Annotated in this window: 857 protein-coding genes, 19 tRNA genes, 3 rRNA genes, 3 other RNA genes, 12 pseudogenes and 1 riboswitch (2 of these 895 cut by a window edge); of the genes and pseudogenes, 506 read left to right on the top strand and 388 right to left on the bottom strand. The window is 54.4% G+C overall.

Translation table 11 applies throughout. The features are described from left to right. The 6 genes from proS to metN form a co-directional block, all read right to left on the bottom strand. Positions 1-227 carry the 5' portion of a proline--tRNA ligase gene (proS, locus tag FOC35_RS04775; protein WP_172568307.1) on the bottom strand. It extends 1,492 nt beyond the left edge of the window, so 227 of the gene's 1,719 nt are visible here — the first part of the coding sequence; it begins with the start codon at positions 225-227; its stop codon lies beyond the left edge, outside the window. Positions 228-338: 111 nt separating this feature from the next. Continuing rightward, on the bottom strand, positions 339-1,046 hold the full coding sequence (gene tsaA / locus FOC35_RS04770; RefSeq protein ID WP_172568306.1) for a tRNA (N6-threonylcarbamoyladenosine(37)-N6)-methyltransferase TrmO: 708 nt from the start codon (positions 1,044-1,046) through the stop codon (positions 339-341). Continuing rightward, positions 1,043-1,447, bottom strand: a complete 405-nt coding sequence (rcsF, locus tag FOC35_RS04765; RefSeq protein WP_039897936.1) for an Rcs stress response system protein RcsF — start codon at positions 1,445-1,447, stop codon at positions 1,043-1,045. Before rcsF ends, tsaA begins: the two co-directional genes overlap by 4 nt. A 113-nt stretch (positions 1,448-1,560) precedes the next feature. Continuing rightward, positions 1,561-2,376 (bottom strand): MetQ/NlpA family lipoprotein, encoded by an 816-nt coding sequence (locus tag FOC35_RS04760; protein WP_016534993.1) that lies wholly within the window; start codon positions 2,374-2,376, stop codon positions 1,561-1,563. A 30-nt stretch (positions 2,377-2,406) separates the two neighbouring features. Continuing rightward, positions 2,407-3,060, bottom strand: coding sequence for a methionine ABC transporter permease MetI (locus tag FOC35_RS04755; protein ID WP_016534994.1), 654 nt, complete (start codon positions 3,058-3,060; stop codon positions 2,407-2,409). Next, entirely contained in the window at positions 3,053-4,084 is a 1,032-nt protein-coding gene (gene metN / locus FOC35_RS04750) for a methionine ABC transporter ATP-binding protein MetN (RefSeq protein WP_016534995.1), read from the bottom strand. The genes FOC35_RS04755 and metN overlap by 8 nt, the downstream gene beginning before the upstream one ends. Positions 4,085-4,272: 188 nt before the next feature. Between metN and gmhB the strand changes: the two genes are divergently transcribed. The 8 genes from gmhB (at position 4,273) to dkgB (ending at position 11,689) form a co-directional block, all read left to right on the top strand. Continuing rightward, on the top strand, positions 4,273-4,839 hold the full coding sequence (gene gmhB / locus FOC35_RS04745; RefSeq protein WP_016534997.1) for a D-glycero-beta-D-manno-heptose 1,7-bisphosphate 7-phosphatase: 567 nt from the start codon (positions 4,273-4,275) through the stop codon (positions 4,837-4,839). A gap of 373 nt (positions 4,840-5,212) precedes the next feature. Then, positions 5,213-6,754 (top strand): 16S ribosomal RNA (locus FOC35_RS04740). Positions 6,755-6,822: 68 nt separating this feature from the next. Then, positions 6,823-6,899, top strand: a tRNA-Ile gene (locus tag FOC35_RS04735). A gap of 153 nt (positions 6,900-7,052) precedes the next feature. Then, positions 7,053-7,128 (top strand) — tRNA-Ala (locus FOC35_RS04730). Positions 7,129-7,323: 195 nt separating this feature from the next. Next, positions 7,324-10,230, top strand: a 23S ribosomal RNA gene (locus tag FOC35_RS04725). A gap of 94 nt (positions 10,231-10,324) precedes the next feature. Next, positions 10,325-10,440 (top strand): 5S ribosomal RNA (gene rrf, locus FOC35_RS04720). Together the 16S, 23S and 5S rRNA genes with 3 tRNA genes alongside form the textbook arrangement of a ribosomal RNA operon. A gap of 190 nt (positions 10,441-10,630) precedes the next feature. After that, positions 10,631-10,707 (top strand) — tRNA-Asp (locus FOC35_RS04715). A 175-nt stretch (positions 10,708-10,882) separates the two neighbouring features. Then, positions 10,883-11,689 carry a 2,5-didehydrogluconate reductase DkgB gene (dkgB, locus tag FOC35_RS04710; RefSeq protein ID WP_172568305.1) on the top strand — a complete coding sequence of 269 codons (807 nt, stop codon included), beginning with the start codon at positions 10,883-10,885 and terminating at the stop codon, positions 11,687-11,689. 6 nt (positions 11,690-11,695) lie between these two features. Here dkgB and yafC read toward each other — a convergent pair whose 3' ends face one another. Continuing rightward, positions 11,696-12,598, bottom strand: a complete 903-nt coding sequence (yafC, locus tag FOC35_RS04705) for a DNA-binding transcriptional regulator YafC (RefSeq protein ID WP_016534999.1) — start codon at positions 12,596-12,598, stop codon at positions 11,696-11,698. Positions 12,599-12,702: 104 nt separating this feature from the next. Here yafC and FOC35_RS04700 point away from each other — a divergent pair, with 104 nt between their 5' ends. The 3 genes from FOC35_RS04700 (at position 12,703) to FOC35_RS04690 (ending at position 15,665) form a co-directional block, all read left to right on the top strand. Then, a complete protein-coding gene (locus FOC35_RS04700; protein WP_172568304.1) occupies positions 12,703-13,878 on the top strand; it encodes an MFS transporter in 1,176 nt (391 codons plus the stop codon). Positions 13,879-14,022: 144 nt separating this feature from the next. Beyond that, positions 14,023-14,826, top strand: a complete 804-nt coding sequence (locus FOC35_RS04695) for an endonuclease/exonuclease/phosphatase family protein (protein ID WP_039897937.1) — start codon at positions 14,023-14,025, stop codon at positions 14,824-14,826. Positions 14,827-14,897: 71 nt separating this feature from the next. Then, positions 14,898-15,665, top strand: coding sequence for a class I SAM-dependent methyltransferase (locus FOC35_RS04690; protein WP_172568303.1), 768 nt, complete (start codon positions 14,898-14,900; stop codon positions 15,663-15,665). Between the two features lie 45 nt (positions 15,666-15,710). Here FOC35_RS04690 and mltD read toward each other — a convergent pair whose 3' ends face one another. Further along, positions 15,711-17,084, bottom strand: a complete 1,374-nt coding sequence (mltD, locus tag FOC35_RS04685) for a murein transglycosylase D (protein WP_172568302.1) — start codon at positions 17,082-17,084, stop codon at positions 15,711-15,713. Positions 17,085-17,154: 70 nt separating this feature from the next. Continuing rightward, complete coding sequence (gloB, locus tag FOC35_RS04680; protein WP_172568301.1) at positions 17,155-17,910, bottom strand: hydroxyacylglutathione hydrolase; 756 nt, start codon at positions 17,908-17,910, stop codon at positions 17,155-17,157. A 36-nt stretch (positions 17,911-17,946) separates the two neighbouring features. Between gloB and FOC35_RS04675 the strand changes: the two genes are divergently transcribed. Next, positions 17,947-18,714 (top strand): class I SAM-dependent methyltransferase, encoded by a 768-nt coding sequence (locus FOC35_RS04675; protein WP_172568300.1) that lies wholly within the window; start codon positions 17,947-17,949, stop codon positions 18,712-18,714. On the opposite strand, the gene rnhA is transcribed toward FOC35_RS04675, so the two are convergent. Then, positions 18,662-19,138: a ribonuclease HI gene (gene rnhA, locus FOC35_RS04670; RefSeq protein WP_039897938.1), complete on the bottom strand. Its 477-nt coding sequence runs from the start codon at positions 19,136-19,138 to the stop codon at positions 18,662-18,664. The genes FOC35_RS04675 and rnhA overlap by 53 nt on opposite strands. A 66-nt stretch (positions 19,139-19,204) precedes the next feature. On the opposite strand from rnhA, the gene dnaQ reads away from it, so the two are divergent. Together dnaQ and FOC35_RS04660 are read left to right on the top strand one after the other, a co-directional pair. Beyond that, on the top strand, positions 19,205-19,936 hold the full coding sequence (gene dnaQ / locus FOC35_RS04665) for a DNA polymerase III subunit epsilon (protein ID WP_016535007.1): 732 nt from the start codon (positions 19,205-19,207) through the stop codon (positions 19,934-19,936). Between the two features lie 134 nt (positions 19,937-20,070). Next, a tRNA-Asp gene (locus tag FOC35_RS04660) sits at positions 20,071-20,147 on the top strand. A 118-nt stretch (positions 20,148-20,265) separates the two neighbouring features. Here the strand turns inward: FOC35_RS04660 and FOC35_RS04655 are convergent. Both FOC35_RS04655 and FOC35_RS04650 read right to left on the bottom strand, forming a co-directional pair. After that, on the bottom strand, positions 20,266-21,189 hold the full coding sequence (locus FOC35_RS04655) for a DMT family transporter (RefSeq protein ID WP_172568299.1): 924 nt from the start codon (positions 21,187-21,189) through the stop codon (positions 20,266-20,268). 166 nt (positions 21,190-21,355) lie between these two features. After that, a complete protein-coding gene (locus tag FOC35_RS04650; RefSeq protein WP_016535010.1) occupies positions 21,356-22,849 on the bottom strand; it encodes an NCS1 family nucleobase:cation symporter-1 in 1,494 nt (497 codons plus the stop codon). A gap of 142 nt (positions 22,850-22,991) precedes the next feature. Here FOC35_RS04650 and FOC35_RS04645 point away from each other — a divergent pair, with 142 nt between their 5' ends. Genes FOC35_RS04645 through puuE form a run of 3 tightly spaced genes read left to right on the top strand, consistent with a single transcriptional unit; the run spans position 22,992 to position 25,418 of the window. Then, a complete protein-coding gene (locus FOC35_RS04645) occupies positions 22,992-23,705 on the top strand; it encodes a GntR family transcriptional regulator (RefSeq protein WP_172568298.1) in 714 nt (237 codons plus the stop codon). A gap of 2 nt (positions 23,706-23,707) precedes the next feature. Beyond that, positions 23,708-24,445, top strand: a complete 738-nt coding sequence (gene hpxA / locus FOC35_RS04640) for an allantoin racemase (protein ID WP_172568297.1) — start codon at positions 23,708-23,710, stop codon at positions 24,443-24,445. Positions 24,446-24,461: 16 nt separating this feature from the next. Further along, positions 24,462-25,418, top strand: a complete 957-nt coding sequence (puuE, locus tag FOC35_RS04635) for an allantoinase PuuE (RefSeq protein WP_254065372.1) — start codon at positions 24,462-24,464, stop codon at positions 25,416-25,418. A gap of 39 nt (positions 25,419-25,457) precedes the next feature. Here puuE and hpxZ read toward each other — a convergent pair whose 3' ends face one another. The 4 genes from hpxZ to FOC35_RS04615 are packed head-to-tail and all read right to left on the bottom strand — an operon-like array spanning position 25,458 to position 28,996. Further along, positions 25,458-25,841 (bottom strand): oxalurate catabolism protein HpxZ, encoded by a 384-nt coding sequence (gene hpxZ, locus FOC35_RS04630; protein WP_172568296.1) that lies wholly within the window; start codon positions 25,839-25,841, stop codon positions 25,458-25,460. Beyond that, complete coding sequence (locus tag FOC35_RS04625) at positions 25,842-27,218, bottom strand: AtzE family amidohydrolase (RefSeq protein WP_172568295.1); 1,377 nt, start codon at positions 27,216-27,218, stop codon at positions 25,842-25,844. It abuts the gene before it with no gap. Further along, complete coding sequence (gene hpxX / locus FOC35_RS04620) at positions 27,215-27,403, bottom strand: oxalurate catabolism protein HpxX (protein WP_172568294.1); 189 nt, start codon at positions 27,401-27,403, stop codon at positions 27,215-27,217. The genes FOC35_RS04625 and hpxX overlap by 4 nt, the downstream gene beginning before the upstream one ends. Before the next feature lie 9 nt (positions 27,404-27,412). Continuing rightward, the gene (locus FOC35_RS04615; protein WP_172568293.1) at positions 27,413-28,996 is read right to left on the bottom strand and encodes a gamma-glutamyltransferase family protein; all 1,584 of its coding nucleotides are present in this window, start codon (positions 28,994-28,996) and stop codon (positions 27,413-27,415) included. A 122-nt stretch (positions 28,997-29,118) separates the two neighbouring features. Here FOC35_RS04615 and FOC35_RS04610 point away from each other — a divergent pair, with 122 nt between their 5' ends. The 3 genes from FOC35_RS04610 (at position 29,119) to hpxK (ending at position 32,638) form a co-directional block, all read left to right on the top strand. Further along, the gene (locus FOC35_RS04610) at positions 29,119-29,955 is read left to right on the top strand and encodes a MurR/RpiR family transcriptional regulator (RefSeq protein ID WP_039897940.1); all 837 of its coding nucleotides are present in this window, start codon (positions 29,119-29,121) and stop codon (positions 29,953-29,955) included. A 185-nt stretch (positions 29,956-30,140) separates the two neighbouring features. Further along, a complete protein-coding gene (locus tag FOC35_RS04605; RefSeq protein ID WP_172568292.1) occupies positions 30,141-31,382 on the top strand; it encodes an alanine--glyoxylate aminotransferase family protein in 1,242 nt (413 codons plus the stop codon). Further along, entirely contained in the window at positions 31,382-32,638 is a 1,257-nt protein-coding gene (gene hpxK / locus FOC35_RS04600) for an allantoate amidohydrolase (RefSeq protein ID WP_172568291.1), read from the top strand. Before FOC35_RS04605 ends, hpxK begins: the two co-directional genes overlap by 1 nt. Before the next feature lie 58 nt (positions 32,639-32,696). On the opposite strand, the gene FOC35_RS04595 is transcribed toward hpxK, so the two are convergent. Together FOC35_RS04595 and fadE are read right to left on the bottom strand one after the other, a co-directional pair. Beyond that, on the bottom strand, positions 32,697-33,464 hold the full coding sequence (locus FOC35_RS04595; protein WP_039897943.1) for an amidohydrolase: 768 nt from the start codon (positions 33,462-33,464) through the stop codon (positions 32,697-32,699). Between the two features lie 96 nt (positions 33,465-33,560). Further along, positions 33,561-36,005, bottom strand: a complete 2,445-nt coding sequence (fadE, locus tag FOC35_RS04590) for an acyl-CoA dehydrogenase FadE (protein ID WP_016535022.1) — start codon at positions 36,003-36,005, stop codon at positions 33,561-33,563. Between the two features lie 229 nt (positions 36,006-36,234). Between fadE and lpcA the strand changes: the two genes are divergently transcribed. Further along, on the top strand, positions 36,235-36,816 hold the full coding sequence (gene lpcA / locus FOC35_RS04585) for a D-sedoheptulose 7-phosphate isomerase (protein WP_172568290.1): 582 nt from the start codon (positions 36,235-36,237) through the stop codon (positions 36,814-36,816). Positions 36,817-36,868: 52 nt separating this feature from the next. Further along, positions 36,869-37,636: a class II glutamine amidotransferase gene (locus FOC35_RS04580; RefSeq protein ID WP_016535024.1), complete on the top strand. Its 768-nt coding sequence runs from the start codon at positions 36,869-36,871 to the stop codon at positions 37,634-37,636. Here the strand turns inward: FOC35_RS04580 and dpaA are convergent. Then, entirely contained in the window at positions 37,607-38,347 is a 741-nt protein-coding gene (gene dpaA, locus FOC35_RS04575; RefSeq protein WP_016535025.1) for a peptidoglycan meso-diaminopimelic acid protein amidase, read from the bottom strand. The two genes, FOC35_RS04580 and dpaA, sit on opposite strands and share 30 nt — an antisense overlap. Before the next feature lie 231 nt (positions 38,348-38,578). On the opposite strand from dpaA, the gene dinB reads away from it, so the two are divergent. Continuing rightward, complete coding sequence (gene dinB / locus FOC35_RS04570; protein ID WP_172568289.1) at positions 38,579-39,634, top strand: DNA polymerase IV; 1,056 nt, start codon at positions 38,579-38,581, stop codon at positions 39,632-39,634. 116 nt (positions 39,635-39,750) lie between these two features. Here dinB and pepD read toward each other — a convergent pair whose 3' ends face one another. Beyond that, positions 39,751-41,208, bottom strand: a complete 1,458-nt coding sequence (gene pepD, locus FOC35_RS04565) for a cytosol nonspecific dipeptidase (RefSeq protein ID WP_039897945.1) — start codon at positions 41,206-41,208, stop codon at positions 39,751-39,753. Positions 41,209-41,463: 255 nt separating this feature from the next. On the opposite strand from pepD, the gene gpt reads away from it, so the two are divergent. The 3 genes from gpt to crl all read left to right on the top strand — a co-directional run bounded on the left by gpt (position 41,464) and on the right by crl (position 43,744). Beyond that, positions 41,464-41,922: a xanthine phosphoribosyltransferase gene (gene gpt / locus FOC35_RS04560; protein ID WP_172568288.1), complete on the top strand. Its 459-nt coding sequence runs from the start codon at positions 41,464-41,466 to the stop codon at positions 41,920-41,922. Positions 41,923-42,037: 115 nt separating this feature from the next. Continuing rightward, positions 42,038-43,285, top strand: a complete 1,248-nt coding sequence (gene frsA, locus FOC35_RS04555) for an esterase FrsA (protein ID WP_172568287.1) — start codon at positions 42,038-42,040, stop codon at positions 43,283-43,285. A 57-nt stretch (positions 43,286-43,342) separates the two neighbouring features. Next, positions 43,343-43,744 carry a sigma factor-binding protein Crl gene (gene crl, locus FOC35_RS04550; protein WP_172568286.1) on the top strand — a complete coding sequence of 134 codons (402 nt, stop codon included), beginning with the start codon at positions 43,343-43,345 and terminating at the stop codon, positions 43,742-43,744. 47 nt (positions 43,745-43,791) lie between these two features. Here crl and FOC35_RS04545 read toward each other — a convergent pair whose 3' ends face one another. Continuing rightward, positions 43,792-44,889 (bottom strand): porin, encoded by a 1,098-nt coding sequence (locus FOC35_RS04545; RefSeq protein ID WP_016535030.1) that lies wholly within the window; start codon positions 44,887-44,889, stop codon positions 43,792-43,794. A gap of 298 nt (positions 44,890-45,187) precedes the next feature. On the opposite strand from FOC35_RS04545, the gene proB reads away from it, so the two are divergent. From proB to FOC35_RS04480, 14 genes and pseudogenes are all read left to right on the top strand, one after another. Next, entirely contained in the window at positions 45,188-46,291 is a 1,104-nt protein-coding gene (gene proB, locus FOC35_RS04540; RefSeq protein WP_016535032.1) for a glutamate 5-kinase, read from the top strand. A gap of 10 nt (positions 46,292-46,301) precedes the next feature. Continuing rightward, positions 46,302-47,555, top strand: coding sequence for a glutamate-5-semialdehyde dehydrogenase (proA, locus tag FOC35_RS04535; protein ID WP_172568285.1), 1,254 nt, complete (start codon positions 46,302-46,304; stop codon positions 47,553-47,555). Positions 47,556-47,664: 109 nt separating this feature from the next. Next, positions 47,665-47,740 (top strand) — tRNA-Thr (locus FOC35_RS04530). Between the two features lie 164 nt (positions 47,741-47,904). Beyond that, a complete protein-coding gene (locus tag FOC35_RS04525; protein ID WP_172568284.1) occupies positions 47,905-49,086 on the top strand; it encodes an integrase arm-type DNA-binding domain-containing protein in 1,182 nt (393 codons plus the stop codon). Beyond that, positions 49,086-49,883 carry a hypothetical protein gene (locus tag FOC35_RS04520; protein WP_172568283.1) on the top strand — a complete coding sequence of 266 codons (798 nt, stop codon included), beginning with the start codon at positions 49,086-49,088 and terminating at the stop codon, positions 49,881-49,883. Before FOC35_RS04525 ends, FOC35_RS04520 begins: the two co-directional genes overlap by 1 nt. A gap of 107 nt (positions 49,884-49,990) precedes the next feature. Further along, complete coding sequence (locus FOC35_RS22740) at positions 49,991-50,191, top strand: AlpA family transcriptional regulator (protein ID WP_254065370.1); 201 nt, start codon at positions 49,991-49,993, stop codon at positions 50,189-50,191. A 34-nt stretch (positions 50,192-50,225) separates the two neighbouring features. Then, complete coding sequence (locus tag FOC35_RS04515) at positions 50,226-51,089, top strand: hypothetical protein (RefSeq protein ID WP_172568282.1); 864 nt, start codon at positions 50,226-50,228, stop codon at positions 51,087-51,089. Positions 51,090-51,112: 23 nt separating this feature from the next. Continuing rightward, a pseudogene (locus FOC35_RS04510) lies at positions 51,113-52,114 on the top strand (P2 family phage major capsid protein). 103 nt (positions 52,115-52,217) lie between these two features. Continuing rightward, positions 52,218-52,790: a host cell division inhibitor Icd-like protein gene (locus tag FOC35_RS04505; RefSeq protein ID WP_172568281.1), complete on the top strand. Its 573-nt coding sequence runs from the start codon at positions 52,218-52,220 to the stop codon at positions 52,788-52,790. Beyond that, positions 52,787-53,029: a hypothetical protein gene (locus FOC35_RS04500; protein ID WP_172568280.1), complete on the top strand. Its 243-nt coding sequence runs from the start codon at positions 52,787-52,789 to the stop codon at positions 53,027-53,029. The genes FOC35_RS04505 and FOC35_RS04500 overlap by 4 nt, the downstream gene beginning before the upstream one ends. Next, a complete protein-coding gene (locus FOC35_RS04495; protein WP_172568279.1) occupies positions 53,016-53,426 on the top strand; it encodes a DUF5375 family protein in 411 nt (136 codons plus the stop codon). The genes FOC35_RS04500 and FOC35_RS04495 overlap by 14 nt, the downstream gene beginning before the upstream one ends. Further along, positions 53,423-56,110 carry a DUF927 domain-containing protein gene (locus FOC35_RS04490; protein ID WP_172568278.1) on the top strand — a complete coding sequence of 896 codons (2,688 nt, stop codon included), beginning with the start codon at positions 53,423-53,425 and terminating at the stop codon, positions 56,108-56,110. The genes FOC35_RS04495 and FOC35_RS04490 overlap by 4 nt, the downstream gene beginning before the upstream one ends. A gap of 276 nt (positions 56,111-56,386) precedes the next feature. After that, complete coding sequence (locus FOC35_RS04485) at positions 56,387-56,659, top strand: ogr/Delta-like zinc finger family protein (protein WP_172570325.1); 273 nt, start codon at positions 56,387-56,389, stop codon at positions 56,657-56,659. A gap of 459 nt (positions 56,660-57,118) precedes the next feature. After that, a complete protein-coding gene (locus FOC35_RS04480; protein ID WP_172568277.1) occupies positions 57,119-58,915 on the top strand; it encodes a DUF262 domain-containing protein in 1,797 nt (598 codons plus the stop codon). Positions 58,916-59,095: 180 nt separating this feature from the next. Here the strand turns inward: FOC35_RS04480 and FOC35_RS22735 are convergent. Both FOC35_RS22735 and FOC35_RS04475 read right to left on the bottom strand, forming a co-directional pair. Continuing rightward, a pseudogene (locus FOC35_RS22735) lies at positions 59,096-59,224 on the bottom strand (hypothetical protein); the annotation flags it as partial. A 182-nt stretch (positions 59,225-59,406) separates the two neighbouring features. Continuing rightward, positions 59,407-60,000, bottom strand: a complete 594-nt coding sequence (locus FOC35_RS04475; RefSeq protein WP_172568276.1) for a LuxR C-terminal-related transcriptional regulator — start codon at positions 59,998-60,000, stop codon at positions 59,407-59,409. A 704-nt stretch (positions 60,001-60,704) separates the two neighbouring features. Between FOC35_RS04475 and FOC35_RS04470 the strand changes: the two genes are divergently transcribed. The 11 genes from FOC35_RS04470 to FOC35_RS04420 all read left to right on the top strand — a co-directional run bounded on the left by FOC35_RS04470 (position 60,705) and on the right by FOC35_RS04420 (position 70,895). Next, positions 60,705-61,268 (top strand): fimbrial protein, encoded by a 564-nt coding sequence (locus tag FOC35_RS04470; RefSeq protein WP_172568275.1) that lies wholly within the window; start codon positions 60,705-60,707, stop codon positions 61,266-61,268. Between the two features lie 60 nt (positions 61,269-61,328). Further along, complete coding sequence (locus FOC35_RS04465; protein ID WP_254065367.1) at positions 61,329-62,033, top strand: fimbria/pilus periplasmic chaperone; 705 nt, start codon at positions 61,329-61,331, stop codon at positions 62,031-62,033. Positions 62,034-62,070: 37 nt separating this feature from the next. Then, positions 62,071-64,794, top strand: a complete 2,724-nt coding sequence (locus FOC35_RS04460) for a fimbrial biogenesis usher protein (RefSeq protein WP_172568273.1) — start codon at positions 62,071-62,073, stop codon at positions 64,792-64,794. A 24-nt stretch (positions 64,795-64,818) separates the two neighbouring features. Further along, positions 64,819-65,343: a hypothetical protein gene (locus FOC35_RS04455; RefSeq protein WP_172568272.1), complete on the top strand. Its 525-nt coding sequence runs from the start codon at positions 64,819-64,821 to the stop codon at positions 65,341-65,343. Positions 65,344-65,458: 115 nt separating this feature from the next. Then, entirely contained in the window at positions 65,459-65,932 is a 474-nt protein-coding gene (locus FOC35_RS04450) for a hypothetical protein (RefSeq protein WP_172568271.1), read from the top strand. Between the two features lie 1,357 nt (positions 65,933-67,289). Then, positions 67,290-67,535, top strand: a complete 246-nt coding sequence (locus FOC35_RS04445; RefSeq protein WP_172568270.1) for a hypothetical protein — start codon at positions 67,290-67,292, stop codon at positions 67,533-67,535. Further along, the gene (locus tag FOC35_RS04440; RefSeq protein WP_172568269.1) at positions 67,510-67,848 is read left to right on the top strand and encodes a hypothetical protein; all 339 of its coding nucleotides are present in this window, start codon (positions 67,510-67,512) and stop codon (positions 67,846-67,848) included. Before FOC35_RS04445 ends, FOC35_RS04440 begins: the two co-directional genes overlap by 26 nt. Before the next feature lie 203 nt (positions 67,849-68,051). Beyond that, a complete protein-coding gene (locus FOC35_RS04435) occupies positions 68,052-68,360 on the top strand; it encodes a hypothetical protein (RefSeq protein WP_172568268.1) in 309 nt (102 codons plus the stop codon). A gap of 561 nt (positions 68,361-68,921) precedes the next feature. Continuing rightward, on the top strand, positions 68,922-69,398 hold the full coding sequence (locus FOC35_RS04430; RefSeq protein ID WP_172568267.1) for a WbuC family cupin fold metalloprotein: 477 nt from the start codon (positions 68,922-68,924) through the stop codon (positions 69,396-69,398). A gap of 515 nt (positions 69,399-69,913) precedes the next feature. After that, positions 69,914-70,339 (top strand): phosphate-starvation-inducible protein PsiE, encoded by a 426-nt coding sequence (locus FOC35_RS04425; RefSeq protein ID WP_016535070.1) that lies wholly within the window; start codon positions 69,914-69,916, stop codon positions 70,337-70,339. 64 nt (positions 70,340-70,403) lie between these two features. Then, complete coding sequence (locus FOC35_RS04420; RefSeq protein ID WP_038475281.1) at positions 70,404-70,895, top strand: TIGR00645 family protein; 492 nt, start codon at positions 70,404-70,406, stop codon at positions 70,893-70,895. Positions 70,896-71,040: 145 nt separating this feature from the next. On the opposite strand, the gene FOC35_RS04415 is transcribed toward FOC35_RS04420, so the two are convergent. From FOC35_RS04415 to FOC35_RS04395, 5 genes are all read right to left on the bottom strand, one after another. Next, a complete protein-coding gene (locus FOC35_RS04415) occupies positions 71,041-72,459 on the bottom strand; it encodes an FAD-binding oxidoreductase (protein ID WP_172568266.1) in 1,419 nt (472 codons plus the stop codon). A gap of 106 nt (positions 72,460-72,565) precedes the next feature. After that, entirely contained in the window at positions 72,566-73,831 is a 1,266-nt protein-coding gene (locus tag FOC35_RS04410) for a CfaE/CblD family pilus tip adhesin (protein ID WP_172568265.1), read from the bottom strand. 6 nt (positions 73,832-73,837) lie between these two features. Further along, a complete protein-coding gene (locus tag FOC35_RS04405) occupies positions 73,838-76,543 on the bottom strand; it encodes a TcfC E-set like domain-containing protein (protein ID WP_216845779.1) in 2,706 nt (901 codons plus the stop codon). A gap of 56 nt (positions 76,544-76,599) precedes the next feature. Continuing rightward, positions 76,600-77,121: a CS1 type fimbrial major subunit gene (locus FOC35_RS04400; RefSeq protein ID WP_016535075.1), complete on the bottom strand. Its 522-nt coding sequence runs from the start codon at positions 77,119-77,121 to the stop codon at positions 76,600-76,602. Positions 77,122-77,160: 39 nt separating this feature from the next. After that, a complete protein-coding gene (locus tag FOC35_RS04395; RefSeq protein ID WP_172568264.1) occupies positions 77,161-77,901 on the bottom strand; it encodes a fimbrial protein in 741 nt (246 codons plus the stop codon). 247 nt (positions 77,902-78,148) lie between these two features. Between FOC35_RS04395 and FOC35_RS04390 the strand changes: the two genes are divergently transcribed. Further along, a complete protein-coding gene (locus tag FOC35_RS04390; protein WP_172568263.1) occupies positions 78,149-78,661 on the top strand; it encodes a hypothetical protein in 513 nt (170 codons plus the stop codon). Between the two features lie 1,277 nt (positions 78,662-79,938). Here the strand turns inward: FOC35_RS04390 and FOC35_RS04385 are convergent. Then, the gene (locus FOC35_RS04385) at positions 79,939-80,253 is read right to left on the bottom strand and encodes a PTS sugar transporter subunit IIB (RefSeq protein WP_039897957.1); all 315 of its coding nucleotides are present in this window, start codon (positions 80,251-80,253) and stop codon (positions 79,939-79,941) included. Positions 80,254-80,738: 485 nt separating this feature from the next. On the opposite strand from FOC35_RS04385, the gene FOC35_RS04380 reads away from it, so the two are divergent. From FOC35_RS04380 to FOC35_RS04370, 3 genes are all read left to right on the top strand, one after another. Further along, complete coding sequence (locus FOC35_RS04380) at positions 80,739-81,260, top strand: hypothetical protein (protein WP_172568262.1); 522 nt, start codon at positions 80,739-80,741, stop codon at positions 81,258-81,260. A gap of 178 nt (positions 81,261-81,438) precedes the next feature. Further along, positions 81,439-82,131: a fimbria/pilus periplasmic chaperone gene (locus FOC35_RS04375; protein ID WP_254065365.1), complete on the top strand. Its 693-nt coding sequence runs from the start codon at positions 81,439-81,441 to the stop codon at positions 82,129-82,131. A 13-nt stretch (positions 82,132-82,144) separates the two neighbouring features. Next, entirely contained in the window at positions 82,145-84,619 is a 2,475-nt protein-coding gene (locus FOC35_RS04370; protein ID WP_172568261.1) for a fimbria/pilus outer membrane usher protein, read from the top strand. Between the two features lie 94 nt (positions 84,620-84,713). Here FOC35_RS04370 and FOC35_RS04365 read toward each other — a convergent pair whose 3' ends face one another. From FOC35_RS04365 to FOC35_RS04350, 4 genes are all read right to left on the bottom strand, one after another. Beyond that, positions 84,714-84,935 carry an acyl carrier protein gene (locus FOC35_RS04365; protein WP_039899116.1) on the bottom strand — a complete coding sequence of 74 codons (222 nt, stop codon included), beginning with the start codon at positions 84,933-84,935 and terminating at the stop codon, positions 84,714-84,716. A gap of 17 nt (positions 84,936-84,952) precedes the next feature. Beyond that, positions 84,953-86,386 carry an AMP-binding protein gene (locus tag FOC35_RS04360; RefSeq protein WP_172568260.1) on the bottom strand — a complete coding sequence of 478 codons (1,434 nt, stop codon included), beginning with the start codon at positions 86,384-86,386 and terminating at the stop codon, positions 84,953-84,955. Beyond that, positions 86,383-87,501, bottom strand: coding sequence for an MBOAT family O-acyltransferase (locus FOC35_RS04355; RefSeq protein ID WP_172570322.1), 1,119 nt, complete (start codon positions 87,499-87,501; stop codon positions 86,383-86,385). The genes FOC35_RS04360 and FOC35_RS04355 overlap by 4 nt, the downstream gene beginning before the upstream one ends. 129 nt (positions 87,502-87,630) lie before the next feature. Continuing rightward, complete coding sequence (locus FOC35_RS04350; protein ID WP_172568259.1) at positions 87,631-88,773, bottom strand: SGNH/GDSL hydrolase family protein; 1,143 nt, start codon at positions 88,771-88,773, stop codon at positions 87,631-87,633. 649 nt (positions 88,774-89,422) lie between these two features. Between FOC35_RS04350 and ompC the strand changes: the two genes are divergently transcribed. The 4 genes from ompC to zinT all read left to right on the top strand — a co-directional run bounded on the left by ompC (position 89,423) and on the right by zinT (position 92,648). Beyond that, on the top strand, positions 89,423-90,517 hold the full coding sequence (gene ompC / locus FOC35_RS04345; protein WP_172568258.1) for a porin OmpC: 1,095 nt from the start codon (positions 89,423-89,425) through the stop codon (positions 90,515-90,517). Between the two features lie 134 nt (positions 90,518-90,651). After that, positions 90,652-91,164 carry a GNAT family N-acetyltransferase gene (locus FOC35_RS04340; protein ID WP_172568257.1) on the top strand — a complete coding sequence of 171 codons (513 nt, stop codon included), beginning with the start codon at positions 90,652-90,654 and terminating at the stop codon, positions 91,162-91,164. A gap of 238 nt (positions 91,165-91,402) precedes the next feature. After that, on the top strand, positions 91,403-91,927 hold the full coding sequence (locus FOC35_RS04335; protein WP_172568256.1) for a phospholipase D family protein: 525 nt from the start codon (positions 91,403-91,405) through the stop codon (positions 91,925-91,927). Between the two features lie 76 nt (positions 91,928-92,003). Further along, positions 92,004-92,648, top strand: coding sequence for a metal-binding protein ZinT (zinT, locus tag FOC35_RS04330; RefSeq protein WP_172568255.1), 645 nt, complete (start codon positions 92,004-92,006; stop codon positions 92,646-92,648). A gap of 43 nt (positions 92,649-92,691) precedes the next feature. Here the strand turns inward: zinT and FOC35_RS04325 are convergent, their stop codons facing one another. The 6 genes from FOC35_RS04325 to FOC35_RS04300 form a co-directional block, all read right to left on the bottom strand. Further along, positions 92,692-93,375 carry an outer membrane protein gene (locus FOC35_RS04325; RefSeq protein ID WP_172568254.1) on the bottom strand — a complete coding sequence of 228 codons (684 nt, stop codon included), beginning with the start codon at positions 93,373-93,375 and terminating at the stop codon, positions 92,692-92,694. 20 nt (positions 93,376-93,395) lie between these two features. Further along, positions 93,396-93,887: a heme-binding protein gene (locus FOC35_RS04320; RefSeq protein ID WP_172568253.1), complete on the bottom strand. Its 492-nt coding sequence runs from the start codon at positions 93,885-93,887 to the stop codon at positions 93,396-93,398. A 92-nt stretch (positions 93,888-93,979) separates the two neighbouring features. Further along, positions 93,980-94,597 carry a response regulator transcription factor gene (locus FOC35_RS04315; RefSeq protein WP_172568252.1) on the bottom strand — a complete coding sequence of 206 codons (618 nt, stop codon included), beginning with the start codon at positions 94,595-94,597 and terminating at the stop codon, positions 93,980-93,982. Further along, positions 94,597-95,907, bottom strand: a complete 1,311-nt coding sequence (locus tag FOC35_RS04310) for a sensor histidine kinase (protein ID WP_172568251.1) — start codon at positions 95,905-95,907, stop codon at positions 94,597-94,599. Before FOC35_RS04310 ends, FOC35_RS04315 begins: the two co-directional genes overlap by 1 nt. 110 nt (positions 95,908-96,017) lie before the next feature. Beyond that, positions 96,018-97,667, bottom strand: a complete 1,650-nt coding sequence (gene fumA / locus FOC35_RS04305) for a class I fumarate hydratase FumA (protein WP_172568250.1) — start codon at positions 97,665-97,667, stop codon at positions 96,018-96,020. Positions 97,668-97,722: 55 nt separating this feature from the next. Then, a complete protein-coding gene (locus tag FOC35_RS04300) occupies positions 97,723-99,234 on the bottom strand; it encodes a DASS family sodium-coupled anion symporter (protein ID WP_305792506.1) in 1,512 nt (503 codons plus the stop codon). Positions 99,235-99,862: 628 nt separating this feature from the next. Here FOC35_RS04300 and FOC35_RS04295 point away from each other — a divergent pair. Together FOC35_RS04295 and FOC35_RS04290 are read left to right on the top strand one after the other, a co-directional pair. Next, positions 99,863-102,643 carry a flavocytochrome c gene (locus FOC35_RS04295; RefSeq protein ID WP_016535100.1) on the top strand — a complete coding sequence of 927 codons (2,781 nt, stop codon included), beginning with the start codon at positions 99,863-99,865 and terminating at the stop codon, positions 102,641-102,643. Positions 102,644-102,701: 58 nt separating this feature from the next. Beyond that, positions 102,702-103,670 carry an FAD:protein FMN transferase gene (locus tag FOC35_RS04290; protein WP_172568249.1) on the top strand — a complete coding sequence of 323 codons (969 nt, stop codon included), beginning with the start codon at positions 102,702-102,704 and terminating at the stop codon, positions 103,668-103,670. Here FOC35_RS04290 and dcuR read toward each other — a convergent pair. The 3 genes from dcuR to FOC35_RS04275 all read right to left on the bottom strand — a co-directional run bounded on the left by dcuR (position 103,651) and on the right by FOC35_RS04275 (position 106,818). Next, positions 103,651-104,370, bottom strand: coding sequence for a two-component system response regulator DcuR (gene dcuR, locus FOC35_RS04285; protein ID WP_016535102.1), 720 nt, complete (start codon positions 104,368-104,370; stop codon positions 103,651-103,653). The genes FOC35_RS04290 and dcuR overlap by 20 nt on opposite strands. Further along, complete coding sequence (locus FOC35_RS04280) at positions 104,367-105,989, bottom strand: sensor histidine kinase (protein ID WP_172568248.1); 1,623 nt, start codon at positions 105,987-105,989, stop codon at positions 104,367-104,369. Before FOC35_RS04280 ends, dcuR begins: the two co-directional genes overlap by 4 nt. A gap of 64 nt (positions 105,990-106,053) precedes the next feature. Beyond that, a complete protein-coding gene (locus FOC35_RS04275) occupies positions 106,054-106,818 on the bottom strand; it encodes a helix-turn-helix domain-containing protein (RefSeq protein ID WP_172568247.1) in 765 nt (254 codons plus the stop codon). 210 nt (positions 106,819-107,028) lie between these two features. Here FOC35_RS04275 and FOC35_RS04270 point away from each other — a divergent pair, with 210 nt between their 5' ends. From FOC35_RS04270 to FOC35_RS04240, 7 genes are all read left to right on the top strand, one after another. Further along, complete coding sequence (locus FOC35_RS04270; RefSeq protein WP_254065388.1) at positions 107,029-109,131, top strand: TonB-dependent siderophore receptor; 2,103 nt, start codon at positions 107,029-107,031, stop codon at positions 109,129-109,131. Positions 109,132-109,135: 4 nt separating this feature from the next. Beyond that, positions 109,136-109,996, top strand: coding sequence for an iron-siderophore ABC transporter substrate-binding protein (locus FOC35_RS04265; RefSeq protein WP_172568245.1), 861 nt, complete (start codon positions 109,136-109,138; stop codon positions 109,994-109,996). After that, positions 109,989-111,980: a Fe(3+)-hydroxamate ABC transporter permease FhuB gene (gene fhuB, locus FOC35_RS04260; protein WP_172568244.1), complete on the top strand. Its 1,992-nt coding sequence runs from the start codon at positions 109,989-109,991 to the stop codon at positions 111,978-111,980. Before FOC35_RS04265 ends, fhuB (FOC35_RS04260) begins: the two co-directional genes overlap by 8 nt. Positions 111,981-112,019: 39 nt before the next feature. Then, positions 112,020-113,639, top strand: coding sequence for a cyclic peptide export ABC transporter (locus tag FOC35_RS04255; RefSeq protein ID WP_172568243.1), 1,620 nt, complete (start codon positions 112,020-112,022; stop codon positions 113,637-113,639). A gap of 146 nt (positions 113,640-113,785) precedes the next feature. Beyond that, positions 113,786-114,265: an Hcp family type VI secretion system effector gene (locus FOC35_RS04250; protein WP_172568242.1), complete on the top strand. Its 480-nt coding sequence runs from the start codon at positions 113,786-113,788 to the stop codon at positions 114,263-114,265. A 50-nt stretch (positions 114,266-114,315) separates the two neighbouring features. Next, positions 114,316-114,684 (top strand): tlde1 domain-containing protein, encoded by a 369-nt coding sequence (locus FOC35_RS04245; protein WP_172568241.1) that lies wholly within the window; start codon positions 114,316-114,318, stop codon positions 114,682-114,684. Further along, positions 114,681-115,124, top strand: coding sequence for a Shiga toxin A subunit (locus FOC35_RS04240; RefSeq protein WP_172568240.1), 444 nt, complete (start codon positions 114,681-114,683; stop codon positions 115,122-115,124). Before FOC35_RS04245 ends, FOC35_RS04240 begins: the two co-directional genes overlap by 4 nt. Before the next feature lie 42 nt (positions 115,125-115,166). Here FOC35_RS04240 and FOC35_RS04235 read toward each other — a convergent pair whose 3' ends face one another. The 5 genes from FOC35_RS04235 to FOC35_RS04215 are packed head-to-tail and all read right to left on the bottom strand — an operon-like array spanning position 115,167 to position 120,774. After that, positions 115,167-116,132: an ABC transporter ATP-binding protein gene (locus FOC35_RS04235; protein ID WP_172568239.1), complete on the bottom strand. Its 966-nt coding sequence runs from the start codon at positions 116,130-116,132 to the stop codon at positions 115,167-115,169. Next, the gene (locus tag FOC35_RS04230) at positions 116,129-117,109 is read right to left on the bottom strand and encodes an ABC transporter ATP-binding protein (protein ID WP_172568238.1); all 981 of its coding nucleotides are present in this window, start codon (positions 117,107-117,109) and stop codon (positions 116,129-116,131) included. Before FOC35_RS04230 ends, FOC35_RS04235 begins: the two co-directional genes overlap by 4 nt. Continuing rightward, positions 117,106-118,053, bottom strand: a complete 948-nt coding sequence (opp4C, locus tag FOC35_RS04225; protein ID WP_172568237.1) for an oligopeptide ABC transporter permease — start codon at positions 118,051-118,053, stop codon at positions 117,106-117,108. Before opp4C ends, FOC35_RS04230 begins: the two co-directional genes overlap by 4 nt. After that, entirely contained in the window at positions 118,053-119,012 is a 960-nt protein-coding gene (locus FOC35_RS04220; RefSeq protein ID WP_172568236.1) for an ABC transporter permease, read from the bottom strand. Before FOC35_RS04220 ends, opp4C begins: the two co-directional genes overlap by 1 nt. Positions 119,013-119,064: 52 nt before the next feature. Continuing rightward, positions 119,065-120,774, bottom strand: coding sequence for an ABC transporter substrate-binding protein (locus FOC35_RS04215; RefSeq protein WP_371810751.1), 1,710 nt, complete (start codon positions 120,772-120,774; stop codon positions 119,065-119,067). Positions 120,775-120,986: 212 nt separating this feature from the next. Here FOC35_RS04215 and pheP point away from each other — a divergent pair, with 212 nt between their 5' ends. The 4 genes from pheP to FOC35_RS04195 all read left to right on the top strand — a co-directional run bounded on the left by pheP (position 120,987) and on the right by FOC35_RS04195 (position 126,400). After that, positions 120,987-122,381, top strand: a complete 1,395-nt coding sequence (pheP, locus tag FOC35_RS04210; protein WP_371810750.1) for a phenylalanine transporter — start codon at positions 120,987-120,989, stop codon at positions 122,379-122,381. A 322-nt stretch (positions 122,382-122,703) separates the two neighbouring features. Then, entirely contained in the window at positions 122,704-124,239 is a 1,536-nt protein-coding gene (locus tag FOC35_RS04205; protein WP_172568234.1) for a PAS domain-containing methyl-accepting chemotaxis protein, read from the top strand. 103 nt (positions 124,240-124,342) lie between these two features. Then, complete coding sequence (locus FOC35_RS04200; RefSeq protein WP_172568233.1) at positions 124,343-125,245, top strand: EamA family transporter; 903 nt, start codon at positions 124,343-124,345, stop codon at positions 125,243-125,245. A 132-nt stretch (positions 125,246-125,377) separates the two neighbouring features. Then, positions 125,378-126,400: a sensor domain-containing diguanylate cyclase gene (locus FOC35_RS04195; protein WP_016535117.1), complete on the top strand. Its 1,023-nt coding sequence runs from the start codon at positions 125,378-125,380 to the stop codon at positions 126,398-126,400. Positions 126,401-126,423: 23 nt separating this feature from the next. On the opposite strand, the gene ampH is transcribed toward FOC35_RS04195, so the two are convergent. Further along, positions 126,424-127,554: a D-alanyl-D-alanine-carboxypeptidase/endopeptidase AmpH gene (gene ampH / locus FOC35_RS04190; RefSeq protein WP_172570320.1), complete on the bottom strand. Its 1,131-nt coding sequence runs from the start codon at positions 127,552-127,554 to the stop codon at positions 126,424-126,426. A 427-nt stretch (positions 127,555-127,981) separates the two neighbouring features. On the opposite strand from ampH, the gene lpxP reads away from it, so the two are divergent. The 3 genes from lpxP to sbmA all read left to right on the top strand — a co-directional run bounded on the left by lpxP (position 127,982) and on the right by sbmA (position 130,813). After that, a complete protein-coding gene (gene lpxP, locus FOC35_RS04185) occupies positions 127,982-128,908 on the top strand; it encodes a kdo(2)-lipid IV(A) palmitoleoyltransferase (RefSeq protein WP_172568232.1) in 927 nt (308 codons plus the stop codon). A gap of 52 nt (positions 128,909-128,960) precedes the next feature. Continuing rightward, complete coding sequence (locus tag FOC35_RS04180; protein WP_039897962.1) at positions 128,961-129,485, top strand: isochorismatase family protein; 525 nt, start codon at positions 128,961-128,963, stop codon at positions 129,483-129,485. Between the two features lie 110 nt (positions 129,486-129,595). After that, positions 129,596-130,813 carry a peptide antibiotic transporter SbmA gene (sbmA, locus tag FOC35_RS04175; RefSeq protein ID WP_172568231.1) on the top strand — a complete coding sequence of 406 codons (1,218 nt, stop codon included), beginning with the start codon at positions 129,596-129,598 and terminating at the stop codon, positions 130,811-130,813. Between the two features lie 203 nt (positions 130,814-131,016). On the opposite strand, the gene FOC35_RS04170 is transcribed toward sbmA, so the two are convergent. The 4 genes from FOC35_RS04170 to FOC35_RS04155 form a co-directional block, all read right to left on the bottom strand. Further along, positions 131,017-132,555 (bottom strand): DHA2 family efflux MFS transporter permease subunit, encoded by a 1,539-nt coding sequence (locus FOC35_RS04170; protein WP_172568230.1) that lies wholly within the window; start codon positions 132,553-132,555, stop codon positions 131,017-131,019. 10 nt (positions 132,556-132,565) lie between these two features. After that, positions 132,566-133,744, bottom strand: coding sequence for an efflux RND transporter periplasmic adaptor subunit (locus tag FOC35_RS04165; protein WP_016535123.1), 1,179 nt, complete (start codon positions 133,742-133,744; stop codon positions 132,566-132,568). A gap of 27 nt (positions 133,745-133,771) precedes the next feature. Continuing rightward, a complete protein-coding gene (locus tag FOC35_RS04160; protein ID WP_016535124.1) occupies positions 133,772-134,227 on the bottom strand; it encodes a MarR family transcriptional regulator in 456 nt (151 codons plus the stop codon). A gap of 86 nt (positions 134,228-134,313) precedes the next feature. Then, a complete protein-coding gene (locus FOC35_RS04155) occupies positions 134,314-134,898 on the bottom strand; it encodes a nuclear transport factor 2 family protein (protein ID WP_016535125.1) in 585 nt (194 codons plus the stop codon). 103 nt (positions 134,899-135,001) lie between these two features. Between FOC35_RS04155 and FOC35_RS04150 the strand changes: the two genes are divergently transcribed. Beyond that, complete coding sequence (locus FOC35_RS04150; protein ID WP_172568229.1) at positions 135,002-135,886, top strand: LysR family transcriptional regulator; 885 nt, start codon at positions 135,002-135,004, stop codon at positions 135,884-135,886. Positions 135,887-135,926: 40 nt separating this feature from the next. Continuing rightward, positions 135,927-137,009, top strand: a complete 1,083-nt coding sequence (locus FOC35_RS04145) for a DUF1615 domain-containing protein (RefSeq protein WP_172570319.1) — start codon at positions 135,927-135,929, stop codon at positions 137,007-137,009. 40 nt (positions 137,010-137,049) lie between these two features. On the opposite strand, the gene FOC35_RS04140 is transcribed toward FOC35_RS04145, so the two are convergent. Then, the gene (locus FOC35_RS04140) at positions 137,050-137,388 is read right to left on the bottom strand and encodes a DUF2755 family protein (RefSeq protein WP_172568228.1); all 339 of its coding nucleotides are present in this window, start codon (positions 137,386-137,388) and stop codon (positions 137,050-137,052) included. Positions 137,389-137,660: 272 nt separating this feature from the next. Here FOC35_RS04140 and FOC35_RS04135 point away from each other — a divergent pair, with 272 nt between their 5' ends. Then, positions 137,661-137,873 (top strand): DUF2754 family protein, encoded by a 213-nt coding sequence (locus FOC35_RS04135; RefSeq protein ID WP_016535129.1) that lies wholly within the window; start codon positions 137,661-137,663, stop codon positions 137,871-137,873. A gap of 3 nt (positions 137,874-137,876) precedes the next feature. Here the strand turns inward: FOC35_RS04135 and ddlA are convergent, their stop codons facing one another. Further along, a complete protein-coding gene (gene ddlA / locus FOC35_RS04130) occupies positions 137,877-138,977 on the bottom strand; it encodes a D-alanine--D-alanine ligase (RefSeq protein ID WP_172568227.1) in 1,101 nt (366 codons plus the stop codon). Positions 138,978-139,197: 220 nt separating this feature from the next. Between ddlA and FOC35_RS04125 the strand changes: the two genes are divergently transcribed. From FOC35_RS04125 to FOC35_RS04110, 4 genes are all read left to right on the top strand, one after another. Beyond that, positions 139,198-140,415 (top strand): multidrug efflux MFS transporter, encoded by a 1,218-nt coding sequence (locus FOC35_RS04125; protein ID WP_172568226.1) that lies wholly within the window; start codon positions 139,198-139,200, stop codon positions 140,413-140,415. A gap of 273 nt (positions 140,416-140,688) precedes the next feature. After that, the gene (gene iraP, locus FOC35_RS04120) at positions 140,689-140,949 is read left to right on the top strand and encodes an anti-adapter protein IraP (protein ID WP_016535133.1); all 261 of its coding nucleotides are present in this window, start codon (positions 140,689-140,691) and stop codon (positions 140,947-140,949) included. Between the two features lie 94 nt (positions 140,950-141,043). Further along, positions 141,044-142,459: an alkaline phosphatase gene (gene phoA / locus FOC35_RS04115; protein WP_172568225.1), complete on the top strand. Its 1,416-nt coding sequence runs from the start codon at positions 141,044-141,046 to the stop codon at positions 142,457-142,459. 103 nt (positions 142,460-142,562) lie between these two features. Then, positions 142,563-142,874: a PsiF family protein gene (locus tag FOC35_RS04110; protein ID WP_172568224.1), complete on the top strand. Its 312-nt coding sequence runs from the start codon at positions 142,563-142,565 to the stop codon at positions 142,872-142,874. A gap of 138 nt (positions 142,875-143,012) precedes the next feature. Here the strand turns inward: FOC35_RS04110 and proC are convergent, their stop codons facing one another. Next, complete coding sequence (gene proC / locus FOC35_RS04105) at positions 143,013-143,822, bottom strand: pyrroline-5-carboxylate reductase (protein ID WP_016535136.1); 810 nt, start codon at positions 143,820-143,822, stop codon at positions 143,013-143,015. Positions 143,823-143,992: 170 nt separating this feature from the next. Here proC and FOC35_RS04100 point away from each other — a divergent pair, with 170 nt between their 5' ends. Continuing rightward, entirely contained in the window at positions 143,993-144,454 is a 462-nt protein-coding gene (locus tag FOC35_RS04100) for a YaiI/YqxD family protein (protein ID WP_016535137.1), read from the top strand. Here FOC35_RS04100 and FOC35_RS04095 read toward each other — a convergent pair. Beyond that, positions 144,451-145,191: a DUF2076 domain-containing protein gene (locus tag FOC35_RS04095; RefSeq protein WP_016535138.1), complete on the bottom strand. Its 741-nt coding sequence runs from the start codon at positions 145,189-145,191 to the stop codon at positions 144,451-144,453. The two genes, FOC35_RS04100 and FOC35_RS04095, sit on opposite strands and share 4 nt — an antisense overlap. Positions 145,192-145,545: 354 nt before the next feature. Between FOC35_RS04095 and aroL the strand changes: the two genes are divergently transcribed. The 3 genes from aroL to ppnP all read left to right on the top strand — a co-directional run bounded on the left by aroL (position 145,546) and on the right by ppnP (position 147,414). Next, entirely contained in the window at positions 145,546-146,070 is a 525-nt protein-coding gene (gene aroL, locus FOC35_RS04090) for a shikimate kinase AroL (protein WP_172568223.1), read from the top strand. A gap of 291 nt (positions 146,071-146,361) precedes the next feature. Further along, positions 146,362-147,039, top strand: a complete 678-nt coding sequence (locus FOC35_RS04085) for an AroM family protein (protein ID WP_172568222.1) — start codon at positions 146,362-146,364, stop codon at positions 147,037-147,039. Between the two features lie 81 nt (positions 147,040-147,120). Then, entirely contained in the window at positions 147,121-147,414 is a 294-nt protein-coding gene (gene ppnP / locus FOC35_RS04080) for a pyrimidine/purine nucleoside phosphorylase (RefSeq protein ID WP_008454495.1), read from the top strand. A 46-nt stretch (positions 147,415-147,460) separates the two neighbouring features. On the opposite strand, the gene rdgC is transcribed toward ppnP, so the two are convergent. Then, positions 147,461-148,372, bottom strand: coding sequence for a recombination-associated protein RdgC (rdgC, locus tag FOC35_RS04075; protein WP_016535141.1), 912 nt, complete (start codon positions 148,370-148,372; stop codon positions 147,461-147,463). 125 nt (positions 148,373-148,497) lie between these two features. Here rdgC and mak point away from each other — a divergent pair, with 125 nt between their 5' ends. Further along, complete coding sequence (gene mak, locus FOC35_RS04070; protein WP_172568221.1) at positions 148,498-149,409, top strand: fructokinase; 912 nt, start codon at positions 148,498-148,500, stop codon at positions 149,407-149,409. 62 nt (positions 149,410-149,471) lie between these two features. Here mak and sbcC read toward each other — a convergent pair whose 3' ends face one another. Both sbcC and sbcD read right to left on the bottom strand, forming a co-directional pair. After that, on the bottom strand, positions 149,472-152,627 hold the full coding sequence (sbcC, locus tag FOC35_RS04065; protein WP_172568220.1) for an exonuclease subunit SbcC: 3,156 nt from the start codon (positions 152,625-152,627) through the stop codon (positions 149,472-149,474). Then, positions 152,624-153,841: an exonuclease subunit SbcD gene (sbcD, locus tag FOC35_RS04060; protein ID WP_172568219.1), complete on the bottom strand. Its 1,218-nt coding sequence runs from the start codon at positions 153,839-153,841 to the stop codon at positions 152,624-152,626. Before sbcD ends, sbcC begins: the two co-directional genes overlap by 4 nt. A 199-nt stretch (positions 153,842-154,040) precedes the next feature. Here sbcD and phoB point away from each other — a divergent pair, with 199 nt between their 5' ends. From phoB to malZ, 5 genes are all read left to right on the top strand, one after another. After that, positions 154,041-154,730, top strand: coding sequence for a phosphate response regulator transcription factor PhoB (gene phoB, locus FOC35_RS04055; RefSeq protein WP_008454506.1), 690 nt, complete (start codon positions 154,041-154,043; stop codon positions 154,728-154,730). Between the two features lie 22 nt (positions 154,731-154,752). Then, positions 154,753-156,060, top strand: a complete 1,308-nt coding sequence (phoR, locus tag FOC35_RS04050; protein WP_172568218.1) for a phosphate regulon sensor histidine kinase PhoR — start codon at positions 154,753-154,755, stop codon at positions 156,058-156,060. 425 nt (positions 156,061-156,485) lie between these two features. After that, positions 156,486-157,805, top strand: a complete 1,320-nt coding sequence (brnQ, locus tag FOC35_RS04045; protein WP_172568217.1) for a branched-chain amino acid transporter carrier protein BrnQ — start codon at positions 156,486-156,488, stop codon at positions 157,803-157,805. 71 nt (positions 157,806-157,876) lie between these two features. Next, positions 157,877-159,250 carry a proline-specific permease ProY gene (gene proY, locus FOC35_RS04040; RefSeq protein WP_016535148.1) on the top strand — a complete coding sequence of 458 codons (1,374 nt, stop codon included), beginning with the start codon at positions 157,877-157,879 and terminating at the stop codon, positions 159,248-159,250. 140 nt (positions 159,251-159,390) lie between these two features. Then, positions 159,391-161,208: a maltodextrin glucosidase gene (gene malZ / locus FOC35_RS04035; protein ID WP_172568216.1), complete on the top strand. Its 1,818-nt coding sequence runs from the start codon at positions 159,391-159,393 to the stop codon at positions 161,206-161,208. Between the two features lie 57 nt (positions 161,209-161,265). Here malZ and FOC35_RS04030 read toward each other — a convergent pair whose 3' ends face one another. After that, positions 161,266-161,868, bottom strand: a complete 603-nt coding sequence (locus tag FOC35_RS04030; RefSeq protein ID WP_016535150.1) for a peroxiredoxin C — start codon at positions 161,866-161,868, stop codon at positions 161,266-161,268. Between the two features lie 200 nt (positions 161,869-162,068). Continuing rightward, positions 162,069-162,650: an ACP phosphodiesterase gene (gene acpH, locus FOC35_RS04025; RefSeq protein WP_016535151.1), complete on the bottom strand. Its 582-nt coding sequence runs from the start codon at positions 162,648-162,650 to the stop codon at positions 162,069-162,071. A gap of 115 nt (positions 162,651-162,765) precedes the next feature. Between acpH and queA the strand changes: the two genes are divergently transcribed. The 7 genes from queA (at position 162,766) to FOC35_RS03990 (ending at position 169,635) form a co-directional block, all read left to right on the top strand. After that, on the top strand, positions 162,766-163,836 hold the full coding sequence (queA, locus tag FOC35_RS04020) for a tRNA preQ1(34) S-adenosylmethionine ribosyltransferase-isomerase QueA (RefSeq protein ID WP_039897966.1): 1,071 nt from the start codon (positions 162,766-162,768) through the stop codon (positions 163,834-163,836). Positions 163,837-164,019: 183 nt separating this feature from the next. Next, on the top strand, positions 164,020-165,147 hold the full coding sequence (gene tgt / locus FOC35_RS04015; RefSeq protein WP_016535154.1) for a tRNA guanosine(34) transglycosylase Tgt: 1,128 nt from the start codon (positions 164,020-164,022) through the stop codon (positions 165,145-165,147). Between the two features lie 21 nt (positions 165,148-165,168). Then, positions 165,169-165,501, top strand: coding sequence for a preprotein translocase subunit YajC (yajC, locus tag FOC35_RS04010; protein WP_008454538.1), 333 nt, complete (start codon positions 165,169-165,171; stop codon positions 165,499-165,501). A 27-nt stretch (positions 165,502-165,528) separates the two neighbouring features. Beyond that, positions 165,529-167,376, top strand: coding sequence for a protein translocase subunit SecD (gene secD / locus FOC35_RS04005; protein WP_071704073.1), 1,848 nt, complete (start codon positions 165,529-165,531; stop codon positions 167,374-167,376). A gap of 10 nt (positions 167,377-167,386) precedes the next feature. After that, entirely contained in the window at positions 167,387-168,358 is a 972-nt protein-coding gene (gene secF / locus FOC35_RS04000; protein ID WP_016535156.1) for a protein translocase subunit SecF, read from the top strand. 131 nt (positions 168,359-168,489) lie between these two features. Beyond that, on the top strand, positions 168,490-168,855 hold the full coding sequence (locus FOC35_RS03995) for a VOC family protein (RefSeq protein ID WP_172568215.1): 366 nt from the start codon (positions 168,490-168,492) through the stop codon (positions 168,853-168,855). Between the two features lie 60 nt (positions 168,856-168,915). Further along, positions 168,916-169,635 (top strand): YafY family protein, encoded by a 720-nt coding sequence (locus tag FOC35_RS03990; RefSeq protein ID WP_172568214.1) that lies wholly within the window; start codon positions 168,916-168,918, stop codon positions 169,633-169,635. Positions 169,636-169,661: 26 nt separating this feature from the next. On the opposite strand, the gene FOC35_RS03985 is transcribed toward FOC35_RS03990, so the two are convergent. Then, complete coding sequence (locus FOC35_RS03985; RefSeq protein WP_016535159.1) at positions 169,662-170,540, bottom strand: nucleoside-specific channel-forming protein Tsx; 879 nt, start codon at positions 170,538-170,540, stop codon at positions 169,662-169,664. 362 nt (positions 170,541-170,902) lie between these two features. Beyond that, positions 170,903-171,463, bottom strand: a complete 561-nt coding sequence (locus FOC35_RS03980) for a DUF3251 domain-containing protein (protein ID WP_172568213.1) — start codon at positions 171,461-171,463, stop codon at positions 170,903-170,905. A 153-nt stretch (positions 171,464-171,616) separates the two neighbouring features. Between FOC35_RS03980 and nrdR the strand changes: the two genes are divergently transcribed. From nrdR to thiL, 5 genes are all read left to right on the top strand, one after another. After that, positions 171,617-172,066, top strand: coding sequence for a transcriptional regulator NrdR (gene nrdR / locus FOC35_RS03975; RefSeq protein WP_016535162.1), 450 nt, complete (start codon positions 171,617-171,619; stop codon positions 172,064-172,066). A gap of 5 nt (positions 172,067-172,071) precedes the next feature. Next, positions 172,072-173,190, top strand: coding sequence for a bifunctional diaminohydroxyphosphoribosylaminopyrimidine deaminase/5-amino-6-(5-phosphoribosylamino)uracil reductase RibD (gene ribD, locus FOC35_RS03970; RefSeq protein WP_172568212.1), 1,119 nt, complete (start codon positions 172,072-172,074; stop codon positions 173,188-173,190). Between the two features lie 76 nt (positions 173,191-173,266). After that, a complete protein-coding gene (gene ribE / locus FOC35_RS03965) occupies positions 173,267-173,737 on the top strand; it encodes a 6,7-dimethyl-8-ribityllumazine synthase (RefSeq protein WP_016535164.1) in 471 nt (156 codons plus the stop codon). A gap of 20 nt (positions 173,738-173,757) precedes the next feature. Continuing rightward, positions 173,758-174,177 (top strand): transcription antitermination factor NusB, encoded by a 420-nt coding sequence (gene nusB, locus FOC35_RS03960; RefSeq protein ID WP_016535165.1) that lies wholly within the window; start codon positions 173,758-173,760, stop codon positions 174,175-174,177. Between the two features lie 63 nt (positions 174,178-174,240). Further along, complete coding sequence (gene thiL / locus FOC35_RS03955; protein ID WP_172568211.1) at positions 174,241-175,215, top strand: thiamine-phosphate kinase; 975 nt, start codon at positions 174,241-174,243, stop codon at positions 175,213-175,215. A 32-nt stretch (positions 175,216-175,247) separates the two neighbouring features. Here thiL and FOC35_RS03950 read toward each other — a convergent pair whose 3' ends face one another. The 4 genes from FOC35_RS03950 to xseB are packed head-to-tail and all read right to left on the bottom strand — an operon-like array spanning position 175,248 to position 179,312. Beyond that, the gene (locus FOC35_RS03950) at positions 175,248-176,222 is read right to left on the bottom strand and encodes an aldo/keto reductase (RefSeq protein ID WP_172568210.1); all 975 of its coding nucleotides are present in this window, start codon (positions 176,220-176,222) and stop codon (positions 175,248-175,250) included. A gap of 54 nt (positions 176,223-176,276) precedes the next feature. Further along, on the bottom strand, positions 176,277-178,139 hold the full coding sequence (gene dxs / locus FOC35_RS03945) for a 1-deoxy-D-xylulose-5-phosphate synthase (protein ID WP_172568209.1): 1,863 nt from the start codon (positions 178,137-178,139) through the stop codon (positions 176,277-176,279). 29 nt (positions 178,140-178,168) lie between these two features. Next, complete coding sequence (ispA, locus tag FOC35_RS03940) at positions 178,169-179,068, bottom strand: (2E,6E)-farnesyl diphosphate synthase (protein WP_172568208.1); 900 nt, start codon at positions 179,066-179,068, stop codon at positions 178,169-178,171. A 1-nt stretch (position 179,069) separates the two neighbouring features. Continuing rightward, on the bottom strand, positions 179,070-179,312 hold the full coding sequence (xseB, locus tag FOC35_RS03935) for an exodeoxyribonuclease VII small subunit (RefSeq protein ID WP_172568207.1): 243 nt from the start codon (positions 179,310-179,312) through the stop codon (positions 179,070-179,072). Between the two features lie 220 nt (positions 179,313-179,532). Between xseB and thiI the strand changes: the two genes are divergently transcribed. Beyond that, on the top strand, positions 179,533-180,981 hold the full coding sequence (gene thiI / locus FOC35_RS03930) for a tRNA uracil 4-sulfurtransferase ThiI (RefSeq protein ID WP_172568206.1): 1,449 nt from the start codon (positions 179,533-179,535) through the stop codon (positions 180,979-180,981). A gap of 90 nt (positions 180,982-181,071) precedes the next feature. Here the strand turns inward: thiI and yajL are convergent, their stop codons facing one another. Together yajL and panE are read right to left on the bottom strand one after the other, a co-directional pair. Continuing rightward, positions 181,072-181,668, bottom strand: a complete 597-nt coding sequence (gene yajL, locus FOC35_RS03925; protein ID WP_172568205.1) for a protein deglycase YajL — start codon at positions 181,666-181,668, stop codon at positions 181,072-181,074. Beyond that, positions 181,628-182,545 (bottom strand): 2-dehydropantoate 2-reductase, encoded by a 918-nt coding sequence (panE, locus tag FOC35_RS03920; protein ID WP_172568204.1) that lies wholly within the window; start codon positions 182,543-182,545, stop codon positions 181,628-181,630. Before panE ends, yajL begins: the two co-directional genes overlap by 41 nt. A 140-nt stretch (positions 182,546-182,685) precedes the next feature. On the opposite strand from panE, the gene FOC35_RS03915 reads away from it, so the two are divergent. Further along, positions 182,686-183,177: a YajQ family cyclic di-GMP-binding protein gene (locus tag FOC35_RS03915; RefSeq protein ID WP_016535174.1), complete on the top strand. Its 492-nt coding sequence runs from the start codon at positions 182,686-182,688 to the stop codon at positions 183,175-183,177. A gap of 16 nt (positions 183,178-183,193) precedes the next feature. On the opposite strand, the gene FOC35_RS03910 is transcribed toward FOC35_RS03915, so the two are convergent. The 6 genes from FOC35_RS03910 to cyoA all read right to left on the bottom strand — a co-directional run bounded on the left by FOC35_RS03910 (position 183,194) and on the right by cyoA (position 189,505). Next, positions 183,194-184,558 carry an MFS transporter gene (locus FOC35_RS03910; RefSeq protein ID WP_172568203.1) on the bottom strand — a complete coding sequence of 455 codons (1,365 nt, stop codon included), beginning with the start codon at positions 184,556-184,558 and terminating at the stop codon, positions 183,194-183,196. Positions 184,559-184,705: 147 nt separating this feature from the next. After that, positions 184,706-185,593 (bottom strand): heme o synthase, encoded by an 888-nt coding sequence (gene cyoE / locus FOC35_RS03905; RefSeq protein WP_016535176.1) that lies wholly within the window; start codon positions 185,591-185,593, stop codon positions 184,706-184,708. Between the two features lie 11 nt (positions 185,594-185,604). Further along, the gene (locus FOC35_RS03900; RefSeq protein ID WP_016535177.1) at positions 185,605-185,934 is read right to left on the bottom strand and encodes a cytochrome o ubiquinol oxidase subunit IV; all 330 of its coding nucleotides are present in this window, start codon (positions 185,932-185,934) and stop codon (positions 185,605-185,607) included. Then, positions 185,934-186,542, bottom strand: coding sequence for a cytochrome o ubiquinol oxidase subunit III (locus FOC35_RS03895; protein WP_016535178.1), 609 nt, complete (start codon positions 186,540-186,542; stop codon positions 185,934-185,936). Before FOC35_RS03895 ends, FOC35_RS03900 begins: the two co-directional genes overlap by 1 nt. Then, positions 186,532-188,523 carry a cytochrome o ubiquinol oxidase subunit I gene (gene cyoB / locus FOC35_RS03890; RefSeq protein WP_016535179.1) on the bottom strand — a complete coding sequence of 664 codons (1,992 nt, stop codon included), beginning with the start codon at positions 188,521-188,523 and terminating at the stop codon, positions 186,532-186,534. The genes FOC35_RS03895 and cyoB overlap by 11 nt, the downstream gene beginning before the upstream one ends. Positions 188,524-188,542: 19 nt before the next feature. Beyond that, positions 188,543-189,505, bottom strand: coding sequence for a cytochrome o ubiquinol oxidase subunit II (gene cyoA, locus FOC35_RS03885; RefSeq protein ID WP_016535180.1), 963 nt, complete (start codon positions 189,503-189,505; stop codon positions 188,543-188,545). A 540-nt stretch (positions 189,506-190,045) separates the two neighbouring features. Here cyoA and FOC35_RS03880 point away from each other — a divergent pair. Both FOC35_RS03880 and FOC35_RS03875 read left to right on the top strand, forming a co-directional pair. Next, positions 190,046-191,746: a molecular chaperone HscC gene (locus FOC35_RS03880; protein ID WP_172568202.1), complete on the top strand. Its 1,701-nt coding sequence runs from the start codon at positions 190,046-190,048 to the stop codon at positions 191,744-191,746. A gap of 2 nt (positions 191,747-191,748) precedes the next feature. Then, the gene (locus FOC35_RS03875) at positions 191,749-193,074 is read left to right on the top strand and encodes a molecular chaperone DnaJ (RefSeq protein WP_172568201.1); all 1,326 of its coding nucleotides are present in this window, start codon (positions 191,749-191,751) and stop codon (positions 193,072-193,074) included. 47 nt (positions 193,075-193,121) lie between these two features. Here FOC35_RS03875 and FOC35_RS03870 read toward each other — a convergent pair whose 3' ends face one another. Further along, positions 193,122-194,633, bottom strand: a complete 1,512-nt coding sequence (locus tag FOC35_RS03870; protein WP_039897968.1) for an anion permease — start codon at positions 194,631-194,633, stop codon at positions 193,122-193,124. Between the two features lie 649 nt (positions 194,634-195,282). Here FOC35_RS03870 and FOC35_RS03865 point away from each other — a divergent pair. Further along, positions 195,283-198,060 carry a flavocytochrome c gene (locus FOC35_RS03865; protein WP_172568200.1) on the top strand — a complete coding sequence of 926 codons (2,778 nt, stop codon included), beginning with the start codon at positions 195,283-195,285 and terminating at the stop codon, positions 198,058-198,060. 66 nt (positions 198,061-198,126) lie between these two features. Here FOC35_RS03865 and ampG read toward each other — a convergent pair whose 3' ends face one another. Both ampG and FOC35_RS03855 read right to left on the bottom strand, forming a co-directional pair. Next, positions 198,127-199,605, bottom strand: a complete 1,479-nt coding sequence (ampG, locus tag FOC35_RS03860) for a muropeptide MFS transporter AmpG (RefSeq protein WP_172568199.1) — start codon at positions 199,603-199,605, stop codon at positions 198,127-198,129. 56 nt (positions 199,606-199,661) lie between these two features. Continuing rightward, on the bottom strand, positions 199,662-200,240 hold the full coding sequence (locus FOC35_RS03855; protein ID WP_016535187.1) for a lipoprotein: 579 nt from the start codon (positions 200,238-200,240) through the stop codon (positions 199,662-199,664). Between the two features lie 304 nt (positions 200,241-200,544). Here FOC35_RS03855 and bolA point away from each other — a divergent pair, with 304 nt between their 5' ends. The 9 genes from bolA to FOC35_RS03810 all read left to right on the top strand — a co-directional run bounded on the left by bolA (position 200,545) and on the right by FOC35_RS03810 (position 210,999). Next, the gene (bolA, locus tag FOC35_RS03850) at positions 200,545-200,862 is read left to right on the top strand and encodes a transcriptional regulator BolA (RefSeq protein WP_039897969.1); all 318 of its coding nucleotides are present in this window, start codon (positions 200,545-200,547) and stop codon (positions 200,860-200,862) included. A 351-nt stretch (positions 200,863-201,213) separates the two neighbouring features. After that, entirely contained in the window at positions 201,214-202,512 is a 1,299-nt protein-coding gene (tig, locus tag FOC35_RS03845) for a trigger factor (protein ID WP_016535190.1), read from the top strand. 296 nt (positions 202,513-202,808) lie between these two features. Beyond that, on the top strand, positions 202,809-203,432 hold the full coding sequence (gene clpP, locus FOC35_RS03840; protein ID WP_039897970.1) for an ATP-dependent Clp endopeptidase proteolytic subunit ClpP: 624 nt from the start codon (positions 202,809-202,811) through the stop codon (positions 203,430-203,432). Positions 203,433-203,570: 138 nt separating this feature from the next. After that, complete coding sequence (gene clpX, locus FOC35_RS03835; RefSeq protein WP_016535192.1) at positions 203,571-204,845, top strand: ATP-dependent protease ATP-binding subunit ClpX; 1,275 nt, start codon at positions 203,571-203,573, stop codon at positions 204,843-204,845. A 176-nt stretch (positions 204,846-205,021) separates the two neighbouring features. Then, on the top strand, positions 205,022-207,376 hold the full coding sequence (lon, locus tag FOC35_RS03830) for an endopeptidase La (RefSeq protein ID WP_039897971.1): 2,355 nt from the start codon (positions 205,022-205,024) through the stop codon (positions 207,374-207,376). Positions 207,377-207,587: 211 nt separating this feature from the next. After that, the gene (hupB, locus tag FOC35_RS03825) at positions 207,588-207,860 is read left to right on the top strand and encodes a nucleoid-associated protein HU-beta (protein ID WP_016535194.1); all 273 of its coding nucleotides are present in this window, start codon (positions 207,588-207,590) and stop codon (positions 207,858-207,860) included. A 235-nt stretch (positions 207,861-208,095) separates the two neighbouring features. Continuing rightward, positions 208,096-209,970 carry a peptidylprolyl isomerase gene (gene ppiD / locus FOC35_RS03820; RefSeq protein ID WP_016535195.1) on the top strand — a complete coding sequence of 625 codons (1,875 nt, stop codon included), beginning with the start codon at positions 208,096-208,098 and terminating at the stop codon, positions 209,968-209,970. Between the two features lie 139 nt (positions 209,971-210,109). Continuing rightward, positions 210,110-210,469 (top strand): helix-hairpin-helix domain-containing protein, encoded by a 360-nt coding sequence (locus FOC35_RS03815; RefSeq protein WP_172568198.1) that lies wholly within the window; start codon positions 210,110-210,112, stop codon positions 210,467-210,469. A gap of 131 nt (positions 210,470-210,600) precedes the next feature. Then, positions 210,601-210,999 carry a YbgC/FadM family acyl-CoA thioesterase gene (locus FOC35_RS03810; RefSeq protein ID WP_172568197.1) on the top strand — a complete coding sequence of 133 codons (399 nt, stop codon included), beginning with the start codon at positions 210,601-210,603 and terminating at the stop codon, positions 210,997-210,999. 36 nt (positions 211,000-211,035) lie between these two features. On the opposite strand, the gene queC is transcribed toward FOC35_RS03810, so the two are convergent. Both queC and FOC35_RS03800 read right to left on the bottom strand, forming a co-directional pair. After that, the gene (gene queC, locus FOC35_RS03805) at positions 211,036-211,731 is read right to left on the bottom strand and encodes a 7-cyano-7-deazaguanine synthase QueC (protein ID WP_016535199.1); all 696 of its coding nucleotides are present in this window, start codon (positions 211,729-211,731) and stop codon (positions 211,036-211,038) included. 76 nt (positions 211,732-211,807) lie between these two features. Next, positions 211,808-213,511, bottom strand: coding sequence for an SgrR family transcriptional regulator (locus tag FOC35_RS03800; RefSeq protein WP_172568196.1), 1,704 nt, complete (start codon positions 213,509-213,511; stop codon positions 211,808-211,810). 94 nt (positions 213,512-213,605) lie between these two features. Between FOC35_RS03800 and cof the strand changes: the two genes are divergently transcribed. Then, entirely contained in the window at positions 213,606-214,430 is an 825-nt protein-coding gene (gene cof, locus FOC35_RS03795) for an HMP-PP phosphatase (protein WP_172568195.1), read from the top strand. Positions 214,431-214,593: 163 nt separating this feature from the next. On the opposite strand, the gene FOC35_RS03790 is transcribed toward cof, so the two are convergent. Beyond that, a complete protein-coding gene (locus FOC35_RS03790) occupies positions 214,594-215,640 on the bottom strand; it encodes a PLP-dependent cysteine synthase family protein (protein ID WP_172568194.1) in 1,047 nt (348 codons plus the stop codon). 115 nt (positions 215,641-215,755) lie between these two features. Between FOC35_RS03790 and FOC35_RS03785 the strand changes: the two genes are divergently transcribed. The 5 genes from FOC35_RS03785 (at position 215,756) to amtB (ending at position 221,779) form a co-directional block, all read left to right on the top strand. Beyond that, a complete protein-coding gene (locus FOC35_RS03785; protein ID WP_016535203.1) occupies positions 215,756-216,217 on the top strand; it encodes an Lrp/AsnC family transcriptional regulator in 462 nt (153 codons plus the stop codon). 78 nt (positions 216,218-216,295) lie between these two features. Further along, the gene (locus FOC35_RS03780; protein ID WP_172568193.1) at positions 216,296-218,089 is read left to right on the top strand and encodes a SmdA family multidrug ABC transporter permease/ATP-binding protein; all 1,794 of its coding nucleotides are present in this window, start codon (positions 216,296-216,298) and stop codon (positions 218,087-218,089) included. Then, positions 218,079-219,854, top strand: coding sequence for a SmdB family multidrug efflux ABC transporter permease/ATP-binding protein (locus FOC35_RS03775; protein ID WP_172568192.1), 1,776 nt, complete (start codon positions 218,079-218,081; stop codon positions 219,852-219,854). The genes FOC35_RS03780 and FOC35_RS03775 overlap by 11 nt, the downstream gene beginning before the upstream one ends. Positions 219,855-220,113: 259 nt before the next feature. Then, positions 220,114-220,452, top strand: coding sequence for a P-II family nitrogen regulator (gene glnK / locus FOC35_RS03770; protein ID WP_002891893.1), 339 nt, complete (start codon positions 220,114-220,116; stop codon positions 220,450-220,452). Positions 220,453-220,483: 31 nt separating this feature from the next. Further along, positions 220,484-221,779, top strand: a complete 1,296-nt coding sequence (gene amtB, locus FOC35_RS03765; protein WP_172568191.1) for an ammonium transporter AmtB — start codon at positions 220,484-220,486, stop codon at positions 221,777-221,779. 56 nt (positions 221,780-221,835) lie between these two features. On the opposite strand, the gene tesB is transcribed toward amtB, so the two are convergent. Continuing rightward, positions 221,836-222,696, bottom strand: coding sequence for an acyl-CoA thioesterase II (gene tesB, locus FOC35_RS03760; protein ID WP_016535208.1), 861 nt, complete (start codon positions 222,694-222,696; stop codon positions 221,836-221,838). Positions 222,697-222,897: 201 nt separating this feature from the next. On the opposite strand from tesB, the gene FOC35_RS03755 reads away from it, so the two are divergent. After that, the gene (locus tag FOC35_RS03755; protein WP_172568190.1) at positions 222,898-223,464 is read left to right on the top strand and encodes a YbaY family lipoprotein; all 567 of its coding nucleotides are present in this window, start codon (positions 222,898-222,900) and stop codon (positions 223,462-223,464) included. A 39-nt stretch (positions 223,465-223,503) separates the two neighbouring features. Here FOC35_RS03755 and FOC35_RS03750 read toward each other — a convergent pair whose 3' ends face one another. Beyond that, on the bottom strand, positions 223,504-223,818 hold the full coding sequence (locus FOC35_RS03750; RefSeq protein ID WP_016535210.1) for an MGMT family protein: 315 nt from the start codon (positions 223,816-223,818) through the stop codon (positions 223,504-223,506). Between the two features lie 170 nt (positions 223,819-223,988). Between FOC35_RS03750 and ffs the strand changes: the two genes are divergently transcribed. Beyond that, an RNA gene (gene ffs / locus FOC35_RS03745) (signal recognition particle sRNA small type) lies at positions 223,989-224,085 on the top strand. A gap of 17 nt (positions 224,086-224,102) precedes the next feature. On the opposite strand, the gene FOC35_RS03740 is transcribed toward ffs, so the two are convergent. Continuing rightward, entirely contained in the window at positions 224,103-224,996 is an 894-nt protein-coding gene (locus FOC35_RS03740; RefSeq protein WP_172568189.1) for a DMT family transporter, read from the bottom strand. A gap of 105 nt (positions 224,997-225,101) precedes the next feature. Here FOC35_RS03740 and FOC35_RS03735 point away from each other — a divergent pair, with 105 nt between their 5' ends. From FOC35_RS03735 to FOC35_RS03725, 3 genes are all read left to right on the top strand, one after another. Beyond that, entirely contained in the window at positions 225,102-225,548 is a 447-nt protein-coding gene (locus tag FOC35_RS03735) for an Lrp/AsnC family transcriptional regulator (RefSeq protein ID WP_172568188.1), read from the top strand. Positions 225,549-225,678: 130 nt separating this feature from the next. Then, positions 225,679-225,933 (top strand): hypothetical protein, encoded by a 255-nt coding sequence (locus FOC35_RS03730; RefSeq protein WP_172568187.1) that lies wholly within the window; start codon positions 225,679-225,681, stop codon positions 225,931-225,933. Continuing rightward, complete coding sequence (locus FOC35_RS03725) at positions 225,930-226,154, top strand: hypothetical protein (RefSeq protein WP_016535217.1); 225 nt, start codon at positions 225,930-225,932, stop codon at positions 226,152-226,154. Before FOC35_RS03730 ends, FOC35_RS03725 begins: the two co-directional genes overlap by 4 nt. 64 nt (positions 226,155-226,218) lie before the next feature. On the opposite strand, the gene FOC35_RS03720 is transcribed toward FOC35_RS03725, so the two are convergent. Then, positions 226,219-227,646, bottom strand: a complete 1,428-nt coding sequence (locus FOC35_RS03720) for a PLP-dependent aminotransferase family protein (protein WP_172568186.1) — start codon at positions 227,644-227,646, stop codon at positions 226,219-226,221. 91 nt (positions 227,647-227,737) lie between these two features. Here FOC35_RS03720 and FOC35_RS03715 point away from each other — a divergent pair, with 91 nt between their 5' ends. Both FOC35_RS03715 and FOC35_RS03710 read left to right on the top strand, forming a co-directional pair. Continuing rightward, positions 227,738-228,352 (top strand): YitT family protein, encoded by a 615-nt coding sequence (locus tag FOC35_RS03715; protein WP_172570318.1) that lies wholly within the window; start codon positions 227,738-227,740, stop codon positions 228,350-228,352. Positions 228,353-228,405: 53 nt separating this feature from the next. After that, positions 228,406-229,224: an N-acetyltransferase gene (locus tag FOC35_RS03710; RefSeq protein WP_172568185.1), complete on the top strand. Its 819-nt coding sequence runs from the start codon at positions 228,406-228,408 to the stop codon at positions 229,222-229,224. 36 nt (positions 229,225-229,260) lie between these two features. Here the strand turns inward: FOC35_RS03710 and gdhA are convergent, their stop codons facing one another. Then, entirely contained in the window at positions 229,261-230,604 is a 1,344-nt protein-coding gene (gene gdhA / locus FOC35_RS03705) for an NADP-specific glutamate dehydrogenase (protein WP_016535221.1), read from the bottom strand. 158 nt (positions 230,605-230,762) lie between these two features. Then, positions 230,763-232,988, bottom strand: coding sequence for a TonB-dependent siderophore receptor (locus FOC35_RS03700; RefSeq protein ID WP_016535222.1), 2,226 nt, complete (start codon positions 232,986-232,988; stop codon positions 230,763-230,765). 390 nt (positions 232,989-233,378) lie between these two features. Between FOC35_RS03700 and cstA the strand changes: the two genes are divergently transcribed. From cstA to ilvN, 5 genes are all read left to right on the top strand, one after another. Beyond that, positions 233,379-235,484 carry a pyruvate/proton symporter CstA gene (cstA, locus tag FOC35_RS03695; RefSeq protein ID WP_172568184.1) on the top strand — a complete coding sequence of 702 codons (2,106 nt, stop codon included), beginning with the start codon at positions 233,379-233,381 and terminating at the stop codon, positions 235,482-235,484. A 93-nt stretch (positions 235,485-235,577) separates the two neighbouring features. Further along, positions 235,578-235,775 carry a YbdD/YjiX family protein gene (locus FOC35_RS03690; RefSeq protein WP_172568183.1) on the top strand — a complete coding sequence of 66 codons (198 nt, stop codon included), beginning with the start codon at positions 235,578-235,580 and terminating at the stop codon, positions 235,773-235,775. Positions 235,776-235,938: 163 nt separating this feature from the next. Beyond that, positions 235,939-236,037: an ilvB operon leader peptide IvbL gene (gene ivbL / locus FOC35_RS03685; protein WP_071704074.1), complete on the top strand. Its 99-nt coding sequence runs from the start codon at positions 235,939-235,941 to the stop codon at positions 236,035-236,037. Between the two features lie 108 nt (positions 236,038-236,145). Beyond that, positions 236,146-237,834, top strand: coding sequence for an acetolactate synthase large subunit (gene ilvB, locus FOC35_RS03680; protein WP_172568182.1), 1,689 nt, complete (start codon positions 236,146-236,148; stop codon positions 237,832-237,834). Between the two features lie 3 nt (positions 237,835-237,837). Then, complete coding sequence (ilvN, locus tag FOC35_RS03675) at positions 237,838-238,119, top strand: acetolactate synthase small subunit (protein WP_016535226.1); 282 nt, start codon at positions 237,838-237,840, stop codon at positions 238,117-238,119. 88 nt (positions 238,120-238,207) lie between these two features. On the opposite strand, the gene lldD is transcribed toward ilvN, so the two are convergent. The 16 genes from lldD to FOC35_RS03595 form a co-directional block, all read right to left on the bottom strand. Continuing rightward, positions 238,208-239,350: an FMN-dependent L-lactate dehydrogenase LldD gene (lldD, locus tag FOC35_RS03670; RefSeq protein ID WP_172568181.1), complete on the bottom strand. Its 1,143-nt coding sequence runs from the start codon at positions 239,348-239,350 to the stop codon at positions 238,208-238,210. Then, complete coding sequence (lldR, locus tag FOC35_RS03665) at positions 239,347-240,135, bottom strand: transcriptional regulator LldR (protein WP_016535228.1); 789 nt, start codon at positions 240,133-240,135, stop codon at positions 239,347-239,349. Before lldR ends, lldD begins: the two co-directional genes overlap by 4 nt. Further along, positions 240,132-241,787 (bottom strand): L-lactate permease, encoded by a 1,656-nt coding sequence (lldP, locus tag FOC35_RS03660; RefSeq protein ID WP_172568180.1) that lies wholly within the window; start codon positions 241,785-241,787, stop codon positions 240,132-240,134. The genes lldR and lldP overlap by 4 nt, the downstream gene beginning before the upstream one ends. Positions 241,788-242,037: 250 nt before the next feature. Further along, positions 242,038-242,433 (bottom strand): cupin domain-containing protein, encoded by a 396-nt coding sequence (locus FOC35_RS03655; protein WP_172568179.1) that lies wholly within the window; start codon positions 242,431-242,433, stop codon positions 242,038-242,040. A gap of 138 nt (positions 242,434-242,571) precedes the next feature. Continuing rightward, on the bottom strand, positions 242,572-243,039 hold the full coding sequence (locus FOC35_RS03650; protein WP_172568178.1) for a DoxX family protein: 468 nt from the start codon (positions 243,037-243,039) through the stop codon (positions 242,572-242,574). 14 nt (positions 243,040-243,053) lie between these two features. Continuing rightward, positions 243,054-243,806, bottom strand: a complete 753-nt coding sequence (locus FOC35_RS03645) for a DNA-binding domain-containing protein (RefSeq protein WP_172568177.1) — start codon at positions 243,804-243,806, stop codon at positions 243,054-243,056. Further along, the gene (locus tag FOC35_RS03640; RefSeq protein WP_172568176.1) at positions 243,803-244,639 is read right to left on the bottom strand and encodes a DUF692 domain-containing protein; all 837 of its coding nucleotides are present in this window, start codon (positions 244,637-244,639) and stop codon (positions 243,803-243,805) included. Before FOC35_RS03640 ends, FOC35_RS03645 begins: the two co-directional genes overlap by 4 nt. A gap of 18 nt (positions 244,640-244,657) precedes the next feature. Then, positions 244,658-244,924, bottom strand: coding sequence for a DUF2282 domain-containing protein (locus FOC35_RS03635; protein ID WP_172568175.1), 267 nt, complete (start codon positions 244,922-244,924; stop codon positions 244,658-244,660). A 97-nt stretch (positions 244,925-245,021) separates the two neighbouring features. Next, positions 245,022-245,789 carry an alpha/beta fold hydrolase gene (locus FOC35_RS03630; RefSeq protein WP_172568174.1) on the bottom strand — a complete coding sequence of 256 codons (768 nt, stop codon included), beginning with the start codon at positions 245,787-245,789 and terminating at the stop codon, positions 245,022-245,024. A gap of 26 nt (positions 245,790-245,815) precedes the next feature. After that, a complete protein-coding gene (locus FOC35_RS03625; protein WP_371810744.1) occupies positions 245,816-246,079 on the bottom strand; it encodes a DUF1471 domain-containing protein in 264 nt (87 codons plus the stop codon). A 208-nt stretch (positions 246,080-246,287) separates the two neighbouring features. Continuing rightward, complete coding sequence (gene fdnI / locus FOC35_RS03620; RefSeq protein ID WP_039899124.1) at positions 246,288-246,941, bottom strand: formate dehydrogenase-N subunit gamma; 654 nt, start codon at positions 246,939-246,941, stop codon at positions 246,288-246,290. Beyond that, the gene (gene fdxH / locus FOC35_RS03615; RefSeq protein WP_172568173.1) at positions 246,928-247,812 is read right to left on the bottom strand and encodes a formate dehydrogenase subunit beta; all 885 of its coding nucleotides are present in this window, start codon (positions 247,810-247,812) and stop codon (positions 246,928-246,930) included. The genes fdnI and fdxH overlap by 14 nt, the downstream gene beginning before the upstream one ends. Positions 247,813-247,823: 11 nt before the next feature. After that, the gene (gene fdnG / locus FOC35_RS03610; protein WP_172568172.1) at positions 247,824-250,871 is read right to left on the bottom strand and encodes a formate dehydrogenase-N subunit alpha; all 3,048 of its coding nucleotides are present in this window, start codon (positions 250,869-250,871) and stop codon (positions 247,824-247,826) included. Positions 250,872-251,098: 227 nt separating this feature from the next. Next, on the bottom strand, positions 251,099-251,350 hold the full coding sequence (locus tag FOC35_RS03605) for a DUF1158 family protein (RefSeq protein WP_172568171.1): 252 nt from the start codon (positions 251,348-251,350) through the stop codon (positions 251,099-251,101). 121 nt (positions 251,351-251,471) lie between these two features. Then, positions 251,472-252,191, bottom strand: a complete 720-nt coding sequence (locus tag FOC35_RS03600) for a dienelactone hydrolase family protein (protein ID WP_172568170.1) — start codon at positions 252,189-252,191, stop codon at positions 251,472-251,474. A gap of 259 nt (positions 252,192-252,450) precedes the next feature. Next, entirely contained in the window at positions 252,451-253,380 is a 930-nt protein-coding gene (locus FOC35_RS03595; RefSeq protein WP_172568169.1) for a LysR substrate-binding domain-containing protein, read from the bottom strand. Positions 253,381-253,558: 178 nt separating this feature from the next. Here FOC35_RS03595 and FOC35_RS03590 point away from each other — a divergent pair, with 178 nt between their 5' ends. Continuing rightward, on the top strand, positions 253,559-254,164 hold the full coding sequence (locus FOC35_RS03590; protein ID WP_172568168.1) for an ankyrin repeat domain-containing protein: 606 nt from the start codon (positions 253,559-253,561) through the stop codon (positions 254,162-254,164). A 50-nt stretch (positions 254,165-254,214) separates the two neighbouring features. Beyond that, positions 254,215-255,600, top strand: a complete 1,386-nt coding sequence (locus FOC35_RS03585) for an amidohydrolase family protein (RefSeq protein ID WP_172568167.1) — start codon at positions 254,215-254,217, stop codon at positions 255,598-255,600. A gap of 38 nt (positions 255,601-255,638) precedes the next feature. On the opposite strand, the gene uspG is transcribed toward FOC35_RS03585, so the two are convergent. Next, complete coding sequence (uspG, locus tag FOC35_RS03580) at positions 255,639-256,070, bottom strand: universal stress protein UspG (protein ID WP_016535247.1); 432 nt, start codon at positions 256,068-256,070, stop codon at positions 255,639-255,641. A 212-nt stretch (positions 256,071-256,282) separates the two neighbouring features. On the opposite strand from uspG, the gene FOC35_RS03575 reads away from it, so the two are divergent. After that, positions 256,283-256,633 carry a hypothetical protein gene (locus FOC35_RS03575; protein ID WP_016535249.1) on the top strand — a complete coding sequence of 117 codons (351 nt, stop codon included), beginning with the start codon at positions 256,283-256,285 and terminating at the stop codon, positions 256,631-256,633. Positions 256,634-256,696: 63 nt separating this feature from the next. Here FOC35_RS03575 and FOC35_RS03570 read toward each other — a convergent pair whose 3' ends face one another. Then, positions 256,697-257,470, bottom strand: coding sequence for an SDR family NAD(P)-dependent oxidoreductase (locus FOC35_RS03570; RefSeq protein WP_016535250.1), 774 nt, complete (start codon positions 257,468-257,470; stop codon positions 256,697-256,699). Between the two features lie 164 nt (positions 257,471-257,634). On the opposite strand from FOC35_RS03570, the gene FOC35_RS03565 reads away from it, so the two are divergent. Together FOC35_RS03565 and FOC35_RS03560 are read left to right on the top strand one after the other, a co-directional pair. Beyond that, complete coding sequence (locus FOC35_RS03565; protein WP_172568166.1) at positions 257,635-258,543, top strand: LysR substrate-binding domain-containing protein; 909 nt, start codon at positions 257,635-257,637, stop codon at positions 258,541-258,543. Beyond that, the gene (locus FOC35_RS03560; protein WP_172570316.1) at positions 258,543-259,829 is read left to right on the top strand and encodes a DUF445 domain-containing protein; all 1,287 of its coding nucleotides are present in this window, start codon (positions 258,543-258,545) and stop codon (positions 259,827-259,829) included. The genes FOC35_RS03565 and FOC35_RS03560 overlap by 1 nt, the downstream gene beginning before the upstream one ends. A 49-nt stretch (positions 259,830-259,878) precedes the next feature. On the opposite strand, the gene FOC35_RS03555 is transcribed toward FOC35_RS03560, so the two are convergent. Further along, complete coding sequence (locus tag FOC35_RS03555) at positions 259,879-261,057, bottom strand: MFS transporter (protein WP_172568165.1); 1,179 nt, start codon at positions 261,055-261,057, stop codon at positions 259,879-259,881. A 103-nt stretch (positions 261,058-261,160) separates the two neighbouring features. On the opposite strand from FOC35_RS03555, the gene FOC35_RS03550 reads away from it, so the two are divergent. The 25 genes from FOC35_RS03550 (at position 261,161) to FOC35_RS03430 (ending at position 286,603) form a co-directional block, all read left to right on the top strand. Continuing rightward, complete coding sequence (locus FOC35_RS03550; protein ID WP_172568164.1) at positions 261,161-262,093, top strand: LysR family transcriptional regulator; 933 nt, start codon at positions 261,161-261,163, stop codon at positions 262,091-262,093. Positions 262,094-262,364: 271 nt separating this feature from the next. Continuing rightward, a complete protein-coding gene (locus tag FOC35_RS03545; RefSeq protein WP_172568163.1) occupies positions 262,365-263,018 on the top strand; it encodes a cysteine hydrolase family protein in 654 nt (217 codons plus the stop codon). Positions 263,019-263,027: 9 nt separating this feature from the next. Further along, the gene (pnuC, locus tag FOC35_RS03540) at positions 263,028-263,777 is read left to right on the top strand and encodes a nicotinamide riboside transporter PnuC (protein WP_172568162.1); all 750 of its coding nucleotides are present in this window, start codon (positions 263,028-263,030) and stop codon (positions 263,775-263,777) included. Positions 263,778-263,950: 173 nt separating this feature from the next. Continuing rightward, the gene (locus tag FOC35_RS03535; protein ID WP_172568161.1) at positions 263,951-264,331 is read left to right on the top strand and encodes a DUF4354 family protein; all 381 of its coding nucleotides are present in this window, start codon (positions 263,951-263,953) and stop codon (positions 264,329-264,331) included. A gap of 267 nt (positions 264,332-264,598) precedes the next feature. Beyond that, positions 264,599-265,498: a cation diffusion facilitator family transporter gene (locus FOC35_RS03530; RefSeq protein ID WP_172568160.1), complete on the top strand. Its 900-nt coding sequence runs from the start codon at positions 264,599-264,601 to the stop codon at positions 265,496-265,498. A gap of 462 nt (positions 265,499-265,960) precedes the next feature. After that, entirely contained in the window at positions 265,961-266,182 is a 222-nt protein-coding gene (locus FOC35_RS03525; protein WP_148374893.1) for a hypothetical protein, read from the top strand. 193 nt (positions 266,183-266,375) lie between these two features. Continuing rightward, positions 266,376-268,052 carry an ABC transporter permease subunit gene (locus FOC35_RS03520; protein WP_254065362.1) on the top strand — a complete coding sequence of 559 codons (1,677 nt, stop codon included), beginning with the start codon at positions 266,376-266,378 and terminating at the stop codon, positions 268,050-268,052. A 32-nt stretch (positions 268,053-268,084) separates the two neighbouring features. After that, on the top strand, positions 268,085-268,867 hold the full coding sequence (locus tag FOC35_RS03515; RefSeq protein WP_254065361.1) for an ABC transporter ATP-binding protein: 783 nt from the start codon (positions 268,085-268,087) through the stop codon (positions 268,865-268,867). Between the two features lie 759 nt (positions 268,868-269,626). Further along, positions 269,627-270,070, top strand: coding sequence for a transcription termination/antitermination NusG family protein (locus tag FOC35_RS03510; protein WP_172568157.1), 444 nt, complete (start codon positions 269,627-269,629; stop codon positions 270,068-270,070). A 54-nt stretch (positions 270,071-270,124) separates the two neighbouring features. After that, on the top strand, positions 270,125-270,628 hold the full coding sequence (locus FOC35_RS03505; RefSeq protein WP_172568156.1) for a hypothetical protein: 504 nt from the start codon (positions 270,125-270,127) through the stop codon (positions 270,626-270,628). Between the two features lie 133 nt (positions 270,629-270,761). After that, the gene (locus FOC35_RS03500) at positions 270,762-271,592 is read left to right on the top strand and encodes a hypothetical protein (RefSeq protein ID WP_172568155.1); all 831 of its coding nucleotides are present in this window, start codon (positions 270,762-270,764) and stop codon (positions 271,590-271,592) included. Positions 271,593-271,614: 22 nt separating this feature from the next. Then, on the top strand, positions 271,615-273,213 hold the full coding sequence (locus FOC35_RS03495; protein ID WP_172568154.1) for a GspE/PulE family protein: 1,599 nt from the start codon (positions 271,615-271,617) through the stop codon (positions 273,211-273,213). Positions 273,214-273,260: 47 nt separating this feature from the next. After that, complete coding sequence (locus FOC35_RS03490; protein ID WP_172568153.1) at positions 273,261-274,325, top strand: type II secretion system F family protein; 1,065 nt, start codon at positions 273,261-273,263, stop codon at positions 274,323-274,325. A gap of 27 nt (positions 274,326-274,352) precedes the next feature. After that, entirely contained in the window at positions 274,353-275,315 is a 963-nt protein-coding gene (locus FOC35_RS03485; RefSeq protein WP_172568152.1) for an ATPase, T2SS/T4P/T4SS family, read from the top strand. 21 nt (positions 275,316-275,336) lie between these two features. Then, positions 275,337-275,771 carry a toxin co-regulated pilus biosynthesis Q family protein gene (locus tag FOC35_RS03480; protein WP_172568151.1) on the top strand — a complete coding sequence of 145 codons (435 nt, stop codon included), beginning with the start codon at positions 275,337-275,339 and terminating at the stop codon, positions 275,769-275,771. A gap of 10 nt (positions 275,772-275,781) precedes the next feature. Continuing rightward, positions 275,782-276,513 (top strand): A24 family peptidase, encoded by a 732-nt coding sequence (locus FOC35_RS22925; protein ID WP_172568150.1) that lies wholly within the window; start codon positions 275,782-275,784, stop codon positions 276,511-276,513. Next, on the top strand, positions 276,486-276,902 hold the full coding sequence (locus FOC35_RS03470; RefSeq protein ID WP_172568149.1) for a lytic transglycosylase domain-containing protein: 417 nt from the start codon (positions 276,486-276,488) through the stop codon (positions 276,900-276,902). The genes FOC35_RS22925 and FOC35_RS03470 overlap by 28 nt, the downstream gene beginning before the upstream one ends. Before the next feature lie 48 nt (positions 276,903-276,950). Continuing rightward, positions 276,951-277,934 (top strand): hypothetical protein, encoded by a 984-nt coding sequence (locus FOC35_RS03465; protein WP_172568148.1) that lies wholly within the window; start codon positions 276,951-276,953, stop codon positions 277,932-277,934. A 110-nt stretch (positions 277,935-278,044) separates the two neighbouring features. Further along, a complete protein-coding gene (locus tag FOC35_RS03460; RefSeq protein ID WP_172568147.1) occupies positions 278,045-279,733 on the top strand; it encodes a secretin N-terminal domain-containing protein in 1,689 nt (562 codons plus the stop codon). Between the two features lie 83 nt (positions 279,734-279,816). Further along, a complete protein-coding gene (locus tag FOC35_RS03455) occupies positions 279,817-280,419 on the top strand; it encodes a type 4 pilus major pilin (RefSeq protein ID WP_172568146.1) in 603 nt (200 codons plus the stop codon). Between the two features lie 89 nt (positions 280,420-280,508). Beyond that, entirely contained in the window at positions 280,509-281,768 is a 1,260-nt protein-coding gene (locus FOC35_RS03450) for a type 4b pilus protein PilO2 (RefSeq protein WP_172568145.1), read from the top strand. Positions 281,769-281,776: 8 nt separating this feature from the next. Further along, the gene (locus FOC35_RS03445) at positions 281,777-282,286 is read left to right on the top strand and encodes a hypothetical protein (RefSeq protein WP_172568144.1); all 510 of its coding nucleotides are present in this window, start codon (positions 281,777-281,779) and stop codon (positions 282,284-282,286) included. Between the two features lie 60 nt (positions 282,287-282,346). Continuing rightward, positions 282,347-283,855: a hypothetical protein gene (locus FOC35_RS03440; protein WP_172568143.1), complete on the top strand. Its 1,509-nt coding sequence runs from the start codon at positions 282,347-282,349 to the stop codon at positions 283,853-283,855. Further along, positions 283,836-285,245 (top strand): hypothetical protein, encoded by a 1,410-nt coding sequence (locus tag FOC35_RS03435; protein ID WP_172568142.1) that lies wholly within the window; start codon positions 283,836-283,838, stop codon positions 285,243-285,245. Before FOC35_RS03440 ends, FOC35_RS03435 begins: the two co-directional genes overlap by 20 nt. Before the next feature lie 434 nt (positions 285,246-285,679). After that, complete coding sequence (locus FOC35_RS03430; RefSeq protein ID WP_172568141.1) at positions 285,680-286,603, top strand: LysR family transcriptional regulator; 924 nt, start codon at positions 285,680-285,682, stop codon at positions 286,601-286,603. Between the two features lie 506 nt (positions 286,604-287,109). Here the strand turns inward: FOC35_RS03430 and FOC35_RS03425 are convergent. The 9 genes and pseudogenes from FOC35_RS03425 to FOC35_RS03385 form a co-directional block, all read right to left on the bottom strand. Then, positions 287,110-287,943: a DUF4942 domain-containing protein gene (locus FOC35_RS03425; protein ID WP_172568140.1), complete on the bottom strand. Its 834-nt coding sequence runs from the start codon at positions 287,941-287,943 to the stop codon at positions 287,110-287,112. A 113-nt stretch (positions 287,944-288,056) separates the two neighbouring features. Next, complete coding sequence (locus FOC35_RS03420) at positions 288,057-288,377, bottom strand: TA system toxin CbtA family protein (protein ID WP_172568139.1); 321 nt, start codon at positions 288,375-288,377, stop codon at positions 288,057-288,059. A gap of 36 nt (positions 288,378-288,413) precedes the next feature. Next, complete coding sequence (locus FOC35_RS03415; protein WP_172568138.1) at positions 288,414-288,737, bottom strand: type IV toxin-antitoxin system YeeU family antitoxin; 324 nt, start codon at positions 288,735-288,737, stop codon at positions 288,414-288,416. 12 nt (positions 288,738-288,749) lie between these two features. Then, positions 288,750-289,220, bottom strand: coding sequence for a DNA repair protein RadC (gene radC, locus FOC35_RS03410; protein ID WP_172568137.1), 471 nt, complete (start codon positions 289,218-289,220; stop codon positions 288,750-288,752). Between the two features lie 111 nt (positions 289,221-289,331). Continuing rightward, positions 289,332-289,460, bottom strand: a pseudogene (locus FOC35_RS03405) (DUF945 domain-containing protein); the annotation flags it as partial. Positions 289,461-289,557: 97 nt separating this feature from the next. After that, positions 289,558-290,025, bottom strand: a complete 468-nt coding sequence (locus FOC35_RS03400) for a hypothetical protein (RefSeq protein WP_172568136.1) — start codon at positions 290,023-290,025, stop codon at positions 289,558-289,560. Between the two features lie 96 nt (positions 290,026-290,121). Then, on the bottom strand, positions 290,122-290,523 hold the full coding sequence (locus tag FOC35_RS03395) for a hypothetical protein (protein WP_172568135.1): 402 nt from the start codon (positions 290,521-290,523) through the stop codon (positions 290,122-290,124). 205 nt (positions 290,524-290,728) lie between these two features. After that, positions 290,729-291,616, bottom strand: a complete 888-nt coding sequence (locus FOC35_RS03390) for a GTPase family protein (protein ID WP_172568134.1) — start codon at positions 291,614-291,616, stop codon at positions 290,729-290,731. Between the two features lie 173 nt (positions 291,617-291,789). Continuing rightward, positions 291,790-292,788, bottom strand: coding sequence for a hypothetical protein (locus FOC35_RS03385; RefSeq protein WP_172568133.1), 999 nt, complete (start codon positions 292,786-292,788; stop codon positions 291,790-291,792). A gap of 1,098 nt (positions 292,789-293,886) precedes the next feature. On the opposite strand from FOC35_RS03385, the gene FOC35_RS03380 reads away from it, so the two are divergent. Both FOC35_RS03380 and FOC35_RS03375 read left to right on the top strand, forming a co-directional pair. After that, positions 293,887-294,489, top strand: coding sequence for an inovirus-type Gp2 protein (locus tag FOC35_RS03380; RefSeq protein WP_172568132.1), 603 nt, complete (start codon positions 293,887-293,889; stop codon positions 294,487-294,489). A gap of 73 nt (positions 294,490-294,562) precedes the next feature. Next, positions 294,563-294,769, top strand: coding sequence for an AlpA family transcriptional regulator (locus tag FOC35_RS03375; protein WP_172568131.1), 207 nt, complete (start codon positions 294,563-294,565; stop codon positions 294,767-294,769). 199 nt (positions 294,770-294,968) lie between these two features. On the opposite strand, the pseudogene FOC35_RS03370 reads toward FOC35_RS03375, so the two are convergent. Next, positions 294,969-295,249: pseudogene (locus FOC35_RS03370) on the bottom strand (IS3 family transposase); the annotation flags it as partial. A gap of 231 nt (positions 295,250-295,480) precedes the next feature. Here FOC35_RS03370 and FOC35_RS03365 point away from each other — a divergent pair. Continuing rightward, positions 295,481-296,521: a CAP-Gly protein gene (locus FOC35_RS03365; protein WP_172570315.1), complete on the top strand. Its 1,041-nt coding sequence runs from the start codon at positions 295,481-295,483 to the stop codon at positions 296,519-296,521. 594 nt (positions 296,522-297,115) lie between these two features. Next, positions 297,116-297,230 (top strand): annotated as a pseudogene (locus tag FOC35_RS22730) (transposase); the annotation flags it as partial. Between the two features lie 271 nt (positions 297,231-297,501). On the opposite strand, the gene FOC35_RS03360 reads toward FOC35_RS22730, so the two are convergent. Further along, positions 297,502-298,284: a GNAT family N-acetyltransferase gene (locus FOC35_RS03360; RefSeq protein ID WP_256380171.1), complete on the bottom strand. Its 783-nt coding sequence runs from the start codon at positions 298,282-298,284 to the stop codon at positions 297,502-297,504. A gap of 779 nt (positions 298,285-299,063) precedes the next feature. Between FOC35_RS03360 and FOC35_RS03355 the strand changes: the two genes are divergently transcribed. The 5 genes from FOC35_RS03355 (at position 299,064) to FOC35_RS03335 (ending at position 301,655) form a co-directional block, all read left to right on the top strand. Then, positions 299,064-299,471, top strand: a complete 408-nt coding sequence (locus FOC35_RS03355; RefSeq protein WP_172568130.1) for a hypothetical protein — start codon at positions 299,064-299,066, stop codon at positions 299,469-299,471. 740 nt (positions 299,472-300,211) lie between these two features. Continuing rightward, positions 300,212-300,445: a hypothetical protein gene (locus FOC35_RS03350; protein ID WP_172568129.1), complete on the top strand. Its 234-nt coding sequence runs from the start codon at positions 300,212-300,214 to the stop codon at positions 300,443-300,445. A gap of 94 nt (positions 300,446-300,539) precedes the next feature. After that, on the top strand, positions 300,540-300,803 hold the full coding sequence (locus FOC35_RS03345) for a hypothetical protein (RefSeq protein ID WP_172568128.1): 264 nt from the start codon (positions 300,540-300,542) through the stop codon (positions 300,801-300,803). Next, positions 300,793-301,458, top strand: coding sequence for a transcriptional regulator (locus FOC35_RS03340; protein WP_216845778.1), 666 nt, complete (start codon positions 300,793-300,795; stop codon positions 301,456-301,458). Before FOC35_RS03345 ends, FOC35_RS03340 begins: the two co-directional genes overlap by 11 nt. Then, positions 301,446-301,655: a DUF1187 family protein gene (locus FOC35_RS03335; protein ID WP_172568127.1), complete on the top strand. Its 210-nt coding sequence runs from the start codon at positions 301,446-301,448 to the stop codon at positions 301,653-301,655. Before FOC35_RS03340 ends, FOC35_RS03335 begins: the two co-directional genes overlap by 13 nt. On the opposite strand, the gene FOC35_RS03330 is transcribed toward FOC35_RS03335, so the two are convergent. Then, positions 301,640-302,080, bottom strand: a complete 441-nt coding sequence (locus tag FOC35_RS03330; protein ID WP_254065358.1) for a hypothetical protein — start codon at positions 302,078-302,080, stop codon at positions 301,640-301,642. The genes FOC35_RS03335 and FOC35_RS03330 overlap by 16 nt on opposite strands. A gap of 217 nt (positions 302,081-302,297) precedes the next feature. Further along, a complete protein-coding gene (locus FOC35_RS03325; protein ID WP_172568126.1) occupies positions 302,298-305,042 on the bottom strand; it encodes an autotransporter outer membrane beta-barrel domain-containing protein in 2,745 nt (914 codons plus the stop codon). Positions 305,043-305,985: 943 nt separating this feature from the next. On the opposite strand from FOC35_RS03325, the gene FOC35_RS03320 reads away from it, so the two are divergent. Beyond that, on the top strand, positions 305,986-309,804 hold the full coding sequence (locus FOC35_RS03320) for an inverse autotransporter beta domain-containing protein (RefSeq protein ID WP_172568125.1): 3,819 nt from the start codon (positions 305,986-305,988) through the stop codon (positions 309,802-309,804). Between the two features lie 52 nt (positions 309,805-309,856). On the opposite strand, the pseudogene FOC35_RS03315 reads toward FOC35_RS03320, so the two are convergent. Next, positions 309,857-310,015: pseudogene (locus FOC35_RS03315) on the bottom strand (hypothetical protein); the annotation flags it as partial. Positions 310,016-310,193: 178 nt separating this feature from the next. After that, positions 310,194-311,328: pseudogene (locus tag FOC35_RS03310) on the bottom strand (IS3 family transposase). Between the two features lie 617 nt (positions 311,329-311,945). Between FOC35_RS03310 and nikA the strand changes: the two are divergent. Genes nikA through nikR form a run of 6 tightly spaced genes read left to right on the top strand, consistent with a single transcriptional unit; the run spans position 311,946 to position 317,238 of the window. Next, a complete protein-coding gene (nikA, locus tag FOC35_RS03300) occupies positions 311,946-313,517 on the top strand; it encodes a nickel ABC transporter substrate-binding protein (protein WP_172568123.1) in 1,572 nt (523 codons plus the stop codon). Next, positions 313,517-314,461 carry a nickel ABC transporter permease subunit NikB gene (gene nikB / locus FOC35_RS03295; RefSeq protein ID WP_172568122.1) on the top strand — a complete coding sequence of 315 codons (945 nt, stop codon included), beginning with the start codon at positions 313,517-313,519 and terminating at the stop codon, positions 314,459-314,461. The genes nikA and nikB overlap by 1 nt, the downstream gene beginning before the upstream one ends. After that, positions 314,458-315,291 carry a nickel ABC transporter permease subunit NikC gene (gene nikC / locus FOC35_RS03290; RefSeq protein ID WP_172568121.1) on the top strand — a complete coding sequence of 278 codons (834 nt, stop codon included), beginning with the start codon at positions 314,458-314,460 and terminating at the stop codon, positions 315,289-315,291. Before nikB ends, nikC begins: the two co-directional genes overlap by 4 nt. Beyond that, on the top strand, positions 315,291-316,055 hold the full coding sequence (gene nikD, locus FOC35_RS03285) for a nickel import ATP-binding protein NikD (RefSeq protein WP_172568120.1): 765 nt from the start codon (positions 315,291-315,293) through the stop codon (positions 316,053-316,055). Before nikC ends, nikD begins: the two co-directional genes overlap by 1 nt. After that, positions 316,052-316,831 (top strand): nickel import ATP-binding protein NikE, encoded by a 780-nt coding sequence (gene nikE, locus FOC35_RS03280; RefSeq protein WP_172568119.1) that lies wholly within the window; start codon positions 316,052-316,054, stop codon positions 316,829-316,831. The genes nikD and nikE overlap by 4 nt, the downstream gene beginning before the upstream one ends. A gap of 5 nt (positions 316,832-316,836) precedes the next feature. Then, entirely contained in the window at positions 316,837-317,238 is a 402-nt protein-coding gene (gene nikR / locus FOC35_RS03275) for a nickel-responsive transcriptional regulator NikR (protein WP_172568118.1), read from the top strand. A 292-nt stretch (positions 317,239-317,530) separates the two neighbouring features. On the opposite strand, the gene FOC35_RS03270 is transcribed toward nikR, so the two are convergent. Beyond that, positions 317,531-318,697, bottom strand: a complete 1,167-nt coding sequence (locus tag FOC35_RS03270) for an integrase arm-type DNA-binding domain-containing protein (RefSeq protein WP_172568117.1) — start codon at positions 318,695-318,697, stop codon at positions 317,531-317,533. A 174-nt stretch (positions 318,698-318,871) separates the two neighbouring features. Beyond that, positions 318,872-318,948 (bottom strand) — tRNA-Arg (locus FOC35_RS03265). 206 nt (positions 318,949-319,154) lie between these two features. Here FOC35_RS03265 and folD point away from each other — a divergent pair. From folD to FOC35_RS03240, 5 genes are all read left to right on the top strand, one after another. Then, positions 319,155-320,021: a bifunctional methylenetetrahydrofolate dehydrogenase/methenyltetrahydrofolate cyclohydrolase FolD gene (gene folD, locus FOC35_RS03260; RefSeq protein ID WP_172568116.1), complete on the top strand. Its 867-nt coding sequence runs from the start codon at positions 319,155-319,157 to the stop codon at positions 320,019-320,021. 2 nt (positions 320,022-320,023) lie between these two features. Beyond that, a complete protein-coding gene (gene ybcJ, locus FOC35_RS03255; protein ID WP_016535264.1) occupies positions 320,024-320,236 on the top strand; it encodes a ribosome-associated protein YbcJ in 213 nt (70 codons plus the stop codon). 319 nt (positions 320,237-320,555) lie between these two features. Then, on the top strand, positions 320,556-322,055 hold the full coding sequence (locus FOC35_RS03250; RefSeq protein ID WP_172568115.1) for a PTS transporter subunit EIIC: 1,500 nt from the start codon (positions 320,556-320,558) through the stop codon (positions 322,053-322,055). A 70-nt stretch (positions 322,056-322,125) separates the two neighbouring features. Next, positions 322,126-323,142 (top strand): Mal regulon transcriptional regulator MalI, encoded by a 1,017-nt coding sequence (gene malI / locus FOC35_RS03245; protein ID WP_016535266.1) that lies wholly within the window; start codon positions 322,126-322,128, stop codon positions 323,140-323,142. Positions 323,143-323,307: 165 nt separating this feature from the next. Further along, positions 323,308-324,300: a lysozyme inhibitor LprI family protein gene (locus FOC35_RS03240; RefSeq protein WP_172568114.1), complete on the top strand. Its 993-nt coding sequence runs from the start codon at positions 323,308-323,310 to the stop codon at positions 324,298-324,300. 96 nt (positions 324,301-324,396) lie between these two features. Here FOC35_RS03240 and FOC35_RS03235 read toward each other — a convergent pair whose 3' ends face one another. The 8 genes from FOC35_RS03235 to FOC35_RS03200 all read right to left on the bottom strand — a co-directional run bounded on the left by FOC35_RS03235 (position 324,397) and on the right by FOC35_RS03200 (position 332,068). After that, positions 324,397-324,687: a helix-turn-helix transcriptional regulator gene (locus FOC35_RS03235; protein WP_172568113.1), complete on the bottom strand. Its 291-nt coding sequence runs from the start codon at positions 324,685-324,687 to the stop codon at positions 324,397-324,399. Between the two features lie 1,065 nt (positions 324,688-325,752). After that, a complete protein-coding gene (locus FOC35_RS03230; RefSeq protein ID WP_172568112.1) occupies positions 325,753-327,852 on the bottom strand; it encodes a flagellar biosynthesis protein FlhA in 2,100 nt (699 codons plus the stop codon). Next, the gene (gene flhB, locus FOC35_RS03225) at positions 327,839-328,975 is read right to left on the bottom strand and encodes a flagellar biosynthesis protein FlhB (protein WP_016535269.1); all 1,137 of its coding nucleotides are present in this window, start codon (positions 328,973-328,975) and stop codon (positions 327,839-327,841) included. Before flhB ends, FOC35_RS03230 begins: the two co-directional genes overlap by 14 nt. Beyond that, on the bottom strand, positions 328,975-329,748 hold the full coding sequence (fliR, locus tag FOC35_RS03220; protein WP_172568111.1) for a flagellar biosynthetic protein FliR: 774 nt from the start codon (positions 329,746-329,748) through the stop codon (positions 328,975-328,977). The genes flhB and fliR overlap by 1 nt, the downstream gene beginning before the upstream one ends. 5 nt (positions 329,749-329,753) lie before the next feature. Then, positions 329,754-330,026: a flagellar biosynthesis protein FliQ gene (fliQ, locus tag FOC35_RS03215; RefSeq protein ID WP_016535271.1), complete on the bottom strand. Its 273-nt coding sequence runs from the start codon at positions 330,024-330,026 to the stop codon at positions 329,754-329,756. A gap of 2 nt (positions 330,027-330,028) precedes the next feature. Continuing rightward, a complete protein-coding gene (fliP, locus tag FOC35_RS03210; protein WP_172568110.1) occupies positions 330,029-330,799 on the bottom strand; it encodes a flagellar type III secretion system pore protein FliP in 771 nt (256 codons plus the stop codon). Beyond that, positions 330,796-331,197 carry a flagellar motor switch protein FliN gene (fliN, locus tag FOC35_RS03205; protein WP_016535273.1) on the bottom strand — a complete coding sequence of 134 codons (402 nt, stop codon included), beginning with the start codon at positions 331,195-331,197 and terminating at the stop codon, positions 330,796-330,798. The genes fliP and fliN overlap by 4 nt, the downstream gene beginning before the upstream one ends. After that, entirely contained in the window at positions 331,184-332,068 is an 885-nt protein-coding gene (locus tag FOC35_RS03200; RefSeq protein WP_172568109.1) for a FliM/FliN family flagellar motor switch protein, read from the bottom strand. The genes fliN and FOC35_RS03200 overlap by 14 nt, the downstream gene beginning before the upstream one ends. A gap of 506 nt (positions 332,069-332,574) precedes the next feature. Here FOC35_RS03200 and FOC35_RS03195 point away from each other — a divergent pair. Genes FOC35_RS03195 through FOC35_RS03145 form a run of 11 tightly spaced genes read left to right on the top strand, consistent with a single transcriptional unit; the run spans position 332,575 to position 344,141 of the window. Continuing rightward, on the top strand, positions 332,575-333,615 hold the full coding sequence (locus FOC35_RS03195; RefSeq protein ID WP_371810740.1) for a sigma-54 interaction domain-containing protein: 1,041 nt from the start codon (positions 332,575-332,577) through the stop codon (positions 333,613-333,615). A gap of 19 nt (positions 333,616-333,634) precedes the next feature. After that, positions 333,635-333,997: a flagellar hook-basal body complex protein FliE gene (fliE, locus tag FOC35_RS22875; protein WP_016535277.1), complete on the top strand. Its 363-nt coding sequence runs from the start codon at positions 333,635-333,637 to the stop codon at positions 333,995-333,997. Between the two features lie 10 nt (positions 333,998-334,007). Then, the gene (gene fliF, locus FOC35_RS03185) at positions 334,008-335,696 is read left to right on the top strand and encodes a flagellar basal-body MS-ring/collar protein FliF (RefSeq protein ID WP_172568108.1); all 1,689 of its coding nucleotides are present in this window, start codon (positions 334,008-334,010) and stop codon (positions 335,694-335,696) included. Further along, positions 335,668-336,705 carry a flagellar motor switch protein FliG gene (locus tag FOC35_RS03180; RefSeq protein ID WP_016535279.1) on the top strand — a complete coding sequence of 346 codons (1,038 nt, stop codon included), beginning with the start codon at positions 335,668-335,670 and terminating at the stop codon, positions 336,703-336,705. Before fliF ends, FOC35_RS03180 begins: the two co-directional genes overlap by 29 nt. A 2-nt stretch (positions 336,706-336,707) precedes the next feature. After that, positions 336,708-337,454, top strand: a complete 747-nt coding sequence (fliH, locus tag FOC35_RS03175; RefSeq protein WP_172568107.1) for a flagellar assembly protein FliH — start codon at positions 336,708-336,710, stop codon at positions 337,452-337,454. Continuing rightward, positions 337,447-338,766: a flagellar protein export ATPase FliI gene (gene fliI, locus FOC35_RS03170; RefSeq protein ID WP_016535281.1), complete on the top strand. Its 1,320-nt coding sequence runs from the start codon at positions 337,447-337,449 to the stop codon at positions 338,764-338,766. Before fliH ends, fliI begins: the two co-directional genes overlap by 8 nt. Before the next feature lie 6 nt (positions 338,767-338,772). Next, complete coding sequence (gene fliJ / locus FOC35_RS03165; RefSeq protein WP_172568106.1) at positions 338,773-339,210, top strand: flagellar export protein FliJ; 438 nt, start codon at positions 338,773-338,775, stop codon at positions 339,208-339,210. A gap of 10 nt (positions 339,211-339,220) precedes the next feature. After that, the gene (locus tag FOC35_RS03160; protein WP_172568105.1) at positions 339,221-340,633 is read left to right on the top strand and encodes a glycosyltransferase family 2 protein; all 1,413 of its coding nucleotides are present in this window, start codon (positions 339,221-339,223) and stop codon (positions 340,631-340,633) included. A 34-nt stretch (positions 340,634-340,667) separates the two neighbouring features. Further along, positions 340,668-341,612, top strand: coding sequence for a hypothetical protein (locus FOC35_RS03155; protein WP_055696346.1), 945 nt, complete (start codon positions 340,668-340,670; stop codon positions 341,610-341,612). Then, positions 341,609-342,001: an adenylyltransferase/cytidyltransferase family protein gene (locus FOC35_RS03150; RefSeq protein ID WP_172568103.1), complete on the top strand. Its 393-nt coding sequence runs from the start codon at positions 341,609-341,611 to the stop codon at positions 341,999-342,001. The genes FOC35_RS03155 and FOC35_RS03150 overlap by 4 nt, the downstream gene beginning before the upstream one ends. Positions 342,002-342,029: 28 nt before the next feature. After that, positions 342,030-344,141 carry a glycosyltransferase family 9 protein gene (locus FOC35_RS03145; protein WP_172568102.1) on the top strand — a complete coding sequence of 704 codons (2,112 nt, stop codon included), beginning with the start codon at positions 342,030-342,032 and terminating at the stop codon, positions 344,139-344,141. 43 nt (positions 344,142-344,184) lie between these two features. Here FOC35_RS03145 and FOC35_RS03140 read toward each other — a convergent pair whose 3' ends face one another. The 6 genes from FOC35_RS03140 to flgA (FOC35_RS03115) all read right to left on the bottom strand — a co-directional run bounded on the left by FOC35_RS03140 (position 344,185) and on the right by flgA (FOC35_RS03115) (position 348,661). Then, on the bottom strand, positions 344,185-345,396 hold the full coding sequence (locus FOC35_RS03140) for a CDP-glycerol glycerophosphotransferase family protein (protein ID WP_172568101.1): 1,212 nt from the start codon (positions 345,394-345,396) through the stop codon (positions 344,185-344,187). A 4-nt stretch (positions 345,397-345,400) separates the two neighbouring features. After that, positions 345,401-346,540 carry a CDP-glycerol glycerophosphotransferase family protein gene (locus FOC35_RS03135; protein ID WP_172568100.1) on the bottom strand — a complete coding sequence of 380 codons (1,140 nt, stop codon included), beginning with the start codon at positions 346,538-346,540 and terminating at the stop codon, positions 345,401-345,403. After that, positions 346,533-347,153 (bottom strand): class I SAM-dependent methyltransferase, encoded by a 621-nt coding sequence (locus tag FOC35_RS03130; protein ID WP_172568099.1) that lies wholly within the window; start codon positions 347,151-347,153, stop codon positions 346,533-346,535. Before FOC35_RS03130 ends, FOC35_RS03135 begins: the two co-directional genes overlap by 8 nt. A gap of 140 nt (positions 347,154-347,293) precedes the next feature. Beyond that, entirely contained in the window at positions 347,294-347,731 is a 438-nt protein-coding gene (gene flgN, locus FOC35_RS03125) for a flagellar protein FlgN (protein ID WP_016535290.1), read from the bottom strand. 3 nt (positions 347,732-347,734) lie between these two features. Beyond that, the gene (flgM, locus tag FOC35_RS03120; protein ID WP_016535291.1) at positions 347,735-348,007 is read right to left on the bottom strand and encodes a flagellar biosynthesis anti-sigma factor FlgM; all 273 of its coding nucleotides are present in this window, start codon (positions 348,005-348,007) and stop codon (positions 347,735-347,737) included. A gap of 138 nt (positions 348,008-348,145) precedes the next feature. Beyond that, positions 348,146-348,661 (bottom strand): flagellar basal body P-ring formation chaperone FlgA, encoded by a 516-nt coding sequence (flgA, locus tag FOC35_RS03115; RefSeq protein WP_172568098.1) that lies wholly within the window; start codon positions 348,659-348,661, stop codon positions 348,146-348,148. Positions 348,662-348,749: 88 nt separating this feature from the next. Here flgA (FOC35_RS03115) and flgB (FOC35_RS03110) point away from each other — a divergent pair, with 88 nt between their 5' ends. From flgB (FOC35_RS03110) to FOC35_RS03055, 12 genes and pseudogenes are all read left to right on the top strand, one after another. Further along, on the top strand, positions 348,750-349,100 hold the full coding sequence (gene flgB, locus FOC35_RS03110; RefSeq protein WP_039897984.1) for a flagellar basal body rod protein FlgB: 351 nt from the start codon (positions 348,750-348,752) through the stop codon (positions 349,098-349,100). Positions 349,101-349,122: 22 nt separating this feature from the next. Then, on the top strand, positions 349,123-349,548 hold the full coding sequence (gene flgC, locus FOC35_RS03105) for a flagellar basal body rod protein FlgC (RefSeq protein WP_016535294.1): 426 nt from the start codon (positions 349,123-349,125) through the stop codon (positions 349,546-349,548). 2 nt (positions 349,549-349,550) lie between these two features. Beyond that, complete coding sequence (flgD, locus tag FOC35_RS03100; protein ID WP_172568097.1) at positions 349,551-350,225, top strand: flagellar hook assembly protein FlgD; 675 nt, start codon at positions 349,551-349,553, stop codon at positions 350,223-350,225. 36 nt (positions 350,226-350,261) lie between these two features. Further along, positions 350,262-351,455, top strand: a complete 1,194-nt coding sequence (gene flgE, locus FOC35_RS03095) for a flagellar hook protein FlgE (protein WP_016535296.1) — start codon at positions 350,262-350,264, stop codon at positions 351,453-351,455. Beyond that, complete coding sequence (locus FOC35_RS03090) at positions 351,455-352,186, top strand: flagellar basal body rod protein FlgF (RefSeq protein WP_016535297.1); 732 nt, start codon at positions 351,455-351,457, stop codon at positions 352,184-352,186. Before flgE (FOC35_RS03095) ends, FOC35_RS03090 begins: the two co-directional genes overlap by 1 nt. Positions 352,187-352,204: 18 nt before the next feature. Next, positions 352,205-352,990 (top strand): flagellar basal-body rod protein FlgG, encoded by a 786-nt coding sequence (gene flgG / locus FOC35_RS03085; protein WP_016535298.1) that lies wholly within the window; start codon positions 352,205-352,207, stop codon positions 352,988-352,990. 27 nt (positions 352,991-353,017) lie between these two features. Continuing rightward, positions 353,018-353,683 (top strand): flagellar basal body L-ring protein FlgH, encoded by a 666-nt coding sequence (flgH, locus tag FOC35_RS03080; RefSeq protein ID WP_016535299.1) that lies wholly within the window; start codon positions 353,018-353,020, stop codon positions 353,681-353,683. A gap of 12 nt (positions 353,684-353,695) precedes the next feature. Further along, complete coding sequence (locus FOC35_RS03075) at positions 353,696-354,787, top strand: flagellar basal body P-ring protein FlgI (RefSeq protein ID WP_172568096.1); 1,092 nt, start codon at positions 353,696-353,698, stop codon at positions 354,785-354,787. Positions 354,788-354,798: 11 nt separating this feature from the next. Beyond that, positions 354,799-355,080, top strand: a pseudogene (locus FOC35_RS03070) (rod-binding protein); the annotation flags it as partial. Positions 355,081-355,191: 111 nt separating this feature from the next. Beyond that, positions 355,192-356,562 carry a flagellar hook-associated protein FlgK gene (gene flgK, locus FOC35_RS03065; protein WP_172568094.1) on the top strand — a complete coding sequence of 457 codons (1,371 nt, stop codon included), beginning with the start codon at positions 355,192-355,194 and terminating at the stop codon, positions 356,560-356,562. Between the two features lie 21 nt (positions 356,563-356,583). Further along, the gene (gene flgL / locus FOC35_RS03060) at positions 356,584-357,501 is read left to right on the top strand and encodes a flagellar hook-associated protein FlgL (protein WP_071704075.1); all 918 of its coding nucleotides are present in this window, start codon (positions 356,584-356,586) and stop codon (positions 357,499-357,501) included. A gap of 2 nt (positions 357,502-357,503) precedes the next feature. Further along, positions 357,504-358,511 carry a hypothetical protein gene (locus tag FOC35_RS03055; protein ID WP_172568093.1) on the top strand — a complete coding sequence of 336 codons (1,008 nt, stop codon included), beginning with the start codon at positions 357,504-357,506 and terminating at the stop codon, positions 358,509-358,511. A gap of 222 nt (positions 358,512-358,733) precedes the next feature. Here the strand turns inward: FOC35_RS03055 and FOC35_RS03050 are convergent, their stop codons facing one another. Both FOC35_RS03050 and FOC35_RS03045 read right to left on the bottom strand, forming a co-directional pair. Continuing rightward, on the bottom strand, positions 358,734-359,180 hold the full coding sequence (locus tag FOC35_RS03050) for a hypothetical protein (protein WP_172568092.1): 447 nt from the start codon (positions 359,178-359,180) through the stop codon (positions 358,734-358,736). Further along, positions 359,173-360,126: a transcriptional regulator gene (locus FOC35_RS03045; RefSeq protein WP_172568091.1), complete on the bottom strand. Its 954-nt coding sequence runs from the start codon at positions 360,124-360,126 to the stop codon at positions 359,173-359,175. Before FOC35_RS03045 ends, FOC35_RS03050 begins: the two co-directional genes overlap by 8 nt. Before the next feature lie 705 nt (positions 360,127-360,831). On the opposite strand from FOC35_RS03045, the gene FOC35_RS03040 reads away from it, so the two are divergent. The 11 genes from FOC35_RS03040 to FOC35_RS02990 all read left to right on the top strand — a co-directional run bounded on the left by FOC35_RS03040 (position 360,832) and on the right by FOC35_RS02990 (position 369,836). After that, positions 360,832-361,674 carry a flagellin gene (locus tag FOC35_RS03040; RefSeq protein WP_039897985.1) on the top strand — a complete coding sequence of 281 codons (843 nt, stop codon included), beginning with the start codon at positions 360,832-360,834 and terminating at the stop codon, positions 361,672-361,674. A gap of 168 nt (positions 361,675-361,842) precedes the next feature. Next, positions 361,843-362,685, top strand: coding sequence for a flagellin (locus FOC35_RS03035; RefSeq protein WP_039897986.1), 843 nt, complete (start codon positions 361,843-361,845; stop codon positions 362,683-362,685). A gap of 214 nt (positions 362,686-362,899) precedes the next feature. Further along, positions 362,900-364,219 carry a flagellar filament capping protein FliD gene (gene fliD / locus FOC35_RS03030; RefSeq protein WP_016535314.1) on the top strand — a complete coding sequence of 440 codons (1,320 nt, stop codon included), beginning with the start codon at positions 362,900-362,902 and terminating at the stop codon, positions 364,217-364,219. A 14-nt stretch (positions 364,220-364,233) separates the two neighbouring features. Beyond that, entirely contained in the window at positions 364,234-364,629 is a 396-nt protein-coding gene (fliS, locus tag FOC35_RS03025) for a flagellar export chaperone FliS (RefSeq protein WP_016535315.1), read from the top strand. Continuing rightward, positions 364,622-364,927 (top strand): hypothetical protein, encoded by a 306-nt coding sequence (locus FOC35_RS03020; protein ID WP_016535316.1) that lies wholly within the window; start codon positions 364,622-364,624, stop codon positions 364,925-364,927. Before fliS ends, FOC35_RS03020 begins: the two co-directional genes overlap by 8 nt. Next, positions 364,927-365,967, top strand: coding sequence for a flagellar hook-length control protein FliK (locus FOC35_RS03015; protein ID WP_254065357.1), 1,041 nt, complete (start codon positions 364,927-364,929; stop codon positions 365,965-365,967). Before FOC35_RS03020 ends, FOC35_RS03015 begins: the two co-directional genes overlap by 1 nt. Positions 365,968-365,979: 12 nt before the next feature. Beyond that, a complete protein-coding gene (fliL, locus tag FOC35_RS03010) occupies positions 365,980-366,447 on the top strand; it encodes a flagellar basal body-associated protein FliL (RefSeq protein WP_016535318.1) in 468 nt (155 codons plus the stop codon). Positions 366,448-366,470: 23 nt separating this feature from the next. Beyond that, the gene (locus tag FOC35_RS03005; protein WP_172570310.1) at positions 366,471-367,157 is read left to right on the top strand and encodes a FliA/WhiG family RNA polymerase sigma factor; all 687 of its coding nucleotides are present in this window, start codon (positions 366,471-366,473) and stop codon (positions 367,155-367,157) included. Positions 367,158-367,181: 24 nt separating this feature from the next. Further along, positions 367,182-368,045, top strand: coding sequence for a flagellar motor stator protein MotA (gene motA, locus FOC35_RS03000; protein ID WP_172568090.1), 864 nt, complete (start codon positions 367,182-367,184; stop codon positions 368,043-368,045). Continuing rightward, positions 368,045-368,992, top strand: a complete 948-nt coding sequence (gene lafU / locus FOC35_RS02995; protein ID WP_016535321.1) for a putative lateral flagellar export/assembly protein LafU — start codon at positions 368,045-368,047, stop codon at positions 368,990-368,992. Before motA ends, lafU begins: the two co-directional genes overlap by 1 nt. 19 nt (positions 368,993-369,011) lie before the next feature. Then, a complete protein-coding gene (locus FOC35_RS02990; RefSeq protein ID WP_254065356.1) occupies positions 369,012-369,836 on the top strand; it encodes a C40 family peptidase in 825 nt (274 codons plus the stop codon). A 48-nt stretch (positions 369,837-369,884) separates the two neighbouring features. On the opposite strand, the gene rnk is transcribed toward FOC35_RS02990, so the two are convergent. Next, positions 369,885-370,295 (bottom strand): nucleoside diphosphate kinase regulator, encoded by a 411-nt coding sequence (gene rnk, locus FOC35_RS02985; RefSeq protein WP_039897988.1) that lies wholly within the window; start codon positions 370,293-370,295, stop codon positions 369,885-369,887. Between the two features lie 158 nt (positions 370,296-370,453). Continuing rightward, positions 370,454-371,830, bottom strand: coding sequence for a GntP family permease (locus FOC35_RS02980; RefSeq protein ID WP_172568089.1), 1,377 nt, complete (start codon positions 371,828-371,830; stop codon positions 370,454-370,456). A 285-nt stretch (positions 371,831-372,115) separates the two neighbouring features. On the opposite strand from FOC35_RS02980, the gene FOC35_RS02975 reads away from it, so the two are divergent. Next, positions 372,116-372,946 (top strand): alpha/beta fold hydrolase, encoded by an 831-nt coding sequence (locus FOC35_RS02975; protein ID WP_172568088.1) that lies wholly within the window; start codon positions 372,116-372,118, stop codon positions 372,944-372,946. A 240-nt stretch (positions 372,947-373,186) separates the two neighbouring features. Next, positions 373,187-373,348, top strand: a complete 162-nt coding sequence (locus FOC35_RS02970) for a hypothetical protein (protein WP_172568087.1) — start codon at positions 373,187-373,189, stop codon at positions 373,346-373,348. Positions 373,349-373,444: 96 nt separating this feature from the next. Here FOC35_RS02970 and FOC35_RS02965 read toward each other — a convergent pair whose 3' ends face one another. From FOC35_RS02965 to dcuC, 3 genes are all read right to left on the bottom strand, one after another. Beyond that, positions 373,445-373,603: a hypothetical protein gene (locus tag FOC35_RS02965; protein WP_016535329.1), complete on the bottom strand. Its 159-nt coding sequence runs from the start codon at positions 373,601-373,603 to the stop codon at positions 373,445-373,447. A 92-nt stretch (positions 373,604-373,695) separates the two neighbouring features. Then, the gene (gene rna, locus FOC35_RS02960) at positions 373,696-374,502 is read right to left on the bottom strand and encodes a ribonuclease I (protein ID WP_172568086.1); all 807 of its coding nucleotides are present in this window, start codon (positions 374,500-374,502) and stop codon (positions 373,696-373,698) included. Between the two features lie 91 nt (positions 374,503-374,593). Beyond that, the gene (gene dcuC, locus FOC35_RS02955) at positions 374,594-375,970 is read right to left on the bottom strand and encodes an anaerobic C4-dicarboxylate transporter DcuC (RefSeq protein ID WP_016535331.1); all 1,377 of its coding nucleotides are present in this window, start codon (positions 375,968-375,970) and stop codon (positions 374,594-374,596) included. A gap of 401 nt (positions 375,971-376,371) precedes the next feature. Between dcuC and FOC35_RS02950 the strand changes: the two genes are divergently transcribed. From FOC35_RS02950 to cspE, 7 genes are all read left to right on the top strand, one after another. Beyond that, on the top strand, positions 376,372-376,785 hold the full coding sequence (locus FOC35_RS02950; protein ID WP_316245178.1) for a DUF2946 domain-containing protein: 414 nt from the start codon (positions 376,372-376,374) through the stop codon (positions 376,783-376,785). A 67-nt stretch (positions 376,786-376,852) separates the two neighbouring features. Further along, entirely contained in the window at positions 376,853-377,221 is a 369-nt protein-coding gene (locus tag FOC35_RS02945) for a copper-binding protein (RefSeq protein ID WP_172568084.1), read from the top strand. A gap of 11 nt (positions 377,222-377,232) precedes the next feature. Beyond that, a complete protein-coding gene (locus FOC35_RS02940; protein ID WP_172568083.1) occupies positions 377,233-378,486 on the top strand; it encodes a TolC family protein in 1,254 nt (417 codons plus the stop codon). Further along, positions 378,486-379,952, top strand: a complete 1,467-nt coding sequence (locus FOC35_RS02935; protein WP_172568082.1) for an efflux RND transporter periplasmic adaptor subunit — start codon at positions 378,486-378,488, stop codon at positions 379,950-379,952. The genes FOC35_RS02940 and FOC35_RS02935 overlap by 1 nt, the downstream gene beginning before the upstream one ends. Continuing rightward, positions 379,949-383,068: an efflux RND transporter permease subunit gene (locus FOC35_RS02930; RefSeq protein ID WP_172568081.1), complete on the top strand. Its 3,120-nt coding sequence runs from the start codon at positions 379,949-379,951 to the stop codon at positions 383,066-383,068. Before FOC35_RS02935 ends, FOC35_RS02930 begins: the two co-directional genes overlap by 4 nt. A gap of 197 nt (positions 383,069-383,265) precedes the next feature. Continuing rightward, a complete protein-coding gene (gene pagP / locus FOC35_RS02925; RefSeq protein WP_016535337.1) occupies positions 383,266-383,841 on the top strand; it encodes a lipid IV(A) palmitoyltransferase PagP in 576 nt (191 codons plus the stop codon). A 195-nt stretch (positions 383,842-384,036) separates the two neighbouring features. After that, the gene (gene cspE / locus FOC35_RS02920; RefSeq protein WP_004100146.1) at positions 384,037-384,246 is read left to right on the top strand and encodes a transcription antiterminator/RNA stability regulator CspE; all 210 of its coding nucleotides are present in this window, start codon (positions 384,037-384,039) and stop codon (positions 384,244-384,246) included. Positions 384,247-384,531: 285 nt separating this feature from the next. Here the strand turns inward: cspE and crcB are convergent, their stop codons facing one another. Beyond that, entirely contained in the window at positions 384,532-384,915 is a 384-nt protein-coding gene (crcB, locus tag FOC35_RS02915) for a fluoride efflux transporter CrcB (protein WP_039897991.1), read from the bottom strand. 101 nt (positions 384,916-385,016) lie between these two features. On the opposite strand from crcB, the gene FOC35_RS02910 reads away from it, so the two are divergent. Together FOC35_RS02910 and tatE are read left to right on the top strand one after the other, a co-directional pair. Continuing rightward, positions 385,017-385,805, top strand: a complete 789-nt coding sequence (locus tag FOC35_RS02910; protein WP_172568080.1) for a deaminated glutathione amidase — start codon at positions 385,017-385,019, stop codon at positions 385,803-385,805. A gap of 131 nt (positions 385,806-385,936) precedes the next feature. Next, positions 385,937-386,140 carry a twin-arginine translocase subunit TatE gene (gene tatE / locus FOC35_RS02905; RefSeq protein WP_039897992.1) on the top strand — a complete coding sequence of 68 codons (204 nt, stop codon included), beginning with the start codon at positions 385,937-385,939 and terminating at the stop codon, positions 386,138-386,140. 86 nt (positions 386,141-386,226) lie between these two features. On the opposite strand, the gene lipA is transcribed toward tatE, so the two are convergent. The 10 genes from lipA to rsfS form a co-directional block, all read right to left on the bottom strand. Continuing rightward, positions 386,227-387,192: a lipoyl synthase gene (gene lipA / locus FOC35_RS02900; RefSeq protein WP_016535343.1), complete on the bottom strand. Its 966-nt coding sequence runs from the start codon at positions 387,190-387,192 to the stop codon at positions 386,227-386,229. 242 nt (positions 387,193-387,434) lie between these two features. Further along, complete coding sequence (locus FOC35_RS02895; protein WP_172568079.1) at positions 387,435-388,394, bottom strand: YbeF family transcriptional regulator; 960 nt, start codon at positions 388,392-388,394, stop codon at positions 387,435-387,437. A gap of 225 nt (positions 388,395-388,619) precedes the next feature. Continuing rightward, entirely contained in the window at positions 388,620-389,264 is a 645-nt protein-coding gene (gene lipB / locus FOC35_RS02890) for a lipoyl(octanoyl) transferase LipB (RefSeq protein WP_039897993.1), read from the bottom strand. A gap of 75 nt (positions 389,265-389,339) precedes the next feature. Next, positions 389,340-389,603: a DUF493 family protein YbeD gene (gene ybeD / locus FOC35_RS02885; protein WP_008456041.1), complete on the bottom strand. Its 264-nt coding sequence runs from the start codon at positions 389,601-389,603 to the stop codon at positions 389,340-389,342. Positions 389,604-389,712: 109 nt separating this feature from the next. Then, on the bottom strand, positions 389,713-390,924 hold the full coding sequence (gene dacA, locus FOC35_RS02880; protein ID WP_172568078.1) for a D-alanyl-D-alanine carboxypeptidase DacA: 1,212 nt from the start codon (positions 390,922-390,924) through the stop codon (positions 389,713-389,715). Between the two features lie 143 nt (positions 390,925-391,067). Continuing rightward, a complete protein-coding gene (rlpA, locus tag FOC35_RS02875) occupies positions 391,068-392,291 on the bottom strand; it encodes an endolytic peptidoglycan transglycosylase RlpA (RefSeq protein WP_172568077.1) in 1,224 nt (407 codons plus the stop codon). A gap of 16 nt (positions 392,292-392,307) precedes the next feature. Further along, a complete protein-coding gene (gene mrdB / locus FOC35_RS02870) occupies positions 392,308-393,420 on the bottom strand; it encodes a peptidoglycan glycosyltransferase MrdB (RefSeq protein ID WP_016535349.1) in 1,113 nt (370 codons plus the stop codon). Between the two features lies 1 nt (position 393,421). Beyond that, positions 393,422-395,323: a peptidoglycan DD-transpeptidase MrdA gene (gene mrdA / locus FOC35_RS02865; RefSeq protein ID WP_016535350.1), complete on the bottom strand. Its 1,902-nt coding sequence runs from the start codon at positions 395,321-395,323 to the stop codon at positions 393,422-393,424. 27 nt (positions 395,324-395,350) lie between these two features. After that, positions 395,351-395,821: a 23S rRNA (pseudouridine(1915)-N(3))-methyltransferase RlmH gene (rlmH, locus tag FOC35_RS02860; RefSeq protein WP_008456055.1), complete on the bottom strand. Its 471-nt coding sequence runs from the start codon at positions 395,819-395,821 to the stop codon at positions 395,351-395,353. A gap of 3 nt (positions 395,822-395,824) precedes the next feature. Beyond that, positions 395,825-396,142 carry a ribosome silencing factor gene (rsfS, locus tag FOC35_RS02855; RefSeq protein WP_038474720.1) on the bottom strand — a complete coding sequence of 106 codons (318 nt, stop codon included), beginning with the start codon at positions 396,140-396,142 and terminating at the stop codon, positions 395,825-395,827. 74 nt (positions 396,143-396,216) lie between these two features. On the opposite strand from rsfS, the gene FOC35_RS02850 reads away from it, so the two are divergent. Continuing rightward, positions 396,217-396,411, top strand: a complete 195-nt coding sequence (locus FOC35_RS02850) for a hypothetical protein (protein ID WP_016535353.1) — start codon at positions 396,217-396,219, stop codon at positions 396,409-396,411. Between the two features lie 49 nt (positions 396,412-396,460). On the opposite strand, the gene nadD is transcribed toward FOC35_RS02850, so the two are convergent. The 4 genes from nadD to leuS are packed head-to-tail and all read right to left on the bottom strand — an operon-like array spanning position 396,461 to position 401,337. Continuing rightward, the gene (nadD, locus tag FOC35_RS02845) at positions 396,461-397,108 is read right to left on the bottom strand and encodes a nicotinate-nucleotide adenylyltransferase (RefSeq protein ID WP_172568076.1); all 648 of its coding nucleotides are present in this window, start codon (positions 397,106-397,108) and stop codon (positions 396,461-396,463) included. Continuing rightward, positions 397,101-398,132 (bottom strand): DNA polymerase III subunit delta, encoded by a 1,032-nt coding sequence (gene holA, locus FOC35_RS02840; protein ID WP_172568075.1) that lies wholly within the window; start codon positions 398,130-398,132, stop codon positions 397,101-397,103. The genes nadD and holA overlap by 8 nt, the downstream gene beginning before the upstream one ends. After that, positions 398,129-398,740, bottom strand: coding sequence for an LPS assembly lipoprotein LptE (lptE, locus tag FOC35_RS02835; protein WP_172568074.1), 612 nt, complete (start codon positions 398,738-398,740; stop codon positions 398,129-398,131). The genes holA and lptE overlap by 4 nt, the downstream gene beginning before the upstream one ends. Before the next feature lie 14 nt (positions 398,741-398,754). Beyond that, positions 398,755-401,337: a leucine--tRNA ligase gene (gene leuS, locus FOC35_RS02830; RefSeq protein WP_016535357.1), complete on the bottom strand. Its 2,583-nt coding sequence runs from the start codon at positions 401,335-401,337 to the stop codon at positions 398,755-398,757. A 261-nt stretch (positions 401,338-401,598) separates the two neighbouring features. On the opposite strand from leuS, the gene FOC35_RS02825 reads away from it, so the two are divergent. After that, positions 401,599-402,081, top strand: coding sequence for a zinc ribbon-containing protein (locus tag FOC35_RS02825; RefSeq protein ID WP_172568073.1), 483 nt, complete (start codon positions 401,599-401,601; stop codon positions 402,079-402,081). 51 nt (positions 402,082-402,132) lie between these two features. On the opposite strand, the gene FOC35_RS02820 is transcribed toward FOC35_RS02825, so the two are convergent. The 4 genes from FOC35_RS02820 to FOC35_RS02805 form a co-directional block, all read right to left on the bottom strand. Next, complete coding sequence (locus FOC35_RS02820) at positions 402,133-402,858, bottom strand: amino acid ABC transporter ATP-binding protein (RefSeq protein WP_016535359.1); 726 nt, start codon at positions 402,856-402,858, stop codon at positions 402,133-402,135. Then, entirely contained in the window at positions 402,858-403,532 is a 675-nt protein-coding gene (gene gltK / locus FOC35_RS02815; protein ID WP_016535360.1) for a glutamate/aspartate ABC transporter permease GltK, read from the bottom strand. Before gltK ends, FOC35_RS02820 begins: the two co-directional genes overlap by 1 nt. Then, positions 403,532-404,272: an amino acid ABC transporter permease gene (locus tag FOC35_RS02810; protein WP_016535361.1), complete on the bottom strand. Its 741-nt coding sequence runs from the start codon at positions 404,270-404,272 to the stop codon at positions 403,532-403,534. The genes gltK and FOC35_RS02810 overlap by 1 nt, the downstream gene beginning before the upstream one ends. A 199-nt stretch (positions 404,273-404,471) precedes the next feature. Further along, on the bottom strand, positions 404,472-405,383 hold the full coding sequence (locus FOC35_RS02805; RefSeq protein ID WP_039897996.1) for an amino acid ABC transporter substrate-binding protein: 912 nt from the start codon (positions 405,381-405,383) through the stop codon (positions 404,472-404,474). Between the two features lie 46 nt (positions 405,384-405,429). Here FOC35_RS02805 and FOC35_RS02800 point away from each other — a divergent pair, with 46 nt between their 5' ends. Continuing rightward, entirely contained in the window at positions 405,430-405,657 is a 228-nt protein-coding gene (locus FOC35_RS02800; RefSeq protein WP_172568072.1) for a hypothetical protein, read from the top strand. Positions 405,658-405,764: 107 nt separating this feature from the next. Here the strand turns inward: FOC35_RS02800 and lnt are convergent, their stop codons facing one another. From lnt to miaB, 5 genes are all read right to left on the bottom strand, one after another. Further along, positions 405,765-407,306: an apolipoprotein N-acyltransferase gene (gene lnt, locus FOC35_RS02795; protein WP_016535364.1), complete on the bottom strand. Its 1,542-nt coding sequence runs from the start codon at positions 407,304-407,306 to the stop codon at positions 405,765-405,767. A gap of 7 nt (positions 407,307-407,313) precedes the next feature. Then, positions 407,314-408,192 carry a CNNM family magnesium/cobalt transport protein CorC gene (corC, locus tag FOC35_RS02790; RefSeq protein ID WP_016535365.1) on the bottom strand — a complete coding sequence of 293 codons (879 nt, stop codon included), beginning with the start codon at positions 408,190-408,192 and terminating at the stop codon, positions 407,314-407,316. A 99-nt stretch (positions 408,193-408,291) separates the two neighbouring features. Next, entirely contained in the window at positions 408,292-408,759 is a 468-nt protein-coding gene (gene ybeY / locus FOC35_RS02785; RefSeq protein WP_016535366.1) for an rRNA maturation RNase YbeY, read from the bottom strand. Next, complete coding sequence (locus tag FOC35_RS02780) at positions 408,756-409,817, bottom strand: PhoH family protein (protein WP_039897997.1); 1,062 nt, start codon at positions 409,815-409,817, stop codon at positions 408,756-408,758. The genes ybeY and FOC35_RS02780 overlap by 4 nt, the downstream gene beginning before the upstream one ends. 211 nt (positions 409,818-410,028) lie before the next feature. Continuing rightward, positions 410,029-411,453 carry a tRNA (N6-isopentenyl adenosine(37)-C2)-methylthiotransferase MiaB gene (miaB, locus tag FOC35_RS02775; protein ID WP_039899143.1) on the bottom strand — a complete coding sequence of 475 codons (1,425 nt, stop codon included), beginning with the start codon at positions 411,451-411,453 and terminating at the stop codon, positions 410,029-410,031. A 122-nt stretch (positions 411,454-411,575) separates the two neighbouring features. On the opposite strand from miaB, the gene ubiF reads away from it, so the two are divergent. After that, positions 411,576-412,751: a 3-demethoxyubiquinol 3-hydroxylase gene (ubiF, locus tag FOC35_RS02770; protein ID WP_172568071.1), complete on the top strand. Its 1,176-nt coding sequence runs from the start codon at positions 411,576-411,578 to the stop codon at positions 412,749-412,751. A 92-nt stretch (positions 412,752-412,843) separates the two neighbouring features. Here the strand turns inward: ubiF and FOC35_RS02765 are convergent. From FOC35_RS02765 to nagB, 12 genes are all read right to left on the bottom strand, one after another. Beyond that, positions 412,844-412,918, bottom strand: a tRNA-Gln gene (locus tag FOC35_RS02765). 35 nt (positions 412,919-412,953) lie between these two features. After that, positions 412,954-413,028 (bottom strand) — tRNA-Gln (locus FOC35_RS02760). A 45-nt stretch (positions 413,029-413,073) separates the two neighbouring features. After that, positions 413,074-413,150 (bottom strand) — tRNA-Met (locus tag FOC35_RS02755). 21 nt (positions 413,151-413,171) lie between these two features. Then, a tRNA-Gln gene (locus FOC35_RS02750) sits at positions 413,172-413,246 on the bottom strand. A gap of 37 nt (positions 413,247-413,283) precedes the next feature. Beyond that, positions 413,284-413,358, bottom strand: a tRNA-Gln gene (locus FOC35_RS02745). Between the two features lie 24 nt (positions 413,359-413,382). After that, a tRNA-Leu gene (locus FOC35_RS02740) sits at positions 413,383-413,467 on the bottom strand. A 7-nt stretch (positions 413,468-413,474) separates the two neighbouring features. After that, positions 413,475-413,551: transfer RNA gene (locus FOC35_RS02735), tRNA-Met, on the bottom strand. A 251-nt stretch (positions 413,552-413,802) separates the two neighbouring features. Beyond that, a complete protein-coding gene (gene asnB, locus FOC35_RS02730; protein WP_016535371.1) occupies positions 413,803-415,464 on the bottom strand; it encodes an asparagine synthase B in 1,662 nt (553 codons plus the stop codon). Between the two features lie 309 nt (positions 415,465-415,773). Next, entirely contained in the window at positions 415,774-416,529 is a 756-nt protein-coding gene (locus tag FOC35_RS02725; RefSeq protein ID WP_016535373.1) for an HAD-IIA family hydrolase, read from the bottom strand. 63 nt (positions 416,530-416,592) lie between these two features. Then, entirely contained in the window at positions 416,593-417,813 is a 1,221-nt protein-coding gene (locus FOC35_RS02720) for an N-acetylglucosamine repressor (protein WP_172568070.1), read from the bottom strand. A gap of 5 nt (positions 417,814-417,818) precedes the next feature. Further along, positions 417,819-418,967: an N-acetylglucosamine-6-phosphate deacetylase gene (gene nagA, locus FOC35_RS02715; RefSeq protein ID WP_172568069.1), complete on the bottom strand. Its 1,149-nt coding sequence runs from the start codon at positions 418,965-418,967 to the stop codon at positions 417,819-417,821. A 26-nt stretch (positions 418,968-418,993) separates the two neighbouring features. Then, positions 418,994-419,794 carry a glucosamine-6-phosphate deaminase gene (nagB, locus tag FOC35_RS02710; protein WP_039897998.1) on the bottom strand — a complete coding sequence of 267 codons (801 nt, stop codon included), beginning with the start codon at positions 419,792-419,794 and terminating at the stop codon, positions 418,994-418,996. A gap of 335 nt (positions 419,795-420,129) precedes the next feature. On the opposite strand from nagB, the gene nagE reads away from it, so the two are divergent. The 4 genes from nagE (at position 420,130) to chiQ (ending at position 426,241) form a co-directional block, all read left to right on the top strand. Beyond that, on the top strand, positions 420,130-422,154 hold the full coding sequence (nagE, locus tag FOC35_RS02705; protein WP_039897999.1) for an N-acetylglucosamine-specific PTS transporter subunit IIBC: 2,025 nt from the start codon (positions 420,130-420,132) through the stop codon (positions 422,152-422,154). Positions 422,155-422,331: 177 nt separating this feature from the next. Then, positions 422,332-423,999, top strand: coding sequence for a glutamine--tRNA ligase (gene glnS, locus FOC35_RS02700; protein ID WP_172568068.1), 1,668 nt, complete (start codon positions 422,332-422,334; stop codon positions 423,997-423,999). 463 nt (positions 424,000-424,462) lie between these two features. Further along, on the top strand, positions 424,463-425,869 hold the full coding sequence (gene chiP, locus FOC35_RS02695) for a chitoporin (protein ID WP_172568067.1): 1,407 nt from the start codon (positions 424,463-424,465) through the stop codon (positions 425,867-425,869). Between the two features lie 45 nt (positions 425,870-425,914). Next, complete coding sequence (gene chiQ / locus FOC35_RS02690) at positions 425,915-426,241, top strand: ChiQ/YbfN family lipoprotein (protein ID WP_172568066.1); 327 nt, start codon at positions 425,915-425,917, stop codon at positions 426,239-426,241. Positions 426,242-426,339: 98 nt separating this feature from the next. Here the strand turns inward: chiQ and fur are convergent, their stop codons facing one another. The 4 genes from fur to ybfF all read right to left on the bottom strand — a co-directional run bounded on the left by fur (position 426,340) and on the right by ybfF (position 428,969). After that, positions 426,340-426,792: a ferric iron uptake transcriptional regulator gene (fur, locus tag FOC35_RS02685; protein WP_172568065.1), complete on the bottom strand. Its 453-nt coding sequence runs from the start codon at positions 426,790-426,792 to the stop codon at positions 426,340-426,342. A gap of 279 nt (positions 426,793-427,071) precedes the next feature. Continuing rightward, positions 427,072-427,602 (bottom strand): flavodoxin FldA, encoded by a 531-nt coding sequence (gene fldA / locus FOC35_RS02680; RefSeq protein ID WP_016535382.1) that lies wholly within the window; start codon positions 427,600-427,602, stop codon positions 427,072-427,074. A 179-nt stretch (positions 427,603-427,781) separates the two neighbouring features. Then, positions 427,782-428,060 (bottom strand): LexA regulated protein, encoded by a 279-nt coding sequence (gene ybfE, locus FOC35_RS02675; RefSeq protein ID WP_039899144.1) that lies wholly within the window; start codon positions 428,058-428,060, stop codon positions 427,782-427,784. A 132-nt stretch (positions 428,061-428,192) separates the two neighbouring features. Continuing rightward, a complete protein-coding gene (ybfF, locus tag FOC35_RS02670; RefSeq protein WP_172568064.1) occupies positions 428,193-428,969 on the bottom strand; it encodes an esterase in 777 nt (258 codons plus the stop codon). Positions 428,970-429,143: 174 nt separating this feature from the next. Here ybfF and seqA point away from each other — a divergent pair, with 174 nt between their 5' ends. Next, positions 429,144-429,689, top strand: coding sequence for a replication initiation negative regulator SeqA (seqA, locus tag FOC35_RS02665; protein ID WP_172568063.1), 546 nt, complete (start codon positions 429,144-429,146; stop codon positions 429,687-429,689). A gap of 27 nt (positions 429,690-429,716) precedes the next feature. Beyond that, positions 429,717-431,360 (top strand): phosphoglucomutase (alpha-D-glucose-1,6-bisphosphate-dependent), encoded by a 1,644-nt coding sequence (gene pgm, locus FOC35_RS02660; RefSeq protein WP_172568062.1) that lies wholly within the window; start codon positions 429,717-429,719, stop codon positions 431,358-431,360. Between the two features lie 43 nt (positions 431,361-431,403). Here the strand turns inward: pgm and potE are convergent, their stop codons facing one another. From potE to kdpF, 10 genes are all read right to left on the bottom strand, one after another. After that, positions 431,404-432,723 carry a putrescine-ornithine antiporter gene (gene potE, locus FOC35_RS02655; protein ID WP_016535387.1) on the bottom strand — a complete coding sequence of 440 codons (1,320 nt, stop codon included), beginning with the start codon at positions 432,721-432,723 and terminating at the stop codon, positions 431,404-431,406. Between the two features lie 32 nt (positions 432,724-432,755). After that, entirely contained in the window at positions 432,756-434,915 is a 2,160-nt protein-coding gene (gene speF, locus FOC35_RS02650; RefSeq protein ID WP_016535388.1) for an ornithine decarboxylase SpeF, read from the bottom strand. Positions 434,916-435,191: 276 nt separating this feature from the next. Then, positions 435,192-435,296 carry a leader peptide SpeFL gene (speFL, locus tag FOC35_RS02645; RefSeq protein ID WP_115586272.1) on the bottom strand — a complete coding sequence of 35 codons (105 nt, stop codon included), beginning with the start codon at positions 435,294-435,296 and terminating at the stop codon, positions 435,192-435,194. 247 nt (positions 435,297-435,543) lie between these two features. Continuing rightward, complete coding sequence (locus FOC35_RS02640) at positions 435,544-435,972, bottom strand: EamA family transporter (RefSeq protein WP_038474634.1); 429 nt, start codon at positions 435,970-435,972, stop codon at positions 435,544-435,546. A gap of 36 nt (positions 435,973-436,008) precedes the next feature. Beyond that, the gene (gene kdpE, locus FOC35_RS02635; protein ID WP_016535391.1) at positions 436,009-436,686 is read right to left on the bottom strand and encodes a two-component system response regulator KdpE; all 678 of its coding nucleotides are present in this window, start codon (positions 436,684-436,686) and stop codon (positions 436,009-436,011) included. Then, entirely contained in the window at positions 436,683-439,370 is a 2,688-nt protein-coding gene (gene kdpD, locus FOC35_RS02630) for a two-component system sensor histidine kinase KdpD (RefSeq protein WP_172568061.1), read from the bottom strand. The genes kdpE and kdpD overlap by 4 nt, the downstream gene beginning before the upstream one ends. Before the next feature lie 12 nt (positions 439,371-439,382). Beyond that, positions 439,383-439,958, bottom strand: a complete 576-nt coding sequence (gene kdpC / locus FOC35_RS02625) for a potassium-transporting ATPase subunit KdpC (protein WP_172568060.1) — start codon at positions 439,956-439,958, stop codon at positions 439,383-439,385. A gap of 12 nt (positions 439,959-439,970) precedes the next feature. Further along, positions 439,971-442,019 carry a potassium-transporting ATPase subunit KdpB gene (kdpB, locus tag FOC35_RS02620; protein ID WP_016535394.1) on the bottom strand — a complete coding sequence of 683 codons (2,049 nt, stop codon included), beginning with the start codon at positions 442,017-442,019 and terminating at the stop codon, positions 439,971-439,973. 13 nt (positions 442,020-442,032) lie between these two features. Beyond that, positions 442,033-443,718: a potassium-transporting ATPase subunit KdpA gene (kdpA, locus tag FOC35_RS02615; protein ID WP_172568059.1), complete on the bottom strand. Its 1,686-nt coding sequence runs from the start codon at positions 443,716-443,718 to the stop codon at positions 442,033-442,035. Continuing rightward, positions 443,718-443,807: a K(+)-transporting ATPase subunit F gene (gene kdpF / locus FOC35_RS02610; RefSeq protein ID WP_083478380.1), complete on the bottom strand. Its 90-nt coding sequence runs from the start codon at positions 443,805-443,807 to the stop codon at positions 443,718-443,720. Before kdpF ends, kdpA begins: the two co-directional genes overlap by 1 nt. Before the next feature lie 313 nt (positions 443,808-444,120). Here kdpF and FOC35_RS02605 point away from each other — a divergent pair, with 313 nt between their 5' ends. From FOC35_RS02605 to nei, 7 genes are all read left to right on the top strand, one after another. Beyond that, positions 444,121-444,327 (top strand): YbfA family protein, encoded by a 207-nt coding sequence (locus FOC35_RS02605; RefSeq protein ID WP_016535397.1) that lies wholly within the window; start codon positions 444,121-444,123, stop codon positions 444,325-444,327. Positions 444,328-444,417: 90 nt separating this feature from the next. Continuing rightward, positions 444,418-445,374, top strand: a complete 957-nt coding sequence (locus FOC35_RS02600; RefSeq protein ID WP_172568058.1) for a 2-thiouracil desulfurase family protein — start codon at positions 444,418-444,420, stop codon at positions 445,372-445,374. A 13-nt stretch (positions 445,375-445,387) separates the two neighbouring features. Continuing rightward, entirely contained in the window at positions 445,388-446,797 is a 1,410-nt protein-coding gene (phrB, locus tag FOC35_RS02595; protein ID WP_172568057.1) for a deoxyribodipyrimidine photo-lyase, read from the top strand. A gap of 15 nt (positions 446,798-446,812) precedes the next feature. Further along, on the top strand, positions 446,813-447,556 hold the full coding sequence (locus tag FOC35_RS02590) for a type 2 GTP cyclohydrolase I (protein WP_039899149.1): 744 nt from the start codon (positions 446,813-446,815) through the stop codon (positions 447,554-447,556). A gap of 13 nt (positions 447,557-447,569) precedes the next feature. Further along, complete coding sequence (gene pxpB / locus FOC35_RS02585) at positions 447,570-448,226, top strand: 5-oxoprolinase subunit PxpB (protein ID WP_172568056.1); 657 nt, start codon at positions 447,570-447,572, stop codon at positions 448,224-448,226. Then, entirely contained in the window at positions 448,220-449,152 is a 933-nt protein-coding gene (gene pxpC, locus FOC35_RS02580) for a 5-oxoprolinase subunit PxpC (RefSeq protein WP_172568055.1), read from the top strand. Before pxpB ends, pxpC begins: the two co-directional genes overlap by 7 nt. Before the next feature lie 18 nt (positions 449,153-449,170). After that, positions 449,171-449,962, top strand: coding sequence for an endonuclease VIII (gene nei / locus FOC35_RS02575; RefSeq protein ID WP_172568054.1), 792 nt, complete (start codon positions 449,171-449,173; stop codon positions 449,960-449,962). A gap of 46 nt (positions 449,963-450,008) precedes the next feature. Here nei and FOC35_RS02570 read toward each other — a convergent pair whose 3' ends face one another. Further along, positions 450,009-451,295 (bottom strand): citrate synthase, encoded by a 1,287-nt coding sequence (locus tag FOC35_RS02570; protein WP_016535404.1) that lies wholly within the window; start codon positions 451,293-451,295, stop codon positions 450,009-450,011. 645 nt (positions 451,296-451,940) lie between these two features. Here FOC35_RS02570 and sdhC point away from each other — a divergent pair. The 26 genes from sdhC (at position 451,941) to pnuC (FOC35_RS02440) (ending at position 474,344) form a co-directional block, all read left to right on the top strand. Further along, positions 451,941-452,345, top strand: a complete 405-nt coding sequence (gene sdhC, locus FOC35_RS02565) for a succinate dehydrogenase cytochrome b556 subunit (RefSeq protein ID WP_016535405.1) — start codon at positions 451,941-451,943, stop codon at positions 452,343-452,345. Continuing rightward, positions 452,339-452,686: a succinate dehydrogenase membrane anchor subunit gene (sdhD, locus tag FOC35_RS02560; RefSeq protein WP_172568053.1), complete on the top strand. Its 348-nt coding sequence runs from the start codon at positions 452,339-452,341 to the stop codon at positions 452,684-452,686. The genes sdhC and sdhD overlap by 7 nt, the downstream gene beginning before the upstream one ends. After that, complete coding sequence (sdhA, locus tag FOC35_RS02555; protein ID WP_016535407.1) at positions 452,686-454,452, top strand: succinate dehydrogenase flavoprotein subunit; 1,767 nt, start codon at positions 452,686-452,688, stop codon at positions 454,450-454,452. The genes sdhD and sdhA overlap by 1 nt, the downstream gene beginning before the upstream one ends. A 15-nt stretch (positions 454,453-454,467) precedes the next feature. After that, the gene (locus FOC35_RS02550) at positions 454,468-455,184 is read left to right on the top strand and encodes a succinate dehydrogenase iron-sulfur subunit (protein ID WP_016535408.1); all 717 of its coding nucleotides are present in this window, start codon (positions 454,468-454,470) and stop codon (positions 455,182-455,184) included. Positions 455,185-455,471: 287 nt separating this feature from the next. After that, on the top strand, positions 455,472-458,279 hold the full coding sequence (gene sucA, locus FOC35_RS02545) for a 2-oxoglutarate dehydrogenase E1 component (protein ID WP_016535409.1): 2,808 nt from the start codon (positions 455,472-455,474) through the stop codon (positions 458,277-458,279). A gap of 15 nt (positions 458,280-458,294) precedes the next feature. Next, positions 458,295-459,515, top strand: a complete 1,221-nt coding sequence (odhB, locus tag FOC35_RS02540) for a 2-oxoglutarate dehydrogenase complex dihydrolipoyllysine-residue succinyltransferase (protein ID WP_172568052.1) — start codon at positions 458,295-458,297, stop codon at positions 459,513-459,515. Positions 459,516-459,614: 99 nt separating this feature from the next. Next, positions 459,615-460,781: an ADP-forming succinate--CoA ligase subunit beta gene (sucC, locus tag FOC35_RS02535; protein ID WP_172568051.1), complete on the top strand. Its 1,167-nt coding sequence runs from the start codon at positions 459,615-459,617 to the stop codon at positions 460,779-460,781. Further along, positions 460,781-461,653 carry a succinate--CoA ligase subunit alpha gene (gene sucD / locus FOC35_RS02530; RefSeq protein WP_016535412.1) on the top strand — a complete coding sequence of 291 codons (873 nt, stop codon included), beginning with the start codon at positions 460,781-460,783 and terminating at the stop codon, positions 461,651-461,653. The genes sucC and sucD overlap by 1 nt, the downstream gene beginning before the upstream one ends. An 823-nt stretch (positions 461,654-462,476) precedes the next feature. Further along, entirely contained in the window at positions 462,477-464,045 is a 1,569-nt protein-coding gene (cydA, locus tag FOC35_RS02525; protein WP_039898004.1) for a cytochrome ubiquinol oxidase subunit I, read from the top strand. A 15-nt stretch (positions 464,046-464,060) separates the two neighbouring features. Continuing rightward, positions 464,061-465,200 (top strand): cytochrome d ubiquinol oxidase subunit II, encoded by a 1,140-nt coding sequence (gene cydB / locus FOC35_RS02520; RefSeq protein WP_172568050.1) that lies wholly within the window; start codon positions 464,061-464,063, stop codon positions 465,198-465,200. 14 nt (positions 465,201-465,214) lie between these two features. Then, on the top strand, positions 465,215-465,328 hold the full coding sequence (cydX, locus tag FOC35_RS02515) for a cytochrome bd-I oxidase subunit CydX (protein ID WP_008456153.1): 114 nt from the start codon (positions 465,215-465,217) through the stop codon (positions 465,326-465,328). Continuing rightward, entirely contained in the window at positions 465,328-465,621 is a 294-nt protein-coding gene (ybgE, locus tag FOC35_RS02510) for a cyd operon protein YbgE (RefSeq protein WP_172568049.1), read from the top strand. The genes cydX and ybgE overlap by 1 nt, the downstream gene beginning before the upstream one ends. A 146-nt stretch (positions 465,622-465,767) precedes the next feature. After that, a complete protein-coding gene (gene ybgC, locus FOC35_RS02505; RefSeq protein WP_039898005.1) occupies positions 465,768-466,172 on the top strand; it encodes a tol-pal system-associated acyl-CoA thioesterase in 405 nt (134 codons plus the stop codon). After that, positions 466,169-466,855, top strand: coding sequence for a Tol-Pal system protein TolQ (tolQ, locus tag FOC35_RS02500; RefSeq protein ID WP_071704076.1), 687 nt, complete (start codon positions 466,169-466,171; stop codon positions 466,853-466,855). Before ybgC ends, tolQ begins: the two co-directional genes overlap by 4 nt. Positions 466,856-466,865: 10 nt before the next feature. Next, entirely contained in the window at positions 466,866-467,291 is a 426-nt protein-coding gene (gene tolR, locus FOC35_RS02495; RefSeq protein WP_008456166.1) for a colicin uptake protein TolR, read from the top strand. A gap of 32 nt (positions 467,292-467,323) precedes the next feature. Then, positions 467,324-468,631, top strand: a complete 1,308-nt coding sequence (tolA, locus tag FOC35_RS02490; protein ID WP_172568048.1) for a cell envelope integrity protein TolA — start codon at positions 467,324-467,326, stop codon at positions 468,629-468,631. Positions 468,632-468,762: 131 nt separating this feature from the next. Then, positions 468,763-470,055 (top strand): Tol-Pal system beta propeller repeat protein TolB, encoded by a 1,293-nt coding sequence (gene tolB, locus FOC35_RS02485; RefSeq protein ID WP_039898006.1) that lies wholly within the window; start codon positions 468,763-468,765, stop codon positions 470,053-470,055. Between the two features lie 31 nt (positions 470,056-470,086). Then, positions 470,087-470,608 (top strand): peptidoglycan-associated lipoprotein Pal, encoded by a 522-nt coding sequence (gene pal / locus FOC35_RS02480; RefSeq protein ID WP_172568047.1) that lies wholly within the window; start codon positions 470,087-470,089, stop codon positions 470,606-470,608. 9 nt (positions 470,609-470,617) lie between these two features. After that, positions 470,618-471,412 carry a cell division protein CpoB gene (cpoB, locus tag FOC35_RS02475; RefSeq protein WP_016535421.1) on the top strand — a complete coding sequence of 265 codons (795 nt, stop codon included), beginning with the start codon at positions 470,618-470,620 and terminating at the stop codon, positions 471,410-471,412. Positions 471,413-471,576: 164 nt separating this feature from the next. Then, positions 471,577-471,652: transfer RNA gene (locus FOC35_RS02470), tRNA-Lys, on the top strand. 13 nt (positions 471,653-471,665) lie between these two features. Next, positions 471,666-471,779, top strand: a non-coding RNA gene (locus tag FOC35_RS02465) — RtT sRNA. Positions 471,780-471,823: 44 nt separating this feature from the next. After that, positions 471,824-471,899 (top strand) — tRNA-Lys (locus FOC35_RS02460). A gap of 15 nt (positions 471,900-471,914) precedes the next feature. Further along, positions 471,915-472,029, top strand: a non-coding RNA gene (locus FOC35_RS02455) — RtT sRNA. 49 nt (positions 472,030-472,078) lie between these two features. Then, positions 472,079-472,154 (top strand) — tRNA-Lys (locus FOC35_RS02450). Positions 472,155-472,542: 388 nt separating this feature from the next. Then, entirely contained in the window at positions 472,543-473,604 is a 1,062-nt protein-coding gene (nadA, locus tag FOC35_RS02445) for a quinolinate synthase NadA (RefSeq protein WP_172570308.1), read from the top strand. A 23-nt stretch (positions 473,605-473,627) separates the two neighbouring features. Beyond that, entirely contained in the window at positions 473,628-474,344 is a 717-nt protein-coding gene (gene pnuC, locus FOC35_RS02440; RefSeq protein WP_172568046.1) for a nicotinamide riboside transporter PnuC, read from the top strand. On the opposite strand, the gene zitB is transcribed toward pnuC (FOC35_RS02440), so the two are convergent. Together zitB and FOC35_RS02430 are read right to left on the bottom strand one after the other, a co-directional pair. Beyond that, a complete protein-coding gene (gene zitB, locus FOC35_RS02435; protein WP_172568045.1) occupies positions 474,345-475,280 on the bottom strand; it encodes a CDF family zinc transporter ZitB in 936 nt (311 codons plus the stop codon). A 107-nt stretch (positions 475,281-475,387) separates the two neighbouring features. Then, positions 475,388-475,720, bottom strand: coding sequence for a YbgS-like family protein (locus FOC35_RS02430; protein ID WP_172570307.1), 333 nt, complete (start codon positions 475,718-475,720; stop codon positions 475,388-475,390). 318 nt (positions 475,721-476,038) lie between these two features. On the opposite strand from FOC35_RS02430, the gene aroG reads away from it, so the two are divergent. Beyond that, positions 476,039-477,091: a 3-deoxy-7-phosphoheptulonate synthase AroG gene (gene aroG / locus FOC35_RS02425; protein WP_172568044.1), complete on the top strand. Its 1,053-nt coding sequence runs from the start codon at positions 476,039-476,041 to the stop codon at positions 477,089-477,091. A gap of 64 nt (positions 477,092-477,155) precedes the next feature. Here aroG and gpmA read toward each other — a convergent pair whose 3' ends face one another. The 7 genes from gpmA to modE all read right to left on the bottom strand — a co-directional run bounded on the left by gpmA (position 477,156) and on the right by modE (position 484,949). Then, entirely contained in the window at positions 477,156-477,908 is a 753-nt protein-coding gene (gene gpmA / locus FOC35_RS02420) for a 2,3-diphosphoglycerate-dependent phosphoglycerate mutase (RefSeq protein ID WP_172568043.1), read from the bottom strand. Positions 477,909-478,117: 209 nt separating this feature from the next. Then, entirely contained in the window at positions 478,118-479,158 is a 1,041-nt protein-coding gene (galM, locus tag FOC35_RS02415) for a galactose-1-epimerase (protein ID WP_172568042.1), read from the bottom strand. Beyond that, complete coding sequence (galK, locus tag FOC35_RS02410) at positions 479,152-480,300, bottom strand: galactokinase (RefSeq protein ID WP_172568041.1); 1,149 nt, start codon at positions 480,298-480,300, stop codon at positions 479,152-479,154. The genes galM and galK overlap by 7 nt, the downstream gene beginning before the upstream one ends. Positions 480,301-480,302: 2 nt before the next feature. Beyond that, positions 480,303-481,349: a galactose-1-phosphate uridylyltransferase gene (galT, locus tag FOC35_RS02405; RefSeq protein ID WP_172568040.1), complete on the bottom strand. Its 1,047-nt coding sequence runs from the start codon at positions 481,347-481,349 to the stop codon at positions 480,303-480,305. Between the two features lie 9 nt (positions 481,350-481,358). Then, on the bottom strand, positions 481,359-482,375 hold the full coding sequence (gene galE, locus FOC35_RS02400; RefSeq protein WP_039898008.1) for a UDP-glucose 4-epimerase GalE: 1,017 nt from the start codon (positions 482,373-482,375) through the stop codon (positions 481,359-481,361). Positions 482,376-482,601: 226 nt separating this feature from the next. Beyond that, a complete protein-coding gene (gene modF, locus FOC35_RS02395; protein WP_172568039.1) occupies positions 482,602-484,080 on the bottom strand; it encodes a molybdate ABC transporter ATP-binding protein ModF in 1,479 nt (492 codons plus the stop codon). 77 nt (positions 484,081-484,157) lie between these two features. Beyond that, entirely contained in the window at positions 484,158-484,949 is a 792-nt protein-coding gene (gene modE / locus FOC35_RS02390; protein WP_172568038.1) for a molybdenum-dependent transcriptional regulator, read from the bottom strand. A 128-nt stretch (positions 484,950-485,077) separates the two neighbouring features. Here modE and FOC35_RS02385 point away from each other — a divergent pair, with 128 nt between their 5' ends. From FOC35_RS02385 to modC, 4 genes are all read left to right on the top strand, one after another. After that, positions 485,078-485,230 carry an AcrZ family multidrug efflux pump-associated protein gene (locus tag FOC35_RS02385; protein ID WP_016535435.1) on the top strand — a complete coding sequence of 51 codons (153 nt, stop codon included), beginning with the start codon at positions 485,078-485,080 and terminating at the stop codon, positions 485,228-485,230. 148 nt (positions 485,231-485,378) lie between these two features. Continuing rightward, positions 485,379-486,155: a molybdate ABC transporter substrate-binding protein gene (gene modA, locus FOC35_RS02380; protein WP_172568037.1), complete on the top strand. Its 777-nt coding sequence runs from the start codon at positions 485,379-485,381 to the stop codon at positions 486,153-486,155. Beyond that, complete coding sequence (gene modB, locus FOC35_RS02375; RefSeq protein WP_172568036.1) at positions 486,152-486,844, top strand: molybdate ABC transporter permease subunit; 693 nt, start codon at positions 486,152-486,154, stop codon at positions 486,842-486,844. Before modA ends, modB begins: the two co-directional genes overlap by 4 nt. After that, complete coding sequence (gene modC, locus FOC35_RS02370) at positions 486,844-487,902, top strand: molybdenum ABC transporter ATP-binding protein ModC (protein WP_172570306.1); 1,059 nt, start codon at positions 486,844-486,846, stop codon at positions 487,900-487,902. Before modB ends, modC begins: the two co-directional genes overlap by 1 nt. On the opposite strand, the gene FOC35_RS02365 is transcribed toward modC, so the two are convergent. Further along, positions 487,903-488,733: a pyridoxal phosphatase gene (locus tag FOC35_RS02365; protein WP_016535439.1), complete on the bottom strand. Its 831-nt coding sequence runs from the start codon at positions 488,731-488,733 to the stop codon at positions 487,903-487,905. It lies immediately after the preceding gene. A gap of 132 nt (positions 488,734-488,865) precedes the next feature. Here FOC35_RS02365 and pgl point away from each other — a divergent pair, with 132 nt between their 5' ends. Then, complete coding sequence (gene pgl / locus FOC35_RS02360) at positions 488,866-489,864, top strand: 6-phosphogluconolactonase (RefSeq protein WP_016535440.1); 999 nt, start codon at positions 488,866-488,868, stop codon at positions 489,862-489,864. 56 nt (positions 489,865-489,920) lie between these two features. Here the strand turns inward: pgl and FOC35_RS02355 are convergent, their stop codons facing one another. From FOC35_RS02355 to bioA, 3 genes are all read right to left on the bottom strand, one after another. Beyond that, complete coding sequence (locus tag FOC35_RS02355; protein ID WP_039898009.1) at positions 489,921-491,216, bottom strand: putative acyl-CoA thioester hydrolase; 1,296 nt, start codon at positions 491,214-491,216, stop codon at positions 489,921-489,923. A 145-nt stretch (positions 491,217-491,361) separates the two neighbouring features. Beyond that, positions 491,362-491,601, bottom strand: a complete 240-nt coding sequence (locus FOC35_RS02350; RefSeq protein ID WP_016535442.1) for a hypothetical protein — start codon at positions 491,599-491,601, stop codon at positions 491,362-491,364. 163 nt (positions 491,602-491,764) lie between these two features. Next, positions 491,765-493,051 (bottom strand): adenosylmethionine--8-amino-7-oxononanoate transaminase, encoded by a 1,287-nt coding sequence (gene bioA, locus FOC35_RS02345; RefSeq protein ID WP_172568035.1) that lies wholly within the window; start codon positions 493,049-493,051, stop codon positions 491,765-491,767. Positions 493,052-493,140: 89 nt separating this feature from the next. Here bioA and bioB point away from each other — a divergent pair, with 89 nt between their 5' ends. From bioB to FOC35_RS02320, 6 genes are all read left to right on the top strand, one after another. Continuing rightward, a complete protein-coding gene (gene bioB, locus FOC35_RS02340; RefSeq protein WP_039898011.1) occupies positions 493,141-494,181 on the top strand; it encodes a biotin synthase BioB in 1,041 nt (346 codons plus the stop codon). Then, on the top strand, positions 494,178-495,332 hold the full coding sequence (gene bioF, locus FOC35_RS02335) for an 8-amino-7-oxononanoate synthase (RefSeq protein WP_172568034.1): 1,155 nt from the start codon (positions 494,178-494,180) through the stop codon (positions 495,330-495,332). The genes bioB and bioF overlap by 4 nt, the downstream gene beginning before the upstream one ends. Next, entirely contained in the window at positions 495,313-496,071 is a 759-nt protein-coding gene (bioC, locus tag FOC35_RS02330) for a malonyl-ACP O-methyltransferase BioC (protein ID WP_172568033.1), read from the top strand. The genes bioF and bioC overlap by 20 nt, the downstream gene beginning before the upstream one ends. Then, positions 496,064-496,747, top strand: a complete 684-nt coding sequence (gene bioD / locus FOC35_RS02325) for a dethiobiotin synthase (protein WP_172568032.1) — start codon at positions 496,064-496,066, stop codon at positions 496,745-496,747. The genes bioC and bioD overlap by 8 nt, the downstream gene beginning before the upstream one ends. Positions 496,748-496,923: 176 nt before the next feature. Further along, on the top strand, positions 496,924-497,184 hold the full coding sequence (locus FOC35_RS22720; RefSeq protein WP_254065354.1) for a hypothetical protein: 261 nt from the start codon (positions 496,924-496,926) through the stop codon (positions 497,182-497,184). A gap of 14 nt (positions 497,185-497,198) precedes the next feature. Then, positions 497,199-497,717 carry an AlpA family transcriptional regulator gene (locus tag FOC35_RS02320; RefSeq protein ID WP_016535448.1) on the top strand — a complete coding sequence of 173 codons (519 nt, stop codon included), beginning with the start codon at positions 497,199-497,201 and terminating at the stop codon, positions 497,715-497,717. A gap of 4 nt (positions 497,718-497,721) precedes the next feature. Here the strand turns inward: FOC35_RS02320 and FOC35_RS02315 are convergent, their stop codons facing one another. Next, the gene (locus tag FOC35_RS02315) at positions 497,722-498,432 is read right to left on the bottom strand and encodes an ABC transporter ATP-binding protein (RefSeq protein WP_016535449.1); all 711 of its coding nucleotides are present in this window, start codon (positions 498,430-498,432) and stop codon (positions 497,722-497,724) included. Positions 498,433-499,223: 791 nt separating this feature from the next. Between FOC35_RS02315 and uvrB the strand changes: the two genes are divergently transcribed. Beyond that, positions 499,224-501,239 carry an excinuclease ABC subunit UvrB gene (gene uvrB, locus FOC35_RS02310; protein ID WP_016535451.1) on the top strand — a complete coding sequence of 672 codons (2,016 nt, stop codon included), beginning with the start codon at positions 499,224-499,226 and terminating at the stop codon, positions 501,237-501,239. An 8-nt stretch (positions 501,240-501,247) separates the two neighbouring features. Here the strand turns inward: uvrB and yvcK are convergent, their stop codons facing one another. Next, a complete protein-coding gene (gene yvcK, locus FOC35_RS02305; RefSeq protein WP_016535452.1) occupies positions 501,248-502,156 on the bottom strand; it encodes a uridine diphosphate-N-acetylglucosamine-binding protein YvcK in 909 nt (302 codons plus the stop codon). Between the two features lie 208 nt (positions 502,157-502,364). Further along, a riboswitch (molybdenum cofactor riboswitch) is annotated at positions 502,365-502,500 on the top strand. Here yvcK and moaA point away from each other — a divergent pair. From moaA to FOC35_RS02270, 7 genes are all read left to right on the top strand, one after another. Continuing rightward, positions 502,491-503,477, top strand: a complete 987-nt coding sequence (gene moaA / locus FOC35_RS02300; RefSeq protein ID WP_172568031.1) for a GTP 3',8-cyclase MoaA — start codon at positions 502,491-502,493, stop codon at positions 503,475-503,477. It overlaps the preceding riboswitch by 10 nt. A 26-nt stretch (positions 503,478-503,503) precedes the next feature. Beyond that, on the top strand, positions 503,504-504,016 hold the full coding sequence (gene moaB / locus FOC35_RS02295; protein WP_172568030.1) for a molybdenum cofactor biosynthesis protein B: 513 nt from the start codon (positions 503,504-503,506) through the stop codon (positions 504,014-504,016). Between the two features lie 3 nt (positions 504,017-504,019). Then, entirely contained in the window at positions 504,020-504,505 is a 486-nt protein-coding gene (gene moaC, locus FOC35_RS02290; RefSeq protein WP_172568029.1) for a cyclic pyranopterin monophosphate synthase MoaC, read from the top strand. Next, complete coding sequence (gene moaD / locus FOC35_RS02285; RefSeq protein WP_172568028.1) at positions 504,498-504,743, top strand: molybdopterin synthase sulfur carrier subunit; 246 nt, start codon at positions 504,498-504,500, stop codon at positions 504,741-504,743. Before moaC ends, moaD begins: the two co-directional genes overlap by 8 nt. Before the next feature lies 1 nt (position 504,744). Next, positions 504,745-505,197 (top strand): molybdopterin synthase catalytic subunit MoaE, encoded by a 453-nt coding sequence (gene moaE, locus FOC35_RS02280; protein WP_172568027.1) that lies wholly within the window; start codon positions 504,745-504,747, stop codon positions 505,195-505,197. Positions 505,198-505,287: 90 nt separating this feature from the next. Next, entirely contained in the window at positions 505,288-505,998 is a 711-nt protein-coding gene (locus tag FOC35_RS02275) for a Bax inhibitor-1/YccA family protein (protein WP_016535458.1), read from the top strand. 208 nt (positions 505,999-506,206) lie between these two features. Next, positions 506,207-506,614, top strand: a complete 408-nt coding sequence (locus tag FOC35_RS02270; protein WP_172568026.1) for a YbhQ family protein — start codon at positions 506,207-506,209, stop codon at positions 506,612-506,614. Here FOC35_RS02270 and FOC35_RS02265 read toward each other — a convergent pair. From FOC35_RS02265 to cecR, 5 genes are read right to left on the bottom strand one after another with little or no spacing between them, the layout of a single operon-like run. Next, positions 506,576-507,682 (bottom strand): ABC transporter permease, encoded by a 1,107-nt coding sequence (locus FOC35_RS02265; RefSeq protein ID WP_172568025.1) that lies wholly within the window; start codon positions 507,680-507,682, stop codon positions 506,576-506,578. The genes FOC35_RS02270 and FOC35_RS02265 overlap by 39 nt on opposite strands. A gap of 10 nt (positions 507,683-507,692) precedes the next feature. Next, on the bottom strand, positions 507,693-508,832 hold the full coding sequence (locus tag FOC35_RS02260; protein WP_172568024.1) for an ABC transporter permease: 1,140 nt from the start codon (positions 508,830-508,832) through the stop codon (positions 507,693-507,695). Beyond that, a complete protein-coding gene (locus tag FOC35_RS02255) occupies positions 508,819-510,567 on the bottom strand; it encodes an ATP-binding cassette domain-containing protein (RefSeq protein ID WP_172568023.1) in 1,749 nt (582 codons plus the stop codon). Before FOC35_RS02255 ends, FOC35_RS02260 begins: the two co-directional genes overlap by 14 nt. Continuing rightward, positions 510,554-511,561: a secretion protein HlyD gene (gene hlyD / locus FOC35_RS02250; protein ID WP_016535463.1), complete on the bottom strand. Its 1,008-nt coding sequence runs from the start codon at positions 511,559-511,561 to the stop codon at positions 510,554-510,556. Before hlyD ends, FOC35_RS02255 begins: the two co-directional genes overlap by 14 nt. Beyond that, a complete protein-coding gene (gene cecR / locus FOC35_RS02245) occupies positions 511,551-512,246 on the bottom strand; it encodes a transcriptional regulator CecR (RefSeq protein WP_016535464.1) in 696 nt (231 codons plus the stop codon). Before cecR ends, hlyD begins: the two co-directional genes overlap by 11 nt. 254 nt (positions 512,247-512,500) lie before the next feature. Between cecR and rhlE the strand changes: the two genes are divergently transcribed. The 3 genes and pseudogenes from rhlE to FOC35_RS02230 all read left to right on the top strand — a co-directional run. Then, entirely contained in the window at positions 512,501-513,904 is a 1,404-nt protein-coding gene (gene rhlE, locus FOC35_RS02240; RefSeq protein ID WP_172568022.1) for an ATP-dependent RNA helicase RhlE, read from the top strand. 63 nt (positions 513,905-513,967) lie between these two features. Further along, positions 513,968-514,903: a tRNA dihydrouridine(16) synthase DusC gene (gene dusC / locus FOC35_RS02235; RefSeq protein WP_172568021.1), complete on the top strand. Its 936-nt coding sequence runs from the start codon at positions 513,968-513,970 to the stop codon at positions 514,901-514,903. Between the two features lie 28 nt (positions 514,904-514,931). Continuing rightward, positions 514,932-515,447, top strand: a pseudogene (locus FOC35_RS02230) (family 1 glycosylhydrolase); the annotation flags it as partial. Positions 515,448-515,480: 33 nt separating this feature from the next. Here FOC35_RS02230 and FOC35_RS02225 read toward each other — a convergent pair. Continuing rightward, positions 515,481-516,395 (bottom strand): LysR family transcriptional regulator, encoded by a 915-nt coding sequence (locus FOC35_RS02225; RefSeq protein ID WP_016535473.1) that lies wholly within the window; start codon positions 516,393-516,395, stop codon positions 515,481-515,483. A gap of 79 nt (positions 516,396-516,474) precedes the next feature. Between FOC35_RS02225 and FOC35_RS02220 the strand changes: the two genes are divergently transcribed. After that, positions 516,475-517,434, top strand: coding sequence for an MBL fold metallo-hydrolase (locus FOC35_RS02220; protein ID WP_172568020.1), 960 nt, complete (start codon positions 516,475-516,477; stop codon positions 517,432-517,434). A 39-nt stretch (positions 517,435-517,473) separates the two neighbouring features. On the opposite strand, the gene yohP is transcribed toward FOC35_RS02220, so the two are convergent. From yohP to FOC35_RS02205, 3 genes are all read right to left on the bottom strand, one after another. Beyond that, a complete protein-coding gene (yohP, locus tag FOC35_RS02215) occupies positions 517,474-517,557 on the bottom strand; it encodes a small membrane protein YohP (protein WP_008456306.1) in 84 nt (27 codons plus the stop codon). A gap of 115 nt (positions 517,558-517,672) precedes the next feature. After that, complete coding sequence (locus tag FOC35_RS02210; RefSeq protein ID WP_172568019.1) at positions 517,673-518,410, bottom strand: bifunctional 2-polyprenyl-6-hydroxyphenol methylase/3-demethylubiquinol 3-O-methyltransferase UbiG; 738 nt, start codon at positions 518,408-518,410, stop codon at positions 517,673-517,675. 83 nt (positions 518,411-518,493) lie between these two features. Continuing rightward, positions 518,494-518,961: a nuclear transport factor 2 family protein gene (locus FOC35_RS02205; RefSeq protein WP_016535476.1), complete on the bottom strand. Its 468-nt coding sequence runs from the start codon at positions 518,959-518,961 to the stop codon at positions 518,494-518,496. Between the two features lie 109 nt (positions 518,962-519,070). Between FOC35_RS02205 and FOC35_RS02200 the strand changes: the two genes are divergently transcribed. Continuing rightward, on the top strand, positions 519,071-519,637 hold the full coding sequence (locus FOC35_RS02200; protein ID WP_172568018.1) for a TetR/AcrR family transcriptional regulator: 567 nt from the start codon (positions 519,071-519,073) through the stop codon (positions 519,635-519,637). Here FOC35_RS02200 and FOC35_RS02195 read toward each other — a convergent pair. Beyond that, positions 519,634-520,197 carry a DedA family protein gene (locus tag FOC35_RS02195; protein ID WP_016535478.1) on the bottom strand — a complete coding sequence of 188 codons (564 nt, stop codon included), beginning with the start codon at positions 520,195-520,197 and terminating at the stop codon, positions 519,634-519,636. The two genes, FOC35_RS02200 and FOC35_RS02195, sit on opposite strands and share 4 nt — an antisense overlap. A gap of 164 nt (positions 520,198-520,361) precedes the next feature. On the opposite strand from FOC35_RS02195, the gene FOC35_RS02190 reads away from it, so the two are divergent. Both FOC35_RS02190 and pbpG read left to right on the top strand, forming a co-directional pair. Next, a complete protein-coding gene (locus tag FOC35_RS02190) occupies positions 520,362-520,949 on the top strand; it encodes a Yip1 family protein (RefSeq protein ID WP_172568017.1) in 588 nt (195 codons plus the stop codon). A gap of 161 nt (positions 520,950-521,110) precedes the next feature. Then, entirely contained in the window at positions 521,111-522,052 is a 942-nt protein-coding gene (gene pbpG / locus FOC35_RS02185; RefSeq protein WP_172568016.1) for a D-alanyl-D-alanine endopeptidase, read from the top strand. Here pbpG and FOC35_RS02180 read toward each other — a convergent pair whose 3' ends face one another. Both FOC35_RS02180 and dld read right to left on the bottom strand, forming a co-directional pair. Beyond that, the gene (locus FOC35_RS02180) at positions 522,053-522,607 is read right to left on the bottom strand and encodes a GNAT family N-acetyltransferase (protein ID WP_172568015.1); all 555 of its coding nucleotides are present in this window, start codon (positions 522,605-522,607) and stop codon (positions 522,053-522,055) included. It abuts the gene before it with no gap. A 125-nt stretch (positions 522,608-522,732) separates the two neighbouring features. After that, positions 522,733-524,472, bottom strand: coding sequence for a D-lactate dehydrogenase (gene dld, locus FOC35_RS02175; protein ID WP_172568014.1), 1,740 nt, complete (start codon positions 524,470-524,472; stop codon positions 522,733-522,735). 178 nt (positions 524,473-524,650) lie between these two features. Here dld and bglX point away from each other — a divergent pair, with 178 nt between their 5' ends. Then, positions 524,651-526,948: a beta-glucosidase BglX gene (bglX, locus tag FOC35_RS02170; RefSeq protein WP_172568013.1), complete on the top strand. Its 2,298-nt coding sequence runs from the start codon at positions 524,651-524,653 to the stop codon at positions 526,946-526,948. Between the two features lie 55 nt (positions 526,949-527,003). Here bglX and FOC35_RS02165 read toward each other — a convergent pair whose 3' ends face one another. Together FOC35_RS02165 and FOC35_RS02160 are read right to left on the bottom strand one after the other, a co-directional pair. Beyond that, positions 527,004-528,416 carry a trehalose-6-phosphate synthase gene (locus FOC35_RS02165; protein WP_254065353.1) on the bottom strand — a complete coding sequence of 471 codons (1,413 nt, stop codon included), beginning with the start codon at positions 528,414-528,416 and terminating at the stop codon, positions 527,004-527,006. A 29-nt stretch (positions 528,417-528,445) separates the two neighbouring features. Beyond that, on the bottom strand, positions 528,446-529,864 hold the full coding sequence (locus tag FOC35_RS02160; protein WP_172568012.1) for a glutamine synthetase family protein: 1,419 nt from the start codon (positions 529,862-529,864) through the stop codon (positions 528,446-528,448). A 280-nt stretch (positions 529,865-530,144) separates the two neighbouring features. Between FOC35_RS02160 and FOC35_RS02155 the strand changes: the two genes are divergently transcribed. Genes FOC35_RS02155 through FOC35_RS02140 form a run of 4 tightly spaced genes read left to right on the top strand, consistent with a single transcriptional unit; the run spans position 530,145 to position 533,883 of the window. After that, positions 530,145-531,056 (top strand): ABC transporter substrate-binding protein, encoded by a 912-nt coding sequence (locus FOC35_RS02155; RefSeq protein ID WP_254065352.1) that lies wholly within the window; start codon positions 530,145-530,147, stop codon positions 531,054-531,056. A gap of 16 nt (positions 531,057-531,072) precedes the next feature. After that, entirely contained in the window at positions 531,073-532,227 is a 1,155-nt protein-coding gene (locus FOC35_RS02150; protein WP_305792505.1) for an ABC transporter permease, read from the top strand. Further along, positions 532,224-533,168, top strand: a complete 945-nt coding sequence (locus FOC35_RS02145; RefSeq protein ID WP_172568011.1) for an ABC transporter ATP-binding protein — start codon at positions 532,224-532,226, stop codon at positions 533,166-533,168. Before FOC35_RS02150 ends, FOC35_RS02145 begins: the two co-directional genes overlap by 4 nt. Next, the gene (locus FOC35_RS02140) at positions 533,152-533,883 is read left to right on the top strand and encodes an ABC transporter permease (protein WP_016535490.1); all 732 of its coding nucleotides are present in this window, start codon (positions 533,152-533,154) and stop codon (positions 533,881-533,883) included. Before FOC35_RS02145 ends, FOC35_RS02140 begins: the two co-directional genes overlap by 17 nt. Here FOC35_RS02140 and FOC35_RS22715 read toward each other — a convergent pair. From FOC35_RS22715 to FOC35_RS02130, 3 genes are all read right to left on the bottom strand, one after another. Continuing rightward, positions 533,864-533,971, bottom strand: a complete 108-nt coding sequence (locus FOC35_RS22715) for a membrane protein (protein ID WP_039898019.1) — start codon at positions 533,969-533,971, stop codon at positions 533,864-533,866. The two genes, FOC35_RS02140 and FOC35_RS22715, sit on opposite strands and share 20 nt — an antisense overlap. 70 nt (positions 533,972-534,041) lie before the next feature. Then, positions 534,042-534,797: a MerR family transcriptional regulator gene (locus FOC35_RS02135; protein WP_172568010.1), complete on the bottom strand. Its 756-nt coding sequence runs from the start codon at positions 534,795-534,797 to the stop codon at positions 534,042-534,044. A 146-nt stretch (positions 534,798-534,943) separates the two neighbouring features. Further along, positions 534,944-536,065: a cupin domain-containing protein gene (locus FOC35_RS02130; RefSeq protein ID WP_172568009.1), complete on the bottom strand. Its 1,122-nt coding sequence runs from the start codon at positions 536,063-536,065 to the stop codon at positions 534,944-534,946. Positions 536,066-536,352: 287 nt separating this feature from the next. On the opposite strand from FOC35_RS02130, the gene FOC35_RS02125 reads away from it, so the two are divergent. Both FOC35_RS02125 and FOC35_RS02120 read left to right on the top strand, forming a co-directional pair. Further along, positions 536,353-541,260 carry an AvrE-family type 3 secretion system effector gene (locus tag FOC35_RS02125; RefSeq protein WP_172568008.1) on the top strand — a complete coding sequence of 1,636 codons (4,908 nt, stop codon included), beginning with the start codon at positions 536,353-536,355 and terminating at the stop codon, positions 541,258-541,260. A gap of 10 nt (positions 541,261-541,270) precedes the next feature. Further along, a complete protein-coding gene (locus FOC35_RS02120; RefSeq protein ID WP_254065351.1) occupies positions 541,271-541,690 on the top strand; it encodes a type III secretion system chaperone in 420 nt (139 codons plus the stop codon). 41 nt (positions 541,691-541,731) lie between these two features. Here FOC35_RS02120 and FOC35_RS02115 read toward each other — a convergent pair whose 3' ends face one another. After that, positions 541,732-542,229 carry a lytic transglycosylase domain-containing protein gene (locus FOC35_RS02115; protein ID WP_254065350.1) on the bottom strand — a complete coding sequence of 166 codons (498 nt, stop codon included), beginning with the start codon at positions 542,227-542,229 and terminating at the stop codon, positions 541,732-541,734. A gap of 235 nt (positions 542,230-542,464) precedes the next feature. Between FOC35_RS02115 and FOC35_RS02110 the strand changes: the two genes are divergently transcribed. From FOC35_RS02110 to FOC35_RS02060, 11 genes are all read left to right on the top strand, one after another. Further along, positions 542,465-543,463 (top strand): lytic transglycosylase domain-containing protein, encoded by a 999-nt coding sequence (locus FOC35_RS02110; protein ID WP_172568005.1) that lies wholly within the window; start codon positions 542,465-542,467, stop codon positions 543,461-543,463. An 807-nt stretch (positions 543,464-544,270) separates the two neighbouring features. Next, a complete protein-coding gene (locus FOC35_RS02105) occupies positions 544,271-545,245 on the top strand; it encodes a sigma 54-interacting transcriptional regulator (RefSeq protein WP_172568004.1) in 975 nt (324 codons plus the stop codon). A gap of 93 nt (positions 545,246-545,338) precedes the next feature. Next, on the top strand, positions 545,339-545,548 hold the full coding sequence (locus tag FOC35_RS02100) for a hypothetical protein (RefSeq protein ID WP_016535500.1): 210 nt from the start codon (positions 545,339-545,341) through the stop codon (positions 545,546-545,548). 65 nt (positions 545,549-545,613) lie between these two features. Continuing rightward, entirely contained in the window at positions 545,614-546,030 is a 417-nt protein-coding gene (locus tag FOC35_RS02095) for an EscI/YscI/HrpB family type III secretion system inner rod protein (protein WP_254065349.1), read from the top strand. Positions 546,031-546,036: 6 nt separating this feature from the next. Beyond that, on the top strand, positions 546,037-546,837 hold the full coding sequence (sctJ, locus tag FOC35_RS02090; RefSeq protein WP_172568002.1) for a type III secretion system inner membrane ring lipoprotein SctJ: 801 nt from the start codon (positions 546,037-546,039) through the stop codon (positions 546,835-546,837). Between the two features lie 24 nt (positions 546,838-546,861). Then, positions 546,862-547,443: a type III secretion protein HrpD gene (locus FOC35_RS02085; RefSeq protein ID WP_254065348.1), complete on the top strand. Its 582-nt coding sequence runs from the start codon at positions 546,862-546,864 to the stop codon at positions 547,441-547,443. 18 nt (positions 547,444-547,461) lie between these two features. Continuing rightward, positions 547,462-548,082, top strand: coding sequence for an HrpE/YscL family type III secretion apparatus protein (locus FOC35_RS02080; RefSeq protein WP_172568001.1), 621 nt, complete (start codon positions 547,462-547,464; stop codon positions 548,080-548,082). Positions 548,083-548,167: 85 nt separating this feature from the next. Continuing rightward, positions 548,168-548,398 carry an HrpF protein gene (locus tag FOC35_RS02075; protein WP_016535505.1) on the top strand — a complete coding sequence of 77 codons (231 nt, stop codon included), beginning with the start codon at positions 548,168-548,170 and terminating at the stop codon, positions 548,396-548,398. 129 nt (positions 548,399-548,527) lie between these two features. Beyond that, positions 548,528-550,603 (top strand): type III secretion system outer membrane ring subunit SctC, encoded by a 2,076-nt coding sequence (sctC, locus tag FOC35_RS02070; protein ID WP_172570301.1) that lies wholly within the window; start codon positions 548,528-548,530, stop codon positions 550,601-550,603. A 9-nt stretch (positions 550,604-550,612) separates the two neighbouring features. Next, positions 550,613-550,798 (top strand): HrpT family type III secretion system protein, encoded by a 186-nt coding sequence (gene hrpT / locus FOC35_RS02065; RefSeq protein ID WP_016535507.1) that lies wholly within the window; start codon positions 550,613-550,615, stop codon positions 550,796-550,798. Positions 550,799-550,976: 178 nt separating this feature from the next. After that, positions 550,977-551,912, top strand: a complete 936-nt coding sequence (locus FOC35_RS02060; protein WP_172568000.1) for a type III secretion protein — start codon at positions 550,977-550,979, stop codon at positions 551,910-551,912. A 168-nt stretch (positions 551,913-552,080) separates the two neighbouring features. Here the strand turns inward: FOC35_RS02060 and FOC35_RS02055 are convergent, their stop codons facing one another. The 13 genes from FOC35_RS02055 to sctW form a co-directional block, all read right to left on the bottom strand. Further along, positions 552,081-552,551, bottom strand: coding sequence for a type II toxin-antitoxin system YhaV family toxin (locus FOC35_RS02055; RefSeq protein ID WP_172567999.1), 471 nt, complete (start codon positions 552,549-552,551; stop codon positions 552,081-552,083). Further along, the gene (locus tag FOC35_RS02050) at positions 552,551-552,889 is read right to left on the bottom strand and encodes a type II toxin-antitoxin system PrlF family antitoxin (RefSeq protein WP_172567998.1); all 339 of its coding nucleotides are present in this window, start codon (positions 552,887-552,889) and stop codon (positions 552,551-552,553) included. The genes FOC35_RS02055 and FOC35_RS02050 overlap by 1 nt, the downstream gene beginning before the upstream one ends. A gap of 105 nt (positions 552,890-552,994) precedes the next feature. Next, entirely contained in the window at positions 552,995-554,077 is a 1,083-nt protein-coding gene (sctU, locus tag FOC35_RS02045) for a type III secretion system export apparatus subunit SctU (protein WP_172567997.1), read from the bottom strand. Between the two features lie 23 nt (positions 554,078-554,100). After that, positions 554,101-554,910 (bottom strand): type III secretion system export apparatus subunit SctT, encoded by an 810-nt coding sequence (gene sctT, locus FOC35_RS02040; protein WP_172567996.1) that lies wholly within the window; start codon positions 554,908-554,910, stop codon positions 554,101-554,103. Beyond that, complete coding sequence (gene sctS / locus FOC35_RS02035; RefSeq protein WP_016535513.1) at positions 554,907-555,173, bottom strand: type III secretion system export apparatus subunit SctS; 267 nt, start codon at positions 555,171-555,173, stop codon at positions 554,907-554,909. The genes sctT and sctS overlap by 4 nt, the downstream gene beginning before the upstream one ends. Positions 555,174-555,179: 6 nt before the next feature. Further along, a complete protein-coding gene (gene sctR / locus FOC35_RS02030) occupies positions 555,180-555,845 on the bottom strand; it encodes a type III secretion system export apparatus subunit SctR (protein WP_016535514.1) in 666 nt (221 codons plus the stop codon). After that, positions 555,845-556,900 carry a FliM/FliN family flagellar motor switch protein gene (locus tag FOC35_RS02025; protein ID WP_172567995.1) on the bottom strand — a complete coding sequence of 352 codons (1,056 nt, stop codon included), beginning with the start codon at positions 556,898-556,900 and terminating at the stop codon, positions 555,845-555,847. Before FOC35_RS02025 ends, sctR begins: the two co-directional genes overlap by 1 nt. Continuing rightward, a complete protein-coding gene (locus FOC35_RS02020; RefSeq protein WP_172567994.1) occupies positions 556,897-557,514 on the bottom strand; it encodes a type III secretion system HrpP C-terminal domain-containing protein in 618 nt (205 codons plus the stop codon). The genes FOC35_RS02025 and FOC35_RS02020 overlap by 4 nt, the downstream gene beginning before the upstream one ends. Continuing rightward, complete coding sequence (locus FOC35_RS02015) at positions 557,511-557,978, bottom strand: type III secretion protein (protein WP_172567993.1); 468 nt, start codon at positions 557,976-557,978, stop codon at positions 557,511-557,513. The genes FOC35_RS02020 and FOC35_RS02015 overlap by 4 nt, the downstream gene beginning before the upstream one ends. After that, positions 557,962-559,329: a FliI/YscN family ATPase gene (locus tag FOC35_RS02010; protein ID WP_371810731.1), complete on the bottom strand. Its 1,368-nt coding sequence runs from the start codon at positions 559,327-559,329 to the stop codon at positions 557,962-557,964. Before FOC35_RS02010 ends, FOC35_RS02015 begins: the two co-directional genes overlap by 17 nt. Then, positions 559,323-560,270 (bottom strand): FHA domain-containing protein, encoded by a 948-nt coding sequence (locus tag FOC35_RS02005; protein WP_172567991.1) that lies wholly within the window; start codon positions 560,268-560,270, stop codon positions 559,323-559,325. Before FOC35_RS02005 ends, FOC35_RS02010 begins: the two co-directional genes overlap by 7 nt. An 11-nt stretch (positions 560,271-560,281) precedes the next feature. Further along, positions 560,282-562,378 carry a type III secretion system export apparatus subunit SctV gene (gene sctV / locus FOC35_RS02000; protein ID WP_172567990.1) on the bottom strand — a complete coding sequence of 699 codons (2,097 nt, stop codon included), beginning with the start codon at positions 562,376-562,378 and terminating at the stop codon, positions 560,282-560,284. A 26-nt stretch (positions 562,379-562,404) separates the two neighbouring features. Beyond that, entirely contained in the window at positions 562,405-563,580 is a 1,176-nt protein-coding gene (gene sctW / locus FOC35_RS01995; protein ID WP_172567989.1) for a type III secretion system gatekeeper subunit SctW, read from the bottom strand. A 261-nt stretch (positions 563,581-563,841) separates the two neighbouring features. On the opposite strand from sctW, the gene FOC35_RS01990 reads away from it, so the two are divergent. Both FOC35_RS01990 and FOC35_RS01985 read left to right on the top strand, forming a co-directional pair. Next, positions 563,842-564,435: an RNA polymerase sigma factor gene (locus tag FOC35_RS01990; RefSeq protein ID WP_172567988.1), complete on the top strand. Its 594-nt coding sequence runs from the start codon at positions 563,842-563,844 to the stop codon at positions 564,433-564,435. A 45-nt stretch (positions 564,436-564,480) separates the two neighbouring features. After that, on the top strand, positions 564,481-565,956 hold the full coding sequence (locus FOC35_RS01985) for a histidine kinase (protein ID WP_172567987.1): 1,476 nt from the start codon (positions 564,481-564,483) through the stop codon (positions 565,954-565,956). On the opposite strand, the gene FOC35_RS01980 is transcribed toward FOC35_RS01985, so the two are convergent. Then, positions 565,934-566,566 carry a response regulator transcription factor gene (locus FOC35_RS01980; RefSeq protein ID WP_039899157.1) on the bottom strand — a complete coding sequence of 211 codons (633 nt, stop codon included), beginning with the start codon at positions 566,564-566,566 and terminating at the stop codon, positions 565,934-565,936. The genes FOC35_RS01985 and FOC35_RS01980 overlap by 23 nt on opposite strands. A 259-nt stretch (positions 566,567-566,825) precedes the next feature. Here FOC35_RS01980 and FOC35_RS01975 point away from each other — a divergent pair, with 259 nt between their 5' ends. From FOC35_RS01975 to ybiB, 4 genes are all read left to right on the top strand, one after another. Continuing rightward, positions 566,826-568,157, top strand: a complete 1,332-nt coding sequence (locus tag FOC35_RS01975) for a hypothetical protein (protein WP_254065346.1) — start codon at positions 566,826-566,828, stop codon at positions 568,155-568,157. Positions 568,158-568,159: 2 nt separating this feature from the next. Continuing rightward, complete coding sequence (locus FOC35_RS01970; protein ID WP_172567986.1) at positions 568,160-568,558, top strand: CesT family type III secretion system chaperone; 399 nt, start codon at positions 568,160-568,162, stop codon at positions 568,556-568,558. Between the two features lie 260 nt (positions 568,559-568,818). After that, on the top strand, positions 568,819-570,978 hold the full coding sequence (dinG, locus tag FOC35_RS01965; RefSeq protein ID WP_172567985.1) for an ATP-dependent DNA helicase DinG: 2,160 nt from the start codon (positions 568,819-568,821) through the stop codon (positions 570,976-570,978). Positions 570,979-570,992: 14 nt separating this feature from the next. Further along, a complete protein-coding gene (gene ybiB / locus FOC35_RS01960) occupies positions 570,993-571,961 on the top strand; it encodes a DNA-binding protein YbiB (RefSeq protein WP_172567984.1) in 969 nt (322 codons plus the stop codon). Positions 571,962-572,091: 130 nt separating this feature from the next. Here the strand turns inward: ybiB and ybiJ are convergent, their stop codons facing one another. Then, complete coding sequence (gene ybiJ / locus FOC35_RS01955) at positions 572,092-572,352, bottom strand: DUF1471 family protein YbiJ (protein WP_016535530.1); 261 nt, start codon at positions 572,350-572,352, stop codon at positions 572,092-572,094. Between the two features lie 362 nt (positions 572,353-572,714). Here ybiJ and FOC35_RS01950 point away from each other — a divergent pair, with 362 nt between their 5' ends. Next, positions 572,715-573,554 carry a helix-turn-helix domain-containing protein gene (locus FOC35_RS01950; protein ID WP_172567983.1) on the top strand — a complete coding sequence of 280 codons (840 nt, stop codon included), beginning with the start codon at positions 572,715-572,717 and terminating at the stop codon, positions 573,552-573,554. A 30-nt stretch (positions 573,555-573,584) separates the two neighbouring features. On the opposite strand, the gene FOC35_RS01945 is transcribed toward FOC35_RS01950, so the two are convergent. The 5 genes from FOC35_RS01945 to FOC35_RS01925 all read right to left on the bottom strand — a co-directional run bounded on the left by FOC35_RS01945 (position 573,585) and on the right by FOC35_RS01925 (position 578,571). Then, positions 573,585-575,027, bottom strand: a complete 1,443-nt coding sequence (locus FOC35_RS01945; RefSeq protein WP_172567982.1) for a M17 family metallopeptidase — start codon at positions 575,025-575,027, stop codon at positions 573,585-573,587. Next, positions 575,024-575,992 carry a N(4)-(beta-N-acetylglucosaminyl)-L-asparaginase gene (locus tag FOC35_RS01940; RefSeq protein WP_172567981.1) on the bottom strand — a complete coding sequence of 323 codons (969 nt, stop codon included), beginning with the start codon at positions 575,990-575,992 and terminating at the stop codon, positions 575,024-575,026. Before FOC35_RS01940 ends, FOC35_RS01945 begins: the two co-directional genes overlap by 4 nt. 6 nt (positions 575,993-575,998) lie before the next feature. Then, on the bottom strand, positions 575,999-577,306 hold the full coding sequence (gene celB, locus FOC35_RS01935) for a PTS cellobiose transporter subunit IIC (protein WP_172567980.1): 1,308 nt from the start codon (positions 577,304-577,306) through the stop codon (positions 575,999-576,001). Positions 577,307-577,503: 197 nt separating this feature from the next. Further along, positions 577,504-577,761, bottom strand: coding sequence for a YdgH/BhsA/McbA-like domain containing protein (locus tag FOC35_RS01930; RefSeq protein ID WP_016535535.1), 258 nt, complete (start codon positions 577,759-577,761; stop codon positions 577,504-577,506). Between the two features lie 183 nt (positions 577,762-577,944). Further along, positions 577,945-578,571, bottom strand: a complete 627-nt coding sequence (locus FOC35_RS01925; protein ID WP_172567979.1) for a flavin reductase family protein — start codon at positions 578,569-578,571, stop codon at positions 577,945-577,947. 101 nt (positions 578,572-578,672) lie between these two features. On the opposite strand from FOC35_RS01925, the gene rlmF reads away from it, so the two are divergent. After that, on the top strand, positions 578,673-579,614 hold the full coding sequence (gene rlmF / locus FOC35_RS01920) for a 23S rRNA (adenine(1618)-N(6))-methyltransferase RlmF (protein ID WP_172567978.1): 942 nt from the start codon (positions 578,673-578,675) through the stop codon (positions 579,612-579,614). Here rlmF and ybiO read toward each other — a convergent pair whose 3' ends face one another. The 6 genes from ybiO to rhtA all read right to left on the bottom strand — a co-directional run bounded on the left by ybiO (position 579,615) and on the right by rhtA (position 586,290). After that, entirely contained in the window at positions 579,615-581,858 is a 2,244-nt protein-coding gene (gene ybiO, locus FOC35_RS01915; RefSeq protein WP_172567977.1) for a mechanosensitive channel protein, read from the bottom strand. Between the two features lie 129 nt (positions 581,859-581,987). Beyond that, positions 581,988-582,710 carry a glutamine ABC transporter ATP-binding protein GlnQ gene (gene glnQ / locus FOC35_RS01910; protein ID WP_008461025.1) on the bottom strand — a complete coding sequence of 241 codons (723 nt, stop codon included), beginning with the start codon at positions 582,708-582,710 and terminating at the stop codon, positions 581,988-581,990. Then, positions 582,707-583,366: a glutamine ABC transporter permease GlnP gene (gene glnP / locus FOC35_RS01905; protein ID WP_016535539.1), complete on the bottom strand. Its 660-nt coding sequence runs from the start codon at positions 583,364-583,366 to the stop codon at positions 582,707-582,709. Before glnP ends, glnQ begins: the two co-directional genes overlap by 4 nt. Before the next feature lie 114 nt (positions 583,367-583,480). After that, positions 583,481-584,227, bottom strand: coding sequence for a glutamine ABC transporter substrate-binding protein GlnH (gene glnH, locus FOC35_RS01900; protein WP_016535540.1), 747 nt, complete (start codon positions 584,225-584,227; stop codon positions 583,481-583,483). A 362-nt stretch (positions 584,228-584,589) separates the two neighbouring features. After that, positions 584,590-585,093, bottom strand: a complete 504-nt coding sequence (gene dps, locus FOC35_RS01895; protein ID WP_016535541.1) for a DNA starvation/stationary phase protection protein Dps — start codon at positions 585,091-585,093, stop codon at positions 584,590-584,592. A gap of 309 nt (positions 585,094-585,402) precedes the next feature. Beyond that, positions 585,403-586,290 (bottom strand): threonine/homoserine exporter RhtA, encoded by an 888-nt coding sequence (gene rhtA, locus FOC35_RS01890; RefSeq protein ID WP_172567976.1) that lies wholly within the window; start codon positions 586,288-586,290, stop codon positions 585,403-585,405. Positions 586,291-586,662: 372 nt separating this feature from the next. On the opposite strand from rhtA, the gene ompX reads away from it, so the two are divergent. Continuing rightward, on the top strand, positions 586,663-587,172 hold the full coding sequence (gene ompX / locus FOC35_RS01885) for an outer membrane protein OmpX (protein ID WP_016535544.1): 510 nt from the start codon (positions 586,663-586,665) through the stop codon (positions 587,170-587,172). A 74-nt stretch (positions 587,173-587,246) separates the two neighbouring features. Here ompX and FOC35_RS01880 read toward each other — a convergent pair whose 3' ends face one another. Beyond that, positions 587,247-588,830 carry a phosphoethanolamine transferase gene (locus tag FOC35_RS01880; protein ID WP_172567975.1) on the bottom strand — a complete coding sequence of 528 codons (1,584 nt, stop codon included), beginning with the start codon at positions 588,828-588,830 and terminating at the stop codon, positions 587,247-587,249. A gap of 323 nt (positions 588,831-589,153) precedes the next feature. Continuing rightward, complete coding sequence (gene mntS, locus FOC35_RS01875; protein ID WP_016535546.1) at positions 589,154-589,279, bottom strand: manganase accumulation protein MntS; 126 nt, start codon at positions 589,277-589,279, stop codon at positions 589,154-589,156. 190 nt (positions 589,280-589,469) lie between these two features. Here mntS and mntR point away from each other — a divergent pair, with 190 nt between their 5' ends. From mntR to FOC35_RS01860, 3 genes are all read left to right on the top strand, one after another. Continuing rightward, a complete protein-coding gene (gene mntR, locus FOC35_RS01870) occupies positions 589,470-589,937 on the top strand; it encodes a manganese-binding transcriptional regulator MntR (protein ID WP_016535547.1) in 468 nt (155 codons plus the stop codon). 2 nt (positions 589,938-589,939) lie between these two features. Then, the gene (locus FOC35_RS01865; protein ID WP_172567974.1) at positions 589,940-591,052 is read left to right on the top strand and encodes an anion transporter; all 1,113 of its coding nucleotides are present in this window, start codon (positions 589,940-589,942) and stop codon (positions 591,050-591,052) included. 122 nt (positions 591,053-591,174) lie between these two features. Beyond that, positions 591,175-592,215 (top strand): aldo/keto reductase, encoded by a 1,041-nt coding sequence (locus tag FOC35_RS01860; protein ID WP_172567973.1) that lies wholly within the window; start codon positions 591,175-591,177, stop codon positions 592,213-592,215. A gap of 37 nt (positions 592,216-592,252) precedes the next feature. Here the strand turns inward: FOC35_RS01860 and FOC35_RS01855 are convergent, their stop codons facing one another. The 3 genes from FOC35_RS01855 to FOC35_RS01845 are packed head-to-tail and all read right to left on the bottom strand — an operon-like array spanning position 592,253 to position 594,755. Beyond that, complete coding sequence (locus FOC35_RS01855; protein WP_016535550.1) at positions 592,253-592,693, bottom strand: acetyltransferase; 441 nt, start codon at positions 592,691-592,693, stop codon at positions 592,253-592,255. 32 nt (positions 592,694-592,725) lie between these two features. Then, positions 592,726-593,538, bottom strand: a complete 813-nt coding sequence (locus FOC35_RS01850) for a Cof-type HAD-IIB family hydrolase (protein WP_172567972.1) — start codon at positions 593,536-593,538, stop codon at positions 592,726-592,728. 11 nt (positions 593,539-593,549) lie between these two features. Beyond that, the gene (locus FOC35_RS01845; RefSeq protein ID WP_172567971.1) at positions 593,550-594,755 is read right to left on the bottom strand and encodes an MFS transporter; all 1,206 of its coding nucleotides are present in this window, start codon (positions 594,753-594,755) and stop codon (positions 593,550-593,552) included. A gap of 111 nt (positions 594,756-594,866) precedes the next feature. Here FOC35_RS01845 and FOC35_RS01840 point away from each other — a divergent pair, with 111 nt between their 5' ends. Together FOC35_RS01840 and dinQ are read left to right on the top strand one after the other, a co-directional pair. Further along, on the top strand, positions 594,867-595,421 hold the full coding sequence (locus FOC35_RS01840) for a TetR/AcrR family transcriptional regulator (protein ID WP_016535553.1): 555 nt from the start codon (positions 594,867-594,869) through the stop codon (positions 595,419-595,421). 475 nt (positions 595,422-595,896) lie between these two features. Continuing rightward, positions 595,897-595,986, top strand: coding sequence for a damage-inducible type I toxin DinQ (gene dinQ / locus FOC35_RS22920; RefSeq protein WP_371810729.1), 90 nt, complete (start codon positions 595,897-595,899; stop codon positions 595,984-595,986). A gap of 298 nt (positions 595,987-596,284) precedes the next feature. Here the strand turns inward: dinQ and FOC35_RS01835 are convergent, their stop codons facing one another. Then, positions 596,285-597,967, bottom strand: coding sequence for an aspartate:alanine antiporter (locus tag FOC35_RS01835; protein WP_016535554.1), 1,683 nt, complete (start codon positions 597,965-597,967; stop codon positions 596,285-596,287). Positions 597,968-598,263: 296 nt separating this feature from the next. Between FOC35_RS01835 and FOC35_RS01830 the strand changes: the two genes are divergently transcribed. Further along, positions 598,264-598,653: an inner membrane protein YbjM gene (locus tag FOC35_RS01830; RefSeq protein WP_039898028.1), complete on the top strand. Its 390-nt coding sequence runs from the start codon at positions 598,264-598,266 to the stop codon at positions 598,651-598,653. Positions 598,654-598,680: 27 nt separating this feature from the next. Here FOC35_RS01830 and FOC35_RS01825 read toward each other — a convergent pair whose 3' ends face one another. Beyond that, on the bottom strand, positions 598,681-598,953 hold the full coding sequence (locus FOC35_RS01825; protein WP_008461049.1) for a GrxA family glutaredoxin: 273 nt from the start codon (positions 598,951-598,953) through the stop codon (positions 598,681-598,683). 175 nt (positions 598,954-599,128) lie between these two features. Between FOC35_RS01825 and nfsA the strand changes: the two genes are divergently transcribed. From nfsA to rlmC, 12 genes are all read left to right on the top strand, one after another. Further along, entirely contained in the window at positions 599,129-599,851 is a 723-nt protein-coding gene (gene nfsA, locus FOC35_RS01820) for an oxygen-insensitive NADPH nitroreductase (protein WP_016535556.1), read from the top strand. Between the two features lie 140 nt (positions 599,852-599,991). Next, the gene (xapA, locus tag FOC35_RS01815) at positions 599,992-600,825 is read left to right on the top strand and encodes a xanthosine phosphorylase (protein WP_172567970.1); all 834 of its coding nucleotides are present in this window, start codon (positions 599,992-599,994) and stop codon (positions 600,823-600,825) included. Between the two features lie 28 nt (positions 600,826-600,853). After that, the gene (locus tag FOC35_RS01810) at positions 600,854-602,110 is read left to right on the top strand and encodes a nucleoside permease (protein ID WP_172567969.1); all 1,257 of its coding nucleotides are present in this window, start codon (positions 600,854-600,856) and stop codon (positions 602,108-602,110) included. A 65-nt stretch (positions 602,111-602,175) separates the two neighbouring features. Then, the gene (locus FOC35_RS01805) at positions 602,176-603,093 is read left to right on the top strand and encodes a LysR family transcriptional regulator (RefSeq protein ID WP_039898029.1); all 918 of its coding nucleotides are present in this window, start codon (positions 602,176-602,178) and stop codon (positions 603,091-603,093) included. A 64-nt stretch (positions 603,094-603,157) separates the two neighbouring features. Beyond that, on the top strand, positions 603,158-604,060 hold the full coding sequence (rimK, locus tag FOC35_RS01800; RefSeq protein WP_039898030.1) for a 30S ribosomal protein S6--L-glutamate ligase: 903 nt from the start codon (positions 603,158-603,160) through the stop codon (positions 604,058-604,060). A gap of 92 nt (positions 604,061-604,152) precedes the next feature. Continuing rightward, positions 604,153-604,632 (top strand): YbjN domain-containing protein, encoded by a 480-nt coding sequence (locus FOC35_RS01795; protein ID WP_016535561.1) that lies wholly within the window; start codon positions 604,153-604,155, stop codon positions 604,630-604,632. Between the two features lie 384 nt (positions 604,633-605,016). Further along, complete coding sequence (gene potF, locus FOC35_RS01790; protein WP_016535562.1) at positions 605,017-606,129, top strand: spermidine/putrescine ABC transporter substrate-binding protein PotF; 1,113 nt, start codon at positions 605,017-605,019, stop codon at positions 606,127-606,129. Positions 606,130-606,271: 142 nt separating this feature from the next. Next, positions 606,272-607,405 carry a putrescine ABC transporter ATP-binding subunit PotG gene (gene potG / locus FOC35_RS01785; protein WP_172567968.1) on the top strand — a complete coding sequence of 378 codons (1,134 nt, stop codon included), beginning with the start codon at positions 606,272-606,274 and terminating at the stop codon, positions 607,403-607,405. Positions 607,406-607,414: 9 nt separating this feature from the next. Continuing rightward, a complete protein-coding gene (gene potH, locus FOC35_RS01780) occupies positions 607,415-608,377 on the top strand; it encodes a putrescine ABC transporter permease PotH (protein ID WP_172567967.1) in 963 nt (320 codons plus the stop codon). Then, entirely contained in the window at positions 608,374-609,219 is an 846-nt protein-coding gene (potI, locus tag FOC35_RS01775; RefSeq protein WP_016535565.1) for a putrescine ABC transporter permease PotI, read from the top strand. Before potH ends, potI begins: the two co-directional genes overlap by 4 nt. 75 nt (positions 609,220-609,294) lie before the next feature. Beyond that, positions 609,295-609,768 (top strand): YbjO family protein, encoded by a 474-nt coding sequence (locus tag FOC35_RS01770; protein WP_172567966.1) that lies wholly within the window; start codon positions 609,295-609,297, stop codon positions 609,766-609,768. A 51-nt stretch (positions 609,769-609,819) separates the two neighbouring features. Continuing rightward, entirely contained in the window at positions 609,820-610,956 is a 1,137-nt protein-coding gene (gene rlmC / locus FOC35_RS01765; protein ID WP_172567965.1) for a 23S rRNA (uracil(747)-C(5))-methyltransferase RlmC, read from the top strand. A 58-nt stretch (positions 610,957-611,014) separates the two neighbouring features. On the opposite strand, the gene artJ (FOC35_RS01760) is transcribed toward rlmC, so the two are convergent. Together artJ (FOC35_RS01760) and FOC35_RS01755 are read right to left on the bottom strand one after the other, a co-directional pair. Next, the gene (gene artJ / locus FOC35_RS01760; protein ID WP_172567964.1) at positions 611,015-611,746 is read right to left on the bottom strand and encodes an arginine ABC transporter substrate-binding protein ArtJ; all 732 of its coding nucleotides are present in this window, start codon (positions 611,744-611,746) and stop codon (positions 611,015-611,017) included. Positions 611,747-611,874: 128 nt separating this feature from the next. Further along, a complete protein-coding gene (locus tag FOC35_RS01755) occupies positions 611,875-612,489 on the bottom strand; it encodes an SIS domain-containing protein (protein WP_254065345.1) in 615 nt (204 codons plus the stop codon). Between the two features lie 170 nt (positions 612,490-612,659). Here FOC35_RS01755 and FOC35_RS01750 point away from each other — a divergent pair, with 170 nt between their 5' ends. From FOC35_RS01750 to FOC35_RS01735, 4 genes are read left to right on the top strand one after another with little or no spacing between them, the layout of a single operon-like run. Next, the gene (locus FOC35_RS01750) at positions 612,660-613,379 is read left to right on the top strand and encodes a DeoR/GlpR family DNA-binding transcription regulator (protein WP_016535570.1); all 720 of its coding nucleotides are present in this window, start codon (positions 612,660-612,662) and stop codon (positions 613,377-613,379) included. A gap of 29 nt (positions 613,380-613,408) precedes the next feature. Then, on the top strand, positions 613,409-614,713 hold the full coding sequence (locus tag FOC35_RS01745; RefSeq protein WP_254065344.1) for a four-carbon acid sugar kinase family protein: 1,305 nt from the start codon (positions 613,409-613,411) through the stop codon (positions 614,711-614,713). Positions 614,714-614,731: 18 nt separating this feature from the next. Next, positions 614,732-615,727, top strand: a complete 996-nt coding sequence (gene pdxA, locus FOC35_RS01740) for a 4-hydroxythreonine-4-phosphate dehydrogenase PdxA (RefSeq protein ID WP_172567961.1) — start codon at positions 614,732-614,734, stop codon at positions 615,725-615,727. A 46-nt stretch (positions 615,728-615,773) separates the two neighbouring features. Further along, positions 615,774-617,270: a GntP family permease gene (locus FOC35_RS01735; protein ID WP_016535573.1), complete on the top strand. Its 1,497-nt coding sequence runs from the start codon at positions 615,774-615,776 to the stop codon at positions 617,268-617,270. Between the two features lie 45 nt (positions 617,271-617,315). Here FOC35_RS01735 and artM read toward each other — a convergent pair whose 3' ends face one another. The 5 genes from artM to FOC35_RS01710 all read right to left on the bottom strand — a co-directional run bounded on the left by artM (position 617,316) and on the right by FOC35_RS01710 (position 620,941). Further along, entirely contained in the window at positions 617,316-617,984 is a 669-nt protein-coding gene (artM, locus tag FOC35_RS01730; protein WP_016535574.1) for an arginine ABC transporter permease ArtM, read from the bottom strand. Next, entirely contained in the window at positions 617,984-618,700 is a 717-nt protein-coding gene (gene artQ, locus FOC35_RS01725; RefSeq protein WP_039898033.1) for an arginine ABC transporter permease ArtQ, read from the bottom strand. The genes artM and artQ overlap by 1 nt, the downstream gene beginning before the upstream one ends. Positions 618,701-618,708: 8 nt before the next feature. Next, a complete protein-coding gene (artJ, locus tag FOC35_RS01720; RefSeq protein ID WP_172567960.1) occupies positions 618,709-619,440 on the bottom strand; it encodes an arginine ABC transporter substrate-binding protein in 732 nt (243 codons plus the stop codon). Between the two features lie 20 nt (positions 619,441-619,460). Then, on the bottom strand, positions 619,461-620,189 hold the full coding sequence (gene artP, locus FOC35_RS01715) for an arginine ABC transporter ATP-binding protein ArtP (protein WP_016535577.1): 729 nt from the start codon (positions 620,187-620,189) through the stop codon (positions 619,461-619,463). A gap of 227 nt (positions 620,190-620,416) precedes the next feature. Then, positions 620,417-620,941: a lipoprotein gene (locus tag FOC35_RS01710; protein ID WP_016535578.1), complete on the bottom strand. Its 525-nt coding sequence runs from the start codon at positions 620,939-620,941 to the stop codon at positions 620,417-620,419. 109 nt (positions 620,942-621,050) lie between these two features. On the opposite strand from FOC35_RS01710, the gene FOC35_RS01705 reads away from it, so the two are divergent. Together FOC35_RS01705 and FOC35_RS01700 are read left to right on the top strand one after the other, a co-directional pair. After that, positions 621,051-621,374, top strand: coding sequence for a heavy metal-binding domain-containing protein (locus FOC35_RS01705; protein ID WP_016535579.1), 324 nt, complete (start codon positions 621,051-621,053; stop codon positions 621,372-621,374). Beyond that, a complete protein-coding gene (locus tag FOC35_RS01700; RefSeq protein WP_172567959.1) occupies positions 621,371-622,201 on the top strand; it encodes an N-acetylmuramoyl-L-alanine amidase in 831 nt (276 codons plus the stop codon). Before FOC35_RS01705 ends, FOC35_RS01700 begins: the two co-directional genes overlap by 4 nt. Here FOC35_RS01700 and FOC35_RS01695 read toward each other — a convergent pair. From FOC35_RS01695 to poxB, 4 genes are all read right to left on the bottom strand, one after another. Next, positions 622,198-623,208 (bottom strand): NAD(P)-dependent oxidoreductase, encoded by a 1,011-nt coding sequence (locus FOC35_RS01695; protein ID WP_039899162.1) that lies wholly within the window; start codon positions 623,206-623,208, stop codon positions 622,198-622,200. The two genes, FOC35_RS01700 and FOC35_RS01695, sit on opposite strands and share 4 nt — an antisense overlap. Before the next feature lie 95 nt (positions 623,209-623,303). After that, positions 623,304-624,749, bottom strand: coding sequence for an SDR family oxidoreductase (locus FOC35_RS01690; protein ID WP_172567958.1), 1,446 nt, complete (start codon positions 624,747-624,749; stop codon positions 623,304-623,306). Positions 624,750-624,765: 16 nt separating this feature from the next. After that, positions 624,766-625,767 carry a low-specificity L-threonine aldolase gene (gene ltaE / locus FOC35_RS01685; RefSeq protein ID WP_172567957.1) on the bottom strand — a complete coding sequence of 334 codons (1,002 nt, stop codon included), beginning with the start codon at positions 625,765-625,767 and terminating at the stop codon, positions 624,766-624,768. A gap of 67 nt (positions 625,768-625,834) precedes the next feature. Continuing rightward, positions 625,835-627,556 (bottom strand): ubiquinone-dependent pyruvate dehydrogenase, encoded by a 1,722-nt coding sequence (gene poxB, locus FOC35_RS01680; RefSeq protein WP_172567956.1) that lies wholly within the window; start codon positions 627,554-627,556, stop codon positions 625,835-625,837. 150 nt (positions 627,557-627,706) lie between these two features. Here poxB and FOC35_RS01675 point away from each other — a divergent pair, with 150 nt between their 5' ends. Further along, a complete protein-coding gene (locus FOC35_RS01675; RefSeq protein WP_016535585.1) occupies positions 627,707-628,141 on the top strand; it encodes a DoxX family protein in 435 nt (144 codons plus the stop codon). Between the two features lie 37 nt (positions 628,142-628,178). Here the strand turns inward: FOC35_RS01675 and hcr are convergent, their stop codons facing one another. The 4 genes from hcr to aqpZ form a co-directional block, all read right to left on the bottom strand. Beyond that, entirely contained in the window at positions 628,179-629,147 is a 969-nt protein-coding gene (hcr, locus tag FOC35_RS01670; RefSeq protein WP_172567955.1) for an NADH oxidoreductase, read from the bottom strand. 9 nt (positions 629,148-629,156) lie between these two features. After that, the gene (gene hcp / locus FOC35_RS01665) at positions 629,157-630,809 is read right to left on the bottom strand and encodes a hydroxylamine reductase (RefSeq protein ID WP_172567954.1); all 1,653 of its coding nucleotides are present in this window, start codon (positions 630,807-630,809) and stop codon (positions 629,157-629,159) included. A 141-nt stretch (positions 630,810-630,950) separates the two neighbouring features. After that, a complete protein-coding gene (locus tag FOC35_RS01660) occupies positions 630,951-631,850 on the bottom strand; it encodes a lysine exporter LysO family protein (RefSeq protein ID WP_172567953.1) in 900 nt (299 codons plus the stop codon). A gap of 145 nt (positions 631,851-631,995) precedes the next feature. After that, the gene (gene aqpZ / locus FOC35_RS01655) at positions 631,996-632,691 is read right to left on the bottom strand and encodes an aquaporin Z (RefSeq protein WP_172567952.1); all 696 of its coding nucleotides are present in this window, start codon (positions 632,689-632,691) and stop codon (positions 631,996-631,998) included. 397 nt (positions 632,692-633,088) lie between these two features. Here aqpZ and FOC35_RS01650 point away from each other — a divergent pair, with 397 nt between their 5' ends. Then, positions 633,089-634,744, top strand: a complete 1,656-nt coding sequence (locus FOC35_RS01650) for an ATP-dependent endonuclease (RefSeq protein WP_172567951.1) — start codon at positions 633,089-633,091, stop codon at positions 634,742-634,744. Positions 634,745-634,766: 22 nt separating this feature from the next. On the opposite strand, the gene FOC35_RS01645 is transcribed toward FOC35_RS01650, so the two are convergent. Further along, positions 634,767-635,714, bottom strand: coding sequence for a VirK/YbjX family protein (locus tag FOC35_RS01645; RefSeq protein WP_016535595.1), 948 nt, complete (start codon positions 635,712-635,714; stop codon positions 634,767-634,769). 141 nt (positions 635,715-635,855) lie between these two features. On the opposite strand from FOC35_RS01645, the gene macA reads away from it, so the two are divergent. Both macA and macB read left to right on the top strand, forming a co-directional pair. After that, positions 635,856-636,971, top strand: a complete 1,116-nt coding sequence (gene macA / locus FOC35_RS01640; RefSeq protein ID WP_016535596.1) for a macrolide transporter subunit MacA — start codon at positions 635,856-635,858, stop codon at positions 636,969-636,971. After that, positions 636,968-638,914 carry a macrolide ABC transporter ATP-binding protein/permease MacB gene (gene macB / locus FOC35_RS01635; protein WP_172567950.1) on the top strand — a complete coding sequence of 649 codons (1,947 nt, stop codon included), beginning with the start codon at positions 636,968-636,970 and terminating at the stop codon, positions 638,912-638,914. The genes macA and macB overlap by 4 nt, the downstream gene beginning before the upstream one ends. 77 nt (positions 638,915-638,991) lie before the next feature. On the opposite strand, the gene cspD is transcribed toward macB, so the two are convergent. Next, positions 638,992-639,219 carry a cold shock-like protein CspD gene (gene cspD / locus FOC35_RS01630; protein WP_016535598.1) on the bottom strand — a complete coding sequence of 76 codons (228 nt, stop codon included), beginning with the start codon at positions 639,217-639,219 and terminating at the stop codon, positions 638,992-638,994. A 322-nt stretch (positions 639,220-639,541) separates the two neighbouring features. On the opposite strand from cspD, the gene clpS reads away from it, so the two are divergent. Together clpS and clpA are read left to right on the top strand one after the other, a co-directional pair. Further along, positions 639,542-639,862 (top strand): ATP-dependent Clp protease adapter ClpS, encoded by a 321-nt coding sequence (clpS, locus tag FOC35_RS01625; RefSeq protein WP_008461103.1) that lies wholly within the window; start codon positions 639,542-639,544, stop codon positions 639,860-639,862. 28 nt (positions 639,863-639,890) lie between these two features. Then, entirely contained in the window at positions 639,891-642,164 is a 2,274-nt protein-coding gene (gene clpA / locus FOC35_RS01620) for an ATP-dependent Clp protease ATP-binding subunit ClpA (RefSeq protein ID WP_172567949.1), read from the top strand. A 105-nt stretch (positions 642,165-642,269) separates the two neighbouring features. Here clpA and infA read toward each other — a convergent pair whose 3' ends face one another. The 5 genes from infA to trxB all read right to left on the bottom strand — a co-directional run bounded on the left by infA (position 642,270) and on the right by trxB (position 648,088). Continuing rightward, entirely contained in the window at positions 642,270-642,488 is a 219-nt protein-coding gene (gene infA / locus FOC35_RS01615; RefSeq protein WP_002211347.1) for a translation initiation factor IF-1, read from the bottom strand. Positions 642,489-642,771: 283 nt separating this feature from the next. Then, the gene (gene aat, locus FOC35_RS01610) at positions 642,772-643,467 is read right to left on the bottom strand and encodes a leucyl/phenylalanyl-tRNA--protein transferase (RefSeq protein WP_172567948.1); all 696 of its coding nucleotides are present in this window, start codon (positions 643,465-643,467) and stop codon (positions 642,772-642,774) included. 51 nt (positions 643,468-643,518) lie between these two features. Further along, positions 643,519-645,240, bottom strand: a complete 1,722-nt coding sequence (cydC, locus tag FOC35_RS01605; protein ID WP_172567947.1) for a cysteine/glutathione ABC transporter ATP-binding protein/permease CydC — start codon at positions 645,238-645,240, stop codon at positions 643,519-643,521. After that, on the bottom strand, positions 645,240-647,006 hold the full coding sequence (gene cydD, locus FOC35_RS01600; RefSeq protein WP_172567946.1) for a cysteine/glutathione ABC transporter permease/ATP-binding protein CydD: 1,767 nt from the start codon (positions 647,004-647,006) through the stop codon (positions 645,240-645,242). Before cydD ends, cydC begins: the two co-directional genes overlap by 1 nt. A gap of 113 nt (positions 647,007-647,119) precedes the next feature. Continuing rightward, a complete protein-coding gene (gene trxB / locus FOC35_RS01595) occupies positions 647,120-648,088 on the bottom strand; it encodes a thioredoxin-disulfide reductase (protein WP_016535603.1) in 969 nt (322 codons plus the stop codon). Between the two features lie 492 nt (positions 648,089-648,580). Between trxB and lrp the strand changes: the two genes are divergently transcribed. From lrp to FOC35_RS01545, 10 genes and pseudogenes are all read left to right on the top strand, one after another. Further along, positions 648,581-649,075, top strand: coding sequence for a leucine-responsive transcriptional regulator Lrp (lrp, locus tag FOC35_RS01590; RefSeq protein WP_000228469.1), 495 nt, complete (start codon positions 648,581-648,583; stop codon positions 649,073-649,075). 122 nt (positions 649,076-649,197) lie between these two features. Then, positions 649,198-652,932, top strand: a complete 3,735-nt coding sequence (locus FOC35_RS01585) for a DNA translocase FtsK 4TM domain-containing protein (protein WP_172567945.1) — start codon at positions 649,198-649,200, stop codon at positions 652,930-652,932. A gap of 176 nt (positions 652,933-653,108) precedes the next feature. Beyond that, positions 653,109-653,720 (top strand): outer membrane lipoprotein chaperone LolA, encoded by a 612-nt coding sequence (gene lolA / locus FOC35_RS01580; protein ID WP_016535605.1) that lies wholly within the window; start codon positions 653,109-653,111, stop codon positions 653,718-653,720. Positions 653,721-653,728: 8 nt separating this feature from the next. Then, the gene (locus FOC35_RS01575; protein WP_039898039.1) at positions 653,729-655,072 is read left to right on the top strand and encodes a replication-associated recombination protein A; all 1,344 of its coding nucleotides are present in this window, start codon (positions 653,729-653,731) and stop codon (positions 655,070-655,072) included. A gap of 94 nt (positions 655,073-655,166) precedes the next feature. Then, positions 655,167-656,459 carry a serine--tRNA ligase gene (gene serS / locus FOC35_RS01570; RefSeq protein ID WP_016535607.1) on the top strand — a complete coding sequence of 431 codons (1,293 nt, stop codon included), beginning with the start codon at positions 655,167-655,169 and terminating at the stop codon, positions 656,457-656,459. A gap of 347 nt (positions 656,460-656,806) precedes the next feature. After that, positions 656,807-659,246: pseudogene (gene dmsA / locus FOC35_RS01565) on the top strand (dimethylsulfoxide reductase subunit A). Positions 659,247-659,256: 10 nt separating this feature from the next. Then, the gene (locus tag FOC35_RS01560) at positions 659,257-659,874 is read left to right on the top strand and encodes a DMSO/selenate family reductase complex B subunit (RefSeq protein WP_016535609.1); all 618 of its coding nucleotides are present in this window, start codon (positions 659,257-659,259) and stop codon (positions 659,872-659,874) included. 1 nt (position 659,875) lies between these two features. Further along, positions 659,876-660,736 (top strand): dimethyl sulfoxide reductase anchor subunit family protein, encoded by an 861-nt coding sequence (locus FOC35_RS01555; protein WP_172567944.1) that lies wholly within the window; start codon positions 659,876-659,878, stop codon positions 660,734-660,736. A 296-nt stretch (positions 660,737-661,032) separates the two neighbouring features. Beyond that, complete coding sequence (locus FOC35_RS01550; RefSeq protein ID WP_172567943.1) at positions 661,033-662,181, top strand: MFS transporter; 1,149 nt, start codon at positions 661,033-661,035, stop codon at positions 662,179-662,181. A 95-nt stretch (positions 662,182-662,276) separates the two neighbouring features. Continuing rightward, positions 662,277-663,158 carry a LysR family transcriptional regulator gene (locus tag FOC35_RS01545; protein ID WP_172567942.1) on the top strand — a complete coding sequence of 294 codons (882 nt, stop codon included), beginning with the start codon at positions 662,277-662,279 and terminating at the stop codon, positions 663,156-663,158. A gap of 31 nt (positions 663,159-663,189) precedes the next feature. Here FOC35_RS01545 and pflA read toward each other — a convergent pair whose 3' ends face one another. The 4 genes from pflA to ycaO all read right to left on the bottom strand — a co-directional run bounded on the left by pflA (position 663,190) and on the right by ycaO (position 669,480). Further along, positions 663,190-663,930, bottom strand: a complete 741-nt coding sequence (gene pflA / locus FOC35_RS01540; RefSeq protein ID WP_016535613.1) for a pyruvate formate lyase 1-activating protein — start codon at positions 663,928-663,930, stop codon at positions 663,190-663,192. 193 nt (positions 663,931-664,123) lie between these two features. Then, positions 664,124-666,406, bottom strand: coding sequence for a formate C-acetyltransferase (gene pflB / locus FOC35_RS01535; RefSeq protein ID WP_172567941.1), 2,283 nt, complete (start codon positions 666,404-666,406; stop codon positions 664,124-664,126). Positions 666,407-666,457: 51 nt separating this feature from the next. Beyond that, positions 666,458-667,315, bottom strand: coding sequence for a formate transporter FocA (gene focA / locus FOC35_RS01530; RefSeq protein WP_039898041.1), 858 nt, complete (start codon positions 667,313-667,315; stop codon positions 666,458-666,460). 401 nt (positions 667,316-667,716) lie between these two features. Beyond that, positions 667,717-669,480, bottom strand: coding sequence for a 30S ribosomal protein S12 methylthiotransferase accessory factor YcaO (gene ycaO, locus FOC35_RS01525; RefSeq protein WP_172567940.1), 1,764 nt, complete (start codon positions 669,478-669,480; stop codon positions 667,717-667,719). Between the two features lie 307 nt (positions 669,481-669,787). Between ycaO and serC the strand changes: the two genes are divergently transcribed. The 12 genes from serC (at position 669,788) to FOC35_RS01465 (ending at position 683,823) form a co-directional block, all read left to right on the top strand. Next, positions 669,788-670,873 carry a 3-phosphoserine/phosphohydroxythreonine transaminase gene (gene serC / locus FOC35_RS01520; RefSeq protein ID WP_172567939.1) on the top strand — a complete coding sequence of 362 codons (1,086 nt, stop codon included), beginning with the start codon at positions 669,788-669,790 and terminating at the stop codon, positions 670,871-670,873. A gap of 77 nt (positions 670,874-670,950) precedes the next feature. Further along, complete coding sequence (aroA, locus tag FOC35_RS01515) at positions 670,951-672,234, top strand: 3-phosphoshikimate 1-carboxyvinyltransferase (RefSeq protein ID WP_172570299.1); 1,284 nt, start codon at positions 670,951-670,953, stop codon at positions 672,232-672,234. Positions 672,235-672,426: 192 nt separating this feature from the next. After that, a complete protein-coding gene (gene cmk, locus FOC35_RS01510) occupies positions 672,427-673,110 on the top strand; it encodes a (d)CMP kinase (RefSeq protein ID WP_016535620.1) in 684 nt (227 codons plus the stop codon). A 118-nt stretch (positions 673,111-673,228) separates the two neighbouring features. Continuing rightward, complete coding sequence (gene rpsA / locus FOC35_RS01505) at positions 673,229-674,902, top strand: 30S ribosomal protein S1 (RefSeq protein ID WP_016535621.1); 1,674 nt, start codon at positions 673,229-673,231, stop codon at positions 674,900-674,902. 117 nt (positions 674,903-675,019) lie between these two features. After that, positions 675,020-675,304, top strand: coding sequence for an integration host factor subunit beta (ihfB, locus tag FOC35_RS01500; RefSeq protein ID WP_172567938.1), 285 nt, complete (start codon positions 675,020-675,022; stop codon positions 675,302-675,304). Between the two features lie 201 nt (positions 675,305-675,505). Continuing rightward, positions 675,506-677,773 (top strand): ComEC family protein, encoded by a 2,268-nt coding sequence (locus FOC35_RS01495; protein WP_172567937.1) that lies wholly within the window; start codon positions 675,506-675,508, stop codon positions 677,771-677,773. Between the two features lie 37 nt (positions 677,774-677,810). Then, positions 677,811-679,559: a lipid A ABC transporter ATP-binding protein/permease MsbA gene (gene msbA / locus FOC35_RS01490; protein WP_039898042.1), complete on the top strand. Its 1,749-nt coding sequence runs from the start codon at positions 677,811-677,813 to the stop codon at positions 679,557-679,559. Beyond that, positions 679,556-680,539 (top strand): tetraacyldisaccharide 4'-kinase, encoded by a 984-nt coding sequence (gene lpxK / locus FOC35_RS01485; RefSeq protein WP_172567936.1) that lies wholly within the window; start codon positions 679,556-679,558, stop codon positions 680,537-680,539. Before msbA ends, lpxK begins: the two co-directional genes overlap by 4 nt. A 49-nt stretch (positions 680,540-680,588) precedes the next feature. Beyond that, positions 680,589-681,821, top strand: a complete 1,233-nt coding sequence (locus FOC35_RS01480; protein WP_172567935.1) for a winged helix-turn-helix domain-containing protein — start codon at positions 680,589-680,591, stop codon at positions 681,819-681,821. 48 nt (positions 681,822-681,869) lie between these two features. Then, on the top strand, positions 681,870-682,052 hold the full coding sequence (gene ycaR / locus FOC35_RS01475; RefSeq protein ID WP_016535628.1) for a protein YcaR: 183 nt from the start codon (positions 681,870-681,872) through the stop codon (positions 682,050-682,052). Beyond that, on the top strand, positions 682,049-682,795 hold the full coding sequence (kdsB, locus tag FOC35_RS01470) for a 3-deoxy-manno-octulosonate cytidylyltransferase (protein WP_016535629.1): 747 nt from the start codon (positions 682,049-682,051) through the stop codon (positions 682,793-682,795). The genes ycaR and kdsB overlap by 4 nt, the downstream gene beginning before the upstream one ends. Positions 682,796-682,929: 134 nt before the next feature. After that, entirely contained in the window at positions 682,930-683,823 is an 894-nt protein-coding gene (locus FOC35_RS01465; protein ID WP_016535630.1) for a YcbJ family phosphotransferase, read from the top strand. Here the strand turns inward: FOC35_RS01465 and elyC are convergent. Beyond that, the gene (gene elyC, locus FOC35_RS01460) at positions 683,803-684,579 is read right to left on the bottom strand and encodes an envelope biogenesis factor ElyC (RefSeq protein ID WP_172567934.1); all 777 of its coding nucleotides are present in this window, start codon (positions 684,577-684,579) and stop codon (positions 683,803-683,805) included. The genes FOC35_RS01465 and elyC overlap by 21 nt on opposite strands. A 132-nt stretch (positions 684,580-684,711) precedes the next feature. Between elyC and cmoM the strand changes: the two genes are divergently transcribed. The 7 genes from cmoM to FOC35_RS01425 all read left to right on the top strand — a co-directional run bounded on the left by cmoM (position 684,712) and on the right by FOC35_RS01425 (position 695,391). Further along, on the top strand, positions 684,712-685,488 hold the full coding sequence (gene cmoM / locus FOC35_RS01455) for a tRNA uridine 5-oxyacetic acid(34) methyltransferase CmoM (RefSeq protein ID WP_016535632.1): 777 nt from the start codon (positions 684,712-684,714) through the stop codon (positions 685,486-685,488). Positions 685,489-685,491: 3 nt separating this feature from the next. After that, the gene (gene mukF / locus FOC35_RS01450) at positions 685,492-686,814 is read left to right on the top strand and encodes a chromosome partition protein MukF (protein WP_016535633.1); all 1,323 of its coding nucleotides are present in this window, start codon (positions 685,492-685,494) and stop codon (positions 686,812-686,814) included. After that, positions 686,795-687,511 (top strand): chromosome partition protein MukE, encoded by a 717-nt coding sequence (mukE, locus tag FOC35_RS01445; RefSeq protein ID WP_039898045.1) that lies wholly within the window; start codon positions 686,795-686,797, stop codon positions 687,509-687,511. Before mukF ends, mukE begins: the two co-directional genes overlap by 20 nt. Further along, a complete protein-coding gene (gene mukB, locus FOC35_RS01440; protein ID WP_172567933.1) occupies positions 687,508-691,971 on the top strand; it encodes a chromosome partition protein MukB in 4,464 nt (1,487 codons plus the stop codon). Before mukE ends, mukB begins: the two co-directional genes overlap by 4 nt. A gap of 160 nt (positions 691,972-692,131) precedes the next feature. After that, complete coding sequence (ldtD, locus tag FOC35_RS01435) at positions 692,132-693,970, top strand: L,D-transpeptidase (protein WP_172567932.1); 1,839 nt, start codon at positions 692,132-692,134, stop codon at positions 693,968-693,970. A gap of 184 nt (positions 693,971-694,154) precedes the next feature. Next, positions 694,155-694,703 (top strand): YcbK family protein, encoded by a 549-nt coding sequence (locus FOC35_RS01430; RefSeq protein ID WP_016535637.1) that lies wholly within the window; start codon positions 694,155-694,157, stop codon positions 694,701-694,703. A gap of 40 nt (positions 694,704-694,743) precedes the next feature. Continuing rightward, positions 694,744-695,391, top strand: a complete 648-nt coding sequence (locus tag FOC35_RS01425; protein ID WP_016535638.1) for an MBL fold metallo-hydrolase — start codon at positions 694,744-694,746, stop codon at positions 695,389-695,391. Between the two features lie 59 nt (positions 695,392-695,450). Here FOC35_RS01425 and FOC35_RS01420 read toward each other — a convergent pair whose 3' ends face one another. The 4 genes from FOC35_RS01420 to pncB form a co-directional block, all read right to left on the bottom strand. Continuing rightward, complete coding sequence (locus FOC35_RS01420) at positions 695,451-696,641, bottom strand: amino acid aminotransferase (protein ID WP_039898046.1); 1,191 nt, start codon at positions 696,639-696,641, stop codon at positions 695,451-695,453. Positions 696,642-696,826: 185 nt separating this feature from the next. Further along, entirely contained in the window at positions 696,827-697,927 is a 1,101-nt protein-coding gene (locus FOC35_RS01415) for a porin (RefSeq protein WP_016535641.1), read from the bottom strand. 598 nt (positions 697,928-698,525) lie between these two features. Continuing rightward, positions 698,526-699,926: an asparagine--tRNA ligase gene (gene asnS / locus FOC35_RS01410; protein WP_016535642.1), complete on the bottom strand. Its 1,401-nt coding sequence runs from the start codon at positions 699,924-699,926 to the stop codon at positions 698,526-698,528. Positions 699,927-700,103: 177 nt separating this feature from the next. Beyond that, entirely contained in the window at positions 700,104-701,306 is a 1,203-nt protein-coding gene (pncB, locus tag FOC35_RS01405) for a nicotinate phosphoribosyltransferase (RefSeq protein WP_172567931.1), read from the bottom strand. 380 nt (positions 701,307-701,686) lie between these two features. Here pncB and pepN point away from each other — a divergent pair, with 380 nt between their 5' ends. Then, positions 701,687-704,299 carry an aminopeptidase N gene (pepN, locus tag FOC35_RS01400; protein ID WP_016535645.1) on the top strand — a complete coding sequence of 871 codons (2,613 nt, stop codon included), beginning with the start codon at positions 701,687-701,689 and terminating at the stop codon, positions 704,297-704,299. Positions 704,300-704,364: 65 nt separating this feature from the next. Here pepN and ssuB read toward each other — a convergent pair whose 3' ends face one another. Genes ssuB through ssuE form a run of 5 tightly spaced genes read right to left on the bottom strand, consistent with a single transcriptional unit; the run spans position 704,365 to position 708,619 of the window. Beyond that, on the bottom strand, positions 704,365-705,135 hold the full coding sequence (gene ssuB / locus FOC35_RS01395) for an aliphatic sulfonates ABC transporter ATP-binding protein (protein WP_172567930.1): 771 nt from the start codon (positions 705,133-705,135) through the stop codon (positions 704,365-704,367). Then, the gene (gene ssuC / locus FOC35_RS01390; RefSeq protein WP_016535647.1) at positions 705,132-705,923 is read right to left on the bottom strand and encodes an aliphatic sulfonate ABC transporter permease SsuC; all 792 of its coding nucleotides are present in this window, start codon (positions 705,921-705,923) and stop codon (positions 705,132-705,134) included. Before ssuC ends, ssuB begins: the two co-directional genes overlap by 4 nt. 8 nt (positions 705,924-705,931) lie before the next feature. Next, complete coding sequence (gene ssuD / locus FOC35_RS01385) at positions 705,932-707,077, bottom strand: FMNH2-dependent alkanesulfonate monooxygenase (protein WP_172567929.1); 1,146 nt, start codon at positions 707,075-707,077, stop codon at positions 705,932-705,934. Then, on the bottom strand, positions 707,074-708,051 hold the full coding sequence (locus FOC35_RS01380; RefSeq protein WP_172567928.1) for a sulfonate ABC transporter substrate-binding protein: 978 nt from the start codon (positions 708,049-708,051) through the stop codon (positions 707,074-707,076). The genes ssuD and FOC35_RS01380 overlap by 4 nt, the downstream gene beginning before the upstream one ends. After that, positions 708,044-708,619, bottom strand: a complete 576-nt coding sequence (gene ssuE / locus FOC35_RS01375; protein WP_172567927.1) for an NADPH-dependent FMN reductase — start codon at positions 708,617-708,619, stop codon at positions 708,044-708,046. The genes FOC35_RS01380 and ssuE overlap by 8 nt, the downstream gene beginning before the upstream one ends. Before the next feature lie 247 nt (positions 708,620-708,866). On the opposite strand from ssuE, the gene pyrD reads away from it, so the two are divergent. Both pyrD and zapC read left to right on the top strand, forming a co-directional pair. Beyond that, positions 708,867-709,877 carry a quinone-dependent dihydroorotate dehydrogenase gene (gene pyrD, locus FOC35_RS01370; protein ID WP_039898047.1) on the top strand — a complete coding sequence of 337 codons (1,011 nt, stop codon included), beginning with the start codon at positions 708,867-708,869 and terminating at the stop codon, positions 709,875-709,877. Between the two features lie 153 nt (positions 709,878-710,030). Further along, on the top strand, positions 710,031-710,573 hold the full coding sequence (gene zapC, locus FOC35_RS01365) for a cell division protein ZapC (RefSeq protein WP_016535653.1): 543 nt from the start codon (positions 710,031-710,033) through the stop codon (positions 710,571-710,573). Here zapC and FOC35_RS01360 read toward each other — a convergent pair. Beyond that, positions 710,570-711,685 (bottom strand): YcbX family protein, encoded by a 1,116-nt coding sequence (locus FOC35_RS01360; protein WP_172567926.1) that lies wholly within the window; start codon positions 711,683-711,685, stop codon positions 710,570-710,572. The two genes, zapC and FOC35_RS01360, sit on opposite strands and share 4 nt — an antisense overlap. A 103-nt stretch (positions 711,686-711,788) precedes the next feature. On the opposite strand from FOC35_RS01360, the gene rlmKL reads away from it, so the two are divergent. The 6 genes from rlmKL to rmf all read left to right on the top strand — a co-directional run bounded on the left by rlmKL (position 711,789) and on the right by rmf (position 719,731). Next, the gene (gene rlmKL / locus FOC35_RS01355; protein ID WP_016535655.1) at positions 711,789-713,912 is read left to right on the top strand and encodes a bifunctional 23S rRNA (guanine(2069)-N(7))-methyltransferase RlmK/23S rRNA (guanine(2445)-N(2))-methyltransferase RlmL; all 2,124 of its coding nucleotides are present in this window, start codon (positions 711,789-711,791) and stop codon (positions 713,910-713,912) included. A gap of 5 nt (positions 713,913-713,917) precedes the next feature. Further along, the gene (locus FOC35_RS01350; protein WP_172567925.1) at positions 713,918-715,825 is read left to right on the top strand and encodes an ABC transporter ATP-binding protein; all 1,908 of its coding nucleotides are present in this window, start codon (positions 713,918-713,920) and stop codon (positions 715,823-715,825) included. A gap of 16 nt (positions 715,826-715,841) precedes the next feature. After that, on the top strand, positions 715,842-717,110 hold the full coding sequence (gene pqiA / locus FOC35_RS01345) for a membrane integrity-associated transporter subunit PqiA (RefSeq protein WP_172567924.1): 1,269 nt from the start codon (positions 715,842-715,844) through the stop codon (positions 717,108-717,110). After that, complete coding sequence (gene pqiB, locus FOC35_RS01340; protein WP_172567923.1) at positions 717,100-718,740, top strand: intermembrane transport protein PqiB; 1,641 nt, start codon at positions 717,100-717,102, stop codon at positions 718,738-718,740. Before pqiA ends, pqiB begins: the two co-directional genes overlap by 11 nt. Further along, positions 718,737-719,303, top strand: coding sequence for a membrane integrity-associated transporter subunit PqiC (gene pqiC, locus FOC35_RS01335; protein ID WP_016535659.1), 567 nt, complete (start codon positions 718,737-718,739; stop codon positions 719,301-719,303). The genes pqiB and pqiC overlap by 4 nt, the downstream gene beginning before the upstream one ends. A gap of 260 nt (positions 719,304-719,563) precedes the next feature. Further along, entirely contained in the window at positions 719,564-719,731 is a 168-nt protein-coding gene (gene rmf / locus FOC35_RS01330) for a ribosome modulation factor (RefSeq protein WP_008461244.1), read from the top strand. Between the two features lie 69 nt (positions 719,732-719,800). Here the strand turns inward: rmf and FOC35_RS01325 are convergent, their stop codons facing one another. The 5 genes from FOC35_RS01325 to FOC35_RS01305 form a co-directional block, all read right to left on the bottom strand. Further along, positions 719,801-720,871 carry an ABC transporter ATP-binding protein gene (locus tag FOC35_RS01325; RefSeq protein ID WP_016535661.1) on the bottom strand — a complete coding sequence of 357 codons (1,071 nt, stop codon included), beginning with the start codon at positions 720,869-720,871 and terminating at the stop codon, positions 719,801-719,803. Then, positions 720,864-722,633, bottom strand: coding sequence for an iron ABC transporter permease (locus FOC35_RS01320; RefSeq protein WP_172567922.1), 1,770 nt, complete (start codon positions 722,631-722,633; stop codon positions 720,864-720,866). The genes FOC35_RS01325 and FOC35_RS01320 overlap by 8 nt, the downstream gene beginning before the upstream one ends. An 87-nt stretch (positions 722,634-722,720) precedes the next feature. Beyond that, positions 722,721-723,809 carry an ABC transporter substrate-binding protein gene (locus FOC35_RS01315; protein ID WP_172567921.1) on the bottom strand — a complete coding sequence of 363 codons (1,089 nt, stop codon included), beginning with the start codon at positions 723,807-723,809 and terminating at the stop codon, positions 722,721-722,723. A 232-nt stretch (positions 723,810-724,041) separates the two neighbouring features. After that, positions 724,042-724,560, bottom strand: coding sequence for a bifunctional 3-hydroxydecanoyl-ACP dehydratase/trans-2-decenoyl-ACP isomerase (gene fabA, locus FOC35_RS01310; protein WP_016535664.1), 519 nt, complete (start codon positions 724,558-724,560; stop codon positions 724,042-724,044). Positions 724,561-724,628: 68 nt separating this feature from the next. Further along, entirely contained in the window at positions 724,629-726,383 is a 1,755-nt protein-coding gene (locus FOC35_RS01305; RefSeq protein WP_172567920.1) for a Lon protease family protein, read from the bottom strand. A gap of 176 nt (positions 726,384-726,559) precedes the next feature. Between FOC35_RS01305 and matP the strand changes: the two genes are divergently transcribed. Further along, a complete protein-coding gene (matP, locus tag FOC35_RS01300) occupies positions 726,560-727,012 on the top strand; it encodes a macrodomain Ter protein MatP (RefSeq protein ID WP_016535666.1) in 453 nt (150 codons plus the stop codon). 90 nt (positions 727,013-727,102) lie between these two features. On the opposite strand, the gene ompA is transcribed toward matP, so the two are convergent. Together ompA and sulA are read right to left on the bottom strand one after the other, a co-directional pair. Then, complete coding sequence (ompA, locus tag FOC35_RS01295; RefSeq protein WP_039898052.1) at positions 727,103-728,158, bottom strand: porin OmpA; 1,056 nt, start codon at positions 728,156-728,158, stop codon at positions 727,103-727,105. Between the two features lie 357 nt (positions 728,159-728,515). After that, a complete protein-coding gene (sulA, locus tag FOC35_RS01290) occupies positions 728,516-729,025 on the bottom strand; it encodes an SOS-induced cell division inhibitor SulA (protein ID WP_039898053.1) in 510 nt (169 codons plus the stop codon). Positions 729,026-729,242: 217 nt separating this feature from the next. On the opposite strand from sulA, the gene FOC35_RS01285 reads away from it, so the two are divergent. After that, the gene (locus FOC35_RS01285) at positions 729,243-729,872 is read left to right on the top strand and encodes a TfoX/Sxy family DNA transformation protein (protein ID WP_172567919.1); all 630 of its coding nucleotides are present in this window, start codon (positions 729,243-729,245) and stop codon (positions 729,870-729,872) included. Here FOC35_RS01285 and yccS read toward each other — a convergent pair. After that, the gene (yccS, locus tag FOC35_RS01280; protein WP_172567918.1) at positions 729,857-731,998 is read right to left on the bottom strand and encodes a YccS family putative transporter; all 2,142 of its coding nucleotides are present in this window, start codon (positions 731,996-731,998) and stop codon (positions 729,857-729,859) included. The genes FOC35_RS01285 and yccS overlap by 16 nt on opposite strands. 9 nt (positions 731,999-732,007) lie before the next feature. Continuing rightward, positions 732,008-732,454, bottom strand: a complete 447-nt coding sequence (locus FOC35_RS01275; protein WP_016535671.1) for a YccF domain-containing protein — start codon at positions 732,452-732,454, stop codon at positions 732,008-732,010. Positions 732,455-732,583: 129 nt separating this feature from the next. Between FOC35_RS01275 and helD the strand changes: the two genes are divergently transcribed. Then, positions 732,584-734,638 (top strand): DNA helicase IV, encoded by a 2,055-nt coding sequence (gene helD, locus FOC35_RS01270; RefSeq protein ID WP_172567917.1) that lies wholly within the window; start codon positions 732,584-732,586, stop codon positions 734,636-734,638. On the opposite strand, the gene mgsA is transcribed toward helD, so the two are convergent. Both mgsA and FOC35_RS01260 read right to left on the bottom strand, forming a co-directional pair. Beyond that, positions 734,639-735,097, bottom strand: coding sequence for a methylglyoxal synthase (gene mgsA, locus FOC35_RS01265; protein ID WP_016535673.1), 459 nt, complete (start codon positions 735,095-735,097; stop codon positions 734,639-734,641). Between the two features lie 102 nt (positions 735,098-735,199). Beyond that, positions 735,200-735,856, bottom strand: coding sequence for a DUF2057 family protein (locus tag FOC35_RS01260; protein ID WP_172567916.1), 657 nt, complete (start codon positions 735,854-735,856; stop codon positions 735,200-735,202). A 169-nt stretch (positions 735,857-736,025) separates the two neighbouring features. Here FOC35_RS01260 and FOC35_RS01255 point away from each other — a divergent pair, with 169 nt between their 5' ends. Further along, entirely contained in the window at positions 736,026-736,439 is a 414-nt protein-coding gene (locus FOC35_RS01255; RefSeq protein WP_016535676.1) for a CoA-binding protein, read from the top strand. A 29-nt stretch (positions 736,440-736,468) separates the two neighbouring features. Here the strand turns inward: FOC35_RS01255 and hspQ are convergent, their stop codons facing one another. Beyond that, positions 736,469-736,786 carry a heat shock protein HspQ gene (gene hspQ / locus FOC35_RS01250; protein ID WP_016535677.1) on the bottom strand — a complete coding sequence of 106 codons (318 nt, stop codon included), beginning with the start codon at positions 736,784-736,786 and terminating at the stop codon, positions 736,469-736,471. 61 nt (positions 736,787-736,847) lie between these two features. Then, the gene (rlmI, locus tag FOC35_RS01245; protein WP_016535678.1) at positions 736,848-738,038 is read right to left on the bottom strand and encodes a 23S rRNA (cytosine(1962)-C(5))-methyltransferase RlmI; all 1,191 of its coding nucleotides are present in this window, start codon (positions 738,036-738,038) and stop codon (positions 736,848-736,850) included. A 260-nt stretch (positions 738,039-738,298) separates the two neighbouring features. Here rlmI and FOC35_RS01240 point away from each other — a divergent pair, with 260 nt between their 5' ends. Together FOC35_RS01240 and yccX are read left to right on the top strand one after the other, a co-directional pair. Beyond that, a complete protein-coding gene (locus tag FOC35_RS01240) occupies positions 738,299-740,215 on the top strand; it encodes a M14 family metallopeptidase (protein WP_172567915.1) in 1,917 nt (638 codons plus the stop codon). A gap of 106 nt (positions 740,216-740,321) precedes the next feature. Further along, positions 740,322-740,618, top strand: a complete 297-nt coding sequence (gene yccX / locus FOC35_RS01235; RefSeq protein ID WP_172567914.1) for an acylphosphatase — start codon at positions 740,322-740,324, stop codon at positions 740,616-740,618. Here the strand turns inward: yccX and tusE are convergent. Together tusE and yccA are read right to left on the bottom strand one after the other, a co-directional pair. Then, the gene (gene tusE / locus FOC35_RS01230; protein WP_172570298.1) at positions 740,615-740,944 is read right to left on the bottom strand and encodes a sulfurtransferase TusE; all 330 of its coding nucleotides are present in this window, start codon (positions 740,942-740,944) and stop codon (positions 740,615-740,617) included. The genes yccX and tusE overlap by 4 nt on opposite strands. A gap of 128 nt (positions 740,945-741,072) precedes the next feature. After that, positions 741,073-741,732: an FtsH protease modulator YccA gene (gene yccA, locus FOC35_RS01225; RefSeq protein WP_016535682.1), complete on the bottom strand. Its 660-nt coding sequence runs from the start codon at positions 741,730-741,732 to the stop codon at positions 741,073-741,075. A 227-nt stretch (positions 741,733-741,959) separates the two neighbouring features. Here yccA and FOC35_RS01220 point away from each other — a divergent pair, with 227 nt between their 5' ends. Further along, on the top strand, positions 741,960-743,585 hold the full coding sequence (locus tag FOC35_RS01220) for an ABC transporter substrate-binding protein (protein WP_172567913.1): 1,626 nt from the start codon (positions 741,960-741,962) through the stop codon (positions 743,583-743,585). Between the two features lie 158 nt (positions 743,586-743,743). Beyond that, positions 743,744-743,831, top strand: a tRNA-Ser gene (locus FOC35_RS01215). A gap of 104 nt (positions 743,832-743,935) precedes the next feature. Here FOC35_RS01215 and FOC35_RS01210 read toward each other — a convergent pair. The 7 genes and pseudogenes from FOC35_RS01210 to FOC35_RS01180 form a co-directional block, all read right to left on the bottom strand. Next, on the bottom strand, positions 743,936-744,946 hold the full coding sequence (locus FOC35_RS01210; protein ID WP_172567912.1) for a glycosyl hydrolase family 8: 1,011 nt from the start codon (positions 744,944-744,946) through the stop codon (positions 743,936-743,938). Between the two features lie 34 nt (positions 744,947-744,980). Further along, entirely contained in the window at positions 744,981-745,451 is a 471-nt protein-coding gene (gene bcsD / locus FOC35_RS01205) for a cellulose biosynthesis protein BcsD (RefSeq protein WP_016535716.1), read from the bottom strand. An 8-nt stretch (positions 745,452-745,459) separates the two neighbouring features. Beyond that, on the bottom strand, positions 745,460-749,287 hold the full coding sequence (locus tag FOC35_RS01200) for a cellulose biosynthesis protein BcsC (RefSeq protein WP_172567911.1): 3,828 nt from the start codon (positions 749,285-749,287) through the stop codon (positions 745,460-745,462). Positions 749,288-749,291: 4 nt separating this feature from the next. Further along, positions 749,292-751,682, bottom strand: a complete 2,391-nt coding sequence (gene bcsB, locus FOC35_RS01195; protein WP_172567910.1) for a cellulose biosynthesis cyclic di-GMP-binding regulatory protein BcsB — start codon at positions 751,680-751,682, stop codon at positions 749,292-749,294. After that, positions 751,679-753,793, bottom strand: a pseudogene (gene bcsA / locus FOC35_RS01190) (UDP-forming cellulose synthase catalytic subunit). Before bcsA ends, bcsB begins: the two are co-directional and overlap by 4 nt. Positions 753,794-753,803: 10 nt before the next feature. Beyond that, entirely contained in the window at positions 753,804-754,592 is a 789-nt protein-coding gene (bcsQ, locus tag FOC35_RS01185; RefSeq protein ID WP_016535720.1) for a cellulose biosynthesis protein BcsQ, read from the bottom strand. Further along, a complete protein-coding gene (locus FOC35_RS01180) occupies positions 754,583-755,059 on the bottom strand; it encodes a hypothetical protein (RefSeq protein WP_172567909.1) in 477 nt (158 codons plus the stop codon). The genes bcsQ and FOC35_RS01180 overlap by 10 nt, the downstream gene beginning before the upstream one ends. Before the next feature lie 628 nt (positions 755,060-755,687). On the opposite strand from FOC35_RS01180, the gene FOC35_RS01175 reads away from it, so the two are divergent. Together FOC35_RS01175 and FOC35_RS01170 are read left to right on the top strand one after the other, a co-directional pair. Further along, a complete protein-coding gene (locus FOC35_RS01175; RefSeq protein WP_172567908.1) occupies positions 755,688-756,497 on the top strand; it encodes a helix-turn-helix domain-containing protein in 810 nt (269 codons plus the stop codon). Positions 756,498-756,509: 12 nt separating this feature from the next. Beyond that, positions 756,510-756,995: a hypothetical protein gene (locus FOC35_RS01170; RefSeq protein ID WP_016535723.1), complete on the top strand. Its 486-nt coding sequence runs from the start codon at positions 756,510-756,512 to the stop codon at positions 756,993-756,995. 33 nt (positions 756,996-757,028) lie between these two features. Here FOC35_RS01170 and galU read toward each other — a convergent pair whose 3' ends face one another. The 5 genes from galU to FOC35_RS01145 form a co-directional block, all read right to left on the bottom strand. Beyond that, a complete protein-coding gene (gene galU, locus FOC35_RS01165) occupies positions 757,029-757,910 on the bottom strand; it encodes a UTP--glucose-1-phosphate uridylyltransferase GalU (protein ID WP_172567907.1) in 882 nt (293 codons plus the stop codon). A gap of 149 nt (positions 757,911-758,059) precedes the next feature. Further along, complete coding sequence (locus tag FOC35_RS01160) at positions 758,060-760,642, bottom strand: EAL domain-containing protein (protein WP_016535725.1); 2,583 nt, start codon at positions 760,640-760,642, stop codon at positions 758,060-758,062. Continuing rightward, positions 760,639-761,655, bottom strand: a complete 1,017-nt coding sequence (locus tag FOC35_RS01155; protein WP_016535726.1) for a GGDEF domain-containing protein — start codon at positions 761,653-761,655, stop codon at positions 760,639-760,641. The genes FOC35_RS01160 and FOC35_RS01155 overlap by 4 nt, the downstream gene beginning before the upstream one ends. A 149-nt stretch (positions 761,656-761,804) precedes the next feature. Continuing rightward, complete coding sequence (locus tag FOC35_RS01150; protein WP_172567906.1) at positions 761,805-762,146, bottom strand: RamA family antibiotic efflux transcriptional regulator; 342 nt, start codon at positions 762,144-762,146, stop codon at positions 761,805-761,807. A 252-nt stretch (positions 762,147-762,398) separates the two neighbouring features. Then, on the bottom strand, positions 762,399-763,187 hold the full coding sequence (locus FOC35_RS01145; RefSeq protein WP_172567905.1) for a MipA/OmpV family protein: 789 nt from the start codon (positions 763,185-763,187) through the stop codon (positions 762,399-762,401). A 125-nt stretch (positions 763,188-763,312) separates the two neighbouring features. Between FOC35_RS01145 and FOC35_RS01140 the strand changes: the two genes are divergently transcribed. From FOC35_RS01140 to FOC35_RS01130, 3 genes are all read left to right on the top strand, one after another. Next, a complete protein-coding gene (locus tag FOC35_RS01140; RefSeq protein WP_172567904.1) occupies positions 763,313-764,011 on the top strand; it encodes a response regulator in 699 nt (232 codons plus the stop codon). After that, a complete protein-coding gene (locus tag FOC35_RS01135) occupies positions 764,008-765,189 on the top strand; it encodes a cell wall metabolism sensor histidine kinase WalK (protein ID WP_172567903.1) in 1,182 nt (393 codons plus the stop codon). The genes FOC35_RS01140 and FOC35_RS01135 overlap by 4 nt, the downstream gene beginning before the upstream one ends. Before the next feature lie 248 nt (positions 765,190-765,437). Continuing rightward, positions 765,438-767,093 (top strand): SgrR family transcriptional regulator, encoded by a 1,656-nt coding sequence (locus FOC35_RS01130; protein WP_172567902.1) that lies wholly within the window; start codon positions 765,438-765,440, stop codon positions 767,091-767,093. Positions 767,094-767,550: 457 nt separating this feature from the next. On the opposite strand, the gene FOC35_RS01125 is transcribed toward FOC35_RS01130, so the two are convergent. The 12 genes and pseudogenes from FOC35_RS01125 to FOC35_RS01070 all read right to left on the bottom strand — a co-directional run bounded on the left by FOC35_RS01125 (position 767,551) and on the right by FOC35_RS01070 (position 780,312). Beyond that, entirely contained in the window at positions 767,551-767,949 is a 399-nt protein-coding gene (locus FOC35_RS01125) for a hypothetical protein (protein ID WP_172567901.1), read from the bottom strand. 32 nt (positions 767,950-767,981) lie between these two features. Next, positions 767,982-768,611, bottom strand: a complete 630-nt coding sequence (locus tag FOC35_RS01120) for a ParB/RepB/Spo0J family partition protein (RefSeq protein ID WP_172567900.1) — start codon at positions 768,609-768,611, stop codon at positions 767,982-767,984. Next, complete coding sequence (locus tag FOC35_RS01115; protein ID WP_371810776.1) at positions 768,608-769,825, bottom strand: phosphoadenosine phosphosulfate reductase; 1,218 nt, start codon at positions 769,823-769,825, stop codon at positions 768,608-768,610. Before FOC35_RS01115 ends, FOC35_RS01120 begins: the two co-directional genes overlap by 4 nt. Beyond that, positions 769,818-770,429 carry a hypothetical protein gene (locus FOC35_RS01110; RefSeq protein ID WP_172567898.1) on the bottom strand — a complete coding sequence of 204 codons (612 nt, stop codon included), beginning with the start codon at positions 770,427-770,429 and terminating at the stop codon, positions 769,818-769,820. Before FOC35_RS01110 ends, FOC35_RS01115 begins: the two co-directional genes overlap by 8 nt. Positions 770,430-770,449: 20 nt before the next feature. Then, positions 770,450-770,980, bottom strand: a complete 531-nt coding sequence (locus FOC35_RS01105) for a fimbrial protein (RefSeq protein WP_172567897.1) — start codon at positions 770,978-770,980, stop codon at positions 770,450-770,452. Between the two features lie 116 nt (positions 770,981-771,096). Next, the gene (locus tag FOC35_RS01100; RefSeq protein ID WP_172567896.1) at positions 771,097-771,489 is read right to left on the bottom strand and encodes a fimbrial protein; all 393 of its coding nucleotides are present in this window, start codon (positions 771,487-771,489) and stop codon (positions 771,097-771,099) included. Between the two features lie 11 nt (positions 771,490-771,500). Beyond that, a complete protein-coding gene (locus FOC35_RS01095) occupies positions 771,501-771,902 on the bottom strand; it encodes a fimbrial protein (protein WP_172567895.1) in 402 nt (133 codons plus the stop codon). 121 nt (positions 771,903-772,023) lie between these two features. Next, positions 772,024-772,545, bottom strand: a pseudogene (locus FOC35_RS01090) (fimbria/pilus periplasmic chaperone); the annotation flags it as partial. Beyond that, entirely contained in the window at positions 772,539-774,815 is a 2,277-nt protein-coding gene (locus FOC35_RS01085) for a fimbria/pilus outer membrane usher protein (protein ID WP_254065342.1), read from the bottom strand. The pseudogene FOC35_RS01090 and the gene FOC35_RS01085, both read right to left, overlap by 7 nt. A 200-nt stretch (positions 774,816-775,015) precedes the next feature. Then, positions 775,016-775,615, bottom strand: coding sequence for a fimbrial protein (locus FOC35_RS01080; RefSeq protein WP_172567894.1), 600 nt, complete (start codon positions 775,613-775,615; stop codon positions 775,016-775,018). Positions 775,616-776,140: 525 nt separating this feature from the next. Further along, the gene (locus FOC35_RS01075; RefSeq protein WP_172567893.1) at positions 776,141-777,598 is read right to left on the bottom strand and encodes a PLP-dependent aminotransferase family protein; all 1,458 of its coding nucleotides are present in this window, start codon (positions 777,596-777,598) and stop codon (positions 776,141-776,143) included. A 407-nt stretch (positions 777,599-778,005) separates the two neighbouring features. Continuing rightward, entirely contained in the window at positions 778,006-780,312 is a 2,307-nt protein-coding gene (locus FOC35_RS01070; RefSeq protein WP_172567892.1) for a molybdopterin-dependent oxidoreductase, read from the bottom strand. A 421-nt stretch (positions 780,313-780,733) separates the two neighbouring features. Between FOC35_RS01070 and FOC35_RS01065 the strand changes: the two genes are divergently transcribed. The 5 genes from FOC35_RS01065 to FOC35_RS01045 are packed head-to-tail and all read left to right on the top strand — an operon-like array spanning position 780,734 to position 786,191. After that, the gene (locus tag FOC35_RS01065) at positions 780,734-781,714 is read left to right on the top strand and encodes a sugar ABC transporter substrate-binding protein (RefSeq protein WP_172567891.1); all 981 of its coding nucleotides are present in this window, start codon (positions 780,734-780,736) and stop codon (positions 781,712-781,714) included. A 32-nt stretch (positions 781,715-781,746) separates the two neighbouring features. Further along, positions 781,747-783,252, top strand: coding sequence for a sugar ABC transporter ATP-binding protein (locus tag FOC35_RS01060; protein ID WP_172570297.1), 1,506 nt, complete (start codon positions 781,747-781,749; stop codon positions 783,250-783,252). Further along, positions 783,249-784,235 (top strand): ABC transporter permease, encoded by a 987-nt coding sequence (locus FOC35_RS01055; protein ID WP_016535748.1) that lies wholly within the window; start codon positions 783,249-783,251, stop codon positions 784,233-784,235. The genes FOC35_RS01060 and FOC35_RS01055 overlap by 4 nt, the downstream gene beginning before the upstream one ends. After that, a complete protein-coding gene (locus tag FOC35_RS01050; RefSeq protein ID WP_172567890.1) occupies positions 784,235-785,239 on the top strand; it encodes an ABC transporter permease in 1,005 nt (334 codons plus the stop codon). The genes FOC35_RS01055 and FOC35_RS01050 overlap by 1 nt, the downstream gene beginning before the upstream one ends. A 7-nt stretch (positions 785,240-785,246) precedes the next feature. After that, positions 785,247-786,191, top strand: coding sequence for a carbohydrate kinase family protein (locus FOC35_RS01045; RefSeq protein WP_172567889.1), 945 nt, complete (start codon positions 785,247-785,249; stop codon positions 786,189-786,191). A 35-nt stretch (positions 786,192-786,226) separates the two neighbouring features. Here the strand turns inward: FOC35_RS01045 and FOC35_RS01040 are convergent, their stop codons facing one another. From FOC35_RS01040 to FOC35_RS01030, 3 genes are read right to left on the bottom strand one after another with little or no spacing between them, the layout of a single operon-like run. Further along, positions 786,227-787,255, bottom strand: coding sequence for an NAD(P)-dependent oxidoreductase (locus tag FOC35_RS01040; RefSeq protein ID WP_172567888.1), 1,029 nt, complete (start codon positions 787,253-787,255; stop codon positions 786,227-786,229). After that, a complete protein-coding gene (locus tag FOC35_RS01035) occupies positions 787,252-788,748 on the bottom strand; it encodes an FGGY-family carbohydrate kinase (RefSeq protein WP_172567887.1) in 1,497 nt (498 codons plus the stop codon). The genes FOC35_RS01040 and FOC35_RS01035 overlap by 4 nt, the downstream gene beginning before the upstream one ends. 46 nt (positions 788,749-788,794) lie before the next feature. After that, positions 788,795-789,406 (bottom strand): methylthioribulose 1-phosphate dehydratase, encoded by a 612-nt coding sequence (locus FOC35_RS01030; protein WP_172567886.1) that lies wholly within the window; start codon positions 789,404-789,406, stop codon positions 788,795-788,797. Positions 789,407-789,596: 190 nt separating this feature from the next. On the opposite strand from FOC35_RS01030, the gene folE2 reads away from it, so the two are divergent. The 5 genes from folE2 to FOC35_RS01005 are packed head-to-tail and all read left to right on the top strand — an operon-like array spanning position 789,597 to position 793,848. Continuing rightward, on the top strand, positions 789,597-790,526 hold the full coding sequence (folE2, locus tag FOC35_RS01025; RefSeq protein WP_172567885.1) for a GTP cyclohydrolase FolE2: 930 nt from the start codon (positions 789,597-789,599) through the stop codon (positions 790,524-790,526). Beyond that, positions 790,516-791,076 (top strand): transferase, encoded by a 561-nt coding sequence (locus FOC35_RS01020; protein WP_016535755.1) that lies wholly within the window; start codon positions 790,516-790,518, stop codon positions 791,074-791,076. The genes folE2 and FOC35_RS01020 overlap by 11 nt, the downstream gene beginning before the upstream one ends. Before the next feature lie 3 nt (positions 791,077-791,079). Further along, the gene (locus FOC35_RS01015) at positions 791,080-791,877 is read left to right on the top strand and encodes an ABC transporter ATP-binding protein (RefSeq protein ID WP_172567884.1); all 798 of its coding nucleotides are present in this window, start codon (positions 791,080-791,082) and stop codon (positions 791,875-791,877) included. Positions 791,878-791,896: 19 nt separating this feature from the next. Then, positions 791,897-792,850: an ABC transporter substrate-binding protein gene (locus FOC35_RS01010; protein WP_172567883.1), complete on the top strand. Its 954-nt coding sequence runs from the start codon at positions 791,897-791,899 to the stop codon at positions 792,848-792,850. Then, positions 792,850-793,848: an iron ABC transporter permease gene (locus FOC35_RS01005; RefSeq protein WP_172567882.1), complete on the top strand. Its 999-nt coding sequence runs from the start codon at positions 792,850-792,852 to the stop codon at positions 793,846-793,848. Before FOC35_RS01010 ends, FOC35_RS01005 begins: the two co-directional genes overlap by 1 nt. A 32-nt stretch (positions 793,849-793,880) precedes the next feature. Here FOC35_RS01005 and FOC35_RS01000 read toward each other — a convergent pair whose 3' ends face one another. From FOC35_RS01000 to FOC35_RS00990, 3 genes are all read right to left on the bottom strand, one after another. Then, positions 793,881-794,672, bottom strand: coding sequence for an SDR family oxidoreductase (locus tag FOC35_RS01000; protein ID WP_172567881.1), 792 nt, complete (start codon positions 794,670-794,672; stop codon positions 793,881-793,883). 175 nt (positions 794,673-794,847) lie between these two features. After that, positions 794,848-795,288 carry a helix-turn-helix domain-containing protein gene (locus FOC35_RS00995; protein WP_172567880.1) on the bottom strand — a complete coding sequence of 147 codons (441 nt, stop codon included), beginning with the start codon at positions 795,286-795,288 and terminating at the stop codon, positions 794,848-794,850. Between the two features lie 69 nt (positions 795,289-795,357). Beyond that, a complete protein-coding gene (locus FOC35_RS00990) occupies positions 795,358-796,260 on the bottom strand; it encodes a LysR family transcriptional regulator (protein WP_172567879.1) in 903 nt (300 codons plus the stop codon). Positions 796,261-796,333: 73 nt separating this feature from the next. On the opposite strand from FOC35_RS00990, the gene FOC35_RS00985 reads away from it, so the two are divergent. Then, the gene (locus tag FOC35_RS00985) at positions 796,334-797,218 is read left to right on the top strand and encodes an HARLDQ motif MBL-fold protein (RefSeq protein ID WP_172567878.1); all 885 of its coding nucleotides are present in this window, start codon (positions 796,334-796,336) and stop codon (positions 797,216-797,218) included. A gap of 92 nt (positions 797,219-797,310) precedes the next feature. Beyond that, the gene (gene agp, locus FOC35_RS00980; RefSeq protein ID WP_172567877.1) at positions 797,311-798,555 is read left to right on the top strand and encodes a bifunctional glucose-1-phosphatase/inositol phosphatase; all 1,245 of its coding nucleotides are present in this window, start codon (positions 797,311-797,313) and stop codon (positions 798,553-798,555) included. 40 nt (positions 798,556-798,595) lie between these two features. Here the strand turns inward: agp and FOC35_RS00975 are convergent, their stop codons facing one another. Both FOC35_RS00975 and wrbA read right to left on the bottom strand, forming a co-directional pair. Further along, a complete protein-coding gene (locus FOC35_RS00975) occupies positions 798,596-798,823 on the bottom strand; it encodes a YccJ family protein (protein ID WP_016535764.1) in 228 nt (75 codons plus the stop codon). Positions 798,824-798,838: 15 nt separating this feature from the next. Next, positions 798,839-799,435, bottom strand: coding sequence for an NAD(P)H:quinone oxidoreductase (wrbA, locus tag FOC35_RS00970; protein WP_016535765.1), 597 nt, complete (start codon positions 799,433-799,435; stop codon positions 798,839-798,841). Between the two features lie 248 nt (positions 799,436-799,683). On the opposite strand from wrbA, the gene FOC35_RS00965 reads away from it, so the two are divergent. The 5 genes from FOC35_RS00965 (at position 799,684) to rutR (ending at position 802,734) form a co-directional block, all read left to right on the top strand. Beyond that, entirely contained in the window at positions 799,684-799,842 is a 159-nt protein-coding gene (locus FOC35_RS00965) for a hypothetical protein (protein WP_172567876.1), read from the top strand. 26 nt (positions 799,843-799,868) lie between these two features. Then, positions 799,869-800,441, top strand: a complete 573-nt coding sequence (locus FOC35_RS00960) for a GNAT family N-acetyltransferase (protein WP_172567875.1) — start codon at positions 799,869-799,871, stop codon at positions 800,439-800,441. A gap of 341 nt (positions 800,442-800,782) precedes the next feature. After that, complete coding sequence (locus FOC35_RS00955) at positions 800,783-800,959, top strand: general stress protein (RefSeq protein ID WP_016535769.1); 177 nt, start codon at positions 800,783-800,785, stop codon at positions 800,957-800,959. Positions 800,960-801,115: 156 nt separating this feature from the next. After that, positions 801,116-802,051, top strand: coding sequence for a DMT family transporter (locus tag FOC35_RS00950; RefSeq protein WP_172567874.1), 936 nt, complete (start codon positions 801,116-801,118; stop codon positions 802,049-802,051). Between the two features lie 38 nt (positions 802,052-802,089). Continuing rightward, positions 802,090-802,734: an HTH-type transcriptional regulator RutR gene (gene rutR / locus FOC35_RS00945; RefSeq protein WP_016535771.1), complete on the top strand. Its 645-nt coding sequence runs from the start codon at positions 802,090-802,092 to the stop codon at positions 802,732-802,734. A 6-nt stretch (positions 802,735-802,740) separates the two neighbouring features. Here the strand turns inward: rutR and FOC35_RS00940 are convergent, their stop codons facing one another. Beyond that, positions 802,741-803,133: a lysozyme inhibitor LprI family protein gene (locus FOC35_RS00940; protein WP_016535772.1), complete on the bottom strand. Its 393-nt coding sequence runs from the start codon at positions 803,131-803,133 to the stop codon at positions 802,741-802,743. A gap of 61 nt (positions 803,134-803,194) precedes the next feature. Continuing rightward, positions 803,195-807,157, bottom strand: a complete 3,963-nt coding sequence (putA, locus tag FOC35_RS00935) for a trifunctional transcriptional regulator/proline dehydrogenase/L-glutamate gamma-semialdehyde dehydrogenase (protein WP_172567873.1) — start codon at positions 807,155-807,157, stop codon at positions 803,195-803,197. Between the two features lie 430 nt (positions 807,158-807,587). Here putA and putP point away from each other — a divergent pair, with 430 nt between their 5' ends. The 12 genes from putP to FOC35_RS00875 all read left to right on the top strand — a co-directional run bounded on the left by putP (position 807,588) and on the right by FOC35_RS00875 (position 820,067). Beyond that, positions 807,588-809,096: a sodium/proline symporter PutP gene (gene putP, locus FOC35_RS00930; protein WP_172567872.1), complete on the top strand. Its 1,509-nt coding sequence runs from the start codon at positions 807,588-807,590 to the stop codon at positions 809,094-809,096. Between the two features lie 332 nt (positions 809,097-809,428). Beyond that, positions 809,429-810,262 carry an iron uptake transporter permease EfeU gene (gene efeU, locus FOC35_RS00925; protein WP_016535776.1) on the top strand — a complete coding sequence of 278 codons (834 nt, stop codon included), beginning with the start codon at positions 809,429-809,431 and terminating at the stop codon, positions 810,260-810,262. Positions 810,263-810,322: 60 nt separating this feature from the next. Further along, entirely contained in the window at positions 810,323-811,447 is a 1,125-nt protein-coding gene (gene efeO / locus FOC35_RS00920; RefSeq protein WP_172567871.1) for an iron uptake system protein EfeO, read from the top strand. Positions 811,448-811,452: 5 nt separating this feature from the next. Continuing rightward, the gene (gene efeB / locus FOC35_RS00915) at positions 811,453-812,736 is read left to right on the top strand and encodes an iron uptake transporter deferrochelatase/peroxidase subunit (protein ID WP_172567870.1); all 1,284 of its coding nucleotides are present in this window, start codon (positions 811,453-811,455) and stop codon (positions 812,734-812,736) included. 565 nt (positions 812,737-813,301) lie between these two features. After that, positions 813,302-814,090 carry a phosphate starvation-inducible protein PhoH gene (gene phoH / locus FOC35_RS00910; RefSeq protein ID WP_016535779.1) on the top strand — a complete coding sequence of 263 codons (789 nt, stop codon included), beginning with the start codon at positions 813,302-813,304 and terminating at the stop codon, positions 814,088-814,090. 265 nt (positions 814,091-814,355) lie between these two features. Further along, positions 814,356-814,679 (top strand): PTS sugar transporter subunit IIB, encoded by a 324-nt coding sequence (locus tag FOC35_RS00905; RefSeq protein WP_172567869.1) that lies wholly within the window; start codon positions 814,356-814,358, stop codon positions 814,677-814,679. 92 nt (positions 814,680-814,771) lie between these two features. Further along, positions 814,772-816,130 carry a PTS N,N'-diacetylchitobiose transporter subunit IIC gene (gene chbC, locus FOC35_RS00900; RefSeq protein ID WP_016535781.1) on the top strand — a complete coding sequence of 453 codons (1,359 nt, stop codon included), beginning with the start codon at positions 814,772-814,774 and terminating at the stop codon, positions 816,128-816,130. A 59-nt stretch (positions 816,131-816,189) separates the two neighbouring features. Then, the gene (gene chbA, locus FOC35_RS00895) at positions 816,190-816,540 is read left to right on the top strand and encodes a PTS N,N'-diacetylchitobiose transporter subunit IIA (protein WP_016535782.1); all 351 of its coding nucleotides are present in this window, start codon (positions 816,190-816,192) and stop codon (positions 816,538-816,540) included. A gap of 11 nt (positions 816,541-816,551) precedes the next feature. Continuing rightward, positions 816,552-817,388: a transcriptional regulator ChbR gene (chbR, locus tag FOC35_RS00890; protein WP_016535783.1), complete on the top strand. Its 837-nt coding sequence runs from the start codon at positions 816,552-816,554 to the stop codon at positions 817,386-817,388. 89 nt (positions 817,389-817,477) lie between these two features. Beyond that, entirely contained in the window at positions 817,478-818,821 is a 1,344-nt protein-coding gene (locus FOC35_RS00885) for a 6-phospho-beta-glucosidase (protein ID WP_016535784.1), read from the top strand. Between the two features lie 45 nt (positions 818,822-818,866). Beyond that, positions 818,867-819,628 carry a chitin disaccharide deacetylase gene (gene chbG, locus FOC35_RS00880; protein WP_172567868.1) on the top strand — a complete coding sequence of 254 codons (762 nt, stop codon included), beginning with the start codon at positions 818,867-818,869 and terminating at the stop codon, positions 819,626-819,628. A gap of 94 nt (positions 819,629-819,722) precedes the next feature. Further along, positions 819,723-820,067 (top strand): nitrous oxide-stimulated promoter family protein, encoded by a 345-nt coding sequence (locus tag FOC35_RS00875; RefSeq protein ID WP_172567867.1) that lies wholly within the window; start codon positions 819,723-819,725, stop codon positions 820,065-820,067. A 70-nt stretch (positions 820,068-820,137) separates the two neighbouring features. On the opposite strand, the gene FOC35_RS00870 is transcribed toward FOC35_RS00875, so the two are convergent. Together FOC35_RS00870 and FOC35_RS00865 are read right to left on the bottom strand one after the other, a co-directional pair. Continuing rightward, a tRNA-Ser gene (locus FOC35_RS00870) sits at positions 820,138-820,225 on the bottom strand. Positions 820,226-820,666: 441 nt separating this feature from the next. Continuing rightward, positions 820,667-820,754: transfer RNA gene (locus FOC35_RS00865), tRNA-Ser, on the bottom strand. 203 nt (positions 820,755-820,957) lie between these two features. On the opposite strand from FOC35_RS00865, the gene ghrA reads away from it, so the two are divergent. The 4 genes from ghrA to FOC35_RS00845 all read left to right on the top strand — a co-directional run bounded on the left by ghrA (position 820,958) and on the right by FOC35_RS00845 (position 823,907). Beyond that, positions 820,958-821,899: a glyoxylate/hydroxypyruvate reductase GhrA gene (gene ghrA, locus FOC35_RS00860; protein ID WP_016535788.1), complete on the top strand. Its 942-nt coding sequence runs from the start codon at positions 820,958-820,960 to the stop codon at positions 821,897-821,899. Positions 821,900-822,000: 101 nt separating this feature from the next. Next, complete coding sequence (locus tag FOC35_RS00855) at positions 822,001-822,738, top strand: phosphatase (RefSeq protein ID WP_039898071.1); 738 nt, start codon at positions 822,001-822,003, stop codon at positions 822,736-822,738. 28 nt (positions 822,739-822,766) lie between these two features. Further along, positions 822,767-823,321, top strand: a complete 555-nt coding sequence (locus FOC35_RS00850) for a molecular chaperone (protein WP_172567866.1) — start codon at positions 822,767-822,769, stop codon at positions 823,319-823,321. A 103-nt stretch (positions 823,322-823,424) separates the two neighbouring features. After that, positions 823,425-823,907, top strand: coding sequence for a DUF1097 domain-containing protein (locus FOC35_RS00845; protein ID WP_039899218.1), 483 nt, complete (start codon positions 823,425-823,427; stop codon positions 823,905-823,907). A gap of 51 nt (positions 823,908-823,958) precedes the next feature. Here FOC35_RS00845 and csgG read toward each other — a convergent pair whose 3' ends face one another. From csgG to csgD, 4 genes are read right to left on the bottom strand one after another with little or no spacing between them, the layout of a single operon-like run. After that, positions 823,959-824,792 (bottom strand): curli production assembly/transport protein CsgG, encoded by an 834-nt coding sequence (csgG, locus tag FOC35_RS00840; RefSeq protein WP_016535792.1) that lies wholly within the window; start codon positions 824,790-824,792, stop codon positions 823,959-823,961. Positions 824,793-824,829: 37 nt separating this feature from the next. Beyond that, entirely contained in the window at positions 824,830-825,246 is a 417-nt protein-coding gene (csgF, locus tag FOC35_RS00835) for a curli production assembly/transport protein CsgF (RefSeq protein WP_039898072.1), read from the bottom strand. 9 nt (positions 825,247-825,255) lie between these two features. Further along, entirely contained in the window at positions 825,256-825,639 is a 384-nt protein-coding gene (gene csgE, locus FOC35_RS00830) for a curli production assembly/transport protein CsgE (protein ID WP_016535794.1), read from the bottom strand. 4 nt (positions 825,640-825,643) lie between these two features. Then, entirely contained in the window at positions 825,644-826,294 is a 651-nt protein-coding gene (gene csgD, locus FOC35_RS00825) for a biofilm master transcriptional regulator CsgD (RefSeq protein ID WP_172567865.1), read from the bottom strand. A 775-nt stretch (positions 826,295-827,069) separates the two neighbouring features. On the opposite strand from csgD, the gene csgB reads away from it, so the two are divergent. The 10 genes from csgB to ymdB all read left to right on the top strand — a co-directional run bounded on the left by csgB (position 827,070) and on the right by ymdB (position 836,025). Continuing rightward, positions 827,070-827,525: a curli minor subunit CsgB gene (csgB, locus tag FOC35_RS00820; protein ID WP_172567864.1), complete on the top strand. Its 456-nt coding sequence runs from the start codon at positions 827,070-827,072 to the stop codon at positions 827,523-827,525. 45 nt (positions 827,526-827,570) lie between these two features. Beyond that, entirely contained in the window at positions 827,571-827,984 is a 414-nt protein-coding gene (gene csgA, locus FOC35_RS00815; protein WP_172567863.1) for a curli major subunit CsgA, read from the top strand. Positions 827,985-828,049: 65 nt separating this feature from the next. Then, a complete protein-coding gene (gene csgC, locus FOC35_RS00810) occupies positions 828,050-828,379 on the top strand; it encodes a curli assembly chaperone CsgC (protein WP_172567862.1) in 330 nt (109 codons plus the stop codon). Positions 828,380-828,498: 119 nt separating this feature from the next. Further along, complete coding sequence (locus tag FOC35_RS00805) at positions 828,499-828,807, top strand: hypothetical protein (protein ID WP_254065341.1); 309 nt, start codon at positions 828,499-828,501, stop codon at positions 828,805-828,807. Positions 828,808-828,892: 85 nt separating this feature from the next. Beyond that, on the top strand, positions 828,893-829,516 hold the full coding sequence (locus FOC35_RS00800; protein WP_016535801.1) for an outer membrane lipoprotein carrier protein LolA: 624 nt from the start codon (positions 828,893-828,895) through the stop codon (positions 829,514-829,516). Next, the gene (locus FOC35_RS00795; RefSeq protein ID WP_216845777.1) at positions 829,506-830,129 is read left to right on the top strand and encodes a 4'-phosphopantetheinyl transferase superfamily protein; all 624 of its coding nucleotides are present in this window, start codon (positions 829,506-829,508) and stop codon (positions 830,127-830,129) included. Before FOC35_RS00800 ends, FOC35_RS00795 begins: the two co-directional genes overlap by 11 nt. 75 nt (positions 830,130-830,204) lie before the next feature. Further along, the gene (gene fhuD / locus FOC35_RS00790) at positions 830,205-831,086 is read left to right on the top strand and encodes a Fe(3+)-hydroxamate ABC transporter substrate-binding protein FhuD (protein ID WP_172567860.1); all 882 of its coding nucleotides are present in this window, start codon (positions 830,205-830,207) and stop codon (positions 831,084-831,086) included. Beyond that, on the top strand, positions 831,077-833,014 hold the full coding sequence (fhuB, locus tag FOC35_RS00785; RefSeq protein WP_172567859.1) for a Fe(3+)-hydroxamate ABC transporter permease FhuB: 1,938 nt from the start codon (positions 831,077-831,079) through the stop codon (positions 833,012-833,014). The genes fhuD and fhuB (FOC35_RS00785) overlap by 10 nt, the downstream gene beginning before the upstream one ends. Before the next feature lie 111 nt (positions 833,015-833,125). Beyond that, positions 833,126-835,342 carry a TonB-dependent siderophore receptor gene (locus tag FOC35_RS00780; RefSeq protein ID WP_172567858.1) on the top strand — a complete coding sequence of 739 codons (2,217 nt, stop codon included), beginning with the start codon at positions 833,126-833,128 and terminating at the stop codon, positions 835,340-835,342. A gap of 152 nt (positions 835,343-835,494) precedes the next feature. Continuing rightward, on the top strand, positions 835,495-836,025 hold the full coding sequence (gene ymdB / locus FOC35_RS00775) for an O-acetyl-ADP-ribose deacetylase (RefSeq protein WP_172567857.1): 531 nt from the start codon (positions 835,495-835,497) through the stop codon (positions 836,023-836,025). Between the two features lie 93 nt (positions 836,026-836,118). On the opposite strand, the gene mdoC is transcribed toward ymdB, so the two are convergent. Further along, positions 836,119-837,279: a glucans biosynthesis protein MdoC gene (mdoC, locus tag FOC35_RS00770; RefSeq protein WP_172567856.1), complete on the bottom strand. Its 1,161-nt coding sequence runs from the start codon at positions 837,277-837,279 to the stop codon at positions 836,119-836,121. Between the two features lie 295 nt (positions 837,280-837,574). Here mdoC and mdoG point away from each other — a divergent pair, with 295 nt between their 5' ends. From mdoG to FOC35_RS00755, 3 genes are all read left to right on the top strand, one after another. After that, on the top strand, positions 837,575-839,110 hold the full coding sequence (gene mdoG, locus FOC35_RS00765; protein WP_115586291.1) for a glucans biosynthesis protein MdoG: 1,536 nt from the start codon (positions 837,575-837,577) through the stop codon (positions 839,108-839,110). Beyond that, positions 839,103-841,634: a glucans biosynthesis glucosyltransferase MdoH gene (gene mdoH / locus FOC35_RS00760; RefSeq protein ID WP_016535810.1), complete on the top strand. Its 2,532-nt coding sequence runs from the start codon at positions 839,103-839,105 to the stop codon at positions 841,632-841,634. The genes mdoG and mdoH overlap by 8 nt, the downstream gene beginning before the upstream one ends. Before the next feature lie 109 nt (positions 841,635-841,743). After that, complete coding sequence (locus tag FOC35_RS00755; RefSeq protein ID WP_371810775.1) at positions 841,744-841,965, top strand: YceK/YidQ family lipoprotein; 222 nt, start codon at positions 841,744-841,746, stop codon at positions 841,963-841,965. A gap of 3 nt (positions 841,966-841,968) precedes the next feature. Here FOC35_RS00755 and FOC35_RS00750 read toward each other — a convergent pair whose 3' ends face one another. Then, the gene (locus FOC35_RS00750) at positions 841,969-842,343 is read right to left on the bottom strand and encodes a MysB family protein (protein ID WP_039898076.1); all 375 of its coding nucleotides are present in this window, start codon (positions 842,341-842,343) and stop codon (positions 841,969-841,971) included. A gap of 281 nt (positions 842,344-842,624) precedes the next feature. Here FOC35_RS00750 and FOC35_RS00745 point away from each other — a divergent pair, with 281 nt between their 5' ends. Together FOC35_RS00745 and FOC35_RS00740 are read left to right on the top strand one after the other, a co-directional pair. Then, on the top strand, positions 842,625-843,107 hold the full coding sequence (locus FOC35_RS00745; protein WP_039898077.1) for an Hcp family type VI secretion system effector: 483 nt from the start codon (positions 842,625-842,627) through the stop codon (positions 843,105-843,107). After that, the gene (locus FOC35_RS00740) at positions 843,104-843,580 is read left to right on the top strand and encodes a DUF2778 domain-containing protein (protein WP_172567854.1); all 477 of its coding nucleotides are present in this window, start codon (positions 843,104-843,106) and stop codon (positions 843,578-843,580) included. Before FOC35_RS00745 ends, FOC35_RS00740 begins: the two co-directional genes overlap by 4 nt. 394 nt (positions 843,581-843,974) lie before the next feature. On the opposite strand, the gene mdtG is transcribed toward FOC35_RS00740, so the two are convergent. Next, entirely contained in the window at positions 843,975-845,201 is a 1,227-nt protein-coding gene (gene mdtG / locus FOC35_RS00735) for a multidrug efflux MFS transporter MdtG (RefSeq protein WP_172567853.1), read from the bottom strand. Positions 845,202-845,359: 158 nt separating this feature from the next. After that, positions 845,360-846,283: a Kdo(2)-lipid IV(A) acyltransferase gene (locus tag FOC35_RS00730; RefSeq protein WP_016535817.1), complete on the bottom strand. Its 924-nt coding sequence runs from the start codon at positions 846,281-846,283 to the stop codon at positions 845,360-845,362. 225 nt (positions 846,284-846,508) lie between these two features. Here FOC35_RS00730 and FOC35_RS00725 point away from each other — a divergent pair, with 225 nt between their 5' ends. Next, on the top strand, positions 846,509-847,558 hold the full coding sequence (locus FOC35_RS00725) for a rhodanese-related sulfurtransferase (protein ID WP_016535819.1): 1,050 nt from the start codon (positions 846,509-846,511) through the stop codon (positions 847,556-847,558). 35 nt (positions 847,559-847,593) lie between these two features. Here the strand turns inward: FOC35_RS00725 and FOC35_RS00720 are convergent, their stop codons facing one another. The 9 genes from FOC35_RS00720 to mdtH form a co-directional block, all read right to left on the bottom strand. Continuing rightward, positions 847,594-848,166: a YceI family protein gene (locus tag FOC35_RS00720; protein ID WP_172567852.1), complete on the bottom strand. Its 573-nt coding sequence runs from the start codon at positions 848,164-848,166 to the stop codon at positions 847,594-847,596. Between the two features lie 17 nt (positions 848,167-848,183). Then, positions 848,184-848,738: a cytochrome b gene (locus FOC35_RS00715; protein ID WP_172567851.1), complete on the bottom strand. Its 555-nt coding sequence runs from the start codon at positions 848,736-848,738 to the stop codon at positions 848,184-848,186. Between the two features lie 275 nt (positions 848,739-849,013). Next, the gene (locus FOC35_RS00710; RefSeq protein WP_172567850.1) at positions 849,014-849,127 is read right to left on the bottom strand and encodes a DUF2770 family protein; all 114 of its coding nucleotides are present in this window, start codon (positions 849,125-849,127) and stop codon (positions 849,014-849,016) included. A 47-nt stretch (positions 849,128-849,174) separates the two neighbouring features. Next, positions 849,175-850,296, bottom strand: a complete 1,122-nt coding sequence (gene solA, locus FOC35_RS00705) for an N-methyl-L-tryptophan oxidase (RefSeq protein ID WP_172567849.1) — start codon at positions 850,294-850,296, stop codon at positions 849,175-849,177. A 126-nt stretch (positions 850,297-850,422) separates the two neighbouring features. Further along, complete coding sequence (gene bssS, locus FOC35_RS00700; RefSeq protein ID WP_039898081.1) at positions 850,423-850,677, bottom strand: biofilm formation regulator BssS; 255 nt, start codon at positions 850,675-850,677, stop codon at positions 850,423-850,425. Between the two features lie 299 nt (positions 850,678-850,976). Further along, positions 850,977-851,222 (bottom strand): DNA damage-inducible protein I, encoded by a 246-nt coding sequence (dinI, locus tag FOC35_RS00695; RefSeq protein ID WP_016535825.1) that lies wholly within the window; start codon positions 851,220-851,222, stop codon positions 850,977-850,979. A 75-nt stretch (positions 851,223-851,297) separates the two neighbouring features. After that, positions 851,298-852,344 (bottom strand): dihydroorotase, encoded by a 1,047-nt coding sequence (pyrC, locus tag FOC35_RS00690; protein WP_172567848.1) that lies wholly within the window; start codon positions 852,342-852,344, stop codon positions 851,298-851,300. Positions 852,345-852,489: 145 nt separating this feature from the next. Next, the gene (locus FOC35_RS00685; protein ID WP_172567847.1) at positions 852,490-853,050 is read right to left on the bottom strand and encodes a lipoprotein; all 561 of its coding nucleotides are present in this window, start codon (positions 853,048-853,050) and stop codon (positions 852,490-852,492) included. A 99-nt stretch (positions 853,051-853,149) separates the two neighbouring features. Further along, positions 853,150-854,364, bottom strand: a complete 1,215-nt coding sequence (gene mdtH / locus FOC35_RS00680; protein WP_172567846.1) for a multidrug efflux MFS transporter MdtH — start codon at positions 854,362-854,364, stop codon at positions 853,150-853,152. A 229-nt stretch (positions 854,365-854,593) separates the two neighbouring features. Here mdtH and rimJ point away from each other — a divergent pair, with 229 nt between their 5' ends. From rimJ to FOC35_RS00655, 5 genes are all read left to right on the top strand, one after another. Further along, positions 854,594-855,184, top strand: a complete 591-nt coding sequence (rimJ, locus tag FOC35_RS00675) for a ribosomal protein S5-alanine N-acetyltransferase (RefSeq protein ID WP_039899225.1) — start codon at positions 854,594-854,596, stop codon at positions 855,182-855,184. Between the two features lie 2 nt (positions 855,185-855,186). After that, positions 855,187-855,834 (top strand): YceH family protein, encoded by a 648-nt coding sequence (locus tag FOC35_RS00670; protein WP_016535830.1) that lies wholly within the window; start codon positions 855,187-855,189, stop codon positions 855,832-855,834. A 2-nt stretch (positions 855,835-855,836) separates the two neighbouring features. Further along, positions 855,837-856,760 (top strand): Gfo/Idh/MocA family protein, encoded by a 924-nt coding sequence (locus FOC35_RS00665; protein WP_172567845.1) that lies wholly within the window; start codon positions 855,837-855,839, stop codon positions 856,758-856,760. A 275-nt stretch (positions 856,761-857,035) separates the two neighbouring features. Beyond that, entirely contained in the window at positions 857,036-858,571 is a 1,536-nt protein-coding gene (murJ, locus tag FOC35_RS00660) for a murein biosynthesis integral membrane protein MurJ (protein ID WP_172567844.1), read from the top strand. A gap of 78 nt (positions 858,572-858,649) precedes the next feature. Continuing rightward, positions 858,650-859,129, top strand: coding sequence for a cold-shock protein (locus tag FOC35_RS00655; protein WP_016535833.1), 480 nt, complete (start codon positions 858,650-858,652; stop codon positions 859,127-859,129). Between the two features lie 58 nt (positions 859,130-859,187). On the opposite strand, the gene flgN (FOC35_RS00650) is transcribed toward FOC35_RS00655, so the two are convergent. The 3 genes from flgN (FOC35_RS00650) to flgA (FOC35_RS00640) form a co-directional block, all read right to left on the bottom strand. Beyond that, the gene (gene flgN, locus FOC35_RS00650) at positions 859,188-859,613 is read right to left on the bottom strand and encodes a flagella biosynthesis chaperone FlgN (RefSeq protein ID WP_039898083.1); all 426 of its coding nucleotides are present in this window, start codon (positions 859,611-859,613) and stop codon (positions 859,188-859,190) included. A gap of 2 nt (positions 859,614-859,615) precedes the next feature. Further along, on the bottom strand, positions 859,616-859,909 hold the full coding sequence (gene flgM, locus FOC35_RS00645) for a flagellar biosynthesis anti-sigma factor FlgM (protein WP_172567843.1): 294 nt from the start codon (positions 859,907-859,909) through the stop codon (positions 859,616-859,618). A gap of 95 nt (positions 859,910-860,004) precedes the next feature. Beyond that, positions 860,005-860,664 carry a flagellar basal body P-ring formation chaperone FlgA gene (flgA, locus tag FOC35_RS00640; protein WP_172567842.1) on the bottom strand — a complete coding sequence of 220 codons (660 nt, stop codon included), beginning with the start codon at positions 860,662-860,664 and terminating at the stop codon, positions 860,005-860,007. 159 nt (positions 860,665-860,823) lie between these two features. On the opposite strand from flgA (FOC35_RS00640), the gene flgB (FOC35_RS00635) reads away from it, so the two are divergent. The 11 genes from flgB (FOC35_RS00635) (at position 860,824) to flgL (FOC35_RS00585) (ending at position 870,700) form a co-directional block, all read left to right on the top strand. Then, positions 860,824-861,234, top strand: coding sequence for a flagellar basal body rod protein FlgB (gene flgB / locus FOC35_RS00635; RefSeq protein ID WP_039898084.1), 411 nt, complete (start codon positions 860,824-860,826; stop codon positions 861,232-861,234). 3 nt (positions 861,235-861,237) lie between these two features. Continuing rightward, complete coding sequence (flgC, locus tag FOC35_RS00630; RefSeq protein WP_016535838.1) at positions 861,238-861,642, top strand: flagellar basal body rod protein FlgC; 405 nt, start codon at positions 861,238-861,240, stop codon at positions 861,640-861,642. An 11-nt stretch (positions 861,643-861,653) separates the two neighbouring features. After that, positions 861,654-862,352 carry a flagellar hook assembly protein FlgD gene (gene flgD, locus FOC35_RS00625; protein ID WP_016535839.1) on the top strand — a complete coding sequence of 233 codons (699 nt, stop codon included), beginning with the start codon at positions 861,654-861,656 and terminating at the stop codon, positions 862,350-862,352. A 26-nt stretch (positions 862,353-862,378) separates the two neighbouring features. Continuing rightward, on the top strand, positions 862,379-863,590 hold the full coding sequence (gene flgE / locus FOC35_RS00620; protein ID WP_172567841.1) for a flagellar hook protein FlgE: 1,212 nt from the start codon (positions 862,379-862,381) through the stop codon (positions 863,588-863,590). 20 nt (positions 863,591-863,610) lie between these two features. Beyond that, positions 863,611-864,366, top strand: coding sequence for a flagellar basal body rod protein FlgF (locus tag FOC35_RS00615; protein WP_016535841.1), 756 nt, complete (start codon positions 863,611-863,613; stop codon positions 864,364-864,366). Between the two features lie 29 nt (positions 864,367-864,395). Next, on the top strand, positions 864,396-865,178 hold the full coding sequence (gene flgG, locus FOC35_RS00610; protein WP_016535842.1) for a flagellar basal-body rod protein FlgG: 783 nt from the start codon (positions 864,396-864,398) through the stop codon (positions 865,176-865,178). Positions 865,179-865,233: 55 nt separating this feature from the next. Then, entirely contained in the window at positions 865,234-865,929 is a 696-nt protein-coding gene (locus FOC35_RS00605; protein WP_115586290.1) for a flagellar basal body L-ring protein FlgH, read from the top strand. A 12-nt stretch (positions 865,930-865,941) separates the two neighbouring features. Further along, on the top strand, positions 865,942-867,039 hold the full coding sequence (locus FOC35_RS00600; RefSeq protein WP_016535844.1) for a flagellar basal body P-ring protein FlgI: 1,098 nt from the start codon (positions 865,942-865,944) through the stop codon (positions 867,037-867,039). Beyond that, the gene (flgJ, locus tag FOC35_RS00595) at positions 867,039-867,983 is read left to right on the top strand and encodes a flagellar assembly peptidoglycan hydrolase FlgJ (RefSeq protein ID WP_016535845.1); all 945 of its coding nucleotides are present in this window, start codon (positions 867,039-867,041) and stop codon (positions 867,981-867,983) included. The genes FOC35_RS00600 and flgJ overlap by 1 nt, the downstream gene beginning before the upstream one ends. 75 nt (positions 867,984-868,058) lie before the next feature. Continuing rightward, positions 868,059-869,717, top strand: a complete 1,659-nt coding sequence (gene flgK, locus FOC35_RS00590) for a flagellar hook-associated protein FlgK (RefSeq protein ID WP_172567840.1) — start codon at positions 868,059-868,061, stop codon at positions 869,715-869,717. Between the two features lie 14 nt (positions 869,718-869,731). Then, positions 869,732-870,700, top strand: a complete 969-nt coding sequence (flgL, locus tag FOC35_RS00585; RefSeq protein ID WP_172567839.1) for a flagellar hook-associated protein FlgL — start codon at positions 869,732-869,734, stop codon at positions 870,698-870,700. A gap of 93 nt (positions 870,701-870,793) precedes the next feature. On the opposite strand, the gene FOC35_RS00580 is transcribed toward flgL (FOC35_RS00585), so the two are convergent. From FOC35_RS00580 to rne, 4 genes are all read right to left on the bottom strand, one after another. Then, positions 870,794-870,976: a DUF1869 domain-containing protein gene (locus FOC35_RS00580; protein WP_016535848.1), complete on the bottom strand. Its 183-nt coding sequence runs from the start codon at positions 870,974-870,976 to the stop codon at positions 870,794-870,796. A 2-nt stretch (positions 870,977-870,978) separates the two neighbouring features. Continuing rightward, the gene (locus FOC35_RS00575; protein ID WP_172567838.1) at positions 870,979-871,332 is read right to left on the bottom strand and encodes a DUF1971 domain-containing protein; all 354 of its coding nucleotides are present in this window, start codon (positions 871,330-871,332) and stop codon (positions 870,979-870,981) included. A 14-nt stretch (positions 871,333-871,346) separates the two neighbouring features. Then, complete coding sequence (locus tag FOC35_RS00570; RefSeq protein WP_016535850.1) at positions 871,347-871,673, bottom strand: DUF1971 domain-containing protein; 327 nt, start codon at positions 871,671-871,673, stop codon at positions 871,347-871,349. A gap of 179 nt (positions 871,674-871,852) precedes the next feature. Then, positions 871,853-875,077: a ribonuclease E gene (gene rne / locus FOC35_RS00565; RefSeq protein WP_172567837.1), complete on the bottom strand. Its 3,225-nt coding sequence runs from the start codon at positions 875,075-875,077 to the stop codon at positions 871,853-871,855. A 571-nt stretch (positions 875,078-875,648) separates the two neighbouring features. Here rne and rluC point away from each other — a divergent pair. Next, a complete protein-coding gene (gene rluC / locus FOC35_RS00560) occupies positions 875,649-876,602 on the top strand; it encodes a 23S rRNA pseudouridine(955/2504/2580) synthase RluC (RefSeq protein ID WP_172567836.1) in 954 nt (317 codons plus the stop codon). Positions 876,603-876,636: 34 nt separating this feature from the next. Here rluC and FOC35_RS00555 read toward each other — a convergent pair whose 3' ends face one another. Beyond that, entirely contained in the window at positions 876,637-877,221 is a 585-nt protein-coding gene (locus tag FOC35_RS00555) for a nucleoside triphosphate pyrophosphatase (protein ID WP_172567835.1), read from the bottom strand. A gap of 142 nt (positions 877,222-877,363) precedes the next feature. Here FOC35_RS00555 and yceD point away from each other — a divergent pair, with 142 nt between their 5' ends. The 22 genes from yceD (at position 877,364) to FOC35_RS00445 (ending at position 896,023) form a co-directional block, all read left to right on the top strand. Then, positions 877,364-877,885, top strand: coding sequence for a 23S rRNA accumulation protein YceD (gene yceD / locus FOC35_RS00550; protein WP_016535855.1), 522 nt, complete (start codon positions 877,364-877,366; stop codon positions 877,883-877,885). Between the two features lie 16 nt (positions 877,886-877,901). Next, positions 877,902-878,072 (top strand): 50S ribosomal protein L32, encoded by a 171-nt coding sequence (gene rpmF / locus FOC35_RS00545; RefSeq protein ID WP_016535856.1) that lies wholly within the window; start codon positions 877,902-877,904, stop codon positions 878,070-878,072. Between the two features lie 12 nt (positions 878,073-878,084). Beyond that, positions 878,085-879,125, top strand: coding sequence for a phosphate acyltransferase PlsX (plsX, locus tag FOC35_RS00540; protein WP_172567834.1), 1,041 nt, complete (start codon positions 878,085-878,087; stop codon positions 879,123-879,125). Next, on the top strand, positions 879,126-880,079 hold the full coding sequence (locus FOC35_RS00535) for a beta-ketoacyl-ACP synthase III (protein ID WP_016535858.1): 954 nt from the start codon (positions 879,126-879,128) through the stop codon (positions 880,077-880,079). A 17-nt stretch (positions 880,080-880,096) separates the two neighbouring features. Continuing rightward, positions 880,097-881,026 carry an ACP S-malonyltransferase gene (gene fabD / locus FOC35_RS00530; protein WP_172567833.1) on the top strand — a complete coding sequence of 310 codons (930 nt, stop codon included), beginning with the start codon at positions 880,097-880,099 and terminating at the stop codon, positions 881,024-881,026. A 13-nt stretch (positions 881,027-881,039) separates the two neighbouring features. Next, positions 881,040-881,774, top strand: coding sequence for a 3-oxoacyl-ACP reductase FabG (fabG, locus tag FOC35_RS00525; protein ID WP_016535860.1), 735 nt, complete (start codon positions 881,040-881,042; stop codon positions 881,772-881,774). A 154-nt stretch (positions 881,775-881,928) separates the two neighbouring features. Next, entirely contained in the window at positions 881,929-882,165 is a 237-nt protein-coding gene (gene acpP, locus FOC35_RS00520) for an acyl carrier protein (protein WP_016535861.1), read from the top strand. An 85-nt stretch (positions 882,166-882,250) separates the two neighbouring features. Then, positions 882,251-883,492, top strand: a complete 1,242-nt coding sequence (gene fabF / locus FOC35_RS00515; protein WP_039898088.1) for a beta-ketoacyl-ACP synthase II — start codon at positions 882,251-882,253, stop codon at positions 883,490-883,492. A 111-nt stretch (positions 883,493-883,603) separates the two neighbouring features. After that, complete coding sequence (gene pabC / locus FOC35_RS00510; RefSeq protein WP_172567832.1) at positions 883,604-884,404, top strand: aminodeoxychorismate lyase; 801 nt, start codon at positions 883,604-883,606, stop codon at positions 884,402-884,404. 10 nt (positions 884,405-884,414) lie between these two features. Then, complete coding sequence (gene yceG / locus FOC35_RS00505; protein WP_172567831.1) at positions 884,415-885,437, top strand: cell division protein YceG; 1,023 nt, start codon at positions 884,415-884,417, stop codon at positions 885,435-885,437. Then, a complete protein-coding gene (gene tmk, locus FOC35_RS00500; protein ID WP_172567830.1) occupies positions 885,427-886,068 on the top strand; it encodes a dTMP kinase in 642 nt (213 codons plus the stop codon). Before yceG ends, tmk begins: the two co-directional genes overlap by 11 nt. Next, positions 886,065-887,072, top strand: a complete 1,008-nt coding sequence (holB, locus tag FOC35_RS00495; protein ID WP_172567829.1) for a DNA polymerase III subunit delta' — start codon at positions 886,065-886,067, stop codon at positions 887,070-887,072. Before tmk ends, holB begins: the two co-directional genes overlap by 4 nt. Before the next feature lie 10 nt (positions 887,073-887,082). Further along, positions 887,083-887,877 (top strand): metal-dependent hydrolase, encoded by a 795-nt coding sequence (locus FOC35_RS00490; protein ID WP_172567828.1) that lies wholly within the window; start codon positions 887,083-887,085, stop codon positions 887,875-887,877. A 301-nt stretch (positions 887,878-888,178) separates the two neighbouring features. Then, positions 888,179-889,612 carry a PTS glucose transporter subunit IIBC gene (ptsG, locus tag FOC35_RS00485; RefSeq protein ID WP_016535868.1) on the top strand — a complete coding sequence of 478 codons (1,434 nt, stop codon included), beginning with the start codon at positions 888,179-888,181 and terminating at the stop codon, positions 889,610-889,612. 312 nt (positions 889,613-889,924) lie between these two features. Next, the gene (gene hinT, locus FOC35_RS00480) at positions 889,925-890,281 is read left to right on the top strand and encodes a purine nucleoside phosphoramidase (protein ID WP_172567827.1); all 357 of its coding nucleotides are present in this window, start codon (positions 889,925-889,927) and stop codon (positions 890,279-890,281) included. A gap of 4 nt (positions 890,282-890,285) precedes the next feature. Continuing rightward, the gene (locus FOC35_RS00475; protein WP_016535871.1) at positions 890,286-890,657 is read left to right on the top strand and encodes a YcfL family protein; all 372 of its coding nucleotides are present in this window, start codon (positions 890,286-890,288) and stop codon (positions 890,655-890,657) included. A 10-nt stretch (positions 890,658-890,667) separates the two neighbouring features. Beyond that, a complete protein-coding gene (lpoB, locus tag FOC35_RS00470; protein ID WP_172567826.1) occupies positions 890,668-891,309 on the top strand; it encodes a penicillin-binding protein activator LpoB in 642 nt (213 codons plus the stop codon). Next, a complete protein-coding gene (thiK, locus tag FOC35_RS00465; protein WP_172567825.1) occupies positions 891,287-892,147 on the top strand; it encodes a thiamine kinase in 861 nt (286 codons plus the stop codon). Before lpoB ends, thiK begins: the two co-directional genes overlap by 23 nt. Beyond that, positions 892,135-893,160: a beta-N-acetylhexosaminidase gene (gene nagZ / locus FOC35_RS00460; RefSeq protein ID WP_172567824.1), complete on the top strand. Its 1,026-nt coding sequence runs from the start codon at positions 892,135-892,137 to the stop codon at positions 893,158-893,160. Before thiK ends, nagZ begins: the two co-directional genes overlap by 13 nt. Positions 893,161-893,201: 41 nt before the next feature. Beyond that, positions 893,202-893,744 (top strand): alpha/beta hydrolase YcfP, encoded by a 543-nt coding sequence (gene ycfP, locus FOC35_RS00455; RefSeq protein ID WP_172567823.1) that lies wholly within the window; start codon positions 893,202-893,204, stop codon positions 893,742-893,744. Positions 893,745-893,970: 226 nt separating this feature from the next. After that, on the top strand, positions 893,971-895,275 hold the full coding sequence (locus FOC35_RS00450; RefSeq protein ID WP_172567822.1) for an NAD(P)/FAD-dependent oxidoreductase: 1,305 nt from the start codon (positions 893,971-893,973) through the stop codon (positions 895,273-895,275). A 211-nt stretch (positions 895,276-895,486) separates the two neighbouring features. After that, the gene (locus tag FOC35_RS00445; protein WP_071704087.1) at positions 895,487-896,023 is read left to right on the top strand and encodes a glycine zipper 2TM domain-containing protein; all 537 of its coding nucleotides are present in this window, start codon (positions 895,487-895,489) and stop codon (positions 896,021-896,023) included. Positions 896,024-896,071: 48 nt separating this feature from the next. Here the strand turns inward: FOC35_RS00445 and FOC35_RS00440 are convergent, their stop codons facing one another. The 6 genes from FOC35_RS00440 to iucA all read right to left on the bottom strand — a co-directional run bounded on the left by FOC35_RS00440 (position 896,072) and on the right by iucA (position 905,322). Continuing rightward, a complete protein-coding gene (locus tag FOC35_RS00440; protein ID WP_172567821.1) occupies positions 896,072-897,091 on the bottom strand; it encodes a Gfo/Idh/MocA family oxidoreductase in 1,020 nt (339 codons plus the stop codon). A 136-nt stretch (positions 897,092-897,227) separates the two neighbouring features. After that, a complete protein-coding gene (gene iutA, locus FOC35_RS00435) occupies positions 897,228-899,429 on the bottom strand; it encodes a ferric aerobactin receptor IutA (protein WP_264479237.1) in 2,202 nt (733 codons plus the stop codon). Between the two features lie 128 nt (positions 899,430-899,557). After that, entirely contained in the window at positions 899,558-900,913 is a 1,356-nt protein-coding gene (gene iucD / locus FOC35_RS00430) for an NADPH-dependent L-lysine N(6)-monooxygenase (RefSeq protein ID WP_016535880.1), read from the bottom strand. 3 nt (positions 900,914-900,916) lie between these two features. Then, a complete protein-coding gene (gene iucC / locus FOC35_RS00425; protein ID WP_172567820.1) occupies positions 900,917-902,650 on the bottom strand; it encodes an aerobactin synthase IucC in 1,734 nt (577 codons plus the stop codon). Next, positions 902,650-903,597 (bottom strand): N(6)-hydroxylysine O-acetyltransferase, encoded by a 948-nt coding sequence (gene iucB, locus FOC35_RS00420; protein WP_172567819.1) that lies wholly within the window; start codon positions 903,595-903,597, stop codon positions 902,650-902,652. Before iucB ends, iucC begins: the two co-directional genes overlap by 1 nt. Further along, complete coding sequence (gene iucA / locus FOC35_RS00415; RefSeq protein ID WP_172570294.1) at positions 903,598-905,322, bottom strand: aerobactin synthase IucA; 1,725 nt, start codon at positions 905,320-905,322, stop codon at positions 903,598-903,600. A gap of 132 nt (positions 905,323-905,454) precedes the next feature. Between iucA and FOC35_RS00410 the strand changes: the two genes are divergently transcribed. Then, a complete protein-coding gene (locus FOC35_RS00410; RefSeq protein WP_172567818.1) occupies positions 905,455-906,666 on the top strand; it encodes an MFS transporter in 1,212 nt (403 codons plus the stop codon). 15 nt (positions 906,667-906,681) lie between these two features. Next, a complete protein-coding gene (locus tag FOC35_RS00405; RefSeq protein WP_172567817.1) occupies positions 906,682-907,572 on the top strand; it encodes a siderophore-interacting protein in 891 nt (296 codons plus the stop codon). A gap of 33 nt (positions 907,573-907,605) precedes the next feature. Here FOC35_RS00405 and FOC35_RS00400 read toward each other — a convergent pair whose 3' ends face one another. After that, positions 907,606-908,241: a TetR/AcrR family transcriptional regulator gene (locus FOC35_RS00400; protein WP_016535886.1), complete on the bottom strand. Its 636-nt coding sequence runs from the start codon at positions 908,239-908,241 to the stop codon at positions 907,606-907,608. Between the two features lie 248 nt (positions 908,242-908,489). Between FOC35_RS00400 and bhsA the strand changes: the two genes are divergently transcribed. Beyond that, complete coding sequence (gene bhsA, locus FOC35_RS00395; protein WP_016535887.1) at positions 908,490-908,747, top strand: multiple stress resistance protein BhsA; 258 nt, start codon at positions 908,490-908,492, stop codon at positions 908,745-908,747. A 103-nt stretch (positions 908,748-908,850) separates the two neighbouring features. Here the strand turns inward: bhsA and FOC35_RS00390 are convergent, their stop codons facing one another. The 3 genes from FOC35_RS00390 to FOC35_RS00380 form a co-directional block, all read right to left on the bottom strand. Continuing rightward, on the bottom strand, positions 908,851-909,813 hold the full coding sequence (locus FOC35_RS00390; RefSeq protein ID WP_172567816.1) for a L,D-transpeptidase family protein: 963 nt from the start codon (positions 909,811-909,813) through the stop codon (positions 908,851-908,853). A gap of 151 nt (positions 909,814-909,964) precedes the next feature. Then, on the bottom strand, positions 909,965-913,411 hold the full coding sequence (gene mfd / locus FOC35_RS00385) for a transcription-repair coupling factor (RefSeq protein WP_172567815.1): 3,447 nt from the start codon (positions 913,409-913,411) through the stop codon (positions 909,965-909,967). Between the two features lie 185 nt (positions 913,412-913,596). Continuing rightward, entirely contained in the window at positions 913,597-914,661 is a 1,065-nt protein-coding gene (locus FOC35_RS00380; RefSeq protein WP_172567814.1) for an acyltransferase family protein, read from the bottom strand. Between the two features lie 354 nt (positions 914,662-915,015). Between FOC35_RS00380 and lolC the strand changes: the two genes are divergently transcribed. From lolC to cobB, 5 genes are read left to right on the top strand one after another with little or no spacing between them, the layout of a single operon-like run. Next, the gene (gene lolC / locus FOC35_RS00375) at positions 915,016-916,215 is read left to right on the top strand and encodes a lipoprotein-releasing ABC transporter permease subunit LolC (protein WP_016535896.1); all 1,200 of its coding nucleotides are present in this window, start codon (positions 915,016-915,018) and stop codon (positions 916,213-916,215) included. Next, a complete protein-coding gene (lolD, locus tag FOC35_RS00370) occupies positions 916,208-916,912 on the top strand; it encodes a lipoprotein-releasing ABC transporter ATP-binding protein LolD (protein WP_016535897.1) in 705 nt (234 codons plus the stop codon). Before lolC ends, lolD begins: the two co-directional genes overlap by 8 nt. Continuing rightward, positions 916,912-918,156 (top strand): lipoprotein-releasing ABC transporter permease subunit LolE, encoded by a 1,245-nt coding sequence (lolE, locus tag FOC35_RS00365; RefSeq protein WP_172567813.1) that lies wholly within the window; start codon positions 916,912-916,914, stop codon positions 918,154-918,156. The genes lolD and lolE overlap by 1 nt, the downstream gene beginning before the upstream one ends. Before the next feature lie 27 nt (positions 918,157-918,183). Further along, a complete protein-coding gene (gene nagK / locus FOC35_RS00360; protein WP_172567812.1) occupies positions 918,184-919,095 on the top strand; it encodes an N-acetylglucosamine kinase in 912 nt (303 codons plus the stop codon). A 2-nt stretch (positions 919,096-919,097) separates the two neighbouring features. Further along, the gene (cobB, locus tag FOC35_RS00355; protein WP_172567811.1) at positions 919,098-919,919 is read left to right on the top strand and encodes a Sir2 family NAD+-dependent deacetylase; all 822 of its coding nucleotides are present in this window, start codon (positions 919,098-919,100) and stop codon (positions 919,917-919,919) included. A gap of 105 nt (positions 919,920-920,024) precedes the next feature. Here the strand turns inward: cobB and potD are convergent, their stop codons facing one another. The 4 genes in view from potD to potA are tightly spaced (each overlapping or abutting the next) and all read right to left on the bottom strand, a layout consistent with a single transcriptional unit that may run on beyond the window. Continuing rightward, on the bottom strand, positions 920,025-921,086 hold the full coding sequence (gene potD, locus FOC35_RS00350) for a spermidine/putrescine ABC transporter substrate-binding protein PotD (protein ID WP_172567810.1): 1,062 nt from the start codon (positions 921,084-921,086) through the stop codon (positions 920,025-920,027). Then, positions 921,083-921,874, bottom strand: a complete 792-nt coding sequence (gene potC, locus FOC35_RS00345; protein ID WP_016535902.1) for a spermidine/putrescine ABC transporter permease PotC — start codon at positions 921,872-921,874, stop codon at positions 921,083-921,085. The genes potD and potC overlap by 4 nt, the downstream gene beginning before the upstream one ends. After that, on the bottom strand, positions 921,871-922,728 hold the full coding sequence (gene potB, locus FOC35_RS00340; protein ID WP_172567809.1) for a spermidine/putrescine ABC transporter permease PotB: 858 nt from the start codon (positions 922,726-922,728) through the stop codon (positions 921,871-921,873). The genes potC and potB overlap by 4 nt, the downstream gene beginning before the upstream one ends. Continuing rightward, positions 922,712-922,746, bottom strand: partial view of a spermidine/putrescine ABC transporter ATP-binding protein PotA gene (gene potA / locus FOC35_RS00335; RefSeq protein WP_172567808.1) — the end only. Its footprint extends 1,102 nt past the window's final position; only the last 35 of its 1,137 coding nucleotides appear in the window; its start codon lies beyond the right edge, outside the window; it ends in the stop codon at positions 922,712-922,714. The genes potB and potA overlap by 17 nt, the downstream gene beginning before the upstream one ends.

Raw genomic sequence — 922,746 nt, 5'->3', positions numbered from 1 at the left:
GGCTGAACAACCGGCATGCACATTTCGATAGCACCGGCGTTGTTCATCTCTTCACGCACAATGTTTTCGACTTTCTTCAGGACGCGCAAACCGGTCGGCAACCAGGTGTATAAACCCGAGGCCAGCTTGCGGATCATCCCGGCGCGCAGCATCAGCTGGTGGCTGACCACTTCGGCGTCGGCAGGTGTCTCCTTCAGAGTGGAGAGCAGGTATTGGCTAGTACGCATGTTGTTACGGTTCCATTTGAACGGCGGATAACAGGCCTTAAGCGACCTGCTTCAAAAAAAGTGGTTTAGTTTACCAGTGTGGCAGAGATGTCAAAAGAGAGGGGCGCTAAATTAACGTGCTTCGACGGCAAACACCTCAAACCCTTGCCCGGTAACGCGCCAGCGAACGTTAAAGTCCAGCAGCAGCACCGCGTAAGTTTTCCCCTCATCCTTGCCTTTACGGTAAGCGGGGCGGGGATCCTGAGCAAGAACCTGGCAAATGAAACGCGCAATATGCGGGTAGCGCGATTCAAGCTTTACCAGTTGCTGCTGTACTTCTGGCGTGAAGCTAATCTGCGTATCGGCCTCTGGCGCAAGCTGTGCATAGCCCGCACGAGCGTCAGGCAGGGCTTCAGCAAACGGCAGGTAGGGTTTGATATCCACGATGGGCGTGCCATCGACCAAATCAAGACTGCCCAGCTCCAGAATAACGTCATCTTTCTGGCAGCGAATCCCTTTTAACTCAACCAGAGACATGCCGATGGGGTTTGGGCGGAAGGTTGAGCGCGTAGCAAATACGCCCATTCGCGCATTGCCGCCAAGACGAGGAGGGCGAACCGTTGGCCGCCAGCCGCCTTCCATCGTCTGATGGAAAACGAACAGCAGCCACAGGTGGCTGAAAGCCTCAAGCCCACGGACGGCATCGGCCTGGTTGTAGGGCGACAGCAGGTGTAGTTCACCGCCGCCGTCTTTCACCAAACCCGGCTGGCGCGGTACGGCAAACTTTTCTTTATATGGAGAGCGAATTACACCAATTTGCGCAAACTGAAAAGGGGTCATTGCGCCGAAACTTGCAGCGCTGAGCCTACGCAAACCGCCTGGCGGTAGCATCCTGGAGCGCCGCTGGTAATATCGCAGCTGTGTAGCAGAACGGCATTGGCTTTCATTTTCGAGGCGTTAATCTGCATGCGTTTACGCGCTGTCGGGATATTTGCAGGGGAGTCCTGATTACTTGCCTGGCAGGAATCGCCGCTGACTTCACCTAAGTCGCGGAAAGGCTTACCGACTAAATCTTCTGCGTTGGTGTAGATCCTGACCGGAGCGGGGCGGGGCGCTTTAGGTTTTTCGGTTTCGGTCTTCGGCGTTGCAGCCGTGCTTTGGACGGGTTCTACAGGGGATCTGCTTAGCATGGAACAGCCGCTCAGCATGAATGCCAATAAACAGATCGGTAAAGCACGCATAATATTTCCTCAATGAATGTAAAACGGAAGACATTGAAGCAAGCTCGCAACAAAATAACAAGGCGGGCTTGCGCCCGCCTGTAATTATTTACGCAAAACTGAATAATGAAAGCTTACCAGCCTTTCACCGCGCCGCCGTTGAAGACCTTATTAGCCGCTTCGTTAACTTCGTCAGACTGGTAGGCCTGAACGAATTTTTTCACGTTTTCGGCGTCTTTATTGTCTTCGCGGGAAACTATCAGGTTAACGTATGGGGAGTTTTTATCTTCAACGAAGATGCCGTCTTTAGCAGGCGTCAGGCCAATCTGGCTGGCGTAGGTGGTGTTGATAACCGCCAGGGCAATCTGAGCGTCGTCCAGAGAACGCGGCAACTGAGGCGCTTCCAGCTCAACCAGCTTGAGGTTTTTCGGGTTCTCGGTCACGTCCAGAACGGTTGGCAGCAGGCCAACGCCGTCTTTCAGTTTGATCAGACCTTCTTTCTGCAGCAGCAGCAGGGAACGGCCGAGGTTAGTCGGGTCGTTCGGCAGCGCTACCTGAGCGCCCGGCTGTAACTCTTCCAGTGATTTAATTTTCTTGGAGTAGCCGGCGATTGGGTAAACAAAGGTGTTGCCCACGGAAACCAGCTTGTAGCCGCGATCTTTGATCTGCTGGTCGAGGTAAGGTTTGTGCTGGAAGGCGTTAACGTCGATATCGCCTTTGCTCAGCGCTTCGTTCGGCAGCACATAATCGGTAAAGGTCACCAGCTCAACGTCCAGCCCGTATTTCTCTTTTGCAACTTTCTGCGCAACTTCTGCAACTTGCTGCTCGGCACCGGCGATAACGCCAACTTTAATATGGTTAGGATCTTTTTCTTCCTGACCGCAACCCACCAGAGCAAGAGAACCAATCAGAGCGCCGACCGCGGCGAGCGTTTTAAATTTAAAAGCCATGTCCTTTTCCTTATATGAATGCAGTTGTGTTTATTTGTGAGTGACAGCCCGGACGATGCGATCGCCAGAGAATTGAATTAAATACACCAGAACGACCAGCAACACTAACACGGTATTCATCACGGTAGCGTTGTAGCCGATATAACCGTACTGATAACCAATCTGACCCAGACCGCCGGCGCCCACGGCACCGCCCATAGCAGAATAGCCAACCAGCGTAATCAAGGTAATGGTAGCCGCATTCACTAGGCCCGGCAGGGCTTCAGGCAGCAGAACCTTACGAATGATTTGCATCGGCGTTGCGCCCATCGCGCGGGAGGCTTCAATTAACCCGGTTGGGATTTCCAGCAGGGCGTTTTCAACCATACGGGCAATAAACGGCGCGGCGCCAACGGTTAATGGAACAATCGCCGCCTGCAGGCCGATTGATGTCCCGACGATGACGCGAGTAAATGGAATCATCCAGACCAGTAAGATAATGAAAGGAATGGAACGGAAAATATTAACCAGCGCGGAGAGGCTGCGGTAAAGCTTCGCGTTGGCACTGATTTGCCCCGGGCGAGTGATATAAAGCAGTACGCCCACCGGCAGGCCGAGCACAAATCCAAAGAGGCCTGAAACAAAAGTCATCGCCAGCGTTTCATAAACGCCGCGCACCAGTAACCAAATCATCGGCTCAGACATAGCCCAGTACCTCTACTTTAACGTGTTGCTCCTGCAACCAGGCAATAGCCGCTTGCGTATCCTTTGGCTCACCGTGCATTTCGCAGAGCATAATGCCGAACTTCACGCCGCCAGCGTAATCCATCTGCGCGCTAATAATGTTGCTGTTCACGTTGAAGGTGCGCGCCGTTTCAGAAAGCAGCGGGGCATCAACCGACTGGCCGGTGAACTCGAGGCGTAATAAAGGTACGGCCTTGTCTTTATTCTCCGCGCTAAGGCGCTGAGCATAATCTTCCGGGATGTCGAGATGCAGAGTGGACTGAATAAACTGCTGCGCCAGCGGCGTTTTCGGATGGGAAAACACTTCGCTTACCGTGTCCTGTTCAATCAGTTCGCCGTCGCTGATAACTGCCACGCAGTCGCAAATACGCTTAACAACGTCCATCTCATGAGTAATAAGAAGGATAGTCAGCCCAAGGCGGCGGTTAATATCTTTCAGTAATTCAAGAATGGAGCGGGTGGTTGCCGGGTCGAGTGCGCTGGTGGCCTCATCGCACAGCAGAACTTTCGGGTTGCTAGCCAGAGCGCGGGCAATGGCCACACGCTGTTTCTGACCGCCGGAAAGGTTTGCCGGCCACACGTCATGTTTCTCGCTCAGCCCCACTAAATCCAGGAGCTCGGTCACGCGACGCTGGATCTCTTCCTTCGGTTGGTTGTCCAGCTCCAGCGGCAAAGCCACGTTGCCAAATACGGTGCGCGAAGAGAGCAGGTTAAAGTGCTGGAAGATCATGCCAATCTGGCGACGAGCTTTGGTTAACTGGCTTTCAGAAAGCGTGGTCAGGTCCTGGCCATCAACCAGCACCGAGCCTTCAGTTGGGCGCTCGAGCAGGTTTACGCAGCGGATCAGAGTGCTTTTACCGGCACCGGATGCGCCAATCACGCCATAAATTTGTCCGGCAGGCACGTGCAGACTGACATTGTTCAATGCCTGTATGCTGCGGTTGCCCTGCTGGAACACCTTGGTGATATTTGAAAGTTTAATCATTGAGTTATTTATTATCGTTTATGTATGAGCCGTGGAATTATCTGCTACCGGTGACCGAAGTTACCTTAATCGATCTGGATGTTAAGGCATCCAGACGTCTAAATCAATCGGCGCGTGAAGGACTGTTCTCTCCTTATTACTAAATCATGCGATACTAGACACAATTAACCCGTTTCAGGAGTTCTCAAGTGGCACAGTCCGTACCCGCTATTTTTCTCGACCGCGATGGCACTATTAATGTCGATCATGGCTATGTATATGAAGTGGACCGATTCGAGTTCATTGATGGCGTAATAGAAGCAATGCGTGAGTTAAAAGAGATGGGCTTCGCTCTGGTGCTGGTAACAAACCAGTCCGGCATCGCCCGCGGGATGTTCACCGAGGCTGATTTCGAAAATCTCACCGAGTGGATGGACTGGTCGCTGGCCGACCGCGGCGTTGACCTGGACGGTATCTATTATTGTCCGCATCACCCTGAAGGCGAGGTCGAAGAGTTCCGCCAGGTGTGCGACTGCCGTAAACCGCAGCCGGGCATGCTTATCTCCGCGCGTGACTTCCTGAATATCGATATGGCCGCTTCTTATATGGTAGGCGACAAAATTGAAGATATGCAGGCAGCTAATGCGGCGCTGGTTGGCACCAAAGTGCTGGTTCGCAGCGGTAAACCTGTAACGGAAGCAGGTGAAGCGGCCGCTGATTTAGTGATTAATAGCCTCGCAGACCTGCCAAAAGCCATCAAACAGCGCCAAAAATAGGCGTTTAGATTAAAAAACACCCGGTCAGAAAGTTTTTTCAAATTAGGGGTTGTCAGGCTCTGAGAACTCCCTATAATGCGCCTCCACTGACACGGCAAAGCGGCTTCGAAAGCGGCTTAACAACCCGGTAGTCAGTCAGACGAAAGCGAAAATAAACGCTTGACTCTGAAAGAGGAAAGCGTAATATACGCCACCTCGAGTTAGCAAGCGAAAGCGCGTAACTCACTGCTCTTTAACAATTTATCAGACAATCTGTGTGGGCACTCGCAGGATTGATATCTCAAGCATCTTCGGATGCAAAAAAATATCAAGTCTTGAAGAGTGACTACTGATTTTATAAACAGTTTTAATTCTTTGAGCATCAAACACTTTTAAATTGAAGAGTTTGATCATGGCTCAGATTGAACGCTGGCGGCAGGCCTAACACATGCAAGTCGAGCGGTAACAGGGAGTAGCTTGCTACTTTGCTGACGAGCGGCGGACGGGTGAGTAATGTCTGGGGATCTGCCTGATGGAGGGGGATAACTACTGGAAACGGTAGCTAATACCGCATAACGTCGCAAGACCAAAGAGGGGGACCTTCGGGCCTCTTGCCATCGGATGAACCCAGATGGGATTAGCTAGTAGGTGGGGTAATGGCTCACCTAGGCGACGATCCCTAGCTGGTCTGAGAGGATGACCAGCCACACTGGAACTGAGACACGGTCCAGACTCCTACGGGAGGCAGCAGTGGGGAATATTGCACAATGGGCGCAAGCCTGATGCAGCCATGCCGCGTGTGTGAAGAAGGCCTTCGGGTTGTAAAGCACTTTCAGCGAGGAGGAAGGCATTGAGATTAATAACCTCAGTGATTGACGTTACTCGCAGAAGAAGCACCGGCTAACTCCGTGCCAGCAGCCGCGGTAATACGGAGGGTGCAAGCGTTAATCGGAATTACTGGGCGTAAAGCGCACGCAGGCGGTTTGTTAAGTCGGATGTGAAATCCCCGGGCTCAACCTGGGAACTGCATTCGAAACTGGCAAGCTTGAGTCTTGTAGAGGGGGGTAGAATTCCAGGTGTAGCGGTGAAATGCGTAGAGATCTGGAGGAATACCGGTGGCGAAGGCGGCCCCCTGGACAAAGACTGACGCTCAGGTGCGAAAGCGTGGGGAGCAAACAGGATTAGATACCCTGGTAGTCCACGCCGTAAACGATGTCGACTTGGAGGTTGTGCCCTTGAGGCGTGGCTTCCGGAGCTAACGCGTTAAGTCGACCGCCTGGGGAGTACGGCCGCAAGGTTAAAACTCAAATGAATTGACGGGGGCCCGCACAAGCGGTGGAGCATGTGGTTTAATTCGATGCAACGCGAAGAACCTTACCTACTCTTGACATCCAGAGAACTTTCCAGAGATGGATTGGTGCCTTCGGGAACTCTGAGACAGGTGCTGCATGGCTGTCGTCAGCTCGTGTTGTGAAATGTTGGGTTAAGTCCCGCAACGAGCGCAACCCTTATCCTTTGTTGCCAGCGGTTCGGCCGGGAACTCAAAGGAGACTGCCAGTGATAAACTGGAGGAAGGTGGGGATGACGTCAAGTCATCATGGCCCTTACGAGTAGGGCTACACACGTGCTACAATGGCGCATACAAAGAGAAGCGACCTCGCGAGAGCAAGCGGACCTCATAAAGTGCGTCGTAGTCCGGATTGGAGTCTGCAACTCGACTCCATGAAGTCGGAATCGCTAGTAATCGTAGATCAGAATGCTACGGTGAATACGTTCCCGGGCCTTGTACACACCGCCCGTCACACCATGGGAGTGGGTTGCAAAAGAAGTAGGTAGCTTAACCTTCGGGAGGGCGCTTACCACTTTGTGATTCATGACTGGGGTGAAGTCGTAACAAGGTAACCGTAGGGGAACCTGCGGTTGGATCACCTCCTTACCTAAAAGATACAACCCGCGTAGTGCTCACACAGATTGTCTGATAGAAAACAAGCAGTAAAACCTTATAGGCTTGTAGCTCAGGTGGTTAGAGCGCACCCCTGATAAGGGTGAGGTCGGTGGTTCAAGTCCACTCAGGCCTACCAAATTCTCCCTGATACTGCGTTATGAAATAACTCACATACTTTATTATGCTTCGTTATTCCATGCCTTGTCTCAGAACGAATTGCATTTTCTTTTTCGGAAGAAAAAGGAAAGGCCTCAGTGTGAGTGGTAATCAAAGGTTTTACGAAATCGATGGGGCTATAGCTCAGCTGGGAGAGCGCCTGCCTTGCACGCAGGAGGTCAGCGGTTCGATCCCGCTTAGCTCCACCATCATTTCATGCACCAAACCTACTTCAGAGTGTACCGGCAACGGTGTACTGCGAAGTATTTGCTCTTTAACAATCCGGAACAAGCTGAAAATTGAAACGACACACTGTTTCTGTTCTCCGTAATAAGAACAGAATAGAAGTGTGTTCGAGTCTCTCAAATTTTCATAATTCGAAGCGAAACATCTTCGGGTTGTGAGGTTAAGCGACTAAGCGTACACGGTGGATGCCCTGGCAGTCAGAGGCGATGAAGGACGTGCTAATCTGCGATAAGCGTCGGTAAGGTGATATGAACCGTTATAGCCGGCGATTTCCGAATGGGGAAACCCAGTGTGTTTCGACACACTATCGTTAAGTGAATACATAGCTTAACGAAGCGAACCGGGGGAACTGAAACATCTAAGTACCCCGAGGAAAAGAAATCAACCGAGATTCCCCCAGTAGCGGCGAGCGAACGGGGAGCAGCCCAGAACCTGAATCAGTTTGTGTGTTAGTGGAAGCGTCTGGAAAGTCGCAGGGTACAGGGTGATACTCCCGTACACTAAAATGCACATACTGTGAGTTCGAAGAGTAGGGCGGGACACGTGGTATCCTGTCTGAATATGGGGGGACCATCCTCCAAGGCTAAATACTCCTGACTGACCGATAGTGAACCAGTACCGTGAGGGAAAGGCGAAAAGAACCCCGGCGAGGGGAGTGAAACAGAACCTGAAACCGTGTACGTACAAGCAGTGGGAGCCTCATTTATGGGGTGACTGCGTACCTTTTGTATAATGGGTCAGCGACTTATATTCTGTAGCAAGGTTAACCGTATAGGGGAGCCGCAGGGAAACCGAGTCTTAACTGGGCGTTAAGTTGCAGGGTATAGACCCGAAACCCGGTGATCTAGCCATGGGCAGGTTGAAGGTTGGGTAACACTAACTGGAGGACCGAACCGACTAATGTTGAAAAATTAGCGGATGACTTGTGGCTGGGGGTGAAAGGCCAATCAAACCGGGAGATAGCTGGTTCTCCCCGAAAGCTATTTAGGTAGCGCCTCGTGAACTCATCTTCGGGGTAGAGCACTGTTTCGGCTAGGGGGCCATCCCGGCTTACCAACCCGATGCAAACTACGAATACCGAAGAATGTTATCACGGGAGACACACGGCGGGTGCTAACGTCCGTCGTGAAGAGGGAAACAACCCAGACCGCCAGCTAAGGTCCCAAAGTCATGGTTAAGTGGGAAACGATGTGGGAAGGCACAGACAGCCAGGATGTTGGCTTAGAAGCAGCCATCATTTAAAGAAAGCGTAATAGCTCACTGGTCGAGTCGGCCTGCGCGGAAGATGTAACGGGGCTAAACCATGCACCGAAGCTGCGGCAGCGACGCTTATGCGTTGTTGGGTAGGGGAGCGTTCTGTAAGCCGTCGAAGGTGGACTGTGAGGTCTGCTGGAGGTATCAGAAGTGCGAATGCTGACATAAGTAACGATAAAGCGGGTGAAAAGCCCGCTCGCCGGAAGACCAAGGGTTCCTGTCCAACGTTAATCGGGGCAGGGTGAGTCGACCCCTAAGGCGAGGCCGAAAGGCGTAGTCGATGGGAAACAGGTTAATATTCCTGTACTTGGTGTTACTGCGAAGGGGGGACGGAGAAGGCTATGTTAGCCGGGCGACGGTTGTCCCGGTTTAAGCATGTAGGCGGGAAGTTTAGGTAAATCCGGACTTCTGTTAACGCTGAGGTGTGATGACGAGGCACTACGGTGCTGAAGTAACAAATGCCCTGCTTCCAGGAAAAGCCTCTAAGCATCAGGTAACATTAAATCGTACCCCAAACCGACACAGGTGGTCAGGTAGAGAATACCAAGGCGCTTGAGAGAACTCGGGTGAAGGAACTAGGCAAAATGGTGCCGTAACTTCGGGAGAAGGCACGCTGTCGGTAGGTGAAACCCCTCGCGGGTGGAGCTGAAGGCAGTCGAAGATACCAGCTGGCTGCAACTGTTTATTAAAAACACAGCACTGTGCAAACACGAAAGTGGACGTATACGGTGTGACGCCTGCCCGGTGCCGGAAGGTTAATTGATGGGGTTATCCGCAAGGAGAAGCTCTTGATCGAAGCCCCGGTAAACGGCGGCCGTAACTATAACGGTCCTAAGGTAGCGAAATTCCTTGTCGGGTAAGTTCCGACCTGCACGAATGGCGTAATGATGGCCAGGCTGTCTCCACCCGAGACTCAGTGAAATTGAAATCGCTGTGAAGATGCAGTGTACCCGCGGCAAGACGGAAAGACCCCGTGAACCTTTACTATAGCTTGACACTGAACATTGAGCCTTGATGTGTAGGATAGGTGGGAGGCTTTGAAGCGTGGACGCCAGTCTGCGTGGAGCCAACCTTGAAATACCACCCTTTAATGTTTGATGTTCTAACGTAGACCCGTGATCCGGGTTGCGGACAGTGTCTGGTGGGTAGTTTGACTGGGGCGGTCTCCTCCTAAAGCGTAACGGAGGAGCACGAAGGTTAGCTAATCACGGTCGGACATCGTGAGGTTAGTGCAAAGGCATAAGCTAGCTTGACTGCGAGAGTGACGGCTCGAGCAGGTGCGAAAGCAGGTCTTAGTGATCCGGTGGTTCTGAATGGAAGGGCCATCGCTCAACGGATAAAAGGTACTCCGGGGATAACAGGCTGATACCGCCCAAGAGTTCATATCGACGGCGGTGTTTGGCACCTCGATGTCGGCTCATCACATCCTGGGGCTGAAGTAGGTCCCAAGGGTATGGCTGTTCGCCATTTAAAGTGGTACGCGAGCTGGGTTTAGAACGTCGTGAGACAGTTCGGTCCCTATCTGCCGTGGGCGCTGGAGAATTGAGGGGGGCTGCTCCTAGTACGAGAGGACCGGAGTGGACGCATCACTGGTGTTCGGGTTGTCATGCCAATGGCATTGCCCGGTAGCTAAATGCGGAAGAGATAAGCGCTGAAAGCATCTAAGCGCGAAACTTGCCCCGAGATGAATTCTCCCTGGGTCCTTGAGACCCCTGAAGGGACGTTGAAGACTACGACGTTGATAGGCTGGGTGTGTAAGCGTAGCGATACGTTGAGCTAACCAGTACTAATGACCCGTGAGGCTTAACCTTACAACACCAAAGGTGTTTTGCGAGACAAATCGATTTTCAGCGAAGTTCAGGATTGAACTGATGGTCACGAAGTGACGGTCAGTAACAGAATTTGCCTGGCGGCCGTAGCGCGGTGGTCCCACCTGACCCCATGCCGAACTCAGAAGTGAAACGCCGTAGCGCCGATGGTAGTGTGGGGTCTCCCCATGCGAGAGTAGGGAACTGCCAGGCATCAAATTAGCAGTAATGGTAGTAATACGAGGCAGTTCGCTACTCTCAGAGAGTAGGACTGACGAACCGAAAGGTGAGTCTGAACGCTGCGAAGCAGCGGCTCGTAGGGTGAACGCAAGTTCATCAACTGCCAGGCATCAAATTAAGCAGTAAACTGATGTAAAAATCAGTGGTTGTAAAGAAATTCGGTGGAGCGGTAGTTCAGTCGGTTAGAATACCTGCCTGTCACGCAGGGGGTCGCGGGTTCGAGTCCCGTCCGTTCCGCCACTTATTTAAGCCCTGAGTCTTAGACTCAGGGCTTTTTTGTATCAGAAATTCCTCAAAATAGCCATATTGTTGCTTTCTGAGCAAAAATCTTCTGCATTTATTCGTCTTTTTCGCCAAAGTTATCCTGGCCATAATCTTCCTCATACAAACGCACACCCTTTAATGAGGTATAAAAATGGCAATCCCTGCATTCGGTCTTGGTACTTTCCGCCTGAAAGACGACGTCGTCATCGCATCTGTTAAAACCGCTCTGGAACTCGGCTACCGTGCCGTAGACACCGCGCAAATCTATGATAATGAAGCGGCCGTTGGTCAGGCTCTGGAAGAGAGTGGAATTCCACGCGAAGAGCTCTTCATTACCACAAAAATTTGGACTGAGAACCTCAGCAAAGACAAGCTGATCCCAAGCCTGAAAGAGAGCCTGGCAAAGCTGCGTACTGACTACGTTGACTTGACTCTGATCCACTGGCCGTCACCGAATGATGCCGTACCGGTAGCAGAATTTATGCAGGCGCTGTTGGCCGCTAAAGAAGCCGGTTTGACCCGCCAGATTGGGATCTCTAACTTCACCGTCGAACTGATGCAGCAGGCAATTGATGCCGTTGGCGCAGAGAATATCGCGACCAACCAGATTGAGCTCTCTCCGTACCTACAAAACCGCACGGTCGTTGAGTGGGCGAAGCAGCATAACATCCACATCACTTCCTACATGACGCTTGCTTACGGCAAAGCGCTGGGTGATGAAACCATCGCTCGTATTGCGCAAAAACATCAGGCGACTCCGGCTCAGGTTATTCTGGCGTGGGCGATGGCTTTAGGCTATGCAGTCATCCCTTCTTCTACCAAACGCGCCAACCTGGAAAGTAACCTTCAGGCGCTGACTCTGAAGCTGGATGCAGAAGATATGGCAGCCATTGCGACTCTCGAATGCAATGACCGCCTTGTCAGCCCGGAAGGCCTTGCTCCGAAGTGGGATAATTAATCCTGACTACGGCCCCTTCGGGGGCTGTTTAACCGCATCACTGAGAAAATCAATAAACGCCCGGATGCGGGTACTTACCGCACGATCGCTGTAATATACCGCACTAAACGGCATTTCTACCGGCAAACGCTTGTCTGCTAGCAGCTCGACAAATTCCCCGCTTTCAATCTCCCTATCGATCATAAAGTCCGACAGACACGCGATGCCATTACCCGTCAGGCATAGCTGCTTGAGCGTTTCTCCGCTGTTTGATGACAGCCCCGGCGTTATCTCTAATAGCTGACCGTCGGCCTGGGCAACTGGCCAGCGGTTAAGTGAAGAAGGCTCTGTAAAACCCAGGCAAACGTGGCTGATGAGATCTTCGGCGCTTTGCGGTGTACCGCGCGCTGCCAGATAATCAGGCGAAGCGATAATCTTCCGATAGCTATTAAATAGTGGGCGTGCACGCAGGCTTGAGTCCGTGAGAGTGCCCACCCGAATAGCCACATCCACCTTGCGCTCAATCAGATTGATAAACGTCTCAGACGATACCAGTGAAAGCGTCATTTCCGGGTAGCGTTCGCGGAAAGGTTTGATGAGAGGCATCAGCAAATGCAGCATCACCGGCGTAGCGGCATCAATGCGTAATAGTCCGCGTGGCGTTTGCTTACTCTCCATCACTTCATTTTCTGCCGCTGCCATCGCCTGCAAAATTTGCTGCACGTTGCGAAAATAGCGCTCGCCTTCTTCCGTCAGGCTCAGCTGGCGTGTGGTTCGATTAAGCAGGCTAACGCCCAGCTTCATTTCCAGCTTCTTAACGGCTCTGCTTACCGCAGAGTTTGCCTGGCCTAGCTGCTCCGCTGCGCGGCTAAAACTGCCGCTTTCCACTACCGCAACGAATATCGCGAGTTCTTCAGAAGTAGCCTTCATTGTTGCTCCACAAGCAAAATTCTATTGAGATTTTACATATTTTTGTTATTTAAACATCCGGCCATACTACGTGTCATCAAAAGACACCTGTTATGGAGTAAATTATGCCTCTGGCGCTTCTCGCACTGACTATCAGTGCCTTCGCAATCGGGACTACCGAATTTGTTCTTGTCGGGCTGGTGCCCACCATCGCCGATCAGCTGGCTATTTCTGTGCCTTCCGCAGGGCTGCTGGTCTCTATATATGCTCTGGGCGTTGCTATCGGTGCGCCGGTACTGACGGCCCTGACCGGTAAACTGCCTCGTAAGCAGCTGCTTATTGGCCTGATGGCGCTGTTTACCGCCGGTAACGTGCTGGCCTGGCTGTCGCCTAATTATGAGACTCTCGTGGTTGCGCGTCTGCTCACTGGCCTTGCCCACGGCGTGTTCTTCTCTATTGGCTCTACCATCGCTACCAGCCTGGTACCAAAAGAGAAAGCCGCATCCGCCATCGCAATTATGTTCGGCGGCCTGACCGTCGCGCTAGTGACCGGTGTGCCGCTGGGAACCTTCATCGGGCAGCACTTTGGCTGGCGTGAGACTTTCCTTGCGGTATCGCTAATTGGCCTGATTGCGCTGGTGAGCAGCATGATCCTTATCCCGAAAGATATTCCAAACCGTGCGCTGGCGAGTATTAAGGAGCAATTGCAGGTATTAACCCACCCGCGCCTGGTTCTGATCTATCTGGTTACTGCTCTGGGCTACGGCGGCGTGTTTACCGCCTTCACCTTCCTTGCTCCGATGATGCAGGATCTTGCAGGCTTTTCACCTTCGGCAGTTAGCTGGATCTTGCTTGGTTATGGCGTATCCGTCGCTATCGGTAATATCTGGGGAGGCAAACTGGCGGACCGCCACGGCGCTGTTCCGGCATTAAAGTTCATCTTTGCTGCTCTGGCCGTGCTGCTGCTGGTATTCCAGTTCACCGCCCACTCACATATTGGCGCGCTGATTACGATTCTGATTATGGGGATCTTTGCTTTCGGTAACGTGCCAGGATTGCAGGTCTACGTGGTACAGAAAGCGGAACAGTTCACGCCTAACGCCGTCGATGTCGCCTCTGGACTGAACATCGCCGCATTTAACGTGGGTATCGCTATCGGCTCTGTTATTGGCGGCCAGACGGTACAAAACTATGGCCTGGCGCAGACTCCGTGGATCGGTGCCGTAATTGTTGTCTTTGCCCTGCTGTTGATTGGCGTGAGCGGTAAACTGGATAAGCGCTCTCGTGTAGCAATGGGTTGAATCTCCCGACAGGAGCGTAGCGTTTTACGCTCCTGAATTGCATTGGTTTGTAATGGTCGTTGAAAGTCTGCTCTAAAATCCCTATAACTGAAAGATAGCCCACGCCCTGTGGGCATTTTGAGTTACAGAGGTCGTCAGTCAAACGTGCACAAGAATACCTATGCCATGCGATATGTAGCCGGACAGCCAGCGGAGCGAATTTTGCCTCCCGGCTCGTTTGCTAACATTGGTCAGGCATTACCACCCGGTGAACCGTTGCCCGGTCAGGGCAATTTGCGGGTACTGGTGTGGAACATCTTTAAGCAGCAGCGGGCCGACTGGCTTTCGGTGCTGCAAACTTTCGGTAAAGATGCGCAACTGGTGTTATTGCAGGAAGCGCAAACCACCCCTGAATTAGTCAGGTTTGCCACCAGCAACTATCTGGCGGCCGACCAGGTTCCCGCTTTTGTGTTACCGCAGCACCCGTCTGGTGTCATGACGCTTTCTGCTGCTCATCCCGTTTATTGCTGCCCGCTTCGCGAACGCGAGCCTATCCTGCGCTTATCTAAATCTGCTCTGGTGACGGTTTACCCGCTTCCCGATGGCCGCATGCTGATGGTTATTAATATCCACGCGGTCAATTTTAGCCTTGGCGTAGATGTCTACAGCAAGCAACTGGGGCCGATTGGCGATCAAATCGGGCATCACAATGGGCCGGTTATTATGGCCGGTGATTTTAATGCCTGGAGCCGCCCGCGTATGAATGCCTTGTTCCGCTTTGCGCGTGAGATGACGCTGCGTGAAGTTCGCTTTACCGACGATCACCGCCGCCGGGCGTTTGGTCGTCCGCTCGATTTCGTCTTCTACCGTGGCCTGAATGTTACCGAAGCCTCCGTGCTGGTAACCCGCGCTTCCGATCACAACCCGCTACTAGTTGAATTCCGTCCCGGCAAGCCTGAGCTGAAATAAGGTTCGTCAGGTCTGCCGTTGGGCAGACCTGTGCGCTGCCCTTTTTCTTACTTAACCGCAAGGACATAACGATGACAACACAATCCCATCACGACAAAGTCGGTCAGCAGTTTGGTTCCCAGGCCAGCGCTTATTTAACCAGCACGGTTCATGCCTCCGGGCGGGATCTGGAGCGCCTTAGCGCTCGCCTGAACGATTTTCCTAATGCCGTTCTGCTGGACATGGGATGCGGGGCAGGGCATGCCAGTTTTATTGCTGCCGCAAAAGTTAAATCAGTCGTCGCTTACGATTTATCAGAGCAAATGCTGGCCGTAGTCGCGGATGCCGCAACCACGCGCGGCATTACCAATATCGCAACCCGTCAGGGCTACGCGGAAGAGCTGCCTTTCGATGATGGCACTTTTGATGTGGTGATTAGCCGCTATTCGGCGCACCACTGGCACGACGTCGGCCAGGCCCTGCGTGAGGTTAAGCGCGTCCTTAAGCCGGGTGGGGTGGCTATCTTTATGGACGTCACCTCTCCGGGGCATCCGGTGAAGGATATCTGGCTGCAAACGGTGGAAGCGCTGCGAGATACTTCCCACGTGCGCAACTATTCCAGCGGCGAGTGGCTGAGCCTGTTTAACGATGCAGGCCTGATGACCCGCAGCGTATTGTGCGACCGTCTGAACCTCGAGTTTTCCAGTTGGATAGCCAGAATGAGAACGCCGATAGTGCTGTCGGACGCTATCCGCGCCTATCAGAAAAGCGCCTCGGATGAGGTCAAACACTACTTTGAATTACAGCGGGACGGCTCGTTTACCAGCGATATCATTATGCTGGAGGCCTGGAAGGCGTAACGCAGAAAAGAAAAAGGCACCGGTAAGGTGCCTTTTTAGTGCTTATCAGGTCTCTGGTGAAGAATTACCGCTGACAAACAGCGTCAGCCGATCTCCAGGCTTCAGGTCATCTGTACTGCTGTTCCAGCGCATCACATCTTTGATGTTCACGCCATGACGTTTAGCAATACTCGACAAGGAATCACCCTTGCGCACCTGATAGGTGATGCTGCTATTGTCGGCTAACTGCGCGCCAGCATTATTCACGCTGAGCGTTTGCCCGACTTTCAGGTGCGTGCCGCGCAGTTTGTTCCACCTTTGCAAATCTTTGCTATTCACGCCGAGGCGGGAAGCGATGCTGGACAGGGTATCCCCGGAACGCACCTTATAAGATTTGTTGCCGCCCGCGCTGCTGCGGTTATCCGCAACTAACGTTGGCTGAACATCTGCAATCTCGCCGGAGGCGAGGGAGCTACGCAACTGTGCCGCGTGCTTTTTAGGCACCATCACATATTGCGGGCCGCTTTTCCCAACGGTTGAACTCTTCACGCCAGCGTTGAAGGTCTTCAGGTTGGTTAGCGACATGCCTGCCATGTCGGCAACCTGCGTTAACTCAACCGGATTGTTGACTTCAACACGCGCCAGCGCGCGGCTTTCATCCGTCGTCGGCAAACGTACACCGTACCTCTGGCTATTTTTGAGAATATCGCTCAAAGCCAGCATCTTCGGTACGTATACTTTTGTTTCTCGTGGCAGAGCAAGCGACCAGAAATCGGTAGGTTTACCCCGCGATTTATTCGCTTTAATGGCGTTCAACACCCGGCCTTCGCCGCTGTTATACGCCGCCACGGTCAACAACCAGTCGCCGTCAAACATCTTATTTAAACGCTGCATCATATCCAGCGCTGCGGTGGTTGAAGCCACTACATCGCGGCGTGCATCGTACGCTTTGGTCTGCTTAAGACCGTAATTGCGCCCCGTACTTGGAATAATCTGCCAAATGCCTGCGGCATTCGCGCTAGACGTCGCGTGGGGGTCAAAAGCGCTCTCCACTATGGGTAGTAGTACTAGTTCCATCGGCATGTTGCGTTTCTTAACCTGCCCGGCAATCCAGTACATATACGGCTCTGCCCGTAATGTTACATCGTGGAGATAGCTCTTATTACTCAGGTACTTCTGTTTCTGTTCGCGGATCCGGACGTTTTCCGGTATCCCCATCTTTAGCTCGTTGCCGATGAAGTTCCACAGGTTTTGATCTTGCGCGAGGAAGGTTCCATCATCCATCCATCGCGCAGAGGTCGCTCGACCCGTGTACTTTCCTGCTTCACCTTGACCAGCTGCAGACAGACTCTGTGCGTGCTGTTGAATGTTAGCGTCATGCTTTGACGCCTGGCACCCGACAAGCAAGACAGAGGCGAGTAGTATCGCTTTTGCCTTCATGTGTGTGTCAATGGTTGCTTAAAAGACGAGCGATAATACCGTCGCCTTTTCGACAACACAACCAGAAAATTCAGAAGCTGTCCTTCTTTGCCCTTAACCAGGCGAATATTTCCTGGGGTTGTTGCAAGTTTGTTTCTTTTTGGATTTTACTTTTTAAAACAGGCTCTTCCGTGCGTAAAAAAACATTTATCTGGCGTTCTGTTTGCAGCGAGGACGGCAAGGTTGAGTGGTTTTTTGCGCGTAACTCCTTCACTTTTCGGTAATATCCGACTATTTGCTCATCCTCGGGTAAAATACTTAAGGCAAACTTGATGTTGGATTCCGTATACTCATGTGCGCAACAAATTAATGTTTCCGCAGGGAGCTTGTTAAGCTTTTGAAATGAATTGAACATCTGCTCTGGAGTGCCTTCAAATAGCCTCCCGCAGCCGCCGGAAAACATTGTGTCACCGCAGAATAGATAAGGAAAATTAAAAAAGCAGATATGGCCTAAAGTGTGACCAGGTGTTGCTATAACGCTATATTCCTCGCCAAACAGACTAAACTTGTCGCCTTCGCCTACTATCCGGGTCGCGCCTTTCAGGCGGGTTTCTTCCGGGCCGTACACTTCAATCGCCGGGTATTTCTCTTTAAGCTGCACGACGCCGCCAACGTGGTCGGCATGATGATGCGTCAGCAAAATCGCCTCGGGCTGCCACTCGTTTTCCTCTATAGCTTTCAGTACCGGAGCGGCCTCGCCCGGGTCGACAATCACGCATTTTCCCGACTCGTTATTAAGCACCCAGATGTAGTTGTCCTGGAAGGCGCGAATACTGTTAAGATTCATAATTCAACCTCTCGTTAGGCTATTAGGAAAGTAGTGATGAAACCGGCAAGGATACCTGACATTCTCACTTCCCCCCATCACTGGGAGCAACTGCCCTGGGGAGAATACTACCGGGAAGCGCTCAACCAGCAGTTGCGCCCGTGGCTTGGCAAAATGTTCGGTTTTCACCTGCTGAAAATCGGTAATCTGAGTGCGGAGATAGACACCGAAGCCTGTGCTATTTCGCATCAGGTCAATGTGGCACTTCAGGGAGATAGTCTACAGGTGAATGCCGATCCGTTGCATTTGCCTTTCGCGGCAAAATCGGTTGATGCCTGCCTGCTGGCCCACACGTTGCCCTGGTGCCCGGACCCTCATCGCCTGCTGCGTGAAGTAGACAGAGTGCTGATTGACGACGGCTGGATTGTGCTCAGCAGCTTTAACCCCATCAGTTTACTGGGGCTGGGCAAGACAATCCCGTTCCTGCGCAAACGCGTGCCGTATAATAGCCGCATGTTTACCCCTATGCGTCAGTTTGACTGGCTTGCACTGCTTAACTTTGAAGTGATGTACCGGCGGAGTTTTCAGGTGCTGCCCTGGCACCGGCAGGGGGGAAAGATGTTGAGCACCCATTTACCGGCGCTCGGCTGTATGCACGTTATCGTGGCGCGTAAGCGCACGCTGCCGCTGACCCTGAACCCGATGAAGAGCCGCAAAGCGAAAAATCAGATTCGCTCCGCGGTAGGGGCGACGCGGCAGTATAGTGAAACCGTTAAGGCGCAGCCGCATCCGGCTGATAACCCACATCCTCACGAACAGGATTAGACGCAGCGTTGCGGGCCAGTTCGTCGCAGCGTTCGTTTTCAGGGTGGCCCGCGTGGCCTTTAACCCATTCCCACTTGATTTCGTGCTGGTTCAGCGCGGCATCCAGGCGCTTCCACAGATCGACATTCTTTACCGGTTTTTTGTCGGCCGTTTTCCAGCCGCGTTTCTTCCAGTTATGGATCCACTGGGTGATTCCCTGGCGCACATACTGACTGTCGGTGCTCAGCACGATATCGCACGGCTCGATAAGGGCTTCAAGCGCAACAATCGCGGCCATCATCTCCATGCGGTTATTGGTCGTAAGACGAAACCCTTCGCTAAAAATTTTTTCGTGTTGCTTGTACCGTAAAATTGCACCGTAGCCGCCCGGGCCTGGGTTACCCAGGCAGGAGCCGTCGGTGAAAACTTCTACCTGTTTACGCATCTCTGGTAGACTTCCTTTGATGAAAAAGCCAAGTCTGACATAAACGAGCGCGATGAGCACAGCTATATGATTTCTACAGCCACCAGACAGATAGTCCTCGATACCGAAACCACCGGTATGAACCAAATCGGTGCTCACTACGAGGGGCATCGCATTATCGAGATTGGTGCGGTTGAAGTTATCAACCGCCGCCTGACGGGCAATAACTTCCACGTCTACCTGAAGCCGGACCGGCTGGTGGACCCGGAAGCCTTTGGCGTTCACGGTATCGCCGACGAGTTCCTGGCAGATAAACCGACGTTTGACCAGGTGGCCGACTCGTTCCTCGACTACATTCGCGGTGCCGAACTGGTTATTCACAACGCATCGTTTGATATCGGCTTTATGGACTACGAGTTCAGCAAGCTGCGGCGCGATATCCCAAAAACAGAAACCTTCTGTAAGATTACCGACAGCCTGGCGATGGCCCGTAAGATGTTCCCGGGCAAGCGAAACAGCCTCGATGCACTCTGCTCGCGCTACGAAATAGACAATAGCAAACGTACGCTGCACGGCGCATTACTCGATGCCCAGATCCTCTCCGACGTCTATCTGATGATGACCGGCGGGCAGACATCGCTGAAGTTTTCTATGGAAGGGGATGTTCAGCAGCAGCAGGGCAATGATGGAATACAGCGCGTTGTGCGCCGGGCGTCGGGCATGCGGGTTATTCACGCCAGCGATGAAGAGCTAATTGCCCATGAATCACGCCTCGATTTGGTGCAAAAGAAGGGCGGAAGCTGCCTGTGGCGCAGCTAAAAATAGCTAAAATGAGTTAAAAATCATCACTCAGGTGGTTTTTAAAGCAAACGGTTAATTTTGTGATAAAAAGCATTGACGGTTTCCGGGGCAAACCGTAATATTCGCCTCGTTCCCGACGGGGAACAAAACGCGGAGCGGTAGTTCAGTCGGTTAGAATACCTGCCTGTCACGCAGGGGGTCGCGGGTTCGAGTCCCGTCCGTTCCGCCACAATTCAGAAGGCCTGAGTCAGCAATGATTCAGGCCTTCGTCGTTTCTGCCGTCCAGGTGGATACGTCTTGCGATATTCGCCCCGCACCTTTTGGCGCGGGGCCCGCCTGAATAAACGCTAGCGTCTGCTGGCCAGCGCCACTCCAACCAAAATAGTCGCAATGCCGATGATATGGAAAAGATGCAGCGTCTCGCCGAGGAAAATCAGCGACAGCACTACGCCAAACACCGGGATCAGGTGAATACTCAGCCCGGCACGGGCGGCGCCCACCGTCTCAACACAGCGGCCATAAAGCAGATAAGAAACAAACGACGGGAAGACGCCGAGAAACACCACCGCTGAAACGGTCATCGTGTTCCAGTCCGGCACGGCCCCGGTGCTTATTTCATGCAGCCACAGCGGCAACGTTACCACCAGGGCAATAGCAACCTGAACGCCCAATAGCCCCATTCTGCTAATGTCTGAAGGGATCTTGCGTATCCACAGCGTATAAAGCGCAAAGCAAGCCATCGCCGCCAGCAACATCAGGTCGCCCGACGAAAACGCCATTTGCATCAGGCCGTGAATATCGCCTTTAAAGATAATAAACAGCACGCCGCAGCAGGAAATTGCCAGGCCCACAACCTGCTTGATGCTGAGCTTGTGGCCAAAAAACAGCGCGCCAAACAGCATAATCAGCACCGGAATGCAGGAGTTGAGCAGCAGGGCGTTGGTGCTGGAAGTATGGTGCAGCCCAATATAAACCAGCAGGCTAAAGCAAACGATGCCGGTAACCGACACGGCAATAATCCACCCGGCGTACTCCCGATAACGGCGAAAGTCTCTTTTTATATACGGGAAGGCAAAAGGCAGGATCACGACCAGCGCCACCAGCCACCTCATAAAGGTCAGCCCGACCGGGGGAATATCGTTACGAACGGCTTTACCCACAATGTAATTGCACGCCCAAAGCAGGGGCGGAAGAGTGAAAAGAAATAAAACATACCAGGCCGGTGGCGAATGGGGCGTAGCCCCGGTGGCCGACTTCTTACTGCTGAGCAATGGGAGCTCCTTAGACACAGGATTTGGCTCGAAAGAATGGAGGAGGGATATATTACCCCGTGTCGGGCCCCGCTATTCAAGAAAGTCTTCGGAGAGAGGAAAAAGAGTATGTCGAGAATTAACAAGCCAGCCAAAAGCCCGGATCTCGATGACCCGGGCTTTATTTTTACTCTTTAGAAGTCGCGACGCGGCCAGAGAAGCCAACCGCAACTGCGCCTTTTTCACTGCGCGCCAGCCAGCGGTAGCAGCTCAGTCCCAGGAACACGCCGATAAACCAGCTGAAGTTTGCCACTTCATGCAGCGAAGGAATAAAGCTGATGGTCAGGCAAACGGCAACGGAAGGCACCAGGGCAATAATCGCTTTTGGGTTAAAGCCTTTGCTGTACCAGTAGCGGCCTTTCGGCGTGTCGTTAAACAGATCGTCGACGTGGATCGTGCCGCCCTTAACCAGGTAGAAGTCGGCCAGCAGGATGCCGAACAGCGGCCCGATAAACGATCCCAGAACGTCCAGCGTGTAGTGGATAAGTTCCGGCGACTGGAACAGGTTCCACGGCGTCAGCAGCACCGAACCTACGGCAGCAATCATCCCGCCCGCACGGAAGCTAATTTTCTGCGGTGAACAGTTAGAGAAGTCGAATGCCGGAGAAACAAAGTTCGCGACAATATTGATCCCGATAGTGGCTGTTATCATGGTCAGCAGGCCAATCGCCATTGCCAGGCTGTTACCAATATGGCTGACGGTTTCAATCGGGTCGGTGATCATTTTGCCGAACAGCGACTGGGTACCGGAAACAATGACAACCGTCACGATGGAGAACAGCAGGAAGTTAAACGGCAGACCCCAGCGGTTACCGCGACGGATCTCCTGCATGCTTTTCCCGTAGCGGGAGAAATCGCCAAAGTTAAGCAGCGGGCCGGAGAAGTAGGACACCACCAGTGCGGTTGCGGTGATCATCTGCCATACCTGCTCGCCGGAGCTAAGATGTTTGCTGGCTAAGGTGAAGGAAATACCGTCGAATCCGGTCTGGTAAAGGATCCACCCGGCCAGCGCCATCATCACGATGTACACCGCAGGCCCGGCAATATCGATAAAACGTTTGATAGCGTTCATGCCGTGCCAGAACACCAGCGCCTGGAGCACCCACATAATACCAAAGCAAATCCAGCCAAGCTGGGACAGGCCGAGGAAGCTAACGCCGGTCATCGGGGCAAGTGTCGGCCAGAACTTCAGCAGCACCAGCATTAATGCGTTGGCCGCCAGATAAGTTTGTATACCGTACCAGGCGAAGGCGATAAGCCCGCGGATCACCGCCGGAATATTCGCGCCAAACACGCCAAACGCCTGACGGCAAATGACCGCATACGGCACGCCCGCCATCTGGCTTGGTTTAGCTACCAGGTTAGCGCACACCTGCACAATACAGATCCCGGCCAGCAGGCAAATCAGCACCTGCCAGCTGGCAAGCCCGAGAGTAAAGAAGCTGGCGGCGACCACATAGCCGCCCATGCTGTGTACATCGGACATCCAAAACGAAAAGATGTTGTACCACGACCAAGTCTGGTTGCGGGTTGGGGCCAGGTCATCGTTGCACAGGCGCGGGCTGTAGCCTGCGTTGGCACTCTCTTTCGTGGCTGTTGCGTTGTTCTTTATACCTGGCATGGGATCTGCTCCTATAAAACAGAAGGTGGATTATGTCTGCCAAAAGTATTGCAGGAACCAGGCCAGGTTTGCGTTTCTTGTATTCAATTATAAATGATATTGTATACAAAATGTCGTGGCAGGGTGCTAACAGGAGTCGTGAATGAAACGTGATTTTGGGGTCACAGCCCCGGTGGAATTACAGGAAAAAGAAGCATTTATCTGGCAATCGTTAATGACGGCGATGGTTGAACATCAGCTTCCACCCGGCAGTAAGCTGCCGGAAGAAGCGCTGGCAGAAGTTTTTGGCATCAGCCGCACCGGGATCCGCAAAGTGCTCACGCGCCTCGCAACGGTGCAAATGATCACCATGCTGCCCGGGCGTGGTGCATTTGTTGCCATGCCGGACGTCGAAGAGTCGAAAGCTATCTTCCAGACCCGGGCGGTCATTGAATGCGCCAACCTGTCTCATGTCCTGGAACACATTCAGGCGCCTCACCTCGCCGCGCTGCGCAAAATAACGCAACAAGAAGAGAAAGCGCACCGCGAAGGCGACGGTCCGGCGGCTATCCGCCTCTCGGCCGCATTCCATATTCAGCTCCAGGCTATTTCGGGTAACGCGGTTTTGACGGAGATGGTCACCGGGTTAACGCACCGTTCATCATTGGTGATCGCCGCGTGGGGCGCTCCGTGGCAGCGTGGCTGCCGCTGCGACGATCATGAAAACCTTATCGATCTGCTGCGCAATAAAGCGCTTGAGCCGCTAACGCTTGCGATGCAGCACCACTTTGAACATATCGTTTCCAGCCTGCATTTTGAGCGCGGCGGTGAAACAACTCCGGACTTCGCACGCCTCTTTGGCACCAGACAGGACTAATCATGCAGCAGCCCATCATTCAAGTGATCAACCCGAATACCAGCGTGGCGATGACCCACACAATTGGCGAGGCGGCCCGCAGCGTGGCCGCGGCGGGCACGAAAATTCTCGCCGTTTGCCCGGAGCAGGGCGTGGAGTCCATTGAAGGGCATTTTGATGAAGCCATCGCGGCTATCGGCGTGCTTGAGCAAATCAAACGGGGTAAAGAGCAGGGCGCAAACGGCCATGTTATTGCCTGCTTTGGCGATCCGGGGCTGCTGGCGGCGCGTGAGCTGGCAAGCGGTCCGGTCATCGGGATTGCCGAGGCGGCCATGCACATGGCAACGCTGGTGGCTACGCGCTTTTCTATCGTGACCACGCTGCCGCGCACCGTAATCATCGCTCGTCATTTATTGCGCCAGTATGGTTTTGAGCACCATTGTGCGGCGCTGCACGCCATTGATTTGCCGGTGTTGGCGCTGGAAGACGGCACCGGTCTTGCCCAACGCCTGGTACGCGAGCGCTGCATTCAGGCTAAAAAAGAAGATAACAGCGGAGCCATTGTGCTGGGCTGCGGCGGCATGGCTAACCTGGCGAAAGAGCTGACCGAAGAAATCGGCATCCCGGTTATCGACGGCGTGACGGCTGCGGTCAAAATGGTGGAGTCTCTTATCGCACTCGGCATCGGTACCAGCAAATTCGGCGACCTTGCATACCCTAACCCAAAGCCGCTTTCCGGCTCTTTTGCCCGCCTGAGCTAAGGTTAAAGGAGTAAATATGCAGCACGAAGCTAAACCTATGCGTTACCCCTTTACCGAAAACTACCCGCGCGATCTTGCGGGTTATGCGGGTAATCCGCCTCATGCGCAGTGGCCCAACGGCGCACGTATTGCGCTTCAGTTTGTGCTCAACTTTGAGGAAGGGGCGGAAAACAACGTCCTGCACGGCGACCCCGGTTCCGAACAATTTCTTTCCGATATCGTCGGGGCGGCCAGCTATCCCGACCGCCATATGTCGATGGACTCGCTCTACGAATACGGCTCCCGCGCCGGGTTCTGGCGTATTCATAATGAGTTTCAGAAACGTGGTCTGAGCCTGACGGTATTTGGCGTGGCAATGGCGCTGGCCCGTAACCCGGAAATCGTCGCCGCCATTAAAGCGGCAGATTACGACGTGGTCAGCCACGGCTGGCGCTGGATCCACTATCAAAATATGGATCCGGCGGCCGAGCGGCAGCACCTGCACCAGGCGATGGAAATCCTTGAAGACTTATTCGGTTCGCGCCCGCTGGGCTGGTACACCGGCCGCGACAGCCCGAACACTCGCAGGCTGGTGGTGGAGCACGGCGGCATTCTCTACGACAGCGACTACTACGGTGATGACCTGCCTTTCTGGAGCAAAGTTACCTGCGAAGACGGCAGCGTAAAACCGCATCTCATCGTGCCCTACACTCTGGACGCCAACGACATGCGTTTCGCCACCGCACAGGGTTTTAACACCGCCGAGCAGTTCTACACCTACCTGAAAGACAGCTTTGACGTGCTGTACGAAGAGGGGGAAACCTCGCCGAAGATGATGTCGATTGGCATGCACTGCCGTCTGCTGGGGCGGCCCGGCCGCTTCCGGGCGCTACAGCGTTTTCTGGACTACGTGCAGCAGCACGAGTGCGTGTGGATTTGCAGAAGGCAGGAAATCGCCGAGCATTGGGTGAAGATGCATCCTTTTGCTGGCTAGTGATTTAATTCCCCTCCCGACGTGACGGGAGGAGAAAAACTACCCCATCAAACTTACATGCGCGGCCACAATCTTCCAGCCTGAGGGAAAGCGTACCCAGGTCTGCATCTGGCGGCCGATTTTATCGCTGCCTTCGCGCGTGAACTCGGTGCTTGCCACCGCAAGTTCGTCGCTGAAGGTGGTTATCACGGTGTTTCTCAGCTGGCGATCCAGCCCCTTTGGCGAGCGGCCGCTGCGGAAGGCGCGGATCTGGTCGATGCCGTAAAGATTCTCCGTCGCGCCAAAGCGCACGGTGCTGGCATCTTCCCAAAATAACTCGTCCAGCACCGCCACATCGTTGCTTATCAGCGCCTGCTCATAGCGGTAAAAGGCCGCGGTGACTTCATTCAGAATCGCCGGGCGGTCAATATTTTCTCGCATCATTTAATCTACCTTCATCTGTAATACACCCTGGCGCTCCAGGTGACGTGCGGCTTGCAGGCAAATATCTTCCCGCCACGGAGCGGCAATCAGCTGCACGCCAATCGGCAAACCGCCTGCTGTGGCTAGCGGCACGCTGGCCACCGGGAAACCGAGAAATGAAATCGGCTGAGTTAAGAGTCCCATACTGGCTTTCACCGGCAGCTCCACGCCGTTGATGTTCATGGTCTGCTGGCCGATAAGCGTGGCGCTGCAAGGCGTGGCCGGGGCGATAAGCAGATCAAATCTCTCGAACAGCGGCAGCGTGCGCTCGAGGAACCAGGCGCGGAAGCGCTGGGCCTGGGTGTACCAGGCGGAAGGCGTCATGGCTCCGGCCAGCAGGCGTTCACGAGAGTTAGGCTCAAAGCGCTCGGGGCTTACGCGCAGGGCTGGAAGATATTGGTTTCCTGCTTCCGCCGCCGTCAGCAGGAAGGCCGAGGAGCGGGCAAGTTCGGCCTCTGGCATAGAGGCCTGCTCCGTAGCCTGAAGCGCTTTGGCTACGCGCAGTACCGCCTCTTTTGCATCGTCATTGCACCAGCGCTCAAAAAAGCCGTCTAGTACCGCACAGCGAAGCGCTGGACGGCTTTCCAGCGTGTCGAAAACGGGCTCAATGTCTCGCCGCGCCTGGAACGGGTCTTTGCCGTCATATCCCTGAAGCACATCGTAAACCGTCGCCACATCTTCCACGCTGCGGGCCATCGGCCCAATATGGTCGAGACTGGCGACAAACGGATGGCTGCCGCCGCGCGACAGGCGGCCAAACGTCGGCTTCAGGCCCACAATTCCGCTAAGCGATGAAGGCACCCGAATGGAGCCGTTAGTGTCGGTGCCGAGAGTGAAATTCACCATTCCTGCCGCGACGGCTGCCGCCGAGCCGCCCGAAGATCCCCCCGCAATACGCGTCAGGTCGAGCGGATTTTTGGTTGCGCCGTAATGGCTATTTTCGGTGGTAAAACCGTAGGCGTAAGCGTCCATATTCAGCGCACCGCCGAGCATGCCGCCCGCCTTTTGCAACCGGGTGATGGCAAATGCATCTTCCTGCGCTGGTGCCTGTTCAGCAAACAGACTCGCGCCGGAAAGTGTCGTCAGGCCTTTAATATCAAAAATGTTTTTAACCGCGTAGGGCACCCCGGCAAGGGCGGGTAGTGTCTCTCCCCGGGCAATAGAGAGGTCCACCGCTGCGGCCTCTTCAAGCAGGCGTGGCTGGGTAACCCCGGTAAAAGCATTAACCTGCGGATTAAGCTCTTCAACCTTCGCCAGCGTCTGCTGAGCAAGCTCGGTGGCCGAGAACGTTTTGTCTTCTAGCCCCCGGCGAATCTGGCGGATGGAAAGTGTGGTCATAATTTATAGACTCCGGCGGCTTCCTGACGGTCGGGCAGAGGGAACACCATCAGCGGCTCTGCCATCGCGGCAATACGTGCCAGCTGGACCTCCAGCTCCCTGCGGCGCTCGTCGTCCAGCGGAATGGCAAGCAACTGCTCCATCAGCCCGATATAATCCGGCCAGTTAAACGGTTGGTGCTTCATAACGTCTCCTCAAAAGCCTGCGGCGCTGCCGTTGCTACGTGGATCCCACGCACCTTCAAGCATGCCGTTGGTATGGCGAACAATAGCCCCGGCGTGGCCGACGGCCTCACTGAAAGCGGGTAGGGTTTCCACTTCATGGCCGAGGGCGCGAAGTGCGGCGAAGGTTTCTTCACTAAAGCGGTTTTCCAGCTTCAGGCTATCGGATGCCTGGCCCCAGGTTCGGCCCAGCAGCCAGCGCGGGGCGCTTACCGCTTCCTGTAAACCGACACCCTGAATCACGTGGCGGGTAAAGATGGCGGCCTGGGTTTGCGGCTGGCCGTCGCCGCCCATCGAGCCGTAAACCAGCGTTCTGCCATCGGCAAGCCGCGCCGCCGCCGGGTTGAGGGTATGGAAAGGTTGTTTGCCGGGTGCCAGCGCCAGCAAATGGGCCGGATCGAGGCTGAAAGAGGCACCGCGGTTTTGCCACAGCACGCCGCTTTTCGGCAGCACCACGCCGCTACCGAACTCGTGATAAATGCTTTGAATAAACGACACTGCCAGCCCGTTCCCGTCGATAACGCCCATCCAGACCGTATCTCCCGGCCCTTTGCCTTTACCCCAGGATGCAGCGCTCTGGTCGCTGACCTGCTCTGCCAGCAAATCAAGCGCTTCTGGATCCAGCAGGTTTTGAACCGGGTCTGGTATATGGCGCGGATCGGTAATATGGCGGTCACGCAGGGCAAAGGCTTTTTTGGTCGCTTCCACGATGCGGTGTACGGTTTGCGCCTCACTGGCTTCGGCCATGTGCAGACGATCGGTAATGCCGAGGATAGCCAGCGAGACCAGCCCCTGCGTGGGTGGCGCGAGGTTGAAAATCTCTCCGGCCTGGTGTTCAAGGCGCAGCGGCTTGCCGCGTTTTGCCCGGTGGTTTGCCAAATCTTCCTCGGTTACCGGGATACCCAAAGCCGCCAGCTCCTCCGCTATCAGGGTCGCCAGCGGGCCGCGATAAAAACTATCCAGGCCTTCTACGGTCAGTCGCGAGAGCGTTTCAGCCAGCCTTGGCTGCGTAAAACGGCTGCCGGTGGCGGGAACCTCCCCGCGCTCAAGGAAGGTTTGCGCGAAGCCGGGAACATCAACCAGCTCGGCGTATTTGCTTTGGGTCGCGTTTGCCTGTGAGGCGGTAACCGGAATGCCGTCTGCCGCATAGCGAATAGCATCCGCCAGCAGGCGTGAAAGGGGTATCTGGCCGCCGCCAAGCTCCGCTGAAACTTTTAATGCTTCCGCCCAGCCGCTGAGCGTGCCGGGAACAGTTAATGCAGATTTGCTTCCACGATGAGGAATTGCCGTGACTCCGGCATAAAAGTCCAGGGTCGCCAGCGAGCCGGCCGCCCCGCTTGCGTCGAGGGTTATGGGATCCCCTTCCGGCGGGACAATCAGCCAGAAGCCGTCGCCGCCGATGCCGTTCATGTGGGGGTAAACCACCGTGATAGTTGCGGCTGCGGCGACCATCGCTTCTATGGCATCGCCGCCCTGGCGCAGAACGGCCAGCGCGCTTTCGCTGGCCAGGTGGTGGGGCGCTACCGCCATGCCGCTGGGGGCCATATTGCTTTGCATGTTGTTATTCTCTTGCAGATGTTGCGCTCGGATAGGCAAAGCAGAAGCAAGAGATGTTCCAGGTTGACGAAGATCGTTTCACTGTGTCAGGCTGCGCTGAAACGAAAGTTACAGGAGTCAGAATGAAACAGTTAGATGAGCGTTTGCGGGCCTCATGGGCGCTATTTTCCCCGCAGGAGCAGCGCGTAGCTTCGTTCATTGTCGATCATTTTGACGACCTGATTAGCTATAACAGCGCCGAGTTGGCGCGGCTTTCCGGGGTATCAAAGGCTACCGTAAGCCGCTTGTTTAAACGCCTGGGCTACGAGCGTTATAAAGATATGCGCGACGAGCTACGAACCCTGCGCCAGAGCGGCATGCCGCTGACGGAAAATCGTGATGCGGTGCAGGGCAACACGCTGCTGGCGAGGCACTACAAGCAGGAAATGGCCAATCTGACCAATCTGGTGAATCAGCTGGATTCGGGTCAGTTTGCCGAGGTAGTTAATGCCCTGGTCAGCGGAAAGCGTTTGTTTATCATCGGGATGCGCAATTCATGGCCGGTGGCGATGCACCTCCGCCAGCAGCTGCTGCAAATTCGCAGCGGGGTGTTGCTCCTGCCGCAGCCGGGGCAGACGCTGGCGGAAGAGCTGGTGGATATCGGCCCGGACGATTGCGTGGTTGCCGTGGCATTTCGCCGCAGGCCGCGCATCATCAAGCCTCTGCTCGCCAGTTTGCAGCAGCGCGGTATACCGCTGGTGGTGCTGAGCGAGTCCTCCTCCGGCCTCGCGGCGGATTCCCGCTGGCACCTGAGCGCGCCGCTCGACAGCGTCTCCGCTTTCGACAGCTATAGCAGCGCCATGAGCCTGGTGAATTTACTCGCGAACGCGGTGCTGCATGAGTCATTGACCAGCGGGCGTCAGCGTATCCATAATATCGCAGAATTGTATACAGAGCTGGACGAGCTGGAACAGCGTTAATGCTCCGCCCTGGTGCAGTTGCACGGTCGGGGTGAGCCAGAATGGTTCATCATCCTTACTTCACTCTTTTTTTCCGAGCTGGCCCGTCGCATCAGCCGGAAAAAAATTTACCTGCGGCTGGCACATTAGTTGCAAAAGAAACGAATAAGAATCTTTTGTTTCAATCTCAGACTCAAGGAACCGCCATGTTTGATATTCAGCACTTCCCTCAGATCAATCCGCCGCACCGTTTGCTGATGGGCCCGGGCCCGATCAACGCCGATCCGCGAGTATTACGCGCCATGGCGAGCCAGCTTATCGGGCAGTATGACCCGGTGATGACGGGCTATATGAATGAAGTGATGGTGCTGTACCGTGAGCTTTTCCGTACCGAAAACAAATGGACCATGCTGGTAGATGGCACCTCACGCGCCGGTATCGAGGCTATTTTGCTGTCGGCTATTCGCCCCGGAGACAAAGTGCTGGTGCCGGTTTTTGGTCGCTTCGGCCATCTGCTGTGTGAGATTGCCCGCCGCTGCCGCGCCGAAGTACACACTATTGAAGTGCCGTGGGGAGAAGTTTTCAGCCCGCAGCAAATTGAAGATGCCATCAAAAAGGTGAAGCCTCGCCTGCTGCTGACGGTTCAGGGCGATACTTCCACCACCATGCTGCAACCTCTGGCGGAGCTGGGGGAAATTTGCCGTCGCCACGGCGTGCTGTTTTATACCGATGCTACCGCTTCGTTCGGCGGCAACGAGCTGCTAACGGATGCATGGGGGCTGGATGCGGTTTCCGCGGGGCTGCAAAAATGCCTCGGCGGCCCGTCCGGCAGCTCGCCGATAACCCTTAGCCCGCAGATGGAAGAAGTTATCCGCCGTCGTAAATGCGTAGAGGAAGGGATCCGTACCGCCGCGCACCAGGACGGCGACGATGAGATGATCTACTCCAACTATTTCGATCTCGGCATGGTGATGGACTACTGGGGGCCGGAGCGGCTTAACCACCACACCGAAGCCACCAGCATGCTGTTTGCCGCCCGGGAATGCGCTCGCATTATTCTGGAAGAAGGACTCGAAACCGGGATCGCCCGCCACGAACTGCACGGCAGGGCGATGGTCGCGGGTATTAAGGGCATGGGGCTGGAAACCTTCGGCGACTTAAAACACAAAATGAATAACGTGCTGGGCGTGGCTATTCCTTCTCAGGTTCATGGGGAAGAAGTTCGCAAGCTGCTGCTGGAAGACTTCCACATCGAAATCGGCACTTCTTTCGGCCCGCTTCAGGGCAAAATCTGGCGTATCGGCACTATGGGCTATAACGCCCGTAAAGACTGCGTGCTGCAAACGCTTACCGCCCTGGAAGCGGTGCTCAACCGGCTTGGGTTTAAAACCGTGCAGGGCGAAGCGATGCAGGCGGCATGGAACGTTTACGCTCAGGGAGCCAGCTAATGGCCGCCCCTCTGATGGACGCTGAATATGCTTGGGTCGCCGCTCAGCGCGTAATGGACAGGGCAGACAGGCTGGCGGCAATTAGCGAAAGCGCCGGGCAACTGACCCGCGTCTATCTCTCCGTTCAGCACCTACAGGCAAATCAACTGGTAGCCAGCTGGATGGAACAGCTCGGCATGACGACCTGGCAGGATGCGGTGGGCAATATTTGCGGGCGCTACGAGGGAAAACGCGAAGGGGCGCAGGCGATTCTGCTGGGTTCCCATCTCGATACGGTTCGCAACGCAGGGCGCTACGACGGTATGCTCGGCGTGCTCTGCGCCCTCGAAGTGGTGGCGTTCCTGCACCAGCACGACATTCAGCTCGAGCAGGCGATAGAAATTGTTGGCTTTGGCGATGAAGAAGGTACTCGGTTTGGCGTGACGCTGCTGGGCAGCCGGGGCGTAACCGGCAGCTGGCCTGAACACTGGCTCCGCTGCGAAGATGCCAACGGCGTGAGCATGGCGCAGGCGATGACGCTTGCGGGTCTTGACCCGTCACGCATTGCCGACGCGGCGCGCCCGGTGGAGGACTTTAGCGCCTATCTGGAGCTGCACATCGAGCAGGGACCGGTGCTGGAACAGGAAAACCTGGCCCTGGGCGTGGTGACGGCCATTAACGGCGCTCGCCGCCTCAACTGCCGCTTTACCGGGCATGCAGGGCACGCGGGGACGGTGCCAATGGCCCTGCGTAAAGATGCGCTGGCCGCCGCCGCCGAGTGGATGCATTACATCGAGTCGGCAACCCGCCAGCATGGCCCGGATTTAGTTGCGACTGTAGGCACGCTGAACTGTGAACCTGGCGCGGTTAACGTTATCCCCGGCGAAGTCCACCTGACGCTGGATATTCGCAGCCCGCAGGATGGTTCTCTGGAAAGTTTGCTTAATCAATTGCTGGCCGAAGGGCAGGCTATTGCCGCCAGGCGCGACATGCAGTTTGCGGCACAAACCTATTACGCCATCCCGGCCACGCCCTGCGACAGCCAGCTCCAGAGCAAACTGAGCCAGGCGGTGAGCGAAGTTCAGGGGCGGAGCCTTTTGCTGCCAAGCGGCGCGGGGCATGACGCTATCGCCATTGCCGAACGCTGGCCGAGCGCCATGCTGTTTGTGCGCTGTGAGAAGGGGATTAGCCACCACCCGGCGGAATCTGTCATCTGGCAGGACGTTGCCCTGGCGGTGCAGGCCTTTACCCGCGCGGTTGCCCTGCTTGCTGAATAGCAGATAAAGAAAACCCGGCGATAAAAGCCGGGTCTTATCTCTGTCACGATCCTGGCCGTTAAAGGCTAAACGGATCGGCGTCCTGCCACGCCGGGAATTTCTCCCGATACTCCTGCAACGCCACCAGCGATAAATCTGCATCCAGCCTTGCCGCCTGGTGCGGTTCGCAGCTCGCCATAATTTCGCCCTGAGGGCTGATGATCCGGCTGTCTCCGCGATAATGATGGCCGTTGCCGTCGGTGCCGACGCGGTTACAGCCCGCGACGTAAGCCTGGTTTTCAATCGCACGCGCCTGCAACAGGCTTTGCCAGTGAAGCGAGCGCGGGGCCGGCCAGTTGGCGACATACAGCGCAAGATCGTAATCGTTGCGGTTGCGTGACCAGACCGGGAAACGCAGGTCATAGCAAACCAGCGGCAGGATCCTCCAGCCGCGCCATTCGATAATCACACGCTCTTCGCCAGCCTGGTAATGATGATGTTCGTCGGCCATGCGGAACAGATGGCGCTTATCGTAGAAATGTACTTTGCCGTCCGGCTGCACCAGCAGGAAGCGGTTAACCGGCCCGCGCTCGGTTTGCAGCGCGGCGCTCCCGGCTATCATCGCCTGAGTTTGCTGCGCCTTGAATTGCATCCAGTCAATCACCTCTTGCTCTGGCATCGACTGCACGGCGGCTTCCATGGCAAAGCCGGTGGTGAACATCTCCGGCAGAATAATTAAATTACGCCCGTGCACGCCCTCCAGCAGCACATCGAAGTGACGCAGGTTTGCGGCACCGTCCATCCATACCAGCGGTTGTTGCAGAAGGGAAACTTTCAAACCAGACACAAGCGGCAGCCTCTTAGGGGAAGTATTCTTTCACTGTAGCACGACAAATCGCTCTTTTGTTGGCAATAAAAAACCCCGCTTGCGCGGGGTTGATGATTAAGCGGCTTCAACCTTTCTGTGCTTTTCCGGCACCTTCACCGGCTGGGTCGCCAATGCCTCCGGGTCAAACTCATCAACGTTGATGCTGCGCAGGCGGCTGACTTCGGCTTTGGTCAGGATAGCCGCTTCATCGGCGGTTATCTTCCCTTCGCTCAGCAGCTGCTTCGCCAGCTCATCCAGGCGGGTGAATGGCAAGTTACGCCCCAGCTCTTTGCAGATACGAGCGTGAATCGGCTCGGCTGCCATCACATCCAGCAGAGCCGCTTCCAGCAGGCCCGCCGGGTTATGCTCGCTCGGGGTCAGGTATTGACCACGGCCAATGCGGGAGCGGGTTGCAGACGGCACCTGCATAATCTTCGCCAGCTTGTGGTCCAGGGCGTCAGACGGCGCGCTATAACGGCGGCCCAGCGGGAAGATAACCAGACCCATCACCCCGGCAACAAAGCGGTTCGGGAAGTTGCGCAGCAGGTCGTCAATTGCCTGCTCGGCCTGATGCAGCGCATCCTGCACGCCCCAGTGCACCAGCGGCAGATCCGCCTCATTACGGCCTTCATCTTCATAGCGCTTCAGCACCGCAGAGGCAAGATACAGCTGGCTCAGCACATCACCCAGGCGAGCGGAGATGCGTTCGCGGCGTTTCAGGCTGCCGCCCAGCACTGCCATGGAGACGTCCGACAGCAGCGCGAGGTTGGCGCTCAGGCGGTTCAGGTACTGGTAATAGCGTTTGGTCGCGTCTTTAGCCGGAGTGCTGCTTCCCAGGCCGTTGGTCAGACCCAGCCACAGGCTACGCATCTTGTTGCTGCCGACGTGGCCGATGTGTTTAAACAGCAGTTTGTCGAAGGCGTTAACGTCGTTATTCTGCGCGGCGGCCATCTCTTCCAGCACATAAGGATGGCAGCGAATCGCGCCCTGGCCGAAGATAATCATGCTGCGGGTAAGAATGTTTGCGCCTTCAACGGTGATAGCGATCGGTGCGCCCTGGTAAGCACGGGCCACGAAGTTACCGTCTCCCAGCATGATGCCTTTCCCGCCGACAATATCCATCGCATCGAGAATGGCGCGCTGGCCGCGGTGGGTACAGTGATATTTAACAATCGCCGACAGCACCGCCGGTTTTTCACCGAGCACAATCCCGTAGGTAATTAATGACGCGGCGGCATCCATCACGTAGGCGTTACCGGCGATGCGTGCCAGCGGCTCTTCAATCCCTTCCATTTTACCGATAGAGATTTTGAACTGGCGGCGAATATGCGCATAAGCGCCGGTTGCCATTGCAACGGACTTCAGGCCGCCGGTGGCGTTGGACGGCAGGGTAATGCCGCGGCCAACCGACAGGCACTCAACCAGCATACGCCAGCCCTGTCCGGCCATTTTCGGGCCGCCGATAATAAAGTCGATTGGCACGAAGATATCTTTCCCACGGGTTGGGCCGTTCTGGAACGGCACGTTCAGCGGGAAGTGACGTTTGCCGATTTCCACGCCCGGAGTATGGGTTGGAATAAGGGCGCAGGTAATGCCGAGATCTTCCTCGCCGCCCAGCAGACGATCCGGGTCGGAAAGTTTAAACGCCAGGCCAAGCACGGTGGCGATAGGCGCCAGCGTAATGTAGCGCTTGTTCCAGGTGAGGCGCATGCCCAGCACCTGTTCGCCCTGCCATTCGCCCATGCAGACTACGCCGCTGTCCGGGATTGCGCCCGCATCGGAACCCGCTTCCGGGCTGGTCAACGCGAAGCAAGGGATCTCAAGGCCGCGCGCCAGGCGTGGCAGGTAATGATCTTTTTGCTCTTCGGTACCGTAATGTTGCAGCAGTTCGCCCGGCCCTAAGGAGTTTGGCACGCCGACGGTGATCGCCAGGATACCGGAAACGCCGGACAGTTTTTGCAGCACGCGAGCCTGAGCATAGGCGGAGAACTCAAGACCGCCGTACTCTTTCTTAATGATCATCGCAAAGAAGCGATGCTCTTTCAGGTAGGCCCACAGTTCAGGAGGCAGGTCGGCCAGTTCATGGGTTATCTGGAAGTCATTTGCCATGCGGCAGGCTTCTTCAACCGGGCCATCGATAAAGGCCTGCTCTTCCTCGGTCAGCTTAGGCTGCGGGTAGTTGTGCAGCTTTTCCCAGTCTGGTTTGCCGCGGAACAGATCGCCTTCCCACCAGGTTGTCCCGGCGTCGATAGCTTCTTTTTCGGTGCGCGACATCGGCGGCATCACTTTACGGAAGCCGCGGAACACCGGCGCGGAAATCAGTGATTTACGCAGCGGAGTAAAGACCAGCGGCACCAGGATAACGGCCAGCGGCACCAGCACCCAGTAAGACCAGATATTGGCGGCACCGAGGGCGGCGGTCCAGGCCAGTAAAATCACGCTGGCGAGCAGCAGGTTTGCCTGGTGATAGAACAGCACACCCAGCAGGACGAGAGTAAGAACAATACTTAAAATTAACATAAAGAAAGCTCCCTGGCTTGTAGGAGGTCTGACCACTTGTGATGTATTGGTTGTAGTGGATGTTGCATTTTTTAGCAATGCATTCACAAAATAATTACAACCTCGCTCACATTGTTGCGGCACATAATCGTAAAAGCCCGGCTAAACTCGCGGGGTTGCGCTTCTCGCGCCTGGCGCTATCCGGTACACTGCCGGAGGTGAAATTCAATCAAACCTCAAGGACTTCCTCATGTACCAGGATCTTATTCGTAATGAGTTAAATGAAGCGGCGGAAACGCTGGCTAACTTCCTGAAGGATGAAGCAAATATTCATTCCATCCAGCGCGCAGCCGTGCTGCTGGCGGACAGTTTTAAAGCGGGCGGCAAAGTGCTGTCCTGCGGTAACGGCGGCTCGCACTGCGACGCCATGCACTTCGCTGAAGAGCTGACAGGCCGCTACCGTGAGAACCGCCCTGGCTACCCGGCGATTGCGATTTCCGACGTGAGCCACATCTCCTGCGTCAGCAACGACTTTGGTTATGACTACGTGTTCTCCCGCTACGTTGAAGCGGTTGGCCGCGAAGGCGACGTGCTGCTGGGTATCTCTACTTCCGGCAACTCCGGCAACGTCATCAAGGCGATTGAGGCCGCGCGTGCTAAAGGCATGAAGGTCATCACGCTGACCGGTAAAGACGGCGGCAAAATGGCGGGAACGGCGGATATCGAAATTCGCGTGCCGCATTTTGGCTATGCGGACCGCATTCAGGAGATCCACATTAAAGTGATCCACATCCTGATTCAGTTAATCGAAAAAGAAATGGTCAAGGCTTAGCCCGAAATCCTCCTGTCCGGCGGGCAGGAGGGTTCGTTGTGGGAGAGATGAGATGTGTGAACTGCTCGGGATGAGTGCCAACGTACCGACGGATATCTGCTTTAGTTTTACCGGTCTGGTGCAGCGCGGCGGCGGAACTGGCCCCCATAAAGACGGCTGGGGCATTACCTTCTATGAAGGCAAAGGCTGCCGCACGTTTAAAGATCCTCAGCCGAGCTTCAACTCGCCCATTGCCCGCCTGGTGCAGGAATACCCGATTAAATCCTGCTCGGTGGTGGCGCACATTCGCCAGGCTAACCGTGGCCAGGTGGCGCTGGAAAACACGCATCCGTTTACCCGCGAACTGTGGGGCCGCAACTGGACTTACGCCCATAACGGGCAGTTGAAAGGCTACCGTTCGCTTGAGACCGGCAGCTTCCGCCCGATAGGCGAAACGGACAGCGAGCAGGCGTTTTGCTGGCTGCTGCACAAGCTGACCCAGCGCTACCCGCGCACGCCCGGCAATATGGAAGCGGTATTCCGCTACATTACCGAGCTGGCAGGGCAGATGAGAGAGAAGGGCGTGTTTAACATGCTGCTGTCGGACGGGCGCTACGTGATGGCGTTTTGCTCGACTAACCTGTTCTGGATAACGCGCAGGGCACCGTTTGGCGTGGCGAAGCTGTTAGACAGGGATGTGGAAATCGACTTTCAGGAAGAGACCACACCGAACGATGTGGTCACTGTTATTGCTACTCAACCGCTGACGGCGAACGAAACCTGGCACAAGATTGAGCCAGGCAAGTCGGCGTTATTTTGCCTCGGTGAGCTTATAGTTTGAGACCAGCTGTGGCTGCACCGGCGTGGCCACCGCAGGTTTGCTTATCACATAGTTGCCGCTCACTACCGCGACGTTTGGCGGCTGGTGGTTGGCAGCAAAGTAGTCATAGCCCGGTTTCAGGCCTTTCCAGAAGTTGATATAAGTCGAGTATTTGTGGCGTTCCATGTTGGCGTCCGTCATGCGGAACGGGAAAATACTGACCTGCACGCGCGGCTGACCGAAGATCAGAGCGCCGGTCACAAACTGGAAAATCTCATCAATGCCGGAGTCGGTCATGGCGTAGCAGCCAATGGACACGCAGGCACCGTGGATCATCAAGTATTTCCCTTCATAGCCGTGCGAGCGGTCAAATTCGTTCGGGAAGCCGATATTAATCGCTTTATAGAAGCGGCTGTCCGGCTTTAGCTGACTGCGATCAACGCTATAAAAACCTTCGGGACTTTTAAAATCGCCCTGGCGCTGTTTTGGCCCCAGACCGCCTGAATAATTGCAGATGCGGTAGCTGTTGAGCATCTGATATTGCTCGCCCATTTTCACCCACAGTTCAAGGGTGCGCTCTTCTTTAAAGATTTGAATATAAACCGGGGAGCCCATGAGCTGCTGTCTGGTTTCTTTGCCGATGGGGGCGGCGACGCCGCTGCTATTCAGCAGGCTGGCGAAAGAGAAAAACGGCATAGAGAGCATCGCAATCATTAGTGCGATCTTACGCATACTGCTTGATTCCTTGATAAACCTGCAACTAACAGCCAGGACGGCTAAAGGGACCCTAAATCAGAATAATCTGGACAGGATTGCGCTCACATTAGCATCGTGGTTTTTTTTCGCAAGCGGCAGTCTGATGCGTTTACAAATTTTATTGGAATGAACAGGAAAGAGGGGATATTTCCTCATTGCCAAATAAGCTGTATACTTATCCAGTATTGTTTTCCGGGGCGGGTTATTATGCGCAAAATCATTCATGTCGATATGGACTGCTTTTTTGCCGCCGTTGAGATGCGTGATAATCCAGCCCTGCGCGACGTTCCGCTGGCTATCGGCGGCAGCGCCCAGCGGCGAGGCGTGATAAGCACCGCAAACTACCCCGCGCGCAAGTTTGGCGTGCACAGCGCCATGTCCACGGCGATGGCGCTGAAGCTTTGCCCTCATCTCACCCTGCTGCCGGGCAGATTCGACGCTTATAAAGAAGCCTCAAACCATATTCGCGAAATCTTCTCCCGCTACACCTCGCTGATTGAGCCGTTGTCTCTCGATGAAGCCTATCTGGACGTGACCAACAGCGAGCATTGCCAGGGCTCGGCAACCCTCATCGCCCGTGAAATTCGCCAGGCCATTTCCGACGAGCTGAACCTCACGGCTTCCGCCGGCATCTCGCCGGTCAAGTTTCTGGCCAAAATAGCCTCCGACCTTAATAAGCCGAACGGGCAGTACGTGATTACCCCGGAGCAAGTTCCCGCTTTCCTGCAAACGCTGCCGCTGGGGAAAATTCCCGGCGTCGGCAAGGTAACGGTAGCAAGGCTGGAAGAGATAGGCCTGCGAACCTGTGCGGACGTGCAAAAAGCCGACCTGGCGCTGTTGCTAAAGCGCTTTGGCAAGTTTGGCCGCGTGCTTTGGGAGCGCAGCCAGGGCATCGACGAGCGGGAAATCAGCAACGAGCGCCAGAGAAAGTCGGTTGGCGTGGAGCGCACGCTGGCGGAAGACATTCATGAATGGCAGGCGTGCGAGGACATTATCGAGCGGCTCTACCCGGAGCTGGAGCGAAGGCTGGCTAAGGAGCGTGCCGACCTGCGCATTGCCCGCCAGGGGGTAAAGCTCAAGTTTAATGACTTCCAGCTCACCACGCAGGAACACGTCTGGCCGGAGCTGAATAAAGAAGACCTGATTGCTACCGCGCGTAAAGCCTGGGAAGAGCGAAGGGGAGGGCGGGGCGTCCGGCTGGTGGGGCTACATGTGACTTTGCTGGACCCGCAGCTGGAAAGGCAGCTGCTGCTGGGGCTGTAAAGATAACCCTCATCCCGGCCTTCTCCCTGGAAGGGAGAAGGGGAAAGAATGAGGGCAAGGCAGACAAAGAAAGTCTCCTCTCCCTGGAAGGGAGAGGGTTAGGGTGAGGGTAAAAACTACTTCGCCGGAATAGCTTTCAGCAACTCGGTCAGCAGTTTCCAGTACTGGCCCACGCTTTCAATGTGAACCTGCTCATCCGGAGAGTGAGGCCCGGTGATAGTCGGCCCGATAGAAACCATGTCCATGTCCGGGTACGGTTTTTTGAACAGACCGCATTCCAGACCGGCGTGGATAACCATAATGTTCGGGGTTTTGTTGAACAGCTTCTGGTAGGTTTCACGCACCAGATGCATCACCGGAGAGTTAGCGTCCGGCTGCCAGCCAGGGTAGCTGCCTTTCGCTTCGGTTTTAGCCCCGGCCAGCTGGCCCAGCGCTTCCAGAACGCCAACAACGTGGTCTTTACCTGAGTCGATCAGGGATCGGATCAGGCAGATGATTTCCGCGCTGTCGTCGCTCATGGTCACTACGCCCGCGTTCAGGGAAGTTTCTACCACGCCTTTTACTTCGTCAGAATTGCGAATAACGCCGTTCGGGGTGGCGTTCAGCAGGCCGAGGAAGTTGGTGCGGCTTTTTGCCGTCAGCGCCTGTTTGTCAGAGCTTACGGGCTCTACCAGCACGGTCAGGTTCTTCTCTACCGCGGCCAGCTCGTTTTTCAGGATAGCGAGATACTCGTTAGCCAGGGACTTCAGCTCGGCCGCTTTAGCAGCAGGCACCGCGAGGGTAGCGAATGCTTCACGCGGAATAGCGTTGCGCAGAGTACCGCCGTTCAGATCCAGCAGGCGTGCGTCCAGCTCTGCTACGTGGGCAAACAGGAAGCGGGCCAGCAGCTTGTTGGCGTTGCCGAGGCCGAGGTGAATATCTCCGCCGGAGTGGCCGCCTTTCAGGCCTTTAATGGTCAGCTTGAAGGTTTCGAACCCGGCAGGAACCGCTTCGCGCTGCAACGGCAGGGTGGTGATGAAGTCGATGCCGCCTGCGCAGCCCATGTAGATCTCACCTTCTTCTTCGGAGTCGGTGTTGATCAGGATATCCGCCTGCAGCCAGCCAGCCTGGAGGCCGAACGCGCCGTCCATACCGGCTTCTTCGGTCATGGTCAGCAGCACTTCCAGCGGGCCGTGAACCACACTGTCATCTGCCAGAACCGCCAGGGCAGACGCCATGCCGATGCCGTTGTCCGCGCCCAGAGTGGTGCCGCGAGCTTTGATCCACTCGCCGTCGATGTACGGCTGGATCGGATCTTTAGTGAAGTCGTGAACGGTGTCGTTGTTTTTCTGCGGCACCATGTCGAGGTGTGCCTGGAGAACCACGGCTTTGCGGTTTTCCATTCCGGCGGTAGCCGGTTTACGAATCAGGATGTTGCCAACCTGGTCGCGCTCTACGTGCAGGCCTTTTTCTTTTGCCCAGGACAGGATGTGTTCCGCCAGCTCTTCTTCATGATAGGACGGGTGCGGAATGGAACAGATTTTGGCAAAAATATCCCACAGCGGCTGCGGAGATAGTTGAGACAATTCAGACACGTTGAGTCTCCCTGGAGTCATTTTTTTGGCATACCGGTCACGGTTTTGACCGGGTTCATTTACATCACAAGCTCTGCTTGCGCGATCTTCCGAGAATACCACTTTCTTTTGTTGCGTGAAGGCTGAATACGAGTAAAAACCACTGCCGTTGGCCCGCAACACTGGTTTTTAGTGCGTCAGATCTCTATAATCTCGCGCAACCAAAACCCCTTCGAATACTTTTTAAGCCGTTATTTACAGGCCGGGACACTTCACATGAGCGAAAAATACGTCGTCACCTGGGACATGTTGCAGATTCACGCCCGCAAGCTGGCTCAGCGCCTGCTGCCAGCAGAACAGTGGAAAGGCATTATCGCCGTTAGCCGTGGTGGCCTGGTGCCGAGCGCGCTGCTGGCTCGTGAACTGGGAATTCGCCATGTTGATACCGTTTGTATCTCCAGCTACGACCACGATAACCAGCGTGAGCTGACCGTACTGAAACGTGCGGAAGGTGACGGTGAAGGCTTCATCGTTATTGATGACCTGGTCGACACCGGCGGTACCGCTGTTGCTATCCGTGAAATGTACCCGAAAGCTCACTTTGTCACTATCTTCGCCAAGCCTGCTGGCCAGCCGCTGGTGGACGACTACGTGATTGACATCCCGCAGGACACCTGGATTGAGCAGCCGTGGGATATGGGTGTGGTATTTGTGCCGCCTCTGGCAGGCCGTTAATCCCCCATAAGTTATTTGAGTACCTTTACGCCCGGCTAGCCGGGCGTTTGTGTTATTTAGGCGGCATCAGGGCTACAATAGCGGCGTTTCTCGTATTCATGGAGGCAGTGAAACGATGTCGCAGGCCAATCTAAGCGAAACTCTCTTTAAGCCCAGATTCAAACACCCGGAAACCTCGACGCTGGTGCGCCGCGCCCGGCATACTGCGGCCTCGTCAATCCAGTCCGCGCTGGACGGGAAAAACGTTCCTCACTGGTATCGCATGATCAATCGCCTGATGTGGATTTGGCGAGGCGTTGACCCGCGTGAAATCCTCGAAGTACAGGCGCGCATTGCCTGTACCGAAGCCGAGCGCACCAACGACGACCTGTTTGATACCGTAGTGGGCTACCGTGGTGGAAACTGGATTTACGAATGGTCTAAGCAGGCGATGCTCTGGCAGCAGCGTGCTAACCAGGAAACCGATGAAGAAAAAATCGGTAAATACTGGCTCCAGGCTGCCAATCTTTACAGCATCGCGGCCTACCCGCACCTGAAGGGCGACGTACTGGCCGAGCAGGCTCAGGTCCTGGCTAACCGCGCCTATGAGGAAGCGGCTCCACGCCTTTCTGGCGGCCTGCGCGAGCTGGAGTTCCCGGTAGAAGGCGGCGGCACCATCAGCGGCTTCCTGCATTTGCCTAAGCAGGGAGAAGGCCCGTTCCCGACGGTATTGATGTGCGGCGGTCTGGACGCTCTGCAAAGCGACTATTACAGCCTGTTTGAGAAATACTTCGCTCCCCAGGGCATTGCGATGCTAACCATCGACATGCCGTCGGTAGGCTTCTCCGCCAAATGGAAGCTGACTCAGGACTCAAGCCTGCTGCACCAGCACGTACTCAGGGCGTTACCCAATATTCCGTGGGTCGACCACACCCGCGTTGCGGCCTTTGGCTTCCGTTTCGGAGCCAACGTGGCGGTACGCCTTGCCTACCTTGAAGCTAACCGCCTTAAAGCCGTGGCCTGCCTTGGACCGGTGGTGCACAGCCTGCTGAGCGACCCGCAGCGCCAGGCCGACGTGCCGGAAATGTACATCGACGTGCTTGCCAGCCGCCTCGGCATGACCAGCATCTCAGACAGCGCATTGAGCGTGGAGCTTAACCGCTACTCGCTCAAAACCCAGGGTCTGCTTGGCCGCCGCTGCCCAACGCCGATGCTTTCCGGTTTTTGGGCCAACGACCCCTTCAGCCCGGAAGAAGAATCGCGTTTAATCGCTTCGTCATCTGCGGACGGCAAATTACTCGAGATCCCGTTCAACCCGGTGTATCGAAACTTTGACAAAGCGCTGCAAGAAATTACCGGATGGATGAAACAAAGATTACGTTAATGATTTGCTAAATCTCAGCGGTTTGCTAAAACAGATGCTTCACAACAGGAGATCGTAATGACGTTACCGAGTGGACACCCGAAAAGTAGACTGATTAGAAAGTTCGCCTCGCTTGGCCCTTACATTCGGGAAGAGCAGTGTGAAGATAACCGCTTCTTCTTCGATTGCCTGGCTGTTTGCGTTAACGTTAAGCCTGCGCCAGAGAAGCGCGAGTTCTGGGGATGGTGGATGGTGCTGGAAGCCCAGGAAAAGCAGTTTACCTACACCTGGCAGTTCGGCCTGTTTGATAAAGACGGCAAATGGACTGCAACCCCGGCGAAGGACAAAGAAGTCGATGAGAAACTGGAGCAGACCCTGCGTGGGTTCCACGGGCGCCTGAAGGATTTACTCGCCAGCCTCGAACTTGGGCTGGTGCCCGCCGAGAACTTTGCTGAAAAGAAGCTAAAGCTCTCCGCCTGAAAATAAAAAATCCCCGTTCACCGAACGGGGATTTTTTTATCTAAAACTTAGAACTGGTAGGTCAGCGCCAGAGCAACGACGTTATCGTTATTCAGCTTCAGCTTGTTGCTATCGCTCAACTGGTTAATTTTGTAGTCGATGTAGGTAGACATGTTTTTGTTGAAGTAATAGTAAGTCCCGATCTCAATATATTTGGTCAGGTCCGCATCACCAATGCCTTCAATATCTTTCGCTTTGGACTGCACGTAGCCGATGGACGGACGCAGGCCGAAGTCAAACTGGTACTGAGCAACCACTTCAAACGCCTGGTTTTTATTAGCAAAACCAGAAACGTTGCTGGCGGAGTTCGCCAGAGAACCCGGGACGCTGATTGGCGTCATGTTGCGTGTTTCAGCGTAGGTTGTTGCCAGGTAAACGTTGTTTTTGTCGTACTTGATACCGGTGGTCCAGGCTTCGGCTTTAGTGCCCTGGCCGTAAGCGCCGGATTCTTGTTTGTTAGTACGGTCGGAGTTAGCGTATGCGCCGCCTACGGTCAGGCCGGTATCGGCGATGTCATAGGTCAGAGAAGTGCCGAAGCCGTCGCCGTTCTGTTTAGTCACATCGCGGCCGTCGTTCTGGTTTTTGCCCTGGTATTGCAGAGCCAGTTTCAGACCATCTACCAGACCAAAGAAGTTGTTGTTGCGGTAAGTCGCAACGCCGTTGGTACGGCCGGTCATGAAGTTGTCGGTTCTGGTGTAAGAGTCGTTACCATAATCCGGCATCATATCGGTGAAGGCACCGATGTTGTACAGCACGCCGTAGTTACGGCCGTAGTCGAATGAACCGTAGTCACCTGCTTTCAGGCCGGCAAACGCCAGACGGGTTTTCGCGGTATTTGGGTCACCTTCAACTTTGTTGGCGGCAACCTGGTATTCCCACTGGCCAAAACCGGTCAGCTGGCTGTTGATCTGAGTTTCGCCTTTGAAGCCCAGACGCGCATAGGTGCCGTCGCCGTCTACTGAGTTGTTGTCGCTCAGATAGTGCTCGGCTTTAACGCGGCCGTAGAGATCCAGTTTGTTACCGTTTTTGTTGTAAACTTCGGCTGCCTGAGACGCGGAAGCCGCAACGATGCCCATTACCACTAATGCCAGTGTGCTCTTTTTCATTTGTTATCCCAAGAATGGTGAAAGCCTGCAAAATTATTCCAGGAGTCGGGCTCCCGCTAAAAACAGGAAGGGTTTTATCGTCCGGAGATTAAAGATTTATGACAATTTAGGAGAAAGATTAAATATTCGTAATAAAGTTTGTATGTCATAAAAATGTAAAATATATCGACTACATTCAGCGATCCTTTCTCCCTTCTTAGCCCTTTTCCCGCACCGCCTGTTGGCAAGCCGCGTGACTCCTGTTACAACGTCATCTGGCTTTTTAATTTCCCCCTTTTCGTAAAAATGGCAGAGAATCATGAGTGACAGCCAGACGCTGGTGGTAAAACTAGGCACCAGCGTATTAACCGGTGGCTCCCGCCGCCTGAACCGCGCCCATATTGTTGAATTGGTTCGCCAGTGTGCTCAGCTGCACGCGGCGGGGCATCGTATTGTTATTGTTACCTCCGGGGCGATTGCCGCCGGACGCGAACATTTGGGTTACCCCGAACTCCCCGCAACCATCGCCTCCAAGCAATTGCTGGCCGCGGTGGGGCAAAGCCGCCTGATCCAGCTCTGGGAACAGCTGTTTTCTATTTACGGCATTCACGTAGGGCAGATGCTGCTGACCCGCGCCGACATGGAAGATCGTGAACGTTTCCTTAATGCCCGCGATACGCTAAGAGCCTTGCTGGACAACAACATTGTGCCGGTCATTAATGAAAACGACGCGGTGGCGACGGCGGAAATCAAAGTAGGCGATAACGACAACCTTTCTGCCCTGGCCGCTATTCTGGCCGGAGCCGACAAACTGCTGCTGCTGACCGACCAGCAGGGGCTGTACACCGCCGACCCGCGTAATAACCCGGAAGCGGAATTGATCAAAGAAGTTCACGGCATCGACGACGCGCTGCGCGCCATCGCCGGGGACAGCGTGTCCGGCCTGGGAACGGGCGGTATGGGCACCAAATTGCAGGCCGCGGACGTTGCCTGCCGCGCGGGCATAGACGTTATCATCGCCGCTGGCAGCAAGCCCGGCGTAATTGGCGACGTGATGGCCGGGACGCCGGTTGGCACACGTTTCCACGCCCAGCAGTCTCCGCTGGAAAACCGTAAACGCTGGATCTTTGGCGCTCCGCCTGCCGGTGAAATCACCGTGGATGACGGCGCGCTGTCTGCCATTCTCGAGCGCGGAAGCTCGCTGCTGCCAAAAGGCATTAAAAGCGTGAGCGGCAATTTCTCTCGCGGGGAAGTGATCCGCATTCGCAGCCTGGAAGGGCGCGACATTGCCCACGGCGTTTGCCGCTACAACAGCGACGCGCTGCGCCGCATCGCCGGGCATCACTCCCAGCAAATTGACGAAATCCTCGGCTATGAATACGGCCCGGTGGCCGTTCATCGCGACGACATGATTGTTAACTAAGGAGCAGGCAATGCTTGAACAAATGGGTAAAGCGGCAAAAGAGGCCTCTTACCAGCTGGCACTGCTCTCCGGGCGCGAGAAAAACCGCGTGCTGGAAAAGATTGCCGACTCTCTCGAAGCCCAGGCCGAAGAAATTCTGGCTGCAAACCAGCAGGACGTGGAAGAGGCGCGTAAAAACGGCCTTAGCGAAGCAATGCTCGACCGCCTGCTGCTCACTCCGGCACGCCTGAAAGGCATCGCCGATGACGTGCGCCAGGTCTGTAACCTCGCCGACCCGGTAGGGCAGGTGATTGACGGCGGGCTGCTGGACAGCGGGCTGCGCATTGAACGCCGCCGCGTGCCGCTCGGCGTGGTGGGCGTGATTTATGAAGCGCGCCCGAACGTGACAGTAGACGTAGCTTCTCTGTGCCTGAAAACCGGCAACGCCGCCATACTGCGCGGCGGGAAAGAAACGTGGCGCACCAACAACGCCACGGTCGCCGTGATCCAGAATGCGCTGGAAGCTTGCGGTCTGCCGAAGGCGGCAGTCCAGGCGATTGAAAACCCGGATCGCGCTCTGGTTAACGAGATGCTTCGCCTCGACCGCTACATCGACATGCTCATCCCACGTGGCGGTGCTGGCCTGCACAAGCTTTGCCGCGAGCAGTCGACGATCCCGGTGATCACCGGCGGCATCGGCGTGTGCCACATCGTGGTGGATGACACCGCGGAGTTTGAACCGGCGCTGAAAATCATCGTTAACGCCAAAACCCAGCGCCCGAGCACCTGTAATACGGTGGAAACGCTGCTGGTGCACCAGGCGATTGCGGGGAGCTTCCTGCCTGCGCTTAGCAAGCAGATGGCTGACTCCGGCGTAACGCTACACGCTGACGAAAAATCTCTGCCGATCCTGAAAAACGGCCCGGCGGCAGTAGAAGCGGTGAAAGAGGCGGATTACAACGACGAGTGGCTCTCGCTGCACCTTAACGTGAAAGTGGTTGCCGACCTGGATGACGCCATCGCACATATTCGCGAGCACGGCACCCAGCACTCCGACGCCATCCTCACCCGCACGCTGCGCAATGCGAACCGTTTTATTAACGAAGTGGACTCCTCTGCCGTGTACGTCAACGCCTCAACCCGCTTCACCGACGGCGGCCAGTTTGGCCTTGGCGCAGAAGTAGCTGTGAGCACCCAGAAGCTACACGCTCGCGGCCCGTTGGGGCTTGAAGCCTTAACCACCTACAAGTGGATCGGCTTTGGCGACGATACCATTCGTGCGTAAATAGCCCACGGGTGATGCAAAAACCAGCATGCAGTTTGATAAGTGGTTGACGCATCACCCGATCTTTCTTACCCTTTTACACCGTTACCCGCACGACACCTTTCTCCGTGCCGATATAGCTCAGTTGGTAGAGCAGCGCATTCGTAATGCGAAGGTCGTAGGTTCGACTCCTATTATCGGCACCATCCCCTAGTTTTCTCAAGTCAACTCACATCAACAAAATCCTTTAAAAACATAGAGACTAGGCTGATTTCAGTCGCTTGAGGTCAACCCCAATCACTTGAAATCAACATGCAATTGGGGGCACAATCAGGGGCATGTTCTGTTCGGTCTAGGAAATGTGCCCCCAATGATGCTGAATGCCCGTAAGGTTGAAGCCGCCAAAGGAAAAGAGAAGAGCTATAAGCTCTCTGATGGCGGCGGCCTGTATCTTCAGGTAGAACCCAATGGTTCACGATATTGGCGAATGAAGTATCGCTTCGCGGGTAAAGAAAAACGCTTATCTTTTGGCGTCTATCCAGCTGTCAGCCTTGCTGATGCCAGGCAAAAGCGCGAAGACGCAAAGAAATTACTCGCAGCTGGTGATGATCCTGGTGAAGCGAAAAAAGCAAAAAAGCAGGCTTTAACCGCTGCGATCGACACACTCAATCCATTCAGAGATGTGGCGTTAGAGTGGCACAAAATGAAGTCTCCAAAATGGTCTGAGGGCTACACTTCGGACATCATTGAGGCATTTGAGAAAGACATTTTTCCACATATTGGCCATCGTCCTATTGCCGATATCAAGCCCCTTGAGCTGCTTGAAGTTCTGAGGTTGATAGAAGCCAGAGGAGCAATGGAAAAAGCGAAAAAAGTTCGTCAACGATGCGGTGAAGTATTCCGCTATGCCATTGTAACGGGACGGGCGATATACAATCCGGCACCAGATCTTGCCAGTGCGATGCAAGGGCATGAAGCAGTCCACTATCCATTCCTCAAGGCAAACGAGCTACCTGAGTTTTTCAACGCCTTGAATGCCTATACTGGTAGCCCAATCGTGGTAGTAGGGGCACATTTACTTATCCTGACCGGCTTAAGAACAGGGGAGCTACGTGCGGCTGAATGGCGTGAGGTGGATTTTGAAAACGCTTTGTGGGAAATCCCTAAAGAGCGTATGAAGATGCGCCGTGCTCATACTGTACCGCTTTCGAGCCAAGCGTTGGCTTATCTCGAAAGGTTGAAAGAATTGACGGGAAATTATCCGCTGATGTTTCCCGGACGTAATGATCCCAGTAAATGCATGAGTGAAGCCAGCATTAATCAGGTTTTTAAGCGTATTGGATATGCTGGACGTGTTACAGGTCATGGATTTAGGCACACAATGAGTACTATTTTGCATGAAAAAGGTTTTAATACCGCATGGATTGAGACGCAGCTTGCTCATCTAGATAAAAATACTATCCGGGGGATTTATAATCATGCCCAGTATATTGAGGGGCGACGAGAAATGATGCAATGGTATGGTGATTTTATTGAAAGGAATGAGGTCTAATGGCTAATAAAATCCCACCCCTAAAACTCTACCGCTCTTATTATAGCGTTAATGATGCCGCTAAATTATTAGGATGCGACCAGGAAGATATTTTTTTCTTAGCTGGAGTGAATAATATAGTATTCTCTACCCGCTTCAGTGGTGAAGGGACATATGCTAAAAGTCGCGTGAGAAACGTTGAGGATTTTATACGTCATATTAACGGGTTGGAAAAGGATGATGAAGGGTATAGTTATATATCAGAGTTTAGTTTGATAAAAATTCATGAGATAAAAATAGATAAAAAATTGATTGTTACTAAAATTAAAGGTCATTTCAAGCATTCACGTAAAGCTCAGGATGACTTCATTTACTTTAGCGGTCAGCCTCCTGAATACCCTTCTCTTTTTGTTCCTGCTGGAAATATAAACTCTGAAAAGATAAAGTTTATCCAGATTGATTGGTTAAACTCTGATGGCTTTGGTTTTGATGATAATGGATATATTTCATGTGATGACATTAGAAATCTTCATTCAGTGATGAATGATAGCGTGTCTTCGGATGAAACATATAAATCTCTCTCTATCGCTCAGCAAGAGCGTCATGCAGTAAAAAGAAATGAAGTATTAAGTGTTGCTCTCTATTTATATAAAGAAAATTCAAATTATCGAAAAGAAAGTGCATCTGCATTATCTGAGCTTATTTTTAGTAGGGCGCAAGAGTTTTGGCCTGAAGAAAAAGAACCTCCTTTATCCCATGCAGTTATTTGCAAACTGATTTCTGGGATATTTAAAAAGCCAGTTTTTACAAAAAATTAACATTAGTGGTGGGTAAGTTTTTTTTACTTACTCACCTTTTTTGCATCCTAACATGATGTTGTAATCCTCTCCATTGACGCAGATTGATACATAAAGAGGAACAATATATGAGGTTTGCAAATACCAGACCTGCCGCCGATTCACTCATTGATATGAAGTTTATCACTTCAGATTGCCTGTTTACTGACAAGTGGATTTATAAGTTAATATCACTAGGTAAGTTTCCTAAGCCAATTAAATTGGGGAGGATGTCTCGATGGCGAGCTGGTGATTATTACTCCTGGCGAGATAGCCATTCTCCTAAATAAAATTTAAACTTTAATATGCTTGAAGGAATTTAAAATGAATAATTGTCTGTCAGTGCAAAATGGACTACATGTACCTTTTCCATTTAAAAGTGAAAATATGTCAATTTTGGAAAACTACTGTGTTGTTCCTTTTGAAGAGGGTAACACCGATGGTGCTTGTGTTGCACGTATCATTGAAATTCACAAACTAAATAAGCTGCGTATCAAAGGTAAAAAGCTGAATGAGCTTACGGGGTTGTCTATTCCTGATAGCTTAACTACAGGTGAAGAGATTAATCTTCTCTTGAAACATTTCACCCATATTTGTCGTAAGAAAGAAGATGAGCTGTCTTTCTTGCAAAATGAGTTCAGTGATGCTGAGTTTGCCTGGGAAAATGCCACCTCATCTAAAAGCATCCGAAATATTTCGGACGCCACTACAAAGGGAACGACAAAGGCTGATATGGAATATCGCTATCGTGCTGCGTTGTCGCGTCTGAATGAGCAAAAAGAACGGCTGGGAATAATCAAGCTGTTGCCTGGATTACTTGCTGATGAGGCAGATTACATCGAAAAGGGAATTGATAAACGGTTGTTACATCGGTTTCCCGGTTCTCTTTGTATTCCACCGGGTTTAATGTCGGTATTGCATGATGGTGTTTTGATTCAGAGTATTAGTTTTATTCTGGAGCAGCTTGATACGTTAGATAAGGCAGTGCAGGACATTATTAATTGTTGCTCTGTACCAACGGATAAGTATCTGTTGAACAATGGTGGTGCGGCGCGAGCCTTTGCTTACAGGGAGTACTATAGCGTTAACAGTGGCTCTTTACGCTCTCTTATTGCAGCACGTGATTATGTTGAGCATGTGATGAAGTATCGCCACATTGCCGAGTTTAAAAACAAACTCTTCTCTTAATTTATTTCAAGCAGGTAATAACTATGTATGCCTTCAGAACTGAAAGGCCGGAAGCGGCACGTCAGTACCATAAGAAATTTACGTCAGGTACAGAACACAGTGGAGATTCTAAACGCCGTTTTTCACTCACCACAGCCAACGAAAATATTTTTTGCAGGAAAATATTAGAATCCGGCTGGTTAATGGAAAATATCACATTACGTGATGTAAATGCGGTATCCGGGAATGCTATTCGAATTGGAGCCAGTGAACTCCATACCGGGCGTGTCAATGGCGGTCGTTTTCGTAAAAAAATGGCCATCAATGGTACTGAATTCTTTTTGTCGGAAACGGATACCTCAGCCAGAATCAGCTAATCCGATATGTCTAATATTTATCACACGGGTATGCCCGATGAGTTTGAGGACGAAGTGTCGGCGTTTTTTGCCCAGGCTTATGCACTCGATATGCTGCGTGTTGGATTTAATGGTGTCGCAATATCAGAAACTACTGACCCAGAAACATATAAAAAAGGCGAAGATGTGAATATTGGATGGCATGCGCTGGCTAAAACTTACGGCGATGGAAAGCAGATTTTAACTGAGCCTTTGTCACTGGGAGAGTCAGGAACCTGGAAGAATATCGATCTGCTTGCAAATCATCTGATTACAGAGCTTATTGCTGAACCTTTTCGTGATGATCCGCGTCTGGTCGTTCTGGTGGGAGCAGAGCTGGCTGCAACCCAGCGACTTAAACTCTTTAATGCCGCAGACCGCCCGGTAGATATTAACGCAGCACAGATGGTTACAAGCTCAGTTGCGGGACGTTTTGCTTTTATTCCGCCATTTATGCCGGGTAAACGACTGGCTGTGACTACTCTGGAAAATTTGCATATCTATACCCAGTCCAGTACTCGCTGGTTCCGGGCGGAATTTGATGATGAAGAAAATGAATACGTAAATTCTTATCTTCGCAATGAAGGTTATGCCCTGGGTGAGCCTGAGTTATATGCCGCTGTGGATGAAAGCGCTATTACGCTGGTTTAGTTTTTTCTGATAAATAAAAAGCCCGCAAAAAATAAGCGGGCTTTGTTTGAAATTAAAACAGGAATGTTTACAGCGTTCTGGCATTCGCCATAAGGATTTCATAATGACAGCGTTACACAGCATGAGCAACAGACTTCATTCGGTTATAAATCGCTTGCAATATCAGAACGGTGCGGGCTATATTCACCACGTTGCCGCAAAATCGGCAACCGGGCGTGGAAACCCGTGTAATCTGAAGGCGACACCAGACGCGCCACGCGTCTTTTTTTGTGTCTTTGTCTTTGTTCATCTATTACGGACACAATGGTTTCTTTGCTGTTGTGGCTATCGAGTAATGGTGGCTCAGGCGGGGCTGACTCCGGTCAGGCCGGTATCCTTCAGAGCCGGTATTTCCACCCCCGTCTGGGCTACCACCAGTGAGCGTGGAAACTCCGGTGGTAGCGATACCCGCTATCTGAAGGAGGTTGCCATCATGGCTACAGTCCCGGCTTTATCTCACCCTGAATTTACCTTTGTCTTTCTTGCTGTTCCTCGCGCGGATTACAGCGCAAGTCCCTGTTCCCTGCGTGTCACTGCGCCAAATGAGCATGATGCCCGGCTGACACTGGTTTCTGATTTTATTCTCAGCCTTGCCGCCCGTATCCCGGTAAAAACTATCCGGGAGGTAGCAGCATGAGCACTTCATCGAAAAAAACGCTTACCTGCACCCTGAGTGAAGCGGGGGAACGCCGTCTGTTACGTGCAGCACTGGCCAGTGAGTTTCTGGCTGAAGTACTGGCAATTCCTGCGGTGAATGGGATGCGTGCGGTTTCAGCCGAAGGCGCTGCGGCAATGCTGGCCTGTATTGCCGAGCAACTGGATGGTGTGGTGAAAGAAACCAGTACGATGAAAGGGGAACGCCATGAACACAACTGACATGCTGCATACCTCTGAATTCCGTGCAGCTCTCCTGCGCCGTTACATTGCCGGGGCTTTTATTGCCCTGATGACGCGCCTTCATGGCGAACCTGTCTATGTGGAGGACGGGGAGTGTATTGCGCTGACGCCCGATCGGGTGGCCATTAATATTCTTTATCACATTGAAGCCCCCTGGATTCAGGAGTTTGGACAGGAAGAGGGGCGCCGTCTGGCCTGTGAAATCCTCGAAAAAATGCTGGGGTCAGGGTTTATGGCTGAATGTATCCGGCTTTCTGCATTTGGCGTATCAGAATTGCGTGAAATGTACCGGGATATCGTTTTTGGTGCCCCTGACGGGGAGCTGCCTGACGGATTCGAATTTGTTTCGGCGGAAAACGGGGAGGTGCGGCTGTGAAACCTCAATCTGTATCTGTTATTGCCGGGGCAGCAGGCGGGCGCTGGCCTCATATTTTATCTGCGCTGGGGATCAAAGTTCCATCTGGTAAGCGTCACGGAGCCTGTCCGGCCTGTGGGGGTAAAGATCGCTTTCGCCTTGATGATAAAGAAGGGCGTGGTACGTGGTTTTGTAATCAATGCGGTAGCGGCGATGGTCTGGATCTGGTGCGTCTGGTTGCCGGAGGGACGGTCAAAGAGGCGGCGGCCAGCGTATCGGAGGTTCTTGCGATACCGGAAGTGATGGAAAAGCCTGTTGTGCCAGCCAGGGAAAAGGCACCGGCAAAAGAAACGGGTGAGGGGCGGTATATACGCCTCAGAAAACACTCCCGGAGTGGTGAAGCCAGCTACCTGACAAATAAGGGATTGCACGGATATTCTCTCCCCCTGATAGCGCAACCGCTGAATCAGGCGGGGATAACGTTTCCTGTTGGCTCGTTGCTGCTGCGGCTGACGGATATCGCCGGCAATACCACGGGAGGCCAGCTTATCAGCCCGGACGGGGAAAAAAGCCTGTTGCCCGGTAGCCAGTTATCAGGCGCATTTATTGCCCTGGCTGATTTTCCTTCTGAAGCGCCCGAACAGGTCATTATCACAGAAGGCTACGCCACGGCGCTGACCGCCAGTCTGCTGGCTGAAGGGTGGTGTGTGGCGGCTGTTGCGGCCACCAATTTACTGAAAGTGGCAGAGCAAATCCGCAAGCGCTGGCCGGAAGCCCGTATCGTGCTCGCCGGGGATAACGATCTGGTGGATGGAAAGGAAAATACCGGACGCGTCCAGGCTGAGAAGGCGGCAAAAGCAGTGGATGGCTGGGTAACTCTCCCGCCTGTGCGTCACAAAGCAGACTGGGATGATTACCGGCAGGAAGCCGGTAAAGAGAGGGCGCGTGAAGCCTTCAGGGAAGAAATGACGTTGCACGGCAGAGGGCAAACCCGACTGCCTCAGGGATTCAGACTGACGAAAGAATATCTGTGGTACGACAAGCTGGTGAACAAGTCTGATGGTGATACGGAAATTCGTAACATCAAGATTTGCAGCCCGCTGCGGGTAACGGCGATCACCAGTGATGCAGACGGCAGCAACTATGGCCGTTTACTTGAATGGGAAGATACCAACGGTAATAGCCGTAAATGGGCGATGCCGATGGAAATGCTGGGCGGCAGCGGAGAAGAGCTACGCCGGGTGCTGTTGGTTAATGGGCTTTCCTATATCAACATCAACGGCATGGCCAGAGCGTTCCTGATGGAATATCTGTCGCTTTGCAAACCCGACAGAAAAGTGACCTGTGTGAACAAAACCGGCTGGCATGGCGGTGTTTATGTTCTTCAGGATGAGGTGATTGGGCGTGAATCCCAGTCGGTGATATTGCAGACATCGAGTGTTCAGGGGCGTGATTTTCGTGTCAGTGGAACGTCTGAAGAGTGGCGGCAAAATATCGGGCGCTATTGTGTCAGTAATGCCCGCCTGGCCTTTGCTGTGAGTTTGTCCTTTGCGGCTCCGCTTCTGACGCTGGTCGGCATGAGCGGTGGTGGCTATCACCTGAAAGGCGAATCGACGGACGGTAAAACCACGACCATGAAAGTGGCTGCGTCGGTATGCGGTGGCACAGATTTCTGGCATACGTGGCGGGCAACCGGTAACGCCCTGGAGGGGACGGCGAGTCGCCGTAATGATGCCACCCTGATGCTTGATGAAATCCGTGAGGTTGACGGCAGGGAAGCGGGAAACATTGCCTATATGCTGGCGAATGGCCAGGGAAAAGCCAGAGCCAGAACAGATGGATCGGTGAGGGAAACCAACCGCTGGAACCTGTTATTTCTGTCCACCGGAGAGCTGTCACTGGTTGAACACGCCGCCAGTGCAGGTGAGAGAACCTATGCCGGGGTTGAGGTCAGGATGATTCAGATCCCCAGTGACTCAGGTAAATACGGTGTGTTTGAGGAGCTGCACGGTTTTAGCGGAGGAAAAGCGCTGGCGGAACATCTTGAACAGTCAGTGCCGCATTTTCACGGCACACCTTTCCGGGACTGGCTGCACTGCCTGACCGGGGAACTGCCTGAGTTAACCAGCAAGGCGAAAGCCCTGCTGAAGGAGTATACGCGCAGACTGACACCGGAAAATGCCGGAAATCAGGTCGGACGGGCTGTAACCCGTTTTGCCCTGGTTGCCATGGCCGGGGAACTGGCGACGCAGGCCGGGATAACCGGCTGGCCGGAAGGGGAGGCATTCCGGGCTGCTGAAAGCTGTCTGGCATCGTGGATGGCGGATCGCGGCCACACCGCCAATCAGGAAGATAAAACTGCGCTGGAGCAGGTGCGCGACTTTATGACCCGTAATCAGTTCAGCCGCTTTGCTGACTGGCACGACGACAGGAACCGGCCGCTTTCGATGATGGGATTCAGGAAGGTGGATAAAGGGGATAACACCACAGAGCCGGTTGTGACGTTCTATGTGCTGCCGTCCGGGTGGAAAGAAATCTGTAAGGGATTTGATTCCCGCAAGGTAGCCCGGTTGTGCGTGGAGGCAGGCTGGCTGAAAGCCGGGGATGACGGGCGTACTCAAACCAGCATACGCCTGCCAGAGATAGGGCTTAAACGTGTGTACCAGTTCAACACGCAGGTACTGGGAAGCGCAGAGGCGGAATAACTTTCGCGCGAGTCTTATTTTTATGAGGTAACACTGGTAACAGAGGTAACACCCTGCACTGATGCGGTTCGTGGCTGTTACCAGTGAAAATATTCAACTGGTAACAGAGGTAACAAAAAAAGATGTGTTACCACTCGTTACCTCAGATAAAACTAGACTGGTAACGCATTAAACGTAATTAAATCAATGATGTTACACGTGTTACCAGTGTTACACGTTCAGGAAGAGGGGGAGGGCGTCAAATCCCTTTCTCTGGCAGGCAAAAGAGGAAAAATGATGCGGATGATAAAAATGGTCTGCCCGGTATGCCAGACAGTGGCAAAGATTGGAAAAACAAACAGGAAGCACCCGCAGTTGTACGATGTGTATTGCTACTGTTCAAACATCAACTGTGGCCACTCGTTTGTAATGAATGTCACCTTTTCTCACTCAGTCAGCCCCAGCGCACTCAACGGGCAGGGCAGGGTTAAAGCGTTAATTGATGCTTTGCCCGCTGAAGAGCGTGAAAAAGCGTTAGAGATTTTGCTGGCATCTAAAGAAAGCCGATAGAACGATGCGCCGGTAAGTTTGCCAATACCGGCGCTGTTATTGCTGTACAGAAATTTCAGTTTTATAAAATTAAAAATCAATAGATTTCAGTTGGTTATGTTTTTATCTGAAGCCCTTCTCATCGTAAAATTTTCACGTAAAATTTTTTATCTCTTAATTATCAGTTGGTTACTTTCTTAAGGTGCTAAGGCTGATGAGCTTAAAACTGAAAAACGCTGAAATTCGTTTCATTTATTTCAGTTGGGCTTTGCCCGGAAGAACCCACTGGCGGCGCGGGCTGGGGTTGTGGTTTGTAGAAAAATGAAACTGAAAAAATTTTCCAGTACAGAACCCGCAGGCGGGTGCGGTGTAGTGCGATTTTTGTGAGTTTGAGTATTTTCGATGTGTCCTTGTTGTTATATTATTGGCTTTTACACAGCTGAAAAACAGTTTCTGTAATTGTTAAATAAAGGAATAAATATGAGCGATACAAATGCCGCTGACTTATCTATAAAGGGCGAGAGTATTCAGAGCCTATATAGTTATTACCTATCTAAGACTTTCTTAGTTAATCGTAGATATCAAAGGAAGCTTGTTTGGACGATTGATGAAAAAAGATCGTTTATTGATTCAATAATGAAAGGCTATCCGGTTCCATTGGTTCTACTCGCTGAGAAAAATGAAGCTACAGGTAGGAAACTGGAAATAATTGATGGCATGCAAAGGTTGAATGCTTTGATGTCATTTATCGAACAGGAATTTGATGTTAATGGTTCCTACTTCGACCTGGATACAATGGCAGATACCAAACTTTTAAAAGATGAAGAGAAAATAGAACAAAAAGAACCTTTGTTGAGTCGAGAGTTATGTGCCCGTATTGTTCGCTATCAAGTTCCATTATCAGTTTTCCTGCAAACTGGTAATAGCCATGTGGATGAGGTATTCAGAAGACTTAATTCGAATGGCCGACATTTATCGAAGCAAGAGCTACGTCAGGCTGGTGCATTAAGTAATTTTGCCTCAATTGTTAGGAAGTTATCAAGTAATATCCGTGGTGATTCTAGCGCTTCAGATGTGTTAAATTTAAATGCTATGAAGGAAATTAGCATTACTAATAAGTCTTTAGACTATGGAATTAATGTCGATGATATCTTTTGGGTTAAAAATAATATAATTACAAAAGATTATCTTCGAGAGTCACGTGATGAAGAAATTCTAGCAGATATAGTGGCATGGATATCTATAGGCAAGGGGGTTCGTTCTAGTTCAGACATCCTTGACCAATTATACGGATTTACAGATGACACTTTATCCACTAAAGAAAGTTCATTAGCTTCTCAGATTGAACTGGAAATTCAGAAGAAAGGCGAAGAAGAAATCCTGGCTAATGTCCAATTTGTATTGGATGAATTAATTGGTGTTTTAACAAAAGCTAATAAGACATTTAACGCTTTGTTATTTGAACGTCAGCAACCAAAAATTGCACGTTATTTCCAGATTGTATTCTTGGCATTTTATCAATTACTTATTGAAGAAAATAAGGAAATATGTGATCTTGTTGGGTTGATCAGAAAAATGGATAAGGCCGGGGATAAAGTTATCAACTTATCAGCAGGCGGAGGTAATTGGTCAGCTAAAGAGAAACAAACTGCAATTGATTCATTTGTTGGTGTTATCAAAAGATGTTTCAAAAAATCTAAAGAAAATGACCCGGGTAAAAATCAATGGGTTACTCGATTAGAAAACCTTTTGATGCAATCATCAACTGAACAGACACTTTATGATTTCAAAACTGGTTTTCATGCCTTAGATACTAAAGCTACCTTTGATAAGGCTCTTTTCTCTAAAGTTATTAAAACACTTACTGCAATGGCTAACACTTTACCTGGGGCTACCGGTTACTGTGTTGTAGGCATTGCTGATACTCGAGCGAGTGCAGCTCGCCATAAGAAAATATATGATACGGAAAGTATTTCATACTCTACATTCTATGTTAATGGCGTTGATGGTGAAGCTATCAAATATCATAAAGATGTAGATACTTATTTTACAACGCTAACGAATCTAGTTAAGAACGAGCCAATTAGTGAAAGAGATAAGGATTATATTTCGAGAAATATTTCTACGGTAAGATATTTTGATAAAACGGTTATCATTTTCAAAATTGAATCAGATAACAAACCCTCAATTTATGGCAATCAGTACTTTGTAAGACATGGCAGTAATCTTGCGGAGATCACTCCTGAGAATTTCGCATCACTTTTCAGCCGCTTTTGAACAATGGGCACTTTAGGGTGCCTTCAATCTTTGCGCTTTAAACGCAATCACTGGGGGCACTTTAGGGGGCATGATCTTTAGGGGTATTTTAAAAGATTCTATATTTCAGTTGGTTAAGTGTAAGTATTGTTCCTATTATCGGCACCATTAACCACGCGGCTTCACGCGATATTCACCAAATCAGAAAGGCCACCTTGTGCCATTTCCTGCCAGAAATGCGTCAATTTGCATGGCATGCTGTGTAAGGTGGTTAGGTGCCAGATGGGCATAACGCTGAATCATTTCTATGCTTTCCCATCCTCCCATTTCCAGTCCTCCTTAACGCAGCTCGCCAGGCTGTGTTTGTAGTAGCACAGTAAAATTGGCCACCTGTAGAATAGGGCCGTCAGCCCGCCCGGACTGGCACTTACACCGGCGGGGCTTCCGTAAGACAGGCGAAAGCAGAACGTATCTGTATCAAAAACATCCCCCAGACTTTCCAGGTGTTGGTGTTAAGGTATGATTTTTTTAATTTTATAGATTTGGTAAAGCTGTTGCATGCTGACTAAATGCGTCCTGCGCATCACGTTCCGTAAATGTGAGTATAAAGTTTTATTTTCGATAGACAGTTTGTTGCATATTACGCGATGGCTTATTCCTCTGAAGAAAAGGTTAAGGATCCTCGTTTCTTTACGGCTGACATAGAACGTATCGCTGCGGTGTAGCTGACTTTTGTTATCAGATAGGTACAGATGTTCTGCTTTCATTCTGTCCAGTACCGGGCGTATGTCACGGCGATTAATGATAATCAGGTTATCAGCCATCACTAAGAGCCTGTTTATCGGCGTGCACCTCACTTCGGTCAGGATGTAGAACAGCGTGTTTCGATAGCGCTGTACGAGCCGCCGAAGCTCTGCCTGCCCCCATTCGTTACACATCCGGTCTGCTCCCAGAAAAACGTAGCGCACCGGATATTCACTCAGCGTTGTGACAACCTCCTGCAGCATATCCACTATTGACACTCTTTGTGGATATGAGAACTTTTCTTTCAGATATACCCTCATTCCCAGCGCTGTAAAACTGCAGTCCTCAGCAATCAGAATCATTAGTCGTCTCAATGGGTTTGGTTAATTAGTAGGTTATTAATACATTTATTTTGTAAGTAAAATGTTATTCGCCGTGAGTTCTTATAAATAAACTCCTTTTATCTTTTAAATGAAAAATATTTACCGCCAGGAAAGAGCCCGACTTTCTTTCGACAGGCAGGGGAGACCCCAGCTTGTATAAAGCTGTGTGTATTAACGCCGTTAATTTAAAGCGGGACCGTTACTTATATTCACTTTCAGGTAGCTACATATTTAGCCTCATTAATGACACCAGGTATCGATGAGCTGAATTTAGATCATTTCACTGAAAAGATCACCTTCTTTGATCATAAATCCTGACCTATCAAGTAACATTAGATTATTATCCCGTTTTGTCGATCCTGCTCAGGATATCGATCTTATTATTGATTGCATTGGTATACCTGAGCAGAATAAATGCCATTATTTTATTTGGAATTCCCATATTCATTCCGTGGTTTAATATTTATTTAGGGTTTCTGTTCGAAGATTTACGTGAAAGCAGCATGATTGCAGATGGATGAAGTTATTTTTCAGTAGGCATAATAAGCCTGCGAACTTTAATGTGAGTCATCATTTTATATCCATCGAAATGCCGTTTTTTTTCTTTGCTATCAATGCATTGCCCTGGGGGGGGGCGAAAACTCCTGAGAAGATGCGTATTATTTAATCGAAAAGGATAATTCATGAAACGTAAAAATTTAGCTCTCGCGTTAACGACATTGCTTTGCACATCGTCGGTATTTGCTGCCCCCGTAGAATCGCCTGATTCCGCCACGGTGAAGGGAGGAACCATCAAATTTGTCGGCAGCCTGGTCAATGCCGCCTGTGCGCTTGAACAGCCGGCTGGCGGACAGGTTGTTGATCTCCAGCAATTCAGCGTGGCGGAACTAAATAAGTCGGTAGGAGCTGTCACGCAGGCAAAAGATTTTGAAATTAAGCTAACGGATTGCTCGGTTGAAACCTACAAGAAGGCCAGCGTTAAGTTCAGTGGGGTGAGTGTGCCGGGCAAAAATACCATTCTTGCTCTCGGAAATGACCACGGGATCTCTACTGCCAGCGGTGTGGGGATTCAAATCCTGAGTGACGGCCAGGTCGTTACTGTTGATGGTTCAACCCCATCCGGAGAGACAGTGCTGCAACCGGGCAACACCAGGATGCGATTCCAGGCGCAGTACATTTCGACGTCCACAGACGTTAAACCTGGCGCAGCGAACGCCAGCGCCGAGTTCAGCATCACCTATTCCTGACAGGCCCTGCTCCGGACCCTGGTCCGGAGCAGGTATCTCCGCAATATCATGGATATCAATATGACTCTTACGCGCTTTTTCCAGAGAAAAGCGGGCGTTCTTTTGCTCTCTTTTTTCAGCGTGCTGCCCCCTGGCGTCCAGGCCGGCGGCATAGTGCTGGGCGGCACCCGCATTATCTATCCGCTGGACAGCCGGCAGCAGCCGGTCTCTGTCCGCAACACCGACGACAAAACCACCTTCCTGGTGCAGTCCTGGGTTGAGGGTGCAGACGGCCAGAAAACTAAGGACTTTGTGGTCACACCGCCGCTGTATACCGGCGGGCCCGGCAACGAGAATATGCTGCGCCTGGTGCGTACGGGGGGAGAATTACCCCGTGACCGGGAGAGCCTCTATTACTTCAATGCCAAGGCAATTCCTTCGGTGGATAAAAAAGCGCTTGAAGGAAAAAGCGCCCTCATTCTCGCCGTGGTCACCCGCGTCAAACTGTTTGTCAGACCTGAAGGGCTCAGGCCCCGGCCTGAGGCCGCGCCTGCCGAACTGCGTTTCCGGCTAAACGGACAGAAGGTCACTGTCCATAATCCGACGCCGTACTACCTGACCCTGACCGACATAAAAGCAGGCAGAACGCCGCTGGCGGACACCATGGTTTCTCCTCTGAGTGACTCTTCCATCGTCCTGCCGCCGGGGGCGGGAAGCGACATCACCTTCAGCACCATCAACGACTACGGCGGCATCAGTACCCCACAGAAAGGCGTCATGCAGTAAGTGAGTTGCTCGCGGGAGGTAAGGGAGGTTCAGCATTATGGACAGAAAACGGAACAGAAAAAAAAGGTCGGGAGACGGGGCGGGAGAGCCGTCGGCCATCATCGTGCCTGACCTTACGGATGAAAAAAATAGCGACAAAAGAAAGAGAAGCCGCAGGACGCCTGAACATCAGCGGGGCGTCGCCCCCCTGGCGCTGGCGGTCACGCTGGCGCTGACTGGTGGACCTGCGATGGCCGATGAACTCTGGTTCCCGCCCGGATTACTGGGGGACGCGAAGACGGTGGCAGACCTGTCGCAGTTCCAGCGGGGCGGGCAGATGCCGGGCCGCTACCAGGTTGACATTGTGGTGAATGACACGGTGGTGGCCACCCGGACGCTTACCTTCGTGCCGCTGCCGGAGAAGGATATTCCCCCGGGCATTACCGATAACACCGGGTTGATGACCTGCCTGGGCCCTGACGAGCTGAAGGAGGTGGGATTGCGACCGGAGATACTGACTCCCCTGACCGGCCAGCCCGATGAGCAGCCAGAGGCGAGCGCCCAGTCGGACCAGCAGTGCCTGAACGTGGCAACCCTGGTGCCACAGGCCACGACCCGCTTCGACTTCCAGCGCATGCGCCTGGAGCTGAGCATCCCTCAGGCCGCGTTGCTGGCCAGACCCCGGGGATGGATACCGCCGGAGCAGTGGGACGAGGGCATCAATGCGGCCCTGCTCAACTACAACCTGAGCGGCAGCGACAACCGCGGGCGATACGGCAACAGCCGCAGCAACTACCTGCGCCTGAGCGGCGGCCTGAACCTTGGCGCCTGGCGTTTTCGGGATGATATGACCTGGAGCAGTTACAGCAGCCGTTACTCCAGCGAGAGCCGCTGGCAGCACGGGAGCGCCTGGGTGGAGCGGGCCATTATTCCCTGGCGCAGCCGCCTGACGCTCGGGGACGCCACCACCGATGGCGATATTTTTGATTCGGTAGGTTTTCGCGGCGTGCGGCTGATGACCGACGACAGTATGTACCCGGACAGCCAGCGCGGCTATGCCCCGGTTATCCGCGGCACCGCCGTCGGCAACGCCCGGGTGACGGTCCGGCAGAACGGGTACGAGATGTACCGGATGAACGTGGCCCCGGGGCCATTTGTTATCGACGATATGTACCCGATGTACGCCGGGGGAGACCTTGAGGTCACCGTGACAGAGGCGGACGGCACCCGAAAAACGTTCACCGTGCCGTATTCCTCGGTGCCTCTCCTCCTGCGTGAGGGGCGCGTGACCTACTCGGTAACCGCGGGACGGCTGCGAAGCAACAGCGACCGCTATGAAAAACCGGCCTTCGTGCAGCCGACCCTGGTGTGGGGGCTGCCGTACAACATCACCGCTTACGGCGGGCTGCAGCTGGCGGAGCGCTACCGGGCGGGAACGCTGGGCGCCGGCCTGAATATGGGGCGCTGGGGCGCTATCTCTGCCGACGCCACCCACGCCGACAGCGAGCTGGCCGACGGCAGCCGCCATCAGGGGCAGTCCGTACGATTCCTCTATGGCCGGTCGCTGAACGACCTGGGGACGACGTTCCAGCTGGCAGGCTACCGCTACTCGACGCAGGGCTTCCACACCCTGGACGAGACGGCGCTGAAGGGCATGTCGGGCTGGCTGTACGACCCGAAGGAGGTGGATGCGGACGGCCGCCCGGCGCGCCGCCCGGTGACGGACTATTTCAACCTCTATGACAGTAAGCGGCAGCGCATACAGGTCAATATCTCCCAGCGGCTGGGGGATATCGGCGCCCTCTACCTGACCGGCAGCCGGCAGACCTACTGGAACCGCCGCGGGAGCAGCGAGTCGCTGCAGGCAGGTTTCAGCGGGATGGTGGGGACGGTGAATTACAGCGTCTCCTTTAACCAGACGCGCAATACCGGGCTGTCACAGACGGACCGCTCGCTGTACCTGACGCTGTCGGTGCCGCTGGAGCGCTGGCTGCCGTCGGGCAGCTCGCCGGTCTACGCCACCCTGAGCGGCGGGCGCGACGGGCGCGGCAATGTCACGCAGCAGCTGGGCCTCAGCGGCTCGGCGCTGGAGCGCGGCAACCTGAGCTGGAACGTCAGCCAGGGGCACTCCCGGGACGGGGGGAACAGCAGCAGCGCGAGCCTCTATTACCAGGGCGGGTACGGCAACGGCAACCTGGGCTACAGCCACAGCGGCAGCTACACCCAGACCAGCTACGGCGTGTCGGGCGGAATGCTGTTGCACCGGAACGGGCTGACGCTGGGCCAGCCGCTGGGGGATACCAGTGTCCTGGTGGCCGCCCCCGGTGCGGCGAATGTGCCGGTGGGCAACGCCGGCGGAGTGCAGACGGACTGGCGGGGCTACACGGTGATGCCTTACGCCACGGTGTACCGTGAAAACCGGGTCGCGCTGGACACGACGAAGCTGGACGACCGGACAGAAATTGATAACGCGGTCAGCCGGGTGGTGCCGACGCGCGGGGCCATCGTCCGGGCTGAATTTAAAGCGAGAACAGGGCTGCGGGCGCTGATAACGCTGACGCACAACGGGAAGCCGCTGCCGTTCGGGACGACGGTCACGTCGGGCGATAACGGGAGCATCGTCGGGGACGAGGGCCAGGTCTTCCTGTCGGGACTGTCGCCGCAGGGCACCCTGAAGGCGAAATGGGGCGCGGGTGCGGACCAGCAGTGCACGGTGCGCTACCGGCTGCCGGAACAAGACAAGGACGGAGGCCTGATACAGGTCACGGAGAACTGTAAATGAAGAGACTGAACGGAGCTGAACATCATGAGTGGATATAACGCAGGTCTCAGAGGTTTTGCCGGGATAGCCGCGTTAAGCCTGCTGTCAGTCGCGCTTCCATCAACAGCGAAAAACGAAATTGAACTTCAGACGGTCAGGATAGAGGCCACCGTACGGGCGGCATGCAGCGTCAGCATGCCATCGGTGGTGACGATGCCGGGCATTACCTATGGCCCGGAGATGAATGACAAAGGGAATGTGGGCAGCCTTATTCCCGGCATCAGCACGGATATCACGGTCACCGGTAGCTGTTCGGGAAGCGCTAAACTCAAATACACCTTTACGGCTGACGGTGATGCGAACGGCTGCATTGCGCCCGACCCCAGAGGGGCGGTGGGCCTCTGTCTGTATCGGGGGAGTGACAAAATAAGCTTCTCAGGAGGGCAGTCTCCGACCCTGCCGAATCTGACCAACGGGGAAACCCGGCTGACGGTTAAAGCGGCGTATGGCGATACCCCGAAGGTGACAGACTACACCGCCACGCTGTCGGTGAAGATAGAGCCGATGTGACCTCTCCGTAAAGGGGGACCGCCTCCGCCCGATGAACAGCATCACGGATAATAACAAGGTAAATACGATGAAAATACCCGGCATAAAACTGCCTGGCAATGTCCGGCGCTCACTCATGTTGGCGGTCATCATCACGCTGTCGCCGCCTCTGAAAGCGGATACGACGGCCGCGACGAAAATTCAGGGGCGGATAAAGGCCAGTTGCTCCCTGACGGTCCCGCCGGTAGTCAGGCTTGGCGAAATCAACAGAACGGCCATTGAAAACGATGGCAGTGAAATGGGGGTCTCTCGCTATGCCCAGATATTTTATCTCTCCCCCACCTGCCATGGAACGCAAAAATTCAGGCTGACGTTCAGAACAGAGCAGGTCACCACGGCAGGCTGCGCGGACGCAGAGTCCGGTGCCATGGCGTTCTGTCTGTATCATGACGATAAGCTGATAAACCTGTCTGGTCTGCAGGGCAGCAGTATCGAGGGGACGACGAACAGCAGTAGAGCCAGTCTGACAGTGATGCCGGGCCGCGGCAGTAAAGCCCCGGTCGTCGGCGAACACAGCGCCAGCGTAACCGCCACGATTGCACCGATTTAATGCATGGCTGCCCGAAGACACATGAGTGTGGCCGCCTGAACGAACTAACATAACATGGAGTAAGCAATGAAACCTGAGATCTTATCTCTCGTCTTACTACCCACGTGGGTATACGTTAGCACTTTTTGCGACTGGAGACCCGCAGAACACTCTTCTCTGCCACCTGTATCTAAGGCCCGCCCTATAGTGGTATCAGTGGTCGATATCTCTCAAATGGGCGGAGGTGGTGAAATCGAATTTGAAGACCTCGACGGTGTCTCCACTGTAAAAGTGGTCGGGTACATCGTGTTGTTCTATAACAACACACAAATGCAAACACGGTATGTAAGCGTGATCGCCCTTCTGTGTTCGTTATCTGTATTTGCATAGAGGTAGAACCCGTGCGCACACATCTCGCAACAATACTTGTAGCGGCCGTCCTGATAACAATCCCTGGCGTCCGCGCTGAATGTGTATTAAAAATTGTTCCCCCCAACCAAATCCGGATCAAGCCATCATTTGCAGCGGTGGGCTGGAAAAGCCGCGTGTGGAACGGCTCAGTTGGGACAATATACTACACACTCGTCGCCACAGGGGATTACGACCAGCCTCTCGGAGCCTGGCGTACCGTACGGCAAGGCACCGCACCAATAACGGAGAACATGGAACAGTACGTAAAGCTTTATCCGCCCCCCCTGCCGGAGTACGTCGCCATACGGGTGGAGCGAGTCGTCTACCCAGACGTAACCTCGGAAGCATGTAGAACCATGCAGTCGGAATCGAAGGTCACTGACTGGTACATCGCTCGTCCACAGACCGCAGTGCCAGGTAAGGGGGTGTACGCTGAATGGAACCCTGTGACTATCGCGGATGTGCCTCTGGGGGGCACGAGCGACGTTACAATTGCGTTGTTAACAGACGGGTTCAGCCGTCTGTCCTATCGCGTTCAAGCTTCGTTCGACGGCGCCGTAAGAACCAACACCAGCCTGGACCTGCCTAAGGCCAAACCCTTTTCTATACGCCTAGAAGGGGTCCATGGGGGTAAAAGCATCGTCCCTGTAACGATAACCGCGATCCTGCCATGAAAGCCGTTCCCTGCCGTCGGCGGAAGCTTTCGCCACTATGGATGACAACGACATGCGTTCCATTACCGTCGTTGACACCGGAGGTAAACCGCGTGGAGAAAGGCTGAAAATGCCTTCAAATCTATAGCACAGAAATGGCATAAGGATAACGCCCAAACGGGCCGAAATGGCTGTCTCCCCAGCAGTGCACGGTGTGTTAGCGGTTGCCGGCGCAGAAAGAACACCTGATACAGGTCAGGCAGATTTGTCAGTGATAAGTAGCATCATGAAATGGGAAAAAAATGAAGCAGGAAATGAAGCAGAAATTGAAGGCGCGTCGTCAGCAGGGCATCCGACGCATCATCCTGCTAGGCGCTCTGGGGCCATTGTTTGGCGCACCGGCAGCCATGGCTGCCGAAAGCGCAACCACGACGGTGACGATTGAAGGGACGGTGCGAACGTCATGCAGTATTGGTTTAAAAAACAGCACCGTAACGTCTCCTCCCCTAGTGGCCGTCGGCAGCATGCCGCTTTGTGGAGATAACGCTGCCCGGCAATGAGAGCGGGCTTGCCCGGTATGCAAAAGCATTCACGATAGGCACCCGCTGTGTGGGCACGACGGAATATCGCCTGACCTTTAAAGCTGAGCATGTGACTGACAGCGGCTGCGCGGATACCGGCACCGGGGCGATGGCGTTCTGTCTGTATCACGGGGACAGGCTGATTAATCTGACTGGCCGGGAGGGGGGCAGCATTGAAGGCACGCCGGCCCATGCGGAAGTGGGGATAAGCGTGAGGCCGGCCCGGGGTAGCCAGGACGCCGTTGCCGGTGAGTACAGCGCCAGCGTCACGGTAACGGTCGAGCCGCAGTGAGAACGCCTGTTAAAAAAACAGGCGCAGTGCCCGCCGCAGAGGGCACGTCACGCATGCAATGGAAGCAGGCATATGCGTGGCTGTGTGATACGCGAAAAAGGCATCCTCCGAATTCGGACGTCTGGCACCTGCGGTGGCGATGGTCAGCAGAGGGCGAGGCGCTCTTTCGGTGCGTAACGGCAGGCCGCTATCGCCTCTCCCCAATGCTGATTACCGGGAGGGGGCAGGACGCCCGGGCTATATGGTCGGCCTCTGATGCTCTGGTGCTGAAATGGGTGGCGCTGCGTATTCAGCACCTCCTGCCTCAGCATGAAGCCTGCATGCATCTTACCGGCGGAGGCGTGGTGAAAAGTGTCGCACGAGTGTCTGAGGCGCTTGAAACACAGCGCTACTGCTTTGTTCACCGGACGGAAATCCGGGGGTATTACGCTCATATCCTCAAGCCGCAGGTCGTGGCCCAGGTAGAGCGGTGGGACGTGTGGCGGTTATTTCAGGATGAAAGGCCGGTCTGACGACGTGATCAAATTTGCCGTTGACGAACGTCTGCTACCGGGCGGCAACCTCGAGATCAAAGTTACTGGACTGCGGCCTGGGAACGCGATTGCCCAGGTCACAGCTGAGCATGTATGGGAATAACGCCCCTTGACCGCTGCGCGGTTTGCTACGGCGTCATGGGTGCTCCACAGCGAGACCGGGCGATACATCGTGGGGGGGGCCCATAGTTACTGGGCCAGGGGGTGACACGCTGTTTTGCACCACTGCTCAGCTGCAGACCTTCACGCCTCACGCTCTGTGACAGCATACTAAAGTCCAATCCGCCTGCGCATCAGGGGGGGCGTAGAAACTCGGGTCCATTATGGCTAATCGGAGTTCACATCATGCCCGGGTCAAAACGCCGGTGGCCTTGTAAATAGACCCATACTGGGGCTATGGGACCTCAGCCGCAACGTCTATAATCCGGGCAAAGATTTGTTCTGCTAAAGCCGTGTCTAATCGTCTGTTGAGATAGCATAAAACCTTGCGACATCCGGGTTCCTGGCTGCCGTGAGCGGCCTACATTCATAAAGGTTAATATGAAACAAATTACGTTCAGCGATCTACAAAAACAAAGCGAGCAAGCCGCAAACTCCCCTCGCTTACGAGCCAATCGTAATCTCCATCCTGAATTGAGCGACCCTGTTCAGCGCCTGGCTATTGCTATGGAACCGGGTACCTATGTTCGCCCTCACCGCCATCCGCACACCTTTGAGTTGCTGACATCCCTTAGCGGGCGCTTTTTGGTATTGAATTTTGATGACAATGGCAACGTGACCCACCGCGTTGTGTTAGGCGAAGACTGCAAGGTGCTGGAGACGGAGGCCGGGACCTGGCATGCGGTGTTGTCGCTGGATAAAGGTGGGGTTATTTTTGAGGTAAAACAGGGGGCGTACCAGCCTGTAGCTGAGCAAGATATGGCCTCATGGGCACCCGCCGAAAACGAGCCGGGCACGGATGAGCTGATGAAATGGTATGCCGTGGCGCAAGTGGGAGATGGCGTTTTTTCCCTGTAATATTACCGCACCCTCCCATATTCTTTCCCGGCCAGCGAAATAAAATTAAAGCCGTATACAACGGCTTTTTCCCGTCCTTATGTCGTGTTTTCAACTGAACTTGGCCCTGATTATGTCCGGATTATCTTCGGGGGCTGGTCAGTTAATCGAGCAGCTATGCTTCAGTGTAAAAAGCTGAAAGGCTGATGATAGGGCAATCAGGACTCACTCCGTTTTTTTATACAACTTAATTAAATAACTATTCATTGAGTTTTAAATTCGAAAGTAATTTATATTTTCGATTTTCAATAATTGTAAGTTATTTGTCTATGATTGTAATTTGATGACGCCAAAATCCAGTGCCTCGACTTTGTTTATCCTTTATTTAATGAGGCGGCATATACTCATCGTACTTAAAGCGCGGAAGCATTTTTTCGCGTTTAAGTATTTGGTCAAATGTCTCTCCTGGGGATTTTTTTGATGCTTTATACATCCGCTTCCGGCATCTCTTCTTTGGAGATGCCTTTTTTTAATATATGTGGTTTGGTATGTTTTTATCACTAAAAATAAAATGGACAGATGTCTTCACCGCGCTTATTCGTGGCATGCTTAACATAAGCCTCTGTTTTGTCGGCCTGATTTTAACAATCTTCCTTCTGCGGGAAGGGAGTTACATGGCAGCGATGCTCTATAACAATACCTCAGAGAAATCCTCATATGATTTGATTGAGGCTCTGGTGACGTATTTTCTATTCTTTGAATTCGTTGCGCTGATAGTGGTTTACTTTAAGTCGGGATGCCATTTCCCATTAAGGTATTTTATCTATATAGCCATCACGGCAATAATACGGTTATTGATTGTGGATCATTCCAGCGCTCAGGACACAATCCTGTATTGTGCGTCAATTTTCATTTTGTCTACCATTTTACTGTTCACTAAAAGTAAGAAGATAGAGCCATAAATAACTCTTTTTCGCGTTAAAACTGGTGTTGTTTATTCATCTTTATAAGGGAGTGAGTCATTATATGGAGCGTTTGATTGAGAATCTGCTTTGTGCATCGCGCTGGTTATTAGCCCCGGTATATTTTGGGCTGTCATTGGCGCTTGTGGCATTAACGATTAAGTTTTTTCAGGAAATAGTGCATGTATTACCGGATATCCTGCTGATTGCGGAGTCGGATCTTATCCTGCTGCTGCTGTCGCTTGTGGATATGGCACTGGTGGGGGGGTTATTGGTTATGGTCATGCTCTCCGGCTATGAGAACTTTGTCTCTCGCCTTAACGTTAAACACCTCAGTGAAAAGCTGAACTGGTTAGGGAAAGTTGACTCTACCTCGCTGAAAAATAAGGTTGCTGCCTCAATTGTCGCGATTTCATCAATCCATCTGCTACGGGTTTTTATGGATGCCGGTAACTTTAATGATGGGAAGATAATGTGGTATGTCATTATGCATATGACATTTGTCCTTTCAGCCTTTGCCATGGGTATTCTGGATAAAATAACGCGTAAGGTGTGATTTTAAATCATGGCATCAGCTCAGGAGGCTGGCAGTTAAAACTGCCAGTAATGCTATCCATCATCATGGGATGTATGAAAAATAGCCTGTGGCCGGAGAGTATAATCCGGCACAGATTTTATTCCCCACTGTTCTCCGGTCCCGATTAAAATCGATAAAGGCTAAATGCTTTAGGATCCAGTACAGGCGTCTCTCCCAGGAGAATATCTGCGGCAATAGAGGCGGAAACAGGGCTTTCAGTCATCCCCCAGCTTGTGGCCGTGTTAACCACCAGTCCCGGGCATTCTTGAACGGCAGAAATAATAGGTGATTCATCCGGCGCGACGGCCATAGCGCCACTCCATCGGTCAATCACTGTCGAATGGTTAAAAGCAGGAAACTCTTCCCTTAGTCGGGCAAGTGATCTATCTAAATCTTTGACATCCGGCAAGGCAACCATATCTCTGTTGCTCTCGAAGGGCGATACTTCATCCAGCTTCCAGTTCTTTTTTTGCTTAAATGAATTGAGCAATTGCTCGTTAATTGATAGATGGACTGCGGCATCGGGCTGAGCCAGCAGAGGAAGATATTTATAGCCATATTTAAATGAGTCTTCGACGATAGGGATGACCTCGATGCGAGGCGAGGTAGCATAGGTCCCATCAGCCTGCTCGCGGAAAAACAGATTACCCGGTAAGGCAACATTCCCACCAGGCAGCCCAACGGTGCCTGAAATCAATTGTTGAGACTGATATGCCGGCAGCGTTTCCAGGTCCACTCCGAGGTTTTGCATAAATAAACGTGACCATGCTCCGCCGCAGAGTACAACACGAGCTGTCTTTATCGAGCCTCTTTCGGTGACCACATCGGAAACAGCGCCGCCCTGGGTTTCAATTCCCCGCGCGGCACACTGCGTATATATTTTGATCCCAAGTCTTTTGGCATACTCGGCAATCTTAAAGGTCGCAATTTCAGGATCGAGGCTGCCGGAATCCTCTTCAAAACCTGCCACCTTCCAGGATGAAACAGCCCCTGCCAGACGCTGTTTTAACTCATTACCCTCGATAATTCTGGTTTGAAGAGGGTTTGCTCCACCGACTTCCTCCTTCTTCCGGGCAATCCACTTCGTCACATTATCTAAGTCGTCGTCGTCAAAGGGGACTTCAACTCGCCCCTGGGTTCGGTAGCTGGTATCTGCCCCGATCATGGCATTCATCTCACGCCAATGCTGTTTCCCCAGATGATGGAGCATGAATGTCTGGCCTTCCATTTTATAGGTAATAAGCTGGCCATAAAAACGAGATGATTGCTCGCCTGCAATATTCCCTTTCTCCAGAATAACAATGGATAATCCTTTTTTCGTCAGATTTATCGCTGTCATAATCCCGAGTATGCCCGCGCCAATGACGACGACATCCGCTGCCTTTGGAATATTACCTTCCGTGCCCGAAACAAAACCATATCTTGGTTTGCCTGCGACCAGTCTTCCCTCTTGTTTTAGCATTGAGGGAAGAACTCCGGCTACCGCACCTGCAGCGCATATAGCCGCCCCGCCTAATATTAATTTTCTCCTGCTTATATTCATACGTCCGCCTTAGCAAGGTTGCTTTAGAGTTTAATAAGTTAATTTGGTTATTAATAAATAAAAGCCGCTCGCCTATAAATGCAATTATATAAACAGGCGAGCAGTTTTATTTTTTAACGTCATCTCGCCATGATTGCGTGGTGGGGGTATAAACTACCTTAAGCGTGCCGGAGTAACGCCCCTGGCTCTTTGATGATATTTTGAACTCCGGCACTCTGAAGGTTAATGGTGCCGGCACGCATTGAGCCAGGCCGTTTACGCCAGGCAGATTGACCAGTTTAGTTTTAACTTTCCCTTCATCTGCACTCACGCCGGTCCAGATAATAGGCTCGCCATTTTTAACTGTTTGGGCCCCGCCTGTAAGGGGCTTGATAACAGAAAGATTGTAATCAAGCCGTTTGTCAGGATCTGTGGATGCACCCGACGCGTATATTGAAAACTCTCCGGATTTTCTTCCCGGCGCCTGTTTTCCTTCATCCGTGAATAACAGACTTATCTGGTTTGAACTTGAGTTGCTCCCATCATATAAACACATATCTATTGTCCTGTGTGCATCAGCCATGGCCGTGCGATCGCCAAATTTTTTTATTCTTAGCCCAAGGTCAACTAAGGGCGTTGATGCGCCATATTCAGGGAAATAAATTTGCTGTGTGCCATAGTCGGTTATTGTTAGCGATATAGTTGAACTCCATGAGCCAAGTCTGCTGCCGCTACATCCCTGACTTGCCTGATTTTTCCCCGGACCTGGACAATCTCTAACCCATTTAGTCGGATACATTATCAAATGTGCATTCCATCTCCCCGGAGTTAGCTTTAAAAGCTCCGAGCGATCTATCTTTAGTGAGAATGTAATAGGCTTGCCGGAAGGATAAGATGCAGCATTCCAGAGGCTTAATTTCAGTGTAGAGAGGACTTGCTTTACGCCATTGAGCGTTAAATCTACAGTCTTGCCGGTCTTTTCATGACTGAAACGCAATACTAATTTTCCATCAAAAATAGCGCCACCGCCACTTAATCCATTACCCCAATATGGATTTGTTGGGCATGCTCCATTTGAAGGATCGGTACGCGTATAACAAGTTAAAGTATTATTTCTGTTTTTATTAACGTCACCGCTGTTGCCGCTTCCGCTTGAGGAGGACATACCACCAAAAATATTATCAAAGATAATTACTGAGCTAGGTATTGATGCTTTATCCATTGTGACTTCGACATTAAAGTCATGAGATGAGGGCGCTACTTCATCGGCCCGCAGTGCGGGCGTGTACAGACCATAAAATATCGTTGTAGTCATCAAGAGTATGAACTTGATAAAAGAGTTCGAGAGCATTTCAGGTGTTTGCTTTTTGAGGGGCTCTAAAATAAGGCACATTAAGCATTACTCCTTGTTCATAGCCGTGGATTTGGTCTGCTGCGTCATTCCCGCGGTCATTAACTCAGCCTGTTTTTGTTCGGCTGCAGGTAAACTTGCCAGCTCTGTGCGTTGGCATGATGTTGTCCCCACATAGCGAATAACATCCCGCATCACGCTAACGTTCATTCTGCATTGCCAGTAAGCGTTGTCTTTCATTACGTAAAGGGTCTTAATATTGTTTGCTGTCTCAAGCGTAAAGTTGCCCCTTCCTAAAGGTGTCCATGACATAACATTTAATGGAATGGCCCCTTCCAGCGGCCGCCTGTCGTTATCCATTAATCTGCCAAGCCATGTATAACGGGCATCGACTTTCACTTCTCTGTTAAATGTTTTTCCCGGTGTCATAAAGACTTTTCTTGCACCCGTTCCTTTGCTTATCTCGCTGCTTATGCCTGCGGTGGAGGCCTGTGACTCAGTGACATCAATCGTGCTTTCCCTATAACCGGGTACGGTAAAGAGCGCCCGGCTGTTGCTCTGGACGTCACTTCTGCCGCTGTTATCTACTGACACATTCACGCGTGACTTTTCTGGCTCGCTGTCTTGTTCCACATTGACGGTTATTGCCGAAGATGGGGCTCCACCGCTCCAGCGGCCGACAACAAACCCTTGCCGATCGAGGATCAGTGATGAGCTGTAATTGCCGCTGCTATTGAGGATATGCCCGCTTGTCGTGCGATCCCATGCATCACTTAGGGTCAGTGAGCCCGTGCCGTACTGGCCTCCCATACGCCCATAAACTGAAGACGTAACGTTATCGGTGTTCACGCCATTGAGTGATATACCCGTCTCATTTTCACCGCTCTCATCGCCATATTGGCTATAGGCTGCGTTATACCCGAGTTGGGTATTACCTTGTTTACTGGCCTGCCAGCTAGCTCCCCCAGAGAATGAACGGCGCCTTCCGCCCACGTCATTCCGGCTGCCGGAGAAAGATAATGTGATGAAGATGCCTTTGTCCTGAGCGTTAAACGCGCTTTCATTTCTTATAAAAGCATTCAGGCTGGAGGTGAGGTTGATATCACGGATGTTAAAAGTACGTGTGACACCCGCTTGCCAGGTCCTGCTGCGGGAATGAGTCTGATAAATCTTTTCCCATGGAACACCCGCCGGGTTATGGGGATCATAATCGACCAAATCCCTGCGATACACATAGCGGCCCTGATTACTGTTAAGCGAATAACCCAGCGTGCCGTACCATTTTTCAAGCGGGACTGAAAGCATCACATTTGTACTTTTATAGCAGCCGTTAAAACTGTACCGGTGCAGCCCCTGGGCGTTACATTGAGCTGCCGTCATCGCACTACGATAAAAGCTAAGGGAAAAACCATCGTTGTAATTGAGTTGCTGAATATTGCCTCTTGATCCTTCGCTCCCGTGCAGATAGCTCGCTCTTGAAGTCAAAAGACCGTCCAGCCAGCCCGAGTCAAAACCATGTGACCAGTCAATAGCGCCCTCCCAGTAGCTGGCGCTAATAAACAGTGCCGTGCCGGCAGTCAGGGCAGTATTGTTATTTATCGGTAATTTGAGCCCGGCCTGTATTACCTGCTTGTCGGTGTCGTTTTCAAGCGAGTCATCCGTATCCGGCGAGCCCGCCTGGAGAAACCACTGCGGGGTAATGGATGAAAAACCACCCTGGCCGGTATAAGGCACCGTCTCGGTCCTTACCAGTTGATTATCCTCATATACCCGGAGGGTTAATGTGTAGCTGCCCATCGGGAATGAACGGGTGTCGAGTTCCTGTGGTCCTGACTTTAAATAGAATGAAGCGAGTAGCTGACGATCTCTGTAAGCATCAACTCTTGCCTCTCTGGACAGAAAAATATTGACCGGTGTACCGGAGGAAACATTATCCATATTGACCCAGGCGAGGGTGGAACCGACTCGTATCCCACGCATTTTCCCCAGCGGTAACTGGCTAAGGTTGATATTCCCACCGCTGTTACTGAAAATATCCTGCGAATCCATAACGCCAGCCTGCACATAAAACCGCTTTAAAAAATCTTGTCTGAAGTAGGCATTATTGATGGCGGTATCATGGGTGCTTTCCTTGCCCGAACGTTGTCCCTGCCAGTTCCAGTCAACATTCAGGTAACCATTGTCCGTAATACCCAACGAACCATTGCCCTGCACTGAAGCTGACTGATAGTGCCTGTCTGTCACAAAATTAATATTTTGCTGGTGAATAAAAGCATTGCGACTTTCTACGCTGGAGACGTAATAAATATTCTTCTGCTTTTTTTCCGGAAGATAGTGGTTACTAATAAACAGGATAGTCCTGGCATTATTTTCGTCATAGATAATATCGGCAGTATCCGTTTTGAGAAAGTCGCACCCAGGCGTGCCGCCGCTGCTGCTGCATGAAAGCTTGCTGTTACGGTTAAAAGGTTTCTTTAGTTCATTATGTAACATTGCATTGAGGTCAGGATTATCCGGATATATTTTATTGATGGCAGAAACGACAGCGTCGGGTTGTAGAAACTGGACGCTTTCGAGATCCACATGAGTCTGGAAAACCCCCAGAGACTGGCCATAAAGATAAACATCGGTGAGAACCGTTTGACCCCTGGCCAGTTCCTCAAAACCCTGCGGGATGCGCACGGATGCATGAAGCGAGCATGATGCTGAATAAGCGAAAATTAAGAAGAAAACAGGCAAGGACCGCATGTTCATCCATGAACTCCCATCAGAAATGACAGGGTTGGCACCCTGTCATTTGAGTTGACTAATTACTTATTGCCACCTGGCTTTTCTGCTGGCGCAGTGGCCTGCGTTACCACCATGCTTACGATCCCAGTGTAAGAGCCCGCAGCCGTTACTGGTCCTGGATTGTCCTGAGCAATGACCAGAGGCATGGTTGAAGAACCGTTAGCAATACCGCTCGGGAAGGCAGTGGCATATTCCAGAGTGATAGGGGTGGTAGACAATTTTGTACCGTTAACAGATACGCTTAATGGAATAGCATTGCTGCCATTGGCATCCGTCAGGGTCGGGGTATTAGCCAGGCTGACGCTGAGTGCTTTATCTTCTTTATTCGACCAGAACTTAATATTTTCTTTATGTGCCGCAAGTCCTTTCCCCGGTAGGTATTGCATCGCTACAGAAGAAGGGAGAGGAGAGCCATCGGCATTGGTAACGTCAACCGTCGGGTCAATATCTGCTGTTACTGTAATATCTCTTTGTACAGCATTAGCGCAAAAAGTGGTTGCCAGAATACCGCCTAAGCAGAGCAGGTTAAGTTTGTTTTTCATTTAACATTCCTTTTGTTGTTTTCCCATTTTCGGGAAGGGTTAATTCGTCTGCGATGCAGACAATGGAGCTTCTTCCATTTTTTTTGTAATCCAGTTTATATATTTAATTCGGTATGTTTTTGAGTGTGAGAAGGTCATTTGTGGAATATCGATCTCGGTATCCGGATAGACCGTGGCTATTGTTTTTTTCCATAAGCACTGGCCATCCGGATGACACTCTCCGATCTCTTTGACAGGCATCCTGATAGTCCCATCATTAAAAACCCTTCCGTTTTCACGATTGATTTTTAGACTCGCAATTACCTTTTTAGGTGCAACATGTATCAATGCTCCCCAGACAATATTTACACCGACGTTGGCAGTTTTGTTGTCTTTTTTACTTTTGAAGCCTTCATCAAGAAAATTGTTTTCATTTACACTTTCAAAATAAGCACGCCATGTAGTTTCTTTTTGTGGCGGTTCTACTGAAACAATCCTCACAACTCTCTCGCTGGCTGAAGACAGGGCTATTTTTCGTGGCGTAATAATGAGTCCTGCTGGGTTGTCGGCCAATGTTGCTTTCTCACTCTCTTCCTTTGTTCCTGGGTTAAGCACTTGCTTGAGGCTTACCCTAATAAACTGAACATCATTATCCTGAGATATTACTCTTATTTTTGATGCTCCATTCATTCCAACGGAGGCCTCCATAGGGTAGACATACATGGCGGCATTGGCCTTGCTGTTCATGGACAGGAGTGCCAGGAGAATAATAGGTGCGGAACAAATAAAAATGCTCTTCATAAGTATTTTATCCCTGATGAAAATTATCTCTTTCCATGATGAGTAGATATGGATTTTGTTGAGAAACAGAGCAGATTCTAGAGGACAAATTGACAGCGATCAAGTATTTTGATCGTCAAAACCGATCGGTTACATATTCCTAAATAGGCAAAACCTATCAATCAAGGGGGTTATGATCGATATACATTTTCAGTTATGAGTCTTATAAATTATAAGAATAGTTTGTTAACGATAAGGATTATCTAATATGAAGTTGACAGTTCTCCCGAATAAAGATGCATATTTCAATATAGGGTTGCAGTACGTTTTAAGATTGTTTAAAGAGTGTGACTACAATAGTGAAAATATCGTTTTTTTAAATCTTTCAACATGGTCTGTGAAAGAGGTGATCATGAGTGATTGGGTTGATTGTAATTTAAATGAAAGAACCATAATAATTTCACATCCTAATCTTTTACCGCTTGCAAACTACTTTTCAGGCTTACGGCGTAATATCTGTGTTGTTAGCTTGAGTGATATCAAGTTAACGAATAAATGCTCCGGTGGTTTTACTGGGAAAAGAGCCAGGAAATCCTCAGCAGAAAGTGAAAAAGCATTGACTGCGAAAGAATATCAAGCATTGCAAAATTTAATATTTAATATTCCTTTAGAGAAAGAAGCTTGTCATTTAGGCGTTTCAAAAAAAACGGTGTATAGTTTAAGGAAGAACGTTGCAAAAAAGCTAAGCATAGGAAATGTAAGGGAAATTTTCTTTTGGTGATATGTTTTATCACGCTGAAAAAATGATCCCTTTTAATTAATTCATTAATTTTTTATTGTTTTCACATAAAAACACCTTTCTTCTTTACGGAGTGGGAGGGTGTTTCTTTAATTTATTTTTTTAATATATTTAATGATGTATTTAATTGTATTTTTTTTGTGTTTGCTGTTGGTTCTTTATGCTCTTTTTATGTGCTTTGTTGGCTGGTTTTCTTATGGTTATTTATGTTTATTTTGATATGTGTCGATAATGTCTTTTGACGAGCGTGGTATGAGTACGCGGTTTTTTATTTTTCATTGTATGGTTTTTTTATTTTTATGATTGTTATTGTAAGCATTTCACAGTCTATCCGATGGTATGCGTTCTTATTGCATCATCAATATGATTTTTTTCAATTTTAAATATAATGTTTAATTATGAAATTTGATGGCCTCGCAGAACAGAAAGTTATTGTTATCACTTAACTATCGGCTGCTAACCATGCTGAAGAACCAGGCCGGGCACCTCTCTGAAACTAATGAGATTGACGGTCAAAAAAATAGAAATAAAACATAAGCTAAGGTTAAGTGTTTTCTTCACTCGAGAAATACGGCGGTTAACGGTTTATCCTTACCCGATAATATGATTTTTTGAGTGGTAATCCCCCTGAGCGATGCTAATCCTCAATGAATAATGCAGTAGATTAATTAAAGTAAATCCCTGGTTTGTGATTTAAATTGCGCTCAGTATAACCATACTTTTTAAATGGATACTAAACAATGAATATGCAATGTAACAAAAGAAAAAGACGTTACATTTCTCTACAAAAAAATTACAAAACTACATTTTTTTCACTATGAAAAAAATGGTTTTGTAATTTCATATAAGTGATTAATTATGCGCCATAAAAGGATCTGTATTCATTCCGACAAATGAGCCTCTCCCTTTAAATACAATGAATAAAAACTGAAATGTTTTTTAGCGGGCCTTTCTGCCTCTGCTTGAAGCTGCCTCTGAAGTAGAAATAAAGAGGGTGGGTTTCCCCTGGTTTTCTGTGAGCCGTTGCGCCAGTGGCGGCTCCTTTTCATTTACTCCTTTGCTGCATAGCGCTGGTGAGGCTCAGGCCGGAGCGGCTCCCGGCCCTCGGGGAAACTTGATTCAGCGTAAGCTTCGCTTCAGGCAGGAATAATGAGTGTAAACAGGCAGCCGAAGAACAGGGTGGCGATATCAAAAGATGAGGAATAAAAGCACGCGTTGGCCGGGTATGAAATTAACTCGTCCCTGAGTTGGGCCTTAACCTAACTGGCCATGTCCGGGAGAGTGGCAAGAGCAAAACGGAGTACGTTATCGCCATCCAGTGACGCATAGGGCAGGCTTTCTATAACGGCGATGGGGCGTTGTCCCCCGACGGTAGCCCTGATTTCATCAAGCTTGTATTGAATGTGTGGTGCAACCAGAAAACCATCAAAGGCAGGCTGGACGCTGGCAAAGTTATCCAGCCCCACGGCGCTGACCATCAGTTTATAACCTTCTGCATCCGCTACTTTCTGCATTTTCTTCGCCAGAGAATTGGCCGTGTTCCCGAACAAGCAACATATGAGTAACTTTTTCATGGGTATGTCCTCTTGATAACTGAGGCATACACTATTCCTGACGATAACCATAAAATGTGTGTGGGCTCATAGTTACACGACAAATTTATCTGATAAGGCGTTCACTCAGCCTGGCCCACCGGGGCTGCGCGCTGTTCTTATCTTGTGGCCTCCAGGCAATCAAAAGTGAAAATCTGGTATGTGGTGGCATGGAAGCTAAGCACAATTATCTCCGGGTAATATAAAGGTGTGTAAGAAATGCATCAAAAGGCTAAGTTTTAGTGTTGAGTAAAATAACCATCAGGGGTTGTTTGTTTTTTATACTGGTCTGTTCAGGTGATTATCGATTTAATAATGGCGTTTTTTGATAGATAGAGTTTTTACGTGTTTTTATACTCGCCGCTTGTGTGGAAGATATAAAGTAAATTGATTCATTATTTTTACTGTCTCATTTTGTAGTGCCTTTATATCATTTCAAGTTGTGTAGTCACTAAGGAAGGTAATACATGAACCATAAAAAACTGATGCTGGGGGCGTTTGTTTTGCCTCTGGCATTTGCATCCTGTAGTTTCGCCGAAACGCTCACGTCAGAAAAAGTAAGTTCCAGTGCAAATATTCCCTTTGCCGAAACGGCAGATATCGGGAACTCACTAACGATGGTCGGTGGCCTGGTCAGCGGGAGTTTTGGTGATGACTCATTAATTGCAACCGGCAGCATCACGGGGTTACAGGAAGGGCTTTATACCACCCTCATTGCCGATACGGATGATATACCGGAAGGGCATACCTCAAAAGAGTTTGGCGTCGGGAATTTCCACGGTATGAATAATGCTGATAACGTCATCTCGGTAAAAGTTGAACCCGTTTCTCCCCGGAGTATTGTGCAGTCCGGCGAGCATGGTCTTAATTATGTTTCATTTGCGGCTAGCGGCCCAGTGCAAAGCTATAACGTGAAGTTAAATGGTCCACAGAAAGTCGTGGCTGATACTTATACAGTTAAAACGATAGCTTATACATTTAGTGAGTAAATAATTTGGGGGCATAGCCCCCTTTTTTAATCGGGCGTGTTTTTTATAATCGCATCGCCCACTTATATCTCACTTTAATGAGCGCGTTGTTATGCGAAATTCGTATTCTGTGGGGATGTTTTCTCTTATTATCGGCGGCACATTGTTGATATTATCAGCAAACGCTGCGGCTGGTGAAGTGGTTGCTCATACACGCCTGTTTCAAATAAAACTGGGTTCCTCAAGGCTTATCTATTCTCCAGGCATAAACGACATCGCTCTCGCCGTAAATAATCCCCAGGATTACCCGGTTCTTATTCAGGGAAAAGCCTGGCAGGAAGATAAAAAAACGCCTGCTCCATTTATCGTGACTCCGCCGGTGTCGCGTTTAGAAGGCCATCAGCAAAGTCGTTTAAGAGTGATTAAAGCAGGCGAGTTTGCGCAGGATCGCGAGACCCTGAGCTGGCTTTGCGTAGCGGGTATTCCGCCTAAAAACACCGATGTCTGGGCGCAAGATGAGAGAGAGCGTGCTCCCTCTTCTGCGGTCATCATGAACCTGGAAGTCAGCGCCCGCCAGTGCATTAAGCTGCTGGTTCGCCCCCCTACGTTAAGCACAACCACCCTGGAAGCCGCCGGGAACCTGGCCTGGTACAAAGATGGGAAGACGCTCGTGGCGCAGAACTCGTCTCCTCTTTATGTTCATTTAGCATCGATGAGCATTGGCGGGCTGGCCGTGCCGGAGGTGACATATATTCCCCCTTACTCCTCGCGGACCTTTCCCGTTAGCAAGGAAGCCAAAGGCCCGATCAAATGGGTGGTGATAACGGATGAAGGGGGGAGGAGTCGCGCTTACCAGTCATTGCCGGAGCTAGCCGCCCGGCCTCAGGGCTGATTGAGCGCCCGCTATGATGCCTCTGATACCTGTGCGCTATTTCGCCCTCACCCTGATGTTGTCACCTTTTTACTGTGACGCCCAGCGCTGGGAGTTTGATGCCAGCCAGCTGGGGCTGAGTGATGCCAGCCTGGCCGTGTTTAATCAGGGAGGCCAGTTACCGGGAAGCTACCGCGTTGATGTGTTGCTGAACGGAGAAATTGTGGATACCCGCAATATTCTGTTCAGGAAATTGGCGGGGGAACCTGAAAATGCCGGTCTCGTTCCCTGCCTGAGCATTGGGCTGCTTAACCAATACGGCATTCGGGTTGAAGATTATCCCCGGCTAACGCCGTCATCTTCTGATACCAGCCAGTGCAGCCACCTGAATGCCGTTCCCGGCGTGGAGGCGACGTTTAGTTTTTCCAGCCAGCAACTCCTGCTCACTGTTCCTCAGGCCGTTATGCGTCAGGTGTCGGGCGAGCTGGCGCCGCGGGAGCAATGGAATGACGGGCTCGATGCGCTCCTGCTGAATTACCAGGCCAGCATGTCGCATACGTCTTACCGTGGCTCGCGCCGCCAGCGAATGGACTCCCCGTTCATCCTGCTGGAGCCGGGGCTGAATATAGGCCCGTGGCGGCTGCGTCATTCTACAAGTTGGCAGAAAAATAGCGGACAGGGCGGCCGCTGGGAAACGGCGTATACCTTTGCCGAACGGGGTCTGTACGGGATGAAGAGCCGCCTGACGCTTGGCGCACGTTTTACCCCGTATGAGGTGTTCGACAGCGTCCCCTTCAGGGGCGTTATGCTCGGGACCGACGACGAGATGGTGCCTTTTAGCGAGCGCCGTTTTTCTCCGGTAGTCAGCGGCGTTGCCCGTTCACTGGCGCGAGTGGTCGTCCGCCAGCAGGGGTACACCCTCTATGACGCCACCGTTGCGCCCGGCCCCTTCAGGCTGGGCAACTTAAGGCCGTTGTCCGGCGGCGGTGATTTGGACGTCACCGTTGAGGAGAGCAGCGGCTTAGCTCAGCATTTCATCGTGTCCTGGCAAACACCTTCCATCTCCGTGCATTCCGGTTACCTGAAATATAACCTGATGGCGGGGCAATATAATCCTGCCGGTCGTGTCAGCGGGCGGACAGGCATTGCACAGGCATCGGCAATATATGGCTTGCCGCTGGGGGCGACGATTTACGGCGGATTGCAGAGCGCTGAGTGCTTTCATGCCCTGTCGCTTGGGGTTGGCGTCTCGCTGGGCAGCGCCGGTAGCTTTTCTCTGGATACCACGCACGACCGCGTTCGTTCTAAAAATGCCTCACTGGGTAAGCAGTGGCGGGTGCGCTACAGCAAATTGGTGGATGCTACCCATTCATCGCTGGCATTAACCTGGGCCTGGTCTCCTGCGGCCGGTTACCGCACGTTGTCGGATGCCCTTGAGCGCAGATCGGTTCCCCGGGGTGGGATGATTTCCCGGGCGCAGCTGAGTTTTAATCAATCTCTGGGCGCGCTGGGCTACCTCAGCCTGAGCACCCGCCGAACCCGATACCGGCAGAGTGAAGAAAACGATCGCTCCGAAAGCATACGCTACAACACGCGTATCAAAGATCTCTCTCTGTCTCTGGACTGGACGCGTTCGCGCTGGCAGGGAAAAGTGGATCGGCTTCTCAGTATTATGTTCAGTATCCCACTGGGGAATATGTCCGGGGCTGAAACAATGGCTAGCGGGCAGATGTTGTCGTCCACCGCCGGCAAAGAAACCTGGATGACGGGACTGAGCGGCCAGGGGATGGGGCATCGCTTAAGCTGGAATGTGATGCAGCGTTTTTTGCCCGGTAACGCGGGTACCCGGTCGCAATCTCACTCCACAACCTCTCTGGGATGGCGTGGTTCTCAGGGGATCATGACGGCAAATTATAGCCGTAGCCCACAGGTTACAGGTCTTGGAGCCAGCCTGAGCGGGAGCGGCGTGCTGACTTCCGGGGGATGGGCGCTGGGGCAGCCGCTAAACGGCACGGCAGCATTAGTTGGCGCACCGGGAGCAGCAGAGATCCCGGTTGGAGGGTGGCCAGGGGTGAAAACCGATGGGCGGGGTTATACCGTCCTGAGCGGGCTGCAACCTTACCAGCGAAACGTTATCAGCCTCGATCCCGCTCGCCTGCCGCATGAGGCGGAGATAACCCGGACGGATATTCCCGTGGTGCCGACCAACGGCGCGATTATTCCTGCCGTATTTGCGACTCATATCGGCAAAAAGGCGCTATTGGGTCTGACAGATAGCAGCGGGCAAGCCATCCCCTTCGGCTCCGTTGTTACGCCGGAAGCACAAAATAATGCCGGTAACGGCATCGTGGGTGAAAACGGAAAGGTCTATTTGTCCGGGCTTTCCGGGAAAGGATATTTGCAAATCCGCTGGGGTCTCTCAGCGCGGCAGTCCTGTCGGGCAGCATATCATTTGCCGAAAGTTTCCGGCCCTGCTGGAATTTTTAGTGCATGGGCGAAGTGCTTGTGAGCCATGTAAGTAAATTAGCTTCTGCCTCCCCTTGAAATAAAAAGACCCCGGAAGTCTAAACCGCCGGGGTCTTCAAATCAGACGCAGCTAAGGCTTAACTGCGGTTTTCTTCAATATAACGAGCAAGGCTCTCCGGGGTTTTCAGCACGGTGGCGACTTCCGTCGGCGGTATCATACAGCCGTACAGATCCTGCACTTCCAGCACTAAATCCACCGCCAGAATAGAGTCGAGAATATCGGACTCAATCAGCTCATCGTTAAAGCCGACTTTGCGGGATAACACCTTTTCAAACAGGGCGAGAATGTCTTGTTCCATCTTTTTTTCCTGAGTCATTAATTCGTGCGAGCCTGGGTATCCAGCAGCTTGCGGTCGATTTTGCCGTTAGGGTTAAGCGGCAAAGCATCTTTAATAATGATTTGCGAAGGCACCATATAAGGCGGGATCACCTTCGAGAGCGAAGTTTTGATGGCTTCCGGCGCGAGGCCGGTTACGCAGAAAGCCGCAATACGCAGCACGCCGCCGCCGGACTTCATCAGCGGCAGCACCACGGCCTCGCTAATGCCGGACATCGCCAGCAGGCGGTTCTCAATCTCGTTGATTTCAATCCGGTAGCCGTTCAATTTGATTTGGCTGTCGTTGCGGCCCTGGCAATAAAGCAGTCCGTCCTCGTAGCCGAGATCGCCGGTCCGGTAGCCCCGGAATTGCTCGCTTTCGCGGTGCAGTAATTTCTCTGCGTTTTCCTGCGGCAGCCCAAGGTAGCCGCGCATCACGTTTTTACCCCAGATAATCAGTTCACCTTCGGCGGTAATTTCCATTCTGGAGTCCGGCATCATGGTGCCAACCGGCAGCAGGTCGTTTTCGCTGAGCAGGATCTCATCGGTGATTTCGATAACCGTGGTGGCGATGGTCGCCTCCGTTGGCCCGTAGGAGTTAAGAATTTTGGCCTGCGGGAAGCGTCGGCGCAGCTGCTTGACCAGCGCCTTATTCAGCACTTCGCCGATGAACACAAATACGCTCAGGTCGGGCAAATAGTCGCTGTTGAACTGCGGGGAAAGCAGCTTCTGGTAGGCAAAAGAGGGCGTTGAAACCCAGGCCGAAACGCCGTTGGTTTTCAGGCGCTCGAGCCAGTTTTCGGCCGCGATGTCTTCTTTCGCATTCAGCACGATGTGCCCGCCGGTAGCGAGGTTTGCCAGCAGCGGGATCAGGGAAAGGTCGAAGCTGAACACCGCGTGGTTCATCAGCACCGGCACGTCCGGCAGCGCAAAATCCTGGCGTACCCACTTCATGAAGTGCCACAGGCTCTCGCGCCCAATCTGCACGCCTTTCGGTTTCCCGGTGCTTCCTGAAGTAAACATGATATAGGCCAGGTTCTGCTCGGCCAGCGCTTTGCCCGTTTCGCCGGTTGCCACGAACTGCTTTGTCGCTACGTCGTAATAGCAGGGAGCGCTGGCAAGCTGGCAGATCTCTTTCAGCCTCTCCTGAGGGTAAATGCAGTCCACCGGAATATACGGAATGTTGTGCAGCAGGCAGCTATAAATAGCCACGGCAAACTCGGCCTGCTGGTGCCCGTACAAAACCACCGGCGTTCCGGCGGGCTGCTGGCTCAGTTCGTAGCGCTGCGCCCAGTCCGCAACGGCGACGGAGAGCTGCTGCCAGGTCAGGGCGTAATCGCTACCGCTGATGGCCAGCTGCTGGGGGCGTGCGGGGTCGAGTAATGCCGCACGCAGAAAATCCTGCAGTTCCTGAAGCTCGGGATGAAGTTTCATAGAGGTGACATTCCGCTAAAGATGTAGAGGGAGGCCGCTGCGCTTGCCAGCGTCAGAATTCGTCCAAAAAACGCGATAACCGGATGGCGTAATCCGTTGCTCAAAGCTGGGCTGTGTTTGGCTGACCACAGCAGCATGTTATGGGCAACGGAAATGGCGCCGAACAGCGCGCCGCTGATGACATAGTGCCTTTCAAGCCCGTTCCATGCCCCCATGCAAAAGAGCGTGCAGAAAATGCCAACGTTCTGTGCCAGGGTTTTGTTTTGACGGAAGAAATCGAGCTTCATCAGATTCATGTAAATCGGCATAAAGACCACGTCGCGCAGCCATTCAGACAGGCTGATGTGAAAGCGTCGCCAGAAGTCCTGCGGGTTTTTAGCCAGAATCGGCATATTAAAGTTGGCCGGAATGTTCAGACCAAACAGGCGGCCAGCGCCGATAGCCATGTTGCTGTAACCGGCAAAATCGAAGTAGAGATAGGCGCTGTAGGCCAGTGACATCACAACGCCGACGCTGAGCGTAAACGGGCGGTGGCTCCAGGATTCAATCACCAGGTTATCTATCAGCATGGCAAACAAAAATTTTTGGATAATGCCGGTCACGATTTGCTCCAGCGCCAGTAAAAACTGTTCGCGGCTGAGGCGGAAAACCGGTTTGTTAATGTCGTTAACCCAGCTGCGCCAGCGGTACATTGGGCCAGCGAGGATAATAAACGGCATAAACAGATAGCAAAAATAATGCAGGAAATTTCGCCCGTCTTTTTTACTGCGGTAAAGCAGTACGTCAATCGCGCGGAAGGTCATAAAGGAGAGGCCAATCATGCCCCAGTGGTTATTAAGGTGTAGTTTCACCAAAAACAGCGGTAGCAGGGTCAGGCTCACCGCCTGCCATGTTTTTAAGCAGCCTTTCTCTTTTAATGTGACAAGAATATAAAAAGCCAGGAACACCGCGATCGGAACAATATAATCGCCCTGGAAGATATAGCCCCAGCCTAATGCCGCCAGCACCGAAAAAGCGGATAAATAAGTCAGCCGGTGATTCAATACCCGGTTAACCAGCGCAAACAGCAGCGCCGATGAAAACAGAAAGAAAAAAAATGTTCCTGAGCTGTACATCATTCATCCTTCAGAATTTTTGATATTCAAAATGCACTTTTAAATTCATGCTGTCGTCAACGGATGACCACGCAACAACGGTTATCGCTAAAAAGAGATAAAGGAAAAAAAGGCGGGCTGCGGTTTTCATCATTTAAAACTCCCGGCAATAAATCGGTCCATGGCCACCCACGCCAGTTCTGTGGGGTGAAGGCGATCCCAGTTCCAGCCGTTTTGGTAGGGCTGAGCGTACATGTCGAAGTAACGAACCTGGTTTTGCTCAAGCGTTGCCGTAACCTGGCGGTCAACGGGTCGGAATTTCTCCGTGTTCTTAAGCGCCCACGGGTTGAGCGGGTCGATAATCACCACAAACTGCGCGTGGCGCTGTTTCAGGAGCGCAATTGTTGCCTGGAAAGCCTGCATCTGGCGGCTAACCGGCGGGGTTGGGTACCAGTCTTCCGGCGTTTTGTTATCTTCGAAAACGGACTTATCCATCCACAATGTCGCCGCGCTTTCCTGGCGGGACTGGTTCAGAACGCGCGCCTGGGCCAGCTGTTGCTCCCAGTCAGGTTGCACAACGTTGGCGCTCATCTGCTGCGGCCAGGTACGGTGTTTTGGCTGCGGGGTAATATGCAGCATTGCCAGCCAGTCGTTTTTTACCATGGTGCAGAAGTTAGCAAACTGATAATTCACTTCCTGCCAGATAACCTGCGGGTGCCAGCCGTAAACTTTCATTTCGCCAAAGGTTAAATGGCTAATATCTTCTTTATCAATATGCTGCAAATAATGAGTCAGGTAAGGGCGAGTTTGCTCATTTTTCATCAGCGGATTAAAAATTGCGGCCGGGAAATGGTCGGCAAAAATTGCCGGAGGAATGCTGTCAAAATAAAAACTATCCGGGGCATAGAGCAGAACAATTTTACTGTTAGCGTTGATGTCATTTTTGAAACGGGAGAGCAGTAAAAACTGAGTAATGTTATCAACATAACTATCGCCGTAGGCGACCACCGGGCGGTGCAACTGGTTGTTAAAGTAATTATATACCGCGTAGTGCTCATCTTCGGAGGTAGAGACTTCCGAAGCACCGAGGAAGAAAATCGCATTTCCCTGTAACGCATGGGATATTGTGGCTATTTTTTCGCGCTGTTCTTTTGGCGTGCCTTCCATTGTTTTGATCAGCGGCTGGAATGTCAAAGGCGGATCGAAGCTCGTCACCAGCGGGTGAACGCAAAGGAACAAGACAGCAAGCAGCGCCATCGAGATATGTAGGCAGAGAGTATTTTTAATTTTCATTATAAGAGTAACGCTATATGACAACCATTTGTTTAAAATTTGTTAGTTTTTAACCTCACGGGAAATCCAGCCCCGTGAATTTTGACACTATATACCAGGAATCTGGCGATGATGAGCGTTGCTGTGTAACGGTATGTACAAGCTCCGGCACTCCAGAATCCCGGCGGTTGTTTGTGCCTGGCCGCTATTTTTTACGGCGGTTAGCGGCCTAATTAATTGCTCGCCAGGTAATTTGTACCGGGCCAATTGTCGGCAACTCCGGAGAAGGGAATAAGTTGTTTAATCACTCGCTGTCCTATCTTTTACATAAATGTTTTAGCTGCTTTATATTTCCGTGGTGATTGTTTTTAAACGCGCCCATCCTTGTTGTTAACATAACTCATTCTAATCAAATGGTTTTTTGTGTTGTGATTTGGCGGTGTGGCGTTTTTTAATCTTATTTTATAAGGATGATTTTGTGTTTGTTTGATGTTTTGTATATTGAGTGAGTTATGAATTGATATTTATCATTTAACAATAGCGATGATGCTCACGAGAATAAAAAATAGGAAGATATTGTGGAACTTTTATTTGTAACGTTCATTTCGCCATTGAATAATGTCCTGGCTTCACAGGGGTGAAGCATTTTTCAACTATTAGGGACGAAAAGATGAAATTAAAATTAATCGTGGTGGCCGTCTCAACGTTATTAGCGGCAGGGGCGGTTAACGCCGCCGGCGTTTATAATAAAGAGGGTAACAAGCTGGATCTCTATGGAAAGGTTACCGCCCTCCATTATTTCAGTGACTCAAACGGTGCCAATGGGGATAAAACCTATGCGCGCTTAGGGTTTAAAGGCGAAACCCGCATCACCCATCAGCTCACCGGGTACGGCCAGTGGGAATATAACTTCAGCGGTAATAATGCCGAATCCGACGGTGCGAAGGGCAATGCAACGCGCCTGGCTTTTGCCGGGCTAAAATTTGCCAACTTTGGCAGCTTTGATTACGGGCGTAACTTTGGCGTGGCTTACGACATTGGCTCATGGACGGATATGCTGCCGGAATTTGGCGGCGACACATGGACCCAAACGGATGTCTTCCTCACCGGGCGTACCAACGGCGTTGCCACCTGGCGTAATAGCGACTTCTTCGGCCTGGTTGAGGGACTGAATGTCGCCCTTCAGTACCAGGGCAAAGAAGATGACGCCACGCGCGGGCTGGGCAAACAGCACGGCGACGGCTGGGGCATGTCTACCAGCTATGAGTCCCAGGGCTTTGGCATAGGCGTGACTTATGCCGCATCGGACAGGACTGACGCTCAGGTTGCACAGGGGCGGCTTGCATCGGGTGACAATGCCGCAGGTAATAAGGCAGAAGTCTGGGCGGCGGGCCTGAAGTATGACGTCAACTCGCTCTATCTTGCGGCGACGTTTTCAGAAACCCATAACATGACCACCTACGGCGGCAACAGCAACATCGCCAATAAAACGCAAAACTTCGAAGTCGTTGCGCAATATCAGTTTGAGTCGGGCCTGCGTCCGTCCCTGGCTTATCTGAAATCAAAAGGCAAAGATCTGAATACCGTCGGAGGCAATCAGGATCTTGTTGAGTATATTTCTATTGGCGCTAACTACTACTTCAACAAAAATATGTCGACCTACACGGATTATAAAATCAATCTGCTGGACGACAGCGAATTTATCCGCGCTGCACAAATCAACACCGACAATGTTTTTGCCGTCGGCATGGTCTATCAGTTCTGATTTTGTGATAAATACGGCCCGGTTTGTTTTACGGGTCGTAATAAGCCGTGCTCCTGACAAGATGTTTCCGCGACGGACAAGTTGAATACTTTTTCTGCTGGCTTTATGGTGAATCCTAAAAGCGAGGAAGAAAAATGCCCCTGATAATCCGCAAAGCCGTCCCCGAAGATGCCCCTCTTATCTCTACCCTTGGTGCGACGAGCTACCGCTATCATTTCCAAAAATTCTGGCAATCTGAAGATGAGCTTCAGGCCTTTATTGACGGTGAATATTCGCTGCCTACGCTGGCGAAAAGCCTGTCCGACCCTGACGTTGGCTGGTTTATTGCTGAAAACAAAGGTGCAATTGGTTTTGCCAAAATAAGCTGGGATCGCTCGGTTCCGGGGCGGCCGTTTTCTGGCGCCTTGCTTAACAAGCTCTACTTTGCTCCCGGTGAGACCGGCAAGGGCTATGGGAAAGCGCTTTTTGACAGAGCGGTTGAACTGGCGAAAGAAAGGAATCAGAACTACTTCTGGCTGGAAGTGCTTGAGGGCAATGAGGGCGCACGGAATTTTTACCTGTCCCAGGGCATGAGCCACTTAACAAGTGAGACCTTTACCAGCGCGACGCAAACCAGCACGCTGTATATTCTTGGTAAACCGCTATAAACCCGGCAAGAGATTTCGGTATAGCCCGCTGGGCTGATAGCATTTTCAGGCTCCCTCCGTTTTATTAAGCGGCGGGATTGCCTCCGGAGTTACGCCCGGCGGACGGCAATATCGACATATCTTGTTATTTCTTAACTCCCCTCTGATACAAAGGTCTTCTTTCCGGCCTCTATTTCTGCGGCGTAAACTAGCCGCTGATAAAGACAAGTGGCCTAACCTCAAAGTGATAAATTCCTGGTTGAAAAATATTACCCTGGCAGCCGCGCTTAGCCTGCCCGCAGCGGCTTTTGCCGCGCCACATGTTCAGGTCGGTTTTTCGCCGGAAGGGTCGGCGCGGGCGCTGGTATTGCAGGTTATCGCCCAGGCGCATAAGTCTGTCCGCATGATTGGCTACTCCTTCCAGGCTCCCGATATCGCTCAGGCGCTTGTGGAGGCTCATAAGCGGGGTGTAGAGGTGAGGGTGGTGGTGGATAAAAAACGTAACCAGAACAAGGCCAGTCTGAAGGCGATGAGCTTTGTCGCTGCCAATGGCGTTCAGCTGCGTATTGACGGGCACTATCATATCCAGCATGACAAAACGATCATCGTCGATGAGCAAACCGTTGAAACCGGCTCGTTTAACTATGCGCCTTCTGCTGAAACGGAAAACAGTGAAAACGTGGTGGTGCTGCGAGACATGCCGGATGTTGCCAGCCAGTACGTTGCGCACTGGCAAAGCCGCTGGGAGCTGGGCGTGCCGTTTACCGGAGAAACTTCGGTATAGCCTGGCGCGGGTTGATCTCCTTGGTTGTTATGTTATAACGTTTCTATTTCGCGATTGGATCGCAAAGGAGAGCGTTATGATAATGAAGAAATCTGCTTTTATTCTGGGAATGGGCGTTCTGCTGTCGGGAACGCAGGCGCTGGCTCACGGCCATCATCACGGCAAACCGTTAACCGAGGTCGAACAGAAGGCCAGCGAAGGTATTTTTGACGATACCAATGTGAAAGACCGCTCCCTGGCCGACTGGGAAGGTATCTGGCAGTCGATAAATCCTTATTTGCTGAGCGGCGATTTAGACCCGGTACTGGAGAAAAAAGCCAAAAAGAGCGGCAAGAGCCTGGAAGAATATCGGGCGTATTATAAAAAGGGTTATGCGACAGATGTCGAAACGATTGGCATCGAGAATAACGTCATCGAATTCCACGTAGGAAAAGAAACCGCCAGCTGCCATTACGATTACGCGGGCTACAAAATTCTGACTTATAGCTCAGGAAAGAAGGGCGTGCGCTACCTGTTTGAGTGCAAAGACAGCCAGTCAAAAGCGCCAAAGTTTGTGCAATTTAGCGACCATATTATTGCCCCGCGTCAGTCTCAGCATTTCCACATCTTCACCGGGAGTGAATCCCAGGACGCATTGCTCAAAGAGATGGATAACTGGCCAACATATTACCCGTACAATATGACCAAAGCGCAGGTAGTTGACGAGATGCTGCACCACTAGAGAAGGAAAACGGGCGGCACATTCGCCGCCCGCTGTTTAACCATCAGAACAGGTAGCGAGTGCCGAGGGTGAATTCGCTGGTGGCAAGGCGAGCCTTCATTTGCTCGTCCTTCAGGCCGCGTACGTTGCCGAAGGTATTGTAGCCGCTCTCGATTTTGCCCATATCCACGTAGCGATAGCCAATGTCAAAGCTCAGGCGCTCCAGCGGCGAATAGCTGACGCCTGCGCCAAGCGACCAGGCCAGGTTGTTTTGCGTGCTGGAGGCGTATTCCCGGGAAGTATTGCCCTGCCAGCCGCCCGCTTTTACCTTCGCAACCCCGAGACCCGCGGTGCCGAACAGTGAAACACCGTAGCCCAGTTCATAGTCGCGATAGACGTTCAGCATCAGCCGTTCTGTTTTCAGCTTCAGGTGGTTGTAGCTTGTCGGGAAGGCGGTGGAGCCGCTGGTAAATTCGGTTTTCTGGCGGAAGGTATATTCCCCCTCGGTACGCCAGCCGTTGCCGTACTGGTAACCGGCAGCCAGCGACGCGCCGCCGAGTCTGTCTTTTTCTTTACCGTCAACAAACTGCCCAACGCCGGGGCGGCTGCTGGTGTCCTGGTCGCTGGCGCGCTGCTCGCTTTGCAGGTATTTAGCCGAACCGTAATAGCCTTCATCGCCGTTTGCGGCCAGAGCCTGCCCGGCACACAGCATTAACGGAAGCGCCCATAAGCCTGTTTTAATTTTCATATTTTCCGCCCGATATCGTGTTATTTCAGCTCGTTCTCAATCGTTTTCAGCGCCTCAATAGCGCAGGCCTGGTCGAGATGCCCGCCCGGTGCGCCGCCGATGCCGATAGCGCCAATCACCTGCTCACCGGCTTTTATCGGCACGCCGCCCGCCAGCAGCAGGAAGCCAGGGATATCGCGCATATTGGCCGCGCCCGCGTTGGACTGAGAGCCTTTCATCACGTTGTCGGTTGGGTTTTTGGTGGTCAATGAGGTCCAGGCTTTCATGCGGCTGGCTTCGACGGTATGCGGCCCGGCATTATCCATGCGCTTCATCACCAGCGGCGTGCCGGAACGGTCAACCACGGTCACCGCCACGTTATAGTTATCTTTGGCGCAAACCTGGAGTGCGCTTTGCGCCAGCTTGTCGGCAAGCTCAAGGGAGAGGTTTTTCTGGCTCAGTACGCCGGTTGCCGCGCTGGCGCTAGAGATTACGCTGCCCATCAGCAGGGCGCTTAACAGAAGACGTTTCATGATGTTGCTCCATATTGGTTTGCTATGGGTCAATACTATGAAACGCGGCGTTGGCGGGAAATTGGCGCGAACACCTAACTTTCCTGGTAGTTTTACTTAGTCTCTTTGACGACTTCACCGTAGATTTTGAGCAGTTTCGGCAGGGAGTTAACTTCAAGCTTGGTGAAAATATTGGCGCGGTGCGCCTCCACCGTGCGCGGAGAAAGCGAGCACTGTTGGGCAATTTCCTTGCTGGAATAACCCAGGATCAACAGCTCCAGCATCTCCTTTTCGCGCGCGGTCAGAGTCGCGAGCTTTTCCTGGAGAGGTTGCCATTTCTGCTTTTCCTCAAGCCGCGTTTTTTGCTGCTCCATGGCGGCTCCGACCACTTCAAACAGCAGGTCGGCATCAATCGGCTTGGTCAGAAACTCAAAGGCACCATTTTTAAAGGCGCGGCGGCACAGATCGATGTTGCCGTGCCCGGTCATGATAATCACCGGCAGCGCCAGCCCTTCCTGCGTCCATTCGTCCAGCAGAGTCAGCCCTGTTTTGCCCGGCATACGGATGTCGAGCAGCATACAGCCGTCGAGCAGGGCGAGGTCGCCCGCCTGCTGCTGAAAAGCCTGGGCGCTGTCGAAGGCGTGAGTCTCCCAGCCCACCGTTGAAAGCAGCAGTTTCAGCGAGTCGCGGATCGCCGCATCGTCATCAATAAGCCAGATGCGCTGTTCCATTATTTCTCCTCGCCGTTGAGCGGAAACCAGAGCCTGAAGCAGGCGCCCTGTCCCGGAATATTGCTGGCTTCGATAGTGCCGTTCAGGCGCTGAACCAGGGTGTCGGTAAGCGCCATACCCAGGCCAATGCCCCCGGCCCGGGTGGTGAAGAACGGAATGAAAACGTGCTCCAGCGCCTCGGGGGATAACCCCGGCCCGCCGTCGCTCAGGGTTAACACAATGCCGTTGTTTTCAGCCTCGATCTTGAGATGAACCCAGCCCGAGCCGCCGGTTTGCGCCTGGATAGCGTTGCTGACGATGTTATGCAGGATCTGCTCAATCCATAACGGCGGAGCAAACAGCAGCGGCAGCGGGTCGGCAAAGTGGCCGGTTGCGCGGATTTTCCCCGTCCGCAGCTCGTTATCCAGCAGCTTGCACACCCGCAGCCAGAGCCGCTGGAGATCGACAGGCTGGAATTCGGCCCGCTCGCTGGTTAATTTTTGCCGGAACTGGCTGAGCAGGGCATCAATACGTTTTATCTGGAGCACCGAGGCCTCCAGCAGGTCGGGAACCTGGGCCGGATTATTCTGTTTTATCAGCCGCGCCGCCGCCTGGTTATAGCTCATTACTGCCGTCAGCGGCTGGTTCAGCTCATGCACCATGCCCGCCGCCAGCTCGCCCATGGTATTGAGCCGGGTAAGTTCTGCGTAGCGGGCGCGCAAATCTGCAATATCGCGGCGGCGCTTATTCACCTGATACTGCGCCAGCAGGTAGAGTGCAAGCGCCCAGAACAAGGCCGGGGAGATAATCAGCCACCACGGCAGTTTAGCCCATTCAGGATTATCGCCGACGGAGAGCAAAAGCGGCTGGGTAGGGCTGGCGACGGTTTTATCCCAGCGCCAGTAGTAAGACGCGCCAGAGTCGCCCTGCTGGTAGAGCAGGGTGGCGTTCCAGCTGATATCGAGATAGCGAAACGTCTTTTTCTCTCCGAGGGTATCGAGCAGGGTTTTCAGGTCGATTAACAGGGACAGATTCGGGCGGTTAAGCCAGTAGCGGCCGTCGCCTTCGGGCACGATAGGCAGGCGCGGTTCGAGGTTGTTATGCCGCCGCCACATGACGATTTGCGGCAGGATCTTTTGCACCTCGCTGGCATCCTGGCTGACCGGCAGCAGCGGAATAATGGCGTCGTGCTGGGACAGCTTCACCGTGACCTCACGGTAGAGAATGCGGAAGTCGGCGGACTTCTCCTCGTACTGCTGCTGTAAAAACCAGGCGCTAAGCCCCGCGCAGCTGAGCAGCGTTAGCAGCAGCCAGCTAAACAACCTCAACATGCTAAATCCCTTTTTGCGCCGTGGTGAAAATGTTGATTCAGTATGGAGTAACTTGCGGGCAAAAAAAAGCGAGCGCCGTAGCGCCCGCCTTGATGACAAGTTCTGCTAAATCAGTGCTTGTTACAGCCCGCGCACTGTTTGTTCTGGATCTGCTGGAAGAAGTCGTTGCCTTTGTCATCCACCAGGATGAACGCCGGGAAGTCTTCCACTTCAATTTTCCAGATGGCTTCCATACCCAGCTCCGGGTATTCCACCAGTTCCAGGCTCTTAATGCTCTGCTGAGCCAGAACCGCCGCCGGGCCGCCGATGCTGCCGAGGTAGAAGCCGCCGTGTTTGTGGCAGGCGTCGGTCACCTGCTGGCTGCGGTTGCCTTTCGCCAGCATTATCATGCTGCCGCCGTTGGCCTGAAGCTGATCGACATAAGAGTCCATACGGCCTGCGGTAGTTGGGCCTAAAGAGCCTGAGGCGTAACCTTCTGGCGTTTTGGCCGGCCCTGCGTAGTAGATCGGGTGATCTTTCACGTACTGCGGCAGCGCTTCGCCGTTGTCCAGGCGTTCTTTCAGCTTAGCGTGGGCGATGTCGCGAGCTACGATAATGGTGCCGCTCAGGGAGAGGCGGGTAGAAACAGGGTAAGCAGAAAGCTGGGCGAGGATCTCTTTCATCGGCTGGTTCAGGTTCACCTTCACGGCTTCGCCTTCACCGGCCTGGCGCAGCGCTTCCGGGATGTACTTCCCAGGATTGCTCTCCAGTTTTTCAATCCAGATCCCGTCTTTGTTGATTTTCGCCTTGATGTTGCGGTCCGCGGAGCAGGAAACACCCATGCCAATCGGGCAGGATGCGCCGTGGCGCGGCAGGCGCACAACGCGGATGTCGTGGGCGAAGTATTTCCCGCCAAACTGCGCGCCGAGGCCGAGCTTCTGCGCTTCTTCCAGCAGTTCCTGCTCCAGCTTCACGTCGCGGAAGGCCTGGCCGTGCTCGTTGCCTTCGGTTGGCAGCCCGTCGTAATAGTGGGTGGAAGCCAGTTTCACCGTTTTCAGCGTGGACTCAGCCGAAGTTCCGCCGATAACGAACGCAACGTGGTATGGCGGGCAGGCCGCGGTGCCGAGCGTACGCATTTTCTCAACCAGGTAAGCTTTCAGTTTCGCCGGGGTGATAAGCGCTTTGGTTTCCTGATAGAGATAGGTTTTGTTGGCCGAGCCGCCGCCTTTGGCAACGCACAGGAATTTATATTCGTCGCCGTCCACGCTGTAGAGGTCAATCTGAGCAGGCAGGTTGGTGCCGGTGTTCACCTCTTTGTACATATCCAGCGCGGCATTCTGGGAATAGCGCAGGTTATCTTCGATATAGGTGTTGTACACGCCCTGAGACAGCGCGGCTTCATCGCCGCCGCCGGTCCAGACGCGCTGGCCTTTTTTACCCATGATAATCGCGGTGCCGGTATCCTGGCAGGTCGGCAAGATGCCTTTGGCGGCAATCTCAGAGTTACGCAGGAATTGCAGCGCCACGTATTTGTCGTTTTCGCTGGCTTCCGGGTCGTGAAGAATATCGGCAACCTGCTGCTGGTGGGCAGGGCGCAGCATAAACGCCGCGTCGTGGAAGGCCTGCTGTGCCAGCAGAGTCAGGGCCTGAGGTTCTACTTTCAGCACCGGCTGGCCTTCGAATTCGCTAACCGAAACGTGTTCACGGGTTAACAGATAATATTCGGTTTCATCGTGCGCCAGAGGGAAAGGGTTCTGGTAAACAAAAAGTTTGTTCGACATAGCTCATTACTCCATAAAAATAAGCCGCCGGAAGTTGCCCCCCAGCGGCTTTAAATCAGAACAGCATCGCCATCCACGGATAACCAATCAGCAGCAGTGCGGCGAGGAACAGGCCGCCAAAGATGGTGCCAAGGCGCCAGTAATCTTTGGTTGGCAGGTAGCCGCTACCGTAGTAAATCGGGCTTGGGCCTGTGCCGTACGGGGTGATGATGCCCATGATACCCAGCGAGGTCACCATCAGCAGGCAGAACACTTCCATATTCATGCCGGGGATAGTAGAAGCGATGGTCAGCATGGCCGGCAGCAGCGCGGTAGTGTGTGCGGTGGTGCTGGCAAACAGGTAGTGCAGCAGGTAGAACGCCAGCAGCAGCACGATGGTTGCGGTGCCCGGGGCGATGCCGCTCATCAGCGCGCCGCCTTCTTTACCCAGCCAGGTGATGAAGCCGGTAGAAGAGAGGCCGTCTGCCAGGGCGACGAGGGTGGCGAACCAGACAAAGGTGTTCCACGCCGCTTTATTGTTGGTGATGTCGTTCCAGTTCAGCACGCCGGTCCACAGCATCAGGACGATGACCAGCAGGGCGGCCAGGGCTGGTTCAATCCAGCTGGCGGCGAAGATCCACATCATCAGCGCGAAGCAGACGAACACCAGCAGCAGGATCTCATTGCGGGACAGCTTGCCCAGTTTTTCCAGCTCGCGGCTCGCCCATTTTGGCACTTCGTCGTTCACTTTCACTTCCGGCGGGTAGAGCCAGTAGGCCAGCAGCGGCATGGTCAGCAGCAGCAGCAGGCCAAGCGGCAGGAAGGCGAGGAACCACATGCCCCAGGAGATGTTAATCCCGACGATGCTTTTCACCAGCGCCAGCGCCAGCAGGTTAGGTGCCAGAGCGGAAAGGAACATTGAGCTGGTGATACAGGCTGCGGTAATCGCCACCCACATCAGGTAAGAACCAATTTTACGTGCGCTCGGGTCGTTAGGTTTAGAGCCGTACAGCGGCGGCAGGTTGGCAATAATCGGATAGATTGTGCCTCCGCTGCGTGCGGTGTTGGACGGGGTAAACGGTGCCAGCAGCAGGTCGGCGAAGGCAATGGCGTAGCCCAGCGTCAGGCTGCGGCGGCCAAGATATTTCACCAGAATCAGCGCCAGGCGGCGGCCGAATTGAGTTTTATCGTAACCGGCGGCAAACATAAATGCGCCGAAGATAAGCCAGACGGTGGAGTTGCCGAAGCCGCTTACCGCCCATTTAAAGGAGGCACCGGCCAGCTTAAATTTCGGGTCGGCCATTTGCTCCGGGCTGAACAGCAGCCACTGGCTGCCAAGGGCGATGACCACTATCCCGGTCAGGCCGATAACGGCGCCGGGCAGAGGTTCGAAGATAAGCCCGACAATCACGCCGACGAAGATGGCAAAGAAGTGCCAGGCGTAAGGCGGCAGGCCGTCAGGAACCGGGACCAGCAGCAGCAACAGCGCAACGATGATGGGCAGCGCCATCATCAGCCAGCGGTTGTTGCTGCCCGCTTTCTTCGTGCTCGCTTTGAGCGGCGGTAGATTGGTGGTTATTACACTCATAATGACACCGTTATAAGTAGTTAAGGATTCGGGTTTTCTATTTCCGGCTAATTCACTTTCTTTAGTTATTTAACTTTCTTTATTAATTAAAGATGAATTTAAGCTGCTTCAGAAATAGCTATTCAGCGCATTTTTTCTGCGATGAATTAAATACTGGTGATATTTATATATTGCGCTTTCGGGGTATATGGCAATTGATCCGGATCAAGAAATGAGATTCTGTTATCTATTTTTAAAATAAATAATAGTTAACCCGGGAGTAGGGTTATTTTCGGTGAAAAGTTATCACTTTGATCATTAAAAATGCGCCTTTAAGTCGATTTTTATCACTTTTAGCTGACTCGATTCCGCGCCGCGCAAGGCCTGGAATGTATTTCCTGGTGTTGGTGGCGAAGTAATTAAATTGTTATCGTCTTTTAATAAGATGTGATTTTTTGGATTTTAATTAATAACACGTTGTGGGTAATTCTGTTATTGAGGTGATTTAATAGTTTTTAAACTAACGTAAATAGTTTGGTAACTAAAAATAGTCTTATATTGTTGCTATGCATAATGGCAAATAACCATAACCAAAAATAACGCCAGCACCCAATTCTCAAGTTTAAATTTTAAAGTTTGGAGTCGCATTATGAACACCGACAAAAACATGCTCAGCACCTTTACCTTACCCAATGGTACGGCGTTAAAAAATCGCCTGCTGATGGCGCCGATGACCACCTGCACCGGGTATTTTGACGGCACGGTGACCGAAGAGCTGGTGGAGTACTACCGCGTTCGCGCCGGCAGCATCGGCACTATCGTGGTGGAATGCTGCTTTATCGACGATCTCGGCCTCGCTTTCCCGGGCGCTATCGGTATTGATAACGACGAGAAAATTGCCGGGTTGGCAAAAATTGCCGCAGCGATCAAAGCCGAAGGCTCCAGAGCTATTTTGCAGATTTACCACGGCGGCCGCATGGTCGATCCGAAACTTATCGGTGGCCGTACTCCGGTTGCGCCGAGCGCCCTGGCCGCTCCTCGCGATGGGGCTGCAACCCCGAACGCTTTGACCACCGAAGAAGTGGAAGGCATGGTTGGTAAATTCGGTGATGCCGTTCGTCGCGCTATTCAGGCCGGGTTCGACGGCGTGGAAATCCACGGAGCCAACACCTACCTTATTCAGCAGTTCTACTCTCCTAACTCCAACCAGCGTGACGACGAATGGGGCGGCAGCCGCGATAACCGCGCTAAATTCCCGCTGGCGGTGCTGGATATTACCCACCAGATGGTGCGCCAGTTTGCCGACGATTCATTTATCATCGGCTACCGCTTCTCTCCTGAAGAGCTTGAAGTTCCCGGCATCCGCTTCGACGACACCATGTATCTGCTGGAGAAACTGGCGGCGCGCGGCCTTGATTACCTGCACTTCTCGCTGGGCTACTCGCTGCGTCCGTCAATCAACGACACCACCGACCCGACGCCGCTGATTAACAAATACTGCCAGATGCGTTCCGCCGAACTGGCGCAAATCCCGGTGATGGGCGTGGGCGGCATCGTCAATGCTTCTGACGTAGAAACCGCGCTGGAAAACGGCTATGACCTGGTGGCGGTAGGCCGCGCCTGCATCGCTTACCCGGACTGGACAGACCGCATCGCCAACGGCGAAGTGCTGGATCTGTTTATCGATAGCACCAAACGCGAAGAGCTGACTATTCCTGAACCGCTGTGGCGCTTCTCGCTGGTAGAGGCGATGATCCGCGACATGAGCATGGGCGGCGCATCCAAATTCAAACCGGGCGTATTCGAAGAAACCGTCAGCGATGACGTAAACCAGTTGGTGATTAACGTTAGCCTGGATAACGAAGGCATCGCGGACATCGCGCTGGCCGAAGGCCCGCAGGACGACGTTGAATTCACGACCAATTTTGAAGAAATTCGTACCCGTATCCTGACCGCCAACTCGCCGTTTGTGGACGCCATTTCCGGCGCGACTTCCCAGAGCGAAGCGGTGAAAAAAGCCGTCTCCAAAGCGATGGTGAAATCCAGCAAGCAGCGGGCGTTTGAAGAGAGCGGCGGCGTTAGCGCCCCACAAAACTACGATGTTGTGGTTGTCGGCAGCGGCGGCGCGGGCCTGGCAGCGGCGATTCAGGCTCACGACGAAGGCGCTAGCGTGCTGATCGTTGAGAAAATGCCTTCCATCGGCGGCAATACCGTGAAGGCCTCCGCCGGGATGAATGCGGCCGAAACCCGCTTCCAGCGCGTAAAAGGCATTAACGACAGCAAAGAGCTGTTCTACGCCGAAACCCTGAAAGGCGGTTACGGCAAAAACAATCCTGAGCTGCTGCACCGCTTTGTAGAGACGGCTCCGCAGGCGATTGAGTGGCTGGCGGATCGCGGGATCATGCTGAACGACATCACCACCACCGGCGGGATGAGCATCGACCGTACCCACCGCCCGCGCGACGGATCGGCGGTTGGCGGCTACCTGATTAGCGGCCTGCTGCGCAACATTAACAAACGCGGTATCGACGTGCTGATGGACACCGCGGTAACCGAAATCCTGTTTGAGCAGGGCGCGGTAAGCGGCGTGGAGCTGCTGACTGACGAAAACGAAGCCCTGACCATTCATGCGAAGAGCGTTATCGTTGCCACCGGCGGATTCAGCGCCAACAGCCAGATGGTGGTGAAATACCGCCCTGACCTGGACGGCTTCGTCACCACCAACCACAAAGGCGCGACCGGCGGCGGTATTGCCCTGCTGGAAAAACTGGGCGCGGGCACCGTGGATATGGGTGAAATTCAGATCCACCCAACGGTTGAGCAAACTACGTCCTACCTGATTTCCGAGTCGATTCGCGGCGGCGGCGCTATCCTGGTGAACCAGAAAGGCAGCCGCTTCTTCAACGAAATGGAAACTCGCGATAAAGTATCGGCGCAGATTATTGCCCTGCCGGAGAAATACGCTTACATCGTGTTCGATGAAAACGTGCGCACCAAAAACAAAGCGGCTGACGAATACATCGCCAAAGGCTTTGTGGTTAGCGCCGAAGGGCCGCGCGAGCTGGCGGAGAAACTGGGTATGGATTACCACACTTTCCTGGCAACGCTTGAGCGTTACAACGGCTTCGTGGAAAATCAGTACGACGAAGACTTTGGCCGTAAAACCGCGCTGCGTAATCCGATTAAAGATGGCCCGTTCTACGCCATCCGCATCGCGCCGGGGGTGCACCACACCATGGGCGGCGTGACCATCAACACTGAAACCGAAGTGCTGAACAAACAGCAACAGGTTATCCCGGGCGCTTACGCGGCGGGTGAGGTTGTTGGCGGCATCCACGGCGGCAACCGCATCGGCGGTAACGCGGTGGCAGACATCATTATCTTTGGCACCCTGGCGGGCCATCAGGCGGCAAGCTGGGCAAAACGTTAAGCCCGAAGCGCCCCGGTTAACGCCGGGGCGCAATCCTTTCAAGCAACAAGGAGCCGCTATGTCACAAACCGAAGGCGTTTACGGATATTCCGCGGTATTAATGGGTTCGCCCATCCTCCTCAAGCTGTTCGAGAACAACGAAACGCTCGCCTCCCAGGTGTTCCGCCTGATCAAACAATACGAAGATCTACTCACCGTTAACCGCGCCCAATCGCAGGTGATGAGCATTAATCACGCCGCCGGTCAGCATCCTGTTGTCGTCAGCCGCCCGGTGTTCGAGCTTATCAAATGCGCAAAGGCCGCCAGCCTGTTCCCCGGCAGCGCTTTTAACCTCGCCATCGGCCCGCTGGTTAAGCGCTGGAAGATTGGCTTTAAGGGCGACAGCGTGCCGCCGCAGCAGGAGATAGCTGCTCTGCTGCCGCTTACTGACCCTCATCAGGTGCTGCTGGACGAAGCCGCAGCCAGCGTTTTTCTTACCCAACCGGGAATGGAAATTGACCTCGGGGCAATAGCCAAAGGTTACATTGCCGACCGCGTACGCGATTTTCTAAACAAGCAGGGCGTGGAGCAGGGGCTGATTAACCTCGGCGGCAATGTTCAGACTCTTGGCTCACCGCAGGGCGGCTGGTCAATTGGCCTGAAAAAACCGTTTAGCGGGGCGGATGAGATGCTGGGCGTGATTGAAGTTGCCAATAAGTCGGTAGTGACTTCCGGCGTGTATGAGCGCTACTTCGAGCTGGACGGCAAACGTTATCACCATATTCTTGACCCGCGCACCGGCTACCCGCTGGAGAACGAACTCGAGAGCGTCACCATTGTTTCGGCGGACTCTATCGACGGCGATATCTGGACGACGCTGATTATCGGCATGGGCGTAGAGAAGGGCATTAACATGTTGAAGAACCGCCCCGATATCGAGGCGATTTTTGTAACTAAACGGCGCGAGATTATTCTCTCTTCGGCCAATTTATTCCGCTTTACGCCGCTGGAAAGCGACTACCGGCTGCTTACTGACAGTATTGCTTGAGCAGGCCGAGCTGTTCCGCCTGAAGGCGATAGCGGTAAACCGGGCGGCCGGTCATGCCGTAATGAATGCTGGTGAACAGAATATTAATCTGTGCCAGCCAAATCAGGTATTTACGGCAGGATACGCGGGAGATATTGACCGCCGCCGCCAGCTCATCGGTGGAAAACTCTTCCGTCGGATGCGTATCTATCCACTGGCAAATGGTACGCAGCGTCTGCGGCGTTAACCCCTTCGGCAGGCGCTTTGAGTCCGCCACCACCGGCGAACCACCGTGCAGCAGGCGGTCGACATCCGCCTGTTCGTAATATTTGTGGGTGCCCATCAGGTTTTTCTTTTCGCGCCAGTTGGTCAGCGCCTCTTCGAAACGCGGGAACTGGAACGGCTTAATCAGATAGTCCACCACGCCGTAATGCATCGATTTTTGAATTGTCGCCGCGTCCGCCGCCGATGAAATAACGATAACGTCGATGCTTTTCCCCGCTTCGCGCAGGGTCGGCAGCAGATCGAGACCGTTATCCTGCTGCATGTAAACGTCCAGCAGGATCAAATCTATTTTTAACTCCGGGTTATTTACCATCTCCCGCGCCTGTTTCAGCGTGGAAGCGGAGCCGCAGCAGCTAAAGCCCGGGATTTGGCTGACGTAGGCGCGGTTTAATTCCGCAACCATGGCATCATCATCGACTATTAATACATTGATCACGAATTGTTCCTTTCACTATCCCAGGGTAACTGCACAAAGAACTGGGTAAAGACGCCCGGCTCAGACTCCACCTGAATGTTGCCGCCGAGCCGTTCAAGCTGCTGTTTGGCCAGGAACAGCCCAACGCCGCGCTGCTCGCCTTTGGTGGAGAAGCCTTTGTCAAAAATAGCCTGAATTTTCTCCGGCTCAATGCCGGGGCCGTCGTCGCTGACTTCAACGCTCAGCACGCCGTTCTGGTAGTGTAGCAATACGCCCACTTCCCCGTCCGGCTGCCCGGCCATCGCATCCAGTGCGTTCTCAATCAGGTTGCCTAATGCGGTAATCAGCGCCATCACCTGAAGTTCGTTCGGGTTGTCCGGCAACTGGCATTCATCGGCCAGCGCCAGATGATGCCCCGCTTCGCGCGCGCGATTAATTTTGCCAATCAGGAACCCGGCGATAACCGGCGACTTAATTTTGCTTTGCAGCGTGCCGATTTCCGTCTGGTAATTACTGGCGGTTTGCAGAATGTACTCTTCAAGCTTGTCGTAATGCTTAAGCTGTAGCAGGCCAAGAATAACGTGCAGCTTATTCATAAACTCATGAGAACGCTCGCGTAGAGCGTCGACATAATTCACCATGCCGTCTACACGCTGAGTCAACAAATTGATTTCTGTTTTATCGCGGAAGGTGCTTATCGCGCCTATCACCTGGTTATTTATACGAATCGGCACCGCATTACACAAGACCAGACGCCCGTAGCTGATAATTTCTCTGTCCTGAATTGGCATACCGCTGCGTAACACTTCGCACAGCGTGGAGACCAGCGGCCCCGGCGGCACGGTTTTACCGAGGCGGAAATCGTCCGGCGACAGCAGCATTTTGCGCGCCGCGTGGTTGATTAAAGTGACGCGGCCTTCACGATCGACTGCAATAATTCCCTCTTTGACCGATTGCAGCATCGCCTGGCGCTGCTCGAACAGGGCGGAGATTTCATAAGGTTCAAAGCCAAACAGAATGCGCTTCAATACGCGCACCAGCACCCAGGTACCGAGCGAACCGACCAGGGCGCTGAACAGCACCGTCCACAGTACGCTCCAGCGGCTTTTGGCTATCTGCTGGTCCACTTTGCTTAGCGAAATACCGATGGCGACCACGCCAATCTGCTTGTGCTGCTCGTTATAAACCGGGGTAAAGACGCGCAGCGCCTCCGCCAGCACGCCGTGGTTTATCGAGACGTTTTCTTTGCCTTCCAGCGCCGGGAAAATATCGTCGCCGATAAAATGCGAGCCGATATTGCCCGGCTTGGGGTGCGAATAGCGGATGCCGTTCATGTCGGTGACGACCACGAACAGCAGATCGTTTCGATCCTGCACGCGGGAGGCCACCGGCGGAATAATGTCTCTGTCGTGGGGCAGAGTCAGCCCGAGCTTAATCGTCGGATCGTCGGCCAGGGTTCTGGCCACCGCCAGCGCGGTATCTTTCAGGCCGCTGCGCGTGGCATTGCTGACCTGAATGAAATACAGCGCGTAGACCACCAAAAGCACCGAGCCGATAACGGCACACAGCATCAGCGTGACCGAAGTGCTGAGTTTCATCGGACGTTTGGCCGTCGCCTGGGCAGGTTGCGTGTCGCTCATGGTTATTCCGGTAGAAGGCGTAAACGCTGATTATCGCCGATGGAACCGGATTGTAAAAGTCATCTCAGAGATAGCGGCCAATATACCTCTGGGGGGAAACCCCCAGCTTTTTCCTGAACATAGCGATAAACGCGCTGCTGCTGGCATAGCCGAGCGTGCTGGAGAGGTTGCTGATAGTGGTGCCGCGAGCCAGATGGCAAACCGCCTCTACCAGATGCATCTGCTGACGCCACTCGGTAAAGCTGAGCTGGGTTTCTTCCCGGAACAGTCGGGCGAGGGTGCGTTCGCTGGCGCCGACCTGCCTGCCCCACCAGGCGAGGGTTTCGCGTTGAGAGAGGTCGCTGCACAAGGCGTCACACAGCTGGCGAATGCGCCTGTCCTGGGGCAGGGTGATGTGGCACAGGGCGATATCCTGAAGCCGCAGGAGTTCGTTATGCAGCAGGTCGTGCAGCAGGCGGGCGCGCTGGGCATCGGCGGGTTTTTCTAAACCGGCAGCGGTCAATGACTGGAACAGGGGCGTAACCGCCAGGCTGCGGCAATGGAGGCCAAAGGCGGCAGAGGCGGCGGGCGTCATATACAGGTTGTGGGTCAGCACTTTTCCAATCGCTTCCAGCCCGTGAGGCAGGCGGCCAGGAAGCCAAAGCGCGTGGCCGGGGGCCACAACCCAGACGTTTTGCTCGCTGCGGATCTTCGCGACGCCGCTCACCGGGTAAATCAGCTGGCCTTGTTCATGGGCATGAAACGGTTCCCTGCTCCCTGCGCTATAATGCAGCTCTCGTACTTCCAGAAACGCTTCCTGCGGACTCTGCTGTGTGAATTGCTTTATCATCTGTTGCCTGCCATTCGTCCGATTCTCGCCATTTCATGGCGCAGTAGCGCGTTAAGACAATCTCTGTCTGCTTTGCGATATATCCTCACCGGCTTGCGCTATTCTGCCACCCGTGCTCTTCTCTTTTAAAGGTGAATAATTATCATTTCGATCCTCTTCTTATAACATGATACGGTCGATATGAAACAGGGCGGATGGTTAAACGGGAACATGCCTTTGAAGGCGTTAAGTTGTGCAGTCTTCGCGGCATGCGGAGGTTTCGCGCAGGCGGCAGATAAACCGGCTGCTCCTGAAAGCACGATGGTGGTAACGGCGGCCGCGCCTTCCTCCTCCGGGCAGGAAGATGAAACCAGCATTGTGGCGCATGAGGCAGAAGCGGGCACCAAATCCAGCTCGCTGATTAGCCGCACGCCGCAGAGCATTTCGGTTGTCACTCAGGCGCAAATTGCCGCGATGGCCGCGAAGAACGTGCCGGAAACCCTGCGCTATGTCGCCGGAGTCTCTTCAGAAAGCGCCGGGCCGGATACCCGCTTTGATACCATCACGGTGCGTGGCTTTGAGGCCGACGAATACCTCGATGGCCTGCGCCTGCCGCGCGAAGCCTGGTGGAGCCGCCCGGCCTGGGACCCGTTCTTGCTTTCCCGCATTGAAGTGGTGAAAGGGCCTGCCTCGGTGCTGTACGGCCAGGCCAACCCCGGCGGCGTAGTGAATCTGGTAAGCAAAACCCCGCAGGCACAGCCCGGCGGCCAGGTTTACGTCAGCGCCGGGAATAACAACCAGTTTGGCACCGGCTTTGACGTGACCGGCCCGCTGACAGACAGCAAAGCGTGGCTGGGGCGCGTGGCGGGCACCTTCTTTGACACCAGAACCCAGGTTGACCATACCCGTTACCAGCACTACGACATTGCGCCGTCTCTCACCTGGCAGCCAAACGACCGCACCACGCTGACGCTGCTGGCCCAACTGCGTAAAGATCCGGACTCTGGCTTCTACAACATGATGCCGATGAACGGCACGCTGGTGAACAACCCGAACGGCAAGATCGGCAGCAACTTCTACGGCGGCCAGCCCGGTTTTGATACCTACAGCCGCCAGCAGGGCAGCATCGGCTACCAGTTTCGCACCGAGCTGAACGATAATGTGACCCTGCGCCAGAACGTGCGCTACATCAGCAGCAGCGCGGACTACCGCATGGTTTACCCGTTTGGGACTTATGCGACCCGGCCGCTGGTGGATCGCTATTCCATGAATCTCACCGAGACCACGAGCAACTTCGCGGCGGATAACCAGGGCGAGTTCCGCTTAGATACCGGCCCGGTTTCGCACACCGCGCTGGTGGGCGTGGACGTGATGCACTCATCGGTGCGCAGCCGAGCGGGTTACGGCGACGCTTCACCGCTTAACTACCTCAACCCGGATTACAGCACCCCGGTTGAAGTCCCGGCGTTCACCAGCAGCAGCCACTCGACGATGGATCAAACGGGTCTCTATTTGCAGGATCGGATGGCGCTGGATAACTGGGTGATGAGCCTTGCCGGGCGCTACGATCATGCTAAAACCAAAGCGACCGATCTGCTGGCCGACAGCTACCAGAGCCGCAGCGATTATGCGACGACGGGCCGGGCGGGGCTGCTCTACCACTTTGATAACGGCATTGCGCCTTACATCAGCTACTCGACGTCATTCGTACCGAGCGCCGGAACTGACTTTTACGGCAACGGCTTTAAGCCGACCAAAGGCAAGCAGACCGAAGTGGGCCTGAAATACGATCCGGTTGGCATGGACGCGCTGTTTACGCTGGCGTTGTTCGATCTTCGCCAGACCAATGTGGCAACGGCCGATCCTAATCATGTTAACTACAGCGTGCAGACCGGCGAGATCCGCTCCCGCGGTATCGAGCTGGAAGGCAAGATCAACTTGACGCCAGCGTGGCAGATCCTCGGCTCTTATGCCCTGACCGATCCTGAAGTGCTCAAGGCCAACGACGGCACCGAAGGCAAACATCCAATGGGTATTTCCCGCAATACCGCGAAGCTCTGGAGCCAGTATGCCTTCAGCGGCCCGCTGGATGGTTTCTCGCTGGGCGGCGGCGTGCGCTACGTTGGCCCGAGCTATGCGACCAGCGATAACTCGCTCCAGGTCCCGGGGGCAACTGTTTATGACGCACGAGCTGCATGGCAGTACAGGCAGTGGCAAATCGCGCTTAACGCCGCCAACCTGACTAACAAAACCTACCTTGCCGCCTGCCAGAACAACGGCTGCGAATACGCGGTGAAACGCCAGTATGTGGCGACCCTGAGCTACCAGTGGTAAACGAATGCTTTCCCGCAGACGTTTACTGACTCTCGCGCTGGCCGCCCCCTTTATCGGGGCGGCTGGTGCCGTTCCCGGCGTGCCGCGGCGGATTGCGATGCTGGACTGGGGGCTGACGGAGCTTATCCTGGCGCTCGGCGTCACTCCGCAGGCTGTCTCCGCCCCGGACTGGTATCGCAAACTTATCGGCACGCCGGAGCTGCCCTCCAGCGTGGTGGACATCGGCCTGCTGTTCCAGCCGAATCTCGAAACGCTGTATGCCCTGAAACCCGACCTGATTGTGATAACGCCAGGCCACGGGTTGTTACAGCCCCAGCTCGAACAAATCGCCCCTACGTTAACGCTGCCAACCGGCACGCTGGCGGCCTGGAAAACCTCGCTGGCCCGGCTGGCTACGGTTCTGCACCGGGAAACCCAGGCCCAGGCCGTACTGGCTCTTTTTGAACAGGCTACCCGGCAGGCGAAGGAAGCGGCGGCGGGCTACACGCGGCCGCTGTTTCTGGCTACGCCGGTGGACGCTCTACATATAAAACTTTACGGCAAGGGAAGCCTGCCGGGAGACGTGCTGGCGGGCTGTGGCATCGCTAATGCCTGGCGCGGAGGCACCAATGCTCAGGGAGAGGCGCTGGTCGAGCTGACGCGCATCGGTACCGAAAACGCCGGGCTGATTTTACTTGCCGAAGACGGGCAGCAGCCGTTTATCCGCAGCTGGCAGCATTCATTGCTCTGGCAGCGTCTGCCGCTGACCGCCCAGCCGCAGGTTGCTCTCCTGGAGCAAAAATTCAGTTCGGGCGGCGCGCTGGTCACGGCGACTCGCCTTGCCGAAGCGCTGAGCCAGATTGTTACGGGGTGGCAGCATGGCTGAGTCCGGACGAGTGATAACCTCCTGGCTACTGATCGCCGGGCTATGGGCGGCAAGTCTTGCTCTGGCGCTGCAAAACGTGGCGCAGTTCGGCGGGCTTCAGCATGGCCTGGGCCTGTTGTTCAGCTCAAAAATGGTGGATGCCCATGCGGTTATCCTGCATTCAATGTGGTTCCCGCGTCAGGTGATGGCGTGGCTCGGCGGAGCGACGCTGGCGCTGTGCGGCTGGCTGATGCAGCGGGCGCTGCGTAACCCGCTGGCGGAGCCTATCACGCTGGGAATGACTTCCGGCGCAACCCTCGCGCTTGGCGTGGCCTCTATGTGGTTCCCTGCCAGCCTGCTCACGGCGCGTACCGGGGTGATAATCGCCGGGGAAGTTGCCGCTCTGCTACTGGTTCTGCTGCTCGCCTGGCGACAGCGCCTGTCGCCGCTGGTGACTATTCAGGCCGGGATGCTGATCAACCTGTGGTGCGGGTCGCTCACCATGATCATGGCGGTTATCAACGATCGTTTCCTGCTGTCGGTGCTGATGTGGGGCGGCGGCTCGCTGGCGCAGCCGGACTGGAGCGGCGTGGCGGCGATTGCGCCCTGGCTGGCGCTTTGTGCGCTTGCCCTGCTGCTGCTGTTGAGGCCGCTGGCGCTGCTCATGCTGCCGGAAGCGATGGTCAGCAGCCTGGGTGCGTCGCCGCTGCTGATCCGCTCGGCGGCGATGGCGCTGGCTTTAGTGATGAGCGCCTTGATCATCAACAGCGTTGGCGTCATCGGTTTTGTCGGGCTGGCTGCCCCTCATCTGGCGCGCCTTGGCGGGGCGCGAACCACGCGGCAGATGCTGTGCCAGTCGCTGCTGATTGGGGCCGGTCTGCTGTGGTTTACCGACCTTAGCGTTAGCCGCATCACGCTGCTGGACGGGCAGCTTCTGCCGGTGGGCATGCTGACGGCGTTAACCGGCGGCCCGCTGCTTATTCTGCTGGCTTCAAAAGCGCGGCATCAGATGCCGGAAACCGCACCTTCGGCTTATGAAGGTGAGCCGGGCGGCGTGCGTTTCCCGGCCGGGATGGCGTTTGGGCTACTGGCGGTTGCCGTGGTGCTGTCGCTGTTTCTTGGTCAGGGGCTGCATGGCTGGCACTGGACGACACTTATGGAGCAGCACGCGATATTACCTATGCGTCTGCCGCGCCTGCTGGCGGCATTGAGCGCCGGGGCGCTGCTGGCCGCTGCCGGAGTATTGATGCAGCGCGTGAGCGGCAACCCGCTTGCCAGCCCGGAGATCCTCGGCATCGGCGGTGGGGCGGCAATGGGCGTCACTGCGTTCCTACTGCTTTTCCCCGGCGGCGGCACCGGGCTGATGATTTTAAGCAGCGCAGCCGGGGCGCTGCTAAGCCTGCTGATTACGCTGTGGAGCAGCCGACGGGGAGCGTTCAATCCGCAGCGCGTGCTGCTTAACGGCCTGGCGTTGAACGCGCTGTTCCAGGCGGTGGCAAGCATCGTGATGCTCAACAACCAGCAGGCCAGCGCGATGCTGCTCCAGTTGATGACCGGCAGCACTTACTACGTCAATAACGGCATCGCCATCGGCGTGTTCTTCGCCATGTTGCTGCTGCTCGCTATTTCTCCGCTTTGTAAACGCTGGCTGCTGCTGTTGCCCCTTGGCCCGGTAAGCGGTTCGCTCGGCGTTAACGTCGGCAGGGCGCGGGTCAGCGTGCTGATTCTGGCGGCGCTGATGACCGGGCTTGCCACGCTGGTGGTGGGGCCGGTTTCCTTCGTGGGGCTGCTCGGGCCGCATCTGGCGCGTAAAGCCGGAGCAAAACGTCCAATGGCCCAGCTGTTCACCGCGGCGCTTATTTCGTCGCTGATTATGGTGCTGGCGGACTGGATGGGCCGCAACTTTCTTTATCCGCGTCAGCTGCCCGTTGGGCTGGTGGCGTCTCTGGTTGGCGTACCGCTGCTGGTATGGCCGCTTATTCGTAGCCGGGCGCATACACACTAACAATAGCGCCGGAAGAGTAATGTCGAAAAGGAATGAACAATGTCTCTGTTAATCATGCTGTTTCGCCTCGTGGGTGGATGGCTGGTGCTGGCCGCGCTCGCAAGCGTAGTCAGCGGGTTAAGCAACGCTTCGCTGCTGGCGGTCATCAACCACAGCCTGACGCTGCCGCCGGGCGGGTTGGCAAGCGAAGCGCTGAAATTTGTGCTGCTGGCGGCGCTGATGCTGGCAACCCGGGTGCTGGCGGAAACGCTCTTTATGTGGCTGGGGCAAAAAGTGAAGGCGACCCTGCGCAAAGACGTAGTCGATCACGTCAGCGAAACGGCGTGGTCGCAGCTCGAAAAAACCGGCATGTCGAAAGCGATTTCGATCCTCACCCAGGATCTCGATACTCTGGTGGTGTTTTTCGTCAGCCTGCCGGGGCTGTTGATCTACGGGGCGGCGATCGTCGGCTGCCTGATCTACCTCGGCACGCTGTCGTGGCAGGTTTTACTCCTTGCGCTGCTGGTGCTCGGGCTGGGCGCGGCGGGCTATCGTGCTGCTCACGGCAAGGCTTTGGGGCTGCTGCGTAGTTCGCGCCAGCGGGAAGACACGCTTATCGCCCAGTGTAAAAAGTTGTTCGACGGCGGGCGCGAGTTTCGCCTTAACCCGCCGCGCAGGCGTCATTTTGTTGAAGGACCGCTGAGCGAAAATATCGAAGCGGTGCGCATCGAACGCACACGCGGCTATGTATTTTATGGCCTGGCAAAAAGCTGGGGCAGCGTGCTGTTCTTCGCCTTTATCGGCGTGGTGCTGTATCTGCTGCGGGAATATCTGGCGTTGAGTTCGGCGGTAATGACCGGCTACGCCATGATATTCCTGTATATGATTGTGCCGGTTGAAGGTGTGCTTTCGGCGCTGCCGACGTTGACCAGCGCCCGAATTGCGCTCCAGCGCATTGCCCGGCTAAAAGCCGACCTGCCACAGGAAAAGCTGCTGCCGCTGGTCAACACGCCGGATTTCGACAGCCTTGAGCTGGCCGATATTCGTTATGAATATCAGGGCGAAGAGGGCGAGCGTTTTACTCTTGGCCCGCTCAGCCTTCGCTTTACTCGCGGTGAACTGGTGTTTTTGGTCGGCGGCAACGGCAGCGGGAAGACTACGCTGGCTAACCTGCTGGTGGGGCTTTATCCGCCGGACAGCGGCGAATTAAGACTTAACGGCCGGCCGGTGACGCCGGAAATGCGGGAGATCTATCGCCAGCATTTTGCCGTAGTGTTTAACGACTTCTTTCTCTTTGACGATGTGGACAATGTTCACGAACGCACGACGGAGCAGGTTGAAAAGCTGCTGCACTTGCTCAGGCTCGAGCATAAAGTGACCTTCCGCGACGGACGTTTCTCCACCACCGCGCTGTCACAGGGGCAGCGTAAACGGCTGGCGTTATTGCAGGCGTGGCTGGAAAACCGGCCTTTTTACCTGTTCGACGAGTGGGCGGCGGATCAGGATCCCGGTTTTAAAGAAGTGTTCTATAAAGTGCTGCTGCCCATGCTGAAGGCGGAAGGAAAAACCGTATTAGCCATCACCCACGACGATCGCTATTTCCCGCTGGCCGACCGATTAATTAAGCTGGAGACCGGGAAAGTAGTGGCGGACAGCGGATTAAATTCACAGGCTGAATAGATAACGTTACGGGTCAGGCGGCTGTATTAATGGCTGCTTAGATTTTAGGCCATAAATGTGATCCTGCCGGGTAGTGACAAAATCCAGGAAAGACTAATGTTCACCGGCAGTTTATTTTCTATCTTTATTGAAAAGGACATTTCAATATGGCAATTCCAGCGTACTTATGGCTTAAAGATGATGGTGGAGCAGATATTAAAGGTTCAGTAGATGTCCAAGAGCGGGAGGGAAGTGTTGAAGTCGTTAGTTTTTCTCATGGTTTGAATATCCCTACAGATAATCAAACCGGCAAAATTACGGGAACCCGAGTTCATAGCGCCCTTGAGATTGAAAAGGAATTTGATTCATTCAGCCCTTACCTTTACAAAGCGGTATCCAGCGGGCAGACATTACAATCGGCTGAAATTAAATGGTACAAAATCAACTATGCCGGGCAGGAAGAAGAATACTTCAATATGCTATTGGAAAATGTAAAGATTGTTGGTGTGAACCCCATTATGCATAACATTAAATCTGTTGAAAATATGAATCATCTGGAGTCGGTGAGTCTTCGTTATGAGAAAATCACGTGGAAGTATTGTGATGGTAATATTCAGCATAGTGATACATGGAAAGAGAAGTCTTAGATTATAAATGAATTAATATGTAACTGGTTTTCTTTTCAAGGAGCTGAAAAATGACCTGGCTATATGATGTAAAGAAAAAAAGCTTTTACAGAAATGGCGTTTTTATGTTCTATGCCTTATATGCAGGTGCCTCCGGGTACAAAAATGATAGTCAGTATGAATGTGTGGTAAATAAGGGGCCTTTACCCAGAGGTAAATATCGGATAACCGGTGCTCCTTTTACTCATGAAATCGCCGGAAGATTTACCCTCCGGCTTCATCCCTATGCCACAAATAATATGTGCGGTCGTGGCGGGTTTTTAATTCATGGCGACAGCATTGCGTACCCAGGAGAGGCTTCAAATGGCTGTATTGTGGCCGCTCCAGCTTACAGGCGAACAATATGGGAAAGTGGTGATAAAGAGGTGCTGGTGAGATGAAGTCTATATTGACCATTATCGCCGTCGCCGTTGTTATTGCCGGTAGCGCAGTTGCCGAAGTGAAAGATAATCCCTGTGTTGTTGCGCAGTCAGCTATAGGTATAAGCATGCTGGATGCTATGGATAAGGATATGAAAATAGATATCGGAACGATTCTCCACGATAAAACCAAAACAGAGCTCATAACGAATGAGACGGTTACATATCGGCTTGCTGAGCAATTTGCTGTTACAGATAAGAAGTTGGCTAATAATAAATGGCTGTCGCTAAAAGACTATCTGGACATTTTCTCAGAGAATAACGCCCGTAATTTAATCATCAAATTTACTTTCGAAAACAAACGCAGTCAGCACGATATCTTCCTTGCCTCGGCTCTGGTCAATGATAATGAATGTTCCGTTAGATTTAATGGATATATTATTGTTAAACGTGAGTTTTAATGATTCGCAATGCAGCCTGGATCCCAGGCTGCATTAACTCCCTTAAACCAAATGGCAGGCCACGCGGTGGGCGTCACCTATTTCACGCAGGGCTGGGGCTTCCTGGCGGCAGCGCTCGGTCACCCGCGGGCAGCGGGAGGAGAAGCGGCAGCCCGGAGGCGGGCGTGACGGGTCGGGGATTTCGCCGCTTATGGCTTCAACCGGCTCGCTGTCCGGGTCGAGGGTTGGCACGGCGGCCAGCAATGCCTGGGTGTACGGATGCAGCGGCTGGCTGAACAGCACGTCGCGGCTGGCGGTTTCTACCAGTTGGCCCAGGTACATTACCGCTACGTCGTCGCACAGGTGTTCTACTACGCCAAGATCATGAGAAATAAACAGGAAGGTGACGCCGCGTTCGTCACGCAGATCGGAGAACAGGTTGATTATTTGCGCCTGAATCGACACGTCCAGCGCCGAGATAGGCTCATCCGCAATAATAAAATCGGGGTTAAGTATCAGGGCGCGGGCGATGCCGATACGCTGGCGCTGGCCGCCGGAAAACTCATGCGGAAAGCGGTTGTAGTGCTGCGGCGGCAGCCCGCAAATTTTCATCACTTCCAGAACCTTGTCCCGCAGTTCGGCGCGGGCGCAAAGCTTGTGCTCCAGCATAGCTTCGCCAATAGCGTCCCCTACGCGGATGCGCGGGTTCAGCGAGCTATACGGGTCCTGGAAAACCAGCTGGATTTTGGGGCGAAGGGCGCGGGCTTCTTTGGCACTCAGTTCACTCAGCTCTTTGCCGCGATATTTCACGCTGCCGTCGGTTTTATCGTACAGGCCGAGCAGGGTGCGCCCGACGGTGGTTTTCCCGCTGCCGGACTCGCCAACCAGGCCAAAGATGGTGCCAGGCCGGATGTTAAAGCTTACGCCGTCCACCGCACGCAGTTCGCCGGTTTGCTGGCCGAACAGGCCATCGCGTAGCTCAAAGTGCTTCTTGAGTCCTTCTACTTCAATAAGATACTGACTGTTCAAGATGCGGACTCCGCTAATTCACTGTAAAAACAGGCGGCCTGTCTGTGCTGGCCGATAAGCGCCGGAACGCCCTGACGGCAGCGCTCGGTGGCACGCTCGCAGCGATCGGTAAACGCGCAATAAGGCGGAAGCTCTGCCAGATCGGGAACCTGGCCGGGGATCGAATAAAGCCTGCGGCGACGCTCGCCGGGGATCGGGCGGGAGGCGATCAGCCCTTTGGTATAAGGGTGCATCGGGTTGCGCAGCACTTCGGCGGTTGGCCCTTGTTCGACGATACGCCCGGCGTACATCACCACAACGTGCTCCGCCATCTGCGCGATGACGCCGAGATCGTGGGTGATCAGCATCAGCGCCATATGGTGCTGGCGCGCCCGATCGCGCAGCAGCCGCAGGATCTGCGCCTGCACCGTTACGTCCAGCGCGGTCGTTGGCTCATCGGCGATCAGCAGCTTTGGCCTACAGCTGAGCGCCATAGCGATCATTATGCGTTGCAGCATGCCGCCGGAAAGCTGGTGCGGGTAGCTGGTCATCAGGCTTTCGGCTCGCGCCAGCCCTACGTCGGTAATCATCTGCGTGGCCTGCTGCCAGGCCGTTTTTGGCGTTTCGCCCCGGTGGCGGATCAGCGGTTCGCAAAGCTGTTCACCTATGGTTAATACCGGGTTCAGGGCGGTCATTGGCTCCTGGAAAATCATCGCCAGTTCGTTGCCGCGCAGGTCGGCCATTTGCGAAGCTTTAAGCCCCAGCAGATTTTTCCCCTGAAACAGGATCTCTCCCCCGTCGATGCGCGCCGCCTGGGGCGGGAGCAGCCCCATCAGCGACATAGCGGTGACGCTTTTGCCGCAGCCGGACTCGCCCACCACGCCGACGGTTTGCCCGGCATGAACGGTAAATGAGACATCCTGTACCGCACGTACGCGGCCTTGTTCGGAGGCAAATGAAAGAGATAGCTGGTTAAACTGGATCAGCGCTTCGCTCATTTCGCACCTCGCTTCATTTTCGGATCCAGCGCGTCGCGCAGGCCGTCGCCCAGCACGTTAATCGCAATCACGGTAATAAAAATAGCGATACCCGGCGGCATCCACAGCCAAGGGCGACGCTGGAAATCGATCAGGCTGTTGGCCGTGTCCATCATGTTGCCCCAGGAAGGCGTCGGCGGGACGACCCCGAGGCCCAGATAACTTAGCGCCGACTCCATCAAAATGGCGTTAGCCACGGCCATGGTCGCCATCACCACCAGAATCGGAATGGTGTTAGGCAGCAGGTGACCAAAGAGGCGGCGGCGAGCGGAAAGCCCCAGCACTCGGGTTGCCAGCATAAAATCGCGCTCGCGCAGCGAGAGGATCTGCCCGCGCACCAGGCGAGCCAGCTTCGGCCATTCCAGCAGGCTGAGCATGATAACCACCATATAAATGCGCGAGTCAGGGGAGAAGTCGAGTTCGGAAAGCATCGCCCCGGCCACAATCAGCAGCGGCAGGCTGGGGATGGTCATGACCAGGTCGGCAAGGCGCATGATTATCTTATCGGTCCAGCCGCCAGCGTAGCCGGAGACCGCGCCCAGCAGATAGCCGAGGGTGACGGACAGCAGCATGGTCAGCAGGCCGATGATCAGCGAAATACGCCCGGCCAGCAGCAGGCGGGTGTAGACATCCCGGCCGAGAAAGTCGGTGCCGAGCCAGTGCACCGCGCCCGGCGCTTTGTTGATCATCAGGGCATCGGTAGCATCGTCCTTCCACGGCGAGCAGATTGGCCCTAGGGCGCACCACACCGCCATCACAATCAACAGGCCAAGGCAAAACATCGCCAGACGGTTGCGCTTTAACGTCCGCCAGGCCTGGCGCCACGGCGACGGCGTAACCTGAGCCAGCGCCGGGAGTTCTGCTTTGCGCAGGCGGCGGTTGGTTGAAAACAATGAACTTAACATTACGCCCTCACGCGGATGCGCGGGTCGGCCCACGCATAAAGTATGTCGGCAATCAGGTTGCCGAGAATGGTCAGCACCGCCAGAAACAGGGTGAAGCCCATCAGCACCGGGTAGTCGCGTGCGGCCAGCGAGTCGATATGAATGTGGCCTGCGCCCGGCCAGTTAAAGACCTTCTCGGTAATGATTGCCCCGGAAAAAAGCCCCGGTAGCTCAAAGCCCAGCAGGGTGATTATCGGCAGCAGCGCATTACGCATAGCGTGCTTGAGGATAACGGTGCGCTCGCGCAGTCCTTTGGCGCGCGCGGTGCGAATAAAGTCCATTTTCACTACGTCCAGCATGCTGGCGCGGAAATAGCGCGTCAGGCTTCCGGCCTGTAGCATCACCAGCGCCAGCACCGGGAGCACCAGGTGGGCGGCGACCTGTAAGACGTAGGCCCAGCCGCTGTCGTCGCTGCCGGTATTGGTCATGCCGCCAACCGGCAGCCAGTGAAGATCCACCGCAAACCACTTGATCAGCAGCAGGCAGAGGAAAAAGGTCGGGAAGGACATAGCGGCAAACACCACCACGCTGACCAGGTGGTCAAACAGTGAGTTGGGCTTCATTGCCGAGATAATCCCGACGGTGAGGCCGATGCCCCAGTAAAATACCAGCGCGATGAAGGCCAGCAGGAAAGAGTTCCAGATGTACTGGTTCAGCAGCTGGCTCACCGGAATTTGGTATTGCAGCGAAAAGCCCAGGTCGCCTTTCAGCAGCTGGCCGAGCCACTGGAAATAGCGGCTAAACAGCGGCTGGTCGAGGCCATAAATCGCCTTCAGCTCGGCGGCGCGCGCGGCGGTAAGGGTAATATTGCCGTCAATAAAGTCGCCGGGCGTTTTGGCAAATAGCATGAAGATAAGAAACGAGGCGAGCAACAGCATCGGCAGGGTTTGCAGCAGGCGGCGCAGGATAAAATTTTTCATTACGTTCTCGCTGCCGCCGCCCGGATAACAGGCGGCGGCAAGGGTTACTACGTTACTTAACGATTTTCACATCCGGCAGGCTGCCGGTCAGGCCGTTGTAGATATCAGGCTTAAAGCCGGTCACGCGGGCGCTGCTGGCGGAGAGAATTTTGCGGTTGCCGAGCAGGATCGTCGGCGGATCTTCGGCCAGCACTTTATACAGCTGGTGATAGATAACTTTGCGCTTCTCTTCGTCGAGGGTGGCGTTGCCTTCGTTGATGAGCTTGTCCACCTGCGGGTTGTTGTAGCCCGAGACTTTGGCTTCGGTGCTGTAGTAATCCCACACGCCGTCGTGCGGATCGTTGAGCGTGCTGGTGCTGAACGAAGCCAGGTCGTAGTTGCCCGCTTTGCGCTGCGCCATCAGGGCGTTGAAGTCCACCACCTGCGGCTTGAGCAGCACGCCAATCTGCTGCCAGTTTTCTTTGGCGATAGGGATCAGCGCATCGTTCAGCACTTTTTTGCTGACCAACAGCGACAGCTCAAGACGCTTGCCGTCCTTCACGCGGATGCCGTCCGGGCCTGGCTTCCAGCCTGCTTCATCCAGCAGTTTTTTGGCCTGAGCCGGATCGTATTTATACGGATTCACGCCTTCCGGGTTATAGGCCCAGGAGATAGGCGAGATAGGCTCGTTGGCAACCGTGCCGTAGCCCTGGTACACCACGTCGATAAGCTTCTGGCGATCCAGGCCGTAGATCAGCGCCTGGCGCACTTTTACGTCCTGAAGGGCCGGGCGGCGCACGTTGAATTCAACCTTGCTGTAGTCGCTGGAGCCGTAAAGGTTGATATTGGCGAAGCCGAGCAGTTTCAGCTGTTCGATATCGTCCGGGCGTGAAGTAAAGGCGTCGTAATCCGTTTCGCCGGTCTGGAACAGCTGGAAGTTGGTAGACGGGTTGGTCACGCGATAAATAAAGCGCGGGGTTGGCGGCGTGCCGCGGTAGAAATGAGTATTGGCGTGGAAACGAATTTCCTGGCCTGGAATGTATTTTTCGTACACGTAAGGGCCGTTGCCCAGCGGTTGGCCGTGCAGGGTGCGCAGGTAATCGAGATTGCCGCGCTGGTAGCCTTTGCCGTAATACGCTTTCGACAGCACCGGGCCGCCAATCTTGCCGAGCGTGGTTGCGCCAGGCTGAGTTGTGGTGACCTCGAGCGTTAACGGGTCTATGACCTTCAGGCCGCTTACGCTGTCGGCTTTACCGGCTTTGTATTCCGTGCCACCCGCAATATTGGCCAGCGTAATGTCGGTATCGCCATCATATTTCGGGTCGTACAGCACGGTCAGGGTGAAGGCGACGTCTTCTGCGGTCAGCGGGGAACCGTCGCTAAAGGTCAGGTCCGGGCGCAGTTTGATGGTATAAACTTTGCCGTCCGGGCTGACCGTCCAGCTTTTTGCCAGCCCCGGAACGAGGTTGCCGTGGCTGTCCCAGTCGATCAGGCGCGAGAAAATAACGTTGGTGACGTTTTCGTCCCAGCCGTTAACAAAGAAGTAGGGGTTAAAGATGCCCTGCGGCTCGGAAATCCCGGCCACCACGGTGTCTTTACGCAGTTTTGCGGCGTTTGGAACCTGGCTTGCGTCGGTCGCGGGCGTGATACCTTCTTTTAAGGTTTCATCGGCAAAGGCCGCGCCGGAGAAAGCCACCACGCTGCTTATCAATACTGCCTGTAAAGCAAGGGTAAAGCGCGTGGGTTTTGTTTTTAATACGTTTAGTAACCTGGCCAAAGGCATTCCCTCAATATTTTTCGCTGGATAATTTACAAATCATGACGAAAGATAAAAGCCGGGATCCTGCCTGTCTAACAACGAAATGCTATGGCTTATAGCTTTTGGTTCCTTGTCTCCTGCTTTACGCCGCGGCGCAAGTTGCGATGCCCTTTCTTGCCACTGCCAGCTTCAAGTGTTAAAAGGTGCCCCTTTGATAAAAGACACAGGAGTAGGACGTGAAAAACACGTCAATCGCGTCTGAGGTACAGAGCCAGGACGCAGGGCCGGAGGATGGCCAGCAATTAAAGCGGGGTTTACAGAACCGCCATATTCAGCTGATTGCGCTGGGCGGCGCCATCGGCACCGGGCTGTTTCTTGGCATTGGCCCGGCTATTCAAATGGCAGGCCCCGCCGTTCTTCTGGGCTACGGTGTCGCGGGAATTATTGCTTTCCTGATTATGCGCCAGCTGGGTGAGATGGTGGTTGAAGAGCCGGTATCCGGTTCATTTTCCCATTTTGCCTATAAATACTGGGGCCCGTTCGCCGGGTTCCTGTCCGGCTGGAACTACTGGGTGATGTTTGTGCTGGTGGGTATGGCGGAGCTGACCGCCGGCGGCATCTATATGCAGTACTGGTTCCCGGACGTGCCGACCTGGACATGGGTTGCGCTGTTCTTTGTGGTGATTAACGCCGCGAACCTGGTGAACGTTCGCCTGTACGGCGAGATGGAGTTCTGGTTTGCCTTAATTAAGGTGCTGGCGATTGTCGGCATGATTGGGTTTGGCATCTGGCTACTGGTTTCCGGCCACGGCGGCGAACGAGCCAGCATCGAGAACCTTTGGCAGCACGGTGGGTTCCTGGCTACCGGCTGGCACGGGCTGATTTTGTCGCTGGCGGTGATTATGTTCTCCTTCGGCGGTCTGGAGCTTATCGGCATTACCGCCGCAGAAGCCAGCTCGCCGCAAACCACGATTCCGAAGGCGGTTAACCAGGTGGTTTATCGCATTCTGCTGTTCTATATCGGTTCGCTGGTGGTGCTGCTGTCGCTCTACCCGTGGCTGGAAATTAAGTCCAACAGCAGCCCGTTTGTGATGATCTTCCACGAGCTGAACAGCAATGTTGTGGCTTCGGCGCTTAACTTCGTCATTCTGGTGGCTTCGCTGTCGGTTTATAACAGCGGGGTTTATTCCAACAGCCGCATGCTGTTTGGCCTGTCTATCCAGCGCAATGCGCCGCAGTTCCTGGCGAAGGTTAGCCGTGGCGGGGTGCCGGTGAATTCGCTGCTGCTGTCCGGCGGAATAACCTCTCTGGTGGTGCTGCTTAACTATTTGTTGCCGCACGATGCCTTCAGCGTGCTGATGGCGCTGGTGGTAGCGACGCTGCTGCTGAACTGGATAATGATCTCGCTGGCGCACCTTAAGTTCCGCTGCGCGATGCGCCGTAAAGGGCGCGAGACGCGCTTTAAGGCGCTGCTGTATCCGTTCGGTAACTATCTGTGCATCGCCTTTATGATGATGATCCTGGGCCTGATGTGCACCATCAACGAGATGCGCGTTTCTGCGCTGCTGCTGCCGGTGTGGATTGTGTTCCTGTTTGCTGCCTTTAAGCTGCTGCGCCGCAAGGTAGCTTAACTGCCGCTTATTACGCCACCGGTATTTTTCTGAATACCGGTGGCGTGATTAAAATGAAATTTAAAAGCATATTTAATTTGGCTTTAGGAAATATATTCTTTTTGTTATAACAAAATAAACTACAGCGTATTTACAAATAACCGATTAATAAATGACAAGTTTGTCGCTATTTATGGGTTTATAAAATAGTCCTTTCCTATTTCGGTGATTGAGCAGAATATATCGCCGCACACTGCAGGCCTTGCGCCATCTAATAACAACATCGCATACCTTTTGCCACGCCGGCTGGCACTCTTTCTTTATTTTACAGCTCGGGATTTATATGAGACTCAACAACCCTGTTACGCAGCAGGAGCATCTTCTCAGGGAAGGAGAGGCTTTGATGTCGACGACCGATATTCACAGCCATATTACTTATGCCAATTCCGCATTTATTAAGGCCTGCGGATTTGACGAACAGCAGTTAATCGGCGAAGCGCACAATATTATTCGCCACCCGGACATGCCGCCGGAAGCCTTTGGAGATATGTGGGCTACGCTCCAGCAGGGAGACAGCTGGACGGGAATGGTAAAAAATCGCCGTCATAATGGTGACCATTACTGGGTTCGCGCCAACGTGACCCCGGTTTACCACGACGATAAACTTACCGGCTATATTTCGGTGCGCACGGTGCCGGGCCGGGAAGAGGTGGAAGCCAGCGAAGCGCTTTATCGGGCGGTAAGGGAAAAACGCGCCGGGCACCTGCGGTTTTACAAAGGGCTGGTCCTCCGTCGCGGCTGGAAGAGCGTGCTGTCGCTGTTTCAGCATCTTTCTCTGTCTAAAAGAGTGGGTGGGGCGCTGGTGCTGGCGGGGCTGCTTGCCGCTGCGATGCCGCTGATGCATTTGAGTCATGTTGCGCAGGCGCTGTTGGCTGCGGTTTTGTTTGCCGCATTGGCCGCCTTTTTACAGCAGCAGGTCATCAGGCCGGTAAAAACTATCGTCCGGCAGATGCAGAAGGTGGTTTCGGGGCAAAAAACCGGGCTTATCCAGTTCAACCGGGTGGATGAGATAGGCCTGATGATGCGCCTGGTGAATCAGTCGGGGCTGAATCTGCGTTCGCTGGTCGATGATGTTGGCGCTCAGGTCGGCGGCATCGGGGAGATAAGCCAGAATCTGGCAACCAGCAGCCGGGCGATGAGCGAGCGAACCGACGAAACTTATGCCCATCTCCAGCAAACGGCGGCGGCCATCGAAGAAATCTCCGGCGCGGTGGAGCAAACGGCGGACTCGGCGGCGCAAACGTCGCAAATGGCCGACCAGGCCAGCAAGAGCGCGCTGGAGGGCGAGCAGATGATGAAGCACACGCTGACGATGATGGAGTCGATGGCCGAGGCCAGCGAGCATATTGTCGAAATAATCAGCGTTATCGACAGAATCGCTTTTCAAACCAATATTCTGGCGCTTAATGCGGCGGTAGAGGCGGCGCGGGCGGGCGTATCCGGGCGCGGTTTTGCGGTGGTTGCCGCCGAAGTGCGCAACCTGGCGCAGCATTCAGCCTCTGCGGCAAAAGAGATCAAAACGCTTATCGACCGCAACGCTATTAGCGTCAGTTCAGGCGTGAGCGTGGTGAAAAATGCCGAAAGGCATATCAGCGAGATGGCGGAAGAAATCGTCCGAATGGCGAGCCTGATAAGGGAAATCGGCGACGCAACCCGGGAGCAAACCAGCGCGCTCGGGCTGATTAATAGCTCGGTGGAACGCATCAGCACCATGACCCAGAACAATGCTGACATGGTGGTTCAGGCGGGGGCGGTGGTGGAAAATCTTAACCAACGCACGCGGCGTTTAACCAGCGCTATCAACGTTTACGGTAGTTAATCCTGCTATGCCGGACCTCGCAGGTGGTGATGTCCGGCATCCAATCCTTTGCCATTTACGCTATCATGCTGCCCTGAAATGAAGCGGGCAAAAGGGCAGGGTAATGAGCGTTAGTCGGAAAGGGATGCTGTTTGTATTGTTTGCGGCGGTACTGTGGGGCAGTTCTGGCGTGTGCGCCCAGTACATTATGGAACAGAGCCATATCTCCTCTGAGTCGCTGACCATGCTGCGGCTGCTGTTTTCCGGGCTGATCCTGCTGATGCTGTCGTTTATGCACGGCGACAAAATTTTTGCGGTATTTAAGCAGCGCGAAGACTTCATCTCCCTGCTTATCTTCACCCTTTGCGGTGCGCTGACTGTGCAGTTGACCTTCCTGCTGACCATCGAGCAGTCCAACGCTGCGACCGCAACGGTGCTGCAATTCCTTTCGCCGACGATTATCGTAGCCTGGTTTGCGCTGGTGCGTAAAAAACGTTCCGGGAAGCTGGTGTTTGCCGCTATCGGCACCTCGCTGCTCGGCACTTTTATGCTGGTAACGCACGGTAACCCGGCGTCGTTGACCATTTCCGGCAGCGCTTTGTTCTGGGGCATTGCCTCGGCATTTGCCGCCGCGTTTTATACTACTTATCCCTCGAAGCTTATCGCACGTTACGGCACGTTGCCCGTCGTGGGCTGGAGCATGCTGCTCGGCGGCGCGATGCTGCTGCCGTTTTATGCCAGCCAGATTGGCAGCTTTAGCGCTACCGGCGGCACGCTGCTGGCCTTCTTCTACCTGGTGGTGGTCGGTACGGCGATAACCTTCAGCCTTTATCTTACCGGGGCGCAAATGATCGGCGGGCCAAAGGCCAGCATTCTTAGCTGCGCCGAGCCTCTGAGCAGCGCGCTGCTGTCTGTACTGCTGCTCGGCATCAGCTTTACCCTGCCGGACTGGATGGGATCGTTGCTGATTATTTCTTCGGTAATTCTTATCTCGTTGGATTCACGCGGAAAGCTACATTCCAGCTAATTGTTCACCTTTTGCAAGGTTTAATTCTGTCCAGAAATATCATATTTTGGGGGGCAGAAGTTGCCGTCCTGGTATGGTAAAAAGTGCGCTTCCTGCGCAAAGCCCCCCCCCGATATAAGGTATTTCAGTGTGATGATTGATAATCTAATTGAGCGTATTTCAACCGCTTTAGAAGCCGACTACACACTGGAAGGCCTGGTCAGACAGCTGCTGGAAATGCTCGAGCTGGTGACCAATATGGAGTCCACCTATCTCACCCGTATCGACCCCGAAGGCAGCCAGCAGCACATCGTCTTTTCCCGTAATACTAAAACGATGAATATCCCAGAAGGGCTGGCCGTGCCGTGGGAAGACACGCTTTGCAAACGCGCGCTGGATGAAGGGCGGCGCTACACCTGCGACGTAGCCAGCGTCTGGGGGGATTCCGAGGCGGCGAAAGCGTTAGGCATCGTGACTTATGTCAGCACGCCGGTGACCCTGGCCGATGGCTCTCTCTATGGGACGCTGTGTGCGGCAAGTTCCGAAAAGCGCATTCTTACGGATCACAGCGAGCAGGTATTGCAGCTGTTTTCCCAGCTTATTGCTCAGCAGATCCAGAATGAGCAACTGATGAAAAAACTTCAGTTAGCCAATGCCGCCCTGACCACCGCCAGCTATACCGACGAGCTTACCGGGTTGCCTAACCGCCGCGCGGTTTTTGACCAACTTCCCCGCCTGTTCTCCCGCGCTAAAGATGATTCTTGTTACGTGCTGGTGGCTTTTGCCGACCTCGACGGCTTCAAGCAGATTAACGATATGCACGGTCATGAAACCGGGGATGATTTTCTCCGCGCCATCGGCAACCGGCTGAAAGAGGGCGTGCGCGCTGATGAAGTGCTGGGGCGCGTTGGTGGCGATGAGTTTATCGTGGCGGGAGCGGGGCCTGCGGAATACGCTGAAGCCCAGCGTGCTGCTGCTGCTTTCCGCCTGAGGCTGGCCGAATTGCTTAGCGGGGAATACCAGCTTAAATCTTGCGTTATCGACTACGCCGGGCCGAGTATTGGCGCTATCGCCATTAACCCGGCGATAATCACGCCGGACGGCGCATTGCGTGAAGCGGATACTCTGATGTATATCGACAAGAAACGCCGTAAAAACGGCGCGGCGGTGAGCTAAACCTCAACGCCGCGTGAGGGTGTTTACGAGGCGGGAGTGACCTGAGGCGTATTGCCGCTCAGCTCGGTCACTAAATCATTCACGCCGTCGCTCATATTGACAAAACGGGTCAGCGGCGAGCGCGTAACCACCACAAAGACGCCAACGTTGTTTTGCGGCACCATCGCCATATAGGTAATGAATCCGCCGCCGCCGCCGGTTTTCTGAATAATGCCCGGCCTGCCGTCTTTAGGCGACATCCACACCCAGCCCATGCCCAGCGCGTCGGCTTTGCCCGGCACGTCCATACCAATCACTTTATGCAGCTGGCTGCGCTGATAAATCAGGGTCTGCATTCTGTCCGCCTGATTATTGCGGCGATGGAAGTCGGAAGAGAGGAACTGCTGCATCCAGCGCATCATGTCGCCCGGCGTAGAGTAAACGCCGCCGCTGCCGACTGCCGCCAGCGTATTATCGCAAGGGCTGGCGCCCTTTTCGGCGATCATCAGGCGCTTGCACTGATCGGGTGAGGGGGTAAAGGTGGTGTCTTTCATGCCCAGCGGGCGGGCGATTTGCTCGTCAAACAGGTCTGCGTAAGGTTTGCCCGTGGCTCGCGAAAGCGCATCCGCCAACAGGTCGAACGCCAGGTTTGAGTAAGCGGCAACCGTGCCGGGCGCGGCTTTAAGCGTGGCCTGGGACAGCCAGTTCCAGCGCTGATCGCGGGTAGGCCAGGTAAACACGGTGCGGTGTGCGGCACCGCCGGGCTGTTCGCGCGGCAGCGAGCTGGTATGGGTTGCCAGGTTGACGAGCGTAATAGGCTGGCCGTTAAACGTTGGTACGCGTGCTCCCGGCGGGGCATATTTGCTTAGCGGATCGTTTAGCTGCACTTTGCCCTGGTCGAGCATTTTCACCAGCATTTCGCTGGTCATCAGTTTGGTCAGCGAGGCGATGCGGATAACCGAATCAAGCTGCGGGCGCACGTTGTTGCCGGGGCGTGTGTCGCCGAAGCTGCGGAAGACGCGCTGGTTGCCGTCAATCACCACGATTGCCATGCCGGTGGCGCCGCTGCCGTAATAGATATGATTGGCATAGCGATCGACAACATCGGCGGCAAATTCCGGAGCAGGCGAAGGCTGCGCAAAACTAAGCGTTGGCAGCAGAGCGGCAGCCAGCATAAGAAGACGAGGGAGACGAGTTTTCAACGCAGAAATCCAGTTCAAAAAATAAAGCGGTATAGCAGGTATTTATACTAGTCTGCGCGCTTATGCAAAGCGTCAATTAGGGGATTCGCTAATGAAAAGCGTAACCGTGCGTTACATCACCAGCAGGCTGCATAAAAGTTTATCAGGTGACGTTTAATGACACACTTTTTGTTTTTTTATTAACCAGTCAAGGGCGTATAACTCATCAGGGGTAACGAATGCTCTGAAAATGACAATTTTGCTACGCTGTCGTGGCAAAAAGTGCGTATTATCCGCCGAGTTATTTGCTGCTGCGCTGCAACTATTTTCCGTCCGCAGCATCTTAGTTATGGCCTCAGGCGTACCGCTACTGATTGAGTTCTTTATGCGATACACGATCCCTCCGCATAAAGAAGTAAATATGAAAAGCAAACCTTTATTTTACAAGTGCTTACTGCACCCTCGCTACTGGCTGACCTGGTTTGGTCTTGGCATTCTGTGGCTGTGGGTTCAGCTTCCCTATCCGCTACTGATGAAAATGGGCGATTTAATCGGCCGTTTCTCTATGCGTTTCCTCAAGCGCCGCGTCACCATCGCGCGCCAGAATCTTAAGCTCTGTTTCCCGCATTACAGCGAAGCGCAGGTCGAAATTATCGTGCGCAAAAACTTCGGCTCTCTGGGGATGGGGCTGATTGAAACCGGCATGGCCTGGTTCTGGTCAGACGCCAGAGTGCGTAAATGGTTTGAAGTGCGCGGTCTCGAACATATCACCGCCGCCTGCGAAAAAGGCAAAGGCGTGATGGTTATCGGCGTGCATTTTATGTCGCTGGAGCTGGGTGGCCGCGTGATGGGGCTTTGCCGCCCGATGATGGCGATGTACCGCCCGCACAATAATAAAGCGATGGAGTACGTGCAGACCCGCGGGCGCTCACGCTCGAATAAAGCCATGCTGGATCGCCGCAATCTCAAAGGCATGGTGAAAGCGCTCAAGTCCGGCGAAGCGGTGTGGTTTGCTCCAGACCAGGATTACGGCCCGAAAGGCAGCTCTTTTGCGCCATTCTTTGCCGTTCAGCAGGCCGCCACCACCAACGGGACTTTCACCATTGCCCGCCTGGCGAAACCGGCTATTTTGACCACGGTGCTGATTCGTAAAGCCAGCGGGACCGGCTACCAGCTGGTGATTGAGCCTGAGTTTTGTGACTACCCGGCGGAAGATGAGCAGGCGGCTGCTGCTTATATGAACCGCAAAATTGAGCACGAAATTATGCGCGCCCCGGAGCAGTATCTGTGGCTGCATCGCCGCTTTAAGACCCGTCCTTTCGGCCACGCCGGTCTCTACACGATTTAATCTTCTGGCAGGTGTGCTACGCTTTTTTCTTCTTATCTGAAGGAGAGTTAGCATGCCTGCATCACGTGTTGTCATGGTTATTGATATGCAAAACGGCGTATTTGAATTCCCGCGCCGGGAGCGTGAGCGTACCGTTGCCAAAATTAACCAACTTATCGACGCCGCAGAGCAGGTCATTTTTATCCAGCATACCGAAGCCGGGCTGGAGGTGGGCAGCGAAGCCTACGACATCCTTCCTGAATTACATCGTCCCGCAGGGGCGCATTACGTGACCAAAACCGCCTGCGATGCCTTCTACCGCACCGGGCTTGCCGGGCTTTTAGAGCAACAGGATATTAATGAGCTGGTGGTCTGCGGCTGCGCGACGGATTACTGCGTGGATACCACGATTAAAAACGGCGTCAGCCGGGGCTATGCGATTACGGTAGCCGGAGATGCGCACACCACGGCAGACCGCGCCTCCGTTAGCGCTGAGACGCTGATTCGCCACCACAATGAAGTGTGGGCCAACCTTTCGATTCCGGGAAATACTCTGCTGGTGAAAGAGACGGCGGAGATAATCGACGGCTGGCGATAAATTCTGTAAGCCGCTCTCACTCCTTGATACAACATTCTGCAAGCTTTATCGTAGCGCGTTAGCTATAACCAGCAGATATAACAACAAAAAGCCGTATCAGGAGCGTTGTCATGTTTAAATCTTTCTTCCCGTCGCCGAAGCTGTTTTTCCTTTCGGCGGCAATATGGGGACTACTCGCAGTTATTTTCTGGCAGTTCGGCGGCGGCCTGTGGCTGGAAAACCTCGTCGGTGCCAGCCAGCAGATACCCATCAGCGCAGCCCGTTTCTGGACGCTAAAAGCATTTGTTTTTTATGCTTTTTATGCCGTCTGTGTGGGAGCTTTTGCCGGCGTCTGGGCGCTGATAAGCCCGCATCCGTGGCAGCGCTGGTCTATTCTCGGCTCCGCGCTAATCGTCTTCGTGACCTGGTTTATGGTTGAGCTGGGAGTGGCAATTAACGCCTGGTACGCGCCGTTCTTTGACCTTATCCAGACCGCGCTGGCCTCGCCGAATAAAGTTCCGCTGCAAAAATTCTACAGTGAGACAGGCGTGTTTCTGGGTATCGCGCTTATCTATGTCACGGTCGGCGTGCTGAACAGCTTCTTTATCAGCCACTATGTGTTCCGCTGGCGTACCGCGATGAACGACTACTACATGGAAAACTGGCAGAAGCTGCGCCACATTGAAGGGGCGGCCCAGCGTGTTCAGGAAGATACCATGCGCTTTGCTTCCACCCTTGAGGATATGGGCGTGAGCCTGCTGCAATCGGTGATGACCCTGATAGCCTTTCTGCCGATTCTGGTGGCGCTTTCCCCGCATGTTAAAGAGCTGCCTGTTATCGGTGCCGTGCCTTATGGCCTGGTGATTGCGGCTATTGTCTGGTCCCTGATGGGGACCGGTCTGCTGGCGGCGGTGGGGATAAAGCTGCCGGGGTTACAGTTCAATAATCAGAAGGTGGAAGCGGCCTACCGTAAAGAGCTGGTCTATGGCGAAGATGATGCGTCCCGCGCTACGCCGCCAACGGTGGCGGCGCTGTTTGGCGATGTGCGCCATAACTATTTCCGACTCTATTTCCACTACACCTACTTTAACATCGTGCGCATTCTCTACCTGCAGGTGGATAACGTGTTTGGCCTGTTTTTGCTGTTCCCGTCGATTGCCGCAGGGGCGATTACGCTTGGTCTGATGCAGCAGATAACCAACGCCTTCGGCCAGGTTCGAGGTTCGTTCCAGTATCTGATAAGCTCCTGGACCACGCTGGTTGAGCTGATGTCTATCTACAAACGTCTGCGCAGCTTTGAGCGCACATTGCAGGATGTGCCGGTGCCCGGCACCGAAGAAGCCGTCTAGCTAATAGAAAAGGGATGGCGTGATGCCATCCCTTTCAGGCGGGTGACAAACTCTGGGGATAGAAGAAATACCAGACAGCTTGTTAAAAAATTAGGAAAATCAATTCATTGATTTTCGGCTGATAACCACGAAGAGGGAAAAACCACGCTTTTTCCCTCTTCGTCAGCAACCGCATAGGGATGGCGTGATGCCATCCCTTTTTGCTAATGCCCTGCGGCGGGTGGAGCGCCCGGCGCGCCCGCCCGAATAAACGGCGGACGGGCAAACCAAATCACCACAATCAGCGCCATAAACCCCCATCCCAACAGCCAGAAGTAGTCGATGGTCGACATCATATAGGCCTGCTGCTCGATAGTTTTATCCACCACGGCGAGGTGCTGCTGCGTTGCTCCGCCCATCTTATGCAGGTAATCCATAGCCGACGGGTTGTATGCCGACACGCTCTCAGTCAGGGTCGCGTGGTGATAAACCTCGCGGCGCGACCAGATCCACGTCGTCAGGGAGGAGGCAAAAGAGCCGCCCAGCACGCGGAAGAAGGTTGCCAGGCCGGAGCCTTCCGCTACCTCAACGCCGTGCAGATTCGACAGCACGATAGTGGTTATCGGCATAAAGAAGAACGCCACGCCGATACCCATAAACAGCTGTATTTCGGCAATAGTTCGGAAGTCGACATTGGTATTAAACTGCGCGCGCAGCAGGCATGAAGCGCCCATCGTCAGGAACGACAGCGTAGCCAACATGCGCATATCAACCCGGTTGGCGTAACGCCCGACAATCGGCGTCAGCAACAGCGGCAGAACGCCCATCGGCGCGGCGGCAAGCCCGGCCCAGATTGCGGTATAGCCCATCTGGGTTTGCAGCCACTGCGGCAGAATAATATTAATGGCAAAGAATGCCGCGTAGCCGAGCGTCAGCGACAGGGTGCCAATCGCAAAGTTGCGGTCGGCAAACAGCCGCAGGTTAACAATCGGATGGCGCTCGCCCAGCTCCCAAATCACAAACGAGACCAGCGCAATCGCCGAAATCGCCGACATGATGATTATCTCCGGCGAGGAGAACCAGTCGAGATCGTTGCCCTTATCCAGCACCACCTGTAGCAGCCCCACGCCGAGCACCAGCAGGGCGATACCGATGTAATCTATCGGGGCGATAGTCGTGGTCTCTTCGCGTTCACGCAGCTGGCCCCAAACCACCAGTGCGGCAAAAATACCGATCGGCACGTTGATATAGAAAATCCACGGCCATGAGTAGTTATCGGTTATCCAGCCGCCGGTTATTGGCCCGACGATAGGCGCGACTACCGTCACCATCGACAGCAGCGCCAGCGCCATACTTCGCTTGCTCGACGGGAAGATAATCAGCAGCAGCGTCTGGCACATCGGGAACATTGGCCCGGCGAAAAAACCCTGTAACGCACGGAAGATAATCAGCTCGGTCATGCTGTGGGCAAAACCGCACAGGAACGAGGTAAGGGTAAACATCGCCACCGAGCCAACAAACAGTTTGAGCTGCCCGAACCGGCGGGTAAACCAGCCGGTCAGCGGCAGGGCGATAGCGTTACACACCGCAAACGAGGTGATAACCCAGGTGCCCTGGTCGGCGCTGACGCCGAGGTTACCGGCAATCGTCGGCAGCGCCACGTTGGCAATCGTTGAGTCCAGCACCTGCATAAAGGTCGCCAGCGACAGCGCGATGGTGGCCAGCAGCAGGCTGGGGGGCGTAAACGCCGCCTTATCTTGCATAACGTCTCTCTTAGCGGCTGCCGGACGCTACCGGCTGGCTGTTGTCATGGAGGATCTTCGCAACCAGCTGGTCGGCCTGGTCCAGCGCATTTTGATAAACGTCGGTAGTAAAGCGCGGCGTGGCGACGGTTTTTTGCGGCAACAGGTGGCCGTCTGCATTGCGAATATCTACCCGAGCAAACATAGAAAGCCCTACGCGCAGCGGATGTTTCTGCATGTCGTGCGGGTCGAGCGTGATGCGTACCGGCAGGCGCTGAACAATCTTGATCCAGTTACCGCTGGCGTTCTGGGCAGGCAGCAGGGAGAAGGCGCTCCCGGTGCCGATGCCGAGGCTTTCTATGGTGCCCTGGTACTCAACATCATCGCCGTAAAGGTCGGCGGTTAGCGTCACTTTCTGGCCGAGACGCATGGTCTGCATCTGGCTCTCTTTGAAGTTAGCGTCCACCCACACTTGGTCCAGCGGGACGATAGCCAGCAGCGTGGTGCCTGAATCAACCCGCATCCCGAGCTGCACGGCGCGCTTCGCTACAAAGCCGCTAACCGGCGCGACGATGGTGCTGCGTGCATTGTCGAGGAAGCGCTGGCGCAGGGTCGCTACCGCACTTTTAATTTCCGGGTGGCTATCAATCACTGTGTCATCAACCATCGCGAGGTTGGTGCGTAATGCCTGCTGTGCGGCGAGCAAATCGCTCTGGGCGCTGGTTACAGCATCGCGGTAGTGAGACAGATCTTCGGCCGCAATAGCCCCGGTGGCAAAGATTTTCTGGCGGCGAGCATAGTCGCTCTGCGCGGTTTGCAGGGCGACCTGTTTGGCCGCAACCTGGGCGCGATAGTTATCGGCGGTGCTGTACAGGCCGCGCACCTGGCGCACGGTATTGGCGAGATTGGCTTCGGCCTGCTGTAGCGCAATATTGGTATCGCTTGGGTCAAGCAGCACCAGCGGCTGGCCTTTTTCGACGTAATCGCCCTCGTCGACGCTCACCTGGGTGACGGTGCCGCCGATTTGCGGGGTCAGAGTGACCTGGTTGCCGTTGACGTAGGCGTCATCGGTGGTTTCGTAGTAGCGCGCGTACAGCATGTACCACGCCAGACATCCGGCGGCTATCAGCAGCAGGATAATCAGCAAAATAGCGAAGTTGCGCTTACGCTTGCTTGGTGCGCGTTCTGCCTGCTCGGAAGAGGTTTGCATTTTTGTTATGGCCTTAGTCAGGAAAGCTTAAAGGTGGGGCGCGGTAATGTCGTCCGGCAGCATTTTGATCAGAAGCTCGGTCAACTGTTGGGACTCTTCGGGCGTTAGCCGGGTCGTCAGGGCGCCGATGATGGAGTCCAGCGCTTCGTTCTGGAAGCGATCGCAAATCTGCTGCCCTTTGTCGGTCAGTTCGAGGATCACCTGCCGTTTATCTTCGGGATTAATGTTTCGCACGATCAGATCTCGCTTCACCATTCGTTCAAGCATGCGGCTCATCGCGCCGGTATCCATCACCAAATTTTTGCTGACTTCCACCGGGCTGTTAAAGCCTTTGTAGATACTAATCAAAACCTTAAATTGCGCGCTGGTTATCCCCATAGGGGAAAAATATTGGCTGATAAGCTGATCTTTAAACTGGTTAGACAGGTGGATCAGCAGGCCAAGATGGAGTTTAGAAGAGGGAGTACCCGCAGTATTACTCATGATATTTGCCTGGTCAGTAATTACAAATGAAATTACTGACCAGGCATTAAATTGTCAACGTTATGTCAGGATAAGCGCACTTTTTGTCAGTTTGCCAGCCAGGCCCGGGCGGTGTTTTTCATGGCAATTTCCAGCTCTGACCCCTGGGTGGCAAACACACGTTGTACCGGAAAACCTGATTTTTCCAGCAGATAAGCGAGCGGAGCGTAGGCCGCCGGGTAACGTTTAGCGGCTGGTTTATCAATGTCCACCGGGCCAAACGGGAAGTCGAACGAGCCAAAGTCGTAAACCACCTGGCGGCGCAGGATCCGCCAGGCACCGTCGCGTTTTTCCAGCATGTCGTAAAAGCGGTTATGGCAGGTGGCGCCAAATTCCAGCTTGTGGTTCTGGCCAATAATCATGGCGTTGGTTTCTGAAATAGCTTTATTTCGGGCGTTGTTAAAGGTGACAACCGGGGTGCCAATCAGATGTTTAGTGCTGATGTCGGACTTGCCCATGCGCATCGATCCTTTGATAAATTCGCTGGCGAGGCCTTCAAACCAGGTCACTTCGATGGTGCCCTCCGGGTGAAAAAGCTCGGCCAGCTTGTCCCACTGCGAAAGGTCGCGGTACATCCAGCCGTTCATCAAATCGTTGATAGCAAGGCGATCCTGCAAATAGTCACTGTTCATAAAAGGCTCCTGTTAAGGTGAGGAGTCATTGTTGCTCCGCGTTATCGATAAATGAAATATATTGATATGATGATTCAATCATTAGAATTGATGGTTTGGCGCTATGGAATTAAGACATCTTCGCTACTTTGTCACGCTAGCCGAAACCGGGCATTTCGGGCAGGCGGCAGCCCTGCTGCACATCGTTCAGCCCGCGCTGAGTATGCAGATCCGCGCCCTGGAAGAAGAGGTTGGCGGGCCGCTGTTTACGCGCACCAGCCGTAAAGTCGAGCTAACGGAAGCCGGGCAATTACTGTTACCGGAGGCAAGGCGTACGTTAGAGCAGGCCGAACACGGTAAAAATATAGTTCAGCGGGCGTTACGTGGCGAAACCGGGCTGGTCAGAGTCGGCTTTGCGGGCAATGCTGTGGTTTCCGGGCGGCTGATGAACGATGTCCGGGCTTTTCGCCACCGGTGGCCGGAGGTTGAGCTTCAGCTTCATGAAATGTCGCCCCTGGCGCTCGGTGAGGCGCTTAGCCAGCGGGCTATCGACGTGGCCTATACGCCATTAATGGGCAAACTGGGCGAAGATATTAAAGCGGTGAAGATTGCAGAATGGCCGATGATGGTCGCCCTGGCGGAAGATAGCCCGCTGGCGGGCGAAAAACAGATTACGCTTGAGATGCTGGCGCAGGTTCCGCATATCCAGTTCGTCGCGGGCGAAGGGGACGAGGCCCTGGAGCAGGTTCGTGAAAAGTGGCGCGCAGAACTGCCGCAGCCGCTGTATCAGGCCCAAAGCACGCTTGGCGTTCTGGCTATGGTTGCCTCCGGGTTTGGCATCGCGCTGCTGCCTCACTCTTTTACCCACATTGCTATTCCGCACCTGGTTTATCAGCCAATTTCCGATCGGCGGCTGATGGCAGAGTTGCTATTGTTAAGCCGCCGGGATGAAACCCAGGGAGCCGTGCTCGCCTGGACTCGTCTCGCCCAGAATAATAATCACGACTAAACGCTATGAGGATGGCAATTTGAACAGGCAGCATGGATTGATGGCGCTCTCTCTGGGCGCTCTGTTGGTACTTAGCGGCTGTACAACAAAAAGCAGTTCACCCGCGTCAACGACAACGGCAGCGGCAAAACCGGTTGATATCGAAACCGTTACGCTGCGGAAAATTCCGCAGGGCGTTAAAGACAGAGTCGAGCTGGCTAAAGATCTGCTGACCACGCTTAAGAGCCAGAACATTGAACCGACGGAGGAGAATGTCTGCTCCGTGCTGGCCATTGCTTTGCAGGAGTCCAACCTGCAGGCTGACCCGGCCGTGCCGGGGCTGAATAAAATTGCGTGGAAAGAGATAGACCGCAGGGCGGAGAAAATGCATGTCCCGCCGCTGCTGGTTCATACCGCGCTGCGTATTAATTCTCCCAACGGTAAAAGCTACAGCGAGCGTCTGGACAAGGTAAAAACCGAAGGCCAGCTGAGCGCTATTTTTGACGACTTCCTTACCATAGTGCCGATGGGCCAGAAGCTGTTTGGCAGCTTTAATCCGGTGCGAACCGGCGGCACGATGCAGGTTAGCGTCGCCTTTGCCGAGAAGCACACCGACGGCTATCCGTGGAAAATGGAAGGCTCGGTGCGCCAGGAAGTCTTCACCCGCCGCGGCGGGCTGTGGTTTGGCACTTACCATCTGCTGAATTATCCGGCCAATTACACGAAGCCGATTTATCGTTTCGCGGATTATAACGCGGGCTGGTACGCAAGCCGCAACGCCGCCTTCCAGAGCGCCGTCAGCCGCGCCACCGGCACAAAGCTGGCGCTGGACGGCGACCTTATTCTCTACACCAGCGACCAGGCGAGCAGCACCGAGCTTGCGGTACGCAAACTGGCGAAACAGCTGGATATGAGCAATAGCGAAATCCGCCGCGCGCTGCAAAAAGGGGACAGCATCGGCTTTGAAAAAACCAGCCTGTATAAGCAGGTATTTGCTATAGCGGAGAAGAAAGCGGGCCAGCCGCTAGCGCGAGAAGTGCTGCCGGGTATCACGCTCGAAAGTCCGAAAATCACCCGCAATTTAACTACCGCCTGGTTTGCTAAGCGGGTGGACGACCGGCGAGCGAGCTGTATGCAGCGTTAGTCCTCTCAGGCGGGAGCGGGCAGCGCTTCCGCCTCAGGATTTAATAAAACCAGAGGGGATGGCGACGCTGGCGCAGGCGCAGCACAAGGGCAATAACACCAAGCGTTAACGCGCCCAGCAGGAATGGGATCAGGCCAAATAGGGTGCTTACCGCCAGCCCCATTTCGATGCGCGGGCGGGCTGCGTCGTTGCTTTGCGCGAGGTATTCAAGCACGCCGGGTGCCTGGACTATCAGGTTCAGTATCTGGGTTGCCACCCAGAAGCAAAACAGCACAAACAACGTATAGGCAACGTTGCCCAACGCGGATGTTTCTGTTTTGGTTGTCGTTATCATCCGGGGTACCGGAACAACGGCTTTCGACAATGTGATATCAGCCATCATGACCTCCCGTAAAATCGCCATGCTAATCAGGCGCGTGACTGCCCGTAGCGCAAATTTTGGCAGGTCAGGGGAGTTGTCAATATCAGATTGCTGGTAATTTTGCGGGCAGAATCCTCCTGGATTTGCATTTTTTGCTCAACTTCACATTTTTGTAACTTAAATGAAATTTCATTAACATTGTGCTAATTATGCGCCCGGCAACAGGCAGTTTCCCGGCCGTCGATATGCGACAATGCCGTCTGGTTTATCTCTGATGATATGAGGCTGACATGTTGACCCTGAAAATGCGTCGCGACTGGCACTATTACGCGGTGGCGATTGGCCTTATCTTTATTCTGAACGGCGTGCTTGGCCTGCTGGGGCTGGAAACGAAAGGCTGGCAAAACTATGCGGTGGGGCTGGTAACGTGGGTAATTTGCTTCTGGCTTGCGGGATTTATTATCCGCCGCCCCCGCGAAGAGTCGGAAACGGCGGAACCCTAAACACTACGAGGTGATTGAGCTTTTCAGAGCGCAATCCTGCTGGTGGCGTTCAAGAGCCAGTTCGATCAGGCGGGTGATCAGCTCCTGGTAGCCAAGCCCGCTGGCCTGCCAGAGTTTTGGATACATGCTGATGTTGGTAAAGCCCGGCAGCGTGTTGATCTCGTTGATGATAACTTTGTTATCTTCGGTCAGGAACACGTCAACGCGCGCCATACCGCTGCACTCGAGCGCCTGGTAAGCGCGAACGGCAATTTTGCGGATCTTGTCGTTCACTTCGGCTTCAAGCGCCGCCGGAACCACGACCTGGGCTGCTTGCTCGTCGATGTATTTGGTATCGTAGGAGTAGAACTCGCTGTTGACTACGATCTCGCCGCAGGTGCTGGCCTGCGGGTAATCATTACCCAGCACCGCGCACTCGATTTCACGCCCCTTAATCCCGGTTTCAACCACCACTTTATGGTCAAACTCGAAGGCTAACGCCACCGCAGCATGATATTGCTCTTCATTGCTGGCCTTGCTGACGCCGACGGAAGAACCCTGGTTTGCCGGTTTGACAAACAGCGGTAAGCCGAGCTGCTTTTCAACTTCTGCGAAGCTGATTTTGCCGCGGTTAGCGCGGGTCAGGGTGATAAACGGCGCTACGTTCAGACCGGCGTCGCGCAGCAGGCGCTTGGCTACGTCTTTGTCCATGCTGACCGCAGAGCCGAGCACGGCGGAGCCGACAAACGGCAGATTTGCCACGCGCAGCATGCCCTGCAAAGAACCGTCTTCGCCCAGCGTGCCGTGCACAATCGGGAAAATAACGTCAATCTGGGAAAGCTGCTCTGCGCTGCTGGTTTCAATCAGCTGGTGTTCGGTCTGGCCGGGAACCAGCGCGACATTTTTCTCGGAGCGATTCAGGGCGATAAGCGCCGGGTTATTGGCGTTCAGCAGATAGCTGGACGCGTCGTTGATATGCCATTGCCCCTGCTTATCAATGCCCAACAACACCACGTCAAATTTCGACTTATCAATGGCGTCGACGATGTTTTTTGCCGACTGCAGCGACACCTCGTGTTCTGCTGATTTCCCCCCAAACACGATACCAACCCGCAGTTTTGCCATGCCTTTAATCCACCCATAAACTTTACGAAGGCGGACAACATACCATGCTCATAACGGGGATTCATGTGGTTCCTGCATCCGCGGGGGATATGTGAGTTGGTAAGCAATCATTTCTATATCGTAATGGCGATTCCAGGGTGCTGACGGCGATATTCGTTAGTGTGATAAGCTTTATTCAAATCGTTCTATTCTGGTTGCATCCCCTTTGAAAAAACGCGCTATGGAATCCTGGAAGGTTAACCTCATTTCGGTCTGGTTCGGCTGTTTCTTTACCGGCCTTGCGATTAGCCAGATTTTGCCCTTTCTGCCGCTCTACGTAGAGCAGCTCGGCGTTAGCTCCCATGAGGCGCTGTCCATGTGGTCGGGGCTGACCTTTAGCGTGACGTTTCTGGTTTCCGCCATTGTTTCTCCGATGTGGGGCAGCCTTGCCGACCGCAAAGGGCGAAAGTTGATGCTGCTGCGCGCCTCCTTCGGCATGGCGGTTGCTATCCTGCTTCAGGCTTTTGCCACCAACGTCTGGCAGCTTTTCCTGCTGCGCGCGGTGATGGGGCTGACCTCCGGCTATATTCCTAATGCCATGGCGCTGGTGGCTTCTCAGGTGCCGCGCGAGCGCAGCGGCTGGGCCATAAGCACTTTATCTACCGGGCAGATTAGCGGCGTGATAGTCGGCCCGCTGCTCGGGGGGTTTATGGCGGACCATCTGGGCTTGAGGCCGGTATTTTTTGCCACCGCCGGGCTGCTGATGGTGAGTTTCCTGGTCACTCTGCTACTCATAAAAGAGGGGCCGCGCCCGAAGATTAGCAAAGCCGATCGCCTGAGCGGCAAAGAGGTGTTCGCCACGCTGCCTTATCCGTGGCTGATTTTCAGCCTGTTTTTGACGACCCTGGTTATTCAGCTGTGCAACGGCTCGATAGGCCCGATCCTTGCCCTGTTTATTAAGCAACTTTCACCAGAAAGCACCAATATCGCCTTTATGAGCGGCTTTATTGCCGCCCTGCCTGGGATTTCTGCGCTGTTTGCCGCCCCAAGACTCGGCAAACTGGGCGACAGAATCGGCACCGAGCGTATTTTGATGGCGACCCTCGCGTGCGCCGTGGTGTTATTCCTGGCAATGTCCTTTGTGACCTCGCCGTTCCAGTTGGGAATATTGCGTTTTCTGCTGGGCTTTGCCGACGGTGCGATGCTCCCGGCGGTGCAAACTCTGCTGCTGAAATATTGCAGCGACCAGGTAACCGGGCGCATCTTCGGTTATAACCAGTCGTTTATGTATCTGGGCAACGTGGCGGGGCCTTTAATGGGGGCCGGAGTCTCGGCAATGGCCGGTTTTCGTTACGTTTTTGCCGCAACCGCGCTGGTTGTTTTAATCAACATCTGGCAGCTGGCGGTGGCTTTGAAACGAAAAAAACTCCGTCAAAAAGAGCTGGAGCGACAAATTTAAAACGGATTTTTTTTGCCCGGCGGCAATATTAATGAGTGGAACATGGAGAATAATTCCCACTTATTATTGTTCGCCGGATGGCAGGTTTTTTAGCGAATAATATTCCATTATTCTTTTTTTGTTACGCAAAAAAAATGCATCCGCGATTATTAGCAGACTGAATCGTTTTAATATCGCCTTTATTTGCTATTACGCACATATTTAACGCGGCATATTGCTCTCAGGTGGATCTGAGTGTTAACGTCATGTCTTAACCCCGCAGGGACTGAGAAAATGAAAAATCTTATTGCAGAGTTATTGGTTAAACTCGCTGAGAAGGAAGAGGAATCAAAAGAACTGGTGGCTCAGGTAGAGGCGCTGGAAATAGTCGTTACGGCGCTGCTGAGGCGGCTCGAGCAGGGGGAGCGCCAGCAGCTGGTCGACAGCATTGAAGGGGCGTTAGATGATGCATCCCCAAAGACCGTAGTGCCATTTCAGGATACCGAATTACTTCGTCAATATTTAAAAAAACTGCTTATTCACCCACGTAGTTGAATCAAATTTCTCTGTCATATTAATGTCATAAGCTATTTTTATACTCGCTCTGTTTTTATTTTGTATTCAGTAGTTACTACATGGAGAAAATAAAGTGAAACAGAGCGTAATTATCGCCAGCCTGCTGCCTTTGCTGCTTGCCAGCACCCCTTCGCACTCACAAGAAAATTTAGCCCCTCTGGATAATCGTGCCGCGCAGGGAGATTTAACCCAGCCGGGCGGCGCACGCCGTATTACTGGCGATCAAACGGAAGCTATTCGCGCCTCGTTAAACAATAAAACGGCGAAGAACGTTATTCTGCTGATCGGCGACGGAATGGGCGACTCCGAAATTACCGCTGCCAGAAACTATGCCGAAGGCGCGGGCGGCTTCTTCCGCGGAATTGATGCCCTGCCGCTTACCGGGCAATACACCCATTATTCTTTAGACAAGAAAACGAAAAAACCGGATTACGTGACCGACTCTGCCGCCTCCGCTACCGCGTGGACCACCGGCGTGAAAACCTATAACGGCGCGCTGGGCGTGGACGTAAACGGCAAAGATCACGTCACCATTCTTGAACTGGCTAAAGCCGCCGGTAAAGCCACCGGCAACGTGTCTACCGCAGAAATTCAGGACGCCACCCCTGCAGCGCTTGTGTCGCACGTTACCGGGCGTAAATGCTACGGCCCGAGCGCGACCGGCGAGAAATGCGCGACTAATGCGCTGGAAAACGGCGGCAAAGGCTCGATAAGCGAACAATTGCTTAACGCCCGCGCCGACGTCACGCTCGGCGGCGGGGCTAAGACCTTCAGCGAAGTAGCGAAGGCGGGCGAATGGAGCGGTAAAACGCTGCGCGAACAGGCCGATATTCGTGGTTACCATTGGGTCGATAATGCTTCGGGCCTGGCGGCCGTAACCGAGGCAAACCAGAGCAAACCCCTGATCGGCATGTTTGCGGACGGCAATATGCCTGTACGCTGGGAAGGGCCGAAGGCCAGCTATCACGGCAATATTGACCAACCGGTGGTAACTTGTACCGCAAACCCGAAACGCGATGCCAGCGTGCCAACCCTGGCGCAGATGACCGAAAAAGCCATCGATCTGCTGAAAGGCAACGAGAAAGGCTTCTTCCTGCAGGTTGAGGGTGCATCGATAGACAAGCAGGATCACGCGGCGAATCCTTGCGGCCAGATTGGCGAGACGGTCGATCTCGACGAAGCGGTGCAGAAAGCGCTGGAGTTTGCCCGTAAAGACGGCAACACCCTGGTTGTCGTTACCGCCGATCACGCACATTCCAGCCAGATTGTAGCACCGGACACCAAAGCTCCGGGGCTGACGCAGGCTCTGAATACCAAAGACGGCTCTGTCATGGTGATTAGCTACGGCAACTCCGAAGGCGAATCTCAGGAGCATACCGGCACCCAGCTGCGCGTGGCGGCCTATGGCCCGCATGCGGCAAACGTTGTGGGGCTCACCGACCAGACCGACCTGTTCTACACCATGAAGGCGGCGATGGCGCTGGAGTAAAGTGGGGAGTGGGCTAAAAAATAAGAAAAAATGCGGCGCAGGAGTCGCATTTTTTTTGCCTTAGAGCCAGGCTTGAAGCGTCACAATAAAAAAGGAATAAGCTATGAAATATTCATTATTAGCGGTGTTACTGGTAGGGCTGGTTGGGGCAGCAACGGCGGCGGAGAAAACCATGACGCCTCAGCAGCAGCGAATGACCAGCTGTAATCAACAGGCGGCAACGCAGTCCCTGAAAGGGGATCAGCGTAAGAGCTATATGAGTAGCTGCCTGAAGGGCGAACAGCCGGCAGCGGCGGGCAAAACGCTGACGCCACAGCAGCAAAAAATGAAGGATTGTAATGCCGATGCCGCGAAGCAATCGCTGAAGGGCGACGCCAGAAAAACCTTTATGAGCACCTGTCTGAAGAAAAAATAAGTCGTTTTAAAGAACCCTCACCCCGGCCCTCTCCCTGCGAGGGAGAGGGAGAAAAGAGGGATGGGGAGAGGGTTGCTACTCGATCCAATCCCCTCTCCCCTGTGGGGAGAGGGTCAGGGTGAGGGGGTATCTACAAAATCAGGACTTCCCGAGCAATTCCGACTTCGCCATGCATTTCACCATTGCTTCCATCACGGCGGCGCGGAAGCCTTTCTCTTCCAGCACTTTCACCGCTTCAATCGTGGTGCCGCCCGGCGAGCACACCATATCCTTCAGCTCACCCGGATGCTTGCCGGTTTCCAGCACCATCTTCGCGGAGCCCATTACCGCCTGGGCCGCAAACTGGTAGGCCTGCTTGCGCGGCATACCGCCAAGTACCGCCGCATCTGCCATCGCTTCGATAAACATAAATACATACGCCGGAGCGGAGCCGCTCACGCCGACCACCGGGTGGATCATTGCTTCGCTGACCACTTCCGCCTGGCCGAAGCTGCGGAAAATGCTTACCGCATCGGCAATATCTTCAGGCGTGACCAGCGCGTTTGGCGTTACGGAAGTCATGCCCGCATTAACCAGCGCCGGCGTGTTTGGCATGGCGCGGATTATCTTGCGATCGTGGCCGAGCACTTTAGCCAGCGTATCCAGGGTGATGCCCGCGGCAATAGAGATAATCACCGTGTCTTTATTCAGGCTGGAATTCACTTCGCTCAGAACTTTCAGCATGATGTTTGGCTTCACCGCGCCAAAGACGATATCCGCTATCTGGGCAACTTCCTGAGCGCTTTCGGCGGCGTTAATTCCGTACTCTTCGCACAGCGCCTGAACCTTGTCCGGAGAAGGGGTGTAAATCCAGATATTACCGGCCGGAACCAGGCCGCTGGAAATCAAGCCGCCGAGGATAGCCTTCCCCATATTGCCGCAGCCAATAAAACCAATTTTCTTATCCATAGCGTTACTCCATGGTTATTTGTTTCGTTATCTTATGCTTATAGCTTAACGCGCTTTCCGGCACTTAGGCTATGTTTGCGCTTAAACGGCTCCGCAGGCGCAGATAAACTTTGCCATTCTGCAAAAGCACGGCAAAATTGCCCCCATTCCCGCGACAGTCAGGAGCAACAATGCAAATTTGGGTGGATGCCGATGCGTGTCCGAAGGTAATCAAAGAAGTCCTTTTTCGCGCCGCCGATCGCGCTCAGGTGATGGTGACGCTGGTTGCCAATCAGGGATTAAAAACGCCGCCGTCACGCTTTATTCGCAGCCTGCAGGTGGCCTCGGGCTTTGACGTTGCGGATAACGAAATTGTTCGCCGCTGTGAGAAAAACGACCTGGTTATCACCGCGGATATTCCGCTGGCGGCCGACGTGCTGGAGAAAGGGGCGATTGCGCTGAACCCGCGCGGCGAGCTTTATACACCCGCGACTATTCGTGAGCGCCTGACGATGCGTGATTTTATGGATACGCTGCGCGCCAGCGGCGTGCAAACCGGCGGCCCGGATAGCCTGAACCAGCGCGACCGCCAGCAGTTTGCCAACGAGCTTGAAAAATGGCTGCTGAGGGTCGCGCGGGCGCAGAAGTCTTAAATAAAGCTGTCGTCGTCGTCGCCGTAATCGTCACCGCCAAAATCATCGTTACCGAAATCAGCGTAGTCGTTAGCGTTATCCTGAGGCTGGCTCAGGAACTGCCTGTCATTGACCTGGCTGTAGTCGTTGACGGAATCAAATGAGCTATTGTCGAAAGACGGAGCCGGTTCGTTGATGATGTTGACTATCTCTTCCGGCTGGCTGCGGTGGAACATGCTGGTCAGCATTTCTGCCACCACTACGCCGCCCGCAACGCCTGCTGCCGTTTGTAACGCTCCGGACAGGAAACCGCCGCCCGCGCGTGGTGCGCTGGCCGGTGCGGCCTGAGGCGCGCCGTAACCCGCTGGTGCCGCGTTTGCTCCATATCCGGCATTACCCTGCGGGGCCGAAGAAGCATAATTCTGGCTGCCGGGAATAGGATCGGACCCGCGTGAGCTGTTGCTGTTGCCGCCGCCGAACAGCCCGGCCAGGAAACCACCGCTGCTTTGCTGCTGGCGAGACTTTTGCTCGAGCTCGGCTACCTGGGCTTCCAGCGCCTGAATTTTACCGTTCAGCTGCTTCATTGCCGCTTCCTGGATAAGGATCGTCTGCGCCATATAGTACGCGGCCCCAGGCTGCTGGCTGAGGTGCTGCGCAATCCGCTGTTCTGCGGCCGCATCGCGAGTGGAACTTTGGCTTTCGGCCTGTTTCAGGCGGTCAAAAAGCCCGTCGATAAGACGCTGCTCTTCAGATTGCATGGCTCATACCTCTGTCATAATGAAGACCCGGGATTCAGTGTTGCTCAAATCGGGCGTCGCTTAAACGCCTTAATCGTAAAGCTAACCATAAATGTGTTACCGAATCTCAGATTAAGGGTTGTCATTGGCCTGGCGTTTAAAGTATTGTGGCGCTGTTGGCGGGTGGCGGCTTTAGTTTACACTTGTTGAAGTTTGATTCAGGCCGTTATAGCTGGTTTTTTTGCTGAAGCCCTTTGCTGATTGTAATTAAATGTTTACACTATTTTCTCGTACTAGTTTGATGATATCATCGCTATCCGTTCCTGCTTTTGTCCCGTCTGGCCATCAGGTCAGCGCTTCCGAGGATTATCTCTGATGACTCAACCCCTATTCTTAGTCGGCGCTCGCGGCTGTGGTAAGACGACCGTCGGTCAGGCACTGGCGAGGACGCTGGGTTATGAATTTGTGGATACCGACAGCTTCCTGCTGACCAGCACCGGAAAAAGCGTGGCTGAGATAGTCGCCGAAGAGGGCTGGCCGGGCTTTCGCGCCCGCGAGTCCGAAGCGTTACAGCAGGTAACGGCTCCTGCAACCGTGGTGGCAACCGGCGGCGGCATGGTGCTGGCCGAAAATAATCGCCAGTTTATGCAGGAAAACGGCATTGCCATCTGGCTGCATGCCCCGGCGCAAATCCTGGCCTCGCGCCTGAACGAATCGCCGGAAGAAGGGCAGCGCCCGACGCTTACCGGTAAAGGCGTGACCGATGAAATTGTTGACGTCCTGGCCGCCCGGGAAGGGCTCTATCGCGAGGTTGCACACCATATTGTCGATGCTACCCGCACGCCGGACGCGGTAGTCGAAGCTATCCTCAACGCGCTGCAAATGGCTCGCGCCAGTTAGCCTATACTTAACGCAAATCCCCACCCAAAAGACCGACAGTAAGTGGGGTTATCTTGCTCTTGTCCCTGCTGAAATGCGCTTTGTTTTTCGATAGACAGAGCTTTTATCTGTTTAATTTCTTTAAAATATATTCAGCTAAAAATGTTACCAGGTGGTTGATGATTTGTTAAGGGTCCTGGCGGTATGCTGCGCGATGACGAGCAAAAAACCACGACCCCGGCGAGTTGTCTCATTAAGGATGTGTATCGGCGCAATGGAGAGGGCAGATTCTGAGTAATTGCGGAGCGAAGCATGAGACCAACTGTAGCCATTCTCACTATCGGCAGCGTGTCCGTAAGTGAAGTCCTTCCCTTCCTGACCGAACATATTTCTGAGCAACAAATTACCCATGTTAGCCTGCTGGGCGAGTTGTCTCGCGAAGAGGTTCAGCGGCTTTATTCACCTGCGCCGGGAGAAGCGTCTCTGCTGACGCTACTGGCGGATAACACTCTTACCCACGTCGGCCGCGACAAAATCTCCATCGCCATGCAGTGCATCATCGAGCAGCTGGATAACCAGGGCTACGAAGTCATTCTGTTAATGAGCACCATGCCTCTACTCGGATTAAGCGCTCGTAACGCCATTTTGCTGGAGCCGGACAGGATAATCCCGCCGCTGGTCGCCTCGATTGTTGATGGCCACCAGGTGGGGATTATTTTGCCGATGCCCGAGTTGATTAAGTTTCAGGAGCAGAAGTGGCGCAAGCTAAGCAACCCGCCGCACTACGCCCTGGCTAACCCAATCCACGGCGGCGACGAAGAGCTACTGGAGGCGGGGCGCAAACTGATGGCGGAAGGGGCGAATGTTCTGGTGCTGGACTGCCTCGGGTTCCACCAAAAACACCGCGATTTACTGCAAAAGCAGCTCAATGTCCCGGTGTTATTGTCCAACGTGCTGGTGGCCAGGCTGGCGGCAGAACTGCTTACCTGAGAGGATTTAACAATTTACGTGACAGGCCCGAGAGTTCACCTCTATAGTGGATTTTTCACTATATCGATAAAGGGCCAGTCCATGCTTCAGAGTAATGAATACTTCTCCGGTAAAGTAAAATCCATTGGTTTTACCAGCAGCAGCACCGGCCGTGCCAGCGTTGGCGTGATGGCGGAGGGGGAGTACACCTTCGGGACCGCTCAGCCGGAAGAGATGACCGTGGTTAGCGGGGCATTGCACGTCCTGCTGCCGGGAGAAACAGAGTGGAAAACCTACGCGGCGGGTGAAGTGTTTAACGTGCCTGGACACAGCGAGTTCCACCTGCAGGTTGCAGAGCCGACCTCTTATCTTTGCCGTTATCTGGCCGATAAATAATTGCGTTTTTTCCCCTCTCTGCGCGTCGCCAGAGAGGGGAAAAGCATTAACGCTGTGCTTCGCCGCCCAGCGCTTCTACCAGGTTGTTGATAAGCGCGGCTAATTCGCCGGTCATCAAAATAAAGTCGGCGTCAAAACGTCCGCCAAAATCTTCCCGCTCGATATCGTCGTTCTGCTCGCGCAGCGTGTCGGCAAACTTCAGGCGTTTAATCGAACCGTCGTCTGCCAGCACAAACTGAATGCGTTCCTGCCAGTCCAGCGCCAGTTTGGTGACCACTTTGCCGGTTTCAATATGCGCGGCGATTTCGTCACACACCAGCTCCTGCTGCTTGCAGCGGATCACGCCGCCGCCTTCGAGAATCGCTTTCAGCTCGGCTTCGTCCATCAGCGCGAAACCGGCCGGCACATCCCCAGAACGCACCCATTCGGTCAGCGTCAGCTCAATTGGATTTTCCAGAGCCAGCGGAACCACCGGCAGCGAACCCAGGCTTTTACGCAGCAGGGCGAGAGTATCTTCGGCTTTTTTCGCGCTGGCGCAGTCGACCATAATCAGGCCGTTTACCGTGTCTATCCACATCATTGTCTGGCTGAAGCGGCTGAAAGCGCGAGGCAGCAGGGAGTGCAGCACTTCGTCTTTCAGGGAGTCTTTCTCGGTCTTTTTCAGCTTACGTGCCTGCTCCGCTTCGAGCTTATTGATTTTGGCTTCCAGAGCCTGTTTGATAACCGGAGCCGGCAGAATTTTTTCTTCTTTACGGGCGCAAATCACAATCTGGCCGTTGGCAACATGGGTTAATGCATCGCTGTGCGAGCCCATCGGCGACACCCAGCCGGTTTTTGCCATGTCCTGGCTGCCACAAGGGGTGAAGGTGAAGGCGGCTAACTGTTTTTCCATTGCATCCGCCGTCAGCGTGATGTCACGGCTTAGACGGTAAACCATTAAATTTTTAAACCACAGCATGATTCTGTCCCAGATTGTCAGTTAAACGCAGCGGGCATGATAACGAATTGACGGCCTCGTTTCATCGCATTTGCTTAGATGCCATTCTATACTATTGATAATTATCACCAAATGAGGAAGTTCATGTGCGCATAGGTATCGATCTCGGTGGTACAAAAACAGAAGTAATCGCGCTGGCAGATGACGGAAAGCAGCTCTACCGCCACCGGCTGCCAACGCCTAAAAATGACTACCAGGCCACCCTCAAAAACATCGTTGAGCTGGTGCGGCTGGCGGAAGAAGCAACGGGCGAGACCGGTACGGTTGGGCTGGGTATTCCGGGGTCAATCTCCCCTTATACCCGGGTAGTGAAAAACGCGAACTCGACCTGGCTTAACGGCCAGCCGTTCGACAAAGATCTCAGCAGCGCGCTCAAGCGCGAAGTCCGGCTGGCAAATGACGCCAACTGCCTTGCGGTATCAGAAGCTATCGATGGCGCGGCCGCCGGGGCGCAGATTGTGTTTGCGGTGATAATCGGCACCGGCTGTGGCGCAGGGATTGCCATCAACGGCCACAGCCTGATTGGCGGCAACGGCACGGCGGGAGAGTGGGGCCACAACCCTCTGCCATGGATGGATGAGGATGAGCTGCATTTTCGCGCTGAAGTGCCGTGCTATTGCGGCAAGCAGGGCTGTATTGAAACCTTTATCTCCGGCACCGGGTTTGGCACGGACTACCAGCGCCTGAGCGGGAAAACGCTGAAGGGCAATGAGATTATCAACCTGGCTGAACAGCAGGATCCGCTGGCCGAGCTGGCCCTGAGCCGCTATGAAACGCGGTTGGCTAAATCTCTGGCGCATATTGTTAATATTCTCGACCCGGATGTGATTGTGCTGGGCGGCGGGATGAGCAATGTGGAGCGTTTGTATCGCACCGTGCCGCAGCTGATTAAGCCCTGGGTATTTGGCGGCGAGTGCGAAACGCCGATTCGCAAAGCCGTACACGGTGATTCCAGCGGCGTTCGTGGCGCGGCGTGGCTTTGGCCGTTAGAGAAGTAATTCGCACCCCTCATCCTCCAGGAGGGTGAGGGGGCGATTTTCGTTATTCCCAGGGTAAAAGGTCAATCTACCGCGAAAACCTTATCCAGCCGGCTCACGCCCAGCCCGTTAATTTTCTTCACTTTAATCTGCACCGGAATACGCTCCTTCATCGCCTCAACGTGGCTGATTACGCCGATGGTTTTCCCGCTGGCGTTCAGGGTGTCCAGCGCGTCGAGCGCGGTATCTAGCGTCTGCGCGTCCAGAGTGCCAAAGCCTTCATCAAGGAACAGCGAGTCGATGCGGGTTTTGTGGCTTACCAGGTCGGAAAGCGCCAGCGCCAGCGCCAGGCTAACCAGGAAGCTTTCGCCGCCGGACAGCGTGCGGGTGTCGCGCACCGCATCGGCCTGCCAGGTGTCCATAACCTGTAGCTCCAGCGCTTCGCTGTCTTTACGCTGCAACAGGTAGCGGCCGTGCAGGCGATTAAGCTGGTTGTTTGCCAGCCAGACCAGGTTATCCAGCGTCAGTCCCTGGGCAAATTTACGGAATTTATCGCCTTCTCTGGAGCCGACCAGGGCGTTGAGATAGCCCCAGTCCTCCGCCTGAGCCTCGCACTCTTTGATCTCCTGCATCAGCGCCTGCTGGCGCGAGCGGTTCTCTTTGTCGTGGCTTTGCTGCTGCTTTATTTGCCCCTGCTGAGAGGCGTTTTCACGCAGCCGGTGGGCCAGATCTGCAATTTGAGCCTCAAGAACGCTGATGTCTGCTTCTTCGTCGAGTGTTTCCGGGCGTGACGTCAGGTGCTGGGCCAGCGCCGTTTCGGCCTGCTCAAGCAGCGTCGTTTGCTGCTGCTGCTGACGCTCCAGCTGCTGTTTGTGCTGCTCAAGCTCGAGCCGGACGTTTTCTTCCATCAGGGCGCAATGGAACTCTTCTTCGTCGCTGAACTGGCTGGCTGCCAGCGCGGTGCTGAACTGCTCCTGGGCCTCGCGGGCCGCGGCTTCGCTCTGCTGTAGCTGCTGCGCCAGAGACTGACGCTGGCCTTCCAGCAGGTTGCATTCATTGTGCAGAGTCTGCCAGTTTTGCAGCGCGGCCTGGTGCTCAGGCTCGGCAAGCATCGCGGGGGCCGAGCCATCGTCCTGAAGGGTTGAAAGCAGCATTTCAAGTGTGGAAAGCTGCTGGCGGAGCTGCGGCAGTTTATCCTGCTGCTGTTGCCACTGTTGGGACTCCTGCTGGCGGGCATCCAGCCAGCTTTGCTCTTCGCCCGGCTGCGGACGCGCAAGGCCAACCTGCTCCAGCGCCGCCTGAAGCGAAGCGTTCCGGGCGTTAAACTCGGCGCTCATCTTTTGGTGCTGTTCGCTGTCTCGCTGGTATTGCGCTTCGAGCGCCTGGCGCTCTGCGAGCTGGCGCAACTGCTGTTCACGCAGCTCCTGCTCTTCCAGCCACTGGTTCAGATCGTCTTGTGGCGTTAAGGCTATGCTCAGCCCGGCGCATTGCTGCTGCCAGCGGGCCGAGAGTGAGTCTGCCTCTTCCTGTAGCGCCGCGCCTTCATGAACTCGTTTTTCGCGCTGCTGGCGCTGGGTTTCAAGTTGGCCCTTGAGGGCGAAACCCTGCTCGGCGAGCGCGGCGACTTCAAGCTTCAGGGCGGCCAGGCGCCGCTGGTTTTCTCCCGGCTCCAGCGCCTTATAGGCCTCAACGGCCGGGTGCTGAGTTGAACCGCACAGCGGGCAGGGGGCGTCCTTTTGCAACTGAGCACGTTCGGCCTCAAGGCTATGGATCCGTTTTTCCTGCTCGACGACTTTTTCCAGGTCGGCTTCATGCTGGCGTTTATCTTTATACTGCTGGCGCTTTTGCCCCAGCTCGACATCACAAGCGGCAATTTGCTTATCCAGCTCCTCCAGCTCCCTCACCAGCCCTGTTTTGCGTTTTTCCACGGTGGCAAACTGAGGTTGCAGGGCTGCCAGCCGTTGGCGACCCGGCCTGGCGGCCATTAGCTGCTGTAAATGAGTGCTTACTTCTTCCGGTGTTAACGCCAGATTTATCTCCGGCAGTGCCTGTAGTTTTTGCCGGCTACTCCGCAGCGCCTGCTGCAGATCGCCAAGTTGCTTTTCATCCCGTTGCAGCTGGCTAAAGGCCATGCGCCAGCCCGCAAGTTCGGCGCTCCAGAGGCGATAGCTATCGTGGGCAGAGAGCCAGTTCTGAACCTGCTGAGCCTCCGCCTGAAGTTTTTCAGCCTGAACGGCCGCCAGCAGCCGGGTTTGCTGGCGATGCACCGAGGCGTGGCGTAAGCGTGCATTCACACTTTCCGCCGCTTCGGCATTTTGCTTCAGCGCCTGCTGCTTTTCCTGGAGACGCTGCCAGTGCGGGCGCAGCTTCTCGGCAGGCAGCGCACGAGCCAATTTGTCCAGCTGCGGGGCGGCATCCAGCAGAGCCTGATTAGCGGTATTCAGCCCCAGCCGCTTTTGTTCTTTATCGGCGGTCAGCTTGCCCAGTTGGCTCAGCCAGTCCCGATGCCGCTGGCGCAACTGCTGCTCGGTGCCCAGCGTTTGTTCTTCAAGAGTGAGCGCCTGCAAACTTGCCGTGAGCTGCTGTTGCTGCTCTTCGCTGAGCAGGGCAACGCCCGCCGCCTGAGCCAGCAAATTTTCCAGCCGAATTTTGATTTGCTTGTGGTTTTCAAATACCGCAGCGGAGACGGTGCCGTAGATTTCTGTGCCGGTCAGCTCTTCGAGTAGCGAGGCGCGGTCGTTGGCATCGGCATTTAAAAATGCCGCGAATTGCCCCTGAGAGAGCATCATCGAACGGGTAAAACGGTCGTAATCCAGCCCGGTTAGCGAGGCAACAAGGTCGAGCTTGTCTTTGATTTTGTCCGCAAGAATTTTGCCGTCGCTGATTTGGGCCAGCTCCACGCGCGGCGCCTGAAGGTTGCCGTTTGCCGCATTCCTTGCGCGGTTCTGGCTCCAGAAAGCGCGGTAGCCAACGCCCTTAACCTCAAACTCCACCTCGGCCAGGCACTCGGCGGTGTCTCTGGTCATCAGGTCGTTCTGCGACTGCGATACGCTGCTCAGGCGCGGCGTTTTGTGGTAGAGCGCAAGACAGATGGCGTCCAGCAGCGTGGTTTTGCCCGCTCCGGTCGGGCCGGTAATGGCAAATAGTCCGTTGCTGGCGAAGGGTTCCCGAGTGAAATCAATCTTCCACTCGCCCTTGAGGGAGTTAATATTTTTTAAACGCAGGCTAAGAATTTTCATGCCTGTTCCTCCTGCTGGTGCAGGTCCGAGAGCGTTTGGGCAAACAGCGTTCTCAGCCTGGCGGCGCGTTCTTCGGTGGTCTCTTCCTGGCTAAGGCGGCGCTCAAATACCTCTTCTACGGTCAGCTCGCTCAGGGTCTCTTTATGCTGGCTGGCGATGACCCGCTCGCGCTGTTCGCGGCTGCGGCGCAACAGCACCACTTCTACCGGCAGGGTGTCGGTTAAAGCCTGAACCTGGCGCTGCATGTCGTGAAGATATTCATCGGTGGCGATTTCGATATCCAGCCAGACTTTTGGCTCGGCAGGGGCATTACGCCACTGCTCAAGCTGCTGTTCTATCTCCCTTAGCGAACCCTTTATAACCGCTAACGGCTGGCTGACCGGGACTTCAAGGGCTTCGACGCCCGCAAGCTGGCTGCCGCTGAATTCAACCAGAAATACGCTTTTAGCTTTGCCCGTTTCGTCGAAGCTGAGCGCAATCGGGGAGCCGCTGTAGCGGATATGTTCGCTGCCGCCAATCTTCTGCGCCCGGTGGATGTGGCCCAGCGCAATATAGTCAGCCGGAGGAAAGTGCTGCGCCGGGAAGGCGTCCAGGGTGCCGATGTAAATGTCTCTTACCGCATCGGATTTGGTTACGCCAACCGTGGTGAGATGCCCTGTGGCGATAATCGGCAGCGGGCGGTCGCCGCGTAATGCGACGGCGGCGTCGTAGCACTGCTGGTAGTGCTCGCTAATCGCTTCCATTAATGAGCGCTGTTTCTCATGGCCGGAAAGCCCGGCCTGGCTGCTTTGAATATCGCGCGGGCGCAGAAACGGGATTGGGCACAAAATAGCGCCGGGCGTGCCGTCTTTGTTATTCAGCACCAGCGCCTGCTCTTCCTGGCGATGCCGGGCGCTGGCGATAACGCGAGTATTCAGGCAGGCGAGCAGCTCGCGCGACTCGTTAAGCGTGGCGACGGAGTCGTGGTTGCCCGCCAGCACAACAAGCTGGCAGCCGCTGGCCTGCAACTGCACCACAAAACGGTTATAGATTTCACGGGCGTAACTCGGCGGCGAGCCGGTATCAAAAATGTCGCCCGCTACAATTATGGCATCCACCTGATGTTCGGCCGCCGCGTTAAGCAGCCAGTCAAGAAAGGCCTGGTGTTCAGAAGCCCGGCTTTTGGTATAGAAATTTTGGCCGAGGTGCCAGTCTGATGTGTGGAGAATGCGCATAACCTGTCCCATGGCAAAGAGGCGAATTTCCGATTATAAGCTATTGAGCCGCCAGCGTAACCGTGCGCGAAACTCAGCGGCTGTCATAATTCAAAAAGGTGAAATATCGGACGGTCATCTTTTTCATAAATCTGTCACAAATCTGACGCATACTGGCGCACAATTAATAAGAGATGGTCTCTTTTCAACAGGGTAAATCATGGCGAGACGCATTTTAGTCGTAGAAGATGAAGCTCCGATTCGTGAAATGGTGAGCTTTGTGCTCGAGCAAAATGGCTTCCAGTCGGTAGAGGCGGAAGATTATGACAGCGCGGTTAACCTGCTGATTGAACCTTTCCCCGACCTGATCCTGCTGGACTGGATGCTGCCGGGCGGTTCGGGTATTCAGTTTATTAAGCACCTTAAGCGTGAAGCGCTGACCCGCGAAATCCCGGTGATGATGCTAACCGCGCGCGGAGAAGAAGAAGATCGCGTTCGCGGGCTTGAAGTCGGGGCCGACGATTACATCACCAAACCGTTCTCGCCAAAGGAACTGGTGGCGCGTATTAAAGCGGTAATGCGCCGTATTTCGCCGATGGCGGTGGAAGAGGTGATTGAGATGCAGGGGCTGAGCCTTGACCCGTCCTCGCATCGGGTAATGACCGGTGAAGACCCGCTGGATATGGGGCCAACCGAGTTTAAGCTGTTACACTTCTTTATGACCCACCCGGAGCGCGTTTACAGCCGTGAACAGCTGCTTAATAACGTGTGGGGAACCAACGTTTACGTTGAAGATCGCACCGTAGACGTGCATATTCGCCGCCTGCGTAAAGCGCTGGAAACAAGTGGTCATGACAAAATGGTGCAAACGGTTCGCGGCACGGGTTATCGTTTTTCAACCCGCTTTTAAAATGCTTACAGGAGCGTGACGCGTGCTGGAACGGCTGTCATGGAAAAGGCTGGTACTGGAGCTGATGCTCTGTTGTTTACCGGCGGCTATTCTTGGATTGATCTTTGGCCATCTGCCGTGGTTTTTACTGGCGGCAGTAACCTCCCTGCTGAGCTGGCATTTCTGGAATCTACTTCGTCTGTCTTGGTGGCTGTGGGTTGACCGCAGCATGACTCCGCCTCCGGGGCGGGGAAGCTGGGAGCCTCTGCTTTACGGGCTGCATCAAATGCAGCTGCGTAACAAAAAGCGCCGTAAAGAGCTGGGTAATCTGATCAAGCGCTTCCGTAGCGGAGCCGAATCGTTGCCCGATGCGGTGGTGCTGACCACGGAAGAGGGCACTATTTTTTGGTGTAATGGCCTGGCCCAGCAGCTGCTTGGGCTGCGCTGGCCGGACGATAACGGCCAAAACATCCTTAACCTTCTGCGTTACCCCGAATTCACACAGTATGTGGCGAATCAGCAGTTTAATCGCCCGCTGACGCTGGTGATGAATAATGGCCGCCACCTTGAGTTCCGCCTGATGCCGTATGCCGACGGGCAGTGGCTGATGGTGGCGCGTGATGTGACACAAATGCATCAGCTTGAAGGCGCCAGGCGTAACTTCTTCGCCAACGTCAGCCATGAGCTGCGCACCCCGCTAACCGTGTTACAGGGTTATCTGGAGATGATGCAGGATCAGGCGCTGGAAGGTCCGCTGAGGGATAAAGCATTACATACGATGCGCGAGCAAACGTCGCGCATGGAAGGGCTGGTTCGACAGCTGCTGACCTTGTCGAGAATTGAAGCGGCACCGGCGCTGTCGATGAATGAAAAAATTGACGTTCCGCTGATGCTGCGCGTTGTTGAACGCGAGGCGCAGACCCTGAGCCAGCAGAAGCAAACGCTCACTTTTAACGTTGAGCCTGGGCTACAGGTTTACGGCAATGAAGAGCAGTTGCGCAGCGCCATTTCCAACCTGGTGTATAACGCCGTGAACCATACTCCGGAGGGGACGCACATTACCGTGACCTGGCGGCGTCAGCCGCACGGCGTGGCGTTTAGCGTTAAGGATACCGGGCCGGGGATTTCAGCGGAGCACCTTCCTCGCCTTACCGAACGTTTTTATCGGGTGGATAAAGCCCGTTCCCGGCAGACGGGCGGCAGCGGGCTTGGGCTGGCGATTGTGAAGCACGCCCTTAGCCACCACGACGCTCGTCTGGATATTGAAAGTAAACCGGGGCAGGGATCGACATTTTCGTTTGTGTTGCCGGAGCGGTTAATCGCCCAGGATCCTGCGGCAGTTGCACATTAATTCACCGCAACCGTCAAGCTCTGTTTCCACAGGCCAGTTTACTGGCCTTTTTTGTTGGTTTTTTCTCCACTCGTTAAGCGTTAAAGGCGAATTGTTGATTTTTTGTCCGAATGATAAGCCACAATAAATTCGTATAATTGAATTTATTCACTGCCTGCCGGGATTTTTAAAGGATATCTTTCTGGTTTCCCGATCCCTTCTTGTCTTCAAACGCTATAAGCGTTTTAATTGCCCCCCTGTTGTTACCAGACCGACTGAAATTGAGTGGTAATTCGACTAACTATTCTTCGCCACCGATCCGGAGAAGCATATTCCGCTGTCGTTACCGGTAATAACCGCTTTTTTGCCGAACGTTATTTGGAACCGCGTGCGGTTAAAAAATTTGAACGTTTTCAACACCACACATCCACAGGCTGCATTATTTTATGACCTATCATTTAAAATCGCGTGACATCATCGCTCTGGGCTTTATGACCTTTGCGCTGTTTGTGGGCGCGGGCAACATCATTTTCCCCCCAATGGTTGGCTTACAGGCCGGTGAACACGTCTGGACGTCTGCACTTGGCTTCCTGGTCACCGCGGTAGGCTTACCGGTGCTGACCATCGTGGCCATTGCCCGTGTCGGCGGCGGTATTGATAGCCTCAGCTCGCCGATTGGCCGCCGGGCCGGTATTTTGCTGGCGACCGTTTGTTACCTGGCTGTTGGCCCGCTGTTTGCCACGCCGCGCACCACCACCGTGTCGTTTGAAATCGGCATTGCGCCGCTGACCGGTATGGGCGATATGCCGCTGTTTATCTACAGCCTGGTGTATTTCGCGCTGGTGATTGGTATTTCGCTTTATCCCGGCAAGCTTCTGGATACCGTTGGCCATTTCCTTGCGCCGGTGAAAATCCTGGCGCTGCTGATCCTCTCCGCCGGTGCCGTTCTGTGGCCTGCCGGTGGCCTGAGTTCTGCGACCGAAGCCTATCAAAACGCGGCATTCTCTAACGGCTTTGTGAACGGCTACCTGACGATGGACACCCTGGCCTCGCTGGTATTCGGGATCGTTATCGTCAATGCGGCACGCTCTCGCGGTGTGACCGAATCCCGCCTGCTGACCCGCTACACCATCTGGGCTGGCCTGATTGCCGGTGTTGGCCTGACGATTATCTATCTGGCGCTGTTCCACCTCGGGTCTGATAGCGCCAATCTGGTTGAGCAAAACGCCAACGGCGCGGCTATTCTGCACGCCTACGTTTCCCATACCTTTGGCGGAGCAGGCAGCTTCTTCCTTGCTGCGCTGATTTTCCTCGCCTGCCTGGTTACGGCGGTTGGCCTGACCTGCGCCTGCGCGGAGTTCTTTAGCCAGTATTTACCGCTCTCTTACCGCTCGCTGGTGTTTATCCTCGGCCTGTTCTCGATGATTGTATCTAACCTCGGCCTGAGCCATCTGATTCAGATCTCTATTCCGGTGCTGACGGCAATCTACCCGCCTTGTATCGCCCTGGTGGTCTTAAGCTTTACCCGTCCGTGGTGGCACAATTCCACCCGCGTTATCGCACCGGCAATGCTGATAAGCCTGCTGTTTGGTATTATCGACGGCATTAAAGCTTCGGCAATCAGCGATGTACTGCCTGCATGGGCGGCGAAACTGCCGCTGGCCGACCAGGGCCTTGCGTGGCTGCTGCCAACCGTCGCGATGGTGTTTATCACCGCCGTCTGGGACCGGGCTGCAGGGCGTCAGGTGACTTCCACCGCGCACTAAGAGTTTGATTGTTAACTAACCACGGAGTCGCCCTCCGTGGTTTTTTTATTGTGAAGAGTGGTACAGGATTCATGGAAAACACCAATAAGCTCAAGCGCGGTTTGAGCACCCGGCACATCCGGTTTATGGCGCTGGGTTCGGCGATTGGAACAGGGCTGTTTTACGGCTCGGCAGACGCTATCAAGATGGCGGGGCCAAGCGTACTGCTGGCGTATATTATCGGCGGCGTTGCGGCCTATATCATCATGCGCGCGCTGGGCGAAATGTCGGTTCATAACCCCTCTGCCAGCTCGTTTTCCCGTTATGCTCAGGATTACCTGGGGCCGCTGGCAGGTTATATCACCGGCTGGACTTACTGCTTTGAAATATTGATTGTTGCCATCGCCGACGTGACCGCCTTCGGGATCTATATGGGCATCTGGTTCCCGGCGGTGCCGCATTGGGTCTGGGTGCTGAGCGTGGTGCTTATCATCAGCGCCATCAACCTGATGAGCGTAAAGGTATTTGGCGAGCTGGAATTCTGGTTCTCGTTTTTCAAAGTGGCGACCATCATCATTATGATCCTCGCCGGTATCGGCATTATCTTCTGGGGCATCGGTAACGGCGGCCAGGCGACCGGTATTCATAATCTGTGGAGCAACGGCGGCTTCTTCAGTAACGGCTGGTTAGGCATGATAATGTCGCTGCAAATGGTGATGTTCGCCTACGGCGGTATTGAAATCATCGGCATCACCGCGGGCGAAGCGAAGGACCCTGAGAAATCCATTCCGCGCGCGATTAACTCTGTCCCGCTGCGTATTCTGGTGTTCTACGTTGGCACGCTGTTTGTCATCATGTCTATCTACCCGTGGAACCAGGTTGGCACCGAAGGCAGCCCGTTTGTCATGACGTTCCAGCACATGGGCATTACCGCTGCGGCCGGTATTCTTAACTTCGTGGTCATCACCGCTTCTCTTTCTGCTATCAACAGCGATGTGTTCGGCGTTGGGCGCATGCTGCACGGCATGGCCGAGCAGGGCAGCGCGCCGAAGGTATTCGCTAAAACCTCACGTAACGGTATTCCGTGGGTGACGGTTGTGGTGATGGGCTTTGCCATGCTGCTGGCGGTTTACCTGAACTACATCATGCCGGAAAACGTCTTCCTGGTGATTGCATCGCTGGCAACCTTTGCCACCGTATGGGTGTGGATAATGATCCTGTTGTCGCAGATTGCCTTCCGCCGCCGTTTGCCACCGGAAGAGGCAAAAGCGCTTAAATTCCCGATCCCGGGCGGCGTGGCGACGACTATCGTAGGTCTGGTATTCCTGGTGTTTATCATCGCGCTGATTGGTTACCACCCCGACACCCGTATTTCGCTGTATGTTGGCTGCGGCTGGATTGTGCTACTGCTGATTGGCTGGTTCTTTAAACGCCGCCGTCAGCTTGCTACAGCCGAAGCAAAATAGACCCTGAACCCCGCCGCTGGCGGGGTTTTTGTTAGCCTCTCCGCCCCTGTAATCCTCCCCCAAATTAAACCAGAATGATGAGTGATAACGCCTTATGCTGTGGCAAGGTGGCGTCATTTTTAAGCGACGGGAAAGTTACTATGTTGAATGCCTGGCACCTTCCGGTGGCGCCTTTTGTTCAAAAGGGCGAGCAAAAACTGACGATTACACTTTGGCTGGCGGGCGATGAGCTGCCGGAAAAGGTCGTGCTGCGTGGTGAAAAGGATAACGAAGAGATCTCCGTGGTGATGGTTCGGCAAAAGTCGGCCCCGCAGGAGGGTGTGGTGGCGTGGAAGGGCGCCATTGATACCGCTGAGGGGCAGCCGCGCCGCCGCTACAGTTTCAAGCTGCTGTGGCAGGACAGGCAGCGCTGGTACACGCCGCAGGGTTTTCGTTCTACGCCGCCCGCAAGGCTGGAGCAGTTTGCCATTGATTCCCCGGACGACGGCCCGGCCTGGGTGCAGGATCAGGTGTTTTACCAGATTTTCCCCGACCGTTTTGCCCGCGGTAAAAAACGCGGTCCGGAGCAGGACAACGTCTATTTTCATCATGCCGCAGGGCATGAAATCGTCAGGCGCGAGTGGGATGAAGCGCTCACCGCCGATGCCGGTGGCTCAACGTTTTACGGCGGCGACCTGGACGGCATCAGCGAAAACCTGCCGTACCTGAAAAAGCTCGGCGTAACCGCGCTCTACCTGAACCCGATTTTTACCGCGCCAAGCGTGCACAAATACGATACCCAGGATTACCGGCAGGTTGACGAGCAGTTTGGCGGCAACAGCGCGTTTCTGCGCCTGCGTGAGAGCACCCGCAAGCTTGGCGTGAAGCTGGTGCTGGACGGCGTGTTTAACCACAGCGGGGATACGCATGCCTGGTTCGACAGGCATCAGCAGAGCGGCAACGGAGCCTGCCATAATCCCGGCTCGCCGTGGCGAGACTGGTACAGTTTCTCGCAGGAAGGCAAGGCGCTGGACTGGCTGGGATATTCGAGCCTGCCGAAGCTTGATTTCCGCTCGGCTACGCTGGTGGATGAAATTTACCGCGGCGAGCAAAGTATTGTGCGCCACTGGCTACGAGAGCCGTGGGGCATTGACGGCTGGCGTCTGGACGTGGTGCATATGCTGGGCGAAGCGGGCGGCGCAAAGAACAACCTGCTGCACGTCAGCGGCATTACCCGGGCCGCAAAAGAAACCCGCCCGGATGCCTATGTCCTTGGGGAGCACTTCGGTGATGCGCGCCAGTGGCTCCAGGCGGACGCCGAAGATGCGGCGATGAACTACCGCGGCTTTACCTTCCCGCTGTGGGGCTTCCTTGCCAATACCGATATCTCTTACGACCCGCAGCATATCGATGCGCAAACCTGCATGGCGTGGATGGAAGAGTACCGCTCCGCGCTTTCTCATCAGCAGCAGCTGCGGATGTTTAATCAGCTCGACAGCCATGATACGGCGCGCTTTAAATCCATCCTCGGGAAAGACGTTGCCCGGCTGCCGCTGGCCGTTATCTGGCTTTATGCCTGGCCCGGTGTGCCCTGCGTTTATTACGGCGACGAGGTTGGGCTCGACGGAAACAACGATCCGTTTTGCCGCAAGCCGTTCCCGTGGAACAAGCGGGATCAGGATTTGAGTCTGCTGGCGCTTTATCAGCGGCTGGGCAAACTGCGCAAGCAGAGCCGGGCGTTACGCCAGGGGGGATGCCGGGTTGTCTATGCCGAAGGCGATGTGGTGGTGTTTGCGCGCGTCTACCAGAACGAACGCGTGCTGGTGGCGATTAACCGCGGCGAGGTGATTACCGTGACGCTGCCGTGGGATGCGCTGCTCAGCGGCAGGGCGTGGGCGCACCTGGAAGGCGGGGGGCTGCTGGATAACTGCGAGCTGATGCTGCCGGCGGTTTCTGCCTCCGTGTGGCGGAGCCTGTAGCCAGACAAAAACACAAAAGGCCGCATTTGCGGCCTTTTCTTCAAACGTGCTTAGCGATTACAGCTTAGCAACGTTCTCGCTCAGGTACTTGGCAACGCCGTCCGGAGACGCGTTCATGCCTTCTTTCCCTTTTTCCCACTGAGCCGGGCACACTTCGCCGTGCTCTTCGTGGAATTGCAGCGCGTCAACCATACGCAGCATTTCATCGATGTTACGACCCAGCGGCAGATCGTTAACCACCTGGTGGCGAACGATACCGGCTTTGTCGATCAGGAAGGAGCCGCGCAGCGCAACGCCAGCTTCCGGATGCTCGATGCCGTATGCTTTCTGGATTTCACGTTTGATGTCAGCAACCATCGCGTATTTAACTTCGCCGATGCCGCCTTTATCCACAGGGGTTTTACGCCATGCGTTGTGAACGAATTCGGAGTCAAAAGATACACCAACGACTTCTACGCCACGTTTCTGGAATTCTTCGTAACGCTTATCGAACGCAATCAGTTCAGACGGGCAAACGAAGGTGAAGTCCATCGGCCAGAAGAAGACAACGGTGGCTTTACCGTTGGTGTGTTTTTTGAAGTTGAAGTTTTCAACGATTTCGCCATTGCCCAGTACGGCAGCAGCGGTAAAGTCAGGGGCCGGACGAGTAACCAGGACCATATGTACTCCTGTTAATTTTGTTAAAGTGAGGGTTAACGCAACGGGGGGAGTATAGGTGCTCCGTTCCATGTAGCTCAATGGCATCTTGCCAATCAATCAGATAGGTTTCGGCTATCAAAAACGCAATCAGAACGATGCCGGTAACCAGGATAGCCCTTTTTTATAAAAGGGCAAGATGTTGTAACGCGAACCGAGAACGATCACAAACTTTTTTGTTGCGCCATCGTTATCATGCGCGGGTAGAACTGCCAGAACAGCTGCTCGAGGGCGTCATAGTGCTTATCAAGATCCTGCCATGAGGCTCGTAAAGCATCGAGTTTTGGTCTACGGCTCGCCATGCCGTTAAGCACGTCGGCAATAAATTCCATATCCTGATAGCGCTCCAGCCAGCGTTCACGCCATAAATAATTGTTCAGGTTAATAAAACGCGGCGGCGTGTCGGAAATATGTGGCTCGATTTGCCCGCGAGCGTAGGCGACAAAGTCCTCAAGGCCAATATCCGGGCAGACGGTCGCCCAGTGGCGGGAGAGAAAATGATCCCACATGACATCGAGCGAGATCGGCGAAACGCGGCGTGTTTCGGCGCTAAACCAGGCGCGGGCGACCGCAACCTCCGGCAAACCATCCGTCAGGGCGTCAACCCGGCGGTGCATATAGATGCCGGCAACTATCTCGGGCGAAAAGCTGTCGTCCGGGTTACCGCGCACAAAATCCGCCAGCAAATTTCCCAGCAGCGAACTTCGGGCCAGATGAGCAAGATGCAGGTGGGCGAGAAAATTCATAGCGTGATTATTCCATATATGGGCTTAAAACGGCCATTGTCAGGGTAAACGTGTTGCAGGGAACGCGCCCTGCCACTAGACTAAGCCGCCTGTTTTTAAGTCTGAGTTTTTTACCATGCGCGTTGCCGATTTCTCCTTTGAACTGCCTGAATCCCTGATTGCTCACTATCCACAAGCCGAGCGTAGCAGCTGCCGTTTGCTGTCTCTGGATGGGCCGACGGGCGCGCTCGCGCATGGCACTTTCACCGATCTGCTCGATAAGCTCAACCCCGGCGACCTGCTGGTGTTCAATAACACCCGGGTTATTCCTGCCCGCCTGTTTGGTCGTAAAGCCAGCGGCGGCAAGATTGAAGTGCTGGTTGAGCGCATGCTGGATGATAAACGTATCCTCGCGCATATTCGCGCTTCAAAAGCGCCTAAGCCGGGCGCCGAGCTGCTGCTGGGCGATGATGAAAGCGTACACGCCACCATGACGGCGCGCCATGACGCGCTGTTTGAAGTCGAGTTTAACGACGAACGCAGCGTGCTGGATATTCTTAACAGCATCGGCCATATGCCGCTGCCGCCGTATATCGACCGCCCGGACGAAGAATCAGACCGTGAACTTTATCAAACGGTTTACAGCCAGAAGCCAGGCGCGGTAGCCGCCCCAACCGCCGGGCTGCATTTTGACGAGCCGCTGCTGGAGAAATTGCGTAATAAAGGCATAGATATGGCCTTTGTGACGCTGCACGTTGGGGCCGGGACCTTCCAGCCGGTACGCGTGGACAGCATCGAAGATCACATCATGCACTCCGAATATGCCGAAGTGCCGCAGGATGTCGTTGATGCCGTGCTGGCCTGTAAAGCGCGCGGTAACCGCGTAATTGCCGTCGGCACGACTTCGGTACGTTCGCTCGAAAGCGCCGCACAGGCCGCGACTAACGGCCTGATTGAGCCGTTCTTTGGCGATACGCAGATCTTCATCTATCCGGGCTATAAATATAACGTTATCGACGCGCTGGTGACCAACTTCCACCTGCCTGAGTCGACGCTCATCATGCTGGTGTCCGCTTTTGCGGGCTACAAAAATACTCTGCACGCCTACCATGAGGCGGTAAAAGCGGAATATCGCTTCTTTAGCTATGGCGACGCTATGTTTATTACCTGCAATCCGCAGGCGATTAACGAGCGTCCTGGGGAGTAATTTCCCCTGCCCCTGGCCCTCTCCCCAGGGGGAGAGGGGACTACACAGGTCTTATTTTTCTCCCTCTCCTTTCCAGGGAGAGGGCTGGGGGGAGGGTCAAACCATCCCCCAAATATTCCGCCGTGAGCACCGCCCACGGCGTTAATTTACTCACCAGACTGTTTCTCTGGTGCTGGAGGAAATGTGAAATTTGAATTAGATACCACCGACGGCCGCGCCCGCCGTGGCCGCCTCGTTTTTGAGCGCGGCACCGTTGAAACCCCGGCCTTTATGCCCGTGGGCACTTACGGCACCGTAAAAGGGATGACGCCGGAAGAAGTGAAAGACACCGGCGCGCAGATTATTCTCGGCAACACCTTCCACTTATGGCTGCGTCCTGGCCAGGAAATCATGAAACTGCACGGCGACCTGCATGATTTTATGCAGTGGAAAGGCCCAATCTTAACGGATTCCGGCGGTTTTCAGGTGTTCAGCCTCGGCGACATCCGCAAGATAACCGAAGCGGGCGTGCACTTCCGCAACCCGATCAACGGCGATCCTATCTTCCTCGATCCTGAAAAATCCATGGAGATTCAGTACGATCTCGGCTCCGATATCGTGATGATCTTCGACGAATGTACGCCATACCCGGCGGACTGGGATTATGCCAAACGTTCGATGGAGATGTCCCTGCGCTGGGCGCAGCGTAGCCGCGATCGCTTTGATTCTCTGGGGAATAAAAATGCGCTGTTCGGTATTATCCAGGGCAGCGTTTACGAAGATTTACGAGATATCTCGGTAAAAGGTCTGGTAGAGATAGGCTTTGATGGCTACGCTGTCGGCGGCCTGGCGGTAGGCGAGCCGAAGGAAGATATGCACCGCATTCTGGAGCATGTTTGCCCGCAAATCCCTGCCGACAAACCACGTTACCTGATGGGTGTAGGTAAACCGGAAGACCTGGTTGAAGGGGTACGTCGCGGCGTTGATATGTTCGACTGCGTCATGCCTACTCGTAACGCGCGTAACGGCCATCTGTTTGTGACGGACGGCGTGGTGAAAATCCGTAACGCCAAGTATAAGGCTGACACCGCACCGCTTGATGCAGAGTGTGATTGCTATACGTGTCGCAATTATTCACGCGCCTACTTGCATCATCTTGACCGTTGCAACGAAATACTGGGCGCTCGTCTGAATACTATTCATAACCTGCGCTATTACCAGCGTTTAATGGCTGGTTTACGCAAGGCCATTGAAGAGGGTAAATTAGAGCACTTCGTGACTGATTTTTACGAGCGGACAGGTAAGCCAGTTCCACCTTTGAACGTTGATTAATTTAATAATGAGGGAATTTTAATGAGCTTTTTCATTTCTGATGCTGTCGCTTCTGCGGGTGCTGCTCCAGGACAGAGTCAATGGACTTTGATTCCAATGTTGGTGGTCTTCGGCCTGATTTTCTATTTTATGATCCTGCGTCCGCAGCAAAAGCGTACCAAAGAGCATAAAAAACTGATGGACTCCATCTCCAAAGGGGATGAAGTGCTGACCAACGGTGGCCTGGTTGGCCGCGTAACCAAAGTAGCTGAAACTGGCTACATTGCTATCGCGCTGAACGACACCACCGAAGTGGTTATTAAGCGTGATTTCGTAGCTGCCGTTCTGCCGAAAGGCACCATGAAGGCGCTGTAATTTTCGTTTTCCCTAAGGGAACTAAACGTGTTAAACCGTTATCCTTTGTGGAAGTACATCATGCTTATCGTCGTGCTTGCGATTGGTCTGCTGTATGCGCTTCCCAACCTGTATGGTGAGGATCCGGCCGTTCAATTAACTGGCGTGCGCGGTGTCGCCGCCAGTGAACAAACGCTGATCCAGGTCGAAAACACCTTAAAACAAGAAAAAATTACCGCTAAATCTGTGGCGCTGGAAGAGGGCGCTATTCTCGCTCGCTTCGATTCTACCGATACCCAGCTGCGCGCGCGTGAAGCGCTGATGAGCGTGCTGGGCGACAATTACGTCGTGGCGCTTAACCTTGCTCCTGCCACTCCTCGCTGGATGTCCGCTATTAGCGCAAACCCGATGAAACTCGGTCTTGACCTGCGCGGTGGCGTTCACTTCCTGATGGAAGTAGATATGGACACGGCGCTGGGCAAACTCCAGGAACAAAACATTGATGGCCTGCGTAGCGATCTGCGCGAGAAAGGCATTGCCTACACCAACGTGCGTAAAGCCGATAACTATGGTGTAGATATTGTCTTCCGCGACGCGAAGTCTCGCGACGATGCCAGCACCTACCTTTCTTCCCGTCATCGTGACCTGGTGTTTTCAAACCAGGGCAGCAACACGCTGCGCGTAGTGATGAGCGATGCACGCCTGAGCGAAGCCCGCGAATATGCGGTACAGCAGAACATCAACATTCTGCGTAACCGTGTAAACCAACTGGGCGTTGCCGAGCCGCTGGTACAACGTCAGGGTGCAGACCGCATCGTGGTTGAACTGCCGGGTATCCAGGACACCGCGCGCGCTAAAGAGATCCTCGGCGCTACCGCAACTCTGGAATTCCGTCTGGTGAATACCAACGTTGATGCCTCCGCTGCCGCCGCAGGCCGCGTACCGGGTGACTCAGAAGTGAAGCAGACTCGTGAAGGGCAGCCGGTTGTGCTGTACAAACGCGTGATTCTGACCGGTGACCATATCACCGACTCCACTTCGAGCATGGATGAATACAACCAGCCTCAGGTTAATATCTCCCTGGACAGCGCTGGCGGTAACATCATGTCTAACTTCACCAAGGACAACATCGGTAAGCCGATGGCGACCCTGTTTGTGGAGTACAAAGACAGCGGTAAGAAAGACGCCAACGGCCGTTCCTTACTGGTGAAAGAAGAAGAAGTTATCAACGTTGCGAACATTCAGTCTCGCCTCGGTAACAGCTTCCGCATCACCGGTATCAGCAACCCGAACGAAGCTCGCCAGCTCTCTCTGCTGCTGCGCGCCGGTGCGCTGATTGCGCCAATTCAGATTGTTGAAGAACGTACCATCGGCCCAACCCTGGGTCTGGAAAACATCAAGCAGGGTCTGGAAGCGTGTCTGGCAGGCCTGGTGGTCTCTATCATCTTCATGCTGTTCTTCTATAAGAAGTTTGGCCTGATTGCGACCTCTGCTCTGCTGGCAAACCTGGTGCTGATTGTGGGGATTATGTCCCTGCTGCCGGGCGCGACGCTGACCATGCCGGGTATCGCGGGTATCGTATTAACCCTTGCGGTTGCGGTGGATGCGAACGTACTGATAAACGAGCGTATCAAAGAAGAGATCAGCAACGGACGTACGATACAGCAGGCGATTGATGAAGGTTACAGAGGCGCGTTCAGCTCCATCTTTGACGCCAACATCACCACGCTTATCAAAGTTATCATCCTGTATGCCGTGGGCACCGGGGCTATCAAAGGGTTTGCAATCACTACCGGTATCGGTGTTGCAACCTCTATGTTTACCGCAATCGTCGGTACTCGTGCCATCGTGAACCTGTTGTACGGCGGCAAACGCATCAACAAGCTGTCTATCTGAGGAGTGCGTTGTGGCACAGGAATATACTGTTGAACAATTGAACTACGGCCGTAAAGTCCATGACTTTATGCGCTGGGATTACTGGGCCTTCAGCATTTCCGGCATCCTGCTGATCCTTTCCGTCATCATTATTGGCGTGAAGGGCTTCAACTGGGGTCTGGACTTTACTGGCGGTACGGTAATCGAAATCGCGCTGGAAAAACCGGCAGATCTTGATGCTATGCGTGCTTCTTTGCAGAAGGCGGGCTTTGAAGAGCCGCTGGTGCAGAACTTCGGCAGCAGCCGCGACATCATGGTGCGCATGCCGCCTGCTAAAGGCGAAACCGGCGGCCAGGTTCTTGGCAGCAAGGTTGTTAGCGTGATCAACGAAGCGACCAACCAGAATGCGGCGGTGAAGCGTATTGAGTTCGTCGGCCCTAGCGTAGGCGCCGATCTTGCTCAAAACGGCGCTATGGCGCTGCTGGTTGCGCTGATTTCAATCCTGGTTTACGTCGGCTTCCGCTTTGAGTGGCGCCTGGCGGCCGGGGTTGTTATCTCGCTGGCTCACGACGTGATTATCACCATGGGCGTGCTGTCGCTGTTCCACATCGAGATTGACCTGACTATCGTCGCATCTCTGATGTCGGTTATCGGCTACTCGCTGAACGACAGCATCGTGGTTTCGGACCGTATTCGTGAAAACTTCCGCAAGATCCGTCGCGGTACGCCTTACGAAATCTTTAACGTCTCCCTGACCCAGACGCTGCACCGTACTTTGATTACATCGGGCACTACGTTAGTGGTTATCCTGATGCTGTATCTGTTCGGTGGCGCGCTGCTGAAAGGCTTCTCGCTGACCATGCTTATCGGTGTGACCGTGGGTACGGCTTCCTCCATCTACGTGGCGTCCGCGCTGGCGTTGAAATTGGGGATGAAGCGCGAGCACATGTTGCAGCAGAAGGTTGAGAAAGAAGGGGCGGATCAGCCGTCTATTCTGCCTTAATCCTGCTATAGCCTGATAAAACCGCAGCCTTCGTGCTGCGGTTTTTTTTCGCCTGCGTTTTCTTGCTGACAGTATGCTGTCAGGAGGGGGTGAGTAGAGTTGCTGCTACTGACAACCAAGGAGAGCAGACAATGAACACCGTAATTAACTGGTTCGAAATCCCGGTAGACAATCTTGAGCGTGCGATCATTTTTTATCATCACGCGCTGGAGATTGATTTTCGACGGGAGCACATTGCCGGTATCGATATGGCGATTTTCCCTCATGAGAAGCCCGCTACCGGCGGCGCTTTGGTTAAAGGCGAGATGTTTACTCCATCCCGCACTGGCGCTGTGGTCTACTTGTACACGGCTAATATTGAAAAGACGCTGCTGAGAATTGGGGAGGCCGGAGGGAAAACGGTTTTTGGCCCGGAAGTCTTACCCGACAACATCGGTACCATTGCGTTAATTATTGATAGCGAAGGCAACTGCGTCGGTTTGCATCAGCCGGCATAAGCCCGGATACTGAAATAAGAGCCTGCCATTCCGGCGGGCTTCACTGCAGGCCTGTTTATTATGAGCCGAAGAGCCGACCGGCTATTTCAAATCGTACAAATTCTTCGCGGCAGACGCTTAACAACGGCAGCCCAGTTGGCCGAGCGGCTGGAGGTTTCTGAGCGCACGATATACCGCGATATCAGAGATCTTTCTTTGTCGGGTGTGCCTGTCGAAGGTGAGGCCGGGTGCGGCTACCGTCTGTTGGCCGGTTATGATCTGCCGCCGTTAATGCTCACTGCTGCTGAGGTTGAGGCGGCGGTTGCGGCGCTAAGAATGGTACAAACCTGGAGCGGTGAGGCGCTGGCGAAGTCGGCTGAGTCCGTCCATGAAAAGCTGATGGCGATACTGACCCCGGAAAAACGTCGAGTGGCGGAGCAAAGCCGCATTATCTCTCCTGATTTTAATAAATTTCCTCAGGTAAAGATCTGGTTTGATCTTCTCCATACCGCAATTGGCGAGCTGAAGGTGGTTCACCTCAGTTATGAGAATGAGAAGGGGGAGCTTTCAGAGCGCGATATTCATCCGCTGGGATTATCGTTCTGGGGAGAGATTTGGATTGTGGTGGCCTGGTGCGAGGCGCGCGACGATTATCGCAGTTTCAGGCTGGATCGCTGCCGTGATATGCGTTTGACCGAACGCCGCTATCAGGCGCGTCACGATCGCTCATTACAGGACTTTATTTCGCTTCAAAAGCGTAAAGGGATGCCTGTTTTATCAAAAGAAAAGCCGGTCTGTTGACCGGCTTTTGCCTTCATGCGAAGTGCTTAGAAGTTGTAGCCTACGACGAAGTAGCCACCCCAGCCGGTCGCGTGAACGGTGCCGTCCATCCAGTTCAACTGAGTGCCGTCGTTCCACTGGCCGCCGTTATGGAAGTAACGGGCGACGATGGAGTAGTGCAGGTGAGCGTAGTTCAGGGAAAGGATATGGCTGGAAGCGATAGAGTTGTTGCTACGCTGTTTCAGGCCGTTAGTGCCGTATCCGCTGGTATCGCCCAGGTCTGAACCCCAGTCGAAGTTGGTGAAGCCGATGTAGCTCAGGTTACCGCCCCACAGGGAAGTAATTGGCACGAAGTATTTCACCTTGAAGCGGTAGCCATCCCACTCGTTTTCGTTGTTGGCTTTGTAGTTCTGCCACTGGTATTTGGCGTACACGTTCATGGACAGGCTCATCGGCAGGCCGGTGTCGATGTCGGTACCCAGACCCATGTACCAGGTGCTCTGGCGGCCGGTAGCGTTACGACCCATGTCGTAGATGTAGTTGTTAGCAACATACCATTCTTTGAACGGGCCAAAGCTCAGATCTGCGCCGGTCAGCTTGTCGATGGAGAAGCGAGGTTCGATTTCCATAAACAGTGGGGAACCGTGGTTCCAGATACCTTTCGCCTGGGTGTTACCGCCGAAGAAGACCGGTGCATCCATATAGCCGTAGAAATCGAACCAGTCTTTTTTGGCGAAAGCTTCGTATTCCAGATAGGTATCGTTGCGCAGCTGCGGCCCGAAGCGGGTGTGGTAGCTGCCGACAACGTTAACACTCTGGTGCCACCAGTCGGAGAGGTATTCGCTGTTTTTTGCTTCTTCTGCGCTGGCAGAGAAAGAGCTGGAAAGTGCCAGAACGGTGCCGGCTGCCAGAATAATTTTTTTCATATTTTTAGCCACTGTTTACGTAATTTTGGTGCGAAGCGGATGTGAGATGTCATCCATGGCCGCGGGTTCCAGGGGGAGGACCTTAGCAGCGCGACTATTATAGAAATCCCTGCTCACAAAAATATGTGCTATTTCACATTCTTCTCATATGCGTAATCGATTGCGTTCACGTTTGCGCACAATAAAAACGGCGTGATTGTACCTGCTTCGTCAAATTACGCAAACAAGCGTCAGGTTGTTACAGATAAATGTGACGGGTGTCACGCTGTTGGCGGGCGAGAAACAGGGATTTTGCTTCGCATTTTGTGCGGGCGGTGTGAAGGAGTGTGACGAACTCCCCCGCCGGGCAGGGGAGACGAAGATTACTGCGCTGGGCTAACCGGTGAGGCCGAAGCTGGCTGTATGTCGTGAACGCGCACAAAGCCCAGCTGTTCCGGGGTAATGCCGGATAAACGCAGCGGAATGGAGACGTCGCTTGGCGCCAGGATGCTGGCCGGGGCTTCGATTTGCTGCGTCTGAACGTTAACTTCCTGGAAGCTGTCCGTGGTGCCCTGGATCTGGCCCCACTCAACCTTGCCGCTGAAGGCCGGAAGCGGGCTGTTAGACTCACTCTTAATCAGCAGCGTGGCGCGGGTGCCGTTTGCCTCCGCCGCCACGTTAGTCAGCGACATTTTAAGGCTGCCGAGCTGGCTGTTCAGGCGTGCCGCCGTGTTCGAGCCGGGGAGCAGGTAAACGCCGGTCGTTGATTTGGCGTTCAGGGCATTTTGCTGAGTCAGTTTTACCGTTTGCTGGCTGAGCTTCGTCATTTCCTGGTTTAGCGAGCCGATTTGGCTGCGCATCTGGCGCACTTCGGTTTGCTGGGCGCAGGCGGTCAGGCTCATCAGGCTGGACACCAGGATAATTCTTAGGTAAGTCTTTGTCATGATTGTTTTTTCCTCATTGCCGTTCTCTGATTTAAGCGTAGTTCAGGCAAGCTGGAAAGCGCTATTTCTCTCTGCCGGGACGGCGGTGCCTTTGTACTCCCGCGACTTCGCGGTAAACTATTGTTCATCTTTATAATCCCAGCAGGAAACGCCATGCATTGCCCATTCTGTTTCGCCGTGGACACCAAAGTTATTGACTCTCGCCTGGTGGGGGAAGGTTCATCCGTACGCCGTCGGCGCCAGTGCCTGGTTTGTCACGAACGTTTCACCACCTTCGAAGTGGCCGAGCTGGTGATGCCCAGAGTGGTGAAGAGCAATGAGGTGCGTGAGCCATTTAACGAAGACAAACTCCGCAGCGGCATCCTGAAAGCGCTCGAGAAGCGCCCGGTTAACTCCGACGACGTAGAAATGGCTATCAGCCACATTAAGTCGCACCTTCGAGCAACGGGCGAACGAGAAGTGCCGAGTAAACTGATTGGCAACCTGGTGATGGAGCAGCTAAAGAAGCTGGATAAAGTCGCCTATATTCGCTTCGCCTCGGTCTACCGCAGCTTTGAAGATATAAAAGAGTTTGGTGAAGAAATCGCCCGTTTACAGGATTAGAACCGATGTCCCTTGATGAACAGTTTATGGCTCGTGCGCTTGAGCTGGCTAAGCGCGGACGTTTTACTACGATGCCGAACCCAAATGTCGGCTGCGTAATTGTTAAAGACGGCAAAATTGTTGGTGAAGGTTTTCATTTTCGCGCCGGTGAGCCGCATGCCGAAATTCATGCTCTGCGCATGGCGGGCGAGCAGGCTCGCGGGGCAACGGCCTATGTGACCCTCGAACCTTGTAGCCACCACGGGCGCACGCCGCCGTGCTGCGATGCGCTTATTGCCGCTGGCGTGGCGCGGGTGGTTGCCGCCATGCAGGACCCTAACCCGCAGGTTGCCGGGCGCGGGCTTTACCGCCTGCAACAGCAGGGCATCGAGGTCAGCCACGGCTTAATGATGAACGAGGCCGAAGCGCTGAATCGCGGGTTCCTCAAGCGTATGCGCACCGGTTTTCCATTTATTCAGCTTAAGCTCGGCGCTTCGCTGGATGGCCGCACCGCGATGGCAAGCGGGGAGAGCAAATGGATAACGTCTCCTCAGGCGCGCCGCGACGTTCAGCGCCAGCGCGCACAAAGTGCCGCTATCCTTTCAAGTAGCGCTACCGTACTGGCGGACAACCCCTCATTGACGGTACGCTGGGACGAGCTGGATAGCGCAAGCCAGTCGCTCTATGAGCAGCAAAATCTGCGCCAGCCGATCCGCATCGTGGTGGACAGCCAGAATCGCGTTACCCCCGGTCATGCTCTGATTAACCAGCCGGGCGAAACCTGGCTGGCTCGCACCCGGGCAGATGAAGAAAGCTGGCCTGAAGGCGTGGAACAGCTGCTGGTGCCGGAGCATAACGGCCATCTCGACCTGGTGGTATTGATGATGCAGCTTGGCAAACGCCAGGTGAATTCAGTCTGGGTTGAAGCCGGTGCCACCCTCGGCGGCGCGCTGCTGCAGGCGGGGCTGGTGGACGAGCTTATCGTCTATCTGGCGCCTAAGCTGTTGGGCAACGATGCCCGCGGTTTATGCGCGCTGCCGGGGCTCGAAAAACTTGCCGATGTGCCGGAATTCAGCTTCAGCGAAGTCCGCCAGGTCGGCCCCGATTTGTGCCTGCACCTGACGCCGGTTTATGGGCGTCAGTAAAACGTAAGCAGTCACGAAAAGATTATGATAAAATCCGCCCCCCTGCGGGGCTAAACAGAACCCGTAAAGGAAGATTATGAACATTATTGAAGCAGCTGTTGCTACTCCAGACGCTCGCGTCGCCATCACCATCGCGCGTTTTAACAACTTCATCAACGACAGCCTGCTGGAAGGTGCTATTGACGCCCTGAAACGTATCGGCCAGGTGAAAGACGAAAACATCACCGTGGTTTGGGTACCGGGCGCTTACGAGCTGCCGCTGGCCGCAGGCGCGCTGGCGAAAACCGGTAAGTACGACGCGGTTATCGCGCTCGGCACCGTGATTCGTGGCGGCACTGCGCACTTCGAATACGTTGCCGGCGGTGCCAGCAACGGTCTGTTAAGCGTTGCCCATGACAGCGGTATTCCTGTTGCCTTTGGCGTGCTGACCACTGAAAGCATTGAACAAGCCATCGAACGCGCTGGTACTAAAGCCGGTAACAAAGGTGCCGAAGCTGCACTGACCGCGCTTGAAATGATTAATGTATTGAAAGCCATTAAGGCCTGATTTTTTGTAAGGGGAAATCCGTGAAACCTGCTGCTCGTCGCCGCGCCCGTGAGTGTGCCGTCCAGGCGCTCTACTCCTGGCAGTTGTCCAAAAACGACATCTCTGATGTTGAATATCAGTTCCTGGCGGAACAGGACGTCAAAGACGTTGACGTTAACTATTTCCGCGAGTTGCTGAGCGGGGTGGCAACTAACAGCGCGTATCTGGATGGGCTGATGAAGCCTTACCTGTCTCGTCTGCTCGAAGAGCTGGGCCAGGTGGAAAAAGCGGTACTGCGCATTGCGCTGTTTGAACTGTCGAAACGTGACGATGTGCCATACAAAGTGGCCATCAACGAAGCGATTGAACTGGCAAAAACCTTCGGTGCCGAAGACAGCCACAAGTTCGTTAACGGCGTTCTCGATAAAGCCGCTCCAGCCATTCGTCCCCACAAAAAGTAATCTTCTGGCCGGGTTCTACCCGGCCTGCTTCTTTCTGCAACTGACATTCTTGAGGTATTACGCATGGCATGCGGTGAGTTTTCCCTGATTGCCCGTTACTTCGATCGCGTAACAAGTTCCCGTCGTGATGTGGAAACCGGTATTGGCGACGATTGTGCGCTGCTGTCGGTCCCCGAAAAACAGCTTCTGGCCATCAGCACCGATACGCTGGTCTGCGGGAACCACTTCCTGCCGGATATCGATCCGCGCGATCTGGGTTACAAAGCTCTGGCAGTTAATTTAAGCGATCTGGCCGCAATGGGCGCAGATCCGGCCTGGCTGACGCTGGCCTTAACGCTTCCTGAAGTCGATGAAGAGTGGCTTGCCGCCTTCAGCGACAGCCTGTTTGAACAGCTGGATTATTACGATATGCAGCTGATCGGCGGCGATACAACCCGTGGCCCGCTCTCTATGACGCTGGGTATTCACGGCATGATCCCTGCCGGGCGCGCGCTTAAGCGCAGCGGCGCAAAAGGCGGGGATTGGATCTACGTTACCGGTACGCCGGGAGACAGCGCCGCCGGGCTTGCCATTGTGCAAAACAGGCTCCAGGTTGCCGACCTTCAGCATGCTGAATATTTACGCAAGCGCCACCTGCGGCCAACGCCTCGCGTGTTGCACGGCCAGGCGCTGCGCGATTTAGCTAACAGCGCCATCGATCTGTCCGACGGCCTGATTTCCGATCTCGGCCATCTTCTCAAAGCCAGCGACTGCGGTGCGCGAATCGATCTCGATCAGCTGCCTTATTCCGAAGCGATGCTTATGCACGTTGAGCCGGAGCAGGCGCTGAAGTGGGCGATGGCGGGTGGAGAAGACTACGAGCTGTGCTTCACCGTACCGGAACTGAACCGCGGCGCGCTGGAAGTGGCGATTGGCAACCTGGGCGTGCCTTATACCTGCATCGGCCAGATTGTTTCTGCTTCTGAAGGGCTACAGTTCACGCGTGACGGTAAGCCTGTGACGCTGGACTTTAAAGGTTACGATCACTTTTCTTGCTAGCCTTTGACCCTCTCCCTGAAAGGGAGAGGGTGTTATTTAAAACCCGCCACCGGGTGGCGCTGATAAGGCGTCTCCAGCTCCGCAATTTCCTCCGGCTTCAGCGTTAAATCCACCGCGCCCAGCAAATCATCCAGCTGTTCCTGCCGTGAAGGGCCGACAATCGGCGCGGCAATACCCGGCTTGCTGAGCAGCCACGCCAGCGCGACCTGCGCCCGGGAGGCTCCTTTATCGGCGGCTACATTTGCCAGCCGTTCGGCGACAATCGCGTCGTTCTCGTTGTTGGTCTGGTAGAGCGATTTACCCACTTCATCAGAAACCGACCTTGCCGTGGTATCGCCCCAGGGGCGAGTGAGCTTGCCGCGCGCCAGAGGGCTCCACGGGATAACCGCGATGTTTTCTTGGTAGCAAAGAGGCAGCATGTCCAGCTCCTCCTCGCGATAAATAAGATTGTAGTGATCCTGCATGGAGACAAAACGCGCCCAGCCTTCCCGAGCCTGCAAAGCCAGCGCCTGAGCGAACTGCTCGCTGTGCATTGAGGATGCGCCGATATAGCGTGCTTTACCGGCTTTTACCACGTCGTTAAGCGCTTCCAGCGTCTCCTCAATCGGCGTGTTGTAGTCCCAGCGGTGAATTTGCAGCAAATCCACATAGTCCGTTCCCAGCCGTTTCAGGCTGTCGTCGATAGCACGCAAAATTTGTGGGCGGGATAAGCCCTGAGGCAGGTCGCCAACCTGGTGATAAACTTTGGTGGCGACAACAACGTCTTCGCGGCGGGCAAAGTCACGCAGCGCACGGCCAAGGATCTCTTCGCTGCTGCCGTCCGAGTAGTTGTTGGAGGTATCGAAGAAGTTAATCCCTTTATCGAGGGCATGGAGAATAAGTTCCCGGCTGCTCTCTTCGGGTAGTGTCCAGGCGTGGCCGCCGCGGTCAGGCTCGCCAAAAGTCATACAGCCGAGGCAAAGGCGGGAAACGCGGAGGTCTGTTTTTCCTAATGTGCTGTATTGCATGGTTCCACTCCTGCTATTGAGATGCTTTAAGCATAGCAGGAGTGGAGGAGGGGGTTAGCTAAGCCAGCCGCGGATCCTGGCTTCTATGCCGGCAGCATCGAGGCCAATTTCCGCCCGCGCTTCTTCCTGAGTTCCCTGAGGAATAAAGAAGTCAGGCAGGCCAAGATTCAGCACCGGGACAGGTTTACGATGCGCCATCAGCACTTCGTTCACGCCGCTGCCCGCCCCGCCGATAATGGCGTTCTCTTCAAGAGTGACCAGCGAGTCGTGGCTGGCCGCAAGCTCAAGGATCAGCGTCTCATCCAGCGGTTTCACAAAGCGCATATCGACAAGCGTTGCGTTCAGCGCTTCGGCTGCCGCTGCGGCTTCCGGCAGCAAAGTACCGAAGTTCAGCACGGCCAGCTTTTCGCCTTTGCGCTTCACTACGCCTTTGCCGATTGGCAGCATTTCAAGCGGCTCCAGAGTGGCTCCGGTGCCGCTACCACGCGGATAACGTACCGCGCTCGGGCCTTCATTGTAGTGATAGCCGGTATGCAGCATCTGGCGACATTCGTTCTCGTCGCTCGGCGTCATAATAACCATCTCCGGAATACAGCGCAGGAAGGAGATGTCGAACGCACCCTGGTGAGTTTGCCCGTCGGCACCCACAATGCCCGCGCGGTCGATGGCGAACATCACCGGCAGCTTCTGGATAGCCACATCGTGGATAACCTGATCGTAAGCACGCTGCAGGAAGGTGGAATAAATCGCCACCACCGGCTTGTAGCCGCCGATAGCCAGGCCAGCCGCGAAGGTAACCGCATGCTGCTCGGCAATCGCCACGTCAAAATATTGCTCCGGATACTGGCGGGAAAATTCCACCATGCCCGAGCCTTCACGCATTGCTGGCGTAATCGCCATCAGCTTGTCGTCATGGGCGGCGGTTTCACATAACCAGTTGCCGAAAATCTTCGAATAACTCGGCAGGCCGCCGGTGCTTTTTGGTAGCGTGCCGCTTTGCGGGTCAAACTTAGGCACCGCATGGAAGCTTATCGGGTCTTTCTCGGCTGGCGCATAACCACGCCCTTTTTTGGTCATGATGTGCAGGAACTGCGGGCCTTTCAGGCTGCGCATGTTCTTCAGCGTATTCACCAGCCCAACAACGTCGTGGCCATCAATCGGCCCGATGTAGTTAAAACCTAACTCTTCAAACAGCGTGCCCGGCACCACCATGCCTTTGATATGCTCTTCGGTACGCTTGAGCAGCTCTTTAATCGGCGGCACGCCGGAGAAGACTTTCTTGCCGCCTTCGCGCAGGGTGGAGTAGAGCTTGCCGGAAAGCAGCTGAGCCAGATGATTGTTCAGCGCACCAACGTTCTCGGAGATAGACATTTCGTTATCGTTGAGGATAACCAGCATGTCCGGGCGAATATCCCCGGCGTGGTTCATTGCCTCAAATGCCATGCCTGCGGTTATCGCGCCGTCGCCGATGACGCAGACGGTTTTACGGTCTTTGCCCTCTTTCCCGGCGGCTACGGCAACCCCAATGCCCGCGCTGATGGAGGTCGAAGAGTGGCCGACGCTAAGCACGTCGTACTCGCTTTCCGCGCGCCACGGGAACGGATGCAGGCCGCCTTTCTGGCGAATGGTGCCAATTTTGTCGCGGCGGCCGGTCAGAATTTTATGCGGATAGGCCTGATGGCCCACGTCCCAGATGAGTTGATCGAACGGCGTGTTATAGACGTAGTGCAGCGCCACGGTCAGTTCGACCGTACCAAGCCCGGAGGCAAAATGCCCGCTGGAGCGGCTTACGCTGTCGAGCAGGTAGCGACGCAGCTCATCGCAAAGCTTGGGCAGGCTCTCTTTAGGCAGCACTCGCAGATCCGGGCTGGCGTCAACCAGAGCCAGGGTCGGGTATTTGGCGATATCAAAACTCATCAGAAATCTAAACTCATCGTTGTTATACGTTATTTATCACGGTGGATAATGTAGTTTGCTAACGCTTCCAGAGCCGTTGTATCCAACGACAGGGTGGAAAGCTCTGCCAGGGCCAGCAGCGCTTCCTGATAGAGATCTTGCGCCTTCGCCTGGGCCTGTTCAAGACCCAACAGCGCCGGATAGGTACTTTTCCCAAGCTGCTGGTCCGCGCCCTGGCGTTTGCCCAGGGTTGCGGTATCGCCGATGACGTCGAGAATATCGTCCTGCACCTGGAAGGCGAGGCCGATGCTTGCCGCGTAGCGATCCAGAATCGGCAGCGCTTTACGGCCCTTTTCTCCGGCGCTCAGCGCGCCAAGACGAACCGCCGCGCGAATCAGCGCTCCGGTTTTATGGCGGTGAATGCGTTCCAGCTCTTCGAGACTAACCTGCTTGCCTTCGGCCGCTAAATCCAGCGCCTGACCCCCGCACATCCCGGCAACGCCGCTGGCGCTTGCCAGCTCAGAAACCATCGCTAAGCGGGAGGCAATTTCTACGCCCGGCATGGGCGCATCACTTAGTATAGAGAAAGCCAGCGTTTGCAGGGCATCTCCGGCCAGAATTGCGTTCTCTTCGCCAAATTTGATGTGGCAGGTTGGCTGACCCCGGCGCAAATCGTCATCGTCCATTGCCGGTAAGTCGTCGTGAATCAGAGAGTAAGCGTGAATACATTCTACGGCGGCAGCCGGAGCGTCCAGCGCTTCATCGGCTATGCCGAACATTTCACCGGTGGCGTACACCAGGAACGGGCGCAGGCGCTTACCGCCCAATAGTGAGCCATAGTGCATCGCCTGAACCAGTGGACTGTTCTGAAACGGCAGCGGTGCAAGGAAGCGAGAAAGCGCATCATTGACCCGCAGCACATGGGCCTGCAGCTGTTGATTAAAGTCCATGTTACTCGGCGTCCGGTGTGAAAGGAGTCAGAGGCGTTTCTTCGCTGTCGCTCAGCAGAATTTGCACGCGCTGTTCTGCCTGCTGAAGTTTCACTTGCCCCTGGCGGGCCAGCTGTACGCCGCGTTCAAACTCGTTGAGCGCCTCTTCAAGCGCAAGATCGCCGCTTTCCAGACGAGTAACTATTTGCTCCAGTTCGACCAGGGCGGTTTCGAAGCTGGCCGGGGATTCAGTTTTTTTCGGCATAGTGAATGTCTGACTCTATTTTAATTCGACGCCGACATGGTAACGGAGTCGATATGATTATCAAGCAAGCTTATGTAACTCGGTTAGGGTGCACAGTCTTAGCGGGAAAATGATATACTTGCGCGCCTCGGATGCAGGTGGCCTGATGCCGCTGCAGTTCTTCTCCTTTAAGCCCGCATTCTGCATAGCATGTCCGGCTGACTAACGAACCCTTACCGCCATGAAGTTTATCATTAAATTGTTCCCGGAAATCACCATCAAAAGCCAATCTGTGCGCATACGCTTTATTAAGATGCTTACAGGGAACATTCGTAACGTTTTAAAACACTACGATGAGAGCCTGGCGGTCGTCCGCCACTGGGACAATATCGAAGTTCGCGCCAAAGATGAAAACCAGCGTATCGCTATTCGCGAAGCGCTGACCCGTATTCCGGGCATCCACCATATTCTTGAGGTGGAAGATGTGCCGTATACCGATATGCACAACATCTTTGAGCAGGCTCTGGAGCTTTATCGCGACAAGCTGGAAGGTAAAAGTTTCTGCGTGCGCGTTAAGCGCCGCGGCAAGCACGAATTCAGCTCGATTGAAGTGGAACGCTATGTCGGCGGCGGCCTGAATCAGCACATCGAGTCCGCTCGCGTGAAGCTGAACGACCCGGATGTGACCGTTAACCTCGAAATCGAAAACGATCGCCTGCTGCTGGTGAAAGGCCGTTATGAAGGTATCGGCGGGTTCCCTATCGGTACTCAGGAAGACGTCCTGTCGCTGATTTCCGGCGGGTTCGACTCCGGCGTTTCCAGCTACATGCTGATGCGTCGCGGCTGCCGCGTACACTATTGCTTCTTTAACCTCGGCGGCGCGGCTCATGAAATCGGCGTTAAGCAGGTTGCTCATTACCTGTGGAACCGTTTCGGCAGTTCTCACCGCGTGCGTTTTGTCGCGATTAACTTCGAGCCGGTCGTGGGCGAAATTCTCGAGAAAATCGAAGATGGCCAGATGGGCGTAGTGCTGAAACGTATGTTTGTGCGCGCCGCTTCCCGGGTTGCCGAGCGCTACGGCGTACAGGCTCTGGTGACCGGCGAAGCGCTGGGGCAGGTATCCAGCCAGACGCTGACCAACCTGCGCCTGATCGACAATGTGTCCGACACCTTGATCCTACGCCCGCTTATCTCCCACGATAAAGAGCACATTATCGATCTGGCTCGTGAAATCGGCACCGCTGATTTTGCCCGCACCATGCCGGAATACTGCGGCGTTATCTCGAAAAGCCCAACGGTGAAAGCGGTTAAGGCGAAGATCGAGGCCGAGGAGCTGAATTTTGACTTCTCGATCCTGGATAAGGTGATTGAAGAAGCGACCAATATCGACATCCGCGAAATTGCTACTCAGACTCAGCAGGAAGTGGTGGAAGTTGAAACGGTTAACGCTTTCGGCCCGAACGAAGTGTTGCTGGATATTCGCTCTAACGACGAAGTGGATGAAAAGCCGTTTGTGCTGGAGGGCGTAGAAGTGGCCACGCTGCCGTTCTATAAGCTAAGCACTAAATTTGGCGATCTCGATCAGAGTAAAACCTATTTGCTTTGGTGTGAGCGCGGAGTGATGAGCCGCCTGCAGGCGCTGTACCTTAGCGAGCAGGGCTTTAAGAATATTAAGGTGTACCGCCCGTAAGGGATGAGCTCTCAAAAGGGCTGACCCTCTCCCTGGCACCGCTCTGATTCCCTCGCCCCTTTGGGGAGAGGGTTAGGGTGAGGGGAGAGGCTACTGATAATCCCGGAAGCTGTAAATTCCCGCCGCCAGCACTAGCTGCTGCGAAACCTCGTGCGCCTTCTCACGGCTCACCAGCAGGTCGATAATCTTCAGAGCAAAATCAATCGCCGTGCCCGGCCCCTGGCTGGTTAACAGATTAACTCTCGGGTCCCACACCACTCTTTTATCCTGCCATTGCCCTTCAGGAATCGTCTCTTTCAGCCCGGGGAAACCGGTCATATTACCTATCGGGAACAGTTCGTGCGGCACCAGAACCGTGCCAGCGGCGGCGCAAATTGCCGCAACGATTCGCCCTGAAAGATGGAATTGACGCACGGTTTCGACCAGCAATGGGCTGTCGCGGAAGCATTCAGCGCCTTTAAGGCCGCCGGGCAGCACGATGATGTCGAAGTCACCGTCGGCCACCTCCACCAGCGGCACATCAGCCAGCAATTTAACGCCACGAGAGCAGACAATTGTTAAATCACCGTCGCCGGCAACGCTTGCGGTTGTGACTTTAATCCCACCGCGCACCAGCAGGTCAATGGTGGTGACCGCTTCGGTCTCTTCAGTTCCAGGTGCCAGGCAGACCAGCGCTTGTGCGCTCATACTCATTCTCCTTACGTTTAACCAGCTCATAGAGGCGGGCGTTGACCGGGACAGGTATTCCATGTGCCCGCGCCCGGCGCAGCAGGTAGCCGGTGATATAATCAATTTCCGTGTGGCGTTCGAGGCGGATGTCCTGAAGCATTGACGAGGTGTTTTCAGCCGTGCTGCAAATCACCTGCTCCACATAGTCCAGCAGGCTCTGCTGCGAGGTATGGTGACCTTCACGCTCCATCACCTGCGCGACTTCATAACAAATGCTGGCAACCTCTTCCTTATGCTCCGTCAACTCGCCGTTGCTGCAGTCATAGATTGCCGTTAGCGGGTTAATCACGCAGTTGACCGCCAGTTTGTTCCAGCTCGCCGGGCTGATGTTGTCGTGCCAGGCTACGTCGGGCAGCGCGGCGTGCAGCGCATCCGCAAGATAGCTGTATTCGCTTGCTTTTGCATTCCCGGGGCCAATATGGGTAATACCCGAAGCGACGTGAACAATCACGCTGCCGTCTCGTTTTGCCGCCTGAGTAGTCAGCCCCAGCAGCAGAGGCTGAGAAAGGGACCGCAGTTCGTCCAGCGTGCCCATGCCGTTATGCAGCAGCAAAATGGGGCAACTGGCGGGAAGCTGAGCGGCCAGGGTGCGCACGGCGTCGGAAACCTGCCATGCCTTGAGCGTCACCAGCAGCAGGTCGCTGGCGGCGAGAAACTCAGGATCGTTAGCAATAAACGACTTGTTGAATACGCGGCCGTCGGTGTTATCAAGCAGATTTACGTGGCAATACGGCTGCGGTACGCGCAGCCAGCCCTGAAGTTCATGACCTTGCTTATGTAGTGCCGTCAGCCATAGCTGGCCCAGCGCACCGCAACCCAGCACGGTGATTTTCATTATTGCCTCCCCACCCGAATACCGCACGGGTGTTAAACTTACTCTCTATTATAGCGTTATCGGCTTTCTGGCTGCTTAACAGGTTGTTTTGCTCCGCTCAGCGGGTATTATGCAACGCAAACCAGAGAGGGAGAAAACACATGCCATCTTTTGATATCGTTTCTGAAATCGACATGCAGGAAGTGAACAACGCGGTAGAAAACGCCGAGCGCGAGCTGGCGACCCGTTTTGACTTCCGTAACGTGCCTGCGACCTTTGAGCTGAATGAAAAAAATCAGACTATCAAAGTCGCCAGCGAGTCTGACTTTCAGGTTAACCAACTGCTGGACATCCTGCGTGCCAAGCTGCTGAAACGCGGCATCGAAGGGAGCTCTATCGATGTGCCGGAAGAGTTCGTGCACAGCGGTAAAACCTGGAGCGTGGAGGCTAAACTGAAGCAGGGTATTGAAGCCAGCATTGCTAAAAAAATCGTTAAGCTGATTAAAGACAGCAAGCTTAAGGTTCAAACGCAGATCCAGGGCGAAGAAATTCGCGTGACCGGTAAAGCCCGTGATGATTTACAGGCGGTCATGGCGCTTATCCGTGGCGGTAATCTGGGGCAGCCGTTCCAGTTCAAGAACTTCCGCGACTGACGGTCTGAAGGGGCGGTTACGCCCCTTTTACCAACTGCTCAATCTCATATCTGTTGGTCAGCTTACTGTCGATTTTCACGTAGGCGCTGCGCTCTTCAGGAATAATATTCGCCTCGCTCACACCCGGCTGCGCCAGCAGTCTCGCCAGCATTCCCGCGTCATCGACGCTGCTCTCCGGTAATTCAATTCTCAGGCTGCTGACGTACGGCGGTTCCTGCATTGTCCAGCTTACCAGCAACCAAACTGCTGCCAGCAGCGCGCCGGCCAGAAACACGGTTTGAGAATCAAACAGCCCGTTCAGCCAGCCGCCGAGCGACCCGCCGATAGCTACGCCCAAAAACTGGCTGGTGGAGTAAATACCCATCGCCGTGCCTTTATAGCCAGCGGGAGACTCTTTGCTGATAAGCGAAGGCAAAATCGCTTCCATCAGGTTAAAGGCCAGGAAGAACAGCTGCACGCCGATGACCAAATCCCAGAAATGCGGGCCTGCGCCCCACAGCACAATTTCAGCAATCAGCAGTACCGCCACGCAGCCGACAAAGACGTGCTTCATGCGGCGCTTAACTTCGGCGTAGATGATGAATGGCACCACCGAGACAAAAGAGATAAGCATAGTGAAAAGGTAAATTTTCCAGTGCTGAGCGGCGGGGAAGCCAGCCTGCTCCAGCTGCCCCGGCAGGGCCACGAAGGTGGACATCAGCATGATGTGCAGGCACATGATGCCGAAGTTTAACTTCAGCAGTTTTGGCTCGGCAATGACCTTGCGAAAACAGCCCTTAACCATGCCGGACTCACGGTTCAGAACGTGAGTTTTGGAGTTTGGCACCACCCAGAGGGTGATTAAAATACCGCAGCTTGCCAGCACCGCAATCATCCAGAACAGAGCCTGCAGGCCGAGCGCCTGGGTGATGATTGGTCCCAGCACCATCGCGATGGCGAAGGTCACGCCGAAGCTGACGCCAATAAACGCCATGGCCTTAGTGCGGTTCTGCTCGCGGGTCAGGTCTGATAGCAGCGCCATCACCGCGGCGGCAATTGCGCCTGAACCTTGTAAGGCACGGCCAAGAATAACGCCCCAGATAGAGTCGGTGAGGGCGGCAATAATGCTGCCGATAACAAAGATAGCCAGGCCGCCGACTATCAGCGGTTTGCGGCCAATGCGGTCAGAGAGCAGGCCGAATGGAATTTGAAACAGCGCCTGAGCCAGGCCGTAGATCCCAATCGCCAGGCCGATAAGCGCTTCGCTTGCGCCCTGTAAAGCCATACCCCAGGTGGTAAGAACCGGCAGCACCATAAACATGCCCAGCATGCGCAGCGAAAAGACGGTTCCTAAACCCCACGTCGCTCGTAGCTCGACGGGCGTCATTTTGTAATCGTTCATTACCACCTCAGATAAAAAGTCGGCCTTAGTGTAGTGCGAGGGAAGGGGAGGGTAAATGGATAGTTATTTAACAGATATTACAGCGCTGATGCATTGATGATATTAATAAAAAAAGGCACCGAAGTGCCCTTTTATACTGTTCGTGACTTACCAGACGTAAGTCAGCAGATTATGTGAGTCTGGCACCATGAAATCGACCGACATCATTACGCTTAGCGAGGTGATGGCGACGATGGAGAAGATGAACAGCTTGCGCGCCCATACTTTATCGTCTTCCACTTTATAGCCCCGCAGCGCCATGCCCAGCCACCACACGCTTACCGCAGCGGCAACGACCAGGTATTTGTACCCGGCGTAGCCACCCAGAGAAAGCATCAGCGTGGCAACGGCAAAAGCGATGATATACAGCGTAATGTGGTTTTTGGCGACCGAAATGCCTTTTACTACCGGCAGCACTGGAATGTTAGCCGCCTGGTAATCTTTAAAGCGGAAGATGGCAATCGCGTACGAATGCGGCATCTGCCACAGGCTAAAGATAGCCAGCAGAATAGCGGCCCCGGTATCGAACTCGTTGGTCACGGCGCAGTAGCCGATAACCGGAGGAGCCGCGCCGGACAGGCTGCCAATCAGGGTGCCGTAGACCGAGTGGCGTTTCATGTAGAGGCTATAAACCCCGACATAAACCACAAAGCCCATCACGGCCAGCCACATTGCCAGTGGATTAGCACCAAACCACAGCAGCATGAAGCCAGCAATACCCAACAAGGTGGCATACACCAGCGAAATTTTCGGTGAAATCAGGCCTTTAACCAGCACCCGATTCTTCGTCCTCTCCATCTTCTGGTCGATGTCACGGTCGATAAAGTTGTTATAAACACAACCCGATGCGACTACCAGCGACACGCCAACCAGGGTGTAGAGAAACAGGGGGTAATTAATGCTGCCCTTCGAGGCCAGTAAAAATCCCCCAATGACAGAAATTAAATTGCCGAAAATAATTCCTGGTTTCGTTACTTGCAGGTATTGCTTAATCATACACGCCGCTCTTAGTGAACCATCATGTTCAGGTTGAGGTTCCACATAATCCAGATCGAGCCAATCACCAGAATGGCGATAATCAGCACCGTAAAGGCGAAGGCTACCAGGTTCCAGCGTTCACTCGAAGAGGTGTTCAGATGCAGGAAGCATACGAGATGCACCAGAATCTGTACTACTGCGGTCACCAGGACCACGCCAAGCATAGTGCCGTGAGAAGCGGTTCCTTCCATTACAATCCAGAACGGGATAGCCGTCAGGATGATAGACAGGATAAATCCTGTCATGTAAGTCTTCACGCTACCGTGGTGGGCGCCGCTGTGTTCAGTTGAATGACTCATTACATCGCCCCCATCAGATACACTACAGAGAATACGCAGATCCATACCACGTCAAGGAAGTGCCAGAACAGGCTCAGGCACATCAGACGCGCACGGTTGGTATTTGTCAGGCCGCGACGGGACACATGAATCATCATGAATGCCATCCACACCAGACCAGAGGTTACGTGCAGACCGTGGGTGCCGACCAGCGCGAAGAACGCTGACAGGAAGCCGCTACGATCCGGGCCGAAGCCTTCTGCAATCAGGTGATGGAATTCATAGATTTCCATTCCGACGAAGCCCGCACCGCACAGGAAGGTCAGCGCAAGCCAGGAGATAACCTGGCTTTTGTTTCCCTTGTTCATGGCGATGATTGCCATGCCGTAGGTGATGGAGCTGACCAGCAGCAGGGCGGTTTCAACCATAACGAACGGCAGTTCGAAGATATCTTTACCTGACGGGCCGCCAGCCGTGCCGTTCACCAGAACAGCATAGGTTGCAAACAAGCAACAGAACAGAATGCAGTCGCTCATCAGGTAGATCCAGAAACCAAAGACCTTATTGGTTCCCGCATCGTGGTGCCCGTGCTCCGCGGCGTGGGCGTTATTTACAGTCTCAGTTGCCATTTTTCAGCCCTGCTTTTTTGAGTTCTTCGAAATGCTGATTTTCCAGTTTTTCGACTTCAGCAACCGGAACATAGTAATCCACATCTTCGTCGAAGCTTTTCGCAATCCAGGTGATGATGATGCCGGCAAAGCCAACAATCGCCAGCCACCAGATATGCCAGATCATGGCAAAACCAAACACGGTGCTGAATGCTGCAATAATGATACCGGCTGCGCTGTTGCGCGGCATATGAATCTCTTCATAGTGCGCAGGCTGCTTGTACGCTTCGCCTTTCTCTTTCATCTCCCAGAATGCATCACGTTCGTGAACGTGCGGCAGGTGGGCGAAGTTATAGAACGGAGGCGGAGAAGAGGTTGCCCACTCCAGCGTACGGCCACCCCACGGGTCACCGGTCAGGTCGCGGTTCTGCTCACGGTCACGGATGGAAACGTAGAACTGAATCAGCTGGCACAGAATGCCCAGAGCGATAAGCGCCGCACCGCAGGCTGCAACAACCAGCAGGGTGTGGAACTGTGGATCGATCTGCTGGCTCAGACGACGGGTCATGCCCATGAAGCCCAGAACGTACAGCGGCATAAACGCAACGAAGAAGCCGATGATCCAGAACCAGAAGGCGCGTTTGCCCCAGGTTTCGTTCAGCGTAAAGCCGAAGGCTTTTGGCCACCAGTAGGTCAGACCTGCGAAGCAACCGAATACCACGCCGCCGATGATAACGTTGTGGAAGTGTGCAATCAGGAACAGGCTGTTGTGGAGCACGAAGTCCGCGCCCGGCACCGCCAGCAGAACACCGGTCATGCCACCGATAGAGAAGGTGACGATGAAGCCAATGGTCCACAGCATCGCGGAGTTAAAGACGATGCGGCCCTGATACATGGTGAACAGCCAGTTGAAGATCTTCACCCCGGTCGGGATGGCGATAATCATGGTGGCAATACCGAAGAAGGCGTTTACGTTCGCACCGCTGCCCATGGTGAAGAAGTGGTGCAGCCAAACGATGAACGACAGAACGGTAATCGCGATGGTCGCCCACACCAGAGAGGTGTAACCGAACAGACGCTTTTTAGAGAAGGTAGCAACCACTTCAGAGAACACGCCAAACACCGGCAGCACCAGGATATAAACTTCCGGGTGGCCCCATGCCCAGATGAGGTTGATGTACATCATCATGTTGCCACCCATATCATTGGTAAAGAAATGGGTGCCAAGGTAGCGGTCAAGGGTCAGCAGTGCGACGGTCACGGTGAAGATTGGGAACGCGGCGATAATCAGTACGTTAGTACACAGCGAAGCCCAGGTGAACACCGGCATTTTGAACATAGTCATGCCAGGGGTACGCATATTCAGGATAGTAACGAAGAAGTTAATACCCGTCAGCGTCGTACCGATACCGGACAGCTGGAGACTCCAGATCCAGTAATCAACCCCGACGCCAGGACTGTACTCAATGCCCGATAGCGGCGGATAAGCAACCCAGCCGGTCTGTGCGAATTCGCCAACGCCCAGTGACAGGTTAACCAGCACCACGCCGACAACGGTGAACCAGAAGCTCAGGTTGTTCAGGAATGGGAAGGCAACGTCACGCGCGCCAATCTGCAACGGCACAACCAGGTTCATCAGGCCGATAACAAAAGGCATCGCCACGAAGAAGATCATAATAACGCCATGGGCGGTAAAGATCTGGTCGTAGTGGTGAGGAGGCAGGAACCCTGCTTCGCCGGCGGAGGCCAGCACCTGCTGGCTACGCATCATGACCGCATCGGCAAAGCCGCGCAGCAGCATGACGATAGCGACGATAACGTACATTACGCCAAGGCGTTTGTGGTCAACCGAGGTTAGCCACTCTTTCCATAAATATTCCCACTTACCGAAGTAAGTGATAGCCGCAAGCAGCGCCAGTCCCCCGACGATGATTGCCGCAACCGTAACCATGACAATTGGCTCATGATACGGGATTGCATCCAGTGTAAGTTTTCCGAACATCGTATTATTCCTCGGCCCCTTAGTGAGAGGTTTCCGCGTGACTCATGTCCATGCCTTCCATACCTTCCATGCCTTTCATATCGTCATGGGAAGCTTGTTCACCTTCCGGCTTGGCCATGTGCATGCTCCCGTGTCCCATAAATTTGTTAATAACGTCTTTAAACAAATCAGGTTTAACACTGGAGAAGTATTCGACTTTGTTGTATTCGCTTGGTGCGGCCAGTTTCTCGTAGGTCGCCATATCGTTCATGACTTCCGGAGACTGTTTCGCTTTAGCAACCCATTGGTTAAAGGTGTCCATATCCGGGGTGGCAATAGCCTTGAATTTCATCCCGGAGAAGCCTTTACCGCTGTAGTTTGACGAAATACCGTCGTAGGTGCCCGCTTCGTCGGCAATCAGGTGCAGTTTGGTCTGCATGCCTGCCATTGCGTAGATTTGGCTACCCAGGCGCGGAATAAAGAAGGAGTTCATCACCGAGTTAGAGGTGATTTTGAATTCCACTGGGGTGTTGGCCGGGAAGGCGATTTCATTCACCGTAGCGATACCCTGCTCCGGATAGATGAAGAACCATTTCCAGTCCATAGCGATAACTTCGATGGTCACCGGCTTCGCTTCGTGCTCCAGCGGGCGGCTAGGTTCGAGAGCGTGAGTGGTTTTCCAGGTCAGTACCGCGAGGAAGATAACGATAAGGATAGGAATCGTCCAGACCACAGCTTCAACTTTGTTCGAGTGCGACCAGTTTGGGCTGTATTTGGCGTCTTTGTTTGAAGCCCGATACTTCCAGGCAAAACCGATAGCCATTGCAATTGCAGGGATAACGACAATCAACATCAGGCCGATGGCCGTCAGAATCAATGAACGTTGTTCCAGTCCGATCTGTCCTTTGGGATCAAGGAGTGCAGAATCACAGCCACTGAGTAAAAATGTGCCTGCGATTAATGACAGCCATCCCAAACTTTTATTGTATTTCCTGAGTCTCATTTAACGACCTCAATTCCAGGGAGCTCTATTGTCGTTTAAAGTGTGCCGGCATTTTACGGGAAGGTTACATTACTGTAAACATGAATGGCTCAGTGTCAGTAGGGTGTTACTGGGTTCTGCCGCCGATGTCACACAGAATGCAACAAACTGTAAAATCTAGCGTTGGTGCGCGGTAGCTGAAGGATATAACGAAAACCTATCTCAGGGGAAATAGACCGGGAAAATTGGTATAACCAATCAATTTAAAATACATTTGATTAACAACGCGGCAGCATTTGTCACATATTTTCAACAAATATTAATTTCGCACCGGGCTGAATCGTTAAGGATAATCTTTTAATCTGTGTGGAACAAAGTAATTAAAGAAAACTGTATTTAATTACGATAAATAGTCCACGCCTGTAACAGTTAAACGCTGCGCTATTATTAGACAAAAAAAGTCACTCACCGGTATTAATTATTTTCATCGTTGAGTCGCTGCGGGGACAAAAGAAGGGCGTGCGGTTAATTTATAGACACAATCACCACAGGGATAAGGTAATGACAGGAAATAACTCACCCATTATTGGCATCGATCTCGGCACCTCCAATAGTGCCGTTTCCTGGTTCAGTGAAGGTGCTGCGCGCTTGATAACCGGTGCCGGAGATAGGCGGCTGACGCCTTCCGTTGTTGGTCTGGACGACGAAGGCCAACTGCTCGTCGGGGAAGCGGCAAAAGCCCGCCTGGTTAGCCACCCTCATCTGACGGTTGCCAGCTTTAAGCGCTATATGGGCACCGAAAAAATATTCACCCTTGGGGACAAGTCATTCCGCGCCGAAGAGCTCTCCGCGTTAGTGCTGCGGAAATTAAAAGCCGATGCAGAAGTTGCGCTGGGCTGCGTTATTACGCGGGCGGCGATAACCGTACCGGCTTATTTTAACGACGCCCAGCGTAAAGCGGTTAAAGCGGCCGGGCTGATGGCCGGGCTGGAAGTTGAGCGTTTGTTAAATGAACCCACGGCGGCGGCGCTGGCCTACGGGCTTGCCGACAGCCGCGAGCAAAAGTTCCTGGTCTTCGACCTGGGCGGCGGTACTTTTGATGTCTCCATTGTCGATATGTTCGAAGGCGTGATTGAAGTTCGCGCCAGCAGCGGGGACGCCTGGCTGGGCGGGGATGATTTTACCGAAGCCCTGCGCCAGTGGATGCTCAGTCGTTATCCTCAGCTGACGCTGGATAACCCGGAGCTGGCGGCGAACCTGACGCGCCAGGCCGAGTCTCTGAAACAGCAGCTCAGCGGCCAGGATTTGGCCAGCGCAAGCCTGACTTATGGCGGCGAGGAATATCGCTGGGAGCTAAACGAAGCCACTTTCCAGGAGTGCTGTAGCGGGCTGCTGTCGAGATTAAAAAAACCGGTAGTTCAGGCGCTACAAGATGCGCAGTTCGACGCCAGCCAGCTCGATAGCGTCATTCTGGTCGGCGGTGCAACGCGTATGCCGTTGGTGCGCCAACTGGTTACGCGCATGTTTGGCCGCTTCCCGCGTAACGAACTGAATCCCGATGAAGTGGTGGCGCTGGGCGCTGGCGTTCAGGCCGGATTAATCGCGGAAGACAGAGCGCTGGATGACGTCGTGCTCACCGATGTAATGCCTTATTCTCTGGGAATCGAAGTTGCCCGCCGTAACGGCGACAGAATAGAAGAAGGGTTTTTCTCGCCGCTGATTGAGCGCAACGCTTTTGTGCCCGTCAGCGTGATGCAGAGCTTCAGCACGGTGAACGATAACCAGCGCCAGATCGATATCGAGGTTTATCAGGGCGAGTCGCGCAAGGTCAGCGACAATCTGCTGCTCGACAGCATGTCGGTCAAAGTTCCCGCCCGCAAAGCGGGAGAAGTTAGCGTGGATGTGCGTTTCACCTATACCCTCGATGGCATTCTGGAAGTGGAATGCAAAGTCAGCGGGGAGCAAACCGCTTCGACGATGATTATAGAAAAGGCTCCGGGGACACTGAGCCCGGAAGAAATTGCCCTGCGCTTAAAGCAGCTGGATGCTCTTAAACAGCATCCCCGGGATATTCCTGAAAACCGCCAGCTGGCCGCCGAGGCGGCGAAACGCTATGAACAGACGCTGGGCGACAGGCGGCAAATTATCGACCATTACGCCACGCAGTTTGAGCAGGCGCTGGAACGCCAGGATTTACGCCTTATCGCCGCCGCGCGGGACGAACTGCGCCGGGTACTGGACCAGCTTAACGACGGACTGTAAACATGGCGACAATATGGGATGTGCTGGGGATTGCGCCCACAACGGATGAAAGTGAAATTCGCCGTGCCTATGCGCGCGAGCTGAAGCAGCGGCGGCCGGACAAAGATCCGCAGGGATTCCAGGCGTTGCGCGAAGCGTTTGATAGTGCCAAACGCTATGCGAGTTCGCCGGAGCCGGTCTGGATAGATGCCGGGGAGAGTATTCTGCTCGATGAGCTTCCTGCTGCGTCGGATGACGTTTATCAGCAGATTGATGAGCAGGCCGAACCGCCGGAAGAGGCCTGGAGCAGGAACGAACTTTGGGACAAGGCGCAGGCGCTCGCCTCGCTGTTAGTCCGGGATGAAATCACCGGATTTGGTGAGCTAAACCACTATCTCGATCAGGATATTCCCGACGCGCTGGAAGCCAGGCAGGCGTTCAGCCTGATGCTCGCCGAAGCGCTGAGCGAGCAGCCCTGGCTTTATCGTAGTTTGCTGAATAACATCTCGGAGATGATGGACTGGCAGCTTGATAGCTATCGCTCATCGCACCTGCCCGACTGGACTCTGCATGCTCTTGAGGTACAGATTGCCAATACCGAGCGAGAAAACTACTGGTTAATACTGGAACGGCAATACAGTGAAGGTTGGCTCAATCGGCTGAAATGGCGTTTGTTAACGCAAAAGGGCGCTGCTCTCCCCGGGTGGGCGCGGCTGATGCCGGACTTTGTTCAGCAGTTAAGAAATCAGGTCAGCGAGCTGCGGCAGCAGTTTCCTTTATTACAGGAGAGGCTTAACCCGGTGCTGCTGGAGGCGATTTATAAGCCGGGCCTGGCGCTGAGTCGGGGGGCGTTAATTGCGGTGCTTTTCTGGGGTTACACGGCTTATGTCGCAGGCTATCAGTCATCAGGGCAGGCCGTGCAATCGATAATTATGCTGGCGATTGTGGCCGCATATATTTGGGTTTATCCCGAACTCGAACGTCGCTGCGAACCAGGTGGGAAAGCTTACAGAATACAACATTCTGCTGTCTGGCTTGTTTCGCTGGGCCTTCTTGTTGTCGCACTTTATCGCGCGTGGCATGGCGTAACCTATTGGCCAGGCAAAGAAGCTGAGGCCGAGACCGGGAGAGCCTTTGTGATGATGTTTTTTATCGCGGTACCCGTCTGCTGGATCCTTTGGTTGAAACGCAGAGAGTGGCGAATGCTGCCCATAAGCATCGTCGTTACCGTCATTATGTTCCCGATATTGTTTATCCGGCAGCTTCCCATGCTGGCGAATTTACTGGGCTTCCTGCTATTGGCGATGCTCTATGGCATCGGTATCCCTGCGGTCTACTTCGTGAAATAAAAAAGCCCCCGATTCTCTCGGGGGCTTTTTGCTTCATAAAGCGGGTATCAGAACATCAATACCATCCACGGATAGCTGATAAGCATCAGCGAGCAGAGGAAGATGGCGCCGAAGATGGTGCCCATCCGCCAGTAGTCTTTGGTCGGCAAGTAGCCGCTGCCGTAGTAAATCGGGCTTGGGCCGGTGCCGTACGGGGTAATAATCCCCATCACCCCGAGCGAGGTCACCATCATCAGGCAGAATACCGGCATGTTGATGCCCGGAATCGACGCGGCAATGGTCAGCGTCGCAGGCAGCAGCGCGGTGGTGTGCGCGGTGGTGCTGGCGAACAGGTAGTGCAGCAGATAGAAGGCAACCAGCAGCATAACCGCTGAAACCTGCGGGTCGAAGCCGTGCAGCAGAGCCGCGCCTTCTTTACCCAGCCAGGCGATAAAGCCCACGCGCGCCAGGCCATCCGCCAGTGCCACCAGGGTGGCAAACCAGGCGAAGGTATTCCAGGCCGGTTTATTGCTGACAATGTCGTTCCAGTTCAGGACCCCGGTCCACAGCATCAGAATGATGACCAGCAGAGCGGCCATCGCCGGTTCAATCCACGCGGCTGCAAAAATCCACATCAGCAATGCGCTACACACAAACAGCAGCAGCAGGATTTCGTTGCGCGACAGTTTGCCCAATTTTTCCAGCTCCGCGGCGGCCCATTTTGGCACTTCGTCATTCACCTTCACTTCCGGCGGATAGAACCAGTAGGCCAGCAGCGGCATGGTGAGGATAAGCAGTACGCCCAGCGGCAGGAAGGCAAGGAACCACATGCCCCAGGAGATCTCGAACCCGATAATGCTTTTTACCAATGCCAGTGCCAGCAGGTTAGGGGCCAGGGCGGAGAGGAACATCGAGCTGGTGATACAGGCCGCGCTGATAGCGACCCACATCAGGTAGGAGCCAATCTTTCTTGAGCTTGGATCGTTAGGCAAAGAGCCGTACAGCGGCGGCAGGTTGGCAATAATCGGGTAGATTGTGCCTCCGCTGCGCGCGGTATTGGACGGGGTAAACGGCGCCAGCAGCAGGTCTGCGAAGGTAATCGCATAGCCCAGCGTCAGGCTGCGTCGGCCCAGATACTTCACCAGGATCAGCGCCAGACGGCGGCCGAACTGGGTTTTGTCGTAGCCTGCGGCAAACATAAAGGCGCCGAAAATCAGCCAGACGGTTGAATTGCTGAAGCCGCTAACGGCCCACTGGAAGGACTGGCCGGCCAGTTTGAACTTAGGGTCGGCCATTTCCGCAGGGCTAAACAGCAGCCACTGGCTGAACAGGGCTATCACCACGACGCCGGTTAAGCCAATAACGGCCCCCGGCAGAGGTTCAAAGATCAACCCGACAATCACGCCGACGAAGACGGCGAAAAAGTGCCACGCATAGGGTTCTAACCCCGCCGGAACCGGCAGAAGTAATATAACTATGCTTATCAGGATCGGTAAAAATAGCAGTATAAAGCGCTTTTTATTCTCCGCTTTCGGAGGCGGAGCTTTTGCCGCTGCGCTTATTGTTGAAGTGTTAGTCATAGCCTGTGCCTTAAAGTTATCATGATGAATTCGATTAATATTCCCTGCGTAACCTGTTTCCTGAATTTTATTTCTGCCTAATCTCTTATAGGCAGATTTTGATGCATTCATGATAGTTTTTTTAACTGATGCAAATCTGACCGCTTACCGCACCAGGTGCCCGCCTCCATTTACCCACATATTTAATGCGCCATTAATGATTGCTTCTTGTATCTGTCATGATACTGAAACAATTAGTAATTATCCCTTTCTTTGCATTATGCTCGTTAGCTGTTGGTATTTAATTCTGGATTTTGTTTAGCAAAAAACCAATGATTTTATTTAAATAAAAAAATCAGTTTGGTTATATCCATAGTCTCTCAGTGGTTAAAGATCAAATCTTGAGCAATGCCCGGTTTGCCGCTGCGTTTAGTTTCTTGTCGGCTTCGGTGGAATAGGTTTTGAATAAAACCTTTTATTATTCATGGTTATTATTTGCATTTGCTTTTTTAAAACCGTTGACTAACATTCGAAAAATATATTCCGCGAAATAGCCGATTTCCGTTCAATAGATCAATCTGTTTTTTTACTCCCTGATAATTGTGTTGCCTGCCGGGGCTACTCATTGAGTGCCGGACAATGTCGACCTCACTTGCTGGAATGATAAATAATGAACTCCCAGACTCCACTCCTGAAGCCACTTACCCTGCCTAACGGCGCGGTGCTGAAAAACCGCCTGATCATGGCGCCAATGACCACCTGTACGGGTTTTTACGACGGTAGCGTACCGAGCGACCTCGTTGAATATTATCGCGCCCGCGCCGGGACTATCGGCACCGTCATCGTCGAGTGCTGTTTTATCGATCCGAAAGGGCCGGCGTTCCCCGGCGCTTTAGCCATCGACAGCGACAATAAAATCCCGGGCCTGGCAAGAATTGCCAGCGCCATTAAATCTCAGGGTTCTAAAGCAATTTTGCAGATTTACCACGGCGGCAGGATGGTGGAGCCGGAGCTGATTGGCGGCAAAACACCGGTTGCGCCGAGTGCGATTGCCGCGCCGCGTGAAGGCGCGACTACGCCTCAGGCTTTAACCGCCGAAGAAGTGGACGTGATGATCACCAAATTTGGTGATGCGGTAAACCGTGCGATTAAAGCCGGGTTCGACGGCGTTGAAATTCACGGGGCGAACACCTACCTGATTCAGCAGTTCTACTCGCCAAACTCTAACCAGCGTGACGACAAGTGGGGCGGAAGCCGCGAAAATCGCGCACGTTTCCCGATGGAAGTGCTGGAAATCACCCATAAGATGGCAAGCCGCTTCGCCGACGCCTCCTTTATTATCGGCTACCGCTTCTCTCCTGAAGAGATTGAGGTCCCCGGGATCCGTTTCGACGACACCATGTACCTGCTGGAAAAACTGGCCGAGCGGGGCGTCGATTATCTGCACTTCTCCGTGGGCTACTTCAAGCGTGCGTCTATTGTTGATACTAAAGATCCGACGATGTTGATCGACAAATACCATGCCATGCGTTCCGAAACGCTGGCGAAAGTGCCGGTTATCGGCGTGGGCGGAGTGGTTAACCGCAAAGAAGCCGAAGAGGCGCTGGGCCTGGGTTACGATCTGATTGCCGTGGGTAAAGCGTGTATTGCCTACCCGGACTGGGCCGACCGCATCCTGAAAAATGAAGCGCTCGACCTGTTTATCGACAACACCAAACGCGAAGAACTGCTGATCCCTGAGCCGCTTTGGCGCTTCTCGCTGGTGGATGCGATGATCCGCGACGTCAGCTCTCCGGGGCGCAAATACAAAGCGGGCGTCTTCCAGGAGAAGGTGGAAGCCGAAGCGCTCAAACTCAAAATCAGCGTTACGCTGGATACCGACCGTATCACCGACATCACCCTGGTTCAGGATGATTCTGTGGACGTCGATTTTACCTCCAGCTTTGAGGTTCTGCGCTCGCGCATGCTGGTGGCCAACAGCCCATACGTTGATGCTGTGACCGGAGCAACGACCCAGAGTGAGGCGCTGAAAAAGGCCGTTTCCCGCGCGCTTACCGCTTCCAGCAAAGAACACGTTATTGAAGAAGGCGGCAACCCGAACGCACCCCAGAGCTACGATGTTGCGGTTATCGGCAGCGGCGGCGCTGGCCTGGCGGCGGCTATTCGTGCCTCCGATGCGGGCGCTCGCGTGGTGATTATCGAGAAGATGCCAACCATCGGCGGGAACACCATTAAAGCTTCCGTGGGGATGAACGCGGCTGAAACACGCTTCCAGGCGCTGAAAGGAATTAAGGACAGCAAAGAGCTGTTCTACCAGGAAACCCTGAAAGGCGGCAAATTCCGCAACAACACCGAGCTGCTCAAAGAGTTTGTCGAGCGCGCGCCGGGCGCTGTGGAGTGGCTGGCGAGCCTGGATATCGTGCTCAACGATATCACCATCACCGGCGGGATGAGCATTGACCGTACCCACCGGCCTGAAGACCGCTCTGCGGTTGGCGGCTTCCTGATAAGCGGCCTGGTGAATAACGTTAACCAGCGCAGTATCGACGTCTTGCTGGATACCACCGTGGAAGAGATCCTGCACGAAAACGGTGTGGTAACCGGCGTGAAGATCGCGAACGAATATAATGAGCACCATATCCTGCTGGCGAAGAGCGTGGTGGTGGCGACCGGCGGCTTCAGCGCCAACCGTAAAATGGTTGTGCACTATCGCCCGGAACTGAAAGGCTTTGTGACCACCAACCATAAAGGCGCGACCGGCAGCGGTATCGCCCTGCTGGAAAAAATTGGCGCCGGAACGGTAGATATGGACCAAATCCAGATCCACCCGACGGTAGAGCAGACGACTTCGTATCTTATCTCTGAGTCGATTCGCGGCGGCGGCGCAATTCTGATTAATCAGGAGGGCCAGCGCTTCAATAACGAACTTGAAACGCGCGACAATGTTTCCGCGCAGATTATTGCCCTGCCGGAGAAAAGCGCGTGGATCTTGTTTGATGAGCAGGTTCGCCAGAACAATAAAGCGGCCGATGAATATATCGCCCGTGGCTTTGTGATTAGCGCGGCCACCGCGGGCGAGCTGGCGCTGAAGCTGAATATGGAGCCTGAAGCGCTGCAGCAGACGCTTGAGCGCTACAACGGTTTCGTGAAGCAGAACAAGGACGAAGATTTTGGCCGTACCACCGGGCTGCGTTTCCCGCTGGAACATGGCCCGTTCTACGCTATTCGCATCGCGCCGGGGGTGCACCACACCATGGGCGGCGTAACCATTAACACCGAAACCGAAGTCGTAAATGACCAGCAACAGGTCATTAAGGGCGTCTGGGCGGCGGGCGAAGTCGTCGGCGGCATTCACGGTGCCAACCGTATCGGCGGTAATGCCGTGGCGGATATCATTATCTTCGGTACGCTTGCCGGGCAGAATGCGGCAGCGCACGCCCTGGCTTAAGGCAATAAAAAACCGGAAATATCGCTATTTCCGGTTCTCTTCGAAGGGGCGGGCGACCGCCCTTTTTTATCCGAGCAAGGCGGTTTTGCGCAATGCCAGGAAGTCCAGCACTCCGCCAAACAAAATCCCACCGATGGCGAACAGAGCGCCCCATTCCAGCAGTTGCACGCCGAATTCCCACTCGGTGAACCCGAGGGCATTGCTGATGACCACCAGCAGCCAGGCCGCCAGCAGCAGGCAGCCGAAGCTCAGCGCGCGCAGGGCGAGGCGGTAGGCCGAAGCGAATTCGCTGCGTGGCATAAAGCGTTCGGTTTGCTGGGTAAATTCCAGCGTGCGTTTGCAGACCAGCAGCAAAAGAATGCCCGGCACCGCGGCGACCACAGAGAACAGATAGAAAGTCGGCCAGCCGTGCGCCTCAACAAACCATCCCGCTATCGGCCCGACATACACGCGGCCCACGGCGGACAGGGCGGACAGCAGGGCAAACTGGGTGGCGGAAAATGACTTATTGCACAGGGTCATCAGCAGCGCGACGAAAGCGGCTGTCCCCATACCGCCGCACAGGTTCTCGAGGAACACCGCGCTTGCCATAGTAATGATATCTTTATCGGTAACCGACAGCAGCCAGTAACCGGCATTGGACACGCCCTGCAAGATGCCGAAAATCAGCAATGCACGGAACAGGGTCAACTTTTGCATCAGCATCCCGCCGAGCAGCGCGCCGACGATGGTGGCGCACAGGCCGAGGGTTTTATTCACCATGCCCACTTCGCCCGCATCAAATCCTACGCCACGGATAAGGAAAGTGGTGGTGAGGCTCATGGCAAAGGCGTCGCCCAGCTTATAAAGCACAATTAACAGCAAAATCAGCCAGGCGTTATTGCGGCCAAAGAAGTCCCGCAGCGGCTCAACCACGGCACGTTCCAGGCTTTTGGGCACCGGAATGGCGTCCGTGGGCTCGGGTGCCAAAAAGGTCGCAATAATACAGGGTACCAGCAGGGCGGCCATCAGCCAGTAGGTGGCCTGCCAGCCCAAATAGCGGTCCGCTATCCACAGCGCAAGCCCGCCGGAAACCAGCATCGCAAGGCGGTAGCCGAGAACGCTTATCGCCGCCCCGGTGCCGCGCTCCTCGGCGGAGAGCACGTCGGTTTTCCAGGCATCAAATACAATATCCTGAGAAGCGGAGCAGAAGGCGATTATCACCGCCAATGCGGCCATCCAGCGTAGCTGAGAAGCAGGTTCAAGGAAGCCCATGGCGGCTATCGCCACCAACAACAGAATTTGCGTAATTAACAGCCAGCCGCGACGCCGCCCGAGCAGCGGGGGCGTATAGCGGTCCATGACCGGCGACCAAAGAAATTTAAAGACGTAGGCCTGGCCGACGAGCGAGAAAAAACCGATGGTTTTCAGGTCGATGTTTTCGACCGTCATCCAGGCTTGTAACGTACCGGAGGTCAGCGCCAGGGGGAGGCCGGACGCGAAGCCAAGGATCAGTAAAATAGCTGATTTCGGCTGCTGAAAGATGCGCAGATAATGATTGGACATGGGGGATTGTACAAACTCTGTTGTTGGCCCGCGCGAGCGGGCCAACGGGGCAAAAATTAACGAGCGTTCTGTTTGATAAAGTCGTGAACGCTGGTGTCCTGAGCCATATCAGCAATGGTATCGGTCAGTACGGAGTTAACCGCATCGGCGATATTTTTATTGGTGGCCTGGAACGCACCCTCAACGTTGTAGTTGGAGCGGTAGTTTTTGGTCATCTTGTTGCCGTTTTTGGCGGTAGCAATAATCGAGATGTCCGCTTTAGTGGCGATGTTGTAGCGCACGTTGCCCTGGGAAACGTCCGCATACAGCTGGTTAACGATGATCTGCAGGTCAACCGGGCTGCTTGGTCCAATCATATACCCGCGCGCGGTCATCTGTTTTTCCAGCACTTCTTGCAGCAGGAAGCGCAGGTCGCGGGATGGAGTCAAGGTGACCAACTGGTTGTCACGAGTGACTTTTGCCAGCGCCTGGTCGGTACGCTGGTCGGCACCGTTGATGCTCAGCGTTACGCCCATCAGGCTTGGATCCTGCTGCGGCAGCGTAATTTTTGGCGAAACTTCAATGGTGGTTGGCGGTGTAGCACAGCTGGCCAGCATAAACATGGCAACCAGCGGGAAAAGTAATTTTTTTAACATGTTCGCTTTCTCAATGTACTCAAAGGGCAGGCTGATAAAAAATCACGCCATCATAACACTGCGGCCGTTCAGGGGAAGTGCTTAACGCACGGAATTTCATCGCGTTGCATTATTTCTGAACCGCAGCAACTCCTTCTGACAACATCAGGCGCTTTTAGTGCCTTAAATGCATGACTCTTCAGAGGTCTGACCCGCAAAGGCTCGCGAAAGCTAAATTTTTGTTGTGTTTGGATTAAAAGCTGGCTAAAAGCGGCTAACATTTAAAGGGATGAGTGGCATCTCTACGTTGTCGAGGAGAAAGTTCATGCTGATACGCGAGCAGATAGAAGAGAAGTTAAAAGCCGCATTTACCCCCGCGTACCTGGAAGTCGTGGATGAAAGCTATCGTCACAACGTTCCGGCGGGCTCCGAAAGCCATTTTAAAGTGGTTCTGGTTAGCGATCGCTTTGTTGGCGAGCGCTTTTTAAACCGGCATCGTATGATTTATGGCACATTAAGCGAAGAGCTGGCAGGCCCGGTGCACGCACTTGCGCTGCATACCTACACCATTAAAGAGTGGGAGGGGCTGCAGGATACGGTGTTTGCCTCGCCGAACTGTCGCGGAGCAGGCAGCATCGCCTGATTTACCGCTAAGCGTTTGCAACTAAGGGAACTTTTCCGTTATGTTGCGGTATGTATACTGCGTTTTAAAAAAACGGCCTGCGGGCCGTTTTGTTTTGTCCGGCACCCCGGCAGGGGCAGGCAAAAAAGAATAAATGACAGAGAAGTGTGAAAAAGGCCGCAGCCGCGCGCTATTGCCGTTCTCGACTCACCCCAGCGATGCCGCTATAATGCTGCGTCTTATTTTTCGGAATGTCTTCGGGATGATTCTGACGACAAGGAATGTGTTTCTGATTCAGAGAACATCCTGGTTCTGTGAAGCCATCTGGGCTTCCGGAGTTGACCGAGCACTGTGATTTTTTGAGGTAACAAGATGCAAGTTTCAGTTGAAACCACTCAGGGCCTTGGCCGCCGTCTCACGATTACTATCGCTGCAGACAGCATCGAAACCGCTGTAAAAAGCGAGCTGGTCAACGTGGCAAAAAAAGTTCGTATTGACGGCTTCCGTAAAGGCAAAGTGCCGATGACCGTCGTTGAGCAGCGCTACGGTGCTTCCGTTCGTCAGGACGTGCTGGGCGAGCTGATGAGCCGCAACTTCATTGATGCGATCATCAAAGAGAAGATCAATCCGGCTGGCGCACCGAACTACGTTCCGGGCGAATACAAACTGGGCGAAGACTTCACCTACTCCGTAGAGTTCGAAGTGTACCCGGAAGTTGAGCTGCAGGGTCTGGAAGCAATCGAAGTTGAAAAACCGGTTGTTGACGTGACTGACGAAGACGTTGACGCGATGCTGGACACCCTGCGTAAGCAGCAGGCGACCTGGAAAGAAAGCGAAGCGGCTGCGACTGCAGAAGATCGCGTAACCATCGATTTCACCGGTTCCGTTGACGGCGAAGTGTTCGAAGGCGGCAAAGCCTCTGACTTCGTGCTGGCAATGGGCCAGGGCCGCATGATCCCGGGCTTTGAAGACGGTATCGTTGGCCACAAAGCTGGCGAAGAATTCACTATCGAAGTGACCTTCCCGGAAGATTACCACGCTGAAAACCTGAAAGGTAAAGCAGCCAAGTTCGATATCGTTCTGAAGAAAGTTGAAGAGCGCGAACTGCCGGAATTCACCGAAGAGTTCATCAAACGTTTCGGCGTTGAAGATGGCTCCGTTGCTGGCCTGCGCACCGAAGTGCGTAAAAACATGGATCGCGAGCTGAAAGGCGCAGTGCGTAACCGCATTAAGTCTCAGGCAATCGACGGTCTGGTTAACGCCAACAACATCGACGTTCCAGCTGCGCTGATCGACAGCGAAATCGACGTTCTGCGTCGCCAGGCTGCACAGCGCTTCGGCGGTAACGAGAAGCAGGCTCTGGAGCTGCCTCGTGAGCTGTTCGAAGAGCAGGCTAAACGCCGCGTAGTGGTTGGTCTGCTGCTGGGCGAAGTGATTCGTACCCACGAGCTGAAAGCTGACGAAGACCGCGTTAAAGGTCTGATCGAAGAAATGGCTTCTGCCTACGAAGATCCGACTGAAGTCATCGAGTTCTACAGCAAAAACAAAGAGCTGATGGACAACATGCGTAACGTGGCTCTGGAAGAGCAGGCTGTTGAAGCGGTTCTGTCTAAAGCTAAAGTGTCTGAAAAAGCCACCAGCTTCAGCGAGCTGATGAACCAGCAGGCGTAAGCCTGATTTTGGCAAGTTAGCCAAAAACTGAAGCATCAGGCCCGTCACCTTCAGGTGGCGGGCTTTTTTTATCGCTAAAGCACACGATAAGCCATCAATAAATCGCCTTTGCAGGGTTAGCGTATCAAGAAAAGGTTGTTATGCTTGAAACAGGGCAAATCATCCCCATAACTCGGGTGAGGTTCCATTAACAATCCCTGACTGACTCCGTCCAGAATCGGCGCAAGGAACATAGTCAATATCCTGCGTCTCAAGTAGAATCAGTACAGTAGGCAAAATTACTCCAGGAGACGGACATGTCATACAGTGGCGAACGAGATCAATTAGCACCCCATATGGCCCTGGTGCCGATGGTTGTTGAGCAAACATCCCGCGGCGAACGTTCATACGATATCTACTCCCGTCTGCTCAAGGAACGCGTCATCTTCCTGACCGGCCAGGTAGAAGATCATATGGCTAACCTGATTGTGGCGCAGATGCTGTTTCTGGAAGCAGAAAACCCGGAGAAAGATATCTATCTCTACATTAACTCACCGGGTGGCGTAATTACCGCCGGGATGTCGATTTACGACACCATGAAATTTATCAAGCCGGATGTGAGCACCATTTGTATGGGCCAGGCCTGTTCAATGGGCGCGTTCCTGCTGACCGCCGGGGCTAAAGGTAAGCGTTTCTGCCTGCCTAACTCCCGCGTAATGATTCACCAGCCGCTGGGCGGCTATCAGGGCCAGGCGACGGATATCGAAATCCACGCCCGTGAAATCCTGAAAGTGAAAGCGCGCATGAATGAGCTGATGGCTGAACATACCGGCAAATCACTCGATCAAATCGAAAAAGACACCGAGCGCGATCGTTTCCTCTCCGCCAGTGAGGCGGTAGAGTATGGTTTAGTCGATTCGATCCTGACTCACCGTAACTAATGCCCGAAGCTGCGGGCCGTTATACTATAGTGATAGTGAATGTAGCGGCCCGAACTGATGCTTCAATATCGGCTGCGCCGTAGAATGGCACTTGTGCTGCCGGTGGTAGCATAAAGAAACAGAGAAGAGGTTTTACTGATGACAGATAAGCGCAAAGACGGTTCAGGCAAACTGCTGTACTGCTCTTTTTGCGGCAAAAGCCAGCATGAAGTGCGTAAGCTGATTGCCGGGCCGTCAGTGTATATCTGCGATGAGTGTGTCGATTTATGTAACGACATCATTCGCGAAGAGATTAAAGAAGTTGCACCGCACCGCGAACGCAGTGCGCTGCCAACTCCGCATGAAATCCGCAACCACCTTGATGACTATGTTATCGGGCAGGAGCAGGCCAAGAAAGTGCTGGCCGTTGCGGTTTACAACCACTACAAGCGTCTGCGCAACAGCGACAGCGCCAACGGCGTTGAGCTGGGTAAAAGTAACATCCTGCTGATTGGCCCAACCGGTAGCGGCAAAACGCTGCTGGCGGAAACCCTGGCTCGCCTGCTGGATGTACCTTTTACCATGGCCGATGCTACCACGCTGACCGAAGCCGGTTACGTGGGTGAAGACGTTGAAAACATCATTCAGAAACTGCTGCAGAAATGCGACTACGATGTGCAGAAAGCACAGCGCGGTATCGTTTATATCGATGAGATTGACAAAATCTCCCGCAAATCTGACAACCCGTCTATCACCCGCGACGTGTCCGGTGAAGGCGTACAGCAGGCGCTGCTGAAGCTGATTGAAGGCACCGTGGCTGCCGTTCCACCTCAGGGTGGGCGTAAGCATCCGCAGCAGGAATTCCTGCAGGTTGATACCTCCAAGATCCTGTTTATCTGCGGCGGCGCATTTGCAGGGCTTGATAAAGTCATCGCTAACCGCGTTGAAACCGGCTCCGGCATTGGTTTTGGCGCAACGGTAAAAGCGAAGTCCGAAAAAGCCAGCGAAGGCCAGCTGCTGGGCCAGGTGGAGCCGGAAGATTTGATCAAATTCGGTCTTATTCCTGAGTTCATCGGTCGTCTGCCGGTTGTGGCAACCCTGAGCGAGTTGAGCGAAGACGCGCTGATCCAGATCCTGAAAGAGCCGAAAAATGCTCTGACCAAACAGTATCAGGCATTGTTCAATCTTGAAGGCGTTGAGCTGGAGTTCCGCGACGAAGCGCTGGACGCGATTGCCAAAAAAGCGATGATCCGTAAAACCGGCGCTCGCGGCCTGCGTTCCATCGTTGAAGGCGCGCTGCTGGACACCATGTATGACTTGCCGTCCATGGATGACGTGGAAAAAGTGGTGATTGACGAGTCCGTGATTGCCGGCCAGTCCAAGCCGCTATTAATTTACGGCAAGCCGGAAGCCCAGCAGGCATCCGGTGAATAATTCGCCAGAATAACCAGTCAGTTAATAAAAAAATGGGGGATTTTATCCCCCATTTATTTTTCCGTCATTCCTGCCGTTGAATGTGCGGGAAACATCCCCATATACTGATTTACTTATTGGTGGAGCTGAAGCGTTCACCTAATCACCTGGCGGACATTAAACTAAGAGAGAGCTCTATGAATCCTGAGCGTTCTGAACGCATTGAAATCCCCGTATTGCCGTTGCGCGATGTGGTGGTTTATCCGCACATGGTTATCCCACTGTTTGTCGGGCGTGAAAAATCCATTCGCTGCCTGGAAGCTGCGATGGACCATGATAAAAAAATCATGCTGGTGGCGCAAAAAGAGGCTTCGACGGATGAGCCGGGTGTTAACGACCTGTTCACGGTAGGCACCGTCGCGTCTATTTTGCAGATGCTGAAACTGCCTGACGGCACGGTAAAAGTGCTGGTCGAAGGCCTGCAGCGTGCTCGTATCACCGCGCTTTCTGACAACGGCGACCACTTCTCTGCCCAGGCAGAGTACCTGAACTCGCCGGCGATTGAAGAGCGCGAGCAGGAAGTGCTGGTACGCACCGCAATTAATCAGTTTGAAGGCTATATCAAACTGAACAAAAAGATCCCGCCGGAAGTGCTGACGTCGCTCAATAGCATTGACGATCCTGCACGTCTGGCCGACACCATCGCCGCGCATATGCCGCTCAAACTTTCGGACAAGCAGTCAGTGCTGGAAATGTCCGATATCAACGAGCGTCTTGAATACCTGATGGCGATGATGGAGTCGGAAATCGATCTGCTGCAGGTTGAGAAACGCATTCGCAACCGCGTCAAAAAGCAGATGGAAAAAAGCCAGCGCGAGTACTATCTGAACGAGCAAATGAAAGCCATTCAGAAAGAACTTGGCGAGATGGACGACGCGCCGGACGAAAACGAAGCGCTGAAACGCAAAATTGATGCGGCGAAAATGCCGAAAGAAGCGCGCGAGAAAACCGAAGCCGAGCTGCAAAAGCTGAAAATGATGTCGCCAATGTCCGCGGAAGCAACCGTGGTGCGCGGCTACATTGACTGGATGGTTCAGGTTCCGTGGAACGCCCGCAGCAAGGTCAAAAAAGATCTGCGTCAGGCGCAGGAAATCCTTGATACCGACCACTACGGCCTCGAACGCGTTAAAGATCGCATCCTTGAGTATCTTGCAGTTCAAAGCCGCGTTAACAAACTGAAAGGCCCAATTCTGTGCCTGGTAGGGCCGCCGGGGGTGGGTAAAACCTCTCTGGGTCAGTCCATTGCAAAAGCGACCGGTCGCAAATACATTCGTATGGCGCTGGGCGGCGTGCGTGACGAAGCGGAAATTCGCGGTCACCGCCGGACTTACATCGGCTCAATGCCGGGTAAACTGATTCAGAAGATGGCTAAAGTCGGGGTTAAAAACCCGCTGTTCCTGCTGGATGAAATCGACAAAATGTCGTCTGACATGCGCGGCGACCCGGCATCTGCTTTGCTGGAGGTGCTTGATCCAGAACAGAACGTGGCGTTTAACGACCACTATCTGGAAGTGGATTACGACCTCAGCGACGTGATGTTTGTGGCGACCTCTAACTCCATGAACATCCCGGCACCGCTGCTGGACCGTATGGAAGTGATTCGTCTGTCCGGTTATACCGAAGATGAAAAACTGAACATTGCCAAACAGCACCTGCTGCCGAAGCAGATTGAGCGTAATGCGCTGAAAAAAGGCGAGCTGACGGTGGATGATAGCGCGATTAGCGGCATCATTCGCTATTACACCCGTGAAGCGGGCGTGCGTAGCCTCGAGCGTGAAATCTCGAAACTGTGCCGTAAAGCGGTGAAACAGCTGCTGCTGGACAAAACGCTCAAGCACATCGAAATCAACGGCGACAACCTGAAGGACTTCCTCGGGGTACAGCGCTTTGATTACGGTCGCGCCGACAGCGAAAACCGCGTAGGGCAGGTGACTGGCCTTGCATGGACCGAAGTGGGCGGCGACCTGCTGACCATTGAAACCGCCTGCGTACCGGGTAAAGGTAAACTGACCTACACCGGCTCGCTGGGTGAAGTGATGCAGGAGTCTATCCAGGCCGCGCTGACCGTGGTGCGCGCTCGTGCCGAGAAGCTGGGTATCAACGGCGACTTCTACGAGAAACGCGACATTCACGTTCACGTCCCGGAAGGCGCTACGCCGAAGGATGGCCCAAGTGCCGGTATCGCAATGTGTACCGCGCTGGTTTCTTGCCTGACGGGTAACCCGGTTCGTGCCGACGTGGCGATGACCGGTGAAATTACCCTGCGTGGCCAGGTTCTGCCGATTGGCGGCCTGAAAGAGAAACTGCTGGCAGCTCACCGTGGCGGCATCAAAACCGTGCTTATCCCGGACGACAATAAACGCGATCTGGAAGAGATCCCGGATAACGTGATTGCCGATCTGACAATTCATCCTGTGAAGCGTATCGAAGAGGTTCTGACCCTCGCATTGCAGAATGAGCCTTACGGAATGCAGGTTGTAACCGCAAAATAGTGACCTGACGCAAATACAGTCAATAAAATAGGGGCTGGTAGGTGAATTGTCACTTGCCAGCTTTTTTTTGTGTCGCTAATTTAGTTGCTGGCTTAAGCTTATCCCCCACAACTCCTGTTGTAAGGGCATGACGAGCCTGTTATAACTGCTGCGCGGTCGCACTCTGAGGGACATCAGGTGCGATATAAATTATAAAGAGAGGAAGAGAAGAGTGAATAAATCTCAACTGATAGACAAAATTGCCGCAGGTGCTGATATTTCTAAAGCCGCGGCTGGACGTGCATTAGATGCTGTTATTGCTTCTGTTACTGAATCTCTGCAGGCCGGAGAAGACGTAGCACTGGTAGGTTTTGGTACTTTTGCGGTTAAAGAGCGTGCAGCCCGTACCGGCCGTAACCCTCAAACCGGCAAAGAAATCACCATCGCCGCAGCAAAAGTACCAGGCTTCCGTGCTGGTAAGGCGCTGAAAGACGCTGTTAACTGATTTATTAGCCCCGATTGGCTGGGGTATATGGTGTCAGGTATCGCAGGGGCGCATCGTTTGATGTGCCTTTTTTATTGCCTGAAGCTGAATTTTACTCGCTGTTGATGATTTGCAGCGGGTTTCTTGTCACAATACGCCTTTGCGCGCAGCAGTGGGCAGCTCGAGTTTCTAAGGATGCCAGCTTAGCGCCTGCGCAGGTTTACCAAGTCATACTACAGCGGAGTGTTGTTACACCATGATGGACAATTTACGAGCGGCGGCTAACCACGTCGTGCTCAAGATCATTCTGGGTTTGATTATCTTGTCATTCGTTCTGACTGGCGTGGGTAGCTACCTGACTGGCGGTAACAATAATTATGCCGCAAAAGTAAATGGCCAGGAGATCGGTCGCGGCCAGTTCGAGAACGCCGTTGCTAACGAGCGTAACCGCCAGCAGCAGCAGCTGGGCGATCAGTTCTCTGAGCTTGCGGCCAACGAAGGCTACATGAAGCAGATGCGCCAGCAGGTGCTTAACCAGCTGATTGACGAATCGCTGCTTGACCAGTACGCCAAACATCTCGGCCTCGCTATCAGCGACGAACAGGTCAAAATGGCTATCTTCAGCCAACCTGCCTTCCAGAATAACGGTAAATTCGATAACGCCCGCTATAACGCGATAATCGGCAATATGGGGATGACGGCTGACCAGTACGCTCAGGCGCTGCGCAACCAGCTCACCACCGACCAGCTGATCAAAGCCGTAGTTGGAACCGACTTTATGCTCACCGGCGAAACCGACGAGCTGGCGGCGCTGGTTTCCCAGCAGCGCGTGGTTCGTCAGGCAACGATTAACGTTCAGGCCCTGGCTGCGAAGCAGGAAGCCTCCGAGCAGGAAATCAACGCTAACTACGAGCAGAATAAAAACCGCTACATCACGCCTGAGCAGTTTAAGGTCAGCTACATCAAGCTGGACGCTGCCTCTATGCAGGAAGATGCCAGCGACGCGGATATTCAGTCTTACTATGACCAGCATAAAGACGAATTCACCCAGCCGCAGCGTAACCGCTACAGCGTTATCCAGACCAAAACCGAAGATGAAGCCAAAGCGATTCTCGACGAGCTGAGCAAAGGCGGTGACTTTGCCGCACTGGCTAAAGCGAAGTCTGCCGACATTATCTCCGCGCGTAACGGCGGCGACATGGGCTGGCTGGAAGCTTCCACCACTCCGGACGAACTGAAAAACGCCGGGCTGAAGGACAAAGGCCAGCTTTCCGGCGTGGTTAAATCTTCCGTTGGCTTCCTGATTGTGCGCCTGGACGACATTCAGCCGGCGGTTGAAAAACCACTGGCAGAAGTGCGCGCCAGCATCGTTGATAAAGTGAAGCAGGAAAAAGCGGTTGATGCTTATTACGCGCTACAGCAGAAGGTAAGCGATGCGGCAAGCAACGAAAACGAATCTCTGGCAGGTGCAGAGAAAGTTGCGGGCGTGAAGGCGGTTGAAACCGGCTGGTTTGGTCACGATAACCTGCCTGCCGAGCTGAACTTCAAGCCGGTTGCCGATGCTATCTTTAGCGGCGGTCTGGTAGGCGAAAACGGCACGCCAGGCAGCAACTCTGACATCATCACCGTGGACGGCGACCGCGCCTTCGTGCTGCGCGTGACCGAACATAAAGCCGAGGCGGTTAAACCGCTGGCTGAAGTTCGTGACCAGGTTATCGCTGCGGTTAAGCAGCAGAAAGCCGAGCAGCAGGCTAAGCTGGACGCCGACAAACTGCTCACCGCTCTGAAACAGGGTAAAGGCACTGACGAAATGAAGGCCGCTGGCCTGAGCTTCGGCGAGGCTAAAACCCTGAGCCGCACCGGTCAGGATCCTGTCAGCCAGGCTGCGTTTGCGCTGCCTCTGCCGGCTAAAGACAAGCCGAGCTATGGCGTAGCCAACGATATGCAGGGCAACGTGGTGCTGCTGTCTCTGGACGAAGTGAAAGCGGGCTCAATGCCGGAAGAGCAGAAGAAAGCGATGGTTCAGGGCATCACCCAGAACAACGCACAAATTGCCTTCGAAGCTTTGATGTCCAACCTGCGTAAAGAAGCGAAGATCAAACTGGGCGATATCATCGACCAACAGCAGTAATGCTCGCAAATTTTTGCAACGCAGTGTAATTCCCAAAGGCCGCTTTCGCGGCCTTTTCCATTTTTGAATATTGACGTTTGTTGCTGTTTCTTCGCTCTTGTAGGGTGGCCTCGCTGTCAACATACATGGAGGACACAGCATGACATCAGGAATCAAAGCGCTCTATTTTTCTCTCGCTCTGGCGGGCCTTGCGGGTTTTACTTCGGTACAGGCCGCGCCTGAAAAGGCGGATGCCCCTCAGGCTTCATCTACTCAATCATCCACTAAAACGGCTCCGGCGGCTAAACCGGGCGCGCAGGCGGAGACGCTGGTCAGCATCAACCGTGCCTCGGCGGAGGAGCTTGCCAGCAGCATGAATGGGGTCGGCCTTAAGAAGGCGCAGGCCATCGTCAGTTATCGCACCGAGTTCGGGCCTTTTAAAACGCTGGATCAGCTTCAGGAAGTGCCTGGAATGGGCGCTTCGCTGGTAGAGCGTAATCTGGGTCGCATAAAACTTTGAGTTTACGTGCTCACGCTTCCACCTGAAGGGAAAAGTTTGCTACGCTGAGTTAGAGGTCATACCAGTTGTTTCGGGTATGGCCTCGTTTACCTCACCTTATTACAACAAAGAAAGTACAAGGGTTTCGCGCTATGCAAACACATATCAAAGTTCGTGGATATCATATGGATGTCTACCAACACGTTAACAACGCCCGCTATCTTGAGTTCCTGGAAGAGGCCCGCTGGGAGTGGCTGGAAAAGACCACCGGCTTTCAGTGGATGACGGCGCGCAACATCGCTTTTATCGTGGTGAATATCAATATCAGCTACCGCCGCCCGGCGGTGTTGGGCGACCTGCTGCGCATTGACAGCAAGCTGCACCAGTTGAACGGGAAAAGCGGCGTGCTCAGCCAGGTCGTGACGCTGGAGCCGGAAGGTGAAGCCGTTGCCGACGCGCTGCTGACTTTCGTCTGCATCGACTTAAAAACGCAGAAGGCGTTACCGCTTGAAGGGGAACTGCGCGAGCAGCTTGAGCAGATAATGGGCTAGGCATGCAGGGCGTGGCATTAACCACGCCCGTTACGCTTATTTCAGGCCGGTTTTTTGCTTCATTGCCGCCATCACCGCAGGCTTGTTGGCCTGGTAGTGGTTAAGGCCATTGGCGCGCAGGTTACAGGCCGCACATTCGCCGCAGCCGTCGCCCTGAATGCCGTTGTAGCAGGTCAACGTTTCGTGGCGAATGGTTTCCAGGTGCTGCCAGTAGTCCGCCAGCGCCCAGGTTTCTGCTTTATCCAGCCACATCAGCGGCGTTTCAAAGCGAATGTCCCGCGCCATGCCGAGGCTTACCGCATGGTTTAGCGCCTTAACAAATTCGTCTCGGCAGTCCGGGTAGCCGGAAAAATCGGTTTCACATACGCCGGTTATTACGGACTCGGCTTCAACCTGATACGCGTAAATAGCCGCCAGCGTCAGGAACAGGATATTACGCCCCGGCACGAAGGTGCTTGGAATACCGTCATCATGAGGGTTGTAGCCCGGCACCGGAATGCTGTCACGGGTCAGGCTGCTAACCGCCAGTTCATTCAGCAAGGTGACATCCAGCACTTTGTGGGCACGGGCGCCCAGTTTCAATGCCAGTTTTTGGGCAACGTCTATCTCCGCGCGATGGCGCTGGCCATAATCAAACGTTACGCAGTGCACTTCATCATATTGCTGTAATGCCTGAATCAGGCAGGTGGTGGAGTCCTGCCCGCCGCTGAAAACCACGACTGTACGTTTCATTATTTATCCTGTCATTCACAAGAGTTATCCGAAAGGGCGCTATGGTAACGCCCCTGTACGACACGAACCAGCTTCTTCATGCCATTCCCGGAGGCGGCAGCCAGGCTTCGCTAAAATCGAACCAGCCCCAGGCGTTCAGCTCAATGCCGTTGACGCCGGGCGGAGCGCTAATCTGGTAGCGGTAATTAAACAGCGGCGTCACGATGGCGTCGCGCATCAGGCCATGAAAGACCTCTTTCAGGCCGTCGTAGCGCTCCGGTTCGCGGATATAAACCTGCACCGCATCCAGCGTCGCCTGGAGGTGAGCGTAGCGGCTGGCGTTAAGCAGGTTAGGCCAAAGCACGTCGCTGCGCAGCCACTGCTCCAGCGTGTACTCCGGCGCTTCGCCAATCAGCCGGTCGCCCATTACCATATCCGCTTCGGCCAGATGCTGGCAGCCAGCCCAGGTTTTTGCATCGTGGAAAATGACGGTAAGTTCGCAGCCGCGCTCCGCAAGGTAGCGCTTAAGCTGCTGTGCCATAGCGTGAAGTTCTACCGGCAAATGGTAAACCAGCGTGAGCTTCTCGGGTAATTTAACCGCCTGATGCTGCTCCCAGTCGGGGACTTGCCAGCCGGGGATCATTTCTGTGTTTGGCGTGATCAGGGCGCTGTTGAGCGGCAGGGTGGCTATCATTTCCGGCTCGCGCACGATTTGCATGATAGTTCTGGCCTGCCCGGCGTTAAGCCGCCCCTCCGGTTTAATCGCCAGATAGCAGAACCCAAGGCTAATACTGCTGCTGACCGGGCGCAGGTTTTCCAGCTCATCCTGCTGGCCAATCGCTATCTGCACCGGGTGAAGGCAACTGGTGCCGAGAGTGGTTTCAAACAGCTGCGGGGTTATCCAATATTCAATGGCTTTTAGCAACGGGTGGCGCAGGTGGTAGCTTTCAAAACTTTCAAGCCGCACCAGGCTTTCTTTAAAGCTGGCAATGCGGAACGGTCCGCAGCCAAGCTGCGTATCCTGCGGGTGGGCAAGTCGGCTGCAATAGCTGGCAAGCCGGTGTGCCAGCCAGTTATCCGGGCGGTGAAGAACAAAGCGCAGGCATTGCGCGTGGGGCAATTCAATCCCCTTCACGCTGATAAATAGCCGCCGCAAAGCAGGCTGCTCAAGCAGCATCAGAAGCCGCTGCTGTAGCTGGTAGGTTTCTACCGGCTCGCCGTTATGCCAGTGCAACGTCGAGCGAATAAAAAAGTCCCAGCACAGGCCGTTGCCGGACACCTGCCAGTGGTGAGCAAGGTCGGGCTGAGGCTGTGCGCTTTCCCGGGTAAATCGGGTCAGGCCCGCAAAAACCTGCCCGGCAAGATGCTGTTCCGCGCGGCCCGGCAGGAATCCCGGCTGCACCGGCTCAAGCGGGCGGTAATAGGGGATGCGCAGGGTGGGAACATCGTTTTGCCACTGCCCGCCCAAAAACGGCTGTAGCAGCTGGCGCAGCTGTTCAGGTGCCAGCTGGGCCAGTTCCAGGGCATTCTGATGCTGACCTTTATCCAGCACCTGCTCCATCATGCCGGAGCGGACGCTCTGCGGTGAAACCAGGAAAGTCAGCTCACCGCGCTTGCCGCGCCCGGACTGCGAGTGCCAGCTAAGCCAGCCCGCATCCTGTAGCTGGTTGAGCAACGTGCGCACGTGGCGCTCGCTACAAAAGCAGCGCCCGGCCAGCTCGGCGACCGTCACCTGCTGCGGCTTTCCGCCGGAGGGCTGCCATAAACGCTGAAACTGATTGAGTCGATTCAGAAGTCGCATATAAAACCCGGAACATTTTTCCCCAAGTATTCACTATTAGTTCCGTATATTCCAGGAGATACTTTTTTGGTCCCGCTAAACCTTTGGAGTAACCATGGCTCGTCTGGCTGCATTTGATATGGACGGCACGCTGCTGCTGCCCGACCATCATCTTGGGGAAGCAACCCTTAATACGCTGAAACGCCTGCGCGAAGAGCGTGAGATGACCCTGGCATTTGCGACGGGTCGCCATGTGCTGGAGATGCGCCATATTCTCGGGACATTGGATCTTGATGCCTTCCTGATAACCGGCAACGGCACGCGCATTCACAGCATGGAAGGCGAGCTGATGCACCGTAACGATCTCTCTCCCGAGGCGGCAGAAATCGTGCTCCACGGGCACTGGGAAACCGAGGCGAGTATTCACGCTTTTAATGATTCCGGCTGGCTGACCGGGCAGGAAATACCGGAACTGCTACATGCTCACGTTTACAGCGGCTTCCGGCCACATATTGTTGATCTGCGCACCTTGCCTTCTCACCAGGTGACCAAGATTTGCTTCTGCGGAGACCATGACGATTTGCGCCGTCTGCGTATTCAGCTAAACGAAGCCTTACGCGACAAAGCATTCCTCTGCTTCTCTGCGGTGGACTGTCTGGAAGTGCTGCCGGTGGGCAGTAATAAAGGCGCGGCGCTCGGCGTTCTGAGCGCGCACTTAGGTCTAACGATGAAAGATTGCATGGCATTTGGCGACGCGATGAACGACCGCGAAATGCTCTCGGCGGTAGGGCACGGCCTGATAATGGGCAATGCCATGGCGCAGCTAAAAGAGGATTTACCTCATCTGCCGGTTATTGGCCATTGCCGTAACCAGGCGGTCTCGCACTATTTGACGCACTGGCTGGACACTCCACATCTCACTTATTCCCCCGAATTCTGAGACATTACGGCACCGGGCATAGTAAGCCCGGTTTTTTTATACCCGTCATACTTCAAGCCGCAGCGGCGTTAGCTGCGCTCCCGCACCCCAGTCACTTACTCAAGTAAGCTCCCGGGGATTTACTCCCTTGCTGCCTGGCTGCAACTCGAATTATTTAGTGTATTCATTTGATTAACTGGCTAATCTCAGCCGACCACGGTGTTAAATCCCCGATATTGGCCTTCACCCACTCCGCGTTGTAGTAGGTCTCAAGATAGCGCTCTCCGCTGTCGCAAAGCAGGGTCACAATTGAGCCGCTGCGGCCTTCTTCACGCATTCTTGCCGCCAGCTGTAGTACGCCCCACATATTGGTGCCGGTTGAAGCGCCAACTTTGCGGCCCAGCTGCGACTCCAGCCACCGCATGGTGGCGACACTTGCGGCATCCGGCACGCGCATCATCTCGTCAATCACATCCGGGATAAACGAAGGCTCGCAGCGCGGGCGGCCAATACCTTCAATTTTGCTGCCCACTTCGCTTTTCAGGCCGCAGTCGCGCTGCTGCCAGTAGTCAAGAAACACCGAATTCTGAGGGTCGACTACGACCAGCTTTGTGTCATGCCCCTGGAATCGCAGATAGCGGCCAATGGTTGCGGAAGTCCCGCCGGTTCCGGCGCTCATGACGATGTAGTCCGGGACCGGATGCGGCTCGTGGGTCATCTGGCGGAAAATGCTGTCGGCAATATTGTTATTCCCGCGCCAGTCGGTTGCGCGCTCGGCATAGGTGAACTGATCCATATAGTGGCCGTTCAGTTCGCGGGCAAGCATTTCCGAGGCCGCATAGATTTCACAGGCGCTCTCCACGAAGTGACAGCGGCCGCCATAAAATTCAATCTGCTCTATTTTACGTTTTGCCGTGCTCGCGGGCATTACCGCGATAAACGGCAGGCCAATCAGACGAGCAAAGTAGGCTTCAGACACCGCCGTGGAGCCGGAGGAGGCTTCTATAATGGTGGTGCCTTCTTTGATCCAGCCGTTACACAGCCCGTACAGAAACAGCGAGCGCGCCAGGCGGTGTTTGAGACTGCCGGTTGGATGGGTGCTTTCGTCTTTCAGGTAGAGCTGAATACCGGGGAACCCCGGCAAAGCCAGGCGAATAAGATGAGTATCCGCAGAGCGTTGATAGTCGGCGTTGATTTCGCTGATAGCGTGGTTAACCCAGGTGTTAGTCATGGCAAATACTCGTTTATCAATTTGTGCTTAGCGTAATGCAAATGGAGGATAAAAAAGTTGCCATTTTGCCTTTTTAACGCTTCCATTAGAGAAAATATTTCTCCCGGATGTTGCTGTGATAGATAAAATTGACCGTATACTGCTCTCCATGCTGCAACAGGACTGCACCCTTTCTTTGCAGGCGCTGGCAGATGCCGTTAATCTGACCACCACGCCGTGCTGGAAGCGACTAAAACGGCTGGAAGATGAAGGCTATATTCGCGGCAAAGTTGCGCTGCTTGACCCGGAAAAACTTGGGCTTGGGCTAACCGCTTTTGTGCTGATTAAAACCCAGCAGCACAGCAGCGACTGGTACTGCAAGTTTGTCTCGGTGGTGGAGGCGATGCCCGAAGTGCTCGGCTTCTGGCGTATGGCAGGCGAATATGACTATTTGATTCGGGTTCAGGTGGCGGATATGAAACGCTATGACGATTTTTATAAGCGCCTGGTCAACGGCATCCCGGGATTAAGCGATGTCACTTCGAGTTTTGCCATGGAACAGATAAAATACACCACGGCTTTACCCATAACTTTATGAGTTCGCCATTAGCGGAACGCTAAAGCTTTTCACTCTTTTACTCTGGGTCGGCAGACTGCATTTCAGGACGTAAACTTCGTGCGATTATTTGCTCAATTAAGCTGGTATTTCACCCGCGAGTGGCGACGCTATCTCGGCGCGGTGGCCTTGCTCATTATTATCGCTATTCTGCAACTGGTGCCGCCAAAACTGGTGGGCGTGATTGTGGATGGCGTGACGCAGCATACCCTCTCTTCTCAGCAGGTGCTGATGTGGATAGGCGTAATGCTGGCTATTGCCGTGGTGGTTTATGTCGTGCGCTACGTCTGGCGCGTGCTGCTTTTTGGGGCATCCTACCAGCTGGCCGTTGAGCTGCGGGAAAACTACTACCGTCAGCTTAGCCGCCACCATCCTGAATTTTACCTGCGTCACCGCACCGGCGACCTGATGGCGCGCGCCACCAACGATGTGGATCGCGTAGTGTTTGCCGCCGGGGAAGGGGTGCTGACGCTGGTGGACTCGCTGGTGATGGGGCTGGCGGTACTGATTGTTATGTCGACCCAAATCAGCTGGCAGCTGACCCTGCTGGCGCTGCTGCCGATGCCAATTATGGCGGTGGTGATAAAACGTGACGGCGCGCGCCTGCACGACAGGTTCAAGGTGGCTCAGGCCGCTTTCTCTGCGCTTAACGATCGCACTCAGGAAAGCATGACCAGCATTCGCATGATCAAGGCGTTTGGTCTTGAGGATCGCCAGTCGGCGCTGTTTGCCGCCGAGGCGCAGGATGCAGGGGCGAAAAACATGCGTGTGGCGCGAATTGACGCGCGCTTTGACCCGACGATTTATGTCGCTATCGGCGCAGCTAACCTGCTGGCGATTGGCGGCGGAAGCTGGATGGTTATCGAAGGGAGCCTGACCCTTGGGCAACTCACCAGTTTTGTAATGTATCTCGGCCTGATGATTTGGCCGATGCTGGCTCTGGCATGGATGTTTAACATCGTCGAACGCGGCAGCGCCGCCTATAGCCGCATACGTGCGATGCTGGAAGAAGAGCCTGGCGTGGTGGACGGAGACAAAATGCTGCCTGAAGGGCGCGCCGAGCTGGTGGCGAATATCCGTCAGTTCCATTATCCGCAAACCGCGCAGCCGACGTTGCAGAACGTAAGCTTTACCCTTAAGCCGGGTGAGATGCTTGGCCTGTGCGGGCCTACCGGCTCCGGGAAAAGCACTATTCTGTCGCTGATCCAGCGTCATTTTGACGTTGAGGACGGCGATATTCGCTTCCACGATATGCCGCTGACCGCGCTGAAAATCGACGGCTGGCGCAGCCGCCTGGCCATCGTAAACCAGACGCCGTTCCTGTTTTCCGATACCGTTGCCAGCAACATTGCGCTCGGCAAGCCCGGCGCTACGCAGCAGGAAATTGAGCATGTCGCCCGCCTTGCGAGCGTGCATGAAGATATCCTGCGCCTGCCTCAGGGATACGAAACCGAAGTGGGCGAGCGCGGCGTAATGCTCTCCGGCGGCCAAAAACAGCGTATTTCTATTGCCCGTGCGCTGCTGCTGGATGCGGAAATCCTGATCCTCGACGATGCGCTTTCCGCAGTGGACGGGCGCACCGAGCACCAGATTCTTCACAACCTGCGTCAGTGGGGCGAACATCGCACGGTCATTATCAGCGCGCACCGCCTGTCAGCCCTGACCGAGGCCAGCGAAATTCTGGTGATGCAGCACGGGCATGTCGCCCAGCGCGGCAGCCATGAAAAACTGGCGTCTCAACCCGGCTGGTATCGCGATATGTACCGCTATCAGCAACTGGAGGCCGCGCTGGATGAAGCTCCGGATGAAGCTCCGGAGCAGGAAACAGCAAAGGAGAGCGTTGATGAAGCGTAAACAGCAGTGGCCTACCATTAAACGCCTGCTGGCTTATGGTTCTCCGTGGCGCAAACCTTTAGCGGGGGCGATGCTAATGCTGTGGGTGGCGGCCGCGGCAGAAGTCTGCGGCCCGGTGCTGGTCAGCTATTTTATTGATAACCTGGTGGCGAAGAAACAGATGCCGCTCGGGCTTGCCGCCGGGCTGGCAACTGCCTATATCCTGCTTTCAATTACGGCAGCCGGGCTGCACTACCTTCAGGCGCTGCTCTTCAACAGGGCGGCGGTGGGCGTGGTGCAGAAACTGCGTACCGACGTGATGGATGCCGCGCTGCGCCAGCCGCTGAGCGCGTTTGACACCCAGCCCGTCGGGCAGCTTATCTCCCGCGTGACCAACGACACCGAAGTCATTCGTGACCTCTACGTGACCGTTGTTGCCACGGTCTTGCGCAGCGCGGCTCTGATTGGCGCAATGCTGGTGGCGATGTTCAGCCTCGACTGGCGTATGGCGCTGGTGGCGATAACCATCTTCCCGGCGGTTATTATCGTGATGTTTATTTACCAGCGTTACAGCACGCCAATTGTGCGTCGCGTGCGCGGCTACCTGGCGGATATCAACGATGGCTTTAACGAAGTGATTAACGGCATGAGCGTTATCCAGCAGTTCCGCCAGCAGGCTCGTTTTGGCGAGCGGATGGGGCAGGCAAGCCGCTCGCACTACCTGGCGCGCATGCAGACGTTAAGGCTGGACGGCTGGCTGTTAAGGCCGCTGCTTAGCCTGTTCTCGGCGGCTATCCTTTGCGGCCTGCTGATGCTGTTTGGTTTTACTTCGGTCGGCACTATCGAAGTCGGCGTGCTGTACGCGTTTATCAACTATCTTGGCCGCCTGAACGAGCCGCTTATCGAGCTCACCACCCAGCAGTCTATTCTGCAGCAGGCGGTAGTGGCCGGCGAGCGGGTGTTCGAGCTGATGGACGGCAAACGCCAGGACTACGGCAACGACAATCGCCCTCTGGCAAGCGGCCATATTGAAGTGGATGATGTCTCGTTTGCCTATCGTGGAGACCGGCTGGTGCTTCAGGATATTAGCCTCGATGTGCCTTCCCGCAGTTTTGTGGCGCTGGTCGGGCATACCGGCAGCGGGAAAAGCACCCTCGCCAATCTGCTTATGGGCTACTACCCGCTGACTAAAGGCGAAATTCGCCTCGACGGGCGGCCGCTCGACTCTCTGAGCCACGAAGCGCTGCGCCGCGGCGTCGCGATGGTGCAGCAGGATCCGGTGGTGATGGCCGATTCGTTCTTCGCCAACGTAACGCTTGGCCGTGACATCAGCGAAGAAGCGGTGTGGCAGGCTCTGGAAACCGTGCAGCTTGCCGAGCTGGCTCGTGTGCTGCCGGAAGGTATTCATACCCGTCTGGGCGAGCAGGGCAACAACCTGTCCGTCGGGCAGAAGCAGCTATTAGCGCTGGCACGCGTGCTGGTGGAAGCACCGCAGATCCTTATCCTTGACGAAGCGACGGCTAATATCGACTCGGGTACAGAGCAGGCGATTCAGCGAGCGCTGGCTGCGGTTCGCCAGCATACAACGCTTGTCGTAATCGCCCACCGGCTGTCGACTATTACCGACGCTGACACCATTCTGGTGCTGCACCGCGGGCAGGCCGTGGAGCGCGGAACGCACGGCGAACTGCTGGCGCAGCAGGGCCGCTACTGGCAAATGTACCAGTTGCAGCTGGCCGGGGAGGAACTTGCCGCCGCAGCCCAGGAGGAAACGCTGACTGCCTGATGCACCACAATCACGCATTAAGCCCGTTTAAAACCAGCCTCTCACTGGGTTGGTGCAAAACAAAAACGCATCCTGCACCGCAGTGGTGCGTTTTTTCTTTTTGCGATTCTCTCGTCTCTTTTCCTTCCTGAATCCACACCCCTGAAGAGCGCCAGAAACCTGAAAACTTGCTGAAAAATGCACGTTTTTTATTCCTGGCATGGGCTTTGCTTTGCTCTCTGTGTGCAGGTAACAACCTAATTCTGAGTGGAGAGAATTTATGAAGCTGGTAACCGTGGTAATCAAACCGTTCAAGCTTGAAGACGTGCGTGAAGCGCTCTCTTCAATCGGCATTCAGGGGCTGACCGTTACCGAGGTTAAAGGCTTCGGTCGCCAGAAAGGTCATGCGGAGCTCTACCGCGGCGCCGAGTACAGCGTCAACTTCCTGCCTAAAGTAAAAATTGATGTCGCTATTGCTGACGATCAGCTCGATGAAGTCATCGACGTTATCAGCAAAGCCGCCTACACCGGCAAGATCGGTGATGGCAAAATCTTCGTTGCAGAACTGCAACGCGTTATTCGTATTCGCACCGGCGAAGCCGACGAAGCCGCTCTGTAACTGCTGGCAAGCCTTGATTGGGATGGGAAAAATGAAAAAATTAGCTTCACTTCTTGGTTTCGGCGGGCTGGCGCTTCTGCCTTCTCTCGCCCTGGCTGCGGATGCGGCGCCTGCCGTTGCGGACAAAGCCGATAACGCTTTTATGATGATCAGCACCGCGCTGGTACTGTTTATGACCATCCCGGGCCTGGCGCTGTTTTACGGCGGCCTGATCCGTTCCAAGAACGTGCTGTCGATGCTGACGCAAATCTCCGTGACCTTCGCGCTGGTATGCGTGCTGTGGGTTCTTTACGGCTATAGCCTGGCATTCGGCACCGGGAATAACTTCTTCGGCAACTTTGACTGGGTGATGCTGAAAAACATTCCGCTGAAAGCCTTAATGGGCACCTTCTATCAGTACATCCACGTCGCGTTCCAGGGCTCCTTCGCCTGTATCACCGTGGGGCTGGTCGTTGGCTCACTTTCCGAGCGTGTCCGCTTCTCTGCGGTGGTTATCTTTGCTGCGGTATGGCTTACGCTTTCCTACGTGCCGATTGCGCACATGGTCTGGGGCGGCGGTATCCTGGCAACGCACGGCGCGCTGGACTTTGCCGGCGGCACCGTAGTGCACATTAACGCCGCGGTTGCCGGTCTGGTTGGGGCTTACCTGGTAGGCAAACGCGTTGGCTTCGGCAAAGAGGCATTTAAACCGCACAACCTGCCGATGGTGTTTATTGGCACTGCGATCCTTTACTTCGGTTGGTTTGGCTTTAACGCCGGTTCCGCAAGCGCCGCTAACGAAATCGCCGCTCTGGCATTCGTTAACACCGTGATTGCAACGGCGGGAGCTATCCTCTCCTGGGTATTCGGCGAGTGGGCGCTGCGCGGTAAACCTTCTCTGCTGGGGGCTTGTTCCGGCGCTATCGCGGGGCTCGTAGGCATCACTCCGGCCTGTGGTTATGTCGGCGTTGGCGGCGCGCTGCTGATTGGCCTGATCACCGGCCTGGCGGGTCTGTGGGGCGTAACCATCCTGAAAAAATGGCTCAACGTTGATGACCCTTGTGACGTGTTCGGCGTGCATGGCGTATGCGGCATCATCGGCTGCATCATGACCGGCATCTTCGCGGCGACTTCTCTGGGCGGCGTGGGTTATGCGGAAGGCGTGACCATGGGGCATCAGCTTCTGGTTCAGCTGGAAAGCATTGCTATTACCATCGTTTGGTCCGGCGTAGTCGCTTTCATTGCCTTCAAGATTGCCGACCTGACCGTAGGCCTGCGTGTCCCGGAAGAGCAAGAGCGCGAAGGCCTGGATGTGAACAGCCACGGCGAAAACGCTTACAACAACTAATCAGATATACCCTCGCCCGCAGAGATTGCGGGCGAGGTTTTTTGCTTAACCGTCAACTACCCGCGATTGCGCATTACCCCTTCCTGAACCGTCGAAGCCACCAGTACGCCATCCTGAGTGTAAAACTCACCGCGTACGAAGCCACGAGCGCTGGAGGCAGAGGTGCTTTCCACGCTGTAGAGCAACCATTCGTTCATGTCGAACGGACGGTGGAACCACATTGAATGATCGATAGTGGCAACCTGCATACCCGGCTCCAGGAAGCCCACGCCGTGCGGCTGTAGGGCGACCGGCAGGAAGTTAAAATCAGAGGCATAACCCAGCAAATATTGATGAACGCGCAGGTCCTGCGGCATCTGGCCATTGGCGCGGATCCAGACCTGGCGGGTCGGTTTGTCTACATGGCCTTTCAGCGGGTTATGGAACACCACCGGGCGAATTTCCAGCGGTTTCTCGCACAGGAACTTATCTTTAGCGTGGGGCGGCAGAAACTTCTCCAGCGAGCGGGCTATTTCCGTTTCGGAGGGCAGGCCGTCCGGTGAGCGTGCAGGCGGCATCGGTTTTTGATGTTCAAAGCCGGACTCCGGCGCCTGGAAAGAGGCCGTCATATAGAAAATCGGCTTGCCGTTTTGCACCGCTGCAATGCGGCGCGCGCTGAAGCTGTTGCCGTCGCGCAGGGTTTCTACATCATAAACGATAGGTTTTTGGCTATCGCCCGGACGCAAAAAGTAGCTATGGAACGAGTGAACCAGGCGATCTTCAGGCACGGTTTCTTTCGCGGCATAAAGCGCCTGGCCTACCACCTGGCCGCCAAAAACCTGGCGTAGCCCTAAATCCTCGCTTTGCCCGCGGAACAATCCCTCTTCAATTTTTTCCAGGTTAAGTAACGCCAATAAATTGCTGAGCGCCTGACTCATAAAATGTCCTCAATAACGGGGGATGTGGCAAATTGTGATGATTATAACATGCCCGTAAACCTTGTATCAGGCGAGCCGGAACTGGGAAGATTCCTGGTTTTGCGCAGAATTCAGTGATCTGTGCCACACTTAGGGGGTTAAGCGTGTTTTTCAACGGGGTTAACTCCCCGGCGCTACATTGATAATAAGGAGAAAAAATCAATGAAACTTGTGCATATGTTAAGTGGTTTGGCCGTTGCGGTTGCTGTTGCGGGCTGTGCTCAAAAGAGCGCTGATGTCCCTACGCCAGCGCCGAGCGCCTCAGCAAGCGCTTCACAGCAGGCCAACATCGCAATGCCTAATGTTTCCGGTACGGCATGGATCCGTCAGAAAGTTGCTCTGCCGCCGGATGCCGTGCTGACGGTAACGGTGTCTGATGCCTCTCTGGCCGATGCGCCTTCTAAAGTCATTGCGCAGAAGGTTACCCGTACCGAAGGTAAACAGCCTCCATACAGCTTCGTCATTCCGTTCAACCCGGCCGATATTCAGCCTAAAGCTCGTATCTTGCTGAGCGCGGCAATTACCGTTAACGGCAAGCTGATGTTTATTACCGATACGTTCCAGCCGGTGATTAATGAGGGTGGGACCAAAGCCGACCTGACGCTGGTGCCGGTACAGAATACCGAAATCCCGCTGCAGCAGGGCGGTGGGGCGGCTACAAGCGTACCGTCAACTTCCCCGACTCAGGTCACCCCTTCTTCGGCGGTGCCTGCGCCAACTAGCTATTGATCATGAACGCCTCTTCGGAGGCGTTTTTTTTGCGCCAGGTTACTCATAGCGCCAGCGGTAACGCACCATATCAATATGTCCATCTCCAGAGACCATCACACCCTCCGAGAGTAGCGCCTGACGCTGACGCTGTAAGTCAGGCCCGGTCAGGGAAATTATTCCCTGGCGGTTAACCACCCGATGCCAGGGCAAACGGCTTCCTTCCGGCAGGCGCTTCAACACGCCCCCAACCTGACGAGCCGCGCGCGGTGACCCGGCTAGCGAGGCAATTTCGCCATAGGTCGTGACGTAACCTTCTGGAATGGCTGCGACAATCTGGTAAACCCGCTGGGGGAAGGAATCGTGATTATCCATCGTTAGCTCCTGACAAAATCGCTAATAAGGATAATCTGCGGCGACGAAAGCACCAAGTTAAACTGCGGGTGCGCAATAAACCAACACCTGACCAGCGCTGGCTTGCAATTGCCGGGGCCAATGTGGATAATGCCCAGCGCGTTGGATAACAACGCTCTCAATGGGGGCCCTGTTGGTTCTCCCGCAACACTACCTTGTGAACTCGGTCAGATCCGGAAGGAAGCAGCCGCAGCAGGCGACGTGTGTGCCGGGATGTAGCTGGCAGGGCCCCCACCCAATTCAGGCTATCCCTTTGCCAGCGCCGCTTCAGGCTTACGTTTTTCACCCCATCCCAGATTAATTCCCGCAGCCGCCAGCAGGATCATTGCGCCGCCGACGAACTGAATCGGGCTCATGCTGTGATTAAAGGCCAATCTGTCCACGATGACTGCAACAATGGGGTAAATAAAAGAGAGCGAAGCGGTGATTGAGGTAGGCAGCTTTTGAATTGCTCCATACAGAAGCTGATACATAATGCCGGTATGGACAACGCCCAGCATCACCACAATGCCCCAACTGCCATACGATATACTTTGCTTGAAATCGACTACGGGCAGCAGCGCAAGCGTACCCACGGCTACCTGAACCAGCGCAATTTGCTGGGGCGGTACGCCTTTTAGCTGACGGGTAATCAGGGCCGTGAGAGCATAAAAAAAAGCGGCTCCCAGAGCCATAATCACGCCCAATAACCAGCCGTTGCTGCCGTTATGGCTCAGGCCACTGGAGAGCACCAGCAGCATGCCGGCAAATGAAATGCCCAGCCAGAACCACTTGCTGTAGCTGACTTTCTCTTTAAGGATGAACACGCCCATCCCCACCAGCATCAGCGGCTGAGTATTATAAAGCACCGTGGCCAGCCCAATAGACGTGCGGGAATAGGCGGCAAAAAGCAGCATCCAGTTCGCGACCAGAGCTACGCCGCCAAGCGCGGCGATAATCACGACTCTACGAGAAAGGTGGCTACGCCAGCTTCCACCCACAACGCCCAGAACAAACAACGTTATGGCCGCAAACACGCAGCGCCAAAACACCACGTTGGCGATAGGCTGCCCGGAAAGCACCACTAAAGCGCCGATGGTGCCGGAGATGAGCATCGCGGCAATCATTTGCAGGCTGCCGGTTTTTATTTCGCTGGTCATTTTTGCTCTCCTGAATAAAGAGCTTTATTTTGCTCACTCTCTCTGGCCTGATGAAGTGCTAAAATTAGGCAATAGAAACAATCTACCTTTAAAAATGAGACAAAAATGAGTGATTACCTTCCCGATGATATCGACAGAGATATTCTGACTATTTTAGCAGCAGACTCCCGCATCTCATTGAAAGTGCTCAGCGGTAAAGTGGGGCTCTCTTCCCCCAGCACCGCGGAGCGGGTGAAGCGCCTGGAAGAGCGCGGCGTGATTAACGGCTATACCATGAGCGCCAACCTTGCGGCGCTCGGCTACACGCTTCAGGGGCTGGTGCGGCTCAAGCCGCTGCCCGGCATGTTGCACAAAGTCGAGAAGATGATTCAGGCGATACCTCAATGCATCGAGTGCGACAAAATCACCGGTGAAGACTGCTTTATTATCCGGCTGGTGATCCGCTCGATTGAGCAACTCGATGAAATCCTGGATGAGCTGGCTGATTTCGCCCAGTGCAACACTTCGATAGTGAAAAGTTCCCCGGTAAAGAGAAGGCTGCCGCCGTTGTGATGCTCTTACCCGGATATATTTTATGGGTATTGAATTATGACAGAAATATTAAATTTACCGCGCTAGCTGGATCTTATTTATTCTCTATAGTATTAAACATCAACCTCTGTTTAAGCATTAAGGATTTGCAATGACGACGGCTACTTTAAACGTAAAAATAAGCAGCGAGTTAAAAGAAAAAATCCGTCACTATGCGGAAGAAAATAGTGAAACCCTGGCAAGCGTAACGGAGAAACTACTGTCAAAAGCCTTCGATGAACTTGACGGTGACGTAGGGATTGATGAAGATGATGTCGACAGCCAGCACACCGCTGAAGTCCGCGTAACGCCGCTAAACGATCGTGAGATCAAGGCATTGCGTAAACTCCTGAAGAAGAAAAAATGAATGCCGGTACGGACAGTACCGCCCATGATTACCAGCAGGCCTGCGAGTTATTACGTTCAGGCTATCTGAAAAAGGTAAAATTGGGGTGGAATATCGGCAGCGATGAGTTTTTCCGCATCGCTTCAGACTGGTGTGATACGGGTGCCAGTATAAAAAAAGAGGGCGAATATTTTACTATTACCCTTAAAGGTTTTGCGATCCCCCGCCTGACACAACATTAATATTTAATGTTGTCACAGAATATTATTTCCCTCGTTTATATCAGAGGGAAATAATCAGCTGTCGTTACAGCACTATTCCCCGGAACGAATCAACACGCGTTGTGACCAGATGTTGCCACAGGGGTTGCAATCGCTGCATCGCCATACGCATTTCATCCTGCTCCAGGCTAAACGGCAGGCGTAAATAGCGTTCAAAAGCGCCGTCCACGCCAAAACGCGGCCCGGCCCCAATGCGAATGCCCTGGCTTTCCGCCGCGGCGGCAAAAACCGTTGCCAGCGCTCTCGGCAACTCAACCCACCAGGAAAGCCCGCCTTCAGGCTGGCTGGTTTGCCAGTCTGGAAACAGCTCCCGCATGGCGGCAAAGCTTGCCTCGCAGCGCTGGCGTAAAAGTTCCCTGCGCTGGGGCAAGAAACTTTCTGAATCATTAAACAGATGAACCGCTGCCAGCTGCTCAAGCAGGGGCGTACCCAGGTCAAAAGTATTGCGGACCTGAATGAGCGAGCCGATGGTTTTGGTGAAGGCTCTGATCCAGCCAAGCCGCAGACCTCCCCAAAAGCTTTTCCCGGCGGAACCCAGCGAAATTGTGTGCTCCTCGTTCCCAAAAGCGGCCAGCGGGGGCGGCGGAGGTGCATCAAACCAGAGATCGGCCATGGTTTCATCCACCACCAGCATCGTGTGGCTGCGGGCGGCAATATCACTGACTCTCTGGCGCGTGGCTTCATCCATGCAGCGGCCGGTGGGGTTATGAAAATCCGGTATCAGATAGGCGAGGCGCGGCGAAGTCTGGGCTATCGTGGCCGCCAGGCCGTCAACGTCCCACCCGGTTGCAGGCAGGCTGACCGGCACCGGGCGGCAGGATGCGCCGCGAATCGCCGCCAGCGCCATCGGATAGGTTGGATGGTCAACCACCACCCGGTCACCGGGGCCGGTAAGTAGCCGCAGAACCAGGCCCAGAGCGCTTACCGCACCGTTCACTACCATAATCTGCTCGGCCTGGGTTGGCAGGCCGCGTGCCCGGTAATGGCGGGCGATGGCTTCCCGAAGCTCCGGGAGCCCCTGGCTGTCATAACCGGTAGAGGCTAAATGTTCCGGGAGGGAGGTCAGCGCGGAAGAGTACGCTTTGTGGATTTCCGGCCCGGCGCTAAGCGCGGCGGTGGAAAGATCAAGCACCGGAGCATTGCCCGGCAGGGGGGAAACGGCAGGGGTAGCTTCCGGCAGCATTGTCACCGAACCGGAACCCTGGCGGCTCTGGAGGTAACCTTCCTCCCGCAGCCGGGCCAGGGCCGAAGCCACGGTCGTACGGCTAACGCCCAGTCCGGCAGAAAGCTCTCTTTCGCCCGGCAGGCGGCTGTCCAGCGGCAGGCGGCCATCCAGAATCAGCAGCCGCAGCCCGTCCGCCAGTTGGCGGTAGACCGGGGTGCGTACTGCCTGCTGGTGCCAGTGGCCTAACAGGCGTGTTAAAGACGAGGTTCCGATTCTGCGCTGGGTCATAGCAGTCCACTTTTTGATAACTGGACCTTAATGCTAAGTCCATTTTGCGAGAAGGTATAGCCATAACTGAATGAAGAGGATGTTTCTGATGATGGCTCGCCGCTTGCTACAGCTCTATACCGGGCTGGTTTTTTACGGTGTTTCAACCGCGATGTTTGTGCGTGCCAATTTAGGCACCGACCCGTGGAACGTGTTCCACCTCGGCGTGGCGCGCCTGTTTTCCCTAAACCTCGGGCTGGTGATGATCGTGGTTGGCGCTTTGGTCCTGCTGTTGTGGATCCCGCTGCGGCAGCGGCCGGGGCTGGGTACGGTCAGCAACGTTATTGTTCTCGGCCTGGCGGCGGATGCTGCCCTGGCGCTGATGCCGCCGCTTGAATCGCTGGTTGCTCGTTCATTGTTGCTGGCGGGTGCGCTGGTGCTGAACGCCCTGGCAACCGGCATGTATATTGGCGCAGGCTTTGGTGCAGGCCCACGAGATGGCCTGATGACCGGCGTTCATGCCCGGACGGGCTGGTCAGTGCGCAGCATTCGCACCGCAATAGAAGTGACCGTGCTGGCATCCGGCTGGCTGATGGGCGGCAGCGTTGGCGTTGGCACGGTTTTATACGCTTTAGCCATCGGGCCGCTTATCCAGCTTTGCCTGCCGTGGTTCCGCGTTAACCCCGTGAGTAAACCGGTGACTAATGCACCGGAAATAGCCTCATGAGCAGATAACTGTGCTACACATTATCTTCTGAATTGCTTTAACCGGGAGGTAGCATGCAGCAGGATATCATCAGCAAACCGACGCTCAACTGGAATGGTCACCAGCTCACCGAGATACTGAACCATTGCTTTGAGCAGTACGTGGTGCCGTTTCGGCTGGATAGCGAAACCTTTGGCTGGCGCTTTGTTGCCGAGGATCTTAACCCCAACGACAGCACCGTCTGGCTTTATCGTGGAGAGCCAAAAGCCATCGCGCTGATCACCCGGCGCGGGCAAACCTGCCGCCTTGCGGCTTTTGCTATTCGCCCGGAACTGCGTGGGCAGGGGCTGGGTAAAATTTTTATTCAGCAGCTGATAGATGCCGCAAGGGCGCGGGGCGATAAACAGTTCTTGCTGGAGGTTATCGTCGGTAACGACAGCGGGCTGGCGCTCTACGAGCGAATGGGCTTTGTGCGCCAACAAACGCTGGCGGGGTTCCAGAGTGAGGGAACGGCCTGGCCTTCCACCTCTGAAGATTTGCTGGAAATAGATCCCTTGCACATGGCCCATAAAATGATGGTGGCCAACGAGGCTCCGCTGCCGTGGCTTAGCGCGCCTGAAACCCTGTTCAAGCTGCCGGGTAAAGCTTTTACGCTCAATGACGTGGCCTATGCACTGGTGATTCCGGGGGAAGTGCCGAAGCTAAGAGGGCTGTATGTTGAGCCACATGCCCGGCGCAAAGGGCATGCGAAAAAGCTGCTGGTTCTGCTTCAGGAGCAATTCCCGGGGCTGGCAACCGCAGGCGCTATTCCCGAGCAGGTTGCGCCGCTGTTTGTAAGCAGCGGCTTCCGGCAGGACTCGCTAACGCAGTATGAAATGAAGCTAGTTCTGTAGGGGAGTGAGTGAGGGCAAAAGCCCTCACCGTAATGCTTACAGCACGCCCTGGGCCAGCATGGCATCGGCCACTTTCACAAACCCGGCAATGTTTGCCCCGCGCACGTACTGAGTCTGTTTCCCTTCTCCGCCGTATTCTACGCAGGCCTGGTGAATATCCAGCATGATGTGATGAAGGCGAATATCAACCTTTTCGGCTTTCCAGCTCAGGCGAGCCGCGTTTTGCGCCATCTCCAGCCCGGACGTTGCCACGCCGCCGGCGTTGGCTGCTTTACCCGGAGCAAACAGCACGCCGGCCTCAACAAACAGGTCAGTGGCTTCAATGGTGGTTGGCATATTTGCGCCCTCTGCCACGGCTTTTACGCCGTTAGCAATCAGGGTACGTGCTGCTTCAACATCCAGCTCGTTTTGCGTCGCGCACGGTAAAGCGATATCTACAGGCACGCTCCACGGCTGCTGGCCTTCAAGGTAAGTCAGGCCAAACTCGCGGGCGTAATCCGCCACGCGGCCATCACGGCTGGCTTTGATTTCGCACAGGCGAGCCAGTTTTTCAGCGTTAAAGCCGGTTTCATCAACCACCGTGCCGTTGGAGTCCGAGGCTGTGACCACGCGCGCGCCAAGCGACATCGCTTTTTCAATCGCGTATTGCGCCACGTTGCCGGAGCCGGATACCGCCACGCGCATACCTTCAAAACCAAGGCCGTGGCGCTGTAGCATAGCGTCGGTGAAGTAAATCAGGCCGTAGCCGGTGGCTTCCGGGCGAATCAGGCTGCCGCCGAAAGAAAGCCCTTTGCCGGTAAATACGCAGGCGGTGTTGTTGGAGAGCTTTTTCATCATCCCGGCCATATAGCCGACTTCGCGGCCGCCAACGCCGATATCGCCCGCCGGGACGTCAGTATCCGGGCCAAGATGGCGGTACAGTTCAACCATCAGCGCCTGGCAAAAACGCATAATTTCGCCCTCGCTTTTGCCCTTCGGATTAAAGTCGCTGCCGCCTTTACCGCCGCCCATTGGCAGCGTGGTCAGCGCATTTTTGAAGGTTTGCTCAAAACCGAGGAACTTGAGGATCGACAGATTTACCGACGGATGGAAACGCATGCCGCCCTTAAACGGGCCGATAGCGGAGTTGAACTGCACGCGCCAGGCACGGTTAACCTGCACCTGATTTTTATCATCCACCCAGGCGACGCGAAACTGGATAACGCGCTCCGGCTCGACTAAACGCTCAAGCAGCGCTTGCTGGCGATATTGAGGATTATTTTCAAGAAACGGCCACAGCGTGCTCATCACTTCGCGAACCGCCTGAGCGAATTCAACCTGATGCGGGTCGCGCAATTGCACTGTGGATAAAAACTCTTCGAGAGATAATGCTTGAGCCATCAGAGGTAACTCCTTGTTGCGAGTAGTGTTGTGTGTGTTTTGGGTCTGGTTATTTTTTGACTATAACATTTTCTTATGAACGGGCATCAAGCGATTTTTTAATCTACGGGGATAAAAAAGAGAGAGGCAGGAGACGTAAAGCGCCTCCCGCCTGGGGTTTAGAAGTGAGTGTTAACGCTCATATAGTAAGTGCGGCCGGACTCGTTGTAGGTCTGGGCACCTGCGCCATACATATAAGATTTAGTGGTGTCGTTCCCGGTCGTCTGGGCATTACCCGCGCGCCAGTGGCGCTTGTCGAGCAGGTTGTCGACACCGGCGGTTAAGCTGACGTTTTTGGTGGCATCCCATGTCGCGCTCATACCAATAATGCTGTAAGGGCTCACTTCGTTGGTATCGCTTCCCGTCACCGGAGTGCCCTTATAGTTGTACTTTTTCGGCTGCTGTTTGCCGTACCACGTCAGGGTGCTTTGCAGCGAAACGTCCGGTTGAACCTGCCAGCTAAGCGTAGAGTTCAGCGTATATTCCGGGATGATCGACAGGCGATCGCCGGTCTCTTTGTTTTTGCTTTGCAGCATATACGTCAGGTTATTGTTCCAGCTTACGGTATCGGTCAGCGGCAGGTTGACGGTGCCTTCCAGCCCCTCAACAACGGCTTTCGGCACGTTGTTCCACTGGTAGATATCGGTCTTCTTGCTGTTGGAAGCAATCGGTGAATAGCCGGACTCAATCTTGTTGCGATAATCGTTGCGGAACCAGGTTATCCCTGCCTGATAGCCGTCGCGCTTGAATTCGAGGCCAATTTCTTTGTTGATGCTGGTCTCGGCTTTCAAATCCTCATTACCCATCAGGTAGCAGGCTCCGCCGCTGGCTGCACAGCCCTGGCCGCGGCTGTAGAGAACATAGTTAGGGTTGGTCTGGTACAGGCTCGGCGCTTTATAGGCGCGGGCGATGCCGAGCTTCAGCGTCAGGTCGTCGGTCAACTCCTGGGAGAGGTTGAGCGACGGGCTCCAGTTGTCACCGACGATGGAGTGGTGGTCGAAGCGCAGTCCCGGCGTCAGCATGGTGCTGCTGGTCAGCTCCATGTTGTTTTCCGCAAACAGCGAGAAAATTTGCGCTTTCGAGTAGGGGCTGCGGTTGGTGGAAGAGACGCCCGGGATAGCGCCGCCTTCGCTCAGGGACTGAGTATTGGACGAACCGTCCTTCATGCGCTGTTGGTTCCACTCGCTGCCGAAGGTCAGATTCTGGTTCACCAGCAGCTCGAACGGCACGCTGGCTTCGCTGTGCAGCAGCACGTCGCTTAGATCGATATCAGAGAACTGGCCGTTGGAGAAAATGCCCTCGGTGCCGCCGGCCAGCCCTTCGTTCACGCGCGTGTTGCGGGTGTGCTCATACTGAACATAAGAGTTGGTGGTTACGCCGTTATCCCAGCCGCCCGTCCAGGTGACGGAATAATTCTGGCGATAAAGACGGTTGGTCTCTTTGCCGTAATTGTCCTTCACCAGCTGATTGCTGTTGGTGTTCTGGGTATCGCCCGCGTAGAGGTTACCCTGGCGGCTGTAGCCGGTTTCAAACTCCAGCGCCTGCATTGGGGCAAATTCCCAGCGCAACAGGCCGTTGATATCTTTATGGATAACGCCTTCACGCCCGGCGGGCAGCGTGCTGGCGTAAGAGCCGGTACGCAGAGACTGATGCCCCTGGTTAATGTCCCAGGCATCGGCCTGCGTTTTGTCCAGGTTGCCGTAAAGACGGAAGCTTACGTCGCCGCCCAGCGGGCCGGTGAGGTTGAAGTTAGTGCGTTTGGTCGAGCCTTCATCTTTATGCTCAGGCACGTTGAAATAGGTATTCCAGCTGCCGTGGAATTCATTGCTGCTGCGTTTGGTAATGATGTTTACCACGCCGCCTGCCGCGCCGTTACCGTAGCGAGCCGCCGCCGGGCCGCGAATAACTTCGATACTGTCGATCATTTCCGGCGGCACCCAGGAGGCGTCGCCGCGGGTATCACGTTCGCCGCGCCAGCCAAGGCGCACGGCGTTACGGCTGGTCACTGGTTTACCGTCAATCAGGATGAGGGTGTTTTCCGGCCCCATGCCGCGAATATCTATCTGGCGGCCGTTGCCGCGCTGGCCGCTGGTGGAGTTGCCGGTAAGGTTAACCCCCGGCATGGTGCGCACAATTTCAGAGATGTCGCGCGCGGGTGGGCGCTTCTTTAGCTCATCGGCGCTGATAATCGACACGCCCGGCGCCTGGAGCGTTTGCTGCGCCGCGGTCACCACCAGAGTGTCTTCATTCTCTACCGGCGCGGTCTGCGCCGAAGCGGGAAGGGCAATGCCATAAATGCCCAGACTCACCAGAGTGGCGAGGGAGTAAGAAAATTTATTATTCATTATCTGTCCTGAGTGTCACCGCCAGCGTCCCGGTTAGCTCCATTCCCAAATAAGGAAAGGACGCGGCAGAAGTGCCTGATGTTGAAACTGCGGCAACACGCTATTGCAAATGAAAATAATTATCAATTTATTTCTCAGTTGCATCTTTGGATCAATTAAGGCGGCTTATTAATTAGCGTGGGTTATCAAAATGGTCATTAACTATTCATCAACCTGATATTCCAGAATTGACCTCGGCCATTACCTGAATGACACAAATTAGAGTGATCTTATTAACAAAGTCGCGTAAAGGGCGGCCATTTTGGCGGGTTCAGATTGTGAGAAAAGACATTCCAGGCTAGATACAAAATGTAACAACTCTCGATATCCAATTAGAAAACGGACAAAATTATGGATAGATTTGGGAAACACCTCGTCTGGGTCGTGCTCGCCTTAGTTGGCGCGTTCGCCCTCGGTTACATTGCACTCAACCGCGGAGAGCAGATCAACGCCCTGTGGATAGTGATTGCTTCTGTTTGTATTTATCTCATCGCCTACCGCTATTACGGCCTGTTTATCGCTAAACGCGTATTAACGGTGGATGCCACACGCATGACCCCGGCCGTGCGCCATAACGACGGCCTCGACTACGTTCCAACGGATAAAAAAGTGCTGTTTGGGCACCACTTTGCGGCTATCGCCGGGGCGGGGCCGCTGGTGGGGCCGGTACTTGCGGCGCAAATGGGCTATCTACCCGGCATGCTCTGGCTGCTGGCGGGCGTGGTGCTGGCCGGTGCGGTACAGGACTTTATGGTACTGTTCGTCTCTACCCGTCGCGACGGGCGCTCCCTGGGTGAGCTGGTAAAAGAAGAGATGGGCAACACCGCCGGGGTTATCGCCCTGGTCGCCTGCTTCATGATAATGGTCATCATCCTTGCGGTACTGGCGATGATTGTTGTGAAGGCGCTAACCCATAGCCCGTGGGGGACTTACACCGTTGCCTTTACCATTCCTCTGGCTATATTTATGGGCATTTATATCCGCTACCTGCGGCCGGGGCGCATCGGCGAAGTGTCGATTATCGGCCTGGTGATGCTGGTCTTTGCCATTATTTCCGGCGGCTGGGTGGCGCAGAGCGAAACCTGGGCACCGTACTTCGACTATACCGGCGTGCAGCTAACCTGGATGCTGGTGGGCTACGGCTTTGTGGCCGCCGTGCTGCCGGTCTGGCTGCTGCTTGCGCCGCGTGATTACCTGTCCACTTTCCTGAAAATTGGCACCATTATCGGGCTGGCGGTGGGCATCCTCATCATGCGCCCGACGCTGCAAATGCCATCATTAACAAAATTCATCGATGGCACCGGCCCGGTGTGGAGCGGCGACCTGTTCCCGTTCCTGTTTATCACCATCGCCTGCGGGGCGGTTTCCGGCTTCCACGCGCTGATTGCCTCCGGCACTACGCCGAAAATGCTGGCTAACGAAAATCAGGCCTGCTTTATCGGCTACGGCGGCATGCTGATGGAGTCCTTTGTTGCGATCATGGCGCTGGTTGCTGCCTGCGTGATTGACCCCGGCGTTTATTTTGCGATGAACAGCCCGATGGCGGTGCTTGCTCCAGCGGGAACGGCTGACGTAGTGGCTTCTGCGGCGCAGGTTGTTAGCGGCTGGGGCTTCCACATTACGCCGGACACGCTAACAAATATCGCCAACGAAGTGGGCGAGCAGAGCATCATCTCTCGTGCCGGTGGCGCACCTACGCTTGCCGTTGGGATGGCTTATATTCTGCACGGCGCGCTGGGCGGGCTGATGGACGTCTCGTTCTGGTATCACTTTGCGATTCTGTTTGAGGCGCTGTTTATCCTGACGGCGGTGGATGCCGGTACGCGCGCCGCACGTTTCATGTTGCAGGATTTACTGGGCGTAATATCTCCGGGGCTGAAGAAAACCGACTCGCTGCCGGCCAACCTGCTCGCCACCGCGCTTTGCGTGCTGGCCTGGGGCTATTTCCTGCATCAGGGCGTGGTTGATCCATTGGGCGGCATTAACACGCTGTGGCCGCTGTTCGGCATCGCCAACCAGATGCTGGCGGGCATGGCGTTGATGCTTTGTGCCGTGGTGCTGTTCAAGATGAAGAAACAGCGTTATGCCTGGGTGGCTCTGGTGCCAACCGCATGGCTGCTGATTTGTACCCTGACGGCAGGCTGGCAGAAAGCGTTCAGCTCAGATGCAAAAGTGGGCTTCCTCGCCATCGCCAATAAGTTCCAGTCGATGATCGACAGCGGCAATATTCCGGCGCAGTACACTCAGTCGCAGCTTAGCCAACTGGTGTTTAACAACCGGCTGGATGCCGGCCTGACTATCTTCTTTATGGTGGTTGTGGTGGTGCTGGCCTGGTTCTCGCTGAAAACCGCGCTCAAAGCTCTGAGGTCAGATAAGCCGACGGCTAACGAGACGCCGTATGAGCCAATGCCGGAGAATTATCAGGAGATTGTGGCCAGGGCAAAAAGCGTGCACTGATTTTTACCCTCACCCTCACTCTCTTACCTCATCATTTCCCTCTCTCCCCTTTGGGGAGAGGGCCGGTGTGAGGGGCAACCCACTGGAGGCATTATGTTCGATACTCTGTCCAAAGCCGGAAAATACCTCGGCCAGGCAGCAAAACTGATGGTCGGCGTCCCGGACTACGACAATTACGTGCAGCATATGCGTTTGACCCACCCGGAACAGACGCCGATGACTTATGAAGAGTTTTTCCGCGAACGCCAGGACGCGCGCTACGGCGGTAAAGGCGGCGCTCGCTGCTGCTAAAACAGGTGAAATGCATTAGATTGACTCTATGGATGTTGCAGTCAGAATGTAAATCAAATGTGACGTTCGGCGTATTTTTTAACACCAGGCGAAAATCCTGTTGTGCGAAACTGGCGAGTGTGATTTTATCAATGACGACTTTTAACGCTAATTCAGGAAACCCATGACTCATTCCCTGCAAACTTCGACCCTACTAATTACCGCGCTACCAGCCGCGGTGGTCGTCGTGCGTGTGGTGGTGGTCGTCGGCAATGCGCCGTAGGGACTGAATCAACGTATCGATTCCAAACCCCGCCGGCGCAAACCGGGCGGGGTTTTTTGTTTTAAGTGCCTGCCCAGAAGCGAACCGGCTAATAAGAAGGACTGGAGCATGGCAATTTCGGACACACCCTCACAGCGCATCACCGGCGCAGAGCTGATTGTAAAAATGCTGGAACATCATGGCATTACCACAGTTAGCGGTATTCCTGGCGGCACGGTATTGCCGCTCTACAATGCGCTGAGCCAAAGCACCCGCATTCGCCATGTCCTGGCGCGCCACGAGCAGGGCGCAGGGTTTATGGCGCAGGGCATGGCGCGCACCAGCGGTAAACCTGCGGTCTGCATCGCCTGTAGCGGTCCGGGGGCGACCAACCTGGTCACCGCGATTGCCGACGCCCGCCTCGATTCCATCCCTCTGGTTTGTATTACCGGGCAGGTTCCTACCTCGATGATCGGGGCGGACGCTTTCCAGGAAGTCGATACCTACGGCATTTCGATTCCCATTACCAAGCATAACTACCTGGTGCGCAGCATCAGCGACCTGCCGCAGGTGATTACCGACGCATTCCGTATCGCCCAGTCCGGCCGCCCTGGCCCGGTATGGATAGACATTCCGAAAGATATTCAGACCGCAGAAATTGAGATTACCGAACTGCCGGAAGTGGCACTTCCTTCTGCTGCCCCGGCCTTCGACCATCAGGACATTGCCCGCGCGGCGGCGATGATTAACGAAGCTAAACGCCCGGTATTGTACCTTGGCGGCGGAATTATCAGCGCGGGCGCAGCGGAGCAGGCTCGCGAACTGGCTGAGCGTGCCGGGCTGCCAACAACCATGACGCTGATGGCGCTGGGGACCCTTCCGGCGCGGCACCCTCTTTCTCTCGGCATGCTGGGCATGCACGGCGCGCGCAGCACCAACTTCATTCTTCATGAAGCCGATCTGCTGATTGTGCTCGGCGCACGCTTTGATGACCGCGCTATCGGCAAAACAGAAGAATTCTGCCCGAACGCCAAAATTATCCATGTGGATATCGACCGCGCCGAGCTGGGTAAAATTAAGCAGGCACACGTAGCGATTCGCGGCGATGTAGGTGAAGTGCTGCGCCAGCTCACCCCGCAGACTAAAGCGCTGCCGCGCGGCGAATGGCTGCAAACGGTCGCTAATTTGCAGCGCGAGTTCCCGTTTGCCATGCCGGGTGAGGACAACCCGCTGATGCCTTACGGGCTTATTAAAGCGGCGGCGGCCTGCGTGGATGACGAAGCAATCATAACGACCGATGTGGGCCAGCATCAGATGTGGGTGGCTCAGGCTTATCCGCTTAATCGCCCTCGCCAGTGGCTGACTTCCGGCGGGCTGGGCACTATGGGCTTCGGCTTACCGGCTGCGGTTGGCGCGGCGCTGGCTGAGCCGACGAGAAAAGTGCTGTGCTTCTCCGGCGACGGCAGCCTGATGATGAATATTCAGGAAATGGCTACCGCAGCGGAAAACAATCTGGATGTGAAAATCATCCTGATGAACAACCAGGCGCTGGGGCTGGTTCATCAGCAGCAAACCCTGTTCTATCAGCAAAATATCTTTGCCGCGACCTACCCGGGCATGACCGACTTCCTGACCATTGCGCGCGGTTTTGGCCTCGCCACCTGCGATTTAAACCAGGCAGAAGATCCGCAGGCTGCGCTCCAGGAGGCGATTTCCCGCCCGGGGCCGTGCCTGATTCATGTGCGCATCGACGCGGACGAAAAAGTATTCCCGATGGTGCCGCCGGGCGCCGCCAACACTCAGATGATTGGAGAGTAAGCCATGCAGCAATCAACCGTTATTCTGGAACTTACGGTACGCAACCATCCGGGCGTGATGTCTCATATCTGCGGCCTGTTTGCCCGCCGCGCATTTAACGTAGAAGGCATCCTATGCCTGCCGCTGCCGGAAGGCGACCAGAGCCGCATCTGGCTACAGGTTGAGGACGACAGCCGCCTTGAGCAGATGGTTAGCCAGGTCGATAAGCTGGAAGACGTGGTGCAAATCATCCGCCATGCCGATGACCCGGGCATTTTCAACCGACTAACCGCCTTTGTGCAGTAAATGAAATGAGGCTTTCAACCCATTTTTTGAAAGCCCCGTCATTGATTACAGCGCAGAGTGGAACCCATGCCGAAGGAGCGGCATTCCGCTATAGCCCCTGGCGAACCAGCAGCTCTGGGGTAATTTCAGCGATGGAGCGTGCGCCGGTTAGTGTCATCGCTACCCGCATCTCTTTCTCTATCAGGTCCAGCAGGTTGCTGACTCCGGCTTGGCCGTAGGTCGCCAGGGCGTAGAGGAAAGCGCGGCCCAGCAGCACGGTATCCGCGCCCAGCGCAATCATGCGTACCACGTCGAGACCGTTGCGAATACCGCTATCGGCCAGAATAGCGATGTCGCCTTTCACCGCATCGGCGATGGCGGGCAGGGCGCGAGCGGAAGAAAGCACGCCGTCCAGCTGGCGGCCACCGTGGTTAGATACCACTATCCCATCCGCGCCAAAACGCACCGCATCTTTCGCATCTTCGGCATCAAGGATCCCCTTAATTACCATCGGGCCATCCCAGAACTCACGGATCCACTCCAGGTCGCTCCAGGAGATAGACGGGTCAAAGTTTTTTGCCAGCCAGCCAATGTAATCTTCCAGCCCGGTCGGTTTGCCCAGGTAGGCGGAAATATTGCCCAAATCATGCGGGCGACCGTTCAGCCCTACATCCCACGACCACTGAGGATGCGTAACCGCCTGCATATAGCGGCGCAGCGCGGCGTTCGGGCCGCTCATCCCCGAGTGGGCGTCGCGATAGCGGGCACCCGGCGTTGGCATATCCACGGTAAACACCAGCGTTGAGCAGCCGGCGGCTTTTGCCCGCTCCAGCGCGTTGCGCATAAATCCTCTGTCTTTCAGGACATAAAGCTGGAACCACATAGGGCGGTTGATAGCCGGGGCCACTTCTTCAATCGGGCACACCGAAACCGTCGACAGCGTGAAGGGAATGCCTTTGGCGGCTGCGGCCTTCGCCGCCTGCACTTCACCGCGACGGGCATACATACCGCACAGCCCAACGGGCGCAAGGGCGACCGGCATTGACAGCGTTTCGTTAAACAGTTTGGTTTCGAGACTCAGCGCCGACATATTTTTCAACACGCGCTGCCGGAGAGCCACCTGCGCCAGATCTTCCACGTTACGCTTAAGGGTGTGCTCCGCGTAGGCTCCCCCGTCGATATAGTGGAATAAAAATGGCGGCAGAATGCGCTCGGCGGCGGCACGGTAGTCGGTTGCTGCGGAAATAATCATCGTTTCTGTTCCCTTTTTTCATCACTTGCTTCGTCCGGGAGGCGGGTAATACGTGCCTGTCGGGCTTCATCTTCTTGCAGGGTTTTAATCGTGGAGTGGACAAACCCCAGGTGCGACTGGGCGGCACGCCTTGCCCGCTCGGCATCGCCCGCGAGTATGGCTTTCAACAGCTCGTCGTGCTGTTCGGTAAGCCCGGCGAAAATAGCCGGAACGGTATACATGCGCTGGCGGCTGTGCAGCACCGAGGATTGCAGCAGATCGAAGAATCCGCGCATGGTCTGGAGCAGCACGATATTGTGCGAGGCTTCGGCAATCGCAAGGTGAAACCGCACGTCGGCCTGGGCCGCAAGATCCGGGTCATCGCTTTCTTTAAACTTGAGGGTGGCGTCAAAACAGGCGATCAGTTTTTCTTTATCGGCTGGCGTGGCGCGCATTGCCGCATACCAGGCCGTGCTGCCCTCGATAGTGTGGCGCGCTTCGAGGATATCCAGCTGATAGTTAGGATCGCCCTCAACCAGCGTTTTCAGCGGCTGAACAATACGTTGTTCCGACCACTGTTCTATTTGGTAACGAAGATAAGTGCCGCCGCCACGGCGGCTGGCAAGCACGCCTTCACCAATTAGCTTCTGAATGGCTTCGCGCAAAATAGACCGCGAACAGCCCAGCTCGGCGGCGAGCTGACGTTCGGCGGGCAACCGCATGCCCGCCTCCAGTTTACGTTCATTAATCAGCGCCTTAACACGTTCAACCATCTGGTCGGCAAGGCGCGGTACAGCTTGGGTCATGGGATCATCCAGGTTAAAACATAAGCCTGCAGCGTGGTAATTACGCCCACCATGCAGGTGAATATCAGGCTGTGTTTCACGGTAAAGCGGAACAGGTCTGACTCCTTACCTACCAGCCCCACCGCGGCGCAGGCAATGGCGATAGACTGCGGCGAAATCATCTTGCCGGTTACTCCGCCGGTGGTATTAGCCGCCACCAGCAGCAGGTCTGAAACGCCAATCTGCTGCGCCGTTGTGGCCTGTAATGCGGCAAACAGCGCGTTGGAGGAGGTGTCTGAACCGGTCAGGAACACGCCCAGCCAGCCGAGGAACGGCGAGAAGAAGGTAAAGGCGTGGCCGGTATGGGCCAGCGCCAGAGCCAGCGTCGCCGACAGCCCGGAATAGTTTGAAATAAACGCAAACGCCAGCACCATGCCGATGGAGTAAATCGGCAGCGCCAGCTCCTTCAGCGTTTCCCCGAAGGTTACCAGCGCCGCTTTTGGCTTCATGCGCAGGTAAACAATCGAAATCAGCGCGGCCACCAGGATGGCGGTGCCGGTCGCGGAGAACCAGTCGAACTTGTAGACCGCCGCATAGGGCGCGCTTGCGGCAACGACCGGTGGCATTTTGGCGACCAGGTTGTCGAGAAACGGCACTGAGAAATTATAGACCCAGTCTGCCAGCGCTCCGCCTTTAGCAAACAGCGCTTTAAACGGCGGTATGCTCCACAGCGTAACGGTGGCGGTTAAAAACAGGAACGGCATCCACGCCCGAACAATCTGCCGCCCGCTGTATTTCTGCGGCGCAACAGCCTGCTCGCCAGCTGCTTCATCTATGTTATCAAAGCGGAAAATACGCACCGGCTTCCATACGCGCAGGAAGGCCGTCAGGCACACCAGCGACACCAGGGAGGAGATAATATCCGGTAGCTCAGGGCCGATGAAGTTGGAGCTAAGATACTGGGCGATAGCAAATGATCCCCCGGCGACCATCACCGCAGGCCACGTCTCTTTGATGCCGCGCCAGCCATCCATAATCGCCATGATCCAGAACAGCACGATAATTGTCAGGAACGGCAGTTGGCGGCCAACCATCTGGCCGATTTCGAAGCTGTCCAGCCCGGTGACCTGGCCGGCAACAATAATCGGGATCCCCATTGCGCCGAAGGCGACCGGTGCGGTGTTGACTATCAGGCACAGCCCGGCGGCGTAAAGCGGCTTAAAGCCCAGGCCAACCAGCAGCGCGGCGGTAATGGCGACCGGCGCCCCAAACCCTGCGGCACCTTCCAGAAACGCGCCGAACGAGAAACCGACAATCAACATTTGCAGACGCTGGTCCGGCGTAATCGACAGGATAGACGAGCGAATAATGTCGAACTGCCCGGTTTTGACGGAAATCTTATACACAAAGACCGCGGCAACAATTATCCAGGCTATTGGCCACAGGCCATAAAAGAAACCATAAACAACCGAGGCAAGCGCTCTGTCCACCGGCATGCGGTACAAAAACAGGGCAACCAACAGGGCGAGAATGACCGTCAACGTGGCGGCTTTATAGCCCTTCATCCGCAGCTTAATCAGCGCGAAGAAGAAAAACAGGATCGGGATAGCCGCAATCAGGCTGGACAGCCAGATATTCCCGAGCGGATCGTAGAGTTGTTGCCAGACTTGCATGCAGGATTCTCCAGGGTGATGCGTGTATCGTTTCTTATTAGATTGGTAGGACCAATTTTGTTATGTAGAGCAAATGATGGCTAATGGTTAACTTTGTGTTAATCGTTGGCAACGGTCTGGCGAGGGTTTATCGGCGTTTTGTAGAAAAGTGCACGTTTTTATCTGAATTGGTAGGACCAAAAAAGCCCCTTTTCCGGGAGGAAAAGAGGCGGAATGTTAAAGTTGCTGGCGAGGAGGGGAAAAACCGTCGTTATTTTTTGTACTGCTCGTCGCTGACCTTTTCCAGCCACTCAACCGGGCTGCCGTTTAGCGACTCGGCGATGGCGATATGGGTCATCGCGGTTTGTGGCGAAGCGCCGTGCCAGTGCTTAACGCCTTCCGGTATCCATACAATATCGCCCTGATGCATCTCCTGAATTTCGCCGCCCCATTCCTGTAACCATCCCCGCCCCTGGGTGATGATGAGCGTCTGCCCGAGGGGATGGGTATGCCAGGCGGTACGTGCGCCGGGTTCGAAAGTTACCGTAGCGCCGCCCACGCGGGCGTTATCGCTGCCGCTGAACGGAGCATCGATGCGAACCGTGCCGGTAAAATAATTATCAGGCCCTTTTTGCGAGGGCAGCGAGCCGCTGCGGGTAATTTTCATCGTCTTCTCCAGGTAGAACGTTACTGTGCGTAGAAATACAGTAGACCCGATCCAGAAAGGGCACTAGCCGGTGAAATCTGCAAGAACCTATGAATGGGATTCATGAGTCTCAGTCAGAACCAGGTCCCGGCGAGAGATTTAAACCAGCCTAAATAAACGGTCGAGCGACCAGCGGCCTGCGCCCCGGGAGAGGATGAGCAGCAGCAGCCCGCCCCAGATCAGGTGCGTTGGCCATGCATCCGGGTAGACGAAGATTTCAATCACCAGCGTCATAAACAGCAGTCCTGCGGCGGCGAAGCGTGAAAACAGGCCAAGAACCAGCAACACGGGGAAGCCATGTTCGGCCAGCGTCGCCAGGTGAGCGGCAATATCGTAGGGAATCAGCGGTAGCGCGTATTCGGTGCGAAACAGCTCGTAGGTGGATGGTTTTAAGGTCATAAAACCGGTCACTTTAGTGCGGCCGGACAGGAAAAATACGGCGGCGATGCCGACGCGGGCAATCAGCAATAACAGGTTATCACTCACGTAGCGCTCAAGAGTGCGCCAGGCGTTATTCCACAGCGAGCGTAACCCGTGCTCCGGGGAAGAAAATTCAGTCGTTTTCATAGTGGCCTCAATGGTTAACGTTCCGGGGCGGCAAAAACGCCGCTGTGTAACATGTGGCTGAAAAAAGTGCCGAGAGGTAATGCGGGCTCTGCCAGCAATGCCCGCTCGCTTGCCTGTTGAAGGCTCGCGCCGCCGTGGCAGGCGGAAAGAAACACGGCTCCGCCCCGGCTTAAAGGCCCGGCAACTATCTGCCGTTGCTGCCGCACCAGCAGAGCGCCCTCTGCACGCCAGGCGATGTTTTCTGGCGCTTCCAGCCCATAGCGATTGAACTGCCAGAGGGTGAAGGCCGGTAAGGTCGGGTGCCATTGCCAGCGCACGCCGTCCCGCAGTTTTAATTTCCGCATAGCCAGCGCATCGGTTGAGAGCTGTACCAGCGCGTTGGTATCCAGCGGCGGCGAGTCTTTGGCGCAAAAAACCTCCAGCCACAGCCAGTCCAGCTGCGCCACCGCGCTTAAATAGGGCAGTTCGCCCGCCGCAGGGTAAGCCTCGACAAAGGCGGGAAAGCTCTTGCCATAGAGAATCAATTCTCCTTCTGTTGGCTGCTGTTCAAGCGCGTAGCTGCGAGCCATTTCCCGAAAAAACTCGCTGCCCGTCAGTCTGGCAACGCTGGGGAAATTAGCCTCCAGGGCGTCAATACAGGCTTTCAATACGCCGTTGCGGTAGACCGCAAAACCCGGCTGGCTCAGCAGGTGAGCCAGTTCCGGCGAATCTTCGCCATAAATTGCGCCAATAAAGGCCCGCTGATAGCGACTCAGGGCTGTACTCATGGCTGCTCTCCGGCGGCATTGAGGATCTGCTGAGCTCGCTCCCGCTCTGCAATCAGCTCCGCAAATGCAGGCAGGTTATCGTCCCGCTCGATAAGCGTAGGTATTGCGCCAGCCCGCTGGATCAGGCGCTGATATAGCTGCCAGACATCGGCAGATATCGGCGAGTCATGGCTATCAATCAGCAAATCGCTGCCGCCTTCATCGCGGTTGAACCCCGCCAGATGGAGTTCGGTAATCCGCTCAACAGGGAAGCGTGCCAGCCAGGCTTCGGCATCAAATCCGAGATTATGGGCGCTGAGCCAGACGTTATTGAGATCCAGCAGCAGGCCGCATTGCGTCCGGTTGCTGACCTCGGTAAGAAACTCAATTTCGTCCAACTCATGCTCGGGCATCTGCAAATAATGGGTCGGATTTTCCAGCGAGATCTGGCGACCCAGCGCATCCTGTGTACGGTTAATATTGTCGATAAGCCGGTTCATGACCTGCGTGGTTCGCGGCACCGGCAGCAGATCGGGGTAATAAGCCCCTTCCCAGCGTGACCAGGCCAGGTGCTCGGAAACCAGAGCCGGTTTTATATCGTCAATAAGCGCCTTTAGCTGCTTTAGCAGTTTGCCATCCGGCGCTGAGTCTGCCGCCAGCGAGAGCGAAACGCCATGCAGGGAAATTGCGTGCTGCTGGCGAATCCCCTCCAGCCATTCTCTGCGTGGGCCACCCGGCATCAGGTAATTTTCACTATGGACTTCATACCAAACGTCCGGCGGGCTGGCGTAAGCCTCCGCATAATGCCCGGGCTTTAACCCCAGCCCGGCACCGAGTTTTTCCGTTGTTGTCATGCGAGTGGCCCCCGTTATTTAGCCTTCGGTCAGCGAGCCGCGGCCGCCGGGCGTCTGGATAGAGGTGCAGGTCCCGGCCGGAACCATCTTGTAGGCGTTTTTCTGGTAATCGACTTTTGAGGTGCCCGCGCAGGTGGTTCCTGCGCCCGCTTTACAGTCGTTATCTGCGGCTTTGGCAATACCAAAACAGCGCTCAAGATTAGGCCCGGTTAATTCGGCGGCGAAAGAAGCGGTGCTGAAAGAAACCAGAGACAGGGCAATAGCAGACATAGCGATACGGTTCATATCTTTCTCCAGATAATCAAAGTTAATAAACTGAGGTTAATTAAATAATCAGGGATTAATTAAGAGCGTTATTTCCTCCTTATTAAATAAAACCAGGTTAATTGCCTGAGGTAATATTCACGGCTTTGAAAATAGTGCGCGCGACGTTTTTCGGGTCATACAGCATCGGCACATGGCTAACCGGCAATTCGGTTATTTGAGCGTGAATCTTTTTCGCCATCGCACGTTCCAGGTCCGGATTAATCATGCGGTCATTGCTGCCGACCAGGAACCAGCTCGGCTTCTGCTGCCAGGCGGCGCTGCTCACCTTCTCGGTAAAACTCGCGGCGGCAATGGGCATCTGGGTGATGCCGATAATATTTTGCGCCTCAGGCGTGGCGTCCTGGGCGAAGTCGGTGGCGACGGCCTTAGGATCGAGGCTCAGGAAACCGTCAGCCCCTTTGATAATTTTTGCGCTGCCCGGCGGAGCAGGGAAGCTGTTGGCTAAGTCAGCGGTAGACTGGCCGGGCGAAGGTGCGAAGGCGTTGATATACACCAGCCCTTTCACTTTCGGATCGTTGCCCGCTTCGGTAATCACCGTTCCGCCCCACGAATGGCCGACCAGGATAACGTCGCCTTTGGCGCGGGCAATGGCTCGTTTGGTCGCCGCCACGTCATCCGCCAGCGACGTTAAAGGAATTTGTGCGGTGATAATTTCGTAATGGCGCGTTTGCAGCACCGGGATCACCTGCTCCCAGCTGCCGGTAGCGTCGGCGAACGCTCCGTGAACTAAAACAATGGTGTGCTGGGTTTCAGCATGGGCGGCAAACCCGCTCATCAGGCCGGCGGCTGTCAGCGCCAGCAGCGTCTTACGCAATGGTTTCATGTTGTTCTCCATTTAAAAAGAAAGCGTTAGCGATAAATATCCGCGCTGCCGAAATAGCTGTTATTGCCCCCGGCGGAAATGATGCGGTAGGCGCTGGCACCGGCTTTATCGGCTTTTGCAGCCAGGCTGGCGTTGAGCTGGCTCAGGGAGAGGGTGGTGCCGCTGCTTTCAGACACGGTGCCGATTTTGACCAACCCCTGAGCGTGGTTAACTTCTTTGGCGGCAAAAGCCGGAGAAACGGCAGCGGCGATAATCAGCGGGAGCAGCAGGTTGCGGATAAGTTTCATCATAAGCCTCGCAAGAATCAGTTCGTTAAACGGGTTGCCGCCGTAACGTTTGGCGGATGGCCTTATTTAACGCGTTCTTTGTATGCGGGCTGTGTCAGGCGCGGGGCGATTTGTTTTGTTGTTTAGCTAAATGAGGTGTGGATACATAACAACACAATTCGTTGGTGAGAAAGCCCTCTCCCCGGGCGGGAAGAGGACACGATTAAGAAGGTTAAAGCCCTTCCTGGCTCTCTTTTTTGGCTTCAGCGGCGCGGATGGCGCGATACCAGCGCGGGTGGTGTTTCTGCGCCCAGCGGCGGCTGACCTTTCCGGCAATCATGCCTTTAATCGAGCCTTTCACCCAAAATGCCATGTACATATGGATAAGGATGGCGTGGATCAAAATAATGGCGGAAGCGGCGTGGATAAGCAGGCCGTAGCGAATCATCCAGATAGGGAAATAATCGGCGAACCAGGGCCGCCAGATAATAATTCCGGTTACCAACAGCACGAAGATCATGCTCATAATGGTCCAGAACATCATCTTTTGCCCGGCGTTATATTTCCCGACATCAGCCACTTTATGCTCGTTGCCTTTCAGCACTTCAACAATGCCTTTCAGCCAGGGTAAATCCTGCTTGTCGGGAATGTTGTGATGCACAAAACGGGCGAACATAAACATCAGCGCGACGAAAATAGCCACGCCAAAGTACGGGTGCAGAATACGCCCCATTTGGGGCGTACCGAACGTTTCCGTCAGCCATTGCAGCGTGGGGAAAAACAGCGCAATGCCTGAAAGCGACACAAGAAAGAAGCATACCACTACCGTCCAGTGACAGGCACGGTCGATGAATTTCGTTCTGACAATCATCTTACTCATGGCTATCTTCCTCGTCTTCGTCCGTCTCTTCGTTCGGCCCAACGCCGATATAGTGGAACATCAGCCCGGCAAATGTGGCAACGAATCCCATCGCCGACAGCGGCTTGAGTATGCCTTTCCACAGGTTGACCGGGGTGTCGATTTTCGGCTCCTTCGGCAGGTTGTGGTACAGCTCCGGCTGGTCGGCATGATGCAGTACATAAATAACGTGCGTGCCGCCCACGCCCTGCGGGTTATAAACGCCCGCGTGTTCGAAGCCGCGTTTTTTTAGCTTTTCGACGCGCTGGTCCGCCATTTCAAGCATCTCTTTGCGGCTGCCAAAATGTATCGCTCCGGTTGGGCAGGTTTTCACGCAGGCCGGTTCCTGGCCAACGCTGACCCGGTCAACGCACAGGGTGCATTTATAAACGCGGTTATCGTCTTTATTCAGGCGAGGCACGTTGAACGGGCAGCCGGCGATGCAGTAGCCGCAGCCGATACAGTGTTCCGACTGAAAATCCACAATGCCGTTAGCGTACTGAATAATGGCTCCGGCGGAGGGGCAGGCCTTAAGGCAGCCCGGGTCCTCGCAGTGCATGCAGCCGTCTTTGCGGATAAGCCATTCCAGTTTGCCGTTTTGCGTGGTTTCGCTAAAGCGCATCACGGTCCAGGATTTGGCGCTCAGATCTGCGGGGTTGTCGTACACCCCAACGCAGTGCCCCACCTCATCGCGGATGTCGTTCCACTCCGAGCAGCCGACTTGGCAAGCCTTACAGCCAATGCAGCTCGACACATCGATGAGCTTGGTGACTTCTTCCTTGAAGTCACGTACCCGCGGCGGCGGCGTAAAACCGTTGGTCGCCGAACGTTTAATAATATCCTGAGATTGCATGGACATTGTTCTCTCCCTTACGCCTTCTCAATGTTGACCAGAAACGCCTTGTATTCCGGCGTTTGCGAGTTAGCGTCGCCAATGGACGGCGTCAGGGTGTTCGCGAGATAACCCTTGCGGGCCGCACCCTCAAAGCCCCAGTGCAGCGGGATGCCGACGGTTTCCACCTCCTGGCCACCTGCATGCAGGGTTTGCAGGCGCGGGGTCACTACCGCTAAGGCCTTAATAAAGCCGCGTTTACTGCTGACCCTGACCCAATCACCGTTAGCAATCCCTTTTGCCTTCGCCAGGCGCTCGCTGATTTCCACAAATTGTTCCGGCTGGGCGATGGCGTTAAGCCGCGCGTGCTTGGTCCAGGTGTGGAAATGCTCGGTCAGGCGATAAGTGGTGCCGACATAAGGGAACTGCTGCTTGCGACCCATGCGTTTGGCGTCGGCTTCGTACAGACGCGCCGCCGGGTTAGAGACTACGTTCGGGTGCAGCGGGTTGGTGCCGAGCGGCGTTTCAAACGGCTCGTAGTGCTCCGGGAACGGCCCTTCGGCGAGTTTGTCTAGGGCAAACAGGCGTCCCAGACCTTCCTGCTGCATGATAAACGGCCCAACGCCGCTGCCCGGTGCCGCAGTGCTGAAGTCCGGGATGTCGTTCCCGACCCATTTCGTACCGTTCCATTCGATCAGCATTCGTTTCGCGTCCCACGGCTTGCCTTGTGGGTCGGCGGAGGCGCGGTTGTACAGCACGCGGCGGTTCATTGGCCACGCCCACGCCCAGCCGAGGGTGTTACCCAGCCCGGAAGGATCGGCATTATCGCGGTTCGCCATCTGGTTGCCTTTGGCGGTCCAGCTCCCGGCGTAAATCCAGCAAGCGGAAGCGGTAGAGCCGTCGTCACGCAGCAGCGCAAAGGAGTCCAGCAGCTGGCCTTTTTTCGCCAACAGAGTCCCGCTGGCATCAAACAGGTCTTCCAGCGCGTAGCCGTTGTTCTCTTTGGCAATATCTTCCGATTCTGGCTTATCAGGCTGATGATAATTCCAGCCCATTTTCATCAGCGGCTCGATGCCTTTACCGCCTTCGGCCCGGTACATCTGGCGCAGCTGGTGGTAAAGTCCGGCGAGGATCTCTCCGTCGTTCAGCGCTTCCCCCGGCGCGTCCGCACCCTTCCAGTGCCACTGTAGCCAGCGGCCGGAGTTGGCGATGGATCCATCTTCTTCCGCAAAGCAGGTGGACGGCAGGCGGAACACTTCGGTCTGAATAGCGGCCGGATCAACGTCGTTCATCTCGCCGTGGTTCTGCCAGAAATTGGAGGTTTCCGTGACCAGCGGGTCGATAATCACCAGGTACTTCAGCTTGCTGAGGCTGGCAACAACTTTGTTTTTGTCCGGGAACGAGGCCACCGGGTTGAAGCCCTGACAGATATAGCCGGTGACCTGGTTGCGGTCCATCATGTCGAAGTATTTCAGCACGTCATAGGACTGATCCCACTTCGGCAGCCAGTCGAAGCCCCAGCCATTCTCTTTGCGGGCATCATCGCCGTAGAACGCTTTCATCAGGCTGACGAAGAACTTCGGATAGTTGCCCCAGTAGTTCACCTGGCCCGGCAGCGTGGCTTTTGGCGTATTAGCCGCAAGGTACGTTTGCAGGTCGGTGTGCTTCTCAGACGGCAGCGTCAGGTAGCCCGGCAGGCTGGTGGAGAGCAGGCCGAGGTCGGTCAAACCCTGAATGTTGGAGTGGCCGCGCAGGGCGTTAACGCCGCCGCCCGCCATGCCCATATTGCCGAGCAGCAGCTGGATCATCGCCATGGTACGGATGTTCTGGGCGCCAACGGTATGCTGCGTCCATCCCAGAGCGTAGAGGAACGTGGTGGTACGGTCCGCCGCGCTGGTTGAGGCCAGCACTTCGCAAACTTTGAGGAAATCCGCCTGAGGCGTACCGCAAATGTTCTCAACCACGTCCGGCGTATAGCGGGCAACGTGCTGTTTGAGCAGGTTCCACACGCAGCGCGGATGGCTCAGCGTGTCGTCGCGTTTGGCGAAGCCGTTTTCGTCGAACTGGTAGTTCCAGCTGGTTTTGTCGTACTGGCGTTTTTCGTCGTCGTAGCCGCTGAACAGGCCGTCTTCAAAGCTGAAGTCGTCGCGCAACAGCAGCGCCGCGTTAGTGTAGTGTTTGACGTATTCGGCGTTAATTTTACCGTTGGAAATCAGGTACAGGATAACGCCCGACAGGAAGGTAATGTCGGTTCCGGAGCGGATCGGCGCATAGATATCCGCCACCGAAGCGGTGCGGGTAAAGCGCGGATCGACCACAATCAGCGTGGCGTCGTTGTTGTTTTTGGCTTCCATCGCCCAGCGGAAACCGACCGGGTGGGCTTCAGCGGCGTTGCCGCCCATCACCATCACCACGTTGGCGTTTTTGATATCAACCCAGTGGTTGGTCATCGCACCGCGACCAAATGTTGGAGCAAGACTTGCTACCGTTGGTCCGTGTCAGACGCGCGCCTGGTTATCTACCGCCAGCATGCCCAGCGAGCGGGCAAATTTTTGCGTGAGCATCCCGGTTTCATTGCTGGCCGCCGAAGCGCACAGCATGCCGGTTGAAAGCCAGCGGTTAACGGTGACGTCGTGCTCATTTTTCTCGACGAAGTTAGCGTCACGGTCATCTTTCATCAGGCGGGCAATGCGTGAAAACGCTTCATCCCAGCTGATGCGCTGCCATTTATCAGAACCCGGCGCGCGGTATTCCGGGTAGCGCAGGCGGCTGTCGCTGTGAATATAGTCGAGCAGGCCAGCCCCTTTGGGGCAAAGCGCGCCGCGGTTAACCGGGTGATCCGGGTCGCCTTCAATATGGAAAATGCTGGATTTGGCGTTTTTTGCGCCGTCTCCGAGGCTATACATCAATAATCCACAGCCCACGGAACAGTAAGTACAGCTATTACGGGTTTCTTTCGCGCGCAGCAATTTGTAATTGCGCGTCTCCGCCAGCGCGGTTTTTGGCGCAAAGCCCAAAACTGCCGCCGTTGTACCAGCCATCCCGCCGGCGCAGATTTTAAAAAATTTTCTGCGGCTGACGTTCATCGTAACCTCATCGTATGACGTTATTCGTGCGGCGAAAATAACAACTATGGCCGTTCAAATATTGCGTGAAATCAACTCGATAAACATTGGGTATGCGCTTACCCACAAGGTGTTATCTATTGTGTTAAATAGATAGCCATTTGGTATGTGTGGTTATTGGCGGGAGGGGTAAAAGTGCCGCTCTGCAAATAAGGCGGCACGTTTTTGATATCAGCCAGCGCAGAAAATTACAGGCGGGTAAAAGAGAACCAGCGCCGCCAGATAAAACGCAGCACGTAATACTCGATAACGCCGAGCGCAAGGAACCATGCGCAGAACAGGATTATGTACAGCTGGCTGAGGTCGGCGAGATGGAAGGTATCAATCAGCTTTTGCGCCAGCGTCAGGGTTAACGCCGGGGCCGGAAGCAGCAGGCAGGACAGGAAAGCCAGCAGCAGAATGCCGCCCGCGCTTAACAGCGCTTGGTGTGGATGGTTCATGACGTTGTTAACCTGAGGCTAAAAGAAGCTATTGTCCGGGAAAGCGGGCGCGGGTGCAAACCGGGTGAGGGGGAGGAAGAAAGCGGCCTCCCGGTTGGAAGGCCAGCGGAGAAAAGAACGCTTAAAACACTTCGTTCAGCAGGCTGTACATACGGGTAAATGCGCGTTTGGTCACTTCCGGGTGATATTTGGCCACGCCGTCAACATTCGCGCCCGGGTCGGTGAAGGAATGCACCGCTCCGGCGTAGCTGACGAGCTGCCAGTCTACCGATGCGGCGTTCATTTCAGTGGCGAACGCGCTCAGCTGCTCGCGCGGTACCAGCGGATCTTCCGCGCCGTCCAGCACCAGTACGGAGGCTTTGATATCTCCGACAGCGCTGGTTTTTTTGGTATCCAGCGTTCCGTGGAAGGAGACCGCAGCTTTGATATCTACGCCGCTTCTTGCCAGCTCAAGCGCGCAATGGCCGCCAAAGCAGAAGCCCGCGACCGCCAGTTTACCGGCGGCAACAGGTGCCGTTTTCTGGGCGGCAAGAGAGTCCAGCGCGGCGCGCATGCGGCCCACTTCTGCCGGAGTATCTTTCACTTCCATCATCAGGGCACCGGCTTCGTCCGCGTTGGTCGGGCGTTTGCCCTGGCCGTACAGGTCGGCAACCAGCACCACATATCCCTGAGCCGCAATGGATTTTGCCTGCTCGATAGCGGCGGCGCTCACGCCCATCCAGTTTGGCGCAATTAAAATGCCGGGGCGCTCCGCGCTCTCCTTTTCGGCATACACCAGAGATCCTTCAAAGGTTTGATTATCGACTTGATATAAAAATGGCGCTGAAATAATTTCCGACATCGGTATTAACCTCTAAATAAATTATGGTTCTCTTGCAGGTGAACCTTAATTATTTTCATAGCGCTAAGGAATTAGCAATTTATTAAAAACTCAAGCGCATGAATTGCTATCTAATTAAATTTAAAAAAGCTTTATGTGTTAGCAGATGGTTTTTTCTGTCAGAAATTGTAATGCAGGGTTTGCGGGGTGAGCTTATCACCCCGTTATTTATTGCCGTGGCCGCCTTTTAAAAAGTGAATTGCCGGACGTACTGGCGAAGTTAATCCTGGGACATCAGGTCCCGGTAAAGCTCGGCCAGTACTCCGCCTGCGGCGAACTGCTGTTTGATCCAGCGGGTAACCTGACCCGTGGCGGCGTGCTGGGTGGCAAGCAGCATGCGCGAGTGCTGGCGAGGGTTGTGTACCTTCCGGGTGACCAGCAGCCCACTGTTTTGCGCCTCACGCACCATATAATCCGGCAGGAAGCCAATGCCTTCCCCGAGTATCTGGCACTGGCATTTGGTAGCGAAGTCCGGTACGGCAATCACTTCCTGGCCGTGCAGCAGCCAGCCCACTTTCTTATTAATCGTCGAGGCGGTGTCTTCCACCATGATATTGGGGTAGAGCCTGAGCTGGCTTTCGGGGATGGGCTCCTGAGCGTTTGCCAGCGGATGAGCGGGCGCAACGGCGAACTCCCAGCGGATGGCGCCGATTTCGGTGTAGTCAATCCCGCCTCCGCCCAGCAGGGCATCCGGTGCGCCGATGGCGATATTGACCTGATTATTAATCATCGCATCCCAGACGCCGTTATAAACCTCGGTCGTGATGGCAATCTGGCAGCCGGGGAAGCGCTGTTTGAGGATTTGCAGCAGCTTCGCCGTGTGGTGCGGGGTGTACAGCAGGTGGTTGATGCAAATTCTGACTTTAGCCTCAATCCCCTGCGAAATGGTGTCAATTCCCCGCTTAATGTCCTGAAAATCATTCAGCAGGTCTCTGGCTTTACGGTAGAAATAAAGCCCGGATTCGGTTAGCTCAATATTGCGGGTGTTGCGGATAAACAGCGTCACGTCGAGCGCTGTTTCTATCCGCTTGATGGTGTAGCTGATAGCGGAAGTGGTGAGACCCAGCTCTTCGGCCGCCCTGCTGAAGCTGCCGTAGCGCGCGGCGCAGGTAAATGCCTGCAAATTCTCTTCGGTAAAGATTGAGTTCACGTCGTTCCCTCTTCACGGCGGTGGTTAGCGGGATTTTGACACAAGCGGCAGGATGATTGTTAAAACTCATTCAACAATAGCGCCTCCGGCGATGAATCTTTTTTAAGCGGATGTTATTCAACCGGGACGGTTGGTATTCTCAAATATCAGGAATTACAGCGCACGACAGGAGAACACAATGTCTGAAAAACAGCTGGTTACCGAGTTTCTGACGGCAGCCGAAAGGGGCGACACCGCGACGCTAAAAAAATGCCTCGGGCAGGGCGTGGAGATAAACGTGACCAACCGCCAGGGCAGAACGGCGGTCACGATAGCCAGCCTCAATCAACAATATGACTGCGTGGCGCTGCTGATTGACGCCGGAGCGGACATCAACATGCAGGATGAAACTTGCTTTAACCCGTTCCTGCTGAGCTGCCTGAATAACGATCTCAGATTGCTGCGCCTGGTGTTACCCGCTAAGCCTGACCTGACGCGTCTGACCCGTTTCGGCGGCGTGGGCATAACGCCTGCCAGCGAAAAAGGGCACGTTGAAATTGTGCGTGAACTGCTGGCGCACACCGAAATTAACGTCAACCACACCAACTTCCTCGGCTGGACGCCGCTGCTTGAAGCTATCGTCTTAAACGATGGCGCAGAGAAGCAGCAGGAGATTGTGCAGCTTCTGCTGGATCACGGCGCTAACCCGCATATGACGGATAAATACGGCAAAACTCCGCTGGAGTTGGCTAATGAAAAAGGCTTCCGCGAAATCGCACAACTGCTGATTAACGCAGGGGCCTAATCGCTTTACCTCTATCTCTGGTTTTCACTCTTTAAGGCAGAAAAATAAAAATGACTGAAATTGAAAAAAGCCGTCGCGACTTCCTCAGCGGTACGGGCACAGTTGCCGCAGCCTGTGCCATTTTTGGCGCAACGGGAACCACCGCCTGGGCCGCGAAAGCACCTGCAACCCTTTGTGAGAACGACAACCGCATGAGCGCCATTAGCGAAAAGCACTATTATCTGGATAACGTGCTGCTTGAAAACGGGTTTAACTACCAGGACGGCGTGGCCGTCAGTACCCGTACGGTGCTGAATACGCTTGAAATTAAAGACGGTAAAATTGCTGCCCTGCACGCCAACAAATCTCACCCGGACGGCGCGCTGCACGCCTATGACGCGGGCGGCAAACTGCTGCTCCCGGCGATGCGCGATATGCATATCCACCTCGATAAAACCTTCTACGGCGGCCCGTGGCAGGTACATAACCGCCCGGAAGGCACCACCATCATGGACATGATTGCCTATGAGCGGAAAATTTTGCCCGAACTCCAGCCGTATACCCGCGAACGTGCCGGAAAGCTTATCGACCTGATCCAGTCGAAGGGCTCTACCGTGGCGCGCAGCCACTGCAATATTGAGCCGGTTTCCGGCCTTAAAAACCTCGAAAACCTGATGGCGGTGCTGGAGCAGAGGAAAGCCGGGCTGAGCTGTGAAATCGTGGCTTTTCCTCAGCACGGCCTGTTGCTATCTAAATCCGAGCCGCTGATGCGTGAAGCGATGCAGGCTGGGGCGCATTATGTTGGCGGCCTGGACCCGACCAACGTGGACGGGGCGATGGAAAAATCCCTCGACACCATGTTCCAGATAGCGCTCGACTACAACAAAGGGGTGGACATTCACCTGCACGAAACCAGCCCGGCAGGCGTGGCGGCGGTGAATTATATGGTTGAGACGGTTGAAAAAACGCCTCAGCTTAAGGGCAAGCTGACCATCAGCCACGGCTTTGCGCTGGCAACGCTCACCCCGCAGCAGGTGGACGAGATTGCCACGCGCATGGCGGCGCAGCAGATTTCCATCGCCTCAACGGTGCCGATTGGCACTCTGCATATGCCGCTCAAGCAGTTGCAGCAGAAAGGCGTAATGGTGATGACCGGCACCGACAGCGTTATCGATCACTGGTCGCCGTATGGCCTGGGCGACATGCTGGAAAAAGCCAACCTCTATGCGCAGCTTTATATTCGCCCGAGCGAGCTTAACCTGTCGCGTTCGCTTGCCATTGCCACCGGCAATATTTTGCCGCTGAACGATAAAGGCGAGCAGGTTTGGCCGAAGCCGCAGGATGAGGCGAGTTTTGTGCTGGTGGATGCTTCTTGTTCGGCGGAGGCGGTGGCGCGTATCTCCCCGCGCACCGCGACGTTCCATCAGGGCAACCTGGTGCGGGGAAACGTTAGCTAAAAACAAAATAGCCTGCGCAAGCAGGCTATTTATTCCCGTTAGCGGATAACAAAGACCGGGAAATGCGCGTGTCGAATAATACTCGAGGCGTTAGACCCCAGCAGATGGGTTGAAACCGAAGGATTCCTTGAGCCAACAATAATCACGTCGGCATGAATTTCCTGAGCCAGTTCGTTTACTTCGTCGCGCACCGAGCCGTAGCGAATATCGACAATTACGCGTTCTTTGGGCAGCGAGAAATGCCCGCGCAATTCCTCCATTTTTTCTTCGGCATTTTTCTTCAGGTATTCGTCGAACTTGCGGATATCAGAAGAAAAACCGTGGGTATTAAACAGCGGGGATTTGGGCAGAACGTACAGCAGGTGGATGGTGCCGGAGGACTCTTTCGCGAGGTATTCAGCGTGACGAATGGCTTTATCGGTGAGTTCCATTTCAAAAACATCCACCGGCATTAAGATGGTTTTATACATCGTTAATCTCCTTTTGGTAACGTTTCAGTAATCCTGGCACTAACGGCCTGAGAAATCAGTTTGATTTCATCTAGTTTGCGATCTGCGTGTTAATAAACCTATTTAAATTAGCGGCTATCAAAATGGGGGCAATTGTTTGTATGATACGCCGGTTACGGCTGTTTTTAAGGCCGGACATAAAAATATCAAATTAATACCGAGGATGATTCTGGATGGCTACAAAGATCCTGATGCAGAACCCGCGTACCGGTGAAACGGTAACCGGCTTCTATGGTTTTTCATGGACTACACTGTTTTTTGGCTCGTTCCCTGCGCTGTTCCGTAAGGACTTCATTACCTTTATCGGCGTATTTGTTGTGTTGCTGATCCTGGGGTTCATTACTCTTGGGATTGGTTCGATGATCGCGATGATCGTCTGGGCATTTATGTACAACAAATATTATACCGTTAATCTGGTGAAAAAGGGCTTTGCCTTTGCCGGTACGCACACTGAAAACCAGGTTGCTGCCAGCCGCGTGGGGTTAATCCTCAACGCGGATAATTGCCGAACCTACGCTCAGTAATTGCCGGGTTGATAGCAAAAAAGCGCCTCTGGGGCGCTTTTTCTGTTTTATCGGCATGACAGCTTAGTTGCGCCCAGCCATTACGCCGCCGTCCACGTCCCACAGCGCGCCGGTAACCCAGCTGGTATTGTCGGACAGCAGGAAGCTCACCACTTCTGCCACATCGCGCGGAGTCCCTACGCGGCCAATCGGGTGGAAGCTGTCAAAACTGCCCATCACGCCCGCGACATCTTCCTTAGGAATAAAACCTTCATAAATCGGCGTGTGCACCACCGCCGGAGAAACAGCATTGACGCGGATGCCCTGCGGCCCAAGCTCAATGGCGAGATTCTTAGTCAAAGCGTGCAAACCGGCTTTTGCCATTGAATAGGCGGAAGAAGGCGTTGCGCCGATGGCCTGCTGCGCCCACATGGAACCGATATTCACGATAGAACCTTTAGTCCCGGCGGCCACCATGTTTTTCACCACTTCGCGGGTGATGAAGAATGTTGCGCGGTTAATGTTCATATACATGTCGTAGTCGGCTTCTTCATGCTCGATAAACGGTTTTGGGAAGAAAACCCCGGCGGCGTTCACCAGCAGGCTGATGTCGCGATGCTCTGCGTTAATTGCGCTTATCACGCTCTGCATACCTTCGCGGCTCATCAGGTCGGCCACGATGACCGACACTTCGCCCAGAGCGGAGAGCGCCTGGCGTGCCTGCTCTGCTTTCTCTGCCCGGTTGCCTACCAGCACAACTTTGCCGCCGTTTTCCAGCACCATGCGGGCGCTTTCCAGGCCCATGCCGCTGGTGCCGCCAACAACTAAAAGTTTTTTACCAACAAATGATGCGGACATTGTGACCTCGTTTTATTTTACTGAATAACAGGAGAGCTGCCCGTTCTGGCGCTCCGGAATGGGCTCAGAATGCCAGCCTCCCCCCGGCGTGGCGAAGCATAAGAACTTGCATAACGAGAAAGAAAAACTATCTTGTAAGCAATATGAGCGAATAGAGAAAAAAGATGAGGTCGCTAAACCGTCTTAAATGGCTGCACGCGTTTGAAGCAGCCGCGCGCCACGGCAGCTTTACCGGGGCGGCAGAGGAGCTGGGCGTCACGCCTGCGGCGGTCGGGCAACTGGTTCGTTCGCTGGAGGAATGGGTAGGCCATCCGCTGCTGCACCGCACCCGCAGCGGCAAAGAAAGGCTTAGCCTGGTAGCCGAAGCAAAAGAAGCGTTGCAGGACATCACCGCCGGGCTGGACAGCCTGGAGCAGGGCCTTAACAAACTGCGGGGCGCGAGGGCCAGAGCGGTCGTGGTTATCACGGCTTCGCAGGTGCTGATGATGAACTGGCTGATGGAGCGGCTAAACCGCTTTTCAGAGCAGCACGACAGCATAGATCTGCGCCTCAACGTCACCGAAAAACTGACCGACGTGCTGCACGGTGAGGCCGACGTGGGTATCCGCTGCGGCCCCGGAAACTGGCCCGGATTGCAGTCAACATGGCTGATGGATGAGGAGGCGGTTATCGTATGTAGCCCGCAGCTGCTGGGTGGCGTTACCGAGGCCGACTGGCTGTCGAAGCAAAAGCTTATCTTTGATGACACGCCTCACCCCGGCGCGGATTTCCCCTCGTGGGAGAGGATTCTGGCAAATATCGGCGTACCGGCATCGCAGCAAAATGGGCTACACATTAACTCCACGTCTGCGGTGATACTGGCGGCGCTGAGCGGGCGCGGCGTGGCGGTTGTACGCAAAGCTCTGGTGCAGCAGCTGATTGAGCATGGGCAGCTGCGCCAGCTGTTCCCGCAGCATAAATGGCCGCTTCGCTGGTCTTATTTTATAGTCCGTTCAGAAAGATCGACCCGCCGCCAGGAGGTCTCGCTGTTCCACGACTGGCTGGTGGCCGATGTGGGCGCTACGATTAAATGATGGAAAAACTGACTGAATTAAAGCGCGCGAAGCGGCTGGCTCTCTCATTACTGCTGATTGCTGCCGCCGTATTTATCGCGACTCTGTTTATGCCGCCCGGTTTCTGGGTTAGCGGCCTGAAGGCTATTTCTGAGGCCGCTATGGTCGGCGCGCTGGCGGACTGGTTTGCCGTGGTGGCGCTTTTTCGCCGCGTGCCGATCCCGTTTATTTCCCGCCATACGGCGATTATTCCGCGTAATAAAGACCGGATTGGCGACAATCTCGGCGTCTTTGTTCAGGAGAAATTTCTTGATACCCAGTCGCTAATTAACCTTATCCGCCGTCACGAACCGGCCCAGATGATGGGCGCCTGGTTCAGCCAGCCGGATAACGCGCGACGCGTGGGGCAGCATTTGCTCAAGGTGATGGAGGCCTTTCTGTCGCTAACCGATGATGCCCGCATTCAGGGGCTCATTCGCAGGGCGGTGCATAAGGCGATTGATAAAGTCGACCTGAGCTACTCCAGCGCATTGCTGCTGGAGAGCCTGACCAAAAATAATCGGCACCAGGCGCTGCTGGACTCGGTTATTGCTCAACTTCTGACGCTGCTTGCCAAACCTTCAAGCCGGGCGTTTATCGCCCACCAGATAGTACACTGGCTGGAAACCGAGCATCCGATCAAAGCTAAAGTGCTGCCGACCGAATGGCTGGGCGAGCAGAGCGCGGAACTGGTGACGGACGCGGTAAATTCTCTGCTTGATGATGTTAGCCAGGATCGCGCGCATCAAATTCGCGGCGCTTTCGACCGCGCCGTTCAGCGCCTGATCGAAAATCTGAAAAACGATCCTGAAATGGCGGCGAAAGCGGAAAGCATCAAAGAGTATCTGAAAGGGGACGAGAAATTTAATCTCTACCTTGGCGAGCTGTGGAACGACCTGCGCGGCTGGCTGAAGGCGGATATCGCCAGCGATGACTCGAGGGTACAAAAACGTATTGCCGAAGCCGGGCAATGGCTGGGGGAAACGCTAATGGCGGATGCGTCCCTGCGCGCTTCGCTTAACGAGCACCTTGAGCAGGCTGCAAGGCAGGTTGCGCCGGACTTTTCCGCGTTTCTTACCCGCCACATCAGCGACACGGTAAAAAGCTGGGATGCAAAAGATATGTCGCGCCAGATTGAGCTTAATATTGGCAAAGATCTGCAATTTATCCGCATCAACGGCACGCTGGTGGGTGGCACGGTTGGGCTGCTGCTATACCTGCTTTCTCAACTGCCGGGCCTGATGGCGGGGTGGGGCATTCATTTTTAAGGCACGGAGCGGTTTGCGGCTCCGTGCTTTGAGCTTTGCCCTGGGGCTGTTAATCCGCCAGTTGAGTTCTCGCCAGCCTTTTTTCCAGCAGCCAGATAAACGGCGGCAGCAGGGCGGAGCTGGCTGCGGCCAGGAGCAGCAGCTGGTTAAGCGAGCGTGTTGTCATCTCCGTAGCCGGAAAGATGATGGCCGGGATGAAAAATGCCAGAGCGGTCAGCAAATGCATAATTGCGGTTTGCAGCGAGTTGAACCCGGCTCGCCACTCGTCTTTAGGGTAACGGATAGAGACAACAGAACTGGCTACAAGGCGGCAATAAGAGGTGCTGATAAAGATAACCATAAACAGCCAGCCTGCCGCAGAGCCGGAGAGCGGCAGAGTAAAAGCCGCGAGGTAAAACGCGCCTGAAAGCAGCGCGATGCAAAAAGCAGAATATTTATTGGCCAGCTTGCCGGTGAGCTTTGTTGCCAGAAGCCCGGCAATACCGCCCAGCAAAAATAGCCACGCTAAACTCCCCTCTGCGGCCTGCATTCTCTGGATTAATAGTGGGACCAGTACCGGGATAATCAGCATTGGGCTGAACTGCGCCAGCCCTGTGGCGGAAGCAAAAAGCAGCAGCTCCGGGGTGATTTTCAGACGCCCTGCGGTTCCTTCCAGGCGCGGCTCCTGAGGCACAAAAACCATCACCAGCGCCGATGAAATAAGGCACAGCAGGCCAATAACGCCCAGCGCCAAATGCCAGTGAAAATGGCTGCAAATGAACAGCACTGCGGGCATGCCGACAATGCTCACCGCTGAAAAAGAAGCGAGAACCGTCGCCAGTACCTTCGCGCGCTGTGCCGGTGGAGTGAGGTTAATCATTAGCCCAATGCCCACGCCCATGGTGGTGCCGCCGATAAAACCGGCCAGCAGGCGGAGCACCAGCAGCATGCTAAAGCTGGAAGCGGCGGTGATAGCCAGCGTCAGCAGGCCGAGCAGTGCCATATTGCTCACCAGCAGGCGCTTTTTATTGAGCTTATCGACCCATAAAAAAGCGCCAATCCCTGAAATGACCGCCGCCAGGGTGTAGATCCCCGTAATATAGCCGGACCAGGTGACGGGTACGGAAAAGTCCGGCGCCATAAAGGTAAATACGGGATTGAAAACCATATATTCCAGCGCGTTGGTAAATTGCAGAAAAGCGATTGTCAGGGCGATAACCGTGAGTCTTTTATTGTCAGTGCGGAGCATATACAGAGCCTGTGAAAATGAGATGAACACAGTTTGTCATATGGTGAAAAGGGTGATTAGCCGTTAAAATTAGCAATCATTTTTATCAATAATGGGATAATCAATGCGCCCGAAAATGGACCTGAATGCCCTGCGTGTTTTTGTTGAGGTGGCAAAGCACGGCAGCTTTTCCGGGGCCGCAAAAGCGCAGGGAATGCCGACCTCGAACGTCAGCCGCCAGGTGCAGCAACTGGAGGAGCGGCTGAACCTCAGATTGATCGAGCGCACCACCCGGCACCTGAAGCTGACCGAGGCCGGACAGCTGCTTTATACCCGCATGGGTTCCATGCTGGATGCCCTGACGGACGCCGAAGTGGCGCTTTCGCTCCAGCAAAATCAGCTCACCGGGCAGCTTCGCCTGTGTGTGCCTAACGAGATTGGCCCGGCGCTGTTTGCCAAAGCGCTGGCCGAATTTGCCGTTCTGCATCCGCTGCTGGAGATTTCCTGCATCACCAACCTCGCCGGTGAGGAAGTGCTGAAGCAGGATATTGACCTCGCAGTGATTATTTCTCGCGGCAAAATGGCGGACAGCAGAACCATTGCCCTTCCTTTGCTTACGTTCCCCTGCTGCGTGGTTGCCGCCCCGCAGCTGTTGCAGAAAGTTGGCCACCCCACGCGCATTGCGCAGCTAAAACAGCTGCCCTGCATTACTACCGTTAGCGCGCTCAACGGCGAGGCGTGGCAGTTTATGATGAGCGGCGGGCGGTTTAAGAAGGTTGTCGTCAAAGCGCACTACCGGGTGAACAGCGGTGAAATGGCCTTTCAGGCAGCGGTCGCTGGCCTGGGTTTTGCCATCCTCGCGAAGCAGGCCTGCGCCCGCTATTTACAGGAGGGACAGCTGGTCGAAGTAGCGCTTGAGCATCAGGCCGCGCCGCTGGCGCTCTCGATTGTGTATAGCGGGCAAAACTACCTCCCGGCCCGGGTGAAAGCGCTGATTGAATTTCTGCGCCAGTACGCCGGTGATTTGAAAGGCAACTTTTCCATCGGCGAAGAGTAATTATGCGCCGCGCTGGTGCAGTCAGCCTTTGCACCCGCGCTTTCTGGTGCATTAGCGCCTTTAGCTGATGTTTTCCTCCCCCGGCACTAAACGCCAAATCTGGCCCCTGGCGGGCAATCAGGCGAGAGGCAAAGGATCGCTTAAGCAGTGAAATATATCGTCTGACCAATTTAACCAGGCAAAGAAACAGCCCCGCCTTAATGCGCCAAAATAGCCGCCAGAAGCTGGCACAAAGCTTGCTCAACTCCTGTTAAAGCAACAGGAGAAGAAGATGAGTACAGATAATTTCCCCGCGATTAAAAAACCAGCGTTGATTATCGTTGATATGCAGAACGACTTTATTCGGGACGGAGCACCGCTGGAGGTGCCGGGTGGCAGGGATATTATTGGCCGCAACTTAGCGCTATTGCAGTATTTCCGCGAAACAGGGCAGCCGGTGGTTTTTTTAAGATGGCTGGCGGTGGAGAACGATCCTAAAAGACGCCTTGAGGGCAAATTCTCGTGGATGAGCCTGCTTGATGAAACCACCCAGGCCTGCCGCCTCGGCTTTACCCGCCGCTACCGCGATGTGGACGGCGAGCTGGACGGATCGGCGGTTATTGATGAGCTAACTCCCCAAAATAATGAATTCACCATTTTTAAATACGGTTATGGCGGCTTTTATGGCACTTCGCTGGGGGAGCATTTATCCCAGCTTGGAGTCGATACGCTGGTCGTTACCGGCGTGGTGGCCGAATGCTGCGTGGAAGATACGGTGCGCCAGGCCTGGAACCACGCCTACGCCACGCTCGCGGTTAGCGATGCCATTGCGGCGATGAGCGAGAAACGCATGGTGGAGTCCATGAGCGTTATTGAAGAGAACTACGGCTGGGTTGCCACAACCTGCCAGGTTATTTCCCTGCTAAATCAATATAACAATAAATAAGAGGCCGCTATGCTCGAACTTTTTAGTATTCACAATATCATGGTTCATATCCCCCTCGGCACCGGAGGCTACGATCTTTCGTGGATTGAAGCTATCGGCACCGTTCTGGGGCTGATTAATATCTGGCTGGCCAGCCGTGAAATCACCATTAATTATTTGTTCGGCATTTTAAACGTGCTGCTGTTCACGCTGGTGTTCTACCAGATCCAGCTGTATGCCAGCATGTTGCTACAGGTGTTTTTCCTGGTGGCCAATATTGTCGGCTGGTACATGTGGTATCAAAGCGACAATTCGGCCAGCCCTGCGATGGTAGTCAGATGGATGCCGGTTAAACAGACCCTGGTGGTTTCGATTATCAGCGTGCTGTGCATCGCGCTGGTGGCGGCGAATATTGATGCGGTGTTTATCTGGCTGAGCAACGTGGCGGTTAGCGTGTTGCAGCTCTTCGGCGTGACGTTACAGCGCCCGGAAGCGATTCCCGATCCTTACCCGATAGCGGACTCTGCCATTATGATCTTGTCGATTGTGGCGACGGTGTTGATGATCAAAAAGTATGTGGAGAACTGGATAATCTGGTGCGGGCTGGATGTGCTTTCGGTCTGGCTGTACGCGAAGCAGGGCGTTTACTTTATGTCTCTGGAATACACGCTGCTTATCTTCATCGCCGCTTTCGGGACGTGGAACTGGATCAAACTTGCTCGTGAAAACCGAGTCTACGCGGGCGGGCAGCAGGGCGCGAAAATAAGCATAACCCCGTAAGGATGATCGCTACAGAGTCGTCATTATCTGCAGCGTTCGGATTTTAGAACGATAAGCGTTGGTACCATATCGACGGCAATTTACGGGAGGTTTAGGTTAGGGCAACTACTCTTAAGGCTGGGCTGCGGTATCCGCAGTGACTGAGATGTTAACCCTAAAGAAAGGATTTTACGATGAAGGTACTTACTCTTGTTTCATCTCTGGCGTTGGCCGGTTTTTGCTTTTCCGCGGTAGCTGCAACACCTGAAAACATTGCCGTTTATGCTACGCATAAATCCACCGGTTCTATGTCCGTGGGGGGAAAAAGCGCTTATACCAACACCTTTGAAGTGATGGTTGCAAACGTCTCTGATAAGGATATTGATCTCTCCAAAGTGTGTCTGAAAGCAATTTCTCCTGACCATAAGGAATTTAAGCTGGACACCGTGGATGAGGCTCTGGCTAAAGGCCAGCTGAAGGCAGGAAAAATGGCTAAAGGTATTGCTGTTTTCGCCTCCGAAGATGCGAAAGTTAATGATGCGTTGCTGATTACCCTTTCCGGTGAGTGTAAGTAACCGTAACTGGCAGCCCATTCGGGCTGCTACCTTTTGACTGACTCAACGAGCCTGAATCGCTTCTTTTATTTGCCTTGGCTCATTGCGGCTATCCTCTATTTTTTAATTTATATCATGACAATGGATAGTCATGAATGATTAGAGAATGTAAATGACAACTATTTAGAATATACAAAATTACTGATTGATGAAGCCGCTGTGTTTAATGTTAATTGAATAAAGGTTCAGCAAAATACCTCCATCGAATGATTATGGTTATTGAAAGTCATGAATGGAAATAATAATAAATCTCAGTTACGTGCGTCTGAAACAAAAAAATGCACGCTGGTCAGTCTCTGCATTAATTTTTTCCTGTCTGTATTTCAAATAATAGCCGGCGTTTTTTCAGGTTCACAGGGACTTATTGCAGATGGGATTCATTCTCTTTCAGATCTCTCTTCTGATTTTGTCGTTTTAATTGCTAATAAGAAAGGGCAGAAGGAGTGTGATGACGACCATCACTACGGCCATTTGCGCTTTGAAAACGGCGGAAAGCTCATTATCGGGGCGATTCTTCTTTTAGTGGGGCTGGGTATGATCTGGTCGGCCGGGGGAAAACTTCTTCATAACAGCTTGCCTCAGGAGATAAACCCCTTAGCAATATGGGTAGCTCTAATCGCGCTGGTGATAAAAGAGACCCTTTTCCGCTATATGCTGTTTGTTGGCAAACGCATTCAGTCATCTTTGCTTATCGCGAACGCCTGGCATGCTCGATCTGATGCGGCTTCGTCGGTCATTGTGGCGATTGGCATTATCGGGAATATGCTGGGGTTCCATATGATGGACTCGATTGCTGCTCTGATTGTCGGCCTCTTCATTGCCCGGATGGGCTACCACTTCTCCTCTGACGCTCTTCAGGACTTGATGGATCGTTCTGTTGATACTGAACTGGAACATGAAATAAGGGTTTGCCTGTTGTCTACGACAGGTGTGGAGGGAGTTCATGATTTGAAAACACGTAAAATGGGCGACTACGCTCTGGTTGATGTCCATATCGAAGTCAACGGGGATCTGTCTATCCGGGAAGGCCATGAAATCGCGATAGACGCCAGAAAAAGGGTGATGGCCGTTTTTGATGTACTCAATGTCATGGTCCATATTGAACCCGAAGATAGCGACTGCCGGTAAGTATTATGTAACTGTTATCGTATTTATTTTACCGTTTGAAATGTATTTCCCTATAAATTGTTGTAATACACAATTTACGGTTATTATTATTGTTTTGACATATTATTTCCTATCTTGACATAACTAAACGGTTCCTAACCGAAGCTTATTCTTTTATTTCCAACAGTGTGCCAGGGGTTATAATAGGCTGTCTTTCAAAAGGGGAGATCTCGGGTAGCCCTGATGAAGAGATATAATGGCGGGTGCGCGGCTACGCTAGATGTCGCTTACACATTTAAGTGAAAATGAACAGGAGAAGATTTATGACTTGTAATATTTCTGATGAACCTCCATCGAGAGAGGAACATATGGGCTGACTATCTACATTGAGACTCAGTGTATTCAATGGAGACGGTCTGTGCAGTTGCCATGAAACTGCCGGAAATTGATCTTTCATTTTATGCACTCAGGTTGAGGTGTAGTATGTCGCTACTCACAAAGCGCTACATGTTTTATGTTGATGCTAAAAGCACAATCATTTTCTCAATGTTGGCAGACACTGTTCAGTCAATACCATCGCCATTTCATACATCCTTCAATAAAAAGCTTACGGTATGGGGACAATTTGCCGGTAAGCTCCAGCTCAAACTGAAACAAAAAAGGCAACGTGTCGTTGAAGATAATATCAACTCACTATTGCCATAATTCGTAATAAGCCCTGGTGGTGCCTGTTTCTGACGGCTAAATCTTAGTCGCCAGGGCTTTTTAGGGTTTAATAAATCTAATCTTGTCTCATTCGTTCGCGCTCAGCGAGGGTAACCTCATGCGTGCAAGTTAATGAGCGGAGTTTCCTATTATGCATGTTTTAACAACACACATAAGCAAGAAGACTTCTGTCGTGAACGACCTGATTGTTGGCTTTATTATAGCGGCCTGCATCATTTTGTTCATTTATGGTTGGCAGGGAATGCACACCCCTTTCGACGGGCACTCGTTGCCAGACGTTAGCCTGGACTATCATTTACTCCCCTATTACACATTGCGCACAACTATGCGATTGCTTATTGGGCTTTTTTACTCAATGCTCTTTTCGATAGTGTTTGCGGTATTAGCAGCAAAATATGCTCCCATGAGGAGGGTTATTTTACCTTTCGTAAATTTTATGGAGTCGGTGCCTTTAGTCGGATTCCTGACATTCACGACGGGATTTTTTCTCGGACTTTATCCGCACAGCGTTATGGGGCTTGAAGGGCTGGCTATTTTCGCAGTCTTTACCGCACAAGCCTGGAATATGATGCTGACGTTATATCAGACGCTAAAGGTCGTGCCTGATGAGTTATCCGAAGCCACTGAGGCTTTTGGTTATAATCCGTGGCAAAAATTCTGGCGTCTGGGGTTCATCTATTCGTTCCCGGGTTTGCTGTGGAATACGATGGTCTCTCAGTCCGCGGCCTGGTTTGCACTGGTTGCTTCAGAGATGCTTACCGTAGGGGATGGCAGCACTAATTTACCCGGGGTTGGCTCGTATATCGGTATCGCTTTACAGAATGGCAGCCTCAACGGCGTTATCCTGGGAGTATTAGCCCTTATCATCAATATTCTCATCTTCGATCAACTGCTATTCCGCCCGCTGGTTCGCTATGCGCATCAGTTCAAATATGAGGATGTTAGTGACAGAAAAATTCCAGGCTCGTGGTTCTATCAATGCCTTAGTCAATCGCATATAGGCCTTGGCTTAGGGCGCGCATGTAAAAAGTTGTCCATATTCTGGTTATTTGTTCTGCCTAAAGCGTGGTATGGACTAAAGCTAAATCGACTTTTTGGTTTCCTTGCGCAAATGAATTGGCTGTGGTCCAGCCTTTGGTATCTGGCTATCGTGGTCGGCTGCATTTATTACGGGCATCAGCTGTGGCTGTTTATTCCTAAGGAGTATCTGGCTTCACTTCCTAGCTTAATGGGACTAACCGCCGCTCGAGTCATCGGAGCAATGGTGTTAAGCGTAATTATCTTCACACCTCTGGGTGTGTGTATTGGCCTGCGGCCAAAACTTGTGCGCTTTTTCCAGCCGATTATTCAGGTGATGGCGGCGGTGCCTGCCAACGTCTTTTATCCATTGATAGCCTTTATGATTGTGGCCTGGCATCAGAATTTGGGCACCTGGACCATTCCAATGATTATGTTAGGTACGCAATGGTACGTGCTGTTTAACGTCATTGCCGGAACCTCCATGATCCCAAGTCAACTCGTGGAAGCAAGCCGGGTCTTTCATCTCCGTGGCTTACTCTGGTGGACCCGATTCACGCTCCCGGCAGTGTTTCCCTACATCGTCACTGGCGTTATTTCTGCGGCTGGTGGAGCCTGGAATACCGCTATCGCGGCGGAAGTGCTTAGCTGGGGGAAAATTACCTTACAAACGCACGGACTCGGAGCCTTTATTTCTCTGGCCAGTGATGCGGGCCAAAACCCACAGGAAGCTCTGGGCTGTTTGGCTATGTGCTTCATGGTTCTGCTGTGCATTATTTTTGTCTGGCAGCCTATGTATCGTTACGCAGAGACGCGCTTCAAATTTGATTAGTTATTAACAAATTAAAGATGTCAGGGATTATTATGAAAAAATCATCAGTAGTATTAGAGATTAAGAACGTCTCAAAATCATTTAATAAAGGTCGTAAGCAAAAAGTAACCGTGCTGGATAATATTAGTCTTGAGATTAAAGAGAATGAAATCGTTGCTTTACTGGGGCGCTCCGGCTCAGGAAAGTCAACGCTATTAAGGATGGTTGCTGGATTAGTAGAGCCGGATATAGGCTCTATTGTTTGCTGCGATTTACCCATCAACGGGCCAGGCAAACATACCAGTATGGTATTTCAGTCTTTCGCACTTTTCCCCTGGCTAAACGTTTTTGATAGCGTGGCATTTGGGCTTCAGGCGCAGGGGTTATCGTCAGATGAGGTGGGTAAAAGGACAATGGACATGCTTGATCTGATAGGGCTTTCCGGGTACGAGAAAGCCTATCCGAGAGAGCTTTCAGGAGGAATGCGGCAGCGGGTTGGATTCGCCCGTGCTTTAGCCGTTGAACCGGAGCTGTTGCTGATGGATGAGCCATTCTCGGCACTGGACATTTTTACCGGTAATAAGTTACGCCAGGATCTTATTGAGCTGTGGGAAAATCGTGTGATTAAGACGCGCTCGATGTTGCTGGTCACTCACAGCGTCGAAGAAGCGGTAATGCTTTCTGACAGAGTCTGCCTGTTAGGGGGAAAAGCCAGCACAATCACGGATACCTTTAATATAGATATTGAGCGTTCTCTGAGAACCAAAGAGTGTATTGCGCCCATGGTAGATAAAATCAGCGATGCGCTAAACGACAGGATAGCGTCTTGTGTATAACTCAAGACTCAGAGCGACAGGTTATATCCGGCTCCGATATATTTGATTTACCGCACTGAAAATTTGAGAGCTGCCTGCTTTCTATGAGATAAAAATTATCTCAGACTAAAGGCAGCTTTCATATCTTTGACAGGCTGACCTGTCATATTCCGAAGTATGGATTATGACAGGCGACATCGCTGACCCATTTGCCTCGCTCCCAATATCGATACTGACATATAACCTGCCCCCTGGCTGCTTAGGCGCAAATGTAACCTGTACTTTGCTATGAAGTTTTTTCATGGCAATGAGCCTCTCCGTGAGTGGAAAAAAATTCTCCAGTTAAGAATGATACTGCCATCAGAGATGGTATTCGGGGCGGTTTATTAAACTTATTCTTAAGAAACTAATATCATTGTTCAAAAGTAATTCTATCAAACCATCAATATTGTTTGTACGTTACCTAATAATTTCAAAAGCTCTGCGAGCTGGTTTTGTTGCATCGAAAAAAATGAAGTTGTAATGATGAAGGTGTACTAATGAATACATCGATCGAAGTAACGCAAAAGCTTTTGTAGCACAGCGAGTAACGTTAACTTTATGGAAAGGCAGTTTAACCATATGACATTTAGAAGATGCTTGATTACTCGTTAAAGGCTGTTACTATCAAACAGGATTTCAAGAAAAATAATAATTCTTTACTTTGGGTAAAGAAATGGCGGAGCTTACATTTAACTTTAATGAAACCTCTGGATATTTCGTTCAATATGAGGTCAACAGATGAAAACGGTATACTCTTGGTATTTAGCTTGTCATAAGAGAGGTAAAAGAAATTTACTGAGAGCTCAGGTTGCGCTTGATTTTATGGGCGTAGTAAGTTTTTCACCACTGAGATATATCAATAAACCAAGAGGAGATCGTCTGGGGCAGTGTCGTATATCTATGGAAAGTTTATTTCCTGGCTATTTTTTCATTAACTTTAACCCTTCAAAACAGCAAGTAAAAGATATTGAGTCAGTACCTGGTTTTAGCCACTTAGTGAAGTTTGGAATAGAGCTTAGGCCATTAAGGGATGACATCATCGCGCAAGTCATGCAGCTCCCTAATTGTTCTATAGAGCATCGCGTTGAAACAAAGACTTTAACTAATGATCTCATTGATATAGCAAATGTAGAAGATGAGGTAGAGAGGGTTACCAAGTTTTTCCGATTTGCTATCATCTAAATTCGGGCAGTACATAATTAACCAGAGAAAAATGAAGGCGCAAATGAGGGTGTGATGAAAAAATTATCTTTATTATGTTTGGTTTTTTTAGTATGCAGTTACGATGCATTCTGTCAACCTATCAGCAGTAACGTTGATGAAAGCAAAGTAATCGTTGAAAAAAAAGACAACATGGAAGATCAAAACTTGAAGGCGGAATTGAGAGATTTTCAAAAAATTCAACGCGAAGGTGAGTATCTAAAATTAAGAATAGCAAATAGAAACCTTATGCATGAACTAGGAATAAATGAGCGTTCTGATATTTTTGATGATGATATTAGGGTCAATAATAAAAATACAGAAGTGCAAAAGAAAACGTTTCTGGTTTCAACCTTTAAAATAGGAAAAGGAAAGGAAGAGGCAAAGGTATTTGTTTTGGGGAGAGGCATGATGACGGTTAAGAATGGCGATTACATTATGGATGATGTCAAAATATTGAGTATTAACCATGGCAGTGCAGAAGCGATTGTGATTCCTACGGGATATACATTCGAGCTACCACAGATAAACATTTTTTAACACTCAATAAGGAATCGCAGACATGTTTTGTCTTAGAGAAAGCATTTGGGTTATAGTGTTAATCTTATGCAATATCACTTATTGTTACGCAATTGATTCAGGTCCTGATTCGATTGCACAGGCTTTGAGTTCCATGGACTTGAAGAATGTAGAAAAGAAAAATGAATCAGAGATGAATGATATAATTTCAAAATTATCATCAATACAAGTAAAAACTGATTCAACAGCAATGGCGAATGAAAAAAAAGATGATCCAAAGAATACCGGATTAAAACTGCTGGATCAAAACAAAACACCAGAAAATGTCACTCCTTTAAAGAGTCCACCTGAGGAAATTGATAGTACAAATGATAAAAATGTGGAACCAGAAAATATAAAAATGACGACCGATGCCGGGAAGGAGAAAATTTCAGCGGAAGAAAAAGATAGCTTTAATGACAAGACATTACATGAAGAAGTCGTGAGGCTTGAACGAAAAATTGAAGTAATTGATAGTGAATTGGATGCATTAATAAAACTACAGAAGCTTTCTTATGAAAATAACACTATTACTTCAGAGCTAGATAAAAGTAAGCCATTAGTAAATGAAAAGAATGATAATAGCAATTCTGATTATATTAAAAAGTTTTTGAAAGGGAAGAGTGTGAGTGAGGATCCATCGGGGTTTGGCTATATGATACTTAAAGCCGGTTCCGGTAAAATTACCGAAAATAGTCTCTTGAGGCTGACTGTTTCAGAGAAAACGGCGAATGGACGAGTGCTCAGCTTGGCGCGTGATGTTACTTTGCGTTACAGTGCTAATTTGCCTCCGATTATCTATAAATCTCTTCAATATATAGGCTTTGGGGGGGAGGTGAAAGCTGTCGCCCTCGCAAGGTACAGTTATCCTATGGGGGATTATCCAAAAGGTGTCACCGCTAACTCACCACTTGTTTATATGATCGATGTGGGGAAAAATAAGTAGTCGAATATTTTCGAGGATATGAATGATTGAAATAAATGACGTTGTTATTATCGGGGAAGATGACTCAGCAGAATTTTATAACAAAGTGGATAAAGTAATACCTTTATCAGATCGACGTTATAAAATGCCTGAAGGTTTGAAAAAAACCTGTATCACATTTACCGATGGTGATGTGATTATAGAGAAAAGCAATAAAAATAATTTGAGTGTTAGGTCATATCTTACGACGTGTATGAAAAGGGGATATGAAATAAAAAGGATATTTCTCGCTGAAATGTCACTGATCAGAAAATTGTATGAAGGCAGCCAGGATAATGAAAGGATAAAATTAATAGATGAGCAGCCTATGGAAAAAGCTGCTGCCTCTTTGTTAAGAGACGCCTGCGCCCTCGGCGTAAGTGACATACATATTGAGGTTAAGGAACATGAAGCAAGTATTTACTTTCGTGTAAACGGTGATATGCGAAAAGTTGATGAAAAAGAGGCAGAAGAAGGGCACGCACTGTTAGCCTCACTATATAATGCTGCTGATAATTCAGATGCTACCTATAAGCTATATGCATATCAATCCGCACGAATATCCAGTGGAGGAAGGATTTTAATGCCTCCAGAATTACAATCATTAAGGTTACAGTTTAATCCATTAACATCTGGTGGTCGATATATGGTTGCCAGACTTTTATATGCCGACAAAAACTTTATACAAAAAACTGAGCTCTCAGAAATGGGGTTTCATAATTCTCAAATCAGAATCATTAATGAATTAGTTATAGAGCCTGAGGGGGTAAATCTTGTTGCGGGGCCTACAGGCTCTGGGAAATCCACAACATTGAAAGTCATACTTGAAAATATATACATAGAAAAAGAAAGGAAGGTAAATATTATTAGTATTGAAGATCCTCCGGAGTATGAGATAGAAGGAACAAAACAGTTACCCGTCACTAACGTAGATACTGAGGAGGAACGTGGTGCTGCATATAGTAAGGCGATAGTTTCTGCATTGCGTTCCGACCCAGATATCATTATGCCCGGTGAGGCAAGAGATAGCGCCGTCATAAAGCTGGTGTTCACGGCTGCGATGACGGGGCACCAGGTCTGGTCTTCAATTCATACAAACAGCGCGATTGCAGTCATCAGTAGGCTTAGAGACCAGGGGGTGGAGCAATATAAGTTAACCGATCCTAAGCTACTCACTGGGATAATTTCCCAGCGACTGGTTAAAAAACTTTGTACACATTGTAAGATTCCAATTTATGAGAATAAATATAATGTGCGAGGTGGGATAAAACTTATCTCTGTGCTAAACGATGTAAAAGGATATGAAAAATGTGTATTCGTGAGTAATCCTTCCGGCTGTGAGCAATGTAATGGCGGCTACAGTGGTCGAGTGGTTGTAGCAGAAGCGATTAAAACAGATTTTAAATTGTTAGAGCTCGTATATTCTAACAGAGTTGAGGATGCATATGATTATTGGAGAGATAAACTTAATGGCTTAACAATAAAAGAGCATGGATGGTTGAAAGTAGTTGCAGGCATCATCGATCCATTTGATGCAAGAGCACGGCTTGGGAGCGAAATAATTAGTGATGAGAGAAAAAAACAAATATTGAGTTTAGATTGACTCAGACGTATGCGATTTAATAATGGAATTGATCTCATGAGGTGAAAATGAAATCGATTGAGAGGTATTTCAATAAATTACAGTTGACGCTGGCAAAGAGATCCCGAATATATAGTAAGTTAGCAAAATTTATAGAAAATGGTGTGCCGCTGAATATGGCGCTGGATACGCTGTACCAACATGTTTCAAAAGGGGGGAAGAAAAATAAAAAAATAGAAGCTATAGCAATAAATAGCTGGCGAACATCCATTCGTAATGGAAAAAGTTTCAGTCAAGCGTTGTCGAGTTGGGTAAATCCTGAGGAAGTCTCTGTTTTAAATGCAGGCGAAATATCTGGTAGGTTAGATACTGCATTGGCAAATGTAATTGATATGGGGAAAGCCAAGAAAGAGATTAAAAAAGCGCTTTTTGGTATTTCATATCCCATAGTTTTGGTATGTTGCTTGATGTTTTATTTATACATTTTTGGAGTGAAAGTTGTTCCGGCGTTCGAAAAAATACTTCCTGTAAAGAAATGGACTGGAGCAGGCTTGCAGATGGAGCATTTATCACAGTTTGTGCTGCATAGAATGATATATTATGCTCTGGCTGTCATATTATTAATAATTATAGTAATAATCACCCTTCCTAGATGGACTGGCAAATTAAGGACTTATTTTGATGTTCTGCCTATATATTCAACCTATCGTACTATAGTCGGATGTCAGTTTATGATTGCATTTTGCTCATTACTACAAGCGGGAGTTGCTACGCCAGAAATCATTAATATACTCAATAAATTTGCATCTCCATGGTATAGAGAGCGACTATTAAAAACACGAACGGTGCTTTTGGGTGGAGCACCAAATATAGGTGAGGCTCTGGGAAAAACAGGGTTAAGATTTCCGAGTGATGAAATCATTATTGATTTGCGTACGTACGCTGCTTTGGATGGTTTTGAAGAAATGCTAGACGATCTATCACGACAATGGTTAGAAACTTCTGTTGATAATATTAAATCTCAAATGGAGGTTTTTAAAAATATAGTAATAATCATGATTGGATTAACTTTTATGTGGATCGTTGATGGCATGTTTGCGCTGCAACAACTCATTTCTGCATCTGCAATGTAACTAATTAACTAAATATTGGGGGAGAGTTTGTTTGATAAAGATCTCAAGGATATCTCATTTTCTGATCTCATCCTTACGCACGAGGACAGAGTTTTTTTTAGATATGTACCAGGGTGCATCAATCCCGTGGTCGAGTTTGATATCAATAATGGACTAATGACCAGTATTCGTGAGTTGAAAAATCAGCTTGCAACGATGGCCGGCAACGAATTCTTTTTTATATGGGATAATGTTCCTTTCAGGGTGACAAGGATTATTACTGTCAAAGGCGAAAATTATTTTCTCAGACGGCCAATGTACCCTATTGCCAAATTTGAAAATCTTGGCTATGAAAAACGCCAGGTCAGAGACTTTATGTCTCTAAGTGATAAAAGTGGATTGGTTTTATTTTCAGGCGCCACAGGGAGTGGGAAATCAACATCAATGTATTCACTAATGACAGAATTAGTGGAAAAAAATGGAGACATAGTTATTAGCATTGAAGATCCTCCTGAAATACCTGTAGATAGTGTGTATGGCGAGACAGGGCACGGCTTATGGTATCAAGTCGATGCGACGAAAGCCGGTGGCTATGAAAAAGCAATGATATCGGCTATGAGATACAATCCAAAATTTATAATGATGGGTGAAATACGATCCGCTGAAGCTGCAAATGAAGCCGTTAGGGCGGCGGTCAATGGTCACTTAGTGCTGACGACGATCCATGGTGGTTCAATCCAAGGCGCCGTGCTTGCTCTTCAGCAGATTGCTGCCGCTGGGCTACGTTCTCAGGAGCTTGCCCGATCAATTATCGCCGACGGGCTTGTGGCGGTGATTCATCAAAAATTAGTCAGAAACAAACAAACGGGTGAACGAAAAATGGATGCCAATACATTATTTATAAACAGTGATGATGGTATTAAGTCCAAAATACGAAACGGCAAGATAGAATTGCTGAGTACTGACATTTTTAATCAAAATAATCAAGGGTATAACCCAAGGCGTGAATAAAAGGGAAATGGCGAGGCTTATATGGCGAGACATACAACTCTTATAGTATGCATCCTTTTTCCTCTTCAGTTGAATGCTGCAGACGTAGGGACTTTATTGCAAAATCTGTCTGTAAAAAAAACACCGGAGCATATACTTAATCATGAATCCAAAAGCACCATTAACAATATTAGCCCAACAAATGGCCTAAATTTAAATTATGATTACAACAGTTGGAGCGTAAAAAAAGGAATGACATTGAATCAAAACTTATATTTATGGACAAAAAGGGCGGGGTGGAGTTTATCATGGGAGGCGAGTCAGGATTATATGGTTACTTCTGATGCTATTATTCAGGGCGATTTTAACAGCGCGGTTAAACAGCTATTTAATTATACAGGGCAAATGAACCCTCCGATATTTATATCCCTTTATGATAAAAATAAAGTTCTGAGAGTATCTTCGGAAAATTTTTAGGAGACTTGTAATGAGCATGGTTGAGTCTGCTATGGTGTTTTGGTTTTCAGTGATTTGTGTAAGTTTTCTTAACTGTATCGTTTATCGTTATATATATAGCAGCGATCATAGTTTCGTAAATTTGATGAGGTTCTCCTATTGTGATAAATGCAAGGAACAAATTCCGCTGATATATGTTATTCCCATTTTTGGTTTTTTTTTATCGCGATTCAAATGCAGATGCTGTAGGGCACCGATATCGATTTATCATTTCTCGTCCGAATTTTTAAGCGGTTTGCTTGGGTTGTTTTTTTACAACTTTCTTCAGGTTGATGGTTTGGTTTTATTCTATCTATTAATAGTGCTAATAGCCGTTTCTATTATTGATGCTAAAACCCATTTAATACCTTTGATATTTACAGTACCATTATTAATTTACGGTTTGTTTTTTTATAAAACTAACATTTCCTTACAGGATCATGTTTATGGCGCCTTGTGTTGTTTTTTCATGGTAACAATATCTATGATTATTGTTTCACTTATAAAGAAAGAGAATGTAATAGCAGGGGGCGATGTGGCATTGTTTACATGTGCCGGCGCCTGGTTGGGATTATATTATGTGACAATACTGATTTTGTTATCAGCAACAGCATTTATCGTTTATGCCTTGCCCGCCAGGTTACAGGGAAGGATGTTTATACCTATGGGGCCGTCCATTAGCATTGGTTTTTACTTATGTATAATATTGCAACATCTTTCTTAACTTTATGCTTGCTCAGAGCCAGCGAAATGAATCATGTACCTCCTGATATTGTGGCATCCATCTTATATGTCGAAGGAGGGAGAGAGGGAAGCGTAAGTCGTAATAAAAATGGCTCGTTAGATTTGGGCGTCATGCAGATAAACGATCGTGCATGGCTGAAAATAGTTAGTGAGGCTTTGTTCTATGGAGATGAAAAGAAAACGTATCATGAACTTGTCTATAATTCCTGTATGAACATAAAGATTGGGACCTGGATATTGTCAAAAAGAATGGATGCTAATAATGGTAATGTCTGGAAAGCAGTTGGTGAATATCATTCCAGGAATAATAAATTAGCAGCTGATTATGTAGTCAGAGTCAAAAAGGTTCATGATAAATTCTTTCAATAAAATCAGATTATAGCAAACCGAATTTAATAACAGGAGTTCAAGTTGAACATGCAATGTCAAAAAAAAACACTTGTTATTAATGTAAAAAAAATTTTTTTTCCAAGTTTAACATCAGGGGTTAGTATTCTCGAAATCTCTGTTTGCATGTTAATTGGTGCTATAATTTTCATTATGGCCATGACATTTTACAACCAACGCCTTGAATATAAAGTATTGTTAACTTCAGCAGAACAGATAACTTATGATATTAATGAGATAAAAAATTACATTAAAATCAATGGTGATGATGATCTTTCTTTCAATGAAAAATGTGTGGCTGAGATAAGTGAATCACAATTAAGATCTAAGATTTTAAACCTTGAGAGCACGGATACTATTCTAGGCCAGGTGATGAATGTATATGTTAAAAAATCATCTTGCGATGAAGAAACTGTAAAAACCAGGAAGTATGAGGTTTTACTGGCTTTAACTTCTGGCAAAAATATCAATAAATCAGATATTGGTAAAATAACTAAAATTTTGGGCTATGTTGGGGGGAGTTTTGATAAAGGGTCAAAAGGATTTAGCGGTTGGCGAAAAAGCTGGTACATCAATCTGGCAGACTGGGGAATCGTAAATGACCATTTTGGGATGGCAGCGTATGCAAGTTTTTTCAAAAAAAGTTATCCCTATTTCGGCAAAGCAGAATTGTATAACGTTGAGTTACAGCCTTTCAATTCGGGGATTATCTCTCACGATCAGCCACTGATAATTACGTCGAAAGAAGACAAAGTCAACGTCATATGGAGAGGCGCCCAAATACACTCTGTATTGCTTAATATTACCGTTGTAAATGAAGAGGGTGATAACCATACAATAGAAATGAACCTATTAAGTAGACCCTATGGTGGTGGAGTATTTATCACGCCGTATAATCTGTTGCCTAAAAATGCTGTCGGCAATTATAAGATACTAATACACGTGACTGTGTCAGGCCTGAATGGAGTCATCGCTAACTCAATAAAAAAGAGTTTGAATATAAAATACGAATAAAGAAATCAAAATGAAATATAAGTATTTCATTATATCGCGACGCTATAAGCTGCAGTTAAGGTTTACTTTATTCGTAAACATCTAAGATTATAAATTGTGGTGTTGAACTTATGATAGTCAAAAAAGCAAATTTTATTTTGATGGTTTTAATGTCCTTAACCTCTTGCTCAACAACATACAAGGTCAACAAGAAAGTACTCTCAGCTGATACCGCGAAAATTAATTATGATTTTAAAAAGTCTAATAATTCATCTTTTAATAAATCTTATGAAATGGTTAAGAATTATAGTGATGGCGTATATATCGGCCTGAAATCATTTAAGGTCAAGCAAGGTGAGGCACTTCCTGTAAATGTCGAGGCTGACGGAGTAAAATTATACTCTTCACAAAAGCTTGGGTTAGAAGAGATAGCAAAATTAATAACAGCCTCTACAAATATTCCTGTGGATGTGACCAAGAATAAGAGTGGTAATAAGACCGAAGTCGACGCTCAGGAGAGCGGCATATATCAAAAGCTGGATAAAGTAATACATGCCTCAGTTTCGCCGGTGCAGCAGCTGGATCTCTATAACGATCTGCCGGGAATGACCGTAGATTATAGGGGGAAACTTTCAGGTTTTTTAAAACTGGTATCATCCTATTTTGGCGTATCCTGGCAGTATATGAACGGAATTATATTTTTATCTCAATATGAAGTCCGCACATTTAGCATTAACACTCTACCAGGTAAGGTAAGTTCTAAATCGAAAATGAGTATTGGTCTTTCGGTGGGAGGAGGTGGCAGTGGTGGCAGTGGCGGCAGTGGCGGCAGTGGCGGCAGTGGCGACAGTGGCGGCAGTGGCAGCAGTGGCAGTGGCAGTGGGGGGGCCAGTGGTTCGCTCTCTTCTTCAAACAGCGCGGAGTCAGATTTAGCGCTAGATGTGTGGGGAGATATCAATAAAAACCTGGCGATACTTATTCAGGGGAATGGTAGCTACAGCGTTTCTGAAGGTTTATCCAGTGTTACCGTTAGCACGACACCAGGAAACATGACAAACGTACAAAAATATATCGACAAACTGAACAGGCATCTTCAACAAGAGGTTGCCGTTAATGTGACTATTTATAATCTGACGCTGAACGATGACTCAAACTGGAATTACTCGCTGACAGCGATGTTCAGCGCATTAAAAGGCAGAATCAATGGCAATATGGCTTTTTTCCCCGGGGAGTCATCGGCTGGAGGGATGCAGGGTACGACCGAAAATGGATCTTCATTCATTCTTAACATGCTTGACAGCCAGGGGAAGGTCGATGTTCTTAATTCAGCGAATGTGACGACGATGTCGGGCCAACCCGTGCCGCTACAGGTATCTAATACTCGGGGATATGTATCTTCAATTGGCACCACGGTGAGTGATAATATCTCGCAAAGCAATTTAAATGTTTCATTAATTGACACTGGTTATTCTTTAAACGTTTTACCCCGCGTGCTTGATGACGGCAAAATCTTACTTCAATATTCTATAAGCATGTCTTCATTGGTGGGTAAAAATAATGGATTTGATAATTTTAGTGTAGACAAGCAACAGGTGCAGCTACCTGATGTCAACCAACGATCGTTTGTTCAGCAGAATATTTTGAACAGTAATCAAACTTTGCTCGTGGCTGGATATAAGAATTCTGAAAATCAAATCTCTGATTCGGGCACTGGAGACCCTGACTTTAAGATATTAGGCGGAGGCCGGAGCGCTAAGGATAAGAAAGAAATTATCGTTATCAGCATTACTCCTACAGCATTAAATTTGGGAGGTAATTAAAATGTAAGATATTAGTACTTCGCATAATTATATTTTTAAAAATTTTAATATTAGATTCTCTATCAGATTAGGAGATTTACCGTATGCATATCGAATCCGGTATCAATAATGTTTTTTATAAAAGATGGCAACCATTCAAGAAGAAGGTGCAGAAGGGGCTTTCATTAATTGAGGCTGCTATGGTTTTGGCACTCTCAGCAATAGTTGTTGCAGGTGTTATCGCATACTATCAGTCAGCCTCGGATAACCAAAGAACTGAGTCTACCATATCCATGCTGACAGATTTAATTTCCGTTATACATAATACGTATAGTTCACAGGCAAACTATGCCGGATTAACATCGAAGTTAATTGCCGACACACAATCATTGCCTACCTCAATGACTAATGATCAAGGGCAAATATTTACCCCCGGTGGTTCACTAGTCACTATTGGTCCAGGTAAATTTTCTGGCAAGACATTAGTAAATTACTTTAACATTCAATTTGGTGTTTCAAATAATATGTGTCCCATTATGGCAAGGCTGGATTTAGGTAGCTCTTTGGCATCAATGCGTTTTGGTTCTGAGACTGCTACTCCGTACAATAAACCCCTCAATGTCTCAGATTCTGAGACCGTTTGTAAAAGTGCCTCGCGTGGCAGTCAGACACCAGACCAAGTAACATTGTATTATGAATTTCATTGATAAACATAAATAACTTAAATACTGGTTAATAAAATAGCCACTGCACATCAAAAATGTGGTGGCTTTTTGTAATGGATTTTGAGGGACTCATGGGTATTTCTTTCAATCAAGACATAGGCACGGTGACTGTTCATAAAAAAGAGTTTGCCATCAATCTTCTTTGGAGTATCTCAGATACGCGAGAGGAATTTAAAAAAAATATAAAAATAGAAACAGAACAGGTTGATACAGATCTGTTCTGTGAATTTAAAAATAACGATAATTCAATATGCTATGGTCTTGCGGATTCAGCGTTGGGTCATACCGTTGGCATGCCTGTTCTTCCCGCTATGCTCGCCCTGGCCCTTGACTCTCCTTTCTTAGGCGCATGGTCGCTAGATGAAAATTATTGGTACGTTTTAGCCATTGATGGAAGTAATACTATTCTTATTGATAAGGCCTTTGACAATGAGGATGCGGCATATGAAAGTTTTTGTTCAAGCGTTAACGATATAAAGTGGGATAAAGTCATTTGCCCGGAGGCGTGGGCGCAGTCGCAAAGGACAGATGATTTCTCACTAAATGATCTATCCAGGATAAAAAAAGTAAAAATTAAATGCATAAAATTTAAAATTAGAAAGATCCACCTTCTTGGCACTGGGGTTCTTCTGGCATTACTTGTTCTTGGCGTAACGATCAAAAAGAATTTACATCAGCCGGTTTACTCTGTCTCTATGACCAACACTGCAATTAAGAAACATAACGTTTTTCCACAGGTTAATAGTTTATTACCTGGCGTCTTTATAAAAGAATGCCGCCATGAAGTTCAGCATAATCTGGCCTTAGCATTTTCAGCACCGGGCTATAGTTTAGATAACTCGGTAGTGTGTAACGCTACAGGGATTAGTTTTAAGTTGGTTAGAGTTTTCGGCTCTACTGATTACATCCCTGATTCCTTATTAAGATACATTCACGATCATGCTGGGGTTGCGGACTTAGAAAGTGAGCAAGGTATTAGTATACATTTTCCCCTCCGGGGAAAAATGATTGGAGAGTTATCCTCTGAAGCACTCTACGGGCATACCAGAGATAAAATATTACGGCGGTTTGACAACACCTTCCTGAATGCCACTGTCGCTCAGGAGAGGGCTTGTGGTGAGATGTCTACAAACGAAGTTAAGTATGACAGGCAGTTTACATGTGTGGATTTTGAAATAAAATTCAACTACAACCCGGAGATTTTGATTCCTCTATTTGATGATTATGACGGTTCTGTCATTACTAGTATTATCTATGATGTCACAAATTCTAGTTGGTCTATCGACGGCACCTTTTATGAAATAAAGAGTAATTCGAATGTGGATAATTAAGGTGATTTATGAATGGGGAACTCTTTTTACTTTTACTTGCCATGATTTACACTATTACGCAGTCGTCTTTCTTGGCTGATACTCTGGCCGTAGTGAAATCAGAAAATCAAATATATGCTCATCAAATACTGAATCATCAGCTAAACCTGGTGGCGTATTGCAGTTCAGACAAAAATAATTGCCATCAGAAAAATTTCAACAAAGGGTATGTGCCTGCAACCAAGTTCATGGCTGATTTTTTTAGACCTTCAGGTCTTAATGACGAAAAACAAATAGTCTCATGTTACAATAATGGTTATGTATTTACTTTCTTCATTTCAAATAATGTGAATAATATCTTAAAGTTTGGATTCAACGAAAATCAGGTATTTGCTTATGCGGAAAAATATTCACGTAGGCGAGTCAGCGTACTGAGTGGCAGCTCTACTCTGATACCAAATGAGATCTGTTCAATTAAAGAGCAGGCCTTGATTAAGAAACCTGGCCAATTTTTTTTGATTAACTTTGTTGGAAATTAAAATGAATGTAGCCGATCATCAAAGGGCTTCATACCGTTTGATATAACGGAGATTTATAACATGAAGGGTATGTTATTCTGTAAAGGGATATCTTTGCTTGAAGTTGCATTCTTCCTGATAGCACTGACTATATTGTCATTATTCGTCGCTGAGCAGATATCCATTCGTAGCAAATATTTAGAATCAAAGATCATTTCAGACCAGGTTAGGGCGGTATCTGATGCGCTTAATGCATATTTAGAAAATTTAAAAGTTTCTGACGACACAAAATTTCCACTGGAAGTAAAAATTTCAACTCTTGTTAAGAGTGGATACCTGCCACATTCAAAATATGAAAGTGATTATCTTACTGGATCGGAAAACAACTATATCATCAAACTGCAGGCCACGGGTAACCAACCGGATCATTTGGTGGGGATGACATTACTGTGCTTAAGTAATATTAAAAAATTATCAGTAATAAACAATCTTGGATTTAGTGGTGGTGTTGTATCGATTAATGGTTCTTCCATGGTGACTGGAGCGTTAGGCGGATGGGCATTTAATCGGTCTGATTACCCATCAATATTCAATGACCCGTTAATAAAAAACATTAATGATTGTGTTTTCAATTTAAGTTCCTGGGAACCCATTATTGATGAGTCCGACTATCTAAACAAACCAACGTTGTCCTCTGATAAATTGAATATTCAAGGCCTTGTTGCTGGCGAAGAAGTATCATTACTCAATGGTGGTATATGGAACCCTCTTTACAGGAGTGACGCGCTTATTGTGACCAATAATAGCATTAATAAAGACATTGTAGTGGAAGTTATTGATGTCGACAGTAATAACATCATCACGCGTGGTCATTATATGGGCACTGAAAACAAAATATTTATTTCTGAAAAATACATTGGCATGAAAATTATTCTAAAGATTATTCCTGTAGATCCCGCTGGGCATGAAGGAGATGCTATTGTGATGCCCCAAAATGGTAGCAACATTAGTATTGAAGATTTCAATGGTAGTTTGTTCCACAAAATTAGTTTTAAAGTTCAGGCGAATCTATTTAACCATGATTTTTCTGTTCCTGTGGAACCAAAAAATAATACAAGAAGTGATACGGGGGAATGCAGTGATGTACAGAAGACTGGAGATAACCCTGCGGGTATTGATGTTGAAGGTGTGCAACTTGACTTAGTAAGATCGAAGGAGTATTCCCCCTACTTAATTCCTCATGTTATATCGCTACTCATTGATAATCAGAGTATTTTAACATTAAAAATATCAAATCCATCGACAGTACCCTTTAGGACTCTGTCATGGGGTACCTATGACAGACGTGATAATCATTCGCCATTGATCCCGGGTGTGGATGTCTCTGGCAATGGTTTCTCTCTTATTACCGGTCGTTGTCTTAAATCAGACAGTAAAAATATACGATTTGGGATTCGAATTGATAAACATGATTATTCTTTATCCAATCAACATTGGGATGGAGGCAGTCCTTTGTGGAAACCAATTTTTGTGACACTAACTGGTGAAACTGCAAATATATGGAGAGACCATGAATCCATTTATCAGTAAAGGCCTCTCTCTCATTGAAGTTGCAGTTGTTATTATTTTTTCTTGCCTGATTTTGGTTGCGGGTACCGGTTATTATCGCTCCCGACATATGGATCAAATGAATTTAATTACCATAGGCAATTATTCTGAGATTTCTATGGCGCTTTCTTCATATATAAAAATAAATTCTCAGGATATTAAAAGTGAATTTTTTTCTAATGGCGGCAAGCCATGGAAACTTGATGTGTCTTGTTTATATCCCTATATGCTCCAGGAACAATCAGATTCTAAATTAAAAAAATTCTTGGATGGCTATGGTAATAATATGCATGTATTAATTAGTTTGTACAAAGATCAAATTTATGGCTTGATCGTGGATGACGAAGTCCAAAAAATAATCCCCGCTGACTACTTAGGAAAATTAAAGGTTTCAATAGGCAATGCCGCTGGTTCATTTGACAATAATACTAACACCCTTGTAGGTATTAGCGATAGCTGGTCTTTCCCTTTAGCGAGTTGGTCTGTTTCCGGCGTGGATCTAAAAAATTCAAATCTCCTCTTTATTGTTTATGACAAAAGATTTTCAGAAAATGAAATAACATCCTTGAATGTAACGAAATCTGAGGCGGGTAAGCTTAGTCATGTGGATGTAAAACAAAAACAGATATCATGGGAACCGTTATACACCAATGATAGTATTGCTATCTCATACCACAAAAGTGATGATGTTGACTATGTTGAGTACTCCCTTTCCAGCTCTAAAGGTTATTTTTTAAAGTCTGATATCTATGCAAATTCATTCTTAATAACGCCTCAGGCGTCATGGGTTGTTAATGGAGACCTGATAAAAATTTATGTAAAAGCGCATCATAAATATAAGAATACGTTTTCAGATGTTTTGAAGATGAACGTTTTAATCACCAGCAAAACGGTAAGTGATTATCTCAGACAGCTTTTTAAACGAATTGAGTTCGATTACTCATATTCAGGGTTTCAAATGGTTGATGATAATAAATACAAGCCTTCCCAATGCTCCGGTGAACGAGATCTTCTTTTATCAAAAATAACCGGAATTATCATGACGCCCTCTCAAAATGAACATGCAGGAAACTTACTTATTCCTGTTAAATTTAAATTAACCTATAGTAATTTCTTCGATAGTGACGTTACATTTTTTTTGTATGCTATATCATCAACGACTGATTTTTATTCTGATAGCAGCAAGGGCGAAAACAATGCCTACGATTTAGCCTCTGGTCAATGTTCAGATAAAAACATAGCAGAAAGGGGAAGCGTTATTAATCTTTACCTCATTGATTTTGCAGGAGGGGATGATATAAAAATTTCATCAAAAAATATCGGCTGGAATATATCAGGGATAAAGGAAGGCAGTATTGTTTGGAGTGCATAACCTTTAGGAAGCGATGAGATGAATGTTTTGGATAGATTTAAACCCAGTCAGTACTGGGTTGGTTTCTTGGTTGGCGTAATTATTGTCTTCTTTGTTGTTTCTTTCTTTATGATGTACCTGGAATTTACACGCTCAAGCTTTTTTGTTGGCGTTTTAGCTCTAATAAATCGCTTTAGTGGCGGGTGAAATAATATTTAGTGATAAGCAGGGCGTGAATGAAAAAATTAGTAATTAATTATCGGGATTTCTTCATTGGTTTTGTCGGAGGTGGATTGGTATGCGCCATTCTTTATTGCGTGATTTTTGCCAGAGTTTTGTTTTTCCATCCACAATTGTTTGTTGATTTCACTTTTCTGTCCCTTCGAATTATGGACTTTATGTTGTAGGCATCTTATTATTTCTCGTTAAATTAAAAGGTGAAATTAGAGGTGTATATGGAAACGAGTAATAATCGAGGAATGAAGGACTGGATTGTTTTTATTCGTGTGGTTGAATTTAGAAGCTTATCTCGTGCGGCCAAAGACTTAAACATCAGTGTTGCTGCGGTAAGCAAGTCATTATCCCGACTGGAAAATTTTGTTAAGGCTTCTCTTATCCTCCGCGACGCTCAAAACTTCGAGTTAACCAGTGCCGGTCAAATAGCGTATAAGCAAGCTAAGGATATTGCTCAGGCATTTCGCTCATTATTAACATCACTTCAGAATCCTGAAAGAAATATAGAAGGCCGCGTCAGGCTTTGTGCACCTGCTCTAATCTGCGAGCTATTGGCTAATCATTGGACTCTTGATTATGTTAAGCAAAATAATCTATCCAGGGTACTGTTGTATTCTCGCGAAGGGGGGGAGTTTAGTCATAATTCTCCGGAATTTGATGATCTGGTGTTAAAAAGTGGTTTTATGGAAAGTGAGGATCTCATTCATCGTAAGTTAGCACCTGTAAATCTATTGCTTTGTGCGAGTCCTGGCTATCTGGATAAGCATAATGTTATAACGCACCCGGAGGATTTGAAATCTCATTTTTTATTAGGTATTAATCACCACTGGTTAGAAAAGCAGATGATTTTAACAAACGGAAATGAAGAGTTCTTATTGACAATTAATAATCACTCCAAAGTTATTTCTAATAATTATCTGGCGCTTCTTGGCCTGATTCTTAACGGCCATGGAATAATGATCCTGCCCAGTTGGGTAGCATCTGAATATTTGGTTAAACGACTCCTGGTCTCCGTTCTACCCCAATGGAAGCTCCCCGCCATGCCTGTCTATCTTGTCTGGAGGCATCGAAAATTTTATTCTCCTATGTTCAGACATTTTGCTAAATTTATCGAATCAAAATGGAATGCTTTGCCTCATCTTTAAGTTTATTAGTGAAATAACCTCGGGCATAAGGCTGAGGTTTTTCGATGGACTAGATGATAATCAGCATGATTGTACCCGCCACGCATAATATTTCTGTCCACACAGGAAAGCTGTCGCTCGACCCCACCGTGATATAGACGTGTTCATGCAGAATCGTTATCATCTTGCACAGGAATCCGCGCTATTTACTCTTGTGGTGCTACCCAATATTTTTGAGCAACTGTGTGATACCTGCTTCACTCATTGGTTATTAATGCTGTTCCATTCAGTAAATGCAAAGTGAGAGAGTTTCGATGCGCTCAAATCAGCCAATCAACTGAATTTCAGGCATAAAAAAAGACATCGCTTGATGTCTTTTTCACCTACAGGATTCGAATAGCTAACCTGTGTCCCTTGCTATAACTGGGTTTTTCAATGTTCGAAAAATGCTGGAGCCCCCAATTAGGCCCCCAGCCGTATTTCGCTAAAATATCAGCGATTTCGAGCTCAGTGATTGTAACGATGGGCTACCACGTTGCCAACATCCCCGGATAGTACTTTGCGATGATATCGTTCATCTTCTCAATCAGCTCCAAACGCTTGAACGTCAGATGTGCTATTCCCTTCTGAAAGTAACGAATACTGAAGAAATCATCCTCGTAAGCATTCTTCGCCGGATTATCCCGAATATGCTCCATCAATCGGGTAGAGATATCACCCCGGTTGTCGGGAATAGATTTGCTATCCAGCAGAAACAGCATTCTCTCCAGATCCGCCAGTTGATCGCGTCGCCAGCCCCAGTTCAGGCTGAACCCCCACCGGTTATGCGTCACCAGATTGCTGATGATGATCTTCTTACCAAAGCTACATGGGCTGTTGGTTTTGTAATCCCACGACAGGCCTTTGAATACATTGATGACACCACGTTCAAAAACATCCATTTTGTTAAGATGCAACTGCTCAAAGGTGCTGAGAATATTCTCCTTACTAATAGCCGGTAGCTCGCCCTCCTCCAGGTTCTTATGCCACTGGTCACGAGCCTGTGCATCCATCAAAGCCAGCATGCCAGACTTCAGCATCAAATCACGCCAGATACTGCGGTCGATATTGCGGGTGATGGCAGGCACAGCTTTATCCGTCTTTTCTGTCAGCCAGCTATCATAACGGTGCCCGGACTTCATGGCCCAGTCTTGCGCAGTTCCCCCGCCGATCTCGGCCGTTAACCCTGATATAGCATCAAGTTGCCGGATGAGTTGCTCAATTTGCGCCAGCGCTGTATCGCGGCCAGTGACTGCACGTTCAATATTTGTCGAAAGGATAAGGTCATTGTTATCCTTTAATACGTCGGGTTCTGTTCGCATAGTTAATCGTCCATAAAAGCAAACACGCCTGCCGGAAGTGACGGGCGCATTATGCGGTGAATAAAAAAGGAGAGAGGTCTGGAGGTATAAATCAGGAGTGAAGCTCGAAGAATTTAAGTATTTATTAATCCCGTCGTTCGTCTGGCTCTGAGAATATCGACAGCCGTCAGAAAGGGTGTTTGCTCCTGCCATGTAAACTCTTTGCGGTCAGTGCGTACCAGTTCATAACGTTCAACCAGGAAGTTCACCGCATCGGCAAGCGTTATTCCTGCCTCGATATGTTCTAGGATGACGGAATCCTTATGGAATGGCGTGTCGTTGAGTGTAAGACCGTAATGGTGTTCCAGCAGATACATTAATAGTTGCTGCCAGACCTGGACGGGCGGCATGCGTGATGGAACCGGCACCGTGGTCGGTACAGATGAGATGTGCATGAGTTAAATCCCGAGAAAAGAAGAAGTGAGAGGGTTTTACTGCGTTGGATAAATAGTGAGGTAAACGTAGCCGCAGCTACCCCGGCTATCTGCTATACAGGTCAACCCCGCAAGCTGGATGGTCACCTGATGTTGCTGGTATGGATTTAGATCACCGGAATCCAGCCTATGTTCCAGTTGCCCTACAAACAGCGGGAAAGCCTGTTCCAGGCTCTGTAGCTGCTCTGGTGCAAAACTTCCCGTAAATCCGGCCCTGTCTGCAAGGTAATACAGACGCTTACCTTCCTGAACCAGGCGAGCACCAAAGCGCGGGGTGATATCACTTTGTAGTCCCCATTCGCAGGACGGTGTTGATGGCATAAAAACCTCCGTTTAAAGCAAACCCAGCTCAGCAAAAGACACCACATCATTCCCAACCACAAGGTGATCCAGCACCCGCACGTCTACCAGTGCCAGCGCTTTCACAATCCGCTGAGTGATATGTTTATCCTGCTGGCTGATTTCTGCCGAACCCGAGGGATGGTTATGGGCCAGAATAACCGCAGCAGCGTTATGCCTCAGGGCAGATTTAACCACTTCGCGGGGATGAACTTCGATATGGCTGAGCGTGCCGGTAAACAGTATTTCCCGCTCAAGCAAACGATGCTGGTTGTCGAGATACATCACGATAAAAACTTCACGCTCCTGATGAGCGAGCTGTAGCTGAAGCCAGGTTTTGGTGAAGCAGGTGGAGAGAAACTGTTCACCCGGTTGCCGTTGGTATTTATCTAGTAAACGCAGCGCTCGCCGGATTATTCGTTGCTCATTTGCAGGAAAGACGGGGGATAAATTAAGTACAGACATAATTGATCCTTAAAATAAAAATCCTTACTGGTGTACTGGCAAAGCCTGGGAGAAGGGAGAATAAAAAGGCTCATGAGGTAAGCCGCAGCATAACATCGTGTCCTTACCCGACCGGTCTGAGCATGATTCATGCTTGTCATTCCCGAACACGCCGGGGACACGATGTACCAGCTCTTCATGGGGCAAGGGTCGGTCGCGACTTATCTGATTGATACGACCAAAGCGGCTGGCTAATTTCATGGTAATTTCCTGTATGTGAGACAAAAGAAAATGCCCTGCTCGAATGAGCAGGGCGCAAGTGGTGTATTGTTGATGTTTTTAACGTTGTGGATAAGGCTTACGGAAGGGCAAATTTCGGTACGCAGCCGTTATCACCAAATTCAGGAATCACAGCACCAGCGCCTTTGAGCGTAAATGCTGTCGGTTTCGCGCCGGAACCCGAGACAATGACGTTCTTGCCGCTACGTAATTTTTTCCATGCCCACATTACATTGTCTGAACCCACATGGGATTCGCTTTCGCTGATGTCGGCTTCTTCGCCGTTATCAATTTTCATGGTCAGGGTCTGACCGCGGTCCATGCTGACCTGATGACCGTTGGCGTCGGTGAAGATAATGCTGGCAGCCTGTGAACCCGAACTGTCGCAGCTGAGGTACAACTGTGACTGCCCCTTGCCGAGGATAGTGTATTCAGCCGTCCCCTGTGCATAGCCGCTGACCCAGACATCACGATTGCCAAAGGCCTGTGACACAGCCGGAGTCAGAGCAGATATCAGAAGAGTGGAAAGCAGTATTTTCTTTTTCATAGTATTCCATGAGGGTGATGGTTAAGACGATACGCGTCTCTCCTGAAGGTGGTGAGACGCGTTAAGAAAGAGGGTTAATAAGTGATACTGGCGATATCACTGGCTGACGGTGAATGTGCCCTGGTCGGTGAACACCCGGGCCTCAACAAAATTGCAGGCTTTACCAAAGTCGAGAGTATGGCCAAATTTCCAGAAGACACTGTCAGCGAAGGTCATTTTGCGGGGTGTGAACGGTTTATCTGAGGGCCACCAGCCGTCCACGTTCCGGCCCCTGTAGGCTATTTTTCGGTGTGTCAGCATCGGGCATTTTCCCCGGTTAACATCGATTTTCTTTATCAGAACGGTGTTGGCTTTTGCTGTCACAGTGACATAGACGCAGCCATAGCATTCAGGACCGGCATGGCTGACCTTCACTGTAACGGGCATATCACTGGCGGCCAGGGAAGGAAGTGAGGTGAACAACAGACTGGTGGTCAGTATCATAAAAAACCTTTTCATTACTTTTCTCCGGACGAATGCGCTCCTGCGATTCATCGCATTGATTTTTAATCAGTAAATGGCTGAATACAGTATCCCTGAGGAATCCTATAACCAGACATTTACCAGGGATAATGAATAAAACCGATCGGGTCGATCGACAAAATCGATCGTGACAGGGCGAAATTAGTTATCGAAACGGAAGACGAGTTTACCGATGGGGAAGTCAGCCAAAGAAGAAAGACCAGACGGTCCGGGCAGCTCGGGCCACGGTATGTGTGACGGTCTGGAGCGCGCAACGTGCAACCTGTGGCAGCGGAGCCAGGTCTATGACCGCATCAATCACTTCCACCACGGCATCGCCAAAGCTGTTGCGGGCGGTAGTGATTATGCCGGGAGTGCGGTACCCAATTTGCAGGTGAGGCACCAGCGGGCTGCGGGCCCGCTTTGGGAGACGGGTAATCATCGCCTCCACCAGACGGGACAAGTGGTACCGCCCCCTGACTGACACCGGAAGAATATTCGTCTCTGCTGTTCCCATCTGACGGGCGACGGCCTGGCGCTTCAGCGTAATATGCTCACTCTGTGATGCTGAAGGCTGTGCTGACAACCAGTTCCACTGTTCAGCCGGTTCGGTTTTATCCACCTGGTTGAGGACCCACAACACAGGTGGCTGTGGTCCGCTGTATTGTGCGAATACCCCCTGATAAAAATGCTCTTCCACCGAGAACGCCCTGTCATCGGCCTTCACAACCCACAGCACCATATCGAGTTGTGGCATGAGTTCGCGGTACAACTCACGGTATTCGTTGTCACGGCTGATGCTCTCTCCCACACCGGGTAAATCCACCAGGGTCAGGTAATGGCTGCCGAAACGCAGGCGCACATGTTGTGGCTGCCGGGTGCAGGCTTCTACGGCATTGACGGCACAGACCTGACTGCGAAACAACGCATTACACAGCGAGGATTTTCCGACGCCGGTTTTGCCCATGATGCCAATCACAGGCTCATACGCGACGAGGTGGCTGAGCTCCCGGAGAAGATGCTGTCGCAGAATACGGGGATAGCGCCGCAGGTGGCGACGGATAAGGGCATAGCCCGAAGGATGTTTCATATAAGCCTCGACATAATAAAAAGGCCATCACGGATGGATGGCCTGACTGAAGTAAACGGAAGGGAATTCTCTGGGATGATATATATCTGAGATTTTTTTAAAATATAAAACCCCTTCATCGTCATTCGAGATACTACAACTTATCTGCAGTCAGCGGTATTGATTGCTGCTGTTTATACGGACTTGCGTATCTGTATTTTTGCTTTTTTATTTTTCCTTTTCTTTCGTTCTTCCGTGTTGAGGTAAGTGAAGTTGTTGGAACTGGTTCGGGTTCTCACTCCTGGAATGCTGTTATAAATCTGTGCCTGAAGGCGGAAGAAAGTAAGGTACCCTTTTCGATTATGGCTGATGGCGCCGCTGAATTTATCTTCGATAAAATCAAGTATGTCTGTCTCTTGTCCAACATCCACTACCCGTGCGGCATTATGGAAGCGTAACGGATCGCCACGTCTGTTTTTTAATCGCGGACCATCAGAAAACTTGTAACAAATAACCCTGGGGTCTTCCTGCTGTTCTGGTGACCCGGTATTTGCCCATTTACCATAAATATCTGATGAAATATAGGCACTGGCACAGGCGTCAGGATGTTTGATGAAGAAGAAGTTAACAAGATAAAATGGCTGATGCCCGACAGTCATCAGGATAAGTCGCGAATAACCCCGAACTGATTTATATAACGGGTCTGACATTATTTGTTTTTTTAAAGAGGTAAAGCGTTTTCTGAGTTCTATCAGAGACCTGGTGAATGTATTCTCTGCGCGAATACTCTTGTTATCATTATCGGGAAGATAAAAAGAAAATGTAATCATTTCAATCTGGCGATATTGTTTCACCATTGAAAGATAATGATTGCTGAGGTAAGTCTGAGTATCTTCTTTTTCAGTAATTGCTCGTATTAGTTCTTTTTTGTTTTCAGAAGGGATCCTTTCGCTAAGGATGATTTCCTGATTTCTGTTATTCATGTTGGGACGCCGGAAGTCTCGTTCCCCACTGGTGTACTGGATACGGTACAACTTATCCAGCAGATCATACATGCCGTAAGGAGGCTTGTTATTACTGAAAGCGGTGAACAGATATTTCCTGCTGATGTCACCCCATGTATGTTCGGGTTTTTCATAAAACCTATCCTCCCTGCGTAACTCAAACACCCGAAAATCATCCCATATCGTCATACCTCGTTCTCCTTTTTGTGGCTGACAGGTGATACCTTCGCCTGGGAAATTTAATCTAAATTGTACTCTTTTTTACTGTAAATGCAGCGGTATTATAGTCTTTTCCTGTGGTTTTTTATTTACAATTGATATTGTAACTGACTGATTCTAATGTACTGTTATGATGTGATTGTTGCTGATTTCGCTGATTTGATAAGGTTGTTCTGATCTTCATTCCTGGCAAGCAGTCAGCGTCCATGGAACTGAGTGGGGGAAGTAACGATATACAGTGGATATGTAAACGGGGGACGAACGGAGAAACGCCCTCTTTTAGACACCAGCATCAGACCGGACAGAATGTGTTACGGATATTCTGTCAGGGTAAGCCGTTCGTGAGAGGAAAAATACGATAACAGCCAGCACCACCATATGTTGTTGGTGATAAATAATAGCGGAGATCTTTATTGGGCTGGAATGTGAAGGAGTTCCCGGAGTCTGCTCCTCCCTCATCCGGTTAGAGGGAGAGTGTATCTGATTATTCAGGATGCGCATTTCGATTGTCGGTCTGAAAGAGTATTCGTAAATATATTTAAATTTTACGAGCGTTCTGAAAAGTGATATTTGGGTGATTTACAGAATGCTGATTTGCATTGGTTCGTCATGTAGGTTGATGATAGTATGGTAAGGATAAAAATTAACATGTTGTTTGGAAAGTATTTTGAGCATTGCTTGCAGTCACATTTCCGTGCCAATTTAGGTATTATTATTGTTACTTAAAGAAGTCAATTTCTCATGTTTAATAAAACAAGCCATCTCAGATGAATTTAAAAGAGATGCATTGCTTTAAGTAAGTACAGTAACTCTCCATAACATTAAAAAAACCATTCTCATTCATCAGGTAATATTCCCTGCCAGGTGATGCACTTAATACCACCTCAGAATCAATTTCTTTGCAGAAGAGTATTTCATGACGATATTTTTCAATATCACATCATTCTGAATCTTCTCTCGCCACTTATCATTCAGTAAACGCGGATACATATTTTTAAACTGATTATTTGAATCAATAAAATATGATGAATCTCTCTTATCCAGTGTCAACCACAAGAGAGAAATAACATGACTTATCAAATCAACGAGAATTATACCCTTAACGATGTATTATTTCATGCTCTGACGGAGCATATGGAACGTATGCGCGACCGTTACTCTGACATCATTCCTCTACGTATGGATTTCGCTTATAAGACGACCAGTAAACGCTATGTTTACCGATATCGGGATCGCTGGGATATGGACATGTACCGGCTGGCAGAAAGAGTTATGAGAGCGGGTGTTGTTATTGGCTATGCGTGGGTGATGGAGTTCACTTATCAGCATGGCCTGCACTTTCACGCCATGTTTTATCTTGATGGACAACGTAAGCGGAACTGTTACCGCTCTGCGCGGGTGATTGCTGAAGAGTGGCGAAGCATTACGGATGGTGAGGGGATATTTGAGAACTGCCAGAAGAAGGTTTACCACAAAGTTAATGGTGCCAGATGCCTGCACCACTCAGACTGTAAAGGCTATCGGGACCTGGCGTTTATTCTTAGCTATCTGGCTAAGCAAGAGCAAAAAGAAGACTGTGAAGGCCCTGTATTCTGGCTGAGTGAGATAAAGCCCAGAGGACGAGGCGGAAGGCCCCGGATCAGAAGTATCGGTAAAAAATTACGTCAGTGAGTCATCGTTTGAAGAAGTCTGCACCATTCGAGTACCAGGCTTCTTCTCCCTCACCACCAACGGAGAACAAACGATGGCCACTCCTACAGATATTCTCAATGACAAATTTGTCGATATGGCATTTATCACTCAACTCACAGGCCTAACCGACAAATGGTTCTACAAACTCATTCAGCTCGGCGAATTTCCTAAACCCATTAAGCTGGGCAGAAGCTCTCGCTGGCTTGAGAGCGAAGTGGAAGCCTGGTTGCAGCAGCGCATCACTGACTCGAGAGGCTGATATTATGAACGCTACGACAAATCCTCCATGCCGGATTTATGACAAATGCAGGCGGAGCTTTCGGCCCGAGCTCCAGTCCTTTCTGCTGACGACTGATTCTGCATGCCGTTACTGTATTTCACTACAGCATTTGCCTGATATGACCAGATTTCGATCTCCATTAACCTGGCTTAATTCCACTTCATGCCTATTGAAGTGGTCAACAAAAACTGGCCACAGTTTTAGAGTTTTTCCTGACAATCGCTCTGATTCATCGAGTGTTAAGCCACCGTTATATTGGTAGGGTCTGGGCTGGCTGTAATAACCAATGATGTAATTCGTTATTGAACTATTTGCTTCGCTATAATTAGCGTATCCACAGTTCGGTACCCATTCTGATTTCAGGCTGTAAAAAAATAGTTCCATTGGGCTGTTGTCCCAGCAGTTCCCACGTCGACTCATGCTTTGCTTTATACAATAGCTCCACAGTAACCGTCTGAAAATATGTTTAAAATATATGCTCTCATATCTAAAAAGGGTGGATGACTTCCCGCACCTCTTTAGAGAAGGCGACCGCTGCAAAAGATGAAAGAAACAGGATAGAGCCCAGTTCAGTAACGTGCAGCGCCAGACTATATATTCAACTGGTCCGTCTGAATTGAAGAAACTTTACTATCATTATCCTGGGCGCGAATTATGCAGCGTCGTTTTTTATATTTAATGGAGAATAAAATGGAACGGATAAAAGATGCAGAACTCCACAGACGCGTCTCTTGGGGTAGCGTCATCGCCGGGGTGGTAACGGTTATTGCCGTTTCCCTGCTGCTGACAACTCTGGGCACCAGTCTTGGACTCTCTCTGCTCTCCCCTCAGTCAGATGATGTGGTTAACGGTGCAGACAAGGCGGTTCTCGCCTGGTCCGTGGTCTCAGTAGTTCTGAGCCTGGCCTGCGGTGGTTTTGTCTCAGGCCGACTCGCGGGCGTTGACGGTATCATTCATGGTTTTTTGTCCTGGGCCACTTCACTGCTTGTTGCTTCCGTGCTGGGCTTTGCCGCCGCGGGCGGCATTCTGCACATGGCAGGAAACGCCGTGGGTGCCACTGCATCAGCTGCAGGATCTGCGTTGAGCGGTCTGGGTAACGTGACTGCGAAGGCGGGAGGTGCGGCGACTGATATCGGACAAAATATCGCTGAAGGACTGGGGTTGAACACACAGATCTCCGGCGGGCAGGCAAATCAGCAGATAATGGATGCCCTGCGTAAAAGCAACATTAAAGAGCTTCAGCCTGAGTTCTTGCAGGCGCAGCTTGAGGATGCGGGACATGACCTTACCACAGCGGTTAAAAATATGGCTGTAAACCCGGGCAACAGCGATGCAATTCTGGATGAACTCAGCAGTAAATTAAAATCCCGTGCTGAAAGCATTACTCAGGGTGTTGACAGGAACGAGGTAAAAAAAGCCCTGGCAGATAATACCAGTATGTCTCCGGAGGAGGCCGACAGAGCCGTAAATAACATTATTGAAGCCCGAGAAAAAACCGCTCAGGAAGTCAACAAGCGCATAACACAACTTGAAAGCAGACTGAATGAAGCCAAAGCTCAGTACTATGAGTTTAAGCAACAGGCTAAAGAAAAAGCAGATGCCGCTGCTCATGCAGGAGCTGTTATTGCACTCTGGTCATTCTTTGGTCTGCTTGCTGGCGCCATCATCAGTGCACTGGCCGGACTGTGGGGAGTTAATACTCACCCGGCTTACCGGAAAATTCAGGCATAGCGGCGACGCTCTTATCTGACTCAGTTTCAGGACTTGCTGGCATGGGCTGAACACGCCTGAAATATATGCCCACAACAAAGGCCTGCGTAATTAGCCGCAGGTCTTTATTGTTTTTATGGTGCTCCCTCGGCCATGCATGCAGCAAAATTATCCATAATTGCGGTGGGAAAACAGGCAATGAGCCTGTGGGTAACGGCCGCCTTGTTGTAAGTATCCCGCTTAACCGAACCATTCACTTTTAGAGATCTTCCGACATACTGATTATGTCATCGGAGGAGATCGTCATGCGAAAAGACCGGCTTACCAGAAGCAAAACTCCGCGAGCGTAGCACTGCCTGCGGAATAACCCCTTTCCGTCAATACTGTTCTCGCTGGACGCTTACGTTGATAACATGCCGTTTTTCCTTACATCCGTGATTCATACGACAGCCACCCGTAGGTCATCGGAAAGACCACCTCAAAGAGCGACAGTAATTACGGAAAACTTTCCCTATACATCCGCCCCAACCTGCATAAGTGACCCTGAGCAAAAATACTGCTCCATTCAGAAACAGAGTTCCGACATGATGAAGAGCCTGAGCGGAGGTTGTGCCGATGAAAAAGTCAAGATCCACCGAAGAGCAGGTTTTTTGCCCTGAAACAGGCTGAACTGGGTACAAGCATGCCCGAAATCTGTCGTAAGCTGGGTACTTCTGATGCCATATTCTATACGTGATACAAGAAATACGACGGGATTTATCCTGTTATCTCGTTCAGGAGTTCAATTTTTCGCTAATCGTTACTATGTCACTCGCATTATCGTGAAGGAGACTTATCTGCAAGCAGCCTGTTGCGTCAAGGGGCTGTACGCGCATAATTTATTAGCTGCAGATTAAGCCCAGACATTCCTGATATGACTTTATCAACGATTTGAGCAACATGATGAACGGTTCATTAATTGGAACGTTGTGTTTGGGATAAAACAGCAGGTACTCAACACCTTACAATGTCATCGAACGCCCTAGTGTAAACGTATTGCACCATTGTTGCTTGTAATGCCATTTGGGACTATCCCTTCCCAAGGAAAAAACCATTTTCACGTTATGAGCCTCGCACATTTCTCTTGCGCTCTGAATATTCAGATACATAAGAACACTGCCAACACTCAGGTCTGTATAGGTAGGATCGTACCCGCCGTTGATACAGTCGAAGAAATACCATTTCTTGCACTCCGCTTTAAACACTAAGTCGTAAGCGCATGGCTTTCCTTGGATCACTAAGACATGACCAAAAACCAAGTGACGTAATGCCCCAAAAACCTCTGATAAGACATCCTTTGAGTAGCATTTGAGGGTGTCCCCCCAACGCAGTTTGAACAGAGTGCAGTAAATATCACTAAGTTCATCATTAGAAAAACGATCTACTGGACAACATTCACCGCCTGCCCGAAGAAACTTTTTGAATGCCTGGCGTCTCTTCTTATGCGTGGCATTCGAAAAATCAGGTTTCACAACGCATGTTTTCCTTTTCATTCTACGCCAATAAATGCAGTTGTAGAAATCTCCAGCATGAAAGGGGGAAAGCTGCTTTGTTCGAAAGGGCAGAAAAATCCTTTTTGCATGTTTATTGTAAGGAATAATAATGTCATCAAACAGGAAAGGATAAGCGGCGCTGCCGGCGCGAATATCTTTGCCTGTGACATATGTCGCACAAATTAGCTCTCCTTTTTGCATATAAGCATAAAAAGATGGTCCTGGCTCTTTATCACTGAGAAAGCGAAGTATATCCGGATGCGAACAGATGCTTCCGCCAAAGCGTGAATAGGCCTCTTTATATGTGTTGAAGTCCGACGGGACCCAGCCATTTATGTTAATACCCTTAACCCCTCAAAGTTATTGAAATAAAAAGTCACTTTCATCTTTTTATTTCAATGTGTATTCATCAGATAATGAAGTGTAAGTAAATGCTGACGAGCGAATCTTGAAATAAATTTTCCATGTTTTGTTCCAGTAAACCTGTATATTTAATTGGTTTCTGACAAACTGGAATGACAGGTATTATCTCAACTAGTAAGTAAATATTATCTAAACACAATGACATCACTATCCAGTAAGAGTAAATGGCGATTAAACCTTAAAGAAATTTTGATCGAGGAAATGGTGTAGACTGTCTTATATGTAGACTCTACGCTTCGTGCAGATTAATTTTTAACAGTATCACTAAGGGATGGAGAAATGAATATCTCTTTTGATAACTTATCATCACTTTCGCTTAGGCAATCGCAGTAAGCTCGCCGATGTGACGCTGTCATTTATCCAGTGATTAATTCTGAACTTACACAAATCTCACACAGACAAAAATTGGATAAAGAACTATAAAATCAATCAATTACTCGCCTCGTTTGTTTGCATCAACAAAAAGTGAGCTGTCTGACATACAGGCACTATGCAATTGCAGTGTTGATTTTCTCGTGTGATAAAAAATGACCTATTAACGAGCTTATCATATGCTATATTCCCTCAGGTTTGACAGTTTTGTTTTAGCAAACTCACAGGATAAGAAAATGAAAAATCCACATTGGCTTTCTGGACTGTTGATCGCGACAACTATCGTGATGAGCGGATGTTCGTCCTACGATCCGGTGCAACTACGTCAGCAGCAATTAAGCAATAACTATACATACTACAGGCTTGATCCCCCCCTTTATAACGGCGATGTCGTTCAGTACAAACTCAAAGATGGCAGCCGTGATACTGTCACTGTTCAAAGCACCACTCTGCGAGGGATTATAACCAGTACCGGGCAGGAGCTTCCTTATAAGGACATGATATCCTTGGAGCGAAAAGATATCTCCAAAGGTAAAACAGCTGCTGCAGTAGGGGCTGGAGCGACTGCTACAGTTGTGGTGCTGGTAGCGGTATTTGCCGTCGCTGTGGGGGCTGGTTTTGCTGCGATTATAGCGGGTACCTGAGTCAACAGATACTTATCTCCACATTCGCAAAGCCAATAATGAGATAGCCTTTTTTATTAACGGAAGGCTATCTCTTTCAAAGAATCAATTCACCAGGCGCATTTCACCCAAGGCTAGTTTTGTTGAATAAATCAGGTCTGGATAAACATCCCCGTAGAGGGTAGTTGCTCTCAAACAAAAAAACGCTTTCTGGCATATCTGCCCTTATCATTTTGTTCAGTGTGTGCACCATTGCTAAAGCCTCTTATGCCTGACCTTCCTCATCACGCAACGTCAGTGAACATCCGAACTGATACTCCGGTATATGCCAGAATGAATGATATATAAAATTTCAGTATAAGAACTCCTTTTATTTTATGAGATGCCATTGAAACCATTGTTTATTTTCATCATTCATAGCAATCGGTGGATTCAAGTCAGAAGTACAACGCTAAATACCACTCACAGACCTGCAAAAACTATCCATATTCCCTGGTTATTCTCCTTGCATTAAACACACCATAAACGAGCGGGTAAAATTAATGTGTTTATTATGTTTCAAATGTTTATTTGGAACGCGCAATTACTTTTTCTTACTTATTTTACTTTCTGCAATACAGTCTCTTTCATGATGAATATTAAGGGAATTCCTTTTCTTTTTCAAAATTCATGATCGGTTAAGGCGATCAATACACTATAAAACAATAGGCCCCGCCATTTAATTGTATTTTATTGATCGTTTTGTCGATATTAAATTGAGAATGTATCATTCCGCCGTTTTCCCGAGTCATTCTATTCGCGGTACACTGAGCGGCCTCTGGAGCGAGTGGGGGGACTTATTCCAGTACAGTGGCACGGGTTTCGCCAGCTACGGCAACTGGTCGTCGGAGCAGGCGAGCAGCGGCAAGCACTACCTCGTCACCCTGTACCAGGCCCACGCCGGCAGCAACTACGACACCTACATGTTCTGCGTGGTGTGTCGTCAGGGTTTTTAGCATTTAGCCTTTAATTTTTAACCTTTGGTTTTTTATTTTTAATTGCGTTTATCTTCCCCCGCGCTGCTTACGCGGGGGAGTCTGAGGAGAAGGCATGATGGAGATAAAAGAGAGGCTGGCGCTGAACGCCCGTCCGGCAAAGCTTACGCTTATCCGGACGGGCAGGTTCCTGAAATGTTACCAACAGTTGTTGTTTTCACGGGTGCATGCACGTGTATCCGGATATCAAAGTTACATTGCTCATGGTGCTTTTATGCGGCTGACGACGTTAGTGGATTCTGCCGAGAGGCAAATCACGCGCTGGCAGGGTTGGTTTATGCGTCGTGATGCGGGGAGTGGTACACCACATGAACAGTGACGTATTGCAGATAGTGCTGACGGATAACAGCTGGCTGTACGCAGGGCTTGCGGCACTGATGCCGGAGATGCTCTGCCTGCAGGCAGGCTTCTGTGCACACCGTCTGCCGCGGGAGGTGTGGGTTGCGCGGCGTATCATTATCGCGGTGGACAGCCGGATAGTGTTCCGGGGGGAGTGGACCGTGTTTAACGCCCTGCAGGTCCTGCGACCTGACGCCACGACGGTCTGGCTGACACGGGAGGAGACCGGGCGGGTATTTCCGGCCGGAAGCCGGGGAGACCGTATTGTGGCGCAGAAGCAGAATATTGTCTCGCTGCGTCTCGCCCTGAGAAGGTTGTCACTGTGGGCAGATCCCCGAAGGGAAGAGGTGCGTGTTGCAGGCAACGGCCTGACGCTGACGGAGCGCCGTCTGCTGCCGCTTTTTCTGTCAGGGATGAGCGTACCGGCACTGTCGCGACTGACGGGCAGACCGGTCAAGACGCTGTATACGCACCGGCATAAAATACTGGCGAAGACGGGATTCCGGCAGATGGCATTTTTACAGTTTGTGTATGAACGAAACGGGGGACTGCCGGGTATTCCGGAGCTGGAGACACCTGATGACACGACGCCAGGGAACCAGGAAGAGGAGGAGACAGGCGAATGTACCGTATAACCGCAGTCATCCACAAGGCGGGAGGCGCACCGGTATTGTGGACATATTATTCAGCGCGCCGGCTGACGCAGACGGAGTGTGAAAATATGCTGTCGCGGGCCAGGGAAGCCGGAAAGGGGCATGGATTTCGGGTCAGGCTGACGGAGTTTTGTTGTGAGAAGGCGGAAGATGTGAGGATTATTCAGCAGCCAGTGTAACGATGCTCCGTGAACGAGGCAGAGGGCTCTGCATCAGGGCAAAGAGGCTCCCGGGGCATACAAGGCACCGGAACCGCAACGCGGTGACGCTCGCCTGTAAGGGCGCTACGTTCTTGACTGCGTCCTCGTATATCCAGTTCACCGCGCGCGCCGTCTTCGTCGGTCGCCACCATAGGTATGCGCTCGCTGCGTGCGCGGCTCAATGGATTGTCGAAACCAGGTGTGCGGTTTTTGCCGGAGAATTCCTTGAAGCGAGCGCCGAAATCGTCCGCCTGCAAGGACAGACCGACCTCGCGTAGCAGTGCAAGCGTAGGCATTGCTTGTTTATGCTGAGAGTACCGTTCCGGTTTGGCCTGGTTTTCTACCGGGTTCATCAACTGCCACAACGTGGTACCGAACGCGCTCAAGGTGCGCATCTTTGTCAACAGTTCTGGGTACCCTTGCTCGAGGAAACCATCGGCGAGGCCTGATACGTGTAAAATGTTGGCATAGTGTGCGTATCAGACACTGACAGCCACAGTCCCTGGGGGACCGGGAAGCCGCCAAAATTTTGGCATGCTAACAAAGTAAGACAAAAAAGCCCCGGTAATAAATACCGGGGCTCTGACTCTTATTGTGACAGTTTCAGATGCGTGTTCAGCTTCAGAAGTTGTACTTCACACCCACCATCGCGGTCGTATCGCTGTAGCCCTCATCGCCAATCTGCTGACCGACATTACCCCACAGTTGTGTACGTTTAGTCAGCTGGCCTTCCAGACCCAGCTTCACTTCGCCGATGTTGGTGGCACCGGCCTGCTCCAGTGATACGCCGTTCATTGCAACTCCGTTACGCTTCGTGTTGTGCAGCCAGTTCACTTCCACAAACGGCTGGAAAGAGCGGCTTTTACCGTTATCGATACGGTTGTGACCCTGCATAAAGGCGCGCATGCCCAGACGGGTCTGAACGTTGTCGTTCCCCTGGGTACTGATACGGGTTCCGTTGCTCTCCGTCAGGTCATCCGCCTTCACGCCCATCCAGGTCACCTGTGCCTGCGGCTCAATGAAGTAACCGGTCGGGTTATCTGCTGCACCGGACTGACCCACCGCGAAGGTGTAGCCGGTTTCCACTGAGGCCGTCAGTCCTTTTGATTTGTAGCTTTCAGCCGCAATCGCATCCCCGTTCACATGGTTGTTGAACCAGCTGTACATCAGCTGACCATCCACATACGCCCCGGTTTTGTCCGCATCATGCTGATACCAGGTGCCGTAAAGGCCTGCGCTGTAACCTGTCACGCTGCCTTTTGAGCTGTATCCGGATACGCCGGACCGGGTGTTGTTTTTGTTGTTACCGTAGCCAGCCATCAGCCCGAGGTGGAACCGGTCATGGTCGGTGTTGCTCCACTGTGCCAGGTCACCACCCAGTTGTGCCACATAGGTGTTGCCGGTAGTTTTCAGCTGCCCGCTGTTATCGTGGAACTGGTTATGGTTCCCCACCTGGCGCAGCCACAGGCTGGTCACATTACCTTCTGCATCCAGGGCATTCATGTAGCGGTTTTCCCCTGCGCGATCATGCAGGGTGGTCAGAAACATGGACGACGCGGCCTGGTTGGCGATGTAGCTGCCGGCTTCCGGGCGAACCACATGATGAATCGGGGTGGGTTTCGGGTCAGGTCCCAGACCCAGACCCAGACCCTGACTCAGTCCAGTATTATGGCTGTCCAGGTACCAGCTGTTATTTCGGTTCATCAGTTTATAGTCATATGCGCCGGCGACAATACGGCCTTTTTGCTTAAAGGCATTCGCCGTTGAGGTGCCATTCACATGGATAATCTCAATGCCGTCCACCGTTTTGGCGCCGGTCCCGCCGATGTTATTGACGGAGACATTTGTGGTGCCCGCCGCATTACCGGTGATAACCAACTTGTCGGTGGCGGACTTATCACCCCCCAGGGCAGTGTTGAACAGCAGGTTGCCGTTGTTGCCGGTATAGTTACCCACGGTGAGCACCGTACCCACATTATTACCATTTGCCAGGGAAACCGCTCCGCCGTTGGCCAGACTGCCAATAGTCGAATTGCCGGTCAGGTTCAGGGCCGTACCTGTGGCCAGATTCATGCCGGTGACGTTCTGCATGGTGCCGGTCCAGCTGGCACTGTTAGCCAGGCTGATACTGGTGGTACCTTTGTTGATGACGTTGCCGTTAAGGGCAGAGTTGTTGACGTTGACGCTGGCTGATGCACCATCATAAACATGCAGCGCATTGCCTGTCGCTCCACCATGCAGCTGAGTGCCATTGGCAATATTAATTGTCGTCCCGGTACTCCTCACATAAATAGCATCACCTGTGGTTCGCGTTGACGTTATCAGCGCATGATTGAGATTGAGCGTAACCTTTTTATCTGATTTGGTTTCATCCTGCGCATGGATCCGTATACCTTGACTGCCCCCCGTAATACTTGAATCAGCAATATTAATCTGTGATGACGTGTTCTTGTTACTGTACCATTGGCTATTGTTGTCGTGAATATTTAATCCCGCCGCGTATCCGTCACTCGTAACAGATGCACCATTGACAACATTAATTACATTTGATTGGTTTTCACCCGCAGTGCCGATGTCTATGCTGTTAGATATTACGCCGCCATTAATGGTTAACAACCCATTTCCCTTATAATCAATAGCAAGAGAGCCGCCATTGATTTTTGCCTGGTTCAGAATAATTTGAGAGGCCTTGCTTTCTGGGGATTGATTAAAAACATGCAATCCGATTAGTCCACCAGTAATCTGTGATTGATTGACGGTAATTTTCCCTTGATAGTTTTTGACAATAACTCCCTCACCGGTCTTGACCGTTACAGGATCAGAGCCACTTGTCCTGTATGAGCGAACAATAGCTTTAGGACCAAAGGTAATATTGTCAGATTTAGCCGCGCCAGTAATGGCTACACCGGCACCTTCATATATTTCTTTATCCTCAATAGCAACAGATGATGCTTTATTCTCAATCAGAACATTGTCGAATATAGCAGTGCCACCTTGCATATCGACAGTACCGGCAACATCATCATTAGCATTGTCATCACTGATGCGTAACAGGCCTTTAGTTCCATAATTCACATTTGAATTTGTCGTGGTTACCGGACCTATACGCCCTGCACGATTAAGATTAACTTTGGAGTCAGCTACTGCGAGAGAATTTATTTCCAGAAGTCCGGTTCCTGCAGGATTTTCATCGAAATCAACATGCGTTTTGTTGATGACATTAATATCCTGTCCGCCAAAGCTTACTTTCACCACATGAAAGTGACCATCGCTATAATCACCTGCGAATGCCAAATCCACAGCACCTGGAATGGCAGTCAGGACAAGGATAGTCAGAAGACGCGGTTTGAAATGTGCATTCATCATGCAAAAACTCCACTTATATTGTGAACGAGGGATAATAGAAGACAAATATCAATTATGTCGATCATTGATTTTTTGTTGTAAAACCAATTACCGATTTCGCGGGCAGTATAATTAATAATTTTTTATCTTGAACTACGTCTCAAAATGCAAGTAAACATTTCAATGGAAAGCAGTGTTTCCGGTTTTTGATGTAATTTAACTGTCAGGCAACTTATTTCTTCATGAAATAATACACATGGATAATGCGGTCACAGATTAATGACTTATCAGAAACATCTTCATTCGTTGTCCAGGGAACACCTGCAGATACGGGTCTGATGTAAAATGCCGGCACAGGCGTAATGACACCAAGAGCTTATCGATGGCCAGATTCGCTACCTTTTGCATCCTATCTGTACCCCCCGGTATTTCAGGTAGCGATAAAGTGTGACTTTAATAATTATAATATTTTCTGCGATCGTATTATGGCAATCGTTGGATTCAAGTCAGAACTACAACGCTAAATACCTCTCACAGATCTGCAAAAACTATACATATCTCCTGGTTATTCCCCTTACATTAAACACACCATAAACGAGCGGGTAAAATTAATGTGTTTATTATGTTTCAAATGTTTATTTGGAACGCGCAATTACTTTTTCTTACTTATTTTACTTTCTGCAATACAGTCTCTTTCATGATGAATATTAAGAGAATTCCCTTTTCTTTTTTAAAATCCTTGATCGGTTCAGGCGATCAATACACCACAAAACAATAGGTCTCGCCATTTAATTGTATTTTATTGATCGTTTTTGTCGATATTAAATTGAGAATGTATCATTCCGCCGTTTTCCGGAATCGTTCTATTTTCGGGTCTCATTATCTTGCGTCAGCTTCACAGAGCTGTCGTTTTTTTGCTGCTGATGAACTTAATTCTCTGTCATACAAATATGGATATTCGATAATGAAACGTTCACACTTTTCACATCTGCCTGCGGATGTGGCTTTTTCACCGGGGCTGCGCTGTCTTGCCTGGCTCAACATCGCCGTACAGGCAACATTGCCCCTGACGGCGGCCTTCACCCCTGTGATGGCCACGGCCGGCGAACAACATTTCCTGCAGCAGACTGCGCCGTTATCCGCTCCCCGTATGCAGGTCTACACCCTCGGCGCCGGTGAGACCGCCGCTTCTGTGGCAAAAAAATTCCACCTCACACCTGAACAACTGCGCGAGATGAATGCGTTCCGCACCTTTGCTCGCGGCCTGAACGGCCTGCGCCCCGGGGATGATGTGGACGTGCCGCTGATGACGGGAAAGGATAATAAAACCACGTCAGGTGGCACCTCCTCCCACAGGACTTCCTCTGCAGAAGAAGGCGATGAGCAGGCGCAGAAGGTGGCCGGATATGTCACCCAGGCCGGGAGCTTCCTGTCCGGCAGCGCAAAAGGTGATGCTGCAGCTTCGATGGCCCGCGGCATGGCCACCGGTGAGGCGGGTGGTGCCCTGCAGCAGTGGCTGAGCCATTTTGGTACCGCCCGCGTGCAGCTGGACGCAGATAAAAACTTCTCCCTGAAAAACTCGCAGTTTGACCTGCTTATCCCCCTTTATGACCGGGGCAATGAGATGGTATTCACTCAGGGCAACCTGCACCGCACCGACAGCCGGACCCAGGCTAACCTTGGGGCAGGGCTGCGTCACTTCACCCCCACATACATGCTGGGTGGGAACCTGTTCGGGGACTACGACCTGTCCCGGGACCACGCGCGTATGGGGGCCGGGGTGGAATATTGGCGTGACTTTCTGAAGCTGGGCGTCAACGGCTATATGCGCCTGACGGACTGGAAGGATTCCCGGGACCTGGCCGACTATCAGGAGCGGCCAGCCAACGGCTGGGATATAAGGGCGCAGGCGTGGGTGCCATCCCTGCCACAGCTGGGCGGGAAGCTGACCTATGAGCAGTACTACGGGAAGGAAGTGGCCCTGTTCGGGGTAGACAAGCGTCAGAAGAACCCGCACGCCATCACAGCCGGGATAAACTATACGCCGGTGCCGCTGATTACCCTGGGAGCAGAGCAGCGTCAGGGTCAGTCAGGGAAAGGCGACACCCGGCTGACGGTGGATATGAACTACCAGCTCGGAGTGCCGTGGCGCGCCCAGGTCGACCCGACTGCGGTGGCGGCGATGCGCAGCCTGGCCGGCAGCCGGTATAACCTGGTGGAGCGTAATAACAATATTGTGCTGGAGTACCGTAAGAAAGACATCATCCGACTGCACACGGCAGACCTGGTTACGGGATATCCCGGGGAGCAGAAGTCGCTGGGTGTGTCAGTGACCAGTACATACGGGCTGGCCCGCATCGACTGGGAAGACCCGGCCCTGAGTGCGTCCGGTGGTAAAATCGTACAGAATGGCGCGGATTACGCGGTAGTGTTGCCGCCATACCAGGCATCTGCACAGGGTGTGAACACGTACGCCGTCAGCGGCGTGGCAGTGGACACTAAGGGCAACCGGTCTGACCGGAGTGATACCCAGGTTACGGTGCAGGCGCCGGAGATAAATAAGCAGACCTCCACTTTCACGCCGGTGAGCAGTGTGCTACCGGCGGACGGGAAGAGCACGCAGGTGCTGACCCTGACATTGCGGGACGGGAGTAATCAGCCTGCGGATATGGACGTGAAGGATATCAGCCTGAAAAACAGCACGCTGAAAACCGCCGTGGTATCAGCGCTCACAAGAAAATCAGCAGGTGTGTATACCGTCACGGTGACGGCAGGGACGGACAATGAAACGGTGACGTTAACGCCGTCGGTGAGTGGCATCACATTATCCCCGGCCGGGGTGACTATCAGCAGCAGCACACCGGACGCAGGGCAGTCGGTGTTCTCGGCGAGCCCGGAAACCATCATGGCCGACAACACGGCCATCTCCACGCTGACGCTGGTTGCGAAGGATGCACAGGGTAATTCTCTCGCTGGCCTGAAGGACAGCCTGACCTTCGTGGTGAAAGACAGCGGCGGTCAGATACCGGCAGGTGGCATCATTACGGAAAGCGCCGTCACGGAGAGCAGCATTAAAGGCACGTATACGGCGACCCTGAAAGGGACCTCGGCGGGAAAATACACCATAGTGCCGGAATACAACGGTATCGCGATGGGCAGCCTGAGTGCGGCGGTAACGCTGATATCCACCATGCCGGATGAAAATACCTCCACCATTAAAACCGACACCGCCACCTACGTCACTGGCGCGGATATGCTTATCACGGTGACGCTGAAGGATAAAAACCAGAAAGCGCTGACGGGAGACGCGGGTCTGCTGACCACCTCGACGGTGACGGTACCGAATGCAACACTCAAAACCGGCAGTAGCTGGAAGGACAACGGGGACGGGACCTACAGGGCGACGTATACGGCAGAGACGGCGAGCACGGACAACCAGGCGACGCTGAGGCTGAGCGGATGGCCTGCCGGCAGTACCTCTGAGAAGTACGCCATCACGGCGACGCAGCCGGACCAGAGCCAGTCTCTTATCGCGCGTGACAGGGACACCTATTTGTCAGGCGACGACATGCTTATCACGGTGACGCTGAAGGATAAAAACCAGAAAGCGCTGAGGGGAGACGCGGGTCTGCTGACCACCTCGACGGTGACGGTACCGAATGCAACACTCAAAACCGGCAGCAGCTGGAAGGACAACGGGGACGGGACCTACAGGGCGACGTACACGGCAGAGACGGCGAGCACGGACAACCAGGCGACGCTGAGGCTGAGCGGATGGCCTGCCGGCAGTACCTCTGAGAAGTACGCCATCACGGCGACGCAGCCGGACCAGAGCCAGTCTCTTATCGCGCGTGACAGGGACACCTATTTGTCAGGCGACGACATGCTTATCACGGTGACGCTGAAGGATAAAAACCAGAAAGCGCTGAGGGGAGACGCAGGTCTGCTGACCACCTCGACGGTGACGGTACCGAATGCAACACTCAAAACCGGCAGCAGCTGGAAGGACAACGGGGACGGGACCTACAGGGCGACGTACACGGCAGAGACGGCGAGCACGGACAACCAGGCGACGCTGAAGCTGAGCGGATGGAGTGCCGGCAGTACCTCAGAGAAGTACGCCATCACCCTGGGGGATGAGCCGCCTGCGTCCATCAATACTCAGGCTAATCCTCATACCTTTACACAGACCAGCGAAGAAGGGACCTTCCCGACCACCGGCTTTGACTGGGCGACTTTCACCATAGTTCCTAAAGACGGTAAGTCAGCAGCTGACTATCGCTGGTCGTCAGATGCCCGTTGGGTATCTGTATCAGACGGAGTAGTTGAATTAAGCGAACCACCAAGATATATGTCTGGTCATGCCACCATCAGGGGGGTTCCGGTCAATGGTCAGGGAAAAATTATTCAATACAGCTTCTCTCTGACACACTGGTTCATAAAAGGGCGCGATTCAGGTTACGGTTGGGACCAGGCACAAAAAGCAGCTTCAGATTCACAAGGTTACCATTTGCCAACGATTGGGGAGTTGACAAACGCCCCGGTGACGGGTCCTCGGCCTGGGTTTGGTAAACGCGGAGTCGGCAATTTATGGAGCGAATGGGGAGATCTATACAACTACGAAAAGACAGGATTTACTTACTATTATGGAGTATGGACATCATGTCGTGCTGTTGAAGCATCAGAACCTGCTCATTATGTAATTGGGCTGGGCAGCCATGGTGATCTAACTTTTGATTTTGACGGAACTGGGCGCTTTGCGGTATTTGTAAGAAACGTATAATAAGGCTGCTGCGCATTAAGGGGGCTGACGCTCAGTGGAACGAAAACTCACGTTAAGCAATATTTTTTCCCCCGGACGCCTCTTTTAATGGCCGCAGATGCCCTTTCGTCACAAGCTCTGCCAGAGTGAAGGAATAATGGCCGAGTATATTGATATGTCCGTGGCAAAGTGGGAAGAGGCGTGCGATATCTTCATCATTCACGGTTTCACCCTGTTCCCGGAGATGATCCAGGGCTATTGACCTGGATACACTGGTTGCCGGGCTGAAACTGGGATAACGGAAAAATCAGGGGTTCCGGCGTAGAACCCCGATTTGGTTAAAAAAATACTTAGCGTACTTTTTCATACGGTTGGTGGAGTGACCACATTCCGGTAGACAGTTTCTGTCCTCACGGTGAGGCCTTTTCGAAGGCCTCCGGACTGACGCAACCCAGATGACTGTGGCGTCGGGTCCGGTTGTAGAACACTTCAATGTAATCGAAAATATCTGCCCGGGCCATGTCCCTGGTTTTGTATATCCGCTTTCTGATGCGCTCTTTTTTCAGTGAACTGAAGAACGATTCTGCCACCGCATTATCCCAGCAGTTGCCACGCCGGCTCATGCTCGGCGCAAGATTGTTGGCCCTGCAGAACCGCTGCCAGTCATCACTGCCATACTGACTGCCCTGATCGCTGTGCACTATGACGTTTTCTGCAGGCTTACGCCGCCAGACTGCCATCAGCAGCGCATCCAGTGCCAGCTCGCGCGACAGCGTTGGTTTCATCGACCAGCCCACCACATTACGGGCAAAAAGATCGATAACCACCGCCAGATACAGCCAACCCTGCCAGGTGCGGATGTAGGTAATATCAGTTACCCACACCTGGTTGGGTTTTACCACAGTAAATTCCCGTTGTACGCGATTAGGAGCTATCAGTGACGGCCTTCCCCTGACACCACGCGGGACCTTATAGCCATGTACGGCCTGTATCCTGTTCAGCTTAATGATTCTGGCAACACGGTTTCTGCTGCATACTTCACCGATTTCACGAAGATCGCCGTGAACCCTGCGATAACCGTAGACTCCGCCGCTCAGTGCATAAGCATCGCGGATGAGCTCCAGCAACCGCTGATTATCCTTTTCTCCGGCAGAAACTGGGCGATGAAGCCAGACGTAAAATCCCGCACGGGCGACCTTCAGAACCCGACACATTGTTACGATCGACCAGATTTCACGGTGATCGTTGATGAAGCGGTACTTCAGTCGGGCTCCCTTGCAAAGTACCGCGCTGCCTTTTTCAGAATATCCAGTTCTTCCTCAGTACGTTTAAGCTGCGCTTTAAGCTGAGAATCTCCGTCCGCGCATCCAGTAAATCCTGCGCCTGATGCTCGCTGTTATCCGGCCTGACAGACCGGACCCACTTGTAAAGGCTGTGGGCCGATACGCCGAGGCGTTCAGAAACATCGGCAACGGAATAGCCCCGTTCAGTGACCTGACGGACAGCTTCTTCCTTAAACTCTGGGGTAAATCGTGGTGTGCCCATAGATTCCTCCTATGCTCAAACTATAGGGCAGATTTGTCTACGGGCTTGGGGGCACTCCACAAAGCTCTGCCTAGTTTTAACATACAATGTCTAGACCATGACCTTCAGCCACTACACACCAGCCAAAATACCGGCCAGAACCAGATCGATATCTCAACCATATACCCATCGTGGCAACCATTAACTTTTAGATATCTTATTTACCCTTGCAGTCGATTCATGGCACTGAGCGGAAAAGCTAACAGAGCTAAAGGTCCGCTGTGAGCGAAAAGCGGAAGTAGGGGGATGCCGGGAAATGAAGATATTCTCCACAATTCATGATGCGAGTTCATGGCTGTTTATCGCATTTCCCTTGTCCAGTTCGACCTGAATGTACTCTCCTCCATCATGGAGGGACGCACGTTCTGTATATTTTTATAGTAAGGATCAACGATAGTGCAACGGATTAACAACGCGCTGTGCTCAACGGTAAACCAGGGCTCCATATGAATTCATTATTTTCTCTCTGGTCATCAGAATCTTAACGCTACTTGATCTACCTCAACCGATAAGTATGACAAATTAATAAAATCATCATACCTCTTTGGTTGTATCTCTCTTTTACAAGGCCTTATGTTATGTCCAGACTACGCTGTTCGTTATGGCTGCTGTTTTCTCTTGCCTCTTTTGTTGCAAATGCCCACCCCCTGGATGAAATAGCCACCGCATGGCCAGTTAACGTCGGGCCGCTCAATCCGCACCTCTACACGCCAAACCAGATGTTCGCCCAGAGCATGGTTTATGAACCGCTGGTGAAGTATCAAGCGGACGGCTCGGTGACCCCCTGGCTGGCGAAAAGCTGGACTCACTCGGCGGACGGCAAAGTCTGGACCTTTACCCTGCGTGATGATGTGAAATTTTCCAACGGTGAAACGTTTGACGCCCATGCCGCCGCAGAGAACTTCCGCGTCGTGCTGGATAATCGCCAGCGTCACGCCTGGCTGGAGCTGGTCAATCAGATAGTTAACGTCAAAGCGCTCGACAAAAATCAGCTAAAAATCACCCTGAAAAGCGCCTACTACCCGTTCCTGCAAGAGCTGGCGCTGCCGCGTCCTTTCCGCTTTATCGCCCCGTCGCAGTTTAAAGACAATGAGACCATGCACGGTATTAAAGCACCGATTGGCACCGGTCCGTGGGTATTAAAAGAAACGAAGCTCAATCAGTTCGATGTGCTGGTACGTAACGACCGTTACTGGGGCGAAAAGCCGAAGATTCAAAAGATTACCGTCAAGGTGATCCCGGACCCAACCACCCGCGCGGTAGCGTTTGAAACCGGCGATATCGACCTGCTGTATGGCAATGAAGGGCTGTTGCCGCTCGACACGTTCGCCCGCTTCAGCCAGAACCCGGCATACCGTACCCAGCTTTCCCAGCCGATAGAGACGGTCATGCTGGCGCTCAACTCCGCAAAAGCGCCAACCAACGAGTTAGCCGTACGCGAAGCGCTGAACTATGCAGTGAACAAGAAAACGCTTATCGATACTGCCCTGTACGGCACCCAGCAGGTCGCTGATACGATGTTCGCCCCCACCGTTCCTTACGCCAATATTGGCCTGAAGCCGCGCCAGTATGACCCGCAGCAGGCAAAAACATTGCTGGAAAAGGCAGGCTGGACGCTGCCTGCCGGGAAAGATATCCGTGAGAAAAACGGTCAGCCGCTGCGCATTGAACTGTTATTTATTGGTACCGATGCGCTGAGCAAATCGATGGCGGAAATCATCCAGGCGGATATGCGTCAAATTGGCGTGGATGTGGCGTTAGTCGGCGAAGAAGAGAGCAGCATTTATGCCCGCCAGCGCGACGGTCGATTTGGCATGATTTTTAACCGTACCTGGGGCGCGCCGTACGATCCGCACGCCTTTATGAGTTCGATGCGCGTGCCGTCGCATGCCGATTTTCAGGCGCAGCAGGGCCTGGCCGACAAGCCGATTATTGATAAAGAGATTGGTGAAGTACTGGAAACCACTGACGAAACGCAGCGTCAGGCGCTATACCGCGACATTCTGACGCGGCTGCACAACGACGCGGTCTACCTGCCCATCAGCTATGTCTCAATGATGGTGGTTGCCAGACCGGAGCTGGGCGTAATCCCTTACGCGCCGATTGCCTCTGACATTCCGTTTGAACAGATTAAGCCGGTGAAACCCTGATGTTGCGTTACGCATTGCGGCGCATGGCGCTGCTGGTGCCGATGATCTTCGCCGCCTCGGTGATTATCTTCCTGATGCTACGCTTGGGGACCGGCGACCCGGTGCTCGACTATTTGCGCTTGTCGAACCTGCCGCCGACGACAGAGATGGTGGCTTCCACCCGTATCATGCTGGGGCTGGATCAGCCGCTTATTGTGCAGTACGGCACCTGGCTGTGGAAGGCGCTGCATCTGGACTTTGGCATCTCGTTCGCCACCCAGCGTCCGGTGCTGGATGATGTACTGAACTTCCTGCCCGCCACATTACTGCTGGCGGGAGCGGCGCTGGTGCTGATCCTGCTCACCTCCGTGCCGCTCGGTATCTGGGCGGCGCGCCATCGCAATCGTCTGCCGGATTTCGCCGTGCGGGTTATCGCCTTCCTCGGCGTGTCGATGCCCAACTTCTGGCTCGCCTTTCTGCTGGTGATGCTTTTCTCTGTTTACCTGCAATGGTTGCCTGCGTTGGGCTACGGTGGCTGGCAACACATTATTCTGCCCGCAGTGTCGATAGCCTTTATGTCGCTGGCGATTAACGCCCGTCTGCTGCGCGCCAGCATGCTGGAAGTCGCCGGGCAGCGTCACGTGACCTGGGCGCGACTGCGCGGTCTGAACGACAGGCAAACCGAGCGCCGCCATATTCTGCGTAACGCCTCGCTACCGATGATCACCGCCGTGGGAATGCATATCGGCGAACTGATCGGCGGAACCATGATTATCGAGAATATCTTTGCCTGGCCCGGCGTGGGGCGCTATGCCGTTTCGGCGATATTTAACCGCGACTATCCGGTTATCCAGTGCTTTACCCTGATGATGGTGATTGTTTTTGTGGTCTGTAACCTGATTGTTGACCTGCTGAACGCAGCACTGGACCCGCGCATTCGTCGCCATGAAGGAGCGCATTCGTGAACTTTTTCCTCACTTCTCGCTGGTCTGTTCGCTTAGCGTTAGTGATCATCGCCCTGCTGGCGGTGATTGCACTCACCAGCCAGTGGTGGCTGCCGTATGACCCACAGGCCATTGATTTACCGTCACGCCTGCTGGCCCCTGAAAGCCAGCACTGGCTAGGTACCGACCATCTTGGCCGCGATATTTTCTCACGCCTGCTCGCGGCAACCCGCGTTTCGCTCGGTTCGGTGATGGCCTGCCTGCTGCTGGTACTGGCGCTGGGGCTCATCGTCGGCGGCAGCGCGGGTCTTATCGGCGGTCGTGTCGATCAGACCACCATGCGCGTCGCGGATATGTTTATGACCTTCCCGACCTCGATCCTCTCTTTCTTTATGGTCGGTGTGCTGGGAACCGGGCTGACCAACGTAATTATCGCCATCGCCCTGTCGCACTGGGCATGGTATGCGCGAATGGTGAGAAGCCTGGTGATCTCCCTGCGCCAGCGCGAGTTTGTGCTTGCCTCCCGGCTTTCCGGCGCGGGTCATGTTCGGGTGTTTATCGACCATCTGGCCGGCGCGGCGATCCCATCGCTGCTGGTGCTGGCGACGCTGGATATTGGTCACATGATGCTGCACGTCGCCGGAATGTCGTTCCTCGGTCTGGGCGTCACCGCACCCACCGCTGAATGGGGCGTGATGATTAACGACGCGCGCCAGTATATCTGGACCCAGCCGCTGCAAATGTTCTGGCCTGGGCTGGCGCTGTTTATCACCGTCATGGCCTTCAATATTGTGGGTGACGCGCTGCGCGACCACCTGGATCCTCATCTGGTCACGGAGCATGTCCACTGATGCCACAACAGATTGAACTGCAAAACATTGCCCTGCGCGCCGAGCGCCTATTGGTGCATGGCGTCTCTTTGACACTTAAACGCGGACGCGTGCTGGCGCTGGTCGGCGGCAGCGGCAGCGGCAAATCGCTAACCTGCGCGGCGGCACTCGGCATTCTGCCCGCAGGCGTACACCAGACGGCGGGAGCCATTCTTGCGGATGGCAGGCCGATTGCGCCCTGTGAACTGCGCGGCATCAAAGTGGCCACCATCATGCAGAATCCGCGCAGCGCTTTTAATCCGCTGCGAACAATGGCCGATCATGCGCGGGAAACCTGCCAGGTGTTGGGTAAACCGTCTGACGACGCCACGCTCATCGCCACGCTTGAAGCGGTTGGACTGGAGCAGGCGCAGCACGTTTTGCAGCTGTATCCGTTCGAAATGAGCGGCGGCATGCTGCAACGCATGATGATTGCGATGGCGTTGCTGTGCGATGCGCCGTTTATTGTCGCCGATGAACCCACCACCGATCTGGACGCGGTGGCCCAGGCGCGGATTCTCGACCTGCTGGAACATATTATGCAAAACCGTGCGCTGGGAATGCTGCTGGTGACGCATGATATGGGCGTGGTCGCACGCCTGGCGGATGATGTGGCGGTTATGGATCACGGTAGCATTGTGGAACAGGGCGACGTCGAAACGTTGTTTTGCGCGCCACAACACAGCGTCACCCGCAATCTGGTGGCGGCACATCTCGCCCTGTACGGTATGGAGCTGGTATCATGACATTATTCAGCGTCTCTGCGATCACCCACCAGTATACGGGTTCAGAGGTATTAAAAGCCGTCTCTTTCGCGCTGAAAAGTGGTGAAACCGTCGCCCTGCTGGGACGCAGCGGCTGCGGAAAAAGCACGCTGGCGCGCCTGCTCGTCGGGCTGGAATCGCCAACGCAGGGCAGCGTCTGCTGGCGCGGCGAGCCGCTCTCGCGACTGAATCGCGCAAAACAAAAGGCGTTCCGCCGGGATATTCAGATGGTGTTTCAGGATTCCATCAGCGCGGCTAACCCGCGTAAAACCGTGCGTGAGATTTTGCGCGAACCAATGCACCACCTGCTGTCGCTGACTAAATCAGAGCAACTGGCGCGGGCCAGCGAAATGCTCCATGCCGTCGATCTCGACGACAGCATACTCGACAAGCGGCCGCCACAGCTGAGCGGCGGGCAGCTCCAGCGTGTTTGCCTGGCACGGGCGCTGGCGGTAAAACCCAAACTGCTGATCCTTGATGAAGCGGTGTCAAACCTTGACCTTGTCCTCCAGGCAGGCGTAATTCGCCTGCTCAAAAAACTCCAGCAGCAGTTTGGCACCGCTTGTCTGTTTATCACTCACGATTTACGCCTGGTCGAGCGCTTTTGCCACCGGGTTATGGTCATGGATGAGGGACAGATCGTCGAGACGCAAACCGTGGGGGATACATTAACCTTTTCCTCTGACGCCGGACGTGTGTTACAAAATGCGGTACTTCCCGCATTCCCTGTGCGCCGTAGCGCGACAAAAAAGGTTTAAATCAGATGCAACGTGTCACTATCACTCTCGATGACGATTTACTGGAAAAGCTGGACAGCCTGAGCCAGCGCCGTGGCTACAATAACCGTTCCGAAGCAATCCGCGACATTCTGCGCGGCGAGCTGGCGCAGGAAACCACCCAGGAACACGGCACTCAGGGCTTTGCGGTGCTCTCGTATGTTTATGAACACGAGAAACGCGATTTAGCCAGCCGGCTCGTCTCCACCCAGCATCATCATCATGATTTGTCCGTTGCAACGCTGCACGTCCACATTAACCACGACGACTGCCTAGAAATCGCCGTGCTGAAAGGCGACATGGGGGACGTTCAGCATTTTGCCGATGATGTGATTTCCCAGCGCGGCGTCCGCCACGGTCATTTGCAGTGTTTGCCTGAAATAAAATGAACATTACATCACTGCAGCATAGCTTTTGTGAATGAGCCCGAAACCGACGATATTTAATGTAAAAAGCTGCCAGGACACCTCTCAAAATACTTGCGCTTCATAACGTCCGTTTCTGGCACAGAGCAGACAGCCAGACGCAAGGGTAACGTTTCTGAAGTAAGCGTAAATTAAAATCAGTAAAAAAATTTACTTGGTTGAACTCCTCCCAAACGGAGGAGCTAAGCTTTAGAATTCACGCTACCTACTAATAACTAGCTAATTTAACGATAGTCTCAAAAGCTATGATTGATTTTTACTTACCAATATAATCTGCATACCACTGCAACATTTCCCTACGCTGCTCCAGATACTGCGCATGGTTGTACGTGCCGCGAATTGTGTTCTTATCCACATGAGCCAGCTGTAACTCGATCCATGCCGTGTTATATCCTTTCTCGTGCAAGATAGTACTCATTGTGTGCCTGAAGCCGTGTCCCGTAGCTTTACCGTGATACCCAATCCTTTTTAGTACCTGATTGATGCTAGCTTCACTCATTGGTTTAGTGATGTCGTTACGGCCAGGAAATACCAGGTTATAACGGCCTGTCACAGCTTGGATTTCTCGTAGTGCAGCCACAACTTGATCAGATAATGGTACCAGGTGAGGTCGGCGCATTTTCATCCTTTCTACCGGCACTTCCCAGACACGTTTATCGAAATCGAACTCTTTCCATTCAGCCATGCGAAGTTCAATGGTTCGAACGCCTGTTAGCATCAGAATCTTTGTTGCTAGCCGAGTTATTGGGCTCCCGGAATAAGCAGCGAGAGACTCTAAGAAAGCAGGAAGTTTATCTGCTAATAGGTGAGGGTAGTGCACAGATTTTGGCGGAGTTAATGCACTTGCCAGCTCTGAGGCAGGGTTAGTCTCAGCTCTGCCGGTAACTATGGCGTAACGAAATACTTGGTTGCAGGCCTGACGGATCTTGCGAAGCTTATCGAGGACGCCACGTTTTTCGAGCTTACGAAGAGAGCTAAGGAGCTCCAGAGGCTTGATTTCTGCAATTGGGCGTTTACCGATATCCGGGAAGATATCGTTTTCAAATGCTTCCATAATGTCTTCAGCGTAACCCTTCGACCAGTTAGGGCGTTTATATTCATGCCATTCCAATGTGATAGCTTTAAAGGTGTTTTCTACATTAGCCTTCTGAGCTAGCTTTTCAGCTTTCTTCTCTTCGCTCGGATCGCCACCTAAAGCGACAATTTTTCGTGCTTCTTCGCGCTTGAGTCGGGCATCGGCCAGAGATATATCGGGATAAACTCCAATAGAAAGTTTTTTCTCTTTCCCCAAAACACGATACTTAAAGCGCCAATACTTCACACCGTTAGGCTTTACTAACAGATACAGGCCACCGCCATCGGTGAGCTTGTATTCTTTTTCTTTAGGTTTTGCAGTATCAATCTGTCGTGCATTTAGTGGCATAAGGGGCCCCTAATTTCCATTGAACGAGATGAGCCCCCTCAAAGGCCCCCAGAGACCACTTGATTTGGGTATAACTGAGTTGACCTCGGTAGAGCTCGTGACAGAAAAATTCAGTAATATCAGGGAGTATAAAGGAGAAAAAGCGAATTCAGTAGAGGTGTGTTGACTTCGAAATGGTACGCCCTACAGGGTTCGAACCTGTGACCTACGGCTTAGAAGGCCGTTGCTCTATCCAGCTGAGCTAAGGGCGCACTGGGGAGTGCGGGTGTCATTGCAGAAGAATCACACCTTTGTGCGGGTGGGATTATACGGTCAGCACCCTTTGAGTCAATGGCTTTTCAACCACCTGCGCGACAATTGAGCATAAACCCACATCAGAGCCTGACAGCGGGCCGCGCATCTGACAAAATAGAAGCAATCCCCTTCCTTTAAGTTTACAGATGGAATTCTCTCTCTGATGGCAGCAAAGATTATTGACGGTAAAACGATTGCGCAGCAGGTACGGCTTGAAGTTGCTGAAAAAGTAAAAGCCCGAATTGCCGCAGGAAAACGCGCCCCTGGTCTGGCCGTTGTATTGGTGGGAGCGAACCCTGCGTCCCAGATTTATGTTGCCAACAAACGCAAAGCTTGCGAAGAGGTCGGTTTTGTCTCCCGCTCTTACGATTTGCCGGAAACCACCAGCGAAGCGGAGCTGTTAGGGCTGATTGACGACCTGAACGCCGATGCTGAAATCGACGGGATCCTGGTTCAGCTTCCGCTGCCTGCCGGGATTGATAACGTGAAGGTGCTCGAGCGTATCGACCCGAATAAAGACGTAGACGGTTTCCATCCGTACAACATTGGCCGCCTGTGCCAGCGCGCGCCGCGCCTGCGCCCTTGTACGCCACGCGGTATCGTTACGCTGCTTGAGCGTTACAACATTGACACCTACGGCCTGAACGCGGTCATCATTGGCGCTTCCAACATCGTTGGCCGCCCGATGAGTATGGAACTGCTGCTGGCGGGCTGTACTACCACCGTGACCCACCGCTTTACCAAAAACCTGCGCCAGCACGTTGAGAACGCCGACCTGGTGGTGGTTGCGGTAGGCAAACCGGGCTTTATTCCGGGCGAATGGATCAAAGAAGGCGCTATCGTGGTGGACGTGGGTATTAACCGTCTGGAAAGCGGGAAAGTGGTCGGCGACGTAAATTATGATGAAGCCGCCGCCAAAGCCTCGTATATTACGCCGGTTCCGGGTGGCGTGGGTCCGATGACCGTCGCCACTCTAATCCAGAATACCTTGCAGGCCTGCGAGGAATATCATGATGTCGATGGAGAGTAATAATGGCGACCTTCTCATTAGGTAAACACCCACATGTTGAACTGTGCGATCTGCTGAAGCTGGAAGGCTGGTGTGAAAGCGGTGCGCAGGCGAAGGCGGTGATTGCCGAAGGCATGGTGAAGGTGGACGGCGAAGTCGAAACCCGCAAACGCTGCAAAATCGTTGCCGGGCAAACCGTGGCTTTTGAAAGCCTGAGCATTACCGTTCAGCCCTAACCTCTGACCTTAACCCTCGGTCTCACCGGCTGAGGGTTTGCTTTCTCTTATGCTCTGCAACTGAATCCCGCAAGACAAACTCCGCCAATCAGGCGCAACGCTTGGGCTGGGCGGAGAGCGCCGCACCCTGTCACCACTACTCAAAACCTGCGCGACTTCAAATATTCGATAACAATATGGCAACAACGAAGATTTCAGTTGCGGGGAAAAATCCCTTTCGGCACTCTGAGTAGAACGTTCTAGTAGAACGTTCTACCAACCATAAAAACGCGTGAACAGACAAAACGCGGTTACTGCGTCTGCACCGGGGGAAACGTCCATGAGTCTGTTGTCCAGTGTTGTAAAATCGTTATCAAAGCTTTCCATGATTGGCCGCGCCTTAATGCTGCCAATTTCTTTGCTGCCCGCCGCGGGCCTGCTGTTGGCGTTCGGCGATAAGTTTCACTTACCGTTAATGATGAACGCGGGCGGGGTTATTTTCGATAACCTGCCTATGCTGTTTGCTATCGGCTCCGCCGTTGGCCTGGCCGCAGAATCCGGCATCGCCGCGCTTTCTGCTGCGGTTTCGGTGTTTATCATCAACATCACCATCGGCACCGTGATGCACATTACGCCGGAAATGGCCTCCGCAGGCGGTAAATACGCCATGGTGGTGGGTATTCCGACGCTGCAAATGGGCGTCTTCGGCGGCCTTATCTCCGGTATTCTTGCCGCGTGGTGCTACAACAAATTCCACACCATGCAGCTGCCGGAGTTCCTCGGCTTCTTCTCCGGCAAACGTTTCGTGGCAATTGCTACCGCGTTTCTGTCGTTCATGCTGGGCATGGTTCTGCCGTGGGTCTGGTCTTATATTCAGTCCGGCATTGATGCACTGTCCGTAGTGGTAAATGGCGATAATCAGGCCGCATCGACCTTCATCTTTGGCCTTGTTGAACGCGCGCTTATCCCGCTTGGCCTGCACCACATTTGGTATCCGTCCTTCTGGTATTCGTTCGGGGAATACACCACCCACGGCGGGCAGGTTATTCACGGCGACCAGACGATTTGGTTCAAAATGCTGGAAGAGGGCGTGAAGTCCTTCAGCAGCGACAGCTATCAGGATGCCGGTAAATTCATGCAGGGCGAGTTCCCGCTGATGCTGTTCGCGCTGCCTGCGGCGTGTCTTGCGATGTACCATGAAGCCAACACCAAAAATAAGAAAATTGCCTCCGGTATTCTGTTCTCCGCGGCTCTGACCTGCTTCCTGACCGGGATAACCGAGCCGGTAGAGTTCACCTTTATTTTTGTGGCTCCTATCCTGTACGTGTTCAACGCCGTGATGGCCGGGCTTTCTTATATGTGTATGTACCTGCTGCATGCGCATATTGCGAAATCCTTCTCTGCCGGGATGATCGACTACATCTCCTTCGGTATCCTGCCGTCGTTCAACGGCTACCAGACCAACTTCCTGATGGCGGTTGTGGTGGGCGTGCCGATGGCGCTGATTTACTACTTCACCTTCCGCTTCGTTATTCGCCGCTTTGACGTGAAAACGCCGGGCCGCGCCGAAATTACCGCCAACGCCGGGGATAAAACCGATACCGAGCTGGCTGGCGATATCATCGGCCTGCTGGGCGGCGCGCCGAACATCAACTCCGTCGGCTCGTGCATTACCCGCCTGCGTCTTGAAGTGGATGACAGCACAATGGTGGACAAAGACGGCCTGAACAATCTGGGCGCGCGCGGCGTAGTCTTCGTCGGCGACTCGGGTATTCAGGTGATATTCGGGGCCAGAGCACAGTTCATCGCACAGACGATGTCGACGATGATCGGTAAGTGATGTAATACCTTTCGGCCTCCTGTATGTTTCAGGGGGCTGAAATTTATGGAAAGGCGCTAACAGGGGCGGAATGAAAAAGGTCAATATCATTGATGTTGCGGAGCTGGCGGGCGTTTCAGTGTCTACCGTTTCGCTGGTACTGCGCCAGAAAGGGAAGATCTCCGAAGCAACCATCGAGAAGGTTAATGCGGCTATCAAGCAGCTGGGCTATGTCCATAACGTCGCCGCCGCCAACCTGCGCTCCAGCACTTCAAACCTGATTGGTCTTATCATCCGTGATTTCAACGACTCCTTTTCGATAAACGTCACCGCAAGCGTGGTGCAGCATCTTGAGAAACAAGGCTATATGGTGTTTCTCGGCCAGCCGCGCGACGACCAGCAGCAGCTGCGGAATTGCCTGACGTCTTTTGCCCAGCAGGGTGTTGCCGGTGTGATTTATCTGGCGGCTGACCGCCACTCTGCCGAGCTGCCTCAGGCCATTGCCGACTGCCCGCTGCCGACGGTGGTTATCTCTGAGTCCACGATTACCAGCTCGCGGGATGTTATTGGCCGCGACAACCGCCAGGCCGGAAACCAGGCCACCCGCTTTTTGATAGAGCGCGGGCATCGTAATATTGCCTGGCTCGGCGGCAGTAAGTCATGCCTGATCCGCGCAGAGCGACTATCGGGCTACCGCAGCGCGTTGCAACAGTACGGCCTGCCGTTCAGAGAAGAGTGGGCGGCGGAATGTGCGGACGACACGTCAGCAGCGGCATATGCTACCCGGCAGATGCTGGAAAAGAGCAACCAAATCACCGCCATGCTGTGCCATTCTCCGGCGGCAATTATCGGCGCTATCACCGGTATTCAGCAGGTCGGGCGCACGGTGGGTAAAGATGTGTTTCTTACCCAGCAGGTGTCGCTCATCGGTTTTGAAGACATGATGTACATTAATCTCACTTCACCGAGTTTTACCTACGTTTCCGCCGCCAGCGAAGAAACCGGCCGCCAGGCCGCCTCGCTTATCGTCAGCAAAATTAAGCAGCCTGAGTTGCCTGCCCAGCGCATTATTATTTCCGGAGAGCTGGTTCCGCGTGAATCTGCCTGAGGCTGAAATTAATAATAATGTTATTAATCTACTCATAATTAACGTCATTTTATTAACGTATGGTTTTCATTATTTTCCATATTAATGATGATTAAGGCGTTTATATTGCAATGGTTATATAACCGGGTCACACTGGCATCCCGTTACTAAGAATTATCTGTAAAAATGCTAAGACGATTCGCACTCATTTTTGTGGTTTTCCTCGGTTTTTATTCTGGCAATGCTCTGGCAGTCAACTGCCAGCGGGCCGCAACGCCGCTGGAAAACACCATCTGCAATAATGAAAATTTGCACTGGCTTGACGCCACGATGACCATTATCTATCGGGCAATGCTTATCAATTCCGACGCCCCATCGGTGCATAAAGAGTACCTGGAGTGGGAGAAATCGCTGGAAAGCTGTACCTCTGACAGCTGTATCGAGCGTGCCTATTATGAAGGTATTAGCCGGATTTCAGATGCTAATGAAAACTTTGACTGGCAGGGAAAGTGGTGGAATACCGCGGCACCAAACCGCAGCGGCGGCATCTTAACCTTTAGCCGCAACGCCGAGTGGTCTTTAACCGTTGATATCCGGGCATGGGCCGGGGTTAATCATGACGATTTCACCGCCGAAGCGAGAAAGCTTTACGGCATGGCTGTGGTGGAAAAAGTGGAAGATACCAGCAACTGTAAGCTGCTGTTTATTCCCCGCCAGGATGGTTCTATCCAGGTGCATAGCAACGCCGACTGGGGCTGCAATATGTCGATGCCGAACGGCGTATTTGTTGATGGTCGCTATGTGAAAAGCCAGACCGATCCGCGTCCGAAGGCCACGCTGTTGTCAATTGGCGTTTTCCCGGATGAAGCAACGGATACCCGCTTCCGGGAGATGGTCGGAGAGGATTATCAGCGCTTCGTTGATACGGCTAATATTTATATTTATCAGGATGATATAGATAACATAGGCGCGAAGGTTATCTCCATGTGGGTGCGAGGCCAGGCAAACCGCCACACCGCAATTATTATGTATACGCCGGAAGGCAAAATGTGGGCCGCCCGCACCGCTCCGGGTAAAAACGGCGTGCAGGAAGCCAAGTTTTACCGTTCTAAGGGCAATGAAAAAGAGCCACTTCCCCGCACGCTCCAGAGCTGGAAGCTAAGGTTTTTAGAGAAGTAATTTTTACCCTCACCCCAGCCCTCTCCCTGAAAGGGAGAGGGGGCTAAAAACTCCGTTTATCTCTCTCACCCTTAAGGGGAGAGCCGGGTTGAAATACTACTCTTTGAGCGAAGACCGCATCGGTCTTTCAATTTCCTGGTGGGTTTGGGAATCAAAATAGCGACTTGGCCAGATAGTTGACGCCGGGACGCCAATCGCCTTACCGATAAGCATTTCTCCTTTTGCCCACGGGCGGGAGAGAGCATTAGCTAAAGTTGATGAGCTTAAACCCGCCTCACGCGAGACCGCAGCCAGAGAAGTGCCTTTTTTTCGCAATGCAGCAATGATGTCGGCCTGATGCCAGTCTTTTTGAAAAGGCAGGAAAGTTGGTTCGTGGGGTAGTGTCATAAAAACAAACTCCTTCAGATAGTTAACGACTACCACCGGAGTTCTCACGCTCTTGGGTGGCAGCTCAGACAGGGGTGAGAACCAGCTCTGAAGGAAACTGGCCTGACCGAAGTCAGCCCTGCCTGAGCCACCATTGGAAATAACAATTACCGAAAACCCGGTTTGTTATGGGTGAACAAAAGCACTGATACTTGAACGTATAACAGATTATACGCAGCATCGCCTTCAGAGTAACGGGTTCTCACGCCCGACTACGGAATTTGCCGTAGCGAGACCGAATATATCGTAAAGAGAAAAAGTAAATCCAGCAGCTCTTTAGTGAATTGCGATTTGTTTTCCAAAGATATTTTGGCTTTTGCAGTGTGTTGCAATTACCCGGGAAGTGCTATCCATATTGCAGCCGTTTATACAAGTCCGCGGTTTTTCCGTTCACCCGTACAGCGGCTTATCTCTGGCACTGTCGCGCACGGTGAACGTGTCAGGGGAAATTACGCCATTCCCCCTGACCACCCCCGGCGCCCGGCAAACTCATCGCCGCTAAAGCGGTAAACCCCCGGCTATCACCCAAACATTCGGGGTCGTTCGCGATCCGTTCCCGACGATCGCTCTCTTTCGCTGCTCCCGGCAGCTCCACCCCGCCTGAAATAGGTCATAGCCGGGGACGATGAGAGCCGGGGACAAGGGCATCGCTGCGAGACTTAAAGCAACACTGACTTTCAGGATGGCTGCGGGATTGAAGTGCTGCACTTGTTCCGGCTTAAATCGCCTCCGTTTTCTCTCCGACTGACCAGGGTCCGGACGCCGGGAGTCCGGGTTATCAGGGGAGTGACGGTGACTCCCCTGAGACGTTCACGAGTCCGGGAGCTACATAAGCAGCGGAATATTACGTGAACGGAATTACCTCCGGGTTTGCATAAATGGCAGCTCCCCCTTCTGTAATGGTCTGCTGAGAGCCGGGGGAAAGGGCGTGGCTGCGGAATCCAATGTGATCTGGTGCTGGTGATACAAAGCGATTTGTTTTCCCCCTCGCCCCCGCGGGGAGAGGGCCTGGGTGAGGGGGATGAACTACGCCAGCGTGCCGACAATCTTCAAATCGCTATCGTCCGGCACTTCGTTATAAGAAAGCACATGCAAACCAGAGCTGAACAGGCGACCGTAGCGCGACAAAATCGGGCGTAGCTGCGGCGTAACCAGCAGCAGCGGCGGCAGGCTTTTCGCCTTCATTTGCTCGTAAATCATCGGCATAGTGTTTTGCAGCTGCGCCAGAATATTCGGGTCAACCGGGAAGCTGTCCAGCGCCACTTTACCGGCCTGCTGGGCCTGGTTTAGCGCGTTCAGCAGCAGGTTTTCCAGCTCGTTATCTATGGTGTAGGCCGCGAGCTGCCTGCGGTCGCCGTTGATATTATGCAAAATGGCACGGCGCAGGGCGTAACGCACGTCGGCGCACAGCAGCTGCGGGTCTTTCGTCACGGCCGAGCTTTCAAGCAGCGTGGCGGCGATGGTGACAATATCCTTCAGGGAAACCTGCTCAAGCAGCAGCTGGCGATAAATCTTCAGCAACTGACTGAAGTTAAGCGCGTTATTTAAATCCTCCGCCAGCTTCGGCGCCTGCAATGCCAGGCGAGAATGCAGGTGCGTAATATCATCGTAGTTAAACAGCTCCGGCAGATGCTGGCGCGCAACTTTATTGACGTGAGTTGCCACTACGCTTGCGCAGTCCACGACCTGGTAACCCAGGTTCAGGGCGCGAGCTTTTTGCTCCGGGTCAATCCAGACTATCGCCATGCCGTAGGCCGGGTCGGTATCCAGCACGCCGTCTATTTCGCCGTACAGTTCACCGCCGGGGATAGCCATCAGCTTTTCTGCGTTAACTTCGCCCAGCGCCACCCGAATGCCGTTAATGTGGATGGCGTACTGGGCGGGTTTCAGGCGGAAGTTTTCGCGGATGCGAATCTCCGGCAGCAGCACGCCGCAGGTCTCAGAGATAACCTGCCTTGCGCCGCGAATACGCTGCGACAGCGGGCTGCCTTTGGCGGCATCCACCAGCGAAACCAGCTTGTAGCCGAGGTTCAGGCCAATTGGCTCCACCAGCGGGATGCTCTCCCAGCTGACGGTCGGCTCTGTGTCCGGGGCCAGCGCTTCCTGAATCGCCTCCATGTCGTCGTCCTGCTGCGTGGCAGGCTGAATAACTTTGCCCTGTCGCCAGGCTGCGAACAGCAAAAGCGCGGTAAAGCTCAGGAAAGCGATGTGAGGCATGCCCGGCACTACGGCCAGAATAAACATCACAAACGCGGCGGTATAGAGCACGTTCGGGCGGGCGAGCAGCTGAGTTTTAATCTCATCGCTGACGTCGCCGCCGTCGCTGACGCGGGTAACGATAATGGCCGCGGCGGTTGCCAGCAGCAGGGAAGGGATCTGGGCAACCAGGCCGTCACCGATGGTCAGCAGCACGTACTGCTGGAACGCATGGCTGGCGTCGAGATCGTATTTGAAAATACCGATACAGATCCCGCCGATCACGTTGATGATAAGCACCATGATCCCGGCAATGGCGTCGCCGCGAACGAACTTAGAAGCCCCGTCCATTGCGCCGTAAAAATCGGCTTCGTTAGCTACGTCTTTACGCCGCGTTTTTGCCTGCTGCTGGTTAATTAACCCGGCATTCAGGTCGGCGTCGATAGCCATCTGTTTACCCGGCAGAGCGTCGAGGGTGAAGCGAGCCGAAACTTCGGAAATACGCTCCGCCCCTTTGGTGACTACCACGAAGTTGATGATCATCAGAATGACGAACACCACGAAGCCCACCACGAAGTTACCGCCGATAACGACCTGCCCGAAAGCCTCGATAACCTTACCGGCCGCGCCTTCGCCTTCATGGCCGTGCAGCAGCACCACGCGCGTGGAGGCCACGTTGAGCGTCAGGCGCATCAGCGTGGTAATAAGCAGCAGGGTCGGGAAGACCGCGAAGTCCAGCGGGCGCTTGCTGTTTACCGCCACCAGCAGCACGATGACCGCCAGCACGATGTTGAAGGTAAACAGGATATCCAGCACCAGCGGAGACAGCGGCAGGATAATCATCGCCAGCACGCTGAGCAGCAGGATCGGCACGCCAACGTGCGTCTGCCTCAGGATGGTAACGGCCTGGGTTAACTTACTGTTCGCCATCGGCTTTTAATACCTCTTTTGGAATATCAATCTGCCTGTTAAGGCGGGGTTTTTGCTCAACTTTGCCCGCACGCCAGGCTTTCACCTGCATCACGTAAGTCAGGACATGAGCAATGGCGCGAAACAGCTGCGCCGGAATCTGCTGGTTGACGCGCGTGGTGTAATAAACCGCACGCGCCAGCGGAGGGAATTCAACTATTTCCACGCCGTGGTTCTGGGCCACTTCGCGGATAAACATCGCTACGTCGTCCACGCCTTTTGCCACGATATAAGGCGCTTCGGCTTTATCCGGGTCATATTTCAGGGCGACGGCGTAGTGGGTTGGATTGGTCACAATAACGTCCGCAGCCGGAACCGACTTATTGATTTGCCCCATCGCCATCTGGCGCTGTAGCTGGCGGATACGCCCTTTGATCTGCGGGTTGCCGTCGTTGTTCTTATGTTCTTCCTTCACTTCTTGCTTGGTCATGCGCATTTTTTTGGTGAACATAAATTTGCTCAGCGGCACGTCCAGCAGGGCGAACACGACAATTACAGCCACAAAGTAGCTAATGACGTGGTGGAAAATATCAAACCCGCCGTCGATGGCCTGGCGCAGGTAAAGCTGTTGCAGGTTCAGCAGCCCGTTGAGCGAGTCGTGCACCATGGTGTAAAGCACGGCGAGAATAACGCCGCACTTGGCCAGCATTTTGCCGACCTCCACGTAGTGGCTGCCGGAAACCATTCTTTTAAAGCCGCTGATGGGGTTAATTTTTTTAAAGTCCGGCAGCAGCTTGTTGGGGGTAAATATCCAGCCGCCCGGGATAAGGCTTGAAACAATGCAGGCCAGCGGAATCGGCACTAACGTGGCGATAAACTTCAGCACGATAATCACGTTAAGCATCATAAACTGGCCGAGCGCGCCGCTATCGTCGAGCTTGCCCGCCATGGTGCCGACCGACAAAAACGACTCGCCAATCAGCGTTTTGTAATAAGGGAAGAAGCTGCCGAGCGTAATAAAGGATGCCACCAGCCCGACCGCCATGGTCAGGTCTTTGGAGCGAGGAATATCCCCCTTCTGGCGCGCCTTACGCAGTTTACCTGCGGTAGGTTTTTCGCTTTTATCTCCGCTTGAGGCCGACATCAGTTCACCCGCATCGAATCAAGCCTGGCAAGGATCTCATTGGTTAAATTGAGATAGTGCTCGGGAATATGGGACACAATCATGGTGATACACAGCAGGCCGAACAGCATGCTTATCGGGAAGCCGAGGGAAAACAGGTTCAGGGTCGGCGATACGCGGTTAAGCAGGCCAAATCCACCCTGCACAATCAGCATTACAAAAGTGGTGGGCAGCGCGACAAGCGTGGCGGAGGCCACTATCCAGCCGAGGCTTTGCACCAGCTGCTTTAGCGTCGGCTCGTTGATAGCCTGGCCGATGGGCCAGTAGCTGAAGCCCTTCACCAGAATGGTCACTACCAGCAGATGTCCGTCCATGATGAAGAACAGCAGGGCGCAGAAAATAAAGATAATTTGCGAAATAACCGTGGTCGAGCCGCCGTTGACCGGGTCGTTCATCATCGCCATCCCCAGCCCCATATTTATCGACAGAATATGCCCGGCGGTTTGCAGGGCGACGAACACCAGCTGCATCGTCATGCCAAACAGCAGCCCCCAAAGCAGCTGCTCGCCGATAAGCAAAATAGCGCGCATCGACACCAGTTCGTTAAGCACCACGTTGTTGTGCAGCATCGGGGTAATCAGCGCCGTGAGCGTTAATGCGGTGGCAATTTTAATGCGGCGGGAGAAGGCTTTGTTGTCGAGCACCGGGCAAAAATGGATAAACGCCAGAATACGCACGAAGGGCAGCACCATCGCCATCAGCGGATTGAACAAGTCGTGGATATTGATGCCCATAATGCTCAGCTAACCAGCGAGGAGGCCTGGTGGAAGATTGCCGTGGTGAAGTCCACCAGCCGGGTCAGCATCCATTTACCGCCAAAAATCAGCACCAGCAGCGTGACAACCAGACGCGGCAGGAAGCTCAGGGTTTGCTCATTAATCTGGGTCGTGGCCTGGAAAATACTCACGCACAGGCCAACCAGCAGGCTGGGCACGATAGCGACGGCGGAAATCAGCAGCACCAGCTGAATGCCGGAAGCCATGATGTCCCCGGCGGTGTCCATATTCATCATCGCTATAGCCCCTGTACGCTTGAGGTCAGGGTGCCGACAATCAGCGTCCAGCCGTCGCACAGTACAAACAGCATCAGCTTAAACGGCAGCGAGACAATCAGCGGCGACAGCATCATCATCCCCATCGCCATCAGGATACTGGCGACGATAAGGTCGATAACCAGGAACGGAATGTAAATCATAAAGCCAATCTGGAACGCGGTTTTCAGCTCGCTCAGCAGATAGGCGGGGGTGACCACGGTTAAGTCCTGTTCGCGAGCGTCACCGCTCACCCCGGCAATCTCCATCATCTGGGACATTGCCTTGTTGTTGGTCTGCGCCAGCATGAATTTTTTGAGCGGTACTTCGGCGGTTGCCAGCGCCTGATTAAGGGTAATTTTGTCGTTCTGGAACGGCACTATCGCTTCGTTATACACCGTGGTCCACACCGGACGCATGACCAGCAGCGTCAGGGCGAGGGCAATCCCGGTGAGAATTTTATTCGGCGGGCTTTGTTGCAGCCCCATCGCCTGGCGCAAAATCGCCAGTACGATGATAAAGCGGGTAAAGCAGGTCATCATCAGCACCATGATCGGCAGCAGGCCGAGCAGGGTCATCAGGATCAGGATTTCAATTTTAACGTTGTAATCCTGGCCCGCGTCGGTATTAGCCGAGCTGAATAATGTCACCTCGCCGTTGGCGGCAAACAGCAGCGGCGAAAAGCACAGGCCGAGCGTCAGCAGCGCCGTCAGGGCGGATTTTCTGCCCGCGAGGCAGCGTAACAGCCGTTTCATCCTGCCAGCTCGCCAAGATCTTTGTTGTTGAATTCGATGATGCGTAGCCCGTATTTGTCGTTGAGCACCACCACTTCGCCACGGCCAAACAGGATGCCGTTCACTTTAATGTCCAGCGGTTCACCGGCCAGCTTATCCAGCTCAACCACAGAATCGTTGGTGACGGACATTAAATCGGCCAGCGAAATCTCCACCGAGGCGACTTCCAGCGTGAGGGTAACGGGAATGCGGCTAAACAGAGACATCTTGCGCATCTTGTCCATTGGATTATGGCGTGGCGTGTTGTCCTGCAAATCCATACGGATATTGCCTTCAACCGTCTCTTCCTGCGGAGCATCGTCGAAGTTCAGGTCGTCCAGGCTCAGGGACTGGCTCAGGTCTTGTTCAATTTGACTCATAGTGCTTCTCGGCCGTCTTATCGTTAAATTCACTCAGCAGCAATTTGCCGCGATCTTCCGCGATTTCAGCGGTAAAAATCTGTTCTTTGCCAATAAATACCGGCATGGGTTGGTTCAGTGAAAGCGGAATAATATCTCCGGGTTCAATGTCGGCAATTTGCGCCACCGTCAGGTTCAGCGAGGCCAGGCGGCCGTTGAGCTTTAGCGGCAGGTCGTAGAACAGCCGCTCAATTTGCCCGGCGCTCAGGGCCGACTCCTTTTCGCTCTCGGTGCCGTCCGGCGTTCTCAGTTTCGCCAGCATGCGGTCAACGTGAAAATGGTCGAGCAGGATGGTAAATCCACCCTGGTCATAACCTTCGAGGCTAAAGGTGATGCACCACGACCACTGGCTAATGACCGTCGAATAATCGTTTTTAATTTCTAACTCTTCACCGAAGGTTTCTTTATTGACTATCAGGGCGGTAAGTTCCTGGCCCAGTTTATTCTTCAGTCGTTCTTCGGTTTTTGATACCGGCTGAGACAGATCCGGTGCCACCTGGGTGCTGTCTTTGCTCAGACCATAATAGTCATGGAGAATATTCAGCAGCAAAATACGATCAATATCGAAAGCGAGATTGCCGTAGTTGGTGGAAAATATTTGTGTATTTTTATAATTTTTATCAATGGCAAATGTCATGTTTTTTAACATGACGTTAACTCTGAATTTTTTTAAGAAGTAAATACTCAAGCGCGCATCAAGAATATCGAAGCAATCATTCATGATCTTTGGCAGCTTGTGCCACGGACGGCCAAGTTTATTTACTTCCAGCTTCACCAGGTCGGCAAGCCGATCGCGGTGATGAATTCTAAGTCGTTGTAGTACAGGCTGCATAATTCTTCCGCATAACTATTGAATTTGACGGCGTCGCTAATGAGATTCATTATTGATTCATCAGCCGCCAAAAAAAAATATTACCTGGAGGTTTAAGTTATGAGAATGAGGTGGCGCTCTTTATTAGCAGCAGCGGGTCATTACTTGAAAACATCTCATCACTTTTTTTCAGGACGTTGATTAGACCTGTTTACGCCCGTTGTTGCAAGGGGGTGTAGCTTATTAATCTATTATTTATCTGAGGGTTATTAAGATTAATAAATTTTGTAACTCGTTGTATTTTATAGATTAATATTTTAATATCCCTTAAAAATAAGACATTTCGTAGCTCATCATTATACTTGCCCTCCAGTGATAGTCGCCGCATTGAGATGCCCGCGATTAAATAGCCGATACCAGACGCTTAACATAAACGGTCTTGATATTTGTTCTTTATAATAAAGGGCGCATTAAGCCGGTTTTGCTGTCCTTATTAGTCTGAATAAATTATAGGTTGGTAACACATCATGAACATGTTTGTGGAACACGACGCTGGTAATATTAATGGCTTTGTTGCCAGCGCACCCTCCAGCGTCAGTGTATTTGCGCTGGCTCGTCGCGTGGCGAACTTCAATGTGTCGGTATTAATTACCGGCGAGACGGGAACCGGCAAAGAATGCGTGGCTAAATATATTCATGAGCATGCATCCGGCGTTGATGCTCCTTATATTGGAGTCAACTGCGCAGCGATTCCTGAAAGCATGCTGGAAGCTATTTTATTCGGCTACGAAAAAGGCGCATTTACCGGGGCGGTAACCAGCGTGGCAGGTAAGTTCGAACAGGCAAATGGCGGCACGCTATTGCTTGACGAAATTGGCGATATGCCACTGGCGCTGCAGGCGAAACTATTACGCGTATTACAGGAGCAAGAAGTTGAGCGCCTGGGAAGCCATAAACGCATCCCGCTCGATATTCGCCTGATTGCCTCCACGAATAAAGACTTACAGCTTGAGATTGCTGAAGGTCGTTTCCGCCAGGACTTGTTCTACCGCATTTCCGTGGTGCCGATTCATATCACGCCGCTGCGCGAACGTCAGCAGGATATCGTGCCGCTGGCCCAGCGCTTTATTAGCAAGTATCACACTTTTCACCAGGGCAATACCCGCCTCGGCGAAGACGCCCGCCGTGCGCTGCTCAGCTATGACTGGCCGGGCAACGTCCGCGAGCTGGAAAACGTGATTCAGCGCGGCCTGATCCTTTGCAACGGCAGCGAAATTACCGCCAATGACTTTGGTCTTGCCCCGGCGGCTTCGCAAAGCTCTGGCATTGAGATGATGCCGGCCTGGCACGAAACCAAAAGCGACGGCGTGCGCGGCGCGGTGGCGGCGATCCGCAACGTGAAGCTGCATGGCCGCATGGCCGAATACCAGTACATCATCGATCTGCTCAAGCGCCATCAGGGCAATAAATCTAAAACCGCACAGTTCTTAGGTATAACCCCTCGTGCGCTGCGCTACCGGCTGGCTTCGATGCGCGAAGAGGGCATTGATATTGAGTGTTACTCCTGAAAAGGAGAAGGAAACCGTTATGGATAAAATTTCAGGATTAGGCATGCCGATGGCGCAGCAGGAGATGCTCAATCGCCTGCAAAGTACCGCCGTCAGCGCCGGTTCCGGCTCTATTGCCGCGGCGCAGAACTTTGCTCCGTCGCTGAATAGCACCGCGCAGCCCGTCTCCTTCGGCAACGCGTTGAAGCAGGTCGTCAACAGCGTTGACCAACTTCAGCACTCCGCCAGCGCAAAGCAGACGGCCATCGACACCGGGCAGAGCGATGATTTAACCGGCGCGATGATCGAAAGCCAGAAGGCCAGCGTGGCGTTCACGGCGATGATGCAGGTGCGCAATAAGCTCACCAGCGCGCTGGATGAAGTGATGAACATTCCGCTCTAAGGGCCTTACCTTGTTAAACAAAATTAAAACTCAGCTTGCGGCGCTGCCGGTACCGCAGGGGAATCATAAAAAATGGCTTATTGGCGCCGCAGCCGTGTTGCTGACCGGCGCCATTGTCGCTTCGATATGGCGCAGCAGCGGCGGCTATGTCGCGCTGTATGGCGCCCAGGAAAATCTGCCTACCGCCCAGGTTGTTGAGGTGTTGGGTGCGGAGAACATTGCCTACCGTATCAACCCGGACAACGGGCAAATTCTGGTGGCCGAGAACAAGCTGTCGAAGGCGCGCATGGTGCTGGCGGCAAAAGGCATCAGTGCCGCGCTGCCGGAAGGCTACGAGCTGATGGATAAAGAAGAGATGCTCGGCAGCAGCCAGTTTGTGCAGAACGTTCGCTATAAACGCAGCCTCGAAGGCGAGCTGTCGAAGAGCATTATGGGGCTGGATCCGGTGGAGTCCGCGCGGGTTCATCTCGGCCTGAGCGAAGCCAGCTCCTTTGTGATGAGCAACAAGCCGGAAAGCAGCGCCTCGGTCATTATTCAGCTGCGCTACGGCAAAACGCTGGACGAACCGCAGGTTGCGGCCATCGTGCAGCTGGTTTCCGGCAGCGTACCGGGCATGAAGGCCAGCAGCGTGCGGGTGGTCGATCAGAGCGGTAATCTTCTTTCAGAAGGCATTCAGAGCGGCAATAGCGGCCTGGCGGGTATTCGCCAGGCGAATGACGTTGTGCAGCGTATGAAGGCCGACACCGAAAAGAATATCTCCGGCCTGCTGACTTCGCTTGTTGGCAACAACAACTTCCGCATCAGCGTGGCCCCGCAGGTCGATATGAGCAGCGTGGAAGAAACCCAGGAGCGACTGGGGAAAGATGCCCGCGTTAGCGATGAAAATATTAGTCAGGAAAATACCACTAACGAACTGGCGATGGGCGTGCCCGGCTCGCTGAGCAACCGTCCGGTTAATCAGCAGCCCGCTGCGGCAAACGCACCGGCAAACGCCAATGCTAACGCTAACGCCGCTCAGACGCAGTCTGCTTCTCCGCAATCCCTCAGCAGCCGCAACCAGGAACAGCGCAAATACGCCTATGACCGCGATATTCGCCATATCCGCCATCCCGGGTATCAGCTCGAGAAGCTGCGCGTGGCGATTGCCCTGAACCAGAGCGCACCGGCGCTGGCGAAAATCACGCCGGAGAAACTGGCGGGCCTGACCCGGCTGGTGGAAGACGCGGCGGGTATCGATAAAGCCAGGGGCGACTCATTAACGCTGGATGTTATGGCGTTTACCGCGCCAGAAGCCGCGGAATTCCCGGTGCTGAAATGGTGGCAAGATCCTCACATGCAGTATTGGGGGCAAACCGGCGGCATAGGCCTGCTGGCGCTGCTGACCTTATTGTTTGGCGTCCGCCCGCTGGCGCAGCGCTTTGGCCGCCGCGAAGTGGTAGTTGCCGAGGCGGCCAATGAGCCGATGCTGGATAGCGGAGCGCTGCTTGAAAACGAAATGATGACGACCGAAGAAGGGCTGGCGCCTGGCCTGCCGAAATCGTCGTTCCAGAATGATGACAATCTCCCTCCGCAAAGCTCCGGCCTTGAAACCAAAGTCGAATACTTGCAGATGCTCGCCCAGAGCGAAACCGAGCGTGTAGCGGAAGTCTTGAAACAGTGGATCAACAGCAATGAGCGAAGCACCAGTAAGCAAGAGTAGTAAAAGCAGCGCCGGTAACAGCGGGCGCTCGCGCATCGAGCAGGCGGCTATTTTGCTGCTGAGCGTGGGCGAAGACGCTGCGGCTCAGGTCATGCAGAAGCTAAGCCGTGAAGAGGTGATTTTGCTGAGCGAAACCATGGCGCGCCTGCACGGAGTAAAAGTGACTCAGGCTCGCCAGGCGATGAACAACTTTTTCCAGGACTACCGCGAACAGAGCGGCATCAACGGCGCTTCGCGCACTTATCTGCGCAGCATTCTGGAGAAGGCGCTCGGCGGGGAAATCGCCCGCAGCGTTATCAACGGTATCTACGGCGACGAAATCCGCTACCGCATGGCTCGTCTGCAGTGGGTGGATGTTCCGCAACTGGCGGCGCTTATTGAGCAAGAACACTTACAGCTCCAGGCGGTGTTCCTTGCCTTCCTGCCGCCGGACGTGGCGGCCAGCGTGCTGAGCGTGCTGCCGCAGGAACGTCAGGATGAAATCGTCTACCGCATCGCCAAGCTCGATGATGTTAACCGCGACGTTATCGACGAGCTGGACAGGCTTATCGACCGCGGCGTAGCGGTGCTTTCCGAGCACGGTTCTAAAGTGACCGGCATCAAGCATGCGGCCAACATCGTGAACCGTATTCCTGAGAACCAGCAGCAGTTGCTGGATCAGCTGCGCGAGCGCGACGAAGACGTGGTGGACGAGCTGAAGGACGAAATGTACGAGTTCTTCATCCTCAGCCGCCAGAACCAGAACACCCTCCAGCGCCTGATGGAAGAGATCCCGATGGAAGAGTGGGCCGTAGCGCTCAAGGGCACCGAGCCGGTGCTGCGTCAGGCCATCTGTAATGTGATGCCGAAGCGCCAGGTTCAGCTGCTGCAAAGCACCACTTCCCGCCTTGGGCCGGTGCCGGTGAGCCGTATCGAACAGGTGCGTAAAGAGATTATGGGCACCGTGCGCCAGCTGGCGGAAGACGGTGAAATCCAGGTTCAGCTGTTCGCTGAGCAGACGGTGGAATAAGCATGTTTAAACAGACCCGATCGGCAACGCTCGACAGGCTAACTTCGCGACGGCAGGCGGTGGTTAAACCCCGGCTGCATAAATTCCCGCCGCTGCGTAAGAGCTGGCAGCAGGCGAGCCTTGAGCAGTCAGGCCAGACTCTTAACCCCGAAGAGTACCAGCAGCAGTTAATGCAGGGCTTCCAGGACGGCCTGAACCGGGGTTTTGCCCAGGGAATGGAAGAGGGCAAGGAAGAAGGTTACCAGGAAGGGGCGCGCCTCGGCTTTGAAGAGGGCATGCGCAAAGGGATGGAAGAGGGCAAGCAGCAGGCTCGCCAGCAGTTCCTCGACGCCGCCGAACCGCTGGACGGCCTGGTGGGAGAGCTGCGCCAGTATCTGGGTGCCTATGAACAGCGCCGCCGTGAAGAGTTGCTGCAACTGGTGGAGAAAGTCACCCGGCAGGTGATCCGCTGCGAGCTGGCGCTGCACCCTACGCAGATGATGACCCTGGTGGAAGAGGCTCTCAACGGACTGCCGCAGATCCCGGATCAAATCCGCGTCCTGCTCAACAATGACGAATACCAGCGCATTAGCGAAGCCGAACCGGAAAAAGCTCGCCAGTGGGGGCTGTGCGCCGACCCGGAACTTGAAGCCGGAGAGTGCAAAGTCGTTACCGACACCAGCGAAATGGATATTGGCTGCCAGCATCGCCTCGAGCAGTGCATGGACGTGCTGAAAGATAACCTGCTGCCGGAAGCTCAGGATGAGTAATCAGGACTTCGAGCAGGCGCTGCGCTCCATTGAAAACATCAACCTTGCCCGCGTGGCGGGGCGGCTGGTGCGTGTTAACGGCATTCTGCTTGAATGCGTTGGCTGCCGCCTTGCCGTAGGGCAGCTATGTCGTGTCGAAAGCGCCGAAGGCGAGTTTATGGACGCCCAGGTTGTCGGCTTTGACCGCGACGTCACCTGGCTGATGCCGTTTAAACACCCCACCGGGCTGATTGCCGGGGCGCGGGTGTTCCCGGCGGACAAGCAGGAAGGCGTGATGATTGGCGACCGCTGGCTTGGGCGCGTGGTGAACGGCCTCGGCGAGCCGCTGGATAACAAAGGTAAACTGACGGGCGATACCCCGCTGCCGCTGCATTTACCTCAGGTTCACCCGCTGACGCGCCAGGGCGTGGAGCAGCCGCTGGACGTGGGGGTGCGCACCATTAACGGCCTGCTGACCATCGGCAAAGGCCAGCGAGTGGGCCTGATGGCAGGCAGCGGCGTGGGCAAAAGCGTGCTGCTGGGGATGATAACCCGTTATACCCAGGCCGAAGTGGTGGTGGTCGGGCTTATCGGCGAGCGTGGCCGTGAAGTGAAAGAGTTTATTGAGAACTCGCTCCAGGCTGAAGGGCTGGCGAAGTCGGTGATCGTTGCCGCGCCGGCGGACGAGTCGCCGCTGATGCGCATCAAAGCCACCGAGCTGTGCCACACCATCGCCAGCTACTATCGCGATAAAGGTAAAGACGTCCTGCTGCTGGTGGACTCGCTGACCCGCTACGCCATGGCCCAGCGCGAAATCGCCCTCTCCCTGGGGGAACCTCCCGCAACCAAAGGCTACCCGCCTTCGGCCTTCGGCATGATCCCTCGTCTGGTAGAAAGCGCCGGGAACAGCACCGGGAGCGGCACCATGACCGCCATTTATACCGTGCTGGCCGAAGGCGACGACCAGCAGGATCCGATAGTTGACTGCGCCCGTGCGGTGCTGGACGGCCACATTGTGCTGTCGCGCCACCTCGCCGAAGCGGGGCATTACCCCGCCATCGACGTCGGGCAGTCCATCAGCCGCTGTATGAGCCAGGTCACCGAGCGCCAGCATCAGGTTGCCGCCAGAACGCTGAAGCAGCTGTATGCCGAATATCAAAATATTAAGCCGCTGCTGCCGCTGGGCGGTTACGTGGCGGGTGCAGACCCTCTTGCCGACCGGGCGGTAAAACTCTCCCCGGCGATTACGCAGTTTCTTCAGCAGGAGGTGCACGATGCGGCACCGCTTGCCAACTCTATCAGCGATTTATGCCTGCTGGCGCAGGCGGGATAACCGGCGATGAGCAAACTGATAACCACCCTTGAACAGCTGCATATACTGCGCAACCGCGCGGTGAAAGAGACCGGCGCGAAGCTGAATGCCCAGCAGCACCTGTGCCGGCGCTATGAAAAAAATATCACCGCATTGACCTCGCTTGCGGCTGGCCTGACCCAGGCGGAGGGAACATCCGCTTTGCAAATGACTAATCACTCCGGCTACAAGCGCACCATCCAGCGCGTTATCGACTGGCAAAAACAGGAACAGGCGCTGGCCGACCTGGAAGCGAGGCAGCTACAGGGCGCACTGCTCAATGAAGCCCGGCGCGAAAAAAGCCTGGAAGTGGTGCTGGAAGCAAAGCGTAGCGAACGCCGGGCGGAGTCCGAGCGGCGCGAACGTAAAACCACCGATGCGGTTTCCGCACAATGCTGGCTGCGGCAGCGGCTGGCACACCGCTAAGAGTTAATCTATGAAACCAACCGCTAACCGCGCCACGCTGCTGGATAATTTGCTAAAGCGCCAGCGTGCGGCCGCCGTATCAAAAACGCCGTTTGTCAGCGTAGTCTGCCCGACGTGGAACCGCCGCGAATTTCTGCCGTACCTGCTTTATATCTACCAATATCAGGACTATCCGGCGGATAAGCGTGAGCTAATCATCCTCGATGACTCAGAGCAGAGTAATCAGGACTTGATTGAAATGATGGTTGACGCTGCTCAGCAAAATGTTCGCTACATTCACAGCCCCGAGCGGCTGGCGCTGGGCAAAAAGCGCAACATGCTTAATCAGCTGGCCAACGGCGAATACATCATCAGCTTTGACGATGACGACTATTACCCGCCGGAAAAAATCTCGCATCAGGTTGGCGAAATGCTGGGCCACAATGCGCTGTTTTCCGGCTGCGATCAGATCTACGTCTGGTACAGCCACCTCGACAAAATGTATCTCACGCATCCGTTTGGGCAACAGCATGCGCTGAACGGAAGCTTCGGCCTGCACCGAAATCTGCTGAAAAGACACCGCTACCAGGACGATGCAACGCTTGGCGAAGAGCAGGCGTTCCTCAATAACTTCACCACGCCGGTGCTGCAAATTGACCCGCAGAAGGCCATCGTCTGCATCTCCCACAGCAGCAATACCTACGACAAAGACTTCATTATGGGCAGCAGCATCCCGGTGGAGCTACGCCTTGAGGACCTGGTTAAAGACCAAAACCTGCTGGCGCATTACCGGCGTTTAAGCCGCGCGCCGCTTCACCAGTCGGTGCTGTGGTCGGTATTCGATAAGGTGGCGGTTATTTACGCCCCGCAGCAGGAGCAGGCTCTGGAGCAGCAGTGCCGTGATTTGATGGGCTTTGGTTTTTCCGCCAGCCAGCTGTTTCCGGTGGCGCTTCATCAGCACGAGGACGCCGACCTCGCCGAACTGCAAACCCACTGCGCAATACTCGAGCGGGCACAGCAGGAAGGCTGGGGCAACGTGCTGCTGCTGGATGCGACGGTCAACTTTGTGAAAAAAGAAAACTCCGTTCAGCAGGTTAACGCCTTGCTAAGCAAGCTGCCGCATCTCGACTGGCAGGCGCTGATGCTGGGCGGAAAATACAGCGAACTGCGGCTGATGAACTCGCTGCAGGGCGTGGTGCGGGTTCGCGCCGCCGAGTGCGGCTGTGCCTATGCCGTTAATGCCAATTTTTACCCGGCGCTGCTGGCGGCCTACCGCGAGGCAATCAACGCTTCGCAAACGCGTGACCAAGCCTGGCAGCCGTTATTCCAGGATAACTGCTGGCTCGGGTTTTACCCGAGCTTTGCCTTTATTCAGCAAACGCGCGACCGCCAAAGCGGTAAGCCGGTTGACTGCACCCACTGGTTCTTCCGTAAACACAATTAAGTAAGGGATGGCCGAGGCCGCCCCGGAGAGAGAAATGGATATCATCGAACGTTATCAACCCGAATTTGTTACCCGCTTTGACGCCCTGAACGACGCCTGTTCATGCCCGGCCTGCGCTAACGGCGCGGAGGGCTGGCCGCAGGCCAACGTTTATCTCAACACGCAGCAGCGCGACAGCCTGGAGCCGGGCTGTGAAAGCGTGGCCCGCGAGCTGCTGCTCAACCCGCAGGCATTTGTGCTGCATATTTCCCGGAATGGGGTGCGGGGAGAGACCGCGCTTTCGCCGTGGGATGAGGCGCTAAACCAGCAGTGCATCAACCTGGCCATTCATCCTTCGTTATCTCTGGAAGGCAGCCTGTACGCCATCGGCGTGCTGCTAAGCAAAGCGCGGCAATATGTCGAAGAGGGAAGTGATGACCCGGCTCTGCTGGCCTCAATGGGCGAGCAACTGGCCCAGCTGGCGGAGCACGGCGTTCTGGAGCAGCAGCTTCAACTGCTGCCGCCGATTGAAGAAAACGTCCTCGCTACCCTGAAGGCGATGGGGGCGATGCGCCTCAGCCTCAACCTGCCGATGGCGGAAAAAATGAGCGTGATGCTGAAGCTGAGCGAGCTGGGCATTATGCCCGCCAGCCGCCTTAGCGAGCGTCTGGCCGAGCTGCGGTCCGCTACGCAGGGGAATACCTTGTTCAGCGAGCAGCCGCATATTTTACGCAATATGCTGATTTATCGACTCTACCATGACGTATTCCCGGGCGTGGGCTGCGAAAACTACGGCGCGGCTTTCCTCGCTCTGGCGGAAGACTTCTTCCAGATTAAGATGCTGAGCGCCATCTGGCTTGGCAATAATCAAAGCCTGACGGAGCAGGATGTGGTCACGCTGTTCAGCGCCTGGTTTAGCTGGCGTAAAGCCAACCCGGCGCAGGTTGATGAGCAAAACAGTGCGGATTACAGCCTGCTGTGCGGGCTGTCTTTGCTATGACAACGGTTATCACCTTCGGCACTTTTGACGTGTTTCACGCTGGCCATCTGAATATTCTTACCCGGGCCAGAGCGCTGGGGGACCGGTTGATGGTGGGGATCTCCTCGGATGCACTCAACGAAGAAAAGAAGGGGCGTAAACCCGTCTACAGCGAGCAGGACAGAATGCAAATTATCGCCGGGCTGAAGTGCGTGGATGGCGTATTTCTTGAAGAATCGCTGGAGCTGAAAGCGCAATACATTCAGCAATATCATGCCGGTATTTTGGTCATGGGCGATGACTGGCAGGGGCGCTTCGATAGCTACAGTGCCTTGTGCCGGGTGGTCTACTTTCCGCGCACACCGTCGATTTCTACCACGTCGATAATTGAAGTGGTTAAATCTCTATAATCTGCTGGCTTGCGTCCGGGGAGAGACGGTGAAAGTTAAACTATTTCTTGATGGCGGTGAGGCAGCGTTTTCGCATCAGCTAATCAATTTTGTTCATGGCCTGGCTAATCCCGCCGACTTTACCGTTTTTTTAGTGAGGGATAGCCAGGTAGACAGCGCTGTTTTGCAGGCTTACAACGTTGCGGTGTACCCTTACAGCGGCGATAGCTGTCAGGCGATGATGGATAAGCTTGCCGCATTTCTGGCGGAGCGTAACCTCAGTTTGCTGGAAATCCACTGCGGGTTAGGGAGCTGTCGGGAATTACTCCCTTTACTTGAGACGCTTAACGCACATCTTCCGGTTGTTCACCTCAATATTTATGATGATGATTACGCGGATCTGGCAGGACGCAGCGAGATGGCAACCTTGCCCTCAGGCGAGCTTGCAGCTGCTTTGAAAAGCTATGGTTCAGCGCTGCGAGCTACTCTGAAGGGTGAAAAAACGATGGTTACCCGCGACGGCTGGAGCCTGCTGCTGAATTACGCCTGGCCGGATGCCGTTCAGGTGACTTATTACCCCAGCGGCTATGCACTTGATAATTTTTCTCCTCTGGAACGCTACGGGCTGAGCTGTTGTGAACTTGCTCCGCTCGACGAGAAACAGAGTGTTTTATATCTGCGAATCTTTGCTCTGCCAGCCGGATTATATTTCACGCTACAAGAGCTTATGCAGCATCCTGACTGTCTCACTGTGGTTGGCGGGGAACCGCTTTTTAACTCTACCAGGGAAGTACACGGTAAACGTTGGCTTGCGCAGCTTGCCGGGCTAACAAGGCCGCAGGATGCTCCGGTAATTTATTGGGGTAAAAACGTTTCTGAGCATCAGAAAATAACCACGGTGCTCGGCCGTAATGTGCTTTTTTTACCTGATAACTTCCCGTTAGCTGCTTTGAAACTGTTGGGATTAGCACCAAAAATCGCGGCCGGAGTGCTAAGCCCGGTATTGCTAAAACTTGAGGCCAGAGAAGTGGTTCTGGCGGCTTCCCACGAGGAAGAGTTGGGAGAATGCGCGGCGGCGAGAGTTGCCGTTAAGTGCGGCATGCTGGCGCGGGAAAAGGTAGTTTTTCTTGGTGAGGTTGCCGCTTTTGCCGACTCACGCCCACCCCAACGCATCTTCTATTCCACGGCCTCGATGGGCGATGTGGTTTATGCCCTGGGCTGTCTTACTGCGCTGCGGGAAAATATGACGGAGAGGTTTGTTTTTGCCGCCAACGGGCTTTATGCAGACCTGATCAATGCCTCCCCGGCGGTCGATGATTTTTGGGATATCCATGCCCTGACGGCGGAACAGAATGTTGAAATTCTTGCAGCCCGAAAACGCGGCAAGCTGCATACGCTTTCATCCTGGGGGCATTTCCTCGCTCCGCAGCATATGACGGATGCTTTTTTGCAGGACTTCCCCGGCAGCTTTAGCGAGTGGCAAAAACAACCCTCTGTTGCCGTTCCCGCTGCCGCGCAGTCAAAGGCTGACGCGTTTATTGAGCGTCATCGATTAAAGGAAGAGAAAGTCGTACTGCTGCACCCGAACATTGGCGCACCGAACCGTACCTGGAGCCTGGAACAGTGGCACCGTCTGGCTCAAGAATTTCTGAGCAGCGGCTGGAAGGTGGTGTTGATTGGCAGCGACACCAATAAACATCGCGACAAAAAAATGATGGCCTTCGAGCTGCCGGGCGTGATTGACGCGATAAATCAATTTTCCGTGCTGGAAACCATCGCTCTGATGCGGCGCTGCCAGCTGCTGGTGGCGTGCGACTCGGGGCCGGTGGCGCTGGCCGGAATGACATCAATTGCAATTTGCGCCCTTTACTCTCTTATCCCTTCGGCCTGGCGCTTGCCTGTCAGAAACGGTGAGCCGGGCTGGAATGCTCTGGGCGTAGATGTGGGCTGCCATTTTGGCCAGTGCGGAGGCCTTATCCAGAATGCTGAGTTTATCCGCCAGATGCCGGGTGGAGATAGCTTTAAGCTTGATAGCGCCGCATTTGCGAAGTGGTGCCCCAATAATCAGCAATACAGCTGCCTGAAAGCGTACTCAGCCGCTGAGTTCTGGCTGGCTATCACTCGTTTTCTTACGAGTGAACGCTTTGTGTTGACTCGCTAACAGGCGCGGCTCCTTCGCCTTAAACGAAAGGAGCCGCGGACTCTCAATATTGCTCTACGGTAAAACGTTGTCCGCCCGCCACGCATGCATCCACTTCATGGCTGAGTAAATTAAACAGCGAGGCGCAGGCCTTATCCGCATCGGTTTCGAACAGTTCATCGCACATGGCCTGGCGCTCCGGGCGCATGGTGTCGTTAAGCAATGCCTGACGCATCGCAGAGGCAAAAGTCTCTTCGGTAAAATCATAGGCAAAATCTAACGACGGGATCAGCGAATAGTCTGGCTCAAAGCTTCGGTGATCATTCAGTTCGATTTTCAACTTCATTACCGGGTTTCCGGTCAGCAGAAAATCAAACATGATCGACGAATAGTCGGTCACCAGCAGATCAAAATGGCTCATCCACGGATACAGATCGGTGCAAGGATTTATGTAGAAAGCCTGCCGTGAAAGGGCTCGTGTAGCGCCTGCTTCAACATAGATCGGGTGGCTTTTTATAAAGATATCGGCATTGAGGCGATCGCCCGCCTGAATGAGCTTCATCAGAAAATCTGGCGAAGAAGTGATGAGATCCGAGTGCCCACGCTGCCAGGTGGGGGCAAAAAGGATCTTTTTCCTTCTTTTATTTTTCAGCGCCTGTAGCAGCGCTTCCGGCAGTTCGCTGCCGATCATTTCATGTTTGTTTGGTTCACGAACCAGCACTTCATTGCGTGGGTAGCCGGCGCGGATTATGCGGCGAGCGGCAAAAGATTCATTAAAGAAATCATCCAGCTTTGATGAGGTGCTCAGCACACAGTCCGCGCGGGAGGCGAAGTCCAGCGGGCGACGGAAGTCATAGGAAAGCACATCCATATGGGGCATCAGCTTGAGCAATAAATGTTTTACCGAAACGCCATGCCAGAGCTGAATATGCCTGGCGCCCTGAAGGCTGGCGAACAGCGCTTCGTCGCCATTCAGGCTTTGAGAAGGGTTGACCGAGAAGACCGCCACCGCTGCGCTGAGAAACAAATTAATGCACTCCAGCGAGGTTTCATTGTTGATTAAATGGCAGGGAAGGTCGTGCTGACGCAGCTTGTTAATTAGCTCCGGCTGCGTGCTGCACCAGATAACCTCGAAATCTTTTTCCTGCGCCAGAGCGTGCAGGAAAAGGTATTTAGTATTGTCGCTAAACTCCTCGCGGCCGAAAAAAAGCACCCGTCTTTTTTTACGATTCTTTTGGGACAGGCTGGCCAGCCGCTGGATGATTTCGTTACTCATGGTTTTATCCTCTCGCTTTCCCGGCAAATAGCCTTTGGCGCAGGCTATGCAGCAGAGCATTTTGTTCCGGCGGTTCCGGTGCGGTTATGGCCTCAATTATCACATTTGCCGCGCGTTTACCGGCCTTGCCGTCCTGCCATGCATCGCAATATTGATAGCGAATAAGCTCCAGCTCGCTCTCCAGCGAGCGCCATTTTTCCTCGGCGGCCAGCGTCTCGCGCAGCTGTTCAATGTTTTTCGCAACCGGCAGCAGGGAGCGGATTTTCTGATCGGGGCTCCACTGGCTTGAGAAGGTTTGCTGGCCTTCCAGCAGGGCTTCCATATTGTCCCAACTCAGTAAAATAGTGCGTTTACCGGCGTGAATGGCATCGAAGATAAAGCCGCTATTATCGGTAAGAACATAATCGGCCACGCGCAATGCAGGGAAGGCCAGATGATGGCCGTTAACCCGCTTGTGTAAATGGCGGCGGGCGAGCGCCAACGAGGTGGCTTCTTCCGGGCGGCACAGCGTGCCATGGTGCAATTTGGTAATGATGTTGAAGTCGTGGCCCAGGCGCTCGAGCTGCTTTGCCCAGTGGGGAATTGAACTCAATGAGCCAAAGGTTGGAGCGTAGAGCAGCGTCGGTTTTTGCGGATCCAGATTCAGCTCTTCAATGCCCTCAAGGGAGTCCGGCTGGTTGTGCCAGGCGTCAAAACGAGGATTGCCGACGGCTACCGCGTTGCCGTTGATATTGAGCGCCTGCTGGCTGTAGTGGCTGTAGCAGAGAATTTTGGAATAAAACACATTCCACCATGCGTGGTTCCACTGCTCTTTTGCCAGACCATAAAGTGTGCGGATATGAACCGGAGCGAGGCTATCCGTTCCCGGCGCATAATAAGGGCTGACCAGGCAGCTGAAAGGGGTGCCAACCGCAAGGGATTTCGACAGCAGACAGGCGCCAAGGCGTGGCTCATCGATTTTGCCCAATAACTCCTGCATATCTTTCAGCAGAGCGGGGGGCATGCCGTCGCTTATCACCAATCGGCAAGAAAAGCCGCGGTCCAGAAGCTCGGTGATAATTGAGCGATAGACCTGGTAGTGAAAAGCGGTTTCCATATAAAAACCAATCGGTGCCGGGGCAGGCGTAGGGGCAATTTCATTCATGATGGTGACGTTTAGCCAGGTGTAAGCTGTTACTGAGGTGGTTGACCTGATAGCCGTGTTCGGCAAACAGGTGAGCCAGAGACCGGCGGGTATGCAGAGTAATATGGCCATTGCGTGGGGCGATGTACCAGTGATCCATTAGCCGCCGATCGGCCTGCTCCATCAGCAAGGTTGAAAAGAGCAGCACGCCTTCCGGCTCAAGCAACGCCAGCGCTTCGTGCAGCGTTTTATGCGGGTCGGGAGTGTGCTCAAAGACCTCAAATGCGGTGACTACGGAGAAGGTTTCGTCCTGAGGAAATGGCTCGCTATTCATCGGATCCCAGCTGTGGGCGTCGAGCCCGCGAGCTTGCAATAGCCGGCTCAGCGTGCCGTTACCGCCGCCGTAATCCATTAGCCGTACTTCGCGTTCTCCGGGCAGCATGCTGGCAATCATGTCGGCATTTTGCTCGGCGCGCCGTGAGACATAATCCGGATCGACCCTCTCGTAGGCCTGGTTATAAATAGCCTGCTGGTAGTCTGAAACCTGCCAGTCATCGAAAGCGGTAGTAAACAACAAGCCGCAGCGTTCGCAGCGGTTGTACCAGATGGGGATGCCGCTTAATGGCAAATGCATTCCCCGGCGTTCCTCGCAATTTTTATTAAAATCGCAAACGCCGTGTAGGGGAGCAGCGTGCCGACATACTTTACAGCTTGCCTGATGCGCCGCAGCCTGAACGGACTTCATGGTTGTTATCTCTGATGAAGGAAACGGAATTAAACCTGCTGATAAAGCCAGTTTTCCGGCTCGCCGCTGTTGACCAGGTTTTCGAGGATCTCCTGCTGCATGCCGAGCAGTAATCCGTTGCCTTCGTTTGTCGCCTTGCACTGCGTGGCCTGGGTTTCTAAATCTTCCCACAGGGCGAAAACACGGCTTTTGTGTGATTCTGGCAGGCGCGAGAACAGGGCTTTAATTCCCTGAGGGCCAGCGGGAACGCCAAGAGCAGCGAGCGTGGAGTACCGCTGCTGGCTGCTGGCTGCGAGGCTCTGATAGGTCTGAATGAGTCTGCTATTAAGTTCATCCAGTTCGGCGGCCTGGCGGCCGACAATAAGCTGGCGTTGCTGCTCCAGCAGGGCATTCAGCTCGGTGTAATGCTTACGATCGGCAATCATATCTTCAATTAGCTGCTTCACGCCCTGGGCCGGGTTACTCATAAACTACCTCTGATAATATTTCTGCATCGCGTCGGTCAGTTCATCCAGATTGATGCTGATTTTGCCCGCGCCGATGGCTTCTTTCATCGCTTCTACGCGCGCCATATCAACTTCCGGCATGGCGCCTATTTGGTTTTGCGCTTCCCCCAGCACCGGATCGACCGGGCGGGTTTTTTCAACGCTATTGCCTTCGTCAGCCTGCGGCTGAGTCTGGCTGGTCGCACCGGTATTTAGGGTGGCTACGGCCAGGCTGTACTGAGTTGGGTTAACTTTCATCGCTGTTCTCCGGTTGCTCTATGGGTCTGTTTTTATTGGGCTGCAAGGTGAATCCACGGGGAGGAAAACATCTTTCCCATTTCCTTACCGGGTTAAAGCGACCCGCAGAGAGCAAAACTTTAATCGCGAAGTAAAAAATTATCGCCCCGCCGTGTTGAGCATACGCACAACGCCCGCGTCGGCCACTACGGCACTGACTACGCGCTGGCTGCTTTCATTTTTCACCTTAATGGTTTCGCCTTTACGCCCCTTTTTCATCGCTTCGCCGAGCGTCTGGGCTTCAATCCCGTCCTGGTGGGCAACCATCAGCACGCGCTGCCCGCGCTCCACCAGCACCGGGGAGTCCAGATGCGCGAGGGAGATTGGCTGGCCCGCACGCAGGCGGCGTTTTAGCGTCATACCGACGGCTTCAGCGGGCTTAGTGAGGTAAGCGGAGCGGGAGCCGGAGGCTCGAACGGTTTGCATTTGCATGTCGGCTCGGGTCAACACATGCCCGCGCTCAAGCGCAACTTTGGCGACCACGGCTTCTTGTTCTGCCGCGTATAGGGGTGTTGAGAGCAGCAGCGCGCCCGTCAGCGCCATCAGGCGGAAGGAAAGGGGGAAATCTTGTTTCCCTTTGCGGCTGTCTTGTTTGGTAAAACTGTTTAGATTCATGATGTTATAACTCTGGCACGGTAATTGCTATACAAAGGATGTATTAGCGATTTTTTGCCGTTGTTATTTCATCACGAGGATGTGGGTTGTGAGTATTTCTTTTGACAAAGCATTGGGTGTTCATCCGCAGGCAGTAGCACTTCGACTTTCCCGAGCAGAGTTGCTATCCGCCAACCTGGCTAACGTCGACACTCCAAACTTCCAGGCTAAAGATATTGATTTTGCCGCGGAGATGCAACGTTCAGCGTGGAGTTTTTCTCTCGACTCTTCGCCGCAGGAAAAATATCGCGTGCCTTATCAGCCCTCTTCCGACGGCAACACCGTTGCTCTCGACGTTGAGCAGGCTGAGTTTTCGAAAAACGTCCAGGACTACCAGTCAAGCCTGGCATTTTTGAATATGAAATTTGTTGGCCTGAAAAAGGCAATCGAAGGGAAATAACCAACTCAGGTAACTACACACGATGGCATTTAACAATATCTACCGTGTTTCAGGCTCGGCAATGACGGCGCAGACCGTACGCCTGAACACCATTGCCAGCAACATGGCTAACGCCGACTCGCCGTCGGCGACCGAGGGGGGCGTTTATAAGGCGCGTCGCCCGGTGTTTGCTTCGGTTTATCAGAACGACGAGCTGATGGGCAACCGGGCGCTGACCGGGGCCAGAGTGCAAATTATGGATGTGGTCGAAACCGGCAACGCGGTGCAGCGCTACGAGCCAAACCACCCGATGGCCGATGACCGGGGCTATGTCTATTACCCGGATGTGAACGTGGTGGAAGAGATGGCGGACATGATGTCGGCCTCGCGCAGTTTTGAAACCAACGTCGATGTACTTAACAGCGTTAAAAGCATGCAGCAAAGCCTGCTGCGGCTCGGAGAAGTGTAATTATGAACGTCAATAACGACGCCAGTACTTTTAATGCAGCCAGCGACAGCAACGTGGCTAACAACGGCAGCGCTGCCGGTATGAATAGCCTGTTTATGCAGTTGCTGGTTGCCCAGATCCAAAACCAGGACCCGCTCAATCCGACCGACGGTACAGAATACGTGAGCCAGCTGGCGCAGCTGACCCAGGTTCAGTCGATGGAGACCATGTCGCAGCTGATGGCCAACAGTTCCGTGCTGATGGACAACCTGCAAACGCTGACCACCGGCAATCTGGTCGGACAGAAAGTGATGGTGCAGAGCGACAACTTTACCTCCGACGGTGCCACCAACGTGGATGGTCGCCTGACGCTGGATCACGCCGCAGGCGTGGTGACGGTTATCGTCAAAGACTCCGCCGGAACCGAGCACAAAATCGAGCTGGGCAAGCAGGAAGCTGGGCAGGTGGATTTCTCCATCGATCCTAAAGAGCTGGGGCTTTCCGAAGGGAAATATACCGTCAGCGTTGTGACCGACACCGGGGAAGACAAAGTTCCGGTTGAGCTTGGCGGCATCGTTAATAACGTGCGCATCCCGCTCGACGGCAGCCCTACGCTGCTCAATATCTCCGGCCTGGGCGAAATCGCCTACAACCACATCACCCAATTTGGAAAATCTTCTCCTTCTTCACAGGCGTGAACGGCGGGCAGAAAGAGTTAATAAGGAAGACATAACATGAGTTTTAGTATTGCTACCTCCGGCCTCAACGCCATTACTGAACAGCTGAATGCTATCTCCAACAACATTGCCAACTCCGGCACCGTTGGTTTTAAATCCGGCCGCGCGGAGTTTGCCGCGCTGTATGCCCAGAGCCAGCCTCTTGGCGTTGGCGTTAGCGGTGTGACGCAGAGCATTACCCGTGGCGGCTCGATAACCGCCACCGGTAATGGCCTCGATCTGGCGATTGGCGGCAACGGTTTCTTCGTCGTGCGCGACAGCGCCGGAACTACCGCTTATACCCGTGCGGGCTACTTCGGCACCGACAGCAGCGGCAACCTGGTTAACGGCTCCGGCATGAACCTTCAGGGCTACCCGGTAGATGCTAACGGCGTATTGCAGGTGGGTAGCGTGGGTAATTTATCTATCAGCAGCGGTTCTATCCCGGCTAAGGCTACCGACAGCCTCGACTTTACCGCCAACCTTGACGCGCGCGCGGAGAAGCCGGAAACCGACGTATTCGACCCGAAAGATAACACCTCTTACAACAACACCTACGCCACGCAGGTTTATGACTCTCTGGGGCGCGAGCACACCATTAACCAATATTTCGTGAAAACCGACGAAAATACCTGGGAAGTTCATTACTACATGGACGACCAGCCGATGAGCAACCCGGCAACCCAGACTCTTGAATTTAGCGATCAGGGCGTGCTGAAAACGCCGAACGGTACCGTGAATCTGACGGTGGATATTCCTGGGGCGCAGAGCCTGTCCATCGATCTCAGCTATAACGGCACCACGCAGTACGGCTCCGACTTCTCCGTGAGCAAGAATAAAGGCAGCGGCTACGCATCCGGCGAGAAAACCGGCCAGCAGATTGATGAAGATGGCTCGGTTTACGCCACTTTCTCTAACGGCGAGCGCATGCTTCAGGGGCAGTTAATTCTGGCTAACTTCGCTAACCCTAACGGCCTGGCCGCCCAGGATGGCACGACCTGGACGCAGACCGCAGCATCAGGCACGCCGTTGACCGGTGCGCCGGGTACTGGCTTGCTGGGCTCAATTAAAGCCGGCGCGCTGGAAGCTTCTAACGTTGATTTAACTTCGGAACTGGTCGGGCTGATGAGCGCTCAGCGTAATTATCAGGCCAATACCAAAGTTATCAGCACCAACGACAGCATGATGAACGCGCTGTTCCAGGCCGTGTAATGGATCACTTAATTTACACCGCGGTCAGCGGCGCAAACCGTAGCCTGTCTCAGCAGCAGATCCACGCGAACAACCTGGCTAACGTTAATACTCAGGGCTTTCGTAGCGATCTGGAAAGCGCCCAGGCTCAGCAGATCCAGGGCGAGGGTTATAACTCGCGTTTCCTGGTTCAGCAGACCAGCGGCGGTATCGATATGACGCCGGGAACCGCAAAGCAGACCGGGCGTGACCTTGACGTTGCCCTGCGCGGCAGCGGTCTGATAGCCCTGGCCAGCGGCAACCGCGAGGTTTATACCCGCAACGGGCAAATAGACGTTGGCCCGGAAGGCGATCTGACGATTAACGGCCTGCCGGTTGAAGGGGACAACGGTCCCATCATCCTGCCGCCGTTTTCACAAATCTCCATTGCCGACGATGGCGTGATAAGCATCGTGCCGGACGACGGCGGCCCTGCCGTGCCGATGGATATTGACCGGCTCAAGCTGGTGGATATTCCCGCCGGACAGTTGCAGAAAAACAGTTCCGGGTTTCTGGTAACCAATGCGCTGACCAATCCCCGGAACGAAGAGGTCATGGTGACGGCGGGTCATCTGGAAACGGCCAACGTTTCGGCCATTAACGAGATGGTTTCCAGCATTGCGCTGAACCGACAGTTCGAAGCTCAGATCAAAATGATGAAAGCGGCGGACGACCTGGCCACGGCGGGCAATCGCCTGCTGCGCGGCAGTTGATTACAAGGATAACCAGCGATGAATCCAGCTTTATGGGTGAGTAAAACCGGCCTGGCGGCGCAGGACGCCAAAATGGGCGCAATTTCCAACAACCTCGCCAACGTGAATACCTCCGGGTTTAAGCGCGACCGCGTGATGTTCTCGGACTTGTTTTACCAGAACCAGCGCACGCCCGGCGGCCAGCTCGATCAGAACAACACCGCGCCGACCGGTATTCAGTTCGGCACTGGCGTAAAAATTATCGGGACTCAGAAAGAGTTCTCTACCGGCAACATCCAGAACACCGGGCAGGATCTTGACGTGGCAATCACCGGGCAGGGTTTCTTCCAGGTTGAAACCCCGGACGGCGAAATTGCCTACACCCGCGCGGGCAATTTGCAGCGCAATCAGGAAGGCGTGATTACCAACGCCGCCGGTCTGCCGCTGGTGCCGCAGATTGAGCTACCGGCCAACACCAAAGAGATCCAGATTGCTAAAGACGGCACGGTGATGGCGCAGGTTGGCGGCGAAACGGATCCGGTTGAGCTGGGGCAAATTACGTTGGTGAATTTCGTTAACCCAGCCGGTCTGGAAGCCGTTGGTGGCAACCTCTATCGTGAAACCGCTGCCAGCGGCGAAGCGGTTGAGGGCGTTCCCGGTGAAGAGGCATTTGGCCAGCTGGAGCAGGGGTCGCTTGAGGGTTCAAACGTGCAGGTTGTTGAGGAGATGGTTGACATGATAACCGTCCAGCGCGCCTACGAAATGAACGCCAAAATGGTTTCTGCCGCCGACGATATGCTGAAGTTTGTCACCCAGTCGATGTGATGATGGGTTAATGAAGTGAAGAGAGTCATGAAAAAGCAGTGTGTTATCAGTTTACTGGTGCTGGCGCTGGCCGGGTGTGAAAGCCCGGCGCTGCTGGTGCATAAAGACGATGCGGCCTTTGCGCCGCCGGAAGATTTCGTCATGCCGGAAACGGCAGTGCAGGGCGGCGGCGTCTACAACGGCGGCTATAACTGGTCGCTCACTCAGGATCGCCGCGCCTATCGCGTGGGGGATATTCTTACTGTACGTCTTGATGAGTCTACCCAGGCCAGTAAGCAGGCGAGAACCAACTTCGGCAAGAAGAACGATGTCTCCATCGGCGTGCCGGAAGCCTTTGGGCAATCGGTTGATAAGCTAAGCGGTTCGGTTAACGGCGACCGCAACTTTAACGGCAACGCCAGCTCCCAGCAGCAAAATAGCCTGCGCGGGTCGATTACCGTCGCGGTATTTAAAGTGCTGCCGAACGGCATCCTGGCGGTGCGCGGCGAGAAGTGGCTCACCCTTAACCAGGGCGATGAGTACATGCGCGTGACCGGGCTTGTCCGTGCCGACGACGTTGAGCGCGATAACTCCGTTTCTTCCCAGCGCATCGCCAACGCCCGCATCTCGTATGCGGGGCGCGGGGCGCTGAGTGACTCTAATGCAGCAGGGTGGTTGACGCGTATCTTCAACCACCCGCTGTTCCCAATTTAACCGGAGCTGACAATGCGTAACGTGGCATTTTTTCTCGCGCTCCTGTGGAGCAGCAGCCTGCTGGCTGAAACGCTGGGCAACATCGTGGACATCCAGGGTGTGCGCGGCAATCAGCTGGTGGGTTATAGCCTGGTGGTCGGCCTTGACGGCTCCGGCGACAAAAATCAGGTGAAATTCACCAGCCAGTCAATAACCAACATGCTGCGCCAGTTTGGCGTGCAGCTGCCGACCAAAATTGACCCGAAAGTGAAAAACGTGGCGGCGGTAGCCATTAGCGCCACGCTGCCGCCCGGCTACGCGCGCGGGCAGTCGATTGACGTGACCGTTTCCTCTATTGGCGACGCAAAGAGCCTGCGCGGCGGGACGCTGCTGCTGACCCAGCTTCGCGGTGCCGACGGGGAAGTTTATGCCCTGGCCCAGGGGAACGTCGTGGTGGGCGGCGTGAAGGCGGAAGGCAACAGCGGCTCCAGCGTGACGATTAACACGCCAACCGTGGGGCGTGTGCCGAACGGCGGTTCCATCGAGCGTGAAATTCCGACGGACTTTCAGGATAACAGCCAGGTGATGCTCAACCTGAAGCGGCCCAGCTTTAAAACCGCCAATAACGTAGCGGTGGCGCTGAATAGCGCATTTGGCGCAAATACCGCCGTGGCGCAAAGCGCGACCAACGTGGCGGTGCGTGCGCCGATGAATCCGGGTGAGCGCGTAAGGTTTATGTCGATGCTGGAAGATGTACAAATCAACGCCGGTAAGCAGCCTCCGCGCGTGGTGTTTAACGCCCGCACCGGCACGGTTGTAATTGGCGACGGCGTGGTGGTTCGGGCTGCGGCTGTTTCCCACGGCAACCTGACGGTGACGATTCGTGAAAGCAGCAATGTCAGCCAGCCGGGTGCCTTCAGCCAGGGGCGCACCGTTGTGACCCCGGACAGCGACGTGAATGTTAACCGCGGCCGTGGCCAGATGGTGACCATTCCGGCCGGAACCAGCCTGCGCAGCATCGTCAACACGATTAATAGCCTCGGTGCCGCGCCGGACGACACGATGGCGATTCTCCAGGCGCTGCATGAAGCGGGCGCGCTCGATGCCGAACTGGTTGTGATTTAAGGGATAAAACAATGATCAACGCAATTAACCGCCAGCAAACCGTGCTGCCGGGCGACATTACGGCTCAGGCAAAGCCGCAAAATATTGAGCAGGCCGCCGAGCAGTTTGAAGCGATGTTTCTGCGTTCGATGATGCAGCAAATGCGCAAGGCGACGGATGCGATGGCCGCGGAAGATAGCCCGTTTAACAGCAAGCAGCAGCGCATGATGCGTGATTTCTACGATGACAAGCTGGCCTCAAACCTGGCCTCGCAGCGCAGCAGCGGGATTGCCGACATGATTATCGCTCAGTTAACGCCAGCCGGAGTTAAGGAGAGCGTTAAAAGTGCCGCTTTAGTTCAGCAGCCGAAGGAAATGACTCCCCCGGTTATCCCCGTAATGCGTAGCGGCCAGGAGCAATAAAAAATGAGCATGATTAATATCGCCTACAGCGGCATTCAGGCAGCACAAACGGGGATGAGCATTACCTCGATGAACATTGCTAACCTGCTGACGCCGGGTTACAGCCGCCAGGGCCTGCTGCAAAGCGCCATCGGGCCGATGGGGCAGGTTGGGCTTTCCGCCGGAAACGGCGTGCAGGTTGACAGTATTCGCCGTATCTCTAACCAGTATCTGGTCAATCAGGTCTGGCAGACCAATACCAAAGCCAATTATTACACCGCCGGGCAGCAGTATATTGGCGCGCTGGAAGAGGTTATCGGCACCGACTCCACCAGCCTCGGCAACGGGCTGGATGAATTCTTCGGCGCCCTGAGCGCGTTGACTACCCAGCCGGAATCCCCGGCGCTGCGCCAGCAGCTGTTAAATCAGGCCGGTTCCCTGGCCCAGCGTTTTAACAGCATGAATGACTTTATCACTAGCCAGAAAAACTCTATCTCGACCCAGCGTAATGCCGCGGTGGACAGCATTAACTCGCTCAGCTCCGGCATCGCCAGCTATAACCAGAAAATCATCGAGCTGGAGTCTACCGGCGGCAACACCAGCGTGCTGCGCGACCAGCGTGACGAACTGGTGAAAAAACTTAGCGAACAGGTGGATGTAAAAATCACCGAGGACAGCTCCGGGAGCTATACCGTGGCCCTGAAGGGCGGCCAGCCGCTGGTTAGCGGGAAAACGGCGGGTGAGCTAAAGGCCGACGTTGACGCTAACGGCAACAGCACCCTGAGCCTGAAGTTCTCCACCAGCGAATTTAACCTTAACCCGTCGGCGGGCGGCCAGCTAGGTGCGCTTTATGACTACGAAACTACCACTCTGAAAGATATGCAGAGTGCGGTTCAGGGCATGGCAGAAGCGGTGGCCGATCTGTTCAATAACCAGCTCTCCCAGGGCTTTGATCTCAACGGCAACCCGGGCAAGCCGCTGTTTGTATTCGACCCGAGTAGCAGTTCGGGCATGTTGCAGGTTACCGACCTGAAGCCGGACGAAATTGCCCTCTCCGGAGCGGCGGGCGAGCCGGGTAACGGCGATAATTTGCAACTGCTGATCGATTTGAAAAACAGCAAAACCGACATTGGTGGCCTGGGCAATATGAGCCTTAACGAAGGCGCGGCGGCCATTATTTCCCGCATCGGGATAGCCAGCCGCCAGAATAAAACCGAGCAGGAAGCCGCGGTTGCCGTTGCCAATCAGGCGCAGACCCAGCGCGATAACCTGAGCGCGGTCAACGAGGATGAAGAGGCAATTAATCTGCAAATTTATATGCAGTCTTATCAGGCCAACCTGAAGGTTATCGCCACCGGCGATCAGATCTTCAGCGACTTACTTAACCTGTTCTAACGAGGGTTTGGAGAAAAAAATATGCGAATCAGTAGCCTTTATAACTCCTCGCAAATGCTGAACCAGCTTGGCGCTAACAGCGAGAGCATCAGTAAATTAATGATGCAATTATCGACGCAAAAACGCATTAACGTGCCGTCGGACGATCCGGTCGCGGCCAGCCGTCTGGTGCAGTTAAACCGTGAGCAGTCAGCGATTAGTCAGTACCAGAATAACATCACCAGCATCAGCGGCACGCTGGCAAGCCAGGAATCACATCTCCAGGCGATGAACGACCAGCTGCTGGCGCTAAACGACAAACTGCTTTCGGCGGCCAACGGCACCAATAGCCAGGAGGATATGGCGAGCTACGGCGCGGAGCTGGACTCGATGCTGGACTCGCTGGTGGCGTCGATGAACGCGCAGAATGAAAACGGCAGCTATCTTTTTTCCGGTACTAAAACCGGCACCAAGCCGGTGCAGTGGGACGAAGCGGCGCAGAAGTTTGTTTTTGCCGGTAACGACGGCACGCGTGAAACCACCGTGGCCAACGGCGTTAACATCAAAGAAAACACCAACGTTGCTGGCGCATTTTCCTCCGGTGGTGACGATCTGGACATGCTGAACAAGCTTAAAGATCTGGCGAAAAAGATGCAGGATCCTTCTATTCCGGTGGCGGACTACCAGAGCGATATCGACAATATGCTGACCGCAACCACGGCCACGCGTGATAACGTTTCGGCGCTGTTTACCGATGTGGGCGGCCGCCAGAATCGCCTGACCTTGCTCAGCGACGCGCATACCGACGTCAGCGCGGCAAACGATCAGGTGGTTCGCGATCTTTCTTATAGCGACCCGGCGACCGCGACGGTCAACCTCAAGCTGTTTATGAATTCAGTGCAAATCTCCAACCAGGCTTACAGCATGATCAGTAAGCTCTCTTTATTTAGCGTGATGTAAGTATGCAGGTTGGTTTAGCTACAACAACATCCTCTTCGGCAGCCGCGTTAAGTCGCGGCAGTATCGATGCTCCGCAGTCGGTTAAGTCACGTAAAGTCGATGAAACGCCCGCCGCGCGTAATCCGTTCCCGGAAGCGGCTCTGCTTTCCACCCGCCCTCTGCGCTATAACGTGCAGCTTAACCAGCAGCTCACCGCGGTACAGCAGGCGGACAGTTACCTTTCCAGCACTGAAACCCAGCTGCTGCAACTGCGTCACGCCGCAGGCCAGGGCAAGGCCCAGGAGCAGGCCGCCGGGCTGGATCGTCTACTCACCCGCCGCGCTCAGCTTTCCGGCGGCACGGTTGACCGACAGTTCAACGTGCGGCTCCAGAGCCAGAGCCAGGTGAATTTCACTCTGCCCGGTAGCGAAAAAGTGCTTAGCTCTCCCGGGGGCGAAACGCTGGTGTTTATGCTGGGCGGAGCGAAGCGAGAGCTGGCTGCGGTAGCGCTGCCGGAAGAAGGTTCGCCGCGTAAAGTGCTGACCCATCTTAACGTTGGCCTTGGCCGGATGGGCATTCACGCCAGCCAGGATAAAAACGGGCAGTTAAATTTCAGCGTGGATGAGTCGCGCTGGGAGCGGGTGAGCCAGCAGCTTAGCGTGCGTGGGGAAGGGCATAATTTCCCGGCTGATTCATTTACCGTTCTGGCAGCGCGGCCGGAGATGGCGCAGCAGGAAGGTCTGGAGCAGCTTGTTGCCCGCCCGGACGGCGGCCGTGAAAGCCAGCTGAAACTCCAGCAGGCGCTGGAACAGATAACCGGCCAGCGCGGCAAATTGCGTATGCAGCAGGAGCGAGTCCGTTCCCGTATCGACGAGATGGCCACGCCGTACAGCCCGCAGCAGGCACAGGAAACGGCGCGAGCGCTGGGAGAAGTGCTGGGAAACAGCGGCAGCGGTTTTTCTTCGCTTAACCGCGCGCTGAGTGCGCAGGCGAATGTGCAGCAGGCGACGGTTAAAAATTTATTGGGATAATGCATATGAAGCAGGTCTGGAAGTGAACGGGATCCTCTCCAAACTGGCATAAATGGCTGTAAACCGAAGAGATAATCTCTACAAGTTCGGTTATGTTCCGTTCACCGTTCGCTATGGTGACAGAGAAAAGCCGCCGTGCGGGTGAACGGAAAAACTGTGGATTTGCAGAGATTGAGCATTCTTTAAATCATCTTTTCCTTGGGGGGAGTGCAACGAGAAAACTCAATGCAACGGATAAAGAAATATAATCCCGCTTTGCCCCACCACCAGCGGCTGCCCGTTAAGCTTCAGCGGCTGCATCCAGACATCCATATTCATCATCAAATCCACCAGGCCGTCTATCATCAGGCCCTTGCTGGGGGTGCTGTAGTAAATAGGCGACCAGGAGAACCACTCCTGGCCTTGCCGGGAGTCGATACGGGTGAATTTTCCTTTCAGCATAAAGCGCGGATCGTCTGGGCTGGTGATGGTAGTTAAAATCGTGTGGTTCACCATCTCCATGCGGGAGTCGTAAACTTCTTTGCGGCGTGACATCAAGTCATAAAAGCCCATTTGAACGTCGCCGGTAGCCTGCCGTGCAGGTGCCTCGCTGCTGTACGACCAGTTGTAAAAGCCGAGCATACTCAGCGCCAGTACGGCAATTAATGCACTCAGGATCCACTTAGCCAACGGTGCAGCCCTCCATTTCACCAATTTTTCGTCTGGTTTCACGCAGGATCAAATTGTTGAGTTGATTGCCGTCAATGCGCCAGTGGTAGATGGCCATCGCCAGCTGTTTACGGTCGCAGCTGCTCTCCAGCGAAAAGGTGTAATTCAGCGTCTGGTCGATGCTCTGATAGTAAATATTCATCATGACGGACTGCCCTTTTAGCAACTGATTCATCTGGTAGAGCGTGCCTTTTAGCTTGGTATAAAGCTGATCTTTACCGACTTCATCGTGGCTGGCAGGGTAAATTTCGTAGAGATGAATATTGCTGTAGACGTTGCTCTCTTGCTCTCTATACATCAGTCGGTTCCGCCCGGCGTCAAAAAAGTACCAGGTCGTGCTGGCAACGATCAGTACCGCTGCGATTATCAGGAACGTAATGCCCGGCATGCTTCGCCACCAGCGAGGGGCGCGAGCCGCTGCTACCGCAGGCAGTGGGGCAGGTTGGGGGAGAAGAGGCTCCGGCTGTAGCGGCGCGACTTCTCTGACTTCCGGTTCAGCGTTGGGCTGTTCTTCATAGAGAACGCTTTCGCTTTGCAGGATGTCATCTGAGTTATCACGAACCTCTTCTTCTTCTTTTTCAATAACGCAGCAGTAATCCTGCTCCAGCAAATAACCCTTTTTGGGTATGGTTTTGATTATTCTTTGTTGTTTTCCATCATCTTCAAGAGCGGTGCGTAAAGCATGAATGGCATTGGGTAAACTATTATTGCCAATTACCCTGCGCTCCCATACTAGCGTGGTGAGTTCTTCTCTGGTGAGAATCTTTCCCGCATTTTGCGTAAGGGTATCCAGCAGCTTTAATTGATATTCACCGAGGCGCTTGCGCTCCCCGCTGGTTAAATTGAGGATTGAACCAGAGCTAATATCAATCAGCCAGTCGTTTACAGAACAGTAGCGTTTATTCATTTTTTGGCAGCAGCCATTCCTTTAATAATTAACGGATATCGCCCCCGGCAGTGGCCTGCCGAGGCTAATTAATACGTCATCATTAAGTCCATTTAGAATTCATCACTGAATTGCCGCTCGCTGCGGAGGGAACGAAAGAACAGCCTGTTCTTATGTATGAGGACAGATTCAACGGCGCTGAAGCGGAAATAAAATGTAAGTTGACAGAGCAAAAGCAGGAAAATGTCCTTCCCGGTGTCTTTTTTACGCTATAAAAGTGTGATTGGCAACGTGATTTGGAATAATTTATTCTGATTTATATTAAATGTTTTGGGTGAATGTTAATGGATGTGAGTCGTGGAGGTGAATGTTATAAAAAACACGGTGAATGTGAAAATGATGTTTTCTGTTGCCCGCGTAATTAACCGAAATGCCCAGGTGGGAATTATTTTAATTTAGAGTTTTTTATTATTTATCGATTAAGAATATTCTTAAATGTGTCGCTATTGTTTTCTTTTGTGCTTTTTATTTTTATTTCCCTGTGCAAATGAGAATGACTATTAATGCAGTGTAGGATATTTGTCTGTATATAAAGAGTCAGAGTGGAGGGGTGGCAAGATATGAAAAAATATTGCTGCTGGATTTAATTTGTCCGAACAGGATGTCGTTTTATCTCAGTACAACATCAAGGGACCTGATGGTCAGGTTCATTAAGGAGAATATAAAATGTCATTATCTATTTTCACCAGCGGCTCTTCCATGGCGTCCATCAACGCGCTGAATAAATCCAACAGCATGCTGTCCACCGCGATGGAACGCCTGGGCACCGGCAAGCGCATCAACTCCTCCGCAGACGATGCGGCAGGTATGCAGATTGCTTCCCGCCTGCAGGGCCAGACTAACGGTATGGCCGTTGCGCAGCGCAACATCTCTGACGCTACCGCAATGCTGCAAACCGCGGAAGGCGCGTTCGATGAAGTGAGCAACATCATGTACCGCATGAAAGACCTCGCCACCCAAGGCGCGAACGACACCAACACTCAGGACGACCGCGACGCGATCAACTCCGAGCTGGGCGAACTGCAGAAAGAGCTGGGCAACATCATGAGCAACACTTCTTACGGCGGCGAAAAGCTGTTTGCGGCCGGCGGCAAGCTGTCCGACGACCTGAACTTCCAGATTGGCGCCAGCGCCAACGAGAAAATGACCGTCAGCCTGTCCGGCTCTCTGGCAAAAACGGCTTCTGCGATTACCGGGCTGTCAAGCCAGCTGGATATCAAAGATGCTTCCGGCGCACAGGCGCTGATGAGCAGCCTGGAAAGCAGCCTGGCATCTGTAGGCTCTATGCGTTCCAGCCTGGGTGCCAACATTAACCGTCTGGGCCACACCGCGGCCAACCTGTCCAACATGAAGGACAACACCGAGCTGGCGTTGGGCAACATTCAGGATGCGGATTTTGCCACCGAAGCTTCATCCATGACCCGCAACCAGATGCTGGCGCAGACCAGCATGTCGATGCTGAAGCAGTCCAACAGCATGTCCGGCATGGTGATGTCCCTGCTGGGCTAATCCCTGCGAGACTCTGCATGACAAAAACACCGCCTTCGGGCGGTGTTTTGCTTCCAGGCGATAAAAATTAAGTTTTTTTGATTAAGCCATTTAATTATCCCGACCGCTGTGCCGCTTTGATTAAGTAACGAAAGCTCTATAACACGAACAGAATCCAGGAGATTTACTATGTCTTTATCTATTTTCACCAGCGGCTCTTCCATGGCATCCATCAACGCGCTGAACAAGTCCAACAGCATGTTGTCCACCGCGATGGAACGTCTGGGTACCGGCAAGCGCATTAACTCTGCGGCAGACGATGCGGCAGGTATGCAGATTGCTTCCCGCCTGCAGGGCCAGAGCAACGGTATGGCGGTTGCACAGCGCAACATCTCTGACGCTACCGCAATGCTGCAAACTGCGGAAGGCGCGTTCGACGAAGTGAGCAACATCATGTACCGCATGAAAGACCTCGCCACCCAGGGCGCGAACGACACCAACACTCAGGATGACCGCGACGCGATCAACTCCGAGCTGGGCGAGCTGCAAAAAGAGCTGGGCAACATCATGAGCAACACCTCTTACGGCGGCGAAAAATTGTTTGCCACCGGCGGCAAGCTGTCCAAAGACATGAACTTCCAGATCGGCGCCAGCGCGGAAGAAAAAATGACCGTCAGCCTGTCCGGTTCCCTGTCCGCAACCGCATCCGCAATTACCGGGCTGTCAAGCCAGCTGGATATCAAAGATGCTTCCGGTGCGCAGGCTCTGATGAGCAGCCTGGAAACCAGCCTGGCGTCCGTGGGCACCATCCGTTCAAGCCTGGGTGCCAACATTAACCGTCTGGGCCACACCGCGGCCAACCTGTCCAATATGAAGGACAATACCGAACTGGCGTTGGGCAACATTCAGGATGCGGACTTCGCAAGCGAAGCCTCCTCCATGACCCGCAACCAGATGCTGGCGCAGACCAGCATGTCGATGCTGAAGCAGTCCAACAGCATGTCCGGCATGGTGATGTCCCTGCTGGGCTAAAACCCGCAGGCAGTTGCATAACAAATACACCGCTTTATGGCGGTGTTTTTGTTTCTAAGTATTGCCTTCCGCCTTCCCCCTGTGCGGAAGAATGCCTTCCCGTTTCAATTTAACTTATTGATTTTATTTTAATTTAAAACTGGCACGCTAATTGCTAAATAAATCCGCATAACGCCCGGTAAGCCCGGCGTGCCCGTATACCTGGAGATGAAAAATGTCTGATTTGACCAGTCTTGATCCTCAATACCTCGCCACGCAGCTGGCGGGTTATGACATTGCGGCGATGAAAGCGGCGCTGGAAAAGCAGAGCAAATCTCTTGGCGCACAAAAAACGGCGCTAACAGCACTGCGTACAGCGATGAGCGATTTCCGCACCGCGCTGACCGCGCTGAACAAAACCGACAGCGGCATGCTGCAAAACGTGGCGACGACAAACATTGAAGGCATCGCCAATGTTACCGCCAGCTCAAGCGCGCAGAAGGGGACTTATAACCTTTTCGTGGAGCAGCTGGCCTCGGCGCACCAGATCTCATTCGATGATATGACCGATGAGTCAATCAAAAATGCTACCGGCACCATGACGATTACCATCAACGGCAAGTCGATGGATATCGAGATGGACGATCTGCAGTCGTTGTCGGATCTGACCAAAAAAATTAATACCAATAACGATAAAGATGCGCCCGGCGTGACCGCCTCGCTTATCCGCACCGACGGTAAAGTCAGCCTGATGCTGAGCAGCGACGAAAGCGGCGAGGCAAATAAGGTTGAGCTGGATACCAGCAAAATGGACGCGAACAGCGCACAAAAATTCAGCACGTTCGAAACCATCACCCAGGCGCGTAATGCCAAATTCAAACTTGGCGAAAGCAATAAGGTTTATGAAAGCAGCTCTAATACCCTGGATAAGCTGATTGATGGCGTCACCATCAAGCTGACCAAAGCCCAGAAGGATGGAGATGAGCCGCTGCGCATCGATGTCGGGGTAGATAACACCGCCACCAAAGAGCAAATGCAGAGCTTTGTTGATGCCTTCAATACGCTGAAGGGGGAACTCGGCAAGCTGACCAACAGCGGCAGCGACGGCAAAGACCGTGGCGCGTTTGCCGGTGATGCGGGTATTGCTTCGCTCGAGAGAGATATGAACAACCTGCTGCGCCAGACCTTTGGCGACAAGAACATGACCGATTACGGCATTACCGCCTCGCGTGACGGCACGCTGTCAATCGATAGCACCAAGCTGGACAAGGCGCTTTCTGAAGATCCTCAGGGTCTGAACGATTTATTTAACGGTAAAGACGGGCTTATCAAGGGCATGGATAAGTCGCTGGATAAATACCTCAACACGTCTAACGGTTTGCTCAAAGGCCGCCAGGAAACCCTGGACCGTCAGCAGAGCGAAATGGATATTCGGTCCGACAAAATTCAGGCGCGGTATGACACCTCTTACAACCGCTACCTGAAACAGTTCACCCAGTTGCAGTCGATTATGACGCAGATGAATAACACCATGAGTATGTTTGGCCTTGCCTAAGGAAGAAGTGAGTTATGTACGGAAATGAACGGGAGGGCTTTGGTGAGTATCAGCAGTCGGACCTGGCTATTCAGGCCGCTGCCGCAAGCCCTCATCAGCTGGTGCTGATGCTGTTTAACGGCCTGATGGACGAGCTGGTGCGCGCGAAGAGTCACATTGCCGCCCGCCGCTATGAGCGCAAGGTACAAAGCATCAATAAGTGCATCGATATTCTTAACGCACTCACCAGCGCGCTGGATTATGAAAAGGGCGGTGACCTGGCATTAAGCCTCGCCAACCTTTACGACTACTGCGTTTACCGCCTGTATGACGCCAGCCATAAGCTCTCCGTTGAGTATGTGGAGGAGGTCGAAAAGATCCTTATAAATCTGCAGGAAGGCTGGCAAAAAATGGGTCAGCAGCATGGATGATATTCAGGTCATTCGCTTTCTGACCCGTGCGCTGGCGGTAGCGGCAGAGGAGGAAAACTGGCCGCAGGTGCAGGAGGTGGATAAGCAAATTGCTTCTCTGCTGGCGGCGCTTGCGCGTAATCCTCTAACCGATGCCAAACGTGTGGCGCTGGAAGACCTGCGCCGTATGCATCACAAGGTCAATGAAAAGTGCCGCCTGAAAAGCGAAGAGCTGGAGCGCAAAATGGCGCTCCAGCGCCGTAACCAGGAAGGCGTTGCCGCCTACGCGGTCTTTATGGATGAAGAGGATTTTCGCTGATGAACGTGACCGCTTCTCCAGTGTTGCTCAACGATGCAGCCGTGACTACGGCTTCCGGCTCGCTGACGGGGGCGCAGGATATGGCTGCACCTGCGGCTATCGGGGCTCAGGCTGGCGCTACCGTGCAGCCTCAGCCGTTCACTCTTGCCTTGCTGAATGTGATGCAGGCTACTCCGGCCAGCGCTGCCGAAAGCGGGCAGTTACCGGGGCAGGCTGAACCCGCCGCGGAGAGTGACGACGACGGCGATACCTTAACCGCTGATGCCGAAGCGCCGGTGGCGCTGCTTCAGCAATTGCTCGATGGTCTGCTGGCGGCAAACGCGGTTCCGGCGATGCCGGTTAACACGGTTATCAACAACGCATCGGGTCAGGTCTCATCTGAACCCGGCGGTGATCTAATTTTGCCGCTTAGCAGCAATGTGCCTGCGCCTGTGGTTCAACAGCAGACCCCTGTGGGGTTACCCGGTGTGTCGCAGGCCGTTGGCCTTAAGGAAATGACGCCGGTAGCGCCGATATTGGTGCTTCATGCTGGTGAAAACGCGGCAATCTCTGCGGCTCAGCCGGATAGCAAAGCACAGGTGTCTGGCGGTGTAACTCAGGTTGCGGCAGCTTCGGCCCCGATCAAACTGGATGCCGAAGAGTCGCGTTGGGCGCAGCAGCTTCAGTCTGCGCTGGGCGATCGCCTCCAGGTTCAGGTTAAGGACCAGATCCAGCACGCCACCATCCGCCTCGATCCGCCGGATATGGGCAAGATAGACATCTCGCTACACATCGAAAATGGCCGTATGCAGGTCACGATTAACGCCAGCCAGGGTGAGGTTTATCGGGCGCTTCAGCAGGTCAGCAATGACTTACGTCAGAGCCTGACCGAGCAGAACTTTATGCAGGTTAATGTCCAGGTTTCCTCCCAGGGAGGGCAGCGTGAGGGGCAACAGCGCTGGTCGCAGCATGAACTGGCGCAGGATGTGCAGGCCGCCGAAGCCATTGAGGCGGATGCGGGCGCGCGCCGCGAAGATGACTCCGTACTACTGACCGTTTAATGACAGAAGATTATGACTATAAAAACTTTTTCACTCGGGCTGTTAATTGCCCTGATTGCCGCGGTGTTTGCGGCTCTGCTCACGGTAGTGGGTACTCACGTTATGAATAAGGACGATGGGGCGAGCAGCCTCATTAGCTCAATGTTTAGCTCCTCAGACGAGAAGGGCGTTGAGTTTGTGGAGATTAAAAACGTCGTTATCACCCTACAAAGCGACGGCAGCAAAGAACGCTATTTGCTTCTGGAGCTGGCGCTGGCGACCCACGAGCCGGAAAACGTGCAGAAAATTAACGATATGTCTCCCGCTATCCGCGGGGCGACGGTAAGCCTTCTGTCCGACATGCATTATGACGCTGTACGGGCGATGAGCGTTTCTCAATTAAAGGAAAAGCTTATGGCCGCCTATAGCGAGCGCTTCAAAAGCCTCAACAGCGTTATGCCGTTCAGGGATGTGATCATCAGCAAGATGGTCTTTCAGTAAGCAGCACGGCGGTAAGGAAAATGATGGATTTTATTGCTGACGATGCGCTGACCCCGGCGGACGAGTCGCGTTATGTGAACGCTTACTTACCGCTGGTGCACCGTGTTGTTAAACAGCTTGCTTATCAGGCCAGCAGCGTAATGGACAGAGAGGATATGGAGCAGATAGCCCTGATGGGGCTGCTCTCTTCCCTGCGTCGTTACGGCCATCCTGATGAGCAGTTTGGTGCCTATGCGGTACACCGCATTCGCGGCGCCGTGCTGGATGAGCTGCGCCAGCTTGACTGGCGTCCTCGTCGTCTGCGGCAGAAAACCCACAAGCTGAACGACGCCATCCGCGAGATTGCCCGCGAGCTTGGCCGGCCGCCGGTGTTTGCCGACCTTGCCGGGCGGCTGGAGATTACCGCCGAAGAGTATCAGGAATATTTGCTGCTGGACTGCGCCAAGTCGATGGAGAGCCTCGACGAGCTGCTCGGAAGTGAAACTCACTCCGTGGCGCTTAACGGCCGCTCTTTAGAGGATGAGGTGATGGTTAGCCGGACGCTGAAAACCGCGCTGGCAAGCCTTGATGAGAGGGAAAAAATGATTTTGACGCTCTATTACCAGCAGGAAATGAGCCTGAAAGAGATAGCGCTGGTGCTCGACCTGACCGAAGCGCGTATCTGCCAGTTGAATAAAAAAATAGCGCAAAAGATTGAGAGTTTTTTTTAGCAGTTTATTGAGAAGTGGAAATCCATGCAGAAATTATTAGGTTTAATGATCATTTTCGTCTGTGTTCTGGGCGGCTTTATTATGTCGGGCGGGCGCCTGGCTTCGTTCTGGCAGCCCGGTGAAATCATTATTATTTTGGGCGCCGGGCTGGGCGCGATGGTGCTGGCCAACCCGAAAGCGGTGCTGGCCGAAATGTACCGTCAGTTTCGCGGCGTGATGCGTAAAAACGAGCATACCGATGAGTATCAGCGCCAGCTACTGATGCTGCTGTTTGAGCTGCTTGAGCTGGTGCAGGACGGCGGCCTGAAAGTGCTGGACGAGCATATTGAAGTCCCTGAAAGCAGCCCGCTGTTCCAGAAGTATCCGCTTATTCTGCGCGACAAGGCGCTGATTACCTTCATCTCGGACAACTTCCGCCTGATGGCAATGGGCAAAATCAACGAGCACGAACTGGAAGGGATTCTGGAGCAGGAGCTGGTGGCGATGGAAGAAGATCTCCTCCTGCCGTCCCGTTCGTTACAGCGTACCGCAGAGGCGATGCCGGGCTTTGGTATTTGCGCAGCGGTTCTTGGAATCATCATCACCATGCAGTCGATTGACGGCTCTATCGCGGTTATCGGCGTAAAAGTGGCGGCGGCGCTTATCGGCACCTTCCTCGGCGTATTTATCTGTTACTGCCTGATGGACCCGGTTGCCAACGCCATGGAACAGCGCACCAAAAAACAGATGGCGGTGCTGGAATGCGTGCGTACCGTGCTGGTCAACCATGTGGCGGGTAAACCGACGCTGCTGGCGGTAGATGCAGGGCGCAAAATGCTGCCGATGGACTCTAAGCCGACCTTTGCCACGCTGGATGGTTGGGTCAATCAGATGACGGGTGAAGCGTAATGCGCGGCAAAGCGAAGGGGCATACCACGATAATTAAGCGCTCCTCGCGCAAAAGTCATGATGCGGTTCACGGCGGCGCGTGGAAGGTAGCGTTTGCCGATTTTACCCTCGCGATGATGGCGCTGTTTATGGTGCTCTGGATTATGGGGGCGGTAACCGAAGAGGAGCGTAAAGAGATTGTTTCCCTGCTCAACAGCGACTCTTTGTTTGACGGAATGTCGCCTTCGCCGATTACCCAGCCGAACGGCTCCGGCGGCAGCATTACGGTTCTGGCCGGCAAGCCGAAGTCCGAAGACGGCGGCAAAGATGCTAAGCAGAATGCCGAGGCGATACAGGCGCTGGCTAAGCAGGCAAGCCTGGGCGAGAGCCTGAAGGACGTAAACCGCCGTTCAGAGCAGGAAATTGAGGATCTGGCGCGGACCATCATGAAGATTACCTCCGCCTATGATGCCCAGTCGAACCTGCAAATTGAGATTGTTCCGCAGGGGCTGCGCATCCTGGTGCAGGATGACCAGAAGCGTGAAATGTTCCAGCGCAGCAGCGCCATTCTGACGCCGTTCTTTAACCGCCTGCTGACCGAGTTCGCCACGGCGCTGAACTCTATCGATAACAAGATAATTATTACCGGCCACACCGACTCAACCCGCTTCCGCGATCAGGAGTTATACAACAACTGGAATCTGTCCGGAGAGCGAGCCATGCAGGCGCGCAGGGCGCTGACGAAGGGCGGGCTGGACGGCGGCAAAATATTGCAGGTTAGCGGCATGGCCGATCAGATGCTGCTCGACCCGGAACATCCTCTAAGCTCGGCGAACCGCCGCATAGAAATAATGGTGTTAACCCATTCGGCAAGCGAGTCGCTGTATCAGTTCTTTGGCCAACACGGCGAAAAGGTTATTAAACCGCTGGCGGAAAGCGTTGCTAAGACGTCGCCGCCGGCACGATAAATTTCTCAGGTATTTTGTTTTGTTAATCTCGATTTCCACCTCAATTGTCTCCACTTTTCCGCCTGCGTCCGAACTCTCCCGACGCATGGCGGGATTCTTTTTTCTGCTGCTGATGGTGTTGTTTTCCACGCAGGTATTTGCCGCGCCCGTTAAACATAAACCGGCACAAAGCCGCGCGCAGACGCAGAACAAAGAAGCCCGGGAACGCATGAAAAACCGCGCAAAGCTGCTCGCGAAGGCGAAAAAACGCGTTGCCGTGGTGCCCCTCACGCCCGAACAGCGGATACGCCAGGCGGCGGAAAAACTGGCCAGCCGCAGCTGGAATCGTCAGCAGCTGGCAATGCACGCCCGCTGGCGGCCAGGATATTTTGGCGGTTCGGAGCGCCTGCTGCCGCTGGCAACCGAGTCGCTGATGGCCGAAATGGTCAGCCCGCGCGTAGAAGAGACGATTTACAAAGTGATTCATCGGCTTAAGCAGCAGCTCGGCAAGCCGTATGTTTGGGGCGGGCAAACGCCGGATCAGGGGTTTGACTGTAGCGGGCTCATTAATTACGCCTATAACCAGTTACTCAGCCGCAAGCTGCCGCGCACCGCAAACGGAATGTTCCAGGACAGCAAGTTAAAGCGGGTCAACCAGCAGCAGCTCCAGCGCGGTGACCTGGTCTTCTTCAGTATTAAAAGCCAGGACAAGGCGGATCACGTTGGCGTTTACCTCGGAGACGGGCAATTTATTGAGGCGCCGCGAACCGGGCTGAATATCCGCATCAGCCAGCTGACGGACAATTACTGGCAGGATCACTATTTGGGCGCGAAGCGTATTTTGACCGAGGAAGCGATTCTGTAAGGTCTGACCCTCACCCCTTTGGGAAGAGGGTGAGGGGAAGTTCAACGCTTAGCGGTGCAGGTCGCCGGCCGCTTCGGGCTGGTACTGAAGTTCAAGCACTTCAAGGTTGGTCTGGCTGCCGTTTGGCATTACCCAATTAATGCTATCGCCTACCCGCAGGCCCAGCAGCGCGGCGCCTACCGGTGCCATGACGGAAAGCTGGTTGTCGCTGTCCGTGAGGTTGGCAGGGTAGACCAGAGTGCGAACGTGCTCTTCCTGAGTGCTGAGGTCACGGAATTTCACCCGGCTGTTCATGGATACCACATCCGCCGGCATTTTTTCCGGACTACACATCTCAGCGCGATCCAGCTCGGCGTTAAGCGCCTCTGCGACCGGACTTTTGGCATACTGCGGTTGCTCCAGCAGTCGGTCAAGGCGTTCGGCGTCTAGTTCGTTAATGATGATGGCAGGTCTGGACATAATTCTCTCCGTGTAAAAAAGCAGGGCACTCATGTGCTGAAAATCGTACAAAGAAAAACCCTCACCGAAACCGGCGAGGGTTGATTCTGTAATGATGATACTGAGCTTAGCTTACCGTTGAAAGGGAGATAAGTCACATTTTGGCGTGCCTGCCCGCATCAAAGGATAATACTGCCCAGCGCCGCCAGCAGGAAGGCGATGGTGCCGATTAGTGTTTCCATTACCGTCCAGGTTTTCAGCGTAGTCTTTTCATCCATTTCCAGGAAGCGGCCAACCAGCCAGAAACCGGAATCGTTAACGTGGGAGAGTACCGTCGCCCCGCCCGCAATCGCTATCACGATAAAGCACAGGTCAAACTGGCTAAGGCCGGTCGTCGCTTCAACCATCGGAGCGACCAGAGCGGCGGTGGTGGTGAGCGCGACGGTAGCCGACCCCTGAGCAACGCGCAGCGCGGTAGAGATAACAAATGCCGCGACGATAACCGGCATTCCGGTATCGGACAGCACGCCGGCAAGCGCGTCGCCGATGCCGCTGGCGCGCAGTACGCCGCCGAACATGCCGCCAGCGCCGGTCACCAGAATAATGCCGCAGATTGGGCCCAGCGCGCCGTCACAGACCTTTTCCAGATGCTGACGGCTGTGTTTTCCGCTGAACACCATCAGGGCGAAGAATACCGTGATAAGCAGGGCGATAGGCGTTTTTCCAAGCATGCGCAGGAAGTTAACCAGCGTATTGTCGGCGCTAACCCAGCCGAGCACCGTTGCGGTGTTCAGGCCGGTATCCAGGAAAATCAGCACTAGCGGCATCAGTAAAATAGCCATCACCATGCCAAAAGACGGCGGCTGGTGGTTCTCGTCCACTTCGACTTTGCCGAGGAAAGAGGAAGGCAGAGGAATATCGAATTTCTTCCCGGCATAGAGGCCAAACAGATAGGCACCAAGATACCAGGTCGGGATGGCGATAATCAGGCCGACCACGACCAGCAGTCCGATATTGGTGCCCAGCAGTTCGCTGGCGGCAACCGGCCCCGGGTGAGGCGGCAGCAGGGCGTGCATCACGGCAAAGGCACCCGCGGCCGGAAGAGCATATTTTAACGTAGAGCCGCCAAACTGTTTCGCTACGCTGAAGATGATAGGCAGCATTACAACCAGGCCCGCATCAAAGAAGATAGGGAAGCCGAACAGCAGCGAGGCCACGCCCAGCGCCAGCGGTGCGCGGTGGGATCCGAATGTTCCTATTAGCGTGTCGGCCAGCACTTTTGCGCCGCCGGAGATCTCCAGCAGGCGGCCAATCATCGCCCCAAGACCAACCAGCAGCGCAACGCCCGCCAGAGTGCTGCCGAAGCCGTTCAAAATAGTCGGGACAATTTTATCGAATGCTACGCCGGTGACGAGCGCGACAACGACGCTGACCAGAGTTAGCGCCAGGAAGGCGTGGACGCGAAAGCGCATGATCAAAACCAGCAGGAGCACGACGGAGCAGGCTGCAATCCCCAAAAGGGTTCCTGCGCTTAAAGTGGTTGTTATTTCGGTCATATTATTTCCTCAAGGCCGAATTTTTAGATGAATGCGCCAGTTTTGCGTCATCTGTTTATTTTGATACCGGTAACATGATATCGGTAACATCCGGCTACCTGTAAATGAACTCTGTAATGTTTGTTAACATTTTGAGAGCAAGCTCAAACTATCGAAATAATCAGGATAAAAGGTGAGCGGGTGAGTTGTCTGGCGAGGGAAAGTCTGACAGGTGCGAGAGATACGTTACGCTTTATGGGCAACGTCGATGTTTCTGACACCTTAGACAACCGGACGGGAGAGAACATGAGCCAGTACGACAAACTGAAATTGAAGGACGGCAGCTCGCTGTATTTTAAGGATTGGGGCGAGGGGCAGCCGGTGGTATTCAGCCACGGCTGGCCGCTTACCGCCGATGCGTTTGAAGACCAAATGTTATTTCTTGGGCAGCAAGGTTTTCGGGTTATCGCTCATGACAGGCGCGGCCACGGCCGCTCGTCCCAGCCCTGGGATGGGCATAATATGGATCAGTATGCGGACGATCTGGCTGAGTTGACTGCTCACCTTAATTTAAAAGATGCCGTGCACGTTGGGCATTCCACCGGCGGAGGTGAAGTGGCCCGCTATATTGGCCGTCACGGAACCGGTCGGGTGGCTAAAGCAGTATTGATTGGCGCAGTGCCGCCGATCATGCTGAAAACAGAATGGAATCCAGATGGCGTTCCGCTCGACGTCTTTGACGGTATCCGCAAAGGCGTGGTGGAAGATCGTGCGGCGTTTTTCAAAGAATTGACGCTGGCGTTTTATGGATACAACCGCCCGGATGCCAAAGTATCTGAGGGCGTGCGTGATAGCTTCGTGGCGCAGGGGATGCAGGGGAGCATCAAGGCGATGTATGACTGTATCAAAGCCTTCTCCGAAACCGATCAGCGCGAAGATCTGCGGAAAATGACCATCCCGACGCTGGTGATTCACGGCGATGACGACCAGATCGTTCCTTTTGAAACCTGCGGTAAGGCTGCCGCGGAGCTGCTACCTGATGCTGAATTGAAGGTTTACAAAGGCGGTTCGCACGGGATTTGCACTACGCACAAACAGCAGATTAATGAAGATCTGCTGGCATTTTTAAAGAACTGATCCTGCTCTGAGTTAAAATCGGCCTATTTTTAGGTCGGTTTTATTTCAGGGAAGTAATTACCACTTTGTGGTTATATTGTTAATAAATAGAATAAAGCTCTTGATTTTATCCCGAAGAAATTTAAAATCCACGGCCGATTTTTTCCATTTCACGATTGATGAATTTAATAGTAATAAATTTTTTAATTCATTGATTGTTAATGTTTATTTTTATGATCTTGATTGCCGGGGAGTTGTTTCATGATTAGAGCTATATTGTTATCCGCCAGTTTTATGCTGGCCGGTTGTACCGCATCCGATTTCATCAGCGCTACGGGTGAAATATTAAATGCAAAGGATGGTTATGATAAGAATATGAGAAACGAGAAAATTAAGGCGGCAAATAAAGCAGCTGGCTATTAATTTGAATTTACAATTCGGTTTTATCGCGTCTGGAATAATGTTTTTTGCGAAATATTTGTGAGCGGGCCATCGTATATGCGACGGCCCGACAACGCTTTAGCGGCCATTTTTTTCAGCCAGCGGCAGCAGGATCTCTTTCAGGATCTCGTAGCGCTGCTGGGGTGAGAGCCAGATAAACCCCAGCAGCTTCTGTTTTTTCCCTTCACATTCAAACTGTGCTTTTAGTTGCAGTAAAAAGCGTTTTGTTCTGTTCATGGTCACCTCCGTATTCGATACCTGAAGGCTACTCCGTGAAACCCGGAACAAACAGTGATACGATTAAAAAATGACTTCAGTATTTATGTGTTTTAGTCACCCACGGCGTCCAGACGGAAGCTTTTCCCGCAGTTGCCGGGATGTTTCTGCGGTGCAAACGAGGCGCTTTGCAGCGGCTGGTTAATTTTGTCTGCCAGCAGGGATATCTGCATTTCCGTCAGATAGGCAGGGTTACCGTCGCAGGTGAGTTTTACCGCGCTGACCGCGTCACCACCCCAACTTTGCTTCAGGGCTTTATTAAAGTCTTTACGCGTCACAACTTTGCCGTAGTTTTGAGCCAAAAATTCGCCGAAGGCGCTCTGTTTAACTTCGCCGTTGAGGCGCACCATGGTGCCGAAGTAGTCGTCCGGGTTGAAGCCGAAGCAGACGCCGTGTTTGGCGAACTCGTAACGTTCCAGGCAGGAGTTGCCGCCCGCACCCGGCATCACGCCGGAGAGCTTCGAAGCCATCTCAACCGAAAGGCCGGTGTCCGGAGCGGCGCATTTATTTGAGGCTCTGGCCTCCGCCATGTTGGGGATCGGGCGGGTTGCGCAGCCGTAGCGCATCCAGCGTTTCTCATCCACGCCGCGCGCGGCAACGGATTTTGGTAGCCCGGCCCACAGGCCATGCACCGTCAGGAAGGCGCGTTTGTCGGCCTGCTCCTGCTGGGTGGCGCACTCTTCGGGGACGTTGCGGTTGCGGTCGTGCATGCTCTGGCAGAAGCCGGTCTGCCAGGATAAAGCCAGCACGTAGCGGTCAAAATCGCCGTAACGGGCGGGTTGCAGCGGATCGGCCTGTGCCAACTGGCTGGCCAGAAGCGGGGCGCACAGCAGCAATGTCTTACAGGCAATGGCGTTCATATCTTTTTCTCTTATTAGTCCGGGAGGCGCGATTATTATAAGCATAAAAAAAGCGCCCGATGCAGGCGCTTTAGCGTCGTGAACAGAGCGGTTAGTGAACCAGGGCCGCAGCCGGTACCAGGATCTCGGTGGCAACTATCACCACGATTAAGCCAACGGCAACCGGGACAGAGGTTCGTTTCACCACTTCGAATGGTGAGATTTTGGCCATCCCTGCCACGGCAACGACCACGCCGGAGACCGGTGAAATCGTGCGGCCCAGGTTGGAGGCTTGCAGCATCGGGATAGTCAGGTATGCCGGATTAATGCCTGAAGAGTGCGCCAGCTTAGGGATCATCTCCACGAAGGCATAGAACGGCGCATTACCGGAGCCGGTGGTCATTGCTGCCAGCATCGTCAATATCACCAGCACCAGCATCAGGATAATGCTGGCTGAGCCAAACGAGGTGGCAATCGAGATAAGGCTCTGGATAAAGCCGATAGTGCTTAGGCCCTGAGCAAAGACGCCAGCGGCCACCAGCAGCATCACCACGTTGGCAAAGGCGTCCGCCATTCCGCGGTAGCAAACTTCCATCCCGGAGAAGACGTGCTGGGTGTTGAAGCTGCGGAAAAACTCAATCAGGGCAGCAATCAGAATACAAATCACCAGAATGGTAATGATATGCAGCTGCGGGCCCCATTTCCCGTCGAAGATAAGCACCCCGATGATTGGAGTAAAAGGCAGCAGGGCATAGAAAGATGGCGCGGTGGTCTGGATTTCACTCACGTCGAGCATTTCGTGATTGATGTGCTCTTTTTTATCGAGATAGCGCTGCCAGAAAAAGTGCGCAATCGCCATGCTGATAATGGCCGCGATGGAGATAGGAATCGTGGTTTTAAAGGCAAAATCCACCAGCGACATTTCTGAAGCCTGAGCCGCCAGCACCACGTCACCGGAGGTCGGGGCGAGAATGATTGCCGCCGGGGAAGCACAAATAGCGGCTGCGGCACCACGGCTGATACCGACGTTGACCATCACCGGGAATAGCGTGGCCATCAACAGTACGCCGAGGCCGGTAGCCGACGAAACGGCCAGCGACATCAGGCAGGCGACGAAGTAGGCGGCAATCATCAACAGATAAGGGGAGTTGATGAACTTCAGCGGCTTAGATGCCAGTTTTACCACCACGTCGTTAGCGCCGATATGCGTCATATAAGCCGCAAAGCCGCACAACATCATGATCATCATCCCGAGATCGCCGCCGCGGCTCATCAGCAGGATTTTGACGTATTCAAAAATATCCGTGGCGGTATAGCCGGTGCTTTCTGCACTGGCAGGCAGGACTTTGTGGCCCATTAAGGCGCTGACGATCAGCAGCAATAGCCCGCCAACGAACAGCACGCCGGTAGCCGAGTAGCCTTTTATGATGTAGCGGGCAACGCCCACAATCACCACTACCCCAATAATAAGTTCCAGAATTGTAAGCATTATTTCCCCCAGTGCGTTAAGGCGCACAGCAGCACCTTACGCTTGCGGCTGTTAAGTCCGTCTGCCTGAATAATTAAAGTGACTTTGCAGGATACTGCAAAGGGCTACGAATTTGCCTGATAACAGGATTGTAGTTTCTGATGAGCATCAATATTCCGCGTAACGGATCAAATTCCGCTGTGGCTTTTGCAGTCGGGATTGCAGTTATTCAAACTGCTTATTGAAAACGGGAATAAAAGACGAGCGAGTTTAGCTGATTAAAGCAGCATAAGGTTGCTGTCTTATGAGTGATATTTTGCGCAATTGTTAATTTCGGGGGCATTCGTAAAGCATTTAAAAAAATCTTTAAAATAGCGCCCGCAGCCGCCTATACTGCGGGTCACTTTTATTGCGGGGTTTTTATGCTGCACACCTCCTTCTGGTCGACAAGCCGCTGGCGCTTTTTCAGGAAGCATCTTTTGATGCTGCTGTTGGCGTTTGGCTGGCTTTTTGTCAACAGTCAGGTGGCGGTGGCGTCTTACGATTGCCCGGTCGATATGACCGCAGGCCCTATGGCGGCCCCGCATAGCAGCTCAATGAAGATGGCCGACCAGGCCATGCAGTTGAAAATCAGCAACCCGCTGTGTGAGAAGCATTGCGTTCCTGACGTAATGCAGAAAGATAACGGCCATAGTTCGCTGGTGGCTCTGCCGGTTGTTGATTCTCTTGCGCTGGTTGAACCGCAGTGTAGCCAGGTTATTGAGTCCGTCTTCCACGTTGTCCCTCCCGCGACAGGCCCTCCGGCAACGATCCGTTTTTGCCGTTTCAGAGAATAACTCCAGCACCGTCATTGTTTTGGGCTTTTGCCCTTCACCTTTTTGACCGTGTTTCTGGAGATTAATCATGTTAAAAGCACTTCGTTTTGCCGCAGCTATTGCGCTGCTTTCCGCTGCCTCTTTCCCTGCGTTTTCCGCAGAGTCCTCTCACGATATGGCTGGTATGTCCGATATGCAGGGCATGTCGATGCCTGCGAAAGCTGCCCCTGCCGCGACGGTTTACCACACCGAAGGCGTGGTGAAAAAACTTACCGCCGACACCGTTTCTATTGCTCATCACCCGGTCGCCGGGCTCGGCTGGCCAGCAATGACTATGACCTTTTCTTTGCCGAAGGACGGTTCCGTGCCTGCGTTAAGCGTTGGGGAGAAGATTTCGTTCACCTTCGCGCAGCACGAACAAGGGTATCAGCTGGTTTCCGCAACCCCGCTTAACTAACCGAGGTTGCCATGAAACGACACACCCTGAGCCTTTGGCTCGGCGGGGTGCTGTTTGCTGCGTCTGTCTCCGCCGCCCCGGCGGCGGAGTTCAGCCTGCAACAGACTCTGCTGACAGCCGAACACTACTCCGCGGCCCTGTCCGCAAACCGGAACCAGAGCGATGCCCTGAACGCGATGGCGGACTCCGCTCGCCAGCTCCCCGACCCGAAACTGAAGTTTGGTATTGAGAACCTGCCGGTGCAGGGCAGCAACAGCCATCGCTTTACCCGCGAAGGCATGACGATGCAGCGTATCGGCATCATGCAGGATTACGTTAGCGAGGAAAAACGCGACCGCAAGGCCGATACGATCCTTGCCCAGTCGGCCAGCAGCAAGGCTAAAGCTGAGACTATCCGCGCCAACCTTCAGCGCGAGACCGCGCAGGCATGGCTTGAACTGGCTCTGTCCGAAAAAGTACTCATTGCCGCCCGCAAGCTGGTGAGTGAAACCGAGCGGCAGGTTGGCGTGCAAAAGGCCACTGTAGCCAGCGGCAGCTCGCCCGCTTCCGGCGTGGTGGATATCCGCATGACGCTGCTGACCATGCAGGACAAGGTTACGCTTGCCGAACGCGACGTGACGCTGGCAAAAACTCGTCTTCTGCAACTGACCGGCCAGCAGGTTGATAGCGTTGCCGGTTCTCTGCCCCGCTTCCAGCGTTTACCCGCCGACCCGCAGGTGCTTGAAGAAGGCGTGGTGCAGCATCCAGAGGTGATTGAAGCGGCAAGAGAGGCCGATGTTGCCCGCGCGAAGTCCGCACAATCGGAGGTTGCGTCCAAACCCGATGTCGGAGTGGAAGTTTATTACGCCCGCCGCGCCGAGGGCTTTGACGATATGGCAGGGGTGATGTTTACCGTCGATCTGCCGCTGTTTAAATCCCAGCGCCAGGACAAAGACTATTCCGCCGATGTTTCCCGCTCGATGGAGGCGAACGATCAGCTGGCGCTGGCTCGCCGGGAGCATGTCGCCCTTGTGCGTACGCTGGTGGCGAATTATCAGGCGGCGCAAAGCGTCTGGCAGCGCCAGCAGGAACAGGCGTTACCGCTTCAGCGCCAGCGCCTGTCACTGCTGGAGTCACAATATAGCGCCGGGAAGTCAACGCTTGCGGAATTACTGACCGCTCGCCGCGAGCTTCTGGACACCGAGCTGACCGCCAGCAGCGCTGAAAAAGCCGTTGCCACCAACTGGGCCGCCATCCGCTACCTCACGCCTCAGGACGTTAACTAATGAAAAAATCACTTAACTTTTCCCTGCTGGCCGTCGCGGTTGTCGCCGCTCTGGCAGCAGGATATTACGCCGGGAAGCAGCAAAGCGGTCATGCTCAGCCAGAGCCACAGGCAGGGCAGGAGAACGGGCGTAAAGTGCTCTACTGGTATGACCCAATGGTGCCGGGGCAGCGCTTTGATAAACCGGGTAAATCACCGTTTATGGATATGGAGCTGGTGGCCCGCTATGCGGATGAGGTAACTAACGACGGCGGCGTAACGGTAAGCAGCCGCCAGCAGCAAAATCTGGGGGTTAAAACCGCAGCCGTTGAGCGCCGGGCTTTGAGTGTTCCTTTTGCCGCTTTTGCCACCGTGACGCTGGACGAGCGCAGCGTGCAAATTATTCCCGCCAGCGCGAATGGCATTGTTGAGACGCTGTATGTGAAAGCCCCGCAGCAGTACGTGAAGGCCGGAGAGCCTTTGGCCCGGCTGTGGTTCCCTGAGTGGACGGCGGCCCAGCAGGAGTATCTGGCTGTGCGCAAGTTGGGAGACAGCGCGCTGACGGCGGCGGCAAGAGAGCGGCTACAGCTGCAATTTATGCCGACGGAGGTGATTAGCCAGGTTGAGCGCAGCGGCAAACCGCAAACGTGGGTGACCGTGCGCGCGAAGCTTGCCGGATATGTGAACAAGCTCGAAGCACGTGAAGGCCAGCAGGTTAGCGCGAATGCGCCGCTGTTTGAGGTCGCCAGCCTGCAATCGGTATGGATTGTAGTGGATTATCCTCAGTCTCAGGCTCAGGCGTTGCAGCCCTGGAGCGAAATTGTTGCCAGCGCCGACAGCTGGCCGGGGGAAGCTTTCCATGGCCGGGTTAGCGAGCTGCTGCCGAATCTGGAAACCACGACCCGCACCCTGAAGGCGCGTATCGTGCTCGACAACCCGCAGATGAAACTCAAACCGGGAATGTACCTGAGCGTCAGGCTTGCTAACCAGCAGCCGCGCACGGCAGTGCTGGCGGTACCGGAGGAGTCGCTGATTGAAACCGGCCATGAAAGCCGCGTGCTGGTAGCCGAAGACGGCGGCCATTTCCGCCCGGTAAACGTGGTGCCGGGAATAGTCGATAAAGGCTGGGTGGAGATCCGTTCCGGGCTGACCGGGGGCGAAAAGGTGGTGACATCAGGCCAGTTCCTCATCGATTCTGAAGCCAGCCTGCGCAGCGCTTTACCTGAGAGCGGGGCACAAACACAGGCTAAGGCGACGGTTAAAACCTACGATGGCGAAGGCGTGGTGAAAGCCGTTAGCGCCGATTCTATTACCATCTCCCATCAGCCGATCCCCGCGCTTAAATGGGGGGCGATGACAATGCCGTTTGCGCTTAAGTCGCCGACCAACCTGAAGCCGGGGGATGCGGTGATGTTCAGCTTTAGCACGGACGACGAAGAGGGTGCGGTAATTACCCACCTGATGCCGATGGCGGGGGCGAGCAAATGATTGCTGCCGTTATTCGCTGGTCGCTAAAAAACCGGCTGCTGGTGGTGCTGGCGGCCATTATCATGGCGGCCTGGGGGCTATGGTCGCTTCAGCGTGCGCCGCTCGATGCCTTGCCCGATCTTTCCGACGTGCAGGTGATCGTGCGCGTAAGCTACCCTGGAAAAGCGCCGCAGATCGTTGAAGATCAGGTGACTTATCCGCTGACCACGACAATGCTTTCCGTTCCGGGCGCAAAAACGGTGCGCGGCTTTTCGATGTTCGGCGACTCCTACGTTTATGTCCTGTTTGATGACGGCACCGATCCATACTGGGCGCGTTCCCGGGTGCTTGAATACCTGAGTCAGGTTCAGTCCCAGCTGCCGCCGGAGGCCAAAGCTTCACTGGGGCCGGACGCAACCGGCGTGGGCTGGGTGTATGAATATGCGCTGATAGATCGCAGCGGGAAGCACAGTCTGGCCGACCTGCGGGCGTTGCAGGACTGGACGCTGAAGTTTGAGCTAAAAACCGTGCCTGACGTTTCGGAAGTAGCAAGCGTGGGCGGCATGGTGCGTCAGTACCAGATAGTGCTCGATCCTGAACGGATGAAGGCGCTTAACATCACCCATGAACAGGTGATTGGCGCGGTGAAAAACGCCAACCAGGAAGGGGGCGGCTCGGTTATTGAGATGGGCGAGGCCGAATATATGGTTCGTACGGCGGGGTATCTCAAAAATCTGGATGATTTTAAACAGGTGGTGATTACCAGTCGGGAAGGCGTGCCGGTGCTGCTTTCCGACGTTGCTTCCGTCAGGCTGGGGCCGGAAATTCGCCGCGGCGTGGCGGAATTCAATGGTGAAGGTGAGGTTGCGGGCGGCATCATTGTGATGCGTTATGGGAAAAATGCCCTCGAAACCATTAATGCGGTGAAGCAGAAGCTTGCTCAACTGCAAAAAAGCCTGCCTGCCGGTGTGGAAATTGTTCCGGTCTATGACCGTTCACATCTGATTGAAAACGCAATTGATACGCTCTCCCACAAGCTGCTGGAAGAGTTCATCGTGGTGGCTATTATCTGCTCTCTGTTCTTATTCCACTTCCGCTCCGCGCTGGTGGCGATAATTACCCTGCCGCTCGGTATTCTTGGGGCATTTATCGTGATGCATTACCAGGGAGTGAACGCCAACATCATGTCGCTTGGCGGTATTGCGATTGCGATTGGCGCGATGGTGGACGCCGCCATAGTCATGATCGAAAACATGCATAAGGTGCTTGAGCAGTGGAGGCACGACCACCCCGGCGAGCAGCCACGCAGTGCCGATTACTGGCAAATTTCCCAGCAGGCGGCGGTTGAAGTCGGGCCAGCGCTGTTTTGTAGCCTGCTTATCATTACGCTGTCATTTATTCCGGTCTTCTCGCTTGAGGCGCAGGAAGGGCGCATGTTCTCGCCGCTGGCCTTCACCAAAACCTATTCAATGGCGGTTGCAGCCGGACTGGGAATTACCCTTGTGCCGGTGCTGATGGGCTGGTTTATTCGCGGCAAAATTCCCGATGAAAAGGCTAACCCGATTAACCGTTGGCTGATTGCGGCGTATGAGCCGATGCTGGAAAAGGTTCTCGATAAGCCTAAAACCACGCTGGCGGTTGCGGGACTGCTGCTGGTGGCCACGCTCTGGCCGCTTAGCCAGTTGGGCAGCGAATTTATGCCGCCGCTGGATGAGGGGGACCTGCTTTATATGCCTTCGACCCTGCCGGGAATTTCGGCGCGTGAAGCCGGGCGGCTGTTGCAGCAGACCGACCGCCTGATCAAAACCGTGCCGGAAGTGGAAACGGTGTTTGGTAAGGCAGGGAGGGCCGAAACCGCAACCGACCCTGCACCGCTGACGATGATTGAAACGACCATTCGCTTTAAGCCTCGCGACCAGTGGCGACCGGGTATGACGATGGACAAGCTGGTGAGCGAGCTGGATAACGTGGTTAAGGTTCCGGGCATAGCCAACGTTTGGGTGCCGCCAATCCGTAATCGCCTGGATATGCTGGCGACCGGCATTAAAAGCCCGGTGGGCATTAAGGTGAACGGCAATAACATTGCGGCCATTGAGTCGGTGGCGGAGCAGATTGAGCGGGTAGTAAAGCAGGTGCCGGGCGTCACTTCGGCGCTGGCAGAACGCTTAGGGGGAGGGCGCTATGTTGATATTGACATCGATCGCCGTAAAGCCGCTCGCTATGGCGTTTCCGTGAAGGAGCTGCAATCGCTGGTGTCCACGGTTATCGGCGGTGAAAACATCGGGGAAACTATCGAGGGGCGTGAACGCTATCCGATTAACGTGCGCTACCCGCGTGAACTGCGCGATAACCTGCAAAAACTTCGCGACCTGCCGGTGATTACCGCTAACGGCAGCCAGATTGCACTTTCCGAGCTGGCTAATATCACTATCACCGAGGGGCCGCCGATGCTGAAAAGCGAGAATGCCCGTCTTTCTAACTGGATTTATGTTGATCTGCGCGGGCGGGATTTAAAGTCAGCGGTAGAAGATATGCAGCGCGTGGTTGCCGAGCAGGTGAAACTTCCTGAAGGCGTGTCGCTCTCGTGGTCGGGGCAATTTGAATATCTCGAACGGGCGACGGCAAAATTAAAAATCGCGCTGCCGTTTACGTTGTTAATCATATTTGTATTGCTGTATGTAACTTTCTCCCGGGTGAAAGATGCACTATTAATTATGGGGACTTTGCCGTTCTCATTAATTGGCGGTGTGTGGCTGTTGTATCTGCTGGGATATAACCTTTCGGTTGCCGGGGCTGTTGGTTTTATTGCTCTGGCAGGCGTAGCGGCAGAATTTGGTGTGATAATGGTGCTGTATTTAAATCAGGCGCTGGATAAACACCTGAAAACCGAGGGCGGGCAGAGTGACGGCCTGCTGCGGCGGGCTATCCACGAGGGGGCGGTGGTGCGCGTCAGGCCTAAGGTGATGACGGTTGCCACCATAATGGCCGGTCTGTTGCCCATTATGTGGGGCAATGGCGCAGGATCAGAGGTCATGAGGCGTATTGCCGCGCCGATGATTGGCGGCATGGTCACCGCACCTCTGCTTTCCATGTTGGTTATTCCGGCGGTATATATGCTGACCCACCGGCGTAAATAACTCTTTTCTCTCACGGGTCGCCTATTTTATGCGACCCGATTTGCATGGCTATTCATTGATATCTTATGAGTATTTAAGACCTTTGTGACTTGACATTAAATGAGTACAACTTTCAAGCTAAGTCTGGTGCTGATTTAGCTTTCATTGAGATATAATTCAGTAAGGTAGCTGTCGAATTTTAATATGGTAAGAAAGACGTGACTTACGCGAATAAATTTTTCTCGAATCTGATTTTGTTTTGCGCGCTGGCGCTGAGTACACCCGCTGCATTTGCCGCAGAAGGCGGGTTTTTCACTAACGCGTGGAATACTTTTTCCAGCAATGTTTCAAAGACCTGGAACGAGCCTGAGCATTATGATCTTTACGTTCCTGCAATCACCTGGCATGCCCGCTTTGCCTATGACAAAGATAAGACCGATCGCTATAACGAGCGTCCGTGGGGGGCCGGTTTTGGCCAGTCACGCTGGGATGAGGAGGGGAACTGGAACGGCATCTACCTGATGGCGTTTAAAGATTCCTTTAACAAATGGGAGCCGATTGGCGGCTACGGCTGGGAGAAAACCTGGCGACCGCTGAGCGATGATAACTTCCACCTCGGGCTGGGGTATACCGTGGGGGTTACCGCTCGCGACAACTGGAAGTACATTCCTGTTCCACTGGTGCTGCCGCTGGCTTCCATAGGATATGGCCCGGCAACCTTCCAGATGACCTATATTCCAGGGACTTACAACAACGGCAACGTTTACTTCGCCTGGCTGCGGTTCCAGTTCTGATTTTGTCTTGTCCGGTAGCCCTGAAAAAGGAGTTTTTTATACCCCTTTAAAAACAAGGGTTAATCTTTCAGGTGTTAAAAACTTCGCGACTTTTATCACTTTTTCTCAATTCTGGACTGGACAAAAGCCACCACAATTGTTGTACTGATGCCCGACACAGCATTTGTGTCGTTTTTTCATGTAAAGGTAATTTTGATGTCTAAGATTAAAGGTAACGTTAAGTGGTTTAATGAATCCAAAGGCTTCGGCTTCATTACTCCGGAAGATGGCAGCAAAGACGTGTTCGTACACTTCTCTGCAATCCAGAGCAATGGTTTCAAAACCCTGGCTGAAGGCCAGCGCGTTGAGTTTGAAATCACTAACGGTGCCAAAGGCCCTTCTGCTGCAAACGTAATGCCTATCTAAGTCATTACCAGTAGAATATAAAAACCCGCCAAGGCGGGTTTTTTTTTGCCTGAAACCAGGCTGCAAAAACCGCCAGATTTGAAGTGACCCTGCTGTAGGGCATTTTGTCTGGCGGTTTTTTCTGTCTATCAGGCGAACAGGTAAGCTTTCAGAAACAATCCTACAATCACTACGCTAACCAGAACGCTCAACCAGCCGGTGACTTGCTCTTTCATTGCCATCTCCCCAAAGATCGTTGCGGGATAGTGGCAGAGAAAAATTAAGCTAACATTAACCCGGCGGTGATTACCGGGTGACAAACAGAGAAACCAGCCAAAATGCGAGTGCGGTCATAACAAATGAGCCGACAAGGTTCAGCAGCACGTTCATTCCGGCCCACGCAAAGCGCCCGTCCTGTAACAGCAGCACCACTTCAGCCGAAAAGGTAGAGAAGGTTGTCAGGCCACCGCAAAAGCCGGTGGTGATAAGCAGTTTCCACACGGGATCGACGTTACTGAAGCGGCTAAATAGCGCCAGCCCCAGGCCGATAATAAAAGCGCCGGTCAGGTTGGCTATCAGCGTGCCGATAGGAATGCCCATATGAATCGGGTTATATTTTAAACTCAGGAACCAGCGCGTTACGCTGCCGATCCCGCCGCCGATAAACACGGCGAACAGCATCTGAATCACGGTTAATCCTTGCTAAATACGTTGATGGGCAAAGTGTAGCGTTCGAACATGTAGATTTACACGCGATATACTGTAATTAATCATTTAGTTGAGGAGCAGGTATGAAGGTTGCCGTGGGGCAGTTTGCGGTGGGGCCTGAATGGCAGAAGAATGCAGCCACCTGCGTCGGGCTCATGGCCGAGGCCGGGCTGGCAGGAACGGACCTTCTGGTGTTGCCGGAGGCGGTGCTCGCCCGGGACGATAACGACCCGGATATGTCTGTCAAATCGGCCCAGCCTGTCGATGGCTGCTACGTGGAACAGTTACGCGAGGAAAGCCGTAAAAATGGAATGACGACGGTGCTGACGCTGCATATCCCCACCAGGCAGGGACGGGCGGCAAATACTCTGTTGGCGCTTCGGGGCGGCGAAATCGTGGCTCAATATCAGAAAGTGCATTTGTACGACGCTTTCAGCGTTCAGGAATCCCGGCTGGTGGACGCAGGAAATGAGCTGGCTCCTCTGCTTGAGGTTGCCGGAATGAAAGTTGGCCTGATGACCTGCTATGATCTGCGTTTCCCCGACATGGCCCTGAGCCTGGCGCTGGCGGGTGCCGAGGTTATCGTCCTGCCTGCCGCGTGGCTAAAAGGCCCGCACAAAGAAGCTCACTGGGCGACGCTACTAGCCGCCAGGGCGCTGGATACCACCTGCTATCTGGTGGCGAGCGGCGAATGCGGTAGTAAAAATATCGGCCAGAGCCGGGTTGTTGACCCGCTGGGCGTCACGATTGCGGCTGCGGCAGAATCGCCCGAGCTTATTTTCGCCGAACTCAGGGCGGACAGAGTGGCGGCGGTACGGCAAATGCTGCCGGTGCTTAATAACCGACGGTTTGCGATACCTCAAATGTTATGACGTTTTTTTAATCAGCTCTTGATTCACCTTGTTACAGATTGCTATTGTGTCGCGCGGACAAATGACCGTTAATGAAATCAGGTTTTTTTTATTCGCCGTTGTCACGGCACATATCACAGAAGAAGGTAGGTATGGGAGAGATTAGTATTACTAAGCTGCTGGTTGTCGGCGCGCTGATCGTATTGCTGTTTGGTACTAAGAAGCTGCGCACGCTGGGCGGCGATCTCGGTTCCGCTATCAAAGGCTTTAAGAAAGCAATGGCTGAAGATGACAACGGCAAGAAGTCCGATACCGAAGCTCAGGCCCCTGCAGACCGCATCATTCATAAAGACTGATTGCTGACCTTTGCAGAATAAAAAAACCGGCTGATAAGGCCGGTTTTTTATTTTGGACAGAGTAAAGGTAACAATCTGCAACCAGATTATTTCACTTCCATCCCTTTAGCCTGCAGGTCAGCGTGGTAAGAAGAGCGCACAAACGGGCCACAGGCCGCGTGGGTGAAGCCCATCGCCAGCGCTTCTGCTTTCATCTCTTCGAACTCATCCGGGCTGACATAGCGCTGCACGGGCAGGTGGTGACGGCTAGGCTGCAGGTATTGACCCAGGGTCAGCATCGTCACGCCGTGGCTGCGCAGATCGCGCATCACTTCGATGATTTCCGCATTGGTTTCACCGAGGCCAACCATCAAACCAGACTTAGTCGGGATATGTGGATGGGCTTCTTTGAAACGTTCCAGCAGCTTCAGCGACCAGTTATAGTCCGCACCCGGGCGCACATTGCGGTACACGCGCGGCACGTTTTCCAGGTTGTGGTTGAACACGTCCGGCGGGGTCGCGGTAAGGATTTCCAGCGCTCGATCCATACGGCCACGGAAGTCCGGCACCAGGGTTTCAATCTTGATGGTTGGATTTTTCTCGCGGATAGCGCTGATGCAGTCGGCAAAGTGCTGAGCACCGCCGTCGCGCAGATCGTCGCGGTCAACCGAGGTAATAACCACATAGCGCAGCGCCATATCGGCGATGGTTTGCGCCAGCTTGGCCGGTTCGTTGGCATCCGGTGCTACCGGGCGGCCATGGGCCACGTCGCAGAACGGGCAGCGGCGGGTGCAAATTGCGCCCAGGATCATAAAGGTCGCGGTGCCGTGGTTAAAGCATTCGGCGAGGTTCGGGCAGGAGGCTTCTTCGCAAACGGAATGCAGACCATTTTTGCGCATCGCCGCTTTAATGCCCTGGATGCGGGTTGAGTCAGACGGAAGTTTGATTTTCATCCATTCCGGCTTTCTTAACAGCTCCTGGCGCTCTGTGACCACGTTTTTAACCGGGATCAGAGCCATTTTATCGGCGTCGCGGTATTTAACGCCGCGTTCCATCACAATGGGTTTGCTCATAGGGTGCGTATTCCAGTTGCGGATAATAAAGTCAGGCTAATCGAATTCAAGCTAAGTTGGGATCTATCAACTATTTTTGAATTAATGGCCGGGAGTATATCATCACGGCCAGGGAGAATCAGTATACCCCAACATGAAATGGAGAAAGAATTGTAAATGGGTTGTTGTTTTGTGCTAAATGCAAGGTTAATGGCCGTGTCGTTCACCTCCTGAACGCCATGCAAGAGGTGAAAACCACTTTTTTAAGCGGCGAATTCGTTGCGAATCGCTTTGATTATATCCTGCAATACCGTGTCACGTATGCTTAGCTTGTTGAAATGCATACTGGTTTCCATGGTTTTATCGGAAAACAGGTCGCAGTCAACGGCGCGCAGATTCCAGGTATCTTTAAACATTTCATACAGCCGCCACGGCATAAAGCCCAGCAGGTCGCTGCTGCCGAGCAGCGACGATAAAGTCACATAGTTGTAACTACTAAAGGCAATCTGGCGGTTGGGCAGGCGTTCACTGATTTGCTGGCGCAGGTCGCGCAGCAGGTCATCCTGCATGATGAGAAAGGTGTGTTCCATATTCTGCATATCTTCGAGTGTCAGCCGCTTTTCAAGACAGGGGTGACCTTCGCGGCAGACGACAGCAATGTTTTCCTGGTAGAGCGGAATGCTGGTGATCGTTCGTGCGTAGTGGCGGCCGGTATCGATAATCAGGTCAGTTTGAAACTGGCTAAGCTGCGATTCACCGTCGTTGATAGGCACGTTGCGAATAAGCAGGTTAGGGTTGACCTTGCGGATGGCCGAGTAGACCTTCGGAATAACCAGCGCCCCGATAGAGGGCTGGGTCGCTAGCGTAATGGTGCGCTGCTGATCGTTGCTGCTATTAAAGTCCAGCGCGCCCAGAATCGATTCCAGCCCCTGGCTGATATATTCGTGAAGATGCGCCGCATACGCGGTCGGCGTGACGCCCTGGCCTTTACGAATGAATAACGGGTCAGGGAAAATATATCGTAATTTTTGGATGGATTGGCTAATAGCAGAAGGCGTCAGGTTCAGTACCTTAGCGGCATTCACTATCCCTTTATGGATGTATACGGCTTCAAAAATCGTCAGTAAATTTAAATCTATGTTGCGTAATGCTTTGAATACGGGATAGTTATTTTCACTATCGCGTTCCATGGTTTTTTTTTCAGCTAGTGGGTTTTGCCCCATGCCCGGTCTCCGGTAAAAAATAAAGAATATTATATTTATAGATAAAAATAGGAGTATTGGGTGAATTAATACGGCTATTTTGCCGGGGCAAGCACGAATGCGAAAAAATAAAGCGTTTTGATGCACTAATTAGCGTGATTTGTGGCGTCATTATTTAAATAATGACGCCAATGAATAATCTAACTTGTGATTATTACCCGCGGACGGCGGCAATGTTACCGCCGTTTAATCCGCGGCAGCGTATTCGTGAGGGGGATTATCAAGCAGCGCCATAAAATGGGCTACCAGGCGTGGCTGAACGTCGGCTACGGAGATGCCGTTAACAAAGTGGCTCACCTGGGTCATTTCCAGTCCCGCATAGCCGCAAGGGTTGATGCGCAGGAAAGGGGTGAGGTCCATATCGATGTTCAGCGCCAGGCCGTGGAAGGAGCAGCCTCTGCGGATGCGCAGCCCCAGCGAGCAGATTTTCCGCCCGTCAACGTAAACGCCCGGGGCGTCCGCTCGCGGGTAGGCCTCAATACCAAGTTCCGCCAGCGTATTCACCACGGTTTGCTCCAGTACGGTCACCAGCTCGCGCACGCCAAGCTTGCGGCGCTTTAAATTAAGCAGCAGGTACATTACCTGCTGACCAGGGCCGTGAAACGTCACCTGGCCTCCCCGATCGCTTTGTACCACCGGGATGTCTCCCGGCATAAGCACATGCTCGGCTTTCCCCGCCTGACCCTGGGTAAATACCTGAGGGTGCTCTACCAGCCAGATTTCGTCGGCGGTGGCGTCGTCGCGGGTGTCGGTAAAGTCATGCATTGCCTGCGATACGGGTTCGTAAGGCTGCAGGCCAAGGTTGCGGATCAGGATTGTATCTTGAGACAAAACAGCGTCTCCGGAAGGCAAAAGGTGGGAGGAAGTATATCACAACAAAAACCCGGCCTTAGCCGGGTCATCGCCTTACAGCACCATACGAACGATTTCGATGTTGCCTAACTCTTCGTACAGCGTTTCTACCTGCTCGATATGGGTCGCATTAATGGTAATCGACACGGAGTGGTAGTTACCCTTGCTGCTTGGTTTAACCTGAGGCGTGTAGTCACCCGGCGCGTGGCGCTGCACCACCTCAACGACCAGATCAACCAGCTCCGGTTTCGCCAGGCCCATTACTTTATAAGTAAAAGAGGTTGGGAATTCGAGCAGTTCGTTCAGTTTGGTTTTCATGGTAGCTCCAGCGTTACGGCAATAAAAATGATAACTCCCGCCGACGGGCGGGAGTTGCTTTGATACTCAGTATATGGGGTCAAGATTGACACTTTCAAGTGTTCAATAATTAACCGAACCAGTGGTGAAACATCAGTTTGATGTAGTCGATGATTCGGCTAAAGAAATTCCCTTCCGGCATTTCCTGCAGCACGACCAGCGGACGCTGCTCGATGGTTTTGCCGTCCAGCTGGAAGTTGATGGTGCCCACAACCTGGTTTTTCTGCAGCGGAGCGTGCAGTTCAGGGGTGGTCAGCACATAGCTGGCCTTCAGATCTTTCATGCGTCCGCGTGGAATGGTCAGGTAAACGTCTTTATCAACGCCGAGAGAGGCGCGATCGTTATCACCAAACCAGGCCGGCTCGGAGGCAAACTCTTTCCCGGCTTTCAGCGGAGAAACGGTTTCAAAGAAGCGGAAGCCCCAGGTCAGCAGTTTTTTACTTTCGGTTTCACGGCCTTTGTAGGTATGGCCGCCGAGAACCGCCGAAATCAGGCGCATCTGGCCTTCGGTCGCCGAAGCAACCAGGTTATAGCCTGCCGCATCGGTATGGCCGGTTTTGATGCCGTCAACGTTGAGGCTGGTATCCCACAGCAGGCCGTTACGGTTGGTCTGGCGGATATTGTTGAAGGTGAATTCTTTCTCTTTGTAGATAGAGTATTCGTTCGGCACGTCGCGGATTAGCGCCTGGCCAATCAGCGCCATATCGCGTGCGGAGCTGAACTGACCTTCTGCATCCAGGCCGTGTACGGTCTGGAAGTGGGTGTTTTTCAGACCCAGGGCGGAAACATAGCTGTTCATCAGGCTGACGAAGGCGTCCTGGCTACCGGCCACGAAGTCTGCCATTGCCACGCAGGCATCGTTACCTGATTGCAGGTTAATACCGCGGATCAGTTTGTTAACCGGCACCTGCATGCCCGGCTGAAGGAACATCAGCGAGGAGCCTTTAAATACCGGGTTACCGGTCGCCCAGGCGTCTTTGCCGATGGTAACCATCGCGTTGTCATCGAACTTGCCGGCTTTCATCGCCTGGCCGATAACGTAGCTGGTCATCATCTTGGTGAGGCTGGCTGGGTCACGACGCGCATCGGCGTTGGACTCGGCCAGAACTTTGCCTGAGTTGTAGTCAATCAGGATATACGCTTCTGCATCAATCTGCGGGACGCCTGGGATCATGGTTTTAATATTGAGGTCGTCAGCTTGAGCAGAGGCCATGGCCGCGAAGGCGAAAGCCGTGGTGAGCGCCAGGCGCTTAACAAAACGTGCAGAAAGATCTGTATTCATGATGGAACTACGACGTCCGTGATGGAATTAAAAAAAGTGCCTTACTATAGCAAAAGCATTTTTGACTGGCATCTGACTTTGCGCGTGAGTTTGTTAATGGTCTTTACGCAAATTTACGAGCAGGAAACATGCCAGTCACAGCTTTACATAGACGGGGCGTTGGTAACGAATGATTGCTGCTGCGCCTCGGACATCAGGCGCTGTTGCAGGGCCGTAGCCTCGCCGCGGCTGCTGAACGGCCCGAGCTGTACGCGATAAACGGCTCCGTTGTGGGAAACCGCGCCCGGTACGCCAAACTGCTGGCTCAGCTTTTGCTGCCACTGGCTTGCTCTTGCGCCGTCGCTTACCGCGCCAACCTGCACAACATAGCGGCCGTTGGCCGGCGCTGCTGCCGAAGTGGTGCTGCGCTGGGCGACGTGGCCCTGGACTGAGCCCGGAGCCGTAACCGGGGCTGCAACGGCTGGAGCCGGAGGCTGAACGGCGGCTGGCTGTTGAACCGCTGCTGTTGCGGCCGGTGCGGCTACGGTTGCCGCCGCAGCGGCAGGTACGGATGTAGATGCAGCAGGGACGGCCGCAGGGGCGTCAGGTGTTTCAATTACCCCGGCCGCCAGAGGCGTTGGCGCCCCCAGGAAACCGCTGCTCTGAACCGGCGCACCGGTGCTGTCTGAGCTTTGCAGCGTAGCATTGCTGATAGCACGTACATCACCCTGCGGGGCTTCCGGCTGAGCCGGTGAAGAGGCGCTGCCCATGCCGCCGCCTAAATCCGGGCGAGCCGGTAGGGCATAGGTTTGCTTGGCAATGGTGGTACAGGCCGTGCCCGGGCCGGACATCGTGCCGTCCTGAGCGACGATAATCGGGTCGATGCGAACCTTGGTATTGTTCGAAGTATTCAGTCGGTCTGCCGCCGCGCGGGAAAGAGAAATCACGCGATCGTTGCCGTAAGGGCCGCGGTCATTAATGCGTACCACAATCATGCGGCCATTCGCGAGGTTGGTCACTCGCGCATAGCTTGGGATAGGCAGAGTAGCGTGCGCGGCAGTCAGCGCGTTTGCATCAAACGCTTCACCGGAGGCTGTCAGATTGCTGCCCGGCTCGGCATCATAAATCGCCGCAAAGCCGGACTGGCTGAAGTTTGCCGGGTTCTGGACAATCTTGTAGCTCTTGCCGTTGTTCTGGTAATCCTGGTTTACCGAAGGACTCAGAGGCTCGTAGCGCGGTTCAGCGCCGCTGATTTCCACTATCGGCCCGTTGCATACCACCGGCTGAGGCGGCTGATTAACCGGCTGCTGGTTATCATCATTTGACGAACATGCTGCCAACAACGCCGCAGCGATGCAGACGCCAGCCCACCGTTTTTGCTTACCCATTGCGCACCTCATCCAGTTACACGCTTTTTGATAACATTTTTCTATGTGTGTGTATCGACATCACGATACCGAACCCGGCCATCAGAACAATCAGGGCCGATCCCCCGTAGCTGACCAGCGGCAACGGCACGCCTACCACCGGCAAGATACCACTAACCATGCCAATATTGACAAATACATAGACGAATAAGATAAGCATCAGCCCGCCCGCCATCACTCGCCCGAAGGTGGTTTGCGCCCGGGCGGCAATAAACAGGCCGCGCATAATCAGCAGCAGGTAGAGTGCGAGCAGCACCAGAATGCCGACTAATCCCAGCTCTTCCGCCAGCACCGCGAAGATAAAGTCGGTATGACGTTCGGGCAGAAACTCCAGCTGGGACTGGGTGCCGTGCAGCCAGCCTTTACCGCGCAGGCCGCCGGAGCCGATGGCAATTTTAGACTGAATAATATGATAGCCCGCACCCAGAGGATCGCTTTCCGGGTCAAGCAGCATCATTACGCGCGCACGCTGGTAGTCGTGCATCAGGAAGAACCACAGAATCGGGACGAAGGCGGCAACCAGCAGCACCGCCACCAGAATCAGACGCCAGCTCATCCCCGAGAGAAACAGCACGAACAGGCCGGATGCGGCAACCAGAATGGAGGTTCCGAGGTCCGGCTGGGCGGCAACCAGTAGCGTAGGCATAAAGATGAGCACCAGCGCGATGCCGGTGTTTTTGAGCGTCGGCGGGCAAACGTCGCGGTTAATAAAACGCGCAACCATCAGCGGGACGGCGATTTTGGCAATTTCCGAAGGCTGGAAACGCACAAACCCTAAATCCAGCCAGCGCTGGGCGCCTTTTGAAATGGCACCGAAGGCGTCCACCGCCACCAGCAGGATAATACAGAAGATATAGAGATAGGGCGCCCAGCCTTCGTAGACGCGGGGTGGGATCTGCGCCATCACCACCATGATAACCAGCCCCATCAGGATTTGGCCGACTTTGCGCTCCATCATGCCCATATCTTGGCCGCTGGCGCTCCAGACGACCAGGGCGCTGAAAACCAGCAGTGCCAGAATGGTAACGAGGAACGTTGGGTCAAGGTGGACCTTGTCCCAAATGGTCTTTTTATTTGGATTATCGGTCATGCTATTGATCCTCTGTGGCCGAGGCGGCCGGCGCTTCTGCAGGCAGAACCGTGTTGTTATCCCCCAACATGACGTGGTCGAGGATCTGGCGCATGATGCTGCCAACCGCTGGCCCTGCGCCACCGTTCTCCAGAATCATCGTCACGGTGTATTGCGGATTATCATATGGGGCAAACGCCGTCATCAGCTTGTGGTCGCGCAGGCGTTCCGCGATTTTGTGCGCGTTATACGTTTCGTTGGCTTTCAGGCCGAAGACCTGAGCAGTACCCGATTTCGCCGCAACTTTGTACGGTGCGTTGGCAAAGTATTTGTGGGCCGTACCGTTTGGACGGTTGGCAACGCCGTACATGCCGTCTTTGGCAATTTCCCAGTAGCCGGAGTGGATATCACCCACCGGGGCTTCAACCGGCTGCTGCCAGGGCACCTGTTTGCCGTTTTTCACCGTGCTCATCAGCAGGTGAGGCACGCGCACGACGCCGTCGTTAATCAAGATCATCATCGCCTTGCTCATCTGAATTGGCGTTGCCGTCCAGTAGCCCTGGCCGATGCCGACCGGGATGGTGTCACCTTGATACCACGGCTTTTTAAAGCGTTTCAGTTTCCATTCGCGGGTTGGCATGTTACCGGCGCGCTCTTCAGAAAGGTCGATGCCGGTGAGGTGGCCATAGCCGAATTTGCTCATCCACTCGCCGATACGGTCGATACCCATGTCATAAGCAACCTGGTAGAAGAAGGTATCGGCGGACTCTTCAAGCGACTTGGTCACGTTCAGGCGGCCGTGGCCCCATTTTTTCCAGTCGCGGTAGCGTTTTTCCGAGCCTGGCAGCTGCCACCAGCCTGGGTCAAACAGCGAAGTGTTACGCGTGATTACGCCCGCGCTCAGCGCCGAAACCGCCATATAAGGCTTCACGGTGGAGGCCGGAGGATAGACGCCCTGGGTTGCTCGGTTGATAAGCGGCGTGTTCGCGTCGCTCAACAGCCCGGAGTAATCCTTGCTTGAGATGCCGTCAACGAACAGGTTCGGGTTGTAGCTTGGCATTGAAACCAGCGCCAGGATGCCGCCGGAGCGCGGGTCGGTAACGACAACCGCGGCACGGCTCCCCGCGAGCAGCGTTTCGATATAGGTCTGAAGCTTAAGGTCGAGCGTCAGGTAGATATCATGCCCGGCCTGCGGCGGGACTTCTTTTAGCTGGCGGATAACGCGGCCGCGGTTGTTAACTTCAACCTCTTCATAGCCGGTCTGGCCGTGCAGCACATCTTCGTAGTAGCGTTCGATGCCCAGCTTGCCGATGTCATGAGTTGACGCGTAGTTGGCAAGCTTGCCTTCTTTGTCCAGGCGCTCAACATCCTTATCGTTTATTTTCGACACATAGCCGATGACGTGGGTAAGGGCGGAGCCATACGGGTAGTAGCGGCGTTTATAGCCCTTCACTTCTACGCCGGGGAAGCGGTACTGGTTTACCGCGAAACGGGCCACCTGAACTTCGGTCAGGTTGGTTTTTACCGCGATAGAGGTAAAGCGGTGCGAGCGGGCGCGCTCTTTTTTAAAGTTGGCGATGTCATCGTCGGTCAGGTCAACTACAGGGCGCAGCGCCTCGAGGGTTTCCTGAACGTTATCGACCTTTTCCGGCATCATCTCTATTTGGTAGATGGTGCGGTTGAGCGCCAGCGGCGTGCCGTTGCGGTCGTAAATAATGCCGCGGCTCGGCGGAATGGGAACCAGCTTGATGCGGTTTTCGTTAGACCGGGTCTGGTAATCGGTGAAGCGGACTATCTGCAAATTATACAGATTGGCGATCAGCACGCCGGTAAGCAGCAAAATGCCGATAAAAGCGACCAGCGCCCGGCGCACAAAGAGCGCAGACTCAGCAGTGTAGTCGCGAAAAGAATTCTGTAATTTCATTCGCTGCCTGGTATTACCCGCTCAGGTTTACTCACGATGATAAGGATGATTGGTGGTAATGCTCCACGCCCGGTACAGGCTCTCCGCTACCAGCACCCTGACCAGCGGGTGGGGCATGGTGAGCGTGGAAAGCGACCAGCTTTGCTCGGCGGCGGCTTTGCAGGCTGGCGCTAAGCCTTCCGGCCCGCCAATCAGCAGGCTGACGTCGCGGCCATCCTGTTTCCAGCGCTCGAGCTGCGTCGCAAGCTGGGGCGTATCCCACGGTTGCCCGGGGATATCCAGCGTTACGATTCGGTTACCTTTGCCCGCGGCGGCCAGCATCATTTCGCCCTCTTTTTCGAGGATACGTTTGATATCGGCATTTTTTCCGCGTTTTCCAGCCGGAATTTCAACCAGCTCAAACGGCATGTCTTTAGGGAAACGACGCAGGTACTCGGTAAAGCCGGTCTGCACCCAGTCAGGCATTTTGGTTCCAACGGCCACCAGTTGCAGCTTCACCCGTTAGCTCCAGAGTTTTTCCAGTTCGTACAGCTGGCGGCTCTCTTCCTGCATGACGTGAACGATAATTTCGCCCAGATCGACAACAACCCAGTCGGAAGCGTTGATGCCCTTCACGCCCATTGGCGACAGGCCAACTTCGCGGGAGGATTGAACAACGTGTTCAGCGATGGACATCACGTGGCGGTTGGAGGTTCCGGTACAGATAACCATGCAATCCGTGATGCTTGATTTGCCTTTAACATCGATAGCGATGATATCCTGGCCTTTGAGGTCGTCGATTTTATCGACGATGAAATCCTGAAGTGCTTTACCCTGCAAGTGTTCCCCCTGAGAGAATGAGAGTGTGTAGTTTGGCCCGTAAATAACCATTATACCCAACAGGGCAGGCGGCTTTGGCTGAAAAATTGGCCGTCCAGCGCAGATCGCGGGCTATCATCCCATTGCGCGCCGGAGTTTGCATCGCCATTTTTGTAAAACTATTTCAGAAAAGCCGGATTTACGGGCAGGAAATTATGGCAGCGGAGCATAACAGCCTGAGGGGTGGTGTCAATGGCTGGCGTGCGCCTGTCGTTTCCGGTGAATTATAATAGTGTAAACCGGTTCATCCCGCCGGTGATTCAGACTCCGCTGAATGGCTTAACGATAGAGGCCATGTTGCAGAATAAAAGCCAGTACCTCGGGCGGTAGCAGATCGTCGCAGGGCTGGTTTTCTTCAAGGCGCTGGCGGATGACGGTGGCCGAAATATCGTAGAGCGGCGTCTGCGCCAGAAAGACGTTGCCCGATGGCCGCTGGTGCAGCGTAGCTATCGAATCGGTGAGGTTTTGCGCCAGCCATGCCTGCTGTTCCGGGGTTTCCATCGCCAGAGGGTAGCCCGGGCGCTGCGTTACCAGCAGGTGGCACAGAGACAGGAGTTCTTCCCAGCGGTTCCAGCGGTGCAGGCTGAGTAAAGAGTCCTGGCCGATGATAAACGCCAGCGGCTGCGAGTGCCCGATTTCTGCCCGCAATTGTTCAAGCGTTTCAACGGTCCACGAGGGCGTGGATCGAGACAGCTCGCGGTCATCCAGGGTAAACAGCGGGTTCCCGGCAATTGCCAGTTCAATCATCGCTTTGCGCTGTTCGCTACTGGCTTCCGGCTGTGGGCGATGCGGCGGCACATTATTCGGCATGATGGTGACCCGGCGCAGCAAAACCTGCCGGGCAAGTGCCTCAACTGACTTCAGATGCCCGTAATGAATGGGATCAAAGGTCCCGCCATAAAGCGCCAGGAGCGAAGCGTCAGACATCGATAAAAATTTCCGGTAATGCTTTGTGGCAAATCAGTAAAGAGAGACCTTCCAGATCTTCCCAAACCGACTGACCATAATCCTGTTTCAGCGTTAGCTCAACCCGGGTAAGCAGGCGAACAGCCTGGTAGAGCTGCTCGCTCGAAACCCGGTTCAATGCCTCGGTTACCAACTGGCGGCGGTTTTGCCATACCCGCTGCTGGTCGAACAGAGTGCGCAGCGGGGTTGTCGCTGATTCACGCTTGAGGTTGACGAGCTGCAATAGCTCTCGCTGTAGCGTGCGCAGTAAAATGACCGGCTCGCTGGCCTCAAGGCGCAATTGCTGGAGGATGTGCAGCGCGCGTTTGCTTTTCCCGGCGAGCAGGGCATCTACCCAGTGGAAAGGCGTAAAGTGCGCGGCATCGTTCACCGCCTGTTCCACGCGGGGCAGCGTCAGTTTGCCGTCCGGCCAGATAAGCGACAGCCTTTCCAGCGCCTGGGAGAGCGCCAGCAGATTGCCTTCGTAGCAATAGCAGAGCAGCTGGTTTGCCGCATCATCCAGCGTCAGGTTCATCTGCCTGGCACGCTGAGCGACCCAGCGCGGGAGATTTGCCTGCTCGGGGGTCTGGCAGGTTACCAATACCGAACGGTTCGCCAGTTGGGTAAACCAGGCGGCATTTTCCTGCGCTTTGGTGAATTTGTTACCGCGAACCAGCAGCAGAATGTCGTCGTGCAGCAGGCTGACCAGGGTTTCCAGCTGCGCGTTAATGGCGGCATTAGGGCCGTTTTCCGGCAGCAGTAGAAGCAAAGTTTGACGACTGGCGAACAGGCTGAGCGCCTGGCAAATAGAGAACAGAGCCTGCCAGTCGGTGGAGGCGTCGATCTGGACGCTGTGGTGTTCTTCAAAGCCGTGCTGCTGGGCGCTTTTGCGCACCGCATCCTGGCTTTCCTGGAGCAGAAGAGGGTCGTTGCCTGCCAGCAGATACGCCGCGCGCAGCCCTTCATTGAGCTGCGCGTGGAGTTGTTCCGGGTACACTCGAATCATTGGCTACCGGAGGTTGCCGACAGAGTGGTGGATACCCGGCCAGCCGGAGCGGCTGGTTTTGGCGTGCTTACCGGTTTTTCCGCATCCTTAGTGGCATCAAGATCGGCAGCGTGAACCGCCAGCAGCTTACGGATCAGCTGTTGAGCAACGTTGGTGTACATCTCTTTGATAATCAAATCCTGCTCGGCATCTTTCGCCAGGGCAGTCAGTGGGTTATCAAAGAACGAGCGATAGGTCGTCGCGCTGATAGGATAAATATCATGGCCCGGGATCAACACCTGTGCGTTGACGGTCATCACCATCTGGTACTCCGCGGTCTGGCCGTTCTGGAACACCGAAACAGTGTCCTGACCCAGCCCGGCACTGCCCACGCGCAGAGATGGAATATCTTTACGCACGCCGGTGCCGGTATCGTCAACAATAGTGACGCCGTTCAAGCGCAGCTGTTGGCGGATCTCACGGGTCAGCGGGCCGTTAGGATCGCCGGAGTTGAGGATCAGCGTCTTCATCTCAGTAGGAACCTGCGTGTTACCACGCAGGTGAAAACCACATCCGGCGGTGACCAGCACCGCCAGGCTTACTAACAAAGTGACAAAGGGATGTCGCACACTTCCTCCTGCGCTTAGCCCACAACCAGGTTGAGCAGTTTACCCGGAACGTAAATCACTTTACGCACGGTTACGCCCTCAAGATATTTCGCCACCAGATGTTCCTGACCTGCACGCTCACGAACCTGCGCTTCGGTAGCATCTGCTGGTACGGTGACTTTGCCGCGTACCTTACCGTTAACCTGAACCACGACCAGGCGAGAATCTTCCACCATTGCCTGTTCGTCGGCCTGCGGCCACGGTGCGTTGTCAACATCGCCTTCGCCGCCCAGCGACTGCCACATATCGAAGCAAACGTGTGGGGTGAACGGATAAAGCATACGCACCACGGCCAACAGCGCTTCATTCAGCAGAGCACGATCCTGCTCGCCTTCCTGAGGGGCTTTAGCCAGCTTGTTCATCAGCTCCATAACGGCGGCGATGGCGGTGTTAAAGGTCTGACGGCGGCCGATATCATCGGTCACTTTAGCGATAGTTTTATGCACATCACGACGCAGCGCTTTCTGATCTTCGCTCAGCGCGGCAATATCCAGAGCCGGAGCTGCACCGCGGCTGGTGTGCTCGTAAACCAGTTTCCAGACGCGTTTCAGGAAGCGGTTTGCGCCTTCCACGCCGGACTCCTGCCACTCGAGCGTCATGTCTGCCGGTGAAGCAAACATCATAAACAGACGCACGGTATCCGCGCCGTAGCGCTGGACCATAACCTGCGGGTCGATGCCGTTGTTTTTCGACTTCGACATTTTGCTCATGCCAGCATAGACCAGTTCACGGCCCTCTGCGTCACGGGCTTTAACAATGCGGCCTTTGTCATCACGCTCGACGATGGCTTCTGCCGGAGAGACCCAGTTGCGCTCGCCGTTGTTGCCGGTGTAGTAGAAGGCATCTGCCAGCACCATGCCCTGGCACAGCAACTGCTTAGCCGGTTCGTCGGAGTTGACCATGCCCGCGTCGCGCATCAGCTTGTGGAAGAAGCGGAAGTAGAGCAGGTGCATGATGGCGTGTTCGATACCGCCGATGTAGATATCTACCGGCAGCCAGTAGTTGGCCGCTTTGGAGTCCAGCATGCCTTTGTCGTACTGCGGGCTGGTGTAGCGCGCGTAGTACCAGGACGACTCCATAAAGGTGTCGAAGGTATCGGTTTCGCGCAGGGCAGGCATACCGTTGACGGTGGTTTTTGCCCACTCAGGATCCGCTTTGATCGGGCTGGTAATGCCGTCCATCACTACGTCTTCCGGCAGGATAACCGGGAGCTGATCTTCAGGCGTTGGCATTACGGTGCCGTCTTCCAGAGTCACCATCGGGATTGGTGCGCCCCAGTAACGCTGACGGGAAACGCCCCAGTCGCGCAGACGGAAGTTAACTTTACGCTCGCCCACGCCTTTAGCCGCTAACTTATCGGCAATGGCGTTGAACGCCTGCTGGAAGTCCAGGCCGTTGAACTCACCGGAGTTGAACAGCGCGCCTTTTTCGGTCATTGCTGCGCCGGACAGGTCCGGCTCGCTGCCGTCGGCATTGAGGATAACCGGTTTGATTTGCAGTCCGTATTTAGTGGCGAATTCCCAGTCGCGCTGGTCGTGACCCGGAACGGCCATGACCGCGCCGGTGCCGTATTCCATCAGCACGAAGTTTGCGACCCAAACCGGAACGCTTTCGCCGGTCAGCGGATGAATAGCGTTAATGCCTGTGGCAACGCCTTTCTTCTCCATAGTCGCCATATCGGCTTCGGCTACTTTGGTATTGCGGCATTCGTCGATAAACTCGGCAAGAGCCGGGTTGTTTACCGCAGCCTGCTGCGCCAGAGGGTGACCCGCGGCAACGGCCAGGTAGGTCACGCCCATGAAGGTGTCAGGGCGGGTGGTGTAAACGGTCAGTTTTTCGGCGCTGTTTTCGACGTCGAAGGTAATTTCTACGCCTTCGGAACGGCCAATCCAGTTGCGCTGCATGGTTTTAACCTGATCCGGCCAGTGGTCCAGCGTGTCCAGGTCATTCAGCAGTTCGTCGGCATAGGCGGTGATTTTAATAAACCATTGTGGAATTTCTTTACGCTCAACCTTGGTATCGCAGCGCCAGCAGCAGCCGTCGATAACCTGCTCGTTGGCCAGCACGGTCTGGTCGTTCGGGCACCAGTTAACCGCCGAGGTTTTTTTGTAAACCAGGCCTTTGTTGTACAGCTGAGTGAAGAATTGCTGTTCCCAACGGTAATATTCCGGGGTACAGGTTGCCAGCTCGCGGCTCCAGTCATAGCCAAAGCCCAGCGTTTTGAGCTGGTTTTTCATGTAATTGATGTTGTCGTAGGTCCACGGAGCCGGTGCGGTATTGTTTTTAACCGCTGCGCCTTCAGCAGGCAGACCAAACGCATCCCAGCCAATCGGCTGCATGACGTTTTTGCCCAGCATACGCTGGTAGCGTGCGATAACGTCGCCGATGGTGTAGTTGCGGACGTGGCCCATATGTAGTCGGCCAGAAGGATAGGGCAGCATTGAGAGGCAGTAATATTTCTCTTTGCCTTCGTCTTCGGTCACTTCAAAAGTACGGTTCTCTTGCCAGTGTTGCTGGACGTTGGATTCTATCTCTTCCGGGCGGTATTGCTCTTGCATGGCAGCCAGTAGTCCTGTTAATGAAAGACAGCTACGAAAGTAGCCTTTAGTGATTTGAGTTCAGACAGGCATAGCATAGCCGATTAGACAGCGGCAAAACAGCCTTTCGACGAGCCGATTGGCCTTTTCACCGTTCTGGTTAACTTGCAGTTTTTTACTCCGGGTGTGGCTAAACTAACAAAGCGTTGGCCGATTAACGTCTACTCTTAGAGTGGTTACCACACTGCAAATGCAGGAACCCTTCAAGGAGGCAGGCTAACGATGAACAAGGTTGCTCAATTTTACCGGGAACTGGTTGAGTCGCTGAGCGAGCGGCTGCGCAAGGGCGAGCGTGATATCGATGAGCTGGTCGCCAGCGCGCGCAAACAAATGAACGATACCGGCGAACTAACCCGAACCGAAATAGAAGAAGTGACGCGAGCGGTGCGCCGTGACCTGGAGGAATTTGCCCGCAGCTACGGCGAAAGCCATGAGGAGTTTACCGATAGCGTCTTTATGCGGGTGATAAAAGAAAGCCTGTGGCAGGAACTGGCGGATATCACCGACAAGACGCAGCTTGAGTGGCGTGAGGTGTTTAAAGATCTCAGCCACCACGGCGTTTATCACAGCAGCGAGGTCGTCGGGCTTGGCAATCTGGTCTGTGAGAATTGCCACCATCATATTGCGATTTACACGCCTGAAGTCTTACCTGTCTGCCCTAAGTGCGGCCATAACCAATTTCATCGCCGGCCATTCGAACCCTAAAAGAAAGCCTTCCCGTTGGGGAAGGCTTTTTACTTTGGTGATGCGACTTTTTTAGTGCAGAATTTTTGCGAGGAAGTCTTTGGCGCGTTCTGACTGCGGGTTATTGAAGAAGTCGTCTTTGTTAGAGTCCTCAACAATTTTACCTTCATCCATAAAGATAACGCGGTTCGCCACTTTGCGGGCGAAGCCCATTTCGTGGGTGACCACCATCATCGTCATGCCTTCGTTAGCCAGCTCTACCATAACGTCCAGCACTTCGTTGATCATTTCCGGATCCAGCGCGGAGGTCGGTTCGTCAAACAGCATGGCGATAGGATCCATACACAGAGCGCGAGCGATGGCCACGCGCTGCTGCTGGCCGCCCGAAAGCTGTGCCGGATATTTATCGGCATGGGCAGAAAGCCCTACGCGTTCGAGCAGTTTCAGCCCTTTGGCGCGGGAAGCGGCTTTATCACGCTTCAGCACTTTTACCTGGGCAAGCGTCAGGTTCTCGATAATCGACAGGTGTGGGAACAGCTCAAAGTGCTGGAACACCATGCCGACGTGCGAACGCAGCTGCGCCAGGTTGGTTTTTTTGTCGTTCACCTGAGTGCCGTTAACCAGGATCTCGCCTTTCTGTACCGGCTCAAGGCCGTTAACGGTTTTAATCAGCGTGGATTTACCGGAGCCGGAAGGCCCGCAAACGACCACCACTTCGCCTTTTTTCACTTCGGTGGAGCAGTCGGTCAGCACCTGAAAGTGACCATACCATTTAGAAACATTTTTCAGGGTAATCATTAAACAGTCCTTTTCTTCAAATAGCTGACCAACAACGACGCGCTAAGGCTAATAACAAAATAGACCAGACCGGCAAACAGGATCATCTCGACCTGGGTTCCGTCACGCTCGCCGATGGTCGATGCGGTACGGAAGAAGTCTGCCAGGCTCAGGACATAAACCAGCGAGGTATCCTGGAACAGCACGATGCCCTGGGTTAGCAGCAGCGGGACCATCGCGCGGAAGGCCTGCGGCAGGATAATTAACTTCATCGACTGCCACTGGGTCATGCCCAGCGCCAGCGCGGCGTTGGACTGCCCGCGAGAAATGCTCTGGATACCCGCGCGGATGATTTCCGAGTAGTAAGCGGCCTCAAACATCGAGAAGGCCACCATCGCGGAGATCAGGCGAATATCGGTCTTTGGCGACAGGCCCAGTACCGACTGCAGGAAGCCCGGTACCACCAGGTAAAACCACAGCAGCACCATCACCAGAGGCACGGAGCGGAAGACGTTGACGTAGGCGGTAGCAAACCAGGCAACGGGCTTAAAGCTCGACAACCGCATGACCGCCAGCAGCGTGCCCCAGACAATACCGATAACCACCGCGGTAACGGTGATTTTCAGCGTAATCACCAGCCCCTGCATTAAAAACGGCAGGGCGGGCAGAATAGAACTCCAGTCAAAATCGTGCATTATTTGCCTCCCATATTGCCCGGCAGGCGAATTTTACGTTCCACGATAACCATCACGCCCATGATGACGGCGTTAATCAGCACGTAGGCAAGGGTGATTGCGGTAAAGGATTCATAGGCGTGCGCCGAGTAGTCCAGCAGCTTGCCCGCCTGAGCGGCCATATCCACCAGGCCGATGGTTGAAGCGATGGCCGAGTTTTTCACCAGGTTCATCATTTCGGAAGTCATCGGCGGGACGATAACGCGGTAGGCGTTAGGCAGCAGCACGTAGCGGTAAGCCTGCGGCAGCGTCAGCCCCATTGCCAGCGCGGCGTTTTTTTGCCCACGAGGAAGAGACTGGATGGCGGCGCGAACCTGCTCGCAGACGCGGGCGGCGGTAAACAGCCCGAGGCAAATCATGGACGAAAGGAAGAACTGAATATTGGGATCCAGCTCGGACTTAAACCACATGCCGAGGTTTTCCGGCAGCAGCTCAGGCACCACCAGATACCAGGTAAAGAACTGCACTATCAGGGGGACGTTACGGAATAGCTCGACATATAGCGTGCCCAGCCCTGAAAGCCATTTATTAGGCACGGTGCGTAAAATACCGAACAGCGATCCTACCAGGAAAGCGATTATCCATGCGGTAATTGACAGGGCTACGGTGACCTGGAAGCCATTCCAAATCCAGCCCAAATAGGTTGTGTTGCCGAACGGGGCGGGCTGTAGAAAGATCCCCCAGTTCCAGTCTATAGACATAACTTACTCCGAGATAAAAAAAAGAGGGTAGCTTTTGCTACCCTCGAAGATTGATGAGAAGCCTGCGCCCGTAAGCAGATCTTTGTCTGCATTTTTAGGCGCTTCACGCCGGATGGGGAACGACCATCCGACGCATAGTCTGTCCTGGCTTCAGTTCGTCAATCGGGAGGGCGGATTCTTCCGGCCCCTGTGTTTCTAATTAGTTGAGAGCTTTGTCGTTTGGTTCCTTGAACAGCGCTTTCATTTCGTCAGAAAGGTCGAAGTTCATGTTCAGGTTCTTAGGAGGAATCGGCTGCTTGAACCATTTATCAAACCATTTGGCGGCTTCGCCAGAGGTCTGCGCCTGGGCGATGGTGCTGTCCATCAGCTTTTTGAATTCAGGGTCGTCTTTACGCAGCATACAACCGTAGGCTTCCTGGGACTGCGGCTTGCCGAGGATCTCCCAGTTGTCCGGCTTTTTGGCCTTGGCGCGCTCGCCTGCCAGCAGGGCGTCATCCATCATAAAGGCAACGGCACGGCCGCTTTCCAGGGTACGGAAGGAGTCGCCGTGGTCTTTAGCGCTGATGATGCGCATGCCCAGTTTTTGCTCGTCGTTCAGCTTGTTCAGCAGAATTTCGGAGGTGGTTCCGGAGGTCACAACAACCGTTTTACCTTTCAGGTCCGGGAAATCTTTAATCGGGCCGCCTTTCTTCACCAGTAGGCGCGTGCCGACTACAAAGATAGTGTCGGAGAAGGCTGCTTGTTTCTGACGTTCCAGGTTGTTGGTGGTTGAGCCGCATTCAAAATCGAAGGTGCCGTTTTGCAGCAGCGGAATACGGTTCTGGGAGGTAATTGGGATCAGCTTAACCTGCAGATCGGGTTTGTTGAGCTGCTTCTTCACCGCTTCAACGATGGCGTTGGAGTAGTCCTGAGAGTAGCCAACCACTTTCTGCTGGTTGTCGTAATAAGAGAAAGGTACAGATGATTCACGGTGGCCGACCACGATAACGCCATTGGCTTTGATTTTATCCAGCGTTGACTGTTGAGCCGCAGGTTTGGCGTCTTCTGCGTGGGCGATTGTTGCGCTCATGCCCATCACCAGCATTGCCGTGGCCAGTTTGCGTAATTGCATATCTAACTCCTTAATCTTAGTGCCAGAGGAGGCACGGGTATCCGATGTGAGTGTTGTGTTTTGTTGTTTTTTCATGCTGCAAAAATCGTCGAGCAATGCTCTTTTGTTAACATTTAACCTAGCTGAATGTAAAGAAATTGCTAAGAGAATGTTTATTTTTGCGAAGCGCGCCGCACCGTTTAAAGGCAAAGATATGCCACTGCACCGTAATGGTGCTTGCGATGTCGCTTTTTGGTGCATGAATTTTTTATCGCCGTCCACAGGCGGCTTATAAGGCGTCTTCGCGCCAATAAATTGATTTTTACAGTTAAAATCTAGCAAACGCTGTGCCAGAAATGAAAAAGGCCAGCAAATAAGCTGGCCTTTATAGAGGGAGGAGGATTACTTTTTGTTACGGTTGCGCAGGCTCATCACCAGCGCGCCGAAGCCGAACAGGGCGGTAATGACCCACAGCGGCCAGAAACCGAAGCGCGCATACGGCGTTAAGCCACGGGTTGGCGTCACTTTAGCTTCCAGCACGTCGCGGGTGAACTGCGGGAGCACGTTGGTAATATCACCTTCGGCATTTACCACGGCGGTTACGCCGTTATTGGTGCTGCGCAGCAGTGGGCGGCCCAGTTCAAGGGAGCGCATACGCGCCATTTGCAGGTGCTGCCATGGGCCAATCGATTTCCCGAACCACGCATCGTTAGAGATGGTCAGAAGGAAGTCGGTGTCCGGGCGGAAGTTATCCCGCACCTGTTCGCCAAGAATAATCTCGTAGCAAATCGCCGCCGTCAGTTTGATTCCGTTAGATTCCAACTGCGGCTGAACATACGGGCCGCGGCTGAAAGAGGACATCGGTAAATCAAAGAACGGTGCCAGCGGGCGCAGAATAGACTCCAGCGGTACAAACTCACCGAACGGCACGAGGTGATTTTTGTTGTAGCGATTAGCGCTGGTGTAGCCGTACGGACTGCCTTCACCCAGGGTAATAATGGTGTTGTAGGTGTCGTAGCGGTTTTGCTTGTTCAGGCGCGCATCGACTATCCCGGTAATCAGCGAGCTGTGCTTTGAACGCAGCAGGTCGTCCATCATGGTCAGGAACGGCTGCTGGTTAATCTCGAGATCGGAAATAGCCGATTCTGGCCAGATAATCAGCTGCGCCTTGCCCATTTCAGGCTGAGTTTTATCAAGATAGATTTTCAGCGTGTCGAGCAGCTGGCTTTCGTTCCATTTCAGCGACTGGGGAATATCGCCCTGGACCATCGCGACTTCAACGGGACGCTCGCTCTGCGGCTGGAACCACTGAATAGTCCGCAGCGGCCACGGAAGCAACAGCAAAGCGACGGAGACAACGGCAGGCGCCCATTTACGCATTTGCAGCGCGTAAACCAGCAGGCCGCTGATAATCATCAGCAGGAAGGTGATGCTATCGACGCCCAGAATCGGCGCGATGCCTTTTAGCGGGCCGTCTATCTGGCTATAGCCGAACTGAAGCCACGGGAAGCCCGTTAGCACCCAGCCGCGCAGAAACTCGGTTATCTGCCAGACTACCGGCGCGGCAATAGCGACGCGCCACCAGGTGGTTTTTGGCCACAGGCGGCTAAGTATTCCGGCAAACAGGCCGGTATACAGCGACAGATAAGCGGCGAGAAGCACCACCAGGAACACGTTAACCGGGCCGGGCATGCCGCCAAACTGGGCGATGCTGACATACACCCAATTAATGCCGCTGCCGAACAGGCCAAGCCCCCAGAAGAAGCCTATCCACGCGCTTTGCGTCGGGCGACGGTTTAGCGTTAGCCCCTGTAAACCGGCCAGAGAGACAATAGCCGCCGGCCAGAAGTCATAGGGAGAAAAGGCCAGCGTCCCGCAGGCGCCAAAGAAAAGCGCCAGCAGCAGACGAACGCGCTGGCGTTGAAGTTGTTGAGCTATAGCCATAGCTGAGTTAGTCGTCCAGTTTTGGTTGCGGCGAGTCGTCCGGAATTCTGACATGAACCTGAATAATACGGCGGCTATCTGCCATGGCGACTTTGAACTGGTAACCATCTATTTCAATGGTTTCGCCGCGAGCGGGCAGGTGCCCAAACGCCTGCATAACCAGGCCGCCAATCGTATCGACCTCTTCGTCGCTAAAGTGCGTGTCGAAGGTGTCGTTGAAGTCTTCGATAGAAGCCAGAGCCCGAACCGTCCACGTATGGCGGCTGAGCTGACGGAAATCGCCGTCTTCCTCATCGTCGTACTCATCTTCGATTTCGCCGACGATAAGCTCAAGAATATCTTCGATGGTGACAAGGCCGGAAACGCCGCCGAACTCGTCTATCACAATCGCCATGTGGTAGCGCTGCTGGCGAAACTCTTTCAGCATGCGGTCGACGCGCTTGCTCTCAGGTACAACAACCACCTGACGTAACACTTTTTCCATGCTAAACGGCTCGGAATCGCTGCGCATAAACGGCAGCAGATCTTTCGCCATCAGAATCCCTTCGATGTGATCTTTATCTTCGCTAATGACCGGGAAGCGGGAGTGGGCGGACTCGATAATAACGTCCAGGCACTCGTCCAGGGTCTGATTGTGCTTGAGCGTCACCATCTGCGAACGTGGGATCATGATATCGCGAACGCGCTGGTCGGCGATGTCCATTACCCCTTCGAGCATGTCGCGGGTGTCCTGATCTATAAGATCGTTTTGCTCAGAATCACGAATAAGCGTCAGCAGATCGTCACGGTTCTTTGGCTCACCGTGGAATAGCTGGTTGAGAATCAGGGAAAAGAATCCCTTTTTACTGGCAGGCGTGTCACTGTTCTGTGAGTTGTCGTCGCTCATGGCGTTTGGTTTGAGGCCTCATATTAATCAATTACTAACAGGCAGCCTGATGGTACGCTGCCTGCGCTTTACTGCGGCTCAGGGAAAGCCCTGAACCGACTATTCTTTCTCGGCAATGTACGGATCGGCATACCCAAGAGCAAGCATTATCTCCGTTTCCAGCGCTTCCATCTCTTCGGCTTCTTCATCTTCTATATGATCATAGCCGAGCAGATGCAGGCTGCCGTGCACCACCATGTGCGCCCAGTGGGCTTCCAGCGGCTTCTCCTGCTCTTTGGCTTCCTGCTCAACCACCTGACGGCAGATTATCAGGTCGCCGAGCAGCGGCAGCTCAATGCCCGGAGGCGCTTCAAACGGGAAAGAAAGCACGTTGGTGGGCTTATCTTTACCGCGATAGGTCAGGTTAAGATCGTGGCTCTCGGCTTCATCAACCAGACGAACGGTCACTTCCGACTCTTCCTGGAACTGAGGAATAACGGCATTTAACCAACGCTGAAATTGAGCCTCTTCCGGCAGGCCGCTGGCGTCTTCGCAGGCGTTCTGTAAATCTAAAATAACCTGACTCATTTACTCTCCTGAGCGCTGGCTTGCAGGGCCAGGGCTTCGCGTTTACGCTCGGCCGCAAGCTCGTCTTTACGTTTTTGATCGGCGCTTTCCCATGCCTCGTAGGCGTTAACGATGCGGGCAACCACCGGGTGGCGCACCACGTCTTCGCTGTTGAGGAAGTTAAAGCTGATTTCGTCCACTTCTGACAGCACGTCTATCGCGTGGCGCAGGCCTGACTTCAGGTTGCGCGGCAGGTCTATCTGCGTGACGTCGCCGGTGATAACCGCTTTGGAGTTAAAGCCAATGCGGGTCAGGAACATTTTCATCTGTTCGGTCGTAGTATTCTGGCTTTCGTCGAGGATAACAAAGGCGTCGTTCAGCGTGCGGCCGCGCATATAGGCAAGCGGCGCGACTTCAATGACGTTGCGCTCGATGAGCTTTTCGACCTTCTCAAAGCCAAGCATCTCAAACAGGGCGTCGTACAGCGGGCGCAGATAAGGGTCCACCTTCTGGCTTAAATCACCCGGCAGGAAGCCAAGCTTTTCGCCCGCTTCGACGGCGGGGCGGGTCAGCAGAATTCGGCGAATCTCCTGGCGCTCGAGCGCGTCAACCGCGGCTGCAACGGCGAGATAGGTTTTCCCCGTCCCGGCAGGGCCGATGCCGAAGGTAATGTCGTGGTCGAGAATATTGGCAATGTACTGTGCCTGGTTAGGCGTGCGCGGCTTGATAACTCCACGTTTGGTCTTAATGTTGATTGCTTTGCCGTAATCAGGAACGCTGTCCGCCGTTTGCTCCAGCACGCGGCTTTCTTTTATAGCGAGGTGGATCTGCTCCGGGTTGATATCCTGGCTCTGGCCGCGCATTGGCGCGGTATCCACGTACAAATGGCGCAGAATATCCGCGGCGGCGTTAACTGAGAGATCCCGGCCGGTGAGTCTGAAGTGATTGTCACGGCGGTTGATTTCAATTCCCAGTCGGCGCTCCAGCTGTTTGATGTTGTCATCAAACGGGCCGCACAGGCTAAGCAGGCGGGCGTTATCCGCAGGTTCCAGCGTTAATTCTCTTGTTTCGATATTCAAACTTATCCTCTGGGTCACTCGGGGCCAGTTAGAGTAAACGGTCTCGCTTCGCCGAAAATTTCGTTCCGGCTACAGGGAAATTATTTATCCCGTGTCGTGATGGCGCAAGCGTCGCAATTGATATTTGGGTGATGTATTCAGAATGCAAGTACGGGCGATGAGATTCGTTGCCGGAGCACGATGTTAGCGCTCCGGCAGCGGCAAAGAAGGATTATGGCTGGTAGAAACCTACGCCAGAGTCGTTCTCTTTGCGGGTACGGGCGATAACGGATGCCGGCGTTTCGGCGATGCGCAGGCCCATCTCATCTTCGGTGCGAACCAGCGTGGCGCGCAGCGAGTTGGTCAGGACTTCGGTTATCTCAACATCGACGAATTTGCCTATCATGTCCGGCGTGCCTTCGAAGTTCACCACGCGGTTATTTTCGGTACGCCCGGAGAGCTGCATGATGCTTTTGCGCGAGGTGCCTTCAACCAGAATACGTTGCACCGTGCCGAGCATTTTGCGGCTCCACTCCATTACCTGCTGGTTAATGCGGTCCTGCAGAATATAGAGGCGCTGCTTCTTCTCTTCTTCCGGAACGTCATCCACCATGTCCGCCGCCGGTGTACCCGGGCGGGCAGAGAAGATAAAGCTGAAGCTGGTATCGAAGTTAACGTCGGCGATAAGCTTCATGGTTTGCTCGAAGTCCTGGCGGGTTTCGCCCGGGAAGCCGACGATGAAGTCAGAGCTTATCTGAATATCCGGGCGCGCCGCGCGCAGCTTGCGGATAGTCGATTTATATTCCAGCGCGGTGTGGGTGCGGCCCATCATATTCAGCACGCGGTCGGCACCGCTCTGAATCGGCAGGTGCAGGAAGCTCACCAGCTCCGGCGTGTCGCGATATACTTCGATAATATCGTCGGTGAATTCGATCGGGTGGCTGGTGGTAAAACGAATGCGATCGATGCCGTCGATGGCGGCCACCAGGCGCAGCAGTTCTGCAAAAGAGCAGATACCGCCGTCGTAGGACGCGCCGCGGTATGCGTTAACGTTTTGGCCGAGCAGGTTAACTTCACGCACGCCCTGGGCCGCCAGTTGGGCAACCTCAAACAGAATATCGTCGCACGGGCGGCTGACCTCTTCTCCACGGGTGTACGGCACCACGCAGTAGGTGCAATATTTATTGCAGCCTTCCATTATTGAGACAAAAGCGGTTGGGCCTTCGGCTTTTGGCTCCGGCAGGCGGTCGAATTTTTCGATTTCCGGGAAGCTGACGTCAACCACCGGGCTGCGGGTACCGCGAACCTGGTTGATCATTTCCGGCAGGCGGTGCAGGGTTTGCGGCCCGAAGACGATATCCACATAATGCGCGCGCTGGCGAATTTTTTTCCCTTCCTGGGAGGCGACGCAGCCGCCAACGCCGATGATAACATCCGGTCTTTTGGCTTTGATGTGCTTCCAGCGGCCAAGCAGATGAAACACCTTTTCCTGCGCTTTTTCGCGGATGGAACAGGTGTTCAGCAGCAGGACATCCGCTTCATCAGCGTTCTCGGTCAGCGTAAAGCCGTGGGTGCTATCCAGCAGGTCGGCCATCTTGGATGAATCGTATTCGTTCATCTGACAGCCCCAGGTTTTTATATGGAGTTTTTTTGTCATCGACTTGCCATTGCTCAGGTGAAGCCAGGAATTAAGCCCGATAGTGTAATGCTTTGCCATGGATGTGACCAGCCTGGGAAAAGTCAGTAGAATTAGCTGAGATAAATTAAGGAAAGTGACTCATGGCAAATCAAGCAATTGAAGTGGCCGTTGTTGGCGGCGGCATGGTCGGCGCGGCGGCGACGCTGGGGCTGGCGCAAAGCGGCTTCCGGGTTGCGGTTATTGAGCATCAGGCTCCTGAGGCTTTTGTCGCCGATAGCCAGCCTGACGTCAGAATTTCGGCAATCAGCAGCGCGTCGGTTGGCGTGCTGAAATCTCTGGGCGTCTGGGATAGCGTGCTGGCAATGCGTGCGCACCCTTATCGTCGCCTAGAAACCTGGGAATGGGAGAGCGCTCACGTTGGTTTCGACGCTGCCGAACTGGGCTTACCCGAGCTTGGTTTTATGGTGGAGAATAACGTTCTGCAACGTGCGCTTTGGGGCGCGCTGGAAGCTCACCCTCAGGTTTCGCTGCTTTGCCCGGCCAGTCTGAACAAAATATACCGGTGCCAGCAGGGCTGGACGCTGGAGTTTAGTGACGGCAATACGCTTGATGCGGCGATGGTAATTGGCGCTGACGGGGCGAACTCTCAGGTCAGACAATGGGCCGGAATTGGCATCCACGCCTGGCAGTACCGTCAGTCCTGTATGCTGATTACCGTGAAATGCGAATCGGCCCCGGGCGACAGCACCTGGCAGCATTTTACCCCGACTGGGCCACATGCGTTTTTACCGCTGTTCGATAACTGGGCTTCGCTGGTCTGGTACGACACTCCGGCGCGTATTCGCCAACTGCAAAGCATGAGCATGCCGCAACTGCAAAAGGCGATTGCGGCGGCCTTCCCGAGCCGACTTGGGCAGGTGACTCCGCTTGCCAGCGGCGCTTTCCCTCTGACTCGCCGCCATGCGCTACAGTACGTTCAGCCTGGGCTGGCGTTGATTGGCGATGCCGCGCATACCATTCACCCTCTCGCGGGCCAGGGCGTGAATCTCGGCTATCGTGATGTGGAAGCTTTGCTTGAGGTGATGATTAACGCTCGTAGCCACGGGGAAGACTGGGCGAGCTCGGCAATTCTTAAGCGCTACCAGGCACGCAGGCAGGCGGATAACTTCCTGATGCAAAGTGGAATGGATCTGTTCTACGCCGGGTTCAGCAATACTTTGTCACCGCTGCGCGTGGTGCGAAATCTTGGTCTGATGGCGGCAGAAAGAGCGGGCGGTCTGAAACGTAAAGCGCTGAAATACGCCCTGGGACTCTAAACTTGTTACCCTCTCCCCGTGGGAGAGGGTATCAGGCAACTCTGTTCCTGACAGAAAAGCAAAAAGCCCGCTTGCGCGGGCTTTTCATTATGTGGCTGGGGTACGAGGATTCGAACCTCGGAATGCTGGTATCAGAAACCAGAGCCTTACCGCTTGGCGATACCCCAACGGGTTGCGCTCACAAGTGAACGACTTTTTAAATTGGCTGGGGTACGAGGATTCGAACCTCGGAATGCTGGTATCAGAAACCAGAGCCTTACCGCTTGGCGATACCCCAACAATTTTTTAGGATTTATCGAACTTAATCAATAGCTCCGTTGTATGGTGGCTACGACGGGATTCGAACCTGTGACCCCATCATTATGAGTGATGTGCTCTAACCAGCTGAGCTACGTAGCCAAATCTTAACATATTCTTCGATGGCTGGGGTACCTGGATTCGAACCAGGGAATGCCGGTATCAAAAACCGGTGCCTTACCGCTTGGCGATACCCCAATGACCGTCGCGGTAAACCGCTAATATCGAAGAATTGTGGCTGGGGTACCTGGATTCGAACCAGGGAATGCCGGTATCAAAAACCGGTGCCTTACCGCTTGGCGATACCCCATCCGTGCAACGCGGTAAAAGGAAATGGTGCGGGAGGCGAGACTTGAACTCGCACACCTTGCGGCGCCAGAACCTAAATCTGGTGCGTCTACCAATTTCGCCACTCCCGCAAAAAGATGGTGGCTACGACGGGATTCGAACCTGTGACCCCATCATTATGAGTGATGTGCTCTAACCAGCTGAGCTACGTAGCCATCTTTTTTGCGTAACCTTATCGGCGTTGCGGGGCGCATTATGCTGAGTTGACTCTACAGCGTCAACTAGTTTTTTCCCGAAAACCCGCTCAGAATGCTCGTTTGAATGACTTGCGAACAGCTTGCTTGAAATATCGACAATAACGGCGGGTTTTGATTTTAATTGCGGTTAAAAACAGGGATAAAGCCTCAGCGATAATACAGAAACAACAACGGGCCAAAAGGCCCATTGTTTTACGCTAAATCGCTTATTAATAAGCGGCCTGATGTACGCCAACCGCGCGTCCTGACGGATCGTTCATGTTTTTAAACGACTCATCCCACTCGATGGCTTTAGCAGAAGAACAGGCAACGGAAGGGCCGCCCGGTACACACTCAGCCGCGCTTTGCAGCGGGAACAGTTCTTCGAAGATTTCGCGGTACAGGTACGCCTCTTTAGAACCCGGCGTGTTGTACGGGAAACGGTAGCTGGCGGTAGCCAACTGCTGGTCGCTAATCTGTTCGGCCGCCACTTCTTTCAGGGTATCAATCCAGCTATAGCCCACGCCGTCAGAGAACTGCTCTTTTTGGCGCCAGGCGACGCTTGCCGGCAGGTAAGACTCGAAGCATTCGCGCAGCACGTGCTTCTCCATTTTACCGTTGCCGCACATTTTATCCTGCGGGTTGATGCGCATCGCCACGTCGAGGAATTTCTTGTCGAGGAACGGTACGCGCGCTTCCACGCCCCAGGCGGACATCGCCTTGTTGGCTCGGGCGCAGTCAAACATATGCAGCGCCTGCAGTTTGCGTACGGTTTCTTCGTGCAGCTCTTTAGCGTTTGGCGCCTTATGGAAATACAGATAGCCGCCAAATACTTCGTCAGAACCTTCGCCAGAGAGCACCATTTTAATGCCCATCGCCTTGATCTTACGCGACATCAGATACATCGGGGTAGAGGCCCTGATGGTGGTCACATCGTAGGTTTCGATGTGGTAGATAACGTCGCGGATAGCGTCCAGACCTTCCTGAACGGTAAAGTGAATCTCATGGTGAACCGTGCCGAGATGGTTTGCCACTTCCTGAGCGGCCTTAAGATCCGGCGCACCTTCCAGGCCCACGGCGAAGGAGTGCAGCTGCGGCCACCAGGCTTCGCTGCGCTCTTCGTCTTCAACGCGGCGGGCGGCAAATTTCTTGGTAATCGCGGAGATAACCGAAGAGTCCAGCCCGCCGGACAGCAGCACGCCGTAAGGCACATCGGACATCAGGTGGCTCTTCACGGAATCTTCCAGCGCCTGGCGCAGGGCATTTTTATCCGTCACGTTGTCTTTAACTTCTTCGTAGCTGAACCAGTCACGCTGGTAGTAGCTGCGAATTTCGCCGTCTTTGCTCCACAGGTAACTTCCGGCCGGGAACTCTTTAATGGTGCGGCAAACCGGCACCAGGGCTTTCATTTCGGAAGCAACGTACATGTTGCCGTGCTCGTCGTGGCCCATATACAGCGGAATAATACCGATGTGGTCGCGGCCAATCAGGTAGGCGTCCTGCTCGCTGTCGTAGAGGGCGAAAGCAAACATCCCCTGCAGGTCGTCGAGGAATTCAGGGCCTTTCTCCTGGTAAAGCGCCAGGATAACTTCGCAGTCTGAGCCGGTCTGGAACTGATAGCGGTCACCGTATTCGGCGCGCAGGGCCTGGTGGTTATAGATTTCACCGTTAACCGCCAGGGCGTGAGTTTTCTCGACGTTGTACAGCGGCTGAGCACCGGCGTTGACGTCGACAATCGACAGGCGCTCGTGAACCAGAATCGCTTTGTCGCTGGCGTAGACGCCGGACCAGTCGGGGCCGCGGTGGCGCATCAGACGTGATAATTCCAGCGCTTTTTTGCGCAATTCAACTGCATCGGTTTTGATATCGAGAACGCCGAAAATAGAACACATAGAACTTCTCCGTACACTTGCCTGAGCGATTTGAGTTGTGATGCTGCGTTGCCGTTTTTGCTTTTTACTGCGGCTTTGCTGCGTTGCTTAATAATGAAAATGCTCAATCGCTGAAGGGAATGCAAGGGATTTAGCATTCTGCTGATAAATAGTTAAGTGAGGATTGCCGATCTCTGAAAAATGCGGATGTTTTGGTCGTGAAAATTAGCGGATCGGTAATTTTTAACATTTAGAGGCAGATTTTATTCATCCAAATGCGGGGGTTTTTGCGGATAAATAAAAACGCCGGCGGATTGGCCGGCGTTACGCTTAGAAGATGTCGATTTCCGCGACCGAAGGATAAATCCAGCTCGGTCGGAACGGCATGTCGTCTACGTTATTCAGGCTGGAAACGCCGGACAGCACCAGAATGGTTTCAAGGCCGGCCTGGAAGCCTGCAAGAATATCGGTGCGCAGGTTGTCGCCGACAATCACGGTTTGCTCGGAGTGGGCCTGCATTTTATTTAACGCAGCGCGGATGATCCACGGGCTCGGTTTGCCGACATAAAACGGCTCGCGGCCGGAGATTTTTTCGATACCGGCGCAAAGCGCACCGCAGGCCGGGCTAAAACCGTGGCCGTGGCTGTCCGGGTTGGTGGCAATAAAGCGCGCCCCGTTTGCCACAAAGTAAGCGGCCTTGTGCATCATTTCCCAGTTGAAGGAGCGGGTTTCGCCGACGATGACAAAATCCGGGTTGATGTCGGTAATGGTGAAGCCTGCTTTATACAGCTCATGGATCAGCGCGCCTTCGCCAACTACATAGGCCTTTTTACCTTCCTGGCGGCGCAGAAAATCTGCCGTTGCCATTGCGGAGGTGTAAAACACGCTCTCCGGCACGTCAATGCCTGCGGAAGCAAAGCGGTTGGCAAGATCCTGGCTGGTCTGGGAAGGGTAGTTGGTCAGCAGTACCAGCGGGAATCCCTTCTCAAGGATGCGTGCCAGAAACTCATTAGCGCCCGGCACGGCAACATTGTCGTGCATCAGCACGCCGTCGATATCACAAATTACGTTCTGAATGGTGGTCATTAACAACTCTGGCTCACGGAAAAGAAGGCGGTAACTATAGCGTAAAATGCTGCCCTGGCCGTATTAACTTTCCAGCAAATGCTGGAGCAGCACGCCGTTTAGCATTGAACGCTTTACCAGCGCGAATGCGCCAATTGCCGAGCGGTCGTCGAGTTTTGAACAGACGACCGGCAGGTTTTTACGGAACGCGTTCAATACCTGGGTGTTGATGCAGCCTTCGATAGCGGGAAGCAGCACTTTCTCGGCTTCTATAATCTCGCCGGCCAGCACCACTTTTTGCGGGTTAAACAGGTTAATGGCGATAGAGATCGCTTTGCCCAGGTGGCGGCCAACGTGCTCCAGCACTTCGCAGGCCAGCGCGTCGCCCTTATTGGCAGCTTTACAGATGGCCTGAATACCGCAGTCATCCAGCGTCAGGCGGCTGTTATAGCCCTGTTCGAGTAGGTGGCGAACCCGCTGTTCAATGGCGGCGTTAGCGGCGATGGTTTCGAGGCAGCCGAAATTGCCGCAGTGGCAGCGCTCGCCCAAAGGATCAACCTGAATGTGGCCAATCTCGCCCACGTTGCCGTTACGGCCGATAAAAATCCTGCCGTTTGACAGAATACCGGCCCCGGTGCCGCGGTGAACGCGCACCAAAATGGAGTCTTCGCAGTCGTGTGTTGCACCGAAATAGTGCTCGGCCAGCGCCAGGCTACGGATATCGTGCCCGACAAAGCAGGTCACATTGAAGCGTTTTTCCAGGCTCTGAACCAGCGCCCAGTTATTCACCGCGATGTGCGGCATATAGCGGATCACGCCGCTTTCCGGGTCGACCAGGCCGGGTAAAATCACCGAAATAGCAATCAGCTCGCGGATTTTACGCTGGTAATTTTCCAGAAAATGCCCGATGGCGTTGAGCAGGGCATGCTCGAGGGTTTCCTGCGTGCGTTCAGGCAGCGGGTAATGCTCTTCTGCCAGCGGCTTTGCGCTCAGGTCAAACAGCGTGATGGTGGCGTCGTGGCGGCCAAGACGCACGCCAATAGCGTGGAAATTGCGGGTTTCGGTAATGATGGAGATAGCGCGGCGGCCGCCGGTGGAGGCCTGCTGATCGACTTCTTTAATCAGGCCGCGCTCAATAAGCTGGCGAGTAATTTTCGTTACGCTGGCGGGCGCAAGTTGGCTTTGTTCGGCAATTTGAATGCGCGAGATAGGACCATGCTGGTCAATCAGGCGGTACACCGCCGCGCTATTCAGCTGTTTTACCAGGTCAACGTTACCAATTTGGGCTTGTCCGCCAGTCGTCATGCTATTTACTCAGTTACGACCTCGTTACCATTAACGATGGTCTTGATAATTTTATAGTCGCGGTTAAACACGGTCAGGTTCGCCACTTTACCGGCTTCGACTGAACCCAGCTGTTTATCCACGCCCATTGCGCGAGCGGGGTAGAGCGTTGCCATTCGCAGGACTTCATCCAGCGCGATAGCCGCGTGCTCTACCAGATTACGAACGCCCTGAATCATAGTCAGAGCAGAGCCGCTGAGGGTTCCGTTCTCATCTACGCACAGGCCGTCACGGTAGTATATTGTTTTACCGGCAAAAATGAACTGGTCGATATTCGCGCCTGCCGGAGCGGTGGCGTCGGTGACCAGGCACAGTTTATCGCCCTTCACGCGTTTTGCGGTGCGAATATTCGCATAATCCACATGCAGGCCATCGGCAATGATGCCGCAGTAAACGTCTGCTTCATCAAAGATTGCGCCTGCAAGACCCGGTTCACGCCCGGTAATATAAGGCATAGCGTTGAAAAGGTGGGTCGCAAAGGTAATACCCGCGCGGAAGCCGATTTTTGCTTCTTTAGCCGTTGCGTTGGAGTGCCCGGCGGAAACGATAATGCCCGCGGCAACCAGTTTTTCAATCACTTCTGGCTCAACCATTTCCGGAGCCAGAGTCACTTTGGTGATGACGTCTGCGTTCTGGCACAGGAAATCAACCAGCTTAGCGTCCGGCTTACGCACAAACCCTGGGTTGTGGGTGCCTTTCTTCACCATGTTGAGCCACGGCCCTTCAAGGTGCAGGCCCAGCGCCTGGTTGCTGTATTTCGCCAGATATTCACGCATTACTTTCACGCCCTGCATCATCAGCTCGTCGCTGGTGGTGATAAGCGTTGGCAGGTAGCTGGTGCAGCCCGAACGTTCGTTCGCTTTCTGCATGATTTCCAGCGTTTCAACCGAAACGGCTTCTTCGGTGTCGTTGAACTGCACGCCGCCGCAGCCGTTCAGCTGTACATCAATAAAACCGGGGGCAATGACGGCACCGCCCACATCGCGAGTTTCCATTCCTGCCGGCAGAGAGTCGGCAGGGCAGATACGCTCAATCAGGCCATCGGCGATAACAACCGCGTGGTCATCCAGAATTTCATGGCCGGTGTAAATCCGACCGTGGGTTAATGCATACATATCCTACCCCCGGTAATAACTAAAACTTAAAGACCTTTGATGTTTTCTGCTTCCAGCTCGTTGAAATATTTCAACGTTTTCACTTTCAGCTCCATGGTGGACGGCTCATCACATACGATAACCGCCTTCGGATGCAACTGCAGGCAGGTAATGGTCCACATGTGGTTAACGTTGCCTTCAACCGCGGCCTGCAGCGCCAGCGCTTTCACGCCGCCGAGCACCAGAATCATCACTTCTTCTGCATCAAGCAGCGTGCCCACGCCCACGGTCAGCGCATATTTTGGAACCTGAGTCACGTCGCCGCCGAAGAAGCGGGAGTTTGCCACACGGGTGTCATGGGTCAGGGTTTTAATGCGAGTGCGGGAAGAGAGCGAAGAAGCCGGTTCGTTGAACGCGATGTGGCCGTCGTTGCCCACGCCGCCCATGAACAGGTTGATTTTGCCGTAAGAGCGGATCTTTTCTTCGTAACGGCGGCATTCCGCGTCAACATCTTCAGCATTGCCGTTCAGCAGGTTGATGTTTTCCGCTGGGATATCAACGTGATCAAAGAAGTTGCGGTGCATGAAAGTATAATAACTTTCCGGGTGCTCCTTCGGCAGACCTACGTATTCGTCCATATTGAACGTGACGACGTTCTTAAAGCTAACCTGGCCTGCTTTATGCATCTCTACCAGAGCTTTGTAAGCTTCCAGCGGGGTGCCGCCGGTTGGCAGACCTAATACGAACGGACGGTCCGCGGTCGGTTTGAATGCATTAATGCGGTTTACAATATGGCGAGCTGCCCATTTGCCGACCTGAGCCGGGGTAGCCAGGGGAATCAGTCTCATCATTCACCTCGTAAGTTAAGAGTAAAATTTGGGTTGGCTGAATCGATCTTGATAAAGCATAAGGGTAAACCACTTTTATCCTGAACAAACAGGGATCAATCCGCCTTGATTTTTTGAATCATAAAATAAGTTTTCGGAGATAGCCAGTAACAGGGGAGGGGATTAGCGATATTTGGTGATAAATGTCACAAAAAAGGTGCGTTTAATTTGCGGTACGAATTAATTTTTTTCACACTTCAGCGTGTGATGTAAAAGTCGCCGTACATTCAAGGTTGTTAAGACAATAATAAACACTGCTTGAGCGAGCCTTAACGGGGTCTCATAGGGGGAATAAAGTGAGTATTCTAGGTTATCTACAACGCGTGGGCCGCGCACTTATGGTGCCCGTGGCTACACTGCCAGCAGCAGCAATATTAATGGGGGTTGGTTACTGGATTGACCCAGTTAGTTGGGGTGGAGACAACGCGTTAGCGGCACTCTTCATTAAATCCGGTTCCGCAATCATTGATCACATGTCCGTACTGTTCGCCATCGGTGTGGCTTACGGTATGTCTAAAGATAAAGACGGCGCAGCAGCGCTGACCGGCTTTGTTGGCTTCCTGGTTCTGACCACCCTCTGCTCACCGGCAGCGGTTGCAATGATTCAGAAAATCCCGGCGGATCAGGTTCCGGCGGCATTTGGTAAAATTGAAAACCAGTTTGTGGGTATTCTGGTCGGTATTATCTCTGCGGAACTGTACAACCGCTTCAGCGGCGTTGAGCTGCCGAAAGCGCTGTCGTTCTTCAGCGGTCGCCGTCTGGTGCCGATCCTCACCTCTTTCCTGATGATCCTCGTTGCGTTCATCATGATGTACGTCTGGCCGATGATCTTCGATGGCCTGGTGAACTTTGGTGAGCACATTCAGAAACTCGGTTCTGCGGGCGCAGGCATCTATGCGTTCTTCAACCGTCTGCTGATCCCGGTTGGTCTGCACCACGCCCTGAACTCCGTGTTCTGGTTCGACGTTGCGGGCATTAACGACATTCCTAACTTCCTGGGGGGCGCTCAGTCCATCGAAGCAGGTAAAGCGGTTGTCGGTATCACCGGTCGTTACCAGGCTGGCTTCTTCCCGATTATGATGTTCGGCCTGCCGGGCGCAGCGCTTGCCATCTACCACTGTGCACGTCCTGAAAACAAAGCGAAAGTTGCCGGTATTATGATGGCTGCTGCTTTTGCCGCGTTCTTCACCGGTATCACCGAACCGCTGGAATTCTCCTTCATGTTCGTTGCGCCGGTTCTGTACGTTATCCACGCTTTCCTGACCGGTATCTCCGTATTTATCGCGGCAAGCATGCACTGGATTGCAGGTTTCGGCTTCTCCGCAGGCCTGGTGGATATGGTGCTTTCTTCCCGTAACCCGCTGGCAACCCACTGGTGGATGCTTATCCCGCAGGGCCTGGTGTTCTTCGTTATTTACTACGTGGTGTTCCGCTTCACTATCACCAAATTCAACCTGCTGACTCCGGGTCGCGAGCTGGCGGTTGCCGGTGACGAAGCCGATGGCCAGGATGTGAACGTGAGCGGCGATGCTAACCAGGACGTTTCTGGTCTGGCTCGTCAGTACATCTCTGCCGTGGGTGGCTCTGCTAACCTGACCGGCATTGATGCCTGTATCACTCGTCTGCGTCTGAACGTTAAAGACTCTTCCGTAGTCAATGAAGCGCTGGCTAAGCGCCTGGGTGCGACGGGCGTTATCCGCCTGAACAAAACCAGCGTGCAGATAATCGTCGGCTTTGCCGCAGAAAAAATTGCTAACGCAATGAAAACTGCGGGCACCGTAGAAGCTGCTGCCCCGGTTGCCGGCGCTGCGCCACAGGCTGCTGCTAAACCGCAGGCCGTGCCTAATGCTACCAGCGTGACTATTGCCACTCTGGTTTCTCCGGTCACCGGCGAAGTGGTTGAACTTGAGCAGGTTCCTGACGAAGCGTTTGCCAGCAAAGCCGTTGGCGATGGCGTAGCCGTTAAGCCAACTGATAAAACCGTCGTCTCTCCGGCGGCCGGTACTATCGTGAAAATCTTCAACACCAACCACGCTTTCTGCCTCGAAACCGAAAAAGGCGCTGAGATTGTGGTTCACATGGGCATCGATACTGTTGCTCTGGGTGGAAAGGGCTTTACTCGCCTGGTGGAAGAGGGCGCTGAAGTGGTTGCAGGCCAGCCGATTCTGGAAATGGATCTTGATTTCCTGAACGCTAACGCCCGCTCCATGATTAGCCCGGTAGTTTGCAGCAACATCGACGACTTCAGCGGTCTGGTTATCCAGGCTAAAGGTCAGGTTGTTGCCGGTCAAACGCCGCTGTATGAGATTAAAGGCAAATAATCGCTCCTGAGTAAGCTATTGTGCCTGAGCGGCTGACGGAAATCGTCAGCCGCTTTTTTATTGCCTGTGATTTGCCGCTGATTGATAACCCTAATTAATGCAACTAAAGGTTGTTTCCCGAGGCCGCTTATTAGATCATGCACCGTTAACTAAGGTACACGCTTTGAGGAACCCGCGATGAGTGAGGCTGAAGCCCGCCCAACTAACTTTATTCGTCAGATTATTGATGAAGACCTGGCGAACGGTAAGCACACCAGTATTTGCACCCGTTTTCCGCCTGAGCCAAACGGCTATCTGCATATTGGCCATGCCAAGTCTATTTGCCTGAACTTTGGCATTGCCCAGGACTACCAGGGGCAGTGCAACCTGCGTTTCGATGACACTAACCCGGTAAAAGAAGACATCGAATACGTTGAGTCTATTAAGCACGACGTTGAATGGCTGGGCTTCCACTGGTCCGGTAACGTCCGTTACTCCTCAGACTATTTCGACCAGCTGTTTAATTATGCCGTTGAGCTAATTAATAAAGGACTGGCCTATGTCGATGAGCTAAGCCCTGAGCAAATTCGCGAATACCGCGGCAGCCTGACCGCGCCGGGTAAAAACAGCCCGTTCCGCGACCGCAGCGTTGAGGAAAACCTCGCGCTGTTTGAGAAAATGCGTAACGGCGAGTTCGCCGAGGGTACTGCGTGCCTGCGTGCAAAAATCGATATGGCTTCGCCGTTTATCGTGATGCGCGATCCGGTTCTGTACCGCATTAAATTTGCCGAGCACCACCAGACCGGCAGCAAGTGGTGCATCTACCCGATGTACGACTTTACCCACTGCATTTCCGATGCGCTGGAAGGCATTACTCATTCGCTGTGTACGCTGGAATTCCAGGATAACCGTCGCCTGTATGACTGGGTGCTGGATAACATCACCATTCCTGCTCACCCGCGCCAGTATGAGTTCTCTCGCCTGAACCTCGAATACGCCATCATGTCGAAGCGTAAGCTGAACCTGCTGGTGACCGAGAAGATTGTTGAAGGCTGGGATGACCCGCGTATGCCGACGATTTCCGGCCTGCGTCGCCGCGGCTATACCGCCGCTTCTATCCGTGAGTTCTGCAAACGCATTGGCGTGACCAAGCAGGATAACACCGTAGAAATGGCCGCCCTGGAGTCCTGCATTCGTGATGACCTGAACGAGAACGCACCGCGCGCGATGGCGGTTCTCGATCCGGTTAAAGTTATCATCACTAACTACCCTCAGGGCCAGGAAGAGACGGTGACCATGCCGAATCATCCGAATAAACCTGAAATGGGCAGCCGTCAGGTGCCGTTCAGCGGCGAGGTTTACATTGACCGCGCTGACTTCCGCGAAGAAGCGAACAAGCAGTACAAGCGCCTGGTGCTGGGTAAAGAAGTTCGCCTGCGCAATGCGTACGTGATTAAAGCAGAACGCGTAGAAAAAGATGCGGAAGGCAATATCACCGAACTGTACTGCACCTACGATCAGGAAACCCTGAGCAAAGATCCTTCTGACGGGCGTAAAGTTAAGGGTGTTATTCACTGGGTTAGCGCCGCGCACGCGCTGCCGGTGGAAATCCGTCTGTACGATCGCCTGTTCAGCGTGGCTAACCCGGGCGCGGCGGAAGATTTCCTGGCGACCATCAACCCTGAGTCGCTGGTTATCAAGCAGGGCTTCGTTGAGCCAAGCCTGCAAACTGCGGAAAAAGGCAAGGCCTACCAGTTTGAGCGCGAAGGCTACTTCTGCCTCGATAGCCGCTACACCACGGCGGAAAAACTGGTGTTTAACCGCACCGTTGGTCTGCGCGATACCTGGGCGAAAGTCGGCGAGTAACCGCCCATTATCGCTTCACCAAAACGCCGCTTTATGCGGCGTTTTTTCTTTCTGAAAACACTCCTTTAACCATTCATACACATTCGCGTTGCGAATTAATTCTCATTTACAGAGCCTGAAAATACCCTCTTTTTTATTCCTATTTCTCCCGTAATCTTCTGACACATATAATGAAAGCGCTCTCAAAAGTTTTTTATATGGCTAATCAATGAAATGAAGGATGAAGAATCCGCTGTGTGAAATTGTTACAAATGCACATAGATTATGTGCTCTCTGTCATACTCCAGGAAATCTCTCATACAAAGTCATTGATAATTCGCGTCGCGAAAAATAGTCTATGAGCAGCAGTAATGCGGGTGAGTAATGTAAAAACCGCTTTTTAGCCGTCAGGCAATTTTACTTTTTTCGTCCATGGCGCTTTTCACGTCAGGCGATGATTTTTACGTCAAAGAGGAATTTAACTATGCGTACGTTTAGTGGCAAACGTAGTGCGCTTGCTCTTGCTGTTGCAAGCGTTACCGCTCTTTCAGGCTTTGTTGTTGCTCCGCAGGTTAGCGCGGCTGGCTTTGTTGATGACTCAACGCTGACCGGGGGCGTCTATTACTGGCAACGTGAGCGCGACCGTAAAGATGTAGCTGACGGCAAATACAAAACCAACCTGTCACACTCCACCTGGAACGCCAACCTCGACTTCCAGTCCGGCTATGCGGCCGATATGTTTGGTCTCGATATTGCGGCATTCACCGCGATTGAAATGGCTGAAGATAGTGCCAGCGGCCACCCGAACGAAATCGCTTTCTCTTCCAAAAATAAAGGCTACAGCGAAGATTATTCCGGCGATAAGAGCGGGATCAGTCTCTATAAGGCCGCGGCTAAATTTAAATATGGCCCGGTTTGGGCGCGTGCGGGTTACATCCAGCCAACCGGCCAGACCCTGCTGGCTCCGCACTGGAGCTTTATGCCGGGTACCTATCAGGGTGCTGAAGCCGGTGCTGCCTTTGACTATGGCGATGCGGGCGCGCTGAGCTTCTCCTACATGTGGACCAACGAGTACAAGGCTCCATGGCACCTGGAAACGGATAAGTTCTATCAGAACGACAAAAAGACCAAAGTCGACTATCTGCACTCCATCGGCGCGAAGTATGACTTCAAAAACGATCTGATTCTGGAAGGCGCATTCGGCCAGGCCCAGGGCTTCGTTGACCAGTACTTTGCTAAAGCCAGCTACAAATTTGATGTTGCAGGCAGCCCGCTGAGCACCAGCTACCAGTTCTACGGCACCCGCGATAAAGCCAGCAATAACACCATCAACGATATTTACGACGGCACCGCATGGCTGCAGGCGCTGACCTTTGGCTATAAAGTAGGCCAGGTTGACCTGCGTCTCGAAGGAACCATGGTTAAGGCAGAAGGCCAGCAGGGGTACTTCCTACAGCGTATGACCCCAACCTATGCTTCCTCCAACGGCCGTCTCGACGTGTGGTGGGATAACCGCTCTGACTTCAACGCCAACGGCGAAAAAGCGGTATTCTTCGGCGCAATGTACGACCTGAGCAACTGGAACCTGCCGGGTTGGGCAGTGGGTGGCTCCTATGTCTATGCATGGGATGCGAAACCATCTACCTGGGCGCTTGATGCTGCCGGTAACCGTCAGGATCTTGCGGCCAACAAAATCAAAGAGTCTTCTTACAGTCTGGACGCGATGTACACCGTGCAGGAAGGTCGTGCTAAAGGCACGCTGTTCAAACTTCACTTTACCCAGTACGACAACCACTCAGACATCCCAAGCTGGGGCGGTGGTTACGGCAACATGTTCCAGGATGAGCGTGACGTGAAATTCATCGTTATCGCACCATTCACCATCTTCTGATGTGAAACCGGGCGCGAAAGCGCCCGATTTTGATAAGGATAGAATATGAAAAAGATTCTGCTGGTTACCGCCGTAGCCTTTAGCCTGTCCGCCTGCGTTCAGCCTGCGGCTCCGAAGGAAGACTCACGCCTGAAGCAGGCCTATAGCGCCTGTATCAATACTGCGGAAGGTAACCCGGATAAAATTGAAGCCTGCCAGAGCGTGCTGAACGTGCTGCGCCAGGAAAAACAGCACCAGGTCTTTGCCGAGAAGGAAACGGTTAACGTGCTGGATTACCAGAAATGCATCCAGGCCAGAAAAAGCGGCAATGACGAAGCGGCAAAAGTACGCTGCGACAAAATTTGGCAGGAAATTCGCGCCAACAACGGCTAAGGCTTTACTTTCTTTAGTCGATAAAAAAACCGGTGAAGCGATTCACCGGTTTTTGTTTTTTTGAACGCCGCCGTCAGAGCAGCGTTTTCTAAAGCGATTTACTTATCTTTAGGCGCGTGAGCGTTTTCGTCTTCGCGGCAGTCGCCTTCAGCGCAGTGCCCGTACAGATACAGGCTATGGTTGGTCAGGCGAATACCGTGACGAGCGGCAATTTCACGCTGGCGCAACTCGATGGAGTCATCGCTGAATTCAATCACTTTACCGCAGTCGAGGCAGATAAGGTGATCGTGGTGATGCTGCTGGGTCAGTTCAAAAACGGACTTGCCGCCTTCAAAATTATGACGGGTCACGATCCCGGCATCGTCAAACTGGTTCAGCACGCGGTAGACCGTCGCCAGGCCAATCTCTTCGCCCATATCGATCAGTCGTTTATATAAGTCTTCCGCGCTGACGTGATGATTTACCGGCTCTTGCAGCACTTCAAGGATTTTTAATCGCGGAAGCGTGACTTTCAAGCCGGCCTTCTTTAATGCGGTATTGTTGTCAGTCATGCGGAAATTGTCCTGTTGCTTAACGATTCGCTCAAACTGCAGTGAGCGTTAAGAGTAATGCGTCTCATTATAGAACTGCTGCTTCTAAATGGGAACCGCAAGTATGGTGCAAAATAAGGCTGAAAAATCGTGGCGGCGTCGCCATTTACAGTAATTATCAGCCAAGCTATCAGGAAGACATTGTACAGGGATGTACGAGAAAGTTACAAACTTGTAGCAATTATTTTCATTGCTGCAATCTATCAAGATGGCGCAAATTCATCATTTGCGCCATTGAAATCAGGCGTTAATGATATCGGCCAGATTCAGCTCTTCAGAAACCTGCTTAACCCACTTTTCAACGCGTTCTGCGGTCAGTTCTGGCTGGCGGTCTTCGTCAATCGCAAGGCCAACAAAGTGGTCGTCATCCGCGAGGCCTTTGGAGGCTTCGAAGTGGTAGCCTGCGGTTGGCCAGTGGCCAACAATCGCCGCGCCGCGCGGTTCAATGATGTCGCGGATGGTGCCGAGCGCGTCGCAGAAGTATTCTGCATAATCTTCCTGGTCGCCGCAGCCGAACAGCGCAACCAGCTTGCCGTTGAAATCGACTTCTTCGAGGGTTGGGAAGAAATCATCCCAGTCGCACTGGGCTTCGCCGTAGTACCAGGTTGGAATGCCGAGCAACAGAATGTCGAAACCTTCGAGATCTTCTTTGCTGCTTTTAGCAATGTCACGCACCTCAGCAACTTCTTTACCGAGCTGTTTTTGAATCATTTTCGCGATATTTTCGGTGTTACCGGTGTCGCTGCCGAAAAAAATGCCTACGATTGCCATGAGTAAAATAACCTCTTGAAACTAAATAGTATGCCGGCCGTTAAATGCCCACGTATAGGGCAATCATAGCAGAACAGAATCGCCAGCGGAAACAGCTATCACGCCCTGGTGCACAGTCTGCAACATGGTTTCGCTCACCGTTTTATGATTTCAGATTTCTCGAAGCGCGTACAAAGCGCTTAAGCCAGCTTTTTGAGCTGCTCGAGCAACATCTCTTCGATAAGCTCACTACGGCTAATATTACGCGCGTCGGCAAGCTGGTTGAGGGCGTCGACCGCATCGTTGTTCAGTTTTAGCTCTACCCGCTTCAAACCACGCACTTTATCGCGCTTTAGCTGGTTGCGTTTATTGATACGCAGCTGCTCATCGCGCGAGAGCGGATTGGTTTTAGGCCGCCCGGGGCGACGCTCGTCCGCGAACAGATCTAATGTAGTACGGTCCGTTTGTTCTTTTGCCATGATTAGGATACTGACAGGGAATTCTGGCTGCAGGGGCAGGGTGCCGGTGCAATTAAGCGCGCCATCATACATCAGCGCGCCATTCGCGCCAACGCGTTAGCGACTTCTGCGTCCCGGTCGTTCTGTTTTTAATCAGTTTTTCGCATCAGCGTCGATAAATCGGTGAATTGCGCGCAAAACCGCATCCGGTTTCTCGGCGTGGACCCAGTGTCCGGCTCCGGCAATCACATGGGCGTGGGCCAGAGGGAACTGCCTTAACAGCTCTTCCCGATGACTTTCGTCAACATAAGGCGAGTCGCCGCCGCGAATAAACAGCGCCGGTTTCTGCCAGGCAGGTATCGGCTGCCAGCCGACAATATGATCATATTGTTGCCAGAGCACCGGAACGTTGAACTTCCAGTCGCCGTCGGCAAAGGATTTCAGCAGGAACTGAATAACGCCCTCTTCGGCAATGTGCTCACGCATTATTTGAGCGGCCTGCTGGCGCGTTTTCACGCCTGCTTCGGTTACCGCGCGGATCCCGGCGAAAATCTCGTCGTGACGGCGAACGTGGTAATTGACAGGTGCAATGTCGATAATCACCAGCTTATCAATGCGCTGGGGGGCAATCGCGCTTAAGGCCATCACCACTTTGCCGCCCATCGAGTGGCCGATGAACGTTGCTTTTTCTATGTTATAAGCGTCGAGCGTGTCGATGACGTCCTGCGCCATTGCGGCATAGCTCATGTCATCGCTGCGCGGTGAAAGTCCGTGGTTGCGCAGATCTATCTGCAAAAGGGTGTGATCCTTGCCCAAATCCCGCGCCAGTATGCCAAGGTTGTCGAGGCTGCCGAACAGGCCGTGGATCAGCACGATAGGGGAATTGCTATTCGATTGTTGCGCAGTTTGCAGGCGAGCATTTAATTTCATGGCAAAGTTCTTTATTTTGGGGCGTTTGGTTAGGGTATTATGTTGGCATTCCTGCGGGCGTGCGGCAAATATTCAGTTTACTCTGACTTTAAGCCGCCCCTCCTGTTCGCTGTTGGGATTTGCCCCTATAATCCCAACGACTTGTATTCAGAAAAGATATCGTACTGGATTAAGATGAAAACAATCGAAGTTGATGACGAGCTTTATCGCTACATTGCCAGCCAAACCAAGCATATTGGCGAAAGCGCGTCCGACATTTTACGGCGTATGCTCAAATTTAGCGCCGGACAAACTCCAGCAGTTACCCCTACACCTGCCGCCGCGGAGCGCCCGGCGCCCGTTGTCGAAGAGAAACCGGCTAATACCGCCCGCAATCGCGTTCGCGCGGTGCGTGAGCTGCTGCTATCCGACGAATACGCCGCCCAGAATAAGGCCGTTAACCGCTTTATGATGGTGCTCTCCACGCTTTATCAACTGGATGCAAAAACCTTCGGCGAAGCTACTGAATCGCTGCATGGCCGCACCCGGGTTTACTTTGCCGGTAACGAGCAAACGCTGCTGGCAAGCGGCAATCAAACCAAGCCGAAACATGTTCCGGGCACCCCGTACTGGGTGATAACCAACACGAATACGGATCGTAAACGCAGCATGGTTGAACACATCATGCAGTCAATGCAGTTCCCTGCGGAGCTGATTGAAAAGGTTTGCGGCACTATTTAAAAACCTGGCGTCAGTAAGGAAAAGCCAATGGCTAACCACGACCGTGCGGGTCAACCTGCACAACAGAGCGATTTGATTAACGTAGCCCAGCTTACGGCGCAGTATTACGTGCTGAAACCTGAGGTGGGTAATAGTGAACACGCGGTGAATTTCGGCACCTCCGGCCACCGCGGCAGTGCGGCTCGTCACAGCTTTAACGAGCCTCATATTCTGGCGATTGCTCAGGCCATCGCTGAGGAACGCGCTAAAAACGGGATAACCGGCCCGTGCTATGTGGGTAAAGATACCCACGCGCTTTCCGAACCTGCGTTTATCTCCGTGCTGGAAGTGCTGGCCGCCAACGGCGTGGACGTGATTGTCCAGCAGGACAACGGCTATACCCCGACGCCTGCTATCTCCAACGCGATTCTGGTGCATAACAAGAAAGCCGGCCCTCAGGCGGACGGGATTGTGATTACGCCATCCCATAACCCGCCGGATGACGGCGGCATTAAATACAACCCGCCAAACGGTGGCCCGGCCGATACCAACGTCACTAAAGTCGTTGAGGACAGAGCCAATGCGCTGCTGGCCGACGGTCTGAAAGGCGTGAAGCGTATTTCCCTGGATAAAGCATGGGCCAGCGGCCACGTTAAAGAGCTGGACCTGGTTCAGCCGTTTATCGAAGGGCTGGTGGACATCGTTGATATGGCCGCCATCCAGAAAGCGGGCCTCAAGCTGGGCGTTGACCCACTCGGCGGCTCCGGGATTGAATACTGGCACCGCATCGCAAAACACTACAATCTTGACCTGACCATCGTTAACGATCAGGTCGACCAGACCTTCCGCTTTATGCATCTCGATAAAGACGGCGCAATCCGCATGGACTGCTCCTCCGAATGCGCGATGGCGGGCCTGCTTGCGCTGCGCGATAAGTTCGACCTGGCGTTTGCCAACGATCCTGACTATGACCGTCACGGGATCGTAACGCCTGCTGGCCTGATGAACCCTAACCATTATCTGGCCGTGGCTATTAACTACCTGTTCCAGCATCGCCCGCAGTGGGGCAAAGAGGTGGCGGTAGGCAAAACCCTGGTTTCTTCCGCGATGATCGACCGCGTGGTAGAAGATTTGGGCCGCAAGCTGGTGGAAGTCCCGGTGGGTTTCAAATGGTTTGTGGACGGCCTGTTCGACGGCAGCTTTGGCTTCGGCGGCGAAGAGAGTGCGGGGGCATCTTTCCTGCGCTTTAACGGCACGCCGTGGTCTACCGATAAAGACGGCATCATCATGTGCCTGCTGGCGGCCGAAATTACCGCCGTAACCGGCAAAAATCCGCAGCAGCATTATGACGAACTGGCCGCACGCTTTGGCGCGCCGAGCTACAACCGCATTCAGGCTCCTGCGACCTCCGCGCAGAAGGCCGCGTTGTCTAAGCTGTCTCCTGAAATGGTCAGCGCGGATACGCTGGCTGGTGACCCAATCACCGCTCGTCTGACTGCGGCTCCGGGCAATGGGGCTTCTATCGGCGGCCTGAAGGTGATGACCGAAAACGGCTGGTTCGCCGCCCGTCCTTCCGGCACCGAAGACGCCTACAAGATTTACTGCGAAAGCTTCCTGGGCGCGGAACACCGCGAGCAGATAGAGAAAGAAGCGGTAGAGATTGTCAGCGAAGTGCTGAAGAACGCGAAGTAAAAGTAACATGAAAAAAGGGAGCGAATTATCGCTCCCTTTTTTATCAGATGTGCCTGTCGGTTAATTCAAAACGCGGCGACACCAGGCCGTATAACGTCCAGCCCAGGAACGTCACCATCGCACCATACAGCATCGCCTCCTGCCCGGAAGAGTAAAGCGCATAGAAGCTGTAAATCGCGCCAATCAGGGCAATTATATTCGCCATCCTCGCTTTACCTGCCTCTACCTTCGCCAGTTTCTGAATAATCACCAGCGCCGCCATCGACAGAATATAAGGGATGATGTTGGTCACCACCGCCAGATTAACCAGCACGTTGAACTGTTTGTTCAGCGAAGGGCTGATGGTCATCAGCGACAGCAGGCTCTGGAAGACTACAATCGTCAGCATGCCTTTTACCGGGGCATCAGCCTTTGACAAGCGGGAGAAGATTTTCGGGAAGTAGCCTTCATCGGCGGATGATTTAAACACCTGCGCGATGGTGAACTGCCAGCCGAGCAGCGAGCCGCAGCACGACATGACCATCAGCCCCATAATCACCTTCCCGACCGTCGGGTTAAACATCTGGGCAAAGGCCACGCCAAACGGTGCCGTGGAGTTGGCGATATCCACGTTTGGCACAATCCCGGCTATCACGTTGGTTGAGACAATATAAATCACCGCTGCGCCCAGCGTGCCGCCCATTACGGCAATCGGGACGTTGCGTTCCGGGTTCTCCACTACATCGGTATTGGCGCAGGCGGACTCCAGCCCCAGGAAGGCCCACAGCGTCATGGCGATAGACGAGCCGACGGCCTCGAAGAACGGAACCTGGTGCGGGTTCCACGACTCGGCATACAGGGAAGGGCTGAACCAGAACCAGCCGATTATCGACAGCCCAAGCACCGGGATTATGACGCCCCAGACGGTAATGCTGCTCAACTGCCCGGTTATACGTGCTCCGCCGAAGTTGGCGACGGTACAAATCCACAGTACGCAGATAGTGGCGATAGCAATTTGCACCGGAGACAGTATCGCGCCGAACAGTTCGCTGCCGTAGCCCACCGCCGAAATGGCAATCGCGACGTTCGCAATCAGCAGCGATACCCCGTAGGTGTAGTTGGCCATAAAGTTGCCGGATTTGCCGAAAGCGTATTCGGCATACCCTCCCATACCGCCGGATTTGCGGCTAAACATCCCGCATTTGGCAAAGGCGTAGGCCAGCGCCATCGAACCGACGGCGGTAACCAGCCAGGAGATAATCGAGATAGTCCCGACTTCTGCCAGCTTGGTGGGCAGCATAATAATGCCCGAGCCCATCATGTTTACCGTGGTGAGGATAGTCAGCTGCACCACGCCCATCTTGTTGCTTTTTTGCGTTGCCATAATCAAAGTCTCAACGTGAAAGTGGTGGAAAATTAGCGTTTCAGCACATAACTCCAGACGCGTTTACGTCCGTCGCACTCTTCGATGTACACGCCCTGCAATTCCGGTGCGAAGCCGGGAAGCTGGTTAATACCGTCCTCCAGCGCCTGGAAATAGTGCTGTACAGAACCGCCCCAGATTTCCCCCGGCACTACGCACAGCACCCCCGGCGGGTATGGCAGGGCGCCTTCCGCGGCAATACGGCCTTCCACCTCGCTTAGCGGCACCAGCTCCACCTCACCGCGTACAAACGCAAGGTTTGCCTGCTGAGGATTCATCGCAACGCGTGGGAAGTGGTCGTGGCGGAACATCTCTTTTTGCAGTTGTTTCACGTTGAGGCTGGCGTACAGGTCGTGCATTTCCTGGCACAGCTGGCGCAGGGTGTAGCCTTCGTAACGTTCCTGGTACTGGCGATATAAAGACGGGAGAACATCGGCGAGCGGGGCATCGGTTTCCAGCAAATGCTCAAAGCGCACCAGGTGGGCCACCAGATGTTGCATTTTTGCCATGTCTTCCGCCGGGGTGAGCAGGAACAGGATAGAGTTCAGGTCGCACTTCTCGGGCACGATGCTGTTTTCGCGCAGGTAGTTAGCGAGGATGGTGGCGGGAACGCCAAAGGCCTCATATTCGCCGGTTGTGGCATTAATGCCCGGCGTTGTGAGAAGCAGCTTGCAGGGGTCTACAAAATATTGATGTTCGGCATAGCCTTCGAAGGCGTGCCAGCGTTCTCCGGGCACGAAGTGGAAGAAGCGCAGATCGTTGGCAATTTCCTCGGTTTCGAATGATTCCCACGGTTTGCCGTCTACCAGCACCGGTACAAACGGGCGCAGGTATTTGCAGCTTTTCAGCAACAGTTTGCGTGTATCGATCCCGGTTTCCACGCAGTTCATCCACATGCGTTTGCCACTTTCGCCTTCGTGCATTCTGGCGTTGACGTCCAGCGCGGCAAACAGAGGATAAAACGGGCTGGTTGAAGCGTGCATCATAAAGGCGTTATTCATGCGTTTATGGTTAACGTAGCGTGCCTGGCCTTTGATATGGCTATCTTTTTTGTGGATCTGGGAGGTTTGTGAGAAACCAGCCTGCTGCTTATGCACCGACTGCGTAACCAAAATCCCCGGATCGTTTTCATCCAGCTCGAGCAGCAGCGGCGAGCAGGCTTCCATCATCGGAATAAACTGCTCATAGCCCACCCAGGCCGAGTCAAACAGGATGTAGTCGCAAAGATGCCCGATCTTATCAACCACCTGGCGCGCGTTATACACCGTGCCGTCATAGGTGCCGAGCTGGATAACCGCCAGGCGGAAGGGGCGTTGTTCGCGGGCGCGGTTTGGCGCTACCGCTTCGATTTGCTCACGCAGGTAACGCTCTTCAAAGCAGTGCGCGTCAATGCCGCCGATAAAGCCATACGGGTTGCGGGCGGTTTCCAGATAAACCGGCGTCGCACCGGCCTGAATTAATGCGCCATGGTGATTCGATTTATGGTTATTACGATCGAATAAAACTAAATCTCCCGGCGTCAACAGCGCGTTTAATACGACTTTATTTGATGAAGAGGTTCCGTTAAGTACGAAATAAGTTTTGTCGGCATTAAAAACTTTAGCCGCGTGCTGTTGCGCGGTACTTGGCGCACCTTCGTGAATAAGCAGATCGCCCATTGAAACGTCGGCATTACATAAGTCAGAACGGAACAGCGTTTCGCCAAAGAAATTAACGAACTGATTGCCGGTAGGATGACGGCGGAAAAATTGGCCACCTTGGTGTCCCGGGCAATCAAAAGCACTGTTTCCCTGTTCGACATAATTAACCATGGCATCGAAAAATGGCGGGCGTAAACCTTTTTCATATTTTTCTGCCGCGGCTTCCAGCTGGCGGCCATAATATTCAGCCTTGGTTTCACTGGGTTCGAAAATGCCGGTGATGCGGGAGTAATATTCCTCCGGGATCATTTCATTCTCGTTAATCGCAACAAACACGGGCAGGCCAAAGCCGGTCTGCTCTATCTGCTCCACGATGCCGCTGTACAGGTCGGGCACGGACAGCACGGCGGCGGCCACGTCGATGAAATCAGTGGACGATAAATTGACGATTTCTCTCCCGGTAGTAAAGCAGTCGGGGCAATTACGATTAAGCGCGATTTTTAAAGATTGCATAATATAACCTTTATTTCAGATAAAGTTGTCCTTCAATTGCTAATAGCTCAGCAATTGTGGGTGGGCTGGAAAATGACAATGGCGTGTCGCTGACACAATAATAATGGTCAGTGGGTCAGGTCATTTTTTTGAATAATAAAATCCCGACGGCCCAGCAGCCGCGAATAAAAAGATTTTATTTTGTTGCTGACGAAATTAGACGCAGGTTACTGGCCACCCAAAATTAATCGGGTAACGGAGATAACAAGGCTAATGCAGTGTCAGCTATCTGAAAGGTTATAGAGCGTTAAAGAAGTGGAAGTCGAAACAGCTGCGGTGGGAAACCATCATAATATGCGTCGTGCGCCTGATATGAGGCATAACCCGATTGTTGTTTTCCATTTGATTTTCCTTTTATGTAAAGGTAGCGCCATTTTATCTGGCGAAAAGCCTTTTACTGTGAGCTTTATCAACAAATCAAAGGAGAAACAGAAATAAAAATTCATGGGTTATGCATAACGTAGTGAATAGGTTTGCATAAAGATCTAATGGTAGTGGAATTGTTTATTATATGTTGTTGATTGTGGTGAAATGATCTGATTTCAATAAGTTAGGAGGGAGAGCGCCCTGAGGCGCCCGAGAGAAGAGTTTAGCCCAGAGCAACCATCAAACCGCCGCAGGCGATCAGCGCCACGCCGATACCGGCAATCAGCGAAACTTTCTCGCCGAAAAAAATCACCGCCAGGATCACGGCAAACACCACGCTTAGCTTGTCTATCGGCGCAACCTTAGAGACTTCGCCGTTTTTAATCGCCATAAAGTAAAACAGCCACGAAAGGGCTCCGGCCACGCCGCTCAGCAGAATAAACAGCAGCGCTTTTTTGTCGGCAAACACCGTGCTGACCAGATTCATTTTGCCCTGAACCACCACCACACCGACCAGAAATAGCGCCATTACTACGGCGCGAACGGCCGTAGCGGTATTGGCATCCAGATGCTGCAAACCAACTTTACCAAAAATAGCTACCAGCGCCGCCGTGGCGGCAGATAGCAGGGCATACATTAACCATGCGCTCATAAAAGGCTCCTCTTGAACGGACAAGAGGTTACTCTTTCACAGCATAAAACGGTAGCCGATGCCGGTTTCGGTGAGCAGGTGGCGGGGACGAGCGGGATCGTTTTCCAGCTTCTGACGCAGGTGGCCCATATAGATACGCAGATAGTGGCTGTGCTCCACCGCGTTGGGGCCCCAGACCTGGTTAAGCAACTGGCGCTGGGTCAGCACTTTTCCGTGGTTGTTAAGCAGCGTCGCCAGCAGGCGGAATTCTATTGGGGTAAGGTGAATTTCCTCTTCGCCGCGGGTGATGCGGCGCGAGGAGAGATCGACCGTGATGGCAGAAAATTGATAAACAGGATCGGGCTGAACGATGCTGGCGTGGCGACGCAGAGCCACCCGCAGCCGGGCCTGAAGCTCGCCGATGCCAAAGGGCTTGCTGAGAAAATCATCGGCACCCGCGTCCAGCGCGGCGATTTTTGCCTGCTCGTCGCTGCGTGCCGACAAAACGATAATCGGGGTCTGGCTCCACTGGCGGAAATCGCGAATAAAATCGATGCCGTCGCCGTCCGGCAGGCCAAGATCCAGAATCACCAGATCCGGCTTGCGGGTTGCCGCTTCGATCAGGCCGCGCTGTAGGGTTTCGGCATCAAACACGCGTAACGATTCGTCTTCCAGCGCGGTACGCAGAAAGCGGCGGATCTCTTTTTCATCCTCAATTATCAGAACCGTTGTCACAGCGCCTCAATCATTTCAGGGAGTTCGGGGGGAGGCGATAAAGGTAGCACAACGTGGAAGCTGGCACCGCCTTCAGGGCGGTTAAGCGCATAAATTGTGCCGCCGTGAACTTCAACAATCGCCCGGCAGATGGCCAGCCCCAGGCCCACGCCCGGAATAGCCGACTCTTTGTTACCGCGGGCAAATTTATCAAAAATCAGCAGCTCTTTACCAGCCGGAATACCCGGCCCGCTGTCCCAGACTTCCAGGTCGAGCTTCTGCGCCGCCGCCGTTGCCTTGATGCCTATCTCCGCTTTGTAGCCCGCATATTTGGCCGCATTCTCCAGGAGATTAATCAGCACCCGCTCGAACAGCGGGCCATCGACTTCTATCAGCATTAACGGATCGGGCATATTTAGCGTAATGTGGCGGCCGCCAGGGTCCGGTTCGAGCATCTTCAACGCGCTGCCGATCACCTCTTCAAGCGTCAGCCACTCTTTACGCAGGTTAAAGCCGCCCGACTGAATGCGCGCCATATCCAGCAGATTATTCACAAGCCTCGTGGTATTGAGCACATGCTGACGTATCTCATTGGCCTGAGGCGCATGCTTTGACCCTTCGCTGGCTAAATCCAGGGTTAAAATTTCGGCCTGGCCGAACAGCACGGTCAGCGGAGTGCGCAGATCGTGAGAGAGCGCCGCCAGCAGCGAGTTGCGTATTTGCTCGCGTTCGCTTGAAAGGCGGGCCTGCTCTTCGCTTGCGGTCAGCAGCAGCCTGTCCAGGGCGGTGGCAACCAGCAGGGTAAATGTTTCCAGCAGGCGCTGCTGCTCGGGGATCATCAGCTGGCGTAGGTTTTCCGGCTCTACTACCAGCAGCCCAAGCGTGCGCTCGGTAGTGCTCAGCGGCAGGATGCGGTAAGGCACGCCCGGTAATGTGTCGGTTCCCGCGCCGGCAGGCTGCCCCTTATCAAAGCTCCAGCGCGCAATCGCTTCATCCCACTGGGCTGGCTCGCCTTCGGCGGCAATGCGGCTCAGCTTGCCATGCTCGTCCGGCAGCAACAGCAGGCTGCGGGCCTGGAAAGTGTTGTTGATGAACTGCACGCTGGTGGCGGCTACTTCCTGCGGCGTGCGGTCGTCCGCCAGCGCTTTAGACATTTCGTAAAGATGGCGGGTACGTTGTTCCCGGTAGCGGGCTATTCGCGCCTGGTAGCGCACCCCTGCTGTGAGATTACCAATCACCAGCCCGACGGTAAGCATGACGCCAAAGGTCAGCAGGTACTGAACGTCGGAAACCGCCAGCGTGCCGCGCGGGGCAATAAAGAACAAATCAAAGCTGATGACGTTAACTATCGTTGCCAGCACCGAAGGCCAGCGGCCATAGAACAGGGCGACGATAACCACGCCCAGCAGGTAGATCATTACCAGGTTTGCGGCGTCGAACGCCACCAGCCACTGATTGGCAATAAAAGTGATAAACGCGCACAGCACCACCGCAACAATGCAGCCTCGCAGCTGGATCCGCCATTTTTCGCTTATCGAGCGCATGTCCGGCGCTCTCACAGGAGAAGGGGCGGGTTTTTCATCCAGCGCGACGATGACTAAATCAAGATCGGGTGCGCGTTTAGCAAGCCGGTCGGCAAAAGAGGTGCGGTGCCACCAGCGGCGCGTGGTATGGCGGCCGATGATAATTTTGCCAAGATTGTGCTCGCGGGCGTAGCGCAGCACCGCTTTCTCTTCGTTGGGATCGGCGAGAGTCACTGTTTCAGCGCCTAACTCCTGGGCCAGCCGCAGTGCGCCGAGGATTGACCTGCGCTGGTTTTCCGGCAGCCGGTGCAGTTGCGGGGTTTCAACATAAACGGCGTGCCAGACGCTGCCGAGCTTGGCCGCGAGGCGGGCGGCGGTGCGCACCAGCTTTTCATTTCCGGCGCTGTGGCCGATGCAAAGCAGGATGGCGTCCCGGGTATGCCAGACTTTCTCCTGCCCCTGGTTATCACGCCAGGCGCGCATCTGGTCATCAACCCTGTCTGCGGTGCGGCGCAGTGCCAGCTCGCGCAGGGCAATCAGGTTGCCTTTACGGAAGAAATGTTCGATTGCACGCTCGGCCTGGCCGGAAATATAAACTTTGCCTTCGTGCAGGCGCTGGCGAAGGTCGTCCGGGGGTAAGTCCACCAGCACGACTTCATCGGCGGCGTCGAAAATCGGGTCCGGCACGGTTTCACGAACCTGAATGCCGGTTACGCCGCCAACCACGTCGTTGAGGCTTTCCAGATGCTGGACGTTGACCGAAGTCAGCACGTCAATACCCGCTTCCAGTAGCTCTTCAACATCCTGCCAGCGTTTGGGATGGCGGGAGCCAGGCGCATTACTGTGCGCCAGTTCGTCCATCAGGATCAGGGCAGGGCTGCGGGCGAGGGCGGCGTCGAGGTCAAACTCCTGAACCAGACGCCCCCGGTGATGAATACGACGAGGGGGCTGAATACTCAGCCCCTTAAGAAGTTCGGCGGTTTCCTGGCGGCCGTGGGTTTCAACCACGCCCACCAGGACATCGAGGCCCTGCGCCCGCAGGCGCTGCGCCTCCTGAAGCATGGCGTAGGTTTTCCCGACGCCCGCGCAGGCGCCGAAGAAAATTTTCAGTTTCCCACGCGGCTGGCGATTCACTTTCTCCAGCAGTTTGTCGGGGTTGGGGCGCAGCGGCTCCTCGGTCATAACGCTTCCTTTTTACTTCGCCTGTAGATTGTCCAGGGCCAGGTTCAGCTTAACGATATTCACTACCGGCATGCCGATAAAGTTAACCAGCGGCGTGGTGGTGTTGGCTTCCACCAGGCGAGCAACTTGCTCAACCGGCAGATTCCTTGCCTGAGCAACGCGTGGGATCTGCCAGGCGGTTGCTTCCGGGGAAAGCTGCCCGTCGAGGCCGCTGGCGGAAGTGGTTACCAGCTCAACCGGTACAGCCGGACTTGCCTGCGGGTTAGCCGCACGCAGTGCGCTAATACGTGCTTTAACCTCTTTGTCCAGCTCCGGGTTGCTGGCCGCAAGGTTACTGCCGCCGGATGCCATTGGATTATAGGGGCTATCCGAAGTGGCAGAAGGGCGGCCCTGGAAATATTTTGCGTTGGTAAAGTCCTGGCCGATGAGTTCTGAGCCGCGAACTTTGCCGTCTTCGACGATTAACGAGCCGTTTGCCTGGGCCGGGAACCACCACTGGCCCAGCAGCGTGGCGATGAGGGGGTAAACCCCTCCGGTAATCAACGTTAAGACAATCAGCAATAATAAAGCGGGGCGTAGCGTAGCCATGTTCTCTTCCTCTTAGACCAGACCGCAAACGGTCAGGATCACATCTATTACTTTGATGCCGATGAACGGCACAACTATTCCGCCTAAACCATAAATCCACAGGTTGCGGCGCAGCATTGCGGCGGCGCTCAGCGGTTTGTAGCTAATGCCTTTCAGGGCCAGCGGGATCAGGCAGATAATGATCAGCGCATTGAAAATAACCGCACTCAGAATTGCCGAAGCAGGGGAGTGCAGGTGCATCACGTTCAGGGCGTTAAGCTGCGGGTAAGTTGCCGCAAACGCCGCCGGGATAATGGCGAAATACTTCGCCACGTCGTTGGCGATACTGAAGGTGGTCAGCGACCCGCGCGTCATCAGCATCTGTTTGCCGATATGCACGACCTCAATCAGCTTGGTCGGGTTGGAGTCCAGGTCGACCATATTGCCGGCTTCTTTGGCCGCCTGCGTTCCTGAGTTCATCGCTACCGCAACGTCAGCCTGGGCCAGAGCCGGGGCGTCGTTGGTGCCGTCGCCGGTCATCGCCACCAGGCGGCCTTCGGCCTGGTACTGGCGGATAAGCGCCAGTTTGGCTTCCGGCGTGGCTTCAGACAGGAAATCATCCACCCCGGCTTCGGCGGCAATTGCGGCGGCGGTCAGGCGGTTATCGCCGGTAATCATTACCGTTTTGATACCCATCTGGCGCAACTGTGCGAAACGCTCTTTGATCCCACCTTTAACGATGTCTTTCAGCGCGATTACGCCCAGCACGTTAGCGCCTTCGGCAACCACCAGCGGCGTACCGCCCTGGCGTGCAACGCCTTCTACCAGCGTGTCTACCTGAGCCGGGAAGTGCCCGTTGTTCACCTCAACGTGGCGGCGAATGGCATCCACGGAGCCTTTGCGGATCATGCGGTCCTGAATGTTGATACCGCTCATGCGGGTTTGGGCGGTAAACGGCACAAACGTCGCCTGCAGGCTTTGCACATCGCGTTCACGCAGGTTGAAGCGCTGTTTTGCCAGCACCACAATGCTGCGGCCTTCCGGCGTTTCATCCGCCAGTGAGGCCAGCTGTGCCGCGTCGGCCAGCTCTTTTTCATCCACGCCCGGAGCCGGGAGGAAGGCGGAAGCCTGGCGGTTGCCGAGCGTAATGGTGCCGGTTTTATCCAGCAGCAGCACGTCGATGTCGCCCGCAGCTTCTACCGCACGACCGCTGGTGGCAATAACGTTCGCACCCAGCATGCGGCTCATCCCGGCTACGCCGATGGCGGAAAGCAGCCCGCCGATAGTGGTTGGGATCAGGCAGACCAGCAGAGCAACCAGCACGGTTACGCTGGCAGCGGCGCCGCCGTAGGCCGAGAACGGCCACAGCGTGGCGGTTGCCAGCAGCAGCACGATAGTTAAGGCAACCAGCAGAATGGTCAGGGCGATTTCGTTCGGCGTTTTGCGGCGCTGAGCGCTTTCAACCATGGCAATCATGCGGTCGAGGAAGGTTTCCCCCGGGTTCACGCTGCACTGAATGACCAGCCAGTCGGACAGGATGCGTGTGCCGCCGGTGACCGACGCGAAGTCGCCGCCGGACTCACGGATAACCGGCGCGGACTCGCCGGTGATGGCGCTTTCATCCACTGATGCCCCACCTTCCAGCACTTCGCCGTCGCAGGGGATAATATCCCCGGCTTCGACCAGTACCACGTCGCCTTTACGCAGGTCGGCCGCCGGAATATGGTCAACCTGAGCATCGTGCTGTGGGCTACGCAGCTTGCGAGCCCAGCTGGTTTTTTTCACGCCTTTCAGGCTATTGGCCTGGGCCTTACTGCGGCCTTCGGCCAGCGCTTCAGCAAAATTAGCGAACAACACGGTAAACCACAGCCACACGCTGATAGCGAGGGTGAATATGGCGTCACCCTGCTGCATGCCGGTGAGCATCGCTATCCCCAGCAGGGTAGTGATAACGCTCCCTACCCAGACGATAAACATCACCGGGTTGCGCCACTGCACCTGCGGCGTGAGCTTTTTAAAGGAATCAATTAGCGCCTGACGAATCAGACCCGGTTCAAACAGCGCCAGTTGCTTGCGACTCATGGAAGCCTCGTATTCAGAAATTAACCAGAGAAAGGTGTTCCGCAACCGGGCCTAAAGCGAGGGCGGGGATAAAGGTCAGGGCGCCAACCAGCAGCACTGTCCCAATCAGTAAACCGATAAACAGCGGGCCGTGGGTTGGCAGCGTACCGATGCTGACAGCCTGGGATTTTTTTGCTGCCAGAGAACCGGCAATCGCCATCACCGGGATGATGACCGCGAAGCGGCCAAACCACATACACACCGCCAGCAGAACGTTCCAGAACGGGGTGTTGGTGCTCAGGCCTGCAAAGGCGCTGCCGTTGTTGTTGGCGGCAGACGAAACCGCGTAAAGCACTTCGCTGAAGCCGTGAATGCCGGGGTTAGCTATGCCGCTGCGGCCGGCGTCGGTCATTAGCGCCAGGGCGGAGCCAAGCAGAACCAGCGCCGGGGTTATCAGGATCGCAAGCGAGGTCATCTTCATTTCCGGCACATCGATTTTTTTACCGAGGTATTCAGGAGTACGGCCAATCATCAGCCCGGCGATAAACACCGCCAGCAGCACGAACAGCAGCATGCCGTAAAGGCCCGCACCGACGCCGCCAAATACCACCTCGCCAATTTGCATCAGCCACATCGGCACCATGCCGCCGAGCGCGGTAAAGGAGTCATGCATGGCGTTGACCGCACCGCAGGATGCTGCGGTTGTGATGACCGCAAACAGGCTGCTGGCGAGAATGCCGAAGCGGCTCTCTTTCCCTTCCATATTGATGTTGCTGTTGGCGCCGAACTGGCCGAAGTGCGGGTTACCCTGCAATTCTGCCCACATAACCACCGCCGCGCAGACCACGAAGATTATCGTCATCGCCCAAAGCAGAGCGCGGCCCTGACGGCGGTCGCCTACCGCTTCACCAAAGGCGAAACAGAGCGCGGTCGGGATCAGGAAGATCGCAAGCATCTGGACGAAGTTGGTCAGCGCCGTTGGGTTTTCAAACGGGTGAGATGAGTTAGCGTTAAAGAAGCCGCCGCCGTTGGTGCCGAGCATCTTGATAGCTTCCTGAGAGGCAACTGGCCCCATCGGCAGTAGATGCTGAACGCCTTCAATCGTGGTGTAAGGCTGGTAAGCAGAGAAGTTCTGCAGCGAGCCCTGGCTGATAAAGAACAGCGCCATCACCAGAGAAATAGGCAGCAGGATGTAGAGCGTGACGCGAGTTAAATCGACCCAGGCGTTACCCAGCGTGCTGGCTGAATGACGCGAGAAGCCGCGGATCAGGGCAAACACCACCGCAATACCGGTCGCCGCCGAAACGAAGTTTTGCACCGTCAGGCCAACCATCTGGCTGAAGTAGCTCAGCGTGGTTTCCCCGCCGTAGGACTGCCAGTCGGTATTGGAGACGAAGCTTACCGCCGTATTCAGTGCCAGGTGCCAGGAGAGCCCGGGGAGCTGCTGCGGGTTAAGCGGCAGGCTGCCCTGGAACGTCAGCACCATAAACAGCACCAGAAGCCCAAAAACGTTGAATGCCAGAATCGCCATTAAATAGCGTTTCCAGCCCATCTCTTCACCCTTGCTGCCGATTAGCCACCACAGCAGCGGCTCGATGCGGCCAACCACCGGTAGCGGTTCACCTTCAATCAGGCGAGCAAGCACGCTGCCTAAAGGCCTGGCAAGAATGAAGAGCACCAGCAGAAAGCTGGCGATCAGTAAAAATCCGGACGCAGCCATTAAAAAGCCTCCGCTTTAATCAGGGCATAAACCAGGTAACCCAACAGCACGAAGACCAGCACGATGCCGGTTATGACGCCTGCACTCACAATCCACCTCCAACGGTGCGTTTAGCATTTGGCGGCAGAATAGGATTTCGGGTGAAAAGATGTCGTAAAAGTCCGGGGGCAGGGTGTAAAAAAAGTATAAAAATGGAAAAGCCATTAGTTAACTAATGATTAGTATTTATTTAACCATTTTGTAACTTAATTACGAAGTAAAGGCCAGGCAGGGCACAAAAAAGCACAAATATCTGGTCGGAGGAGTAGTAAACTTTCAGGCAATGAGATACTATTTTGACCAGATAACAAGTTTCAATTTTCCGGCCTGTGTTGCCGGTCACAAACTAAGAAGGAGAAGCCTATGTCTTTATATAAAGAATACCCTGCGCATCAGGTCATCCTGCGTCGCGTGTTTGCTGTTACCGCTGGCGTACTGGCCCTGCCGGTGATGCTGTTCTGGAAAGATCGCGCCCGTTTTTACAGCTACCTGCATCGCGTCTGGTCTAAAACCAGCGATAAACCGGTGTGGATGGCGCAGTCAGAAGCAGCCGCCTGTGATTTTTACTAAAAGCTGAATCGTTTTGACAAAAGCTACCTTCGGGTAGCTTTTTTGTTGCCCGCGTCTTGCTACACTTAGTTAACAACTAAGGAGCCGACAATGAACGACAGCATTCCGATTGGTATCAGCGCCTGTTTACTTGGGGAAAATGTTCGCTTTGACGGCGGCCATAAGCGAATGGCGTTTGCCGTTAACGATCTTGCTCCCTGGGTGCGCTTCGAAGCCATCTGCCCTGAAATGGCTATTGGCCTTCCCACACCTCGCCCGGCGCTGCGCCTGGTAAAAATCAATGAGGGTGAAATTGCCCTGCGTTTCAGCAACCAGACCGAAGGAGACCTTACCGCAGCGATGCAGGATTTCTCCTCACGCCGGGTGAGCGGGCTGGAACATCTCTGCGGCTACATCGTCTGCGCCAAATCCCCGAGCTGCGGGCTGGAGCGCGTACGGGTTTACGACGCCGATAGCAAAAATAATCGTAAAAGCGGCACCGGTATTTTTACCACCGAACTTCAGCGTCAGTTTCCCTGGTTGCCGGTAGAAGAGGATGGGCGGCTTTGCGACCCGGCTATCCGCGAGAATTTTGTCGAACGAGTCTATACGCTGCACGACCTCAATCTGGTGCGCAAAGGCGGTTTAACGCGCGGGAAGCTGATTGCCTTCCACAGCCGCTATAAATTGCTGCTGCTAGCCCATTCCCAGCCGGAATATCGGGAACTGGGGCGTTTTGTGGCCTCTATCGAAAACTGGGCATCGCTGGATGAATTTTTTGTCGAGTATCGCCTGCGTTTAATGTCCCTGCTGGCACACCACGCCACGCGCCGCAACCACACTAACGTGCTGATGCATGTTCAGGGTTATTTCCGCCGCCAGCTTAATGCGCGCCAGCGTCAGGAGCTGTCTGACCTTATTGCCCGCTATCGCCAGGGGACGCAGCCTTTGCTGGCGCCTGTCACCCTGCTGAAGCACTATATGGCAGAATACCCGGACCATTATCTCGAGCAGCAGCGCTATTTTGAACCGTACCCCGAGGCACTTCGCCTGCGTTACGGCAACTAATTCAGGGAGAGTTATGGCCACTCATCTGGTCTGGTTTCGCAACGATCTTCGTCTTCACGATAATTACGCTTTGCATGCCGCCTGCCGCAATCCCGATGCGGCAGTTATCGGATTATTTATCGTTACGCCCGAGCAGTGGCGGCAACACGTTATGGCGCCGAAGCAGGCGGGATTTATCTTTGAGCATCTTAAAGCGTTGGGTGCTGCGCTTGCTGACCGCGGAATAACGCTGCACATCAGGCAAGTAGCGGATTTTGCTGAATCGCTCGACTGTGTGAAACAGTTTTGCGAGCAGCAGCAAGTTGATGCGCTTTTTTATAACTACCAATACGAAGTTAACGAACGCGGGCGTGATGCCGCGCTGGAAAAAACGCTCGGCCGGGATGTGGTCTGCCAGGGCTTTGATGACAGCCTGTTGCTGCCTCCCGGAAGCGTCACAACCGGCAACCGCGAAATGTATAAGGTGTTTACTCCCTTCAGTAAGGCCTTTATCAAACGCCTGCACGAAGGCCTGCCGGAGTGCGTTCCCGCCCCCAAAAAACGGGGCGATGCCGTATTCCATGAGGATTTTTCTTTCGATTTTCCTCGTGAAAAGTTCGAGGCAAGCCTTTTCCCCGTGGGCGAGCAGGCGGCTATTGCTCAACTGCGCGCGTTTAGCCTTGAGCCGGTAGCCCGCTATCCGGAGCAGCGCGATTTTCCCGCTATCGAAGGCACCAGCCGCCTTTCGCCTTATCTGGCTATCGGCGTTTTATCCCCCCGCCAGTGTCTGCATCGCCTGTTAAAAGAGCACCCCAAAGCGCTGGAGGGCGAGGCGGGAGCCACCTGGCTTAATGAGCTTATCTGGCGTGAGTTTTACCGCCACCTGATGGTCGCTTACCCTAAACTTTGTCGCCACCGGCCGTTTATCGCCTGGACCGATAAAGTACGCTGGAACGACGATATTAAAATGCTGGAAGCCTGGCAGCAGGGGAAAACCGGTTACCCGATTGTGGATGCGGCCATGCGCCAGCTGAATGAAACCGGCTGGATGCATAACCGCCTGCGCATGGTGGTGGCGAGCTTCCTGGTCAAAGACCTGCTTATCGACTGGCGGCAGGGCGAGCATTATTTTATGTCGCAGCTGATTGACGGTGATTTAGCGGCGAATAACGGCGGCTGGCAGTGGGCGGCTTCCACGGGCACCGACGCCGCGCCTTACTTCCGTATTTTTAATCCAACGACCCAGGGCGAGCGGTTTGACGCCGAAGGCGACTTTATCCGTCACTGGCTGCCGGAACTCGCCGGAGTGCCGGGCAAACAGGTGCATACGCCGTGGGTCTGGGCCGAAAAACAGCAGCAAACGCTGGACTACCCGCGCCCGATTGTCGACCATAAACAAGCCCGAATAGCGACGCTTGCGGCCTATGAGGCGGCAAGAAAATAACTGAAGAGAATAATGATGAAAAACAGTGAACTGGAACGCCTGATTAATGAAAAGCTGAACAGCGCGGCCATCAGCGATTTTGCGCCAAACGGCCTGCAGGTTGAAGGCCGGGAAGAGGTCAAAAAAATTATTACCGGCGTCACCGCAAGCCAGGCATTGCTTGATGAAGCGGTTCGTCAGCAGGCCGATGCTGTGATTGTGCACCACGGTTATTTCTGGAAAAACGAATCACCCGTTATTCGCGGCATGAAGCGTAACCGCCTGAAAACGCTGCTGGCTAACGACATCAATCTGTTCGGCTGGCACTTACCGCTGGACGCGCACCCTCAGCTCGGCAATAACGCCCAGCTTGGCGCGTTGCTGGGGATTGAAACCAAAGGTGAAATTGAGCCTCTGGTGCCGTGGGGCGAATTCCCAACGGCGCTTTCCGGCGTTGAGCTGGCGTCGTGGATTGAGATGCGCTTAGGCCGCACGCCGCTGTGGTGCGGCGACACAGGCCCCGACCAGATTCGCCGCGTGGCGTGGTGTACCGGCGGCGGGCAGAGCTTTATCGACAGTGCGGCACGCTTTGGCGTGGATGCGTTTATCACCGGTGAGGTTTCCGAGCAGACCATTCATTCCGCTCGCGAGCAGGGGCTGCATTTCTATGCCGCTGGTCATCATGCTACAGAGCGCGGGGGTATTCAGGCGCTCAGCGACTGGCTGAATAGCGAAACCGACCTCGATGTAACCTTTATCGATATTCCGAACCCCGCTTAATGCCGGAGGGCGTGTGCAACGAGCTCGCTGTTATTTGTTAGGTGAAAGGGCGGTCGTTCTCGAGCTGGAACCGCCGGTTTTATTAACCAGCCAGCAACGCATCTGGGGTCTGCTGCGCCGCCTTACCGCCTCTGATGAGGTGAGTGAGGCCATTCCCGGCATGAATAACATCACCGTGGTGCTCAAACACCCTGAACGCCTGGCGCTGGACGGCATTGAGTGGCTGCAAAGCTGGTGGGAAGAGAGTGAGGCCTTTGCCCCTGAATCCCGCCGGGTTGAGATCCCGGTGATTTATGGCGGCGAGCAGGGCCCGGATCTTGACGTAGTGGCGCGCCACAGCCAGCTTACGCCGGAGCAGGTGGTAGCGCTTCATTCAGGCACGGAATACATCGTCTATTTCCTTGGCTTCCAGCCGGGGTTCGCTTACCTGGGCGGTCTGCCGGAGACGCTTGCGACGCCGCGCCGCGGGGAACCTCGCCTTCAGGTTGCCGCAGGCTCGGTAGGCATCGGCGGCGGGCAGACGGGCATTTACCCGCTTGCAACCCCGGGAGGCTGGCAAATTATTGGCCGGACTTCCCTCAGCTTGTTTACCTCCGGCGGCGAGCCGCCAACCTTATTATTACCCGGAGACAGCGTGCGCTTTGTGCCGCAGAAGGAGGGCGTATGCTGAATATTCTTCGCGCCGGAATGCAGACCAGCGTGCAGGACACCGGGCGGGAAGGTTTCCGTCAGTTTGGCGTCAGCCGCTGCGGTGCGCTCGATGCTCCAGCTGCCAGTGTCGCCAATTTGCTGGTGGGCAACGAGCAGGATGCGCCGCTGCTTGAAATCACTCTCGGGCAGTGCGTTGTAGAGTTTGAAAAATCAGGCTGGTTTGCGCTAACCGGCGCGGGCTGCCATGCGGAGCTGGACGGCAAGGCCGTCTGGACAGGATGGCGCTTGCCGGTTAAAGCAGGGCAGCGCCTTACGCTGAAAACGCCTTCCCACGGGATGCGGAGCTATCTTGCCGTTGCGGGCGGGCTGGATGTGCCGCAGGTTATGGGGTCAGCCAGTACCGACTTAAAAGCGGGTATTGGCGGCTATCATGGCCGCTTGTTACGCGACGGCGATCGAATTCCTTTGAAAGCGGCGCAGCGCAAATTCCAGCATTCTCGCGGGGTAAAACAGCTGCTTTGGGGCAACCGCATTCGCGCCCTGCCGGGGCCGGAATATCAGGAATTTAGCAAGACCGCACAGGAAAGTTTCTGGCGGCTTCCGTGGCAGGTAAGTCCGCAGAGTAACCGCATGGGCTACCGATTGCAGGGGGCCGAGCTGGAACGGGGGATCGAGCGGGAGATGTTGTCTCACGGGCTACTGCCGGGTGTTATTCAGGTGCCGCATAACGGCCAGCCGATTGTGCTGATGAATGACGCCCAGACCACTGGCGGCTACCCGCGTATTGCCTGCGTTATCGAGGCTGACCTTTACCATCTGGCGCAGGTGAGGCTGGGCGAGCCGATTCATTTTGTTCAGTGCTCGCTTGAGGAGGCGCTAAAAGCGCGCCGTGAACAGGCAGTCTATCTTGAACAGCTGGCGTGGCAATTGGCGCAGGAAGACTAAGCATTTGAGGAGTGTAGTATGCCGGAAGGACCGGAAATTCGCCGCGCGGCGGACAAGCTTGAAGCCGCCGTTGCCGGTAAGCCGTTAACCGAAGCCTGGTTTGCTTATGAGGAGCTAAAACCGTTTGAGGCCATGCTGACGGGCAAAACTATCGAGCGGATTGAAACCCGCGGCAAAGCGATGTTGACGCATTTCTCTAACGGGCTGACATTATACAGCCATAACCAGTTGTATGGCGTCTGGCGCGTGGTTGAGGCTGATAAAGAGCCAGAAACTAAGCGAGTGCTACGGGTTAAGCTGCAAACGGCTGAAAAAGCTATTTTGCTGTATAGCGCTTCGGATATTGAAATACTCGAGCAGGAGCAGATTGAAAAGCATCCATTCCTGCTGCGCGTAGGGCCGGATGTGCTGGATGAAACCTTAACGGTGGAGCAGGTCAAAGTGCGCCTGCTGTCGCCGCGTTTTCGCCGCAGGCAGTTCAGCGGCCTGCTGCTGGATCAGGCATTTTTGGCCGGGCTGGGTAACTATCTCCGGGTGGAAATTCTCTGGGAGGCCGGGCTTGCGCCTCATCATCGTGCCGAAGATCTCACCGTTGAGCAGGCTGAGCGTTTTGCCTCAGCTCTGCTGGCCATTCCGCGTTTGTCCTATCAGACTCGAGGGCAGGTTAATGAGAATAAACATCACGGAGCTATCTTCAGCTTCAGGGTGTTTCATCGTGCCGGGGAGCCGTGCGAACGCTGCGGTGGGATAATTGAAAAAACGATGCTTTCATCAAGGCCTTTTTACTGGTGCCCGGCCTGCCAGAAATAAAAAAAACGCGCCATCGGGCGCGTTTTTTACTCAGAAAGCTGAAATATTACTTTTTGAGGTCGGATTTGAAATCACGTTTGTCGTAGCCGGTGTACAGCTGACGAGGACGGGCAATTTTGATGCCGTCGTCGTGCATTTCGTTCCAGTGCGCAATCCAGCCCACGGTACGCGCCATCGCGAAGATAACGGTAAACATGGAAGATGGGATGCCCATCGCTTTCAGGATGATGCCGGAGTAGAAGTCCACGTTCGGGTAGAGTTTCTTCTCGATGAAGTACGGGTCGTTCAGCGCGATGTGTTCCAGCTCCATCGCCACTTCCAGCAGGTTGTTATCCTTCAGGTTCAGCTCTTTCAGCACTTCATGACAGGTTTCACGCATCACGGTGGCGCGCGGGTCGTAGTTTTTGTACACGCGGTGGCCAAAGCCCATCAGGCGGAAAGAGTCATTCTTGTCTTTGGCGCGACGGATGAATTCCGGGATGTGCTCAACGGTGCTGATCTCTTCCAACATTTTCAGCGCGGCTTCGTTTGCGCCGCCGTGTGCCGGCCCCCACAGGGAAGCAATACCCGCGGCGATACAGGCAAACGGGTTAGCGCCTGAAGAGCCTGCGGTACGCACGGTGGAGGTTGAAGCGTTCTGCTCGTGGTCCGCGTGCAGGATAAGGATCCTGTCCATGGCGCGTTCCAGAATTGGGTTAACTTCATAGTCCTCGCACGGCGTGGAGAACATCATGTTCAGGAAGTTACCGGCATAGGAGAGGTCATTGCGCGGGTAAACGAACGGCTGACCAATCGAATATTTGTAACACATCGCTGCTACGGTCGGCATCTTGGAGAGCAGACGGAAGGCGGCGATTTCGCGGTGACGCGGGTTATTCACGTCCAGCGAGTCGTGGTAGAACGCCGCCAGCGCGCCGGTTACGCCGCACAGAACCGCCATCGGATGCGAGTCGCGACGGAAGCCGTGGAACAGACGGGTGATCTGCTCGTGGATCATGGTGTGGCGGGTAACGGTGGTTTTGAATTCTTCGAACTGAGCCTGAGTGGGCTTTTCGCCGTTCAGCAGGATGTAACAAACTTCGAGGTAACTTGATTCGGTTGCCAGTTGGTCAATCGGGAAGCCGCGGTGCAAAAGAATGCCTTCATCACCGTCGATGTAGGTGATTTTGGACTCACAGGATGCGGTAGACGTGAAGCCCGGGTCAAAAGTAAATACACCTTTAGAACCAAGACTACGGATATCAATTACATCCTGACCTAGCGTGCCCTTTAGCACATCAAGTTCGAGAGCATCTTCACCCTTAAGAGTGAGGTTTGCTTTAGTATCAGCCATTTACGGTCTCCTTAGCGCCTTATTTCATAAGACTGCCGGGCGCCGGATTTGCATTCGAACCCACAATGGTTGGTTACCAGTTTTTTATTTGGCTCGCGGCTCTGTTTAGAGGAGTACAACCAGGGTACAGAGCGATGGGCGCTTGCAGGTAACACTCGCTTTGAGGGCGAAACAACAGCAAATCAGCGTTTTAGCAATCAGTATCATTCAAACCTGTATATCACTAATAACTGTCCTGATCTCTCGGGTCAATACCCATCCACTGTTACATAACTATTACTCAGGTGAAAGGCTGACCCTATAACTTTTGCGAATTATACGGCTTTTCTGGCCCTGTTTGTAACAAGAATGTTTAACTTTTGTCAAATCAGATGATTAAAATTTAAAATAATGTTGTTATCGTGATCGTGCTCACTGTTCCGAGCAAAACCCTTCAAACATTATGTGGGTTAATTGTAATGATTTTGTGAAGAGCCTATACTGCCGCCAGGTCTCCGGAACACCCTGCTACCGGGAGCCACCCAGCGTTGTAGCCAGTTCTCTGGCCTCTGGATGTAGCTGTTTTTTGCATGACGCACAGTTATAGAAAGTTAGCGCTGTCTGACCCCGAATGCAGATCCGGAGGAAGGAAACAATAAGAAGAGCATGTGGGCGCTATTCATGATAAGAAACGTGAAAAAACAACGACCTGTCAATCTGGATCTTAAAACGATCCGGTTCCCCGTCACTGCAATCGCTTCCATCCTCCACCGCGTTTCCGGCGTGATCACATTTGTGGCGGTCGGGATTCTGCTTTGGTTGCTGGGACTATCACTCTCCTCCCCGGAAGGTTTTCTGACTGCCTCGGCCGTGATGGGCAGCTTTATCGTTAAATTTATAATGTGGGGCATTCTGACGGCTCTGGCCTATCACGTCGTGGTGGGCGTTCGCCACCTGCTGATGGACTTTGGCTATCTGGAAGAGACCCTGGTAGCGGGCAAACGATCCGCACAAATTTCCTTTGTGATTACTGTTGTGCTTTCAATTCTTGCAGGAGTCCTCGTATGGTAAGCAATGCCTCCGCATTGGGTCGCAATGGCGTGCACGACTATGTGCTGGTTCGCGCTACCGCCATCGTATTAACCCTGTACATCATCTATATGATTGGCTTCTTCGCTATTAACAGCGAGCTGACCTACGACGTCTGGCACGGCTTCTTTGCCTCTGCCTTCACCAAAGTTTTCACCCTGCTGGCGCTGTTCTCTATTTTGATTCATGCCTGGATTGGCATGTGGCAGGTGTTGACCGACTACGTTAAACCGCTGGGCATTCGCCTTCCTTTACAGCTGCTGATTGTTGTCGCGCTGTTGGTTTACGTCATTTATGGATTCGTTGTGGTGTGGGGTGTGTAATGAATTTGCCAGTCAGAGAGTTTGATGCCGTAGTTATCGGCGCCGGTGGTGCAGGTATGCGCGCAGCGCTACAGATATCCCAGTCGGGCCAGACCTGCGCCCTGCTGTCAAAAGTTTTCCCAACCCGTTCCCACACCGTGTCTGCGCAGGGCGGTATTACCGTTGCGCTGGGTAACACCCACGAAGACAACTGGGAATGGCACATGTACGACACGGTAAAAGGTTCCGATTACATCGGTGACCAGGACGCCATTGAATATATGTGTAAAACCGGTCCAGAAGCGATTCTGGAACTCGACCATATGGGTCTGCCTTTCTCCCGTCTGGAAAATGGCACCATCTATCAACGTCCGTTTGGCGGCCAGTCTAAAGACTTTGGCGGCGAGCAGGCGGCACGTACTGCTGCCGCAGCTGACCGTACCGGTCATGCGCTGCTGCACACCCTGTACCAGCAGAACCTGAAAAACCACACCACCATCTTCTCCGAGTGGTATGCGCTTGATTTGGTGAAAAACGCCGATGGCGCAGTCGTCGGCTGTACCGCGCTGTGCATCGAAACCGGTGAAGTGGTTTACTTCAAGGCCCGCGCAACCGTGCTGGCAACCGGTGGTGCTGGCCGTATTTATCAGTCCACTACCAACGCCCACATCAACACCGGCGACGGTGTCGGCATGGCGCTGCGTGCGGGCGTGCCGGTGCAGGATATGGAAATGTGGCAGTTCCACCCAACCGGCATCGCCGGGGCCGGGGTTCTGGTTACCGAAGGCTGCCGCGGTGAAGGCGGTTACCTGCTGAACAAACACGGCGAGCGCTTTATGGAGCGTTATGCCCCGAACGCGAAGGATCTGGCGGGTCGTGACGTGGTAGCGCGTTCTATCATGATCGAAATCCGTGAAGGCCGCGGCTGTGATGGCCCGTGGGGTCCGCACGCTAAACTTAAACTCGACCACCTGGGTAAAGAAGTTCTGGAATCCCGCCTGCCGGGCATCCTGGAACTGTCCCGCACTTTCGCCCACGTAGATCCGGTGAAAGAGCCGATTCCGGTTATCCCAACCTGCCACTATATGATGGGCGGTATTCCGACCAAAGTAACCGGCCAGGCGCTGACCGTGAACGAGCAGGGCGAAGACGTCGTCATCCCTGGCCTGTTCGCAGTGGGCGAGATAGCCTGCGTATCCGTACACGGTGCAAACCGTCTGGGCGGCAACTCCCTGCTTGACCTGGTGGTGTTTGGTCGTGCGGTGGGCCTGCATCTGCAAGAATCCATTGCCGAGCAGGGCGACCTGCTTGACGCAACCCAGGCCGAAATCGATGCCTCCCTTGAGCGCCTCAACCGCTGGAACGGTAACCGTGACGGTGAAGATCCGGTGGAAATCCGTAAAGCGCTTCAGGAATGTATGCAGCATAACTTCTCGGTATTCCGCGAAGGTGATGCGATGGCCAAAGGTCTTGAGCAGCTGAAAGCCATCCGCGAGCGCCTGAAAAACGCCCGTCTGGACGATACTTCCAGCGAATTCAACACCCAGCGCGTTGAGTGCCTGGAGCTGGATAACCTGATGGAAACCGCTTATGCAACGGCCGTTTCCGCTAACTTCCGCACTGAGAGCCGCGGCGCTCACAGCCGCTTCGACTTCCCGGAAAGGGATGATGCGAACTGGCTTTGCCACAGCTTGTATCTGCCAGAGTCGGAAAGCATGACCCGCCGTGAGGTGAACATGCAGCCGAAACTGCGCGCGGCCTTCCCGCCGAAAGTGCGTACTTATTAATAGCGGAGACTTGCGATGAAACTCGAATTTTCCATCTATCGTTACAACCCGGACGTTGATGATGCTCCGCATATGCAGGAGTACACGCTTGAAGGGGAAGAAGGGCGCGACATGATGCTGCTCGACGCCCTGATGCAGCTGAAAGAAAAAGATCCAAGCCTGTCGTTCCGCCGCTCCTGCCGCGAAGGCGTTTGCGGCTCCGACGGCCTGAACATGAACGGTAAAAATGGCCTGGCCTGTATCACGCCAATCTCGGCTCTTGGCAACGGTAAGCAGAAGATAGTCATCCGTCCTCTGCCGGGTCTGCCGGTAATCCGCGATCTGGTTGTGGACATGGGGCAATTCTATGCTCAATATGAGAAGATTAAGCCTTACCTATTGAATAATGGGCAAAATCCACCCGCTCGCGAGCATTTACAATCGCCGGAGCAGCGTGAAAAACTGGATGGTCTGTACGAGTGCATTCTTTGCGCCTGCTGCTCGACTTCCTGCCCGTCATTCTGGTGGAACCCGGACAAGTTCATCGGCCCGGCTGGCCTGTTGGCAGCATACCGCTTCCTGATAGACAGCCGCGATACGGAAACCGAGTCGCGCCTGGACGGCATTAGCGATGCTTTCAGCGTATTCCGCTGTCACAGCATTATGAACTGCGTCAGCGTATGTCCTAAGGGGCTGAACCCGACGAAAGCTATCGGCCATATTAAGTCGATGCTGTTGCAACGTAGTGCATAAGCAGTAAGAGAGGGAGCGCTATTTCCCTCGACCAGACCCTCTCCCGACAGGGAGAGGGAACGGATTGCAGGAGATCTTTAAAAACTGCCGACGGCCTTCCCCCTCACTCCAGTGGGGAGAGAAGGAAGGCGAGGGGAAACCCTTAAGACAGTTTTTAAAGGTTCCTTCGCGGGCCATATTCATGATGCTCGCAGAGAGTGAACCCTGGAACGTATACCCGTATGCCCTACGGTGTGCGTTATAGTTATCCACGGCGAAATAAGCATATAAATGCTTAAGGGATCACGATGCAGAACGGCGCGATGAAGCCCTGGCTGGACTCTTCCTGGCTGGCGGGCGCAAACCAGTCCTACATAGAGCAGCTCTATGAAGACTTCTTAACCGATCCTGACTCTGTTGATGCGCACTGGCGCACCATGTTCCAGCAGTTACCTGGAACCGGAGCCAGACCGGATCAATTCCATTCAAAAACGCGTGATTATTTCCGTCGTCTGGCGAAGGATGCCTCACGTTACTCCACCGCAATCACTGATCCTGACACTGACGTTAAGCAAGTGAAAGTGCTGCAGCTGATTAACGCCTGGCGTTTCCGCGGTCATCAGGCTGCGAATCTCGATCCGCTCGGCCTGTGGAAGCAGGAGTCCGTGGCAGATCTCGATCCGGCTTTCCATAATCTGACCGATGAAGATCTTCAGCAAAGCTTCAACGTGGGATCTTTTGCCGGCGGCAAAGAAACCATGAAGCTTGCCGACCTGATTGACGCCCTGCAGCAGACTTACGGCGGTTCTATCGGCGCGGAATATATGCACATCACCAACACCGAAGAAAAACGCTGGATCCAGCAGCGCATTGAATCGGTGGTGGGCCAGTCTACCTTTACGCCGGACGAGAAAAAGCGCTTCCTGAGCGAACTGACCGCGGCGGAAGGCCTGGAGCGTTATTTAGGCGCTAAATTCCCGGGAGCTAAACGCTTCTCGCTGGAAGGCGGCGACGCGCTGGTGCCGATGCTTAAAGAGATGATTCGCCACGCGGGCAAGAGCGGCACGCGTGAAGTGGTGCTGGGTATGGCGCACCGCGGTCGTCTTAACGTCCTGATCAACGTTCTGGGCAAAAAGCCGCAGGATCTGTTCGACGAATTTGCCGGTAAACATAAAGAGCACCTCGGCACCGGCGACGTGAAGTACCATATGGGCTTCTCATCCGACGTGGAAACCGAAGGCGGCCTGGTTCACCTGGCGCTGGCGTTTAACCCGTCGCACCTTGAGATCGTCAGCCCGGTGGTTATCGGCTCCGTGCGTGCGCGCCTGGATCGTCTGGACAAACCAGGCAGCAACCAGGTTCTGCCGATCACCATTCACGGTGACGCCGCAGTAGCCGGGCAGGGCGTGGTTCAGGAAACGCTGAACATGTCTAAAGCTCGCGGCTACGAAGTGGGCGGTACGGTTCGCATCGTTATCAACAACCAGATTGGTTTCACCACCTCCAACCCGCTGGATGCTCGCTCCACGCCGTACTGTACCGATATCGGTAAGATGGTGATGGCGCCTATCTTCCACGTAAACGCGGATGACCCGGAAGCGGTGGCCTTTGTGACTCGCCTGGCGCTTGATTTCCGTAATACCTTCAAGCGCGACGTGTTTATTGACCTGGTTTGCTACCGCCGCCATGGTCATAATGAAGCTGATGAGCCAAGCGCAACTCAGCCGGTGATGTATCAGAAAATCAAAAAACATCCGACCCCGCGTAAAATCTACGCCGATAAGCTGGAGCAGGCCAAACTGGCAACGCTGGAAGATGCTACCGAAATGGTGAATCTGTACCGCGATGCGCTGGATGCAGGCGAGTGCGTAGTGAGCGAGTGGCGTCCGATGAATATGCACTCCTTTACCTGGTCGCCGTACCTCAACCACGAATGGGACGAAAGCTACCCGAACAAAGTTGAGATGAAACGCGTTCAGGAACTGGCTAAGCGCATCAGCACCGCGCCAGAATCCGTGGAGATGCAGTCTCGCGTAGCGAAAATCTACAGCGACCGTCAGGAAATGGCGAACGGCAACAAGCTGTTCGACTGGGGCGCTGCGGAAAACCTGGCCTATGCAACCCTGGTTGATGAAGGCGTGTCCGTCCGCCTGTCCGGTGAAGATGCCGGCCGTGGTACTTTCTTCCACCGTCATGCGGTTATCCATAACCAGACCAACGGCTCAACCTACATTCCGCTGGCCCACGTGCATAACAGCCAGGGCATCTTCAACGTATGGGACTCCGTGCTGTCTGAAGAAGCGGTCCTGGCATTCGAGTACGGCTACGCCACCGCAGAGCCGCGCACGCTGACCATCTGGGAAGCGCAGTTTGGTGACTTTGCCAACGGTGCTCAGGTTGTTATTGACCAGTTCATCAGCTCCGGCGAGCAGAAATGGGGGCGTATGTGCGGCCTGGTCATGCTGCTGCCGCACGGCTATGAAGGCCAGGGGCCGGAGCACTCCTCCGCTCGCCTGGAACGTTATCTCCAGCTTTGCGCCGAGCAGAACATGCAGGTTTGCGTGCCGTCTACTCCGGCTCAGGTGTATCACATGCTGCGTCGCCAGGCGCTGCGCGGAATGCGTCGTCCGCTGGTGGTGATGTCACCTAAGTCCCTGCTGCGCCATCCGCTGGCGGTTTCCACCCTCGATGAACTGGCCAACGGCGCTTTCCAGCCGGCAATTGGTGAGATTGATGAGCTGGATCCTAAAGCCGTAAAACGCGTGGTACTGTGTTCCGGTAAGGTTTACTACGACTTGCTCGAGCAGCGTCGTAAGAACGATCAGAAGGATGTGGCGATTGTGCGCATCGAGCAGCTCTATCCGTTCCCGCACCAGGCGGTGCAGGAAGCGCTGAAGCCGTTTGCTCATGTACATGATTTTGTCTGGTGTCAGGAAGAGCCTCTGAACCAGGGCGCCTGGTATTGCAGCCAGCACCACTTCCGCGAAGTGATTCCGTTTGGGTCCGGTCTGCGTTACGCAGGTCGCCCGGCCTCCGCCTCTCCGGCGGTAGGGTATATGTCCGTTCACCAGAAGCAACAGCAAGATCTGGTTAATGACGCGCTGAACGTCGAATAAATTAAAGGATAAATAATGAGTAGCGTAGATATTCTAGTTCCTGACCTGCCTGAGTCCGTAGCCGACGCGACAGTGGCAACCTGGCATAAAAAACCGGGCGACAGCGTCAAACGTGACGAAGTTCTGGTTGAAATCGAAACTGACAAAGTGGTGCTGGAAGTTCCTGCATCCGCAGACGGCGTGCTGGACTCAGTGCTGGAAGACGAAGGCACTACCGTTACCTCGCGTCAGATTCTGGGGCGTTTGCGTGAAGGCAACAGCGGCGGGAAAGAAACCTCTGCCAAAGCCGACAGCAAAGAGTCTACTCCGGCGCAGCGCCAGCAGGCTTCTCTGGAAGAGCAGAATAACGATGCCCTCAGCCCGGCAATTCGCCGCCTGATTGCAGAAAATGACCTCGACGCCAGCGCGATTAAAGGCAGCGGAGTGGGCGGGCGTATCACTCGCGAAGATGTAGAAAAACACCTGAGCGAAGCAAAAGCTAAACAGCCTGCACCGGCTAAAGCGGCAGAAGCTACTCCGGTTGCACCGCTGGCCGGCCGCAGCGAAAAACGCGTTCCTATGACACGCCTGCGCAAGCGCGTGGCCGAGCGTCTGCTGGAAGCGAAAAACTCCACCGCCATGCTCACGACCTTTAACGAAGTGAACATGAAGCCAATCATGGAACTGCGTAAGCAGTACGGTGAAGCTTTCGAAAAACGCCACGGCGTGCGTCTGGGCTTCATGTCCTTCTATATTAAAGCGGTTGTTGAAGCGCTGAAACGCTATCCGGAAGTGAATGCTTCCATCGATGGCGAAGACGTGGTTTACCACAACTACTTCGACGTGAGCATCGCGGTTTCTACTCCACGCGGCCTGGTTACGCCGGTGCTGAAAGATGTCGATACCCTCGGTATGGCCGACATTGAAAAACGCATCAAAGAACTGGCGGTGAAAGGCCGTGACGGCAAGCTGACCGTAGAAGAGCTGACCGGCGGTAACTTCACCATCACCAACGGCGGCGTGTTTGGCTCCCTGATGTCTACGCCAATCATCAACCCACCGCAGAGTGCGATTCTGGGCATGCACGCCATCAAAGACCGCCCAATGGCGGTTGACGGTAAAGTAGAGATCCTGCCAATGATGTATCTGGCGCTCTCTTACGACCACCGTCTGATTGATGGTCGCGAGTCCGTGGGTTATCTGGTAGCGATTAAAGATCTGCTGGAAGACCCAACTCGTCTGCTGCTGGACGTGTAGTCGATATAAGACTCTGGCGGGTGCTTTGGCGCCCGCCCCTACAACCAAATCTAACCTTACCCCGAGCGTTAATGCTCTTTATCTGGATGGATAGAACTCATGAACTTACACGAATATCAGGCGAAACAGCTGTTTGCTCGGTATGGTTTACCGGCACCCGTCGGTTACGCCTGTTCCACACCGCGCGAAGCGGAAGAAGCCGCTTCTAAAATTGGCTCGGGCCCGTGGGTGGTGAAATGTCAGGTTCATGCCGGTGGCCGCGGTAAAGCGGGCGGCGTGAAAGTGGTTAACAGCAAAGAAGATATCCGTGCTTTCGCCGAGCACTGGCTGGGCAAACGCCTGGTGACCTACCAAACTGACGCGACCGGCCAGCCGGTACACCAGATTCTGGTTGAGGCCGCGACCGACATCGACAAAGAGCTGTATCTTGGCGCAGTCGTTGACCGTAGCTCCCGTCGCGTAGTCTTTATGGCTTCTACCGAAGGCGGCGTGGAAATCGAGAAAGTTGCCGAAGAAACTCCGCACTTGATCCACAAAGTAGCTTTGGATCCGCTGGCTGGGCCAATGCCTTACCAGGGACGTGAGCTGGCGTTCAAACTGGGTCTGGAAGGCAAACAGGTTCAGCAGTTCACCAAAGTTTTCATGGGCCTGGCGGCTATTTTCCTTGAGCGCGACCTGGCGCTTATCGAAATCAACCCGCTGGTTATCACTAAGCAGGGTGACCTTATTTGCCTCGACGGCAAACTGGGTGCTGACGGCAACGCGCTGTTCCGCCAGCCTGACCTGCGTGAAATGCGCGACCAGTCTCAGGAAGACCCGCGTGAAGCTCAGGCTGCACAGTGGGAGCTGAACTATGTTGCTCTCGACGGCAACATCGGCTGCATGGTTAACGGCGCTGGCCTGGCAATGGGCACCATGGACATCGTTAAGCTGCACGGCGGCGAACCGGCTAACTTCCTTGACGTTGGCGGCGGTGCGACCAAAGAGCGCGTAACCGAAGCGTTCAAAATCATTCTGTCAGACGACAAAGTGAAAGCCGTTCTGGTTAACATCTTCGGCGGCATCGTACGTTGCGACCTGATTGCCGACGGCATCATTGGCGCGGTAGCCGAAGTGGGTGTTAGCGTCCCGGTAGTGGTACGTCTGGAAGGTAACAACGCCGAGCTGGGCGCTAAAAAGCTGGCGGATAGCGGCCTGAATATTATTGCAGCGAAAAGTCTGACCGACGCAGCACAGCAGGTTGTTGCTGCCGTGGAGGGGAAATAATGTCCATTTTGATCGATAAAAACACCAAGGTAATTTGCCAGGGCTTCACCGGCAGCCAGGGGACTTTCCACTCTGAACAGGCGATTGCCTACGGTACGCAGATGGTTGGCGGCGTAACGCCGGGCAAAGGCGGCACCACTCATCTGGGCCTGCCGGTGTTCAATACCGTGCGTGAAGCAGTAGAAGCTACCGGCGCAACTGCCACCGTTATTTACGTTCCGGCTCCGTTCTGTAAAGACTCGATTCTGGAAGCTATCGACGCGGGTATTAAGCTGATTATTACCATCACCGAAGGCATCCCGACCCTGGATATGCTGACCGTGAAGGTAAAACTGGACGAAGCTGGCGTGCGCATGATCGGGCCTAACTGCCCGGGCGTTATCACCCCAGGGGAATGCAAAATCGGTATCATGCCGGGCCACATTCACCTGCCGGGCAAAGTGGGTATCGTTTCTCGTTCCGGCACGCTGACCTATGAAGCGGTTAAGCAAACTACCGATATAGGTCTGGGCCAGTCTACCTGCGTAGGTATCGGCGGCGACCCAATCCCTGGCTCTAACTTCATCGACATTCTGAAGATGTTCCAGGAAGACCCGAAAACCGAAGCCATCGTGATGATCGGTGAGATTGGCGGGAGCGCTGAAGAAGAAGCCGCCGCTTACATCAAAGAGCACGTAACCAAACCGGTTGTTGGCTACATCGCTGGCGTAACCGCGCCGAAAGGCAAGCGTATGGGCCATGCTGGCGCCATCATCGCGGGTGGTAAAGGGACGGCGGATGAGAAATTCGCAGCTTTGGAGGCCGCTGGCGTGAAAACAGTACGCAGCCTTGCCGATATCGGCGAAGCGCTGAAAACGATTCTGCCGCAGTAAGCAGATGCCCCCGCGCAAGCGGGGGAAACAGTAATAATAAGTGTTCGACATGGTTGGCCGCCCTGGGGTGGCCTTTTTTTATGTTTTCTCTTTGGCCAGTTCGGGCCCGTTATCGATATTCTGCGTTTTTATCCTGTTCTATTCAGAAACAATAATTGTTTCCATCCGCGATATTTACTCTCTGTAACCTTATAAAAAATAATGCTTTGTTAATTTAATTTATATCAAAAGTGAAATATTTGTGAATATTAAACGGTAAGGCCAATAAGCGGCGAAATAATGTGAGCTAAATAACGTTTGGTATCTTAAGACGTAGCGGGAGGGAAATTTAAGTTTTGCGCGTTAATATCCGCTGTATGTTGATAATAAGCGCCTTTATTTTAACGCCAAGCGAAGCGATGGAACATATCGTTAACAACAAGTTTACGATTAATTCTCTCTTGAAAAATAATTAACATTGTCAGCGTAAATTGTGTTGGATCAATGTTTAAAGCTGGCATTGAGGGGTATAAAAGAGCAAAATTGCTGTAGATCAAACTGGCCGAATAACTGTGTTTTAGCTATAAATTGATCGCCATCGTAAAACGTAAAAAACATTAAGCAAGGACCTATTTATTGTAAGGGAATTGCAGGGTAATATAATTACGGGTTATTTTTGATTTTATTAACGTGTTTGTAACCTTTCACCTTTTTATTTCACATTTGAATAAAGTGGGCGAAAAAAAGGGACTGGAAGCGAATGTATTTGTATTAGGGCATGCTTGTGGATTTGCCTCCCGGCGAACCACAGTCGAAGTCTTCATGCGAAGAGCAAGGAGTCAAGATGTTTGATATTGTCGAACTGTCGCGCTTACAGTTTGCCTTGACCGCGATGTACCACTTCCTGTTTGTGCCATTAACGCTCGGTATGGCGTTTTTGCTGGCCATTATGGAAACGGTCTACGTTCTGTCAGGTAAGCAGATTTATAAAGATATGACCAAATTCTGGGGCAAGTTGTTTGCAATCAACTTTGCTCTGGGGGTAGCCACCGGTCTGACCATGGAGTTCCAGTTCGGGACTAACTGGTCTTACTATTCTCACTATGTGGGTGACATCTTCGGTGCGCCTCTGGCCATTGAAGGCCTGATGGCATTCTTCCTCGAGTCCACCTTCGTTGGTCTGTTCTTCTTTGGCTGGGATCGCCTCGGCAAAGTTCAACATATGGCGGTCACCTGGCTGGTGGCGCTTGGCTCCAACCTCTCTGCATTGTGGATTCTGGTCGCTAACGGCTGGATGCAAAACCCAATCGCTTCCGACTTCAACTTCGAAACCATGCGTATGGAGATGGTCAGCTTCGCCGAGCTGGTTCTGAACCCGGTTGCGCAGGTTAAATTCGTTCACACCGTTGCTTCCGGCTACGTGTGCGGCGCGATGTTTGTTCTCGGTATCAGCTCTTACTACATGCTCAAAGGCCGCGACTTCGCTTTTGCGAAGCGTTCATTCGCCATTGCAGCAAGCTTCGGTATGGCTGCCATCCTTTCCGTTATCGTGCTGGGTGATGAGTCCGGCTATGAAATGGGCGACGTGCAGAAAACCAAACTGGCGGCTATTGAAGCCGAGTGGGAAACTCAGCCTGCACCGGCTGCTTTCACGCTGTTTGGTATCCCTGACCAGGATAAACAAGAAAACCGCTTCGCTATCCAGATCCCTTACGCGCTGGGCCTTATCGCCACCCGCTCTGTTGATAAGCAGGTCACAGGCCTGAAAGAGCTGATGGTGCAGCATGAAGAGCGTATCCGTAACGGGATGAAGGCCTACAGCTTGCTTGAGCAACTGCGTAAAGGCTCAACCGATCAGAGCGTGCGCGATAACTTCAACGATGTGAAGAAAGACCTCGGCTATGGCCTGCTGCTGAAGCGCTATACGGAAAACGTCACCGACGCGACCGAAGAGCAAATTCAGAAAGCGACCAAAGACTCTATTCCTCGCGTTGCACCGCTGTATTTCGCGTTCCGTATCATGGTGGGCTGCGGCTTCCTGATGCTGTTCATTATTGCGGTGTCCTTCTGGACCGTCACCCGCAACGCTATCGGCTCTAAAAAATGGCTGCTGCGCGCCGCGCTGTACGGTATTCCGCTGCCGTGGATTGCTATCGAGTCCGGCTGGTTTGTTGCAGAGTATGGCCGTCAGCCGTGGGCGGTAGGTGAAGTGCTCCCAACCGCAGTAGCAAACTCCTCGCTGAGCGTTGGCGACCTGCTGTTCTCCATGATACTGATTTGCGGTCTTTACACGCTGTTTATGGTGGCGGAGCTGTTCCTGATGTTCAAATTCGCTCGCCTTGGGCCGAGCAGCCTGAAAACAGGACGCTATCACTTTGAGCAGTCCAACGTGGCTTCTCAGCCGGCACGCTAAGACAGGAGTCGTCAAATGATTGATTATGAAGTATTGCGTTTTATCTGGTGGCTGCTGGTCGGCGTACTGCTGATTGGCTTCGCCGTCACCGACGGCTTCGACATGGGCGTGGGCATGCTGTCACGCGTTATTGGTCGTACCGATGTTGAGCGCCGCATTATGGTTAACTCCATTGCTCCGCACTGGGACGGTAACCAGGTATGGCTGATAACCGCAGGCGGCGCACTGTTTGCCGCCTGGCCAATGGTCTACGCTGCGGCCTTCTCCGGCTTCTATGTGGCGATGATTCTGGTGCTGGCCTCCTTGTTCTTCCGTCCGGTCGGTTTTGACTACCGCTCCAAGATTGAAGATACCCGCTGGCGCAACATGTGGGACTGGGGCATTTTCATCGGTAGCTTCGTGCCGCCGCTGGTGATTGGCGTGGCGTTCGGTAACCTGCTTCAGGGCGTACCGTTCCACATCGACGAATATCTGCGTCTTTACTACACCGGCAACTTCTTCCAGCTTCTGAACCCGTTTGGCCTGCTGGCAGGCGTGGTGAGCGTGTCGATGATTGTTGCTCAGGGTGCGACCTACTTGCAGATGCGTACCGTGGGTGAACTGCACCTGCGTGCCAAAGGCGCTGCTCAAATTGCCGCTCTGGTAATGATGGTTTGCTTCGCTCTGGCGGGGGTATGGGTTATTTACGGTATTGACGGTTACGTGGTGACTTCTGCCCTTAACCATCATGCGGCTTCTAACCCGCTGACCAAAGAAGTGGCTCGTGAGGCTGGCGCATGGCTGGTTAACTTCAACAATATGCCAGCGCTGTGGGCTATCCCTGTACTGGGCGTGGTGTTGCCGCTGCTGACTATTGTGATGTCGCGCATCGAGAAGGGCGCTCTGGCGTTCATCTTCTCCTCGCTGACGCTTGCCTGTGTGATCCTGACCGCCGGTATTGCTATGTTCCCGTTTGTGATGCCTTCGAGCACCATGATGAACGCTAGCCTGACCATGTGGGATGCTACCTCCAGCCAGCTGACGCTGAATGTGATGACCTATGTTGCTATCGTGTTCGTGCCTATCATTCTCCTCTACACCACATGGTGTTACTGGAAAATGTTTGGCCGTATCACCAAAGAGCACATTGAAAGCAACTCCACCTCTCTGTATTAATTAAGGAGCTGATTATGTGGTACTTTGCATGGATTCTGGGCACGCTTCTGGCTTGTGCATTCGGGATTATTACCGCGCTAGCTCTCGAGCACGTTGAGGCGAGCAAAGCCGGTAAAGAAGAACACTGATGGAACACGTTATCGCGAAGCTTTACGCGGTAATGGATAAGAGCCCCTTGCGGGCTCTTTCCTTAGTGATGGCGCTGGTGCTGGCGGGCTGCATTTTCTGGGACCCGTCTCGTTTTGCCGCAAAAACGAGCGAGCTGGCTATCTGGCACGGCTTTCTGCTGATGTGGGGCGTCTGTGCAGGCGTCATTCACGGCGTTGGCTTCCGCCCGAACAAGGTTTTCTGGCAGGGAATTTTCTGCCCGTTAATTGCTGATTTAGTGCTCATCGCCGGCCTGCTATTTTTCTTCTTCTAAGGGCTGGCGCACCTCCTCCGGACGCCGTAAAAATTATGGGCTTTAACAAGCCCATAAAAATTTACGCAACGTTTAAAACAACCCATTCCAAACCCTCATCCTCTTGCGTATAGTAGCAACGTTTAATTGCATTACCGGGATGTAAAGTGAGTACAACGCTGTTTCGATGGCCGGTTCGTGTCTACTACGAAGACACCGATGCCGGTGGTGTGGTTTACCACGCCAGTTATGTTGCTTTTTATGAAAGAGCACGCACTGAGATGCTGCGCCAGCACCACTTTAACCAGCATTCCCTGTTGGCGGAGCGTGTCGCCTTTGTCGTACGCAGGATGACGATTGATTATCTTGCGCCTGCCCGACTCGACGATTTACTCGAAATCCAAAGTGAAGTTACATCGATGCGCGGCACTTCAATGGTGTTTACGCAGCGAATAGTCAACGCTGAAAATCAGTTACTTAATCAAGCTGAAGTGCTGATTGTTTGTGTTGATCCACACCTAATGAAGCCTCGTGCGCTTCCCAAGTCTATTGTCGCGGAGTTCAAGCAGTGACTGACATGAATATCCTTGATTTGTTCCTGAAGGCAAGCCTTCTGGTCAAATTTATCATGTTGATTTTGATTGGTTTTTCCATAGCATCATGGGCAATCATCATTCAGCGAACGCGTATTCTCAATGCCGCTGGACGTGAAGCAGAGGCGTTTGAAGATAAATTCTGGTCCGGTATCGAGCTGTCTCGCCTGTATCAGGAGAGCCAGGGCCGCCGCGACAGCCTGAGCGGCTCCGAGCAGATCTTCTATTCCGGCTTTAAAGAGTTCGCCAGGCTGCATCGCGCAAATACTCATGCGCCTGAGGCAGTAGTAGAAGGCGCGTCCCGTGCGATGCGTATTTCTATGAGCCGCGAACTGGAAACCCTGGAAACCCACATTCCTTTCCTCGGCACCGTCGGTTCCATCAGTCCGTATATCGGCCTGTTTGGTACGGTGTGGGGGATTATGCATGCGTTTATCGCCCTCGGTGCGGTGAAGCAGGCAACGTTGCAGATGGTTGCGCCGGGTATTGCTGAAGCGCTGATTGCAACCGCGATTGGTCTGTTTGCCGCTATCCCGGCAGTGATGGCGTACAACCGCCTCAACCAACGTGTGAACAAACTGGAATTGAATTACGACAACTTCATGGAAGAGTTCACGGCTATCCTGCACCGTCAGGCTTTCACCAGCAGCGAAAAGCAGTAAGGGGTAAGTCATGGCCAGACGTGGACGTGGTCGTCGTGAGCTAAAGTCAGAAATTAACATCGTTCCTCTGCTGGACGTGCTGCTGGTGCTGTTGCTTATCTTTATGGCAACGGCGCCAATCATCACCCAGAGCGTGGAGGTGGATCTGCCGGATGCGACAGATTCCCAGACCGTGAGCAGTAACGATGAGCCGCCGGTCATTATTGAAGTGTCCGGGGTAGGGCAGTACAGCGTGGTGGTTGAGAAAGATCGTATGGATCAGTTGCCGTCAGAGCAGGTTGTTGCGGAAGCGCAGCGCCGTTTGCAGGCGAATCCAAAAACGGTCTTCCTGATAGGCGGTGCTAAAGATGTTCCATATGATGAGATAATCAAAGCGCTGAATCTGTTGCATCAGGCGGGTGTGAAATCCGTCGGTTTGATGACGCAGCCAATCTGATCCATCTCGCTTAAAACGTTTGGGAACCGATAGTGTCAAAGGCAACCGAAGAAAACGCTAAGTTAAAACGAGCGATCGTCGTTTCAGTGGTGCTGCATATCATTTTGATAGGCATCCTGATCTGGAGCTCGTTTGATGAGCACATTGATGCATCCGCGGGTGGTGGCGGTGGTTCCTCTATTGACGCGGTGATGGTTGACCCGGGTGCGGTAGTGGAAAACTACAATCGCCAACAGCAGCAGCAGTCGAGCAGCAAACGTGCGGCCGAGCAGCGCGAGAAACAGGCGCAGCAGCAGGCCGAAGAACTCCAGGAAAAACAGGCTGCGGAACAGCAGCGTCTGAAAGAGCTGGAGAAAGAGCGTTTGACGGCTCAGGAGCAGGCGAAACAGCAGGCTGAACAGCAGAAACAGGCTGAAGCAGCGGCGAAGCAGGCTCAGGAGCAGCAGAAGCAGGCGGAAGCCGCCGCGGCGAAGGCTAAAGCCGATGCAAAAGCTCAGGCTGATGCACAGGCGAAAGCACAAGCTGATGCGCAGGCAAAAGCTGCGGAAGAAGCGGCGAAGAAAGCGGCCGCCGACGCCCAGAAGAAAGCCACTGAAGAAGCCGCTAAGAAAGCCGCTGACGCAGAGAAAAAAGCCGCCGCAGAAGCCGCAGCCGCAGCGAAAAAAGCTCAGCAGGACGCTGAGAAAAAAGCTGCAGATGCTGCAGCGAAGAAAGCCGCACAGGACGCCGAGAAGAAAGCAGCCGCAGAGGCCGCAAAACAGGCCGCAGCCGAGAAAGCGGAAGCGGCTAAACAGGCTGCTGCAGAAAAAGCAGCGGCTGAAAAGGCTGCCGAGAAAGCTGCCGCCGACAAAGCTGCCGCAGCGAAAGCCGCAGCAGATAAGAAAGCGGCAGCGGACGCGAAGAAAAAGGCTGCTGCTGAGAAAGCGGCTTCTGACAAAGCCGCCGCGCAGGGTGTTGACGACTTGTTCGGTGATTTGAGCTCAGGTAAGAATGCACCGAAAACCGGCGGCGGGGCGAAAGGTAATACCGCAGCCGCTGCCGGAAAAGGGAATAATAAAAACAACGGCGCAACGGGTGCTGAAATTAGCGGCTATGCGGGTCAAATAAAGGCGGCGATCGAGAGTAAGTTCTACAACGATCCTTCGTTTGCCGGTAAGACCTGTTCACTGCGCGTCAAGCTGGCGCCAGATGGACTGCTGCTGGATATCAAATCCGAAGGTGGCGATCCGGCGCTTTGCCAGGCTGCCATTGCGGCAGCGCGTCTGGCTAAGATTCCGAAGCCGCCGAGTGAAGCCGTTTATGAAGTCTTTAAGAACGCACCGATCGACTTTAAGCCTTAACGCGGTTTTCCCCGCCACGGCGGGGAAAGCACACTAAGCTGAGTTACAGGGTTTTGGTAGTTTTGTGTATTTGGGTTTGTTAACATTCTGCTAAATTATCGTGGGCTTTCCGCCTGGATAAGGGAGATATGATGAAGCAGGCATTTCGTGTAGCGTTAAGTTTCTTAATGCTGTGGGCAGCGGTGCTGCACGCAGAAGTTCGTATTGAAATCACCCAGGGCGTGGACTCAGCGCGCCCAATTGGCGTGGTACCGTTTACCTGGGCAGGCCCGGGTGCGGCGCCTGAAGATATCGGCGGGATTGTTTCCGCTGACCTGCGCAACAGCGGTAAATTCAATCCGCTGGATCGTTCTCGTCTGCCACAGCAGCCGGGTTCTGCTCAGGAAGTTCAGCCTGCGGCGTGGACCGCGCTGGGCATCGATGCGGTGGTTGTTGGCCAGGTTACCCCGAACGGTGACGGAAGCTACACCGTGGCTTACCAGCTTGTTGATACCTCTGGCGCACCGGGCACCGTTCTGGCTCAGAACTCCTATAAAGTGAACAAGCAGTGGCTGCGCTATGCAGGCCATACCGCCAGCGATGAAGTGTTTGAAAAGCTGACCGGTATTAAAGGCGCATTCCGCACCCGTATCGCTTACGTTGTTCAGACCAACGGCGGCCAGTTCCCGTATGAACTGCGCGTCTCTGATTACGATGGCTACAACCAGTTTGTGGTTCACCGTTCTCCGCAGCCGCTGATGTCTCCTGCATGGTCTCCGGACGGCAGCAAACTGGCTTATGTGACCTTCGAAAGCGGTCGCTCTGCGCTGGTTGTTCAGACGCTGGCGAACGGCGCGGTGCGTCAGATTGCCTCCTTCCCTCAGCACAACGGCGCTCCGGCATTCTCTCCGGACGGTTCTAAGCTTGCGTTCGCGCTCTCTAAAACCGGTAGCCTGCAGCTGTACGTGATGGACCTGGCCTCGGGTCAGATTCGTCAGGTGACCGAAGGTCGCAGCAACAATACGGAGCCAACCTGGTTCCCGGACAACCAAACTCTGGCCTACACCTCAGACCAGGCCGGTCGTCCACAGATTTATAAAGTCGGTATTAATGGCGGTGCTCCACAGCGTCTCTCCTGGGAAGGTTCTCAGAACCAGGATGGGGATGTCAGCACCGACGGTAAGTTTATGGTGATGGTCAGCTCCGCTAGCGGTCAGCAGCACATCGCCAAACAGGATCTGGTAGCGGGTGGCGTAACAACTTTATCGTCAACGTTCCTGGATGAAACGCCAAGTCTGGCACCTAACGGCACTATGGTAATCTACAGCTCTTCTCAGGGGATGGGATCCGTGCTGAATTTGGTTTCAACAGATGGGCGTTTCAAAGCGCGTCTTCCGGCAACTGATGGACAGGTCAAATTCCCTGCCTGGTCGCCGTATCTGTGATAACAATATTGATTATTAAAGGATCAAAGAAATGCAACTGAACAAAGTGCTGAAAGGGCTGATGATTGCTCTGCCGGTTATGGCTATGGCGGCGTGTTCTTCTAACAAGAGCGCCAACAATGGTCAGAGCGGTGAAGGTATGCTGGGTGCCGGCACTGGTATGGACGCTAACGGCCACGGCAACATGTCTTCTGAAGAGCAGGCTCGTCTGCAGATGCAACAGCTGCAGCAGAACAACATCGTTTACTTCGGTCTGGACAAATACGATGTTAGCTCTGAATTCGCTGCAATGCTGGATGCTCACGCTAACTTCCTGCGTAGCAACCCGTCTTACAAAGTGACCGTAGAAGGTCATGCGGATGAGCGCGGTACCCCAGAGTACAACATCGCACTGGGCGAACGTCGTGCTAACGCTGTTAAAATGTACCTGCAAGGTAAAGGCGTTTCTGCAGACCAGATCTCCATCGTTTCTTACGGTAAAGAAAAACCTGCAGTACTGGGTCATGACGAAGCGGCTTACGCTAAAAACCGTCGTGCCGTACTGGTTTACTAAGAGAATCGCATGAGCAGTAACTTCAGACATCACTTGTTGAGTCTGTCGTTACTGGTTGGCATAGCGGCCCCCTGGGCCGCTAATGCTCAGGCGCCAATCAGTAGTGTCGGCTCAGGCTCGGTCGAAGACCGCGTCACCCAACTCGAGCGTATTTCTAACGCTCACAGTCAACTTTTAACCCAACTCCAGCAGCAACTCTCCGATAACCAGAATGATATTGACTCCCTGCGCGGTCAGATTCAGGAAAGCCAGTATCAGCTTAATCAGGTCGTGGAGCGTCAAAAGCAAATTCTGCTGCAGATGAATGAAGCCAGCAGCGCTGGCGCGGGTAACACGCAACAGCCTGCGGCAGATGGCTCTCAGGGTGCAGCAGCGGCCACGCCGGATGCAGGAGCTTCTACGGCTGCTCCTGCGGCTCCGGTGCAGGGCGGCGACGCCAACAGTGATTACAATGCGGCTATCGCTCTGGTGCAGGATAAATCGCGCCAGGACGACGCTATCAGTGCCTTTCAGAACTTTGTGAAGAAGTATCCTGATTCAACCTATCAGCCGAACGCCAATTACTGGCTCGGTCAGTTGAATTACAACAAAGGGAAAAAGGATGATGCGGCGTTTTATTTTGCCTCCGTGGTGAAAAATTACCCGAAATCACCGAAGGCGCCGGACGCGATGTTTAAAGTCGGCGTGATCATGCAGGACAAAGGCGACGTTGCAAAAGCGAAAGCGGTGTACCAGCAGGTCGTTAAACAGTACCCGGGGAGCGAAGGCGCAAAGCAGGCTCAAAAACGCCTGAATGCCCAATAATGCGTGCGGCCTGACCAGATATCGTCGTTTTTCTGGTCTTGCCGTGCGAAACATAAGCAGTTGATCGATCTGCATCAAAATTATTGTTGCGTCAAAATCTTAAATCAGTAATATATGCCGCCGTTGCCAAGGGATACGAAACAAACCGAAAGTGACGCAAAAGTGGGTCGTTAGCTCAGTTGGTAGAGCAGTTGACTTTTAATCAATTGGTCGCAGGTTCGAATCCTGCACGACCCACCACTTTAAAGTAATAAGCTGTAGTCAGGCGTGAAGGGTTCGAACCTGCAGCAGGTTTGAGTTGAGCGAAAGCGAAACAACGTTGCTTAGCAACGGCCCGAAGGGTGAAGTCATCCTGCACGACCCACCACTTTAAAGTAAAACAGTAAAAGAAGTTTGCAGTAACCGCACAGCGGGTCGTTAGCTCAGTTGGTAGAGCAGTTGACTTTTAATCAATTGGTCGCAGGTTCGAATCCTGCACGACCCACCATCTTTTAAGATGAATGTTGTGAGTGAATCGTGAAGGGTTTGAACCTGCAGCAGGTTCGAGTTGAGCGAAGGCGAAACAACGTTGCTTTAGCAACGGCCCGAAGGGTGAAATCATCCTTCACGACCCACCATCTTTTAAGATGAATGTTGTGAAAGCAGTTTGCAGTAACCGCACACCGCGGGTCGTTAGCTCAGTTGGTAGAGCAGTTGACTTTTAATCAATTGGTCGCAGGTTCGAATCCTGCACGACCCACCAAATTCAGACTAAAGCGCCTTCAGGCGCTTTAGTTGTTTCTGGAGCAAGGGCTATTACGTGCAGGATAACGTCGTCGCTTGCGACGACGGCCCGGAGGGTGAGCAAAGCGAACGACCCACCAATGTAGAAAGGCGCCCTAAAGGCGCCTTTTTGCTATTTGCAATTCGTGTGGGTTCGAACCTGCCGCAGGCCGTAATCCAAAAAACTCGAACGTCCCCGCAGGCTCGAAAAATCATTTTGCATCTCTCCCCGACCATCGAGCAATAATCCACGACATCTTTTTCAAAATTCGCTATCTTGTTTAGCATACAAAACAATGCTGGCCAATTATCGCGTGAATTACGCCTTTAAGGCCAGTTTGGTTAAGTCAGTAAAACGAGAAAGCATGATGAGCGTAATGTTTGACCCGGAAACCGCGATTTATCCGTTCCCTCCAAAACCGGTTCCGCTAAGCGTGGACGAAAAGCAATTTTATCGTGAAAAAATCAAGCACCTGCTTAAAGAGCGTGATGCGGTAATGGTGGCGCACTACTACACCGACCCGGAAATTCAGGCGCTGGCGGAAGAGACCGGGGGCTGCATCTCTGACTCGCTGGAAATGGCTCGCTTCGGCGCCAACCATCCGGCATCGACTTTGCTGGTCGCCGGGGTTCGTTTTATGGGCGAAACGGCAAAAATCCTGAGCCCGGAAAAAACCATATTGATGCCCACGCTTCATGCTGAATGCTCGCTGGATCTTGGCTGCCCCATCGATGCGTTTAACGAGTTTTGCGACAAGCATCCTGACAGAACAGTCGTAGTCTATGCTAATACCTCCGCGGCGGTAAAAGCGCGGGCTGATTGGGTGGTTACCTCCAGCATTGCCGTTGAATTAATTGAGCATCTCGATAGCCTGGGCGAGAAAATTATCTGGGCACCGGACCGCCATCTGGGGAACTACGTTCAGAAACAGACCGGAGCAGACGTGTTGTGCTGGCAAGGTGCCTGCATCGTCCATGATGAATTTAAAACCCAGGCGCTGGCGCGCATGAAGGCGCTATACCCTGATGCCGCGGTGCTGGTACACCCTGAATCTCCGCAGGCGGTGGTCGATATGGCCGATGCGGTAGGTTCGACAAGCCAGCTTATCAATGCGGCTAAAACGCTGCCGCATCAGCAGCTTATTGTGGCGACGGATCGCGGAATTTTTTATAAAATGCAGCAGGCGTGCCCGGATAAAGAATTACTGGAAGCGCCGACGGCGGGGGAAGGCGCAACCTGCCGCAGCTGTGCTCATTGCCCGTGGATGGCCATGAACGGGCTAAAAGCGATTGCAGAGGGGTTGGAGCAGGGCGGAGCCGCTCACACGATAGAAGTTGATGCCGCGCTTCGTGAAGGCGCTCTGGTGCCGCTGAATCGCATGCTCGACTTTGCGGCAGAACTGCGTCGTACGGTAAAAGGCAACGCGTAAATAGATTACGCTCTGGGGAATACATGGATTTTTTAAGCACGCAGAACATTCTGGTACACATCCCCATCGGGGCGGGCGGGTATGACTTATCATGGATTGAAGCCGTGGGTACGCTGGCCGGTTTGCTGTGTATCTGGCTTGCCAGCCTTGAAAAGATTGGCAACTACGCTTTCGGGTTAATTAACGTCACGCTGTTTGCCATTATTTTTTTCCAGATCCAGCTTTACGCCAGCCTGCTTTTACAACTGTTCTTTTTCGTCGCCAATATCTACGGCTGGTACGCCTGGTCGCGGCAAAGCAGCAACAACCAGGCGCTGTTGCAGATTCGCTGGCTGCCGCTGCCTAAGGCGATTGCGTGGCTGGTGATAATCATCGCGGCCATCGGGCTGATGACGATATTTATCGATCCTGTGTTTGCTTTCCTGACCAAAATAGCCGTCACGGTGATGCAAAGTATCGGGCTTAACGTCAGCCAGCCTGAATTGCAGCCGGATGCTTACCCGTTCTGGGATTCCAGCATGATGGTGTTGTCGATTGTGGCGATGATCCTGATGACGCGCAAATACGTTGAAAACTGGCTGCTGTGGACGGTCATCAACATTATCAGCGTGGTTATCTTTGCGCTCCAGGGCGTGTATGCGATGTCGCTGGAGTATTTAATTCTGACCTTTATCGCGTTAAACGGCAGCCGTATGTGGATCAAAAGCGCGCGGCAGTATGGTTCGTGCGCGCTTTCTTAATTAGTGGTGATGATGAGCATGACCGGTCGAATGGTCGTGCTCATTTAAATCGCAATTCGGCCCGTGGCAGGGCTGATACTCCATTTGCACCGTAGCGTGCTCAATTTGATATTCGTGCGCCAGAAAATGGTGAATGCTCTCCAGCAAAGCGTCGTGGTCGTGAGGCGGGATAACCTGTACATGCAGAGTCATTAGCGGCTTTTCGCCCACCAGCCAAATATGAACGTGATGCACATTCCTCACCTCCGGTATTGAGCGGGAAAGATTTCGCTTCAGGGCGGCAATGTCGATGCTGACCGGTGCACCTTCCAGCAGTTCGTTCACGCTCTCCTTCAGCAGGCTCCAGGCGCTACGTAACACAAGGCATGAAACCAGCACCGAGAGAATCGGGTCGATAGGTGTCCAGCCCGTCCAGAGGATGACGACTGCGGCAACGATAGCGCCGACCGACCCGAGAAGATCGCCCAGAACATGCAACGCTGCTGCCCGCACGTTGAGGTTCTTTTCGTCACTTCCCCGGTGCAATATCCAAAAAGAGAACAGGTTTGCCAGCAATCCCGCTACGGCAATAATCAGCATTGCCCAGCCGGCGATTGGCTGAGGGTCAGAGAAGCGCTGAATCGCTTCCCAGACAATTAAAATGGTAATCAACACCAGAGCGATAGCATTCACAAATGCGGCAAGCGTGGTGAGCCTCAGCCAGCCAAAGGTATGGCGCGCGTTCGGCGGGAGGCGGGCAAAATGAACGGCCAGCAGCGCAAACAGCAGCGCCGCCGCATCGGTGAGCATATGCCCCGCATCGGCCAGCAGGGCCAGGGAACCGGAAAGCAGGCCGCCAATGACTTCGGCGATCATAAACACCGCCGTGATTAAAAAAGCCAGCAGCAGGCGTTTAGCATTATTATCGGAAGGAGCGTGCTGATGTGAATGCGCCATGATTTCTCACAATATTGAGCAACAGTGAGTTAATTATAAGCACATCCTGGCATCAACCGATTGATAAAAAGAGAGTCATTACGACCCTCTTTTATCGGGAGGAAGGATTACTGAGACGTGCCATCAACTTTGGTATTGACGTCATTCCCGCTGCCGGTTTCAACTTTTTTGTTGGTATCCGGGCAGCGTCCATCTTTGCACATAGAGTTTTTATGCACTTCGCTTTTGCTCATCTCGTGATGAGAGTTGTTGATGTGGCTGTTTTTCACGCCGTTTGGTGCCACATTTTGCTGCGCATCCGGAGCAACCTGGCCTGCTTCTGCGGAGGCGTTAGCCTGGCCATTATTGGCCCCGGAAGTGGAATCAGCTGCAAACGCCGCCCCGCTGCCCAGGGCAAGGGTTGCTGTCAGTAGAAGTGTGGTTAATTTTTTCATTAAGATGCTCCTGTTCTGGTCGTTATTGCTGGATAACTTATTCCAACAGTGCAATGGCAAATGCTGAAAAATCTCGCTTCAGCAGTGGATTGTCCAGCCGCCAATCTTCACGTTAGTGTTCAATATTGAAAATTTAACATTTTTCAGCGTTAACAGTTGGAAAGTGTAGTGCTTCAGCGGGTTTTCACCATGTTTAAGCTGTTTTTTACCCGTTTTCAGGATTAATCTGTGAGAAGTGTAAAAGCCCGTTTACACTTGTGGTTATGCGAGTTAGATTGAAAGGATTGCAACGAAGAAAAATATCAGGATGACCCCGGAACTATCATGAATTATCAGAACGATGACTTAAGAATCAAAGAGATAAACGAGCTTCTTCCCCCTGTAGCGCTGCTGGAAAAATTCCCCGCCACCGAAAAAGCCGCCCATACTGTCTCTCAGGCACGTAAGGCAATCCATAAAATCCTCAAAGGCAGCGACGATCGCCTGCTGGTGGTGATTGGGCCTTGTTCAATTCACGATGTTAAAGCGGCGAAAGAGTATGGCACGCGCCTGCTTGCACTGCGTGAAGAACTCCAGGGTGAACTGGAAGTGGTGATGCGGGTTTATTTTGAAAAACCGCGCACTACCGTAGGCTGGAAGGGGCTGATTAACGATCCCCACATGGATAGCAGCTACCAGATTAACGACGGCCTGCGTATTGCGCGCAAGCTGCTGCTCGATATCAACGACTCCGGCCTGCCTGCGGCGGGTGAGTTTCTTGATATGATAACCCCGCAGTATCTGGCCGACCTGATGAGCTGGGGCGCAATCGGCGCTCGTACCACTGAGTCTCAGGTACACCGCGAGCTGGCCTCCGGTCTTTCCTGCCCGGTTGGCTTCAAAAACGGCACCGACGGCACGATTAAAGTCGCTATTGACGCCATCAATGCTGCGGGTGCGCCGCACTGCTTCCTCTCTGTGACCAAATGGGGTCACTCTGCGATTGTGAACACCAGCGGTAACGGCGACTGCCACATTATTCTGCGCGGCGGCAAAGAGCCTAACTACAGCGCAAAACACGTTGAAGAAGTGAAAGTCGGTCTGGCTAAAGCTGGCCTTGAAGCGCAGGTAATGATCGATTTCAGCCACGCCAATAGCAGCAAGCAGTTCAAGAAGCAGATGGAAGTTTCTGCAGATGTCTGCGCTCAGGTTGCGGGCGGCGAGAAGGCGATTATCGGCGTAATGATTGAAAGCCATCTGGTGGAAGGTAACCAGAATCTTGAGAGCGGTGAGCCGCTGGTCTACGGCAAGAGCGTGACCGACGCCTGCATTGGCTGGGAAGATACCGAAGTTGCTCTGCGTCAGCTGGCTGCGGCGGTGAAAGCACGTCGCGGTTGAACCCTGACTTATAGCTAATAAAAAAGGCGTGGTTTCTACCACGCCTTTTTTGATCGGTTGCGAATTACTTCGCTTTACCCTGGTTTGCTACCGCGGCGGCTTTGGCTGCGATTTCGTCAGCGTTGCCCAGGTAGTAACGTTTCAGCGGCTTGAAGTTTTCGTCGAACTCGTACACCAGCGGCACGCCGGTTGGGATGTTCAGCTCGAGGATCTCGTCTTCGCTCAGGTTATCCAGATATTTCACCAGCGCACGCAGGGAGTTACCGTGAGCAGCAACGATTACGCGCTCGCCGGATTTCATGCGTGGCAGAATAGATTCGTTCCAGAACGGGGTTACGCGATCGATGGTCAGCGCCAGGCTTTCGGTAGTTGGCAGCTCTTTGTCGCTCAGGCTTGCGTAACGTGGATCGTGGCCCGGGAAACGCTCGTCGTCTTTAGACAGTTCTGGCGGAGTAATCGCGAAGCCGCGACGCCACTGTTTAACCTGCTCGTCACCGTATTTTTCAGCGGTTTCAGCTTTGTTCAGACCCTGCAGGGCACCGTAGTGACGCTCGTTCAGTTTCCAGGATTTCTCAACCGGGAGCCAGGCCTGGTCCAGTTCATCGAGGATGTTCCAGAGAGTGTGGATGGCACGTTTCAGCACTGAAGTGTAAGCGAAGTCAAAAGCGAAGCCTTCTTCCTTCAGCAGCTGACCCGCAGCCTTGGCTTCAGTACGACCTTTATCAGACAAGTCAACATCATACCAACCGGTGAAGCGGTTTTCGTTGTTCCACTGACTTTCGCCGTGGCGCACCAGAACCAGCTTAGTAACTGCCATAATTTACTCCTTAATGAGCCTGGGATTAATGATAACAATTATCATTATATTGCCGTGTCATCAGGCACGGCAATGATAAACGTTTAACATAGCGAAAAAGCGCGTGGAGTGTAAGGTGGTTGTAAAAGGTTGTTATATTTTTGGCGCGATTTGGCGCTAAAGCCAGCGATTTGGTGAGAAATTGCCCTTTATGAAAAGGGCAATAGGGATTACCGGGCGAGGAACAGGTACTCCGTGACGCTGAGATAAGCCTCACCCGGCCGGAGCCAGCAGTCAGGCTGCGGCCATTCCGGGTGGTTTGGGCTATCGGCAAGGAACCCGCTTTCCAGCGCCAGGCCGTTCCAGTCGCTATAGCTCCCTTGCTCGCGTGCGGGTGTGCCTACGAGATAGTTACCGCTGTAGAATTGCAGAGCAGGCGCGGTGGTATAAACCTTCATTTCCAGCTTATTGTCGCTTGACCAGACCCTGGCTACCGGCTGGCTGATGTCGCCTTTTGCCTGCAATAAGAATGCATGATCGTAGCCTTTAACCGCCTGCTGATCGGCATCGCTCAGGAAATCCTGCCCGATGAGCTTTGGCTCGCGGAAGTCGAAGCTGGTGCCGGCAACGTCTTTCAGGCCAACCTGAGGAAGACCGTTAGCGTCAACCGGCAGGTAGCTGTCCGCCAGCAGCTGTAGCCGATGCTGACGGATATCACCCTGGCTGCCGTCGAGGTTGAAATAGGCATGGTTAGTCAGGTTCACCGGGCAGGGTTTATCGACGCTTGCCCGCAGCTCAATGCTGATGCGGTTGTCTTCCGTCAGTGCATAACGTGCCGTCGTTTTAAGCTCGCCCGGGAAGCCTTGATCCCCGTCGTTTGAGTCGAGCGCATAGATAACTTCGTGTTCATTTTGAGCCACGATGCGCCAGCGTCTTTTATCGAACCCTTCGGGGCCGCCGTGCAGCTGGTTATCGCCCTGGTTGGTTTGCAACTCGAGAGTCGTCTCTTTAAATTTTAACTTGCCTCCGGCGATGCGGTTCGCGTAACGGCCTATGGTCGCTCCCAGATAGGCATTTTGCTGCAAATATTGCTCGGGTGAAGCGCAGCCAAGCAGCGTTTCACGCACGCTGCCATCTTTCATCGGCACGCGGCAGGAGAGCAGCGTTGCGCCCCAGTCCATCAGCGTGACCACCATCCCCGCGCCGTTGCGCAGGGTGGTGAGGCGAAAAGGTTGGCCGTCCGGGGCAGGAGTCGGCGTCTGTTTTAGCATTGGCCTGCTCCTTCGGAGGCTTTGCAAACGTAAAACGTCTCTTTAATGCCGGTCTTGCTCTCATATTGTTCCGCCACGGCCTGTTTTACCGCCGGGACGAGATCTTCAGGCACCAGCGCCACGATGCAGCCGCCGAAGCCGCCGCCGGTCATGCGTACGCCGCCTTTGTCACCGATGGTCGCTTTCACGATATCTACCAGAGTATCAATCTGCGGAACGGTGATTTCGAAGTCATCGCGCATTGAAGCGTGTGACTCTTCCATCAGCTGTCCCATACGGAGTAAATCGCCTTTTGCCAGCGCATCAGCCGCTTCAACGGTACGAATGTTTTCGGTCAGAACGTGACGTACACGCCGGGCAACTACCGGGTCAAGCTGGTGGGCAACTTCGTTGAATTTTGCTAACTCAACGTCACGCAGCGCCTTCTGGCTAAAGAAACGAGTGCCTGTCTCACACTGCTCGCGGCGGGTGTTGTACTCGCTGCCGACCAGGGTGCGTTTAAAGTTACTGTTGATGATAACGACCGCCACGCCCTTCGGCATGGAAACGGCTTTCGTACCCAACGTGCGGCAGTCGATAAGCAGGGCGTGGTCTTTTTTGCCGAGCGCGGAAATCAATTGATCCATGATGCCGCAGTTGCAGCCAACGAACTGGTTTTCCGCTTCCTGGCCGTTAAGCGCCAGCTGAGCGCCGTCGAGCGGCAGGTGATAAAGCTGTTGCAAGACCTTGCCAACCGCAACTTCAAGCGAGGCGGAAGAGCTGAGGCCAGCACCCTGTGGCACGTCGCCGCTGATGACCATATCGACGCCGGAAAAATTCTTGTCGCGTTTTTGCAGGTGCTTGACCACGCCGCGCACGTAATTTGCCCATTGCTGAGACTCATGCGCGAGGATAGGGGCATCAAGCGAGAAGCTATCCTGCTGGTTGTCGTAGTCGGCGGCAATCACGCGCACGGTGCGGTCGTCGCGTTTAGCGCAGCTAATTACCGTCTGGTAATCAATGGCACACGGCAGAACAAAGCCGTCGTTGTAGTCGGTGTGTTCGCCAATCAGATTTACGCGGCCCGGAGCCTGAATAGTGTGGGTAGCCGGATAGCCAAATTGTTCAGCAAACAGATGTTGGGTTTTTTCTTTCAGACTCATAATTAAACTCCCGATTGGCGGAAATGTACGTCACTGACTGCGCGCAAGCGTTCTGCGGCTTGCTCTGCGGTTAAATCTCTTTGTGTTTCTGCCAGCATTTCATAGCCGACCATAAATTTGCGTACCGTGGCGCTACGCAGCAGCGGCGGATAGAAATGGGCATGCAGCTGCCAGTGTTGATTATCAGCTCCGTTAAACGGCGCGCCGTGCCAGCCCATGGAGTAGGGGAATGAGCACTGGAACAGATTGTCGTAGCGGCTGGTGAGCTTTTTCAGCGCCAGCGCCAGGTCGGCGCTTTGCTCCGGGCTTAAATCCGTGATGCGTAATACATGGGCTTTTGGTAGCAGCAGCGTTTCGAACGGCCACGCTGCCCAGTAAGGAACCACGGCTAACCAGTGTTCTGTTTCTACAACGGTGCGGCTGCCGTCAGCCAGCTCTCGCTGGACGTAATCCAGCAGCATGGGCTTGCCCTGGTGGGCAAAATATTCACGCTGTAAATTGTCTTCACGGGCCACTTCGTTAGGTAAAAAGCTGTTTGCCCAAACCTGGCCGTGAGGGTGAGGGTTAGAGCAGCCCATAGCCGCGCCTTTATTTTCAAATACCTGCACCCACGGGTAGCTTTTGCCCAGTTCGGCTGTTTGCTGTTGCCAGGTTTTTACTACCTCTGCAAGTGCGGTAAGCGGCAGCTCCGGCAGCGTTTTACTGTGATCGGGGGAGAAGCAGATAACCCGGCTGGTTCCGCGCGCGCTTTCGCAACGCATCAGAGGATCCTGGCTTGCGGGGGCGTCTGGCGTGTCCGTCATTAACGCGGCAAAATCGTTAGTGAAAACGAAAGTACCGGTGTAATTCGGGTTCTTATCTCCGGTGACGCGGGTATTGCCCGGGCAGAGAAAGCAGTCCGGATCGTGAACCGGCAGCTTATCCTGCGAGGGCGTTTCCTGTGCACCCTGCCAGGGTCGCTTCGCGCGATGCGGAGAAACCAGAATCCATTGACCCGTTAGCGGGTTATAGCGGCGATGCGGATGATCGACCGGATTAAACTGCTCCATCACATGTCCTTAGTCTTCATAACCTTGGGGGTGGCGTGACTGCCAGCGCCAGGTATCATCTGCCATTTCCTGCAGCGAACGGCTGACACGCCAGTTGAGTTCTTTATCGGCTTTGGTGGCATCGGCCCAGTAGGCGGGCAGGTCGCCGTCGCGGCGTGGGGCGAAGTGGTAGTTCACCGGCTTACCGCAGGCCTTGCTGAAAGCGTTAACCACGTCGAGCACGCTGCTGCCAACGCCCGCGCCGAGATTGTAAATATGCACCCCGGGCTTGCCTTCCAGCGCCTGCATAGCGGCAACGTGGCCGTCGGCAAGATCCATAACGTGGATATAGTCGCGCACGCCGGTGCCGTCTTCGGTTGGGTAATCGTTACCAAAGATAGCCAGAGAATCGCGGCGGCCAACGGCAACCTGGGCAATGTAAGGCATCAGGTTGTTTGGAATGCCCTGCGGATCTTCACCCATATCGCCCGATGGATGAGCGCCTACCGGGTTAAAGTAGCGCAGCAGAGCAACGCTCCAGTCCGGCTGAGCCTTTTGCAGGTCGGTCAGGATCTGTTCGACCATCAGTTTGCTTTGGCCGTAAGGGCTGGCAGGTTTGCCGGTAGGGAAGCTTTCTACATATGGGATTTTGGGCTGGTCGCCGTAAACGGTGGCGGAGGAGCTAAAGATGAAGTTAGTAACGTTGGCGGCGCGCATCGCGGAGATGAGCTTCAATGTGCCGGTCACGTTGTTGTCGTAGTACTCCAGCGGCTTGTTGACGGACTCGCCTACGGCTTTTAGCCCGGCAAAGTGGATGACCGCATCGATTTTATGATCGTGGAAGATTTCGGCCAGCAGCGCTTCGTCGCGGATGTCACCGTCGATAAACAGCGGGTGTTTACCGCCCAGACGTTCGATCTCCGGCAGCACGCTGCGCTTGCTGTTACACAAGTTGTCGAGGATCACCACATCGTGCCCGTTTTGCAGCAGCTGCACGCAGGTATGACTGCCGATGTAACCGCTACCACCTGTAACCAGAACTCTCATTTTTCGCTCCATATAGCCTATGGGTTGGGATAACCATAGCATAACAGAGCGGTCAAAAATGTGATATGTGCTAAATTAGTGGTATCGTTTACACAATGGGTTTCGATTCAATCAGCATTGCCATAACGCATTGTAAAACAAATGCCATTAAAGGAAAGGATGCGGCAATTCCGAAAGTCTGCGCGCCGCAGTTAAGGAATAAAAGGCGCCGTAGCGCCTTCAGGGATTATGCAGGATTCACGTCTTCGATTTCATAACCGTATCCGTCACCGTCGGGGACAAAAGTTAAGCGCCGGGTAATACACTCTGGGGCATCTTCGGCGTGGTGGGAGACAAACAGCAGCTGCGTCTCGCCCTCGCCAATCAAAATATCGACAAAACGGCGTACCAGCTGGCGGTTAAGCGGGTCCAGCCCCTGAAGCGGTTCATCCAGAATCAACAGGGTCGGGTGTTTTACCAGCGCTCTGGCAATCAGCGCCAGGCGCTGCTGCCCCCAGGAGAGGCTGTGGAAGGGCGCATCGGCGGTGGCGTTGTCCATGCCCAGCATGTTCAGCCATTCGCGTGTGAGCTTCTGCTGTCTGTCCGACACCGCCTGATAGATACCGATTGAGTCAAAGTAGCCGGAAAGGATAACGTTACGCACCGTGGTGCTGACGCGATAATCCAGATGCAGGCTGCTGCTGACGTAACCGATATGTTTTTTGATATCCCAGATGGTTTCTCCGCTGCCGCGACGACGGCCAAACAGCGTCAGGTTATTGCTGTAACCCTGCGGATGATCGCCGGTTACCAGGCTCAGCAATGTTGATTTCCCTGCGCCGTTAGGCCCGACGATTTGCCAGTGCTCGCCGGGGTTAACCGTCCAACTGAGATGATGCAGGATAGGGCGGTCGTTATACTCAACCACGCCGTCTTTCAGTACGATGCGCGGTTCGTTTTCAGGTAAAGCGTAGCGGGCGCTCGGGTCGTCCGCTTCGGGTAGCGCAACGCCCGCCAGCTTCTCGCTGTGGGCCAGTTGAGCAATAAGCGCCTGCTCCAGCAGAGCCTGTTTTTCCCCGCTTTCCGTCAAGGTGCAGTCGGCCAGCACGCCAGCATACTGCACAAATTCCGGGATCTCATCAAAGCGGTTGAGCACCAGCACCAGGGTATAACCCTGTGCGCTTAGCCCGGCTAATAGCTCAGCCAACTGCTGGCGAGACTTTACGTCCAGACCGTCGAATGGCTCATCGAGGATCAGCAGATCAGGCTGCGCCATCAGCGCCTGGCAGAGCAATGTCTTGCGCGTTTCACCGGTGGATAAATATTTGAAGCGGCGGGAGAGTAAATGCTCAATGCCAAATAAGGCTGCAAGCTCCCGGCAGCGGCTTTCATCCGCAACTTCGTCCTGGATGATTTCCGCCGTGGTGCGGCCGGTGTCGTCCTCATCGGCGCTGAGTAAATCGGTATTGTTGCGCTGCCATTCGTCGCTGACCAGCTTTTGCAATTGCTCAAAAGAGAGGTGGGCGATGCGTGTAAAATCGCAATGTCGCTCGCCTTTTTGTAGCGTAAGCGAACCGGCCAACGCGCGGGCCAGAGCGGACTTGCCGCTGCCGTTGGCGCCCACAAACGCCCAGCTTTCTCCGGCGCGCAGGGTAAGATCGTTGAGGGTGAGAGTTTTTATGTCGCTAAGGTGAAACGTACCTTGCGAAATATGCAACGAAGACATGTTTTATCCCATATTTTGCAGCGATGAAGCTACAGAAATACGGTTTGTCGGCTTCGATGTCAATCGACCCGTCGCTTTTAGCAGAGTGTGGCGACGATAACCCTATCCGCATTGAAAAATGCTGTTACCTCAGCACCTTCTACCAGCGCCTGCTGCTCAACGCGCAGGTTGGGAAGCGTGGCGCACAGCGTCTGGCCGTCGGCTAATTCCACCAGCACTTCGCTGTGATCTTTACCCTGCTCAACGCTGCTGATTTTGCCCGCAAGCTGGTTATCCGCGCTGTCTGCTTCACTGCGGCTGGTGGCGATATCAATCCACGGCGCTTTAATCAGCACCAGCACTTCTTTGCCTTCATCAAGGCCAAGACGTTCGGCGCTCTGGCGAGTAATTGCCGCTTTTAAACGGGTTTCACCGTCTGCCAGCAAGATGTCGATATGCTGCTGCACCTGCTCATCATCGCGTTTTAAAACGGTGCCAAATAGCTGGTTACGGGCGCTGGTTTGCAGCGAAAAGCGGGAAATAGCGGCAAGCAGGCTGTCCAGCGGCAGGGCGTCGTCCTGCAATACGTCAAAGGCTTTTTGCTGAATTTGCGCCAGCAGCTCGTAAAGCTGGATAAGGCGTTCGCCGTAGCGGGTCAGTACCGCGCCGCCGCCACCTTTACCGCCCGTGGCCCGATCTACAAGGCTTTGCTCGGCCAGCTGGTTCATCTCATTAATGGCATCCCAGGCGCTTTTGTAGCTGATTCCGGCAAGTTTCGCCCCCTGGCTGATAGAGCCGGTGTGGCGAATCTGCTTGAGCAGCGCGATGCGCCGCGGGTCGGCGAACAGCCGCTGCTGCAGCTTCAGCGTTAATAAGATTTCAGCTTGCATAACCTCTCCGGGTCGGGAAAACCTTCATTTTCCTCTATTGTGGCTATCCGGGCAAATGGCACAAAAGGAGAGTGCGTTTTTCTCAACTACCGCTAGAATATTCATTCTCGCTTTTGCCGGAGGCAGTTATGTTCGAGTTATTGAAAAGCCTGGTGTTTGCCGTGGTCATGGTGCCGGTTGTCATGGCGGTGATCCTCGGTCTCATCTATGGATTGGGTGAAGTGTTTAACGTCTTCTCAAAAGTCGGTCATCGCGACCAACCTTCGAAACAGCATCACTGATTCCCCGAACGCCCGGCAAATGCCGGGCTTTCTTTTGATCCCCATCAAGAACTTTAAAGCCCCCGCCACTTCTGCCGATAAATTCTGTATCTTCCGCTTAGCAATCGTTATATTTCAGCCTACATAACGAAACAAACGGAGTTAAGTCATGAATAAACCCTGGATTCGCCTCGCACTTGGCGCGGCTTTATCGGTTAGCCTGGCAGGCCAGGCCCTGGCAGACAGCGGCAAAATTACCGTCTTTGCAGCGGCTTCATTAACCAATGCCATGCAGGATATTGCGGCTCAGTATCAAAAAGAGAAGAAAGTCGAAATTGCCTCCTCTTTTGCCTCTTCTTCTACTCTTGCTCGCCAGATTGAAGCGGGCGCGCCTGCGGATCTGTTTATTTCTGCCGATCAGAAATGGATGGATTATGCGGTAAGCAAAGACACCATTAAAGGCGATACTCGTGAAACGCTGCTCGGCAATAGCCTGGTGGTTATCGCGCCAAAAGCCAGCAAGCAGGGCGAGATTACCATTGATGCAAAAACCGACTGGGCTACGTTGCTGAAAGGCGGCCGTCTGGCGGTGGGTGATCCTGAGCACGTACCTGCCGGTATTTATGCGAAGGAAGCGCTGCAAAAATTGGGCGCGTGGGACACGTTGTCCGCTAAACTTGCTCCGGCAGAAGACGTTCGCGGCGCGCTGGCGCTGGTTGAACGTGACGAAGCGCCGCTGGGCATTGTTTACGGCTCCGACGCCGTCGCCGGCAAAGGCGTGAAAGTGGTGGGTACCTTCCCGGAAGGCTCTCATCAGAAAGTGGAATACCCGATTGCGATTGTTAAAGGCCACGATAACCCAACCGTTAGCGCGTTCTACAGTTATCTGAAAGGAGCGGAAGCGGCTAAAGTCTTCCAAAAATACGGATTCACGACTCTACAATGATATTGAGCGATCCCGAATGGCAGGCGGTACTGCTAAGCCTGAAAGTTTCATCTATCGCGGTGCTGTTTAGTCTACCTGTCGGGATCTTCTTTGCCTGGGTGCTGGTGCGTTGCCGCTTCCCGGGCAAAGCCTTGCTCGATAGCCTGATTCATCTCCCCCTGGTTCTGCCGCCGGTGGTGGTGGGCTATCTTCTGCTGGTGGCCTTCGGCCGCCGCGGTTTTATCGGCTCCTGGCTGTATGACTGGTTCGGCATAACCTTCGCCTTTAGCTGGCGCGGCGCGGTCCTTGCCGCTGCGGTGATGTCCTTCCCGCTAATGGTGCGCGCCATTCGTCTGGCGCTGGAAGGCGTAGATATGCGCCTTGAGCAGGCGGCCAGAACCCTCGGAGCAGGGCGCTGGCGGGTGTTCTGCACCATAACACTTCCCCTGACGCTGCCCGGTATTATCGCCGGTACGGTGCTGGCATTTGCCCGCTCGCTGGGTGAGTTCGGGGCAACTATTACCTTTGTGTCCAACATCCCTGGCGAAACCCGCACTCTGCCTTCTGCCATGTATACCCTTATTCAGACGCCGGGCGGCGAAACCGCGGCCGCGCGCTTATGTCTGATAGCGATTGCGCTGGCGATGGCTTCCCTGCTGGTGGCCGAATGGCTGGCCCGGGTAAGCCGCAAACGTATGGGGGCGAACTGATGCTGGAGCTTAACTTCACCCAGACGCTGGGTACTCATCGGCTCGAGATAAATGAAACGCTGCCCGGCCAGGGTATTACCGCCGTGTTTGGCGTTTCCGGCGCGGGGAAAACGTCGCTTATCAATGCAATTAGCGGCCTTACCCGGCCTGAAGAAGGGCGCATTGTCCTCAACGAGCGGGTGCTGACGGATGCCGGAAAACAGTTTTACCTGCCGCCGGAGAAGCGCCGCGTGGGCTATGTGTTTCAGGACGCACGGTTGTTTCCGCATTATCGGGTGCGCGGCAACCTGAAGTACGGTATGGCAAAAAGCATGGCCGCCCAGTTCGATAAGCTGGTGGCACTGCTCGGCATAGAATCTTTACTGGATCGCTTTCCCTGGAGCCTGTCCGGCGGTGAGAAACAGCGCGTTGCTATTGGCAGGGCGCTGTTAACCGCGCCGGAACTGCTGTTGCTGGACGAGCCTCTGGCATCGCTCGACATCCCGCGTAAGCGTGAACTGCTGCCGTACCTGCAAAGGCTGGCGAGCGAAATCAATATTCCCATGCTGTACGTCAGCCACTCGCTGGAAGAGATTTTACATCTGGCCGATAAGGTGCTGGTGCTGGATGGCGGGAAGGTCAAAGCCTTTGGCAATCTCGAAGAGGTCTGGGGCAGTAGCGTGATGAATCCGTGGCTTCCCAAAGAGCAGCAAAGCAGCGTACTGAAAGTGACGGTTCTGGAGCACCATCCGCATTATGCCATGACGGCGCTGGCGCTGGGCGACCAGCATCTGTGGGTCAACAAGCTCGATAAGCCATTGCAGGCGCCGCTGCGCATCCGCATTCAGGCCTCAGACGTTTCGCTGGCGCTACAACCGCCGGTTAACAGCAGCATTCGTAACGTGCTGCGGGCGAAAGTGGCCCAGTGCTTTGACGATGAGGGCCAGGTTGAAGTTCAGCTGGAAGTCGGTTCCCGCACCCTGTGGGCGCGCATCAGCCCCTGGGCGAGGGATGAGCTGGCGGTTAAGCCCGGCCAGTGGCTGTATGCGCAGGTGAAAAGCGTGTCAATTACCGCCTGATTAAAGCACGTATTTATAGAGCGTTTCGGCAATGCCTGTTTCCAGATTCGTGCCGATGGTCATGTCGGCTCGAGCCTTAATCGCTTCGTCGGCATTGCCCATCGCCACGCCCATGCCCACGCTTTCCAGCATGCTCAGGTCATTGTAGTTATCGCCAAAGGCAATGACCTCGTTCATCGGGATACCCTGAGATTTTACCCACTGTGCCAGGCGCGCACCTTTGCTGTTGCCGCGCTGGGCGACATCCACCTGATCGTGCCACGACCACTCGCAGGCCAGGTTCAGCTCGCTTTCAACCGCCCGGGTAAACTGCCTGAGCTTTGGAATGTCCGCATCGGTCAGGGCAAATTTCCAGATGGAATCAACTTCCTGAGCGGCCTGCTTCAGAGAGGCCACGCTGCGGAACACCGGGCGCTGGGCTTCCGGTAAAGACTGCGCCCAGTTTTGGGTTCGCGTAACGTGGGCTTTAACGTGATCGGAACTGTCGAGATAAAGCATCGCGTCGTCGACGTACATCAGGCCATGCACCCGGTGGGCGTCAAGCAAGTCAATCAGCTGCGTGGCCTGTTCGGCGCGTAATGAATCCGACGCCAGAACCTTTTTTGCATGATAATCATACAAATAAGTACCATTGCAGCAAATTGCAGGTGTATCTAACGCCAGTGCCTGATAAAAAGGATGGATGGCGACATGATGGCGACCCGTCACGATAACCACTTTCACTCCCGCCTCACGGGCGCGGTGAAGGGCCGTAAGAGACTCCGGAAGAATGGTTTTTTGCGGGGTCAGCAGGGTGCCGTCGAGATCGAGAGCGATTACGCGATAACTCATTTAGGGTTCCAGTCATTATTCATAAGGTTTGTACCGATGGTACACCGCCAGCGTCGCAGCGCAAAATTGCTCTCCGGCCGGGTGGGGCCAACCTTGTGACTATTACTTACGAGTAGGGAGGAGAGTGAACTCATGAAACAGACAGTCTATACCGCCAGCCCGGAAAGCCAGCAGATCCACGTCTGGACGCTGCATGCCAGCGGTGAAATGACCCTGGTACAGGTTGTGGATGCCCCGGGCCAGGTTCAGCCGATGGTTATCAGCCCGGACAAACGTTTTCTTTATGTAGGCGTGCGCCCTGAGTTCCGCGTCATCGCCTACCGCATTACGCCGGACGATGGCTCCCTGACCGAGGCGGGCGTTGCTCCGCTGCCGGGTAGCCCGACCCATATTTCCACCGATCGTAAAGGCCGCTTCCTGTTCAGCGCCTCTTACAATGCGGCAAACGTCGCGGTTATCAGCCTTGAAAACGACGGCCTGCCGGGTGAAACGGTTGACGTGGTTGAAGGGCTTGAAGGTTGCCACTCGGCTAATATTTCCCCGGACAACCGCACGCTCTGGACTCCGGCTCTGAAACAGGATCGCATTTGCCTGTTCACATTGTCTGACGACGGTAAGCTGGTCGCTCAAAACCCGGCCGAAGTGAATACCGTTGAAGGCGCTGGCCCTCGCCATATCGTGTTCCATCCAAATCAGCAATACGCATACTGCGTAAACGAGCTGAATAGCAGCGTGGATGTTTGGGAACTGCGCGACCCGCACGGCAAAATTGAATGCGTCCAGACGTTGGACATTATGCCGCCAGGTTTCTCTGACACCCGCTGGGCTGCGGATATTCATATCACCCCGGATGGCCGCCACCTGTATGCCTGCGACCGTACCGCCAGCATTATCACCGTATTTAGCGTTTCCGAAGACGGCAGCGTGCTGAGCATCGAAGGCTACCAGCCAACCGAAACCCAGCCACGCGGTTTCAACGTTGACCACAGCGGTAAATACCTGATTGCCGTGGGGCAAAAATCGCACCACGCTGCCGTGTATAAAATTAACGGCGAACAGGGCCTGCTGGAAGAGAAAGGGCGCTATGCCGTCGGCCAGGGCCCAATGTGGGTTGTGGTTAACGCGCACTGATTTTCATGCATAAAAAAACCTCGCCGCGGCGAGGTTTTTTGTTTTAACAGAGCGGGTTACTTCTCGGCGACTACCGGGCTACCCAGGCCACGGTTGTTGAACTCCCACATGCGGTTAAAGCTTGGGTCATTCAGGTCACGCTTAATGCTGTCTTTATCGCCTTTTGTGCCGATGTTACCGGCGAAAGGACGCTTAGAGGCCAGCGCATCACCCCATGGTTTTGCCGTATTGAAGCCTTCATTGATAACGCTGTCGCGAATAACAACCTGGCCGTTAGCGGACTGGCCTGCGGTATAACCGTTTTCAGTGCTGCCCAGATCCCATGAACGGCCTAACTGCGCGTCACCGGCCGCGGTGAAGCGGCTGTTTACGGCCAGGAAGCCGTAATAGAGGTTAGGCAGCGTTGCCGGAGCAAACACGTAACCTTCTTTAGTGCGGCTGTTTACCAGGCGGAAATCGGTGTTGTCGAACACCACCGCGCCGCGACCGGCAACCACATCCACATCCCCTTCGATATAGCTGTTAGTCACCAGAGTGCGAGTCTGGCGGTTAGGCAGCATACGGTTCTGCACGTCGCTGTTGGTGACGAAGAAGGTATTCTGGCGGCCCAGCAGGTGAACATTGTTCAACTGGACTTTATCGCCGTCGCTGCGCAGCGCAACCGCCTGGTGATTACCGGCATCAGCGCTGTCGCCGAGGGTATTCTGGATAGTCAGGTTCTGCAATTGCAGGCCGTTGTTCTGCGACCAGACGGCGGCAGAGCACATCACACCAACCGTTGCGCTACGGCGAGTCTGGCAGCTGTCAAACATATACCAGGCTGGCTTGCCCGGCATGTATTTACCCGCCGGGTTAACGGTACGACGCCAGGTTGTTGGGTCAATTTCGGAGTCCAGCGTCAGGCCGATTTTAACATCGTCCGCGTTGCCGGTAGTGCCGTACAGCGTCACGCTGCCGGAAGCAGCTGGGATGTACACGGTTCCTTCATATTCACCCGGCATAATCGCGATATAAACGCGGGAGCTGCTGTGCTTAATGATGGCGGCATCCACCGCGGCCTGAATAGACGTATGGGTAACGCCAGCCGTACCGGCAGGGCCAACCACGAAATCAGGCTGCTGCGGGGTGCGAATGGAAGAGGGAGTCCACGGCGCTTCATTTGGATTCATAGAAGTAAAATAGCGCGCCGCAACAAAGTTCTGTGCTTCGTCAGCCGCCAGGATCGGGCGGGACTGGGTTCCCGGCGCCACCTGAGTAGACGGTTTGTCCTGCGGTGGGGTTGAGCTACATGCGCTCAGGGCCACGGCAAAAGCCAGCGCCGCGACGCGACGAGAAACCGATAATGTGTTCAAGGTTGCTCCTTGCTGTACGATGGAATAGAGGGTTATCTCAAAGCCTGCTTTTTTATACTAAGTTGAGCGAAACGGGAAGCCGATTGTTCAAATCGGCTTCAGAAAAGGAGGGATTACGGGTAAGGAGGCGGGAAAAAGTTTTTTGTTATTCTTTTTCTACGCTGAACTGGCCGTTTTTCTTACGAATAATGTATTTATGGTCACTGTCGCAGGAGACCGTGAGCGACCCGCCGAAAGCCGCCGGATAGACGCTGTTGACGGTATCGCACTGAAAACCCGCCTGGCGAATAACCGACTGCGACTCCGCCTTAAGCTGCGGTGAACCGGTATCTGCAAAAGCGCTGCCCGCCAGCAGGCAGAAGCCGAGTACAACTGTTCTCTTCATTTCTGTCTCTCTGTGATGTGAAACTGGTGCAAAGTTAATCGGCAGCGAAGCGGCATTTAATTAATGACTTAACTGGATTTATTTGTACAAATTAATTTCAGAAACAGATTAGCGAAACAGCAAGAGAGGGCTGGCAAGCTCTGCCAGCCGGGTAAGGCAGGATTCAGATAAAGAAGTCAGGATTTTCTACGGCAAGCGAAACCGCATCAATAAGCTTATCAAGCTGTTCCGGCTCAATAACATAAGGCGGCATCAGGTAAATCAGGCGGCCAAATGGACGTATCCACACGCCGTGTTCAACGAAGAAGCGCTGCAACGCCGCCATGTTGACCGGCCGGTGGGTTTCTACAACGCCTATTGCGCCGAGTACCCGCACATCCGCAACTTGCTCACCGGATGCCAGCGGCAGCAAACCTTCGCGTAGCCTGGTTTCGATGGACTCAACCTGGTGTTGCCAGTCGCCGCTTTCCAGCAGCGCGAGGCTTTCGCTTGCCACCGCACAGGCGAGCGGGTTGCCCATAAATGTGGGGCCATGCATAAAGCATCCGGCTTCGCCGTTGCTGATGGTCTCCGCAACGTTGCGCGTGGCCAGAGTGGCTGAAAGAGTCATGGTCCCGCCGGTCAGGGCTTTGCCCAGGCAAAGAATATCCGGCGCAATTCCCGCGTGTTCACAGGCGAACAGCTTCCCGGTACGCCCGAAGCCGGTCGCTATCTCATCGGCTATCAGCAATATGCCCTCGCGGTCGCACATGCGTCGGATGCGGCGTAGCCATTCCGGATGGTAGAAACGCATTCCTCCCGCACCCTGAACCACTGGCTCCAGGATAACGGCGGCAATTTCGTGCCGATGAGCGGCCATCAGTCGTGCAAAAGGCACGATATCCATTTCATCCCAGTCATCCTCAAAACCGCACTGCGGAGCGGGAGCAAAAATATTCTCCGGCAGATAACCCTGCCACAGGCTATGCATCGAGTTTTCAGGATCGCACACCGACATCGCGCCAAAGGTGTCGCCGTGGTAGCCGTTGCGGAAGGTGAGGAAGCGCTGACGCGGCTCGCCTTTAGTGTGCCAGTATTGCAGCGCCATTTTCATCGCCACTTCAACCGCTACGGAACCTGAGTCCGCCAGAAATACACATTCCAGCGGGGCGGGCGTCATGGCAACGAGTTTGCGGCACAGCTCTACAGCCGGGGGATGAGTAATCCCGCCAAACATCACATGCGACATGCTGTCGATTTGCTGTTTCATCGCCTGGTTCAGGCGCGGGTGGTTATAGCCGTGAATCGTGGCCCACCAGGAGGACATACCGTCCACAAGCCTGCGGCCATCGGCAAGTTGTAGCTCGCATCCGGCGGCGGCAACTACCGGATAAACCGGCAGCGGCTGGCTCATTGAAGTGTAAGGATGCCAGATATGATGTTGGTCGAACGCTAAATCAGCAGGGATCATAGGGTGACTTGTAAACCATTTAAAAAAGATTTAGGTTTACAAGTATAACGTCAATCGATGGTCTATAACACCCTTTTTGGAGATGCCCAATGGCTCACCACGCACGCTGGTCAATGTCGCAGGTTACTGCTTTATTTCAAAAACCTCTGCTGGACTTACTGTTTGAAGCTCAGCAGATTCACCGTCAACACTTCGACTCGCGGCAGGTTCAGGTCAGCACGCTGTTGTCGATAAAGACCGGTGCCTGCCCGGAAGACTGCAAATATTGCCCGCAAAGCTCGCGCTACAAAACCGGCCTTGAGGCTGAGAGATTAATGGAAGTTGAGCAGGTTCTCGAGTCTGCCCGCAAAGCGCGAAACGCGGGTTCTACCCGATTCTGCATGGGGGCGGCGTGGAAAAACCCGCATGAGCGCGATATGCCTTATCTCGAGCAAATGGTGCAGGGAGTTCGTGCTATGGGGCTGGAAACCTGCATGACGCTCGGCACGTTAACCGAGGGCCAGGCCCAGCGCCTTGCGTCGGCGGGGCTGGATTACTACAACCACAATCTGGACACGTCGCCTGAGTTCTACGGCAATATCATCACCACAAGAACCTACCAGGAACGCCTGGACACGCTGGGTAAAGTTCGTGATGCCGGGATTAAAGTTTGCTCGGGGGGGATAGTAGGCCTCGGTGAAACCGTGACCGACCGTGCCGGGCTGCTGCTGCAATTAGCGAATTTACCGACTCCGCCGGAAAGCGTGCCGATTAATATGCTGGTGAAGGTTAAAGGCACGCCGCTGGCGGATAATGAAGATGTGGATGCGTTTGATTTTATTCGTACTATTGCCGTTGCCCGCATTATGATGCCGCAGTCTTATGTTCGTCTTTCCGCCGGGCGCGAGCAGATGAGCGAGCAGACCCAGGCTATGTGTTTCATGGCCGGGGCAAACTCGATTTTCTATGGCTGCAAACTGCTCACCACGCCAAACCCGGAAGAAGACAAAGATCTCCAGCTGTTCCGCAAGCTGGGCCTGAATCCGCAGCAAACCACCACCGAAATGGGTGATAACGAGCAGCAGGAGCAACTGGCTGGCCAGCTTCTGAACGCCGATACCGACAGTTATTACAACGCGGCGGCGGTATGAGCTGGCAGCAGCGCATCGAAGCAGCATTAAGCGAGCGCCGCGCCAGCGCCAGCTTTCGCACCAGGCAGGCCAGTACGGCCGGAAACGGGCGTTTTTTCTCCTGTAACGGTCGCCAGTATCTTAATTTTTCCAGCAATGACTACCTGGGGCTAAGCCAGCACCCAGAAATTGTAAACGCCTGGCAAAAAGGTGCCGCGCAGTACGGCGTTGGCAGCGGAGGTTCCGGGCACGTTACCGGGTACAGCGTCGAGCACCAGCGTTTTGAGCAGCGGCTGGCGCAGTGGTTAGGTTTTGAACGGTCGCTGTTGTTCATTTCCGGCTATAGCGCCAACCAGGCGGCGATCTCCGCCCTTGGGCAAAAACCGGACAGCATCATCGCGGATAAGCTCTGCCACGCCTCCATGATGGAGGCGGCGATGCAAAGTCCGGCGCAATTACGCAGATTCAGGCATAACGATGTTGAGGCGCTTACCGCTCTGCTTGATAAATCTCATGGCGGCGAGCAGTTGGTGCTGAGCGAAGGGATTTTCAGCATGGATGGTGACGCTGCGCCACTCCAGGATATGAGTAACGTCGTGCGGCAGGCCGGCGGCTGGCTGATGGTGGATGACGCCCACGGCATCGGCGTAGTGGGCGATGAGGGGCGCGGCAGCTGTCATGCTCAGTCTATTCGGCCGGAAATACTGGTCGTCACTTTCGGCAAAGCTTTTGGTGCCAGCGGTGCTGCCGTGCTCTGTAGTCAGGATGTGGCGGATTATTTGCTGCAATTTGCCCGCCATCTGATTTACAGCACCTCAATGCCTCCGGCCCAGGCTGCGGCTTTAAATGCGGCGTTAACGGTTGTTCAGAAGGGGGATGCCTTGCGCGAGCAACTTAAGGCTAACATCCAGCGTTTTCGGCGCGGTGCGGAGCAGCTCTCCCTGGCTCTGGCCGACTCAAACAGCGCCATTCAGCCGCTGATAGTTGGTGAAAATCAGCGAACTTTGGATCTGGCAGCCTGCCTGCGCGAGCGTGGTTTTTGGCTCACGGCTATCCGCCCGCCAACCGTCCCGCCCGGCAGCGCCCGCCTGCGCATTACTCTCACCGCGTCGCATACGGAAAATGATATCGACGAACTGCTGGAGGCGCTCCATGACGAAGCGGGTCGATAAAGCCGCGGTGGCGGCCGCATTCGGGCGGGCGGCGGGAAGCTATGAACGCTTCGCCGACCTACAGCGAATGAGCGGTGATTATTTGTTAGAGAGTCTGGAGAACAGACCCGCAGGGCGCGTGCTGGACGCCGGGTGCGGCACCGGCTGGTATAGCCGGGTCTGGCGGGCCAGAGGAAGCGAAGTACTGGCGCTCGATCTCGCGCGTGAAATGCTGCTCCAGTGCCAGCAAACACAGTCCGCACATCGGTTTATCGAAGGGGATATTGAGTCAATCCCGCTGCCGTCAGAGACGGTGGATCTGGCCTGGAGCAACCTCGCCGTGCAGTGGTGTAGCAGCCTCCATCAGGGCCTGGCCGAGCTTTATCGGGTGACTAAACCCGGCGGCAGCGTAGCTTTTACTACTCTGGCGAGCGGCTCATTGCCTGAATTGCAACAGGCCTGGCTGGGAGTGGACGAGCGGCCGCATGCCAATAAGTTTTTATCCTTTGCCGAAGTCGAGCGTGCCTGTAGCCCGTGGCGAACAGCATTAACGAGCCGAACGATAAGCCAAACGTTTCCAGACGTAATGAGCGCCATGCGCTCGCTCAAGGGCGTTGGCGCGACGCACCTGCATGACGGCAGAAAAAATACGCTAATGACCCGCGGGCAGCTTCAACGCCTGAATGAGGCATGGCCGCAGCACGAAGGGCAGTATGCCCTTAGCTGGCAGATAATTTTTGGAGTAATTGAACGTGATTAAAAAATGGTTTGTTACCGGAACCGATACTGAAGTAGGTAAAACCGTTGCCAGCTGCGCGCTTCTTCAGGCGGCAACCGCAGCAGGATACCGCTCGGTGGGCTATAAGCCGGTTGCATCAGGCAGCGAAATGACGCCTGAAGGGATCCGCAACAATGATGCACTCGCGCTCCAGCGCAACAGTTCGGTGCTGGTTCCCTATCCGCAGATTAATCCTCTGGCGTTTATCGAACCGACTTCACCGCACATTGTTAGCGCCGAAGAGCAGCGGCCTATCACTTTTTCCGCCATGTCCGAAGGGCTGGAGAACCTGGCGACTAAGGCCGACTGGGTTCTGGTAGAGGGAGCGGGAGGCTGGCTCACGCCGCTGTCTGAAACCACAACCTTTGCGCAATGGGTGGCTACAGAGCAATTGCCGGTGATTCTCGTCGTCGGCGTGAAGCTAGGCTGCATTAATCACGCGCTGTTGACCGCACACGCCGTGCAGTCTGCTGGTTTAACGCTGGCTGGCTGGGTTGCCAACGGCGTACAACCCGCGGGTAAACGGCATGCGGAATATATGGCGACGCTAAAACAGCGGCTGGCGGCTCCGCTACTGGGAGAAATTCCGTGGCAACCACAAATTAGCGAAGAAACGCCGCTGGGTCACTATATCGACCTCTCCGTGATTGCGGTCTGACTCGCATCATTTCTGCAAAAAAAGTAAGGCCCGCTGCCCGGCTTCGGGCCTTCTTCCACTTTTGAACTTCCCCGAAAAACAAACCTTCTTCCAAAACGATAGGGAGCGTAGAGTATTTCATCGTTAGAGTTGTCACTGGACAACCATTGTGAGATGCTTATTTAGCCGGAGGGAATATGGCAAGAAGAAAGCTCCCGGTAAAAGAGATAGAAGCGGCATTATGCTATGCCGAATTTCAGGGATGGCGGGTTAAACAAGGCGGATCGCACTGCTGGGGCAAGCTTCTATGCCCGTGGAACGATAAGACGTGCCGCTGCGGCGAGTTTTGCATCAGCTGCGTGTGGAGTACTCCACGAAGCGAGGGAAATCACGCCAGGCAAATCCGTAGGGTAGTGGACTGGTGTGCAAATACTACATCCCAAAATGTGCTGCACTAAAAGGAGAGCTAAACATGGCGGAATATACCTTCACGTTGATTTTCAGCCTGCCGAATAACCAGAAGGATCCGGAACAGTGGGTTGCCGCGCTGGGCGCCGGTGGCTGCGATGACGCGCTTATCGGCATTGGCGTTACCGGGCGTGTAGCGTTGAACTTCATTCGCGAGGCGGCAAATGCCGAAGAAGCGCTGGTTAGCGCAATACAGGACGTATTAAGAGCCGTTCCTGGGGCAACCTTAGTTGAAGCCGCTCCGGACCTGGTTGGCCTGACGGATGTGGCCGAGCTGCTGGGATTCACTCGGCAGTACATCCGCAAAGTTATGGTAACGCGAGAAGCTTTTCCGCTGCCGGTACACGACGGTAAAACAGCGCTCTGGAATCTGGAAACCGTACTGCGCTGGATGCGAGCCAATCGGGTGATGGCGGTGCCTGCGCCGCTGCTGGAAATTGCAGTCGTCACCCGCCAGTGCAATCTGCGCCGTGCGCTGGGCGCACTGAATCCGGCATTTCAACACCAACTGGATAATCTCTAGCGCTTCACGGCTCCAGCCAGTCGGAGACGAGCCTGTCATCAAGCTGTGCGACATCGCCCTGAGCAACATTCCTGCCCTTATGCAGCAGGCAGAACTTGTCCGCAACCCGGCGAATAAACGGCAGCCGCTGTTCGACCAGCAAAATAGTCAGCCCAAAATCGTGATTTAAGCGGCGGATAAGGTTGACCATTTCATTGATAAACCTCTGGCCACTGCCGAGCGTGGGCTCGTCCAGAATCAGCAATTTAGGCTGCAGGACAAGGGCCCGTGCCAGCGCCAGCTGCTGGCGCGTATCAACCTGTAGTTCACCGCTCCTGACCTGCCGCAGGCCGTATAGCTCGGGGAACAGATCATAGATAAGCGGGGGAATAACGCCAGGAGCCTGCTGGCCTGCCATCATGGCGATTTGTAGGTTCTCTTCGACGGTGAGCTGGGAAAAAATACGCCGATCCTGCGGTACATACCCGATACCCAGGGCAGTACGTCCTTCGACAGGTTTGTCCAGCATGTTTTCGGGCGGGTGGCCAGCCTCCTGCCACAGCATGCTTCCGCTCTGCACGGGTAAATAACCCGCAATGCAGTTTACCAGCGTGGTTTTTCCCTGCCCGGGGGCGCCAAGCACGCAGGTGCATTCACCCGGAGCCAGCTCAAGGTCGAGGTTCCATAATATATGATTGTCGCCGTAGAACTGATTCACTGCGCGAAGGCTCAGCATTGTCTATCTCCTTGCTCGGGTGGAGGACTCCCCCATCAGAATTCTGCAATTAGCTTGCCAGCAAGGCGATAAAGCCTGAAAAAATCCCCAATTCCAGGATAAAACGCAGAATTTAGATCTTCACAATGCCGTGCCTTGGTGTTTTTTGCCGGTTCGCTGCACCCGGTGAGTGCTTAAAAAGTGCAAGTTTGGTGCAACAAAAAGCGTTTTAACCTCAGGATATATCTTGATTTCGGGATCTGGCTCAAAGCTGCGGGGTATAGCGAAATCGAATGAATAAAAGCAAAAAAATTAGCGAAATTTTTTTTTCACCCCTGGCACAGAAAAGATATGGGTTTTTCCGAGCGGCTAGCTAAAAGGGCTTGCCGCAGTTATCCACCATTCCTGTGGATAACCTTGTGCATTAGAGTTAGAAAACTTGACGAAAGCTAGAGCGGGCGCGGCCTGCGACCAAATTGGCGTTAAACCGGTCTTTGTGAAATATTTATTTAGATTCAATACGTTGAATAAAATCAACTACTGCAATAAAAGTGTCAAACATCGAGGCCGTCATCTCCTTACCTCCCTTGACAAATGTTAAAAGGCGAAAAAATTTGGGGATAACCCTCAGTCGCTGGAGATTTATCTGGCGAAGGGGGAAATTGTGGGCGGACTAAGCGGTTAAAATCATTGGCTGGCAGGCTTAGTAAAAATGAGAACTGGTGTTTTATACAGTTTTTCACTGGAAAAAATCGCGTTGCCGGGTAAAATTACACTCCGGCCCGCTCGTTTCTTCATCAGGTAGCCCGTTCATGAGTAAAGCGTTCAAACTTAATTCTGCATTTAAACCTTCGGGCGACCAGCCTGAGGCCATTAGTCGCCTGAAAGAAGGGCTGGAAGATGGCCTGGCGCACCAGACGCTGCTTGGCGTTACGGGTTCCGGTAAAACCTTCACCGTCGCAAACGTTATTGCTGACTTGCAGCGTCCAACAATGGTGCTGGCGCCTAATAAAACGCTGGCTGCTCAGCTGTACGGCGAGATGAAAGAGTTTTTCCCGGACAATGCGGTTGAGTTTTTTGTCTCTTACTACGACTACTACCAGCCGGAAGCGTACGTCCCCAGCTCCGATACTTTTATCGAGAAAGATGCTTCGGTGAACGAACATATCGAGCAGATGCGCCTGTCTGCCACTAAAGCGCTGCTCGAACGCCGGGACGTGATTGTGGTGGCTTCGGTTTCGGCAATTTACGGTCTGGGCGATCCGGATCTCTATTTGAAGATGATGCTGCACCTGACGAAGGGCATGATAATCGATCAGAGAGCGATCCTTCGCCGCCTCACCGAACTGCAATACACGCGCAACGATCAGGCTTTCCAGCGCGGTACTTTCCGCGTGCGGGGAGAGGTGGTCGATATCTTCCCGGCAGAGTCAGATGACCTGGCGCTGCGCGTTGAATTATTTGATGAGGAAGTTGAAAGGCTGTCTTTGTTCGATCCGTTGACGGGCCAAATTTCCCAAACCATCCAGCGTTTTACCATCTATCCAAAGTCGCATTACGTTACCCCGCGAGAGCGTATCGTGCAGGCGATGGAAGACATTAAAGTTGAGCTGGCCGACCGCCGTAAGGTGCTGCTGGCCGACAATAAACTGCTGGAAGAACAGCGTATTGCCCAGCGTACCCAGTTCGATCTCGAGATGATGAACGAGCTGGGTTACTGCTCTGGGATTGAAAACTACTCCCGCTATCTTTCCGGGCGCGGGCCTGGCGAGCCGCCGCCGACGCTGTTTGACTATCTCCCGGCGGACGGGCTGCTGGTGGTGGATGAGTCCCACGTGACCATTCCACAAATCGGCGGTATGTATCGCGGTGACCGCGCGCGTAAAGAGACGCTGGTGGAATATGGCTTCCGCCTGCCGTCGGCGCTGGATAACCGCCCGCTGAAGTTTGAAGAATTCGAGGCACTCGCGCCGCAAACCATTTATGTTTCTGCAACGCCCGGCAACTACGAGCTGGATAAATCCGGCAGTGAAATTGTCGATCAGGTGGTGCGTCCTACAGGGCTGCTGGATCCGATTATTGAAGTGCGTCCGGTGGCGACTCAGGTTGACGATCTGCTGTCGGAAATCCGCAAGCGCGTTGCCATCAACGAGCGTGTGCTGGTTACCACGCTCACCAAACGCATGGCGGAAGATCTTACCGAATATCTGGAAGAGCACGGCGAGCGCGTGCGCTATCTGCACTCGGATATCGACACCGTCGAACGCATGGAAATAATCCGCGATCTGCGTCTCGGCGAGTTTGACGTGCTGGTAGGGATCAACTTGCTGCGAGAAGGTCTGGATATGCCGGAAGTCTCGCTGGTGGCGATTCTCGATGCCGATAAAGAGGGTTTCCTGCGTTCCGAGCGTTCGCTGATCCAGACGATTGGCCGCGCCGCGCGTAACGTTAACGGTAAAGCCATCCTCTACGGCGATAAAATTACCGCCTCGATGGAGAAGGCCATTGGCGAGACCGAGCGTCGCCGCGAGAAACAGCAGCGCTACAACGAAGAGCACGGCATTACGCCGCAGGGCCTGAATAAACGCGTGGTGGACGTGCTGAAGCTTGGCGAAGGCATGGCTAAAACTAAAGGCAGGATGAAGACCAAAGCGCGCAGCGTGATTGAAGATGATGAAATCGTCCTGACGCCGAAAGCGCTCCAGCAGAAAATTCATCAGCTGGAAGCGAAAATGCTGGAGCATGCGCAAAATCTGGAGTTTGAGGAGGCGGCGCAGATTCGCGACCAGCTTCATCAGCTGCGAGAGTTGTTTATCGCCGCTTCCTGATACTCCGTTTAGCCGAGCTGCTGTAAGGCCTGTTCCAGCGCGGCCCGCAGCAGCTTCCGGTCATGGCGATATTTAATATCGCTGGCTTCCAGCGGCTGCTGGATAACCACTCTTCCTGTCACTTCGCTGGTGTCAACCTGCGGCCCAACGACCACGGCGTCCACTACGCGCTTGCCGATGTGTTGTTCCATCAGCTCAAGCTTCTGGCGTAGAGACAGGCTTGCGGCGGCCGGGCTTAGCTCTTTACCCAGATTGCCGATATACACCATTGGCGCAGGCGTGCGGCGCAGCGCCTGGTCCATCTCTTCAAGCAGCAGGATAGGCATCAGGCTGGTGTAAAAACTGCCGGGGCCGATGAGAATTAAGTCCGCTTCTGCAATAGCCTCTAGCGCCTCTCGCGTGGCGGGTGCCTTGGGGTAGACGGCCAGATCCTGAGGTGGATTGATAAGCTGGTCGATGCTCACTTCGCCGTAAACCGCGTTGCCCTGATCGTCAGTCGCCATCAAATCGACCGGAAGCTCGGACATTGGGATCAGCTGAGCATCTACTTTAAGCAGATTTCGAATTAAATTTATAGCCTCAAGAGGGCGCACGCTTAGGTGATCCAGAGCCTTTAACATCAGGTTTCCGAGGTTATGTCCTGAAAGCTCGCCATTCCCGCCAAAACGGTACTCAAACATGGTTGAGGCGACGCTGGGTTCGGTAATTAACTGATTCAGGCAGTTACGCATGTCGCCCCAGGCAATGCCGCCTTCCGAGCGCCGAATGCGTCCAGTTGAGCCGCCATTATCGGTGGTGGTGACGATGCCGGTTAAACGTGAACCCAGAGAGGAAAGCGAGGACATTACGCGGCCCAGCCCGTGGCCGCCGCCTAGCGCGACAACCCGATCAAGATCCGCAAGCGTGCGATTACGCATAGATAAGATAATCCTTAAGAGGCATATACCGGCTTAAGGTAGCGTAAAAGTGCCTAAAAGACGATTCTCGCTCCGGGGATGATGATGTATATCAAAGTAAAAGTTACCTTTTTAAGTATTCTGTTGCGAAATTGAACAAACAACTCGTTATGCATGGATTTATATAGCGAAGACTGATATGGCGTGAACCGCTATGTCGCGCTACTATCCGAGTAACACACACTCAAGCCATGGTACCTAAGTCGCAAGATAGGGTGCCCTGGCCGCGGCTCATGAGGTCGCCAGGGTGCAGAAAGAAATGACTGCATCTCCCGTATTTGGAAAGGTGTATTCAGTGTCCCAGCTTACCGATGCTTTTGCGCGTAAGTTCTATTACTTACGTTTATCCATTACCGACGTCTGCAACTTTCGCTGCAGTTATTGCCTGCCTGACGGCTACAAGCCGCACGGCGTAGCCAATAAAAGCTTCCTCAACGTCGATGAAATCCGCCGCGTGACCCGGGCATTTTCCGCTCTGGGCACAGAAAAAGTGCGTCTCACCGGCGGGGAACCCTCCCTTCGCCGCGACTTCACCGAAATTATCGCCGCAGTGCGTGAAAACGCCTCTATCCGCCAGCTGGCGGTGACCACCAACGGCTATCGTCTGGCCCGGGATATTAACGCCTGGCGTGACGCTGGCCTGACTGCGGTTAACGTCAGCGTCGATAGCCTGGACGCCCGTCAGTTCCACGCCATAACCGGCCAGGATAAATTCCGCCAGGTGATGGAGGGCATTGATGCCGCTTTTAGCGCCGGGTTTGAGCGGGTGAAGGTGAATACCGTGCTGATGCGCGATGTAAATCATCACCAGCTGGAAACGTTTCTGGCATGGATCAAGTCGCGTCCTATTCAACTGCGCTTTATTGAGCTGATGGAAACCGGCGACGGCGGCGAGTTGTTCCGCAAGCACCATATCTCAGGCAAAACCATCCGCGATCAGCTTCTGGCCCGCGGCTGGGTGCATCAACTGCGCCAGCGCAGCGACGGCCCCGCTCAGGTGTTCTGCCATCCCGATTATGCCGGGGAGATTGGCCTCATCATGCCTTACGAGAGCGATTTCTGTGCCAGCTGTAACCGGCTGCGCGTCTCGTCTATCGGCAACCTGCATCTTTGCCTGTTCGGCGAGCAGGGCATTGCGCTACGCGACTTGCTCTCAGGGGATGAACAGCAGGCCGAGCTGGAAGGGCGAATTTCTTCCGCGCTGGCGATGAAAAAGCAGACCCATTTCCTGCATGACGGTAATACCGGCATCACTCAGAATCTGTCGTATATCGGCGGCTAACACGCCAGCCCACAAGGAGAATACCTATGAGTCAGGTAAGCCAGGAGTTTATCGCGGCACGTATTGCTATTTTGACGGTATCCAGCCGTCGTGGTGAAGAGGACGACACCTCGGGGCACTATCTGCGCGAAGCGGCAACCGAAGCCGGACATCAGGTCGTGGATAAAGCTATCGTTAAAGAAAATCGCTACGCCATTCGCGCCGAAGTATCCCGGTGGATTGCCGATGAGCAAGTTCAGGTGGTGCTGGTTAACGGCGGCACCGGTTTTACCGACGGCGACCAGGTGCCCGAGGCGTTGCTCCCGCTGTTTGACCGTGAAGTTGAAGGGTTTGGGGAGCTGTTCCGCATGCTGTCGTTCGAAGAGATAGGCACCTCTACGCTGCAATCTCGCGCCGTAGCGGGTATGGCGAACAAAACGCTGATTTTTGCCATGCCCGGCTCGACCAAAGCCTGCCGCACCGCGTGGGAAAATATTATTCAGGCGCAGCTGGATGCCCGCCAGCGTCCTTGCAATTTCCATCCACATCTTAAGAAATAAGTTATGTCGCAATTAACCCATATTAACGCCGCCGGAGAGGCGCACATGGTGGATGTTTCCGCCAAGGCCGAAACGGTGCGGGAAGCCCGCGCGGAAGCTTTTGTCACCATGCTCCCTCAAACGCTGGCGATGATTATCGAAGGCAGCCATCACAAAGGCGATGTCTTTGTGACGGCGCGTATCGCAGGTATTCAGGCCGCCAAACGGACCTGGGAGCTTATCCCGCTGTGCCACCCGCTAATGCTCAGTAAAGTTGAGCTGAAGCTGGAGGCTCAGCCGGAGCATAACCGCGTGCGCATTGAGTCCCTGTGCCGGTTGACCGGTAAAACCGGCGTTGAGATGGAAGCCCTGACGGCGGCCTCGGTAGCGGCGCTAACCATTTATGACATGTGCAAAGCAGTGCAAAAAGATATGGTGATTGGCCCGGTTCGCCTGCTGGCAAAAAGCGGCGGGAAATCCGGAGATTTCAGGGTGGACGACGATGCTTAACGTACTGTTCTTTGCCCAGGTTCGCGAGCTGGTTGGCTGCGATAGCGTGGCGGTTGATGCAGTCTATAGCGATGTAGAACAGCTGCGCGCGGCGCTGGCCGCTAAAGGGAGCCGCTGGGAGCTGGCGCTGGAGTCCGGCAAATTGCTGGCGGCGGTGAACCAGACGCTGGTGAGTTTTGACCATCCGCTGGCCGAAGGCGATGAAGTCGCTTTCTTCCCGCCGGTAACCGGAGGATAAAATGGACACCACGCGCATAGTCGTTGGCCGCGAGAATTTTAACGTCGGGGAAGAGTACCAGTGGCTTTCCCAATGTGACGAAGACGGCGCGGTAGTCACATTCACCGGCAAGGTCCGCAATCATAACCTCGGGGACAGCGTCAGCGCCCTTACGCTGGAGCATTATCCGGGGATGACGGAGAAAGCGCTGGAAGAAATCGTCGTCGAAGCCAGAAGCCGCTGGCCGCTACAGCGGGTTACGGTTATTCATCGCATCGGCGAACTGTGGCCCGGCGACGAGATAGTTTTTGTCGGCGTGACCGGGGCGCACCGCAGCTCGGCCTTTGATGCCGCGCAGTTTATTATGGATTACCTGAAAACCCGTGCGCCATTCTGGAAACGGGAAGCCACGCAGCAGGGCGACCGCTGGGTAGAAGCAAGAGACAGCGATAAGCAGGCGGCTAAACGCTGGTAGGGTGCGCGGCTGGCGGGATGTGTTAATCTTAAAGCGGGTGAGCTAAACAGCTCGCGTCAGAAGCTTAATTTACCATACAGAGGAAGCATCATGGACCGATTCCCGCGTCCCAATGAGACTATCGTGCAGCGTGCCAATACCGGCCTCCAGACCTTTATGGCGCAAGTCTACGGCTGGATGACCTGCGGCCTGCTGCTTACCGCCTTTATCGCCTGGTATGCGGCGAACACTCCGGCAGTGATGGAGTTCGTTTTCTCCAGCAAAATTACTTTCTTTGGCCTGATTATCGCTCAGCTGGCGCTGGTGTTTGTCATTTCCGGCATGGTAAACAGACTTAGCGCAGGCGTTGCTACCACGCTGTTTATGCTCTATTCGGCGCTTACCGGCCTGACAATGGCGAGCATTTTCCTGGTGTATACCTATTCGTCCATTGCCAGCACCTTCGTGGTTGCCGGCGGGATGTTCGGCGCGATGAGCCTGTATGGTTACACCACGAAACGCGACCTGAGCGGCTTCGGTAATATGCTGTTTATGGCGCTTATCGGTATCGTGCTGGCGTCGCTGGTTAACTTCTGGCTTAAGAGCGATGCGCTAATGTGGGCGATTACCTACATCGGGGTTATCGTGTTCGTTGGCCTCACGGCCTACGACACTCAGAAGCTGAAAAATATTGGCGAGCAGATAGATACCCGCGACGCACAAATGCTGCGTAAATACTCAATTGTTGGCGCGCTGACGCTGTATCTGGACTTTATTAACCTGTTCCTGATGCTGCTGCGTATTTTTGGTAACCGCCGCTAATATTATGCCCTCTCTCTTTGGGGAGAGGGCTATCTCAGTACGCTTTTGGCCCCGCAGTCCATCCTTTTGTTGGTTTTTCCTCCAGCACTTTTGCCAGCCTGAACGGAAATATATTGCAATACCTGTCACAAAAAGGGGGCGTATTGAGGAAATTTCCGTACACTTGCGTACTCTGATTAACAGGAAGAAATACTCCAGGAGATAAACCATGAAGTGGCAACAACGTGTAAGAGTGAGAACCGGACTGGGTTGCTGGCAGATTATGCTGCATCTTGCGGTGGTTGCTGCCCTGCTCGTTGGCTGGAAAACCGCAACCCTGATCCCGGTGGGGGTAGGGCTGTGCCTGCTTTATGTTCTCACGGTAGTGCTGATGTTTACCTTCCAGCGCTTCCATTCGGGTCGCCTGCGCGACATCGGCGATTTTCTTGAAGAGCTGACCACTACCTGGTACTTCGGCACCGCGATGATTGCCCTCTGGCTGCTTTCAAGAGTGGTGCAAAGTCACCTCGTTTTAGTGCTGGCAGGCATGGCTATGCTGGCCGGGCCCGCGATTTACTCCCTGCTCGCTAAAGACAAATCAGGCAATCTTGCGCCTAAACATCCAGTACGCCGCTGAGCCGGTCGTGGCCGCTATCACCAGCAGCGGCCACAAACTCTGCCACACAATGCCAAAGCTCGCGTCCTTCAGGTAAATCTGCTTGGTTATATCCGTGAAGTGGCGAATCGGGTTAATCCACGTCAGGTTTTGCAGCCATACCGGCATGTTTTCCACCGGCGAAACATAGCCTGAAAGCAGGATGGCGGGCATCATAAAGACAAATACCCCGATAAACGCCTGCTGCTGCGTTGAGCACAGGGCCGAAATCAGCAGCCCAAATCCGACCAGCGACAGCCCGTAAATAATCATCGTGAAGTAAAACAGCAGCAGCGAGCCGGAGAAGGGAATGTGGTAACCCCAAATGCCCACCGCCAGCACGATAGTTGCCTGCACCAGCGCCACTATTTGCGCGGGAATAGCCTTGCCGATGAATATTTGCCACGTTGCCAGGGGAGATACCAGCAGCTGGTCGAGCGTGCCCTGTTCGCGTTCGCGTGCCACGGAAAGTGACGTTACGATCATTACGCCAATGGTGGTTATCATGGCAATCAGCGACGGCACCACGAACCATTTGTAATCAAGATTTGGGTTATACCAGTTGCGGACAACCAGCTCGCTATTGTTCGGCTTTGGCATGCCCGTCATCAGCTCCTGCTGGTAGTTGTTGACTATTTGCTGGAGATAATTGGCGGCGATTTGCGCGCTGTTGGAGTTGCGCCCGTCCAGCAGTATTTGCAGTTTGGCAGGCTGCTGGCTTGCCAGATCGCGTGAAAAGTTAGCCGGAAAACGAATCAGCAGCAGTGCTTTCTGGTTGTCTATAGTCGGCTGGATCTCCTGCGGGCTTTTCAGCAGCAGCACGTTGCTGAAGGCGCTGGCGCGGGCAAAGCGCTGGGTCAACTCCACCGACTGGCTGCCGTTATCTTCGTTGTAGATGGCAATGGTGGCATTTGTCACCTCCAGCGTGGCGGCAAAAGGAAACAGGATTACCTGAATCAGCACCGGCAGAATAAGGATCGCGCGGGTCTGAGGTTCACGCAGCAGCGACTGAAGTTCTTTGCGTATCAACGTCCATAAACGATAAAACATGCCTTCTCCCTTAATCGAGCCGACGTTTGGTTTTTAGCGCCGTCAGGCCAATAAACATCACCGCCGAGGCAATTAAAAACAGCGTATTCACGATCAGCACCGAGGTAATATTCCCCGCCAGGAACAGGCTTTGCAGGGTGCTGACAAAATAACGAGCCGGGATAACATAAGTCACCGCCCGAATAATCGCCGGCATGCTGTCTATCTGGAAGATAAAGCCGGAAAGCATAATCGAGGGCAGAAATGCCGCATTCAGCGCCACCTGGGCGGCGTTAAACTGGTTACGGGTGATGGTGGAAATCAGCAGCCCCATGCCAAGCGTGCTGAGTAAAAACAGGCTGGTTATCAGGAACAGCAAAATCAGTGAGCCACGCCACGGCACTCCGAGAATAAACACGGTCACCAGCATACACAGCAGCATCGCCAGCATACCCAGCACGTAATAAGGCACTAATTTGCACAGCAGCAGCTCGGTACGCGTCACCTGGGTAGAGAGCAGGGCTTCCATGGTGCCGCGCTCCCATTCACGGGCAACTACCAGAGAGGTGAGGATAGCGCCTATCACAGTCATGATAATAGTGACCGCGCCGGGGATGATAAAATGCTGGCTGATGGCCGCCGGGTTAAACCAGTAGCGGAGCTGCACATCAATCAGCGGTTCAAAACTCTCTCCGCGATCCTCAGCTCGCTGCTGCTGCCAAAGCTGCCAGATCCCCTGCATATAGCCCTGAACAAAGTTGGCGGTATTAGGTTCGCTGCCGTCGGTTATCACCTGAATCGGCGCGCTGGCACCGGGGCGAGCCATATTCTGGGCAAAATCCGTCGGGATAGTCACCAGGCCACGAATCTTCCCGGCCTGCATCAGTTGAACCAAATACTCGCGGTTATCGCTGATGGTGGGTTGAATAAAAGGCGAGGCGCTGATGGCGTGCGTGAAGTCCAGCGCCTCATCGCTTTGCTGCTCCACCAGCACCCCGACGTGCAGGCGGCTGGAATCAAGGTTAATCCCGTAGCCAAAAATAAACAGCAGCAGCAGCGGGATAACCACGGCAATCAGCCAGCTGCTGGGGTCACGTACGATTTGACGCGTCTCTTTAATACATAAAGCGCGGACGCGACGCCAGGACACCAGCTGGTTATGTTCGCTCATCGTGATGCTCCTTATCCCATTGGTGGATTAGCCCGATAAACGCCTGCTCCATCGTTGGGTCAGGCGTTTCATCGTCCGCTACCTGCCGCTTCAGGTCGTCCGGCGTGCCGCTGGCGATAAGCTTGCCGCGATAAACCAGGCCGATGCGGTCGCAGTATTCGGCTTCGTCCATGAAGTGAGTGGTTACCATCACGGTAACGCCTTTCTCCACCATGCTGTTGATATGCAGCCAGAATTCCCGGCGGGTGATGGGGTCGACGCCGGAAGTCGGTTCGTCGAGAAACAGAATGTCCGGCTCGTGCATCAGCGAACAGGCGAGCGCCAGGCGCTGTTTGAAGCCGAGCGGCAGCGAGTCCGTGGTGCTGTTGGCTATCGGCTGGAGCGCAAAGGCTTCGCTCATCCGGCTAATTTTCTCCTGCTGGGCACGCCCGCGCAGGCCGTAAACGCCGGAGAAAAACCGCAGGTTCTGCGCTACCGTCAGGTTGCCGTAGAGGGAAAACTTTTGCGCCATATAGCCCAGGTGCTGCCGCGCTTTGCCGGAGCTGGTTTTCAGATCCATATCCAGTACCAGCGCTTTACCCGAAGTGGGGACTAACAAACCGCACATCATCTTGAAAGTCGTGGATTTCCCAGCCCCATTAGGTCCCAGCAGGCCGAAGATTTCCCCGCGCTTAACGGCGAAGTTAACGTGGTCGGTAGCCGCGAAATCGCCAAATTTTTTGGTCAGCTCTTTGGCCTGAATCACCGTCTCGCTGGCTTCGCCTTCCACGGTGTGAAGAATGTCGCCCAAAGGCGATTCATTAGCCCCCGCGCCGCCGAGCAGGTCGATAAACGCATCTTCAAAGCGCGGGTCGGTCTCTTTGAAGCCGGACTCGGGGATATTGAGCGCCGCGGCCAGGTCGCTAACATCAGCCTGTTTGGCAAGGATCAGCCGCACCGAGCGCCCCTGAATGACGCCATCGCTTACCTGCGGCATTTTCAGGGCCCGCTGTAGCAACTGGCGATTATTTTCGCCCTCATGGCTGACCAGCAAAGAGCGCCCTGCCATTTTTTGCGTGAGCTCTTTGGGCGCGCCGTGGTACAGCAGCTCGCCTTCGTTCATCAGCAAAATTTCCCGGCACTGTTCGGCTTCATCGAGGTAAGAAGTGCTCCACAGAATCAGCATGCCTTCTCCGGCAAGCTCGTGAACCATTTGCCACAGCTCACGCCGGGATATCGGGTCGACACCCACGCCAGGCTCGTCGAGTAGCAGCACTTTGGGCTGGCCGACGAGGGTGCAGGCGAGGCCAAGCTTTTGCTTCATGCCGCCGGAAAGTTTGCCCGCGAGCCGAGCGGTAAATGGCCCAAGGGAGGTAAATTCCAGCAGTCTTTCAAAGGTGCTTTTGCGTTCTTCACCGGTCACGCCGCGCAGGTCGGCATATAAGGTGAGGTTTTCCATCACCGTTAAATCTTCGTACAGGCCGAATTTTTGCGGCATATAGCCGAGCTCGGCGTGGAGGGCGCGATCGTCTTTAATCGGGTCGAGGCCAATCACTGAAGCCGTACCTTCGCTGGGTTTCAATAATCCGGCAAGCATCCTCATCAGGGTCGTTTTGCCCGCCCCATCCGGGCCGACTAAACCGGTCACCGCACCGGCATGAACTTCGCAATCCAGGCTGGCGACAGCGGGTTTCTCCAGATCCGGAAAGCGCTTCATCAACCCCTGGAGGCGAATTGTCGCTTTATTGTTGCTCATGCTGAGTTCCGCCGTTGAATTTCACCGTAACCGGCATCCCCTGGCGCAGGGCGTCATCCGCATCGGTGACGATAATTCGCAGGCGATAAACCAGGTCTGTGCGTAAATCAGGCGTTTCTACGGTTTTAGGCGTGAATTCTGCCGTAGGGGAGACAAAGCCAATTTTGCCGTGGTACGGCTTATCCGGACGGCCGTCGGTATAAATCAGCAGCTCGCTTCCCGGTTTAGCCTCGCCGAGGCTGGCCTCATTGATATAGGCGCGGATCCACACCGGGCGGGTAAGAGACAGCGTGAGCACCGTGCTGCCAGCGTTGAGCATGCTGCCTGGCTCAACGGCACGGGTCAGCAGCGTGCCGTCAGACGGCGCAATTAGGGTGGTGTCCTGCAAGTCGAGCTGAGACTGTGCGAGCTGGGCTTTTGCCTGCTGCAAACTGGCCTGAGCCTGGGCAATTTCCTGCGGACGGTTACCGCTGCGATACTGGCTAAGCTTATCTTTTGCCGCTTTCAGCGTGGCTTTTGCTTGTTCGCTGGAGGAACGGGCGTTTTCTAATTCGTTAGCAGATATGGTGCGTGTGGCCCACAGCCCTTGCTGGCGCTGATAAAAGTTCTGGGCGTAATCATAGGCGGCCTGAGCCTGGTTCACCTGGGCCGCAGCCTGGGCAATCTCCTCATCGCGGTAGCCCGCAATAATTAAGTCATATTTTGCCTGGGCTGCGGCCACGTTGGCCTCGGCCTGGCGTAATGCATTTTCATAGGGGGCTTTATCGAGCAGTCCCAGCGGCTCGCCGGATTTGATTGCATCGCCTTCGTCCACCTCCAGCGCGGCAAGGCGGCCCCCCACCCGGAAGCTGAGGTTAACGGTGCGAATATCGACGTTACCGTACAGCGTCAGCCCGTCGTCCTGCCTGCCCTGATACCATTTCCAGCCGCCAAATGCCGCGGCTACCAGCGCTAAAATCACAACGGCGACAATAACCGGCTTCTTATTGTTCATCGCTCGTTCTTCCTCCGTTTATGGATAATCCCTGCAGGATGAAATCGACGTGGCTAAGCACCACGCGGCTTATTTGCTGCACTTTGGCCTGGTCAAACTGCGGCCAGCCGGTGCGCAACAGAATCGTTTCGCGCCCGAGCCTGAAGGCCAGCACCTGGCCGAGCAGCGTGTGGGTATGCAAAATAGTTTCAGTATCGAAAGCATCCCGTCCAGTGTAGTGGGCAACCAGAGTGGTGAGCAGGGAATGCATTGGGTCGATAACCTGAGCGTGGATCAACTGGTAGGCAGCGGTCGGGGAAAGCTGCTCGCGGGAGATAAATTTGCTCAGGTTCAGCGTATTGTCGGAGGTCAACAGGGCCAGCATTTGCCCAAGCGCGGTATGGATAAGCTCGCGGATTTTCGCTTTATCAGGAGCGGGCTGGGCAAGAAGCGTTTCGGCCTGCGTAACGTGCTGCTGGAAGTTAACGCTGATAAAGTCGGCAATCCACTGGGCCGATGCCATATACAGCTCTTCTTTGGAACCGAAGTAGTAAGTAATGGCGGCGATATTTTGCCCGGCCTGCGCGGCAATATCTCGCGTGGTCGCATGCATTCCGTATTCGGCAAACTGAGCAATAGCCGCGGATATCAGCGTGTTTTTTGCCTGCTCACCGCGGCTGGTGACCGGCGTCGGTCCTGCGTTCATACCGACCTCTTAAAAAGTTAATCAATCGATTGATTAAGCGTAAGCAAAGTTATCACCCCTGTCCAGCGCAAGGCTTTATTCTGTCAACGGTGGGTAAAGTGAGAATTTATGCGGAAGATCACAAAAACTGCTACACTGCATCCCGAACGGCGCCGTGGTTTGCGCCTCCTCTCTTCGCCAGCCTTGCGCTGGCGCGTGATGTTCCCCCTGGAAACTACACCGCGAAACGCGGTCAGGGCGGTTCTGGAGTTCCTATGTCTTTTGATTCTCTCGGCCTGAATGCCGATATTTTGCGTGCGGTGGAAGAGCAGGGCTATCGTGAGCCTACCCCAATCCAACGTCAGGCAATTCCGGTAGTGTTATCAGGCCGTGATCTGATGGCCAGTGCCCAAACCGGCACCGGTAAGACCGCAGGCTTTACCCTGCCACTGTTACAGCGTTTGACCGACAAAGCGCCGCACCTTAAGGGCCGTCGCCCGGTTCGTGCGCTGATCCTCACTCCGACCCGTGAACTTGCGGCTCAGATTGGCGAGAACGTCCGCGACTACAGTAAATATTTGAATATCCGTTCGCTGGTGGTCTTCGGCGGCGTGAGCATTAATCCGCAGATGATGAAACTGCGTAGCGGCGTTGATGTGCTGGTAGCGACCCCGGGTCGCCTGCTGGATCTTGAGCATCAGAACGCCGTTAAACTCGACCAGGTTGAGATTCTGGTTCTGGATGAAGCCGACCGCATGCTGGATATGGGCTTTATCCACGACATTCGCCGCGTGCTGGCAAAACTGCCAACCCGCCGCCAGAACCTGCTGTTCTCCGCAACTTTCTCCGACGACATTAAAGGGCTGGCTGAAAAGCTGCTGCATAACCCGGAAGAAGTTGAGGTCGCTCGCCGCAATACCGCTTCCGAGCAGGTGACTCAGCACGTTCACTTCGTTGATAAGAAACGTAAACGGGAACTGCTGTCGCAGATGATTGGCGAAGGTAACTGGCAGCAGGTTCTGGTCTTTACCCGTACCAAACATGGCGCCAACCACCTCGCTGAACAGCTGCAAAAAGACGGTATTACCGCTGCGGCTATTCACGGTAACAAAAGCCAGGGCGCGCGTACTCGCGCATTGGCCGACTTTAAAAGCGGAGCTATCCGCGTGCTGGTGGCAACCGACATCGCGGCCCGTGGCCTGGATATCGAAGAGCTGCCGCACGTTGTGAACTACGAGCTGCCAAATGTGCCGGAAGATTACGTCCACCGTATTGGTCGTACCGGCCGTGCTGCGGCAACCGGCGAAGCGCTGTCTCTTGTTTGCGTGGATGAGCACAAACTGTTGCGTGATATCGAGCGCCTGTTGAAACGTGAGATCCCGCGTATGGCACTTGCGGGCTATGATGTTGACCCGTCTATCCCGGCTGAACCTATCGTGAACGGTCGCCAGCAGCGCGGCGGCGGCGGTCGTGGCGGCCAGGGCCAGGGCGGTCGCGGTGGTCAGAGCCAGGGGCAAGGCCAGCGTCGCGGCGGCAACGGCGGCAATGCTAATGCTTCCGGCGAACGCAGCAGCGCACCTCGCCGCAGCGGTAAACCTCAGGGTGAAGGCGCGGCTAAACCGGCTGGAGACAACGCTCGTCGTCGTCGCCCGCCGCGTAAACCGGCTGCTGCCCAGTAAAGAACATTTGAGTTCAATCGAAGAGGCGCTAACATAGCGCCTCTTTTTATATCTGGTAACGTCATGCGTGTTCTTCTTGCCCCGATGGAGGGCGTGCTCGACTCCCTTGTTCGCGAACTTCTCACCGAAGTAAACGACTACGATCTCTGTATCACCGAGTTTCTTCGCGTGGTCGATCAGTTATTGCCGGTAAAATCCTTCCTTAAGCTTTGCCCCGAACTTAACCACGCAAGTCGTACGCCGTCCGGCACTCTGGTGCGTGTTCAATTGCTTGGTCAGTACCCGCAATGGTTGGCGGAAAACGCCGCTCGCGCGGTAGAGCTTGGCTCCTGGGGCGTTGATTTAAACTGCGGCTGTCCGTCAAAGTTGGTCAACGGTAGCGGCGGTGGAGCTACCCTGCTGAAAGATCCCGAACTCATTTATCGCGGGGCGAAAGCCATGCGTGAGGCGGTGCCTTCACATTTACCTGTCACGGTAAAAATTCGCCTCGGCTGGGACAGCGGCGCGCGGCAGTTTGAAATTGCCGATGCGGTACAGCAGGCGGGAGCGACGGAGCTGGTGGTTCACGGCAGAACCAAAGAAGACGGCTATAAAGCCGAGCTGATCAACTGGGGCGCTATCGGCGAAATTCGTCAGCGCCTGTCGATTCCGGTTATCGCTAACGGTGAAATCTGGGACTGGCAAAGCGCTCAGGACTGCCTGGCGGCAACCGGCTGTGACTCCGTGATGATTGGCCGCGGCGCATTGAACGTGCCTAACCTGAGCCGGGTCATTAAATATAACGAAGCGCGCATGTCCTGGCCGGAAGTGGTTAAGTTACTGCAAAAATACAGCCGCCTGGAAAAACAGGGCGATACCGGTATGTATCACGTAGCGCGCATTAAGCAGTGGCTGGGCTACTTGCGTAAAGAATACGTGGAGGCCACGGAGTTATTCTCAACGATCCGTACGCTGAAAAGATCTGGCGAAATAGCTAATGTAATTTGCAATCAAAAATAGCTTATATTTACTTGTGCCAGTTAAATATTTTATCTCGTTCAGCTATTACACCACTGGCTGCGCGACCACGGATGAAGAGTTAAACGAAAAAATCCGCGGTAACGTTTTCAGCATGGTGTCGAACCCTCATCTGCCGAGTTCCGAATGGGGCTGGCAAATCGACCCAACCGGGCTGCGTATTATCCTCAATATGCTTTGGGATCGTTATCAGAAGCCGTTATTTATCGTTGAGAACGGACTGGGCGCGAAGGACTGCCCGGAGGCGGACGGCACGGTAAATGACGATTATCGTATTCGCTACCTGAACGATCATCTGGTACAGGTGGGCGAGGCGCTGAAAGACGGGGTTGATGTCATGGGCTATACCAGCTGGGGGCCGATAGATCTGGTGAGCGCGTCAAAAGCCGAGATGTCTAAACGCTACGGCTTTATCTATGTCGATCTTGATGACCAGGGCAACGGCACGCTGGCTCGCTCACGTAAAAACAGCTTCTACTGGTACAGGGAAGTGATTGCCACCGACGGCGCAAGCCTGAAGCCTTAAGCACGAATTAGCGGGAGCTTCTCCCGCTAATCTTTAGTTGACCAGCCTGTGAATAAATCCTCGTAGCCACATTAGCGCCGCGTCGCTGTTATGGCGCTGGTGCCACAGCAGCGCCACCTCAAACGGGGGAACATCCAGCGGCACCGGGCTGGCGGCCAGACCCCAGTTTTTTTGCCAGCTTTCCGATAGCCCCGACGGCACGGTTGCCAGGGCGGGCATTTGCTGTAACAGGCCGGGCAGGGCGGCAAAATGCGGCGTGGTATAACTTACGCTTCTTGTTTGCCCAATCTTTGCAAGCAGGGTGTCTATCTGGCTGCTGGTCGCTTCGCGGTAGCTGACCAGCACATGCTGGTGGGCAACGTAATCTTCTATTTTCAGCGCGGGGCTGGCGGCAACCTGCTGCGGATGCCAGAGCGTAACAAAATCCATTTCCTTCAGCACTTCCCGCTCCAGCCAGCGTGCGCTGTGGTTTGCCACGCTGATTGCCATATCCAGCTCGCCGCCTTCCAGCCGCTGTGCGTCGGTGAACGGATCGCTTGCCACCACGTTGATATGCATACCCGGTGCTTCCTGCTTCAGGGCAGGGATCAGCTTCGGCATCAGCCACATTTCTACCCAGTCGGTCATGCCGATGGTCACCGTGGCTCTGGCGCTTGCAGGCGAAAATTCGGCCTGCTGGAATAAGGCACTCTGTAGCTGTTCCAGCAGCGGCATTAGCTCCGTGTGCAATTCACTGGCGCGGGCGGTGGGCTGCATGCGGTGGCCGCTGCGAATAAACAGCGGGTCGTCGAACATATCGCGCAGGCGAGCCAGCGCGCCGCTAACCGCAGGTTGCCCCAGGTGTAGTTTATCCGCGGCCAGCGAGACGCTCTGCTCCCGGAACAGCACCGCAAAAGCGATCAATAAGTTGAGATCGATTTTGCGGAAATCATTTTCTTTGATAGTCATTATTTCTCCAATCAATTGGAGTGATGATACGCCGGGGCGGATACTGACGGCAAGTTGAACACCTGCCCGAGGATAAAAAATGAAAACGGCATTAACTCTGTTAGCCCTGCTTTGCGGTGGCGCTCTGGCGGCTCACGCCGCGGCCGCACCGCAGCTAATCTCTCAGCAGCAGGCTCCCGGCTACTACCGCATGATGCTTGGAGACTGGCAAATTACCGCCGTATCTGACGGAACGGTGGTCGTGCCCCTGGATAAGCTGCTCACCCACATTACGCCGCAGAAGTTGAGTGAGCGCATGGCGGCGGAGGCCATGACGCCTGCGGCTGAAACTTCAATCAACGCTTTTGTGATTAACACCGGTAAACGGCTGATTCTGGTTGATACCGGTGCCGGCCCGCTGTTTGGTCGCGCGGGTGGGCACTTGCTGGAAAATTTACGCTCAGCCGGAATAAGGCCGCAAGATATTAGCCTGGTGCTGCTGACCCACATCCATGCCGACCACTCCGGCGGCGTGGAATATCGGGGCAAACCGGCTTTCCCTGATGCGACAGTGCGCGTCGAACAGAAAGACGTCGATTTCTGGCTTAACCCGGCAAATATCGGTGAGGTAGAAAAAAGCCAGCAGCATACTTTTGCCGAGTCAGAACGCTCGCTGCGCCCGGTGATTGACGCAGGCAGGCTGAAACCTTTTACGGCACCGGCAGAAATTATTCCGGGTATCGAGGCCATACCGGCTGCGGGCCATACGCCAGGCAGCGTGGTTTATCGCATCAGCCGGGGCGGGCAAACGATGATGATGTGGGGCGATATTATTCATGCCAAAGCCGTACAAATGCCGGACCCGGACGTTGCCATCCATTTTGATGTCAACCAGCAGCAGGCTATTGCCACGCGTGAACGGGTATTAAGGCTTGCTTCGCAGGAAGGGGATTGGGTGGCCGCGGCGCATATTGCTTTCCCGGGATTTGGCCATGTGAAAGCGGAAGGTAACGGCTATCGCTGGGTGCCGGTTAACTACAGTAGCCAGGCCGGTAAATAACAGGGTAAAGGTGCCACGCAGGGGTGGCACCCGCCGTCGTCAGAAGATCATTTTGAATACGCCGGTGACTACCAGCAAACCAATGAGAAAAATTATCAGAATCGCCCATAAAATAATTTTCATTAGCACTCCTTACCTTTTGGTTGGGTCTTTTGAGTATAGGCAAGGATGAGCAGACGGGGGGAGTTGCCTCCCCGTAAACGGAATAATGGATAAAAAAGATTTCTAACAGACGGGATTAAGGCCGAGGTTTACTGGCCGACAGCAGGAAAATCATCGGGCGTTCGGCCTCTTCGGCAAGGCCTGGGTTATGGGCAATTTGTGCTTCATCTGGCCCCCATTCATCCAGTTTCTCAATGATAAAGCCGCTTTCAATCAGAGCATTAATCCAGGTGGCCAGTTTGCGATGCTGCTTTTTCACGCCCTCGGCAAACCAGTTGCTGATGCGCTCGCCTTCCTGCTGATAATGGTTCACCGGCCAGCTGCGCTGCCCCGCCTGATCTTTAAGCCAGCCCTGCTGCAACGGCGCGGTATAGACCGGGTGTTCGGCGGTAAAAACCAGCTTGCCTCCGGGCACGAGCGCCTGGTTCAGAGTGGTAAAGAGTGGCTGAATATCTTCCAGATAATGCAGCGCCAGCGAGCTATAGGCCACGTCTATACTTTCTGCCGGTAGCCTTAACGTGGAAAGATCTTCCCGCCGATACTCAATGCCGGTGCCGTCGGTCATTTCACGCGCTTTGGCGAGCATCAGGCTTGAAACGTCCAGCCCTACAACCTTTTCTGCCCCGGCGTCACGCGCATAGCGACAGAACCAGCCGTAGCCGCAGCCAAGATCAAGCACCTGCTTGCCAGCCAGCGGCGGCAGCATACTTTTAACTTTTGCCCATTCAGGCGCGCCATCCAGACCCTTTATCGAGCGATCGAGGGTGGCATATCCGGCAAAAAATGCCGGATCGTCGTAGATATTTTGCGTCATAAATCCTCCGCAGATGTAAGGCCATTATTGGCCAGCAGGAATTTTAGACGCTTTGCCGCCGGAAAGAAAACCGCGCCAGATGGTTAAAAGCCGTAGTGGCTGAGCTCTGGGTGCTCGTCCGGGCGGCGGCCCAGCGGCCAGAAGAAGGCTCGCTCGCTCTCTTTAATCGGGCTGTCGTTAATGCAGGCGTGACGGTTGATCATCAGGCCCTGCTCATTAAACTCCCAGTTTTCGTTGCCGTAGCTGCGGAACCAGTTGCCTGAATCGTCGTGCCACTCGTAGGCAAAGCGGACCGCGATGCGGTTTCCGTCATGCGCCCAAATCTCCTTGATCAGGCGGTAGTCCAGCTCGCGTTGCCACTTACGTTGCAGAAAACCAACCACCGCTTCGCGGCCATCAACAAACTCTGCCCGATTTCGCCAGTGGGTATTCAGGGCATAGACCTTTGATACAAGCTCGGGGTCACGGCTGTTCCACGCATCTTCCGCCATGCGGACTTTCTGCTTTGCCGTTTCAAGTGTAAACGGCGGTAGCGGGGGTTTTACGGTCATATTCAGAACTCCTGTGAATAAGTAGACAGATTTGTCTACAAGGTTAACGCTACCCTGGGTAGACAGATTTGTCTACATACGGCATGATAGATTTTTCAAAGGAGCCAGCATGAGCACAGTGACCCTAAGCGCGCGCGACCGAATTCTGCATACTGCGCATAACCTGTTCTACCGGGACGGCATTCGCGCCACCGGCATCGATCGGATAATCAAAGAAGCTGGCGTGACTAAGGTGACCTTTTATCGGCATTTTCCGGCTAAGAATGACCTGATTGGGGCTTTTCTGGATTACCGGCACCAGCGCTGGATGGCGTGGTTTAGCGAAACGCTTAAGCAGGAAATGGCCCGCGCGGGAAGTCTGGTGCAGTCTCTGGCGGCAACGTTAGAAAACTGGTTTGACGACGAGGCATTTCGCGGATGCGCGTTTATTAACTCGGCGGTTGAAATGGCGGAGGCCCTGCCTGAAACATTACCCATCGCCCGGGCGCATAAACAGGCGATGGTAGAGTGCCTTGCGGGCTATCTGCCGCACAATGAAGCCGGAAAGCAGCAGGCCGAAATGCTGGCGCTGGTTATAGACGGGGCGATAGTCAAAGCCCAGCGTGACGGCGGCGGGGAAGAGGCGCTGATACAACTGCGGGCCTGGCTGGCGCTGTTGCCCGCAGCGGAGAATTAATCCTCTTTCTGGCGGTGTTTAAACCATAACCGCACGCCTATCACCAGCGCGACGGCGGCTATCAGCCATATCCAGTGTCGGAGATGTTGGTCGAGGTTATGCAGCCATGGGCCGACCACTTCGCCGCCCAGATAGCCGAGAGTGGTAAACAGCGTTGCCCAGAGGATCGCACCGCAGATATTCAGCGGAATAAACAGCTTAGGCGGCAGCTTGCTGGCACCGATAATAATCGGCCCGACGATACGAAATCCGTACATAAAGCGACTGCCAATCACAAACAGATAAGGATGGCGGTTAATCAGCGCCTGAGCCTTAGCAATTTTCTTGTGATGTTTTTTGAACCGTGCCAGCAGCGAGCCGCCGAAATGCCTGCCCACCAGAAACAGAACCTGGTCGCCAATCATACCGCCAAGCGCGACGGCGGCAACCACCAGAGGAAATTTGAGTAATCCCTGATGCGCGGCCACGCCGCCCAGCAGAGTAATCGTTTCGCCTTCCGCCATGCTGCCGACAATCAGCGCCGCATAGCCGTACTGCTCTATTAAACCGTTGATATCCATCAGCCCGGACTCATCTCCATGTTCATTGTTTCCCTAAAGCATACAACCCATAGCCGCCCGGTTTGCAAATAAACGCAGATATTTTTCACCTGGCTAAATATTAACCGCACGGTGAATTATACTTAGGCTATTGCAAGCATTTGCGCTGCAGGTCAGGAGGTTGTATGAGCCACGTCTGGGGATTGTTTTCCCATCCTAATCGCGAAATGCAGGAAATTAAGCGCGAGAACGAATCCGTCTCGCACCACTACACTCACCATGTGCTGTTGATGGCGGCGATACCCGTCATCTGCGCGTTTATCGGCACCACGCAAATTGGCTGGAATTTTGGCGACGGTAGCTACGTGCAGCTTTCGATGTTCACCGGCCTTTATCTCGGCATACTTTTCTACGCCTTGATGCTGGCGGGCGTTGCGGTGATGGGGCGAGTCATCTGGTGGATGTCGCGTAACTACCCGCAGCGGCCATCGCTCGCCAGCTGTATGGTATTTGCTGGTTATGTCGCCACGCCGCTGTTCCTGAGCGGGATTGTGGCGCTTTATCCGCTGGTCTGGCTGTGCGTAGCGGTAGGCGCTCTGGCGCTGGTTTACACCGGCTACCTGCTCTATGTCGGCGTGCCTGATTTCCTCGGGATCGACAGGGAAGAGGGCATGAGCTTCGCCAGCTCAACTCTGGCAATAGGCGTACTGGTGCTGGAGGTGCTGCTGGCGGCGGCGGTAGTGCTGTGGGGGTACGGCTATCGCCTGTTCTGACGGTGCGGAATTTTTAGAAACTTTTGATATAACGTTACCATTCTTAACTGGTAGTTTAACGGGGCGCCGGAGTATGATTCTGGCGCCCCGCGTCTTTGTTTATTCAGATAAATGTCTGCGGTGAGCCTATACTTTTCCGGAATCATTACAGAAGTGTCACCATGCCGACAAAAATCCGTTTATCGTTGTTCAGCCTTGCGCTGATGATGACTGTGCCTTTTGCCCCGCAGGCAGAAGCCAGTAAGGCCGTCACTCAGGCGGCCAGCGCCGGTCAGGAGATTGCCTCCGGCAGCGCCATGATTGTCGATTTGCAAAGCAACAAAATTCTCTATTCCAGCCATCCGGATCTGGTTCGTCCTATCGCCTCGATTACCAAGCTGATGACGGCGATGGTGGTGCTGGACGCGCATCTGCCGATGGATGAAATGCTAAAAGTGGACATCAGCCATACGCCGGAGATGAAGGGGATTTACTCTCGCGTGCGTCTGAACAGCGAGATCAGCCGTAAAAATATGATGCTGCTGGCGCTGATGTCTTCTGAAAACCGCGCGGCAGCGAGCCTGGCGCACCACTACCCTGGCGGCTACGACGCGTTTATTCGTGCGATGAACGCCAAGGCTAAGTCATTGGGCATGACCCACACGCGTTACGTGGAGCCAACCGGCCTGTCGATTGAAAACGTCTCGACCGCCAACGATTTGACCAAACTGCTGATTGCCACCCAGAAATATCCCCTGCTCGGGCAGCTCAGCACCACTCATGAAGATATGGCGACCTTCCGCAACCCTTCTTACACGCTGCCGTTCCGCAACACTAACCATCTGGTGTACCGCGAAAACTGGAATATTCAGCTGACGAAAACCGGCTTTACTAATAATGCCGGCCACTGTCTGGTTATGCGCACCGTGATTAAAGGGCGCCCGGTGGCGCTGGTCGTGCTGGATGCCTTCGGGAAATATACCCACTTTGCCGACGCTAACCGCCTGCGCAACTGGATGGAAACCGGGAAGATAACGCCAGTTCCCGCTGCGGCATTAAGCTACAAGCGTTCAAAAGCGGCGCAAATGGCAAACAACACCGTTTCCGCCGGGGACGAAGAGTAATTATTGAGGCAGCGTCTGGTCTCCGCCGTTGAGCGGGCGCTGCATCATTACCGTATCGCGCCAGTCTCCAAGCTTGAACCCGACGCTGCGCAGCCGTCCTACGGTTTCAAACCCGTGCTGGCTGTGTAATCTGCAAGATCCCTCGTTATTTTCGCCATCACCAATCACGGCAATCATCTGTCGCCACGGCCCTTGTTCACAGCGCGCTATTAACTCGCCGAGCAAAGCTTTGCCGATACCGCGCCCCGTCATGCCGGTGTCGATATAAACGGAGTCTTCGATGGTGTAGCGGTAGCCGGGGCGAGGGCGATAAACAGTGGCGTAGCAGTAGCCAACAATCCGGCCATCTATAACCGCAACCAGCCACGGCAGGCCATAGCCACGAACTGCCGCGAGGCGCTCGGCCATTAGCTGCTCGCCAGGCGGCGTCTCTTTGAAAGAGCCTTTGCCGTTTAGCACATGCCATTGATAAATGCTTTTTATTGCCGGGATATCATCTGGAGTGGCCTCCCTTATCCCCGGCAGTGTGGAAGGTAATACTGCTATTGCCGACATGTCTGTTTCGCCCCCTGGCAGGAAAAAAGGGTGAAGAAAAATCTTCACCCAGTCTTTTTAATCTATGCCGAAAAAAGAGCGAAACATAGGCTGGTGGTCATAGGAGAAACTTATCTCCTGCCCGGTCAGCCATGTTCCTTGCCGCAGCCGCAATTATCCTCAGCCCAGCCTTTACGCTTCGTCGTTTTGCCGATACCGGGGTTCATGCTGTTGGTCGGATCGTTGGCTTTATAGAACTGCTTCAGCGTTTCCGGCGCTTTATAGAGATGGCCCACGTTGTGCTCCGCCGGGTATTGCGCCCCGCGCTCTTGCAGCAGGGCCAGCATCTGCTCTTTCAACTCATGAACATCAACGCCTTTCTTAACAATGTAATCCTGGTGGAAAACATGGCACATAAAATGGCCGTAGTAGAGGCGGTGGATCAGCTTATCGCCAATTTCCGGCGGCAGCTCTTCGAACCAGTCGCTGTCGTTGCGGCGCAGAGCAATATCCAGCGCCAGAATGTCTTCCACCTCATCGGCATGAACCGCGTGGTAGCGAATGGCCGCGCCTGCGGCGGCAAAACGATGAAGGAAAGCTTTGCCGCCTTCTTCCGGCGTGCAGACGAAGAAATCGCCCTCGGCGGTTTTGAAATACTCGGTCAGCCAGGCTTTGGCCTCATCGATTCCGTCGCCCGCCATTTTTAGCAGCAGATGGTGAGGATATTTATCGCGCCAGGTTTTCATGCGCTCCGGCAGGTGCGCCGGGAACGCGCCGCCAAGCTTTTGCATAAAGCGGTCGGTGAAATGCGGTTTAAACAGCGGAACCTTGTCCAGCATGGCATCGGCACGGCCCTTCATGGTGAAGAAGAACGGCATTTTGTCGGTGCCGAGCTTATCGATCATCAGGAAGGTATCCTTGCCGTACTTTTCCGCAATATCGTAAATATCGCGGTGCATATACTCTCCGGCAACCGGCAGGTTTTCGAAGTTAGCCAGAATATGGCGGCGAATTTCGCTCAACACGGCGGGCTGACTGGTGCCGATGTAGAACACCTGCTGGCGTTTTTCCGCCGGGAAGGTGTCGAGGCGTACCGCAAAAACGGCCAGCTTTCCGGCGCAGCCGGAGGACTCAAACAGGCGGTCAGGGTCGGCGTTATAGCGGGCCGGAGTATCGGCTTCAACGTCGCGCACGCGGGTAACATAATCATGGTCATGAGCGTGGCGGCCGTCGTGCTGTACGTCGCTATCCTTCACGCGCTCGTCGTCCAGCGTGCTGAGGATCTGCTCCGGCGTGGCGCCAAGATTAATGCCCAGATGGTTCACCAACTGAAGCTTGCCGTTTTCGTCGATGCGGGCAAACAGCGACATCTCGGTATAGGCCGGGCCGCGCTGCACCAGCGAGCCGCCCGAGTTATTACAAATCCCGCCAATCACCGACGCGCCAATGCAGGAAGAGCCAATCACCGAATGCGGCTCACGCCCCAGCGGCTTAAGCGCTTTTTCCAGCGAATAGAGAGTGGTGCCGGGGAAAGCCAGCACCTGCTCACCTTTGTCCAGTAGATGTAATTTATCAAGGCGCAGGGTGCTGATAATGACGATATCTCGGTCGTAGTCGTTACCGCTCGGCGTGGAGCCTTCGGTCAGGCCGGTATTGGCGGCCTGCATCAAGATTATTTTGTCGGCCGCCACGCAGGCGCTGAGTACGCGCCACAGTTCCAGTAGCGAGCCGGGGAAGACCACCGCCAGCGCCTCGCCCTGCCCGGAGCGGAAGCCCTTACGGTAGCGTGCGGTTTTAGCGGAGTCGGTCAAGACGTGGTGAGAGCCAACGTGGCGAGCGAGTTCGTTTATTAACGTTTTATTATCGGAAGTCATCAGAACAGACATGTATCCACTCCTTTGGTGGCAGCAAAAAGCCTGCCGTTAAGCATAGCGCCGAAAAACGTGAGCGTAACGAGGAAATATCTACGAAATCAGAACATAGCCTCTGCTACGCTCTTCTTACCCTTCGGGTGATGTGGCAAACTGCACCCCTTAACAAAAGCTTGTGTAGAGAGTGAATCCGATGAAATGGCTCTGTTCTGTAGGTGTCGCGGTAAGCATGGCGCTTCAGCCTGCGCTGGCCGACGAGATGTTTGGCCCGCACCCTTTAACGCCGGAAGCGCGTGATGCCTTCGTCACCGGCCTGCTCAAAAAAATGACCACCGATGAAAAAATCGGTCAGCTGCGCTTAATCAGCGTCGGCCCGGATAACCCAAAAGAAGCTATCCGCGAGATGATCAAAGACGGGCAGGTTGGGGCAATCTTTAACACCGTCACCCGCCAGGATATCCGCGCTATGCAGGACCAGGTGATGCAGCTCAGCCACCTGAAAATCCCTCTGTTCTTCGCCTACGATGTGGTTCACGGCCAGCGTACCGTGTTCCCGATAAGCCTCGGCCTCGCCTCCTCCTTTAACCTCGACGCGGTGAAAACCGTGGGCCGTATCTCGGCCTATGAAGCCGCCGATGATGGCCTGAACATGACCTGGGCGCCGATGGTTGACGTCTCGCGTGACCCGCGCTGGGGCCGCGTTTCAGAAGGCTTTGGGGAAGACACATACCTGACCGCCACTATGGGTCGCACCATGGTTGAAGCGATGCAGGGCAAAAGCCCGGCGGATCGCTACTCGGTAATGACCAGCGTGAAACACTTCGCCGCCTACGGCGCGGTTGAGGGCGGCAAAGAGTACAACACCGTTGATATGAGCCCGCAGCGGCTGTTCAACGACTATATGCCGCCGTACAAAGCCGCCCTGGACGCGGGCAGCGGCGGCGTGATGGTTGCCCTGAACTCACTGAACGGTACGCCAGCCTCGGCCGACAGCTGGCTGCTGAAAGATCTGCTGCGCGACGAATGGAAGTTTAAAGGCATTACCATCTCCGACCACGGGGCGATTAAAGAACTGATCAAGCACGGCGTTGCCAGCGACCCGAAAGACGCGGTGCGTATTGCCCTGAACTCCGGCATCAACATGAGTATGAGCGACGAGTATTACAGCAAATACCTGCCCGAGCTGGTGAAAAGCGGCGCGGTGCCGATGAAAGAGCTGGACGACGCTACCCGCCACGTACTGAACGTGAAATACGATATGGGGCTGTTTAACGATCCGTACAGCCACCTTGGCCCGAAAGATTCTGACCCGCAGGACACCAACGCCGAAAGCCGCCTGCATCGCAAAGAAGCTCGCGAAGTGGCGCGTGAAAGCATGGTGCTGCTGAAAAACCGCCTGCAAACGCTGCCGCTGAAAAAGAGCGCAACCGTCGCGGTGATTGGTCCACTGGCCGACAGCAAGCGTGACGCCATGGGCAGTTGGTCTGCCGCAGGCGTTGCCGCTCAGTCCGTTACTCCGCTGGAAGGCATCAGAAATGCCGTGGGCCAGCAGGGCAAAGTGGTGTTTGCCAAAGGCGCGAACGTCACCGATGAAAAAGACATTGTGGCCTTCCTGAACCAGTACGAGCCGGCGGTTACCGTTGACCCACGTACGCCAAAAGAGATGATCGACGAAGCGGTTAATACCGCGAAAAGCGCCGATGTCGTGGTGGCGGTGGTCGGCGAAGCCCAGGGCATGGCGCACGAAGCCTCAAGCCGCACCGGCCTGACGCTGCCGCAAAGCCAGCGCGACCTGATTGCCGCCCTGAAGGCGACCGGCAAGCCGCTGGTGCTGGTCCTGATGAACGGCCGTCCTCTGGCGCTGGTGAAAGAAGATCAGCAGGCAGACGCGCTGCTTGAAGCGTGGTACGGCGGCACCGAGGGCGGGAACGCCATCGCCGACGTACTGTTTGGCGACTACAATCCGTCCGGCAAGCTGCCGATGTCCTTCCCACGCTCGGTTGGGCAAATTCCGACTTACTACAGCCACCTGAACACCGGTCGCCCGTACAACCCGGAAAAACCCAATAAATACACTTCCCGCTACTTCGATGAAGCAAACGGGCCGCTGTATCCGTTTGGCTATGGCCTGAGCTACACCACATTCAACGTCTCAGACGTTAAGCTGTCCTCGCCGGTGATGAAGCGTGACGGCAAAGTTGAAGCTTCCGTTACGGTCACCAATAGCGGCGATCGCGAAGGCGCGACCGTGGTGCAAATGTACCTCCAGGACGTGACCGCTTCGATGAGCCGCCCGGTGAAAGAGCTGAAGGGCTTTAAGAAAGTGACGCTGAAAGCGGGCGAAAGCCAGACCGTCAGTTTCCCAATCGACGTTAACGCGCTGAAGTTCTGGAACGCGAAGATGAAGTACGAGGCGGAACCTGGCAAATTCAACGTGTTTATCGGGCTGGACTCCGCCCGCGTGAAGCAGGGCGAATTTGAACTGAAATAAGCCACGCTGAGTGATGAAAGCCACCTTCCTGAATGAAGGTGGCTTTTTTTTGCCGCTAATAAATTCTCTGCGGCGTAAAAATACCGTGATGGGAGGCGCGGAAGGGCGCGGCGGCGGGAGCCTGGTCGGCGCAGAGTTCGTCAAGAAACGCTCTGGCCCACCACTGGGCGTCGTACCTTTCCACTTTTGCCAGCAGCTGATGATGTCTGCGTTTGCGCTCGTGCAAAGGCATGGTCAGCGCCGAATAAAGCGCGCGGCTGACCTCGGCAGCGTCATAAGGGTTGACCAGCACCGCCTCGCCCAGCTGTTCCGCCGTGCCGGTAAAGGCGGAGAGCATTAGCACGCCGGGATCTTCCGGATCCTGGGCGAGAATAAACGCTTTAGCCCGCAGGTTCATCGCCTCGCAAAGAGGAGTGAACATCGCCACGTGCGCCTTGCGGTAAAGGGCATAAATCAGGTCAGGGTGGCACAGGTTATTGCGGATATAGTTGACCGGATACCAGGACGCATCGCCAAATTTGCCGTTAATTTCCCCGCACTGACGCTCAAGCCGGGCGCAAAGATCGTGCGCTGAATAGGGGTAACCTCTGGACGTGTCGGAGAGTTGCAGCAGGCTGACGTCGCGCAAAAATTCAGGGTGGCTATGAAGAAAAATCTCCATTGCGTCCAAATGGTAATGCACGCCGCTGATATCGCTGATGGTGTCATTGCTGATAATAATCTGGCGATGATAGTTGCTCATCGCCTCCGCGCCGTTTTGCGTCAGCGGAGGCGTTTCTTTATCAATGCCGCAGGGAAAAATACCGAGCTTGATCGCGTGCCCATTCAGCTGAATCAGGTTATCCGCCAGCCGCTCAACGCGGTAAAACCTCAGCGCGTAGGCAAGGAAATTATTCACGTCGCCGCTGGACTGGAATCCGAGCAGGTCGTAGCTAAAAAAGGCCTGCATAATCGCGTCGTGCTCGGGAACCGAGCGCAGGATCTCTCCCGGCGGGAAAGGCTGGTGCAGAAAGAAGCCGCAGCGGTTGGCGTGGCCGTCTTCTCTGAGCATCTTCCCGCTCAGCAATAAATGATAATCCTGCACCCAGACCACATCACCCTCGCCAATCTCGGCGGTAACTCTTTCTTTTACATCGTGATTATAATTTTTCCAACAGGTGAAATACTCTTTCTTATAGTGAATAAGGTCCGGGCGGTTGTGAAACACCGGCCACAGAACGTTATGCATATAGCCCTGATAGAAATTGTCGTATTCTCCCGGCGTCAGCCCCCAGCTGTGCTGCCGGTAGCCGGAATGGTGACTGCATCGATCTTTCCTGTATTTTTTACCGGGGCTGATTTCACCGTTCCAGCCAAACCAGATCCCGGGGCGTTTTCTAAAGATTGAACCCAGCGCCGCAGGGAGGAGGCTGCCGCTTTGGCCGTGCTCAGGCTCGCAGCGATTAGACAGCATAATAAGACGAGACATAAATCACCTCGGGTCGATGTTCAGGCGTTTTAACGGCTAAAAGCCGCTTCTTCCGGCGTGACTATGGTTTCAAACCGCGCCAGCTCCGTTAGCTTGTGGGTCACCCACTGCTGCGCAAAGGCTTCGCCGAGATTTGCGCTCATATAGGCGCTCTGGCGGAATTCTTCGATAGCCGTGTTCTGGAACAGCGGCAGCTCGGGGGCGAACAGGGCGGTATTTTTTAGCGTATCGCTGTCGATGTTCTCCAGCCCGTAAAGCATGCCGGTGAGAATGGCGGCCATCGCCAGATAAGGGTTCACGTCTGCCCCGGCGAGGCGGTACTCAATGCGGCGATTGCCGTCGTCAGAGCAGGGGATACGCAGCGCGGCGCTGCGTTTGTTATAGCCCCAGGAGCTAAACAGCGGCTCGTTAAGGTTTTTGCGTAGTCTTCTGAAAGAGTTAACGTGGGGTGCGATGACCGCAACGGTGGCGGGCATTAATTGCAGCATCCCGGCCAGGCAAAGCTGCGCCATCTCGTTCAGGGCCTCGGCCGGGGAAGCGAACACATTATCGCCATTACGGTCATTGAGGCTGATATGAAAATGCAGGCCGTTACCAGCTAGATGGGAAAAGGGCTTCGCCATAAAGTTGGCCTGGTAGCCAAACTTATCGGCCACGATGCTGGTCAACCGGCGCAGGGCCAGCACGTTCTCACAGATTTCCACCACCTTGCGTGAATGCTTCAGGTTCAGCTCAAACTGCCCGGCTTCGGCTTCACAAACGATGGCGCTTAGCGGCAGACCCTGGGCGGCAGCGGCCTGTTCCAGTTCTTCAATAAAGGCGGTGTAATCGGAAGGGACGGGCATATAGAAGCAGCCCTGAGCCGGAGTCTCCTGCTGTGCTTTACTCACCAGATAGAACTCAATTTCCGGGGCGGCTACCGGGTAAAGTCCGTGATAATGAAACTTATGCAGCACGTTTTCCAGCACCACTCTCGGCTCCAGCGCATACCCGGTGCCGTCGTTTTGCTTCATGGTGAGCAGCAGCTGCGCGTTATGTCGCGGATCGTGAACGCAGGGCCTCAGCGTGCCCGCCACCGGGAGACAAAGGCCGTCGGGCTCATCGTTTTCATGGCTGCCGTCGGCGTGGCTGAACGGCTTTCCCTCGTGATCCATAGCGTAAACAGACTGCGGGAAATAACAGCCGGAAGAGAGCGCCAGCAGGCTGTCTACCGCAATACGCTTGCCGCGAAACGTGCCGTTTACGTCATTCAGATAGATATCAACATGCTTAGTGTCGGGGTGAGACAGCAGATAGCGCTGCACTTCTCCGGCAAACTCTTTTGCGCGCTCTGCGGCAGGTTTTGAAGCCGCAGACCGGCTCCCGACTTCGTCGTTAGATGAAGTCTGAGGGAAATCGAAAAGCGTGAAGATATTTTTGACAAGTGAATGATTAATAAGTGAGTTCATGATGTTCTTTGTCTGAGCCTCGCGGCGATGAACAGAGCATATTCACTGGGGTATAAAAAGAAGGTAAAAATTGCCGGGCGGCGGATAAAAAAAATATAAATGGCACTAAAACCAGGGGAATAGCCGCGAAGCCGGGCCCGTTGGGGCGCGCGGCGTTGCCCCTAATCATCCAAACGTCCGCGCATATCATATACCGCTTAGTGCTTTCCCCCGCTTGTTAAAACTCGGCTATTCTTTGTTTACTGCATGATTTTTAAGTAAAGAACAACGAGGAATAACTATGAACTTATCAACACGTTGGGGCATGGCGGGTTTAGTGATGTTGGCGGCGGGCGCGCAGGCAGCGGAGCCGGTGAAAGTAGGCTCAAAAATCGATACCGAAGGCTCGCTGCTCGGCAATATCATTTTGCAGGTGCTGGAAAGCCACGACGTTAAAACCATCAATAAAGTCCAGCTCGGCACTACGCCGGTAGTCCGCGGGGCTATCACCTCAGGAGAGCTGGATATCTACCCTGAATATACCGGCAACGGCGCGTTCTTCTTTAAAGACGAGAACGACCCGGCCTGGAAAGATGCGCAAAAAGGCTACGAAAAAGTTAAGCAGCTCGACTACGACAAGAACCACCTGGTCTGGCTGACCCCGTCTCCGGCCAACAATACTTATACCATTGCGGTACGCAAGGACCTGGCAGAGAAAAATCATCTGGTTTCGTTGGCCGATCTTAGCGAATATCTGAAGAAGGGCGGCACCTTTAAGCTGGCGGCCTCCGCCGAGTTTATCGAGCGCTCCGACGCCCTGCCTGCTTTTGAAAAAGCCTACGGCTTCAAGCTGGATCAAAGCCAGCTGCTTTCTCTGGCTGGTGGCGACACGGCGGTAACGATTAAAGCGGCGGCGCAGCAGACATCCGGCGTTAACGCAGCCATGGCTTACGGCACGGACGGCCCGGTAGCCGCGCTGGGCCTGGAAACGCTGACCGACCCGAAAGGCGTGCAGGCCGTTTCCGCGCCGACCGCCGTTGTGCGTGAAGCGGTGCTGAAAGAGTACCCGCAAATCGCAGACTGGCTGAAACCGGTATTCACCTCTCTTGACCAGAAAACCCTGCAACAGCTGAACGCTAAAATTGCGGTGGAAGGAGAGGATGCCAAAAAAGTGGCAGCCGATTACTTAAAACAAAAAGGCTTCGTTAAATAGCCTGCTGGAATGACGTTTGCTAAAAATTCATAACAGGGTTTTGCTGCTGCTGGTGCTACTGCTGGCGGCAGCCTTGATGTTGCTCCCGATCATCAATCATGCGCCAAACCGCCTGGTATCCGGTGAACCGTTGGGGATAACCCAGCTTGCCGGTACGCTGCACGATTGGTTGGTGCTTCCGCTTGTGGTTCTCGCCGCTTTAACGCTGGCCCCCCGGCATCCAGGTTCCCTGCTGGCGACCATTATTACCGGTGAATTGCTGTTTATCGGCCTGCTGGTACTGATGGGGCACAGCGCGAGCCAGTTTGCTCAGGAGGGCAGCTCGCTTGCCCGCACCTCGCCCGGCAGCGGCCTGTGGCTGATGTTAGCCCTTAGCCTGCTATTGTGCGCCGACGCGGCTAATCGCCTGACTCCGAAGCCGCTGTGGCGGCTGCTGCTCAACCTGCAAATCTGGATTGTCCCGATAGCGCTGCTGGCAAGCGGCTATTTTGACTCTCTTTCGCTGATGAAGGAGTACGTCAACCGTCAGGATGTGTTCGATGATGCCCTGAGCCGCCACCTTGCGCTGCTGCTCGGCACATTAGTTCCCGCGCTGGTGATTGGCGTTCCGCTCGGCATTCTCTGCTACCGTCGTCCGGCCTGGCAGTCCGGCGTATTCTCCGTGCTTAACGTGATTCAAACCGTGCCGTCCGTGGCGCTGTTTGGCCTGCTGATTGCGCCGCTGGCCGGACTGGCAGCCTGGCTACCGTGGCTTGGCAAAATCGGCGTTAGCGGGATTGGCGTTGCGCCCGCTCTGATTGCCCTGGTGCTCTATGCGCTGCTGCCGCTCGTGCGCGGCGTGGTGGCCGGACTGGAACATGTGCCCCGCAATATTGTGGAAAGCGCGCTCGGCATGGGAATGTCCCGTGTGCAGATTTTCTGGCGTGCCGAAGTGCCGCTTGCGCTCCCGGTTCTGCTGCGCAGCCTGCGCGTGGTTTGCGTGCAAACTATTGGTATGGCGGTCATCGCCGCGCTGATTGGCGCGGGTGGTTTTGGTTCGATAATTTTCCAGGGGCTGCTCAGCAGCGCGCTGGATCTGGTTCTGCTCGGCGTCATGCCGGTAATTGCCCTGGCGGTGATTATCGACGCGCTGTTTAAGCTGTTTATTTCATTGCTGGAGGCAAAACAATGATCGAGTTCGATCGCGTCAGCAAATACTTCCACGGCGAAGCGGCGGTCAGCGACCTGACGCTCAATATTCGTGAAGGGCAGTTTACCGTGCTGATAGGCACCTCCGGCTCGGGAAAATCCACCACGCTGAAGATGATTAACCGCCTCGTCGAGCATGACGAAGGCCTGATTCGCTTTGCCGGAGCTGAAATTCGCAGCTTCGACCCGAAAGCGTTGCGCCGCCGCATGGGCTACGCCATTCAGTCGATTGGCCTGTTCCCGCACTGGACGGTGGCGCAGAATATTGCCACCGTGCCGGAGTTGCTGAAGTGGCCGAAGGCGCGCGTTGCCGAACGTATTGATGAACTACTTGAGCTGCTTGGCCTCGATGCTGAGCAGTTTCGCGACCGCTACCCGCACCAGCTTTCCGGCGGCCAGCAGCAGCGCGTGGGCGTTGCGCGAGCGCTGGCGGCTGACCCGGAAGTGCTGCTGATGGACGAGCCTTTTGGCGCGCTTGATCCGGTAACCCGAGCCACCTTGCAGCAAGAAATGATCCGCATTCACCAACTGCTCGGGCGCACCATTGTGCTGGTCACGCACGACATCGACGAGGCGCTTATCCTGGCGGATAACATTGTGCTGATGGACGGCGGGAAGGTGATTCAGCAGGGCACGCCGCTGGAACTGTTAACCCGTCCGGCCAACGACTTTGTGCGCGACTTCTTTGGCCGCAGCGAGCTGGGCGTAAGGCTGCTGTCGCTGCGCTATGTAGCGGACAGCATTCGCTCCGACGAGCGGCTGGATGGGGAGCCTATTCGCGCCGACATGACGCTGCGCGAAGCGCTGTCTCTGTTTATTGACCGCCAGTGCCAGCGGCTCCCGGTGGTGGATGCGGATAATCAGCCCTGCGGCGTGCTGCACTTCAGCGATCTGGTGAGGGGGGAAAATGCGCCTGCTACGTGACCCGCTGCTTTGGCTCATCATCCTGTTTGTTGGCCTGCTTGAGCTGCTGCCCCACACCAGCGGGCTGTTTAGCTGGCTGTTTCCGCAGCTGACCCGGCCGCTTTACCAGCAGGATAGTTTTACCTCGCTGGCGCTGGCCCACCTTACGCTGGTGGGCATTTCAAGCGTGGTGGCTATCGTGATTGGCGTCGGGCTTGGCGTGCTAGTGACGCGTCCTGCGGGGGAAGAGTTTCGTTCCCTGGTAGAAACCATTACCGCCGCCGGTCAAACATTCCCGCCGGTTGCGGTGCTGGCTATTGCGGTCCCGGTGATGGGGTTCGGCCAGGAGCCGGCGATAATCGCCCTGGTGCTTTACGGGCTGTTGCCCATTCTTCAGGGGACGCTGGCCGGGATTGGCGCGGTGCCGGAGTCGGCGCGTGAGATTGCTCTGGGAGTCGGCATGAGCCGCTGGCAGATGCTGCGTAAGGTTGAGCTACCGCTGGCCGCGCCGGTGATTCTGGCGGGGATCAGAACCTCGGTGATTATTAATATCGGCACCGCGACTATCGCCTCCACCGTCGGGGCTAATACTCTCGGGTCACCGATTATTATTGGTCTCAGCGGCTTCAACACAGCCTACGTTATTCAGGGTGCGGTGCTGGTGGCGCTGGCGGCAATTGTGACCGACCGCCTGTTTGAGCGCCTGTTGGGCTACGTTACGCGCCATGCAAAATGACGATGTAGCCGACCAGCATCACGCCGCCGATGCCGCCTACCGCCATGACAACCATTCCGCCCACCAGGGCTATTTTAGACAGTTTCATTATTCGCTCCGTTTGTTAACGAAGCGATTATAAAGGGAAGCAGGGTTGTTAATGAAGCTGCAAATGCGGATTATCCGGCAGGCTGCCGGTGTTCACCTGCGCCAAGGGCAAAAACCGGCAGTCCCGCGCTTTGCCACAACTCAAGCTGGCTTATCTGGCGCTCGCCGGGGCAGTCGCCGCACCACACCAGCAGCGTCTGGCGTTCAAACATCTCAGGTTTAAGCTGGTTCAGGGAGTTTGCCAGGACGTCGACCCGCCAGCCCTGCTGGCTGGCAATCCACGCCGCCAGCCACAGCCGGGTGGTGTCCTGCACGTTCCAGCCCACTACTAACGCATCCCTGCCGCTTTGCTTGCGGGCGGAGGCGATGCACATGGCGATATAGTTAATCAGCGCCCCGTCCAGCAGGCTCAGCATGGCGCAGAGCGCAACCTGCTGCCCGTGGAGACGGCGTCGAAGCGGAAGATAAAGATGGTGAACCAGGGTTTGGGCGGGATAGATGCGCCCTATATCGGTAATCCAGGCGCGCAGCAGGTTTGGGTTACCGCTTTGCAGGTGGCGCAGCAGCGTTTCCTGGCGCTCGCCCCAGGCGTGTTCTTTATCGCGATGCTCACCGCTAAGCAGCGCCTTCACCTTGCCAACCTGTACGCCTTGCTCAATCCAGGCCTGAATCTCTCGAATACGTTCGATGTCGGCGTTATCAAACAGGCGATGACCGCCGTCGCTGCGCTGCGGTTTCAGCAATCCGTAGCGTCGCTGCCAGGCGCGCAGGGTTACCGGATTGATATTGCAAAGCGCAGCCACTTCTCCAATGGAATAAAGCGCCATGTCATCACCCCAAGCCGTACGGGAAGACCCCATTTAACTGTAGTAACTTCTACTGAATTCGGGTGATTTTATCGCCAGCTCTCAGACTTTAGTGGCGGATAAACAAAACCCGACGAGCGCTCGCCGGGTTTCGCTTCAGGAAGGGATTAATCTTCGAAGTACCAGTAACCCTGGTTGATTAAGTCAGTCAACTGGCGGATGAATGCTTCATCCTGTACCGCATCGCTCAGCTCGCTCTTCGTCAGCCGGGTATAGCGGCACAGCGCTATGGCAGCGTCCCGGTGGCTCACTTCCATCGGTTCGCTGTTAACAAAGAATTCATCGCCCACCTGCAACACCCGCAGCCCGCTCAGACGCACCAGCTCTTCGCCAGACTTCAGGGCTTCGGCCACTTCTTCTGGCTGGTACGGCGGTTCTGCGGAGGCGATATCCAGTTCGTGGCGCGGGGTAGTAACAAAGCTGCCAAACCACTGGTTGAACGCTTCCGGCTGGCTTATCAGATTGGTCATCATGCTGCGCAGGCGTTCCAGCTCGTAGTTTTCCACTTTGCCAGGATTAGCGCGGCAGGTGAGATCCGGGTCGCTGTAGTGATCGCCGCCAAGATCGTTTTCCAGCACGTAGTCGGCAAAGCTGCTTATCAAGTCCCGGCTGTTAGGCCCGCGGAAGCCAACGGAGTAGTTAAGCGCGGTTTCATGAGTGAAGCCGTCGTGCGGGAAGCCCGGTGGAATATAGAGAATATCGCCCGGCTCTAAATCTTCATCGATGATCGGCGTAAACGGCTCAACGTGCAGCAGCGCCGGATGTGGGCAGAACTGCTTAAGCGGCAGACGGTCGCCCACGCGCCAGCGGCGGCTGCCCATGCCCTGAATAATAAACACGTCATAGTTGTCGATATGCGGGCCTACGCCGCCGCCCGGCACCGAGAAGGAGATCATCAGGTCGTCTAAACGCCAGTCCGGCAAGACGCGGAACGGGCGCACCAGTTCGGCAGCAGGCGCGTGCCAGTGGTTCACCGCCTGGGCCAGCAGCGACCAGCCGCTATCGCCAAGGTTATCAAAGTGCTCAAACGGACCGTTGCTGGCGTGCCATTTTCCCTCTTTAAAGCTGACCAACCTGCTGTCGACTTCGTTTTCCATCGCCAGGCCCGCCAGTTCGTCCGGCGTAATAGGGTCGACAAAGTTCGGTAGCGCGTTTTTCAGCACCACCGGCTTTTTCTGCCAGTAAGTTTCCATAAACTCTGGCCAGTTGAAATTGAGTTGATAATCCACGGTTATTTACCCCTGTACGAAAGGAGGCCGATTATAAGTAGCCTGCCTCAGTCGTCGCCTTGTCATGGGTCAAGCAGCCGCTAATCTTCCGGCTTATTGCTGCCTCTGGATCGGGTGGCTATCGGTTTTTTCTGATTTGTTTTTTCTCTCTTATTTCGCCACAGGCCCCGCTATTGCTGGTTTTTTAGATATTCAGGCGGTCTAAGATAAATATTAATCGGGAACCGGAACCCCGTTCATTCCACCTATCAAACGGAGAAAGTGTTTGACTGTTGAGGAGTAACAGAATGGGACCGGGAATATCAGCTTTTATCAAACCAGGCCGCGCTATCCGCGACCAGGAAATCGCCAATCTACAGCAGGGGAGAGCGCAAACCGCGCAGCTTAAACAGGCACATGTCGCGCCAACACAAACCGCAACCGGATCGTTATTCTCAAGGGCGGCACAGGCGCAGGCTCCGACCGGGGTGAAGCAGAGCGCTGGCGAAGCGCAAACGTCGAACAAAGGGATGTTCAGCCGTTTTCTTAGCCGCAAGCGCGGCCCGGACCTGCCCGAGTCAATTCATACCGGCGTATCTAACGCCAGCAGCCCGAGCCTCTATAGCCAGCAAAGCGCCGACAGGCCGGGCGTATACGGCCAGGCCAGCGCCAGTTCGCCGAGCCTCTACAGCCAGCCGGAGATTTCCGAGCCAAATCCTGTCCCCAGCAACGTGGTCGGCACGCCGGGCAGCCATTTTGCCGAGCTGGTGACGGAGCCGGAACCTGAAAAAAATATGCTGCTGGAGACAAAGCTGACGCTGGATAAAAAGGGTCGTCTCGAAATAGACACGCCCGAAAGCTCGGCCCCTCTGCATGCGCTAATGAAAGAAACGCTCGGCCACGACCGACTTCGCTACCAGACGCATCTCGCCAGCGATGACGGCCATCAGCATGTGCTGCTGGATAAAGAGGGGCGGCTGATGACCGTGCGCAGCGAGCCGGGCGTATTTATCGCCCTCAGCCACAGCCAGCAGAAAGTCGAATGGGAAGAGGTGTCGCGGCACCGCAGGGGCTTTATGCGCCGCCAGAGCCTGGAGCCGACCACTCAGCCTCTCTCCTGGCATGACCGCCAGACGGTGGATATCGGCGGTGAGAAAGTCCGCCTTCCCGAGACCGGCGTGCGCGACCGCCTGACCGACAGCGTGACCGACGGAGACGGCACTCGCTACCGCCTGCATGATAAAAAACTCTTTGGTTTTAACAGCGCGGCCAACGCCTGGCAGCCGCTTTCCGCTGAAGACGACAAGCTTTCGGCCCTGTCGCGCCAGGGGGACGGCATGCTGTGGCGGGTTAACGACGATAAGCAGCTCGGCAGCGCGGTGGGCGGGACGGTTAACGTTAAGTTCGACCATAAGATCGATCACTATTCCGTTGGCCCGAAGCGCGACGCGCTGGTGCTGATGAGCGACGACGAGAAAAAACCGAAGGTAGCGTATGTCGCTAACCTCACCGCGGCGGACCCGCAGCCCAAAGAGCTGACGCTGCCGGAGAATATGACCCTGAAAAAAACCGCGCTGCACGGCTCGCTGCTGTTTGCTCTGGACAGCAATGGCCGCCTGCACTGCGGCGACAAACCGGGAGAGCAAAGCACTTCCCTGAGCTTTGATGGCGCAAAGCATAAGCCTTTACTCGACAATATCTCTCAGTATGTCACCGCCACCGTGGGCGACGGGGCGAAGCTTGAAGATATGCTGGCCGATGAGACCGACCGCCTGCACCTCATTGTCAAAGACGGCTATGACCAGAAGCACGCCATTACCTTCCACTGGCACGGCGGCGATTTGAAACCGCAAAGCAGCTGGAATCTCAGCGACAGCCTGGTGCTGGACTACCAAAAGGGTCTGCCGCAGATAGCCCCGGCCGCGCACGACGTGGTTGACCTCGGGCGGCTGGGCAAGCTGGCTCTGCATGAAGGTAAAGTGCATTACTTCAATGAAACGACCGGCCTGTGGAGCGCTTCGGACGAGAAGGCCGACAAGCTCCAGTGCGGCCTTGACGGCCAGCCGTGGCTGATGAAAGACGGCGAATTAAAGCGCCTCAAGGTCAACCTGAGCAGCAATAAAATTGACCACGGCAGCAACGTGTTCGCCCTGGGGCAGGTGACCAAAAGCGTCAGCGCCGACCTGGCGACAGCCGGGCTGGATAAAAACGAAAAAGCGCAGGCCTTCACGGTCATAGACAGCAGGCGCTACCTGGCGGTGAATGAAAAGGGCGACATTGGCCTTCACCATATCGACACCACGACCCGCCGCAATCAGCGCGGCACACAACCCCTGAGCCAGGAAGCCCTGAGCGCCCAAATCGCTAAACTTGAACCGGCAAGCGCGGGCAATGAAGATGCTTCCAGAGTCAGCGACCTGGCGATGAGCGAAGATAAGCAACTGTGGTTATTGAGCAAGCAGGGAGCGCTTTTCAGCCTGCCGGAAAATAGCTGGAACAGCGGTAAAACCGACGGTATGGCGAAGGCCGCACTGCCCGCCAATGAGGACGGCAGCCAGCCTGAACTCAGCGCCCTGCAAACCTCGGCCAAAGGGCAAATCAGCGCCCAGGATAAGCAGGGAAACACCTTTGTCTTCAAAGAAGGAGCCTGGGCGAAAGACGAGCCGCCCACCGCGCAGGCCAATGAGCCGAACGTGGCTCGTCAAAACTATCAGCGGTTAACTCAGGCTTCAAAAGACTGGCGTTTGCCCGGAACCGGCATCACCTTCAAGCGTGAAGTCAACTTCCTCGGCCAAACCGGGCAGGACGGCAAGCATGTTCGCACATCGTTCCGTACGCGCATCAGCACCTTTGCCTTCCGCCCTTCGCTTGAATGGCCGCGCCCGATCAAAACCGCCGCCTATTCTATTCAGCACCGCTACGCCGGGCGCGAAGGGTTAAAAGACGTTTACCAGCAGCAGGGGGCACTTACCCGGCAGCTAAAGGCAGCGCACCAGCAGCCGGGGACGCATACGCCAAGGCCGGGCCTCAGCCAGCGTCTTGAGATTATGCGCGCCGAAGAGGCGCGGCGCTGGCAGCCGCAGGAGAAAACATTGCTGGATGAAATGGCAAGCTTTGCGCGCCAGCTTTCCGACAGCAGCAACCATTATTGCGAGCAGATTGGCCAGCACTACGGCGTGCGCGACGAGCGCCGCCAGGCTGCAACGCCTTCACGTTTTGGCCTGAACCACGGCAACAGCGGGGCATTAAATCCGTCGAGCAGCCGCCAGGATAATCTGACCGGGCAGCTAAGCGACATGCTGCGCCGTTACCCCGCAGACAAGAGTAACCACGCCGGGGCGATTATTGCCGAGCTTGAGGCGCGCGCAATTACCCTTAATCACCAGAAAGAGCAGGTGCCGATGGGCCGCCAGCGCGACATTCACGACGACATCGGGCTGGTGAAGTCGCGGGTGATGCTGGACACGCTGACCCTGAAATCACTGCATGATTCGGTGGATGAAATGCAGCAGGCGTCGCTGCTCAGCGAGCCTCAGCGTTCGGCGAAAATGACCGATATAGCGGCTAACTTCTCCCGCCTTCGTGATGCTGAGTGGGGCGGGAACGTGATTAAAACGGTGACCACGCAGGGCTTTGGCAACCACAAATCGCTGGAGGCCAACTACGACGCTATCAAGGCGATGACCAAAGCATTCAGCAAAGAAAATCACGGGGTGAATATCAATACCAAAACCGTGATGCAGGCCGAGAGCCAGCGCGAAATGCAGGAGAAAATGGTGGCGACCGTGCTGTCGCTGGAGAGCGGGGAAAACCTCTCGTTCAGCCGTACCTATGGCGCTTCTGCGACCGCAACCGTGGCGCCCGGAACCCAGGTGATTGCCGGTGTTGGCGGGAAAGTGGGCGCAGATCGCGGCTACACCATGAGTTTCTCTCGTGGCGATACCGGCATTAACGTTAGCTTCGGGCGAACCGGAGCCGTTTCTGCAACCGGCATTGTTGGCGCGGGCGTGGGCGCAAGCGTGCAGTTGTCTATCAACAACCGCACGGCGCACAGCCTCACCGTTGATTTAAAAAATGCCCAGCCGGTGGAAAGCGTTCACCTGGAGAAATTGATGACCACGCTGGGCAAGCAGTTCACCGACAGCGCCTCTGCCCGGCTGCTGGCCAGGCTGAAAGAGGAGCCGAAGGAGGGCGAGCTGCCGCTTCCGGTAGCCGATAAGCTTAGCCAACTGGAGGCGCATTTTACCGCCTGGTATCCGCCGGTGGATAACGCGAAAACGCAGCGTCCGCTGCTGGATACGTTGCAGCAGCTTATTAAGCGCCAGCAGCAGGCCGACTCTCTTTCCGTGCAGTCAAATCTGCCTGAACCCGGCAACAATGAAATCGACCAGTTGATTAGCGGCATGCGGGCTGAATTTACCGATCTTACCAGCCGCAAACTGTTCGACGAGCTGACACCTGCCGAAGGAGCGCCGCGCCTGCCGATGTCCGCCAGCGAGCGGCTGGGCAAGCTTGAGCACCACTTTGCCCGCTTTATTCCGCCTTCGCGCCACCATGAGATAGTGGGCAACGGGCCGCTGGCGGCCTTGCAGTCGCTGCAACAAACCGTGCGCCAGCAAAGCGCGGTGCTCAACCAGCAGCAACTGGTGAACAAAGCGGAATACCAGTCGACCTACAAAAACCTTTCGCGCATCGACAGCAACGGGTTGTTCCACTTCGTGCGTCATTTTATGGAAGGGGAGTTTTCCCCCAGTAACGCCGACCGAATCACCCAGATGATGGGGGAAGATTACCGGCTGAAAGCGCTACTGCGAGGGTTGCAGGATAACAGCAGCTCGCAGGCGGTGGTGTCGCTGGAGCTTAAAACCAAGCCGCGTGAAAAGCTGGCAGACCAGTGGGCCAACCATACGGTGACCCAGGACTCGATAGTCGATTTACTTAAAGATAGAGACAAACTGCGCCTGAAGTCGATCGCGTTCACCAAAACGCAAAGCAAGTCGGACGGCTTCTCTACGCCTTCGTTTTTGCTCGGCGGATCTAACGGCGTGTCGCTGTCGATGAATGAAAACCTGGGCACCATCAACTTCAGCTACGGCGATGACGATAGCGCGCCGCTCAGCTATACGGTGGACGGCGGCGTGGCCCAGGCCGAGCAAGAGGTGAAATCGGCGCTGCGTGAGGCCGCCGAAGCGGGATTTATGGTGAAAGGAGGATAAGGAGATGGTTATGCAACAACAGCTTCAACAGTGGCTTGACGCCTGGGGGCGGCAGCAGAAAACCACGTTGCGTCTCGAGCAGGGAGTCTGTTTATTAACCAACGCTCAGCAGCAGGAGATTGCGGTTATCGAGCTGCCCCCGGGGAGCAGCGCGGCTATCCTGCACTGCAAGGTGGCGGAGCTAACCGGGCAGGATGCGCTGCTGCTGCCGAACCTGCTGGCGATGAACTTTGAAATGAACGCTATGCGCGGCTGCTGGCTGGCGCTCGACGGGAAAAATGCGGTGCGCCTGTGTACCCAGAGCGAAATGGCGGCGCTGGATGCGGAAAGTTTCGGCCGCTGGCTAAGCGCGTTTATCAGCCAAAGCGAAGAAGTGAGGGCCTTTATCACCGAGCTGCCGGAGATGCTGGAGGAGGCGCAGCCGCGCTAAGGTTTACTGAAACGAAAAGGCCGGGGTTTATCCCCGGTTTTTTATTGCTTAATGGTTTCGTTGCTGGCGAATAAATCCTGCTCTCGCCGGGGCTGCTGCTTTTGCAGAGTGTTATAAATCTTGTGTACTTCGTCTGCGTAACGCTGGCGCAGCTGGCGGCGCTTTTCAGAGGGGCCGGTGTTATACATGCCGACGGTATCCCACGAGCGGCCATGCTGGCGAAACAGGCTATGCAATACCCAGGCCCCGGTGGCGATGCAGGTGCAGGGATCGTGCAGCAGTCCCTCGCGCGTTACGCCGAGCTGTTTCAGCCGCCCAAAATGAACGCTGTTTACCTGCATCATGCAGACATCTTCGGTGCGGTTAGCGTTGGCGGCGTTGACCGCAGAGAGATTAAATCTCGACTCTTTCCAGGCAATGGCTTCCAGCAGCGCCGGAGAGATGCCAAACGCATTCCCGACTTTTTTGAAGCAGTCCGCCTGCGCGAGAGCCGGAAGACTAAACAGTAAAAGGCCCAGCCGCCACGACTTTGTCTGCATAGAAAGTTCTCCTTTTATCATCACTGGCAATGTGTAGCGAAAACGGGCGTTCGGTTCCCGTTTCGGACCTTTGCCCGTATCAACTAATTCGCCACAAACGGCTTTGCGGCGGGAACTCTTTAGCGGTGGCTCTCACTTAGTGAGACATTCCGGGCGCGGGCGAAGCTGAACTTTGCCATGAGGCGGGGCCGCGGCCGGTTATTGCTACTGGGTATCACTTAGGGGAGTGTGTTGTATGCAGATATCATCGGGACCGGGTGGATTCTCACCTCTTTTGCCGGAAAACCATTTTCCGAGCCTGGACGGGGCGTCACCCGGCTCACAAAACGGCGGGAACAATATTACCGCTAAGCTGCTGCTGAATAACGGCGGTAACACGCTGGCCATTCCGTTAGCGCTGAACTTCGCCAATGCGGGCGCCAGCGATAAGCCTTCGGCCATTAACTTCGGCGCTTCACCGGCTGGGAATAACGGCCCGGTAAATAATCCGGCCAGCGCTTCACAAAGCGACGGCAGCAATTCGGCAGACGGAATGATGCAGGAGCTACAGCAAATGCTCCAGCAGTTCCTGAAAGAGCTGATGCAGCTGTTTGGCATGAATACCGGGCAGAATAAAGATGACGCCTCATCTTCTTCCCCGGCCAGTGGCGTGGGGTCGGGTTCCGGCAGCAGCGGCAGCGGGGCTGCGTCCGGTGCGGATGACGCAGGTGCAGGCGCTCCGGCGGGCGCACCGGCGGGAGCGTCCGGCGCTTCAGCCGACAGCCTGCCACCGGGCGACACCAGCCTGAAAACCAGCGATCCAACGCTGCAAAAAATCGTTTCTCAGTTTGGCGGCCAGTATGAAAAGGCCTCTGCTGAAACCGGAGTTCCGGCTAAATTACTGGCCGCGCTGACGATGCAGGAGTCGGGAGGCGACGTGAATGCCAAATCAACCAACCCGGGCAATGGCCTGACCGACAGCGGCATGAACCAGATTAACCCGGACACCTACAGGGCGATGCAGAGCAAATATCCGGACAAGCTGGGCAGCGACATGAACTCTCCGGCTAACCAGATTATGTGCTCGGCGTTGATGCTGAAAGAGGGCAAAGAGAAGTTCGGCAGCTATGATGCCGCGCTGCGCGCCTACAACTCAGGGGATAATCAGGTGAACCTGCACAACCTTTCAAGCGTCTCTCTGGGCGACCCGAACTATGTGAATGAAGTGAACAGCCATATGGCGAAATTCGCCTGATAACAGGCCATATCCTCTCATGGCCGGTTTACAAATACGCTGAAAACAGCGGTCGTTTTCCTCCGGGATGCGGCCGCTTTATTGTTGGCTAAAGCAGTTTATTGTCTTTTTGAGGCTAAATATGCGCGATAAATGGCGATAAACTCGACCAGGAATGTTCCCAATTAAGCATAAATACTGAAACTGAAATATATTTCAAAGGGAAACAGGTATGTCTGCTGGTGGTTATTATTGTAAATAATGGTAAATAGATATTATTTGAATTGACGATTGTGCAGAAAGACCATCAGCCAATTTATCTTTACCCCCGGGATTTAGCGATGAAAGTTCATTTTCCCGCCAGCCGGAGCGAATAGTCCCTGGGTTCACCTGTTTTTAATTAATTTATTCATATTTATCATTTGGTTAATTTTTTAACGATGCATTTAGAATCTTTATAATACATTTGGAAATAACTGAATCGATCCTCGTTTTTTTCCAGTGTTGTTCGCGGAACCGACGCGGGAGAGAGCACTTTCTTCCCCGGCCCATCGGGCAAAAAAACGCCCCTTATCCAGACATCGGAACAGTTGAGCGCTTATCCGGGGGTAGGGATATCCCTACAGGTCGCTAAAATTTTGACTGATTGCCATTCTGCCACTCGGTGATAGCTTAACGCTGCTTCTCATAAACAAAACTCATTAATTACTGCCGGTCGCCGGGTATTTCCGGGCGGCAGTGGGCAGACAATCGTTTTACGGTTCACGTTTATGGTTCATAAGTTGGACTCATACGCCAGACCTTGAATAAGCAGGCAGCGGGGGATTTATGAAAGAAAACAGTTTGAATCACTGGGAAATAAAGCATATGCCGGTCGATATCGACCTGAATATGCCGCGTTCGGCCGCAGCTTTGCCTCCTTCTGAAAATGTACATGACGGGCTGGATATTTGGCTTCAAACGTTAGCACCCCTTAAGATTGATTTGGTGCTGGAGGGGGAAACCGGCACCGGAAAGGACACCTTTGCCCGTCGAATCTACGAGCATTCCGGCTGCCGCGGTGCTTTTGTGCCGATTAACTGCGCGGCAATACCCGAGACGCTGGCCGAAAGCGAACTGTTTGGCGTAACGGCAGGAGCTTATACCGGCGCAAATCACTCCAGAGCAGGTTATATCGAAAGTGCTAATAACGGCGTGCTGTTCCTCGACGAAATCGACAGCATGTCCCTCAGCCTGCAGGCCAAGTTACTGCGGGTGCTTGAAACCCGAACCGTCGGGCGGCTGGGTAGCACAAAGAGCATTGCGCTCAATTTGCGGGTGATTGTGGCCTCGCAAAAGCCGCTGGCCCAGTTGATGGAGCAAAAGCTGTTTCGCCAGGATCTGTTTTTTCGCCTGACGACGGTCAAAATTTCACTGCCCGCGCTGCGTGAACGCGTCGAATGCATTATTCCGCTGTTCCGGCGCTTTGCCCAGGAGTCCGCCGCCCGTCTGAACCGGGCGCTGCCGCCGATGTCGCAGCAGTTAAGCGAGGCGCTGCTGATGCACCGCTGGCCGGGGAATATTCGTGAGCTGAAGGGGGCGGCAGAGCGGTTTGTGCTGGGGCTGCCGGCGCTGGGGCAGGTTGCTCACCCGGAAATGCGTTCCGTGCGCCTACGCGAAAGGCTTCGCCGCATCGAATACAGCCTGATTGAAGACTGCCTGTCGCGCCACGAAAACCGGGTGGTTAGCGCCGCCCATGAATTAGGTATTCCAAGAAGAACCCTGTATCAAAGAATTAAGTCTCTGACTGAAAAGGAAAATTAATTTTAATCTTTTTTGGGAACTGCCGACTCTGCCGCGCCACTTAATCTGTGAATGACGCAACATTTACTGTTTAATTAACGAGGAGTAAACATCATGCCTTCAGTCAACACCGGTAACAACGCAGGCGCAAGCGGCAGCCTGGCAGATAGCTTCCAGTCCCAGATGGACTCTATCGAAAACAAATCAATGCAGGACTCGCTGGACAAAGCTGAACGTGACCGTAAAAACGCCTACGTTTCCGGCTACCAGAACTCCGCCACCACCATGATCAGTTCTCTGGCGCAGAACAAAATTTCCTTCTAATGATTATCAGGGATTCGCCGCAGCGTGAATCCCTGATCCTCTTCTCTGCTGGCGGAATCACTCATATGCACATTCTTAATCCTGCTACCGGTATGCCTTTGCCAGACCCCGACTCCCTGAGTTTGTCATCGGGCGCAGCCCCCCAGTCTTCGCCGATCTCTTCGGTAAACGGCGCGGCTAACCAAAGCGATGCGGCATTTTTTTCCGCGGCGCTGGAACAGCCGGAAGCCGTGTCGGCAATGGGCGGTATTGGCGGCAAACCAGCGCCGATGTTTGAAAAAGCTTCCGGTATGTTCAGGCAGATGGACAGCGACCAGAAGCAGATGAATAACGTGCTGCGTAAAGCCGCGCGCTCCACCGACCCGCTGGTGCTCAACCAGGTGGACGACCAGCTTTCCAACTATTACCTGGAAAGCATGATGAACGCCAAGATAGTCTCGAAGAGCGTGTCGGGGCTAGATAAACTGACCAACTTGCAGTAATCCATCATGCAATTAAGCTGGCGAAAAATCCTGCAGCCCTGGCTGCTGGTCCTGCTGCTGGCAGGCTGCGACTCGCAGGTGGTACTGAATACCGGCCTGACGGAAACCGATGCCAACGACATCATCTCCGAACTCTCGAAGTACAAAATTGAGGCCGATAAGCAAATCGATAAAACCGGCGTCACCGTGATGGTGGCTCAGGACTATATCGAGCGCTCGGTTCGCATTCTTAACGCCAACGGTTTGCCGCACAAGGCGCGCACTAATCTCGGCGAAGTTTTCCAGAAAAACGGCATTATCTCCAGCCCGCTTGAAGAGCGCGCTCGCTATATCTATGCGCTCTCACAGGAGCTGGAATCAACGCTTTCGCAAATTGACGGCGTAGTGGTGGCGAGGGTGAACGTGGTGCTGCCTGAGCGAGTCGCTCCCGGCGAGCCCGTGCAGCCCGCATCCGCTTCGGTATTTATCAAATACACCCCGGAGATGGACCCCGACAGTATTGAACCGCGTATTCGTCGCCTGGTCGCGGCCAGTATTCCCGGCCTTTCCGGGAAAAATGATGGCGCACTTTCGGTCGTGTTTGTTCCCGCTGCGGCCTATCACGACCGCATCGAGCTGGTCACGCTTGGGCCATTCCAGCTGACGCTTTCGCAGTACGCAACGGTAAGAACGCTGTTCTTCTCGCTGCTTGGGCTACTGCTGCTAATTGGCGGTATTTTTACCCTGATCCCAAAACTCAGGGCGATGAAACGCGGTAAACAATCGCCCTCGACCGAACTGACCGTTGTTCCGGCAGAGCGGCGGTAGCGGATTGTGGAATCTCTGGATAGCTTGTCCCCAGCTGCCTGGCTGCGCTGGTGGAGCCGGGCTTTTTGGCAACAGGCGGACGCCAGCTGGCACCATTTGGCCTGGTTTCAACTGCCGGAAAGCCAACGCAGTAGCCTGGTAATCAAATCGCCGCAGGCCGTTTTAACCCTGTTGGAACTGACGCCTGGCCTGCCGTATGAGCCGGACGAACGCCTGCTTGTGCTGGCCTCGCTGAACCCGCAGCAGAGAATGATATTGCTGGCGCTGGTGGCTGAAGTCTGCCAGCGCGGCAGCGGAGCGCTGCGGCTTGAAGATGCCCGGCTCGTCTGGTGTGAACGCCTTACCCGGGGTTTGCGCCCCGGCGTCTGGCTGCCCGCTGGCCTGGACTTTGCCCGGTCGCCGGAAGCCTCCGCGCTCTGTCTGCTGCGCCCGCTGTTTGTGCCGACAGCATGGCAGCGGCTCAGGCTGAGTTTTCCCCACGCCGCCGTAACGTTAAGCGAAACGCTAATGCCTGAAGAACCCGCGCCGCCGCAAAACCGCCTGCTGGCGCTGTGGGATGGCGCAGTCTGGCAGGCCCGGCAGCACTCTTTTATGCCGAACGACTAATTACGGGAGCAAGACAGCATGTGGATCGGCCGCAAGGTGGCGTTAGAGGACGCCTCGTGTGCAATTGAGGGCGTTCTGCTACCGCAGAAAATGCTGCTCGAGCAGCAGCAGGCGTTGAGCGTTCTGGCGCTGGCGCAGCAGAGAAGCGAGGCGATGCTGGCCGAAGCTGGGCGGCAGGTTGAGCGGCTGTTGACCGAGGCGCAGCAGCAGGCTGAACGGCAGGCGGCTGCTCGCTGCGAGGAGGTCGAGCAGGCATTTTGGCAGCGTTCGGAGGTGCTGTTCAGCGAGTGGCACGATGAACGCACGGCGCAGCAGAACCAGATACTCAACCAGGCGCAGTCGCTGATTAACGCCGCTTTCGAACAGCTTTTTGGCTGCCTGACCGAGCAGCAAAAGCTTACCGGCCTGCTGGCCCAGTTGCAGCAGGCTGGCGGGCGGGCGACAGAGGTGACGCTTTACCACGCCTCGCGGCATGAGGCGGTGCTGGCAGAATGGCTGGATGCTCATCCGCAGCTTGGCTGGTCGCGCTGCATCGACGATGCGCTGGCGGCGGAAACCCTGCTGCTGCAAACCGCCCAGGGCGAGTTCAGTATTAGCTGGAATTCACTTCGCCAGCACCTGCTACGCCTCGCTGATTAAGCCGTCGGAAGTTAATTTTCCGGCGGCGGGAACCCCCGCATTTTTACCGCCACTCATCATACGATTTCAACGCGAGGAGAAACGTATGAGCAATTCCTTTGATATTCAGCGCAATCTCGACAGCCAGCTGTCCCGCCTGCACCACTCGGTAGCCGAGCTGGCGCAGGGCACCCTCGGGCAGCCAGCGCCGAGCATGGGCGACATGGTTGAGTTTAAAAACGCCCTGATGAAAGAGGCCGCGGCCACTTTTACCGACAGCCAGCTCGGGTCGCTCAAGCACAGCCTGAGCAAGGAGATTATCGACTCCATCAACTAGTTATGCCGTCAACGGCTTATGCGTAAGCCGTTTTCAACTCTGCTTGCACCCCAGGCGGCCAGCTTAACGCGCCGTTGATAACAGGAGATTGAGTCGTTGAATCAGCACGTTCGTTTACTTCGTGCGGCCATGTTTGCCCTGGCCGCAACCGCCTGCGGTTTCAGCGCTCCGGCCAGCGCCCAGACGCCCGCAGACTGGCAAAATGGTGCTTACGCCTATTCGGCACAGGCCACGCCGCTGCGCACCGTGTTGCAGGATTTCGCCAGCAGTCACGGCGTCAATCTGCGTATGGGCGACGTGCCGGACAGCGCGGTTGACGGACGCCTGCGCGCCGACAGCGGCGTCGCGTTCCTCGACAGGCTGGCGCTGCAATACCGCTTTCAATGGTTTGTTTACAACGGCTCGCTGTTTGTTAGCCCGCAGTCGGCTGAAACCTCAAAGCGGGTGACCGTTTCGGCGGATGCCGCGCCAGACCTTAAACAGGCGCTGCGAGACGTGGGGCTGCTGGAAGACAAATTTGGCTACGGCGAGCTGCCGGATGACGGCGTGGTTATCGTGACCGGGCCGCCGGAATATGTTGCGTTGGTGGCCGACTTTAGCGCCAAAGATAAAGACAAAAAGCAGAACAAAGAGATGATGGTGTTCCCGCTTAAGTACGCTTCGGTGGCGGACCGTCAAATAAAATATCGCGAGAAATCCCTGCTGGTGCCCGGCGTTGCGAGCATCCTGAACGAGCTGCTGGGCAAAAAAGATAACCGCTCCTCTCAGGGCATTCAGCCGGGGGGCGAAAGCGCTTCGCGCGAGGCGCTAAGCAAGTCGTTCCAGGAGCAGTCAGACAACATTCTCTCCGGGCTTATCCAAAGCCAGGACGGGCGGATGCGTAACCCCGGCGGCGAGGATGATACCGAGCTTAACCCCATGGTTTCGGCGGACGTGCGCAATAACGCCCTGCTGGTACGCGACGATCCGAAACGCCGCGAGCAGTATCAGGCGCTGATTTCGCAGATCGATGTGCCGCAAAAGCTGGTGGAGATAGACGCCATGATTATCGATGTGGATCGCCGCGCATTCTCTAATTTTTCCAGCAATCTTGGCGCAACTTTTGGCAACGTTACCGCCGGTTCCGCCATGTTGCAGGGGGCCGGCACGCTGTTCGTTACCGACTACAGCCGCTTCTTCGCGCAAATTCAGGCGATGGAAGGGAGCGGCAACGCTTCTATTGTGGCTAATCCGTCGATTCTGACGCTGGAAAACCAGCCTGCGGTTATCGATATGAGCGATACCGCCTTTATAACCGCTACCGGCGAACGTGTGGCAAACATTGAGCCGGTAACCGCCGGAACCAGCCTTCAGGTCGTGCCTCGCGCCATCGGCAGCGGGCCAAACAGCACGGTGCAGCTGGTGGTGGATGTGGAAGACGGCAAAGTTGAAACCAACGATGACGGGGCGGCCACCGGAGCGAAACGTGCCACGGTGAGCACCCAGGCGCTGGTTCAGCAGAACGGTTCCCTGGTCATGGGCGGGTTCCACTCCCGCGAAACCGGCGATACCGACCACCGCATTCCGCTGCTCGGCGACATTCCTTACCTGGGCAAATTCTTCTCCTATACGCGCCATGAAACTTCGCAGCGCGAGCGCCTGTTCATTATTACCCCGCACCTGGTGGGGGATCAGGTTGACCCTACGCGCTATATCGACGAGCAGGATCGTCAGCAGCTCTCATCGGCGATGAACGAAGTTCAGCTGCGCCAGCGCTACAGCTCAATGAAGGGCGATATCGAAAATGCGATGCGCGATCTGGCTGAAGATAAAGTGCCGACCGGTTTTCAGGCGGGCGGAGAGGGCGTAGGCATCGCTCAGCTATGCAACACCCGGCCGGGGCTTTCTTCCGACAGTTCCCGCAGCCAGTGGTACAGCAACTCATCAATACAGATAAGCGTGGGCCTGGTGCGCAACATCAGCAGCAAGCCGCAGCGTTTTGATGAGTCCAGCTGCCGCGATGACGATGTGCTGGCCGTGGCGGCGTGGCCGGGCAGTAACCTGGCGCCCGGCCAGTCGGCGGAGGTTTACATTGCCTACCGCACGCGCGGCGAGGGGCGACGCAGCCGTCAGTCGCTGCTCTCCTCTGCACCCGTGTCCGGACAGCCGTCTGCTTTATCAAGATCGCATAGCTATCTGCTGCCCCCACGCCCCGCGCTGCATTAAGGAGAGACGATGAAACCTTCAATTTTGTGCCTGCTGGCGCTGGCCTTCGCCCTTAGCGGATGCGCCACCCGCAACGATAACGGCTGCGAGAGTCTGGAGTGCAGGCCCCTGTCGGACAGCCATCACCTGACCATCTGGTGGCCTGCCGATATGCGCAACGGCGTACAGGATTACTCGCAGATGCCGGTGCGCTAATTTTTGTGGCGAGCGCCCGTTGTTTCGCGCTCGAGGCTTAAAAACGCCATTTTTTTCTTAGTGTTAGGCAGTTTGTGGAACCGAAGCCGGTTTCTTTTCACTTAACAGGCGTCTATATACTGCGAACCAGCAGGGCTGGTCGCCTGTATCAACCCCGTTGTCATGGTGAGGTAATCTAATGAGTACGATTGGAAATATGCTGAATCTGGCCACAGCATTACCGCAGCTGGCGCTGAACGCCACCCCTGAAGGTATGGCGGCTAATTTGCTGAAGAACGTTGGCGATCGGATGGTGAACGACATTGCCTCTAAATTGACCAACCTGCTGTTCTCCGGCGGAATGAACGGCAATAACAACAACACCTTTATGTCGCCGCAGAGCCAGGGCGGAGCCAGCATGGGTAATACACTGGCGGCAAGCAATATGCAGCAAATGCTGCAACAGGTGATTCAGCAAATGGGCGTGAATGCCCAGAACAGCCCGTTTAACAGCCAGGCCGGAGCCGGCAACATGAACGCCTTCAACGGGGGCCTGAGCCACGGGCTGCAATCTCCGTCCACCGGCATCGGCCTGGTTCAGCTGCCGCTGTCCACCACCGGCAGCAACAGCGCCAACAGCTTTAACCAACTGGGCAACAATATGGGCAGCCAGCTGGGCAGCAAAATGGGCCTGCAGGCGCTGGACGACGTGAAGTCCGACACCAGCGGCCTGTGCGGCGCGCTCGGCGGCGGCGGTAAAGTGGAAGGTGGCTCCAAAGAAACCCGCGCTGAAATCGGTAAATTTATGGATCAGCACCCGGAAATTTACGGCAAGCCGCAGAGCGTTGGGGCGGGCATGCCGGGCCTGGTGCATATCGGGAAAGGCCCTTCCAGCTGGGAAGATGCCCTGAAGAACAGCAAACCGCTGAGCGGAGACGCGCTGAAGGCTTTTCAGTCGGCGAAAAATGACCTGAAAACTTCGATGGTTGGCGGCTCTATCGCCGGTTCCGGCACGACGCCTGGCTCTTCGAGCCTGCTGATGAACGCCGATGCCCAGCTGTTTAACAGCAACATTATTCAGAACTCGCTGAAGCACCACCACGGCACGATTCTGAACCTGGCCGCGCTGGCCTAAGTTTTGCTGTTGTAGTCCACAGGCTTTCTTTTAACGCAGGGTGTTAAAAAGCCCGCCATGCGTGATTCGCTCGACTCTTCTTCGCCCTCTATTTGACCGGTTTTTCTGCGTTAATCGCGTGGTAAACCGGTCTTTTTTTATGGCTTGATGCTCACCTGAGGCTTTGCATTAAAGAGATTCCTGCGCCGCTTCCTGCAGCAGTTGATTCCACTCTTTTGGCGGCCTTCCCCGATGCAGCATTTTTTCGAAAACTTTATAGCTGTCGGTTTTGCTGCCGTATTCCCGAAGCGCTTCGCTATCGTTCATCCAGGCCAGAACAATAATTCTCGCGGCGCTATGGTAACGGAAAAATAAGCGATATCTGGCGTTGCCAAATTTAGCTCGTGACCAGTCTTTATTGGTGTTTCCCAGGGTTTTTCCCTGGCGATACATTGGTGAGGAGGGGTCTGATGTAATTCCTTCTTCAATGACCTTGTGCACGACGGCAAGAAGTTTTGTTGCGGCTTTCTTCCGGTATCCCTCCGGGTCTTTAATCCTTAAAGCTTCGACTTGCTCAACTAACGCGTCGTAAGCTTCCTGAAAGCACGGATGGGCATAAATTCTCCATCCGTTAATTTCCTCCGGCAGTCCTTTTTTCATTAGTCCTCGTCGCGTATCTCATCATCAAGATTAACGTCCACACCGCTAATCAACTCGCGGCCACGGGACATGTCGAATGGTTGAATGTTTTGAGGGGCATTTTTGATATCGGTGGCTAAAAATTGCAGGAACGCTTCCATAACATCATCCTCCGGTGTTTCTTCTCTGCGGCTAAGCAGAACTCTCCCGCCCGGCAAAATTTGGTATTGGAGATGGTCTTTACCAGGCTGAATTTTTAGTGCCTCACGAACCGGCGCGGGTATCGTCGTTTGGCTACGGGTTGTTACCTTAGAATCGACGGTTAAAGCGGCAGTGCCTGAACGATCGTCAGCGTACATAATCTCACCTTAGATGACACGGACTTTGATTAACTTCTGAGCAGGAGTATAAGGCGAGGAAAATGGTAATGCAATTGCATTACCGTGGGGGGGGAGGCTTTTAGTCTACTCCTCAAACTCAATAGTCTCGCCCTTAATGCGGCCTTCAAGCTTGCGTAACAGGCGGTAGATGGCGGCCACGGCTTTTAGCGTGTCGCGGGGGATATAGGCACCTTCTTCGGTGGTGCGGTAGAGGTTGCGGGTTAGCCACACGTAGCGGACCACCGGGATATTGGCGGCGTGCGCCATTTTGATTAGCGCTTTAGCCTCCTCATCCTGTGCTTTGAACAGCAGCATTGGCAGCGGCGTTTCGTCCGGTTCGTATCGCAGCCCGACGGCAAAGTGGGTTGGGTTAACCAGCAGCACGTCGGCCTTTTCCATCTCCTGAGGCGTGACCTTTTTCGCCGGGCCGTTGAGGATTTCGTGGGCAACGTGTTTGCGGTGGCCTTTGGTGTGCGGGTCGCCTTCCATCTGCTTATATTCGTTTTTCACGTCTTCGTGGCTCATGCGGTTTTGCTTGAGGAAGAAGTATTTTTGCAACGCAAAGTCGGCTACCGCAAACACCAGCATCACGCCGAAGATAGTGTGGGCGAGGGTTTCCAGAATCGCCACGCCTGCGTGCCAGAAGCCGTCCAGCGTGCCGCCCGCAAGGTTGGCCAGCAGCGGGAGGCGGGGCTTAATCAGCAGCCAGAACACGACGGAAAGGGTGATAGCTTTCAGCAGGCTGTTGAGGATCTGAATAAACTGCTTAACCGAAAACATCTCTTTAAACTTGTTGAGCGGGTTTAACGCTTCAAGTTTTGGTGCCAGCGCGGCAATAGCGAACAGCGGGCCGAACTGGAGCCAGCCTCCGGCGATGCGCAGCAAAATAACCGTGCCGACCGTCATCATAAAAAAGACCCCGACGGTGAGCAGCGCCGCGCCGCTCACCTCGCCTAAAGCCTGAGTGAAAGGCGCGCTCAGGCGCAGCAGCGGCAGGGTCATCAGCGCCTGCAGTTTGTCCATGCTGGCATCCATCATGGTAAAAATAAGCTGCAAAACACCAAACATAATCAGTAGTTTGGGAATATCCTGGCTCTGGCTGACCTGGCCCTTTTTGCGCGCTTCCTGGAGTTTATGGGGGCTGGCCTGTTCTGTTTTTTCGCTCACTGGTTTTACGCTCCGCTAGCGGGTTACCACGTCGCCTTACGCGCCGGTAAAATATCGGACAAATGTGGGATCAGGTCGTTTAGGGCGCTGAACTGATGGCCGGCGAAATATTCCAGCGTCGGCAGGTAAAAAATAAAGAACAGCAGCCCGGCAATGCACTTAAGCGGCACGGTAAGCACCGTGGCCTGGAGCTGAGGGCTGTAAATGCTGAGCACGCCGACGGCGAAATCGAGGAACAGCAGCAGCAGTACCAGCGGGCCTGCGTACAGCACGGTGTCGATGAACATCTGTTTGACCTGGGCGAGGAACGCCAGAAACCCCTGCTCTCGGAAGGCCGGGAGCCAGCTGTCTACGGGCCACAGGCGGTAGCTGTCCCAGATAACCTGGGTCGCCAGAGAGAGGCCGAAATTGACTATCAGCACCATCATCGACCATTGCAGCAACATATAGCCCAGCGGCGTTTCATCCGCACCCAGCGCCGGGTTGAGTTGCCCCCCGCTCAGCGCCCCGCGCTGGTTGTCAAACAGCACGCCGACCGACTCAAAAAGCCAGAACGGCAGCGCCAGCAGATAGCCGAGAAAAATCCCCAGCACCACTTCTTTGAGCATCATGGCAACAATGCCCCACGGGCTATGGGGCGCGCCGGCAAGCAGCGGCACAATAGTTGGCGTGACGAACAGCGCCAGCGGAATAACGATGGCGGTGCGGATCATGCCTTTCAGAGCGGAAAAAGCGAACAGCGGAGTCAGCAAAACGCATGGGTAGATGCGGGCAATGGCCAGCCCGAGCGCCAGCATACCGTTGAATATGGGCGTCAGTTCGGCCGCAATCATCTCAGCGACCCTGAGGCGGCCATCATCGAGAAGGCGGACTGGGCCAGCTCAATCATTTGCAGCCCAATCCAGCGCCCGCTTAAGGCAAGAGTCGTCCCCACTGCCACCAGCTTGATGGCGAAGGGTAGCGTTTGATCCTGTAGCTGAAACACCGCCTGCAACAGGGAAACCACGATGCCCACCAGTACGGCGACCACCAGCGGCGGGGCGGAAAGTACCACCACCATCAATACCGCCTGCTTAAACATGTAGATCATGTCCATAACGCCTCACATATAGCTGTAGAACAGGCCGTCGAGCAGGCGCGTCCAGCCGCTCACCATTACGAACAACAGAATTTTTAGCGGCAGCGAGATGGTCATCGGGGACACCATCTGCATGCCTAAGGCGAGCAGCACGTTGGAGACAATAAGGTCGACCACCAGGAAAGGGATGAAGATTAAAAAGGCAATTTTGAAACCATTTTGCAGCTCGGAGAGTACGAAAGACGGTATCAAAATCAAAAGGTTGTCGCGCTGGTTGATAATTTTGTCGGACAGCGCTTTCGGCCACATGCGCTGGCTGTTTTCCATCAGGTGCGTTTCCAGATCCGGATCGCTGTTGCGCAGCATAAAATCAGTCAGCGGCTTGATGCCGTATTGCAGGCTGCTTTCTAAGCGTTCGGCGTTGGTGGTGTCGATGGGCTTTTCCTGAAAGCGGGTTTGCATCCCGTCGAACACGGGCGCCATCACGAAGATTGTGGCCGCCAGCGCGATGCCATACAGCGCCATGTTCGGCGGAGTTTGCTGCACGCCGATGGCGTTTCGCGTCAGCATCAGCACCATCGAAATTTTTAAAAAGCTGGTGGTTATCATCAGCACCAGCGGCAGGAGAGAAATCGCACCCAGCAGAATGGCCAGAGCCAGCGGGTTGAATGAACTGATATTCTCCGCCATCAGACCGGCTCCAGCGCCGCACCGGTATTGCGCAGCATCCGGGTAATCTGAAAGCCCAGCGTGCCGTTAACGTCAACCAACTCACCCTTAGCCAGCAGGTTATTGCCGTGGCACAGCAGCGCTTCGCCCGGCGTAACGTGCTGCACCAGCACCGTCGAACCCGCATCAAGCTGCTGCAATTCGCCGAGCGTTAGCTGTAAGTTGCCGCAGCGGATCGTCAGTTCCAGCGACAGGTCGTCGAAACTCCCCCTTGTTGTCTGCCATTCGGCTCCGGGGACAACGTCGCCGTCCCGTTGCTCGTCATACTCCAGGGGGGCGTTTGGGTAAGTCATGGTTAGCTCCTCGCTAAACGTTATGTGTAGTAAGTCTCTGTGAGCGGTTTGGGCTGCCGGTTCCAGCTGGACCTGAAATTGTCGCCGCGCCAGCGGCAATACGCCCTGTCCGTCGGGGGCAAAAAATGTCTCCTTGGGCAGCAGCAGATCTCCAGCGGCCAGGCCGCGAGCGCGCCCGCAGGAAAGTTGCAGCCTGCCGACGGTGAGCGGGAGCCGCAGGGGCAGATCCGGGGATAGCGGGATAACAAACCGTTGCCAGGCCGGGTGCTGTGCCAGCCGCTGTAGCGTATTCCAGCTGAGCGAAACCGGGCTATGGGCTTGCTCTTCACCCAGCGTAATCTCAAGGCGCAGCGTGATATCGACTAGTTCTGCCTCCGCTCCCGTCGCAGGGCGCAGGTATTCGAGTAATTCAACCAGCTGCGGGCTGAGCTGCTGGCTAAAGTAGCTCCAGTACCAGCCGCTTTCCGGGGAGGGTTCGCCGGGGAGCGCGGGGCAGTCGGCCATCAGCCCCAGAACCGGGAGTGGAGCGCCGAATAGCAGCGTTCCTGCCGCACAGCTAAAAGCTTCCGCCTGCCCTGGCTTTTGGGCGGCGAGGGTTGAAGGCAACAAGCGCAGTTCGCCGTGTTCGCCAGCGCAGAAAAAAGGAAGCCGCCGACCGCTGCCAATCCAGCGCCGCAGCTGAGCCTCCTGTAAGGGCTGAGGGCTAAATGCCAGCCGCTTCATACCGCCTCCCGCCGCTTAAAACGCAGGCGTACGTTCTTGCCCAGGCGGCCGCTTAACGAGCGTTGTCCGTCTTTTTCAAAGCCGCGTACTTTGTCCCAGGCGTGGCCGGAAAAGCCGAGTGCAATATCCAGCACATCGCCGCTGGCGGGGGTGATTTGCGCCACGACTTCGCCCAGCTCCGGCAGCAGCAGGCTAAAGCGGGCGGGCAAGGTTTCCTGCTGTTCGATACCCTGAATCAGATGCGGCTCAAGCATCGCCATCAGCTGGCTGGCCTGCGATTCCGTGGCTTGCTGAGGTTGCTCTGCGCCGCCTAAGGAGCCGTCAAACAAATTGAGTGAAAGCACCGGCATCAGCGGAGACGGTTCTTCGTCGGACAATAAATCGCTGAACTCTTTTTCATCGCGAGCCAGTTTCTGGCGGTCACCGGCGCGGCTGAAGGCCGGAGCGCGTGAGGGCGCAGACGGCATATTGGGTATCAGCGCATTGTTGCCCGGCTGGCGGGGAATGCGCGGCGCTGGCTGAGCGTTATCCCGAGCTTTGTGTTCGGGCGCAGCAGGATGCGTTTGCTGCCAGGGCTTAGGTTGCTGATGCGTTTTTAGCGCGTGATGGATCATGCCGGGTCCCCCTGGTTCTGTTTAAGCAAATACTCCATTTTTTCTATTTCTCGTCGGCAACGCTGCACCGCGAGCTGCGCGGCGCTGAGGCGTTCCTGTTGCTGCTCAACTTCTTCATTTAACCGGTGCGTATGCTGAAGCTGCTGAATGACATCCGAGCGTTTCGATTTTTCAACATCCAGCGTTTCCCGCAGGTCGTTGAGCGGCTGAATGACGCCGCTGTGCTGCGGCACAAACTCTTCCCGCAGTTGCAGATAGCCGAGCTTCTTCTCTTCAAGCAATTGCCTGCTTTGCCCGGCAGCGTCCCGGGTCCGCGTGAGCTGGCATTCCTGCTCATGCTGTTCGCGCTCGCAGCGGCGCAGCCTGCGGCGGCGGATCGGCAGAAGCGTGTTCAGCACCTGATTCAGCGCCAGCAGTTGAGGGTCGGGAGAGAGCGGCATTTCGGCATCAATGTGGCGGCGCATAGGCAATCACTTCCTGTAGCAGTTGGCGGGTAACGTCAAATTCGCTGGGCGCGTGGTTTGCCTGGCGCAGAAACGCGTTAATCGCGTCCTGGGCCTGTACGGCGGCATCGGTCATTGCGTCGTTGCCCGGCTGGTATTCGCCGAGGCGGATCAGCATTTCCACCTGCTGATAAGCCGACATCATCTGGCGCAGCGTGCTGGCCTCGGCAACGTGCTCCCGCGCTACCACGTTACTCATGGTGCGGCTGAGGCTGGCGAGAACGTCAACGGCAGGATAGTGGCCGCGCTCCGCCAGGCGGCGGGTCAGGACGATGTGCCCGTCAATCAGGGAGCGGACTTCGTCGGCAACCGGATCGTTCATTGAATCCTGCTCAATCAGCACCGAATAGAGGGCGGTTATCGAGCCGCGTGACGTTTTCCCCGCCCGCTCCAGCAGCCCCGGCAGAAGGGTATAAACCGAAGGCGGCAGGCCGCCGCGCCCCGGCGGTTCACCCAGCGCCAGGCCGATTTCACGCTGGGCGCGGGCAAAGCGCGTCAGGGAGTCGATAATCAGCAGCACGTTTTTGCCTTTGTTGCGGAAGGCTTCGGCAATCGCCGTGGCGGTAAAGGCGGCACGGGCTCGCTCCATGCTGCTGCGGTCGGAAGTGGAGCACACCAGCACGGTGCGGGCGCGCAGTTCGGCGTCCAGTTCGTGGTCGAGAAATTCACGCAGCTCGCGGCCACGTTCGCCTATCAGCCCAAATACGATGGCGTCGCAGGGCGTGTTGCGGGCCATTTCGGCCAGCAGAGTTGTTTTCCCACAGCCTGCTCCGGCAAAGACGCCAACCCGCTGACCCACGCCAATAGTGAGAACGCTATCAATGGAGCGGATGCCGGTTGGCAGCGGTGTGTCGATGCGCGGCCTGTCGGTTGGCGGTGGAGCATCGCCCAGCACCCCGCTGGCGTCGGGCGTTTCGCTGGCGAGGGCAAATGCAGACAGGCTATCTTCGTCGATGGCGCGGCCAAAGCCGTCCAGCACGCTGCCAAACAGGCTGTCTGACACGCAAATTGAATGCGGCTGAAACAGCGGTGTGACGCGAGCCCCCTGGGCAATGCCGTCCAGCGGCCCCAGGGCGGAAAGCAGAGTATGGCGCGGGTTAAAGCCGACGACTTCGGCCATCACTTCCCCGTCGCCACCCCGGCTGATAAGGCAAAGATCGCCGATACGCGCCTGCGGCAGGCTGCTTTCGAGCAAAATGCCGCTGATGCCGGTGATGCGCCCGTGGGCGCTGACGGCGTTGAGTTTTTTCAGGGAGCCGTGACGGCTGGCGAACCAGGTGTTGAGGTCGTTCTGAGCGCTCATCATTACCACTTCACCGCAATATTTTCACGGCCGCTAAACTGCACGCTGTCGCCGGTGATGCTGGTCAGACGTAGCCCGTTGCGTTCGTCACCAACGAACAGGCGCTGCCCGTCTTCGGTGACAATGTTGGCGTGCGGTCCGGCGGTTATCTGTACGATGCGAAACGGCAGGGTGGTTTCGCGCACTTTGGTTTTGTTGTTCAGCGCCACGCTAAGCTGGTAGTCACCGCGGATGCTGTCCACCATGCGGCTGACGATGGGCAACTGGTTTTCTTGTAAATCACCGCTCAGGATAATGCCTTGCGGAGTGCTGGTGATCTGCACCTTGTTGTACAACTCGCGTTCGCGAAGATCCTGCTCGAGCACTAAGCGCAACTCGTTGCTGTTAGTGATTGCCGGTTTAATCTGCGGCTCCTCGTCGCTGTTTTGCTGGGCGATACCCGGCTGGAGCACCCAGCTAAAAATGGTAAAGGTCAGCAGCAGCAGGCCAGACAGGGTAAAAATCTGCGCCCAGCGCGGCAGTATTCTGGCAAGCCACGAGCGGCGTGCCGCCGGAGCGGGCTTATTTGTCGGGCTGCCGATGGGCTCGCGCGCTGCGGATGCGGGCTCGTTGTGGCCCGCCACCGGCAGAGGCGGTGGAAGGGGGCGGCTGTCCCACTCTTCATCGGCCGCTGCGAGGGTCAGCCAGACGCCGCCTACGGCAAAAATTTCGCCGGGCTGCCAAAGCTGCTGCCCTGTCAGCCTCTCGCCGTGGCGCTGGCAGACCGTGCCTTCCATCGGCGTGAGCATCCAGCCTTCGGCGCTGCGGCTAAGCTGGGCATGGCTGGCTTTTATTCCGCCATCGCTCAGTTGTAAATCGCTTTCGGCCGCGTTGCCAAGCCGCCAGCGCTCGCCGCTAAGGGGCAGCGCTGCGCCTTCATGTAATCCGTTTAATACTCTCAGCTCATACATGGCGGCTACCTTTATGCTGTGAAGGCGTCAAGCGCGTTTTGGTGGATATCGAGGCGGCCCAGAACGTTAACCGGCAGGTTGAATTGCAGCTCGGCGAACGACAGGACGGGAACGTGGTGGAACTCATCCTGGATAAGCTGGCGCAGCGGGCTGCGCAGGTCCTGAGCGGAGAGCAGCACGCTGGTCTGGCGCTGGAACAGGGGGAAAACTTCGCGCAGCTGTTCCAGCAGCAGGGCGTGCTTATCCTGGCTGAGGGCAAAGAAGGTTTCGTTTTGCGTCTGGCGCAGGCTGTCGCGCAGTATCTCTTCGGTTTCCGGCGTAAGCAGCCAGACCTGCATCCCGCCGTCGTGGCTGTACTGGTGGCAGATATGCTCTTTAATATCGATGCGTACCTGGTCTACCAAAAGGCCCACGTCACGCTCGTGCTGGCCGTGAACGATAAGCGACTCGGTGATGCTGCGAACCGAACGCAGGGAAATACGCTCGGCCACCAGCCGCTGTAAGACCGCGCTCAGGCGGGTTATCGGGAAAATACGCTGAAACTCCTGCGCCAGTTCAGGGAGGTCCATTTCCAGCCAGGAGATAATGGCGCGGGTTTCCTGAAGCCCGATAAAACGCGGCCCGGAGGCGAACAGCGCCTCTTCCATACGCGCCAGCAGCAGCTGATGTGAACTCCAGGACTCTATCTGGAACTTATCCAGCAGCGGGTCATCCTCTTCCAGCCACGCCCAGCCTTTTTCCTGCGGGTAGCCTTCCACGGCGAGTTCGGTCCCGGTCTCTTCCTGCTCCAGCAGGCGGTAGTCGAGCGCGCGTTTATGCGGCGTAAAAGTGCCGATGACCTTCGGGACTTCATAAACCAGGAAACGGAATTCGTCGTCCTCCTGGTAGGGGGAAAAGTCGATGTTGAATACCGGCAGCGTGAAGCCGTATTGATTCACGATGCGGTTGCGCAGGCGGCGGATGTCTTCTATCAGCGCCAGGGTTGCCGGGTCGCCCGCGCGGGCTGAGGAAAAGCTCAGCACAAACAGGCGGCTGGGGTTGAAGGTGCGAATATCTTCTTCACCGTTGGCCTCGGGGGCGACAAATTCGGTTGGTGAACTGTTGGCTTTTGCACGTTTGGCGCGCCACAGCTGAAACAGGCCGGAACCCAGGGTAATAAAACCGAGCACGATAAAGACCAGCGTCGGCATGCCGGGCAGCAGGCTGAAGCAGAACATGCCGATGGCCGACATTATCCAGGCTTTGGGCTGGTTGGTTAGCTGGTCGCTGATTTCGCGGCCAATGTTGTTGTTCGGGATATCTTCGTTCGCCGACACGCGGGTGATCATCATCCCGGCGGTAAGCGAGATAAGCATCGCCGGGATCTGGTCAATCAGGCCGTCGCCGATGGTCAGAATTGAATAGACGTTGGCCGCATCTCCCGCCGCCATGCCCAGCTGTAGCACCCCGATACAGAAGCCGCCGACCATGTTAATGCTCAGAATCACTATTCCGGCTACCGCATCGCCCTTCACAAACTTCATGGCGCCGTCCATCGCCCCGAAAAGCTGGCTCTCTTTTGCCAGGTCTTCACGCTTGCTTTTCGCCTGCTGCACGTTGATAAGCCCGGCGCGCAGGTCGCTGTCGATGGACATCTGTTTGCCCGGCATCGCATCAAGGGTGAAGCGCGCGGCGACTTCCGCGATGCGCTCCGAACCTTTGGTGATAACCAGGAAGTTCACCACGGTGAGAATAAGAAACACCACCAGGCCTACCGCCAGGTTGCCGCCGACCACAAAGTTGCCGAAGGCGGTCACGATATGCCCGGCATTTTGCTGGAGCAGGATCTGGCGCGTGGTGGAGATAGACAGCCCGAGGCGGAACATAGTGGTCAGCAGCAGCACCGCCGGGAAGGTGGTAAACGCCAGCGGCTTCGGGAGGTACATCGCCGTCATGATAAGCAGACATGAAACGCTGATATTTACCGCAATCAGCACGTCGATAAGCCCCAGCGGCAGCGGGATTATCAGCATGAACACCACCGCCAGAGCGATGAAAGCCCCGACCACTTCGGAGCGCTGCATGGCGCTTATCGCCAGGCGGTTAAGAAGATTAAACAGAGTGTTCATTGGTTATTCATCCTGGTGAAATCCATTTACTGCGCAATCTGGCTGCGTTTTTCCCACGCGGCATACTCGCCGTTCAGGGTTCTGAGCAGCAGCAACGCATTGTTGCGGGTGTCATCGTTGCCGCTCCAAATCTTCTCCGGCAGCCCCTGTAACAGGGTTAACAGCCCGTTGAAAAACAGCGATTGCTGCATCGGTTTTTCCCCGACAACTTGCAGGCCAAGCTGGGTCAGGTCGCGGGAGTAAAACCCGTTGCGGCACATGCTGAGCAGGGAGCGGGTCATCACGTCGGCCCCCATCGTGACGTGCTGGTATTTGCTTTTTAGCCGGTCGAGGAACTGGGCCACTTCCGACAGCGTGTGGGTAATAGCGCGGGCATCGTTCAGGCCGGAGAGTAAACGGCGCAGCGCGGTGGGCGGAGCGGAAGGGGCCAGGGCGGCAATATCGTCCGACAGGGCGCGTTGCAGGGTGCGCAGCGCCGGAACAAAACCGTCCGCACCAAACTTATCCAACAGCAGATCCATGATGTTGTCCGCCGACTGCTGGTTGATAACGCCGTCGTAGTAAAGCTTGCGTAGCTCGCGCTTCTGCGCCGGGTCGCTGGTGAAGGCGGCAATTGCCGGGGCGGTATTGACCCCGGCGTTGATCTTCTCCGGATGGCGCTGCTGGAGTTCAGCCAGCATCTGCCCGACCTGCGCCGCCAGTTCGGGGTTACTGCCGTTGCGCAGGCGCATCGCCATCAGGCTGAGGGTCACAAAGGCGGATGCGGGGTCACCCTCGGCAAGTTCCAGCAGGGCGTCCAGGTCGGGGGCCTTATGGCCGCTGCCGGAAAGTAGCTGCTCAAAAGCCGACTCGCGCCCGGCCTGGCTCTGGCCGGAAGGGCTTTCCAGCAGGCGTCCAAGCTCTACCAGATGGGTCACTTTAATTGCGGCTACGGAGATGCGGCGCAGCTGGCTGCTCTGCGTGCGCTGCTCTTCGTGTTTTATCTTCTGCTCAATACTTTCGGCAAAGGTCGCCGCCATAGACTCCTGGGCGGCGCTCGGACGCTGCGGCGTGGGGGCCGCTCGCGTGGCGGAGGACGTGCTGCTTGACGTGCTCTTGTCGCTATTTGTGTCGTTGAGCAGCTCATCGACCAGGGCGTCGGCCTGTTCGCTTTCAAGACGCAGATTATGGTGATGGTGGTGCTGGGGAATTCTCATGTTCATTGCGGTATGCCTTAGCCGATTCGCCTGTCCATATGTGGGCTAAGGCCCTGGCGGGTTCCCCCGTGAATAAAAAAATTCCGCCGCCGTGGGGTGTGTAAAAAGTTGCACAAACCGCTGATTGGTCTGTGTTTATTGTTACGCAAATAGTTCTGGTTTCTTTAGTTTAATTTAACAAAATCATGTTGTTATGTTGTTATTTTTCGCTGGCATAGCTCTTGCTAAAGGACGAACTCCTGAATCCATTCAAAAAAGGTGTTCACTATGTCAGCGATGTTTGATTTCGAATCACAGGTTATCCCGCAATCGCAGCCCGCGTTTGAAGCCAACGTGGTGCAGGGAGAATTCCCGGCGGTAAACTGGGAGCGCGTCATGCGGGACAACGAGCAGCGTCTGTATAATTTTATCCGTAAAAGGGTGGCGAATTTTGCCGATATAGAAGACCTGGTGCAGAACACCTGGTATGAGGTTTTCCGCAACAAGCATAAGTTTTGCGGCACCTCGCGCCCGGAAACCTGGATGTTTGGTATCGCGGTCAACCTGGTGAAGAACCACTATAAATCGGTCAAGGTAAGCTACCTGCATGACGAACTGAACGACGATGTGCTCGGCACGCTGGTGCACTCCGAGCAGCCGGAAGGGATAACGGAAGGGAAGGATATCCTGTCTAAAGTGTTACAACGTATTGCGCAACTCCCTGAAGACTATCAACAATTATTGCAATTAATCGTCGATAACGATATCAGTTATCAGGAGGCGGCCGAGCGAATGACTATCCCTATCGGCACCGTTCGCTCCCGCCTTTCCCGCCTGCGGCAGTCGCTAAAACAGGACCTGGGGTGGGACAGCCTGAACTGAACCTGTGGCGCTTCGTTATCCTCTGAATGAGAAGAACAACAACCTATGAAACAAGACGGCGGGCCGCACCTACGGCCCAATGACTATCCGCACCTGCTAAGCGCCGCTTTCAACAGCATGTGCGAGATGGTTTTCATTGTTGACAGGGATTTCAATATTGTTTTTGCCAACCAGAAAGCGCTCGGCATTTGCCTGACGGCGGATGCCGGGCTGCTGACCGGCGAGAATATTTTCACCCGCCTGCGCGGCTACGGCGATTTGCCGCTGCTGGGCGTGGTTGAGCGGCAGCTGGATCGGCCGGAAAATGCGCCCTACGGCGATAAAATCAATGCCCGATTTGATGCCGGAGAGGGGCAGGTTATTCCGGTGGAGGTTTGCCCGAGCCGTTTTGAATATCAGGGCCAGATCTGGACCATGATGGTGGTTTGCGATACCCGGCATCGCAATGATATTCATCGGTTTTATTACGATCGCGAGAACGAGCTACGCGATATTCTTGATAACGTGCCGGACGCGATTCTGCGGGTAGACAGCGAGCAGCGGCTGCTGTACGCCAACGAAACCGCGCTGTGCTGCATGCCGAACGGGGCGGCCTCGATTGGCCTGAAAATGGACGCTTTGATCGGCGATTCATCCCTGATGGAGCAGATTGGCTGGTCGCTACAATTGGTCCTGCGCAAGCACGTCCAGCTGGAGGCGGTGCTTCACGGTGTGGTAACCGGCTCGCGGGTGGCGCGTATTTACCAGGCACGTTTTATACCCGAGTTCACCCGGCAGCAGGTTTTACGCTCCGTGCTGGTTATCGCCCGTCCGGCCTCGCGGCAATATTTTGCCGAGCAGCAGGTGCGCCAGACCCACGAGCAACTGCGTCAGATGACCCAGAAGCTGCAAAGCAGCGTCGAGAACGAGCGTAAACATATGGCGCGCGAAATTCACGATGAACTGGGCCAGCATCTGACTTCGCTGCGGGTGGGGATTTCGCTGCTCGGGCAGAACCATCCCGCTCTGCAACATGAAGTCGAGCCGCTCACCCAGCTGGTTGATGGCACGATCAAAGTCGTGCGCGATATCGCCACTCAGCTGCGCCCTGCGGTGCTGAATATGGGGCTGAAACCGGCGTTAATCTGGCTGCGCGATCAGTTCAATAAACACCGCTCCGGGGTCTGCACGCTGACCATCCAGCCGCTGCCTGTGTCGCTGTGTGATGATGAGGTGACCGCGATTTTCCGTGTGGTGCAGGAGTCTTTGACCAACGTTCAGCGCCATGCGGGCGCGCGTGAGGTGGAAGTAAAAGTTCTGACGCGGGGCAAAATCGTGCTGGTGTGTATTAATGATGATGGCCAGGGGTTCGATCCTGGCCTGGTATCCGACCGGGCTTTCGGCCTGCTGAGCATGCGCGAGCGCTGCATGATGAGAGGCTGGATCTTCAATATCAACAGCACGCCGGGAAAGGGCAGCTGCGTACACATTGAAATTCCGTTTTCCGCCCCCGGCGTCGCTAAAGCTTATGATAGCGAATAGCGAACTTAATGATGTCGGCGTTATTGTCGAACTGCATTTTCTCCATCATGCGGGTTTTGTGGGTGCTGACGGTTTTATTGCTGATGTTCAGCGTCCCGGCAATACCGTTGACGTTCTCGCCGCCGCTGAGCAGGCGCAGGATCTGTTTTTCCCTCTGGGATAGCGTGGCGTAGCGGCGCAGCTGGTCGTTTTCCTGAGTTGAGAAAACTATCGCTTCCGCAAGGGAGGGATCGATGTAGCGCTGGCGGGCGGCGACGCGATGGATGGCGTGCAGTAATGTTTGCGGCGCCTGATCTTTAGTAATAAAGCCGTGAGCGCCGCTGGCAAGCACCATCTGGGCTATTTGCGGCTCGTTATGCATGCTAAGCACCAGCACCGGCAGGCTCGGCCACAGGCGGGTTATCTGCTGCACCAGCTCCGGGCCGGACTCGCCGGGCATCGAAAGGTCAAGCAGCAAAACATCAACTTCTATTTCCGTTAGTAGCGAGAGCACCGTGCGCCCGCAGCCGGCTTCCGCCACCACTTTGATTTTCTTATCCAGCGAAAAGATTTGTTTCAGGCCCTCGCGCATCAAAATGTGATCGTCGGCGAGGAGGAGTCTGATTGCCATACCGTCTGTCATCCATAATTTATAGTTATTAAATTGTTCATTTTTATAAAAATAGTTATCACGCACGAATTGCGAAGACGCGTGTTAAATGAACATAACAGCCCCGCCGCAGCGAATCTACCTTTGCCGGGAGCGATAAAGGTTGCAGCTTGTTACAAGTCCTGTGCGCGGGCAGCCTCTCTTTTGTTGCCGCGAAGGAACCAGGCAGTGCCTCTCCCCACTTAACCTTTTGACTCAACAACTAAAGTGGAGAGATATCATGCCGTTAAATAGCGTAGATACCAGCTTGCGGGTCGATCCTGGCCTGATAAGCGGTAATGCTAACCGTCGGGTTTCTATGCGCATCGCGCTGGAGCCGACTAATCCTGAACATTACGAGCGCACGGTCAATGTTTCTGCCCGCCAGGCCGACGCGCTCTATTACGCCAACAAGGCGATCGACGATACCTGGCGCGTGCTGGATATGGGCTCCGGCAACCAGAAGAACCATATTCGCGCCACCATGGGGGAGTCCTACAAAAGGACGCTTTTGTCGCAAAAGGCAACCGGGAATGGGGATTACACAGTTCGCGCCTGGGAAGCGTCGAAGTTTCGCGCCGGTAACTGCGGTGAAATGGCGGCGGTAAATGCGCTGCTGCTGGCTAATTCTCGCGTAAAGCAGCCGGTTTCCGTGGTGCACAATCGGGATGTAGACCATGCCTTTGTAATAATCGGCGACCCGCGAGCTGACAACAAATCGATTGTTTCGGACGCCTGGCCGGAATTTGGCCGCGCCATCCGGCTGAAGGATGCCAAATTCGGCGATACTTTCCATGTTTTGCAAACTTTCCAGCCCGGGCACCGGGACGATGATATCCGTGAGAAGCTGCTGCGAGGCAGAAAGGCGACTCAGGCCGAGGTGGATAAAGCGTTCCGCAAGGCGGCACCGCAGCTGGCGAAACTCAGCCCCGAACAGCTGAGGGACAGCACGGTAGCCGGGCCGGGATACGTTCAGCGCCACGTTTCGAGGAACCTCGGCATTCGCTATGACGGGGAAGACAGCCGCGGCGCGATGCAATCATTCGATCAGTCTTTGTCGGTTAGCCAGCTAAGGTCGCGGATGAGCGGGCCTGCCGCCGCGTCCGAAGCGCAACAGCGTGTGGCCCCGACGCCAACGTTTAGCAGTAACGATCGCCCGCGTAACCGTACCGACTCCTTTGCCGCAGAATCTTCATCCCGCGGGCGCAGGCCGAGAACCGCATCGAACGCGATGCCGCCGCCGGTGAACCGCCGCCGCGCAAACTCCATTGATGTGCGCCCGGCACCCGTTTATGCCCCGCCTCCGGCACCGGGAAACATGTACGGCACAATCCCTTTACCAGCGTCCGGGCCTGCCTACAATTATGGTCCGCCGCCCGTCGCGCCGGTTTATAGCTACGGGCCGCCGCCGGTTCACGCCCACCCGCATGCTCCGGTTTCGGCCAGCCGCCCGCTTTACCGCGAGCCGCCGGTTATTCCGCCGGACGTTTACGGCACCGCGCCAGCGCCCGCTCGTTCGCGCCCTCGCTCAAACTCCGTGACTGCCGCTTTCCGGCGGATAATAGGTAGCTAACCATGCCCGCAACCTCACATTTAGCGCAGGTATTGCAGCCGCTGCTGGCCGATGAGTCAGGTCAGCGTGCCGAGCTGGAAAATGCAGAAGGCTATTCCGTTGAGCTGAGCGCGGGCGTGACGCTGGAGATAAGCGAATCCCCGCCGGGGCATATTTTGCTTAGCTGCGTGCTCTCCGCGCGGCCGACGAGGCTTAGCGACCCGGAAACGCTGTCGGTGTTATTGCAGGCCAATTTGCTGGGAATGGATTACCCGCCGGTGCTCACCGGATTGTTAACCGAACAGCAGCAGGTGGTGCAGTGGAGTTGCCTCCCGTTCCATCAACTGGAGCCGGAAGTCCTGAAGCGGTTGTTTAACCGCTTTGCATTGCAGGCCGAAAAACTGGCCGCCTGGCTGGTATAGCGCGAGTCGTCACGTTTTAGCCGCCGTCACGCGGTTAGAACGTGCCGTTCCGCAAGTCAAAAGTGAGAAAAAAACATTAGGGGAGAGGAGCGGAAAGGTGAAACAATAGTGGCTGTTTATACAGTGTCTCGTCATACTTCGAGCCACAGGCGCGTTGGCGTCACTAGCTCACCCCAGTCACTTACTTAAGTAAGCTTCTGGGGATTCTCTAGCTAGCCGCCTTCCTGCAACTCGAATTATCTAGAGAAAGAAGTGATGTTATGGCTTTGTCGTCGGCGCAAAAAGCGCAAATCGGTGCCTGGTATAAGGCGCTCCAGCAGCAGATCCCGGATTTTATTCCGCGAGCGCCTCAGCGGCAGATGATAGCTGAGGTGGCGAAAACCCTTGCCGGTGAGGAAGGGCGGCATCTGGCGATAGAAGCGCCGACCGGCGTCGGCAAAACGCTCTCCTACCTGATCCCCGGCATCGCCATCGCCAGGGGGGACCAGAAAACGCTGGTGGTAAGCACCGCCAACGTCGCCCTGCAGGATCAGATTTTCAGCAAAGATCTGCCGCTGCTGCGCAAAATTATCCCTGACCTGAAATTTACCGCCGCCTTTGGGCGCGGGCGCTACGTTTGCCCGCGTAATCTCGCGGCGCTGGCGACGGACAACTTTGCCCAGGGCGATCTACTGGCGTTTCTCGACGACGAAATGGCCCCCACCAGCAAAGACGAGCAGCAGCGCTGCGCGAAGCTGAAAACCAGCCTCGACGGCTATAAATGGGACGGCCTGCGGGACCATACGGATGAGGCGATTAGCGACGATCTGTGGCGGCGGCTGAGTACCGATAAGGCCAGCTGTCTTGGGCGGAACTGCCACTGGTATAAAGAGTGCCCGTTCTTTGTTGCCCGCCGGGAAATCGACGAGGCGGAAGTGGTGGTGGCTAACCATGCGCTGGTCATGGCGGCGCTGGAAAGCGATGCGGTGCTGCCGGAAGCGAAAAACCTGCTGCTGGTGCTTGATGAAGGGCATCACCTGGCGGATGTAGCGCGTGACGCGCTGGAGATGAGCGCGGAGATAACGCCGGGCTACAGCCGTTTACAACTCGATTTGTTCAGCAAGCTGGTGGAAACCTGCATGGCGCAGTTCCGGCCTAAAAGCCCGCCGCCGCTAACCGTTCCCGAGCGTTTGACCAACCATTGCGATGAAGTCTACGAACTGTTGCATTCGTTTAACGCCATTGTCAGCCTGTGGCTGCCCGGCGAGCGCGAAGGCGAGCACCGTTTTGAGATGGGCGTTTTGCCCGAAGAGATAATGGTTATTTGTCAGCGTCTGGCCAAATTGATGGAGTCGCTGCGCAGCTTATCCGAAGCGCTGCTTAACGATCTGAGCGAAAAAACCGCCAGCCACGACATCGTGCGTCTGCACCGTGCGCTGCTGCAAATGAATCGCGCGCTGGGCTATTTTGAAGCGCAGAGCAAGCTTTGGAAGCTGGCTGCGATGGAGCAGGCCTCGGGCGCGCCGGTTTCAAAATGGGTCACGCGGGAAGTTCGTGAAGGGCAGGCTCATCTGTTTTTCCACTGCGTGGGCATCCGGGTGAGCGATCAGCTGGAAAAAATGCTCTGGCGAAAAGTGCCACACGTGATTGTGACTTCCGCCACGCTGCGTTCGCTTAATCGCTTCGATCGCCTGCAGGAAATGAGCGGGCTGCGCGAGAAGGCGGGCGACCGTTTTATTCACCTCGACTCGCCGTTTAATCACATCGAGCAGGGGAAAATCGTCATTCCCAAAATGCGCTACGAGCCGCTGATGGAGCATGAAGCGCAGCATATTGCCGAAATGGCGGCCTTTTTCCGCGCCCAGCTTGCAGCGGGTGAGCACAAGGCGATGCTGGTGCTGTTTGCCAGCGGCCGGGCAATGCAGCAATTTATGACCCACGTTACCGATCTGCGCCTGATGCTGCTGGTGCAGGGCGATCAGCCGCGTTATCGGCTGGTGGAACTGCACCGCAAGCGGGTTCAGGCCGGGGAAACCAGCGTCCTTATCGGGCTACAATCCTTTGCCGAGGGGCTTGATCTGAAAGGCGAACTGCTCACCCAGGTGCATATCCATAAGATTGCTTTCCCGCCGGTGGACAGCCCGGTGGTGATAACCGAAGGCGAGTGGCTAAAAAGCCTTAAGCGCTATCCGTTTGAAGTCCAGAGCCTGCCGAGCGCCTCTTTTAACCTGATCCAGCAAGTCGGGCGTTTAATTCGCAGCCACGCCTGCTATGGTGAGATTGTGATTTACGATCGTCGTCTGCTGAGTAAGCGCTACGGCGAACGGCTGTTGGCCGCGCTCCCGGTGTTCCCCATCGAGCAGCCCGAAGCGCCGGAGGCAAAACCAATAACAACGACGCCGAAACACACCGTGCGGCGCAAACGTGTGGGCAAGAAATAGCAAGGAGAGTCTGAATGGACTACCGCAAAATCATTAAAGAAATTGGCCGTGGGAAAAACCACGCCAGGGATCTCGATTTTGATACGGCTCGCGGGCTGTACAGCCATATGCTGAAGGGGGAAATCCCGGAACTTGAGCTGGGCGGGGTGCTGATTGCCCTGCGCATAAAGGGTGAGGGCGAAGCGGAAATGCTCGGCTTTTATGAAGCGATGAAGCAGCACCTGATCGCCCTGACGCCGCCGCCCGGTAAACCGATGCCGATTGTTATTCCTTCTTATAATGGCGCCCGCAAGCAGGCCAACCTTACGCCGCTGCTGGCGCTGCTGCTCAGCAAACTGGGTTATCCGGTTGTGGTGCACGGCGTAAGCGATGATCCAACCCGCGTGCTGACGGAAACTATTTTTACCCTGCTGGGAATCGAGCCGACTCGCCATGCCGGGCAGGCGCAGGCGAAACTGGAGTCGCATCATCCGGTTTATATTCCTGTCGGTGCACTTTGCCCGCCAATGGAAGAACAACTTGGAATGCGCTGGAGAATGGGCGTGCGAAACAGCGCCCACACGCTGGCGAAACTGGCGACGCCGTTTGCAGAAGACGCCGCCCTGAGGCTTGCCAGCGTTTCCCACCCCGAATATGTGTCCAAAGTAGCGAAGTTCTTTGCCGATATTGGTGGCCGTGGGCTGCTGATGCACGGCACGGAAGGCGAGGTGTATGCCAACCCTCAGCGCTGCCCGCAGATAACGCTAATTGACGGCGAAGGCGCCCGGGTGATTAGCGAGCGCCAGACCGATCTTGAGTCTGAAGACGTTGTGCTCCCGGCCGGTAAAGATCCTGATGTTACCGCCCGCTGGATTGAACGCTGCGTGGCGGGCGTGGAGCCGGTACCCCGGTCGCTGAAGATTCAGCTGGCCTGCTGCCTGGTCGCCACCGGTGAGGTTGCAACGCTTGAGGCGGGTTTAACTCGGGTAGCTGAAGTTTTCTGAATGACAGGCAAAAAAAGCCCGCGACAGGCATCGCGGGCAAACAAGGGTAAAATCAGGGTTAAACAAGGGTAGTGCTATCAAGGCCGATGAGGGTATCAGCCTTAATGAGGGTAATGCTCAGGCGCAGTGATTATTTGTAGATAACTGCGGTGCCGCTCATGCGGCCATCGGTGTTAGCAGAAGTGATGGCGTAAGCAGATGCGCCAGCAGCGTCGGCTTTAGCGGCCAGTTTTGCTTCCAGGCTGTCCAGAGTAGATGCGCCGGTTACGGAAACTACGCCAACTTTATTCAGGTTTTGTGCCTGAGTTTCATTCACTGATTGCGCAGCGAAAGCACCGAAAGAAAGAGTAGAAAGAGCGATTGCAGCTACAGCATATTTGATGGTTTTCATGGCTAAATTCTCGCAGGTTGTTCTGTTAAGGTGACGTTGTTCCGTCGATGTGATTATGGTCACACTTTTAGGCGGAAGAATAAATCGAAGAGAATTGACGGCCTTAATCAAAAAAATTGAATTAGTTATAACTTATTGAAATAAATAATGATTGCCGGGTAAATAGTTTCACTGCGTGACGTTAACCCTGGAAACCCTTAGTTTGCGCACTTTTTGCTACTCTTTTTGCCGCTGCTGGTCTTACCTGATGTGCAATCGCTTGCGCAGCATTTTTAGCGTTGTTTTGGCTTTTAGCGCTGTATGCTGCGGGGGGAGCTTTTATAATGATGTTCTTACTTTTCAACCCGATCGGATGAGGTTCGATGGAGATAAAGCTGCACTCCAACGCCACAACTACGCCGCGTACCCGCAAGTACATTCAGGAGTCCGATAAAACGGACGGCGAGCTGGCGGAGGAACTGAACATATCTGTGGATACCGTTCGCCGCTGGCGCATGCGCGATGACTGCTACGATAAATCCCATCGTCCGAATACTATTCACCGGGCGCTGAGCCACGAGCAGGAAGCCATACTGGTGTTTCTGCGCCTGCGGCTGGCGCTTTCGCTGGATGAACTGCTTGAGGCCGCTCGTTTGCTGGTGCAGCAGGGTATCTCCAGGGCCAGCGTCAGCCGTGCGTTGCAAAATTGGCAGCAATCGAGAATTACCCGTCCCGATCTGAACAGCGCCTGCGGCCATTTATGGCTCGATGTTTTCCCCCTCCCGGAAGTGATTAGCCATAAGCAGGGCGAGCTTCTGGTCTTTAGCGACCGGGTTTCTGGCTATATGGCGGTGGCGCTGCGCGAACGCGGCTGCGTGGGAATACCCGACCCGCTGGTCGGCTTCTTGCGTCAGGGGCTGCTGTTGCCGGTGCTTTCTATTACCGCCCGACCTTCAACTTTTGCTCAGCAGCTGGCGGAGGCACTTTCGGTGCCGCTGCATCCTGCCCCCGAGGAAAGCTGGCAGCAGCAGGCTAAGCAGGGGAACTATCGGCAGGAGCTCGAGGTGCTATTAAACGGTGAGCGTTTTGACAAACGTCTTGGGCTGGGCGCGGTGCTGCTGGAGTTCGAAGATTTGCTGAACCAGAGAATTATCCGCAGCCGCCTGAAAAACCTTACCCCGGCGGCGTGGCTCCGGCTAAATCAGCCGTCGGCTGGTAAATAAAAAAAAGCGCCCGGATGGCGCTTTTTTGGGTTATCTGGCCTCGCAAAGCGAAAGCAAATAGTGGGTTAACAGGTGCGCGGGGCGGCCGCTCGCCTGGGTAAACTTGCCCCGTGAAAGCGCGGTTCCGCTGACGTCAAGGTGCGCCCAGGGGCGATGATGGCAGAATTTACTCAGGAATTGGGCGGCCGAAACCGCAATCGCCGCGTTGTTCGGCGGGGTGTTGGTCAGGTCGGCAATGGTGCTTTTTACCTGGCCGTCGAAGCTTTCGTCCAGCGGCAGCGGCCAGACGCGATCCTGCGTCAGGTTGCCCGCGTGCTGTAAGCGCTGGCTCAGGAATTCATTGTTGCTCATCATGCCGGAGATATCATAACCCAGGGCTTTCACTACCGCGCCGGTCAGGGTTGCCACATCAATTATTTCTGCGGGTTCAAAACGTTCGGCGGCGTAGCTAAGCGCGTCTGCCAGCACCAGCCGTCCTTCGGCATCGGTATTCATGATTTCGACGCTAACGCCAGCGTGCGCCTTAACCACGTCACCGGGGAGCATGGCCGTACTGCCCGGCATGTTTTCGGCCAGCGCCATCACCGCGACAATATTGAGCGGCAGGTTTAACGCTTTTACCGTTTCCATCATGCCAAACACCACCGCCGCGCCGCCCATGTCATATTTCATGGTGCGCATCCCTTCGCCTTCTTTCAGCCACAGGCCGCCCGTGTCGAAGGTAATGCCTTTCCCGACCAGGGCGTAAACCGGGCTATGCTCCCCGGCACCCTGCCAGCGCAGCGTCACCAGGCGGGGAGGGTTTACGCTACCTTTCCCCGTGGCGTGCAGGCAGCCGAGGCCGCCGTCAAAAATAGCCTGCTCGTCGAGGACTTCGCAGCAAGTTTGCGGGTGTTGAGCTGCCCACTCTTCGGCGCGGCGAGCAACGTCCTGCGGGCGGCAGTCCTGGGCAGGTAAATCCGCCAGCTGGCGCGAGAGCAGCATCCCCCGGGCAATGGCTTCTGCCTGGGCCGCCAGACGCCGGGCCAGAGCGTTGTTCGGCTCGGCAATCAGCCGCAACTCGCTTTTGCTTTGCTGCTGCTCGCGGCGGTAGCCAAGTTGAGGCAACTGATAAAAGCGGTTCATGATGGCGACCAGCAGGCCGCGAAGGCGTACGAAAGTCGTTTCATCCGCGAGGTTAAAACCAGCGAGATCCAGTACAACCGGCTGCTGTACGGGGGAGGGGAGTAACGTTTCAACGGCGTTCAGGAGGCGGCGAAGAACAGCGGGTTGCGTAACATCTGCCTCGGGCAGCAGCGACAGGCGCTGGCAAACGCCCTGCAGGCCAAATGCAGTAGTTTGTGCTTCATCGTGATGAGCCATCTCTTCTAATAGCGGCTGAAGCGTATTCGGCCAGCGGCTGCCGGAAGTGTTCCACAGCAGTAGATGAGCCTCTTTGAAACTGGCGTCAGGTGAAATTAACTGGCATTTCATTGGATGACCTCGGCGGTGATGCGTTGTTGATAGGCGTCCAGCCATGCACGGTCTGCGGGGCGAATAAGCGTTTTGTTGCCTTCGCGAGCGGTGAGGAAGACCTGAGCCGGTTGGTCAGGGATGGCGACCGAGAAAGAGAAGTTATCGATAGTTGTGGCGGCACCGTATTCGCCGCGATTGTTCATGCAGACGACGGACAGGTCGCCCGCGCGGCCATAGCGCGCAATCAGTTTCGCTTCAAGATCGTAAACCGCCGACTCGGCTGCCTGCTGCGGCGACATGCCGCGCGCCATGCGGCTGACGATTTCATAGCTGATGCAGCCTTTCATCAGGTCTTCACCGAGGCCGGTAGCGGTAGCGGCACCAATTTCGCTGTCGGCATAGAACCCCGAGCCGGAAACCGGCGAGTCGCCAACTCTGCCGGGGCGTTTCATAAACAGGCCGCTGGTGGAGGTGGCTACCGACATTCTCTGCTGAGCGTCCAGGGCAATCACGCCGACGGTATCGTGCCCGGTGTAAGGGCTGAGGCCGCGATCCAGGGTTTCACGCTTGCGTTTGAGGTAGTGGTTATGGGCGCGGCTGGTCAGCATTGTTTTGCTTTCAAAGCCCCGGCTTCGCGCCCACTCTTCGGCACCTTCGCCGACCATAAAGCTATTAAATCGCTCCTCGCTGAGCGCTCTTGCCAGCAGAATAGGGTTGGCGATGTTTTTTACTCCGGCAACCGCGCCCAGCGCAAGGCTGGTACCGTCCATAAAGGCGGCATCCAGTTCCACCTCTCCGCGTTCGTTAGGCAGCCCGCCGAAGCCGACCGATTTGTAGAAGGGATAATCTTCCACGCATTTTACCGCGTGAACGACCGCATCGCTGGCCGAACCGCCCTGTTGTAGCTGCCCGGCGGCCTCGCCGATACCTTCCCACGCCATACGCCAGGTGGCGATCGTTCCCCATTTTGCTGATAACGTCATGTTTAACTACTCCGTGGCGGGTTTACTTTCAGTCGTGGCAACGGGCGCTTCGCTGGCCCGATACTGCCGGTCGACGACTTTGAGGAAGGGCAGATAGATGATTGCCCCGATGCACAGGTTAATAAGCTGGATAACCGCGCCGCTGAGATGGCCGGTAACGATAAACCCGCTCAGCACCGGCGGCAGCGTCCACGGGATATAAACCCCGGTGGTGGTGGCGACCATGCCGACCGACATCGCGATGTACTGCACCGTAACCAGCACCAGCGGCACCAGATTAAACGGGATAAGCATTATTGGGTTCATGATAACGGGCAGGCCAAACAGCACCGGCTCGTTAATATTGAAGAGGGAGGAGCCTGCGGCGAGGCGCGAAACGTTTTTGATGTGCTGGCTGCGGGCGAACAGCAGCATAGCAATCACCAGAGACAAAGTTGCGCCCGCGCCGCCCATCCAGATCATGTCGTAGAACTGCTCGGTAACCACGTGCGGCGGCGGCATTCCGGCCTGGGTGGCGGCGAGGTTGTCCATCTGGTTTTCCATCCAGAATGGCCGAAGAATACCGTTTACCATCGAGCCGGAGTTAATACCCACCGACCACAGGCTGGTAATGCTGAAGCAGGTAAACAGCGCGCCGATATAAGAGGTGCCAAAGTGGCGAATCGGCGTGGCGAGCACTTCATAAACGAATTGGTGAATGGTGTGGTAGTCGGTTTTAGCGAACAGCACCCGCACCGCCAGGGCGATGACCAGAATCAGTAATGAAGGGATAAGAGCGGCGAAAGAGCGTTGCACGGCAGGCGGCACGCCGTCGGGCATTTTTATCACCCAGTTCTGGCGCAGCATCCAGGCAAACAGTTCGGTGCTGGCAAGCGAGCCCAGCATAGCGACGAACAGCCCTTTTGAGCCCAACCACTCCATGGGAATAATGTTGCCGACATCAGGATGTTTGGCGAACGGCGTGAGGATCAGAAAACAGGAGAGCGATAAAATGCCGGAAGACATTCTGTCTATGTCGTAGCGCTCCGCCAGCCGGTAGGCCACCAGGAAGCTGATAAACAGCGCCATGGTTGAGAAGATCGCATTGAAAGGAATTTCGACGGTGGCGGACCACCCCTCGCCAAAAATGGAGGCCATAAACTGCTGGTATACGGTGCTCGGGAACGAAGAGATCACCAGCAGAATTGAGCCAACGATAATAAACGGCATGAACGAGATATAGGCATCGCGAATGGCGCCTAAATGACGCTGCTGCGCCATCTTAGCGGCCAGGGGCATCAGCCGGGCTTCTATTGCGGCCATCAGGTTTTTCATTTTACCGCTCCGTAAGTAATCACAAGAGACAATTCTTGCGTGTGATTACCTTAGTGATTGTTCAGAGCGAATAAAGTGAGTTAATTCACAGATGAGCCATATAAGTATCATATGATTACTTAATTTTTTTTGTGGGTTTTTAGCGCAGAGAGAATAAAAAAGCCCCGCATAACGGGGCGTGGTGACGGTACGCGGGGCTATTTGTAGATGGTGGCTGTGCCGTAGAGGCGATTATCGCCGCCGGCCGAGTTGATGACATAGCCGGTCGCACCCTGTTCTTTGGCTTTTTCGGCCAGCTTGGCTTGCAGACCGTCAAGCGTGCCGGCTTTGGCGGTTACCGTACCGACCGGACGCATCTGGCCAAGGTTTGCGTCACTCATTTCCTGGGCTGCCATTGAGGCAAAAGGCAGTGCAGCAAGAGAGATAACCGCAGAGAAATACAGCAGTTTTTTCATCTTTACATCCTCTTGAGCGTTAGGAGCGGAACACCTTTATCTTGTCTGACAGTTAAAGTCTAGTTCCCCTGCGGGCAGGTAATGACGGAAAAAATTGATGGACTTGTGCTTGTTTTTTGAACGATAAAACTTGACCAATAGCTGACAAAAAAGCCACAAATAAGTGGCTGATTTATCGTGTTTTTAGCGGGCGTCCGGGCGGATCAGATCGAAACGCAGCGATTCGTCTATGGTGTAATAGGCCGAGGGGCCACCTGCCCGCAGTATCGGTTTTGCCAAAGCGGTCTGGTAAACGCCGTCGATAAGCAACTCTTCATCTATATGCACGGCAACCACTTCGCCCAATACCAGCCAGCTGTTCAGCTCGTCGCCATCGGCGGCGGTCAGGCGAATGCATTGAGAGAGGCGGCATTCGAAGTTAACCGGGCTTTCGGCCACCAGGCAGGCTTTGACCTTTTTCCCGGCAACCGGCGTTAAGCCTGCCCGCTGGAACTCATCCTCGCCTCTGGGCAGCGTGGCGGAGGTTTCATTCATCTGTTCGGCAAGGGGGCGGGTCACCAGGTTCCAGACGAATTCTTTGGTGTCGAGAATGTTTTGCACGCTATCTTTCCAGCCGCTGCTGGCGAAACCAATTATCGGTGGGCGATAATTGAAGCAGTTAAAGAAGCTGTAGGGCGCAAGATTGCGCTGCCCCTGCGGATTGTAAGAGGCTATCCAGCCGATAGGGCGAGGGCCGATGATGGCGTTCAGCGGATCGTGCCCTAAGCCGTGGCCCTCTGAAGGCTCGTAGTAGTAACGTTTTTTACTCATAGCGCACCTGAATTCGTGTTGGAAGAGCCAAATCGCCGGGGATGTATTTACCCGGCGCGGAGAGCAGAGTATCTTACGCGCCCACACAAGGAGAAGCCCCGATGAAAACCCCAGCCGCAACTAAACCCGGTTTACACCCGCGTAACCGCCACCGCAGCCGCTATGACTTTGCCGCTTTAACCGAAAGCAGCCCGGCGCTGGCGGCGTTTTTGCGTCAGGGGCCGCACGGCGACACCACGGTAGATTTTGCCGACCCGCTGGCGGTTAAGGCGCTAAACCAGGCGCTGTTGGCCCACTTCTACCAAATTAAGCAGTGGGATATTCCCGAAGGTTTTCTCTGCCCGCCGGTTCCGGGGCGCGCGGATTATATACATCATTTAGCGGATTTACTGGCTGAGAGCAACGGCGGCGTGGTGCCGACTCAGGCTACGGTGCTGGATGTTGGCGTGGGTGCCAACTGCATCTATCCGCTGATTGGGCAGCACGAATACGGCTGGCGCTTTACCGGCTCGGAGCTTGATGAGGACGCGCTGCGTGGCGCAATGCAAATTCTTGAGGCGAACCCTGGCCTTAACCGCATGATCCGTCTGCGCCGCCAGAAAAATGCCGACAGTATTTTAGACGGCATCATCCACAAGAACGAAACCTACGATGCGACGCTTTGTAATCCGCCTTTCCACGATTCGGCACAGGCAGCCCGCAGCGGCAGCGAACGCAAACGCCGTAATCTGGGCCAGGATGCAGGAGCTGCGCTCAACTTCGGCGGCCGCGAGCAGGAGCTGTGGTGCGAAGGCGGTGAAGTCGCGTTCGTCAGCAAAATGATCAAAGAGAGCAAGGCTTTTGGCCGCCAGGTGCTGTGGTTCACTTCTCTGGTTTCTAAAGGCGAGAACCTGCCCGCGCTGTACCGCGTGATGCAGGAAACCGGGGTGGTGAAAGTGGTGAAAAAAGAGATGGCGCAGGGCCAGAAGCAGAGCCGCTTCATCGCCTGGAGCTTTATGGATGACGCCCAGCGCGCCCGCTGGGCGAAAAACCGCGGTAAATAATTAAACCGTAGGGTTAGCGGGCGGCAGCGTTTCCATCGCCGTTGCCGCCTGAGCCGTATCGGTGCCCGGCTGGATAACCTGCACGCTTTGCACCGGCGGTCTTATCCCGGCCGCATCGAAGTGTTTTTTTACCATCCCGTCCAGGGCGTAGCGTACCGTCCACTGCTTTAACGGCAGCGTGGTGAAGGTGACCCGGACGGTAAAGGCCTGGTTGGTGAGCCCCACAATTCCTGAGAAAGTGGGTTCCCCGATGACCAGCATGCGAGTCTCTTCTTTGCCCATTAGCTCTTCCACGGCCTCTCCCAGGATGCGGTTAACCTTATCCACATCTTCCCGCCTGTCGACGTCATAATTGGCGACAAATGAGCCTATCCCCCGCACGAAGTTCGCAAAGGTGGTTATCGAAGACCACGGAATAATGTGGTAAGCCCCGGTGTCCTGGCGTACGCCAACCGAGCGGATGGACATTTTTTCAACCGTGCCGGTAATCGCGCCGATGGTGACGTAATCCCCGTTGTTCATGCCGTTCTCGAACTGGATAAACACCCCGGTGATAATATCTTTCACCAGCGTCTGGGAGCCGAAGCTGATAGCCAGACCCAGCGCCCCGGCCCCGGCCAGCAGTGGCGCAATGTTTACGCCGACTTCCGAAAGCAGGATCATGATTGTGATGGTGCTGATAATAACCGCAAGCGCGTTACGAAATAGCGTCAGCAATGTTCGGGTACGCGCGCTCGGCAGGGGGCGACCATGAATATCTGAGGTGAGCCGGTTCTCAATCAGGCTTGCCAGCAGCGTCCAGCCGACCGCCGAAAAGAACAGGATCAGCAGAATGCGGATCAGGATATCGACGGCTTTCTCTCCGGCACCGTGGGCCAGCCATTGCCAGACGTCGAACAGGCCCCAGGCATCCAGCAGCAGCATCACGGCGACGCATACGGTAAGAATGCGCGCCAGCTTCAGCGTGGCGGAGATCCAGCCGTTCAGGCGCTTTTGCAGCTCAGGATAGCTGCGCTGTACTTCCGGGGAGAGCGTGATGGTTTTGGCTATCCAGCGCGAGAGCATGCCGGAAATAAATGCCGCCACGCCGATAATCGTCAGGCTGTGCAGCGTGGCGCCCATCATAAATTTCAGGCTGTTGCCGGGATCGAACAGCGACAGGAAAAATAGCGCCACAAAATAGGCTGAAGCAAGCCAGTGCCAGATCAGCGCAAAGGCGCGAATAAACAGGCTGAAAAAGGCCATCGACCGGTCGGCAAGGTGAATCAGGCTCTGCTGGATAGGGCGCTTATTGTGAAAAATCAGATACTGCGCCCAGAGGGTTATCAGCAACATCACGATGATATTTATGGTGGCGCTGGCCTGCGGGTTGACCTGGCTTGCGGTAATTGGCACGGCCACCATCAAACCATAGCCGATAAAAGTGCTCAACCAGGCAAGCCGCACGCTCCAGTAGCGGGCGGTCTGATCGCTGATGGGAAAGGGGCGCAGGGCCGGAAAGCGCGGGCTGAAAATGAGCCGCAGTACGGCCCTGAAGAACTCTATTAGCCCAAAGGCATTAAGAAACAGCCCCTGCTGGCGGGCAATAGTCGGATTGCCAGCGTTCATTTTGTCGCTGAGCATTTGGCCAACGAACAGCGTAAGCGCCAGCAGAACGATATCTACCGCAAAGGCCGCGAGGATGGCTAACGGCAGGTGAAGCCAGTTGGCACGATCCCGATTTTTTTTTCGCCCCCAGTCGCCCATTTTTGCCCACAGAGGCGTAACGCAGGCGCGCAGCAGAAAATAGAACACAAAGACGGCACAGGCCAGCAGCGCAAAATGGCTCAGCGCATTGAAGAAAGTCTGCTGGTTAAAGGCTTTCCTCGGTGCGCTGGTGATGCTCTGATGCAGCTGTTCGAAGCGTTCGACCAGTTCGCCGCCGTAGCGGCGGCTGACGTCGGTGACGTTCTCAAGAACCGTTTTATCGCTGGCAAGCTTATCGGGCGGGGTAATGGCGGGAACGGTCCGGGAGGTATCGTCGGCGGCAACTTTGCGCAACTGATCGATCAATTCCGTGCGCGATTGTGTGTTCTCCAGCACGTCGGCAAGCGCTGCGTAAGCTTTTTTCTTCTGTTCAACGGTGGGTTCTGCAGGGGCTGAGTTACTGGTTTGAGTGGTCGCCGCAGCAACCGCTCCTGGCAGGGTAACAGCGTGGCCTGGCAGTGTTATCAGGCTAATAAGCAGTAGCAAGATCCCTCGCACGACGCTCCTCCGGGCTGAAAATTTCGGGCAAAGGAGTAAGTATAGTGGGCTGGGCGAGAGTGAATAAAAAAGCGGGATTTTTCCGGGGAGTGCAGGGCGGCAGGCCGGAGCCGCCGCCCTGAAAGGTGATTATGCGACGTGCTGCAAGAACTCGCGCAGGCGCGGGCTTGGCGGGTTGTCGATAAGCTCCTGAGGGTTACCGTCTTCCGCCACGCGACCTTTATCGATAAAGATCAGGCGGGAGGCCACTTTGGCGGCAAAGCCGACTTCGTGGGTCACGATAACCATGGTCATGCCTTCTTCTGCCAGATCCTGCATAACCTTCAATACTTCGTGGCGCAGTTCCGGGTCGAGAGCAGAGGTTGGCTCATCAAACAGCATCATCTTCGGCTTAACTGCGAGCGCACGGGCGATTGCCACGCGCTGCTGCTGGCCGCCGGAAAGCTCGGACGGATAGTGATGAGCACGCTCGGCCAGGCCCACTTTAGCTAACAGTTCTTTTGCCAGCTTTTCGGCTGCGTCTTTCTTCATGCCACGCACGCGAATCGGGCCAAAAGCGACGTTTTCCAGCGCCGTCAGGTGCGGGAACAGGTAGAACTGCTGGAACACCATACCGGCTTCCTGGCGGATCAGCCGGTCATCAACTTTTGGATCGTTAACTTTCAGGCCGTCAACAATCAGGTCACCGCTGGTAATCTCTTCCAGCTTGTTGATGCAGCGCAGCAGGGTGGATTTGCCGGAGCCGCTTGGCCCGATAATAACCACCACTTCACCCTGTTTGATGTTCAGGTCGATATTGTGCAGCACCTGGGTTTGGCCGAAGTGCTTGGATACGTTTTTAAATTCAATCACAGGATTTTCATCCTTCTTTCAAGGCGACGCAGCACGAAGCTCAGCACCAGAGTAATAATCAGATAGAAGACCGCAACGGCGCTCCAAATCTCCAGCGCGCGGAAGTTACCGGCGATAATTTCCTGACCCTGACGAGTCAGCTCTGCTACACCGATAACGATGAACAGCGAGGTGTCCTTAATGCTGATGATCCACTGGTTACCCAGCGGCGGCAGCATACGGCGCAGCGCCAGCGGCATAATAACGTGGCGAATGGTTTCACGCTTAGACAGGCCGAGCGCCAGGCCAGCTTCCTGGAAACCTTTATGAATAGAGAGCACCGCGCCGCGGGTAATTTCCGCGATATAGGCTCCGGAGTTGATCATGATGGTGACGACCGCCGCGCTGAACGGATCGATGCGCAGATCGTTAAAGGCCATCGGCAGGGCGAAGTAAATAAACATGACCTGCACAACGATTGGCGTGCCGCGAATCACTTCGATGAAAACCAGCGCTACGTGGTTAGCAATCCAACCGCCGTAGGTACGGGCAAAGCCCGCCACTAAACCAATTACTAAACCGCCGCAAAGCCCCAGGATTGAAATCCATAGGGTCATCTTAGCGCCTTCAAACAAGATGGGAATTGCAGGCCAAATGGCGCTCCAGTCAAACTGCATGATGTGTTCCTGTTGTCTACCGTGGTTTCTCCCCCTGGCCTGAGGGACAGGGGAATTTAATAATAAGAGGGGCGAAAGGCGCCCCTCAGGTATTACGTTAAAGCTTTAGAATTATTATTTTGGCTCGGTGCCGAACCATTTTTTGTAGATTTCGTTGTACTGGCCGTTCTCTTTCAGGGTTTTCAGCGCGCCGTTGATTTTGGTACGCAGTTCGTCGCTGCCTTTCGGCAGAGCGATACCGTATTGCTGCGCTTCCAGAGACTCGCCTACCGCTTTGAACTGACCGTTACCGGCGGTTTTGATGAAGTAAAGAATGTTTGGTGTGTCGTGCAGTACCGCGTCGGCGCGGTTAGTGCCCAGTTCCATGTAGGCGTTATCGATGTTCGGGAACTGACGCAGATCTTTAGTTTTGATGTTCGCTTTCGCGTAATCAACGGAACCTGTACCGCCTTTCACCGCGACGATTTTACCGTCCAGGTCTTTCACGCTTTTAATGTCGTTGTTGTTAGCTTTAACCATGACCAGCAGGCCGCTTTTGTAGTAGCCGTCGGAGAAATCGATTGCTTTCTCACGCTCAGGGGTGATGGTGATACCGGCCAGCGCGACGTCAACGTTTTTGGTTTGCAGCGCAGGGATGATGCCGCTGAAGTCCATTGGCTTCAGGGTGTAGTCCAGCTTCAGCTCTTTAGCTATGGCCTGCCACAGATCCACATCGAAGCCGACATATTTGTCGCCTTGCTTGAATTCAAAAGGAACGAATGCGGTATCGGTCGCAACGACCAGTTTTTTGTCAGCGGCATGGGAAGATACTGCAAAAGCGAGGGTGAGTGCAGCCAGTGAAACTTTCAAAATCGACTTCATAGCATTTCCTTTGTTAATCCACGGGGCGATCCCCTGCGTAAGCGGCGACTCATGAAAGAATCGTGCCAGATTTGCAACTTACTGTTTTGCAAGGATGTGATTTTTTAACATTGCATATTGAGCGTTGCAAGCCGGTCATAACGCACCGTTATGGTGCTCCATTTTGGTGCGAAAATTCGGCGAACAGGGTGGGGGTTAGTTTTACCGCGAAATCAGTGGACAAAACAATCACTCATTAACGATTGTGTGAGGTGATTATTACATTTGATTAACTTAAGGCTATGAATTGAGCAACGGTCTGCGCTGTTTTGGTGCAACATCCTTCCCCGGGCGGGGAAGGATTCATAGGAAATTTATATGTTTTACTCGATGTTAGACTCGATAAACCACAGGAATTTGTCCAGATCGCGTGAAGCGGCGGTCAGAATATCTGCGGTATCTTCGTCTTTAGCTTCGCCCACGGCTTTACGGACGTCGTTGGCGACGATGGCATAGCGGTCGGCCAGCTCTTTCAGGTGCTCCTGGACGGTGTGAATGTCCAGCGGATAGCTTTTCAGAGGCGTTTTGCTGTTAATAACCTGAGTGGTCCCCAGCGCTACGCCGCCCAGCTGTACCGCGCGTTCTGCCATAGTGTCGAGATGCTCGGTCAATGCAGTACGGAAGCCGTCCAGCATTTCATGGACCGCAATAAAGTTAGCACCGCGCATGTTCCAGTGAGCCTGTTTGGTAATCAGCGACAAGTCGATGAACTGGACGACCTGGCGATTCAGCAGCTCAATGGTGGCTTTTTTCTCGCTGTCTTTCACATCATTGCGGGTATATAGCAGGTTTGTAGATTTAGTTTTTACCAGTTTAGCGGTACTCATAATCTTTCATCCTCTTGATGTTGGTGTCCCAATGAATTACCGGGAATAAGTATAGCACCGGTTTTAAATTTTGCGGATTGAGAGAATACCTATCAAACCAATAGCAAAGAGAAGGTGGAAAAGATAAATACATTGTGAAACAGATGGTTATCTGTGCATTAAAACTTATGTCAGAAAACATGAATAAATATGACAGCGGAAAGAAAATAATTCTTATTGAGTATTACATATTGCAATAAATATAGTGCTGACGGCTGTCTTAGCATTTAATGCGATGAATTATCACCGCATTAAATGAAGGGGCGTGGGTTAATTGATATCAACTTCTTTAATCTGAGTTTCACGCTTCATGGTCAGCGTGGAACCGGCGGACGCGGCGATGATACAAAGCAGGGCCAGCCACTGGATAAGCGTGAGGTGCTCGCCGAGGAACAGCATCCCGGACAGTGCCGCAAGGCCCGGCTCAAGGCTCATTAACGTCCCAAAGGTACGTGTGGGAAGCCGCGTCAGGGCAATCATCTCCAGAGAGTAGGGCAGCGCGGTGGACAGCACGGCAATCGCCAGCACTATCGGCAGCAGCGACCATTGCAGTAGCGAGCCGCTCGCTTCCCAGACGCCGAGCGGCACGAAGATAACCGCCGCAATCAGCGAACCAAAAGCTACCGTTGCCGGGCCGTGCTCCGCCCCGGCTTTTTGCCCGGTAATAATGTAAACCGCCCAGCAGGCCCCCGCGCCCAGCGCAAAGGCGGCCCCGGTGAGGTCAACCTGCGATATATCCTGGCCGAGAGGCAGCAGGAACCACAGGCCCGCCACCGCCAGCACGACCCAGATAAAGTCTACCGCTCGCCTCGAACCAAAGAGGGCAACGGCCAGCGGCCCGGTAAATTCCAGCGCCACGGCGATACCCAGCGGCACGGTGCGCAGGGAAACATAAAACAGATAATTCATGCTGCCCAGGGCCAGGCCGTAAAAGAGCAGGGGTAAGCGCTGCTCAGGCTTAAAACGCAGGCGCCACGGCTTAAATATGACCACCAGAATGAGCGTACCGAGCAGCAGGCGCAGGGCGGTAACCCCCTGAGGCCCGATAGCCGGGAACAGCGACTTAGCCAGCGAAGCGCCGCTTTGAATTGAAGTCATGGCAATAAGCAGCACCACGATGGGTAACCAGCGCGGCATGTTACGGGGAGTTTGCGGCATCCTGCATCCTGTCAGTTTTTGTCTGCATTTAGTCAATAAAGTAAAAGTTCGCCCAGTCTAATGGATTAACTTATGGCTGGTTGATAATTCATTAAGAAAATTTCTCATCGCCTGGAGTAGGATCTTCGCAGTTTTTGTCAATTTACGTCAGAAATAAATTCAGAATTATCTGAATGACGATGTTGTTAAAGGGGTTAATATTTGCCGCTGAAGTGCATAATTCCCCTGATATTTTAGCGAGTTAACATGTAGTGGAAATGTTATGTTACATGAAAAGGTTCGTTAGACAACACAATTGGCGAAGAGTTTCTGTCATGGTTTTGTTATATTTAAAACTTAGGACTTACTTGAAGCACATTTGAGGTGGATATTATGAAAAAAATTGCATGTCTTTCAGCACTGGCCTGTGTTCTGGCCGTTTCCGTAGGTACTGCATCTGCAACTAGCACCGTAACCGGTGGTTATGCGCAGAGCGATATGCAGGGCGTTGCGAACAAAGCTGGCGGTTTCAACCTGAAATACCGTTACGAAAATGATACCCCGCTGGGCTACATCGGCTCCTTCACCTACACCCAGAAAAGCGATACCTCTTCTGACGGTATCTACACTAAAGGCCAGTACTACGGTATCACCGCTGGTCCTGCTTACCGCATCAACGACTGGGCAAGCATCTACGGTGTTGTAGGTGTTGGCTACGGTAAATTCCAGGCGACCGAATACCCAGCTGCTCACGATTCCGTTAGCGACTACGGCTTCTCTTATGGCGCAGGCCTGCAGTTCAACCCTATCGAAAACGTTGCTCTGGACTTCTCCTACGAGCAGAGCCGTATTCGTAGCGTTGACGTTGGCACCTGGATCGCTGGCGTAGGCTACCGTTTCTAATATCCCCCTCAGGGATAGAAATAAAAAATCCGCCCTTGTGGCGGATTTTTTTTATCTGTCATTCGCTGACCCGCTTACCGCGTTCTGGTCTCAAAAACATCCGTCTGCAGGTGAGTATAGTCCACTTTCTTCAGCCTGAAGTTGGTGATGTACGTCGGCCCGGCTTTTTGCTCGGAAATAAACTTGTACTTCGGCGTCAATTCTTTTGCCTTAATCCCGGTCCACGCTGAGAAAAAGTTCAGGAAATCATTGGCGCTGCGGCGCGCTTTAATAAGCCTGTGGCTGGTATCATCGCTGGACACCACCATAAAGGGCACCTGGAAGTTTTGCTGGAACTTGTCGTCATGGGCCAGATATTGCACGTCGGTGCCGCGCTCTTTAAACGCCAGGCCGTGGTCAGAGAAATAAACCATAGAGAAGGTGTTGCCGGTGTTTTGCAATTGCAGGTAGAGCTGCTTTAGCAGGTCGTCGGTCTGCGTCATGCTGTAGATGTAGCAGGAGGTTTCTTTTGACTGCACAAAGTCTTTGTATTTGCCCTGAGTACGGTCGCAGGCCTGAGGATGCGAGCCCATCAGGTGCAGGACTATCAGCTGCGGGGTGTTACGCTGGGTGGCGAATACCTGTGCGGTCATCTTTAACAGCGCTTCATCACGGGTGTTTTTGTCCGCTTCAAAGTCACCGCTTTTCAGGAATTGCACTTCGTCGGCACGCTTCGCAATGCTGGCGATGGCCGTGTCGTACTCGCCTATCTGCCCCTGGTTTGAGAACCACCAGGTCTGGAAACCTGCGCGGTTAGCCAGCGTCACAAAGTTATCCTGATATTGAGGCTTGTCATCCACCACGCGATTCAGCGTCAGCCCCAGCGATTTTTGCGTGGAGCCGCTGGCGGAGACGTAATCCATAAAAATATTACCTTTAACCTGGCTGGCGAAAGGCGTGTTATCCCAGTGGCCGCCAAATGCGCCCAGGGCGTCACGGCGGGCGCTTTCACCAATCACTACTACATAAGTGTGATATTTGGGCTGTACCGCCAGGACATTCCAGGAATCCTTCTGCTGCGAAAGCTCCTTCATCCGGGATTGCTCGTCGAGCACTTCCTTATTATTTACCACCACGTCTTTAACAAAACGCACCACCGGGTAGCCGGTATCTTTAAATTTAAAGACGCCGCCGTAGGCGAGGTTTGTTACCGGGGCGACAAAAAAGCTCACGAGGCTGATAGCCAGACATACGCTATCGAAATGACGCCACGCGCGTTTTTCTTCACGCTTGCGGCGCACGGCCAGCACGCCCAGCGCCAGAATAAACAGCGACACCACATAGCTGTACCACGGGAAGATGGTCATTATCTCCGTGGACTCTTCGAAATTGGTTGAGTGCAATGCCAGCAGGGTATTGAAATTTGGCGCACCGTAGGCCTGGCCAAACGGGAAATACATTGCCGCAACCAGGCTGCAAACTGCCAGCAGGGCTTTTTGTACGCGAGGAGCCGCCCGCCAAAGTAATAGCAGGACGCAGCTAAAAGCCACGGCATAAAGCAGGCTGAATTCGTAGCCGAGTGCAAAATTAATCAACAGGGATTGTAGAAAATAAAAGCCAGTCCACGGATTCAGAGCGATTCCGCGAGCAGTCAGGGTATCTTTAACTGTTACATTCATCTTTATTATGGTCTTGCAAAACGCCATGCGGTGACCCTGGCGATAAGGGTAGAGCCTGCCTGACAGACGGAAACGAAGGGGAATAGCACCGCATCTGCGAGCCGCTTCATGTGCAGGGCTGCAAGAAGATAGAGCCGTAAGATAAGAATATCAACTGATAACGGGCAGCTGTTTTGCGAGACGGATTGCAAATCCGACAAATGAGGGGGTTAAAGCCGGGCCTGACGGGCCGCTAAGAGGGATTTTGGATAATGATTGTTACAAAAAGATGACCATTAGCGAAAAAAAATAAGGGCAGAAACAGGCAGGGCGACTGCCTGAAATTACTGCTTTTCTTCGCCCTGCTGGGGTTTGCCGGAAACCCAATCACAAATCATGTTCAACAGCATTAAGCGTACCTGGAAAGGGGAGTGAGTAAACACGTTGATGCACCTCTTGAATTCGTTCATAGCGTCCTCCTGTTAGCCAAACGGTCGTTTATCCATAAACAAACCTGACTGCATTACATACAGGTATAGCACAGGCTATATTTTATAGCCATGGCTATTTCGTTAAATTTTTGTGGATAGCCAATGCTGGTTTACAATAAAGCCTTCCGTCGTCAGATGACGACGCCGCGCCACTGGAAGAGGAAGCACTATGAGCCGTCGGGTAGGGCAAAAGAACAGCGAAAAAGTGACGCCATTACCGAATATTGAAGAGCATGTCGAAGGCTTCAGGCAGGTGCGTGAGGCGCACCGCAGGGAATTAATTGATGATTATGTTGAGCTGATTTCTGATTTGATTCACGAGGTGGGCGAGGTTCGCCAGGTGGACATGGCCGCACGTCTTGGGGTTTCCCAGCCGACGGTAGCCAAGATGCTTAAACGCCTGGCCTCGGTTGGCCTGATCGAGCAAATTCCGTGGCGTGGGGTATTTTTAACGCCGGAAGGTGAAAAGCTGGCTCAGCAGAGCCGCGAGCGCCACCAAATCGTCGAGAATTTCTTTCTCGCTCTGGGCATCAGCCCGGAAACCGCACGTATTGACGCTGAAGGGGTAGAGCACCACGTTAGCGAAGAGACGCTGGAGGCATTTCGTAAGTTCAGCGCAGAGCGGGGTCTCGGCTGATAATGCTCATTCGCCTTGCGCGGCCTTTCCTGCGCGATCGTTTCCTGCATTTATTACTGTTGATCGGCATCGCCCTTAGCCTGGCGGTGCCGTTCCGTCCTGCTCTTTGGCCTGCCGCCATCGACTGGCACACCATTATTACCCTAACCGGCCTGATGATGCTGACCAAAGGCGTCGAGCTAAGCGGCTACTTTGATGTGCTTGGGCGCCGGATGGTGGCGCGCTTTGCCAACGAGCGGCAGCTGGCGCTGTTTATGGTCAGCGCTGCGGCACTGCTTTCTACCTTTCTGACCAATGATGTGGCGCTGTTTATCATCGTGCCGCTGACTATCACGCTGAAAAAACTCTGTTCGATTCCGGCAAGTCGGCTGATTATTTTTGAGGCACTCGCGGTGAACGCCGGTTCGCTGCTGACGCCAATCGGCAACCCACAAAATATTTTGCTGTGGGGGCGCTCCGGGCTTTCGTTCGCCGCATTCAGCTGGCAGATGGCGCCCCTGGCGCTGGCGATGATGTTAAGCCTGCTGGTGCTGGCGTGGTTCTGTTTTAAAGCCAAACCGCTGCATTACCATAATGATGCAGGCGACGGTGGCTGGCAGCCAAAGCTGGTTTACTCCTGCCTCGGCTTTTATATCGTTTTTATCGTCGCGCTGGAGATGCAGTTGGAGCTATGGGGGCTGGGGCTGGTCGCCGTTGGTTTCCTGGTGCTGGCGCGTCGCGTGCTGCTGAGCATTGACTGGAGCCTGCTCGCGGTTTTTGTGGTGATGTTTATCGACGTTCACCTCGTTACTCAGCTTCCGGCGTTGCAGCATTCGCTTCACGACGTAGCTCAGCTTTCTTCACCCGGTTTATATACGCTTGGCATCGTGCTGTCGCAGTTTATCAGCAACGTCCCGGCAACCATCTTGTTGCTCAACTATGTTCCTGCCTCGCTGTTGCTGGCTTTTGCCGTGAATATCGGCGGCTTTGGCCTGCTGCCCGGCTCGCTGGCGAACCTTATCGCGCTGCGCATGGCGAACGACCGCCGGATCTGGTGGCGCTTCCATCTCTACTCCCTGCCGATGCTGCTGTGGGCGGCGCTGGTGGGATACGGTTTATTACGGATATTGGTATGAACTGATTCAGGCAGAAACAGGCAAGGAATGAGCAGAAATCCCCCATTCCACAAAGTGGCGCTGCGCGTATAACTGTCAGTCCGCGCTTTTCCTTCCTGAAACCCTGAACACGAGGTACCGCTATGCGTTATAAAACATTAGGTAACACCGGCCTGTTTGTTTCAGAACTTTGCCTGGGCACCATGACCTTCGGCGGAGAAGACGGCATCTGGGGAAAAATCGGCCAGCTGGAGCAGGGCGAGGCCGACAAGCTCGTTGGCCGCGCGCTGGATGCCGGGATTAACTTTATCGACACCGCCAACGTCTATTCCGGCGGTCGCTCGGAGATAATCACCGGACAGACGCTGAAAAACCTGAAGGTACCGCGTGAAAACGTCGTCGTGGCGACAAAGGTCTTCGGCGAAACCGGCACTGCCGGGCCTAACTCCCGAGGCTCATCGCGTTTTCATATTCTCAACAGCGTAAAAGAGAGCCTGCGGCGGTTGCAGCTCGATTATATCGATCTTTATCAACTGCACGGTTTTGACCCGGCAACGCCAATTGAAGAAACCCTTCGTGCTCTGGACTCGCTGGTGCAGCAGGGGCTCGTTCGCTATATCGGCGTCTCTAACTGGGCGGCATGGCAGATAATGAAGGCGCTGGGCATCTCAGAACGCCTGGGGCTGGCGCGTTTTGCTTCTTTACAGGCCTACTACACGATAGCCGGGCGCGACCTGGAGCGTGAACTGGTGCCGATGATGCAGAGCGAAGGCGTCGGGCTGATGGTCTGGAGCCCGCTGGCGGGTGGCCTGCTGAGCGGTAAATATGACCGCGACGGTAAAGCCGAAAGCGGCAGCCGCCGCCTGGCGTTCGACTTCCCTCCGGTCAATAAAGACAGAGCGTTTGACTGCGTAGACGTGATGCGAGAGATAGCAGAGTCTAAAGGGGTTTCCGTGGCCCAGATTGCGCTGGCGTGGCTGCTGCACCAGCAGGCTGTTACCACCGTTATTATCGGCGCGAAGCGTGTTGAGCAGCTTGATGACAATATTGCCGCCACCGGGATTCGCTTTAGCGAGGAAGATCTACAGCGGTTGAATGAGATCAGCGAGCTGCCGCGCGAATATCCGGGCTGGATGCTGGAACGCCAGGGTGAATATCGCCGGGAGCAGCTTAAGAATCAGTAAAGAAAGGATCCTCCTCTCCGTTGAGGAGAGGAGAAGATTATCGTGCCAGCTTTAAATGAAGCAAAGGGAAAGGATTCCCTTCGCCATCCAGGTCTGAACGCCCCGTCTGTACAAACCCCATATGCCGGTAAAAACCAACGCCCTGCGGGTTTTGCTCGTTAACGTCCACCTCATCAACCTGCAAATGCTCAATGGCGTATTGCAGCAGCAGTTTGCCTACGCCCGTCCCACGGCTTTGCGGGGCAACAAACAGCATTTCAATGCGGTTTTCATGGCAGCCAATAAAGCCCAGCGGCTGCCCGGCGTCGTTCTCTGCCAGCTGCATTGGAATTTGCGGCATATACAGCTCGCGCACCTGCGGCCTCAGGTTGCTGATGTCGTCATCGGTTAAAAAATCATGGGTAGCCCGCACGGCGGCTTCCCAGATTTCAGCCAGGGCATCAAAATCTTCTGGCGTAGCTTTTCTTATATTTATCATCGTCTTTTATCTATCCTGCGGGATAGCGCTCATCAGTTAAACGGTGCTTCTTTTTTCAGAACCTTATCAATCACGTCCAGCACGCCCTGCTGGTTGCAGTTGCCCGCCTGGAAGCGTGCGATGCGTTTGATTTTGTCCGGCGCGTTAGCCATCGCAAAGCCAAAACCGGCCTGAGTCAGCATCTCGATGTCGTTGCCGCCGTCCCCGAAGGTGACGACTTCGCTGTCTTTAATGCCCCATTTGTCCTGCAGGATACGCAGTCCGTTGGCCTTGTGGATGCCCGGAATTATCAGATCTATAGATCCGTGGCCGCTGGTGACCGGCACCACGATGCCGTCAAACTCGGCGCTCAGAGCATCCATCGTTTCGTCCAGCAAATTGTCCGGCAGGTTGAGGGCGAATTTAAAGAACACATCGTCGAGGTTCGATAAACTGTCGACGTGCTCAAGGCGGTGGTAATACTTTGCCGCCATCTGCTTGAAGTCATCGTCGTAGCCGTTCAGGGTGTAGCCGTTGCGCTTGCCGCAGGCAATTATCTCGACGTGAGGCAGTGTCAGCAGGTGATCGATAACGGTATTGAACTCCTGTTTTGTCAGCTCGCCGTTAAACAAGTCCTCGCCTTCGCTGACTACCCAGCCGCCGTTATCCGCAACGAAAGAGATTTCATGCGCGATATCCGGGAAGAACGAGATCAGCTGGAAATACTGGTTGCCGCTGGCGACCACAAAGCGGATCCCTTGTTCCTTCATCTGCTGGTACTGAGCGGCAAAGCGTTCACGGTTGTAGTTTTTACCGTCGTCGAGAAAAGTGCCGTCCATGTCCACTGCAATCAACTTGATGCTCATTGAACTCTCCGTTATTCCGTTTCAAAAACTTGTTGAGCGGGCTGCTGCGGTTTAGCAACGGCGCGGGCAACCAGGGCCGCAATCGCCATCAGCGTCAGCACAACCAGCATGGCGTGGCGTAGCCCATAATGTTCGCCGAGGAAGCCCAACAGCGGCGGCCCCACTAAAAATGCAACGTAGCCGGATGCGGCGACAACGCTCACGCGGCTGGCCGGGTCCGGGCCGGTGTCTCCGGCGGCGGAAATGGTCAGCGGGAAGCCCAGCGATGTTCCCAGCCCCCATAGAATAACGGACACGCCGGCCAGGAAAGCGCTGTCTACAAATATAATCATACCGATGCCGAGCACGCCCATAATCGCGCACGCTCGCACCACGATAACGCGGCTGTAACGGTCAATAAACCAGCCGCCGGTAAAGCGCCCGACGGTCATGCCGAGGGTAAAGCCAACGTAGATAAGCGACCCGGAGGTAGGGCTAAAACCGTGACCGTCGACCATCAGCAGCGGCAACCAGTCATTGGCCGAGCCTTCGGCAAAGGCCATTGCCAGCACCACGAAGCCAATCAGCAGCAACTGAACGTCTTTATAAAACGGGCGATGCGGTTCGTGCGCCTCGCTTTTTTCCGGGTTATCTTTCCCTACGCCGTGCGGCACGGCGGTAAGCGCTACCAGAATGGGCACTATCACCAGCAGAGCAATCATCAGCAAATGGCCCCAGGAGATAACGTTCCAGGCGGTGAGGCTCAGGCCAATCCCAGCCCCAACCAGCGTACCGAGGCTAAAGAAGCCGTGCATCATCGGCAGCACGGTTTTCTTCATCAGGCCTTCGATAATCGCGCCCTCGACATTCATTGCCACTTCGGCTGACCCCAGGCCGCTGCCGAGCAGAGCCAGACCAAAGGCAAACAGGGCAGGCGAAGCGAAGTAGAGCGCGAGGCTCATCACCAGCATACCGATGACCATCAGCGCCATGCCGCTGCGAATAATGGTGCGGGTGCCAAAGCGCTTAACCAGCCAGCCGGAGCAGAGAATTCCGCCCATCGAGCCTACCGACAGGCCAAACAGCACAATGCCCATCCCGGCCGTTGAAACGCTGAGCGTATCGCGGATTGCGGGCGTGCGCGTTGCCCAGGATGCCATCACCAGGCCCGGGAGGAAAAAGAAGGTAAACAGCGCCCAGGTGCGGAGCCTGAGGGCTTTTCTCTGCGTGACTGACATGAACAACAACCCATAAAGAAGGGAACATGAGCGGCAGATTAGCAAGTATGTGTACATTTGTACACATACCTAATAGACTCTTTTAATACTCCGAATTTCAGGCAGGTAATAATGAGCAAAGCCCCGCGCCGTAACGATCCTGAACGCCGCTCGCGCATTCTGCGGGCGACGCTGGATATGGTAGTCAAACACGGCATCAGCGATATTACTCACCGCAAAATTGCCGAGCAGGCGGGCGTATCTTTAGGCTCGATGACCTATTACTTTTCCGGGATCGAGTCGCTGCTTTGCGAAGCTTTTACCCTGTTTGCCCACCAGATGTCGGACAGCTACCGGGAGCGTATGCAACAGGCCAGAACCCGCGCCGACGCCTGCGAAGCCATCGTCGATATGATCTGCGGCGGCTGTGTAGCCACGCCTTACAATATGCAGGTGATGTACCAGCTCTACGCCTATGCCAGCTGCAATCCGCAGCTAAAAGACATCATGCAGGAGTGGATGATCCGCAGCCAGCAGGCGCTGGAGCCGTTCTTCGACCCGCTGACCGCCAGAGCGTTAGATGCATTCCTGGAAGGGATGACTCTTCACTACGTCACCGACCGCGCGCCGCTCAGCCGCGACGATATGCGGGTGATGGTGGCAAGGATAGTTGGGGAAGAGGGTTGACGCCCTGCGCCGCCGCGACAGCCCCCAGATATGTACTGATGGTTGTTTTGTGTTCAAATAAGGGCTAGGCTCCCAGCGTTAGTTGATGGAGTCGCATTGTGCCGATCAAGATAATCCGACCTTCTCTCCGGCCTCACCAGCCGGACTAAAAAGCCCAACCTCACCCGTTGGGCTTTTTTTGTGCAGTATCTCGAGCAAATCCACATGGTTTAACCGGTTAATCCAAAATCCCTTATCATCCGTTTCGTTAGCTAAGAGCGCTTAACTGGCCGTCAGCATTCAGGGAGCTGTGCTGACAAACCGACTTGCGGAGTGCGAGTGTTTGTTAAGTCCTGGCCGAAACCCGGATGGTGCCGGAGCGGGTATCTTGGTCAGAGTGCGACTCTCATCAGCTAACATGGCGAGAAACCGTACGACAGGCAATGTAGAGATTTCGTATCGGTACTATCGTGCTCCAGATATGGAGTGATAACGGATGAACGCAGTCATTGATACTGTAATCATCGTTCTAAGGGTGCTGATAGCATTTCTGGAACTGACCCGGGCTTTCGTTGAAAAACGTTAACTAGTCGGAAACGTAAATAAGGCCGCTAAGCTAACCACTTAGTGGCCTTTAATATTGGTTAAAAGCTTAGTTTTTGGTGTTCGAGCAGGAAAAAGGTTTTAACGCTGAGGGAAGGTATTATTTTCAGAGACGTTAAAAAATAAAAACCCATCAACCTTGAACCGAAAACGGCGGGGTAGATGGGCTCCACAAATTGGGGACATCAAAGAAAAGCAGTGGCACTAATTCAGACTGACGCCCCGTCAGAAAGTTCGCTCAGGTATAAAAAAAAAGTATATTTCTATGTCTGTGCCCGAGATCACAATCCGGGCCATATCACGACTATCAACGTACCGGCCAGAGTTAACAACACGTTAGCGATAGCGTAGGTGCCCGCGTAACCCAAAGCAGGAATGTTGCTGCGGGCCGTGTCGCTGATGATTTCCATCGCTGGCGCACAGGTACGCGCCCCCATCATCGCCCCGAACAGCAGCGCGCGGTTCATGCGCAGGACGTAAGCCCCGAACAAGAAGCAGATAACCACCGGCACCAGGCTGACGATAAGGCCGGAGATAAGCATCTGGCCGCCAACCGCGCCGAGGCCGTTGCTGATGCCGCTGCCCGCGCTCAGGCCTACCCCGGCCATAAACACCATCAGGCCAAATTCTTTCACCATATTCAGCGCGCCCTGAGGGATGTAGCCGAAGGTCGGGTGGTTGGCACGCAGGAAGCCGAGCATGATGCCGGAGAACAGCAGCCCGGCGGCGTTGCCGATGCCGAAGCTAAACGAGCTGAACTGGAAGGTAATCATCCCGACCATCAGGCCGATGATAAAGAAGGCGCAGAACGCCAGCAGGTCGGTAATCTGGCTGTGAATGGAGATAAAGCCGATGCGCTCCGCAACCGTTTTTACACGCCTTGCGTCGCCGCTGACCTGCAATACGTCGCCTTTGTTGAGCACGATATTGTCGTCAATTGGCATCTCAATCTGGCTGCGGATCACGCGGTTGAGGAAGCAGCCGTGGTCGGTCAGCTTCAACTGCCCGAGGCGGCGGCCAACGGCGTTATGGTTTTTGACCACAATCTCTTCGGTGACGATACGCATATCCAGCAGGTCGCGGTCGAATACCTCTTTACCGTTACGGAAGCTCGGGTCGAGGCGCGAGTGCGCGTCCGGGTAGCCCACAAGTGAAATTTCGTCGCCCATCTGCAATACCGCGTCGCCGTCCGGGTTCGCCAGAATACCGTTGCGGCGAATACGTTCGATGTAACAGCCGGTCTGGCGGTAAATGCCCAGCTCGCGAAGGTTTTTGCCGTCCGCCCATGCAACCAGCTCCGGGCCAACGCGGTAGGCGCGGATCACCGGGAGATAGACCTTGCGGTTAGCGTCGGTGTCCAGGCCGCGCTCGCGGGCGATGTGCTGGGCGCTGGTTTGCAGATCCTGATGTTGTAGCTTCGGCATATAGCGCGCGCCAACAATCAGGCTGACCAGGCCAATCAGATAGGTAAGGGCGTAACCGAGGCTTAAATTATCCAGCGAAGTAGCCAGCTGCGCGCTGGCCATGCTCGAATGCCGCAGCGTATCCCCCGCGCCAACCAGCACCGGCGTAGACGTCATAGCGCCCGCTAGCATACCGGCGGTAAGGCCGATGTCCCAGCCAAACAGTTTGCCCAGGCCAAGGGCAATCACCATCGCGCTGCCAACCATCACCAGGGCCAGCATCAGGTAATTTTTGCCGTCGCGGAAGAAAATAGAAAAAAAGTTCGGCCCGGCTTCTACGCCGACGCAGAAAATGAACAGCATAAAGCCAAGATTTAACGCATCGGTATTGATCGCGAAGTGTTGCTGCCCGAGTAATAAAGAAACCACTAAAACACCAATGGAATTACCCAGTTGCACCGAACCGAGGCGTAATTTACCCAGGCAGAGTCCAAGCGTGAGTACCACAAATAACAAAAGGATGTAATTCCCGTTTAACAAATCTGCGACGTTTATATTCACGAAGGCTAACTTCTTGTTTACCAGTAAGCTGTTGAAAGAGATAGAGTTATGAGCTAATGTTTTGACGGGTCAGTTGATAACGACCGGCAATTATCAGGCATTAAAATATCTCACGAGACGACCGAATTTCCGCCGCTAGTTTAATCTTTATGAGTATCAGCGGCTAGTAAGAATATTGTGCTAATTGTGGCAATGCTTTATCGGCATGGATGGCCAAAGTTTTATCAAACTGGGTAAAGGCTCTGCGTGGAAACCCGCAGATTATTTTCTACCAGAAGCAGATGTCAGGAGGTGAGATGCACAAGCGAGGGCAACGGTGGCTGGGGATAACCTGCTGCTTTGTGCTATTTATTTTGGTTTTTCTTTCGCTACATTTACATGTAATGGGGCGGTTTATAGCCAGCGGGCATTATGAGCTGGGGCTGCTTTTCTTTCTCTTCCCCGGCGCGGTAGCCAGTTTCTTTTCTAAAAGCGACAAAGTGGTGAAACCCCTGGTGGGCGCCATGCTCGCTTCGCCTGTCTGCCTGTTAATTGCTCAACTTTTTTTGTCCACTCCACGCTCATTCTGGCAGGAGATAGCCTGGCTGCTTAGCGCGGTGTTCTGGTCTTCGTTGGGCTCGCTGTGTTATCTGCTGTTTGTGCTGTACCGCAGCAACGCCCGCGCCAATAAAAAAACCGACCTTTAACAGTCGGTTTTTTGGGCAAGCTTTAACTTATTGCGCGGTCTGGAACAGGTTCAGATGCTCTTTCGCATAAGCTTCAAAGTCGGTGCAGCCGCCAATATGCTTTTGATCGAGGAAAATCTGCGGTACGGTTTCAACCGGTTTACCCACGGTTTTTTCCAGGTCAGCCTTGGTGATGCCTTCGGCGTGGATATCCACATAGCGGAAGTTAAAATCATCACGCTCGGCGGTCAGTTTCTCAGCCAGTTCTTTAGCGCGAACACAATATGGGCAGCCAGGGCGTCCAAAAATCACTGCAAACATGCTCTCTCCTCAGTTTTTTTATGGCCGATACGAAACGGCGAATGAACTTATAATGCCGATATCCGTCACATTTTGAAAGAAGGCTGTGCCTGTTAGTTTGATGACCGTAAGCTATCTGGCATCAATTTCGAGCCTTTTCGACTCAACCTGATTTAAAAAAACCAAAGGAAAAAAGATGACGCCGACCATCGATCTGCTTCGTTCGCACCGTTCAATTCGCCATTTTACCGCCGAGCCGATAACCGATGAGCAGCGCGAGGCCATTATTGCCGGTGCTCAGGCGGCCTCCACCTCCAGTTTCTTACAGTGCAGCTCTATTATTCGTATTACCGATAAGGCGCTGCGCGAGCAGCTGGTGCCGCTGACCGGTGGGCAAAAGCACGTCGCAGAGGCCGCGGAGTTTTGGGTGTTCTGCGCCGATTTTAATCGTAATTTGCAAATTTGCCCGGACGCCCAGCTTGGGCTGGCGGAGCAGCTGCTGCTTGGCGCGGTCGATACCGCAATTTTGGCGCAAAATGCTCTTACCGCCGCGGAGTCTCTGGGGCTGGGCGGTGTGTATATCGGCGGCATTCGTAATAACATCGAGGCGGTTGGTGAGCTGCTCGGCGTGCCGAAATATGTGCTGCCTCTGTTTGGGCTTTGCCTCGGCTGGCCGGATGCACAGCCAGACGTGAAGCCGCGTATGCCCGCCGCGATGCTGGTGCACGAAAACCGCTACCAGCCGCTGGATCGTGAACTGTTGAACGAATACGACGAACAGCTTGCACAATATTATCTGAGCCGCGACAGCAACACTCGCCGGGATACATGGAGCGCCCATATCAGCCGCACCATCATCAAAGAAAACCGTCTGTTTATGCTCGACTATCTGCACAAGCAGGGGTGGGCTACACGCTAAGTAAAATGGCGGCCTGGCCGCCATTTCTTCAATCAATACATTTTCCGTATTAATCATTGCCGCAAACGGTATTGGTTCCTTAAGACGCTGAGTCGCTATAACTGCTGCAGTTATTTCGACAATCTGACAAGGAGCATCTGATGCCGACTACTGCTTTTGACAACTCTCCGTTTTACGCCGCCGATATTATCCGTTCCCGCATTAACGGCCTGGTGCCGCGCGTCGCTTTTATTCTGGGCTCCGGGCTTGGCGAGCTGGCGGAAAAAATCGAGCACCCGATGGTCTTTTCCTACGACGAGCTGCCTGGCTTCCCGGTTAGCACCGTTCACGGTCATGCCGGTGAGCTGGTTATCGGCACGCTGGCGGGCGTCCCGGTAGCCTGCATGAAGGGGCGCGGACACTTTTATGAAGGCCGTGGAATGTCGGTCATGACCAGCGCAATTCGCACCTTCAAACTGCTGGGATGCGAAATTCTGTTCTCTACCAATGCCGCAGGCTCCCTGCGCCCTGAAGTTGAGCCCGGCAGCCTGGTTGCGCTTAACGACCACATTAACACCATGCCGGGCACGCCAACCGTCGGGCCTAATGATGAGCGGTTTGGCGAGCGTTTCTTCTCGCTGGCAAATGCCTATGACGCCGACTATCGTGGCGTATTGCAGCAGGTCGCGCAGGAGCAAGGGTTCCCGCTACACGAAGGGGTATTTGTTTCCTATCCCGGCCCGAACTTTGAAACCGCAGCCGAAATCCGCATGATGCAAATTATCGGTGGCCATGTTGTTGGCATGTCGGTGGTGCCGGAAGTGATTAGCGCCCGCCACTGTGGCCTGAAGGTTGTTGCCGTCTCGGCTATCACTAACCTTGCGGAAGGTTTGGGCAAGATCCAACTTTCCCATGAGCAGACGCTGAAAGCTGCCGCGTTGTCGCGCCAGAACTTTATCAATCTGATTTGCGGCTTCCTCGGCAAACTCGCCTGAGCCTGACCGACCAATCCGGGGAAAACGCATGGCGATTAAACTGCGCTTGAAAATCATGTTGTTTTTGCAGTATTTCATCTGGGGAGCGTGGCTGGTTACGTTCGGCTCTTACATGATCAATACCCTCGGTTTTAAGGGGGCTGACGTAGGAATGGTTTACAGCACCAAAGGCCTTGCCGCTTTGCTGATGCCGGGGCTGGTCGGGATCATTGCCGACAAATGGCTACCGGCGAACCGGGTCTACTCTGTGTGCCATTTGGTGTGTGCGGGCATGCTGGTCTGGGCGGCCTGCATTAACCAGCCGGGGCTGATGTTCTGGGCAATGCTGGGCAACGCGCTGGCATTTATGCCTACCATTGCGCTGTCAAATACCGTCTCTTATGCCTGTCTGGAAAAAGCGGGGCTGGACACGGTAAGCCATTTCCCTCCCGTAAGAGTCTTTGGCACGGTAGGCTTTATTGCCGCGATGTGGACGGTCAGCCTGATGCAAATCGAGCTGAGCAATATGCAGCTTTATATCGCGGCGGTCGCTTCGGTATTGCTGGCGCTGTATGCCCTGACTTTGCCGACTATTCCAGTGGTCAAAAACCAGGCCGCCCGCAGCTGGGTAAGCCGCCTGGGGCTGGACGCGTTTGTGCTGTTTAAGAAGCCGCGTATGGCGGTGTTCTTCCTGTTTGCCATGCTGCTCGGGGCGGTGCTGCAAATTACTAACACCTTCGGCAACCCTTTCCTGCATGACTTCGCCCGGCAGCCCGAGTTTGCCAGCAGTTTTGTGGTGCAGTATCCGTCTATTTTGCTGTCGGTCTCGCAGATGTCGGAAGTGGCCTTTATCCTGACGATCCCATTCTTCCTGCGCCGCTTTGGCATTAAGCAGGTGATGCTGATGAGCATGGTTGCCTGGGTGCTGCGCTTTGCGCTGTTTGCCTGGGGAGACCCATCGGCCTTCGGTTTTGTGCTGCTGTTGCTCTCGATGGTGGTTTACGGCTGCGCCTTCGACTTCTTCAATATCTCCGGCTCGGTATTTGTTGAGCAGGAAGTTGACTCACGCATCCGCGCCAGCGCGCAGGGGCTGTTTATGACTATGGTAAACGGGATTGGTGCTTACCTCGGTGCGATTATCAGCGGTTATGCTGTTGATTATTTCACGGTGGACGGCGTGAAAGACTGGACCACAATCTGGCTGGTATTTGCCGCTTATGCGCTGGTGCTTGCCGTGGTCTTTCACTTCAGCTTCCAGTATCGCCACCGGCGTGAAGTCGATTCTTCGGCATCGCTCGCACATTAAGGCTCCCGGGCTTACAGCACCGGCCCGGGATGGTAATTTATGGGGCTTGCTACTCAGGGAGCCTCATGAATACTTCTCAGCGCATCTACCGAACCGATCTTAAATTACTGCGTTATTTTCAGGCCGTGGCCGAGGAACTGCATTTTGGCAGGGCGGCCGCTCGGCTGAATATGTCTCAGCCCCCGCTGAGCTTCCACATTAAAGAGCTGGAAGCGCAGCTTGGCACGGTACTGTTTATCCGCCATTCCAGGCACGTTGCCTTAACTCATGCCGGAGAAGTCCTGCTGGAAGAAACCCGGCAACTGCTGAGCAATGCAAACCTGGCGCTGGCCCGGGTGGAGCAGATTGGTCGCGGCGAGGGCGGGCGCATTCATCTCGGCATTGTCGGAACGGCTATTTGGGGCGGCCTGCGGCTGGGGCTACAACGCTTTATTGCCGATTACCCGGCTATTGATATTACCTTTCGCGAGAAATCCCCCGGCGATCAGCTGGCGCTGCTGGAACGCCACGAAATAGACGCCGGGATCTGGCGCATGGAAACCTCACCGCCGGGTGGCCTGAAGAGTGAAAAACTGCACGATGCAACTTTTATGGTCGCCATGCCGGAGCAGCACCCGCTGGCCTGCCAGCAAACGGTAGACATTGCCCAGCTCAGGCGGGAACCATTTGTCACCATGACGGCGGTACACTCAGACTGGACGTTTTTGCAGCGAGTATGTCGCGAAGCAGGGTTTACGCCGCGAGTCGTCAGGGAGGCGGTAGAGCCGCAAACGGTGCTAGCGCTGGTGAGTATCGGCTTTGGGTTGACGATTATGGCGGACAGCTACGCGCAAATGAGCTGGCCAGGCGTAGTGTTCCGCCCGCCGACTAAACCGATCCCCGCCGATCTCTATGCGGTGTTCGATCCGGTGCATCTCACTTCGACAACTCAGCAGTTAATTGATGCCCTTAAGAAGTCTCCGGGCCGTTTGCCCCATCGTTGAAAAGCGAGGGGAGTGATATGATATCCGGGCGGTTAATTTTGGTCTGGTTGCTCAGAGGTGCAGGTTGAAAATCGCTATTTTATCCCGGGATGGAACGCTCTATTCGTGCAAGCGCCTGCGTGAGGCGGCCATGCGCCGTGGTCATCTGGTGGAGATAATCGATCCCCTTTCTTGTTATATGAACATTAATCCGGCTGCGCCTTCGGTGCATTATAAAGGGCGGCAATTGCCGCATTATGATGCGGTTATTCCGCGTATTGGCTCGGCGATTACTTTTTACGGCACGGCGGTTCTGCGGCAGTTCGAAATGCTCGGCAGCTACCCGCTGAATGAGTCGGTGGCGATAACCAGAGCGCGCGACAAGCTGCGCTCATTACAGCTGCTGGCTAAGCAGGGAATCGATCTCCCGGTGACAGGTTTTGCCCACTCGCCCGATGACACCAGCGACCTTATCGATATGGTTGGCGGTGCGCCGCTGGTGGTGAAACTGGTAGAAGGCACCCAGGGGATTGGCGTGGTGCTGGCAGAGACGCGGCAGGCGGCAGAAAGCGTTATCGACGCTTTTCGCGGCCTCAATGCCCATATCCTGGTGCAGGAATACATCAAAGAGGCGAAAGGGCGCGATATTCGCTGCCTGGTGGTTGGAGACAAGGTTGTTGCGGCGATTGAGCGTCAGGCCAAGCCTGGCGATTTCCGTTCCAATCTTCACCGCGGCGGCTCGGCCCGGCAGGTCACGATTACCGAACGCGAGCGTGAGATTGCGCTCAAGGCCGCCAGTACGCTCGGGCTGGACATCGCCGGGGTGGATATTTTACGCGCCGAGCGTGGTCCTCTGGTGATGGAGGTTAACGCTTCACCCGGTCTGGAAGGTATTGAAAACACGAGCGGCGTTGATATCGCCAGTCTGATGATTGGCTGGGTCGAGCAGCAGGCACAGCCTGGCTACTGTCTTAAAACTGGTGGGTAATCGCCAAATCGGCGCTTATTCATAGTATGACGTGTCATTTTTGCGTAAGATGACGCGTTAATTTTTGAACCGGTAATGAGGTTTTTGCGTTTATGGATTCACTCGTCGTCCCGACTCTGGACACTTTACGCCGCTGGCTGGATGAAATTGGCGTGAGCTTCTTCGAGTGCGATACCTGCCAGGCATTGCATTTGCCCCATATGCAGAACTTTGATGGCGTATATGACGCGAAACTCGATCTTGTAGACAACATCATACTGTTTTCCGCGCTGGCTGAAGTTAAGCCGTCTGCTCTGCTGCCGTTGGCTTCCGACTTGTCGTCGATCAACGCCAGTTCTCTGACGGTAAAAGCGTTCCTCGACATTCAGGACGATAATCTGCCAAAGCTGGTGGTTTGCCAGTCTTTATCCGCTTCTGTTGGCATCACGCGCGAGCAGTTTGCCGCTTTCGTTCAGCAGAGCGAAGAGCAGGTGTCGATGGTCATTCTCGAGGCCTGCGCTAACCAACTGCTGTTTATCTCTGAAGAAGAAGAGCAAGACAGCACAATTATTCAGACTCACTCTGTGCACTGATCCTTCTCCCTTTTAACGCAGTGGCTGCCATAGCCGCTGCGTTCCGCATATTTTTATTCTGCATTACTGGCTTTCAGCCGAAATAAATCCCTGCCATATCGCGACTTTTCGCCGACTGTATAGACGAAAGATGCATAAAAAGTTGATAAAAGGCGTTTTTTCATCCGGGCTATAGTCTCGAACCCTGGCTACAGTTATTCTTGCGTGGCTCTAAAATCGAGCGACATCTGCGCGAAGGCTGCCCGCCTTTTTTCTTTGGGTAATGAATAGAGATGCATGAATCTTGCATGTCTTAAACGGCATGCGGCTACCGCTGATAAGTCACATTGCTTAAATTCGGCTCATTCGAGCCTGGTTTGGCCTTTATTCAGAAGGAATGAAATTATGTTCGACCAACGTAAAAAATGGTTGTCGGGAATGGTTGCAGGCGCGCTGATGGCCGCTTCGGTTACGGCAATCGCCGCCGAGCAGAAGACGCTGCACGTCTATAACTGGTCTGACTATATTGCGCCGGATACCCTGGCAAACTTCACGAAAGAGACCGGCATCAAAGTGGTCTATGACGTGTTTGATTCCAATGAAGTGCTGGAAGGCAAATTGATGGCGGGCAGCACCGGTTATGACCTGGTGGTGCCGTCTTCGCAGTTCCTGGAGCGCCAGGCGCAGGCCGGTATCTTCCAGCCTCTGGACAAGAGCAAGCTGCCGAACTACGCAAAGCTTGACCCGGAAATGCTCAAGCTGGTGGCCCAGAACGACCACGATAACAAATACGGCATCCCTTATATGATGGTCACCACCGGCATCGGCTACAACGTCGAGAAGGTGAAGGCGGCGCTGGGTAAAGATGCCCCGGTTAACAGCTGGGATCTGATCCTCAAGCCGGAAAACCTCGAAAAACTGAAAGGCTGCGGCGTCTCATTCCTGGATGCGCCGAGCGAAATCTATGCCACAGTGCTGCACTACCTGGGCAAAGATCCGAACAGCACCAACCCGGCGGATTACACCGGGGCGGCTAACGACCTGCTGATGAAGCTGCGTCCAAATATCCGCTATTTCCACTCTTCTCAGTACATTAACGATCTGGCTAACGGTGATATCTGCGTCGCTATCGGCTGGTCCGGCGATATCCTGCAGGCGGCAAACCGCGCTAAAGAAGCTAAAAATGGCGTGAATATTGCTTATTCCATTCCTAAGGAAGGGGCGATGGTCTACTTCGACATGTTTGCTATGCCGACGGATGCGAAGAACAAAGACGAAGCTTACCAATTCCTGAACTACCTGATGAAGCCGGACGTGGTGGCCAATATCAGTAATCATATTTACTACGCAAATGCTAACAAAGAGTCGGTACCGTTGCTGAGTGCCGAAGTGCGCGATAATCCGGGCATTTATCCGCCTGCGGATATTCGTGCCAAGTTGTTCACACAAACCGTTATGCCAGCAAAAATTGACCGCGTGATCACCCGCGCGTGGACTAAGGTTAAAACAGGCAAGTAAGCCCTGAACCGCAATGCAGCGGGCGGCTGCACCAGAGTTGTGCAGCTGCCCCAGCCTGAACAGAAGCCCTTGTTTCTGAACGGGCTAAAAGTACGGCAACCGGGCCGTACCTTCTTTTTGCTTTTGCCGGAGAGCAACAGAATTGAACGACGCAATCCCTCGCCCGCAGTCCAAAACACGTAAAGCGCTAACCCCGCTGCTGGAAATCCGCAACCTGACTAAATCATTTGATGGCCAACATGCCGTGGATGACGTCAGCCTGACTATCTACAAAGGCGAAATATTTGCTCTGCTCGGCGCTTCCGGCTGCGGCAAGTCCACGCTGCTGCGCATGCTGGCTGGGTTTGAGCAGCCGAGCACCGGGCAAATCATGCTTGATGGCGTGGACCTGGCGCATGTCCCGCCGTACCAGCGGCCGATCAATATGATGTTCCAGTCTTACGCGCTTTTCCCGCACATGACCGTAGAGCAAAACATTGCTTTTGGCCTCAAGCAGGACAAGCTGCCGAAGGCCGAAATTACCAGTCGCGTAGCCGAAATGCTTACGCTGGTGCATATGCAGGAGTTTGCAAAGCGCAAGCCGCACCAGCTTTCCGGCGGCCAGCGTCAGCGCGTGGCCCTGGCCCGCAGCCTGGCCAAGCGGCCAAAATTGCTTTTGCTGGATGAACCGATGGGCGCGCTGGATAAAAAATTGCGTGACCGGATGCAGCTTGAAGTCGTGGATATCCTGGAGCGCGTGGGCGTGACCTGCGTGATGGTGACTCACGACCAGGAAGAGGCGATGACCATGGCCGGGCGTATCGCGATTATGAATCGCGGCAAGTTCGTACAAATCGGCGAGCCGGAAGAGATCTACGAGCACCCAACTACCCGCTACAGCGCCGAATTTATCGGCTCGGTTAACGTTTTTGAAGGCCTGCTCAAAGATCGAGAGGAAGACGGGCTGGTGATTGACAGCCCGGGATTAATCCACCCGCTGAAGGTTGACCCGGACGCTTCGGTGGTTGACGGCGTTCCGGTGTTCGTAGCGCTGCGCCCTGAAAAAGTGATGCTGTGCGAAGAGCCGCCCGCGGACGGTTATAACTTTGCCGTCGGCGAAGTGGTGCATATCGCCTACCTTGGCGATCTGTCGATTTACCACGTTCGCCTGAAGAGCGGGCAGATGATAAGCGCCCAGTTGCAAAACGAGCACCGCTACCGTAAAGGTGCCCCGACCTGGGGTGACGAAGTTCGTCTGTGCTGGGATGCGGACAGCTGCGTGGTTCTGACGGTTTAAGGGGGCGAGATGACAACTCTTTCTGAAGGTCCGGCAGAGCCGGTGGCGGCGCAGCCGGGCGGTTTCCGGCGCTGGCTCGCCCGTATGCAAATGGCCCACGGGCGCAAGCTGGTTATTGCCCTGCCTTATGTGTGGCTGATCCTGCTGTTTATGCTGCCGTTTCTTATCGTTTTCAAGATAAGCCTGGCCGAGATTGCCCGCGCTATTCCGCCGTACAGCGACCTGGTTAGCTGGGCCGACGGACAGCTGTCCATCACCCTGAACCTGGCAAACTACTTCCAGTTGACGGACGATCCGCTCTATTTTGAGGCTTATCTGCAATCGTTGCAGATTGCGGCTATTTCCACGTTGTGCTGCCTGCTGCTGGGCTATCCACTTGCCTGGGCGATTGCCCACAGCAAGCCTTCCACGCGTAATATCCTGCTGCTTCTGGTTATCCTGCCGTCGTGGACCTCGTTCCTGATCCGCGTGTATGCGTGGATGGGGATCCTGAAAAATAACGGCATATTAAATAACGTCCTGATCTGGCTCGGCGTTATCGATCAGCCATTAACGATCCTGCATACCAATCTCGCGGTTTATATCGGTATTGTTTATGCCTACCTGCCGTTTATGGTGCTGCCTATTTATACCGCGCTGACGCGTATTGACTATTCGCTGGTGGAAGCCTCTCTGGACCTGGGCGCTCGCCCGCTGAGAACCTTCTTCAGCGTGATTGTGCCTTTGACCAAAGGCGGGATTATTGCCGGTTCGATGCTGGTGTTTATTCCGGCGGTGGGGGAGTTTGTTATCCCCGAGCTGCTCGGCGGACCGGACAGCATCATGATAGGGCGTGTGCTGTGGCAGGAGTTCTTCAATAACCGCGACTGGCCGGTGGCCTCTGCGGTGGCGATTATCATGCTGCTGTTGCTGATTGTGCCGATTATGTGGTTCCACAAATACCAGAATAAAGCGGCGGAGGGTAACGCATGAATAACTTGCCGGTAGTGCGCTCCCCCTGGCGTATCGTGATTTTAGTGCTCGGCTTTACTTTCCTGTATGCCCCGATGCTGATGTTGGTTATCTACTCGTTTAACAGCTCGAAGCTGGTGACGGTTTGGGCAGGCTGGTCAACGCGCTGGTACGGCGAGCTGTTCCGCGACTCGGCGATGATGAGTGCCGTGGGATTGAGCCTGACGATTGCCGCTGCTGCCGCAACGATGGCGGTTGTTTTGGGCACCATCGCCGCCGTGGTAATGGTGCGCTTTGGCCGTTTTCGCGGCTCCAGCGGCTTTGCTTTTATGCTCACCGCACCGCTGGTTATGCCGGACGTGATTACCGGACTTTCGCTGCTGCTGCTGTTTGTGGCGCTCGCGCACGCTATCGGCTGGCCGGGCGACCGGGGAATGCTCACCATCTGGCTGGCGCACGTCACGTTCTGTACCGCTTATGTTTCGGTGGTTATCAGCTCGCGGCTGCGTGAGTTAGACCGTTCGATTGAAGAGGCCGCAATGGATCTCGGCGCAACGCCGCTGAAAGTCTTCTTTGTGATTACGGTTCCGATGATAGCCCCGGCGATTGTTTCCGGCTGGCTGCTGGCGTTTACCCTTTCGCTGGATGACCTGGTGATTGCCAGCTTCGTTTCCGGGCCGGGGGCCACCACGTTGCCGATGCTGGTATTCTCCAGCGTGCGCATGGGCGTTAACCCGGAAATCAATGCCCTGGCGTCGATTATTCTCGGCGTGGTTGGCTTTATCGGCTTGATTGCGTGGTGGTTTATGGCGCGAGCAGAAAAGCAGCGGCTGCGCGATATCCAGAGTGCAAGACGTAGTTAAAACGCCTAAAATCTGCAATGATGTGCCTCCGGTGCCGCGCCTGTCGCGGCACCGTGACGTAAGGAACGCGAGGTTGTGGAAATTATCAGGAAGCAGCGGTCATCTCATGCAAAACTAAACGTCCCCACTTTAGTGATGGTGGCGGCCATAGGTATCATCACCACCCGATGCCTCGATTTACTGCTGCTGTTTAATATGCTTGGGGTGCGCGGGGTCTTAGATTTTGTTCACCGCAGCGTGCAAACCTGGAGCCTGACTCTGGTCTTTTTCTCAAGCCTGGTGCTGCTTTTCGTGGAGTTACGCTGCGCCTTTGTGATTATCAAAGGGCGTAACTGGGGCCGCTGGGTCTTTCTGCTGACCCAGGTTATTTCGATTGGCTATTTATGGTCCGCCTCTCTCGGCTGGGGTTACCCGGAGCTGTTCAGCATTGCCGGAGGCTCGAAGCGTGAAATCTTCCGCTCGCTGATAACCCAAAAGCTGCCGGATATCCTGGTTCTGCTGCTGCTATTTGTCCCCGCCCGCAGTCGGCTTTTTTTCAGACTTCAATAAGCGCGGAGTGCTACAATCTGCGCCCTCGTTTTTTCTCAGGGTTACTACGCTATGCAATGCTCGCTCTACGACGCCGGTCGCTGTCGTTCCTGCCAGTGGATTGAAAAGCCGGTTGAAGACCAGCTTTCCGCCAAAATGGCCGATCTTCGGCAATTGTTGGACGGCATTGCGGTGGGCGAGTGGCTGGAGCCGGTAAGCGGCCCTGAGCAGGCATTCCGTAATAAAGCCAAAATGGTGGTCAGCGGCAGCGTGGAAAAACCGCTGCTCGGCATGCTGCACCGCGACGGCACGCCGGAAGATTTAACCTACTGCCCGCTTTATCCCGCATCGTTCGGGGCGGTTTTCTCCGTCCTTAAGCCGTTTATCGCCCGTGCCGGGCTGACGCCGTATAACGTGGCGCGTAAACGCGGCGAGCTAAAATACCTGCTGCTGACAGAAAGCCAGCTCGACGGCGGCATGATGCTGCGTTTTGTGCTGCGCTCCGACAGCAAGCTGGAACAGCTAACGGCAGCTTTGCCGTGGCTTCGGCAGCAGCTTCCCCAGCTAAAAGTCATTTCGGCTAATATTCAGCCGGTGCATATGGCGATTATGGAAGGCGAGCAGGAAATTCCTCTGACCGGCCAGCGAGCGCTGGAGGAGTCGTTTAACGGCGTGCCGCTGTTTATTCGCCCGCAAAGCTTCTTCCAGACGAATCCGCAGGTTGCTTCCCGGCTGTATGCCACGGCGCGCGACTGTGTACGGGCTTTGCCGGTTAAACATATGTGGGATTTGTTCTGCGGAGTCGGGGGCTTTGGACTGCACTGCGCGACGCCGGAAATGAAGCTAACGGGCATCGAGATTGCCCCGGAAGCGATAGCCAGCGCCCGCCAGTCGGCGGAAAAGCTTGGTCTTAAAAATATTCATTTTCAGGCTCTGGACTCCACGCGGTTTGCCGTGGGACAGCAGGATATTCCCGACCTTGTGCTGGTGAATCCGCCGCGCCGTGGAATTGGCCGCGAGCTGTGTGATTACCTGACGGTGATGGCGCCGAAGTTTATCGTTTATTCGAGCTGCAACGCTCAGACAATGGCGAAGGATATTAAGACGCTGCCGGACTACCGCGTAGCGCGTACTCAACTGTTTGATATGTTTCCGCATACTTCGCACTACGAAGTACTGACCCTGCTTGAATACTGCCCCCCGGCCTGACCTTCTCCCCCTCGGGGAGAAGGTCAGGCCGGAAGTTTTTTATCAGGAAGAAGGTCGCTTACTGCGGGAACCACTCGTTACTGATTTTCTGATAAGTCCCATCGGCCTTAATCGCCGCCAGGGCATCATTTAGCTTTTTCAGCAGTGCCTGATTATCCGGGCGCACGGCAATACCTAAGCCGGTGCCAAAATATTGCGGGTCGGTCACGTGCTCGCCAACGGTACCGAGCTGCGGGTTGGTTTTCAGCCACTCGTTGACCACCGCCGTGTCGCCAAACACGCCGTCAATACGGCCATTTTTCAGGTCGATAATCGCGTTCTGATAGCTGTCATAAGAGACGGTTTTGACTTCAGGGTGCTTATCCTGGAGGTATTTCTGGTGCGTAGTGCCGTTTTCCATCCCGATGCGTTTTCCCTTCAGATCGTCCAGCGACTTGTACTGGCCCTTTTTCGCAATCACCACCGCAGAGTTGGCGTAGTAAGGGTTGGTAAAAGCGACCTGTTTGGCGCGCTCGGGCGTGATATCCATCCCCGAAATGACCGCATCATATTTGCGGAACTTCAGCGAGGGGATCAGGCTGTCAAATGCGTGGTTGGTAAAAGTACAGTCGGCCTGCATTTGTTTGCATAAGGCTTTTGCCAGATCGATATCAAAACCGACGATTTGATTCGCGGCATCCAGAGATTCAAAAGGAGGGTAGGTTGCCGAAGAGCCGAAGCTGATTTTTTCCGCCGCGGCCGCGTTGAATGCGGCTGTGGCAAGCATTGCGGCTAACAGTAACTTCTTCATACGTGTTGCTCCCGTCTGTCAGTATTGTTATTAATCGCCTTTTTTGGCGTTAAATAACCCTGTCACAAAATGAATTTATATTCAATAAAAATGTATTTTTATGTGTTATGGCATTACGGGAGGCCCCTTCAGATAGCCTGACGTAATCGTGAACCCAGTGAACCGCCCGGATGAAAGAGGGCGAAATCCTGACGACTGAAGCCCCGTTCCTGTAGCAGGGTTACGGCAAGGGCATCTCCGAGCACGAGGGCCAGCGTGGTGCTGCTGGTGGGAGCAAGATTAAGCGGGCAGCATTCCCTTGCCACCTGAGAAGAGATAACCACGTCGCTGTTTTTTGCCAGCGTGGACCCTGGGCCGCCGCAAATTGAAATAATCGGCAGGCCAATATGTTTAAGCGTCGGCAGCATATGGATAATTTCAGCGGTTTCACCGCTATTAGACAGGATAAGCATCACATCTTCACGGCTGACCCGGCCCAGGTCACCGTGTAGCGCCTCTGCCGGATGCAGGTAGAATGAAGCAGTGCCGGTACTGGAGAAGGTGGATGAAATCTTTTGTGCAATATAGCCGGGCTTGCCGATTGCGCAGGCGATAACTTTACCTGATATATTTAAAATTATTTTTATAGCTTCAGCGAATTGCTCATTAATATTAGTGGTTGCACTAATTATTACCTCTACCTCTTCCGTTAATACGTTACGGCCTCTATTAATTAGGTGCTGAGTTTTTATTTCATTATCCATCGTTATTTCCTTAAAATAGCCATTCTGATTATGCAATGCCCGGGCACCATACCATTTTATTTTCTGGTTTAGTGAATGAACTGTGAATTTGTGATTTTATTCACAACCACGTATTTAAAAAGCCGTTAGCTTAAAAATAGAGTGAAGCTAGCACTCAAAGAGAAAAAGTCATGACACGTTATTCTAAGGCGCAGAGGGTGCGTCGTATTATTGAAATGCTTAACGCTAATCAATCTATTACCATAAATCAGTTAGCTGAATACTTTACGGTTTCACATATGACGATTCGCCGTGATGTTGAGTCGTTGCAAAAAGTGGGGCGGGTAAAAGTTATATTTGGTGGGCAAGTCATTAGAGGTTTCATTAACGATAGCCCTGAATATAAAAGTAAGGCACAGGATAATATCGAGTGGAAAAAGTCGATTGCGCTTCAGGCTTATCAGCTATTGCAGCCAGGAGAAATAGTGTTTCTGGATGGCGGCACTACGGTAAAACAGCTGGCCTGGTTGATTGATATTCCACTAACGGTAATCACTAACGATATTTCTACTGCCTATATCCTGAATGATAAGCCGGATGTGAAGCTGATTATTTGCCCCGGTGAACTTGTAAGAGAAAGTCGTTCATCTTATTGCAGCGAAACTCTGCGCTATTTAAGTGACCACTATACCGATCTGGCTTTTATCGGTGCTGATGGCTTTGACGATAATTATGGGGCAATGACGACCACGCAAAGTAAAGCTGACTGTAAATGGATGGCGGTAAATCGCGCGGCAAAATCGGTGTTGCTGGTTGATGAGAGCAAAAGAAACGTGTTCTGCCATTACAAAATAGCCGATCTGGCTTGTTTTAATCAGGTCATCGTCAATAGCGAGCCGCTTATGACGTGATATTCATTCGATACAGAGAGGGAAGCACTGTGAAAGTTGCAATAATAGCGGACGATTTAACCGGCGCGAATGCTACCGCCGCGCTGCTGAGCGCCAGGGGGTTCACAACCATGACCTGCCTGGACACTCACGACGAAAAAGAAGCGCACTTTGACGTCATTTCGTTTTCCACCGACTCGCGCTCGGTTGCCGCCGCGGAAGCCTACCGGCGGGTTGCGGAGCGGATTGCCGGTATCAATCCCGAGCATACCTTAATCAGCAAGCGTATTGATTCAACCCTGCGCGGCAATATGGGAGCAGAGGTGGACGCGGTTATCGATAGCTTCCCGCATCTGATGGCCGTGGTGGTCCCCGTTTACCCGTCCAGCGGGCGTATTTGCGTAGGCGGTTCTCTGCTGGTGGATGGCATACCGCTGCAAAATACCGCCATGCGTAACGACCCAAAGAATCCAATGGTGGAATCTTCGGTGGTGGAGCTGTTCCGCCAGCAGACCAATAAAAACGTCGGCTATATCTGTTTGCGTGATGTGCTAAGCGGGGAAAATAATCTCAGTAAAAAACTCAGGGAGCTGTATCGCAACAACGTGCGAATTGTGGTTATTGACGCGACAACCGGAGACGATATTCTGCAAATCGCCCTGGCGGTGCAGAAAGCAAAACTGCCCTGTTTCTGTGTGGATCCTGGCGTCTTTACCGCCCAGCTGGCATGGATACGATTTTCTGCAGGCCAAAGAAGAACCAATAAAATTTTATTAGCCATCGGCAGCGTTTCAGACTTAACCCAGCGGCAAATAAAAAAGCTGCGCTATGAGCGTGAGGTCTATATTGAAACGCTATCACCCGAGCGTTTAATAGATATTTCGCTATTGCCGGAAAGTGCTGCTCCGTTGGTTGAAAGTCTTATTGATAAAACGCGCACCTTTGACGTTGTGGGAATCGACTCGGTTGAGGCGCCCGAGCATATTTGCTCGCTGGATAGGCTTGCCAGAAAATATGAAGTCGATAATCACGAAGTCAGCTGCATGATTAATCGTGGGATGGCCGAAGTGGTAGCCCAGGTTTTAATCAAAGAAAAATCACCGATTAGCGGTCTGTACGGCAGCGGCGGTGATGTCATGGTCAGTATTACCAAGCGCTTAAAAGGGCGCGGCGTAGTATTAAAAGATGAAGTTGAGCCTCTTACCGTCTACGGGAAATTAGTCGGCGGCCTGTCCGATGGCCTTCCCCTTATTACTAAAGGCGGCTTTGTAGGTAATGACGATACGCTGGTTCACTGCGTCGATTATTTAGTGACAAAAGTTTCAGGGAAAACGGAAGTCACAGAAGCTGTTTAAATATAAAAGGAGTTAATCATGAAACCGTTGGTTGTTATTCCAATGGGGGATGCTGCTGGCATCGGCCCAGAAATTACCGTTAAAACGCTGGCCTCAGAGGAGGCGAGAAAATATTCAAGAATGCTCGTTATCGGCAATAAAGCGGTACTGGAAGAGGCCGCAAAATTTTCTGGCGTACCGATATCAATTAATGCCATTGCCGGTGTTAACGACTATCTCGACGAGCCGGGGATAATGAATGTTATCGAAGTTGGCGAATTGGATCTGGCATTACTCAAGCCGGGTGAAATTCAGGGGCAATGCGGCAGGGCGGCATATGAGTGCATTGAAAAAGCGGCCAGTATGGCGCTGAGTGGGGAAGCCGATGCGGTAGCCACCACGCCAATAAACAAAGAGTCGCTTAAGGCGGGAGAGGTCAATTTTATCGGCCATACAGAGATTTTTGCCCACCTTACCGGCGCTCACGACCCGTTGACGCTTTTCCAGGTTCGCACGCTGCGGGTTTTCTTCCTGAGCCGCCACCTTTCTTTGGTTAAAGCCATCCAGAGCCTGACGCCTGAAAAAGTGTGTGATTACGCCGTGCGCTGCACGCGGGCATTGCAGCAGCTTGGCGTGCCTGAACCAAGGCTGGTAGTGGCCGCAATAAACCCTCACGGCGGGGAGCACGGCCTGTTTGGCCACGAAGATGATGAAATCCTTCTGCCGGGCATTGAGCTGGCGCGCGCGAAGGGTGTGATGATTGAGGGGCCAAAACCTGCCGACAGCGTGTTCCATTTTGCTTTGCAGGGCGCATGGGACGCGGTGCTTTCGCCGTATCACGACCAGGGGCACATCGCCACCAAAATGGTGGATTTTCACCGCACCATTTCAATCACCGGCGGTATGCCAATTCTGCGGACTTCGGTTGACCACGGTACAGCAAACGATATTGCCGGTAAGGGAATTGCCGATCCCGTTAGCCTGATTGAGGCCGTCAGGCTGGCCGCACTTTATGCCCCCGGGTACAAAAAATAATAGCGAGCGGCGGGCGTAACGGCTCGCCGCCTTAAGCGAGGTGAGTATGTCTGATAATCCAGTAACAACCGCATCGGCGGGAATAAGCCCCAGGCTGAAGGGGCTGTTGGTACTTTGTATCGGCTTAGTGATTTTTAATCTTGGCGGCACCGGCGAGGCGGAGTTAAACAGCTTCCGCGTCATCGGCGGCCTGCTGGTAGCCATCGCCGCACTGCTTTTCATGATCCTCAAAACGCGCATTCCGGCTTTTCCGGCGCTTATTATTGCGGCGGTTATCACCGGTTCATTGGGTGGCATGAAAAGTGAATTGATGATTGCCTCCATCACCAAAGGCTTCGGCGGGACGCTGGGCAACATCGGGATAGTTATCGGCTTTGGCGTGATGATGGGCTCGTTGCTTCAGATGAGCGGTGCATCAAAGCGCATGGCGCTTTCCTTCATCAACCTGTTGGGCAAGGGGCGTGAAGAGCTGGCGCTCGTGATGATCGGCCTGATTGTTTCCATGGCGGTATTTTGTGATTCCGCATTTATCGTCCTGGTGCCGCTGGTGAAGGCCATCTCGCGCTCAACCGGGAAATCGGTGGTGGGACTGGGAGCGACGTTAGCCGCCGGGCTGGTGATTAGCCATAGCATGATCCCGCCCGCGGTGGGGCCATTTGGCGTGGTATCGCAATTCAATATGCCTATCGGCAGCTTTATGCTGTGGAGCATGGTGGTGGCCGTTCCGGTGGCTATCGCTGGCTTCTTATATACCCGGCATCTGGGGAAAACCATTTTCCTGATGCCAACCGAAGACGGCAGCGGCTTTACCCGTGAGCGCCCGCAGGCAGGAGCCGAAACTACCCAGCAGGAGGAGGATCTGCCGGGGAAAGCTATCTCTTTTGCCCCGCTGTTAGTGCCGATCGTACTGATCCTGCTGGCGACCTTCCTGAAAGAATTTGGCTATCTCGCGAACGGCGGCGACTCCTGGCAGCACTCTGTAGCGCAGATGTTTGTCGCCGTTGGTCATCCGGTCACGGCGGTGGGGGCCGGTCTGTTGATTGCGATTATTGGCCTCGGTAGCCGCTACGATCGCAAAGAAGTGACCCTGAATATGGAAAATGCGATTCGCTCGGCGGGGATCATTTTCCTGGTGATTGGCGGCGGGGGAGCGCTTGGCATGGTGCTGCGTGATTCTGGCGCGGGGAATATGATTGCCGAATACATCATCCAGATTGGCGTGCCGGGCGTCCTTCTGCCGCTGGCGATCTCTACGCTGGTGCGTTTAATTCAGGGTTCCGGCACGGTAGCGATGATTACCGCCGCGAGTATTACTGCGCCCATGATTGGAACCTTAGGCGTTGACCCGATTATCGCCGGGCTTGGCTGTACGGTTGGCTCGTTTATGTTCTCCTACTTTAACGACGCCTACTTCTGGGTCGTTAACCGCTCGCTTGGAGTGACGGAGGTTCAGGAGCAAATTAAGGTATGGAGCATTACTTCGACGGTTCTCTGGGCGACCGGAGTTGTTACGCTGCTGCTGATTAATGCGCTGTTTTTCTAAGCTGAGTTGAGATTAAAAAGGGAACCCTTGGGATTCCCTTTTTGCTTAGCTGCGGCGTTCAAACGCCAGCGCCCTGCGCTCAACGAAGCGCATCAGCAGCGTCAGAAGTCCGTTAACAATCAGGTATACCAGACCGGCAGCGCCAAATACCGCCACGTCGTAGGTGCGCCCGTACAGCAGCTGGCCGTAGCCCATCACTTCCATCAGCGTGATGGTGTAAGCCAGAGAGGTACTTTTGAATACCAGCACCACTTCGTTGGAATAAGACGAGAGCGCGCGCTTAAAGGCGTAAGGCAGCAAAATTGCCAGCTGGTCCTTCTTGCTCATCCCCAATGCGCTGCACGACTGCCACTGACCTTCCGGAATGGCTCGAATGGCACCGTAAAACAGCTGCGTTGTATAAGCGGCGCTGTTAAGGGACAGGGCAATTAAAGCGCACAGCCAGGGTTCGGAAAGCAGGTGCCACAGCACCGGATAGTGCTGGAGCGACGGGAACTGACCCGGGCCGTAGTAAATCAGGAAGATCTGCACCAGCAGCGGGGTGCCGGTAAATAGCGTGATGTAGACCCGCACGATGTGTACCAGCCCCGGCGTTTTCAGCGTCAGAACGATGGTGAACAGCAGCGACAGCAGCAGGGCAACCGCAATGGAGGCGGCGGTCAGCGTCAGGCTGGTGTGCAGACCCTTCATCAGCTCCGGTAAATACTCGAGCATCAGCCTGGTCTCCGTTCAAAGCGCGTCGCACGCAGGTCTATCCTTTTCAGGATGTACTGGCTCAGCAGGGTGATAACGAGGTAGATAGCGGCGGCAATCACGTACCAGGTAAACGGCTCCTGGGTACGGGTGGCGATGCTTTTGGTTTGCAGCATCAGGTCGTTAACGCTGATAAGCGAAACCAGCGCGGTATCTTTTAACAACACCAGCCACTGGTTACCCAGCCCCGGCAGCGCGTGGCGCCACATCTGCGGCATCACCAGGCGGAAGAAGATCGCCGTTTTTGACAGCCCAAGCGCCTGGCCGGACTCCCATTGCCCCACCGGCACGGCTTTTAGCGCGCCGCGCAGCGTTTGCGAAGCGTAGGCCGAATAAAGCAGGGAGAGGGCAATCACGCCGCACAGGAACGGGCTGACGTCGAAGTTCTCAATCTGCATTTGTACCGGGAACGAGGCAAAGCCAAGGTTAACGGTAAAGCCGTCCGAAAGGGTGAGCAGCAGCTGGGAAGAGCCGAAATAGATAAACAGCACCACCAGAATTTCCGGCAGGCCGCGGAACAGCATCACCAGCGCCGAACCCGCCCATGCGACCGGGCGCCATTTGGCGGACTCCCAAACGGCAAACAGCATCGCCAGAACCAGGCCGACTATCAGGGCGCAAACGGCAAGGCCGACGGTCATCCCGGCGGCGCTTGCTAATGGAAACAATTCGTTCATCGAGTCGATTACTTCTGGAACCATTTGTCGTAGATGGCTTTGTAGGTGCCATCTTGTTTCACTTTATCCAGCGCGGCGTTGAATTTGCCTTGCAGGTCAGTGTTGCCCTGGCGCAGAGCGATGCCCAGGCCGGTGCCGAAGTAGTCTTTATCGGTCACTTTGTCGCCGACGGCGGACAGCTCAGGGCTGGCTTTCAGCCACTCGGTCACTACAGCGGTGTCGCCGAATACCGCATCAATACGACCATTTTGCAGATCCAGCTTCGCGTTCTGGTAGCTGTCGTAAGGCACGGTGGTGATTTCCGGGTGTTTATCGGTGATGTATTTCTGGTGAGTGGTGCCGTTCTGGATGCCCACTTTTTTGCCTTTCAGCGCGCTAATGTCGGCGAATTTGCCTTTCTGGCCAACGAACAGCGCCGAGTTATCGTAGTAAGGCTTAGTGAACAGAACCTGTTTTTCACGCTCAGGGGTGATATCCATCCCGGCCATAACCGCATCAACGCGGCGGAACTTCAGGCTTGGGATCAGGCTGTCAAAGGCCTGGTTGGTGAAGGTACAGGTGGCGTCGATCTGTTTGCACAGAGCGTTAGCCAGGTCGACGTCAAAGCCGACGATTTTGTTGTTGGCATCGATAGACTCAAACGGAGGGTAAGAGGCTTCGGTAGCAAAACGAATAGTCTGTGCGGCAGTAGCTGAAAGACTCAGGGTGGCTAAAAGCGTGGCCAGAAGAACTTTTTTCATTGTCGTTTTCCCGTTCAACATCAGTGTGAGAGATAGAATTTAAACGCATCGGTTTGCGGGTTGGCAAAGCAACTCGCATCACCTTGTTCGATGATATGGCCATTTTCCATATACACCACGCGGCTGGCGGTTTTACGCGCCACTTCCACTTCGTGGGTCACAATGACCTGAGTAATGTTGGTTTCCGCCAGCTCGCGAATAATGCTGACAATCTGGGCGGTAATTTCCGGGTCCAGCGCGGCCGTTGGCTCGTCGAACAGCAGGATCTGCGGTTCCATCATCAGCGCACGGGCGATGGCGACGCGCTGCTGCTGCCCGCCGGACAGGTGCAGCGGGTAGCGATCCATATACGGCTTCAGGCGCAGGCGCTCAAGCAGCTTATCGGCACGCTCACGCGCCTTGTCTTTGCTTAAGCCCAGAACGCGGCAGGGAGCTTCGATCAGGTTTTGCAGCACGGTGAGGTGCGGCCAGAGATTGTACTGCTGGAAGACCATGCCGACATTCTGACGCAGTTCGCGAATGGCTTTGTCGCCAGGCGTTCTGGAGAAGTCGAATTCATTGCCCGCAATGCTGAGCTTGCCGGAGCGCGGCATCTCCAGCAGGTTGAGTACGCGCAGCAGAGAGCTTTTGCCTGCACCGCTTGGGCCAAGCAACACCAGCGTCTCGCCCTGCGGGCAATTTAGTGTGATGTCGAACAGCGCCTGGTGGGCACCGTAGAAGCAATTAATGCCGTTTAGTTGAATACTCATGCGATGCAGTTGAATAGCGATTGAGGCCGCAAAGGTTACCTTTAACAGAATAGTTATGCAATCTTTGTGCGTTAAAACTTAAAAAGAACTGCTTTTATGGTTTAAAAATAGCACAAAATCGCGGGGCGGGTGGTAGCTAAGTATAAACGTCGGCATTCTGAAATAATGCCAGATTATTTACAGGGGTTATGTTTTTTCCACCCGCCATCCGTAAGCGAAAATTGCCGTTATTGGCCTTCGATTGCCTGGCGCAGGCTGCCGGTCGGCGCGTGGCTTGTCGCGCCGAGATAGCGCACATCATCCACCGTCCAGCACTGCCCTTCGCGAGTCATCAGAACTTCATCTTTCCAGGTCTGGCTGCCGCGGGTCAGCTCTACGCGCAGCGGAATATTGCGGGCGTCGGTATTGGGGATCGTTGAAGCCGAGGCGACGCTGGCCTTGTCCGGTCCCTCAGACTGGCTGGAGAAGATGTCGCTGCGGGCGAAGGCGCTTTGCGCCGTGGACGAGGTGCTGGCTTTTTGTAACTGCTGGAACAGCGAGTCGCTGAGGTAAGGGCGCAGCGCGGCGACCGAACTCAGGCCTTCGCCTTTATGCGCGATACGGTAGTCGTAGAACTGCTGAGCGACCTCATCAGGCCCGCCGTTTATGCAGGGGCCGCTGCGGGTGCCGATGTCTTTAAAGGCCGGAGTGACGGTGGTACATGCCGAGAGCACCAGGGCACAGGGGAGAAGAAGCAAAGCTGAGCTGCGCATTTTTATTTCCTTATTTTCTCAGGAGGACTACCTTAGCATAGCGTATTGGCTCAAAATCGCGTGGCGATTGCCGGTCTAACACATTGATGGCAAAGAAGAGGAGAACGTGATGCAGTTTACAACGACGCCGGGCCTGGAAGGCCAAACCATTACCGAATACTGCGGCGTGGTGACCGGGGAGGCGATTCTCGGGGCCAACATTTTCCGCGATTTTTTTGCCGGGGTGCGCGACATCGTGGGCGGCCGCTCCGGCGCGTACGAAAAAGAGCTGCGCAAGGCTCGTGATATCGCGTTTCGTGAAATCCAGCAGCAGGCCGAAAGCCTGGGCGCTAACGCAGTTGTTGGCATTGATATTGATTATGAAACCGTGGGCAAGGACGGCAGCATGCTGATGGTCTGCGTCAGCGGAACGGCGGTGAAAACGCAAAAATGAAAGCAAGGATTTTAGCGCTCGGCCTGGCGCTGCTGCTGGCAGGTTGTGCGGGCCAACAAGGAATTGTCGATCACGGCAGCTATAAAGTTGATACCCGCCATCAGGCGCAGGCGGCTTACCCGCGGGTGAAAATACTGGTGATTCACTACACGGCGGACGATTTCCCGGGGTCGCTCTCCACGCTCACCGACCGCAACGTCAGCTCTCATTATCTCATTCCTGCTAACCCACCTCTGTCCGGCGGCAAGCCCGTTATTTGGCAACTGGTGCCTGAAGAACAACTGGCCTGGCACGCGGGAATAAGCTTCTGGCGCGGTGCAACGCGCATCAACGATACGTCGGTTGGCATCGAACTTGAGAATCAGGGCTACACCCGGGAAGGGGCGGTTCAGCGATTTTATCCTTTTAACCCGCCGCAAATTGCCGTGCTGGAGTCTCTGGCTCGGCAGATTATTGCCCGCTATAACATTGCCCCGCAAAACGTGGTGGCCCACGGGGATATTGCTCCCCAGCGTAAGGTTGACCCCGGCCCGCTATTTCCGTGGCAGCAGCTGGCCGAAAAAGGTATTGGTGCCTGGCCGGATGCGGCTCGTGTAGCTTTTTATCTCAACGGGCGTAGCCCGTATCAGCCGGTGGAGAAAGCGAACCTGCTGGATTTGCTGTCTCGTTATGGTTACCAGGTGACGCCGGGAATGAGCGAGGAGGAGCAAAAGCGGGTGATTGTTGCCTTCCAGATGCACTTCCGCCCGGCCAACTATAGCGGCGAGGCGGATGCACAAAGCCAGGCGATTGCCGAGGCGCTGCTCGAGAAATACGGGCAGGCTTAACCGCGGTGCAGCGTGCCGTGGTCTTTTAGCCACAGCGCGGTGCGCCGGATCCCCTCATCCAACGTGATGATGGGCTGGTAGCCCAGCTCCGTTTCCGCGCGGGTGGTGTCCAGGGTTAAATCGAAGTTCAGCTTGGAGACGCCGTAGTGGGTGAGCGCCGGCTCTTTGGCTGACTTATTGCCGAAGTGCTCAAGGCTGCGGGCGATAATATCCAGCATCGGGTAAGGCACCGAGCGAATGCGGCATTTGATGCCCAGCTCGTCTATCAGCTTCTGGACGATGGTGCGCAGCGGGCGAGCTTCCATATTTGTGATGTTATATGCGCGCCCGGAAGGCAGGTCGCCCTTCTGGGTGGCCAGCCACATCGCATGTACCGCGTTTTCCAGGTAAGTCATATCTACCAGCGCATCGCCGCCACGCGGCAGCAGCACGCTACCGTAATGGCGCATCATCTGCACCAGTCGCGGGAAGAACACTTTATCGTGCGGGCCGAACAGGCTTTGCGGGCGCAGAATGGTAAAACGCGTGTTGGGGTTAGCCTGCGCCAGCAGCTGAATGACCTCTTCGCTGGCGGCCTTGCTGCGGGCAAATTCGTTAGCAAAGCGTACCGGGCGAAAATCTTCTTTGATGTTGCGGTGATGGTGGTAGTCAAAGTAGAGCGACGGCGACGAGATATGAATAAAGTCGCGTACGCCCCAGGCCACGGCCCATTCGCCCAGGCGGCGGGTTGCGCGCACGTTGGCGAGGTCAAAGGCCTGCTGCGTGCCCCACGGTGAGGTAAAGCTTGAGCAGTGCCAGAGCGTGTCGACATCCGCAAGCATCACTTTTGCCTGCGAGGAGACCAGCTCCGTCAGATCGGCATGAACAAACTCGGCGCCCATTTTTTGCAGCAGTTTGCCCATGGCTTCGTTTCGCCCGGTTGCCCGCACGCTGACGCCTCTGGCGCGTAAGTATTCGACCGCGTTTCGGCCTAAACCGCTGGTTGCGCCCGTGACCAGTACCTTCATGTCGACCAACTCGTTATATTTAAGATTAACGCTGCGCATTTTTCCGTGAAACGGCGGCGCATGCAATGGGAAGACTGAAAGATTCGGAGCTAACCTTACCTTTTGATCGAGTTTTGTTCCGCTAAATGAACAATTCGCCGCGCCATGCCCTTAAAGATAAACAAATGGGCGGGGATCATCACCAGCCAGTAGAGCAAACCGGCGCAGCCGTGCGGGTGCCACCAGGCCCTGACGTCTAGCTTGCGCTGGTTGCCGTCATCCTGCAGCGTAAAGGAGAGTCGGCCCAGCCCCGGCGCTTTCATACCAAATAATAGCGTAAGCTCTTTTTCAGGCTCGGCAATAATCACTTTCCAGCTATCCACGCTGTCGCCCACCTCAAGCAAAGGTCTGTCCGGGCGGCCTTTTGCCAGCTTATGGCCGACGGCGAGATCCATAAGCGCGCGGGTTTTCCACAGCGCATTGCCAAAGAAATACCCCTCTTTACCGCCTAATTGATTAATAACCTGCCATAACTCACGGGCGCTGGCGTGGGTGGTCAGCGTGCAGCCAGCCTGTTTAGCGAAGAAACCATAGTCGGGCCGCCAGCGGGCAAAAGCCTGGGCGTCGTAGCCCCAGTCCTGAGAGTTGGCGAGCTTGTGCTCGTTAGCCAGCGTCAGGCGCACGGCATCGTCAAAGTCGATAAGCTGCTGGGGGATAAGCTCGCGCAGGCTGCGGTCGTCCGCCAGCAGGTCGTGCTCAAGGCCCTGAATCAGCGCCCTGGCAATACCCGGCGGCACGGAGGTGATGACGTTCAGAAACCAGACCGAAATCCAGCTGGTGGGCAGAGGAATCGGGATAAGCGGGCGACGGCGGCCGCTGACGGCCATAAAGCGCTCGAACTGCCGCTGGTAGCTGAGCACTTCCGGGCCTGCCGCCTCGAATAAGCGATGTTCGGTTGCCGGGTGGTCCAGCAGCGCCACCAGGTAATAAAGCAAGTTATCAAGCGCGATGGGCGAGGTTCTGGAACGCACCCAGCGCGGCGGCGTGAGCACCGGCAGGTTGTAAACCATGTCGCGCATCACTTCAAACGCGGCTGAGCCAGCGCCGACGATTATCCCCGCCCGCAGCTCGGTTACCGGTACGCCGGAATCACGCAGAATATCAGCGGTAATTTGCCGTGCCAGCAGGTGTTTTGAATGCGTATCTCCGCTCTTCGCCTGTAGCGAGCTGAGGAAAATAATTTGTTTAACCGGATGTTCGGTTAGCGCATCCCGCAGGTTGAGCGCCGCCTGGCGTTCGAACTCTACAAAATCGCCGCCGTCTCCCATGCTGTGGATCAGGTAATAAAGCGTATCCACGCCTTCCAGCAGCGCGCCCAGCCGGTGCGGCCAGCGTAAATCAATGTGGCGGCATTCTACGCCGGGCCACGGCTGTTTCTTCAGCCAGTCAATGCGGCGGGCAGCGGCGGTAACGTGATGCCCGCCCGCTGCCAGCATAGGCACCAGATGTTGGCCAATATAGCCGCTGGCGCCAAGTACCAAAATCCTTTGAGGTTCAGCCATCGTCCCTGACTCCCGGTTAATTCTGGAGGAAGGCGCGCCAGTGGGCGACAACTTCGGCCAGTTGGCTGCGGCTAACGTCCAGATGCGTCACCAGGCGAGTGGCAGGGCCAGCGCTAATGATGACGCCGCGCTCGCGCATATAAGGGCCAAGATCTTCGGCTTCTTCTGCCGTCATGCGAACAAACACCATATTGGTGTCCTGGCGCATGACGTCTACGCCGATTTCACGCAGCTCACCCGCCAGCCAGTGGGCGTTATCGTGATCTTCCTTCAGACGTTCAACATTGTTTTTCAGAGCATACAGCCCGGCAGCCGCCAGAATGCCAGCCTGACGCATACCGCCGCCGGTCATCTTGCGCCAGCGCACGGCACGCTTGATGTACGCTTTGCTGCCGACCAGCAGGGAGCCTACCGGCGTGCCGAGGCCTTTTGACAGGCAGATAGTGAAGCTGTCGCAGTAGCGGGTAATATCTTCCAGCTGGCAGCCGTAAGAAACGACGGCGTTAAAGATACGTGCGCCGTCAACGTGCAGCGCCAGGTTGTGCTTGCGGGTGAACTCCCAGGCCTGCTGGAGATATTCACGCGGCAGAACTTTGCCGTTATGGGTGTTTTCGAGGCTGAGCAATTTGGTACGGGCGAAGTGAATATCGTCCGGTTTGATCTTCGCCGCGACTTTATCAAGCGGCAGAGTGCCGTCGCGATCTGCTTCGATAGGCTGAGGCTGAATGCTGCCGAGAACCGCCGCGCCGCCCGCTTCGTAAAGGTAGTTATGCGCGGCCTGACCAACGATGTACTCTTCGCCGCGTTCGCAGTGACTCAGTAACGCCACCAGATTTGCCTGGGTACCGGTCGGTAAGAACAACGCCGCTTCTTTACCGCTGATTTTGGCCGCGTATTCCTGAAGTTCGTTAACGGTTGGGTCATCGCCGTAAACATCATCCCCGGTCGGGGCGGCAATCATTTGTTCCAGCATTTCGCGGGAAGGACGGGTAACGGTATCGCTGCGTAAATCGATCATGGCGGGTCCTTATTCGGGAGGAAGCGCCCGGAGCTTCTTTGCCGGGCGCTGATGGCAACCTTCTGTTTTACCGGAACCAGTTGGTTTTCGCCAGTTCGATAACTTCGTCGCCCCTCCCGCTGATGATGGCGCGCAGCATGTACAGGCTGAACCCTTTGGCCTGTTCAAGTTTGATTTGCGGGGGAATGGCCAGCTCTTCTTTCGCCACCACAACGTCAACCAATACCGGGCCGTCGGTACTGAAAGCCTGTTCGAGCGCCGAATTCAGATCTTCCGGTTTTTCAACGCGAATGCCGGTAATACCGCAGGCTTCGGCGATGCGGGCAAAGTTGGTGTCCTGTAGTTCGGTGCCGTCGGTAAGGTAGCCTCCGGCTTTCATCTCCATTGCGACAAAGCCGAGCACGCTATTGTTAAACACCACGATTTTGATCGGGAGCTTCATTTGCGCCACGGACAGGAAGTCGCCCATCAGCATGCTGAAGCCGCCGTCGCCGCACATCGCCACTACCTGGCGGTCCGGCGCGGTGGCTTTAGCGCCCAGCGCCTGCGGCATAGCGTTAGCCATTGAACCGTGGTTGAACGAGCCGAGCAGGCGGCGCTTGCCGTTCATCTTCAGGTAGCGTGCCGCCCAGACGGTAGGCGTGCCTACGTCGCAGGTGAAAATGGCGTCGTCCGCCGCATAATGGCTGATTTGCTGTGCCAGATATTGAGGGTGAATCTGCTTGCCTTCGCTCGGTTTAGCCAGCTCGTCCAGCCCTTCGCGAGCCTTGCGGTAATCCTCCAGCGCTTTGTCGAGGAAGCCGCGGTCGGTTTTTTCTTCCAGCAGCGGCAATAGAGTGCCAAGCGTGGCTTTGATATCGCCCACCAGCGCCATATCCACCTTACTGTGCGCCCCGATGCTGCCGGGATTGATATCGATCTGGATGATTTTGGCATCCGTTGGGTAGAACGCCCGGTAAGGGAACTGGGTGCCGAGCAGGACTAGCGTGTCGGCGTTCATCATGGTGTGGAAGCCGGAAGAGAAACCGATTAGCCCGGTCATGCCGACATCGTAAGGGTTGTCGTACTCAACGTGCTCCTTGCCGCGCAGGGCGTGAACAATGGGAGCTTTTAGCGTGGCGGCCAGCTGTAACAGCTCTTCGTGCGCCCCGGCGCAGCCGCTACCGCACATCAGGGCGATATTGCTGTTGTAGCGCAGCAGCTGAGCCAGTTTTTTCAACTCATCGTGATGCGGGACGACAACCGGCTGCGGAGCCGGATACCAGTTTGTGGTAGCGGTTTCCGGGGCGAGCTTGAGCGCCACATCCCCCGGCAGCACGACCACGGAGACGCCGCGGTTGAGCACGGCTTTACGCATGGCAATCGCCAGCACCTGCGGAATTTGCTCCGGGGAGGAGACCAGCTCGCAGTAGTGGCTGCATTCGCGGAACAGCTCTTCGGGGTGGGTTTCCTGGAAATAGCCGCTGCCGATTTCGCTGGAGGGAATATGTGCCGCAATAGCCAGCACCGGCACGCGGTTGCGGTGGCAGTCATAAAGCCCGTTAATCAGGTGCAGGTTGCCCGGCCCGCAGGAGCCAGCGCAGACCGCCAGTTCGCCGGTAAGGTGCGCTTCGGCCCCGGCGGCAAAGGCGGCGACTTCTTCATGCCGCGTTGGCATCCATTTTATCGTGCCCATACGGTTAAGGCTGTCGCTGAGCCCGTTAAGCGAGTCCCCGGTGACGCCCCAAATACGTTTGACGCCCGCGCTCTCAAGAGTTTTGGCCAGCCAGGCCGCTACGGTTAGTTTCATCGGTTTTCCTTGTCCAGGGTGATAGCGCTTACAAGCTTAGTTCAAATCCCGGTAAGGGCCGGTAAAACCCTGCCAGAAACTGGGGCTATTTGTTACCGAATATTAAGTGTAAATTATTCTCGTTATCATTTTAAAAGGGTGGCAATTCATATGGTTACTAAATTGTTAAATGCAGTGAATGGCGCGCTAAATAAAGACGATCTGGGAAAATTATTGCTGCGCCTGGCGGTAGGTGGGCTGATGCTTTTCCACGGCCTGCACAAGCTATTTGGCGGCGTGGGCGGGATTAAAGGCATGTTGGCCTCGCACGGCGTGCCGGAATTTGTTGCTTATGGCGTGCTGCTGGGAGAAGTTCTTGCGCCGCTGTTTATCATCCTGGGGATCCTGACGCGGCTGTCTGCGCTCGGTCTGGCCTGTACGATGATTGTTGCCTGGCTGTTGGTGGGCGTGGGTGAAACCTTTATGCTGGATAAAACCGGAGCCTGGGGCATTGAAAGCCTGATGTACTTCTTCCTCGGGGCGCTGGCGATTGCCTTCTGCGGGGCGGGGCGCTACTCGCTGGCCGGGAAGTCAGCCTGGCGGTAGGGGAAAAAGAGGCGCTCCTTTGAGCGCCTCAGTTATTTTAGGCCAGAACCAAATCGCCCTGCGGCTGGCAGGAGCAGGCCAGCACGTAGCCGTCGGCAATCTCTTCTTCGGTTAAGGTCATGGTGCTGGTGACGCTATAGTCGCCGGAAATAACCTTCGTTTTACAGCAGCCGCAGACGCCAGCGCGGCAGGCGGCATTCACCGGTACGCTGTTGCTTTCCAGCGCAGTCAGCAGCGTGCTGCCCACCGGCGCGTAAAATTCACGCATTGGCTGGAGTGTCATAAATTTCAGGCCGCCTTGTGCCGGAGCGGAGGCCGGCGTGAAGAATTTCTCCTGGTAAAACGCCGTAACGCCAAGCTGCTTCACCTCGCGTTCAACCAGCTCCATATAAGGCGCCGGGCCGCAGGTCATGACTGTGCGTGCGGCAATATCCGGCACGGCAGCCAGAAGCTCGCGGCTCAATCTCCCGGAGATAAATCCGTGAGCGGCGTTGGTCTCGGCTACCAGCGTGACCGGATAGTTACGCCATTCGTCGGCAAAAATTACGTCCTGAGGCGAGCGTACATTGTAAATCACCTGTACATCCGCCTGCGGGCGATGTTTCGCCAGCCAGCGTCGCATTGCCATAATCGGGGTTACGCCGCAGCCCGCCGCCATCAGGAGATAGCTATCGGCGGCGATATTTTCGCAGCTAAATTCCCCCTGCGCTTCGGAAAGCCACAGATAGTCACCGACTTTTACTTCTCCGGTCAGCCACTGTGAACCCGCGCCGCCGTCGATGCGGCGCACCGTCAGGGTGATGAATTCACTCAGGCCCGGCGTGGAAGAGAGCGTGTAAGCCCTCAACGTTTCGCTGCCGTTGCGAACGCTTACCAGGGCGTACTGTCCGGCTTTGTAAGGATAAAAGTCGTGATTAATCAGCGACAACGTCCAGACGTCCTGCGTCTCCTGGTGAATATGGTGTACCTGCATGCGGTAAGGACAAAGCGGCGTTGGCATGGTCATAGCAGTTCCTCAGGCGCTCATTAACTGTTGGATATCTTGCTCAACGGTGGTGATGGCGCGCAGGCCAAATTTCTCGTTAAGCACCGCCAGCAGGTTTGGCGTGAGGAAGCCCGGCGCGGTTGGACCGGTCACAATATTGGTCACGCCGAGAGACAGCAGGGTCAGCAGAATAACGATCGCTTTTTGCTCGAACCAGGAAAGTACCAGGCTGAGCGGCAGGTCGTTGACGCCGCAGCCCAGTTTCTCTGCGAGAGTCACAGCCAGAATGATTGCCGAGTAGGCGTCGTTGCACTGGCCTGCATCGACCAGGCGCGGCAGGCCTTCAATGTTGCCGAAGTCCAGCTTGTTAAAGCGGTACTTGCCGCAGGCGAGGGTGAGGATCAGGCAGTCCTGCGGCACGCTGGTGGCGAAGTCGGTGAAATAGTTACGTTCCCCGCGCGCGCCGTCGCAGCCGCCCACCAGGAAAATGTGGCGCAGTTTTTCGCGGCTCACCAGGTCGATGAGCGTGTCGGCCGCGCCCAGCAGGGTCTGACGGCCAAAGCCGACGGTTATCAGATGTTCGATTTCGCTATACGGGAAGCCAGCCATCTGCTGAGCCTGGGCAATCACCGGGCCGAAGTTATCTCCTTCGAGGTGGCTGACGCCCGGCCAGCCGACGATGCTGCGGGTCCAGATACGGTCGTCATAAGCGCCGACGGTTGGGTCGATGATGCAGTTGGAGGTCATCACGATTGGGCCAGGGAAGCGGGCGAATTCGCTTTGCTGATTCTGCCAGCCGCTGCCGTAGTTGCCGACCAGATGTTTAAATTTACGCAGTTCTGGGTAGCCGTGCGCGGGCAACATTTCACCGTGGGTATAGACGTTGACGCCGGTGCCTTCCGTTTGCTCCAGCAGGTTGTAGAGGTCTTTGAGGTCGTGGCCGGAAATCAGAATACACTTGCCTGCCACCGGGCGCACGTTGACCTGAGTCGGCGTTGGGTGGCCGTATTTGTCGGTTTCGCCGCGATCCAGGATGCTCATCACTTTGAAGTTCATCTGGCCGATTTCCATCGAGCACTCCAGCAGAGCACCCATATCCGCAGGCCAGGTACCGAGCCAGGCCATAATTTTGTGGTATTCGGCATAGATTTCGTTGTCGTACTGGCCGAGGACGTGCGCGTGCTCCATGTAGGCGGCGGCACCTTTCATGCCGTACAGGCACAGCAGACGCAGGCCCAGAATATCTTCCCCGATGGCGGCTTTGTCGCGGTTTGGGGTGAATTCAGCCGCCTGGCGTTGCAGGTCGCCGAGATCGCTGCTGACCAACTGAAGGTCGGCCATTGGGTTGGCAACGGTTGCCGCCGGGTCAACGGCTAAGGTGCGGCTTTTGAGGGTTTCGCGCATGGCGATGGCGTCGCGCGCGTAGCCGACGATGCGAGCGGAGTCGAAGTTAACGTTGGTCAGCGTGGAGAAGAAGGCGCGAGGGGCGAAGTTATCAATATCATGATCGATAATTCCGCGTTCACGAGCGGCAACCGCCCAGGCGGAAAGCCCCTGCAAAGTGGCGATCAGCAGATCCTGCAGATCTGAAGTCTGAGCCGTTTTGCCGCAGACGCCCTGAGCGTAAGCGCAGCCGTCGCCCGCTGGGGTACGGATAGTTTGTTCGCATTGCACACAAAACATAATCACACCTTAAAGTTATATTTAGAATACATGTTTAAGGTTAGAGCGAGCTTTATAAGCTGAAAAGGACTTTTTGGCGCAACTTAAAAGGAGCTTGATGTAGCTCAATTTTGGCGGTAGCGGACTACCGCCAATGAGGTATCACGAGGCGAAGAAGGCAATAAGTAGCGGAGTGAGCAGGCTAAGAATAAAGCCGTGAACGATCGCGGCAGGAACAATTTCGACGCCGCCGCTGCGCTGTAAAACCGGCAGCGTAAAGTCCATAGAAGTGGCTCCGCACAGGCCAAGCGCCGTCGAGCGGCTGCGGCGTACCAGACCCGGGATCAGCATTATTGCCAGCAACTCTCGCACCAGATCGTTAAAGAAGGTGGCGCTGCCGATAACCGGCCCGTAAGACTCGGTCATCAGGATGCCCGAAAGAGAATACCAGCCGAAGCCGGAGGACATCGCCAGCCCGGTTTTGATCGGCAGGCCGAGGATCAGGGCGTTAATCGCGCCGCCAACCAGCGAGCTGAGCACCACCACAATAGCAACAATCATCCCGCGCCGGTTGAGAACGATTTGCTTAAAGGTCATGCCGCTGTTTCTGAGCTGGATACCCACCAACAGCAGGAGGAAGATGAGCGTGTATTCGCTGGCTTCGGTGGCGTATTTAAGCAGTTCGAACCCGGTCAGACCCAGCAGAAAACCCAGCGCTACCACGCCGCACAGCTGCAAGGACTCCAGCGCCATTGCGAGGCGAGAAGGTAATTTTTCCTGCTTATGCTGGTGGTGCCACGGCAGCGAGCGCTCAAGCAGCAGCAGCCCGGCGGCGTTACACAGCAGAATGACCACCACGCTGATTGCCGAATAGTGCAGAATAGTCAACAGGTTGCTCGCCAGGTTATCGAGAAAAGCGAGGCTGATGCCCATAAAAAACAGGATCACATAAACAATCCAGCTGAGCAGGCGGTTGATAAGCCTTAACAGGCTGGTTTGTTTGAGCGGAATGAGGTAACCGACGATCAGCGGCACCAGGATAATTAATAATCCCGAAAACATGAGGGCGACAATCCTTGCAGGTAAAATGTAACGGCTAATGTCACACTACCGAAAGAAATGAAGCGAGTAAAGGTGAAGAAAAAGAGGGGGTTGGCGAAGCAGCAGGGAAAATATCAGGCTCGCCTGAGCGAGCCTGAATAAAACGTTAGCTACGTTTTTCCAGCAGGGTGCGGTAAATAACCCCGCCGAGGATCCCACCGATAATTGGCATGACCCAGAATAGCCACAGCTGATCCAGCGCCCATCCGCCCTGGAAAATAGCCACAGCGGTGCTACGAGCCGGGTTAACGGAGGTATTAGTTACCGGAATGCTAATCAGGTGGATTAAAGTCAGCGCCAGGCCAATAGCAATTGGCGCAAAGCCCGGAGCGGCAAATTTGTCGGTCGCACCGTGGATGACAATTAAGAAGCCGCAGGTTAATACGATTTCAATAACAATTGCCGACAGCATGGAGAAACCGCCAGGTGAATGCTCGCCGTAGCCGTTGGAAGCAAAACCGCTGGCAGCTGCATCGAAACCAGCTTTACCGCTGGCGATTAAATAAAGCACACCCGCAGCAACAATACCGCCGATTACCTGAGCAATGATGTAGCCAATAATGTCTTTGGCCGGGAAGCGGCCGCCGGCCCACAGGCCGAGGGTAACTGCCGGGTTAAAATGGCCGCCGGATATATGGCCAACCGCAAATGCCATAGTGAGAACGGTTAAACCGAAGGCCAGCGCAACGCCGGCAAAACCAATCCCTAATTCCGGGAATGCTGCCGCTAATACTGCGCTACCGCAGCCACCAAATACCAGCCAAAACGTTCCGAAGAACTCGGCCGCTAATTTTCTGAACATAACCACCTCTGCTAAAAATCCACGAATAATCTGCGTTAGTGCAGTTACCGCTAATTCACCGTCATTAAGTGAATGACGAAAGTAATATTAAATGCGCGCTAATATTAGGTATTTCGTCAATTCGCCACCAGCACAATAAATTCAATTAATTTGATTTAGGGCAATGAGGTGTTATTCCTTTTATGAGGGTGGGTGTCAGAAGTATAGATTATCTTTGAATGAAGTAAGAATAATCCTGATAAGGAAAATAAATTCTCGTGAAGAAAGAAACAGCCTGCTGCCAGGTCCGGCAGTTTAGCCTTGTAACGCTTTGACATTGTGCGGTTACATTGGCATCGCGCTTGCCGCTATACTCGGAAAGGACGATGGAATTTAAGCTGCTGGCACAGGAGGGAATATGTTTCTCGAGCGGGTAGAGATTGTTGGCTTTCGCGGTATTAACCGGCTGTCGTTAATGCTTGAGCAAAACAACGTGCTGATTGGCGAGAATGCCTGGGGTAAGTCGAGCCTGCTGGATGCTCTGACGCTGCTGCTTTCCCCACATCGCGAGCTGTATCATTTTGTACGTGAAGACTTTTATTTTCCGCCCGGCGATATGCACGGCCGCGAGAGCCATCTGCATATCATCCTTACTTTCCGCGAGGCGGCTTCCGGCCACCACTTAGGGCGACGCTATCGCAACCTTGCTCCCGTTTGGGTTGCTGGCAATGACGGGTTCCACCGTATCCATTATCGCCTTGAGGGCGAGCTGGATGAAGAGAATACCGTGCTGACGCTGCGTAGCTTCCTCAATGCAAACGGTCAGCCGCTGGAGCTGGAACAAATCGACGACCTGGCGCTGCATATCACCCGGCTTAACCCGGTATTGCGGCTGCGGGATGCCCGCTTTATGCGGCGTTTGCGTAACGGCAGCATGCCCGAAATGCCGGAAACGGAGCTGACGGCGCGACAGCTGGATTTCCTCGCCCGCGAGCTGGTATCGCGCCCGCAAAACCTTACTGATTCCCAGCTGCGCCAGGGGCTTTCCGCGATGGTGCAGTTGCTGGAGCATTATTTCTCCGAGCAGGGCGCCGTTGCCCATCAGCGGCTCATTCGGCGACGCTCCCACGACGAGCAAAGGAGCTGGCGCTATCTCGACGTGATTAACCGTATGATCGACAAGCCCGGCAGCCGCTCGCACCGGATGATTCTGTTGGGGATGTTTTCTACTCTATTGCAGGCGAAGGGGAGCGTGGCGCTGGATCGTGATGCCAGGCCGCTGCTGCTGGTGGAAGATCCTGAAACGCGCCTGCACCCGATTATGCTCTCGGTGGCCTGGCATCTGCTGAATTTGCTGCCGCTGCAAAAAATCACCACCACCAATTCAGGCGAATTGCTTTCTCTTACGCCGGTAGAGCAGGTTTGCCGCCTGGTGCGCGAGTCCTCTAAAGTCGCTGCGTGGCGGCTTGGACCGGGAGGCATGAGCGCCGAAGACGGCCGACGCATTGCGTTTCATATCCGCTTTAACCGGGCTTCTTCGCTGTTTGCCCGCTGCTGGCTGCTGGTTGAAGGAGAAACGGAAGTCTGGGTGATGAACGAGCTGGCACGTCAGTGCGGGCACCATTTTGATGCCGAAGGGGTGAAGGTGATTGAATTTGCCCAGTCGGGGCTGAAGCCGCTGATCAAATTTGCCCGCCGCATGGGAATCGAGTGGCATGTGCTGGTGGACGGCGACGAAGCGGGTAAAAAATATGCCGCGACGGTGCGAGGGATACTGGACAACGACCGTGACCAGGAGCGGGATCATCTTACCGCGCTACCGGCGCTGGATATGGAGCACTTTATGTACCGTCAGGGCTTTTCCGATGTTTTTCATCGCGTAGCGCAATTGCCCGAAAACGTGCCAATGAACCTGCGCCGGGTGATAACCAAAGCGATTCATCGTTCGTCGAAACCGGATCTGGCCATTGAGGTTGCTATGGAGGCCGGGCGCAGAGGCGTGGATGCTGTGCCGCCCCTGCTGAGAAAAATGTTTTCCCGGGTACTTTGGCTGGCTCGCGGCCGGGCGGATTAACATCCCGGCCTGCTGAGCTGGTTTAGAAGTGAGAGTTGATGCTGCTCATCATGCCGTCCAGCAGCTCGTAGCGGCGGCGGTATTCCGCACGTTTTTTACTCGCAATGTCTTCCAGCGGCTTACGTTCCACTTTAGACGGCAGGGCAAACAGGCCGTCAGGGCGGAGTTCGCCGCTCATAGACAGCCAGAAACTGTCATAGTCGGCGTGTAAGCTGTCTTTTTTCTTTTTCTCATAGCGCCATGAGCGATAGATATGGGTGCTGTTACTCACCGCCAGGAGGCGCTCTGCATCGAGAAGTTTGGCCAGCTCGCAGGCAACTTCGAGCAGCATGCGTTTTGGGAACAGGCCGTGGCAGGCCTTGGTAGCGGCCTGAATGGCTTCGTGCGGAACCCAGGGTTTTGCCCCCTGCAGGCAGCCGATGAACAGCGTGTTTTTGCCTTCGAACTGGTTAAGGGTGAAGGTCATTCTCGCCAGCGGAACCCCGTCTTCATTACAGAAGTTGAGGAAAGACTCGCCTTCCTTGCCTTCCAGGTCATGGGAACTGAGATCGACAAACATCAGCTCGTTGTTTTTACCCACCAGGGTCGCCAGGCGATATCCTTCTGTCGAGAAGTGGCCGTTAAGCAATTTTTTCGGCATCTTCTCGTTAATTTTCTGGTAGTGGTAACCGATAGTATCGCGCGTATCCTTGCGGTTAAGGGGCAGCGCAATGTAAGGGCGATGCAGGCGGCAAGGCAGACCCTGCTGGGCTTTCAGCATGCTGGCCAGATGCGGCTGGCGGGCGAGGGTATTCATCAGGCTGATGGTATGCAGCGGCATCACCAGCGAGCGTAAAATAAACTTGCGGCGATAAGCCTTTTTGCCCCAGGATGCACCCGGCTGCCACTCTCCCGTTGCTAACGAAAGGAAGAGTTTCCAGCCAGTCTGTGGCAGGGTTTCGGTGACATGAGCGGCAGCAATCTGGGACATAATAAAAACCTGAATTCAACTAAGATGGCGTTATTTCACCACGTCGGATGTCAACCGATATTCAATCACTGTTACACTTCTTCACATTGTGCAGTTTGTTTAAGAATTGTTTAACCAAGCGTTAGCTATTTCAGGATTCATATGAAAATTAAGGGAAATTTCAAAAAGCGTTACTGGATTTATGCGCTGCTGCTGGTGATATTTTTCCTCTGGCTTTGGCAGTTTTTGCACGCACCGACTCCCCAGTACCAGACCATGATCGTGCGTAAAGGCTCGCTACAGCAAAGCGTACTGGCTACCGGGAAACTGGATGCGGTGCGCAAAGTAGATGTGGGCGCGCAGGTGAGCGGGCAGTTGAAAACGCTGTCGGTCAGCATTGGCGATAAAGTGAAAAAAGATCAGCTTCTCGGGGTTATCGATCCTGAGCAGGCGGAAAACCAGATAAAAGAAGTTGAGGCGACGCTAATGGAGTTGCGCGCTCAGCGTTTGCAAGCGGAAGCCGAAAGCAAGCTTGCCGCCGTCACGCTTTCGCGTCAGCAGGCGCTGGCTAAGAGCCTGGCCGTGTCGCGCCAGGACCTGGATAAAGCCGCGACCGATCTGGCGGTTAAACAGGCGCAAATTGGCACTATTGATGCACAAATCAAGCGCAATCAGGCTTCATTAAGCACCGCAAAAACCAATCTCGACTTTACCCGCATCGTGGCTCCGATGGCCGGAGAGGTCACGCAGATAACCACGCTCCAGGGGCAGACCGTTATTGCCGCGCAGCAGGCGCCGAATATTCTGACGTTGGCCGACCTCGGGACCATGCTGGTGAAGGCCCAGGTTTCAGAAGCGGACGTTATCCACCTGAAGCCGGGGCTGAAAGCCTGGTTTACCGTGCTTGGCGATCCAATGGTGCGCTATGAAGGCGTACTGAAGGATATTCTGCCGACGCCGGATAAGGTCAATGAGGCTATTTTCTACAATGCACGCTTTGAGGTGCCGAACCCGAAAGGCATTCTGCGTCTGGATATGACTGCCCAGGTTCATATACAGCTTGGCGGCGTGAAGGACGTGCTGACTATTCCTCTGGCGGCGCTGGGTGAGCCGATTGGCGACAATCGCTACAACATCACGGTGCTGCGTAACGGCGAAACCAAAGAGCGCGAAGTGACCATCGGCATGCGTAACGACACCCAGGTGCAGGTGGTTAACGGGCTTGAAGAAGGCGAAGAGGTGGTGATTGGTCGCTCCGGCACCGGGAGCAACAAATGACCGCGCTGCTTGAGCTAAAAGATATTCGCCGCAGCTACCCCTCGGGCGAAGAACAGATCGAAGTGCTGAAGGGCGTCAGCCTGACGATTGAGGCCGGGGAGATGGTGGCGATTGTCGGCGCTTCCGGCTCCGGTAAGTCAACGCTGATGAATATTCTTGGCTGCCTGGATAAGCCCAGCAGCGGCAGCTATAAAGTTGCCGGTGTGGACGTCGCCGGGCTGGACAGCGATGCGCTGGCGACCCTGCGCCGCGAACATTTCGGCTTCATTTTTCAGCGTTACCATTTGCTCTCTCACCTTAATGCTTCCCAAAACGTTGAGGTGCCTGCGGTATACGCCGGAACAACGCGCGTTCAGCGTCAGCAACGTGCTCATGACCTGCTGGAGCGGCTTGGCCTGAAGGAGCGCGTTGAGTATTTGCCTTCTCAGCTTTCGGGCGGGCAGCAGCAGCGCGTCAGTATCGCTCGTGCGCTGATGAACGGTGGGCAGGTCATTCTGGCGGATGAGCCAACCGGCGCGCTGGACACACATTCCGGTGAAGAGGTAATGGCGACGCTGAAGCAGCTACGCGAGCGGGGGCATACGGTGATTATCGTTACCCACGACCCTTCTGTTGCCGCCCAGGCCCAGCGGATTATTGAAATTCGCGACGGCGAAATTATTAGCAATCCTCCACCCATTGACCAGCCCGCGGCGCTCAAGGTTGAGAATCCGGCGCTGCGTAACGGCTCTTCGGTTCAGCAGGCCATCAGCAGCTTCCGCGAAGCGCTAAGCATGGCGTGGCTGGCGATGGCCGCCAATAAAATGCGGACTCTACTGACGATGCTCGGCATTATCATCGGCATCGCCTCGGTGGTTTCCATCGTCGTGGTCGGCGATGCGGCCAAGCAGATGGTGCTGGAGGACATACGCTCTATCGGCACCAACACCATTGACGTCTACCCCGGTAAGGATTTCGGCGATGACGATCCGCAGTTCCAGCAGGCGCTCAAGTATGACGATCTGGCGGCTATTCGCCAGCAGCCGTGGGTGAGTTCCGCCACGCCGTCCATCTCGAGCAATTTGCGCCTGCGCTATGGCAACGTGGATGCCGCCGCCAGCGTGAACGGCGTGAGCGGTGACTATTTTAATGTCTACGGCATGGTGATGAGCCAGGGCGCAAGCTTTAACGACGAGCAGATGGCCGGACGGGCGCAGGTAGTGGTGCTGGACGCTAATAGCAAGCGGCAGCTGTTCCCGAATAAAAGCAACGTGGTCGGCGAAGTGGTGCTGGTTGGTAATATGCCGGCGACGGTAATTGGCGTGGCCGAAGAGAAGCAGTCGATGTTCGGCAGCAGCAAAGTATTACGCGTGTGGCTGCCTTACAACACCATGGCCGGGCGAGTGATGGGGCAAAGCTGGCTGAACTCCGTTACCGTGCGGGTGAAAGAAGGATATTCCAGCCATGAAGCTGAGCAGCAGCTAAATCGGCTGCTGTTGCTGCGTCACGGCAAGAAGGATTTTTTCACCTACAACATGGACGGGCTGTTGAAAACGGCGGAAAAGACCACACGTACTCTTCAGATGTTCCTGACGCTGGTCGCGGTTATTTCGCTGCTGGTGGGGGGAATAGGCGTGATGAATATCATGCTGGTGTCCGTTACCGAGCGAACCAAAGAGATTGGTATCCGTATGGCCGTCGGGGCCAGGGCGAGCGATGTACTGCAACAGTTTTTAATTGAGGCGGTGCTGGTTTGCCTGGTGGGCGGTGCGCTGGGGATCTCCCTGTCGCTGCTGATAGCCTTTACGCTTCAGATGGTGCTCCCAGGCTGGCAGATAGGTTTCTCGCCGGTTGCGCTGCTGACGGCTTTTGGTTGTTCCACCGCCACGGGCGTGTTGTTTGGCTGGTTGCCCGCGAGAAATGCGGCGCGGCTGAACCCTATCGATGCTTTAGCTCGTGAATAGTCCGCGGCGGCAAAATAAAAATGCCAGCCTTACGGGCTGGCATTTTATCTGCGGGATGTACACAATTACTCAAGGGGTTACGCGACCGCTTCCGCTTCGGCTTCCTGAGGAAGGATCAGGCTGGCATGATTGCCTTTAGGTCCCTGATGTACATCAAACCTGACAACTTGCCCGGCTTTAAGCGTTCTGTATCCGTCCATCTGAATGGTGGAGTAGTGAGCGAAGATATCTTCGCCGCCGCCTTCGGGGCAGATGAAGCCGAACCCTTTGGCGTTATTGAACCATTTAACAGTACCCGTCTCCATGCTTCGACATCCTTCGTAACTCTAATAGTGAGATGGAATCAACCGGTGGGTAAGGGCGGGCTGTTCAAAACCTCGCCAACTCACCCCGCTACAATGTAGATATTTTAAACACTGCGTCAAGCGTCGGGCGGGGTAGGGACGGTAACAATGAGTCAAAAATTTGAAGCAGTTAACGCTATTTTCATTAATGTGACGTGGCTCGCGAGCGGCGGGAAATGGCAGCAACCAATACCAGGGAATGCGTTTGCTAAAAACGTATTACACTCAATCTAAGGCCTGGCCTGACGGTGCGTTGGGCTTTAACAAACGATGATAAATCGCAATGGGTAAGACGAACGACTGGTTGGACTTTGACCAAATGGCAGCGGATAAACTGCGCGAAACGCTAAAACCGCCATCCATGTATAAAGTTATACTGATGAACGATGACTACACGCCAATGGAATTTGTTATTGACGTACTGCAAAAGTTCTTTTCTTATGATGTTGAACGTGCCACGCAATTGATGCTCACGGTTCACTATCAGGGCAAAGCTATCTGTGGCATCTTTACCGCAGAGGTAGCGGAAACCAAAGTAGCGTTGGTGAACCAGTATGCAAGGGAGAACGAGTACCCGTTGCTGTGTACGCTAGAAAAAGCCTGACCAGGCCAATAATTTGGGGGAGGTGCCTATGCTCAATCAAGAACTGGAACTCAGTTTAAACATGGCTTTCGCCAGAGCGCGCGAGCACCGACATGAGTTTATGACCGTCGAGCATCTGTTACTGGCGTTGCTCAGTAACCCATCTGCCCGCGAAGCGCTGGAAGCGTGTTCTGTGGATATGGTGGCGCTGCGACAGGAACTCGAAGCCTTCATCGAACAAACTACACCGGTCCTGCCGGCAAGTGTTGAAGAGCGCGACACTCAGCCGACGCTTAGCTTCCAGCGCGTGCTGCAAAGAGCGGTGTTCCACGTACAGTCCTCCGGGCGCAGTGAAGTCACCGGCGCCAACGTGCTGGTCGCTATCTTTAGCGAACAGGAATCCCAGGCGGCCTATCTGCTGCGCAAACATGAAGTCAGCCGCCTCGACGTGGTTAATTTCATCTCTCACGGCACGCGTAAAGACGAACCAAATCAGTCATCGGGTTCTGAAAATCCGGTCAACGAAGAGCAAGCAGGCGGGGAGGAACGTATGGAAAACTTCACCACCAATCTTAACCAGCTTGCGCGCGTTGGCGGAATTGATCCGCTGATTGGCCGTGATAAAGAGCTGGAGCGTGCCATCCAGGTTCTATGCCGTCGCCGTAAAAACAACCCGCTGCTAGTGGGTGAGTCCGGCGTGGGCAAGACCGCCATCGCCGAAGGGCTGGCGTGGCGTATTGTGCAGGGCGATGTGCCGGAAGTGATGGCCGACTGCACCATTTACTCTCTGGACATTGGCTCACTGCTGGCCGGAACCAAATACCGCGGTGATTTTGAAAAACGCTTCAAGGCGCTGCTGAAACAGCTCGAGCAGGATAAAAACAGCATTCTGTTTATCGATGAAATTCATACCATCATCGGCGCAGGTGCCGCGTCCGGCGGGCAGGTTGATGCTGCGAACCTGATTAAGCCGCTGCTCTCCGGCGGTAAAATTCGAGTTATCGGCTCAACGACTTATCAGGAATTCAGCAATATCTTCGAAAAAGACCGCGCCCTGGCGCGCCGTTTCCAGAAGATTGATATTACTGAGCCAAGCGTCGAAGAGACCGTGCAGATAATCAACGGCCTGAAGACCAAATACGAAGCTCACCACGATGTGCGCTATACCGCGAAGGCCATTCGCGCGGCGGTTGAGCTGGCGGTGAAATACATTAACGACAGGCATCTGCCGGATAAAGCGATAGATGTTATTGACGAAGCCGGGGCGCGTAGCCGCCTGATGCCGGTGAGCAAACGCAAGAAAACCGTCAACGTTGCGGATATCGAAACCGTGGTAGCGCGCATTGCCCGCATCCCAGAGAAAAGCGTCTCGGCGAGCGATCGTGATACGCTGAAAAGCCTTGGCGACCGCCTGAAAATGCTGGTGTTCGGCCAGGATAAGGCGATTGAAGCGCTGACCGAAGCCATCAAAATGAGCCGTGCCGGTTTGGGGCAGGATCATAAGCCTGTCGGTTCCTTCCTGTTTGCCGGGCCAACCGGGGTCGGGAAAACCGAGGTAACGGTTCAGCTTGCGAAGTCGCTCGGCATCGAACTGCTGCGGTTTGATATGTCCGAGTATATGGAACGCCACACCGTAAGCCGCCTGATTGGTGCGCCTCCGGGCTATGTGGGCTTCGATCAGGGCGGGCTGCTGACCGACGCGGTGATTAAACATCCGCACGCGGTGCTGCTGCTCGATGAGATTGAAAAAGCGCACCCGGACGTCTTTAACCTGCTGTTGCAGGTCATGGACAACGGCACGCTGACCGATAACAACGGCCGCAAAGCGGACTTCCGTAACGTGATTCTGGTTATGACTACTAACGCCGGGGTGCGTGAAACCGAGCGTAAATCCATCGGGCTTATCCGTCAGGACAACAGCACCGATGCGATGGAAGAGATCAAGAAGATCTTTACGCCGGAATTCCGCAACCGTCTCGACAATATTATCTGGTTCAACCACCTCTCTACGGAGGTTATTCATCAGGTGGTCGACAAGTTTATCGTCGAGCTTCAGGTGCAATTGGATCAGAAAGGCGTGTCGCTGGAAGTTAGCCAGGAAGCGCGCGACTGGCTGGCAGATAAGGGTTATGACCGTGCGATGGGCGCTCGCCCAATGGCCCGCGTCATTCAGGACAGCCTGAAAAAACCGCTCGCCAACGAACTGCTGTTTGGCAGCCTTGTTGACGGTGGGCAGGTGACCGTTGCGCTGGATAAAGAGCTGCAGCAGCTGACCTTTAATTTCGCCAGTGCCCAGAAGCACAAGCCGGAGGCGGCGCACTAAGCGCCGTTTTACGGGCATAAAAAAGGCCGGGCAATGCCCGGCCTTTCTATTATTCACATATTCACACTCAACGCCGCCTGCTTTCAGGCCGCGGAATAAAAACTATCAACGGCTACGGAAGACAATGCGGCCTTTGCTCAGGTCGTACGGGGTCAACTCAACGGTGACTTTGTCGCCCGTCAGAATGCGGATATAGTTTTTACGCATTTTACCGGAGATATGAGCGGTTACCACGTGCCCGTTTTCCAGCTCAACGCGGAACATGGTGTTAGGTAACGTATCCAGTACGGTACCCTGCATTTCAATATTGTCTTCTTTGGCCATCTAATCCTCTGGGGTATCACTACCGTAGTTTGAACCGGCAAGATAATGCCGAAGTTCGCTTATCATGTAAAGAATTGTTGGTGAAATCACCAGTGAAAGTGCATTTTGCTTATTACCCGCCCGCTCCCTGCTTGTCGCACGGCGACGTCTGCGATGTAGTGCGCGAAGAGATAAACGGTGGGGCATTCCCTTGAACAATAAATCCCAAACGAGGCGGGGTAGCAGGCAAAAGCCACTTTGCGGCGCTAATTATAACACCCTCACATAAAATGTGCCGTAAACATTATTCACCGAGTTTTTGGGGAACCCAGCAGTGGCTGCTCAAATGTTGAGGGCGTAATTCAGCCAGCGCCTGAAGATAGTCCCGGCGCGGTATCTCCTGCACGCCAAGCGAAGCAGTGTGCTCGTTAAGTACCTGGCAATCAATAAGTTTCCCGCCGTGGCGCAGGAAATGCTGGCAGAAGACCAGCAGGGCGGTTTTAGACGCATTAACCCGACGGCTGAACATCGATTCGCCACAAAACAGCGCGCCCTGAGCGACGCCGTACATGCCGCCAACCAGCTCGCCGCTTTCCCAGACCTCAATAGAGTGGGCATGCCCAAGTTCGTGCAGGCGCAGATAGGCTTCTACAATTTCGGCGGTGATCCAGGTTCCTTCACTTCTGTCGCTCGCACAGCCGTAAAGTACGCGCTCAAAAGCGTGGTTGAGCGTGACGGAATAAGGCGAGGTGCGATGAAAGCGTTTCATGCTGCGGCTGAGATGAAACTGCTCCGGGTACAGTACGGCGCGAGGATCCGGTGACCACCATAGAATAGGATCGCCGGGAGAGAACCACGGGAAAATGCCGCGCTGATAGGCCATTAAAAGGCGTGCTGGGCCGAGATCGCCCCCCAGCGCCAATAAGCCATTGGGTTCACGTAACGCCCCTTCCGGCGAGGGAAAGGCAATCGAGTCACGAGACAGCTGCACCAGGCGCATGACGAACAACTCCAGGCGAATAATAAATTGATAATAGTCTATGTATAACGCTTACAGGCGCTGGTGGAATTGATAATAACGCCCGCCGGACGCCATCAATTCGGCGTGACTACCTTGCTCAATAATTTGCCCGTTGTCCATCACAATTATGCTGTCAAAAGCGTTCAAACCGCGTAACCGGTGGGTCACCATAAGAACGGTTTTGTTTTTTGTCACTTCAGCCAGTAAATCAAGGATTTGCCGTTCGGTTTCGGCATCAAGACCTTCGGTTGGCTCATCCAGCAACATCAGCGGTGCATTATGCAGAATTGCTCGCGCAATCGCCATGCGGCGTAGCTCGCCGCCGGACAGCTGCCGGCCGCCTTCACCCAGCCAGCTATTCAGCCCGCCATCTTCCAGTAATTTGCCCAAACCTACCTGCTGGAGTGCGGCGCTCAGCTGCTCATCGCTCGCGTCCGGGGAAGCCAGCAGCAGATTATCACGCAGCGTAGCGCTGAACAGATGGACTCGCTGTGGAACGACGCTGGTAGCCGCCCGCAGGCTGGCTTCGTCGAATTCTTTGATAGCGATACCGTTAAGCCAGATCTCACCCTGCTGTGCATCCCACGCGCGGGTAAGCAGCTGTAGAAGGGTCGATTTCCCGCAGCCGGTGCGGCCCAGAATAGCCAGGCGCTGCCCCGCCTGTACGAATAAGGAAACGTCTTTCAGCGCCGTTTGTACCTGGCCTGGATAAGTGAAGCTAAGGCCGCTGATTTCCAGCGCTACCCGGGTTTGTACCTGCTGCTGAGCTGCCGGGAATACGACTTCCGGAGCCTGGCTGGTGATTTGAGTTACGCGCAGCGCCGAGGCGATAACCTGCCCGAGATGTTGAAAAGCGCCGGTAACCGGTGCCATGGCTTCAAATGCCGCCAGGGCACAAAACACAAACAGGGCGATAAGCGCTCCCGGCGACTGGCTTTCACCCACGCCCGCAGAGGCCATCCACAGCATGGCGATCACCGCTACGCCGCTAATCAGCAACATTACCGCCTGAGACAGCGCGGTGAGGCCTGCCTGGCGGCGCTGCGCTTCCTGCCAGCCGTTTTCCGTGGCGTCCAGCTGTTCGCGGGCGCGGGCGGCGGCACCAAAAATAGTGAGCTCGGCGTGACCTTGCAGCCAGGCAGTCAGCTGTTGGCGGTAATTGCCGCGCTGTGCGGTCAGGGCCTCACCGGCAGGCTTTCCTGCGCGGTAGAACAGCGGCGGAAGCAGAAACAGGGTCGCGAGCAGAATGGCGCCGAGCGTTAAGGCCAGGGTGACATCCAGGAAGCTCAGGCCAAAGGTCACCACCAGAATCACGACAAAAGCGCCGATCAAAGGAGAAATAACCCGGAGGTAAAGATGGTCGAGGGTATCGACGTCCGCCACCATGCGGTTCAGCAACTCGCCCTGGCGGAAGCGAGCCAGTCCGGCAGGGGAGAGCGGCAGCAGCTTGCTGAAAGTTGAAACACGCAGGTGCTGGAGCACGCGGAACGTGGCGTCGTGGCTGACCAGTCGCTCAAAATAGCGACCAGCGGTGCGGGTAATGGCCGCGCCGCGGACGCCCGCTGCGGGCAGCATATAGTTGAAGCTGTAAAGTCCGGCCACGCCAACCACCGCAGAGGCAGAGAGGAACCAGCCTGAAAGCGTCAACAGGCCGATACTGGCGAGCAGGGTAATAATCGCGAGAACAACGCCTAAAGACAGTAACCATTTATGGCGGCGATAAAGCGCCAGATAAGGCAGCAGGGCGCGCATTAGATTTCCTCCTGACGGTTTGCCAGTAACCCGGCGAACGGCCCATCCTGAGCGGATAGCCCGGCATAGGTTCCTTGCTGGACGATTTGCCCGTCACGCATTACCCAAATTTGATCCCAGTCGCCGATATAATCCAGCTGATGGGTGACCATCAGCGTGGTTTGCTGGCGTGAGGCTTCGGTAAGCGCTTCCATCACCCGCTGCTCGCTATGTGCGTCGAGGCTTGCCCCTGGCTCGTCAAGCAGCAATACGCCGCACGGAGCAATCAGCGCCCGGGCAACCGCCACACGCTGGGCCTGGCCCACGGATAAACGCGTTGACTGGTCACCCAGAGGGGTATCTAACCCCTGAGGCAATAACGGCAGGAATTCGCTAACAGAGGCTTTATCCAGCGCGGCTTTCAGGCGGGATTCGTCTGCACCGGGCGAGCCTAATAATACGTTGTCGCGCAGAGTGGCTGCCGGTAGCTGAGGGTTCTGGCCGACCCAGCTTAGCTGCTCACGCCACCAGTCTGGAGAAAGCTGTGCCAGTTCTACGCCGTTTATCAGCAACTGGCCCTGATAAGGCAGGAAGCCGGAAATCACGTTAAGCAGCGAGCTTTTGCCCGCGCCGCTCTGCCCAACCAGCACCACGCGCTGCCCGGCAGGTAAAGAAAAGTTCAGCGGGCCTGCCAGCACTTTGCCTTCAGCGGAAAGAATGGTCAGCTCGCGAGCTTCAATGGCAAACGGACCGCTGCCGGAGAGCTGGCCGGTGCCCTGCTCGGGATGCTGTAGCGGCGAGTTGAGGAAAGTGGTCAGCGTGTCTGCCGCGCCAACGGCCTGTGCTTTCGCGTGATAGAAAGTCCCCATATCACGCAGCGGCTGGAAAAATTCTGGAGCAAGAATCAGCGCCAGGAAACCGGCAAACAGCGTAACGCCGGTGCCGTAATGGCCGAAATTGAGTTCGCCAAGATAAGAGAAGCCGAAGTAAACCGCGACCACGGCGATAGAGAGTGAAGCAAAGAATTCCAGCACGCCGGAGGAGAGGAAAGCCATGCGTAAAACTTCCATCGTACGCTGGCGGAAGTCCTGGCTTGCTGCCCTAATGTTTTCAGTTTCCGCCGCGCCGCGGTTAAATACGCGCAGCGTTTCCATACCGCGAAGGCGATCGAGAAAGTGGCCGCTAAGACGCGCCAGTGCCTGGAAATTGCGGCGGTTGGCATCCGCAGCGCCCATACCAACCAGCGCCATAAACAGCGGGATCAGCGGAGCCGTGACGAGCAAAATCAGCGCCGCCGCCCAGTTTATCGGGAAGATGGCAATGATAATCAGCAGCGGGACCATCACCGCGAGCGACATTTGTGGGAGATAGCGCGCGTAGTAGTCGTGCATATCTTCAATTTGCTCGAGCACCAGCGTAGCCCAGCTGCCGACGGGTTTACCCTGAATCCACGCAGGCCCGGCCTGATGGAGCCGGTCGAGGACCTGGCGACGGATTTCCTGGCGAATATGCAGCCCGGCATGGAACCCCACCTTTTCCCGCAGCCAGACTATCCAGGCGCGCAGAATGAACACCAGCACCAGCAGAATAAACGGTATCAGCAGCGCTTCACGCGGAATATTCTCCATGATCATATGCTGCAAAATGCGGGCAAGTACCCAGGCCTGGGCGACAATCAATAAGCCGCTTATCAGGCCAAGCAGGCGTGAGAGCCCAAGCCAGCGGCGAGAGATAAAGCTTTGCTGCTTTAGCCAGAGGCTAAGTTCTTGTTCACGGGTTTTATTCATTGCGCGCCAGATGCTGGTAGAAGGAGGAATTCTCAGGCAATTTTGACTGGCAATGTTACATGGCAGGAAGAAGAAAGGCGACCAGTCAGGCCGCCTTTTTTAACATCTTTAAACTATTTACTCTGTTCGGCTAAACCGTCGAGGTAGCGTTCTGCGTCCAGCGCGGCCATACAGCCGGTGCCGGCGGAGGTGATAGCCTGGCGGTAAATATGGTCCATAACGTCACCGGCGGCGAATACGCCAGGGATGCTGGTTTGGGTCGCGTTACCGTGGATGCCGGACTGAACTTTAATATAGCCGTTTTCCAGTTCCAGCTGGCCGTTGAAGATAGCGGTGTTTGGGCTGTGGCCGATAGCCACAAACAGGCCGGCCACTTCCAGCTCTTCAACAATATCGGTGTTTTGCGTGTCGCGCAGGCGCAGGCCGCTCACGCCCATCTGATCGCCTGTTACTTCTTCCAGCGTGCGGTGGGTGTGCAGCACGATATTGCCGTTTTCCACTTTATCCATCAGACGTTTGATCAGGATTTTCTCGGCACGGAAGCTATCGCGGCGGTGAATCAGGTGGACTTCGGAGGCAATGTTGGCCAGGTACAGCGCTTCTTCAACCGCCGTGTTGCCGCCGCCGATAACCGCGACTTTCTGGTTGCGGTAGAAGAAACCGTCGCAGGTTGCGCAGGCGGAAACGCCGCGGCCTTTGAACGCCTCTTCGGATGGCAGCCCCAGGTAGCGAGCGGAGGCTCCGGTGGCAACGATCAGCGCGTCGCAGGTGTATTCCCCGCTGTCGCCTACCAGGCGGAACGGACGGTTCTGCAAATCAACGCTGGTGATGTGGTCGAAGAGAATTTCGGTTTCAAACTTGGCCGCGTGCTCGTGCATACGTTCCATCAGCAGCGGACCGGTCAGGTCGTTAGGATCGCCAGGCCAGTTTTCGACTTCGGTGGTGGTGGTCAGCTGACCGCCTTTTTCCATTCCGGTAATCAGAACCGGTTTTAAGTTGGCGCGTGCAGCGTAGACCGCCGCGGTATAGCCCGCAGGGCCGGAGCCAAGAATAAGCAGCTTACTGTGTTTAGCTGTGCCCATGAGATCCTCATTGAACGTTTACTGACAATGAGGCTGATTGTAGGGAATTCGCTGCGTTAAAAAAAGAGTGCAGCGATGTTGTTAACGATGTGTGTCATCGTCGTTGCCTATAAGCGTAATGAATATGACCCACAGACTGCATAAAAAATCATTGTAATGCAGGGATAATCACGGGGCGAAAATGATGAATAATCATCAGCCAGAAGGAATATCTGGCACGTTCCACTAAAAATAGATGTTTTGCTTTGACAATCCCCTAAGCATTTGCGAAAACATTCGAGGAAGAAAAACATTTAGTGTTGAGCAAGCCTCATGCTTTTGCACAACCTGATGCAAATTTACCGAGTTATTGAAATTTACGCATAACGTGGACAGACGTTATACGTGATGTCGATAGTGGCCGTAAGGCATCGGTCTTCTCACGTACACCCTGAACAGTGACGTCATCAGGGTTATGGCAGGTGAAGGAAGGAATAGAGAGAGACTATAATAATGGTAGATAGCAAGAAGCGCCCGGGCAAAGATCTCGACCGTATCGATCGCAACATTCTCAACGAATTGCAAAAGGATGGGCGCATTTCTAACGTTGAGCTTTCCAAGCGTGTTGGGCTTTCGCCGACGCCGTGCCTTGAGCGCGTACGTCGTCTGGAACGTCAGGGTTTTATTCAGGGCTATACGGCGCTGTTGAACCCGCATTATCTGGATGCCTCATTACTGGTATTTGTTGAGATTACTCTGAATCGTGGCGCACCAGATGTGTTTGAGCAATTTAACGCCGCAGTGCAAAAACTTGAAGAAATTCAAGAGTGTCACCTCGTATCCGGTGATTTCGACTACCTGTTGAAAACACGCGTACCGGATATGTCGGCGTACCGTAAACTCTTAGGCGAGACCCTGCTGCGTCTGCCGGGCGTTAACGACACCCGTACTTATGTGGTCATGGAAGAGGTCAAACAGAGTAATCGTTTGGTCATTAAGACCCGTTAATACGGGCCAGGTGCAAAATTGGCGTATTTTGGTTACACTCCTGGGAATCCATACAGCAACAGTTCCGGTTAGCGCCGGTGCTGTTGTCTCCATTGCGTTTAAGGACACCTGGAGAGCCTTTCTTGAGCCAGGAATATACCGAAGATAAAGAAGTAACATTGAGGAAACTCAGCAGCGGGCGCCGTTTACTGGAGGCGTTGCTGATTCTTGTTGCCTTATTTGCCATCTACTTGATGGTAGCCTTGTTGAGTTTCAACCCATCAGATCCAAGCTGGTCCCAAACCGCGTGGCACGAACCTATCCATAATTTGGGTGGCGCGCCGGGAGCGTGGTTAGCGGATACGCTGTTCTTCATTTTTGGCGTAATGGCCTACACCATTCCGGTGATTATCATCGGTGCCTGCTGGTTTACCTGGCGTCAACGCGACAGTGAAGAGTTCATCGACTATTTTGCCGTGTCGCTGCGCCTCATCGGCGTGCTTGCTATGGTGCTGACCTCATGCGGGTTGGCGGCGATTAACGCGGACGATATCTGGTACTTTGCCTCAGGCGGCGTGCTGGGTAGCTTGCTCAGTACCGCAATGATGCCGCTGCTTAACAGCAGCGGCGGAACTATTGCGCTGCTTTGCGTTTGGGCTGCCGGGCTGACGCTGTTCACCGGCTGGTCGTGGGTAGGTATTGCCGAGAAGCTTGGCGGTGCGGTACTCACTGTTCTGACCTTCGCCAGCAACCGCACCCGTCGGGATAACACCTGGCAGGATGAGGATGAGTACGAAGAAGAAGAGCAATACGATCAACAACCTCACGCATCACCAGAAAAACGTGAATCACGCCGCGCGCGTATTCTTCGCGGTGCGCTGGCGCGTAAACAGCGTCTGTCGCAGAAATTTGCTAACCCTAACGGCCGTAAAACTGATGCGGCGCTGTTCTCCGGTAAGCGAATGGATGACGAAGAAGATGATGTGTTGTTCAGCGCCCGTGGTGTTGAAGCCGATCCTGGCGATGTTCTGTTCTCCGGTAATAAAGCAACATTAGAGCAGGAGCAAGAGTACGATCCGCTGTTTAGCGGGCACTCTGCGGTTGAGCCCGTTGCAGCCGCTGCTGCGATGACGGTTGCCAGCCAGGCCTGGGCCGCACCGGTTCCGCCCGTTGCCCCTATGCCGCCGGTATCGACCCCGGCTCCGATCGCCGAATCGGAACCTGCCGCACCGGCCATTGCATGGGAGCCTGCGCCTACTCCGGTCACGCCGGAGCCTGTGATTGCCCCTGCGCCGGAAGGTTATCTCTCTCCGCGCCCGGCCAATGTCCAGCAGCAGGTGCTGCATGAGAGCACCCAGAGCTGGTCAGAGCCCGTTGAGCCTGCGGTTGTTGGGCCTCAGCCGGAACCGCCGGAAGAGGTAAAATACGTTCGTCCGCCGATGTACCACTTCGAAGAAGTGGAAGAGAAGCGCGCCCGCGAACGCGAGCAACTGGCAGCGTGGTATCAACCGGTTAACGATCCGAAGCCCGACCCGTATAATTATGCTCCGGCTCAACCAGCCAAAGTTGCCCCGGCTGAGCCGCCGGTTTCTACTCCGGCACCAGAATCGTTTACATCTCCGGTTTCTGCTCCATTTACGGCGCCAGAGATCCCGGCGGTGGACGTCACACAAAGCGCTTCTGGCATTCAGCAGGGCGTCAAAGCTGCCGCAACTGCCGCCGCGTTTACGCCGATATTCAGTATTGCCGGAGATGCTCCGCGTCCTCAGGTTAAAGAGGGCATCGGTCCGCAGCTGCCGCGCCCTAACCGCGTGCGGGTGCCAACTCGTCGTGAACTGGCCTCCTACGGCATCAAGCTGCCTTCGCAGCGTATGGCCGAGGAACAGGCTCGCCAGGCGGAACTTCTGCAGCCTGAAGATGAGTATGGCGATGAAAATGATGCGCTCCAGCAACACGAACTGGCCCGCCAGTTTGCCGCTCAGCAGCATCAGCGCTATGGCGAAGAGTACGAAGAAGAAAGCTGGTCTGAAGAAGACCAGGCCGCGGCGGAACAAGCCGAGCTGGCACGTCAGTTCGCCGCCCAGCATAAGCAGCGTTATTCCGAGCCGCAGCAGCATAATGCATCTCCGTTCTCGCTCGATGATTTTGATTTCCAGTCATCGCTGAAAGAGCTGGTGGACGATACCCCGAGCGAGCCGTTGTTTATGCCGAGCGTGGAGCCCGCCCCGCAGCAACAGCCTCAGAGTTATCAAACTGCACCGCAGCAGGAGCAGTATGCTCAGGCCGCGCAGCATCAGCCAGCGGTACAGCAGCCTGCACCGCAGCAGCCAAAAGAGAGCCTGATCCATCCGTTCCTGATGCGTAACGGCGACGATCGTCCGCTGCAAAAGCCAACAACGCCGCTGCCGTCGCTGGATCTGCTGACTTCGCCTCCGACCGAGGTTGAGCCGGTAGACACCTTCGCAATGGAGCAAATGGCGCGCCTGGTTGAAGCTCGTCTGGCTGATTACCGTATCAAAGCCGACGTTGTGGATTACTCTCCAGGCCCGGTTATCACCCGTTTTGAACTCGACCTGGCTCCGGGTGTAAAAGCCGCACGTATTTCTAACCTGTCCCGCGATCTCGCGCGTTCCCTGTCAACCGTGGCGGTACGCGTGGTTGAGGTGATTCCGGGCAAACCTTACGTGGGCCTTGAGCTGCCGAATAAAAAGCGCCAGACCGTGTACCTGCGTGAAGTGCTCGATTGCGCGAAATTCCGCGATAACAGCTCGCCGCTCACGGTCGTGCTGGGCAAAGACATCGGCGGTGAGCCGGTGGTTGCCGATTTGGCAAAAATGCCGCATCTGCTGGTGGCGGGTACAACCGGTTCCGGTAAATCGGTTGGCGTAAACGCTATGATCATCAGCATGTTGTATAAGGCGACGCCGGAAGAAGTTCGCTTCATCATGATCGACCCGAAAATGCTTGAGCTGTCGGTGTATGAAGGTATCCCGCATCTGCTGACCGAAGTGGTCACGGATATGAAAGATGCCGCTAATGCGCTGCGCTGGAGCGTTAACGAGATGGAGCGCCGCTATAAGCTGATGTCCGCCCTCGGCGTGCGTAACCTTGCGGGTTACAACGAACGAGTGATGGAAGCCGAACGCATGGGCCGCCCAATTCCGGACCCGTTCTGGAAACCGGGCGACAGCATGGAAGTCGCGCACCCGATGCTCGAGAAACTTCCTTATATCGTGGTGCTGGTGGATGAATTTGCCGACCTGATGATGACGGTAGGTAAAAAAGTTGAAGAGCTGATTGCCCGCCTGGCGCAGAAAGCGCGTGCGGCCGGTATTCACCTGGTGCTGGCAACCCAGCGTCCGTCGGTCGACGTTATTACCGGCCTGATAAAAGCCAACATCCCGACGCGCATCGCGTTTACGGTATCGAGTAAAATTGACTCGCGTACCATCCTTGACCAGGGCGGCGCTGAGTCGCTGCTTGGTATGGGGGATATGCTTTATTCTGCGCCAAACTCCACTACGCCTGTGCGCGTGCACGGTGCCTTTGTCCGGGATGAAGAAGTTCATGCTGTGGTTCAGGACTGGAAAGCGCGCGGTCGTCCGCAGTACATCACCGGCATTACGGACGATGAGGGCAGCGGCGACGGCAGCGGCGGTGGCTTAGACGGCGACGAAGAGCTGGATCCGCTGTTCGACCAGGCTGTGGCATTTGTGGTTGAGAAGCGTAAAGCTTCCATCTCCGGCGTTCAGCGTCAGTTCCGCATCGGCTATAACCGTGCTGCAAGAATTGTCGAGCAGATGGAGAACCAGGGTATCGTTAGTCCGCAGGGGCATAACGGTAACCGCGAGGTTCTTGCGCCGCCTCAGTTTGAGTAATCCGGGCGAGCGCGAATCCACCGAGTGATAAAGAGCCGCACACGCGGCTCTTTTTGCAAAGATGGGTAAATTACCGGAAAATCAGCTTATTCTTCTGTTGCGGTAGCCAAAGACTTCACTACAGTGAGCAGCAGAAGCGCCATCGTCAGGTGGTCAATGAATCCAGAGGGAACATAATGAAAAAAATCGTAATTGCCTGTGCGCTGTTAACCGCGATGACTACAACCGGAGCCTGGGCTGATGCCGCCGGGGATTTGCAGGGCCGCCTCGGTAAAGTGGGCAGCTTCCACGCCAGCTTCACGCAGAAAGTGACCGACGGCAGCGGCGCTGCGGTGCAGGAAGGCCAGGGCGATTTATGGGTTAAACGCCCGAACCTGTTCAACTGGCATATGACCCAGCCGGATGAAAGTATTCTGGTTTCCGACGGCAAAACCCTGTGGTTCTATAATCCGTTCGTTGAGCAAGTTACGGCAACCTGGCTGAAAGATGCGACCAGCAACACGCCGTTTATGCTGATTGCGCGCAACCAGTCCAGCGACTGGAAGCAATACAATATCAAGCAGAGCGGCGATGATTTTGTGCTGACCCCGAAAAGCAGCTCCGGCAACCTGAAGCAGTTCACCATCAATGTTGGCAGCGATGGCACCATCCATCAGTTCAGCGCGGTTGAGCAGGATGACCAGCGCAGCAGCTATACGCTGAAAGCGCAGCAGAACGGCTCAGTGGATGCCGGTAAGTTTACTTTCACCCCGCCTAAAGGCGTAACGGTGGACGACCAACGTAAGTAGAGGCCTGAGTGAGCAACCTGTCGCTCGATTTTTCTGATAATACCTTCCAGCCTCTGGCCGCCCGTATGCGGCCAGAAAATCTGGAGCAGTATATTGGCCAGCAGCACCTGCTGGCCGCCGGTAAACCGCTGCCCCGGGCCATTGAAGCAGGCCACCTGCATTCGATGATCCTCTGGGGGCCGCCCGGCACCGGCAAAACCACCCTTGCCGAAGTGATTGCTCGCTATGCAAATGCCGACGTCGAACGTATTTCGGCGGTCACCTCCGGCGTGAAAGAGATCCGCGAAGCCATCGAACGCGCCCGTCAGAACCGCAATGCCGGTCGCCGCACCATCCTGTTTGTCGATGAAGTCCATCGCTTCAACAAAAGCCAGCAGGACGCGTTCCTGCCGCATATCGAAGACGGCACTATTACGTTTATCGGGGCGACGACTGAAAACCCGTCGTTTGAGCTTAATTCGGCTCTGCTGTCCCGCGCCCGAGTTTATTTACTCAAGTCGCTGACCGTCGAAGACATTGAGCAAGTGCTCACTCAGGCGATGAGCGACAAAGAACGTGGCTACGGCGGGCAAAATATCGTGCTGCCTGACGAAACCCGAAAAGCCATTGCCGAACTGGTTAACGGCGACGCGCGTCGGGCGCTTAACACCCTGGAAATGATGGCCGATATGGCCGAAATTGATGGCGGCGGCCAGCGGGTGTTACAGCCTGAACTGCTGACGGAAATCGCCGGGGAACGTAGCGCTCGTTTTGACAATAAAGGCGACCGTTTTTACGACCTGATCTCCGCCGTACATAAATCCATTCGTGGCTCTTCGCCGGATGCGGCGCTTTACTGGTACGCCCGCATTATTACCGCCGGGGGCGATCCGCTCTACGTTGCGCGTCGGCTGCTGGCGATAGCTTCGGAAGACGTTGGGAATGCCGACCCACGCGGCATGCAGGTTGCCATCGCCGCCTGGGATTGCTTTACCCGTGTAGGCCCGGCGGAAGGCGAGAGAGCCATTGCTCAGGCGATTGTTTATCTGGCCTGCGCGCCGAAAAGTAATGCCGTTTACACCGCGTTCAAGGCGGCGATGAGCGATGCCCGCGAACGCCCGGACTTCGACGTGCCGGTTCATTTGCGTAATGCGCCAACCAGGCTGATGAAGGAAATGGGTTACGGCCAGGAGTATCGTTACGCACACGACGAACCCAACGCCTACGCCGCCGGGGAAGAGTATTTCCCGCCTGAAATGGCACAAACTCGCTATTATCGGCCGACCAACAGAGGTCTTGAAGGCAAGATTGGCGAAAAGCTAGCCTGGCTTACCGAGCAGGATCAGAAAAGCCCCACAAAACGCTACCGCTAATGCAGGCGTTGCGGTAAGGTTAGCAAGACTACATAGCGGCCGCAGGCTGTGGCCGCACTCCCTATAAATTCAATTCGATAAGCACAGGATAAGCATGCTCGATCCCAATCTGCTGCGTACAGAGCCAGACGCAGTCGCTGAAAAACTGGCACGCCGGGGCTTTAAGCTGGATGTAGAAACGCTGCGCTCTCTGGAAGAGCGTCGTAAAGTATTGCAGGTCAAAACGGAAAATCTGCAGGCTGAACGTAACTCGCGATCGAAATCCATCGGCCAGGCGAAAGCGCGCGGAGAAGACATTGAGCCGCTGCGTTTGCAGGTTAACCAGCTGGGCGAAGAGCTGGATGCAGCGAAAAACGAGCTTGATGCTCTGCTGGCTGAAATCCGCGATATCGCGCTGACCCTGCCAAACATTCCTGACGACTGCGTGCCTTTGGGCAAAGACGACAGCGAAAACGTTGAAATTAGCCGCTGGGGCGAGCCGCGCAAGTTTGATTTTGAAGTGCGCGACCACGTTACGCTGGGCGAAATGGCTAAAGGCCTGGACTTTGCCGCTGCGGTAAAATTGACCGGCTCACGCTTTGTCGTGATGCAGGGCCAGATTGCTCGCCTGCACCGCGCCCTGAGCCAGTTTATGCTGGATCTGCATACCGAGCAGCACGGTTACAGCGAAAACTACGTCCCGTACCTGGTTAACCAGGACACGCTGTACGGCACCGGCCAGCTGCCAAAATTCGGCGGTGACCTGTTCCATACCCGCCCGCTGGACGAAGAAGCTGACAGCAGCAACTACGCGCTGATCCCAACCGCAGAAGTGCCGCTGACTAACCTGGTGCGCGATGAGATCCTCGACGAAGATTCTCTGCCGCTGAAAATGACCGCGCATACGCCGTGTTTCCGCTCAGAAGCGGGTTCCTACGGCCGCGATACGCGTGGTCTGATCCGTCAGCACCAGTTCGATAAAGTTGAAATGGTGCAGATCGTTCGCCCGGAAGACTCGATGGATGCGTTAGAAGAGCTGACCGCACATGCGGAAAAAGTTCTTCAACTGTTGAATCTGCCGTATCGCAAGGTGCTGCTGTGCAGCGGCGACATTGGTTTTGGTTCAGCTAAAACCTACGATCTGGAAGTCTGGCTGCCGGCGCAGAATACCTATCGTGAAATCTCATCTTGTTCAAACATGTGGGATTTCCAGGCGCGTCGCTTACAGGCTCGCTGCCGTAATAAAACGGACAAGAAAACCCGTCTGGTGCACACCCTTAACGGCTCCGGCCTGGCGGTAGGGCGTACCCTGGTTGCGGTGCTGGAAAACTACCAGCAGGCCGATGGCCGTATTGAAGTGCCAGAAGTGCTGCGTCCGTATATGAAAGGCCTGGAATTCATCGGTTAATCGCCGTTTTCCCTGCTTTAAAAGCGCCTGCGGGCGCTTTTTTTATTGCTGAATAATCCCCACGCTCCGCGCCATTCCTGCCTTTCTTGATACCAGACAATAACCCCTACTCCCAAAGAAGTAATATGGCTCCCCGAAAGCGGGTGATGGTAGTTCAATTAAAACTTTAACCTAATCATCATTTGGCGGCCGTGCTTTACAAGGCGTAACGCGGCCAGGCCAATCCACAACATAACATTCTAATCGGACATCCCTTTCACGTTTTGGCTGCGCAACGGAATGCGGGCATTCAGCCCGCGTGACCGCTGCTGGCTTATTCCAACTGTGAGCAAAACAAGTAGGTCCCTATGACTGATAAAACCCCTAACGCGATCCTCGCGGCAGAGGTCAGCCGTCGTAAGCTGGTCAAAACCACGGCAATCGGTGGTTTAGCTGCTGCAAGTAGCGCCTTTTCGCTTCCCTTTTCCCGGCTTGCATTTGCGGCTCAGCCCGCAAATTCCGCTGGCGCTGAGAAAGTTGTCTGGAGCGCCTGTACGGTCAACTGCGGCAGCCGCTGCCCGCTGCGTATGCACGTTGTGGATGGCGAAATCAAATATGTGGAAACCGATAACACCGGCAATGACGACTATGAAGGGCTGCATCAGGTTCGCGCCTGCCTGCGTGGCCGCTCGATGCGCCGCCGCGTCTACAATGCCGACCGCCTGAAGTATCCAATGAAGCGCGTGGGCGCGCGGTGAAGGGAAATTCGAGCGTATAAGCTGGGATGAAGCATTCGACACGATTGCCGACAGCATGAAGGGCATCATTAAAGAGTACGGCAACGAAGCCATATACCTGAACTACGGCACGGGTACGCTGGGCGGCACGATGACGCGCTCGTGGCCACCCGGTTCAACGCTGATTGCCCGCATGATGAACTGCTGCGGCGGCTACCTGAACCACTATGGTGATTATTCTACAGCGCAGATAGCCGCCGGGCTGAATTACACCTATGGCGGCTGGGCGGACGGTAATAGCCCGTCCGATATTGAAAACAGCAAGCTGGTGGTGCTGTTCGGCAATAACCCGGGCGAAACGCGCATGAGCGGCGGCGGCGTCACTTACTACCTTGAAGAGGCTCGCCAGAAATCCAACGCGCGCATGATTATTATCGATCCGCGCTACACCGATACCGGCGCCGGGCGTGAAGATGAGTGGATCCCGATCCGACCGGGCACTGACGCGGCGCTGATCTCTGCCCTGGCGTGGGTCATGATCGATGAGAACCTGGTTGACCAGGCGTTTCTCGACAAATACTGCGTAGGCTACGACGAAAAAACGCTGCCCGCCGGTGCGCCGCGCAATGGCCACTATAAAGCCTATATTTTGGGGCAGGGTGCGGACGGCATCGCCAAAACGCCGCAGTGGGCCTCGCAGATTACCGGCATCCCTGTCGATCGCATTGTGAAGCTGGCCAGGGAAATCGGCAGCGCGAAACCCGCTTTTATTAGCCAGGGCTGGGGGCCTCAGCGCCATTCCAACGGGGAGCTGGTTTCCCGCGCCATCGCTATGCTTTCTATTCTCACCGGTAACGTTGGTATTCACGGCGGCAACAGCGGGGCGCGTGAAGGCTCCTACAGTCTGCCATTTGTCAGAATGCCAACGCTGGAAAACCCGGTACAAACCAGCATCTCGATGTTTATGTGGACCGACGCAATCGAGCGCGGCGCGGAGATGACGGCGACCCGTGACGGCGTGCGCGGCAAAGACAAGCTGGACGTGCCGATCAAAATGATCTGGAACTATGCCGGCAATTGCCTGATTAACCAGCACTCCCAGATCAACCGTACCCACGACATTCTGCAGGACGACAAGAAGTGCGAAATGATTGTGGTCATCGACAACCACATGACCTCTTCGGCGAAGTATGCGGATATTCTGCTGCCGGACTGTACCGCCTCCGAGCAGATGGATTTTTGCCTCGACGCCTCCTGCGGCAACATGGCGTACGTTATTTTTGCCGAACAGGCAATCAAACCACGCTTCGAATGCAAAACCATCTATGAAATGACCAGCGAACTGGCGAAGCGCATGGGAGTTGAACAGCAATTTACCGAAGGCCGCACCCAGGAAGGCTGGATGCGCCATCTGTATGCTCAATCCCGTCAGGTTATTCCCGAGCTGCCTGAGTTTGATGAATTCCGCCAGCAGGGCATGTTCAAAAAACGCGATCCGGAAGGACACCACGTCGCCTATAAGGCGTTCCGTGAAGATCCGCACGCCAATCCGTTAAGCACGCCTTCGGGGAAAATTGAGATCTATTCGGCCGAACTGGCGCAAATTGCCGCCACCTGGGAACTGCCGGAAGGTGACGTTATCGATCCGCTGCCTGTTTACAGCCCCGGCTTTGAAAACGTTGGCGATCCTCTGGCCGAAAAATGGCCGCTGCAAATGACCGGCTTCCACTATAAGGCCCGCGCACACTCCACTTATGGCAACGTTGACGTGCTTAAAGCCGCCTGCCGCCAGGAGATGTGGATTAACCCGCTGGATGCAAAACAGCGCGGCATCGCCAACGGCGACATGGTACGTATCTTTAACGGCCGCGGCGAAGTGCGTATTAATGCCAAAGTAACCCCGCGCATCATTCCGGGCGTGGTCGCCCTTGGAGAAGGGGCCTGGTATAGCCCGGACGCGAACGGCGTGGACAGGGCAGGCAGCATCAACGTGCTGACCACTCAGCGCCCGTCACCGCTGGCAAAAGGCAACCCATCCCACAGTAACCTGGTTCAGGTTGAGAAGGCGTAAGGAGCAGTAAATGACAACCCAATACGGATTTTATATCGACTCCAGCCGCTGCACCGGGTGCAAAACCTGTGAGCTGGCCTGTAAGGATTACAAGAACTTAACGCCGGAAGTCAGCTTCCGCCGTATATATGAATACGCGGGCGGTAACTGGCAGGAAGATAACGGCGTCTACCATCAGGATGTTTTTGCTTACTACCTCTCCATCTCGTGTAACCACTGCGAGGATCCGGCCTGCACTAAAGTTTGCCCGAGCGGTGCGATGCACAAGCGTGAAGACGGTTTTGTGGTGGTCAACGAAGAGGTGTGCATTGGCTGCCGCTACTGCCATATGGCCTGCCCATACGGGGCACCGCAGTACAACGAAGAGAAAGGTCACATGACCAAGTGTGACGGCTGCTACGAGCGGGTTGCGGAGGGTAAAAAACCGGTCTGCGTTGAATCCTGCCCGCTGCGTGCGCTGGACCTGGCTCCGATTGACGAACTGCGTAAGAAATACGGCACTCAGGCGGCCATTGCGCCGCTGCCTGCTTCGCACTTCACGAAGCCGAATATCGTTATCAAACCTAACGCCAACAGCCGCCCAAGTGGGGATACCAGCGGTTATCTGGCCAACCCGAAGGAGGTGTGAGATGGGAAACGGATGGCATGAATGGCCGCTAATGATCTTTACCGTGCTGGGGCAGTGCGTCGCGGGTGGTTTTATCGTTATGGCACTGGCTCTGCTGTACGGCGTGGACGACAAAGCAACCCGTAAACGTGCGGAACTGGCGATGGTGGTGCTTTGGGTGCTGATGGGCATCGGCTTTGTGGCTTCGGTGCTGCACCTTGGCTCGCCGCTGCGTGCTTTTAATTCGCTTAACCGCATAGGCAGTTCTTCGCTCAGTAATGAGATTGCGAGCGGCTCGGTGTTCTTTGCCGTGGGCGGTTTTTGGTGGCTGCTAACGGTGCTGGGGAAGATGCCGCAGGCGCTGGGAAAAGCCTGGGCGCTGGTCACGATGATTCTCGGCGTAGTTTTTGTCTGGATGATGAGCCGCGTCTACCTGATTGACACGGTACCAACCTGGTTCAGCATCTGGACGCCGCTGAGCTTCTTCCTGACGATGTTTATTGGCGGCCCGCTGCTCGGCTACCTGCTGCTGCGTGCGGCGGGTGTTAACGGCTGGGCGATGCGAGTCCTGCCGGTAGTCACGCTAATTGCGCTGCTGGTGAGCATGGTTGTGGTGCTGATGCAGGGGATGGAGCTGGCAACGCTGCACAGCTCTATTCAGCAGGCTTCGGCGCTGGTGCCGCAGTATGGGTCGTTGATGGCCTGGCGCATGGGGCTGCTGGTTGTCGCTCTGGTCTGCTGGGTTGCCCCGCAGTTAAAGGGGCGTCAGCCGGGCGTGGCGCTTTTAACGCTGGCGATGCTGTTTGTGCTGGCCGGTGAGCTTATCGGTCGCGGCGTATTCTACGGGCTGCATATGACCGTTGGTATGGCTATCGCGAGTTAACATTTCATCCGGTTATAAACGCGCCTCAGGGCGCGTTTTTTATCCCTTTCGCATAAGAAAATTTCACCTGAAGATCCATGAAATTTTTCTTTGTTCGCAGGAGGTGAATTTTCGCTATATCGCATCAAAAACAGAGAGATACATTTTACGTGACCTCTGTCACTTAATAGCAGGATAAGTTTTTCAAATCGTCGGGCCCAAAAACCGCTGTACCCCCCATTATTGCTGGATTGACAATCAATTTGCCGGTGGCATGATGCGCACAAATTTCCTTATTCCCTCACGGTTTTACACCCATGACCATCTATACCCGTCCCGTATTGCTGCTGCTTTGCGGGTTACTGCTGCTGACTCTGGCGATGGCGGTTTTAAACACGCTCGTCCCGCTTTGGCTGGCTCACGATAATCTTCCTACCTGGCAGGTCGGCATGGTCGGCTCGGCCTACTTCTCCGGTAACCTGGTGGGGACGTTGATTACGGGATGGGTGATTAAGCGCCACGGCTTCAACCGCAGCTACTACATGGCTTCGTTTATCTTTGCCGTCGGCTGCGTCGGCCTCGGGCTGATGGTAGGATTCTGGAGCTGGATGATCTGGCGTTTTATCGCCGGGGTTGGCTGCGCAATGATTTGGGTCGTGGTTGAGAGCGCGCTGATGTGCAGCGGTACCTCCCGCAACCGTGGTCGCCTGCTGGCCGCTTACATGACGGTTTATTATATCGGCATGGTCGTTGGGCAATTGATGGTCAGCAAGCTGTCTACCGAGCTGATGAGCGTCCTGCCGTGGGCAACCGCTCTGGTGCTGGCGGCCATTCTTCCGCTGCTGTTTACTCATATCGTGAGCGACGGCGATGAGCACCGTGAAAATACTCCTGTGTGGCCGATGCTGCGCCTGCGGCAGGCCCGGCTTGGTATCAACGGCTGCATTATGTCCGGCATTGTCCTGGGCTCACTGTATGGCCTGATGCCGCTGTACCTCAATCACCAGGGCGTTAGCGACTCCGGAATTGGTTTCTGGATGGCGGTGATGATTAGTGCCGGTATTGTCGGCCAGTGGCCGATGGGGCGCCTGGCGGATAAATATGGCCGCCTGCTGGTGCTGCGCGTGCAGGTCTTTGTCGTTATCCTCGGCTGCCTCGCCATGTTAAGCAATGCGGCGATGGGGCCAGCGCTGTTTGTGCTGGGCGCTTTCGGCTTTACGCTTTACCCGGTTGCGATGGCCTGGGCCTGCGAGCGAGTTGAGCGCCATCAGCTGGTGGCGATGAACCAGGCGCTGCTGCTTAGCTACACCATCGGCAGCCTGATTGGGCCAACGGTGACCGCCCTGCTGATGCAAAACTACTCCGATAACGTGCTGTTTATCATGATGGCCGCCGTATCGTTTGTTTACCTGATGATGCTCCTGCGCAAAGCTGGTCAGCACCCGACTCCGGTGGCTCACGCCTGAGTCTGAGCTCCCGTCGCTTTTCCCGCTGCGTATTCCTTTATCGGAATACGTAGCGATCTATGGGATGATACCCCGGTACATAAAAAGGGGAAGCGATGGATTCGGTAAACTTTACGCTGGCGCAAATAGAAGCTTTTGCCTGCGTCTGCGAATGTGGCACCTTGACGAAGGCCGCTAAAAAGCTGAAAAAAGACCGGACAACGGTCAGCCAGCTTCTGGACTACCTCGAAATCGATCTCGGCTACACGCTGTTCGATCGCGCAACCCGCCCTCTGACCTTAACTGAACCTGGAAAGTTACTTTATCGCCAGGCTCGGCTGTTTCTCCATGAAGCACGGGCGTTTTCCGAAGTCGCACGCCAGATGCCGGGGCAAATTGAGACCCGCCTGACCCTGTGTTACGACCCTTTGACTCCTCGTGAATTTTTACTCCGCCTGGTTGAGCGGCTGGCTCAGGAGCAAATCACCCTCGATTTATTACTGTGCGAGCGCGCCGATGCCGAGCGATGGCTCGACGAAGGGAAAGCGCATATTGGTATTTTTCAGGCGCTCAATCGTTCGGTTAATACTCATCTGCAGTGGCGCGCCGTGGGCAGCCTGGAGCTTGCGGTCTGGGCGAAGAGAGGGCTTTTCCCGGGCAAACCTGTCTCTCTTTTACACCTCGCAGCCGGTACGCAGCTGGTTCCCTTCCGCGAGATGCCGGACTCGCTGGCACAGCGCATCCAGATTGCCGACCGGGTAATACGGGTGAATGAGCTGACCCTGCTGGAGAAGCGGCTGTGCGCCGGGGAAGGGTGGGCCTTTCTGCCGCTGCATTTTGGGGTAGAAAACTGGCCGGGAATCGAACGGCTGGAAACGGAAATTGGGGATCGCGGGCTGATGCATCCTGTGGTGGCGCTCTGGAAGCCGGGGCACATAGCCCAAAGCCAGCTGGAGAAGGTGATAGCGGCAGTTGAATCCGCCTGGCAGACACAATAGCGCTCCCGTAAACGAGAGCGCCCGGTCTGAATTAGTACATGACCTTATGGCCGTACTGCTCCAGAATGCCTTTCACCCGCTCCATGGTCTCTTTTTTCGGCGGATGAACGCCGTCCAGTTTGTATTCTTCGCCCATCGCAACCCATTTGTGTTTGCCCAGCTCGTGGTACGGCAGCAGTTCAATTTTCTCGACGTTGCCCATATCACGCGTGAACTCACCGAGGCGGTGCGCAGAATCATCATCATCAGACCAGCCCGGGACAACCACGTAGCGGATCCACACTTTGATCTCTTTTTTCGACAGATACTGCGCGAACTCCAGCGTGCGGTGGTTTGACACGCCAACCAGGTTTTGATGGATCTCGTCATTCATCTGCTTCAGGTCAAGCATGACCAGGTCGGTAACTTCAAGAAGCTCGTCAATGACCGGATCGTAGCGACGCACAAAGCCGTTGGTGTCCAGGCAGGTATGAATGCCTTCTTTGCGGCAGGCGCGGAACCAGTCGCGCACAAATTCGGCCTGCAGAATAGCTTCGCCGCCGGATGCGGTCACGCCGCCGCCGGATGCGTTCATAAAGTGGCGATAGGTCACCACCTCCTTCATCAGGTCATCTACCGTTACCTCTTTGCCACCGTGGGTATCCCAGGTGTCGCGGTTGTGGCAGTAGAGGCAGCGCATCAGGCAGCCCTGGAAGAAGGTAATGAAGCGAATACCGGGGCCATCCACGGTTCCGCAGGATTCAAAAGAGTGAATTCGTCCGATTGCTGACATTGCGGTGATTTCTCCAGGTGTGGCCCATCCGGGGCCTGTGGGTGCACAGCTCAAGCCGGCTGTGTTAAGTCTGTTTTGGCAGTTACCCAGAGTATAGATAGCTGGCAAAGCAGGCTGATAGCAGAGAGGTTAGTAAAAAGGCCCCACGGGTGTGGAGCCTTTATATATTACGCTTCTTCAGTCTAACAGGGAATTAGATGGACTGAGTGAAGGTACGGGTAATAACGTCCTGCTGCTGTTCTTTAGTCAGGGAGTTAAAACGTACTGCATAACCGGATACGCGGATGGTCAACTGAGGGTATTTCTCAGGGTTTTCCATGGCGTCCAGCAGCATTTCACGGTTCATCACGTTCACGTTCAGGTGCTGACCACCTTCGATGTTCGCTTCGTGGTGGAAGTAACCATCCATCAGGCCTGCAAGGTTGGTTTTACGCACGTCGTCGTCTTTACCCAGCGCGTTCGGCACGATAGAGAAGGTGTAAGAGATACCATCTTTAGCGTAGGCAAACGGCAGTTTTGCAACGGAGGTCAGAGAGGCAACAGCACCTTTCTGGTCACGGCCGTGCATTGGGTTAGCGCCTGGACCGAACGGAGTACCTGCGCGGCGACCGTCTGGAGTGTTACCGGTTTTCTTACCATAAACCACGTTAGAGGTGATGGTCAGAACGGACTGAGTCGCGATAGCGCCACGGTAGGTATTCAGTTTCTGAATTTTCTTCATGAAACGTTCTACCAGGTCAACGGCGATGTCATCAACACGCGGGTCGTTGTTACCGAACTGCGGGTATTCGCCTTCGATTTCGAAGTCGATAGCCAGGCCATCTTCGTCGCGAATCGGTTTAACTTTGGCGTATTTGATTGCAGACAGGGAGTCAGCCGCAACGGACAGACCGGCGATACCGCAAGCCATGGTGCGAACAACGTCACGGTCGTGCAGAGCCATCAGAGACGCTTCGTAGCTGTACTTGTCATGCATGTAATGGATGATGTTCAGCGCGGTCACGTACTGCTTAGCCAGCCAGTCCATGAAGTGGTCCAGACGATCCAGAACGTTGTCGTAGTCCAGCACTTCAGCAGTGATTGGCGCTTCTTTAGGGCCAACCTGCATTTTCAGTTTTTCATCAACGCCGCCGTTGATAGCGTACAGCATGGTTTTCGCCAGGTTTGCACGAGCACCGAAGAACTGCATTTGCTTACCAACAACCATCGGGCTTACGCAGCAAGCAATCGCGTAGTCGTCGTTGTTGAAGTCAGGACGCATCAGGTCGTCATTCTCATATTGCAGAGAAGAGGTGTCGATGGAGACTTTAGCCGCGTATTTTTTGAAGTTCAGTGGCAGTTTTTCAGACCACAGAATGGTGATGTTCGGCTCCGGAGACGGCCCCATGGTGTACAGGGTGTTCAGGAAGCGGAAGCTGTTTTTAGTCACCAGAGTACGGCCGTCAACGCCCATACCGCCGATAGATTCGGTTGCCCAGATTGGGTCACCGGAGAACAGCTCATCGTATTCTGGGGTACGCAGGAAGCGAACCATACGCAGTTTCATGACCAGGTGGTCAATCATTTCCTGAGCGTCTTGCTCGTTGATTTTGCCTGCTTTGATGTCGCGTTCGATGTAAGCATCCAGGAAGGTGGATACGCGGCCGAAGGACATTGCAGCGCCGTTCTGAGATTTAACCGCGGCCAGGTAGCCGAAGTAAGTCCACTGAATAGCTTCCTGAGCGTTGGTAGCAGGACCAGAGATATCGCAGCCATATTTAGCAGCCATTTCTTTGATCTGACCCAGCGCGCGGTGCTGTTCGGAAATCTCTTCACGCAGACGGATAGTCGCTTCCAGGTCTTCACCGTTTTCCAGTTTGGTCTGCAGTGAGTTGAACTGAGCGAACTTGTCTTTCATCAGGTAGTCGATACCGTACAGCGCTACGCGACGGTAGTCACCGATGATACGGCCACGGCCATACGCATCTGGCAGACCAGTGATGACGCCGGATTTACGGCAGTTCAGGATGTCTTTGGTGTAAACGTCAAACACGCCCTGGTTGTGAGTCTTACGGTATTCGGTGAAGATTTTTTTCAGCATTGGGTCGAGTTCACGACCGTACACTTTGCAAGAACCTTCAACCATTTTGATGCCGCCGAACGGAATAATTGCACGTTTCAGAGGAGCATCAGTCTGCAGGCCCACGATAGTTTCGAGGGACTTGTTGATGTAACCAGCATCATGAGAAGTGATGGTAGAAGCAAGGTCGGTGTCAAAATCAACTGGCGCATGAGTGCGGTTTTCCAGTTTGACGCCTTCCATCACGCTGTCCCACAGTTTGGTAGTTGCGTCGGTAGCACCTGCCAGGAAGGACTCATCACCCTCGTACGGGGTGTAGTTTTTCTGAATAAAGTCACGTACGTTGACTTCATTCTGCCAGTCGCCTTTAGCAAAACCTTCCCAGGCTGTGGCTAACTTTTCATTAAGCTCGGACATGTAACACCTACCTTCTAATGTGGAGTTCTTAATCCTACGTGTTGGCTAAGCTTAGTGCTTATCGCCACCGCGCAGATAAATTACCCAGTATGTCAACCCAACCAGTAAACCCCCGCCGATGATGTTTCCGATAGTAACCGGAATCAGATTATCGGTGATGAAGTTCAACACGGTCAGATGCGAGAAACTTTCCGGAGAAGACCCTACTGCGGTCCAGAATTCCGGGCTGGCAAAATTGCGTACTACGATGCCCATCGGGATCATAAACATGTTTGCGATACTGTGCTCAAAGCCGCTGGCAACAAACATGGCAACCGGAAGGATCATAGCAAACATTTTGTCCATCAGACTGCGGCCGGAGTAGCTCATCCAAACCGCCAGACAAACCATCAGGTTTGCGAGAATGCCGAGGCAGACCGCTTCGACAAACGTGTGGTGCATTTTATGGTCGGCGGTTTGCAGGACGTTCAGCCCCCATGCGCCGTTAGCCGTCATATACATTCCGGACAGCCAAATCAGCAGGACAAACAGCAGCGCGCCGATAAGGTTACCAATATAGACGTTGACCCAGTTACGCAGTAGCTGGCACCAGGTGATTCTGCCGCTGGCTTTGGCAACGACTATCAGGACGGTGGAAGTAAACAGGTCAGCACCGCAGATAACGCAAAGAATCAAGCCCAGCGAGAAACAGGTGCCGCCAATCAGTTTGGCAATCCCAAACGGGATAGTGGAAGTGCCGGTTGTGGCGGTAATGTAGAACACGAAGGCAATCGAAATGAAGACGCCTGCGGTAATCGCTAAGTAAAAGGTCGTTAGCGGTTGTTTTGTTGCTTTATAAACGCCAGCGTCTTCGGCAATTTTTGCCATCGCTGGTGGAAGCACTAGATCAAAAGGGTTGTCAGCTTTCACACTAACTCTCTCTTATTTAATTCGGCGAGGAGATACTAACAAAGCATTATAGAGTAAAATTTGATGTGGATCATATCTCGCCAAGCTAATAGGCACTGAAAAAGCAGGTCTATACCCGATTTTCAGCATAACTATTTGATTATCCCTGAAAAAATAAATTTTAATGTTTATAGATAAAATTGAATTTAGCCACAACTCCTTCTGAAATCGGTTAATTAAAATGGAGTATTTCAATATTTAAGCAACATTATTTTCTCTGTCGGCAAATAATGATTTACCCGAAATTAACCAAAAAATTACATAATAAATTATTATTGTTGCAATAATAAAAACGGGGCCAAAAAGCGCCCCGTAATATAGCTCAGACCCGGTGCGGTTCGCACCCCTAAGTTGTTAATAAATCACTTTACCTGCCAATATTTGGCTTTGGCACGCTGCAATTTTTCGTAAGCGGCCAGCAAGGCCTGGTGAGCCGGGAAGGCTTTCAGGTCTTTATCCACCGGCTGGAGGCCGTAGAAGGCTGCTTCTCCGCTCAGCGCCGCGCTTGCCGCGTCTACCGCGTCCGCACCGTACATGCGTACGAAAGCGTTCAGGTATTGCAGCGGCTCGCGCTCTTCTTCCTGAGACAGCAGCAGCAGGGTTTGCAGGCAGCGGTAGTAGTTGGCGCGCGCCGGGCTGAACAGCGAAGCGTTAAACTCCATGGTCCATTCGGTCCAGATAAGCGCCTGCTCCAGGTCGCCGCCCGCCAGCGCCAGCATCGCTTTCAGCTCGCCGATGCGCAGCGTGTACCAGCCGTTATCTTTCCCGGTCGCCAGGCCCAGCAGCTCGCGTACGCGGGTGAAGTCGTCATGGCCTTCGTCATCAAGCTGGGAGATAAGGTCCAGGTAATCCTGCTGTTCCCACTCGCTGTCCGGCAGCGCCAGGATCGTTTCGCGCAGGTGGCTGCCCATGCTGTTGTTGGCCAGCAGCAGGTCGTCCGCAGGGTAGATGTCGGACATGCCCGGAACGATAATACGGCAGGCGTACACGTCCAGATGCTCGTAGTCAGCGATATAGACTTCCTGGTCTTCTGATTTGAAGATAGCCATCAGGGTGGCGAACTCTTCTTCCGTGGTGCCGGAGAAGCTCCAGTCGGCAAACGGATAATCGGCATCCTGCTTGAACATATCCCAGGAGATCAGGCCGCTGGAGTCGATGAAGTGAGTTTCCAGGTTAGCGTGCTCGGCCACTTCTTCATCGTCGAAGGTTGGCGGGGTGAAGACGTCCAGGTCTTTCAGACCACGGCCCTGCAGCAGCTCGGTTACGGTACGCTCAAGCGCGACGCCGAAGTCCGGGTGTGCGCCAAACGAGGCGAAGCAGGTGCCGTTCGCCGGGTTGAACAGCACCACGCAGATAACCGGATATTTGCCGCCCAGAGAACCGTCGTAGGCGAAGATTGGGAAACCTTCCGCTTCGAGCGTTTTAATCGACTCAACTACGCCAGGGTAGCGAGCCAGCACTTCCTGCGGGATCTCCGGCAGGCTGATGCTCTCGGCAATAATGCGGTTTTTAATATGGCGTTCGAACACTTCGGACAGGCCCTGAACGCGCGCTTCGTTGGCGGTGTTCCCGGCGGACATGCCGTTAGAAACGTACAGGTTGCCGATGATGTTCATCGGAATATAAACGGTCTGCTGGTCGGACTGGCGGGTAAACGGCAGGGCGCAGATACCGCGCTCTTCGTTTCCTGACTGTAGATCGATAAGCATCCCGGCGGTTAATTCGTTTTCCGGATCGTAGAAGGCGCGCAGGCGGTCATCGAGGATCCCTTCCGGCAGTTGTTCATCTTCCGGGATTGGGAACCACTTCTCATTTGGATAATGAACAAACGGGCCATTCGCGATGGTGTCGCCCAGCCAGAAGTCGGCAAAGAAGTAGTTAGTGGACAGACGTTCAAAATATTCACCCAGCGCGGAAGCCAGCGCCGCTTTTTTCGTTGCGCCCTTGCCATTGGTGAAGCAAAGCGCGCTGTCTTTATCGCGAATATGCACCGACCACACGTTTGGCACCGGGTTAAGCCAGGAGGCTTCTTCGATATTAAAGCCGAGGTCGGTCAGCTTGGTCTGGAAGCGAGCGATGGAGTCTTCCAGGGCGGCATCTTTGCCGGGGATAAAAGTCTGGGTCATGGGGTTCACTTTAATGGTACGCAAAACGCGCAATGATACGGGTTTTACCGGAGGGACGCTATCATCCGCCCGGTGCAGGCGACGCTAGCATAACAGGCTCTGCGGCATTGCTGTAACCCGGTGAGCTTAGAGTTTTTTGGCCTGACCGCCGGATATCGGGCAATTTTTTCTGCCGCCGGAAGATTGTGTTGTGTGATTTTGCGCACATTAACCCCCGGCACCGGATTAACCGTTGCAACACTGCGCCGCTGAATGATAAAACCGATAATGTAATAAAAACTTATTGCTCGAGGCGTGGTGAGGGGAAATGACACAGGTATACAATTTTAGTTCTGGTCCGGCGATGCTACCGGCTGAGGTTCTTCGTCGTGCACAACAGGAACTGTGCGACTGGCACGGGCTTGGCACTTCCGTAATGGAAATTAGCCACCGTGGTAAAGAGTTTATTCAGGTTGCCGAAGAGGCAGAAAAAGATTTTCGCGATCTGCTGCAAATCCCCTCCAACTATAAAGTTTTATTCTGCCACGGCGGCGGCCGCGGTCAGTTTGCTGGCGTGCCGCTGAATATCCTCGGCGATAAAACCAGCGCTGACTATATCGACGGCGGCTACTGGGCTAACAGCGCGATTAAAGAAGCGAAGAAATACTGCCAGCCAATTGCCCACGATGTGAAAATTACCGTCGATGGCAAACGTGCCATCAGACCGATGAGCGAATGGCAGGTTTCCGACAACAGCGCTTTCCTGCATTACTGCCCGAACGAAACCATCGACGGCATCTCAATTGATGAAACGCCTGACTTTGGCGATACCGTAGTGGCGGCGGACTTCTCTTCCACCATTCTCTCTCGTCCTCTGGACGTTAGCCGCTTTGGCGTGATTTATGCCGGTGCGCAGAAAAACATCGGCCCGGCTGGCCTTACGCTGGTTGTGGTGCGTGAAGATTTACTGGGCAAAGCACACAAAGCTTGCCCATCGATTCTGGACTACACCGTCCTTAACGATAACGATTCGATGTTCAACACGCCGCCGACCTTCGCATGGTATCTTGCTGGCCTGGTCTTTAAGTGGCTCAAAGAGCAGGGCGGCGTTGCGGCCATGGACCGTATCAATCAGGCGAAAGCCGAGCTGCTGTACGGCGTGATTGATAACAGCGGTTTCTACCGAAATGACGTGGCGGCCTCTAACCGCTCCCGCATGAACATTCCATTCCAGCTGGCGGATAGCGCGCTGGATAAAGTGTTCCTCGAAGAGTCATTTGCCGCAGGCCTGCACTCCCTGAAAGGCCACCGCGTAGTGGGCGGCATGCGTGCCTCCATCTATAACGCGATGCCGCTCGACGGCGTGAAAGCGCTGACCGACTTTATGGTGGACTTCGAGCGCCGTCACGGTTAATTGTTGCCATAGCACTTTGCCCCGCGGCTTGCCTGCGGGGTTTTTATTCTGTTTGAGTTGAGAGTATTTTCCCCATGCTGGAATCCCTGACGTTACAACCCATCGCGCTGGTCGACGGCACCATCAATCTGCCCGGCTCCAAAAGCGTGTCTAACCGTGCGCTGCTGCTTGCCGCGCTGGCGAAAGGCACCACGGTTCTGAGCAACCTGTTGGATAGCGATGATGTCCGCCATATGCTTAATGCCCTGAAAGCGCTGGGCGTAAGCTATACGCTTTCTGCGGATCGTACTCGTTGTGAAGTCACCGGTGTGGCCGGGCCGCTGCATGCGAAGGGCGAGCTTGAACTATTTTTAGGCAATGCCGGAACGGCTATGCGCCCGCTGGCGGCCGCGTTGTGCCTCGGGAGCAACAACATTGTGCTCACCGGCGAGCCGCGCATGAAAGAGCGCCCGATTGGTCACCTGGTTGACGCTCTGCGCCAGGGCGGGGCGCAGATTGATTATCTGGAGCAGGAAAACTACCCGCCTCTGCGCCTGCGCGGCGGCTTCAGCGGCGGCAAGGTTGAAGTGGACGGCAGCGTTTCCAGCCAGTTCCTTACCGCGCTGCTGATGACCGCGCCGCTGGCGGCAAATGACACCGAAATCACCATCAAAGGCGAACTGGTTTCCAAACCCTATATCGATATCACCCTTCATTTAATGAAAACCTTTGGCGTTGAGGTGGAAAACCGCGACTACCGCAGCTTTATTATTCGTGGCGCGCAGCAGTACCAGTCTCCGGGGGCATATCTGGTGGAAGGCGATGCCTCTTCTGCCTCTTACTTCCTCGCCGCCGGGGCGATTAAAGGCGGTACGGTGAAAGTGACCGGGATTGGCCGCAACAGCGTTCAGGGCGATATTCGCTTCGCCGACGTGCTGGAGAAAATGGGCGCGAAAGTGACCTGGGGCGATGATTTCATCAGCTGTGAGCGTGGGGAATTGAACGCTATCGATATGGACATGAACCATATCCCGGATGCGGCGATGACTATCGCGACCGCCGCGCTGTTCGCCAAAGGCACCACTACGATGCGTAACATCTATAACTGGCGCGTAAAAGAGACCGACCGCCTGAGCGCGATGGCGACCGAGCTGCGTAAAGTTGGTGCCGAGGTGGAAGAGGGCGAGGATTATATCACCGTCACGCCGCCTGCAAAGCTGCAGTTTGCCGAAATTGGCACCTACAACGATCACCGAATGGCAATGTGCTTCTCGCTGGTGGCGCTGTCCGATACGCCGGTGACCATTCTTGACCCGGGCTGCACCGCAAAAACCTTCCCGGACTATTTCGACCAGCTCGCCCGCATCAGTACCCTGGCCTGAGGTCACTCTAACCGCATCATATGATGCGGTTTTTTTATTCCCCTACGATTCCTTACAACCGTCGTTGCGCAATTCTTCTACACTCAGCCTGATTCCAGACGATATTTCCCCGGAAAGATAACAGTCCTGGCCGTTGCGGCGTATAATGCGCGGCGTTTATCAACCGCGAATCCAGCGAATGAGGAGAAAACGATGACGGCATCCGCCCCGGTAATAACGATTGATGGCCCAAGCGGCGCCGGTAAAGGCACGCTCTGCAAGGCCATGGCCGAAGCGCTGCAGTGGCATCTGCTGGACTCTGGTGCGATTTATCGCGTACTTGCGCTCGCTGCGCTGCATCACCATGTTGATGTCGCCTCTGAAGACGCGCTGGTGCCGCTTGCCGCGCATCTGGACGTCCGTTTTGTCTCTACGGAAGGTAACCTCGAAGTTATCCTCGAAGGGGAAGATGTGAGCGGCGAAATCCGTACTCAGGAAGTGGCCAACGCCGCATCGCAGGTCGCCGCTTTCCCTCGGGTACGTGAAGCGCTGCTGCGCCGCCAGCGAGCATTTCGCGAGGCTCCGGGCCTTATTGCCGACGGTCGCGATATGGGCACCGTCGTTTTCCCCGATGCCCCGGTGAAAATTTTCCTCGATGCTTCCTCAGAAGAGCGCGCCCACAGACGTATGCTACAGTTGCAGGGGAAGGGCTTTAGTGTTAACTTTGAGCGCCTTTTGGCCGAGATCAAAGAACGCGACGATCGCGACCGGAATCGGCCTGTAGCGCCGCTGGTACCCGCTGCCGATGCTTTAGTGCTGGACTCAACCAGTATGAGTATTGAGCAAGTGATTGAAAAAGCGCTACAATACGCCCGCGAAAAGCTGGCGCTCGCTTGAGATAGCGACCCTATTCCGATGTACCTGCTGCAATGGATTGTGAGCAGGCATGTGAAACAACCCCATCCGACATGAAGTCAGATGGACGTTAAATTGAAGAATCCTGAAGATTATCAATATGACTGAATCTTTTGCTCAACTATTTGAAGAATCCCTGAAAACAATCGAAACCCGTCCGGGTTCCATCGTTCGTGGTGTTGTTGTTGCTATCGACAAAGACGTAGTACTGGTTGACGCCGGTCTGAAATCTGAGTCCGCCATTCCGGCAGAGCAGTTCAAGAACGCCCAGGGCGAGCTGGAAATCCAGGTTGGTGACGAAGTTGACGTTGCTCTGGATGCAGTGGAAGACGGCTTCGGTGAAACCCTGCTGTCCCGTGAAAAAGCTAAACGTCACGAAGCTTGGATCACGCTGGAAAAAGCTTACGAAGAAGCTGAAACTGTGGTTGGTGTTATCAACGGCAAAGTTAAAGGTGGCTTCACTGTTGAGCTGAACGGTATTCGTGCGTTCCTGCCAGGTTCTCTGGTAGACGTTCGTCCAGTTCGCGACACCCTGCACCTCGAAGGCAAAGAGCTTGAGTTCAAAGTTATCAAGCTTGATCAGAAACGCAACAACGTTGTTGTTTCTCGCCGTGCGGTTATCGAGTCTGAGAACAGCGCAGAGCGCGATCAGCTGCTTGAAAACCTGCAAGAAGGCATGGAAGTTAAAGGTATCGTTAAGAACCTCACTGACTACGGCGCATTCGTTGATCTGGGCGGCGTTGACGGCCTGCTGCACATCACCGATATGGCATGGAAACGCGTTAAGCATCCAAGCGAAATCGTGAATGTTGGCGACGAAATCACTGTTAAAGTGCTGAAGTTCGACCGCGAACGTACTCGTGTATCCCTCGGCCTGAAACAGCTGGGCGAAGATCCATGGGTAGCTATCGCTAAGCGTTATCCAGAAGGTACCAAACTGACTGGCCGCGTGACCAACCTGACCGACTACGGCTGCTTCGTTGAAATCGAAGAAGGCGTTGAAGGCCTGGTTCACGTATCCGAAATGGATTGGACCAACAAAAACATCCACCCATCCAAAGTTGTTAACGTTGGTGATGTAGTGGAAGTTATGGTTCTGGATATCGACGAAGAACGTCGTCGTATCTCCCTGGGTCTGAAGCAGTGCAAAAACAACCCATGGCAGCAGTTCGCTGAGACCCACAACAAAGGCGATCGCGTTGAAGGTAAAATCAAGTCTATCACTGACTTCGGTATCTTCATCGGCCTGGACGGCGGCATCGACGGCCTGGTTCACCTGTCTGACATCTCCTGGAACGTTGCAGGCGAAGAAGCAGTTCGTGAATACAAAAAAGGCGACGAAATCGCTGCAGTTGTTCTGCAGGTTGACGCAGAGCGTGAGCGTATCTCCCTGGGCGTTAAGCAGCTGGCAGAAGATCCGTTCAACAACTACGTTGCGCTGAACAAGAAAGGCACTATCGTTACTGGTAAAGTAACGGCAGTTGACGCGAAAGGTGCTACAGTTGAATTGGCAGACGGCGTTGAAGGCTACCTGCGTGCTTCTGAAGCTTCCCGTGACCGCGTTGAAGATGCAACTCTGGTTCTGAGCGTTGGCGACGATGTTGAAGCTAAGTTCACCGGCGTTGATCGTAAAAACCGTGTTGTAAGCCTGTCTGTTCGTGCTAAAGACGAAGCTGACGAGAAAGATGCAATCGCTACTGTTAACAACAAACAGGAAGAAAGCAACTTCTCTAACGCAATGGCTGAAGCATTCAAAGCAGCTAAAGGCGAGTAATCGTCCGAGCGTTGTATCCTGGCTGTTGCTGGGGTATAAAATCAGGGCGGCTTCGGCCGCCCTTGTTCGATTGAGAGCTGTAAGCTAATTTTCCTGAATGGAAACCGGAGGAATCACATGACCAAGTCAGAATTGATAGAAAGACTTGCAACCCAGCAATCCCATGTCCCGGCGAAAGCGGTGGAAGATGCGGTTAAAGAGATGCTGGAGCATATGGCCTCTACGCTCGCCCAGGGTGAACGTATTGAAATCCGGGGTTTCGGCAGTTTCTCCTTACACTATCGCGCTCCTCGCACCGGACGTAATCCAAAAACCGGCGATAAAGTGGATCTGGAAGGTAAATACGTTCCGCACTTTAAACCAGGTAAAGAGCTACGTGACCGCGCCAATATTTATGGTTAATTCTTCGGAATTGACGAAAAAGGCACCTCGCCCGAGGTGCCTTTTTTTTGGCTTTACCAACGGGTTTGCGAACCAGCTCCCTGCGGGAGATGTAACGTTGCTGGCTTAGCCGTTTAATGCATTACTCCGCGCTCATTTCCCCGCTAACCTTCTGATACTGATACCCGCTCAGCGCACACTGCTCCTGACAAGGAGGTGTGCATGTTTTCAATTCCGGCGGTTGCCTGCGTTGTTATATTGGCTTCATTGCCGCTGCTTTGGCTCCCGGTTATCCCGGCGACGTACTCTATTCTGCTGCTGCCCGTAGCGGCTCTGCTACTCTGCGGCTGTTTTGGCCGTTATCGCTTTGCTCGTTATCTGGCTTTGTTTGTGCTGATGCTGAGCTGGAGCCTGCTGGCCGCCCGACAAACGCTGGATATGTTTGATGAGTTAGGGCAACAGCCGGTTTCAGCTCAGGTAAAAATAATCCGCAGCGACGGCGAGCGCCGCCATGAATTACGCATAGTGAGAGTCAACGAACGCTATCTGTTTCCTGCTCCCGGCGTGGCGCTCAAAAATAGCGTCTTTGCGCAGCCGGTATGCGAGGGGCAGGTATGGCAGATGAAGCTACGGCTTCGCCCGGTTCACGGGCAGCTAAACGAAGGCATATTTGACGGCCAGCGCTACGCGCTTTCACAGCTTCTCCCGTTCACTGGCCGGGTTCTGAGCGCTACGCTGCTATCAGAAAGCTGTAATTTACGTGGCGAATGGCTTCGCAGGGCAAAAGCGGCCACGCAGCACCTACCCTGGCAAGGTGTGATAATCGCACTCGGCTTTGGGGAACGGATAGATGTGAGCGGCGAAGTAAAAAAAATTATGCGTGATACCGGCACCGCCCATCTTATGGCGATATCCGGGTTACATATAGCGCTTGCGGGAGGCATTGGCTGGTTGTTTGCCAGGGTATTCCAGTTTTGCCTGCCGGCGCCCTGGATTTGTTATCGCCTGCCGCTGCTGGCGAGTTTTGGCGTGGCGTTGTTCTATACGTGGCTTTCGGGCATGAGCCCGCCGGCCGTTCGCACCATGGTGGGGATGGGCGTCTGGGCGGCACTCCGGCTGAGCGGCCGCCAGTGGCCATCGTGGCACGTATTGCTTTGCTGTGCAGCGGGCATCGTTTTCTGCGAACCGCTGGCTATCCTGGCGGACAGCCTTTGGCTATCGGCGCTGGCGGTAGGTGGGCTGATATTCTGGTATCAGTGGGTGCCGCAGCCGCGCCTGAATTTGCCCCGATATTTGAAGCCGCTAATCGATCTGCTCTATCTTCAGCTTGGCGTAACTCTTCTGCTGGTGCCGCTTCAGCTTCTACTGTTTCATGGCGTGAGCTTTACCTCACTGGTTGCAAACTTGTTTGCGGTCCCGGCAATTACGTTTATCAGCGTGCCGCTAATATTGTTTGGTATGGCTCTGGTCTCGCTGCCGGGGGCCGGTGCGGCGCTATGGTATCTGGCCGATAAATCTCTGGCCGTGGTGTTTGCTCTACTTGCGGGCCTACCCGCAGGTTGGGTGGCGCTGGACCGGCGCTTTATCTGGCTGGCGTTTTTTGCCTGGTGGGGGATTGTTATCTGGCGATTTTGCCTTTGGCGCAGCTCTCCTGCGGCTGTCATCGCTATTCTGCTGTGCATGTCATCCCCTTTTTGGCGCAAACCTATTCCTGAAGGCTGGGCGATACATATGCTGGATGTCGGGCACGGGCTTGCCGTGGTTATTGAAAAAGAAGGGAAGGCTTTGCTGTATGATACGGGCAATGCGTGGCCCGGTGGCGATGCGGCAAGGCAAGTGATAATTCCGTGGCTGAAATGGCACAATCTTGAACCCGAAAACGCGATCATTAGCCATGAGCATCTGGACCACATCGGCGGACTTGGCAGCTTAGAGGAGGAGTGGCCCGGTCTGAAAGTCCGAAGCCCGCTGCCGGATAAAGGGCATCAACCCTGTTTTCGTGGCCAGCAATGGCGCTGGCAGGGGCTGCAATTTAGCGCTTTGTGGCCGCCGAAGGACACTCAGAACACGGGCAATAATCGCTCCTGCGTGGTGATGGTGAGCGACGGAAAATTCAGACTCTTGCTTACCGGAGATCTGGAAGCCGGGGCTGAACTGGCTATGCTAAGGAAGCGGTGGCAGGAATTAAAAGCAGATATTATTCAGGTTCCTCATCACGGGAGCCGCACATCTTCAAGCGGGCCGCTGCTGCGGGCGGTATCAGGCAGCGTGGCGCTGGCTTCCACATCGCGTTATAACGCATGGCGCTTACCTTCTCTGAATATTATTGAACGCTACCACAAATATGGTTACCGCTGGTACGACACGGCGCTGTCGGGGCAGCTGACAATCACAATAAACAGTGATAAATGGCAAATCTCTGGCTTCAGAGAGCAAATATTGCCCCGTTGGTATCATCAGTGGTTTGGCGTCACCCGCGATAATGGGTAGAATATGCGGCTATTTCATAAAAGGCTGGTTCGACTTAATGCAGAACGATAAAGATCTCTCCACGTGGCAGACTTTCCGCCGGCTCTGGCCGATGATAACCCCATTTAGAACGGGTCTGATTGTGGCTGGGATAGCGTTAATCCTTAATGCTGCGAGCGACACCTATATGCTTTCGCTGCTGAAACCTCTGCTGGATGATGGTTTCGGCAAAACGGACTCATCGGTGCTGCTGTGGATGCCGCTGGCCGTTATCGCCCTGATGCTGCTGCGCGGTATCACAAGCTATGTCTCCAGCTATTGCATTTCATGGGTTTCGGGAATGGTGGTGATGAATATGCGTCGCCGCTTGTTCAGCCACATGATGGGCATGCCGGTCGCTTTCTTCGACCAGCAGTCGACGGGTACGTTGCTTTCACGTATTACCTACGATTCTGAGCAGGTTGCTTCTTCATCTTCCAGCGCGCTGATTACCGTAGTGCGCGAAGGTGCCTCGATTATCGGTCTGTTTGTGCTGATGTTTTGGTACAGCTGGCAGCTGTCGGTTATTTTGATCGTACTGGCGCCTATCGTTTCGTTTGCTATTCGCTTCGTGTCCAAGCGTTTTCGTAATATCAGCAAAAACATGCAGAACACCATGGGGCAGGTAACAACCAGCGCCGAGCAGATGCTGAAGGGCCATAAAGAAGTGCTGATCTTCGGCGGCCAGCAGGTGGAAACCAGCCGTTTCGACAAGGTTAGCAACCGCATGCGTAACCAGGGGATGAAGCTGGTTTCTGCGTCTTCTATTTCCGACCCGATCATTCAGCTGATTGCCTCTTTCGCTTTGGCCTTCGTGCTTTATGCCGCAAGCTTCCCGAGCGTAATGGAGACCCTCACCGCCGGGACTATTACCGTCGTCTTCTCTTCGATGATTGCGCTGATGCGCCCGTTGAAATCACTGACCAACGTTAACGCCCAGTTCCAGCGCGGTATGGCCGCCTGCCAGACGCTGTTCTCCATCCTCGATTCTGAACAGGAAAAAGACAACGGCAAACAGGTTATCGAGCGCTCTAAAGGCGACGTTGAATTCCGCAATGTTACCTTTACCTATCCGGGGCGCGATGTTCCTGCCCTGCGCAATATCAACCTGACCATCCCGGCAGGTAAAACCGTTGCCCTGGTAGGCCGCTCCGGCTCCGGTAAATCAACCATCGCCAGTCTGATCACTCGTTTCTACGAGCAGGAAGAGGGTGAGGTTCTGATTGATGGCCTGGATATTCGTGAATATACCCTTGCTTCGCTGCGCAACCAGGTTGCTCTGGTTTCTCAGAATGTGCATTTGTTCAACGATACCATCGCCAATAACATCGCTTATGCCCGCACCGAGCAGTATTCGCGTGAGGATATCGAAAAGGCCGCGCGTATGGCCTATGCCATGGACTTCATCAGCAAGATGGAGAACGGGCTTGATACCATGATCGGTGAAAACGGCGTGCTGCTCTCAGGCGGCCAGCGCCAGCGTATTGCGATTGCTCGTGCGCTGCTGCGTGATAGCCCGATTCTGATCCTCGATGAGGCCACCTCTGCGCTTGATACCGAGTCTGAGCGTGCTATTCAGGCGGCGCTTGATGAGCTGCAAAAAAACCGTACCTCGCTGGTTATCGCCCACCGACTGTCAACCATCGAGCAGGCTGACGAAATCGTGGTAGTGGAAGATGGCCGCATCGTTGAGCGCGGGCCGCACCAGGAGCTGCTGGCTCACCGCGGCGTGTATGCCCAGCTTCATAAGATGCAATTTGGCGAATGATAGAGCGCATCTGGTCGGGTAAATCTCCGCTCTACCTGCTGCTATTGCCGCTTTCCTGGCTGTATGGCCTGGTGAGCGGCATAATCCGCCTCTCTTATCGCCTTGGCCTGCGCAAAGCCTGGCGTGCTCCGCTTCCCGTCGTTGTGGTAGGCAATTTGACCGCAGGTGGCAACGGGAAAACGCCGGTCGTTATCTGGCTGGTTGAGCAGCTACAGCGGCGCGGGATTCGCGTCGGCGTAGTTTCCCGCGGCTACGGCGGCAAGGCTGCCGCTTACCCTCTGCTGCTTGACTCTCAAACGATTCCCTCTGAAGCAGGCGATGAGCCGGTGCTGATTTTTCAGCGTACCGGTGCGCCTGTAGCGGTAGCGCCAAAACGCAGCGAGGCCGTTAAAGCGCTTATTCAGTCGTCAGACCCGCAAATTATTATTACCGATGACGGGTTGCAGCATTACGCTCTGGCCCGCGATAAAGAAATTGTGGTGATTGACGGCGCTCGCCGCTTTGGCAACGGCTGGTGGTTACCCGCCGGGCCGATGCGTGAGAGGGCCGGGCGCCTGCGCAGCGTGGATGCGGTAATTGTTAACGGCGGCGTGGCGCAGTCCGGGGAAATAGCCATGCGCCTGGAGCCGGGGCTGGCCATTAATGTCCTGACAGGCGAGCGTCGCCCGGTAAATGCGTTGAGCAACGTGGTTGCTATGGCCGGTATCGGGCATCCTCCGCGCTTTTTTGCCACGCTCGAACAGTGTGGCGTGAAGCCGGTTAAAACCGTTGCGCTTGCCGACCACCAGGCCATTACCGAACAGGATATGCTCAACATCGCGGCACCCGGACAAACGGTGTTGATGACGGAGAAAGATGCGGTTAAATGCCGCGCTTTTGTGCAGGGGCATCCCGACTGGTGGTATTTGCCGGTAGATGCGCAGCTAACTTCGCCGTTGGCCGATGCTTTGCTCAGGGAGTTACTGGCTCTGGTGCGGTAGCGTTACCGTTACCGGCACCGGTTTTGTGTTCGTTGATAACAGGTGTGCCATGACCGTTCCGCATCTTTCACTCCGCGCAGCCCGGAATCTGCACCTTGCCGCTCAGGGGCTTTTACAAAAACCTCGCCGCCGCGCTCGTCCTTCGGACATTAGCGAGGCGGTATCCCGCATGTCGCTTCTGCAAATTGATACCATCAATATTGTTGCCCGCAGCCCTTACCTGGTCCTGTTCAGCCGCCTTGGCCGTTTTGAGCAAAACTGGCTGGATAACGCGCTTGCGAACGGCGAGCTGATTGAGTATTGGGCGCATGAAGCCTGCTTCCTGCCAAAGCAGGATTTTTCCCTGATCCGCCACCGCATGCTCAGCCCGGAAAATATGGGCTGGAAATACCGCCCTGAGTGGATGGCGGAACATGCAGAGGATATAAAGCAGCTGCTGGCGTTTATCGAGCAAAACGGCCCGGTGCGCTCTGCCGACTTTGAACATCCCCGCAAGAGAGCCAGCGGCTGGTGGGAGTGGAAGCCGCAGAAAAAACACCTCGAAGGCCTGTTTACCGCCGGGAAGGTTATGGTTACCGAGCGGCGTAATTTCCAGCGCGTGTATGATTTGACTCACCGGGTGATGCCGCACTGGGACGACGCCGTCCATCTTATTGACCAGCAGCAGGCCGAGCTGAAAATGCTGGAGAACAGCGCCCGCAGCCTTGGCGTGTTTCGCCCCGAATGGCTGGCGGACTACTACCGCCTGAAAAACCTCGCGTTAAAACCGCTACTTGAGAACTGGATTTCTTCCGGCAGCGTCATCCGGGTTGAAGTCGAGAAACTGGGCGAAATGCTGCTGCATCACTCGCTGTTGCCGCTGCTGGATAAAGCTCAGCAAAACCAGCTAAAAGCCACCCACAGCGCCGTGCTGTCACCTTTTGATCCCGTAGTCTGGGATCGCAGAAGGGCGGAAGCGCTGTTTGATTTCTCCTATCGGCTCGAGTGCTACACGCCCGCTGAAAAACGCCGCTACGGCTACTTCGTTCTACCGCTGCTGCACAATGGCGCTCTGGTTGGCCGAATGGACGCCAAAATGCACCGCAAGCAGGGAGAGCTGGAAGTGATAAGCCTTTACCTGGAGGAGGGTGTCAAAGTGACCCGCTCGTTGGTAGAAGGGTTACGGGGCGCGTTGAACGAGTTTGCCCTTTGGCAGTCGGCAACGAATATCTCCTTTGGCATGTTGCCGGAAGCGCTAAGAGAAACATGGGGGCCCGGTTGGGAAATGGCCCCGGCGGGCTAGTCATTTATGCTATTCTGGTGCCGTCGATGGCACTCATCTGGAGTAATTATGGAAAGTCGTTTACTTGAAATCATTGCCTGCCCGGTTTGTAACGGCAAGCTCTATTATAACCAGGAAAAGCAAGAGCTTATCTGTAAGCCCGATGGCCTGGCGTTCCCGCTGCGCGACGGCATCCCGGTTCTGCTGGAAACCGAAGCGCGTACCCTGAATTCGGACGAGACCAATCCATGAGTTTTGTGGCTATTATTCCCGCACGCTATGCCTCCACGCGCCTGCCGGGTAAACCTCTGAAAGATATCAACGGTAAAGCGATGATCCTCCACGTGCTGGACAGGGCGCGTGAGTCCGGTGCCGAGCGTATCATCGTCGCTACCGATCACCCTGAGGTTGCAAGCGTGGTTGAAGCCGCCGGAGGCGAAGTTTGCCTGACCAGCCCCGACCATCAGTCCGGCACCGAACGCCTGGCGGAAGTGATTGAAAAATGCGGCTTTAGCGATGAGACGGTTATCGTTAATGTGCAGGGCGATGAGCCGATGATCCCGCCGGTCATTATTCAGCAGGTGGCTAACAACGTTGCTAACAGCCAGGCCGGAATGGCGACGCTTGCGGTGCCGATTGACTCAGCGGAAGAAGCCTTTAATCCCAACGCCGTGAAAGTGGTGATGGACGCTCAGGGTTACGCGCTCTATTTCTCACGCGCAACCATTCCGTGGGATCGCGAGCGTTTTGCTAAGTCCCGCGAAGAGATTGGCGATACCTTCCTGCGCCATATCGGCATTTACGGCTACCGCGCCGGTTTTATCCGCCGCTATGTTAGCTGGGAGCCAAGCCAGCTTGAGCAGATTGAAATGCTGGAGCAGCTGCGGGTGCTGTGGAACGGGGAAAAAATCCACGTTGCCGTCGCTAAGGCTATCCCGAGCATTGGCGTTGATACGCCGGAAGATCTGGAGCGCGTCCGCCTCGCGATGCGCTAAGCCTTTCTTCTGTGCAAACAAACCGGCCTTCTGCGCCGGTTTTTCTTTTTCTGAATCCAGATTGATCTGAAGTGGTGACAACTTCCCCTGCTGCGCTCATTATTAAATCAACAGTATTACCAGGGGAAATCGGTATGGAATTGCTGCGTAAGGAGCTAAGTCACCTGCTGGGTGAGAAACTCAGCCGCATTGAGTGCATCAGCGAACATACGGAAACGTCGCTGTGGTCGCTGTATGACAGCGAAGGTCACGCTATGCCGCTGCTGGCAAAAAGCTTTACCTCGCCCGGGCTGGCCGCCCAGCTGGCGTGGAAAATGTCGCTGCTCGCGCGCTCGGGTACGGTGAGGATGCCGGTGGTTTACGGGGTTATCACTCACGACGATATTCCCGGGCCGGATGTTCTGCTAATGGAGCGGCTGCGCGGGGTGCCGGGTGAAGCACCGACGCGCACGCCCAACCGCTGGGAGCAGCTTAAAGATCAGATAGTCGAGGGGTTGCTTTCCTGGCACCGGGTAGACAGCGGAGGCTGCGTCGGCAACGTTGACAGCACCCAGGAAAACATCTGGCCGCACTGGTATCGCCAGCGGGTTGAGGTTCTGTGGAGCACGCTCAATCAATACCAAAATACCGGGCTGACGATGCAGGACAGGCGCATTTTGTTCCGCACCCGCGAGTGCCTGCCGCGCATGTTTGAAAACTTTAACGATAACTGCGTGCTCATCCACGGCAATTTTTCCCTCAGAAGCATGCTCAAGGACTCACGCAGCGACCAGCTGCTGGCGATGGTTAACCCCGGCATGATGCTGTGGGCGCCCCGGGAATACGAGCTGTTCCGGCTTTCAGAACCGGGCCAGTCGGAGAGCCTGCTGTGGCGCTATTTACAGCGTGCCCCGGTGGCGGAGTCTTTCCTCTGGCGGCGCTGGCTGTACGTGCTGTGGGATGAAATTGCTCAACTGTTGCAGACCGGCCGTCTTAACCGGCCTGCGTTTGATAAAGCCTCGAAGGAACTACTCCCCTGGCTCTCCTGAGGAGCCTTTCAGCCACTGCCAGGCGCGCCCCAACGTTTCATAACCCACCCGGTCACTGTGCAACAGCCAGACCGGGGACGGGATAATTCTCTCCCACGGATTAAGCGAGGAGGTTATCGCCAGCTGGTTAGCCGGAGCGGGAAGCGGGTGCAGCCCTGCGCGGGTAAAGAAGGTCATCGCGCGCGGCAGGTGGGAGGCCGAGGTCACCAGGATAAACGGCTGCTGGCCAATCAGTTGCGCAACCGCCTGTGCCTCTTCTTCCGTATCTTTTGGCGAGTCCAGGGTGATTATCTCATCTCGTGAAATTCCCAGACTTTCTGCGACTCGTGCCCCAACTTCCGCCGTACTGACGTTATTGGTCATCGCTCTGGCCCCGGTGAAGATAAGCTTTGCCCCGGGATTCAGATTTTTCAGGCGAATCGCTTCCGTCAGGCGCGGTAAACTGTTGTTGATAAGGTTGGAGCTGGGTGCCCATTGCGGATTCCACGTATAGCCGCCGCCCAGCACTACGATGTATTTAACATTATCGCCCTGCTGGCGCGTGGAGTAGGTATCTTCCAGCGGCTTAAGCATCCAGTCCGCAACGGGCTGCAGGCTAATCAGGAACAGAACCATCCAGCTCGCCGTGAGTAAGCCCTTTGCGGTTCTCTGCCAGCGGGTAAACCACAGCAGCGCAAGGGCAAGACCCATGGCAAGCAGCAGGAAAGGCAGGGGCAACAGCAGCCCGCCGATGAATTTTTTCAGTATAAAAAGCATGAAATTCGGGTCCTTTTTAACCATCCGGCAGCGAAACGCCTGTGATATTACACCAGATGGGTTCATTCTCGCCCCGGCTGTGCCAAAATAGCGGTTTTGTCAGACGACCTCTTTTGCCACGGAGCTGTACCCATGGGTGACCGCAATTTTGACGATATTGCCGAGAAGTTCTCGCACAATATCTATGGCACAACAAAAGGCCAGTTGCGGCAGGAGATTTTGTGGCAGGACTTAGAGGCTTTTCTGGCAACCCAGCCTGAAAAACTGCGGGTGCTCGACGCGGGCGGCGGGGAAGGCCAGACGGCAACCCGATTTGCTGAATTAGGCCACCAGGTGCTGCTTTGCGATGTCTCCGCCGGAATGATTGAACGTGCAAAAATGCTCGCTCAGGAGAAAGGTGTGAGCGACAACATGCATTTTGTACAATCCTCCGCTCAGGACATCGCCCAACATTTGGAAAGCCCGGTTGATCTGATATTGTTTCATGCGGTGCTGGAATGGGTAACCGATCCCCAGGCCGCGTTAAAAGCGCTTTGGGACTGTTTGCGCCCGGGCGGCACTTTGTCGCTAATGTTCTACAATGCAAACGGCCTGCTGATGCGAAACATGTTCGTGGGTAACTTTGAATATGTGCTGCAGGGCATGAAGAAAAATAAGCGTAAAACCCTTTCGCCCGACAATCCGCTGCAGCCAGAACAGGTTTACCACTGGCTGGAGCAAATTGGCTGGCAAATTACCGGTAAAACCGGCGTGCGGGTGTTCCATGATTACCTGCGAGACAAAAACAAACAACGAGATGGTTTTGACGATTTGCTGACGCTGGAGACGCGTTATTGCCGGCAGGAGCCGTTTATCAGTCTCGGCCGCTATATTCACGTAACCGCGTTTAAGCCGCAGAGCCAAGGATAAATTATGAGTGATTTTTCCCAGACAGTGCCTGAACTGGTTGCCTGGGCCAGGAAAAATGATTTTTCAATCTCGCTGCCTACCGAGCGCCTGACGTTTTTGCTGGCGGTTGCCACCTTAAACGGCGAACGCCTCGACGGTGAGCTTAGCGAGGGTGAACTTATTGATGCGTTTCGCCACGTCAGCGACGGTTTCGAGCAAACCAGCGAAACCATCAACGTGCGCGCCAACAACGCCATCAATGATATGGTGCGCCAGCGCTTGCTTAACCGCTTTGTCAGCGAGGTTTCCGAAGGGAATGCCATTTACCGTCTGACGCCGCTGGGCATCGGGATTACCGACTACTACATTCGCCAGCGCGAGTTTTCTACGCTGCGCCTCTCTATGCAGCTCTCTATCGTAGCCGGCGAGCTTAAGCGCGCCGCCGATGCGGCGGATGAGGACGGCGATGAGTTCCACTGGCACCGTAACGTCTATGCGCCGCTGAAATATTCGGTGGCGGAGATTTTCGACAGCATCGACCTTACGCAGCGCATCATGGACGAGCAGCAGCAGCAGGTGAAGGACGATATTGCCCAGTTGCTGAATAAAGACTGGCGGGCCGCCATCTCCAGCTGTGAACTGCTGCTCTCGGAAACTTCCGGTACGCTGCGCGAACTTCAGGATACGCTTGAAGCGGCTGGCGACAAACTGCAGGCCAACCTGCTGCGGGTGCAGGACTCAACGATGGGGCGCAACGATCTCCATTTTGTCGATCGCCTGGTGTTCGACCTGCAAAGCAAGCTCGACCGCATTATCAGCTGGGGCCAGCAGGCCATCGACCTGTGGATTGGCTATGACCGCCACGTTCACAAGTTTATCCGTACCGCTATCGACATGGATAAAAACCGCGTCTTTGCGCAACGCCTGCGCCAGTCGGTGCAGAGCTATTTCGATGCGCCGTGGGCGCTAACCCATTCCAGCGCCGATCGCCTGCTGGACATGCGTGACGAAGAGATGGCCCTGCGTGACGAAGAGGTCACCGGTGAACTCCCGAACGAACTAGAGTTCGAAGAATTTAACGAAATCCGCGAACAGCTGGCGGCGCTGATTGAAGCGGCGCTGCAGGTTTACAGAACCAAACAGGTTCCCCTCGATTTGGGCATTGTGGTGCGTGATTATCTTGCGCAGTACCCGCGCGCGCGGCATTTCGACGTGGCGCGTATTGTCGTGGACCAGGCGGTGCGCCTGGGCGTAGCGGAAGCGGATTTCACAGGATTGCCTGCGAAGTGGCAAACAATTAACGATTACGGAGCCAAGGTACAGGCGCATGTCATCAACAAATATTGAACAAGTGATGCCGGTTAAGCTGGCACAGGCGCTGGCCAACCCACTCTTTCCGGCGCTTGACAGCCAGCTGCGCGCCGGGCGTCATATTGGCCTCGAAGAGCTGGATAATCATGCCTTTTTGATGGACTTCCAGGAGTATCTGGAAGAGTTCTACGCTCGCTATAACGTTGAGTTGATTCGCGCCCCGGAAGGCTTTTTCTACCTTCGTCCGCGGTCTACCACGCTTATTCCTCGCTCGGTTCTCTCCGAGCTGGATATGATGGTTGGCAAAATTCTCTGCTACCTCTACCTCAGCCCGGAACGTCTGGCCAATGAGGGGATCTTTACCCAGCAGGAACTTTACGATGAACTGCTGACGCTGGCGGACGAGAGCAAACTGCTGAAGCTGGTCAACAACCGCTCCACCGGCTCTGACCTCGACCGCCAGAAGCTTCAGGAGAAGGTGCGCGCGTCATTAACCCGCCTGCGCCGCCTCGGCATGATCTGGTTTATGGGCCACGACAGCAGCAAATTCCGCATTACCGAGTCGGTGTTCCGCTTCGGTGCCGATGTGCGCAGCGGTGACGATCCGCGTGAAGCTCAGCTACGAATGATTCGCGACGGCGAAGCGATGGCGCTGGAAGCTCGTCTGCAGCTCAATGATGAGAGCGATGAGCCGCAGCCCGGCCTGGATAACGCGGAGGATGAACAGGAATGATTGAACGCGGAAAATTTCGCTCGCTGACGCTGGTTAACTGGAACGGCTTCTTCGCCCGTACTTTTGACCTTGATGAGCTGGTCACCACGCTTTCCGGCGGTAACGGCGCGGGTAAATCAACCACCATGGCGGCGTTCGTCACGGCGCTGATCCCAGATTTAACCCTGCTGCACTTCCGTAACACCACCGAAGCAGGGGCCACTTCCGGCTCTCGCGACAAAGGCCTGCACGGCAAGCTGAAGGCCGGGGTGTGTTACTCAACGCTGGATGTTATCAACTCTCGCCATCAGCGAGTTGTGGTGGGCGTGCGCCTGCAACAGGTCGCAGGTCGTGACCGTAAAGTTGATATCAAACCGTTCGCTATTCAGGGTTTGCCTTCTTCTATTCAGCCGACCCAGTTGCTGACCGAAACCCTCAACGAGCGCCAGGCGCGCGTGCTCAGCCTGCAAGAGCTGAAAGATAAAGTTGAAGCTATCGAAGGGGTGCAGTTCAAGCAGTTTAACTCCATCACCGACTACCACTCGCTGATGTTTGACCTGGGTATCGTTGCCCGTCGTCTGCGCAGCGCTGCGGACCGCAGCAAGTATTACCGCCTGATTGAGGCTTCGCTGTACGGCGGTATTTCCAGCGCCATTACCCGCTCCCTGCGCGACTACCTGCTGCCGGAAAACGGCGGCGTGCGTAAGGCCTTCCAGGATATGGAAGCGGCGCTGCGTGAAAACCGCATGACGCTGGAAGCGATTCGCGTTACCCAGTCCGACCGCGATCTGTTTAAGCATTTGATTTCCGAGGCCACAAACTATGTGGCGGCGGACTATATGCGCCATGCCAACGAGCGACGCATCCACCTCGATAAAGCGCTGGAATTCCGCCGTGAGCTGCTGACCAGCCGTCAACAGCTGGCCGCCGAGCAGTACAAGCACGTCGATATGGCGCGCGAGCTTGGCGAGCACAGCGGCGCGGAAGGCGACCTGGAAACCGATTACCAGGCGGCGAGTGACCACCTGAATCTGGTGCAAACCGCTATCCGCCAGCAGGAGAAAATCGAGCGCTACGAAGCGGACCTCGACGAGCTGCAAATTCGCCTTGAAGAGCAAAACGAAATCGTTGCCGAGGCCCACGAGCAGCAGGAAGAGAACGAAGCCCGCGCCGAAGCCGCCGAGCTGGAAGTGGATGAGCTGAAAAGCCAGCTGGCCGATTACCAGCAGGCGCTGGACGTACAGCAAACCCGCGCGATTCAGTACCAGCAGGCGCTAAAAGCGCTTGAACGTGCTCGCGAAATTTGCCATCTGCCGGACTTAACCGCCGACAGCGCGGACGAGTGGCTCGACACCTTCAAAGCCAAAGAAATTGAAGCGACCGACAAGCTGCTCTCCCTCGAACAAAAAATGAGTGTCGCCCAGGCGGCCCACAGCCAGTTCGAGCAGGCTTACCAACTTGTTACGGCCATAGGCGGTGAAGTTAGCCGCAGCGAAGCCTGGGAAACCGCCCGCGAGCTGATTCGCGACAGCAATAACCAGCGCCATCTCGCCGAGCAGGTACAGCCGCTGCGCATGCGTCTGAACGAGCTTGAGCAGCGCCTGCGCGAACAGCAGGAAGCTGAACGCCTGCTGGCTGATTTCTGTAAGCGCCAGGGCAAACAGTTTGATCCTGAAGATCTGGAAACGCTGCACGACGAGCTGGAAGAGCGCATCGGTGCGCTACAGCAAACCGTTTCCGATGCCAGCGAACAGCGTATGGCCCTGCGCCAGGAGCTGGAACAGCTGCAAGCGAGCATTAAAACGCTGAACCTGCGCGCCCCAAGATGGATTGCGGCGCAAACCAGCCTGACTCAGCTGTGCGAGCAGAGCAACGAACAGTTTGAAACCAGCCAGCAAGTTACTGAATACATGCAGCAACTGCTGGAGCGCGAACGCGAGTCTACCGTTGAGCGTGACGAAGTCGGGGCGCGTAAACGAGCCATCGACGAAGAAATTGAGCGCCTGAGCCAGCCGGGCGGGGCAGAAGACCCGCGCCTGAATGCTCTGGCAGAACGTTTCGGCGGCGTACTGCTGTCCGAAATTTACGATGATATCGGCCTCGAAGATGCGCCGTACTTCTCGGCGCTTTATGGTCCGTCGCGTCACGCTATCGTGGTGCCTGACCTGTCGCTGGTGCGCGAACAGCTGGAAAATCTTGAAGATTGCCCGGAAGACCTTTACCTGATTGAAGGTGACCCGTCTTCATTCGATGACAGCGTGTTTACCGTGGAAGATATGGGCGCGGCCGTTCTGGTGAAAACCGCCGAACGCCAGTGGCGTTATTCTCGGCTGCCGGAGCTGCCGCTGTTTGGCCGCGCCGCGCGTGAAAACCGCCTGGAATCGCTGCACAGCGAGCGTGAATCACTTTCCGAACGCTTTGCTACGCTCTCCTTCGACGTGCAGAAAAACCAGCGCCTGCATCAGTCATTCAGCCGCTTTATCGGCCAGCATCTTGGCGTAGCGTTTGAAGCTGACCCGGAAGCTGAAATTCGCCAGCTCAACAGCCGCCGCGGCGAAATTGAGCGTGCTATCAGCAACCATGAGAACGACAACCAGCAGCAGCGCCAGCAGTTCGATCTGGCGAAAGAGGGCGTGGCCCAGCTTAACCGCCTGCTGCCGCGCATTAGCCTGCTGAATGACGAAACGCTGGCCGACCGCTGCGACGAGATCCGCGAACATCTGGACGAGGCCGAAGAATCTGCCCGCTTTATCCAGCAGCACGGCAACCAGCTTATCAAGCTGGAGGCTATCGCCAGCGTATTGCAGAGCGACCCTGAGCAGTTCGATCAGCTGAAAGATGATTATGCCCACGCCCAGCAGATGCAGCGTGATGCCCGCCAGCGTGCCTTCGCCCTTACCGAAGTGGTGCAGCGTCGCGCCCACTTCAGCTACAGCGACTCTGCCGCCATGCTGGACGGCAACAGCGATCTTAACGAGAAGCTGCGCCAGCGCCTGGAACAGGCTGAAGCGGAGCGTACCCGTTCACGCGAAGCCCTGCGTCAGCATGCCCAACAGCTGGGCCAGTACAGCCAGCTGATGGCGTCGTTAAAAAGCTCGTTTGATACTAAAAAAGAGCTGCTTACCGACCTGCATAAAGAGCTACAGGATATCGGCGTTCGCGCAGATGCCGGAGCAGAGGAAAGGGCGCGTGCGCGCCGCGATGAGCTGCATACCGCTCTGAGCACCAACCGTTCACGCCGCAACCAGCTTGAGAAACAGCTGACTTACTGCGAAGCGGAAATGAACAACCTGACCCGCAAACTGAAGCAGCTTGAGCGCAATTACTTTGAAATGCGCGAGCAGGTTGTGACGGCGAAAGCCGGATGGTGCGCGGTGATGCGTATGGTGAAAGATAACGGCGTTGAGCGCCGCCTGCACCGCCGCGAGCTGGCCTATCTTTCCGGCGACGAACTGCGTTCCATGTCGGATAAGGCACTGGGCGCCCTGCGTCTCGCGGTTGCGGATAACGAACACCTGCGCGACGTGCTGCGTATGTCGGAAGATCCGAAGCGACCTGAACGTAAGATCCAGTTCTTTGTCGCCGTCTACCAGCACCTGCGCGAGCGTATCCGCCAGGATATCATCCGCACGGACGACCCGGTTGAAGCCATCGAGCAGATGGAAATCGAGCTGAGCCGCCTGACGGAAGAGCTGACCTCGCGTGAGCAGAAGCTGGCTATCAGCTCCCGCAGCGTGGCGAACATCATTCGTAAAACCATTCAGCGCGAGCAGAACCGTATTCGCATGCTCAACCAGGGCCTGCAAAGCGTTTCCTTCGGCCAGGTTAAAAGCGTTCGTCTTAACGTCAACGTGCGCGAGGCTCACGCTACGCTGCTGAACGTGCTTTCCGAACAGCATGAGCAGCATCAGGACTTGTTTAACAGCAATCGCCTGACCTTCTCCGAAGCGCTGGCGAAGCTGTACCAGCGCCTGAACCCGCAAATTGATATGGGGCAGCGCACGCCGCAAACCATCGGCGAAGAGCTGCTGGACTACCGCAACTATCTGGAAATGGAAGTTGAGGTTAACCGCGGCTCCGACGGCTGGCTGCGTGCGGAGAGCGGGGCGCTTTCTACCGGGGAAGCTATCGGTACCGGGATGTCCATCCTGGTGATGGTTGTGCAAAGCTGGGAAGATGAATCTCACCGCCTGCGCGGGAAAGATATTTCGCCTTGCCGCCTGCTTTTCCTCGACGAAGCTGCGCGTCTGGATGCCAAGTCCATCGCCACGCTGTTCGAGCTGTGCGAGCGCCTGGAAATGCAATTAATCATTGCCGCACCGGAGAACATCAGCCCTGAAAAAGGGACGACCTACAAGCTGGTGCGTAAGGTGTTCCAGAACAGCGAGCATGTTCACGTTGTGGGCCTGCGCGGTTTCGCGGCGCCGGTCCTGCCTGAACCGGTGCCGGAGTCTGAGTCCGGAACGGCGGATGCATCATAAAAACGAAGCGGGCTAAGGCCCGCTTTTTTATTGGGCCGAAGAGTCTTAATCTTTAATATTCTTTACATTTTGTCAGGCAAATGGTTTTTACTGTTTATATACTAGTGGTAAATACTTCCCGCCTTTGACGGTGAGCACAGTGATAAACAGGGGGCAAGGGATGTTGCTGGAAAAAGTAAAACGTTTTCGATTGTCGGCGGTGGCTTACTGCCTGGCACTCAGTTTCGCTCCGCTGTTTACGGCGCAGGCCGACGAGCCTGCCGTGGTTCCGTCCGATAGCTCGGCTTTTCAAACCGACCGGCCAACGGAGCTGAATCAGCCTTTAGCGCAGTCTACGGCAACGGCGACAATGGCCGGCACGCTGCCAACCAATACTCCTGGCATGTCTGCCGCGCAAAGCCGTTCGCAGCTTAGCGCCGGGCTGCCTGCGGGCTACACGCCGGTTTACCTCAACGCGCTCTCGGCTTTTTATGCCGCCCGGGACATGAAACCCATGTGGGAAAATCGCGATGCGGTTAAAGCCTTCCAGCAGCAGCTGGCGGAAGTGGCAATCGCGGGTATCCAGCCGCAGTTTAACCAGTGGGTAGAGTTGCTGACCGATCCTGCAGTTAGCGGCATGGCGCGCGACGTGGTGCTTTCCGACGCCATGATGGGCTACCTGCAATTCGTCTCCGGGATCCCGGTTGACGGCAATCGCTGGCTTTACAGCACCACGCCGTACAAATTAAAAACGCCTCCGCTGTCGGTGATTAATCAGTGGCAGGTCGCTATCGACCAGGGCACGCTGGTCAACTTTATCGGCACTCTTGCACCTCAACACCCTCAATATGCGCAGTTGCATCAGTCTTTAATCCACCTGCTGGCCGATACCCGTCCGTGGCCGCAAATGACCGGCAAAGAGACCCTGAGGCCGGGGCAGTGGAGTAATGATATTGGTGCACTGAGGGAGATTCTGGCCCGCACAGGCATGCTGCAGGCTCAGTCTTCGGGGAACGCAGGTACGCTGGCCGAAGTGACGGTAAGCCCCTCTGCGATAAATGTGGATGAGCCAGCCGCAGCGGCCGGTAAGAAAAAACCGCAGGCCGCCCGCGGTGTTTACGATCGTAGCCTTGTGGAAGGGGTTAAACGCTTCCAGCAGTGGCAGGGGCTCGGGTCTGACGGGGCCATTGGGCAGCTCACCCGCGACTGGCTGAACGTGACGCCACAGCAGCGTGCCTCGCTGGTGGCGCTGAACATTCAACGCTTGCGCCTGCTGCCGGATAAGCTTGATACCGGCATTATGGTGAACATCCCCAACTATTCGCTGGTTTACTATCTGAACGGTAATGAAGCCCTGGCTTCACGCGTTATTGTTGGCCGTCCGGATCGCAAAACCCCGATGATGAGCAGCGCGCTGAATAATGTAGTGGTCAACCCGCCGTGGAACGTGCCGCCGACTCTGGCGCGCAAAGATCTCTTGCCGAAGGTGCGGCAGGACCCGGCTTATCTGGAGCGACATGGCTATAGCGTGATTCGCGGCTGGAGCAATAATGCCGAAACAATCGACCCGTGGCGCGTGGACTGGGCGACGATTACCGAAAGTAATCTGCCGTTCCGTTTCCAGCAAAAGCCGGGGACGCAAAACTCGCTTGGCCGCTATAAGTTCAACATGCCAAGCTCGGATGCCATCTACCTGCACGACACGCCAAACCATAACCTGTTCCAGAAAGAGGCCAGGGCGCTAAGCTCCGGCTGTGTGCGGGTGAATAAAGCGTCTGAACTGGCTAATATGCTGCTGCAGGATGCAGGCTGGAATGACTCGCGCATTTCAAGCACGCTTCAGGAAGGCAACACCAAATACGTGAACATCCGCCATAACATTCCGGTTAACCTTTATTACCTGACGGCGTTTGTCGGAAAAGATGGCCGCACCGAGTTTCGTACAGATATTTACAATTATGATCTCACCGCGCGATCTGGCGCACAAAACCTCGCAAAAGCCGGTTTATTAATCCGCTAAGCGCAACATTTCCAATGAATTAGTGGTCGTATAAAGTGTAAAACCCAGCCGGGCTCGCTACAGAGCCCGCTATTGCTGGGTTTTATCGCGCCTTGACTCACCGGATGCGGGCAGTTATGGTGCGTGGCAGTGCGCAAAAAGTGCATATTAAACCATCAATTTATTACTTGTAGACCTGGATATCATGGACAAATTTGACGCTAATCGCCGCAAGCTACTGGCTTTGGGAGGCGTGGCTTTCGGTGCCGCTCTCATGCCTTTGCCGTCGTTTGCCACCCTCTCGACGCCACGCCCGCGTATTTTGACTCTCAATAATCTGCATACCGGAGAGTCACTGAAAGCCGAGTTTTTTGACGGCAGAGGCTATATTCAGGATGAATTAGCAAGACTTAACCATTTCTTCCGGGATTACCGGGCGAACAAGATAAAATCCATCGATCCCTCGCTGTTTGACCAGCTTTACCGCCTGCAGGGGCTGCTGGGCACCAACAAGCCGGTGCAGCTGATTTCCGGCTACCGCTCTGTTGATACCAATAATGAACTGCGCGCCCACAGCCGCGGTGTGGCGAAGAAAAGCTACCATACTAAAGGCCAGGCGATGGACTTCCATATTGAAGGGGTTTCGTTAAGTAATATTCGCAAAGCAGCATTATCTATGCGCGCAGGTGGTGTAGGATACTACCCCAGCAGCGACTTTGTGCATATTGATACCGGGCCGGTAAGGCACTGGTAAAACAACGGAATCCGGCTTTTGTTGCCGGTAATGGAGCAGCATGAACTATCACATTATTCCGGTTACGGCTTTTGCCCAGAACTGTTCTTTAATTTGGTGCGAAGAAACGCAGCAGGCCGCGCTGGTGGACCCGGGTGGCGATGCGGCACGCATCAAGCAGGAAGTGGCGCAAAAAGGCGTAAAGGTCAGCCAGATATTACTGACCCACGGCCACCTTGACCACGTAGGCGCGGCGGCAGAGCTGGCTGCGGACTACGGCGTGCCGGTTATTGGCCCGGAAAAAGAAGATGAGTTCTGGCTGCAGGGACTGCCGCAGCAAAGCCGGATGTTTGGCCTCGACGAGTGCCAGCCTCTGACGCCTGACCGTTGGCTAAGCGAAGGTGAGAGCGTGTCCGTGGGGAATGTCACCTTGCAGGTGCTGCATTGCCCGGGGCATACGCCAGGCCATATCGTATTCTTCGATGAGGCTTCCCGCCTGCTGGTTTCCGGCGATGTCATTTTTAAAGGCGGAGTAGGGCGCAGCGACTTCCCGCGTGGCGACCATGCGGCGCTGATTGACTCAATCAAGCGCAAACTGCTGCCGCTGGGTGATGATGTGACCTTTATCCCCGGCCATGGCCCAATGTCTACTCTGGGCTACGAGCGTCTGAATAACCCGTTCTTACAGGACGAAATGCCGGTCTGGTAATTCGTTTCTCTGTAAAACAAAAAGAGCCGCGATTGCGGCTCTTTTGCTATCTGCTGCTCTTACAGCACGGCAACGATGGCTTCACACAGCGGCGCCATGTTGTCCGGCGTCATACCGGCAACGTTAACGCGGCCGGAAGCGACGGCGTAAACGCCAAACTCTTCGCGCAGGCGCAGCACCTGCTCTTTGGTCAAGCCGCTGAACGAGAACATCCCGTTCTGGTTGATGATAAAGCTGAAGTCGCGGTTAGCGCCTTTCTCCTGCAGGGTATTCACAAACAGCTGGCGCATGCGGTGGATACGCTGGCGCATATCGGTCAGCTCTTGCTCCCACATGGTACGCAGCGCGTCGTTGCTCAGAATCGTAGCTACCACGGATGCGCCGTGTGCCGGCGGGTTAGAGTAGTTGGCGCGGATCACGGATTTAACCTGGCTGAACGCACGATCCGCTGCGTCTGCCTCTGCGGCTACCAGAGTGAAGGCACCAACGCGCTCGTTGTACAGGCCGAAGTTCTTAGAGTAGGAGCTGGCAACCAGCAGTTCTTTGTGGCTGGCGGCAAAAATACGCAGGCCTTCGGCGTCTTCTTCCAGACCGCGGGCAAAGCCCTGGTAGGCGAAGTCAAACAGCGGCAACCAGCCTTTAGCCAGCGACATTTCGGCCAGCGTTTTCCACTGCTCGAAGGTCGGGTCGATACCGGTTGGGTTATGGCAGCAGCCGTGGAAAAGCACTACGTCACCGGCTTCAGCCGCCTGCAGGCTTGCAACCAGGCCGTCAAAGTCCAGGCTGTGGTTTTCCGCGTCATAGTACGCGTATTCTTTCACTTCCAGACCGGCGGAGTTAAACACGCTCTTATGGTTTGGCCAGCTTGGGTTGCTCACCCACACGCGTTTGGCGGAGGTGTTTTTAGCCAGGAAGTCGGCCGCTACGCGCAGCGCACCGGTGCCGCCAGGGGTTTGTGCAGTACGGGCGCGTTTCTCAGCGCTCAGCGCATTGCCTTTCCCGAACAGCAGCGCCTGAGTGCAAGTGCCAAATTCGGGAATGCCATCAATACCCAGATAGTTTTTGGTGGTCTCGTTTTCCAGCAGATACAGCTCTGCTTTTTTCACGCTTGTCAGCACCGGCGTTTTGCCGGTCTCGTCCTTATATACCCCGATGCCGAGGTTGATTTTAGTTGGACGGTCGTCGGCGCGAAACAGGTCGGCCAGACCAAGAATAGGATCGGCAGGGGCAGCGGTAATGTTCTCAAACATGACGGGTTCCATTAGTGATATCGGGGGAAATCGCTTTCAGGTTAACTGCTGTTTTACGAATTGCCAACCGTTTGCGACAAAAAGAAACGCTTAACGCTAACATCGGGTTTATTCTACTTTTTTGCCATAAAAAAACAGGGCCGAAGCCCTGTTTTTAAACGTTTCAGACAAACAAGTTGCTGAAATTAGAACTGGTAGGCCAGACCAACAGCTGCCTGGTCGTCAGTACCGATACCGTAGGTTTTCGCGCTGTAGTCGTTTTCATCCAGCAGGTTGAAGCGGTAATCAACATACACGTTCATGTTTTTGTTGAAGTAGTAAGTTGCGCCCAACTGAATGTATTTAGCCAGATCTGCTGAACTTTGTGCACCATTCAGGCTCTTACCTTTACTTTGTACGTAAGAGAGTGCTGGACGCAGACCGAAGTCGAATTGGTACTGTGCAACGGCTTCAAAGTTCTGAGTTTTGTTCGCCATTTCAGTGCCGGTGGTTGCACTGTCAACGATGGTCATGTTACGCGTTTCAGCATAAACAGTTGCCAGGTAGATGTTGTTCGCATCATATTTGGCACCGATAGCCCAGGATTCAGCATGCTTGCCGTTACCGTCACGGTTCTCTTGAGCATTAGTACGGTCAGAGTTGCTGTAGGCAGCAGACACGCCGAAGCCGCCAGCGAAGTCATAGGACGTTGAGTAAGCTACGCCATCACCGTTCTGCGCGTTGACGCTATGGTTATCCTGGTTTTTACCCTGGTACTGAACAGCAAAAGCCAGGCCATCAACCAGACCAAAGAAATTGGTGTTACGGTAAGTCAGCAGGCCACCCGCACGGCTGGTCATGTAGTTATCGGTGTATGCGCCACCCCAGGTTTCACCTGAGAAGTACGGTGCCATATCGGTATAGGATTCCACATCGTATACCACACCGTAGTTACGGCCGTAGTCCAGAGAACCAACGTCAGTGACTTTCAGGCCTGCAAATGCAACACGAGTGTTGCCTGCGCTCTGCTCGCCTTCTGCTTTGTTAGCGGCAACGCGATATTCCCACTGGCCATAACCGGTCAGATCGCTATTGATCTGAGTTTCACCTTTGAAGCCAATCTGGCCATAAGATGCGTCTTTGCTGCTGTTATCGCCATTACCTGAAGTTGTCCAGGAAGTACGGCCTACAGCTTTACCGTAAAAGTCCAGTTTGTTGCCGTTTTTGTTGTAGATTTCTGCAGCGTTAGCTGCACCGGCTACCAGCAGAGCAGGGATTACCACTGCCAGAATATTGCGCTTCATCATTATTTATTACCCTCATTGTGGTTTTTATGGACACCTGCCACTGCCGTCAATAATTCTTTACGGAACTATTGATGATAGTTTGGTGTCTTTCTGTATCTGTCTGGCATCTTTCCATCCATGAAACCGTTTCGCTAGCCTGAAAGTGCTACAAATGCGCACATTGAGTTTCAAAAAGAAAATATGTGTAACAATTTGTGTATTTGAGGGGACTTTGTGAACCATTTCAAATTTCGCTGTTTGCAACCCGGCAATGCGGGTTTTCTAAACATATATATATGAATTACTTATGTTTAATCCGCATAAAGCAAAATAAGCGCAAAAATCGATTTATAACTGTACGTTTTTTGACTTATTTTTGGACATCCAGATGTCTGAGCATAAAATAGACAATTGTGCTAAGCCTTCAGATGGCAAGCATATCCAGAGCATTGGAGCAACAATTTTGTGAATAATTGTGATGTGGAAACAGTTGGTAACTTGCTGGCGAGAGGATGGGGTTGAAATTGACGTTTGTTTAAGAATCGTTGAAGAAAAAATACTCTTTGTGGTGGGGCACAAAAAAGGCCAGCTGCTGCTGGCCTTTAGTAACAGTTAGAACTTAGAAGCTCGCGTTACGTGGAGTACGTGGGAACGGAATCACGTCTCTTACGTTCTGCACGCCGGTAACGTAGGCAATCAGGCGTTCGAAGCCGAGGCCGAAGCCGGAGTGCGGTACGGTGCCGTAGCGGCGCAGATCGCGGTACCACGAATAATCTTCTTTGTTCAGGCCCATTTCAGCCATGCGCGCGTCCAGCACGTCCAGGCGTTCTTCACGCTGGGAGCCACCGATGATTTCACCGATGCCAGGTGCCAGAACGTCCATCGCGGCGACGGTTTTCCCGTCTTCGTTAAGGCGCATATAGAAGGCCTTGATGTCCTTCGGATAGTTTTTCACGACTACCGGTGCCTTGAAGTGCTGTTCGGCCAGGTAACGCTCATGCTCGGACGAGAGATCGACGCCCCAGTAAACCGGGTTTTCGAACTTCTGGCCGCAGTTCAGCAGGATTTCAACCGCGTCGGTGTAATCCACCTGTGCGAAGTCTGCGGAAATGAAACGCTCCAGGCGTTCAATCGCTTCCTTATCTACGCGCTCGGCGAAGAACTGCATGTCGTCCATACGCTCTTCCAGCACCGCTTTGAAGACATACTTCAGCATGGCTTCCGCCAGGCCTGCTACGTCATTCAAATCGGCAAATGCAACTTCCGGCTCCAGCATCCAGAACTCAGCCAGGTGGCGGCTGGTGTTGGAGTTTTCCGCACGGAAAGTTGGGCCAAAGGTGTAAATTTTGGATAACGCACAGGCGTAGGTTTCGCCGTTCAGCTGGCCGGATACGGTCAGGAACGCTTCTTTACCGAAGAAGTCTTTATCGAAGTCCACTTTGCCTTCGGCGGTGCGCGGCAGGTTTTCCAGATCCAGCGTTGAAACGCGGAACATTTCGCCCGCGCCTTCGGTGTCGGAAGCGGTGATCAGCGGAGTAGATACCCAGAAGTAGCCGTTTTCATGGAAGAAACGGTGCAGCGCCTGAGCCAGAGTGTGGCGAACGCGAGCAACCGCGCCGATCATATTGGTGCGCGGGCGCAGGTGAGCCACTTCGCGCAGGTATTCGATGCTGTGGCGTTTTGCCGCCATCGGATAAGTATCCGGATCGTCAACCCAGCCGGTCACTTCAACTTTGCTGGCCTGTATTTCAAACGCCTGACCCTGGCCCTGAGACTCAACCACTTTACCGGTGACAACGACCGAGCAGCCGGTGGTCAGGCGCAGAACGTCTTCATTGTAATTGGGCAGAGAATTATTAATGACGGCCTGTACTGGAGAGAAGCAGGAACCGTCATAGACGGCGAGGAAGGAGATACCAGCTTTTGAATCTCTTCGAGTACGCACCCATCCGCGCACGGTGACTTCGCTGTCAACGGCGGCACGGCCCTGGAGTACGTCGGCTACAGGCACAACGCTCATAGTTTTCTCTCTATTAAATGGTCAATGACAAAAAAAATAGTAACCCATATAGGGGGGTTATCTATGTTACCTGTCACGCGCCATCAGACAAGCAGAATTCGCATTGCTTACGAAGAAATAAAGGAAAGGAAGGAAAGCGGCGAAGAGTCGGTTCACTCTTCGCCTGTTATCTCTGAATCAGCTGGCTTTTTTGACCAGCGGCAAATCAAACGCTTTGCGCAGGGCGCGCACGAAGGCTTTATCATGGCAGATGGTTTTGCCAGGGCTGTCGGAAAGCTTGGCAACCGGTTTGCCGTTGCACTCCACCAGCTTAATCACGATGTTCAGCGGCTTAACCTGAGGAATATCGCAGGTAAGGCGGGTGCCGATGCCGAAGCTCAGATTAACCCGCGCGGAGAAGTGGCGATACAGCTCCACCGCCTTGTTTAAATCCAGGTTGTCGGAAAACACCAGCACTTTGCTGAGCGGGTCGATCCCCTGCTTCATATAGTGAGCGATAGCTTTCTCGCCCCATTCTACCGGGTCGCCGGAGTCGTGGCGCAGTCCCTGATAGCGGGTGGCAAACTCGTGACCGAAATCGCGCAGGAAGGCATCCATAGTAATGCAGTCGGTAAGCGCAATGCCCAGTTGGTCCGGATATTCATCAAGCCACGCCTGCAGCGCCGCCCGCTGGCTATTGGCCAGCACCGGGCTAATTTGCTGATGCGCCTGGAACCATTCGTGGGCCTGAGTGCCCATCGGTGTGAGATCCAAACGGCGGGCAAGATCGTAATTGCTGGTGCCGATAAACCACGGCTCCTGCTTCAGGCGTTCGACGATGGCTTGCTGCACTTCACGGGAGAAGCGGCGGCGAGTGCCGAAGTCCATCAGGCGGAAGCGGGAAAGATCCAGCCCGGAAGTCAGAGTATTGAATTCGCTGAGCTTGCTCTCAAGATGATCGAGCGCCTTCTGCGGCGTCACGCCGGGCGCGCGATGTTGATGAACAACTTCGCTAATCACCGCCAGCAGCGGAACCTCCCACATAATCACTTCTCGCCACGGCCCGCTCAGGCGGATATCTAAGTGGCCATTATTATTGGTCACCTGAACCTGGGAAGGGTCGTAACGGAAGTTGCGCAACCAGTCGAGATAGTCGGCCTTAAAAAAGGGCAGGCTTTTTAGCCAGTGAAACTCTTCGTCACTGAGGCGCAGATGCTGCATAGCAGCCACCTGGTCACGAATAGCGTCAGCATGAATGCCCAGCAGATCGTCACCGCGGCAGCGGAATTCCGCCGCGACGTCAACGTCGTAATAGCGGTGAAAAACAGCTTGCTGCATATGAAGCTTATAGGCATCAGTATCCAGCAGCGTTTGCAAAATCGGGGAAGCGTGTCGTGTCATGGCGCGTTTCAGCATCCTCTCACAGGAGCGTTTCCATCAGGTCCGGGCAAATAAAGACGCGGGAGTATACCCTGATTATCTGTTTATTGAAGCAGGATCACAACATATGGCAGGGGAAGGGGGGATGGCAATTTGTGCCGCATAGGCCAAAAGCCGGGTACAATGCCTTGAATCACCTGATGTTTAGGGTACTAAACAAAATGTGCGGCAACAGGATCAGCGCCGTCTTTACCTGCGCCATTAAGCCGGAGGAGACAGTCCTTGCGCCGCTAATATTTTTTTTGCATCACATGCGAAAGATGAAGATTCTGCGTGGCAACATTCCGGCAACAGGAATAGACTGAAGCTCGTTATCTTACGGACGATGTATAAGGTTTTTTATGACACAACAGCCACAAGCCAAATACCGCCACGACTACCGTGCAGCGGATTATACGATAACCGATATCGATTTGACCTTTGACCTGGATGCCGAAAAAACTCGGGTCACCGCCATCAGTAAAATTACCCGCCAGGGCGCTGCCGATGCACCGCTTCATCTGGACGGGGAAGACCTTACCCTTATTTCTATCGACGTAAACGGCACCGCCTGGCAGCATTATCGTCAGGAAGAGGGCGCCCTGATTCTGGAACAACTGCCGGACAGCTTTACGCTGACCATCGTTAACGAAATTAGCCCGGCGAGCAATACCGCGCTGGAAGGGCTGTATCAGTCCGGCGAGGCGCTGTGTACCCAGTGTGAAGCCGAAGGTTTCCACCATATTACCTGGTATCTCGACCGCCCGGACGTGCTGGCGCGCTTTACCACGAAAGTGATTGCCGATAAGAGCAAATACCCTTATCTGCTGGCCAACGGCAACCGCATTGCCGAAGGCGAACTGGAGAATGGCCGTCACTGGGTGCAGTGGCAGGATCCGTTCCCAAAACCTTGCTATCTGTTTGCCCTGGTCGCAGGCGATTTCGACGTGCTGCGCGATAGCTTTAAAACCCGTTCAGGCCGCGATGTTGCGCTGGAGCTGTTCGTGGACCGCGGCAATCTCGATCGTGCCGACTGGGCGATGACCTCCCTGAAAGCCTCGATGAAATGGGATGAAACCCGTTTTGGCCTCGAATACGACCTCGACATCTATATGATTGTCGCCGTCGACTTCTTTAATATGGGCGCAATGGAAAATAAAGGGCTGAACATTTTCAACTCTAAATACGTCCTGGCCCGCGCTGAAACCGCAACCGATAAAGATTACCTCGATATCGAGCGCGTTATCGGCCATGAATATTTCCATAACTGGACCGGCAACCGCGTGACCTGCCGCGACTGGTTCCAGCTCAGCCTGAAAGAAGGCCTGACGGTATTCCGCGACCAGGAGTTTAGCTCTGACCTCGGTTCCCGTGCGGTAAACCGCATTCAGAACGTGCGCACCATGCGCGCGATGCAGTTCGCCGAAGACGCCAGCCCGATGGCGCACCCGATTCGCCCGGACAAAGTTATTGAGATGAATAACTTCTACACCCTGACGGTGTATGAAAAAGGTTCCGAAGTGATTCGTATGCTCCACACTCTGCTCGGAGAAGAGAACTTCCAGAAAGGGATGCAGCTCTACTTCGAACGCCACGACGGCAGCGCAGCAACTTGCGATGACTTTGTGCAGGCGATGGAAGATGCTTCCAACGTTGACCTGTCGCACTTCCGCCTCTGGTATAGCCAGGCGGGTACGCCGGTGGTAACGGTTCGCGACGACTACAACCCGGAAACCGAGCAGTACACGCTTACCATCAGCCAGATGACGCCGCCGACCGCGGAACAGCAGGAAAAACATCCGCTGCACATTCCGTTTGATATCGAGCTGTACGACAACGAAGGCAAGGTTATTCCGCTACAAAAGGATGGCCACCCGGTACATCATGTGCTGAACGTGACCCAGGCCGAGCAGACCTTCGTCTTCGATAACGTTTACTTCCAGCCTGTACCTTCTCTGCTGCGCGAATTCTCTGCGCCGGTGAAGCTTGAGTACAAATGGAGCGACCAGCAGCTGACCTTCCTGATGCGCCACGCGCGTAACGATTTTTCTCGTTGGGATGCGGCGCAGAGCCTGCTCGCGACCTATATCAAGATTAACGTTAACCGCAGCCAGCAGGGCCAGCCGCTTTCGCTGCCGCTGCACGTAGCGGACGCCTTCCGCGCCATTCTGCTGGATGAGAAAATCGACCCGGCGCTGGCCGCTGAGATCCTGACTCTGCCTTCACAGAACGAAATTGCCGAGCTGTTCCAGACCATCGACCCGCTGGCGATTGCGGAAGTTCACGGCGCGCTGACCCGCACGCTGGCGTCGGAGCTGGCGGACGAATTCCTCGCCATATACAACGCCAACAAGCTGGAGAGCTATCGCGTTGATCACGGCGATATCGGCAAGCGCGCGCTGCGTAATACCTGCCTGCGCTACCTGGCATTTGGTGATGCTGAACTGGCAGAACAGCTGGTGCGTGAGCAGTACCAGCAGGCGGATAACATGACCGATTCCATCGCCGCGCTGTCCGCCGCCGTGGCCGCTCAGCTGCCGTGCCGCGACGAGCTTCTGGCTCACTATGATGAGAAGTGGCACAAAGATGGCCTGGTGATGGACAAATGGTTTGTGTTGCAGGCGACCAGCCCGGCGAGCAATACGTTGAGCAAGGTTCGCGAGCTGCTGAATCATCGCTCGTTCAGCCTGGGCAACCCAAACCGCGTGCGCTCCCTGATTGGTGCCTTTGCGGCCAGCAATCCGGCGGCGTTCCACGCCAAAGACGGCAGCGGTTATCAGTTTATGGTGGAAATGCTCACCGAGCTGAACAGCCGTAACCCGCAAATTGCCTCGCGCCTGGTTGAGCCGTTGATTCGCCTGAAGCGTTACGATGCCGAACGTCAGAGCAAGATGCGTGCGGCGCTGGAACATCTGAAAGGGCTGGAGAACCTCTCCGGGGATCTGTTCGAGAAGATAGCTAAAGCGCTGGCTTAATCTTTGCCCCTCACCCCGTGTCTCCGGTATATACGCAGGGAGAAGGCTGGGGTGAGAGTATAAACTTAGCCGGTGCGCACCTCGCGTACCGGTTCTTCCGTACTTCGCTTCATCACTCTTGCCAGTACCTCCGCCTCAAGTTCGGCAAGCTTCACCGACCCCAGCCGTCGCGGGCGCGGTAAATCTACCGTCAAATCCAAACCAATCTTGCCTTCTTCTATCAGCAGCACCCGGTCGGCCATTGCCACCGCCTCGCTAACATCGTGGGTAACCAGCAGAACGGTAAAGCCGTGCTCTTGCCAAAGGGAGACGATCAGCTCCTGCATTTCAATGCGGGTTAACGCATCCAGCGCGCCGAGCGGCTCATCGAGCAGCAGCAGGCGGGGGCGGTGGATTAGCGTGCGTGCCAGGGCGACGCGCTGTTTTTGCCCGCCTGAAAGCGCTGCGGGCCACTCGGAGGCTCGGTTTTCAAGGCCCACTGCGGCCAGAGCATCAAGCGCTGCGTCATGCCAGCTGCCTTTAAGCCCAAGCCCGACATTATCGATAACCGTTTTCCAAGGCAGCAGCCTGTCGTCCTGAAACATCAGGCGCGTATCGTCCTGGCTGTCGCGCAGCGGCGCGTTACCGGCCAGCAGCGAACCGCCGCCGGGCTTCTCCAGCCCGGCAAGCAGACGCAGGAGGGTGCTTTTCCCCCCGCCGCTGCGCCCGACTACCGCCACGAACTGCCCGGCCGGTATTCGCAGTTCCAGCTGGTTGAGTATGGTTTTATCGCCGTAACTTTTACTCACGTTGCTAAGCAGCAGCGGCGTACCCTGGTTTAAACGAGCAGTACTCATGCCGTTTCCTCCTTTAATTGATAAGCCGGATGCCAGCGCAGCCAGACACGTTCCAGCAGCTGGGCGCTAATATCGGCGAGCTTGCCGAGCAGGGCGTAAAGAATAATGGCGACGACAACAACGTCGGTTTGCAGGAATTCCCGGGCGTTCATCGCCAGATAGCCAATCCCTGAGTTAGCGGAGATAGTTTCTGCGACAATCAGCGTCAGCCACATCAGCCCGAGCGCAAAACGCACGCCCACCATAATCGACGGCAAAGCGCCGGGCAGGATAACGTGAGTAAACAGGCTAAAGCCCGACAGGCCATAGCTGCGCGCCATTTCCAGCAGCCCGCGGTCGATATTACGGATGCCGTGCCAGGTGTTGATATAAATCGGGAACAGCGTACCCAGCGCCACGAGGAAAATCTTTGCGCTCTCATCGATGCCGAACCAGAGGATAACCAGCGGGATCAGCGCCAGATGAGGGACGTTACGCAGCATCTGAATCGAGCTATCCAGCAGGCGCTCGCCCCAGCGCGAAAGCCCGCTTATCAGGCCGAGAGCCAGCCCCAACGAACCGCCGATGCTAAAGCCTACCAGCGCACGCCAGGAGCTGATCGCCAGATGTTGCCACAGCTCGCCGCTGGCTGAGAGGCTCCAGAACGCCTGCACCACGCCCTCCGGAGAGGGCAAAATGCGGGTAGAAAGCCAGCCGACGGAAGAGGCTAACTGCCAGAGGACGACTATGGTTATCGGCAAGCCCCACGGTGCGAGCCGCAGCAGCAGTTTGCGAGTAGATGCTTTCATCTTTCCCCCTAGCTTTGCGCCACTTTACGCGGAATAAAATCGTTAGCGACGACCTCGCCTTTTTCCTGCACCTGGCGGGGCTGTGGGATTTCAGGGATAGCAACATCGAGATGCGGGAACAGCAGCTCTCCGGCCCGGTAGACTTCTTCCAGATGCGGGTAGCCGGAGAGGATAAAGCTGTCGATGCCCAGCTCTGCATATTCATTAATCCGGGCGGCAACCGTTGGCCCGTCGCCAACCAGCGCCGTACCGGCACCGCCGCGAACCAGCCCGACTCCAGCCCAAAGATTTGGGCTTATTTCCAGCTTGTCGCGTTTGCCTCCGTGCAGGGCAGCCATGCGGTGCTGGCCTACCGAATCGCTGCGGGCAAATGCGGCCTGGGCTTTGGCAATCGTCAGGTCATCGAGATGGGAAATCAGGCGATTGGCCGCCTGCCATGCCTCTTGTGTTGTTTCGCGGACAATAACATGCAGACGAATGCCGAAACGTACCTGTCGGCCCTGTGCGGCCGCTTTAGCGCGTACCTGTTCAATTTTTTCTTTCACCAGATGCGGCGGTTCGCCCCAGGTCAAATAGAGGTCAACCTGCTCGGCGGCCAGATCTTGAGCCGCGTCCGAAGAGCCGCCAAAATAAAGCGGCGGGCGGGGCTGCTGCACCGGAGGGTAGAGCAGCTTCGCGCCCTTAACCTTGATATGTTTTCCTTCGTAGTCGACGGTTTCACCTTCCAGCACGCGACGCCAGATGCGGGTAAATTCCGCCGAAGCTTCATAGCGCTCTTCATGATTGAGGAACACACCTTCGCCTTCCAGCTCTTCGGCATCGCCGCCCGTGACCAGGTTAAACAGCGCTCGCCCGTTGGAAAGGCGATCCAGCGTAGCCGCCTGGCGGGCTGCAAGGGTGGGAGAGACTACGCTCGGGCGCAGCGCCACCAGAAACTTGAGGCGCTGGGTAACCGGGATCATCGAAGCCGCGACCAGCCAGGCATCCTCACAGGAACGCCCTGTGGGGATCAAAACGCCGGTAAAGCCAAGCCTGTCGGCGGCCTGGGCGATTTGCTGCAAATAAGCGTAATCCACCGGGCGAGCGCCTTCATTACTGCCCAAATAGTGACCGTCGCCGTGGGTCGGCAGAAACCAGAACAGATTAAGACTCATGATTTAGCTCCTTGTGTCGTCGCGGCGCGCTGCCAGACTCGGGTGCGGATATCGACTTTCTTTGGCACCAGGCGGTTGTCGTAAAACAGGTCGGCGGTATTTTGCTGCTTTGCAGCGGTGTCTTCATTTACCGGGGTAATGGCTGAAGGAGGGCGGTGATCTAAATAACTGCTAATGACCGCTTCCGGCAGCCCCATGGTTTTTGCCAGCAGCGTGACGCTTTCGGCGCGCCGGGTACGGGTCAGCTCGTCGGCATCGCTAAAGGCTTTCAGTACCTGTTGAAGGAAGGCGCCGTTCGCTTCGGCATAGGGGCGGGCAGCAAGGTAGAACGAGCCGGTTTGATTAAGCTTACTGCCGTCCGCCAGTACACGAACGCCGCCGTTCAGCAGCGCGGCCGAGTAATACGGGTCCCAGATGGCCCAGGCGTCTACGTTACCCTGCTGAAAAGCGGCTCTGGCATCGGCGGGGGTGAGATAAGCGGGCTGGATATCTGAAAATTTCAACCCTGCCTGCTGCAACGCCCGCAGCACTAGGTTATGAGAGCTGGAGCCTTTCTGGAAGGCCACTTTGTGCCCCTTCAGGTCGGCAACGCTTTTCAGCGGGCTGTTTTCCGGCACCAGAATGACCTCGGCCTGAGGCTTTGGCGGCTCGGAACCGACATAAACCAGATCCGCTCCGGCGGCCTGGGCGAAGATCGGCGGAATATCGCCGGTGCTGCCTAGATCAATGCTGCCGACGTTAAGCGCCTCAAGCATTTGCGGCCCGGCGGGAAACTCGACCCAGGAGACTTTTGTATTAGGGTAACGTTGCTCCAGCAACTGGTGGCTTTTTGCCAGCACCATGCTGACCGAGCCTTTCTGATAGCCGATGCGCAGTTGCTCCGGGCCGCTCTCTGCCGCGTTGCTATAGGCGGAAAACGCGATCATGCCTGCAAAGAGCAGCCACGGGGAGCGACGTTTCAGTGAATTAAACATGGGTCACCCCCTGACGGCTGAAAGGGGAAGGGACGGCAATATCGCGGCGATGAAGCGCCTGCCAGAAGGTCTCCAGCGAATCGTCGAGGCGTTTTTGCAGGTTCGCCGTAAACTGCGGCTTATGCTGGTAGTCGGTTACCTGGCCGTCGTCGGCAAACACGCCGTGCAGAATTTCCTGGGCTTTGAGCGCGTTAAGCACCGGCTTGAGGGCGTAGTCCACCGCCAGCATATGGGCGACGGTGCCGCCCGTAGCCAAAGGAAGCACGACTTTTTTCTCGAGCGCGCGCTCCGGTAGCAGGTCGAGCAGCGTTTTCAGGGCGCCGGAAAATGAAGCTTTATAGACGGGAGTGGCAATGATCAGTCCGTCGGCGGTGCTGAGCTGTTCGATAAGCGCCAGCAGGGCCGGGCTATCAAACCGGGCGTAGAGCAGGTCCTCGGGGGAGAAGTTTTGCAGATGCCAGTGGTAAACCTCGACATCGAGGGCGCTCAGTTTCTCCCGAGCATATTCCAGCAGCGAGCTGGAACGGGACGGATAGCGGGGGCTGCCGGCCAGGGTAATTACACGCATCACGACTCCTTATAACCAATTGTTCGTTTTTATCTAACATTGATAACAATTAGCTTGATAGTCGCAGAGCCGTTTTATTCCACTAAGTGATTTTTCCGGGATAGATTTGCAAAAAAGCGCATATCGCAAGGGAGGAAAGAAAACGTTTGCCTCTATTCAGGCTTTTTTGCCGCAGGTCAATTCCAATCCCTGCCCGGATGGTGAATAATAGCGCCCCGGTCTGCACACCGGGAATCCAGGAGAGTTCATGTACTACCCCTTCGTTCGTAAAGCCCTTTTTCAGCTCGATCCAGAGCGCGCCCATGAGTTCACTTTTCAGCAATTACGTCGCGTATCCGGCACGCCCTTCGAACGTCTGGTTCGCCAGAACGTGCCGTCAAAACCCGTCAGCTGCATGGGGTTAACCTTTAAGAACCCGCTGGGTCTGGCCGCAGGTCTGGACAAAAATGGCGAATGCATCGACGCTTTTGGCGCCATGGGCTTTGGCTCTATCGAGATAGGCACCGTAACGCCGCGCCCTCAGCCGGGGAACGACAAGCCGCGTATTTTCCGCCTGGTAGAGGCAGAAGGGCTGATTAACCGCATGGGCTTTAATAATCTCGGGGTGGATAACCTGGTCGAAAATGTAAAAAAAGCGCATTTCGACGGCATCCTCGGGATTAATATTGGCAAGAATAAAGACACGCCGGTTGAGCAGGGAGCAGATGATTATCTGACCTGTATGGATAAGATTTATCCGTATGCGGGTTATATAGCGATTAATATTTCTTCGCCGAACACTCCAGGATTACGCACGCTGCAATATGGTGAAGCGCTGGACAGTCTTTTAAGCGCCATAAAAAATAAGCAGCAGGAGCTGCAAGCGATCCATCATAAATATGTTCCAGTGGCGGTGAAGATCGCCCCGGATCTTTCTGTAGAAGAATTGATCCAGGTGGCAGATAGTTTAGTTCGCCATAATATTGATGGGGTCATTGCGACCAATACTACTTTGGATCGTAGCCTTGTTCAGGGCATGAAACATTGCGACGAAACCGGTGGTTTAAGCGGGCGTCCGGTACAGTTAAAAAGTACCGAAATTATTCGTATGCTGGCGCAGGAATTAAATGGCCGGTTACCTATTATCGGCGTCGGCGGTATTGATTCAGTGATTGCCGCTCGTGAGAAGATTGCCGCCGGTGCGACGCTGGTGCAAATATACTCCGGGTTCATTTTTAAAGGCCCACCGCTGATTAAAGAAATCGTTACCCACCTCTAAGCATTTACCTTTTGCAAACAACCAGGGCTTTATTTTCGGCTCTGGTTGTTTTATATTCCGCTACTGTTGCTAATTTAAACATATTGGTCTTTTATTAATATGGTGAGAATTTGAGTGGCAATTCAGATGCGGGATAAATGAAGGGTAAGCAATATGCGGATAAAACCGGACGATAATTGGCGTTGGTATTTCGATGAAGAGCACGATCGAATGATGCTCGATTTGGCCAATGGAATGCTGTTCCGTTCGCGTTTCCCTCGTAAAATGTTGACTCCCGATGCCTTTGAAAACACAGGATTTTGTGTTGACGATGCGGCGCTTTATTTCTCGTTTGAAGAAAAATGTCGTGATTTAGCGCTGGAGAATGAACAGCGCGCCGAACTGGTGCTGAACGCGCTGGTAGCGATCCGTTTCCTGAAACCGCAAATGCCAAAAAGCTGGCACTTTGTCTCCCACGGCGAATGCTGGCAGCCGATGACGGGCGACGGCGCCTGCGTCTGGATTAGCGAAGATATGCAGCAGGTGAATCTGCTGGTGGTTGAAACCGGCGATAACGCCGCGCTTTGCCTGCTTGCGCAGCCAGGATTAATACTGGCGGGGCGTACGATGCAGTTGGGCGATGCGATCAAAGTGATGAACGATCGGCTCAGGCCGCAGCCGATCTCAGGTAACCTCAGCCTCGATCAGGCCGTTTAACGCGGCGCTACGCTAACATTCCCCGCAGGTACGCAGCTACAGCACAGGATCGTACCGTCTGTGCCGATCGATCCTTTCTTTAAAGCTTTTACTTCGCCGTCCACCAGACGAATGCGGCAGTTGCCGCAGATCCCGGCCCGGCAGGAATAAGGCACGCGAATACCCTGGCCTTCCAGCTGTTCCAGCAGGATTTGCTGATTATTCCCCTGGAAGCTTTGCCCGGCCCAGTCAATGGTGACGCTGCTTGCTGGCTGGCTCACCGGCTCAAGGTTTTCGACAACTTCGCCCGGACCATAAACGTTAGCAGGTTTATTGGCGAGTACTTCCAGCTCGTCGCCCACGCGCACGATACCGCTATTGCGGGCAATTAAATTCTGGCCAAAATCTACCGCGCCACTGTTATCCTGCGCGGTGCGGAAGTTTTGCAGGGTTTTCAGCGGTTCGCCGCTTGGGTGTTTGCGGCCACGCTCCGGGCTAACGGTGGTAAAGATACAGCGGCTACAGGGCCTGATAACGTCGAAGATGACGCCGCCGATGCGCACCACTTTCCAGGTATCCTCGGCCCATGCCGGTGCGCCGGTCACTACCAGGTTAGGGCGGAACTGGATCATTTGTACGCTGGCAGGGCAGCGGTTTTGCAAATCCCGCAGCGAAGCTTCGTTGGTCAGCAGATACGGAAAACCGTCGGCAAACGACAGCGGAACCTCTTCATGGCGTTTGACCCGACGAGTTGGCGACTCCCCAACCCAGCGCAGCTGAACCTGGCGCGAGAAAAAGCCGCTCAGCCACTGGTTAATCTCGTCGGGGGCGATAAGCGCGGTAAAATGCGTTCCCCAAACTTCGGTTGCCGCAGGCTCCGCAGAGAAATCGGCGAAGCGTATACTGGCCGAGCTGCCGTCCGGCGCTGACAGATAAAGGCCGTCGTGGGTAAACGCGGGAGTGAACAGCACCATCTGCGGATGCTGGCGGGCTGTAATAAAGGTGCCATCAAGTTCGGTAAGCATAAAAATGCGGTCGAATGCCAGGCCGGTGGCGGTTGCATTCGCGTAGGAGAGCGCCATTCCGCGCATTGATTTTACCGGATGAATAAAGAGTTGAGACAAAGTAATCACGGTGCCCTCCGTGGGAAGTAAATTAAGAGGGGCAACTTTATGACATGCGTGCCGGATTAGCTATAATGCGCCACAATTTTCTTTTTACCTGATAAGTGACGATATGAATTCTCTGTTTGCCAGTACGGCGCGTGGGCTTGAAGAGCTGTTAAAAACTGAACTGGAAAATCTTGGCGCCCAGGGCTGCCAGGTGGTTCAGGGCGGCGTACATTACCAGGGGGATACTCGTCTACTCTATCAAAGCCTGATGTGGAGCCGTCTGGCTTCGCGTATTCTGCTGCCGCTTAGCGAGTGCAAAGTCTACAGCGATCTCGACCTTTACCTCGGCGTAATGGCGATTGACTGGCCGGCGCTGTTTGGGCCAAACGCGACCTTTGCCGTTCACTTTAGCGGCCTGAACGACACCATCCGCAACAGCCAGTACGGCGCGCTCAAGGTTAAGGATGCAATTGTTGACTCCTTTACCCGCAAAAATCTGCCGCGCCCTGATGTTGACCGCGAGCAGCCAGACCTGCGTATTAACGTCTGGCTTAATAAAGAAACCGCAAGTATTGCGCTGGATCTCAGCGGCGAAGGTCTGCACCAGCGCGGCTACCGTGACGCTACCGGCGCTGCGCCAATCAAAGAAACCCTCGCGTCGGCCATCGTGCTGCGCTCCGGCTGGCAGCCGGGTACTCCACTGCTCGATCCGATGTGCGGCTCCGGCACGCTGCTGATCGAAGGCGCTATGATCGCCACCGATCGCGCCCCGGGCCTGCACCGCAAACGCTGGGGTTTCCTCGGCTGGGCAAAACATGAAGTGGACGTGTGGAAAGAGGTTGTGACCGAAGCGCAGGTTCGCGCTCGCCGCGGCCTGAGCGAATATCAGTCCCGCTTCTATGGTTCGGATAACGACAGCCGCGTGATTGAACGTGCCAGGGCTAACGCCCGTCGTGCAGGCCTTGCCGATATTATTACTTTTGACGTAAAAGACGTGGCGAAGCTCAGCAACCCGCTGCCGGAAGGCCCGGTGGGTACGGTTGTCAGTAACCCTCCTTACGGCGAGCGTCTGGAAAGTGAACCGGCTCTGATTGCGCTGCACAGCCTGCTTGGTCGCCATATGAAAACCCAGTTTGGCGGCTGGAACCTGTCCCTGTTTAGCGCCTCGCCGGAGCTGTTAAGCTGCCTTCAGCTGCGTGCTGACCGCCAGTTCAAAGCGAAAAACGGCCCGCTGGATTGCGTACAGAAAAACTATCAGCTGGCGGCTAACCCGGCGGGTACGGCGGCGGGCGGCGGCCAGATTGCCGAAGACTACGCCAACCGCCTGCGCAAGAACGTTAAGAAGCTGGACAAGTGGGCGCGTCAGGAAGGGATTGAGTGCTACCGCCTGTACGACGGTGATTTGCCGGACTACAACGTTGCCGTGGACCGCTACGGCGACTGGGTTGTGGTTCAGGAGTATGCTCCACCAAAAACCATCGATCCGAACAAAGCGCGCCAGCGCCTGTTCGACGTTATTGCCGCGACTCTCGCGGTGCTGGAATTGCCAACCAACCGGCTGGTGCTGAAAACCCGTGAACGCCAGAAGGGGAAAAATCAGTACCAGAAAATGGACGAGAAAGGCGATTTCATGGAGGTGAGCGAATATGACGCACGTCTGTGGGTTAACCTCACCGACTACCTCGATACCGGCCTGTTCCTCGACCACCGTATCGCCCGCCGTATGCTGGGCCAGATGAGCAAAGGGAAAGACTTCCTGAACCTGTTCGCCTACACCGGCAGCGCAACGGTACACGCCGGGCTTGGCGGCGCTCGCAGCACAACGACCGTTGATATGTCCCGCACCTATCTGGAATGGGCGGAGCGTAACCTGCGCCTTAACGGCTTAACGGGCCGCGCACATCGCCTGGTTCAGGCGGATTGCCTGGGCTGGCTGCGCGATAGCGACGAACAGTTTGATCTGATCTTTATCGACCCGCCGACCTTCTCGAACTCCAAGCGTATGGAAGATTCTTTTGACGTGCAGCGTGACCATATTGCGCTGATGAAAGATCTGAAGCGCCTGCTGCGTCGCGGCGGTACTATCATGTTCTCCAATAACAAACGTGGCTTCAAAATGGACTTCGCCGGGCTGGCAGAGCTTGGCATGGTTGCGCAGGAAATTACTCAAAAAACCCAGTCGCAGGACTTTGCACGCAACCGTCAGATCCACAACTGCTGGTTAGTTACTCACGAATCCCGGGATTAATAGTTATGTCATTAATTAGTATGCACGGCGCATGGCTGTCGTTTAGCGACGCGCCGCTGTTAGATAACACCGAATTACACATCGAAGAAAACGAACGCGTCTGTCTGGTTGGCCGTAACGGCGCGGGCAAATCAACGCTGATGAAGATCCTTAACCGCGAGCTGCCGCTGGACGATGGCCGCATGGTTTACGAGCAGGATCTTATTGTCGCTCGTCTGCAACAAGACCCGCCGCGTAATGTTGCGGGCACGGTGTATGACTTTGTGGCCGAAGGCGTAGAAGAGCAGGCTGAATATCTGAAGGCCTACCACGACATCTCACATAAAGTGATGACCGATCCGAGCGACAAAAATCTTAACGAGATGGCTCGCATTCAGGAGATCCTGGATCATCAGGGGCTCTGGCAGCTCGACAGCCGGATTAACGAAGTGCTCGAACAGCTTGGCCTGGAAGCGGATACCGAACTGTCCGCGCTTTCCGGCGGCTGGCTGCGTAAAGCGGCGCTGGGCCGCGCGCTGGTTAGTTCTCCACGCGTGCTGCTGCTCGACGAACCAACTAACCACCTCGATATCGAAACTATCGACTGGCTGGAAGGCTTCCTGAAAGAGTTCCAGGGCAGCATTATCTTTATCTCCCACGACCGTTCCTTTATCCGCAATATGGCGACCCGTATTGTCGATCTGGATCGCGGCAAGCTGGTCTCTTACCCTGGCGATTACGATCAGTATCTGCTGGCGAAGGAAGAAGCGCTGCGCGTGGAAGAGTTACAAAACGCCGAGTTTGACCGCAAGCTGGCGCAGGAAGAAGTGTGGATCCGCCAGGGTATTAAAGCCCGTCGTACCCGTAACGAAGGCCGCGTTCGCGCGCTGAAGGCGATGCGCCGTGAACGCGGTGAACGGCGTGAAGTGCTGGGCAGCGCGAAGATGCAGGTTGAAGAGGCGAGCCGCTCGGGCAAAATCGTCTTCGAGATGGAAGACGTTAACTACCAGGTTGCCGGTAAAACGCTGGTTCGTGATTTCTCCGCCCAGGTTCAGCGCGGCGACAAAATTGCGCTGGTGGGGTCAAACGGCTGCGGTAAAACAACCCTGCTGAAACTGATGCTCAGCCAGCTGCAGGCCGACAGCGGCCGAGTACACTGCGGCACCAAGCTGGAAGTGGCCTACTTCGACCAGCACCGTGCCGAGCTTGATCCTGACCGCACCGTGATGGATAACCTGGCGGAAGGCAAGCAGGAAGTGATGGTTAACGGTAAGCCACGCCACGTGCTGGGCTACCTGCAGGACTTCCTGTTCCACCCTAAACGCGCCATGACGCCGGTGCGTGCGCTTTCCGGCGGGGAGCGTAACCGCCTGCTGCTGGCGCGCTTGTTCTTAAAACCAAGCAACCTGCTTATCCTCGATGAACCGACCAACGACCTGGATGTCGAAACCCTGGAACTGCTGGAAGAGCTTATCGACGGCTACCAGGGCACGGTCATGCTGGTCAGTCACGACCGTCAGTTCGTTGATAACACGGTCACCGAGTGCTGGATTTTTGAAGGCCAGGGCAGAGTGGGGCGCTACGTTGGCGGCTACCATGACGCGAAGGGCCAGCAGGGCTCTGCTCAACCGCTGCGCCAGGCGGCTGCGGCAAAAGCCGAGAAGGGCGAGCAGCAAAAAGCAGAACCTGTTAAACGTGCCAATAGCAAACTAAGCTATAACTTGCAGCGTGAATTAGAGCAGCTGCCTCAACGGCTTGAGGAACTTGAGGCCGCGCTGGGCGTGTTACAGGCCCAGGTCGGTGATGCCGATTTCTTTAACCAGCCGCACGACGCCACGCAAAAAGTGCTGGCCGACATGGCCGCAGCGGAGCAGGCGCTTGAAGAAGCCTTTGAACGCTGGGAGTATCTCGAAGCGCTGAAAAACGGTTCGTAATCTAAGGAGAGTTACGATGTGTGCCACACACCACCATCGCTCGCATATTTTGTGTCGACAATGTGATTTGCTGGTGGCGTTGCCGGAGCTGCAGGATGGTCATAAGGCCTCCTGCCCGCGCTGCGGCACACCCTTGGTCACGCAGTGGTATTTACCGCGTCAGCGGCCAACGGCGTATGCCCTGGCCGGGCTGTTTATGCTGCTGCTGGCCAACCTGTTCCCCTTCATTAATATGAAGGTCGCTGGCATCAGCAGCGAAGTGACGCTGATGCAAATCCCCGGCGTTATGTTTTCTGAAGATTACGCCAGCCTCGGCACCTTCTTTCTTCTCTTTGTTCAGGCGGTACCGGCTTTTTGCCTGGTGACCATTCTGCTGTTGGTCAACCGGGCGAAGCTGCCTTCCGGGGTAAAACGCGGCCTCGCCAGAGTGCTGTTCCAGCTGAAAAGCTGGGGCATGGCTGAAATATTCCTCGCGGGCGTGCTGGTCAGCTTCGTGAAGCTGATGGCCTACGGCGATATTGGCGTTGGCAGCAGCTTTATTCCCTGGTGCCTGTTTTGTATTTTGCAGTTGCGGGCTTTTCAGTGCGTGGACAGGCGCTGGCTGTGGGACGACATTGCCCCCATGCCGCCGGTGCATAAGCCGCTAAAAGTGGGTGTATCAGGCATACGGCAGGGGCTACGCTCCTGCTCTTGTTGTACGGCGATTGTTGACGCAGACACGCTGGTTTGCCCCCGCTGCGGTACTCACGGCCACGTGCGCCGCAGGCACAGCCTGCAGTGGACCCTGGCGCTGCTGATAACCTCGATCATGCTCTATCTACCGGCGAATATACTGCCGATAATGATAACGGAGATGCTGGGCAGCAAATATCCGTCCACTATTCTGGCGGGGGTTATCCTGCTCTGGAGTGAAGGGTCTTACCCGGTAGCGCTGGTGATTTTTATCGCCAGTATCATGGTGCCGACGCTGAAAATGATCGCCATCGCCTGGTTATGCTGGGACGCAAAGGGGCATGGAAAACGCGACAGCGAGCGTATGCACCTGATTTATGAAGTAGTGGAATTTGTTGGCCGCTGGTCGATGATTGACGTATTCGTGATTGCCGTGCTTTCCGCCCTGGTGCGGATGGGCGGGCTGATGAATATCTACCCGGCTTTAGGGGCGTTAATGTTTGCTTTGGTGGTTATTTTGACGATGTTTGCGGCGATGACCTTTGACCCTCGCTTGTCCTGGGATCGAGCAGACGATGTAACTGATGAGGAGTCTTCCGAGCATGGAAAATAAAAGCGGCGAGGCGAAGGTACAGAAGGTAAAAAACTGGTCGCCGGTTTGGATCTTTCCCATCGTAACGGCGCTGATCGGCGCCTGGATCTTGTTTTATCACTATAGCCATCAGGGGCCGGAAGTGACCCTGATAACCGCTAATGCAGAAGGTATTGAAGGCGGTAAGACTACCATCAAGAGCCGAAGTGTTGATGTTGGCGTGGTGGAAAGCGCGCAGCTGACCGATGACCTGCATCATGTTGAAATTAAGGCGCGTCTCAATTCCGGCATGGAAAAGCTGCTGCATAACGATTCCGTGTTTTGGGTAGTGAAGCCGCAGGTTGGCCGCGAAGGTATCTCCGGGCTGGGGACGCTGCTGTCGGGGGCATACATCGAGCTACAGCCGGGCAGTAAAGGCGACCAGCCGGAGCGCTATGACTTGCTTGATGCGCCGCCGCTGGCTCCGCCTGATGCCAAAGGCATACGCATCACGCTGGACAGCAAAAAAGCCGGCCAGCTCACGCCGGGAGACCCGGTACTGTTCCGGGGTTATCGCGTGGGGTCGGTAGAAACCAGCACCTTTGACACCAATAAACGCGCCATTACCTATCAGCTGTTTATCGGCGCGCCCAACGATAAGCTTATTACCAGCAACGTGCGGTTCTGGAAAGACAGCGGCATTGCCGTGGACATGTCTTCCCAGGGGATGCGGGTTGAAATGGGCTCCCTCACTACGCTGTTTAGCGGCGGCGTGAGCTTTGATGTGCCGGAAGGCTGGGAGTGGGGCAAGCCGGTTGAGCCGGGTACCGACTTTAAGCTGTTTGACGATCAGAAAAGTATTCAGGATTCGCTGTATACCGACCACATCGATTACCTGATGTTCTTTAAAGATTCGATTCGCGGCCTGCAGCCGGGCGCGCCCGTTGAGTTCCGCGGTATTCGTCTTGGCACGGTGGCTCAGGTGCCGTTCTTTAACGAGAGCATGCGCCAGAAGCTGAACGACGACTTCCGTATTCCGGTGCTTATCCGCATTGAACCCGAACGCCTGAAAAATATGGTGGGCAACGAGGCGGATATCCCGTCTAACCTGAAGGCGCTGATTCAGCGCGGGCTTCGTGCCTCAATGAAAACCGGCAACCTGGTGACCGGCGCGCTGTATATCGATCTCGACTTCTATCCGAACGAGAAGAAGGTGACTGAAATACTGAGCGTAAGCGGCTATCCGGTGATCCCGACGATGAGCGGTGGCCTGGCGCAAATTCAGCAAAAACTGCTGGAAACGCTGGATAAAATCAACAATCTGCCGATTACGCCGATGCTGGAGCAGGCGACCAATACGCTTGGCGAAAGCCAGCGCACCATGCGTCATCTACAGCAGACGCTGGATAATCTGAACAAGATTACCGCCAGCCAGTCGATGCAGCAGCTGCCGGAAGATATGCAAAAAACGCTGCGCGAGCTGAATCGCAGCATGCAGGGCTTCCAGCCGGGTTCAGCGGCTTATAACAAGATGGTGGCGGATATGCAGCGCTTCGATCAGGTGCTGCGCGAACTCCAGCCGGTGTTACGCACGCTGAACGATAAGAGCAACTCGTTGATATTTGAAGCGAAGGATAAAAAGGATCCGCAGCCGAAGAGGGCACAACCATGAAAAAGTGGCTAACGCTGGCAGCCGTCATCACGCTTTCCGCCTGTAGCGGCAGCGATAATGGCAAAACCTGGTACCAACTGCCGCAAACCTCGCAGCCTGCAATGCAGGCGGTGAGCCAGCCGGGAACACATTTGTTGTGGGTCGATCAGGTCTCGGTGCCTGACTTCCTCGCCGGCACCGGCGTGGTTTATCAAACCACCGACGTTCAGTACGTTATTGCCACCAACAACCTGTGGGCCAGCCCGCTTGACCAGCAGCTGCGCAATACGCTGGTCAGCAACCTGAGCAGCGCGCTGCCGGGCTGGGTGGTTGCATCCCAGCCTCTGGGCAACGACCAGCAGGCGCTTAGCGTCAACGTTACCGGCTTCCATGGTCGCTATGACGGGAAGGTGATTGTTAGCGGTGAGTGGCTGGTGAAACGTCAGGGCGAGATAATTAAGCGTCCGTTCCATATTGAGCTAAAGCAGCAGGCTGACGGTTACGACTCGATGGTGAAAACGCTGGCGCAGGCCTGGCAGCAGGAGGCGCAAAGCATCGCTTCGCAGATCACACGCCTTAATTAATAGGTAAAATTAATAGTACAAAAAAAGCTGCGATTTTCGCCGAAAGGCGCTCGCAGCTTTTCTTTTTCTGTGAACCTGTTAGCAAACCACAAGGCTCTTTTTTTGCCGAAAAGATAATCAGAATAGCGCGTGAATATGACATTGGCGTGAATTTTGCGCATTGACGGTCGGCTGATTTCACGTTATCCCTTATCTGTGGTTGCACATTTTGTAATCACTGTTTTCTTTTCCACCAGACAATGTAATGAGGGAAACGAGGCATGAAGAGACAAAAACGAGATCGCCTGGAACGGGCACATCAACGTGGTTATCAAGCAGGCATCGCCGGACGCTCAAAAGAGATTTGTCCATATCAGACTCTGAATCAGAGGTCCTATTGGATGGGAGGCTGGCGAGAAGCCATGGAAGACAGGGCGGTTACTGCGTAATCACTGTCTCTTTAGAAAAAGAAACCTCCGCAGCGCGGAGGTTTCGCCTTTTTAGCGGTATGTAAACCATCAGAGTTTAGGAAAGACCCAAACGTGCTGCTCGGGCAGAGACAAGCCATATTCGCGAGCTTCACGTATCTCGCTGCCATAGGCACGCACAACAAAGTCATCGCCCGCGGTGCGGAACAGATACTCCCAGCGGTCGCCAAGGTACATGCTGGTCAACAGCGGCAGCTTCATGCCGTTATCACCCGGCTGTTCCACCAGACGCACCTGTTCGACTCGTATTACGGCCGTGCCTTCCTGCCCGGCTTCGACGCCTTCACCTGCCAGCCCCCACAAAGCCCAGCCGCTGCCTTCTATGCGGGCTTTACCGTCTCGAACTTCAGTCACTTTGCCGTTCAGCCGATTATTACTGCCCATAAACTCGGCGGTAAACAGCGTTTTTGGCGAGCCGTACATCTCCTGCGGCGTACCCTGCTGCTCTATTTTGCCGTTGTTCAGCAGCAGGATGCGGTCGGAAATCGCCATCGCCTCATTCTGGTCGTGGGTGACCATTAGCGCCGACAGCCCCAGCTTGATAATCAATTCGCGCAGGAACACTCTGGCCTCTTCGCGCAGCTTGGCATCAAGGTTGGAGAGCGGCTCATCAAGCAGAATAACAGGGGGGTTATAGACCAATGCCCGCCCGATGGCTACCCGCTGCTGCTGGCCGCCGGAGAGCTGGTAAGGGTGGCGTTTGCCGAGATGACCCAGGCCCAGCTGGTCCAGCACCGCCTGAACCCGCTGGTTGATTTCCGCCGCCGCCACTTTGCGCAGTTTCAGCGGATAGGCAACGTTCTCAAACACCGTTTTATGCGGCCACAGCGCGTAGGACTGAAATACCAGCCCCAGATTACGCTCTTCCGCCGGGATCTCTTTGCGAGTAGCGCCGTCAAAAACGTTATTTTTGCCGATAACAATAGCGCCCTGGCTCGGTTTTTCCAGCCCGGCAACGGCGCGCAGCAGCGTGGTTTTACCGCTTCCCGAAGGGCCAAGCAGCGATACGACTTCGCCGCGTTTTAGCTCCATAGAAACGCCTTTCAGCACCGGATTATCGCCGTAGGTTAAGTGCAGGTTCTCGACCGATAACTCAATCATGTAATTTCACTCCAAAACGAAGGGCAATGCCCAGCCCTAACACCACAAGCAGAATATTAATAAACGAGAGCGCGGCGACGATATCAATCGCGCCAGCCGCCCAGAGCGAGACCAGCATGGAACCGATGGTTTCGGTGCCCGGAGAGAGCAGGTATACGCCGGTGGAATACTCGCGCTCGAAAATCAGGAACATCAGCAGCCATGAGCCGATCAGGCCGTATCGCGACAGCGGGATGGTGACGTGGCGGGTAATTTGCCCGCGCGTGGCTCCGGTACTGCGCGCGGCCTCTTCCAGCTCCGGCCCAACTTGTAATAGCGTTGAGGAGATAAGCCGCAGCCCGTAGGCCATCCACACTACGGTGTAGGCGAGCCAGACGCTGAAAATGGTGCTGCGCAGAGAGCGTAGCCAGACAATCAGGTTGTCACGCAGCCACTGCGACCACGGCATGCCGGAAAGCCAGCCGGATTTCAGCGCATTGTCGAGCCACATCGGCAGGAACAAAAACACCCACAGGAAAGCAAGACCGGCCAGCAGGCCCGGTACGGCGCGCGGCACCAGTACGCTGTAGTCGAGGAAGCGGGTTACGTTATCCGGCTTGCGGTGCATCGCGATGCCGATAAACAGATAACAAGCTACCGCCAGCGCGCCGCCGATAACGCCGATAGCCATTGAGTTAACGATAGCGCGCAGCAGATTCGGCTGCTCCCAGATGGTGCGGAAGGTATTCAGCGAAAGCTCGTCCCACAGCGAAACGCCAACGCCCCAGTTGGAAATAAAGGCGCGCAGCACCACGCCAATTAGCGGCACGCCGATGGTTACGGTCAGCCAGAAGGCGACAACCGCTCCGGCAACCCAGCGCCATTTACCCAGCGGCAGGGCGCGAGCCTGAGAGGCTTTGCCTTTGACGGTGACAAACCGGTTGGCGGTGCGCATAAGACGGCGCTGGAGCATTACCAGCGGGATAGTGATGCAAATCAGCACCACGGCTACCGCCGCCATCAGATGATAAGACGGCGTCCCAAGTTTATTGGTCAGCTGGTAGAGATAAGTTGCCAGCACCATGTTGCCTTCAGGGTCACCCAGGACCAGCATCAGGCCAAACACTTCCAGGCCGAGGAAAAACAGCAACACCGTGGCATACAGCATCGCCGGGCGCACCATCGGCAGGCTGACGGCGGTCATCACCTGAAGAGGGGAGGCTCCGGCGGTACGGGCCGCTTCTTCGACATCTGAGCCAACGCTGCGCAGCGCCGAAGATATATAGAGATAGGCGTGCGGAACGTGGGTCAGCCCGGCAATCACCACGATGCTGGACATGTCGTAGATATTCCACGGTACAAAACCAATCAGCGACTGCGCCCACAGAGAGAAGAAGCCCACCGGCCCGGCGGCCACAACATAGCCAAAGCCGAGAACCATAGGCGAAACAAAGATGGGCACCAGAATCAACGGCTCAATGATGCGCCTGCCAGGCAGGTCGGTACGCACCATCAAAAAGGCCAGGATCCCACCCAGCGGAATAGCGATGACTACCAGCCCGAATGCCAGAATAAAGCCGCTCTTCAGCGCCTTATAGAAGTCAGGGTCGTTAAAGATGAAAGCAAAGGACTCAAGACTCCACTCTTTTGACGGCGAGAAAAACGGCGCGGAGAGGAAGCTTTGTATAACGATAAACGACAGCGGAATATAGATAACCAGCGCAGTTATCAGCACCACAATGCCGCGCGGCAGGCTCTGCCACTTTCTGCGAAATGCATCCATGTAACTATCCCTCAGGTCAGTAAGCCTGAATAACGTAGCGCGTTGGAGTAATAGGAGGCACTCCCGAAGAAGCGCCTCATGCAGGGGTTATTTGGCGGCGGCTTCGCGCCATTGCTTGATGTAATCGAGGCGTTTTTTCTGCTGCAGGTATTCGAGCAGGGTTTCATCAACCGGCATAGGTTTCAGCGCGTTGCCCAGCTTTTTGGTCAAGCCGTCAATATCGTTGTCGCCTTCCACGTCATTGCGGATAGACGGAATATCCGCCTGGTTGGCGAGGATGTTCTGCCCTTTCTCAGACAGCACATAGTCTATCCACAGCCTGGCGGCGTTGCCGTTTTTAGCCTGTTCGCTGATGAAGGAGACGCGGGAAAGCACCAGCGTGTAGTCTTTGGGATAAGCAATACCCAGCGAGGCGTCCGTTTTGGCGCGGGCTTCGGCGTAGGAGCCGAGGATGTTGAAGCCGATAAGGTTTTCACCGGAGGAGACTCGCTCCATCATCGTACCGGTGGAAGACTGGACCGCCAGACCACCTTTAGCAACGTCTGCCAGGGTCTTGAAGTAGTTCGGATCGGCCTTATAGTCCTGCACCGAGAGCATAAAACCGAGGCCAGATTTTTCGATATCGTAAGTGGTGACTTTTTTGCTGAACTTTTCCGGCTGGCTGGCGATAAGCTTAGCCAGCGCCGCGTGGCTGTCCGGAACTTCATTAGCCGGGATCAGGCGTTTGTTGTAGATAAAGATAACCGGCTCGTATGTCGTGCCGTAGGCTTTGTCTTTCCACACCGCCCATTTAGGCAACTGGCCCTGCTCGGGAGATTTGTATTCCTGAGCGTAGTCGGTGGCAAGCTTGAGCGCGGTATCCATCGAAGAGCTCCAGACCACGTCGCCGCTGGTACCGCCCGCCGCCTGCTCGCTGATATAACGGTTGTACAGCTCGGTGCTGTTCATATCGTTATATTCTACCTTAATGCCCGGGTAAGCCGCTTCGAACCCCTGGATAAGCGGTGCGGCGGTTTTGGTATCGGTGGTGGAGTAGAGCACCACTTTGCCTTCTTTGGTCGCGGCGTCGATGATTTTTTGATATTCGGCCGGGTAACCCTGAGGCACGGCAGAAAGCGCAGAGGTAGAGAGCAGCACGGTAGAAGCGATTAAAGAGATGCGTAACTTATTCGACATTATTGTTAACCTCTAGTTACATTTGAGAAACTAAAAATCAACATAGCGTATAACCTTTGCCAGACAAGAGGGGGCGTTTTTTATCTTTACGATTTGTGATTTCGAACGTTGTTTAAGCAATTAACACCATAAAAACCACGGAGGAAGTTCGCGGATTGGCGTTCGGCAAAAACAAAAAAAGCACCCATTGATGACAATGGATGCCTTATCGGTAAAGCTTAATGAAATCGTATTAGAAAGCGGTAGTGTCTTTAAACAGACCCACTTTCATGTCGGTGGCGGTGTAAATCACGCGGCCATCAACCAGTACTTCGCCATCGGCCATGCCCATGATCAGGCGACGATTGATAACGCGCTTAAAATGAATACGATAACTGACTTTTTTTGCCGTTGGCAGGATTTGCCCCGCCAGTTTGACCTCGCCCACGCCCAGCGCACGGCCTTTGCCTTCGCCGCCGAGCCAGCCCAGGTAGAAACCAACCAGCTGCCACATTGCGTCCAGGCCCAGACAGCCAGGCATTACCGGATCGCCAATAAAGTGGCAAGCAAAGAACCAGAGATCAGGGGTGATATCTAATTCTGCTTCAACGTAACCTTTATCGAAGTTACCGCCGTCTTCGGTCATCTTGACCACGCGGTCCATCATCAGCATAGGAGGTGCGGGTAACCGTGGGCCTTCAGCGCCAAACAGTTCGCCACGCCCTGAGGCAAGAAGATCTTCTTTCGTATAGGATTCGCGTTTATCTACCATGTCTACAGTAAGCCTTTTTATAATGAAGCACGCAGGTTAGCTAACACGTGTACGCTCAACAAGTCCGATCAGTTGTGGTTGAACCAGTTGAGCCAGCGTAGCGGCCAGGGGAAACGATGGCGAACATCCGGTGCCAGCGCCTGAGCAATACGCTCCTGCACCGCGCGCATCAGGGTATTCTGCCCTTCGCCGTCCCACGGGAGACTGGTCAATAACGGTAATGCATCGGCTATGTCGTCAATTGCCCAGATGGAAAATTTATTTTGCTCAACGGCTTCAAGTACATCTTTATGCAGCGAAAGATGGCGCACGTTGGCCGAAGGAATAATCACGCCCTGCTGGCCGCTGAATTCACGCTGCTGGCAGATGCGGAAGAAACCTTCAATTTTTTCGTTCAGCCCGCCCACCGGCTGCACGCGACCAAACTGATCTACCGATCCGGTAATCGCGATGTGCTGATAAATCGGCACATTGGAGAGGGCGCTGATAAGCGCACACAGCTCGGCCATCGAGGCGCTATCGCCATCCACTTCGCTGTAGGACTGCTCGAAGGTGATGGAAGCTGAGAACGGGATCTGCTGATCGAGCTGCAGCTCGGACATCAGAAACGCCTGCATGATCATCATGCCTTTGGCATGAATGTTACCGCCAAGCTCGGCTTTACGCTCAACGTCGGTGAACTCGCCGTCGCCCACGTGTACCACGCAGCTAATGCGGGATGGCTCGCCAAACGCGCGAGGGTGGCCGGGAAACTCAATCACCGACAGGGCGTTGATTTGGCCTATCATCTCGCCTTCGGTTTCAATCAGGATTTGCTCGAGCAGGATTTCATCCTGCATGCGCTCGGCAAGGAAACCTTCTCGCCATTCGCGTTGCTCGAGCATTTGCTGAAGCTGCTCCGCGGTGAAGATGCTTTCCCCGGTAAACGGCGCGACTTCGCGCAGCTGGCGTGAAATCCATGAAGGGCAGAGCGGGAGCATCTCCGAGTCGCCGGTATAGCGAACCGCTTCGCGAATCAGAGGCTGCCAGGCATCTGCCGCTGGAGCTGGTAAGGATTTAGCGTCGGCAACGGCGTAGATCCACTGGCACCACAGCGCCATTTCGTCGGGCGAGGCGATTTGCAGGTTATCTTCAAACTCGCTGTAGATTGCCGATGAAACCAGGTCCATCTCCATTTCCTGGAAGTCCGCCAGCGAGTCACGCTCGCCGACCAGAATTAGCTTGAAATCAAGCTCCAGCGAAGGGATTTTAACCGGCAGCGGGCGCGTTTCGTCCGGCGAGACCCAGTCGAAGCGGCCCTGGATCATCATTTGCTTTAAGCGTAGCCACAGCAGAGGCTGAGCTAGCACGCTGCGCAGGGAGAGGATTAATACGCCGCCGTTGGCACGATGGATAAGGCCTGGCTCCAGGGTGACTTCCCCGGAAAATTGACGCACGCAGCCGAAAAGCTGCTCAGACTCAACCCAGTCAGCGGCGATAATTTCTCCGCTGGAGGCGAAGTTATCATCGCTTTGTTCAGCCGGACGCAGGCTAACGCGGCTGCCTTCAATAAGGTAATGTCCGCCGGTAAGCACTTCGGCTTCACCGCGCGTTTCCTCAACGGCCGCTGCAATAAGATCCAGATATTCTTGCTCTTCCGGGGCTTTTATTAGCATCAGGTCTGAGGAAGAGACGGAAAGGTTGAGTTGCTCAATCCCGTAAACTAAACGGGGCTGAACGGCGGAGAGAGGGGCAGAGTCGGTATCATAAGGCTGTGCAAAAATTTCCTGATAGCTTTCGGTATCAGGCACCAGGGCACGCCAGTCAAGTCGATTAGTCGTCAAAGTCGCTATATTTTTTAATGAGATGTCAAAGGCGCGATTATACAAGAATCGCTCGGGTAGCACACGGATAAAGCAGCAACACAGTTTTATCCCCCTCACAGCTTTGATTTTCAGTTCAGCGAATGGCGTAAAAACTGTTATTCTGAACTAAGTTACACGGTCACACTGAGATCGCAATGAAATATCAACAGTTGGAAAATCTCGAGAGCGGCTGGAAGTGGAAGTATCTGGTCAAGAAGCATCGCGAAGGAGAGTTGATCACGCGGTACATCGAAGCCAGTGCAGCCCAGGAGGCCGTGGAGCAGCTTCTGACGCTGGAAAATGTGCCTGTTCTGGTCCAGAACTGGATTGAACAGCATATGAATCCGGCGCTGCATAACCGCATGAAGCAGACGATTCGCGCGCGGCGTAAGAGGCATTTTAACGCCGAGCATCAGCACACCCGTAAAAAATCCATCGACCTGGAATACCTGGTCTGGCAACGTCTGGCCGGGCTTGCGCAGCGGCGCGGTAATACGCTTTCCGAAACCATCGTTCAGCTGATTGAAGATGCCGAACGTAAAGAGAAAGTAGAAACCACGATGTCGACGCTGAAGCAGGATCTGCAGGCTATGCTGGGCAAAAAGTAGTTTGCCCCTGAAGGCGGTGGCGTGAAATTCGCTAAATAACAACCAATAAAAAACCCCGCCATGGCGGGGTTTTTGTCAAGGAAGAGTAACTTATGCCGCAGGCTGAGTTACAACTTCTTTAACACCTTTAACTTCGATCTCAACACGACGATCTGGAGCCAGGCAGTCGATCAGTTTAGCTTTAGGCGCTACGTTGTCACAGGTGTTGCCAGTAACTGGGTTAGCTTTGCCCATGCCACGTGGAGAGATTTTGTTTGCCGGGATACCTTTAGAGATCAGGTAATCAACAACGCTCTGTGCACGTTTTTCAGACAGTTTAGCATTGTACTGCTCAGAACCGATACGGTCAGTGTAGCCCAGAACAACTACGGAACCGTCTTTCGGATCCAGGTTGCTCAGCTGGGTGTACAGCTGATCCAGAGCCTGCTGGCCTTCTGGTTTCAGAGTAGCTTTGTTGAAGTTGAACAGAACGTCAGACTTCAGAGTGAAGTGCTTGGTCTGTACTTCTGGAGCTGGTGCCGGAGCTGGAGCTACAACCGGAGCTGCATCTTCCTGCTGACCGAAACGGTAGGAAACACCTACGCTCAGCATGCCGTTGTCCGGACGAACACCTACAGTCTGTGCGTCGCCGATGTTGTTAACCCACTGGTATTCCAGACGGGTAGCGATGTCACGGGTAACAGCCCACTCAACACCACCAGCGAATACTGGGGAAACACCGGTGTCGTGGTCTTTACCAGCGATGCTGTTTTTGGAGTCTGCACGCCAAACCATACCACCCAGACGAGTATAAACGTCCAGATCGTCAGTGATTGGGTAACCCAGTTTAGCGGTCAGCTGTACGCCCTGTGCTTTGAAAGCACCGCTAACTTCGCTGCCTTTGTAAGGCATACGGCCAAGCCAGTCGTAACCCATTTCAAAACCAACGTACGGGTTAACCTGATAACCACCGAAGGCACCAGCGCCCAGTTGGCTTTCATGCGTTGCGCCGTTGTTTTGCAGGTCCTTGTTATACCAGCCGGTATCGTGGAACTGAGACCAGCCCAGTTTGCCACCTGCATACCAGGTGTTATCTTTCGGTGCGGCCTGCGCTACGGTAGCGAAGCCAGCCAGTGCCACTGCAATCGCGATAGCTGTCTTTTTCATTTTTTGCGCCTCATTATCATCCAAAAGGCCATGAGCTCTAAACCAATTTAAAGCCCAGGGTTAAATCCTTCGCCCGGGTTTATGCTCAATTGTTACTCTACCGATATATCGGTGTTATGAAGAGCAACCCTGGCGAGGTAAAGTCTACAACGTAGTTGAAAAGTTACAAGTGTGAAGTCCGTCAGGCATATGAAAAAAAACGACTTGCATACATATTTTATTACAGAATGGCCTGTTTTTTGAACACTGGGTTCCATGGAAGAACCCAGTGGATCCGCCGTATGACGGGGAATTTTGAGTAATGACAGCGGATTATATGGCACGGAGAAAAAATACCAGGATTTCTCCTAAATTTACTTAATGATACAAACTAGAATGAATTTTTAGGCCATTTCGCGGTCTGGAACCGGATGATCCCCTGCTGGTTGGACGCATAATGAAGCCCATTGCGTTGCCAGCTTCAGCGGCGAGGGTCAGTCTCAAATGTTCTTCATCTGTTAATTCTTCGGGCAACCAGCCTATCACTACGCTGTAATTTCCGGTTTGCAGCGCCTTTACCATCGCCTCTACTGTATAGAGCGGATCTAACTGGCTTGCCTGCATCACTTTTGCCAGCGGAAGCCCGGCGGCCTGCAGCCATTCACGGCTGAGCTTTTGCTGCGGGGTAAGCCATAACTGCCAGCGAGATTGTTGCCCTAGCTGCTGCAATAAAGGTAGCAGAATAAACTGCGTTACCCACGGGCAGTCTTCACTGTAGACCATTTCACTGATTAACCCCTGTGTACTGTTATCAGATAACGGCCGGGCAGGGGAGTGCGCGGCTACTGCAACATGACGAAAGTGAGTTTGTAAGTTCTGTGAGTGCATAGTGAGTCCCGCCTGATGGGTTACTGTATGAATATACAGTAATACCTGTCAGGACAAAGATCAACCGAAATTTCGGAAAGTGTCTCGCAATTTCTTTATGCAGATCCGGCGTAAAACAAATTGTCGTTGCCATAGCAGATAACGTTACTTATTTTCTGTTATTAGGGAGGCGAGTAACGCGGCCATTAATTTACTGTTTGATATATAAGGACAAACCATGAAGGACGTCACGTATGTCAGGATCCATAAATCTCAAGAATGCCTTTCTCCGTTAGGAGACATTGGCTTTCGTCCGCTGTTCGGCGGCTACAGTCTGGCAGTCGAAGGCATTATCTTTGCTATGGTTTCCGAGGGGGAACTTTATCTTCGTGCCTGCGAACAATGTGCTGACTATTTCAGCCAAAAATCTGCTCCGACGCTGATGTTTTATAAAAGAGGGTTACCGATTGAACTTAACTACTATCGCGTTGATGAAGAACTTTGGAGCAATCATGACAAGCTTATCCAGCTTTCTTTTCAGTCTCTGAGCAGTGCGAGGCGGGAAAATGTACAGCGTAAGTTCAATTCTCACAGATTGAAGGATCTGCCTAACCTCTCGATGAACATAGAAGTTATGCTGCGGGAAGTGGGTATTGGCGATTTTAATACTCTGCGCGTGTTTGGTGCCAAGCGGTCATGGCTCAGGCTGCGCAAGAATAAGAAACCGGTGGGGATTAAAGTGCTGCTGGCGCTGGCCGGCGCGATCCAGGGCGTGCATGAGGCGGTACTGCCGCTGGCCGTTCGTGAAGAGTTGACGGAATGGTGGCGCCGCTATGAGCAGCGCCAGCAACGTTATTCCGAGCAGTGAGTGATTTGCTGCTGAAGACGAGATATCTCAGGTAGCAGAGCAATCAGCAGCCCAATTTGCTGCAACACCAGCGGCTCTTTGGTTTCCGGGCGGGCCTCAAGCTGCGCGATGCGGGCAGAAAGCTGCTGCAAAGCGCTCTGAACGCGCAGTTCGTCGACCGGCAGATGATGCAGTGCGTCGTCAACATAACATACGGCGTCATCAAGCAGCAGCAGCGTTTCACCGTGGTTCAGTTTTTCGCGGTGCGCCCCCAGCGCGGAAATATAGCTGTTAAAAGAATGGTTAAGGCACAGCAGCCGGAAAGCCGCTTCACGCATCTCCGGCGAGACTCGCGGTTCAGATGACATATTCGAGACAACCGAAGCAAGTTCCGCATCTTTATTGTGTGCATCCCGCCGCGCAATGCGGTATTCGACACGGTTATCTCGTCCCTGATGGTATTGCTCAAGAATGGCATCCAGATAGCGGCAATTGGCGTTGAAAGCGCGCTCTACCACCAGCGGCAGCCTGCGGAACCGCCAGTCCGGCCAGACAAAACTCACCGCCGCCCAGGCAATTGCGCAGCCGAGCAGCGTATCGATAACACGCGGTAGCGCCACCTCAAAACCTTCGCCCAGCAGGTTAAAGCACAGCAGTACCAGCAGGGTGATAAACATCGTGGCGTGGGCATATTGCACATTGCGAAAAGCAAAGAACAGCACGCCGGTTATCACTATCAGCAGCAGCTGACCTTCAAGAGAAGGAACCAGCCAAAGCAGCGGCAGGCCGACGGCAATCCCAATTAACGTTCCGATTATTCGCAACGCCAGCCGCCGCCGGGTAGCGCTGTAGTTTGGCTGGCAAACAAACAGGCTGGTGAGCAGGATCCAATAGCCGTGCTGAAGGCCGGTTATCTGAATAAACGCGTAGCCCACGCAAAGAACCAGCGACATACGCACCGCATGGCGGAACAGGGCGGATTCCGGCGTCAGATTACGAGCCAGGCGCTGCCAGATGTCACCGAAGCCGGTCAGCCGGTCGTCTGCAAGGCGGTTATCCGGGTCATTCTGCGGCTCGGCTATTGCCTGTTCGGACTCGATATTGGCCAGTTGAGCATCTATTGCCCGCAGGTTATTAATCAGGAAACCCAGCGCTTTAATTTCGGAGGCGGACGCATGCCCCGCCCGAATTCGATCAAGCGCCGAGTCGAGGTGATTAAAAGCGCGCTCAAAGCGCGGATCGTGCTGGTAGGGCACGCGCAGCAGAATAGAGCGAGAAAGCTGCTGGCAGGCCTGAGATTGCATGGTTAGCAGCCGCTGGAAGCGAAACATTACATCGCTGTAGCGGAATTTATCGCGCAGAGCCTGGTATTGAATATGCGAGGAGCTGGCGCGTTCATGAATATCCTGGGCAACAAAATAATAATGCAGCGTTCTGCGCGTTCCTCTTTGCCCGCGATCGCCCCGCAGGCGCGTGAGTAGCGAACCTTTGGTCTGGTTCAGCGTGGTCACCAGCTGGCTGTTGGCCATTGCCAGTTCCAGCATGGGGGCCTGGCTCTCTTCTTCTATATCCGGGTCAAACAGCGTGGCTTTAATTTCAAGGTAGCTGGCAAGATTTTCGTAGCATCGGGCGAGGTTATCCTGCAGCGGGCGGATGGGGAAAATTAAATGCCCTGCCAGCGTCAGCAGGTTATACCAGACAGCGCCTGCCAGCAGGAACAGCGGCTGTTGATACCAGTGCTCATACAAAGAAATGCCGAGCATGGTATAGATAGCTATCAGCAGGGCGCCAAAGGCAATCGTGGCGTAGCGCTGGCCCAGACCGCCGAGCAAAATAAAGCCGCTGGTTGAAATGGTGAGCCCCAGGGCAAACAGCCATGGCCACGGGAACAGCAGTTCCACGGAGGCGGAGGCAATAAAAAAACTCACCAGAGTAATCAGTAAATTGCGCAGCCGTCCGCTCAGGCGATCGTCCAGATCCGTCAGCGCCGCGGCGACTACGCCCAGCGTCAGCGGGATGGTCAGTTTGACTTCCCCCAGCCACCACGGCAGCGCCACGGTGCCGGTAAGCGCAATAAAAATGCGTAAGTTATAGAGCCAGGCGCTGTTCCAGGTATAGCGACGGACAAGAGGGCTAAGGGTCAGCACAAGCGCTCCTTATTGGAAACGACGGCGGGCGTTAGCCTCGCGAGCGGCTTGTGCGGTTTCAACGGAGACCACGCGGCGACCAACCGGCCACAGGGCGATGGCGGCAATCTTGAAGTTCGCTATCCCCACCGGAATACCGATAATAGTGATGCACTGCGTAACGCCAGCCATGATATGCATAAGGCATAACCACCAGCCGAAGAAGATAAACCACAGAACGTTCAGCAGCGTACCGCCGGTATTCATCAACGCATTTTTTGACTGTGGGTTCAGATCGTCAACGTGAATAGCCTCGTTGCCGTACGGTAAGAAGGAGAGTTTGGTAATTTCCCAGCAGGAGCGGGTAAGCGGCAGGGTAAAAATCAGCACGATGCTAACCAGCGTAGCAAATAGCCAGGACAGGGTAGTGAAGAAACCACCTAAGACAAAGTTAAGGACATTTAATACAGTACGCATAATCACGCTTCCCTGGCAGAAAGTAACAGAATTGATAACCACAACAATTGTAACGCGTTTTTACTCTGGAGCGTCATTCCATCGGCAGTTAAACTTAAGCTACAACCATCTCCAGGATTGGGCAATGTAATGGAACTCAAAGCAACCTCTCTCGGCAAACACCTGGCGCAGCATCCGTATAATCGGGTCAAACTGCTGTCTGCTGGCGTTGAGGTCAAAGGCGACCGACATGAATATCTTATCCCATTCAACCAGTTGATAGCGATCAACTGCAAGCGTGGCCTGGTGTGGGGAGAACTGGAGTTCGTGCTCCCGGATGACAAAGTCGTTCGCCTGCACGGAACAGAGTGGGCGGAGACGCAAAAATTTTTCCATCATCTCAATACGCTGTGGCTTAGCTGGAGCGAAGAGATGAGCGAAGTCGCCGCTGGGGTTCTTACCGCCCAGCGGGAAGAAATTGCCCGGCGAACTCGCCAGGAAAAATGGTTCAAACGCAGCGATATGCTCGAGTTACAGCAAAATCTGCGGGGAGCGATAGCGGCTCTGCCTTTGCCGCAAAGCCGCCTGACTGAATTTGAAAACTGCCGCGAAGCCTGGGCAATATGCAAGGCCTGGCTTGAGCAGGGCGAAGAGCGGCGTCACCAGCGCAATGCCGCCTATACCGAGCGCATGCTGGAAAAATATGCCTCATTCTTCGAACAGGTGGAAAGCTCGGCATTGAACCCATCTCAGGCAAGAGCGGTAGTCAACGGTGAAGATGCGTTGCTGGTTTTGGCGGGAGCAGGGAGCGGTAAAACCTCTGTGCTGGTGGCTCGTGCGGGCTGGCTATTGCAGCGCGGCGAAGCCACGGAAGATCAAATTTTGCTGCTGGCGTTTGGCCGCCAGGCCGCTCAGGAAATGGATGAACGCATCTCCAGCCGCCTGAATACCGAGGCCATCTCAGCCAGGACGTTCCATTCCCTGGCGCTGCATATTATTCAGCAGGGCAGCAAAAAAGCGCCGCGAGTTAGCGAACTGGAAAGTGATACCGCCGCTCGCCACCAGTTGCTGATTGAGAGCTGGCGGCAGCAGTGCCGCGAGAAAAAAGCAATGGCAAAGGGCTGGCGTCAGTGGCTGAGTGAGGAGCTGGAATGGGATGTCCCCGAAGGCGAATACTGGCTGGATGCGCGCCTGGCAAAACGGCTTGCGGGTCGCCTGGATCGCTGGCTTGGCCTGATGCGCATGCACGGCGGGTCGCAGGCAGAAATGATTGCCAGCGCACCCGAAGAGGTGCGGGAGCTGTTTACTAAACGCGTCAAGCTGATGGCTCCGCTGCTGAAAAGCTGGAAGAGCGCGCTCAAGGCAGAGGAAGCTGTTGATTTCTCCGGGCTGATTCATCAGGCGATAAATGTGCTCGAGAAGGGGCGGTTTATCAGCCCGTGGAAGCATATTCTGGTGGATGAATTTCAGGATATCTCCCCGCAGCGAGCGGCGTTGTTAGCCGCTCTGCGTCGTCAAAATTCCCACACCTCGCTCTATGCCGTGGGCGACGACTGGCAGGCGATTTATCGCTTTAGCGGCGCGGAAATGGCGTTGACTACCGCCTTCAGCCACCATTTTGGCGAGGGTGACAGCTGCGCGCTGGATACGACGTATCGTTTCAATGACCGCATCGGGGAAATTGCCAACGGCTTTGTACAGCAAAACCCGCATCAGCTACGCAAGCCGCTGAACAGCCTCTCAAAAGGGGATAAAAAAGCCGTGATGCTGCTGGCGGACGACAGGCTTGAGGATTTGTTAGACAAGCTCAGCGGTTACGCCCTCCCGGAGCAGCGCATTCTGGTACTGGCGCGCTATCACCATCTGCGCCCGGCTAGCCTGGAGAAAGCCGCTACCCGCTGGCCGAAACTGAATATCGATTTTATGACTATTCACGCCAGTAAAGGCCAGCAGGCGGATTATGTGATTATTCTGGGCCTGCAGGACGGGAAAGATGGTTTCCCGGCTCCGGCTCGCGAGTCAATCATGGAGCAGGCGCTTCTGCCGCAGCCGGAGGACTTCCCGGACGCCGAGGAGCGCCGTTTGCTTTATGTCGCGCTGACTCGTGCCCGGCACCGGGTTTGGCTGATGTTCAACAAACAGGAACCTTCTTCGTTTGTTGAGATACTGAAGCACCTTGGCGTGCCGTCTGCCAGTCGGCCCTGATTATTTCAGGCGCTCGCTGAGATAGCGCTGGTAGTCAGGGATAAGAATATCAACGCTTTCGTTAAAGCCTGGCGACTGGATAATAAAATCAGCCGTGGAGAGGTTAGTGGCGACCGGAATGTTCCACACCGTCGCCAGGCGCAGCAGCGCTTTAACATCCGGGTCGTGCGGCACGGCGTTAAGCGGGTCCCAGAAGAAAATCAGGACGTCAATTTTACCTTCTGAAATCAGGGCGCCTACCTGCTGGTCGCCGCCCATTGGGCCGCTAAGCATCGCATGGACGTCAAGACCGGTGGCCCTCTGAATAAGATTACCCGTGGTTCCGGTTGCGTACAGCGTATGCCTTGCGAGCGTTGCTTTGTGGCGCTGTACCCACTTCAGGAGCGCATCTTTACAGTGGTCGTGAGCCACCAGCGCGATATGTTTCTTTACCCCGAGGGTGCGGGTTGTTAATTCCATTGTTTTTTCCTGGGCTGTTTTTTAACTGCAGACAGCTTACTGGAAGCGCCCGGCGCTGCAAGAGAAGGGGATAAAAAAGCATGATGCTTTGTGAGCGGCGCCCTACGGCGCAGGGCTTTCTCTCGCCCAGCGTAAGAATTTTGCGCGCGTGGATTTGTCCGCCTGGTTAAACCAATATTTCAGGCGCTGTTCGGTAAGGGTTTCTGACGGTACGCGATCCAGCCCGTTTGCTGCCAGATCCTGCGTTTTATTCTCCATCGCAAGATCGGCAAAAGCCGGTATTGAAGCCTTTTTCCCCGCTTTGTTGTAGCGCTGGGTTTCTTCATCGTAATCCGTTCCGCGAGGATCGGGATGGATTTCAAGCTTATCCAGCCTGGCGGCGATAGGTTTTGAGAGGCCATCGACCAGCTTTATCTGGGGCATTGCCGCAAACCGTTCCCCCTCTTTGCGGGTATCAATATGCGGCAGCACTATGTTTACCTGGTCTATCTCTTTGCTATCAAAACTCAGCACCAGCGGCGGTGAAATCCAGGTATATCGCCCGGGCGGGCCAGCGCTAAAGTTTTTTTCAACCCGCAGCACCAGCTGGTGCGGGCCATTATCTATTTCTATACTATCAGCGCCTTTCAGCAGCGAGCTGGAAACCCTTTTACCGTCGAGTACCAGCAAATCTATCTCGCCTGACAGACGCAGAGTCGTTCCCCAGGCCAACACTGGCATCATCAGAATCAACGCTACTAAAGATAAGCCGGCTCTCATTTCACTCTCCCTGGTTGAGCATGCTGGGCGGATGTTTCAAATCTTTACTCAAACTCCATCTATTAACATATAGACATATTTTCAGAAATTGCGCTCTTTGCTCGCGGCAGAAACATGGCCGGGGGGAGTGGATTGGCATACACTTCAGACAACATCCAACGGGGGCGCTATGAAACCAAACGAAATCGAAACAATCCTGAAAACGACCCGCACCATTGCGCTGGTGGGTGCCAGCGACAAGCCCGACCGCCCGAGCTATCGGGTGATGGACTATCTGTTAAAGCAGGGTTACGAAGTGATCCCAGTGTCGCCAAAAGTGGCCGGTAAAACATTACTGGGGCAGCAGGGCTACGCGACGCTCGCCGATATCCCGAAAAAAATCGATATGGTTGATGTTTTCCGTAATTCAGAAGCCGCGTGGGGCGTTGCTCAGGAAGCAATAGCTATTGGGGCTAAGACGCTGTGGATGCAGCTTGGTGTCATCAATGAACAGGCCGCGGTGCTGGCGCAGAATGCTGGATTAAACGTGGTGATGGACAAGTGTCCGGCAATTGAGATACCGAGGCTCGGGCTGGCTAAATAAGAAAAACCCCGCAAAAGCGGGGTTTTTTGTCAGTTACGCAGGCGCGGAGCCTGGAGCTGTTGGCGTATCGAGGCGGCCAGTTCGTCCATTGAAGGCTGCTCGGGGTGCTCGTCGTCGTCTTCAGAACTGAGCTGAGCTTCGGCGAGATAGGTATGAATCGCCTGGCCATCATCATCTTCCATCACAACGTGGTACCAGGGAGCGGCGCGAAGTGCGCTATTGTCGGCCAGCTCATCTTCCTGAGGCTCATCGAGCGAATACTCGGGGTCGATATCGACCACTACGCCCAAATAGCCCAGCAAAGAATGGCGAACCTGCTGACCAATACCGTATTTGCTGGCAATCATAGTCACCTCCCGGGAACATTACTCTGCATACTAATATGCGGGCAACCTTCCGCTTTTCAAGCTACATGACTCGACAGGCAAACCCCTTCAGATACAGCCCTTCCGGGTAGGTTGCGATCACCGGGTGATCGGCGGCCTGACGGAACTGCTCTATAAATTGTACATCACGCCCGGCATCTACGGCGGCGTCGGCGATGATTTTCTGGAATAAATCCGTGGTCATCAGGCCGGAGCAGGAGAAGGTCATCAGGATGCCGCCCGGGTTGAGCAGCTGGATTGCCAGCATGTTGATGTCTTTATACCCACGGCAGGCACCCGACAGCTGGTTTTTGTTTTCAACGAACTTTGGCGGATCCATCACGATGACATCGAATTTCTCGCCCTGGTCACGGTATTTACGCAGCAGCTTGAATACGTCATCGCGCAGGAATTCGGCTTTGCTGAGGTCGAGCTTGTTCAGCTCAACGTTCTGCTTCGCAATATCCAGCGCGTCCTGAGAGGTGTCTACGCTTATCACCTGGCGGCAGTTGCCCATCAGGGCAGAAACGGCAAAACCACCGGTATAAGAGAAGCAGTTCAGCACGCGCTTGTCTTCTACGTAGCGGCGGGTAGCGAAGCGGCTATCGCGCTGGTCAAGATAGTAGCCGGTCTTGTGCCCGGCCTGAATATCAACCAGCAGCTTCATGCCGTGCTCTTCAATCGGCAGCAGGGCAGGAGGCAGCTCGCCGCTTACCGGACCCTGAGTTAGCTCCATCCCTTCTTTTTTGCGCACCGCAACGTCGGAGCGGTCATAAATAGAGCATTCCGGGTACAGGGTTTGCAGGGCTGCAACCAGCGCCGGGCGCTGATATTCGGCACCAGCCGACAGCAATTGCAGCACCAGGAAATTGCCAAAGCGGTCGATAGTCACGCCCGGCAGGCCGTCGGACTCACCGGCAATCAGGCGGTAGCTGTCCAGACCGTCACGTTTAGCCAGCCAGTCACGCCACTGCTGCGCCTGCTGCAGGCGACGGGTGAAGAAGGCGATGTCGATGCTCTCATCCTGGTTAAAGGTCCAGACGCGGGCGCGAATTTGCGACTCGGGTGAAAACGCAGCGCGTGCCAGCCATTTCCCCTGGCTGTCTACTACATCAACCGTTTCGCCGAGATTGGCCTTGCCTTCAAGGCGCGCAACCGCACCGGAGAAAACCCATGGATGACGGCGCAATAACGATTTCTCGCGCCCTTTGGCTAACACTAAACGTACGCTCATAATTTTTTTGCTGCTTTGCTAAGAAATGGGCGCCATTTTCAGGTTTAGGGCGGGTAATTGCAATGGAATAACGCGAAAAGTGCCGCCGGGCTGCAACGGAATATCCTGTAATTATAATTGAATATATATGCTTAATTTCGGTATTTATATTTATTATGATATTTTTAATTGATTGATGAACATGGCATTTTGTTTTTATAAATGTGGGTATAAATGTTCTGCGTATTATTCGAACCCTTCATTTCTCAAGGAGAGACACCATGTCTATTTTTTGTGCGCGTCGCCTGGCATTAACGGCGGGCTCGCTGCTGCTGACAAGCCTGCCTGTTTTGGCAGCACTGCCTCAGGCACCTGGTTATATTGACGACGCAGGCGCAACGGCAGCGGCGAAAACCCGCATTCTGCCCCCGATGTTTGAGCAGGCTCTGACCAGCACTAAATTCCTCGCGGACGCTAAAAACCCGCTAATTACGCTGGCTGAGAGCAGTGATTTTCATAAAACCAGCAACTATCAGCAAACCGTGGAGTATATGAACAAGCTTGCGGACGCTTCTGGCGGCCTCATCAGGTTGGAGTGGCTGCCGGAAAAAAGCGCGGAAGGCTATCAGATGATGCTGGCGGTAGCCTCGACTTCTCAGGATAAAAGCGCCGCAGGTCTAAGGGCCTCAGGAAAGCCAACGGTGCTGATTGAGGCGGAAATTCACCCCGGCGAAGCTAACGGCAAAGATGCTATGTTCATGCTGCTGCGGGATATGAGCACCGGCGACAAACCTCTGGCAGCGCTGCTCGACAAGGTCAATATTCTGTTTATTCCGACGGTGAATATTGATGGCGATATGCGCACCAGCGCGTATGGCAGAATTAACCAGAACGGCCCGGACATCACCGGCTGGCGGGTTAATGGCCAAAACCTTAACCTTAACCGTGATTTTACCAAACTCGACAGCGCCGAAATTCGCAATGTCGCCTGGGTTTTCAACCAGTATGACCTGAGTTTCTTCGCCGACACGCATTCTACCGACGGCGCTATGTACCCCTATGACAGTTCATACTGCAACAACGGCCAGGGCTGGTCACCCGCCGCTACGCGTTGGATGGACAGCGTGATGCAGCCTCATGTTTACCAGCAAGTTCAAAGCTACGGCCATCACATTCATGAATGCATCAGCCTGAACAGCAACCAGGATCCGACCCAGGGCTATTACCCGTATCGCACCGACCTTGCTCGTTTTTCTAACCAATATGGCGATATTCGTAGTGTGCCTTCTATCCTGATTGAGCAGCATGCGCTCCATCCCTACAAAACTCAGGTGTTGGGCAATTACGTCATGCTAAAGGCGATGTTTGAGTCCATCGGCGATAATGCAGATTCGCTGAAAAAAGCCATCGCAGCAGACAAGGAAAAAGCGCTGACCGACAAAGACGTCATCCTGACATGGAAACCGGGAGCGCCAACGCAGGTGCCGTTTATTGTGGGTGACTGGCACTACGAAGTCTCTCCGATAACCGGGCAAAAGACGATTAAATGGAGTAATAAACCGAAAACCATTACCGTGCCGGTGACCGCCAATGACGTACCGGATTTAACGCTTTCACGGCCGTCCGGGTACATCGTTCCGGCCCAATGGGGAACGGTGATAGAGCGGCTTCGGGCTCACGGCATTCAGATGAAAACTCTGGAGAAGGCCACGCCGGTTGAGGTGACTTTATATCGCATGGATAACGTGAAACTTGCGGATGGCTTTGAGCCAGATCGTGCGGCAAAAGGGCAGATCCCGGGTTATGAAGGGCATTTGTTAGTGAGCGGTGAGCCTCAGACTTTCAAGCGCCTGCAAACTTTCCCGGCAGGATCGGTAGTTATCTCTACCCATCAGCCGTTAGGCGTTCTGGCTATGGACTTGCTGGAGCCAGCCAGCCCTGACTCCTTCTGGGCCTGGGGGTTCTTTAACTCCACGCTGGTTTCTGCCGAAGAGCCGGAAGAGTATGTTATGGAGCCGATGGCCCGCAGGATGCTGGAGCAGGACCCGAAACTGAAAGCCGAATTCGAGCAAAAGCTGAAATTGGATAAGGCGTTTGCCGCCGACGGCAGCGCGCGGCTGGAGTGGTTTTATAAACATACGCCGTTTTACGATGCCAATGCCTGGGTCTATCCGGTAGGGCGAGTCGAGGGCAAATAGCTCTCTGTCTCGCAAAACGGCCGTGCCGGTGGCGCGGCCGATCCCATTACGGATGAAAAAACCTCACGGGCTGTTAGACTTGAGTCAGGTTTACGTGCGGGAGTAAATGATGGCAAACGACTCACAAAAGCAGTGCATAAAGTGCTGGGTTCACGGAATGGTTCAGGGCGTTGGGTTTCGCTACAGCACGCAGCGGGAAGGCGAGAAACTTGGCTTAACCGGCTACGCCTGCAACCTTGACGACGGTAGCGTCGAGGTGGTGGCCTGCGGCGAGGTGGAGCAGGTCGAAAAGCTGCTGGCCTGGCTGAAAGCGGGCGGGCCACGCAGCGCCAGGGTTGACAAAGTCCTCGTTGAGCCTCACCAACCCGAGCGTGAATGGGTTAACTTCGGCATCCGCTACTAGATGCACTTCACCGGTTTAGGTAATCCCGCGATTTTGGTGGCCTGCTTCGCCGGGCCCTTCGGGAACAGGCGATAGAGATAACGGCTGTTGCCTTTCTCTTCGCCAAATTTATTTGCCATGGCTTTCACCAACATGCGGATAGCCGGAGAGGTATTAAACTCCAGGTAAAATTCGCGCACAAAGCGCACCACTTCCCAGTGCTCTACCGCGAGGGTTATGCCTTCCCCGGCGGCAATCACTTCCGCCAGCGGCTCGCTCCACTCATGGCTGTTTTTCAGATAGCCGTCGGCATCTGTCTCTATTTCTCTACCTTCGAAGGTCAACATAATTATTCGCTGTGTCATTCAAACCGGCGGCAGTGTAGCAAAAATTCTCCGCCAGCTTAAGAAGCCGGGGAACGGGCAAAAAAAAAGAGAATGCACCAGGCATTCTCTTTTTGGGGTTACCGCATCAGTTAGTCGCGGCTGGCAAAACCAAGAATGCTCAGCAGGCTAACGAAGATGTTGTAAAGAGATACGTACAGGCTCACCGTGGCGCGAATATAGTTGGTTTCGCCGCCGCGGATGATGTTGCTGGTCTCAAACAGGATTGCGCCGGAAGAGATCAGGATAAACACCGCGCTGATTGCCAGATGCAGGGCAGGGAGCTGGAGGAAGATGTTTGCCACCATCCCGATAAGCACCACGACCACGCCCGCCATCAGCATGCCGCCGAGGAAGGACATGTCTTTGCGGGTGGTCAGCACATACGCTGAACAGCTGAAGAACACCAGCGCGGTGCCGCCCAGCGCCATACCGATGACGTCGCCCATTCCGGCAGACAGGTAGGCGTTAAGCATCGGCCCCAGGATATAGCCCAGGAAGCCGGTAAAGGCGAACGCAGACAGAATGCCCACAGGTTTGTCTGCGGTTTTATAGGTCAGGAACATCAGGCCGTACATGCCAACCAGGGTCAGAATAAGCCCCGGAGAAGGCAGCATCAGCACGGTGCTGGCGGTTGCGGTTAACGCCGAGAAAGCCAGCGTCAAACTCAACAGGAAATAGGTATTACGAAGCACTTTGTGGGTGCTGAGCAGTGACGAACGGTCACGCGAGGAGGTAATAATGCGATCCATTCTTAAACTCTCTCTTATACAGGTGTTTTATGGTGATGAGCATAATGCCCGCCTTTATTACACAAAAGCCTTTTTACCCATCTTTACCTCGTGCAGTTTATCACATTGTATAAAATTACTTCCATAACTACCGCTTATAGGTGGCTGAAAAATATTGCTTTATTGAAAAAAGACGACTAAGAGTGTTAGCCGTACCGTCGTTAAATAACATCAATAAGGCGTAGGTCATGAAAACAAACAACAACACATTCACAAAATCATTGCTTGCTCTGGGTTTACTCAGCGCTTTTTCAGGCGCATGGGCGGCAGACGTTCCGCCGGGAACCGAGCTTGCAGCTAAACAGGAGCTGGTACGTAATAACGGCAGCGAACCGGCGTCGCTTGACCCGCATAAGGTCGAGAGTGACGTTGAGGGTAATATCATCGGCGATTTCTTTGACGGGCTGATCCGCGTCAAAAATGACGGGACTATCGAGCCTCACCTGGCCGATAAGTGGGAGAATCAGGATAACAAAGTCTGGACTTTCCACCTGCGCCCCGGCATCAAGTGGTCCAACGGCGAGCCGATTACCGCCCAGGACGTGGTCTGGAGCTGGAAACGCCTGGTTGATCCTAAAACGGGTTCGCCTTATGCAACCTATCCCGGCACGATGCAAATTGAAAACGCCAATGATATTGCCGAAGGCAAGAAACCGGTTGATAGCCTGGGCGTGAAGGCGCTGGATTCCAGCACCGTGCAGGTTACGCTAAACCAGCCGACGTCGGCCTTCCTGCTGATGTTGGGCCACACCTCGATGGTGCCGGTAAGCGAAGCCGCGGTAGAAAAATTTGGGGATAAATGGACCCAGCCCGCCAACTTCGTGAGCAGCGGCCCTTATAAGCTGTCGCAGTGGGTGGTAAACGAGAAAGTAGTCGGCGAGCGTAATAAGCAGTACTGGGACGACGCGCATACGGTTATCAATAAGGTGACTTATTTGCCTGTTACCTCCGGTACGGCGGATGTTAACCGCTATAAAGCGGGTGAAATCGACATTACTTATACCGTTCCGGAAACACTCTTTGCCTCGCTTAAAAAATCCATGCCGGACCAGGTCCGCGTCACGCCTTACCTGTCTACTTATTACTACGAATTCAATACCACAAAAGCGCCGTTCAACGACCCGCGTGTTCGCCTGGCGCTTAATATGGCGCTGGATAAAGACATCATAGCCGGGAAAGTATTAGGGCAGGGGCAGAAACCCGCGTGGCTGGTTAGCCAGCCTAAAATTGGCGGCGTAGAGCTTAAACCTGCGGATTACGGCAGCTGGAGCCATGACAAACGCGTGGCGGAAGCGAAAAAACTGCTGGAAGAGGCGGGCTTTAACGAGAAACATCCGCTGCAATTCAACTTGCTTTACAACACCTCTGAATCTCACCAGCGCATCGCCATTGCCGCCAGTTCGATGTGGAAGAAAAACGTTGGCGTTGAGGCTAAGCTGCAAAATCAGGAATGGAAAACCATGCTGGATACCAAACGTACCGGCAACTACGACCTGGTGCGCTACGGATGGATTGCGGACTACGATGACGCTGCTACCTACCTGAACAACTTCCGCACCGGCGACAGCCAGAACAGCTCTAAATACAGCAACCCTGCTTATGACGAGATTATTGCCAAAGCTTCGCAGGCCACCACCCTGGAAGAGCGCGCAAAATACTATCAGCAGGCAGAAGACATCCTGGCTAAAGACGTCCCGACTATCCCTATCTACCATTATGTGAAGGTTCAACTGGTGAAACCTTACGTCGGCGGCTACGCGCCAAGCACGTTGGGTAAATATCTGACCCAGGATCTCTACATTAAAAAGCACTGATGCTGGCTCTGCCCCCCGCCCGGGGGCAGTTAGAGCGGTTCGAAAGTAATCATATTGCTGATGTTTCAGTCAAATAACACAAATGTGATGAAATTTCAGGCGATTGAACAAAAACGTGCTTTACATGAAGTATGGCTATGTTTATAGTTCGCCTCGTTGGAAGTGTGGCCGAGCGGTTGAAGGCACCGGTCTTGAAAACCGGCGACCCGAAAGGGTTCCAGAGTTCGAATCTCTGCGCTTCCGCCAACATTTGAAGCCCGAGCTTATTTATAAGCTCGGGCTTTTTCATTCCTGTCGTCTGGCAAGAAAAGGAGATATCGCTATCTCCCGCTCTGCCCCTATAAAAGCAGCTAAAAAACGACGGTCGAGCCGGAGTGAGCTGTGAGGTTTACTTCCATAGCAGCGGCTTTCGTCAGCAGCTTCAGGCTTGATGAATAGTAATCTTCCCCGACGTAACGCTTGTCCCAGTAATCTTCTCTTATACTTCCTACGGAAAAATCTCTTACCGCCTGCATCCCGCCCGGCAGCGGGTACTCGGCAACGGTGCCGGTGAAGACGTTGATCCACGCGGGCGCATTCCATTCCGGCTGTTTCTCCCAGAACGAGCTAAAGATGCGGTTCTGCGGCAAGTCTTTTTGATACCAGTTCAGGTAAAGCGGGATACGTACCGCGTCAAAGCCGAAACGAGCGGGCCAGTCGGTGGCGGGCTCAACCGTGCCGTCTTTATTGACCGTCACCCAGTCGACAGGGAGGCGATGCTCGCCAAAGCGCATGGCATCGAGGAGCGTCAGCCCGTCGTCGATCATTTTTTGCCATTCCGCGCGATGGGAATAACTATAGAAGTCGCGCCAGGCCGGGAAGATAAAATAGGACGGGTTCAGGTTGATAAAATCTTTATGCGTAAAGCCTTCAACGCCGGGCAGCATAACGGTTTTTCCCGCCCAGTTAATTACCGCATGTGAAAGCAGCGCGCGCTGGATCCCTAAAGAGGCGTCGATATAACGCTTTTCGTTCCAGCGGTTACCGGCGCGCAGCAGCGCCCAGCCGATCAGCATATCGCCATCCGTCGCGTCGTTACGATCGTTAACCTGATGCTTTGCCGGATCGTAACGCCATGAAAACAGGCCGATATCCTCCCGGTATAAATTTTTATGCGTCCAGTTCCAGAGACTGTCGAAAGTAGCGCGATCGCCGTTGATCTCGGCGAGCAGCATGCCGTAGCCTTGCCCTTCGGAATGGCTGATTTGCTGGTTGCCGTTATCGATAACGCGCCCCTGGTCAATAAAGCGCTGTTTATAAGATTGCCAGTTTTCAACGTTTTGCGATGCAATGCTCTGCGCGCTGAAAAATAGCATTAACATGCTAACTCCCGACCAAAGCCATTTGATATTCACTTCACTTCCCCTCTGTCTGGTAACGAAAATTCAGAGCCTCCGGGCTTTGTCCCGTCAGGCAAAAAAACATCTCTTCTGTGCCGCCCAGCGCCCGAAGCCACTCGCTCCAGCATCCTTCCATCAGGGATGAAAAGCCGTTTGCCCAGGCCGATAAATTGTCCTCCTGCCCGGCATGTGGCCAGGCGAGATGAGTCACTTCCAGGCCGCGATCATCGGCCGCAATTTGCACCATGCCCCAGTTAAACTGCGCCAGCAGGTTATTGGCCCCGTCTTCCAGATCGCCAAGCGTTTCGCCGGGCGGGAGCGGGAACTGGCGCGCCAGCTGTGCTCCCGTGCGGTGCAGGAATGCGTGCCCTTCATCACGGCTGGCTACCGCAAGAATGCTGGTGCAGAGCAGGGCGCTAAGATCCTGCCAGCCGGGCTGATATTGCTGCCGGCGGCAGTAGTCGGCGAGTGTGTCAGTTATGCTCATGATCTGCCTTATTGGTTATCCAGTAAGTATTTGAAATAAATCAGGGCGTTGGCCTCCGAATACTCTCCGGCCGTGTCGTAGCTAAGCTTGCCGCCAACCGCCATCTGCGGATTGAGTTTGTAATTGCCCTGAAGCTTGAGGTTGTAGCTCACTCCGGTGGAGGTTTTGGCGGCGTAGTGGGACTCGCGCCCAAAACCGGCATCAACCAGCCAGTCGAGGTTGTTCTGCCATTCTGATTCGGTTGGGAAGTAATCGCTTTGCTTCTGGGAGTAGGCCTGGTAGCCCACCGAGCCGGAAAGTTTGTAATTCCAGTTTCCCGCATTGCGGCTGTATTCCACCGGCAGCGATACGCTAATGTAGTTTTGCGGGCTGAAGTAGCCGCCCTGGCCGAAGCTAAAGTTGCCGAGGTTTTTCGCGAAGTTCATATAGTCGGTATTCACGCCGATTTTCACCTCCCGGTCTTCGGCGTGCAGCGGTCGGTAATAGAACCCGGCGTTGCCGAGCACGGCCTGGTTTTCAGGCACGTTTTGTCCCTGATATTGATAGAACGAGCCGCCGCCATAGGCTCCGGCGTCGCCGTTGTCATAATTCACGCTAAGGCCGCCGCCGCTTTTCACTACGGCCCCCCAGTTTTTACCGCTGTATTTATCTTTGGTGCCAACGTAGGAGAGCAGGCTATCGGTCACGGCGCGGCGTTCGGCGTTCAGCGTTAACTGGGTATTTCCGGCAACGGTTGGCGACCAGCGCAGCCCGCCAACAAGGTTGTGTGAACCCTGGCCGAGCGGCGTGGTACCGATGTCGGCCTGGTACTGGTCGCCGGTTAACGCGAGGGAAAGCTCTGCTCCGCTTCGGCGCTGTTCGCCGCTGGAGCCTGCGGCATAGTCGTCAGGGCCGAAGGTATGCGGCTGAATAACCTGCTGCTGCGCAAGGTTGAAGGCGTCCTGAGCATCGGTTTCATCGCGCATCGCGATTTCGCACGCGGAAGAAGTCGGATCCTGGCAGGCTTTAATCCTGGCGTTGGATTTGTCCGCCAGCGCTTTACGTGCCGCGTCGGCGGCGGCGGTGGAATCAGTAGCTGACTTCTGTGACGCCTGGGTTGCCTGCCAGGCTGCGGTGGCCTGCTGTAGCGCCCCCGAACCAAAGCGGTTGCTCGCCTGGCCGGAAGTACTGCCCGCATTAAGCATCACCGGCGTTATGGAAAACTTCAGCCGGGACTCGCTAAAAGGAACGGTAGAAAAAGCCAGCGAAGTTTTGGTTTCGCTCAGGCCGCCCAGCCCGTCCTCGCCGTCCCGCTCGCGCAGGCTTAAAGAGGTTTCGACCCAGGAGGCCAGTTTTTCGCGTGTTTCATCGAGCAGCTTGCTAACCTGGGCAATAAGCTGAGGTTTCTGGCTCGAAGAGCCCGCGCCTGCTAACGGAGCTGCGGTCTGCCACGGTAGCGCCGTTGACTCCTGCACATCATCTACAAACGGATTATCCGCAATGTCTAACCCGCCAACCGTTGCCGTGCTTCCGGCGCGGGTGATGCCCAGCAACTGTTGTTTTGCCTGCCGCAGCAGCGTGAGCGCCTGGCGTGCCTCGCCGTTACCGCGCGCAACACGAGCGGCAAGGAATAAATTTTCGGGAGAGTTTTTGTCGTCCAGCTCGCTTAAAAGCTTACCGGCCTGCGGATTGTCGCCAGAGGCTAATGCCAGATTGATAGCCCCGGTCAGCGCATCCTGGTTATGCGGCTCCTGCGAAAGAACATATTGATAGACGCTGCGGGACTCTTTGAACATCTTCCCGGACTGATAAACACGCGCCATGGCGAGCATCAGAGCTTTGTTATGCGGGTCATCATGCAGCTTAACGATCAGCATGTCGTAGGCCTGCGCGTACCGGCCCCGCTCGCGGAGCTTATCCGCCTCGTTGATAATGCTGCCCAGTTTAATTTCGGCAATTTCACGCGGTGAGCTTTTCGCCAGCAGGACGGGGTTTGCCAGCAGGGCATCCGCTTCGTTAGTTAGCCCGGCCTTATAAAGGCTTGCAGCCAGATGCCCGGCATCTGCCGGGAAAACCGTATCCGCATTGCTGAGTGGGAGCAGCAGGTTTTTTGCGCCGGCATTGTCGCCTCCGGCAATCAGTTTGTCCGCATTGGCAAGATCCAGATTAAAGGCGGCGCGGCGGCGCAGGGCGCTGATGTCTTTGTTCCACTGGCCGCGTGGGATGCGGTTGATCGCCGCGATAGCCTGGCTCCACTGTTTATTTTCCCCGCGATAAAGAGCGGCAACGTAAAGTTCGTCTTTGTGCGGGCTTTGTTCCATAGGGGCGATAAGTCGGGCGGCCTGGCCCTCATCACCCTGTTTTAGCAGCACCCGGGCAAGATCGAGCCTGACCCAGGCGTTTGACGGTTGCTTTTGCATCGCGCCGCGCAGCAGCCGTTCTGCCTGCAAGGCGTCTCCTGCGTCGAGCGCCTGCGCCGCCTGCCTACGAATCGGGTCAACGCTAACCGGCTGGCCGCTGGCAACTTTGGCCCGGAAGGCGGGAGGCAAGGTCTGGAGCAGCTTCGCCGCTTCATCGGTTTTATGCTGCTGGGTTAATACATAGTAAAGCGCCTGCTGCACTTCCGTGGAGGGCGTTTGAGCGTTGAGGGTGCGGTAAGCCTGCTCCGCCTCCGGCAGGTCACCTTTGCGGCGCAGCACGTCCGCACGGAACAAATTCACCGCCAAGTTTTCGTCCCCGGAGCTGTTGAGTAAAGGCCCGCTTGCGGCCAGCGCTTCGTTCCAGTTGCCCCTGGCGGCCTGCGTTTTTGCCGTGCTCAGGGCGGCGTAGAAGCTCGCTTTCTCCGCAAGGCTCGCCCATTTTCCCTGGTCTGCGCCGGGCCGGGAGGCGGCGCGTTTTAAATAATCATGAGCTTCGGCGAATTGTTCTTTGCGCATGGCGATAATGCCGAGACCGCCCAGCGCGCTGCTGTTATCCGGGTCGGCGTTCAGCGCCTGTCGGAAGGCTTTATCCGCGCCGCTAAGATTGCCTTTTTCCACTGTCCGGTAGCCTTCGGAGACAGTGCTTCCGGTGACGTTGCTGGAATAGTGCGCTTCTACTTCTGCGTCGTTAGGGTGTTTTTGTTGCCAGGCTTCGAACAGCGGGCGGTCGTCCGCACGAGGATGCAGCCATAGCAGCGCCTGCCGTAGATCCTTTGCCGCTTCGGGCGTGGAGGGCGAAAGCGTTGCCAGCAATGCAATCCCTTCGCGGCGGCTCTCTTCCTGCCAGGTCAGCATTTTGCCTAACGCAAGCGTCGTTGCTGCATCCCGTGGGCTTTGCTGGTGGCGCTCAGTCAGGGCGGTAATCGCCTGTTCGCGGCGTTCCGGGATGGCGGCCAGCGTCTGGTAATACTCGCTGGCGAGCGAAGCCGCAGGCTCACCTTTAATAAACAGTTCTTCATAGACTTTGACCGCGGCGGCCGGGTTGCCGCTTTTGGCAAGTCGTCTTGCCTGAGCCAGGCGGCCGGGCGCAATCGCCGAGGTTGCCACTTCACCCTCAAGCTGCTGGATTTTGGCACCGTCCGGGCTGGCCTTACGCAGCTTTGCCTTCCACGCTTGTGCTTCCTCTTTTTTCCCCTGCTGCAAAGCGTAAAGCGACAGCAGATAGAGCGCGTCCGGGTTGTTGGGTTCAACGCTAAGAATTTTTTTTAGCGCGCTTTGCGCATCTTCCGGGTGATTGCGCTCGTGCCAGAACTGCGCCTGGGCAAACAATTGATCCAGCACGCCCTGGGCGCTAAAGCTTGAGAAGGGAAGCGCCAGCAGGAACAGGCTGCTTAACCCAAAAGCCGGTAAGGGTTTGTTAATTTTTTTGTTTTTCATTTGCTTATCTGTCGCCGCCGTTACGGCGCTGGCCGATATAGTTCGCAAGGCGTTTTGCCGCCTGGTTGCTCAGGTAGAAGTAGAGGGAAAGCCCCAAAAGCGCCGCCAGCAGGGCGCACATCAGCCCCAGAACCAGGAAATGCTGGCTGGCATACCAGAAAATTTGCAAATACCACGGCATTTGCCCGGAAACGTAATGGTCGCCAATGTGCCAGCTGTGCACGCCGTCGCTTTTGCTGATAAGGGCGAGGTCGCCGCGAATGGCGGCGTTCACCGCCGGTTTGCGCAGATCGTCCGGGAGCTGAGCCAACTGCTCGCCTCCCGTGGCTGTAGCGAGGATAACGCTGCGCTTCGATGCCCACGGCGAGCTGAAGCTAACGAACCCTCGCCAGTCGGCGGCCGAAGCCAGATAGCGCGAAGCGGCTTTGCTTTGCCGGTGCCAGTCGCCGAGCAGGAAAGCTTTGGCTTGCTGCAAGTAGTCGAGCTGGCGTAACTCAAGCTGGCCTTCCTGGAAGGCATAGGGGCTTTGGGCGAACAGCGACTGAATGAAAGCCTGCTGCTGAAGCGTGGCTATCGCCAGCACGTCTTTGTTCTGCAAGGATTGTCCGGCGTGCTGCGGCGCATCGTCGCCCAGCAGAACCCGGGCACCGTGAGAGGTCACGCCGGTTGCATTTCCCTGGCGGGCCATGAGCGTCATCAGCGTGCTTATCTCGGTCGCATCCGGGTGGGAAGGCATCAGCACCAGCGTTTGGGAAAGATCGGCCTGGCGTGAGAAGGGGAAGCCCGCGCCGACGAAATACGAAAGATTCGGCAGCTCGCTGAAATGCCAGCTGTGGCTCAGATCGAGAGTCGAGTCAGGATCAATCGAGCTTTTCATACTGGTGTCGTTCAGCACCTGACAGGGCGCTTCTTTTTTTGCTTTGACGGCAAAATAGAATTCGAACTGGTTATCGCCATAGATTTGCCAGGGCTGAATATGCAGCGTTTTCTGCTCCTGGCGCGTGTCGCCGCCCATCAGGTGCCAGAGGCGCTCGACCGCGCCGCTGCTGTTCACCGGCAGGTTGCGCAGAAAGCGGCCATTCAGCGAGACGCCGAGCGCGGAGGTGTCTTCATCTACCCAGCTATTGGTCGGGAAGCGGTAGCCGAGGCGAAGGGGGAGGGTATCGCCGTCCCACATAAACAGATCCGGCGCGGTGCGAAACGCCACGCGAATCGTTTCGTGGCTCAGGCCGTGAACGTTGAACCGCGCGTCGTCTTTAAGCAGCTCACCCAGCGCCACCGGGTGGTGAGTATCGAGCCAGCGCGGCGCGTCATAGGCCTGGCGCTGAGGGATGCGCTGCGCCGGAATGGCACTAAGCTTCGCGCCCTCCGGTAGCTTGCCGTGTGTCAGCCCGTAGGCCGCGCGTTGCAGTTCATCCGGGGTCTGCCCGCTGACTACCAGCAGCTTGTACACCGGATTAAGCGGGTTATCGGTTATCCAGAGCGAAGCCCCTTTTTCCTGCGGGATTTGCAGCGTGCCGATGGACTCGCCGGGATGAGCAAAGACAATGGCGTTGCTCATCGGCAGTTCGCCCAGGCTTACGGGCAGGTTGATGTCTTTATAGTCGGCATGGTAGCCGAGGAACGAGCTGACGGTTGCCGCCGCGCTTAAAATGTCCTGCCCTGGCGTGCGGGTGAAAACCATGGCGACCAGCTGCCTGCCCATTTCCAGCGGGTCGATAAACGGCCACGGGAAGCGGGAAAGGTCCGGCGCGGTGTCCAGGCGCAGGCCCTGATAGTCAATTCTGCTGTCGGGCTGGATGGTCAATTGGTAGCGTTTTTCGCTATCGACTTCGCACTGCAACGTTTTTGCGTTTTCCAGCGTCACGCTCAGGTTATTGGTGGCAACCAGCATCGGGGCGGGAATATCCAGGCTAAAAGAGGTTGTCTCGTCGCTGGCCTGGCTCAGGGGGAGCTGCGCCAGCGGCTGGCCGTTGAGCATCACGTTGAGATAGTGCTGCCCGTCGACCAGGGCGGAGGAGACGTTTATTTTCAGCAGAAACTGAGCTTTGACCACCACGCGGTCGCCGGGCAGAGTAAAGGTAAACCCGCTCTGTGGCTGGTGGCCGTCCAGGCGTAGCCCGTCGGAAATTCCTGCATCTTTCAGGCTCAGGTTGCCGTTAACCTCAGGTTGAGCCTCCGGGACGGTTAAGGGCCCATCGGTAGTGAAAACTTCCCCCGTGCTCTGCGGTACTTCAGTTTCAGGCTGAACGGGCGTTTTAGCCGGTATGGTTTCGGCCGGGCGCGGCATCTGCAATGTTTCAGGCAGGTCAAAAGCGGGAGCTTCGGCACTGCACAGCCCGCTTAGCAAGACGAACAGCAGGGCTTTGCCGCGCGTTGAAGAGATAAGATTCATGCGGCAGCCTCCGGTTTAGCTTTTTTTGCCTCGAATCTCGCGAGCTTTCTGTTGCGGCGGCTACGCCAGAAAATGCCCCACAGTCGACCCGCGCTGCGCATTACGCCCGCCATAGAGCGGCGAAGGCTGTCTTTTGCGTGCGGCGTTTCGAGCCAGGCATCCGCCCTCGCCAGCACTACGCGCACCAGCTCGCGGCGCTTATGCAGGGGAATATCGCCAAACTGCAGGCGCAGAATGTCGTCGTTGGCGAAAACCTTTTTGCCGGGGATGCAAACCGCCGCGCTGTTGAGCAGCAGTTCCACTGCTTCAACTTCTTCGTTATTCAGCGCCGGGTCGGGGTTAATCACCTGCATTCCGCCCATCGACAAATCGCGGCTGACGGTGCGCAGGCTGGCTCAGTTAGTGAAATGGACAATGGTCGGGATAGCGATATCTATACGGATGCTTTTACGCACCTGTTTTGACTCATTGGCCACGGCAATCGACGCCAGCAGAATAATCAGGCTGTAGGTGGCCCAGCCGACGTTGAGCAACAGCACCCACGGCTCGATACCCAGACGCGTTTGGGTAAAGAAGCGGGCGATACCCGCAATCACGCCCGCACCCAGCAGCACGGCGACCACCATGTGAGGCATCACGATGTGGGCGTCGAAGTATTCTTTCTCCAGCGTGTCGCCTTTATCGGTCACGTTGAATTTGCCTTTGCGCGGCGAAAGGAAGGTCACGAGGGTCGGAATAACCAGGTGGAAGCACATCACCGTTTCGTAGACTTCGCCCCAGAAGGAGAAGCGATAGCGGCCGTTGAGGCGGGAGTTAAGCACCGTCGCCATCACCAGATGCGGCAGCGAATAGGCAAAAATCATGCTGGCCGAAGAGGCAATAATGTTTTGATTAAACAGCAGGTAAGCTAGCGGCGCGGTTAAAAACGCAATGCGCGGCAGGCCGTACTGGAAGTGCAGAATGGCGTTTAGATAACACAGGCGCTGCTGCCATTTTAAGCCGCGGCCAAACAGTGGGTTATCCAGCAGCAGGATTTGGGTCATGCCGCGCGCCCAGCGAGTACGCTGGATGACGTGCAGCGTGAGGCGCTCGGTAGCCAGTCCTGCCGAAAGGCACAGGCCGAGAAACGCGGAATTCCAGCCCAGACGCTGCATTTTCAGCGCGGTGTGGGCATCTTCGGTCACCGTTTCGACGGCAAAACCGCCGATCTCTTCCAGCGCACAGCGGCGGATAACCGCGCAGGAGCCGCAGAAGAAGGTGGCGTTCCAGTTATCATTCCCTTTTTGAACCGGGCCGTAGAACAGCATCCCTTCGTTCGGGGCCTCGCCCGCGGCGGGCAGGTTGCGCTCAAACGGATCTTTTGAATAGAAGTAGTGCGGGGTCTGGATAAGCGCCAGCTTTTCATCACGCAGGAAGCTACCAACGGTCGCCTGCAGGAAACCTCGCGTCGCAACGTGGTCGCAGTCGAAGATGCAAATAAGTTCGCCGTTTGTTTTCTTCATCGCCTTGTTGAGGTTACCGGCTTTGGCGTGCGCATTATCGTCGCGGGTGATATAGCCGACGTTGGCCTCGGCGGCGAAAACGGCAAATTCGCTGCGTTTCCCGTCGTCGAGAATGTAGATTTTGATTTTATCGCTCGGGTAGTCCATGCACTGGGCCGCCAGAACCGTATCCCGCACAATATCAAGACTCTCGTTATACGTTGGAACGTAAACGTCAACCGTCGGCCAGAGCGAAACGTCTTCCGGTAGCGGCTCAATTTCGCGCTCCAGCGGCCAGATAGTCTGCATATAGCCGAGCAGCATAATGGTCCAGGCGTAGATCTCTGCGGCAAACAGCCCCCAGCCGAGTGTGGCTTCAACCCAGGAGTTAAAGGAGAGCGTAGAGGTGGCGCGCCAGTAGATATAGCGGGTCGCCATCAGCAGCGACAGGGCGACAAGCGTTGTCGAAACCTTTTTATTGCTGCTGCGCCCCGCAACCAGCAGCACGCCTATCATCAACAGGCCAAACATAAACTGTTTATGTGCGGTCATCGGAGTGAGGACGATCAAGGCCGCAGCGGGGAGTGCGACCAGCAGTAAAAACAGCGTTGAAAGCAAGCTTTTCATCATTGAGTCATCGTCAAAGGGTTGGCAAGACGTCGTTGTTGCCGACGGTGATGTTCAGCAAATGTGAGAGCTGTTTTTCCAGGGCATCGATGTCGAACAGGGCTGAACTGGAAGGGCGATAAAGGCGCAGCGGCTTTTGGCTCGCCAGCGCGGCAGGGACGGAGCTGTCCTGGTGTATATCGCCCAGCAGCCTGTCGCCGATGCGCTGGCGGAGATATACCCCGATGTCGTGGTTCATCTCGTAGCGAGGATCGATTTTGTTGAGTACAAAATAGTGCTGCCCGTTTTTGTTTAGTGGCATGCCGAGGAACGCCTGCTTGTCTATTTTTTCCAGCAGCGTCGGCGCGATGCCGTCGGCCAGCAGCGTGACAAGATGCAAATCGATAAGCTCGTGTAGCGCCCCAAGTGCGGCATGCGGCCCGGCGGGCATATCCACGATAATAACCAGACCCTGGTGTTTAGTGATGCCGGCCAGGCTGCGGCGCACGGTTTCCGGTTTTTCGCTTAGCAGGTGCTGAAAAGCCTCGCGCTGTTCCCGGCTTGCTTCGCCGTAGGGCAGTAAATAAAGATTGGTATCAACCTTGAGGATGTTCTGTCCCCAGTCCGGGGTAGTCACGGCGTGGGGAACGAATCCGTGAGCGTCATCCAGCGTGAGGTTAAAATGCAGGCGCAGCGCGTTCTGCTCGTTTAAGTCCAGCAGCAGCACCTTATTACCTCGGGTCGCGTAAGCGCTGGCAAGGTTAGCGGCGATCGTGGTACGCCCGCTGCCCCCCTGGGGAGAACAAATGCAAATCATCGGCATGATGCGATCCTGTTGAACAAGGTTGAAAGCGGCAACTCACGCTCGGGCTGTGCCTGCTGGTTATTGGTCTGGTGATGACCAGAGGGTTTGAACAGCGTGGAGAAGCGTTCTATTTCTCGGTCTGAGAATGCTTTGTCACCAGCCGATGGGCGGGTTCTTACCCTGGACTGGTCGCCAGCGGCGCGGCCTGAAGGCTGGTTTTCTGCAGCGATCACCCGGGATGGGGAATCCGCTGGTGGTTGAATCTCTATCGCTGCGGGCATCTTTTTTTGTATCGCAGCAATATTATTAAATTCGCTGGTGCCGGTAATTTGTGGATTAATCGCGTCGCTCAGTGCAAGCCCATTTATTCTTTCAATGATGCTCCATTTCGCCAGAGCATTATCCGCATTGTATTCTGATAATATTTTATAGTTGCCGACGCCGGTTTTAAGAGTGAAGCCAGTGATATCGTCATAACCTTGCATAAATATACCTTTCAATAATTATGCTCCTTAATGGCGAAAATTAAGGAAGCATGACTAAGTTGAGATAATAATTACTCGCCGCGCGCCGAACTGATGCAACTTGACCGCTGGGGCGGATAACCATTTCGGATGCGGTTGAGTATATTTGACGATGTCTCGCAAAAGAATATATACCTTAAATTTACATATATTTATGGATTTGATTTCAATTTATAATTGATTTATAGGTTTTAATATTGGTATTTTGGCTAATTTTCGATATTTTGAACTTGTCGTTTTGTTGGCCGTTGGGTGTTTTTTTATGACCATGGTGACTGCTGTCTGTAACACGCATCGATAAGTGGATACGAATGCATAACAATTTTGCTGTGTAATATTTACAGGGTGCGTAGTTGAGAATCAGAATAAATATCCTTTGACTCCATTGCCTTATTTTTATTGTGGGTAAAAGGGATTGCTCCTATTGATACTTCTGAGCGTCACTGTTAATGCTATTGTATAATTTTAAATAAATCTGATGAAGGCGACGAAATTAAATTGTATAAAGCTCTATTCGCTACTTATCTACTTGATAAATATCTTCCCGGCACCTTATACTCACTGCTAATTTACATATAAAGGTGAGCTTATGCGTTATCGTATTAATCACTCGATAATCTATACGCCTGATGATGGCACGGTTAAGCTTACCGCCGACGGTGAGAACGAAATCTCTTCCGGAGAAATTTCTCTGGCGCCGACGGCAAACCGCCTTTTAGCTATGCTGATTAGCCACCACGGCAGCATTCTTCAGCGTGATGAACTGTTGAACAATGTCTGGGATGCACACGGCCTGCGGGCTTCAAACAACAGCCTCAACCAATATATCAGCGTATTAAGGCGCAACTTCGCCGACCTCGGACTGGAGGAAACGGTGATTGTCACCATTCCAACCGTGGGCTTTATGTTCAGCAAGGATATTCAGGTCATCGTTGAAGATGCCCCGGCTGCCGGGGCGCGGGTTCAGGCATCCTCCTCCCCGCGGCCCGCCGCCTCTCCGCCCGGTGAAGGGGCTGAAGGTGCTGTTCCCCGCGCGGCAAAATTTAAGAAATGGGCCATAGTGGCAGCCTTAGCGCTGCTTACCGCGGCTAACGGCTGGTTTTTCCTTCGCCCTAATTCCGCTGCCCCGGTGTTTGAGCAACGCTTCCTGCTAGGCACGCTGGAAAGCTGCCCGGTTTATACCTTCTACAAAACGGACAGTTCCAGCCAGAGCAAGTATATGGACCTGGTGCGCAAGAGCATGGAGCGAGCCAGTTTTCACTGCAAGCCGGATAGAGAAATCTTTTTCAAAATTGAAGATCGTGCGCTTTATCATCAAAAAGCAACGATGTTTATCGCGATATGCAGCCGACTCAAAGAGAATGAATTCTCCGGCTGCCGCAGCTATTACACTAACTAAGCGACCGTTCTGATGAGAAAAATAATCGTTGCCGTGCTGTTCATTAACGTCGCTTTTGCGCTTTGGGCGCTGTACCTGCGCGCGCCGCTAACCTCCCGGGGGCTGAACGTTTTTTGTGAAGCATCGCTTAAATTGAGTAACGACAGGGATGGCTCGGTATTTGATTTCGACGGCACAATAGTCACGCGATTTAAAAACGACGGGACGGGCTACCTCGACCTGCTGGGCGTTGCCGGCCGGCAGGGGAAAATTTATAACGTTTCTCGTGAGGTCAACTTTAGCTGGGTACCGAAAGACGAGGACGGTATTTATGGCATCACGCTGCATACCGCCACGGTGACCCAGGGGGATAATACGCCGAACGAACTGGTGGAAAACAACATTACCGGGCGTATGAACGTGGTCAACAGCTACATTGTGCGCCACGCCAACCACAACACCTGGAGCATCGGCAACATCTATACGCCAATTGTTATGTGCGTGGACAAAAAGAACTAATGTCTCGGGAGCAGGTTTTCGCTCCCGAAACCTTCAATTTTTTACCGCCGTTTCTAACCACTCTCGAAATACCCCCCCCAGAGCAGGGTGAGCCAGCGCATGCTCGACAAACGCCTGGGCATAACCTAGTTTGTTGCCGCAGTCGTGGCTTTTCCCTTCGAGCGCAAAAGCCGCAACCGGCTCAAGCGACATCAGTTTTTCAATCGCATCGGTAAGCTGAATTTCATCCCCGGCACCCGGCTGCGTCTGGCTTAACAGCGGCCAGATATCCGGTGAGAGCACATAGCGCCCTACGATGGCGAGGTTAGACGGCGCGTCTTCAGGGCGTGGTTTTTCCACCACGCGGCAGGCAACGTGGCTGCTGCCGGGTTTCAGCGTCGCACCCTGGCAGTCGGCCACGCCATAGTTCGCCACTTCATCCCACGGAACCGGGGCGACCATTATCTGGCTCATACCGGTTTGCCGGTAATTTTGCAGCATGGTTTTCAAATTGCCGTGGCCTGGCTCAATGATAACGTCGGGCAGAAGAACAGCGAAGGGGCTATCGCCGATCAGCGGCAGGGCACATAAAATCGCGTGTCCCAACCCTTTGGCCACGTTCTGGCGGACCGCCATGATCGAGACATCCGGCGGACAGATAGATTTTACCTCTTCGAGCAGCTGGCGTTTGACGCGCTGTTCCAGCATGGCCTCCAGCTCAAAGCTGGTATCGAAATGATTTTCGATGGCGTTTTTGGAAGAGTGGGTGACCAGCACAATGTCTTTGATACCCGCCGCGATGCACTCGTCAACGATATATTGGATCAGCGGCTTATCAACCAGCGGCAGCATCTCTTTCGGAATGGCTTTGGTTGCGGGCAGCATACGGGTGCCAAGACCCGCCACGGGAATAATGGCTTTAGTAACTGAACTCATGAGCTCCTCGGTAAAGATATAGGCTTATAAAACGTGGTTTATCTGCACAGCAGGTTTGCCTGCTGTGCGGGGATTTAGCTAAAAGGGGATGACGGACGAGAGACGCGTAAGCGGGTTACGCGTGGGGTAAACTCTCGCCGTCAAATTCGTCAGGCGTTGGCGCTGCGGCCAAGCCAGCTTTTACCGGTGTCGAGCATCTCTTCCGGCCAGTCTTCAAATTTCATCGGTCGGCAGAAGTAGTAGCCTTGTGCTTTCTCGCAGCCCATTGAGGCCAGTTTTTCAGCAACCTCTACGGTTTCCACGCCTTCGGCAATCAGCGGTACGTTGAACCCTTTAGCCAGCAAAATAACAGCCGAAATAATGGATTCATTTTTCTTGTCTTTAAGCACGTCCATCACGAAGTTTCTGTCGATTTTCAGAGCGTCGAACTCCAGCTTATGCAGGTAAGAAAGGCTGGAGAAGCCGGAGCCGAAATCGTCGATGGAAAGGGTGACGCCGTTTTTACGCAGCGTGGCGATGGTCTCTTTCAGCTCGTTATCGCCTTTGATCATGCTGGTTTCGGTAATTTCGATGCAGATATTGCTATTTTTCAGCCCGGCAGCGGCGATGGTGCTCAGCAGGTAGTCGCAGAAGTCCGGCTGGGTCAGTTCGATTATCGATACGTTGATGTGCAGCTTGAAGTCGACGGGGCAGAAGCCACGCCCAATCTGCGCCGCGAGTTCCCCGCACGCCTGGTTTATTATCCAGCGGCCAAGTTGGATGATAAACCCGGACTCTTCGGCAACGGCAATCAGCTTATCCGGACGAACCATGCCCAGCTCAGGGTTGTTCCAGCGCAGCAGGCACTCGGCCTCTTTCACCGTGGTGGAGTCCAGCAGCACTATCGGCTGGTAAACCAGGAACAGCTCCTGATTTGGAATGGCGCCATACAGATGGTTAAGCATGGTGATGTTATTCAGCGCCTGCTCACGCAGCAAATCATCGTAAACCCGCGTGTGAACATTTTCGCTCTGGCGAGCCGATTGCAGCGCGATGTTGGCGTGGGTGATGGCGGTGCTTAACGGCACGGTATCGTCAGGGCAGGTGACAAGGCCTGTGTGGCCGGTAAAGACAAACCCGGTATTTTCGTACTCGCCTTCCGCTTCCTGCATCAGGCTCATCAGGCTTGCGGTGTAGGTTTCAAGCTGTTCCGGCATGTTCACCGGGCAGCAAATGATAAACCTGTCCACCGCGTCGCGGGCCAGCACCACATCTTCGGGGAAGTGGCGGCTGATAAAGTCAATAAAGGCCTGGAGATAGCGCGTGGCGTAGCTGCTGCCGAGGTTGTTTATCATGGTCTGAACATTGCTCAGACTCACGATGCCAATTACGCCCTGGAAAGTCGGTTTCGCCTGGGTCAGCGCCGCCAGTAGCCCTTTTCGGGTCAGCAGGCCGGTTTCGCTGTCAATGTTTATCTGGTCTTCGAGCAGGGCAAAAGCGCTGTCCAGGTCGTTAGACATCTGGTGCAGGGCGCTGTCGAGCGAGTTCACTTCCTGGAACGACCAGCCCTGATTACGCTCAATTTTGCGACGCAGGGCGATGTCTGGTGCCTGCTCAGCAATTTTTTTCAGCGGGTTGACCACAACAGAAAGAATGCGATGGGCGATGAAGCAGCTGACTAAAAAGACCAGTACGGCAATCAGAATAGTGATGCTGCGGTAGCCGGAAAGTTTACCAAGTAGCTCATTTTCCGAGACCAGCACCACCATGTGCCAACCCTTGAGGTTTTGAGAATCGCCCACTTTGATGACTTTGCAAAAGTAGCGTGTGCCGTCCACTTCAATTTTATTAATGGTGCCGTCGTCCTTGCGTAAAAACTCGGCGGTAGCCTTGACGACCGGCTCTTCGCTTTGCGAAACCAACGGCAGGTCGGCGCCGCTTTGCTCGGCCAGGCCGTGAACTCTTTGGTTTTGAATCAGCTCCGGGGCAGAGGTGGCGATTATCTGCTGTTTGTCGTTTACCAGGTAAATCAGGCTATGTTCTGCGGTGGTGAGACTGGTAAGAAAGCGGCTCAGGCGACTGAGGCGTAAATCGCTGGAAACCACGCCGATATACGCGCCATTGCGGTCAAGAACAGGGGAGCTAAAGGAGATACTGACGCCGGACTCGGAGTTTACATCGCGGTAGGCGTTACTCCACATCGAGGTGTGGGCCTGGTTGACGGCGCTAAACCAGGGGCGTTCAAACAGGTTGTAGTTATCGACGGTGTACATCACCGGGCTGGTGTCGGTGCCGTCGCGATAAAACACCAGTTTGTTATCGGTGTCGGCGTTCTTTTTAATCTGAAACGTCCAGTTTGACTCCAGATCGCGGTTAAAGCCGACATAGTTACCCTCAACGCTGCCGAAAGCGATGGAGCTCAGCAGTGAGTCACGGGTAAACATCTGGGTCATCACTTTATATAAATAGTTGCTGATATCGGTGAATGCTTTGCCTCTGTCGCCCGCATCCAGCGTTTTAATGAACAGCGTGGCGATAGAGTTAGCCTGCTGCGGGATATAAATATAGTAATTAAGCGCGTTTCCCACGGCCTCGCCGCGGGTATTTATAATGCGTTCACTCATTACGTTGAGGGTATCATTTTCGCGGTAAAACTGGATATATACCACGCTGACGATAGTCACCGATGCAAAGATAAAGAACACAATAAATATGGCTGTTCGCAGTGACAGCTGAAGCTTCCTGACCATCATTTGTCTCCCTCAAAAGTGAATGAATTCTTGCCGTCCCGTTTGGATATATACAGATTTTGGTCGGCTTGAATCATCGCTTTTTCAACGTTACCGTCGCAGCGGGCAACGCCGATGGACAGAGATGGCGTGAAGTGGCCGCCTTCCGGCAGGGGAATTTTCAGTGAGTTAATAGTATCAATAACCCGGCTGGCGGCGATTTTCGCGCCCGCTTGATCGGTTTTGAACAGGAATATTGAGAATTCATCCCCACCCATTCGTACTACTTTGTCGTGATCGCGAATATGTAGCTTCATGCTATGAGCACATTCCTGCAGAACTCTGTCGCCAAAAGCATGGCCGTAATTGTCATTCACCGATTTAAAATCATCGACGTCAATGGCAAGGATGTAGCAAATCCCTTCGCTGTCACGGATTTTACTCATATATCGACGGTTGTAAACGCCGGTCAGCGGGTCAATCATATAATTTCCGCGCAAATTGCGCAGGGAGTAAAAATAATAAACTGCCTGCACGCAGCGGATAAATGCCATGATTGTTGGAATAAGAATAAGGATCAGCAGTTGACGATTATAGTAGGTTTTAGTGTCGTCAAGCAGGCTTTTGGCAAGGATTGAGAAGCGATTGTCGTTAATGGCAATCTCGTGATAGACCTCGCGGGTATCTAGGTCGCGGGTCTTCAGGTATATATTTTCCGCAAAGTGTTCTTCTTCGTACTTTACCGCATCGCTAATCGGAGATCTAAAGACACTTTTTACATAATCGCTATACAGTCCGGCTATCTCTTTCTGGTAGCCCGCAGAGTCTCCGGCATGGCGGAAGATAATGTCATTAATCTTAGTCAGATAATCAGACTTCATAATCGAGATATTAAGCACGCTTTCTATCTCATTATTCATCTTTTCAATTTTGGTATAGAAGAGTGCGAAGCAAATCAGGCTCACTACCAGCGAAGTGATAGTGATGAAATAGTGCCAGCTGGCGGAATTGTTATAGACGTCGTTAAGGCGTTTCATAGACTGACCCAATTTCGTTTAGAAGTAATGGGTACACCTTACCAGTGAACGCTTTATTTGGTTATTTATAGAGTAAAATGCATCATATTTATTATATAATTCTAATTATAAATTAATTTATAGATTTTAATGTTGCACTGCGCGTTGCGTCAGCGGTGAGTTTTCGCCTGCTGCTTTCGATAGTTCCCCGGAGAAAGGCTGAAGTTACGGGTGAAAAGACGGTTAAAGGTCTGCTGTGATTCGAAGCCGTACTTCATAGAAATGTCGACAATTCTCTCCTGAGTGTTTCTGAGATCCTCGGCAGCAAGGCAGAGCTTTCTTTCCCTGATATAGCGACCGAGGCTGGTTCCTTTGCACTCCAGAAACAAACGCTGAAAATGCCATTTAGAATAGCCCGCGTAGCGAGCCACCTCCTCAATACGCAGCGGTTGATGAATATTATGGTCAATCCAGTCGGCGATTGACTCGACCACCAGAGCAGAAAAGTTCATGCATCGATTCTCCGCAAAAAATTGTTGCCAGCTAAAGTGAATGGCAGGTTTGATGAATATTAGCGACTCAGTCTTTTGATCAGATATCGTAAATAGTGAGGTGAGAAATAATCGCAGCTGGGGTGCGGCCTGGCCTCATTGATATCTGATTTTATATCGTTGATGCGTTGGCCAGGGCACAGCGCCAATAACATGAAAATCATCGGAAGTGCGATCTTCATAAATATAAATAACGTCAATTTTTGGCTTAGCTCAGAAGGTATAGCTTATTGCCAGAGCGCCCGTCGTGCCGCCGCGCTGCATCACTATTGGGCTTCTGGCGGCGTTTTTTGCCAGCCACGTATAGTTAACGCTAAACCATCCGCCCCAATGCTCGCTGAACTGATGAGTCCACGTCAGGCCGGTATCCGTCCCGTAAAACCCTCCGGAAGTGCTATAACGGGCGTAACCTGAGCGATCGCTTTGCTTGCGGCTTACGCCGTACCAGGTGTTGAGATAGCGAGCATCGCCAAATAGCGCGCTGGTCTGGAAGGTGAGGCTATTATCGTCATCCATAACGGGAATATAATTTATCGCCGTTGAATAAGAGGCGCCCAGGCCGTCGCTCAGCGGTAAAGTCGTTTTGCCTTCAAAAACCAGCCAGGGAGTAACGGCCCAGCCGAGAGCAATAGCGCTATTAACCGTTGCAGAAATATTTCCCATGCCTTTTAATTTATCTGACCCTTTACGCCAGCCGGAGTTCTTATCGGTGCGCCCTGAATCATAACCTATTGTCGGTTCTAAATATAAGCCGTTGTCATTTTGAAGGTGAACCCCAAGCCCTTTTATAGAATCGAGGAAGAAATTATTTTCCTGCCAATGAATTAACGGTATAACGCTTGTGATTTGCTCGTCAGAACCGCTATAGCGAGGGGAAGTAAGTGCGCCCAGGCTAAAAGTTACTGCCGACTGCTCTTCCTGGTAATTACTTGCCCAGGCCGATGAAATACCTGATGTTATTAATGTGGGTATTATGTATAAGAAACTTTTTTTAGTTAACATAATAATTCTCGTTGTCTTCTGTTTATATTTTCATGCATCATTAATTCCGCCAGCCAGGGAATTATGCGTAAGGCTTATCAATGAAATGCCAGGGATTTGTGAAGAAACTGTCAAGGTCGTACTAAATGCAAAATAAAAGAGTCCTGGTGATTGAAGATGACGCTGACGCGGCTAACGTGCTGGAGGCATATCTCAGGCGTGAAGGCTATAGCGTTGCGGTAGCGGGAGACGGACTGGCGGGCATGAATAGGGTGCTGAGCTGGAAGCCGGATCTTATCCTGCTGGATGTGATGCTGCCCGGGATGAACGGAACGGAGATCCTTGCCGCCGTCAGGCGCAAGGGCAATACCCCGGTGATTATGATAACCGCGATGGGAGAAGCCTACGACAAGATAGGCGCACTGCGCTATGGGGCCGACGACTATGTTGTTAAGCCCTATAATCCTGGCGAAGTAATGGCGCGAGTGCAGGCGGTGCTCAGGCGCAGTAACGTCAATCAGGAAGTAAGAGAAGAAGTTTTACGCCGGGAGCGGCTGGAAATAGATACCGTGAATATGGTGGGCAAAGTCCTGACAGGAGAAGGTGGATTTATCCGTCTCGATTTAACCCTGACGGAGCTGTCGATTTTGACTGCCCTGATGCGGGCTTCGTCCAGGCCGCTAAGCCGCCAGTTCTTGCTTGAAGAGTGCCTGCCGGAAAGCGATGCTCTCGAACGCGTGGTTGATACTCATGTTTATAACTTAAGAAAAAAACTTGAGGCCGCAGGCGTCGAAGACGTTATTTTTAATGTGCGCGGCGTCGGCTACAGGTTCTGCAAACCATGAAAATTAAAAAACATAACTCTCTGCTGTTATGGATCTCAGCCAGAATTATTGTGGTTGCGGTTAGCGTGGTATTTTTTATAGTGCTGGCTATGTGGAGTATTTATGCGGTGCAGTATTATTGGGTGGTACACCGCATGTCGCCTGCTCTTTATGCGGAGTTTTTAACGCTCAGGGAAAATCCGACCTTAGATCTTTTACGTTTTCATGAAATAGTCGATGCGGGGTGGGGGCTTGAATTCAGCACGCCGTCATTAAGTTCGCTTAACTGGGGCTGGCTATTTATTTTCATTACCATGGCAACACCGTTCGTGATTTTAAGATGTTTACGTGCCGCCCGCCCGCTCGCCGCTCAATTTAGCAGCCTTACCGAAGTGGCGGAAATTGTCGCCCAGGGAAGCTTCGAACGCCAGGCTAAGCTGGTGAATGAGTGTCCGGAAGAAATAGTCAGATTTACCCATAATTTCAATAAAATGATAAGCCAGCTGGCGCTATACGAACGTGAACTGAAAGCGGCTCACGTTGCTGCGGCGCACGAGCTACGCTCGCCGCTGACAGCGGCAATGGGGAGGCTACAGGGGATGATTGATCACGTTTTCCCTGCCGATCAAAAACAGCTAAATATGGTGATGACTCAGTTAAAAAGCCTGGGCCGGCTGACCGATGATCTGCATTTTTTGTCTCTCGCAAGCGCAGGGCAGTTAACGCTACAAATGGGCGTACTAAATCTGGAAAGCGTTTTAAACGAGCGGCTGGCCTGGCTTAAACCCCAGCTGGAGGCCGCCGGCATGTCGGTTTCACTGGAAGCTGAAGGCGAGTTTTACTATGTCGGGGATGAGTCCAGGCTCGGGCAGGTATTCAATATTATTATCGAAAATATGCTGCGTTATTGCGCCCGGGGTGACAGCATGCAGATTTGTATGAGCCGAAGCGAGCGGGGGATTGAACTCACCTTCCAGGATTCCGGGCCTGGCGTAGCGGAAGATTATCTACCGCATATATTTGAGCGTTTTACGCGAGGTGAACGCTCGCGAGCCCGAGACTCCGGCGGCAGCGGGCTTGGGCTTTCCATCGCGAAAGAAATTTGTGCTGCCCACCACGGGCGGATAACGGCCAGCCTGCCGCAAGAAAAGGGACTGCTGATAGCGATCGGTTTGCCAGTATGGATCCCTGACAATTAAAATATTAATCTTATGAAGATATTTTTTGTTTTATTTTTAATGTTTGTAATACAAATTGTTAATGATTATCGGTTTTCCTAAAGAAAAACCCTAAAATAAGGTGGTTCTATAAATAAGGCGTGCCATGGGTCCATAGCTTAATGAGCGCTAAATATAACATATCGCCATTCAAAGGCGTGATTAAGTGTAGTGATAATATTTAAAGACTGATCGGCCTTTATTATTTCGACAATTAATAGAGGCCACAGATGAAATTAAAGCGTCTTGCGAGGCAGTATCGCCGCCTGCTACAGCGCTGGCAAACCATGCCTGTTACCATAACCCTTTATGATATCTCCGATGTTCTCGCCTGTAGCCCCCGTTACGCGCGCACCCTGTTAACCGCCATGAGTGAGCAGGGTTGGTTGGGCTGGTCCGCACAGCCTGGCCGGGGAAACAGCGGCTATCTCCAGTGTTTGCTGAATGAAAACGCGCTGCATGAAATAGAGCACCGCCAGCCGGTCAGGGAAACGGAAACATCCACATCCGATTTTTCGGCTTCGTCGGCGTCCTTGCCACTTCATTCTGGCATCAAAATTACCTTCTATCGCCCGCTTGCGGCTATTACTCCCTCATTGCATACCAACTGGGCGGAGCGCCATCTGTTGAGAATGGTTCATGCGGGCCTGACGCGTATCTCGGATGAGGGATGGGTGAGGCCCGATCTCGCCTGTGCCTTCGAGCACAGCGATGACTTTTGCGAGTGGCGATTTTATATTCAGCCGGGGCTGGTCTGGCATAATGGTGAGGCATTGCACCCGGCACAAATTGAAAATTTTGCCCGCGACAGGTTAATGCCGGAAATCGCGAATATAGAGCAGGCAGAGCTGCTGGGAAGCAGCACTCTGATCCTGAGGCTGAAAACACCAGACACGCGGCTTCCTTCCCGGCTGGCGAACCCTGCATACTTTTTGGCGCACCCGGAGGAAGGAGAATGCGGGCTTGGGCCTTATGCTATTGTGTCGCACTCCAGCGAAACGCTTCACCTGAGAGCCTGCGAACATTATTACGGGCGCAAGCCGGTGATTGAAAAAATTGAATATCAGGCGACCTATCAGTTGCCGGAAAAATGGACTCAAATCAGGATAGAGGATTATACCCCTGCCCGCGAAATGGTCAGCCATGCTTCACGAAATGCCGTGGGGATCCTGCTGCTGGCTTTTAATATGAATCGCCCCGGCATTACCCCCGAACAACGAGCGCTGGTGAATGCTCTGGCGAGCCAGTCGGTTGCCGAATTGCAGGCGGAAAATAAGCTGGCAGCCTCTTCGGAATACTTTGATATTGAGGACAGCAAAGCCCCTGCGGATTTTACCGTGCCGCTGCCGGAATCTTTGTCGATAGCTTATTTTTATACCGGGGAGAGCGACCTGATAGTGGGGCGGCTGGAGCATAAACTTAAATATTACGGTTGCCGCTTGAAAAGCACGGCTATTAGCCCTGACCGTTGGTATCTGGAGCGGGGCTGGCACGAGAAAGATCTTGGCCTGGCGTTTTTCCAGCCGGGCCACGATATGGAATTTTCAGTGGAAGATCGTTTCCGAAATGGAACCATGATTCAGACGCTGGTATCGAGCGATATAAAGGCGAGGGTAGAGAAGTTTTTTGCCGCTGCGGCGCTGAGCGATAACTATAAAAAGCATGTTAACCGCGCGGCTCGCCTGTTTCTTAACAGCGATGGCCTGCAATTGCTGTTTTCATACCGTTTCTCGGTCCAGGTTTCTTCGGCGCTAAAAAACGTGCAGTTTACTCCGGAAGGCTGGCCGGACTACTCCAGGATGTGGATTGACGAAAGCTACACCGGGCCCAATGTAGCTCCGGTCATCCAGAATCAAAAACAATCCAGAGCATACTCATTTTGCTAGCGGCTGTGCTGTTTAAGGGTATTCTATATAGATAATGGTGCTGGCTTCATAACTCCCGGCATCGGCATCGGGGGAGATAGATAAAGTGCTTTTTATATTCATTACGTTAGCTCCGGACTTTAAATTAAATATACTGCCGCCAGGATAATCAGTTCCATTTTTATTAAATACTAGCTTTGATATGACGCCGGGTGCTAATTGCAACGTATCCTGACCGATTATTAAGCGAACGCTAATCTCTGCCGTGCAGTTAATCGCCATTCCGGAAATGACTTGTGAAGTTTTAGCGGTAGTCAGAACATTTTTGTGATCTTGAGTGATCTGCGGTATTCCAAACTCACAATATTCATAGGGCGGTGGTGCCTGTAAGCAGCCGTTTGCAGGATAATTTACGGCAGCTTCAAAAAATACTATGCCGGGGATGGGGCCAAAGCCAACGCATAATGCACGAAATCTTTTATGTGTTTGATTTTATTCCGGTTTTATTGTTTTTTTGCCCGGAAAGCCCATGGTTCCATGCATATAACCCGGCTTCACTTATCGTCATGTTTTCATCAATACCTGTTAGCATATTCTCTTTGCTACCATAAGCATAAATGGTGGTAGATGATTTGTCTTTTGTCGTGGTAACAATGCCAAAATTCCCATTATTACCTCCCCCTCCCCCTGTGTAATAGTCTTTTACAAGGATATCCCCCAACGGGCCAATATCCATAAGCTGACTGGTGATGATTAGCTGAATGTGTTCGGTATTTGATGGATCTATTTTGACGCTGGTCACCATCGGGAATAAAGACGCGGTGCAAAGCTGGCTAAACAGCAGTACTAAAAAAGAAAAAACTATCCTGATAGACATAAACATTTCCTTATATGTAAACGGGGGCGGGTTTATTTTACCGTCCACGCTTCGCTAAATTTTTCCCCGGCAAAAAGCTCCGCCAGGCCGCTTATCTGTTTGAGACGCAGCACTTCATCGGTGTCCATTCCCAGCTCCAGGCCTATCTTTTCGTCTTCCCAGCCGAGGCGGGATAAATCCCGCACCACGCCAGACATGGCGTCTATCTGGTGTTTACCCCTGGCGCGGTTATGGCGAACCGTGGCCGCAACCCGCTCGGCCAGCCCCTGGGAGTCGGCGTTTACCACGGTGGCGGGCAGGTAGCCGGTTAGCCCGCCGCTGCTTTGCACGATGTTTTTCCCGAGCTGGTAACGGTGAAATCCATCTACCAGCTGGTATTTTTCTTTTAGCGGCGAAACCACCACCGGCTGGGTAAAACCTTCGGTTTCCAGCGAGTGTTTCAATAGGCGTTTCTCGACCGGAGCCATGGTATTGGGGTTATAGTCATTGGCCGTAATGGCATCCGCGTGCAGCCATAGCACGCAGTCAACCGGCTCATTTTTAAACGGGCTGTGCCGGTGCAGGCGTTCTTTTACCGCATTCTGGGCGGCTATTTTTTCTTTATCACCGGGGATGTTTTGCAGCAGGACATCAAGTTCATGAAGTAACTCATTAAGCGTCATAGTATTCCCCACTGGCTTCTTTTTTTGTTCATGCGCTCAAGGTAGCGCTGGTAATGCCGGGGCTTATTCGGGCTGAACGACAGCATTCGGCACCAGTAATCATTTTTCAGCAGCATTTTGCAGACCCGACGCCAGGAGGGAACATCTTTGTACCCGAGATCTTTCTCCTGCTGGTCGGGAATATTTTCCGGGAAGCCGTGCTGCTGGAACCATTTAATGTAAATGGCAATTTTATTGCGGTAGTGCTCTGCGGTTTGCTCCGGCATGGAGTCGAGCAGGAACATGGCATAACCCTGCCAGTTAAAATGCTCCGGCTTTACCAGCACCTTGTTTAAGGCATAAAAGGCGCCGCTCTGGCTACCGTAAAGCGCTCCGCTATGCGCACCGCTGACTCGGGAGCATATTTCGCCCCAGGTCTCCGGCTCCAGAATATGAAATAACCACAGGCTACGGCGTTGCTCCGGCCCGAAGGGTTCGCAAACCCGCATTGAACGTACCGGAACGCCGGCCTGGTGCATTCTGTCGTAGAGTGCGTTGTAGCAGGCTTTATATCGGGTATTAAAAATCCAGATATCCTCAATTTTCCAGTCGTAGAGAGGTGAAACCGTATAGTAAAAACCCTCCTGAGCCGCCGTGGTCCATGGCTTGTCGTCGGCGTAGCGAGTTTTGCGTTGAGAGGTGATACCGATGTAGCGCTTGTAGGATTCCTCCGCCCGCATGCCGGTTGCAACCGCCGCGCCTTTTCCGCCAGACAGCCAGCGGGAAAATGACGGAACAAACTCTTCAAAAGTCATGGCGTAGTAGTAGAAAGGAAAATAATTTTCATCGGTGATTGCCTGCCCGGGAGGAGGGCGCACCCACTTTTTATCACGCTCCCAGGCAACCCATTCCGGCTGGAACTGCGAGACGCCGTTAATAGTGGTTAACGGAAGCGCAACCCAATAGAAGCTTGAGATAACATCGCTATAAAGCGTCTGCATGCGCACGACATGATCGATGGTGTACTGAAACTGTATTTCCCAGTCGATAAACAACACCGAAAACTGAGTTTTGCGGCGCCGGGCAATCTCCCCGGCAAGATGAAACAGCACGGTTGAATCTTTGCCCCCGGAAAAAGAAATACAGACGTGAGGAAAAACTTCAAACAGCCATTCAATTCTTAACCGCGTGGCCTGCAATACATTCAGGCCAAGCGGTATTTTTGCATCATTCAACTGGCTCACCTTGCTCCGTCGTTATTATCTTTATTTCCCGGTAGTGATTGATTAATTTACAATCGAGCTGGTGACCCTGAATGCCGAGATAAGAAATCATCAGCTGCTTATAGCGGCTTATTTTTTTTATATTAATCCCAAGGCGCTTCGACACCTGAATGGGTGGCATATGTTGAAGCAGCTTTATGACCTGCCCCTGAAGTTGCGTTAGCGGCACTCTTTTATTTTCTTTACCGCTTCGATAGGTTATATGGGCAATTTTTACCGCAATCTCCTGCAGGCTGGCGGAGAGCTTTAGCGAGAAACGCTGAGGGACCAGGGAAGCCAGCACGGAATTTGCTTCGCTGTGCAATAAAAGCTGCGGAACTTTGGGCTTTATACTGTGGAGCATATGGGTGACGCTAAGCGTGCGGTGGCGAGAATATCTGTCGCTGGCGACAATGATGATGCCCTGAACGCTGTCTCCAGGCTCTGCGGGACACTCCTGCCACATCGTATTCCCGGTAATGATGGCGCGCGGCATAAACGAGTGGATTAATAATTTAAGGCCATACATCGCTAAGGGGTTGTCGCTGATAATGATAAATTCGATTTCTTTTGTCATAATTTTTCCCGCCAGCGCGATCAGTGGTAAGTCAGCTCAAATGTTGAAGATGCGGTAAATTCGCCGCGCCTGATGCTGTTGTTTTTGAGCGCTTCTGCCTCACCCTGCACGTAGGCCTGCAACGCTATTTCGCTCACTCCCTTTTGCAGCTCGTGGGTAGAGCCTGCGCCATTGATCTCGACTTTATCGCCGTTAGCTTGCTCTATGCCGATGAGGATCCCGGACGATGCCGGGCTGTCCGGTATCAGGAGCCCCTGAGCATCTGCGTTGCCGCTAAATTTCACCGTTACCAATCGCGCAATATCGGGGTCGCAGTCCTGTAAAACCAGCTTAAAAGGGACTCCGGGCGTTCTCTGATTCAGGTAGAGGTACTTATCAACAATTGTGCCGAAGCTCAGCTCCACCGTTTCATCCCCTGGGGCTATTACGCAGGCTTCTGCCACCAGCGAACCGTGCAGCCAGAGGTTTTGCCCCGGCAGCCCGGCAGCCTGAGCCTGTATCGCGACCGGGGTTAGCAATAGTGCCTGGATACTTTTTATGAGTCCTTTCATTTTGCCTCCTTTATTGATATTGGGCGCTGAGCGTGGCCCAGGCCTCAAATGTGCCTTGCGTTAGCTTGCCGTTGGGGTCTTTTACCGGAACCGCTTCCAGGATTGGAGCCGCGTCTTTATTTATCTCTATTGTCTCCCCGGGGTTTGAACACCGTATTGCCCCGGTAGATTTTTATGCCAAGACTTTGCCGATCGGAGCGCAGCGCATCGCCGTCAAAAGTTGCCGCTTCCCCAATCAGAGAAAGCGTTAGCGCAAGCTCACCTTTGCTTGTTTCCTCGCAATCTATCTGGTAGTTCATTGCCGTACGGTACTGGCTGCCGTCAATTTTGCGGATGCTTACGCTGTCGCCAAAGTTGACTTCCACCCTTGCCCCCTCGCTGATGGTGCACTGCGGTAGCGAATACAAATCCCCTTCGAAGGCTATATCTCCCTCGATTGCGGCGGCGGTGAGCGGCGGTATCAGCAGCCCGATCGAGAAAACGATCGGGAGAAGAGAGATTATTTTCATCATCATGTTCCCTATTGATACTCCACAACCATCCGGGCAGTGGCGGTAAAATGCCCGGTGTCCAGGCGCGCTTTGCCCCGCTTAACCAGCACGGCATTAAGCCGGGGAGTATCCGGTAAGGTGAAGTTAACCGGGGTATTCACGGGCAGAGGCTGGCCGTCTTTCTGTATTGCAATCGCCAGCCCGGTTCTGCTGGTTTCAAGCGTCCCGGCGCTAAAGCCGGAGGTGCCCGAGGCGGTAAGCGTGAGCGCCATATTTTTATCTTTACAGTCCAGGTCATAAATAATCGGCTGGTTATAAATGCCCTGATTAATTTTCTCGATAAACACGTCTGCAAAATTAACTTCTATAGGTTTATTGTTGTTCAGCACGCAGAGCGGCTCTTCAAGCGCCACTTTTACCGTAAGATTCATAAAGGGCACGGCTGCCTGTACGGGTGACATTGCCCAGCTCGCGAGCATGGCTGCTGCCAATAAAAATAATTTCCTTTGCGCCATCATCTTTCCTTAATTAATTCCGGGCGGGGAAGGGCAATTACTTGTCCACGACTTTGCAATGGTCGGTACTACAGCCGAAATTTAGATCCGGACGCCCGCCGTAATCATTTATATAGGTCAGCACCGGACTGGCTCCCAGACCGTCTGCGGTAACCGACAGCATGGCGCTGCTTTTCGGGGCAACCATCAGCGGCCTGAAGCTGGTATTGTTTTGTGCATCTTTATGGCTGGCGGCATTGATCAGCGTGATGTAATAACCCGTTGGGTTATTTACGCTGTATTTGTTGCCCTGACGCGTAAGCGTTAGCTGGTTTTGCACCGGCTCTGCGTTAGGCGCAATTTCCAGCGATGCCGGGCGGTAAAACAGCTTAATGCGCGTTTGCAGGGCCAATTGCAGAGTATTGGGCTTGCTGCTCTTCGGTGGGATTTCCCGCAGACTGAAGTAGAACAGCGATTCGCGGTCCTTTGGCAGCTTCGCCATGTCAGGCAGTGCCTGTATTCTGAGCTGGCTGGATTTGCCTGCTTCAATACGCTGAATCGGCGGCAGTACCATCAGCGGTTACCGCCAAGCACTTCGAATTTCCGGTAGCCAATGGCACCCTCCGTCAGAGTGCCCTGTACTACGGAGGTTTTGGCTTCGGCGTTATCGCCCAGTCTATCGAGGTCGATCCTGACTTTGCTGGGGTAAAAGCTGGCGATCTCCGCGACGACGGCTTTGCCGAACATATTGGTGCGGGTGCTGCGCCCTCCGGCCTGCACCGGGACACCCGCTACGCCGTTGGTATCCACCAGCATGCGCGTTCCGCCGTTTATGCCGCCACGGTGCAGCGCACCTCCCTGAGATGTCAGCGTGATACCGCCCTGAGCCGATAGCGCCAGAGAGCTGTAGCGCCCCTGCTGATAGCTGGCATTGGCGGTGAGTCTTGCGCGATCGCCCTCGTGGGTAAGGAAGCCACTGCCGTTAACCCCGCTGCGGGCGGTCCCGGCGGAAAGCTGATAGGTATCCCGCTTGTTCAGGCGGTCGTAATAGCCAAGATAATGCGTGGTATCGTTGCTGTTAGCCGTTGAGCTATAGCTGATGCGGCCCTGTCTTTCCCAGGGCACGGAGAGCGAGAGATAAGCGCCGTCATCGCTGGTATTGTTGCTTTTGTTGCGGTAGAGCGACATTGAAGCGCTGATGTTTCGCCACCTGCCAATATCAAAAAAACTCGACAGCAGCAGGCTGTAACGGTCACTGTTTGTCAGGTTCCTGTACGTCTGGTGGTTGTAGCTGAGGTAGCCGCTCAGGCCGAGGTCACGAAAGCTTTTGTTCAGCGAGATGGTGTAGAGTTCTTTACTGCCGCGGGTATAGTCTCCGTTTCGCTTCGCCGTCAGGTAGTCGCTCATGCTCATGAACTCACGTTCGGAAAAGCGGTAGCCGGCAAATGTTACCTGGCTATCAAGCTCATCAAAGCGCTTTGAATAGCTCAAACGGTATGATCGACCTGAAAGTGTTTCTGCCTTCCAGGGTAGCGTTGCGCGTGACTGAGTGGCGTCAAACGAGAGTGCGCCAAACATCATCAAGTCCCGGCCAACGCCGCTCGAAATGGCAGCATAATCATTACTGCCGAGCAGGCCACCATAGAGCGACCAGCCGTTACTCACGCCCCAGGAAAACTCTCCGCTGGCAAAAACAGAGTCGCTAACGCCGCTATCGATATCGCTCGGGCGGCCCACGGCCAGCTTGTAGCGCACGCTGCCGGGGCGCGTCAAATAAGGAATATTGGCGGTGTTAAGGGTAAACGTCTGTACCGAACCGTCCTGCTCTTCGACCCGCACATCCAGCTGCCCGGTGGTGGCGTCGCTGATGTCCTGAATGCGAAACGGGCCTGAAGCAACCTGGGTTTCATAAAGCACACGGCCCTGCTGGCTTACCACTACCGTTGCGTTTGTTTTTGCCACTCCCGTAACCTCTGGCGCGTAGCCGCGCAGATTGGGCGGTAACATGCTGTCATCGGACACGAGGCTCGCTCCCGTATAACGGAAGCTGTCAAACATGCCCGAGTCGAGATAATTCTCACCCAGCGTCAGGCGTGAGCGTAGAGAAGTAATGGCCCGGTAGGCGTAGTAGCGGCTCCACTGAAACGGGTTCTGGCTGGCATTTTGGCCCTGTGGCGTAGGGGCAATCGTGGCCTGCCAGTCGGCGCGGATGTGCCATGCGCCGTAATTAATGCCCGTAGTCCCGTTGCCGCTGAGGGTGTAAGCATCTGCTCCACCCTGGCGGTTGCTTTGCGCCCGGCCGTTGAGGTTGTAGTCGAGCAAAATACCCGGCAGGCCGTTATCCCAGCGGGAAGGTGGGTCCCAGTTTTCCGCGCTGTACTCAAGGTAAGTTTGCGGCATGCTGATGTAGACCGCGTTTTGTGCTAAATCGGCACGAATTTCCGTTCCCGGTAGCGAGTCTACCCGCAGACATTTTTTGCCGACCTGCCAGCTGAGCTGCCGCAGGTACTCCGGCTTTAATCCGAATAGATCTATTAATACAGGAGACAGGCACAATTCACTTTCTTTGGGGTTAGCCTGTGGCTGATAGAAAACAACTCGCTGTTGAGATAAACTACTTTTATTAAGGAATACCGCCATCTCATATTCGCCGGGCATAATATAACCGCTGTGCGAGAAATTACTTAAATCAACGTTTTGTCGGTCTTCTGAGTCAAGCACATCAAGATTAAACTCAATCTCTTCACTCTTCCCAATAGCGTGACCTGCAAAGGAGTCTATGGCAATAAAAATACCCAGACTTAAAAAATGAGGATGAAAACTAACTTTGTCGCCTTTATTGTTTTCCATGGCAATAACCATTATGTAGACTTCTGCATTCCTTTGGGAAACGGGAGGGAATAAAGTCTAACTCCGTTATTTGATGCCATTTTTAAATAATGGCACGTAAAAATAAGCTATACCCAGGCGGGTAAATATCAGACCGAGATAACCGCATTTTTTATTAGCAAATTCAGTCGCTAACCTGCAGGTCTAAATAAAATAATGAATTAGTTATAGTCTAATGTGAAGTTGGCAATGGCGGTAAATTCACCGGGCACTACCGGTTTTTCTTCGCTGCCAAAGCCTTTCAGGTTTGCCGAAAAGTCCAGCTCGTTATTTCCGGTGGCGAGGTTATAAGCCGGGGAGGCTTCACCCATTTTAATCTGCCGGCCTTTGTAATCATTGATGGCAATAGCAGCGCCACTGGCCGAACCAATGAGGCGCAGCAGGGTGGTATCTTCATCGGCCTGAAGACCTTTAAATGTAGTGGTCACGGAGCCAAGCGTTTCGCCAGAACAACCTTCGAGCAGGATTTTAAATGGCTTAGGTGTGGAAGTACTGCCGTTGCTAAGGTGCAAATTTGAGGTCGCCCCCAGCTCAACGGTTTGATCGGCGGTGTTCGGGTCCATAGAGCAGGGGGCATCAACAATAGAACCACTAAAGTTAACTTTTCCCGACCCGCCAATACCTACGGCACTGGCGTCACTGGCGGCACTGGCGTCACTGGCGGCACTGGCGTCACTGGCGGCACTGGCGGCACTGGCGTCACTGGCGGCACTGGCGCAGACCATTGCGCCAAAAGCTACGGTGAAAATAAATTTCTTCATTTTCAGTTTCCTTATTAACCAACATGATATATAGCTAAGTTGAGGGCGCCGTTGCGGAATATGAAACTGTTCTACCATGGAGCGCCGTTAACTGTATTGATCGGGCAATAAGTGTTATTGCCTCGCAGGAAGCAAGTTTGAAAACTGCTTTAGCCTGAATCCTGACGACGGGTAGTTTTCCATCAATGTTGATAGCCGTCAAATCAGGAGGTAAATTGCGTTTTTTGTTTTAACTTATTGAATTTAAATTAAAAAACATATTTTTTGAATTTAAATATGTACTTAATGATGGTCACGAACGGAGTGTAATATTGCGAGGTAAGGATACTCATCCGCTTTTATCAGCATAAAACTCTGGTTGCGTGGAATGTTCTTAGTGGATTCATGGCCTGGTTAGATTCTAATCTTACCTGATAAAATAATGTGTTCTGCCCATCCCGTCTTATATTCGCAAATGTCACCTTTCGCCCAGCAGGGACAAGCATAACGAGAGTCCTTACGGGCGAAGCTGGTATATCTTCAGGTTTATTTTCTTTGCGATTCTATTATCTGATTTATTTTTTCAATATACACTTCATACAAATCAGACGGCGTATTTGCATAACCTATTATCACCCCATTTGCTTTTATTTCCGTCCCGGGAGCACAAAATAGCGAGAGTGGAAGCATATTTATGCCATGCTGCTGTGCCTGCTCGACTAATAATTTGTCGTTGATTTCTGCAGGAAGATTAAGCGTGAGTTGGGTACTGCCGTGCTGGCCGCTTATTTCATATGAGCAGTGCAGGCACTTTTTAAGGGCTTTTATTAGCTTATCTCTTTTTTGCTGGTACGCTTTGCCCATTTTATTGAGATGACGAATAAAACGACCGCTTTCGATAAACTCGGTGAGAGTGAGTTGAGTCAGGCGGTTTCCTCCGTGCGGCAACGTGAGCAGCGATGCTTTGAGCTCAGGAGACAGCGAGGGGGGCAGGACAGCAAAACCGATGCGTAAAGCGGGGAACATCATTTGGCTGAATGAGCCGATATAAATCACCGGGGCCTGACTATTTATTCCCTGCATAGAGATAATGTGCGGGCCTGCATGATGAAATTCCCCGCCATAATCATCTTCTATAATTATCGCATTATGTTTTATAGCATTCTCAACAAGGCTTACTCTGCGTTCAAGACTCAACACTGCGCCGCTTGGGTATTGGTTAGAAGGGGTGAGGTAAATGATTCTGGGAGGGTATTTTTGCCACATCTCCAGGCTGGGGTTGATGCCATCCCGGTCAACGTCGATGGGTAAGACGTTGAGTCCGGCGTTACGAAATGGGCTTTTGGCAAACTCATAACCGGGATTCTCTACCCACACCAGGTCACCTTTTTGGGTAATGGGGCGCAGGCACATTTGCAGCGTTTTATGCAGCCCGCTGGACAATATTACCTGCTCCGGCATGCAGTTAACGCCCCTGGAAGTGGCCAGGAATGACGCTACGGCTTGTTTTAAGGCCGGTTCGCCGTCCGGAAGCCCATAGTTAAGTATGGTCGAGCCGGCTTTACGTGAAGCCCTGTCTTCAGCCCGGCGCCATTCATTATGTGGAAATATATTCAATGCAGGGATGCCGGGAAAAAATGCCGAGTTAATGACCTGCTGGGTGATGTCAATAGAACCCATAGAAATTGCGGACTTATTCACCGCCGCCGGAAGCACGGAAGCGCTTTCTGGAGACATAGCGGAAATACGTGTTCCGGTATTATCGGATATAACAAACCCTTCTGCAGCCAGCAGTTCATAAACAATGATCACAGTATTTCGACCGATATTCAGCGTTTCGCACACTTTGCGTGTGCCGGGTAATTTGTCCCCGGGCTTTAATTTTCCCTCGTTGATGGCATTTTTTATTCGGTAATATAGCTGTTGCTGTAATGAGTCGCCTGACTCCCTGGATAAAGGCGAGTTGAGAAAATCAAAATCAGGAAAATGCATAGAAGGCTTCATGGTATCCCTAAGATATGAAAGACCTGCGTGCTAAATAGCCAAGTATTGCAGTTTTGCCGGATAGCCTACAATACATATATTTATACAATAGGAATTATCACCTTTAATTCACTGCTGATTTATGGTTGCGTAGTCAATTCTAATGCTTTTGAGGTATCTTTTTACTTTTAAGGAGTAAGTTTGTTACCTGTTGCCATAATGGCAGTTTTTCATGTTCGAAGGCAGTGAATTTAACTTTGGGGCAATATTAACTTTAGCTACCACCGAGGGATTGAGCAAAATAAAAGCGGAGGATCGACATTTGGCAGGTGAAAGCCGCCCGCCAGAAATAGTGCTATTTATTAATTATCAGCCAGCGAAAGTATTACCCGGCATTTTAGCCGGGGTTCTACCCTGTGGCGTGTAGCTCAGCTAACAAATGCCGGGGGATCAAATGCGGTGACGGGCGGCAGGGTTTCACACCAAAGCTCTATCTCTACCCGGCAGCTTTGGGCGCTACAGCCCTGGCCCAGGCGTGAAGAACCCCGGTCTTCGGTCAGCACGTTTGGGTTGCCGTGCTTATCAAGCGACCCCGGCGTCGCCGGATCCAGTGGGTCATACCAGGCGCCGGTGGAGATTTGCACCACGCCTTGCAGGATTTGCTCACTGATATGCACGCCCGCCAGGATAGCGCCGCGAGCGTTAAATACCCGCACCACTTCGCCTTCATTAATTCCGCGCTTCCGGGCATCTTCAGGATGCATCCACAGCGGTTCGCGCCCCTGAACTTTAGTCTGGAGGCTGACGCTGCCGTGATCGTACTGGCTGTGCAGGCGCGTGCGCGGCTGGCTGGAAAGCAGATGCAAAGGCCATTGTTCCGCCTCGCGCTGCTGGAAGCTGGCTTCTTCTTCGTCCCAGAACGGGTAGCCCGGGCATTCGCGGTAGCCAAACCCGGCTACCGTTTCAGAATAAAGCTCGATTTTCCCCGATGGCGTGGAAAGCGGGAAACGCTCTGGATCGGCACGGAAATCAGCCAGAAATACCTGCGGGGCAGCCGGGGCGGTAAACTCCAGTTTTCCCTGTTCCCAAAAGTCATCAAACGGCGGCAAATCGACGCCATCTTCCCCGGCGCGTTCGCGCGAGGACTCATAGAGATGCGGTAGCCATTCGGCGGCGCTGCGGCCTTCGCTAAATTTCTCATGAAAACCGAGCCTTTCCGCCAGCGCGCAGAAAATAGCGTAATCGTCTTTCGCTTCTGCCACGGCGGGAATTTGCTGGCGCATGGCAATCATAAATCCGTCGTGGCTGCTGCTGCCGATGTCATCGCGCTCCAGTGAAGTGGTGACCGGCAATACAATATCGGAAAACTTGGCCTGTGCCGTCCAGTATTGCTCATGGGCAACCACGGTTTCAGGGCGTCGCCAGGCTTCAACCAGCCGGTTGAGATCCTGGTGATGGTGGAAGGCGTTGCCTCCGGCCCAGTAAACGAGGCGAATATCCGGGTAGCGGCAAAATTTGCCGTCGAACTCGTATTCCCCGCCGGGATTTAGCAGCATGTCCGAAAGACGTGCCACCGGGATGACCGTTTTTACCTTGTTTTCCCCTGCGGGCAGGCGAGGGCCGGAGAAGGGAACTCGAGCGGCACCGGCAAGGTTGGTGCAGGCGTAGCCAAAGGCCAGGCCGCCGCCGGGTGTCCCTATCTGGCCGAGCAGGGCGGTTAACGCCACCGTTGCCCAGTAGGCCTGCTCGCCCTGGCGGGCGCGCTGAATCGACCAGGAAATATTGACCATGGCGCGCTTGCCGGACAGGGTTCGCGCCAGGCTCAGAATTTGCTGCTCGTCGATCCCGGTAATGGCCGCTGCCCAGCCTGCGGTTTTTGCCACGCCGTCTTTCTCGCCCAGCAGGTAGCCGCGCAACTGTTCAAAACCAACGGTATGGCTGCCGATAAAGGCGCTATCGTGCAGGGATTCGGCGACCAGCGTATGGCAAAGCGCCAGCAGCAGCGCAGTGTCGGTGCCGGGCTTAATCGCCAGCCATTTTGCATCAGGTATTGCGCTAAGATCGTTCTGCACCGGGCTGATGTTGACGAACTGCACGCCGTTTTGCTCAAGGCGTTCTAGCCAGTGCTTCAGCATATGATCGTTCGCGCCGCCGCCGTTGACCTGGGCATTTCGCAGCGGCAGTCCACCGATGGCGACAAACATCTCGCAATGCTCCGCCAGCACCGAAAAATGCGTGTGCTGCTTATGCAGAGGACTTAGCGGCCCGAGAATGTGCGGCAGGATGCGTTCGCCCGCCGCGCTGCTGTAGGTATTCGTGCTGGCAGTATAGCCGCCAAACCCTTTAAGAAAGCGGTGCAGCTGGCTTTGAGCGTGGTGAAAACGTCCGGCGCTGGCCCAGCCGTAGGAGCCGCCGAAAATAGCCTCGTTACCGCAACGCTCCTGTACCGAACGAAGATCCCGCGCCAGCAGATCCAGCGCTTGTTCCCAGCTCACCTCTACAAACGGCTCTTTGCCGCGCCCTTCGCGGGATGCCGGGCCATTTTGCAAATAGCCGAGGCGAACCGCCGGGCGGCGAATGCGCGTATTACCGGTGACGGAATCCGTTAAGGACTGACCAATTCGGGAAGGGTTTTTATCCCACTTGACGGGGGAAACGGCGGCGATACGTTCGCCTTCGGTCGTGACCTGGTAAGTGCCCCAGTGCATTACCGCCAGCTGATGTTCGGCTTTCATGCTCGTACCATGCTTTGTTAATAGCGCTAAACCGGCATCATAAAGGTGGAAACAAGAAAAAATAAAATCCGCTCAACAATGCGAAATGGGGTAAATGATCGCAATATCAGTTGATGCTGTTTAATTTTTATAAAACGGCAGTGTTTATAATTAATCTTCCTTAATACATCGCTGTTTAATATTATTTTGTAATTTTAAAAATAAAGCCAAAAAATGGAGTTGCCCTTTGTTTTATTGTGGTTGATTTTTTCTCTTGTTGCTGTTTTACATGTATTTTATTCATGTTCATAAGGGTAGTTGCAAAGTGACATAGGGGCGTGACTATGGAAATATAAGATATATCTATTTTTTATTTGGGTCGGGTTCTGCTTGTTGTCATGCTGTGGCATTAATGACCAATGAATACGGGATAATTATAGCAATGAAGGTTAAAAAAAGAATTTTGTCTGTCGCCTTGGGCCTGATGACGCTGGCATCCGGGGCTGCTTTTGCCGCAGACGCACTTTCGTTACAGGGTAAAACCATCGGGGTTGCGGTAGTGGGAACCCAGCATTTCTGGGATCGCGAGGCTTATAAAGGCGCGACCGAAGAGGTTGAAAAACTCGGCGGCAAGGTTATCGGCGTTGACGGCGGCAGAGATAACCAGGTTCACGCTAACAACCACGATATTCTGCTGTCGCGCAAAGTTGACGCGGTCATTAGTATTTTAGGCGACAGCGCGGTTGAGCCTAAATTCAAAGCGCTGCGAGATGCCGGCATTCCGGTATTTACCGTTGACCATGTTTCGCAGTATTCCGTAAATAACACTACGTCCGACAACTACACTCTGGGTTCAACCATTGGCCGCTATATGGCAGATGCGCTGGGTGGGAAGGGCAACGTGGCGGTATTTAACGCATTTTCTAACTCATTGCGCATTTGCGGTATTCGTTATGACCAGTGGAAATATGTGCTGAAGGATTATCCTGGCATTAAAATTATTCAGCCGGAGCTGGCAGAGCAATTTGCTAACTCGCCGGAAGACGCCCGCAAGAAAACCCTCGAACTGCTGAGCCAGTACCCGAAAGGCAAGCTGGATGCTATCCACGTAGCCTGCTGGGACCAGCCCGCAATCGGTATTGTTCAGGCTCTGGAAGAGACCGGGCGTGATAAAGACGTGAAGGTAACCGCTATTGACGCTGGCCCGGAAACGCTGGAGATCATGGCAGAAAAAGACAGCCCGCTGGTGGCAAACGTCGCCCAGCAGCCGCACCTTATCGGCCAGACCTCCGCCGAGAACGTGGCACGCTACTTCGCAGGCCAGAAGCTGCCAATCCAGACCTTTATTCCGGTTATCCCGGTTAAAGGCCCGGATGAAGCCAAAGCCGTATATAAAAAACTAGGTTACGGTGAACTGAAGTAGTGAACGCAGCAACGACGCAGCGCGGTCTGGTGATGGACCGCATTAGTAAGCGCTTTGCCAATGTGGCCGCGTTAAACGCGGTCACGCTGACCATCGGGCCGGGTGAAATTCACGGCCTGATCGGTGAGAACGGGGCGGGCAAGTCCACATTAATCAAGATTCTTGCCGGGGTTTATCAGGCCGATGGCGGGACGGCAACGCTTGACGGCGTTCCGCTTCCGCTTGGTAAGCCTGCGGCTATAGAGGCTCAGGGGATCCGGGTTATTCACCAGGAGCTGAACCTGATCCCACATTTTACCGTGGCGGAGTCGGTATTTCTCGGCCAGGAGTATCACCGCGCGGGCGGTATGTTGGACTCCCGGCGCATGCGCCAGGCCACGCGGGACTTTTTCCTTTCTACCTGGCAGTTGACTATCGACCCGGACAGGCTTATTCGCCAGCTCAGCCTTGCCGAGCGCAAACTGGTGCAAATTGCCAGAGCGCTGATAGATGGCGCGGCAAAACTGGTGGTGTTCGACGAGCCTACCGCGCCGCTTGAAGCCCACGAAGCAAGCCTGGTTTCCGATGCGATACTGCGGCTGCGGGATCAGGGCATCGCCATCCTTTATATCTCCCATTACCTGAACGAAATCGCCTCTTTGTGCGATCGGGGAACCGTGCTGCGTAATGGGGAAGTTGTGGGTTATCCCGACCGCGAAGTATTACAGAATACCGACGCGGTGATTCATATGATGGTGGGTCGCGAAATCGAGCGGCTCTATACCCCTCGCCAGCACGAAGCCGATGCTTCAGCCGACGAGGTGCCGCTGCTCTGCGTACGTTCACTTTCCGACGGTCAGCAGCTCCAGGACATCAGCTTTGACATTCATAAAGGTGAAATCGTCGGCGTGGCGGGCCTGCTTGGCGCAGGGCGTGACGTACTGGTGGATACCCTTTACGGGCTTACCGTTGCTAAACGGGGCGAAATAGCGATAAACGGGCGTGTGCGCCGCATTCGCTCTCCACGACAGGCTATTCGGGTCGGTATGGCCCTGGTCCCCCGCGATCGCCGCCATCAGGGTCTGATCCTGCCGTTTTCAGCCGCCGACAATATCAACCTTGCCTCGCTGCACGAGACGGCCACTTTGGGCTGGGAGCACCGTTCGCGTGCGCTTCAAAAAGCCCGCGACTGGATAGAGCGGCTCAGCATTCGCCCCGCTAAACCGGAATTGCCGGTGCGCTATATGAGCGGCGGCAACCAGCAGAAAGTTATCCTTGCCCGCTGGCTGGGCACCGACGCACGCCTCTTTATCCTTGATGAGCCAACGCTCGGCGTGGATATCGGCGCCAGAAGCGACATCTATCAGCGCACGCGCCAGCTGGCCGACCAGGGGCGCTCTGTGCTGGTTTCTTCGAGCGATGCCACCGAGCTGCTTGGCCTGTGTGACCGCATTCTGGTGATGTGGCGCGGTTCGCTGGTGGCGAATTTGCCGACCCGGGGGCTAACGCTTGATGCGCTGCTGGCAACGATCAACGGTGGGCAGGAAAAATCTTTATGAGCACTGAAATTCGCAGCTTCGTGGCTCGTCGCTCCGTTGCGCTGTTTGAAAAATTCCCTCTGCTGCTGTTTGTGGCGCTGCTGGTCTGGCTGAGTATTCAGTCCCCGTGGTTCCTGAGCTGGCAAAACATCAGCCTGATGCTGGTGCAAAGCGTGCCGCTGGCCATCCTGAGCTTTGGCCTGGTCTGCGTGATTGCCGCCGGCGGGGATGATGTTGTCTCCGGAGGCATCGATCTCTCGCTCCCGGCCATTGCTGTGTTTGGAGTAGCGTTGCTGAGCCTCGGAATGACCGACTGGCTGACGCCGTGGCCTCTGCTATTGCTGCTGGTTGCCGCCCTCAGCCTGCTTTGCGGCGGGATTAACGCTCTGCTGGTGCTGGTAGCCGGGCTGCCGCCGTTGCTTGCCACGCTCTCGACTTCCGTGGCTTTTACCGGCCTGACCGACCTGCTTACCGGCCAGCGCCGCATCAGCGTAAGCGATCCGCTTATGGTGGCATTCCGCGACGGCAGCCTGCTCGGCGTGCCTTACGCGCTGATTTATCTGCTGCTGGTTTTTGCTGGCTTCCAGTTTCTACTGCATTACACCCGCTTCGGCCAGCACCTGCAGGCTACCGGCGGCAGCAAAGATATGGCCCAGATGTCCGGGCTTAATGTGCGCCTCCTGACGCTGGCCTCCTGGCTGATTGCCGCCGTTGCCGCCGGGCTTGCCGTATTCCCGCTGCTGGCTCAGGGCTCCGGCAGCTCCAGCGGAACGGCAACGCCGCTGCTGATGGAAACGGTGCTGGCAACCTTCCTCGGCGCGGCATTTTCCCGCCGCCGCGTGGTGACCATTTGGGGCGCTTTGCTGGGCGCCATTCTGGTTAACGCTTTGTCTAACGGCCTCGGGCTGCTGGGCGTGAATATTTTCTGGGTCGGCGCGATTAAGGGCGTGCTGATTCTGGTGGTGCTGGCGGCTTCCGCCTTGCAGCAGAAGGGGAGCAAATAATGAAAGTCATTTCTGCCGCGGCGGCCATACCGGCAGGCGAGTCCGGCAAGAAACCGCTCGCCTGGCTCTCCCGCGCCGGCTTTGTCCTGGTCACGCTATTCTTTATCGTGCTGTTTAGCCTGTCTAACCCGGTATTTCTGACGCTGGATAACTGGAGCAATCTGCTACAGGGCAGCGCCATTCTGCTGATTGTGGCGCTGGCGATGACGCTTATCGTTAGCGCGGGTGCTATCGATCTTTCGGTGGGCGTCGCTATCGACTTCGGCGCGATGATGGCGCTGATTGCGCTGAAAACCTGGCAGCTTCCGTGGCAGGTGGCGGTGCTGTGCGCCCTGCTGGGCGGGGTGATGATTGGCCTGGTTAATGCTTTCCTGATTCTGGCCTGCCGTATCAAACCGTTCCTAGCCACGCTTGGCACCTGGTTTATCGCCAGCAGCGCGGAGCGTATTTACACCGACGGCGGCGGGGCGATTTCGATGCGCCGCATGGCGCCGGAATATCATGACCTTGCGGTGGGCAATCTGTGGGGCATTCCGATGCCGGTACTGATTGTGCTGGTGGTCTGGCTTGCGGCCTGGCTTCTGACCGAGCGAACCCTGTTTGGCAAGCGCGTGCGCGCCGTAGGGCAAAACAGCGAAGCCGCGCGCATTGCCGGGATCGCCGATAAACGCACTCTCTTCTGGGTGCTGATTGCCGCCTCGGCGATGTGCGCCGTCGGCGGCATTATTCTGTCGGCTAACCTGCGGCAGTTTACTCCGCTTGCCGGGCAGTCCTACCTGATGGACGCCATTGCCGCGGTCTTTATCGGCACCGCGTTCCAGCGCCAGGGCCGGGTAAGCATGGGCGGAACGCTCGGCGGAGTGCTGTTCCTGGCGATTGTTGATAACGGCCTGAATCTGATGGGGCTTAACTACCTGGTAAAAGATGCGCTGGTCGGCGTGATTCTTGTGGTGGCGCTGGCCGTATCGTTCTGGCAGGCGCGCCTGCGTCAGCGGAATGAGTGAGGAAGCCATGAGCAAATTTGATGCAGTCTTCGTCGGCCTGACTATTCTCGATATCGCTGGTCGCCCGGTGGTCAGTATTCCGCAGGGTGGCGGGGTGCAGTTTATTGAACAAATCAGGCTTAATCCGGCGGGTACGGCGGCCGGTGCGCTGGTGAATGCGGCAAAACTGGGTATCCGCACCGCCACGGCGGCCTGTCTTGGTGAAGATGAAAAGGCGGAGTTTATTCTTGGCAGCTATCGCCGTCTCGGTATCGACTGCTCGCTAATAAGCCGTACCGCGCGCAAAGAAACCTCGGCGACACTCTTACCGATTCGCCCCAACGGCGAACGCCCGGCGCTGCATTGCCGCGGCGCGTCTGACGAGCTTTTTGTCGATGAGGCTCAGTTTGACGACGTGCTCGATTGCCGCTTTCTGCACCACGGCGGCACCGGTTTGCTGGCGGCGATGGACGGCGGGCAAAGCACGATGTTGCTGGCTGCGGCTAAAGCGCACGGGGTCATTACCAGCTTTGATTTGATCGCGCCGAATGAAAACACGCTTGAGCTTTTACGCCCGCTGCTGCCGTATGTGGATTATTTTATGCCCGCGCTCGAAGAAGCGCAGTTCATCTCAGGGCTGTCCGAGCCTGCCGAAGTAGCGGATTTCTTCCTGAGCCTCGGCGTTGGCTGCTGTATTTTCAAAGACGGAGCCAGCGGCTCGTGGCTGTTCAGCCCTGAGGGCACGCTGCATTTTCCGGCCTATAAAGTGACGGCCAGCGACACTACCGGCTGCGGCGATAGCTACTGCGGCGGGTTTATTGCTGCTCTTGCGCGGGGGCTATCCGTGGAAGAGGCCTGCCGGATTGCGTCGGCAACGGCGGCGCTGGTGGCAACAGGATTAGGATCGGATGCGGGCGTGGTGGACTGGGAACACTTGCAGGATTTTATGGCGACAACGCCGCTGATTGCATAACCGTAAAAACAGGCCCGAAGGCCTGTTTTTTTGTCTTAGCGCCAGGCGTATAGCAGCGGTTCTCCCGCCACAAAACGCTGAAGATCGGCGGCAATCATCGCGGTATGTTTCTGAATGCTTTCGCGTGTGGCCCCGGCAATGTGCGGGGTAATAATGACGTTATTCAGCTCGCTGATGAACGGGTGGTCACGCCACAGCGGCTCCTGGTGATAAACGTCCAGCGCTGCGCCGCCGAGCGGGCCGTGCCGCAGGGCTTCTATCAGGTCGGCTTCTACCACGACCGAGGCGCGGGAAGTGTTAATCAGCTTCGCGCCGGGCTTCATGGTTTGCAGCAGTTTCGCGTTGACCAGCCCATCGCTGTGCGGCCCGCTGCTTAAATGCAGGCTGACAATATCGGCCTCACGGAACAGGGCTTCCAGCGTGGTTTTGTGTAGCCCCGGTTCGTCGATATCTTCGGCGGCAACAAAGGGATCAACCACCAGGATATTCATCCCGAAAGCGCGGGCGATGCGCGCTACTCGGCTGCCAATATTGCCGTAGCCAATCAGCCCCAAAGTCTTGTTGCGCAGCTCGCCGCCTTTAAAGACTTCATACGGACTTTCCGGGCTAACATCCCAGACCACATCTTTGCGCAGGCCTTCCTGAGTATGCTGTTCGGCCTGAGCCTCACGGGTAAATTCCCCGCGTTTCAGGGCGGCATGCGACTGCGGGATATGGCGCATTAAGCCCAGCATCAGGCCCAGGGTCAGCTCTGCGGCGGCGTCCGCATTGCGGCCCGGCGTATAGAGCACTTTAATATTGCGCTCGCGAGCGGCCTGAATATCAACGTTGACCGGGTTAGCGCGGGTACAGGCGATAACCTGTAGCTTCGGGCAGCTGTTAATCACTTCGGCGGTGATGTCGTCATAGCTGGTGACAATCACTTCGGCATCGTGGGCAAGATCGATAATCTGCGCGGCATGAAGTTTTGGCTTGCCGATGGCCCAGCCCTCGACAATCAGCTCTCCGAGCTGGCTGAAGGGGTCAAGACTTCCTGCGTATTCGGCGGTAAAGACGATTTTCATTGTTCGTTATCCTGAGAAACACTCTGTAAAGCCTGGTGTCTGGCCTGCCAGACCGGCTGGAGCTGCTCGCGCAGCAGGCGGAAGACCGGGAACAGCGCCCTGTAGGCGGCATGCGCCTGCGGGTGTGGCCGATAGCGGGTTTGCTCGATGGCCGGGTAATCATTCAGGGCGTGAACGCTACGTGCAGCTAGCAATGCTGCGCCTCTGGCACTAAGTTCATTAAAGTGGCTGGCGATTACGGTTCTGCCGGTGCAGTCGGCAATAATCTGGAGCCACGTTGCCGATGCCGCGCCGCCGCCGGTGAGATAGAGGTCGCCTTCGCTGGAGTAGCCCGCCAGTGAATCAACGATGGCGTAAGCCAGCCCTTCGAAAACCGCACGCTGTAAAGCCGCGCGAGAGGTGTGCTGGTCTACGCCAAAGAATCCTGCGCGGGCGGTCGGGCTGTAAAATGGCGCACGTTCGCCGTTCAGATAAGGCTGCCAGAATACGCCGCCGCTGCCGGGGGGAACGGTGGCAATTTGCCGCTCCAGCTCGACCAGGTCCGGCGTCAGGGAAATATGCTGCTGGAGCCAGTCAATGTTCGGTGTTCCGGCCTGCATCGGGAACAGATTGATAAAACTGCCCGGCTCGGTGTGGGTGACGAAGCGGGTGCCGCTGCTTACCGTCTCGCGGCCGTGGCAAACCACGCCGGTACAGCAGGTGGTGCCGAGAATTGTGTAGATATCGCCGTCATGAATCGCGCCGCAGCCCAGAGCCGCGCTGCATACATCCAGAGCACCGGCGGCGACCGGCGTGCCTGCGGCAAGCCCGCACAGCAATGCAGCCTCTTCGCTCAAGCTGCCCGCCACAGATTCGGGGCGCAGCAGGGGAGGGAATTTTGCCTTCAGCTCGCTAATGCCCAGCGCGTTGAGAGCAAAGTCTGAGAGTTCGCCGCTCGACTGGTTCAGTAATGACGCGCTGGTATCGGTAAGCTCGAGCGCGGCGGCTCCGGTCAGGCGAAAACGGATCCAGTCCTTAGCGAAGAAAATATAGTCGGCGGCGGCGAGGCGTTCCGGCTGGTTACGCTGGAGCCAGCAAAGCTGCAGGCTGGTGTTGCAGGGTTGTAGCTGGGAGCCTGTTTCATCGAACAACGCTTTGTCCAGGCCCGGGGCCAGCAGGAGTTCGTCCATCAGCGCGCGGCTGCGGGTATCGCTCCACAAAATCCCGGGGCTGACCGGGTTGCCGCTGCGGTCGCTAAGCCAGACGCCTTCGCCCTGGCCCGCGAGGCCAATTGCCTTCAGCTCGCCGTGGCGTAGCTCTGGCGAGTCGGCAACCTGGCGCAGCGTGCGCACCACCGATAGCCAGAGCTGCTCCATATCCTGTTCAGCATAGCCCTGAGGGGAGAGTGAAGGTGCGGTTGATTCCGCCGCGCTGGCAACCGCATGAAAATTGCCGTCAAACAGCACGGCTTTTACCCGCGACGTGCCGATATCAATACCCAGGAAATAATCCATACCGCTTGCCCTCGCGCTGGTGAGCCGGAGTCAGAAAGACTAATAATTAATCGCGCTGGTAAAGGCGGCGCTGCATTTCGCACTCAAACAGGAACTCGAGGCCTTCCAGCTGGCGGCGGGCTTCATTCACGTCTTTGCCCCAGCAGGTGAGGCCGTGGCCGCGCAGCAGGAAGCCGTAGTTCAGCGGGTTGTGCTGAGCATATTGCTCGATGCGTTTGGCTAACGCATCGATATCCTGATCGTTGTCGAAGATGGCGATAGGCACGGCGTCGAGGTGCGATTGCTGCCCGGTAAGGGTCTTTTGCATTTCGTAGCCGCTGATGTTCAGGGTGGCGCTTTTTTCAATACGCGACAGCACGGTAGCGTTGACGGTGTGAACGTGGAGCACCACGTTAGCTTCCGGGAACAGGCGATAAACCAAAGTATGCAGCCCGGTTTCCGCCGAAGGTTTGCGGCCTGAAGGCGCCTGGTTTGTGGCAATATCAACTTGCAGGAAGTCTTCACCGGTCAGGCTGCCTTTATCGCGCCCGGACTCGCTTAACCAGCACCACTGCGCGTCCTGACGCACCGACATATTGCCGCCGGTAGCCGGTGCCCAGCCTTTGGCGCCGATCCAATGACAGGTGGTGACTAACTGCCCGAGCCTTTCTTGCCACATACAGGTGTTCCTTATTCTTGTAATTTGTCTGTCTAGCCGTCTAAATGGCCGTTTACATGATGCTATCATTGTGTGAACAGACGGGCAACACTTCCCGCATCGTGAAACGCCAGAAAAATCGCCATTTTGCATTGATGGTATTTGTTATGTTATAACGTAACAAATCAATCTAAAGGTGACTCTTTCTGCTATGACCGTAACGCCCGCGCTTTGCCCAAAAATACTCCCTGATATTCAGTCGCTGAAAGGAGAGCATAGCGACGCCACCCTTTCGTGGGTTGGCATGGAGCAAATAGATCTCCCGGTCGAAATTGCGGGGCGGCCGCTGACGGCGAAAGTGAGCGCGGGGATTAATCTTCTCAGCTCCCCTGAGGCGGAAAAAGGCATTCATATGTCGCGGCTTTACCTGCTGCTGGACGCGCTAACTCAGCAGGAGGTGACGCCTGCCTCGCTGCGTAATTTGCTCGGCGAATTTCTTGTCTCGCACCAGCGTTGCAGCAATATGGCCTCGATAACGCTATCCGGCGATCTGCTGCTGTCGCGTAAATCTCTCACCTCAAACCGCTTCGGCTGGAAGGCCTATCCCGTTCAGGTACAGGCCGAGCGCGGCTCTGATTTCACCGTCACCGTGCGGGTGGGCATTCCTTATTCATCTACCTGCCCGGCCTCGGCGGCGCTGAGCCGCAATCTGGCGCAACAGCAGTTCCAGCTCGACTTTGGCGAGCGTAGCGACCGCCTGTCCGTGGCGGAAGTTGAAGCCTGGCTTGGCGAGCGTGGCATGCCCGGTACGCCCCACAGCCAGAGAAGTTGGGCATGGGTGAGTTGCCGCCTGAAGCCTGATGCCCGGATATTGCCGTTTATTGATGTGATTGATTGCTGCGAAACGGCCTTAGCGACCGCGGTGCAGACGGTAGTCAAACGCGCCGATGAGCAGGCGTTTGCCCTCGCTAACGGGCAGAACCTGATGTTTTGCGAAGACGCGGCCCGCCGCCTGAATCAGGCGCTGCTGGGGAGCGCCTTTTGCTCCGCTTTCGAAGTTCGCGTCGAGCACCAGGAAAGCCTTCATGCCCACAATGCCGTGGCCCGTATTAACTGGACAGGAAATCACTATGCTGCGTAAAAACCCCTCCGGCCACCTCCCGCAGGTTTCGACTAAAGCCTATATCGACCCGACGGCGGTTATCTGTGGCCGGGTGATTATTCATGATTATGTTTATGTCGGCCCGTATGCGGTTATCCGCGCCGACGAGCTGAATGCCGAAGGCGACATGGACCCGATTATCATCCACTCGCATTCCAATATTCAGGACGGCGTGGTTATCCACTCTAAAAGCGGCGCGCCGGTGACCATCGGCAGCGGGACTTCTATTGCTCACCGGGCGATTGTTCACGGCCCTTGCAGGGTTGATGAGCGCGTGTTTATCGGCTTTAACAGCGTGTTGTTCAACTGCCATATCAAAACAGGCTGCGTTATTCGCTATAACGCGGTGGTGGACGGCGTAACGCTGCCCGAGCAAACCTATATCCCTTCTACCGAGCGCGTGGGGCCTGACTCCGAACTTGAAAAATACGCCCGCGTTGACCCGGCTTCGCTGCAATTTTCGGAAGAGGTTGCCAGTACCAACGTCAGGCTGGTGGAAGGCTACCAGCTGCTGCGCAACGAGTTTTGAATAATGACATGGAATAAACAGGGCGGCTTGCCGGAACTTGAGGTCACGCTGCGCTCAATTACGCGCCCGCACGGAGGCCGCTGGCCGGTAGCGATAGATTTTCAGCTGCTTAAAGGAGAGTGCCTCACGGTCATTGGCCCCAACGGCAGCGGGAAAACGTCGCTGCTGCGCGCGCTGAGCCACGAGCTTAAAGCCGAAGGGGAGATAACCTTAGCCGGGCAGCAGCTTGCTTCCCTGCATCCGCTGCTGCGGGCAAAACTTATTGCCGTGATGTCGCAAAACGATGTCCCGGACCTGCGCCTGTCGATTGAGGATTATGTGGCCCTGGGGCGGCTGCCATTCGTGCGCGACATGGCCGAGCCAGCTCACCGCTGCATTGTTTGCGGCGCTATGAAGGAGGCAGGCGTGCTGGGCATGCGCCATAAATCTCTTGCCTGCCTGTCCGGCGGTGAACGGCAGCGCGCTATTCTCGCCCGTACTTTAGCCCAGACCTCACGCTTGCTGCTGCTTGATGAGCCGACCAACCATCTCGATCTCGCCGGGCGGGAAGAGCTGCTGTCGCTGGTTAAAGCCCGTGGAACGACCGTTATTGCGGTGCTGCACGATCTTAATCTTATTGAAGGGTTTGCCGACAAGGTGCTGATTTTGTCGGCGGGCCAGCAGCTTGCTTTTAACGCCCCGGATTCTGCGCTGCGAACCGAGGCTATTCGCCCGGTCTTCGGGCTTGAGAGTTTTACGGTTGCCCATCCAGACAGGCATGGAAAGCGGGTGCGTTTTTTTGAAACTTCACGCCAACACTAACTTTTCAGGGATTATTCACATGCTAAAAACTACCGCAGGCCTGGTGTTCGCCTTTGCATCTGCCACGGCCTTCGCCTCTGGTTTTCCCGTCACTGTCTCCAGCTGCGGTAAGTCCGTGGTATTCACCCAGGCGCCTAAAAGGGCGGTGATTAACGATTTGAATATGTCGGAGATGGCTTTTGCTCTCCATTTACAGCCGCAGATTGTTGGCCTTACCGGCATCTCCGGCTGGTACAAAATGACCCCGGAATTCAGGCAGCAAATGGGGGCGATTCCCGAGCTGGCGCCCAAATACCCGGCGCTGGAAACGCTGCTTGCCGCCGAGCCGGACTTCTTCTTTGCGGGCTGGAATTACGGCATGAAAGTCGGCGGGGATGTTACGCCCGATAGCCTGGCAAAATATGGCATCAAAACGTTTGTGCTCAGCGAAAGCTGCGCCATCTCCGGCGAGAGCAAAAAGAAAGCCAGCATGGAGCTGCTTTATAACGATGAGCTAACGCTCGGCAAAATATTCGGCAAGCAGGAGGCCGCGCAACAGCTGGTGGATGGCTGGAAACGACGGCTGGCCGCGCTCCCTCATGCCCCGGGCGGCAGCCGGGCGAAAGTCTTTGTTTATGACTCCGGGGAAGATAAGCCGTTCACCAGCGGCAAATATGCCATGCCGCAGGCGATAATCGAGGCGGCGGGCGGCCAGAACGCGATGGCCGCCCTGGATACCAGCTGGGGCACGACATCATGGGAAAATGTGGCGGCGACGGAGCCGGATTTTATTATCCTGCTGGATTATCAGACCGGCGGCGGCGCGGATTCGCTGCGCCAGTTCCTTGAGCGCCATCCGCTGATGAAGCTGACTCCGGCGGTAAAAAATCACCGCTATTTGAAGCTGCAATATTCAGAGCTAACGCCCGGCCCGGCGAACATCGGCGCGGTAGAAAAATTGGCTCACGCGCTGTATGCGCCAGGCGCTAACTGATGGCGGTAGCATCGCGCTACTGGACGATCGTTTGCCTGGCCGCGCTGCTGATTCTGCTGTTTTCCGCGCTGAGCCTGACGGAGGGCACGGTTCGGCTTACGCCGCATCAGGTTGTTGCCGCGCTTCATCCCGGTTCGAGCGATATTGCGCCGATGATCCGCAGCATCGTCATGGATATCAGGCTGCCGAGAACGCTGCTTGCGCTGATCGCCGGGGCCGGGCTTGCGGTAGTGGGGGCGCTGCTGCAAACGGCGTCGCGCAACGAACTGGCTGACCCGTTCCTGTTCGGTCTCTCTTCGGGCGCGTCTGCCGGTGCGGTGCTGGTATTTACCCGTTTTGGCGACTTTTTTGGCGCATGGACGTTGCCGGTCGCCGCCTTCTGCGGCGGCCTGATTTCTTCCATCGCGGTGCTTTCGCTATTTCAATTTAAGCGGGAACGCGGGGCGGAAATGCTGATTATCTGCGGGCTGGCGATCTCCTTTTTGTTCGGGGCGTTGACCAGTTATCTGGTGTTCGCCGGTGACCAGCGTACGGCAAGCTCGATACTGTTCTGGTCGCTGGGCGGGCTGGGTTTGGCGCGCTGGGATAATCTGGGCTTTGCCGCCGCGAGCCTGGGGCTGTTGCTGGCTTTTTGCTTACTGAGGTGGCGCGAGCTGGACGGGCTGCTGGCCGGAGACCGAACGGCGTTTTCTCTCGGCATCAATGTTAACCGCCTGCGTACCGAAATTTTTCTCTGCTGCGCTTTTTCAACTTCTCTTCTGGTGGCGCTCACCGGAGTTATCGGTTTTGTCGGGCTGATGGTGCCGCATCTTTGCCGTCATTTTTCCGCGATTAAACACGCAAAACTCTTGCCGCTTTGCGGGCTGGTGGGAGCGGGTTTGCTGTGCGGCGGGGATATACTCAGCCGGGTGCTGGTTGCGCCCCAGGAGTTGCCGATCGGCATTATTACCGCGGGTATTGGCGGCTTTTTTATCGTGGCGATGGTCGCCCGGCGCTAAGGGCGGATGCCGGACAGCATCCGCCTTGAGTTTTAAGCCGTATAGCGTGGAGCCGGAACGCCGGTGCGAGAAGCATCGAATATCGCCAGGCGAGCTTTTTCGTATGCCTCCCAGAGCTTTTCATCGTGCAGCGGCGGCATGGTGATGTTCTCGCCGTTATCCAGCCCAACCAGCGAGGCGTCTACCATCTCTTCGGTGTTCATCACGGAGCCTTCTGGCAGAGCGGTCATCGGCACGCCGGAAAGCTCCCAGATTTCCGTGGCCGTAGCCGCAGGCAGCACGGCCTGAATACGGATATTGGACCCCACAACCTCTTCCTGAAGCCCGCGAGTAAAGTTGAGAACATAGCCTTTGGTGCCGCTATAAACGGCGCTTCCGGCGCGAGCGTGCAGGGAAAGCACCGAGGCAATGTTAATCAGCGTGCCGCTGTTTTCGGCCTGGAATTTTGCCAGTGCCACCAGGCTGAGGCGGGTTAGCGAGGTAATATTCAGCGTAATATCCGCCTGATGCAGCTCTGCGCTCCCTTCGGTAAAGGGGGCCAGATGGGCGGTTCCGGCATTATTGATCAACACGCTGATGCGCTGGTTATCACGCAGTGCCTGCTCAACGGCGACGATCCCTCCTTCGTTTGTCAGATCTGCTTTTAGCGTGGTGACGTGAATGCCGTAGCGCGCCTCCAGCTTCTCCGCCAGTTCGAGCAGGCGATCTTCACGCCGGGCAACCAGCAGCAGGTCGTAACCCCTGGCGGCAAAGCGATCCGCATAAGCAGCACCGATACCGGAAGACGCGCCGGTGATAACCGCGACAGAGTGGGCGTTAGCCATAAAGCACCTCGTAGAATGTTGTGTTGGGTTGATTGGTTTAATAATGAAACCATATTCAGAATCTAGATATATTGGTTCTATAATGCAACCAATTTGGTGGGTATTTTTTGCTTATCTCGGGCGAATACGGCGGTAGAAAAATGAAGCGCCTATATTATCAGGCGCATAGAGAAAATTAGCGGGTCTGAATGGTGATGTCTTCGGCGGCCAGTTCGCGGCCATCTTCGGCCTGCAAAGTGAGTTTGCGAATAGGGCGGCGATGCTGTTTATCGACCAGCACGGTGCAGATTTCGTTTCGATCAAACAGGTTTTTCCCGCCCCACTGGGAAAGCGCGGCAAGCACGGTTTGCAACTCGCGCCCTTTGTCCGTCAAAACATATTCATTCCATGCGCTGCCGTCGGAGGCGGGGCGAACTTCGAGAATGCCGCTCTCTACCAGCTGCTTAAGGCGCTGGGTCAGCATGTTTTTGGCGATCCCGAGGCTTTTTTGAAATTCGCCAAACCGCGCCATGCCGTTTAGCGCATCGCGCACTATCAGCAATGACCACCAGTCGCCGATGACGTCCAGCGTGCGGGCAACCGAGCAGGCGCTGTCTTCGAGGCTTTTGCGTTTCATCTCTTCTCCCGGTGAAGTCGTATGGTTCTATTATAAAACTTTTTCGCCGAAAAGATGAGCGCCAATTTGCTAGCGATAATGGGCCGTCAGCGCCTGTTTTAGCGCGGCTATCAGCCGACGCTTCCATTCCACCGTGGAGGTGCGATATTGCAAAAACAGGCTGCCTTCGGCCTTGTCGCCGGACAGCGGCAAAGTAGAGAGGTGCTGTTTGTCGCTCAGGGTTTCAAACCACGGCGCGGGAACAATCGCCATCAGCGGCGCGCTGCGCAGCGCCGGAGCCAACTGACCGTAATCGCTACAGGTAAAAGCCAGGCGTCGGGCAAGCCCGGCTCGCGCCTGCTGGCGATCCAGCTCGTTGCTGGCCTGCGGCCACGGGTGGCAGTAGAAATGACTGAACTGCCCTAACTCCTCAAACGTTAGCGCTGTTCGTCCTTTAAGCTTGCCGTGTAGCGGCGGGCCATAAACGGCAATCAGGCGCGTGCTGCCAACCCGTTCATAGTGCAGGGCGCTCACGCTTTTTTGGTGATCGCCAATCGCGACCAGTAAATCTATTTTTCCTTCCAGCAGTTCGTCACGCCAGGCGCGCCGTTCAAAGGGCAGGCATTCAATGATTGCCCCCGCCTGGTGTCCTTTGCGCGCCAGCTCCGGCGTGAGAAGCACGTTGAGCGCCGGGGGCAGCACTACGCGAAAGCGCCGCTCCTCGCCATTTTCTTCGCCAAACAGTTCTTCGTTGAGGGAGATAAAAAGCGGAATAAGGCGGTCTTTAATCGCCAGCGCAAAAGGCGTGGGAACCTGTGAATTGCCTTCCCGACGGAATAGAGGATCGCCGAGGGATTCGCGCAGGCGGGCGAGGGCATGGCTTACCGCCGACGGGCTAAGCGCCAGCTTCTGCGCAGTACGGCTGGTGGAGCCGGTGGTGAGCATCACGTACAGCACTTTGAGCAGATTCATATCTAATTGCAGGATGTTCACAAGCTAGCATCTCAATTGCACAGTATTAAATTACCGGAGATTATACTGCGGCTCCTGACAAAAAGGAGAAACCATGAAGCGTTCCACCCTGCTATTTGCCTGCCTGATATCCGCAATTTCCCTCGACGGTTATGCTGCTCTTGATCCGGCTCAGCCGCTTTGTGCCGCGCCGCCGTACGCCTTATTTGAAACGTGGGCTAAACCAGTGAAGCCGTTTCGTATGGCAGAAAACGTCTGGTACGTTGGGACAGAAAACCTCTCTTCAATCCTTATCACTACGCCAAAGGGACATATTCTGGTGGATGGAGCTCTAGACGCCAGCGCCGGGGGGATTAAGCGTAATATCGCCGAACTTGGTTTTGATATCCGCGACGTTCGCTTCATTCTTAACAGCCATGCACGGCTTGACCAGGCCGGAGGCATCGCCAGGCTGAAAGCGTGGAGCGGGGCGCAGGTCATTGCCAGCGTGGCGAATGCAAAACAGCTGGCGCTTGGCGGTAAAGAGGATTTTGCCCTTGGCGACGCGCTGCCTTTCCCTGCGGTAACAGTGGATAAAACGGTGGTCGATGGCGAAACGCTCTCGCTGGGTGGCGTCACGTTCAAAGCTCTGTTAACCCCCGGACATTTGCCGGGGAGCACTTCATGGCTGTTTACCCTGCCGGAGGGTAAAAAGCTGATTTACGCCGATAGCCTGGCAACGCCGGATTATTATCTGGTGAACAACAAAAACTACCCGACGCTGGTAAGCGATATCCGGGGGAGTTTTGCCACACTTGCCGCGCAGCAGGTGGATATTTTTGTCGCTAATAAAGGGGAGCGCTTTGCTCTCGCCGCTAAGCAGGCCAAACTTGCCGCCGGAGATAGCAATGCATTTATCGACCGGACTGGTTTACAACGCTATGTGGATCAATCTCGCCAGCGCTTTGAATTACAGCTGAAACAACAAACGGAACAATAGGACTTTTTGCGATCCGGCAGGCAGGAGGAGTGTCATTTTTCTGTCACAATATATTCTTTACAATTCGTTAATCACTCCCTGAGGAATAAGTAATGAAGAAGAAAATTGTCGCCTCATTGCTTGCCATCGCCTGTATTGCCCCGGGCGTGGCAAAAGCGGAAGCCGCGCCGGAAGGTTACCAATTGCAGCAGGTGCTGCTGATGAGCCGCCATAACCTGCGCGCCCCACTGGCCAACAACGGCAGCGTGCTGGAGCAGTCTACGGCTCAGTCCTGGCCGGAGTGGGACGTACCTGGCGGGCAGCTCACCACCAAAGGCGGCGTGCTGGAAGTCTATATGGGCCACTACGTGCGCGAATGGCTGGCGGACCAGAAGCTGGTGACCAGCGGCGAATGCCCGGCGCCGGAAAGCGTTTATGCCTATGCCAACAGCCTGCAACGTACCGTTGCGACAGCCCAATTCTTTATTACCGGCGCCTTCCCGGGCTGCGACGTACCGGTGCACCATCAGGAAAAGATGGGCACCATGGACCCGGTGTTTAACCCGGTTATCACCAATGCATCGGCTGAGTTTAAAGAGAAAGCGGTGCAGGCGATGGAAAAACAGCGCACCGAATACAAGCTGACCGACAGTTATAAACTGCTGGAGCAGATTGTTAGCTTCAAAGACTCGCCGACCTGCAAAGAAAAACAGCAGTGCGATTTAACCGGGCCGAAAGATCAATTCAGCGCCAATGCGACCCAGGAGCCGGGCGTCAACGGCCCGCTGAAAACCGGGAATGCGCTGGTGGATGCTTTCACGCTGCAATACTACGAAGGTTTCCCGATGGACCAGGTGGCCTGGGGAAAAATCAAAACCGCCGAGCAGTGGCGCGTGCTTTCCCAATTGAAAAACGGCTACCAGGACACGTTGTTTACCTCGCCGGAAGTGGCTCGTAACGTGGCTGCGCCGCTGGTGAAATACATTCAGAACGCGCTGACGAGTAAAGAAGCGGCCACCGGGCCGAAAGTGACGCTGATGGTCGGCCATGACTCGAATATCGCCTCTCTGTTAACTGCTTTGCAGTTTAAGCCTTATCAGCTGCCGGGGCAGTATGAGCGCACGCCAATCGGCGGCAACATTATGTTCCAGCGCTGGCACGACAAGAACAACAACCGCGACCTGCTGAAAGTGGAATACGTTTACCAGAGCGCAGAGCAACTGCGTAACGGCGAGGTATTAACTCTCCAGCATCCGCCAAAACGCGTCACTTTGCAGCTGGAAGGCTGCCCGACCGATGCGAACGGTTACTGCTCGTGGGATAAATTTAGCGAAGTGCTTAGCCAGGCTGTGAAGTAAAACTCAAATCTGCCCCCGGAGCCGGGGGCAGAACGCGCGGTCAAACGTTTTTACGCTCTATGGTTTGCTCTCCCCAGAACAGGGAGTCCTTATCCGTTTTGGCAAAGGCAAGCGGCAGCACCTCGTCGCTTCCTTCTTCCCAGATTTTTTCAGCTAGCTTTTCATCATATTTCGCCAGCTCAAAAATGGCTTCTGCAATCTCCGGTGAAGTATTGCGTAAGCTTGCCCACTCGCCTACGTGATGCGCTTTCGCTTGTGTCGATGTCATGCGAACCTCCAGAACTTAACCTTTGAGTTTTACCGCCAGGCCTGCCACGTATTCACCCTGATAGCGGGCGATGGCCAGCTCTTCCTGGCTTGGCTGGCGTGAACCGTCGGCACCGGCAATGGTTGTCGCGCCGTAGGGCGTGCCGCCGTGAACCTGAGAGACATCAAACAGCTCCTGCGCGGCGTAGCCGATAGGCACAATCACCATTCCGTGATGAGCAAGGGTAGTCCATGTTGACGAGATTGTGTGTTCCTGGCCGCCGCCGGTTCCGGTAGAACTGAAAACGCTGGCAAGTTTGCCGTAAAGCGCGCCGGAGGCCCAAAGCCCGCCGGTTTGATCGAGGAAGGTTCGCATTTGCCCGGCCATATTGCCAAAGCGGGTAGGGGTGCCGAAGATAATTGCATCGTAGTCGGCAAGCTCTTGCGGGGTAGCGACCGGCGCGGTGTGGGTTTTACCGCCTGCTTTAGCAAAGGCCTCGGGTGCCATGGTTTCGGGGACTCGCTTTACCGTTACTTCGGCGCGATCGATTTTTTGCGCACCTTCCGCCACGGCTTTGGCCATGGTTTCGATGTGTCCATACATTGAATAATAAAGCACCAGAACTTTAGCCATCTTGCTTCACTCCTCAGTTGAACTGCAGTTTTTGTCTGCGTTCCTTTAAAGATATGACCTGTGGGCGAGAGTGCAAACCTGACTGGCTTTTCTATGATATATCACAAACGGCGGTGACTATTATTTTGACTCAGGATGGGCTGCCTATCGTTTTAGCACTGAATCGGTTGACGTATTTGCCAGTGGCCGCTTAAAATTACACCAACTTTAAGCAGCTGATTTCATTCAGGCAAACCGGGGAGGTAGAGATGGCAATTACCAGCAGTATGTTTGGCCGTACTATCCTGACGGGTAAAGACGCCGAACAAATGCTCAGGCAAATGAGCAATTCTAAACCCAATGAAAATGCGAAGCGTTCGTTACAGGAGGCTCGCGCCTTACGTGAAAAAATGTCTAAACCTGGATAATTTCACCTTATTAGAGTGTTAGCGACATGGATGATGCGGCACGGGCTGACCTTAAAATCTTACCTTTAAATCAATTTCATCATCACAAAAATTTCAAGAGCGGTGGTGAGCAGTTCCAGCCTCTAAAGACTTTCCTCCAACAAGATGCTCTCCTGTTTCAGGATGCATGTATCGCTCAGAGCTACGTGGTTATTGATGATAATGCACGCATTGATAAGACTAAAAATAAGTATTTTTTTCCTTATAGAGTATTGGGTTACATCACTCTGACCTGTAGCCAGGTTAACTTAAAGGATTATCACCTCGGGGATTGCGCGCGAGCTGAAAGATATGAGTTTCTCCCTGCGGTAAAGATTGCCCGTTTGGTGGTAGATGCGAGAAGCCGGGGATTGGGCATTGGCGCTATGCTTTTTGGTTTTGCCTTATCAATGTCGTTAGATGATATCCGTCCGCTGGTTGGTTGCAGGTTTCTAATTACGGATTCCAAAAGGAATGCTATGGACTTCTATAACCGACAAGGAATGGAATTACTTGATACAGAGGAAAACCATTCGGCAAAGCATCCCATCATGTTTGTAGATCTGCACACGCTGCTGTAATTAACTTATAAAGTTCAAATCGTTATACCGCCCTGCAAACCTGACTGGCTTTTCCTTGATATATCACAAGCGGGAGCAGCATGGCTGCCCTGTAGCATCAGCTCACATTTTTTAGCCTGTTTTTTAATCAGGGATAAGAGGGCCTTATGGCCGCAAAGCGGAGAGCCGGTCGGTTTTCGCCGACGCGATGTTTCCAAATGTTGCTGATGGCCGGGCAGGAGGCTGAGCTGCACTAGACTTAGTTCCACGCGGTGACAATAACGGCCAGTCCGTTTTGCCGCGCGGTGAAAGAATCCTCTTTTATCGAATGCAAAATGATGTCCTATATCCGGAGGTTAGAAATGGCAAACCATCGTGGTGGTTCAGGTAATTTCGCTGAAAACCGTGAAAGAGCATCAGAAGCAGGTCGTAAAGGTGGTCAGCACAGCGGCGGTAATTTCAAAAACGATCCGCAGCGCGCCTCAGAAGCTGGCCAGAAAGGGGGCAAAAACAGCCACGGCAGCAGCAAAAGCAAGTAGCCGCAGCTTCTCCAGATGCATGATGGATCAATCCTCATGCTGAATTTGCCCTGACCGCCGGTTTTCCGGCGGTTTTTTTGTTTCCCCGTTGCAACAAAATGTGACTGGCCGCAGTATAGAGCCTCAACTCTTATTTTGATGTTCCCGGTCCCGTTCATGTCTGCGCCATTAAGCCGTTATAAATTTTCCGTTAAGCCGCAAGAAGGCCTGCTGATCCTGATAACCATGTTCTGGGGCGGGACGTTCCTTGCCGTTCAGTACGCCATGACGATGAGCGATCCATTCTTCTTTGTCGGCCTGCGTTTCGCTACTGCCGCCGCTGCGGTGGGGCTGCTGTCGTTAAAATCGCTACGCGGCTTAACCTGGCTGGAGATTAAAGCGGGGGTGATGATTGGCGTCGCCATCGCCATCGGTTATAGCATGCAGACCTGGGGGTTACAGACCATTCCCAGCAGTAAATCGGCCTTTATTACCGCGATGTATGTGCCGGTGGTTCCGCTATTACAGTGGCTCTGCCTTGGCCGTATGCCGGGGCTGATGTCGTGGATTGGCGTGGTTCTGGCGTTTATCGGACTTATTTTTCTTGCCGGGCCGGAAGGCACCAGCCTGGCGCTGGGTGCCGGGGAAATCATCACGCTTATCGGCGCGGTTGCGATTGCCGCAGAAATTATTCTGATTAGCGCCTGGGCGGGCAAGGTGGATATTAAACGGGTGACCGTGGTTCAGCTGGCTACCGCTTCGCTGGTCTCTTTTGCCGCAATGGTTCCGGCGGGCGAGAGCGTGCCGACGTTCTCGCCGGGACTGGTGATTATTGCTCTGGGACTGGGTATTTTCAGCGCCATTATTCAGGTCACGATGAACTGGGCGCAGCGCAGCGTTTCGCCAACCCGGGCGACCGTAATTTATACCGGCGAGCCGGTTTGGGCCGGCATCTTCGGGCGTATTGCGGGCGAGCGCCTGCCGGTACTGGCGCTGGTGGGGGCGGCGCTTATCGTGCTTGGCGTACTGGTGAGCGAGCTGAAGCTAAAGCGTAAGAAAGCGGCAGTTAAGCCCCAGGGCTGGAAGGAAGATACCGGAGACGAGAGCGCCTGAGCTATAATTCATGCCAGCGACTAACAAGGAGAGCTTGCATGGCTGAAGCCGCCGTTGATATCAAATCCCCCGGCCGCCGTTCGAAAGCGGTGGCCGCCAAAAAACAGGCCATCCTTGCCGCCGGGCTGGAGTTCTTTTCCCAGTTTGGTATTCACGGCACCAGCCTCGAGCAGGTTGCCGAGCGGGCCGAAGTTTCAAAAACCAACCTGCTTTATTACTATCCTTCCAAAGAGGCGCTCTACATTGCGGTGCTGAAGCAGATTCTGGATATCTGGCTTGCGCCGCTGCGTGCTTTCCGCGAGGACTTGCAGCCGCTGGTGGCGATTGGGGAGTACATCCGCCTCAAGCTTGAGGTATCACGAGATTACCCTCAGGCGTCAAAGCTGTTTTGCCTGGAGATGTTGCAGGGCGCGCCGCTGCTCAAAGGCGAGCTAACCGGCGACCTGAAGGCGCTGGTGGATGAGAAGTCGGCGATTATTGCTGGCTGGGTAGCAAGCGGCAAACTTGCTGCTGTCGATCCTCATCATCTTATCTTTATGCTGTGGGCGACCACGCAGCACTACGCGGATTTTGCCAGCCAGGTTGAGGCCGTTACCGGCAGCACGCTACAGGATGAGGCGTTCTTCCGCCGCACGGTGGAGAACGTGCAGCGGATGATTATTGAAGGCATTCGCGTGCGTTAATCGCGCTTATTTTGGCGCTAAAACGCAGCTGACATCGCCCTCTTCGCATTCCAGCGTGCCCTTGAGCAACTCGGTGCGTTCGAGGGTTTTATCCGCCAGGCAGTTGGCGCGAACCATCGGGTAAACCGACCCCTGTTCTGCCCCTGAGCTCATAAAATCGCAGTCCGCATCGCGGAAGGCAATCCACGCATTTTGCGCTTTTTTAAGCTGCACTTTCTGCTTGTCCGTCGCCCTGGACATCACTTCTTTGTAAGTCTTATTCAGCAGGTCGTCCTGCTTTTTATACTCGGCGGCATAACACTGGTTCATATCCGCCTGGGTGGTGGCTGAGTCACAGCCGTCCGCCAGCGCCGCGCCGCTGAGCAGCAGCCCGGCAACAAGTAAACACACGCGTTTCATTCTGGTGTCCTCATTAAAAAAAAGGCCCTCATGACGAGAGCCCTGGTATCCTGGCAGACTGTTAGCCGATTGTCATCAGGCTGGCGTTACCGCCCGCCGCGGCTGTGTTAACGCTCAGCGAGCGCTCTACGTACAGGCGTTCAAGCAGGATGTTGTTTTCGCCGCGGGCAAAGCCCTGAACGGAAACAATCGCGCCTTCTTTTGCCGCAACGGCTTCACACAGCTTGCGTAGCTGATCGGAGTCGCCGTGGTAAATCACCGCATCGAATGGCTGTTTGAGCAACTCTTCCTGCTTAGCGAAGTCCACCCTCTGCTGAACCGCTTTCGGCAATTGTTTAGCCAATTCGCGGTGCAGGGCGTTATCAGGCCACAGGGCGCGGCTGCCCACGCTGGTTACCGCCGCCAGCTGAATTAAGGCATCGCGTTCATCATCCGCAATACACAGCACGCGTTCACGCGGCAGCAGGGTGTAGGTATTACGCTCGCCGGTTGGGCCAGGCAATACGCGCAGGGTGCCGCTTTGAGCCAGGTCGCCAAATCGCTGGCAAACAGACTTCAGCTCGTCACGATTTACCGCCCACTCGCTGAGCGCGTGATGGGTCGCCTGTAGCTCGTCTTTCAGCGAGGCGTCCACCGGCGTTTGGGCGTCGTGGCGGTTAAAGGTGGTTTGCAGCGCGTTTTCCGGGCGATTAGCCAGCAAACGGTAGAGGTACAGCGGGCCACCGGCTTTCGGCCCGGTGCCGGACAGGCCTTCGCCGCCAAACGGCTGAACGCCCACGACCGCGCCGACCATATTGCGGTTCACGTACATGTTGCCGACGTGGGCGGAGCCGGTCACCTGGGCGATAGTTTCATCGATACGGGTATGAACGCCGAGCGTCAGGCCATAACCGGCTGCATTGATTTGCTCAATCAGTGCGGCGAGATTATTGCGGTTGTAGCGCACAACGTGAAGCACCGGCCCGAACACCTCTTTTTTCATCTCGTCAAAGCTGTCCAGTTCGATAAGCGTCGGCGGGACGAAGGTGCCGGACTGCCATTCGCGGGCATCAACGCTGTTTTCGCGTACCGCCTGGAAGACGGTGCGGCCTTTAGTGCGCATAGCCTGGATGTGCTTCTCAATATTTTGCTGAGCTTCGGCATCGATAACCGGCCCGATATCGGTCGTCAGGCGGCCCGGGTTGCCCATGCGGCATTCAGCCATCGCGCCGCGCAGCATTTGCAGCGTGTGCTCGGCAACATCTTCCTGAACGCACAGTACACGCAGAGCTGAACAGCGCTGGCCCGCGCTGTCGAAGGCGGAGGAAACCACATCCACCACAACCTGCTCGGTCAGCGCCGAGGAGTCAACGATCATCGCGTTAAGCCCGCCTGTTTCGGCGATCAGCGGCGTTGGGCGTCCCTGCGGGTCGAGACGATCCGCAATGTTGCGCTGTAGCAGCGTGGCGACTTCGGTGGAGCCGGTGAACATTACGCCGCGTACTCGCGCGTCGCCGGTCAGCTGGGCACCAACGGTTTCACCGCGGCCAGGCAGAAGTTGCAGCACGCCGGCAGGCACGCCGGCTTCCAGCAAAATAGCCACGCCCTGAGCGGCAATCAGCGGAGTCTGTTCGGCAGGTTTTGCCAGCACGCTGTTGCCTGCGGCAAGGGCGGCTGCAATCTGGCCGGTGAAAATCGCCAGCGGGAAGTTCCACGGGCTGATACAGACTACCGGTCCTAGCGGGCGGTGGGTTTCGTTATCGAAGTCGTCGCGTACCTGGCCTGCGTAGTAATGCAGGAAGTCTACCGCCTCACGAACTTCGGCAATCGCGTTGCTGAAGGTTTTACCGGCTTCACGTACCAGAATGCCGATCAGCTGCTGCATGCGGCTTTCCATCATTACCGCCGCGCGCTCCAGAATGGCGGCACGCTCCTGAGGCGGAGTGGCAAACCAGATTGGCGCGTTGTTAACGGCATTATCCAGCGCCAGAGAAACCTCTTCGGCGGTGGCTTCGCGAGTGTAGCCGACAATGTCGGTTGGCTCTGCCGGGTTTTTCACCGGCGTCAGTTCGCCTTCGGCAACCGGCGCTTCCAGTACCGGCGCGGCCTGCCATTTCTGAGTCGCGCTGTTCAGCAGGGCGGAGGAGAGGGAGGCCAGGCGGTGTTCGTTAGCGAGATCCAGGCCGCTGGAGTTGGTGCGTTCCGTGCCGTAAAGGGTTTTTGGCAGCGTAATTTTCGGGTGCGGCAGGCCCGGCTGGCCCTCTTTGGCGGCCATAGCTTCAACGGCGCTAACCGGGTCAGCTACCAGCTCGTCCAGCGGCAGGGTTGCGTCCGCTATACGGTTAACAAACGAGGTATTAGCGCCGTTTTCCAACAGGCGGCGAACCAGGTAAGCAAGCAGCGTTTCGTGGGTGCCTACCGGAGCATAAATGCGGCAAGGACGGTTGAGTTTGCCGTCGGCCACTTTGCCCACCACCTGCTCATACAGCGGTTCGCCCATGCCGTGCAGGCACTGGAACTCGTACTGGCCGGGGTAATAGTTTTGTCCGGCCAGGTTGTAAATGGCGGCCAGCGTATGGGCGTTGTGGGTGGCAAACTGAGGATAAATCAGGTTTGGCACCGCCAGCAGTTTTTTGGCGCAGGCAAGGTAAGAGATATCGGTGTAAACCTTGCGGGTGTAGACCGGGTAGCCTTCCAGACCGTCGACCTGGGCGCGTTTGATTTCGCTGTCCCAGTACGCGCCTTTCACCAGGCGGATCATCAGACGGCGACGGCTTCGGCTGGCGAGGTCGACAAGGTAGTCGATAACGAACGGGCAGCGCTTCTGGTAAGCCTGAATAACAAAGCCGATGCCGTTCCAGCCCGCAAGTTCAGGTTCGAAGCAGAGCTTTTCCAGCAGATCGAGGGAGATCTCCAGGCGGTCGGCTTCTTCTGCGTCGATGTTGATACCCACGTCATACTGGCGTGCCAGCAGGGTCAGGGACTTCAGGCGCGGGTAGAGTTCTTCCATTACGCGGTCGTACTGCGCGCGGCTATAGCGCGGGTGCAGGGCGGAAAGCTTGATTGAAATGCCCGGGCCTTCATAAATCCCGCGGCCGTTGGAAGCTTTGCCGATAGCGTGGATAGCCTGCTGGTAAGAAACCATATAAGCCTGCGCGTCGGCGGCGGTCAGCGCCGCTTCACCCAGCATATCGTAGGAGTAGCGGAAGCCTTTCTCTTCGAGCTTGCGGGCGTTGGCCAGCGCTTCGGCGATGGTTTCGCCTGTCACAAACTGCTCGCCCATCAGGCGCATCGCCATATCCACACCCTTACGCACCAGCGGCTCGCCGCTCTTGCTGATAATGCGGTTCAGGGAGCGGGAGAGGCTGGCTTCGTTGTGGGTGGAGACCAGGCGGCCGGTAAACAGCAGCCCCCATGTGGCGGCGTTAACAAACAGCGACGGGCTGCGGCCAATGTGCGAATGCCAGTTGCCGTTGCTGATTTTGTCGCGGATCAGCGCATCGCGGGTGGCCTTGTCGGGAATACGCAGCAGCGCTTCCGCCAGGCACATCAGCGCCACGCCTTCCTGGGAGGAGAGCGAGAATTCCTGAAGCAGACTTTGCACCATGCCCGCCCGGCCAGAGGCCGTTTTCTGGTTACGCAGCTTATCGGCAAGCTGCCAGGCCAGCTTCTGGGTCTGCTCGGCAACCGCCGGAGCGAGGCGAGCCTGCTCGAGGATCATCGGCACGGCATCGGTTTCCGGGCGGCGCCATGCGGCGGTAATAGCGGCGCGGCTAACGGACTGCGGCAGGATTTGCTCGGCGAAGTCGAGGAACGGCTGAGCAACTTCTTCCGGCTGGGTCGGAGACTCTTCCGCTTCGTTTGCCGCACCTGCCAGCAGGGCAGGCAGCTCCGGGAGCTCGTCGCTGCTTTCCAGGCGCTCGAGGTAATTAAATATCGCCTGCTTAATCAGCCAGTGCGGCGTGCGGTCAATGCGCGAAGCGGCTTCTTTAATACGCTCGCGCGTTGCTTCATCCAGTTTTACGCCCATGGTGGTGGTGCCCATGCCACAGTCTCCAGGTTAAAGGTTGTCCGGGTGTTACTTAGTTAACCGGCAATATCTATTAAGTTGCAACTTTGTGCAACCGTGTTAAATCGAAGCCGTTAAGCCATTCGCAAAAACGCTGAATTGTTACATTTAAGATAAGAAAATCATCTGACCGCAGGACAGGCGAAACGGCAAATTTACCGACGGGCTTAACACTTTTTGAAGGTGCAACCGATAAAAATGTGAGCAAGTGCAACCTGGCGAGAAATGCTCACCTAACGAGGATGCAATCGATGTAAATGCTGTGTTAAATCGTTTGTGAAAAATAAAGGGTTCCGGCAGGATGCATTCCCCATTTTAAATCACGATAACAATACAGCGCCCCGTTCCGGCGCGAAGTGGCCTGGTCAGAGAGAGCAGGCGTAAAAATAGCTATGGAGAAGTCTGAATGACAATAAGCACACCGATGCTGGTGACCTTTCTGGTTTATATCTTTGGCATGATACTGATTGGTTTTATCGCCTGGCGCTCAACCCGAAGTTTTGATGATTACATTCTCGGCGGCCGAAGCCTCGGCAGCGTGGTGACCGCGCTGTCTGCGGGAGCTTCCGATATGAGCGGCTGGCTGCTGATGGGGCTGCCGGGCGCAATTTTTATCTCCGGCATCTCCGAAAGCTGGATAGCCATCGGGCTGACGCTGGGAGCCTGGGTTAACTGGAAGCTGGTTGCCGGGCGCTTACGCGTTCACACCGAGGTGAACAATAACGCGCTGACTCTCCCGGACTATTTTACCGGGCGTTTCGAGGATGGCAGCCGCCTGCTGCGTATTATCTCCGCCCTGGTTATCCTGCTGTTCTTCACCATCTACTGCGCTTCCGGCATCGTCGCGGGCGCTCGCCTGTTTGAAAGCACCTTTGGGATGAGCTACGAAACCGCGCTTTGGGCCGGGGCAGCGGCAACCATCATTTATACCTTCGTGGGCGGATTCCTGGCGGTAAGCTGGACCGATACCGTGCAGGCGAGTCTGATGATCTTTGCGCTGATCCTGACGCCTGTCATGGTGATTATGGCGGTTGGCGGCCTCGACGACTCTCTGATGGTTATCAAGCAAAAGAGCATCGAAAACGTCGATATGCTGAAAGGGCTGAACTTCGTCGCTATCGTGTCGTTGATGGGCTGGGGCCTGGGCTATTTTGGCCAGCCGCACATCCTGGCGCGCTTTATGGCCGCTGATTCGCATCACACCATCGTCAACGCTCGCCGCATCAGCATGACCTGGATGATCCTCTGCCTGGCGGGTGCCTGCGCGGTGGGCTTCTTCGGCATCGCCTACTTTACCAATAACCCTGAGCAGGCCGGCGCCGTGTCCCAGAACGGTGAGCGGGTGTTTATCGAGCTGGCGCAAATTCTGTTTAATCCGTGGATTGCCGGGATCCTGCTGTCTGCCATTCTGGCGGCGGTGATGTCGACCCTGAGCTGCCAGCTGCTGGTGTGCTCGAGCGCAATTACCGAAGACCTGTATAAAGCCTTCCTGCGCAAAGGCGCGAGCCAGAAAGAGCTGGTGTGGGTAGGGCGCATGATGGTGCTGGTGGTTGCCCTGGTGGCGATTGTGCTGGCGGCGAACCCGGAAAACCGCGTACTCGGTCTGGTGAGCTACGCGTGGGCGGGCTTCGGCGCGGCGTTCGGGCCGGTAGTGCTGTTCTCGGTAATGTGGTCGCGTATGACCCGCAACGGGGCGCTGGCCGGGATGATTATTGGCGCGGCCACGGTGCTTATCTGGAAGCAGTTTGGCTGGCTGGGGCTTTACGAAATCATTCCTGGTTTCATCTTCGCAAGCGTAGCAATTGTGGCGGTGAGCCTGCTGGGCAAAGCGCCGTCCACCTCAATGCAGAAGCGTTTTGCTGAAGCAGATGCGGTTTATCACACTCCGCCTCCGGGTAAATTACAGACCGACTAAAAACATGACTTTTTGCAGGGGCCGGTTAATCCGGCCCTTTTTAGGTTGCTGACAAAGAGGAAAAAAGCGTGGTTTTTCCCTCTTTGTGGTAATCAGCCGAAAATCAATGAATTGATTTTCCTGTTTTTATAACGAACCGTCTGATATTTCTTCTCTCGCCAGAGGTTTGTCATCAGTCTGAAGGGCCGGATCATCCGGCCCTTTTTACATCTGGTCATAAATATGTAATCCCGGCCTCTTGTTTTTATTACTTCTGCTAATGATAATCACTATCGTTCTGGTTTACTTTTCTTTACGTCAATTGACTTGTATTCACATCTGAGGTGTCAGGCATGTTTGTTCCGTTTCTCATCATGTTACGTGAAGGGCTGGAGGCAGCGCTCATCGTCAGCCTGATTGCCAGCTACCTGAAGCGTACCCAGCGCGGCCAGTGGATCGCCGTTATGTGGATTGGCGTGTTTGCCGCCGCCGCGCTTTGCCTGGGCCTCGGTATCTTTATCAACGAAACCACCGGCGAGTTCCCGCAAAAAGAGCAGGAGCTGTTCGAGGGGATAGTCGCGGTCATTGCGGTGTTTATCCTCACCTGGATGGTGTTCTGGATGCGCAAAGTGTCGCGCAACGTGAAAGTGCAGCTTGAGCAGGCGGTTGATCACGCGCTGCAAAGCAAGGGAAACCACGGCTGGGCGCTGATTATGATGGTCTTTTTCGCCGTTGCGCGTGAAGGGCTGGAGTCGGTGTTCTTCCTGCTGGCCGCGTTCCAGCAGGACGTTGGCATTATGCCGCCGCTGGGCGCGATGCTTGGCCTGGCCACCGCGATTGTGCTCGGCTTCCTGATTTACTGGGGCGGTATTCGCCTTAACCTGGGCGCGTTCTTCAAATGGACCAGCTTGTTTATTCTGCTGGTTGCCGCCGGGCTTGCCGCCGGAGCGGTGCGGGCGTTCCACGAGGCGGGGCTGTGGAACCACTTCCAGGATATTGCCTTCGATATGAGCAACACCCTCTCGACCCATTCGCTTACCGGTACGCTGCTGGAGGGGATCTTCGGTTATCAGGAGACGCCGACGGTCAGCGAAGTGGCGATGTACTTTATCTATCTGATTCCGGCGCTGGTGCTGTTCTTTATGCCGCCGCGCGTGAACAACCAGGCGACCAATACGGCTCGCTAATTTATTAACGGCGGCCCGGCCGCCTTGTGATTACGACTCATTGTTTAATAGGGATAGGTCATGACCCAACATTTTCGTCTGAAGGCACTGCACGTCGCGCTGCTGGCGCTGGTCTCTTCCGCTTTTACCGCCCAGGCGGCAGATATTCCGCAGGTTAAAGTCACCGTCACCGACAAGCAGTGCGAGCCGATGAATGTGACCGTGAACGCCGGGAAAACCCAGTTTATTATTCAGAACAACAGCCAGAAAGCGCTGGAGTGGGAAATTCTCAAAGGCGTAATGGTGGTGGAAGAGCGCGAAAACATCGCCCCGGGCTTCTCGCAGAAACTGACCGCTAACCTGCAGCCTGGCGAATACGACATGACCTGCGGCCTGCTGACCAACCCGAAAGGCAAGCTGGTAGTGAAAGCTACCGGTAAGCAGGAAGCGCCGAAAACTGACCTGCTGGCGCTAACCGGCCCAATTACCGAATACAAAGCCTATGTCACCGCCGAAGTTGCCGAGCTGCTAAAAGGCACCAAAGCCTTTACCGACGCGGTGAAAGCCGGTGATATCGAAAAAGCGAAATCGCTGTATGCCTCAACCCGCCAGCATTACGAGCGCATTGAGCCGATTGCGGAACTGTTCTCCGACCTCGACAGCAGCATTGACGCCCGTGAAGATGATTTTGAGAAAAAGGCGGACGATCCTAAGTTCACCGGCTTCCACCGTCTGGAGAAAATCCTGTTCGGGGATAACACCACTAAAGACGCCGCGCCGTTTGCCGACAAGCTGAATGCCGACGTGCTGGATCTGCAAACCCGTATTTCCGAGCTGGCGTTCCCGCCGAGCAAAGTCGTTGGCGGCGCAGCAGGCCTGATTGAAGAAGTTGCCGCAACCAAGATCAGCGGAGAAGAAGATCGCTACAGCCATACCGACCTGTGGGACTTCCAGGCGAACGTAGACGGTGCCCAGAAGATTGTTAACCTGCTGCGTCCTCAACTGAGCAAAGAGAGCCCGGCGCTGCTGGCTAAAATCGATGCCAACTTCAAGAAAGTTGACGCCATCCTGGCCAAATACCGCACCAAAGACGGCTTTGAAACTTATGACAAGCTGACCGACGCCGACCGTAAAGCGTTGAAAGGGCCAATCACTACTCTGGCGGAGGATCTCTCCCAGCTGCGCGGCGTGATGGGTCTGGACTAAGCATCATGAGCGATAAGAATAAAATCGGCGCGCATCAACCGGCGCGCCGCCAGCTTTTGAAAACGCTGGGCGCCCTTGGGGGCGCCTTTGCCGTTGGCGGAGGCTGCCCGATGGCCGCTGCCGCAAAACCGGTTTCTTCTCCGGGCACCTTGCCGCCGGACGGGCGTCAGGAAAGCCAGCCTTTTTACGCTGAGCACCAGGCCGGGATCCTTACGCCGCAGCAGGCGTCAATGATGCTGGTCGCGTTTGACGTGCTTGCAAGCGATAAGGCCGACCTTGAACGCCTGTTCCGCCTGTTAACCGCGCGCTTTGATTTTCTCACCAGCGGCGGCCCGGCACCCGATACGCCAAACCCGCGTATGCCGCCAATGGACTCCGGCATTCTCGGTGCGGAAATCTATCCCGATAATTTGACGATTACGCTTTCCGTTGGCAGCTCGCTGTTTGATGAGCGCTTTGGCCTGCAAAAACAGAAGCCGAACAAGCTCCAGCAGATGACAAGCTTCCCCAATGACTCGCTGGATGCCAGCCTGTGCCACGGTGATTTGCTGCTGCAAATTTGCGCCAATACCAACGATACGGTGATCCACGCGCTGCGCGACATTATCAAGCACACGCCGGACTTACTCAGCGTTCGCTGGAAGCGTGAAGGATTTATCTCTAACCATGCGGCCCGCAGCCGCGGGAAAGAGACGCCGATCAACCTGCTTGGCTTCAGGGACGGCACCGCCAACCCTGACAGCCAGGATAAGCCGCTGATAGATGAGGTGGTGTGGGTCACGCAACAGCAGCAGGAGCCTGCATGGGCTGCCGGCGGCAGCTATCAGGCGATACGCATTATTCAGTTCCACGTCGAGTCTTGGGACAGAACGCCGCTTAAAGAGCAGCAAACTATCTTCGGGCGCGAGAAGCACAGCGGTGCGCCGCTGGGCATGAAGAATGAGCACGACGTTCCGGACTACGCCGCAGATCCCGACGGCAACGTGATTGCGCTCGACGCGCACATCCGGCTGGCGAACCCGCGTACCAGGGAGACCCAGTCGGGCCTGATGATGCGCCGGGGTTATAGCTATTCGTTGGGCGCGACAAAATCAGGGCAGCTGGACATGGGCCTGCTGTTTGTCTGCTACCAGCACGACCTGGAGAAAGGTTTCCTGACGGTGCAGGGCAGGCTCAACGGCGAGGCGCTGGAGGAGTACATCAAACCCATCGGCGGTGGGTACTTCTTTGCGCTACCGGGGGCGAAGGATAAACAGCATTACCTGGGGCAGGCGCTGATTCAGGCGTAATTCCCCCTTACTCTGGCTCTCTCCCGTTGAGGGAGAGGGCGAAGTGAGGGTGCTAATTTTTCATTTGCTAACAATTCATCCACCCCATTATTCATTATTTTTCCCTATGACTATCCCGCTGATATATTTCTGTAATATTACTGTGCGACAACTAATGTCAGCAGCGGATTGAGATAAAACGTTACTTAAAAGTGAAATTTATGTTGCGTTTTAGGTAAGAGTTGTTGTACTTAGAGCATGAGCGGTAGTTCCCTGCTGTGACGTTTAATCACTATGGAGATCGCGAATGGTTGGGTCCTGTACTGGACGGTTACTCAAACACTTTACCCGCACAAACCAGCGCGGAGGCTTCTCCTCCGGCTTCGCTATCTTCACCGCTAAATTTCCCCAATCAGAATCGAATCAACGTCATAACGGTGCGTTATGCGGCGCTTTGCGTTCGCCTTGCGCACCCTCTCAACCGGCAGTTAATGGCTTACAAGGAAGCCAAACCTCATCCGTTAGTTGCGATAATCGCGCCTGCCGAGACGGCGCGGGAAATGAAACCAACTGTAAGGTGCCATCCATGGGAAGACAGAAAGCTGTGATCAAAGCTCGTCGTGAAGCAAAACGTGTGCTGAGACGGGATTCACGTAGCCACCGGCAGCGTGAAGAGGAATCGGTCACCACGCTTGTGCAGATGAGCGGCGTAGAATCTATAGGCATGGCGAGGGACAGCCGCGATCATTCACCTATCGAAGCGCGAAATGAAGCTCAGGCGCACTATCTTAATGCCATCGAGAAAAAGCAGCTGATATTTGCTACCGGCGAAGCCGGCTGTGGCAAGACGTTTATCAGCGCGGCAAAAGCCGCTGAGGCCCTGATACATAAGGATGTCGACAGGATTATTGTGACCCGCCCGGTATTGCAGGCCGATGAAGATCTCGGCTTCCTGCCCGGCGATATTTCGGAGAAGTTCGCCCCTTATTTCCGCCCGGTGTATGACATTCTGGTGCGACGTTTAGGGTCGTCTTTTATGCAGTATTGCCTGCGGCCCGAAATAGGTAAGGTTGAGATTGCGCCGTTCGCGTATATGCGCGGGCGTACTTTTGAAAATGCCGTGGTTATTCTGGATGAGGCGCAGAATGTCACCGCAGCGCAAATGAAAATGTTCCTGACTCGCCTCGGGGAAAATGTCACGGTCATCGTCAATGGCGATATCACGCAGTGCGATTTACCCGCAGGCGTGCCGTCAGGCCTTAGCGATGCCCTGAACCGTTTTGAAGAGGATGAAATGGTCGGCGTGGTGCGCTTTGGCAAGCAGGATTGCGTGCGCTCCGCTCTGTGTCAGCGCACCCTCAACGCCTACGATTAACTTTCGTCTGCTTCGCTAAGAAAAGCCCAAACTTCGGTTTGGGCTTTTTTCTTTGCGCGAATTATTTGGCCAAAATGTGAAGGGTGTCATAACGCCAGGTCAAGGAGAGACAATTTATGAGACTCAGGAATTATCTCCACGGCTAACCCATGCCGTATACTTTCTTCAAGCAGAGACAATAGTCTCTCCCCACAAACCCGCTTTGGAACAGCAACAATACGTCGCGGAAGTCCGTTACAGCGTATTGAGACTTGAGGAACAACTTATGCCAAAGAAAAAAATTTACCTGTTCTGCTCCGCTGGGATGTCAACCTCGCTGTTAGTGACCAAAATGCGAGCGCAGGCCGAAAAGTATGAAGTTCCGGTAGAAATTGAAGCTTTCTCTGAGGCTCTGGCCAATGAGAAAGGGAAGGATGCGGACCTGGTATTACTCGGGCCGCAAATTGCCTATATGCAGGCAGACATCAAGAAGTTGTTGCCCACTAAGCCTGTAGAAGTTATCGATTCGACTCTGTACGGTAAAGTCGATGGGCTGGGTGTGTTGAAAGCGGCTGTGGCAGCAATTAAGAAAGCAGCGGCCGGTAGTTAATTTTTTATTATTGATTTGCTTAATTTTCCGTCAAAGAGCGACTTACACCTACAGCCGTAATATTAATTACGGCTTTCAAGGATATTTATAATATGAGTAAAGTCATTGATTCACTTGAGAAGGTTCTCCTGCCTTTTGCTGTAAAAATAGGAAAGCAGCCTCACGTTAATGCCATTAAAAACGGTTTTATTAAATTAATGCCATTAACTCTCACCGGGGCAATGTTTGTACTGATTAACAACGTATTTTTAAGTTTTGGCGCAGGTTCATTTTTCTACTCGTTAGGCATCCGTTTAGACCCCGAGACCATTGAAACCCTGAATGGGTTCAAAGCTATCGGCGGCAACGTGTACAACGGTACGTTGGGCATTATGTCGCTGATGGCTCCTTTTTTCATCGGTATGGCTTTAGCTGAAGAAAGGAAGGTCGACCCATTAGCTGCCGGCCTATTATCCGTTGCAGCCTTTATGACCGTTACGCCATATAGCGTGGGCGAAGCCTATGCCGTTGGGGCTAACTGGTTAGGCGGCCAGAACATTATTTCCGGTATGATTATCGGTCTGGTAGTTGCCGAGCTGTTTACCTTTGTTATACGCAGAAACTGGGTTATTACCCTGCCGGATAGCGTGCCGACCTCGGTTGCTCGTTCATTCTCGGCGTTAATTCCAGGCTTCCTGATCCTCTCTATCTTCGGGATCATCTCCTGGGCGCTGTCCCACTACGGCAGCAACTTCCACCAGATTATCATGGACTCCATTTCGACTCCGCTGGCGTCAATGGGTAGCGTGGTGGGCTGGGCTTACGTTATTTTCAACTCCCTGCTGTGGTTCTTCGGTGTTCACGGTTCTCTGGCGCTGACCGCGCTGGACAACGGCATCATGACCCCATGGGCCCTGGAAAACGTGGCGCTGTACCAGCAGTACGGGTCTGTTGAAGCGGCTATCGAAGCCGGTAAACAGTTCCACTTCTGGGCGAAACCAATGCTCGACTCCTACATCCTGCTGGGTGGTTCTGGTGCGACGCTGGGTCTGATTATCGCCATCTTCATCGGTTCTCGCCGCGCGGATCACCGTCAAGTGGCTAAGCTGGCGCTGCCTTCAGGCATCTTCCAGATTAACGAACCGATTCTGTTTGGTCTGCCGATCATCATGAACCCGGTTATGTTCATCCCGTTTGTTGCGGTACAGCCGATTTTGGCCGCCATCACCCTGATTGCGTACTCAATGGGCATTATCCCGCCGGTCACTAACCTGGCTCCGTGGACCATGCCTACCGGCCTGGGCGCATTCTTCAACAGTAACGGTAGCGTCGCTGCATTGCTGGTCGCGCTGTTCAACCTTGGTGTTGCAACGCTGGTCTACATGCCGTTCGTTATCCTGTCCAACAAGGCACAGGCGGTTATTGAAGAAGAAGAAAGCGAAGAAGATATCGCAAACGCACTTAAGTTCTAATTTTCAACGCAGGGGAGGGCAACCTCCCCCCGTTTTCAGAATGACCCGGGAGAAGCAGTATGTTTGATTTAGATAATGTGGTGGAAACTGAAGTTGAAGTGGATGACCTCGAAGAAGTGGTAATGGGCTTAATCATCAACTCCGGGCAGGCTCGCAGCCTCGCTTACGGCGCGCTGAAAAAAGCCAAGCAGGGCGATTTTGAAGGCGCATGGGAAATGATGCGTGATTCCCGCACCGCGCTGAACGAAGCGCATCTTGTGCAGACTAAACTGATTGAAGGCGACCAGGGCGAAGGCAAAACCAAAGTAAGCTTGGTGCTGGTTCACGCTCAGGATCACCTGATGACCTCGATGCTGGCCCGCGAGCTGGTGACCGAGCTGATTGAATTACACGAGAAAATGGATAAGTAGAAGGTCAGAGTATGCAGCCAGAGATAGACAATATGGAAATCAACATTGTTCGAGAAAGCCAGCTGTTTAACGGCAAGTGTTTCCATGCGTTTATCTACACCAAAGAAGAGAGCGTGAGCGGGCTGCATCAGCATGACTACTATGAATTCACCATCGTGCTCACCGGGCGCTATTACCAGGAAATTAACGGTAAGCGGGTGTTGATGGAGCGCGGAGACTTTGTTTTTATTCCCGTAGGCTCCCACCACCAGAGTTTTTATGAGTTTGGCGCTACCCGGTTATTTAACGTCGGCATTAGCCAGCAGTTTTTTGAGCAACATTATATGCCGCTGCTGCCGTCCCACCTGGTTGCCTCCCAGGTTTATCAGGTTAAGGATGAATTCCTTACGTTTATGGAGTCGGTGATTGCCTCGTTTAATTTCCGTGAAGGTGAATTCAACGAGTTTCTCGAAATGGTGAGCTTTTATGTCGTTAATCGACTGCGCCATTATAAAGAGTCGGATATTCAGGATGATATTCCGCTGTGGTTAAAAACCACCGTCGAAGGGATGCACGACAAAATGCGTTTTGGCGATAAAGCCTTATTAAACATGGTTGCGCTTTCGGGTAAGTCGCAGGAGTACTTAACGCGCGCCACGCAGCGCTATTATGGCAAAACGCCGATGCAGATTATTAATGAAATCCGTATCAATTTTGCCAAAAAACAGCTGGAGATAACCAACGCATCGGTTACCGATATCGCCTTTGAGTCCGGTTACAGCAGTCCCAGCATGTTTATTAAGAATTTTAAGAAAGTGACATCTTTCACGCCAAATAATTATCGCAGGAAGCTATACAGCATTAATTAGAGTGCTGGTGAATTATCACTGTCATTATTGAGTTTTATTAACTTATTCAATTTTATCAATACGGCGCCAGACGCCGTACGGGAGCCCATATGACTAAGAAATTAAAAGTTGTTACTATCGGCGGCGGCAGCAGCTATACCCCGGAATTACTTGAAGGTTTTATTAAGCGTTACCACGAATTGCCAATAACCGAATTGTGGCTGGTGGACGTAGAGGCCGGGAAAGAGAAGCAGGATATTATTTTTAATCTTTGCCAGCGCATGATTGAGCACGCGGGCGTGCCGATGACGGTCCACAAAAGCCTCGACCGCCGTGAAGCGCTGAAAGATGCAGACTTCGTGACTACCCAGCTGCGTGTTGGCCAGCTGAAGGCCCGTGAGCTTGATGAGCGTATTCCTTTGAGCCACGGTTATCTGGGCCAGGAAACTAACGGCGCGGGCGGCCTTTTCAAAGGGCTGCGTACTATTCCGGTTATTTTTGACATCATCAAAGACGTGCAGGAAATCTGCCCGGATGCGTGGGTTATTAACTTCACTAACCCGGCCGGTATGGTGACCGAGGCGGTATTCCGCCATACCAACTTCAAGAAATTCATCGGCGTGTGCAACATTCCTGTGGGCATGAAGATGTTTATCACCGACGTGCTGAAGTTGACCCCGGAAGATGACCTGGGCATCGACCTGTTCGGCCTCAACCACATGGTCTTTATAAAAGACGTGCTGGTGAACGGCGAGTCACGCTTTGCCGAGCTGCTGGACGGCGTGGCGAGCGGCAAGCTCAGCGCCAACTCGGTGAAAAACATCTTCGATATGCCGTTTAGCGAAGGGCTGATTCGTTCCCTTAACCTGCTGCCGTGCTCTTACCTGCTGTACTACTTCAAGCAGAAAGAGATGCTGGCGATAGAAATGGGCGAGTTCTATAAAGGCGGCGCGCGCGCTACCGTCGTCCAGAAGGTCGAAAAACAGCTGTTCGACCTGTATAAAGATCCAAACCTCGACGTGAAGCCAAAAGAGCTGGAGCTGCGCGGCGGAGCCTATTACTCCGACGCGGCGTGCGAAGTGATTAGCGCTATCTACAATGATAAGCAGACCGAGCACTATGTGAACATTCCGCACCACGGCCATGTGGACAATATTCCGGCCGACTGGGCGATTGAAATCACCAGCATCATCGGCCGCGACGGCGCAAAACCGCATCCGCGCGTAACGCATTTTGACGAGAAAGTGATGGGGCTTATCCACACCATCAAGGGCTTTGAAGTTGCGGCAAGCCACGCGGCGCTGAGCGGAGAGCTGAACGATGTGCTGCTGGCGCTGAACCTTAGCCCGCTTATCCACTCTGACAAGGATGCGGAAGTTATCGCCAAAGAGATGCTGCTCGCGCACAAAGCGTATCTGCCGAACTTTGCGAAGACGATTGAAAAACTGGCTTAATGCCTCGCCCTCTCCGGACGGGGAGGGCCACTTAAGAGGGATGCTATGGACCGCTTACTGATTATCAACGCCGACGATTTTGGCCTGAGCAAGGCACAAAACTACGGCATCATCGAGGCGTTTCACCACGGCGTGGTGACCTCCACCACCGCGATGATGAATGCTGAAGCCATCAAACACGCCGCCGGACTCTGCGCTCGTTATCCGGGGCTTGGCGTGGGGATGCATTTTGTTTTAACCCTTGGCCGCCCGTTAACCGAAATGCCGGTGCTGACCCGCGGTGAAGGCGTGTTGGGCAAGTGGATTTGGGGAATGGCGGAGCAGGGGCAGCTGGATCTGGCGGAAATCAGGCAAGAACTTGAAAGTCAGTATCAACGCTTTATTGATATCTTCGGCATTGAGCCAACCCATCTGGACAGCCACCACCACGTTCATATGATCCCGGAAATTTTCCCCGTTGTTGCCGCTTTTGCCAATGCCAAAGGCATTCCGCTGCGCGTTGACCGCGATGCTGCCGCACGGGATGATATCGTTCTTGCTGGCGTGCGCTCCACGGAAGGGTTCAGCAGCGAATTTTATGGCGATGCTATCTCTGAGGAACTGCTGCTGGAAAGCGTGGACGCCTCCGCCCAACGCCGGGAGAAATCGCTGGAAGTGATGTGCCACCCGTCATTTGTCGATAATACGCTGTTGAAAAGCAACTACTGCTATCCGCGCCTTGCGGAGCTGGAAGTGCTGACTTCATCCGCGCTGAAATACGCGCTTGCCGAGCGCGGCTACCGGCTGGGCACGTTCCGCGACATCTAAGCAAAGTTGCTATTAGCTTTTGGCCGGTAAGGTGTATTATATATGCATCTTACCGGCGGCCTCGACCGCCTTACCGGTTAATCAGGTAGTCGCTATGTCAGGCAAACGTATTCAGCGCGAGAAGCAAACCATTCAAAAAATGCTCAATCTCTTTGAGCGCAAACATCCCTCAGCAAATACCTCCCCGGGGCATTATCAGCAGTTGTTCGACTATGCGTCCAAAAGGCTGGATCGCTGCGCCTATGGCGAGGAAAAACCAGCCTGCAAGCATTGCCCCATCCATTGTTATCAGCCCGCCAAACGGGAAGAGATGAAGCAGATAATGCGCTGGGGAGGGCCACGGATGCTGGTCTGGCACCCGATCCTTACCGTTCGTCATCTGATTGACGACCGCCGCCCTGTGCCCCCTTTGCCTGAGAAATATCAGAGGAAAAAATAGTGTGGCGTGCGCTCACAAACGACAGGCGAAAAAAAAAGCCCGCATTTGCATGCGAGCTCTTCTTTAAATGTGGCGGTGAGAGAGGGGTTCGAACCCTCGATACGTTGCCGTATACACACTTTCCAGGCGTGCTCCTTCAGCCACTCGGACACCTCACCGTATTTTTCCGCTGCTCACCTTAGGTGGGCAACGGGGCGCTACTATAGGGAGTCGGGGCACTCCGGTCAAGCCTATTTTCAGGATTATGGCGCGTTCGCTTAAGGTCTGAGCGATTGAGGTTGTTTTAAGACAAATTTGTGCTTTTCTCCTTCTCCCTTCCAGGGAGAAGGCCGGGATGAGGGTATTCTGGCGGCAGAATACGCACAAGAAACGGACGAAAAAAAAGCCCGCATTTATATGCGAGCTCTTCTTTGAAGATGGCGGTGAGGGAGGGATTTACTCGCGCCGTCCATGGCGCTCGCCCTGCGGGTCGCCGGAGGCGGTACAAAACGGCTGTCCTGCCGTTTTGTCGAACCCGGTCGAGGGTTCTCATCCACTCCCGGCAGGGAGAAACATGCGAAAAAAAAGCCCGCATTTGCATGCGAGCTCTTCTTTGAATATGGCGGTGAGGGAGGGATTCGAACCCTCGATACGTTGCCGTATACACACTTTCCAGGCGTGCTCCTTCAGCCACTCGGACACCTCACCATATTGTCGCTCCAGCGCTGCTGGAACGGGCGCTAATTTAGGGAAAACAGCCCGCTGCGTCAATGCTAATTTCATGTTTTTGGTGCATTTAGCCAAACTTCATCCAACTTGATTCTTAAACCACCACAAGATGCTGCTTTTTATCGCATTAGCGCTTGCATAGCGCTTCATTTCGGGTAAGCCTAAGGAAAAAAGGAGGCAGTATGGACATTATTTTTCATCACCCCACTTTTGATACAGAGTATTGGCTGAATCGCCTTCAGCAGGCTCTGCCGGGGGCGCGCGTGCGCCAGTGGAAGCAGGGCGACCAGCAGCCTGCCGACTACGCGCTGGTCTGGCAGCCGCCGGTAGAAATGCTTAGCGGCCGTAAAGGGCTGAAGGGCGTGTTTGCTCTTGGCGCAGGCGTTGATGCCATTCTCAGTAAACTGCAGGCCCACCCGGATATGCTGCCGGACGGCGTGCCGCTGTTCCGACTGGAAGACACCGGCATGGGGCTGCAAATGCAGGAGTATGCCGTCAGCCAGGTGCTGCACTGGTTCCGCCGTTTTGATGATTATCAGGCGCAAAAATTACAGGGCAAATGGCAGCCGCTGAACGATTATCGCCGCGAGGATTTCACCATCGGCATTCTTGGGGCTGGTGTACTCGGCGGAAAAGTTGCTGAAAGCCTGGTGGCCTGGGGCTTCCCGGTTCGCTGCTGGAGTCGCAGTAAAAAAGACTTCCCCGGCGTAGCCAGCTTTGCAGGTAGCGAAGAACTGGGCAGCTTCCTGAGCGGAACCCGGGTGCTGATTAACCTGCTGCCGAATACGCCGCAGACCGTCGGCATTATTAATCGTCAATTGCTTGGTCAACTGGCGGATGAGTCTTATGTGATCAACCTTGCGCGCGGAGTTCATCTGGTTGAAGCCGACCTGCTGTCCGCTCTGGACAGCGGCAAGCTGAAAGGGGCGATGCTTGACGTCTTCTCTAAAGAACCTCTGCCAGAAGAAAGTCCGCTCTGGGGGCATCCGCGTGTTGCAATGACGCCGCACATTGCGGCCGTAACCCGCCCGGATGAAGCCATCGCCTATATCGCGAAGACCATCACCCAACTGGAGAAAGGAGAAGCGGTATCGGGGATGGTTTCTCTCCAGCACGGTTATTGATACAAAGCCCGGCTTTGGCCGGGCATATATCGCCCGCTCCACAAGCTAAAAATTGTCACGGAATACTGGTATCCTTAGCCAAAATAGAAAAGGAGAAAACCATGTATCCCGTTGACCTGCATATGCACACCGTTGCCAGCACCCACGCCTACAGTACCCTCCACGACTACATCGCTGTCGCTAAATCCAAAGGCATTCGGCTATTTGCCATCACCGACCATGGTCCGGATATGGCGGATGCGCCGCATTACTGGCACTTTGTGAATATGCGCATCTGGCCGCGTCTGGTAGACGGCGTCGGCATTCTGCGCGGCATCGAGTCCAATATTAAAAATACCGCCGGTGAAATCGACTGTACCGGGCCGATGCTGGATGCGTTGGATCTCATTATCGCGGGGTTCCACGAGCCGGTGTTCCCGCCTCAGGATAAAGCGACCCATACCGAAGCGATGATAGCGACGATGGCCAACGGCGATGTGCATATCATCAGCCACCCCGGTAACCCTAAGTTTGAGATTGATATTCCGGCCGTGGCTGCCGCGGCGGCAAAATATAACGTCGCGCTCGAACTCAATAACTCCTCCTTTACCCATTCACGTATCGGCAGCGGTCCGAACTGCCGCGCCATCGCCGAGGCCGTGCGCGATGCCGGAGGCTGGTTAGCGCTGGGTTCAGATTCCCATACCGCTTTTACCCTCGGTGATTTCAGCGAATGCCGCAAAATCCTCGACGAAATTGATTTCCCGGAAGATCGTATTCTCAACGTTTCTCCGGCGCGCCTGCTCGGGTTCCTTGAAGCCCGCGGAATGGCGCCGATTGCCGAATTTGCCACACTGTAATTAACACCCGTAATGGATAGAGCCAGTCATGAATGAGTTTTCAATTATTTGCCGCGTTTTAGGATCGCTATTTTATCGCCAGCCGCAGGATCCGCTGCTGGTTCCGCTGTTTACGCTGATCCGCGAAGGGAAGCTGGCGGCAAGCTGGCCACTGGAACAGGACGAACTGCTGGGGCGGTTGCAAACCAGCTGCGATCCTCAGCTGCTGGCGGCGGACTTTAATGCGCTGTTTATCGGTGAGAAATGCAGCGTGCCGCCTTTCCGCTCCGCATGGGTTGAAGGGAGCGATGAAGGTGAAGTACGCCAGTTCCTCAAGCAGCGCGGCATGCCGCTGGGCGAAACGCCGGCCGATCACTTCGGGACGCTGCTGTTGGCCGCTTCATGGCTGGAAGATCAGTCTCAGGAAGATGAGTTTGAAGCACAGATTACGCTGTTCGATGAGTACCTGCTGCCGTGGTGCGGCACCTTCCTCGGGAAGGTAGAAGCCCACGCGACGACGCCGTTCTATCGTATGCTGGCGGCCATCAGCCGCGAAGCATTGCAGGCGATGCGCGATGAATTGCAGGAATCTGAGGAAGAGTAATTGTGATTTGAATCACAATTAGAATGTAACAGCAAAAGCAAACTTGCAAAAAATGTGCGCTGGATCGTAGTGGGCCATGCCGGCTCTGCTATGATACGGCGCCATGAAGACACTTATTCCTCTCGCTATTACCACCGGTATTCTCTCAGGCCTTTGGGGCTGGGTTGCGGTGAGCCTCGGCCTGTTGGGCTGGGCCGGTTTCCTCGGCTGTACCGCCTATTTTGCCTGTCCGCAGGGCGGAGTTAAGGGGCTGTTTATTTCGCTGTGCACGCTTTGTAGCGGCGTTCTTTGGGCGCTGGTGATTATTCACGGCAGCGCGCTGGCTCCCCATGCCGATATTCTTGGGTATGTGATGACCGGCATTGTCGCGTTTCTGATGTGTATCCAGGCGCGGCATATTTTGCTTTCGTTTGTTCCGGGGACTTTTATTGGTGCCTGCGCGACTTTTGCCAACAATGGTGAATGGCATATCGTGGTGCCTTCATTGCTGCTGGGGCTGGTATTTGGCTTCGCGATGAAAAACAGCGGGCTGTGGCTGGCCGCAAGGCGAGATAAACCGAAGCAAGGCTCATTACTCAGCGAATAAAAAAAACCGGCATCAGCCGGTTTTTTTATGGATACATGCGGTTATCGGTTATCACGAGGCGGGTGGGACAGACAGCTCTTTATATTTCACCAGCACCGGGTTGTTAATGTCGGATGGTTTTTGCAGATCCCAAAGTCCCCTGTCTATCCCATCGTTAATCAGATAAATAACCCCGGTTTCAATCGCGGACATCAGGCATAGCATGACGGGTTCATTGCTGGTGTAGCCAATTTCCGCTTCCAGCAGCCGCTGGTAATCGATAAAGCGGAAGACCCCGGCCTGTACCTCGTAGGAAAGAATGGTTTTGCTGGTGTTGACCGAAGAGAGCACTTCGCCGGTACTGACATCCACCACCCTCAGGTTAACGGCAATCTGGTCGAGCTGGTACTGCGTATCGGCCCCGATGCCGAAGTAGCGGGCGCCCGCGCCGCCGGACTTCACGTTGCTTTCGTAGCCAATAATCGAGCCTTCAATCATTACGTTTGCCGCCATCAGCGATTGCAGCGGCTGGCGATTATTGTCGGCAACGGTGCCGTTTTCCTGCGCCGCGCGGATTATCTTGCGCTCGTTAAGCAGGTTTTGCAGGCCCTGGCGCTCGAGCGGAATAAACCAGCGTGAATCTTTCAGCGCCGTCACCAGCATTGAGGTTGCACTTTGCGGCACGGCCGTTGAGAAGTTACTCGCAGGATAAGGCTTGAACTGCCCGGTTTCGTCCTGAATGTTATAGACCGAAACATACAGTTTGCCTTTGGCATCCGGTAAATGCGTCAGGTCGCGGTAGCTTTGTGCCCGGGGCATTAGCGTGGGTTTCGCTGCTTCTTTTGGCGGGGCCGTTAAACAGCCCGTCAATAAACACACCGCCACAATCAGGAGTAAGCGCTGCATGATGTTTACCCTTTAAATTTATTGTTGGTTTACGCCACTAGAAATTGGTGGAGTTTGATTGCAGGCCGGACACCTGAATGGTGGAGGTTTTGCCGGTTTTTCGGTCGGTAACGTTCAGCTGTAGCTGGCCGTCGGTATTGGCGATATCGACGATAAAATCATTGGTGACCATGCGCCCCGGCTTACCGGTGTTGATATTGGTCAGCAGCCCGCCCAGCACCTGCGATTGCAAAGCCTGGGTGAAATTGTCCAGCGCGCTCGGCATCTGGATACCCAGGTCACTGCTGTAGGCCGGATCTTTATAAGAGTTCTGCGCCTGAGCGGAATTAAGCAGATAGGCACCATTATTAGGGTTACCGCCAAAGTTGGGATTAACGAACTGGAAAACCATATTCCCGGCCCAGGACAGCGGCGAAAACAGCAGCATGGAAAGCACGACTAAGTAGATACGCATCATCATCTCCTAGAATTCGTCATGGGTTAAATCGCCGGTGCTCAATAATTGCTTATCGATAAGCCTGCGTTTTAGCGCCTCGTCTGTATGGACCAGTGCAACCTCAACGTTTTTATCGAAGTCGCGTTTAGTGGGGAAAAGAAAGGCCTGGTAAACAACATCCTGCCCTGCAGTAATGGTTATCCAACTTCCCCAGCGGGCGCTGGGGCGCTCATTAATGGTTAAGTTGCCGGTAAAGTCGCTTTCCCATTTATCGCTGAACGCGCGATAGAAGCTGTGCCCCACCGAAGTTACTGTGTGGTCGGTGAGCAGGCCTGGGATCTCAACTTCTTCACCGTGAGCGACGCTGGCGCACCAGCAGGTTGCCAGCAATAAAACGGCTGAGCGTTTCATCGCCTTAGCGCCTGAGGTTATCGTTGGCCCAGGATACGGCCTGGGTGCGGTTTTTTACCGCTATCTTCCTGAAAAGATTATACAGATGGGTTTTTACCGTATTCTCGCTGATAAACAACGAGCGGGCTATTTCGATGTTTGACGAGCCAATGCGTAATTTATTCAGAATTTCTTTTTCGCGCTGGGTTAAGCACGAAGATTCTGCGCTATTAAAGCGATAATTCCCTGAGTTGCTTATCAAATAGCTGGCCAGTTTTTGCGAGAAGTAACATTCACCTTCCATTACCCCGCGCAGTCCCTCGACTACCCTTGGCTCTTCTGCTGTCAAATAAAATACCCCGTTGATATACGGCCAGTTTTCAATATCCTTAAATTGATATTCTTCCGGCGTATTAAGTAACAGTAATTTTATATGATTGTTTCTACGGCTTAGTTTTTCCTGCCAGCATTGGATAGTCTTTTTATCCGCTTCTGCCATATCGAATAAAATCAGAGAATTACTGGCAATCTCATCGAGTGAGCGTTGTATATTATGCACCCGGCCGTTTATTGCCAGCGAGGCGCGTAAATGTTGCAATAAGGCAGATGCCTGAAGAGAGGGTTTAGTAATTAGCAGTAGCGTAGGCCCCTGTAGGGCATGGACTTCATTATACATGATGAAACTCCACCTGGTTTTTGCCGCTACCGTATGAATTAATAGATATTAATTCTCCCAGTGGTACCGATAGCTGCAGCATTGCTGTGTATTAATATTTTTAATATTCGGGCGTGATGTTCCCGATGAATGAGAAAATTTAACTAAAGGAGTGCTTTCATATTCAATTTAACCAGTAGATATTTTAAAGCAAGTGTTAACTATGTAACAAAATGTAACTCAGAATATTAAAATGTTTCACTTCGCGTTTTCGTCTATTTAGATTTAACGCTAAAGTTGTACGTTATATATTTTATGTATAGATAATATATCATATGTTAAATGCGTATCCATCTGATTTGTATGTGTTTGTTTTTCGTGTTTTGATTTTGCATTTTAAAATCATATTTTAAGAAACGCTGTTTCTGGGATTCTCTCGCTTCGCTTAAGAAAACTTGGTGTGGTGATGGTGGTTTTTCATAATGTGACTAAGCATCGCATCGGATGTGCTAAGTGCGTGAGGTTTATGGTTTGTTTAAATAAGTGTGCTAATGATTAGCTCTCTCTTTCCTGATGATTGTATCTGTAGCGCCAGAGCGCAAATGTATTGTGGATTCACACTTTGGTATTAATCCAATAAGTCAAAATAATCCCTGTGCATGAGATATTTTAAAAATTTATCGGGACATACTCAATTTCGTAACCGAACAATAACAGTTTACTGCCGTTTTTGTGAGGTGTTACCACTTGAACTGAGCATCATTAGTTCCGGCTCAATTAGGTTCAGGATGATGAGATGAAAATTAAATCGCTATTGTTAATGTTGTTCTTTGTTGGGCTTTCAAATAACGCCATGGCCAACGGTAACGATCTTGCCGGTGCAGAATATAATTTTGCCGTTAATGAGCTGAGTAATCCTCAATTTAATCAGGCGGCAATTATTGGTCAGTACGGCAGCGGTAATAATGCCGATGTTATTCAGAGAGGCCAGCACCAATTTTCTGAAGTAGTTCAAAATGGTGCAGGAAATCGGGCTAATATAGAGCAATCAGGTAGTTATAATCTGGCTTACATCTCGCAAGACGGCGTAGCCAACGATGCGAGTATTAAGCAGGATGCATTTGGTAATGCTGCGCTTATTATTCAACGAGGTTCAGGTAATAAAGCAAACATTACTCAGTATGGTACCCAGAAGTCAGCAGTTGTAGTGCAAAACCAGTCACAAATGGCGATTCGCATTATTCAGCGATAAGCAGAACGTTTGTGCTGAAATTATCAATCCGATGGGGGTTTTAGTATGAATCTTTTCAAAGTTGCAGCATTAGCAGCATTAGTAGTGTCCGCAGGTGCAATGGCTACTTACCCGCAGCAGGCTCAGCACTCAACCCTGAAAATTTATCAGCAGGGTAACGGAAATAACGCTACAGCTCTACAGTCAAATGCGCTGTATTCAAAAACGGAAATTAAACAGTTTGGTACCGTTAACGGAGCCAAAGTGGGCCAGGGTTCTGACCACAGCGATATTAAATTGCTGCAGGACGGCTATGGCAACAATGCAACCATCAGCCAGTGGAATGGTAAAAACGCGCAAACCGACGTTCAACAGTTTGGTACTAACAACGGAGTCGTCGTTAACCAGACTGCTTCAAGCTCTCTGGTCTCCGTAACCCAGTACGGCAACGGCAACCACGCTTCAGCTTCCCAGTACTAGCAGGCCCGGTTTATTCGCAAGCAACTTAACAGGGCCTGTGGCCCTGTTTTTTCGTTGGAGGCCGTATGCATACCTTAGTGCTGCTTGCCGCGCTCTCAAGCCAGCTAACGTTTAATACCCGACAGCAGGACAATATTTATACCATCACCCCCATTGCCACGCTGGCTGCGGACTGCCAGTGCACTATGACGCTCGCGGCCAGGCGAAGCGGAACCTCAGGGCAAAGTGAAAGCAAGCAAAGCAGCGATCTCTTTATTAAAGCGCACGAGGCGGTGCCGCTGTCCCAGCTCAGTATGAATATCGAACCGGGCGACAGCGTTGTGGTGACCGTTACGCTGAGTGATGGTAAATCCTTCCATCTTGAGCAGCACTGGGTCGGGGCAGGAAAGCCGTAACCGCCGTGAAATATAAATGATGAACGGATTGCAAGAATCGCGAGTGTGTATCACTGTTTAAGAATCTTTGATTTTCTGCCGATAACCTTCAGGGACGACAGCAATCGAGGAGTACCGAAGTGAAAACAGCTTGTGCGAAATATTTGCTTTGTCTGGCGCTGGGAATGGCTGTTTCATCGCTATCTCAGGCTGCATCATCCGGCGTTATTCATTTTCGAGGTGAAATAGTAGAAGGCGGGTGCCAGTGGGCGCCGGCGAGTGCTGATGTCGCCGTTACCTGCTCACAGCAAGGCAAGCCCGTCACCCAGACCCTTGCGCTCAATTCCCTTAATGGCATCACTCTTTATAGCGACAGCACGGTGCAAACCAGGGTGCAATACCTTGATGCTCAGCATAAGCTCGCCGTTTTACAGGTGACCTATCAATAATGTCGCGGCCCGTTAAATCACGGGCCGACTCTCTTGGGTTCCTGCCGTATAGCAGAGTAAACTAGCCCCTGTGGGTTCAGGTTGAATGTATAGGGTCAGTGCTGTGAAAAAATGTCTGCTTCTCTCTCTTATGCTGGTTGCCAGAGCGACCGGAGCCGTTACGCTCGATGAGGTAGAAAAACGGTTCGCTGCGTCGCCGGTAGTGCGCGCTAATTTTGAGCAGGAGCGCCAGATTAAAGGGACAGCGCAGCCGCTGCATTCCAGCGGAAAGCTGCTGATTGCTAAAAACAAGGGGCTATGGTGGCAACAGCGCCAGCCTTTCCCGATGCGTTTGATTGTGAATGGCGGGCATATGGTGCAGGTTATGGGCAGCCAGCCACCCCAGACTATAACGGGCGAGAGTAACCCGCAGATGTTTCATTTTAACCAGCTGCTGCGCACGCTGTTTCATATCGATCGTAAAGTGCTGGAGAAAAGTTTTATCAGCGAATTTACCGATTTGGGGCAGGGAAGGTGGCGTCTGGTATTGATACCCGCAGATGAGCCGCTGAATAAACTGTTCCGTTCGGTCACGCTCCGTGGGGAAAAGTATATCGAGCGCATTGAGCTCAATGATGTCGAGGAAGACTATACCGAAATCTCCTTTACCCATTATCAGCCGGAACCGCGAAAGCTGACTCGTGAAGAGCGTAAACGCTTTGCATACTGAAACACCTTATCGCCTTGCGGTGGGGCAGGTAACAAGCCTCAGTTCACCAGCGTTTGTATCCCGCTGGCTCTCGGCTGAGCTTATTGCCAGCGCGCCTCAGGGAATGCGCCGCCCGGTATGGTTAGCCGGGCGCGTGCTGCTGTCGCAGTTGCTGGACAACGGAATGTTGCCGCTGCTGCAAAGTGGCCCCCACGGTAAGCCCTGGCACCCAGAGCTTCCGGCTTTCAACATTACCAACAGCGCTCATGCGGTTGCGGTGCTGGTCGGCTGCCAGCCTGTGGGCTGTGATATGGAGCTGTTACGCCCCCGCAAACGCTGGCAGGCCGTGGCGCAACACAGTTTTGCTGCCCCGCTGTATGACCGGCTGCTGGCTTTGCCCCAGGAGGAACAGCTGACGGAGTTCTGGCGTCTCTGGACGGCCCATGAAGCGGTAGTGAAGCAGCGGGGAGGAACGGTCTGGCAATTACCCGAGCTAAATTTGCCGCCGCTGACCTTGTGCCCGCCGGGCCTGCATCTGATGCATATTGTTTGCGGAGAAATGCTGATCGCCTGCTGCGGCCATCAGGGTTTTTCACCGGATTTCACTCCCGGGCAGGTTGTCGGCCGGGTCTAAGTTTTTGATTGCGTTGTCGGGCTTCGGCGGCATAATAAGTAAAACTTAATTAGAACGATAACTATTGCTATTTATATGGACGTTTCTTTTAGCCGTCGTCGGCTTCTTACGCTCTCGGCACTGCTGCCGCTGGCTACGATTCTTCCGGGTCGTGCTCACGCGCGGGGCATTGATTCAGAACGTATTATTGCGCTCGAGTGGCGGCCGGTGGAGATGCTTCTGGCGCTGGGTATTATGCCCCTGGCGATTGCCGATAAGCGTAATTATCATCGCTGGGTGAGGGAGCCAGCGCTGCCTGATTCGGTGGTAGATGTGGGGCTTCGCAATGAGCCTAACCGCGAGCTGATGCAGCGCCTGCGACCCTCCGCATTTATTATCTCCAAAGGTTTTGGCCCTTCAGAGTCCGATCTAACACCTATCGCGCCGTGCTGGTCTACCGCTTTTAACGACGCCAGCGGCCGCCCACTCGGGCTGCTTGAGCGGGATCTGCTGCGCCTGGGGCAGTTTCTCGGCCGCGAGCAAAAGGCTGTTGAACACCTCACTTATCTGCATCAGCAAATTGCCGCGACACGAGAAAAGCTCCCCGCTAATCCTAAACCGCTGGTGATGTTCTCCTTCCTCGATAGCCGCCGGGTGATGATTTTCGGTGCAAACAGCCTGTTTAACGATCTGCTAGAACGCCTGGGTTTGCGCAATGCGTGGGAGGGTAAAACCAATCCCTGGGGTAGCGCTATTGTGGGTATCGAAACCCTGGTGAGGCTGGAAAATGTGACCGCACTTTGCTTTATGCACGGCGATGATGACCCGGTTAAAACGGTGGCTAAGTCTGCTTTGTGGCAGGTGATGCCTTTTGTGCGCGAAGGGCAGCTGCATTTATTGCCTGCCGTCTGGTTCTATGGCGGCAGCTTTTCGGCGCTGCGTTTTTGTCAGCTGCTGCCGGAGGCCCTGTGCGCTTAATTCTCGTTTTACTTTGTGCTTTTACGTTGTTTCTGACCGGCTATAACTTTCAGCAGACGTTGTCCGCCAGCCTCTGGTGGCAGGCAATCGTTGCCCCGCAGGTGACCGATGTTTCCCAGATGCTGTTTCACTACAGCATGCTGCCGCGCACAACTCTGGCTTTACTTACCGGGGCAGGTCTGGCGCTGGCAGGTTGCCTGTTTCAGCATATTCTGCGTAATCCCCTGGCGGAACCGGCAACGCTCGGAGTGGCGGCAGGTGCTCAGCTGGGATTGACCCTGGCGACGCTATTTTTAGCCGGAGCAGGGGAAACGGGCAAGCAGCTTGCGGCGTTGGCCGGAGCGATGGCGGTCGGCAGTATTGTGCTCGGCGCGGCCTGGGGCAAGCGCATGTCTCCGGTCACGCTGATCCTTGCCGGACTGGTGCTCGGCCTGTATTGCGGAGCGGTAAAAAGCTTCCTCGTGCTGTTTAACCATGAACGTCTGCAAAACTTGTTTATCTGGAGCAGCGGCATGCTGAACCAGTATGACTGGGCGGGCGTTGATTTTCTCTGGCCGCGACTGCTGGCCGTGCTGGTGCTGATAGTCCTGATGATTCGGCCGCTGGGTATGCTGGCGCTGGACGATGCGGTGCTGCGCGGGCTGGGAATGAAACTGGCCTCAGTGCGGGTTGCCGGACTGTTTCTTGCTTTGCTGCTCAGCTCCATACTGGTCAGCATTGTTGGAGTTATCGGGTTTATTGGTCTGTTTGCGCCTATTCTGGCGGGAATGTTTGGCGTGCGCCGCCTGCTGCCGAAGCTGTTGGCTTCTATGGTCATGGGCGCTTTGTTGCTGGTGCTTAGCGATCAGCTGGTCATCTGGCTGGGCAGCTTCTGGCAGGAGTTGCCTACCGGCGCGGTAACGGCCCTGATAGGCGCGCCGCTAATGCTTTGGCTGCTGCCACGCCTGCGCCATCAACGCCTTGCGGCCACGCAGGATACCAGCGCCGTTGCCGAACGGCAGCTCTCGGCTAAAACCATAATACTGGCCTGTACCGTGCTGCTGCTGGTGTCGTTGCTTGCCCTGGGCGTCGGGCGGGAAAGTGCTGGCTGGTTCGTCGGCCTGGAGGAGATGTGGCAATGGCGCTGGCCGCGCGTTCTGTCGGCGCTTGCTGCCGGGGCAATGCTGGCCGCAGCCGGAACGCTGGTGCAGAAGATGACAGGTAATCCAATGGCCAGCCCGGAAGTGCTTGGCGTTAGCTCGGGGGCCGCCTGCGCCATCGTATTACTGACATTCCTCGTTCCCGGGGATATCAGCGCCTGGCAGCTTCCGGCCGGTTTTGCCGGCGCGGCGTTAACGTTGCTGGCAATGCTGGTGCTGGCGCGCACGGGGCTGGCTCCTGGGCGGCTATTACTAACGGGCGTGGCGCTAAGTACCGTATTTGCCACGCTGCTGACGCTGTACCTTGCCAGTGGCGATCCGCGTAGCGGGGCCGTGCTGACGTGGCTCTCCGGGTCGACCTGGAAAGTGACCGGACAGCAGGCGCTGGTGAGCGGCGCTATGGCACTGGCCTTTATTGGCCTGACGCCGCTGGTCCGGCGCTGGTTGGTTATTCTGCCGTTAGGCGGTGAGGCCGCTCAGGCGCTGGGCGTGGCGCTGAGCCGGTCGCGCATCACTATTCTGATGCTGGCCGCCGGGCTGGTTGCCGCCGCGACGCTGTGCGTTGGCCCCCTGAGCTTCATTGGGCTAATGGCTCCCCACATGGCGCGGATGCTCGGCTTCCGTCGTGCTATGCCGCAGCTCGTGATGGCGATAGTCATTGGCTCGGGGCTAATGCTGGTGGCCGACTGGCTTGGACGTAGCCTGATATTTCCGTTCCAGATCCCCGCAGGGCTACTGGCGACGCTGTGCGGCGCGCCTTACTTCATCTGGTTATTACGAAAAGCGTAACGAGTAACAGACCGTCATTTTTGCTTGCAATTATTAACCTGCAAATGATAATTGCGATCAAAATCAGAACCGTTCTCATTATTAATTTCGTTATCTTACCAGGGGTTTACTATGCACTACCTCGCTTCTCAACAGGCCGGGCTACGCCCGCGCCTGCTTGCCGCAACGATAGCCGCTCTCTGCTTTCCCGTCGTCGCCGCTACTCAACAAAGCTTGCCGCAAAAAAACAGCGCCAACGAAGAAACAATTACGGTGACGGCCACCCCGGAAAATGATTTCCAGCCCGGTGGCAATGAGCTTGTTCCGGCATATCTTGACGGGCAGGTCGCTAACGGCGGCCGTCTTGGGATGCTGGGCGAGCAGGACGCCCGCAACGTGCCGTTTAACGTTATCGGCTATACATCAAAAATGATTGAGGATAAGCAGGCCAACACCCTCAGCGATATTATTCGTAACGATGCGACCATTCAGCCCGTGCGCAGCTATGGTAACTTTGGCGAGTCCTACCGGGTACGCGGCTTCCTGCTGGACGGCGATGATATTTCCTACGGCGGTTTATACGGCGTCTTGCCACGGCAGATTACCAGCACCGCGATTGCCGAGCGCGTTGAGGTGATTAAAGGTTCGACCGCGTTCCTGAACGGCGTACCTCCGGGTGGAAGCGGCGTTGGCGGGGCGATTAATATCGAGCCTAAGCGTGCGGGGAGCGAGCCGCACACGCGGGTTGATGTTGATTACACCGGGCGCTCTCAGGTAGGTGGTTCGCTGGATACTGGCCGTCGATTTGGCGATAACGACCAGTTTGGCGCGCGGGTTAACCTTCTTCATCGAGAAGGTGAGAGTGAAATCCACGACCAGAAAAACCGGACTTCTCTGGGCAGCGTCGGGCTTGATTACAAAGGCGATAAGCTGCGCAGCTCTTTTGACGCCGGTTATCAGAAAATGACGGTTCATAACGGGCGTATCGGGGTAGGCGTTGGCGCAATCACAGAAATGCCGGAAGTGCCCGACAACAGAACCAACTACAGCCAGCCGTGGGTCTATTCCGATATGAGTAGCCGTTTTGCCGCGTTACGCAGCGAATACGACATGCTGGATAGCTGGACGGTTTACGGCGCACTGGGCACCAGCGAAACCGACGAGCGCGGCAACTACAGCGTGCCGAAGTTTGTTGATAACAACGGCAACACCAGCCAGACACGGCTTTCCACACGTTTTATAGCCGACTCCTTCTCAGGCATGGCGGGCGTGCGCGGCAAATTCGATACTGGTTTTATCGGCCACAGCGTTAACCTCGGTTATTCCGGCGTGTACCGCAAAACTCGTGCGGCTTATACCATGTCTTCGGGCAAGACGGCGGTTGGTAATAATATTTATCATCCTTCCGACGTTGGCCTTGACCGGTTCCCGACGGTAGCGTCCGGCAGCAATATGGATGACCCAACCCAGCGCAGCCGCACGATTACCGGAGGCATTTCTCTCTCCGACACGCTTTCAGCCCTGGATGATAAAGTGCTGCTCACCGTGGGGGCCCGTCGCCAGGATGTGAGGATCCGTAACTACAGTTATACCGGCGTGGAAGATCCGAAAACGCGCTTCGACGCCTTCAAAGTGACGCCGGTGTATGGCCTGGTGGTGAAGCCGTGGGAGCCGGTGTCCTTCTACGCTAACCATATTGAAGCTTTACAGCCGGGGCCGACGGCCACCTCAAAAGCCATCAATGCCGGTAATGTTGTCGGAGTTGTGCAGTCGAAGCAGAACGAAGTCGGCATGAAAATGGACTTTGGGCGGGTTGGCGGCAGCCTGGCACTGTTTGAAATCAAAAAGCCGGTTGGCATGATTGATAATAACAACGTTTACGGGCTGTACGGCGAGCAGCGCAGCCGTGGGATGGAGCTGAACGTGTTTGGCGAACCGCTCTACGGCGTGCGCCTGCTGGGCAGCGCGCTGTGGCTCGCGCCGGAGATGGTCAAAACGACCGGCGGCGCTAACGACGGGAAAGATGCGATTGGCGTGCCGCGTTACTCCTGGTCACTTGGCGGCGAATGGGATCTGCCGTGGGTGCAGAACCTGACGGCAACCGGGACTTTGATTCGCACCGGCTCTCAGTATGCGAATGCGAACAATAGCGTGAAGCTGAACGGCTGGACCCGCCTCGATTTAGGCGTGCGTTACAGCACGAAGCTCAATAGCCAGACTCTAACCTGGCGTGCTAACGTGGAAAACGTGACAAATGAGAAGTACTGGGCTTCTGTGGATGATAGCGGGTCTTACATTACCCAAAGCGATCCACGAACCCTGAAGTTGTCGATGACGGTTGATTTCTGACCGAAAGACCTGAAATCCTCGCTGCGGCGGGGATTTTTGTTTCTGAAACCAAAAGGATTTCAAATATAGTAACGTTCCGAAACGATAATAGTCATGTACGCGGTGCGCTGCAGGAGACTAGACTACGGCAAAGTACAGCGGGAGAATGCTTAATGAGTGAACGAATACAGGTGGTGCAGGGCGATATCACAAAGGCGGATGTTGATGTGATTGTCAACGCAGCAAACCCTTCGCTGATGGGCGGTGGAGGAGTGGACGGAGCGATTCATCGCGCCGCCGGACCTGCGCTGCTGGCAGCCTGTAAGGTGGTTCTTCAGCATCAGGGCGAATGTGCCCCCGGCCACGCGGTTATCACCGAGGCGGGAAACATTCCGGTAAAAGCGGTTATTCACGCCGTGGGGCCAGTCTGGCACGGCGGCGAGCAAAACGAAGCTGAGCTGCTGGAACTCGCCTACCGCAATTGCCTGGATTTAGCCGCCGCAAACGGCTACCGCACCATTGCTTTCCCGGCCATCAGTACCGGCGTGTACGGTTTTCCTAAGCAGCAGGCGGCGCGTATCGCCTGGGACACGGTCTACAAGTACATTGGTATTCGTCCGCTACCGGAACAGGTTGTTTTTGTCTGCTTCGATGACGAAAATACCGCCATCTATCAGCAAATTGCCGCCGACTGTAATAAATAAATCATTTGGCCTTCACAAAAAATCAATCTGTGAAGGCTATTCTCGTCGAAATAAGAGTGATAAGCCGGGGCGAAGCCCGGCATGCGCCGTGTATTAACCAGCGAAAGAAGGCGGCGTGACCGTTTTGTTTTTTGGTTTACCGGAGAACAGGAAGCGCAATAGCGGAATGCGTAAATGCAGCTCATAGAGCAGCAGCGCAATGCCGACAACGAATACTAACCCGCTGAAAAATCCAAGGATATTGGACGTAATATGCGGCGTAATAAATGCGCCGAAGAATAGCGTCAGCGGGTGGTGAACCAGATAGATAAACAGCGACGCATTGACGAAATAGGTCACCCGGGCCGATTTGAAATTCAGCATCCGGTAGCCCAGAGAAAACACCACGTTGACCATCCACAGGCCCATCAGCATGGTTATCACGCTTTCCGTTTCGTACATCCACGCATCGCCGCTGCCGTAGCGCTGGTTTAGCAGATAGGCGGCAAAGGCGAATGCGGCGGCCACCGCGCTCCACGGCGAAGGCGTTGTGAACAGTATTTTTAGCGATTCGCGTTTAAACGTCAGCGCCCCCAGCATAAAGAAGGGCAGGTAAAACAGCGTCTGCATCACCACGAAATTAAACAGACCATCGCTTAATAACGGCGGATGAATAATAAAAATGGTTCTGCGAATAGCGGCATATAAAATACCGCAGGCCAAAAACAGAACTGAGAGTTTTCCCATCGTAACCGGTGATTTATTATTCTGTTCGTTTCTAATTATAAAGTTATTAATTTTTTGAAACAAAACCATTCCCAGCGTGGTTAATATCACCAGCACCAGTAAGAACCACAGATGTGAGACCAGTTCCCACACCAGGGTGTTGTATTTTTGGTAGCCGGTAAGCGTATGCCAGGTGCCGGTCTTGTTATTGATGTATTGCAGCATCAGGAACTGAGGCAGCGTCAGCAGCGGGATGGCGGTCAGCATCGGGATGCCGACGCGCTCCACGCGCGCCGTCCACCAGCGCTTGAGCGGGTAGCGCAGGAATAACATGTAGGAAAAATAACCAGAAATAACGAAGAATACCTGCATGCGAAACGCGTGAATAAAATCATTAAATAGCGTCAGGCTCGCAGAGGGCACCGCGCTATTGACGTGCCAGTGGTGGCTCGAATAGATAAGCGAGATATGAAACGGGATGCCCAATAGCATCAACCATGCCCGGATGGAATCCAGGAAAAACTCACGTTGTTGCGGTGCGTTACTCATAATACTCCAGACATTTTCAGACTATTCGTCTTATCCTTAAGACCCTATCCCATCAGGCTAAAAGTCCAGTTCAGTCTACATATTCGTGGCAACCCTACACTAAGCATGTCATCCTGTCGCCAGGGTGAACTCTTAAAGCGTAAGCAGTTGTCTTTATTTTGCTTAAACCCTGAGCCAGTACGCTGAACAAAGCGGTGAATTGGTTGTCGGAAAGCAAAAGTTTCCATTAAAATGGATAGATTGATTTAAGCACACAAAGGGGGATGTGCTGGTTAATATGAAACATAAAGCAAATATGATGAAAGTGCGCTGGTTAGGCGCGGCCGTAATGTTGTCCCTTTATACCACCTCGGTTTGGGCCTTCACTATCGACGACGTCGCAAAACAGGCGAAAACCTTAGCGGGCAAGAGCTACGAAGCACCGAAAAGCAACCTGCCTTCGCAACTCCGCGACATGAAATACGCGGATTACCAGCAGATCCAGTTCAATCATGACAAAGCTTACTGGAACAACATTAAGACCCCATTCAAGCTCGAATTCTATCACCAGGGTATGTACTTCGACACCCCGGTTGCCATCAATGAAGTGACCGCCACCGCGGTACATAAGATTAAATACAACCCGGATTATTTTAACTTCGGGGATGTAAAACACGATAAAGACACCGTAAAAGATCTCGGTTTTGCCGGTTTCAAAGTGCTCTATCCGATCAACAGCAAAGATAAGAACGACGAAATAGTCAGCATGCTCGGAGCGAGTTATTTCCGCGTAATCGGTTCTGGCCAGGTATATGGCCTGTCTGCCCGCGGTCTGGCTATTGATACCGCGCTGCCGTCCGGCGAAGAGTTCCCGCGCTTCCGCGAATACTGGATTGAGCGTCCGAAACCAACGGACAAGACGCTGACCCTGTATGCATTGCTCGATTCCCCGCGCGCCACCGGTGCATACCGCTTCGTTATCACCCCGGGGCGCGATACCGTGGTCAACGTGCAGTCTAAAGTTTATCTGCGCGACAAAGTCGGCAAGTTGGGCATTGCTCCGCTGACCAGCATGTTCCTGTTTGGGCCAAACCAGCCGTCCCCTACCACTAACTTCCGCCCGGAACTGCATGACTCTAACGGTCTTTCAATTCACGCCGGTAACGGCGAGTGGATTTGGCGTCCGCTGAACAACCCGAAACACCTGGCGGTAAGCTCTTACGCTACGGAAAATCCGGTTGGCTTTGGCCTGCTGCAACGCGGCCGTCAGTTCTCGCGTTTTGAAGATTTAGACGATCGTTACGATCAACGTCCAAGTGCCTGGGTTGCGCCGGTTGGCGACTGGGGTAAAGGCCGCGTCGAGCTGGTTGAGATCCCGACTAACGACGAAACCAACGATAACATCGTTGCCTACTGGACGCCGGACCAACTGCCGGATCCGGGCAAAGAGATGAACTTTAAGTACACCATCACCTTTAGCCGCGATGAAGACAAAATGCATGCGCCGGACAGCGCGTATGTGCTGCAAACCCGCCGTTCGACCGGCGACGTTAAGCAGTCCAATCTGATTCGTCAGCCGGATGGCACCATCGCGTTTGTGGTGGACTTCACCGGCGCTGAGATGAAAAAACTGCCTGCGGATACTCCGGTCACCGCGCAGACCAGCATTGGCGATAACGGTGAAATAGTGGACAGCCAGGTGCGCTACAACCCGGTCAATAAAGGCTGGCGTTTAACCCTGCGCGTGAAGCTGAAGGACGAGAAGAAGACGACCGACATGCGTGCTGCGCTGGTTAACGGCGAGCAGACATTGAGTGAAACCTGGAGCTACCAGCTGCCTGCCAATGAATAAGTCTACTGAACTCGCGCCCGATTATATTGAGGCACTGCCGCTTTCTGCCGAGCAGAAGGCGGCTCTTCCGACATCCGATCTTCAGGCGGTGCATGAGGCGCTTGACGCGCAGCATCACCACTATGAGCGAGCGGATGACTCTCCCCTTGCATCGGTAGAAGCTCGCCTTGAGGCTAGCTGGCCGGGTTCTCTTGGTGGCGATCAGCTGATCAGAGACGAAGAAGGTCGCACCCAGCTGCAGGCGATGCCGAAGGCCACGCGCTCTTCTATGTTCCCGGATCCGTGGCGCACTAACCCGATTGGCCGCTTCTGGGACCGCCTGCGCGGCCGCGAAACGCACTCGAAGTTCTCCTCCAAAGAGGAAGAGGCCTCCGAGCAGAAATGGCGTACCGTGGGCACCATCCGCCGCTACATTTTGCTGATCCTGACGCTGGCACAAACCGTGGTGGCAACCTGGTATATGAAGACCATTCTTCCGTACCAGGGCTGGGCGCTGATTAACCCGACGGATATGGGGGGCCAGGATTTGTGGGTCTCCTTTATGCAACTGCTGCCGTATATCCTGCAAAGCGGCATTCTGATCCTGTTCGCCATTCTGTTCTGCTGGGTCTCTGCCGGTTTCTGGACCGCGCTGATGGGCTTCCTGCAACTGCTGATGGGCAAAGATAAATACAGCATCTCGGCCTCGACGGTGGGCGATGAACCTATCAATCCAGAGCACCGTACCGCGCTTATCATGCCTATCTGTAACGAAGACGTGGATCGCGTGTTTGCCGGCCTGCGTGCAACCTGGGAGTCGGTAAAAGCGACCGGGCAGCAGAAGCATTTTGACGTTTATATCCTGAGTGACAGTTACAACCCGGATATCTGCGTAGCCGAGCAGAAAGCGTGGATGGAGCTGATAGCCGAAGTGCAGGGCGAAGGGCAAATCTTCTACCGTCGCCGTCGCCGTCGCGTGAAACGCAAAAGCGGCAACATCGATGACTTCTGCCGTCGCTGGGGCAACCAGTACAGCTACATGGTGGTGCTGGATGCGGACTCCGTGATGAGCGGGGACTGCCTGACCAACCTGGTGCGCCTGATGGAAGCTAACCCGAAGGCCGGTATCATCCAGTCTTCGCCGAGAGCGTCCGGTATGGATACGCTGTATGCGCGCTGTCAGCAGTTCGCGACTCGCGTTTACGGGCCTTTGTTTACCGCGGGCCTGCACTTCTGGCAGTTGGGTGAATCGCACTACTGGGGCCACAACGCGATTATCCGCGTGAAGCCGTTCATCGAGCACTGCGCGCTGGCTCCTCTGCCGGGCGAGGGTAACTTTGCCGGTTCTATCCTGTCTCACGACTTTGTGGAAGCCGCGCTGATGCGCCGTGCAGGGTGGGGCGTGTGGATTGCCTATGATCTGCCGGGTTCTTATGAAGAGCTGCCGCCGAACCTGCTGGACGAGCTGAAACGCGACCGCCGCTGGTGCCAGGGCAACCTGATGAACTTCCGTCTGTTCCTGGTTAAGGGCATGCACCCGGTACACCGTGCGGTATTCCTGACGGGCGTAATGTCCTATCTGTCGGCTCCGCTGTGGTTTATGTTCCTTGCGCTGTCTACCGCCCTACAGGTGGTTCACGCTCTGACCGAGCCGCAGTACTTCTTGCAGCCGCGCCAGCTGTTCCCGGTATGGCCGCAGTGGCGTCCTGAGCTGGCGATAGCGCTCTTTGCTTCGACGATGGTACTGCTGTTCCTGCCGAAGCTGCTGAGCATCATTCTTATCTGGTGCAAAGGCTCGAAAGAGTACGGCGGGTTCCTGCGGGTAACCTGTTCTCTGCTGCTTGAGGTGCTGTTCTCGGTACTGCTGGCACCGGTGCGCATGCTGTTCCACACGGTGTTTGTGGTAAGTGCGTTCCTCGGCTGGGAAGTGGTATGGAACTCCCCGCAGCGTGACGATGACTCCACTCCATGGGGCGAGGCGTTTATGCGCCACGGCTCGCAGCTGCTTCTGGGTCTGGTGTGGGCTGTCGGCATGGCGTGGCTGGATCTGCGCTTCCTGTTCTGGCTGGCGCCGATTGTCTTCTCGCTTATCCTGTCGCCGTTTGTGTCGGTTATTTCAAGCCGCGCAACCGTCGGGCTTCGCACCAAGCGCTGGAAGCTGTTCCTGATCCCGGAAGAGTATTCTCCGCCTCAGGTTCTGGTCGATACGGACAACTACCTGCAGCTGAACCGCAGCCGCACGCTGGACGATGGCTTTATGCACGCGGTATTTAACCCGTCATTTAATGCCCTGACTACGGCGATGGCTACCGCGCGTCACCGTAAAAGCCTGGTGCTGGAGATTGCACGCGATCGCCACGTTGAGCAGGCGCTTAACGAAACGCCGGACAAGCTTAACCGCGACCGTCGCCTGGTGCTGCTGAGCGACCCGATGACCATGTCCCGTCTGCATTACCGGGTGTGGGCAAATCCGGAGCGCTACACCTCGTGGGTGGACAGTTATAAAAAGCTGGAGCTGAACCCGCTGGCGTTATCGTCAAAATAATGGCGTAAAACGTCAAAATGCCGGCCCTTTGAGGTCGGCATTTTTTTGTCTTTTATCTGGCGGAAGTTATACTCAGCGCTTCCTGAACCGGAGGGTAGTTGTGGGTAAAATCATTATTGTACTGGCGATGGCCTGCTTGCTGAGCGGCTGCGGCAGCATTATCAGCAGAACCGTACCGGGGCAGGGGCACGGTAACCAATACTACCCCGGCGTGCGCTGGGACGTCCGTGATGGCGCATGGCGCTATATCACCGTGCTTGACCTGCCGTTTTCGCTGATCTTTGACACGCTGTTATTGCCGATTGACGCCAGCCACGGCCCGTACGAATAACCTTTACCGCTCATCCCATTCATCTGCTGCCGTGCGGCCCTCTTCGGTGTCCAGCGGCGGTTCAAGCTGAAATTCACCTTCATCCCACTCGTGCAGCGTATTCTCTTCCAGCCACTCCTGACGCAGTTCAATTTCGTCAAAATCACCGTCGAACACGCTTTGCGCTGCCTCACCGCTTAACATCGGCAGACATTCCCCGTCTTCACCATCGTCGGCAAAGAACTCGGCCTGCCACATAATATCGCCATCCTGCAGCACGTATTTTTGAAAATTAAACTGTTCGACGTTGGCGCTTTCTTCATCCACGTTCGGGTTCTCGGCAAGAAACTGCTCCCGCGCGGCATCAATGGCTTCTTCCAGGGTTGCATACAGGCTCATCGGCATCTCCTTTAATCGCTTCAGAATGGGCGTAAAAGAATGTATAGATGGCGATAAGAAAGCTGTCAAAGCCGCTTTTCATCAGCCTTAAAGCGGCGGGTATATTAGATGAAGGGAAAAGTGTTGTTGGATGATTATATTTATTGAATCGTCTGGGTATCAGCAATATTTCTCCTCTCAAAGAAGGTTGATTTTTGCATGTTTTTTGAGCTACTCAGAATGGAACTAAAAAATTTCAAAGCGTATGGTTTGGGCTTTGCAATGAAAAAGGGATTTCAAAAATGGCAATACCCGCTTATTTATGGATGAAAGATGATGGTGGGGCTGATATACGAGGCTCTGTTGATGTTATCGATCGTGAAGGCAGCATTGAAGTATCAGGATTTGGTCACGGCTTACATCTGCCAACGGATAACAGTACAGGAAAGATCACAGGTACACGCGTTCATGCCCCGTTAACCTTCGAAAAAGAGTTTGATTCATCCAGTCCATATATCTACAAGGCAGTAGCTAAAGGCCAAACGCTGAAAAGTGTAGAAATTAAATGGTATAAAATTAACTACGCAGGGCAGGAAGAAGAGTATTTCAATATGCTGCTTGAGGGCGTGAAAGTCATTTCTATCTGTCCAATGATGCATGACTGTAAAAATCCGGCGACGGAGAAACATACCCATCTGGAAGCTGTTTCCTTGCGTTATGAGAAAATTACGTGGAAATACTGTGATGGAAACGTCGTCTTCTCCGACAGCTGGAATGAAAGATGATCAAATGCACCTTCTATCTCAACGGCGGATCCTTGAGTAACCTCAGCTGCCCTGGAATAGGTTTCTTTCCGGCTTATTCTGGAACGGGAGCATCACGTAACAACCCAGATGACATCGCCGTAGAGGACATCGGGCCACTTCCTCCTGGACAATATTACATAGTTACAAGAGGGAGTGGCGGTCTGTTCACTGGAGTCAGAGACTCCTTTGCATCATTCATCAGTGGTTCAGACAGATCGATTTGGTTTTCCCTTTACCGTAACGATACACAGATTGATGATCTGACTTATATTGGGCAGGTTGAACGGGGGCATTTTCGTCTACATCCGGCAGGATATAAAGGTGTTAGCGAAGGATGTATTACATTACCACGGCTATCAGATTTCATATTATTACGAAATGCATTACTTAATACACCGAGAATACAGATTGCCGCCACGCTCTCAGCCTTTGGTACTATACAGGTATATTGATGAAATATGTAATCATGTGGATTTGTGAGTCAATGCTTTACTGTGCGATATTAGTAATGCTTTTCATCACAGTACCGGAGATTGCTGCTTACCGCTTCGTACGACAATTCACGGGAGTTATACCCGGTGATGTATGGGATAAATATTATTTCCTTTCTCTCTGCGTGCTATCGTTACTAATAGTTTCGCTGGTTATCTACATAGTAGCACGCCTGAAGGTCATGTTTTTTTGAGTGTTTGTAACTATTATTGTTAAATTTTAGAAAAGTGAATAAATAATTCATTTTCGATTTATCTGTAGCATTTAAAATCTGTCCTGGCGACTATATTTATTTTCACGGCAACGACCCGTCTTCCATTCAGGGCGCAGCCTGTGTATATGCCCGCAATTTTTTTACTCTCCCGGAATACGCACCCGCTCGGCGGGCTGGCGCAGGGTTATCCATGAATAGACGGCGTTAAACATCACCACGCTTGCGGTGACGAGAAAGACGGTGCGGAAGCCGTAGCTGGCGGAAACGGCGGCGCCCAGCAGCGGGCCGGTGACGTTGCCGATATCGCGGAAGGATTGGTTGTAGCTAAATATTCGGCCAGCAATTTGATTAGAAGAGTTGTAGACCAGCAGGGTCTGTACCGCGGGCAATAGCGCTCCGTCGGCGGCGCCAAGCAGGAAGCGCAGGATACCAAGTTGCCAGACGTTTTGGACCAGCGACATAGGGATCAGCAGGAGCACCGAAATGGCTAATGCGCCGATAAGTATTTTCTCCGGGCCAATGCGATCGCCGAGCTTGCCCAACCTCGGGGCACCAATCAGCGCCGCCACGCCGGGGACGGAAGCAATCATCCCGCTGATAAACGCCAGATTGCTGACGTTCCCCGCAAGGTCGCGGACATAGAGCGTGAGGATGGGCGCAATGGAGCCGGTAGCGACCTGAATTATCATGGTGGTGACAAACAGGCTCAGCACCAGGCGCGGATTTTTCAGCGAGGTCAGCACCTGACGAGCGTGCAGCATGTCCTTTTTAGACACCGGCGTGAACGACTCGCGGATGAAAAACAGCGTCATCACAAAGCAGATAAACAGCACCAGAGAGGTAATAAAGAAAACCGAACGCAGGCCGTAGGTGTCTGCCATCAGGCCGCCCATCAGCGGGCCAAGCAGCGCGCCGCTAACCGCGCCCGTCGACAGCGTGCCAAGTGCCCATCCGCTTTTATGGCGGGGAATTTGAGTGGCTATCAGCGCATTGGCATTGGGAACAAAACCCCCCAGCAGGCCCAATAGCGCACGCAGCGCCAGAAACTGCCAGATATTCTGCGCCAGCCCCATCAGCAGCATCACAATCGACATACCCAATGCGGAGCGCAGCAGCATAATCTTGCGGCCTTTCCGGTCGGCAAGACCGCCCCAGAATGGCGAAGCAACCGCGGAGAATAAAAAGGTAATGCTGAACACCAACCCGGACCACATATTCAGCTGGCTATGTCCGGTTACGCCGAGCAGTTCGACGTAGAGCGGCAGAAAGGGCATAACAAGGCTAAAGGCCGCGCCGGTGAGAAAACAGCCCAGCCAGGCGACGGCGAGATTGCGCTTCCAGTTGATGGTGGTGTCAGGGGGAGTCATACCGCTCCGAAATTGCAAAGTAAAGCCGAATGGCAAGATAGTAGAACTATTACTCTGCTAATTATGCGCCCGATGATATCGGGCTGGCAAATCGAAGGGCTTTTTTGAGCAAACGGAGACAGGCAGAAAAAGAAAGGGTGGCCGTAGCCACCCTGCGGTCATTGATATCTGTCCGGCATGCCTTCGGGGCGGGTTTTAAAGCGGCGATGCAGCCACATATACTGCTCCGGTGCCATCAGAATGCATTTCTCGACGATCTTATTCATCCAGCGGGCGGTTTCTGCCGGGCTTTCCAGCGGCGGATTAAGCTCCGGCTGAATGATCGTTAACTCATAACCTTTACCTTTCGGCAGGCGGCGCGGAACAAAAGGAACAGCGCAGGCGCCTGAAAGCTTCGCCAGCGTATAAGTTCCGGTGGTGGTTGCCGCCTGTTCAACCGCGAAGAATGGCACAAACTCGCTGCCGCGCGGGCCGTAGTCGTGATCCGGCGCGTACCAGATGATATCGCCGTTTTTCAGGGCGCGGATCATGCCCTTCAGATCTTTACGATCGATCATGCTCTTATTGGAGCGCATGCGGCCCCAGGTTTGCAGCCAGTCCAGCAGCGGGTTGTCGTTAGGCCGGTAGACGCCAATACCCGGAGTTTTAATACCGAAAATGCGTGCGCCAAGCTCCAGCGTCAGAAAGTGGATGCCGATCAGCAAAATGCCCTGGCCGGTCTTTTCAATCTCTTTAACTATCTCTACGCCTTCGTAGTGGCACCATTTATTGATGCGTTTAGTCGGCCAGAACCAGGCCATCCCGGTTTCAATCAGCCCCATACCCACGGACTCGAAATTTTCCACCACCATCTTTTCACGCTCGTCGGCGCTCATTTGGGGGAAGCAAAGCTCAAGATTACGGTAGGCTATGCGCGCGCGGCGCTTCATCAGGCGTTTAGCCAGCCGGCCCAGGCCGCAGCCAATGCGGTAAAGAACCGGGTAAGGGAGCTGTACCAGCAGGTATAAAAAACCGATGCCAAGCCAGGTAAGCCAGTAGCGCGGATGCAGTAACGCGCGCGAGAATTGCGGTAAGTTCGTCATTTAAAACCTTTGTGACGGCAATTGCCGGATCTTCTAATCATTCCATTGTGGCATTTTTTGGCGCAGAGCCAAAATTAGCGGTGGCAGAGTGCCTGATATTTCATCGATTGTTGCTGTTTTTGACGATGGGTGAGCAAAATGTAGCGCAAATCGTGGGGATGTAAATTATCGTTATTTGCTTTATGATGCAGCCCACTTTTTTTCCGACGATTGCGAGCGAACACCATGCCAGTGTTACACAACCGCGTCTCGAATGAGGAGCTGCGCGAGCGCATGCTTGCCGAAACCGAGCCGCGTACCACCATCTCATTCTATAAATATTTCACTATTGAAGAGCCTCAGGCGACACGTGATGCGCTTTACCAGCTGTTTCTGAGCCTCAACGTATTTGGTCGTGTCTATCTCGCCCGCGAGGGGATTAACGCCCAAATTAGCGTGCCTGAGAGCCGGGTAGACGCTTTCCGTGAGGCGCTTTATGCCTTCCACCCGGCGCTGAGTAACCTGCGCCTTAATATCGCCCTTGAAGACGACGGTAAATCGTTCTGGGTGCTGCGTATGAAGGTGCGCGAGCGTATTGTTGCCGACGGTATCGACGATCCAACCTTTGATGCCAGCGACGTGGGCGAATACCTGAAGGCTGCGGACGTCAACGCGATGCTGGACGACCCGAGCGCGGTGTTTGTCGATATGCGCAACCACTATGAATATGAAGTGGGCCATTTCGAAGATGCGGTTGAGATACCGGCCGACACCTTCCGCGAGCAGCTGCCGAAGGCTGTAGATATGATGCAGGACGATAAAGACAAAAAGATCGTCATGTATTGCACCGGCGGCATTCGCTGTGAAAAAGCCAGCGCGTGGATGCGTCACAACGGTTTTAAAAACGTGTATCACATTGAAGGCGGGATTATCGAGTATGCACGCCGCGCCCGTGAGCAGGGGTTACCCGTACGTTTTGTCGGTAAGAACTTTGTGTTTGATGAACGTATGGGCGAACGCATTTCCGATGACGTGATTGCCCACTGCCATCAGTGCGGGGCACCGTGCGATAGTCACACCAACTGTAAAAATGACGGCTGTCATCTGCTGTTTATCCAGTGTCCTGCCTGCGCCGAGAAATTTTCAGGCTGTTGCAGCGAAGTGTGCCGTGATGAACTGGCCCTGACGCCGGAAGAGCAGCGCCGCCGCCGCGCCGGTCGTGAAAACGGTAATAAGGTGTTCAATAAATCTCGCGGTGCGCTAAACACCACGCTGGGTATTCCTGACCCCGAGTAAGATTGAAAGCCTCCCCGAAAAGGGAGGCCTTTCGACTACTGGCGAACGCCCTCGACAGAAATAATCAAGTCCACATCCTGCGAAGCCGGCCCCAGATCCTGGGTAATATTGAAGTCTTTCAGCTTGATCTTGCCCTGTGCTTCAAAACCCGCGCGTACGCCGCCCCACGGATCGTCGCCCTGGCCAATCAGTTTGGCCGCCAGCGTCACTGGCTTAGTAACGCCGTTTAGCGTCAGGTTGCCGGTAATATCCAGCTTCTCGCCGTCTTTTTTCACTGCGGTCGAAGCAAAGGTCGCCTGAGGGAATTTTGCCGCATTGAGGAATTCCGCGCTGCGCAGGTGCTTATCGCGCTCGGCGTAGTTGGTATCAACGCTGGTGGTGTTGATGGTAACGTTTACCTTATCGGCGGCTGGATCCTTTTCATCGAAGGTAAAAGTACCGTCAAAATCGCGGAAAGTACCGTACAGCCAGCTATAGCCGAGGTGCTGAATACGGAAATTCACAAAGGCGTGTTGGCCCTGTTTATCAATTTTGTAGTCCGCAGCGACGGCGGAGCCGTTAGTGAATAACAGAGCGCTTAATGTGGCTCCCAGCAGGATTTTTTTCATCGTCTAACTCTCCATGGTTAACGGGATACTTTGCCCAGCATACGCTTGAGGGTGGCATCCTTATCTATAAAATGGTGCTTCAGGGCGGCGATCGCGTGGAGCAGGGAAATAATTACCACCGTCCAGGCAAGCCAAAGATGAACGGTCCCCGCGAGGTCGGCCTGGCTGGAGAAGTCGGTAAGCGTTGCCGGAACATCAAACCAGCCAAACACGCTGACAGGTTTCCCGTCCGCGGTGGATATCAGGTAACCGCTCAGTAAAATAGCGAACAACAATACGTACAGCAGAATATGGGCGATTGACGCGCTAATTCGGGTCAGGCGTGAATAACTTTTCAGCGCCGGGGGAGGAGGCGAAATAAAACGCCAGATAACACGAATGACCAGCCCCAGCATCAGTAAAATACCCATACTTTTGTGGATCTCTGGCGCTTTGTGATACCAGACGTCGTAATAACCGAGGGTGACCATCCAGAGGCCAAGGGCAAACATCCCGTAAACCGTGGCGGCGGTCAGCCAGTGAAGCAGTACCGGAAGATGTCCGTAGCGATCGGGTGAATTTCGCCATTGCATAATTATGCGTCCATGTATTTTTCTGAAGAAATTAAAAATAGGCTTTCTGTTAACCTCAGATCAACATAAATATGCTTTTTTATAAATATATCTTACCTGTTTCTATTTTTTTGAATGACTCATGCCGATTGTTATCAGTTGAGTCGAATGAATAGTGGTTTTTTCAGGTGGGAAACCGAGTTGAAATAATAATTGTGAATTTAATTGTTTGCATTAAAACTATATTTATTTAAATTCATCGTCAATTATTGTCAATATAACCGGCGGCGAGTTATTTAATAAAAATAGATATAAGCAAGATCGATTATCGCCACGATGGCCCAGAGAATAAGATAAACGATAAAGTGCTCGCGGATATTATTGGTTAAAAAATGAATAAATTTGCTCATGGCGACCCCGGTTAAAAAGTGGCGGAAGGTTCCGCCACCGGGAGATTTTACGCCGTTTTAAAGCGAGAAAGTGCGAACGGGGACAAATCAAATGCAGATTTTTGCCCCAGAGCAAACTGACAGGCAATCTCGCCCAGTACGGAGGCGAATTTAAAGCCGTGCCCGCTCAGGCCGGTAATCACCAGCGTATTGTCATGGCCGGGCAGGGTATCAATGATGAAGTCTTCATCCGGCGAATTGTCATAGGTGCAGGCTTTTCCGTGCAGGCAGCAGCCAATACCCGGCAGGAACTCGCGCAGGAAGGGAAACACTTCGGAGCCGTCGCTGGCGAGGGCGCCAAACGGCTTACGCTGCTCGTGGGAGTCGATGTTCTGGCCGCCGTTGTGTTTGCCGAGCTTGAGCTCGTTGTCCTCAGCCGGGAAGCCGTAATACTGGTCGCCGTTGGGCGTTTCGGCGGTAAAGGCCGGGAATTTGTTGTTCTCGCTGTAGCGCCCATCGGCCTGGTGCCAGGCAAAGATTTTGCGTACTGGCGTAACCGGCAGTTCCGGCAGTAGTTTGCTGACCCAGGTTCCGGCGCTGAGCAGTAGTTTGCTGCCGTGATATTCGCCTTCTTCGGTGACTACGGTCACGCCTTCTTCCCCGTGGTGAATATCGGTGACGCAGCAGTTGAACAGATGCGCGCAGCCGCCCTGTTTTGCGAGGCTGATATACGTCTCAACAGCGATTTCGCTTTTAAGCACCCCTGAGTTCGGCTCAAACAGGCCTACATAATTTTCGGGCACCATGATTTCCGGCCAGCGGGCAGTTACCGCCGCTGAGTCTAATGTTTCCAGCGGCAGAGAGAATTTTTCGGCGCTGGCCGCTACATTGCGAATAAACGCCGAATCAGCGGGGCCGAGGTTGATAACGCCGGTGCGGTGAAACAGCTTTTCGCCGCTGGTTTCCGCCAGCGCATCCCACAGTTTCTGGGCGCGCAGCACCATAGGCACGTATTTTTCCCCTTCACCGTAGGCGTGGCGGATAAGACGAGTACCGCCGTGGTGGCTACCCTGGTCGTGCGGCGGGTGGCCGCTATCAATCATCAGCACCTTGAGGCCTGAGTGGGTTGCATAGCAGCCTGCTGCTGCGCCGACGGAGCCGCTGCCGACGATAATGAGGTCGTAGTTCATAAGCTTTTCTCTGTGGAAAATTATCTGTAGCAGGGTAATTAATTCGCCGTGGGGATGCAATTAACGGTACGGATAAAATAAAAAAGGCACCCATTGGGTGCCTGTGGCTTTTGTCAGCATTGCTCGTCAATGCTTGCGATAATCGTTTTGCTGATAATCACTGGATTCAATCTTTGCAATCCCGGCTTCGAGAATTGATATAAATTGCCGGGCGACATCGGTGGTCAGCCAGAGCGTCTGGCCCACCTCGGTTTCATCTTGCTTCTGATTATTGGATGTCAGGTAGTGCAGGCGCAGCATCATGGCATCGTAGCTATCGACGGTGCTGATGTCCCATCCGACGAGGGGATGAGTCTGAATAACATCACTATTTTTTTCCATCATAACCCCTTTTATACGTGTTTAAAGACAACGGCTAGCGAGGTTCATGCGTGATTTATCGTGAAGCGACTTAAGTATATCAATACTCTGTATGTATGGGGGTTAAATAAATACTCCGCAACACTTTTTTTGCATTATTGACGTTAGATGAGCAATAAATCGACAGGCTATTCCGATTTGTCTGAGATAAAGTGGAAATTAATCAGCGGGTAGTTTAAAAAATGAGCAAAATAAAGCGTAGAAATAAAAAAACCGGATGGCGACACCCGGCAAAAAAAGTACCAACATAATTGAGGGTATTAGTCGGCGGAAAACCAATCGTCAGCGCTTTCCCAGGTTTCCTGGAGGATCTCGCTGATTCGCGTTTTATCTTCTTTTGCTCCGCCCAGCACCGAAAGGTTGTTGCCGGACGCGTAGCGCACCTGGACTTCGCTGCTGGTGTCGGGGAAATGCTGATTAATACGGCGGGAAAGCTCGCTGGCAAGGGCGTCAATCGCCCCCGGCGGTAGCGGTGTAGTTTTAGCTATAGTGACTTCAATACGCATAACGACCCCCTGTACAATATACTGGATATTTATACAGCTTAATTGTCCACTTCGCAACAGGGGGCGCTGAAAAATTTAGCGTTTTACCGACCAGACAACCTCTTCCCCGGCGAGGAACGGCACGATGCTGTCATCTTCGGTTTCAATCAGCTCCGGCATTTTCTCCGCCACGCGCACCAGCTCGATGCTCTCTTCATTCACCGGCAGGCCGTAGAAACGCGGGCCGTTCAGCGAAGTAAAGGCTTCGAAGTGCTGCAAGGCATTCATCTCTTCAAATACCGTGGCATAGGCGCCAAGGGCAGAAGGCGCGTTAAAGCAGCCTGCACAGCCGCAGCTGGCTTCTTTGCGGTGGCGAGTGTGCGGCGCCGAGTCGGTGCCAAGGAACACGCGCTCGCAGCCGCTGGCGACCAGCGCACGCAGCGCTTCCTGATGAACGCTACGTTTCAGGATAGGCAGACAGTAGAGGTGAGGGCGAATACCGCCAACCAGCATATGGTTGCGGTTAAATATCAGATGCTGAGGCGTGATAGTAGCCGCAATTAGCGAATCACCTTCCTGCACATACTGAGCGGCGTCTTTGGTGGTGATATGTTCGAACACCACTTTCAGGCCAGGCAACTGGCGGCGTAGCGGCTCCATTACGGTTTCAATAAAGCGGGCTTCGCGGTCAAAAATATCGATATCGGCGTGGGTGACTTCGCCATGCACCAGCAGCGGCATGCCGATTTTTTGCATGCGCTCCAGCACCGGCATAATTGCGGCCGTACTGGTTACGCCGTGGGCGGAGTTGGTTGTCGCGTTTGCCGGGTACATCTTGGCCGCTGTAAACACGCCTTGGTTAAAGCCGCGCTCCAGCTCGTTCGGGTCGAGCGTGTCGGTCAGGTAGCAGGTCATCAGCGGTTCAAACTTCTGCCCGGCAGGCACGGCATCCAGAATACGCTGGCGATAGGCAACGGCGGCTTCAACGCTGGTAATCGGCGGCACAAGGTTAGGCATCACAATCGCGCGGCCAAAATCCTGGCTGGTATAAGGCACCACGGTTTTCAGCATCTCGCCGTCGCGAAGGTGGATATGCCAGTCGTCTGGGCGGCGGATTTTTAATACCTGAGGTAATGCGGTCATGAATGTGCTCCGGCGTGTGAGGGAAAATCAGTCATCTGGGGCTGGTTTTATGCCGGGCACTAAGGATAAGGGGAAACGTTATCGTTTGCACCACTTATGTTGCACAAACTCATCGGGACAGTTAGCTGCCCCGATGGTTAAGCGATTAGTCGGTGAAAGGAATAATTATCTCGCCGGGTTTGACTTCAATCCCTTTGGCATATTTCTTCGCCAGCGACTCGCCTTTGCTGCGATCTTCACTCAGAACGTAGGCCGGCTGCTGGTTAAAGTAATTGCGCAGCGACTGGTTCAGATAAGGGACGATGGTTTGCAGCACGCTCTGCATTTTTTGCGGCTCAACCTGGGCATCCACCACTTCCATTTCCTGCAGGAAGATAGCGCCTTTCTCTTTGTTGAACACCGGCAGCGCCTTGAGCTTCAGCTTCAGGGTGGCTTTCTGGTTGCCGAACAGAGAAGACATATCCAGGTTAGCATCGCCGGTTAGCGTAACTTTGTTTGGCTCTTCCCGGCCAATCTGGCTGGTGAGATTAGTCAGCACAACGTGCGCGTCTGCAATACCGGGCAGGCCGATATCTTTTGAGAAGTTATTGTGTTTCTCCAGCGCCTGGTTAATCTCCTGTTCATTGACGCTGTACTGCGTTAATTGGTTACATCCTGCCAGCAGGCCGCTGAGCATCAATGCTGCGGCAAAAACAATCTTCTTCATAGGCTTCCTCAAATAGCGGCTCCAATGCCGTGCCTTGCGTTAATCAGCATAATCCGACACGGCAGGCGCTGCTACCGGAAAAGTATGAAAGCGGGATGCTTACCTCTGGCCGCCCGGCTCCAGCATCGTCGGCTCTACCCGCTTAAGGCTAAACTGCCACCACAGCGCGGCAAGCGTAATGCAGCCGATTATGCCGAGCATTGCCCACGGCAGTTCCGGCTGCCCGAGGGTTTTACCGACGTCAAATAACCAGCCGCCGCCCGTATAGCCGAGTGCTCCGCCCAGCGATAAGCCTAAGCGGCTGAACCCCATATAGCTGCCGCGTGCGCGGGCGTCGGCAAGTGAGGCGCTCAGGGTTTCACGCGCCGGTTCGGCAATAATTGAGCCGATATAGAACGTGCAGATCAGGGCAAAGAGCTGTTGCAGGCTTGAGGCGAGGCCGATGGGCATCAGGCTGAGGGTCATCAGCACCAGGCCCGCCATTAAACGCTGCTCAAGGCGGAAGCGTTTTTCGCTCCAGCGGGCAATGGGATAGAGCAGCGTCAGGGATAGAGCGGCTTCGATGGCATACATCCACTTCACCGCCGATGGCGTACCGGCGATGTCGTTAACCATCAGCGGCAGCATCAGCATCACCTGTACGGCCAGCATGTAATAGCCGGTCAGCGTTAGCACATAGGTAACGAAGCGCTTATCCCGGAACACGCGGCTCATCCCTTCGCGCATTGGCGTGCGAATGGTTGAAAGCTTATAGGCCGGAAGCAGCCAGGCGTTCAGCGCGGCGCAGAGCACAAACATTACCGCTCCTGCGGCGCAAACCAGGCGGAAGTCGTATTGCAGCAGCCAACTGCCGAGCAGGGCGCCAATAACCGCCCCGGCGCTGTCCTGCATCATCAACAGGGAGAAGAAGCGCCCGCGGTGCTGAGGACGAACCAGCTTGACGACAAGCGCAGAGCGCGGTGGGTCAAACAGCGTACCGCCGATGGCGGAAAGCAGGCAGGAAAGCCACAGCATCCAGGGTTCAGTGGCGATGCCCATGATGGCAAACCCGGCGGCTCGCAGCAGCATCCCGGTGACAATCATCGGCTTGGCGCCCAGACGGTCGGCGATAGCTCCGCCAAACACGCCCAGCCCCTGCTGAATAAACTGACGCAGGCCGAGGGCAATACCCACCATCAACGCGGCCCAGCCGAGCTGATCAACGAAGCGAATGGAAATTAAAGGGAAGACGACGAAAAAGCCTAATACCACCAACATGTTATCAAGCAGCAGGAAATATTTACCCAGGCTCCTCGCCTGCGCCACCCGCGACATCTCCCCTCCAGGGAACTTAATTATACAACACAGTAACTTATTCTCGCCCGTCGCCCTGGCTTTTGACACCCGGCGCAGGACAATATTTTTTTATCGTTCAGTGAGTTTGATTCAACTCTTTAATCGAAAAAAGTGATGTTGCTTCATGTTGTTGTTTTCACACGGCGGGCAGCCGCAGGTATAGTAACGGGAATAGCCCCGTTAACTGGGATGAAGGAGTGGGATGAACATGTTTGGCTACCGCAGTAACGTGCCGAAAGTCCGTCTGACCACGGACCGATTAGTGGTACGTCTGGTTTATGAGCGTGACGCCTGGCGTCTGGCGGATTATTACACCGAGAACCGTCAGTTTTTAAAACCCTGGGAACCCATTCGCGATGAAAGCCACTGTTACCCTTCCGGGTGGCAGGCAAGGCTCGGCATGATTAATGAAATGCATAAGCAAGGCAGCGCTTACTACTTTGCGTTGCTCGACCCGGAAGAGAAAGAAGTCATGGGCGTGGCAAACTTTTCCAACGTGGTTCGCGGCTCTTTTCACGCCTGCTATCTCGGTTATTCCATCGGCGAGAAATGGCAGGGGCAGGGGCTAATGTATGAGGCGCTGACCAGCGCGATTCGCTATATACAGCGCAGCCAGAATATCCACCGCATTATGGCAAACTATATGCCGCATAATCAGCGCAGCGGCGACCTGCTGGCGCGGCTGGGTTTTGAGAAAGAAGGCTACGCAAAGGATTATTTGCTGATTGATGGCGCATGGCGGGACCACGTCCTGACCGCGCTGACCGCTAAAGACTGGACCCCAGGGCGTGGAGCGTAAAAATGAAATATCAGTTAACTGCGGTAGAAGCCCGCGTGATTGGCAGCCTGCTGGAAAAGCAGATAACGACGCCTGAGCAATACCCGATGTCGGTCAACGGCGTGCTTACCGCAAGTAACCAAAAGACCAACCGCGAGCCGGTAATGGAGCTGAAAGAGCATGAAGTCCAGGACACGCTGGACGCGCTGGTGAAAAGCCACTATCTGCGCACCGTCAGCGGTTTTGGCAACCGCGTGACGAAATATGAGCAGCGCTTCTGTAACTCCGAGTTTGGCAATTTAAAACTGACGCCAGCGGAAGTTGCGGTCATCACCACTTTGCTGCTGCGTGGAGCACAGACTCCGGGTGAACTGCGCAGCCGTGCCGCACGAATGTTTGAGTTCAGCGATATGGCGCAGGTCGAAGCCACGCTGGAAGGGCTGGCAAACCGCGAGGACGGGCCGTTTGTGGTACGCCTGGCCCGTGAGCCCGGTAAACGCGAAAGTCGCTATATGCACCTGTTCAGCGGCGAGGTAGACGTTTCAGCTCAGGTGGAGCAGGGCAGCAGCCCGGCTTCTGAAGATCTCACCGCCAGAGTTGAGGCGCTGGAAAATGAAGTCGCCGACCTGAAGCAACGTCTGGACTCGCTGCTCGCTCACCTGGGAGATTAATCATGACTAAGCTGCGAATTGGTGTAGTGGGGCTGGGCGGCATCGCGCAGAAAGCCTGGCTACCGGTGCTTGGGGCATCCAACGACTGGGCGCTGGTGGGCGCATTTTCACCCACCAGAGCGAAAGCGTTGCCGGTGTGCGAAACCTGGCGTATTCCCTACATCGGCTCTTTGAACGACCTGGCCGCGCAGTGCGACGCGGTGTTCGTCCACAGCGCCACCAGCTCGCATTATGCGGTAGTCAGGGAACTGCTGAAGGCGGGCGTGAGCGTTTGTGTCGACAAGCCGCTGGCCGAAAATCTGGCGGATGCCGAGAGGCTGGTTGAGCTGGCCGAGCGCTCGAAGCGTACGCTGATGGTCGGGTTTAACCGCCGTTTTGCGCCTCGTTACCAGCAGCTAAAAGAGAAGCTGTCCGGCGGGGCTTCGTTGCGCATGGATAAGCACCGTACCGACAGCGTCGGCCCTCATGACCTGCGCTTTACGCTGCTCGATGATTATTTGCACGTTGTTGATACCGCGTTGTGGCTGGGCGGCGGTGCGGGGCAGTTACAAAGCGGCACCCTGCAAACCAACGAGCAGGGGCAAATGCTTTACGCTGAGCACCACTTCAGCCAGGGTAATCTGGCGATAACCACCAGTATGCATCGCCGCGCCGGAAGCCAGCGTGAATGGGTTCAGGCGGTTACCGACGGCGGATTGTTTGAGGTGACCGATATGCGCCAGTGGCGCGAAGAATGCGGCTCAGGCTTGGTAGAGCAGCCGATCCCGGGCTGGCAAACTACGCTTGAACAGCGCGGTTTTGCGGGCTGTGCACGCCACTTTATTGACTGCGTGGCAAATCAGACGGTTCCGGAAACCTCCGGCGAACAGGCGCTACTCGCGCAGCGCGTGGTGGAGAAGCTGTGGCGCGAGGCCATTAGCGAATAGTCTGTAACACATCGCGGTAGTATTTCGTCGCTGTATCGGTAGACTATGCCGACTTGTCATCATCCATTAACGCCAGCAACGCTGGCGTTCAGACGGCTGACAAACCTCAGGTGATAGATAACGCCACAGAGGGCACAAAAAATAGACAAGGAAAATCAATTCATTGATTTTCGGCTGATAGCCACAAAGAGGAAAAAACCACGCTTTTTTCCTCTTTGTTAGCAACCTTAAACGCCAGCAACGCTGGCGTTAATGTTTGTGGAATAACAAAATAAATGAACCTATTAAAATCGCTGGCGGCCGTCAGCTCGATGACCATGTTTTCCCGCGTGCTTGGCTTTGCGCGCGACGCCATTGTTGCGAGGGTATTTGGGGCAGGGATGGCAACGGATGCCTTTTTCGTTGCTTTTAAATTGCCGAACCTGCTGCGGCGTATTTTCGCCGAGGGCGCGTTCTCCCAGGCGTTTGTGCCGATTCTGGCCGAATACAAAAGCAAGCAGGGCGAAGATGCCACCCGCGTCTTTGTTTCCTATGTTTCCGGGCTTCTGACGCTGGCGCTGGCGCTGGTTACCGTGCTCGGCATGCTGGCCGCGCCGTGGGTGATTCTGGTGACCGCGCCGGGCTTCGCGGATACCGCAGACAAGTTTGCGCTGACCTCAAGCCTGCTGCGTATTACTTTCCCTTATATTTTGCTTATCTCGCTGGCGTCGCTGGTAGGGGCCATCCTGAATACCTGGAACCGTTTCTCGGTACCGGCGTTTGCCCCGACCTTCCTTAACCTCAGCATGATAGGCTTTGCGCTGTTTGCCGCGCCGCATTTTAACCCGCCGATCCTGGCGCTCGCCTGGGCGGTGACCGTGGGCGGGGTATTACAGCTCGCCTACCAGCTTCCTCATCTCAAGAAAATCGGCATGCTGGTGCTGCCGCGTATCAGCTTTAAAGACGCGGGGGCGATGCGGGTCATCAAGCAGATGGGCCCGGCTATTCTTGGGGTTTCGGTCAGCCAGATCTCGCTTATCATTAACACCATTTTCGCCTCCTTCCTGGTTTCCGGCTCGGTCTCCTGGATGTATTACGCCGACCGCCTTATGGAGTTCCCTTCCGGGGTGCTGGGCGTGGCATTGGGCACTATTTTGCTGCCGTCGCTGGCGAAAAGTTTCGCCACCGGCAACCATGACGAATATTCGCGCCTGATGGACTGGGGGCTGCGCCTTTGCTTCCTGCTGGCACTGCCGAGTGCGGTTGCGCTGGGTATCCTGGCAAAACCGCTTACCGTTTCGCTGTTCCAGTATGGTAAATTCACCGCCTTCGATGCGCTGATGACCCAGCGCGCGCTGGTGGCTTACTCCGTCGGCCTGATGGGGCTTATCGTGGTTAAAGTGTTAGCGCCGGGCTTTTACTCGCGCCAGGACATTAAAACCCCGGTCAAGATTGCCATCGTGACGCTGATCCTGACCCAGTTGATGAACCTGGTATTTATCGGGCCGCTGAAGCATGCGGGGCTTTCGCTGTCCATTGGTCTGGGAGCTTGTATTAACGCCTCGCTGCTCTACTGGCAGCTGCGCAAGCAGGATATCTTCCAGCCGCAGCCTGGCTGGAGCGCGTTTCTTCTGCGCCTGGTGGCGGCGGTCATTGTGATGTCCGCGGTGCTGATTGGCCTGATTCACCTGATGCCGGCCTGGGACTTAGGCGCGATGCCGTATCGCATGGTGCGTTTGATGGCGGTGGTGCTGGCCGGTATTGCTGCCTACTTTGCGACGCTGCTTTTGCTGGGCTTCAGGTTGAAAGATTTTGCCCGGCGCACGATATAACTTTTCCTGAGGTGGATGGCGCTTTGCGCGCTCCACCCTATTCTTTATATGTTGAATGTTTAATTAGGTGATAGAGCGATGAACGGAATAATCACAACCTGGTTCGAAGATAAAGGCTTCGGATTTATCAAAGATGAAAACGGCGATAACCGTTACTTCCATGTGATTAAAGTCGCCAACCCGGAGCTGATTAAGAAAGACGCCGCGGTGACCTTCGAGCCGGGGACTAACAATAAAGGGCTGTCCGCATTTGCCGTGAAGGTCGAGCCGGAGAGCAAGCATATCTTTATTGCCGGTGAGCGTTTCAAAATTACCGCGATTAAATCCTTCCTGGTCTACAGCGAAGAGAAGCCGGTAGAGGCGAAAATCGATAAAGAAAATGCGGTATTGTCCGTTGGCCTGCTGATGAACAGCATTCGCCCGAAGACAGAAAAGAAAGAAGGGGAGATGCGTAGCGTGAAGATGCTGGCGATTACTACCTTCCAGAACACCACGCATATTTTCTCGGAAGATGAGATTGATGTGGACGCTACTGCAAAAATTCTGAACGCCCTGTAATAGCAAAACTGCTGGCGCCTGAGTCAGGCTGCCAGCAGTTATCAAAATTATTTAAAAATCAGATACTGATTTTTTTGCCGCCGCGATTGTTTCCGGACGTAGCCTGCCCATCCGCACCGTAAAAGTCAGGAGCCTGATGCGGCTTCAGTACCGCCAGCGCCTGTTCGTTACGGGCCAGCTGGTCTTCCAGTAACCAGCCGTTATGCTGGTTGATATCTCTCAAATGCTGGGTTTTTTGCGTAATCGTCTGCCAGCGCTGGTTGATATCAATATTGATAACCGCTCCGGCATTTTGCTCAGCGCGGCGCTGCTGCTCCAGGTAGTCCAGCGTAGCCAGCAGCGAACTTTTATCTTCAGTTATACGTTGCAGCGCGTTGCCGTTTATCAGGCCTGCGGAAAGCTGCAGCTGTTCGGCGTCCATCACCTCTTTCAGTGAATTCAGCACCGCGGTCATTTGGTCCAGCACTTCTAACAGACGACTCACCGTTATTTACTCGATAAATAGCTTTGGGCTTCCTGGATAAGCGCATCGGCGATTTTGCCGGTATCCATCTTCAGGTCGCCGTTACGAATTGCCGTCTTCAGCGCTTCAACACGTTCCATGTTGATATCGCTGCTGCCTGGCTGCATCAATTTGGCCTGCGCATCGCTTAACTTCACGCTGGTGCTGTTAGCCGTGGCAGACTTTTCCAGACGGCTTTTCAGCGTCTGTGGCTCGCTGGTTTCACGAGGTTGTACGGTGCTTACCGGTTTCAATGGCGACGTGCGATCAATGCTCATTATTCTCTCCTCATCGAGGGGCTCGCGGCGTAAGAGCCAGTCAGTATCATTAGTTGATATTACTATCGGCAGTCGCCGCGGAATCTTTAAAAAGATTATAGATTAATCAGAATATTCCCATCAGAGTCTACAGTCCCGCTTACCACCTGTCCTGAAGACATTCTGACGCGGGCATTTTGCGCCACCGCCGCGTTGTTTAACGCCTTGCCTTCACCGTTGACGCTAAAGCCGTCTCCGGAGGCAATAACCTGCACCTGCTGCCCGGCTTTTACGCGCCATGCCTGGCGAACCATCGACTGAATAACGGGCTGGCCGGGGGCGATATCCCGCAGTGAAACCGCGTCAGTTGCCTGGCTGAGATTCATCATCGTTCTCGGCGGCAACTGGTCAAGACGGCCCTTTTTTAGTTCAACGCTGCTCTCGTCGAGCCTTGAGCCACGGCTGATAGCCCGCGCCGCTGCCACATAATTTCCGGTCGCAATAACCTGAACCTGAATAAACCGTTTGTCGCTCCCGCAGCGCGCCATCACGCTGACGTTGCCCCAAAGCTTAGCGTTGCCAGGGGTTGAAAACTCCGGGTACGGGCAGGCGGGAAGCTGCGCATCTGCGGTTCTCACGTTGACGCTGACGTCGTCGCTAATCCCAGCCAGACGCTGCTGGAAATACTGGGTCAGCGGCTTGTCCAGCGTACCCGCCAGGGCCAGCTGGCTTACCAGCATGGTTGCCACGCCACTCCAGATTTTCAGGCTTCTCATCGCGCTTCTCCGTTTTCAGGTTGCGGTGATTTTAACCGCGAGCCGATTTGATCAAGGCGATAAATAGCGACGTATTTTGTGCTTATTCCACCCATCACGTACGCGTAAGGGGCTTTAAGCTTTCGGACGATTCCTAATTCTATGGACCATGGAGGAAGCATGCTCGATAAACTGGACGCCGCACTGCGATTTCAGCAAGAAGCGCTTAATTTGCGTGCTCAGCGTCAAGAGATCCTGGCCGCGAATATCGCCAATGCCGACACGCCGGGCTTTCAGGCGCGCGATATCGACTTTGCCAGTGAAATGAAAAAAGTGATGGAGCGCGGACGCGTTGAAGGCGGCGGGATGTCCCTTGCGCTGACTTCTTCACGCCATATCCCGGCACAAACCCACTCCACTCCGTCGCTCAATCTCCTCTACCGCGTACCTGACCAGCCAGCAATGGACGGCAACACCGTCGATATGGACCGCGAGCGTACGCAGTTTGCTGATAACAGCCTGAACTACCAGACCAACCTTACGGTTCTTGGTGGGCAAATCAAAAGCATGATGTCTGTGCTTCAGGGGTAATTGATGGCTTTACTCAATATTTTTGATATCTCGGGTTCGGCAATGGCCGCCCAGTCCCAGCGCATGAACGTGGCGGCGAGTAACCTCGCCAACGCCGACAGCGTAACCGGGCCGGACGGACAGCCTTACCGCGCAAAACAGGTCGTTTTCCAGCTCGATGCCGCGCCAGGCGCTGCCACCGGCGGCGTAAAAGTGACCAAAGTGATAGAGAGCGACGCGCCGGACAAAATGGTGTTCCAGCCTGGAAACCCGCTTGCCGACGCGCGTGGCTACGTGCGCATGCCTAACGTGGACGTGGTGGGGGAAATGGTTAACAGCATGTCCGCCTCCCGCAGCTACCAGGCCAACGTCGAAGTGCTCAATACCGTGAAGGGCATGATGATGAAAACGCTCACCCTCGGTCAGTAACAGGAGCCTATATGTCCATTGCAGTCAAAATGAACAACCCGGCTGATAATGTTGACCCTACGGCAGGGGCATCAAAAAACAGCCTGACGGGCAACAGCGCCTCCGACCTGCAGGGCAGTTTTCTGACCCTGCTGGTGGCACAGCTCAAAAACCAGGACCCAACCAACCCGATGCAGAACAACGAACTGACCACGCAGCTTGCGCAGATCAGTACCGTTAGCGGCATCGAAAAGCTGAACACCACCCTTGGCTCGGTTTCCGGCCAGCTTAATCAGAACCAGTCGCTGCAGGCCAGCGCCCTGATTGGCCACGGCGTGATGATCCCGGGTAACAAGATTCTGGCGGGTACCGACGCGACCACCAAGACCATCAGCACCACGCCGTTTGGCGTTGAGCTCCAGCAGGCTGCGGATAAAGTCACCGCCACGGTTACCGACAAAGACGGCAAAGTGGTGCGCACTATCGAAATTGGCGGGCTTAGCGCAGGTGTGCATACCTTCACCTGGGACGGCACGGCAAGCGACGGCACCGCGGTGGCGGATGGTTCATACAACGTAAGTATCAGCGCAACTAACGGCGGGACTCAGCTGGTGGCTCAGCCGCTGAACTTCGCCATGGTGAACGGCGTCATCAATAACAAAGATGGCCTCAAGCTGGATCTCGGAACCTACGGTTCCACGACCCTCGATGCAATCAGGCAGATTATCTAAGCCTACAACCTTAGCAGGAGTAAGACATGGCGTTTTCTCAAGCGGTCAGCGGCCTGAATGCTGCGGCCACCAACCTGGATGTGATTGGTAACAACATTGCCAACTCCGCCACCTACGGTTTTAAATCCGGCACCGCTTCTTTTGCCGATATGTTTGCAGGTTCCAAAGTGGGGCTGGGCGTTAAAGTTGTGGGTGTGACTCAGAACTTTAACAGCGGCACGCCAACCAACACCGGCCGCGGCCTGGACGTTGCTATCAACCAGAACGGCTTCTTCCGCATGGTCGATAGCGCAGGCTCCGTGCTTTACAGCCGTAACGGTCAGTTTACGCTCGACCCAAGCCGTAACCTGGTGAACATGCAGGGCCTGAGCCTGACCGGCTACCCGGCAGTAGGCAGCCCGCCGACTATTCAGCAGGGTGCGAGCCCGGTTGCTTTGTCCGTTCCTAATACCCTGATGCCGGCCAAAATCACCACCACGGCCACCATGCAGGTTAACCTGAACTCTACCGACAAAGCGCCAACCGTAGCATTTAACCCGGCTAACCAGGACAGCTTTAACAAAAGCGGCCCGCTGACCGTGTATGACAGCCAGGGTAACGCTCACAACATGAACGCCTACTTCGTAAAAGACAGCGCGAACCCGAACACCTGGAAAGTCTACACCGTAGACAGCAGCGTAGCTGGCGGCACGCCAGCGCTCGCAACCACCATGGTATTCGACAATAACGGTAACCTGACTTCTGGCGGCGTAGCTAACGGTATCGTGACCGGCACCATCAACGGGGCGACTCCGGCCACCTTCAGCATCGACTTCAAAAACTCGATGCAGCAGAACACCGGCGCGACCACTATCGTTGGCACTACCCAGAACGGTTATAAACCTGGCGAGCTTATCTCTTACAGCATCAACAACGATGGCACCATCGTGGGTAACTACTCTAACGAGCAGAACCAGCTGTTAGGGCAAATCGCGCTGGCAAACTTCGCTAACCCGGAAGGCCTGACGCCGCAGGGTGATAACGTCTGGGCGGCAACTAACTCTTCCGGCGTTGCGCTGCTGGGCACCGCGGGCACCGGTAACTTCGGCACCCTGACCAGCGGTGCGTTGGAGTCTTCAAACGTCGATCTGAGTAAAGAACTGGTGAACATGATCGTCGCGCAGCGTAACTATCAGTCGAATGCGCAGACTATCAAAACCCAGGATCAGATCCTCAACACCCTGGTTAACCTGCGCTAAGCGCCTGACGGGACGGTTTAATGGATCACGCAATCTACACCGCCATGGGCGCGGCCAGTCAAACCCTGAACCAACAGGCCGTGACGGCAAGCAACCTGGCGAACGCTTCTACTCCCGGCTTCCGGGCGCAGCTTAATGCCCTGCGTGCCGTGCCGGTTGAAGGGCTTTCTCTGCCAACCCGTACCCTCGTCATCGCCTCTACGCCTGGGGCGGATATGACGCCGGGTCAAATGGATTACACCTCGCGCCCTACGGACGTTGCTTTACAGCAGGATGGCTGGCTGGCGGTGCAGACTCAGGATGGCACAGAAGCTTATACCCGCAACGGTAATATCCAGGTCAGCCCCGCCGGTCAGTTGACCATCGGTGGCCGTCCGGTTATTGGCGACGGCGGCCCGATTGCCGTGCCGGAAGGTGCTCAGGTGACTATCGCCGCGGACGGCACCATCTCCGCGCTGAACCCGGGCGACGCGCCAAATACTATTGCGCCGATTGGCCAGCTTAAGCTGGTGAAAGCGACGCAGCGGGAAGTGGTGCGCGGCGATGACGGTTTGTTCCGCCTTAACCCAGCCGCGCAGGCCACTCGCGGCGCGGTATTGCAGGCTGACCCTACCATCAAGGTGATGTCCGGCGTGCTCGAAGGCAGTAACGTTAAACCGGCGGAAGCGATGGCGGATATGATTGCCAACGCCCGCCGCTTTGAAATGCAGATGAAAGTGATTGCCGGCGTTGACGAAAACGAACAGCGCGCCAACACGCTGCTGCAAATGTCCTGACGGCCGCTTACTAACAACAGGATTCAAACATGATCAGTTCTTTATGGATCGCCAAAACGGGTCTTGATGCACAGCAAACCAATATGGATGTGATTGCCAACAACCTGGCAAACGTCTCCACTAACGGTTTCAAGCGTCAACGCGCCGTGTTTGAAGATTTGCTTTATCAAACCATCCGCCAGCCTGGCGCGCAGTCTTCTGAACAGACTACGCTGCCGTCGGGCCTGCAGATTGGTACCGGCGTTCGTCCGGTCGCGACTGAACGTCTGCACAGCCAGGGCAACCTGTCCAAGACCGACAACAGCAAAGACGTGGCAATTAAAGGCGAAGGTTTCTTCCAGGTGCTGCTGCCGGACGGTACGTCGGCCTACACCCGCGACGGCTCCTTCCAGACTGACCAGAACGGCCAGCTGGTGACGGCGGGCGGTTTCCAGGTTCAGCCTGCGATAACTGTTCCGGCCAACGCCCTTAGCATTACCATCGGGCGCGACGGCGTGGTGAGCGCAACCCTGCAGGGGCAAACTGCCCCGGTACAGGTTGGCCAGCTGAACCTGACCACCTTTATGAACGATACCGGTCTGGAAAGTATTGGTGAAAACCTCTACACCGAAACCCAGGCATCCGGCGCGCCAAACGACACCACTCCGGGGTTGAACGGTGCCGGCCTGCTGTATCAGGGTTACGTTGAGACCTCAAACGTGAACGTTGCTGAAGAACTGGTGAATATGATCCAGGTTCAGCGCGCTTACGAAATTAACAGCAAGGCGGTCTCCACGACCGACCAGATGCTGCAAAAACTGACGCAAATGTAAGGCGTTTGCCGGCGCGCATACGCGCGTCGGCTGCCGTGACCTGAAGATGAAAGCAATGCAAAACCCAATGGTGCTCCGTCCTGTTGTTCTGAGTCTGGTGCTTGCCGTAAGCGGCTGCGCCCTTGTACCAAGTAAGCCGCTGGTTGAAGGTGCTACCACCGCCCAGCCGGTGCCCGGTCCTGCTCCTGCGATCAATGGGTCCATTTTCCAGACAGCACAGCCGATGAACTACGGTTATCAGCCGCTGTTTGAAGACCGCCGTCCGCGTAATATCGGCGACACCCTGACCATCCAGCTTCAGGAAAACGTTAGCGCCAGTAAAAGTTCCTCTGCGAATGCCAGCCGCGACGGTAAATCGGCGCTTGGCTTTGATACCGTGCCGACCTTCGCCGCCGGGCTGTTGGGCAATGGAAAAGCCGATCTGAATGCCTCCGGCAGCAACGGCTTTAACGGTAAAGGCGGCGCCAACGCCAGCAACACCTTTAGCGGCACCCTGACGGTAACCGTCGACCAGGTGCTGACCAACGGCAACCTGCATGTGGTGGGCGAGAAACAAATAGCCATCAATCAGGGAACAGAATTTATACGCTTCTCAGGCGTAGTGAACCCGCGCACCATCAGCGGCAGCAACACGGTTGCCTCCACCCAGGTGGCGGATGCCCGAATTGAGTATGTCGGTAACGGCTATATTAATGAAGCGCAGAATATGGGCTGGCTGCAGCGCTTCTTCCTTAACGTATCGCCGATGTAAGCGAGGGGTAGCATGATTAAATATTTACTCGGAATGGTCGTCCTGCTGGCGGCAACATACGCCTCTGCAGACCGCATCCGCGACCTGACTACCGTTCAGGGCGTACGTGAAAACTCCCTGATTGGCTACGGCCTGGTGGTGGGACTTGACGGCACGGGCGACCAGACAACGCAGACGCCGTTTACCACCCAGAGCCTTAACAACATGCTCTCCCAGCTGGGTATTACCGTGCCAACCGGCACCAACATGCAGCTGAAGAACGTAGCGGCGGTAATGGTTACCGCTAAATATCCGGCATTTGCGCGCGCGGGGCAAAATATTGATGTTGTCGTTTCCTCTATGGGTAACGCCAAAAGCCTGCGCGGCGGTACGCTGCTGATGACCCCGCTTAAAGGGGTGGATAACCAGGTTTATGCCCTGGCACAGGGCAACGTGCTGGTGGGCGGGGCAGGCGCGGCCGCGGGCGGCAGCAGCGTGCAGGTCAACCAGCTTAACGGCGGACGTATTACCGGCGGGGCGGTTGTTGAGCGCGAGCTGGCCGGAACCTTCGGTAACGGCAATACCCTGAACCTGCAGCTCAATGACGATGACTTCAGCCTGGCTCAGCAAATTACCGACACCATTAACCGTTCCCGCGGCTTCGGCAGCGCAACCGCGCTGGACGGACGCACCATTCAGATCCGCGTGCCAAGCGGCGGTAGCTCGCAGGTGCGCCTCCTGGCGGATATCCAGAACCTGGAAGTGAATATGCCGGTTCAGGATGCTCGCGTGGTGATTAACTCCCGTACCGGGTCGGTGGTGATGAACCGTGAAGTGACGCTGGACAACTGCGCCGTGGCTCAGGGCAACCTGTCGGTAACGGTTAATCGCCAGAACCAGGTCAGCCAGCCGAATACGCCGTTTGGCGGCGGCCAGACCGTGGTGACGCCGCAAACGCAAATCGATCTTCGCCAGAGCGGCGGGGCGGTACAGCGCGTGAATTCCAGCGCAAATCTGAACAACGTAGTGAGAGCGCTGAACGCGCTGGGCGCAACGCCAATCGATCTGATGTCGATTCTGCAATCCATGCAAAGCGCGGGCTGCCTGCGTGCGAAACTGGAAATCATCTGATGCTTAACGATACCCGTTCACTTGCTAATGCGGCTTTTGACGCCAACTCGCTTAATGATTTAAAAGCGAAGGCAGGGAAAGATCCGAGCGGCAACCTGAAAGAAGTTGCCCACCAGGTGGAGGGGATGTTTGTTCAGATGATGTTGAAAAGCATGCGCGAGGCGCTGCCGAAAGACGGTATTTTCAGCAGCGAGTCCACGCGCATGTATACCAGCATGTACGACCAGCAAATAGCCCAGCAGCTCAGTGCTAAAGGGCTGGGGCTGGCCGATGCAATGGTTAAGCAGATGGCCGGTGAGCAGGCGGAACCTTCGGAAATGGCCGGACAGGTGCCGTTAAAGCTCGACCCGCAGACGATAACCAGCTATCAAAATCAGACCCTGACGCAGCTCGTTCGTCAGGCGGTGCCGCGTGCGCCGTCTAATGAAGAGCCGATGAGCGGCGACAGCAAAGACTTCCTCGCCCAGCTCTCGCTTCCGGCGCGCCTGGCAAGTGAGGCGAGCGGCATTCCGCATCACCTGATTCTGGCGCAGGCCGCGCTGGAGTCCGGCTGGGGCCAGCGCCAGATCCGCACCGAGAAAGGCGAGCCGAGCTTTAACCTGTTTGGGGTTAAAGCAACATCGGGCTGGAAAGGGCCGACCACCGAAATTACCACGACCGAGTTTGAAAATGGCGAAGCGAAAAAGGTGAAAGCCAAATTCCGCGTTTACAGCTCTTATCTTGAAGCACTTTCGGACTATGTTGGCCTGCTGAGTAAGAACCCACGCTATGCCGCAGTTGCGAATGCGGTATCGGCAGAGCAGGGCGCACAGGCGCTGCAAAACGCCGGTTATGCCACAGACCCGAACTATGCGCGCAAGCTGACCGGAATGATCCAGCAACTGAAATCCATGAGCGACAAAGTTTCAAAAGCCTACAACACTGATTTGTCAAATTTGTTCTGATTAGACTCAAGTCTGGCCGCCTGCTGCCGATAATCATCAGCAGAACCTTTGACCACACGCTATTAAGGAACCTTCATGTCCAGTAGCCTGATTAACAGCGCCATGAGTGGCCTGAATGCTGCCCAGGCGGCGTTAAGCACCGTGAGTAACAACATTTCTAACTATAATGTTAACGGCTATACCCGTCAGACCACCATCCTCGGGCAAAGCAGCAGCACCCTGGTTAACAATAATACCTATGTAGGTAATGGCGTGTATGTCAGCGGCGTGCAGCGCGAATATGATTCGTTCATCACCAACCAGCTGCGCGCGGCGCAAACGCAGAATAGCGGCCTGGCGACCCAGTACCAGCAGATGTCTAAAATTGACAATATTCTGTCCGGCACCACCAACTCGCTGTCTAAAACCATGCAGGACTTCTTCTCCAGCCTGCAAACGCTGACCAGTAACGCCCAGGATCCTGCGGCTCGTCAGGCGGTTTTGGGCAAAGCAGATGGTCTGGTAAACCAGTTCAAAGTCACCGACCAGTACCTGCGCGATCAGGACAAACAGGTTAACCTCGCCATCAGCAGCAGCGTAGACCAGATAAACACCTACGCTAAACAGATTGCTAACCTGAACGACCAGATCTCTCGTCTTAAAGGCGTTGGCGGCGGTACGGCACCAAACGACCTGTTGGATCAGCGCGATCAGCTGGTGAGCCAGCTCAACCAGGTTGTTGGCGTGGAAGTCAGCGTCCAGGACAGCGGCACTTACAATATTACTATCGCCAACGGCCTGAGCATTGTTCAGGGCACCACGGCGAATCAGCTTGCAGCGGTAAATTCCAGCGCCGATCCTTCCCGCACCACGGTTGCTTTTGTTGACCCGGTTGCAGGCAATATGGAAATTCCGGAAGCACGGATCACGTCCGGCTCTCTGGGCGGAGTTATCGCCTTCCGTAGCCAGGACCTGGACAGCGCACGTAACCGCCTCGGACAGATGGCTCAGGCTTTTGCCAGCGCGTTCAACGCTCAGCACACTCAGGGCTATGATGCCAACGGCGACAAAGGCACCGACCTGTTCACCATCGGCGGCCCTGCCGTACTGAGCAACAGCAAAAATACCGGTTCCGCCCAGCTGACCCCAACGTTTGCCGACAGCACCAAAGTGCAGGCCAGCGATTACAAAATTGAGTTCGTGAATAACGCGTGGCAGGTTACCCGCCTGTCCGATAACGCAACGATTAACCCGGGCTCAGCTACCGCACCAGACGGCAGCGTTAGCCTGAACTTTGATGGCCTGAAAGTCGGCGTTTCCGGCACGCCTGCCGCCAACGATAGCTTTATCGTGAAGCCCGTAGCTAATGTGGTCGGCGGCATGACGCTGGCGATTAAAGACGAAGCGAAACTGGCGCTGGCAGGCGACCCGACTTCCGGTAAGAGCGACAACCGCAATGCGCAGGCGATGCTCGATCTGCAAAACAAGAAGCAGATAGATGGCAATAAAACCTTTAACGATGCTTACGCTACTCTGGTGAGCGACGTGGGTAACAAAACCGCCAGCCTGAAGGTGACCAGCACCACCCAGAATAACGTGGTTACGCAGCTGACCAAGCAGCAGCAGTCTATCTCCGGGGTTAACCTCGACGAAGAGTACGGCAACCTGCAGCGTTATCAGCAATATTACCTGGCTAATGCTCAGGTCTTACAGACTGCGTCATCGCTGTTCGATGCGCTGCTTAATATTCGCTAACGGGGGCTAAAGCAATGCGTATCAGTACCCAAATGATGTATGACCAGAACATGCGCGGCGTCAGCGACGCGCAGAGTTTATGGTTAGGTTACGGCGAACAGATGAGCAGCGGGCTACGCGTCAACAAGCCGTCTGACGACCCTATTGCCGCCTCTCAGGCGGTAGTGCTCTCCCAGGCTCAGGCGCAGAACGATCAGTTCAAGCTGGCGCGTACTTTCGCCAACCAGAAAGTGTCTCTTGAAGAGAGCGTGCTGCAACAGGCGACGACTTCAATTGTGAGCGCCCAGGAAAGGATCGTTAATGCCGGTAACAGCGGCACGTTAAGCGATGACGACCGTGCGTCTCTGGCGACCGACCTTGAAGGTATTCGTAATCAGCTGATGAACCTTGCCAACAGTACCGACGGCAACGGTCGCTTTATTTTCGCCGGTTATAAAACCGAAGCGGAGCCTTTCACCGGAGCCGCCGGAAGCGTGACCTATAAAGGCGGAACGATCCCGATTACTCAGCAGGTTGATAGCGCACGTAATATGACTATTGGGCATACCGGTGATGAAGTCTTTAACCGTATTTCCAGCAACGCCACTCCTGAGCCGGACGGGTCACCGAGTGAAACCAACCTGTTTAATATGCTGGACTCCGCTATTAAGGCATTGAAAACGCCTGCGGCAGGGCTGGATGCTGCAGGGAAAAAAACGCTTGATGATGTGGTAGCCAAAACCAACCGTGGCCTGGGTAACGCACTAAGCAACGTCTCTACCGTGCGTGCGGAGCTGGGTACTCAGCTTAACGAGTTAAGCAAGCTTGACGATTTAGGCAATGAACGTGCGCTGGGGCAGACTGACCAGATGAGCCAGCTGGTAGGGGCGGACTGGACTTCCACCGTTTCTAACTATGTTCAGCAGCAGGCCGCCTTACAGGCAGCTTATAAAACCTTTAGCGATATGCAGGGCATGTCTCTGTTCCAGCTAAATAGCCGATAAGTTTTACGATTTGGGCGCGCCATGAAACTGGGTGCGCCTTCTCTGCCCGCTTCCGCACCCCGGAGCGGGCTTTTTTTTTATCTTGAAGGCCGGTTACCAGCCGCAGACGTCGTGCTCATTTTCCGTATCGTAGGCGCGTACGGTATTCACCAGATCCTTTACGACCTCGGCGGCAACGTCCGGTATCAGCAGCGTCATCGGCGCTTCTGTCTCGTAATCTACGGAAACGCCGTTGCTGTTGTTGGTCACGGTGACGGTATAAGTTGCCTTGCCCATGATTAGCCCTTATGAGTATTGACGACTTTACCCAGGCCTGCGCCTTCCAGGGCCGCATCCGGCGCGGCGAAAAAGTCGATATTGAAATAAGTGTCTTCGGTTAACAGTTCAATGCGATGCCATTTCTGCGGCGGGGAAATGCCGAAGGTTCCTGCCTCAATGACGATTTCCATATCCGGCTGCGTAGCTTCTGCGTCCGGGAAACCGAAATATTTCACCGCGCCTTTCATCACCGAGAGCCTGCCAGAGACGCCAGCTTTTGTGTTGTGGTGGGTGAACAGCGCCTGAGGGGCGGTGTCTTTAGTCCAGAATGGCGTGGAGCGGGTGTGAAGATAGCTTTGCGGGATAATGTTCATATTCATTCCTCTGACTACATAGACCGGAGTACATCCGGGGACACGAAGAAATCGATGTTAAACAGCGCATCGTCGGTCATCAGCTCGATGTGATGCCACTTTTCCGGTGGAAACACGCCGAAATGCCCGGCGTTAATAATCAGTTCCGTTTCCGGCTCGGGAGCGTGTTCATCGGCGAAGCCCAGGTAGCGAACTTGCCCGCGCATCACGCTGAGGCGAGGGTAGACGCCCTGGCGGGTGCCTTTATCGAGATGGCGCTGAAACAGCCCGGCGGGCGCGGTGTCTTTGTCCCAGAAGGGGGAGGAGCGGGTATGGATGCAGTTTGGTGGAATTCGCAGCATGAGATTTTCTCCTCATCTTGTGCTGCAGGTATTAAATCACGCGGGCGGAAAGCGGGTTTGACATAAAGTGCATTTTAAATGCATCTTTAATGGGTAGAAGATTACTCCCTTTTAATTAGCCCACTACAGGCAATAAAAAAGCCGGTCATTTGACCGGCTTTTGGCATTACGCTTGAGGGTTACTCGGCGCTTTGCGGGCGAGTAGCCGGGGCGGTTGCCTGGTGGCTGGCGCTGTGGCCGCCGGCAGAACCTTTACCGCTGAACTCGAAGTCAGGGCGAACCCAGTCGCTCTGGCGTGGCGCTTCAGGCGTATAGTCCGGAGCCGGCGCGCGGGTCATTGGAGAAGACGCCACGACAGCAGCAACAGCAGGTTCAGCCTTCACGACAGGCTTAGCCGGTGCAGCTTCTACAGTCGGTTTGGCTTCTTCAACTACCGCGGTCGGAGCTTCAACAACGGGCTCAACTACGGCTTCCTGAACGGCCGCCGGGGCTGGTTCAGCAACTTCCGCCGCCTGAGAGACTACAGGCTCAGCTTCTTCCTGTACGGGTTCAGCCTGCTCAACAATCTCTTCGACTACGGTTTCGTCTTCGGCAGCAATCAGCTGTGGCTGTTCGGTTACCGGGGCTTCAATCACTTCCGGGTGAGAGGTTTCAACCGGTGCGCTTTCAACCACGACTTCTTCAGCTTTAACAGGTTCTACAACCTGAACTTCAGCCACCGGAGCTGCCGCTTCGGCTACCGGAGTGTACGGAGCGTCTTCATGAGCCTGGAAGACTTCATCCTGAGCGACCTGGTCCTGCGGGCGGGCAATCGGATAAGTGATAAACACTTTGCCGGAAGCCAGCTCAGGAGAGGCACAGGCGCTTGCCAGCGGCATTGGAGACACTGCCGGGTAGCGCTCGTCACGGTAGCGGCGACGGCGCTGGCCGCTCACGCGCAGGTGACGAGGGGAACGGCGTGAACGGCGCGGCATGCCGGCAGTTTCACGATTATCCGCGCTGTCATCCTGCTGTTCGGCAGAAACTGGAGCGTCAACCACGGCCGGAAGCGGGATAGTTGCCAGTTCGGTGCTCGCCTCTTGAACCTTAGCTTCTTCCGCTGCCGGAGCGACTTCGGATTCAAAGCGTACTTTCTGGGTCAACTGGCGCGGTTTGCGACGCTGCATCACCTGGGTACGTTCTTCCTGCTCGGCTTCAGGCTCGACGGCAACGTCGCGCTGCAACTCTTTCACTTCCTGCTGTGCCTGACGCTTATCGTCAGAACGGCGGCGGTTGCGTTCGCGGCGTGGCTGCTGTTCGTCACGGGACTTCGGCTGCTTCTCGGTTTCTTCCACCGCGCTTACGTTCTGGCGAACTTCACGGGTTTCCGCATTCTGCTGCTGTCCGTTACGGCGGTTACGGCGGTTATCATCACGGCCTTCACGCGGCTCGCGAGCTTCACGCCCTTCGCTGTTGCGGTTATCACGGCCTTCACGGTTATCGCGATCGCGGTTGTTACGGTCGCCACGCTCATTACGCTCATTACGCTCGCCGCGGTCACGGCGGTTGTTATTCTGGCGACGGTTGTTGCGGCGATCCTGACGCTGGGCATCGGTCGCTGCGGTTTTCTCTTCTTCTTTAACTTCTTTTACCGGGGCTGCGGTTTCATCACCGGCAAACAGTTTTTTCAGCGCGGAGAAGAAGCGGCTAACCAGGCCTGGCTGAGCTTCAGCATTGGCTTTCGGCTGAGCGGCTGGTGCGGCCTTCACGGCAGCGGCTGGTTTAGCCGCAGCGGATTCTTCCGGCACCGGCGGAACTTCTGGCATCACGAAGGTTGCCAGAGCAGGCTGTTCAGGGCGTTTACGCTCGGCGAACTCTTCTTCGGACGGCATCGCCATCTCTTCTTCATGCAGCTTAGGCAGCATGTAGCTGAGGGTATGAGTCTCTTCGCCTTTGCGCACGCGCAGTACGGAATAGTGCGGAGTTTCCATCTGGTCGTTTGGCACGATGATGGCTTTCACGCCACCCTGGCGTTTTTCAATCGCGCTTACCGCATCACGTTTTTCGTTCAGCAGGTAAGAGGCAATCGGCACGGGCACGATGGCGTGAACTTCTTTGGTGTTCTCCTTCAGCGCTTCTTCTTCAATCAGACGCAGGATGGAGAGCGACAGAGATTCGTTATCGCGAACGGTGCCGGTACCGCTACAGCGCGGGCAGACGTGGTGGCTGGACTCGCCCAGCGACGGGCTAAGGCGCTGACGCGACATTTCCAGCAGGCCAAAACGAGAGATATGGCTTATCTGGATACGCGCTCTGTCCTGGCGAACGGCTTCACGCAGGCGGTTTTCAACCGCACGCTGGTGGCGAACCGGCGTCATGTCGATGAAGTCGATAACGATCAGGCCACCGAGGTCGCGCAGGCGCAGCTGGCGAGCAATTTCATCGGCTGCTTCAAGGTTGGTATTGAACGCAGTTTCTTCGATATCGCCGCCGCGGGTTGCTCGCGCGGAGTTGATGTCGATGGCGGTCAGCGCTTCGGTAGAGTCGATAACAATCGACCCGCCGGACGGCAGACGGACTTCACGCTGGAAGGCGGACTCAATCTGCGACTCAATCTGATAGTGGCTGAACAGCGGGATTTCACCGGTGTAGAGCTTAATTTTGCTGCTGAAATCCGGACGACCCAGCGCGGCGATGTGCTGGCGGGCCAGTTCGAGGACTTTCGGGTTATCGATCAGGATTTCGCCGATGTCCTGGCGCAGATAGTCGCGGAAGGCGCGAACAATAACGTTGCTTTCCTGGTGGATCAGGAACGGAGCAGGGCGGTTTTCTGCCGCTTTCTTGATAGCTTCCCAGTGCTTCAGGCGGAAGCTCAGGTCCCACTGCAGCGCTTCGGCGGATTTACCCACGCCGGCGGTACGCACGATAAGACCCATGCCGTCCGGCAGTTCCAGCGAGGAGAGGGCTTCTTTTAATTCGGTACGGTCGTCACCTTCGATACGCCGTGAAATACCGCCGGCACGAGGGTTGTTTGGCATCAGAACCAGGTAGCTACCCGCGAGGCTGATAAAGGTGGTTAATGCCGCGCCTTTATTGCCGCGCTCTTCTTTATCAATCTGAACAATAACTTCCTGGCCTTCACGCAGCACGTCTTTAATATTCGGACGGCCATGAGAGGAATAGTTGGACGGGAAGTATTCGCGAGCGATTTCTTTCAGAGGAAGGAAACCGTGTCTTTCTGCGCCGTAATCAACAAACGCCGCTTCCAGACTTGGTTCAATACGGGTGATTTTGCCTTTATAGATGTTCGCTTTTTTCTGTTCGTGTCCAGGGCTTTCGATATCCAGATCGTACAGACGCTGCCCATCTACAAGGGCGACACGCAACTCTTCTTGCTGAGTTGCGTTGATTAGCATTCTTTTCATCGTAACTTACTCATTATTCTTACATTGGCGACAGAGCTGCGGACATGGTAACGCTAACCGGGAGTGAACCGATGGCCTCGTGACTAAACGCGTAGTCGCCAACCTCACGGTTGTCGCTGGCTGAGAGGCGCAAAGTGTCGGTTGCCTGTATTTCATACGGGAACACAGCGCAATTATCGTGGGAATAACCTCAGAATATTTCTTAAAAGTTGATTCCATTTTACCGGTCAGGCTGCAACCCGCAGCCCGCTAACTGCCTGAAAGTACAATACGTCTTACGCCATTGCTGCGTGGATGAACGTTCAGGCAAAATTGGTCTTTCCGCAAATTTTCTTGTTCTAACAAGTTTCAACACGGAAAACGGCAACATTATTCCACTGCTACGCTTGTTATAGCAAGATGACTTTTGCTATTAGTGCCCTGTTTCTTACAGTTTTTTAACCCACGTTTTGACTCTGGTACGGCTGACGAGGCAAACGCTGGCGCAAACGGTTTAAAACAGGACAGATTGTCAGTTAAGCACATAAAAATGAGTGGCGCTACGCGCGTGGGCTATTTAGAATCGCCGACCATGAAAACAGAGACTCCTTCAGTAAAAATCGTTGCTATTTCCGCCGATGAGGCCGGGCAACGTATCGATAACTTTTTGCTCGCCCGCCTGAAAGGCGTGCCAAAAAGTATGATTTATCGCATCGTGCGTAAAGGTGAGGTGCGGGTAAACAAAAAACGCATCAAGCCCGAGTACAAACTTGAAGCCGGTGACGAAGTGCGTATCCCGCCGGTGCGCGTGGCCGAGCGTGAAGAAGAGGCCGTTTCCCCGCATCTGCAAAAAGTGGCGGCGCTGACCGATGCCATCCTTTACGAAGATGACCATATTCTCGTGCTCAACAAACCGTCCGGCACCGCAGTACACGGCGGCAGCGGCCTGAGCTTTGGCGTTATTGAAGGGCTGCGCGCCCTGCGCCCGGAAGCCCGCTTCCTCGAGCTGGTGCACCGCCTTGACCGCGATACATCCGGCGTTCTGCTGGTCGCCAAAAAACGCTCTGCGCTGCGCTCTTTGCATGAGCAATTGCGTGAGAAGGGGATGCAGAAAGACTATCTGGCGCTGGTTCGCGGGCAGTGGCAGTCCCACGTTAAAGCCGTGCAGGCTCCGCTGCTGAAAAATATTCTGCAAAGCGGCGAGCGCATTGTGCGGGTGAACAGCGAGGGGAAACCTTCAGAAACGCGCTTTAAAGTAGAAGAGCGCTATGAGTTCGCGACCCTGATGCGCTGTAGCCCGATTACCGGCCGTACCCATCAGATCCGCGTCCACACGCTGCACGCCGGGCATCCTATTGCCTTTGACGATCGCTACGGCGACCGTGAGTTTGATAAACAGCTGGCGGGAACCGGCCTTAACCGTCTATTCCTGCACGCCGCCGCGCTGAAGTTTACCCATCCGAACACCGGCGAGGTGATTCGCATTGAGGCGCCGCTGGACGACCAGCTTAAGCGCTGCCTCTCGGTATTACGCAACGCTAAGTAAAGTTTAACGCTCCGCCCCGGCGGAGCGTTTTTGTTTAAGCCAGCAGAGGGTTACAGCCTTCGTTGCGCAGCATTTCGCACAGGCTAATCAGCGGCAGGCCAATTAAAGTATTCGGATCTTTTCCCTCAAGCCGGTTAAACAGCGTAATACCCAGCCCTTCGCTCTTAAAGCTCCCGGCGCACTGCAGCGGCTGCTCTTTTTGCACGTAGCGGCGAATTTCTTCTTCACTCAGATGGCGAAAATGGACGTCGAAGGGTTCGCACAGGGTTTGCAACTGACCGTTCTGCGAATTATAAAGCGCCAGCCCGGTATAAAAGGTCACAATAGTGCCGCGCGCCTGCAATAATTGCTGAACGGCATTCTCTTCGGTGTGCGGTTTTCCGGCAATTTGATTATTCAGTACACAAACCTGATCGGAGCCGATAATAAGATGCTCAGGGTAATGTTCTTTTAATGCCTGGGCTTTGGCCTGTGCCAGGCGTGTGACCAACTGCCGTGCATCTTCGCCCGGGCGTGGCGTTTCATCGACCTGCGGAGCGGCGGCAATAAAAGGCAGGCCCAGTTTCTCCAGCAGGCTGCGGCGGAACGGGGAAGTGGACGCGAGAACAATCGGTTTCATATTTTTATCATTAAAGATAGCGAATTGGATAAAGGCATTTTAAACTGTGTCGCCGCAATGTGTGCGAATAAATGGCAAAAGGCGCTGTTCCCAGGCCTTTTTCTTTGACTCTATGACGTTACAAAGTTAATATGCGCGCCCTATGCAAAAGGTAAAATTACCCCTGACTCTTGATCCGGTTCGTACGGCTCAAAAACGCCTTGATTATGAGGGAGTGTATGCTTCCGATCAGGTTGAGCGTATTGCCGCATCTGTAGTCAGTGTGGACAGTGATGTAGAATGCTCCATGAGATTCGCTATCGATAACCAGCGCCTCGCGGTAATAACCGGTGATGCAAAGGTGACGGTAACGCTCGAATGCCAGCGTTGCGGGAAACCGTTTGTGCGTCATGTTCACACAACATATTGTTTCAGTCCGGTTCGCTCCGACGAACAGGCTGAGGCACTCCCGGAAGCGTATGAGCCGATTGAGGTTAACGAATTCGGTGAAATCGATCTGCGGGCGCTGGTAGAAGATGAAGTTATCCTCTCCTTGCCTGTAGTTCCGGTGCATGATTCTGAACACTGTGAAGTGTCCGAGGCGGACATGGTCTTTGGCAAACTGCCTGAAGAGGCGGAGAAACCAAACCCATTTGCCGTATTAGCCAGTTTAAAGCGTAAGTAATTGAGGAGTAAGGTCCATGGCCGTACAACAGAATAAACCAACCCGTTCCAAACGTGGCATGCGTCGTTCCCATGACGCGCTGACCACCACCACCCTGTCCGTGGACAAAGTTTCTGGCGAAACTCATCTGCGTCACCACATCACTGCCGACGGTTTCTACCGCGGCCGTAAGGTTATCGCTAAGTAATCTGGCGCAACCTTGAGACGTCTAACCCTAGCGTTAGATGCCATGGGTGGGGACTTCGGTCCTTCCGTGACAGTGCCTGCAGCTTTGCAGGCACTGGACTCTGACTCTTCGCTAAACCTTCTTTTAGTCGGCAATCCCGACGCAATCACGCCATTACTTGCCAAAGCTGATTTCGAGCAACGCTCACGTCTGCAGATTATCCCTGCGGAATCGGTTATTGCCAGTGATGCCAGACCGTCTCAGGCGATCCGCGCCAGCCGTGGGTCGTCAATGCGTATTGCGCTTGAGCTGGTAAAAGAGGGGCGTGCAGAGGCCTGCGTCAGCGCCGGAAACACCGGCGCGTTGATGGGGCTGGCTAAATTATTGCTCAAGCCGATTGAGGGCATTGAGCGTCCGGCGCTGGTGACGGTATTGCCGCATCAGCAGAAGGGCAAAACGGTGGTGCTCGATCTCGGCGCCAACGTAGACTGCGACAGCACGATGCTGGTCCAGTTTGCCATTATGGGTTCCGTAATGGCCGAAGAAGTGCTCGGCGTAAGTCGGCCGCGCGTGGCGCTGCTGAATATCGGCGAGGAAGAGACCAAGGGGCTGGACAGTATCCGCGATGCCTCAGCATTACTAAAAACAATGCCTTCGATGAACTATATTGGATACCTTGAGGCCAACGAACTGTTGACCGGTAAAACCGATGTTCTGGTTTGTGACGGCTTTGTCGGCAATGTCACACTCAAGACGATGGAAGGTGTTGTCAGGATGTTCCTTTCGCTGCTGAAATCGCAGGGTGAAGGAAAAAAAAGGTCGTGGTGGCTGATAATATTGAAGAAATGGCTACAAAAACGCCTGATAAGGCGATTCAGTCACCTCAACCCCGACCAGTACAATGGCGCCTGTCTGTTAGGATTGCGCGGCACGGTGATTAAGAGCCACGGTGCGGCCAATCAGCGAGCGTTTGCTGTCGCGATTGAACAGGCAGTGCAGGCGGTGCGGCGGCAAGTTCCCACCAGAATTGCTGCCCGCCTGGAATCTGTATTACCCAAGAGTGATAGAGCGTAAATGCATACGAAGATTATTGGTACCGGCAGCTACCTGCCTGAACAAGTGCGTACTAACGCTGACCTTGAAAAAATGGTGGATACCTCTGACGAGTGGATCGTCACCCGTACCGGTATCCGTGAGCGCCATATCGCCGGGCCTGATGAAACCGTGTCAACCATGGGTTACGCAGCCGCTACCCGTGCGCTGGAAATGGCCGGCATTGATAAAAATGACATCGGCTTAATCGTCGTTGCCACGACTTCGTCAACGCATGCTTTCCCGAGCGCGGCCTGCCAGATTCAGGCGATGCTGGGCATTAAAGGCTGCCCGGCATTTGACGTAGCCGCCGCCTGCGCGGGCTTTACCTACGCGCTGAGCGTTGCCGATCAGTATGTTAAATCTGGCGCGGTAAAAAATGCTCTGGTGATCGGCGCTGACGTGCTGGCGCGCACCTGCGATCCGACCGATCGCGGCACAATTATTATTTTTGGTGACGGGGCCGGTGCTGTGGTACTGGGCGCGTCCGAAGAGCAGGGCATCATCTCTACCCATCTGCATGCGGACGGGAGTTATGGTGAGCTGCTGACTCTGCCGAATGCCGATCGCGTGAATCCTGAGAATTCAATTCACCTGACGATGGCCGGTAATGAAGTCTTTAAAGTCGCGGTGACCGAACTGGCTCACATTGTTGACGAAACCCTGGAAGCGAACAATCTCGATCGCTCAGCCCTCGACTGGCTGGTGCCGCACCAGGCTAACCTGCGTATCATCAGCGCAACCGCGAAAAAGCTCGGTATGCCGATGGATAACGTGGTGGTTACCCTGGACAGACACGGCAATACCTCTGCCGCGTCGGTTCCGGCCGCGCTGGATGAAGCAGTGCGTGACGGTCGTATCAAGCGTGGCCAACTGGTACTGCTTGAGGCGTTCGGCGGCGGCTTTACCTGGGGTTCAGCTCTGGTTCGTTTTTGATTAAAGGAATTTTCAACATGACGCAATTCGCTTTTGTTTTCCCGGGACAAGGCTCCCAGTCTGTTGGCATGCTGGCTGAACTTGCCGCCGCTAATCCGGTGATTGAAGCTACTTTCCGCGAAGCTTCCGACGCGCTGGGCTATGACCTGTGGGCGTTGGCTCAGCAGGGCCCGGCCGAAGAGCTGAACAAAACCTGGCAGACTCAGCCTGCGCTGCTGACCGCTTCAGTTGCCTTATGGCGTCTGTGGCAGCAGCAGGGTGGTAAAAGCCCTGTTCTGCTGGCGGGCCATAGCCTGGGTGAATACTCCGCGCTGGTGTGTGCCGGTGTGATTAATTTCGCCGATGCCGTTCGCCTGGTCGAACTGCGCGGTAAACTGATGCAGGATGCCGTGCCTGAAGGCACCGGCGCTATGTCCGCCATTATCGGTCTTGACGACGCCTCCATCGCGAAAGCGTGTGAAGAAGCGGCGCAGGGGCAGGTTGTTTCTCCGGTGAACTTTAACTCGCCTGGTCAGGTTGTGATTGCCGGTAACAAAGAAGCCGTAGAGCGTGCGGGTGCTGCCTGTAAAGCCGCGGGCGCGAAACGTGCTCTGCCGCTGCCGGTTAGCGTGCCGTCTCACTGCGCGCTGATGAAGCCTGCTGCTGACAAACTGGCGGTTGCGCTGGAAGAGATTACGTTTAATGCACCGACAGTTCCGGTAGTAAACAACGTCGATGTAAAATGTGAAACTTCGCCGGAAGCTATCCGTAGCGCGCTGGTTCGCCAGCTCTACAGCCCGGTGCAGTGGACGAAGTCAGTAGAATTTATGGCGGCGCAGGGCGTATCTCAGCTGCTGGAAGTCGGTCCGGGTAAAGTGCTGACCGGCCTGACTAAGCGCATTGTTGACACCATGACGGCGACGGCGATTAACGAGCCGGCTACGCTGTCAGCGGCGCTTGAACAATAAAACGAGGAAGACCATGAGTTTTGAAGGAAAAATTGCGCTGGTAACCGGCGCAAGCCGCGGTATCGGCCGCGCTATCGCTGAGACCTTAGTGGCTCGCGGCGCAAAAGTTATCGGTACTGCGACCAGCGAAAGCGGCGCGCAGGCTATCAGTGACTATCTGGGCGCGAACGGTAAAGGTTTCATGCTCAACGTGACCGACTCGGCTTCTATCGACTCGGTGCTCGGCAGCATTCGTGCAGAGTTTGGCGAAGTGGACATTCTGGTCAACAATGCCGGGATCACTCGTGATAACTTGCTGATGCGCATGAAAGATGACGAGTGGAACGATATTATCGAAACCAACCTGTCATCTGTTTTCCGTCTGTCAAAAGCGGTAATGCGAGCTATGATGAAAAAGCGTCATGGGCGTATTATCACTATCGGTTCTGTGGTTGGTACCATGGGAAATGCTGGTCAGGCTAACTACGCTGCGGCGAAGGCTGGTTTGATTGGCTTCAGTAAATCACTGGCGCGCGAAGTTGCGTCGCGTGGTATTACTGTAAACGTTGTTGCTCCGGGCTTTATTGAAACGGACATGACGCGTGCGCTCTCTGATGAACAGCGTGCGGGTATTCTGGCACAGGTTCCTGCGGGTCGCTTAGGCGACGCAAAAGAAATTGCCAGTGCTGTAGCATTCTTAGCCTCTGACGAAGCCGGGTACATCTCTGGTGAGACCCTGCACGTCAACGGCGGAATGTACATGGTTTAATCACGGTGAAAAATATTTGCGTTATTTGGGCGAATGCCCGCAAAATAGCGTAAAATCGTGGTAAGACCTGCCGGGATTTGGTTGCATCTTTTTCAACATTTTATACACTACGAAAACCATCGCGAAAGCGAGTTTTGATAGGAAATTTAAGAGTATGAGCACTATCGAAGAACGCGTTAAGAAAATCATTGGCGAACAACTGGGCGTTAAGCAGGAAGAAGTTACCAACTCCGCTTCCTTCGTTGAGGACCTGGGCGCTGATTCTCTTGACACCGTTGAGCTGGTAATGGCTCTGGAAGAAGAGTTTGATACTGAGATTCCGGACGAAGAAGCTGAGAAAATTACTACCGTTCAGGCTGCCATTGATTACATCAACGGTCACCAGGCGTAAGTGAACATCTCCAGGCGGTCATTCGACCGCCTGAGTTTTATCTGAATTGTCCCACTAGTATATTTTCCCTCCCTGGAGGACAAACGTGTCTAAGCGTCGTGTAGTTGTGACCGGACTGGGCATGTTGTCTCCTGTCGGCAATACCGTAGAGTCTACCTGGAAAGCTCTCCTTGCCGGTCAGAGTGGCATCAGCCTGATCGACCATTTCGATACTAGCGCCTATGCAACGAAATTTGCTGGCTTAGTAAAGGATTTTAACTGTGAAGACATTATCTCGCGCAAAGATCAGCGCAAGATGGATGAATTCATTCAATATGGAATTGTTGCTGGCGTTCAGGCCATGCAGGATTCTGGTCTGGAAGTAACGGAAGAAAATGCGACTCGTATCGGCGCTGCTATCGGCTCTGGTATTGGTGGCCTGACTCTTATTGAAGAAAACCACGCGTCGTTAGTTAACGGTGGCCCTCGTAAGATCAGCCCGTTCTTCGTACCCTCAACCATCGTCAACATGGTGGCAGGTCACCTGACCATTATGCTGGGGCTGCGTGGTCCGAGTATTTCCATTGCCACCGCTTGTACCTCCGGTGTGCATAACATTGGTCATGCTGCTCGCATTATCGCCTACGGTGATGCTGATGCGATGTTGGCCGGTGGCGCTGAAAAAGCCAGTAGCCCGCTGGGCGTTGGTGGCTTCGGTGCAGCTCGCGCACTGTCTACCCGTAACGATAACCCGCAAGCGGCAAGCCGCCCGTGGGATAAAGATCGTGACGGTTTCGTACTCGGCGACGGCGCAGGCGTTATCGTGCTGGAAGAGTATGAGCACGCGAAGAAACGCGGCGCGAAAATTTATGCGGAAGTGGTCGGTTTTGGTATGAGCAGCGATGCCTACCATATGACTTCTCCGCCGGAAAACGGTGCAGGTGCCGCGCTGGCGATGGAAAACGCGCTGCGTGATGCCGGGATCTCCGCAGGGCAGGTTGGCTACGTCAACGCCCACGGAACCTCAACACCTGCTGGCGACAAAGCCGAAACTCAGGCGGTTAAGTCTATCTTTGGTGCAGATGCCGGCCGCGTGCTGGTCAGCTCCACCAAATCGATGACCGGCCACCTGTTGGGCGCGGCGGGCGCGGTAGAGTCAATTTACTCTATCCTTGCTCTGCGCGACCAGGCGGTACCGCCAACCATCAACCTCGATAACCCGGATGAAGGCTGCGACCTGGACTTTGTTCCACACGAAGCTCGTCAGGTTAGCGGTATGGAATACACGCTGTGTAACTCCTTCGGTTTTGGTGGCACCAACGGTTCTCTGATCTTCAAAAAGGTCTGACCGTCGCTTAAAAATGGCCCGCTTGCGGGCCATTTTGTTGTTCAGAATTCCCCTCTTGTCGCACGCTCATCCCTCTGGCAACCTTAATCATCCGCATCCCGAGGAATCCCTATGTACCTTATCAATGGTCAATGGCAGGACACGCTGCCGGTAAACGACCGGGCGGTTCAGTTTGGCGACGGCTGCTTTACCACGGCCTGCATTACCGACGGCGGCGTTCGTTTTCTGGAAGATCATCTGCGTAGACTGCGGCAGGGCTGCGAGACGTTGATGATTGGTCCGCTGGACTGGCAGCTGCTTGCGGATGAGATGAAACAGCTGGCCGCGGCCGAGAAGAAAGCGGTTCTTAAAGTCATTATCTCTCGCGGCGCGGGTGGGCGCGGCTACAGTGCGGCAAATTGTACCCAGCCAACGCGTATACTTTCCGTTTCGCCTTATCCTGATTTTTACATTGCCTGGCGCGAGCAGGGTGTCACCCTTGCGCTTAGCCCCGTGCGGCTGGGGCTGAACCCGACGCTTGCCGGTATTAAGCACCTTAATCGCCTTGAGCAGGTATTAATCCGCACGCATCTTGAACAGACGGACGCCCAGGAAGCCCTGGTTCTTGACAGCGAAGGGAGCCTGGTGGAATGCTGTGCGGCTAATTTATTCTGGCGTAAAGGCAGCAATGTCTACACGCCGCGTATCGACAGGGCGGGCGTCAACGGCACGATGCGGCAGCGCATTATTTCGCTGCTCGAGGGTTCACCCTGGCAACTTCAGCAAGTTATTGAAGCGCCGGAAACCCTGGCCGATGCGGATGAAATTATTATTTGTAATGCGTTGATGCCGGTTATTCCGGTGAACCAGGCCGAAGCCTGGCACTATACATCACGCGAGCTTTATCATTTTTTAGCCCCACTTTGTGAGTAGCCGATTACCGATGAAAAAGATGTTTCGTTTCTTTCTTGTTTTGCTGATTATTCTGGGCGTTGCGGCCGGGGCAGGCGTGTGGAAGGTCAGCCAGCTGGCGAAAACACCGCTGCCGATTAAACAGGAAACTATATTCACCCTGAAACAGGGCACCGGGCGCCTGGCGCTGGGAACCCAGCTTTACGACGAGAAGCTCATCACCCGCCCGCGAGTCTTCCAGTGGCTGCTGCGCGTGAAGCCCGAGCTGGCGAAATTTAAGGCCGGGACTTACCGCTTTACGCCGGGGATGACGGTCAGCGATATGCTGGAGCTGCTTGCCAGCGGAAAAGAAGCGCAATTCCCGCTGCGTCTCGTTGAGGGGATGCGCCTGAGCGACCTGCTGGAACAGCTGCGCGAGGCACCATTCGTCCAGCACATTCTGAAAGATGACAGCTATGCCACGGTGGCGGAAACGCTGAAGTTTGAGCACCCCGAATGGGTGGAAGGCTGGTTCTACCCTGATACGTGGATGTACACCGCCAACACGACCGATGTGGCGCTGCTCAAACGCGTACATCAAAAAATGGTAAAAGCGGTGGCGCAGGCCTGGGAGAGTAAGATCGACGGCCTGCCGTATAAAACCGAAAACGATCTGGTCACCATGGCTTCGATCATTGAAAAAGAGACCGCGGTGGCCAGCGAGCGCGACCAGGTTGCTTCGGTATTTATCAACCGCCTGCGGATCGGCATGCGCCTGCAAACCGACCCAACCGTTATCTACGGGATGGGAGAAAGTTATAATGGTAAGCTGACGCGCAAAGATCTGGAAACGCCGACGCCATACAATACTTATGTGATTAGCGGCATGCCGCCGGGGCCTATTGCTATCCCGAGCGAGGCTTCGCTTCAGGCCGCCGCGCACCCGGCTAAAACGCCGTACCTTTATTTTGTTGCCGACGGTAAAGGCGGGCACACTTTTAGCACCAATCTCGCCAGCCATAACAAGGCGGTGCAGGTTTATATCAAAGCACTCAAGGATAAGAATGGACAGTAAATTTATCGTCATCGAAGGGCTTGAAGGAGCGGGTAAAACCAACGCCCATAACGTTGTGGTGGCGACCTTAAAAGAGCTTGGTATCAGCGACCTTACCTTTACCCGCGAGCCGGGCGGCACGCCGCTGGCCGAACGCCTGCGCGAGCTGACGCTCAATAACGCCGGTATCGGTGATGAAAAGGTTACCGACAAGGCCGAGGTGCTGATGTTTTACGCCGCCCGCATCCAGCTGGTAGAGACGGTTATCAAGCCCGCCCTGGCTCGTGGAAGCTGGGTGATTGGCGACAGGCATGACCTGTCTACCCAGGCTTATCAGGGCGGCGGCCGTCAAATCGACCAAAGTCTGCTGATGGCGCTGCGCAACACGGTGCTGGGCGACTTTTACCCCGACCTGACTATTTATCTCGACGTGACCCCGGAAGTCGGGCTGACCCGCGCCCGCGCCCGCGGCGAGCTGGATCGCATCGAACAGGAGTCTATCGACTTCTTCAACCGCACCCGCGCCCGCTATCTTGAGCTGGCGGGCAGCGATTCTCGTATTAAAACCATCGACGCCACTCGCCCGCTGGATGATGTCTCCCTTGCGGTGCGTGAAGCGGTACTGAGCTGGTATCGGGAGCAGGCAGAGTGAAATGGTATCCGTGGCTACGCGGCGCTTTTGAGCAGCTAATCGGCCAGTATCAGGCAGGCCGCGGACATCATGCCCTCATGGTTCACGCTTTGCCAGGCCTTGGCGATGACGCCCTGGTTTACGCAATCTGCCGCTGGCTGATGTGCCAGACCCCGGAAGGCAGCAAAAGCTGCGGACGCTGCCACAGTTGCCAGCTGATGCAGGCCGGAACGCACCCGGACAGCTACACCCTGCAGGTAGAAAAAGGGAAATCAAGCCTGGGTGTCGATGCGGTTCGTGAGATAACCGAAAAGCTTTATACCCATGCGCAGCAGGGCGGGGCGAAGGTTGTCTGGCTGAAAGATGCTGACATGCTGACCGAGGCCGCCGCCAACGCCCTGCTGAAAACCCTTGAAGAACCCCCGGCTAACACCTGGTTTTTCCTCAGCAGCCGCGAACCGGCCCATCTGCCTGCCACGCTGCGTAGCCGCTGTCTCTACTGGCACCTTGCGCCCCCGGACGAGAGCTTTGCTCTGGCCTGGCTGGCGCGGGAAACGAGCCAGGGCCAGGCTGAACTTCAGGCGGCCCTGCGGCTTAGTTCCGGGGCGCCCGCAGCGGCTCTCGAGCTGTTACAGCCCGAGCAATGGAAACTTCGCCAACAGCTGTGCGATAAGCTGGGCCAGGCCGGTGCCGCCGGTAATCTGCTTGCGCTGCTGCCCGCGCTCAACCATGAGGATGCCTCCCGCCGCGTTCACTGGCTTTGCGCCCTGCTAGTTGATGCCCTGAAATGGCAGCAGGGAGCCGGAAACTGGCTCACCAATGTCGATATGCAGCCGCTGGTGGCGGCTCTGGCATCGCGGCATTCGCCTGCGGTTTTACAAAGCGTGCTGCACCACTGGTTTACCTGCCGCGAAGCGTTGCTTAACGTGGTAGGCGTTAACCGCGAGCTGCTGCTCACCGAAAGTCTTCTTACTTGGGAGCGCCTGTCTCGTCCCGGCGCGATGCTCCCCTCACATCATCTCTAAGAGTATTGCTATGTTCCTGGTTGACTCACACTGCCATCTCGATGGCCTCGACTATCAAACCCTGCACAAAAACGTTGATGACGTTCTGGAAAAGGCCGCCGCGCGGGATGTTAAATTTTTTCTCGCCGTAGCGACCACGCTTGATGGCTATCGCGGCATGCGCGAACTGGTTGGGGAGCGCGACAATGTGGCTTTCTCCTGCGGCGTGCATCCGCTTAACCAGGATGAAGAATATAACGTAGATGAGCTGCGTCGCCTGGCCGCAGAACCCGGCGTTGTGGCGATGGGTGAAACCGGGCTGGACTATTTTTACACGCCGGAAACTAAAGAGCGCCAGCAGGAGTCTTTCCGCAACCACATCCGCATTGGCCGCGAGCTGAACAAGCCGGTTATCGTCCATACCCGCGATGCGCGCGCCGACACGCTCGCCATCCTGCAGGAAGAAAAAGTGACAGAGTGCGGTGGGGTACTACACTGTTTCACGGAAGACAGAGAAACTGCGGGCAAACTGCTGGATATGGGGTTTTATATTTCGTTCTCCGGCATCGTGACCTTCCGTAATGCTGAGCAACTGCGCGATGCGGCTCGTTACGTGCCGCTGGACAGAATGCTGGTGGAAACCGACTCGCCGTATCTCGCGCCGGTTCCGCATCGCGGCAAGGAAAACCAGCCTGGAATGACGCGCGACGTTGCCGAGTACATGGCCGTTTTAAAAGGCGTTTCGCTGGAAGAGCTGGCGGCAACGACCACGCAAAACTTTGCTGATTTGTTCCATATTCCCTTGTCCCGCCTGCAATCTCTCTGAAATCCATAGTTATTTTAAAGCTCGTAATTAATACACGAAGCGAGTAAAGTGCACCGCCACAAAAGGGGCGGTGTACGCCCTTTTTGAACTGTTTGTGTACGCTTTATGTAAATTACTGAAAGTTTTTCGCTCGGCTGGCTGAGAAACGTGATAGCCGTCAAACAAAGTTTTAGTTATTTATTTTACTCTTCGTAATAATTAAAAGGGCACTTAGATGTCCTGTTGATGAGCCGGTTCTCCCCCCGGTTCGATGCGTAAATGCGTACAAAAAAAGCACAAATACTCAGGAGCACTCTCAATTATGTTTAAGAATGCATTTGCTAACCTGCAAAAGGTGGGTAAATCGCTGATGCTGCCAGTATCCGTACTGCCTATCGCAGGTATCCTGCTGGGCGTCGGGTCTGCAAACTTCAGCTGGCTGCCGGTCGTCGTATCCCACGTTATGGCGGAGGCGGGCGGTTCGGTCTTCGCCAACATGCCGCTGATCTTTGCTATCGGTGTTGCGCTGGGCTTCACTAACAACGACGGCGTTTCCGCACTGGCTTCGGTCGTTGCCTATGGCATCATGGTGAAAACCATGGCCGTGGTTGCGCCTCTGGTACTGCACCTGCCTGCGGAAGAAATTGCCGCTAAACACCTGGCGGATACCGGCGTTCTCGGCGGTATTATCTCCGGTGCTATCGCAGCGTACATGTTTAACCGCTTCTACCGCATCAAGCTGCCTGAGTATCTGGGCTTCTTCGCCGGTAAGCGCTTTGTGCCTATCATTTCTGGTCTGGCCGCTATCTTCACCGGTATCGTGCTGTCCTTCATCTGGCCACCAATCGGGACGGCTATCCAGACCTTCTCCCAGTGGGCTGCTTACCAGAACCCGGTTGTAGCATTCGGTATCTATGGCTTCATCGAGCGTTGCCTGGTACCGTTTGGTCTGCACCACATCTGGAACGTTCCATTCCAGATGCAGATTGGTGAATTCACCAACTCTGCGGGCCAGGTATTCCACGGTGATATCCCTCGCTACATGGCAGGCGACCCAACCGCAGGTAAACTGTCCGGTGGCTTCCTGTTCAAAATGTACGGCCTGCCGGCTGCTGCGATTGCTATCTGGCACTCTGCTAAACCAGAGAACCGTGCAAAAGTGGGCGGTATCATGATCTCCGCCGCGCTGACTTCGTTCCTGACCGGTATCACCGAGCCAATCGAATTCTCCTTCATGTTCGTGGCGCCGATCCTGTACGTTATCCACGCGATTCTGGCTGGCCTGGCATTCCCAATCTGTATTCTGCTGGGTATGCGTGACGGAACTTCCTTCTCACACGGTTTGATTGACTTCATCGTGCTGAGCGGTAACAGCAGCAAGCTGTGGCTGTTCCCAATCGTCGGTATCTGCTACGCGATTGTGTACTACACCATTTTCCGCGTACTGATTAAGGCGCTGGATCTGAAAACCCCGGGTCGTGAAGACGCCACCGCAGAAAGCACCGCTGGCGTGACCAGCGAAATGGCTCCTGCTCTGGTTAACGCTTTCGGCGGTAAAGAAAACATCACTAACCTCGACGCCTGTATTACCCGTCTGCGTGTTAGCGTGGCCGACGTTGCCAAAGTCGACCAGGCTGGCCTGAAGAAATTGGGTGCAGCAGGTGTGGTTGTCGCAGGTTCCGGCGTTCAGGCTATTTTCGGCACCAAGTCCGATAACCTGAAAACCGAAATGGATGAGTGGATCCGTAACAACTAAGTTTGTTCGGGGAGCGATAAGGGAGGCGAAAGCCTCCCTTTTTTGTTGCTTACAAAGCGGGAAAAAACGTGGTTTTTCCCGCTTTGTAATTATTTGGTGAAAATCAATAAATTGATTTTCCTTGTCTGTTTATCGAGATCTCTGGCAGGTCATTTCTCATCTCAAATTTGCCAGCGGTCCTCGGGAAGGCGAAAGCCTCCCTTTTTTGTTTTAAAGGCCAGCACTTAACTAAAGAAAAGCACGCTGAAGGTTGAGTCAATTGAGCGCCTCACTCATACTCCCATCACCGTTTTCTCCTTCAAGGAACAGGTCATGGCCGAAGAAACTATTTTCAGCAAAATTATTCGTCGTGAAATTCCGGCGGATGTGGTTTATCAGGACGAGCTGGTTACCGCGTTTCGCGATATCTCCCCTCAGGCTCCAACCCATATTCTTATTATCCCGAACGTGCTTATTCCTACCGCTAACGACGTCAAAGCCGAACACGAGCTGGCGCTGGGGCGCATGATGACCGTAGCGGCCAAAATTGCGCAGCAGGAAGGGATTGCCGAGGACGGCTACCGCCTGATAATGAACTGTAACCGCCACGGCGGGCAGGAAGTCTATCATATCCATATGCACCTGCTGGGCGGCCGTCCGCTTGGGCCGATGCTGGCGCATAAGGGCTAATCCGATGCAGCGCTTTTTCCTTTGCCTGTTAGCCACGTTGCTGATGGCGGGCTGTAGCTCGCGCCCGGCGATCCCGGTGAATAACGATCAAACGCTGGTAATGGAAGCCGCAGTTCTGGCCGCAGGGATTAGCGCCGAAAAACCGGATATTTCACGTCAGGATGGCGCAACCGTTGCCGAGGCCTCGCTGTATAATGAACAGCACAAGCCGGTTACGCTGTACTATCGTTTCTACTGGTATGACGCAAAAGGGCTGGAAATCCATCCGCTCGAAAAAGTGCAAACCGTTACCCTCCCGGCGCAGTCAGCATTAGTCGTTCACTCGACGGCTGCGTATCCGGGGGCTAAAAAAGTGCGTCTTTCTCTCTCTCTGTAAGGAGTGAATTTTGATTAGGGGACTTCATCGTTATCTGGCCGTCACCGTCGTGGCGCTGGTGCTTACCGGGTGTATTAACCGCGGCGAACAGCCCGCGCCGGTAGAAGAAGCTAAGCCAGGCGTTGAGCAGCCAGCTCAGCCGGAACCTACTGTACCAACCGTGCCGACGGTGCCAACGCAGCCAGGGCCTGTTGAGCAGCCGCAGCCGACGATCCCGGCGCAGCCTAAGGTTCGCACCTACGACTGGGGCAGTTCTATCCAGCCGATGGTGGGCAAAATGCTGCAGGCAGATGGCGTAACGCCGGGCAGCGTATTGCTGGTGGACAGCGTCAATAACCGCACCAACGGCAGCCTGCAAACCAGCAGCGCGACCGAAGCGCTGCGAGGGGCGCTTGCCAACAATAACAAGTTTACTCTGGTGTCAGCCCAGCAGCTCTCCATGGCGAAACAGCAGCTTGGTCTTTCACCGCAGGACAGCCTCGGCAGCCGTAGCAAAGCTATCGGCATTGCGCGCAACACCGGCGCTCAGTACGTGCTGTACACCAACGCCAGCGGCAATGTGAACACGCCAACCCTGAAAATGCAGCTGATGCTGGTGCAAACCGGGGAAATTATCTGGTCGGGTAGCGGTGCTGTTCAGCAAACCAACTAAGGCGTCTCTGGACGCCGTTATTGCCCGATATCTTCCGGCGGCCCAGGCCGCCGGTTGTTTTTCTGCTCTCGAAGGGCTGAGCGGCTCCAGCTACCGTCTGGTGACGGAGCAGGGTAATTTCACGGCAAGGAAACTATCTCCCCAGCGCCTGCCGGGTCTGTCTTTGCAACGGCATTACCGGGCGCTTAAACGACTACCGGCTGGCATTGCGCCAAAGCCGTATTGCCTGGTAGAGGGCTGGCTGCTGACGCGCTGGCTGGAAGGAGAAGTTTCCCCGGCTCTGCCGCCGCTCGGGGAATTAACCGGCTTATTGTACTATCTTCACCGTCAGACGCCGTTTGGCTGGCGCATAAGTCTGGTGCCGCTGCTGGCGTTTTACTGGCAGGAGAGCGACCCCAAAAGGCGAACGCTGGCCTGGCTGAGAGAGCTGAAGCGCCTCAAACGAGCCAAAGAGCCGCGTCCCCTGCGGCTGGCACCATTGCATATGGATGTCCACGCCGGGAATTTGGTACGGCAGGGCGATGGCCAGCCGGGGCTTATCGACTGGGAATATGCCGGTGACGGTGACATTGCCCTGGAGCTGGCGGCGGTGCTGGCTGCTAATCCCGTCGACGGCGAGGCGCTGCTGGCGCAGTATGCCGCTCTGGCGTCGCTTAACGTTGATAAGCTCCGTCAGCAGGTTACGCGCTGGCAGCCGTGGATAGCGTTGCTTATGGCGTCCTGGTATGAATGCCGCTGGCGGCAAACCGGACAACAACACTTTATTACGCTGGCAGACGACGCATGGCGTGCGCTGCGTGCGATGAAACATCAGGAGAGAGAATCGTGGGCCCAGTAATGTTGGATGTGGCTGGCTTTGAGCTGGATGCCGAAGAGCGTGAAATATTGCAGCACCCGCTGGTGGGTGGGTTAATTCTGTTTACCCGCAACTACCATGACCAGGAGCAGCTGCGCGAGCTGGTTCGTCAGATCCGTGAAGCCTCGCGCAACCGTCTGGTGGTCGCCGTCGATCAGGAAGGCGGCCGCGTTCAGCGTTTCCGGGAAGGTTTTACCCGTCTGCCTGCCGCGCAATCTTTTGCCGCGCTGCACGGGCTGGAAGCGGGCGGTAAGCTGGCGGAAGAAGCCGGCTGGCTGATGGCGAGCGAAATGATTGCCATGGATATCGACATCAGCTTCGCGCCGGTGCTGGATATCGGGCATATCAGCGCGGCAATCGGCGAGCGTTCTTATCATGAAGATCCGGCCAAAGCGCTGGCGATGGCGACCCGCTTTATCGACGGCATGCATGCCGCAGGAATGAAAACCACCGGGAAACACTTCCCGGGGCACGGAGCGGTCAAGGCGGACTCCCATAAAGAAACGCCGCATGACCCGCGCCCTCAGGAAGAAATTCGCCGCCATGACATGAGCATTTTTGCTTCGCTGATTAGCGAAAATAAGCTGGATGCCATCATGCCCGCGCACGTTATTTACGATGAGGCTGACCCTCGCCCGGCCAGCGGCTCCGAATACTGGCTGAAAACGGTATTGCGCGGTGAACTGGGCTTTAACGGCGTGATTTTCTCTGACGATCTGTCGATGGAAGGCGCGGCAATCATGGGCAGCTACGCCGAACGTGGCCAGGCATCACTGGATGCGGGTTGCGATATGATCCTCGTCTGCAATAATCGTAGTGGAGCGGTGAGCGTGCTGGATAACCTGTCTCCGGTCAAAGCGGAACGTGTTACAGGTTTGTATCATAAGGGTTCGTTTACCCGTCAGGAACTGCGCTCGTCGGCGCGCTGGAAGCAGGTTAACCAGCAGCTTGAAGCGTTGCATGAGCAGTGGCAGGCCCAGAAGGCGGGCGTCTAATATTCAGGCCGTGAGGCCTGATTGTATGCGGTGAGGATGCGATGATTATCTATTTACACGGTTTTGACTCAAACAGTCCCGGTAACCATGAAAAAGTGCTCCAGCTTCAGTTTATTGACCCGGATGTTCGGCTTATCAGCTACAGCACGCTGCACCCGAAACATGACATGCAGCACCTGCTCAAAGAAGTGGATAAAATGCAGCAGCTCACCGACGATGAGCGGCCGCTGATCTGCGGCGTGGGGCTGGGTGGTTTCTGGGCAGAGCGCATTGGTTTTTTGTGCGACATTCGGCAGGTGATTTTTAACCCGAATCTCTATCCGCATGAAAACATGGAAGGGAAAATAGACCGCCCGGAAGAGTATGCGGATATCACCACCAAATGCGTGCAGAACTTCCGCGAGAAAAATCGTGACCGCTGCCTGGCTATCCTCTCGCGAAATGACGAAGCGCTGGATAACAAACGCAGCGCCGAAGCTCTGCATCGCTACTATGAGATCGTCTGGGACGAGCAGCAAACCCATAAATTCAAGAACATATCTCCGCATCTTCAGCGCATTAAAGCCTTTAAAACCCTCGGCTAATTTCCCCGCCTTCGCCGGTCAAAAACAGAGGTCAGCCATGCGGCTGGCCTTTTTTGTTTATCTTTTCGGCATAAAAAATTGATGTACATCAATTTTGGTATGACCAATGCACCCTTCATGTTATTCTCGATAAAGTTCAGCAATTTTACTGAACTAACCCTTTGTTAACTAAAGGTTATTTAGATAACTTTTAGTTAACAATTGGTTAATATTTTAGGGGGTCAAGTTGACTACGCCATTGAAAAAAATAGTGATTGTCGGCGGTGGAGCAGGTGGTCTGGAGCTTGCGACTCAGCTGGGTAAAAAACTGGGGCGTGGCAAAAAAGCCAAAATCACCCTGGTCGACCGCAACCACAGCCATCTGTGGAAGCCGCTGCTGCATGAAGTTGCTACCGGCTCTCTGGATGAAGGCGTGGATGCGCTCAGCTACCTGGCGCACGCCCGCAACCACCACTTCCAGTTCCAGCTGGGTTCGGTGGTCGACATCAACCGCGAAAGCAAAACGCTGACCATCGCCGAACTGCGCGACGACAAGGGCGAGCTGCTGGTTCCCGAGCGTAAAGTGCCTTACGACACGCTGGTGATGGCGCTGGGGAGCACCTCCAACGACTTCAACACGCCGGGCGTGAAGGACAACTGCATCTTCCTCGACAACCCGCACCAGGCTCGTCGTTTCCACTCCGAGATGCTGAACCTGTTCCTGAAATACTCCGCTAACCTTGGCGCGAGCGGCAAAGTGAATATTGCCATCGTCGGCGGCGGGGCAACGGGCGTTGAGCTGTCTGCCGAGCTGCATAACGCGGTGAAACAGCTGCACAGCTACGGCTACAAAGGGCTGACTAATGAAGCGCTGAATGTGACGCTGGTTGAAGCCGGGGAACGTATTCTGCCTGCGCTGCCGCCGCGTATTTCCGCAGCAGCCCACAGCGAACTGACCAAGCTTGGCGTGCGTGTACTGACCCAAACTATGGTCACCAGCGCCGAAGCTCACGGCCTGAACACCAAAGACGGCGAGTTTATCGAGGCGGATCTGATGGTCTGGGCTGCGGGGATCAAAGCGCCTGATTTCCTGAAAGATATCGGCGGCCTGGAAACCAACCGCATCAACCAGCTGGTGGTTGAGCCTACGCTGCAAACTACCCGTGACCCGGATATTTATGCTATCGGCGACTGTGCATCCTGCGCCCGTCCGGAAGGCGGTTTTGTGCCTCCGCGCGCCCAGGCCGCTCACCAGATGGCTTCCCGCGCCCTGACCAACATTCTGGCGCAGATGAAAGGCCAGCCGCTGAAGGCATACAGCTATAAAGATCACGGCTCGCTGGTTTCGTTGTCTAAATTCTCCACCGTGGGCAGCCTGATGGGTAACCTGATGCGCGGTTCGATGATGGTAGAAGGGCGCATCGCTCGCTTCGTCTACATCTCGCTTTACCGCATGCATCAGATTGCGCTCCACGGCTACTTCAAGACCGGCCTGATGATGCTGGTTGGCAGTATCAACCGCGTGATCCGCCCGCGCCTGAAGCTGCACTAAGATTTATTTTTCCCGCAAACCCGGCCATCGTGCCGGGTTTTTTATTGGCTGTATCAGCATAAAATTCGGCATATTCCGAACCCGCGCCTCAGAGTTGTCTTAAACACGGAGTTTCACCGCATTATCCCGCACTTTTCATCCGCAGTCTGATTTCTCAAACCCGTCACCTGAGTGCAAAATTAGGTTAACAACAAGGTCAGGAGGATGTCCTGTGAATAAATCAATGTTAGCGGGTATTGGTATTGGCGTGGCCGCTGCGCTGGGTGTAGCCGCGGTCGCCAGTCTTAACGTATTTAATAGCGGCCCCCAGTACGCACAGGTGGTTTCCGCCACGCCAATCAAGGAAACGGTAAAAACGCCGCGTCAGGAATGTCGGAATGTGGCCGTGACGCACCGTAAACCGGTCCAGGATGAGAACCGCATTCTCGGCTCCGCGCTGGGTGCGGTAGCGGGCGGCGTGCTGGGCCACCAGTTCGGCGGCGGCCGTGGTAAAGATGTAGCTACCGTAGTTGGGGCGCTGGGCGGCGGTTACGCTGGTAACCAGGTCCAGGGTGCCATGCAGGACGGCGATACCTACACCACGACGCAGCAGCGCTGTAAGACCGTATACGACAAATCAGAAAAAATGCTCGGCTACGACGTAACCTACAAGATTGGCGATCAGCAGGGGAAAATCCGCATGGATAAAGATCCCGGCACGCAAATCCCGCTCGACGGTAAAGGCCAGCTGGTGCTGAATAAAGCCTGATGAATTGTTGAGAGGAAAAACCCGCTGGTTAAAGGCGGGTTTTTTCGTTTAATGCGTACCACGCAGCTGCTGCTGGAGTGTCAGTAAAGCCCCGACTTCCTGAATTCTGCGCCGGGTGAAATCCGCAACGGCCTGAGGAGAGCGGGCAAATAGCGTGGCTGCGCCAAAAATCACTTCTCCAAGGCAGCGGTCGTAAAGCGGGCCGCTGGCATCGAGGACAATTTCATCGTTAATGATGATTTTCTCTTCACTGCCGCGCCGGTCAGCGCTGATAGTCCGGCCATCTTTCAGCACGATATTGATACCTTTTTGCCCGCCAGCGGGGCCTGCGTATTTATTTAGCTGCAATACGCAGGGAATACCGCCCAGCTCGCCGCGCAGTAGCGCCTGTCCTTCGGCGGTAGTGACGTCTCCGGGGGCAATATTATTGCCGAGCCTGTCTTTTGCCAGTAACAACTCAAGGCTGAGCGACTCATCCGCTCCTGCCAGCATCAGCGTTTCCCGCATCATCGCCAGCACATGAGTACCGATATCAACAATCACGCCGTCCGGGTGGCGCAGCTCGCGGGTGTCGGCCTCGCCGGTAGCAAAATTCAGCGCGATGGGCTCTCCTGCCGGGTTAAAGCCGCTTGGCTCCAGCAAAAAGCCTTCGATACGGTCTATCTCTTCCAGGCGGGGGATAAACTGCGCCGCATTGGTTCTTACCATCCAGTGATCCAGCGCCAGTACGCGGCCTGCCGTTGCCGGGGCGCTTAAGAGCTGCGCTAACTCCTCCAGCTGTTCAAGCGTTGCCGCCACGGGCTTTTCCACCACCACGGGCAGGGTGCTTTGTTGCAGCACGCTTTTCAGCATCGGCAAGTGCTGTAGAGAAGAGGTGGTGATAAACACCAGGTCTAATTGCTGAGCAAGCAACTGCCCTAAAGAGGGCAAGAAGGTAATGAATTCAGAGCGGTAACGCGGTGCGGGGTCGAAGCCATAACAAACAACGTCGCGGCGAGCGAGACGGCGGATCGCCGGTAGATAGGCCGTTTCAATGACGCTGCCCACGCCGATAAAACCAATATTCATGACGCCCTCTGAAAAATAAATAGCGTTAAATAGCCCTTATTTTTAAAAGACTATTTGCCGGCGGTCGAGGGTTAATATGTGAGGAAGAGTAAGCATGTGAACTTGCCCGACAAATGCCGGGCAAGTCAGCGCGGTTTTAGAACTGAACGGAGTAGTTCATACCGAAGGTGCGGCCGCGGCCTTTGTAGTCATACAGCGAAGCAGGGCCATAGCCTGGGCTGTAATACAGAGGTGCGCGCTGGCCCCAGACCGTGGTGTAGTCGCGGTCGAAGAGGTTTTCTACGCTAAGGCTAAGTTTACCCACAGGAAGCTGGTAGCTGCCGAGTAAATCAACGGTAGTGTAGCCATCAATGCTGTATCCAGCGGCATCGCTTACGTTGAAGGACGTGGTGCTTTGAACGCGCAGGCTCCACGGGTCCGGCGCCCAGCCGATATAAGCGGTTGCTTTCGATGGGCTGGCAACTTTCACATCATATTTCTGCCAGCTACCGTTCACTTTAGACTCGGTTTTCAGCACGTTAAAGTTTGCGCCGGTGCTCCAGTTGGTATCGGGAATAAAGTAATCCACCGCGCCTTCAACGCCGTAAATACGGCGTTTATCGTCAACTACGCTAATGGTCAGGTCTTTATTCGCCAGCACGCTTTTATCGGACAGCGAGTAGTAAGCCGCAATTTGAGTGCGCAGGTTATCGCCGGTGTAGCGCCAGCCCAGCTCATAAGAGTCAACCTTCACGCCCTGCAACTTGCTGGCACTCACGTTCACGCTATTGGTCAGCGGCAGGTGGCCGTTAACCGCTGCGCCATAGGTTCCGCGGCCGTAGTACTTGCCCGGGTCCGGCAGTTCAACGCCCTGGGAGAAGTTTACCCAGGCCTGCTGGCGCTCGGTGATGTGCATCAGCAGCCCGGCGTTAAACAGGAAGTTGTCGTAATCGGTGGAGCCGCCAGGAATCGCATCGGCAGACTTCACTTTGCCGGAGGCAATCTGCTGCTGCTGGGCGAAGCCGATAAAATCATCGACCTTGTTCTCGGTGTACTGGTAACGCACGCCGCCGCTCAGGGTAAAGATTTCGTTGATGTCATAACTGGACTGCAGGAATGCAGCCAGATTGCTGATGTCGTAGCCCGGATAACGGCCGGTGGTAAAGATTTTTTGGTTGTTCAGGCCGCCGGAAGCGCTTGCCTGGGCCAGATCGAAGAACATCTGGTTAGAGGTAAAGCGTTCGTGGTCGGCGTCCAGACCGTAGGTCAGCTGCCAGCCGTCCAGCGGCTTGCTGTTCAGCGTCAGCTTGGCACCGTACTGATCGGTATCCTGCTGAGAAGAAGAGAAAGCGGTCGCTTTTTTATTCGCGTCTACGGTCGGGAACGGATAGAACATCAGCGATTCGTCGCGATAGTAAACCTGGCCTACCAGCTCCTGGCCGAGGAAATCGCTATTAGAATACTGCATGCTAATCAGGTGACGCTCGGTGCCCGGAATACGGTCGGAATTCAGGCCCTTGCTCACATACGGCGAGCTGCTGCCGCTAATTGCCGAGAAGTTTTTCCCGAGATTCAGGCCGTAATCGTCGTCGCCCTGGCTTTTGTAATACTGGGTAATTAATTGCAGCTGCTGGGTTTCATCGATATTCAGCGTGCCGGTGCCCATTACGTCCAGGCGATCGGAGTATTGCAGGCCGGTCTGGGTGTTATCGAGCAGGGTGGCATCGCCGTTACCGTCATACCAGCCACCAAATTTCTGATACGCCACCGACATACGGCCGGAGATATGCTCGTTGCCGCCGGAGATGGCGCTGGCGATACGCTCATCATGATCTTTGCTGCTATTAAAGCCGCTTTTAGTCCCTGCCTCAAACTCCATCTGGGTTTCCGGCTGGCCTTTTTTGGTCACGATGTTGATAAGGCCGCCGGTGCTGCCGCCGCCGTACAGCGACGTTGCGCCAGAAATCACTTCAATATGTTCGATATTGAACGGATCGATAGAGTCCAGCTGGCGGCTGTCGGTGCGCGATGAATTGAGGCGCACGCCGTCAATCAGCACGACCAGCGGGCGGCCACGGACGTTCATGCCATAGTTAGTACGGCTCTGGCTGCTGACGTCCAGGCCGGGGATCAGCTGGGCCAGCGCGTCTTTAAGCTCTTTGCCGCCCTGGATCTGCTGCTCCAGTTCGGTTTTCTCAATCACCCAGGTGGTTTGGGCCATTTCAGCGACGGTGCGGTTGCTGCGGTTGGCGGAAACCACCATCGTCTCGTCGCTATTTTGCTGGGCAACCGCCGGCGCCATCATGGCGAGAAGCAGCGGGTTGAGCGCCCAAAGTGTGTGCTTTTTGGTTATCATCATTGTTCCTTCAACGGGCTAACAAAAATTAGCCCAAAGATGCTGTGTCCTCGTCATCCTTCAAACAGCAGCGGTGTTGGCTGCCTTCACGTCACCCCATCACGTAGTTATCTACGCTCAGGGGATGTCGTTCAGTTGCCGCCTGGCTGCATTTCGAATGATTTAGAGGAAAAGTGTGTTAAAGAAGCAGCATTCTGCTGCGGTTTTTCCCGGCTGCCGCTGCGCCATTGGATCAACGCTGGCGGCGTACTGAGATCGAACAAATCACGCCCCAGTGCGCGATTCAGAATACGGGCGGAGCGCCAGGCCATCAGGCTTAGCTGTGGCTCGGCAATGCCATGCGTTTGCATACTGGCGTTAACCGCAAAGATGTTGTTTTCTTTCGGGCCATCCCACTCCAGCGTAAAGTCGTCACGTACCCGGAAGTTGCACTCGTCGCGCATCGCCATTTTTGGCATCAGTGGGGAGAGCATCTGCGGCAGGGTCGGGCGGTAGCCGGTAGCGAAGATAACTACGTCGCTGTCGAGCGTGTCGTAGCCTTTATCCAGATGGTGCTCCAGCAGCAACTGCCAGCCCTGGCCACGGCTCTCAAGGCCGGTCACCGAACGGCTTGGCAGCAGGCGCGCGTTACGCGGCAGGCCCTGCACTTCGAAGCGGTGATACAGCTCGCGGTAGATGGTCAGCAGCGAGTCGGCGGTGATGCCGTCGGAAGTCATCTTCTGCTCATCCAGCATTTTCTGGCGCGCTTTTTCATCCAGGCCAACAAAGCCTGAAACGTATTCCGGCGTGAAGTATTCGTTGGCAAATGCCGCTTCATCCAGGGCGTTGAAGTTATTGCGGCGTGAAACCCAGTTAACTTCGGCCACTTCTCCCCATGCGCCACGGAAGGCGTTCAGGAACAGGTCGGCACCGCTTTGCCCGCCGCCGACAACCGTTACGCGTTTGCCGCTCAGGTTCGGCAGGCGCAGGCTCATTTCGCTGGCGTGGAAGCAGGTTGGAGTGGCGGTTTTCACGCACGGCGGCAGGTGCGGCTGCTTGCCGATGCCGAGGCAGATATTGCGGGCGAGGGTTTCGCCCTGGCCGGTTTGCACCACAAACAGCTGGCGGCGTTCGTCAAAATCAACGCGTTCGACCGTCTGGTTAAAGTGCAGGTTGTTCATGCCCTCTGCGGCCCAGCGCAGGTAGTCGGAGAACTCGTCGCGCGAGACGGTGCGCAGCTCGGTGGTCAGGAAGCGGTAGAATTTCTTGCGCTTCACCAGGTAGTTCACAAAGCTGAACGGGCTGGTGGGTGCCACGGCGCTGACCAGGTCTTTCAGGAACATGGTCTGCATATGGCAGTCCGGCACCAGCATGCCGGGGTGCCAGGCAAAGTCGGGACGGCTGTCGAAAAACCGGCTGCTAAATCCCTCTGCTTCGTGTGACAGCGCCGCAATGCTCAGGTTAAACGGGCCGATACCTACGCCAATAAAATCAACAGTGTTTGTCATAATTCAATCCCTGGTTACCAGCCACAACGGGTTTTGCAGATCCTCGAGGTAATTCGGCAGCATGCGGCTGCCTCCGTCCTGGTCAGGCCAGGTCAGTTTTACCGGGTTCAGCACAACGCGGATGATTTGTGGCTTAAAGAGTGAGAAAAGCGCAAAGCGCGCCGACATTTGCGGATGTTGCTGCATGTAATCACTCAACACTGCGGCCAGCAGTTGGTAAAAACGTCTCTCCGGCACGCCGAGGCGGGCCATAAGCGGCGAAACAAAGCGCAGTACCGTAACGAAATGGCCGGTCTGCAAATCATGAATTAAGTAATCGGCGCTCAGGCGGGCGGTAACGTCCCGCACTTCCTGAGGCAGGGAGTCCATCTCCGGGAACTCATCCTTCACCAGACGCATATCGCCCTGAAAATCTTTCAGCAGGACGCGCTGCGGCACGCCATCTTTCATGGCGAGGGTAATATTTTGCCCGTGGGCAATCAGCGCTACGCCGTAGCGGCAGAGCAGGTGGTAAAGCGGCACGACCACGGCGCGGAACATCTGGCTGAGCCAGGTTTCAGCATCCAGGCCTGACTGGGCGATATACGCCCCGATCAGCGGTCGGTTGTTTTCGTCGCACTCCATCAGGGTCGCCATCAGGATCGGCGTTTCGTCCGGATTCAGCCAGCGGCTATGGTTTTCACGCCAGATAACGCCCAGCATTTCCTGGTAGCGGTAGGGGGCCTGAGCCAGCGCGGCGTAGCCTTCATGGGAAACGTAGCCCGCAGCGGGCTCGCCGAGGATGACGGCTCCGGTTTGCCTGAGCGTGTCGTCCGTGGCGAAGACGTTCTGAAGCCAGCGCGAGGCCAGCGGCCCGGCGGCAATGTATTTGCCGGGAATACCGCGATAGCAGGAGGTGTTGTAGATGGTCAGCGGCAGCTTGATATCCAGCCCGCCCTGGCGGCTGGCGTTGGTCAGGGTACGCAGCGACTGCTGGGCCAGCCATTGGTCGCCAAATTCCCCGAGGGAAATCATCTTGCCTTCGGCCAGATCAGCAACGAAATCAAGGGCGATTTTCTGCTGCCATTGCCACGGATGAACCGGCAGCGGCAGCCAGCTATCGTCCAGGCCATTCTCCTGCCAGGCCTGGTTAAAGCGGGCAAACTCCTGCGGGTCCATCGCGGCGCTAAGCAGTTGCTCAATATCCAGCTCGCTGTCGCAGCGCCACACCATATGGTCGCGCTTTACCGCCAGCCAGTGCAGGCGGAAGGTATTGGCGTACTCCGGGGCGTAACGCTCCAGCGCCTCTTTACCCCAGCCGCGGCGACCCTTGTTGAAGGCGAACTTCGGGTGGCCGCTCAGCAGGCATTGTAGGCGATCCGGGTCCAGGGCGATAAGCTCGCTGGCGCTCATGCCCCGGCGGGCGTTAAGCAATTGCAGGTCGCCAAGCAGCGTGGCGTACAGATCCTGCATATGCTCGGCGACGGTGGCATCGCTCATCGAGAGCACCGGCTTGAGCTGCATCAGCAGGGTTTGGGCCAGTACCGGTTCGTCCGCACAGCGCAGGGTTTGCGCGTCAATCCACAGCCAGCCCCAGATCCCGCGCTCGGCGCTGAAGTGCCACTCTGCGCCGGGCAGGCCGATGCAGTAGCGGTTATCGCCCTGAGATTCGGCCTGGAAAACCTGCTCATACTCCAGCTCGGCCAGCATTTTTGCCACCAGTTGGCGGTTTACAAAATCCCATTCCTTGCGATTCATTACAGGCCCACCTCGTTGAAGAAGTTATCCCGGTTAGCCATCACCAGGCGCGAACGTTTATGCGGGAAGTCGAACTCTTTGATAGTCGCGTAGCCCGCAGGCTCCAGATGGCGGAACAGGCGCTGGTTGTCGGCGCGCGGCTCCAGCACGGTGCGTTGGGTACGCGGCTCGTCCAGCAGCAGGTAATGGGTCAGCCCGCGCAGCCAGCTCTGCACATAGTGCGCGCCGCGCCACTGCTGCTCGCCGACCAGAAGATGCAGGCCGCGGTCAAACGGCTGCCAGGCGTAATGACGGCCAATGCGGTCTTCCGGCGCCCAGTAAATTTCGAAATAGCTGAACGGCTGGTCGTCAAAGCAGCCGATTAGCGGGAAGGCGTGTGTGCCGGTAAGCTGACGTTCGAGATAGGCGGTTTGCAGCTCCAGCGAGCCGCTTTGCTCCCAGAAATACTCGACGCGGGGATCGTTCATCCAGCGCGTAAAGCGTTCTGCATCGAGCGCCGGGTCGGCAACGTGGAAGCTCAGCGTCTTGCGGACTTTCGGATCGTAGCGGCGGTAAACTTCGCCTTCCGGGCGAGCCGGGCGCTGCGGGAAATAAATCTCGCGTTCGGCATCAAATACCATCTCGCCGGAAGCGCGTTTCGCCGGGGTACTGAGCCACAGAGGCAGCTGCCAGAAGGCCGCGCGATGCACGATATCGCTTTTCAGATAGTCGAAGAGGACCAGGGCCTGCGGCTCCTCGCGCCATTCGGCGTAAGGCAGCACGATGGCTGAAAGCTGAGGCGCGGCAATAAACATCTGGTCCAGCGCGTCGCGCAGCCAGCCGTCCGGCAGCAAGCCGGGCCAGTGCAGAACGGCGCTGTTATCCTGACCCCAGCCGATGTTCAGCGGTTTAGCGAGCTTTTCGCAGCGCAGGCCGTGCCCGCCGTGAACGATAGTTGCCTGAAACATTCAGCCCTCCTGAGCCAGCAGCGGATTCACGAAATCAAAGTAGATAACCGAAGGATCGACGATGGTGTTTTCGTTGTGGTCGTGCAGGTAGCAGAAGAAGTTGCCCTTCACATTCCAGTGCGGGCTTTCCAGCACGTAGTCGAGGCAGGTTTTATGGGGCACCTGGTCACGCACGGCGCTGAGCGAGTCGCGCACGCGGGCCATCAGGTTAGCTTCGCTATCCAGCCCGGCAGCACCCAGAGCGGCGGTAACCGCAAAAGTGGAGTTGACCAGCAGGTAATAAGGGAAATAGCGCAGCAGCTGCTCGCGGCTAAAGACGTTCTCCGCCTGAGCCTCGCCGATGGTGTCCAGCCAGCCTGCGGCATGCGGCATAAACGCGCTGCCCTGGCAGTCACGGTAGATAAGGCCTATCGGCAAGTCCTGCTGCATTTCGACCAGAATATTTTGCTGGTGAGCCAGCAGCACCAGGCCGTAATCCGCTTCGGCGGTGAAGAGCGGCTTCAGTACCTGCTGGCAGTAGGCTTCAACCCAGGCATGGGCTGCCTGCTGCACGGTAATATTCAGGCGAGTGCTAAGGCGTTTAACCGCGGCAACCAGCAGCGAATCGCCGCCGTCCGGCGCAGACTGGGTCAGAGAGACCAGCACATTGGTCTGGCTCTGCGGCTGTTCAACCAGCAGGTTCTCACGCAGGGCGAACAGGCTCTCTTCCATAATATTGCCGTGCAAATCTCTCAGCCCGGCCCAGCCGTCTTCCTGCATCACGCGGAAGGTCGGGAAGCGCGACTGCAAATCCTGCCAGCGTTCGGTTTGTGCCAGGCGGGCCAGGCGCATTCCGCGCTTCACTTCTTTCACCGATAAGGTGCGCACCGAGTTGGTCAGACGCACGCTCAGGGAAAACTTAATCATGTCGCGGCTGGTAGCGCAGTAAAGCGAGCGGGAAGAGGTGGTTGGCAGCCATGGCGCACCGGCTTCGCCTAAATCTTTTATCAGATTTCTGGCGACTAATTGCTGGCACCATTCCTGCTCCAGCAGGTACTCCCCCTGCCACGGATGCAGCGGGAACAGCCACTGATTATCGCTTAACTCGCTCAGCAACTGCGGAGCATTTTCAGCGGCAAAGCGCGTCAGGCGCTGCTGTAAATTAAGGTGCAGGCTTTCGCCCGCCAGCTGGGCCTTATCGACCGCAAACCAGCGCAGCGGGAAGTGCGGGGCGAAGTCCGGCAGATAGCGCTCGGCTTCCTGCTGATTAAAGGGTTCGTGAGACTTAGGCGCAGGGTGGAAGGCATGGCCGACCAATAATGCCTGCTCCGCCTCGCCAAAGTTCAGCGCCTGCTCGCGCAGCCTGCTCCAGTCGTGGCGGGAGTCAATTGCCTGCTGAGTATGGGCATGGCTTTCCATCACGCGCTGATAAAACGCCTCGCAGCCGGTGGCCGGGAGCATTTGCTGGTGCTGGAGTTTATCGACAATAAGCTGGGAGAGGGTGGCAAAATCAACCGGCTGGCTGCCGGTAGCGTTGACCAGGCGAGCCGGGAATTCAAAGCGGTGATGCTGGGTGGGAGAGAAATAAGCCACTTTAAAGTGCAGAGCTTGCTGTTCACCCAGCGGGATAATTAGTTCGGCTGGCTGGCTTTCGGTAAGACGCCAGTCGTTGGTTTCACGGACCAGGGAATTGAGGAAGCACTGCGCGGCCACATCCCAGGCCAGAGTTTTATTTGGCAAAGTCATCATCAAACAGTTTCCACGCGTTATGATAATGCGAATTTTGCCGATAACGGTTCTCATTATCAATAACAATTGTTAGAATCGCTAAAATAAATTTTACAAATACGCACAATCACTCTACGGGTTAGCAACACTTTGACATCTCTCGACGTCGCGGCCGCGCCGCAAAAATCCCTTTCCTGCTGGCCGCTTGCGCTTAGCGCCGGGTTGCTCGGCGTCGGGCAGAACGGACTGCTGGTTGCCATCCCCGTGCTGGTGATTCAGACAAACCTGAGCCTGTCCGTCTGGGCGGCTTTACTGACCCTGGGGTCGATGCTGTTTTTGCCGTCCTCGCCCTGGTGGGGAAAACAAATTGCCCGCCTGGGCAGTAAGCCCGTGGTGCTGTGGGCGCTGGCGGGGTATGGCGCGAGCTTTACTCTGCTGGGGTTGGGCAGCGCGCTGCTGGCAACCCATGCGGTAACGGGTGCCGTCGGGCTGGGGATATTAATTGTCGCGCGCATTATCTACGGCCTTACCGTCTCGGCGATGGTGCCTGCCTGCCAGGTGTGGGCGCTACAGCGGGCGGGCGAGGGCAAGAGGATGGCGGCGCTGGCAACCATCAGCTCCGGGCTGAGCAGCGGCCGCCTGTTCGGGCCTCTGTGTGCCGCCGGTATGCTGGCTATTCATCCTCTCGCGCCGCTGGGGCTGCTGATGGTGGCTCCCTTGCTGGCGCTGGTGATGCTGCTGCGCCTGCCGGGTACGCCTCCTTTGCCCGCCAGCGAACGTAAAAGTGCCCGCCTGCGCCTCGACTGTATGCCTTATCTGCTGTGCGCCATTCTGCTTTCTGCGGCGGTCAGCCTGATGCAGCTTGGGCTTTCTCCGGCGCTTACCCGGCAGTTCGCTACCGATACCGCCGCCATCAGCCATCAGGTTGCCTGGCTGCTGAGCCTGGCCGCAGTGGCTTCATTACTCGCCCAGTTCGTTATTCTTCGCCCGCAGCGCATGGCCCCGATGTCGCTGCTGCTGAGCGCCGGTGCCCTGATGATTTGCGGCCTGGCGATGATGATTTACGTAGAGCTGTGGCTGTTTTATCTCGGCTGCGCGCTGCTTTCATTTGGCGCGGCGCTGGCCACCCCGGCCTACCAGCTGCTGCTGAACGACAAGCTTGCCGACGGCGCGGGGGCAGGCTGGATTGCGACCAGCCATACTCTGGGCTACGGCTTATGTGCATTACTGGTGCCGCTGGTGTCCAAAACCGGCGCTGAAGCGGCATTGATTACGGTGGCTTTTTTGGCCGCAGTGTTATTTACCGTGGTGTCCGGCGTTATCTGGCGCAGCCGCCATCGTTCACGTCATTCTGCAATTTAAGCGTAAGGAAAAGTTATGGCTGGAGTTCAGGGCTACCGTCTGTTCAACGTTCAACTGGCGCGCAAAACCGAAGTTTCTCCTTCGCTGCTGAGCCTGGTGTTTAGCGGGCCGGATGTGGCGCAGATGAAATGTGATTCACCGGATCAGCGCATTAAGATGCTGTTTCCTTCTGAAGATGGCACGCCGCCTTCGCTCCCCGCGGAAGGGCAGTGGTATCAGATTTCGCAGGGCATGCCCAAAGAGAAGCGCCCGGTTATTCGTACCTACACGCTACGCCACGTTGACGCTGCCCGCCAGGAAGTGACCGTTGAGTTTGTCAGCCACGGTACCGAAGGACCCGCTTCCGCATGGGCGATTAACTCCGCGCCGGGAGACTGCATCCAGATAGTTGCGCCTAATGCCGCCCACCCGGAAGACAGCGGCGGCTATGAATGGACGCCTCCGGCGGGATTGCGCAATGCGCTGATCGTTGCCGACGAAACCGCACTCCCTGCGGCGCGGGGCATTCTTGAGATGCTGGCGGGCCAGCCCAATCCGCCAAAAGTGCAGGCCTTTTTTGAAGTGCCGGAGCAGGGCGATTGCGTTGATCTGAGCGCCTTTAGCTTCGCCGAGATTAACTGGCTACCGCGTAAACCTGCGGCGGCAACGCACGGAGAATGCCTGATTCAGGCGGTGAAAACCCATGCCCGCGTGCCGGAAAGCAGCCATCATGAAGATGTGCAGGAAGAGGCCGAGGATGAGCTGCTGTGGGACAAAGCGACTACCGGCAGCAACGAGTTTTACGGCTGGGTGGCGGCCGAGTCCACCGTGGTTAAGCTGCTGCGCCGCCATTTGATAGGCGAGCGGGGCGTGGAGCACGAGGCGATTAACTTTATGGCCTATTGGGCGAAAGGCCGCGTGCGCTAACAAAAAGGGCGGCCATCATGGCCGCCCTGCGAGTCAGATCTTCTTCAGCTCCGGCAGCAAACGTACCGTCGTTTTGACTATCTGCATTAACTCTTCGTAGCTGGCGTTTTCCCGCGCGCTGACCGACATTCCCTGAATAATACAGCACAGATATTTTGCCAGGCAGCGCACATCGCGCTCTGCCGGTATTTCGCCTTTCTGCTGATGCTGCTCAAGGAAGCGGATCAGCGTCTGCTCCTGCACGGCGTGCCGGGCCTTTATCGTGGCGGCAATATCTTCCGAAGAAGCCGCCAGCACCGACGAGGTGCAGATAATAAAGCAGCCTGCGGGCGTGCTTTTGTCGGTAAAACATTTTGCCACCGCAGAAAGATAGTTCTCCAGCGCGGTTTCCATCGTCTGCTCTTCGCACAGCAGGCAGGCTTCATGCTTTGCCGCAAACCGTGCGATGTAGCGGTCCAGCACCGCGCGGAATAGCCCTTCTTTGTTGGTGAACTCCGCATACAGCGTGGGTGCTTTTGCCCCGGTGGCTTCTACCAGGTGCGCCATGGATGTTGCTTCATAGCCATGCTGCCAGAAGAGTGTCATGGCCTTGTCGAGTGCCGCTTCCCTGTCAAACACTTTTGGACGGCCACGGCTTTTTTTGCTGCAACTTAATGTCTCGGTTGCCATATCTGCCGTTTAACCTCTGTCTAATTAGTGAACACTTATTATAAAAATAATCGACGACAGTAGCCAGAGGCTTGTTATGAAAAATAATTATTTCTTATCACAATGAAAAATAGCGCTTTTTTTAATTACTTAACGTTCGTTATTAAAATGTGTTGACGTGTGACGCAGATCACGTTTATCATTTTTATATCGATCGTTAACTAATTCGGGTTGGCGACCTAAATAATCACCTGCTTAGGACATTTACGATGAAAACTTTAACTACTCTGTTCGCTGCCGCCGTACTTAGCTCACTCTCATTCGCAAGCTTTGCGGCTGTTGAAGTCTCCGCCACTCCGGCCGGTCAGCAGAAAGTCGGCACCATCAGCGCGGACGCGGGCAGTAATCTCTCTTCCCTGGAAGAACAGCTGGCCGCCAAGGCCGATGCAATGGGCGCTAAATCGTTCCGTATTACCTCCGTTAACGGTCCGAACACCCTGCACGGTACAGCAGTCATCTATAAATAAGCCGGACGTTAACCCTCAATACGTCTGACCTTATTAGTTATATGCCACTGTAAGCAAAAGGCCCCGTCGCGAGACAGGGCCTTTTCTATTGCGTTTTAAATAATTAGATTTCGTTTTGCGGGTGGGCGGTGACGTTAACCGGCATCCCGGAGCGGTGCTCCATTGCCTGCGCCATGACCTGAACGTCGGTCTGCGGCGCGTCACGGAACTGCTTCATCGGCTCGTTGAGCACAATCGGCAGCACTTTTGGATCGTCATCAATGGCTTTGGACAGCGGCTGGTGAACTTCAACCAGGCGGGAACCATCCGGCTCGATGGAGGTTTTAATTGGCGTATTGATGATGCGCACCTGGGTGCCGACCGGAACCTTGTTAAACAGGGCTTTAATGTCACCGTCGCGCAGGCGAATACAGCCCGAGCTTACGCGCATCCCGATGCCGAAGTCGGCGTTGGTGCCGTGCAGCAGGTAAACACCGCCGAACGCCGCGAGGCGGATCGCATGGTGGCCCATCGGGTTATCCGGCCCCGCAGGAACCACGGCAGGCAACTTCACGCCCTGAGCCAGGTAGCGAGCGCGAATATTTGCCGTTGGCGTCCAGGTTGGGTTGGCGCGTTTATCGGAGATCTTTGTCACCATTGTTGGAGTCAACGTATCGCCACCCAGTTGGCCGATGCCAATCGGGTAAACGGTGACGCTATTTTGCCCGGCAGGGAAGTAATAGAGGCGCAGCTCGGCGAGGTTGATAACAATGCCTTCGCGCGGCACGTCGGGCAGCAGCATCTGGCGTGGGATGGTCAGCACGCTACCGGCGCGCGGAACGTAAGGATCGACGCCCGGGTTGGCCTGCAATAAAGCCAGGAAACCGACGTTGTACTTCTTGGCAATCGCCTCCAGCGAACCGCCGTCGTTCTCAACCTGGTGGAACAGGTTTTTGCCAATCAGGCGACTATTGGCGGCTGGAAGCGGGTAATCGTTAGCGCTGGCGGGCAGCGCAATAACCGCCGCGCCCATCAGGGCCACGGCGGCAAACCAGCGGCGGAATAACAAAGTACGCGTTGCAAACATAGCTTAAACCCTGCGTTTAAAATGGCTAATTTTATTAGACAGATAAACGCCAATTATCGGCTAGCGGAATGTCGGGAAGTCCTGGGAGATTGCAAAGAATGTGTAAATGTCACAGAAAGTTGCGCCTTACCGGACGGTAAGGCGCAGAGGGTTATGCGGCGGCGTTTTCCGCCAGGCTGTTCATGAAGTTACGCACCCATTCCATCCGCGTTTTGCGGTCGGCAAGTTCCTGAATAAACTTCAGGCGGGTCGGCCCGTCGAGACGGAAATGCTGCGGCTGCTTTTGCAGCAGGCCAATCAGCCAGACCGGATCAACATGGTTTTTCTCGGCAAATTCAATCACGCCGCCTTTCTCGTTACCTTCAATCTTACGCACGCCGAGCTTCTGCGCCTGCTGGCGCAGGGCGGCGATATCCAGCAGATTGCGGGCCGCATCCGGCAGCAGGCCGAAGCGGTCGATAAGCTCAACCTTCAGCTCGTCCAGCTCGTGCTCGCCCTTCGCGCTGGCGATGCGCTTGTAAAACGACAGGCGGGTGTTCACGTCAGGAATAAAGTCGTCCGGCAGCAGGGCCGGCATGCGTAGCTCGACTTCCGTCTGGCTGTTGGTGAGATCTTCCAGCGACGGCTCGCGGCCTTCTTTCAGGGCATCGACGGCGTTTTCCAGCAGCTCCATATACAGCGAGAAGCCGATGGTTTCCATTTGCCCGCTCTGATCTTCGCCCAGCAGTTCGCCCGCGCCGCGAATTTCCAGGTCGTGAGTCGCCAGAGCGAAGCCCGCCCCGAGATCTTCCAGAGAGGCTATCGCTTCCAGGCGTTTCTGTGCGTCGGTGGTCATCGCTTTAGGATGCGGCGTCAGCAGCCAGGCATAAGCCTGATGGTGCGAACGCCCCACGCGGCCGCGCAGCTGGTGAAGCTGGGCGAGGCCAAAGTGGTCGGCTCGTTCGATGATAATCGTGTTGGCGGTCGGGATATCGATCCCGGTTTCGATGATGGTGGTACAGACCAGCACGTTAAAACGCTGGTGGTGGAAGTCGTTCATCACCCGTTCCAGCTCGCGCTCGCGCATCTGGCCGTGACCGATGGCAATGCGCGCTTCCGGTACCAGTTCGGCCAGTTTGTCAGCGGCTTTCTGAATATTTTCTACGTCATTGTAGAGGTAATAAACCTGCCCGCCGCGCAGCACTTCACGCAGAATAGCCTCACGCACTACGAGGCTGTCGTATTCGCGCACAAAGGTTTTTACCGCCAGGCGGCGAGCCGGAGGCGTGGCGATAATCGACAGGTCGCGCATGCCGCTCATCGCCATATTCAGGGTTCGCGGAATTGGTGTTGCGGTCAGGGTCAGGATATCCACGTCGGCGCGCATCGCTTTGATGCGCTCTTTGTGGCGCACCCCGAAGCGGTGCTCTTCGTCGACGATCAGCAAGCCCAGATCGCGCCACTTCACGTCGGCCTGCAACAGCTTGTGGGTGCCTATCAGAATATCTATCTTGCCTTCGCTTGCCTGCTCCAGGATCTGCGTCTGTTCTTTGGCGCTGCGGAAGCGGGAAAGCATTTCAATGCGCACCGGCCAGTTGGCAAAGCGGTCGCGGAAGTTGTCCAGATGCTGCTGCGCAAGCAGGGTGGTTGGCACCAGTACCGCGACCTGTTTGTTGTTCTCCACGGCCAGGAAGGCGGCTCGCATAGCGACTTCGGTTTTGCCGAAGCCCACGTCGCCGCAGACCAGCCTGTCCATCGCCAGCGGGCGGCACATGTCGCTCAGCACGGCATTGATTGCCTGAGCCTGGTCCGCCGTGGTTTCGAACGGGAAGCTGTCGCAGAACAGCTGATACTGCTCGCGGTCGTGCTTAAAGGCGAAGCCTTCTTTGGCGGCACGCATCGCATAAATGTCGAGCAGTTCGGCGGCCACATCACGCACTTTTTCGGCGGCTTTCTGGCGCGCGCGGGACCAGGCATCGCTGCCCAGTTTATGCAGCGGTGCGTTATCGTCCGCGCCGCCTGCATAGCGGCTGATAAGATGCAGGGAGGAGACCGGAACGTACAGCTTCGCATCGCCCAGGTAGGTCAGCATCAGGTATTCAGCGGTGATCCCGCCAGCCTCAAGTGTCGTCAGCCCCGCATAGCGGCCAACGCCGTGCTCAAGGTGAACCACTGGCTGGCCTGGATGCAGCTCGGCCAGGTTGCGGATCAGGGTGTCCGGGTTAATGGTGCGGCGGCTGTCCTGGCGGCGGCGGCTTACGCGCTCGCCCAGCAGGTCGCTCTCGCAGATCAGCGCCCGGTTGCGCAGGGTGTCAATAAAGCCGTGCTCGCTGGCGCCAATCATCAGGTAACGGCCGGTGCCTTCGGCTTCTTCAAGGCGATAAATACGTTTTGGCGCAACTTTAATGCGCCCCAGCAGTTCTCCCAGCGCTTCACGGCGGCCTTCGCTCTCCACCGAGAAGACAACCGGCCCGGTAAAGGACTCAAGGAATTTACGCAGGCTGTCCAGCGGGGCTTTCTGCTGCGCCAGTACCGCCAGGTCCGGCAAGGTTTGATAACCCAGATTAACGTTGGCCGCTTTCTTCGCCAGAGAGTCGGTTTTGAGCTGAACGCGCGGCCAGGCTTTTAGCTCGCTAAACAGCGAGTCGGTCTTCAGCCATAAATCTTCCGGCGGCAGAAGAGGGCGCATCGGGTCAACGCCGCGATTCTCAAAGCGGGCATTAGCGTCCAGCCAGAAGCGTTCGGCACTGGCTTCCAGGTCGCCGGTATTCACCAGCAGCGTGTTGGCCGGGAAGTAGCTGAACAACGTCGGCAGCGGCTCGCTAAAGAACAGCGGCTGCCAGTATTCGATACCCGCAGGTAAAGTGCCTTTGCTCACCTGCTGGTAGATGTGCTCCGCGTCGCGCTTAACTTCGAATTTATCCCGCCACTGGCTGCGGAACAGCTCGATAGCGTTTTTATCGGTCGGGAATTCATGGGCGGGCAGCAGGTTAATGGCTTCCACTTCTTCCAGCGTGCGCTGGGAGTCCACGTCGAACACGCGCAGGCTGTCGATTTCATCATCAAAGAAGTCAATGCGGTACGGCTGGGCGCTGCCCATCGGGTAGAGGTCGAGCAGCGCGCCGCGTGTGGCGAACTCGCCGTGCTCCATGACCTGATCGACGCTGCGGTAGCCGGCCTGCTCCAACTGAGCACGCAGATTATCCCGCGATAAGCGCTGGCCTTTTTTCATCACCAGGGCGTGGCCGTGCAGGTAGCTGTGTGGGCAGACCCGCTGCATCAACGTATTAACCGGCAGGATCAGCACGCCGCGCTGCATGGTCGGCAACTGGTAAAGGGTGGACAGGCGTGAAGAGATAATTTCCTGATGCGGAGAGAAGCTGTCGTACGGCAGCGTTTCCCAGTCCGCGAGGTTCATCACCAGGCTGTCGGTAAACTGGGAGACTTCGTCGTGCAGGCGCAGGGCGTTCTGCATATCCGGGGCAATCAGCACCACCGGGCCGCTATGGCGCTCGACGATTTCGGCCACCTCGGTGGCGCAGGCCGAACCGGTTAACTCTCCAAGCAGGCGCTGTTCAGCGGCTTTAGCGGGTAAGGAATAGCGATATTGTTCAGGCATAGAAAGCGTCAGGATCTCGTAGGTTATTCCGCCAGCGTGGGCGATAAAGCCGCCGCGACGGTGCGCGAGCCATTGATAAGCAGTTGGATATTATTATCCCCGATCGCTTTGTATTAGCAACCGAATCACCGAAATTGGGGTTATTGGGGGGAAAAGCAACCCACCGGAGCGGGCTGCTGCGAGACTCAGGAACTGGCGGCGATTTTAGCCGGAGGGGAGAAGAACATATCCCCGAACAGCGCCACCGAAAGCTTGCGAAAGCCCAGCCCTGCCAGCGTGCAGATAGCCAGGCTGATGAATGGATAAATCAGCAGAATAGCCAGCAGCAGCGGGCCGGAGAAACTGCCGTTATTGATGCGGGCTATCATTATCAGGCTCATCGCCTCTATCAGGATGCGGTGCGTGGTGTAAATCGCGATGGTATTTGAGCCGACCACGTTAAGGAATGAGTTCGCGCCGGTTTCGCGCCAGCCGTCCAGCAGATAGAACACCCGCAGAATAACCACGATAGAGACCAGGGAAATCACCAGCGGGACGTTGACCAGGTAAAGCGCCATAGCGCCGCAGGCGACGCCCGCGCAGGTAAATGGATGGCGCGAAAAACGGAAGTCTTTCATCCAGGCCATTAACAGCGGGCCAAACCATGCCCCGAGGCCGTAATAAACCATATTACGCACCACGCTGTTCAGCCCCCACCACGGCAGCGGCATAAAAGTAATAGCGATGTTTACCGCCATCAGCAGGATAAGTATCGGCATGCGGTAGCGGCGCAGCGCCTTAAAAATAACGAAGTACACCAGCAGGGCGTACAGATACCACAGGCTGGTGCTCGCCTTCGCCATGCTGGCGGCAAACTGCCAGAAGGTATCGGCGTAGGCGGCGTTGGCGGTTGGGTTGCGCTCCAGATCCGGCGCCAGCCACTGGTTCAGATGGGTAAGGGCCACCCACTGAATCATCCCCCAGAGCACCAGCACGTAGAAAATGCTCCACAGCCGCTTGTCCACGCTGTCACGCCATCTCACTTCGTGGATGTAGCGGGTTATCAAATAGCCGGAGATAAAGAAGAACACCGGCATACGGAACGGGGCAAGGTAGAGATTGAGGTACACCCACAGTTTGGCGAGATACAAATTAAAGCCAGGCCCCAGCGTGGTGAGGTGAGGGTAGAAGGTGATAACCGAATGGTAGATAACCACCAGGCAAATACATAATCCTTTGATTTGATTAATCCATAGCTGCTTTTTCTTCATGCCATATCCACGTCTTTATGTTTTATCGTCGTCATCGGCCTTTTATCCTGGCGGCATCACGCGGCGAGCACGACCTCAATTGTCTGTATTTGGCGCTGATTTGGTAAATTTAGGAAAAGTTGCAGGCGCTTGAGAAGTAACGGGAATAATTTAGGGTATTGAATTCATTTGGCCGGGGAGGTGTCGTATACTTCCCGGATCTTTGTTTGCTCGTGATACTTCAAGTTGCAGGTGCGTGGCTGCACCGATAGCCCTGGTCATAGTGAGCCAGGCTCCAGGGGGCTCCCGGTCTTGCCGTCTTCCTGCAACCCGAATTATTCAGAGCAAATATGCAACTGCAACAAGACGGATTTCATGTATCAACCTGTCGCGTTATTTATAGGCCTGCGCTACATGCGTGGGCGAGCAGCCGACCGCTTCGGCCGCTTTGTCTCCTGGCTGTCGACGATTGGCATCACCCTCGGGGTTATGGCGCTGGTCACGGTGCTTTCGGTGATGAATGGTTTTGAGCGCGAGCTGCAAAACAACATCCTCGGGCTGATGCCGCAGGCGATGGTCACTTCATCCACCGGTTCGATTAATCCTCAACAACTCCCGGCTGACTCCCTCAAGCTACAGGGCGTAACGCGTATTGCGCCGCTGACTACCGGCGACGTGGTGCTGCAAAGCGCGCGCAGCGTGGCGGTGGGCGTAATGCTTGGCGTGCAGCCGGACGAAAAAGATCCGCTGTCGCCTTATCTGGTGAACGTTAAGCAGACTGGCCTGGTGGCCGGGCAGTACAACGTCATTCTTGGCGAGCAATTGGCCGTTTCGCTTGGCGTAAAACGCGGGGAAAGCATCCGTATTATGGTGCCTTCCGCAAGCCAGTTCACGCCGATGGGCCGCGTGCCGAGCCAGCGTTTGTTCACGGTCATCGGCACTTTCGCTGCGAGCAGTGAAGTCGACGGCTACCAGATGCTGGTTAACCAGCAGGACGCCTCGCGCCTGATGCGCTACCCGGCGGGCAATATCACCGGCTGGCGTCTGTGGCTGGCCGAACCGCTGAAAGTTGACGTGCTTAGCCAGCAAACCCTGCCGCAGGGGACTGAATGGAAAGACTGGCGCGAGCGTAAAGGCGAGCTATTCCAGGCCGTGCGCATGGAAAAGAACATGATGGGCCTGCTGCTGAGCCTGATTGTTGCGGTCGCCGCGTTTAATATTATTACCTCGCTGGGCCTGCTGGTGATGGAGAAGCAGGGCGAAGTCGCCATTCTGCAAACCCAGGGCCTCACCCGCCGCCAGATTATGGCGGTGTTTATGGTGCAGGGCGCAGGGGCGGGCGTGATTGGCGCGCTGCTGGGGGCGCTGCTCGGCGCGCTGCTCGCCAGCCAGCTGAATAATTTAATGCCGGTTATCGGCATCCTGCTGGATGGTGCGGCGCTGCCGGTTGCCATCGAGCCGTTACAGGTGGTCGTTATTGCCCTGGTGGCGATGTTGATTGCCCTGCTGTCCACGCTTTACCCTTCCTGGCGCGCCGCCGCTACCCAACCCGCTGAGGCTTTACGTTATGAGTAATTCTGTCCTGTTGCAGTGTGACAAGCTGTGCAAACGCTATCAGGAAGGCAAAGTGCAAACGGATGTGCTGCACGATGTCAGCTTCAGCATGAACCCGGGCGAGTTAATGGCGATTGTCGGCACTTCCGGCTCGGGCAAAAGTACCCTGCTGCACCTGCTGGGCGGCCTGGATACGCCAACCTCCGGCGACGTGGTGTTTAACGGCCAGGCGATGAGCAAGCTTTCGTCTGCGGCCAAAGCCGAACTGCGTAACCGCGAGCTGGGCTTTATCTACCAGTTCCACCACCTGCTGCCGGACTTTACGGCGCTGGAAAACGTCGCTATGCCGCTGCTTATCGGCAAGAAAAAGCCGGAAGAAGTGCAGAAACGCGCGCTGGAGATGCTGGCCGCCGTTGGGCTGGATCACCGCAGTAATCACCGTCCGTCGGAGCTGTCCGGCGGCGAGCGTCAGCGTGTGGCGATTGCGCGTGCGCTGGTGAACAACCCGCGCCTGGTGCTGGCGGACGAGCCGACCGGTAACCTGGATGCGCGCAATGCCGACAGCATCTTTGAACTGCTGGGCGAGCTTAACGTGCGCCAGGGTACCGCTTTCTTAGTCGTCACCCATGACTTGCAACTGGCAAAACGCATGTCACGCCAGCTGGAAATGCGCGATGGCCGCCTGACAAGCGAGCTGACCTTGATGGGAGCGCAGTAATGGGTTCCCCCCTTTCTTTATTGATAGGCCTGCGGTTTAGCCGCGGGCGTCGCCGCAGCGGCATGGTGTCGCTGATTTCGGTTATCTCCACCCTGGGCATTGCTCTGGGCGTGGCGGTGCTGATTGTCGGCCTGAGCGCGATGAACGGCTTCGAGCGCGAGCTGAAAAACCGCGTGCTCGCCGTGGTTCCGCACGGCGACATCAAGCCGGTGAACCAGCCGTTTACCAACTGGCAGGACGTATTGCCTAAGATTGAAAAGGTCAAAGGCATTGTTGCCGCCGCGCCTTACATTAGCTTTACCGGGCTGGTGGAGAGCGGGGCGAACCTGCGGGCGATAGAAGTGAAAGGCGTTGATCCGGCGCAGGAAGAGCGTTTGAGCGCTTTGCCACAATATGTGCAGAACCATGCCTGGGCGAATTTTAAAGCCGGGCATCAGCAGATAATCATGGGCAAAGGCGTGGCGGATGCGTTGAAAGTGAAGCAGGGCGACTGGGTTTCTATCATGATCCCCAACAACGACGGCGGCACTAAGCTGATGCAGCCCAAGCGAGTCAGGCTCCAGGTCGCCGGTATCCTGGCCTTAAGCGGCCAGCTCGATCACAGCCTGGCGATGGTCCCGATGCAGGATGCTCAGGGCTATCTGGATATGGGCAACAGCGTGACCGGCATCTCCATCAAAGTGGACGACGTATTTAATGCCGTTAAGCTGGTGCACGACGCCGGAATGGCAACCAATTCCTACGTCTACATTTCCAGCTGGATAGGCACCTACGGCTACATGTACCGCGACATCCAGATGATCCGCGCCATTATGTACCTGGCGATGGTGCTGGTTATCGGCGTGGCCTGTTTCAACATTGTCTCTACGCTGGTGATGGCGGTTAAAGACAAGAGCGGCGACATCGCCGTGCTGCGTACGCTCGGGGCGAAAGACGGGCTTATCCGCGCGATCTTCGTCTGGTACGGGCTGCTGGCCGGGCTGCTGGGCAGCGTGAGCGGCGTAATTGTTGGCGTGCTCGCCTCGTGGCAACTGACCAACATTATTAACTTTATTGAAAAACTGATCGGGCACAATTTCCTGTCCGGTGACATTTATTTCATTGATTTCTTACCTTCAGAATTGCACTGGCTGGACGTGGTTTACGTCCTGGTGACGGCGCTCCTGCTCAGCCTTCTGGCTAGCTGGTACCCGGCACGGCGCGCAAGCAATATCGATCCGGCAAGGGTGCTAAGCGGACAATAAAATTTACCTTACTTTTGGGGAGCAGCGATGTATTACGGATTCGATATCGGCGGCACTAAAATTGCACTTGGCGTTTACGACCAGCAGCGGCGTTTACTTTGGGAAGCCAGGGTTGCTACTCCCCATGACAGTTATGAAAATTTCCTCGAGGCAGTCGCCGGGCTTGTTGCTCAGGCAGACGAGCGCTTTGACTGCCGTGGCTCCGTGGGCATTGGTATTCCCGGTATGCCGGAAACCGACGACGGCACGCTCTACGCCGCCAACGTGCCTGCCGCCAGCGGCAAGCCCCTGCGCGCCGACCTGAGCGCCATGCTAGAGCGCGACGTGCGTATCGACAACGACGCCAACTGCTTTACCCTCTCCGAAGCGTGGGACGACGAGTTTCTCAATTATCCTGTAGTAATGGGCCTTATCCTCGGCACCGGCGTGGGCGGCGGGATCATCGTTAACGGCAAATCCGTTACCGGGCGCAGCTACATTACCGGCGAATTTGGCCACACGCGCCTGCCGGTCGATGCCCTGGAAATCCTGGGGCGCGATATTCCGTTCACCCGCTGCGGCTGCGGCAAAAACGGCTGCATCGAAAACTACCTCTCTGGCCGCGGTTTTGCCTGGCTGTGGCAGCACTTCTACCACGAACCGCTGGATGCAAAAGAGATAATCTCCCGCTACCGCCAGGGCGACGAGCAGGCCATCGAACACGTTGACCGCTTCCTCGAGCTGCTGGCCGCCTGCCTCGGCAATTTATTGACCTCAATCGACCCACATTTGGTGGTGATTGGCGGAGGATTGTCTAACTTTAGCGATATCTACGCGCAACTGCCGGAGCGCCTGCCGAAGTATTTGCTGCCGGTGGCGGCGGTTCCGCGCATTGAACAGGCACGGCACGGCGACGCAGGCGGTATGCGCGGCGCTGCATTCCTCCACTACGCGGAGTAACTATGCTTTCTCGTCGTCAACACCGGCTTAGCCGGTTTCGGAAGAACAAACGTCTGCTGCGTCAACGGTTGCGTCAGCGTATTTTTTTCAGAGACAGAATGGTGCCGGAACTGATGGATAGACCAAGAGTGGTGGTGCTGACAGGGGCGGGGATCTCCGCCGAGTCAGGTATTCGTACTTTCAGAGCGGCGGACGGGCTATGGGAAGAGCATCGCGTTGAGGATGTGGCGACCCCGGAAGGCTTTGCCCGTGATCCGCAGCTGGTGCAGCGCTTCTACAATGAACGCCGCCGCCAGCTCCAGCAGCCGGAGATCCAGCCTAATGCCGCACACCTTGCGCTGGCGAAGCTGGAAGAGGCGCTGGGCGACCATTTTGTGCTGGTGACCCAGAATATAGACAACCTCCACGAACGTGCGGGTAGCAAGAACGTTATCCACATGCACGGCGAGCTGTTAAAAGTTCGCTGCGCCAGCAGCGGCCAGGTGCTGGACTGGAAGGACAATATTACGCCTGAAGACCGCTGCCACTGCTGCCAGATCTCTTCCGCGCTGCGCCCGCACATCGTCTGGTTTGGCGAAATGCCGCTGGGCATGGACGAGATTTACCAGGCGATCGCCACCGCGGACTACTTTATTGCTATTGGTACTTCCGGGCACGTTTACCCGGCGGCGGGCTTTGTGCATGAGGCTCGTTTACAGGGGGCGCACACCGTGGAGCTGAACCTGGAGCCAAGCCAGGTGGGAAGCGAGTTCGAGGAGAAACACTACGGGCTTGCAAGCCAGGTGGTCCCTGAATTTATGGATAAGCTTTTGAAGGGATTGTAGTTAGCGGTTGACCCTCACCCCGGCCCTCTCCCTGAAAGGGAGAGGGGGAAAGCGAAGCTCCGGTTCCCTCACCCCCCTGGGGAGAGGGTTAGGGTGAGGGGCGAATTACCGCCCGGCTTTCAACCGCTGATAGTAAGACTCATACAAAGCACTTGCCTCGCCGACATCGTTCTGCCACTCACCGGCTTTAATCACTTCTGCATCCGGGTACAGCGACTTATCTTCCGCTACATTCTTCGGCAGCAGCTTGCGTGCCTCGAGGTTTGGCGTCGGGTAGCCGATGGTTTCCGCAACCTGCTTCGCCACTTCCGGGCGCAGCAGGAAGTTGATCAGCTTCAGCGCGCCGTCCACGTTTTTAGCGTTGGCCGGGATAGCCAGGTTATCCATCCAGAAAATCCCGCCTTCCTTCGGCCAGACGATGTCCAGCGGCGTACCGGCCTGGCGTGCGACATACGCGGAGCCGTTCCACACCATGCCCAGATTCACTTCGCCTTCCATATAAGGGTTAGCCGGGTTGTCTGAGTTGAACGCCGCGACGTTTGGCATCAGCTTTTGCAGCTCGTGGTACGCGGCTTCAATCTGTTTAGGATCGGTAGTGTTGCCGGAATAGCCGAGCTTGAGCAGCGCCATCTGGAACACTTCGCGCGCATCGTCGGTCAGCAGCAGGCTTTGCTTGTATTCTGGCTTCCACAGGTCGGCCCAGCTGGTGACGCTCTTCGGATCCATCGCTTCGCTGTTGACGCCAATTGCCGTTGCGCCCCAGATATACGGAATGGAGTAATCGTTATTCGGGTCGAACGGCTTGTTCAGCATCTCCGGGTCGAGATTCTTAAAGTTGCTGAGCTTGCTTTTGTCTATCTTCTGGATCATGCCTTCTTTGCGCATCTTCGCCACAAAGTAGGTGGACGGCACCACAAGGTCATAAGCGCCGTCTTTATAGGTCTTGAGCTTGGCGTACATGGTTTCGTTCGACTCGTAGGTCGAATAAATCACCTTGATGCCGGTCTCTTTGGTGAACTGCTCCAGCAGGCCCGGCGGCACGTATTCCGTCCAGTTGTAGAAATAGAGCGTCTTGCTGTCGTCTGCATGAGCGGCGCTAACGCCGAGCGCCAGAGCGCCCGCAGCAAGCAGGTGGCGTGACCATTTTATGAAAGGCAACTTTTTCATTTTAACGTCCCCTGAGGTTTAGTTTTATCGCGCAGGATAAGCTGGCTGGCAATCACCATAACCAGCGAGAGTAAAAGCAAAATAGTGGCCAGGGCGTTCACTTCCGGCGAGACGCCAACTTTGACCATGGAATAAATTTTTAGCGGCAGGATTTCGTAGCTCGGCCCGGTAACGAACGAGGAAACCACTACGTCGTCCATCGAGAGGGTAAAGCTCAGCAGCCAGCCTGCGGCAACCGCGGGCATCGCCAGCGGGGCAATAATTTTGCGCAGGATGGTCAGCTCGCTGGCACCCAGATCCCTCGCCGCTTCCAGCATCTTGACGTCAAAACCCTTGAGGCGAGAATAAACGGTGACTACCACAAACGGCAGGCAGAACGTGATGTGGGAAAACAGCAGCGACCAGAAGCCAAGCGAAACGCCCAGCAGCATAAACAGCACCAGCAGCGAGATGGCCATAACGATGTCCGGCGACATCATCACCACAAACAACATGCCGCTGACGAACGGCTTGCCCCGGAAGCGGTAGCGGTAAAGCGCCACGGCGGTAAGCGAGCCGATAAGCGTGGCGGCGCTGGCGGAAACAATCGCCATGGTTAATGAATGCTGAGCCGCCTGAAGCAGGCTGTCGTTATTCATCAGCAGGCTGTACCAGTTGGTGGTAAACCCCTGCCAGTTGATGCCGAAGCGCGAGCTGTTAAACGAATTCACGATCAGAATAATGATCGGAATATACAAAAAGGCATAAATCGCGGACATAAAGCCGCCGCGGAGCAGGCGTCCTGTCATTCGAGTTCCACCTTCTTGTTCAGCAGGCGCGCGGCGCGCCAGTAGACCAGCAGCATCAGGCCCATCACCAGCGTAAGGGTGATGCTGGTTGCTGCCCCGAACGGCCAGTCGCGGATGTTCAGGAACTGGCTCTTGATCACGTTGCCGATAAGCAGGTTCTTCGCGCCGCCCATCAGATCCGAGACGTAGAACAGGCCCATCGCCGGGAGCATCACCAGCAGGCAGCCGGCAATAATGCCCGGCATGGTCAGGGGAATAATGATGCGGATAAAGGTTTGCAACTTGCTGGCCCCTAGATCGCGCGCGGCTTCCAGCAGCGGCTTATCCAGCTTTTCAATGCTGGAATAGAGCGGCATCACCATAAACGGCAGCAGGATATAGACCAGGCCGATTATCACCGCGCTCGGGGTAAACATAATGCGAATGGGCGTGTCGATAACCCCCAGCCAGAGCAGGAACTCGTTGAGATAGCCCTTGGTGCTGAGGAAGATCTTCAGCCCGTAAATGCGGATCAGCGAGTTGGTCCAGAACGGCACAATCAGCAGAAACAGCAGCAGGGGGCGCACGCGCTCCGGCAGCCGGGCGAGGAACCAGGCAAAAGGATACCCGAGCGCCAGGCAGGCGAGGGTGGCTATCACCGCCATATTCAGCGAATGCAGCAGCACCTGGGCGTACAGCGGATCCGCCAGCCGGGTGTAGTTATCCAGCGTAAAGACCATGCTCACGAAGTTATCGTTATCGCGGGTCAGGAAGCTGGTGACAATAATCATCAGGTTGGGCAGGAAGACAAACAGCAGCAGCCAGGCCACCACCGTGGCAATTACCACATTCTGGAATTTACGCGAGCTCTTCATCGGCCAGTACAACCTCCC

The sequence above is a fragment of the Cedecea sp. FDAARGOS_727 genome (assembly GCF_012273235.1).
Taxonomy (GTDB): domain Bacteria; phylum Pseudomonadota; class Gammaproteobacteria; order Enterobacterales; family Enterobacteriaceae; genus Cedecea; species Cedecea davisae.
The sequence above is the reverse complement of the archived record's forward strand: the minus strand, read 5'-3'. Positions and strand labels throughout refer to the sequence as shown.

Bases quoted from the DNA above. Each gene is read 5' to 3' on its own strand.
- tsaA (WP_172568306.1), bottom strand. From the start codon at position 1,046: ATGACCCCTTTTCAGTTTGCGCAAATTGGTGTAATTCGCTCTCCATAT.
- rcsF (WP_039897936.1), bottom strand. From the start codon at position 1,447: ATGCGTGCTTTACCGATCTGTTTATTGGCATTCATGCTGAGCGGCTGT.
- FOC35_RS04760 (WP_016534993.1), bottom strand. From the start codon at position 2,376: ATGGCTTTTAAATTTAAAACGCTCGCCGCGGTCGGCGCTCTGATTGGT.
- FOC35_RS04755 (WP_016534994.1), bottom strand. From the start codon at position 3,060: ATGTCTGAGCCGATGATTTGGTTACTGGTGCGCGGCGTTTATGAAACG.
- metN (WP_016534995.1), bottom strand. From the start codon at position 4,084: ATGATTAAACTTTCAAATATCACCAAGGTGTTCCAGCAGGGCAACCGC.
- dkgB (WP_172568305.1), top strand. From the start codon at position 10,883: ATGGCAATCCCTGCATTCGGTCTTGGTACTTTCCGCCTGAAAGACGAC.
- yafC (WP_016534999.1), bottom strand. From the start codon at position 12,598: ATGAAGGCTACTTCTGAAGAACTCGCGATATTCGTTGCGGTAGTGGAA.
- FOC35_RS04700 (WP_172568304.1), top strand. From the start codon at position 12,703: ATGCCTCTGGCGCTTCTCGCACTGACTATCAGTGCCTTCGCAATCGGG.
- FOC35_RS04690 (WP_172568303.1), top strand. From the start codon at position 14,898: ATGACAACACAATCCCATCACGACAAAGTCGGTCAGCAGTTTGGTTCC.
- mltD (WP_172568302.1), bottom strand. From the start codon at position 17,084: ATGAAGGCAAAAGCGATACTACTCGCCTCTGTCTTGCTTGTCGGGTGC.
- gloB (WP_172568301.1), bottom strand. From the start codon at position 17,910: ATGAATCTTAACAGTATTCGCGCCTTCCAGGACAACTACATCTGGGTG.
- FOC35_RS04675 (WP_172568300.1), top strand. From the start codon at position 17,947: ATGAAACCGGCAAGGATACCTGACATTCTCACTTCCCCCCATCACTGG.
- rnhA (WP_039897938.1), bottom strand. From the start codon at position 19,138: ATGCGTAAACAGGTAGAAGTTTTCACCGACGGCTCCTGCCTGGGTAAC.
- dnaQ (WP_016535007.1), top strand. From the start codon at position 19,205: ATGATTTCTACAGCCACCAGACAGATAGTCCTCGATACCGAAACCACC.
- FOC35_RS04650 (WP_016535010.1), bottom strand. From the start codon at position 22,849: ATGCCAGGTATAAAGAACAACGCAACAGCCACGAAAGAGAGTGCCAAC.
- FOC35_RS04645 (WP_172568298.1), top strand. From the start codon at position 22,992: ATGAAACGTGATTTTGGGGTCACAGCCCCGGTGGAATTACAGGAAAAA.
- hpxA (WP_172568297.1), top strand. From the start codon at position 23,708: ATGCAGCAGCCCATCATTCAAGTGATCAACCCGAATACCAGCGTGGCG.
- puuE (WP_254065372.1), top strand. From the start codon at position 24,462: ATGCAGCACGAAGCTAAACCTATGCGTTACCCCTTTACCGAAAACTAC.
- hpxZ (WP_172568296.1), bottom strand. From the start codon at position 25,841: ATGATGCGAGAAAATATTGACCGCCCGGCGATTCTGAATGAAGTCACC.
- FOC35_RS04625 (WP_172568295.1), bottom strand. From the start codon at position 27,218: ATGACCACACTTTCCATCCGCCAGATTCGCCGGGGGCTAGAAGACAAA.
- hpxX (WP_172568294.1), bottom strand. From the start codon at position 27,403: ATGAAGCACCAACCGTTTAACTGGCCGGATTATATCGGGCTGATGGAG.
- FOC35_RS04615 (WP_172568293.1), bottom strand. From the start codon at position 28,996: ATGCAAAGCAATATGGCCCCCAGCGGCATGGCGGTAGCGCCCCACCAC.
- FOC35_RS04610 (WP_039897940.1), top strand. From the start codon at position 29,119: ATGAAACAGTTAGATGAGCGTTTGCGGGCCTCATGGGCGCTATTTTCC.
- FOC35_RS04605 (WP_172568292.1), top strand. From the start codon at position 30,141: ATGTTTGATATTCAGCACTTCCCTCAGATCAATCCGCCGCACCGTTTG.
- hpxK (WP_172568291.1), top strand. From the start codon at position 31,382: ATGGCCGCCCCTCTGATGGACGCTGAATATGCTTGGGTCGCCGCTCAG.
- fadE (WP_016535022.1), bottom strand. From the start codon at position 36,005: ATGTTAATTTTAAGTATTGTTCTTACTCTCGTCCTGCTGGGTGTGCTG.
- lpcA (WP_172568290.1), top strand. From the start codon at position 36,235: ATGTACCAGGATCTTATTCGTAATGAGTTAAATGAAGCGGCGGAAACG.
- FOC35_RS04580 (WP_016535024.1), top strand. From the start codon at position 36,869: ATGTGTGAACTGCTCGGGATGAGTGCCAACGTACCGACGGATATCTGC.
- dpaA (WP_016535025.1), bottom strand. From the start codon at position 38,347: ATGCGTAAGATCGCACTAATGATTGCGATGCTCTCTATGCCGTTTTTC.
- dinB (WP_172568289.1), top strand. From the start codon at position 38,579: ATGCGCAAAATCATTCATGTCGATATGGACTGCTTTTTTGCCGCCGTT.
- gpt (WP_172568288.1), top strand. From the start codon at position 41,464: ATGAGCGAAAAATACGTCGTCACCTGGGACATGTTGCAGATTCACGCC.
- frsA (WP_172568287.1), top strand. From the start codon at position 42,038: ATGTCGCAGGCCAATCTAAGCGAAACTCTCTTTAAGCCCAGATTCAAA.
- crl (WP_172568286.1), top strand. From the start codon at position 43,343: ATGACGTTACCGAGTGGACACCCGAAAAGTAGACTGATTAGAAAGTTC.
- FOC35_RS04545 (WP_016535030.1), bottom strand. From the start codon at position 44,889: ATGAAAAAGAGCACACTGGCATTAGTGGTAATGGGCATCGTTGCGGCT.
- proB (WP_016535032.1), top strand. From the start codon at position 45,188: ATGAGTGACAGCCAGACGCTGGTGGTAAAACTAGGCACCAGCGTATTA.
- proA (WP_172568285.1), top strand. From the start codon at position 46,302: ATGCTTGAACAAATGGGTAAAGCGGCAAAAGAGGCCTCTTACCAGCTG.
- FOC35_RS04525 (WP_172568284.1), top strand. From the start codon at position 47,905: ATGATGCTGAATGCCCGTAAGGTTGAAGCCGCCAAAGGAAAAGAGAAG.
- FOC35_RS04520 (WP_172568283.1), top strand. From the start codon at position 49,086: ATGGCTAATAAAATCCCACCCCTAAAACTCTACCGCTCTTATTATAGC.
- FOC35_RS22740 (WP_254065370.1), top strand. From the start codon at position 49,991: ATGAGGTTTGCAAATACCAGACCTGCCGCCGATTCACTCATTGATATG.
- FOC35_RS04515 (WP_172568282.1), top strand. From the start codon at position 50,226: ATGAATAATTGTCTGTCAGTGCAAAATGGACTACATGTACCTTTTCCA.
- FOC35_RS04505 (WP_172568281.1), top strand. From the start codon at position 52,218: ATGACAGCGTTACACAGCATGAGCAACAGACTTCATTCGGTTATAAAT.
- FOC35_RS04500 (WP_172568280.1), top strand. From the start codon at position 52,787: ATGAGCACTTCATCGAAAAAAACGCTTACCTGCACCCTGAGTGAAGCG.
- FOC35_RS04495 (WP_172568279.1), top strand. From the start codon at position 53,016: ATGAACACAACTGACATGCTGCATACCTCTGAATTCCGTGCAGCTCTC.
- FOC35_RS04485 (WP_172570325.1), top strand. From the start codon at position 56,387: ATGCGGATGATAAAAATGGTCTGCCCGGTATGCCAGACAGTGGCAAAG.
- FOC35_RS04480 (WP_172568277.1), top strand. From the start codon at position 57,119: ATGAGCGATACAAATGCCGCTGACTTATCTATAAAGGGCGAGAGTATT.
- FOC35_RS04475 (WP_172568276.1), bottom strand. From the start codon at position 60,000: ATGATTCTGATTGCTGAGGACTGCAGTTTTACAGCGCTGGGAATGAGG.
- FOC35_RS04470 (WP_172568275.1), top strand. From the start codon at position 60,705: ATGAAACGTAAAAATTTAGCTCTCGCGTTAACGACATTGCTTTGCACA.
- FOC35_RS04465 (WP_254065367.1), top strand. From the start codon at position 61,329: ATGACTCTTACGCGCTTTTTCCAGAGAAAAGCGGGCGTTCTTTTGCTC.
- FOC35_RS04460 (WP_172568273.1), top strand. From the start codon at position 62,071: ATGGACAGAAAACGGAACAGAAAAAAAAGGTCGGGAGACGGGGCGGGA.
- FOC35_RS04455 (WP_172568272.1), top strand. From the start codon at position 64,819: ATGAGTGGATATAACGCAGGTCTCAGAGGTTTTGCCGGGATAGCCGCG.
- FOC35_RS04450 (WP_172568271.1), top strand. From the start codon at position 65,459: ATGTTGGCGGTCATCATCACGCTGTCGCCGCCTCTGAAAGCGGATACG.
- FOC35_RS04445 (WP_172568270.1), top strand. From the start codon at position 67,290: ATGAAGCAGAAATTGAAGGCGCGTCGTCAGCAGGGCATCCGACGCATC.
- FOC35_RS04435 (WP_172568268.1), top strand. From the start codon at position 68,052: ATGCTGATTACCGGGAGGGGGCAGGACGCCCGGGCTATATGGTCGGCC.
- FOC35_RS04430 (WP_172568267.1), top strand. From the start codon at position 68,922: ATGAAACAAATTACGTTCAGCGATCTACAAAAACAAAGCGAGCAAGCC.
- FOC35_RS04425 (WP_016535070.1), top strand. From the start codon at position 69,914: ATGTGGTTTGGTATGTTTTTATCACTAAAAATAAAATGGACAGATGTC.
- FOC35_RS04420 (WP_038475281.1), top strand. From the start codon at position 70,404: ATGGAGCGTTTGATTGAGAATCTGCTTTGTGCATCGCGCTGGTTATTA.
- FOC35_RS04415 (WP_172568266.1), bottom strand. From the start codon at position 72,459: ATGAATATAAGCAGGAGAAAATTAATATTAGGCGGGGCGGCTATATGC.
- FOC35_RS04410 (WP_172568265.1), bottom strand. From the start codon at position 73,831: ATGTGCCTTATTTTAGAGCCCCTCAAAAAGCAAACACCTGAAATGCTC.
- FOC35_RS04405 (WP_216845779.1), bottom strand. From the start codon at position 76,543: ATGAACATGCGGTCCTTGCCTGTTTTCTTCTTAATTTTCGCTTATTCA.
- FOC35_RS04400 (WP_016535075.1), bottom strand. From the start codon at position 77,121: ATGAAAAACAAACTTAACCTGCTCTGCTTAGGCGGTATTCTGGCAACC.
- FOC35_RS04395 (WP_172568264.1), bottom strand. From the start codon at position 77,901: ATGAAGAGCATTTTTATTTGTTCCGCACCTATTATTCTCCTGGCACTC.
- FOC35_RS04390 (WP_172568263.1), top strand. From the start codon at position 78,149: ATGAAGTTGACAGTTCTCCCGAATAAAGATGCATATTTCAATATAGGG.
- FOC35_RS04385 (WP_039897957.1), bottom strand. From the start codon at position 80,253: ATGAAAAAGTTACTCATATGTTGCTTGTTCGGGAACACGGCCAATTCT.
- FOC35_RS04380 (WP_172568262.1), top strand. From the start codon at position 80,739: ATGAACCATAAAAAACTGATGCTGGGGGCGTTTGTTTTGCCTCTGGCA.
- FOC35_RS04370 (WP_172568261.1), top strand. From the start codon at position 82,145: ATGATGCCTCTGATACCTGTGCGCTATTTCGCCCTCACCCTGATGTTG.
- FOC35_RS04365 (WP_039899116.1), bottom strand. From the start codon at position 84,935: ATGGAACAAGACATTCTCGCCCTGTTTGAAAAGGTGTTATCCCGCAAA.
- FOC35_RS04360 (WP_172568260.1), bottom strand. From the start codon at position 86,386: ATGAAACTTCATCCCGAGCTTCAGGAACTGCAGGATTTTCTGCGTGCG.
- FOC35_RS04355 (WP_172570322.1), bottom strand. From the start codon at position 87,501: ATGTACAGCTCAGGAACATTTTTTTTCTTTCTGTTTTCATCGGCGCTG.
- FOC35_RS04350 (WP_172568259.1), bottom strand. From the start codon at position 88,773: ATGAAAATTAAAAATACTCTCTGCCTACATATCTCGATGGCGCTGCTT.
- ompC (WP_172568258.1), top strand. From the start codon at position 89,423: ATGAAATTAAAATTAATCGTGGTGGCCGTCTCAACGTTATTAGCGGCA.
- FOC35_RS04340 (WP_172568257.1), top strand. From the start codon at position 90,652: ATGCCCCTGATAATCCGCAAAGCCGTCCCCGAAGATGCCCCTCTTATC.
- zinT (WP_172568255.1), top strand. From the start codon at position 92,004: ATGATAATGAAGAAATCTGCTTTTATTCTGGGAATGGGCGTTCTGCTG.
- FOC35_RS04325 (WP_172568254.1), bottom strand. From the start codon at position 93,375: ATGAAAATTAAAACAGGCTTATGGGCGCTTCCGTTAATGCTGTGTGCC.
- FOC35_RS04320 (WP_172568253.1), bottom strand. From the start codon at position 93,887: ATGAAACGTCTTCTGTTAAGCGCCCTGCTGATGGGCAGCGTAATCTCT.
- FOC35_RS04315 (WP_172568252.1), bottom strand. From the start codon at position 94,597: ATGGAACAGCGCATCTGGCTTATTGATGACGATGCGGCGATCCGCGAC.
- FOC35_RS04310 (WP_172568251.1), bottom strand. From the start codon at position 95,907: ATGTTGAGGTTGTTTAGCTGGCTGCTGCTAACGCTGCTCAGCTGCGCG.
- fumA (WP_172568250.1), bottom strand. From the start codon at position 97,667: ATGTCGAACAAACTTTTTGTTTACCAGAACCCTTTCCCTCTGGCGCAC.
- FOC35_RS04300 (WP_305792506.1), bottom strand. From the start codon at position 99,234: ATGAGTGTAATAACCACCAATCTACCGCCGCTCAAAGCGAGCACGAAG.
- FOC35_RS04295 (WP_016535100.1), top strand. From the start codon at position 99,863: ATGAACACCGACAAAAACATGCTCAGCACCTTTACCTTACCCAATGGT.
- FOC35_RS04290 (WP_172568249.1), top strand. From the start codon at position 102,702: ATGTCACAAACCGAAGGCGTTTACGGATATTCCGCGGTATTAATGGGT.
- FOC35_RS04280 (WP_172568248.1), bottom strand. From the start codon at position 105,989: ATGAGCGACACGCAACCTGCCCAGGCGACGGCCAAACGTCCGATGAAA.
- FOC35_RS04275 (WP_172568247.1), bottom strand. From the start codon at position 106,818: ATGATAAAGCAATTCACACAGCAGAGTCCGCAGGAAGCGTTTCTGGAA.
- FOC35_RS04270 (WP_254065388.1), top strand. From the start codon at position 107,029: ATGCCTTTGAAGGCGTTAAGTTGTGCAGTCTTCGCGGCATGCGGAGGT.
- FOC35_RS04265 (WP_172568245.1), top strand. From the start codon at position 109,136: ATGCTTTCCCGCAGACGTTTACTGACTCTCGCGCTGGCCGCCCCCTTT.
- fhuB (WP_172568244.1), top strand. From the start codon at position 109,989: ATGGCTGAGTCCGGACGAGTGATAACCTCCTGGCTACTGATCGCCGGG.
- FOC35_RS04255 (WP_172568243.1), top strand. From the start codon at position 112,020: ATGTCTCTGTTAATCATGCTGTTTCGCCTCGTGGGTGGATGGCTGGTG.
- FOC35_RS04250 (WP_172568242.1), top strand. From the start codon at position 113,786: ATGGCAATTCCAGCGTACTTATGGCTTAAAGATGATGGTGGAGCAGAT.
- FOC35_RS04245 (WP_172568241.1), top strand. From the start codon at position 114,316: ATGACCTGGCTATATGATGTAAAGAAAAAAAGCTTTTACAGAAATGGC.
- FOC35_RS04240 (WP_172568240.1), top strand. From the start codon at position 114,681: ATGAAGTCTATATTGACCATTATCGCCGTCGCCGTTGTTATTGCCGGT.
- FOC35_RS04230 (WP_172568238.1), bottom strand. From the start codon at position 117,109: ATGAGCGAAGCGCTGATCCAGTTTAACCAGCTATCTCTTTCATTTGCC.
- opp4C (WP_172568237.1), bottom strand. From the start codon at position 118,053: ATGTTAAGTTCATTGTTTTCAACCAACCGCCGCCTGCGCAAAGCAGAA.
- FOC35_RS04220 (WP_172568236.1), bottom strand. From the start codon at position 119,012: ATGAAAAATTTTATCCTGCGCCGCCTGCTGCAAACCCTGCCGATGCTG.
- FOC35_RS04215 (WP_371810751.1), bottom strand. From the start codon at position 120,774: ATGCCTTTGGCCAGGTTACTAAACGTATTAAAAACAAAACCCACGCGC.
- FOC35_RS04205 (WP_172568234.1), top strand. From the start codon at position 122,704: ATGAGACTCAACAACCCTGTTACGCAGCAGGAGCATCTTCTCAGGGAA.
- FOC35_RS04200 (WP_172568233.1), top strand. From the start codon at position 124,343: ATGAGCGTTAGTCGGAAAGGGATGCTGTTTGTATTGTTTGCGGCGGTA.
- FOC35_RS04195 (WP_016535117.1), top strand. From the start codon at position 125,378: ATGATTGATAATCTAATTGAGCGTATTTCAACCGCTTTAGAAGCCGAC.
- ampH (WP_172570320.1), bottom strand. From the start codon at position 127,554: ATGCTGGCTGCCGCTCTGCTGCCAACGCTTAGTTTTGCGCAGCCTTCG.
- lpxP (WP_172568232.1), top strand. From the start codon at position 127,982: ATGAAAAGCAAACCTTTATTTTACAAGTGCTTACTGCACCCTCGCTAC.
- FOC35_RS04180 (WP_039897962.1), top strand. From the start codon at position 128,961: ATGCCTGCATCACGTGTTGTCATGGTTATTGATATGCAAAACGGCGTA.
- sbmA (WP_172568231.1), top strand. From the start codon at position 129,596: ATGTTTAAATCTTTCTTCCCGTCGCCGAAGCTGTTTTTCCTTTCGGCG.
- FOC35_RS04170 (WP_172568230.1), bottom strand. From the start codon at position 132,555: ATGCAAGATAAGGCGGCGTTTACGCCCCCCAGCCTGCTGCTGGCCACC.
- FOC35_RS04165 (WP_016535123.1), bottom strand. From the start codon at position 133,744: ATGCAAACCTCTTCCGAGCAGGCAGAACGCGCACCAAGCAAGCGTAAG.
- FOC35_RS04160 (WP_016535124.1), bottom strand. From the start codon at position 134,227: ATGAGTAATACTGCGGGTACTCCCTCTTCTAAACTCCATCTTGGCCTG.
- FOC35_RS04155 (WP_016535125.1), bottom strand. From the start codon at position 134,898: ATGAACAGTGACTATTTGCAGGATCGCCTTGCTATCAACGATTTGATG.
- FOC35_RS04150 (WP_172568229.1), top strand. From the start codon at position 135,002: ATGGAATTAAGACATCTTCGCTACTTTGTCACGCTAGCCGAAACCGGG.
- FOC35_RS04145 (WP_172570319.1), top strand. From the start codon at position 135,927: ATGGCGCTCTCTCTGGGCGCTCTGTTGGTACTTAGCGGCTGTACAACA.
- FOC35_RS04140 (WP_172568228.1), bottom strand. From the start codon at position 137,388: ATGGCTGATATCACATTGTCGAAAGCCGTTGTTCCGGTACCCCGGATG.
- FOC35_RS04135 (WP_016535129.1), top strand. From the start codon at position 137,661: ATGTTGACCCTGAAAATGCGTCGCGACTGGCACTATTACGCGGTGGCG.
- ddlA (WP_172568227.1), bottom strand. From the start codon at position 138,977: ATGGCAAAACTGCGGGTTGGTATCGTGTTTGGGGGGAAATCAGCAGAA.
- FOC35_RS04125 (WP_172568226.1), top strand. From the start codon at position 139,198: ATGGAATCCTGGAAGGTTAACCTCATTTCGGTCTGGTTCGGCTGTTTC.
- iraP (WP_016535133.1), top strand. From the start codon at position 140,689: ATGAAAAATCTTATTGCAGAGTTATTGGTTAAACTCGCTGAGAAGGAA.
- FOC35_RS04110 (WP_172568224.1), top strand. From the start codon at position 142,563: ATGAAATATTCATTATTAGCGGTGTTACTGGTAGGGCTGGTTGGGGCA.
- proC (WP_016535136.1), bottom strand. From the start codon at position 143,822: ATGGATAAGAAAATTGGTTTTATTGGCTGCGGCAATATGGGGAAGGCT.
- FOC35_RS04100 (WP_016535137.1), top strand. From the start codon at position 143,993: ATGCAAATTTGGGTGGATGCCGATGCGTGTCCGAAGGTAATCAAAGAA.
- FOC35_RS04095 (WP_016535138.1), bottom strand. From the start codon at position 145,191: ATGCAATCTGAAGAGCAGCGTCTTATCGACGGGCTTTTTGACCGCCTG.
- aroL (WP_172568223.1), top strand. From the start codon at position 145,546: ATGACTCAACCCCTATTCTTAGTCGGCGCTCGCGGCTGTGGTAAGACG.
- FOC35_RS04085 (WP_172568222.1), top strand. From the start codon at position 146,362: ATGAGACCAACTGTAGCCATTCTCACTATCGGCAGCGTGTCCGTAAGT.
- ppnP (WP_008454495.1), top strand. From the start codon at position 147,121: ATGCTTCAGAGTAATGAATACTTCTCCGGTAAAGTAAAATCCATTGGT.
- rdgC (WP_016535141.1), bottom strand. From the start codon at position 148,372: ATGCTGTGGTTTAAAAATTTAATGGTTTACCGTCTAAGCCGTGACATC.
- sbcC (WP_172568220.1), bottom strand. From the start codon at position 152,627: ATGAAAATTCTTAGCCTGCGTTTAAAAAATATTAACTCCCTCAAGGGC.
- sbcD (WP_172568219.1), bottom strand. From the start codon at position 153,841: ATGCGCATTCTCCACACATCAGACTGGCACCTCGGCCAAAATTTCTAT.
- phoB (WP_008454506.1), top strand. From the start codon at position 154,041: ATGGCGAGACGCATTTTAGTCGTAGAAGATGAAGCTCCGATTCGTGAA.
- brnQ (WP_172568217.1), top strand. From the start codon at position 156,486: ATGACCTATCATTTAAAATCGCGTGACATCATCGCTCTGGGCTTTATG.
- proY (WP_016535148.1), top strand. From the start codon at position 157,877: ATGGAAAACACCAATAAGCTCAAGCGCGGTTTGAGCACCCGGCACATC.
- malZ (WP_172568216.1), top strand. From the start codon at position 159,391: ATGTTGAATGCCTGGCACCTTCCGGTGGCGCCTTTTGTTCAAAAGGGC.
- FOC35_RS04030 (WP_016535150.1), bottom strand. From the start codon at position 161,868: ATGGTCCTGGTTACTCGTCCGGCCCCTGACTTTACCGCTGCTGCCGTA.
- acpH (WP_016535151.1), bottom strand. From the start codon at position 162,650: ATGAATTTTCTCGCCCACCTGCATCTTGCTCATCTGGCCCGAAGTTCG.
- queA (WP_039897966.1), top strand. From the start codon at position 162,766: ATGCGCGTTGCCGATTTCTCCTTTGAACTGCCTGAATCCCTGATTGCT.
- yajC (WP_008454538.1), top strand. From the start codon at position 165,169: ATGAGCTTTTTCATTTCTGATGCTGTCGCTTCTGCGGGTGCTGCTCCA.
- FOC35_RS03995 (WP_172568215.1), top strand. From the start codon at position 168,490: ATGAACACCGTAATTAACTGGTTCGAAATCCCGGTAGACAATCTTGAG.
- FOC35_RS03990 (WP_172568214.1), top strand. From the start codon at position 168,916: ATGAGCCGAAGAGCCGACCGGCTATTTCAAATCGTACAAATTCTTCGC.
- FOC35_RS03985 (WP_016535159.1), bottom strand. From the start codon at position 170,540: ATGAAAAAAATTATTCTGGCAGCCGGCACCGTTCTGGCACTTTCCAGC.
- FOC35_RS03980 (WP_172568213.1), bottom strand. From the start codon at position 171,463: ATGACAAAGACTTACCTAAGAATTATCCTGGTGTCCAGCCTGATGAGC.
- nrdR (WP_016535162.1), top strand. From the start codon at position 171,617: ATGCATTGCCCATTCTGTTTCGCCGTGGACACCAAAGTTATTGACTCT.
- ribD (WP_172568212.1), top strand. From the start codon at position 172,072: ATGTCCCTTGATGAACAGTTTATGGCTCGTGCGCTTGAGCTGGCTAAG.
- ribE (WP_016535164.1), top strand. From the start codon at position 173,267: ATGAACATTATTGAAGCAGCTGTTGCTACTCCAGACGCTCGCGTCGCC.
- thiL (WP_172568211.1), top strand. From the start codon at position 174,241: ATGGCATGCGGTGAGTTTTCCCTGATTGCCCGTTACTTCGATCGCGTA.
- FOC35_RS03950 (WP_172568210.1), bottom strand. From the start codon at position 176,222: ATGCAATACAGCACATTAGGAAAAACAGACCTCCGCGTTTCCCGCCTT.
- dxs (WP_172568209.1), bottom strand. From the start codon at position 178,139: ATGAGTTTTGATATCGCCAAATACCCGACCCTGGCTCTGGTTGACGCC.
- ispA (WP_172568208.1), bottom strand. From the start codon at position 179,068: ATGGACTTTAATCAACAGCTGCAGGCCCATGTGCTGCGGGTCAATGAT.
- xseB (WP_172568207.1), bottom strand. From the start codon at position 179,312: ATGCCGAAAAAAACTGAATCCCCGGCCAGCTTCGAAACCGCCCTGGTC.
- thiI (WP_172568206.1), top strand. From the start codon at position 179,533: ATGAAGTTTATCATTAAATTGTTCCCGGAAATCACCATCAAAAGCCAA.
- yajL (WP_172568205.1), bottom strand. From the start codon at position 181,668: ATGAGCGCACAAGCGCTGGTCTGCCTGGCACCTGGAACTGAAGAGACC.
- panE (WP_172568204.1), bottom strand. From the start codon at position 182,545: ATGAAAATCACCGTGCTGGGTTGCGGTGCGCTGGGCCAGCTATGGCTG.
- FOC35_RS03915 (WP_016535174.1), top strand. From the start codon at position 182,686: ATGCCATCTTTTGATATCGTTTCTGAAATCGACATGCAGGAAGTGAAC.
- FOC35_RS03910 (WP_172568203.1), bottom strand. From the start codon at position 184,558: ATGAACGATTACAAAATGACGCCCGTCGAGCTACGAGCGACGTGGGGT.
- cyoE (WP_016535176.1), bottom strand. From the start codon at position 185,593: ATGATTAAGCAATACCTGCAAGTAACGAAACCAGGAATTATTTTCGGC.
- FOC35_RS03900 (WP_016535177.1), bottom strand. From the start codon at position 185,934: ATGAGTCATTCAACTGAACACAGCGGCGCCCACCACGGTAGCGTGAAG.
- FOC35_RS03895 (WP_016535178.1), bottom strand. From the start codon at position 186,542: ATGGCAACTGAGACTGTAAATAACGCCCACGCCGCGGAGCACGGGCAC.
- cyoB (WP_016535179.1), bottom strand. From the start codon at position 188,523: ATGTTCGGAAAACTTACACTGGATGCAATCCCGTATCATGAGCCAATT.
- cyoA (WP_016535180.1), bottom strand. From the start codon at position 189,505: ATGAGACTCAGGAAATACAATAAAAGTTTGGGATGGCTGTCATTAATC.
- FOC35_RS03880 (WP_172568202.1), top strand. From the start codon at position 190,046: ATGACAGGAAATAACTCACCCATTATTGGCATCGATCTCGGCACCTCC.
- FOC35_RS03875 (WP_172568201.1), top strand. From the start codon at position 191,749: ATGGCGACAATATGGGATGTGCTGGGGATTGCGCCCACAACGGATGAA.
- FOC35_RS03870 (WP_039897968.1), bottom strand. From the start codon at position 194,633: ATGACTAACACTTCAACAATAAGCGCAGCGGCAAAAGCTCCGCCTCCG.
- FOC35_RS03865 (WP_172568200.1), top strand. From the start codon at position 195,283: ATGAACTCCCAGACTCCACTCCTGAAGCCACTTACCCTGCCTAACGGC.
- ampG (WP_172568199.1), bottom strand. From the start codon at position 199,605: ATGTCCAATCATTATCTGCGCATCTTTCAGCAGCCGAAATCAGCTATT.
- FOC35_RS03855 (WP_016535187.1), bottom strand. From the start codon at position 200,240: ATGTTAAAAAAATTACTTTTCCCGCTGGTTGCCATGTTTATGCTGGCC.
- bolA (WP_039897969.1), top strand. From the start codon at position 200,545: ATGCTGATACGCGAGCAGATAGAAGAGAAGTTAAAAGCCGCATTTACC.
- tig (WP_016535190.1), top strand. From the start codon at position 201,214: ATGCAAGTTTCAGTTGAAACCACTCAGGGCCTTGGCCGCCGTCTCACG.
- clpP (WP_039897970.1), top strand. From the start codon at position 202,809: ATGTCATACAGTGGCGAACGAGATCAATTAGCACCCCATATGGCCCTG.
- clpX (WP_016535192.1), top strand. From the start codon at position 203,571: ATGACAGATAAGCGCAAAGACGGTTCAGGCAAACTGCTGTACTGCTCT.
- lon (WP_039897971.1), top strand. From the start codon at position 205,022: ATGAATCCTGAGCGTTCTGAACGCATTGAAATCCCCGTATTGCCGTTG.
- ppiD (WP_016535195.1), top strand. From the start codon at position 208,096: ATGATGGACAATTTACGAGCGGCGGCTAACCACGTCGTGCTCAAGATC.
- FOC35_RS03815 (WP_172568198.1), top strand. From the start codon at position 210,110: ATGACATCAGGAATCAAAGCGCTCTATTTTTCTCTCGCTCTGGCGGGC.
- FOC35_RS03810 (WP_172568197.1), top strand. From the start codon at position 210,601: ATGCAAACACATATCAAAGTTCGTGGATATCATATGGATGTCTACCAA.
- queC (WP_016535199.1), bottom strand. From the start codon at position 211,731: ATGAAACGTACAGTCGTGGTTTTCAGCGGCGGGCAGGACTCCACCACC.
- FOC35_RS03800 (WP_172568196.1), bottom strand. From the start codon at position 213,511: ATGCGACTTCTGAATCGACTCAATCAGTTTCAGCGTTTATGGCAGCCC.
- cof (WP_172568195.1), top strand. From the start codon at position 213,606: ATGGCTCGTCTGGCTGCATTTGATATGGACGGCACGCTGCTGCTGCCC.
- FOC35_RS03790 (WP_172568194.1), bottom strand. From the start codon at position 215,640: ATGACTAACACCTGGGTTAACCACGCTATCAGCGAAATCAACGCCGAC.
- FOC35_RS03775 (WP_172568192.1), top strand. From the start codon at position 218,079: ATGAAGCGTAAACAGCAGTGGCCTACCATTAAACGCCTGCTGGCTTAT.
- glnK (WP_002891893.1), top strand. From the start codon at position 220,114: ATGAAGCTGGTAACCGTGGTAATCAAACCGTTCAAGCTTGAAGACGTG.
- amtB (WP_172568191.1), top strand. From the start codon at position 220,484: ATGAAAAAATTAGCTTCACTTCTTGGTTTCGGCGGGCTGGCGCTTCTG.
- tesB (WP_016535208.1), bottom strand. From the start codon at position 222,696: ATGAGTCAGGCGCTCAGCAATTTATTGGCGTTACTTAACCTGGAAAAA.
- FOC35_RS03755 (WP_172568190.1), top strand. From the start codon at position 222,898: ATGAAACTTGTGCATATGTTAAGTGGTTTGGCCGTTGCGGTTGCTGTT.
- FOC35_RS03750 (WP_016535210.1), bottom strand. From the start codon at position 223,818: ATGGATAATCACGATTCCTTCCCCCAGCGGGTTTACCAGATTGTCGCA.
- FOC35_RS03740 (WP_172568189.1), bottom strand. From the start codon at position 224,996: ATGACCAGCGAAATAAAAACCGGCAGCCTGCAAATGATTGCCGCGATG.
- FOC35_RS03735 (WP_172568188.1), top strand. From the start codon at position 225,102: ATGAGTGATTACCTTCCCGATGATATCGACAGAGATATTCTGACTATT.
- FOC35_RS03730 (WP_172568187.1), top strand. From the start codon at position 225,679: ATGACGACGGCTACTTTAAACGTAAAAATAAGCAGCGAGTTAAAAGAA.
- FOC35_RS03725 (WP_016535217.1), top strand. From the start codon at position 225,930: ATGAATGCCGGTACGGACAGTACCGCCCATGATTACCAGCAGGCCTGC.
- FOC35_RS03720 (WP_172568186.1), bottom strand. From the start codon at position 227,646: ATGACCCAGCGCAGAATCGGAACCTCGTCTTTAACACGCCTGTTAGGC.
- FOC35_RS03715 (WP_172570318.1), top strand. From the start codon at position 227,738: ATGGCTCGCCGCTTGCTACAGCTCTATACCGGGCTGGTTTTTTACGGT.
- FOC35_RS03710 (WP_172568185.1), top strand. From the start codon at position 228,406: ATGCAGCAGGATATCATCAGCAAACCGACGCTCAACTGGAATGGTCAC.
- gdhA (WP_016535221.1), bottom strand. From the start codon at position 230,604: ATGGCTCAAGCATTATCTCTCGAAGAGTTTTTATCCACAGTGCAATTG.
- FOC35_RS03700 (WP_016535222.1), bottom strand. From the start codon at position 232,988: ATGAATAATAAATTTTCTTACTCCCTCGCCACTCTGGTGAGTCTGGGC.
- cstA (WP_172568184.1), top strand. From the start codon at position 233,379: ATGGATAGATTTGGGAAACACCTCGTCTGGGTCGTGCTCGCCTTAGTT.
- FOC35_RS03690 (WP_172568183.1), top strand. From the start codon at position 235,578: ATGTTCGATACTCTGTCCAAAGCCGGAAAATACCTCGGCCAGGCAGCA.
- ivbL (WP_071704074.1), top strand. From the start codon at position 235,939: ATGACTCATTCCCTGCAAACTTCGACCCTACTAATTACCGCGCTACCA.
- ilvB (WP_172568182.1), top strand. From the start codon at position 236,146: ATGGCAATTTCGGACACACCCTCACAGCGCATCACCGGCGCAGAGCTG.
- ilvN (WP_016535226.1), top strand. From the start codon at position 237,838: ATGCAGCAATCAACCGTTATTCTGGAACTTACGGTACGCAACCATCCG.
- lldD (WP_172568181.1), bottom strand. From the start codon at position 239,350: ATGATTATTTCCGCAGCAACCGACTACCGTGCCGCCGCCGAGCGCATT.
- lldR (WP_016535228.1), bottom strand. From the start codon at position 240,135: ATGACCCAAGCTGTACCGCGCCTTGCCGACCAGATGGTTGAACGTGTT.
- lldP (WP_172568180.1), bottom strand. From the start codon at position 241,787: ATGCAAGTCTGGCAACAACTCTACGATCCGCTCGGGAATATCTGGCTG.
- FOC35_RS03655 (WP_172568179.1), bottom strand. From the start codon at position 242,433: ATGAAAATTACCCGCAGCGGCTCGCTGCCCTCGCAAAAAGGGCCTGAT.
- FOC35_RS03650 (WP_172568178.1), bottom strand. From the start codon at position 243,039: ATGAAAACGACTGAATTTTCTTCCCCGGAGCACGGGTTACGCTCGCTG.
- FOC35_RS03645 (WP_172568177.1), bottom strand. From the start codon at position 243,806: ATGAGTACAGCCCTGAGTCGCTATCAGCGGGCCTTTATTGGCGCAATT.
- FOC35_RS03640 (WP_172568176.1), bottom strand. From the start codon at position 244,639: ATGACAACAACGGAAAAACTCGGTGCCGGGCTGGGGTTAAAGCCCGGG.
- FOC35_RS03635 (WP_172568175.1), bottom strand. From the start codon at position 244,924: ATGAACCGTATCGCTATGTCTGCTATTGCCCTGTCTCTGGTTTCTTTC.
- FOC35_RS03630 (WP_172568174.1), bottom strand. From the start codon at position 245,789: ATGAAACCATTGCGTAAGACGCTGCTGGCGCTGACAGCCGCCGGCCTG.
- FOC35_RS03625 (WP_371810744.1), bottom strand. From the start codon at position 246,079: ATGATGAAACTTATCCGCAACCTGCTGCTCCCGCTGATTATCGCCGCT.
- fdxH (WP_172568173.1), bottom strand. From the start codon at position 247,812: ATGTCCATGCAATCTCAGGATATTATTAAACGTTCGGCGACCAACGGT.
- FOC35_RS03605 (WP_172568171.1), bottom strand. From the start codon at position 251,350: ATGAACCATCCACACCAAGCGCTGTTAAGCGCGGGCGGCATTCTGCTG.
- FOC35_RS03600 (WP_172568170.1), bottom strand. From the start codon at position 252,191: ATGTCGGAAATTATTTCAGCGCCATTTTTATATCAAGTCGATAATCAA.
- FOC35_RS03590 (WP_172568168.1), top strand. From the start codon at position 253,559: ATGTCTGAAAAACAGCTGGTTACCGAGTTTCTGACGGCAGCCGAAAGG.
- FOC35_RS03585 (WP_172568167.1), top strand. From the start codon at position 254,215: ATGACTGAAATTGAAAAAAGCCGTCGCGACTTCCTCAGCGGTACGGGC.
- uspG (WP_016535247.1), bottom strand. From the start codon at position 256,070: ATGTATAAAACCATCTTAATGCCGGTGGATGTTTTTGAAATGGAACTC.
- FOC35_RS03575 (WP_016535249.1), top strand. From the start codon at position 256,283: ATGGCTACAAAGATCCTGATGCAGAACCCGCGTACCGGTGAAACGGTA.
- FOC35_RS03570 (WP_016535250.1), bottom strand. From the start codon at position 257,470: ATGTCCGCATCATTTGTTGGTAAAAAACTTTTAGTTGTTGGCGGCACC.
- FOC35_RS03565 (WP_172568166.1), top strand. From the start codon at position 257,635: ATGAGGTCGCTAAACCGTCTTAAATGGCTGCACGCGTTTGAAGCAGCC.
- FOC35_RS03560 (WP_172570316.1), top strand. From the start codon at position 258,543: ATGGAAAAACTGACTGAATTAAAGCGCGCGAAGCGGCTGGCTCTCTCA.
- FOC35_RS03555 (WP_172568165.1), bottom strand. From the start codon at position 261,057: ATGCTCCGCACTGACAATAAAAGACTCACGGTTATCGCCCTGACAATC.
- FOC35_RS03550 (WP_172568164.1), top strand. From the start codon at position 261,161: ATGCGCCCGAAAATGGACCTGAATGCCCTGCGTGTTTTTGTTGAGGTG.
- FOC35_RS03545 (WP_172568163.1), top strand. From the start codon at position 262,365: ATGAGTACAGATAATTTCCCCGCGATTAAAAAACCAGCGTTGATTATC.
- pnuC (WP_172568162.1), top strand. From the start codon at position 263,028: ATGCTCGAACTTTTTAGTATTCACAATATCATGGTTCATATCCCCCTC.
- FOC35_RS03535 (WP_172568161.1), top strand. From the start codon at position 263,951: ATGAAGGTACTTACTCTTGTTTCATCTCTGGCGTTGGCCGGTTTTTGC.
- FOC35_RS03530 (WP_172568160.1), top strand. From the start codon at position 264,599: ATGAATGGAAATAATAATAAATCTCAGTTACGTGCGTCTGAAACAAAA.
- FOC35_RS03525 (WP_148374893.1), top strand. From the start codon at position 265,961: ATGTCGCTACTCACAAAGCGCTACATGTTTTATGTTGATGCTAAAAGC.
- FOC35_RS03515 (WP_254065361.1), top strand. From the start codon at position 268,085: ATGAAAAAATCATCAGTAGTATTAGAGATTAAGAACGTCTCAAAATCA.
- FOC35_RS03510 (WP_172568157.1), top strand. From the start codon at position 269,627: ATGAAAACGGTATACTCTTGGTATTTAGCTTGTCATAAGAGAGGTAAA.
- FOC35_RS03505 (WP_172568156.1), top strand. From the start codon at position 270,125: ATGAAAAAATTATCTTTATTATGTTTGGTTTTTTTAGTATGCAGTTAC.
- FOC35_RS03500 (WP_172568155.1), top strand. From the start codon at position 270,762: ATGGACTTGAAGAATGTAGAAAAGAAAAATGAATCAGAGATGAATGAT.
- FOC35_RS03495 (WP_172568154.1), top strand. From the start codon at position 271,615: ATGATTGAAATAAATGACGTTGTTATTATCGGGGAAGATGACTCAGCA.
- FOC35_RS03490 (WP_172568153.1), top strand. From the start codon at position 273,261: ATGAAATCGATTGAGAGGTATTTCAATAAATTACAGTTGACGCTGGCA.
- FOC35_RS03480 (WP_172568151.1), top strand. From the start codon at position 275,337: ATGGCGAGACATACAACTCTTATAGTATGCATCCTTTTTCCTCTTCAG.
- FOC35_RS22925 (WP_172568150.1), top strand. From the start codon at position 275,782: ATGAGCATGGTTGAGTCTGCTATGGTGTTTTGGTTTTCAGTGATTTGT.
- FOC35_RS03470 (WP_172568149.1), top strand. From the start codon at position 276,486: ATGTATAATATTGCAACATCTTTCTTAACTTTATGCTTGCTCAGAGCC.
- FOC35_RS03465 (WP_172568148.1), top strand. From the start codon at position 276,951: ATGCAATGTCAAAAAAAAACACTTGTTATTAATGTAAAAAAAATTTTT.
- FOC35_RS03460 (WP_172568147.1), top strand. From the start codon at position 278,045: ATGATAGTCAAAAAAGCAAATTTTATTTTGATGGTTTTAATGTCCTTA.
- FOC35_RS03455 (WP_172568146.1), top strand. From the start codon at position 279,817: ATGCATATCGAATCCGGTATCAATAATGTTTTTTATAAAAGATGGCAA.
- FOC35_RS03450 (WP_172568145.1), top strand. From the start codon at position 280,509: ATGGGTATTTCTTTCAATCAAGACATAGGCACGGTGACTGTTCATAAA.
- FOC35_RS03445 (WP_172568144.1), top strand. From the start codon at position 281,777: ATGAATGGGGAACTCTTTTTACTTTTACTTGCCATGATTTACACTATT.
- FOC35_RS03440 (WP_172568143.1), top strand. From the start codon at position 282,347: ATGAAGGGTATGTTATTCTGTAAAGGGATATCTTTGCTTGAAGTTGCA.
- FOC35_RS03435 (WP_172568142.1), top strand. From the start codon at position 283,836: ATGAATCCATTTATCAGTAAAGGCCTCTCTCTCATTGAAGTTGCAGTT.
- FOC35_RS03430 (WP_172568141.1), top strand. From the start codon at position 285,680: ATGGAAACGAGTAATAATCGAGGAATGAAGGACTGGATTGTTTTTATT.
- FOC35_RS03425 (WP_172568140.1), bottom strand. From the start codon at position 287,943: ATGCGAACAGAACCCGACGTATTAAAGGATAACAATGACCTTATCCTT.
- FOC35_RS03420 (WP_172568139.1), bottom strand. From the start codon at position 288,377: ATGCACATCTCATCTGTACCGACCACGGTGCCGGTTCCATCACGCATG.
- FOC35_RS03415 (WP_172568138.1), bottom strand. From the start codon at position 288,737: ATGCCATCAACACCGTCCTGCGAATGGGGACTACAAAGTGATATCACC.
- radC (WP_172568137.1), bottom strand. From the start codon at position 289,220: ATGTCTGTACTTAATTTATCCCCCGTCTTTCCTGCAAATGAGCAACGA.
- FOC35_RS03400 (WP_172568136.1), bottom strand. From the start codon at position 290,025: ATGAAAAAGAAAATACTGCTTTCCACTCTTCTGATATCTGCTCTGACT.
- FOC35_RS03395 (WP_172568135.1), bottom strand. From the start codon at position 290,523: ATGAAAAGGTTTTTTATGATACTGACCACCAGTCTGTTGTTCACCTCA.
- FOC35_RS03390 (WP_172568134.1), bottom strand. From the start codon at position 291,616: ATGAAACATCCTTCGGGCTATGCCCTTATCCGTCGCCACCTGCGGCGC.
- FOC35_RS03385 (WP_172568133.1), bottom strand. From the start codon at position 292,788: ATGACGATATGGGATGATTTTCGGGTGTTTGAGTTACGCAGGGAGGAT.
- FOC35_RS03380 (WP_172568132.1), top strand. From the start codon at position 293,887: ATGACTTATCAAATCAACGAGAATTATACCCTTAACGATGTATTATTT.
- FOC35_RS03375 (WP_172568131.1), top strand. From the start codon at position 294,563: ATGGCCACTCCTACAGATATTCTCAATGACAAATTTGTCGATATGGCA.
- FOC35_RS03365 (WP_172570315.1), top strand. From the start codon at position 295,481: ATGGAACGGATAAAAGATGCAGAACTCCACAGACGCGTCTCTTGGGGT.
- FOC35_RS03355 (WP_172568130.1), top strand. From the start codon at position 299,064: ATGAAAAATCCACATTGGCTTTCTGGACTGTTGATCGCGACAACTATC.
- FOC35_RS03350 (WP_172568129.1), top strand. From the start codon at position 300,212: ATGTATCATTCCGCCGTTTTCCCGAGTCATTCTATTCGCGGTACACTG.
- FOC35_RS03345 (WP_172568128.1), top strand. From the start codon at position 300,540: ATGATGGAGATAAAAGAGAGGCTGGCGCTGAACGCCCGTCCGGCAAAG.
- FOC35_RS03340 (WP_216845778.1), top strand. From the start codon at position 300,793: ATGAACAGTGACGTATTGCAGATAGTGCTGACGGATAACAGCTGGCTG.
- FOC35_RS03335 (WP_172568127.1), top strand. From the start codon at position 301,446: ATGTACCGTATAACCGCAGTCATCCACAAGGCGGGAGGCGCACCGGTA.
- FOC35_RS03325 (WP_172568126.1), bottom strand. From the start codon at position 305,042: ATGATGAATGCACATTTCAAACCGCGTCTTCTGACTATCCTTGTCCTG.
- FOC35_RS03320 (WP_172568125.1), top strand. From the start codon at position 305,986: ATGAAACGTTCACACTTTTCACATCTGCCTGCGGATGTGGCTTTTTCA.
- nikA (WP_172568123.1), top strand. From the start codon at position 311,946: ATGTCCAGACTACGCTGTTCGTTATGGCTGCTGTTTTCTCTTGCCTCT.
- nikB (WP_172568122.1), top strand. From the start codon at position 313,517: ATGTTGCGTTACGCATTGCGGCGCATGGCGCTGCTGGTGCCGATGATC.
- nikD (WP_172568120.1), top strand. From the start codon at position 315,291: ATGCCACAACAGATTGAACTGCAAAACATTGCCCTGCGCGCCGAGCGC.
- nikE (WP_172568119.1), top strand. From the start codon at position 316,052: ATGACATTATTCAGCGTCTCTGCGATCACCCACCAGTATACGGGTTCA.
- nikR (WP_172568118.1), top strand. From the start codon at position 316,837: ATGCAACGTGTCACTATCACTCTCGATGACGATTTACTGGAAAAGCTG.
- FOC35_RS03270 (WP_172568117.1), bottom strand. From the start codon at position 318,697: ATGCCACTAAATGCACGACAGATTGATACTGCAAAACCTAAAGAAAAA.
- folD (WP_172568116.1), top strand. From the start codon at position 319,155: ATGGCAGCAAAGATTATTGACGGTAAAACGATTGCGCAGCAGGTACGG.
- ybcJ (WP_016535264.1), top strand. From the start codon at position 320,024: ATGGCGACCTTCTCATTAGGTAAACACCCACATGTTGAACTGTGCGAT.
- FOC35_RS03250 (WP_172568115.1), top strand. From the start codon at position 320,556: ATGAGTCTGTTGTCCAGTGTTGTAAAATCGTTATCAAAGCTTTCCATG.
- malI (WP_016535266.1), top strand. From the start codon at position 322,126: ATGAAAAAGGTCAATATCATTGATGTTGCGGAGCTGGCGGGCGTTTCA.
- FOC35_RS03240 (WP_172568114.1), top strand. From the start codon at position 323,308: ATGCTAAGACGATTCGCACTCATTTTTGTGGTTTTCCTCGGTTTTTAT.
- FOC35_RS03235 (WP_172568113.1), bottom strand. From the start codon at position 324,687: ATGACACTACCCCACGAACCAACTTTCCTGCCTTTTCAAAAAGACTGG.
- FOC35_RS03230 (WP_172568112.1), bottom strand. From the start codon at position 327,852: ATGGCGAACAGTAAGTTAACCCAGGCCGTTACCATCCTGAGGCAGACG.
- flhB (WP_016535269.1), bottom strand. From the start codon at position 328,975: ATGTCGGCCTCAAGCGGAGATAAAAGCGAAAAACCTACCGCAGGTAAA.
- fliR (WP_172568111.1), bottom strand. From the start codon at position 329,748: ATGGGCATCAATATCCACGACTTGTTCAATCCGCTGATGGCGATGGTG.
- fliQ (WP_016535271.1), bottom strand. From the start codon at position 330,026: ATGATGAATATGGACACCGCCGGGGACATCATGGCTTCCGGCATTCAG.
- fliP (WP_172568110.1), bottom strand. From the start codon at position 330,799: ATGAAACGGCTGTTACGCTGCCTCGCGGGCAGAAAATCCGCCCTGACG.
- fliN (WP_016535273.1), bottom strand. From the start codon at position 331,197: ATGAGTCAAATTGAACAAGACCTGAGCCAGTCCCTGAGCCTGGACGAC.
- FOC35_RS03200 (WP_172568109.1), bottom strand. From the start codon at position 332,068: ATGCAGCCTGTACTACAACGACTTAGAATTCATCACCGCGATCGGCTT.
- FOC35_RS03195 (WP_371810740.1), top strand. From the start codon at position 332,575: ATGAACATGTTTGTGGAACACGACGCTGGTAATATTAATGGCTTTGTT.
- fliE (WP_016535277.1), top strand. From the start codon at position 333,635: ATGGATAAAATTTCAGGATTAGGCATGCCGATGGCGCAGCAGGAGATG.
- FOC35_RS03180 (WP_016535279.1), top strand. From the start codon at position 335,668: ATGAGCGAAGCACCAGTAAGCAAGAGTAGTAAAAGCAGCGCCGGTAAC.
- fliH (WP_172568107.1), top strand. From the start codon at position 336,708: ATGTTTAAACAGACCCGATCGGCAACGCTCGACAGGCTAACTTCGCGA.
- fliI (WP_016535281.1), top strand. From the start codon at position 337,447: ATGAGTAATCAGGACTTCGAGCAGGCGCTGCGCTCCATTGAAAACATC.
- fliJ (WP_172568106.1), top strand. From the start codon at position 338,773: ATGAGCAAACTGATAACCACCCTTGAACAGCTGCATATACTGCGCAAC.
- FOC35_RS03160 (WP_172568105.1), top strand. From the start codon at position 339,221: ATGAAACCAACCGCTAACCGCGCCACGCTGCTGGATAATTTGCTAAAG.
- FOC35_RS03155 (WP_055696346.1), top strand. From the start codon at position 340,668: ATGGATATCATCGAACGTTATCAACCCGAATTTGTTACCCGCTTTGAC.
- FOC35_RS03150 (WP_172568103.1), top strand. From the start codon at position 341,609: ATGACAACGGTTATCACCTTCGGCACTTTTGACGTGTTTCACGCTGGC.
- FOC35_RS03140 (WP_172568101.1), bottom strand. From the start codon at position 345,396: ATGAGTAACGAAATCATCCAGCGGCTGGCCAGCCTGTCCCAAAAGAAT.
- FOC35_RS03135 (WP_172568100.1), bottom strand. From the start codon at position 346,540: ATGAATGAAATTGCCCCTACGCCTGCCCCGGCACCGATTGGTTTTTAT.
- FOC35_RS03130 (WP_172568099.1), bottom strand. From the start codon at position 347,153: ATGCATTTGCCATTAAGCGGCATCCCCATCTGGTACAACCGCTGCGAA.
- flgN (WP_016535290.1), bottom strand. From the start codon at position 347,731: ATGAGTAACCCGGCCCAGGGCGTGAAGCAGCTAATTGAAGATATGATT.
- flgM (WP_016535291.1), bottom strand. From the start codon at position 348,007: ATGAAAGTTAACCCAACTCAGTACAGCCTGGCCGTAGCCACCCTAAAT.
- flgA (WP_172568098.1), bottom strand. From the start codon at position 348,661: ATGAATCTAAACAGTTTTACCAAACAAGACAGCCGCAAAGGGAAACAA.
- flgC (WP_016535294.1), top strand. From the start codon at position 349,123: ATGGCATTTAACAATATCTACCGTGTTTCAGGCTCGGCAATGACGGCG.
- flgD (WP_172568097.1), top strand. From the start codon at position 349,551: ATGAACGTCAATAACGACGCCAGTACTTTTAATGCAGCCAGCGACAGC.
- flgE (WP_016535296.1), top strand. From the start codon at position 350,262: ATGAGTTTTAGTATTGCTACCTCCGGCCTCAACGCCATTACTGAACAG.
- FOC35_RS03090 (WP_016535297.1), top strand. From the start codon at position 351,455: ATGGATCACTTAATTTACACCGCGGTCAGCGGCGCAAACCGTAGCCTG.
- flgG (WP_016535298.1), top strand. From the start codon at position 352,205: ATGAATCCAGCTTTATGGGTGAGTAAAACCGGCCTGGCGGCGCAGGAC.
- flgH (WP_016535299.1), top strand. From the start codon at position 353,018: ATGAAAAAGCAGTGTGTTATCAGTTTACTGGTGCTGGCGCTGGCCGGG.
- FOC35_RS03075 (WP_172568096.1), top strand. From the start codon at position 353,696: ATGCGTAACGTGGCATTTTTTCTCGCGCTCCTGTGGAGCAGCAGCCTG.
- flgK (WP_172568094.1), top strand. From the start codon at position 355,192: ATGAGCATGATTAATATCGCCTACAGCGGCATTCAGGCAGCACAAACG.
- flgL (WP_071704075.1), top strand. From the start codon at position 356,584: ATGCGAATCAGTAGCCTTTATAACTCCTCGCAAATGCTGAACCAGCTT.
- FOC35_RS03055 (WP_172568093.1), top strand. From the start codon at position 357,504: ATGCAGGTTGGTTTAGCTACAACAACATCCTCTTCGGCAGCCGCGTTA.
- FOC35_RS03045 (WP_172568091.1), bottom strand. From the start codon at position 360,126: ATGAATAAACGCTACTGTTCTGTAAACGACTGGCTGATTGATATTAGC.
- FOC35_RS03040 (WP_039897985.1), top strand. From the start codon at position 360,832: ATGTCATTATCTATTTTCACCAGCGGCTCTTCCATGGCGTCCATCAAC.
- FOC35_RS03035 (WP_039897986.1), top strand. From the start codon at position 361,843: ATGTCTTTATCTATTTTCACCAGCGGCTCTTCCATGGCATCCATCAAC.
- fliD (WP_016535314.1), top strand. From the start codon at position 362,900: ATGTCTGATTTGACCAGTCTTGATCCTCAATACCTCGCCACGCAGCTG.
- fliS (WP_016535315.1), top strand. From the start codon at position 364,234: ATGTACGGAAATGAACGGGAGGGCTTTGGTGAGTATCAGCAGTCGGAC.
- FOC35_RS03020 (WP_016535316.1), top strand. From the start codon at position 364,622: ATGGATGATATTCAGGTCATTCGCTTTCTGACCCGTGCGCTGGCGGTA.
- FOC35_RS03015 (WP_254065357.1), top strand. From the start codon at position 364,927: ATGAACGTGACCGCTTCTCCAGTGTTGCTCAACGATGCAGCCGTGACT.
- fliL (WP_016535318.1), top strand. From the start codon at position 365,980: ATGACTATAAAAACTTTTTCACTCGGGCTGTTAATTGCCCTGATTGCC.
- FOC35_RS03005 (WP_172570310.1), top strand. From the start codon at position 366,471: ATGGATTTTATTGCTGACGATGCGCTGACCCCGGCGGACGAGTCGCGT.
- motA (WP_172568090.1), top strand. From the start codon at position 367,182: ATGCAGAAATTATTAGGTTTAATGATCATTTTCGTCTGTGTTCTGGGC.
- lafU (WP_016535321.1), top strand. From the start codon at position 368,045: ATGCGCGGCAAAGCGAAGGGGCATACCACGATAATTAAGCGCTCCTCG.
- rnk (WP_039897988.1), bottom strand. From the start codon at position 370,295: ATGTCCAGACCTGCCATCATCATTAACGAACTAGACGCCGAACGCCTT.
- FOC35_RS02980 (WP_172568089.1), bottom strand. From the start codon at position 371,830: ATGACCGAAATAACAACCACTTTAAGCGCAGGAACCCTTTTGGGGATT.
- FOC35_RS02975 (WP_172568088.1), top strand. From the start codon at position 372,116: ATGAGCCAGTACGACAAACTGAAATTGAAGGACGGCAGCTCGCTGTAT.
- FOC35_RS02970 (WP_172568087.1), top strand. From the start codon at position 373,187: ATGATTAGAGCTATATTGTTATCCGCCAGTTTTATGCTGGCCGGTTGT.
- FOC35_RS02965 (WP_016535329.1), bottom strand. From the start codon at position 373,603: ATGAACAGAACAAAACGCTTTTTACTGCAACTAAAAGCACAGTTTGAA.
- rna (WP_172568086.1), bottom strand. From the start codon at position 374,502: ATGAACGCCATTGCCTGTAAGACATTGCTGCTGTGCGCCCCGCTTCTG.
- dcuC (WP_016535331.1), bottom strand. From the start codon at position 375,970: ATGCTTACAATTCTGGAACTTATTATTGGGGTAGTGGTGATTGTGGGC.
- FOC35_RS02950 (WP_316245178.1), top strand. From the start codon at position 376,372: ATGCTGCACACCTCCTTCTGGTCGACAAGCCGCTGGCGCTTTTTCAGG.
- FOC35_RS02945 (WP_172568084.1), top strand. From the start codon at position 376,853: ATGTTAAAAGCACTTCGTTTTGCCGCAGCTATTGCGCTGCTTTCCGCT.
- FOC35_RS02940 (WP_172568083.1), top strand. From the start codon at position 377,233: ATGAAACGACACACCCTGAGCCTTTGGCTCGGCGGGGTGCTGTTTGCT.
- FOC35_RS02935 (WP_172568082.1), top strand. From the start codon at position 378,486: ATGAAAAAATCACTTAACTTTTCCCTGCTGGCCGTCGCGGTTGTCGCC.
- FOC35_RS02930 (WP_172568081.1), top strand. From the start codon at position 379,949: ATGATTGCTGCCGTTATTCGCTGGTCGCTAAAAAACCGGCTGCTGGTG.
- cspE (WP_004100146.1), top strand. From the start codon at position 384,037: ATGTCTAAGATTAAAGGTAACGTTAAGTGGTTTAATGAATCCAAAGGC.
- FOC35_RS02910 (WP_172568080.1), top strand. From the start codon at position 385,017: ATGAAGGTTGCCGTGGGGCAGTTTGCGGTGGGGCCTGAATGGCAGAAG.
- tatE (WP_039897992.1), top strand. From the start codon at position 385,937: ATGGGAGAGATTAGTATTACTAAGCTGCTGGTTGTCGGCGCGCTGATC.
- lipA (WP_016535343.1), bottom strand. From the start codon at position 387,192: ATGAGCAAACCCATTGTGATGGAACGCGGCGTTAAATACCGCGACGCC.
- FOC35_RS02895 (WP_172568079.1), bottom strand. From the start codon at position 388,394: ATGGGGCAAAACCCACTAGCTGAAAAAAAAACCATGGAACGCGATAGT.
- ybeD (WP_008456041.1), bottom strand. From the start codon at position 389,603: ATGAAAACCAAACTGAACGAACTGCTCGAATTCCCAACCTCTTTTACT.
- dacA (WP_172568078.1), bottom strand. From the start codon at position 390,924: ATGAATACAGATCTTTCTGCACGTTTTGTTAAGCGCCTGGCGCTCACC.
- rlpA (WP_172568077.1), bottom strand. From the start codon at position 392,291: ATGGGTAAGCAAAAACGGTGGGCTGGCGTCTGCATCGCTGCGGCGTTG.
- mrdB (WP_016535349.1), bottom strand. From the start codon at position 393,420: ATGACCGATAATCCAAATAAAAAGACCATTTGGGACAAGGTCCACCTT.
- mrdA (WP_016535350.1), bottom strand. From the start codon at position 395,323: ATGAAATTACAGAATTCTTTTCGCGACTACACTGCTGAGTCTGCGCTC.
- nadD (WP_172568076.1), bottom strand. From the start codon at position 397,108: ATGTCTGACGCTTCGCTCCTGGCGCTTTATGGCGGGACCTTTGATCCC.
- holA (WP_172568075.1), bottom strand. From the start codon at position 398,132: ATGATTCGAGTGTACCCGGAACAACTCCACGCGCAGCTCAATGAAGGG.
- leuS (WP_016535357.1), bottom strand. From the start codon at position 401,337: ATGCAAGAGCAATACCGCCCGGAAGAGATAGAATCCAACGTCCAGCAA.
- FOC35_RS02825 (WP_172568073.1), top strand. From the start codon at position 401,599: ATGAACAAGGTTGCTCAATTTTACCGGGAACTGGTTGAGTCGCTGAGC.
- FOC35_RS02820 (WP_016535359.1), bottom strand. From the start codon at position 402,858: ATGATTACCCTGAAAAATGTTTCTAAATGGTATGGTCACTTTCAGGTG.
- gltK (WP_016535360.1), bottom strand. From the start codon at position 403,532: ATGCACGATTTTGACTGGAGTTCTATTCTGCCCGCCCTGCCGTTTTTA.
- FOC35_RS02810 (WP_016535361.1), bottom strand. From the start codon at position 404,272: ATGTCTATAGACTGGAACTGGGGGATCTTTCTACAGCCCGCCCCGTTC.
- FOC35_RS02805 (WP_039897996.1), bottom strand. From the start codon at position 405,383: ATGCAATTACGCAAACTGGCCACGGCAATGCTGGTGATGGGCATGAGC.
- lnt (WP_016535364.1), bottom strand. From the start codon at position 407,306: ATGGCTATAGCTCAACAACTTCAACGCCAGCGCGTTCGTCTGCTGCTG.
- corC (WP_016535365.1), bottom strand. From the start codon at position 408,192: ATGAGCGACGACAACTCACAGAACAGTGACACGCCTGCCAGTAAAAAG.
- ybeY (WP_016535366.1), bottom strand. From the start codon at position 408,759: ATGAGTCAGGTTATTTTAGATTTACAGAACGCCTGCGAAGACGCCAGC.
- miaB (WP_039899143.1), bottom strand. From the start codon at position 411,453: ATGACAAAAAAACTCCATATAAAAACCTGGGGCTGTCAGATGAACGAA.
- ubiF (WP_172568071.1), top strand. From the start codon at position 411,576: ATGGCAAATCAAGCAATTGAAGTGGCCGTTGTTGGCGGCGGCATGGTC.
- asnB (WP_016535371.1), bottom strand. From the start codon at position 415,464: ATGTGTTCTATTTTCGGCGTTCTCGATATCAAAACCGATGCAGTTGAA.
- FOC35_RS02725 (WP_016535373.1), bottom strand. From the start codon at position 416,529: ATGACCACCATTCAGAACGTAATTTGTGATATCGACGGCGTGCTGATG.
- FOC35_RS02720 (WP_172568070.1), bottom strand. From the start codon at position 417,813: ATGACGACTGGCGGACAAGCCCAAATTGGTAACGTTGACCTGGTAAAA.
- nagA (WP_172568069.1), bottom strand. From the start codon at position 418,967: ATGTATGCATTAACCCACGGTCGGATTTACACCGGCCATGAAATTCTG.
- nagB (WP_039897998.1), bottom strand. From the start codon at position 419,794: ATGAGACTGATTCCCCTGGCTACCCCGGCTCAGGTCGGCAAATGGGCA.
- glnS (WP_172568068.1), top strand. From the start codon at position 422,332: ATGAGTGAGGCTGAAGCCCGCCCAACTAACTTTATTCGTCAGATTATT.
- chiP (WP_172568067.1), top strand. From the start codon at position 424,463: ATGCGTACGTTTAGTGGCAAACGTAGTGCGCTTGCTCTTGCTGTTGCA.
- chiQ (WP_172568066.1), top strand. From the start codon at position 425,915: ATGAAAAAGATTCTGCTGGTTACCGCCGTAGCCTTTAGCCTGTCCGCC.
- fur (WP_172568065.1), bottom strand. From the start codon at position 426,792: ATGACTGACAACAATACCGCATTAAAGAAGGCCGGCTTGAAAGTCACG.
- fldA (WP_016535382.1), bottom strand. From the start codon at position 427,602: ATGGCAATCGTAGGCATTTTTTTCGGCAGCGACACCGGTAACACCGAA.
- ybfE (WP_039899144.1), bottom strand. From the start codon at position 428,060: ATGGCAAAAGAACAAACGGACCGTACTACATTAGATCTGTTCGCGGAC.
- ybfF (WP_172568064.1), bottom strand. From the start codon at position 428,969: ATGAAATTAAATGCTCGCCTGCAAACTGCGCAACAATCGAATAGCAAT.
- seqA (WP_172568063.1), top strand. From the start codon at position 429,144: ATGAAAACAATCGAAGTTGATGACGAGCTTTATCGCTACATTGCCAGC.
- pgm (WP_172568062.1), top strand. From the start codon at position 429,717: ATGGCTAACCACGACCGTGCGGGTCAACCTGCACAACAGAGCGATTTG.
- potE (WP_016535387.1), bottom strand. From the start codon at position 432,723: ATGGCAACGCAAAAAAGCAACAAGATGGGCGTGGTGCAGCTGACTATC.
- speF (WP_016535388.1), bottom strand. From the start codon at position 434,915: ATGCAATCTTTAAAAATCGCGCTTAATCGTAATTGCCCCGACTGCTTT.
- speFL (WP_115586272.1), bottom strand. From the start codon at position 435,296: ATGGAAAACAACAATCGGGTTATGCCTCATATCAGGCGCACGACGCAT.
- FOC35_RS02640 (WP_038474634.1), bottom strand. From the start codon at position 435,972: ATGAGCGCATGGTTAATGTATGCCCTGCTATCTGCCGCCACGGCGGCG.
- kdpD (WP_172568061.1), bottom strand. From the start codon at position 439,370: ATGACCGAGGAGCCGCTGCGCCCCAACCCCGACAAACTGCTGGAGAAA.
- kdpC (WP_172568060.1), bottom strand. From the start codon at position 439,958: ATGGCTACGCTACGCCCCGCTTTATTATTGCTGATTGTCTTAACGTTG.
- kdpB (WP_016535394.1), bottom strand. From the start codon at position 442,019: ATGAGTCGCAAGCAACTGGCGCTGTTTGAACCGGGTCTGATTCGTCAG.
- kdpA (WP_172568059.1), bottom strand. From the start codon at position 443,718: ATGGCTGCGTCCGGATTTTTACTGATCGCCAGCTTTCTGCTGGTGCTC.
- FOC35_RS02605 (WP_016535397.1), top strand. From the start codon at position 444,121: ATGTCTTTATATAAAGAATACCCTGCGCATCAGGTCATCCTGCGTCGC.
- FOC35_RS02600 (WP_172568058.1), top strand. From the start codon at position 444,418: ATGAACGACAGCATTCCGATTGGTATCAGCGCCTGTTTACTTGGGGAA.
- phrB (WP_172568057.1), top strand. From the start codon at position 445,388: ATGGCCACTCATCTGGTCTGGTTTCGCAACGATCTTCGTCTTCACGAT.
- FOC35_RS02590 (WP_039899149.1), top strand. From the start codon at position 446,813: ATGAAAAACAGTGAACTGGAACGCCTGATTAATGAAAAGCTGAACAGC.
- pxpC (WP_172568055.1), top strand. From the start codon at position 448,220: ATGCTGAATATTCTTCGCGCCGGAATGCAGACCAGCGTGCAGGACACC.
- nei (WP_172568054.1), top strand. From the start codon at position 449,171: ATGCCGGAAGGACCGGAAATTCGCCGCGCGGCGGACAAGCTTGAAGCC.
- FOC35_RS02570 (WP_016535404.1), bottom strand. From the start codon at position 451,295: ATGGCTGATACTAAAGCAAACCTCACTCTTAAGGGTGAAGATGCTCTC.
- sdhC (WP_016535405.1), top strand. From the start codon at position 451,941: ATGTGGGCGCTATTCATGATAAGAAACGTGAAAAAACAACGACCTGTC.
- sdhD (WP_172568053.1), top strand. From the start codon at position 452,339: ATGGTAAGCAATGCCTCCGCATTGGGTCGCAATGGCGTGCACGACTAT.
- sdhA (WP_016535407.1), top strand. From the start codon at position 452,686: ATGAATTTGCCAGTCAGAGAGTTTGATGCCGTAGTTATCGGCGCCGGT.
- FOC35_RS02550 (WP_016535408.1), top strand. From the start codon at position 454,468: ATGAAACTCGAATTTTCCATCTATCGTTACAACCCGGACGTTGATGAT.
- sucA (WP_016535409.1), top strand. From the start codon at position 455,472: ATGCAGAACGGCGCGATGAAGCCCTGGCTGGACTCTTCCTGGCTGGCG.
- odhB (WP_172568052.1), top strand. From the start codon at position 458,295: ATGAGTAGCGTAGATATTCTAGTTCCTGACCTGCCTGAGTCCGTAGCC.
- sucC (WP_172568051.1), top strand. From the start codon at position 459,615: ATGAACTTACACGAATATCAGGCGAAACAGCTGTTTGCTCGGTATGGT.
- sucD (WP_016535412.1), top strand. From the start codon at position 460,781: ATGTCCATTTTGATCGATAAAAACACCAAGGTAATTTGCCAGGGCTTC.
- cydA (WP_039898004.1), top strand. From the start codon at position 462,477: ATGTTTGATATTGTCGAACTGTCGCGCTTACAGTTTGCCTTGACCGCG.
- cydB (WP_172568050.1), top strand. From the start codon at position 464,061: ATGATTGATTATGAAGTATTGCGTTTTATCTGGTGGCTGCTGGTCGGC.
- cydX (WP_008456153.1), top strand. From the start codon at position 465,215: ATGTGGTACTTTGCATGGATTCTGGGCACGCTTCTGGCTTGTGCATTC.
- ybgE (WP_172568049.1), top strand. From the start codon at position 465,328: ATGGAACACGTTATCGCGAAGCTTTACGCGGTAATGGATAAGAGCCCC.
- tolR (WP_008456166.1), top strand. From the start codon at position 466,866: ATGGCCAGACGTGGACGTGGTCGTCGTGAGCTAAAGTCAGAAATTAAC.
- tolB (WP_039898006.1), top strand. From the start codon at position 468,763: ATGAAGCAGGCATTTCGTGTAGCGTTAAGTTTCTTAATGCTGTGGGCA.
- pal (WP_172568047.1), top strand. From the start codon at position 470,087: ATGCAACTGAACAAAGTGCTGAAAGGGCTGATGATTGCTCTGCCGGTT.
- cpoB (WP_016535421.1), top strand. From the start codon at position 470,618: ATGAGCAGTAACTTCAGACATCACTTGTTGAGTCTGTCGTTACTGGTT.
- nadA (WP_172570308.1), top strand. From the start codon at position 472,543: ATGAGCGTAATGTTTGACCCGGAAACCGCGATTTATCCGTTCCCTCCA.
- pnuC (WP_172568046.1), top strand. From the start codon at position 473,628: ATGGATTTTTTAAGCACGCAGAACATTCTGGTACACATCCCCATCGGG.
- zitB (WP_172568045.1), bottom strand. From the start codon at position 475,280: ATGGCGCATTCACATCAGCACGCTCCTTCCGATAATAATGCTAAACGC.
- aroG (WP_172568044.1), top strand. From the start codon at position 476,039: ATGAATTATCAGAACGATGACTTAAGAATCAAAGAGATAAACGAGCTT.
- gpmA (WP_172568043.1), bottom strand. From the start codon at position 477,908: ATGGCAGTTACTAAGCTGGTTCTGGTGCGCCACGGCGAAAGTCAGTGG.
- galM (WP_172568042.1), bottom strand. From the start codon at position 479,158: ATGCTAAAACAGACGCCGACTCCTGCCCCGGACGGCCAACCTTTTCGC.
- galK (WP_172568041.1), bottom strand. From the start codon at position 480,300: ATGAGTCTGAAAGAAAAAACCCAACATCTGTTTGCTGAACAATTTGGC.
- galT (WP_172568040.1), bottom strand. From the start codon at position 481,349: ATGGAGCAGTTTAATCCGGTCGATCATCCGCATCGCCGCTATAACCCG.
- galE (WP_039898008.1), bottom strand. From the start codon at position 482,375: ATGAGAGTTCTGGTTACAGGTGGTAGCGGTTACATCGGCAGTCATACC.
- modF (WP_172568039.1), bottom strand. From the start codon at position 484,080: ATGTCTTCGTTGCATATTTCGCAAGGTACGTTTCACCTTAGCGACATA.
- modE (WP_172568038.1), bottom strand. From the start codon at position 484,949: ATGCAAGCTGAAATCTTATTAACGCTGAAGCTGCAGCAGCGGCTGTTC.
- FOC35_RS02385 (WP_016535435.1), top strand. From the start codon at position 485,078: ATGTTCGAGTTATTGAAAAGCCTGGTGTTTGCCGTGGTCATGGTGCCG.
- modA (WP_172568037.1), top strand. From the start codon at position 485,379: ATGAATAAACCCTGGATTCGCCTCGCACTTGGCGCGGCTTTATCGGTT.
- modB (WP_172568036.1), top strand. From the start codon at position 486,152: ATGATATTGAGCGATCCCGAATGGCAGGCGGTACTGCTAAGCCTGAAA.
- modC (WP_172570306.1), top strand. From the start codon at position 486,844: ATGCTGGAGCTTAACTTCACCCAGACGCTGGGTACTCATCGGCTCGAG.
- FOC35_RS02365 (WP_016535439.1), bottom strand. From the start codon at position 488,733: ATGAGTTATCGCGTAATCGCTCTCGATCTCGACGGCACCCTGCTGACC.
- pgl (WP_016535440.1), top strand. From the start codon at position 488,866: ATGAAACAGACAGTCTATACCGCCAGCCCGGAAAGCCAGCAGATCCAC.
- FOC35_RS02350 (WP_016535442.1), bottom strand. From the start codon at position 491,601: ATGAAGAGAACAGTTGTACTCGGCTTCTGCCTGCTGGCGGGCAGCGCT.
- bioA (WP_172568035.1), bottom strand. From the start codon at position 493,051: ATGATCCCTGCTGATTTAGCGTTCGACCAACATCATATCTGGCATCCT.
- bioB (WP_039898011.1), top strand. From the start codon at position 493,141: ATGGCTCACCACGCACGCTGGTCAATGTCGCAGGTTACTGCTTTATTT.
- bioF (WP_172568034.1), top strand. From the start codon at position 494,178: ATGAGCTGGCAGCAGCGCATCGAAGCAGCATTAAGCGAGCGCCGCGCC.
- bioC (WP_172568033.1), top strand. From the start codon at position 495,313: ATGACGAAGCGGGTCGATAAAGCCGCGGTGGCGGCCGCATTCGGGCGG.
- FOC35_RS22720 (WP_254065354.1), top strand. From the start codon at position 496,924: ATGGCAAGAAGAAAGCTCCCGGTAAAAGAGATAGAAGCGGCATTATGC.
- FOC35_RS02320 (WP_016535448.1), top strand. From the start codon at position 497,199: ATGGCGGAATATACCTTCACGTTGATTTTCAGCCTGCCGAATAACCAG.
- FOC35_RS02315 (WP_016535449.1), bottom strand. From the start codon at position 498,432: ATGCTGAGCCTTCGCGCAGTGAATCAGTTCTACGGCGACAATCATATA.
- uvrB (WP_016535451.1), top strand. From the start codon at position 499,224: ATGAGTAAAGCGTTCAAACTTAATTCTGCATTTAAACCTTCGGGCGAC.
- yvcK (WP_016535452.1), bottom strand. From the start codon at position 502,156: ATGCGTAATCGCACGCTTGCGGATCTTGATCGGGTTGTCGCGCTAGGC.
- moaB (WP_172568030.1), top strand. From the start codon at position 503,504: ATGAGTCAGGTAAGCCAGGAGTTTATCGCGGCACGTATTGCTATTTTG.
- moaC (WP_172568029.1), top strand. From the start codon at position 504,020: ATGTCGCAATTAACCCATATTAACGCCGCCGGAGAGGCGCACATGGTG.
- moaD (WP_172568028.1), top strand. From the start codon at position 504,498: ATGCTTAACGTACTGTTCTTTGCCCAGGTTCGCGAGCTGGTTGGCTGC.
- moaE (WP_172568027.1), top strand. From the start codon at position 504,745: ATGGACACCACGCGCATAGTCGTTGGCCGCGAGAATTTTAACGTCGGG.
- FOC35_RS02275 (WP_016535458.1), top strand. From the start codon at position 505,288: ATGGACCGATTCCCGCGTCCCAATGAGACTATCGTGCAGCGTGCCAAT.
- FOC35_RS02270 (WP_172568026.1), top strand. From the start codon at position 506,207: ATGAAGTGGCAACAACGTGTAAGAGTGAGAACCGGACTGGGTTGCTGG.
- FOC35_RS02265 (WP_172568025.1), bottom strand. From the start codon at position 507,682: ATGTTTTATCGTTTATGGACGTTGATACGCAAAGAACTTCAGTCGCTG.
- FOC35_RS02260 (WP_172568024.1), bottom strand. From the start codon at position 508,832: ATGAGCGAACATAACCAGCTGGTGTCCTGGCGTCGCGTCCGCGCTTTA.
- FOC35_RS02255 (WP_172568023.1), bottom strand. From the start codon at position 510,567: ATGAGCAACAATAAAGCGACAATTCGCCTCCAGGGGTTGATGAAGCGC.
- hlyD (WP_016535463.1), bottom strand. From the start codon at position 511,561: ATGAACAATAAGAAGCCGGTTATTGTCGCCGTTGTGATTTTAGCGCTG.
- cecR (WP_016535464.1), bottom strand. From the start codon at position 512,246: ATGAACGCAGGACCGACGCCGGTCACCAGCCGCGGTGAGCAGGCAAAA.
- rhlE (WP_172568022.1), top strand. From the start codon at position 512,501: ATGTCTTTTGATTCTCTCGGCCTGAATGCCGATATTTTGCGTGCGGTG.
- dusC (WP_172568021.1), top strand. From the start codon at position 513,968: ATGCGTGTTCTTCTTGCCCCGATGGAGGGCGTGCTCGACTCCCTTGTT.
- FOC35_RS02225 (WP_016535473.1), bottom strand. From the start codon at position 516,395: ATGACTATCAAAGAAAATGATTTCCGCAAAATCGATCTCAACTTATTG.
- FOC35_RS02220 (WP_172568020.1), top strand. From the start codon at position 516,475: ATGAAAACGGCATTAACTCTGTTAGCCCTGCTTTGCGGTGGCGCTCTG.
- yohP (WP_008456306.1), bottom strand. From the start codon at position 517,557: ATGAAAATTATTTTATGGGCGATTCTGATAATTTTTCTCATTGGTTTG.
- FOC35_RS02210 (WP_172568019.1), bottom strand. From the start codon at position 518,410: ATGACGCAAAATATCTACGACGATCCGGCATTTTTTGCCGGATATGCC.
- FOC35_RS02205 (WP_016535476.1), bottom strand. From the start codon at position 518,961: ATGACCGTAAAACCCCCGCTACCGCCGTTTACACTTGAAACGGCAAAG.
- FOC35_RS02200 (WP_172568018.1), top strand. From the start codon at position 519,071: ATGAGCACAGTGACCCTAAGCGCGCGCGACCGAATTCTGCATACTGCG.
- FOC35_RS02195 (WP_016535478.1), bottom strand. From the start codon at position 520,197: ATGGATATCAACGGTTTAATAGAGCAGTACGGCTATGCGGCGCTGATT.
- FOC35_RS02190 (WP_172568017.1), top strand. From the start codon at position 520,362: ATGAGCCACGTCTGGGGATTGTTTTCCCATCCTAATCGCGAAATGCAG.
- pbpG (WP_172568016.1), top strand. From the start codon at position 521,111: ATGCCGACAAAAATCCGTTTATCGTTGTTCAGCCTTGCGCTGATGATG.
- FOC35_RS02180 (WP_172568015.1), bottom strand. From the start codon at position 522,607: ATGTCGGCAATAGCAGTATTACCTTCCACACTGCCGGGGATAAGGGAG.
- dld (WP_172568014.1), bottom strand. From the start codon at position 524,472: ATGTCTGTTCTGATGACTTCCGATAATAAAACGTTAATAAACGAACTC.
- bglX (WP_172568013.1), top strand. From the start codon at position 524,651: ATGAAATGGCTCTGTTCTGTAGGTGTCGCGGTAAGCATGGCGCTTCAG.
- FOC35_RS02165 (WP_254065353.1), bottom strand. From the start codon at position 528,416: ATGTCTCGTCTTATTATGCTGTCTAATCGCTGCGAGCCTGAGCACGGC.
- FOC35_RS02160 (WP_172568012.1), bottom strand. From the start codon at position 529,864: ATGAACTCACTTATTAATCATTCACTTGTCAAAAATATCTTCACGCTT.
- FOC35_RS02155 (WP_254065352.1), top strand. From the start codon at position 530,145: ATGAACTTATCAACACGTTGGGGCATGGCGGGTTTAGTGATGTTGGCG.
- FOC35_RS02145 (WP_172568011.1), top strand. From the start codon at position 532,224: ATGATCGAGTTCGATCGCGTCAGCAAATACTTCCACGGCGAAGCGGCG.
- FOC35_RS02140 (WP_016535490.1), top strand. From the start codon at position 533,152: ATGCGCCTGCTACGTGACCCGCTGCTTTGGCTCATCATCCTGTTTGTT.
- FOC35_RS22715 (WP_039898019.1), bottom strand. From the start codon at position 533,971: ATGAAACTGTCTAAAATAGCCCTGGTGGGCGGAATGGTTGTCATGGCG.
- FOC35_RS02135 (WP_172568010.1), bottom strand. From the start codon at position 534,797: ATGGCGCTTTATTCCATTGGAGAAGTGGCTGCGCTTTGCAATATCAAT.
- FOC35_RS02125 (WP_172568008.1), top strand. From the start codon at position 536,353: ATGGGACCGGGAATATCAGCTTTTATCAAACCAGGCCGCGCTATCCGC.
- FOC35_RS02120 (WP_254065351.1), top strand. From the start codon at position 541,271: ATGCAACAACAGCTTCAACAGTGGCTTGACGCCTGGGGGCGGCAGCAG.
- FOC35_RS02115 (WP_254065350.1), bottom strand. From the start codon at position 542,229: ATGCAGACAAAGTCGTGGCGGCTGGGCCTTTTACTGTTTAGTCTTCCG.
- FOC35_RS02110 (WP_172568005.1), top strand. From the start codon at position 542,465: ATGCAGATATCATCGGGACCGGGTGGATTCTCACCTCTTTTGCCGGAA.
- FOC35_RS02105 (WP_172568004.1), top strand. From the start codon at position 544,271: ATGAAAGAAAACAGTTTGAATCACTGGGAAATAAAGCATATGCCGGTC.
- FOC35_RS02100 (WP_016535500.1), top strand. From the start codon at position 545,339: ATGCCTTCAGTCAACACCGGTAACAACGCAGGCGCAAGCGGCAGCCTG.
- FOC35_RS02095 (WP_254065349.1), top strand. From the start codon at position 545,614: ATGCACATTCTTAATCCTGCTACCGGTATGCCTTTGCCAGACCCCGAC.
- sctJ (WP_172568002.1), top strand. From the start codon at position 546,037: ATGCAATTAAGCTGGCGAAAAATCCTGCAGCCCTGGCTGCTGGTCCTG.
- FOC35_RS02080 (WP_172568001.1), top strand. From the start codon at position 547,462: ATGTGGATCGGCCGCAAGGTGGCGTTAGAGGACGCCTCGTGTGCAATT.
- FOC35_RS02075 (WP_016535505.1), top strand. From the start codon at position 548,168: ATGAGCAATTCCTTTGATATTCAGCGCAATCTCGACAGCCAGCTGTCC.
- sctC (WP_172570301.1), top strand. From the start codon at position 548,528: ATGTTTGCCCTGGCCGCAACCGCCTGCGGTTTCAGCGCTCCGGCCAGC.
- hrpT (WP_016535507.1), top strand. From the start codon at position 550,613: ATGAAACCTTCAATTTTGTGCCTGCTGGCGCTGGCCTTCGCCCTTAGC.
- FOC35_RS02060 (WP_172568000.1), top strand. From the start codon at position 550,977: ATGAGTACGATTGGAAATATGCTGAATCTGGCCACAGCATTACCGCAG.
- FOC35_RS02055 (WP_172567999.1), bottom strand. From the start codon at position 552,551: ATGAAAAAAGGACTGCCGGAGGAAATTAACGGATGGAGAATTTATGCC.
- FOC35_RS02050 (WP_172567998.1), bottom strand. From the start codon at position 552,889: ATGTACGCTGACGATCGTTCAGGCACTGCCGCTTTAACCGTCGATTCT.
- sctT (WP_172567996.1), bottom strand. From the start codon at position 554,910: ATGATTGCGGCCGAACTGACGCCCATATTCAACGGTATGCTGGCGCTC.
- sctS (WP_016535513.1), bottom strand. From the start codon at position 555,173: ATGGACATGATCTACATGTTTAAGCAGGCGGTATTGATGGTGGTGGTA.
- sctR (WP_016535514.1), bottom strand. From the start codon at position 555,845: ATGGCGGAGAATATCAGTTCATTCAACCCGCTGGCTCTGGCCATTCTG.
- FOC35_RS02025 (WP_172567995.1), bottom strand. From the start codon at position 556,900: ATGAAGCGGCTGGCATTTAGCCCTCAGCCCTTACAGGAGGCTCAGCTG.
- FOC35_RS02020 (WP_172567994.1), bottom strand. From the start codon at position 557,514: ATGATCCATCACGCGCTAAAAACGCATCAGCAACCTAAGCCCTGGCAG.
- FOC35_RS02015 (WP_172567993.1), bottom strand. From the start codon at position 557,978: ATGCGCCGCCACATTGATGCCGAAATGCCGCTCTCTCCCGACCCTCAA.
- FOC35_RS02005 (WP_172567991.1), bottom strand. From the start codon at position 560,270: ATGTATGAGCTGAGAGTATTAAACGGATTACATGAAGGCGCAGCGCTG.
- sctV (WP_172567990.1), bottom strand. From the start codon at position 562,378: ATGAACACTCTGTTTAATCTTCTTAACCGCCTGGCGATAAGCGCCATG.
- sctW (WP_172567989.1), bottom strand. From the start codon at position 563,580: ATGAACATGAGAATTCCCCAGCACCACCATCACCATAATCTGCGTCTT.
- FOC35_RS01990 (WP_172567988.1), top strand. From the start codon at position 563,842: ATGTCAGCGATGTTTGATTTCGAATCACAGGTTATCCCGCAATCGCAG.
- FOC35_RS01985 (WP_172567987.1), top strand. From the start codon at position 564,481: ATGAAACAAGACGGCGGGCCGCACCTACGGCCCAATGACTATCCGCAC.
- FOC35_RS01980 (WP_039899157.1), bottom strand. From the start codon at position 566,566: ATGGCAATCAGACTCCTCCTCGCCGACGATCACATTTTGATGCGCGAG.
- FOC35_RS01975 (WP_254065346.1), top strand. From the start codon at position 566,826: ATGCCGTTAAATAGCGTAGATACCAGCTTGCGGGTCGATCCTGGCCTG.
- FOC35_RS01970 (WP_172567986.1), top strand. From the start codon at position 568,160: ATGCCCGCAACCTCACATTTAGCGCAGGTATTGCAGCCGCTGCTGGCC.
- dinG (WP_172567985.1), top strand. From the start codon at position 568,819: ATGGCTTTGTCGTCGGCGCAAAAAGCGCAAATCGGTGCCTGGTATAAG.
- ybiB (WP_172567984.1), top strand. From the start codon at position 570,993: ATGGACTACCGCAAAATCATTAAAGAAATTGGCCGTGGGAAAAACCAC.
- ybiJ (WP_016535530.1), bottom strand. From the start codon at position 572,352: ATGAAAACCATCAAATATGCTGTAGCTGCAATCGCTCTTTCTACTCTT.
- FOC35_RS01950 (WP_172567983.1), top strand. From the start codon at position 572,715: ATGGAGATAAAGCTGCACTCCAACGCCACAACTACGCCGCGTACCCGC.
- FOC35_RS01945 (WP_172567982.1), bottom strand. From the start codon at position 575,027: ATGAAATGCCAGTTAATTTCACCTGACGCCAGTTTCAAAGAGGCTCAT.
- FOC35_RS01940 (WP_172567981.1), bottom strand. From the start codon at position 575,992: ATGACGTTATCAGCAAAATGGGGAACGATCGCCACCTGGCGTATGGCG.
- celB (WP_172567980.1), bottom strand. From the start codon at position 577,306: ATGAAAAACCTGATGGCCGCAATAGAAGCCCGGCTGATGCCCCTGGCC.
- FOC35_RS01930 (WP_016535535.1), bottom strand. From the start codon at position 577,761: ATGAAAAAACTGCTGTATTTCTCTGCGGTTATCTCTCTTGCTGCACTG.
- FOC35_RS01925 (WP_172567979.1), bottom strand. From the start codon at position 578,571: ATGAGTAAAAAACGTTACTACTACGAGCCTTCAGAGGGCCACGGCTTA.
- rlmF (WP_172567978.1), top strand. From the start codon at position 578,673: ATGAAAACCCCAGCCGCAACTAAACCCGGTTTACACCCGCGTAACCGC.
- glnP (WP_016535539.1), bottom strand. From the start codon at position 583,366: ATGCAGTTTGACTGGAGCGCCATTTGGCCTGCAATTCCCATCTTGTTT.
- glnH (WP_016535540.1), bottom strand. From the start codon at position 584,227: ATGAAGTCGATTTTGAAAGTTTCACTGGCTGCACTCACCCTCGCTTTT.
- dps (WP_016535541.1), bottom strand. From the start codon at position 585,093: ATGAGTACCGCTAAACTGGTAAAAACTAAATCTACAAACCTGCTATAT.
- rhtA (WP_172567976.1), bottom strand. From the start codon at position 586,290: ATGCCGCAAACTCCCCGTAACATGCCGCGCTGGTTACCCATCGTGGTG.
- ompX (WP_016535544.1), top strand. From the start codon at position 586,663: ATGAAAAAAATTGCATGTCTTTCAGCACTGGCCTGTGTTCTGGCCGTT.
- FOC35_RS01880 (WP_172567975.1), bottom strand. From the start codon at position 588,830: ATGAATGTAACAGTTAAAGATACCCTGACTGCTCGCGGAATCGCTCTG.
- mntS (WP_016535546.1), bottom strand. From the start codon at position 589,279: ATGAACGAATTCAAGAGGTGCATCAACGTGTTTACTCACTCCCCTTTC.
- mntR (WP_016535547.1), top strand. From the start codon at position 589,470: ATGAGCCGTCGGGTAGGGCAAAAGAACAGCGAAAAAGTGACGCCATTA.
- FOC35_RS01865 (WP_172567974.1), top strand. From the start codon at position 589,940: ATGCTCATTCGCCTTGCGCGGCCTTTCCTGCGCGATCGTTTCCTGCAT.
- FOC35_RS01860 (WP_172567973.1), top strand. From the start codon at position 591,175: ATGCGTTATAAAACATTAGGTAACACCGGCCTGTTTGTTTCAGAACTT.
- FOC35_RS01855 (WP_016535550.1), bottom strand. From the start codon at position 592,693: ATGATAAATATAAGAAAAGCTACGCCAGAAGATTTTGATGCCCTGGCT.
- FOC35_RS01850 (WP_172567972.1), bottom strand. From the start codon at position 593,538: ATGAGCATCAAGTTGATTGCAGTGGACATGGACGGCACTTTTCTCGAC.
- FOC35_RS01845 (WP_172567971.1), bottom strand. From the start codon at position 594,755: ATGTCAGTCACGCAGAGAAAAGCCCTCAGGCTCCGCACCTGGGCGCTG.
- FOC35_RS01840 (WP_016535553.1), top strand. From the start codon at position 594,867: ATGAGCAAAGCCCCGCGCCGTAACGATCCTGAACGCCGCTCGCGCATT.
- dinQ (WP_371810729.1), top strand. From the start codon at position 595,897: ATGAACGCAGTCATTGATACTGTAATCATCGTTCTAAGGGTGCTGATA.
- FOC35_RS01830 (WP_039898028.1), top strand. From the start codon at position 598,264: ATGCACAAGCGAGGGCAACGGTGGCTGGGGATAACCTGCTGCTTTGTG.
- FOC35_RS01825 (WP_008461049.1), bottom strand. From the start codon at position 598,953: ATGTTTGCAGTGATTTTTGGACGCCCTGGCTGCCCATATTGTGTTCGC.
- nfsA (WP_016535556.1), top strand. From the start codon at position 599,129: ATGACGCCGACCATCGATCTGCTTCGTTCGCACCGTTCAATTCGCCAT.
- xapA (WP_172567970.1), top strand. From the start codon at position 599,992: ATGCCGACTACTGCTTTTGACAACTCTCCGTTTTACGCCGCCGATATT.
- FOC35_RS01810 (WP_172567969.1), top strand. From the start codon at position 600,854: ATGGCGATTAAACTGCGCTTGAAAATCATGTTGTTTTTGCAGTATTTC.
- FOC35_RS01805 (WP_039898029.1), top strand. From the start codon at position 602,176: ATGAATACTTCTCAGCGCATCTACCGAACCGATCTTAAATTACTGCGT.
- FOC35_RS01795 (WP_016535561.1), top strand. From the start codon at position 604,153: ATGGATTCACTCGTCGTCCCGACTCTGGACACTTTACGCCGCTGGCTG.
- potF (WP_016535562.1), top strand. From the start codon at position 605,017: ATGTTCGACCAACGTAAAAAATGGTTGTCGGGAATGGTTGCAGGCGCG.
- potH (WP_172567967.1), top strand. From the start codon at position 607,415: ATGACAACTCTTTCTGAAGGTCCGGCAGAGCCGGTGGCGGCGCAGCCG.
- potI (WP_016535565.1), top strand. From the start codon at position 608,374: ATGAATAACTTGCCGGTAGTGCGCTCCCCCTGGCGTATCGTGATTTTA.
- rlmC (WP_172567965.1), top strand. From the start codon at position 609,820: ATGCAATGCTCGCTCTACGACGCCGGTCGCTGTCGTTCCTGCCAGTGG.
- artJ (WP_172567964.1), bottom strand. From the start codon at position 611,746: ATGAAGAAGTTACTGTTAGCCGCAATGCTTGCCACAGCCGCATTCAAC.
- FOC35_RS01755 (WP_254065345.1), bottom strand. From the start codon at position 612,489: ATGGATAATGAAATAAAAACTCAGCACCTAATTAATAGAGGCCGTAAC.
- FOC35_RS01750 (WP_016535570.1), top strand. From the start codon at position 612,660: ATGACACGTTATTCTAAGGCGCAGAGGGTGCGTCGTATTATTGAAATG.
- pdxA (WP_172567961.1), top strand. From the start codon at position 614,732: ATGAAACCGTTGGTTGTTATTCCAATGGGGGATGCTGCTGGCATCGGC.
- FOC35_RS01735 (WP_016535573.1), top strand. From the start codon at position 615,774: ATGTCTGATAATCCAGTAACAACCGCATCGGCGGGAATAAGCCCCAGG.
- artM (WP_016535574.1), bottom strand. From the start codon at position 617,984: ATGCTCGAGTATTTACCGGAGCTGATGAAGGGTCTGCACACCAGCCTG.
- artQ (WP_039898033.1), bottom strand. From the start codon at position 618,700: ATGAACGAATTGTTTCCATTAGCAAGCGCCGCCGGGATGACCGTCGGC.
- artJ (WP_172567960.1), bottom strand. From the start codon at position 619,440: ATGAAAAAAGTTCTTCTGGCCACGCTTTTAGCCACCCTGAGTCTTTCA.
- artP (WP_016535577.1), bottom strand. From the start codon at position 620,189: ATGAGTATTCAACTAAACGGCATTAATTGCTTCTACGGTGCCCACCAG.
- FOC35_RS01710 (WP_016535578.1), bottom strand. From the start codon at position 620,941: ATGCGCAGCTCAGCTTTGCTTCTTCTCCCCTGTGCCCTGGTGCTCTCG.
- FOC35_RS01705 (WP_016535579.1), top strand. From the start codon at position 621,051: ATGCAGTTTACAACGACGCCGGGCCTGGAAGGCCAAACCATTACCGAA.
- FOC35_RS01700 (WP_172567959.1), top strand. From the start codon at position 621,371: ATGAAAGCAAGGATTTTAGCGCTCGGCCTGGCGCTGCTGCTGGCAGGT.
- FOC35_RS01695 (WP_039899162.1), bottom strand. From the start codon at position 623,208: ATGAAGGTACTGGTCACGGGCGCAACCAGCGGTTTAGGCCGAAACGCG.
- FOC35_RS01690 (WP_172567958.1), bottom strand. From the start codon at position 624,749: ATGGCTGAACCTCAAAGGATTTTGGTACTTGGCGCCAGCGGCTATATT.
- ltaE (WP_172567957.1), bottom strand. From the start codon at position 625,767: ATGATCGATTTACGCAGCGATACCGTTACCCGTCCTTCCCGCGAAATG.
- poxB (WP_172567956.1), bottom strand. From the start codon at position 627,556: ATGAAACTAACCGTAGCGGCCTGGCTGGCCAAAACTCTTGAGAGCGCG.
- FOC35_RS01675 (WP_016535585.1), top strand. From the start codon at position 627,707: ATGGTTACTAAATTGTTAAATGCAGTGAATGGCGCGCTAAATAAAGAC.
- hcr (WP_172567955.1), bottom strand. From the start codon at position 629,147: ATGACCATGCCAACGCCGCTTTGTCCTTACCGCATGCAGGTACACCAT.
- hcp (WP_172567954.1), bottom strand. From the start codon at position 630,809: ATGTTTTGTGTGCAATGCGAACAAACTATCCGTACCCCAGCGGGCGAC.
- FOC35_RS01660 (WP_172567953.1), bottom strand. From the start codon at position 631,850: ATGTTTTCGGGATTATTAATTATCCTGGTGCCGCTGATCGTCGGTTAC.
- aqpZ (WP_172567952.1), bottom strand. From the start codon at position 632,691: ATGTTCAGAAAATTAGCGGCCGAGTTCTTCGGAACGTTTTGGCTGGTA.
- FOC35_RS01650 (WP_172567951.1), top strand. From the start codon at position 633,089: ATGTTTCTCGAGCGGGTAGAGATTGTTGGCTTTCGCGGTATTAACCGG.
- FOC35_RS01645 (WP_016535595.1), bottom strand. From the start codon at position 635,714: ATGTCCCAGATTGCTGCCGCTCATGTCACCGAAACCCTGCCACAGACT.
- macA (WP_016535596.1), top strand. From the start codon at position 635,856: ATGAAAATTAAGGGAAATTTCAAAAAGCGTTACTGGATTTATGCGCTG.
- macB (WP_172567950.1), top strand. From the start codon at position 636,968: ATGACCGCGCTGCTTGAGCTAAAAGATATTCGCCGCAGCTACCCCTCG.
- cspD (WP_016535598.1), bottom strand. From the start codon at position 639,219: ATGGAGACGGGTACTGTTAAATGGTTCAATAACGCCAAAGGGTTCGGC.
- clpS (WP_008461103.1), top strand. From the start codon at position 639,542: ATGGGTAAGACGAACGACTGGTTGGACTTTGACCAAATGGCAGCGGAT.
- clpA (WP_172567949.1), top strand. From the start codon at position 639,891: ATGCTCAATCAAGAACTGGAACTCAGTTTAAACATGGCTTTCGCCAGA.
- infA (WP_002211347.1), bottom strand. From the start codon at position 642,488: ATGGCCAAAGAAGACAATATTGAAATGCAGGGTACCGTACTGGATACG.
- aat (WP_172567948.1), bottom strand. From the start codon at position 643,467: ATGCGCCTGGTGCAGCTGTCTCGTGACTCGATTGCCTTTCCCTCGCCG.
- cydC (WP_172567947.1), bottom strand. From the start codon at position 645,240: ATGCGCGCCCTGCTGCCTTATCTGGCGCTTTATCGCCGCCATAAATGG.
- cydD (WP_172567946.1), bottom strand. From the start codon at position 647,006: ATGAATAAAACCCGTGAACAAGAACTTAGCCTCTGGCTAAAGCAGCAA.
- trxB (WP_016535603.1), bottom strand. From the start codon at position 648,088: ATGGGCACAGCTAAACACAGTAAGCTGCTTATTCTTGGCTCCGGCCCT.
- lrp (WP_000228469.1), top strand. From the start codon at position 648,581: ATGGTAGATAGCAAGAAGCGCCCGGGCAAAGATCTCGACCGTATCGAT.
- lolA (WP_016535605.1), top strand. From the start codon at position 653,109: ATGAAAAAAATCGTAATTGCCTGTGCGCTGTTAACCGCGATGACTACA.
- serS (WP_016535607.1), top strand. From the start codon at position 655,167: ATGCTCGATCCCAATCTGCTGCGTACAGAGCCAGACGCAGTCGCTGAA.
- FOC35_RS01560 (WP_016535609.1), top strand. From the start codon at position 659,257: ATGACAACCCAATACGGATTTTATATCGACTCCAGCCGCTGCACCGGG.
- FOC35_RS01555 (WP_172567944.1), top strand. From the start codon at position 659,876: ATGGGAAACGGATGGCATGAATGGCCGCTAATGATCTTTACCGTGCTG.
- FOC35_RS01550 (WP_172567943.1), top strand. From the start codon at position 661,033: ATGACCATCTATACCCGTCCCGTATTGCTGCTGCTTTGCGGGTTACTG.
- FOC35_RS01545 (WP_172567942.1), top strand. From the start codon at position 662,277: ATGGATTCGGTAAACTTTACGCTGGCGCAAATAGAAGCTTTTGCCTGC.
- pflA (WP_016535613.1), bottom strand. From the start codon at position 663,930: ATGTCAGCAATCGGACGAATTCACTCTTTTGAATCCTGCGGAACCGTG.
- pflB (WP_172567941.1), bottom strand. From the start codon at position 666,406: ATGTCCGAGCTTAATGAAAAGTTAGCCACAGCCTGGGAAGGTTTTGCT.
- ycaO (WP_172567940.1), bottom strand. From the start codon at position 669,480: ATGACCCAGACTTTTATCCCCGGCAAAGATGCCGCCCTGGAAGACTCC.
- serC (WP_172567939.1), top strand. From the start codon at position 669,788: ATGACACAGGTATACAATTTTAGTTCTGGTCCGGCGATGCTACCGGCT.
- cmk (WP_016535620.1), top strand. From the start codon at position 672,427: ATGACGGCATCCGCCCCGGTAATAACGATTGATGGCCCAAGCGGCGCC.
- rpsA (WP_016535621.1), top strand. From the start codon at position 673,229: ATGACTGAATCTTTTGCTCAACTATTTGAAGAATCCCTGAAAACAATC.
- ihfB (WP_172567938.1), top strand. From the start codon at position 675,020: ATGACCAAGTCAGAATTGATAGAAAGACTTGCAACCCAGCAATCCCAT.
- FOC35_RS01495 (WP_172567937.1), top strand. From the start codon at position 675,506: ATGTTTTCAATTCCGGCGGTTGCCTGCGTTGTTATATTGGCTTCATTG.
- msbA (WP_039898042.1), top strand. From the start codon at position 677,811: ATGCAGAACGATAAAGATCTCTCCACGTGGCAGACTTTCCGCCGGCTC.
- lpxK (WP_172567936.1), top strand. From the start codon at position 679,556: ATGATAGAGCGCATCTGGTCGGGTAAATCTCCGCTCTACCTGCTGCTA.
- FOC35_RS01480 (WP_172567935.1), top strand. From the start codon at position 680,589: ATGACCGTTCCGCATCTTTCACTCCGCGCAGCCCGGAATCTGCACCTT.
- ycaR (WP_016535628.1), top strand. From the start codon at position 681,870: ATGGAAAGTCGTTTACTTGAAATCATTGCCTGCCCGGTTTGTAACGGC.
- kdsB (WP_016535629.1), top strand. From the start codon at position 682,049: ATGAGTTTTGTGGCTATTATTCCCGCACGCTATGCCTCCACGCGCCTG.
- FOC35_RS01465 (WP_016535630.1), top strand. From the start codon at position 682,930: ATGGAATTGCTGCGTAAGGAGCTAAGTCACCTGCTGGGTGAGAAACTC.
- elyC (WP_172567934.1), bottom strand. From the start codon at position 684,579: ATGCTTTTTATACTGAAAAAATTCATCGGCGGGCTGCTGTTGCCCCTG.
- cmoM (WP_016535632.1), top strand. From the start codon at position 684,712: ATGGGTGACCGCAATTTTGACGATATTGCCGAGAAGTTCTCGCACAAT.
- mukF (WP_016535633.1), top strand. From the start codon at position 685,492: ATGAGTGATTTTTCCCAGACAGTGCCTGAACTGGTTGCCTGGGCCAGG.
- mukE (WP_039898045.1), top strand. From the start codon at position 686,795: ATGTCATCAACAAATATTGAACAAGTGATGCCGGTTAAGCTGGCACAG.
- mukB (WP_172567933.1), top strand. From the start codon at position 687,508: ATGATTGAACGCGGAAAATTTCGCTCGCTGACGCTGGTTAACTGGAAC.
- ldtD (WP_172567932.1), top strand. From the start codon at position 692,132: ATGTTGCTGGAAAAAGTAAAACGTTTTCGATTGTCGGCGGTGGCTTAC.
- FOC35_RS01430 (WP_016535637.1), top strand. From the start codon at position 694,155: ATGGACAAATTTGACGCTAATCGCCGCAAGCTACTGGCTTTGGGAGGC.
- FOC35_RS01425 (WP_016535638.1), top strand. From the start codon at position 694,744: ATGAACTATCACATTATTCCGGTTACGGCTTTTGCCCAGAACTGTTCT.
- FOC35_RS01420 (WP_039898046.1), bottom strand. From the start codon at position 696,641: ATGTTTGAGAACATTACCGCTGCCCCTGCCGATCCTATTCTTGGTCTG.
- FOC35_RS01415 (WP_016535641.1), bottom strand. From the start codon at position 697,927: ATGATGAAGCGCAATATTCTGGCAGTGGTAATCCCTGCTCTGCTGGTA.
- asnS (WP_016535642.1), bottom strand. From the start codon at position 699,926: ATGAGCGTTGTGCCTGTAGCCGACGTACTCCAGGGCCGTGCCGCCGTT.
- pncB (WP_172567931.1), bottom strand. From the start codon at position 701,306: ATGACACGACACGCTTCCCCGATTTTGCAAACGCTGCTGGATACTGAT.
- pepN (WP_016535645.1), top strand. From the start codon at position 701,687: ATGACACAACAGCCACAAGCCAAATACCGCCACGACTACCGTGCAGCG.
- ssuB (WP_172567930.1), bottom strand. From the start codon at position 705,135: ATGAGTACTGCTCGTTTAAACCAGGGTACGCCGCTGCTGCTTAGCAAC.
- ssuC (WP_016535647.1), bottom strand. From the start codon at position 705,923: ATGAAAGCATCTACTCGCAAACTGCTGCTGCGGCTCGCACCGTGGGGC.
- ssuD (WP_172567929.1), bottom strand. From the start codon at position 707,077: ATGAGTCTTAATCTGTTCTGGTTTCTGCCGACCCACGGCGACGGTCAC.
- FOC35_RS01380 (WP_172567928.1), bottom strand. From the start codon at position 708,051: ATGTTTAATTCACTGAAACGTCGCTCCCCGTGGCTGCTCTTTGCAGGC.
- ssuE (WP_172567927.1), bottom strand. From the start codon at position 708,619: ATGCGTGTAATTACCCTGGCCGGCAGCCCCCGCTATCCGTCCCGTTCC.
- pyrD (WP_039898047.1), top strand. From the start codon at position 708,867: ATGTACTACCCCTTCGTTCGTAAAGCCCTTTTTCAGCTCGATCCAGAG.
- zapC (WP_016535653.1), top strand. From the start codon at position 710,031: ATGCGGATAAAACCGGACGATAATTGGCGTTGGTATTTCGATGAAGAG.
- rlmKL (WP_016535655.1), top strand. From the start codon at position 711,789: ATGAATTCTCTGTTTGCCAGTACGGCGCGTGGGCTTGAAGAGCTGTTA.
- FOC35_RS01350 (WP_172567925.1), top strand. From the start codon at position 713,918: ATGTCATTAATTAGTATGCACGGCGCATGGCTGTCGTTTAGCGACGCG.
- pqiA (WP_172567924.1), top strand. From the start codon at position 715,842: ATGTGTGCCACACACCACCATCGCTCGCATATTTTGTGTCGACAATGT.
- pqiB (WP_172567923.1), top strand. From the start codon at position 717,100: ATGGAAAATAAAAGCGGCGAGGCGAAGGTACAGAAGGTAAAAAACTGG.
- pqiC (WP_016535659.1), top strand. From the start codon at position 718,737: ATGAAAAAGTGGCTAACGCTGGCAGCCGTCATCACGCTTTCCGCCTGT.
- rmf (WP_008461244.1), top strand. From the start codon at position 719,564: ATGAAGAGACAAAAACGAGATCGCCTGGAACGGGCACATCAACGTGGT.
- FOC35_RS01325 (WP_016535661.1), bottom strand. From the start codon at position 720,871: ATGATTGAGTTATCGGTCGAGAACCTGCACTTAACCTACGGCGATAAT.
- FOC35_RS01320 (WP_172567922.1), bottom strand. From the start codon at position 722,633: ATGGATGCATTTCGCAGAAAGTGGCAGAGCCTGCCGCGCGGCATTGTG.
- FOC35_RS01315 (WP_172567921.1), bottom strand. From the start codon at position 723,809: ATGTCGAATAAGTTACGCATCTCTTTAATCGCTTCTACCGTGCTGCTC.
- fabA (WP_016535664.1), bottom strand. From the start codon at position 724,560: ATGGTAGATAAACGCGAATCCTATACGAAAGAAGATCTTCTTGCCTCA.
- matP (WP_016535666.1), top strand. From the start codon at position 726,560: ATGAAATATCAACAGTTGGAAAATCTCGAGAGCGGCTGGAAGTGGAAG.
- ompA (WP_039898052.1), bottom strand. From the start codon at position 728,158: ATGAAAAAGACAGCTATCGCGATTGCAGTGGCACTGGCTGGCTTCGCT.
- sulA (WP_039898053.1), bottom strand. From the start codon at position 729,025: ATGCACTCACAGAACTTACAAACTCACTTTCGTCATGTTGCAGTAGCC.
- FOC35_RS01285 (WP_172567919.1), top strand. From the start codon at position 729,243: ATGAAGGACGTCACGTATGTCAGGATCCATAAATCTCAAGAATGCCTT.
- FOC35_RS01275 (WP_016535671.1), bottom strand. From the start codon at position 732,454: ATGCGTACTGTATTAAATGTCCTTAACTTTGTCTTAGGTGGTTTCTTC.
- helD (WP_172567917.1), top strand. From the start codon at position 732,584: ATGGAACTCAAAGCAACCTCTCTCGGCAAACACCTGGCGCAGCATCCG.
- mgsA (WP_016535673.1), bottom strand. From the start codon at position 735,097: ATGGAATTAACAACCCGCACCCTCGGGGTAAAGAAACATATCGCGCTG.
- FOC35_RS01260 (WP_172567916.1), bottom strand. From the start codon at position 735,856: ATGAGAGCCGGCTTATCTTTAGTAGCGTTGATTCTGATGATGCCAGTG.
- FOC35_RS01255 (WP_016535676.1), top strand. From the start codon at position 736,026: ATGAAACCAAACGAAATCGAAACAATCCTGAAAACGACCCGCACCATT.
- hspQ (WP_016535677.1), bottom strand. From the start codon at position 736,786: ATGATTGCCAGCAAATACGGTATTGGTCAGCAGGTTCGCCATTCTTTG.
- rlmI (WP_016535678.1), bottom strand. From the start codon at position 738,038: ATGAGCGTACGTTTAGTGTTAGCCAAAGGGCGCGAGAAATCGTTATTG.
- FOC35_RS01240 (WP_172567915.1), top strand. From the start codon at position 738,299: ATGTCTATTTTTTGTGCGCGTCGCCTGGCATTAACGGCGGGCTCGCTG.
- yccX (WP_172567914.1), top strand. From the start codon at position 740,322: ATGATGGCAAACGACTCACAAAAGCAGTGCATAAAGTGCTGGGTTCAC.
- tusE (WP_172570298.1), bottom strand. From the start codon at position 740,944: ATGTTGACCTTCGAAGGTAGAGAAATAGAGACAGATGCCGACGGCTAT.
- yccA (WP_016535682.1), bottom strand. From the start codon at position 741,732: ATGGATCGCATTATTACCTCCTCGCGTGACCGTTCGTCACTGCTCAGC.
- FOC35_RS01220 (WP_172567913.1), top strand. From the start codon at position 741,960: ATGAAAACAAACAACAACACATTCACAAAATCATTGCTTGCTCTGGGT.
- FOC35_RS01210 (WP_172567912.1), bottom strand. From the start codon at position 744,946: ATGTTAATGCTATTTTTCAGCGCGCAGAGCATTGCATCGCAAAACGTT.
- bcsD (WP_016535716.1), bottom strand. From the start codon at position 745,451: ATGAGCATAACTGACACACTCGCCGACTACTGCCGCCGGCAGCAATAT.
- FOC35_RS01200 (WP_172567911.1), bottom strand. From the start codon at position 749,287: ATGAAAAACAAAAAAATTAACAAACCCTTACCGGCTTTTGGGTTAAGC.
- bcsB (WP_172567910.1), bottom strand. From the start codon at position 751,682: ATGAATCTTATCTCTTCAACGCGCGGCAAAGCCCTGCTGTTCGTCTTG.
- bcsQ (WP_016535720.1), bottom strand. From the start codon at position 754,592: ATGCCGATGATTTGCATTTGTTCTCCCCAGGGGGGCAGCGGGCGTACC.
- FOC35_RS01180 (WP_172567909.1), bottom strand. From the start codon at position 755,059: ATGCAAGGTTATGACGATATCACTGGCTTCACTCTTAAAACCGGCGTC.
- FOC35_RS01175 (WP_172567908.1), top strand. From the start codon at position 755,688: ATGCGTTATCGTATTAATCACTCGATAATCTATACGCCTGATGATGGC.
- FOC35_RS01170 (WP_016535723.1), top strand. From the start codon at position 756,510: ATGAGAAAAATAATCGTTGCCGTGCTGTTCATTAACGTCGCTTTTGCG.
- galU (WP_172567907.1), bottom strand. From the start codon at position 757,910: ATGAGTTCAGTTACTAAAGCCATTATTCCCGTGGCGGGTCTTGGCACC.
- FOC35_RS01160 (WP_016535725.1), bottom strand. From the start codon at position 760,642: ATGATGGTCAGGAAGCTTCAGCTGTCACTGCGAACAGCCATATTTATT.
- FOC35_RS01155 (WP_016535726.1), bottom strand. From the start codon at position 761,655: ATGAAACGCCTTAACGACGTCTATAACAATTCCGCCAGCTGGCACTAT.
- FOC35_RS01150 (WP_172567906.1), bottom strand. From the start codon at position 762,146: ATGAACTTTTCTGCTCTGGTGGTCGAGTCAATCGCCGACTGGATTGAC.
- FOC35_RS01145 (WP_172567905.1), bottom strand. From the start codon at position 763,187: ATGTTAACTAAAAAAAGTTTCTTATACATAATACCCACATTAATAACA.
- FOC35_RS01140 (WP_172567904.1), top strand. From the start codon at position 763,313: ATGCAAAATAAAAGAGTCCTGGTGATTGAAGATGACGCTGACGCGGCT.
- FOC35_RS01135 (WP_172567903.1), top strand. From the start codon at position 764,008: ATGAAAATTAAAAAACATAACTCTCTGCTGTTATGGATCTCAGCCAGA.
- FOC35_RS01130 (WP_172567902.1), top strand. From the start codon at position 765,438: ATGAAATTAAAGCGTCTTGCGAGGCAGTATCGCCGCCTGCTACAGCGC.
- FOC35_RS01125 (WP_172567901.1), bottom strand. From the start codon at position 767,949: ATGTCTATCAGGATAGTTTTTTCTTTTTTAGTACTGCTGTTTAGCCAG.
- FOC35_RS01120 (WP_172567900.1), bottom strand. From the start codon at position 768,611: ATGACGCTTAATGAGTTACTTCATGAACTTGATGTCCTGCTGCAAAAC.
- FOC35_RS01110 (WP_172567898.1), bottom strand. From the start codon at position 770,429: ATGACAAAAGAAATCGAATTTATCATTATCAGCGACAACCCCTTAGCG.
- FOC35_RS01105 (WP_172567897.1), bottom strand. From the start codon at position 770,980: ATGAAAGGACTCATAAAAAGTATCCAGGCACTATTGCTAACCCCGGTC.
- FOC35_RS01100 (WP_172567896.1), bottom strand. From the start codon at position 771,489: ATGAAAATAATCTCTCTTCTCCCGATCGTTTTCTCGATCGGGCTGCTG.
- FOC35_RS01095 (WP_172567895.1), bottom strand. From the start codon at position 771,902: ATGAATCTTACGGTAAAAGTGGCGCTTGAAGAGCCGCTCTGCGTGCTG.
- FOC35_RS01085 (WP_254065342.1), bottom strand. From the start codon at position 774,815: ATGGAAAACAATAAAGGCGACAAAGTTAGTTTTCATCCTCATTTTTTA.
- FOC35_RS01080 (WP_172567894.1), bottom strand. From the start codon at position 775,615: ATGAAGAAATTTATTTTCACCGTAGCTTTTGGCGCAATGGTCTGCGCC.
- FOC35_RS01075 (WP_172567893.1), bottom strand. From the start codon at position 777,598: ATGAAGCCTTCTATGCATTTTCCTGATTTTGATTTTCTCAACTCGCCT.
- FOC35_RS01070 (WP_172567892.1), bottom strand. From the start codon at position 780,312: ATGAAAGCCGAACATCAGCTGGCGGTAATGCACTGGGGCACTTACCAG.
- FOC35_RS01065 (WP_172567891.1), top strand. From the start codon at position 780,734: ATGAAGGTTAAAAAAAGAATTTTGTCTGTCGCCTTGGGCCTGATGACG.
- FOC35_RS01060 (WP_172570297.1), top strand. From the start codon at position 781,747: ATGGACCGCATTAGTAAGCGCTTTGCCAATGTGGCCGCGTTAAACGCG.
- FOC35_RS01055 (WP_016535748.1), top strand. From the start codon at position 783,249: ATGAGCACTGAAATTCGCAGCTTCGTGGCTCGTCGCTCCGTTGCGCTG.
- FOC35_RS01050 (WP_172567890.1), top strand. From the start codon at position 784,235: ATGAAAGTCATTTCTGCCGCGGCGGCCATACCGGCAGGCGAGTCCGGC.
- FOC35_RS01045 (WP_172567889.1), top strand. From the start codon at position 785,247: ATGAGCAAATTTGATGCAGTCTTCGTCGGCCTGACTATTCTCGATATC.
- FOC35_RS01040 (WP_172567888.1), bottom strand. From the start codon at position 787,255: ATGAAAATCGTCTTTACCGCCGAATACGCAGGAAGTCTTGACCCCTTC.
- FOC35_RS01035 (WP_172567887.1), bottom strand. From the start codon at position 788,748: ATGGATTATTTCCTGGGTATTGATATCGGCACGTCGCGGGTAAAAGCC.
- FOC35_RS01030 (WP_172567886.1), bottom strand. From the start codon at position 789,406: ATGTGGCAAGAAAGGCTCGGGCAGTTAGTCACCACCTGTCATTGGATC.
- folE2 (WP_172567885.1), top strand. From the start codon at position 789,597: ATGACCGTAACGCCCGCGCTTTGCCCAAAAATACTCCCTGATATTCAG.
- FOC35_RS01020 (WP_016535755.1), top strand. From the start codon at position 790,516: ATGCTGCGTAAAAACCCCTCCGGCCACCTCCCGCAGGTTTCGACTAAA.
- FOC35_RS01015 (WP_172567884.1), top strand. From the start codon at position 791,080: ATGACATGGAATAAACAGGGCGGCTTGCCGGAACTTGAGGTCACGCTG.
- FOC35_RS01010 (WP_172567883.1), top strand. From the start codon at position 791,897: ATGCTAAAAACTACCGCAGGCCTGGTGTTCGCCTTTGCATCTGCCACG.
- FOC35_RS01005 (WP_172567882.1), top strand. From the start codon at position 792,850: ATGGCGGTAGCATCGCGCTACTGGACGATCGTTTGCCTGGCCGCGCTG.
- FOC35_RS01000 (WP_172567881.1), bottom strand. From the start codon at position 794,672: ATGGCTAACGCCCACTCTGTCGCGGTTATCACCGGCGCGTCTTCCGGT.
- FOC35_RS00995 (WP_172567880.1), bottom strand. From the start codon at position 795,288: ATGAAACGCAAAAGCCTCGAAGACAGCGCCTGCTCGGTTGCCCGCACG.
- FOC35_RS00985 (WP_172567878.1), top strand. From the start codon at position 796,334: ATGAAGCGTTCCACCCTGCTATTTGCCTGCCTGATATCCGCAATTTCC.
- agp (WP_172567877.1), top strand. From the start codon at position 797,311: ATGAAGAAGAAAATTGTCGCCTCATTGCTTGCCATCGCCTGTATTGCC.
- FOC35_RS00975 (WP_016535764.1), bottom strand. From the start codon at position 798,823: ATGACATCGACACAAGCGAAAGCGCATCACGTAGGCGAGTGGGCAAGC.
- wrbA (WP_016535765.1), bottom strand. From the start codon at position 799,435: ATGGCTAAAGTTCTGGTGCTTTATTATTCAATGTATGGACACATCGAA.
- FOC35_RS00965 (WP_172567876.1), top strand. From the start codon at position 799,684: ATGGCAATTACCAGCAGTATGTTTGGCCGTACTATCCTGACGGGTAAA.
- FOC35_RS00960 (WP_172567875.1), top strand. From the start codon at position 799,869: ATGGATGATGCGGCACGGGCTGACCTTAAAATCTTACCTTTAAATCAA.
- FOC35_RS00955 (WP_016535769.1), top strand. From the start codon at position 800,783: ATGGCAAACCATCGTGGTGGTTCAGGTAATTTCGCTGAAAACCGTGAA.
- FOC35_RS00950 (WP_172567874.1), top strand. From the start codon at position 801,116: ATGTCTGCGCCATTAAGCCGTTATAAATTTTCCGTTAAGCCGCAAGAA.
- rutR (WP_016535771.1), top strand. From the start codon at position 802,090: ATGGCTGAAGCCGCCGTTGATATCAAATCCCCCGGCCGCCGTTCGAAA.
- FOC35_RS00940 (WP_016535772.1), bottom strand. From the start codon at position 803,133: ATGAAACGCGTGTGTTTACTTGTTGCCGGGCTGCTGCTCAGCGGCGCG.
- putA (WP_172567873.1), bottom strand. From the start codon at position 807,157: ATGGGCACCACCACCATGGGCGTAAAACTGGATGAAGCAACGCGCGAG.
- putP (WP_172567872.1), top strand. From the start codon at position 807,588: ATGACAATAAGCACACCGATGCTGGTGACCTTTCTGGTTTATATCTTT.
- efeU (WP_016535776.1), top strand. From the start codon at position 809,429: ATGTTTGTTCCGTTTCTCATCATGTTACGTGAAGGGCTGGAGGCAGCG.
- efeO (WP_172567871.1), top strand. From the start codon at position 810,323: ATGACCCAACATTTTCGTCTGAAGGCACTGCACGTCGCGCTGCTGGCG.
- efeB (WP_172567870.1), top strand. From the start codon at position 811,453: ATGAGCGATAAGAATAAAATCGGCGCGCATCAACCGGCGCGCCGCCAG.
- phoH (WP_016535779.1), top strand. From the start codon at position 813,302: ATGGGAAGACAGAAAGCTGTGATCAAAGCTCGTCGTGAAGCAAAACGT.
- FOC35_RS00905 (WP_172567869.1), top strand. From the start codon at position 814,356: ATGCCAAAGAAAAAAATTTACCTGTTCTGCTCCGCTGGGATGTCAACC.
- chbC (WP_016535781.1), top strand. From the start codon at position 814,772: ATGAGTAAAGTCATTGATTCACTTGAGAAGGTTCTCCTGCCTTTTGCT.
- chbA (WP_016535782.1), top strand. From the start codon at position 816,190: ATGTTTGATTTAGATAATGTGGTGGAAACTGAAGTTGAAGTGGATGAC.
- chbR (WP_016535783.1), top strand. From the start codon at position 816,552: ATGCAGCCAGAGATAGACAATATGGAAATCAACATTGTTCGAGAAAGC.
- FOC35_RS00885 (WP_016535784.1), top strand. From the start codon at position 817,478: ATGACTAAGAAATTAAAAGTTGTTACTATCGGCGGCGGCAGCAGCTAT.
- chbG (WP_172567868.1), top strand. From the start codon at position 818,867: ATGGACCGCTTACTGATTATCAACGCCGACGATTTTGGCCTGAGCAAG.
- FOC35_RS00875 (WP_172567867.1), top strand. From the start codon at position 819,723: ATGTCAGGCAAACGTATTCAGCGCGAGAAGCAAACCATTCAAAAAATG.
- ghrA (WP_016535788.1), top strand. From the start codon at position 820,958: ATGGACATTATTTTTCATCACCCCACTTTTGATACAGAGTATTGGCTG.
- FOC35_RS00855 (WP_039898071.1), top strand. From the start codon at position 822,001: ATGTATCCCGTTGACCTGCATATGCACACCGTTGCCAGCACCCACGCC.
- FOC35_RS00850 (WP_172567866.1), top strand. From the start codon at position 822,767: ATGAATGAGTTTTCAATTATTTGCCGCGTTTTAGGATCGCTATTTTAT.
- FOC35_RS00845 (WP_039899218.1), top strand. From the start codon at position 823,425: ATGAAGACACTTATTCCTCTCGCTATTACCACCGGTATTCTCTCAGGC.
- csgG (WP_016535792.1), bottom strand. From the start codon at position 824,792: ATGCAGCGCTTACTCCTGATTGTGGCGGTGTGTTTATTGACGGGCTGT.
- csgF (WP_039898072.1), bottom strand. From the start codon at position 825,246: ATGCGTATCTACTTAGTCGTGCTTTCCATGCTGCTGTTTTCGCCGCTG.
- csgE (WP_016535794.1), bottom strand. From the start codon at position 825,639: ATGAAACGCTCAGCCGTTTTATTGCTGGCAACCTGCTGGTGCGCCAGC.
- csgD (WP_172567865.1), bottom strand. From the start codon at position 826,294: ATGTATAATGAAGTCCATGCCCTACAGGGGCCTACGCTACTGCTAATT.
- csgB (WP_172567864.1), top strand. From the start codon at position 827,070: ATGAAAATTAAATCGCTATTGTTAATGTTGTTCTTTGTTGGGCTTTCA.
- csgA (WP_172567863.1), top strand. From the start codon at position 827,571: ATGAATCTTTTCAAAGTTGCAGCATTAGCAGCATTAGTAGTGTCCGCA.
- csgC (WP_172567862.1), top strand. From the start codon at position 828,050: ATGCATACCTTAGTGCTGCTTGCCGCGCTCTCAAGCCAGCTAACGTTT.
- FOC35_RS00800 (WP_016535801.1), top strand. From the start codon at position 828,893: ATGTATAGGGTCAGTGCTGTGAAAAAATGTCTGCTTCTCTCTCTTATG.
- fhuD (WP_172567860.1), top strand. From the start codon at position 830,205: ATGGACGTTTCTTTTAGCCGTCGTCGGCTTCTTACGCTCTCGGCACTG.
- FOC35_RS00780 (WP_172567858.1), top strand. From the start codon at position 833,126: ATGCACTACCTCGCTTCTCAACAGGCCGGGCTACGCCCGCGCCTGCTT.
- ymdB (WP_172567857.1), top strand. From the start codon at position 835,495: ATGAGTGAACGAATACAGGTGGTGCAGGGCGATATCACAAAGGCGGAT.
- mdoC (WP_172567856.1), bottom strand. From the start codon at position 837,279: ATGAGTAACGCACCGCAACAACGTGAGTTTTTCCTGGATTCCATCCGG.
- mdoG (WP_115586291.1), top strand. From the start codon at position 837,575: ATGATGAAAGTGCGCTGGTTAGGCGCGGCCGTAATGTTGTCCCTTTAT.
- mdoH (WP_016535810.1), top strand. From the start codon at position 839,103: ATGAATAAGTCTACTGAACTCGCGCCCGATTATATTGAGGCACTGCCG.
- FOC35_RS00750 (WP_039898076.1), bottom strand. From the start codon at position 842,343: ATGAGCCTGTATGCAACCCTGGAAGAAGCCATTGATGCCGCGCGGGAG.
- FOC35_RS00745 (WP_039898077.1), top strand. From the start codon at position 842,625: ATGGCAATACCCGCTTATTTATGGATGAAAGATGATGGTGGGGCTGAT.
- FOC35_RS00740 (WP_172567854.1), top strand. From the start codon at position 843,104: ATGATCAAATGCACCTTCTATCTCAACGGCGGATCCTTGAGTAACCTC.
- mdtG (WP_172567853.1), bottom strand. From the start codon at position 845,201: ATGACTCCCCCTGACACCACCATCAACTGGAAGCGCAATCTCGCCGTC.
- FOC35_RS00730 (WP_016535817.1), bottom strand. From the start codon at position 846,283: ATGACGAACTTACCGCAATTCTCGCGCGCGTTACTGCATCCGCGCTAC.
- FOC35_RS00725 (WP_016535819.1), top strand. From the start codon at position 846,509: ATGCCAGTGTTACACAACCGCGTCTCGAATGAGGAGCTGCGCGAGCGC.
- FOC35_RS00720 (WP_172567852.1), bottom strand. From the start codon at position 848,166: ATGAAAAAAATCCTGCTGGGAGCCACATTAAGCGCTCTGTTATTCACT.
- FOC35_RS00715 (WP_172567851.1), bottom strand. From the start codon at position 848,738: ATGCAATGGCGAAATTCACCCGATCGCTACGGACATCTTCCGGTACTG.
- FOC35_RS00710 (WP_172567850.1), bottom strand. From the start codon at position 849,127: ATGAGCAAATTTATTCATTTTTTAACCAATAATATCCGCGAGCACTTT.
- solA (WP_172567849.1), bottom strand. From the start codon at position 850,296: ATGAACTACGACCTCATTATCGTCGGCAGCGGCTCCGTCGGCGCAGCA.
- bssS (WP_039898081.1), bottom strand. From the start codon at position 850,677: ATGGAAAAAAATAGTGATGTTATTCAGACTCATCCCCTCGTCGGATGG.
- dinI (WP_016535825.1), bottom strand. From the start codon at position 851,222: ATGCGTATTGAAGTCACTATAGCTAAAACTACACCGCTACCGCCGGGG.
- pyrC (WP_172567848.1), bottom strand. From the start codon at position 852,344: ATGACCGCATTACCTCAGGTATTAAAAATCCGCCGCCCAGACGACTGG.
- FOC35_RS00685 (WP_172567847.1), bottom strand. From the start codon at position 853,050: ATGAAGAAGATTGTTTTTGCCGCAGCATTGATGCTCAGCGGCCTGCTG.
- mdtH (WP_172567846.1), bottom strand. From the start codon at position 854,364: ATGTCGCGGGTGGCGCAGGCGAGGAGCCTGGGTAAATATTTCCTGCTG.
- rimJ (WP_039899225.1), top strand. From the start codon at position 854,594: ATGTTTGGCTACCGCAGTAACGTGCCGAAAGTCCGTCTGACCACGGAC.
- FOC35_RS00670 (WP_016535830.1), top strand. From the start codon at position 855,187: ATGAAATATCAGTTAACTGCGGTAGAAGCCCGCGTGATTGGCAGCCTG.
- FOC35_RS00665 (WP_172567845.1), top strand. From the start codon at position 855,837: ATGACTAAGCTGCGAATTGGTGTAGTGGGGCTGGGCGGCATCGCGCAG.
- murJ (WP_172567844.1), top strand. From the start codon at position 857,036: ATGAACCTATTAAAATCGCTGGCGGCCGTCAGCTCGATGACCATGTTT.
- FOC35_RS00655 (WP_016535833.1), top strand. From the start codon at position 858,650: ATGAACGGAATAATCACAACCTGGTTCGAAGATAAAGGCTTCGGATTT.
- flgM (WP_172567843.1), bottom strand. From the start codon at position 859,909: ATGAGCATTGATCGCACGTCGCCATTGAAACCGGTAAGCACCGTACAA.
- flgA (WP_172567842.1), bottom strand. From the start codon at position 860,664: ATGAGAAGCCTGAAAATCTGGAGTGGCGTGGCAACCATGCTGGTAAGC.
- flgB (WP_039898084.1), top strand. From the start codon at position 860,824: ATGCTCGATAAACTGGACGCCGCACTGCGATTTCAGCAAGAAGCGCTT.
- flgC (WP_016535838.1), top strand. From the start codon at position 861,238: ATGGCTTTACTCAATATTTTTGATATCTCGGGTTCGGCAATGGCCGCC.
- flgD (WP_016535839.1), top strand. From the start codon at position 861,654: ATGTCCATTGCAGTCAAAATGAACAACCCGGCTGATAATGTTGACCCT.
- flgE (WP_172567841.1), top strand. From the start codon at position 862,379: ATGGCGTTTTCTCAAGCGGTCAGCGGCCTGAATGCTGCGGCCACCAAC.
- FOC35_RS00615 (WP_016535841.1), top strand. From the start codon at position 863,611: ATGGATCACGCAATCTACACCGCCATGGGCGCGGCCAGTCAAACCCTG.
- flgG (WP_016535842.1), top strand. From the start codon at position 864,396: ATGATCAGTTCTTTATGGATCGCCAAAACGGGTCTTGATGCACAGCAA.
- FOC35_RS00605 (WP_115586290.1), top strand. From the start codon at position 865,234: ATGCAAAACCCAATGGTGCTCCGTCCTGTTGTTCTGAGTCTGGTGCTT.
- FOC35_RS00600 (WP_016535844.1), top strand. From the start codon at position 865,942: ATGATTAAATATTTACTCGGAATGGTCGTCCTGCTGGCGGCAACATAC.
- flgJ (WP_016535845.1), top strand. From the start codon at position 867,039: ATGCTTAACGATACCCGTTCACTTGCTAATGCGGCTTTTGACGCCAAC.
- flgK (WP_172567840.1), top strand. From the start codon at position 868,059: ATGTCCAGTAGCCTGATTAACAGCGCCATGAGTGGCCTGAATGCTGCC.
- flgL (WP_172567839.1), top strand. From the start codon at position 869,732: ATGCGTATCAGTACCCAAATGATGTATGACCAGAACATGCGCGGCGTC.
- FOC35_RS00580 (WP_016535848.1), bottom strand. From the start codon at position 870,976: ATGGGCAAGGCAACTTATACCGTCACCGTGACCAACAACAGCAACGGC.
- FOC35_RS00575 (WP_172567838.1), bottom strand. From the start codon at position 871,332: ATGAACATTATCCCGCAAAGCTATCTTCACACCCGCTCCACGCCATTC.
- FOC35_RS00570 (WP_016535850.1), bottom strand. From the start codon at position 871,673: ATGCTGCGAATTCCACCAAACTGCATCCATACCCGCTCCTCCCCCTTC.
- rne (WP_172567837.1), bottom strand. From the start codon at position 875,077: ATGAAAAGAATGCTAATCAACGCAACTCAGCAAGAAGAGTTGCGTGTC.
- rluC (WP_172567836.1), top strand. From the start codon at position 875,649: ATGAAAACAGAGACTCCTTCAGTAAAAATCGTTGCTATTTCCGCCGAT.
- FOC35_RS00555 (WP_172567835.1), bottom strand. From the start codon at position 877,221: ATGAAACCGATTGTTCTCGCGTCCACTTCCCCGTTCCGCCGCAGCCTG.
- yceD (WP_016535855.1), top strand. From the start codon at position 877,364: ATGCAAAAGGTAAAATTACCCCTGACTCTTGATCCGGTTCGTACGGCT.
- rpmF (WP_016535856.1), top strand. From the start codon at position 877,902: ATGGCCGTACAACAGAATAAACCAACCCGTTCCAAACGTGGCATGCGT.
- FOC35_RS00535 (WP_016535858.1), top strand. From the start codon at position 879,126: ATGCATACGAAGATTATTGGTACCGGCAGCTACCTGCCTGAACAAGTG.
- fabD (WP_172567833.1), top strand. From the start codon at position 880,097: ATGACGCAATTCGCTTTTGTTTTCCCGGGACAAGGCTCCCAGTCTGTT.
- fabG (WP_016535860.1), top strand. From the start codon at position 881,040: ATGAGTTTTGAAGGAAAAATTGCGCTGGTAACCGGCGCAAGCCGCGGT.
- acpP (WP_016535861.1), top strand. From the start codon at position 881,929: ATGAGCACTATCGAAGAACGCGTTAAGAAAATCATTGGCGAACAACTG.
- pabC (WP_172567832.1), top strand. From the start codon at position 883,604: ATGTACCTTATCAATGGTCAATGGCAGGACACGCTGCCGGTAAACGAC.
- yceG (WP_172567831.1), top strand. From the start codon at position 884,415: ATGAAAAAGATGTTTCGTTTCTTTCTTGTTTTGCTGATTATTCTGGGC.
- tmk (WP_172567830.1), top strand. From the start codon at position 885,427: ATGGACAGTAAATTTATCGTCATCGAAGGGCTTGAAGGAGCGGGTAAA.
- FOC35_RS00490 (WP_172567828.1), top strand. From the start codon at position 887,083: ATGTTCCTGGTTGACTCACACTGCCATCTCGATGGCCTCGACTATCAA.
- ptsG (WP_016535868.1), top strand. From the start codon at position 888,179: ATGTTTAAGAATGCATTTGCTAACCTGCAAAAGGTGGGTAAATCGCTG.
- hinT (WP_172567827.1), top strand. From the start codon at position 889,925: ATGGCCGAAGAAACTATTTTCAGCAAAATTATTCGTCGTGAAATTCCG.
- FOC35_RS00475 (WP_016535871.1), top strand. From the start codon at position 890,286: ATGCAGCGCTTTTTCCTTTGCCTGTTAGCCACGTTGCTGATGGCGGGC.
- ycfP (WP_172567823.1), top strand. From the start codon at position 893,202: ATGATTATCTATTTACACGGTTTTGACTCAAACAGTCCCGGTAACCAT.
- FOC35_RS00440 (WP_172567821.1), bottom strand. From the start codon at position 897,091: ATGAATATTGGTTTTATCGGCGTGGGCAGCGTCATTGAAACGGCCTAT.
- iutA (WP_264479237.1), bottom strand. From the start codon at position 899,429: ATGATGATAACCAAAAAGCACACACTTTGGGCGCTCAACCCGCTGCTT.
- iucD (WP_016535880.1), bottom strand. From the start codon at position 900,913: ATGACAAACACTGTTGATTTTATTGGCGTAGGTATCGGCCCGTTTAAC.
- iucC (WP_172567820.1), bottom strand. From the start codon at position 902,650: ATGAATCGCAAGGAATGGGATTTTGTAAACCGCCAACTGGTGGCAAAA.
- iucB (WP_172567819.1), bottom strand. From the start codon at position 903,597: ATGTTTCAGGCAACTATCGTTCACGGCGGGCACGGCCTGCGCTGCGAA.
- iucA (WP_172570294.1), bottom strand. From the start codon at position 905,322: ATGACTTTGCCAAATAAAACTCTGGCCTGGGATGTGGCCGCGCAGTGC.
- FOC35_RS00405 (WP_172567817.1), top strand. From the start codon at position 906,682: ATGGCTGGAGTTCAGGGCTACCGTCTGTTCAACGTTCAACTGGCGCGC.
- FOC35_RS00400 (WP_016535886.1), bottom strand. From the start codon at position 908,241: ATGGCAACCGAGACATTAAGTTGCAGCAAAAAAAGCCGTGGCCGTCCA.
- bhsA (WP_016535887.1), top strand. From the start codon at position 908,490: ATGAAAACTTTAACTACTCTGTTCGCTGCCGCCGTACTTAGCTCACTC.
- FOC35_RS00390 (WP_172567816.1), bottom strand. From the start codon at position 909,813: ATGTTTGCAACGCGTACTTTGTTATTCCGCCGCTGGTTTGCCGCCGTG.
- mfd (WP_172567815.1), bottom strand. From the start codon at position 913,411: ATGCCTGAACAATATCGCTATTCCTTACCCGCTAAAGCCGCTGAACAG.
- FOC35_RS00380 (WP_172567814.1), bottom strand. From the start codon at position 914,661: ATGAAGAAAAAGCAGCTATGGATTAATCAAATCAAAGGATTATGTATT.
- lolC (WP_016535896.1), top strand. From the start codon at position 915,016: ATGTATCAACCTGTCGCGTTATTTATAGGCCTGCGCTACATGCGTGGG.
- lolD (WP_016535897.1), top strand. From the start codon at position 916,208: ATGAGTAATTCTGTCCTGTTGCAGTGTGACAAGCTGTGCAAACGCTAT.
- lolE (WP_172567813.1), top strand. From the start codon at position 916,912: ATGGGTTCCCCCCTTTCTTTATTGATAGGCCTGCGGTTTAGCCGCGGG.
- nagK (WP_172567812.1), top strand. From the start codon at position 918,184: ATGTATTACGGATTCGATATCGGCGGCACTAAAATTGCACTTGGCGTT.
- cobB (WP_172567811.1), top strand. From the start codon at position 919,098: ATGCTTTCTCGTCGTCAACACCGGCTTAGCCGGTTTCGGAAGAACAAA.
- potD (WP_172567810.1), bottom strand. From the start codon at position 921,086: ATGAAAAAGTTGCCTTTCATAAAATGGTCACGCCACCTGCTTGCTGCG.
- potC (WP_016535902.1), bottom strand. From the start codon at position 921,874: ATGACAGGACGCCTGCTCCGCGGCGGCTTTATGTCCGCGATTTATGCC.
- potB (WP_172567809.1), bottom strand. From the start codon at position 922,728: ATGAAGAGCTCGCGTAAATTCCAGAATGTGGTAATTGCCACGGTGGTG.